General features: G+C 59.6%; 917 protein-coding genes, 10 tRNA genes, 1 pseudogene and 2 riboswitches (1 of these 930 only partly in view). Of the genes and pseudogenes, 531 read left to right on the plus strand and 397 right to left on the minus strand.

From position 1 onward, the window contains the following. A complete protein-coding gene (gene dnaA, locus CFBP5499_RS00005; protein ID WP_137066206.1) occupies positions 1–1,464 on the plus strand; it encodes a chromosomal replication initiator protein DnaA in 1,464 nt (487 codons plus the stop codon). Positions 1,465–1,536: 72 nt separating this feature from the next. Here dnaA and hemW read toward each other — a convergent pair whose 3' ends face one another. Genes hemW through rph form a run of 3 tightly spaced genes read right to left on the minus strand, consistent with a single transcriptional unit; the run spans position 1,537 to position 4,120 of the window. Continuing rightward, positions 1,537–2,736: a radical SAM family heme chaperone HemW gene (hemW, locus tag CFBP5499_RS00010; RefSeq protein ID WP_080827508.1), complete on the minus strand. Its 1,200-nt coding sequence runs from the start codon at positions 2,734–2,736 to the stop codon at positions 1,537–1,539. Between the two features lie 5 nt (positions 2,737–2,741). Beyond that, a complete protein-coding gene (gene rdgB / locus CFBP5499_RS00015) occupies positions 2,742–3,386 on the minus strand; it encodes an RdgB/HAM1 family non-canonical purine NTP pyrophosphatase (RefSeq protein ID WP_080826747.1) in 645 nt (214 codons plus the stop codon). Positions 3,387–3,403: 17 nt separating this feature from the next. Next, positions 3,404–4,120 (minus strand): ribonuclease PH, encoded by a 717-nt coding sequence (rph, locus tag CFBP5499_RS00020; RefSeq protein WP_080826746.1) that lies wholly within the window; start codon positions 4,118–4,120, stop codon positions 3,404–3,406. Positions 4,121–4,256: 136 nt separating this feature from the next. Between rph and hrcA the strand changes: the two genes are divergently transcribed. Both hrcA and grpE read left to right on the plus strand, forming a co-directional pair. Continuing rightward, on the plus strand, positions 4,257–5,348 hold the full coding sequence (gene hrcA / locus CFBP5499_RS00025) for a heat-inducible transcriptional repressor HrcA (RefSeq protein WP_080826745.1): 1,092 nt from the start codon (positions 4,257–4,259) through the stop codon (positions 5,346–5,348). Positions 5,349–5,461: 113 nt separating this feature from the next. Next, entirely contained in the window at positions 5,462–6,097 is a 636-nt protein-coding gene (grpE, locus tag CFBP5499_RS00030; RefSeq protein ID WP_080826744.1) for a nucleotide exchange factor GrpE, read from the plus strand. A gap of 82 nt (positions 6,098–6,179) precedes the next feature. On the opposite strand, the gene ptsN is transcribed toward grpE, so the two are convergent. The 6 genes from ptsN to lptC form a co-directional block, all read right to left on the minus strand. Next, on the minus strand, positions 6,180–6,641 hold the full coding sequence (gene ptsN, locus CFBP5499_RS00035; protein ID WP_080826743.1) for a PTS IIA-like nitrogen regulatory protein PtsN: 462 nt from the start codon (positions 6,639–6,641) through the stop codon (positions 6,180–6,182). Positions 6,642–6,723: 82 nt separating this feature from the next. Further along, complete coding sequence (gene hpf / locus CFBP5499_RS00040) at positions 6,724–7,296, minus strand: ribosome hibernation-promoting factor, HPF/YfiA family (protein ID WP_080826742.1); 573 nt, start codon at positions 7,294–7,296, stop codon at positions 6,724–6,726. 233 nt (positions 7,297–7,529) lie between these two features. Further along, entirely contained in the window at positions 7,530–9,074 is a 1,545-nt protein-coding gene (rpoN, locus tag CFBP5499_RS00045) for an RNA polymerase factor sigma-54 (protein ID WP_080826741.1), read from the minus strand. A 153-nt stretch (positions 9,075–9,227) separates the two neighbouring features. Continuing rightward, positions 9,228–10,037: an LPS export ABC transporter ATP-binding protein gene (lptB, locus tag CFBP5499_RS00050; RefSeq protein WP_080826740.1), complete on the minus strand. Its 810-nt coding sequence runs from the start codon at positions 10,035–10,037 to the stop codon at positions 9,228–9,230. A gap of 9 nt (positions 10,038–10,046) precedes the next feature. Continuing rightward, positions 10,047–10,610 carry an LptA/OstA family protein gene (locus CFBP5499_RS00055; protein ID WP_080826739.1) on the minus strand — a complete coding sequence of 188 codons (564 nt, stop codon included), beginning with the start codon at positions 10,608–10,610 and terminating at the stop codon, positions 10,047–10,049. A gap of 13 nt (positions 10,611–10,623) precedes the next feature. Then, the gene (lptC, locus tag CFBP5499_RS00060) at positions 10,624–11,289 is read right to left on the minus strand and encodes an LPS export ABC transporter periplasmic protein LptC (RefSeq protein WP_080826738.1); all 666 of its coding nucleotides are present in this window, start codon (positions 11,287–11,289) and stop codon (positions 10,624–10,626) included. 234 nt (positions 11,290–11,523) lie between these two features. Between lptC and sppA the strand changes: the two genes are divergently transcribed. From sppA to trmB, 27 genes are all read left to right on the plus strand, one after another. Further along, positions 11,524–12,477: a signal peptide peptidase SppA gene (sppA, locus tag CFBP5499_RS00065; protein WP_080826737.1), complete on the plus strand. Its 954-nt coding sequence runs from the start codon at positions 11,524–11,526 to the stop codon at positions 12,475–12,477. 26 nt (positions 12,478–12,503) lie between these two features. Beyond that, positions 12,504–12,806 (plus strand): integration host factor subunit beta, encoded by a 303-nt coding sequence (locus CFBP5499_RS00070; RefSeq protein ID WP_003493505.1) that lies wholly within the window; start codon positions 12,504–12,506, stop codon positions 12,804–12,806. 68 nt (positions 12,807–12,874) lie between these two features. Continuing rightward, positions 12,875–13,216: a LapA family protein gene (locus CFBP5499_RS00075; protein WP_175416561.1), complete on the plus strand. Its 342-nt coding sequence runs from the start codon at positions 12,875–12,877 to the stop codon at positions 13,214–13,216. Between the two features lie 92 nt (positions 13,217–13,308). Then, positions 13,309–14,445 (plus strand): class I SAM-dependent methyltransferase, encoded by a 1,137-nt coding sequence (locus tag CFBP5499_RS00080; protein ID WP_130932490.1) that lies wholly within the window; start codon positions 13,309–13,311, stop codon positions 14,443–14,445. Beyond that, positions 14,442–15,302, plus strand: coding sequence for a TrmH family RNA methyltransferase (locus CFBP5499_RS00085; RefSeq protein ID WP_080826735.1), 861 nt, complete (start codon positions 14,442–14,444; stop codon positions 15,300–15,302). The genes CFBP5499_RS00080 and CFBP5499_RS00085 overlap by 4 nt, the downstream gene beginning before the upstream one ends. Then, entirely contained in the window at positions 15,302–15,790 is a 489-nt protein-coding gene (lspA, locus tag CFBP5499_RS00090) for a signal peptidase II (protein WP_080826734.1), read from the plus strand. Before CFBP5499_RS00085 ends, lspA begins: the two co-directional genes overlap by 1 nt. 55 nt (positions 15,791–15,845) lie before the next feature. Beyond that, positions 15,846–18,083: a hybrid sensor histidine kinase/response regulator gene (locus CFBP5499_RS00095; RefSeq protein WP_080826733.1), complete on the plus strand. Its 2,238-nt coding sequence runs from the start codon at positions 15,846–15,848 to the stop codon at positions 18,081–18,083. Positions 18,084–18,180: 97 nt separating this feature from the next. Then, positions 18,181–19,062 carry a GNAT family N-acetyltransferase gene (locus CFBP5499_RS00100; protein WP_080826732.1) on the plus strand — a complete coding sequence of 294 codons (882 nt, stop codon included), beginning with the start codon at positions 18,181–18,183 and terminating at the stop codon, positions 19,060–19,062. A 190-nt stretch (positions 19,063–19,252) separates the two neighbouring features. Beyond that, on the plus strand, positions 19,253–21,904 hold the full coding sequence (gene mutS / locus CFBP5499_RS00105) for a DNA mismatch repair protein MutS (RefSeq protein WP_080827506.1): 2,652 nt from the start codon (positions 19,253–19,255) through the stop codon (positions 21,902–21,904). 95 nt (positions 21,905–21,999) lie between these two features. Next, complete coding sequence (locus CFBP5499_RS00110; protein WP_080826731.1) at positions 22,000–24,828, plus strand: [protein-PII] uridylyltransferase; 2,829 nt, start codon at positions 22,000–22,002, stop codon at positions 24,826–24,828. A 7-nt stretch (positions 24,829–24,835) separates the two neighbouring features. Continuing rightward, positions 24,836–26,425 (plus strand): murein biosynthesis integral membrane protein MurJ, encoded by a 1,590-nt coding sequence (gene murJ / locus CFBP5499_RS00115; RefSeq protein WP_080826730.1) that lies wholly within the window; start codon positions 24,836–24,838, stop codon positions 26,423–26,425. After that, positions 26,425–26,829, plus strand: a complete 405-nt coding sequence (locus CFBP5499_RS00120; RefSeq protein WP_080826729.1) for a VOC family protein — start codon at positions 26,425–26,427, stop codon at positions 26,827–26,829. The genes murJ and CFBP5499_RS00120 overlap by 1 nt, the downstream gene beginning before the upstream one ends. A 103-nt stretch (positions 26,830–26,932) precedes the next feature. Next, complete coding sequence (trpS, locus tag CFBP5499_RS00125) at positions 26,933–27,997, plus strand: tryptophan--tRNA ligase (RefSeq protein WP_080810945.1); 1,065 nt, start codon at positions 26,933–26,935, stop codon at positions 27,995–27,997. A gap of 115 nt (positions 27,998–28,112) precedes the next feature. Next, positions 28,113–28,604: a universal stress protein gene (locus CFBP5499_RS00130; RefSeq protein WP_080826728.1), complete on the plus strand. Its 492-nt coding sequence runs from the start codon at positions 28,113–28,115 to the stop codon at positions 28,602–28,604. Between the two features lie 243 nt (positions 28,605–28,847). Next, positions 28,848–29,411 (plus strand): NifU family protein, encoded by a 564-nt coding sequence (locus CFBP5499_RS00135; RefSeq protein ID WP_077984420.1) that lies wholly within the window; start codon positions 28,848–28,850, stop codon positions 29,409–29,411. Between the two features lie 16 nt (positions 29,412–29,427). Further along, positions 29,428–30,096, plus strand: coding sequence for a tRNA (adenosine(37)-N6)-threonylcarbamoyltransferase complex dimerization subunit type 1 TsaB (gene tsaB / locus CFBP5499_RS00140; RefSeq protein ID WP_080826727.1), 669 nt, complete (start codon positions 29,428–29,430; stop codon positions 30,094–30,096). 68 nt (positions 30,097–30,164) lie between these two features. Next, positions 30,165–30,659 (plus strand): GNAT family N-acetyltransferase, encoded by a 495-nt coding sequence (locus CFBP5499_RS00145; protein ID WP_080826726.1) that lies wholly within the window; start codon positions 30,165–30,167, stop codon positions 30,657–30,659. 69 nt (positions 30,660–30,728) lie between these two features. Then, entirely contained in the window at positions 30,729–31,157 is a 429-nt protein-coding gene (locus CFBP5499_RS00150) for a Fur family transcriptional regulator (protein ID WP_080826725.1), read from the plus strand. A 30-nt stretch (positions 31,158–31,187) separates the two neighbouring features. Beyond that, positions 31,188–31,982 carry a lysophospholipid acyltransferase family protein gene (locus tag CFBP5499_RS00155; RefSeq protein ID WP_080826724.1) on the plus strand — a complete coding sequence of 265 codons (795 nt, stop codon included), beginning with the start codon at positions 31,188–31,190 and terminating at the stop codon, positions 31,980–31,982. Positions 31,983–32,131: 149 nt separating this feature from the next. Further along, positions 32,132–33,535 carry a tRNA (N6-isopentenyl adenosine(37)-C2)-methylthiotransferase MiaB gene (gene miaB / locus CFBP5499_RS00160; protein ID WP_175416563.1) on the plus strand — a complete coding sequence of 468 codons (1,404 nt, stop codon included), beginning with the start codon at positions 32,132–32,134 and terminating at the stop codon, positions 33,533–33,535. 40 nt (positions 33,536–33,575) lie between these two features. Then, positions 33,576–34,631 carry a PhoH family protein gene (locus CFBP5499_RS00165; protein ID WP_080826722.1) on the plus strand — a complete coding sequence of 352 codons (1,056 nt, stop codon included), beginning with the start codon at positions 33,576–33,578 and terminating at the stop codon, positions 34,629–34,631. Positions 34,632–34,641: 10 nt separating this feature from the next. Beyond that, positions 34,642–35,148: an rRNA maturation RNase YbeY gene (gene ybeY, locus CFBP5499_RS00170; RefSeq protein WP_080826720.1), complete on the plus strand. Its 507-nt coding sequence runs from the start codon at positions 34,642–34,644 to the stop codon at positions 35,146–35,148. A gap of 15 nt (positions 35,149–35,163) precedes the next feature. Beyond that, a complete protein-coding gene (locus CFBP5499_RS00175) occupies positions 35,164–36,303 on the plus strand; it encodes a hemolysin family protein (RefSeq protein WP_080826718.1) in 1,140 nt (379 codons plus the stop codon). Between the two features lie 203 nt (positions 36,304–36,506). Continuing rightward, positions 36,507–38,096: an apolipoprotein N-acyltransferase gene (gene lnt / locus CFBP5499_RS00180; protein WP_080826716.1), complete on the plus strand. Its 1,590-nt coding sequence runs from the start codon at positions 36,507–36,509 to the stop codon at positions 38,094–38,096. 133 nt (positions 38,097–38,229) lie between these two features. After that, the gene (locus CFBP5499_RS00185) at positions 38,230–38,649 is read left to right on the plus strand and encodes a helix-turn-helix domain-containing protein (RefSeq protein WP_003503735.1); all 420 of its coding nucleotides are present in this window, start codon (positions 38,230–38,232) and stop codon (positions 38,647–38,649) included. 186 nt (positions 38,650–38,835) lie between these two features. Continuing rightward, a complete protein-coding gene (gene metK / locus CFBP5499_RS00190; RefSeq protein WP_080826714.1) occupies positions 38,836–40,098 on the plus strand; it encodes a methionine adenosyltransferase in 1,263 nt (420 codons plus the stop codon). Between the two features lie 110 nt (positions 40,099–40,208). Continuing rightward, complete coding sequence (gene trmB / locus CFBP5499_RS00195; protein WP_080826711.1) at positions 40,209–40,907, plus strand: tRNA (guanosine(46)-N7)-methyltransferase TrmB; 699 nt, start codon at positions 40,209–40,211, stop codon at positions 40,905–40,907. Positions 40,908–40,919: 12 nt separating this feature from the next. Here the strand turns inward: trmB and CFBP5499_RS00200 are convergent, their stop codons facing one another. Next, positions 40,920–41,819, minus strand: a complete 900-nt coding sequence (locus tag CFBP5499_RS00200) for a ribokinase (protein ID WP_080826710.1) — start codon at positions 41,817–41,819, stop codon at positions 40,920–40,922. Between the two features lie 54 nt (positions 41,820–41,873). Further along, positions 41,874–43,067, minus strand: a complete 1,194-nt coding sequence (locus CFBP5499_RS00205) for a DNA recombination protein RmuC (protein ID WP_175416564.1) — start codon at positions 43,065–43,067, stop codon at positions 41,874–41,876. Positions 43,068–43,216: 149 nt separating this feature from the next. Here CFBP5499_RS00205 and def point away from each other — a divergent pair, with 149 nt between their 5' ends. The 3 genes from def to truA are packed head-to-tail and all read left to right on the plus strand — an operon-like array spanning position 43,217 to position 45,514. Further along, on the plus strand, positions 43,217–43,729 hold the full coding sequence (gene def / locus CFBP5499_RS00210) for a peptide deformylase (RefSeq protein ID WP_080826706.1): 513 nt from the start codon (positions 43,217–43,219) through the stop codon (positions 43,727–43,729). A gap of 46 nt (positions 43,730–43,775) precedes the next feature. Then, positions 43,776–44,711, plus strand: coding sequence for a methionyl-tRNA formyltransferase (gene fmt, locus CFBP5499_RS00215; protein WP_080826703.1), 936 nt, complete (start codon positions 43,776–43,778; stop codon positions 44,709–44,711). Continuing rightward, on the plus strand, positions 44,711–45,514 hold the full coding sequence (gene truA, locus CFBP5499_RS00220; protein ID WP_080826700.1) for a tRNA pseudouridine(38-40) synthase TruA: 804 nt from the start codon (positions 44,711–44,713) through the stop codon (positions 45,512–45,514). The genes fmt and truA overlap by 1 nt, the downstream gene beginning before the upstream one ends. A gap of 19 nt (positions 45,515–45,533) precedes the next feature. Here the strand turns inward: truA and CFBP5499_RS00225 are convergent, their stop codons facing one another. Genes CFBP5499_RS00225 through dapD form a run of 3 tightly spaced genes read right to left on the minus strand, consistent with a single transcriptional unit; the run spans position 45,534 to position 48,179 of the window. Beyond that, positions 45,534–46,130 carry a hypothetical protein gene (locus tag CFBP5499_RS00225; protein ID WP_080826698.1) on the minus strand — a complete coding sequence of 199 codons (597 nt, stop codon included), beginning with the start codon at positions 46,128–46,130 and terminating at the stop codon, positions 45,534–45,536. After that, positions 46,114–47,310, minus strand: coding sequence for a succinyl-diaminopimelate desuccinylase (gene dapE, locus CFBP5499_RS00230; RefSeq protein ID WP_080826694.1), 1,197 nt, complete (start codon positions 47,308–47,310; stop codon positions 46,114–46,116). The genes CFBP5499_RS00225 and dapE overlap by 17 nt, the downstream gene beginning before the upstream one ends. A 14-nt stretch (positions 47,311–47,324) precedes the next feature. Next, a complete protein-coding gene (gene dapD / locus CFBP5499_RS00235) occupies positions 47,325–48,179 on the minus strand; it encodes a 2,3,4,5-tetrahydropyridine-2,6-dicarboxylate N-succinyltransferase (protein ID WP_080826692.1) in 855 nt (284 codons plus the stop codon). 143 nt (positions 48,180–48,322) lie between these two features. Here dapD and CFBP5499_RS00240 point away from each other — a divergent pair, with 143 nt between their 5' ends. Both CFBP5499_RS00240 and CFBP5499_RS00245 read left to right on the plus strand, forming a co-directional pair. Further along, entirely contained in the window at positions 48,323–49,183 is an 861-nt protein-coding gene (locus CFBP5499_RS00240; protein WP_173986165.1) for a TIGR00730 family Rossman fold protein, read from the plus strand. Between the two features lie 168 nt (positions 49,184–49,351). Further along, complete coding sequence (locus tag CFBP5499_RS00245) at positions 49,352–51,679, plus strand: methyl-accepting chemotaxis protein (protein ID WP_080827504.1); 2,328 nt, start codon at positions 49,352–49,354, stop codon at positions 51,677–51,679. A 68-nt stretch (positions 51,680–51,747) separates the two neighbouring features. Here the strand turns inward: CFBP5499_RS00245 and CFBP5499_RS00250 are convergent, their stop codons facing one another. Beyond that, positions 51,748–52,692 carry a nucleoside hydrolase gene (locus tag CFBP5499_RS00250; protein ID WP_080826688.1) on the minus strand — a complete coding sequence of 315 codons (945 nt, stop codon included), beginning with the start codon at positions 52,690–52,692 and terminating at the stop codon, positions 51,748–51,750. 205 nt (positions 52,693–52,897) lie between these two features. On the opposite strand from CFBP5499_RS00250, the gene CFBP5499_RS00255 reads away from it, so the two are divergent. Further along, a complete protein-coding gene (locus CFBP5499_RS00255) occupies positions 52,898–53,323 on the plus strand; it encodes an Hsp20 family protein (RefSeq protein WP_080826686.1) in 426 nt (141 codons plus the stop codon). A 56-nt stretch (positions 53,324–53,379) separates the two neighbouring features. Next, complete coding sequence (locus tag CFBP5499_RS00260; protein WP_080826684.1) at positions 53,380–53,637, plus strand: DUF1150 family protein; 258 nt, start codon at positions 53,380–53,382, stop codon at positions 53,635–53,637. Positions 53,638–53,679: 42 nt separating this feature from the next. Here CFBP5499_RS00260 and CFBP5499_RS00265 read toward each other — a convergent pair whose 3' ends face one another. Both CFBP5499_RS00265 and CFBP5499_RS00270 read right to left on the minus strand, forming a co-directional pair. Next, positions 53,680–54,261, minus strand: coding sequence for an EF-hand domain-containing protein (locus CFBP5499_RS00265; RefSeq protein ID WP_080826682.1), 582 nt, complete (start codon positions 54,259–54,261; stop codon positions 53,680–53,682). Between the two features lie 124 nt (positions 54,262–54,385). Beyond that, positions 54,386–55,099, minus strand: a complete 714-nt coding sequence (locus CFBP5499_RS00270) for a pyrimidine 5'-nucleotidase (protein ID WP_080826680.1) — start codon at positions 55,097–55,099, stop codon at positions 54,386–54,388. A gap of 106 nt (positions 55,100–55,205) precedes the next feature. Here CFBP5499_RS00270 and CFBP5499_RS00275 point away from each other — a divergent pair, with 106 nt between their 5' ends. Next, complete coding sequence (locus CFBP5499_RS00275) at positions 55,206–56,123, plus strand: DMT family transporter (RefSeq protein ID WP_080826679.1); 918 nt, start codon at positions 55,206–55,208, stop codon at positions 56,121–56,123. 45 nt (positions 56,124–56,168) lie between these two features. On the opposite strand, the gene argB is transcribed toward CFBP5499_RS00275, so the two are convergent. Beyond that, positions 56,169–57,053, minus strand: a complete 885-nt coding sequence (gene argB / locus CFBP5499_RS00280) for an acetylglutamate kinase (protein WP_080826678.1) — start codon at positions 57,051–57,053, stop codon at positions 56,169–56,171. 356 nt (positions 57,054–57,409) lie between these two features. Between argB and CFBP5499_RS00290 the strand changes: the two genes are divergently transcribed. Then, positions 57,410–57,787 carry a hypothetical protein gene (locus CFBP5499_RS00290; RefSeq protein ID WP_080826675.1) on the plus strand — a complete coding sequence of 126 codons (378 nt, stop codon included), beginning with the start codon at positions 57,410–57,412 and terminating at the stop codon, positions 57,785–57,787. 12 nt (positions 57,788–57,799) lie between these two features. Here the strand turns inward: CFBP5499_RS00290 and yihA are convergent, their stop codons facing one another. Genes yihA through CFBP5499_RS00315 form a run of 5 tightly spaced genes read right to left on the minus strand, consistent with a single transcriptional unit; the run spans position 57,800 to position 61,141 of the window. Next, entirely contained in the window at positions 57,800–58,453 is a 654-nt protein-coding gene (yihA, locus tag CFBP5499_RS00295) for a ribosome biogenesis GTP-binding protein YihA/YsxC (protein WP_080826674.1), read from the minus strand. Beyond that, positions 58,450–60,249, minus strand: coding sequence for a membrane protein insertase YidC (yidC, locus tag CFBP5499_RS00300; RefSeq protein ID WP_080826671.1), 1,800 nt, complete (start codon positions 60,247–60,249; stop codon positions 58,450–58,452). Before yidC ends, yihA begins: the two co-directional genes overlap by 4 nt. Then, entirely contained in the window at positions 60,249–60,632 is a 384-nt protein-coding gene (gene rnpA / locus CFBP5499_RS00305) for a ribonuclease P protein component (RefSeq protein WP_080826669.1), read from the minus strand. Before rnpA ends, yidC begins: the two co-directional genes overlap by 1 nt. A 36-nt stretch (positions 60,633–60,668) precedes the next feature. Continuing rightward, a complete protein-coding gene (rpmH, locus tag CFBP5499_RS00310) occupies positions 60,669–60,806 on the minus strand; it encodes a 50S ribosomal protein L34 (RefSeq protein WP_003493611.1) in 138 nt (45 codons plus the stop codon). A gap of 41 nt (positions 60,807–60,847) precedes the next feature. Beyond that, positions 60,848–61,141 (minus strand): hypothetical protein, encoded by a 294-nt coding sequence (locus CFBP5499_RS00315; protein ID WP_233284160.1) that lies wholly within the window; start codon positions 61,139–61,141, stop codon positions 60,848–60,850. Between the two features lie 16 nt (positions 61,142–61,157). On the opposite strand from CFBP5499_RS00315, the gene CFBP5499_RS00320 reads away from it, so the two are divergent. From CFBP5499_RS00320 to CFBP5499_RS00340, 4 genes are all read left to right on the plus strand, one after another. Continuing rightward, complete coding sequence (locus CFBP5499_RS00320) at positions 61,158–63,206, plus strand: methyl-accepting chemotaxis protein (RefSeq protein ID WP_080826667.1); 2,049 nt, start codon at positions 61,158–61,160, stop codon at positions 63,204–63,206. A 265-nt stretch (positions 63,207–63,471) separates the two neighbouring features. Then, positions 63,472–64,890: a sensor histidine kinase gene (locus tag CFBP5499_RS00325; RefSeq protein WP_173986217.1), complete on the plus strand. Its 1,419-nt coding sequence runs from the start codon at positions 63,472–63,474 to the stop codon at positions 64,888–64,890. 217 nt (positions 64,891–65,107) lie between these two features. After that, a tRNA-Arg gene (locus CFBP5499_RS00335) sits at positions 65,108–65,184 on the plus strand. Positions 65,185–65,359: 175 nt separating this feature from the next. Further along, entirely contained in the window at positions 65,360–66,172 is an 813-nt protein-coding gene (locus tag CFBP5499_RS00340) for a class I SAM-dependent methyltransferase (protein ID WP_080826665.1), read from the plus strand. Between the two features lie 72 nt (positions 66,173–66,244). On the opposite strand, the gene CFBP5499_RS00345 is transcribed toward CFBP5499_RS00340, so the two are convergent. Continuing rightward, positions 66,245–67,011, minus strand: a protein-coding gene (locus CFBP5499_RS00345) for an IS5-like element IS427 family transposase (protein ID WP_130932629.1) whose coding sequence is annotated in 2 segments (ribosomal slippage) — positions 66,245–66,699 and positions 66,699–67,011 — 768 coding nt in all. Because the reading frame shifts where the segments join, the coding sequence is not laid out codon by codon here. Between the two features lie 29 nt (positions 67,012–67,040). On the opposite strand from CFBP5499_RS00345, the gene CFBP5499_RS00350 reads away from it, so the two are divergent. The 14 genes from CFBP5499_RS00350 (at position 67,041) to CFBP5499_RS00415 (ending at position 82,066) form a co-directional block, all read left to right on the plus strand. After that, positions 67,041–67,490 carry an SMI1/KNR4 family protein gene (locus CFBP5499_RS00350; protein WP_080830940.1) on the plus strand — a complete coding sequence of 150 codons (450 nt, stop codon included), beginning with the start codon at positions 67,041–67,043 and terminating at the stop codon, positions 67,488–67,490. Between the two features lie 173 nt (positions 67,491–67,663). Beyond that, positions 67,664–68,809 (plus strand): ABC transporter ATP-binding protein, encoded by a 1,146-nt coding sequence (locus CFBP5499_RS00355; protein WP_175416565.1) that lies wholly within the window; start codon positions 67,664–67,666, stop codon positions 68,807–68,809. Then, entirely contained in the window at positions 68,806–69,732 is a 927-nt protein-coding gene (locus tag CFBP5499_RS00360) for a carbohydrate ABC transporter permease (protein WP_080826663.1), read from the plus strand. Before CFBP5499_RS00355 ends, CFBP5499_RS00360 begins: the two co-directional genes overlap by 4 nt. Further along, complete coding sequence (locus CFBP5499_RS00365; protein ID WP_080826660.1) at positions 69,732–70,553, plus strand: carbohydrate ABC transporter permease; 822 nt, start codon at positions 69,732–69,734, stop codon at positions 70,551–70,553. The genes CFBP5499_RS00360 and CFBP5499_RS00365 overlap by 1 nt, the downstream gene beginning before the upstream one ends. A 42-nt stretch (positions 70,554–70,595) precedes the next feature. After that, a complete protein-coding gene (locus tag CFBP5499_RS00370) occupies positions 70,596–71,888 on the plus strand; it encodes an ABC transporter substrate-binding protein (RefSeq protein WP_080826657.1) in 1,293 nt (430 codons plus the stop codon). A 65-nt stretch (positions 71,889–71,953) separates the two neighbouring features. Continuing rightward, positions 71,954–72,754: a phosphodiesterase gene (locus CFBP5499_RS00375; RefSeq protein WP_080826655.1), complete on the plus strand. Its 801-nt coding sequence runs from the start codon at positions 71,954–71,956 to the stop codon at positions 72,752–72,754. Positions 72,755–73,052: 298 nt separating this feature from the next. Further along, a complete protein-coding gene (locus CFBP5499_RS00380; RefSeq protein ID WP_080826653.1) occupies positions 73,053–74,549 on the plus strand; it encodes an acetyl-CoA hydrolase/transferase family protein in 1,497 nt (498 codons plus the stop codon). A 186-nt stretch (positions 74,550–74,735) separates the two neighbouring features. Then, a complete protein-coding gene (locus CFBP5499_RS00385; RefSeq protein WP_080826651.1) occupies positions 74,736–76,058 on the plus strand; it encodes an alpha/beta hydrolase in 1,323 nt (440 codons plus the stop codon). A gap of 125 nt (positions 76,059–76,183) precedes the next feature. Next, positions 76,184–77,221 carry a 4-hydroxyproline epimerase gene (locus CFBP5499_RS00390; RefSeq protein WP_080826649.1) on the plus strand — a complete coding sequence of 346 codons (1,038 nt, stop codon included), beginning with the start codon at positions 76,184–76,186 and terminating at the stop codon, positions 77,219–77,221. A 112-nt stretch (positions 77,222–77,333) separates the two neighbouring features. Next, entirely contained in the window at positions 77,334–78,371 is a 1,038-nt protein-coding gene (gene pyrC / locus CFBP5499_RS00395; protein WP_080826647.1) for a dihydroorotase, read from the plus strand. Positions 78,372–78,526: 155 nt separating this feature from the next. After that, a complete protein-coding gene (locus tag CFBP5499_RS00400) occupies positions 78,527–79,225 on the plus strand; it encodes an orotate phosphoribosyltransferase (protein ID WP_080826645.1) in 699 nt (232 codons plus the stop codon). Positions 79,226–79,324: 99 nt separating this feature from the next. Further along, complete coding sequence (locus CFBP5499_RS00405; RefSeq protein WP_080826643.1) at positions 79,325–80,251, plus strand: carbohydrate kinase family protein; 927 nt, start codon at positions 79,325–79,327, stop codon at positions 80,249–80,251. Between the two features lie 124 nt (positions 80,252–80,375). Continuing rightward, positions 80,376–81,341 (plus strand): acetylxylan esterase, encoded by a 966-nt coding sequence (locus tag CFBP5499_RS00410; protein WP_080827499.1) that lies wholly within the window; start codon positions 80,376–80,378, stop codon positions 81,339–81,341. Beyond that, a complete protein-coding gene (locus tag CFBP5499_RS00415; protein ID WP_080826641.1) occupies positions 81,338–82,066 on the plus strand; it encodes an esterase family protein in 729 nt (242 codons plus the stop codon). The genes CFBP5499_RS00410 and CFBP5499_RS00415 overlap by 4 nt, the downstream gene beginning before the upstream one ends. 53 nt (positions 82,067–82,119) lie before the next feature. Here CFBP5499_RS00415 and pgi read toward each other — a convergent pair whose 3' ends face one another. Next, positions 82,120–83,745, minus strand: coding sequence for a glucose-6-phosphate isomerase (gene pgi, locus CFBP5499_RS00420; protein ID WP_080826639.1), 1,626 nt, complete (start codon positions 83,743–83,745; stop codon positions 82,120–82,122). A 130-nt stretch (positions 83,746–83,875) separates the two neighbouring features. Beyond that, entirely contained in the window at positions 83,876–85,588 is a 1,713-nt protein-coding gene (locus CFBP5499_RS00425) for a long-chain fatty acid--CoA ligase (RefSeq protein WP_080826636.1), read from the minus strand. Positions 85,589–85,946: 358 nt separating this feature from the next. Here CFBP5499_RS00425 and CFBP5499_RS00430 point away from each other — a divergent pair, with 358 nt between their 5' ends. From CFBP5499_RS00430 to CFBP5499_RS00455, 6 genes are all read left to right on the plus strand, one after another. Beyond that, positions 85,947–86,996, plus strand: a complete 1,050-nt coding sequence (locus CFBP5499_RS00430) for an ABC transporter ATP-binding protein (protein ID WP_080826634.1) — start codon at positions 85,947–85,949, stop codon at positions 86,994–86,996. A gap of 154 nt (positions 86,997–87,150) precedes the next feature. Further along, positions 87,151–88,167, plus strand: a complete 1,017-nt coding sequence (locus CFBP5499_RS00435; RefSeq protein WP_080826632.1) for a Fe(3+) ABC transporter substrate-binding protein — start codon at positions 87,151–87,153, stop codon at positions 88,165–88,167. A gap of 72 nt (positions 88,168–88,239) precedes the next feature. Next, positions 88,240–89,916 (plus strand): ABC transporter permease, encoded by a 1,677-nt coding sequence (locus tag CFBP5499_RS00440; RefSeq protein WP_080826630.1) that lies wholly within the window; start codon positions 88,240–88,242, stop codon positions 89,914–89,916. Positions 89,917–90,113: 197 nt separating this feature from the next. Further along, entirely contained in the window at positions 90,114–92,285 is a 2,172-nt protein-coding gene (locus CFBP5499_RS00445) for a TonB-dependent siderophore receptor (RefSeq protein WP_233284196.1), read from the plus strand. 109 nt (positions 92,286–92,394) lie between these two features. Next, positions 92,395–93,276 (plus strand): helix-turn-helix transcriptional regulator, encoded by an 882-nt coding sequence (locus CFBP5499_RS00450; RefSeq protein ID WP_175416566.1) that lies wholly within the window; start codon positions 92,395–92,397, stop codon positions 93,274–93,276. 129 nt (positions 93,277–93,405) lie between these two features. Then, positions 93,406–93,798: a PRC-barrel domain-containing protein gene (locus CFBP5499_RS00455; protein ID WP_035214685.1), complete on the plus strand. Its 393-nt coding sequence runs from the start codon at positions 93,406–93,408 to the stop codon at positions 93,796–93,798. Positions 93,799–93,890: 92 nt separating this feature from the next. On the opposite strand, the gene CFBP5499_RS00460 is transcribed toward CFBP5499_RS00455, so the two are convergent. From CFBP5499_RS00460 to CFBP5499_RS00485, 6 genes are all read right to left on the minus strand, one after another. Beyond that, on the minus strand, positions 93,891–94,133 hold the full coding sequence (locus CFBP5499_RS00460) for a DUF982 domain-containing protein (RefSeq protein ID WP_080826626.1): 243 nt from the start codon (positions 94,131–94,133) through the stop codon (positions 93,891–93,893). A 317-nt stretch (positions 94,134–94,450) separates the two neighbouring features. Next, positions 94,451–94,609 carry a YqaE/Pmp3 family membrane protein gene (locus CFBP5499_RS00465; protein ID WP_020811433.1) on the minus strand — a complete coding sequence of 53 codons (159 nt, stop codon included), beginning with the start codon at positions 94,607–94,609 and terminating at the stop codon, positions 94,451–94,453. 77 nt (positions 94,610–94,686) lie between these two features. Then, positions 94,687–95,115, minus strand: coding sequence for a type II toxin-antitoxin system HicB family antitoxin (locus CFBP5499_RS00470; RefSeq protein ID WP_080826623.1), 429 nt, complete (start codon positions 95,113–95,115; stop codon positions 94,687–94,689). After that, complete coding sequence (locus CFBP5499_RS00475; RefSeq protein WP_080827497.1) at positions 95,094–95,306, minus strand: type II toxin-antitoxin system HicA family toxin; 213 nt, start codon at positions 95,304–95,306, stop codon at positions 95,094–95,096. Before CFBP5499_RS00475 ends, CFBP5499_RS00470 begins: the two co-directional genes overlap by 22 nt. Positions 95,307–95,482: 176 nt before the next feature. After that, a tRNA-Thr gene (locus tag CFBP5499_RS00480) sits at positions 95,483–95,558 on the minus strand. Between the two features lie 133 nt (positions 95,559–95,691). Continuing rightward, positions 95,692–96,654 carry an NAD(P)H-dependent flavin oxidoreductase gene (locus CFBP5499_RS00485; protein WP_080826620.1) on the minus strand — a complete coding sequence of 321 codons (963 nt, stop codon included), beginning with the start codon at positions 96,652–96,654 and terminating at the stop codon, positions 95,692–95,694. Positions 96,655–96,908: 254 nt separating this feature from the next. On the opposite strand from CFBP5499_RS00485, the gene CFBP5499_RS00490 reads away from it, so the two are divergent. Beyond that, a complete protein-coding gene (locus tag CFBP5499_RS00490) occupies positions 96,909–98,057 on the plus strand; it encodes a hypothetical protein (protein WP_175416567.1) in 1,149 nt (382 codons plus the stop codon). 48 nt (positions 98,058–98,105) lie between these two features. Here the strand turns inward: CFBP5499_RS00490 and ppk2 are convergent, their stop codons facing one another. Next, positions 98,106–98,987 carry a polyphosphate kinase 2 gene (gene ppk2, locus CFBP5499_RS00495; RefSeq protein ID WP_080826616.1) on the minus strand — a complete coding sequence of 294 codons (882 nt, stop codon included), beginning with the start codon at positions 98,985–98,987 and terminating at the stop codon, positions 98,106–98,108. 231 nt (positions 98,988–99,218) lie between these two features. Here ppk2 and phoR point away from each other — a divergent pair, with 231 nt between their 5' ends. The 7 genes from phoR to phoB all read left to right on the plus strand — a co-directional run bounded on the left by phoR (position 99,219) and on the right by phoB (position 107,159). Then, complete coding sequence (gene phoR / locus CFBP5499_RS00500) at positions 99,219–100,487, plus strand: phosphate regulon sensor histidine kinase PhoR (protein WP_080826614.1); 1,269 nt, start codon at positions 99,219–99,221, stop codon at positions 100,485–100,487. A 195-nt stretch (positions 100,488–100,682) separates the two neighbouring features. After that, entirely contained in the window at positions 100,683–101,717 is a 1,035-nt protein-coding gene (locus tag CFBP5499_RS00505; protein WP_080826612.1) for a substrate-binding domain-containing protein, read from the plus strand. Between the two features lie 272 nt (positions 101,718–101,989). Continuing rightward, a complete protein-coding gene (pstC, locus tag CFBP5499_RS00510) occupies positions 101,990–103,474 on the plus strand; it encodes a phosphate ABC transporter permease subunit PstC (protein ID WP_080826610.1) in 1,485 nt (494 codons plus the stop codon). Beyond that, the gene (pstA, locus tag CFBP5499_RS00515) at positions 103,471–104,793 is read left to right on the plus strand and encodes a phosphate ABC transporter permease PstA (RefSeq protein ID WP_080826608.1); all 1,323 of its coding nucleotides are present in this window, start codon (positions 103,471–103,473) and stop codon (positions 104,791–104,793) included. The genes pstC and pstA overlap by 4 nt, the downstream gene beginning before the upstream one ends. A gap of 14 nt (positions 104,794–104,807) precedes the next feature. Continuing rightward, complete coding sequence (gene pstB, locus CFBP5499_RS00520; protein WP_080826606.1) at positions 104,808–105,623, plus strand: phosphate ABC transporter ATP-binding protein PstB; 816 nt, start codon at positions 104,808–104,810, stop codon at positions 105,621–105,623. Between the two features lie 96 nt (positions 105,624–105,719). Continuing rightward, entirely contained in the window at positions 105,720–106,445 is a 726-nt protein-coding gene (gene phoU / locus CFBP5499_RS00525) for a phosphate signaling complex protein PhoU (RefSeq protein WP_080826605.1), read from the plus strand. Between the two features lie 30 nt (positions 106,446–106,475). Next, positions 106,476–107,159, plus strand: coding sequence for a phosphate regulon transcriptional regulator PhoB (phoB, locus tag CFBP5499_RS00530; RefSeq protein ID WP_003493692.1), 684 nt, complete (start codon positions 106,476–106,478; stop codon positions 107,157–107,159). Positions 107,160–107,447: 288 nt separating this feature from the next. On the opposite strand, the gene CFBP5499_RS00535 is transcribed toward phoB, so the two are convergent. Beyond that, positions 107,448–107,981: a GcrA family cell cycle regulator gene (locus CFBP5499_RS00535; RefSeq protein WP_080826603.1), complete on the minus strand. Its 534-nt coding sequence runs from the start codon at positions 107,979–107,981 to the stop codon at positions 107,448–107,450. A 431-nt stretch (positions 107,982–108,412) separates the two neighbouring features. Between CFBP5499_RS00535 and CFBP5499_RS00545 the strand changes: the two genes are divergently transcribed. The 3 genes from CFBP5499_RS00545 (at position 108,413) to CFBP5499_RS00555 (ending at position 111,814) form a co-directional block, all read left to right on the plus strand. Continuing rightward, positions 108,413–109,612 carry an aspartate aminotransferase family protein gene (locus CFBP5499_RS00545; protein WP_080826599.1) on the plus strand — a complete coding sequence of 400 codons (1,200 nt, stop codon included), beginning with the start codon at positions 108,413–108,415 and terminating at the stop codon, positions 109,610–109,612. A gap of 57 nt (positions 109,613–109,669) precedes the next feature. Beyond that, on the plus strand, positions 109,670–110,587 hold the full coding sequence (gene argF, locus CFBP5499_RS00550; RefSeq protein WP_080827496.1) for an ornithine carbamoyltransferase: 918 nt from the start codon (positions 109,670–109,672) through the stop codon (positions 110,585–110,587). Between the two features lie 237 nt (positions 110,588–110,824). Beyond that, a complete protein-coding gene (locus tag CFBP5499_RS00555; RefSeq protein WP_080826596.1) occupies positions 110,825–111,814 on the plus strand; it encodes an Hsp33 family molecular chaperone in 990 nt (329 codons plus the stop codon). A 52-nt stretch (positions 111,815–111,866) separates the two neighbouring features. Here CFBP5499_RS00555 and apaG read toward each other — a convergent pair whose 3' ends face one another. Continuing rightward, a complete protein-coding gene (gene apaG, locus CFBP5499_RS00560; protein WP_010970890.1) occupies positions 111,867–112,259 on the minus strand; it encodes a Co2+/Mg2+ efflux protein ApaG in 393 nt (130 codons plus the stop codon). Positions 112,260–112,492: 233 nt separating this feature from the next. After that, positions 112,493–113,677, minus strand: a complete 1,185-nt coding sequence (locus CFBP5499_RS00565; RefSeq protein ID WP_080826594.1) for an O-succinylhomoserine sulfhydrylase — start codon at positions 113,675–113,677, stop codon at positions 112,493–112,495. 43 nt (positions 113,678–113,720) lie between these two features. Continuing rightward, positions 113,721–113,799: riboswitch (SAM riboswitch) on the minus strand. A gap of 73 nt (positions 113,800–113,872) precedes the next feature. Between CFBP5499_RS00565 and CFBP5499_RS00570 the strand changes: the two genes are divergently transcribed. The 10 genes from CFBP5499_RS00570 (at position 113,873) to CFBP5499_RS00615 (ending at position 121,835) form a co-directional block, all read left to right on the plus strand. Then, positions 113,873–114,973, plus strand: coding sequence for a 2'-deoxycytidine 5'-triphosphate deaminase (locus tag CFBP5499_RS00570; RefSeq protein ID WP_080827495.1), 1,101 nt, complete (start codon positions 113,873–113,875; stop codon positions 114,971–114,973). A gap of 52 nt (positions 114,974–115,025) precedes the next feature. Further along, positions 115,026–115,099: transfer RNA gene (locus CFBP5499_RS00575), tRNA-Gly, on the plus strand. 587 nt (positions 115,100–115,686) lie between these two features. Beyond that, complete coding sequence (locus CFBP5499_RS00580) at positions 115,687–115,866, plus strand: hypothetical protein (RefSeq protein ID WP_080826593.1); 180 nt, start codon at positions 115,687–115,689, stop codon at positions 115,864–115,866. Positions 115,867–115,975: 109 nt separating this feature from the next. After that, on the plus strand, positions 115,976–116,293 hold the full coding sequence (locus CFBP5499_RS00585; protein WP_080826590.1) for a PepSY domain-containing protein: 318 nt from the start codon (positions 115,976–115,978) through the stop codon (positions 116,291–116,293). Between the two features lie 28 nt (positions 116,294–116,321). Further along, a complete protein-coding gene (locus CFBP5499_RS00590) occupies positions 116,322–116,924 on the plus strand; it encodes a general stress protein (RefSeq protein WP_080826588.1) in 603 nt (200 codons plus the stop codon). 76 nt (positions 116,925–117,000) lie between these two features. Further along, the gene (catE, locus tag CFBP5499_RS00595; RefSeq protein ID WP_080826586.1) at positions 117,001–119,154 is read left to right on the plus strand and encodes a catalase C; all 2,154 of its coding nucleotides are present in this window, start codon (positions 117,001–117,003) and stop codon (positions 119,152–119,154) included. A 43-nt stretch (positions 119,155–119,197) separates the two neighbouring features. Next, the gene (locus CFBP5499_RS00600; RefSeq protein WP_060725971.1) at positions 119,198–119,698 is read left to right on the plus strand and encodes a ferritin-like domain-containing protein; all 501 of its coding nucleotides are present in this window, start codon (positions 119,198–119,200) and stop codon (positions 119,696–119,698) included. A 77-nt stretch (positions 119,699–119,775) separates the two neighbouring features. Next, a complete protein-coding gene (locus CFBP5499_RS00605) occupies positions 119,776–120,435 on the plus strand; it encodes a DUF6766 family protein (RefSeq protein ID WP_175416568.1) in 660 nt (219 codons plus the stop codon). A gap of 13 nt (positions 120,436–120,448) precedes the next feature. Then, on the plus strand, positions 120,449–121,048 hold the full coding sequence (locus CFBP5499_RS00610; protein ID WP_173986197.1) for a cysteine hydrolase family protein: 600 nt from the start codon (positions 120,449–120,451) through the stop codon (positions 121,046–121,048). 262 nt (positions 121,049–121,310) lie between these two features. Beyond that, positions 121,311–121,835, plus strand: coding sequence for a sigma-70 family RNA polymerase sigma factor (locus tag CFBP5499_RS00615; RefSeq protein ID WP_080826584.1), 525 nt, complete (start codon positions 121,311–121,313; stop codon positions 121,833–121,835). A 529-nt stretch (positions 121,836–122,364) separates the two neighbouring features. On the opposite strand, the gene CFBP5499_RS00625 is transcribed toward CFBP5499_RS00615, so the two are convergent. The 5 genes from CFBP5499_RS00625 to CFBP5499_RS00650 all read right to left on the minus strand — a co-directional run bounded on the left by CFBP5499_RS00625 (position 122,365) and on the right by CFBP5499_RS00650 (position 125,361). Next, complete coding sequence (locus CFBP5499_RS00625; protein ID WP_080826582.1) at positions 122,365–122,592, minus strand: hypothetical protein; 228 nt, start codon at positions 122,590–122,592, stop codon at positions 122,365–122,367. Positions 122,593–122,716: 124 nt separating this feature from the next. Beyond that, a complete protein-coding gene (locus CFBP5499_RS00630; protein WP_080826580.1) occupies positions 122,717–123,499 on the minus strand; it encodes a Crp/Fnr family transcriptional regulator in 783 nt (260 codons plus the stop codon). A gap of 15 nt (positions 123,500–123,514) precedes the next feature. After that, entirely contained in the window at positions 123,515–123,874 is a 360-nt protein-coding gene (locus CFBP5499_RS00635) for a hypothetical protein (protein ID WP_175416569.1), read from the minus strand. Positions 123,875–124,275: 401 nt separating this feature from the next. Beyond that, complete coding sequence (locus tag CFBP5499_RS00645) at positions 124,276–124,614, minus strand: hypothetical protein (RefSeq protein WP_080826578.1); 339 nt, start codon at positions 124,612–124,614, stop codon at positions 124,276–124,278. Positions 124,615–124,704: 90 nt separating this feature from the next. After that, positions 124,705–125,361, minus strand: coding sequence for a UdgX family uracil-DNA binding protein (locus CFBP5499_RS00650; RefSeq protein ID WP_080826576.1), 657 nt, complete (start codon positions 125,359–125,361; stop codon positions 124,705–124,707). A gap of 261 nt (positions 125,362–125,622) precedes the next feature. Here CFBP5499_RS00650 and CFBP5499_RS00655 point away from each other — a divergent pair, with 261 nt between their 5' ends. Further along, positions 125,623–126,369 carry a Crp/Fnr family transcriptional regulator gene (locus CFBP5499_RS00655; protein ID WP_080826574.1) on the plus strand — a complete coding sequence of 249 codons (747 nt, stop codon included), beginning with the start codon at positions 125,623–125,625 and terminating at the stop codon, positions 126,367–126,369. On the opposite strand, the gene CFBP5499_RS00660 is transcribed toward CFBP5499_RS00655, so the two are convergent. Beyond that, positions 126,352–126,591, minus strand: coding sequence for a DUF6894 family protein (locus CFBP5499_RS00660; RefSeq protein ID WP_080826571.1), 240 nt, complete (start codon positions 126,589–126,591; stop codon positions 126,352–126,354). The genes CFBP5499_RS00655 and CFBP5499_RS00660 overlap by 18 nt on opposite strands. Before the next feature lie 53 nt (positions 126,592–126,644). Further along, positions 126,645–126,833, minus strand: a complete 189-nt coding sequence (locus tag CFBP5499_RS00665) for a hypothetical protein (protein ID WP_080826569.1) — start codon at positions 126,831–126,833, stop codon at positions 126,645–126,647. A 148-nt stretch (positions 126,834–126,981) separates the two neighbouring features. Between CFBP5499_RS00665 and CFBP5499_RS00670 the strand changes: the two genes are divergently transcribed. From CFBP5499_RS00670 to CFBP5499_RS00690, 5 genes are all read left to right on the plus strand, one after another. After that, positions 126,982–127,185, plus strand: a complete 204-nt coding sequence (locus CFBP5499_RS00670) for a hypothetical protein (protein WP_080827490.1) — start codon at positions 126,982–126,984, stop codon at positions 127,183–127,185. A 42-nt stretch (positions 127,186–127,227) separates the two neighbouring features. After that, positions 127,228–127,416, plus strand: a complete 189-nt coding sequence (locus CFBP5499_RS00675) for a hypothetical protein (RefSeq protein WP_080826567.1) — start codon at positions 127,228–127,230, stop codon at positions 127,414–127,416. A gap of 21 nt (positions 127,417–127,437) precedes the next feature. Continuing rightward, positions 127,438–127,728, plus strand: a complete 291-nt coding sequence (locus tag CFBP5499_RS00680) for a DUF3175 domain-containing protein (RefSeq protein ID WP_080826562.1) — start codon at positions 127,438–127,440, stop codon at positions 127,726–127,728. A gap of 123 nt (positions 127,729–127,851) precedes the next feature. Beyond that, positions 127,852–128,577 (plus strand): aquaporin Z, encoded by a 726-nt coding sequence (aqpZ, locus tag CFBP5499_RS00685; protein ID WP_080826560.1) that lies wholly within the window; start codon positions 127,852–127,854, stop codon positions 128,575–128,577. Positions 128,578–128,629: 52 nt separating this feature from the next. Then, complete coding sequence (locus CFBP5499_RS00690; RefSeq protein WP_173986226.1) at positions 128,630–128,923, plus strand: hypothetical protein; 294 nt, start codon at positions 128,630–128,632, stop codon at positions 128,921–128,923. Positions 128,924–129,121: 198 nt separating this feature from the next. Here CFBP5499_RS00690 and CFBP5499_RS00695 read toward each other — a convergent pair whose 3' ends face one another. After that, on the minus strand, positions 129,122–131,059 hold the full coding sequence (locus tag CFBP5499_RS00695; RefSeq protein ID WP_175416570.1) for a glycosyltransferase family 2 protein: 1,938 nt from the start codon (positions 131,057–131,059) through the stop codon (positions 129,122–129,124). 169 nt (positions 131,060–131,228) lie between these two features. Between CFBP5499_RS00695 and CFBP5499_RS00700 the strand changes: the two genes are divergently transcribed. After that, positions 131,229–131,990, plus strand: a complete 762-nt coding sequence (locus CFBP5499_RS00700) for a transporter substrate-binding domain-containing protein (protein WP_080826555.1) — start codon at positions 131,229–131,231, stop codon at positions 131,988–131,990. A 36-nt stretch (positions 131,991–132,026) separates the two neighbouring features. Here CFBP5499_RS00700 and uppX read toward each other — a convergent pair whose 3' ends face one another. Continuing rightward, a complete protein-coding gene (gene uppX / locus CFBP5499_RS00705) occupies positions 132,027–133,319 on the minus strand; it encodes a Wzx-type polysaccharide biosynthesis protein UppX (protein ID WP_175416751.1) in 1,293 nt (430 codons plus the stop codon). A gap of 288 nt (positions 133,320–133,607) precedes the next feature. Between uppX and uppY the strand changes: the two genes are divergently transcribed. Together uppY and CFBP5499_RS00715 are read left to right on the plus strand one after the other, a co-directional pair. Beyond that, the gene (gene uppY / locus CFBP5499_RS00710; RefSeq protein ID WP_080826553.1) at positions 133,608–134,900 is read left to right on the plus strand and encodes a Wzy-type polysaccharide biosynthesis protein UppY; all 1,293 of its coding nucleotides are present in this window, start codon (positions 133,608–133,610) and stop codon (positions 134,898–134,900) included. A 29-nt stretch (positions 134,901–134,929) separates the two neighbouring features. After that, positions 134,930–135,682 (plus strand): polysaccharide deacetylase family protein, encoded by a 753-nt coding sequence (locus CFBP5499_RS00715; RefSeq protein WP_080826549.1) that lies wholly within the window; start codon positions 134,930–134,932, stop codon positions 135,680–135,682. A gap of 41 nt (positions 135,683–135,723) precedes the next feature. On the opposite strand, the gene CFBP5499_RS00720 is transcribed toward CFBP5499_RS00715, so the two are convergent. Continuing rightward, positions 135,724–136,374 carry a S24 family peptidase gene (locus CFBP5499_RS00720; RefSeq protein WP_006313323.1) on the minus strand — a complete coding sequence of 217 codons (651 nt, stop codon included), beginning with the start codon at positions 136,372–136,374 and terminating at the stop codon, positions 135,724–135,726. Between the two features lie 111 nt (positions 136,375–136,485). Next, positions 136,486–137,136, minus strand: a complete 651-nt coding sequence (locus CFBP5499_RS00725) for a response regulator (protein WP_080826548.1) — start codon at positions 137,134–137,136, stop codon at positions 136,486–136,488. 252 nt (positions 137,137–137,388) lie between these two features. Here CFBP5499_RS00725 and CFBP5499_RS00730 point away from each other — a divergent pair, with 252 nt between their 5' ends. Both CFBP5499_RS00730 and CFBP5499_RS00735 read left to right on the plus strand, forming a co-directional pair. Then, the gene (locus tag CFBP5499_RS00730) at positions 137,389–137,742 is read left to right on the plus strand and encodes a DUF952 domain-containing protein (RefSeq protein WP_080826546.1); all 354 of its coding nucleotides are present in this window, start codon (positions 137,389–137,391) and stop codon (positions 137,740–137,742) included. Further along, positions 137,742–138,833, plus strand: coding sequence for a quinone-dependent dihydroorotate dehydrogenase (locus CFBP5499_RS00735; RefSeq protein ID WP_080826544.1), 1,092 nt, complete (start codon positions 137,742–137,744; stop codon positions 138,831–138,833). Before CFBP5499_RS00730 ends, CFBP5499_RS00735 begins: the two co-directional genes overlap by 1 nt. 35 nt (positions 138,834–138,868) lie before the next feature. Here the strand turns inward: CFBP5499_RS00735 and CFBP5499_RS00740 are convergent, their stop codons facing one another. Next, complete coding sequence (locus CFBP5499_RS00740; protein ID WP_080826543.1) at positions 138,869–139,366, minus strand: CAP domain-containing protein; 498 nt, start codon at positions 139,364–139,366, stop codon at positions 138,869–138,871. A gap of 1 nt (position 139,367) precedes the next feature. Next, the gene (locus tag CFBP5499_RS00745; RefSeq protein WP_003514949.1) at positions 139,368–139,634 is read right to left on the minus strand and encodes a DUF6460 domain-containing protein; all 267 of its coding nucleotides are present in this window, start codon (positions 139,632–139,634) and stop codon (positions 139,368–139,370) included. A 169-nt stretch (positions 139,635–139,803) separates the two neighbouring features. Here CFBP5499_RS00745 and CFBP5499_RS00750 point away from each other — a divergent pair, with 169 nt between their 5' ends. The 3 genes from CFBP5499_RS00750 to CFBP5499_RS00760 all read left to right on the plus strand — a co-directional run bounded on the left by CFBP5499_RS00750 (position 139,804) and on the right by CFBP5499_RS00760 (position 142,215). Beyond that, complete coding sequence (locus CFBP5499_RS00750) at positions 139,804–140,745, plus strand: class I SAM-dependent DNA methyltransferase (protein ID WP_175416571.1); 942 nt, start codon at positions 139,804–139,806, stop codon at positions 140,743–140,745. A gap of 134 nt (positions 140,746–140,879) precedes the next feature. After that, positions 140,880–141,491: a YitT family protein gene (locus CFBP5499_RS00755; RefSeq protein ID WP_080826541.1), complete on the plus strand. Its 612-nt coding sequence runs from the start codon at positions 140,880–140,882 to the stop codon at positions 141,489–141,491. 82 nt (positions 141,492–141,573) lie between these two features. Beyond that, a complete protein-coding gene (locus CFBP5499_RS00760) occupies positions 141,574–142,215 on the plus strand; it encodes a YitT family protein (protein ID WP_080826540.1) in 642 nt (213 codons plus the stop codon). 26 nt (positions 142,216–142,241) lie between these two features. Here CFBP5499_RS00760 and CFBP5499_RS00765 read toward each other — a convergent pair whose 3' ends face one another. Both CFBP5499_RS00765 and CFBP5499_RS00770 read right to left on the minus strand, forming a co-directional pair. After that, positions 142,242–142,703 carry a carboxymuconolactone decarboxylase family protein gene (locus CFBP5499_RS00765; RefSeq protein ID WP_080826538.1) on the minus strand — a complete coding sequence of 154 codons (462 nt, stop codon included), beginning with the start codon at positions 142,701–142,703 and terminating at the stop codon, positions 142,242–142,244. Between the two features lie 111 nt (positions 142,704–142,814). Next, the gene (locus CFBP5499_RS00770) at positions 142,815–143,318 is read right to left on the minus strand and encodes an RrF2 family transcriptional regulator (RefSeq protein WP_080826537.1); all 504 of its coding nucleotides are present in this window, start codon (positions 143,316–143,318) and stop codon (positions 142,815–142,817) included. A 151-nt stretch (positions 143,319–143,469) separates the two neighbouring features. On the opposite strand from CFBP5499_RS00770, the gene CFBP5499_RS00775 reads away from it, so the two are divergent. Together CFBP5499_RS00775 and pdeM are read left to right on the plus strand one after the other, a co-directional pair. Further along, entirely contained in the window at positions 143,470–145,959 is a 2,490-nt protein-coding gene (locus CFBP5499_RS00775; protein ID WP_080826534.1) for a ligase-associated DNA damage response DEXH box helicase, read from the plus strand. 28 nt (positions 145,960–145,987) lie between these two features. Continuing rightward, entirely contained in the window at positions 145,988–146,716 is a 729-nt protein-coding gene (gene pdeM / locus CFBP5499_RS00780) for a ligase-associated DNA damage response endonuclease PdeM (RefSeq protein WP_080826533.1), read from the plus strand. 49 nt (positions 146,717–146,765) lie between these two features. Here pdeM and CFBP5499_RS00785 read toward each other — a convergent pair whose 3' ends face one another. From CFBP5499_RS00785 to podJ, 4 genes are all read right to left on the minus strand, one after another. After that, positions 146,766–147,203, minus strand: coding sequence for a universal stress protein (locus CFBP5499_RS00785; RefSeq protein ID WP_003522788.1), 438 nt, complete (start codon positions 147,201–147,203; stop codon positions 146,766–146,768). Positions 147,204–147,361: 158 nt separating this feature from the next. Beyond that, positions 147,362–148,189: a TIGR02186 family protein gene (locus CFBP5499_RS00790; protein WP_080826532.1), complete on the minus strand. Its 828-nt coding sequence runs from the start codon at positions 148,187–148,189 to the stop codon at positions 147,362–147,364. Continuing rightward, positions 148,186–149,112: a sulfite exporter TauE/SafE family protein gene (locus tag CFBP5499_RS00795; RefSeq protein ID WP_080826530.1), complete on the minus strand. Its 927-nt coding sequence runs from the start codon at positions 149,110–149,112 to the stop codon at positions 148,186–148,188. The genes CFBP5499_RS00790 and CFBP5499_RS00795 overlap by 4 nt, the downstream gene beginning before the upstream one ends. A gap of 264 nt (positions 149,113–149,376) precedes the next feature. Then, complete coding sequence (podJ, locus tag CFBP5499_RS00800; protein WP_080826528.1) at positions 149,377–153,123, minus strand: cell division protein PodJ; 3,747 nt, start codon at positions 153,121–153,123, stop codon at positions 149,377–149,379. Between the two features lie 377 nt (positions 153,124–153,500). On the opposite strand from podJ, the gene CFBP5499_RS00810 reads away from it, so the two are divergent. From CFBP5499_RS00810 to CFBP5499_RS00835, 5 genes are all read left to right on the plus strand, one after another. Next, the gene (locus CFBP5499_RS00810; protein ID WP_080826525.1) at positions 153,501–155,297 is read left to right on the plus strand and encodes an acyl-CoA dehydrogenase C-terminal domain-containing protein; all 1,797 of its coding nucleotides are present in this window, start codon (positions 153,501–153,503) and stop codon (positions 155,295–155,297) included. Positions 155,298–155,334: 37 nt separating this feature from the next. Further along, positions 155,335–156,543 (plus strand): acetyl-CoA C-acetyltransferase, encoded by a 1,209-nt coding sequence (locus CFBP5499_RS00815; RefSeq protein WP_080826523.1) that lies wholly within the window; start codon positions 155,335–155,337, stop codon positions 156,541–156,543. Between the two features lie 188 nt (positions 156,544–156,731). Further along, positions 156,732–158,948 (plus strand): 3-hydroxyacyl-CoA dehydrogenase NAD-binding domain-containing protein, encoded by a 2,217-nt coding sequence (locus CFBP5499_RS00820; RefSeq protein ID WP_080827485.1) that lies wholly within the window; start codon positions 156,732–156,734, stop codon positions 158,946–158,948. A 156-nt stretch (positions 158,949–159,104) separates the two neighbouring features. Next, positions 159,105–159,536 carry a hypothetical protein gene (locus CFBP5499_RS00825; protein WP_080826521.1) on the plus strand — a complete coding sequence of 144 codons (432 nt, stop codon included), beginning with the start codon at positions 159,105–159,107 and terminating at the stop codon, positions 159,534–159,536. Positions 159,537–159,819: 283 nt separating this feature from the next. Further along, positions 159,820–159,895, plus strand: a tRNA-Phe gene (locus tag CFBP5499_RS00835). Positions 159,896–159,968: 73 nt separating this feature from the next. Here CFBP5499_RS00835 and CFBP5499_RS00840 read toward each other — a convergent pair. The 4 genes from CFBP5499_RS00840 to CFBP5499_RS00855 are packed head-to-tail and all read right to left on the minus strand — an operon-like array spanning position 159,969 to position 162,052. Then, complete coding sequence (locus CFBP5499_RS00840) at positions 159,969–161,051, minus strand: tyrosine-type recombinase/integrase (protein ID WP_080826519.1); 1,083 nt, start codon at positions 161,049–161,051, stop codon at positions 159,969–159,971. Continuing rightward, entirely contained in the window at positions 161,051–161,287 is a 237-nt protein-coding gene (locus CFBP5499_RS00845; protein ID WP_233284532.1) for a helix-turn-helix transcriptional regulator, read from the minus strand. Before CFBP5499_RS00845 ends, CFBP5499_RS00840 begins: the two co-directional genes overlap by 1 nt. Further along, positions 161,287–161,826, minus strand: coding sequence for a hypothetical protein (locus CFBP5499_RS00850; RefSeq protein WP_080826518.1), 540 nt, complete (start codon positions 161,824–161,826; stop codon positions 161,287–161,289). Before CFBP5499_RS00850 ends, CFBP5499_RS00845 begins: the two co-directional genes overlap by 1 nt. A 43-nt stretch (positions 161,827–161,869) precedes the next feature. Further along, positions 161,870–162,052 carry an Arc family DNA-binding protein gene (locus CFBP5499_RS00855; RefSeq protein WP_130932489.1) on the minus strand — a complete coding sequence of 61 codons (183 nt, stop codon included), beginning with the start codon at positions 162,050–162,052 and terminating at the stop codon, positions 161,870–161,872. Positions 162,053–162,155: 103 nt separating this feature from the next. Between CFBP5499_RS00855 and CFBP5499_RS00860 the strand changes: the two genes are divergently transcribed. Then, positions 162,156–162,779 (plus strand): Arc family DNA-binding protein, encoded by a 624-nt coding sequence (locus tag CFBP5499_RS00860; protein ID WP_130932488.1) that lies wholly within the window; start codon positions 162,156–162,158, stop codon positions 162,777–162,779. Between the two features lie 30 nt (positions 162,780–162,809). Here CFBP5499_RS00860 and CFBP5499_RS00865 read toward each other — a convergent pair whose 3' ends face one another. Continuing rightward, complete coding sequence (locus CFBP5499_RS00865; protein WP_080826509.1) at positions 162,810–163,301, minus strand: hypothetical protein; 492 nt, start codon at positions 163,299–163,301, stop codon at positions 162,810–162,812. A 52-nt stretch (positions 163,302–163,353) separates the two neighbouring features. Continuing rightward, entirely contained in the window at positions 163,354–163,854 is a 501-nt protein-coding gene (locus tag CFBP5499_RS00870; protein WP_080826505.1) for a hypothetical protein, read from the minus strand. 257 nt (positions 163,855–164,111) lie between these two features. Between CFBP5499_RS00870 and CFBP5499_RS00875 the strand changes: the two genes are divergently transcribed. From CFBP5499_RS00875 to CFBP5499_RS00890, 4 genes are all read left to right on the plus strand, one after another. Continuing rightward, complete coding sequence (locus CFBP5499_RS00875) at positions 164,112–164,591, plus strand: hypothetical protein (RefSeq protein WP_130932487.1); 480 nt, start codon at positions 164,112–164,114, stop codon at positions 164,589–164,591. Between the two features lie 15 nt (positions 164,592–164,606). Next, positions 164,607–165,179, plus strand: coding sequence for a hypothetical protein (locus CFBP5499_RS00880; RefSeq protein ID WP_080826500.1), 573 nt, complete (start codon positions 164,607–164,609; stop codon positions 165,177–165,179). A 398-nt stretch (positions 165,180–165,577) separates the two neighbouring features. Continuing rightward, positions 165,578–166,093, plus strand: coding sequence for a hypothetical protein (locus CFBP5499_RS00885; RefSeq protein WP_080826494.1), 516 nt, complete (start codon positions 165,578–165,580; stop codon positions 166,091–166,093). A 109-nt stretch (positions 166,094–166,202) separates the two neighbouring features. Next, positions 166,203–166,604, plus strand: a complete 402-nt coding sequence (locus CFBP5499_RS00890) for a type II toxin-antitoxin system PemK/MazF family toxin (protein ID WP_080826492.1) — start codon at positions 166,203–166,205, stop codon at positions 166,602–166,604. Between the two features lie 247 nt (positions 166,605–166,851). Here CFBP5499_RS00890 and CFBP5499_RS00895 read toward each other — a convergent pair whose 3' ends face one another. From CFBP5499_RS00895 to CFBP5499_RS01015, 27 genes are all read right to left on the minus strand, one after another. Next, entirely contained in the window at positions 166,852–167,748 is an 897-nt protein-coding gene (locus tag CFBP5499_RS00895) for a hypothetical protein (protein ID WP_080826490.1), read from the minus strand. Further along, positions 167,745–168,386: a hypothetical protein gene (locus CFBP5499_RS00900; RefSeq protein WP_233284533.1), complete on the minus strand. Its 642-nt coding sequence runs from the start codon at positions 168,384–168,386 to the stop codon at positions 167,745–167,747. Before CFBP5499_RS00900 ends, CFBP5499_RS00895 begins: the two co-directional genes overlap by 4 nt. Before the next feature lie 110 nt (positions 168,387–168,496). Continuing rightward, complete coding sequence (locus CFBP5499_RS30755) at positions 168,497–168,625, minus strand: hypothetical protein (protein ID WP_256387180.1); 129 nt, start codon at positions 168,623–168,625, stop codon at positions 168,497–168,499. 49 nt (positions 168,626–168,674) lie between these two features. Further along, on the minus strand, positions 168,675–168,827 hold the full coding sequence (locus CFBP5499_RS29825; RefSeq protein ID WP_158523279.1) for a hypothetical protein: 153 nt from the start codon (positions 168,825–168,827) through the stop codon (positions 168,675–168,677). After that, positions 168,820–169,209 (minus strand): hypothetical protein, encoded by a 390-nt coding sequence (locus CFBP5499_RS00905; protein WP_080826487.1) that lies wholly within the window; start codon positions 169,207–169,209, stop codon positions 168,820–168,822. The genes CFBP5499_RS29825 and CFBP5499_RS00905 overlap by 8 nt, the downstream gene beginning before the upstream one ends. Continuing rightward, positions 169,206–169,736: a hypothetical protein gene (locus CFBP5499_RS00910; protein WP_080826485.1), complete on the minus strand. Its 531-nt coding sequence runs from the start codon at positions 169,734–169,736 to the stop codon at positions 169,206–169,208. Before CFBP5499_RS00910 ends, CFBP5499_RS00905 begins: the two co-directional genes overlap by 4 nt. Beyond that, entirely contained in the window at positions 169,726–170,142 is a 417-nt protein-coding gene (locus CFBP5499_RS00915; protein WP_137081327.1) for a hypothetical protein, read from the minus strand. Before CFBP5499_RS00915 ends, CFBP5499_RS00910 begins: the two co-directional genes overlap by 11 nt. Next, entirely contained in the window at positions 170,132–170,611 is a 480-nt protein-coding gene (locus CFBP5499_RS00920) for a hypothetical protein (RefSeq protein WP_130932485.1), read from the minus strand. Before CFBP5499_RS00920 ends, CFBP5499_RS00915 begins: the two co-directional genes overlap by 11 nt. Before the next feature lie 278 nt (positions 170,612–170,889). Continuing rightward, positions 170,890–171,375 (minus strand): hypothetical protein, encoded by a 486-nt coding sequence (locus tag CFBP5499_RS00925; RefSeq protein ID WP_080826474.1) that lies wholly within the window; start codon positions 171,373–171,375, stop codon positions 170,890–170,892. A 20-nt stretch (positions 171,376–171,395) separates the two neighbouring features. Then, positions 171,396–172,136, minus strand: coding sequence for a hypothetical protein (locus CFBP5499_RS00930; protein ID WP_080826471.1), 741 nt, complete (start codon positions 172,134–172,136; stop codon positions 171,396–171,398). Continuing rightward, a complete protein-coding gene (locus CFBP5499_RS00935) occupies positions 172,133–172,426 on the minus strand; it encodes a hypothetical protein (protein WP_130932484.1) in 294 nt (97 codons plus the stop codon). The genes CFBP5499_RS00930 and CFBP5499_RS00935 overlap by 4 nt, the downstream gene beginning before the upstream one ends. A 118-nt stretch (positions 172,427–172,544) precedes the next feature. Continuing rightward, positions 172,545–173,633 carry a site-specific integrase gene (locus CFBP5499_RS00940; protein ID WP_137081329.1) on the minus strand — a complete coding sequence of 363 codons (1,089 nt, stop codon included), beginning with the start codon at positions 173,631–173,633 and terminating at the stop codon, positions 172,545–172,547. Beyond that, the gene (locus CFBP5499_RS00945) at positions 173,634–173,888 is read right to left on the minus strand and encodes a helix-turn-helix transcriptional regulator (RefSeq protein WP_080826469.1); all 255 of its coding nucleotides are present in this window, start codon (positions 173,886–173,888) and stop codon (positions 173,634–173,636) included. Beyond that, positions 173,885–174,568 carry a hypothetical protein gene (locus tag CFBP5499_RS00950; RefSeq protein WP_080826466.1) on the minus strand — a complete coding sequence of 228 codons (684 nt, stop codon included), beginning with the start codon at positions 174,566–174,568 and terminating at the stop codon, positions 173,885–173,887. Before CFBP5499_RS00950 ends, CFBP5499_RS00945 begins: the two co-directional genes overlap by 4 nt. Next, positions 174,565–175,074, minus strand: coding sequence for a DUF1643 domain-containing protein (locus CFBP5499_RS00955; protein WP_080826463.1), 510 nt, complete (start codon positions 175,072–175,074; stop codon positions 174,565–174,567). Before CFBP5499_RS00955 ends, CFBP5499_RS00950 begins: the two co-directional genes overlap by 4 nt. Beyond that, positions 175,071–176,015, minus strand: a complete 945-nt coding sequence (locus CFBP5499_RS00960) for a hypothetical protein (RefSeq protein WP_080826460.1) — start codon at positions 176,013–176,015, stop codon at positions 175,071–175,073. Before CFBP5499_RS00960 ends, CFBP5499_RS00955 begins: the two co-directional genes overlap by 4 nt. Next, entirely contained in the window at positions 176,012–176,599 is a 588-nt protein-coding gene (locus tag CFBP5499_RS00965) for a hypothetical protein (RefSeq protein ID WP_080826457.1), read from the minus strand. The genes CFBP5499_RS00960 and CFBP5499_RS00965 overlap by 4 nt, the downstream gene beginning before the upstream one ends. Continuing rightward, a complete protein-coding gene (gene dnaN, locus CFBP5499_RS00970; protein WP_175416572.1) occupies positions 176,599–177,834 on the minus strand; it encodes a DNA polymerase III subunit beta in 1,236 nt (411 codons plus the stop codon). The genes CFBP5499_RS00965 and dnaN overlap by 1 nt, the downstream gene beginning before the upstream one ends. Continuing rightward, entirely contained in the window at positions 177,740–178,090 is a 351-nt protein-coding gene (locus CFBP5499_RS29830) for a hypothetical protein (RefSeq protein WP_175416573.1), read from the minus strand. Before CFBP5499_RS29830 ends, dnaN begins: the two co-directional genes overlap by 95 nt. After that, entirely contained in the window at positions 178,081–178,374 is a 294-nt protein-coding gene (locus CFBP5499_RS00975) for a hypothetical protein (RefSeq protein WP_080826452.1), read from the minus strand. Before CFBP5499_RS00975 ends, CFBP5499_RS29830 begins: the two co-directional genes overlap by 10 nt. Beyond that, positions 178,358–179,692 (minus strand): reverse transcriptase/maturase family protein, encoded by a 1,335-nt coding sequence (locus tag CFBP5499_RS00980; RefSeq protein WP_080826450.1) that lies wholly within the window; start codon positions 179,690–179,692, stop codon positions 178,358–178,360. Before CFBP5499_RS00980 ends, CFBP5499_RS00975 begins: the two co-directional genes overlap by 17 nt. Beyond that, positions 179,689–180,066 carry a diversity-generating retroelement protein Avd gene (avd, locus tag CFBP5499_RS00985; protein ID WP_080826448.1) on the minus strand — a complete coding sequence of 126 codons (378 nt, stop codon included), beginning with the start codon at positions 180,064–180,066 and terminating at the stop codon, positions 179,689–179,691. The genes CFBP5499_RS00980 and avd overlap by 4 nt, the downstream gene beginning before the upstream one ends. 44 nt (positions 180,067–180,110) lie before the next feature. Continuing rightward, positions 180,111–181,046, minus strand: coding sequence for a hypothetical protein (locus CFBP5499_RS00990; protein WP_130932483.1), 936 nt, complete (start codon positions 181,044–181,046; stop codon positions 180,111–180,113). Positions 181,047–181,096: 50 nt separating this feature from the next. After that, positions 181,097–181,972 (minus strand): hypothetical protein, encoded by an 876-nt coding sequence (locus CFBP5499_RS00995; protein ID WP_080826444.1) that lies wholly within the window; start codon positions 181,970–181,972, stop codon positions 181,097–181,099. Positions 181,973–182,005: 33 nt separating this feature from the next. Continuing rightward, a complete protein-coding gene (locus CFBP5499_RS01000) occupies positions 182,006–182,206 on the minus strand; it encodes a hypothetical protein (RefSeq protein ID WP_130932482.1) in 201 nt (66 codons plus the stop codon). A gap of 67 nt (positions 182,207–182,273) precedes the next feature. Continuing rightward, entirely contained in the window at positions 182,274–182,456 is a 183-nt protein-coding gene (locus CFBP5499_RS01005; RefSeq protein WP_080826441.1) for a hypothetical protein, read from the minus strand. A gap of 532 nt (positions 182,457–182,988) precedes the next feature. Continuing rightward, complete coding sequence (locus CFBP5499_RS01015; RefSeq protein ID WP_080826438.1) at positions 182,989–183,720, minus strand: S24 family peptidase; 732 nt, start codon at positions 183,718–183,720, stop codon at positions 182,989–182,991. A gap of 94 nt (positions 183,721–183,814) precedes the next feature. Between CFBP5499_RS01015 and CFBP5499_RS01020 the strand changes: the two genes are divergently transcribed. From CFBP5499_RS01020 to CFBP5499_RS01200, 40 genes are all read left to right on the plus strand, one after another. Beyond that, positions 183,815–184,060, plus strand: coding sequence for a hypothetical protein (locus CFBP5499_RS01020; RefSeq protein WP_080826436.1), 246 nt, complete (start codon positions 183,815–183,817; stop codon positions 184,058–184,060). 17 nt (positions 184,061–184,077) lie between these two features. Next, positions 184,078–184,153, plus strand: a tRNA-Met gene (locus CFBP5499_RS01025). Positions 184,154–184,477: 324 nt separating this feature from the next. Next, positions 184,478–184,945 carry a phage regulatory CII family protein gene (locus tag CFBP5499_RS01030; RefSeq protein WP_080826434.1) on the plus strand — a complete coding sequence of 156 codons (468 nt, stop codon included), beginning with the start codon at positions 184,478–184,480 and terminating at the stop codon, positions 184,943–184,945. Between the two features lie 5 nt (positions 184,946–184,950). Then, the gene (locus tag CFBP5499_RS01035) at positions 184,951–185,874 is read left to right on the plus strand and encodes a ParB N-terminal domain-containing protein (protein WP_080826432.1); all 924 of its coding nucleotides are present in this window, start codon (positions 184,951–184,953) and stop codon (positions 185,872–185,874) included. Beyond that, positions 185,871–186,038: a hypothetical protein gene (locus tag CFBP5499_RS29835; protein WP_158523277.1), complete on the plus strand. Its 168-nt coding sequence runs from the start codon at positions 185,871–185,873 to the stop codon at positions 186,036–186,038. The genes CFBP5499_RS01035 and CFBP5499_RS29835 overlap by 4 nt, the downstream gene beginning before the upstream one ends. Then, positions 186,035–186,262 carry a hypothetical protein gene (locus CFBP5499_RS01040; RefSeq protein ID WP_080826429.1) on the plus strand — a complete coding sequence of 76 codons (228 nt, stop codon included), beginning with the start codon at positions 186,035–186,037 and terminating at the stop codon, positions 186,260–186,262. Before CFBP5499_RS29835 ends, CFBP5499_RS01040 begins: the two co-directional genes overlap by 4 nt. Next, the gene (locus tag CFBP5499_RS29840; RefSeq protein ID WP_158523276.1) at positions 186,262–186,438 is read left to right on the plus strand and encodes a hypothetical protein; all 177 of its coding nucleotides are present in this window, start codon (positions 186,262–186,264) and stop codon (positions 186,436–186,438) included. Before CFBP5499_RS01040 ends, CFBP5499_RS29840 begins: the two co-directional genes overlap by 1 nt. Beyond that, positions 186,435–187,877: an MT-A70 family methyltransferase gene (locus CFBP5499_RS01045; protein ID WP_233284534.1), complete on the plus strand. Its 1,443-nt coding sequence runs from the start codon at positions 186,435–186,437 to the stop codon at positions 187,875–187,877. The genes CFBP5499_RS29840 and CFBP5499_RS01045 overlap by 4 nt, the downstream gene beginning before the upstream one ends. Beyond that, entirely contained in the window at positions 187,874–188,935 is a 1,062-nt protein-coding gene (locus tag CFBP5499_RS01050; RefSeq protein ID WP_080826428.1) for a phosphoadenosine phosphosulfate reductase family protein, read from the plus strand. Before CFBP5499_RS01045 ends, CFBP5499_RS01050 begins: the two co-directional genes overlap by 4 nt. Beyond that, entirely contained in the window at positions 188,932–190,851 is a 1,920-nt protein-coding gene (locus tag CFBP5499_RS01055) for a DNA cytosine methyltransferase (RefSeq protein ID WP_080826426.1), read from the plus strand. Before CFBP5499_RS01050 ends, CFBP5499_RS01055 begins: the two co-directional genes overlap by 4 nt. After that, a complete protein-coding gene (locus tag CFBP5499_RS01060; RefSeq protein WP_130932481.1) occupies positions 190,848–191,411 on the plus strand; it encodes a hypothetical protein in 564 nt (187 codons plus the stop codon). The genes CFBP5499_RS01055 and CFBP5499_RS01060 overlap by 4 nt, the downstream gene beginning before the upstream one ends. After that, a complete protein-coding gene (locus CFBP5499_RS01065; protein ID WP_130932480.1) occupies positions 191,408–191,701 on the plus strand; it encodes a hypothetical protein in 294 nt (97 codons plus the stop codon). Before CFBP5499_RS01060 ends, CFBP5499_RS01065 begins: the two co-directional genes overlap by 4 nt. Further along, entirely contained in the window at positions 191,698–192,936 is a 1,239-nt protein-coding gene (locus CFBP5499_RS01070; protein ID WP_080826420.1) for a helix-turn-helix domain-containing protein, read from the plus strand. The genes CFBP5499_RS01065 and CFBP5499_RS01070 overlap by 4 nt, the downstream gene beginning before the upstream one ends. Next, positions 192,923–193,576: a transcription termination/antitermination protein NusG gene (gene nusG, locus CFBP5499_RS01075; RefSeq protein ID WP_080826416.1), complete on the plus strand. Its 654-nt coding sequence runs from the start codon at positions 192,923–192,925 to the stop codon at positions 193,574–193,576. The genes CFBP5499_RS01070 and nusG overlap by 14 nt, the downstream gene beginning before the upstream one ends. Positions 193,577–193,800: 224 nt before the next feature. Continuing rightward, a complete protein-coding gene (locus CFBP5499_RS01080; RefSeq protein ID WP_233284535.1) occupies positions 193,801–194,658 on the plus strand; it encodes a hypothetical protein in 858 nt (285 codons plus the stop codon). Then, complete coding sequence (locus tag CFBP5499_RS01085; protein WP_080826411.1) at positions 194,655–196,640, plus strand: terminase gpA endonuclease subunit; 1,986 nt, start codon at positions 194,655–194,657, stop codon at positions 196,638–196,640. Before CFBP5499_RS01080 ends, CFBP5499_RS01085 begins: the two co-directional genes overlap by 4 nt. Further along, positions 196,622–198,253: a phage portal protein gene (locus CFBP5499_RS01090; protein ID WP_233284536.1), complete on the plus strand. Its 1,632-nt coding sequence runs from the start codon at positions 196,622–196,624 to the stop codon at positions 198,251–198,253. The genes CFBP5499_RS01085 and CFBP5499_RS01090 overlap by 19 nt, the downstream gene beginning before the upstream one ends. Then, positions 198,250–198,516 (plus strand): hypothetical protein, encoded by a 267-nt coding sequence (locus tag CFBP5499_RS01095; protein ID WP_080826408.1) that lies wholly within the window; start codon positions 198,250–198,252, stop codon positions 198,514–198,516. Before CFBP5499_RS01090 ends, CFBP5499_RS01095 begins: the two co-directional genes overlap by 4 nt. A 42-nt stretch (positions 198,517–198,558) precedes the next feature. Further along, complete coding sequence (locus CFBP5499_RS01100) at positions 198,559–199,611, plus strand: head maturation protease, ClpP-related (protein WP_080826406.1); 1,053 nt, start codon at positions 198,559–198,561, stop codon at positions 199,609–199,611. A gap of 15 nt (positions 199,612–199,626) precedes the next feature. After that, on the plus strand, positions 199,627–199,998 hold the full coding sequence (locus tag CFBP5499_RS01105; protein ID WP_080826404.1) for a head decoration protein: 372 nt from the start codon (positions 199,627–199,629) through the stop codon (positions 199,996–199,998). A 13-nt stretch (positions 199,999–200,011) separates the two neighbouring features. Next, entirely contained in the window at positions 200,012–201,040 is a 1,029-nt protein-coding gene (locus CFBP5499_RS01110) for a major capsid protein (RefSeq protein WP_080826402.1), read from the plus strand. Between the two features lie 36 nt (positions 201,041–201,076). Beyond that, a complete protein-coding gene (locus CFBP5499_RS01115) occupies positions 201,077–201,298 on the plus strand; it encodes a Rho termination factor N-terminal domain-containing protein (protein ID WP_080826400.1) in 222 nt (73 codons plus the stop codon). Then, the gene (locus CFBP5499_RS01120; RefSeq protein ID WP_080826398.1) at positions 201,291–201,692 is read left to right on the plus strand and encodes a hypothetical protein; all 402 of its coding nucleotides are present in this window, start codon (positions 201,291–201,293) and stop codon (positions 201,690–201,692) included. The genes CFBP5499_RS01115 and CFBP5499_RS01120 overlap by 8 nt, the downstream gene beginning before the upstream one ends. Beyond that, positions 201,679–202,410 carry a hypothetical protein gene (locus CFBP5499_RS01125; protein WP_080826397.1) on the plus strand — a complete coding sequence of 244 codons (732 nt, stop codon included), beginning with the start codon at positions 201,679–201,681 and terminating at the stop codon, positions 202,408–202,410. The genes CFBP5499_RS01120 and CFBP5499_RS01125 overlap by 14 nt, the downstream gene beginning before the upstream one ends. A gap of 13 nt (positions 202,411–202,423) precedes the next feature. Continuing rightward, positions 202,424–202,606, plus strand: coding sequence for a hypothetical protein (locus tag CFBP5499_RS01130; protein WP_080826395.1), 183 nt, complete (start codon positions 202,424–202,426; stop codon positions 202,604–202,606). 4 nt (positions 202,607–202,610) lie between these two features. Further along, positions 202,611–204,089 carry a hypothetical protein gene (locus CFBP5499_RS01135; protein ID WP_080826393.1) on the plus strand — a complete coding sequence of 493 codons (1,479 nt, stop codon included), beginning with the start codon at positions 202,611–202,613 and terminating at the stop codon, positions 204,087–204,089. Between the two features lie 48 nt (positions 204,090–204,137). Further along, on the plus strand, positions 204,138–204,509 hold the full coding sequence (locus CFBP5499_RS01140; protein ID WP_080826391.1) for a phage tail tube protein: 372 nt from the start codon (positions 204,138–204,140) through the stop codon (positions 204,507–204,509). Between the two features lie 9 nt (positions 204,510–204,518). Next, on the plus strand, positions 204,519–204,839 hold the full coding sequence (locus tag CFBP5499_RS01145) for a hypothetical protein (protein WP_130932479.1): 321 nt from the start codon (positions 204,519–204,521) through the stop codon (positions 204,837–204,839). Between the two features lie 112 nt (positions 204,840–204,951). Continuing rightward, entirely contained in the window at positions 204,952–205,506 is a 555-nt protein-coding gene (locus CFBP5499_RS29845; RefSeq protein WP_121557233.1) for a hypothetical protein, read from the plus strand. A gap of 8 nt (positions 205,507–205,514) precedes the next feature. After that, positions 205,515–207,473, plus strand: coding sequence for a phage tail tape measure protein (locus tag CFBP5499_RS01150; protein ID WP_158523275.1), 1,959 nt, complete (start codon positions 205,515–205,517; stop codon positions 207,471–207,473). Positions 207,474–207,498: 25 nt separating this feature from the next. Further along, complete coding sequence (locus CFBP5499_RS01155) at positions 207,499–207,957, plus strand: DNA circularization N-terminal domain-containing protein (RefSeq protein WP_158523274.1); 459 nt, start codon at positions 207,499–207,501, stop codon at positions 207,955–207,957. Then, positions 207,957–208,580, plus strand: coding sequence for a hypothetical protein (locus tag CFBP5499_RS01160; protein ID WP_080826382.1), 624 nt, complete (start codon positions 207,957–207,959; stop codon positions 208,578–208,580). The genes CFBP5499_RS01155 and CFBP5499_RS01160 overlap by 1 nt, the downstream gene beginning before the upstream one ends. Beyond that, positions 208,580–209,644 (plus strand): phage baseplate assembly protein, encoded by a 1,065-nt coding sequence (locus CFBP5499_RS01165; RefSeq protein ID WP_080826379.1) that lies wholly within the window; start codon positions 208,580–208,582, stop codon positions 209,642–209,644. Before CFBP5499_RS01160 ends, CFBP5499_RS01165 begins: the two co-directional genes overlap by 1 nt. After that, positions 209,641–210,129 (plus strand): phage baseplate assembly protein domain-containing protein, encoded by a 489-nt coding sequence (locus tag CFBP5499_RS01170; protein ID WP_080826377.1) that lies wholly within the window; start codon positions 209,641–209,643, stop codon positions 210,127–210,129. The genes CFBP5499_RS01165 and CFBP5499_RS01170 overlap by 4 nt, the downstream gene beginning before the upstream one ends. An 11-nt stretch (positions 210,130–210,140) precedes the next feature. Further along, positions 210,141–210,677 carry a phage GP46 family protein gene (locus CFBP5499_RS01175; protein WP_080826375.1) on the plus strand — a complete coding sequence of 179 codons (537 nt, stop codon included), beginning with the start codon at positions 210,141–210,143 and terminating at the stop codon, positions 210,675–210,677. Continuing rightward, a complete protein-coding gene (locus CFBP5499_RS01180; RefSeq protein WP_080826373.1) occupies positions 210,649–211,734 on the plus strand; it encodes a baseplate J/gp47 family protein in 1,086 nt (361 codons plus the stop codon). The genes CFBP5499_RS01175 and CFBP5499_RS01180 overlap by 29 nt, the downstream gene beginning before the upstream one ends. Then, entirely contained in the window at positions 211,724–212,428 is a 705-nt protein-coding gene (locus CFBP5499_RS01185) for a putative phage tail protein (RefSeq protein ID WP_080826371.1), read from the plus strand. The genes CFBP5499_RS01180 and CFBP5499_RS01185 overlap by 11 nt, the downstream gene beginning before the upstream one ends. Before the next feature lie 15 nt (positions 212,429–212,443). Continuing rightward, a complete protein-coding gene (locus tag CFBP5499_RS01190) occupies positions 212,444–213,340 on the plus strand; it encodes a hypothetical protein (protein WP_080826369.1) in 897 nt (298 codons plus the stop codon). A 12-nt stretch (positions 213,341–213,352) separates the two neighbouring features. Then, complete coding sequence (locus CFBP5499_RS01195) at positions 213,353–213,916, plus strand: hypothetical protein (protein ID WP_080826367.1); 564 nt, start codon at positions 213,353–213,355, stop codon at positions 213,914–213,916. Between the two features lie 62 nt (positions 213,917–213,978). Continuing rightward, positions 213,979–215,868 carry an acyltransferase family protein gene (locus CFBP5499_RS01200; protein WP_080826363.1) on the plus strand — a complete coding sequence of 630 codons (1,890 nt, stop codon included), beginning with the start codon at positions 213,979–213,981 and terminating at the stop codon, positions 215,866–215,868. 13 nt (positions 215,869–215,881) lie between these two features. Here the strand turns inward: CFBP5499_RS01200 and CFBP5499_RS01205 are convergent, their stop codons facing one another. Further along, positions 215,882–216,061, minus strand: a complete 180-nt coding sequence (locus tag CFBP5499_RS01205) for a hypothetical protein (RefSeq protein WP_080826360.1) — start codon at positions 216,059–216,061, stop codon at positions 215,882–215,884. A gap of 55 nt (positions 216,062–216,116) precedes the next feature. Between CFBP5499_RS01205 and CFBP5499_RS01210 the strand changes: the two genes are divergently transcribed. The 10 genes from CFBP5499_RS01210 to CFBP5499_RS01255 are packed head-to-tail and all read left to right on the plus strand — an operon-like array spanning position 216,117 to position 221,645. Next, positions 216,117–217,109, plus strand: a complete 993-nt coding sequence (locus CFBP5499_RS01210; RefSeq protein ID WP_080826358.1) for a hypothetical protein — start codon at positions 216,117–216,119, stop codon at positions 217,107–217,109. 41 nt (positions 217,110–217,150) lie between these two features. Next, on the plus strand, positions 217,151–217,828 hold the full coding sequence (locus CFBP5499_RS01215; RefSeq protein WP_080826355.1) for a TIGR02594 family protein: 678 nt from the start codon (positions 217,151–217,153) through the stop codon (positions 217,826–217,828). Position 217,829: 1 nt separating this feature from the next. Next, a complete protein-coding gene (locus CFBP5499_RS01220) occupies positions 217,830–218,144 on the plus strand; it encodes a DUF6527 family protein (protein ID WP_080826353.1) in 315 nt (104 codons plus the stop codon). Positions 218,145–218,167: 23 nt separating this feature from the next. Further along, positions 218,168–218,494 carry a cell wall anchor protein gene (locus tag CFBP5499_RS01225; RefSeq protein WP_080826351.1) on the plus strand — a complete coding sequence of 109 codons (327 nt, stop codon included), beginning with the start codon at positions 218,168–218,170 and terminating at the stop codon, positions 218,492–218,494. A 4-nt stretch (positions 218,495–218,498) separates the two neighbouring features. After that, on the plus strand, positions 218,499–218,987 hold the full coding sequence (locus CFBP5499_RS01230; RefSeq protein ID WP_080826350.1) for a hypothetical protein: 489 nt from the start codon (positions 218,499–218,501) through the stop codon (positions 218,985–218,987). A gap of 37 nt (positions 218,988–219,024) precedes the next feature. Next, a complete protein-coding gene (locus CFBP5499_RS01235) occupies positions 219,025–219,288 on the plus strand; it encodes a hypothetical protein (RefSeq protein WP_080826348.1) in 264 nt (87 codons plus the stop codon). Beyond that, positions 219,285–219,473 carry a hypothetical protein gene (locus CFBP5499_RS01240; RefSeq protein ID WP_080826345.1) on the plus strand — a complete coding sequence of 63 codons (189 nt, stop codon included), beginning with the start codon at positions 219,285–219,287 and terminating at the stop codon, positions 219,471–219,473. The genes CFBP5499_RS01235 and CFBP5499_RS01240 overlap by 4 nt, the downstream gene beginning before the upstream one ends. Continuing rightward, on the plus strand, positions 219,470–219,949 hold the full coding sequence (locus tag CFBP5499_RS01245) for a hypothetical protein (RefSeq protein WP_080826342.1): 480 nt from the start codon (positions 219,470–219,472) through the stop codon (positions 219,947–219,949). The genes CFBP5499_RS01240 and CFBP5499_RS01245 overlap by 4 nt, the downstream gene beginning before the upstream one ends. Positions 219,950–219,981: 32 nt before the next feature. After that, a complete protein-coding gene (locus tag CFBP5499_RS01250) occupies positions 219,982–220,260 on the plus strand; it encodes a hypothetical protein (protein ID WP_130932478.1) in 279 nt (92 codons plus the stop codon). Further along, positions 220,257–221,645: a hypothetical protein gene (locus CFBP5499_RS01255; RefSeq protein ID WP_080826337.1), complete on the plus strand. Its 1,389-nt coding sequence runs from the start codon at positions 220,257–220,259 to the stop codon at positions 221,643–221,645. The genes CFBP5499_RS01250 and CFBP5499_RS01255 overlap by 4 nt, the downstream gene beginning before the upstream one ends. 20 nt (positions 221,646–221,665) lie before the next feature. Here CFBP5499_RS01255 and CFBP5499_RS01260 read toward each other — a convergent pair whose 3' ends face one another. The 4 genes from CFBP5499_RS01260 to CFBP5499_RS01275 all read right to left on the minus strand — a co-directional run bounded on the left by CFBP5499_RS01260 (position 221,666) and on the right by CFBP5499_RS01275 (position 222,788). Further along, positions 221,666–221,974, minus strand: a complete 309-nt coding sequence (locus tag CFBP5499_RS01260; RefSeq protein ID WP_130932477.1) for a hypothetical protein — start codon at positions 221,972–221,974, stop codon at positions 221,666–221,668. Continuing rightward, a complete protein-coding gene (locus CFBP5499_RS01265) occupies positions 221,971–222,279 on the minus strand; it encodes a hypothetical protein (RefSeq protein ID WP_080826336.1) in 309 nt (102 codons plus the stop codon). Before CFBP5499_RS01265 ends, CFBP5499_RS01260 begins: the two co-directional genes overlap by 4 nt. A 1-nt stretch (position 222,280) precedes the next feature. Further along, a complete protein-coding gene (locus CFBP5499_RS01270; protein ID WP_080826333.1) occupies positions 222,281–222,475 on the minus strand; it encodes a hypothetical protein in 195 nt (64 codons plus the stop codon). A gap of 73 nt (positions 222,476–222,548) precedes the next feature. After that, on the minus strand, positions 222,549–222,788 hold the full coding sequence (locus tag CFBP5499_RS01275; protein WP_010970919.1) for a hypothetical protein: 240 nt from the start codon (positions 222,786–222,788) through the stop codon (positions 222,549–222,551). Positions 222,789–223,386: 598 nt separating this feature from the next. On the opposite strand from CFBP5499_RS01275, the gene CFBP5499_RS01280 reads away from it, so the two are divergent. Both CFBP5499_RS01280 and CFBP5499_RS01285 read left to right on the plus strand, forming a co-directional pair. Then, entirely contained in the window at positions 223,387–224,064 is a 678-nt protein-coding gene (locus CFBP5499_RS01280; RefSeq protein ID WP_080826330.1) for a hypothetical protein, read from the plus strand. Positions 224,065–224,076: 12 nt separating this feature from the next. Then, positions 224,077–224,496 carry a hypothetical protein gene (locus CFBP5499_RS01285; protein WP_080826326.1) on the plus strand — a complete coding sequence of 140 codons (420 nt, stop codon included), beginning with the start codon at positions 224,077–224,079 and terminating at the stop codon, positions 224,494–224,496. A gap of 115 nt (positions 224,497–224,611) precedes the next feature. Here the strand turns inward: CFBP5499_RS01285 and mnhG (CFBP5499_RS01290) are convergent, their stop codons facing one another. The 7 genes from mnhG (CFBP5499_RS01290) to CFBP5499_RS01320 all read right to left on the minus strand — a co-directional run bounded on the left by mnhG (CFBP5499_RS01290) (position 224,612) and on the right by CFBP5499_RS01320 (position 231,095). Beyond that, positions 224,612–224,956: a monovalent cation/H(+) antiporter subunit G gene (gene mnhG, locus CFBP5499_RS01290; protein ID WP_080826323.1), complete on the minus strand. Its 345-nt coding sequence runs from the start codon at positions 224,954–224,956 to the stop codon at positions 224,612–224,614. Next, on the minus strand, positions 224,953–225,234 hold the full coding sequence (locus CFBP5499_RS01295) for a K+/H+ antiporter subunit F (RefSeq protein WP_003514989.1): 282 nt from the start codon (positions 225,232–225,234) through the stop codon (positions 224,953–224,955). The genes mnhG (CFBP5499_RS01290) and CFBP5499_RS01295 overlap by 4 nt, the downstream gene beginning before the upstream one ends. Continuing rightward, on the minus strand, positions 225,231–225,719 hold the full coding sequence (locus tag CFBP5499_RS01300; RefSeq protein ID WP_173986248.1) for a Na+/H+ antiporter subunit E: 489 nt from the start codon (positions 225,717–225,719) through the stop codon (positions 225,231–225,233). The genes CFBP5499_RS01295 and CFBP5499_RS01300 overlap by 4 nt, the downstream gene beginning before the upstream one ends. Beyond that, the gene (locus CFBP5499_RS01305) at positions 225,716–227,362 is read right to left on the minus strand and encodes a monovalent cation/H+ antiporter subunit D (protein WP_175416574.1); all 1,647 of its coding nucleotides are present in this window, start codon (positions 227,360–227,362) and stop codon (positions 225,716–225,718) included. Before CFBP5499_RS01305 ends, CFBP5499_RS01300 begins: the two co-directional genes overlap by 4 nt. After that, entirely contained in the window at positions 227,359–227,694 is a 336-nt protein-coding gene (locus CFBP5499_RS01310) for a Na+/H+ antiporter subunit C (protein ID WP_080826320.1), read from the minus strand. The genes CFBP5499_RS01305 and CFBP5499_RS01310 overlap by 4 nt, the downstream gene beginning before the upstream one ends. Further along, positions 227,694–230,612 carry a monovalent cation/H+ antiporter subunit A gene (locus tag CFBP5499_RS01315; protein WP_080826317.1) on the minus strand — a complete coding sequence of 973 codons (2,919 nt, stop codon included), beginning with the start codon at positions 230,610–230,612 and terminating at the stop codon, positions 227,694–227,696. Before CFBP5499_RS01315 ends, CFBP5499_RS01310 begins: the two co-directional genes overlap by 1 nt. A 105-nt stretch (positions 230,613–230,717) precedes the next feature. Next, positions 230,718–231,095 (minus strand): hypothetical protein, encoded by a 378-nt coding sequence (locus tag CFBP5499_RS01320; protein WP_080826314.1) that lies wholly within the window; start codon positions 231,093–231,095, stop codon positions 230,718–230,720. Positions 231,096–231,611: 516 nt separating this feature from the next. On the opposite strand from CFBP5499_RS01320, the gene CFBP5499_RS01325 reads away from it, so the two are divergent. The 13 genes from CFBP5499_RS01325 to CFBP5499_RS01385 all read left to right on the plus strand — a co-directional run bounded on the left by CFBP5499_RS01325 (position 231,612) and on the right by CFBP5499_RS01385 (position 245,107). Next, a complete protein-coding gene (locus CFBP5499_RS01325; RefSeq protein WP_233284162.1) occupies positions 231,612–233,207 on the plus strand; it encodes a globin-coupled sensor protein in 1,596 nt (531 codons plus the stop codon). Then, positions 233,207–233,506: an STAS domain-containing protein gene (locus CFBP5499_RS01330; protein ID WP_080826311.1), complete on the plus strand. Its 300-nt coding sequence runs from the start codon at positions 233,207–233,209 to the stop codon at positions 233,504–233,506. The genes CFBP5499_RS01325 and CFBP5499_RS01330 overlap by 1 nt, the downstream gene beginning before the upstream one ends. Continuing rightward, a complete protein-coding gene (gene cheY1, locus CFBP5499_RS01335; protein ID WP_004439870.1) occupies positions 233,503–233,868 on the plus strand; it encodes a chemotaxis response regulator CheY1 in 366 nt (121 codons plus the stop codon). The genes CFBP5499_RS01330 and cheY1 overlap by 4 nt, the downstream gene beginning before the upstream one ends. A gap of 16 nt (positions 233,869–233,884) precedes the next feature. Beyond that, on the plus strand, positions 233,885–236,146 hold the full coding sequence (locus tag CFBP5499_RS01340) for a chemotaxis protein CheA (protein WP_080826310.1): 2,262 nt from the start codon (positions 233,885–233,887) through the stop codon (positions 236,144–236,146). A gap of 13 nt (positions 236,147–236,159) precedes the next feature. After that, positions 236,160–237,068: a protein-glutamate O-methyltransferase CheR gene (cheR, locus tag CFBP5499_RS01345; protein ID WP_080826308.1), complete on the plus strand. Its 909-nt coding sequence runs from the start codon at positions 236,160–236,162 to the stop codon at positions 237,066–237,068. After that, complete coding sequence (gene cheB, locus CFBP5499_RS01350; protein ID WP_080826306.1) at positions 237,065–238,120, plus strand: protein-glutamate O-methylesterase CheB; 1,056 nt, start codon at positions 237,065–237,067, stop codon at positions 238,118–238,120. The genes cheR and cheB overlap by 4 nt, the downstream gene beginning before the upstream one ends. After that, the gene (gene cheY2, locus CFBP5499_RS01355) at positions 238,120–238,509 is read left to right on the plus strand and encodes a chemotaxis response regulator CheY2 (RefSeq protein ID WP_006312924.1); all 390 of its coding nucleotides are present in this window, start codon (positions 238,120–238,122) and stop codon (positions 238,507–238,509) included. Before cheB ends, cheY2 begins: the two co-directional genes overlap by 1 nt. Beyond that, a complete protein-coding gene (gene cheD / locus CFBP5499_RS01360) occupies positions 238,506–239,051 on the plus strand; it encodes a chemoreceptor glutamine deamidase CheD (RefSeq protein WP_080826303.1) in 546 nt (181 codons plus the stop codon). The genes cheY2 and cheD overlap by 4 nt, the downstream gene beginning before the upstream one ends. A 14-nt stretch (positions 239,052–239,065) precedes the next feature. Beyond that, the gene (gene cheT / locus CFBP5499_RS01365; RefSeq protein ID WP_080826300.1) at positions 239,066–239,449 is read left to right on the plus strand and encodes a chemotaxis protein CheT; all 384 of its coding nucleotides are present in this window, start codon (positions 239,066–239,068) and stop codon (positions 239,447–239,449) included. A gap of 126 nt (positions 239,450–239,575) precedes the next feature. Beyond that, positions 239,576–241,258, plus strand: a complete 1,683-nt coding sequence (fliF, locus tag CFBP5499_RS01370) for a flagellar basal-body MS-ring/collar protein FliF (protein WP_173986256.1) — start codon at positions 239,576–239,578, stop codon at positions 241,256–241,258. A gap of 369 nt (positions 241,259–241,627) precedes the next feature. After that, positions 241,628–242,359 (plus strand): transcriptional regulator VisN, encoded by a 732-nt coding sequence (visN, locus tag CFBP5499_RS01375; RefSeq protein WP_173986257.1) that lies wholly within the window; start codon positions 241,628–241,630, stop codon positions 242,357–242,359. 53 nt (positions 242,360–242,412) lie between these two features. Further along, positions 242,413–243,114 carry a transcriptional regulator VisR gene (gene visR / locus CFBP5499_RS01380; protein ID WP_175416752.1) on the plus strand — a complete coding sequence of 234 codons (702 nt, stop codon included), beginning with the start codon at positions 242,413–242,415 and terminating at the stop codon, positions 243,112–243,114. Positions 243,115–243,259: 145 nt separating this feature from the next. Next, a complete protein-coding gene (locus CFBP5499_RS01385; RefSeq protein ID WP_080826291.1) occupies positions 243,260–245,107 on the plus strand; it encodes a methyl-accepting chemotaxis protein in 1,848 nt (615 codons plus the stop codon). 54 nt (positions 245,108–245,161) lie between these two features. Here CFBP5499_RS01385 and CFBP5499_RS01390 read toward each other — a convergent pair whose 3' ends face one another. Then, positions 245,162–248,671 carry a PAS domain-containing hybrid sensor histidine kinase/response regulator gene (locus CFBP5499_RS01390; RefSeq protein ID WP_080826288.1) on the minus strand — a complete coding sequence of 1,170 codons (3,510 nt, stop codon included), beginning with the start codon at positions 248,669–248,671 and terminating at the stop codon, positions 245,162–245,164. Between the two features lie 322 nt (positions 248,672–248,993). Between CFBP5499_RS01390 and mscL the strand changes: the two genes are divergently transcribed. The 3 genes from mscL to galE all read left to right on the plus strand — a co-directional run bounded on the left by mscL (position 248,994) and on the right by galE (position 252,108). Then, complete coding sequence (mscL, locus tag CFBP5499_RS01395; RefSeq protein WP_080826286.1) at positions 248,994–249,422, plus strand: large conductance mechanosensitive channel protein MscL; 429 nt, start codon at positions 248,994–248,996, stop codon at positions 249,420–249,422. 157 nt (positions 249,423–249,579) lie between these two features. After that, positions 249,580–250,746, plus strand: coding sequence for a pyridoxal phosphate-dependent aminotransferase (locus CFBP5499_RS01400; RefSeq protein ID WP_080826283.1), 1,167 nt, complete (start codon positions 249,580–249,582; stop codon positions 250,744–250,746). A gap of 330 nt (positions 250,747–251,076) precedes the next feature. Then, positions 251,077–252,108, plus strand: a complete 1,032-nt coding sequence (gene galE / locus CFBP5499_RS01405) for a UDP-glucose 4-epimerase GalE (protein ID WP_080826281.1) — start codon at positions 251,077–251,079, stop codon at positions 252,106–252,108. Between the two features lie 12 nt (positions 252,109–252,120). Here the strand turns inward: galE and CFBP5499_RS01410 are convergent, their stop codons facing one another. From CFBP5499_RS01410 to CFBP5499_RS01455, 10 genes are all read right to left on the minus strand, one after another. Continuing rightward, entirely contained in the window at positions 252,121–252,957 is an 837-nt protein-coding gene (locus CFBP5499_RS01410; protein ID WP_175416575.1) for a DUF6030 family protein, read from the minus strand. A 152-nt stretch (positions 252,958–253,109) separates the two neighbouring features. Continuing rightward, positions 253,110–253,334, minus strand: coding sequence for a DNA gyrase inhibitor YacG (yacG, locus tag CFBP5499_RS01415; protein WP_080826279.1), 225 nt, complete (start codon positions 253,332–253,334; stop codon positions 253,110–253,112). A 4-nt stretch (positions 253,335–253,338) separates the two neighbouring features. Then, positions 253,339–253,962 (minus strand): Maf-like protein, encoded by a 624-nt coding sequence (locus tag CFBP5499_RS01420; RefSeq protein WP_080826277.1) that lies wholly within the window; start codon positions 253,960–253,962, stop codon positions 253,339–253,341. Between the two features lie 33 nt (positions 253,963–253,995). Continuing rightward, the gene (gene infA, locus CFBP5499_RS01425; protein WP_004432473.1) at positions 253,996–254,214 is read right to left on the minus strand and encodes a translation initiation factor IF-1; all 219 of its coding nucleotides are present in this window, start codon (positions 254,212–254,214) and stop codon (positions 253,996–253,998) included. Between the two features lie 144 nt (positions 254,215–254,358). Beyond that, a complete protein-coding gene (locus CFBP5499_RS01430) occupies positions 254,359–254,847 on the minus strand; it encodes a low molecular weight phosphatase family protein (RefSeq protein ID WP_080826275.1) in 489 nt (162 codons plus the stop codon). Positions 254,848–254,849: 2 nt separating this feature from the next. Further along, positions 254,850–255,323 carry a UPF0262 family protein gene (locus tag CFBP5499_RS01435; RefSeq protein ID WP_080826273.1) on the minus strand — a complete coding sequence of 158 codons (474 nt, stop codon included), beginning with the start codon at positions 255,321–255,323 and terminating at the stop codon, positions 254,850–254,852. A gap of 3 nt (positions 255,324–255,326) precedes the next feature. Beyond that, complete coding sequence (hisD, locus tag CFBP5499_RS01440; protein ID WP_080826270.1) at positions 255,327–256,625, minus strand: histidinol dehydrogenase; 1,299 nt, start codon at positions 256,623–256,625, stop codon at positions 255,327–255,329. A gap of 133 nt (positions 256,626–256,758) precedes the next feature. After that, the gene (locus CFBP5499_RS01445) at positions 256,759–257,199 is read right to left on the minus strand and encodes a DUF2948 family protein (RefSeq protein ID WP_080826266.1); all 441 of its coding nucleotides are present in this window, start codon (positions 257,197–257,199) and stop codon (positions 256,759–256,761) included. A 115-nt stretch (positions 257,200–257,314) separates the two neighbouring features. After that, positions 257,315–258,607, minus strand: coding sequence for a UDP-N-acetylglucosamine 1-carboxyvinyltransferase (gene murA, locus CFBP5499_RS01450; RefSeq protein WP_080826263.1), 1,293 nt, complete (start codon positions 258,605–258,607; stop codon positions 257,315–257,317). Positions 258,608–258,709: 102 nt separating this feature from the next. Continuing rightward, on the minus strand, positions 258,710–258,976 hold the full coding sequence (locus CFBP5499_RS01455) for a hypothetical protein (protein ID WP_080826261.1): 267 nt from the start codon (positions 258,974–258,976) through the stop codon (positions 258,710–258,712). A gap of 155 nt (positions 258,977–259,131) precedes the next feature. On the opposite strand from CFBP5499_RS01455, the gene CFBP5499_RS01460 reads away from it, so the two are divergent. From CFBP5499_RS01460 to CFBP5499_RS01475, 4 genes are all read left to right on the plus strand, one after another. Beyond that, positions 259,132–259,206: transfer RNA gene (locus CFBP5499_RS01460), tRNA-Thr, on the plus strand. Positions 259,207–259,643: 437 nt separating this feature from the next. Further along, complete coding sequence (locus tag CFBP5499_RS01465; protein ID WP_080826259.1) at positions 259,644–260,963, plus strand: DUF4365 domain-containing protein; 1,320 nt, start codon at positions 259,644–259,646, stop codon at positions 260,961–260,963. Further along, positions 260,960–262,414, plus strand: coding sequence for an argonaute/piwi family protein (locus CFBP5499_RS01470; protein ID WP_080826257.1), 1,455 nt, complete (start codon positions 260,960–260,962; stop codon positions 262,412–262,414). The genes CFBP5499_RS01465 and CFBP5499_RS01470 overlap by 4 nt, the downstream gene beginning before the upstream one ends. An 81-nt stretch (positions 262,415–262,495) precedes the next feature. Beyond that, positions 262,496–263,272, plus strand: coding sequence for a hypothetical protein (locus tag CFBP5499_RS01475; RefSeq protein ID WP_080826254.1), 777 nt, complete (start codon positions 262,496–262,498; stop codon positions 263,270–263,272). On the opposite strand, the gene CFBP5499_RS01480 is transcribed toward CFBP5499_RS01475, so the two are convergent. After that, the gene (locus CFBP5499_RS01480) at positions 263,269–263,730 is read right to left on the minus strand and encodes a DUF6998 domain-containing protein (protein ID WP_080826252.1); all 462 of its coding nucleotides are present in this window, start codon (positions 263,728–263,730) and stop codon (positions 263,269–263,271) included. The two genes, CFBP5499_RS01475 and CFBP5499_RS01480, sit on opposite strands and share 4 nt — an antisense overlap. A gap of 554 nt (positions 263,731–264,284) precedes the next feature. Between CFBP5499_RS01480 and CFBP5499_RS01485 the strand changes: the two genes are divergently transcribed. Next, positions 264,285–265,814, plus strand: a complete 1,530-nt coding sequence (locus tag CFBP5499_RS01485; RefSeq protein ID WP_080826249.1) for a hypothetical protein — start codon at positions 264,285–264,287, stop codon at positions 265,812–265,814. 68 nt (positions 265,815–265,882) lie between these two features. Further along, the gene (locus CFBP5499_RS01490; protein ID WP_080826246.1) at positions 265,883–266,131 is read left to right on the plus strand and encodes a flagellin; all 249 of its coding nucleotides are present in this window, start codon (positions 265,883–265,885) and stop codon (positions 266,129–266,131) included. A gap of 54 nt (positions 266,132–266,185) precedes the next feature. On the opposite strand, the gene rpsU is transcribed toward CFBP5499_RS01490, so the two are convergent. Together rpsU and CFBP5499_RS01500 are read right to left on the minus strand one after the other, a co-directional pair. Beyond that, positions 266,186–266,416, minus strand: a complete 231-nt coding sequence (gene rpsU, locus CFBP5499_RS01495) for a 30S ribosomal protein S21 (protein WP_080826245.1) — start codon at positions 266,414–266,416, stop codon at positions 266,186–266,188. 243 nt (positions 266,417–266,659) lie between these two features. Then, positions 266,660–267,058, minus strand: coding sequence for a hypothetical protein (locus tag CFBP5499_RS01500; protein ID WP_080826236.1), 399 nt, complete (start codon positions 267,056–267,058; stop codon positions 266,660–266,662). 85 nt (positions 267,059–267,143) lie between these two features. On the opposite strand from CFBP5499_RS01500, the pseudogene CFBP5499_RS30425 reads away from it, so the two are divergent. After that, positions 267,144–267,338: pseudogene (locus CFBP5499_RS30425) on the plus strand (prolyl aminopeptidase); the annotation flags it as partial. An 80-nt stretch (positions 267,339–267,418) separates the two neighbouring features. On the opposite strand, the gene CFBP5499_RS01510 reads toward CFBP5499_RS30425, so the two are convergent. Then, positions 267,419–268,051: a CatB-related O-acetyltransferase gene (locus CFBP5499_RS01510; protein WP_080826234.1), complete on the minus strand. Its 633-nt coding sequence runs from the start codon at positions 268,049–268,051 to the stop codon at positions 267,419–267,421. A gap of 209 nt (positions 268,052–268,260) precedes the next feature. On the opposite strand from CFBP5499_RS01510, the gene CFBP5499_RS01515 reads away from it, so the two are divergent. Together CFBP5499_RS01515 and CFBP5499_RS01520 are read left to right on the plus strand one after the other, a co-directional pair. Then, a complete protein-coding gene (locus tag CFBP5499_RS01515; RefSeq protein WP_130932475.1) occupies positions 268,261–268,899 on the plus strand; it encodes a hypothetical protein in 639 nt (212 codons plus the stop codon). A 156-nt stretch (positions 268,900–269,055) separates the two neighbouring features. After that, complete coding sequence (locus CFBP5499_RS01520) at positions 269,056–269,496, plus strand: hypothetical protein (protein ID WP_175416576.1); 441 nt, start codon at positions 269,056–269,058, stop codon at positions 269,494–269,496. Positions 269,497–269,746: 250 nt separating this feature from the next. Here CFBP5499_RS01520 and CFBP5499_RS01530 read toward each other — a convergent pair whose 3' ends face one another. Then, positions 269,747–270,325, minus strand: a complete 579-nt coding sequence (locus tag CFBP5499_RS01530) for a recombinase family protein (protein ID WP_080826230.1) — start codon at positions 270,323–270,325, stop codon at positions 269,747–269,749. Between the two features lie 171 nt (positions 270,326–270,496). On the opposite strand from CFBP5499_RS01530, the gene CFBP5499_RS01535 reads away from it, so the two are divergent. Both CFBP5499_RS01535 and CFBP5499_RS01540 read left to right on the plus strand, forming a co-directional pair. Next, a complete protein-coding gene (locus tag CFBP5499_RS01535) occupies positions 270,497–271,138 on the plus strand; it encodes a helix-turn-helix transcriptional regulator (RefSeq protein WP_130932474.1) in 642 nt (213 codons plus the stop codon). A gap of 99 nt (positions 271,139–271,237) precedes the next feature. Beyond that, the gene (locus CFBP5499_RS01540; RefSeq protein ID WP_130932473.1) at positions 271,238–272,146 is read left to right on the plus strand and encodes a recombinase family protein; all 909 of its coding nucleotides are present in this window, start codon (positions 271,238–271,240) and stop codon (positions 272,144–272,146) included. 181 nt (positions 272,147–272,327) lie between these two features. Here the strand turns inward: CFBP5499_RS01540 and CFBP5499_RS01545 are convergent, their stop codons facing one another. The 3 genes from CFBP5499_RS01545 to CFBP5499_RS01555 form a co-directional block, all read right to left on the minus strand. After that, on the minus strand, positions 272,328–273,158 hold the full coding sequence (locus CFBP5499_RS01545; RefSeq protein ID WP_080826225.1) for a hypothetical protein: 831 nt from the start codon (positions 273,156–273,158) through the stop codon (positions 272,328–272,330). An 88-nt stretch (positions 273,159–273,246) separates the two neighbouring features. Then, complete coding sequence (locus tag CFBP5499_RS01550; protein ID WP_233284163.1) at positions 273,247–274,068, minus strand: hypothetical protein; 822 nt, start codon at positions 274,066–274,068, stop codon at positions 273,247–273,249. After that, positions 274,038–274,526: a hypothetical protein gene (locus CFBP5499_RS01555; RefSeq protein ID WP_137066214.1), complete on the minus strand. Its 489-nt coding sequence runs from the start codon at positions 274,524–274,526 to the stop codon at positions 274,038–274,040. The genes CFBP5499_RS01550 and CFBP5499_RS01555 overlap by 31 nt, the downstream gene beginning before the upstream one ends. A gap of 240 nt (positions 274,527–274,766) precedes the next feature. Here CFBP5499_RS01555 and CFBP5499_RS01560 point away from each other — a divergent pair, with 240 nt between their 5' ends. Further along, positions 274,767–275,450: a helix-turn-helix transcriptional regulator gene (locus CFBP5499_RS01560; RefSeq protein ID WP_080826217.1), complete on the plus strand. Its 684-nt coding sequence runs from the start codon at positions 274,767–274,769 to the stop codon at positions 275,448–275,450. A 178-nt stretch (positions 275,451–275,628) separates the two neighbouring features. Next, positions 275,629–276,402, plus strand: coding sequence for a hypothetical protein (locus CFBP5499_RS01565; protein WP_130932472.1), 774 nt, complete (start codon positions 275,629–275,631; stop codon positions 276,400–276,402). Positions 276,403–276,408: 6 nt separating this feature from the next. Here CFBP5499_RS01565 and CFBP5499_RS01570 read toward each other — a convergent pair whose 3' ends face one another. From CFBP5499_RS01570 to CFBP5499_RS01585, 4 genes are all read right to left on the minus strand, one after another. Then, positions 276,409–277,077 carry a nitroreductase family protein gene (locus CFBP5499_RS01570; protein WP_130932471.1) on the minus strand — a complete coding sequence of 223 codons (669 nt, stop codon included), beginning with the start codon at positions 277,075–277,077 and terminating at the stop codon, positions 276,409–276,411. After that, positions 277,064–277,630 (minus strand): 7-cyano-7-deazaguanine synthase, encoded by a 567-nt coding sequence (locus tag CFBP5499_RS01575; RefSeq protein ID WP_233284164.1) that lies wholly within the window; start codon positions 277,628–277,630, stop codon positions 277,064–277,066. The genes CFBP5499_RS01570 and CFBP5499_RS01575 overlap by 14 nt, the downstream gene beginning before the upstream one ends. 26 nt (positions 277,631–277,656) lie before the next feature. Further along, positions 277,657–278,844 carry a PfkB family carbohydrate kinase gene (locus tag CFBP5499_RS01580; protein WP_080826211.1) on the minus strand — a complete coding sequence of 396 codons (1,188 nt, stop codon included), beginning with the start codon at positions 278,842–278,844 and terminating at the stop codon, positions 277,657–277,659. 556 nt (positions 278,845–279,400) lie between these two features. Then, positions 279,401–280,468, minus strand: a complete 1,068-nt coding sequence (locus CFBP5499_RS01585; RefSeq protein WP_130932470.1) for a hypothetical protein — start codon at positions 280,466–280,468, stop codon at positions 279,401–279,403. A gap of 318 nt (positions 280,469–280,786) precedes the next feature. On the opposite strand from CFBP5499_RS01585, the gene CFBP5499_RS01590 reads away from it, so the two are divergent. The 3 genes from CFBP5499_RS01590 (at position 280,787) to CFBP5499_RS01600 (ending at position 284,400) form a co-directional block, all read left to right on the plus strand. After that, positions 280,787–281,584, plus strand: a complete 798-nt coding sequence (locus tag CFBP5499_RS01590) for an NYN domain-containing protein (RefSeq protein ID WP_080826205.1) — start codon at positions 280,787–280,789, stop codon at positions 281,582–281,584. Positions 281,585–282,041: 457 nt separating this feature from the next. Further along, on the plus strand, positions 282,042–282,578 hold the full coding sequence (locus tag CFBP5499_RS01595) for a GNAT family N-acetyltransferase (RefSeq protein WP_175416577.1): 537 nt from the start codon (positions 282,042–282,044) through the stop codon (positions 282,576–282,578). 226 nt (positions 282,579–282,804) lie between these two features. Then, complete coding sequence (locus tag CFBP5499_RS01600) at positions 282,805–284,400, plus strand: hypothetical protein (protein ID WP_080826201.1); 1,596 nt, start codon at positions 282,805–282,807, stop codon at positions 284,398–284,400. 141 nt (positions 284,401–284,541) lie between these two features. Here CFBP5499_RS01600 and CFBP5499_RS01605 read toward each other — a convergent pair whose 3' ends face one another. Together CFBP5499_RS01605 and CFBP5499_RS29850 are read right to left on the minus strand one after the other, a co-directional pair. After that, positions 284,542–285,969, minus strand: coding sequence for a hypothetical protein (locus CFBP5499_RS01605; RefSeq protein WP_080826198.1), 1,428 nt, complete (start codon positions 285,967–285,969; stop codon positions 284,542–284,544). 104 nt (positions 285,970–286,073) lie between these two features. After that, positions 286,074–288,029 carry a hypothetical protein gene (locus CFBP5499_RS29850; protein ID WP_080826196.1) on the minus strand — a complete coding sequence of 652 codons (1,956 nt, stop codon included), beginning with the start codon at positions 288,027–288,029 and terminating at the stop codon, positions 286,074–286,076. A gap of 242 nt (positions 288,030–288,271) precedes the next feature. Here CFBP5499_RS29850 and CFBP5499_RS30830 point away from each other — a divergent pair, with 242 nt between their 5' ends. After that, entirely contained in the window at positions 288,272–288,667 is a 396-nt protein-coding gene (locus CFBP5499_RS30830) for a hypothetical protein (protein ID WP_336470679.1), read from the plus strand. A gap of 117 nt (positions 288,668–288,784) precedes the next feature. On the opposite strand, the gene CFBP5499_RS01620 is transcribed toward CFBP5499_RS30830, so the two are convergent. Beyond that, positions 288,785–289,369, minus strand: coding sequence for a hypothetical protein (locus CFBP5499_RS01620; protein ID WP_130932469.1), 585 nt, complete (start codon positions 289,367–289,369; stop codon positions 288,785–288,787). Positions 289,370–289,642: 273 nt separating this feature from the next. Between CFBP5499_RS01620 and CFBP5499_RS01625 the strand changes: the two genes are divergently transcribed. Next, positions 289,643–290,856 (plus strand): IS3 family transposase gene (locus tag CFBP5499_RS01625; RefSeq protein WP_137066218.1). Its coding sequence is split into 2 segments (ribosomal slippage): positions 289,643–289,979 and positions 289,979–290,856, totalling 1,215 coding nucleotides; the frame shifts between segments, so codons are not numbered across the junction. Positions 290,857–291,275: 419 nt separating this feature from the next. Here CFBP5499_RS01625 and CFBP5499_RS01635 read toward each other — a convergent pair. Continuing rightward, complete coding sequence (locus tag CFBP5499_RS01635) at positions 291,276–292,115, minus strand: hypothetical protein (protein WP_080826192.1); 840 nt, start codon at positions 292,113–292,115, stop codon at positions 291,276–291,278. Positions 292,116–292,521: 406 nt separating this feature from the next. On the opposite strand from CFBP5499_RS01635, the gene CFBP5499_RS01640 reads away from it, so the two are divergent. Next, on the plus strand, positions 292,522–294,117 hold the full coding sequence (locus tag CFBP5499_RS01640; RefSeq protein WP_233284165.1) for a reverse transcriptase domain-containing protein: 1,596 nt from the start codon (positions 292,522–292,524) through the stop codon (positions 294,115–294,117). Between the two features lie 489 nt (positions 294,118–294,606). Here the strand turns inward: CFBP5499_RS01640 and CFBP5499_RS01645 are convergent, their stop codons facing one another. The 3 genes from CFBP5499_RS01645 to CFBP5499_RS29855 form a co-directional block, all read right to left on the minus strand. After that, entirely contained in the window at positions 294,607–295,323 is a 717-nt protein-coding gene (locus CFBP5499_RS01645; protein WP_130932468.1) for a hypothetical protein, read from the minus strand. Then, positions 295,320–296,015, minus strand: coding sequence for a hypothetical protein (locus tag CFBP5499_RS01650; protein ID WP_130932467.1), 696 nt, complete (start codon positions 296,013–296,015; stop codon positions 295,320–295,322). Before CFBP5499_RS01650 ends, CFBP5499_RS01645 begins: the two co-directional genes overlap by 4 nt. Before the next feature lie 642 nt (positions 296,016–296,657). Further along, positions 296,658–296,813, minus strand: a complete 156-nt coding sequence (locus CFBP5499_RS29855) for a hypothetical protein (protein ID WP_158523273.1) — start codon at positions 296,811–296,813, stop codon at positions 296,658–296,660. A 330-nt stretch (positions 296,814–297,143) separates the two neighbouring features. Here CFBP5499_RS29855 and CFBP5499_RS01655 point away from each other — a divergent pair, with 330 nt between their 5' ends. The 6 genes from CFBP5499_RS01655 (at position 297,144) to CFBP5499_RS01680 (ending at position 307,113) form a co-directional block, all read left to right on the plus strand. Beyond that, positions 297,144–297,761: a hypothetical protein gene (locus CFBP5499_RS01655; protein ID WP_080826181.1), complete on the plus strand. Its 618-nt coding sequence runs from the start codon at positions 297,144–297,146 to the stop codon at positions 297,759–297,761. A gap of 42 nt (positions 297,762–297,803) precedes the next feature. Continuing rightward, positions 297,804–299,723 carry an AAA family ATPase gene (locus tag CFBP5499_RS01660; protein WP_080826174.1) on the plus strand — a complete coding sequence of 640 codons (1,920 nt, stop codon included), beginning with the start codon at positions 297,804–297,806 and terminating at the stop codon, positions 299,721–299,723. A 1,268-nt stretch (positions 299,724–300,991) separates the two neighbouring features. Beyond that, positions 300,992–301,150: a hypothetical protein gene (locus CFBP5499_RS29860; protein WP_158523272.1), complete on the plus strand. Its 159-nt coding sequence runs from the start codon at positions 300,992–300,994 to the stop codon at positions 301,148–301,150. A 970-nt stretch (positions 301,151–302,120) separates the two neighbouring features. Further along, positions 302,121–304,316, plus strand: a complete 2,196-nt coding sequence (locus tag CFBP5499_RS01670) for a DDE-type integrase/transposase/recombinase (RefSeq protein ID WP_137066220.1) — start codon at positions 302,121–302,123, stop codon at positions 304,314–304,316. A 2-nt stretch (positions 304,317–304,318) separates the two neighbouring features. Further along, positions 304,319–305,284 carry an ATP-binding protein gene (locus tag CFBP5499_RS01675; protein WP_080826159.1) on the plus strand — a complete coding sequence of 322 codons (966 nt, stop codon included), beginning with the start codon at positions 304,319–304,321 and terminating at the stop codon, positions 305,282–305,284. Next, positions 305,281–307,113 (plus strand): TniQ family protein, encoded by a 1,833-nt coding sequence (locus tag CFBP5499_RS01680; protein WP_080826158.1) that lies wholly within the window; start codon positions 305,281–305,283, stop codon positions 307,111–307,113. The genes CFBP5499_RS01675 and CFBP5499_RS01680 overlap by 4 nt, the downstream gene beginning before the upstream one ends. A gap of 344 nt (positions 307,114–307,457) precedes the next feature. Here the strand turns inward: CFBP5499_RS01680 and CFBP5499_RS01685 are convergent, their stop codons facing one another. The 13 genes from CFBP5499_RS01685 to flgB all read right to left on the minus strand — a co-directional run bounded on the left by CFBP5499_RS01685 (position 307,458) and on the right by flgB (position 318,128). After that, on the minus strand, positions 307,458–308,663 hold the full coding sequence (locus CFBP5499_RS01685) for a flagellin (protein ID WP_080826157.1): 1,206 nt from the start codon (positions 308,661–308,663) through the stop codon (positions 307,458–307,460). A 256-nt stretch (positions 308,664–308,919) separates the two neighbouring features. Next, on the minus strand, positions 308,920–310,122 hold the full coding sequence (locus CFBP5499_RS01690; RefSeq protein ID WP_080826155.1) for a flagellin: 1,203 nt from the start codon (positions 310,120–310,122) through the stop codon (positions 308,920–308,922). 336 nt (positions 310,123–310,458) lie between these two features. Continuing rightward, positions 310,459–311,661, minus strand: a complete 1,203-nt coding sequence (locus CFBP5499_RS01695; protein WP_080826154.1) for a flagellin — start codon at positions 311,659–311,661, stop codon at positions 310,459–310,461. A gap of 372 nt (positions 311,662–312,033) precedes the next feature. Beyond that, positions 312,034–312,771 (minus strand): flagellar type III secretion system pore protein FliP, encoded by a 738-nt coding sequence (gene fliP, locus CFBP5499_RS01700; RefSeq protein WP_004439940.1) that lies wholly within the window; start codon positions 312,769–312,771, stop codon positions 312,034–312,036. Continuing rightward, positions 312,768–313,268, minus strand: coding sequence for a flagellar basal body-associated FliL family protein (locus CFBP5499_RS01705; protein ID WP_080826153.1), 501 nt, complete (start codon positions 313,266–313,268; stop codon positions 312,768–312,770). Before CFBP5499_RS01705 ends, fliP begins: the two co-directional genes overlap by 4 nt. Before the next feature lie 26 nt (positions 313,269–313,294). After that, positions 313,295–314,014: a flagellar basal body L-ring protein FlgH gene (gene flgH, locus CFBP5499_RS01710; protein WP_080826151.1), complete on the minus strand. Its 720-nt coding sequence runs from the start codon at positions 314,012–314,014 to the stop codon at positions 313,295–313,297. Continuing rightward, a complete protein-coding gene (locus tag CFBP5499_RS01715) occupies positions 314,011–314,547 on the minus strand; it encodes a MotE family protein (protein WP_080826148.1) in 537 nt (178 codons plus the stop codon). Before CFBP5499_RS01715 ends, flgH begins: the two co-directional genes overlap by 4 nt. Then, entirely contained in the window at positions 314,544–315,665 is a 1,122-nt protein-coding gene (locus CFBP5499_RS01720; protein ID WP_080826144.1) for a flagellar basal body P-ring protein FlgI, read from the minus strand. Before CFBP5499_RS01720 ends, CFBP5499_RS01715 begins: the two co-directional genes overlap by 4 nt. After that, the gene (gene flgA / locus CFBP5499_RS01725) at positions 315,662–316,150 is read right to left on the minus strand and encodes a flagellar basal body P-ring formation chaperone FlgA (RefSeq protein WP_080826141.1); all 489 of its coding nucleotides are present in this window, start codon (positions 316,148–316,150) and stop codon (positions 315,662–315,664) included. The genes CFBP5499_RS01720 and flgA overlap by 4 nt, the downstream gene beginning before the upstream one ends. A 20-nt stretch (positions 316,151–316,170) precedes the next feature. Then, entirely contained in the window at positions 316,171–316,959 is a 789-nt protein-coding gene (gene flgG, locus CFBP5499_RS01730; protein ID WP_080826137.1) for a flagellar basal-body rod protein FlgG, read from the minus strand. Positions 316,960–316,977: 18 nt separating this feature from the next. Next, positions 316,978–317,316 (minus strand): flagellar hook-basal body complex protein FliE, encoded by a 339-nt coding sequence (locus tag CFBP5499_RS01735; RefSeq protein ID WP_080826134.1) that lies wholly within the window; start codon positions 317,314–317,316, stop codon positions 316,978–316,980. After that, a complete protein-coding gene (flgC, locus tag CFBP5499_RS01740) occupies positions 317,313–317,732 on the minus strand; it encodes a flagellar basal body rod protein FlgC (protein WP_080826130.1) in 420 nt (139 codons plus the stop codon). The genes CFBP5499_RS01735 and flgC overlap by 4 nt, the downstream gene beginning before the upstream one ends. Positions 317,733–317,735: 3 nt before the next feature. Beyond that, on the minus strand, positions 317,736–318,128 hold the full coding sequence (gene flgB / locus CFBP5499_RS01745; protein WP_080826128.1) for a flagellar basal body rod protein FlgB: 393 nt from the start codon (positions 318,126–318,128) through the stop codon (positions 317,736–317,738). Between the two features lie 306 nt (positions 318,129–318,434). Between flgB and CFBP5499_RS01750 the strand changes: the two genes are divergently transcribed. Then, a complete protein-coding gene (locus tag CFBP5499_RS01750; protein ID WP_080826126.1) occupies positions 318,435–319,085 on the plus strand; it encodes a LysE family translocator in 651 nt (216 codons plus the stop codon). Between the two features lie 178 nt (positions 319,086–319,263). Here the strand turns inward: CFBP5499_RS01750 and CFBP5499_RS01755 are convergent, their stop codons facing one another. Genes CFBP5499_RS01755 through CFBP5499_RS01770 form a run of 4 tightly spaced genes read right to left on the minus strand, consistent with a single transcriptional unit; the run spans position 319,264 to position 322,780 of the window. Continuing rightward, complete coding sequence (locus CFBP5499_RS01755) at positions 319,264–319,788, minus strand: hypothetical protein (RefSeq protein WP_233284197.1); 525 nt, start codon at positions 319,786–319,788, stop codon at positions 319,264–319,266. Between the two features lie 43 nt (positions 319,789–319,831). Then, positions 319,832–321,253: a flagellar protein export ATPase FliI gene (gene fliI / locus CFBP5499_RS01760; RefSeq protein ID WP_080826124.1), complete on the minus strand. Its 1,422-nt coding sequence runs from the start codon at positions 321,251–321,253 to the stop codon at positions 319,832–319,834. 11 nt (positions 321,254–321,264) lie between these two features. Continuing rightward, entirely contained in the window at positions 321,265–321,999 is a 735-nt protein-coding gene (flgF, locus tag CFBP5499_RS01765; protein WP_080826122.1) for a flagellar basal-body rod protein FlgF, read from the minus strand. A gap of 1 nt (position 322,000) precedes the next feature. Continuing rightward, the gene (locus CFBP5499_RS01770) at positions 322,001–322,780 is read right to left on the minus strand and encodes a DUF1217 domain-containing protein (protein ID WP_130932511.1); all 780 of its coding nucleotides are present in this window, start codon (positions 322,778–322,780) and stop codon (positions 322,001–322,003) included. Between the two features lie 186 nt (positions 322,781–322,966). Here CFBP5499_RS01770 and motA point away from each other — a divergent pair, with 186 nt between their 5' ends. From motA to CFBP5499_RS01920, 29 genes are all read left to right on the plus strand, one after another. Next, positions 322,967–323,839 carry a flagellar motor stator protein MotA gene (motA, locus tag CFBP5499_RS01775; RefSeq protein ID WP_004439982.1) on the plus strand — a complete coding sequence of 291 codons (873 nt, stop codon included), beginning with the start codon at positions 322,967–322,969 and terminating at the stop codon, positions 323,837–323,839. Continuing rightward, a complete protein-coding gene (locus CFBP5499_RS01780) occupies positions 323,836–324,801 on the plus strand; it encodes a FliM/FliN family flagellar motor switch protein (protein ID WP_175416578.1) in 966 nt (321 codons plus the stop codon). Before motA ends, CFBP5499_RS01780 begins: the two co-directional genes overlap by 4 nt. Before the next feature lie 63 nt (positions 324,802–324,864). Beyond that, positions 324,865–325,404 carry a flagellar motor switch protein FliN gene (gene fliN, locus CFBP5499_RS01785; protein ID WP_080826120.1) on the plus strand — a complete coding sequence of 180 codons (540 nt, stop codon included), beginning with the start codon at positions 324,865–324,867 and terminating at the stop codon, positions 325,402–325,404. 27 nt (positions 325,405–325,431) lie between these two features. After that, positions 325,432–326,475, plus strand: a complete 1,044-nt coding sequence (gene fliG / locus CFBP5499_RS01790; protein ID WP_080826118.1) for a flagellar motor switch protein FliG — start codon at positions 325,432–325,434, stop codon at positions 326,473–326,475. Positions 326,476–326,602: 127 nt separating this feature from the next. Further along, complete coding sequence (gene flhB / locus CFBP5499_RS01795) at positions 326,603–327,685, plus strand: flagellar biosynthesis protein FlhB (protein WP_080826116.1); 1,083 nt, start codon at positions 326,603–326,605, stop codon at positions 327,683–327,685. A gap of 5 nt (positions 327,686–327,690) precedes the next feature. Beyond that, positions 327,691–328,128, plus strand: a complete 438-nt coding sequence (locus CFBP5499_RS01800; protein ID WP_080826114.1) for a hypothetical protein — start codon at positions 327,691–327,693, stop codon at positions 328,126–328,128. Between the two features lie 308 nt (positions 328,129–328,436). Further along, positions 328,437–329,729 (plus strand): flagellin, encoded by a 1,293-nt coding sequence (locus tag CFBP5499_RS01810; RefSeq protein ID WP_080826110.1) that lies wholly within the window; start codon positions 328,437–328,439, stop codon positions 329,727–329,729. Positions 329,730–330,065: 336 nt separating this feature from the next. Next, complete coding sequence (locus tag CFBP5499_RS01815) at positions 330,066–330,722, plus strand: hypothetical protein (RefSeq protein WP_080826108.1); 657 nt, start codon at positions 330,066–330,068, stop codon at positions 330,720–330,722. Beyond that, positions 330,719–332,020: a MotB family protein gene (locus CFBP5499_RS01820; RefSeq protein ID WP_080826106.1), complete on the plus strand. Its 1,302-nt coding sequence runs from the start codon at positions 330,719–330,721 to the stop codon at positions 332,018–332,020. Before CFBP5499_RS01815 ends, CFBP5499_RS01820 begins: the two co-directional genes overlap by 4 nt. After that, a complete protein-coding gene (gene motC, locus CFBP5499_RS01825) occupies positions 332,017–333,297 on the plus strand; it encodes a chemotaxis protein MotC (protein ID WP_080826105.1) in 1,281 nt (426 codons plus the stop codon). The genes CFBP5499_RS01820 and motC overlap by 4 nt, the downstream gene beginning before the upstream one ends. After that, complete coding sequence (locus CFBP5499_RS01830) at positions 333,294–334,649, plus strand: flagellar hook-length control protein FliK (RefSeq protein ID WP_080826103.1); 1,356 nt, start codon at positions 333,294–333,296, stop codon at positions 334,647–334,649. Before motC ends, CFBP5499_RS01830 begins: the two co-directional genes overlap by 4 nt. Then, on the plus strand, positions 334,597–335,163 hold the full coding sequence (locus CFBP5499_RS01835) for a lytic transglycosylase domain-containing protein (protein ID WP_175416579.1): 567 nt from the start codon (positions 334,597–334,599) through the stop codon (positions 335,161–335,163). The genes CFBP5499_RS01830 and CFBP5499_RS01835 overlap by 53 nt, the downstream gene beginning before the upstream one ends. 282 nt (positions 335,164–335,445) lie before the next feature. Beyond that, positions 335,446–336,117 (plus strand): transcriptional activator Rem, encoded by a 672-nt coding sequence (gene rem / locus CFBP5499_RS01840; protein ID WP_080826101.1) that lies wholly within the window; start codon positions 335,446–335,448, stop codon positions 336,115–336,117. A gap of 105 nt (positions 336,118–336,222) precedes the next feature. After that, entirely contained in the window at positions 336,223–337,500 is a 1,278-nt protein-coding gene (locus CFBP5499_RS01845) for a flagellar hook protein FlgE (RefSeq protein WP_080826096.1), read from the plus strand. Between the two features lie 22 nt (positions 337,501–337,522). Further along, a complete protein-coding gene (gene flgK / locus CFBP5499_RS01850; protein WP_080826094.1) occupies positions 337,523–339,001 on the plus strand; it encodes a flagellar hook-associated protein FlgK in 1,479 nt (492 codons plus the stop codon). Between the two features lie 3 nt (positions 339,002–339,004). Further along, positions 339,005–340,108, plus strand: a complete 1,104-nt coding sequence (locus tag CFBP5499_RS01855; RefSeq protein ID WP_080826093.1) for a flagellar hook-associated family protein — start codon at positions 339,005–339,007, stop codon at positions 340,106–340,108. A 34-nt stretch (positions 340,109–340,142) separates the two neighbouring features. Beyond that, positions 340,143–340,487 carry a flagellar biosynthesis regulator FlaF gene (flaF, locus tag CFBP5499_RS01860; RefSeq protein ID WP_006313042.1) on the plus strand — a complete coding sequence of 115 codons (345 nt, stop codon included), beginning with the start codon at positions 340,143–340,145 and terminating at the stop codon, positions 340,485–340,487. Continuing rightward, positions 340,484–340,933 (plus strand): flagellar biosynthesis repressor FlbT, encoded by a 450-nt coding sequence (gene flbT, locus CFBP5499_RS01865; RefSeq protein ID WP_080826090.1) that lies wholly within the window; start codon positions 340,484–340,486, stop codon positions 340,931–340,933. Before flaF ends, flbT begins: the two co-directional genes overlap by 4 nt. Continuing rightward, positions 340,924–341,397, plus strand: a complete 474-nt coding sequence (gene flgD, locus CFBP5499_RS01870; RefSeq protein WP_080826087.1) for a flagellar hook assembly protein FlgD — start codon at positions 340,924–340,926, stop codon at positions 341,395–341,397. Before flbT ends, flgD begins: the two co-directional genes overlap by 10 nt. A gap of 45 nt (positions 341,398–341,442) precedes the next feature. Further along, complete coding sequence (locus CFBP5499_RS01875) at positions 341,443–341,709, plus strand: flagellar biosynthetic protein FliQ (protein ID WP_006313045.1); 267 nt, start codon at positions 341,443–341,445, stop codon at positions 341,707–341,709. Between the two features lie 157 nt (positions 341,710–341,866). Then, positions 341,867–343,954 (plus strand): flagellar biosynthesis protein FlhA, encoded by a 2,088-nt coding sequence (gene flhA / locus CFBP5499_RS01880; protein WP_080827469.1) that lies wholly within the window; start codon positions 341,867–341,869, stop codon positions 343,952–343,954. Continuing rightward, positions 343,951–344,706, plus strand: a complete 756-nt coding sequence (gene fliR / locus CFBP5499_RS01885) for a flagellar biosynthetic protein FliR (protein ID WP_080826084.1) — start codon at positions 343,951–343,953, stop codon at positions 344,704–344,706. Before flhA ends, fliR begins: the two co-directional genes overlap by 4 nt. 15 nt (positions 344,707–344,721) lie before the next feature. Next, positions 344,722–345,141 (plus strand): hypothetical protein, encoded by a 420-nt coding sequence (locus CFBP5499_RS01890; protein ID WP_080826082.1) that lies wholly within the window; start codon positions 344,722–344,724, stop codon positions 345,139–345,141. A 113-nt stretch (positions 345,142–345,254) separates the two neighbouring features. Continuing rightward, positions 345,255–345,812 (plus strand): rod-binding protein, encoded by a 558-nt coding sequence (locus tag CFBP5499_RS01895; RefSeq protein ID WP_175416580.1) that lies wholly within the window; start codon positions 345,255–345,257, stop codon positions 345,810–345,812. Positions 345,813–345,841: 29 nt separating this feature from the next. Continuing rightward, positions 345,842–346,210: a hypothetical protein gene (locus CFBP5499_RS01900; protein ID WP_080826077.1), complete on the plus strand. Its 369-nt coding sequence runs from the start codon at positions 345,842–345,844 to the stop codon at positions 346,208–346,210. After that, on the plus strand, positions 346,210–346,743 hold the full coding sequence (locus tag CFBP5499_RS01905) for a flagellar basal body-associated FliL family protein (RefSeq protein WP_080826074.1): 534 nt from the start codon (positions 346,210–346,212) through the stop codon (positions 346,741–346,743). The genes CFBP5499_RS01900 and CFBP5499_RS01905 overlap by 1 nt, the downstream gene beginning before the upstream one ends. Positions 346,744–346,926: 183 nt before the next feature. Next, complete coding sequence (locus tag CFBP5499_RS01910; protein WP_080827468.1) at positions 346,927–347,601, plus strand: WecB/TagA/CpsF family glycosyltransferase; 675 nt, start codon at positions 346,927–346,929, stop codon at positions 347,599–347,601. Positions 347,602–347,715: 114 nt separating this feature from the next. Then, a complete protein-coding gene (locus CFBP5499_RS01915; protein WP_080826072.1) occupies positions 347,716–349,479 on the plus strand; it encodes a GumC family protein in 1,764 nt (587 codons plus the stop codon). A gap of 77 nt (positions 349,480–349,556) precedes the next feature. Further along, positions 349,557–350,456, plus strand: a complete 900-nt coding sequence (locus CFBP5499_RS01920) for a bifunctional methylenetetrahydrofolate dehydrogenase/methenyltetrahydrofolate cyclohydrolase (protein ID WP_080826069.1) — start codon at positions 349,557–349,559, stop codon at positions 350,454–350,456. 19 nt (positions 350,457–350,475) lie between these two features. Here CFBP5499_RS01920 and CFBP5499_RS01925 read toward each other — a convergent pair whose 3' ends face one another. Next, complete coding sequence (locus CFBP5499_RS01925) at positions 350,476–351,501, minus strand: LacI family DNA-binding transcriptional regulator (protein ID WP_080827467.1); 1,026 nt, start codon at positions 351,499–351,501, stop codon at positions 350,476–350,478. Positions 351,502–351,777: 276 nt separating this feature from the next. Here CFBP5499_RS01925 and CFBP5499_RS01930 point away from each other — a divergent pair, with 276 nt between their 5' ends. From CFBP5499_RS01930 to CFBP5499_RS01955, 6 genes are all read left to right on the plus strand, one after another. Then, positions 351,778–353,139, plus strand: a complete 1,362-nt coding sequence (locus CFBP5499_RS01930) for an ABC transporter substrate-binding protein (RefSeq protein WP_080826067.1) — start codon at positions 351,778–351,780, stop codon at positions 353,137–353,139. Between the two features lie 107 nt (positions 353,140–353,246). Next, a complete protein-coding gene (locus tag CFBP5499_RS01935; RefSeq protein WP_175416581.1) occupies positions 353,247–354,260 on the plus strand; it encodes a carbohydrate ABC transporter permease in 1,014 nt (337 codons plus the stop codon). A 1-nt stretch (position 354,261) separates the two neighbouring features. Then, on the plus strand, positions 354,262–355,422 hold the full coding sequence (locus CFBP5499_RS01940; protein WP_080826064.1) for a carbohydrate ABC transporter permease: 1,161 nt from the start codon (positions 354,262–354,264) through the stop codon (positions 355,420–355,422). Between the two features lie 37 nt (positions 355,423–355,459). Next, entirely contained in the window at positions 355,460–357,115 is a 1,656-nt protein-coding gene (locus CFBP5499_RS01945) for an alpha-glucosidase family protein (protein WP_080827465.1), read from the plus strand. Positions 357,116–357,135: 20 nt separating this feature from the next. Then, a complete protein-coding gene (locus tag CFBP5499_RS01950; protein WP_080826062.1) occupies positions 357,136–358,224 on the plus strand; it encodes an ABC transporter ATP-binding protein in 1,089 nt (362 codons plus the stop codon). Positions 358,225–358,464: 240 nt separating this feature from the next. Then, the gene (locus CFBP5499_RS01955; protein WP_173986541.1) at positions 358,465–358,821 is read left to right on the plus strand and encodes a hypothetical protein; all 357 of its coding nucleotides are present in this window, start codon (positions 358,465–358,467) and stop codon (positions 358,819–358,821) included. A gap of 20 nt (positions 358,822–358,841) precedes the next feature. Here the strand turns inward: CFBP5499_RS01955 and CFBP5499_RS01960 are convergent, their stop codons facing one another. The 7 genes from CFBP5499_RS01960 to CFBP5499_RS01990 form a co-directional block, all read right to left on the minus strand. Continuing rightward, positions 358,842–360,206, minus strand: a complete 1,365-nt coding sequence (locus CFBP5499_RS01960; RefSeq protein ID WP_080826057.1) for a metallophosphoesterase — start codon at positions 360,204–360,206, stop codon at positions 358,842–358,844. A 217-nt stretch (positions 360,207–360,423) separates the two neighbouring features. Continuing rightward, positions 360,424–362,244, minus strand: a complete 1,821-nt coding sequence (gene edd, locus CFBP5499_RS01965; protein ID WP_080826054.1) for a phosphogluconate dehydratase — start codon at positions 362,242–362,244, stop codon at positions 360,424–360,426. A 121-nt stretch (positions 362,245–362,365) separates the two neighbouring features. Beyond that, on the minus strand, positions 362,366–363,064 hold the full coding sequence (pgl, locus tag CFBP5499_RS01970) for a 6-phosphogluconolactonase (protein ID WP_080826052.1): 699 nt from the start codon (positions 363,062–363,064) through the stop codon (positions 362,366–362,368). Between the two features lie 10 nt (positions 363,065–363,074). After that, positions 363,075–364,550, minus strand: coding sequence for a glucose-6-phosphate dehydrogenase (gene zwf / locus CFBP5499_RS01975; RefSeq protein ID WP_080826050.1), 1,476 nt, complete (start codon positions 364,548–364,550; stop codon positions 363,075–363,077). A gap of 113 nt (positions 364,551–364,663) precedes the next feature. Beyond that, positions 364,664–365,050, minus strand: a complete 387-nt coding sequence (locus tag CFBP5499_RS01980) for a hypothetical protein (RefSeq protein WP_137066223.1) — start codon at positions 365,048–365,050, stop codon at positions 364,664–364,666. Positions 365,051–365,076: 26 nt separating this feature from the next. After that, the gene (locus CFBP5499_RS01985) at positions 365,077–366,363 is read right to left on the minus strand and encodes an NAD(P)/FAD-dependent oxidoreductase (RefSeq protein WP_080826048.1); all 1,287 of its coding nucleotides are present in this window, start codon (positions 366,361–366,363) and stop codon (positions 365,077–365,079) included. 12 nt (positions 366,364–366,375) lie between these two features. Beyond that, the gene (locus CFBP5499_RS01990; protein WP_080826046.1) at positions 366,376–367,815 is read right to left on the minus strand and encodes a glutamine synthetase family protein; all 1,440 of its coding nucleotides are present in this window, start codon (positions 367,813–367,815) and stop codon (positions 366,376–366,378) included. 123 nt (positions 367,816–367,938) lie between these two features. Here CFBP5499_RS01990 and CFBP5499_RS01995 point away from each other — a divergent pair, with 123 nt between their 5' ends. After that, complete coding sequence (locus CFBP5499_RS01995; RefSeq protein WP_080826044.1) at positions 367,939–369,123, plus strand: NAD(P)/FAD-dependent oxidoreductase; 1,185 nt, start codon at positions 367,939–367,941, stop codon at positions 369,121–369,123. Between the two features lie 110 nt (positions 369,124–369,233). Here CFBP5499_RS01995 and CFBP5499_RS02000 read toward each other — a convergent pair whose 3' ends face one another. Next, a complete protein-coding gene (locus tag CFBP5499_RS02000) occupies positions 369,234–369,581 on the minus strand; it encodes a hypothetical protein (RefSeq protein ID WP_080826042.1) in 348 nt (115 codons plus the stop codon). 87 nt (positions 369,582–369,668) lie between these two features. Here CFBP5499_RS02000 and CFBP5499_RS02005 point away from each other — a divergent pair, with 87 nt between their 5' ends. Further along, a complete protein-coding gene (locus CFBP5499_RS02005) occupies positions 369,669–370,541 on the plus strand; it encodes a LysR family transcriptional regulator (RefSeq protein ID WP_080826040.1) in 873 nt (290 codons plus the stop codon). Between the two features lie 15 nt (positions 370,542–370,556). Here CFBP5499_RS02005 and CFBP5499_RS02010 read toward each other — a convergent pair whose 3' ends face one another. Continuing rightward, positions 370,557–370,814, minus strand: coding sequence for a hypothetical protein (locus tag CFBP5499_RS02010; RefSeq protein ID WP_003493954.1), 258 nt, complete (start codon positions 370,812–370,814; stop codon positions 370,557–370,559). A gap of 94 nt (positions 370,815–370,908) precedes the next feature. Beyond that, on the minus strand, positions 370,909–372,198 hold the full coding sequence (gene aceA / locus CFBP5499_RS02015; protein WP_080826038.1) for an isocitrate lyase: 1,290 nt from the start codon (positions 372,196–372,198) through the stop codon (positions 370,909–370,911). 255 nt (positions 372,199–372,453) lie between these two features. Between aceA and CFBP5499_RS02020 the strand changes: the two genes are divergently transcribed. The 5 genes from CFBP5499_RS02020 to CFBP5499_RS02040 all read left to right on the plus strand — a co-directional run bounded on the left by CFBP5499_RS02020 (position 372,454) and on the right by CFBP5499_RS02040 (position 378,095). Beyond that, on the plus strand, positions 372,454–373,869 hold the full coding sequence (locus CFBP5499_RS02020) for a helix-turn-helix domain-containing protein (protein WP_080826036.1): 1,416 nt from the start codon (positions 372,454–372,456) through the stop codon (positions 373,867–373,869). Positions 373,870–374,021: 152 nt separating this feature from the next. Next, on the plus strand, positions 374,022–375,119 hold the full coding sequence (locus tag CFBP5499_RS02025) for a polyamine ABC transporter substrate-binding protein (RefSeq protein ID WP_080826033.1): 1,098 nt from the start codon (positions 374,022–374,024) through the stop codon (positions 375,117–375,119). Between the two features lie 81 nt (positions 375,120–375,200). Further along, entirely contained in the window at positions 375,201–376,358 is a 1,158-nt protein-coding gene (locus tag CFBP5499_RS02030; protein WP_080826031.1) for an ABC transporter ATP-binding protein, read from the plus strand. Between the two features lie 11 nt (positions 376,359–376,369). Beyond that, a complete protein-coding gene (locus tag CFBP5499_RS02035; protein ID WP_080826028.1) occupies positions 376,370–377,278 on the plus strand; it encodes an ABC transporter permease subunit in 909 nt (302 codons plus the stop codon). A gap of 4 nt (positions 377,279–377,282) precedes the next feature. After that, entirely contained in the window at positions 377,283–378,095 is an 813-nt protein-coding gene (locus tag CFBP5499_RS02040) for an ABC transporter permease (RefSeq protein ID WP_080826026.1), read from the plus strand. 311 nt (positions 378,096–378,406) lie between these two features. On the opposite strand, the gene CFBP5499_RS02045 is transcribed toward CFBP5499_RS02040, so the two are convergent. Both CFBP5499_RS02045 and CFBP5499_RS02050 read right to left on the minus strand, forming a co-directional pair. Continuing rightward, positions 378,407–380,071, minus strand: coding sequence for an ABC transporter permease (locus CFBP5499_RS02045; protein ID WP_175416582.1), 1,665 nt, complete (start codon positions 380,069–380,071; stop codon positions 378,407–378,409). A gap of 79 nt (positions 380,072–380,150) precedes the next feature. Then, complete coding sequence (locus tag CFBP5499_RS02050; protein ID WP_080826023.1) at positions 380,151–383,957, minus strand: ATP-binding protein; 3,807 nt, start codon at positions 383,955–383,957, stop codon at positions 380,151–380,153. A gap of 316 nt (positions 383,958–384,273) precedes the next feature. Here CFBP5499_RS02050 and CFBP5499_RS02055 point away from each other — a divergent pair. The 3 genes from CFBP5499_RS02055 to CFBP5499_RS02065 all read left to right on the plus strand — a co-directional run bounded on the left by CFBP5499_RS02055 (position 384,274) and on the right by CFBP5499_RS02065 (position 386,996). Continuing rightward, a tRNA-His gene (locus CFBP5499_RS02055) sits at positions 384,274–384,350 on the plus strand. A gap of 277 nt (positions 384,351–384,627) precedes the next feature. Continuing rightward, the gene (locus tag CFBP5499_RS02060) at positions 384,628–386,259 is read left to right on the plus strand and encodes a Ppx/GppA phosphatase family protein (RefSeq protein WP_175416583.1); all 1,632 of its coding nucleotides are present in this window, start codon (positions 384,628–384,630) and stop codon (positions 386,257–386,259) included. Then, entirely contained in the window at positions 386,256–386,996 is a 741-nt protein-coding gene (locus CFBP5499_RS02065) for an RlmE family RNA methyltransferase (RefSeq protein ID WP_080826017.1), read from the plus strand. The genes CFBP5499_RS02060 and CFBP5499_RS02065 overlap by 4 nt, the downstream gene beginning before the upstream one ends. Here CFBP5499_RS02065 and CFBP5499_RS02070 read toward each other — a convergent pair whose 3' ends face one another. Next, the gene (locus CFBP5499_RS02070) at positions 386,997–388,394 is read right to left on the minus strand and encodes an MDR family MFS transporter (protein ID WP_080826015.1); all 1,398 of its coding nucleotides are present in this window, start codon (positions 388,392–388,394) and stop codon (positions 386,997–386,999) included. Positions 388,395–388,603: 209 nt separating this feature from the next. Here CFBP5499_RS02070 and CFBP5499_RS02075 point away from each other — a divergent pair, with 209 nt between their 5' ends. The 5 genes from CFBP5499_RS02075 to CFBP5499_RS02100 all read left to right on the plus strand — a co-directional run bounded on the left by CFBP5499_RS02075 (position 388,604) and on the right by CFBP5499_RS02100 (position 394,081). Further along, on the plus strand, positions 388,604–389,605 hold the full coding sequence (locus tag CFBP5499_RS02075; protein ID WP_175416753.1) for an MBL fold metallo-hydrolase: 1,002 nt from the start codon (positions 388,604–388,606) through the stop codon (positions 389,603–389,605). 285 nt (positions 389,606–389,890) lie between these two features. Then, on the plus strand, positions 389,891–391,396 hold the full coding sequence (guaB, locus tag CFBP5499_RS02085; RefSeq protein ID WP_080826012.1) for an IMP dehydrogenase: 1,506 nt from the start codon (positions 389,891–389,893) through the stop codon (positions 391,394–391,396). A 113-nt stretch (positions 391,397–391,509) separates the two neighbouring features. Further along, on the plus strand, positions 391,510–391,911 hold the full coding sequence (locus CFBP5499_RS02090) for an MAPEG family protein (protein ID WP_175416754.1): 402 nt from the start codon (positions 391,510–391,512) through the stop codon (positions 391,909–391,911). Between the two features lie 149 nt (positions 391,912–392,060). Further along, a complete protein-coding gene (adhP, locus tag CFBP5499_RS02095) occupies positions 392,061–393,089 on the plus strand; it encodes an alcohol dehydrogenase AdhP (protein WP_046800638.1) in 1,029 nt (342 codons plus the stop codon). Positions 393,090–393,205: 116 nt separating this feature from the next. Continuing rightward, entirely contained in the window at positions 393,206–394,081 is an 876-nt protein-coding gene (locus CFBP5499_RS02100) for a dienelactone hydrolase family protein (RefSeq protein WP_080826008.1), read from the plus strand. A 282-nt stretch (positions 394,082–394,363) separates the two neighbouring features. Here the strand turns inward: CFBP5499_RS02100 and moaB are convergent, their stop codons facing one another. The 4 genes from moaB to CFBP5499_RS02125 all read right to left on the minus strand — a co-directional run bounded on the left by moaB (position 394,364) and on the right by CFBP5499_RS02125 (position 398,894). Beyond that, on the minus strand, positions 394,364–394,909 hold the full coding sequence (moaB, locus tag CFBP5499_RS02110) for a molybdenum cofactor biosynthesis protein B (RefSeq protein ID WP_175416584.1): 546 nt from the start codon (positions 394,907–394,909) through the stop codon (positions 394,364–394,366). A 26-nt stretch (positions 394,910–394,935) separates the two neighbouring features. Next, positions 394,936–395,835: a 4-(cytidine 5'-diphospho)-2-C-methyl-D-erythritol kinase gene (locus CFBP5499_RS02115; protein WP_080826001.1), complete on the minus strand. Its 900-nt coding sequence runs from the start codon at positions 395,833–395,835 to the stop codon at positions 394,936–394,938. A gap of 6 nt (positions 395,836–395,841) precedes the next feature. Next, positions 395,842–397,686: a tetratricopeptide repeat protein gene (locus CFBP5499_RS02120; RefSeq protein WP_080827462.1), complete on the minus strand. Its 1,845-nt coding sequence runs from the start codon at positions 397,684–397,686 to the stop codon at positions 395,842–395,844. A gap of 191 nt (positions 397,687–397,877) precedes the next feature. Then, positions 397,878–398,894 (minus strand): polyprenyl synthetase family protein, encoded by a 1,017-nt coding sequence (locus tag CFBP5499_RS02125; protein WP_080825998.1) that lies wholly within the window; start codon positions 398,892–398,894, stop codon positions 397,878–397,880. Between the two features lie 110 nt (positions 398,895–399,004). Here CFBP5499_RS02125 and CFBP5499_RS02130 point away from each other — a divergent pair, with 110 nt between their 5' ends. From CFBP5499_RS02130 to CFBP5499_RS02180, 10 genes are all read left to right on the plus strand, one after another. Further along, positions 399,005–399,235, plus strand: coding sequence for a DUF2007 domain-containing protein (locus CFBP5499_RS02130; protein ID WP_175416586.1), 231 nt, complete (start codon positions 399,005–399,007; stop codon positions 399,233–399,235). A 6-nt stretch (positions 399,236–399,241) separates the two neighbouring features. Further along, the gene (locus CFBP5499_RS02135; RefSeq protein WP_130932465.1) at positions 399,242–400,042 is read left to right on the plus strand and encodes a tRNA1(Val) (adenine(37)-N6)-methyltransferase; all 801 of its coding nucleotides are present in this window, start codon (positions 399,242–399,244) and stop codon (positions 400,040–400,042) included. 88 nt (positions 400,043–400,130) lie between these two features. Beyond that, positions 400,131–401,000, plus strand: a complete 870-nt coding sequence (locus CFBP5499_RS02140) for a S49 family peptidase (protein WP_175416587.1) — start codon at positions 400,131–400,133, stop codon at positions 400,998–401,000. Positions 401,001–401,020: 20 nt separating this feature from the next. After that, on the plus strand, positions 401,021–401,215 hold the full coding sequence (locus CFBP5499_RS02145) for an NfeD family protein (protein ID WP_080825993.1): 195 nt from the start codon (positions 401,021–401,023) through the stop codon (positions 401,213–401,215). Between the two features lie 100 nt (positions 401,216–401,315). Continuing rightward, entirely contained in the window at positions 401,316–402,278 is a 963-nt protein-coding gene (locus CFBP5499_RS02150) for a glycine--tRNA ligase subunit alpha (protein WP_175416588.1), read from the plus strand. Positions 402,279–402,356: 78 nt separating this feature from the next. Beyond that, the gene (locus CFBP5499_RS02155; RefSeq protein WP_080825990.1) at positions 402,357–402,908 is read left to right on the plus strand and encodes a LemA family protein; all 552 of its coding nucleotides are present in this window, start codon (positions 402,357–402,359) and stop codon (positions 402,906–402,908) included. A gap of 73 nt (positions 402,909–402,981) precedes the next feature. Further along, positions 402,982–404,259, plus strand: a complete 1,278-nt coding sequence (locus CFBP5499_RS02160; protein WP_080825987.1) for a 3-phosphoshikimate 1-carboxyvinyltransferase — start codon at positions 402,982–402,984, stop codon at positions 404,257–404,259. A 20-nt stretch (positions 404,260–404,279) separates the two neighbouring features. Continuing rightward, positions 404,280–406,217, plus strand: coding sequence for a DUF2207 domain-containing protein (locus tag CFBP5499_RS02165; protein WP_080825985.1), 1,938 nt, complete (start codon positions 404,280–404,282; stop codon positions 406,215–406,217). Positions 406,218–406,317: 100 nt separating this feature from the next. Further along, positions 406,318–408,660: a glycine--tRNA ligase subunit beta gene (glyS, locus tag CFBP5499_RS02170; protein WP_137066225.1), complete on the plus strand. Its 2,343-nt coding sequence runs from the start codon at positions 406,318–406,320 to the stop codon at positions 408,658–408,660. Positions 408,661–408,891: 231 nt separating this feature from the next. Then, a complete protein-coding gene (locus CFBP5499_RS02180; RefSeq protein WP_080825981.1) occupies positions 408,892–409,386 on the plus strand; it encodes a DUF523 domain-containing protein in 495 nt (164 codons plus the stop codon). Positions 409,387–409,446: 60 nt separating this feature from the next. Here CFBP5499_RS02180 and CFBP5499_RS02185 read toward each other — a convergent pair whose 3' ends face one another. The 3 genes from CFBP5499_RS02185 to purD form a co-directional block, all read right to left on the minus strand. Then, positions 409,447–411,270, minus strand: coding sequence for a methyl-accepting chemotaxis protein (locus CFBP5499_RS02185; protein ID WP_080825978.1), 1,824 nt, complete (start codon positions 411,268–411,270; stop codon positions 409,447–409,449). 325 nt (positions 411,271–411,595) lie between these two features. Beyond that, positions 411,596–412,105: a plant virulence effector HPE1-like domain-containing protein gene (locus CFBP5499_RS02190; protein ID WP_080827458.1), complete on the minus strand. Its 510-nt coding sequence runs from the start codon at positions 412,103–412,105 to the stop codon at positions 411,596–411,598. Positions 412,106–412,262: 157 nt separating this feature from the next. Then, complete coding sequence (gene purD, locus CFBP5499_RS02195) at positions 412,263–413,534, minus strand: phosphoribosylamine--glycine ligase (protein ID WP_080825976.1); 1,272 nt, start codon at positions 413,532–413,534, stop codon at positions 412,263–412,265. A 201-nt stretch (positions 413,535–413,735) separates the two neighbouring features. On the opposite strand from purD, the gene CFBP5499_RS02200 reads away from it, so the two are divergent. From CFBP5499_RS02200 to ubiA, 4 genes are all read left to right on the plus strand, one after another. Further along, positions 413,736–416,060 (plus strand): Tex family protein, encoded by a 2,325-nt coding sequence (locus CFBP5499_RS02200; protein WP_080825974.1) that lies wholly within the window; start codon positions 413,736–413,738, stop codon positions 416,058–416,060. A 168-nt stretch (positions 416,061–416,228) separates the two neighbouring features. After that, complete coding sequence (locus CFBP5499_RS02205; protein ID WP_080825972.1) at positions 416,229–417,485, plus strand: SAM-dependent methyltransferase; 1,257 nt, start codon at positions 416,229–416,231, stop codon at positions 417,483–417,485. Between the two features lie 251 nt (positions 417,486–417,736). Next, positions 417,737–418,537, plus strand: coding sequence for a MipA/OmpV family protein (locus CFBP5499_RS02210; RefSeq protein WP_080827457.1), 801 nt, complete (start codon positions 417,737–417,739; stop codon positions 418,535–418,537). 106 nt (positions 418,538–418,643) lie between these two features. Beyond that, complete coding sequence (gene ubiA / locus CFBP5499_RS02215) at positions 418,644–419,597, plus strand: 4-hydroxybenzoate octaprenyltransferase (protein WP_080825969.1); 954 nt, start codon at positions 418,644–418,646, stop codon at positions 419,595–419,597. A gap of 76 nt (positions 419,598–419,673) precedes the next feature. On the opposite strand, the gene CFBP5499_RS02220 is transcribed toward ubiA, so the two are convergent. Further along, on the minus strand, positions 419,674–420,240 hold the full coding sequence (locus CFBP5499_RS02220) for a DUF6101 family protein (protein WP_080825966.1): 567 nt from the start codon (positions 420,238–420,240) through the stop codon (positions 419,674–419,676). A 365-nt stretch (positions 420,241–420,605) separates the two neighbouring features. Between CFBP5499_RS02220 and CFBP5499_RS02225 the strand changes: the two genes are divergently transcribed. Then, positions 420,606–423,044 carry a DUF1217 domain-containing protein gene (locus CFBP5499_RS02225; protein ID WP_080825963.1) on the plus strand — a complete coding sequence of 813 codons (2,439 nt, stop codon included), beginning with the start codon at positions 420,606–420,608 and terminating at the stop codon, positions 423,042–423,044. A gap of 156 nt (positions 423,045–423,200) precedes the next feature. Here CFBP5499_RS02225 and CFBP5499_RS02230 read toward each other — a convergent pair whose 3' ends face one another. Beyond that, a complete protein-coding gene (locus CFBP5499_RS02230) occupies positions 423,201–424,151 on the minus strand; it encodes a LysR substrate-binding domain-containing protein (RefSeq protein WP_080825960.1) in 951 nt (316 codons plus the stop codon). A gap of 202 nt (positions 424,152–424,353) precedes the next feature. On the opposite strand from CFBP5499_RS02230, the gene CFBP5499_RS02235 reads away from it, so the two are divergent. After that, positions 424,354–424,647 carry a DUF1127 domain-containing protein gene (locus tag CFBP5499_RS02235; RefSeq protein WP_080825958.1) on the plus strand — a complete coding sequence of 98 codons (294 nt, stop codon included), beginning with the start codon at positions 424,354–424,356 and terminating at the stop codon, positions 424,645–424,647. Between the two features lie 172 nt (positions 424,648–424,819). On the opposite strand, the gene CFBP5499_RS02240 is transcribed toward CFBP5499_RS02235, so the two are convergent. The 7 genes from CFBP5499_RS02240 to CFBP5499_RS02275 all read right to left on the minus strand — a co-directional run bounded on the left by CFBP5499_RS02240 (position 424,820) and on the right by CFBP5499_RS02275 (position 432,435). After that, entirely contained in the window at positions 424,820–426,193 is a 1,374-nt protein-coding gene (locus CFBP5499_RS02240) for a glutamate--cysteine ligase (RefSeq protein ID WP_080825956.1), read from the minus strand. Between the two features lie 118 nt (positions 426,194–426,311). Next, on the minus strand, positions 426,312–427,049 hold the full coding sequence (locus tag CFBP5499_RS02245) for a 16S rRNA (uracil(1498)-N(3))-methyltransferase (RefSeq protein WP_175416589.1): 738 nt from the start codon (positions 427,047–427,049) through the stop codon (positions 426,312–426,314). An 18-nt stretch (positions 427,050–427,067) separates the two neighbouring features. Next, the gene (locus CFBP5499_RS02250; RefSeq protein ID WP_080825953.1) at positions 427,068–428,570 is read right to left on the minus strand and encodes an inorganic phosphate transporter; all 1,503 of its coding nucleotides are present in this window, start codon (positions 428,568–428,570) and stop codon (positions 427,068–427,070) included. Positions 428,571–428,732: 162 nt separating this feature from the next. Then, positions 428,733–429,173, minus strand: coding sequence for an NUDIX hydrolase (locus CFBP5499_RS02260; RefSeq protein ID WP_173986333.1), 441 nt, complete (start codon positions 429,171–429,173; stop codon positions 428,733–428,735). Between the two features lie 271 nt (positions 429,174–429,444). Further along, positions 429,445–430,215 carry an HAD family hydrolase gene (locus tag CFBP5499_RS02265; RefSeq protein ID WP_080825948.1) on the minus strand — a complete coding sequence of 257 codons (771 nt, stop codon included), beginning with the start codon at positions 430,213–430,215 and terminating at the stop codon, positions 429,445–429,447. Beyond that, positions 430,212–431,558 carry a glycosyltransferase family 4 protein gene (locus CFBP5499_RS02270; RefSeq protein ID WP_173986335.1) on the minus strand — a complete coding sequence of 449 codons (1,347 nt, stop codon included), beginning with the start codon at positions 431,556–431,558 and terminating at the stop codon, positions 430,212–430,214. Before CFBP5499_RS02270 ends, CFBP5499_RS02265 begins: the two co-directional genes overlap by 4 nt. Before the next feature lie 103 nt (positions 431,559–431,661). Beyond that, positions 431,662–432,435, minus strand: coding sequence for a FadR/GntR family transcriptional regulator (locus tag CFBP5499_RS02275; protein ID WP_080825942.1), 774 nt, complete (start codon positions 432,433–432,435; stop codon positions 431,662–431,664). 292 nt (positions 432,436–432,727) lie between these two features. Between CFBP5499_RS02275 and CFBP5499_RS02280 the strand changes: the two genes are divergently transcribed. Further along, positions 432,728–434,002 (plus strand): DUF3422 family protein, encoded by a 1,275-nt coding sequence (locus CFBP5499_RS02280; protein WP_080825936.1) that lies wholly within the window; start codon positions 432,728–432,730, stop codon positions 434,000–434,002. Positions 434,003–434,012: 10 nt separating this feature from the next. Here the strand turns inward: CFBP5499_RS02280 and CFBP5499_RS02285 are convergent, their stop codons facing one another. After that, positions 434,013–434,912, minus strand: coding sequence for a LysR family transcriptional regulator (locus CFBP5499_RS02285; RefSeq protein WP_080825928.1), 900 nt, complete (start codon positions 434,910–434,912; stop codon positions 434,013–434,015). Between the two features lie 111 nt (positions 434,913–435,023). Here CFBP5499_RS02285 and CFBP5499_RS02290 point away from each other — a divergent pair, with 111 nt between their 5' ends. The 3 genes from CFBP5499_RS02290 (at position 435,024) to glcF (ending at position 439,190) form a co-directional block, all read left to right on the plus strand. After that, positions 435,024–436,457 (plus strand): FAD-linked oxidase C-terminal domain-containing protein, encoded by a 1,434-nt coding sequence (locus CFBP5499_RS02290; RefSeq protein WP_080825925.1) that lies wholly within the window; start codon positions 435,024–435,026, stop codon positions 436,455–436,457. Between the two features lie 214 nt (positions 436,458–436,671). After that, positions 436,672–437,886, plus strand: a complete 1,215-nt coding sequence (gene glcE, locus CFBP5499_RS02295; RefSeq protein ID WP_080825922.1) for a glycolate oxidase subunit GlcE — start codon at positions 436,672–436,674, stop codon at positions 437,884–437,886. 2 nt (positions 437,887–437,888) lie between these two features. Further along, on the plus strand, positions 437,889–439,190 hold the full coding sequence (gene glcF / locus CFBP5499_RS02300; RefSeq protein ID WP_080825919.1) for a glycolate oxidase subunit GlcF: 1,302 nt from the start codon (positions 437,889–437,891) through the stop codon (positions 439,188–439,190). Here glcF and CFBP5499_RS02305 read toward each other — a convergent pair. Both CFBP5499_RS02305 and CFBP5499_RS02310 read right to left on the minus strand, forming a co-directional pair. Further along, on the minus strand, positions 439,187–439,846 hold the full coding sequence (locus tag CFBP5499_RS02305) for an outer membrane beta-barrel protein (RefSeq protein ID WP_080825916.1): 660 nt from the start codon (positions 439,844–439,846) through the stop codon (positions 439,187–439,189). The two genes, glcF and CFBP5499_RS02305, sit on opposite strands and share 4 nt — an antisense overlap. 258 nt (positions 439,847–440,104) lie before the next feature. Continuing rightward, complete coding sequence (locus tag CFBP5499_RS02310) at positions 440,105–440,884, minus strand: L,D-transpeptidase (protein WP_080825913.1); 780 nt, start codon at positions 440,882–440,884, stop codon at positions 440,105–440,107. A gap of 238 nt (positions 440,885–441,122) precedes the next feature. Between CFBP5499_RS02310 and CFBP5499_RS02315 the strand changes: the two genes are divergently transcribed. Then, positions 441,123–441,752 carry a DNA-3-methyladenine glycosylase I gene (locus CFBP5499_RS02315; protein WP_080825910.1) on the plus strand — a complete coding sequence of 210 codons (630 nt, stop codon included), beginning with the start codon at positions 441,123–441,125 and terminating at the stop codon, positions 441,750–441,752. Continuing rightward, entirely contained in the window at positions 441,749–442,192 is a 444-nt protein-coding gene (locus CFBP5499_RS02320) for a hypothetical protein (protein WP_080825907.1), read from the plus strand. Before CFBP5499_RS02315 ends, CFBP5499_RS02320 begins: the two co-directional genes overlap by 4 nt. A 10-nt stretch (positions 442,193–442,202) precedes the next feature. Here the strand turns inward: CFBP5499_RS02320 and CFBP5499_RS02325 are convergent, their stop codons facing one another. Then, positions 442,203–443,246 (minus strand): YeiH family protein, encoded by a 1,044-nt coding sequence (locus tag CFBP5499_RS02325; protein ID WP_130932463.1) that lies wholly within the window; start codon positions 443,244–443,246, stop codon positions 442,203–442,205. Between the two features lie 81 nt (positions 443,247–443,327). On the opposite strand from CFBP5499_RS02325, the gene CFBP5499_RS02330 reads away from it, so the two are divergent. Next, on the plus strand, positions 443,328–444,245 hold the full coding sequence (locus CFBP5499_RS02330) for a LysR family transcriptional regulator (RefSeq protein ID WP_080825904.1): 918 nt from the start codon (positions 443,328–443,330) through the stop codon (positions 444,243–444,245). A 33-nt stretch (positions 444,246–444,278) separates the two neighbouring features. Here CFBP5499_RS02330 and CFBP5499_RS02335 read toward each other — a convergent pair whose 3' ends face one another. The 3 genes from CFBP5499_RS02335 to relB are packed head-to-tail and all read right to left on the minus strand — an operon-like array spanning position 444,279 to position 445,530. Next, entirely contained in the window at positions 444,279–445,043 is a 765-nt protein-coding gene (locus CFBP5499_RS02335; RefSeq protein WP_080825901.1) for a hypothetical protein, read from the minus strand. 6 nt (positions 445,044–445,049) lie between these two features. Next, on the minus strand, positions 445,050–445,319 hold the full coding sequence (locus CFBP5499_RS02340; protein ID WP_080825898.1) for a type II toxin-antitoxin system RelE family toxin: 270 nt from the start codon (positions 445,317–445,319) through the stop codon (positions 445,050–445,052). Further along, a complete protein-coding gene (gene relB / locus CFBP5499_RS02345; protein ID WP_080825895.1) occupies positions 445,303–445,530 on the minus strand; it encodes a type II toxin-antitoxin system RelB family antitoxin in 228 nt (75 codons plus the stop codon). The genes CFBP5499_RS02340 and relB overlap by 17 nt, the downstream gene beginning before the upstream one ends. Before the next feature lie 237 nt (positions 445,531–445,767). On the opposite strand from relB, the gene hisS reads away from it, so the two are divergent. The 3 genes from hisS to hisG all read left to right on the plus strand — a co-directional run bounded on the left by hisS (position 445,768) and on the right by hisG (position 449,294). Next, positions 445,768–447,309 (plus strand): histidine--tRNA ligase, encoded by a 1,542-nt coding sequence (hisS, locus tag CFBP5499_RS02350; protein ID WP_080825893.1) that lies wholly within the window; start codon positions 445,768–445,770, stop codon positions 447,307–447,309. Positions 447,310–447,477: 168 nt separating this feature from the next. Further along, positions 447,478–448,605, plus strand: a complete 1,128-nt coding sequence (locus CFBP5499_RS02360; RefSeq protein WP_080825891.1) for an ATP phosphoribosyltransferase regulatory subunit — start codon at positions 447,478–447,480, stop codon at positions 448,603–448,605. Continuing rightward, positions 448,602–449,294, plus strand: a complete 693-nt coding sequence (gene hisG, locus CFBP5499_RS02365) for an ATP phosphoribosyltransferase (RefSeq protein WP_080825889.1) — start codon at positions 448,602–448,604, stop codon at positions 449,292–449,294. Before CFBP5499_RS02360 ends, hisG begins: the two co-directional genes overlap by 4 nt. A gap of 58 nt (positions 449,295–449,352) precedes the next feature. Here the strand turns inward: hisG and CFBP5499_RS02370 are convergent, their stop codons facing one another. The 4 genes from CFBP5499_RS02370 to groES form a co-directional block, all read right to left on the minus strand. Continuing rightward, entirely contained in the window at positions 449,353–449,799 is a 447-nt protein-coding gene (locus tag CFBP5499_RS02370) for a DoxX family protein (protein ID WP_080825888.1), read from the minus strand. 155 nt (positions 449,800–449,954) lie between these two features. Then, on the minus strand, positions 449,955–450,389 hold the full coding sequence (locus CFBP5499_RS02375) for a hypothetical protein (RefSeq protein ID WP_080825887.1): 435 nt from the start codon (positions 450,387–450,389) through the stop codon (positions 449,955–449,957). 614 nt (positions 450,390–451,003) lie between these two features. Beyond that, positions 451,004–452,638 carry a chaperonin GroEL gene (gene groL, locus CFBP5499_RS02385; RefSeq protein ID WP_080825886.1) on the minus strand — a complete coding sequence of 545 codons (1,635 nt, stop codon included), beginning with the start codon at positions 452,636–452,638 and terminating at the stop codon, positions 451,004–451,006. 75 nt (positions 452,639–452,713) lie between these two features. Continuing rightward, positions 452,714–453,010, minus strand: a complete 297-nt coding sequence (gene groES / locus CFBP5499_RS02390) for a co-chaperone GroES (RefSeq protein WP_003494080.1) — start codon at positions 453,008–453,010, stop codon at positions 452,714–452,716. Between the two features lie 369 nt (positions 453,011–453,379). On the opposite strand from groES, the gene CFBP5499_RS02395 reads away from it, so the two are divergent. From CFBP5499_RS02395 to CFBP5499_RS02410, 4 genes are all read left to right on the plus strand, one after another. Then, complete coding sequence (locus tag CFBP5499_RS02395) at positions 453,380–454,228, plus strand: TIGR01459 family HAD-type hydrolase (protein WP_080825884.1); 849 nt, start codon at positions 453,380–453,382, stop codon at positions 454,226–454,228. Positions 454,229–454,271: 43 nt separating this feature from the next. Beyond that, positions 454,272–455,252, plus strand: coding sequence for a bifunctional riboflavin kinase/FAD synthetase (locus CFBP5499_RS02400; protein WP_137066227.1), 981 nt, complete (start codon positions 454,272–454,274; stop codon positions 455,250–455,252). Positions 455,253–455,524: 272 nt separating this feature from the next. After that, complete coding sequence (gene ileS, locus CFBP5499_RS02405) at positions 455,525–458,542, plus strand: isoleucine--tRNA ligase (RefSeq protein ID WP_080825882.1); 3,018 nt, start codon at positions 455,525–455,527, stop codon at positions 458,540–458,542. Between the two features lie 145 nt (positions 458,543–458,687). Next, positions 458,688–459,326 carry a hypothetical protein gene (locus tag CFBP5499_RS02410; RefSeq protein ID WP_173986353.1) on the plus strand — a complete coding sequence of 213 codons (639 nt, stop codon included), beginning with the start codon at positions 458,688–458,690 and terminating at the stop codon, positions 459,324–459,326. 69 nt (positions 459,327–459,395) lie between these two features. On the opposite strand, the gene CFBP5499_RS02415 is transcribed toward CFBP5499_RS02410, so the two are convergent. Then, positions 459,396–459,854, minus strand: a complete 459-nt coding sequence (locus CFBP5499_RS02415) for a nucleoside deaminase (RefSeq protein ID WP_080825880.1) — start codon at positions 459,852–459,854, stop codon at positions 459,396–459,398. Positions 459,855–459,925: 71 nt separating this feature from the next. Between CFBP5499_RS02415 and CFBP5499_RS02420 the strand changes: the two genes are divergently transcribed. The 3 genes from CFBP5499_RS02420 (at position 459,926) to CFBP5499_RS02430 (ending at position 463,486) form a co-directional block, all read left to right on the plus strand. Next, on the plus strand, positions 459,926–461,935 hold the full coding sequence (locus CFBP5499_RS02420) for a pseudouridine synthase (protein WP_137066229.1): 2,010 nt from the start codon (positions 459,926–459,928) through the stop codon (positions 461,933–461,935). After that, positions 461,916–462,473 (plus strand): 16S rRNA (guanine(966)-N(2))-methyltransferase RsmD, encoded by a 558-nt coding sequence (gene rsmD / locus CFBP5499_RS02425; RefSeq protein ID WP_080825874.1) that lies wholly within the window; start codon positions 461,916–461,918, stop codon positions 462,471–462,473. Before CFBP5499_RS02420 ends, rsmD begins: the two co-directional genes overlap by 20 nt. Before the next feature lie 86 nt (positions 462,474–462,559). Continuing rightward, entirely contained in the window at positions 462,560–463,486 is a 927-nt protein-coding gene (locus CFBP5499_RS02430; protein WP_080825871.1) for a patatin-like phospholipase family protein, read from the plus strand. A gap of 46 nt (positions 463,487–463,532) precedes the next feature. Here the strand turns inward: CFBP5499_RS02430 and CFBP5499_RS02435 are convergent, their stop codons facing one another. Next, entirely contained in the window at positions 463,533–465,362 is a 1,830-nt protein-coding gene (locus CFBP5499_RS02435; protein ID WP_080825869.1) for a monovalent cation:proton antiporter-2 (CPA2) family protein, read from the minus strand. 116 nt (positions 465,363–465,478) lie between these two features. Here CFBP5499_RS02435 and CFBP5499_RS02445 point away from each other — a divergent pair, with 116 nt between their 5' ends. From CFBP5499_RS02445 to lpxK, 6 genes are all read left to right on the plus strand, one after another. Next, positions 465,479–466,825 (plus strand): TldD/PmbA family protein, encoded by a 1,347-nt coding sequence (locus tag CFBP5499_RS02445; RefSeq protein WP_080827453.1) that lies wholly within the window; start codon positions 465,479–465,481, stop codon positions 466,823–466,825. Positions 466,826–466,918: 93 nt separating this feature from the next. Next, on the plus strand, positions 466,919–467,725 hold the full coding sequence (locus tag CFBP5499_RS02450; protein WP_080825866.1) for a 3'(2'),5'-bisphosphate nucleotidase CysQ: 807 nt from the start codon (positions 466,919–466,921) through the stop codon (positions 467,723–467,725). A gap of 61 nt (positions 467,726–467,786) precedes the next feature. Then, positions 467,787–468,026, plus strand: a complete 240-nt coding sequence (locus CFBP5499_RS02455) for a DUF4170 domain-containing protein (protein ID WP_080825864.1) — start codon at positions 467,787–467,789, stop codon at positions 468,024–468,026. Between the two features lie 214 nt (positions 468,027–468,240). Further along, positions 468,241–469,563, plus strand: coding sequence for a lipid IV(A) 3-deoxy-D-manno-octulosonic acid transferase (waaA, locus tag CFBP5499_RS02460; RefSeq protein ID WP_080825862.1), 1,323 nt, complete (start codon positions 468,241–468,243; stop codon positions 469,561–469,563). Continuing rightward, a complete protein-coding gene (locus CFBP5499_RS02465) occupies positions 469,557–470,294 on the plus strand; it encodes an HAD family hydrolase (RefSeq protein WP_080825860.1) in 738 nt (245 codons plus the stop codon). Before waaA ends, CFBP5499_RS02465 begins: the two co-directional genes overlap by 7 nt. A 236-nt stretch (positions 470,295–470,530) precedes the next feature. Continuing rightward, on the plus strand, positions 470,531–471,571 hold the full coding sequence (gene lpxK / locus CFBP5499_RS02470) for a tetraacyldisaccharide 4'-kinase (RefSeq protein WP_080825858.1): 1,041 nt from the start codon (positions 470,531–470,533) through the stop codon (positions 471,569–471,571). A gap of 181 nt (positions 471,572–471,752) precedes the next feature. Here lpxK and CFBP5499_RS02475 read toward each other — a convergent pair whose 3' ends face one another. Together CFBP5499_RS02475 and mutL are read right to left on the minus strand one after the other, a co-directional pair. Then, positions 471,753–471,974, minus strand: coding sequence for a DUF2093 domain-containing protein (locus tag CFBP5499_RS02475; RefSeq protein WP_080825855.1), 222 nt, complete (start codon positions 471,972–471,974; stop codon positions 471,753–471,755). Between the two features lie 150 nt (positions 471,975–472,124). Beyond that, a complete protein-coding gene (mutL, locus tag CFBP5499_RS02480) occupies positions 472,125–473,957 on the minus strand; it encodes a DNA mismatch repair endonuclease MutL (RefSeq protein WP_080827452.1) in 1,833 nt (610 codons plus the stop codon). A 408-nt stretch (positions 473,958–474,365) separates the two neighbouring features. Here mutL and CFBP5499_RS02485 point away from each other — a divergent pair, with 408 nt between their 5' ends. Next, positions 474,366–475,985, plus strand: a complete 1,620-nt coding sequence (locus CFBP5499_RS02485) for a response regulator (protein WP_175416755.1) — start codon at positions 474,366–474,368, stop codon at positions 475,983–475,985. Positions 475,986–476,071: 86 nt separating this feature from the next. Beyond that, on the plus strand, positions 476,072–477,424 hold the full coding sequence (locus CFBP5499_RS02490) for a putative bifunctional diguanylate cyclase/phosphodiesterase (RefSeq protein ID WP_080825850.1): 1,353 nt from the start codon (positions 476,072–476,074) through the stop codon (positions 477,422–477,424). Positions 477,425–477,486: 62 nt separating this feature from the next. On the opposite strand, the gene CFBP5499_RS02495 is transcribed toward CFBP5499_RS02490, so the two are convergent. From CFBP5499_RS02495 to CFBP5499_RS02510, 4 genes are read right to left on the minus strand one after another with little or no spacing between them, the layout of a single operon-like run. Beyond that, the gene (locus CFBP5499_RS02495; protein WP_080825848.1) at positions 477,487–478,374 is read right to left on the minus strand and encodes an SMP-30/gluconolactonase/LRE family protein; all 888 of its coding nucleotides are present in this window, start codon (positions 478,372–478,374) and stop codon (positions 477,487–477,489) included. A gap of 4 nt (positions 478,375–478,378) precedes the next feature. Further along, positions 478,379–479,008, minus strand: coding sequence for a 2-dehydro-3-deoxy-6-phosphogalactonate aldolase (locus tag CFBP5499_RS02500; RefSeq protein ID WP_080825846.1), 630 nt, complete (start codon positions 479,006–479,008; stop codon positions 478,379–478,381). 15 nt (positions 479,009–479,023) lie between these two features. After that, complete coding sequence (locus CFBP5499_RS02505) at positions 479,024–479,938, minus strand: 2-dehydro-3-deoxygalactonokinase (protein ID WP_080825844.1); 915 nt, start codon at positions 479,936–479,938, stop codon at positions 479,024–479,026. After that, positions 479,938–480,702, minus strand: a complete 765-nt coding sequence (locus CFBP5499_RS02510; RefSeq protein WP_080825842.1) for an SDR family NAD(P)-dependent oxidoreductase — start codon at positions 480,700–480,702, stop codon at positions 479,938–479,940. The genes CFBP5499_RS02505 and CFBP5499_RS02510 overlap by 1 nt, the downstream gene beginning before the upstream one ends. 118 nt (positions 480,703–480,820) lie before the next feature. Between CFBP5499_RS02510 and CFBP5499_RS02515 the strand changes: the two genes are divergently transcribed. The 14 genes from CFBP5499_RS02515 to CFBP5499_RS02580 all read left to right on the plus strand — a co-directional run bounded on the left by CFBP5499_RS02515 (position 480,821) and on the right by CFBP5499_RS02580 (position 494,193). Next, entirely contained in the window at positions 480,821–481,660 is an 840-nt protein-coding gene (locus CFBP5499_RS02515; RefSeq protein ID WP_080827451.1) for an IclR family transcriptional regulator, read from the plus strand. 210 nt (positions 481,661–481,870) lie between these two features. Continuing rightward, positions 481,871–482,611, plus strand: a complete 741-nt coding sequence (locus CFBP5499_RS02520) for a helix-turn-helix transcriptional regulator (RefSeq protein ID WP_080825840.1) — start codon at positions 481,871–481,873, stop codon at positions 482,609–482,611. A gap of 78 nt (positions 482,612–482,689) precedes the next feature. Beyond that, on the plus strand, positions 482,690–483,913 hold the full coding sequence (locus CFBP5499_RS02525) for a CmpA/NrtA family ABC transporter substrate-binding protein (RefSeq protein ID WP_080825838.1): 1,224 nt from the start codon (positions 482,690–482,692) through the stop codon (positions 483,911–483,913). A 117-nt stretch (positions 483,914–484,030) separates the two neighbouring features. After that, positions 484,031–485,176: an Mrp/NBP35 family ATP-binding protein gene (locus CFBP5499_RS02530; protein WP_080825836.1), complete on the plus strand. Its 1,146-nt coding sequence runs from the start codon at positions 484,031–484,033 to the stop codon at positions 485,174–485,176. Positions 485,177–485,513: 337 nt separating this feature from the next. Next, positions 485,514–486,491 (plus strand): magnesium transporter CorA family protein, encoded by a 978-nt coding sequence (locus CFBP5499_RS02535; protein ID WP_173986369.1) that lies wholly within the window; start codon positions 485,514–485,516, stop codon positions 486,489–486,491. 15 nt (positions 486,492–486,506) lie between these two features. Next, the gene (locus tag CFBP5499_RS02540) at positions 486,507–488,426 is read left to right on the plus strand and encodes a potassium transporter Kup (RefSeq protein WP_080825831.1); all 1,920 of its coding nucleotides are present in this window, start codon (positions 486,507–486,509) and stop codon (positions 488,424–488,426) included. Positions 488,427–488,771: 345 nt separating this feature from the next. Next, complete coding sequence (locus CFBP5499_RS02545) at positions 488,772–489,935, plus strand: cell wall hydrolase (protein ID WP_175416590.1); 1,164 nt, start codon at positions 488,772–488,774, stop codon at positions 489,933–489,935. A gap of 270 nt (positions 489,936–490,205) precedes the next feature. Next, a complete protein-coding gene (locus tag CFBP5499_RS02550) occupies positions 490,206–490,571 on the plus strand; it encodes an AtpZ/AtpI family protein (protein ID WP_080825828.1) in 366 nt (121 codons plus the stop codon). A 60-nt stretch (positions 490,572–490,631) separates the two neighbouring features. Next, entirely contained in the window at positions 490,632–491,381 is a 750-nt protein-coding gene (locus tag CFBP5499_RS02555) for a F0F1 ATP synthase subunit A (RefSeq protein ID WP_045020913.1), read from the plus strand. 73 nt (positions 491,382–491,454) lie between these two features. Next, a complete protein-coding gene (locus tag CFBP5499_RS02560) occupies positions 491,455–491,682 on the plus strand; it encodes a F0F1 ATP synthase subunit C (protein WP_003494147.1) in 228 nt (75 codons plus the stop codon). Positions 491,683–491,761: 79 nt separating this feature from the next. Continuing rightward, on the plus strand, positions 491,762–492,403 hold the full coding sequence (locus tag CFBP5499_RS02565; RefSeq protein WP_080825826.1) for a F0F1 ATP synthase subunit B: 642 nt from the start codon (positions 491,762–491,764) through the stop codon (positions 492,401–492,403). A 1-nt stretch (position 492,404) separates the two neighbouring features. Then, complete coding sequence (locus CFBP5499_RS02570) at positions 492,405–492,890, plus strand: F0F1 ATP synthase subunit B (protein ID WP_080825824.1); 486 nt, start codon at positions 492,405–492,407, stop codon at positions 492,888–492,890. A 281-nt stretch (positions 492,891–493,171) separates the two neighbouring features. Beyond that, entirely contained in the window at positions 493,172–493,633 is a 462-nt protein-coding gene (locus CFBP5499_RS02575) for a pyridoxamine 5'-phosphate oxidase family protein (protein WP_080825822.1), read from the plus strand. Positions 493,634–493,749: 116 nt separating this feature from the next. Then, on the plus strand, positions 493,750–494,193 hold the full coding sequence (locus CFBP5499_RS02580) for a hypothetical protein (RefSeq protein ID WP_080825821.1): 444 nt from the start codon (positions 493,750–493,752) through the stop codon (positions 494,191–494,193). A 98-nt stretch (positions 494,194–494,291) separates the two neighbouring features. Here the strand turns inward: CFBP5499_RS02580 and CFBP5499_RS02585 are convergent, their stop codons facing one another. Together CFBP5499_RS02585 and CFBP5499_RS02590 are read right to left on the minus strand one after the other, a co-directional pair. Continuing rightward, complete coding sequence (locus CFBP5499_RS02585; RefSeq protein ID WP_080825817.1) at positions 494,292–494,945, minus strand: ribonuclease HII; 654 nt, start codon at positions 494,943–494,945, stop codon at positions 494,292–494,294. 332 nt (positions 494,946–495,277) lie between these two features. Beyond that, complete coding sequence (locus CFBP5499_RS02590; protein WP_175416591.1) at positions 495,278–496,435, minus strand: PA0069 family radical SAM protein; 1,158 nt, start codon at positions 496,433–496,435, stop codon at positions 495,278–495,280. A gap of 287 nt (positions 496,436–496,722) precedes the next feature. Here CFBP5499_RS02590 and CFBP5499_RS02595 point away from each other — a divergent pair, with 287 nt between their 5' ends. After that, on the plus strand, positions 496,723–497,241 hold the full coding sequence (locus tag CFBP5499_RS02595; protein ID WP_080825815.1) for a glycosyl transferase: 519 nt from the start codon (positions 496,723–496,725) through the stop codon (positions 497,239–497,241). Positions 497,242–497,256: 15 nt separating this feature from the next. On the opposite strand, the gene CFBP5499_RS02600 is transcribed toward CFBP5499_RS02595, so the two are convergent. The 3 genes from CFBP5499_RS02600 to CFBP5499_RS02610 all read right to left on the minus strand — a co-directional run bounded on the left by CFBP5499_RS02600 (position 497,257) and on the right by CFBP5499_RS02610 (position 500,390). After that, positions 497,257–498,690 carry an FAD-binding oxidoreductase gene (locus tag CFBP5499_RS02600; protein ID WP_080825813.1) on the minus strand — a complete coding sequence of 478 codons (1,434 nt, stop codon included), beginning with the start codon at positions 498,688–498,690 and terminating at the stop codon, positions 497,257–497,259. A gap of 50 nt (positions 498,691–498,740) precedes the next feature. After that, entirely contained in the window at positions 498,741–499,718 is a 978-nt protein-coding gene (locus CFBP5499_RS02605) for an L-threonylcarbamoyladenylate synthase (protein ID WP_080827448.1), read from the minus strand. Positions 499,719–499,781: 63 nt separating this feature from the next. After that, positions 499,782–500,390 (minus strand): DUF6656 family protein, encoded by a 609-nt coding sequence (locus CFBP5499_RS02610; RefSeq protein WP_173986379.1) that lies wholly within the window; start codon positions 500,388–500,390, stop codon positions 499,782–499,784. Between the two features lie 332 nt (positions 500,391–500,722). On the opposite strand from CFBP5499_RS02610, the gene CFBP5499_RS02615 reads away from it, so the two are divergent. The 4 genes from CFBP5499_RS02615 to CFBP5499_RS02630 all read left to right on the plus strand — a co-directional run bounded on the left by CFBP5499_RS02615 (position 500,723) and on the right by CFBP5499_RS02630 (position 504,538). Next, the gene (locus tag CFBP5499_RS02615; protein ID WP_080827447.1) at positions 500,723–501,967 is read left to right on the plus strand and encodes an aromatic ring-hydroxylating oxygenase subunit alpha; all 1,245 of its coding nucleotides are present in this window, start codon (positions 500,723–500,725) and stop codon (positions 501,965–501,967) included. Positions 501,968–501,974: 7 nt separating this feature from the next. Further along, on the plus strand, positions 501,975–503,057 hold the full coding sequence (locus CFBP5499_RS02620; RefSeq protein ID WP_130932461.1) for a hybrid-cluster NAD(P)-dependent oxidoreductase: 1,083 nt from the start codon (positions 501,975–501,977) through the stop codon (positions 503,055–503,057). Between the two features lie 268 nt (positions 503,058–503,325). Continuing rightward, the gene (locus CFBP5499_RS02625; protein WP_080825808.1) at positions 503,326–503,790 is read left to right on the plus strand and encodes a BA14K family protein; all 465 of its coding nucleotides are present in this window, start codon (positions 503,326–503,328) and stop codon (positions 503,788–503,790) included. Positions 503,791–504,013: 223 nt separating this feature from the next. After that, positions 504,014–504,538, plus strand: coding sequence for a BA14K family protein (locus tag CFBP5499_RS02630; protein ID WP_080825806.1), 525 nt, complete (start codon positions 504,014–504,016; stop codon positions 504,536–504,538). Positions 504,539–504,600: 62 nt separating this feature from the next. Here CFBP5499_RS02630 and CFBP5499_RS02635 read toward each other — a convergent pair whose 3' ends face one another. Then, positions 504,601–505,596: a transporter gene (locus CFBP5499_RS02635; protein WP_080825804.1), complete on the minus strand. Its 996-nt coding sequence runs from the start codon at positions 505,594–505,596 to the stop codon at positions 504,601–504,603. Positions 505,597–505,817: 221 nt separating this feature from the next. Between CFBP5499_RS02635 and CFBP5499_RS02640 the strand changes: the two genes are divergently transcribed. The 3 genes from CFBP5499_RS02640 to CFBP5499_RS02650 all read left to right on the plus strand — a co-directional run bounded on the left by CFBP5499_RS02640 (position 505,818) and on the right by CFBP5499_RS02650 (position 508,784). Beyond that, the gene (locus CFBP5499_RS02640; protein WP_080825802.1) at positions 505,818–507,602 is read left to right on the plus strand and encodes an acyl-CoA dehydrogenase; all 1,785 of its coding nucleotides are present in this window, start codon (positions 505,818–505,820) and stop codon (positions 507,600–507,602) included. 10 nt (positions 507,603–507,612) lie between these two features. Then, the gene (locus CFBP5499_RS02645) at positions 507,613–508,371 is read left to right on the plus strand and encodes a crotonase/enoyl-CoA hydratase family protein (protein ID WP_080825799.1); all 759 of its coding nucleotides are present in this window, start codon (positions 507,613–507,615) and stop codon (positions 508,369–508,371) included. Between the two features lie 89 nt (positions 508,372–508,460). Further along, positions 508,461–508,784, plus strand: a complete 324-nt coding sequence (locus CFBP5499_RS02650) for a hypothetical protein (RefSeq protein ID WP_080827445.1) — start codon at positions 508,461–508,463, stop codon at positions 508,782–508,784. Here the strand turns inward: CFBP5499_RS02650 and CFBP5499_RS02655 are convergent, their stop codons facing one another. Further along, on the minus strand, positions 508,785–510,035 hold the full coding sequence (locus tag CFBP5499_RS02655) for a class I SAM-dependent RNA methyltransferase (RefSeq protein WP_080825794.1): 1,251 nt from the start codon (positions 510,033–510,035) through the stop codon (positions 508,785–508,787). Beyond that, positions 510,032–510,784 carry a TlyA family RNA methyltransferase gene (locus CFBP5499_RS02660; RefSeq protein WP_080825792.1) on the minus strand — a complete coding sequence of 251 codons (753 nt, stop codon included), beginning with the start codon at positions 510,782–510,784 and terminating at the stop codon, positions 510,032–510,034. The genes CFBP5499_RS02655 and CFBP5499_RS02660 overlap by 4 nt, the downstream gene beginning before the upstream one ends. 277 nt (positions 510,785–511,061) lie before the next feature. On the opposite strand from CFBP5499_RS02660, the gene CFBP5499_RS02665 reads away from it, so the two are divergent. Continuing rightward, positions 511,062–513,083, plus strand: coding sequence for a methyl-accepting chemotaxis protein (locus CFBP5499_RS02665; protein ID WP_080825789.1), 2,022 nt, complete (start codon positions 511,062–511,064; stop codon positions 513,081–513,083). 81 nt (positions 513,084–513,164) lie between these two features. Here CFBP5499_RS02665 and CFBP5499_RS02670 read toward each other — a convergent pair whose 3' ends face one another. Next, positions 513,165–514,127 carry a nucleoside recognition domain-containing protein gene (locus tag CFBP5499_RS02670; protein WP_080825787.1) on the minus strand — a complete coding sequence of 321 codons (963 nt, stop codon included), beginning with the start codon at positions 514,125–514,127 and terminating at the stop codon, positions 513,165–513,167. A gap of 119 nt (positions 514,128–514,246) precedes the next feature. Between CFBP5499_RS02670 and CFBP5499_RS02675 the strand changes: the two genes are divergently transcribed. From CFBP5499_RS02675 to CFBP5499_RS02685, 3 genes are all read left to right on the plus strand, one after another. After that, the gene (locus CFBP5499_RS02675) at positions 514,247–514,699 is read left to right on the plus strand and encodes an Lrp/AsnC family transcriptional regulator (protein ID WP_035214491.1); all 453 of its coding nucleotides are present in this window, start codon (positions 514,247–514,249) and stop codon (positions 514,697–514,699) included. An 89-nt stretch (positions 514,700–514,788) separates the two neighbouring features. Beyond that, positions 514,789–515,172, plus strand: a complete 384-nt coding sequence (locus tag CFBP5499_RS02680; RefSeq protein ID WP_080825785.1) for an ACT domain-containing protein — start codon at positions 514,789–514,791, stop codon at positions 515,170–515,172. Between the two features lie 41 nt (positions 515,173–515,213). Continuing rightward, complete coding sequence (locus CFBP5499_RS02685) at positions 515,214–515,585, plus strand: nuclear transport factor 2 family protein (protein WP_080825782.1); 372 nt, start codon at positions 515,214–515,216, stop codon at positions 515,583–515,585. A gap of 53 nt (positions 515,586–515,638) precedes the next feature. On the opposite strand, the gene CFBP5499_RS02690 is transcribed toward CFBP5499_RS02685, so the two are convergent. Further along, positions 515,639–515,947 (minus strand): putative quinol monooxygenase, encoded by a 309-nt coding sequence (locus CFBP5499_RS02690; RefSeq protein WP_080825780.1) that lies wholly within the window; start codon positions 515,945–515,947, stop codon positions 515,639–515,641. A 5-nt stretch (positions 515,948–515,952) separates the two neighbouring features. Then, entirely contained in the window at positions 515,953–516,747 is a 795-nt protein-coding gene (locus tag CFBP5499_RS02695; RefSeq protein ID WP_080825777.1) for a helix-turn-helix domain-containing protein, read from the minus strand. A gap of 107 nt (positions 516,748–516,854) precedes the next feature. Here CFBP5499_RS02695 and CFBP5499_RS02700 point away from each other — a divergent pair, with 107 nt between their 5' ends. Further along, positions 516,855–517,217: a nuclear transport factor 2 family protein gene (locus CFBP5499_RS02700; RefSeq protein WP_080825775.1), complete on the plus strand. Its 363-nt coding sequence runs from the start codon at positions 516,855–516,857 to the stop codon at positions 517,215–517,217. A 57-nt stretch (positions 517,218–517,274) separates the two neighbouring features. On the opposite strand, the gene dxs is transcribed toward CFBP5499_RS02700, so the two are convergent. The 7 genes from dxs to CFBP5499_RS02735 all read right to left on the minus strand — a co-directional run bounded on the left by dxs (position 517,275) and on the right by CFBP5499_RS02735 (position 523,414). Continuing rightward, positions 517,275–519,194 carry a 1-deoxy-D-xylulose-5-phosphate synthase gene (gene dxs / locus CFBP5499_RS02705; RefSeq protein ID WP_080825772.1) on the minus strand — a complete coding sequence of 640 codons (1,920 nt, stop codon included), beginning with the start codon at positions 519,192–519,194 and terminating at the stop codon, positions 517,275–517,277. Between the two features lie 99 nt (positions 519,195–519,293). Further along, positions 519,294–520,217 carry a pirin family protein gene (locus tag CFBP5499_RS02710; protein ID WP_080825770.1) on the minus strand — a complete coding sequence of 308 codons (924 nt, stop codon included), beginning with the start codon at positions 520,215–520,217 and terminating at the stop codon, positions 519,294–519,296. A 101-nt stretch (positions 520,218–520,318) separates the two neighbouring features. Next, on the minus strand, positions 520,319–520,573 hold the full coding sequence (locus tag CFBP5499_RS02715) for an exodeoxyribonuclease VII small subunit (RefSeq protein ID WP_003503059.1): 255 nt from the start codon (positions 520,571–520,573) through the stop codon (positions 520,319–520,321). A gap of 2 nt (positions 520,574–520,575) precedes the next feature. Continuing rightward, complete coding sequence (locus tag CFBP5499_RS02720; protein WP_080825767.1) at positions 520,576–521,511, minus strand: histone deacetylase family protein; 936 nt, start codon at positions 521,509–521,511, stop codon at positions 520,576–520,578. A gap of 24 nt (positions 521,512–521,535) precedes the next feature. Next, positions 521,536–522,099, minus strand: coding sequence for a biotin transporter BioY (locus CFBP5499_RS02725; RefSeq protein ID WP_080825765.1), 564 nt, complete (start codon positions 522,097–522,099; stop codon positions 521,536–521,538). Between the two features lie 5 nt (positions 522,100–522,104). Then, positions 522,105–522,737 (minus strand): energy-coupling factor transporter transmembrane component T family protein, encoded by a 633-nt coding sequence (locus CFBP5499_RS02730; RefSeq protein ID WP_080825763.1) that lies wholly within the window; start codon positions 522,735–522,737, stop codon positions 522,105–522,107. Continuing rightward, positions 522,734–523,414, minus strand: a complete 681-nt coding sequence (locus CFBP5499_RS02735) for an energy-coupling factor ABC transporter ATP-binding protein (RefSeq protein WP_080827444.1) — start codon at positions 523,412–523,414, stop codon at positions 522,734–522,736. Before CFBP5499_RS02735 ends, CFBP5499_RS02730 begins: the two co-directional genes overlap by 4 nt. Positions 523,415–523,526: 112 nt before the next feature. On the opposite strand from CFBP5499_RS02735, the gene CFBP5499_RS02740 reads away from it, so the two are divergent. Beyond that, complete coding sequence (locus CFBP5499_RS02740) at positions 523,527–524,720, plus strand: winged helix-turn-helix domain-containing protein (RefSeq protein WP_080825762.1); 1,194 nt, start codon at positions 523,527–523,529, stop codon at positions 524,718–524,720. 241 nt (positions 524,721–524,961) lie between these two features. Here the strand turns inward: CFBP5499_RS02740 and ribB are convergent, their stop codons facing one another. The 3 genes from ribB to CFBP5499_RS29865 all read right to left on the minus strand — a co-directional run bounded on the left by ribB (position 524,962) and on the right by CFBP5499_RS29865 (position 527,645). Then, positions 524,962–526,062, minus strand: coding sequence for a 3,4-dihydroxy-2-butanone-4-phosphate synthase (gene ribB, locus CFBP5499_RS02745; RefSeq protein ID WP_080825758.1), 1,101 nt, complete (start codon positions 526,060–526,062; stop codon positions 524,962–524,964). Positions 526,063–526,153: 91 nt separating this feature from the next. Beyond that, entirely contained in the window at positions 526,154–527,248 is a 1,095-nt protein-coding gene (gene aroC / locus CFBP5499_RS02750) for a chorismate synthase (RefSeq protein ID WP_137066231.1), read from the minus strand. Next, complete coding sequence (locus tag CFBP5499_RS29865) at positions 527,238–527,645, minus strand: hypothetical protein (RefSeq protein WP_175416592.1); 408 nt, start codon at positions 527,643–527,645, stop codon at positions 527,238–527,240. Before CFBP5499_RS29865 ends, aroC begins: the two co-directional genes overlap by 11 nt. Before the next feature lie 40 nt (positions 527,646–527,685). Between CFBP5499_RS29865 and CFBP5499_RS02755 the strand changes: the two genes are divergently transcribed. Further along, a complete protein-coding gene (locus CFBP5499_RS02755) occupies positions 527,686–527,946 on the plus strand; it encodes a DUF1344 domain-containing protein (RefSeq protein WP_175416593.1) in 261 nt (86 codons plus the stop codon). 267 nt (positions 527,947–528,213) lie between these two features. Further along, on the plus strand, positions 528,214–529,152 hold the full coding sequence (locus CFBP5499_RS02760) for an IS110 family transposase (protein WP_080825206.1): 939 nt from the start codon (positions 528,214–528,216) through the stop codon (positions 529,150–529,152). Between the two features lie 137 nt (positions 529,153–529,289). Here the strand turns inward: CFBP5499_RS02760 and CFBP5499_RS02765 are convergent, their stop codons facing one another. The 4 genes from CFBP5499_RS02765 to CFBP5499_RS02780 form a co-directional block, all read right to left on the minus strand. Continuing rightward, positions 529,290–529,883 carry a histidine phosphatase family protein gene (locus tag CFBP5499_RS02765; protein ID WP_080825753.1) on the minus strand — a complete coding sequence of 198 codons (594 nt, stop codon included), beginning with the start codon at positions 529,881–529,883 and terminating at the stop codon, positions 529,290–529,292. Between the two features lie 32 nt (positions 529,884–529,915). Further along, on the minus strand, positions 529,916–530,734 hold the full coding sequence (gene fabI / locus CFBP5499_RS02770; RefSeq protein ID WP_080825751.1) for an enoyl-ACP reductase FabI: 819 nt from the start codon (positions 530,732–530,734) through the stop codon (positions 529,916–529,918). A gap of 131 nt (positions 530,735–530,865) precedes the next feature. Further along, entirely contained in the window at positions 530,866–531,981 is a 1,116-nt protein-coding gene (locus tag CFBP5499_RS02775; protein WP_080825749.1) for a DnaJ C-terminal domain-containing protein, read from the minus strand. 209 nt (positions 531,982–532,190) lie between these two features. Next, positions 532,191–532,559, minus strand: coding sequence for an RT0821/Lpp0805 family surface protein (locus CFBP5499_RS02780; RefSeq protein ID WP_173986548.1), 369 nt, complete (start codon positions 532,557–532,559; stop codon positions 532,191–532,193). 137 nt (positions 532,560–532,696) lie between these two features. Here CFBP5499_RS02780 and pdxH point away from each other — a divergent pair, with 137 nt between their 5' ends. Continuing rightward, the gene (gene pdxH, locus CFBP5499_RS02785) at positions 532,697–533,317 is read left to right on the plus strand and encodes a pyridoxamine 5'-phosphate oxidase (RefSeq protein ID WP_080825745.1); all 621 of its coding nucleotides are present in this window, start codon (positions 532,697–532,699) and stop codon (positions 533,315–533,317) included. Positions 533,318–533,347: 30 nt separating this feature from the next. Here pdxH and CFBP5499_RS02790 read toward each other — a convergent pair whose 3' ends face one another. Then, positions 533,348–534,127 (minus strand): sulfite exporter TauE/SafE family protein, encoded by a 780-nt coding sequence (locus tag CFBP5499_RS02790; protein WP_175416594.1) that lies wholly within the window; start codon positions 534,125–534,127, stop codon positions 533,348–533,350. A 151-nt stretch (positions 534,128–534,278) separates the two neighbouring features. On the opposite strand from CFBP5499_RS02790, the gene CFBP5499_RS02795 reads away from it, so the two are divergent. Next, positions 534,279–534,584, plus strand: coding sequence for a MazG nucleotide pyrophosphohydrolase domain-containing protein (locus tag CFBP5499_RS02795; RefSeq protein ID WP_080825743.1), 306 nt, complete (start codon positions 534,279–534,281; stop codon positions 534,582–534,584). Here CFBP5499_RS02795 and CFBP5499_RS02800 read toward each other — a convergent pair. The 5 genes from CFBP5499_RS02800 to CFBP5499_RS02820 form a co-directional block, all read right to left on the minus strand. Beyond that, a complete protein-coding gene (locus CFBP5499_RS02800; RefSeq protein ID WP_080825740.1) occupies positions 534,568–535,260 on the minus strand; it encodes an HAD family hydrolase in 693 nt (230 codons plus the stop codon). The genes CFBP5499_RS02795 and CFBP5499_RS02800 overlap by 17 nt on opposite strands. Positions 535,261–535,266: 6 nt before the next feature. Further along, positions 535,267–535,704, minus strand: coding sequence for a bleomycin resistance protein (locus CFBP5499_RS02805; protein ID WP_080827442.1), 438 nt, complete (start codon positions 535,702–535,704; stop codon positions 535,267–535,269). 169 nt (positions 535,705–535,873) lie between these two features. Continuing rightward, entirely contained in the window at positions 535,874–537,289 is a 1,416-nt protein-coding gene (gene tldD, locus CFBP5499_RS02810) for a metalloprotease TldD (protein WP_137066233.1), read from the minus strand. Positions 537,290–537,365: 76 nt separating this feature from the next. Continuing rightward, positions 537,366–537,674: a hypothetical protein gene (locus CFBP5499_RS02815; protein ID WP_080825738.1), complete on the minus strand. Its 309-nt coding sequence runs from the start codon at positions 537,672–537,674 to the stop codon at positions 537,366–537,368. A 69-nt stretch (positions 537,675–537,743) separates the two neighbouring features. Continuing rightward, complete coding sequence (locus CFBP5499_RS02820; RefSeq protein ID WP_080825736.1) at positions 537,744–538,268, minus strand: invasion associated locus B family protein; 525 nt, start codon at positions 538,266–538,268, stop codon at positions 537,744–537,746. A gap of 432 nt (positions 538,269–538,700) precedes the next feature. Between CFBP5499_RS02820 and coxB the strand changes: the two genes are divergently transcribed. The 12 genes from coxB (at position 538,701) to CFBP5499_RS02880 (ending at position 548,733) form a co-directional block, all read left to right on the plus strand. Next, positions 538,701–539,564 (plus strand): cytochrome c oxidase subunit II, encoded by an 864-nt coding sequence (gene coxB / locus CFBP5499_RS02825; RefSeq protein WP_010971135.1) that lies wholly within the window; start codon positions 538,701–538,703, stop codon positions 539,562–539,564. Between the two features lie 17 nt (positions 539,565–539,581). Continuing rightward, complete coding sequence (gene ctaD, locus CFBP5499_RS02830) at positions 539,582–541,297, plus strand: cytochrome c oxidase subunit I (RefSeq protein ID WP_080825734.1); 1,716 nt, start codon at positions 539,582–539,584, stop codon at positions 541,295–541,297. Positions 541,298–541,686: 389 nt separating this feature from the next. Then, complete coding sequence (locus CFBP5499_RS02835; RefSeq protein WP_080825732.1) at positions 541,687–542,640, plus strand: heme o synthase; 954 nt, start codon at positions 541,687–541,689, stop codon at positions 542,638–542,640. Further along, the gene (locus CFBP5499_RS30760; RefSeq protein ID WP_003509137.1) at positions 542,640–542,771 is read left to right on the plus strand and encodes a hypothetical protein; all 132 of its coding nucleotides are present in this window, start codon (positions 542,640–542,642) and stop codon (positions 542,769–542,771) included. The genes CFBP5499_RS02835 and CFBP5499_RS30760 overlap by 1 nt, the downstream gene beginning before the upstream one ends. Before the next feature lie 30 nt (positions 542,772–542,801). After that, complete coding sequence (locus CFBP5499_RS02845; protein ID WP_080825730.1) at positions 542,802–543,419, plus strand: cytochrome c oxidase assembly protein; 618 nt, start codon at positions 542,802–542,804, stop codon at positions 543,417–543,419. Positions 543,420–543,479: 60 nt separating this feature from the next. Further along, positions 543,480–544,355 (plus strand): cytochrome c oxidase subunit 3, encoded by an 876-nt coding sequence (locus tag CFBP5499_RS02850; protein WP_080825728.1) that lies wholly within the window; start codon positions 543,480–543,482, stop codon positions 544,353–544,355. Positions 544,356–544,519: 164 nt separating this feature from the next. Further along, positions 544,520–544,906: a DUF983 domain-containing protein gene (locus tag CFBP5499_RS02855; protein ID WP_080825725.1), complete on the plus strand. Its 387-nt coding sequence runs from the start codon at positions 544,520–544,522 to the stop codon at positions 544,904–544,906. A 10-nt stretch (positions 544,907–544,916) separates the two neighbouring features. Further along, positions 544,917–545,651 carry an SURF1 family protein gene (locus CFBP5499_RS02860; protein WP_080827441.1) on the plus strand — a complete coding sequence of 245 codons (735 nt, stop codon included), beginning with the start codon at positions 544,917–544,919 and terminating at the stop codon, positions 545,649–545,651. A gap of 75 nt (positions 545,652–545,726) precedes the next feature. Continuing rightward, positions 545,727–546,773 carry a 4-hydroxy-3-methylbut-2-enyl diphosphate reductase gene (ispH, locus tag CFBP5499_RS02865; protein ID WP_080825722.1) on the plus strand — a complete coding sequence of 349 codons (1,047 nt, stop codon included), beginning with the start codon at positions 545,727–545,729 and terminating at the stop codon, positions 546,771–546,773. Between the two features lie 85 nt (positions 546,774–546,858). Then, on the plus strand, positions 546,859–547,827 hold the full coding sequence (locus CFBP5499_RS02870; protein WP_080825720.1) for a homoserine kinase: 969 nt from the start codon (positions 546,859–546,861) through the stop codon (positions 547,825–547,827). Next, positions 547,824–548,264: a ribonuclease HI gene (rnhA, locus tag CFBP5499_RS02875; RefSeq protein WP_003494262.1), complete on the plus strand. Its 441-nt coding sequence runs from the start codon at positions 547,824–547,826 to the stop codon at positions 548,262–548,264. The genes CFBP5499_RS02870 and rnhA overlap by 4 nt, the downstream gene beginning before the upstream one ends. Positions 548,265–548,424: 160 nt before the next feature. After that, the gene (locus CFBP5499_RS02880) at positions 548,425–548,733 is read left to right on the plus strand and encodes a Dabb family protein (protein ID WP_080825718.1); all 309 of its coding nucleotides are present in this window, start codon (positions 548,425–548,427) and stop codon (positions 548,731–548,733) included. A 14-nt stretch (positions 548,734–548,747) separates the two neighbouring features. Here CFBP5499_RS02880 and CFBP5499_RS30835 read toward each other — a convergent pair whose 3' ends face one another. Continuing rightward, entirely contained in the window at positions 548,748–549,632 is an 885-nt protein-coding gene (locus CFBP5499_RS30835; RefSeq protein WP_336470678.1) for an autotransporter outer membrane beta-barrel domain-containing protein, read from the minus strand. Positions 549,633–549,739: 107 nt separating this feature from the next. Between CFBP5499_RS30835 and CFBP5499_RS30435 the strand changes: the two genes are divergently transcribed. Together CFBP5499_RS30435 and CFBP5499_RS30440 are read left to right on the plus strand one after the other, a co-directional pair. Further along, positions 549,740–550,006 (plus strand): hypothetical protein, encoded by a 267-nt coding sequence (locus tag CFBP5499_RS30435; protein ID WP_233284169.1) that lies wholly within the window; start codon positions 549,740–549,742, stop codon positions 550,004–550,006. 3 nt (positions 550,007–550,009) lie between these two features. After that, on the plus strand, positions 550,010–550,570 hold the full coding sequence (locus CFBP5499_RS30440; protein ID WP_233284170.1) for a hypothetical protein: 561 nt from the start codon (positions 550,010–550,012) through the stop codon (positions 550,568–550,570). Between the two features lie 1,043 nt (positions 550,571–551,613). Here CFBP5499_RS30440 and CFBP5499_RS02890 read toward each other — a convergent pair. Together CFBP5499_RS02890 and CFBP5499_RS02895 are read right to left on the minus strand one after the other, a co-directional pair. Continuing rightward, on the minus strand, positions 551,614–552,099 hold the full coding sequence (locus CFBP5499_RS02890) for a peroxiredoxin (protein WP_080827440.1): 486 nt from the start codon (positions 552,097–552,099) through the stop codon (positions 551,614–551,616). A gap of 123 nt (positions 552,100–552,222) precedes the next feature. Beyond that, the gene (locus CFBP5499_RS02895) at positions 552,223–553,074 is read right to left on the minus strand and encodes a protein-disulfide reductase DsbD domain-containing protein (RefSeq protein WP_080825716.1); all 852 of its coding nucleotides are present in this window, start codon (positions 553,072–553,074) and stop codon (positions 552,223–552,225) included. A 161-nt stretch (positions 553,075–553,235) separates the two neighbouring features. Here CFBP5499_RS02895 and CFBP5499_RS02900 point away from each other — a divergent pair, with 161 nt between their 5' ends. The 3 genes from CFBP5499_RS02900 to CFBP5499_RS02910 all read left to right on the plus strand — a co-directional run bounded on the left by CFBP5499_RS02900 (position 553,236) and on the right by CFBP5499_RS02910 (position 555,401). Then, positions 553,236–553,841, plus strand: a complete 606-nt coding sequence (locus CFBP5499_RS02900) for a YqgE/AlgH family protein (protein WP_080827439.1) — start codon at positions 553,236–553,238, stop codon at positions 553,839–553,841. Between the two features lie 106 nt (positions 553,842–553,947). Further along, a complete protein-coding gene (locus CFBP5499_RS02905) occupies positions 553,948–554,139 on the plus strand; it encodes a CsbD family protein (protein WP_080825714.1) in 192 nt (63 codons plus the stop codon). A 167-nt stretch (positions 554,140–554,306) separates the two neighbouring features. Next, positions 554,307–555,401: a zinc-binding metallopeptidase family protein gene (locus CFBP5499_RS02910; RefSeq protein WP_080825713.1), complete on the plus strand. Its 1,095-nt coding sequence runs from the start codon at positions 554,307–554,309 to the stop codon at positions 555,399–555,401. 185 nt (positions 555,402–555,586) lie between these two features. On the opposite strand, the gene CFBP5499_RS02915 is transcribed toward CFBP5499_RS02910, so the two are convergent. The 4 genes from CFBP5499_RS02915 to thrC form a co-directional block, all read right to left on the minus strand. Beyond that, complete coding sequence (locus CFBP5499_RS02915; protein ID WP_080825712.1) at positions 555,587–558,502, minus strand: EAL domain-containing protein; 2,916 nt, start codon at positions 558,500–558,502, stop codon at positions 555,587–555,589. Continuing rightward, on the minus strand, positions 558,499–559,098 hold the full coding sequence (locus CFBP5499_RS02920) for a GNAT family N-acetyltransferase (RefSeq protein WP_080825711.1): 600 nt from the start codon (positions 559,096–559,098) through the stop codon (positions 558,499–558,501). Before CFBP5499_RS02920 ends, CFBP5499_RS02915 begins: the two co-directional genes overlap by 4 nt. Before the next feature lie 93 nt (positions 559,099–559,191). Further along, positions 559,192–560,490 carry a M16 family metallopeptidase gene (locus CFBP5499_RS02925; protein ID WP_080825709.1) on the minus strand — a complete coding sequence of 433 codons (1,299 nt, stop codon included), beginning with the start codon at positions 560,488–560,490 and terminating at the stop codon, positions 559,192–559,194. Positions 560,491–560,511: 21 nt separating this feature from the next. Beyond that, entirely contained in the window at positions 560,512–561,909 is a 1,398-nt protein-coding gene (gene thrC / locus CFBP5499_RS02930; protein ID WP_080825707.1) for a threonine synthase, read from the minus strand. 293 nt (positions 561,910–562,202) lie between these two features. On the opposite strand from thrC, the gene CFBP5499_RS02935 reads away from it, so the two are divergent. Next, complete coding sequence (locus CFBP5499_RS02935; protein WP_175416756.1) at positions 562,203–562,742, plus strand: PilZ domain-containing protein; 540 nt, start codon at positions 562,203–562,205, stop codon at positions 562,740–562,742. Between the two features lie 202 nt (positions 562,743–562,944). On the opposite strand, the gene CFBP5499_RS02940 is transcribed toward CFBP5499_RS02935, so the two are convergent. After that, entirely contained in the window at positions 562,945–563,634 is a 690-nt protein-coding gene (locus CFBP5499_RS02940) for an HAD family hydrolase (RefSeq protein ID WP_080825703.1), read from the minus strand. Between the two features lie 214 nt (positions 563,635–563,848). Between CFBP5499_RS02940 and CFBP5499_RS02945 the strand changes: the two genes are divergently transcribed. Continuing rightward, positions 563,849–564,529, plus strand: coding sequence for a GntR family transcriptional regulator (locus CFBP5499_RS02945; protein ID WP_080825701.1), 681 nt, complete (start codon positions 563,849–563,851; stop codon positions 564,527–564,529). Positions 564,530–564,574: 45 nt separating this feature from the next. Continuing rightward, positions 564,575–565,033, plus strand: a complete 459-nt coding sequence (locus CFBP5499_RS02950; RefSeq protein ID WP_080825698.1) for a DUF1284 domain-containing protein — start codon at positions 564,575–564,577, stop codon at positions 565,031–565,033. Here the strand turns inward: CFBP5499_RS02950 and CFBP5499_RS02955 are convergent. Next, positions 564,993–566,093 carry a hypothetical protein gene (locus tag CFBP5499_RS02955; protein ID WP_080825696.1) on the minus strand — a complete coding sequence of 367 codons (1,101 nt, stop codon included), beginning with the start codon at positions 566,091–566,093 and terminating at the stop codon, positions 564,993–564,995. The genes CFBP5499_RS02950 and CFBP5499_RS02955 overlap by 41 nt on opposite strands. 236 nt (positions 566,094–566,329) lie before the next feature. Between CFBP5499_RS02955 and CFBP5499_RS02965 the strand changes: the two genes are divergently transcribed. Beyond that, positions 566,330–567,475 (plus strand): site-specific DNA-methyltransferase, encoded by a 1,146-nt coding sequence (locus CFBP5499_RS02965; RefSeq protein ID WP_080825694.1) that lies wholly within the window; start codon positions 566,330–566,332, stop codon positions 567,473–567,475. A gap of 191 nt (positions 567,476–567,666) precedes the next feature. On the opposite strand, the gene CFBP5499_RS02970 is transcribed toward CFBP5499_RS02965, so the two are convergent. After that, positions 567,667–567,861, minus strand: coding sequence for a hypothetical protein (locus CFBP5499_RS02970; protein ID WP_175416595.1), 195 nt, complete (start codon positions 567,859–567,861; stop codon positions 567,667–567,669). On the opposite strand from CFBP5499_RS02970, the gene CFBP5499_RS02975 reads away from it, so the two are divergent. Both CFBP5499_RS02975 and CFBP5499_RS02980 read left to right on the plus strand, forming a co-directional pair. After that, a complete protein-coding gene (locus CFBP5499_RS02975; RefSeq protein ID WP_080825692.1) occupies positions 567,851–568,102 on the plus strand; it encodes a type II toxin-antitoxin system ParD family antitoxin in 252 nt (83 codons plus the stop codon). The two genes, CFBP5499_RS02970 and CFBP5499_RS02975, sit on opposite strands and share 11 nt — an antisense overlap. 2 nt (positions 568,103–568,104) lie before the next feature. Next, entirely contained in the window at positions 568,105–568,395 is a 291-nt protein-coding gene (locus tag CFBP5499_RS02980; protein WP_080825689.1) for a type II toxin-antitoxin system RelE/ParE family toxin, read from the plus strand. Between the two features lie 33 nt (positions 568,396–568,428). Here CFBP5499_RS02980 and CFBP5499_RS02985 read toward each other — a convergent pair whose 3' ends face one another. Both CFBP5499_RS02985 and mutY read right to left on the minus strand, forming a co-directional pair. Beyond that, a complete protein-coding gene (locus CFBP5499_RS02985) occupies positions 568,429–569,040 on the minus strand; it encodes an HAD family hydrolase (protein ID WP_080825688.1) in 612 nt (203 codons plus the stop codon). Continuing rightward, the gene (mutY, locus tag CFBP5499_RS02990; RefSeq protein ID WP_080827438.1) at positions 569,037–570,149 is read right to left on the minus strand and encodes an A/G-specific adenine glycosylase; all 1,113 of its coding nucleotides are present in this window, start codon (positions 570,147–570,149) and stop codon (positions 569,037–569,039) included. The genes CFBP5499_RS02985 and mutY overlap by 4 nt, the downstream gene beginning before the upstream one ends. 126 nt (positions 570,150–570,275) lie before the next feature. On the opposite strand from mutY, the gene CFBP5499_RS02995 reads away from it, so the two are divergent. The 4 genes from CFBP5499_RS02995 to CFBP5499_RS03010 all read left to right on the plus strand — a co-directional run bounded on the left by CFBP5499_RS02995 (position 570,276) and on the right by CFBP5499_RS03010 (position 575,650). Continuing rightward, complete coding sequence (locus tag CFBP5499_RS02995; protein ID WP_080825687.1) at positions 570,276–570,740, plus strand: hypothetical protein; 465 nt, start codon at positions 570,276–570,278, stop codon at positions 570,738–570,740. Between the two features lie 27 nt (positions 570,741–570,767). Further along, positions 570,768–571,289: a DUF721 domain-containing protein gene (locus CFBP5499_RS03000; RefSeq protein ID WP_080827437.1), complete on the plus strand. Its 522-nt coding sequence runs from the start codon at positions 570,768–570,770 to the stop codon at positions 571,287–571,289. A 128-nt stretch (positions 571,290–571,417) separates the two neighbouring features. After that, complete coding sequence (locus tag CFBP5499_RS03005; RefSeq protein ID WP_080817471.1) at positions 571,418–572,098, plus strand: DsbA family protein; 681 nt, start codon at positions 571,418–571,420, stop codon at positions 572,096–572,098. An 84-nt stretch (positions 572,099–572,182) separates the two neighbouring features. Next, on the plus strand, positions 572,183–575,650 hold the full coding sequence (locus CFBP5499_RS03010) for a chromosome segregation SMC family protein (RefSeq protein ID WP_080825686.1): 3,468 nt from the start codon (positions 572,183–572,185) through the stop codon (positions 575,648–575,650). A 374-nt stretch (positions 575,651–576,024) separates the two neighbouring features. Here the strand turns inward: CFBP5499_RS03010 and CFBP5499_RS03015 are convergent, their stop codons facing one another. Then, complete coding sequence (locus CFBP5499_RS03015; protein WP_080825684.1) at positions 576,025–576,954, minus strand: IS110 family transposase; 930 nt, start codon at positions 576,952–576,954, stop codon at positions 576,025–576,027. A 300-nt stretch (positions 576,955–577,254) separates the two neighbouring features. Next, positions 577,255–578,226 carry a VOC family protein gene (locus tag CFBP5499_RS03020; protein WP_080825682.1) on the minus strand — a complete coding sequence of 324 codons (972 nt, stop codon included), beginning with the start codon at positions 578,224–578,226 and terminating at the stop codon, positions 577,255–577,257. 226 nt (positions 578,227–578,452) lie between these two features. On the opposite strand from CFBP5499_RS03020, the gene ppdK reads away from it, so the two are divergent. After that, positions 578,453–581,179, plus strand: coding sequence for a pyruvate, phosphate dikinase (gene ppdK / locus CFBP5499_RS03025; protein WP_080825680.1), 2,727 nt, complete (start codon positions 578,453–578,455; stop codon positions 581,177–581,179). On the opposite strand, the gene CFBP5499_RS03030 is transcribed toward ppdK, so the two are convergent. From CFBP5499_RS03030 to CFBP5499_RS03040, 3 genes are all read right to left on the minus strand, one after another. Continuing rightward, positions 581,157–581,429 carry a hypothetical protein gene (locus CFBP5499_RS03030; protein WP_080825678.1) on the minus strand — a complete coding sequence of 91 codons (273 nt, stop codon included), beginning with the start codon at positions 581,427–581,429 and terminating at the stop codon, positions 581,157–581,159. The two genes, ppdK and CFBP5499_RS03030, sit on opposite strands and share 23 nt — an antisense overlap. 125 nt (positions 581,430–581,554) lie before the next feature. After that, positions 581,555–582,142 (minus strand): demethoxyubiquinone hydroxylase family protein, encoded by a 588-nt coding sequence (locus CFBP5499_RS03035; RefSeq protein ID WP_080825677.1) that lies wholly within the window; start codon positions 582,140–582,142, stop codon positions 581,555–581,557. 152 nt (positions 582,143–582,294) lie between these two features. Next, a complete protein-coding gene (locus tag CFBP5499_RS03040) occupies positions 582,295–583,659 on the minus strand; it encodes a dicarboxylate/amino acid:cation symporter (protein WP_080825676.1) in 1,365 nt (454 codons plus the stop codon). Positions 583,660–584,088: 429 nt separating this feature from the next. On the opposite strand from CFBP5499_RS03040, the gene CFBP5499_RS03050 reads away from it, so the two are divergent. After that, positions 584,089–585,009 carry a DUF1499 domain-containing protein gene (locus CFBP5499_RS03050; protein WP_080825674.1) on the plus strand — a complete coding sequence of 307 codons (921 nt, stop codon included), beginning with the start codon at positions 584,089–584,091 and terminating at the stop codon, positions 585,007–585,009. A 277-nt stretch (positions 585,010–585,286) separates the two neighbouring features. Here CFBP5499_RS03050 and CFBP5499_RS03055 read toward each other — a convergent pair whose 3' ends face one another. Then, on the minus strand, positions 585,287–586,195 hold the full coding sequence (locus CFBP5499_RS03055) for an MBL fold metallo-hydrolase (RefSeq protein ID WP_080827436.1): 909 nt from the start codon (positions 586,193–586,195) through the stop codon (positions 585,287–585,289). Between the two features lie 203 nt (positions 586,196–586,398). Between CFBP5499_RS03055 and CFBP5499_RS03060 the strand changes: the two genes are divergently transcribed. Continuing rightward, positions 586,399–586,473 (plus strand) — tRNA-Gln (locus CFBP5499_RS03060). Between the two features lie 140 nt (positions 586,474–586,613). On the opposite strand, the gene CFBP5499_RS03065 is transcribed toward CFBP5499_RS03060, so the two are convergent. From CFBP5499_RS03065 to CFBP5499_RS03080, 3 genes are all read right to left on the minus strand, one after another. Then, a complete protein-coding gene (locus tag CFBP5499_RS03065; RefSeq protein WP_080825673.1) occupies positions 586,614–587,264 on the minus strand; it encodes a hypothetical protein in 651 nt (216 codons plus the stop codon). 231 nt (positions 587,265–587,495) lie between these two features. Beyond that, positions 587,496–589,229, minus strand: coding sequence for a malate dehydrogenase (quinone) (gene mqo / locus CFBP5499_RS03070; RefSeq protein ID WP_175416596.1), 1,734 nt, complete (start codon positions 589,227–589,229; stop codon positions 587,496–587,498). A 388-nt stretch (positions 589,230–589,617) separates the two neighbouring features. Then, complete coding sequence (locus tag CFBP5499_RS03080) at positions 589,618–590,040, minus strand: hypothetical protein (RefSeq protein ID WP_006310261.1); 423 nt, start codon at positions 590,038–590,040, stop codon at positions 589,618–589,620. Between the two features lie 264 nt (positions 590,041–590,304). Here CFBP5499_RS03080 and CFBP5499_RS03085 point away from each other — a divergent pair. Continuing rightward, a tRNA-Pro gene (locus CFBP5499_RS03085) sits at positions 590,305–590,381 on the plus strand. Between the two features lie 728 nt (positions 590,382–591,109). Here the strand turns inward: CFBP5499_RS03085 and cysN are convergent. From cysN to CFBP5499_RS03105, 3 genes are read right to left on the minus strand one after another with little or no spacing between them, the layout of a single operon-like run. Next, positions 591,110–592,591 carry a sulfate adenylyltransferase subunit CysN gene (cysN, locus tag CFBP5499_RS03095; protein WP_080825671.1) on the minus strand — a complete coding sequence of 494 codons (1,482 nt, stop codon included), beginning with the start codon at positions 592,589–592,591 and terminating at the stop codon, positions 591,110–591,112. Then, the gene (gene cysD, locus CFBP5499_RS03100; RefSeq protein ID WP_080825669.1) at positions 592,591–593,544 is read right to left on the minus strand and encodes a sulfate adenylyltransferase subunit CysD; all 954 of its coding nucleotides are present in this window, start codon (positions 593,542–593,544) and stop codon (positions 592,591–592,593) included. Before cysD ends, cysN begins: the two co-directional genes overlap by 1 nt. 28 nt (positions 593,545–593,572) lie before the next feature. Continuing rightward, the gene (locus tag CFBP5499_RS03105; RefSeq protein ID WP_175416597.1) at positions 593,573–594,355 is read right to left on the minus strand and encodes a phosphoadenylyl-sulfate reductase; all 783 of its coding nucleotides are present in this window, start codon (positions 594,353–594,355) and stop codon (positions 593,573–593,575) included. Positions 594,356–594,559: 204 nt separating this feature from the next. Between CFBP5499_RS03105 and CFBP5499_RS03110 the strand changes: the two genes are divergently transcribed. From CFBP5499_RS03110 to CFBP5499_RS03130, 5 genes are all read left to right on the plus strand, one after another. Beyond that, positions 594,560–595,000: an RrF2 family transcriptional regulator gene (locus CFBP5499_RS03110; RefSeq protein WP_080825667.1), complete on the plus strand. Its 441-nt coding sequence runs from the start codon at positions 594,560–594,562 to the stop codon at positions 594,998–595,000. Positions 595,001–595,245: 245 nt separating this feature from the next. Next, complete coding sequence (locus CFBP5499_RS03115) at positions 595,246–596,271, plus strand: sulfate ABC transporter substrate-binding protein (RefSeq protein WP_080825665.1); 1,026 nt, start codon at positions 595,246–595,248, stop codon at positions 596,269–596,271. 194 nt (positions 596,272–596,465) lie between these two features. Further along, a complete protein-coding gene (gene cysT, locus CFBP5499_RS03120) occupies positions 596,466–597,323 on the plus strand; it encodes a sulfate ABC transporter permease subunit CysT (RefSeq protein WP_080825663.1) in 858 nt (285 codons plus the stop codon). Next, positions 597,316–598,188, plus strand: a complete 873-nt coding sequence (cysW, locus tag CFBP5499_RS03125; RefSeq protein ID WP_080825659.1) for a sulfate ABC transporter permease subunit CysW — start codon at positions 597,316–597,318, stop codon at positions 598,186–598,188. The genes cysT and cysW overlap by 8 nt, the downstream gene beginning before the upstream one ends. A gap of 11 nt (positions 598,189–598,199) precedes the next feature. Next, positions 598,200–599,240 (plus strand): sulfate/molybdate ABC transporter ATP-binding protein, encoded by a 1,041-nt coding sequence (locus CFBP5499_RS03130; RefSeq protein WP_080825657.1) that lies wholly within the window; start codon positions 598,200–598,202, stop codon positions 599,238–599,240. 489 nt (positions 599,241–599,729) lie between these two features. On the opposite strand, the gene CFBP5499_RS03140 is transcribed toward CFBP5499_RS03130, so the two are convergent. The 3 genes from CFBP5499_RS03140 to CFBP5499_RS03150 all read right to left on the minus strand — a co-directional run bounded on the left by CFBP5499_RS03140 (position 599,730) and on the right by CFBP5499_RS03150 (position 603,038). After that, positions 599,730–600,743 (minus strand): NAD(P)H-quinone oxidoreductase, encoded by a 1,014-nt coding sequence (locus CFBP5499_RS03140; protein ID WP_175416598.1) that lies wholly within the window; start codon positions 600,741–600,743, stop codon positions 599,730–599,732. A gap of 88 nt (positions 600,744–600,831) precedes the next feature. Then, positions 600,832–602,634, minus strand: coding sequence for a GGDEF domain-containing protein (locus CFBP5499_RS03145; RefSeq protein ID WP_080825653.1), 1,803 nt, complete (start codon positions 602,632–602,634; stop codon positions 600,832–600,834). Between the two features lie 167 nt (positions 602,635–602,801). After that, on the minus strand, positions 602,802–603,038 hold the full coding sequence (locus CFBP5499_RS03150; RefSeq protein ID WP_080825651.1) for a ribbon-helix-helix domain-containing protein: 237 nt from the start codon (positions 603,036–603,038) through the stop codon (positions 602,802–602,804). A gap of 369 nt (positions 603,039–603,407) precedes the next feature. On the opposite strand from CFBP5499_RS03150, the gene betI reads away from it, so the two are divergent. From betI to betA, 3 genes are all read left to right on the plus strand, one after another. Then, the gene (gene betI, locus CFBP5499_RS03155) at positions 603,408–604,028 is read left to right on the plus strand and encodes a transcriptional regulator BetI (RefSeq protein ID WP_080827432.1); all 621 of its coding nucleotides are present in this window, start codon (positions 603,408–603,410) and stop codon (positions 604,026–604,028) included. Positions 604,029–604,039: 11 nt separating this feature from the next. Continuing rightward, positions 604,040–605,521 carry a betaine-aldehyde dehydrogenase gene (gene betB, locus CFBP5499_RS03160; RefSeq protein WP_080825649.1) on the plus strand — a complete coding sequence of 494 codons (1,482 nt, stop codon included), beginning with the start codon at positions 604,040–604,042 and terminating at the stop codon, positions 605,519–605,521. 216 nt (positions 605,522–605,737) lie between these two features. Continuing rightward, positions 605,738–607,387, plus strand: a complete 1,650-nt coding sequence (gene betA / locus CFBP5499_RS03170) for a choline dehydrogenase (RefSeq protein WP_080825647.1) — start codon at positions 605,738–605,740, stop codon at positions 607,385–607,387. Between the two features lie 3 nt (positions 607,388–607,390). On the opposite strand, the gene CFBP5499_RS03175 is transcribed toward betA, so the two are convergent. Then, positions 607,391–607,690: a type II toxin-antitoxin system RelE/ParE family toxin gene (locus CFBP5499_RS03175; RefSeq protein WP_080825645.1), complete on the minus strand. Its 300-nt coding sequence runs from the start codon at positions 607,688–607,690 to the stop codon at positions 607,391–607,393. Further along, on the minus strand, positions 607,687–607,962 hold the full coding sequence (locus tag CFBP5499_RS03180) for a YlcI/YnfO family protein (protein ID WP_006312252.1): 276 nt from the start codon (positions 607,960–607,962) through the stop codon (positions 607,687–607,689). The genes CFBP5499_RS03175 and CFBP5499_RS03180 overlap by 4 nt, the downstream gene beginning before the upstream one ends. A gap of 147 nt (positions 607,963–608,109) precedes the next feature. Between CFBP5499_RS03180 and CFBP5499_RS03185 the strand changes: the two genes are divergently transcribed. After that, a complete protein-coding gene (locus tag CFBP5499_RS03185; RefSeq protein ID WP_173986438.1) occupies positions 608,110–609,453 on the plus strand; it encodes a chloride channel protein in 1,344 nt (447 codons plus the stop codon). A gap of 4 nt (positions 609,454–609,457) precedes the next feature. Here CFBP5499_RS03185 and CFBP5499_RS03190 read toward each other — a convergent pair whose 3' ends face one another. Next, positions 609,458–610,210, minus strand: a complete 753-nt coding sequence (locus CFBP5499_RS03190; RefSeq protein WP_173986439.1) for a DUF3750 domain-containing protein — start codon at positions 610,208–610,210, stop codon at positions 609,458–609,460. Between the two features lie 73 nt (positions 610,211–610,283). Between CFBP5499_RS03190 and CFBP5499_RS03195 the strand changes: the two genes are divergently transcribed. Together CFBP5499_RS03195 and CFBP5499_RS03200 are read left to right on the plus strand one after the other, a co-directional pair. Then, a complete protein-coding gene (locus CFBP5499_RS03195) occupies positions 610,284–611,282 on the plus strand; it encodes an asparaginase (protein WP_080825641.1) in 999 nt (332 codons plus the stop codon). Positions 611,283–611,419: 137 nt separating this feature from the next. After that, a complete protein-coding gene (locus CFBP5499_RS03200) occupies positions 611,420–612,040 on the plus strand; it encodes a glutathione S-transferase family protein (RefSeq protein WP_080825639.1) in 621 nt (206 codons plus the stop codon). Positions 612,041–612,184: 144 nt separating this feature from the next. Here the strand turns inward: CFBP5499_RS03200 and CFBP5499_RS03205 are convergent, their stop codons facing one another. Beyond that, complete coding sequence (locus tag CFBP5499_RS03205) at positions 612,185–612,844, minus strand: glutathione S-transferase family protein (RefSeq protein ID WP_080825637.1); 660 nt, start codon at positions 612,842–612,844, stop codon at positions 612,185–612,187. 84 nt (positions 612,845–612,928) lie between these two features. Next, positions 612,929–613,444, minus strand: a complete 516-nt coding sequence (locus tag CFBP5499_RS03210; protein WP_080827430.1) for a MarR family winged helix-turn-helix transcriptional regulator — start codon at positions 613,442–613,444, stop codon at positions 612,929–612,931. A 141-nt stretch (positions 613,445–613,585) separates the two neighbouring features. Here CFBP5499_RS03210 and CFBP5499_RS03215 point away from each other — a divergent pair, with 141 nt between their 5' ends. The 4 genes from CFBP5499_RS03215 to CFBP5499_RS03230 all read left to right on the plus strand — a co-directional run bounded on the left by CFBP5499_RS03215 (position 613,586) and on the right by CFBP5499_RS03230 (position 619,114). Further along, on the plus strand, positions 613,586–615,115 hold the full coding sequence (locus CFBP5499_RS03215) for an MDR family MFS transporter (protein WP_175416599.1): 1,530 nt from the start codon (positions 613,586–613,588) through the stop codon (positions 615,113–615,115). 271 nt (positions 615,116–615,386) lie between these two features. Further along, on the plus strand, positions 615,387–616,397 hold the full coding sequence (locus tag CFBP5499_RS03220) for a ligase-associated DNA damage response exonuclease (protein WP_175416757.1): 1,011 nt from the start codon (positions 615,387–615,389) through the stop codon (positions 616,395–616,397). Position 616,398: 1 nt separating this feature from the next. Next, a complete protein-coding gene (locus CFBP5499_RS03225; RefSeq protein ID WP_080825635.1) occupies positions 616,399–618,024 on the plus strand; it encodes a cisplatin damage response ATP-dependent DNA ligase in 1,626 nt (541 codons plus the stop codon). Between the two features lie 124 nt (positions 618,025–618,148). Next, entirely contained in the window at positions 618,149–619,114 is a 966-nt protein-coding gene (locus tag CFBP5499_RS03230) for an alpha/beta hydrolase family protein (protein WP_080825633.1), read from the plus strand. A 74-nt stretch (positions 619,115–619,188) separates the two neighbouring features. On the opposite strand, the gene CFBP5499_RS03235 is transcribed toward CFBP5499_RS03230, so the two are convergent. Continuing rightward, on the minus strand, positions 619,189–621,957 hold the full coding sequence (locus CFBP5499_RS03235; RefSeq protein ID WP_080825631.1) for a heavy metal translocating P-type ATPase: 2,769 nt from the start codon (positions 621,955–621,957) through the stop codon (positions 619,189–619,191). 168 nt (positions 621,958–622,125) lie between these two features. Between CFBP5499_RS03235 and CFBP5499_RS03240 the strand changes: the two genes are divergently transcribed. Both CFBP5499_RS03240 and CFBP5499_RS03245 read left to right on the plus strand, forming a co-directional pair. Beyond that, positions 622,126–623,034, plus strand: a complete 909-nt coding sequence (locus tag CFBP5499_RS03240; RefSeq protein WP_080825629.1) for a L,D-transpeptidase — start codon at positions 622,126–622,128, stop codon at positions 623,032–623,034. Between the two features lie 159 nt (positions 623,035–623,193). Then, positions 623,194–623,919 (plus strand): L,D-transpeptidase, encoded by a 726-nt coding sequence (locus CFBP5499_RS03245; protein ID WP_175416600.1) that lies wholly within the window; start codon positions 623,194–623,196, stop codon positions 623,917–623,919. A gap of 43 nt (positions 623,920–623,962) precedes the next feature. Here the strand turns inward: CFBP5499_RS03245 and CFBP5499_RS03250 are convergent, their stop codons facing one another. Both CFBP5499_RS03250 and CFBP5499_RS03255 read right to left on the minus strand, forming a co-directional pair. After that, on the minus strand, positions 623,963–624,703 hold the full coding sequence (locus CFBP5499_RS03250) for a hypothetical protein (protein WP_130932458.1): 741 nt from the start codon (positions 624,701–624,703) through the stop codon (positions 623,963–623,965). A gap of 78 nt (positions 624,704–624,781) precedes the next feature. Beyond that, positions 624,782–625,240 (minus strand): MarR family winged helix-turn-helix transcriptional regulator, encoded by a 459-nt coding sequence (locus tag CFBP5499_RS03255; RefSeq protein WP_080825625.1) that lies wholly within the window; start codon positions 625,238–625,240, stop codon positions 624,782–624,784. Positions 625,241–625,431: 191 nt separating this feature from the next. Between CFBP5499_RS03255 and CFBP5499_RS03260 the strand changes: the two genes are divergently transcribed. The 3 genes from CFBP5499_RS03260 (at position 625,432) to CFBP5499_RS03270 (ending at position 627,066) form a co-directional block, all read left to right on the plus strand. After that, on the plus strand, positions 625,432–625,854 hold the full coding sequence (locus tag CFBP5499_RS03260) for an organic hydroperoxide resistance protein (protein WP_080825623.1): 423 nt from the start codon (positions 625,432–625,434) through the stop codon (positions 625,852–625,854). Positions 625,855–625,961: 107 nt separating this feature from the next. Next, the gene (locus tag CFBP5499_RS03265) at positions 625,962–626,345 is read left to right on the plus strand and encodes an MbcA/ParS/Xre antitoxin family protein (RefSeq protein ID WP_010971193.1); all 384 of its coding nucleotides are present in this window, start codon (positions 625,962–625,964) and stop codon (positions 626,343–626,345) included. Further along, positions 626,305–627,066 (plus strand): RES family NAD+ phosphorylase, encoded by a 762-nt coding sequence (locus CFBP5499_RS03270; protein ID WP_175416601.1) that lies wholly within the window; start codon positions 626,305–626,307, stop codon positions 627,064–627,066. Before CFBP5499_RS03265 ends, CFBP5499_RS03270 begins: the two co-directional genes overlap by 41 nt. Positions 627,067–627,088: 22 nt before the next feature. On the opposite strand, the gene CFBP5499_RS03275 is transcribed toward CFBP5499_RS03270, so the two are convergent. The 3 genes from CFBP5499_RS03275 to CFBP5499_RS03285 form a co-directional block, all read right to left on the minus strand. After that, complete coding sequence (locus CFBP5499_RS03275) at positions 627,089–628,603, minus strand: ABC-F family ATP-binding cassette domain-containing protein (RefSeq protein ID WP_080825621.1); 1,515 nt, start codon at positions 628,601–628,603, stop codon at positions 627,089–627,091. A gap of 385 nt (positions 628,604–628,988) precedes the next feature. Further along, positions 628,989–629,411, minus strand: a complete 423-nt coding sequence (locus tag CFBP5499_RS03280) for a YciI family protein (RefSeq protein WP_080827426.1) — start codon at positions 629,409–629,411, stop codon at positions 628,989–628,991. 93 nt (positions 629,412–629,504) lie between these two features. Continuing rightward, positions 629,505–629,951: a MarR family winged helix-turn-helix transcriptional regulator gene (locus CFBP5499_RS03285; RefSeq protein ID WP_010971197.1), complete on the minus strand. Its 447-nt coding sequence runs from the start codon at positions 629,949–629,951 to the stop codon at positions 629,505–629,507. A gap of 148 nt (positions 629,952–630,099) precedes the next feature. Between CFBP5499_RS03285 and CFBP5499_RS03290 the strand changes: the two genes are divergently transcribed. The 3 genes from CFBP5499_RS03290 to CFBP5499_RS03300 all read left to right on the plus strand — a co-directional run bounded on the left by CFBP5499_RS03290 (position 630,100) and on the right by CFBP5499_RS03300 (position 632,228). Next, complete coding sequence (locus CFBP5499_RS03290) at positions 630,100–630,828, plus strand: DUF899 domain-containing protein (protein ID WP_080825618.1); 729 nt, start codon at positions 630,100–630,102, stop codon at positions 630,826–630,828. Positions 630,829–630,855: 27 nt separating this feature from the next. Further along, positions 630,856–631,350: a DUF1579 domain-containing protein gene (locus CFBP5499_RS03295; protein ID WP_080825616.1), complete on the plus strand. Its 495-nt coding sequence runs from the start codon at positions 630,856–630,858 to the stop codon at positions 631,348–631,350. 95 nt (positions 631,351–631,445) lie between these two features. Continuing rightward, positions 631,446–632,228: a VOC family protein gene (locus tag CFBP5499_RS03300; RefSeq protein ID WP_080825614.1), complete on the plus strand. Its 783-nt coding sequence runs from the start codon at positions 631,446–631,448 to the stop codon at positions 632,226–632,228. Positions 632,229–632,272: 44 nt separating this feature from the next. On the opposite strand, the gene CFBP5499_RS03305 is transcribed toward CFBP5499_RS03300, so the two are convergent. Then, positions 632,273–633,169, minus strand: coding sequence for a LysR family transcriptional regulator (locus CFBP5499_RS03305; RefSeq protein ID WP_080825612.1), 897 nt, complete (start codon positions 633,167–633,169; stop codon positions 632,273–632,275). Between the two features lie 122 nt (positions 633,170–633,291). On the opposite strand from CFBP5499_RS03305, the gene CFBP5499_RS03310 reads away from it, so the two are divergent. Together CFBP5499_RS03310 and CFBP5499_RS03315 are read left to right on the plus strand one after the other, a co-directional pair. Further along, positions 633,292–634,014 (plus strand): SDR family oxidoreductase, encoded by a 723-nt coding sequence (locus tag CFBP5499_RS03310; protein ID WP_080825607.1) that lies wholly within the window; start codon positions 633,292–633,294, stop codon positions 634,012–634,014. Between the two features lie 13 nt (positions 634,015–634,027). Beyond that, positions 634,028–634,378, plus strand: a complete 351-nt coding sequence (locus CFBP5499_RS03315) for an Atu4866 domain-containing protein (protein ID WP_080825605.1) — start codon at positions 634,028–634,030, stop codon at positions 634,376–634,378. A 57-nt stretch (positions 634,379–634,435) separates the two neighbouring features. Here the strand turns inward: CFBP5499_RS03315 and CFBP5499_RS03320 are convergent, their stop codons facing one another. Beyond that, on the minus strand, positions 634,436–635,998 hold the full coding sequence (locus tag CFBP5499_RS03320; protein ID WP_080825603.1) for a helicase HerA-like C-terminal domain-containing protein: 1,563 nt from the start codon (positions 635,996–635,998) through the stop codon (positions 634,436–634,438). Between the two features lie 313 nt (positions 635,999–636,311). On the opposite strand from CFBP5499_RS03320, the gene CFBP5499_RS03330 reads away from it, so the two are divergent. Then, the gene (locus tag CFBP5499_RS03330) at positions 636,312–636,707 is read left to right on the plus strand and encodes a hypothetical protein (protein WP_080825600.1); all 396 of its coding nucleotides are present in this window, start codon (positions 636,312–636,314) and stop codon (positions 636,705–636,707) included. Between the two features lie 7 nt (positions 636,708–636,714). Here CFBP5499_RS03330 and CFBP5499_RS03335 read toward each other — a convergent pair whose 3' ends face one another. Beyond that, positions 636,715–637,146: a winged helix-turn-helix transcriptional regulator gene (locus tag CFBP5499_RS03335; RefSeq protein ID WP_080825597.1), complete on the minus strand. Its 432-nt coding sequence runs from the start codon at positions 637,144–637,146 to the stop codon at positions 636,715–636,717. Between the two features lie 103 nt (positions 637,147–637,249). Between CFBP5499_RS03335 and CFBP5499_RS03340 the strand changes: the two genes are divergently transcribed. From CFBP5499_RS03340 to CFBP5499_RS03350, 3 genes are all read left to right on the plus strand, one after another. Further along, on the plus strand, positions 637,250–638,008 hold the full coding sequence (locus tag CFBP5499_RS03340) for an SDR family oxidoreductase (protein WP_080825595.1): 759 nt from the start codon (positions 637,250–637,252) through the stop codon (positions 638,006–638,008). Positions 638,009–638,078: 70 nt separating this feature from the next. Next, positions 638,079–638,888, plus strand: a complete 810-nt coding sequence (locus tag CFBP5499_RS03345) for an AraC family transcriptional regulator (RefSeq protein WP_080825592.1) — start codon at positions 638,079–638,081, stop codon at positions 638,886–638,888. Between the two features lie 279 nt (positions 638,889–639,167). Then, positions 639,168–639,779: a LysE family translocator gene (locus CFBP5499_RS03350; RefSeq protein WP_080825590.1), complete on the plus strand. Its 612-nt coding sequence runs from the start codon at positions 639,168–639,170 to the stop codon at positions 639,777–639,779. A 24-nt stretch (positions 639,780–639,803) separates the two neighbouring features. Here the strand turns inward: CFBP5499_RS03350 and CFBP5499_RS03355 are convergent, their stop codons facing one another. Together CFBP5499_RS03355 and tam are read right to left on the minus strand one after the other, a co-directional pair. After that, positions 639,804–640,631 (minus strand): aldo/keto reductase, encoded by an 828-nt coding sequence (locus CFBP5499_RS03355; RefSeq protein WP_080825588.1) that lies wholly within the window; start codon positions 640,629–640,631, stop codon positions 639,804–639,806. A 285-nt stretch (positions 640,632–640,916) separates the two neighbouring features. Continuing rightward, entirely contained in the window at positions 640,917–641,687 is a 771-nt protein-coding gene (gene tam / locus CFBP5499_RS03360) for a trans-aconitate 2-methyltransferase (protein ID WP_080825586.1), read from the minus strand. 383 nt (positions 641,688–642,070) lie between these two features. On the opposite strand from tam, the gene CFBP5499_RS03365 reads away from it, so the two are divergent. Then, complete coding sequence (locus CFBP5499_RS03365; protein WP_080825585.1) at positions 642,071–642,952, plus strand: branched-chain amino acid aminotransferase; 882 nt, start codon at positions 642,071–642,073, stop codon at positions 642,950–642,952. Positions 642,953–643,122: 170 nt separating this feature from the next. Continuing rightward, positions 643,123–645,483 (plus strand): methyl-accepting chemotaxis protein, encoded by a 2,361-nt coding sequence (locus CFBP5499_RS03370; protein ID WP_080825584.1) that lies wholly within the window; start codon positions 643,123–643,125, stop codon positions 645,481–645,483. A 209-nt stretch (positions 645,484–645,692) separates the two neighbouring features. Here the strand turns inward: CFBP5499_RS03370 and CFBP5499_RS03375 are convergent, their stop codons facing one another. Continuing rightward, positions 645,693–646,580, minus strand: a complete 888-nt coding sequence (locus tag CFBP5499_RS03375) for a LysR family transcriptional regulator (protein WP_080825582.1) — start codon at positions 646,578–646,580, stop codon at positions 645,693–645,695. A 57-nt stretch (positions 646,581–646,637) separates the two neighbouring features. Here CFBP5499_RS03375 and CFBP5499_RS03380 point away from each other — a divergent pair, with 57 nt between their 5' ends. Further along, positions 646,638–647,219, plus strand: a complete 582-nt coding sequence (locus CFBP5499_RS03380; protein ID WP_199445962.1) for a GNAT family N-acetyltransferase — start codon at positions 646,638–646,640, stop codon at positions 647,217–647,219. Between the two features lie 5 nt (positions 647,220–647,224). Here CFBP5499_RS03380 and CFBP5499_RS03385 read toward each other — a convergent pair whose 3' ends face one another. Then, a complete protein-coding gene (locus CFBP5499_RS03385) occupies positions 647,225–647,590 on the minus strand; it encodes a hypothetical protein (RefSeq protein ID WP_199445961.1) in 366 nt (121 codons plus the stop codon). A 220-nt stretch (positions 647,591–647,810) separates the two neighbouring features. On the opposite strand from CFBP5499_RS03385, the gene CFBP5499_RS03390 reads away from it, so the two are divergent. Then, complete coding sequence (locus tag CFBP5499_RS03390) at positions 647,811–648,413, plus strand: superoxide dismutase (RefSeq protein ID WP_003509319.1); 603 nt, start codon at positions 647,811–647,813, stop codon at positions 648,411–648,413. 112 nt (positions 648,414–648,525) lie between these two features. Beyond that, the gene (locus CFBP5499_RS03395) at positions 648,526–649,377 is read left to right on the plus strand and encodes a metallophosphoesterase (protein WP_080825580.1); all 852 of its coding nucleotides are present in this window, start codon (positions 648,526–648,528) and stop codon (positions 649,375–649,377) included. Here the strand turns inward: CFBP5499_RS03395 and CFBP5499_RS03400 are convergent. After that, on the minus strand, positions 649,369–650,100 hold the full coding sequence (locus CFBP5499_RS03400) for a helix-turn-helix transcriptional regulator (protein WP_080825579.1): 732 nt from the start codon (positions 650,098–650,100) through the stop codon (positions 649,369–649,371). The two genes, CFBP5499_RS03395 and CFBP5499_RS03400, sit on opposite strands and share 9 nt — an antisense overlap. A gap of 134 nt (positions 650,101–650,234) precedes the next feature. On the opposite strand from CFBP5499_RS03400, the gene CFBP5499_RS03405 reads away from it, so the two are divergent. The 7 genes from CFBP5499_RS03405 to CFBP5499_RS29870 all read left to right on the plus strand — a co-directional run bounded on the left by CFBP5499_RS03405 (position 650,235) and on the right by CFBP5499_RS29870 (position 654,471). Continuing rightward, positions 650,235–650,879, plus strand: coding sequence for a LysE family translocator (locus CFBP5499_RS03405; protein ID WP_080825578.1), 645 nt, complete (start codon positions 650,235–650,237; stop codon positions 650,877–650,879). Positions 650,880–651,080: 201 nt separating this feature from the next. Beyond that, positions 651,081–651,515 (plus strand): c-type cytochrome, encoded by a 435-nt coding sequence (locus CFBP5499_RS03410; RefSeq protein WP_173986471.1) that lies wholly within the window; start codon positions 651,081–651,083, stop codon positions 651,513–651,515. 88 nt (positions 651,516–651,603) lie between these two features. Next, on the plus strand, positions 651,604–652,524 hold the full coding sequence (locus tag CFBP5499_RS03415; protein ID WP_080825577.1) for a c-type cytochrome: 921 nt from the start codon (positions 651,604–651,606) through the stop codon (positions 652,522–652,524). Positions 652,525–652,725: 201 nt separating this feature from the next. Beyond that, positions 652,726–652,952, plus strand: a riboswitch (cobalamin riboswitch). A gap of 162 nt (positions 652,953–653,114) precedes the next feature. Further along, positions 653,115–653,297: a CbtB domain-containing protein gene (locus CFBP5499_RS03420; protein WP_080825576.1), complete on the plus strand. Its 183-nt coding sequence runs from the start codon at positions 653,115–653,117 to the stop codon at positions 653,295–653,297. 11 nt (positions 653,298–653,308) lie between these two features. After that, positions 653,309–654,019, plus strand: a complete 711-nt coding sequence (locus tag CFBP5499_RS03425) for a CbtA family protein (protein ID WP_080825575.1) — start codon at positions 653,309–653,311, stop codon at positions 654,017–654,019. A gap of 4 nt (positions 654,020–654,023) precedes the next feature. Then, entirely contained in the window at positions 654,024–654,338 is a 315-nt protein-coding gene (locus CFBP5499_RS03430) for a hypothetical protein (protein WP_080825574.1), read from the plus strand. Next, complete coding sequence (locus tag CFBP5499_RS29870) at positions 654,325–654,471, plus strand: hypothetical protein (RefSeq protein ID WP_158523271.1); 147 nt, start codon at positions 654,325–654,327, stop codon at positions 654,469–654,471. The genes CFBP5499_RS03430 and CFBP5499_RS29870 overlap by 14 nt, the downstream gene beginning before the upstream one ends. Before the next feature lie 41 nt (positions 654,472–654,512). Here CFBP5499_RS29870 and CFBP5499_RS03435 read toward each other — a convergent pair whose 3' ends face one another. The 5 genes from CFBP5499_RS03435 to CFBP5499_RS03455 form a co-directional block, all read right to left on the minus strand. Beyond that, entirely contained in the window at positions 654,513–655,079 is a 567-nt protein-coding gene (locus CFBP5499_RS03435; protein WP_080825573.1) for a type 1 glutamine amidotransferase family protein, read from the minus strand. Positions 655,080–655,100: 21 nt separating this feature from the next. After that, positions 655,101–655,589 (minus strand): GNAT family N-acetyltransferase, encoded by a 489-nt coding sequence (locus tag CFBP5499_RS03440; RefSeq protein ID WP_003509304.1) that lies wholly within the window; start codon positions 655,587–655,589, stop codon positions 655,101–655,103. Between the two features lie 194 nt (positions 655,590–655,783). Continuing rightward, a complete protein-coding gene (gene pip, locus CFBP5499_RS03445) occupies positions 655,784–656,731 on the minus strand; it encodes a prolyl aminopeptidase (protein ID WP_080825572.1) in 948 nt (315 codons plus the stop codon). 83 nt (positions 656,732–656,814) lie between these two features. After that, complete coding sequence (locus CFBP5499_RS03450; protein ID WP_080827422.1) at positions 656,815–657,228, minus strand: MerR family transcriptional regulator; 414 nt, start codon at positions 657,226–657,228, stop codon at positions 656,815–656,817. A 61-nt stretch (positions 657,229–657,289) separates the two neighbouring features. After that, entirely contained in the window at positions 657,290–657,652 is a 363-nt protein-coding gene (locus tag CFBP5499_RS03455) for a hypothetical protein (protein WP_080825571.1), read from the minus strand. A gap of 128 nt (positions 657,653–657,780) precedes the next feature. Here CFBP5499_RS03455 and dmeR point away from each other — a divergent pair, with 128 nt between their 5' ends. Together dmeR and dmeF are read left to right on the plus strand one after the other, a co-directional pair. After that, entirely contained in the window at positions 657,781–658,053 is a 273-nt protein-coding gene (gene dmeR / locus CFBP5499_RS03460; RefSeq protein WP_080825570.1) for a Ni(II)/Co(II)-sensing transcriptional repressor DmeR, read from the plus strand. A 41-nt stretch (positions 658,054–658,094) separates the two neighbouring features. After that, entirely contained in the window at positions 658,095–659,102 is a 1,008-nt protein-coding gene (dmeF, locus tag CFBP5499_RS03465; protein ID WP_080825569.1) for a CDF family Co(II)/Ni(II) efflux transporter DmeF, read from the plus strand. Between the two features lie 10 nt (positions 659,103–659,112). On the opposite strand, the gene CFBP5499_RS03470 is transcribed toward dmeF, so the two are convergent. From CFBP5499_RS03470 to CFBP5499_RS03500, 5 genes are all read right to left on the minus strand, one after another. After that, on the minus strand, positions 659,113–659,400 hold the full coding sequence (locus CFBP5499_RS03470) for a hypothetical protein (RefSeq protein ID WP_080825568.1): 288 nt from the start codon (positions 659,398–659,400) through the stop codon (positions 659,113–659,115). 365 nt (positions 659,401–659,765) lie between these two features. After that, on the minus strand, positions 659,766–660,872 hold the full coding sequence (locus tag CFBP5499_RS03475; protein WP_080825567.1) for a quaternary amine ABC transporter ATP-binding protein: 1,107 nt from the start codon (positions 660,870–660,872) through the stop codon (positions 659,766–659,768). Further along, positions 660,865–661,773, minus strand: coding sequence for an ABC transporter permease (locus tag CFBP5499_RS03480; RefSeq protein WP_080825566.1), 909 nt, complete (start codon positions 661,771–661,773; stop codon positions 660,865–660,867). The genes CFBP5499_RS03475 and CFBP5499_RS03480 overlap by 8 nt, the downstream gene beginning before the upstream one ends. 257 nt (positions 661,774–662,030) lie before the next feature. After that, positions 662,031–663,041: an ABC transporter substrate-binding protein gene (locus tag CFBP5499_RS03490; protein ID WP_080825565.1), complete on the minus strand. Its 1,011-nt coding sequence runs from the start codon at positions 663,039–663,041 to the stop codon at positions 662,031–662,033. 496 nt (positions 663,042–663,537) lie between these two features. Further along, complete coding sequence (locus CFBP5499_RS03500) at positions 663,538–665,637, minus strand: S9 family peptidase (RefSeq protein WP_080827421.1); 2,100 nt, start codon at positions 665,635–665,637, stop codon at positions 663,538–663,540. Between the two features lie 236 nt (positions 665,638–665,873). Between CFBP5499_RS03500 and CFBP5499_RS03505 the strand changes: the two genes are divergently transcribed. The 4 genes from CFBP5499_RS03505 (at position 665,874) to CFBP5499_RS03520 (ending at position 669,280) form a co-directional block, all read left to right on the plus strand. Continuing rightward, the gene (locus tag CFBP5499_RS03505; protein WP_080825564.1) at positions 665,874–666,275 is read left to right on the plus strand and encodes a DUF930 domain-containing protein; all 402 of its coding nucleotides are present in this window, start codon (positions 665,874–665,876) and stop codon (positions 666,273–666,275) included. Between the two features lie 105 nt (positions 666,276–666,380). Then, positions 666,381–667,289, plus strand: a complete 909-nt coding sequence (locus tag CFBP5499_RS03510) for a dihydrodipicolinate synthase family protein (RefSeq protein ID WP_080825563.1) — start codon at positions 666,381–666,383, stop codon at positions 667,287–667,289. A gap of 72 nt (positions 667,290–667,361) precedes the next feature. After that, the gene (locus CFBP5499_RS03515) at positions 667,362–668,087 is read left to right on the plus strand and encodes a polysaccharide deacetylase family protein (protein ID WP_175416602.1); all 726 of its coding nucleotides are present in this window, start codon (positions 667,362–667,364) and stop codon (positions 668,085–668,087) included. Positions 668,088–668,200: 113 nt separating this feature from the next. Beyond that, positions 668,201–669,280: a bifunctional transcriptional activator/DNA repair enzyme AdaA gene (locus CFBP5499_RS03520; protein ID WP_080825561.1), complete on the plus strand. Its 1,080-nt coding sequence runs from the start codon at positions 668,201–668,203 to the stop codon at positions 669,278–669,280. Positions 669,281–669,584: 304 nt separating this feature from the next. On the opposite strand, the gene CFBP5499_RS03525 is transcribed toward CFBP5499_RS03520, so the two are convergent. Continuing rightward, complete coding sequence (locus tag CFBP5499_RS03525) at positions 669,585–670,781, minus strand: AI-2E family transporter (RefSeq protein ID WP_080825560.1); 1,197 nt, start codon at positions 670,779–670,781, stop codon at positions 669,585–669,587. 84 nt (positions 670,782–670,865) lie between these two features. After that, entirely contained in the window at positions 670,866–671,726 is an 861-nt protein-coding gene (locus tag CFBP5499_RS03530; protein WP_080827420.1) for a VOC family protein, read from the minus strand. Between the two features lie 279 nt (positions 671,727–672,005). On the opposite strand from CFBP5499_RS03530, the gene CFBP5499_RS03540 reads away from it, so the two are divergent. From CFBP5499_RS03540 to CFBP5499_RS03555, 4 genes are all read left to right on the plus strand, one after another. Next, positions 672,006–672,416: a universal stress protein gene (locus tag CFBP5499_RS03540; protein ID WP_080825559.1), complete on the plus strand. Its 411-nt coding sequence runs from the start codon at positions 672,006–672,008 to the stop codon at positions 672,414–672,416. A 122-nt stretch (positions 672,417–672,538) separates the two neighbouring features. Beyond that, positions 672,539–672,859 carry a TraR/DksA family transcriptional regulator gene (locus tag CFBP5499_RS03545; protein WP_080827419.1) on the plus strand — a complete coding sequence of 107 codons (321 nt, stop codon included), beginning with the start codon at positions 672,539–672,541 and terminating at the stop codon, positions 672,857–672,859. 310 nt (positions 672,860–673,169) lie between these two features. Then, positions 673,170–673,838 (plus strand): PAQR family membrane homeostasis protein TrhA, encoded by a 669-nt coding sequence (gene trhA, locus CFBP5499_RS03550; protein ID WP_080825558.1) that lies wholly within the window; start codon positions 673,170–673,172, stop codon positions 673,836–673,838. A gap of 104 nt (positions 673,839–673,942) precedes the next feature. After that, the gene (locus CFBP5499_RS03555; protein WP_080825557.1) at positions 673,943–674,440 is read left to right on the plus strand and encodes a GNAT family N-acetyltransferase; all 498 of its coding nucleotides are present in this window, start codon (positions 673,943–673,945) and stop codon (positions 674,438–674,440) included. Between the two features lie 212 nt (positions 674,441–674,652). Here the strand turns inward: CFBP5499_RS03555 and msrB are convergent, their stop codons facing one another. After that, on the minus strand, positions 674,653–675,060 hold the full coding sequence (gene msrB, locus CFBP5499_RS03560) for a peptide-methionine (R)-S-oxide reductase MsrB (RefSeq protein WP_080825556.1): 408 nt from the start codon (positions 675,058–675,060) through the stop codon (positions 674,653–674,655). Positions 675,061–675,262: 202 nt separating this feature from the next. Here msrB and CFBP5499_RS03565 point away from each other — a divergent pair, with 202 nt between their 5' ends. The 10 genes from CFBP5499_RS03565 to CFBP5499_RS03610 all read left to right on the plus strand — a co-directional run bounded on the left by CFBP5499_RS03565 (position 675,263) and on the right by CFBP5499_RS03610 (position 683,617). Further along, complete coding sequence (locus CFBP5499_RS03565) at positions 675,263–677,632, plus strand: putative monovalent cation/H+ antiporter subunit A (protein ID WP_137066236.1); 2,370 nt, start codon at positions 675,263–675,265, stop codon at positions 677,630–677,632. Next, a complete protein-coding gene (locus CFBP5499_RS03570; RefSeq protein WP_080825555.1) occupies positions 677,629–678,048 on the plus strand; it encodes a Na(+)/H(+) antiporter subunit B in 420 nt (139 codons plus the stop codon). The genes CFBP5499_RS03565 and CFBP5499_RS03570 overlap by 4 nt, the downstream gene beginning before the upstream one ends. After that, the gene (locus tag CFBP5499_RS03575) at positions 678,048–678,425 is read left to right on the plus strand and encodes a Na+/H+ antiporter subunit C (RefSeq protein WP_006316622.1); all 378 of its coding nucleotides are present in this window, start codon (positions 678,048–678,050) and stop codon (positions 678,423–678,425) included. The genes CFBP5499_RS03570 and CFBP5499_RS03575 overlap by 1 nt, the downstream gene beginning before the upstream one ends. Positions 678,426–678,444: 19 nt before the next feature. Continuing rightward, positions 678,445–680,022 (plus strand): Na+/H+ antiporter subunit D, encoded by a 1,578-nt coding sequence (locus tag CFBP5499_RS03580; protein WP_137066238.1) that lies wholly within the window; start codon positions 678,445–678,447, stop codon positions 680,020–680,022. Beyond that, positions 680,019–680,498: a Na+/H+ antiporter subunit E gene (locus CFBP5499_RS03585; protein ID WP_080825554.1), complete on the plus strand. Its 480-nt coding sequence runs from the start codon at positions 680,019–680,021 to the stop codon at positions 680,496–680,498. The genes CFBP5499_RS03580 and CFBP5499_RS03585 overlap by 4 nt, the downstream gene beginning before the upstream one ends. After that, positions 680,495–680,881 (plus strand): cation:proton antiporter, encoded by a 387-nt coding sequence (locus tag CFBP5499_RS03590; RefSeq protein ID WP_080825553.1) that lies wholly within the window; start codon positions 680,495–680,497, stop codon positions 680,879–680,881. The genes CFBP5499_RS03585 and CFBP5499_RS03590 overlap by 4 nt, the downstream gene beginning before the upstream one ends. Further along, positions 680,878–681,210, plus strand: coding sequence for a monovalent cation/H(+) antiporter subunit G (mnhG, locus tag CFBP5499_RS03595; RefSeq protein WP_080825552.1), 333 nt, complete (start codon positions 680,878–680,880; stop codon positions 681,208–681,210). Before CFBP5499_RS03590 ends, mnhG (CFBP5499_RS03595) begins: the two co-directional genes overlap by 4 nt. Before the next feature lie 433 nt (positions 681,211–681,643). After that, on the plus strand, positions 681,644–682,072 hold the full coding sequence (gene ros, locus CFBP5499_RS03600; RefSeq protein WP_003509257.1) for a MucR family transcriptional regulator Ros: 429 nt from the start codon (positions 681,644–681,646) through the stop codon (positions 682,070–682,072). 302 nt (positions 682,073–682,374) lie between these two features. Continuing rightward, the gene (locus CFBP5499_RS03605) at positions 682,375–682,797 is read left to right on the plus strand and encodes a helix-turn-helix domain-containing protein (RefSeq protein ID WP_080825551.1); all 423 of its coding nucleotides are present in this window, start codon (positions 682,375–682,377) and stop codon (positions 682,795–682,797) included. Beyond that, positions 682,790–683,617: a DUF6456 domain-containing protein gene (locus tag CFBP5499_RS03610; RefSeq protein WP_080825550.1), complete on the plus strand. Its 828-nt coding sequence runs from the start codon at positions 682,790–682,792 to the stop codon at positions 683,615–683,617. The genes CFBP5499_RS03605 and CFBP5499_RS03610 overlap by 8 nt, the downstream gene beginning before the upstream one ends. Before the next feature lie 3 nt (positions 683,618–683,620). On the opposite strand, the gene CFBP5499_RS03615 is transcribed toward CFBP5499_RS03610, so the two are convergent. Both CFBP5499_RS03615 and CFBP5499_RS03620 read right to left on the minus strand, forming a co-directional pair. Then, on the minus strand, positions 683,621–684,037 hold the full coding sequence (locus CFBP5499_RS03615) for a SufE family protein (protein WP_080825549.1): 417 nt from the start codon (positions 684,035–684,037) through the stop codon (positions 683,621–683,623). Positions 684,038–684,247: 210 nt separating this feature from the next. Continuing rightward, positions 684,248–684,673, minus strand: a complete 426-nt coding sequence (locus CFBP5499_RS03620) for a DUF5330 domain-containing protein (protein ID WP_080825548.1) — start codon at positions 684,671–684,673, stop codon at positions 684,248–684,250. Positions 684,674–685,160: 487 nt separating this feature from the next. Between CFBP5499_RS03620 and CFBP5499_RS03625 the strand changes: the two genes are divergently transcribed. The 3 genes from CFBP5499_RS03625 to CFBP5499_RS03640 all read left to right on the plus strand — a co-directional run bounded on the left by CFBP5499_RS03625 (position 685,161) and on the right by CFBP5499_RS03640 (position 688,214). Next, the gene (locus CFBP5499_RS03625; RefSeq protein WP_080825547.1) at positions 685,161–686,693 is read left to right on the plus strand and encodes a sensor histidine kinase; all 1,533 of its coding nucleotides are present in this window, start codon (positions 685,161–685,163) and stop codon (positions 686,691–686,693) included. Continuing rightward, positions 686,665–687,576 (plus strand): peptidoglycan-binding domain-containing protein, encoded by a 912-nt coding sequence (locus tag CFBP5499_RS03630; protein ID WP_175416603.1) that lies wholly within the window; start codon positions 686,665–686,667, stop codon positions 687,574–687,576. The genes CFBP5499_RS03625 and CFBP5499_RS03630 overlap by 29 nt, the downstream gene beginning before the upstream one ends. 281 nt (positions 687,577–687,857) lie before the next feature. After that, positions 687,858–688,214 carry a DUF1491 family protein gene (locus tag CFBP5499_RS03640; RefSeq protein WP_080827418.1) on the plus strand — a complete coding sequence of 119 codons (357 nt, stop codon included), beginning with the start codon at positions 687,858–687,860 and terminating at the stop codon, positions 688,212–688,214. 61 nt (positions 688,215–688,275) lie between these two features. Here the strand turns inward: CFBP5499_RS03640 and CFBP5499_RS03645 are convergent, their stop codons facing one another. Further along, positions 688,276–689,205 (minus strand): DUF2336 domain-containing protein, encoded by a 930-nt coding sequence (locus tag CFBP5499_RS03645; RefSeq protein WP_233284187.1) that lies wholly within the window; start codon positions 689,203–689,205, stop codon positions 688,276–688,278. A gap of 561 nt (positions 689,206–689,766) precedes the next feature. Between CFBP5499_RS03645 and CFBP5499_RS03650 the strand changes: the two genes are divergently transcribed. Then, positions 689,767–689,955 (plus strand): hypothetical protein, encoded by a 189-nt coding sequence (locus tag CFBP5499_RS03650; RefSeq protein WP_175416604.1) that lies wholly within the window; start codon positions 689,767–689,769, stop codon positions 689,953–689,955. A gap of 20 nt (positions 689,956–689,975) precedes the next feature. Here the strand turns inward: CFBP5499_RS03650 and CFBP5499_RS03655 are convergent, their stop codons facing one another. From CFBP5499_RS03655 to CFBP5499_RS03665, 3 genes are all read right to left on the minus strand, one after another. Continuing rightward, positions 689,976–690,524 carry a DUF1254 domain-containing protein gene (locus CFBP5499_RS03655; protein WP_080825543.1) on the minus strand — a complete coding sequence of 183 codons (549 nt, stop codon included), beginning with the start codon at positions 690,522–690,524 and terminating at the stop codon, positions 689,976–689,978. Next, entirely contained in the window at positions 690,517–691,104 is a 588-nt protein-coding gene (locus CFBP5499_RS03660; RefSeq protein ID WP_080825542.1) for a DUF1214 domain-containing protein, read from the minus strand. Before CFBP5499_RS03660 ends, CFBP5499_RS03655 begins: the two co-directional genes overlap by 8 nt. Positions 691,105–691,215: 111 nt before the next feature. Next, the gene (locus CFBP5499_RS03665) at positions 691,216–691,824 is read right to left on the minus strand and encodes a LysE/ArgO family amino acid transporter (protein ID WP_080825541.1); all 609 of its coding nucleotides are present in this window, start codon (positions 691,822–691,824) and stop codon (positions 691,216–691,218) included. A 129-nt stretch (positions 691,825–691,953) separates the two neighbouring features. Between CFBP5499_RS03665 and CFBP5499_RS03670 the strand changes: the two genes are divergently transcribed. Then, complete coding sequence (locus CFBP5499_RS03670) at positions 691,954–692,859, plus strand: LysR family transcriptional regulator ArgP (RefSeq protein WP_080825540.1); 906 nt, start codon at positions 691,954–691,956, stop codon at positions 692,857–692,859. Between the two features lie 243 nt (positions 692,860–693,102). Here the strand turns inward: CFBP5499_RS03670 and CFBP5499_RS03680 are convergent, their stop codons facing one another. Beyond that, positions 693,103–695,292 carry a transglycosylase domain-containing protein gene (locus CFBP5499_RS03680; RefSeq protein ID WP_137066240.1) on the minus strand — a complete coding sequence of 730 codons (2,190 nt, stop codon included), beginning with the start codon at positions 695,290–695,292 and terminating at the stop codon, positions 693,103–693,105. A gap of 255 nt (positions 695,293–695,547) precedes the next feature. Here CFBP5499_RS03680 and CFBP5499_RS03685 point away from each other — a divergent pair, with 255 nt between their 5' ends. The 8 genes from CFBP5499_RS03685 (at position 695,548) to CFBP5499_RS03720 (ending at position 701,787) form a co-directional block, all read left to right on the plus strand. After that, positions 695,548–696,039 carry a YcgN family cysteine cluster protein gene (locus CFBP5499_RS03685; protein WP_080825539.1) on the plus strand — a complete coding sequence of 164 codons (492 nt, stop codon included), beginning with the start codon at positions 695,548–695,550 and terminating at the stop codon, positions 696,037–696,039. 168 nt (positions 696,040–696,207) lie between these two features. Next, positions 696,208–697,032: a class D beta-lactamase gene (blaOXA, locus tag CFBP5499_RS03690; protein WP_080825538.1), complete on the plus strand. Its 825-nt coding sequence runs from the start codon at positions 696,208–696,210 to the stop codon at positions 697,030–697,032. A gap of 39 nt (positions 697,033–697,071) precedes the next feature. After that, entirely contained in the window at positions 697,072–697,677 is a 606-nt protein-coding gene (locus tag CFBP5499_RS03695) for a class I SAM-dependent DNA methyltransferase (protein WP_080825537.1), read from the plus strand. A 163-nt stretch (positions 697,678–697,840) separates the two neighbouring features. Beyond that, positions 697,841–700,423 (plus strand): heavy metal translocating P-type ATPase, encoded by a 2,583-nt coding sequence (locus CFBP5499_RS03700; RefSeq protein ID WP_175416605.1) that lies wholly within the window; start codon positions 697,841–697,843, stop codon positions 700,421–700,423. Then, complete coding sequence (cueR, locus tag CFBP5499_RS03705) at positions 700,420–700,842, plus strand: Cu(I)-responsive transcriptional regulator (RefSeq protein ID WP_130932454.1); 423 nt, start codon at positions 700,420–700,422, stop codon at positions 700,840–700,842. Before CFBP5499_RS03700 ends, cueR begins: the two co-directional genes overlap by 4 nt. 50 nt (positions 700,843–700,892) lie before the next feature. Further along, on the plus strand, positions 700,893–701,138 hold the full coding sequence (locus CFBP5499_RS03710; RefSeq protein WP_080825536.1) for a heavy-metal-associated domain-containing protein: 246 nt from the start codon (positions 700,893–700,895) through the stop codon (positions 701,136–701,138). Positions 701,139–701,168: 30 nt separating this feature from the next. Further along, entirely contained in the window at positions 701,169–701,438 is a 270-nt protein-coding gene (locus tag CFBP5499_RS03715; RefSeq protein WP_080825535.1) for a ribbon-helix-helix domain-containing protein, read from the plus strand. Continuing rightward, positions 701,428–701,787: a type II toxin-antitoxin system RelE/ParE family toxin gene (locus CFBP5499_RS03720; protein WP_080825534.1), complete on the plus strand. Its 360-nt coding sequence runs from the start codon at positions 701,428–701,430 to the stop codon at positions 701,785–701,787. The genes CFBP5499_RS03715 and CFBP5499_RS03720 overlap by 11 nt, the downstream gene beginning before the upstream one ends. Here CFBP5499_RS03720 and CFBP5499_RS29875 read toward each other — a convergent pair. Then, complete coding sequence (locus CFBP5499_RS29875; RefSeq protein ID WP_173986517.1) at positions 701,784–702,032, minus strand: hypothetical protein; 249 nt, start codon at positions 702,030–702,032, stop codon at positions 701,784–701,786. The two genes, CFBP5499_RS03720 and CFBP5499_RS29875, sit on opposite strands and share 4 nt — an antisense overlap. A 178-nt stretch (positions 702,033–702,210) precedes the next feature. Here CFBP5499_RS29875 and CFBP5499_RS03730 point away from each other — a divergent pair, with 178 nt between their 5' ends. Continuing rightward, complete coding sequence (locus CFBP5499_RS03730) at positions 702,211–703,599, plus strand: MFS transporter (protein WP_175416758.1); 1,389 nt, start codon at positions 702,211–702,213, stop codon at positions 703,597–703,599. 81 nt (positions 703,600–703,680) lie between these two features. On the opposite strand, the gene CFBP5499_RS03735 is transcribed toward CFBP5499_RS03730, so the two are convergent. From CFBP5499_RS03735 to CFBP5499_RS03745, 3 genes are all read right to left on the minus strand, one after another. Next, positions 703,681–703,854 carry a hypothetical protein gene (locus CFBP5499_RS03735; RefSeq protein WP_080825533.1) on the minus strand — a complete coding sequence of 58 codons (174 nt, stop codon included), beginning with the start codon at positions 703,852–703,854 and terminating at the stop codon, positions 703,681–703,683. A gap of 68 nt (positions 703,855–703,922) precedes the next feature. Then, positions 703,923–705,641, minus strand: coding sequence for a glycoside hydrolase family 32 protein (locus CFBP5499_RS03740; RefSeq protein WP_130932453.1), 1,719 nt, complete (start codon positions 705,639–705,641; stop codon positions 703,923–703,925). Positions 705,642–705,704: 63 nt separating this feature from the next. Continuing rightward, positions 705,705–706,775, minus strand: a complete 1,071-nt coding sequence (locus tag CFBP5499_RS03745; protein WP_233284172.1) for a sensor histidine kinase — start codon at positions 706,773–706,775, stop codon at positions 705,705–705,707. Between the two features lie 176 nt (positions 706,776–706,951). On the opposite strand from CFBP5499_RS03745, the gene CFBP5499_RS03750 reads away from it, so the two are divergent. Then, a complete protein-coding gene (locus CFBP5499_RS03750; RefSeq protein WP_080827412.1) occupies positions 706,952–708,412 on the plus strand; it encodes a protein adenylyltransferase SelO in 1,461 nt (486 codons plus the stop codon). Positions 708,413–708,520: 108 nt separating this feature from the next. On the opposite strand, the gene CFBP5499_RS03755 is transcribed toward CFBP5499_RS03750, so the two are convergent. Then, positions 708,521–709,621, minus strand: coding sequence for a saccharopine dehydrogenase family protein (locus CFBP5499_RS03755; RefSeq protein WP_080825531.1), 1,101 nt, complete (start codon positions 709,619–709,621; stop codon positions 708,521–708,523). Between the two features lie 146 nt (positions 709,622–709,767). Here CFBP5499_RS03755 and CFBP5499_RS03760 point away from each other — a divergent pair, with 146 nt between their 5' ends. Next, a complete protein-coding gene (locus tag CFBP5499_RS03760) occupies positions 709,768–710,199 on the plus strand; it encodes an Lrp/AsnC family transcriptional regulator (protein ID WP_080825530.1) in 432 nt (143 codons plus the stop codon). 30 nt (positions 710,200–710,229) lie between these two features. Here the strand turns inward: CFBP5499_RS03760 and CFBP5499_RS03765 are convergent, their stop codons facing one another. Next, complete coding sequence (locus CFBP5499_RS03765) at positions 710,230–710,598, minus strand: winged helix-turn-helix transcriptional regulator (protein WP_080827411.1); 369 nt, start codon at positions 710,596–710,598, stop codon at positions 710,230–710,232. Between the two features lie 157 nt (positions 710,599–710,755). Between CFBP5499_RS03765 and CFBP5499_RS03770 the strand changes: the two genes are divergently transcribed. After that, on the plus strand, positions 710,756–711,595 hold the full coding sequence (locus CFBP5499_RS03770; RefSeq protein ID WP_080825529.1) for an SDR family oxidoreductase: 840 nt from the start codon (positions 710,756–710,758) through the stop codon (positions 711,593–711,595). Between the two features lie 23 nt (positions 711,596–711,618). Here the strand turns inward: CFBP5499_RS03770 and CFBP5499_RS03775 are convergent, their stop codons facing one another. Further along, the gene (locus CFBP5499_RS03775) at positions 711,619–713,259 is read right to left on the minus strand and encodes an alpha/beta hydrolase (RefSeq protein ID WP_175416760.1); all 1,641 of its coding nucleotides are present in this window, start codon (positions 713,257–713,259) and stop codon (positions 711,619–711,621) included. Between the two features lie 242 nt (positions 713,260–713,501). Between CFBP5499_RS03775 and CFBP5499_RS03780 the strand changes: the two genes are divergently transcribed. From CFBP5499_RS03780 to CFBP5499_RS03830, 11 genes are all read left to right on the plus strand, one after another. Beyond that, the gene (locus CFBP5499_RS03780) at positions 713,502–714,026 is read left to right on the plus strand and encodes a hypothetical protein (RefSeq protein WP_080825527.1); all 525 of its coding nucleotides are present in this window, start codon (positions 713,502–713,504) and stop codon (positions 714,024–714,026) included. Positions 714,027–714,029: 3 nt separating this feature from the next. Then, positions 714,030–715,289, plus strand: coding sequence for a DNA-packaging protein (locus CFBP5499_RS03785; RefSeq protein WP_175416606.1), 1,260 nt, complete (start codon positions 714,030–714,032; stop codon positions 715,287–715,289). A gap of 452 nt (positions 715,290–715,741) precedes the next feature. After that, on the plus strand, positions 715,742–716,380 hold the full coding sequence (locus CFBP5499_RS03790) for a hypothetical protein (RefSeq protein WP_080825526.1): 639 nt from the start codon (positions 715,742–715,744) through the stop codon (positions 716,378–716,380). 56 nt (positions 716,381–716,436) lie between these two features. Continuing rightward, positions 716,437–716,745 carry a Dabb family protein gene (locus CFBP5499_RS03795; RefSeq protein WP_010971282.1) on the plus strand — a complete coding sequence of 103 codons (309 nt, stop codon included), beginning with the start codon at positions 716,437–716,439 and terminating at the stop codon, positions 716,743–716,745. A gap of 272 nt (positions 716,746–717,017) precedes the next feature. Next, a complete protein-coding gene (locus CFBP5499_RS03800; RefSeq protein WP_080825525.1) occupies positions 717,018–718,184 on the plus strand; it encodes a phage portal protein in 1,167 nt (388 codons plus the stop codon). Between the two features lie 198 nt (positions 718,185–718,382). Then, positions 718,383–718,703, plus strand: a complete 321-nt coding sequence (locus CFBP5499_RS03805; RefSeq protein ID WP_080825524.1) for a DUF6107 family protein — start codon at positions 718,383–718,385, stop codon at positions 718,701–718,703. A 40-nt stretch (positions 718,704–718,743) separates the two neighbouring features. Continuing rightward, entirely contained in the window at positions 718,744–719,334 is a 591-nt protein-coding gene (locus CFBP5499_RS03810; RefSeq protein WP_080825523.1) for an HK97 family phage prohead protease, read from the plus strand. Between the two features lie 32 nt (positions 719,335–719,366). After that, on the plus strand, positions 719,367–720,635 hold the full coding sequence (locus CFBP5499_RS03815; protein WP_080825522.1) for a phage major capsid protein: 1,269 nt from the start codon (positions 719,367–719,369) through the stop codon (positions 720,633–720,635). Positions 720,636–720,830: 195 nt separating this feature from the next. Next, the gene (locus CFBP5499_RS03820) at positions 720,831–721,400 is read left to right on the plus strand and encodes a head-tail connector protein (RefSeq protein ID WP_137066242.1); all 570 of its coding nucleotides are present in this window, start codon (positions 720,831–720,833) and stop codon (positions 721,398–721,400) included. A gap of 3 nt (positions 721,401–721,403) precedes the next feature. Further along, positions 721,404–721,739: a phage head closure protein gene (locus CFBP5499_RS03825; RefSeq protein ID WP_080825521.1), complete on the plus strand. Its 336-nt coding sequence runs from the start codon at positions 721,404–721,406 to the stop codon at positions 721,737–721,739. Continuing rightward, positions 721,736–722,131, plus strand: a complete 396-nt coding sequence (locus tag CFBP5499_RS03830; protein ID WP_080825520.1) for a DUF3168 domain-containing protein — start codon at positions 721,736–721,738, stop codon at positions 722,129–722,131. The genes CFBP5499_RS03825 and CFBP5499_RS03830 overlap by 4 nt, the downstream gene beginning before the upstream one ends. 7 nt (positions 722,132–722,138) lie before the next feature. On the opposite strand, the gene CFBP5499_RS03835 is transcribed toward CFBP5499_RS03830, so the two are convergent. Beyond that, a complete protein-coding gene (locus CFBP5499_RS03835) occupies positions 722,139–723,338 on the minus strand; it encodes an MFS transporter (RefSeq protein WP_175416607.1) in 1,200 nt (399 codons plus the stop codon). Between the two features lie 90 nt (positions 723,339–723,428). Between CFBP5499_RS03835 and CFBP5499_RS03840 the strand changes: the two genes are divergently transcribed. Genes CFBP5499_RS03840 through CFBP5499_RS03850 form a run of 3 tightly spaced genes read left to right on the plus strand, consistent with a single transcriptional unit; the run spans position 723,429 to position 724,401 of the window. Further along, a complete protein-coding gene (locus CFBP5499_RS03840) occupies positions 723,429–723,836 on the plus strand; it encodes a phage major tail protein, TP901-1 family (RefSeq protein WP_080825519.1) in 408 nt (135 codons plus the stop codon). After that, positions 723,836–724,195 (plus strand): gene transfer agent family protein, encoded by a 360-nt coding sequence (locus tag CFBP5499_RS03845; RefSeq protein ID WP_080825518.1) that lies wholly within the window; start codon positions 723,836–723,838, stop codon positions 724,193–724,195. Before CFBP5499_RS03840 ends, CFBP5499_RS03845 begins: the two co-directional genes overlap by 1 nt. Continuing rightward, entirely contained in the window at positions 724,192–724,401 is a 210-nt protein-coding gene (locus tag CFBP5499_RS03850; protein WP_080825517.1) for a rcc01693 family protein, read from the plus strand. The genes CFBP5499_RS03845 and CFBP5499_RS03850 overlap by 4 nt, the downstream gene beginning before the upstream one ends. 5 nt (positions 724,402–724,406) lie before the next feature. On the opposite strand, the gene CFBP5499_RS03855 is transcribed toward CFBP5499_RS03850, so the two are convergent. Continuing rightward, entirely contained in the window at positions 724,407–724,811 is a 405-nt protein-coding gene (locus tag CFBP5499_RS03855) for a DUF2442 domain-containing protein (protein ID WP_080825516.1), read from the minus strand. Beyond that, on the minus strand, positions 724,804–725,031 hold the full coding sequence (locus CFBP5499_RS03860) for a DUF4160 domain-containing protein (protein ID WP_080827408.1): 228 nt from the start codon (positions 725,029–725,031) through the stop codon (positions 724,804–724,806). Before CFBP5499_RS03860 ends, CFBP5499_RS03855 begins: the two co-directional genes overlap by 8 nt. Positions 725,032–725,145: 114 nt before the next feature. On the opposite strand from CFBP5499_RS03860, the gene CFBP5499_RS03865 reads away from it, so the two are divergent. The 19 genes from CFBP5499_RS03865 (at position 725,146) to CFBP5499_RS03955 (ending at position 745,742) form a co-directional block, all read left to right on the plus strand. After that, the gene (locus CFBP5499_RS03865) at positions 725,146–725,727 is read left to right on the plus strand and encodes a phage tail tape measure protein (RefSeq protein ID WP_080825515.1); all 582 of its coding nucleotides are present in this window, start codon (positions 725,146–725,148) and stop codon (positions 725,725–725,727) included. Positions 725,728–725,787: 60 nt separating this feature from the next. Continuing rightward, positions 725,788–726,426 (plus strand): TIGR02217 family protein, encoded by a 639-nt coding sequence (locus CFBP5499_RS03870; protein ID WP_080825514.1) that lies wholly within the window; start codon positions 725,788–725,790, stop codon positions 726,424–726,426. Further along, positions 726,423–727,307, plus strand: coding sequence for a DUF2163 domain-containing protein (locus CFBP5499_RS03875; protein ID WP_080825513.1), 885 nt, complete (start codon positions 726,423–726,425; stop codon positions 727,305–727,307). The genes CFBP5499_RS03870 and CFBP5499_RS03875 overlap by 4 nt, the downstream gene beginning before the upstream one ends. Continuing rightward, positions 727,304–727,738, plus strand: a complete 435-nt coding sequence (locus tag CFBP5499_RS03880) for an NlpC/P60 family protein (RefSeq protein ID WP_080825512.1) — start codon at positions 727,304–727,306, stop codon at positions 727,736–727,738. Before CFBP5499_RS03875 ends, CFBP5499_RS03880 begins: the two co-directional genes overlap by 4 nt. Positions 727,739–727,755: 17 nt before the next feature. Continuing rightward, entirely contained in the window at positions 727,756–731,556 is a 3,801-nt protein-coding gene (locus CFBP5499_RS03885) for a baseplate multidomain protein megatron (RefSeq protein ID WP_080825511.1), read from the plus strand. A gap of 34 nt (positions 731,557–731,590) precedes the next feature. After that, a complete protein-coding gene (locus CFBP5499_RS03890; RefSeq protein WP_233284173.1) occupies positions 731,591–731,797 on the plus strand; it encodes a hypothetical protein in 207 nt (68 codons plus the stop codon). 139 nt (positions 731,798–731,936) lie between these two features. Next, complete coding sequence (locus tag CFBP5499_RS03895; protein ID WP_003497070.1) at positions 731,937–732,191, plus strand: hypothetical protein; 255 nt, start codon at positions 731,937–731,939, stop codon at positions 732,189–732,191. A gap of 93 nt (positions 732,192–732,284) precedes the next feature. Further along, positions 732,285–732,956, plus strand: coding sequence for a response regulator transcription factor (locus CFBP5499_RS03900; RefSeq protein ID WP_003509815.1), 672 nt, complete (start codon positions 732,285–732,287; stop codon positions 732,954–732,956). Next, entirely contained in the window at positions 732,946–734,346 is a 1,401-nt protein-coding gene (locus CFBP5499_RS03905; protein WP_080825509.1) for a sensor histidine kinase, read from the plus strand. Before CFBP5499_RS03900 ends, CFBP5499_RS03905 begins: the two co-directional genes overlap by 11 nt. 105 nt (positions 734,347–734,451) lie before the next feature. Then, entirely contained in the window at positions 734,452–734,880 is a 429-nt protein-coding gene (locus CFBP5499_RS03910; RefSeq protein ID WP_080827407.1) for a hypothetical protein, read from the plus strand. A gap of 159 nt (positions 734,881–735,039) precedes the next feature. After that, entirely contained in the window at positions 735,040–736,203 is a 1,164-nt protein-coding gene (gene ccmI, locus CFBP5499_RS03915) for a c-type cytochrome biogenesis protein CcmI (protein ID WP_175416761.1), read from the plus strand. Next, on the plus strand, positions 736,200–736,712 hold the full coding sequence (ccmE, locus tag CFBP5499_RS03920; RefSeq protein ID WP_080825507.1) for a cytochrome c maturation protein CcmE: 513 nt from the start codon (positions 736,200–736,202) through the stop codon (positions 736,710–736,712). Before ccmI ends, ccmE begins: the two co-directional genes overlap by 4 nt. Continuing rightward, positions 736,709–738,700, plus strand: coding sequence for a heme lyase CcmF/NrfE family subunit (locus tag CFBP5499_RS03925; RefSeq protein WP_080825506.1), 1,992 nt, complete (start codon positions 736,709–736,711; stop codon positions 738,698–738,700). The genes ccmE and CFBP5499_RS03925 overlap by 4 nt, the downstream gene beginning before the upstream one ends. After that, complete coding sequence (locus tag CFBP5499_RS03930) at positions 738,697–739,164, plus strand: cytochrome c-type biogenesis protein (RefSeq protein WP_080825505.1); 468 nt, start codon at positions 738,697–738,699, stop codon at positions 739,162–739,164. The genes CFBP5499_RS03925 and CFBP5499_RS03930 overlap by 4 nt, the downstream gene beginning before the upstream one ends. 153 nt (positions 739,165–739,317) lie before the next feature. Next, entirely contained in the window at positions 739,318–740,886 is a 1,569-nt protein-coding gene (locus CFBP5499_RS03935) for a Do family serine endopeptidase (RefSeq protein ID WP_080825504.1), read from the plus strand. A 301-nt stretch (positions 740,887–741,187) separates the two neighbouring features. Further along, positions 741,188–741,946 carry a response regulator transcription factor gene (locus CFBP5499_RS03940; RefSeq protein WP_080825503.1) on the plus strand — a complete coding sequence of 253 codons (759 nt, stop codon included), beginning with the start codon at positions 741,188–741,190 and terminating at the stop codon, positions 741,944–741,946. Between the two features lie 9 nt (positions 741,947–741,955). Beyond that, positions 741,956–743,365 carry a sensor histidine kinase gene (locus tag CFBP5499_RS03945; RefSeq protein WP_080825502.1) on the plus strand — a complete coding sequence of 470 codons (1,410 nt, stop codon included), beginning with the start codon at positions 741,956–741,958 and terminating at the stop codon, positions 743,363–743,365. Between the two features lie 168 nt (positions 743,366–743,533). Beyond that, complete coding sequence (locus CFBP5499_RS03950) at positions 743,534–743,959, plus strand: thiol-disulfide oxidoreductase DCC family protein (RefSeq protein ID WP_080825501.1); 426 nt, start codon at positions 743,534–743,536, stop codon at positions 743,957–743,959. 61 nt (positions 743,960–744,020) lie between these two features. Beyond that, positions 744,021–745,742: an SDR family oxidoreductase gene (locus CFBP5499_RS03955; protein ID WP_080825500.1), complete on the plus strand. Its 1,722-nt coding sequence runs from the start codon at positions 744,021–744,023 to the stop codon at positions 745,740–745,742. 66 nt (positions 745,743–745,808) lie between these two features. On the opposite strand, the gene CFBP5499_RS03960 is transcribed toward CFBP5499_RS03955, so the two are convergent. Then, the gene (locus CFBP5499_RS03960; RefSeq protein ID WP_175416608.1) at positions 745,809–746,663 is read right to left on the minus strand and encodes a MipA/OmpV family protein; all 855 of its coding nucleotides are present in this window, start codon (positions 746,661–746,663) and stop codon (positions 745,809–745,811) included. Between the two features lie 214 nt (positions 746,664–746,877). Between CFBP5499_RS03960 and CFBP5499_RS03965 the strand changes: the two genes are divergently transcribed. Beyond that, entirely contained in the window at positions 746,878–749,841 is a 2,964-nt protein-coding gene (locus CFBP5499_RS03965) for a bifunctional [glutamine synthetase] adenylyltransferase/[glutamine synthetase]-adenylyl-L-tyrosine phosphorylase (RefSeq protein ID WP_080825499.1), read from the plus strand. Positions 749,842–750,057: 216 nt separating this feature from the next. Here the strand turns inward: CFBP5499_RS03965 and CFBP5499_RS03975 are convergent, their stop codons facing one another. The 3 genes from CFBP5499_RS03975 to pepN all read right to left on the minus strand — a co-directional run bounded on the left by CFBP5499_RS03975 (position 750,058) and on the right by pepN (position 755,737). Further along, positions 750,058–752,394: a PAS domain-containing sensor histidine kinase gene (locus CFBP5499_RS03975; protein WP_080825498.1), complete on the minus strand. Its 2,337-nt coding sequence runs from the start codon at positions 752,392–752,394 to the stop codon at positions 750,058–750,060. Between the two features lie 184 nt (positions 752,395–752,578). Beyond that, a complete protein-coding gene (locus CFBP5499_RS03980) occupies positions 752,579–752,953 on the minus strand; it encodes a carboxymuconolactone decarboxylase family protein (RefSeq protein WP_080827405.1) in 375 nt (124 codons plus the stop codon). Between the two features lie 135 nt (positions 752,954–753,088). Continuing rightward, complete coding sequence (gene pepN, locus CFBP5499_RS03985; RefSeq protein ID WP_080825497.1) at positions 753,089–755,737, minus strand: aminopeptidase N; 2,649 nt, start codon at positions 755,735–755,737, stop codon at positions 753,089–753,091. A gap of 439 nt (positions 755,738–756,176) precedes the next feature. Between pepN and CFBP5499_RS03990 the strand changes: the two genes are divergently transcribed. Further along, positions 756,177–757,112: a DMT family transporter gene (locus CFBP5499_RS03990; protein ID WP_080825496.1), complete on the plus strand. Its 936-nt coding sequence runs from the start codon at positions 756,177–756,179 to the stop codon at positions 757,110–757,112. Between the two features lie 429 nt (positions 757,113–757,541). Here the strand turns inward: CFBP5499_RS03990 and CFBP5499_RS03995 are convergent, their stop codons facing one another. The 3 genes from CFBP5499_RS03995 to CFBP5499_RS04010 all read right to left on the minus strand — a co-directional run bounded on the left by CFBP5499_RS03995 (position 757,542) and on the right by CFBP5499_RS04010 (position 760,139). Beyond that, positions 757,542–757,733 (minus strand): hypothetical protein, encoded by a 192-nt coding sequence (locus CFBP5499_RS03995; protein WP_080825494.1) that lies wholly within the window; start codon positions 757,731–757,733, stop codon positions 757,542–757,544. Between the two features lie 152 nt (positions 757,734–757,885). Beyond that, complete coding sequence (locus CFBP5499_RS04005) at positions 757,886–758,797, minus strand: uracil-DNA glycosylase (RefSeq protein WP_080825493.1); 912 nt, start codon at positions 758,795–758,797, stop codon at positions 757,886–757,888. 43 nt (positions 758,798–758,840) lie between these two features. Then, positions 758,841–760,139: an Hsp70 family protein gene (locus CFBP5499_RS04010; protein ID WP_080825492.1), complete on the minus strand. Its 1,299-nt coding sequence runs from the start codon at positions 760,137–760,139 to the stop codon at positions 758,841–758,843. A gap of 417 nt (positions 760,140–760,556) precedes the next feature. On the opposite strand from CFBP5499_RS04010, the gene CFBP5499_RS04015 reads away from it, so the two are divergent. Beyond that, on the plus strand, positions 760,557–761,534 hold the full coding sequence (locus CFBP5499_RS04015) for a GGDEF domain-containing protein (protein WP_175416609.1): 978 nt from the start codon (positions 760,557–760,559) through the stop codon (positions 761,532–761,534). A 21-nt stretch (positions 761,535–761,555) separates the two neighbouring features. Here CFBP5499_RS04015 and CFBP5499_RS04020 read toward each other — a convergent pair whose 3' ends face one another. Then, complete coding sequence (locus CFBP5499_RS04020; RefSeq protein WP_080825491.1) at positions 761,556–762,344, minus strand: SDR family oxidoreductase; 789 nt, start codon at positions 762,342–762,344, stop codon at positions 761,556–761,558. Between the two features lie 181 nt (positions 762,345–762,525). On the opposite strand from CFBP5499_RS04020, the gene CFBP5499_RS04025 reads away from it, so the two are divergent. Further along, on the plus strand, positions 762,526–763,446 hold the full coding sequence (locus tag CFBP5499_RS04025; RefSeq protein WP_080825490.1) for a cation diffusion facilitator family transporter: 921 nt from the start codon (positions 762,526–762,528) through the stop codon (positions 763,444–763,446). A gap of 112 nt (positions 763,447–763,558) precedes the next feature. On the opposite strand, the gene CFBP5499_RS04030 is transcribed toward CFBP5499_RS04025, so the two are convergent. Further along, positions 763,559–764,305 carry an SDR family NAD(P)-dependent oxidoreductase gene (locus CFBP5499_RS04030; RefSeq protein ID WP_080825489.1) on the minus strand — a complete coding sequence of 249 codons (747 nt, stop codon included), beginning with the start codon at positions 764,303–764,305 and terminating at the stop codon, positions 763,559–763,561. A gap of 20 nt (positions 764,306–764,325) precedes the next feature. Further along, on the minus strand, positions 764,326–764,724 hold the full coding sequence (locus CFBP5499_RS04035; RefSeq protein ID WP_080825488.1) for a hypothetical protein: 399 nt from the start codon (positions 764,722–764,724) through the stop codon (positions 764,326–764,328). Between the two features lie 165 nt (positions 764,725–764,889). Here CFBP5499_RS04035 and CFBP5499_RS04040 point away from each other — a divergent pair, with 165 nt between their 5' ends. From CFBP5499_RS04040 to CFBP5499_RS04050, 3 genes are all read left to right on the plus strand, one after another. Next, positions 764,890–765,285 (plus strand): winged helix-turn-helix transcriptional regulator, encoded by a 396-nt coding sequence (locus CFBP5499_RS04040; RefSeq protein ID WP_080825487.1) that lies wholly within the window; start codon positions 764,890–764,892, stop codon positions 765,283–765,285. 349 nt (positions 765,286–765,634) lie between these two features. After that, positions 765,635–767,299 (plus strand): electron transfer flavoprotein-ubiquinone oxidoreductase, encoded by a 1,665-nt coding sequence (locus CFBP5499_RS04045; protein ID WP_080825486.1) that lies wholly within the window; start codon positions 765,635–765,637, stop codon positions 767,297–767,299. Positions 767,300–767,742: 443 nt separating this feature from the next. Continuing rightward, positions 767,743–768,486 carry a pentapeptide repeat-containing protein gene (locus CFBP5499_RS04050; protein ID WP_080825485.1) on the plus strand — a complete coding sequence of 248 codons (744 nt, stop codon included), beginning with the start codon at positions 767,743–767,745 and terminating at the stop codon, positions 768,484–768,486. An 86-nt stretch (positions 768,487–768,572) separates the two neighbouring features. On the opposite strand, the gene CFBP5499_RS04055 is transcribed toward CFBP5499_RS04050, so the two are convergent. After that, on the minus strand, positions 768,573–769,589 hold the full coding sequence (locus tag CFBP5499_RS04055; RefSeq protein ID WP_080825484.1) for a zinc-binding alcohol dehydrogenase family protein: 1,017 nt from the start codon (positions 769,587–769,589) through the stop codon (positions 768,573–768,575). A gap of 104 nt (positions 769,590–769,693) precedes the next feature. Between CFBP5499_RS04055 and CFBP5499_RS04060 the strand changes: the two genes are divergently transcribed. After that, positions 769,694–770,083 carry a winged helix-turn-helix transcriptional regulator gene (locus CFBP5499_RS04060; protein WP_080825483.1) on the plus strand — a complete coding sequence of 130 codons (390 nt, stop codon included), beginning with the start codon at positions 769,694–769,696 and terminating at the stop codon, positions 770,081–770,083. 122 nt (positions 770,084–770,205) lie between these two features. Next, positions 770,206–771,042: an undecaprenyl-diphosphate phosphatase gene (locus CFBP5499_RS04065; RefSeq protein WP_080825482.1), complete on the plus strand. Its 837-nt coding sequence runs from the start codon at positions 770,206–770,208 to the stop codon at positions 771,040–771,042. A gap of 130 nt (positions 771,043–771,172) precedes the next feature. On the opposite strand, the gene mgtE is transcribed toward CFBP5499_RS04065, so the two are convergent. After that, positions 771,173–772,546 (minus strand): magnesium transporter, encoded by a 1,374-nt coding sequence (gene mgtE, locus CFBP5499_RS04070; RefSeq protein ID WP_080825481.1) that lies wholly within the window; start codon positions 772,544–772,546, stop codon positions 771,173–771,175. Positions 772,547–772,832: 286 nt separating this feature from the next. Further along, complete coding sequence (locus CFBP5499_RS04075; protein ID WP_080827403.1) at positions 772,833–774,077, minus strand: MFS transporter; 1,245 nt, start codon at positions 774,075–774,077, stop codon at positions 772,833–772,835. Positions 774,078–774,312: 235 nt separating this feature from the next. Here CFBP5499_RS04075 and CFBP5499_RS04080 point away from each other — a divergent pair, with 235 nt between their 5' ends. From CFBP5499_RS04080 to CFBP5499_RS04090, 3 genes are all read left to right on the plus strand, one after another. Beyond that, positions 774,313–775,221: a diacylglycerol/lipid kinase family protein gene (locus CFBP5499_RS04080; RefSeq protein ID WP_080825480.1), complete on the plus strand. Its 909-nt coding sequence runs from the start codon at positions 774,313–774,315 to the stop codon at positions 775,219–775,221. Between the two features lie 147 nt (positions 775,222–775,368). After that, positions 775,369–776,742 carry an aspartate aminotransferase family protein gene (locus CFBP5499_RS04085; RefSeq protein WP_175416610.1) on the plus strand — a complete coding sequence of 458 codons (1,374 nt, stop codon included), beginning with the start codon at positions 775,369–775,371 and terminating at the stop codon, positions 776,740–776,742. Between the two features lie 64 nt (positions 776,743–776,806). After that, positions 776,807–777,277 carry an OsmC family protein gene (locus CFBP5499_RS04090; protein WP_080825478.1) on the plus strand — a complete coding sequence of 157 codons (471 nt, stop codon included), beginning with the start codon at positions 776,807–776,809 and terminating at the stop codon, positions 777,275–777,277. A gap of 3 nt (positions 777,278–777,280) precedes the next feature. Here CFBP5499_RS04090 and vapC read toward each other — a convergent pair whose 3' ends face one another. The 7 genes from vapC to CFBP5499_RS04120 all read right to left on the minus strand — a co-directional run bounded on the left by vapC (position 777,281) and on the right by CFBP5499_RS04120 (position 781,206). Continuing rightward, complete coding sequence (gene vapC / locus CFBP5499_RS04095; RefSeq protein WP_080825477.1) at positions 777,281–777,670, minus strand: type II toxin-antitoxin system VapC family toxin; 390 nt, start codon at positions 777,668–777,670, stop codon at positions 777,281–777,283. Further along, positions 777,667–777,897, minus strand: coding sequence for a type II toxin-antitoxin system VapB family antitoxin (locus CFBP5499_RS04100; RefSeq protein ID WP_080825476.1), 231 nt, complete (start codon positions 777,895–777,897; stop codon positions 777,667–777,669). The genes vapC and CFBP5499_RS04100 overlap by 4 nt, the downstream gene beginning before the upstream one ends. Before the next feature lie 65 nt (positions 777,898–777,962). Further along, positions 777,963–779,468, minus strand: coding sequence for an AMP nucleosidase (gene amn, locus CFBP5499_RS04105; protein WP_080825475.1), 1,506 nt, complete (start codon positions 779,466–779,468; stop codon positions 777,963–777,965). Between the two features lie 103 nt (positions 779,469–779,571). Continuing rightward, positions 779,572–779,745: a hypothetical protein gene (locus CFBP5499_RS29880; RefSeq protein ID WP_175416611.1), complete on the minus strand. Its 174-nt coding sequence runs from the start codon at positions 779,743–779,745 to the stop codon at positions 779,572–779,574. 10 nt (positions 779,746–779,755) lie between these two features. Then, positions 779,756–779,938 carry a hypothetical protein gene (locus CFBP5499_RS29885; protein ID WP_006311503.1) on the minus strand — a complete coding sequence of 61 codons (183 nt, stop codon included), beginning with the start codon at positions 779,936–779,938 and terminating at the stop codon, positions 779,756–779,758. A 158-nt stretch (positions 779,939–780,096) separates the two neighbouring features. Then, complete coding sequence (locus CFBP5499_RS04115; RefSeq protein ID WP_080825474.1) at positions 780,097–780,693, minus strand: hypothetical protein; 597 nt, start codon at positions 780,691–780,693, stop codon at positions 780,097–780,099. Between the two features lie 174 nt (positions 780,694–780,867). Further along, the gene (locus CFBP5499_RS04120; protein ID WP_080825473.1) at positions 780,868–781,206 is read right to left on the minus strand and encodes a DUF2147 domain-containing protein; all 339 of its coding nucleotides are present in this window, start codon (positions 781,204–781,206) and stop codon (positions 780,868–780,870) included. 586 nt (positions 781,207–781,792) lie between these two features. On the opposite strand from CFBP5499_RS04120, the gene CFBP5499_RS04125 reads away from it, so the two are divergent. Beyond that, complete coding sequence (locus CFBP5499_RS04125; RefSeq protein WP_080825472.1) at positions 781,793–782,056, plus strand: SEL1-like repeat protein; 264 nt, start codon at positions 781,793–781,795, stop codon at positions 782,054–782,056. 366 nt (positions 782,057–782,422) lie between these two features. Here the strand turns inward: CFBP5499_RS04125 and CFBP5499_RS04130 are convergent, their stop codons facing one another. Then, complete coding sequence (locus CFBP5499_RS04130; protein WP_080825471.1) at positions 782,423–783,535, minus strand: pyridoxal phosphate-dependent aminotransferase; 1,113 nt, start codon at positions 783,533–783,535, stop codon at positions 782,423–782,425. Positions 783,536–783,970: 435 nt separating this feature from the next. Here CFBP5499_RS04130 and CFBP5499_RS04135 point away from each other — a divergent pair, with 435 nt between their 5' ends. Together CFBP5499_RS04135 and CFBP5499_RS04140 are read left to right on the plus strand one after the other, a co-directional pair. Continuing rightward, entirely contained in the window at positions 783,971–785,113 is a 1,143-nt protein-coding gene (locus CFBP5499_RS04135; protein ID WP_080825470.1) for a multicopper oxidase domain-containing protein, read from the plus strand. Further along, positions 785,110–786,303, plus strand: coding sequence for a metal transporter (locus tag CFBP5499_RS04140; protein ID WP_130932452.1), 1,194 nt, complete (start codon positions 785,110–785,112; stop codon positions 786,301–786,303). The genes CFBP5499_RS04135 and CFBP5499_RS04140 overlap by 4 nt, the downstream gene beginning before the upstream one ends. Before the next feature lie 72 nt (positions 786,304–786,375). On the opposite strand, the gene CFBP5499_RS04145 is transcribed toward CFBP5499_RS04140, so the two are convergent. Beyond that, complete coding sequence (locus tag CFBP5499_RS04145) at positions 786,376–786,720, minus strand: hypothetical protein (RefSeq protein WP_080825469.1); 345 nt, start codon at positions 786,718–786,720, stop codon at positions 786,376–786,378. A 327-nt stretch (positions 786,721–787,047) separates the two neighbouring features. On the opposite strand from CFBP5499_RS04145, the gene CFBP5499_RS04150 reads away from it, so the two are divergent. Beyond that, the gene (locus CFBP5499_RS04150) at positions 787,048–788,265 is read left to right on the plus strand and encodes an NAD(P)/FAD-dependent oxidoreductase (protein ID WP_080825468.1); all 1,218 of its coding nucleotides are present in this window, start codon (positions 787,048–787,050) and stop codon (positions 788,263–788,265) included. A gap of 7 nt (positions 788,266–788,272) precedes the next feature. Next, positions 788,273–789,073: an aldolase/citrate lyase family protein gene (locus tag CFBP5499_RS04155; protein WP_080825467.1), complete on the plus strand. Its 801-nt coding sequence runs from the start codon at positions 788,273–788,275 to the stop codon at positions 789,071–789,073. Position 789,074: 1 nt separating this feature from the next. Here CFBP5499_RS04155 and CFBP5499_RS29890 read toward each other — a convergent pair whose 3' ends face one another. Together CFBP5499_RS29890 and CFBP5499_RS04160 are read right to left on the minus strand one after the other, a co-directional pair. After that, positions 789,075–789,251 (minus strand): hypothetical protein, encoded by a 177-nt coding sequence (locus CFBP5499_RS29890; protein WP_003524115.1) that lies wholly within the window; start codon positions 789,249–789,251, stop codon positions 789,075–789,077. A gap of 89 nt (positions 789,252–789,340) precedes the next feature. After that, positions 789,341–789,682 (minus strand): hypothetical protein, encoded by a 342-nt coding sequence (locus CFBP5499_RS04160; RefSeq protein WP_080825466.1) that lies wholly within the window; start codon positions 789,680–789,682, stop codon positions 789,341–789,343. Positions 789,683–789,844: 162 nt separating this feature from the next. Between CFBP5499_RS04160 and CFBP5499_RS04165 the strand changes: the two genes are divergently transcribed. The 4 genes from CFBP5499_RS04165 to CFBP5499_RS29900 all read left to right on the plus strand — a co-directional run bounded on the left by CFBP5499_RS04165 (position 789,845) and on the right by CFBP5499_RS29900 (position 790,979). After that, positions 789,845–789,935, plus strand: a tRNA-Ser gene (locus tag CFBP5499_RS04165). A 313-nt stretch (positions 789,936–790,248) separates the two neighbouring features. Then, positions 790,249–790,488 (plus strand): hypothetical protein, encoded by a 240-nt coding sequence (locus tag CFBP5499_RS04170; protein WP_080825465.1) that lies wholly within the window; start codon positions 790,249–790,251, stop codon positions 790,486–790,488. Next, positions 790,478–790,780 (plus strand): hypothetical protein, encoded by a 303-nt coding sequence (locus tag CFBP5499_RS29895; RefSeq protein WP_175416612.1) that lies wholly within the window; start codon positions 790,478–790,480, stop codon positions 790,778–790,780. Before CFBP5499_RS04170 ends, CFBP5499_RS29895 begins: the two co-directional genes overlap by 11 nt. Before the next feature lie 19 nt (positions 790,781–790,799). Next, positions 790,800–790,979 carry a hypothetical protein gene (locus CFBP5499_RS29900; RefSeq protein ID WP_080825464.1) on the plus strand — a complete coding sequence of 60 codons (180 nt, stop codon included), beginning with the start codon at positions 790,800–790,802 and terminating at the stop codon, positions 790,977–790,979. Positions 790,980–790,988: 9 nt separating this feature from the next. Here the strand turns inward: CFBP5499_RS29900 and CFBP5499_RS04180 are convergent, their stop codons facing one another. The 18 genes from CFBP5499_RS04180 to CFBP5499_RS04265 form a co-directional block, all read right to left on the minus strand. After that, complete coding sequence (locus CFBP5499_RS04180) at positions 790,989–791,213, minus strand: hypothetical protein (protein WP_130932451.1); 225 nt, start codon at positions 791,211–791,213, stop codon at positions 790,989–790,991. A 56-nt stretch (positions 791,214–791,269) separates the two neighbouring features. After that, complete coding sequence (locus CFBP5499_RS04185) at positions 791,270–792,274, minus strand: hypothetical protein (protein ID WP_130932450.1); 1,005 nt, start codon at positions 792,272–792,274, stop codon at positions 791,270–791,272. Positions 792,275–792,278: 4 nt separating this feature from the next. Beyond that, positions 792,279–792,644 (minus strand): phage tail assembly chaperone, encoded by a 366-nt coding sequence (locus CFBP5499_RS04190; RefSeq protein ID WP_080825461.1) that lies wholly within the window; start codon positions 792,642–792,644, stop codon positions 792,279–792,281. After that, positions 792,641–794,683: a hypothetical protein gene (locus CFBP5499_RS04195; protein ID WP_080825460.1), complete on the minus strand. Its 2,043-nt coding sequence runs from the start codon at positions 794,681–794,683 to the stop codon at positions 792,641–792,643. The genes CFBP5499_RS04190 and CFBP5499_RS04195 overlap by 4 nt, the downstream gene beginning before the upstream one ends. After that, positions 794,680–796,344: a terminase large subunit gene (locus tag CFBP5499_RS04200; protein ID WP_080825459.1), complete on the minus strand. Its 1,665-nt coding sequence runs from the start codon at positions 796,342–796,344 to the stop codon at positions 794,680–794,682. The genes CFBP5499_RS04195 and CFBP5499_RS04200 overlap by 4 nt, the downstream gene beginning before the upstream one ends. Further along, positions 796,328–796,744, minus strand: coding sequence for a phage terminase small subunit P27 family (locus CFBP5499_RS04205; protein WP_080825458.1), 417 nt, complete (start codon positions 796,742–796,744; stop codon positions 796,328–796,330). The genes CFBP5499_RS04200 and CFBP5499_RS04205 overlap by 17 nt, the downstream gene beginning before the upstream one ends. Further along, on the minus strand, positions 796,741–797,058 hold the full coding sequence (locus tag CFBP5499_RS04210; RefSeq protein ID WP_080825457.1) for a phage head closure protein: 318 nt from the start codon (positions 797,056–797,058) through the stop codon (positions 796,741–796,743). Before CFBP5499_RS04210 ends, CFBP5499_RS04205 begins: the two co-directional genes overlap by 4 nt. After that, positions 797,055–797,468, minus strand: a complete 414-nt coding sequence (locus tag CFBP5499_RS04215; RefSeq protein WP_080825456.1) for a DUF3168 domain-containing protein — start codon at positions 797,466–797,468, stop codon at positions 797,055–797,057. Before CFBP5499_RS04215 ends, CFBP5499_RS04210 begins: the two co-directional genes overlap by 4 nt. Beyond that, positions 797,465–797,884 carry an HK97-gp10 family putative phage morphogenesis protein gene (locus tag CFBP5499_RS04220; RefSeq protein WP_080825455.1) on the minus strand — a complete coding sequence of 140 codons (420 nt, stop codon included), beginning with the start codon at positions 797,882–797,884 and terminating at the stop codon, positions 797,465–797,467. Before CFBP5499_RS04220 ends, CFBP5499_RS04215 begins: the two co-directional genes overlap by 4 nt. Further along, positions 797,877–798,194: a head-tail connector protein gene (locus CFBP5499_RS04225; RefSeq protein WP_080827401.1), complete on the minus strand. Its 318-nt coding sequence runs from the start codon at positions 798,192–798,194 to the stop codon at positions 797,877–797,879. Before CFBP5499_RS04225 ends, CFBP5499_RS04220 begins: the two co-directional genes overlap by 8 nt. A gap of 353 nt (positions 798,195–798,547) precedes the next feature. After that, positions 798,548–799,036: a hypothetical protein gene (locus tag CFBP5499_RS04230; RefSeq protein WP_080825453.1), complete on the minus strand. Its 489-nt coding sequence runs from the start codon at positions 799,034–799,036 to the stop codon at positions 798,548–798,550. Further along, entirely contained in the window at positions 799,033–799,314 is a 282-nt protein-coding gene (locus CFBP5499_RS04235; RefSeq protein WP_233284175.1) for an endonuclease, read from the minus strand. Before CFBP5499_RS04235 ends, CFBP5499_RS04230 begins: the two co-directional genes overlap by 4 nt. A gap of 80 nt (positions 799,315–799,394) precedes the next feature. Then, a complete protein-coding gene (locus CFBP5499_RS04240) occupies positions 799,395–799,775 on the minus strand; it encodes a hypothetical protein (protein WP_080825451.1) in 381 nt (126 codons plus the stop codon). A 120-nt stretch (positions 799,776–799,895) separates the two neighbouring features. After that, on the minus strand, positions 799,896–800,324 hold the full coding sequence (locus CFBP5499_RS04245; RefSeq protein WP_080825450.1) for a hypothetical protein: 429 nt from the start codon (positions 800,322–800,324) through the stop codon (positions 799,896–799,898). Positions 800,325–800,349: 25 nt separating this feature from the next. Next, entirely contained in the window at positions 800,350–801,516 is a 1,167-nt protein-coding gene (locus CFBP5499_RS04250; RefSeq protein ID WP_080825449.1) for a phage major capsid protein, read from the minus strand. Between the two features lies 1 nt (position 801,517). Continuing rightward, entirely contained in the window at positions 801,518–802,018 is a 501-nt protein-coding gene (locus tag CFBP5499_RS04255; protein ID WP_080825448.1) for an HK97 family phage prohead protease, read from the minus strand. Between the two features lie 76 nt (positions 802,019–802,094). Further along, the gene (locus CFBP5499_RS04260; protein WP_080825447.1) at positions 802,095–802,484 is read right to left on the minus strand and encodes a hypothetical protein; all 390 of its coding nucleotides are present in this window, start codon (positions 802,482–802,484) and stop codon (positions 802,095–802,097) included. After that, positions 802,474–803,706, minus strand: a complete 1,233-nt coding sequence (locus CFBP5499_RS04265) for a phage portal protein (RefSeq protein ID WP_080825446.1) — start codon at positions 803,704–803,706, stop codon at positions 802,474–802,476. The genes CFBP5499_RS04260 and CFBP5499_RS04265 overlap by 11 nt, the downstream gene beginning before the upstream one ends. An 80-nt stretch (positions 803,707–803,786) precedes the next feature. Between CFBP5499_RS04265 and CFBP5499_RS04270 the strand changes: the two genes are divergently transcribed. Then, positions 803,787–804,320, plus strand: coding sequence for a hypothetical protein (locus CFBP5499_RS04270; protein WP_080825445.1), 534 nt, complete (start codon positions 803,787–803,789; stop codon positions 804,318–804,320). 187 nt (positions 804,321–804,507) lie between these two features. Here CFBP5499_RS04270 and CFBP5499_RS04275 read toward each other — a convergent pair whose 3' ends face one another. The 3 genes from CFBP5499_RS04275 to CFBP5499_RS04285 form a co-directional block, all read right to left on the minus strand. Continuing rightward, positions 804,508–804,996, minus strand: coding sequence for an HNH endonuclease (locus CFBP5499_RS04275; protein ID WP_080825444.1), 489 nt, complete (start codon positions 804,994–804,996; stop codon positions 804,508–804,510). A gap of 574 nt (positions 804,997–805,570) precedes the next feature. After that, positions 805,571–805,777, minus strand: a complete 207-nt coding sequence (locus CFBP5499_RS04280; protein WP_233284176.1) for a helix-turn-helix transcriptional regulator — start codon at positions 805,775–805,777, stop codon at positions 805,571–805,573. A gap of 224 nt (positions 805,778–806,001) precedes the next feature. Beyond that, positions 806,002–807,231: a tyrosine-type recombinase/integrase gene (locus CFBP5499_RS04285; RefSeq protein ID WP_080825442.1), complete on the minus strand. Its 1,230-nt coding sequence runs from the start codon at positions 807,229–807,231 to the stop codon at positions 806,002–806,004. 850 nt (positions 807,232–808,081) lie between these two features. Between CFBP5499_RS04285 and CFBP5499_RS04295 the strand changes: the two genes are divergently transcribed. From CFBP5499_RS04295 to CFBP5499_RS04305, 3 genes are all read left to right on the plus strand, one after another. Further along, a complete protein-coding gene (locus tag CFBP5499_RS04295; RefSeq protein WP_080825441.1) occupies positions 808,082–809,167 on the plus strand; it encodes a porin in 1,086 nt (361 codons plus the stop codon). Positions 809,168–809,222: 55 nt separating this feature from the next. Beyond that, positions 809,223–809,474: a hypothetical protein gene (locus CFBP5499_RS04300; RefSeq protein WP_130932449.1), complete on the plus strand. Its 252-nt coding sequence runs from the start codon at positions 809,223–809,225 to the stop codon at positions 809,472–809,474. A 228-nt stretch (positions 809,475–809,702) separates the two neighbouring features. Continuing rightward, complete coding sequence (locus tag CFBP5499_RS04305; RefSeq protein WP_080825440.1) at positions 809,703–810,788, plus strand: porin; 1,086 nt, start codon at positions 809,703–809,705, stop codon at positions 810,786–810,788. A gap of 161 nt (positions 810,789–810,949) precedes the next feature. On the opposite strand, the gene CFBP5499_RS04310 is transcribed toward CFBP5499_RS04305, so the two are convergent. Then, the gene (locus CFBP5499_RS04310; RefSeq protein WP_175416613.1) at positions 810,950–813,022 is read right to left on the minus strand and encodes a lytic transglycosylase domain-containing protein; all 2,073 of its coding nucleotides are present in this window, start codon (positions 813,020–813,022) and stop codon (positions 810,950–810,952) included. Between the two features lie 361 nt (positions 813,023–813,383). On the opposite strand from CFBP5499_RS04310, the gene dapA reads away from it, so the two are divergent. From dapA to CFBP5499_RS04330, 3 genes are all read left to right on the plus strand, one after another. Next, entirely contained in the window at positions 813,384–814,268 is an 885-nt protein-coding gene (dapA, locus tag CFBP5499_RS04320) for a 4-hydroxy-tetrahydrodipicolinate synthase (protein WP_080825439.1), read from the plus strand. Positions 814,269–814,492: 224 nt separating this feature from the next. Continuing rightward, on the plus strand, positions 814,493–814,975 hold the full coding sequence (gene smpB / locus CFBP5499_RS04325; RefSeq protein ID WP_035218083.1) for an SsrA-binding protein SmpB: 483 nt from the start codon (positions 814,493–814,495) through the stop codon (positions 814,973–814,975). Between the two features lie 251 nt (positions 814,976–815,226). Further along, positions 815,227–816,165, plus strand: coding sequence for an IS110 family transposase (locus tag CFBP5499_RS04330; RefSeq protein WP_080825206.1), 939 nt, complete (start codon positions 815,227–815,229; stop codon positions 816,163–816,165). Positions 816,166–816,306: 141 nt separating this feature from the next. On the opposite strand, the gene CFBP5499_RS04335 is transcribed toward CFBP5499_RS04330, so the two are convergent. Further along, positions 816,307–817,806: a globin-coupled sensor protein gene (locus CFBP5499_RS04335; protein WP_080825438.1), complete on the minus strand. Its 1,500-nt coding sequence runs from the start codon at positions 817,804–817,806 to the stop codon at positions 816,307–816,309. Positions 817,807–818,024: 218 nt separating this feature from the next. After that, positions 818,025–818,594 (minus strand): NYN domain-containing protein, encoded by a 570-nt coding sequence (locus CFBP5499_RS04340; RefSeq protein ID WP_003509957.1) that lies wholly within the window; start codon positions 818,592–818,594, stop codon positions 818,025–818,027. Positions 818,595–818,985: 391 nt separating this feature from the next. Between CFBP5499_RS04340 and rpoZ the strand changes: the two genes are divergently transcribed. From rpoZ to recO, 11 genes are all read left to right on the plus strand, one after another. Further along, on the plus strand, positions 818,986–819,375 hold the full coding sequence (gene rpoZ, locus CFBP5499_RS04345) for a DNA-directed RNA polymerase subunit omega (RefSeq protein WP_006311530.1): 390 nt from the start codon (positions 818,986–818,988) through the stop codon (positions 819,373–819,375). Between the two features lie 132 nt (positions 819,376–819,507). Continuing rightward, the gene (locus CFBP5499_RS04350) at positions 819,508–821,742 is read left to right on the plus strand and encodes a RelA/SpoT family protein (protein ID WP_080827398.1); all 2,235 of its coding nucleotides are present in this window, start codon (positions 819,508–819,510) and stop codon (positions 821,740–821,742) included. 197 nt (positions 821,743–821,939) lie between these two features. Further along, a complete protein-coding gene (locus CFBP5499_RS04360; protein ID WP_003496944.1) occupies positions 821,940–822,086 on the plus strand; it encodes a hypothetical protein in 147 nt (48 codons plus the stop codon). Positions 822,087–822,533: 447 nt separating this feature from the next. After that, on the plus strand, positions 822,534–823,112 hold the full coding sequence (locus tag CFBP5499_RS04365) for a DUF2062 domain-containing protein (protein ID WP_080825437.1): 579 nt from the start codon (positions 822,534–822,536) through the stop codon (positions 823,110–823,112). Beyond that, positions 823,109–823,513: a holo-ACP synthase gene (gene acpS, locus CFBP5499_RS04370; RefSeq protein WP_080825436.1), complete on the plus strand. Its 405-nt coding sequence runs from the start codon at positions 823,109–823,111 to the stop codon at positions 823,511–823,513. Before CFBP5499_RS04365 ends, acpS begins: the two co-directional genes overlap by 4 nt. A gap of 203 nt (positions 823,514–823,716) precedes the next feature. After that, complete coding sequence (gene lepB, locus CFBP5499_RS04375; RefSeq protein ID WP_080825435.1) at positions 823,717–824,463, plus strand: signal peptidase I; 747 nt, start codon at positions 823,717–823,719, stop codon at positions 824,461–824,463. Beyond that, entirely contained in the window at positions 824,460–825,179 is a 720-nt protein-coding gene (rnc, locus tag CFBP5499_RS04380) for a ribonuclease III (protein ID WP_080825434.1), read from the plus strand. The genes lepB and rnc overlap by 4 nt, the downstream gene beginning before the upstream one ends. A gap of 75 nt (positions 825,180–825,254) precedes the next feature. Further along, the gene (era, locus tag CFBP5499_RS04385) at positions 825,255–826,205 is read left to right on the plus strand and encodes a GTPase Era (RefSeq protein WP_173986609.1); all 951 of its coding nucleotides are present in this window, start codon (positions 825,255–825,257) and stop codon (positions 826,203–826,205) included. Positions 826,206–826,346: 141 nt separating this feature from the next. Further along, positions 826,347–827,099 (plus strand): Crp/Fnr family transcriptional regulator, encoded by a 753-nt coding sequence (locus CFBP5499_RS04390; RefSeq protein ID WP_080825433.1) that lies wholly within the window; start codon positions 826,347–826,349, stop codon positions 827,097–827,099. A gap of 135 nt (positions 827,100–827,234) precedes the next feature. Further along, on the plus strand, positions 827,235–827,612 hold the full coding sequence (locus tag CFBP5499_RS04395) for a response regulator (RefSeq protein ID WP_080825432.1): 378 nt from the start codon (positions 827,235–827,237) through the stop codon (positions 827,610–827,612). Between the two features lie 56 nt (positions 827,613–827,668). After that, positions 827,669–828,433 carry a DNA repair protein RecO gene (recO, locus tag CFBP5499_RS04400; protein WP_080825431.1) on the plus strand — a complete coding sequence of 255 codons (765 nt, stop codon included), beginning with the start codon at positions 827,669–827,671 and terminating at the stop codon, positions 828,431–828,433. A 54-nt stretch (positions 828,434–828,487) separates the two neighbouring features. Here the strand turns inward: recO and CFBP5499_RS04405 are convergent, their stop codons facing one another. Next, on the minus strand, positions 828,488–829,702 hold the full coding sequence (locus tag CFBP5499_RS04405) for an MFS transporter (protein ID WP_175416614.1): 1,215 nt from the start codon (positions 829,700–829,702) through the stop codon (positions 828,488–828,490). A gap of 166 nt (positions 829,703–829,868) precedes the next feature. Between CFBP5499_RS04405 and CFBP5499_RS04410 the strand changes: the two genes are divergently transcribed. Continuing rightward, the gene (locus CFBP5499_RS04410) at positions 829,869–830,603 is read left to right on the plus strand and encodes a class I SAM-dependent methyltransferase (protein ID WP_080825430.1); all 735 of its coding nucleotides are present in this window, start codon (positions 829,869–829,871) and stop codon (positions 830,601–830,603) included. Positions 830,604–830,620: 17 nt separating this feature from the next. On the opposite strand, the gene CFBP5499_RS04415 is transcribed toward CFBP5499_RS04410, so the two are convergent. The 4 genes from CFBP5499_RS04415 to CFBP5499_RS04430 form a co-directional block, all read right to left on the minus strand. Beyond that, on the minus strand, positions 830,621–831,463 hold the full coding sequence (locus tag CFBP5499_RS04415) for an MOSC domain-containing protein (protein WP_080825429.1): 843 nt from the start codon (positions 831,461–831,463) through the stop codon (positions 830,621–830,623). A gap of 10 nt (positions 831,464–831,473) precedes the next feature. Further along, complete coding sequence (locus CFBP5499_RS04420; protein ID WP_080825428.1) at positions 831,474–832,118, minus strand: HD domain-containing protein; 645 nt, start codon at positions 832,116–832,118, stop codon at positions 831,474–831,476. Next, positions 832,115–834,910, minus strand: a complete 2,796-nt coding sequence (locus CFBP5499_RS04425; protein ID WP_175416615.1) for a DUF2339 domain-containing protein — start codon at positions 834,908–834,910, stop codon at positions 832,115–832,117. The genes CFBP5499_RS04420 and CFBP5499_RS04425 overlap by 4 nt, the downstream gene beginning before the upstream one ends. Before the next feature lie 132 nt (positions 834,911–835,042). Continuing rightward, complete coding sequence (locus CFBP5499_RS04430) at positions 835,043–836,602, minus strand: VOC family protein (RefSeq protein WP_080825427.1); 1,560 nt, start codon at positions 836,600–836,602, stop codon at positions 835,043–835,045. 291 nt (positions 836,603–836,893) lie between these two features. Between CFBP5499_RS04430 and CFBP5499_RS04435 the strand changes: the two genes are divergently transcribed. The 3 genes from CFBP5499_RS04435 to CFBP5499_RS04445 all read left to right on the plus strand — a co-directional run bounded on the left by CFBP5499_RS04435 (position 836,894) and on the right by CFBP5499_RS04445 (position 839,792). Further along, positions 836,894–837,937, plus strand: a complete 1,044-nt coding sequence (locus CFBP5499_RS04435) for an ABC transporter substrate-binding protein (RefSeq protein ID WP_080825426.1) — start codon at positions 836,894–836,896, stop codon at positions 837,935–837,937. A gap of 251 nt (positions 837,938–838,188) precedes the next feature. Next, positions 838,189–838,977, plus strand: coding sequence for an ABC transporter ATP-binding protein (locus CFBP5499_RS04440; protein WP_175416616.1), 789 nt, complete (start codon positions 838,189–838,191; stop codon positions 838,975–838,977). Further along, positions 838,974–839,792 carry an ABC transporter permease gene (locus tag CFBP5499_RS04445; protein WP_080825425.1) on the plus strand — a complete coding sequence of 273 codons (819 nt, stop codon included), beginning with the start codon at positions 838,974–838,976 and terminating at the stop codon, positions 839,790–839,792. Before CFBP5499_RS04440 ends, CFBP5499_RS04445 begins: the two co-directional genes overlap by 4 nt. 54 nt (positions 839,793–839,846) lie before the next feature. Here CFBP5499_RS04445 and CFBP5499_RS04450 read toward each other — a convergent pair whose 3' ends face one another. From CFBP5499_RS04450 to CFBP5499_RS04490, 9 genes are all read right to left on the minus strand, one after another. Beyond that, positions 839,847–840,539 (minus strand): metal-binding protein ZinT, encoded by a 693-nt coding sequence (locus CFBP5499_RS04450; protein ID WP_080825424.1) that lies wholly within the window; start codon positions 840,537–840,539, stop codon positions 839,847–839,849. Between the two features lie 179 nt (positions 840,540–840,718). Continuing rightward, positions 840,719–841,540: a mechanosensitive ion channel family protein gene (locus CFBP5499_RS04455; protein WP_080825423.1), complete on the minus strand. Its 822-nt coding sequence runs from the start codon at positions 841,538–841,540 to the stop codon at positions 840,719–840,721. Positions 841,541–841,617: 77 nt separating this feature from the next. Next, positions 841,618–842,136, minus strand: a complete 519-nt coding sequence (locus CFBP5499_RS04460) for a tyrosine phosphatase family protein (RefSeq protein ID WP_080825422.1) — start codon at positions 842,134–842,136, stop codon at positions 841,618–841,620. Next, the gene (locus CFBP5499_RS04465) at positions 842,133–842,756 is read right to left on the minus strand and encodes a YfbR-like 5'-deoxynucleotidase (RefSeq protein WP_175416617.1); all 624 of its coding nucleotides are present in this window, start codon (positions 842,754–842,756) and stop codon (positions 842,133–842,135) included. Before CFBP5499_RS04465 ends, CFBP5499_RS04460 begins: the two co-directional genes overlap by 4 nt. A gap of 2 nt (positions 842,757–842,758) precedes the next feature. Beyond that, positions 842,759–843,607, minus strand: coding sequence for a YgfZ/GcvT domain-containing protein (locus CFBP5499_RS04470; RefSeq protein ID WP_080827392.1), 849 nt, complete (start codon positions 843,605–843,607; stop codon positions 842,759–842,761). A gap of 123 nt (positions 843,608–843,730) precedes the next feature. After that, entirely contained in the window at positions 843,731–844,498 is a 768-nt protein-coding gene (locus CFBP5499_RS04475) for a hypothetical protein (RefSeq protein ID WP_080825421.1), read from the minus strand. Positions 844,499–844,512: 14 nt separating this feature from the next. After that, entirely contained in the window at positions 844,513–844,770 is a 258-nt protein-coding gene (locus CFBP5499_RS04480) for a hypothetical protein (protein WP_003501987.1), read from the minus strand. Between the two features lie 105 nt (positions 844,771–844,875). Further along, a complete protein-coding gene (locus CFBP5499_RS04485) occupies positions 844,876–845,313 on the minus strand; it encodes a TIGR02301 family protein (protein ID WP_080825420.1) in 438 nt (145 codons plus the stop codon). Between the two features lie 98 nt (positions 845,314–845,411). After that, positions 845,412–845,828 carry an NUDIX hydrolase gene (locus tag CFBP5499_RS04490; RefSeq protein ID WP_080825419.1) on the minus strand — a complete coding sequence of 139 codons (417 nt, stop codon included), beginning with the start codon at positions 845,826–845,828 and terminating at the stop codon, positions 845,412–845,414. A gap of 2 nt (positions 845,829–845,830) precedes the next feature. Here CFBP5499_RS04490 and CFBP5499_RS30765 point away from each other — a divergent pair, with 2 nt between their 5' ends. From CFBP5499_RS30765 to CFBP5499_RS04500, 3 genes are read left to right on the plus strand one after another with little or no spacing between them, the layout of a single operon-like run. Then, positions 845,831–845,965: a hypothetical protein gene (locus CFBP5499_RS30765; RefSeq protein WP_256387177.1), complete on the plus strand. Its 135-nt coding sequence runs from the start codon at positions 845,831–845,833 to the stop codon at positions 845,963–845,965. Next, entirely contained in the window at positions 845,962–846,285 is a 324-nt protein-coding gene (locus tag CFBP5499_RS04495; protein ID WP_080825418.1) for a YnfA family protein, read from the plus strand. Before CFBP5499_RS30765 ends, CFBP5499_RS04495 begins: the two co-directional genes overlap by 4 nt. A gap of 10 nt (positions 846,286–846,295) precedes the next feature. Next, positions 846,296–847,057: an SOS response-associated peptidase gene (locus tag CFBP5499_RS04500; protein ID WP_080825417.1), complete on the plus strand. Its 762-nt coding sequence runs from the start codon at positions 846,296–846,298 to the stop codon at positions 847,055–847,057. A 76-nt stretch (positions 847,058–847,133) separates the two neighbouring features. Here the strand turns inward: CFBP5499_RS04500 and CFBP5499_RS04505 are convergent, their stop codons facing one another. From CFBP5499_RS04505 to CFBP5499_RS04530, 6 genes are all read right to left on the minus strand, one after another. Beyond that, a complete protein-coding gene (locus CFBP5499_RS04505) occupies positions 847,134–848,426 on the minus strand; it encodes a GGDEF domain-containing response regulator (RefSeq protein WP_080825416.1) in 1,293 nt (430 codons plus the stop codon). A 390-nt stretch (positions 848,427–848,816) separates the two neighbouring features. Further along, on the minus strand, positions 848,817–848,948 hold the full coding sequence (locus CFBP5499_RS30770; protein ID WP_004440985.1) for a hypothetical protein: 132 nt from the start codon (positions 848,946–848,948) through the stop codon (positions 848,817–848,819). A gap of 171 nt (positions 848,949–849,119) precedes the next feature. After that, on the minus strand, positions 849,120–849,986 hold the full coding sequence (pssA, locus tag CFBP5499_RS04515; protein WP_080827390.1) for a CDP-diacylglycerol--serine O-phosphatidyltransferase: 867 nt from the start codon (positions 849,984–849,986) through the stop codon (positions 849,120–849,122). Between the two features lie 23 nt (positions 849,987–850,009). Continuing rightward, a complete protein-coding gene (locus tag CFBP5499_RS04520) occupies positions 850,010–850,708 on the minus strand; it encodes a phosphatidylserine decarboxylase (protein WP_080825415.1) in 699 nt (232 codons plus the stop codon). A gap of 175 nt (positions 850,709–850,883) precedes the next feature. After that, positions 850,884–852,770, minus strand: coding sequence for an ABCB family ABC transporter ATP-binding protein/permease (locus CFBP5499_RS04525; RefSeq protein WP_080825414.1), 1,887 nt, complete (start codon positions 852,768–852,770; stop codon positions 850,884–850,886). 111 nt (positions 852,771–852,881) lie between these two features. Continuing rightward, on the minus strand, positions 852,882–854,888 hold the full coding sequence (locus CFBP5499_RS04530) for a LysM peptidoglycan-binding domain-containing protein (protein ID WP_080825413.1): 2,007 nt from the start codon (positions 854,886–854,888) through the stop codon (positions 852,882–852,884). Between the two features lie 156 nt (positions 854,889–855,044). Between CFBP5499_RS04530 and CFBP5499_RS04535 the strand changes: the two genes are divergently transcribed. Together CFBP5499_RS04535 and CFBP5499_RS04540 are read left to right on the plus strand one after the other, a co-directional pair. Then, positions 855,045–855,665: a TIGR00730 family Rossman fold protein gene (locus CFBP5499_RS04535; protein WP_080817300.1), complete on the plus strand. Its 621-nt coding sequence runs from the start codon at positions 855,045–855,047 to the stop codon at positions 855,663–855,665. A gap of 242 nt (positions 855,666–855,907) precedes the next feature. Continuing rightward, the gene (locus CFBP5499_RS04540) at positions 855,908–857,668 is read left to right on the plus strand and encodes a peptidoglycan D,D-transpeptidase FtsI family protein (protein ID WP_080825412.1); all 1,761 of its coding nucleotides are present in this window, start codon (positions 855,908–855,910) and stop codon (positions 857,666–857,668) included. Positions 857,669–857,740: 72 nt separating this feature from the next. Here the strand turns inward: CFBP5499_RS04540 and rarD are convergent, their stop codons facing one another. The 13 genes from rarD to alr form a co-directional block, all read right to left on the minus strand. Next, positions 857,741–858,649, minus strand: a complete 909-nt coding sequence (gene rarD, locus CFBP5499_RS04545; RefSeq protein WP_080825411.1) for an EamA family transporter RarD — start codon at positions 858,647–858,649, stop codon at positions 857,741–857,743. 227 nt (positions 858,650–858,876) lie between these two features. Beyond that, positions 858,877–859,833 (minus strand): prolyl aminopeptidase, encoded by a 957-nt coding sequence (gene pip / locus CFBP5499_RS04550; protein WP_080825410.1) that lies wholly within the window; start codon positions 859,831–859,833, stop codon positions 858,877–858,879. A gap of 3 nt (positions 859,834–859,836) precedes the next feature. Continuing rightward, positions 859,837–860,295 carry a GFA family protein gene (locus CFBP5499_RS04555; RefSeq protein WP_080825409.1) on the minus strand — a complete coding sequence of 153 codons (459 nt, stop codon included), beginning with the start codon at positions 860,293–860,295 and terminating at the stop codon, positions 859,837–859,839. Beyond that, complete coding sequence (locus CFBP5499_RS04560; RefSeq protein ID WP_080825408.1) at positions 860,292–860,768, minus strand: GFA family protein; 477 nt, start codon at positions 860,766–860,768, stop codon at positions 860,292–860,294. The genes CFBP5499_RS04555 and CFBP5499_RS04560 overlap by 4 nt, the downstream gene beginning before the upstream one ends. Next, positions 860,765–861,133 carry an endonuclease domain-containing protein gene (locus tag CFBP5499_RS04565; RefSeq protein ID WP_080825407.1) on the minus strand — a complete coding sequence of 123 codons (369 nt, stop codon included), beginning with the start codon at positions 861,131–861,133 and terminating at the stop codon, positions 860,765–860,767. The genes CFBP5499_RS04560 and CFBP5499_RS04565 overlap by 4 nt, the downstream gene beginning before the upstream one ends. A gap of 264 nt (positions 861,134–861,397) precedes the next feature. Beyond that, complete coding sequence (gene cysS, locus CFBP5499_RS04575; RefSeq protein ID WP_080825406.1) at positions 861,398–862,783, minus strand: cysteine--tRNA ligase; 1,386 nt, start codon at positions 862,781–862,783, stop codon at positions 861,398–861,400. 213 nt (positions 862,784–862,996) lie between these two features. Next, positions 862,997–863,737, minus strand: a complete 741-nt coding sequence (locus CFBP5499_RS04580) for an SDR family NAD(P)-dependent oxidoreductase (protein ID WP_080825405.1) — start codon at positions 863,735–863,737, stop codon at positions 862,997–862,999. A 143-nt stretch (positions 863,738–863,880) separates the two neighbouring features. Continuing rightward, positions 863,881–865,389: an amidophosphoribosyltransferase gene (gene purF, locus CFBP5499_RS04585; RefSeq protein ID WP_080825404.1), complete on the minus strand. Its 1,509-nt coding sequence runs from the start codon at positions 865,387–865,389 to the stop codon at positions 863,881–863,883. 138 nt (positions 865,390–865,527) lie between these two features. After that, positions 865,528–866,115, minus strand: a complete 588-nt coding sequence (locus tag CFBP5499_RS04590) for a CvpA family protein (protein ID WP_080825403.1) — start codon at positions 866,113–866,115, stop codon at positions 865,528–865,530. Between the two features lie 89 nt (positions 866,116–866,204). Next, on the minus strand, positions 866,205–867,611 hold the full coding sequence (gene radA, locus CFBP5499_RS04595; protein WP_080825402.1) for a DNA repair protein RadA: 1,407 nt from the start codon (positions 867,609–867,611) through the stop codon (positions 866,205–866,207). A 6-nt stretch (positions 867,612–867,617) separates the two neighbouring features. Next, complete coding sequence (locus tag CFBP5499_RS04600) at positions 867,618–867,908, minus strand: type II toxin-antitoxin system RelE/ParE family toxin (protein WP_080825401.1); 291 nt, start codon at positions 867,906–867,908, stop codon at positions 867,618–867,620. Continuing rightward, complete coding sequence (locus CFBP5499_RS04605) at positions 867,865–868,176, minus strand: type II toxin-antitoxin system ParD family antitoxin (protein ID WP_080825400.1); 312 nt, start codon at positions 868,174–868,176, stop codon at positions 867,865–867,867. The genes CFBP5499_RS04600 and CFBP5499_RS04605 overlap by 44 nt, the downstream gene beginning before the upstream one ends. Before the next feature lie 65 nt (positions 868,177–868,241). Further along, positions 868,242–869,417, minus strand: coding sequence for an alanine racemase (alr, locus tag CFBP5499_RS04610; RefSeq protein ID WP_080825399.1), 1,176 nt, complete (start codon positions 869,415–869,417; stop codon positions 868,242–868,244). A gap of 86 nt (positions 869,418–869,503) precedes the next feature. Between alr and CFBP5499_RS04615 the strand changes: the two genes are divergently transcribed. From CFBP5499_RS04615 to CFBP5499_RS04625, 3 genes are all read left to right on the plus strand, one after another. Continuing rightward, a complete protein-coding gene (locus tag CFBP5499_RS04615; RefSeq protein WP_173986640.1) occupies positions 869,504–870,361 on the plus strand; it encodes an AraC family transcriptional regulator in 858 nt (285 codons plus the stop codon). A gap of 94 nt (positions 870,362–870,455) precedes the next feature. Then, a complete protein-coding gene (locus tag CFBP5499_RS04620) occupies positions 870,456–871,160 on the plus strand; it encodes an AzlC family ABC transporter permease (RefSeq protein ID WP_080825398.1) in 705 nt (234 codons plus the stop codon). Next, a complete protein-coding gene (locus tag CFBP5499_RS04625) occupies positions 871,157–871,459 on the plus strand; it encodes an AzlD family protein (protein WP_080825397.1) in 303 nt (100 codons plus the stop codon). The genes CFBP5499_RS04620 and CFBP5499_RS04625 overlap by 4 nt, the downstream gene beginning before the upstream one ends. A gap of 99 nt (positions 871,460–871,558) precedes the next feature. On the opposite strand, the gene CFBP5499_RS04630 is transcribed toward CFBP5499_RS04625, so the two are convergent. After that, complete coding sequence (locus tag CFBP5499_RS04630; RefSeq protein ID WP_006314568.1) at positions 871,559–873,055, minus strand: replicative DNA helicase; 1,497 nt, start codon at positions 873,053–873,055, stop codon at positions 871,559–871,561. Positions 873,056–873,365: 310 nt separating this feature from the next. Between CFBP5499_RS04630 and CFBP5499_RS04635 the strand changes: the two genes are divergently transcribed. From CFBP5499_RS04635 to CFBP5499_RS04645, 3 genes are read left to right on the plus strand one after another with little or no spacing between them, the layout of a single operon-like run. After that, positions 873,366–873,821, plus strand: a complete 456-nt coding sequence (locus tag CFBP5499_RS04635) for a MarR family winged helix-turn-helix transcriptional regulator (protein WP_080825396.1) — start codon at positions 873,366–873,368, stop codon at positions 873,819–873,821. Further along, positions 873,818–875,575 (plus strand): MFS transporter, encoded by a 1,758-nt coding sequence (locus CFBP5499_RS04640; RefSeq protein ID WP_175416618.1) that lies wholly within the window; start codon positions 873,818–873,820, stop codon positions 875,573–875,575. Before CFBP5499_RS04635 ends, CFBP5499_RS04640 begins: the two co-directional genes overlap by 4 nt. 18 nt (positions 875,576–875,593) lie before the next feature. Continuing rightward, on the plus strand, positions 875,594–876,661 hold the full coding sequence (locus tag CFBP5499_RS04645; protein ID WP_080825395.1) for an HlyD family secretion protein: 1,068 nt from the start codon (positions 875,594–875,596) through the stop codon (positions 876,659–876,661). 268 nt (positions 876,662–876,929) lie between these two features. Here CFBP5499_RS04645 and rplI read toward each other — a convergent pair whose 3' ends face one another. The 6 genes from rplI to CFBP5499_RS04685 form a co-directional block, all read right to left on the minus strand. After that, the gene (rplI, locus tag CFBP5499_RS04655; RefSeq protein ID WP_080825394.1) at positions 876,930–877,505 is read right to left on the minus strand and encodes a 50S ribosomal protein L9; all 576 of its coding nucleotides are present in this window, start codon (positions 877,503–877,505) and stop codon (positions 876,930–876,932) included. Between the two features lie 14 nt (positions 877,506–877,519). Beyond that, on the minus strand, positions 877,520–878,494 hold the full coding sequence (locus CFBP5499_RS04660; protein WP_080825393.1) for a DUF2232 domain-containing protein: 975 nt from the start codon (positions 878,492–878,494) through the stop codon (positions 877,520–877,522). A 184-nt stretch (positions 878,495–878,678) separates the two neighbouring features. Further along, positions 878,679–878,927: a 30S ribosomal protein S18 gene (rpsR, locus tag CFBP5499_RS04665; RefSeq protein ID WP_003496832.1), complete on the minus strand. Its 249-nt coding sequence runs from the start codon at positions 878,925–878,927 to the stop codon at positions 878,679–878,681. Between the two features lie 13 nt (positions 878,928–878,940). After that, on the minus strand, positions 878,941–879,402 hold the full coding sequence (gene rpsF / locus CFBP5499_RS04670; protein ID WP_003496829.1) for a 30S ribosomal protein S6: 462 nt from the start codon (positions 879,400–879,402) through the stop codon (positions 878,941–878,943). Positions 879,403–879,668: 266 nt separating this feature from the next. Then, positions 879,669–880,304: a DUF2272 domain-containing protein gene (locus CFBP5499_RS04680; protein ID WP_080825392.1), complete on the minus strand. Its 636-nt coding sequence runs from the start codon at positions 880,302–880,304 to the stop codon at positions 879,669–879,671. A 174-nt stretch (positions 880,305–880,478) separates the two neighbouring features. Then, positions 880,479–881,522: an aldo/keto reductase gene (locus CFBP5499_RS04685; RefSeq protein ID WP_080825391.1), complete on the minus strand. Its 1,044-nt coding sequence runs from the start codon at positions 881,520–881,522 to the stop codon at positions 880,479–880,481. Between the two features lie 220 nt (positions 881,523–881,742). Here CFBP5499_RS04685 and fabD point away from each other — a divergent pair, with 220 nt between their 5' ends. From fabD to gmk, 8 genes are all read left to right on the plus strand, one after another. Beyond that, the gene (fabD, locus tag CFBP5499_RS04690; protein WP_130932447.1) at positions 881,743–882,687 is read left to right on the plus strand and encodes an ACP S-malonyltransferase; all 945 of its coding nucleotides are present in this window, start codon (positions 881,743–881,745) and stop codon (positions 882,685–882,687) included. Between the two features lie 96 nt (positions 882,688–882,783). After that, the gene (gene fabG / locus CFBP5499_RS04695; RefSeq protein ID WP_080825389.1) at positions 882,784–883,521 is read left to right on the plus strand and encodes a 3-oxoacyl-[acyl-carrier-protein] reductase; all 738 of its coding nucleotides are present in this window, start codon (positions 882,784–882,786) and stop codon (positions 883,519–883,521) included. Positions 883,522–883,872: 351 nt separating this feature from the next. Further along, positions 883,873–884,109: an acyl carrier protein gene (locus CFBP5499_RS04700; RefSeq protein WP_003502080.1), complete on the plus strand. Its 237-nt coding sequence runs from the start codon at positions 883,873–883,875 to the stop codon at positions 884,107–884,109. Between the two features lie 251 nt (positions 884,110–884,360). Beyond that, positions 884,361–885,623 carry a beta-ketoacyl-ACP synthase II gene (fabF, locus tag CFBP5499_RS04705; RefSeq protein ID WP_137066246.1) on the plus strand — a complete coding sequence of 421 codons (1,263 nt, stop codon included), beginning with the start codon at positions 884,361–884,363 and terminating at the stop codon, positions 885,621–885,623. Between the two features lie 33 nt (positions 885,624–885,656). Beyond that, positions 885,657–885,959 carry a hypothetical protein gene (locus tag CFBP5499_RS04710; protein ID WP_175416559.1) on the plus strand — a complete coding sequence of 101 codons (303 nt, stop codon included), beginning with the start codon at positions 885,657–885,659 and terminating at the stop codon, positions 885,957–885,959. A 26-nt stretch (positions 885,960–885,985) separates the two neighbouring features. Further along, positions 885,986–887,206, plus strand: coding sequence for an endolytic transglycosylase MltG (mltG, locus tag CFBP5499_RS04715; RefSeq protein ID WP_080825386.1), 1,221 nt, complete (start codon positions 885,986–885,988; stop codon positions 887,204–887,206). Positions 887,207–887,274: 68 nt separating this feature from the next. Further along, entirely contained in the window at positions 887,275–888,162 is an 888-nt protein-coding gene (locus tag CFBP5499_RS04720; protein WP_080825385.1) for a YicC/YloC family endoribonuclease, read from the plus strand. A gap of 5 nt (positions 888,163–888,167) precedes the next feature. Continuing rightward, positions 888,168–888,830: a guanylate kinase gene (gmk, locus tag CFBP5499_RS04725; RefSeq protein ID WP_080825384.1), complete on the plus strand. Its 663-nt coding sequence runs from the start codon at positions 888,168–888,170 to the stop codon at positions 888,828–888,830. 16 nt (positions 888,831–888,846) lie between these two features. Here the strand turns inward: gmk and CFBP5499_RS04730 are convergent, their stop codons facing one another. The 6 genes from CFBP5499_RS04730 to CFBP5499_RS04755 all read right to left on the minus strand — a co-directional run. Continuing rightward, positions 888,847–889,296, minus strand: a complete 450-nt coding sequence (locus CFBP5499_RS04730) for a type II toxin-antitoxin system VapC family toxin (RefSeq protein WP_080825383.1) — start codon at positions 889,294–889,296, stop codon at positions 888,847–888,849. Continuing rightward, positions 889,289–889,543, minus strand: a complete 255-nt coding sequence (locus tag CFBP5499_RS04735) for a type II toxin-antitoxin system Phd/YefM family antitoxin (RefSeq protein WP_080825382.1) — start codon at positions 889,541–889,543, stop codon at positions 889,289–889,291. The genes CFBP5499_RS04730 and CFBP5499_RS04735 overlap by 8 nt, the downstream gene beginning before the upstream one ends. 90 nt (positions 889,544–889,633) lie before the next feature. Then, positions 889,634–890,464, minus strand: a complete 831-nt coding sequence (gene rsmA, locus CFBP5499_RS04740; RefSeq protein WP_080825381.1) for a 16S rRNA (adenine(1518)-N(6)/adenine(1519)-N(6))-dimethyltransferase RsmA — start codon at positions 890,462–890,464, stop codon at positions 889,634–889,636. Continuing rightward, positions 890,464–891,486 (minus strand): 4-hydroxythreonine-4-phosphate dehydrogenase PdxA, encoded by a 1,023-nt coding sequence (gene pdxA / locus CFBP5499_RS04745; RefSeq protein WP_080825380.1) that lies wholly within the window; start codon positions 891,484–891,486, stop codon positions 890,464–890,466. The genes rsmA and pdxA overlap by 1 nt, the downstream gene beginning before the upstream one ends. 26 nt (positions 891,487–891,512) lie before the next feature. After that, positions 891,513–892,460, minus strand: a complete 948-nt coding sequence (locus CFBP5499_RS04750; protein ID WP_080825379.1) for a peptidylprolyl isomerase — start codon at positions 892,458–892,460, stop codon at positions 891,513–891,515. A gap of 296 nt (positions 892,461–892,756) precedes the next feature. Beyond that, a protein-coding gene (locus tag CFBP5499_RS04755; protein WP_080825378.1) for an LPS-assembly protein LptD crosses the window boundary here: on the minus strand, positions 892,757–893,097 show its final stretch. Its footprint extends 2,041 nt past the window's final position; only the last 341 of its 2,382 coding nucleotides appear in the window; the start codon falls outside the window, past its right edge; the stop codon is at positions 892,757–892,759.

An 893,097-nucleotide genomic window follows, 5' to 3' on the forward strand; every position in this document is an offset into this window, starting at 1 on the left:
ATGATGCACGATGCGCTGTTTGAACGTTTTAGCGCGCGGCTCAAGGCACAGGTTGGTCCCGAGGTCTATGCAAGCTGGTTCGCACGGCTCAAACTCCATACCGTTTCGAAAAGCGTCGTCCGCTTTACCGTTCCGACGACCTTTCTGAAGTCCTGGATCAACAACCGTTACATGGATCTGATCACCAGCCTCGTCCAGAGCGAGGATCCGGATGTACTGAAGGTGGAGATTCTTGTTCGCTCGGCCAGCCGTCCGGTTCGCCCGGCGCAGGCTGAAGAACGGGCACAGCCCGCTCAGGAGGTCGGTGCGGCTCCGCGTAACAAGTCCTTCATTCCGTCGCAGCCCGCGACAGCGCCTGCCACACAGCCTGCGGCGGCGCAGGCGACCCTGCGTCAGGGTGGTTCCGGGCCGCTATTCGGCTCACCGCTTGATACGCGCTTCACCTTCGATACCTTTGTCGAAGGCTCGTCCAACCGTGTCGCACTTGCGGCCGCAAAGACGATCGCGGAAGCCGGTGCAGGCGCCGTGCGCTTCAACCCGCTGTTCATTCATGCGGGTGTCGGCCTTGGCAAGACACATCTTCTGCAAGCCATTGCCAATGCGGCGATCGACAGCCCGCGCAATCCGCGCGTGGTCTATCTGACGGCCGAATATTTCATGTGGCGTTTTGCGACTGCGATCCGCGACAATGACGCACTGACGCTGAAGGATACGCTGCGCAATATCGACCTGCTCGTTATCGATGACATGCAGTTCCTGCAGGGCAAGATGATCCAGCATGAATTCTGCCACCTGCTGAATATGCTGCTCGACAGCGCCAAGCAGGTCGTGGTGGCGGCAGACCGTGCGCCCTGGGAGCTGGAATCGCTCGATCCGCGCGTTCGTTCCCGTCTTCAGGGCGGCATGGCGATCGAGATCGAGGGTCCCGACTACGACATGCGCTACGAAATGCTCAACCGTCGCATGGGCTCGGCACGGCAGGACGATCCGTCGTTCGAGATTTCGGACGAAATCCTGACCCATGTGGCCAAGAGCGTGACGGCGAGCGGTCGCGAACTTGAAGGCGCCTTCAACCAGCTGATGTTCCGGCGCTCTTTTGAGCCGAACCTCTCGGTGGATCGTGTCGATGAGCTGCTGTCGCATCTCGTCGGAACCGGTGAGGCCAAGCGCGTGCGTATCGAGGATATTCAGCGCATCGTTGCCAGACACTATAATGTGTCGCGGCAGGAGCTGGTGTCCAACCGCCGCACCCGCGTCATCGTCAAGCCGCGCCAGATCGCCATGTATCTGGCCAAGATGCTGACGCCGCGTTCCTTCCCGGAGATTGGTCGCCGTTTCGGCGGTCGCGACCACACCACGGTTCTGCATGCGGTGCGCAAGATCGAGGAACTGATTTCCGGCGATACAAAGCTCGGCCACGAGGTTGAGCTGCTGAAACGCCTGATCAACGAAAACAACGCATAAAAAGAAGCGGCCTTCGGGCCGCTTTTTTATTGGATTCTCGTTTATTGGGTTCAAGCACGGGTGGCGCTGGCGTCAGCAGGCGAGATCGGCCACCACGGCATCCAGAATAAGCATGCCCGAAGGCGTGCAGCGCAGGCGGGAATTGCCGAGCCTTTCCACGAAACCGTGCTGGAGAAGAAATTCCTCCTTTTCCGGGTCGAGATCACGGCCGGAAAGATCGCTCCAGCGGGCGAGGTCGATGCCTTCGCGCAGGCGAAGGCCCATCAGCAGCAATTCATCAGCCTGTTCATCGACGCCAAGCATTTCCTGATCGACCATGCCATGGCCTTCCCGTTCGACGTTTTCGAGCCAGGTCTCGGGGTGCCGCTGGGTGGCGGTGGCAAGTTTGGAAGCGCCGCGCGTCAGGCGTCCATGCGCGCCGGGGCCAATCCCGGCGTAGTCCCCATACCGCCAGTAGGTGAGGTTATGGCGACTTTCAGCGCCGGGCCGTGCATGATTGGAAACCTCATAGGCGGGCATGCCGTAACGCTCGGTGATTTCCTGCGTCGCTTCATAAAGCACGGCCGAATGTTCGCCATCCGGCACGATAAGCTTGCCAGCCTTATGCAGGCCATAAAAGGGCGTGCCTTCCTCGATTGTCAGCTGGTAGAGCGACAGATGGTCGACGGCATAGGAGACGGCTTCCTTTAGTTCGGCGTCCCATTCGGCCACCGTCTGGTTCGGGCGGGCATAGATGAGATCGAAGGACATGCGCGGGAAAATCTCCCGCGCCAGCCGGATGGCTTTCAAGGCGTCGGCAACATCATGCAGGCGGCCGAGGAATTTCAGGTCCCGGTCGTTCAACGCCTGCACGCCGAGCGAAACACGATTGACGCCTGCTGCCCGGTAACCGCGAAACCGTTCCGCCTCGACGCTGGAAGGATTGGCTTCCATGGTGATCTCGATACCATCAGGCACATGCCAGAAGCGCGAGATGCCATCCAGCAGCGCCCCAACCGTCTGCGGGTCCATCAGCGACGGCGTACCACCGCCCATGAAGATGCTGGTCACGACGCGCGGGCCGCTGAGCGTCCGCATATGTTCCATTTCACGGAGAAAGGCCGCGGTAAACCGTTCCTGATCCACCGGCCGGTGGCGGACATGGCTGTTGAAATCGCAATAGGGGCATTTGGCCGCGCAGAAGGGCCAGTGCAGATAGATCCCGAAACCGGGATCGCCCGTATCCGGCAGAAGCGATGCGCCGGGGGCAGAAAGTTGGTGCTCCCCGACCATCGGGTTCATGCCTCCAGGCAGGTTTCTACGAATTTTTTAAACGCGCGGGCGCGGTGAGAAAGTGCGAAAGCGTCGCCATGTTTCCAGCCGTGTTTTTGATCCGCGCTCATTTCGCCGAATGTGGTGTCATATCCCTCGGGTTTAAAGATCGGATCATAACCGAAACCGCTTGCTCCGCGCGGCGGCCACACCACGGTGCCTTCCACCTCGCCACGGAAATATTCGACATGCCCGTCCGGCCAGGCCAGGCACAGCACGCTGACGAAGCGGCCGGTGCGATCTTCGGGCTTCGATGCGCCACGCTCGTCCAGCGCATCCTCGACCTTCTGCATCGCCATGGCGAAATCACGCGTACCGTCGGCCGTCTCCGCCCAATTGGCGGTGTAGACACCAGGCGCACCGTCAAGCGCGTCGATTACCAGACCGGAATCGTCGGACAAAGCCGGCAGGCCGGACGCCTTCGCGGAGGCGAGCGCCTTGATGGCGGCATTTTCCTCGAAGGTGGTGCCCGTCTCATCCGGCTCCGAGAAGTTCAGCTCCGCCGCCGATTTGGCGGAGAAACCGAAAGGCCCGATCAGATCGGCGATTTCGGCGATCTTGCCCTTGTTGTGGCTGGCGACGACGATCGTTCTGGTATCGAGCTTGCGCATGGTACTTTCCTGTAGGCTCAGGCGATCGCCTGTTTCTGAAGGGCGACCAGTTCGCCGCAGCCCGCCTTGGCAAGGCCGAGCAACGTCAGGAATTCTTCCTCGGAGAAGGGCGCGCCTTCCGCTGTTCCCTGAACCTCGACGATGCCGCCGGAGCCGGTGATGACGAAATTCGCGTCGGTCTCGGCGGAGGAATCCTCGAGATAATCGAGATCGATTACCGGCTGCTTGGCGAAGATGCCGCAGGAGATCGCGGCGATATGGTCCTTCAGAACCTTCTCGACCTTGATCATGTTGCGGGTTTCCATCCATTTCAGGCAGTCATGCAGGGCAATCCATGCGCCGGTGATGGAGGCGGTGCGTGTGCCGCCATCGGCCTGGATGACATCGCAGTCGATGCTGATCTGGCGTTCGCCGAGTGCCTGCAAATCAACAACGGCGCGCAGCGAGCGGCCGATGAGGCGCTGGATTTCCTGCGTGCGGCCACCCTGCTTGCCGGCGGCGGCTTCGCGTTTCATGCGCTCATTCGTGGAGCGCGGCAGCATGCCGTATTCGGCAGTCACCCAGCCCTTACCGCTGTTGCGCAGCCACGGCGGCGTCTTTTCCTCAAGGCTGGCGGTGACGAGCACATGCGTGTCACCGAATTTCACGAGACAGGAGCCTTCGGCATGTTTCGAGAAATTGCGCTCGAAAGAAACCTTGCGCATCTGGTCGGTTTTTCTGCCTGAAGGCCGCATATGATCCACTCTCCATGTTGGTTCCTGCCTTCTAAGGTGCGCTCCGGGCTTTTGCAAAGCCAATTTCCATTTTGCCGTGGCCGCATCACGCATTATATTGGCGCAGAGTAGATTTGGACGATAAAGAACGGACGAGATGGGTTTTTCAGCACCGCTTTCAAGAGATCAGGCATCGCTGCTGGATGAACGGTCGCGGGAAATTTTCCGGCGCATCGTCGAAGGTTATCTCGATACGGGCGAGCCGCTCGGATCGCGCAGCCTGTCGCGGCTTCTGCCGATGTCGCTTTCCCCCGCCTCCGTCCGCAATGTTATGAGCGATCTCGAGGAGCTCGGTCTCATCTATTCGCCGCATATCAGCGCTGGGCGCTTGCCCACCCAGACGGGGCTGCGCTTCTTCGTCGACGCCTTCATGCAGGTGGGCGATCTGCCGGCGGAGGAAAGGGCGACTATCGACCGTCAGATCGGGCCGGTTGCCGGCCACGAACAGTCGCTGGAAGGCTTGTTGACGGAAGCGAGCCGCATGCTGTCAGGCATGTCGCGTGGGGCTGGCCTCGTGCTGACGGCCAAGAATGATGTCATCCTCAAGCATGTCGAATTCATCAGGCTTGAGCCTACCAAGGCGCTTGCCGTGCTGGTTGGCGATCACAATCAGGTCGAAAACCGCATTATCGAATTGCCTTCAGGCATTTCCTCCTCGCAATTGACCGAGGCGGCGAATTTCATCAATGCCCACCTGTCCGGCCACACGCTGCAGGAGCTGCGCGGCCAGTTCCAGACCCAGCGGACTGAGCTGCAATCGGAACTCGGCATGCTGGCGCAGGATCTCGTGGAGCGTGGTCTCGCGGTATGGGCGGGCGACAATGAGGAGGGCAAGCTCGGTCGGCTCATCGTTCGCGGCCGTTCCAACCTGCTTGAGGGCCTCGCTGGTGAGGAAGATATCGATCGGGTACGCATGCTGTTCGACGATCTCGAGCGCAAGGAAAATCTGATCGAGATACTCAATCTGGCCGAAACCGGTTCGGGGGTCAGGATTTTCATCGGTTCGGAAAACAAGCTTTTTTCGCTCTCCGGTTCCTCTCTCATCGTGGCACCCTATCGCGATGAGGATAATCGTGTCGTGGGTGCGGTCGGCGTTATCGGGCCCACCAGGCTGAACTATGCCCGTATCGTGCCGATGGTGGATTACACCGCGCAGATCATGGCGCGCCTTTCCCGTAAGCAGAGGTAGGACACGTCAGCAAGGTCAGAGAATGCGGCAAGCTTTTCGCCGCAAGCCTTGATTTTTGCCCGTCAAAGCTCGATATCGGGCGCAACCAACAACATTCAAATCTGGAGAACGTCATGACCGACGATACAAAAAAGCCCGGACCTGACGCGGACGTCGCCGAAGAGCTTGTCGAACCCGCGCTTACCGGGGAAGAGTTCGCTGATGCTGCCGAAGCCGATCCGGTGGAACTGCTTAAGGCTGAAAATGCCGATCTGCGCGACAAGTTCCTGCGTCTTGCCGCCGAAATGGACAATCTTCGCCGCCGCACCGAGCGTGACGTGAGGGATGCCAAGGCCTATTCGCTGGCTGGTTTTGCACGCGACATGCTCGCCGTTTCCGATAATCTTCGCCGTGCGCTGGAAGCCATTCCGGATGAACTCAAGACCAATGGTGAAGCCGGTCTCAACGGCCTGATCGAAGGTGTCGAGATGACCGAGCGCTCGATGCTGTCGACGCTGGAACGCCATGGTGTGAAGAAGATCGACGCCGAGGGCCAGAAATTTGACCCGAATTTCCACCAGGCCATGTTCGAAATTCCGAACACCGCGGTTCCCAACAATACCGTGCTGCAGGTGATTCAGGCCGGCTTCACCATCGGCGACCGCGTGCTGCGTCCCGCCATGGTGGGTGTCGCCAAGGGCGGCCCGAAAGCGGAGACCGCTGCCTCGGCCGAGCCGGGCACGTCGTCTCTCAATGAAAAGGACGCGTGAGGCATCTATCCTTACGTCATAAAAAACGCGCCTTCAGGGCGCGTTTTTTATTGCCGCTAAACTGAATAGGATCGGCCTGCGATCAAGCCGCAGTCGCCTGCTCCTGATTGAGGAAGGCGTAGATTGCCGTGTCGGAATCGGTGGCGCGCAGCTTGGCCACCAGTTCAGCGTCGCGCAGCGCGCGCGCAATGCGCGACAGCGCCTTCAGGTGATCCGCGCCGGCGCCCTCGGGCGCTAGCAGCAGGAAAACCAGATCGACCGGCTGGTCGTCCAGGGCTTCGAAATCGACCGGTGTTTCAAGACGTGCGAACACGCCGGTGATCTGATGAATGCTGTTGAGCTTGCCATGCGGAATGGCGATGCCATGGCCCACACCGGTGGAGCCGAGTTTCTCACGCTGGAGGATGACGTCGAAAACTTCCCGTTCCGAGACTCCGGTAATTCTGGCTGCCTTTGCGGCCAGCTCCTGAAGCAACTGCTTTTTGGAATTCACCTTGAGGGCGGGAATAATCGCATCTTGTTGCAGCAAATCTGCCAACGCCATTCTCTTTTTCCTTCATGCCATCGAGACGATGCAGGAGGCAGATGCGCTTTCACGCTCTGCCTCCCACGTCTTGTCAGACTGTTCAGCTCTTGATCGTTTCCGCGTCGATCCAGCCAATATTGCCGTCATGACGTCGGTAAACGATGTTGAGATATTCCTTGCCGGGGCTGCGGAACAGCAGAACCGGCTCGTCGGTCATGTCGAGCGCCATTACGGCGCTGGCGACTGACATGGTCTTAATCTGTTTCGAACTCTCCGCCACAATGGTGGGTGCGTAATCCTCGGGAACCTCGTGGTCCTCATCGGGAACTGCATCCATCACCGTATAGGCGATTTCCTGCGACACGCCATTCGAACCATTGTGGTGGTCCTTGAGCTTGCGCTTGTAACGACGCAGGCGCTTCTCGATCCGCTCTGCGGCAGCGTCGAAGCTGGCTTGCGGATCATTCGCCTGACCCGCCGCATGCAATACAACGCCCGTATCGAGATGCAGCTTGCAATCGGCGGAAAAACGCGATCCGGACTTCTCCACGGTCACCTGGCCTGAATACCCCCCATCGAAGTATTTGGTAACTGCCAGACCTATATTGTCCTCAATCCGCTGACGGAAAGATTCACCGATCTCCATATGTTTACCAGATACACGCACACTCATGGAAATTTTCCTTTTTGTAGTGATTTGCGAGTACCAGCTTACGTCAAGCCGCGCGCGCATCCAAGCGTTTCGAAGACCTTAAAAAGCCCTCATTCGAATTTTACGCCCATGGACGGTGGAGATTATTCCGTTACAAATGACCTTGCTTACGTGTGCGGCGGGCTTCTAGCCCCTGCCGTGACAAGAGTCAATGGTGCGGCAAAAAAGCGCCGTAAACGTGATCGCCCCGTGGCTCAGAAGGCGGAAAGCTTCGCCATCGCTTTCTTCTCCCGGCGCCTCTGTACGGAGGAGGGGATATTCATCGCCTCGCGATATTTGGCGACGGTGCGGCGTGCGATATCGATGCCGCTCTTTTTCAGATTGTCGACGATATCGTCGTCGGAAAGAACAGCCTCAGCGGCTTCCTGTGCGATCATCGCCTTGATGCGGTGACGCACCGCTTCCGCCGAATGGCTGTCGCCGCCTTCCACGGCGCTGATGGACACGCTGAAGAAATATTTAAGTTCGAACAGCCCGCGCGGCGTCAGCATGTATTTCTTCGATGTCACCCGGCTGACGGTGGATTCATGCATCTTGATGGCGTCGGCCACCGTTTTGAGGTTCAGCGGGCGCAGCTGATCGACGCCGTTGACGAGGAAGGCGTCCTGCTGGCGCACGATTTCTGTCGCCACCTTCATGATCGTCCGGGCGCGCTGGTCTAGGCTGCGGGTCAGCCAATGGGCTGTCTGCATGCATTCGGACAGAAAATCCTGATCCTCTCCTGCGCGCGCCTTGTGTTTTGAAACCTCCGCGAAGTAGCTCTGGTTGATGAGCACGCGCGGCAGGGTGTCTGGATTGATCTCCACCAGCCAGCCGCCGGCGGCGGAGGGTCGGACGATGATATCTGGGACGATGGTCTCCGAAACCATCGAATCGTAACCTGCGCCGGGACGCGGATTGAGCGTTCGGATTTCCGCCAGCATATCGAGAAGATCTTCTTCATCGACCCCGCAGAGTTTTTTTAAGGAGGCGAAATCGCGTTTCGCCAGAAGCTCGAGATTATCGACAAAAGCCCGCATGGCCGGGTCGAGCCGATCCTTCTGCGCGAGCTGGATCGCCAGACATTCGCTCAAGGAACGGGAAAAGATGCCGGGCGGATCAAAGCCCTGAAGCGTCTTTAGAACGTGCTCGACCGCCAATGGGGCGGCACCCAGCCGTTCAGCGACGTCATCGACGGCATCTGCGGCGATATAACCCGTCTCATCGAGCTGGCCGATCAGCGCATCAGCAATCATCCTGTCCTCGGAGGCGGAAATGGCGAGCGGCAGTTGCTGATTGAGGTGGTCGCTGAGGCTTTGTCGGGCCGCAACGAAGTCGTCGAGGTCGTAGCTTTCTCCGGACTCCTGTCCGGGCATGGATTTCCACTGGCTCGCGAGTTCGGGCGCATCGGCCTTTCTCGGTTCGCCATCGTCGGGAAATACGTTTTCGAAGCTGGTATCCAGCTGCTCGCCAAGATTTGCGGCGCGCTCCCCGTACCAGTCATCGCTGTCGGGCGTCACGCTGGCGGCCGCATCCGAAACTTCACCGTCGCCGAAATTATCGACATCTACAGGCGTATCGCTGCCCAAATCGCCATCGTTTGCCGCAATTTCCAGCAGCGGATTGCGCTCCACCTCCTGCGCGATGAACTGCGTCAGCTCGAAATGCGTCATCTGAAGCAGCTGGATGGACTGCATCAGTTGCGGTGTCATCACGAGAGACTGGTTTTGACGCAGCAAAAGGCTGGCAGATAATGCCATGGTGGACGCGAAACTCCCCTTACAGCTTCTTCGTCGCCACAAATTTCATAAATTTTGCGCAGGCAACGAAACTTGGCCCAAAAATTGCTTTTTTATTTTGTTTGGTCAAGCGTCAGGGCGGGGCGCGATGAAGAATCTTTCGCGCCCTGTAGTTTAAAGGCTGAAATTATTGCCGAGATAGAGACGGCGTACGTCCGGATTGTTGACGATGTCGTCAGGACGCCCGTGTGTCAGCACTTCTCCGGCATGGATGATGTATGCGCGGTCGATGAGGCCAAGCGTTTCACGGACATTGTGGTCCGTTACGAGAACGCCGATGCCGCGCGCCGTCAGATGCCTGACAAGATTCTGGATGTCGCTGACCGAAATCGGATCGACACCCGCGAAGGGCTCATCCAGCAGCATGAAAGTCGGATCGGTTGCGAGCGCGCGCGCAATTTCCAGACGCCGCCGCTCACCGCCCGAAAGCGCCACGGCAGGCGACTTGCGCAGTTGCGCAATATGAAACTCTTCCAGGAGCTCGTCGAGCTTGTGGTTGCGCTTGGCCGCGTCCGGTTCATGCACTTCCAGCACAGCGCGGATGTTTTCCTCGACCGTCAGGCCGCGGAAAATCGAGGCTTCCTGCGGCAGATAACCGACACCGAGGCGCGCGCGTCTGTACATCGGCATGCCGGTCACATCGTTGCCATTAATGGCGATCTTGCCGCTATCGACCGGCACCAGGCCCGTGATCATATAAAAACAGGTGGTCTTGCCGGCGCCGTTCGGGCCAAGCAGCCCAACAGCCTCTCCACGGCGCACGACCAGTGAAACGCCATTGACGACGCGACGGGTATTATAGGTCTTTGTCAGGCCATGCGCGATCAACGTGCCCTGGTAAGGGGTTTTGTCGGCCGGTGAGGCGGCGTCTGCGCCGCGGTTGCGTCCGCCACCGAGAATTTTTGAGATCGAAGGTATCTTCACGAGGAAAGACTACTGTTTTTTCTGGGATTTCGGATCAAGCATGATCCGAACCGGGCCGCCGCAGCTTTCGAGCTTTGCCTGCCCCGTGTTCATGAGAACGGTGAGCTTGCAGCCAGTAAAGACATTGGTGCCTTCGGACAGGACCACCTGCTTGCCGGTCAGAATGAACGTCTGCGCCGCCATGTCGAATTCGCCGTGATCGGCCGTGGCCTTCTGGGTCTCGGACGTCAGATAGACATTGTTATCGACGAAGATCTTTTCGATATTGGCGTCGCCGCTGGTGAGCGAAGAGCCTTCGCCCTTGTAATTCACCGTCATCTTGCCGGCCTGAAGGGTGGTCGTGCCCTGCACAACCTTCACATTGCCGGTGAAATAGGCCTTGCGCTCCTGATCGCGAATCTCCAGCTGATCGCTTTCAATGGCGATCGGCTGGTCGCCGGAGAGCTTGACGCCCTGCATGTTGCTGGTGGTGTTCTGGGCGAAAGCCACAGTTGCAAGACACGAAAAAACAAGACCTGCGGCTGCGAGGCCTGCGGTTCTGCCAAGGGAAACGGGACGGGAAATTTGCATCATCTGGACCGGGCTCTCACTTGCCTTCATTCTTGATATTGGATGCAGCGATACGTGCCCGTACCTGCCCCGAAAATGTAATTGTTTTGCCATTATCTGCGATGTCTATCGATTGCGCAACAATGGAACCGTCGTTTGTTTTGATCGAAACCGGCTCTTTGCTGCTCATTTTTCCGGCCTTCAGATCGACATCCGCAGACTGGAACTTCGCTTGTATGCCATTGCTGAGATTGATGTCAAAAGGGGCGGTCATCTTCAGCGTGTTGGTGGCGCGGTCGAAAATGCCCTCCTGGGCGATAACCTGCGCGACGCTGTCATTGACAGGCACAGCGGCCAGCACCTTTTCGAGCGTCATGAGGTTGGGGTTCGTGATATCCTGCAACGCGCGGTCGGCGTTCATGGAATAGTCGATCCCCTTCTCGTTGCGGCCCGCAACGGCGGGTTTTTCCATCACGATCTTGCCGTCTTCTATCCGGGCGCTTTCCAGCGAGACCTTTTCGGGCGCCCAGGTGCGGATGACCGAAACGGCAATAAAGGCGAGTGAAATGACGGCCGCACTAAGCGGCAAAATGATTTTCAGCCGCTTTACACGCGCGGAATGCCGCAGCGCGGTGTCATAGGCGCCGTTCTGGTTATTGGGCAGCGAAAATGCTGGCGCGGGTTCGCGGAGTCGTTCGAGCATAGGATTGGGTCCGGAATGCTTCCCCGGCGCCATTCTGGCGCACAATCGAAGCTTGTGTATCTATCTAAATGTGTTTGGCACGAGTGCTTTGTCCTGCCAATATGGTTTTTGTCTGGAGAGGTGCAAGGGAAATGCGAATTTTATCGTAATTCTGGTTTCCTTATTGTTTCCTTGCGGCTTCGCGTTAGAAGAACCATATGGCCTGAAGCGCAAAAGCCGATGACAGAGGTTTCTATGGATAATAAGGCGATAGCTGACCGCAGGCGTTTGCGCCGCAAGCTGACTTTCTGGCGGATTGCTGCCGTTCTCCTTCTCGTCGCCGGCGCCTTCGGTCTTTACCGGTTTTTCTGGGAAGGCCCGCAGCAAAGCGCGAGACCCCACATCGCCCGTGTCGAGGTCTCCGGCCTGATCACCGACAATACCGAACTTCTGGAGCGTCTCGACAAGATCGCCAAGAGCGACAATGTCAAAGGGCTGATCGTGTCGATTTCCTCGCCCGGTGGCACCACCTATGGCGGGGAGCGCATCTTCAAGGCTATCAGAGGCGTCGCGGAAAAGAAGCCGGTTGTCTCGGATGTACGCACGCTTGCCGCTTCCGCAGGTTATATGATCGCATCGGCCGGCGACGTCATCGTTGCCGGCGAAACCTCGATCACCGGCTCGATCGGCGTTATCTTCCAATATCCCCAGATCGGCCAGCTGATGGACAAGCTCGGCGTTTCGCTGCAGGAAATCAAGTCGTCACCGATGAAGGCGGAGCCTTCTCCGTTCCACGAGGCGCCTGAAGAGGCAAAGACGATGATCCGTGCCATGGTGATGGACAGCTACGGCTGGTTCGTCGATCTTGTCGCCGATCGCCGTAAATTGCCGCGCGAAGACGTGCTGAAACTGGCTGATGGGTCGATCTTCACCGGCCGTCAGGCGCTTGCCAACAAGCTGGTCGACACGCTCGGCGGCGAAAAGGAAGTTCGCGCCTATTTTGAAACCCGTGGCGTGGCCAAGGATTTGCCGATCGTCGAATGGCGCGCGCCGTCGTCCCGTTCGCCTTTTGCGCTTTTCAGTGTTGCGCAAATAGCGAAGTTTCTGGGATATGACGATTTAATTCCCTTCGCAGGCCCCAGCCAGCTCGGTGCGGACAAGTTGTTTCTTGACGGTCTTGTTTCCGTTTGGCAGGTTGAGCCGCGTTAAAAATCCAATTCTTTCAGGGGGCAACCGTGATCAAGTCTGAACTGGTGCAGATCGTTGCTGCGCGTAACCCGCACCTTTATCACCGCGACGTGGAAAACATCGTCAATGCGGTGCTGGATGAAATCACCGATGCCCTGGCGGCGGGAAATCGCGTCGAGCTTCGCGGTTTCGGCGCATTTTCGGTGAAGAACCGTCCATCCCGCTCGGGCCGGAACCCGCGTACGGGTGAGTCGGTTTTCGTCGAGGAAAAATGGGTGCCTTTCTTCAAGACGGGGAAGGAACTGCGCGAGCGCCTGAACCCGGGTATGGGCGACGAAGAGGACGATTGATCGTTCTTGACGCCCGGCGACTGTGAAAAGGAGCCGGCGGAACGCCCGCAGCGATGGAGTATTGTCGGATGTCGAAAAAAATCATCAACCTCATCATCCTGCTTCCGCTGGCGATCATCCTCGTCATTCTGTGCGTGGCCAACCGTCAGTCCGTGACGCTGGCGCTCAATCCATTCCGGCCGGACGATGGCGTTCTGGCCTTCACCGCGCCGTTTTTCGTTTTCCTGTTTCTGGCAGTCATTTTTGGCGTTCTCATGGGCTCGGCAGCCACATGGTTCGCCCAGGGCAAACACCGCAAACGTGCCCGTATCGAAGCGAAAGAGGCCGTTCGCTGGCACGATGAGGCGAACCGCCACAAGGCCACCGCCACCGGGCAGCTGCCGCATGCGGGACAACTCCCGGCAAAGTGATGGTGCCGACAGTCGTTCCAGCTCTAGGCGAGCGGCGCGTGGAATGCTATTTGCTGGCGCAATAACACGCGGGCAGAAGCGGAAAGATTCCATTGAAGAAAAAAGACAGCCGGCCGGGCAATCGCGCACGCGCCGGGAGCGAGAAAAAACAGGTCCATGCCGCAAAGCCGGCGCGCCGGCCGGATTCAGCGCCGAAAAAGCGCGAGCCCGATGCGGTGCGTGGCGTGCCGAAAACCACCACGCCGAAGGAAAAGGTCGCCGCAGCACCCATCCTTGAGCAGGTACCCGTGCGACCGCTCAAGCAGCGCACCGGCGAGCGTCCAGCAGAACAGGTTCCGGTCATTCTGGAATCGAGCGGCGCGGGCGATTTTCACCTGATCGACAGCGGCAACGGCCTGAAGCTTGAACAATATGGCGATTACCGCGTCGTTCGTCCCGAGGCGCAGGCGCTCTGGCAGCCGTCGGTTCCCGACCGCGTATGGCAGAATGCCGACGCCATTTTTACAGGCGATACGGATGAGGACGGCATGGGCCGCTGGCGTTTTCCGAAGGAAGCGCTTGGTGAAACCTGGCCTCTCTCCCTGCTCGGGGTTGAATTTCTCGGTCGTTTCACTGCGTTCCGGCATGTCGGCGTCTTTCCGGAGCAGATCGTCCATTGGGAATGGTTGAAAAATGCCGTGGAGACCGCCGACCGGCCGCTGAAAGTGCTGAACCTCTTCGGTTATACCGGCGTCGCCTCGCTGGTCGCGGCAGCTGCGGGCGCTGAAGTCACCCATGTCGACGCCTCCAAGAAGGCGATCGGCTGGGCAAAGGAAAACCAGACACTCGCTGGGCTCGAGCAGGCACCGATCCGCTGGATTTGCGAAGACGCCATGAAGTTCATCCAGCGGGAAGAACGCCGTGGCAGCACCTACGATATCATTCTCACCGACCCGCCGAAATTCGGCCGCGGCACCCATGGTGAAATCTGGCAATTGTTCGACCATCTGCCGTTGATGCTGGATATCTGCCGGGAAATTCTGTCGCCCAAGGCGCTCGGTCTGGTGCTGACGGCTTATTCCATCCGGGCCAGCTTCTATTCGATGCATGAGCTGATGCGTGAGACCATGCGTGGCGCCGGCGGTGTCGTCGCATCCGGCGAACTGGTCATTCGCGAGGCCGGGCTTGACGGCAAGACGCCGGGCCGCGTGCTTTCCACATCGCTGTTCAGCCGCTGGGAGCCGAAATGATAAAGGACATGCGCGAAAACACCACGCGCCGGGTTGGCCAGGTCAAGGAAGTGACGAGCCTTGCCAATCCCATCATCAAGGACATCAAGGCGCTCACCCAGAAAAAGGGCAGGGAAGAGACCGGCACCTTCATGGCCGAAGGCCTGAAGCTGGTCATCGATGCGCTCGAACTCGGCTGGACGATCAAGACGCTGGTTTACGCCAAGGCCGCCAAGGGCAAGCCGCTGGTGGAGCAGGCGGCGGTGAAAACCGTTGCATCGGGCGGTCTGGTGCTCGAAGTCAGCGAAAAGGTCATTGCCTCGATCACCCGCCGCGATAATCCGCAGATGGTCGTCGGCATTTTCGAACAGAAATGGAAGCCGCTGAAGGACATCCGGCCGGAAAAGGGCGAGACCTATATCGCGCTCGACCGCGTGCGCGATCCCGGTAATCTCGGCACCATCATCCGCACGGCGGATGCGGCAGGCGCTTCGGGTGTCATTCTGGTCGGCGATTGCACAGATCCCTTCTCGCTGGAAACGGTGCGTGCCACCATGGGCTCGGTCTTTGCCACGCCCGTCGCCCGTGCCTCGGTCGAGGAATTCCTCTCCTGGAAAAAATCGGCTCATGTCAGCGTCGTCGCCACGCATCTTGCCGGTTCCGTGGATTATCGGAAGATCGAGTACGCCGGCAAACCGGTCGTGATTTTGATGGGCAACGAGCAATCCGGCCTGCCGCCGGAACTGGCCGGCAAAGCGGACCAGCTGGCGCGCATTCCCCAGCAGGGCCGTGCCGATAGTCTCAACCTCGCCATTGCAACCGCCGTCATGCTGTTCGAAGCACGGCGACATCTCCTCGAACTCGCACCGGTGACGTAATGGCCAAAGCGGCATTGTTTTCGAAATTCGGCCCGGCTTTTGCGCTGATCATTGCCGCACTGGTGTTGGATCAGATCGTCAAGCAGCTGGTAGAGGCCTATCTGCCGCTGCAGGAGATGGTTCCGGTAGTGCCGTTTCTGGCGCTTTACCGCACCTACAATCTCGGTGTCGCCTTTTCGATGCTGGAAGACATGCACGGTTGGTTCATCGTCAGCATGCGGCTCGTCATCGTGGTCTTCGTTCTTTGGCTCTGGCGCAAGACGGCCGCCGACCGTACCTTCGCCCATCTCGGGTTTGCCTTCATCATCGCGGGAGCGGCCGGTAATCTTCTCGACCGCTTTTTTTACGGTCACGTCATCGACTATATCCTGTTCCACACGCAGACATGGTCATTTGCGGTGTTCAATCTGGCTGACAGTTTCATAACCATCGGCGCAGCCTGCGTCATTCTCGATGAGTTTCTGCACGCCCGGGCGGCCAAAAAGTAAAATTTTAGCGTTTCAGCCAAACATATCAAAACCGCTGCCGTGGTAGCGGTTGTGTATGAGCGAACTGGCACGACTTCGGCAAAAGGTTTCAGATGGTCTCGGCCCGGCCGCCCCAGCGGCGGATATTGCCGATAAGACAGTGCGCCTTGCGAACGAGGAACATGCCAGCGATGTGAGGGCGGTTGCGCTTTATGTCGCCGCTTCACTATCGGTGGGGGGCTTCACTGCTGCGCTGATCGCACTTGCGGTGCCCTATGCGGTCACCGCCGCGCTCGCCTGTTTTTTTGGCGTGGTGCTCGTCGGCGTCCTGTCTTATGCGCTCTTCGGCAAATCTTTCCTGCTTCCGGGCGCGCTGCCCGCGGATTATTCGGATGTCCGGCTGCGGCAAACGCAAAACCGCTCGCTGATTGCCGAAATGCAGGAGTCCATGGGCGATATCGTCGTGATCCGCAACATGAACCGGCGTATCGTTGAGGCGAACCGCGTCTTTCGTGAAATGACCGGCTGCACGGCGCCTGAAGGGTTGAGCTGCGAGGAGATCGGCATTGCTTTTCGGCCGGGAGACAAGGTCCATGCCTATGACGTGGAGATTGCGACCCCGTTTGGTCAGCGCATCTTCTCCTGGCACGATGTGGTAACCCGCGATCTCGCAAGCAGCCGTCTCATGATCAGCAGCATCGCGAGGGACGTGACCGAAGAGCGGCTTGCGCTGGCCGAACGGGAAGATGCCCGCCTGCGCGCCGAAAAGGCCGATGCCGAAAAGGCGCGGCTGCTTGCCACGGTCAGCCATGAAATTCGCCTGCCGCTTTCCGGCATGCTCGGCATGAACCACCTTCTGTCGCAGACGAAGCTTAACCAGGAACAGCGCAATTATCTCGACGGCATGAAACAGTCCGGCCAGTCGCTGGTGCAACTGGTTGAGGATCTCCTGGATTATTCGACCATGGAGGCCGGTCGCTTCAGGCTCAATCCGCGTGCGGAAAACCTGCGGAGGCTGATCGAGAGTATCGTCGAAATGCTGGCCCATCGCGCCCATGAAAAGGGCATCGAGATCGCCTCCTTCGTCACGCCTGACGTGCCCGATTATCTTGATTTCGATCCGGCAAGGCTGCGCCAGGTCCTGTTCAATCTCATCGGCAATGCCGTGAAATTCACGCAGGTGGGCGGGGTCGTCATCCGGGCGCGCATGGCTGATGGCGAATTGCAGATCACCGTCGAAGATACCGGCCCCGGCATGAGTGCGGCGGAGCAGGCGCGTATCTTCGGGGAATTCGAGCAGGCCGGCCCGCTGTCGCAACGAAGCGCCGGCACGGGTCTTGGTCTTGCGATCTCTGCCCGCATCGTGCGGGAATTCGGCGGCAACCTCACGGTTTCGAGCCGCAGGGGTGAGGGCAGCACCTTCAAGCTGGTGTTCCGCCCGGACACGGCCCCCTCCGAGATGCCGGAACCCGGCCGGAGCCATTGCCTGCAGCACACAAATGTCCTGCTGATTGCGCCGGAGGGTGTGGCGGCGGCGGTGACGGTGGAGGCCATTGAGGCTTTCGGCGGCAAGTGTCTTCTCATCCATCAGCCGGAGGATTTGGACAGGCTGCGGAATGGACCTGTCAGCCGGATCGCCGATCTCACCGACATCATCGTCGATCTGCGTATTTCGGCACTGTTCAGGGATGCCCTGCGGGATTGGCCACAGCAGACGATCCGCCGCACGTTGCTCGTCAGTCCCGAAGAGCGGGCTTCGACCACCCACGCATCCTTCGACGCCTGGCTGATCCGGCCCCTGCGCGAAAAATCCCTGATCGATGTGCTGTGTGGCCGCCTGCGCGGTATAGAGCGGCGCGACGCGATCAACGATAACCACCCGGATGTGGGATTTTCGTCAAGGGTGGTGGAAGGGGTGAGTGGCATCGAGATACTCGTGGCCGAAGACGATGCGGTCAATGCGCGCATCATCCGCGCTGTCCTGGAAAAAAGCGGCTATATCGTCCGCGCCGTCGACAATTTTCAGGCCCTGCAGCAATCGGTGGCGTCGGATGCGCCTCACCTGCCGAATCTCATCATCTCCGATCTCAATATGCCGGGCGGTCAGGGGCTCGATGTGTTACCGGACCTCCTTGGCAAGCTGAAAGAGGAAAGAAATATTCCCGTCATCATCCTCAGCGGCGATACCGGTGCCGAAACCGCCGAGATATTGCTTAAGGCTGGTGCAGGCGCTGTTTTGGCCAAGCCTGCCGACCCACGCAGGCTGGTTGAGGAAATTCGCCGCCTGCTGGAGGCGAAACGGCTGTTGTCATGATAAATTGACAGACTCGCGCTGGTGGCATTTTGTCACTATTCTGTCGTTAAATAGTGATTTATGACAGGAAAATTGTTTGGTGGCGGAGCGATTCCCCATGGTTGCCGAAATCTTCAATCACGACATTTGTGAAAACAATGTTGTCATTACTCCTCGTCCTGAGACAGCACAGGACAATGAGGGTCTTTTCGGCCGTATCGGCACGCTGGAAACACGGCTTGCCAGAAATGAACGCGAAATCGATGCTGCGCAATCCGTGCGCTACCGGGTCTTTGTCGAGGAAATGAAGGCGCATCTTCCTGCCGAAGCGATGCGCCGCAAGCGCGACTTCGACGCCTGGGACAGCGTCTGCGATCATCTGCTCGTCCTCGACAAGTCGATCGAGGGCGACAGCGAGGACCAGATCGTCGGCACCTATCGTCTGCTGCGTCAGGAAGTCGCGCTGGCCAATAACGGCTTCTATTCCGCCAGCGAGTTCGATATCGCCGGGCTCGTTGCGCGCCATCCGGGCAAGCGTTTTATGGAGCTTGGCCGCTCCTGCGTGCTGCCGGAATATCGCACCAAGCGTACCGTCGAGCTTCTGTGGCAGGGCAATTGGTCCTATGCCGTGAAACACCGCATGGACGCCATGATCGGCTGTGCTTCCTTCCCCGGCGTGCAGCCGGAAGCGCATGCGTTGGCTCTGTCTTTCCTGCACCATAATTGCCTTGCAAAGGGAGAGTGGGAAGCGGTCGCTTTGCCAGAACTCTATCATGAAATGGACCTCGTACCGGTCGAGGCGCTCAATGCCCGCAAGGCATTGAATGCCATGCCGCCGCTGATCAAGGGTTACATGCGTCTCGGCGCCATGTTTGGCTCCGGCGCGGTCGTGGATCATGCTTTCAACACCACCGACGTCCTGGTGGTCCTGCCGGTATCGTCCATCGCCGGCCGCTATATCAGTTATTATGGCGGCGAGGCCGAACGCATCAACGGCTGACCGGGTTTTGGCCGAGACCATCAGGATGTTCCTGTGGGCAGCGGTACCGCGTGTGTTGTGTTGGGGCAGGCAATGCCGCTAGTGTCGGCGCTCCTTTTTCGCAACACGATATGACATCGGCAGGCCATTGACGGACGTTCTGACAACCGCTTCCCTGATCTCGGAAGAAAGCCGTGCGACGGCCACTCCGATGATGGAGCAATATATCGAGATCAAGGCGAACAATCCCGGTTCGCTGCTGTTCTACCGCATGGGCGATTTTTACGAATTGTTCTTTGACGATGCGGTCGAAGCCTCTCGCGCTCTGGGCATCACGCTGACCAAGCGCGGCCAGCATATGGGGCATGATATTCCCATGTGCGGCGTTCCCGTTCACGCGGCGGATGACTATCTTCAGAAGCTCATCCTGCGCGGTTATCGTGTCGCGGTCTGCGAGCAGGTCGAAGACCCGGCGGAAGCGAAAAAGCGCGGATCGAAATCCGTGGTCAAGCGTGATGTGGTGCGGCTCGTCACACCAGGCACGCTGACTGAGGAAAAGCTGCTATCGCCGACAGAATCCAATTATCTGATGGCGCTTGCCCGTATTCGCGGCAGTGCCGAGGCGCAGTTCGCGCTCGCCTGGATCGATATTTCCACCGGCGTCTTCCGTCTGGCGGAAACCACGCTGACGCGGCTCCTTGCCGATATCTGGCGCATCGATCCGCGCGAGTTGATCGTCGCCGACAGCCTGTTCCACGACGAGGAACTGCGGCCGGTTTTCGATGTGCTGGGCCGTGTCGCGGTGCCGCAGCCGGCCATTCTTTTTGACAGCGCCGTGGCAGAAGGTCGTATTGCGCGTTATTTCAATGTCTCGACGCTGGATGGTTTCGGCACGTTTTCGCGGGTGGAAATGGCCGCAGCCGCAGCGGCGGTGGCCTATGTCGAAAAGACCCAGATTGCCGAGCGTCCGCCGCTCGGTGCGCCGGAACGCGAAAGTGCGGCATCCACACTCTTCATCGATCCCGCCACCCGCGCCAATCTGGAACTGGTGAAGACGCTATCAGGCGAAAGGGACGGATCGCTCCTGCATGCCCTCAACCGCACGGTCACGGGTGGCGGTGCGCGGCTTCTGGCCGAGCGGCTGATGTCGCCCTTGACCGATCCGGAAAAGATAAACCCCCGCCTCGATGCCGTCGCCTATCTCATCGACGATGTCTCTCTTTGTGACGGTCTGCGAGATGCCCTGAAACATGTCGCGGATATGCCGCGCGCGCTTTCCCGCCTTGCGCTGGAACGCGGTGGCCCGCGCGATCTCGGTGCTATCAGGCAGGGGCTGGTTTCGGCCGAGAAAATTGGCGTCATTCTCGATCAGGGGCTATTGCCGGAGGAGCTGGCGGCAGCTCTCAAGGCTTTGAAAGCCCTGCCGAGCGCGCTGGAAGCTATGCTCGCATCGATGCTGGCCGACGATCTGCCGCTCCTGAAACGCGATGGTGGTTTCCTGCGGGAAGGTGCAAATCCCGACCTTGACGAGGTGCGCGCACTGCGCGACCAGTCCCGCCGGGTAATCGCCGGGCTGCAACTGCAATACGCCGACGAAACCGGTATAAAATCCCTCAAGATCAAGCATAACAATGTGCTGGGTTACTTCATCGAGGTGACGGCGGGTAATGCCGATGTGATGATGGCAACGGATGAGGCGAAGGCCCGCTTCATCCACCGCCAGACCATGGCGGGCGCCATGCGCTTCACCACCACCGAGCTTGCCGATCTCGAAAGTCGCATCGCCAATGCCGCTGCCGAGGCGCTAACCATGGAGCTGGAAGCCTTCGAGCGCATGGTCGCGGCTGTGGTGCAGCAGGCGGAGGCGATCAAGGCCGGCGCGGTTGCACTTGCCGTCATCGATGTTGCCTCGAGCCTTGCTTATCTGGCGACGGAACAGGCCTATTGCCGCCCGATCGTCGATGCCTCCATGACCTTCGCGATCAAGGGCGGGCGTCATCCCGTGGTGGAACAGGCCCTGCGGCGCCAGTCGGCGGGACCGTTCATCGCCAATAATTGTGATTTGTCGGCCGCTGAGGGCGGCAAGAACGGTGCGATCTGGCTGCTCACCGGTCCCAATATGGGTGGTAAATCGACCTTTCTCCGCCAGAATGCGCTGATCGCCATTCTCGCACAGATCGGCTCCTTCGTTCCGGCGGAAGCCGCCCATATCGGCGTCGTCGACCGGCTGTTTTCCCGCGTCGGCGCCTCCGACGATCTGGCGCGCGGCCGCTCGACCTTCATGGTGGAGATGGTGGAAACCGCCGCCATCCTCAATCAGGCCACGGATCGCTCGCTGGTCATTCTGGACGAGATCGGCCGCGGCACTGCAACCTTTGACGGGCTTTCGATCGCCTGGGCGGCGGTTGAGCATCTGCACGAGGTCAATCGTTGCCGCGGTCTTTTCGCAACGCACTTCCACGAACTGACGGTACTTTCGGAAAAACTCGGCCGCCTTTCCAATGCCACGATGCGGGTGAAGGAGTGGGAAGGTGATGTCATTTTCCTGCACGAGGTCGGGCCGGGTGCCGCGGACCGTTCCTACGGTATTCAGGTCGCGCGCCTCGCGGGCCTTCCGGCTTCGGTGGTGGAGCGTGCCCGTGAGGTACTGACGAAGCTGGAGGATGCCGACCGCAAGAACCCGGCCAGCCAGTTGATCGACGACCTGCCGCTGTTCCAGATCGCCGTGCGCCGCGAGGAAACCCGCAAGGCCGGACCATCGAAGGTGGAGGAGGCTTTGAAGAGCTTCAACCCGGACGAAATGACACCGCGTGAGGCATTGGACGCGCTCTATGCGTTGAAGAAAGAACTTGGCAAGGCATAAGGGATAGATTGCCTGTCCATCGCCTTTAAAACTCGCTATAGGACACTCCCATCGCAAGCGGTGGGGTCTCCCACAGGACATGGATACCGGCATAGATGGCCATCAAGGACCTGGATTTTTCCGACATTCTCGATGTATCGGCGCTGAAGCGCGACTGTGACATCATCTTCAAGGAAGACGGCAAGCGCATCGCCGATATCAAGTCCGATCTACTGCCGATCTTCCGCAAGGCCAGCACGGAAGGCCGGGAAAAGGCAAGAGAACTGCTGAAAGCTGATGGCAGCGGGATTGATTGCGCCAGACGCATCTCCTGGCTTCAGGACCGGTTGATCGAAACACTCTATGATCTCGCCTGCCAATATGTCTATCCGAAAGATGCGCCGCAGATCGCTGTCGCTGCGGTCGGCGGTTATGGTCGCGGCACGCTGGCGCCTGGATCGGATATCGACCTCCTGTTCCTGCTGCCTGCCAAGAACACGCCTGACATGCACAAGGCCGTGGAGTTCGTGCTTTATCTCCTCTGGGATCTCGGCTTCAAGGTTGGCCACGCCACCCGCACGGTGGATGAGTGCATTCGCCTCTCCAAATCCGATATGACCATCCGCACCGCCATTCTGGAAGTGCGGGCCATTTGCGGCAAGAAATCCCTGACCGACGATCTCGAAAAACGCTTCGAGTCGGAAGTCGTCACCGGAACCGGCCCGGAATTCATTGCCGCCAAGCTTGCCGAGCGCGACCAGCGCCACCGCAAGGCGGGCGATACGCGCTATCTGGTGGAGCCGAACGTCAAGGAAGGCAAGGGCGGCCTGCGCGACCTGCACACGCTGTTCTGGATTGCCAAATATTATTACCACGTCCGCGACACGGCCGATCTCGTCAAGCTTGGCGTCCTGTCGCGGCGCGAACTCAGGCTGTTCGAAAAGGCTGACGATTTTCTCTGGGCCGTCCGTTGCCAGATGCATTTCATCACCAACAAGGCAGAAGAGCGCCTGTCCTTCGACATTCAGCGCGAGATCGCCGATGCGCTGGGTTACCAGCCGCGTCCGGGGCTTTCCGCCGTCGAACGTTTCATGAAGCATTATTTCCTCGTGGCGAAGGATGTGGGCGACCTGACCCGCATCGTTTGCGCCGCACTGGAAGACCGGCAGGCGAAGGATGTGCCGGGCCTTTCCGGCGTTCTCAGCCGCTTTGCCTACCGTGTCCGCAAAATCCCGGGTTCGGTGGAATTCGTCGAGGACCGGGGGCGCATCGCGCTGGCCAAGCCTGACGTCTTCAAGAACGATCCGGTCAATCTGATCCGGCTCTTTCACATCGCCGATATCAACAATCTCGAACTGCATCCGGACGCGCTGCGTGTCGTCACCCGGTCACTGTCGCTCATCAATGAGGGGCTTCGCGAAAACGACGAAGCAAACCGGCTGTTCCTGTCGATCCTCACTTCGCGGCGCGATCCGGCGCTGACGCTGAGGCGCATGAACGAGGCCGGGGTGCTCGGCAAGTTCATTCCCGAATTCGGCAAGATCGTCGCGATGATGCAGTTCAACATGTATCATCACTATACCGTCGACGAGCATCTTATCCGCTCCGTCGGCGTGCTGTCGGAGGTGGACAAGGGAACGGCGGTGGATGCCCATCCGCTTGCCAACCAGCTGATGCCCAGCGTTGAGGAGCGCGAGGCGCTTTATGTCGCCGTTCTGTTGCATGATGTGGCGAAGGGCCGGCAGGAGGATCATTCTATTGCCGGTGCCCGTGTTGCCCGCAAGCTCTGCCAGCGTTTCCGCCTCACCGGCAAGCAGACCGAAACGGTCGTCTGGCTGATCGAGCAGCATCTGCTAATGTCCATGGTCGCCCAGACGCGCGACCTGCATGACCGCAAGACCATCACCGATTTCGCCGACAAGGTGCAATCCATGGAGCGGCTGAAGATGCTGCTCATCCTGACGGTTTGCGATATCCGTGCGGTTGGCCCCGGCGTGTGGAACGGCTGGAAGGGGCAGTTGCTGCGTTCGCTTTATTACGAGACGGAACTGCTTCTGTCGGGCGGTTTCTCGGAAGTCTCGCGCAAGGAGCGCGCGCAGATCGCCCGGCAGGCGCTTTACGATGCCCTTGATGACTGGGGCCAGAAGGCGCGGCGCAAATATACCAAGCTGCATTACGAGCCCTATCTGCTGACGGTGGCGCTGGAAGACCAGGTGCGTCATACCCGCTTCATCCGCGAGGCGGACAAGCAGGAAAAGGCGCTGTCGACCATGGTGCGCACCCATTCCTTCCACGCCATCACCGAAATCACGGTGCTGGCGCCGGACCATCCGCGCCTGTTGTCCATCATCACCGGCGCCTGTGCGGCGGCTGGCGCCAACATCGCCGATGCGCAGATTTTCACCACCTCCGACGGGCGGGCGCTGGATACCATCCTCATCAACCGCGAATTTCCGATCGATGAAGATGAGATGCGACGCGGCAACAATGTCGGCAAGCTCATCGAGGAAGTTCTTTCCGGCAAGCAGCGCCTGCCGGAAATGATTGCCACCCGCACCAAGAGCCGAAAGAAGAAAAGCGCCTTTACCATCCCGCCTTTCGTCACCATCTCGAATGGTCTGTCGAACAAGTTCACCGTCATTGAAGTCGAGTGCCTCGATCGGCCTGGGCTTCTGGCGGATATGACGGCTGTCATCGCCGACCTGTCGCTCGATATTCACTCCGCCCGCATCACCACCTTCGGCGAGAAGGTCATCGACACCTTCTACGTGACGGATCTGTTCGGCCAGAAGGTGACGAACGACAACCGGCAGGCCAGTATTGCGCAGCGCCTGAAGGCCGTGATGAGCGAGCAGGAAGACGAATTGCGTGACCGCATGCCGAATGGCATCATCGCCCACCCAGACGTGGCGGCGCTGCCGACCGCGCGCACGGCAAAGGCTTGATATCCCCATGAGTCTCATCGGCAAGTTCGCCACCGTCGGCACCGCCACGCTCGGCAGCCGCATCTTCGGCTTTCTGCGCGAGACCCTGATGGCCGCCGCCGTCGGCACCGGCCCGGTGGCCGATGCTTTCAACGCCGCGTTCCGATTTCCCAACACCTTCCGGCGGCTTTTTGCCGAAGGCGCCTTCAATTCGGCTTTCGTGCCGCTTTTCGCCAAGGAGATCGAGGCGAATGGCATGGAGGGCGCAAGGCGCTTTTCCGAAGAGGTCTTCGGCGTTCTGTTCACCGTGCTTCTGGCCCTGACAATCCTGATGGAATTGTCGATGCCGTTCATCGTGCGGACCGTGATTGCACCGGGCTTCCTGGAAGACCCGGTGAAGTTCGATAACACTGTCCGCCTCGCCACCATCATGTTTCCCTATCTTGCCTGCATGTCGCTGGCGGCGATGATGGGCGGCATGTTGAACTCGCTGCACCGTTATTTCGCCGCCGCGATCGCACCTGTCTTCCTCAACATCATCCTCATCGGCGTGCTCGCGCTTGCTTGGTGGAAAAATTACGATCCCCTGCAGGTGGGTTATGCGCTCTCGTGGGGTGTGATGGCGGCGGGTCTGGTGCAGCTCGCCATCGTCTGGATCGCCGTGCGCAACGCCGGCATGCGGATCGGTTTACGCCGGCCGCGGCTGACGAAAAACGTGCAGCGGCTTCTGGTTCTGGCCCTTCCGGCGGCAATCACCGGCGGCATCACCCAGATCAACCTTCTCATCAATACCAATATCGCGTCTGCCGGCGAGGGCGTGATCTCTTCGCTTGCCTATGCCGACCGGATTTACCAGCTGCCGCTCGGTGTCGTTGGCATTGCGGTGGCCACCGTGCTTTTGCCGGAACTGGCGAGGGCTTTGCGCGGCGGGCATATGGTGGAGGCGGGAAGCCTGCAGAATCGTTCGGTCGAATTCGTGCTGTTCCTGACATTGCCTGCGGCGGCCGCCCTACTTGTCATGGCGGAGCCCATCGTTCGTTTTCTTTATGAGCGCGGCAACTTCTCGCCTTCGGCCACCATCACCGTCGCGCAAATCCTCGGTATCTACGGTCTTGGTCTGCCGGCTTTCGTGCTGATAAAGGCCTTCATTCCCGGCTTTTTCGCCCGCGAAGACACCCGCACGCCGATGATTTTTGCGGCGATTTCCGTGGTGGTGAATGTCTCCCTGGCGCTGACGCTGTTTCCGCGCCTCGGCGGCCCGGGCATCGCCATTGCCGAGATCACTGCCGGCTGGGTCAATGCCGCCTTGCTGTTCGGCATGCTTTTGTGGCGCGGTCACTGGCATATTGATATTCCACTGCTGACCCGCATCCCGCGTCTGCTTCTGGCCGCGGCCCTGATGGCCGTTTTTGTGCATTATGCGCTGACCTGGCTGAGTTTCGAGCTGTCGTCGGCCTCGTCCATTTTCGTTCGGGCCGGCACCATCATGGGCCTCGTCTTCGCGGCCATGCTGGTTTATTTCGTGCTGGCTTTCGTTTCGGGCGGTGCCGATATCGGCATGGTCAAAAGAGCCATCCGCAAGCGCGGTAAAAAGACCGCCGAGACGGAGGCGGGCTGATGTCCTTTTCTGAAAACCGCCGCATCGCGCTGGTCACGCTTGTCGTGGATGACTATGATCGGGCAAAGGCGTTTTATTGCGATGTTCTCGGCTTCGAGTGCCTTTCCGATCAGCCGCTTGACGACGGCAAAAGGTGGCTTGTGGTTAAGCCGCAAGGCACCGAGGGTGGTGCCCTGCTGCTTGCCGAGGCGGATGGCGAACAGCAACGGCTTGCCATCGGCAACCAGACCGGCGGACGTGTCGGGTTTTTCCTGCATACCGACGATTTTGCCCGCGACTATGAAACCATGATTGCGCGCGGCGTGCACTTTCTGGAAGAGCCGCGCCATGAGGTTTATGGTTCCGTCGCGGTCTTCGCCGACCCTTACGGAAATCGCTGGGACCTTCTTCAGCCGCGCGGTTGACAGCCCCTGAAACCGCTTGATTGCGAGGGGCTGCGGGTGCATAAGCGCGCGTGCAATTTCAAATACGGGGCGGGGCCCTCCACAAGCCTTTTCGAGGACGACAATGAACGCATTCAAGCCGCTGGTTTTCTCGGGCGTCCAGCCGACCGGCAATCTGCATCTCGGCAATTATCTCGGCGCGATCCGCAAATTCGTGGCGCTGCAGGAAGATAACGACTGCATCTATTGCGTCGTCGATATGCACGCCATCACCGCCCAGCTCGTTCACTCGGATCTGAAGGCGCAGACCCGCTCGATTGCGGCCGCCTTCATCGCAGCCGGCATTGATCCCGTGAAGCATATCGTCTTCAATCAGTCGGCCGTGCCGCAACATGCGGAACTGGCGTGGGTGTTCAACTGCGTCGCGCGCATCGGCTGGATGGAGCGCATGACGCAGTTCAAGGACAAGTCCGGCAAGAATGCCGAACAGGTCTCGCTCGGCCTGCTCGCCTATCCGAGCCTGATGGCCGCCGACATTCTCGTCTACCGCGCCACGCATGTGCCCGTCGGCGATGACCAGAAGCAGCATCTGGAACTCGCCCGCGATATCGCGCAGAAATTCAACATCGATTTCGGCGGCCATATCCGCAACGCCGGTCTGGGCGTTGATATCACGGTTGGCGATGAGCCGGTGCATGCCTATTTCCCGATGGTGGAACCGCTGATCGGCGGCCCGGCGCCGCGTGTCATGTCGCTGAAGGACGGCACCAAGAAAATGTCGAAATCCGATCCTTCCGATCTCTCGCGCATCAACCTCATGGATGATGTCGACGCGATCTCGAAGAAGATCAAGAAGGCGAAGACCGATCCGGACGCGCTGCCGAGCGAAGTGGAAGGTCTGAAGGGACGCCCGGAGGCGGAAAACCTCGTCGGCATCTATGCTGCCCTCTCCGATAAGACCAAGGCGGATGTGCTCGCGGAATTCGGCGGCCAGCAATTCTCCACCTTCAAGCCGGCCCTCGTCGAGCTTGCCGTCAACGTGCTGGCACCGGTTAATAACGAGATGCGCCGTCTTCTCGATGATCCGACCCATATCGACGCCATCCTCAGCCAAGGCGGCGAGCGGGCACGCACTATCGCTGAAAAGACGATGAACGAAGTGCGCGATATCATCGGTTTCCTGCGCTGACAGGCCGTTGCCACGCGGATGCGGCGGGCGGTTTGCGCCTGCCGTGATTTGATATAATCTCCGCCCGAACCGTCGGGCGGTTTTTCGGATCACGGCGGACATAAGGGAGTGCGGAATGGTTTCAAAACGGCTGTCGCGTCTGGAAGGGCATCGTCGCAAGTTTCTCGCTGTTATCGATGACACACCGGAATGCGAAAGGGCCGTGCATTATGCCGGTCGTCGCGCCAAGAACTCCAATGGCGGGCTGGTGCTGCTTTACATGATCCCGGAAGGCGATTTCCAGCAATGGCTGGGTGTCGAGCAGATCATGCGGGCCGAGGCGCGCGAGGAAGCGGAAGCCACGCTCGCCAAGATCGCCCAGAAGGTACGCGAAACAATCGGCATCGAGCCGGAAGCAGTCATTCGAGAAGGCAGCGCCACCGAGCAGATTCATGGGTTGATCGAGGAAGACCGCGATATCGCTATTCTCGTGCTGGCTGCCGGATCAACGAAAGAAGGGCCGGGACCGCTGGTTTCCTCCATCGCCGGACGCGGTGCGGCCTTCCCGATCCCGGTCACCGTCTTGCCGGATACACTGACGGATGAGGAAATCGACGCGCTCTGCTGATCCGGTTTCGGACAGGATTTAGAGCATGTATCCCAAAAGTGTCATCGGTTTTGGGAAAAAGACATGCGTAGAGAAAGGAATTAAATCGTTCAGGCTTTTTGAAGGAAAGCCAGAACGATTTAGAGACTGACGATTTCTTGAATGTAATTATCATGTCAGGGCTTGAAGTGTGGCTTCGCCGGGCGTATTTTTGGAAGAATTCTAAATTACGGGGCGTGAACCGCGACCTCGAAGGAGACGACGATGTTCATTCAGACGGAAGCCACGCCCAACCCCGCCACGCTGAAGTTCCTGCCGGGCAAGGTGGTGCTGGAAAGCGGCACAGCGGAGTTTCTTAATGCGTCGCAGGCGCAGGCTTCGCCCCTGGCGGAACGCCTCTTCACGATTCCGGGCGTTACCGGCGTTTATTTCGGTTTTGATTTCATCACCGTCACCAAGGATGATGCGGAATGGCAGCACCTTAAGCCTGCCATCCTCGGCTCGATCATGGAACACTTCATGTCCGGCCGGCCGATCATGGGTACGGCGATTGCCGCCGAAGTATCGGACGAGGAAGGCGAGTTCTTCGAAGAGGGTGACGAAACCATCGTCGCCACCATCAAGGAACTGCTGGATACCCGCGTCCGCCCGGCTGTTGCGCAGGATGGCGGAGACATCACCTTCCGCGGTTTCCGCGATGGCACGGTATTCCTGAACATGAAGGGCGCCTGCTCGGGTTGCCCGTCCTCCACGGCCACGCTGAAACACGGCGTTCAGAACCTGCTTCGCCATTTCGTGCCGGAAGTGCGCGAAGTCGAAGCGGTATGATGCTGCACCCCAGGCCATGATTGTTCTCGCACTCGACACGTCAGGTGTGGATTGTTCCGCCTGCATCTATGACAGCGCCTCTGACAGGGTGCTCGGAGAGGTCTGTGAAACGATCGGCAAGGGCCATGCCGAAAGGCTGATGGCCGTGATCGACGGTGCCCTGCAGCAGGCGCAGTTGCCGCTTCAGAAGATCGAGCGCATTGCGGTGACCGTCGGTCCGGGGTCCTTCACGGGCATTCGGGTCGGCGTTGCTGCTGCGCGCGGGTTTGCCCTGTCAATCGGCGTTGAGGCCGTCGGCGTTACCACGCTCGAGACGCTTGCCGTGCATCATCTGCTCGAAAATCCCGACCGGCCTGTGGCCGTCGGGCTCGATGCCAAACGCGGCGAAACCTATCTCCAGACATTCGGCGCGGATGGATCACCGCTCAACGAGGCGGCGCTTCTGTCTCTGGATGACGCCAAGGCTGTTCTTTCCGATTTCGATGGTGCCGTCATCGGCTCCGCCGCGCCGCTCTTTGCCGGAGAGGAAACCGGGTCCGGTCCGGACCATTTCCCGATTGCCTCCGTTGCGCGCGCCGGATCGCGCAAGCCGGCAGGCCAACGGAAACCCGCGCCGCTTTATCTGCGCGGACCGGATGCCCGGCCACAGACCGGTTTTGCGCTGGCACGCCAGGACGTTGCCTGATACGGCAGGCGTGAGTGCCTGATACTGATTCCCGTGATGCCCGATATTTGCGATGCCAGATACCTGCGATGTTTGACGATTACCTGAGCTGGAAACCCTATTTCGAGATCGTGCCGATGCAACATGAGGATTGCGCCGCGGTGGCAGACTTGCATGCCGTGCGCTTCCCACGTCCGTGGAATGACGGGGAGTTCTCAGGCCTGCTCACTCAAGGGTCGGTTTTCGGCGCCGTCGCCCGCCAGACCAACGCATTTTTCAGCAAGCCGCTCGGCGGTTTCGTGCTGGCGCGGGAAGTGGCCGGTGAAGCGGAAATCCTCACCGTCGCCGTTGCCGATAAATTCTCGCACGCCGGTCTCGGTTGGCGTCTTATGCAATCGGCCATTCGCGAGGCGATGATGCGCGGCGCCGAAACCATGTTCCTCGAGGTGGACAATAGTAACACCTCTGCACTCGGGCTTTACAGGAAGCTCGGCTTCAAGACGGTTGCAGAGCGCAAGGCCTATTACACAGCCAAGGATGGAACAAAGTCGACGGCGCTTGTCATGCGCCGCGATCTTCGCTAGTTCCCTGCGACAGGCATTTTTTCGGCGGACGCCGCAAAATCAACCGGAATACTCAAAAGGCCAGAAGACGTGATAGACCTTTCGAAAACGCTGGAGGAGCTTTGTGCCGAACGCGGCATGCGGATGACGGACCAGCGCCGTGTCATCGCCCGCGTCCTTCAGGAATCAGCCGATCATCCCGATGTCGAGGAACTCTATCGTCGCTCCTCCGCCGTGGATCCGCGCATCTCGATTTCCACCGTCTACAGAACGGTGAAGCTGTTCGAGGATGCCGGCATCATCGAGCGGCACGATTTTCGCGATGGCCGCTCGCGGTATGAAACCGTGCCCGAGGAACACCATGATCACCTGATCGATTTGAAGAACGGCGTGGTTATCGAATTCCATTCGGCCGAGATCGAGGCGCTTCAGGAAAAGATCGCCCGCGAGCACGGCTTCAAGCTCGTGGACCATCGACTGGAACTTTATGGCGTGCCGTTGAAACCCGACGAGCGCTGAGACGCTGGTGAACAAGCGGGCGTTCCCCTCATGATGTGGCTCCGGACAGCCTATATCGCGATCGTTCTTCTGATCGTGACGCTCATATTGCTGCCGCTGCAACTTTTGGGTCTCGCCTTCGACTGGCGGCTGCGCCGACGAATTCCTCGCATCTGGCATCGCATTGCCTGCCACGTTCTCGGCATCCGCGTGCATGTGCACGGAGATGTGGAGCAGGCAAAACCGCTGATGCTGGCGGTCAACCACGCCTCATGGAAGGATATCCTCGTTCTCGGCAGCATTGCCGACGTGGTGTTCATCGCCAAGACCGAGGTGCGTGACTGGCCGGTCTTCGGCTGGCTCGCCCGCCTGCAGAAAAGCATCTTCGTCCAGCGGGAGCAGAAGCGCAGCACGGGCCAGCAGGTGGGTGAGATCGCCAGCCGCATGGCCGACGGCGAGATCGTCGTGCTGTTTCCCGAAGGCACCACCTCGGACGGCAACCGCATGCTGGCCGTCAAATCCTCTCTGTTCGGTGCCGCCTCCACGGCCGCCGAGCAGGTTCCGGGTAAGCTGGTCTACGTGCAGCCGGTGGCTATCGCCTATACACGGGTGCAGGGCATGGCCATGGGCCGTTATCACCGGATCATTGCTGCCTGGCCGGGCAGCATCACGCTCGTGCCACATCTGCTCGGCGTCATCAAAGCCGGCGCCATCGATGTGGACGTCACGTTTGGCGAAAGCGTTCCGTTTCACAGCGCTGACAACCGCAAACGTCTTGCGACCGATATCGCCGCTGCCATCCGCTCGATGCTGGCCTTCAGTCTCCGTGGAGGCTGGCGGAAATAGAGCATCGGTCCGAAAAGTGTGCGCGGTTTTCGGGAAATCCGATGCGTAAGCTAAAATCAAGAGCAACGGAATGACTCCGTTGCTCTGACATCCTCGCTTTTCCGGCATTTTTCTGTTTAATCTGACGGTGAAAAACACTAGATAGCCGCATGACCCAGGAAACACTTGGCCTCGAAGCCCTACCCATGAACGCCCGCGAGGGCGCAAACAGCCGCAAGGTTTTTATCAAGACCTATGGCTGTCAGATGAACGTTTATGATTCCGTCCGCATGAGCGATGCGCTGGCGAAGGATGGTTACGTTCAGACGGAGGATATGGGCGAAGCGGATCTGGTTCTCCTGAACACCTGTCACATCCGCGAAAAGGCGGCGGAAAAGGTTTATTCCGCGCTTGGCCGCCTGCGTGACATGAAAAAGTCGCGCGAAGAGCAGGGCCGTGAATTCATGATCGGCGTTGCCGGTTGTGTGGCGCAGGCGGAAGGCGAGGAAATCCTGCGCCGTGCGCCCGCCGTCGATGTCGTCATCGGCCCGCAGACCTATCATCGCCTGCCTGATGCCCTGAAGCGGGTGCGCGGCGGTGAGCGCGTCATCGAGACCGAATATGCGGTCGAGGACAAGTTCGAGCACCTGCCGGTCGCGGAGAAAGCGACGCTGCGGACACGCGGTGTCACGGCGTTTTTGACGGTGCAGGAAGGCTGCGACAAGTTCTGCACCTTCTGTGTCGTACCCTATACACGCGGTTCTGAAGTGTCGCGTCCAGTTCGCCAGATCGTTGATGAAGCGATGAAACTGGTGGATGCCGGCGTGCGCGAAATCACGCTGCTTGGCCAGAACGTCAATGCCTGGCAGGGCGAAGGACCGACGGGCGAAAAATGGGGTCTGGCCGAACTGCTCTACAGGCTGGCCGAAATTCCGGGCCTTGCACGGTTGCGCTACACCACCAGCCATCCGCGCGACATGGATGAGCGCCTGATCGGCGCGCATCGCGATCTGCGTATCCTCATGCCCTATCTGCACCTGCCGGTGCAGTCCGGTTCGGATCGCATTCTGAAAGCGATGAACCGCCGCCATACGGGCGAGGAGTATATCCAGCTCATTGAAAAAATCCGGAGCGCCCGCCCTGATATTGCCATGTCGGGGGACTTTATTGTCGGTTTCCCCGGTGAGACGGATCGCGATTTCGAAGATACGATGGCGATGGTCGAGACGGTGAAATACGCACAGGCCTTTTCGTTCAAATATTCCACCCGCCCCGGCACCCCGGGCGCCGACCTGACAGATCAGGTGGAGGAAGACGTGAAGGCCGAGCGGCTCGAGAGATTGCAGGCCCTGTTGCTGCGGCAACAGAAGGAATTTGCGGAATCGCTGGTCGGAAAGACCATGGATGTGTTGCTGGAAAAGCCCGGCCGCATGCCTGAGCAGTTGATAGGTCGCTCTCCGTGGCTGCAATCCGTGAATCTTGATGCAAAGACGTTGAAAATCGGTGACATTGTTAATGTACGAATCACCGCAACGGGTCCAAACAGCTTGTTTGCCGAGGTGGCAGGGAGTTAGAGTGGGGAGCCGACACTGATTGGGACAGGAGCCTGACCGCTTGAACGCACACGAATTGGTATCAAATTCATCGCGCCAGCCACGCCAAGCCGCGACCGACGCCAATCACTTCGTCCTCACGTTCGAGAATAACAGGATAGCGGGAGAGCTATTCGGTCAGTTCGATCAGAACCTGAAGCTTTTGGAGCAGCGCCTCAATATCGACGCCCGCCCCCGCGGCAACTCCGTCGCCATTACCGGCGATGTGGTTTCCACCAACCAGGCCCGCCGTGCGCTGGATTTCCTCTACGAGCGTCTGCTCAAGGGCGGAACTGCCGAGGTCTCCGACGTGGAAGGCGCGATTCGAATGGCCATGGCCGCTGACGACCAGCTCACCTTGCCGACGATGGAGCGCAAGGCGAAGATTTCCATGGCGCAGATTTCCACCCGCAAGAAGACCATCGCTGCCCGCACGCCGACGCAGGATGTATACATGCGGGCGCTGGAGCAGTCCGAACTGGTTTTCGGCGTCGGCCCCGCCGGCACCGGCAAGACCTATCTGGCCGTTGCCCATGCCGCACAGCTTCTGGAGCGCGGCGCGGTTGACCGTATCATCCTCTCACGCCCCGCCGTTGAAGCGGGCGAGCGTCTGGGCTTCCTGCCCGGCGACATGAAGGAAAAGGTCGATCCTTACCTCCGCCCGCTCTACGACGCGCTGTATGACATGATGCCGGGCGACAAGGTGGAGCGCGCGATTCAAGCGGGCGTCATCGAAATCGCGCCGCTTGCCTTCATGCGCGGCCGAACCCTTGCCAACGCCGCCGTCATTCTGGACGAAGCCCAGAACACCACGACCATGCAGATGAAAATGTTCCTCACCCGTCTTGGTGAGAACGGCCGCATGATCGTGACCGGTGACCCAAGCCAGGTGGATTTGCCGCGTGGCGTGAAATCCGGCCTTGTCGAAGCCCTGCAAATCCTCGGAGATGTCGAAGGCGTATCCGTCGTGCGCTTCAAGGATGTCGATGTCGTCCGCCATCCGATGGTGGCGCGCATCGTCCGGGCTTACGAATCCCACACGGCCGTGCCGGATGAAAGCCTCGTGAAGGGCAACTGACGTAAAGACAATGACAACTCTGGATATTCAAATCAGCGTCGAGGCCGAAGGCTGGTCCTCGGAAGAGGACTTGGCTGTCTTTGCCACCAAGGTGCTGAATGCGGCGGTCGATTTTCTGAAGCGGGAAGAGGAACAACCCTTTCCGAAAATGCCGGTGGAGCTGTCGCTGGTCTTCACTGATGACGAAAATATCCGGGAAATCAATGCCGAATGGCGCGACAAGGACAAGGCGACCAATGTCTTGTCTTTCCCCGCTTTTCCGCTGGAACCGGGCGGAATGCCCGGCCCGATGCTGGGCGATATCGTCATTGCCCGCGAGACGGTTGAACGCGAGGCCCTTGAACTTGAGAAGAGTTTCGAGGATCATCTGACCCATCTTCTCGTTCATGGGTTCCTGCATTTGTTTGGTTATGACCACATGAACGAGGAAGAAGCGGAAGAAATGGAGTCGCTTGAGACTCGCATTTTGGCGGTGCTTGGCCTATCTGATCCTTACGCGGGTCAGGAACCGCTTTAAATATTGTCTGGAACCATGAACGAACATTCTGCACGACCTGCCAATGAGGGCAGAGAAAACGGCGAGCAGTCCTCTTCGGAGGAGGGCAGTAGTCACTTACGGAACGACACCAATGCAAAGCCGAGATCGACGATCTGGTCGCGCATAGGGCGGTTGCTGAAACCGTCACAGGGCGAGCGTCTTCGTGAGGATCTGACCGACGCGCTGATGGCCGACACCGAAATCGGTGCCGCCTTTTCGCCTGAAGAACGGGCGATGCTGAACAATATCCTCCGTTTCCGCGAGATCAGGGTCGAAGATATCATGATCCCGCGGGTCGATATCGATGGTCTCGATGAGAACATGACGATTGGCGACGCGCTGATCCTCTTCGAGGAGACCGGACGCTCCCGCATGCCGGTTTATGACGAGACGCTGGATAATCCGAAGGGCATGATCCACATCCGCGATCTGCTGGCCTATGTCGCCAAGCAGGCCCGTAACAAACGCCGGGCGGGATCGCGCAGCGTCGCATATGGCGAGGCGAAGCAGCCGCGTTCACCACGTCCGAATTTCGATCTGGCGCGGGTCGATCTCGAGCAGACGGTCGCCGATGCCGGTCTCGTACGCAAAATTCTTTTCGCACCACCCTCGATGCTTGCCTCCGATCTCTTGAAGACCATGCAGGCGCAGAGAACTCAGCTGGCCCTCGTGATCGACGAATATGGCGGCACGGACGGTCTCGTCAGCCACGAGGATATCGTCGAGATGGTCGTGGGCGATATCGATGACGAGCACGACAAGGACGAGGCGATGTTTTCGCGTCTCTCCGCCGATGTGCTTGTTGCGGACGCCCGTGCAGAGCTTACCGAACTTGCCGAGGTGATCGGGCCGGAATTCGACGTGCGCGAACATCTGGAAGAAATCGATACGCTCGGCGGCCTCATCTTTTTCGCGCTCGGCCGCATTCCGGCCAAGGGCGAGGTGGTTCGCGCCGTACCCGGTTTCGAGTTCCAGATTCTCGATGCGGACAGCCGGCGCATCAAGGGCGTCCGTATCGTCCGTGATCATGGCTCGGAAGGACAGGATGACCGGGCTCCGGATGAAGCCAACGGGGTTATCGCGCTACCCGCGCCGGACGTTCGCTTGATCACGCACCAGCACAACGCCGACTAGAGAAGGTGACGGGAGCCCCGTCATCTTTATCTCTCAAGACAGAGATTCCGCAGGTTGAAGCAACCAAAAGGCCGCAGAAGGCTGCGGCCGCTATCCCCCTGTGGACTGCGAATCTTTTTTCCTTTACGTCGGTCTGAGGGGAAATTCCGTGGCGCGGCCTTGCCGGGAGCGAGCTTTTCCAGACGCGCATAAACGGAGATCGCATGGAGCGTCTTGCAGGCAGGGTAATGCTGGCCGGCGGCATGAGCCGAGCAGCGATGGCGATTGCTGCGGGCGCGGTCGGGGCGCTCGCTTTGCCTCCATTCGGCTTTTTCGCAGCGCTTTTTTTCTCTTTCACCCTGCTTGTCTGGCTCGTGGATGGCTGCACCGGCAAGCCGGGCGGCGGTCTCTTCAGCCGCATCCTGCCGGCTTTCGGCATCGGCTGGTGTTTCGGGCTTGGTTATTTCGTGGCCGGCCTGTGGTGGCTGGGCAATGCTCTCCTGCTGGAAGCCGATGAATTCGCTTGGGCGCTGCCGCTCGCCATCCTCGGTCTGCCGGCATTGCTGGCGCTGTTTTATGGTTTTGCCGTCGCCGCCGCCAATCTCCTTTGGTCGGATGGCCTTGGCCGTATTGCGGCGCTTGCCGCGGCCTTCGGCTTTTCGGAATGGCTGCGCAGTTTCCTTGCAACCGGCTTTCCCTGGAACGCCATCGGCTACGGCATCATGCCCATCCCGGTCATGATGCAGTCTGCGCACCTGCTCGGTCTTTTCAGCATCACGGCGCTGGCGGTTTTCATTTTCGCTTCACCGGCGTTGATCGGTACGAAAAAAGGCGTGGGACCGGGACTGGCGCTGGCTGGCCTGCTGCTGGCCGCTCACTTCGGTTATGGCTTTTACCGCCTGCAGACACCGGCAGAAACGCCGGCGGACGCCCTGACTGTCCGCATCGTGCAGCCGTCCATCGATCAATCCCGCAAGATGCTGAATGCCGATCGGGCGGAGATTTTCGCAGAGCATCTGCGTTTGTCGGCCCTGCCGCCGGGCGAAGGGAAAAAACGCCCCGACATCATTGTCTGGCCGGAAACCTCCGTGCCGTTCATCCTGACGCAAAACCCGGATGCGCTCGCGGAAATCGCCAGAACGCTCGAGGATGGCCAGGTGCTGTTCACCGGCGCCGTCAGGATGGAAGATCAGGGAGCCGGCCGACCGCCGCGTTATTACAATTCGGTCTATGCGATCGACAGCCAGGGCGAGATCATCGGTGCGACCGACAAGGTGCACCTGACGCCCTTTGGCGAATATGTTCCCTTTGAAGGCATCCTGCGGGAATTCGGCATCGACAATGTCATCGCCTTGCCGGGCGGCTTTTCCGCCGCCTCGTCGCGCACGCCGCTCACGCTTCCTTCGGGCAAGACCCTCTATCCGCTGATCTGTTACGAGATCATTTTCCCGGGTGAGATGACGCCGGGCCTTCAGGGGTCGGCGGCGATCCTGAATGTGACGAATGACGGCTGGTTTGGTGACACGCCCGGTCCCTACCAGCATTTTCTGCAGGCAAGGGTGCGCGCCGTCGAGACGGGCGTGCCGGTGATTCGCGGCGCCAATACCGGAATTTCCGCCGTCATAGACCCCTATGGCCGCATTATTGCCGGGCTGGACTATGGTCGGGTGGGAATTGTTGACGCCACTTTGAGTGGTGGGTCTAATGACGCATTTACTTACGACATACATCGGACGTATTTCTGGTTGATTTTTTCAATCTTGATGATCGTTGCGGTATTTTCCGCCTTGAGTTTCGCTCGGCGCCAGAATTGACCGGGAACCCCTGTAATTGCATAGTGAATACGTCAGTCGTAAAACAAGTTTAGACGCTGTCGAATTGCCGACTCATTTCTTCGAATAGTAGCGAAGCGAGATATCAACCCTTTCCGAGTGTCAGGACCGCATGATGACCGAGAATAAGAAAAAGCCTAACCCCATCGACATTCATGTCGGAAGCCGAATTCGCCTTCGTAGAACCATGCTCGGAATGAGCCAGGAGAAGCTGGGGGAAAGTCTCGGAATTACCTTTCAGCAAATCCAGAAATATGAAAAAGGCACGAACCGCGTTGGCGCCAGCCGCCTCCAGAATATTTCCGGGATCCTCAATGTGCCCGTTTCCTTTTTCTTCGAGGATGCGCCTGGTGATCAGGTCGGCGGTACGACCGGCATGGCTGAAGCCTCGAGCTCCAATTATGTGGTCGATTTTCTGTCCTCGGCTGAAGGTTTGCAGCTGAACCGGGCTTTCGTGAAGATCGCCGACCCGAAGGTTCGCCGTCGTCTGGTCGATCTCGTCAAGGCGCTCGCCGCCGAAGGCGACGCCGAGTAAGCGGCCTGCGCAGCACAAAATTTCCGGCACGGGATGCCGGGCACTCAACGGTCCGCAAGGACCGTTTTTTTGTGTCCGATTAGAAAGGAATTCTCACATAAAGATATATTTATGTGGTTGTGTCCTTGTTTTTCGCGGCCGAAATGACTAACAAACTCCAAGACCATTCTTTGAGGGGAATCCCGCATGCGTGCCAATTACCTGTTCACCAGCGAGTCCGTGGCCGAGGGTCATCCGGACAAGGTTTGTGATCGTATTTCCGATGAAATCGTGGATCTTATCTACCGTGAAGCGGCCAAGACCGGCGTTGACCCCTGGACCGTGCGCATCGCATGCGAAACGCTTGCGACGACCAACCGCGTCGTTATCGCCGGTGAGGTTCGGGTTCCCGACACGCTTCTGAAAAAGGACAAGGACGGCAAGGTCGTCAAGGACGCCGCCGGCCACCCCGTCATCAACCCGTCCAAGTTCAAGTCCGCCGCGCGCAAGGCGATCCGCGACATTGGCTACGAGCAGGATGGTTTCCACTGGAAGACCGCCAAGATCGACGTTCTGCTGCATCCGCAGTCGGCGGATATCGCGCAGGGCGTGGATAGCGCCTCCGACAAGCAGGGCGACGAGGGTGCCGGCGACCAGGGCATCATGTTCGGTTACGCCTGCAAGGAAACGCCGGACCTGATGCCGGCACCGATCTATTATTCCCACCGCATTCTGCAGCTGCTTGCCACCGCCCGTAAGAGTGGCGAGGGCGAGGCGGCAAAGCTCGGCCCCGATGCCAAGAGCCAGGTGACGGTTCGTTACGTCGATGGCAAGGCTTCGGAAGCCGTGTCCATCGTCCTGTCCACGCAGCACCTCGATGCAAGCTGGGACTCGAAGAAGGTTCGTGCTGTTGTCGAACCCTATATCCGCGAAGCTCTGGGTGACCTCAAGATCGCTGACGATTGCCAGTGGTATATCAACCCGACGGGCAAGTTCGTTATCGGCGGTCCTGATGGCGATGCCGGCCTGACCGGCCGCAAGATCATCGTCGATACCTATGGCGGTGCCGCCCCCCATGGCGGTGGCGCATTCTCCGGCAAGGACACGACCAAGGTCGACCGTTCCGCCGCTTATGCCGCCCGCTATCTCGCCAAGAACGTTGTGGCTGCCGGCCTTGCCGAGCGCTGCACGATCCAGATCGCCTACGCGATCGGCGTCGCCCAGCCGCTGTCGATCTATGTTGATCTGCACGGCACGGGCAAGGTCAGCGAAGATCAGGTCGAAGGCGCGATCCGCAAGGTCATGGACCTGTCGCCGTCGGGCATCCGCCGTCACCTCGATCTTAACAAGCCCATCTACGCCAAGACGTCTTCCTACGGCCACTTCGGCCGCAAGGCCGGCCGTGACGGCTCTTTCTCCTGGGAGAAGCTCGATCTGGTGAAGCCGCTCAAGGAAGCTTTGAGCGCCTAACACTTGTTATTTGGCGGCGATTGAGAGATACCGTCACCAAGTTTTGTAACCCGCACAGTGCCTCACGGGATGCTGTGCGGGTTAAGTCTATTTGGTCTTGAGAGTATGAGATGACGGAAGAACGGCGTTCGCGCGCGACGGAAGCGTTTTTTGGCAGACGCAAGGGCAAGCCTTTGCGCCATCAGCAGGTCGATACGATCGAAAATCTGCTGCCTTTGCTGAAAATCGATCTGGAAAGCGTGCCCCCGCAAAATCTCGTCGCTCTCTTTCCGGCGGATGTGCGATCGATCCGTCTGGAGATCGGTTTCGGCGGCGGTGAGCATCTCGCCCACCGCGCGGCCGAAAACCCCGAGACGGGTTTCATCGGCGTCGAGCCATTCGTTAATTCCATGGCCAAGCTGCTCGCCACGGTCCGCGAACGCGAGTTGATGAATATCCGCCTTTACGACGATGATGCCACGCAGTTGCTCGACTGGTTGCCCGAGGGATCGATCGATCATATCGACCTGCTTTATCCCGATCCGTGGCCGAAGAAGAAGCACTGGAAGCGGCGTTTCGTGTCGGACGTCAATCTCGCCCGTTTCCATCGCGTGTTGAAACCCGGCGGCAAGTTCTGCTTTGCGTCGGATATCGATACTTACGTCAACTGGACGCTGCAGCATTGCGCCCGGCATGGCGGTTTTGAATGGACGGCGACCAGCGCTGACGACTGGCGCACGCCCTATGCCAACTGGCCGGGCACGCGTTACGAGAACAAGGCGAAAAGAGAAGGCCGCAGCTCGGCCTATCTCACCTTCATCCGTCGCTGAGCGTTTGATCCCTCAGAGGGTAGCATCCACTTCCGCCGCCAGCGGAATGGAAGGCTGCGCGCCAGCGCGCGTGCAGGCAAGTGAGCCTGCAACGGCGGCGCGCTTCAGCGCCTTTTCGAAATCCATTCCCTGATCAAGGCTGGCGGCGAGATATCCGCAGAAAGTATCGCCCGCACCAACCGTATCGACGGGCTCGATCTTGAGGCCGGAAGCCCTGAAAACCTTGCCATTGCGAATGGCGATCACGCCATCGGCACCAAGGGTCACGATCAAAGTCTGGCCGGTCCTGTCGTGAAGCTCCTTGAGTTCGCTCTCTCGTTCGGTACTGGAGAGGCCGTTCTTGCCGATCAGCAGTTCGAACTCTGTTTCATTGGCAATGACGATATCGGCAAGGCCGGCAAGGCGCGGACCATCTGCGGTCAGCGGTGCGGTATTGATGACGGTGGTGATACGCTTTGCCTTTGCAGTCGTCAGCGCCGCTTCGATGGCGAGCGCAGGTATCTCGAACTGCAGCATCAGAATATCGCCCGCAGCCATCTCGGATATGGTCTTTGCAGCATCGGATGCGGAGACTTCGCCATTGGCGGCGGGAATGACCGAGATCATGTTCTCCCCGCCTTCGCCGATCAGGATCACGGCCGTTCCCGTCGGGCCGGGTGCGGTTTTGACCAATGACAGATCGGTGCCGGCGTCGCGCAGCAAGGTCAGCGCCGGTGCGGCAAATGTATCATCGCCCACAGCACCCGCCATCTTGACCGTGGCGCCTGCACGCCGTGCGGCCAGCGCCTGGTTGGCTCCCTTGCCGCCGGCGGCGGTGGAGAATGTCTCACCGGTCACGGTTTCACCGGGCTTGGGCAGGCGTTTGGCGGTGGCGACGAGGTCCATGTTGATGGAGCCGAAAACAGTAATCATGGGGCGCTGGGTCCGTATGAAATTGGAGCAAGGCGGCGACTTTGCCCGAGACGATCACTCGTCGTCAACTACCCGCAATTTGGCCGCGCCGGCTCGGTTTTCGGCAAAGCGGCGGGCCTGCTCGATTTCTCCATGCGAAGCCTCTTTTTCGGTCGGCGAAAAATCGAGGCCCTCGATCTTCTGGCCGCGCGCCAGCACCTTGTCGGAGGAGATCAGCATCATGTCGACGTCTTTCTGCGCCAGCCCGAAATGGGCCTGCAGCTTGCGCGTCCTGTCGTCCAGTCGTCGCACATCGTCCATGAGAAGGGCCACTTCGCCCTGGATGAGATGCGCCTGCTCACGCATGCGCTGATCCTTGAGCACGGACTGGATGACCTGAACCGACAGCATCAGAAGCGAGGGTGAGACGATGACGACGCGGGCGCGGTGGGCGCGCTGCACCAGATATTCGAAATGCTGGTGAATGTCGGCGAATATCGATTCGGATGGCACGAAGATGAAGGCCGTATCCTGCGTCTCCCCGCGAATGAGATATTTCTCGGCTACGTCGCGAATATGCACTTCCATATCGCGGCGGAACTGCTGCACGGCGGCGCGTTTGGTTTCCGGCGTCTCATCCGCCTTGATCGCGTTCCACGCCTCCAGCGGAAACTTGGCGTCAATGACCAGCGCCGGGGCATTGTTTGGCATCTTGATGGTGCAGTCGGGCCGGTAGCCGTTGGAAAGTGTGGGTTGAAGCTGGAAGGCCCCGGCGGGAAGCGCATCGGCGATCAGCGTCTCCATGCGCGCCTGCCCGAAGGCGCCGCGTGTCTGTTTGTTGGAAAGGATTGCCTGCAGCCCGACCACGTCCTTGGCCAGATCCTGAATATTGCCCTGTGCGGCATCGATCACCGCCAGGCGCTCCTGCAGGCGGCTCAGATTTTCATGGGTCGATCGGGTCTGCTCCGTCAGCGTTTCGCCAAGGCGCTGCGACATGCCGTCAAGGCGCTGGTTCAGCGTCTGGCTCATTTCCGTCTGGCGTGTGCCAAGCGTTTCAGCCATAGCCGCGATCCGCCCGTGCAATTCGGACTGTGTTTTCAGAAGATCGGAGATTTCACCATCGGCTCCGGCTTTTTTTACGCGGTTTGCCGTGACCAGCCATGTGATGACCAGACCGAAAACCAGGGCCGCAAGCAGCGCGCCGAAGCTGATATCAACGGAGCCGGCCCGCAGCGCGGGATTAAGGAGGACGGAGAAATCTATGCTCATGGCTAAATCTAGCAGATTTCCAGTGATTCGGAAGATCAAAACAAGAACATTCCTGTGGCAGAAATGAGTCGGGCAGGGCGGATGCGGGAGGCAGTTTTCCCCTTCGTATTTTTTATTTCCTCGACGCGAGAGATACGTTATGGGAAGCCATGACCATCAAACCACTTATCATTTTGCCCGATCCCGTGCTGCGCCAGCAATCCAAGCCCATCGAACAGGTGGATGCCGAGGTGCTGCGCCTTGCCGACGACATGCTGGAAACCATGTATGATGCGCCGGGTATCGGCCTCGCCGCCATTCAGATCGGCGTGCCACGCCGCATGCTGGTGATCGATGTTGCACGCGAAGGCGAAGAAAAGACCCCGGTCGTCTTCATCAATCCGGAAATCCTCAAAGTGTCGGACGATATTTCGACCTATGAGGAAGGCTGCCTCTCCATTCCCGATTATTATGCCGAGGTGGAGCGTCCCGCGTCACTCACGGTGCGTTATGTCGGCCGTGACGGCAAGCAGCAGACGGTCGAGGCGGATGGTCTGCTCGCGACCTGCTTGCAGCATGAGATCGACCACCTCAACGGCGTTCTGTTCATCGACCATATTTCGCGGCTAAAGCGCGACATGGTCATCAAAAAATTCACGAAAGCGGCCCGCGCAAAGATCTGATCCGTCCTTTTTTAGGCCGGAACGGACGACAGGGCAGGGGGCGACGATGGCTCTTCGCATCATTTTTATGGGCACGCCGGATTTTTCCGTTCCCACATTGCGTGCATTGGTGGACGCGGGCCACGAGATCGTTGCCGTCTACACCCAGCCGCCGCGTCCCGGTGGCCGCCGTGGTCTCGATTTGCAGAAGTCTCCCGTGCATCAGGCGGCCGAACTTTTGGGTCTGCCCGTACTGACGCCCGTGAATTTCAAGGCCGAGGAAGACCGCCAGCAGTTCCGGGATTTCAACGCTGATGTGGCGGTCGTCGTGGCTTACGGACTGCTGCTGCCCGAAGCGATCCTCTCCGGCACGCGTCTCGGCTGTTACAATGGTCACGCCTCCCTGCTCCCGCGCTGGCGCGGTGCTGCCCCCATCCAGCGGGCGATCATGGCCGGTGATGCCGAAACCGGCATGATGATCATGAAAATGGAAAAGGGGCTGGATACCGGCCCCGTCGCGCTCACCGCAAAGGTTGCGATCGGCGAAAATATGACGGCTGGCGAACTGCATGACAGCCTGATGCTGGCAGGTGCGCGGCTGATGCGGCAGGCGATGGGCAAGCTGGAGGCCGGCGACCTCCCCCTCGTCACGCAGGCGGAAGAGGGCGTGCTCTACGCCGCGAAGATCGACAAAGGCGAGACCCGCATCGATTTTTCAAGGCCCGCACAGGATGTCCATAACCACATCCGTGGTCTTTCGCCGTTTCCCGGCGCATGGCTGGAAATGGATATTGGCGGCAAGGCGGAGCGCGTGAAGGTTCTCGCCTCCGAACTGGCGAGCGGCATGGGCGAAGCGGGCGCCGCGCTGGATGACGTGCTCACCGTTGCCTGCGGCAGCGATGCCGTGCGGCTGACCCGTTTGCAGAAGGCGGGCGGCAAGCCGATGTCGGCGGCCGATTTCGTGCGCGGTACACCGGTTCCGGCGACAACGAGGCTCGGCTGATGCCACGTTTCCGCATGACCGTCGAATATGACGGCACGCCCTATTACGGCTGGCAGAGACAGGAAAACGGCCCCTCCGTTCAGGGCGCGCTGGAGGCTGCCGTCCGGTCGCTGACTGGGGAAAGCGTTTCCATTCGCGGCGCAGGCCGCACCGATTCCGGCGTGCATGCCATTGGGCAGGTCGCCCACATCGATCTTTCCCGCGACTGGGAACCCTACAAGCTCCGCAATGCCTTGAACGCGCATCTCGCCATGGCCGGTGAGGCTGTGGCTGTTCTCGATGCTGCTGCCGTGACCGAGGATTTCGATGCGCGTTTTTCGGCGCTGCGCCGTCATTATCTCTACCGCATCATTTGCCGCAAATCCCGGCTGGCGCTGGAGCACAAGCGGGCATGGTGGGTATCGAAGGATATGGACCACGAGCGCATGCATGAAGCCGCTCAGATGCTCGTCGGCCGGTATGATTTCACCACCTTCCGCTCTGTCCATTGTCAGGCGAACAGCCCGGTCCGCACGCTCGACCGGCTGGACGTGACGCGCAACGGTGATCTCATCGAGATTCGCGCCACAGCACAGAGCTTCCTGCACAATCAGATACGCTCTTTCGCCGGCACGTTGAAACTGGCGGGCGAAGGCAGCATGACCCCGGACGATGTGCGCTCTGCACTGGAAGCGCGGGATCGCAAGGCCTGTGGTCCCGTTGCGCCGCCGGACGGTCTCTATTTCATGCAGGTCGATTATCCCGATATCATTCCGCCGCGCCGCCGCCGCCCCGAAGTCGAAATGACGGAAGACGCGGACTGACCTGAAGCCACACGGCCTCTCAGGCGGGATAGACGCCGAGAAAACGCTGCAATGCTTCCGACAGCAACATGGCGGGCACCAGCAGCGTCATGACGACGGCCGAGACAAGCAGCGACTGGTCGCGGATGAAGAATCTGACGATCCGCGAAAAGGCAAAGACCAGCGATAGAAGCAGTGCCAACCACAGAATGGCGATCAGCCCCTGCAGGGGCGGCAGAAAGAATGCGATCAGGATCAGGACCGCATAGGCATAGGAAAAGGGCAGCGACAGCCAGTTCATGGTGGTGACGAGCGGTGCGAATTTTTCCCGGGCGCCAAATGCGTAGAGCAGCATGCCGATCAACAGCAGCGGCACGATCCAGCAGATGGCCTCGACCATGGCCAGGCGGAAGAAGAAGATGAAGCCCGTTCCGGTTCCGGGCGGATAGCTGGCGAGAAATGCGGCGCGCAGCCACAGCCAGGAAATCAGCATGGCCGGCAGGCACCACAGCGCGGAATAGAAGGATCGCCACATACCGCGCTCGGAAAGATCGAGATATCGCGCGCCATTGTGATCGCCGAGCAGCAAAAGCCACAGGCCTGTCAGATAGAGCCTGACTTCACTTACCGTCGGCATGGGCGAACCAGCGTTCGATAAAGGTCTCGTAAATGCGCGTCAGCGTCTCGAGATCGGCAACTGCCACTCGCTCATCGACCATATGCATGGTCTGCCCGACGAGACCGAATTCCACGACAGGGCAATAATCCTTGATGAAGCGTGCATCCGAAGTGCCGCCGGTGGTCGAAAGCTTCGGTTCCTTACCGGTTACGGCTTCAACCGCGCCTGACAGCGACGAGATGAGCGCATTGTTGCGGGTCAGGAATACATGGCTCGGGCGGTCCGCCCAGACGATTTCATATTTCACCGGTGCGCGGTCGGGGCGAAGCTCGCCTTCCGCCGCAGCCGCGTCGAGGCGACGGATGATCTCCGCCCGCAGGGTCTCTGCCGTCCAGGTGTCGTTGAAACGAATGTTGAAGGCCGCCGTCGCCCGCGCCGGAATGACATTGGTCGCGGCATTGCCGGTGTCGATGGTCGTCACTTCCAGATTGGATGGCTGGAAATCATCCGTGCCGTGATCGAAGGGCGGATGCATCAACGCATGGGTCAGCTGCAACAACCCGCGAATGGGGTTATCGGCGAGATGCGGATAGGCGGCGTGGCCCTGAACGCCGTGGACCGTGATCCGGCCCGAGAGCGATCCCCGGCGGCCGATCTTGATCATATCGCCCAGCTGGTCGGGATTGGTCGGCTCGCCCACCACGCAGGCGTCCCACGTCTCTCCCTTTGCAGCAGCCCATTCCAGAAGCTTGGAGGTGCCGTTGATCGACGGGCCTTCCTCATCTCCGGTGATCAGGAAGGAAACGGAGCCCTGCGGTTTGCCGTGTTTTTCGATATGGCGGGCAATGGCAGCCACGAAACAGGCGATACCGCCCTTCATGTCCACCGCGCCGCGACCGTACATTTCGCCGCCGGCGATGTCTGCCGAAAAGGGCGGATGGCTCCATGCGGCCTCGTCACCCACGGGAACGACATCCGTATGGCCCGCAAACATCAGATGCGGGCCTTCGGTGCCGAGCCGGGCATAGAGGTTTTCCACGTCAGGCGTTCCCGCCTCGCTCGCCACAATCCTGTCCACCCGGAAGCCAAGCGGCGAAAGCAGCGTGTCGAGCAGGGAAAGCGCGCCGCCTTCCGCAGGCGTCACCGAAGGGCAACGGATGAGGGCGGCGAGATTGGCAACGGGATCGGTCGTGGTCATGATATCAGCTTTTATCAGTCGCGCAGAAGCTCGTTGATGCCGGTCTTCGAGCGGGTCTTTTCATCGACGCGCTTGACGATCACGGCGCAATAGAGGCTCGGGCCCGGCTCGCCGTTCGGGAAAGGCTTGCCCGGCATGGTGCCGGCAACGACGACGGAATAGGGCGGCACTTCGCCATAGGTGATCTCGCCGGTGGCACGATCGACGATCTTGGTCGATTTGCCGATGAAGACGCCCATGCCGAGAACGGCGCCTTCGCGTACGATGCAGCCTTCAACGACTTCCGAACGGGCGCCGATGAAGCAATTATCCTCGATGATGGTCGGGCCGGCCTGCAGCGGCTCCAGAACGCCGCCGATGCCGACGCCGCCGGAAAGATGCACATTCTTGCCGATCTGCGCGCAGGAGCCGACGGTCGCCCAGGTATCGACCATCGTGCCTTCATCGACATAGGCGCCGAGATTGACGAAGGAAGGCATCAGAACGACGTTCTTGGCCACATAGGCGGAGCGGCGCACGACGGCACTCGGCACGGCGCGGAAGCCGGCGGCGCGAAACTGGTTTTCGCCCCAGTTTTCGAACTTCGACGGCACCTTGTCCCACCAGGTGGATTCGCCCGGTCCGCCGGTGACGATCTCCATGTCGTTCAGGCGGAAGGACAGGAGAACGGCCTTCTTCAGCCACTGGTTCACCTTCCAGTTCCCGTCCGCCTGCTTTTCGGCGACGCGGACCTTGCCGCTATCGAGAAGTTGAAGAGATGTGTCCACCGCGTCACGAACCTCGCCCTTCGTCGATACGTTTACACCGTCACGGTTGTCGAAGGCTGTTTCGATGGTGGTTTCGAGGGAGGTGAGATCCGTAAGGCTCATGGAAAATTCCTTGAATGTCGCGTGTGGTCTGGTCACGGATGGTCCCGCGCCGCTGGAAGGCTCTGGCCATTTGATCTAAGGGAGTGTTGGAAAGGCGTCAATGTGATTTGGATGATTTGGCGCGTCAGACGAAAGGCATGGAAATGACACGACTGAAAAATGGCAAATTGCGGCGCAAGGACGGGGCATGGGACCCGTTGAAGCGCAGTGCTGTGGACAAGCAGCAGGCCGAGGTCGTTGTCAAAACGCCGCAGTCGGATTCCCCGTCCTACCGGCTGGCCTATGTGGATATGGACTTTCTCTGCCGTGAGGAGTTGCGCCCCGTCAGGCTGCAGCTGGAACTTCTGAAGACGGAAATGGCGCTCACCGAGCGCGGGATTAATTCCACCGTCGTCATGTTCGGCGGCGCCCGCATTCCCGAGCCGGGTGGCGAAGCCTGGGCGGCGCGCAACGAAACGCAGAAGCGCAATCTGGAGCAATCCTCGGTTTATTACGAAGAGGCGCGCAAGTTCGCCCGCCTTTGCACCGACTATGGCGCGAAATCCGGTCACTTGGAATATGTCGTGGTCACCGGCGGCGGTCCCGGCGTCATGGAAGCTGGCAATCGCGGTGCCATGGATGCCGGAGGCCCCTCCATCGGCCTCAATATCGTTCTGCCGCACGAGCAGGCGCCCAACCCCTATGTCACTCCGGAACTGAGCTTCAACTTCCACTATTTCGCCATCCGCAAGATGCATTTCCTGATGCGGGCGAAGGCCGTGGTTGTTTTCCCCGGTGGCTTTGGCACGCTGGATGAACTGTTCGAGGCGCTGACGCTGATCCAAACGAAACGCATGGCGCCCATTCCGCTCATCCTGTTCGGGGAGAAATTCTGGCGCTCGGTCGTCAATTTCGAGTTCCTCGCGGACTTCGGGACCATTGCGCCGGAAGATATGGAGCTGCTGCATTTCGCCGAAACGGCCGACGATGCATGGAACATCATATCCGCCTATTACGAACACTGATTTTTTGCTTGGCGCGGCGAAGTAATTTTAGGGCTTAATTAGCAAACATAACCTATTTTTACCTCGTCGCGCTGCAGCACACTGTCCCATTCTGGACGGGCCTCCATGACGGAGATTTTCATCCGTTTCCGCCAGCTTCTTCGAGCCGGCGATTTGATCGAGGCCAAGATGTTCAATTTCAAAGTGAAGTCGCTTGCGACGAAGCTGATCCTCGTGACCGGCTGCGCCATCACCACGGTTCTTATCGCATCGAATTCCTTCCTCATTTCCCAGACCAGTGAACGTGTCCATGCGCTGACCATGGAGCAGGCCAATACCGAGGCGCGCGCCATCGCCAACGTCATTGCCGCCGATGTCGGCGAACTCGGCAGCGCCGCGCGCTCGATGGCTGGTGTCATCGGCCGTGCGCATCAGGCGAAATCGATGGACCGGCCCGGGATCGTCAATATCCTCAAAGCCAATGTCGAGCAGAATGCCTTCGCTTTCGGAAGCTGGTTCTGCGAACAGCTGGGTCTTTTCGATGGACAGAGCACGGAGATCGCCAACAGGCTCGATCTCGGCACCAATAAAAACGGTGCTTTCGCCCCCTATTGGTCGAAGACCCAGAAGGGCGACATTCAGTTCTCGACCTTCGACAATGACTATGCGGCCGAATGGTATGCGCTGGCCTCCAAATCCGGTAAGGGCGCCATCACCCAGCCTTATCTCGCCCAGGGCACGGAAGTGCCCACCACCATGACCTCGCTCGCTTATCCCGTCATGTCGGATGGCAAGATGATTGGTGTGGCGGGTGTCGATATTTCGCTGGCCGCGCTGTCGCAGAAGCTGCAGGCGCTGCATCCTTTCGAAACCGGTCGCGTGACGCTCGTTTCGCAGGGCGGCCAGTGGCTGGTGCCGCCGACGCCCGAGCAGAATATGAAGGCCTATGACGGAGATGGCGCAAGCACCGTTCAAGCGGCGATTGCATCCAGCAAGCAGGGCCTCATCGAAAATCTCGGCCTCGATACGGACGCACCCTATAACCGGCTTGTTTATCCTTTCGCCGTGCCGGGCCTCAATGCGACCTGGGTGGTGCTGGTGGATATTCCGCACAAGGCGCTGAACGCACCGGTTCAGGAGCAGACCTATCTGATGATCATCGGCGCAATCGTCATTCTCGCCGCCGTCATCGCCGCGCTTTATTTCGCCGTTCGGCATTTCGTCGGCAACCCGCTCGCCTCGCTGGTCGCTGATGTGAGAACTTTGAGCGATGGCCGTTATGAGGTGCCGGTCTCCGGACAGGAACGCAGGGATGAAACGGGTGCTGTTGCAACGGCACTGGAAGGCTTTCGCGCAAAGCTTGCCGGTATCCGTGAAATGGAGGCCGATGCCGCCGCCCAGCGCGACAACGCGGAAACGGAGCGCCAGCGGTCCGAGTTCGAGCGCAGTGAAAACAGTCGGATGCAGCAACACATCGTCAGCGCGCTCGGTGCCGGCCTCAACGCGCTTTCGCAGGGCAATCTGACCTACCGTATTGAAGATGAATTCCCCGGCGAATATGCAAAGCTGCGCGCTGACTTCAACTCGGCGCTCGAAAGTCTCGAGGAAACGGTTTCCACCGTCAACGCAACGGTCGTCAGTATCGGCAATGGCACTGGCGAGATCACCCGCGCCGCCAGCGACCTTTCACACCGCACGGAACAGCAGGCCGCGAGCCTCGAAGAAACCGCCGCCGCTCTCAACGAATTGACCGCACAGGTCAATTCCAGCGCGGAAAACGCCGCAGAAGCGGCCGGTGCCGTCAGCCATGCTTGCGATGACGCCGGCAAGTCCGGCGAGGTCGTGCAGCAGGCCGTGAATTCCATGCAGGGCATCGCGCAGTCCTCTGCGGAAATCTCCCGTATCATCGGGGTGATTGACGAGATCGCCTTCCAGACCAATCTTCTGGCGCTGAATGCCGGCGTCGAAGCGGCCCGCGCGGGCGATGCGGGCAAGGGCTTTGCCGTCGTCGCACAGGAAGTGCGTGAACTCGCTCAACGCTCCGCAACGGCTGCCAAGGAGATCAAAGGTCTGATCAACACCTCTGCCACGCAGGTGGGCGAGGGTGTCCAGCTAGTCGGCAAGGCCGGTGAGACGATGAAAAAGATCGCCGATCAGGTTCTGCAGATCAACCAGCTGATACGGCAGATTTCAGCCTCCGCCAGCGAGCAGGCGGTGGGGCTGAAGGAAATCAACTCCGCCGTTACCCAGATGGATCAGGTCACCCAGCAGAATGCGGCGATGGTGGAGGAAACCACGGCGGCCAGCGTGACGCTGAACAGCGAAGCCGAAACCCTGAAATCGCTCGTTGCCGGTTTTGCGGTCTCCGGCGGCCATTCCAGCCAGCAATTGCGCGCCACGGCGGCGACAATGCGTGCGTCCACCGCTCCGGCAAAGGCCCACGCTGCGGCTTCCCGCGCCCGTCCGAGAACCAGCGGTGCAAACGCACTGGCGCAGGATGACTGGACGGAATTCTGATCCGCCATTTCCACTTCAAATGAAAAGGCCGCTGGTTTTTCCAGCGGCCTTTTTTGTCCCTGTCCGGATCAGAGCCGGGCGAAACGTTCGGTCAGCAACTCGAAGAAGCCATCCGCATTGACATTGCGCATCACGCGGGCATTGGCGGGACGGTCCGTCACCCGCCACCAGTCCACGACAGTCATGCCCATGGTCAGTTCGGAAATGACCTCGATCTCGACATTGCACTCGCGGCCCTCGAAAAGTTCGGGCTTGAGGAGATAGGCAATGACGCTCGGATCATGCAGCGGGCCGCCATCAGAACCGTATTTCTCGATGTCGAAACGCTCGAAGAATTCCAGCATTTCCGCCATGGCGATGGCCGGGCGCGTGCCGATGTCGCGAATGCGGTTGACGCGCGCCTTGGTGGTCAGCAGCTTGTGGGTGACATCAAGCGGCATCATGACAACAGGCATGCCGGAGCGGAAAACGATATCGGCGGCCTGCGGATCGACATAGATGTTGAATTCCGCCGCCGGCGTGATGTTGCCGCCTTCGAAGAAGCCGCCGCCCATCATCACGAGTTCCTTGACGCGGTCGGCGATCTCAGGCGCCTTCAGGAGAGCCAGCGCCACATTGGTCAGCGCGCCAAGCGTGCAGAGCGTCACGGTGCCGGCGGGTTCCCGCATCAGCGTCTCGATGATGAAATCGACCGCATGCTGCTCTTGCGCCTCCATTGTCGGCTCATCGAGAACCGGGCCGTTAAGGCCGGTGCTGCCGTGAACATGTTCGGCGGTGATGGGCTTGCGCACCAGCGGCTTCTCCGCGCCCTCATAGACGGGAATATCGGTGCGGCCGCACAATTCGCAGATGATGCGGATGTTGCGGCTGGTCAGTTTCAGCGGAACGTTGCCGGCAACGGCGCACAGTCCGAGAATGTCGATTTCGTCAGGGCTTCCAAAAGCGAGCATGATTGCCGCCGCGTCGTCCTGGCCCGGATCGGTGTCGATGATGATTTTTCTGCGTTCTGCCATGTCTTGCCCGCCGTTGAGATGAGCGCTTTTTTCGAGCGGAGGGTGCTCACTTGTCAAGCCTCATTCCTGCCTCTTGCCTTTGCCGGTGTTTTGTCTTGCGCATCGTGTTTCGGCTTCCCATATTGCTTGAGCCGGTGCGATTGACCGGCAAGGTTGCCGGAAGCGGGACCGCGAAACGTCGCTTGGTTGCAAGGACAGAAAAGATATGAGCCGCATGACGCCATTCACCCACCCTCTTTTGCTGGGTTTTGATGCCATGGAAAAAACGCTGGAGCGCATGGCGAAGGCCAATGACGGCTACCCTCCCTATAACATCGAGCGTCTGCCTGGCGGCGAAGAGGTGCCGGAGCGTCTACGCATCACCATCGCGGTTGCCGGTTTTTCGCAGGATGATCTGGATGTGACGACAGCTGACAACCAGCTTGTCATTCGGGGCCGCCAGCAGGAACAGGAGAAGGGCGATTTTCTCTATCGCGGCATCGCGGCGCGGCAGTTCCAGCGGGTCTTCGTGCTTGCCGATGGCATGCAGGTGCGGGAAGCGCGCCTGCGCAACGGCCTTCTTTCCATCGATCTGGTGCGGCCCGAAATTTCAAACGTGGTAAAGAAAATTAATATTTCCGTCTCAGAGTAGAACGTGAACGCCGGAATCGGACATGAATCGCTCGGCGTGAAGAAGGAGGCTGAAATATGCTCTTAAAAGAAGCGCATGCGCGTCTCACCCAGTCCCAGTTCGCCCATATCGGTGAAGGAGAAGTGGGATATATTCGCAAGATCCGTGCGGAAGACGTTAGCCGCTGTTTCCCGGAAGCGCCCGATCTCGATCCGCAGCTGGATCTGTGGGCGCTGTTCGGCGCGGATGGTACGCCTATCCTCCTGACAGACAATCGTTCCAGTACCTTTTTCAAGGCGGCGGAAGACGATCTAAAAACCGTCAGTCTCCATTGAAAGGAAAAGCCCGCCGATTGAGCGGGCTTTATACTTACGGGATCAGAGGAACGGGCGGTCCGGCATGTCGTCGATGGAGATGACGCCGTCCTTGTTCCTGTCCAGCCGCTCGAACATTTTTTCGCCGGCGGCAGTGAATTCGGCCTTGCTGACCTGGCCGTTCTCATCCGTATCGGCCGTGCGGAACAGCGCGTAGGCCGCACCCTTGCCGCCATGTTTGCCCCAGCCCTGACGGCCGCCATGTTCGCGTTCGGCGCGCTTGCCTTCGGGGGTCTTGGCTTCGTCACCCTCGGGGCGCGGATGGGCGGCGCGAAACGCCTCCATTTTTGCCTGGCGGTATTCACGTATTTCCTTTGGCGTGATCGAACCGTCCTTGTCCTTGTCGATCTCGGCAAAAAGCGCGTCCTGACGTGCGGCGAACTCTTCCTTCGTAATCTTGCCGTCCTTGTTGGTGTCGGCCACCTTCAGAAGGTGAACGTACATCAGTTCCGGGCGGAACGGCATGCGATCGCCGTGGCCTTTGCCATGCGGGGGTGGGGCGGCGAAACTTGCCGTTGCGGCCGAGCCGAGCAAAAGGGCTGCGCCAAGAGCAGAGAGTGCGATTTTTCTTGTAGACATCGTCATTACCTTCCGTTGGGTGTCCCTGGGAAAGAAGATAGTGACGTCGGCGCCAGCCCACTACTTAAACATCCGTAAGGTGGATGAAGCTTCGGTAATCTTGTCCGTCAGTGCTTGGCCGATGCCCCGGTCAGCCCTTGATGGTTTTCGTCAGGAACCCCGTCAGGTCGTCGGTAATGTAGTCGATATGCTCATCCGTCACATCAGGGATTTCCCAGCGTTCCATGATCACGCCCTCAAGATTGGAGGGCACGAGCAGCACGGTCTTCATGCCGAGCGCCTTGGGAGCCGCGAGATTGCGCGGCAGGTCCTCGAACATGGCGGCGTTTTTCGTATCGAGTTTCGCAAGGGCTGCGAACTTCTCATAGGTCGCGCTGGCCGGCTTCGGCAGGTAACCGGCGGCGACGATATCGAAAATATCCTCGAAATGATCGAGAATGCCGAGTGCGCCGGCGGCAGCCTGCGCATGTTTGACGCTGCCATTGGTCAGGATGAACTTGCGACCCGGCAGAGCCCTGATCGCCTCGCCGAGTTCCGGATGCGGTTTCAGCGCCGAATAGTCGATGGCATGGGCACGTTCCAGAAACTCGTCCGGGCTGATGCCATAATTGATCATCAGGCCCTGAAGCGTGGTGCCATGGTCGTGATAATAACGCTTCTGCAAGACGCGGGCCTCTTCCGGGTCGAGCTTCAGAAGCTCCGCCACATAGGCCGTCATGTTACGGTCGATCTGGGAAAACAGATTGACGTGATGCGGATAGAGCGTGTTGTCGAGATCGAAGACCCATTCGCTGACATGGGCGAAATCGGCGGCGTCGGGCAGGTTTTTCGGCTTTGTGTCCATGGGCTGCTTTATGCCCGTTTCGAACGGCGAAGAAAATCGAAAAGACGACGATTGATCCGAAAATCGGGCTTGGCTGCGGCCTCCAGCGCATGATACCGCCAAGGCCATGGAACTCTGGATAGGCATTACTTTCGCAAGCGCGTTCCTGCAGAACCTGCGCTCAACGTTGCAAAAGCACCTCAAGGGTATGATGGGCACGACAGGCGCGACGTTTGTGCGCTTCGTGTTCGGCGTGCCCTTCGCTCTCGCTTATCTTGCATTTCTGCATCTCGGGCTTGGCCGGCCGCTGCCGGTGCCAAACATGTCCTTCGCCGTATGGGCAACGGTCGGGGCCATGGCGCAGATCGCCGCCACTTTCCTGCTGGTGCACCTGTTCTCTTTCCGCAATTTCGCTGTTGGCACGGCCTATTCCCGCACCGAGCCGGCACAGGCGGCGCTGTTTGCCCTTATCTTCATCGGCGAAAGCGTCACTGGCGGGACATTGGCGGCCATTGCGATATCGGTCGCCGGCGTCATGCTGATTTCCGTGGCGCGTACGGAAGTGACGCCCGCTTCTTTCTTGACCTCGATCTTCAGCCGGACGGCAGGTATCGGTCTTGCCTCGGGTGCATTCTTCGGCCTGTCCTCGGTTGCCTACCGGTCGGCATCGCTGGCGCTCGCGCCAAGCCTGCCTGCCCCGGATGCGATGATGCAGGCGGGCTTCACCCTCGTCGTCGTCATCGTCATGCAAACGGTGTCGATGTTCCTCTGGATCATCTGGCGCGAAAGGGAAGAGTTACGGCGTATCGCCAGGGTCTGGAAACCGTCGCTCGCGGTCGGTTTCGTGGGCGCCACGGCCTCATTCGGCTGGTTCACGGCGATGACCCTGCAGCAGGCCGCCGTGGTGAAGGCGCTGGCGCAGGTGGAGATGCTGTTCGCCTTCGCCTCGACCGTGCTTTTCTTCAAGGAGAAGATCAACCGGCTCGAACTGTCCGGCTGCCTGCTGATCGTCGTTGGTGTGCTGTCGCTTCTGGCATTCGGCTGAATGCCAGATATGGCGGACGGGCTTGCCGTCCGCCACTCTGACGCATCAGGGCACGATAAGCGTGCCGGCGCCTTCCGTGAAGATTTCCAGAAGTACGGAATGCGGTGTCTTGCCGTTGAGAATCACCACGCCTTGCACACCGGCCTTGATGGCGTCGATGCAGGTCTCGACCTTTGGGATCATGCCACCGGAAATCGTGCCGTCCTTGATGAGCGCGCGCGCCTGGGAGACAGTCAGTTCCTTGATAAGTTCCTTGTTCTTGTCGAGGACACCAGGCACGTCCGTGAGGAACAGAAGGCGTGAGGCGTGAAGCGCTCCGGCAATGGCGCCGGCGAAGGTATCGGCATTAATGTTGTAGGTGGCGCCGTCACGGCCGGGAGCGACGGGCGCGATGACCGGGATCATCTCCGATTTGGCAAGTAAATCAAGCAGGGTGCGGTCGACTTCCACGACTTCACCAACGAAACCGAGATCGAGCACGCGCTCGATATTGCTGTCGGGATCGATGACCGTCTTTTTCGCCTTTTCGGCGAAGACCATGTTGCCGTCCTTGCCGCACAGACCGATGGCCCATTCGCCCGTTTGGTTGATGAGGGCGACGATTTCCTTGTTGATCGAACCGGCCAGAACCATCTCGACGATCTCGACCGTCTTGGCGTCGGTGACGCGCAGTCCGCCCTCGAATTTCGATTCAATGCCCATTTTCGTCAGCATCGCGCCGATCTGCGGGCCGCCGCCATGGACGACGATGGGGTTGATGCCGGACTGCTTCAACAGGGCGATGTCTTCCGCGAAAGCCTTGCCGAGCGTGGAGTCGCCCATGGCGTGGCCACCATATTTCACCACGATTGTCTTGTTCTCGTATTTCTGCATGAAGGGCAGGGCCTGCGCGAGTAGCCGTGCCTGAATTTCGCTTTCGGAAGAAGTCATGGAAAAACCTCGGTCTATGGTGGCGGCCGCATGAGCCTTTCATCGCTCTACAGCATCGGCGCAAAAATCGGAATCGATTTTTGCGGTGCAGGATGCATGGATTCGACATGTCACGGCGTTTGCAAGGACAGGCGAATCTCCGTTTTCGACGAATGAAATAACCTGCGGGCCTTACTGTGTCGGCCCATAGTAAAATTCTGTTTTTGGGCGGCGTCAGCTGCGTAATAAGATTGACATAAAGCACCAATCGGACCAGCTTTGTTGGAAGCAGGGGAGGGGTTATTCAGCAGGGCGACGGGACATGTCGCGCGTCGTGAAACGATGCTGGCCTGAACGACCGAGGAGTTTGAAGACCCATGACGGCACCGGATCGAGACAAGCAGAGCGGTTTGCGGGACGAAGTGCTCGCCGGCGAATATGTGCTGGGTGCCCTGCCGCCGGAAAGCATGGCGGAGCTTGCAAAGCGCGTGAAGCGCGACCGGCAATTTGCCGCCATGGTCAGGCGCTGGCGGGAGAATCTAGCCGAAACGGAATATCGGGAAAAAGCGACGATGGCCGCCTTGCTTGAAAGGGATCCGTTCAGGTCCAGCCTGCCTTTCCGAAGCCAGCCACTCCGCAGCGGCAGCGTGTTCACCGCCATGCTTTCGGAAGTCTGGCATTCGGTGCGCTTCTGGCGGCTTCTGGCGCTGACGGCGATGCTCTGGACCGCCGTTCTGCTTTTCACAATCGCCTGAGGCGAAAATTCTCTAGAGCGAGACCGTTCTGACGATCTCGGCGCGTAGATCGTCCAGCCCGAATGACTTTTCCGACGATGTGGCAAGAACTTCGGGATAGGCAGCGGGACGCTTGCGGATTTTCTCCAGCGTTTCGCCAATCAGCCGGGGAACGCCAACGTCCTTGATCTTGTCCGTCTTCGTCAGCACGACCTGATAGGACACGGCCGCTTTGTCGAGCAGGCTCAGGACCTCTTCGTCGTTCTTCTTAATGCCATGACGGGAATCGATCAGCACGTAAACGCGCTTCAGCGTCGCCCGGCCGCGCAGATAATCGAAGACGAGTTTCGTCCAGGCATCGACATGGTCCTTGGGCGCCTGCGCATAGCCGTAACCGGGCATATCGACCAATGCCATCGGCGGCAGGTCGCCCGGCTCGCCGGAATAACCTTCAGGAACGAAATAGTTCAGTTCCTGCGTACGTCCGGGCGTGTTGGACGTGCGGGCAAGGCCCTTGTGACCCACCAATGCGTTGATGAGCGAGGACTTGCCGACATTCGAGCGACCGGCAAATGCAATTTCCGGCGGGCCCTCGGGCGGCAGGAATTTCATTGCGGGAACGCCGCGAATGAAAATCCAGGGTCGCCCGAACAGGGGCTTTTCGGTTGCCGTGCCGGTGTCACTCATTTCGATTGCACCGGCTTTCGCTTGAACAGCCCTTTTATATTATCGAACAGTTCGATCTTGGCGCCGTGACGCTTCATGATGAGGGCCTGCTGGCTGATGGAGAGCGTGTTGTTCCATGCCCAGTAGATGACCAGACCAGCCGGGAAGGAGGCCAGCATGAAGGTGAAGATCAGCGGCATCCAGGTGAAGATCATCGCCTGTGTCGGATCGGGCGGCGTCGGGTTCATGCGCATCTGCAGGAACATGGTGATGCCCATGACGAGCGGCCAGACGCCGATCATCAGGAAATGGGGCACGTCGTAGGGCAGAAGGCCGAACAGGTTGAACAGCGACGTCGGATCGGGCGCGGAAAGGTCGTGAATCCAGCCGAAGAACGGTGCATGCCGCATTTCGATGGTGACGTAGATGACCTTGTAGAGCGCGAAGAACACCGGGATCTGCAGAAGCATCGGCCAGCAGCCGGCAACCGGGTTGATCTTCTCTTCCTTGTAGAGCTGCATCATCGCCTGCTGCATGGCCATGCGGTCATCGCCATGCTTGGCTTTCAGTTCTTCCATCTTCGGCTGCACGCGTTTCATGTTCGCCATGGAGGCATATTGCTTGCTGGCGAGCGGGAAGAAGAGCGCCTTGACGACGATGGTGGTGAGCAGGATGGCCACGCCGAAATTGCCAAAATAACGGAAGAAGAAATCCATCATTTTGAACATCGGCTTGGTGATGAAGTAGAACCAACCCCAGTCGATCAGGAGATCGAACTTCGGAATGGAATAGGCGGTCTCGTAACGATCGACCAGCGGCACTTCCTTGGCACCGGCGAAGACGAGGCTCTTCAGCTCGATGGACTGGCCGGCTTCGACCGTCATCGTGTCGCTCTTGAAATCGGCCTGGTAGCTCGGCTGATTGCCGGTGATGTGGGAGTAGCGCGTCTCGAACGGCGTCATCTGCGGGGGAACTATGGCCGCGGCCCAATATTTATCGGTAATGCCGAGCCAGCCGCCGGTCGCCTTGGCAACCGTTACGGGCTCCTCTTCGACGTCTTTGTATTTCTTTTCCGTCAGGCTGCCGTCTTTGCCCGAGACACCGAGAAAGCCCTCGTGGATGACGAAGACAGGGGGAATTACCGGCTTGTTGTTGCGCGTCACTCGGCCGTAAGTGGCAAGCGAGATCGCAGCCTGTCCGGGGTTCTCGACCTTGTCGGTGACCGAGATCATGTAATGCTCGTCGATCGAAACCGTACGCGAGAAAACGACGCCCTTGGAATTGGTGTAGGTCAGGGTGACCGGGGTGGTTTCCGTCAGCTTGTCACCGCTTGCAAGCGTCCAGACGGTCGTCGGACCGGGAACGCCGCCGACGTCCTGTGCTGCAACGTAACCGAGTTCGGTGAAGTAACCGTCCTTGGTATCGGAGGGCGAAAACAGCGTGATGATCGGGCTCGAGTCATCGACGGTCTCATGGTAGCCCTTGAGCCGGATGTCATCGAAACGGGCACCGGTCAGATTGATCGAGCCGGCAATGGCGTTGGTGTCGATAGCGACGCGCGGGGTCCTGGCGATCGCATCTTCCCGGGTCGCCGTGGCGGCGGCCTGCGTGGAGGATGCGGGCGGTGCACCTTCGACGGTTGCGCCGGGTGCAGCACCCGGTGCCGGCTGTTGTTGCGTCGTCTGCTGCTGCGCCTGGCGGGCCTCTTCGGCGCGGCGCTGCTGGTCGATGCGCGGATTCATGTAAAGGAATTGCCAGGCTAGGACGATGACAACCGAAAGGGCTATCGCGATGAAGTAATTACGGTTCTTTTCCATCATTCTTTCCTGGAGCGGGTCTCCTGGGACCGTTTCGGTTTCGCCGTTCCTTCAATGCGCTCGGCAAGGAGAGACTGAAGTTTCGGGAAGGCCGTATCGAGTACGTCCCTGCGGGCGACAATCACATAGTCATGACCGGGCTTCATTGCGACCCCGGCAGAAAGCCTGACGGCTTCCTTGAGACGGCGGCGCATGCGATTTCGCTCGACCGCGTTGCCTTGTCTTTTTGTTACGGTAAAACCGACGCGAGGCTCGGTTTCCGGGGCTTTTCGGTCAAGCACTTCCACAAGAAAGGTGCTCCCCCGCCGTTTTTCCCCCGCCTGAACGGCAAGAAACTCCGACCGGTTTTTAAGCCGGCCGGGTCGTTTTTCAGTCTCGCTCATGTGTCCACGACTTTCATCGGGCCACAGGCTCGGCAATTAAGCCGACAGACGTGCGCGGCCGCGCGCACGGCGGGCTGCGAGAACCTTGCGGCCGCCGGCAGTAGCCATGCGGGCACGGAAACCATGACGACGCTTGCGAACAAGCTTGGACGGTTGGTAGGTACGCTTCGACATTTATTTAATACCGCGGTGTGCGGCCCTTCTTGAATTTGCAATTATTTGCAAGAGCGTTTCGTTTTTTGCACGGCTAACCCCGCCTGGGCGAGCTTTCTATGGCCGAGCGTGCGCGGCTTATAAGGGCATAGGCCGAGCAAAGTCAATTGCCGAAGGGGTTTTAGCACTTCACCTTTTACGGAAAACACACCGCCCTGTCCTTCGCCAATCGCCGGCAGAGGTCGATTCTCGTGCGCAATCGATAAAATCCGAAATTCTTTCTTAACGCAGCATTGATAAATCTTGTGACGCGAAAAGTTATGCCAGCTTCCCATTTTCATCTTGGCGCTGGTCATTGTTGGGGGAACGAAATTGAGAATTCGCGGTCGTATCAATCTTCTTGTCGGGCTGATGAGCCTTGTGGCCTGTACCATCGGTGGGCTGTCCATCTATGCGATCAACGAATTCTGGGTTCGCTCGCATCATTTCGAAGAGGCGGCGGAGAGGGCCTACAAGGGCGAAGCGCTCAATCGTCTGGTGACGGCGGTCGTCATGGAGGCGCGCGGGGTCTACGCGGCGGCCGATATTGCCGCGGCCACCCCCTTTGCCGACGGCATGGTCAAAAACCTCGATGCCATGGAAAAGCTGATTGCCAGCTGGGCTCCGCTCGTGCCGGCAGACCAGCAAGCGAATTTCGACAAGCTCGTTGGCCGCTCGAAGGAGTTCCGGATCTTCCGTCTGGAAACCGTCCGGCTGGCGAAGGAAAGTGGACCGCAGGCAGCGAGCCAGCAGGGCAATAACGAGGCGAACCGCGCCAACCGCAAGGCATATCAGGCTGAAATCGACGGTGTCGTGAAGAACGACATTGCCGAACTGGAGGTCGTGAAGGCGGGCGTGGATTCCTTCAGCGCCACCATATTTTGGGTGATCGTCGCCGTGACTGTGGCAGGTGTCGGCGCGGGTGCCGTCTTTGGTCTCTACATCGGCACACGACAGCTCAGTGCACCCATCCGCAGGGTTTCGCAGGTGATGAATGCCGTGGCCGATGGAAATCTGGACGCGGAAGTTCCCTATCTCGGCCGCACCGACGAAATCGGTGAAATGGCGGCTGCCGTCGAGGTTTTCAAGCGCAACGGCAGCGAGGTGCGCCGCATGAATGCGCAGGAAGCCGCCATGCGCGCCAGGAGCGACGACCTGCAGGCCGGCATGGCCATCGTCGTCGATGCCGCGGCCGCAGGCGATTTCAGCCGCCGCATCAACAAGGACTATGGCGACGACAACCTCAACCGTTTTGCCGCGACGATCAATGCTCTCCTCACGGGGGTGCATAATGGCGTGTCCGAGACCAGCCGCGTCATCGAAGGTCTGGCGCGTGGCGATCTGACGGAGAGGATGGAGGGCGACTTCCGCGGCGTCTTCGCCGAACTCAAGGAGAACGTCAACCAGACGCTGACCAAGCTGCGCGAGACGATGCGTGAAGTGCGCGGCAGCACGGAAGGCATCAGCGGCAACGCCAACGAGTTGCGCTCGGCCGCCGACGACCTGTCGAAGCGGACGGAACAGCAGGCAGCCGCACTGGAGGAAACCTCCGCCGCGCTGGACGAAATCACCGCCGTCGTGCGCAATTCCACCGATCGTGCGCAGGAAGCCAGCGCCATGGTCGCCGAAACCAAGCAGAAGACGGAAGAATCCGCCAATGTCGTGCGCGACGCCGTCTCCGCAATGGATCGCATCGAGAACGCCTCGCGCGAAATCAGCCAGATCATCAACGTCATTGACGAAATTGCCTTCCAGACCAACCTTCTGGCACTGAATGCCGGTGTGGAAGCGGCGCGTGCAGGCGAGGCCGGCAAGGGCTTTGCCGTCGTCGCTCAGGAAGTGCGCGAACTGGCTCAGCGTTCCGCAACCGCCGCGAAGGACATCAAAGCACTGATTACCAAATCCGGCGAGGAGGTCGGCCGAGGTGTGTCGCTGGTGCAGAGAACGGGCAGTGCGTTGAGCGAGATCGAGACGCGCGTTCTTGCCATCAACGAACATATCCATTCGATCGCCACGGCCGCCAGAGAGCAGTCCACCGGCCTGCATGAAGTGAATACCGCCATCAACCAGATGGACCAGGTGACGCAGCGCAACGCCGCCATGGTGGAGGAGACCTCGGCCGCGACCTATAAGCTGAGCAGCGAGGCGGACCATCTCGTCACACTGGTGACGCGCTTTAATGTCGGCACCGAGACGGCGCAGCGTAGCCACCGTATCGAGCAGCCTTTGCGGCCGATGACAGCATCGGCCGGACCGGTTGCGGTCTCCGGCAGGACGACGGCCGTCGCTTCCCCGGCCCGCAAGTTGATGAGCAGCGTCAGCCGCGCGCTGAACGCCCAGCCCGCCGCAGCCCCGGCGCAGGGCGACTGGCAGGAGTTCTAGGCGACCTGTTGTTTCACCTCAGGCCCGCTTACTCTCAGGCGCCGCCCCTTTCGGGCGGCGTTCGTTTTTCCGGCACTGAAAACGCCGGCACTGAAAACGTTTGTTTTGCAGTGCATTGGAAAAATATCCATTAGGTCCTATGATCATTGCTGCATATAAACCGAGCCGTTCCACGCAAGCAGCGGCGCGCATACAGGATCATGGCCCGGTGTTTTCTAAAGGCGTAGACAGCTTGGACCGCACTCAAGACGATCCGGTGCATTGCATGCCGGGATTGACCGCCGGTCTTTCTGGACGCCTGCTGCTGCTCACCGTGATTTTCGTGATGATCGCCGAAGTGCTGATTTTCGTGCCTTCCGTTGCCAATATGCGTCTTTCCTGGCTGCGTGACCGCCTGAACACGGCCGCCGCCGCTGGTGCCGTCATCGATGGCCTGCAAGCGGAACTGCCGCGAAGCGTGCAGAACGACACGCTGATGGCAACCGGAGCGAAGCTTATCGCCCTGCGCAAGGACGGCACGTCGCGCTTGCTCGCCGTGGCGGAGACACCGCCCGGCGTCGACGAGCAGTATGATCTTTCGGACGTCTCGCAGGTGGCGGCGGTGCGGGACGCCTTTTCCACCTTGCTGTTCGGCGGCAATCGCGTCATCCGCGTCTTCGATGTGGTGGGAGACAGCGACACGATCATCGAACTGGTGCTGGGTGAAAACAAGCTGCGGGCGGCGATGCTTGCCTATGCCCGCAACGTTTTCCTGATTTCCATCGTCCTGTCGCTGGTCACCGCGGGCCTGATCTTCATCTCCATCAACCGCATCATGATCCGGCCAATACGCCGGTTGACGCTCGGCATGCAGAATTTTTCGGAAGATCCGGGCAATCCCGAGCGGATTTTCGTGCCCGAGGAGGGGACGGATGAATTGTCGGTTGCGGGGCGCCATCTCGCCGACATGCAGACGGAGCTGCAGAAAACGCTGCGGCAACAGAAGAATCTCGTGGATCTTGGACTCGCCGTGTCGAAGATCAACCACGACATGCGCAATATCCTCTCCTCCGCCCAGCTCATGTCAGACCGTCTGGTCGATGCCAAGGACCCGATGGTCAGGAGTTTCGCGCCGAAACTGCTGCGCACGATCGACCGGGCCGTGGCCTATACGGGTGAGGTTCTGGCTTATGGTCAGGCGACGGAGGGGGCGCCGAAACGCAAGATAGTGCATTTGAGCCTGCTGGTGCGGGATGTGCGCGATATTCTGGCGCTCGATCCGGATAGCGGCATCGAGTTTCAGGATAGCGTCCCCCCCGATCTGACGGTGGATGCGGATTCCGAACAGCTTTTCCGGGTGATCCACAATCTCTGTCGCAATGCCGTCCAGGCCCTGCAATCCGATGCAGCGAATGCGGCGCCAAGACATCTTTCCATCTCGGCCCAGAGGGCCGGCAGCGTCGTCAGCATCGTTATCGATGACAATGGGCCGGGAATGCCACGCAAGGCCAAGGAGAACTTGTTCTCCGCCTTCAGGGGATCGGCCCGCTCCGGCGGCACGGGCCTTGGGCTGGTCATCGCCCGCGAGCTCGTGCTTGCCCATGGCGGCACGATCGCACTTGTCGAAAAGCCCGGTCCCGGCACGCAGTTCCGTATCGAAATCGCCGACCGAGCCGCCTCCGTACAGGCAGCCAGAACCGCCTGAAAAAGCCGCTCAGTGGTGGGCTCGGGAAGCGATTATCTCCGGCGGAATCGAGGTCCCATCAGGCCCGTGAAAAATGGTCTGCATGGAATTTACAATATAATCAATGTGATACGCGAATTGCTGCGGAAAAATGACAATTTCGAAACGAAATCGCTTGCATTCGGAATGAGGACGTTTTAGAGGATCGCCACGCCACCGGAAACGACCGGAACGGCACGCACCCGTAGCTCAGCTGGATAGAGCACCAGACTACGAATCTGGGGGTCAGGAGTTCGAATCTCTTCGGGTGCGCCATTTTTCTTCCCTTAAAATAGCTTCTGTGACGCGCCACTCGTTGGCGTATATGCCCCGGCAACTTCATACTGGTCCGTCAGCGTTGATGTCTAAGCCTCGCAAGGCCGAATGAATTCCGAACATCCCGAATATATGTTAAATTCCTCCGCTCATCAGATGTCCCGGAGTGAAAGCCATGTTGGAAGCGGACAAGGTGTTTGCGGGTTCGATTCCGGAAAATTACGACCGCTATATGGTGCCGTTGATTTTTGCGCCATTCGCCGCTGATCTGGCGCGGCGGGCAGCCGCCTTGATGCCGATTGATGTTCTGGAAATCGCTGCGGGCACCGGGGCCGTCACGCGGGAATTGGTTCCCCGATTGTTGCCTGCGGCAAATTATGTGGTGACCGATCTCAATCAGCCCATGCTCGATTTCGCAGCGGCTCAACAGGCACCCGACAGCCGTATAAAATGGCGACAGGCGGATGCTCAGCTTCTGCCTTTTGAAAATGCTGTTTTCGATCTTGTTTTCTGCCAGTTCGGGGCGATGTTCTTCAACGATCGCCTGTCGGCCTATCGTGAGGCAAAGCGGGTGTTGAAGCCCGGCGGGCATTATTTATTCAACGTATGGGATCGCATTGAGGAAAATCACTTCGCGGATGATGTGACGAACGCCCTCGCCGGCCTTTTCCCCGATGATCCCCCGCGCTTCATGGCCCGCACCCCGCATGGTTATTATGATACGGCGTTGATACGCTGCGAGTTGGAGAATGCCGGTTTTTCCCGCGTGACGATCGAGACGGTGGCGGCGCAAAGCCGCGCCCCGTCGCCGCGCATTCCGGCCGTCGCCTATTGTCAGGGAACGGTTCTGCGGACGGAAATAGAGGCCAGGGGGCCGGGGAAGCTCGATGCTGCGACAGATTGTGCCGCTGCTGCCATTGAGGCGCGACATGGCGATGGCGAGGTGGCTGCCAAGATTCAGGCTCATGTGATTCTCGCCGCCGTATAAATCGGAGCCGCCGACCGGGTTTTCCAGCCGATAAAAGCGCGCTGAAAACAGTTTGCAATAACCCCCTCAATATTAGGCCGTAGACTCATAAGCCCGCAGCCACAGGCGCATTGACGCCAACTGGACCATGGCGAGGAAGTTTTCCGCCAGCTTATCGTAGCGGGTAGCGACCCGACGAAAGTGCTTCAGCTTGGAGAAGAACCGCTCGATCAGGTTCCGTTCGCGATATAGCCATGAGCTGAAGTACGGTTTTGACCTACGGTTTGCCTTGGGCGGAATATTGGCGAACGCCCCCTTCTCGCGGAGAGACGCCCGGATGCGATCGGCATCATAGGCCTTGTCAGCGAGCACGATGGTTCCGGCACCCACATGGTCAAGCAGACCGTCAGCCGCTTGCCCGTCGTGGCTTTGCCCAGCGGTTAGGCTCAGCCTGATCGGGAGACCTTGCCCATCGACGACCGCGTGGATTTTGGTCGTGAGCCCGCCTCGGGAACGGCCGAGACAATGATCTCGATCCCCCTTTTTGCCGTCGCAGCCTGCTGGTGGGCGCGAACGGAAGTGCTGTCGATCATCTGGATGTCGCCATCATGGGCAGCGGTGATGGCGTCCATCATTCGGTCCCAGACGCCTGCTTTCCGCCATCGTATGAATCGGTTGTAGCAGGTGGTTCGCGGACCATAGCGTTCGGGCAGGTCGCGCCACGGCGCACCGGATCGTAGCACCCAGAAGATTCCATTCAGCACGCGACGGTCATCGACGCGCGGCACCCCTCTTGGCTTGTTGGGTAAAAGTGGCTCAATCACGCGCCATTCAAAATCGGTCAAGTCATATCGGCTCATGCTGGTGCTGAATCAGCTTTTGATCTGTAATGGAAGCCGTCATCATTCAGGAAAGCGAAAGTGGAGGCCGCGTGCTGCAAAATCGAGAATGGCATAAGGTCGATGGAGCCTCCGCAGACGCAATCGCCTCGCTCAAATCGCTGGCTCCGGTCGATCTTCCTGAGAGTTATTACGCATTGCTGACTTTCAGCAATGGCGGGGAAGGACCGCTAGCGGTTCAGCCGCTTTGGTTCCAACTCTATCCCGCCGAGGAAGCTGCTCAGATTGAACGGGACGGGACTTTCCGAGAGTTTTTCCGGGGTTTGTTCGTGATCGGCGGCAACGGTAGCGGCGAAGCCGTGGCATTCGACTTGCGGGAAAATGCGCCATATCCCCTCGTCGCATTCGACATGACCAACGTCGACCTGGAAGAGAGCCTAAGACCGATAGCGCCATCCTTCGATGTAGCGCTGGATTTGATCGGTCGAGACAATCAGTAATCCGGCACCGCGTTTATGGGTTCACGGCCTAGTGGTTTTGGGTGTAGGCCTATACCGCAACGTTTTCCGATTGCTCCGGGTTTTCGGGTTTTCGAGTGTCATCGAAGTTTCCGCAAACCTTCGTCATATTGTCATACAATAAAAGCATATGCGCTCCAGAAAAGGAGCGCAGAATGACGCCACAATCACTTGAACTTTCAGGAATCGGCAAAGGCTTCGGTGCTGACGATGTTCTGAAAGAGATCGATCTTTCCATTCGTCCAGGGGAATTCCTGTCGCTCGTCGGCATGTCGGGCTGCGGCAAGTCCACGCTGCTGCGCATCATTGCGGGGCTGGAATCGCCGGATCGCGGTTCGGTTTCGATCGGCGGGCAGGATGTGACGGAGATCGATCCGAGCGATCGCAATCTGGCGATGGTGTTCCAGTCCTATGCACTTTATCCCCATATGAGTGTGCGCCAAAATATTGCGACACCGCTGCGCATGCGGCGCCTGCCTTTGGCTGCACGCCTGCCGCTGATCGGACGCTTCGCAGCGCCCGCGGAAACATTGAAGCAGATCGATGCCGCCGTGGAACAGGCGGCCGAGACGCTGCAGATCGCCCATCTGCTGGATCGCAAGCCCGCGCAGCTTTCCGGTGGTCAGCGCCAGCGTGTGGCGCTTGCCCGGGCGCTGGTGCGCTCGCCCGCAGCCTTCCTGATGGATGAGCCGCTTTCGAACCTCGACGCCAAGCTCCGCGCCCATATGCGCGAGGAACTGGCGGGCCTGCACCGCCGGCTTGGCGCAACCTTCATCTATGTCACCCATGACCAGATCGAAGCCATGACCATGTCCGACCGCATTGCGCTGATGTCGGAAGGCCGCATCGAACAGCTCGGCACGCCGGACGAGCTTTACCGCAAACCTGCGACACTGACCGTCGCGCGTTTTATCGGCACGCCATCGATCAACCTGCTACCGGTCGAAATCGGTGCGCAGGGTAAGGTTGCGGCGTTTGGACGCGATCTTGGCATCGAGGGTGCGGGTCGCGATGCCGGCCCGGCGACGCTCGGCCTTCGCGCCGAGGATCTGCGTCCGGGCGAAGACGGTTTCACTGTTCGCGTGGTGCGCAGCGAAACCCACGGCGCCGACCGTTTCGTGAGCTGCCGCCTGCTGAGTGACGAGACAGTCTCCGTGACCCTGCGTCAGGGCGCGGATGAGGTGCTGGGCGCCGATGCCAATGGCATGATGAATCTGGGCTTTGCGCCGGAGCGCGCGCATCTTTTCGCGGCCGATGGCCTGCGCCGCAAAGTGACGGTGCGTGAACGGGTGCCGGCATGACGGCTGTCGATATCTCCACGCCCGTGCGTGCCAAATCTCGCACGCGCCTGCCGAGGGCGGATCGGCGGATGATATGGCGCGGCCTGATGTTTGCAGCGCCGGCAGGCCTGCTGCTGCTGGCCATCTATATCGTTCCGATGCTCGTTCTTGCCGGTTTTTCCGTCACTGATTACCAGCTTGGGGCACTTTCCACCCGCTTCATTGGCCTCGGCAATTTCGTGAAGGCGTTTCAGGATACGGTTTTCCTGCGTGCGCTGGCGAATACGGCCATTTATGCGGCCATCGTCATTCCCTTCGGCGTGTTTCTCGCGCTCGGGGTGGCTTTGCTGGTCTATAACCGCAAGCGCAGTCGCGCCTTCTGGGAGGTGGCCTATTTTCTTCCCGTCACCGCAACCCTCGTCGCCATGGCGACCGTGTGGCAGTTCCTGTTGCATCCTTCGCTCGGCCCGGTGAACGCGGCGATCAAATGGCTGGGTTTTGAGCCCGTCGCGTTTCTCTCCAACCCCGTTCTTCTCATTCCCACCATGGCGCTGATCGGCATCTGGCAGGTTCTGGGCTTCAACATGGTGCTGTTCCTCGCTGGCCTCACCGCCATCTCGAAGGATCTGCATGAGGCGGCGCGGCTGGATGGCGCCAAGAACCCGGTTGACCGGTTCCTGACGGTGACATGGCCGATGCTCGGACCGACCACCATGTTCGTGGTGGTCACAACCTCCATCTCGGCCTTCAAGGTGTTCGAGACGGTTGCCGTGCTGACCAAGGGTCGCTCCGGTTCGGAAACCCTGCTGTTCGATCTTTATCTCGAGGGTTTCGAATATTCCAACACCGGTTATGCCGCCGCGCTGACGATTATCTTCCTCGTAATCGTGCTGATCCTGTCGATTGGCCAGACGCTACACATGGACCGGAAGGTGCACTATTGATGGCCGCATTCCGCAAATATCTCCCGCATTTCGTCCTTGCGCTAGGCGCTTTCGTGATGCTCCTGCCATTTTATTGGATGGCCCTGACGTCGATCCGCTCGCCGGCGGAAATATTCGATGTCTCGCTCTGGCCCATCCCGCAGAAATTCGACGCGGCTGACAATTACGCCCGGGCGGCAGGTCAGGTGCCGATGGCGCGTTTCATGCTGAACGGCGTCATCGTCTGCGTCGGCATTCTCGTCGTGCAAATCCTCACATCGGTTCCGGCGGCCTATGCTTTGGCAAAGCTCCGCTTTCCGGGACGCAAGCTGCTGCTGGGTCTTGTCATCGCGGCGCTCTGCGTACCCATCCAGGCGCTGGCGCTGCCGCTCTTCGTCGGTCTGGCCAAGACGCAGCTTCTGAACACCTACTTCGCGATGATGATGCCGTTCTTCCTGTCGGTCTTCGCCATCTTCCTCTTCAACCAGTCCTTCCGCAGCTACCCCGATGAAGTCATCGAGGCTGCCCGCATGGACGGTTTCTCGGAAATGGAAATCTGCTGGGGGCTGGTGCTTCGCGGTTCGCTGCCGTCGCTTGCGGCTTTCTCGATCTTTTCACTCGTTGCCCACTGGAACGATCTCTACTGGCCGATGATCGTCATCTCCGACACCAATCTGGCCCCGCCGCCGCTTGGCATGATGCTTTTCGCCGATGTCGAATCCGGTGCGAATTACGGTGCGCTGATGGCGGGCGCCACACTGATTACCGCGCCGATGGTGCTGTGCTTCCTCCTCGCACGGCGGCACTTCATCGCCGGTATTACCATGACCGGCGTCAAGTGACGCCGTTCAGACTTCCTCCTCCCAACCTCTCTGGAGACTGACATGAAACTCAACCGACGCGCTGTGATGGGCGGTCTGGCTCTTGGCATGGCTTTTGCTGGCCTCGCACAGCCGGTTCTGGCCAACGAAATCACGCTCAACGTTCTTTACAACCTGCCGGGTTTCACGAAATTCCATCAGCCGCTGGCCGATGAATTCATGAAGAAGAACCCTGACGTGAAGATCAACTTCCTCGCTCCCGCCGCCGGTTACAACGAAGGCCAGCAGCAGGTTCTGCGCTCTGCCGTCACGGGCAATCTGCCGGACGTCTATTTCTCGGGTTACAATTTGACGGCGGAACTGGTTCACACGCTCGCACCGCGCAACCAGATCACCGATCTCGGCCCGTTCATTCAGGCAGAAGGCGGTCAGGCCTTCCTCGACAAGAACTACAGCCCCAAGATGGCCGCACTCGGTCAGATCGATGGCAAACAGTACGGTCTGCCGGTCAATGCTTCTTCGCCGATCATCTACATCAACTCCGACCTCGTCACCAAGGCTGGCGGCGACCCGGACAAGATGCCGACGACCTTCCCGGAGCTCATCGCTCTCGCCAAGAAGATCAAGGCTCTCGACCCGAAATTCGCTGGCATGAGCTACGACATCAACGGCTGGCCGGATGACTGGTTGTGGCAGGCGCTCGTCGTTGAACAGGGCGGCAAGCTCGTCGACGAAAAGACCAAGACCGTTGCCTTCGACAACGAGATCGGCCTCAACGCCCTGAAGATGACCCGCCAGTTCGTCACCGAAGGTGGCCAGAACCTGCTCGACTGGGACCAGTCCCGCCAGCAGTTCGGCGCAGGCCTCACCGGCTTCATCTTCTCGACGCCTGCTCACGTTCAGACGATCCAGGGTCTGGTTGGCGATCGCTTCAAGCTGAAGACGGCGACCTTCCCGCTCGACAACAAGGAAAAGGGCGGCGTGCCGACCGGCGGCAACTCGGCCGTCATCCTGACGCAGGAAAAGGCCAAGCAGGATGCTGCCTGGAAGTACCTGAAGTGGATCACCGGTCCGGAAGCGCAGAACACTATCGTTCGTATCACCGGCTACCTGCCGACCAACAAGCTGGCAACCGGCCCGGACTTCCTCGCGCCCTATTATGTCGAGAACCCGAATGTGAAGACGGCTTCGCTTCAGGCTGACCGCTCTCTGCCTTGGGCCGGTTATCCGGGCGGCGATTCCGTCCGCATCTGGCGCACCCAGCGCGACATCATCGGCACCGTCATGCGCGGTGAAGTAACGCCGGAAGCCGGTCTCAAGCAGATCGTCGAACAGACCAACGCCTTGCTGAAATAAGCAGAGCCATGAAAGAGGCTGCGGGGAAAGCCGTTCCCGCAGCCATTTTGCGTAGGAAAATGATAATGAAGATCATCCAGATCACCGACACCCATCTTCTGCCGCCCGGCATCGCGATAAACGGCGTGGACCCGGAAAAGCAGCTGCGCGCGGCAATTGCCGATATCGTCGAAAAACACGCCGACGCTGATCTTCTTGTCATGACGGGCGATCTTTGCAATTACGGCGAGCCGGAAGCCTACGAGCTGCTGCGCGATATCCTTGCGCCCGTCTCCATTCCCACACGATTGATGCTCGGCAATCACGACCGCCGCCCGGAATTCGTCGCTGCTTTCCCGGAACAGCCGCGCGACGATAATGGCTATATCCAGTCCTTCATCGATACGGATTTCGGCCGGCTGCTGTTTCTCGACAGCCACGAAGCCGATGTGATTGGCGGCGTCTATGGTGCGGATCGTCTGGCATGGCTGGAGAGTGCGCTGGAAAGCGCTGGCGACCTGCCGGTAACGGTTTTTATTCATCATCCGCCGATGGATTGCGGCATCCGGCATTTCGAACATATCGGCATGCATGATGACGGCGCTATCATGTGCCGCCTCGCTGCCCACCCGGCCGGCATACGCCATATTATTTTTGGCCATATCCATGTGCCGATGGCAGGTACGACGGCGGAAGGCATTGCCTATAGTTCCGGTCAGGCCTGCGCGCATCGTTTCATCACCGATATCGATGCTATCGATCCGCTATGGACGGGCGGCAATCCCTGTTACCGGGTCATAAGCCTCGGTGCATTCGGTTTGCGTGCCTATGATGCGGAAGTTGGGCAGCCCGTTTTGGGTCAGGCGCCGGTCTGCGAAGGCCCCTGACGCGGGGTGATTTTCCGGGCAGCGAGGAGGCGCCTCCGCCTCGTCGCTCGCCGGCGACGGAGGTATTTGGCGGAAGTCTTCTGCCAATCAGGAGGCTGCGGTGGTGAGAAGACCCCGTGGCCTGTCGCGCCGATGCGCCACTTGTGGTTTGTTGAACGGGATTTGATGCGCAAAAGCCATGGTTGCGTTTACACCCTTGATCTATGTCAGTTTCATCGATGAAACTGCACGCCATAGTCGCCCAAGAGGTGGCCAATCGAAAGCCGTGCCATCGTGATGACAGATCATGGAGAAGTGCATGCTTGAAAAGCGTATCCGCAACGCGTCCCTCTTGAACAGGATTGTCAGCGCCGAAGAGGCCGCCAGTCTCATTCAGGATGGCATGACCGTGGGCATGAGCGGTTTTACGCGCGCCGGCGAAGCCAAGGCCGTGCCGCTGGCCTTGGCCGAACGCGCCAAGACGAACCCCATGAAAATCACCCTGATGACCGGCGCCTCCCTCGGCAACGATCTCGACAAGACCATGGTCGAGGCTGGCATGCTGGCACGCCGCATGCCATTCCAGTCCGATCCGGCTTTGCGCAAGGCGATCAATGACGGCAGGGTCATGTTCATCGATCAGCATCTTTCCGAGACTGTCGAGCAATTGCGCGGCGGCCAGATTCACGGCGTCGATATCGCCATCGTTGAGGCGGTGGCGATTACGGCGGAGGGGGGTATCGTGCCCACCACCTCGGTCGGCAATTCCGCAAGCTTCGCCATTCTGGCCGACAAGGTCATCGTCGAGATCAACCTGTCGCAGCCCGAGGTGCTGGAAGGGCTGCACGACATCTTCATCCCCGCCAAACGCCCGACCCGTATGCCCATCCCGGTTGTGGCGACGGATAGCCGTGTCGGCCTGCCGTTCATTCCCGTGCCGCCGGAAAAGATCGCCGCCATCGTGCTGAGCGACAAGAGCGACAGTTTTTCGACGGTTCTGCCGCCGGATGACGAGACGAAGGCGATTGCCGGCCATCTCACCGAATTCCTGCTGAACGAAGTCCGTCACGGCCGCATGACACACGAACTCCAGCCGCTGCAGGCGGGCATCGGCACCATCGCAAATGCCGTGATGCACGGTTTCATCGATACGCCGTTTCACGATCTCAAAATGTATTCGGAAGTCCTGCAAGATTCGACCTTCGAACTTTTCGACGCGGGCAAGCTGACCTTCGCCTCCGGTTCGTCGATCACGCTCTCCTCCGCCATGAACGAACGGGTCATGCCGCGGCTGGCCGATTACAAGAGCCGGCTGATCCTGCGCCCGCAGGAAGTCAGCAACCATCCGGAAGTCATTCGTCGCCTGGGCATCATCGGCATCAACACCGCGCTGGAATTCGATATTTACGGAAACGTCAACTCAACCCATGTCGGCGGAACCCACATGATGAATGGCATCGGCGGCTCCGGCGATTTCGCCCGCAACGCCTATATGTCCATCTTCGTCACCAAGTCGATCGCCAAGGGTGGAGCCATTTCCAGCGTCGTGCCCATGGTCAGCCATGTCGACCATACCGAACACGATGTCGATATTCTCGTCACTGAAACGGGCCTTGCCGATCTGCGTGGTCTCGCGCCCCGCGAACGGGCGGCAGTCATCATCGCAAACTGCGTGCATCCTAGCTATCGCGACGCGCTGAAGGATTATTACCAGCGGGCGGCGGCGCGGGGCGGGCACACGCCACATCTCATCGAAGAGGCGCTGTCCTGGCATAACGCGCTTCGTGAAAGGGGAACGATGCTGCCGCAGCGATAGATCCTGCGCTTTTGCTGGCCACTGAGTTTCCGGCCTGTGGCCCGGAATTGGGTCCGTTTGGACACACCGGTGCGGAAAGTGTTCGCTGTTCCGCGTTGGTTGCTGGCGCGGCAGTTCCGCCTCCGGTAGAAAATCCTCTCCGCTGGCTGCTATCCGGTTGCCTCTGGGTTGTAGGAGAGTGATGTGATGCCCATTCGTTTCGTGGCCGTGATCGCGATTGTCGCCCTGCTCGCAGGCTGTGGCGGACGGCCCATCGGGGTCATGACACCGACGGGCCAGACGGTCGCAGGCACGACGCCGGTCAATCTTCTCGTCGCCACCACGCGCGCGCCGTCGGAAAATGCCGCCGTGCTTTTCGGTGGTGAACGCGGGACGGGCCTGAAGGTCGATGCCGTCACGATCTCCATTCCGCCAAATGCGAGCCGCAAGGTCGGGCAGGTGCAATGGCCAAAGAAGTTGCCGCCGAACCCGCTGAAGGATTTCACCACGGTGGCGGTGGAGCCTATTCGCTCCGAAGCCGAAACCAGAAGCTGGATCAGCAGACATATCGCGAAGGACCGCCGCGTGCTGGTCTTCGTGCATGGTTTCAACAATCGCTACGAAGAATCCGTTTATCGCTTCGCCCAGATCGTCCATGATTCAGGCACGGATGTTGTACCCGTCGTCTTCACCTGGCCTTCGCGCGCGAGCATCTTCGACTATAATTACGACAAGGAAAGCACCAACTACTCGCGCGATGCGCTGGAGGAGATGCTGACACGTCTGGCCAAGGACAAGTCCATCGGCGAAGTTACCGTCATGGCGCATTCCATGGGCACCTGGCTTGCGGTGGAAGCGCTGCGCCAGATGGCCATCCGCAACGGCCGCGTCGATCCGAAGATCGGCAATGTCATTCTGGCCGCCCCGGATCTCGATGTGGACGTCTTCAGCCGGCAGTTCACCAGCCTCGGCAAGACGCCGCCGAAATTCACGCTCTTCGTCTCGCAGGATGACCGCGCGCTTAGCCTGTCGCGCCGCATTTCTGGCAATGTTGATCGCCTCGGCCAGATCGATCCATCCGTCGAGCCCTATCGCAGCCAGCTGGAAAAGGCCGGGATAACGGTTCTCGATCTCACCAAGCTGCAATCCGGTGACCGTCTGAACCACGGTAAATTTGCCGAAAGCCCCGAGGTCGTCCGCCTGATCGGCGACCGTCTTATTGCGGGCCAGACGGTGACGGATTCCGATGTCGGCCTGGGCGAAGCGCTGGGTGCCGTCAGCATCGGTGCCGCGCAAACGGTTGGAACGGCGGCCAGCGTGGTGGTCAGCGCGCCGATCGCGGTCTTTGATCCGCGCACGCGGGAAAATTACGGCCGGCAGGTGGAACGCCTTGGTCGCTCCATGGAGAATACGGTCGGATCAGTGGGCGATACGGCCGGTTCCGTGGTGGATGATCAGGCGCTGCAGTCGTCAAGGGTGAACTGCGACGCCGCCGCCAATCGAAACCGGGCGGAATGCCGTAACCGTTAAACTACGATGCGTGGGGGTGGCGAAAACGCCAAGCGTTTTTGTCATCACGCCTTGCAGATTTGTATACAGCTTGTATTTTTATCTGTATGGTCGGGCCAACAACCCAACTTCCGGAGTAGACCCCCATGCGTTGGAAACGCACCCTCCAGCTTCTCGATGTTCATTGCGAAGGCGAAATCGGCCGTGTCGTCACCGGTGGCGCGCCGAAAATTCCCGGTAATACCGTTGCGGAGCAACTGCACTGGATGAACACCGATCCACAAGGGGAAGCCTTGCGCCGCTTCCTGACGCTGGAGCCGCGCGGCACGCCCATGGGGTCGGTCAATCTTCTCCTGCCGCCAAAGCATCCGGATGCGCACGCCGCCTTCGTCATTCTCCAGCCGGATCAGGCGCATGCCAGTTCCGGTTCGAATTCCATTTGCGCGACGACCGCGCTTCTGGAAAGCGGCATGGTGGAGATGCAGGAACCGGAAACCGTCATCATTCTGGAAACGGCCGCCGGTCTGGTGAAGGCCACCGCCACCTGCCGTGACGGGCGCTGCGAAAAGGTCAAGCTGACCATGGTGCCGTCCTTCGTGCATGAGTTGGATGTCAGCATCGACACGCCCGAATGGGGCAGGGTGACGATGGACATTTCCTATGGCGGCATTTTTTACGCGCTGGTCGATGTCCGCCAGATCGGTCTCACCATCGAGAAGGCAAATGCCGCGAAACTCGTTGCCGCCGGCATGACTCTGAAGGACCTCGTCAACCGTGAAATGATGGTCGTTCATCCGGAAATCCCCGCCATATCAGGTGTCGCCTATGTGATGTTCCGCGATGTGGATGCCGATGGTTCCATCCGCACCTGCACCACCATGTGGCCGGGCCGGGCGGATCGCTCGCCCTGCGGCACCGGCAATTCCGCCAATCTCGCCACGCTTTATGCGCGCGGCAAGGTGAAGGTGGGAGACGAATATAAATCCCGCTCGATCATCGGTTCGGAATTCGATGTCGGCCTTTCCGCCGTCACCGAGGTGGCGGGCCGTCCGGCCGTCATTCCCACCATTGCCGGGCGCGGCTTCACCTTTGGTCTGCATCAGGTTGGCCTCGATCCCTTCGACCCGCTGGCCGATGGTTTCGCCATGACCGATGTCTGGGGTCCGGAAGCGGGCAACATCTGAAGCACGCTTCAAAAAAATGACATTTACAGCTGCCTGATGGTCTCTGGCGGCTGTTTTCCCGCGACAAAAGATGCTAAGCGGGCGCAATTCCATCATGCTCCGAGGTATCCCGATGAAGTCGCTCACCCTGCGCCGCCCTGATGACTGGCACCTGCATCTTCGTGATGGAGCCATGCTGGAAGGGGTGATCGGGGATACGAGCCGCCATTTCGCCCGCGCCATCATCATGCCGAACCTGGTGCCGCCGGTCGTCACCACCGCCGATGCCCGCGCCTATCGGGAACGCATCGTCAAGGCGATCCCGGCAGGTGATCGTTTCGAGCCGCTGATGACCCTCTACCTCACGGAGGATACCGAGGCCGACGACGTGGAAGAGGGCAAGAAAAGCGGCCTCATCACCGCCGTGAAGCTCTATCCTGCGGGTGCCACCACCAATTCCCACGGCGGTGTGCGTGATTTCAACAAGGCGATGCCGGTTCTGGAGCGTATGGCGAAGATCGGCCTGCCGCTCTGCGTGCATGGCGAAGTGACGACGCCGGAAGTCGATATTTTCGACCGCGAGAAGGTCTTCATCGAGACGGTTCTGGAGCCCCTGCGCCAGCGCCTGCCAGAACTGAAGGTGACGATGGAGCACATCACCACCCGCGACGGCGTCGATTATATCAAGTCTTCCAAGGCCAATCTGGCCGGCTCGATCACCACCCACCACCTCATCATCAACCGCAACGCCATTCTGGTCGGCGGTATCAAGCCCCATTATTATTGCCTGCCCGTCGCCAAGCGCGAGGAGCATCGGCTCGCGTTACGTGCGGCCGCGACCTCGGGTGATGCCCGCTTCTTCCTCGGCACGGATTCGGCCCCGCATGTGGACCCGCTGAAGGAATGCGCCTGCGGTTGCGCCGGTATCTATACATCGATCAACACCATGAGCTGTCTGGCGCATGTCTTTGAGCAGGAAAACGCCCTCGACAGGCTGGAAGCCTTCGCCTCGCTCAACGGTCCCGCCTGGTACGGCCTGGCACCGAACGAGGAGACGATCACGCTGGTGAAACGCGATGAGCCGGTGTCGTTTCCCGATAAAATCGAAACGGGCGCCGGGCCGGTGACCGTATTCGACCCGATGTTCCCGCTCTACTGGGATGTAAGCTGATTTTTTTTATGACCGCCGGCTCTGCCGGCGGTTTTGTTATGGTCCACAGGCATTCGCCTGCGGGCACACGAAATACCGAACAAAGACGTCGTGCTTTCCGAACACCGATCGCGGTTTTCGGAGCGATAAACCAAGGCCGAAAAAGGAGAACGCCTATGAACCATTTCACATTCACCGACCGCACAGTCGTCGCGGAACTGGTTGCGAAGATGTTGTGGGAAATCAAGGCGGTCCATTTTAATTCAGAAAGCCCCTACACCTTCGCTTCGGGCATGAAGAGCCCCGTCTATATCGACATGCGCAAGCTCATCTCCTTCCCGCGCATCCGCTCCGCAGCCATGGATTTCGCGGCGGCAGCAGTGATGCGCGAGGCCGGCTTCGAGAAATTCGACTGTGTGGCTGGTGGTGAGACGGCCGGCATTCCCTTCGCTGCTTTCCTTGCCGAGCGTCTTGGCCTGCCGATGATCTATTGCCGCAAGAAGCCGAAAGGCCATGGCCGCAATGCCCAGATCGAAGGCCATATGCCTGAAGGCGCCCGCGTTCTCGTCATCGAGGACCTGACGACGGCCGGCGGCTCGATGTTCACCTTCATCGATGCCATCCGTGCGGCTGGCGGCATTGTCGATCATGGTATTGCGCTCTTCTATTATGGCATCTTCCAGGAGGCCGAAGCGCGTTTCGCCAATGGCAATGTCAAACTCCATTACCTGACGACCTGGCGCGACGTTCTGGCGGTCGCCCGGGCTGAAAAACTGTTCGATGAAAAGACCCTGTCGGGGGTTGAGGCCTTCCTCGACAATCCGTTGCCCTGGTCGGCGAAGCACGGCGGTGTCAGCGAATTGCCGCAATCATGAATTCGGATGTGGCCAGTCCAGCTTGTGGCTGGCCTTCCGATCGATCTTCGTCTAAATCGATTTAAGTCCATTTGATTTGCTGTTTTGAGGAGGACCGTAATGATCCTGTGTTGTGGTGAAGCCCTGATTGACATGCTGCCCCGGCAGACGACGCTGGGCGAGGCGGGTTTTGCCCCCTATGCAGGCGGAGCGGTCTTCAATACGGCAATTGCGCTCGGGCGTCTCGGCGTCCCCTCGGCGTTTTTCACCGGTCTTTCCGACGACATGATGGGGGATCTCCTGCGGGAGACCCTGCGCGCCAGCAAGGTGGATTTCAGCTATTGCGCCACCCTGTCGCGTCCGACCACCATCGCCTTCGTCAAGCTGGTTGACGGCCATGCGACCTACGCTTTTTACGACGAGAACACCGCCGGCCGGATGATCACCGAGGCCGAGCTTCCGGCTCTGGGAGCCGATTGCGAAGCGCTGCATTTTGGCGCCATCAGCCTCATCCCCGAACCCTGCGGCAGCACCTATGAGGCACTGATGACGCGCGAGCATGAGACCCGCGTCATCTCGCTTGATCCGAATATCCGCCCCGGCTTCATCAAGGACAAGCAGTCGCATATGGCGCGTATCCGCCGCATGGCGGCCATGTCTGACATCGTCAAGTTCTCGGATGAGGACCTTGCGTGGTTCGGTCTGGAGGGCGACGAGGATACGCTTGCCCGCCATTGGCTGCATCATGGCGCGAAACTGGTCGTCGTCACCCGTGGCGCCAAGGGTGCCGTGGGTTACAGCGCTAATCTCAAGGTGGAAGTGGCATCCGAACGGGTCGAAGTGGTCGATACGGTCGGCGCCGGAGATACGTTCGATGCCGGCATTCTCGCTTCGCTGAAAATGCAGGGCCTGCTGACCAAGGCGCAGGTGGCGTCGTTGAGCGAAGAGCAGATCAGAAAGGCTCTGGCGCTGGGCGCGAAAGCCGCTGCGGTCACGGTCTCGCGCGCTGGCGCAAATCCGCCTTTTGCGCATGAAATCGGTCTGTGAAGGGCACGGTTGAACCATTTTGAAAAAGTGGTTCAACACTCTTCCCGGCACCAAAGCCGTAAAAAACCGTTATTTGGCGATTATCAAGCTTGTCTCTACTGTTTTTTCACGAAACAAGCATCGCATGAGCGTTCCGAAAACCCATCCTTTCGATTTCGATCCCACTTATGGCATGCAGCGAGAGCAATTGCTCGCCATTACCCCGCCGGAAGCGCCGCCGGGCTTTGATGATTTCTGGAAGAAGCGCTGTCGCCGTGCGCTCGCGACAGATCCGCGACCGATGCTGCGCAGGAGCAAGTTAACGCACTCCCGCTGGCAGGTCCTCGATCTTTCCTATACATCCACCGACGGCTTCCGTATCGGCGGATGGCTGCTTTTGCCGCGTGAGGGACAGGTGCGACGTGGTCTCGTCGTAGGCCATGGTTATGGTGGACGCGGAGAGCCCGATTTCGATGTGCCCGTGGAAGAGACAGCAGTGCTTTTTCCCTGTTTTCGCGGCCTTTCGCTCAGCGCCTGCCCGCCGATTTCGTCCGATCCGGCCCTTCATGTCCTCTACAATATCGACAGGAAAGACGACTATATCATCGGCGGCTGTGTCGATGATCTGTGGATCGCCGTGTCGACGCTTGTCACGCTTTATCCCTGGCTGGAAGGGCAGGTGGGATATAGCGGCATTAGCTTCGGCGGCGGCATTGGTGCTCTGGCGATCCCATATGACGAGCGCATTGACCGGGGCCATCTGGTTGTGCCGACCTTCGGCCACCGCCCATTCTGGTTGACGCTGCCCACCGTTGGCAGCGCGGATGCGGTTCAGACCTATCAGAAGACCCATGCCAATGTGTTCGAAACCCTGCGCCTGTTCGATGCCGCCTGTGCCGCAGCCCGCATAAATGTGCCGATGCTGGTCGCGCCCGCGCTCTTCGATCCAGCCGTAGCACCGCCCTGCCAGTTTGCAGTGGCCAATGCTTTACCAAGCTCGAAATTTAATGAAATCTTCATCCTCGACGCCGGGCATTTCGATTACCCTGACAGCGCATCGCAAGATGCGGTCCATAAGGACAAGGTCAGACGGTTTTTCAAGGTGCCATGAAACGCGAATATCTCCGCTGGTATAGTCACAGGCTCCATCGCGACATGGAGCTCCTGATATTCGGTCATGCCGGCGCGAAGGTGCTGATGTTCCCGACACGCGACGGGCGCTTTTTCGAATATGAGGAGTTGGGCATCGTCGCGAGCCTTTCCGACAAGCTGGAGGCCGGCCATCTCCAGCTTTATTGTATCGAGGGGCTGGCACGGGAAAGTTTTTACGCGGGCCATCACCACCCCGCCGACCGTGTGCGCCGTCATGCCGCACTTGAGGCCTATATTCTCAACGAAGTGCTGCCGTTGATGGCCCAGAAAAATCCTGATGGCAGCACCATTGTGCACGGCTGCAGCCTCGGTGCCTTTCAGGCCGCCAGCCTCGTCTTCCGCCACCCGCATCTCTTCACCAAGCTCGTCGCCTTTTCCGGCCGCTATGACCTGACGATGAGGGTGGAATCCTTCGGCGACCTGTTCGACGGCTATTATGACGACGACGTCTATTTCCACATGCCGAGCCACTTTCTGCCCGGCCTAGCCTGCCCCTTCCGGCTGGAACAACTGCGCCGCATCGACATGGTCTTCACTATCGGCGATGCCGACCCTTTTCTGGACAACAATCATCATTTGAGCCGCCTGCTTTCAGACAAGCAGGTGGGGCATCAGATGCATGTCTGGGAAGGGCGCGCCCATCGGGCCGGCGCCTGGCGGAAGATGGCAGCACTTTATATTTGAGCGGCGGGCATTAAAAAAGCCGGAGACAGCTCCGGCTTTTTTGAAGGGTAACGTCAGCCAGCCAGACCCGCCAGCGCCTTCACCAGCCCCTGTGTCGAGCTGTCATGACCGGCAGCACTTTCCTTGCCTTCAATGACGGGAAGCAGGCCGGTTGCCAGTTCCTTGCCAAGCTCCACGCCCCACTGATCAAAGGAGTTGATGCGGAACAGCACGCCTTCGACGAAAACACGATGTTCGTAGAGCGCGATGAGGCGGCCAAGCGCAAAAGGTGTCAGCTTGTCGTAAACGAAGGTGATGGACGGGCGGTTGCCGGTGAAGACGCGGTGCGGGGCGATAAAGTCGGCGAGTTTGTCTTCCATGCCCTTGGAGGTGAGCTGGGCTTTCGCCTCGGCAAGCGTGCGTCCCTTCATCAGCGCTTCCGACTGCGCCAGGCAATTGGCGATGAGAAGCTGGTGCTGGTGGCGCAGTTCCGGCTCGAAGCCATTGGCGGCGATCATGAATTCCGCCGGAATGACGCTCGTGCCCTGGTGGATGAGCTGATAGAAGGCGTGCTGGCCGTTGGTGCCGGGTTCGCCCCAGACGACCGGACCGGACTGGCCTTCGACCGGCGTGCCGTCGATGGTGACACCCTTGCCGTTCGATTCCATGTCCAACTGCTGCAGATAGGCCGGAAAACGCGACAGGCGCTGGTCGTAGGGCAGGATTGCCCGCGTGGAATAGTTCAGCACGTTGCGGTTATAAAAACCGATGAGGCCGAGCAGCATCGGAAGGTTTTCGCGGATCGGTGCCTCGCGGAAATGCCTGTCCATGGCATGCGCACCATCCAGGAACTTGCCGAAATTATCCGGGCCGATGGCGATCATCAGCGGCAGGCCGATGGCCGACCAGATCGAATAACGTCCGCCAACCCAGTCCCAGAAACCGAAGATGCGGTCGCTTTCGATCCCGAAGGCGGCGACCTTGTCCAGCGCGGTGGAAACGGCTGCGAAATGATGCTTGACGGCGCTTTCACCCAGCTTTTCGGCAATGAAGCGACGCGCGGTGGCGGCATTCGTCATCGTCTCGATGGTGGTGAAGGTTTTCGAGGCCACGATGAAGAGCGAGGTTTCCGGATCGATGAGCTTCAGCGTATCGGCAATATGCGCGCCGTCGATATTGGAAACGAAATGGGCGCGTGGGCCGTCATGGAAAGGCGCGAGCGCCAGCGTTGCCATGACCGGGCCGAGATCGGAACCGCCGATGCCGATATTGACGATGTCGGTGATCTTCTTGCCGGTCGCGCCTTTGAGCGAGCCGGAACGGATCGCATCGGCAAACTTGCCCATGGCGGCGAGAACGCCGTTCACGTCAGGCATCACATCCTTGCCGTCCACGAGTACCGGCGCGTTGGAACGATTGCGCAGCGCGGTATGCAGCACGGCGCGGTCTTCGGTGAAGTTGATGGCCTTGCCGGAGAACATCTCCTCGCGCTTGGCCTCGACACCGCCTTCGCGCGCCAGCTGTTCGAGGAGCGTGACGATCTCCTCGTTGACGGCGCATTTGGAGTAATCCATCAGCAAGTCATCGAATTTGACGCTGAAACGGCTGAATCTCTTGTCGTCGGCCGCAAAAGCGGCGCGCAGATCGGTTGCGGCTGTGCTGCTTGCCGTTGCTTTCAGTTTTTCGATGGTGGCCTGCATCTCATGCTCCTCGGCTTCCGTGGAAGGATGAGGAAACTATTCTTTTTCCGACGGCCAAATCAAGGCGACTTCGATAAAAGAAAAGGGCCGGGATAAAAGAAAAGAGCCGGTCGCCCGGCTCTCTCTTCGTTCAGTTCAGATTGCGCAATTCGCGCCGCAAAATCTTGCCGACATTCGATTTCGGCAGCTCGGTGCGGAACTCGATGATTTTCGGCCGCTTGTAGTTCGTCAGGTTCTTGGCACAGAAGGCCTTGAGTTCCGCTTCCGTCAGGGACTGGTCCTTCTTGACGACGAAAAGCTTGACGGTTTCGCCGGAATGCTCGTCCGGAACGCCGATTGCGGCGCATTCCAGGACGCCGGGATGGCTGGCGGCAACTTCCTCAACCTCGTTCGGATAGACGTTGAAGCCGGAAACGAGGATCATGTCCTTCTTGCGGTCGACAATCTTGGTGTAACCGCGCTCGTCCATGAACCCCATGTCGCCGGAGCGGAAGAAACCGTCTGCCGTCATGGCTTTTGCAGTTTCATCAGGCCGCTGCCAGTAACCGGCCATGACCTGTGGGCCGCGAATGCAGATTTCGCCGACTTCGCCTGTTGGCAGGCTGTTGCCGTCCTCGTCGCGAATATCGATCTCGGTCGAGGAGATGGGCAGGCCAATGGTGCCGCTGAACTCCGTGGAATCGAGACGGTTGACGGTGGCAACCGGGGATGTCTCGGAAAGGCCGTAACCCTCGGCGATGGGGCAGCCCACGATGGAAAGCCAGCGTTCCGCGACGGGTCTTTGCACCGCCATGCCGCCGCCGAGAACCAGAATGAGCGACGACAGATCGAGCTTGCGGAAGTCCTCATTGTTCATCAGCGCATTAAAAAGCGTGTTGATGCCGGGGAAAACATGCGGCTGATAATGCGACAGCTCCTTAACAAAGCCGGGAATATCGCGTGGATTGGCGATCAGCAGATTGTGGCCGCCGAGCGCAATGCCCATCAGCGAATTCACCGTCAGCGCGAAGATGTGGCAAAGCGGCAGCGCGCAGATGAAGTTCAGAACTTCCGGGCGATCCTTGCGGCCGTTGAAGGCGGCGTCCAGCCACAGGCTGATCTGCGCCTTGTTGGCGAGAAGATTGGCATGGGTGAGAACCGCGCCCTTGGATACACCCGTCGTTCCACCGGTATATTGCAGGAAGGCGATGTCCTGCGCCGTAAGGCTGACGGGCTTCAAGGAAGCTCCCTGGCCTTCCTTCAACATGGCCTTGAAGCTGATCGAGCCGGGAATGGCATAGGCAGGCACCAGCTTCTTTACCTTGCGAACCACCAGATTGACGATATGCCCCTTGAGGCCGAGCAGATCGCCCATCGCGGCGACGACCACATGCCGCACCGCGCTTTTCGGCGCCGCCTGCTGCGCCACATGGGCGAAGTTTTCCAGCACGAACAGGGCTTTTGCGCCGGAATCCTTGAGCTGGTGCTCCAGTTCGCGCGGTGTGTAGAGCGGGTTGACATTGACCACGATCATGCCCGCCCGCAGAATTCCATAAACCGCAACGGCATTTTGCAGGATGTTCGGCATCATCACCGCGACCCTGTCGCCTTTTTCCAGTCCTCTGGATTGCAGCCAGGCGGCGACCGCGCGGGTGTCAGCGTCGAGCTCCCGGTAGGTCAGGGATTTTCCCATGCTGGAAAAGGCCTTGCGGTCGGCAAATTGCTTGCAGCTCTTTTCGAGAAGGTCGACGAGGGAGGCATTTGCCGAGACGGGAATCTCTGAAGGCACGCCCGGCGGATAGGATGCCAGCCAGCGCTTGGCAACACCGACATTTTCGGGATGTCCCAGGGACAATTCACTCATGCTGCTCCTCCCAGAGTCTTTGTCGCGCCGCGCGTTCCATGAAACGCAAAGGGGGCGCTTTGTGCTGCCTGATATTCACGAGGCTCCCGCATCAACCGGCATATCCGGCCGGGCTGAGGGAACTTCATGTGGCGTCACCGGATCGACCGCTCCTCTCGCTCCCCGGTGACGAATGATAGACTTGTAATCCCTTGACGTCCATCACATCGGTAAAGCCTATTTAACTCTAACGTAAACGTCAATATTGCTGCCGCACATCTCGCAGTCTCGTGAATGAAAACCATATTCGGTCGGGGATTTTGACTTTAATCCTGATTTGAGCGATCAACATAATTCGCAAAGCAGGGCAGGATTGGAAATGGCAGGCAGCGCAGCGCTTGAACTGAAATCGGTGGGAAAAAGATTCGGCGATACGGATGTTCTGTCCGATATCGATCTTGCCGTTGAACGTGGCGAAATTATTTGTCTGGTGGGACGCTCCGGCTGTGGAAAATCGACTTTGCTGCGCATCGTGGCCGGCGTTGAAACGCCGGATCGCGGCAGCGTTTCCCTAAATGGCAATGTCGTTGCCGGGTCCGCTGCCTTTGTTGAGCCGGAAAAGCGCAATATCGGTTTCGTTTTTCAGGACTACGCGCTGTTCCCGCATCTGACCGTGGAGCAGAACGTCATGTTCGGTCTCCGGTCGCTGCCGAAGGCGGAGGCGCGTCGCCGCGCTGCGGAAATGATCGAGCACGTTCATCTGCAGGAGCTGGCTAAACGTTATCCGCATACGCTTTCGGGCGGGGAGCAGCAGCGCGTGGCGCTCGCCCGCGCGCTCGCACCGCAGCCCGGCCTGCTGCTGATGGATGAGCCCTTTTCCAATCTGGACCGCGGATTGCGCGACAATGTGCGCGAGGAAACGCTGGGGCTTCTGCGGCAACTGGGCACCACGGCGATCATGGTCACCCATGACCCGGAAGAGGCGCTGTCGGCAGGGGACCGTGTGGTGCTGATGCAGCGTGGGCGCATCGTTCAGAGCGGTACGGGTTACGAAATCCACGACAATCCAAAAACCCGCTATGCCGCCGATTTTTTCTGCGCTTTCAACAAGATCGAAGGCCGGGTGAAACAGGGCCGCGTCGAAACGCCGCTCGGACTGCTGGGCGATGCCTCCGATCTGCCTGATGGCCTTGCCGCGATCGCCTATGTTCGTCCGAACGCAATTTTGATCATCGAGGATAGCGCCGTCAAAGAAGGCATTGCCGGCGAAATATCGAGCCGTGTCTTTCTCGGCGAGATCGAGCAGCTTGGCATAGCCGTGCCTGGACTGCCGTCCGATCTGCGGGTCAGGACGATGCAGCGCACGCCCGCCAGAACCAAGGCCGTGCGCTTTGGCATCGATCCCAAGGGGGTCCTCATATTTACCTGAAGTTGAATTAGCGGATTGTTGTTTTTATTCCCTGCCTTGTTTTCAACTCTTGGTGATCAAAGGCGTGCGAAAAACCACGAAATAAAACTTGATTTGGACCGTCATGTATGATGTTTGCTCCCCCTATTGCCGCTATCGGAGAGGGAGACACTATATGACGAAATTTACTCGATTTGCCCTGCTTGCCAGCACTGTTGCCTTTGCCGCCGGAACGGTGAACGCCGCTGAGCTCAACATCTATACAACCCGCGAGCCGGGCCTGATCCAGCCCCTGCTGGAATCCTTCACGGCTTCGAGCGGCGTCAAGGTCAACACCGTGTTCCTCAAGGACGGTCTTGCCGAGCGCGTTCTGAGCGAGGGCGCCAGCTCGCCTGCCGACGTTCTGATGACGGTTGATGCCGGTAATCTCGTTGATCTCGCCGAAAAGGGTGTCACCCAGCCGGTCGAATCCGAGACGTTGACCAAGGCTGTTCCCGCTGAGCTTCGCGATGCCAAGGGTCACTGGTTCGCACTCTCCATGCGCGCCCGCGTTCTTTATGCGGCGAAGGACGTCGATCTCGCTTCCTTCAATTATGAAGATCTGGCGGATGCGAAGTGGAAGGGCAAGGTCTGCATTCGCGCCGGCCAGCATCCCTACAACACGGCGCTGTTTGCCGATTACATCGCCCATTATGGCGCGGCGGATACCGAAAAGTGGCTTGCCGGCGTCAAGGAAAACCTTGCCCGCAAGGCCGGCGGCGGCGACCGTGACGTTGCCAAGGACATTCTCGGCGGCATTTGCGATATCGGCATTGCCAACTCCTATTATGTCGGCCTGATGCGCTCGGGCAAGGGCGGCGAGGAGCAGGTGAAGTGGGGCGATGCCATCAAGGTGGTTCTGCCGACCTTCAAGAATGGCGGCACACAGGTCAACATCAGCGGCGCGGCTGTGGCCAAGAACGCTCCGAACAAGGCGGAAGCCGTCAAGCTTCTGGAATATCTCGTCTCGGACGAAGCCCAGAAGATCTATGCCGAAGCCAACTACGAATATCCGGTCAAGCAGGGTGCGGCTCTCAACGAGATCATCGCTTCCTTCGGCACGCTGAAGGTCGATAGCAAGCCGCTCACGGAAATCGTCTCGCACCGCAAGCAGGCGAGCGAACTGGTCGACAAGGTCGGTTTCGACAAGTAAGGCCAGTCGAAGATAACAAGATGGAAGGCGTTCGCACCCGCGGGCGCCTTTCCGTGTATTTTCCAGAAGCACATGAATCCAGACGCCATTCAACCATTGACACCCCGGGCGAGAGCCAGGTTTTCCTCCACCTTCTGGTGGCTGGGCCTTTCGTTGCTGGCGGTCTGTGGCGCCATGGTGCCGGTTCTGGCGCTTGTTTCGCAGGCGATGCAGGGCTCGGAAGGCCTGTGGGATCATCTCGGCGCGACCGTGCTCTGGACGGCCCTGCCGGATACGGCGATCCTTCTTGCCGGTGTCGGGCTGCTGGCCGGTGTGGTGGGAACCTCTGCCGCCTGGCTGGTCACCGCCTATGATTTTCCCGGCCGCAGACTATTGGAATGGGCGTTGCTACTGCCACTGGCCATGCCCACCTACATCGTCGCTTACGCCTATCTCGATATTCTGCATCCGATCGGGCCGGTGCAGGGCGCGATCCGGTGGCTGCTCGGTTACTCCAGCCCGCGCGAATTCCGGTTGCCGGACATAAGGTCGACGGTAGGCTGCATTATCCTTCTCGGCTTCGTGCTATTCCCCTATGTTTATATTCCCGTGCGCGCCATGTTCCTGACGCAGGCAGGCAACCTGCTGGAGGCGGCCCGCACGCTCGGCGTTTCCCGGCGCGCGGCTTTTTTCAAGGTGGCGGTGCCGCTGGCGCGCCCGGCAATCGCGGTCGGCGTCAGCCTCGCGCTGATGGAGGCGCTGAACGATATCGGCGCTTCGGAATTTTTGGGCGTCCGCACTCTCACGGTTTCGGTTTACACCACCTGGGTCACGAAATCGGACCTGCCGGGTGCGGCGCAGATTGCGCTGTCCATGCTGTTCATCGTTGTCGCCCTCGTGGCGTTGGAGCGCTGGGCGCGGCGCAAGCAGCGCTATTCGGTTTCCGCGCAGAAAAGCCGGGAACTGGAGCCGCTGCGGCTGGCAGGCCTCAAGGGCTGGATCGCATTTACACTCGGCAGCCTGCCGGTTCTGATCGGCTTCGTGGGACCGGCGAGCTATCTCGTCATCGAGGCATGGAAGCGGTTCCGCTTCAGCGGGCTCTCTGCCCGTTTTGCTGATGAGGCCTTGAACACCATCGTCTTTGCCGGGCTGGCGACGCTGATCACCCTGATCCTCGGTCTTGCGGTCGCTTATGCCATGCGCCTTGCGCCGGGGCGTCTGTCGCTCTGGTCTTACCGCCTCTCGACGGTGGGTTATGCGGCCCCCGGCACGGTCATCGCCATCGGCGTGCTGATTGCGCTTGGCGGCTTCGACCGCTTCGTCGATCAGACCATGCGCGACTGGTTCGACATTTCCACCGGCCTCGTCTTCATAGGCAGTGGCGCGGCCCTCATCTATGCCTATTCCGCCCGTTTCCTCACCATTGCGGCGGGCGGTGTCGATGCGGGGCTCAGCCGCATCCCGCATTCCTTCGATCACGCCTCGCGCACGCTTGGGCGATCCGCGACCCAGACCTTCCGCCAGATTCATCTGCCGCTTTCCAAGGCCTCGCTGGCGGCGGCGGCACTGCTGATCTTCGTCGATTGCGTCAAGGAACTTCCCGCCACGCTCCTGCTTCGCCCGCTCAATTTCGAAACCTTCGCAACCCATCTTTATGGCGAAGCGGCACGCGGAACCTATGAGGAGGCGTCTATCGCAGCGCTGGCGATTGTCGTCATCGGCATGCTTCCTGTGGTGTTGCTTGCGAGGATCGGCCGGCGCAAGGGCTGATATCCACGTCTGCCCTCACAAATGACGGGTCTGAAACTGTGCGAGAAGCCAATAAGCTTCAAATCCGCCCCGAAAACGACAAGCATCCCGCCTTAATCCTGATGTAAACACTCATCTTAATTGAGGTGCTGCGGCCCGTCGGATATGGACATCGGCCGCTATCTGTTTCGGGGCATATCTTGAAAAATTTGCATGGGATGTTTTTGAGCCGTCTGGCTTTGGGAACGGCTGCCGTTGTTCTGATGGGGCCTGTGATGGGCCACGCGCAGGAAACGACCGTCCTGAAGCAGATTACCGTTGAAGGACAGGGCGCGGAAAACGCGACGGGGCCGGTCCGGGGTTATGTCGCGAAGAAAAGCGCGACGGGTTCGAAAACCGATACCGATGCCAAGGACATTCCCCAGTCCGTATCGGTCGTCGGCCGTCAGGAAATGGACGACCGCGGCGCCGTGACCAAAATCGATGAGGTGCTGCGTTATACGCCCGGCGTGACGGCGGAACCCTTCGGCACAGACCCGGATACGGACTGGTTCTACATCCGCGGTTTTCAGGCAACGCAGACCGGTGTGTTTCTGGATGGGCTGAACCTGTTCAGTTATGGCTTCGGTGGTTTCCAGATGGATGCCTACGGTCTGGAGCGGGTGGAAATTCTCAAAGGCCCCGCCTCGGTGCTCTATGGCGGCGCTAATCCCGGCGGCATCGTGCAGATGGTCCGCAAACATACGCAGGATGAACCGGTCCGCGAAACGGAAATCGGCATCAACAATTTCGGCAATGCCTTCTTCAGTTTCGACCTAGGCGACAAGGTTGATGAGCAGGGCGTATGGAAATACCGCGTCACCGGCAAGGTTTCGGGCGGCGACAATTACACCGATTATTCCGAGGATCTGCGCGGTTTCATCATGCCGCAGATCACCTTCGAGCCGGATGCCCAGACGAGCGCCACGCTCTACGGTTATTTCTCGGCACTCGATCAGGTCCATGTCGGCAACGGCTTCCTGCCTTATGTCGGAACCGTGATCGACGCTCCATTCGGCAAGCTTGACCGCAAGGCCTTTTATGGTGAACCGGACATCGACAATGGCCGCGTCTACCAGTCGATGGTGGGCTACGAGGTCAGCCACGAATTCGACAATGGCTGGAAGATCAGCCAGAACGCCCGTTACGGCCATCTCTACAAGCATGAGACCGGGCCCTATCCGGGCGGCTGGGCCAATGCCGACGCCAACGGCCAGCCGACCCTCGATCTCGCCACCAACGACTATATGCTGACCCGTTTCGGTTATGACGGTTTGTCGAAGGTCGACAGCTTCGGCGTCGATAACCGCGTCGAAGGCCAGTTCGATACCGGCGCGGTCAGCCATTCGCTGCTGTTCGGCCTTGATTATAAATATTACCGGCTGGATCAAGTGCAGGCCTGCTGCGGATCGAATGCGCTCGGCGCGCTCAAGCCGGTCTATGGCTCGACGCAGGGAACGAACTTCGTTTATGCCGACAATATCGTCACCCAGCAGCAGATCGGCATCTATGCCCAGGATCAGCTGCGTTTCGGCGATGGCTGGCTGGTCACGCTGAATGGCCGTTATGACTATGTCGATACCGAACTGGACAACAGGCTGCCGGCGGGCGTCTCTCGCCGCTCCAATGATGACGCGCTGAGCGGTCGCGCCGGTCTGGCCTATGAATTCGACAATGGCCTGACACCCTACGTCTCGGCGGCGACCTTCTTCAATCCGCTGATCGATACGCTTGCCGACGGCACCCCGGCCTCCCCGGAGGAAGGGCACCAGTTCGAGGCCGGCATCAAATACGAGCCGAGCTTCTTCGACGGCAGCATCACGGCTTCCGTTTTCAAACTGGTCAAGGATAATGCCATCGTGTCCTATACGGCCGGCGGCATAACCACGAGCGGTCAGTTCGGGCAGGTGGAATCCACCGGCTTCGAGCTGGAGGCCAAGGCGAACCTCAACGAGAACTGGAAGGCGCTCGCCTCCTATTCCTATACCGATCTCGATATCACCAAGGATGCCAATCCCAACCTGATCGGCAAATCGCCGTGGATCGTGCCCGCGCACACCGCGTCGCTATGGGTGGACTACGCCTTCACCGATGAGACGTTTGAAGGCCTCAGCATTGGCGGCGGCGTGCGTTATCAGGGCAAGTCCTGGGCGGATGCGGCAAACACGCTGCGTGTACCAGACGCCGCGGTCTTCGATGCCGCGATCCGCTATCAGAAGAACGACTGGACGGCCTCAGTCAACGTCGCGAATGTCTTCGACAAGGAATATGTCAAGAGCTGCGCCGGCGTCTCCGTCTGCGGCTGGGGCGATAGTCGCACCATCACCCTCAAGCTTTCCAAGAAGTGGTGAGGCAGGGCCAACGGCCGACCAGTTGCGGAAAGTGAGGTTCGCCACTATAACATGAATAGATTTATCATGTTTATAGTGGCGCCATGGCGCCTTGCGGGATCGAGAGGCCATGGCTTTCCGCGTTCGGATGGAAAATGAGATCGAGGGCTTCGCCGTCATCGGCGGCCCGCGCTCAAGAGTATGGAACGGCATCGTCGCCGATCTCTGGGACGTGCGCTGCGCCCCGAAAGCGGGCGGCCGTTATGTCGGCAAGGATCCGCGGTTCGTTTTCCTGCTGGACATGGATGGGACGGATGACGGCCGTTTCATGATGAACCGCTGCCGCCGCGACACTTGTGGCTCGTCCAGGGCGAACCGGATTTCCTTCGTGCCCGCCGATCTCGATGTGCATGCCGAACTCAGCAATGTCTCCTTCGTGCGCCATCTCGATCTGCACTTCGATGCGGGATTGCTGGGTGCCCGGCTGGTGCAGGGTTTCGATCCGCACGCTCTTCTCGATCCGCATCTGATGTTCGAGGATGAGCGCCTGCTGGCGCTCGCGCGGTTGATTGCCGCCGAATGCGATAATCCCGATCCGCTGCATGACCTTTACGGCGAAAGCCTCGTGCTGGCGCTTTTGACGGATTTCCTGAAGGTGAAACGGGAGCCCGTCAGGAAACGCAGCAAGCTTGCCGCCTGGCAATTGCGGGCGGCGACGGATTACATCCGTGAACATTGCCTGCGGTCGATTCGGCTGGAGGAACTGGCGGAACTCACCAACCTGTCACAATCCCATTTCAGCCACGCCTTCAAGGCCTCCACCGGGGTGCCGCCGCACCAATGGCAGATGCAGGCGCGCATCGATCGCGTCAAGGAACTGATGATGAGGTCCGACATGGCGCTGACCGATATCGCCATCGCCGCCGGTTTTTCTGATCAGGCGCATTTTTCCCGGGTCTTCCGCAAGATGGTCGGCGTTTCCCCTTCCGTCTGGCAGAAAATCCGCCAATAGGCGCCGTTTCGTTCCATCCTCCTTCAAAAAAAATCCGGCCGCAGAACCGGAAACTCTTCGGAACGATTTGTCGGGTGCCGGGGTTTACCAGGCGTGACAGCAACGAAGAAATTGATGGAGGAAACTATCATGTTGCATCAGGAACCCCGCGCCGGACAGGATCCTTACGTCAAGGACACGCCGAGCCTCATCGCCAGTGACAAGGTGGAAGGCACACGCGTTTATGGTGCCGACGGCAAGCATATCGGTTCGATCCAGCGCATCATTCTTGAAAAACGCGGCGGCCGTGTGGCTTACGCCGTGCTGAGCTTCGGCGGCTTTCTCGGCATTGGTGACGACTATTACCCGTTGCCTTGGGAAAAGCTCCACTATGACGAGGAGCTCGACGGTTATCGCATCGATCTAACCAAGGAGCAGATCGAGAACGCGCCGCACTTCACCAATCTCGATGATGATGACCTGCTCTACGCCAAGGACCGGAAGGTCTACGACTATTACGGCGTTGCACCCTATTGGATGTAAAGGTGAGAAAAGGCGTTTCCGGCCATTCGATCATCGGAAGCGCCAACCATAAAAGAACGGCTCCTTTTGGGAGCCGTTTTCTTTTTGACCTGTCAGTGCGGGTTTTTCTGCATCTCGGAAACCGCATCGGTGAAGCATTTGCGCGCTTCCTCCGGCGATTTGCGTCCATCAAGGGCGGCGCGGCAGGCGCTTCTCGCTCTCACGAAGCTCAATCCGCCAATCTTGGGCCAGCCTTCGGTTAACAATGTCAGCGCTTCGAAGGGGCCGGCGACGACACTCTTGCCCTTCGCCTCAAGATTGACCTCGACAGGTTCTGTCCATCTCTCGTTCTTCATCGTGCACCTCCCAGAGCAACGCGATCCCGAAATACACCCGACAGCGAAGTAACCCATGAACGCAGCCGTGTGTCACTGTCGCTTAGGATATGCGCAAGCAATCGAATTGACAACGGGGATCAACGGAAGCCGAAAAACGACAGGATCGCGAGAACGATAACGACGAGGCCGACGATGTAGATGATCTGGTTCATGATTTTCTCCTTGGGCTATGTCATCACCATAACGTGAAGGGGAAGGTGAGGTTCCAGAAGCCATTGAGAATTTAATCACGTACTAAAATGTTGTGAGCGTCCCATTCCCTATGAGGGCTGATGCTACCTGCGCAGGATGACCCAGATGGCGTGAATGATGCCGGGGACATAACCGCACAGCGTCAGAAGAATATTCAACCAGAAATGCAGTCCCAGTCCGACCTGAAGAAACACGCCAACGGGTGGAAGGATGATGGCGATGAGAATACGAATGACGTCCACGATGATTGGCTTTCCAGTTGTTCACAGTTTGGCGGGTGAACGCGTGGCGGACAATTTGGTTCACGTCTTCCTCGCTCTCAGGCCGCAAACTCTCGCCAATCGTCATCCTCACTTACACTCGACATTTCGTGTTTAGCTGCGCGCGCAAGGAAACCAGACCGTGTCAGCCCCCGCGCCTCCGCGAACGCGTCAATTGCCTTCAAGACATCTTCTGGAAGTGTGATGTTAATACGGACAGATTTTTTGCTCTCTGTCTTGAGGGTAACCAGAATAGCCACCCCGTCCTTGTTTTCCGCATCAGCCATGACGGTTTCGAGAGAAGACGGTTCGGGAATGGCTTCACCATCTTCGATCATCCCTTCAACATGCAGCGCCAGGGCTTCCTCCGCCATGTGACGAGCATCGTCAAGATCGGTGCCAGCAGTTATAACGCCGGGAAAATCAGGAAAGGAAACGCCGTAATCGCTATCAGCGTCCTTGTGGATCAGTCCGATATAGTTACGCATTGTTTTACCTCAGTCAGTCCAGATTGTTTCTCGATGCTCTTGAGCGTCCCTATCGGCAAATCTCTCCTCGGGTGAGGAACGGTCACACGGCCTTGTTTCGTCGGGTGTTTGAATTGGACGTGACTGCCTCTGGTGCTAACCTCGTACCAGCCATCCGCTTTTAATGCCGAAATGATATCGCCACTCTTCATGTGTGTATAAATACACATAATACTTGAAAAGGTCAACGATGGTTGGATTACGTTCAGTCGGCAGGAGCCCGGGGCAATGTCGCCGGTCATAAGCCGTACCGCCTTCTTCCGCACATTAAGGCGAATAGAAATGAGGCTCGAAAGCCCGACGTTTTAATGTGATTTTTATTTAGGAATGGTGCCGCTTACGTGACTCGAACACGTGACCCCGTCATTACGAATGACGTGCTCTACCAACTGAGCTAAAGCGGCCCGATTGTGACCCGCTTGTGCGGATCAGCTTCATGGCGGGCTGATACAGGCAATGCTGACGGATTTCAAGCCTTGAATGTGCTGGTTTTGAAATTTCCGCAGAAAGCTTTGCCTGTCCGTTGTTTACAAGACGTCAGGCCTTGGTGCAGATCCGGCTCCTCGCTGCTTCATATTCGCCTGCCAGTCGATCGACGAGTGCGGCCACCGGTTCCACCGCCTTGATGGCGCCGATGCCTTGGCCCGCGCCCCATATGTCCTTCCAGGCCTTGGCACCGCCGGTGGCGGTTTCAAAATCCATTTTTGAAGGGTCGGCTTCGGGCAGGTTGTCGGGGTCCATGCCGGAGGCGACGATTGAGCTTTTCAGATAGTTGCCGTGCACGCCGGTGAAGTAGTTCGAATAGACGATGTCCTTCGCCTGGGCGTCAACGAGCGCCTGTTTATAACCGTCGGAAGCGCGGGCCTCCTCGGTGGCGATGAAGGGGGAGCCGATATAGGCCATGTCGGCACCCATGGCCTGCGCCGCGAGGATGGAACCGCCATTGGCGATGGCGCCGGCCAGAAGCAGCGGGCCGTCGAACCATTCGCGGATTTCCTGAACGAGGGCGAAGGGCGAAAGTGTGCCCGCATGTCCGCCCGCACCCGCCGCCACCGCGATCAGCCCGTCGGCGCCCTTGCGGATGGCGGAGCGGGCGTGGCGATCGTTGATGATGTCGTGCAGCACGATACCGCCATAGGAATGCACGGCTGCATTGACCTCCGGCACGGCACCCAGCGAGGAAATCACCACTGGCACCTTGTATTTTACGCAAAGGCCGAGATCGTGTTCCAGCCGGCGATTGGACATATGCACGATCTGGTTGACCGCGAAGGGTGCAGCCGGACGCTCGGGATTGGCCCGGTTATGCGCGGCAAGCTCTTCGGTGATCATCGCCAGCCATTCGTCCAGCTGGCTTTCAGGCCGCGCGTTCAATGCCGGGAAAGCGCCGATGACGCCGGCCTTGCATTGCGCCAGTGTCAGTTGCGGATGCGAAATGATGAATAGCGGTGATGCTATGACCGGAAGACGCAGATTGTCTTTCAGCACGGACGGTAGCATGTCTCCTCCCACGAATTACGTTTACGCGCACGTAAGTCAATAACGCGTTCGGCGACGGATTGAAAGCGAAAACAGCGCAGCAATGACCTGCCGAACCTGCGTTCGTAACGCCACAATGGATCGATTTTCTTCAAGACAATCCGGTCTTTATCATAAACGATGCTTGCGGAGGGGCGGCATAGCCGTTACCGAATCGTGAAGACATGGCGCAGCGCCGCATATTTTTGCACAGCGCAATAGAACAAGGATCGGTCGTGAGCGGACTGGAAACGGCAATCAGAAATGCTCTGGAAAAATCGGACAGATCGAACGCCGAAGTTCGTGCACGGATTTACCAATCCTCCCGCCAGGCACTGGAAGCGGGCCTGCGCAAGCAGGGCATAGACGAGCCGCAGGTCGTTGCCCAGCAGCGCCAGCGGCTTGAGAGCCTGATTCATCTCATTGAAAATGAAGAGCGTAACCGTCTTCTGGACAGGGTGGAGCAGCAATTGCGTCCGCCAGCACCGGAAAGTCCGGTGGAGCACGATCACGCGGTTGATCCCGTTTCGCAGACTGCCCATCACGGCCATATGGCCGTCGAGCCGGAACTGCGTGGGGAAACGCGCGATGTGCGGTCGGGTGCTGCTGCCGTTGCTCCGGAGCCGTCGAGCGCGGGGCGGCGCAATGGAAAGCCGCCGAAGCGGGGCTCCAGCGCGGCCGATGCGTCGCTTGCTTTTCGCCCTGAAGGCGCGGTTGGCCGCCGCAAACGCCGCGGGCTGTTTGCCCGGCTTTTCATCTATGTGACGCTTCTGGCCTTTATCGGTTTCGGCGCCTGGTGGGTCTATTCTTCCGGCCTGCTGCTGTCGCCGGAACAGCGCGATACCAGCGTGCCAAACCCGCCCGCGCAGGTGCAGGCAGAGGATTTCAACGGCACGGAGCCTGCGCCGAGCCTTTCAGCCGGCCGCGGTTTTTCCGATGACTGGGTCGAGGTCTTTAATGCCGAGCGCGGCAGCTCCGGTGTTTCGGCCGGCCCGCGCGCCAATGTTGAAAACGTCGCCACGCCCGCCGGCAAGGTAATACGGGTGACCTCGAAAAGTGTGGCACAGGATGGCGCCGTCAGCGTCGAGGTTCCGGTGGAGGTGATGCGGGATATGGCGGGCAAATCCTCGACCATATCGATCACGCTGCAATCCTCCAGCGATCGCCAGACACAGGTATCCGTCTCCTGCGATTTCGCCACGCTGGGTGATTGCTCCCGCCACCGCTTCACCGCGACGGCCGAGCGTGCGGATATGCTGCTGAACACCACGTTCGAGCGGTCTCTCGCTCCCAATGCGCCGGGCAAGATCTTCATCAACAGCGATATTGATGGTAGCGGCCGCCCGATCAACCTTTATTCGGTGCGTATTCTGCCGGGCCAATAAGAGAGGCACAAGCGCCTCGGATGGGGCGCTTGCCGTCGTCTCCCGGTCTTATTTGAGAAAGTCCGGTCCTGATCCCAATATCTTGTCGTCGATCTCGCCGATGGCTTTTTTGTCCTTGCCCTCATAATCGAGCGCAAGGAGAATATGGCGAATGAGGTTCACCCGTGCGCGGCGCTTGTCGTTGGTGCGCACCACCGTCCAGGGGGCGGCATCGGTGTGGGTCTTTTCCAGCATCTCGTCGCGCTTTTGCGTGTAATCGTCCCATTTCGTCAGAGCGGCGATGTCCATATCCGAAAGCTTCCAGCATTTCAGCTGGCTGTGGCGACGGTCATGGAAGCGTTCGATCTGCGTTTCGCGGCCGATGTCGAGCCAGAACTTGAAAAGGTGAATGTCGTCGTGAACAAGCATCTTTTCCAGGCGCGGCGTCTCCTTGAGGAAGCGCTTGTGTTCGTCCGGGGTACAGAAGCCCATCACCGGTTCCACGCCGGCACGGTTATACCAGGAACGGTCGAAGAGAACGAATTCGCCGGCGGTCGGAAAATGTGAGATGTAGCGCTGGAAATACCATTGGCCGCGCTCGGTTTCCGTTGGTTTGGTCAGTGCCACCACGCGGGCATAGCGGGGGTTCAGATAAGCATGGGTCGCAAAGATCGCGCCGCCCTTGCCCGCCGCGTCGCGGCCTTCAAAAACGGCCATGACCCTTTTGCCGGTGGCCTGCAGCCAGAACTGCACCTTGACGAGCTCCACCTGCAGCGCTTCCAGAGCGGCGTCGTAATCCTCCCGCTTCATCTTCTTGTCGTAGGGGAAATCGCCGGCGGAGAGCTTCTTTTCCTCCACCCAGCCAGGAAGAACCGGGTCGTCGATGTCGAAGCTGCGCAGCTTGCCGCCAATGGTGATCTCGACCGTCCGCTTCTTCTTTTCTTCGACCATGGTTTCCTCCTGCTATTGTTGTGTAAAGGCAACTCGCCGCCAATGAGTTCACATCCATTGCCGGAATTCAAGTGAAACAGGACCGGCGGGCCGGGCCGCGACGGCACTGGCGATTGCGGCGTGGATTTCGCGCATATACGTTGTGGAAAATGCGCGATGATGAATCTCTGTCATGAAGCTGGCCTATGAGATTTCGATGCGCGGTCAGGTGAAAGTGGAGAGCAGACTGAAATGGCAGTCAGGGAAGGCGAGAGTGGATTGAGGCTTTTGGGGAAGAAGCTCGGCCGGAACTGGTTGCCCGTTCTCATCGTCAGCATGCTTGCCGTGGTGGCCGTTGCCGAACTGCACACATCCTATATGCCCGCCGTCCTCTGGTTCTGCGCGATCATCGCCATTCTTGCCGTTCGGGAAAAACCGGCGGCGCCCGAGAAGGATAAAGACACAGCCGCGGATATGGATGAGCCGGATGTGCCGGGTGAAAGCGTCATCTCCGGTGTAAGGGCGGGCCTTGCGGTGCTGGATACGCCCGTTTTCATTCTCGACAAGAATGCCAGTGTGCTGTTTCAGAACGGCGCTGCCGAGCGCGCCTTCGGCCAGCTTCCCGCCGGTGCGCATATTTCCGCAAGGCTACGCTCACCCGGCTTGCTTGATGTCATTCGCGAAACCATCACCACCGGGCAGCCCAACCAGGTCGAACATTCCGAGCGTTTCCCCTCCGAACGGGTCTTCATCGTCCGCATCGCCCGCGCGGATGTGGGCGAGGGGGCAGGCCCGCCATTCTACATCCTGTCCTTCCGCGACGTCTCCGAGCTTCGCCGCATCGACCGTATGCGCAGCGATTTCGTCGCCAATGCGAGCCATGAATTGCGCACTCCACTCGCCTCGCTCCGCGGTTTCATCGAAACCATGCAGGGGCCGGCACGCAACGACCCCAAGGCGCAGGAGCGCTTCCTTGCCATCATGCTGGATCAGGCAACGCGCATGAGCAGGCTGGTGGATGATCTCATGTCCCTTTCACGGCTGGAACTGCGGGCAAACATCGCGCCGGACCAGAAGGTCGATCTTGTCCCCGTCATCGGTCATGTGCGCGATGCGCTGCTGCCGCTTGCCGATGAGCTGGATGTGACCATCACGCTGCATCTGCCGGACCGGCCGGCGGAGGTGCAGGGGGACCGCGACGAGCTGGTGCAGGTGTTCCAGAATCTCGTTGAAAACGCTTGCAAATATGGACAGGAGGGCAAGGTCGTGGATGTTTGGCTGCGCGCCGAACCCGGCAAGCCGGTGGAGGTCAGCATCATCGACAAGGGGCCGGGCATTCCCGCCGAACATGTGCCGCGTCTCACCGAGCGTTTTTATCGCGTCAGCGTTGCCGACAGCCGTTCGAAAAAGGGCACGGGTCTCGGGCTTGCCATCGTCAAGCACATCCTCACCCGCCACCGCGCCAGGCTCATTATTAAATCGGAACTGGGCAATGGCACGGACTTCACCGTCAGATTTTGACATGAAAGATGGGCCATTTTTATATTTCTCAGAAATATATCAATTAAATCAATAATTTAATCTGTCACAAATCTTTCGTCAAAGTGACATAAAAGGATGTGGCAACGGTGGTTAAGAAAAGGTCGCCGAGCGCATGCTTAAAGCGAGTGCCGCTATCGGCTGCGTCCACAAACAAGCCCACGACGGGAGAGACAAATGAACTTCGTTAAATTTTCCGCAGCAGCTCTGGTGGCTTCTGTCGCCTTCGCTGGCGCCGCCGCTGCTCGCGACCAGATCCAGGTTGCTGGTTCTTCCACGGTTCTGCCTTACGCCAAGATCGTTGCTGAGACTTTTGCCGAGACTTTCCCGAACTTCAAAGCTCCGGTTGTTGAGTCCGGCGGTACGGGCGGTGGTCTGAAGGCATTCTGCTCCGGCGTCGGCGAAGGCACCATCGACATCGCCAATGCTTCGCGTCCGATCAAGAGCGACGAACTGGCCGCCTGTAAGGCTGCTGGTGTTACCGACGTTCAGGAAGTGAAGATCGGCTACGACGGCATTGTCTTCGCAATGGATTCTTCCAACAAGGACATCAAGCTCGAGCCGAAGGATCTGTACCTTGCGCTCGCCGCTGAAGTCGTCAAGGATGGCAAGCTCGTTGCCAACCCTTACAAGAAGTGGTCGGAAATCAACAAGGAACTGCCTGACGTAGCGATCGCCGCTTACATCCCGGGTTCCAAGCACGGCACGCGCGAAGTCTTCGAAGAGAAGATCATGGCTGACGGCTGCAAGGAAGCCAAGGCGACCGACGCCATCAAGGCGCTGGTCCCTGACGCCAAGCAGGCTGCTGCCAAGTGCGTTGCAGTTCGTAAGGACGGCGCTGCAGTCGATATCGACGGCGACTACACCGAAACGCTTGCTCGTATCGATGCCAATAAGACCGGCCTCGGTGTTTTCGGCCTCGCTTTCTATGAAAACAACGCTGACCGCCTTAAGGTTGCGACTGTTTCCGGCGTCGTTCCGTCCACCGAAACCGTTGCCAGCGGCAAGTACCCGGTTTCCCGCCCGCTGTTCTTCTACGTGAAGAAGGCTCACCTGGGCGTTATCCCGGGCCTCAAGGAATACGTCGAGTTCTTCGTTTCTGACGAAATGATCGGCCCGGACTCCCCGCTCGCAAACTACGGCCTCGTTGCCGCTCCGGACAAAGAGCGCGAAGAAATTCGCTCCAAGTTCGCTGCCGGCGCTTCGATGTAAAAAAGAAAGAGGGGTGCGGCCTGCCGCGCCCCTCGCTCCGCTCCGGTGCCATTCGTCTCGGTGATTGTCTCCGGTTGACAGTTCCCATCCATCGCCGTCCACATGATTATTGATGGATTACAGATGGATAGGATGTATCAACCTTGACGCTTGCCAGACTTTATTACAGTCAGGCGGCAAGCATCTCCGGATGGTCCAGCGGTCTCGTTTTGATGACTTTTTGATTTGCCCGATATCGCACCGTGCTCTTGAGGCACGCCGAGGGAACTCTAATGAACACATCGATCCTTTTGCTGATACTGGCGCTCATCGGCATCGGCAGCTATCTGCTCGGCAGCCGCCGCGCTGTTGTCCTGTCTGGTGGTCGCCCCTCCAGCATGCATTCCCGTGCCGGTTATCACGGCTCTTACGCGGTCGTCTGGGCTGTTTTGCCCGCGGCGTTCATTCTCTGTGCCTGGCTGGTGATCAGCCCGTTGCTCGTCACCTCGGCAGTGCGCGGTGATTTCCCGGAGGATGTCCGGGCGCAATCCGAGGCGCAGCAGAGCCTCACCTATGGCATGGTGACCTCCATTGCCCGCGGCCTTCAGCGGCTGACGCCGGAGGAAACCGCGCAGGTTCAGGCGGACACGGCTGCGGTCCGGCCGCTTCTGGCATCGAAGGGTGTCGCGATCGCCGGTGATCCCGAGCGGTTCATGGTCGATGCCGCCCAGACGCTCAACGCCATGAGCTCCACCAGCCGGATCGCGATGATCGCGACGGTGCTGCTGGTCGCGCTCGGTGGTGCAGCCTATGCGCTGCGTGCGATCGCCCCGCGCTTCCGGGCGCGCAACCAGGTCGAAAAGGTCATTCTCGCGGCGCTGCTTGTCGCCTCGTCCATCGCCATCCTCACGACCATCGGCATCGTGCTCTCGATGCTGACGGAGGCGATCCAGTTCTTCAACATGGTTCCGGCACATCAGTTCTTCTTCGGAACGGTATGGGATCCACGTTTTGCGGCGGCGGGTGCGACAGACTCGTCCGGTCAGTTCGGCTTGATCCCGCTGCTCGCCGGCACACTCTATATCGGTTTCGTCGCGATGCTGGTCGCGGTCCCGGTCGGTCTGTTTTCTGCGATCTACATGTCGGAATATGCCTCGCCCCGCCTTCGCTCCGTGGTAAAGCCGCTGCTCGAGGTGCTCGCGGGCATCCCCACCATCGTCTACGGCTTCTTCGCGCTGACGACGGTCGGTCCTTTCCTCAGAGACATTTCCACGCAGATCAACGGTCTGGCGACGGGCAACTACGCCAACTTCATCCAGGCGCAGAGCGTCATCACCGCCGGCTTCGTCATGGGCATCATGCTGATACCCTATGTCTCGTCGCTGTCGGATGACATCATCACCGCCGTTCCGCGTTCTCTGCGTGACGGTTCGCTGGGTCTCGGCGCCACACGGTCCGAAACCATCAAGAAGGTCATCGTTCCCGCCGCTCTTCCCGGCATCGTCGGCGCGGTGCTGATGACGGCCTCGCGCGCCATCGGCGAAACCATGATCGTGGTTCTGGCGGCCGGCGTTGCTGCCCGCCTGCAGCTCAATCCTTTCGAGCCCATGACCACGGTGACGGTGAAGATCGTCAGCCAGCTTACCGGCGACCTTGAATTCACCTCGCCCCAGACGCTGGTCGCCTTTGCGCTCGGCATCACGCTTTTCGCCATCACGCTTTGCCTGAATATCTACGCGCTATACATCGTGCGCAAATACCGGGAGCAATATGAATGACCGACATCGTTTCTCCCGCAGCCGGCGGTAGCGCCGTGAACAAGGCCACGCGCCGTGATATCGGCATCAAGCGCCGCTATGCCGCCGAACGTCGCTTCCGTGCTTACGGAATGGCAGCGATTTCCTTCGGCCTCATCTTTCTCTTCCTGCTGCTTTTTTCGGTTGTTTCCAAGGGTTATACCGCTTTCCAGCAGACGATGATCACAGTTCCGGTCGAGTTTTCCGAACAGATCATCGATCCGAAGAATGAGCGCGCCACCAACCCGGCAAAGCTGATGACGGCCAATTATCCGGTCGTTGCCCGCGACGCGGTCGCCAAGGTTCTCGGCATTGCACCGACCGACCGTGCCGGTCTTCGTGCCGTCAACCTCCTGATCTCCGACAGCGTGCGCACGCAGCTGCGTGACATCGTCGTCGCCGATCCTGCCGTCATCGGCACCACGCGCACCGTCACGCTTCTGGCGTCGGGTGATGTCGACAGCGCCTTCAAGGGCCAGGTCGATCTGACTGCGGCTGAAGCCAATCGCCGCATCTCGAACCAGCAGCTAGGCTGGATGAACCAGCTCGCCGAAAGCGGACAGCTCGGCAAGCATTTCAATACCGGCATCTTCGTCAACGGCAATTCGAGCCGTCCCGAAGCGGCGGGTGTCGGCGTGGCTTTGATCGGCTCATTCTACATGATGATGATCGTGCTCGTGCTGTCGCTGCCGATCGGTGTCGCGGCCTCCATCTATCTTGAGGAATTTGCCCCGAAGAATCGCCTGACGGATCTCATCGAGGTGAATATCAACAATCTCGCGGCTGTGCCCTCGATCGTTTACGGTCTGCTCGGCCTTTCCGTCTTCATCAACTTCATGGGCTTTCCGCGCTCGGCCTCCCTGGTCGGCGGTCTTGTCCTGACGCTGATGACGTTGCCGACGATCATCATCGCGACCCGCGCTGCCCTCAAGGCCGTGCCCCCGTCGATCCGCGCCGCAGCCCTCGGCCTCGGCGCTTCCAAGATGCAGACGATCTTCCACCATGTGCTGCCGCTCGCCATGCCCGGTATCCTGACCGGCACCATCATCGGTCTCGCCCACGCGCTGGGTGAAACGGCGCCGCTGCTCCTGATCGGCATGGTGGCATTCGTCGCGAACTACCCGACAACGCCGATGGATCCGTCCACGGCCCTGCCGGTGCAGATTTACATGTGGGCGAACGAAGCCGAGCGCGCCTTTGTCGAAAGGACATCCGGCGCTATCATCATCCTGCTTCTGTTCCTCATCGTCATGAATGTTGGCGCAATCCTGTTGCGTCGCCGCTTCGAACGGCGCTGGTAGAGGGAGATTGAGCAATGAACATGTTGTCGGAAGCAGCAGTTGAAAAGGCGCTGGACAAGAAAATGAATGAAGTCTCATACAAGATGATCGGCAAGGACGTTTCGGTTTATTACGGCGAAAAGCGCGCGCTTTACGACGTGAACCTTAACGTTCGGGAAAATACGGTGACCGCGCTGATCGGCCCCTCGGGCTGCGGTAAGTCCACATTCCTGCGTACCCTGAACCGTATGAACGACACGATCGACGGCTGCCGGGTCACCGGCAAGATCACGCTCGACACCGACGATATCTACGATCAGCAGATTGACGTTGTGGAACTGCGGGCCCGTGTCGGCATGGTGTTCCAGAAGCCGAACCCTTTCCCGAAGACGATCTACGAAAACATTTCCTACGGTCCGCGTATCCACGGTCTCGCCCGCAACAAGGCGGATATGGACCAGATCGTCGAACATAGCCTGCAGAAGGCCGGCCTCTGGAACGAGGTGAAGGATCGTCTGCAGGAGTCCGGCACGGGTCTTTCCGGCGGCCAGCAGCAGCGTCTGTGCATCGCACGCGCGGTTGCCGTCAGCCCGGAAGTGATCCTGATGGACGAGCCGTGCTCGGCGCTTGACCCGATCGCAACCGCAAAGGTCGAGGAACTGATCCACGAGTTGCGCACCAATTACACGATCGTCATCGTCACACACTCCATGCAGCAGGCGGCGCGTGTTTCCCAGCGCACGGCCATGTTCCACCTTGGTCACCTTGTTGAGGAAAACGAAACCGACAAGATGTTCACCAATCCGGACGACCAGCGCACGCAGGACTACATCATGGGCCGCTTCGGCTGATCCCGGCCGGCGCTTTCTCGAAACCGAACAAGACTGGTGCCTCTGCCGTGCCCGCTTCCCGGCACGCGCATGAAGGCCAAGCCGGAGGACTAGACCGTGACACAGACAACGACCCATTCGCATATTCTGTCTGCCTATGATGATGAACTGAAGTTTCTGACGCGCCGCATCGCCGAAATGGGCGGTCTTGCCGAGCAGATGTGTGGCGACGCCGTGCGTGCGCTCGTGAATTCCGATGCTGCGCTCGCGCAGAAAGTCATTTCCGATGACGCGATCCTCGACCACGCCGAGCGCGAGATCGGCGACAAGGCCATCGTTACCATTGCCAAGCGGCAGCCGATGGCAGCGGACCTTCGCGAAATCATCGGCACGCTGCGCATTGCTGCCGATCTTGAGCGCGTTGGCGACCTCGGGAAGAACACTGCCAAGCGCGTGATCGCGGTTGCCGGCACCGGCGTACCGCGCAAGCTCGCTCGTGGCCTTGAGCACCTGTCGGAACTGGCGCTGGTGCAGCTCAAGGAAGTGCTTGACGTCTATTCCACGCGTTCCGCCGAGAAGGCCAATGCCATCCGCGAGCGCGATGAAGAAATCGACGCCATGTATACGTCGCTCTTCCGTGAGCTTCTGACCTACATGATGGAAGATCCGCGCAACATCACCACCTGCACGCATCTTCTGTTCTGCGCCAAGAACATCGAGCGTATCGGCGACCATGCCACCAATATCGCCGAGACGATCTACTACATGACCACCGGCAGCCAGCCGGAGGGCGAGCGTCCGAAGGACGACAGTTCCAACACCCTCGGTTCTGTGACCGAGTAACAGACAAGCAGAGGCTTGCGGAGTTAGCATATGGTGCCCAAGATTGCAGTTGTGGAAGATGAGGAAGCTCTAAGCGTCCTGCTTCGTTACAATCTCGAGGCTGAGGGATACGACGTCGATACGATACCCCGTGGCGACGAGGCGGAAATCAGGCTGCAGGAGCGTATTCCGGATCTTCTCATCCTGGACTGGATGCTGCCTGGCGTCTCCGGCATCGAGCTTTGCCGGCGGCTTCGTATGCGGCCGGAAACCGAACGCCTGCCCATCATCATGCTGACGGCGCGTGGCGAAGAGAGCGAGCGCGTTCGTGGCCTGGCCACCGGTGCCGACGATTATGTCGTCAAGCCGTTCTCGACACCGGAACTCATGGCCCGCGTCAAGGCCATGCTGCGCCGGGCGCGTCCCGAGGTCCTGTCTTCGGTGCTGAAATGCGGCGATATCGAACTGGATCGCGAGACCCATCGCGTTCACCGCAAAAGTCGCGAAGTGCGCCTCGGCCCGACGGAATTCCGCCTGCTGGAGTTCCTGATGACCTCTCCGGGCCGGGTGTTCTCCCGCTCGCAATTGCTGGATGGCGTCTGGGGCCACGATATCTACGTCGATGAGCGTACTGTCGACGTGCATGTCGGGCGCCTGCGCAAGGCGCTCAATTTCTCCCATATGCAGGATGTCATCCGCACCGTGCGTGGTGCCGGATATTCGATGGAAGCATGATCGGAACCGAACAGAGGTTCCCCTCAGCACGACATTCTCCAAAATAGAAAGGCCCGAAACCGGAATGGTATCGGGCCTTTTCATTTTGAATCTTCCAAAAGACGACAGCGTCATCCCTTTGACAAGTTGCCGATGGCGCGCAGAAATCTGGCTTGCCGGGCGAAGCTCGACGGCGATAAGGAAAGCCTTGACGTCCTGCTGTAACTGCCCGAGAGGCGCGATACGTTTTGTCAAAAAAACGGGCCCGAAGGCCCGTAGTTTTTGAGTGTCAAATGCGTGCCGCAACACTCAAGCTTTACGGCGCTCGCTGACCGGCTGGTAGGCGAGCTTCGCATGGAACTTGCAATAGGGCGAAGATTCCAGCGCTTCACAACCGCAGAAATGGAAATCGTCTTTCAGGGGGTCGCCGACGGGCCACTTGCACGTGCGCTCCGTCAGTTCCGTCAGCGTCAGGCGACGGGAAATCGGGGTGACGACGTTTCTGGAAGGAACGTAATCGAGAACTTCAGCCGTCTCGATGCCGATCTCTTCCTGAAGAGCCGTTGCTGCGTTGGAGCGCGTCAGAATCCGGGCCGGTGCCGTGCCGACGCGGCCCGCGAAATTCGCCGCGCGTGGGGCAGGGGTGGCAGCACGCTTGGGCGCGGAACGCGCCGAAGTGACCGGACCGCCAGCCTTGACGCGTCCCGGCAGATTGAGACGGTGGACCTTGCCGATGACGGCATTACGGCTGACACCGCCCAGCTGCGCTGCTATCTGGCTGGCGCTAAGTCCCTCGGCCCACAATTTCTTGAGTTTCTCGACTCGCTCGTCTGTCCAGTTCATGCCGCTTCTCCGCTTTTCGCGTGTATTTTCGGCAGAATCCCTCTCCGCCCCGCGGGCGTGCCGCAAGCGTGGTTTCCGCCAGATTTTCGGTGACTAGTTCCGCCGCAATGCAGTCTAGTAATTAGCGATTAACCTAGTGCCAGCCCGACTCCGTGGCAAGAGTCGGGGGAATCATCTGGAATCGATTTTCCGGTTTTCCCCAACTTGCTGGCGAGTTGAGTCTGAAAGGCAACACCTTGGGCCTCATCAGCTTCCATCTACCAGTGCTTGAGACGCCCGGTAAATGCGGACTTTTGTTGACATCGGCAGGCGAACTGACAATAGTGCCGGTGCCGCCGCAAGGCGGCATTTTTGATTTTCAGGCGAGGGATAACCTCTCCAGCCTATTGACAACCGTCTGACAGCGCATTCGCGCAAGGAGTGATACAGCCATGGCCGAAGCCGCCGCGCCATTGTTCGATACGTTTGCAAGAGCCCCCTTGCGCTTTGAGCGAGGCGAGGGCGTCTGGCTGTACACGGAAAGCGGCGAGCGATATCTGGATTTTGCGGCCGGCGTCGCTGTCAACTCGCTTGGCCATGCCCACCCGCACCTCGTGGAAGCGATCAAGACCCAGGCTGAGAAGGTCTGGCATGTCTCTAACCTCTATGAAGTGCCGGGGCAGGAAAAGCTTGCCAAACGACTGACCGAAGCGACATTCGCGGACAAGGTCTTCTTCACCAATTCCGGCGCGGAAGCGCTGGAATGCGCCATCAAGACCGCGCGCCGTTACCATTATTCCAAGGGCCATCCGGAAAAGTTCCGCATCGTCACCTTCGAAGGCGCCTTCCACGGCCGCACACTGGCGACGATCGCCGCCGGTGGCCAGCAGAAATATCTCGAAGGTTTCGGTCCCAAGGTCGAAGGTTTTGACCAGGTGCCGTTCGGTGATGTCGATGCGCTGAAGGCCGCCATCACGCCGGAGACGGCCGCACTTCTGATCGAACCCATTCAGGGTGAGGGCGGCATCCGCGCACCCAACAAGGAATTCCTGAAGCTGCTGCGTTCGCTCTGCGACGAGCATGGCATGCTCCTGATTTTCGATGAGGTTCAGACCGGCGTCGGTCGCACGGGCAAATTCTTTGCCTATGAGCAGACCGGTGTCGCGCCTGACATCATGGCGGTTGCCAAGGGTATCGGCGGCGGTTTCCCGCTCGGCGCGTGCCTTGCAACTGCGGATGCCGCTTCCGGCATGACGGCCGGCGTGCACGGCACCACCTATGGCGGCAATCCGCTGGCCATGGCGGTCGGCAATGCCGTACTTGACGTCGTCCTCGGTGACGGCTTTCTCGAAAAGGTCCGTGATGTCGCGCTGGTTTTCCGTCAGGGTCTTGCCTCGCTGAAGGATCGTTATCCTGATGTCATCGAGGAAATTCGCGGCGAAGGCCTGCTGCTCGGCATCAAGGCCAGGGTTCCCTCGGGTGAGTTGCTGCAGGCCATGCGTGCGGAACATCTGCTCGGCGTACCGGCGGGCGATAACGTCATCCGCCTTCTGCCGCCGCTCGTCACCACGGCGGAAGAGGCCCGAGAAGGCCTGGCACGCGTGGAAGCGGCAGCCGCATCCCTGACCGCGAAGCAGGCGAAAATCGCCTGAGGAAACAATAAAGGGCGGGCCTCTTCCCGGAGGCTCGCGAGCATGGGACAGTTTGAAATGGCTTCACCTAAACATTTTCTCGACCTGTCGGCCGTCGGCCCGCAGGACCTGCGGACAATTCTTGACGATGCGCGCGCGCGCAAGATCGCCACGAAGGCCGGAACGGCGGAAAAACCGCTTGCCGGCAAGATGCTGGCAATGATCTTCGAAAAGCCGTCCACGCGCACCCGCGTTTCCTTCGATGTCGGCATGCGCCAGCTCGGCGGCGAGACCCTTTTCCTGTCGGGCACGGAAATGCAGCTCGGTCGTGCGGAAACGATCGGCGATACCGCCAAGGTGCTGTCACGTTATGTGGACGCCATCATGATCCGCACCACTGACCATTCGCGCCTGCTCGAGCTTGCCGAACACGCGACGGTGCCTGTTATCAACGGCCTGACGGATGATACCCATCCCTGCCAGATCATGGCCGACATCATGACGTTCGAGGAACATCGTGGTCCGGTCAAAGGCAAGACCATTGCCTGGACGGGGGACGGCAACAACGTGCTGCACTCCTTCGTCGAGGGTTCGGCACGCTTCGGCTACCGCATGACGATGGCCGTGCCTATGGGTTCCGAACCGCATGACAAGTTCCTGAACTGGGCCCGCAACAATGGCGGCGAGGTCGCGCTGTATCATGATGCGGACAAGGCGGTCGCGGGTGCGGATTGCGTCGTCACCGATACCTGGGTCTCCATGAACCAGGAGCACAAGGCGCGCGGCCACAACATCTTCCAGCCCTATCAGGTCAATGAGGCTCTGATGGCCAAGGCGGAAAAGGATGCGCTGTTCATGCACTGCCTGCCGGCGCATCGCGGTGAAGAGGTGACGGATGCCGTGATCGACGGCCCGCAATCGGTGGTCTTCGATGAGGCGGAAAACCGTCTCCACGCGCAGAAATCCGTCATCGCATGGTGCATGGGCGTGATCTGAGGAATTCACCCGTCCTGATCATGGTCGGGCCGGGTGCTTGAACTTAAACGCATCGATTACCATCTGTGGGACTTCGAAGAGGCTCGTCGGTTTGCTGGCGGGCCATCATCACAATTGCACGTTTTTCTCCAGAAGCGGTTTCGCTTCCCGGGTCTCTGTGCGACAAGCGAAAAACTACATTTGAAAGCCGGACTTTTGGACGGTAGCGGCGCCACGGCTGCGCCAGGGAGTATCAACATGGCAGATGTAACGGTTGAACTGGACGATCTCAATTTTGCTGGCGACGACAAGGTTGTGCCTTTTCAGGTCGAAGGTCTGGATGTGCGCGGCCGCGCCGTACAGGTCGGGCCGCTACTGAACGCCATCCTCGAACGGCATGATTATCCCGCCGCAGTTGCCCGCCTGCTGGCGGAAGCGACGGTCCTCACGGCGCTGATCGGCACCTCGCTCAAGTTTTCCGGCAAGCTGACCGTCCAGACCAAGGGCGACGGCCCGGTAGACCTGCTGGTCGCGGATTTCTCCGCGCCGGACAGCATGCGCGCTTACGCCCGTTTTGACGAGGAGCGGTTGGCGGAAGCGGTTGCTGCCGGTGCAACCTCGCCAGAGCAATTGCTGGGCAACGGTATTCTCGCCTTCACCATCGATCAGGGCGCGGGCATGCAGCCCTATCAGGGCATCGTGCCGCTTGATGGCTCCTCGCTGGAAGACATCGCCGGCGTCTATTTCCGCCAGTCGGAACAGCTTCCCACCCGTGTGCGCCTTGGCGTTGCCGAGTTCTTCGACCGCGATGGCGAGGGTAAGCCGCGCCACGCTTGGCGTGCAGGTGGCCTGATCGCGCAGTTCCTGCCACAGGCCCCCGAGCGGTTGCGCATGCGCGACCTGCATGGTGGGGATGGTGATGAGGGCGGCCACGAGGTGCAGGAGGATGATGCCTGGACGGAAGCCGTAACGCTGCTGAATACGATCGATACGGATGAGCTAACCGATCCGCAGGTGCCGTCGGAACGCTTGCTCTATAGGCTTTTTCATGAAAGCGGCGTGCGCATCTATGACCCGCAGGCCATTTTCGACCGCTGCAGCTGCTCCCGGGACAAGATCAAGGGTGTGCTGTCAGGCTTCACCGCCGAGGAAATCAAGGCGAGCGAGGAAGACGGCGCCATCGCGGTCACCTGCGAGTTCTGCTCCACCACCTATCGCTACGATGTCAGCGAATTTGAGAATGCCTGAATCGAAAGCTGCGCTCTGAAAGGCGCGGCTTTTCCTTCACCGGGCGCAGTCGTCAGTTCAGGACGCGCATCAGGCCGGGTGAATCCAGTGAGAAGGCGGGTATGGTGACATTGAACACCTCGCCATTTTCCGTTTCCATCTCATAATGGCCGAACATCAGGCCTGACGGCGTATCCAGCGGGCATCCCGAGGAATATTCATAGCTGTCGCCGGGTTTGAGCTGCGGCTGTTCGCCCACGACGCCCGGCCCATAGACCTCGTCCACCTGTCCGTTCTGATCGGTGATATGCCAATAACGGTTGACGAGTTTCACGGGGACATCGGAATTGTTCGCGATCACGACCTTGTAGCCCCAGACGTAACGATCGTCATCCGGGTCGGATTGTTCCTCGAGATAATACGGATCGACCGTTACCTCGATATCCCTTGTCAGAGCACGATACATACGCGCCACACCTCGATATTATGCCTGCCGCTGCATCCTACACTATAGGCTCTGGCTATCGTCAAGAAAATGAATGACTTGACGGGCAGGAGGCATCTCCTGTTGCGCTGTTTTTTACCGTTAGGGATAACGGTAAAGGTAAATATTGGTTGCCTGATGCGGTCTTTTCCGGCCGCATGGCCAAACCATGGCCCGACACACGGTCAGGCCATGGTGATTTGCCGATTGAATTTTCAGGCCGAAACGGCCGCAAGACCCTTTGCCAGATCTTCCAGCAGATCGTCGGTATCCTCGATGCCGCAGGAAAGGCGCAAGGTGCCGCCGGAAATGCCGAGTTCGGCACGCGCCTCGTCTGTGAGGTTCTTGTGCGTCGTCGTGCCGGGATGGGTGATCAGGCTCTTGGCATCGCCGAGATTGTTGGAAATCTTCACGATCTCAAGCGCGTTCTGCAGCTTGAAGGCCGCTTCCTTGCCGCCCTTCAGTTCGAAGGCCACCAGGGTGGAGCCGCCGGACATCTGCCGTGCGATGATATCAGCCTGCGGGTGATCGGCGCGGCCGGGATAGATGACCTTGGCGACCTTGCCGCTATCAGCGAGGAAATCGGCGATCTTCGAGGCATTCTCCGTCTGCTGCTTGACGCGCAGCGGCAGGGTCTCGATGCCCTTCAGGAGCGTCCAGGCGTTGAAGGGCGACATGGCCGGGCCTGTGTGGCGGAAATAATCCTGCAGCTCTTCTTCGATCCACTTCTTGTCGGAAAGGATCACGCCACCGAGGCAGCGGCCCTGGCCGTCAATATGTTTGGTGGCCGAATAAACGACGATATGGGCGCCGAGTTCGAGCGGCTTCTGGAAGAGCGGCGTCGCAAACACATTGTCGACCACGACCTTCGCGCCGATCTGGTTGGCAAGCTTTGCCACGCCGGCAATATCCACCACTTCGAGTGTCGGATTGGTCGGGCTTTCAAGGAAGAACAGCTTGGTGTTCGGCTGGATCGCCTTTTCCCAGTTGCCGAGATCGCGTCCGTCGATCAGCGTGCATTCGATGCCGTATTTCGGAGCAAGCGTCTCAACCACCCAGCGGCAGGAGCCGAAAAGGGCGCGTGCGGCAACGATGTGATCGCCGGCGCGCAGCTGGCACATGATGGCGGCGGTGACGGCGGCCATGCCGGAGGCAAGCGCGCGGGCATCTTCCGCACCTTCCAGCAGGCACATGCGTTTTTCGAACATGTCATTGGTCGGGCTGGCGTAGCGGGCATAGATGAATCCATCCGTTTCGCCCTTGAAGCGCGCTTCGGCGGCTTCGGAGTTCTCGTAGACGAAACCCTGGGTCAGATAGATCGCTTCCGACGTTTCACCATAGGGTGAGCGTAGCGTACCGCCGTGAACGAGCTGGGTTGCCGGGCGCCATTTATTGCTCATGTGATCACCTTCAAAACAAAAAAACCGGCCGCAAAAGCAGACCGGTTCCTAGCACCCGGTCTTTTTAGCCACTTGTTTAACGTGGCTGCAAGCCGACCGGCCAAATCACCACGGGATAAGCTTGCCATACTGCCGTTATCGGCTTGCGTCAATGCTTTCCTTTTGGTTTTGTCGCCGTAAAAAGGAATGATGACGATGACGAGAACCACGGGCATTTTGGCGGATGGCGCGATCCGGGCGCTGTTTGCGGGCGGCAAGCTGAAAAGCGAGGCGGATCTCGATATCGACCAGGTGCAGCCCGCCAGCCTCGATCTGCGGCTCGGCTCGAAAGCTTACCGCGTCCGCGCAAGCTTCATGCCCGGCCCCGGAACCCGTGTCATCGACAAGCTCAATCGTCTCAGCCTGCACGAGGTCGATCTCAGCCAGGGCGCGGTGCTGGAAACCGGTTGTGTCTATATCGTTCCCTTGATGGAAAGCCTTGATCTGCCGGCGGACATGTCGGCCTCGGCCAATCCGAAAAGCTCGACCGGCCGTCTGGATATCTTCACCCGCGTGATGACCGACAACGCGCAGGAATTCGACAAGATCCCCGCTGGCTATGCTGGCCCGCTTTATCTGGAAATCAGCCCGCGAACTTTCCCAATCGTGGTGCGCCGCGGCTCCCGCCTGTCGCAAATTCGCTTCCGCATCGGCCATGCGCTTCTCAATGAAAGTGAACTGCTGAAACTGCACGAGACGGAAACGCTGGTGGCGAGCGAAAACCCGAACGTGACGGGCGGCGGTATCGCGCTTTCAATCGACCTCAAGGGTTTCGGTGAGACGGGGCTGATCGGCTATCGCGGCAAGCATCACACGGCTGTGGTGGATGTCGACAAGAAGGCCCAGCATGATGTCCTCGATTTCTGGGAGCCGCTTTATGCGCGCGGCCGTGCGGAACTGATCCTTGACCCGGATGAATTCTATATCCTCGTTTCACGCGAAGCCGTGCATGTGCCACCGCTTTATGCGGCCGAAATGACGCCCTTCGACCCGCTGGTGGGCGAATTCCGCGTGCATTACGCCGGCTTCTTCGATCCTGGCTTCGGCCACGCGCAGGCGGGTGGCACCGGCAGCCGCGCCGTGCTTGAAGTCCGCAGCCACGAGGTGCCCTTCATCCTGGAGCACGGCCAGATCGTCGGCCGGCTGGTCTACGAGTACATGCTGGAAAAACCGGAGGGCCTCTACGGCACCGGCCTTGGTTCCAATTATCAGGCGCAGGGGCTGAAGCTCTCCAAGCATTTCCGCGCTGAACAATGAACCCCCGGCGGCGCTTGACACCCGCCGCGAACTATCCGATGTCTTAGTCCGCGCGGGTGTAGCTCAATGGTAGAGCAGCAGCTTCCCAAGCTGAATACGAGGGTTCGATTCCCTTCACCCGCTCCAGCGAACTTTTCCAACAAGATCAATGACGTCCAACAAGCACTGATTTTAAAGCGTTTTTGCCTCGCGCGCGCGTAAGGTCGTGCAACGGTAATGCAGTGACATCCAGCAATTTTGTCGGTAAAAATTACGGCACTCATCATCTTAGTGGGAAGCGGACTGTCGGCTATTTTGGGATCTTGATCCGGCATGTGCCCTGTTCGATAAAATCGATCAGCGTCCGCGCTGCCATCCGCAGATGGTGCCGGGATACGTAGAGGTATGGATGCCCAGAGTTGCCGCCAGCAACCATGATCCGAGGGCTCCGCCCGCAATACCGCGCATCTGGCCGTTCGTTTGAAGAACGCTCAATATCCGGGAAGTGAGGCCCAGCTCATTTCGGCGAACCGGGTTCACGAATTGTTCCCATCTATCAACTGTTGCAGGTCAAAGCCTTCGCTTTGTCGTTTCTTTGCTTGCACGGCTTTTCATCTCGCCAGAAGGAATTTTGGGTGTGCCCCCATTATTTTCGGAACTCTCACCATGTCGCGCGGTTTGGGGGGGCGTCCAAATACGGACGTTTCAATATCGTCACATCAGGGAGATGAGACATGGCAAATCAAGGTGGCACTCAGCAACAGGGCAAGGCTGGTCAACAAGGCCAGAAAAACAGCGGTAACAAAAATGGCAACGACACGCATCAGTCCTCCGCCAAGGGCGACGCCAAGCAGGGCGGCACGCATGAGCAGCATGTGAAGGCTGGCCAGCAAAGCCACAAGAACGACCGTTGATGCCGATCTGAAGAAACGGGTTCCCGTCTGGAGGAGGGGAACTCCCGAACTGGAAAGGCAAATTGTCCCGACGAAGGGACGAGAAATACCAAGAGGAGGAAAAACCCAAATGAAAACGACTGTTCTCGTTGCGGCGCTTCTCGGAGCCAGCACACTTTCGGCATTCGCCCAGCAGGCTCCGGCAGCCAATCCTGGTGGTGATACGCCCGCCGTGGCGACACCGGACGCCAAAAATCCCACGGCGCCGGTGGAAGGCGCCAACAGTTTCACGGAAGCGCAGGCCAAGGAACGCATTGAAGAAGCCGGTTACACCGGGGTGAAGGACCTGAAGAAGGATGACAAGGGCGTGTGGATGGCATCGGCCATGAAGGACGGAAAAGCCGTCGCCATCGCCCTCGACTACCAGGGTAACGTTGTCGCCAAGTGAGGCGCTGAGACTATTTGGGAGAAACGATATGAGAACCGTGACCGGACTTTTTGACGATTATGATGACGCAAGCGCCGCCGTCAGCGAACTTGAGAGAGCAGGCGTTCCGTCAAGTGATATCAGCATTGTCGGCAGTAACGTCGACAGGCGACATGGAGAAGATTCCAACGCTGCCGAAGGCGCCGGCACCGGCGCGGGAATTGGCGCGGTTGTGGGTGGTGCGGGTGGTCTGCTCACCGGTCTTGGATTGATGGCGATCCCGGGTGTTGGACCGGTTGTGGCCGCCGGCTGGCTTGCAGCCACGGCCGTTGGAGCCGCGGGCGGTGCCGTTGCCGGAGGAGCTGCCGGAGGGTTGATCGGAGCCATGACCCGGTCCGGCGTTTCCGAGGAAGACGCCAACCTCTACGCGGAAGGCGTGAGAAGGGGCGGTACGCTCGTTACAGCCCGAGTGGAAGAAGACCTCGCGCCGGAGGCGGAGGATATTCTCAAGCGGTCCAACTATGTAGACCTCCCGGAGCGTCGCGCGGCCTATCGTGACCAGGGCTGGACGCGTTTCGACGAGTCCTCGCGGCCTTACGCGGCTGAGGATGTCGAACTGGAACGGAACCGGTATCGCCGTTCGGCAATTTGATTGGGACGCCCGTTATCGTTGACCAGAGGAGAGTGGTTCCGCGTTCTTCCCTGGTCAACTCCTCTCAGGAGCTAACATGGCCAGAAAACCAGATTCCCCCTCATCCGCCAGCACGGCCGCCACTGCTACCATCCATGACCAGAAGCTTGCCCGGGGAGCAGGTGGCGAGTTGCACCAGATCGCTACCGGTGACGAGCCGGTTTTGACGACCGCACAGGGCGGGCCGGTTGCGGACGACCAGAATTCCGTTCGGATCGGCGCCCGGGGACCGCTCGTCATCGATGATTTCCATTTCCGCGAGAAGATTTTTCACTTCGATCATGAGCGGATTCCCGAACGTGTGGTACACGCGCGTGGTTATGGAGCGCATGGTTATTTCGAAACCTATGAATCCCTTGCCGCTTATACCAAGGCTGACTTGTTCCAGCGGGCGGGAGAAAAAACTCCGGCTTTCGTAAGATTCTCAACGGTTGCCGGTAACAAGGGATCGGCCGATCTCGCCCGGGATGTGCGCGGCTTTGCCGTCAAGCTTTACACTCAGGAGGGCAACTGGGATCTCGTCGGCAACAATATCCCCGTCTTCTTTATTCAGGACGCGATCAAGTTTCCGGATCTCATTCATGCCGCCAAGCAGGAGCCCGACCGTGCCTTTCCGCAGGCGCAGACGGCGCATGATACCTTCTGGGATTTCATCAGCCTCACGCCTGAAAGCATGAACATGGTCATGTGGATCATGTCCGACCGGACCATTCCGCGTTCCTTCCGCTTCATGGAAGGGTTCGGCGTGCATACCTTCCGCTTCGTCAATGCGAAGGAACAATCGACCTTCGTGAAGTTTCACTGGAAGCCGAAGCTGGGTCTTCAGTCCGTGGCCTGGAACGAAGCGGTCAAGATCAACGGTGCCGATCCTGATTTCCATCGGCGCGATCTCTGGAGCGCGATCCAGTCCGGCGATTTTCCGGAATGGGAGTTGCAGGTCCAGCTTTTCGATCAGGATTTCGCCGACAGCTTCGATTTCGATGTTCTCGATCCCACCAAGATCATTCCCGAGGAGATATTGGCACCGGTTCCCGTTGGCAGGCTGGTTCTCGACCGAATGCCGGACAATTTCTTTGCCGAAACCGAACAGGTGGCGTTCATGACGCAGAACGTTCCGCCCGGCATCGATTTCAGCAATGATCCGCTGTTACAGGGTAGGAATTTCTCCTATCTCGACACCCAGTTGAAACGTCTTGGCGGACCGAACTTCACGCATCTGCCCATCAATGCGCCCAAGTGTCCCTTCGCGCATTTCCAGCAGGATGGCCATATGGCGATGCGCAACCCGACAGGACGGGCTAATTATCAACCCAATTCCTTCGGGGAAGGTCCGCGGGAATCGCCGACGCGTGGTTTCCAGCATTTCGCGGCTGAAGAGCAGGGGACCAAGGCACGGCTGCGCCCGGAAAGCTTCGCCGATCACTACAGCCAGGCACGGCAATTCTACATGAGCCAGACCCCGCCTGAGCAACGCCATATCGCGTCGGCGCTCACCTTCGAACTCAGCAAGGTCGAAACGGTGGTCATTCGTGAGAGGATGGTGTCGCATCTTCTCAATATCGACGAAACGCTTGCGGCAACGGTGGCGCAGAAGCTCGGCTTTAAGACCATGCCGAAACCCGCAGACGCGGCCATGCCGACCCGGCAGGATCTTGAGCCGTCGCCGGCGCTCAGCATCGTTCAACGGGGTCCCAAACGGTTCGAAGGCCGCAAGCTCGGCATTCTCATCACTGATGGCGTGGATGCAAAATTACTGAAGGGGCTGACCCAGGCGGTTACCGCCGAAAAAGCCGTCTTCGAGTTGATCGCCCCCAAGGTTGGCGGTGTCACGGCGTCGGACGGCGCTTTCATCGAGGCCCACCACATGATTGATGGCGGTCCTTCGGTGCTTTTCGATGCCGTCGCGCTGCTGACATCGGGTGCGGCCATCGACGATCTTGTCAAGGAGGCGACGGCCCGGGATTTCGTTGCCGATGCGTTCCAGCATTGCAAATTCATCGGCTACGACCAGTCGGCGCTGCCGTTACTGGAAGTCGCTGGAATTGCCGATGCCATGGATGAGGGCGTTCTGCCTTTGCCGGGCGAAGAAGGGCTTGCGGCCTTCGTGTCAGAACTTGGCAAGCTGCGGGTCTGGGCTCGCGAACCCTCCGTCAAACTGGGCAAGGCCTCCCCACCCATCGATAAGAAATAACAATCCCTTACCCCAACTCACCACCAAGCAACAGGAGACTGAAATGGCTGAGAAGACATTGGAAGACCTTTTCCTCGATACGGTGAAGGATATTTATTTCGCTGAGCGGCAGATTCTGAAGGCGCTTCCCAAAATGGCGCGGGCCGCGCAGTCAGCGGATCTGAAGGCCGCATTCGAAAAGCACAGAAACGAGACAGAGGTCCATGTGGAGCGTTTGCAGAACGTCTTTGAGCTGCTCGGCAAGCCGGCGCGCGGCAAGACCTGCGAGGCGATCCAGGGCATCATCTCGGAAGGAGAGGAGATCATGGAGGAGTTCAAAGGCTCTCCAGCGCTCGATGCCGGGCTGATTTCGTCAGCGCAGGCCGTGGAACACTACGAGATCACCCGTTATGGCACTTTAAGGACCTGGGCGGTCGAGCTTGGCATGAAGGAAGCGGCCAAGCTGTTCGAGCAGACGCTTGGCGAAGAAAGCGCAACGGACACCGCTCTCTCGTCGCTTGCCCAGGCAAGTGCCAACATCAAGGGCAAGTCCAAGGCGGCGTGATCCGCCGTGCGGAAGCGCCGTTGAAACCGGTGGCGCTTCCGCTTTTTGCAGTTGTCAAATTCATGCGAGGCTGAACCATGAGGCTGTTTCGCGACAATGGCTTGACGATCATCCTTGTCCTGGCTTCCCTGTTGACGATCGGCGGCATGCTCGCGACCGGATGGGCAGTTCACAATGAGGAGCTGGCGCAGCATCAAGCCTTGCCCCTCACGCTTTTTTCTTATGCAAAGAGCGGCCATTTTCTTTCTGCCCTGTTTGAGAACTGGGAGAGCGAGTTTCTCCAGATGTCGGCTTATGTCGTGCTGACTGCATTTCTTTTTCAAAAGGGCTCATCAGAATCGAAGGATCCCGATGAAGTTGCATCGCAGGACGAAGACCCCGAGCGAAAAGAAGATGATCCCGAGGCTCCATGGCCAGTGAAAGCTGGGGGACTTATCCGCACCATTTATTCCTATTCTCTCGGACTGGCGCTATTTTTCCTCTTTATCGTGAGTTTTGTCCTGCATCTGAAATACAGCGCAGACGCGGCGGCATTGGAAGCCGTCATGCATGGCGAGCCCGAGACAACGCTGTTTGCGCATCTGGGAAGTGTGGAATTCTGGTTCGAGTCTTTTCAGAACTGGCAATCCGAGTTTCTTTCGACGGCAGTTCTGGTCGTTCTTTCCATCTTCCTGCGCTTTCGCGGGTCGCCTGAATCAAAGCCCGTCGCCGCTCCTCACAGTGAGACGGGCGGATAAGGGGGGAGGAGGAATGATCGAGTTTTCATCTGCAGGAGACTGGCGGCACCTGTGCGTCGATATGCAGCGTATCTTCGCCGAGGATACGCCATGGCACGTCGAATGGATGGACCGCATCAGCGAGCAGGTGGAGGCTGTCGTTCAAGGCGATCCCGCCCGCTGCATCTTCACCTGTTTTATTCCGCCGCAAACCGTCGCGGATGCCCCCGGCGCTTGGCGGGCCTACTATGAAAAATGGCCGATGATGACGCGAGAAGCATTGGCTCCCGAACTTGTCGAGGTCATTCCGTCGCTGTCACGCTACATACCGCCCGCGCGTATCTTCCGCAAAAGCGTTTATTCCCCGTGGCAATACGGAGGTTTGGGCGACATCCTGCGGAAAGAGCATGTCTCGACTGTGGTGATTACCGGCGGAGAAACCGATGTCTGCGTTCTCGCCACCGTATTGGGGGCGATAGATGACGGCTTTCACGTCATTCTGGTTGAAGATGCGCTATGCAGCGGAAGGGACGCGACGCACGACGCCGCCTTAAAATTGCTATCCGGCCGATTTTCGACGCAGTTGCAGGTGTGCGATACCGAGACTCTTCTTCGGTCGCTTCCGTTGCTGTGACGCCGGCGCCGACCCGGCGACAGCGAAGAAAGCCGCTGGGACCGTGAACAGACGCGGAAAACGCAGAACGCATGATCGAACAGAGGTACGGCGGGCGACCAGCTGTCGGCGCGGAAGATAACTGACCGTCAAGCCGGGGTTCACGCGGCTCAGCTTTTCCCGATCAACGCCGCCCGGATCGCCATGGATGTTGTCATTGTACGTTGGCGTACGGCAACCAAGCGCCTGCCGAGGCATTTTCCCATCGTGAAAGGATGGGAAAATGACCAGCCACGCTGTGAATGGAGTTTCCGGAAACACATTGAGTGAAGCGCAACTGGAGGCGTTGCGCATCGGTATTGCAGATCTGGCGCCGGCCTTGACGGCTTTTGCCCGTCGCTTCGTCAGAAATGAGGAGGATGTTGACGATCTAGTTCAGGAGACGATGTTGCGGGGACTGCGGTCTCTGCATGGTTTTACCCCCGGCACGGCGCTGAAATCCTGGCTCTTCACCATTTTGCGAAACACGTTCTGCACCCGCTACAAAGTGTCGAGACGTGAATGCATTGGCTTGCCAGCTGGTATCGAGCAATCCATGTCCACCCCTGCCAGTCAGGAATGGCGTGTGCAGCATCAGGAAGTCATGCAGGCAATCCGCGAACTCGACGAGGATCAGAAAAAAGCTTTGCTGCTCGTGGCCGCAGGGACGAGTTACTCCGATGCGGCGGCCATTTGCGGCTGCCGGGTGGGCACCATCAAAAGCCGTGTCAACAGGGCGCGGGAGTCGCTACGGCGAAGTCTGGACTGAGCGGTGTGCGGGAACCGCATTGATCTCTAACTGCGAGGAAGAGCCCGGAACCAGGTTGGTAACAACCAAGCCCCTGCCGGGAGTAGCTGAGCGCTACCTGTCCTGCTGGTGACCTTGATGGGTCGTGTTTATCTTTATGTTTGCCTGCCTGCCGGTCTGGGTCGAAACTTTCTGCTCCTTGATGGGGGAGGTCTCTTCAGTGCTTAGACGGTCGTTGTCGCCAGGGCCTTGGTGGCTTCGGTTGTCTTCGGGAATAGGAAGGGTTTTCCTGGTCATGTTACACCTCGTCCAGCATGAGTTTCGTGGAGCGACCCGAACCACGCTTGTGCCGGTTTGTTCCCGGTCCGCCGACCAGGTTTCAAATTGCGGGCAGGTGACGCCCCGGTGGATTGAGGGAAACCGGAACACCAGACCCATTCTGCCTGCCGGCATCACAATGCGCGCAGTTTTCCTGGCTTGGCAGAAGAACGTCCTGTCGAACGAAATTGAGCCTGAGACCAAGGCAAGTGGTGTCGCGTTAGACTGGATATCAGCCGACGAGCAATTTGGTTCTGAAATAGAGAGTTGCGAGCCGCTGAAGTTTCAAGGGATCGACAACGCCGCGATCATACATTTTCAGGACATAACGGGCGACGTCTGCCCGGCATAAAGCCGGGTCTCGTTCTGCGGACAGAACATTCTCGTAGGCGGCCTTAACGATGTTGATGTCTTCGTTCAGAAAAATTCCGGAACTCTGGTATTCGTGATGGCTGTGCATTTCACCTCCTTGAAACGCGTTCGGCATTTCACAGCGTGAGGGAAGATGCATTCCATACTATAGGGAAACGACCAAAGGTAAATGTCCGGAAGCGTACCAACGACGAGCGGAAAGACTGTCCGGCCTACGGGACCCCGCCGCTCTCGACAGTGGTTAGGTCGCCAAACAGGGTTTCAGACCGGTCGTCCTGCAGAAAGCGGGCGATCATACGATTGTTCTCCTCCTCGGGCATGCCGTATAGATCGTGTGCATAGGTCTCGAGCGTCTGGCGGTTCCTGATCGTAATTCTTCCCCTCTCGGAACGAATGAACCCATGGCTTTCGAGAACGTGAAGGGCATCTGTCACACTCGCGCGCCGGACTGCCAGCATGGTTGACAAAAAGTCATGGGTCAGTGGCAGATGATCGCCTTCCACCCGGTCGTGGCACATCAGCAGCCACCGGGCGAGGCGCTCCGTTACGGACTGGGTGGCATTGGAAGAGGCTGTGTATTCTACCTGTGTTCTTGAGACATGCAGCGCGAAGACAAGGATATCGGAAAAGACCCGATATCGTGCAAGAAGCTCTTCAAACGACCGTATATCCATGAAAAGCGCTCCGCCCGGAGCCTGCGTCACGATCTCGGTCAGGTTTGTTTGCGCGCCGGCCACCGCTCCCGTTGGCACAAAACCCTCTCTCCCGACAATTCCCGCTTCGATTTTGCGCCCAGATTTGTTGACCACCACGACGGAGGCGATGCCGGATAACAGGAAGAAGACACGCTCGACGGGCGCGCCGGCGGATATCAGCACATCGCCCAATGCAAGCTTGATGGGTCTGCAGACGCTCGTCACCTCATGCCGGATGTCATCGGGCAGAAGAGAAAGCAGAATATTCGCTTCACCATGGCCCTCGGATCGTTTCAGCATAACATGTGCCTCGCTTCAGTGCCTGATGCCTCCCGCCTGCGCCATCAAAGCGGAAACAATGTTTTCGATGTCGTCTGAACGTCCTGAGAGGACAAAAGGTCCCGGCTCGCTGTCGATAACCGTCTGCGGTACGAAAAAAAGATAGGGAATGGCTTCGCCGTCCAGTTGCTCGGTGAGGCGCAGCATGACATCCGCCTGGTAACGAACGTCGATAATCGCAGCGGCAAATTTGAGAACGCCTTCACTCTCTATGAAGCTGGCGGAATAGGGACCCTCCAGGCCGATCTGCGCGTGAAACCAGGCCATTCTGATTTCCAATGTAACGGTATCCGGCATGCCGATGATTGCGATGGTGAGGCGTTTAACAGTCTGCATGCTTTACTCCTCGGCTACCATCGTCACGGATGTGCCCGTTTCCCACCATAACGCCTGACCAAGCTGATTTCAGCCGCCCGGTCACCGAATTTATCAAATAAGCGCAGGTGAGGGGATATCCGATGCCGCTGAAAAACAGAGCCGACTGATACGAATGTGTGAACGTAGCACGCCGGGAGAGGATAGGAATCGATCGTTTAGCGAAGGCTCGCTTGGAAATTCTCGCCCGTCGGCATGGTGGAAGGCGATTTTCGCAGGTGCAAACGGATGTGGAAAGTCAAGACGTGCCACGCGCTGGTCATGTTCGCACTGACCGCTGCGATCGCGCGCTCTTTTCTAACGGCAACGCATCCCGGCGGTGCCGCGTGAGGTGAGGCTGTCCGGCCATCCGGCCATCCGGCCTATACTTTGCCGGCCGCCACATTGAGACCGTTGACCGGCGATGGAAAGCTGACTTCTCCAGGTCTCCGCCGCAATGGAATATCCACCTGATAGGGCACAGCGACCATCACCTGGAGCGAGGTGCGCAACCGGTTGGGCACAGCGGCGTCGGTCAAGGTCAGATGCGTTGTTTCAGCCAAGTGTTCCGCTTCCTGCGTTGGAATTACATCGCTCTCCAGCAGCTTTGCGGCCGCCAAGGCCAGATGGCGGCTGGGGTAAACAGCCCTCATGACCTCAAAGACGACAACGGCCCACCCGTTTTCATGCGCGATGATCTGGTATTCGATGTTCTTTTCCATGGTGTTCAAGCCTCCCTGTTCGGTCGCACCTAACCACGATGGGAAAAGCTTGTTCCTGATAGTGGGGCCGATTGCGACAGGCCGGTTGCGCTAGGTCGTCTCGCCAAGGATTTCGCTTATTTTGTGCAGGTCGGAGACAAAGGCGCGCTGCTGTCGATCCGCCTCCGACCGGTCGCGAAGACGCAGCAGATAAGACGGATGGATGGTGACGAGAAGGCGTGTGCCGCCCGGCGTCAAAAGAACATGTCCGCGTTCCTTCGTCACACCGCTTGTGCGTCCGGTCAGCGTATAAAAGGCCGTGGCGCCCATCGCCACGATAAGGTCCGGATCGACAAGGCGCAGTTCTGCTCCCAGCCACCAGGCGCAGCTTTGCACTTCCCCGCTGTTTGGGCGCGCATGCAACCGTCGCTTGCCGCGCTGCTCGAATTTGAAATGTTTGACGGCATTGGTCACATAACATTGCGAACGATCTATACCGGCCTGCTTCAGGCATTCGTCGAGCAGACGGCCAGCCGGGCCGACGAAAGGCCGGCCTCTCAGATCTTCTTCATTGCCGGGCTGTTCGCCGACGAGGACAACACGCGCCCTTGTGTCGCCCTCGCCAAACACCAGTTGCGTGGCGTGTCTGTAAAGGTCGCATCTTTGACAGCTTTCCGCTTCGCTGTTCAAGGCGCGCAGAGAGGACGCACCAGCGCTTTCCGGCTGGAAGGCGGGTGGCGGACGGCTTTTTCCTGCGCGTGATGCCATGGTGTTTTCTCCCGCTGGCGTGGCCACAGGCCCCGATTCCTTGGCGGTGCGGGGCGACATACCCAATGGCCGGGTTTCGGTTTATGATGCTGTCTCGAAAATGGGCCGAAATTTGGAATTTCGTCCGTTCTGCGAGGCAGAGACGTCTGCGTCCGCGAATTTGTACGGTAACGTACTCACTGTTTTCATTCGATTTTCCCCTGCTAATATGACCTCTGCAGGTTGATGTTTCGAGCAGAGGGGCGAACCGGGCGAACCGCTATGCTTGGATCAAATTTTGTTGTTTATAACCGATTGTTGAAAACCCTCGGCACGGAAGGGCTTTTGCAGCTCATGTCGAGAATGGAGCCCGTGGAACTGCGTGCCGGACATCAGCTGGTGGCGGCTGGCGCTCCCATTTCGCATCTCTGTTTCATCGAAACCGGTCTCGCATCGACGGTCGTTCATGACGATGGCGGCAAACGTATTGAAACCGTGCTCGTCGGGCGCGAGGGTATCACCGGCTGGCCGGTTCTTCTGGGTGCGGAAACCACACCGGACGAAACGGTCATGAGGGTGGGTGGTCGTGGCTTTCTCATTCCGGCTTTGGATGTACAGAGGCAATTGGAAAAGGACGCGCGCCTGCGTGAGCTTTTGCTGGGCTACATCAATATCTGCATGCTTCAGGTGGGCCAGCTTGTGCTGGCAAACGGGCAATACAGTCTGCGGGAGAGGCTCGCGCGCTGGTTGCTGATGTGTCATGACCGGCTCGACACCGATGATCTGCCCATCACCCATGAGTTTCTCTCCACTGTTCTTGGGGTGCGGCGGCCGGGCATTACCAACGAGCTGCATGTTCTCGAAGGCATCCACGCCATCCGTGCCAGCCGCGGAAACGTCCGGATCATCAATCGCGCCATATTGGAAGACGTCGCAGGCATGACCTATGGCGTCCCGGAAAAAGAATATGAAAGACTGATGACGCGTATGCAGACGGATGTTGCCAGGCCATCACTCTTTTCTGTCTAGCGCGTCGGCGAAGCGGACGACTTTCAGCACTTCCTGCTGCCTGTCGCGGATAATGATGCACCCCTCGGAAATGTCACGCCCTTGCAGGATCGCTTCGCTCATCAAGGCGCGCGCGTCCTTGAAGGCCTCTTCAATCGCCCGGTCCAGCGAGGGCAGGTCGCTCCCCTCGAGGTCATCAAGGGCGTTTTTGCCGCTGATCACGGTGAAGAAAAATCTCGGCATGGCAGTATTCCCAGGAATGACATGGTCGCCGCTGACACATGACGCGGCTTGTCCTAGCCAAACTGCCGCAGATATTGGGCCTGTTTCTCAAGCCGCGTGGCAAGTTCGGAAATGCTCATATTCGTCGCGCATAAATTGATCGCGCATTCCAGGAATTGCAGCGACGAGCGCCTGAGAAAATCCTGTTGCTGCTCATATGCAATTCTGGAGATGCGATCGGATTTTCCGGATTTGTCGGTCATCGTCTGCTCCCTCGGATCGGATGTCTGGCTCGCCTAACCGGGAGAGAGCACATTTGTTTCGAAAAAATCCCCTGCTGGCCTGCGATCTTTGCGGAACATTGCCGCAGCAAAGTGGTTGGGAAGCGTCAAAATCCTATCGGAGGCAATGATGACCAATAATTCTCCACGAGATGGCGCTCCTGGCACCACCGAACAATCACCGCGCTGGGAGGGGCCCGAGGAAAGCCGACCCAGAGGTTACATGAAACCCAAGGACGATCCCGAGCACGATCGGGACGCCGTTGGTGAAAACCTCAAAGACCCGCGGAAGAAGCGTGTTTCCGATGCGATGAAAACCCGCGACGACCAATAGGTGCGGCGGCTCATCCGCTGCACCCAACGACAGGAGGAATAGATGTCCACCTCGACGAAAACACCGGCAAGCATCCGGCAGGGCGGGCCGGGGTCCTCTCATGAAAACGCAAAGGCGCCTTTGAAAATCAAGAAACCTGCGGCGGACAACGACAAGCGTTCGAAAAGCAAGGTCTCCGGGGGAGGAGGTGAGCGTGACAGTCACCACACCCATGACCCCGAACGAAAATAATGATCCTTCGGGAGAAGAACGATGAAAAAGGCAAAAAAGAAAAAGAAATGGTCGCAGAAGGTGACCAAGGAAAGCGATGCGCTTGATCTTGAGAAAGACGTGTTCACTCAAAACGATCCCTCGCAGATCGCCCATTCCCTGAAAGCCTCGGCGGAACAATCCACCAGACGCAAGACCAATCCTTTCCGGTCTGCGATGTCGATGCTGGTGTTTTACATCAACCGGGCTGGCCGGACGTTGCCCGAAAAACGCAAGGAAGTGCTGGAAGACGCGAAGGATGAGCTTCGCAAGGAATTCGGCAAGTCGCGATAGGGGCGTGCTCGCGTGCTGTTCACCCTTCGAACCGTTCGGCAGGGGATAATATGCAATTTGTCTTGACTACGATTAAATTGCACGTAAGAGTTGATGCAGTCGTAACATGAATGGGGAAGTGTTATGAGTCGCAAGTTTCTCTCGGAATTTTTGGGTACTTTTTGGCTCGTGTTCGGAGGTTGCGGCAGTGCGGTTTTTGCCGCCGCTTTTCCTGAACTCGGCATTGGCTTCCTTGGTGTGGCTTTCGCTTTTGGCTTGACGGTTCTGACCATGGCCTATGCGGTTGGCGGCATTTCCGGCGGTCACTTCAATCCGGCGGTTTCCGTCGGCCTCACCGTTGCCGGCAAATTCCCGGCGGCGAACCTCGTGCCTTATATTGTGGCGCAGGTTCTGGGGGCGGTCGTCGCGGCCGCGGCGCTTTATGTCATTCTCACCGGCAAGGCGGGTGCCGAAATCGGCGGTTTTGCCGCCAATGGCTATGGTGAGCATTCGCCGGGCGGATATTCTCTCCTGTCGGCGCTGCTGATCGAGATCATCCTGACGGCATTTTTCCTGATCGTCATTCTGGGGTCGACGCATGGCAGGGTTCCGGTCGGTTTCGCGCCTGTCGCCATCGGTCTTGCACTCACCCTTATTCATCTGATTTCCATTCCGGTCACAAACACATCCGTCAATCCGGCCCGTTCGACCGGACAGGCCCTGTTTGTTGGCGGATGGGCGCTGCAACAGCTCTGGCTGTTCTGGCTCGCCCCAATTCTTGGCGCTGCCATTGGCGCCGTGGTCTGGAAAATTTTCGGCGAGGAAGAAAAGGCCGGCCACGCCGGCTCGGTTCAGCCCGCGCAGACGTGAATAAGAGGCTTTGTTCTCCCGAATGGTCGGGGGAGCGACTGAGGAGGATGGCATGGATCTTACTTCGATATTGGCCCAGATCGTCGGCGGTGCGGTGGGCGGCACGGCCGGTGGAAAAATAGTGAAAGATTCCGATCTTGGCTCGCTCGGTAATCTGATTGCCGGCGCCATTGGCGGGATCGGCGGCGGAACCGTACTCGGATCGCTGCTCGGCGCCGCGGGCAATGCGGCCGCCGGCGGCGTGGATATCGGCGCGCTTGCCGGCCAGCTCGTTGGCGGTGGTGTCGGCGGTCTGATCGTGCAGATCATCGTCGGCCTGATCAAGAACAAGCTCGTGGCCAAATAGGCGATTCAGCCGCCGTCAGAGAAAAATGAGGACCTTGCCGGAGGAAGAGCTTCGTCCGGCAAGGTAGGTCGATATTACACGCATTGATGGCGGCAGCGGCGCGAAGTGAATGGGCTTCGTAATCGGCTGAAACGGCGGGATGCCTTTTGCTGACCGAAAGAAACGTCGACGTTTGGCTCCCTTCGTGAATGCCGGGTGTCAGGTCTCGTCTTTGGCGACCGGTGCATGCGGCGTCTTGTTCCAGACGAAAGGTCGGGTTTTAAGCTCCACCACGGCCCGCCAGGCTGCGACTGATAGCATCAGCCAATATAAGGGCATCGCCAGCCATCGCCTTCCGACCTGCCGCTTCTCATAGGCTATCATTCTGGTTCGGCCCATCAGCACGAAGATCGTGTAACTTCCGACGATATTCAGCGCATCGATAAAAAACAGGACGCCCTGCCATGTGAAGAGCAGATGGAAGCCGTTTTCCCGGATGGCCATAGCCATGAATGCCAGGGAAATGAAGAGCAAGGGATGCGCGAGCGACGATAGAATCATGCCGCCGATCAGTAGCTGAAAGGTCATGTAGGCAAACCATCCCATGGCATGCGCGGTTGCAAAGGGTGTACGGGTCATTACCAGCCAGCTTTGCAGCCAGCCCTTGAACCAGCGCGTTCGCTGGCTCAGCCACACGGGCAGCGATGTCGGCGCATCCTCCAGCGTCTGCCGCCGGATGACGCCGCAGCGATAGCCGAGCCGATGCAGCCTGAGGCCAAGATCGGCATCCTCAGTGACATTGTAGGGATCCCAGGCGCCAGCGCGCCGCAACGCGCCAGTCCGGAAATGATTGGAGGTGCCGCCAAGCGGCAGCGGCAGGCCGTGGGCAGCGAGAGCAGGCAGCATGCAGCGGAACAGCCCGGAATATTCCAGTGCGAAACAGGCGCTCAGCCAGGAGGAGGAGGCGTTGCTGATGATAAGTGGCGCCTGCAGGCAGGCGATATCCTCCGGCTGGTCGCGGAACGCGGCATAGGCTTCGCGCAATTGCTGCGGATGGGGCCGGTCCTCGGCATCATAAACGACAACGAATGCACCGCGCGCGCCGGAAAGTGCGTAGGTGAGGGCTTTGGGTTTGGTGCGCGGCTGGGAAGGCGGCACCCTCACGATTTCCATATGTGGGCCGGGATTTATCCGCCGGATCGCCTCGATCGTCGCGCCGTCGTCGGCCTCGCAGACAAGCTTGATATCGAGCCGGGAACGGGGCCAATCCAGACGCTCCAATGCACTGACGAGCTGCGCGACGACAGCCTCTTCGCGGTAAAGCGCCACCAGAATTGTGTAAACCGGCAGTTCGTTTTCGTGCCGAAGAGACAAGGCTGTTTCTGCCTTGGTTTCGCGGGGGGTATGAACGAGGGCAAAAAGCCGGAACAACAGGGTGTTGAGGTAGAGCATCGACAGGGTGGCGTGAAGCCAGATCAGGGCCATTTCAGTATAAGTCAGCAGCGAAAGGACGAGCAGGGTGGCGACAACGCCGCCATAAAAACCCTGCTGGCCATGCAGCGTGATCCTGGCGGAATGCTGGGGCGCGGCGTTGAAAAGCCGCTGCCGGGTTTCCGCGAGACGACGGGCCTCACCAGCTTTCCAGATCGCGTCGCGCATGGCCTGCGGCGTGGTCACGGCCAGTTCGTCGAAAAGATGCGGACGCTCATCCAACAGGTTTTTCAGCAAATCCATCCGCGCCAGCTCCGGCACGATCAGCAGCACCGTTTTACCGCCCTGCGGCATCAATCGCAGAAACCTTGGTTCTGCGAGTTGAAGATCGAGATTATCTAAATCCGCCACCCGTTCCGACAGGATTTCCGGGAGAAACGGCAATCGCAGATATCCGGCGAAGGCGCTGAAATATACGTCTGCCGTGACGAGGCCGCTTGCCAGCAATTCGTCGTCCAGTGTCGAGCCGTTTTCCAGTGCTCGCTGTTCGAATGCCGCGATATGCGACTCGTCCAATCCCAGCGAATGGAGAAAACGGACCTGTCCCGTCTGGCCCTGTTCGACAGAGGTCCGAAGCGGGTTCCCATCGTCATGGGAAAATGTAATTTTTCCTTCTGCCGGCGTCGTGCAAAACGAATCTCGTGTATATTGCCTGAAATAATCCATGCATCGCCGCCGCCGTCATGGTAACGCCCATTTCCTGTCACGGATAGTATAGATGAGAATAACTGATGTAACGCGGAATATAAGTCTATCTTTTATTTTAGCTTTCGCTTTACAATTTGTTGGTTACTTTAGTGAGTCTTATGCCGAAGGTCTGTCGGATGGAAACCGCATGCCGGTGCTGTTCGACGCGCAGGAGCGGTTTCCGGGTGGTGATCTTTCCTCCGTTCCCCGCATCAGGTTTCTGATGTCGGTGGATTTCCCGCCCTTCAATTTCACGGATCAGGAGGGCCGGCTTGCAGGCTTCCATGTCGATCTGGTGCGGGAAATCTGCGCCCAGCTGAAGGTGGAAAGCAAATGCCAGGTGCAGGCGCTGCCCTTCGACGAGCTGGAAGCCGCACTCGAAATGGGTGAGGGCGAAGCGGTGATTTCCGGTCTCGCCACCACGGCCGATCTGCGCAAGAGCTTCACCTTCTCGCGGCCCTATCTGCTGCTGCCCGCCCGGCTGGCGGTGAACAAGGCGGCAAAATTCACCGGTTCCGGCGCGGAAGCGCTTTCGGGAAAAAAGGTGGGTGTGGTTGGCAATTCGCGGCACGAACAGATGCTGAAAGCGTTTTTTCCAAAAGCTAAGGTCGAAGGTTTCGATGGCTATGAGCCCATGTATGAGGCGTTGAAGACTGGCAAGGTGGACGCCATCTTCGCCGATGGTCTCCGCCTGCCTTTCTGGATTTCGGGAAGTGCTTCCGAAAGTTGCTGCGCGCTCTTCGGCGGTCCTTATATGTCCGACCGGTTTCTCGGCGAAGGCCTGTCCATCATGACGGTCGATCCGGATAATGTGCTGGTGCCGGCTTTCGATCAGGCGCTGGCCGCTCTTTCCCGAAACGGCCGGCTGGAAGAAATCTACCGGCGTTATTTCCCCTACGGCCTCTATTAGAGAAATAGCTCACCCAATCGAGTCTGACGACAGCCTTTATTTGGCTGGCGCGAAAACCTCTTCATTTCGCCGCAGGCGCAGAAGCGCGATCCACACGGCGGCGGCGATGGCTGTCTCCACCAGGAAATAGCTGCCGATCGTTCCCGAAATGCTGAAGGACCAGGTGAAGAAGGCGACGGCGACGGAACCGATGAGATTGCCGCTGTTCCATATCTTCGCGCGAATATCCTGGCGCCCGGAGGCGCCGAGCGCCTCGAGCGCGGTGGCGGCAACGGCCATCGGCAGAACCACCCAGCAAAGCACGCGGGTGATGATGGGCAGAGAGACATATTCGTCGCCGAACAGCAGCGGCAGGAAGGGGGCGATGATGAAGATCACCAGCGCACTGCCGGTTGCGATGACAAGCGCTGCCTTCAGCACATTATAGGCGCGCTCTATGGTCTTGGTGATGCCCTGCAGGGCGGCGGAGGCCGAGCCCGGATAGATCAGCCGGTTGAGGGCCTCGACGGAAAGATAGGAACTGTCGAGAATGCGCCGGGCGATGGAATAGCTGCCCAGCACCTCGGCGCTGGCAATGGCGCCGAGAACGAGAATATCGGCATTTCCGCGCACGGCCTTGAACAGGAACTGGGTGGAAAACAGGATGCCGATGCGGATTTCTTCGCGCACGATCCGGAAAACCGGCCGGCCGAGCCTGCTGATCGCCTTGACGGAAATCACGGCCGCAACGGTGTGTGCGGCGAGGTTCCACAGCGCCCAGGCCTCAACCGTTTCCACCTTGAAGATGAGGCAGGCCACCACCGCGGCAATGGTGCGGGCGACGGCGAACATCACTTCCAGCTTGTTGGCCGAGGCGAAGTTGGAATGGGCAATGAAACTCTGCGTGGAAAGCGAGATGACCTTCAGGAGGACGAGGTTGGTGAACAGGATCAGGAAGGTAGTGATCAGCGTGTGCAGCAATGTTTCCGAGGTCGGGAAAAACACCGGGATCGTCACCATGCCGATGATTGTCAGCACCACGCCGGTCGCCGCACTCAGGAGATAGCTGTGGCCGAGCATGACGGGAAAAATGCTGCGATCCTGCGCGACGCGACGGATCAGCGATTCCTGCGAGCCGATGCCGCAGATCTGTACGCCAAGATTGGTGACGGCCGTGATCGAGGCATAAAGCGCGAATTGTTCGACGCCGAGATGGCGGGCAAGCAGCGCGAAGGTCAGGAGTTGGGCGGCGCTGGACATGAGAAGCGCTCCGCCGGACGCCATATAGGTCAATCCCAGTCTGACTAGATGGCCGAGCCGCGGCGTGTTGAACGACACCTCATTCTCCATGTTTTCCGGCATTGCCGGGCAAATCCAACAATGACTGCGCTTCTTTTCTAAAAATCCGCGAACTGAAAAAGCCGCAACCGGCCAATAATATGAAAGCCCGCAACCCGAATGGATTGCAGTTTATCCTGTCTTATCCTTCTTGAGGTAAGAGAGGGTTAAAGCAATTGCATAATAATGACGATAATGACTGTTTATGGTTATTTGGACATGGCCCTGTTTCCAAAGGGTTTCGTTGTTCGTCACAAGGCAGGCCCATGATCCGATTGTCCAGTTCCGGTGCACGCGACCATGCCGCGTTTGGCTGATACGCAGCCCATCGCTGCGCAAGGCAGCGCCATATCTCTAGCCGGCGGCCGGCGCGACGCGTTTTTTTTCGTCGCCACCATGCTTTATATCTGGATTTCGGTGGCGCCCTTCGAAAATCTCGCAGCGCCGCCTGTGCCGCACGCTGCCGCAAACCAGCTGACCGGCCTCGTGATTGCGCTGATCCTGGCCGTTTTCGCGCTGCGCCACCGGCTGACAGGGCTTTTGCTGAGGCCGCGCCTGCCCATCCTGCTATTGTTTTTCTGGCTGGCGCTTTGCTCGATGCTGGGCGCCGAACCCGGCACCTCGCTGCAGCGCCTGGTCTTCACCACCCTTTTATGTGTCATCACCAGCGTTCTCGTCGTCATGCCACGAGACCGGCGGCAGTTCGACCGGATGATGGCCATCTTCGCCATCATTTTGCTGGCGCTCTGTTATCTGGGAGTGATCTTCCTGCGGTCGCGTTCGGTTCATCAACCATTTGACCTTGATGAAAAGGCGCTAGCGGGTGACTGGCGCGGTATCTTCAATCACAAGAACGCCGCCGCCCCGGCGATGATCATTCTTTTCATGGTCGGGCTATACCTGCGCAACGCCTGGTCGGTGCTGGGCGGCATCGCGATTACGCTGCTGGCCGGGTTCTTTCTTTGGAAGACCAATGGAAAAACGGCGGCCATGCTTTTGCCCGTCACCGTGGCGCTGGTCTGGATCATGGAAAGGCATGCCCACCGCACCTTGCTGATGATCGGTGGTCTTCTAGCCTTCCTCAACATCGTCGCGGTCGGCTCCACCTATTTCCCGAGCATACAGAATTTTGTCGAAAGCCTGGGGATCGATTCCACGTTCACCGGCCGGACGGACATATGGCGCCTGTCCTTCGACACCTTCGCGCAATCGCCGATCTTTGGGCAGGGGTTCCAGGCATTCTGGACGAGCGACCGTCTCTTGTCGCAGGCCGATATTGCCGGCACCTGGGCGGTCACGGCCTTTCATGCCCATAATGGCTATGTCGAAAGTCTGCTGAATGGCGGATTGCCGGCCTTCATTCTCACCGTCATATGGCTGGTCATCATACCCGCAAATGATTTCCATACGGCGGTGGACAAGGGCACGGACCCGGGACTGACCCGACTTTTTGCACGAATTTGGGTGTATGCGCTGCTTTCTTCGTGTCTTGAGAGCAATTTCTTTACCGGAACCGGGCCTATTTGGTCTTCTCTGCTGATCGCGGTCTATTGTTTGAGGCATCAGGCTCACGACATACTTGAACAGGGGTAGTAATTTGCAGACAGGCCGGGGGGCTTTGTATGACGCAAAAAATCGGGACTTTTGCTGACCGGATCAATAACCGGCTGGTGCGGTATTTTCCGGGACCGGCGGTGCGGATCGAAACGTCCGAACCGATCGTATCCTTCACATTCGACGATGTGCCGGCCACCGCCTGGACGAAGGGTGCGCGCATCCTGGAAAACGAGGGCGTTTGCGGAACGTTTTACATCGCCGGCACCTTTGTCGACAGGCACGACGGAGAGCAGGAGATGATCTCCACCAAAGGCTGTTCGGAACTGGCAGCGGCCGGCCATGAGCTTGCCTGCCACACCTTTTCCCATCGCAAACTCTCGAGCTTTTCACGGCGGGGGCTCGAAGCAGATCTCGAGCGCAATGACAGCGTCTTGAGCGCATTCGATGAAAACCGGCACAGCCGAAATTTCTCCGTTCCCTTCGGCATGGCCTCACCGGTCATGCAGCCGCTCTTGCGGCGCCGGTTCAGAACTGCACGCGGTATCATGCCCGGCATCAACCGGGGCAGCATCGACCCGTATAATCTTGCCGCCGTCGAGTTGCGTGCGGATCAAAACTACCTCGACGCCGCCGACCACTGGCTTGAGGATGTTTTGCAAAAGGGCGGCTGGCTCATCATCTTCACCCATGACGTTTCGCAGACACCAAGCTTCTACGGTTGCCCGGAAGACAGATTTCACAGCCTCGTCCGCAGGGCGGCGTCCGGCGGTGCGAAGATCATGACGGTCGATGCTGCGGCAAGGACACTCGGCCTGTAAAGGAATATTCTCAGCGCGCGCAACGGGGCGGTATTGCGAACCTATTGGCTGGCCCAGATGATGCGGGCGATCCACTCCACATCCGCCATGTCGAAGCTGCGATTGGGATGTTCTGGATTGAGCGAAAGAAGCTCGATGTTTTTGGGGCTTTGCCGCGCCAGCACCTTGGCCATCACTTCGCCATCGCGGCTTTTCAGCACCACGCGATCGCCGCGCCGCACCTGCGCGCCCGGCTCCACGATGAGGATATCGCCATCGCGGTAAAGCGGCATCATGCTCTCGCCCTGCACTTCCAGGGCGTAGACGCCCTGCTTGCGCTCGGGAGAAGAGGGAAACTCCACGACATCCCAGCCCTGACCCGCCGGAAAACCGCCATCATCGAAAAAGCCGCCGGAACCGGCCTGCGCAAAACCGAGCAGGGGAATGGCGTTGTCGGCACCGGAAGGCTGCATGGTCTGCGCCCTGCCGAAAGCATAACCGAAAAACTGGTCGACACTTGCGCCCGTCGCCTCCAGCACCTTGGAGACGGATTCCGTCGAGGGCCAGCGTTTGCGGCCATCCGGTCCGAAGCGTTTCGATTTATTGAACGAGGTGGGATCGAGGCCGGCGCGCTTCGCCAATGCCGAAGGCGTCAGCTGATGGCGTTCGGCAAGCGTATCGATGGCGCTCCAGATCGTCTCGTGTGACAGCATGATAGAAAGCCCGAAGTGGAGCCGATAGCGGAAAGCTCCTGTCGTTTACTGACCGGAATCTAGACCAAATCCGGTCAGGAGTAAAGAAAAGAAAGGAATAAAATCCTTGCCCTACGCCACCATTGCCGATGTATTTATCTTGGCGAACTGGATGACCGCCTGCGTGCGGCTGTCGACCTTGAGCTTCAGCAGAATAGCCGAAACATGTGCCTTGATGGTGGCTTCGGAAACATTGAGCTCATAGGCGATCTGCTTGTTCAGCAGCCCTTCGGCCAGCATGCCCAGTACCCGGCTTTGCTGTGGCGTCAGCGTTCTGAGCCGGCCGATCAGATCGGCCACGTCAGGATCCTGTTCCTTTTCGCCATGGTGGCCCGAAGGTATCCAGACATCGCCTTCCAGAACCGCGCGGATGCCGTCCCTGATATCGTCAATGCCGGAGGATTTGGAAATGAAACCGGAAGCGCCGAGTTCGATCGACCGGCGAACGGTGGTCGCATCATCCGTTGCCGAAACGATGACGATCGGCAGGCTGGAGAATTCCGCTCTCAGCGCCATCAGGCCTGAAAATCCGCTGACCCCCGGCATGGCGAGATCCAGAAGCATGAGATCGGCGTCGTTGCGCGCAGCGGCTGCACGTCGGACAGCCTCGAAATCCCCGGCCTCAATGATGGTCTGTTGCCCGTCAAGACCGGCTACGGCCTGTTTCAGGGCGCCGCGAAAAAGCGGGTGGTCATCTGCAATGATAATAACAAGTTCCGACATTCTGGCCCCCTCCCAAGGGCGTTATGCGGTTCTTTCGCAGCTATTGGCTTACTCCCTTTGCCGGTGGTCGAAACACGTCCGGCTCCTCCGCCAAAGGTTGCGCCAATCACTCCGGCATTACAAGGAAAAGCTTGTGGACAGGCGGCCTTTCAGGGCTTCCGTAATAAAAATACCGTGGAAACTGTGGACAATCTTCATGCTTTGCGGCAAACCGCCCAGACAGGAAAGCGCTGGAAAGCCTTGGAGAGCCCCATGCAGGAAACGCCCGCGATCATCTATAAAATCGTGCCGGAGACGTTGTGGAATGCGGCGAGGGCAAAGGGCGTGTTCGAGGGAGCGGCCATCGACCTCACCGACGGCTTCATTCATTTTTCGACGGCAAAGCAGGTGGCAGAGACCGCCGCGCGGCATTTTTCCGGCCAGGTGGATTTGCTTCTGATTGCGGTCGACGGTGCAGCGCTTGGCGACAAGCTGGTCTATGAACCGTCCAGGGGCGGTGATCTTTTCCCGCATCTCTACGCCCCGCTTCCCCTAAGCGCCGTCCTTTGGGAAACGCCTCTCTCGCTTGATCATGATGGCCAGCACCAGTTTCCGGAGATTTTGTGATGAGCGGATTATTTTCCTCTGTCGGCCGCAAGGGCCTGTTTCTCATCGATCCGGAAAAGGCGCACGGGCTCTCCGTTGCGGCGCTGAAAAGCGGCTTCCTGCCCACCTGCATGGTGCCGCATGATCCGCGCCTGCAGCAGACGGTCGCGGGCCTTGTTTTCCCCAATCCGCTCGGCATGGCGGCTGGCTACGACAAGAATGCGGAAGTGCCGGGCCCGCTTCTGAGGCTCGGTTTCGGCTTCACCGAAATCGGCACCGTCACGCCGCGGGCGCAATCCGGCAATCCCAAGCCGCGCATATTCCGCCTGGTCGAGGATGAGGGCGTCATCAACCGCCTCGGTTTCAACAATGAAGGTCATGCCGCGGCGCTGGAGCGCCTGAAACAGGCGCGTCTGCGCGGCATCGTCGGCGTCAATATCGGCGCCAACAAGGACAGCGAAGACCGCATCGCCGATTATGTGCAGGGCATCGAGGCGTTTTATTCGGTCGCGTCCTATTTCACCGTCAATATTTCCTCGCCCAACACGCCGGGTCTGCGCGACCTGCAGGCACGTGAAAGTCTTGCCGCACTCCTCACGGCCGTGCTGGAACGCCGCAAGGCGGAAGCGGAGCGCCTCGGCAAACGCATCCCGATCTTCCTCAAGATCGCGCCCGATCTGACGGAAGAAGGGCTGGACGATGTTGCCGAAGAGGCGCTCGCCCATGATCTCGATGGCCTGATCGTCTCCAACACCACGCTCTCTCGCGAAGGCCTGCGTCCCGGCCCCAACAAGGGTGAGGCTGGCGGGTTGTCGGGCAAGCCGCTCTTTGAACTTTCCACCACGGTTCTTGCCAAGATGCGCCGTCGCGTCGGCGCCAATCTGCCGATCATCGGCGTTGGTGGCGTTTCATCTGCCGAGACGGCTTTGGAAAAAGTGAGGGCAGGGGCCGATCTCGTGCAGCTCTATTCCTGCATGGTCTATGAAGGTCCGGGCCTGCCCTCGGCCATCGTCAAGGGCCTGTCGAAGCTCGTCGCCCGAGAGGGCGTAGAGACCATCCGCGACCTGCGCGACAGCGCGGTGGACCGCTGGGCTGACCGTAAGCTCGGCTGAAGAGCAAAGGAGCGGGGTGATCTCCGCCCCTGAATTCAGGCGCAGAGCACCATCGCCCAATAGGGCCGGTTGCGGCTGGCGGCATCATAGGCGACCGCGACGCCAAGCCCATTATAAGGCCCGAGCATGTTTTCGAGATGGTGCTGTGAGCCGATCCAGGCCTTCACCACGCGTTCCACGCTGTCCTGTCCGGCTGCCACGTTTTCCGCTGCCGGAAGCGGCACCTTGCCGTCCTTCATGCGGATGAGGAAACTGTCGGTCAGGCCGATCAGATGCGCCATCTTCTGCGCCTTGACCATGCGGCCGGCCTGATAGGCGGCGGCACCGCTTGCCGCACCATTGATGGCGAGTGGCGAAAGCCCCTTCGAGCGGCGCAGATCATTGACCATCGGAAGCGCCGACGCCGTCTCATCACGGGTGCCTGACGGCATTCCCTTATTGGTGGGCATTGAGACGCAGGCGGAAAGAACGGAACCGGCGGAAAGCAGCACGAAGCCGCGCCGTGAAAGCGTCTGAAGTGATGTATCTGTCATGTCAGCGGCGATAGCTCAGGAGGCGAAGAATGATGAAAATGGGTATGACGATCGTAGCACCAAGGATCAGATAGTCGCCGATCGCGCCCAGCGCATGGAAACCGCTACGCCAAAGATCGACCACGAAATCGCGCGCGCCATAGATGATGTTCCAGGGCGTCAGTCCAAAGATCGCCATCAGAAAACCGACGAGCAATGAAACGACGAGCAGCTTCACCACGGTGCGGGCCACCGTATCACCCAACATTTTGTTGACCTCACCGGCCATCAGCAAGTCTCCTGTTTTATCCTGACATATGGGGCGCACCGCTTCGATGCAAGTTTTCGCGCACTATATCGCGCCATATCAGCCAATTCCACGCGGGTGCCATGAAATAGGACTTGAGTTTTTTTATGGCTTGATAAATGACAGCCCGCATCTTCTCAGGAAATCATTGATGGCCCCAACCCAGTTTTCTTCCGGTGACGTCATTGCCGACCGCCGGGCGGACTATGCCCGCATGTTGGCGGAAGGCGGTGACTATCCCGCCGCCGCCGAACTTATGGAACAGGCGCTTGAACTTGCGCCACGGTGGACGGCGGGCTGGTTTCGCTTCGGGGAATATCATGAAAAGGCGGGGGAGACCGCAAAGGCGGTGGCGGCTTACGAGAAAGTCGCCGAGCTGGATAGGGAAGGGCTGTTTGCGGCCGAACTGAAGCTCGCGGTTCTCGGCGCCGCGGAAACACCTGAACAGCCGCCGAGCCGTTACGTGGAAGGGCTGTTCGACGATTACGCCGACCGTTTTGAAACCTCGCTTGTCGAGAAGCTGGACTACAGCGTGCCGGAAAAACTGGCGGAGCTGATCGGCAAGGCAGCGACAGGCGGCGCCTTCGACACCATCGTCGATATTGGTTGCGGCACCGGTCTCCTTGGCATCGAAATCCGCGCCCTGGCAAAAAGGCTCGAGGGTTTTGATATCTCCCAGAACATGCTGGCCAAGGCCGGGGAAAAGGGTCTTTACGACCATCTCGCCCAGGCCGATCTTTCGCTGGACGCGGAGGCATCGGGGCTCTTTACCCCGGTACTCACGCAGCACCGTGCCGATCTCGTCGCCGCTGCCGATGTGATGATGTATCTCGGCAGCCTTGAAACCGTCATGCCGCTTGTTTCCGCCCTGCTCGCGCCATCGGGCTTCTTTGCCTTCTCGGTTGAGGATGCGGGGGATGAGGAAGGTTTCGTATTGCGGGAATCCCTTCGTTACGCGCACTCCAAAAGCTACGTGACCGATCTTCTCGAGCGCTGGGGCTTTTCCCCCGTCGAAACCCGCAAAACCACCATTCGCAAGGATGCCGGAAAACCCCTTTCCGGCATTCTTTTTCTTGCCCGCGCCAAAGCCTGAACATTCCGTTTCTTGCCTTTTTCGCGATAGGTCAGGCTTGCTTACGTATCCATCTTGATCTGATGTTTTTTGCAGTGCAAAATATGCAGGAAACTTGAGGGAAAAGCGTGAGCACAACGAGAAGCGTTTACGGCATGTGGAGTTCCGATCCGGCCAAACATGCGCCGGTGGAGGACGTACAGGGCATCGTCACCGGCGCCATCGTCTCTGCGCTCGGCTTCTATCTCTTGGCCAAGGTCGGTCTTTTGACCGGCGGCACCGCCGGTGTTGCCTTTCTCCTTCATTATGCCTTCGGCATCAGCTTTGGCCTGCTGTTCTTCCTCGTCAATCTGCCCTTCTATTACCTGTCCTTCCGTCGCCTTGGTCTCGCCTTTTCGTTCAAGACCTTCATCGCTATCGGCCTTGTTTCGGTGCTGACGGAAGTGGAAGCGCGCTGGATGGTCATCGACAGCATCAATCCGCTCTGGGCGGCGTTGCTCGGCGGCCTGCTTCTCGGTTACGGATTGCTGGCGCTTTATCGCCACCGCGCCAGCCTCGGCGGCATCGGCATTCTCGCCATCTATATTCAGGATCGCTTCGGCATCCGCGCCGGCCTCATCCAGCTGGCCTTTGATGCCTGCGTCATGCTGTGCGCCTTCCTCGTCATCGATCCCGCAACCGTTGCCTATTCGATTGTCGGCGCTTTCGTTCTCAACATATTCCTCGCCATCAACCACCGCTCGGACAGATACATCGTCGTGCGCTAAGTTTGAGCGCTTGAAATTTGTCGGGCTTGGGCGCAATAGCTGGGCAAGGTCGGGCCAGATCGGGCAAATCAGGGGAAAATGCATGGACGATACCAGCGCGCGCAGGCGTTTGAACCTTTGGACCTCCGCGCCAGATCGTCATTCGCTGTTGGAAGATGCGCAGGCCATTCTGGCTGGCAGCATGCTGATTTCACTCGGCGTCACGCTGTTTTCGGCAGCGGGTCTTCTCACCGGCGGTGTGGTCGGGCTCGCATTTCTGGCGCATTACGCCAGTGGCTTTAGCTTCGGCGCGGTGTTTTTCCTCGCCAACCTACCATTTTATTATCTCGCCTTCCGCCGCCTCGGCCTCGCCTTCACGGTCAAGACCTTCTGCGCCATCGCCATGACGGCACTACTGTCGGAATATATGCCGGGCTTTTTCGCCTTTGAGAGCATCAATCCGATTGCAGCCGCACTTTTCGGCGGGCTGACGGTCGCCGCCGGCATGCTGGCGCTGTTTCGCCATCGCACTAGCCTCGGCGGTTTCGGCATATTGGCGCTTTATCTTCAGGATCGTTTCGGCTGGCGCGCCGGCCTCGTCCAGCTCGCCTTTGATGGCATGGTGCTGGCGTGCTCCTTCTTCGTCGCCACACCTTTCGTTATCCTCTGCTCCATCCTGGGCGCGCTGGTCATGAACCTCACGCTTGCCGTCAATCATAGAAACGACCGCTACATCGCCATGTAGCGGTCGCTCGATGCGGTCAAGGTGGTTCAGGCTGCCTTTGCTGCAGCTTCGACCGGATGTTGCGAACGAAAACCGACCGCGATCCGGTTCCAGGTGTTGATCGCGCCGATCGCAACCGTGATCTTCACGATCTCCTCGTCGGAAAAATGCGTCTTCAGGGTCTCGAAAGCATCATCCGGAGCACCGGTTTCGGCAATCTTCGTCACCGCATCCACCCAGCCGAGCAGCGCCCGTTCCTGCTCGGTGTAAACAGGGGATTCCCGCCACACGCTCATCAGGTTGATCCACTGTTCGGAAAGCCCATCATGGCGGCTTTCCTTCACATGCATGTCCACGCAGAAAGCGCAGCCATTGATGATCGAGGCGCGCAGCTTGATGAGGTGGATGAAGCGTCGCTCAAGGCCGCTGCCCTGAACATAGTTTTCCAGGGCTATGAGGGCCTTGAAGGCTTCGGGGGATGCCTTGGCATAGTTGAGACGGGTTTTCATGGGTTTCTCCTTTGATCAGGTCTGTTTCAAGTCACGGGTGGTCACTCCGGAAAGCTGTGTCGCTCTCCGGTATTTCGATTGGTCGTTCTGTGGTGGTCCGCTCTGCGGTCTTTAGCGCGCCGTCGTCTTGCGCTCGTTCATGTCAAGAAAGGCGCAGCCGCGCGCGGCAATTCCGCCATCATCATTGGCGGCAAGATCACCCAGAATGTCGGCCATGCTGGTTTTGGCAAGTTCCGCCCGGTAGACCTTCTCCGCCTTCAGCATCGCGGCATTGATGCCGCAGGGCTTGGTGAAATATCGTCCGGGCAAGGGGTTCGGCCCGCGCTGGCGGATTTCCGCGCAGCGAAAGGCCGGCTGCGGCCCTTCGACAGCAAGCACAATGTCGAGCAGCGTGATCTTGTCGGTCGTCCGGGCCAGGCGATAACCGCCCTTCGGCCCCGGCACGGTGGCGACTATGCCGGCGTTGGACAGCGACTGCAGGTGTTTCAGCAGATAGCTCGTGGAGACGCCGTGGAATTCCGCGAGCGCCGCTGCCGACAGCACGCCGCCTTCGGAAAGTCCCGCCAGCATGCCCACGCTGTGAATGGCCTGTTCAACGCCGTCTCCGAGTTTCATCGGTCTTTTCCATGTCCCGTTGCTTCAGTATCGTGGATATTATTTATCCACGATTTTGTTTTCCTGTCAAGCGGAGGCATTGCGCTCTTCTTTTTCCCAGCTTTTTCACTACCTTGAAGCAGTGAACCATACCGAGCCCCCCACTTCCGGCATGCATGTCGGCACCTTACCCCTTCCATTCCAGAAATGGTTTGCAGAAAAGGGATGGTCTCCGCGCGCCCATCAGCTGGAGCTGATGGCACGGGCGCGCGGCGGTGAAAACATGCTGCTGATTGCGCCAACGGGGGCCGGCAAGACGCTGGGCGGCTTCATGGCCTCGCTCACCGATCTGGCGGAGCGCGGCAAGATGCCGCCGGGTTCCGGCTTTGTGGGTGTGCACACGCTCTATATCTCGCCGCTCAAGGCGCTTGCGGTGGATATTGAACGCAACCTCACCAGACCCGTTTCCGAAATGGGTCTGCCGATTGTGATCGAAACCCGCACCGGTGATACGCCGCAGGCCAAACGCCAGCGCCAGAAGATGAAACCACCCGATATTCTGCTGACGACACCTGAACAGGTGTCGCTGCTCTTGGCCAACAAGGAAGCCGAGCGGTTTTTCCGCGATCTGAAATATGTTGTGCTGGATGAGCTGCACTCTCTCGTCACGTCCAAGCGCGGCCACCTGCTGTCGCTGGCGCTCGCGCGGGTGCGTCGGCACGCTCCTGACGTGCGCTTCATTGGCCTCTCGGCCACGGTGGCCGAACCGATGGATTTGCGTCGTTATCTTGCGCCGCAGGGGCGAGGCGAACCGCCGGCCGGCCTCATCACGGTGGAGGGCGGCGCAAAACCGGATATCTCCATTTTGCAGACGGAAGAACGCATTCCGTGGTCCGGCCACTCCGCGCGTTATGCCGGCAAGGACTTATACGAGGCGTTGAAGCAGCATCAGACGACGCTGGTCTTCGTAAACACGCGCTCACAGGCGGAAAGGGTCTTTCAGGAACTCTGGACCATCAACGACGACAATCTGCCGATTGCGCTGCATCACGGCTCGCTGGATGCCAGCCAGCGCCGCAGGGTGGAAGCGGCCATGGCGGAAAACAAGTTGCGCGCCGTCGTCGCCACCTCGACGCTCGATCTCGGGATAGACTGGGGCGATGTCGACCTCGTCGTACATGTCGGTGCGCCTAAAGGGGCGAGCCGCCTTGCCCAGCGCATCGGCCGTTCCAATCACCGCATGGATGAGCCGTCAAAGGCGATCCTCGTTCCCGCCAACCGTTTCGAGGTGATGGAGTGCCGGGCAGCGCTGGATGCCAATTACATCGGCGCGCAGGATACCCCGCCGATTGCTGAAGGCGCGCTCGATGTTCTCGCCCAGCATGTACTCGGCATGGCCTGCGCTGAACCTTTCGATGCCGACGAGCTCTATCGTGAAGTAACAAGCGCTTCGCCCTATGCCGACCTGCCGCGCGCCACCTTTGACCGGGTTGTGGATTTTACCGCCACTGGCGGTTATGCGCTGCGCACCTATGAGCGTTACGCCCGCATCCGCCAGATGAAGGATGGCCGCTGGCGTGTCTCCAATCCGGCGGTCGCACAGCAATATCGCCTGAACCTCGGCACCATCGTCGAGGCGGCGGAACTCAATGTCCGCATGGTCAAGCGTAATGCCAAGGGCACGGTCGGGCGCGGCGGCATGTCGCTCGGCAAGGTCGAGGAATATTTCCTCGAGCAGCTGGTGCAGGGCGATACGTTCCTCTTTGCCGGCAAGGTCCTGCGGTTCGAAGGTATCAGGGAAAACGAATGCCTGGTCTCCCAGGCCTTCTCCATGGACCCCAAAATACCCTCCTATGCCGGCGGCAAGTTTCCGCTTTCCACGTACCTCGCGGATCAGGTGCGTTCCATGCTCTCGGACCCGACGCGCTGGCACGCTTTACCGGATCAGGTGCGGGACTGGCTGGCGATCCAGAAGGAAAAATCGATCATTCCCAAGCGCGACGAGCTGCTGGTCGAGACCTTTCCGTTCCGCAAGCGCTTTTTCATGGTCATGTATCCCTTTGAGGGACGGCTGGCGCATCAGACGCTGGGTATGCTTCTGACGCGGCGGCTGGAACGAGCGGGCGCAAAACCCATGGGGTTCGTCGCCACAGATTATTCGCTCGCTATCTGGGCTATGGAGGATATCGGCATGCGGCTGAAATCCCGCCGCCTGTCGCTGGCGGACCTTCTCGATGAGGACATGCTGGGCGACGATCTGGAGGCATGGCTGGACGAATCCTTCATGCTGAAGCGGACCTTCCGCAACTGCGCCGTCATTTCCGGTCTCATTGAACGTCGCCATCCGGGCAAGGAAAAGACCGGCCGGCAGGTCACGGTTTCCGCCGATCTTATTTATGACGTTCTTCGCAGCCATGAGCCGGATCATATCCTGCTTGAAGCCACGCGACGGGATGCGGCGGCGGGACTTTTGGACATTGGTCGTCTTGGCGATATGCTGAAGCGAATCAAGGGCCACACCACCCACTGTGCGCTTGAGCATGTCTCGCCGCTTGCCGTTCCGGTGATGCTGGAAATCGGCCGGGAGACGGTGGCAGGCGAGGCGATGGACGATGTGCTGGCGGAAGCCGCCGACGCGCTGATCGCCGAGGCCATGTCCTGACATACGCAATGAAGGAACGACGATAAAAGTGCTGAGCCGGCTGACATTGAGCGACAGGTTTTCAAATGGCTTCGAATGCCTCGGCAGCGAAACCGCCATCAATGGCGTCGCCGCCTGGTGTGATCCTTTGGGTGGGCTCTACGTGCCGGACCTGTCACTGCTCGTCGTCTCCGACCTGCATCTGGAAAAGGGCGCGGCCTTTGCCCGGCGCGGGCGCATGTTGCCGCCCTATGATACCATCGCCACCCTCAAGATCCTGTCCTCCCTCATCAGCCGTTATGACCCGAAGATCGTCGTCAGCCTCGGGGATAATTTTCACGATCGCGTCGGCTCGCAGCATCTGCCGCTGCCGCTGCGCGAACTCATCCGCGAGATGGCCCGTGGCCGCGAATGGATATGGATTAACGGCAACCATGATCCCGACGGGACGGTCGACCTGCCGGGCTCGTCGGTGGATGAGATGTTTTACGGCACTCTCGTCTTCCGCCACGAGCCGAAACCGGGCGATGCCGCCGGTGAAATCGCCGGGCACCTGCATCCCTCCGCCACCGTGCGTCGCCGCGAAAAGACGGTGCGGCGTCCCTGTTTCGCCACCGACGGTTCACGGCTTTTGATGCCGGCATTCGGGGTCATGAGCGGCGGGCTGGATTTGCGGCACAAGGCCATGCGTGGCCTGTTCGACCACACTGCTCTCGTCGCGCATCTGATGGGGAGGGACCGCATCTATTCGGTGCGGTTTTCAAATCTTCTCGGCTGAGCGTATTTTCCGGACGTAAAACCGCTTATGCAGCTTTACTGGAAACGATCTATTGCCGGTAAACCAGCACCGGTATCTTCGAATTCTTCAGTACCTTGGCCGTGACGCTGCCGAGCAGCATTTCCACGAAGCTCCGGCGCCGATGCGAAGCCATGGCGATGAGGTCGCAGCCGCTCCTGTTGGCGGCCTCGATAATCGCCTCGTCGGGCCTTCCCGCCCGCGCCAGCAGCGCTTCGCAATCCAGCCCCATGGACGTTGCCTGCGCCTGCGTATCGCGCAGCAGATGCTCCGCCTCTTCGCAGCGGTGGAATTCCTCTTCGGCAATGGCGGCAATGTCCTCGACATCGCTGGCAATCACATGAAAGGGTTCCGATACCGTCACGACGGTCACCTTTGCGCCTGCCTCCTTGGCGAGAGCGAACCCTTGGTCGATTGCGATCTGCGCCAGCGGCGAGCCATCGGTGGGAATGAGAATGTGCTTGAACATGACATTTCTCCTTTTCATCCCGGTCGCAACCGCGCTCATTGCCATGATCGGCGCGCGTGGTTGTAACGCCTTGAATTTTACCGCAAACCGATGACGGAAGCGAATGCTATCTTTGGCGGAAGGGGCGGTGTGCGCCCGATTTTGCGGGAGGAAACGGATCAGTCCTTGCGGAAGATGATGCTGGCACCCCAGCCCGTCACGACGGCCAGGAGAACGCAGAGCGCGCCATAGGCAAGCGGCGTCTGATGTGCCGCATCGGTGATCGCCTGTTCCATACCGGTCTTGACGACACGCAGCTTCAATTCGCGCTGGGCGATGAATTTGCCGCTCTTGAAGAGATAGGCGCGCGCCGTGTGCACGCCATTCGGCACGTTGGCGGGCAGGCGAAGCGTCGCCCAGAACAGGCCGGTGCGTTCCAGCCGCACCCCGGTCGTGTCATTGCGATAGATACCGCTCGAAAGCTTGAGCCGACGATAGGCTTCCTGAAAATCGAAGACATTGTCGGGCACGCCGGAAAAGACAGCGCTCTTGAGCGACAGATGATCGACGCCGAGCCCCATGGCGCGCAGCGTTCCGGGCGAGGCGACGTCGCTGATATTGCGCGTGCTGGCCATGGAGTAGGATTCCGGCAGCGGCGTGAAGGTGATGGCGCTGGTGTTGATCCAGATGCCCGCCACACGCTCCTTCTTGCGCACGGTCATATAGTCGCTCGGCCCTTCCAGCGTCACGACGATATCATATTGCCCGATGGCCAGCAGCAGCTGGTCGGTATTGTTAAGCGCGCCGAAGAGAGTGAAATCCGCCCCGCGAAAATCGGACGCGATGGGAATTTCGGTCGTCGATGCGCCGATTTCGATGTTTTCCTGCAACGGCCGCTGTTGCGGGCCGGGCGGCAGGGCAAGCGGCGGCGTCTGCGCCGAGGCTGTTTCGCCAAAGGCAAGGAAGGGCAGTAGAAGAAGCGCGGCGAGCAGCGGACGGAAGGTCAATAGCCGAGCCCCCCCACGGCCACCGAAAACAGGTCTTCCGGCCGCACCACCAGCGAGACGGCAAGGCGAAGCGCGACGGCAAGGACGAGAAGGGCAAGCAGCGCGCGCAGCTGTTCGCCGCGCAGTTTCTGGCCGACGCGCACGCCATATTGCGCACCGATGACGCCAGCCACCATCAGGATGAAGGCAAGCACCACATCGACGGAATAGTTGGTCGCGGCCTGAACGATGGTCGTATAGGCGGTCACGAAGATGATCTGGAACAGCGAGGTGCCGACAACCACGCTGGTGGGGATGCGCAGCAAATAGATCATCGCCGGCACCATGATGAAGCCGCCGCCGACACCCATGATCGAGGTGAGGATGCCGATGCCGAAGCCCAGCGCGACGATGGGAATAATGCTGAGATAGATCTTCGATTTCTTGAACCGCATTTTCAGCGGCAGGCGATGAACCCAGTTGTGATGGCCCGGCCGGCGCAGCGTCACGGTTTCATTGCGGGCGGCGCGGCGCAGCGCCGAAATGCTTTCCTTCAGCATCAGCGTGCCGACGGTGCCGAGCAGGATGACATAGAGCAGCGAAACGATGAGGTCGAGCTGGCCGATGCTGCGCAGGAAGGAGAATATCCACACGCCCACCGTGGCCCCCGCGAGACCGCCCACGAGCAGCACGCCGCCGAGCTTGACGTCCAGCGTCCCGCGCCGGAAATGCGTGATCGAGCCTGAAACGGAGGAGGCAACCACCTGGTTCGCACCGGTCGCCACCGCGACTACGGGCGGAATATTGTAGAAGATCAGAAGCGGAGTGATTAGAAAGCCGCCGCCCACGCCGAACATGCCGGACAGAAAACCGACGGCCGCGCCCATGCCGAGAATGATGAAAATATTCACCGACAGTTCTGCGATCGGCAGATAGACAGTCACGGCTCGGACCTCGGGCAAATGGTTCCGGGCGGCAGGGCCTGTCCGGGTGAGGGGGCCGCGCCGCGATTTACACTTTCTGTCTGAAAAGACCGGGCATGCCCGGCCTTCATCCGTCATGCCCGCGAGGGCCTGACCTGTCAACATTCAACGGTAAATGCGTTGATAATTTGGAAAGATAGCGGCCGTGTGTCGGCAACCGGCCACATTCCTGCGCCGGCTTGGGCGAAAGCGGCCAGGGGCCCCGCTTCACCGGTTCTTCAAGGCTTATTTGTTGCGGGCGAGCAGCGCGGTCACCAGCTCGTTGGTGATGCGCCCGTCCGGCGTCTGGCCCACGGATTTCTGGAAGTCCTTGATGGCCGTCACGGTGTTCTTGCCAAGCTTGCCATCCGGCTGGCCGGCATCGAAACCGCTCTTGTTGAGGATCGCCTGAATGTTGCGGATCGCCTTTTCCATATCCACGGAGGCAGTCTTCACGCCCTCCTTGCCGGCCCATTCCTCAGGCGGGGTGACGCTGTTGGCGTCGTCCGAAAGCGGCTTCACCTTCCAGGCATCCACCTTGGCCTTGGCGCTCTGAAGCTGCTGCGGGCTCATCGCTCCGGCAACCTCATCGCGCTTCTGGGCGGCATCAGCATCGCCATCTCTGGCGGCAATCGCGAACCACTTGTAGGATTCCTCGATATCCTGCTTCACGCCGCTGCCGCGGGCGTAGAGAATGGCGAGGTTGAACTGGCTGTCGCGAACGCCGAGTTCGGATGCCTTGATGAACCATTGTGCGGCGGTGGCGAAATCCGGCTGACCGGCCGCGTCAGAGGCGAGCAGGACCGCGAGATTGTGCATGGCGCCGGCATTACCCTGTTCGGCAGCCAGCGTGTAATAGCGCTTCGCTTCGACAAGATTGCGCTCGACGCCATTCGCCTTCTCGTAAAGATTGGCGAGACGATATTGCGCGGGGGCAAGGCCGCGATCGGCCGCCATCTTATACCACTTTGCTGCTTCCGCACGGTCTGCGGCAACGCCGCGGCCGTCGGTGTAGCGCACCGCAATCTCGAACAGCGCCTGTGTATCACCCTTGGCGGCCGCTTCGGCAAGCGATGCGGGCTCGATGCCGGCGGGAACCGCAATGGCGTCCTGGGCAGGAATAGTCGTGGTGGCGACCGCAGCCGGTTTCGGCAGTTCAGTCTGCGCGACGGTGTCGGACTTTGCGGGGTCCACGGCGGGAACATCGGCAACCGGCGGCTCATCCGGCAGCGGCGCACCGCCGATGGTGCGGTTATCGATGGTGTTCTGCGCCGGTGCGGCGTTTTCGATACTGTCGGCCGATGCCGCCTGCTCGGGATCGAGGGCAAGACCGGAGGGAATGGTCACGGCCTTTTCACTGCTTTCGGGAAGGGCGGAAACCGGAGCATTATCCATCTTGTGTTCGAGAACGGGTGCGGGGGCTTCCGCGCCACCGATCAGCGTCTTGACGAGCGGCATGGCCATCATTGCCAGAAGAATGGCGCCGATGCCGAGCAGCAGCGGACGGCGATAGCGTGACAGCGCCGAAGCGTCGGCCTTGCGGCTCTTCTTGCCGGTGTCCAGCTTCTCCGGCGATGTTTCCATGGCGGCGGCCTGGGCGGCGCGGCGGGCGGCGGCGATGAAATCCGTCCGTCCTTCCGCATCCGCGGCCTTACCGGTGGCGGCTACCTGGCTGGCGCGCACACGTTCGAGGATTTTCTTGATATCGGGCGCGCCCGAGCCCGGCTCCAGAAGTTCGTTCTCTTGGCCAGCCGGCAGAACGTCGATCGGATCGAGCGACGGGGCGGGCTCAACCTGCGTGCGTGCGGAGGAAGCCGATACCGGTTCTTCCTTGGTCTTTGCGGGCTTGGCCGTGCTTGTCTTGAAACGCTTCGTCAGGCCGGCGAGCAGGCTGTTTTTTTCCGCTTTTGCGGGCTTGGCGGCAGCCGGCGGCACGATCGCGGTCGCGCCGTTTTCGCTGACATCGTCGAGAATGGCCTGCTCTTCAGCGATATAGCCTTCTTCCGGGAAAACGGCGGCCGGCATGGCCACGTCTTCGCGGCTGGCGGCAACCATGTGCTGCGCGACGTTACGGGGAGCGTCCTGGCGGTAGGCGGGCGCGCTGTCGAGATTGTCCAGACGGCCGGCGATCTGCACCAGCGTCTCATGCAGCGCCTCGAAGGTGCGGTGCGTGCGCTCTTCGGTGTTGCGGCTCAGGGCTTCGAGGCTGCGCAGATCGGTCGCAAGATCAGTCAGCATCGTCATGTCGGCGAGGTTTGCGCCGGCCGAGAGATTGTTGCGAGTATAGGCGTCGAGAACGGCCTCGGCCGTCTGCCGCGCCGCTTCGATGATATATTCGTCGTTCGACGCCATGTAGTCTTCGATCGCCGTCATACGGACGTCGAGTTCCGGTGACATGCCAGTTGCCTGCACCTGCACCGGCTGGCTGATCAGCGTCGACAGATGGGCGATCTGATTTTCGAGGCTTGCCAGCGCGCGGCTATCGGCAGGAGCGGCATGGGCGGTCTCGTCCAGGCGGGCGGCGATTGTGCCCAGCCGCTCTTCCAGACGGGAAAATGCGCTTTCGCTGAGGCCCGAAGCCGCTTGCGGCTGGCTGTAGCGATAATCGAGGTCCTCGATCCGCCGGGAGAGCAGGTCGAGCCGCTCGGCGAGGCCATCATTGACCGCGCCGTGATCCAGCGCATCGATCTTGCGGGAGATATCGCTGAGGAAAGACGTCAGTTCCGCCTGCTGGGTGGGGCGCTGTGACTTTTCCAGCAGCAGTGACAGCTGATCCAGCCGGTCATGCAGTTGCGCGGCGTCGCGCGCGGTGCTGAGCTCATCGATCTTGCCGGAGAGCGCCTCGAGGCGGGCGGTGAGGTCGGATGCCGGTTCCGGCTTGGCGACGGCCAGGCGGTTGATGTCGCCGAGCTGTTCGGCAAGGCCGTTCAGCCGGGTTTCCAACCGCTGTGCCAGCGCATTGTCCGTTGCCTGCGCATTGGCGCGTGTGCCGGTTGCCGCAATGGCGCGGCTGATTTCGTCCAGCCGCTGGTCGAGGCCGGAAAATTGTTCGGTAAAGGCGGCCTCGTTGGGCTGCATGTGCTTGCCGAGCTGCTCTACGGCGCTGGCAATGGTGATGAGCTTTTCCTCGAGCACGCGCACGGCGGGATTGTTGCTCATGCCGCCAAGTTGCGTCTTGATGTCATCGAGACGATAGGCGAGCGAGACGATCTCATCCTGTAGCGAGGCCGCATCGAAACCGCGCAGCGTGTCTTCCAAATTGTTCCAGCGGCTCTCGATCCGGTGCACGCTGTCTTCGCGCGCAAGCTGGTCGATGGTGAGGCGCAGGTCCTCGAATTCGTTGCGCAGCCCGTAGGCGTCCGGAGATGCCAGATTGCCGAGCTGGTCGATGCTGCCGGCAAGCCGCGCGATGTCGTCACGCAGATCGCCGATGAATTGCTGATCTTCCGCCACCGCGCGGATATTGCGGATTTCGGCGCGCAGCCCCTGCGCTTCGCGGGCAACGCCCTCGGCAATATCATGCTTCAGCTCATGGCGAAGATTGACCAGTGCTTGCGCGATCTCCTGCAGGGCTGCGTCATTGCGCTGCTGTTCCTGATAGGGCGGAATGGCGCGGGCACGCGGCGCGGGAGCGGCCGTTTGCTGCGCGTCCCTTGAGCCATATTCCGGTGCGAGCGGCCGGGTAATCGTCCGTTCCGAGCGGGCGGCGGGCCCCTGCGGGCGCTGGAAGCTCGCTTCGAGAAGACGCTGGCGCTGGCGGATTTCGTTGACGGGGTCGAGCTGCGGCGGCGTGATGGCGGCGCGGGGCTCACGCGGCGCGGCATAGGCCTCGTTTTTCGGTTCCGGCTGAGCGCTCGCGGCCCGCGGGTCGCGCGGAAACTTCTGGCTCATCAGCCCTTCAATACGGGCTTCAAGGCCTTCAATGGTGCGATTGAGCGCATCAAGAGACGATCTGTCGCTTGGCTGTTGGGTTTTCGATCGCAATCCGTTCATCTTTTCGCTCGCTTCGCTTCCGCCCGCCGTGCCCGGTTATCTGTCGCGACGTCGCCTGTCTCACCACGCCGTCGCCGCAACATGCAGCAATGCCAGAGCCGGTATTTGCCCCTTTGGAGGAAAATGCGCCGATGAACGAAGCAGTTACCTCTGTCGGGAGAATTCACGAAACGTGGTAAAGAAGTGGTTAACTATGGTTGGAATTTTTTAACTTTTATGGCGGGGGGCGAGCTTGCGCCGGGCCAGGTATCGGTTAGGCCCAAAAGGGAGGGCGATATTCCGCGGAAATTTGTTTGACGTTTACGCGCACGTCAAATATTGTCATGGCATATCGGCCGGACTGGCTCCGGCGCCCACGATGCGGAGGAACATCGGTAATGCCTGTTTACAAGGCCCCAGTCAAAGACACGCTTTTTATCCTGAACGACGTTCTTGGCCTCGAGCGGTATAACAACCTGCCCGGCTTCGAGGATGCAACCCCTGACATGATCGAGGCGATCACCGGCGAGGCGGCCAAGGTCGCCGAAGAACGGCTTTTCCCGCTTAATCTTTCCGGCGACCAGCAGGGCTGCAAGCGCGCCGATGATGGTTCGGTTTCCGTGCCTGAGGGTTTCAAGGCGGCCTATGACGCCTATTGCGAGGGCGGCTGGATCGGTCTTGCCGTTCCCCAGGAATTTGGCGGGCAGGGCCTGCCCTATACGCTGCATGCGGCGATCGGCGAATATATGTCGTCCGCCAACCTGTCGCTGATGATGTATCCCGGCCTGACGCAGGGTGCGATCGCCGCAATCCTCGTGCATGGCACGCAGGAACAGAAGGACACCTATCTGCCGAAGATGGTGGGAGGCACCTGGTCGGGCACCATGAACCTCACCGAGCCGCATTGCGGCACTGACCTCGGCCTTCTGCGCACCAAAGCCGTGCCGCAGGGCGACGGCAGCTATAAAATATCCGGCCAGAAAATCTTCATCTCCGCCGGCGAACATTCCATGACGGACAATATCGTCCATCTGGTGATCGCCCGTATCGAAGGCGCGCCTGAAGGCACCAAGGGCATTTCGCTGTTCATCGTGCCGAAGTTCCTCGTGAAGGAAGACGGTACGCTCGGCGAGCGCAATGGCGTCACCTGCGGCGCCATCGAACACAAGATGGGCATCCACGGCAACGCCACCTGCGTCATGAACTACGATGAGGCGACGGGTTATCTCTTGGGTGCTGAGAACAAGGGCCTGTCGGCCATGTTCGTGATGATGAACGAGGCCCGCCTCGGCGTCGGCCTTCAGGGGCTGTCCGTTGGCGAGATCGCCTATCAGAATGCCGTCGAATATGCCCGTGAGCGTATTCAGGGCCGCTCGCTTTCCGGCGCCAAGTTCCCGGAAAAGAAGGCCGATCCGATCATCGTACACCCGGATATCCGCCGCACGCTGATGACCATCAAGGCCTATAACGAGGCCGGCCGCGCCTTCCTTCTGTGGACCGCGCTGCAATCCGACATCGCCCATCGCGCCGCTGACGAGAAGCAGCGCCAGGCGGCGGATGACCTGCTCAGCCTCGTCACGCCAATCCTGAAAGGTGTCTTGACCGACAAGGGCTTCGACCATGCTGTCATGGCGCAGCAGGTCTTCGGCGGCCACGGCTACATCGAGGAACATGGCATGAGCCAATATGTCCGCGATGCGCGTATCACCATGATCTATGAAGGCGCCAACGGCATTCAGGCGCTCGATCTCGTCGGCCGCAAGCTCGGCATGAATGGCGGCCGCGCTGTCATGGCGCTGTTCAAGGAAATCGGCGATTTCTGCGAGGAAAACCGTGCCGATGAAAAGCTCAGCCTTTATACCAAGGGCCTGAAGAAGGGCTTGAACGACCTGCAGGCCGCAACCATGTGGTTCATGCAGAACGCTATGGCGAAGCCCGACAATGCCGGTGCCGGTTCGACCGACTACATGCATCTCTTCGGTATCGTGGTGCTGGGTTACATGCAGGCGCGTATGGCGAAGGCCGCCAGCGAAGCGCTTGCGGCCGGCAGCGCTTCGGACGAGGATTACCTCAAGACCAAGCTTGTCACGGCGAAGTTTTACATGGAGCGCATCATGCCGGAAACGGCGCTGCGCAAGGCCCGCATCGAAACCGGCGCGGACACCATGATGGAACTGGCTGCGGAAGCATTCTGAGAAGGTTGGCGGTAAACACGCCGCAGGGAGAGAGTTTATGACCGACGTTTACATTTACGACCATGTCCGCACCCCGCGCGGGCGCGGCAAGAAGGATGGCAGCCTGCATGAGGTGCCTTCCGTTCGCCTTGCCGCCAAGACGCTGGAAGCCATCCGTGACCGCAACGGGCTCGACACCTCTGCTGTCGATGACATCATCATGGGCTGCGTCGATCCTGTCATGGATGCCGGCGCGGTGATCCCGAAGGCCGCCGCCTTCGAGGCCGGTTATTCCAACAAGGCACCGGGCATGCAGATCTCGCGTTTCTGCGCCTCGGGTCTCGATGCCATCAACTTCGCGGCCGGCAAGGTCAAGGCGGGCTCTGATGATATCGTCATCGCCGGCGGCGTCGAAAGCATGTCGCGCGTCGGCATGGGCATGTCCGGCGGCGCCTGGTACATGGACCCCTCAGTCAACTTCCCCGCTTTCTTCATGCCGCAGGGCGTGTCGGCCGATCTCATCGCCACCAAATACGGTTTCTCCCGTGACGACGTGGACGCCTATGCCGTCGAAAGCCAGAAGCGTGCGGCGCATGCCTGGGAAAAGGGCTATTTCAACAAGTCAGTCATTCCTGTGAAGGACTCCAACGGCCTGACGATCCTTGACCGTGACGAGCATATGCGCCCCGGCACGGACATGCAGGCGCTGGCCTCCCTCAATCCGTCCTTCCAGATGCCGGGCGAAATGGGCGGCTTCGAAGCCGTCGGCATCATGGCGCATCCGGAAGTGGAGCGGATCAACTACGTGCACCATGCGGGCAATTCGTCCGGCATCGTCGATGGCGCAGCCGCCGTGCTGGTCGGTTCGAAGGCGGGCGGCGAGGCGATGGACGTGAAACCGCGTGCCCGCATCAAGGCTTTCGCCAATATCGGTTCCGACCCGGCGCTGATGCTGACCGGCCCGGTGGATGTGACCGAGAAGCTGCTGAAAAAGACCGGAATGTCGCTTGCCGATATCGATCTTTTCGAACTCAACGAGGCTTTCGCCGCCGTGGTGCTGCGTTACATGCAGGCTTTCGATATCAGCCACGACCGGATGAACGTCAATGGCGGCGCCATCGCGATGGGTCATCCGCTAGGCGCAACCGGCGCGATGATCCTCGGCACGGTGCTGGATGAGCTGGAGCGGCGCGACCTCAACACCGCGCTCGTCACGCTCTGCATCGGTGCGGGCATGGGCACGGCGACCGTTATCGAGCGCGTTTGATTTGCGTATGGCCGCCAACCTCTCCTCCGTCATCCCGGCCCTGAGCCGGGATCCAGCAGCGCGGCGTCTGCCGCGCGAAAGGGCTCTTTGACGCGACAGACGTCGCGTCACTGGATTCCGGCTCAAGGCCGGAATGACGGCGAGGGATTGAAGATGGCAAAATGAAATTCAGGGAAGAGGAATCCCAAATGAGCACTTACACCAATTTCACCATCGAGACGGACGCAGACGGCATTGCCCTCGTCACGTGGGACATGCCGGAAAAATCCATGAACGTCTTCACCTCTGAAGTGATGGACGAACTGAGCGCCATTCTTGACGCGACTGTTGCCGATAGCGCCGTCAAGGGCGTCGTCTTCACGTCAGGCAAGAGCACGTTTTCCGGCGGCGCCGATCTTTCGATGATCAAGTCGATGTTCTCCTTCTACAATGACGAGAAGGCGAAGAACCCGGATGAGGCGGCGGCAAAGCTGTTCGAACTGGTCGGCCGCATGACGGGCCTGTTCCGCAAGATCGAGACCAATGGCAAGCCCTGGGTCTCGGCCCTCAACGGCACCTGCATGGGCGGCGCGTTTGAGCTTTCGCTCGCCTGCCACGGTCGTGTGGCCTCCAGTGCCAAGAGCCTCAAGATCGCTCTGCCGGAAGTCAAGGTCGGCATCTTCCCCGGCGCCGGCGGCACCCAGCGCGTCTCGCGTCTGACCGATGCTCAATCCGCCTTGCAGATGATGACCACCGGCCAGTCGCTGACCGGCGCACGCGCCAAGGCCATGGGACTGGTGCATCAGGTGGTCGAGCCGGATCAGCTGGTCGCAACCGCAAAGCAGATGATCAAGGACGGCCTGAAGCCCGTCGCACCCTGGGATGAAAAGGGCTTCAAGGCCCCCGGCGGCGGCATCTGGACGCCGGCGGCTGCCCAGCTCTGGCCCGCCGCACCGGCCATCCTGCGCCGCGAAAGCGCCGGCAACTATCCGGCCGCCCTCGCTATCCTCAAATGCGTTTATGAGGGCCTGCAATTGCCCTTCGATACGGCGCTGAAGGTGGAGCAGCGTTATTTCACCGAAATCCTTCGCTCGAAGGAAGCCTTCGGCATGATCCGCTCGCTGTTCATTTCCATGCAGGAACTGGGCAAGGGCGCGCGCCGCCCGGCCGGCCAGCCGAAGACGGAGTTTAGAAAGGTCGGCGTCGTCGGCGCGGGCTTCATGGGCGCTGCCGTGGCTTATGTCACCGCCGCAGCCGGCATTCCCGTCACGCTGGTGGATCGCGACCAAGAAGCGGCCGACAAGGGCAAGGGCCATTGCGAGGAAAGCGTCAAGGCCGCCATCGGCAAGGGCAGGTTGACGCAAGATGAAGGCAAGGCTCTGCTCGACCTCGTTACCCCGACATCCGATTACGCCGCGCTCGCCGATGCCGATCTCGTCATCGAGGCCGTCTTCGAAGACCGCGACGTGAAGAAGGCCGTTATCGAGGCCGTGGAAGCCGTGCTGCCCGAAGGGGCTATCTTCGCCTCCAACACCTCCACCTTGCCAATATCAGGGCTTGCGAAGAACTCGAAGCGCCCGAAGGATTTCATCGGCATTCACTTCTTCTCACCGGTCGAGAAGATGATGCTGACGGAAGTCATCCTCGGCAAGGAAACCGGCGACAGGGCGCTGGCCGTCGCACTGGACTATGTGGCCAAGATCAGGAAGACCCCGATTGTGGTCAACGATACGCGCGGCTTCTTCGTCAATCGCTGCGTGCTGCGCTACATGGCGGAAAGCTACGACATGCTGATCGAAGGCGTGCCCGCTGCCATGATCGAAAATGCCGCGAAATTCGCCGGCATGCCGGTCGGCCCGCTGGCGCTGAACGATGAGGTGGCCATCGATCTTTCCTACAAGATCCTCAAAGCCACCGTCGCTGATCTCGGCGACAAGGCCGTCGATCCGCGCCATATGGAGCTGGTAAAGAAGCTGGTGGAAGGCGAGGGCCGTTTCGGCCGCAAGAACGCCAAGGGCTTTTACGACTACCCGCCAAAGCCCGCCAAGAAATCCCTCTGGCCCGGCCTGAAGGACCTCTATCCTCAGCAGAAACCTGAAGACGTGGACATGGAGGTGCTGAAACAGCGCTTCCTCGTCACGGTGGCGCTGGAAGCCGCTCGCACGGTGGAAGAGGGCATCGTCACCGATCCGCGCGAGGCGGATGTCGGCTCCATCCTCGGTTTCGGCTTTGCGCCCTATACCGGCGGGGCATTGTCTTACATTGACGGCATGGGCGTGAAGAATTTCGTCGCGCTGGCTGAGAAGCTCAGCGAAGCCTATGGCCCGCGCTTCAAGCCGACGCCGCTTCTGAAGGACATGGCTGCCAAGGGCGAGACCTTCTACGGTCGTTTCGACCCCTATGCCAGCGCCGCCAAGGCGGCATAAGGCACCAAGGCAGATTATCGAACAGGCCCTTCGGGGCCTGTTTTATTATGCCTGTCTCCCTGCTTTCCGTGCATCCTTTGCCGGGCTGAGGCGTTGAAAAGGCTAACCGGGCAAAAGCGCCCGCGCCACACAATCAGCACGCCTCAGGAGACAGCGATGAAAGCACCACTGCGATCCCACGGTTTCGACAAGCCCTCGGACCTCGATGACCATCTGGCCGAACTGGACGAAGAGGCTGAGGCAAGGGCGGCGGATGCACAGGTGGAAAAACCCGCAGCAAAGAGAACGCGTGCTGCCGATGCCATCGATCCGAAGCTGCGTGCCGAACTGGATGAGCTTCGCAAAGAGGTCGAAAAGATTCGCCGCGACGTCAAACGGCTGGAGGCCGCCCAGCATTCCCGCCACAGGCCCGCACTGCCGCAGCATGAACGCGACCGTGAGAATTCCCGCCTGATGACCGTGGTGCGCTCCGTTGCCGTCACCTCGCTCGCCAGCCGCATCTTCGCGTCTTCGCCCGTCATGGCGGCGCTGGTGGCTGTGGTGCCACTCGCACTTGGCCTTGCCGCACGGCGCGGCCAAGGGGCATAGCCGCCGTCGAGGTACGGACCCCGTTTCGCTCGAATTGGTCCTGCCCCAACCCTGCGTTGGGGCGGACGCGTCACCTCCGGCGAATGCCTGAGAGAGGATTTCCCTTGCAATCCGGCTTTCATCCGGCACACATTTCAGCCATCCACAGGCGCTGTGAAAAAACTGTCAAAAAACTTCGCGATGGCGCTTGCCATGTCCGAACAAGATGTTATAACCCCGCTCACTTTCGGGGCACCAAACAGCCCCGCCCGCCAAAAGCGGAGGTTCTTCAAGGACCTGAAGTGCCCGGATAGCTCAGTTGGTAGAGCAGCGGATTGAAAATCCGCGTGTCGGTGGTTCAAATCCGCCTCCGGGCACCATTCTAAGCCCTTGGTATGTCTATCTTTTTCCATTATTTAGCATCCGTTCATAAAACCGGGTTTGACACTTTTCTCAAGAAGGTTTGACAACTTTCGTTTTTCGTCTGTTCACTTCGGCTGCAAAATCCTTCACTGCGGCGACGGTGTTTTTCGACATGTCGGCACGGCGGGAATAGTGCTTTGCCATCGCCTCGGTACGCTGTCCGAGAACGTTCGCGATGGTTCCGTAGTCCATGTTCATCTCTCTCAGGATGGTCGCGACGGTGTGGCGTAGACCCTTCAGCGTGAGGCCAGGTTGGACGCTGCCAGCTTCTTCAAGTTTAAGGCGGATCGGTCGCCATGAAGCTCTGAACCCTGAAACCGTCCACGGCTTGCCGTGGGTGTTGGCGCACAAGGTGATTGCCGAGTGAGGTGGCGCAGCTGCGAGAGCTTCCTCAACAGGCTTCACCAGAGGCAGATAGACCGCTTCACCAGTCTTTCCCCGTCGCGTGTCGATCATGCCCGCCTGAACCGCTGTGCGGGGCAGGGAGAGCGCGTCTTGCGGATCGAGGCCGTAGAACATCATGAGGGTGACGGCAGGCAGCATATGCGGCGGCAGGGCGGCAAGAACCGCGTCCCGCTCCGCGTCCATCCACGGCCGGTTCGCTTGCGGCGCGTTCTTCGGGCGTTTGATAGCCTTGATGCCGGTCGCTGGATTGTCTTTCACTTCGCCGCGCTCTTTGCCCCATGCGAACAGCAGGGAAAGGACGGTGCGCACGTAGGAGCCGAATTTCCGGCCCTTGCTCTCTCCGGCCTTGTCGCGGATCTTGACGATCAGCGGCGGCGTGAAGCTGGTGAGCGGCGTGTCCTCAATGCTTTTCAGGTAATCGAAGCATTTCTGATAGTCGGAGCGCGTCCGGTCGGAAATGTCATCCTGAAAAGCACCGCTGGCGCGATACTTCTTGATCAGCGCGCCGAGCGTGCCGGCGCGGGTGATTTCGCTTTTCTGATGAAGCTGGCTTATGCGGTAACATTCGCCGTAGAACTCCATCGTCCAGAGCGGGAATTTCTCCAGGTCAATGACGGAGCCTGTTTTCCGATGATAACACCGCCACCTGTGAGGCGGCTTCTTATCCTGAAAAATCTGAAAGCCCTTCGGGCGCTTCCTGTCTGCCATTAGCCGAGCTTCGCAATAATCGCGTCGTCGCCCGAGGCCTCGCCGCCCTTCAGGGCGTCAAGAAAGGCGTCGAGATCCTGCATATCGTAAACCTTCCCGCCGGACGGCATCGCCACCGGCTTCACATGGCAGTCGATAGGGAATTTACGGACAGAAAGGCCGCAGTAATCTGCGGCCTCCTTCAGCGTCAGCATGCGCCGGGGCGCAACTCTAATGTTGAGCGTTGCGCTTGCCATTAGTTCTGTTCCTCGATGAATGGCGGAAATCCGTCTCTGATCTTCCGGATTATCTTAGGTGCATAGTTCCAGATTTCCTCGGCGGCTGCGCCATAAACGCAGAAGATCGACGAAAAATAGAAGCACCCGGCGATAGGCTCGCCGGTCCGGACGTTCACATGGTTGAAGCGCTCAAGCCAGCACTCGACAATTTCATTTAACCTGCCGCTCACCTGATAAAGACCAGGACCATCGTACTCGGCAAATTTGCGATAGCCTTGTATAGACATCCAGAAAGTGCCATCGCCCCGGCTCTCCAAGTGATGATTACATCCTGTTGTCTCAGGATGCATTTGCATCAGGATCGACCGCAGCTGCGCCACGCAATCATCCATTTGGCTTTCGAGGCTCTGGGGGACGCGGTCAGTTTTGGCAGCTGCTTCGGCCACGGCGACGGTCGGGACAGCAGCGGCCGCAGTCGCCGCAAGGAAGGATCGGCGCGACATCGCGCCAATGGCACTTGCGCCACCGGCCATTTTCTGATTAATCTTCATACGCATTGAATGACCTTTCACGGGGTTAGGAAAAGCCGACGCTGGTTTACTAGGCCTGAGCGTCGGCTTTTTTCGTTTCAACATTGTCGGATATTGCCGTCTGCAACTGGAAGATAATTTCCGAGTTCATGGAACGGCAATTGCGCATCGCCATATCCTTCAACTGTTCGCGCATCCCTTTCGGGAACCGCAGATTAAATTGATCCACTACTGCTCTATCTGAAAGACTCACCTTGACGCCTCCTTACTGGTATGTCGAGCAGACCATATGCCTGACATACCATTGACGTCAAGCAGGATAGTATGCTGGACATATCAAAACAGGAGAATTTTAGTTGAAAGTTCCAAGTCGCGGCTCTGACCAGTTCAATTTGCGCCTGCCCGATGGGATGCGCGACCGCATCGCGCTCGAGGCCGACAAAGCCGGACGCTCGATGAACGCCGAAATTATCGCACGCCTGAGCTTCACTTTGGACAGCAACTTGAGTGACAGAGAAACACTCAACAGGACTATCGATGATCAGCGCATGCAATTGCGCGAATACATAAATCAAACCGTCCGCGTCATAACCGAAAAAAACAGTCTCGCCTTTGCGCTAAAAAAAGCGGAAGGCGCGAACCGGCAAAATGTCCTGTTTCTCGAAGCTCTTTGCAATCTCCTGGCTGATGACGTGAATATTCCAGAACACATTCGTTCGTTTGCTCACAAAACGCTGGAAGGTATATTTACTGGGGAAATTCTGCGCGAGAGCGGTCCTGAAGAGATCACCAGCGCAACAGAAGAGATGAATGAAATCGCGCGGGATGTGAAAGAAAACGCGCGGTCTCGTGCTGAGAGCGACCCATGGGCGCAGGCTTTCGGCAACAACGGCTATTTCATCACGAACGATATTTCACAGCGCGACCCTACAAAGATTCCTGATGGGCCTGAGACAAACGGAGATAAGCGCAAAAAATAGCGACATTGGCATCCGCCGGCGGTGCGTCCTTTAGATTCGGTACTTCGAGACCATCGCAGGGATCTCACGTTGAAAAGCGAAAAACGCCTCTTTGTAAGGCATGTATGCGTCAGTGAAACCCTCGTGCATGTTTTTCAAGTCGCCATTAACTCTCCGCTGATTAGCATTTGCCATCCAACCCTCGTACTGAGTGGCCTTGACGTCAATGTCACGTAAAGCGACCATAGTCTCTGGAAAATGCATAGACGCTATCGCTATAGCTTTCGAGAGCGGAGAAATTGGAAGCTCCTTAGCTTCGCCGTACACATGAGTACTTCTTTTAACCTCTAGCCAGTGATCGAATTCAAACAGGGCAGTAATCAGCGTTTCAAATAGTTTTTGGCGCTTCTCCCGCTTGGCTGCCTTCGATGTGAGAGTATGAGTGACAAGCGGGCCTATCGCCGTGCCAACAACGGCGATCACGCCGCCAACTATTACCGGGCCTAGAACGGCCCAGATCGATGCAGTTGCGCTTGCTTCCATTGCTCACCCTCAAAGAATACGATGAAAAAATCATATCCGGATCGGCATATAACTATTGTAGTTCGCATGCCTTCAGGAACTGGCCGGCCGCTTTCGTCGAACCATCGGGCGAAATATCAACGGAATGCTTGCTGTCCAGACTTTCGACATGCAAGCCGGCCAGAATCTTCTTTTTTGCGCCGCCGATGGATTTCACGATGGTGGCTTTCTGATCATCCTGAACGTCTGCTTTAAAGCCTCCGTATTTCTCATTGTGTTGGTAGGCCTCGCCATCAAGGCGCACTGCTTCACCACTATCGACCTTGAGAACAATGACGCCTTTAAGCGAAGTGTCGATATCCTCCTTCATCGGGAAGATGAAAGAGACGGAGACGTTACGCTCGGCGTCACAGGTTATGTAGACGGATCCGGAAACAGCACTGCCAAGCATGACAGCCGTCTGCTTACCGCTGAATACGTCCTCTTCCGATTTCGTGAACCAGCCGTTGGCAAAAGACGCGCCAGCCGATGCAAGAAGGAACGCTGCACTAAGCCACGATTTTCGTATCGACATTTAAACCCCCGAATTTCGATGCGATTATGGATTGAGTATAAGAATGAATGAACGTTATCAGGGAAAATTCAGATCGCCAACTTGGCGACTTGAAAACTGGTGGGGAATTTCCCCAGCAATCAACCGGGGGGATCTTCTCCCAGTTGCCGTGTCCGCATCCGACACCCACAATGTATAAGTGTCTCTTGTTTCCCGCTTTGATTGAACGGATAATAATTTTCTGGCAGCTTGTGTTGTTCGATTTTCGGGGGAAAGATATGAAATTCAAGAAAGCAATAGTTGCACTGGCGACACTGATGTTGGCCAGCTGCGTACAGTCTGTCACGGTGAAAACGCCATTCAATACAGCGGAGCATGAATTCGCCGCCAAGCCAGGTAAAGCGACGGTTAGCGCTCAAGCCTTCATGCGCAGAAATGACGGGATGGTGGTATACGCTGCCGGCAGCAATGCAATGCTGTTACCAGCCTCAAGCTATGTCCGCGAACTATATGACACCAGTCAAAAGGTCTACGGCGCGCCGCCAGTCACCAATCTTGATATCCGGTTGAAGGATTATACAAAAATCGCTCAAGCGAACGGAGAGGGAAGATTTTCGTTTCACGGCGTTCCAGATGGCGAGTATCTCGTGGTTACGAACGTCAACTGGCGGGCTGGTGACAGTACACAGGGCGGCGATCTGACGAAGTTCATCACTGTGAGCAATGGGCAAAACGTTGACGTTATCCTGACTCGCTAGAGCAGAGGCATTATAGTGATTGAGCTTGTAAAATCCTTTGCTTCATCGGGTGTAGGTCAGGCGCTGATCATCGCAGCAATTACGGCGATTGTTGCGCGTATTTTCACGCCCAAAGGCAAGCTGATATGGGGCGTTTCTCACCAGCACCACTACCGCATGCCAAACCTTTCAAACGGTGAAACTTTTCCGGTCGTCACGCAACAGGTCTGGTTCCAAAACACTGGGCGATCTCCAATTCAGGAAATTGAAGTCGTATTCAATTGGAAACCGCAGCACTTCGAAATATGGGACCCCAGACATTGGGGAGCTGATTTTCTTCCAGACCGCCGTTTCGTGATCAAGATACCCTCTCTCAACAGCCGGGAGATATTCACGCTATCAATGATCGACACCGTAAATGAGCTTCCCGCTGTTCTGTCGGTTCGATGGCTAGGCGGCATTGGGAAACAGGTGGAAATGGTACCCCAGAGGCAGTTTTCCACCGTGTTCAATGTGACTGTTTTGGCCATTCTTTTCGCAGGGACAATTTCAATATTGTATTTTCTGCTTCAGCTCGTGCTGTGGTTTGTTGGAACGCCTTCGGCGTGAGATGGTGTGCTCTCACCGAGCCAAAGCATGCACCATCGCCAAAAGAGCCGCCAACTTGGCGACTCTTTTGGCGATGGGATGACAACATTTCTCGTCTGGATTCGTGCGTTTCTCGCAAATCGCTTGTGGATAGTTATCCAAGCTGGTGACAAAGCCAGCGATTCCAGAGTCATAATGCGCGTGTGCCGGAGAGTAGATGCGCTTAGAATCGCAACAAAGATCTACTCCCCGTGCACTGGCGACCCCCGGAAGAGGGAGGACGGCTGCAACCGATCCTCCCTCACCTGTCCGGATAACAACCATTCTTCAACAATCCGTCTGCCCTGCAAAGCCCCAAGCTGCTTTTTGCAAGCATTTTTGTTAGGAAACCGAACCCCGAATGTGGCGAAGGCATAAAAATGGAAGATCCTGACGACTCTACACTGGTGGAACATTGGACCGACGAAAAACGCCGGGAGCGTTACCAGTACTATGCCCGCGAAAAATACGAATTCTATAAGGCAGCGAGAGAGGTCGCCTTTAAAGCTAACATTGAATATGGAAAGTGGCTTTTAGCCTCCGGACTAGTTGTTCATGGAGGAGCGATATACGCGATAAACGCTATCAAAGATGGATCGAAACCAACACTCATGCATGGACTGCTAGTGGGAGCGCAGTGGAATGTTGCAGGGATCGTGTTCGTTCTAATTGCCGGATTATCGGCTTGGCTAAATTTTCAGTACGCTGCGCATATCTACAACGACTGGGCTAACCCACTGATGGTCTACAAGACCGATCAGTTCCCCGAGGACAGTAATAAGGCCGATCCTGTTGGTGCAACACGCCTGCTTTCGATATTCGCGGGTCTACTTGCACTATGGGCTTTTGTCGCCAGCGCTGCGAATGTGTTTTTCGCTTTGAAAAGCGCTTATTGATATCCTCTGTGAAGATCGCGGGCGCGCATGCGGTATGCGAATTGGAATTGACTATCGGCTTCCTGTTCACTGATATCCGCCATCGGTAAAATATCCAGGCAAGATTCGATTGATTACTTTCACGCCTTCGCGCGGCAACATCCTCATGTGCGACTTTGACATGGCAACGGTACCGCCAGAGATGCGCAAGCGCCGCCGTGTTATTGTCCTTTCCCCCAAATCTTATAACAAGCGGCCAAGCATGGCCGTGCCGGGCAAATGCATCGTGGTGCCGCTGTCAGCGACCGAACCCCGCACGCCTCAACCTTCGCACGTTGCTATTCCTGATGATCGATACGCTAGCGTCACGAAGCCGGTATGGGCGATCTGCGAAATGGTGGCGCACGTCTCCCATGCCCGCCTTGATCGTGTAGCATCTGGCAAGAAATTCCTGTCTGAAAGCATCACGGCAGATGATCTACAGAGCATCGAAAATGCGCTCAAACATGCACTGGGTTTTCCAGCCGAATGAAACATCATGCAACATGATGCAACAGCATGGCTTCACATTGGACTTGAATTTTCTGCGTTCACAGACTATATCAAGGTCACTTCCCGAAAGGGGCTTGCGGGCCTGTCCAGCGTGAAAGCGCTGGCAGGCCTAAATCATTTCTGGCGACAAGCTTACCGGCCGCCGCCGCCACCTGGTTTGCTGATCTCCGGCGGAAAGGTGCAGCCCGTGTCGGCGTCTCTCATACCCTTGCCAGCTGCTCCATTCCTCAAATAATCATGATTGTTGCAGTACCGGTCATCGGCGGGGAACCGCCCGTGAGCGCGGCGTTCCGACATGCAATACCAAACTGCAAACGATCGTTTTTAGCTACCCTGAATACGCGGGTGTAGATGGTGCGCATTGTCCGATCCAATCCGGGGTTGCCGTTGGAAAGGGTACTGTCGACCAACGCTCCATTATTGAAGACCCCAAGGCCGACCGCAGAGGCAAGGGCGGCCTCCTGGTACGCCGAAATCGACATGTGAGCGACTCCGTCATATGGTACGGTGAATATCCCGCCAGACAGCGAGCCTGAGTTGTCATAGTCCTCAACCAACGCCGAAGCGAGAAGTGTCAGATTGTCGATCGAGTTGGGAATTGCACCTGTCGCTAGATTGTAAGCCCCGCTAGCAAGTGCGCGAGTGGCGACGCTTTGAGGACTGGTCACAAGCATGCGCCAGTTGGTGCCGTCATATCCGAACTCGATGATAGAGTTCATCTTAAGATCGCCGGCCACGACATCGTCGCCAGAGGCCGTCTTTATCGGCCTTACTCCAAGGCCATTGAGGTTTATCGTCGCTGGACCGGTATTGACGTTCGAGATCTTGACCATGACGATCAGTCCGAGAAACAGGCTGGGTGGAGCTGGATTAAGAGTTGCGACAATCGCGTTGCCAGTCCCGGCAGTGGCAGCAAAGTTCACCTTGCCGGCCTGCACAGCCTGGGATAACTGCAGCCCATCAGCAGGTACGAGACCGGACTTAACCAAGAGGTCCACAAGCTCGCGCTGCGGCTTTTCGATGGCCTTAGCGGGAACCGCGGAGCCGCGAACAGCACCAGGTATATCCTTGTCGACGTAAGATGCATCAGGATCAGTCGATCCGTAGGGCGGGTAATATTTCATTGAAGTATTTCCTTCGTTGCTTGGTCGATGAGAGGATCGTGTTCCGGAGCCTGGGAGGCCATGGCTTCCATCCGATCAGCAATGTCGTTGCAGAGGTCGTGAGCGATCTTGCGCAGCGCAACCCGAACGCCGTGCACGCCTTCCTTGGCGACGATCGACGCCAGTTCATCGGCGCGGTTAGGCAGACGATCGACTATTAGGCTGATCTCGTGCTCAACCGAACGCACGGCTTCATTCAATTTGTCCTGACGAACGAGGGATGACACTTCCTCGTCGAGCCGGATTTTATCGCGGCTGACACGCATCCATTCCGCCTGTCGCTTGGCTTCTTCAAAACTGTCACTCTGAAACGTTTTCTCGGCCGGCGGCGCTGCCATCTTGGCGGGGTTCATGAACCGCTCGCGGTGATGATCGTAATGGGCAAGAGATATCCGAAGCACCCGGCCGCGTCCGTCGCGATCAACCGGAACACCTTTCATCACGGCGAGGACGGCCTGTATCGTCTTCGAGACGGCCTGTTTCGTCACACTGTCACGGGCAGCGATTTGCTCTGCTGACCACATGAAAAGATTATCCGGGGTGTCATCGCTCATGGCGACCGCCTGAACTGGTACCAGACCGTAGACGATCCGAACCATGCGCAGATCCCGTCATCGAGGGATAGTCCGGTACAGGAGAAGCGATAGAGAGTGGAGCGCCAAGGTCGTCCGCCCTTGGCGCTCCTACACCGGGACCTCTCATTGCCCCCTCAGGAGAAGGAGAAACCGAGGGAGCCGAGATCGACGGCGATGCTTTTTTTCCGTTGCTGGCGAACGGCGAGGTAAAGTCGGAAGCCAGCGCAGCGGGCGCGCTTGCCGATATCCGCCGCCGTTTCCACCTGTTTTCCTTTTGCGGCTTGCCGCCCTGATCGGCGCCAGCCATGATAGTCAACCCCGCCGAGAAACAGCCTTGCTGACGAGCGATGTCAGCTTGGCGGTTTTTTTCGGCTGCGTTTCATCGCTGCTTTTTTCCGTGTTGCGATGATGGTTGGCGACAATCTTGCGTAGCTTGTCGCGGCCTTTCTTTTCAGCTTCAGGCATCCTGTTGATCCTTTGTGTTAGCGCCCATTTTTGAGAACAGAGACCGTGACGCCTCCGGCCCAAGTGTGGTTTGAAAGAGAATGTGGCGGAGGAACGGTACGCTTTCAGCGCCGAGACTGGCGGCCTCGAAAGCCTTCAAAATCCCTTCGCACCGAAACCGGAACCGCTCTAACGCGACATCGACGGCAGACGACAGTTCGGCCGCTCCGGGGTGTCTGGCCGCCAGATCGACAACGCAGGCGCTGCGGTCCCGTCGCTGGTCACTCAGGACGGCGAGCAGGCGATCCAGTTCCGAACTCCGCTCTGCCGCCTCCTGTCGAACGCCACGAGCGCGGCATTCGTCGAGGTATGTCCGTCTCGGCGTGAAGGTGATGACCGTCATGGCAGCGCGTCCTGATGGGCGAGAACTGCACGGGGGTCGGCGTCGGCGCGGCGATTGACCGTAATGCCGGATGTTTCCGCCTCGCGAATGAGTGCTTCTTCCGAAAGCTCGGCGTTCAACAAGGATTGATCCAGGTCGGCAAGCCGCTTGGCGCGCTCCGCGTCCGTCAGGCCTTTTTCGCTCTGATAGATTTCCGATATTTCCTGCTTCATGGCGCTCGCCAGAACGTCACCCTGATAGGCAACCAGCGCGTCCGCCAACACGTCAAAACCGGGCAAGCGCCAGCGGCCGGGATCGGTTGCGAAGCGCGACGGGCTGGGGGCGCGCTCCATCGCATGGGTGACGGCGCTGGAAACCCACATTTCGGCGCGGCGATGCGCCGTCGCTTCATCGACTGGCATGCGCTCAATCGCATCGCGCTCCGCCTTCAGGTCTTCGACCTGTGACCTGATGTTCTCGAGGCCTTGCGAGAACGCTGCGAAAACGGAGCGTACGCCAGCCAGTGCGTTTGCCGGTTTATCGGCCATATGGATCAACTCCCATGAAATTCGCGCAGTTGGTGAAAAGCTCTCCGATCGACTGGCGGCGCTCACTGAGCGGCTCAAGCTCCGCTCTCATCTGGGTTATCTTCGCGTCGATCTGCCGTATTTGAGCCTCAAGCGCCTGCTTTTTCCGCGCCAACTCGTCGCCGTCGATCCGCAGGATGTTCTGGGAAGCATCGTGCAACATGCGGGCGATATCGGCTTGGAGGCGACCTTTCGCGGCGGCCATATCGCGGATTTTTTCCGAGAGATCGTTGCAACTCGAAAAAATGGCGTCGCGCTGCGCACGGATAACCTCAAGCCTGCCGGGGTCTATCGTGGGTGATGAAGTCATTCGTCGGTCTCCTTTGGTCGTCACGCTGTCACGCATGTTCGGAAATTCAAAACGCACTTGAATTTCCGGAATGAAGAATTTGAGCCAGCCGCCGTTCGCCGGGGATGCAATCGCCGGAGCGGAGGATTTTCCACCAGGTGGCTGCAGGCTCGGCAGCAGGTGCGTCGAAAGATTTGCTTTCGCGGGGCCATCTGTCCGACTGGTAGCGCTTCGCAGATGCCGCCATCATTTTCGCGGCGGCTGGCGGCGGCAGCTTCGACCATTCCGGCACGGCGGCCCATAGGCCAAGCAAGCGGCGGTCGCGCCGGCCCAGTTCAAGCTTGCGAACCGGCGATGTCCCGCCCCATGTCTTGAGGCCAAGCTCGGCATACAGCGAGGTTTTGAAACCGCTGGCGATGCTGGCATTGAGCGCCTCCATCAGGAGGATACGGCTTCGCTCCGGGATGCGCCGGCCACCCATGAGGTGTTCCACGAGATCGAAGATAGCCTGCAAGGCGGGATCGGTTGAGCGCTTCTTGTCAGCCATGGAAGACGCCCCCGAAACCGCGAAAGCGATTTGGAACAGGTGTTCCATTTTCAGGCCGCAGCGGCAATTCAGCTACCGAAACGCACCCGCCGTTTCCGGCTGCAACCAATGCGTTTGCGTTAACCGCAGGCGTTAACCAAGCGTCAACCCTGACAACCCTGACAACCCAATTTTTCGACCTGTTTGACTGGCGCTTTTCCGGGGTCGTCCCGCCCCGCAGAGGGTCAAATCCGGGTACGGTCCCTACACCCAGGGGGTTGGGTCGGTGGCCTTTTCGGTCACACTTCGCCATCGTCCTCACCCTCCTTTTCGAGGTGAAGATGACAGAGCGTGCGAAACCATTGCCATTGCTTATCGCTCAGGTGGAACTTGCCCTTCGAAGCCTTTGCTAACGCCAGAACGTTTTCGACAAAGTCTCGCTGCTTGTCCGTCAATCCGCCGCCTTCCAGCAACAGGCGTCGAGCATCGCCTATGACCTCATCACGCGTTGGATGCTGGCTTTCAGCAGGACACGGCTCTGGCTCTGGCGGGTCGCGATAGACGATCTTTTCCTGAACCACGACACGCTCGCGATACACGATGACCTCTACCGTTGCAGGCGGCTTTGTCAGCGCGGCGGTGAGATCGTGCCATCCCAAACCAGCGCCGCAAAGGGTTCGCCCAATGGCCGAAACCGCCGCTACCACTTCGCCGGCATGGTTGCTGGATAGCATCGGCAACAGCTTCCCGAGCTTTTTCACTGTTTTCTGATCGATATCGCCCATCGGTTCCCGGTATCCCGATTTCAGCCGTACGCCGCCGAGGCGGTTGAGCCTTTCCACCCCCATCCCCGAGTTGTGGGTTTGTCTCTCGGCTCATCAGGCTGGTCATTCCGGTTCGATGGGTGGCAAGGGTGGCCCTCATACTCCCTCTCAAAAGCCGTTTTTTCCGGTTTGTCGTTCTCAAAGAGAGAGGTTTTAACTTGAGTCCATGAAGTGCGTAATTTTTTGAACCCTATCTTCATGGCAAGCCACTTCATCCAGCTAAAGGAAATCACCTTGATGACGTTCGTCAGGCTCTTTCCAAACTGGCGGCGCCGCTCCTTCACGGAAATATGCCCGAGTTCCTTCGAGCCTCCCTTGCGAAGCGCGTTCTGAACGGTTGTACGGCTCACACCGGCTATGCTGGCGATTTCATCCAGGCACATTTCGCAGCGGTTGCCGTGCCGCTTACATTCTTCGGCAATGACGGCCAGCGCCGCGCCCTCGCCGGCGGAATAGTGTTCCCGGATCTCGGGCGGCATATTGGACGGCCCGCTTATCCGGCGCTTTCTGGCGCGCCGCTCACGGCTCTTGTCGGTTGACATGCGCTGACGCCGAGCTTTCTTGACGACGCTCTCTGCCGCCCCGCTGGCCGTCTGCTTCTCGTAAGCCTTTGTTGCGGGTCTGGTGGCCTTACCGTTGGCGAAATAATCGTCATGGGATCGAGCGGAGCGGGAAACGATACGACTGCGAAGCAGCGCGGATGATGGCCTGTATTCCGTCATTCACTCGCTCCCGGCTTTGAGAGCGAATGAGCAAGCTTCGCCGCCTCGGCGGCTTCCATGACCGTCAGGGCGAAGCGTCGGCGGATTGTGACGACTGGATGAGAGACCAAAGGATTGCGGCAAAGCCACATGGCTGCCTCGCGAACGCGGGGCTCAATGGCTCGCAATGAGTTTGACAAGTCGCCGCTAAGTGATTGACTTTCAAACGCGGGTTTGACGGAAATTTTTTCGTAAGGCTTTGTTTTTGGCGCTTCACGCGGGGATTGAAAATCCGCGTGTCGGTGGTTCAAATCCGCCTCCGGGCACCATTACAATTTTCCAGCATTGTTTTTATTGTGTTTTTCTCCTCTGTTTGACCAGAGTTTAAACATCACCCCGAAAAGCTGGACACTTTTGTTCCTGTTTCGATCATTCTTCTTCAGGCTCGACCGTGTCCTGCATCAACTCCACGGCGCTCTTTGCAAGCACCTTCTGACGTGCTGCCCTAGTGTAACGCGTGACCTCCTTCGAGGTTGTATGTCCGGTTATGGACATGATCTGGTGTTCGCTCGCGCCGCGATCGGCGAGCCGCGCGGCCGCTGCCTTACGCAGGCCGTGGGCGCTGCAATGCGTCAAGTCTGCCTCGTTACACCGCTTCCTGAACCAGTTACCAAAGCCATTAGACGTGAACGGCTTTTTGAATTCGGTAACCAGAAGCGTCATTTCCCCGCACGGTCCGGCGTCGATCGCCTTCTGCAAATGTGGATGGATGGGCATCTCCAGTTTCCGAGGCTTGCTATTCCTGCCCTTAAACTGGGTGAAGCGCAGCCAGCCCTTACTGATGTGCTGCTTTCCAAACAGAATAATATCGCTGCGGCGCTGGCTGGTGTATAGCATCAAGGTCAGCGCCAGATAGGCCTTTGTGCCGATCGGGTGACGCGCCTCGAACTGCTCGACCTCCTCCGGCGTCCATGAATGGAAACCCTCCGATCCCGTCTTGAAATAGGGTATGTCGCGGGCCGGGTTGGTGGCGCAGATCTCGACGGCTGGCATAATCGCCCAGTTAAAAACAGCGCGTAGCGCCTTCAGGCGTCCGTTGGCCGACTCCGGCACGTCTGCTTTCCTGTCCCTCAGAACGCGCACGGCCTTGGCGTTGAACGACGACAGAGGGACATCTTCGAAAAGCTTTGATGATTCTGGCTTGATCGGTTCGGCCCAGATGCTTTCAATGATCAGTTTGCGAACATATTGTGTTCGCTTGTCGAGCTGCTTGTATTCGGCGCTCTGGAAATATTGCTCGCACAGCCAGCGCAGCGTTCCTTTTACGGAGAGCTTGGGGCCGGTCCTGTCTTCCTTCATTTTCCCGTTCAGTGCGTCATAGTAGGCGGCATTGAACTCATCGCTGCCCGGTACGCCTGGCAGCCTTATTTTTTTCTGGCCCTTGCGGCGAAAGTAAAAACGAAGAACGCCGTCGGTGTTGTCCTCGACGACGTACTTTTTGCTGAATTTTTTCGGCATTTACGCGAAATCCCACTCCTCGTTATCATCATCCTCGCCACCCGGAAGCCTCGCGAATGCTTTTTCCAGCGACCGCCGGTCCCAGATATTGCGGCTATTGGCTCGCTTGGGTTTCGGCATTCTGCCATCAGCCACCATTTCGTCAAATAGGGATACTGAGACGCCGATATAGGCGGCGGCCTGTTCCCGGTTGAGGCCAAGGATTGATGGCAGTGGGCAGGCCGTAACCCGCTCCGTTCTTCCGGAGGTATTCATCTAGAAAGCCTCCGCTTTGGGTGCTGCGCCGCATACGCCATGAATGCGTTCGCATCGCCATTACAGCAGGTATAGCCCGCCTCGGGCGGCCCGATCTTATGGAGCTGATCCATCCGAAAATGAGCCGGCCCGATCTTCATGCCGGGAAAATTGAAGGCAATGATAACCTGCCCTCGATGCCAACCCCCGTTCTCGCCCTCTGTGACATAGGCGTGATGTCCGCGAGACGCTTCCTTATCCTCGACGAATTCAACGTCCGGGAACCGGCCTGCGACGATGCGCTTGAAATCCTCGATCGCTGACAGCTCCTGGGCCTTTCGGCGCAAGTCGTGTCGCATCTTTTTCCATTTGCACCGGGGTGAGCAGTAGACAGCACCGCTGACCTTGCCGCAGATGCCGTTGACCGGCAGTCTGTGTTCATAGGGCAGGTCGGAATCGACGGTAATGCCACAACCAACGCATTCGAAGTGCCACCCATATTCTACGGCTACCTTGGCTGGAACGCCTGTTGCTGCATATTGGTCGGCCCATGGTGCACGCCGGCACTGCACGCCGCCGAGCTCGCCCTCGGCGTACTCATTCGCGCCCCACTTGGCAGCATAGATCGATTTTTCAGCGAAATAGATATCGCCGGTCATCTCGTATTTTTCGAGTACCGCGTACGCCTTCAAAATCGTCATGGCGCACTCCAAGGAATTAGAGGCGTAGCGTAGGCCACCATCAACGGATGACGAGGTTGGCCGTCATTCGCTGTACCCCAGCACATCGGCTTCGCTCCAGCCTGATCCAGAACACCGACGACCGAGCGCCATCTCGTGCGAAGAGCCTTTGGCAGCTTGGCCGCCGGACCCCATGCCACGATGTGAATATCCGCACCCTGTATCGCCCTCGCGATATGCGCGTCATTCTCTGGTCCAACCGGATCAGCGGCGCGGGCCAATGCCTTCACATCCTTGTTTACGAGCGCGCACAAATTCCAGACAATGACCTTGCTGACGCCGAGGCGAAACGCAAAGCCATCCACCTTCGTCATTGTGGAATCATTCTTCTCCTCGTCCGCATCAGATGGATTGACCATGCCAAGCGAAATGACGGGGCCGGATCGACCGTAGTCGTGTTCAAGCAGGTAGCGATAAAGACCGCAATCGGAGAAGATGGCGCGTCGCGTCGTCAATAGGTCGCTCACAGGCCACCCTCCTGCTTTGCGGGTGCTGCGGCGCGCATAACGCGGTCTAGTTCCGCAGCGATGAGCGCCCCAGCCTTCTCAAGATCGCGTTGACGGCTGGTTGGCTTCCAGAAATCGCGAGACCAAGGCCATGCGCCTGGTGCGTCATCTAGTTCGCCGCTATTATGAAGGGCGTAGCAAGCCGCAGCTTCCAGCAGTTCGCCGTTCGTATATTTGTCGTCATGCTCGGGAGACCAGCCTTCTTTTTCAATCTGGCGGGCGCGCTCGGCTGCGATGGCCTTTATCGCGGGGCTCCCAACCACGTCCTGCACTTGTGCGGAGAGGGCGAGGCGTAGCATTTCAGCGCATTCTTTGAATGCTTTATTTCGGGCGCTCCAATTCGGACCGAAGCCATTCCCTTCTTCGACGGCATCCTTTTGCTTGCTGTGCAGGATTGCCAAAACGCGCTCAAAGCCCCGCTTTTCATTTTCGCTTTGAGGCGTCAGAGCAGCCCAAGCCGTGCGGAACTGGTTGTAAAAGTGGTCTCGTTCTCTGGCCGTTTCGTTTAGTCTATCCCGCAGAGACGCAATCTCGTCACCTTCGTATAATTTTTCTGTGCAGCCAACTGCTCCCGCAGAGCCCGAGAAACGCTTGTCCTGTGGATGAGGCATGAACTCAACAGGATCGACTGGGCTTTCGCCTTCCAGATCCCACCAGTATCCATTCTTGTCATCAGTCCAGACGGCCTCGTAAATCCGGCCATCTTCATCCCGCACCCAGTAGCGCTCGGAGAGCCTGAGCATCACGCCGACCTCTGAAAAATCCTGAACGTCGGTTATCGAGCGATCGGCCTGGGAAATCGGAAGCCATCTAACCCCAAGCTCTTTTTGAGCCTGAAGTTTTCCTTCTTCAAAACCGGTTCGACGTGCGGCTTTCCTGCGATGCAAATGAGATTTCGTCACTGGCCGCTCCTCCGCAAGTGATGATATGTTTCAAGGAAGGCCTCGGCAGCGCCGTGCGGATCTTCCCAAGGGAAGATTTCGGCCTCAAATGGTCTGCGGCCCTCGACCGTTCCCCACGTCTCACCATTGCTTGGCATCAGGTCACGCTGCTCTGTCGCCAGCATGCATAGATCCAGATGCTTGATGTAATTATGGGAAGGTGTCTTAACCCTGAAGAGGGAAAGGCCAGCAGCCTCGCAGCGCTTCTCAACTGCCTTGTAGTCAGGGCATTTGGATTTCAGAGGCGAACTCATGTCGCCACAGGTCGCCTCGCCAACCTCGTGCATCAGCGCCGCCATCTTGCTTCCCGGCTCAGCGTAACCAGCCATGATGATGCAGTGCTGGGCAACGGAGTAATAAACCCGCTTGCCTGTGCGGCGACTGACACACTGGCCGGAGAAGCGCGACTGAAAGGCGAGACCATAGGCCACATCCTCAATCGTCAACTCGGATCCTTCCGGGTTGTCGAAGTCGAAATAGGTGCCGGATCCGAGAAGAATGGTCGGGCCGATGATGCGATGGATAGGTGCAGACTGTTCTGTCATCAGGAAACCCTCATAGGCATGACGATGTAATCTTCGTCGGCGTCGCCATCTGGCGTGAAATGTCCCGGCGCGCCGGGGTCCGTGCCGTGGAGACAAAAAGATGTGGTGGAAATGCTGGACAGGGTTTCGTTGACGTATGTCGGATTGAAACCCCTCAGGTGGCTGTCGCCGTCGAATTCGATATCGACCGGCTCGGACGCGTTCTGGCCGTCCCGCGCCACCAGCTCGATCTGCATCAAGCCTTGCTGGATATCGAGGCGGACGGAAGACTTACTGATGTCGCCGGCAATGACGCTCACGCGGGTAATCGCCTTGCTGACAGTGGAGCGATCGGCGCGCAGGAAGACATTGCTGCGCGCGGGAATGATGCGGTGGTAATCCGGAAACTGGCCGTCAATCAGTTTTGAAACAAGGGTGATATCCTCGCACTCGACGACAATCTTCCGGTCATTGATGAAGAATGAGCAAGCGGCCTTGCTGTGGCCGAACAGCTTGCGGATTGCCTGAACCGTCTTGATCGGGATGATTGGCGGCTCGAATGCATTCAACTCGCTGGGCGAGATCCGCGATACGGCCATCTTCAAGCCATCAGTGGCGCATATTGCAAGCTTGCCGCTCTCCAGCCCTTCGACGAAGGTTCCGGACAGATAGGGTCTATCCTTCATCGTCGTGTTCATTGCATAGGCGACGCGACCCAATGCATCCGTCAGAACGCTGGCCTGCACCGCAAACGCCAATGGCGGCCGATCTGCTCCGATGGATGGAAAATCGGAAGCGGGCAGGGTATGCAGGTTGAAACGCGAACGTCCGCCACTCACTGTGACCTGACCGGGGAACTGTCCTGGCTTGACTGTGATCTCTGCCGACTCCGGCATGTTCTTTACGATCCGGTAGAACTCATCGGCTGCTATGGTCAGGCCTTCGCCGGCCGCTGCCTCCAGCAGCTCGCAGCGCGTCCCGATTTCAAGATCAAGGTTGGTGCCGCGCAGCAGGAGGCGTTCGCCATCTGGCTGCAGCAGCACGTTTTCGAGGATCGGAATGTTGTCCTTGGCCGGAACGGCTTCGGTCACCGCCGACAAGGCCACCAGAAGCTCGGACCGATGAGCGCGGAAATGGATAGGATCTTTACTCATGTCGCCCTCAGCTCCGTTTTCCGGTGAGGAGGTCGGCAATCCCACGTTCGTGGGAGGGGGGGGCAAGATCAAAGTGACGCGACAGGATTTCCATCGCCTCATCAACGTTGCCTTCTGCCATACGCCGGTATGCCTCGCCGACATGATAAAGGTCGCTGTCGTCGAGCTTATGCAGCTGATCGTAGGCGTCGATGATGTCGTCTTCGTCCAGGTCGCCGATTTCGACCTGTACCTTCGCATTGAAAGTCAGATCAGAAACAATCGCAGGGTGAAGACAATGCTTCTTGAGCCATGCGGCGATACGCTCGTCATTGTGATCATCTGAAAAATTGATCGTGATTTCCTGATTTACCTGCATTGGCGGCTCTCCAGAATTTTCGCGTACATGCTGGGGCAGGGCAGTGTGATGCTGCTGCCGAAGCGGCGGATGACGACGGTGGTGAAATCAAACCTTGCCTGTTGCCAGGTGTTGCCGTTGATCGGCGCGACCAGGCCAAGCTCCTTGCATCGCGTCGTGACGCGGCTGAAGCTAGCGCCGTAGTGGTCTGCGATCTGGTTCCGGCCCATGCCGCGCTGAACGCAGCGTGCCAGCATGACGGGTGACGGCAATTTGCTGCCGCCGCGCTTATCGGTGTGCCGCATGATGGACACTCCTTTCGTGGACATTGAGGGATTTGAGAAGATTGCGGCTGTCCGCCCACTTGGCGTGACCGACCCACGCGGCAAGGAATTTCTCCAGCCGCTGGTGCTCGCCGCCGGCACGATAGGCGCGGATTTTGCGCTTTGCCCGCGCAACACTGTCACGGCGCAGCAGCTTGTGGGTGGGCCAGATGCGGTAACCGACGAAGTTAGCGCCACGGCTGACGGGTTGGATGCTCCATTTGGAGAACCTGAGGCCCAGCCGCTCGCGTGACAGCTCCTCGATCGAGGCGCGGACCTTGCGCAGATGCTCCGACGATTGCCCGAGAACCACGATATCGTCCATGTAGCGATACCAGTAGCGCTCGCCGAGTTCCTGTTGCAGGTGCCGGTCCACCACGCCGCCGTAAATGTTGGCGAAGATCTGCGACAGTAGGTTGCCGATCGGCAGGCCGATGCCATCACGCGGCAGCATGGTCTCAATCAGGCGCAGCGTGGCGCGGCAAGAAATCTTCGCTTCTATCAACCGCCACAGCGCGCCGTGCTCGATGCTGGCGAAGTAGCGGGAAAAATCCGTCTTGAGGATATAGAGCGGTTCTGCGTCGTGCGTCAGCCGCCGCATATCGGCCTGCAATGCCGTTGCAGCTGCATGTGTTCCCTTGCCCGGACGGCAGGCAAAGGTGCGCGGCAACAGCGTCGCCTGAAATATCGGCTCGATGACGGCACACAATGCATGCTGCGCCACGCGGTCCTCAAATGGCAGAGCCGATATCATCCGCTCCTTCGGATCGAAGATCTTGAAATTATGCGGCTGGCCGGGACGATATGTGCCGTCGCGCATGGCCTGCGACAGATCCTCCAGATTGAGGATCGAGAACTCATTGAACTCCAGAAAGCCCGTCGTCAGGCGCTTGCCAAGGGTGGTGCGCCTGAAGGCGTGACGCATGTTGGCGTCTGCCGTGATCTTTCCGATAAGGTTGCGGTATTTCTTTCCCATGATAATCGCTCCGGATTGCCGGTCGCGGGTTTCGACGGCGTTGCCGCTACTCCCCGCTTTACCGGACCCTGTCATGTGTTCGCCGAAGCCGGACGATCGGGCCGACCACCCTGTCAGCTGGGCGTAAACCGCCGTGCCGACCGTGGAAGATGACCGGCGTGGCCGTGGCTCGCGCCGAGTCGTGAATGGATCGTCGCTCGCGCCGCGCGCCCCGATGTTCTCGTTCGAGTTCTCGGGCCAGTAGTCCAAGTTCGCGTACCGGGAGCCGGCGTTCTCGCCGTTGATCCAGGAGCCGCCAAAGATGGACGGACGCAACAGCATCATGACCCCGACCGCCCGTTGCCTTTTGCCGATCTGATCCACCCGCCGAGCATCGATCCCGTTTCAGCGATGTGGCGCAGTGCCACCTTGTGCTGGTGATGGGAAAGGAATTTCAGTTTCGGATCGGAGGCAAAGCGCAACCAGAAGCGCAGCGTTGCCAGGTTGGCGTCTGCTGCGTAGAGCTTTGAGGCCTGTTTCGACTTCGCTGCCTGATAAAGAAAACCGACCTGGTCAAACAACAATCCGATCAGCCGGTCCCGCAGCACGCCATGGCTGCGAGGGCATTTCTGGAAGATCGGATAGAGGTAGGATACGGCTTTCTCGAATTTCTCGACGATCGCCAGATCCTGCGGATTTACATATTCATCTCGTGTCATGGCTGGCGATCATCCGTTTCAGGGGACCCGCGCTTCCGCGCGTGTCAGGCATGGTTCAGGTGGTCGCTCGCGCCGCGCGCCCCGAAGTCCTCGAACGAGAACTCGGGCCAGTAGCCCAAGTCCGCGTACCGGGAGCCGGCGTCCTCGCCGCTGAGCCAGGAGCCGCCAAAGATGGACGGACGCGGGTTATCCGGATCGCCGTCCGTGCCCCACTGCCACATGGTGCCGGTGATATCGAACAGGCCCCACTTGCTGATGAAGTTGATGGCGTTCTCATCAAGCGCGCCCGTCACGGTCGGCTCGCTGTCACGGGAGGCGCGTTCCTTCACGCCATAGGCGGCGGCGAAGAATTCTTCCGCGCCGAGAAGGCGCTTGCCGTGACCTGCGTAGATTTCCACCGCCGTCGCATAGTCGAGCTTCCTGTATCGGCTCTGGCCGCCCAACTTCATCGGCAAGTCGCGGCCGTCGGCGATGATCGCCCTGGCGCGGCTGGCGCCCTGTTCGTGGTGGTCGGCGTCCAGAAGATAGATATCCGCCCAGAACAGTTTTCCGCCCAAGGTCTCGACCAGCGCCATGCCGCGCGGATCTGCGCAGGCGGGGCGGAAGCCGATATCCCAGATGGAATAAGGGTTGATTGCAGGCGTGCTGTCGCCACCGTCACGGGAACCCGCATTGCCGCCCGGTGCAAAATGAAAGCCGCCGAAAAACTTCTCTGCTGTGGGCTTGCTGTCCAGCAGTTCGGCGACCGGAAACCCGTCATCGTCGATGCCGACGCCATAATCACGGCCCGGCACAAGCTCGTCGAACAGGACGGGAGTATCTTTGTCGAAGAAATGGGGGCGCTCACTGGTAGTGATCATGGTGCCCGCCTTGATGATAAGGTCGAGACGACCGGATTTTGCAAGCACCGGGGCAGATGCCACGGGTCCAACACGCTGGATGGAAATGCCGCCAAGGGTATTTTCGGCTGTTGCTGTCATCATAAGAATCCTGATTGAGAGGAGGAAAGAGACCCGCGCTTTCGCGCGCGTCAGGCAGGCGTCAGGTGGTCGCTCGCGCCGCGCGCCCCGATGCTCCCGACCGAGAGCCCGGGCCCGTAGCCCAAGTTCGCGCACCGGGAGCCGGCGTCCCCGCCGCTGAACCAGGAGCCGCCAAAGAGGGACGGACGCGGATCGTCGATGTCGCCGTCTGTTCCCCAGACCCAGAGATTGCCGGTCGCCTGCATGAGGCCGTATAGGCTGGTGCGGGCGGCATCGAGGCCGGTTGTACGTGGGCGATTGTCGGCGCTGGAGCGTTCAGTCACGCCGTGGGCGGCGGTGCGGAACTCGTCATAGGTCAGCAGGCGCTTGCCGTGACCTTCAAGGATGGATTTCGCGGTCTTGTAATCGAGCAAGTCCAGTGTGCTGCCGGTGGCTGGCGTCACACCAAGGCGGCTGGTGCCGTGCACGGCGTGATCGACGCCGAGAAGATAGATATCGACCCAGACGATGTTTCCGGCAATGACGCGCACCATGCCGCGAGGATCGGGGCAGGCGGGGCGATACTCGATATCCCAGAGCGAATGCGGGTTGATGGCGGGATTGCTGTCGCCGCCCTTGCGTTCAGTCGCATTGCCGCCGGGAGCGAAGTGGAAACCGGCAAAGAAATCCGCTTTCAGGGGGTTGTCGTTGGCGACGGTGGCAAACAGATCGCCCATGGCATTGATGCCGACAGCATAATCGCGACCGGGAACCAGCTCATCGAGCGCAATCGCCGTTTCGCGGTCATAGGAATACGTGCGGTCACCGATCTCGACCAGCGAACCGGCCTTGATGGAGATCGAGGTCGGGCCGGTAGCGATCAGGATCGGCGCGCTGGGGCTTGGATTGTGAATGCTGATTGTCTGTGGTTCGGCAGTCGTTGTCATGGGTTGGTCCTTTTTGGTTTGGGCTGGACGTGGTCAGACGCGTGCCGCAGCGGCGTGCATGCGTTCGATTTCGGAGAGACGGGTGGCGCAGAGAGCCACGCCGCCAAGGCAACCGAGCAGAAGCACGGCTGTGACGCAGGCGAGGAAAAAGCGGCCATAGGGAACGGCGGCTTCTTTGCGGAAGGTGCCGAGGTCATGGCGGGTCTGCGGGATCATTGGGGAAATATGGATCAAAGCTGCCTCCATCCGTTTCGGATGCCGCCTCGCGGGGGAGAGACGGACACCGAAACCGGACGTGGCGTCAGGCGGCTTCAAGAAGCGCGTCGTCGTTCGCCTTCATGCGTGCCTTCTCTTGGAGGCGGTCGATATCTGCGTTGGGGAAGTAAAGGTTCAGCTGTTCACGGGTGCAGCCTTCGCCAAAGCGGCGCATCGCGGCGGCCATGGCATCGATCTTTTCATTGTCGTTCATCGCACTGACGTTCATGTCGGTCTCCGTCCGTTGAAAGGGAGACCGGACGGCATCGAGGCGAGGGGGTAGGGTGCCGTCCGGTCTTTTCCAAGCCATGTGGTTTGCTCGGATGGACGGAATTTCGCGATAATCGCAAAATAAGTCAAGAAGTATTTTCGCGATTATCGCGATTATTGTTGCGATGGGCCGCGACAGCGGTGCGCAGATCGCAAAACCGAATCAGCAAAAACCGACTCGACTCTTTTGTGCGAAGATGCTTTTTTAGCGTGAACGAAACAAGAACAAGGGGCGAGGAAATGAAGCGGCCGCCAATCGATCACCCGGATGCGATGCGATTAATTGTGGAGCTTTCCAACCTCTATGTGGCCTGCGACGACTGCGGCCATTCTCGGATTCTTGGTCTGGATAACCTGCGAAAAGCGAGCGAGCTTGGGGTGCATAACTACACGCAATTATGCCGGAAGATCAGGTGCAGCGAGTGCCCAAAAACAATTCCGGCATTTAGGAATTTGACGATCCGGCCGACGTGGCGCGCCGAATACTCTATTCACAGCAGCGCGTGAAATACGACCTTGTGAATGCTGAAGACTTTGTCTGTCGGGAATTCCAATTCGTGTGTTTCACCAGATCCTGGATTGTACTGATAAAGACGCAAAACGTCGCCGCTTTGGCTCTCGAACCGCTTAATGTAGCTCGACACTTCGTCATCTTCGAAATCACCAAGGATCTGAACGATTACGTCGTCGCCTTTGCGGTAGCGGGCATGGGGATTAGCCCACGCTGTCTCGCCATGATAGAAACGCGGCTCGCCTGAAGTTCCTTGTATTTGAACCGCGTAAGCCCCTTCGACGCCTTCCAAGCCAGGCGGACAAAAAACCCGCGCAATGTCTTGGCCGTTCATGATGAAGCGCCCGTTCGGACCCGCAGAAATCTGGCCCCTTAGAGGAATGGAGACGTCGCCAGGAAAGGCTTGCCAGCGAGGGGGGAAGCTTGCGTTTGGTTTCGGTCGTGGCGCTGAAGGCTGCGTTGGAAGATCGTTCGATGGGTTGAGCCAGCTGGCCATTTCCTCATAGCCGGGTGGAAGCTCCTGAAAGAACCTGGCGATACCTTCTATCTCTTGGAGGCTGATTTTCCGCGGCTCTTTAGTGTTTGGCTTCATCCTGCTCAGCATCGTCGAGGAGACGCCGATCGTCTCTGCCAATTCGCTGGCCGTTCCGCGCGGAGAATTCTTGAGCTTCTGGTCGAGCCAGTTCTTAATTTCGTACTGAGGATCTTGCATAGGGCAGACTTTCGCGTATTTCGCAAAAAAATCTATCGCGATAATCGCAACAAATAGATTGACATTAAATCGCGATAATCGCAAAGATCGCGATATGAGCGAAAACCATCTAGAGCCAGCGAAGTCTGTGATCGCCAAAATTGGCATCGAGAAAGTGTCTGCCGTAACCGGCAAGCACATATCTCGGGTCTATCGTTGGATGTATCCAAAGGAGCGCGGCGGTACTGGCGGCATCATCCCGCAGGCCGATGCTTTCGTTTTGCTTGCCCACGCACGGTCGCAGGGTATCGAGCTTTCGCCCGATGATTTCTTTCGAATTTCTCAGGAGGCCGCAGAATGATGGCGCTCCATTTTTTCCGCAGCGTAGGGAAGCGGTCATCCCGCGTGGTTCATACCCACGATGTCGCAGGTTCGAATCCTGCCGCTGCAACCAATCCCGGCGTTTTCCTGGCAGAGCGCGCACGGGATGCCGGACGGAAGAGGTTTTCCATACCTGCGGACCCTTCCGTCCGGATCGCCTTTCCTGTTGCGCGAGGGTTACTCCTTTCCCCTCTGCGCACCCGCCGTGATACCTCTCCTCCCGGCTCCGGCGGCCTTTTTCTTTCGTTGTCGTCATCGTTGTCTCTCCAGCTTCTGCCGCCGCTCATGTGGCGGGGCTGCGGTTGATCTGATGGGCAACGAATAGGCCGCGCCTGCGCGGGCTTCACCGAATCCTTTTCCGTTTTTCTTTCCTTGACGCGTTTTCAGGGGTGTTTTCGTGCGCACTATTTCCGAAGAAGAAATCCGCAGCCTGAAAGGCGCGACAGACGCCAGCTACAAGCTGGGCGGCGGCGTAACCGATTTTCCGCTGCTGACACGCGTCAACGTCTCGACGCTCTCCAAGTACGCCAGCTTCAATGATGAGAATGGTGAAGCGCTGATCCCGATCGATGTCGCCATCGAGTCGGATCGCCGCGCGAAAAGCCCCGTCATCGTCGGCGCCATGGCACGAGCCCTCGGCTTCAAGCTGACCATTGATGATGACCACCCCCACGATGCCCGCCCCGTTACCGAGACGGATGCGATCGATCTCATGAGCGAGGTCATGGATGTCGTGCGCGAACTTCAGGCCGCCCAGGCTGCCGGAACAATCGGTACGGCTGCCGCCAAAAAGCGGATCGGCAAGGAAATCCACGAAGCAATCCGCGAGCTCAAAGAGATGCTCGTAAATATAAAGAAAGGCTGACTGGCATGGTATTGCGAAAGGTAGAATTCTCGAAAATTGACCGGCCTGCCGAAGTTTCCGCCGGTTCAGCTCCAATCCTTCAATGGATTGATATCGATCAGCTGGTGATCGATGAAGATTACCAGCGTGACCTGAAGCTTCAGAACTGGAAGGCGATCCGCCGTATCGCGGCGAATTTTCGTTGGTCGATGTTCTCTCCCGTGTTCGTCTCCCCGGTGGAGGGGGGGGCGTACGCAATAATCGACGGTCAGCACCGCACCCACGCTGCAGCGATATGCGGTTTTTCGCAGGTTCCTTGTCAGATCGTCCAGATGAACAAGACGGAACAGGCCGCTGCATTCGCCGCGGTGAATGGCGTCGTAACGGCAGTCACCGTGTGGCAGCTCCTGAAGGCCGCACTTGCGGCTGGCGAGCAGTGGGCGGTGAACGCCCAGCGGATCGCAGCGGATGGTGGTTGCCGGCTGATGACGTCCAACGGCTCGACCCTTTCGAAGCTGCCCGGCGATATCTACGGCGTGAAGGGCTTCCTTTCCGTCATCGAGACACGACCACGCGAGACTATTGTGACCGCGCTGAAGGTCTTGATGAAGGCCGAAGGTTACAACGACAATCGCGAGGTCTGGGATTCGGCATTGTTGATGCCGTTGCTGCTGGCATTGGCAGAGCGACCGCCAGCGCTGGCGAATCCGGGTTTTGTCGGTGCCCTGGAAAAGTTCGATATCTGGGACCTCGTAGACCGAGATGCTGCCGAACGCCGCGCCGCGCTTCGACTTGGCCGCAAGCATCCTCCGAAATCAGAAACCCTTCGGGCCGGCATCCTCACGTGGATCGACGAGACGTTTCCTGCACGCATCGCATTGCCTCCATCCGAGAAACTATCGCGTCAGGAAGCGATGGTGCGCATTGGCGCCATCGGAGGTAGCCAGTGACCCTCTGCATGGCCGAAACCAGCCGCCCCAAACTCGTCAAGGAAGCCCGCGCCGCGCGGGTTCTGGCGCTTTGGCGGATTGGCCGTTCCACCCATGAAATTTCCACAACGCTCGGCCTTGCTGAATGCGAGGTCTGCCGCATTATCGAGGAGGCAGAACAATGAGTGCAGCCGCTTCTCTCTTTGCAGTTCCACTTGCGGATCGTGATCGCGGTTTTCTGCGGCACGTCTCTCAGGCTGACGGCTGGCGCGAGATCCGCCACGGCGAAATGCCATCCGCCGTTCAGTGCATGCGCGCCGGTTACGTTCGCCTGTCGAATGACAAGCGGCAGGCAATCATCACCAGCAGCGGGCAGACTTACCTCCGCCAGTTGAGAGGGGTGCACTGATGGAACTGTTCGATGCACTTCCAGCCCCGCTCCGCACGGCGATAAATGACGCCGGGTTCGAGTTTGTACCGCGCTTCGCTGCTCGTCTTCTGGCGCGCGGCGTATCGGTAGATCGCGCCGCCGAGATCATCCGCGAAACCGACCTGCGCCTGATGCGCAAAGGCTGTGCGGCATGACGGTGCAATCTCTCCAGATGCCGAAGAATGCCGGCCTGAACATCATTACATCCGCGCTGCGCGATGGCGAATACCGCTGCCAGACCTCGCAGGAGGTGCGCACGGCCTGCGCGGCAATGGCCCACCGCTATCTCACGCGTGACCCGAAGGACGGCAATCTGTTCCGTCCGGGTGATCGCGCAGCAGCCGTCATCGAGCGCGCGAAAAATGAAGGCAAATTGCCGGAAGAAAACATAAGCCGGATCGTAGTGACGGGGCCGTACCAGCTTCTGCCGCCGCTCTCGGATGATGATTTCAAGGCGCTTTATGATGACATTGCCGCTCACGGCGTAAAGGTGCCGGTTGAATATGACGAGGCTGGCGAAATTCTCGACGGCCACCACCGTGTCGCCATCTGCAAGATGCTCGACATCACCGATTGGCCCCGGTTCATCCGCAAGCAGCTGACGGAAGAAGGTAAACGGTCTTTTGCAAGGTCGCTGAATTTTGCCCGGCGCCATCTTTCCGGCGCGCAGCGGCAGGCAGTTATTCAGGAGCACCTGAAGGATGCGCCGACCGTATCCAACCGCGCCATTGCCGCGCAGCTCGGTGTTGATCACAAGACCGTATCGGCGGCGCGCAAACGCATGGTCGATGGTGGGGAAATTCCCCACCATGCGACAATCGTGGGCCGTGACGGCGTTTCCCAACCGGCGGTAAAGCCGATCCGCACCATGTTCCTGCCGGAGCCGGCGAATTTCAAGGAGCTGACGAAGGTCGCCAAGATCAAGCGGGCCGAGGATCAGAAGATCCGGCACGCCGTCCGCACCGATCTCGCCGTCCAGATCGCAGCCCGCCAGAACGTGGCGCCATGGTGGAAGGGCGTCGGGCAGGATGAGGGCAGGGCGTTCCCGATCATCTACGTTGATCCGCCGTGGCGTTTCAAAACCTATTCGGAAGTGACCGGCGGCGAAAAGAGCGCCGAGAACCACTATCCGACAATGTCTCTTGAAGAGATAATGGATCTCGGTTGCCCTGGCGCTCACAACTCGGCGGTGCTCATGTGGGTGACGGATCTTTCGAATGGCGTGAAAACGCTGGAGCGATGGGGCTACACCTACAAAAGCTTCTGGGGCTGGAAGAAGATTTACCCCGGCGACCAGACCGGAACCGGCTACTGGAGCTTCGATAATCTCGAACTTCTGCTGATCGGCACGCGCGGCGACTTCCCGGCGCCAATACCGGGAACGCAGCCGATCAAGTGCACCGACCACGCAGTCGGTCGCCACAGCGAAAAGCCGGTCTGGTTCGCCGAACAGATCGACCGGCTTTATCCGACCATGCCCAAACTCGAAATGTTCCAGCGCCGCGAAAGCCTCGCGGATGGCGACGTGCGCCTGAATGGAAAGTGGGAGTTTTGGGGAAATCAGGCAGGCACACCGGAAGGCGGTGCGGAATGATGATTACTCGCTCACCTGAAATAGACGCCCTTATCGCCGATGACGCGCCGGTCGCGATTGGTGTTTCGGGCGGCAAAGACAGCCAAGCCGCCGCACTGGCAACATTCGCTTATCTCGATTCTGTCGGCCACAAGGGGCCGCGCATCCTTATCCATGCCGACCTCGGCTCAGTGGAATGGGACGACAGCTTCCGGATCTGTGAGGAACTCGCTGAGTACCTGGAGTGTGACCTCGTCGTGGTTCGACGCAAAGCCGGTGGCCTCATGGAGCGTTGGGAAAGCCGGTGGCTATCGAGCAAAACTCGTTACGAGATGCTCAGCACGGTGACCCTTGTTCCCTGCTGGTCAACGCCGGCCATGCGGTTCTGCACTTCGGAGCAGAAGACACACGTAATCATGGCCGAACTTAAGGGGCGGTTTAAAGGTCAGAAGATCATCAACGTGACCGGCGTTCGTCGGGAAGAGAGCGCGACACGATCGCGCATGTCTGTCGCAGACAGTGATGCGGCCGGGCAGGTGTGGACGTGGCGCCCGATCATCGACCTCACGCTTGATCAGGTGTTTGCCATGGTCGACGCCTCCGGCCTGCACCCCCATCCCGCCTACCGGATTTACGGTATGGGCCGGGTGTCTTGCCGCTTCTGCATCATGTCCAGCATGCCCGACATGCTGGCCGCCAGTGCACAGCCTGAGAGCCACGATCTATACCGGCAGATGGTGCAGCTGGAGATCGACAGCAGCTTTGCATTTCAGGGTGCGCGCTGGCTCGGCGACGTCGCCCCTCAGTTGCTCCCCCCAGAGATGATTAAGGGTCTCGCCCTCGCCAAGAACAAGGCCGCTCTGCGTAAAGACATAGAGGCGCGGATTACAAGGCCGATGCTCTACGTAAAGGGGTGGCCGACCCGCATGTTGACCGACGACGAGGCTGCACTCATGGCCTCCGTGAGGCGACAGGTGAGCGACCTCTACGGCTTCAAATCGGATTGTCTCGACGTTCCCTCGATCCATGAACGCTACGCGTTTCTTTTGGCCGAGAGTGCCAGAAAGGCGGCCGCATGAACGCCTACGCTGGAAATCTCTTCGACCTTCATCATTCTGTCGCTGTGCCCGCATTGGGTCCGCATGGACCTTACATCATCGACAGTTTCGCTGGCGGCGGTGGCGCGTCGACCGGAATTGAACAGGCTCTTGGCCGTCCCCCTGATTACGCCATCAACCACAACGCGGCCGCTTTGGCACTGCATGAGGCAAATCATCCCGAGACAGTCCATCTCTCGGAAAACGTCTACAAGATCGATCCGCTCGATCACCTGCGCGGCAAGCATATCGGCCTCGCCTGGTTCTCCCCGGATTGCAAACATTTCAGCAAGGCAAAGGGTGGCAAGCCCGTTGAACGCAACATTCGCGACCTGTGCTGGATCATTCCAGGCTGGATCGAACGCATCCAGCAGAGCGGCGGCAAGGTCGATGTCGTCATCATGGAGAACGTCGAGGAGTTTAAGGATTACGGTCCGCTGATCCAGACCGCCAAAGGGTTGCGGCCAGATCCTGAGCGCAAGGGGCAAACTTACCAGAAATGGTGCAAGAAGCTCCGCCAACTCGGCGCGAAAATGGAAAGCCGCGAGATCCGTGGACGCGATTACGGTGCCACGACAATCCGCAAGCGCCTCTTCGTCATCATGCGTTTCGACGGCCAGCCAATTGTTTGGCCGGAGAAGACGCACGGTGCGCCCGATGATGCTGACGTTATTGCCGGACGTAAGCTTCCGTGGCCGATCATGGCAGATGAGATCGACTGGAGCCTGCCGTGTCCTTCGATCTTCGATACGTCTGCCGAGATCTGGGACAAGTTCGGGGTTAGGTCGGTGCGGCCGATCGCGGACGCTTCTCAGGCTCGCGTCGCGCGTGGATTTGATCGGTTCGTATTGAAAGCGAAGAGACCGTTTCTTGTTCAGATCGGTTACGGTGAGCGAGATGGACAGGCGCCGCGATGCATGAGCCTCGACGAGCCGCTGGGTACAGTCGTCGCCGGCGGTGTCAAGCATGCGCTGGTTTCGCCCTCTATCCAACGTTTCAACACAGGCGCGACCGGTGTTGCAATGGATGATCAGCTCCCGACGATTACGGCAAACAGCTACATCAAGCGTCCTGGCGGCGCGGCTCCCCTTGGCCTGCTGGCTCCGGTGCTAACCTACGCTCAGCAGGGTGGCGCTTGCCGCTCCGTGGACGGACAGTCGCATACCATCACAGCCAGCAAGAAAGATCAGAATTCTGTTCTGGTCGGCTATATGGCGCAGGCCAACAATGACAGCCGGCGCGTCGGTGGCGTCAATCCGGGCCGTCCGCTGGATGAAGCGTTGTCGACCGTGACGCAGACAGGAAGTCATCAGCAGCTGGTCTCCGCCTATATCGCGCGCGATTTCGGAACCTCGACAGGTCACAGCGTAACGGAGCCGTCCGCGACGATCATGCCGGAAGGGCAGGGCAAGAGCCGCCTCATCATGCCGTATCTGCAATCTTACTACGGAACTGGAGACGGTGCTCGCGAGGATGATGCCTGCCGCACGATCACGACGCGAGACCGCTTCGGTCATATCGAGGCAACGGTTGACGTTCCTCCCTTCACCGAAGCCCAGGCGGCTCGTGCGCGACAGGTTGCGGAATTCTTACGAGTGCACGGCGTTTGGGATGAGTGTGAATTTGTCACGATCGAAATCGACGGCGTCACGTTCGTCGTGGTCGACATTGGTATGCGCATGCTCTCGCCGCGCGAGCTGTTCAACGCTCAGGGCTTCCCACGTCACTATCAGATCGAGGGGTACTTTGATCGGTCGCAGGGCGATGTGCCGGTATGGGTGCCGTTCTCGAAGGAGGTGCAGGTTTCCTGCGTGGGTAATAGTGTTTGCCCGCCCGTAGCGAAGGCGCTGGTCGCTGCCAACTGCGGCCACCTTGCAGTCACGGCGGTGGCAGCATGACGATGCGCGAGCAGGAAATACGCGACCGCGAAAAGGCCAGCGTCACGCGGCTTGAAGACATCGTCGGACGCTGCAAGGGTGACAAGTGGCGTTTCGACACGGATGGCGACCAGACGCATATCATCGCGCGACGGTCGACGGGCGAAAGTGTCATCCTCGGCACGCTGTACGCGGACGCGCTGCCAGATGAAGTCGAGCTTCTGACCGGGGCACTGGAAAATACCGCTCTTTTCCTGAGGTTGCGCCAACGCGCCATCCTTGCCTTCAGAAGCGGCCAGAACGCCCCGCCGGATCAGCATCCCGCAACGCGCCTGCGGGACGGCGATTTTGCGGCGAATGCCGCCATCCTCTGCGCGGACCCATGGTTTCACCGCTTTCTTGAGCAGCGACAACACCCCGCCGAGGCGCGGGCCATCCACAACAAGGAACACGCCGACACGGTCCTGAAAAGCCTGATCGGCATCACCAGCAAGACACAACTCAATCGTGAGGAACGGGCGCAGGCGGCGTTTATCGATCTGCGCACGGACTTCGAATTATGGAAAGGGGGCCGGTCATGACGGGGATGTCGCCGGTTATCGAACACCTACAGGATTGCAGGACGGATGCGGAGCGGGCGCGGTGGCTGCTGAACATCCCGACATTCATCTTTTATCGCGAGCAGACGGCAATTTACCGCGCCCTTCGTCAGGCGGGCTTCGTTCGCGGTACGCAGCTCGTCGATCTTGAGATATCGGCGCTGGTGACAGTGCGGGATCGCTTCGGGCGACTGCCGTCCGACGTTCAGGACCTACTCAACGCGGCTCGCACCTTCATGGAGACGCTGGCGCGGAAAGGCGGTGTGAAATGAGCAACGCCCGGTTCTCAATCATACCCGCATGGATCGTCACTGATCCACGCCTCAAGGGCATCGATCTGAAGGTGTTGTGTCTCCTGGGTAGCTTCACCAACGCAGAGGGCTGGTGCCGCCGCAGCCAGGTGAAGATGGCGGATGAGCTAAACTGCGGCCGGTCGACGGTTCAGGGCTCGCTCAATCGGCTTTATGAGATTGGCGTGGTGGAGAAAAGGATCGTGGAAAGCCGCGACGGTCGCGACTCCGCACACTACTATCGCGTCATCCATGACAGGGACGTTTCGAGCGATGCGATTGCTGCATGGCAAGTCGCTGCTGCTGAGGAATATGATCCTAAATCAAACGACAATTCAGACGCACCCCCTGCCACTATATCGGCAGGGGGTGCCGCCTCTGGGATGGCACCCCCTGCCATCTCTGGACCGGCACCTATTAACGATACATCTCTAACGAACAATCTTAACGATGGAGAGAGAGCGCCTGCGCGCGGCAATTTGGGGGACGAGGAAGAAAATCCGAAAGCTATCGAGACAGCGTTCAAGCGGTTCTTTGTTACGTGGAAGACAGCTATCCATGACAGTGAACCTGATGCCCGCCGCGAGTGGGGCGCATTGTCGCCTGATGAGCGGGCAAGCGCCCTGGCTCATTCGGAAAGCTATCAGGTTGTCGCCCTTTCCACCGGTCGGAAGTATCTCTGCTCTGCCGCGAAATACCTGAAGGAGCGTCGCTGGGTGAAGCTAGCCGAACAGAGCGTGCGGTCACCTCAGGCGGAAGCGACGGAGATGGTCTCGGTGTTTTCCCGCGCGGGCCGCGCGCTCTTAATGACGAAGCTCTTTCAGCCGATCCGGGCGCTTTCACTCTCGCCCATTGAGCAACACATCGTCGATAACAAGCCCGAGAAAGCGGACCTGATCTGGCGCGAAAAGAAGGAAAAGCAGGGCTGGCCAGAGGCCGTCCAGCTTATCGAGCGGAAGCGCTTCACAGTACTGAACCGCATTGTCGATCTCAGCAAGGACTTTGAGCCTGTAGCGGTCAACGGACCCGTATGGGAAGAATGGAAGCGCGCCTATGCGGAGCGGTGCTGGCCTTGGCCGGTTGCTCCTGAACGTCTGGAGTTCGCTCAATTTCCGCCATTGCCTGCCGATGTGAATGATCTCGACGAGGCCGTGTCCATTGCAATCGAAAACTTCAAATCCAGACTGAACGAGGGACGGGACGATGATGCAGCATAAGTTTGATGATATCTCCCGCCACGTCTCTCTCAAGGGGATGCTGAAGCTGGACAAGATTGCTCAGGAGGCGGCGAGGATCGCTCATGAACGCGAATCGGCGTCGAAAGAGAGGGCGCACAGCGTGTCTGATTCGGCTTGGGTGATAGCGCGCGTCGAGTATGGACGCGAAAAGGCTGTTGAAATCGCCATGGTTGAAGCCGGTATTGAGGCGTGCGTGATCATGCGCATGGGGCCGGAAAGGAAGCGACATAGGCGCCGCATTCCCGCTGCAAAGACCCCAGTTTTCAACGGAATACTGTTTGTGTTCTGCCTCCCAGACAACCATGCACTCCGTGGAATATTGTCTTTCGATCACGTCAAAAGCATCGTCATGGGTCGCGATCACGCCGTTAAAATCAGTAATGAAACAATCAATGAGTTCAAGGAATTGGCGGAGGCTGGCGCCTATGATCATAGCCACCGGTCTGATGCCATTAGGAAGGGTGAAAAGGTCAGAATTACAAGTGGCCCGTTCGTTGGATTTGAGGTTGAAGTAGACGCGTTTGGTGAGTCCGGACATGGTGATGCGGTTGTCACCATCGTCATATTCGGGAAGCCGACCGTGTTCAACATGCCGCTTGCAATGCTTGAGAAAGTGTGAGTACAAATCTGCCCACGGTCGATGCGGTTCTTAGTGGCGGTTACGCTCGCGCCCGCACCCAGCTCTGACAGTCTCCCTTGTGAGACACCGATTCAGGGTCAGTGCTACAGCTATGCGATGAAGAAGGACAAGGCGGCCAGATGGTCGCCTTTTTGCATTGTAGGTATAGGCGTAAAATTGCCTACAAGTTACCAACCCGCCTCGCTCTGGGCGGATGCCTGTGAATGTCCGATGGTTTGAACCTAACGTTCAACGGTCGCCATCGCCATGGCAGGATTGAGCAGCCCTTGGGCAAGGCATCATCCCTACCTTCGAGGGAGGGTGGGCGGATGCCACCCCCCTGGGTCAAGGGACCGTACCGGGCTTTCTTCCCCTGCGGGCCGGGACGACCCCAAAAAGCCGCCAGTCAAACAGTTGAAAAAATTGGGTTAACGGGGTTAACGGCGTTAACGCATGGGTTAACGGACGGGTTAACGATGAGCGATGTGATGTGGTCCATCGCGCAGATTGCTGCGCGGGACGGTGTTTCAAAGGCTGCTGTCTCCAAGACAGTCAAGAAATTATCGGAAGATCGACCGGATACACCAATCAAGCGCGGAGGGCAGGGTCAGGTGCTCGCGGTATCGCTTGCGCACTACGACCATTACCGCCAGCGCTTCGTCAACCCTGCCAAGGCTTACGCGCCCTTGCGGTTGCCAGATGAGCCGTCAGGACCGCGCACTGATGCGGAATTGCCGGTGCGGAACGAGGATAGTTTCGAGGAAGCCAAACGGCAGAACGAATGGCTGAAGCTTGGCCGCGAGAAAATCCGCCATCAGGAAGATTGCGACGAACTGCTTCGCAAGGACAAGGTCATCGAGGGCGTGACCAAAGCCGGCGGTGAAATTCTGGCGATCATCAAACGGTTGCCGAACAGGGCCGACGCGCTGGCCTTGGCGGTTTCCAAGGAGGGTGTGCACGGTGTCCGATCCCTTCTTCGGCAGATCGCATTCGAGATGAGCAACGATATTGCCGACAAGTTGGAGCAGATTGCTGAAAAATCGCCTGAGAGCGACCCGTTAATTGAGGACGAAGACGCGTGACTGTTCATCCGGGTGGTATACGAGCGGTCTCATCCGCCCTTGCGCGTGCCATCAGGCTACAGCCCCCTGTCCCATTCGACAAATGGCTAGCGAAAAACATCGTGCTGGTCGATGGGCCGAAGAAGGGCGAACTCTGGTCTGCGGAAGACGCTCCTTACCTGGTCGAGATCGCGCAGTGTCTTAGTCAGGAGCATCCCTGCACGGAAGTCACGGTTCGTAAATCACAGCAGACCGGCGTTTCCATCCTCGCTCTTGCTTGGATGCTCTATATCGCCGAGAACTGCCCGGATAATTCGATTTACGGCGTGCCCGGTCTTGATGCCTTGCAGGATATCAACTCTGGTAAGCTTCAGCCTTTGATTGATGCGTGGCAGCGGCACACGAAAAAGCAGGTTATTCAGCCGACGACCAGCCGCTCTGGTGTCGGTTCGACCACTTACGAAAAGAAGTTTCCGGGCGGAACACTCTATCTCGCTAACGCCAACACCGTCATGGACCTTTCGGCCAAAACGACGCGCTTCGGCGTGAAAGACGAAGTGTCGAAATGGCAGGCTTTGCCGAATGGTGCCGACCCGGAGAATCTTTTCTTTGGACGTTTCACGGCGTTTCGTCGCCAGAAGACTTACAAAATTTTTGGCCTTTCAACGCCAGAGCTCGATAGTGGCCATACTCTTGGTGAAGGGCCGGGGCATTGCCGGATAGATCGTGATTTTCGCCGGTCGGATCAGCGGTGGTGGTATATCCGTTGCCCGGAGTGCGGAAAGGAACAGGTTCAGAGAGACGCATATCTCCTGATCGACAAGCTTCACTTGCATAAAACCGTCATGCAGTGCCAGCACTGTGAGCATCATATTTCGGAGATGGAGCGCGTTGTCGCTGTGCGCGAAGGTCGATACATCCCGACCTTTACTGGCCCAGACAGGCATCCCGGCTTTCATGTCGATGCCTTCATGTCGTTGATGATGTCGTATGGCGACATTGCTGAAGACAAACTCAAGTGTGAGGGCAAGGGCGAGGCCGGCGCGAAGGACTATAGCAACCTGATCTGCGGTTTACCGTATCAGATGAAGGGTAATGCTCCTGACCATAAGCGACTTATGGAGCGCCGGGAAAATTACCTTGCAGGCACAATCCCCGCCGGTGGATTGCTATTCGTCGCTGGCGCGGACGTCCAGTCTTACGGCATTTACTGCGAGGGCGTTGTCTTCGCAGAAGATCGGCAGAGCTGGAATGTTTTCGCTGAGTTCTTCGAGGGTGCGACCGATAATCCGCAAGCCGGTGCGTGGCTCTTACTCGAAGAATTCTGCGAGCAGGAGTTTCCGGATAGCCATGGTGTTTTGCGCAAGGTCGAAGCGTTGGCTGTCGACAGTGGGTATCGGCCTACTCAGGTGCTCGAATGGTGCCGGCGGCGTCCGAACGCGTATGCGATCAAAGGCATGCCAGGACGCGGCGTCGCTGCGATCAGCCCACCGGTGCGCAAATCGGTAAACAAGCGCGGCAAACGCAAGCGGCACGGCTCGGCTATGTCATGGCCGGTTGGCACATGGGCGCTGAAAGCGGAGTTCTACGGGAACCTTCACAAGACTGGTTTGCGTTCGGGCGAAGCGACAGATCCTCCAGGCTATTGCCATTTCCATATGGAACTGGGCGAGGAGTATTTTCAGCAGCTGACTGCGGAATACTTCAGCCAGAAGATGGTGAAGGGCAAACTGCACGAAGAGTGGATGCCCCGTCGCGAGCATAACCACTTCCTCGATTGCCGCATCTACGCGATGGCGATGGCCGAGCATCTCGGTATTTCTCGCCTGACGAAAAGCCAGTGGGCTGCGCTGCGCGCGAAACATGAACCGGCGACACCCGTCGATCTCCTGTCGCCGGAAAGCCAGCAAGTGGCAGAGAGGGTATCGCCGGAGGAAGCTCCGGTAGCGCCGTCTCCGCCAGTAAAGAAGCCAGCAGAAAACAGGTGGGCGAAAAGACGATGACGGAAAAGATGCGGGTGCGGGTTAAGGCTGGCAGTGTTTCTGTTCCTGCCGGAAATCCGTCCCAGCATCGGAGCCGGTCTGCATATCTTCGGGATACGCAGTCCGGCGTCATCAAGGCGCGTCCCGCGTCACTGCGGGAACATCGCGATGAAATCCGCCGGGTCTGGGTTCGCGCGGCCGGTCTCGCCATGGACATGCTGCAAAACTCTGGTCGGCTGCGCGGCGCCGCCGACCAGATCCTTGCTGATACCGTTGGTGTGGAGCTTCAGTTGAATCCTCGACCGGATCTCTCTCGGTTCGGTTATTCGGCGGCTGAAGCTGTCGAATGGACACGGGTCGTCAAAGCGCGGTGGAAAATCTATGCGTGGAACCCTCTGGAGTGCGATTTCCGCGGCAAGCTGACCAATCCGCAACAGACAGACGTTGGCCTAAGAAACTGGTTGGCATTCGGTGAGAGTGTTGGGGTTGTCTCCTATCTTCCGCAGCGGGAGAGATTGCCGGGAACCAGGACAGGGACGAAATTCCTTCTTCTGTCGCCGTCGCGGCTGGTGCAGGACACGAACGAGTTTGAAGGGCTCTATCAGGGTGTTGTCCATGATGCGTATGGACGGCCAACGCATTATCGCTTTGAGGAAAAGCGGGCGGGGATAACCCAAAAGGTCGACTTTGTTGCTCGCGATGCTGAAGGCCGCCAGCTGGTCATGCATGCCTTTGATCCATTCGGGGCAGATGACGTTCGCGGGCTATCACCGTTGGCGCCAACGTTTCGCAAGTATCTAATGGCGGAAAACACAGATGACGCTACGGCCCAGATCCGGTTTCTCCAGACGATCTATTCTGCGGTTCTGAAAAGTGACCGGCCGAGTGCCGAGGCTTTCGAAGCGCTGGAGAGCATGAAGGAAAGTGGCGCAGAAGGAGTTGATGAGATTGCGTCGGATTTTGTGCACTACTTCAAAGCTCAGCTGGATCGCGCTGCTGAATCGGAATTGAGGATTGGCGCCGGCGCCGGTGTTTCGCATCTTGCTCCCGGAGAAGACCTGGAGTTCAAGTCGATTACGGCCCCCGGGGCTGATTTCCCGGACTTCATGGCGTCGTTGCATCGCGAGACGGCAAGAGCGCTCGGTATATCCTACGGCGGGTACACGCTGGACTATACCAAAGCGACTTACGCCAGCACGAACATGGAAAACTCTGCGCTCTGGCCGATTGCACAGCGCCGGACTGACCGCATCGCGTCGCCGCACGTCCTTGTGCCTTACGCCAGTTGGCTTGATGAGCAGATCGGCGAAGGACTAATCGAGTTCAAGGGTGGCTACGAGGCTTTCAGTGCCAATCGCGACGCTGTCCTTTGGGCGGTCTGTCAAGGACCTTCAAAGCCTACCGCAGATGATCTGAAGCGTGCGAACGCGGCAAGTGAGCGCATCGCCAACGGTACCGGCATGCTGGAGCGTGAGTGTGCCGAGAACGGGGACGATCCGGAAGAAGTCTTCGAAAGCCGAGTTCTCTGGCATAATCGCTACATATCAGCCGGTCTGCCTTCACCTTTCGAACGGGGGTACGGCGGAAAACCATCATCGAGCGAAGACGAGCAGAAAGAAACGGTGACCGCATGACGACGATCATCATCGGCGGTTTGCCTGTCGATCCCGAGGATCCTTGCGCGATGTATGCGGCTCTAGCGGCCGCGAAAGCAAAGCGGCTTGCCGGGGAGCAGGTTGAGGAAAGTGAAATTCGCTCTCCCGTGATGCAGCAGCGCATCAAGGTCGCCTCGAGCAGCATCGCAGACATCGACAAGGAACTCGTTCGCCTGCAGGCGGCTTGCCAAGCCAAAACGACAGGTTGCCGTCCTGCACGGCGCTGGAATTTGAGATTTTGAAAGACCGGCGCCAATAAGTCGCCCTCTCAAAGGAAAATCATCATGGCCGTTCTCGTTAATGGCGAACTCGTCTTGTACGGGTTTGTTGGCGATAACTATTGGGACATGGGCTTTACAGCCCGTGAAGTCATAGAAGCTTTGGCGGAGGTTGGGCGGGAAGCCGATATCACCGTCCGGCTCAACTCAGGTGGTGGATATACCGACGACGGTGTCTCCATCTTTAACGCCCTGAAAACCCACAAGGGCAAAGTCACCGTTATTGTCGACGCGGTTGCCTTCTCCAGCGCATCTTTGATCGCCATGGCCGGTGAGGAACGCATCATGCGCAAGGGTGCAATGATGATGATCCACGATCCATCCGGCGGTGTCTGGGGCACCGCGCAGGATATGGAGAGTTACACCAAGTTTCTTCAAAAGCAGGCCGAAAGCATGGCCGGCATCTATGCCGACGTTACCGGCGAAGATGCTGATGACATTCGCGAGGAAATGAAAGCCGAGCTTTGGTTGACCGCCGAAGAGGCTGTCGAGCGTGGCTTCGCAACTTCCGTCGCCGATACAAAGAGTAAGGCCGTAGCAGCCCACGATTACCGCGTGTACTCGCAGGCGCCAGAACGGCTTGTTGCCATGGCAACCAAGAAAAACTGGTCTCACGATGAGGCCAGACCAAAGGCCATGGCGTCCGCCACGGCACCCAACCGTCAACCCGAAAAGGATCCTGAAATGACGGAAAAGCCCAAGGCGGACGATAAAGCCGCCGATATCGAAGCCGCCAAGGCTGAGGCCGGTAAAGTTGCTGTCGCGGCCTATCAGACGCGCCGCAAGAATGTGATGGCGCTGGAAGAAGCGAAGGGCCGTGAAGCACTTGCTGAAACCCTGATCGACACAGGCCTGACCGAAGACGCGATCAAGGGTGCACTCGCTGCGGCTCCGAAAGCCGTCGCTGCGCAGCCCGGTGGCAAGCCGCAGGCCTCCGCCTATGAGCAGCAGCGCGTAGCAGCTGCAAATCTCGCCCAGCCCGATGGCGGTAAATCGACCGACGCGGACACCCGTGCAGTCATGCGCGCATCGGTCGATCGTCTCAACAAGCGCCGGTAACAGGAGGTCGCTTCCATGGTTGTTCTTACGGAAAACCTGCGCCGCACGGCGCACTACATCGTCTCGGAGGCCAACGGCTTCCGGTCTCGCGAAACTGGCATTATCGCTTCAGGGAGCGGCAAAGTCGAACCTGGTGCTGTTCTGGGTCGCATTACCGCCTCCAAAAAGCTTGTGCCTATCGCACCTGCTGCCGCTGACGGCTCTCAAAACGCCGCCGCTATCCTGTTCGAGGGGTGCGATGCGGCCGCGGCGGATGTTCGCCGCACGATAACCGCACGCGACACCGAGGTACAGGCCGCCGTTCTGGTCTGGCCTGCCGGCACCACAGACGCCCAGAAAACCGCCGCGCTCGCCCAGCTTGCCGCGCTCGGCATCGCAGCCCGATAAGGAGGGGCGACCAATGGCACTTGTTGCAGATATTTTTGGCCAGAACGCATGGGGCGTTATCGAGGTACAGGAAGAGATCGTCGAGCGGGTCGATTTCAAGCCCCAGCTTCTCGGCAGCCTCAACCTCTTTTCCTCGATCTATTCACGCTCGCGCATGATTGGCATCGTCGATCGGAACGGGGCCATGACCCTGATCCCGACCTCGCCGAACGGTGCCCCTCCGGAAGAACTCATTCCTAAGGGCGCAAAGGTTCGAACAATGGAGGCAGTTCGCCTGGCAAAGGGATCGACCGTGTATGCGATCGAACTCGCCGGCGTTGCGGCCCTGCCGTTCGAAGACCAGACCAAGGAGGTGGTAGACGAAATCACCGACCGCACAGGCCAGATCAAGGATGATCTTGAACTGACGTGGGAACATATGCGTTTCGGCGCTATTCAGGGTAAGGTTCTCGATGCCGACGGTACAACGGTTCTTGTCGACTGGTACAATTTCTGGGGCATTGCCGAGCCTGCGGAGATCGACTTCGAGCTCGATGATCCCGCGACCGACGTTCGCAAAAAGTGCCGCGACGTCAAACGCGAGATGCAGAAAAACGCCAAAGGCGTCTGGACCCCGAACACCAAAGTCGGCTCGCTTGTCGGCGATACCTTCTTCGATTCTCTGGTCAACCACCCGAGCATCAAGGAAACGAAGCTCGGTACCGATCGTGCTCCGACCCTGGAGAATATTGAAGGTTATTCGTCGATCGAGATCGAGGGGATCGTCTTCATCAATTACCAGGGCACGGATGATGAAACCACGATCGCCGTTGGTACCGACAAGGCCCGGTTTTTCCCCATCGGTGCACGCGGCGCGTTTCAGGTTGGCTGGGCGCCCGCAAGCGAGTTCAAACCTTATTTGAACAAGCGCGGCCAGGAGTTCTATGGGCTCTTGCTTTCGGATGTCTCTGGCCGTGACGAATGGGACCGCATCGAGATTTACAGTTACCCGCTGTTTATATGCACGCGTCCCGAAATGCTACTGCGCGCGAAAGCCTTCTGATCGGAGGCCTTCCGCTCACTTTGAGGAGATCATGACATGCCGCAAAAAGTGGTTACAGAAGCCGGGTTCTATGCAGGCAAATTCCTGAAACCCGGTCAGTCTTACGATGGTGACGAGGGCGACGAGAGTTCTGTTGACCTCAACACGTTGACGAAGGACGAATTGATCGCCGAGGCGTCCCGCCTCGGCATTACCGTCTCTTCGAGCAGCACGAAGGCCGACATCGTCGCGGCCATTGCGGCTGGCAACCATGGTTGATTGGGAAGCCGCGCGGGCCTTCACGGAAGCCGCCTGCGCGGCAACCTTTGACACCAAGCCCTGCCGCCTCATTGCGAGGCGACCGGGCGCCACCGTCAATCATAAGGAAGAAGATGATCCGTCACGCGTGCCGTTCGATTGCATGGCGTCGATCGATCTTGAACCAACGAGCGACATCATCAGACGGTATCCTTCGTCTGATCCTCAATCCGGAAACGGACCTGTTTCCTATGACGCCGTCGTGACGGCCCATATTGGTGACTGGCCATGGCTACCCAAAATGGGTGATCAAATCCTGATCATCGGAAAACGGTGGCGCGTTGAAGCCGCCCGAAGGGACGGATCAAGCAGACCGGCATGGTTTGTCTCGGAGGTGAGAAATGCTGGCAGCTGAAGCAGTCAGATTGCTGACGGTGGAACTGTTGCGCCCCACAGGGATACCAGTGGGCGGCAACTTCCCGACGTTGGCAGGTCCTCGGGTTTATGACAGCCGCGGCGCGACGCTCACCGAGCTTGATCAAGAGCGCGATTACACGCCAGTCCTTGCTGTCTACACGCACGAGAGTGCGGTCGAAGCGGCTGGCCCCGCCTCTGGGTTCAACGACAGTGAAGCTTCCGTCGTTCTCCACGTCGTGGCCGAACTGGCTGTATCCACCAGCGATGGTGTCGGTTCCTCGCCATTCGTCGATGCGATGGCGGACACCGATGCAGAAGCGCGGCTTGTCCTTGCCGCATTGGTTGCGCAGGTCCGGCGCGTTCTGCAGTTCAGCGCTGCGGGTGTCGGGTGGCGTCGACTTGTGAAACAAGTTCTGCAGGTGGAAGAAAAAACACACGCCATTCCGGAATTCGGTCTCCGGTTTCAGCGGATTTTCTGCACCTTCAAGCTTGCCGTAAGCGACGATGACTTTGATATGTCGCGTCCAGGCCTGCCTGACCCGCTAGGTTCTGTCGCCGCCGATCTCCCTGAGGGGAGTTATGCAAAGGCGAAACTCGCGGAGCTCGCCTCTCATTTTGCCGCCGAAAACCCTGATCAGCTTCGCATCATCCGAGGTGTAGCATCCGGGCCCGGCGGCGTATCGCTTCCAATCGGTCAAGACGACCTGATCCCCTGATCGGAGATTATTCATGTGCAAGATTTACGTGGCCGCCGCAGGGCGCGCCATCCCTCGCGGCTGGCCCGATGAGGGGCGGCCGATTGATCCGCTGTCGCGCCAGCATCGTCGCATGATCGAGACCGGTGACCTGGTCGAAAAAGAAGTGGCGGCGGCGACGCCTGTCGAACCCGTAAAACCGACCAGGAAGGATTGATCCGATGGTGAACAACATTCCCGACAATATCGTCGCACCGCTGCTTGCCTTCGACATCGAGTCCGGCGGGCAGTTTTCCAGCGAATTGAACGAAATCCTTATCGGCTTTGGCACCGCCGGCGCAGCGCTCGGTGAAGGCCAGATCGCCATCTGCGGCACGGTCAATGAGGCTCGCCGCCTCGCTGGCCGTGGTTCGATGTTGGAAAGCATGTTCATCCGCGCCCGCAAGAATGCCCCGGCGCAGGTGATTTACCTTTGTCGTGTAGCAGATGCCGGCACTGCTGAAATCCGCACGATGACGGTCGGCGCCGTGCCTGCTTCCGGTGGTCAGGCTGTGGTGCAGATCGCTGGTGAGAGCGTGTCGATCGATATCGCGGCCGGGACTTCGGCAAACGATACCGCCGCCGCGCTGGCGACCGCGATCAACGCCTACTTCAATCCGCTCTCGAAAAAGAGCCTGCCTTTTACGGCGGTCGCGGCGGCGAACGTAGTCACCGTCACGGCGCGCCACAAAGGCGTTTATGCCGCTGGCCTTGATATCTTCATTCCAGTCCTGGAAGGCGGCAACGTTTTCACCGGCGCTAACCTGACGATGGCGACGACAACGCCGGGTGCTGGCAATCCAGACCTCTCAGCAATCCTCGCTGCAATGGGCGACGATCCTTTCGAAGCGATCGTTTCCGCCTTCAGTGACGCTGCCAGCGTGGCGTTGCTTGACGCTTTCGTCACGTCACGCTGGGGTTATGACCAACAGTTGTATGGTCATGCGTTCTATCCCTTCACGGGAACCGACAGCCAGATCACCGCAAAAGGTCTGGCGCTGGACAGCTGGCATCTTTCCCTCATCCCGATCTTGTCGGGTGGCGGAAACGGCACGCCCGATTACGAGCGGGTCAGCGCCGACGTGTCGAGGGTGTTGCCCATGTTGGGTTCAGGATCCGATGGTCGCGTCTCTGCAAACCAGTCTGGTCTGGTCGTCGTCGGCGTAATCGCTCCGCGCGACCGGAATTACTGGCCCGACTATCCGACGCGCAACGGTTGGCTGCAGAACGGCGTCTCGGCCTGGAAGGTGGATCGTAGCGGCGATGTTGTGATCGACAAGATCATCACACAGCAGCAGACGACGAACGGTGTTCCGGATACGGCACTTCGCGATATTCAGGCGGTCTACCAGTTGACCTATGCGCTCAAGTTCATTCGCTCGCAGCTGGCTTACGAGCACAGCAACAAGGCGATTGCCAATGACAACCCGGCAAACCTGCCGAGCATCGTGACCGTGCGGGATATCAAGTCGACGCTGGTGCATGCCTGCATCGACCTTTCCCGTCGCGGCGTGCTGGAATTCGGTAACGACATCGCTGGACAGATCACGGTTACTCGCAACCTCGATAATCCGAACCGGGTCGATATCGTCCTTCCGATGGACCGCGTGAACCCGCTCGACATCTTCGCCGGGCTTGCCCGCGTCTACGCCCAAATCTGAGGCGGTTTCCGCCTCTTCTTTCTTTGACCCCATCTGCGGAGAATATCGATGGCAGGAAACGATTTCGGCGGGCGGATGACCGTTCGCCTTGCGAGTAGCGCGCTTCTCGCTTTGCGCGGCAATTTCACGGTCTTGTCGGCGGGACAGTCAAACGAGACTGTCACCAATCAGGACGGATCGACGGATCGCGTGGGAACTCCTACGGCACCCCGTGCCGAGGTGACATTCAAGGATGCCAGCGATGTCGATTTCAACGCGCTGATGACTGCGGCGCGCCAGAACTTCACCATCCTGGAGGAGTTTACCGGCGTGACACATTATTTCTTCAACGCCTTCTTCAGCGGAGAGCCGAGTTCCAACCGTCTCAACGGCGAACTGTCTGGTCTTCAGATCGTCGGCGAAACCTATCGGCGGGGATAATGTATCGCTATGTCAGAGAAAATCGTTGAGCTCTCCCGGAAATATGAAGTTCCGGGTGTTGAGCCGTTTGACAAGGTGCGCCTCCGGGCGCCGACGTACCGTGAAATTTTCATCAACGGTATAGGTGAACCGCGAGAAGTCCACGTCGTTGCTGGTCAGCCGATGGTTGTGACGCACTATGAGGCCATCGACGGACATCTTCAGAACATCTGCCTGGCGCCTTCTTACGACTCCCTGGCGGTTCTGGAAGCTCACGACGCGGTAGAGGTCGCGAACGCCGTGTGCGATTTTTTTTCGCAGCGGCCGGAATTGCCGAAGTCGCCGACCTGATGGTGTTCCGTCTCGGATGGGACGCCATGCGTGTGCAGGACATGACGGCCGATGAAATCGCGCATTGGTGCAATCGTGCGATCAAATTTTCCGAACAAGCGCGGGGCCGGTCATGAGACTGGAAATGAACAGCAAGGATTTCGAGGAGCTGGAGCGCGCTTTCCGGCGGCTCCCCGGCGAAATCCGTACCAAGGCAATGCGACGGGCGATGACGCGTGTTGCCCAGACTGCACGGTCTCGCATCGTTGCCCGGCTCGGGCCACATACCCAGATGCCGCGCGACCTGGTGGCGGCGTTGACGACAGCGCATTTCAACGCCGGCGGAAACACCTCGAAGGTTGTTGCCGAGTCCGGCTGGATACCGCTTCAACGTCTCGGCGCCGTTCAGAACGCATCCGGCGTCTACGCGAAGCTTCGCGGCTCATACCGCCACGCCTTCATCGCCGCCATGAAAAGCGGCCATGTCGGCGCATTTCGCCGGGTGCCTGGTACACAGATGTCGTCTGCGACCGGCAAGCGCGAGCAGATCCGCGAATTGTTCGCCGCGAACCCGGCTCACGCCATCACGAACAATCCGGATGTTTATCTGGATGTCCTCGCGGGCGTGATCGAAGACTATTTCTTTCCGCGTGTCGTTCACGAGATCGAACGCCTCTTACCTCGATAGGTGCATTTATGGCCAATCGGAAAATCCGGGCGGAGCTTGAGATTGATGGCAAGGACAGTACCAGTCCTGCTTTCCGTTCTGTCGCGACCCGGATGGGCCAGATCGAGCGACAGATGTCGCGGTTCAACAAGACCGCTTCCGATTTCGACCGGAAGGTCGCGTCGATCAATAGGCATTCGGCTGGAATGCAGCGGGCCGCCGAGGGTTTTAATAAAGCTGGCACGATGCTGCGGACCGGTATCGCCGGCTACGGTGTGTATGAGGTTGGTCGCGCGATTGCAGGAACTGTCAAGGATTTTGCCGCGCTTGAGCGCCAGATGACCCGTATCGGCATCACGGCGGATGCGTCGGCGACCCAGACAAAGGAAGCGTTCGCACAGGCGCAGCAGATCGCAAAGGATCTGAATTACGACAGCGTTCAGCCCGCCATCGAGGCGATTGATACTCTGGTTGCCTCCGGCAAATCGCTGGATGAAGCCATGGCATTTCTGCCATCGGTGCTTGCCACTGCGCAGGCGACAGGTGCGGCAACGCAAGACATCGCAAATACCGGTCTCAAGGCTGCCGACGCCCTGAAGATCGAAACGAAGAACATGCAGCGCGCCTTCGACATTATGGTCATGGGCGGCAAGGCTGGCCAGTTCGAACTCAAGGACATGGCGCAATACATTCCCGGTCTCGCAAACAGCTTTGCGACGCTTGGTTACGAGGGTGAAGGTGGGTTGAAAAAACTCGTCGCCATCCTTCAGACGATTCGTGAGGATACCGGCGACGCCAGCAGCGCGGCGACGCAGGCGCAAAACATCTTCGGCAAAATGTATTCGGAAGAAACCGGGAAAAAGTTTGCCAAGTTCGGCATCGATTTGCGCAAGGAAATGGAAGCCGCCAAGAAGACAGGTGAGGATGCTGTCAGCGCATTCATCCGACTCTCGAACGAAGCGATCAAGGGCGACCTTTCCAAGCTGCCGCTGTTGTTCAGCGATCAGGAATTCCGCCTCGGGATGCAGTCCCTGATGACCAGCAGTGAGAGCTTGAAGCGGTTCATCGACACGATGAATTCCGCCGAAGTCAACGGCACGGTTTTCCGCGATGTGAACCGCATCTTCGGGGATACGCAGGCATCAATCGACAGGATGTCAAACAGTTGGGAGAAGCTCAAGACGTCGATGGGCGAAAGTGTAGCCCCAGCTGTCACGCCGCTCATGGATGGTGGAGTGAAGCAGCTAGACCGTTACAACGCCCGTCAGCGCGGGATGGAAAAGCGGGGCTGGGGCTGGTTCCGTCGCAACCTCGGTGTCATCTCCGCCACGGAGGAAATGGATCTCTCGTATGAAGGCGGGTACCGTGACGAGAAGTTTCTCGGCGAGTACTGGGCTTCCAGATATGGTGCCGGCAGAGACGATCCGCGTCGCCCTCGCGCTTCATCGGGTCGGCAGGGGCGGCCGGTTGTCATCGGGGATTTCCCGGGCGGCGGACATGGATATACCAACCGGACATTGCCTGCGGGCTCTGCACCCGTTCCTGCGCCTCGCCCGAGAGAGGTGCCAGTGGGACTTTCCGCGACCGGTGATTTGCAGCGCCAGTACATGGAGTACGGCCGAGGCCGCGCGGCAGGTCAGAAGATCTCTTCCGAGGTCGCGAATATGGATGTGTTTCGCGGAATTCGTGAAAAACTTGAGCAGTCGACCGAGATCGCAGGAACTCAAGCCGGAAAGTCGATCGCAGATGGTGGGCAGACGGCTGCGGCGGCTATCGAGAGCGGGTCGCAAAAGCTGCAAAGTGCTGGCGATAGCTTCCTGTCGGGCTTGACCAGCGCTGCACAAACGCTCCTTGACGCCGCGAACAAGCTGCAAAACGTCCGGGTCAATGCGACAGCTATCGGGGCGCAAGGCGGCAGGGCTCTCGCAAATGCTGATACCGGCAGGACTTTCCCGCCGGACATCTCGAAGCCAACAGGCGCACAGTAACGACATCAATTCGGAGACACGAAACATGAGAGACTGGGCATCAACGCTCCGGCCAGCCAGTTTTCGCGGTGTCCGCTTCTGGGTGGAGTTCGAGGATTTGTCAGGCGGCAAGCGTCTGGCGCGGCATGAATACGCTGGCGGCAGACGCACCCACATGGAGGAGATGGGGCTTAAAACACCATCATTCGGTGTTACGGCCTATCTCCTTGGCGATGCCAGCGATGCTTCAGCAGCGTCGCTGACGTCGGCCTGCTTGGCCGCTGGCCCCGGCAGGCTGGTTCTTCCGATCGATGCCGGGCAGTTGGCATACGTTGAGGATTTCCACCGGTCTCGCGAGCGGGACCGTCGCGGCTATGTCGCATTCGAATTCACGGCGGTACCGGCTTCAGGCGAGGTCCTGCCGTCACTCAGCCTCGCTGATGTCGATACAACATTTCTCGCTGCATTGCCGGCGGCTGCTTCTGCATTCGGAAGGTTGTTCTGATGGCTGCTGACAAACGGGCAATATGCGACTGGCTCGGAAGCCTCGCGACGACCATCGTTGTTGATGATCTCGACACCGAAAATATTGCTGCGCGCCTCGATGCCGCTCCGGCACTTTCCGCCACAGAATTTGCAATGGAAAGCCTGTCAATTATGCGGGTCATTGCCGAGAGTGTTTTATCGGCCTCCGAGTTCGATACACTCCGCTCTGGGCAATTTGAGGATGCGGAGACCGCAGACGCGGCCTCGGTTTTGCTTGCAGCAGGACTTGCGATCGCAGGTGGACGCGCAGACTGGATTTCCAGGCCACAGGCGCGCGCTGGCCGCGACCGGATCGCCGCCGCTGGTGACGCTGCCCTGACAGTAGTTTCTGCCATGGGTTCAGATGGCGTTGATCTTTATGTCTGGCTCTCTGCCCTGACGAATATCGCGGTTCGCCTGGTGTCGGATCAGGCGGCAGACGCGGTCCCTGTGGTTCGGGTCGAGACAGGCATTTCGCTGCCTTCGACGTTTCTGGCTTACCAGCTTTACGGTGATGCCGGCAGGGCCGAAAGCCTTGTCGAAATTGCTGGTATATCCACGCCGATGCTCATGCCATCTGCCTTCAATGCTCTGGAAAAGTGATGCAGAAAAATTCGACAGGACCATTCGAGACGGTCGTTTGCGATGGGCTGCCGCCGATCATCCGCATCAATATAAGAGTATCGGCAGAAGAGGCTACGCGCAGCGCAAATGCCGATTTCGTCATCGCGGGATCCGGCGTGCCTGTCGTGCCGGGGAAGCCGACTAAGATCACAGCGAGCGGCGATCTGTTGCTCACTGGCTATGTGCGGGACGTCGACACCGGATACGATGAGGAAAGCCGGTCGCTTTCCTGCGGTATAGTCTCTCGTACGGTCGATTTTGTCGAATGCTCGGCCGAACATCCAAGCGGGGAAATTCTCGATAAGAGCCTCGATGATATTGCGAGGGAACTGGACAGTCACGGAATTGGCATTGAGACGGACGGCAGCGAATTGCCGAAGGAAGCTCGCCATAAACTGATGGTCGGAGAAAGCGCTTTCTCAAGTGTTGAGCGCCGGTCGCGGGGCCGCGGTGTTCTGATCCACGACACGCCCGAAGGTCGGGTCAAGCTGGCGACAAAACCTGCTGGAAAACATGCCGGCAGGTTGAAGCGTGGCGTTAACATCCTGCCGGGATCCAGTGCCAGCTTTACGGAAAAAGGCCGGTACAGCGACATCAAAGTTCGTGGGCAGGCCACGGAAGGCAGCGACAAGCAGCAGTTTCGCGGCCAATCGTCGGCAAGAGATAATGGCCTTAGCCGTAAGCGAACGCTGATTTTGCGGCATGAAGGTGAAGCGTCAACGGGACGGATGAAGAAGCGCGCCGCATGGCACGCCAGGCGGGCGGCGGGAAACGGCACGACTGCGAGCATCGTCGTCAGTGGCTGGCGGGATGAGGCCGGCAAGCTCTGGCAGCCAAACTATCTTGTCTATGTCGATGATGACTGGCTCGGCCTCGATGGCTGGATGGTCATCAAAGATATCGATTTCGAACAGGGCGATATGACGAAAGCGACGCTCTCGGTCGCGGATCCTCGCTCACTCGGTGGCGAAAACCCGCGCGGCAAGACGACATCCGGCTATTCCGCTGCGGCGGTCGATGAAGGGGACTTTGAGGACGAATGAGCGGCTTCATACGTTTCGACTTCGATGGCCGCCTTGAAGAGAAGGCTGGTCAGCAGTTTGTCTCCGGGCGAGGCATGTTCAATGATGGGTATACCCGTATCCATCGTCCGGAACCCCACGGCTTTGCTTCTTCGCCGCCTTCCGGCTCGAAAGGTCTTTTACTGCCATCGCCGGGTAATCCGGATTTTGCGGTTGTCCTCGGGCTTGAACATCCGGGCCACCGGCCGTCAGACCTTCCGGGTGGCGGCTCCGCGCTTTACGATGCCGGCGGCAATATCATCAAGGTAGTCATGGGCGATGGCATCGTTGTTGATGTGGCGGGGAGCGCTTTCCAAATCCGCAAGGGTGGGGTGACATTCACGGTTTCGGCCGATGGCGTCGACATCGAGGGCGGGACGGTCCGCCATAATGGCAAGGACATCGGCGATGCCCATCGCCATACCGGCGTCGTTCCGGGATCCGGTCAAACGGGTGTGCCCGCTTAGGAAAAACTCAAATGCTTCGCATCATACCTCTCGATGAGGCGGACGAAATCTATCGTTCGCCCGATCTCGGCTGGGATGGCCTCCTGGGCGACCTGCTGCTGAACAGTCTCACCCATCCAACGGCGCCCGGAGATTTTCGGGCGGAGCAGGGTCTAGCGACGCAAGTGCTGATCCTGCTGATGAGCGACCGTCGCGTAGAGGACAGCGAGTTGCGAGACGGTGAGCAAAACCGGGGCTGGCTCGGAGACAGCTTTGACCGTCTCGATGGTGAGGACGTCCTGGGGTCTCGCCTTTGGCTGCTGAGGCGGCGCTCAATCTATGACGGCATCGAAGTTGATGCCGAGGACTATGCCCGCGAAGCCCTGCAACCGCTCATTACGCAGGGCTCAGTAGCCCGTGTCGACGCAACTGCCACCGCCAAGCGTGCGGAAAATCGTCTCGATCTCGAAATCGCGATGTACGGGCGCGACGGCGAGACCATGTTCAATCAGAAATTCGGACTGTTATGGAGACAGATAGATGGCGTGGAATATCCGCTCGCTGGATGATGCCTCGGCTGCTGTGCGTGGCGCGTTCCGGCGATATATGCCCGGCACGGATACCGCCCTCAAAAACAGTTTCGTGACGATCGTCGTCAAGGTTCTGGCGGCGATCTCCTATGAGTTCGAATTGCGTATGGGCTGGTTTTCGAAACAGATCCTTCTGTCGACATCGACGAGCCTTGCGTGGATCAAGTTGCACGCCGCCGAAGTCGGCATTTACCAGCGTCCGGCTGCCGCTGCGCGCGGGGAAATCATCGGTATCGGCCAAGCCACGACGACGTATCCTTCCGGTATCCGCTTCGTCTCCGGAAATGTGACCTATGTTTCCACTTTACCGGCCACCTCCGGGGCGGACGGTTCCCTGGTCGTTCCTGTCGCCGCAGAGGTGAAAGGCTCTGTCGGTAACCGTGCAAGCGCCGGTCTGCTGTCGCTTGCTGACCCCGGACTTTTTCCGACGCTTGGCACCAGCTGGCTGGTCGACAATGACGGACTAGGTGGAGGAGCCGACGCCGAGGATGCGGATAGCCTGAAAGAGAGGGGCTTGCAGCGGAAGCGCAATCCTCCTGGCGGCGGCACGTTGGCGGATTATGAGCGCATCGTGATGGGTGTCTCCGGTGTCCTGAAGGCGTGGGCTTTTCGTGTCCCTGGCTCGCCCGGTGGAATTGTCGTCCATTTCCTGTTTAGCGGCAGGGAAGACAATATTCCGCTGCCCTCCGATGTCGAGGCGGTGCAGGCTGTCATCGATCAACAGAGGCTTATCCGTGTTGATGACAGTGTCGCCACGGCGCCCGTATCGCGCCCGGTCGACGTGACCGTCACGGGGCTTTCCGGAGATACGGCTGAAATACGTGCGGCGATCAAGAATGGCATCACCGCGATGTATCTATCGAGGTGCCGGCCGGGCCTGATCGGCGACAGCTTTACCGTATCGCGCAGTTGGTATTCGGAAGTGATTTCCGGGGTAACCGGTGAGGACCGTCACATCCTTGCGGAGCCTTCTGGCGATATCGTTCTGACCGGCGGGCAGTTTCCTGTAAACGGGGAGTTCGACTTTGGCTCGTGATTCCGGCTTCAATACTCGCACAACAGAGCCGAGCGACGGCGCGCCATCTGGTGGCGTCCCCAGCGCATGGGACAATCTTTCTGCACCCACGAACGATGATCTTATTGGTGGCGCGGTGTCGTTCTGGCCACCCGGGGCTGCATTCGGAACGCCGGACGGGCAGGCGCTATCCCTGACCAGCAGACTCGCACTGTTTACACGGGTCCTCATTTCGCCTTGGGAATGGCTCTACGCCAGGGCCTTCAAGCTCACGAGCGAAAGCACGGTCTACGGCGTGGATGAAATGCTTTCGGACTGGGAGCTAGAGTACGGCCTTCCGGACGCTTGCGGCGTCGATGACGAGAGTATCGCCGGTAGGATAAGGGCTCTGGAGGCGAAGTTGATGGCTGCCGCCATCATCACGCCGTCAGACTTTATCCGGCTGGCCGCGGCGTTCGGTTTCACCATCATCATCGAAGAACCGGCCGTTTTCGAGTGCGGATTTTCGGAGTGCGGCGGCGAACACACGGTCGGCGATTCAAGGCAGGAAGTTTACTGGCTTGTGACTGTTACCGACCTCGCTGTCGACTATTTCCGGTGTGGTGAAAGCGAATGCGGGTTCGACCCGCTCTTTTCTTACGGGGAGGCAGAGCGACTGCTTTGCCTTCTGCGTCAACATTCGCCCGCTTGGGCAATTCCTGTTTTGGCAACCTGAACGGAACCCATCACCATGAAATATTACGCTCCATACGGATCTACTGATCCGGATGCATCATACGTCGACAAGGATATACCCGGTGCTGTTCGCGGCTCCGCGGTTCCTGCCAAGGCTATCGAAAAACCGCAGCGTGAAATTGTGGACTTCCTGGTTAAGTCCGGTCTCGCGCCTGCTGAGGGACTTCAGTTGTCCCAGGCCGTTCAGGCTGGCAAAGTGAACTTTGCTGCCACTGCAGGGACTGGCAACGCGATTGTCGCAACCCTTGCCCCTGCTCCGGACAGTCTGTTCCTTGGACTGATCGTCAGGATCAAGATTGCGACCATCAATACCGGCCCCGCCACCATCAATCTCAATGGATTTGGAGTGAAGCCGATAAAGACGGCGTCCGGTGACGATATAGTGGCTGGCGACCTTAAGGTGAATTCTATCATCGAATTTGCCTACGACGGCGCCAACTGGCGGATGCTCGCGACAAGCCCTCAAAGCATCGCAACCCGTGCGCTTGCGAGCGGTACTTACAGCCTTGCTGCCGGTGCGATCCCAAATTCGATTGTTAACCTCACGACTCTCGCAACAGTGCTGTTGGAGGATTTCGACAACTCAGGCTCGTTGTCTGGCGGGATATTTACAGTGCCGTACGATGGTGTGGCTCACATGTCGATCTCTCTCTATCAACCCGCTGCTTTAGTTTCCGCTGCGGGATTGGGTGTTTTGAAGAACAGCGTGTTGGTCGACAGCGTGCTGGATAACTCTAACGCTGCGTTGGATCGTACAATTCGCATAATCTACAATCGCCTGTTCAGTGTTTCCAGGGGCGATCAGCTTCAATTTGGGGTCGCCTGTCGCAATGCAGCCGGAACGGGGAATTCTCCTCCAATAACCGGCACGGCTACAATTATGATAATCTAGGAGATGGAAAACATGACCATTGAGCGCATTCCTCTTTCCATTTCGGATGTCGAGGCTGTAGGTCGACTGGTGTCGTACGGGATGGCAGATGCCTACTATGATGGGACATATCTCGTCGTAGCCAACGCCGATTTGGTGGAGAAAATAAATGCTCTGATTTCTCAGGAGGAGTGGAGAAGTCAGGATCTGGTGACGATCAAGGCCGGATATAAGGCTGCAATTGACGAGGCGGCCGAATTGACGAGGCTGCAGTACATTACGCCCGGTGTAGGGCAGGCTCTCACGTACATGCAAAAGGCGGATGAGGCTCGGCGGTATCTTTCAGCGTCCAACCCCGTCGACAGCGACTACCCGCTGTTGGCGGCTGAAGTGGGCATCACCGCTGAAAATATTGTCCGCGTTGCTGCGGTGGTAGCTGCGGCCTACAGCCAATGGCTAAAGATTGGTGCGGCAATCGAGGCTGTGCGCCTAGATGGGAAGGCTGCAATTGACGCAGCAGGATCAGAAAATGACGCAAAAGCTGCCTTCGATGCAGTGGCTTGGCCAGAGGCCAAAGTCGCCGGTCAAGCGGAGTAGCCACTATCTGTCTGCCGTTTTGACGCTATTGATAAAGGCAGCGGAGCGTGCCACGAGAGCGCATGACTTCAACAACACAATACAGACCAGACATTGACGGGCTTCGGGCTTTTGCGATCGTTTCCGTTATGGTGTTCCACGCATTTCCCACCGTGCTGCCTGGCGGGTTTGTTGGCGTCGATGTTTTTTTCGTCATATCTGGATACCTGATCACCAAAATCATCTGTAGGGGAACTGACAACGGTAGTTTTTCTCTTTTACAGTTCTACCTACGGCGAGTGCGCAGAATATTCCCAGCACTAATCGTGGTTCTCGCTGCCATGTCGATTATGGCGTTGTACGTTATGGGGCCGTCCGAACTTCATTCGTTTGCAGCCACCGTTGCCGGATCTGCAGCATTTGTCTCAAATCTCGTGCTCTGGTCGCAGTCCGGGTATTTTGATACGGCAGCGACCACAAAACCACTTTTGCATTTATGGTCGTTGGGAGTTGAGGAGCAGTTTTATATCGTCTGGCCGTTGGTGATTATGATCGCGCCGCAACGCGCTCGAGTGTATGTTTTTCTTCTGCTGTTCGTCGGGAGCTTTGTCGCCTGCCAAGTGATGACGCACCATGATCCGGTGGCTGCGTTTTACTCTCCGTTCAGTCGAGCGTGGGAACTTGCTGCTGGCGGACTTGTCTACTGTGTGTCGGGGCGCCTCCGGCCCTTCACTAAAAGATACCCGGTAGCTAGAGAGGTCGCATTCACGATTGGTTGCCTGTTATTTGTTTTAGCCCTCGTCATAACATCTGAGGCAAATCCCTTTCCGGGATGGCAGGCTCTTATTCCGGTAGTTGGTGCCGCAATAATCGTAGCCTTCGGCGGACAATCGCGCATAGCTGGACTGATTCTTGGCAATTCTGTTGGTGTAAAGATAGGGCGAATTTCTTACCCTCTCTATCTCTGGCATTGGCCACTACTCGTAATCGGCCGCCAGTTGGGTTACCACTCTGCCACAGCGACTGGTGTTATTGTTGTCCTAACGATTTTGCTTTCTATTGGCACCTACAGGCTGATCGAGTTACCCATCCAGCGTCAACCTGTTGGGTCGCTTCAATTTTTCTCGCTGGTCGTCCCTCTCGGATCGATTGGTTTGTACGGATTTGTGGCAACTTCAATCGACCCCCGTGCTTTGATTTACCCGACAGATATTCGTGCGGCGGCACAGTATTCCACATACGAGGCTGGAGCTGGGGCAAGAGTGGGGTCCTGTTGGGTTGAACACAACACGTTGGTGTTTTCCCCGGAGTGTTATTTCCACGAGGCTGGCGGCAAACCCCGAGTGGCAATCTGGGGTGACTCTCATGCTGCCCGGCTGTACCCCGGTATTTTGAGAGTTTTGGGCGATAAGGTTGAGGTGGCACAGTTTACGAAAGATGGATGCAGCCCGGCTGACGGAGGAAAAACAGGCTGTGGTTCGACAAACCGTTTGGTCATGGATTATCTTTTGAAGAACGCCGTGGACACAATCGTTATCTTCGCAAACTGGTCCGATCATGTGCATTCGAATTCTTTTCGATCAGATCTCGAACTAATCCTGTCGAGGCTCCGGTCGAATGGAAAACGCGTGGTAATGATTGGTCCATACCCAAATTTCCCGACATCTCTTCCTGACATGGTCGTGAAACAATGGCTCGCAGGGGAAATATCCGGAGTGCCTGATAGAATTCCAGGCGCGCCAATGCCTAATACTAAAATGGCTGAAACAGCAGTCTCGAATGTGTCCTCGTCGCAAAAAACGATGTTCGTCTCATTGATATCCTATCTATGCGACGAGAACGGCTGCCTTTCCAATTTACCATCGGGAGGAACTCAGCTCATTGTGTGGGACTACGGTCACTTGACATTGGCTGGAGCGACAATGGTTGCAGAGCACATCTACCCATTAATGGGCCTCGAAAAACGCCAGTAACCTACGTCATAGCCTAATATTGGCGGTCCAAGTATTCCTCTTCCGTCTCCTGATCCTGACGGTAGGCCCATTTGCCCTCATCCCAGCGCCGGTAAACCTGACCAAATCCGCTCGAATAGCTTCCGTCGATCAGCTTGACGCGTAGGAGCGGATTATACGCGTGCCACAGCCCGTTCTTTTTCTCATCAGTCATCGCCAATCCTCAACCAGTCGTTTTCTTGGTTGAGATTACTCTTAAGAGGTTTCCTATGTCCATTCCCCTGGGAGACTGTCTGACGCCTGAGGACTTCAACGCAATTGGCGATTGTATCGCCTGGGGCCAAGGGACTGACAACACTGCGGCGTTTCAGGCAGCGATAGATACTGGTCGGCGCATCAGCTTGCACCATTCGACCAAAACGTACCGCATCGGCGGTGTCCTGAGAATTCCGGATTACCAGCAGATATTGGGTGGCGGGTTCAGCTCTGGCGCTCCTATGGGTGTTGAGCCCGGATGTGCCAGACTGGTATTCGATGGGGGTGGTGACGCCTGTTTCGTAAACAAAAACCCCACAGACAAGCTGAGGTGCGTAGGTATCTCAGGCCTCAACATCCTTTGCTCCGATGACTACGAGGCGGTCATGGATTTTCGAACCGCCGAAAATCTCCACCTCCGGGATTTGATGATCGAGGTCGTCGGGGACAACACGACCGGGATAGTCACGAAGAAAGCAGAGCCGGCGGAAGACAGCTGGATGAATGAGGCAAAGACCGTCATTATCAGGCTTCCCGACACGTCTAACAAATGGGCGTTTGACGTGGACTGGTCGGACAGCCTGGTGGACGGGTGTCATTTCACCGGCGGAAAATGCGCCATAGATCGCGGCTGGGGCGTTCGATGGACAGGCAACCAATTCGAGCGGTCCAAAATGCACGGGCTGCATATTTACAAAACGACCGCTCGCAAGAACTCGCTCGTCATTGGTAATTCCTTCGATGCGAATACCTATTGCGGAATATGCATCGATGCGACCAACGATCCCATCGCGAGTGACCACAGATTTGGCATTTCTATAACTGGTAACAACTTTCGCACCGAAAACCCCAATGGCGGCGCGCCGGGCGCTGCCTCCATCTATCTGTCTAACAATGGTTCGGCACAGTACCACCCCGGTAAGATTTCAGGAAACTCCGAACTGAACAGCGACGCCGTTCATCTCTATCTGATCAACGGTAACTGGGTCACCCCGACCACTTTCTAGCCGTAACTCGGCAGGCATTATCCCCAAATAGGAGAACATCTATGGCGACTGTACGCGAGGTACAGCAGCGCTTGATTTCGCTCGGCTATGATGTCGGGCCATCCGGCGCTGATGGCATTCCCGGCCGCAGCACAACAAAGGCTGTCACCCATTTTCAGGAGGATAAGAAACTCTCTATCCTCTATCCTGGCACGATTGGCCCGAAGACGCTCGTTGCGCTCGGTCTGAACGACAATAAGCCCATGGTTCCGCCGTGGGTGACGGAAGCGCGCCGCTTCCTCGGCCTGCACGAGGTGAAGAACGCCAAGGCGCTGGATAAAGCCCTCCGTCTCGACGCAAGTGAAATCGCGTGGTGCGGTGCATTCGTCGGCGTGGTTATCGCCACAGCGCTGCCGAAAGAACCGATGCCGGCGAACCCGCTCGGCTCTCGAAACTGGCTGAAATTCGGCAAACCGCTGAATGACCCTCAGATCGGAGCCATCGCCGTCTTCTGGCGTGGCTCAAAGGACGGCTGGCAAGGTCACGTCGGCATTGTTGTCGGCCACGACAAGACCCACCTGCATATCCTCGGCGGCAATCAGTCCGATTCCGTCAGTGTCGCACGCATCGCGAAAACCCGGCTTCTCGGCTACCGTTGGGCCGTGACCTATCAGGATGCGCCCTACGTCGCCCTGCCAATGACCACGATTTCGGCCAGCGTCACGACAAACGAGGCATGACATGGCGGCTATCTCAAAGAAGCTTCGAAGCCTTGAAGGTGGACGCCTTATGTTCTGGTGCCCCGGATGTGACGGTGCGCATCAAGTCGGCGTGGGTGAAGGGGTGGGGCCGCGTTGGGGATATAACGGCAACCCAGTCGCACCCACGTTCACGCCGTCCGTTCTGGTGACCTACAACGGGCCGGACGCCGACATCGATGGCGCGCCTCCAGCGGTTTGCCACTCCTTCGTCACCGATGGCCGAATTCAATTCCTTTCTGATTGCACCCATGCGCTTGCGGGGCAAACGGTAGACATTCCAGACTTTGACAACTGAACCTCTCTATAAAGGAAACGATTATGAAACGCTTCGCGATTATCGCACTGGCGGCGCTTTCGCTTGCCTCGTGCTCCGCCACCACCGGATCGATCGATACGGCGATCCAGAAGAATTTGCCGCAGATTTGCACGGCGGCTGCGACGGCGCACAGCGCCTTCGTCATAGTCGCCAGTGCCGGCGCCATCAAACAGTCGACCGTGGCCAAGGAAGCTGCGGCGTGGGCAGCACTCGATGTGGTCTGCAAGGATCCTTCGTCATTCACTGCGGCAACCGCACTTGTGAAGGCGGCTGAGGCATACACGGTCATCACGCTCGCACTGCGCGATGCGAAGCGGGCGGAGGGTTAAGCCGATGCGGGTTGTTCATGTTCTTGCCTTCGCCGTCGCCATTTTCTCAATCGGCGCGTTCATCCTTTGGCCGGCCTTTGCCCAGGAGGCGGAACCGGTAATAGCGCCATCCTCTATCTGGTACGATCTCTGGACCGTCGTGCAGCCCGTTGTTGTACTCCTTGTGTCGACTGTCGGCCCGGTACTGGTGACTTGGATCGGTGCCAGACTTATCGCCCTGTTGAAAATCTCTGACGAAAAACAGCGCGTCGAGATTGAGGCGCGGTTGCGAGCAGCGTTGCATGAATCGGCGCTGAACGCTCTGAAGTACGCCATCACGAAAACCGGGCTGCCCTTGAAAACGGATGCCGTCTCCGGGGCAGTGCTGGGAATTGCGGCGGATTACGTCATGCAAAAAAATCCGGATGCGGTTGCAAAACTCGGCGTCGGGCCAAGCGCCTTGCAGGAAATCATACTGTCGAAAGTTCCGGATCTGGCGAAGGCGGTCAACTGACCGCCTCTGTCCACTATTGTTCACGAGGAGCAAGGGAATGGAACTGTCGAACGAGATCGGGGGCTGGTTTCTGCAGCACGGACCCTTTGGCGGTTTCTCCCTGCTCATGGTGATTTTCTACATCTATGAGCGGATCGGCCGGGCCAAGGATCGCGAGGCGCATGATGCCCGCATCAAGGAACTCCAGGACGATCATATCGAGACGCTAAAGACACTCGCACCGCTCGTCCAGAAATTCACCGACACCATGGATACGGTACTGCCGGTCATGGTGTCGAACGGAAACAGGAGGGGCGAATGAGGCTGCTTTCCTGGTGGCGCTTGCCGAAGGTCCAGACCTTACCAGATCCGGAAATAGAAAAAGAGAAACGCGACCGTAAAGCCGATCTGGCGCAGGCGGTTGTTACATTCGAGCGCCGGCGCGATCGCGTCCAGCGCATCGCGGAGGAAACAGTGGTCAGCATGCAGAAAGGCAGCCGGCGATGAAACGACTTAAAACGAGTGTGGCAGCATGGTCTGCCCTGATTGCCGTGATGCTATTCTGGATCGCCAACGCATTTGTAGCAGGCGACTACATGACCGAAGTTTCTTCAGGCCTCGTTCTCGGGGTTGCGTTCGCTGTTCTGGTTCGCTGGTTCCGCGATGCTGCGCAAGCAATGCGGTATGGCCGCGCCGGCGCCGACTTCCTGATTGTTGCCGTGTTTTCGATCGTCGGCATCATCTTCTTCCAGCGGGTGTGGGTGATGTTGCTTCGATACCACGAGCGCCCGGATTGGATGGTCAACTCTCCGATCAGCGCTTTTGTAGCATGGATGATGGCGTGGTCCTGTACCCTGGCGCTTGTCGCGCCAGACATTGACAACGGCCACATTCCACCGCGGAGCCGTATTCTGATTGGCTTCGCGCTTTTTGTGGCCGGTATGGTCTCCGGCGGCAGCATCATGCTGGCGCTGAAACCCTGATCTTTTTCAATCGAAAGCTTGCAGAGGGCAAAATGACTAACACGTTTCGCGTGGCCGGCGCCACGAATTACCAGCTCGTTGCCGACGGCGCGAACTATGGGCGCGTAGGCATACAGGTAGTCACGGTCTATCCTGTTTCCATTTTCATCGGCACGGCTGCACCTGCCAACGACACAGAAGACTTTGTTTCGATGACACCTGATGGGACGCGCGAAATCGTCGTCAATCTGGCGGCTGCGGATAAGATATATGTTCGGACCGGCAAAGTGACTGACGTGGCCGTTCGGGGTTTTCGGGAGACGCGGACATGAGCGGGTTTTCCCTTGGCTTAGGGGTTCACCTTGGCAAGGCCGATGATTTATCGTTGACAGCAAACGCCTTTGGACCTGCCAAAGCAAAGCTCGAAGCGGGCGAGAATGTAAACATTCTCGCCAACACCGACAGCACCGGCTATTCCGAATACGGGCCTTACTACAAATTCGCGGTGGCTCTTGGTGACCTTTATAATTGCACGGTCATCATGCATCGCTGGGCAGAATGGGGCGGCGCCTCTCCCAACGGGCCCAAGGAATACGCAGCGCCGGTCGTTCTTCGAATCGGAACGTCTCAAACAATCGATTTCTGGCTTGCCGCTCTGCCTGCTCAAGTCGCCGGCTGCATGTTCGAGGCATCGCGAAAGCCGAATGCTATTGATGCCATCCCGAAACCAGACGTGGCGATCACCCACCATGGCCACAACATGTCCACGTTCGAAACGCCGAATAATGAGCTTGCCTATGGCCGAGGGCTGTTTTGGTCGATTATCGGCCTCATTAGCTGGCAGTGGAAGGGTGTCCCGCAGGTTCTCACCACTCAGAACCCGTGGAGAGATAACACGGGCTACAACAAGGTCTACGACGCGATCACCGGCGTTGCCGCTGCCTTTCCATCTTTGACTCTCGTCGACAGCCACAAGCTTTTCCTGGACGCCGGAAAGTCCGCCACTCTGTATCGGACTGGAGAGGCTACTCCGGTCGTCCACCCGTCTGACAGCCAATCCAATTCCATGGGTGCCCAGCTGGTCGCTGATGCGCTCATGGCGCAATTCAAGAATGCCCGCAAGGCGGCGTTTGAGACCGTGAGCTGGATGGAACTGCCGATCGGCACCAATCTATTTGTGAACGGTGACCTTTCGAACTGGACTGGCACCGTGCCGGTGAATTTCACGAACGTCGCCGGCAACGTGACCGCCAAGGATACGGACCCTGCGAATATATTCCTCGGCTCCGGCGCTGCATGGTCTGCGAAGCTGGCGCCGTCTGCCTCAAACGGGCAGTTCTCCAAAATCCAGAACAGCTTCGACGCAACGGAGCGAGCATCAATGGCCGGGAGGAACATCACGGCAATCATGCTTTTGAAAGCGAACCCTGTACAACGCACGCCCTACAACAGCCTGGTCACCATGTCCGGAGGAGCGGTAAGAACCTTCGCAGGCGGCGGTTTGATGTGGGGCGCGCCACAGGCGGGCGGATGGATGCCTATCGTCCACGCGGGTGTGCCATGTGACGCAGTCAACAACGATGCAAACTCTTCTTATGGTGTTGCTCCAGGCTTCGGCGCGACCGCCCCAGCGACAGTCAATCCCGCTTGGCTCCAGCGGTGCGTCATCATTGAAGGGCTTGTTCCTCGCCTTGGGCTGGTGCGGCCGGCCGTGTAACATTCGAAAAGCCGTCCGGTTTACGCCGGACGGCTTTTTTGCGTTTTGGTTGTCATTCGCTCCGCCAGAACTTTTGTTCTGCGAACGCGCTCGGCATCGCGCTGTTTGGCTGCAGGTGAATCTCGCGGTGAGTGATCCGGGCTTAGATTAGCCTGCCCCAACCCGTGACAATACTGGCACCTCCAGCGCCTGTTGATATAGCTTTGCTCGGCTGGCATTTTTTCCAGATCGACTTTGACGACGCGGTTACATGGGGTGCAATATGCCGTGACCGTGTAGCCTTCGACCCACAAATATCCGTAGGTGCCGGCCTTTGGTTCATAGTTCATGGCCAATCCCTCTTTGCGCGCGCCAGAACGAAGCTGTTTTTCTCACGGTTGCCGCAGCCCAGGCACCGCAAGAGCGGTTCCATGGATATGATGGACCGGAATTTTCCATAACGGCGCTGTAGCGCCCATCTGTCGAGCATGCCGACGTGTTTGCAGCGCCAGCACCGCGCGCCAACGACATACCATTGTGGCAGATCGGCCAAGGTAGCCGAATGGTCCCGCTCAGGCACAAAAATGCCAGTTGGTTTAGCCGGCATGTTGTCGTTATTGCCGCCGGTCAGATCGATGCCGCGACGATGGCGCATGTCATTCCCGTTCGGCGTTCGGCTTCCAGCCGCGTGTATATCCCCGGCCCATTGCTGCGACGGCGATGGATAGTTGATTTTGCAGGTGCTGGATTTCGTCCAGTAGCGTTTCCACGGCGGCAACAGCATTGCCGTCATGACACTGAATGACATAGGCCGCGATATCGTCCGGCGGTTTGATTGCGTTCGGGCGCACGTTTCCAATCTCCTGTTTCAGAGCCACAAAGTTACCCCTGTCATGAAAAGGCGCGCGCCCCCGCGCCGGTAAATTAGTCTGGCATCAAGTCGGCAATCTGCCCGTGCGAGACTAGCAAGCGCGGGTTTGCCATGCTGCCACTTTCTTCATCCACGGTGACAGCGTATGCCGCAACGCCGATGTGACGCGGTGCCATTGCATTCGCCATTTTTTCGGCAGATGCTGCGTTGGTTGCGGGCCGCATATCGCCCGGCACTATCCCGTAGCGCCCCTTTTTGAACTGCACCACGATGATTTTTTCAGCGTCAGACATGTCTCTTGCTCTCTCTTTTGTTCTATAAATGTTCTCATTTGAAGGGAGAGTCAAGACGATGAATTTCTGCCTCGATGTGGAGGATTGACGAGATAGACCGATGAGCGGGATGGAGTCGAACCATCTCATGTTTCCACCCGGAACTTGTGTCTTCGTTTCCACCGGGGATTTGTGCCAGCGCGCTAACCGAGCGCCCGCTTACCTGAATAAATAGCTAGCACGGATGCGAGGAATTTGGAATGACAAGACTGTGGTTGCAGCCTGTTTCGCGCCGGTAAAAAGTGGCTGGACACTCTTTCGAAAAGCATAATGTTTTCGCATAATGTTTGAGTGTCCAGCGGCTTGCCAAGCGCCTGACTTTAAAGGAAATCCACAGCCCGCCTCCGGGCACCATTATCTTTCATTCATATTCGTTGTCTATGAAAATGCAGATTAATTATCTGCTCAACGCTGTGAGTAATCAAACCCATCCATTTAACTATTCGTTCTTCGAACTAACCTCTTGCAAGAAGTGTGGCTAGGACTAAGTTTGCAAAACCGACGCGGCGCTGTTGACACAACAGTCATGTGCTGGAACTAGACATGGCGAGGGTACTTGATGGATGGACTGATTGGAGTTGGATTGTACACGCCCGCAGAAGCTGGAAGGCTTTTGCACGTCTCGCCGTCAAAGATATCTCGTTGGCTAAAGGGTCATTCAATCGCGGGCCGGGATTATCTACCACTATGGGTGCCCGCAGTCGAATTCACAAACGAACGCACAATACTTGGTTTTCGAGACTTGATGGAGATACGGGTAGCAGATGCATTTCTGCGCGCAGGCGTTTCGGCTATTCAGGTGCGCGCTGCAATCGAATATGCGCGCGAGGTGCTTGACGAAAAATATCCGCTTTCTGCCGAGCGCTTTAAGACAGATGGCAGAAGCATTCTTTTGAGGGTTTTCGAAAATGATGCTGAAGGAATAGAGCGTGAGCGCTTGCTCAACCTTTTTCGTCGGCAATACGAATTTAAAGAGGTGATTGAACCTATCCTTAAAACCGTTGATTTCGATGATAGCGGTTCACCTCGGCTGTGGTATCCCGCAGGGCGAAGGATAAACATTCTCGTAGACCCGACGAGAGCTTTTGGGCAACCAATCGATGGCATCACTAGCGTCCCTACAGCTGTCCTATCTACCTCAGCGGCGGCGCTTGGGATTGAGGAGACATCAATTGCCTACGATGTACCCGAAGGCTCAGTACGTCGCGCCGTCGAGTTTGAACATTCCTTGAATTGACGGTGTAAGCGGTTGAAGGTCTTGTTTGACAACTGCACAGCTCCTCTCTTTGCGTCGACGCTCAATGGCTTCGTTAGCCACTATGGACATGCCGCAATTCATATCCGTGATGTCGAAGAGCTTCCGAATGGGCGCAATTCATCCGACCTCGAATGGATTGAGTATTTGCAGTCCTCAAACGAGGTTTGGACATTCATTTCCGGCGACGGACGAATATTGAAAAATCCAGCTGAGAGGGCAGCCTTGCGTTCGGCAGGTTTGCACGGATTCGTGCTAGCGCCCGGCTATCAGAAAACTCCTCTAAATCAGGTCGCTGCTATCCTTCTTTGGCATTGGCCAGAAATTCTTCGGCTTACCGAAATTTTGGCGGCACCTTCCATGCATGAAGTGCCTATTAAACGAATGACGCGGTTGAGAGCCCTACCCCTTTGAGCCGCTAGGTTAGAAATGTGTTGGCTCTCGCTCATTACCAATTCTTCGGGAACGGATGGGCGGAACAGCTTCTCAACTGAAAAGTGTTGGTTCGACCTACCAAACTACCAAAACGTTACAAATGCTCGCGATTATCCGTATTCTGCTCCGCCCGGTCCCGATAAAGCGCCGCGCGCCCCAGCAGCATCAGGGAAACCGGTGTCGTCACTGTCATGAAGATGCCGATGAAGATTTCGTGGAAGGCGAAGCGGTCGCCGGAGACGGAGAAATAGATGATCGAGGCCATCACGATGCCGCCGGTGCCCCAGCTGGTGCCGAGTGTGGGGGCGTGCAGGCGCTCGTAGAAGCTGTTGAGCTTTGCCATACCAATCGTGCCGATCAGCGTCAGGGATGCGCCGAGGAGAACGAAGAACGCCACAAGAATGGCGGCCCAGAGCGGAAATTCTGCGGCATTGGTCATTCGATCACCTCGCCACGCATCATGAATTTGGAAAGGGCGACGGTGGAGACAAAGCCGAGGATCGCGATCAGCAGTGAGGCCTCGAAATAGATGTCGTTGCCGGTGCGCAGACCGAAGGTCAAGAGAAGCAGCATGGCGTTGACATAGAGCGTATCCACGCCCAGTACGCGGTCCTGGGCGCGCGGGCCGATGGCGATGCGATAGACTGATATCGTCATGGCGATGGCCAGCATCAGCTGCGCCAGCGAAAAGGACCAGAAAAGGATAATCGAACTCATTCGAATATCTCCATCAGCAGTTTTTCATAGCGGTTCTTGATAAGGCTTATCCACGCCGCCTCATCCACATCGTCGAGGACATGGAGGAGGAGTGTGCCCTGGCTGGAATTATATTCGAGCCAGGCGCTGCCCGGTGTCGAGGTCAGGATCGTCGCCAGCACGGCAAGCGCCATGGGATCGCGAATATCGAGCGGCACCGCCAGGAAGCCGGATTTACGGTCCCTTTCGCGCTTGAACAGAATAATCTTCACGACAGAGAGATTGGACCTGACAATATCATAAAGCACGATCAGGATCAGCTGCACGAGCCTGTGCCAGTTGCGGATACGCGGCTTGGCGGGCCTCAGCGACGCCATTGCCCAGGAGGCGATGAGCGCGACACAGGTGCCGAGCAGCAGGTGTCCGGCCGAAAAGCTGTTGATCGTCAGCCAGAAGAAGATCAGCGAGATCGTCAGCAGCGGGTAGGGCAGGACACGGTTCATCATGGCTCTGCCTCCGGATTGCTGCCCGCTCGTGGCGCGGAAATGACGCCCTGAATATAGCTTGCGGGCAGATCGAGAATACGCGCCGTTTCCTGCATGTAACGCATGACAGGCCCCGCCTGCACGGTCATGGCGAGCGTCAGGGCTAGCAACAGCATCACCGGTGCGATTTCAATGACGAGAACGCGCGGCACCGTTCCTTCGATGGAGGCCCAGAAGGTGCGGATGCCGGCGCGGGTCATCGAAATCAGCGAGGCGAAACCGGCAAAGACGATCAGGAACACCAGCCACCAGGAAAGCGTGGAAATGCTGTCGTTTGCGCCAAGCCCGGAAGGGTTGAGAATGGCGGTCAGCATCGAGAACTTGGCGATGAAGCCCGAGAGCGGCGGCAGGCCGGCAAGAAGAATGCCGCAGGCGGCAAAACAGGCGCCGAGCACCGCGATTGTGGCGGGCATCGTCACGCCGACTTCCTCTTCCTCGTCTTCCTCCTCGCCCTCGCCATAGGCCTCCATGGTCACGGCAAGAACGTTCGCGCCCGCATCCTGCCCGCGCTCGACGAGTTCGATCAGCATGAAGAAGGCGCTGATGGTAAGGGTGGAACTGACCATGTAATAGAGCGCGCCGGCCGCAACCGTCGGATTACCGGTGCCCATGGCGGCGAGAAGCGTTCCCGATGAGACCAGAACCGAAAAACCGGCGAGGCGCCCGAGCGCCTGGGACGCCAGAACCCCGATGGCACCGAAGATGATGGTGGCGATGCCGCCAACGAGCAGGGCATCATGGCCGAAGCCTGCGGATTCACCGGCTGTCTGCCCGAAAAGCAGGAAGGACAGGCGGGCGATGACATAAATGCCGACCTTGCTCATGATCGCGAACAGCCCGCCAACCGGGGCAGAAGCCGCGCCGTAGGCAGAAGGCAGCCAGAAATTCAGCGGCCACATGCCGGCCTTCACCAGAAATGCAATGCCGAGGATTGCCGAGCCGGTTTCCAGCAGCATGCGCTGGTCGGGGTTAAGGCCCTCGATACGATGCGCAAGATCACCCATGTTCAGCGTGCCGGTGACGCCATAGATGAGGCTGACACCGATCAGGAAGAACAGCGCGGCAACGAGGTTGATGGCGATGTAATGCAGCCCCGCCTTGACGCGCTGCTGTCCGGAACCATGCAGCAGCAGGCCGTAGGAGGCGGCGAGCATGACTTCAAAGAACACGAAGAGATTGAAGAGGTCGCCGGTCAGGAAGGCACCATTGACACCCATCAGCATCATCTGGAACAGCGAATGGAAATGCGCACCGGCCTTGTGCCATTTCGCCATCGAATAGATCAGTGAGGGAATGGCGAGCAGCGCAGTCAAAAGCACCATCAGGCCGGACAGGCGGTCGGCCACGAGCACGATGCCGAAAGGGGCCGGCCAGTTGCCGAGGAGGTAGACGCCGCTCGAAACCACGGCGGCGATCTCGGTATTGACGGTAGAATTCACCTCGCGGAATAGCAGTATCGCGACGACCAGCAGCAGCACGGTGGAGGTGAAGCTGATGGCGGCCTTCGCCACGCGCTGGCGCTCGTCGAAGAACAGCAGCAGGGCGGCGGTGATCAGTGGCAGCAGGATGGGCGCAATGACGATGTGGAAGGGGAACGACATCATTTCGACTCCCTCCCGTCCACATGGTCGGTGCCGGTCAAACCGCGGGCGGCAAGCAGCACGACGAGGAACAACGCGGTGGTGGCGAAGCCGATGACGATTGCTGTCAGTACCAGCGCCTGCGGCACGGGATCGGCAAGCGAAGAGCTGTCCACACCGTTCACCAGCACCGGCGGCGCATTGGTCTTGATGCCGCCGACGCCGAAGATGAACAGGTTGACGGCGTAAGACAAAAGCGAAAGTCCGACGATGACCTGATAGGTGCGTGGGCGCAGCACGAGCCAGACGCCGGAGCCGGTCATGATGCCGATGCCGATTGCAAGAATGAGTTCCATTACACGTCCTCCGCTTTTGCGGCTTCAGGCGTGCGAACGCGGTAGTTACGCAACGATTGGTGTGCCAATGCTATCAGGATAAGAACGGTGGAGCCGACGACCAGCGAGAAGACGCCGAGGTCGAACAGCAGGGCCGATGCCGTCGGCATTTTGCCGATATAGGGTATCTCCGTATACTGGAAATAGGAGGTCAGGAACGGGTAGCCGAAATACCAGGAGCCGATACCCGTCGCCGCCGCCATCAAGAGGCCAAAGCCCATCCAGCGCAGCGGCAGGATGCGGATACGATCCTCCGCCCAGCGCGCTCCACCGGCGAGATATTGCAGCAGGAAGGCGATTGCCATGGTGATGCCGGCCGCAAAACCGCCGCCGGGCATGTCATGGCCGCGCATGAACAGGAAGATCGAGAAGGTGACGATGACCGGGAACATCCACTGCATCACGATGGATGGCACGTAGAGATAGTCGCGCACCGTATCGCCCTTGCTGCGGTCCGGACGTTCCGCATCGAAGGCGTTCTGCATCTGCTGCTGTTCCGGCACGCCGATGCTTTCATGGGCAGGGCGGAAACGGCGCAGCAACGCAAAGACGGTGAGCGCGACGATGGCCAGCACCGCGATTTCACCGAATGTATCGAAGCCGCGGAAATCAACGAGAATGACATTGACGACATTGGTGCCGCCGCCTTCGGTATAGGCACGCTCCAGGAAATAGGTGGCAATCGCATTCGGCACGGGCAGCGTCATCACGGCATAGGCGATGACGGACATGCCGATGCCGCTGGCGGCGGCCAACAGGAAGTCCCGGGCGCGGCGAAGCTGCGCGGGCAACTCGTCGCTGCTATCGACCTTTTCGAAACGTTTCGGTAGCCAGCGAAGACCAAGCAGGATGAGAACCGTGGTGACGATTTCCACCAGAAGCTGGGTGATGGCGAGATCCGGCGCGGAAAGCCAGACGAAGGTGAGGCAGGTGACAAGCCCGGACACGCCGAGCATGACGAGGGCGGCAAGCCGGTGATATTTCGCCTGCCAGGCGGCCCCCATGGCAGCAATCATGCCGATCAGCCACAGGATGGCGAAGATCGGATCGAAGGTCGTTACGCGCGGCAGCGACAGGGAAAATTCCGAAAGGAACAGAGGTGAGAAACCGGCGAGAAGCGCCACGAGGATGAGAAGCCTCAGCTGCGGCTGCAGACGCCGCGTGCCAAGCGTGCTTTCCAGCCACCGCGCCCACTTCCAGGACACGGTGACGAGAATGCGCTCGAAGATGCGCTGGCCCCGCAAATGCCGGAAGACCGGTGGACCGTCATCGCAGCGCGAGAAATAACCGCCAAGCAGGGCGTAGATCGTCACACCGCCGATCAGCGCCGCGATACTCATGATCAGCGGCAGGTTGAAACCGTGCCAGATCGACAGGCTGTAAACGGGTGTCTGCGCGCCGAGCACGGACAGCACGGCCGAATGCAGGAACGGGCCAATCGACAGGCTCGGAACGATGCCGACGATCAGGCAGGCGAAAACCAGAAACTCGATGGGGAAGCGCATCCAGCGCGGCGGCTCATGCGGATTAGGGTTCGGCAGATCGACGGGCTTGGGCCCGAAAAATACCGTATGGATGAAGCGCAGCGAATAGGCGACAGCGAATGCGCCCGACAGCGTCGCAACATAGGGTAGAGCCCGGTCCAAGAGCGAGTCCGCATGGGTTTCGACCGCCTCGGCAAAGAACATTTCCTTGGAGAGGAAGCCGTTGAACAGCGGCACACCGGCCATTGCCGCACTCGCCGCCATGGCGAGCGTCGCGGTTGCCGGCATATAGGTGTAGAGCCCGCTCAACCTCCGCATGTCGCGCGTGCCGGTTTCATGGTCGATGATGCCGGCCGCCATGAAGAGCGAAGCCTTGAAGGTGGCATGGTTGACCATGTGGAAGATGGCGGCCACCGCCGCAAGCGGGCTGCCGAGGCTGAGGAGCGTGGTGATGAGGCCAAGATGGCTGATCGTCGAATAGGCCAGAAGCCCCTTCAGATCCTGCTGGAACATGGCGAAATAGGCGCCGAGCAGCAAGGTGATGATGCCCGCCACGCCCACCAGCCAGAACCATTCCGGTGTACCTGCGAGCACCGGCCAGAACCGCGCAAGCAGGAAAACTCCCGCCTTCACCATGGTTGCGGAATGCAGATAGGCGGAAACGGGGGTAGGTGCCGCCATGGCATTGGGCAGCCAGAAATGAAACGGGAACTGCGCGCTCTTGGTCAGCGCACCGCCGAGAATGAGGATAAGCGCCGGCAGATAGAGAGAATGGGCGCGGATCGCAGCACCGGCCTCGATGATCTTGTCCAGATCGTAGCTTCCCGCCATGTGGCCGAGGATCAGAAGTCCGGCCAAAAGGCTGAAACCGCCGATGCCGGTCACGGTCAGCGCCATGCGGGCGCCGTCACGCGCACCGGCATTCTGGTGCCAGTAGCCGATCAGCAGGAAGGAGAAGATGCTGGTCATTTCCCAGAAGATCGACAGCAGGATGACGTTGCCGGACAGCACAACGCCGAGCATCGAGCCCATGAAGGCGAGAAAGAAGGCAAAAAACCGCGGGATCGGATCCTTGGAGGACATGTAGTAGCGGGCATAAAGCACCACGAGCAGCCCGATGCCGGTAATGAGGATCGCGAAAATCCAGGCAAATCCGTCCAGCCGTAGGGTAAAATTGAGCCCTAGCTGCGGTAGCCATTCCACATCGTATTTCAGCGCGCCGCCACCGCTGACGCTGGAATACAGAAACATGCTGCTGATCAGGCCGAAGAGGGCGACGCCGCCCGCGACGGAGGCCGGGCCGGCGGCCGCACCGTCGCGCGGCATGAAAGCCGTCAGGAGTGCGCCGACGAAGGGCAATGCGACAATAAATGGAAGAAGGGTTGCAAGTGTCATATGCGGCGGCGGTTTTCTCTCTGGAATGGGAGCCTACGGCGGGTTTCCGACGACTCCGATCCCCCAAGGTTCGTTATGAACCCAATGATGATGACCGCCGGACGACTAATACATAATATGCGGAGGCGCGCGTGGAACCACGCTGGCAAAGTCTCGGAAAGCTTGTGGCACGATGGCAACAGCAACGAGCGAGGCCTTGGCACTGTCGGTAATGCTGAGCGCGGGTGAGGGGAACTCCACTTGCCAGAACCCTCGGCCGGCATCGTCGCTCCGGCAATTGTAATCATTGCCGCTATCGCAATCCTTATCGCCAAGAGAAAGCGAACGGCTGAGATCGACGGTCTGGAGCCGCTCAAGGCGGCTGGCCTTGGAGAGCGCCTTGACGCCTGAGGGCGCCTGAAAGCCGATCATGACAAGCAGGCTCGCGACCACGAGACCGATGAGCACTTGTGGATGGCGCCTTGAACTGCGGCCTTTCTCCATCCGTGGCAAGTTGGCATCTCCTTGGTCGAAAAGGTCTCTTTAAAGCATCACCGCTGAGCGAATATCCCGTTGATTTATTTTAGGGGAAGCCGCACGCGCTTGTCCAGCACACAGGCCGGAAAAACCGGCCGGAGCGTCCGATTCCTTTTCGTTTTTGTCCGTTTGCGGCAAAGTAAGGGCGGTAATGGCTAAAAGCTTTTACAAATTTTACCGTTTGACGCCGGTACTTATGTTTCTTAACTTTCAAGCAAGGAATTAACCATAAAGATTGGTAGTATTTCCACGGCGGAATGGGGTTCTTCCCCTTCCAGGCATGACGCCGCACTGCCGTACCGGGCCCGATCCGGTATTTTCGTTTCTTGGTTCAAGAAGGTCAGGCAGGCGTCGATGCCGCATCGTCCGCGATGGGTATGTTCGTTCAAAAATCCCCTTTAGGGTGCTGGCGTTCTGAACCTTGGCCAATTGGCCGGGTTTTACCGGCCGTCATGTTGTTGGGGATGTCGGTTGGGGCAGGACTTGCCATCAGATCAAGCGCGCAGATCGGCAGGCGGAAGCCTGGCGGGACGGTTGCGCTTTGCCGGCCTCGATGAGACGCAATCCGATTTCCTGCGCAATTACCGCAGCATGCTGGAGCCTTACGTCAAGGCCGGACTGCGCGACGTGATGACTCGTTTCCAGTCCATGCCGGACTGTTCGCCGTCTTTCGAAAGCGAAAACCAGCTCGACCGCCTGCATGATCTGCAATCCTCGCACTGGAGCGTGCTGACGGATGCGCGTTTCGATGCGCTTTATGCGGAGCGGGTGAAGGTTCTTTCCGACAATGCTGGTCGCATGGGCCTCGATCCACGCTGGCAGATCGCCAGCCACGCCGTCGTTCTCGAGCATCTGCTCGGCGGGTTGGTGGCCGAACATGCGCCCCGCTCCTTCCTGTCCGGCAACCGCCGGAAAAACCGTGAACTTGCGGAAGCCGTGAAGAACGTTGTCCGGCTGGTGATGGTCGATACCGAGATTGCCGTATCGCTGCGCTTCAACGAACTGCGCCTGCGCCATGGCCGCGAACTCCAGGAACAACGGGACAACGACCGCTCGGAAGCGGCAAATTTGCTGGGCACGGCTCTGACGGCCTTTGCCGCGGGCAATTTGCAGGCCCGCATCGGTGATGATGTGCCCGACGCCTATCGGGATGTCGCAGCCACCTTCAACACGGCGCTCGAAACGATCGGCGCATCGCTGACATCCGCTCAGAACGGTGTCGGCGAGGCCGAGGCGCTGAGCGCCCGCTTTGCCGATATTGGCCGCTCCATGGCGGAGCGTTCACGCCAGCAGGCCGAAGCGCTTGCCGAGACGTCCCGTGCACTCCAGGCGATGATTGCGCATGTGGCTGAAAACGGCGCCCGTATATCGGCGACGGAAAAGGCGGTTTCCAGCGCCCGCGACGCGGCCGTTGAAAGCGGCAGGGCGATCGGCGAGGCGATCGACGCCATGTCGGATATCGAACAATCCGCCGAACAGATCGGCCGGATCATCGGCACCATCGACGAGATCGCTTTCCAGACCAACCTTCTCGCCCTCAATGCCGGCATCGAGGCTGCGCGGGCCGGCGACAGCGGACGCGGTTTCGCCGTCGTTGCGCAGGAAGTCCGGGCATTGGCCCAGCGTTCCGCCGATGCCGCAAGAGAGATCAAGAGCCTCGTCGGCTCCACTAAGACGCAGGTCGAGGGCGGCGTGCGCATGGTGAACCGCACGCAGGAGGCCATCGGCGGGGTCGTCCGGCAGGTATCCGGCATCAACGACATGATCGCCGAGGTCTCGCGGCACACCGCCGACCACGCCGGAGAATTGCAATCGGTCGCCGTCGATATCGACGAACAGCAACGGCAGGCCGGACGGAATGCCGCCGACATGGGCGCTTGTGCCTCCGAGGCCGATGCGCTGCATACCGTCATTCTGGAACTCGGCCGCAGCGTGCGCGCGTTCCGTATTGCCCGCCAGGAACATTTCGCTGCCGCCGCCGGTACGGACCGGCAGCACTCGTCATTTATGGCCCGTGGGGAGAACCGCACGGATAACAGCCAGAATTACCAACAATTCAGACGTCAGGGAGTCATGTAATGGCAGCCAGAAAAGCAGCAGAGGCGACGCTGAAACTGTCACCGGTGCTGGATCTCAACGAAGCATCGGCCCTGCACGGCAAGCTGATGACGCTGAGAGGCGCACCTTTGTCGGTGGATGCGTCCGACGTGGAGCGCATCGGTGCTCTTTGCGCCCAGGTCCTCATGGCCGGCGCGAAATCCTGGGAAGAGGACGGCAAACCGTTCGGTTTCGCCAGAGTGTCCGATGCATTCGACAAGACCATGAAACTGATAGGCGTCGAAATCGATCATTTGCTCCTGAAGGAGATAAAGAAGTGAAGAAAAAAGTTCTTACCGTGGATGATTCCAGAACGATCAGGAACATGCTCCTGGTCACGCTCAACAATGCCGGTTTCGAGACCATTCAGGCCGAAGACGGCGTTGAAGGTCTCGAAGTGCTGGAACAGAGCAACCCCGATGTCATCGTGACTGATATCAACATGCCCCGTCTCGACGGTTTCGGCTTCATCGAAGGTGTGCGGCGCAACGAGAAGTATCGTGCGATCCCGATCCTGGTTCTGACGACCGAAAGCGATGCAGAAAAGAAGAATCGCGCCCGCCAGGCCGGTGCGACCGGCTGGATCGTCAAGCCGTTCGACCCTGCAAAACTCATCGATGCCATTGAGCGCGTAACCGCCTGATACGGGACATTTCACGATGGATATGAACGAAATCAAGGAAATCTTTTTTCAGGAATGCGAGGAGCAGCTCGCCGAACTGGAATCGGGGCTTCTTAAATTGAATGACGGCGACCGTGATCCGGAAACCGTCAACGCCGTTTTCCGTGCCGTTCATTCCATCAAGGGCGGGGCCGGTGCCTTCGGTCTCGATGATCTCGTGGCCTTCGCCCACGTTTTTGAAACGACCCTCGACTGCGTTCGCTCCAACAAGCTGGAGCCGTCACAGGATGTTCTGAAAGTCATGCTGCGCTCTGCCGACGTGCTGGCAGACCTCACCAATGCCGCAAGAGACGGTGGCAGCGTCGATGAAAGCCGCACCCGTGGCCTCGTCAAGGAACTGGAAGCGCTGGCCAATGGCGAAACCATACAGGCTTCCACGCCTGCGCCGGTTGCCGTAAAGATGCCGGAACCCGTCGCGGTCAAGCCCACGGACGACAGCGGTTTCGAGCCTATCCCGTTCTCCTTCTCGGACTTTGCCGACGAAACCACGCCTTTGATGGAAGCGCCAACCTTCCAGATCACGTTCAAGCCGCATTCTTCGCTTTATTCGAAAGGCAATGAAGCAGCCCTTCTCCTGCGCGATCTCTCGCGCATCGGCGAGATGAGCGTTCATTGCGACCTGTCGGAATTGCCCTCGCTCGACACGCTCGACCCCGAATCCTCCTATCTCTCCTGGACGGTTTCGATCACGACCGACAAGGGTGAGGAAGGTATCCGCAGCGTCTTCGAGTTCGCCGAATGGGATTGCGATCTCGAAATCACACCAGTTGTTTCGGAAACCGCTGCGGACGCGGAAGAGCTTCCGATGATCCCGGTTCCGTTTGATCTCTCCGCTCTCGATAGCGGGTCGGAAGAGGAGCCAGCCGTTGAAGCGGCAGCGCCTTATGTTGCCGCGGCCGTAGAGGCTGCCGTTGCGACGACGCAGATTGCCCAGAGCGTCAACGCCGCCATCGAAAAGCGTGAGGCGGCGGCAGCGCCCGCCGCAGCAGCCGCAGCGCAGGCGAATGCCAATGCCGCGGCCAATGCAAGCGCCGGCCAGACCATCCGCGTCGATCTTGATCGCGTCGATCGCCTGATCAACCTCGTCGGCGAGCTCGTCATCAATCAGGCGATGCTGTCGCAGAGCGTTATCGAAAACGATGCGAGCGGCACGTCCGCCGTCAATATGGGTCTGGACGAGCTGCAACAACTGACGCGCGAAATCCAGGACAGCGTCATGGCGATCCGCGCGCAGCCTGTGAAGCCGGTGTTCCAGCGCATGTCGCGTATCGTGCGCGAAGTCGCCGACATGATCGGCAAACAGATCCGCCTGGTTACAGAAGGTGAGAACACCGAAGTCGACAAGACGGTCATCGACAAGCTGGCCGAACCCCTGACCCACATGATCCGCAATGCCGTCGACCACGGCATCGAAACGCCGGAAAAGCGCGAAGCCGCGGGCAAGAACCCCGAAGGCACCATCAAGCTTTCGGCCAAGCACCGCTCCGGCCGCATCCTGATCGAGCTTCAGGACGATGGCGCGGGCATCAATCGCGAACGCGTCCGCCAGAAGGCGATCGACAATGATCTGATCGCCGCCGATGCGAACCTGACCGACGAAGAGATCGACAATCTGATTTTCGCGCCGGGCTTCTCCACGGCAGACAAGATTTCCGACATTTCCGGCCGCGGCGTCGGCATGGATGTGGTCAAGCGTTCCATTCAGGCGCTTGGCGGCCGCATCAACATCTCCTCGCGTCCCGGTCTCGGCTCGACCTTCACCATGAGCCTGCCGCTGACGCTTGCCGTTCTCGACGGCATGGTGGTGACGGTGGCCGGCCAGACGCTGGTGGTGCCGCTGACCGCGATCGTGGAAACCCTGCAGCCGGAAGCGAAGAACATTCACTCCTTCGGCTCCAACCAGCGGCTGATCTCCATCCGCAACTCCTTCTGCCCGCTGGTCGATGTCGGTCGTGTCCTGAACTTCCGCCCGACCCAGGCTGATCCGGTCGAAGGCGTGGCGCTTCTGGTGGAATCGGAAGGCGGCGGCCAGCGTGCCCTGATGGTCGATGCTATCCAGGGCCAGCGCCAGGTCGTCATCAAATCGTTGGAAGCCAACTATACCCATGTTCCGGGCATTGCCGCCGCCACCATTCTGGGTGACGGACGCGTTGCGCTCATTCTGGATGTCGATGCCATCGTCAGCGCCTCGCGCGGACAGCCACTGAAGCAGGAAATGTCGCTTGCGGCGACAGGTTGAAAGCGGATCATCCATGGCAGCACTTAATTTCAGCGACCAGCGCCAGTCTCCCGACGAGGTTCTTGCCAGCGGCGAATACCCGCTGACGAGACGCGACCTCGCGGAAATCGCAGCGATGATCTATGCCGATGCCGGCATCTATCTGAACGATACCAAGGCGTCGCTGGTCTATTCCCGCCTCTCGAAACATATTCGCAATCTCGGCCTGTCCGGCTTCCGCGAATATTGCGCATTGGTGTCTTCCCCCGAGGGCGCACAGCCGCGTCGGGAGATGCTGTCGCACCTGACGACGAATTTCACCCGGTTCTTCCGCGAGAACCATCATTTCGAACATCTGCGTGACGAGGTCCTGCCGGGCCTCATCGCCAGGGCGAAGAGCGGCGGGCGTGTCCGCATCTGGTCGGCGGCCTGTTCCGACGGGCAGGAACCCTATTCGATAGCGCTCACCGTGCTCGCCATGTTTCCGAATGCGGCCGATTACGATTTCAAGATTCTGGCCACCGATATCGATCCGAAGATTTTGGCGCAGGCCCGCGCCGGCGTTTACGACGACAATGCGCTTGAAACCGTGTCTCCCGCCATGCGCAAGCAATGGTTCACAGAGGTCGATGCCGGCGGTCGCCGCAAGTTCCGCATCGACGACAAGGTCAAGCGGCTCATCACTTTCAACGAGCTGAACCTGATGACGCAATGGCCCTTCAAGGGCAATTTCGATGTCATCTTCTGCCGCAACGTCGTCATCTATTTCGATGAGCCGACGCAGACGCGCATCTGGTCGCGTTTCGCCGGGCTGCTGCCGGAAGGCGGCCACCTTTATATCGGCCATTCCGAACGCGTGTCCGGTGACGCCAAGAACGTGTTCGACAATACCGGCATCACTACCTATCGCTTCATCGGCCACGCATCCGGGAGGAAGGCATGAGCGCACTCGCACGGGTCCTCGTCGTTGACGACTCCCCCACCATGCGCGGCCTGATTTCGGCCGTCCTCAAGGCCGATCCGGAAGTCGAGGTGGTCGGCCAGGCCGGCAACGCCATGGAAGCACGCGCCGCCATCAAACAGCTCAATCCCGATGTCGTGACGCTCGACATCGAGATGCCGGAGATGAATGGTCTCGAATTTCTCGAAAAGATCATGCGCCTGCGCCCCATGCCGGTCATCATGGTCTCCTCGCTGACCCATCGCGGTGCGGATGCTTCGCTTGCCGCGCTTGAAATCGGTGCTTTCGATTGTGTCGGCAAGCCCGCTCCCGGTGACGCGCGGCCCTTCGGCGATCTGGCCGACAAGGTGAAGGCCGCCGCCCGCTCGCAACACGCAGCCTACCGCGCAGCCCGGCCGGAAGCCGCTGCCGCGCCGCAGCCGGTCCCGATGAGCGAATATCGGGCGGGCCGCAAGGTCGTGGCCATCGGCTCCTCCACGGGCGGCGTAGAAGCGCTGATCGCGGTGCTGCAGAAGTTCCCGGCCAATTGCCCGCCGACCGTGATTACCCAGCACATGCCGCCGACCTTCACCAAGAGTTTCGCGGAGAGGCTGAACCGCATCTGCGCCCCCGTGGTGGAAGAGGCGACGGACGGCGCGCGCCTGCAGACCGGCAAGATCTACCTCGCGCCGGGCGGTGAGCGTCATTTGCAGATCGCCAACCGGTCCGCACCGTGCTGCCGGCTTCTGGACCGTGATCCCGTCAACGGCCATCGCCCCTCCGTCGATGTGCTGTTCGATTCCGTTGCAGAACTTGCCGGACGCAACGCCGTCGGTGTCATCTTGACCGGCATGGGCCGCGATGGCGCGGCTGGTCTCTTGAAAATGCGCCACGCCGGTGCGCGCACCGTCGGCCAGAACGAAAAAACATGTGTCGTCTATGGCATGCCCCGCGTGGCCTATGAGCTTGGCGCGGTGGAACAGCAATTGCCGTTGGCCTCCATCGGCGAAGAAATCCTGAAACTAACCACTGCCCGCAAAGAAGGTGCTGACTAATGTCTCTCGCAGAAAAGATCAAAGTTCTGATCGTTGACGATCAGGTGACCAGCCGGCTGCTCCTCAGCGATGCGCTGACACAGCTGGGCTTCAAGCAGATCACCTCCGCTGGCGACGGCGAGCAGGGATTGAAGATCATGGAGCAGCAGCCCCATCATCTCGTCATCTCCGACTTCAACATGCCGAAGATGGACGGCCTCGGTTTCCTGCACGCGGTGCGGGCCAATCCGACCACCAAGAAGGCCGCCTTCATCATCCTCACCGCGCAGGGTGACCGCGCGCTGGTGCAGAAGGCAGCCCAGCTCGGCGCCAACAACGTGCTGGCCAAGCCCTTCACCATCGATAAGATGCGCGCGGCCATCGAAGCGGTTTTCGGATCGCTGAAATGATTGAAGCTGCGGCCAAGCGCGTACATATCATTCAGGGCGAGTACAAGGTTGTTAGCGATCCCGACGTGGTGATGACGACCATACTCGGTTCGTGCGTGGCCGCATGTCTGAGAGACCCCGTTGCCGGCCTTGGAGGAATGAACCACTTCCTGCTGCCGGGAACGGGTAATGTGACCGGCGGAGACGCGACGCGTTATGGCGTGCATCTCATGGAGTTGCTGATCAACGGCCTCTTGAAGCAGGGCGCCCGCCGCGACCGGCTGGAAGCAAAGGTTTTCGGCGGCGCCAAGACGATAGCCAGCTTTTCGAATGTCGGGGAGCAGAATGCCATCTTCGCCATGCAGTTTCTGAAGGATGAAGGCATTCCGATCATCAGCTCCTCCACGGGTGGGGATCATGGCCGCAAGATCGAATTCTGGCCGGTCTCCGGCCGTGCGCGGCAGCATCCGCTCAGCGGCGCGGAAACGCAGAAGACGGTTGCCATGGAAACGCGCCCGGTGCCGGCACCCAAACCCGTCGCCAACGACATCGAATTTTTCTAGTCACGGAGTTTCCAATGCAGCTTGCAGAGCACACCGCCACCACTCCGTTCGAAGAAGCCCTGCCGGATGTTCTGATGCGGGTGGTATCGGAACTGCACGACGTCGCCTATCTCATCGAGCGCATCGAGCCGCAATTGCTGGAAGTGACCAGCGGTCAGTTGTCCGCCGAAGGCGTCAAGCTGTTGCAGGGCATCGACCTTGCCGTCCAGAAAACCCGCGGCCTTGCCGAATTCATCGATACCATTACCGGCTCCATCCCCGCCGACTGGTTCGTGGACGTCTCCACCGCGCTCAGCCTCGTCAAGCTTGCCGAAATGCAGAAGGCGCTCGGCGCGGCCTTGCGCCACGGCCATTCCCAGCCGCTCGACAAGGCTTCCGGCGACTTCGACCTGTTCTAGAACATATTCCGGCCGTTCCTTCCTTCGCTGAATGCGGAGAAAGGCAACGCTCGCGCAAGCTTCGCACCCTATTGTCACGACGGGGCCAAAAGGTCTCGGACTCTATGAATGACGGTGCGGAACAGAATGAATCTGTTAAATCAAATCCCTCAGGTCTTGAAGAATGTCGCGGCGCTGGGCCAGACGCGGCTGCTGATGCTGGGCGGCGTGGGTGTATTGTCCATGGCCATTATCCTCGCTGCGGCGCTTTATGTGAACCGTCCTGCTTACGAGACCCTCTATGTGGGGCTTGAAAAAAGCGACGTTAACAAGATCAGCATTGCGCTTGCCGAGGCAGGACTGGATTTCCAGGTGGGAACCGACGGTTCCAGCCTTCAGGTTCCCGTCGGGCTCACCAGCAAGGCACGGCTGCTTCTTGCCGAACGCGGCCTGCCCGACAGCGCCAATGCCGGTTATGAGCTTTTCGATAATGTCGGCTCTCTTGGTCTGACCTCTTTCATGCAGGAAGTGACGCGTGTTCGCGCCCTCGAGGGTGAGATCAGCCGTTCCATCCAGCAGATTGACGGCATTGCAGCCGCACGCGTCCATATCGTCATGCCTGATGTCGGCAATTTCCGCCGTGGCGAACAGAAGCCCACCGCATCGGTGATGATCCGTGCGAGCGCATCCGCCGGCCGCAAGGCATCCGCCTCCATTCGCCACCTCGTCGCCTCGGCCGTTCCCGGCCTCGAAGTCGATGACGTGACGCTGCTTGATTCGACCGGCCAGCTTCTGGCTTCCGGCGACGACGTCACCAATGCGGCCATGAACCGGTCGCTGACGCTGGCACAGAACGTTCAGCAGGAAATCGAAACCAATATCGACAAGGCGCTGGCGCCCTTCCTCGGCATGGACAATTTCCGCTCCAGCGTGACGGCGCAGATCAATACCGACAGCCGCCAGATCCAGGAAACGGTCTATGATCCGGAATCGCGTGTCGAGCGTTCCGTTCGCACGGTGAAGGAAGACCAGAAATCCCAGGAAACGCAGCCCGACACGGCCGCGACCGTGGAACAGAACGTGCCGCAGGCAGCACCCCAGGGCGGCGGCGGTGGCCCGCAGTCTTCCGATCAGTCGGCCAAGAAGGAAGAACAGACCAACTACGAGATCAACTCCAAGACGGTCGCCACGGTCAAGAACGGCTACACCCTCGAGAAGATTTCGGTTGCCGTGGTCGTCAACAAGGGCCGCATTGCCAAGATGGTCGGCGAACCGGCCGATCAGGCCAAGGTCGACGCCTATCTTGCGGAAATGCAGAAGATCGTCACCTCGGCCGCGGGCATTTCTTCCGATCGTGGCGACATGGTCACCCTGACGGCGATGGACTTCCTCGAAACGCAGCTGCTTGACGAGGCTGCCAGCGGCCCGGGCGTCATGGAAGTGCTGAGCCGCAATTCCGCCGGCATCATCAACTCGCTCGCCTTTGTCGCCGTCGCCTTCCTCGTCGTCTGGCTCGGTGTCCGCCCTCTGGTCCGCACGGTCACTGCCAACGGTTCGGCTGCAGCTCAGCTCAGCCAGGAGTCTGCCGGTCTCGAATTGCCGGACTTCTCTCCGGGCATGGAGGCGGGCGCAGGTGGTCTCATGGAAGGTTTCGGAGCGGATTTCGGCTTCGACAGCACCGACGATCTTCTGGCGGGCGGCGATGGCGAAGGTACATTCAACCGCCGGGTTCGCGAAGGGCCCGAACGCAGGCTCTCCCGCATGGTGGAAATCAGCGAGGAGAGAGCCGCCAAGATCCTGCGCAAATGGGCGGTGGAAAAAGCAGCATAATGATAAAAAGGCCGGTTTTACCCGGCCTTTTTTCGGTTTTTGGGGTTTTTGCTATGCTTGGCGGGCACATCGTGGCAATCTCGTTTCGGGACAGTGTTTACAAAAAATTCAGCAACGATACAGTTTGCTGGGAATTGGCTGAGAATGCCGTTTATGGATTGAACAGCTTTTCAGTATGTTTTTTTAGCAATAGACGAACTGGGAAATACGTGGAAAGGCTGTTGCCAGGTAATGGCAAATTCCGGTCGGTTCCATAGAATGAAGTGATTCGGTCTCCGGGGGCGCGCCATTCCGTTTGGTAAGCTTCTCGAATGGAATGATTCCATCCCGAGGTATAATCTCCCACTGGGAGCAAGAGGGCGTAGGCGATTGAAAGTCGATGTTGATATCCGCAGGCTGTCTGCCAAGCCTCTGGAGGGCATGGGTAAGCCCTTGCCGCGCGATCAGCTTGCTAAAAACGTCGCAGCCACGGCTGCTGCCGGTAACGTTGCAGGCGCACTGGATCTGCTCGTAACCTACGCTGGCGCCTCGCATTATCTGCTGGCGCGGGATGACCTTCTCGAAGAAACCGGGCTGAAATTCATCGTCACATCCGACTGGCCTTTCGATCTGGTCCGCAGGCTTGGCATTGAACTCGCCAACAGCCAGAACCGGTCGAGCGAAATGGAGAAATGCCTTTCGCTTCTGCAGCCGCGACTGCTTCTCCTTCCCGACGACGTTTCGGTTCCCTATGGCATCGACAGGCAATATTCGGCACTCTCCTTCTGCGTGGGCCGCATCCGCCTTTCCCTGCTGCTGCTGTTTCCGGAGGAAGCGGTTCCGTCACCGGAGCGCCTGCGGGAAATCGCCCTGCTGACGGGTTATTGCGTCAGCTTCGGCATCGCCAGCGAAGCAAAGACCGTGCGCGATATCGATCTCACCGAGCGTGAGCTCGAGTGCCTTTTCTGGATCGCGGAAGGCAAGACAAGCGATGAAATTGCGATGATCCTTGGCATTTCACGCAATACGATCAATAATTACATCACAAGCGTGATGCGCAAAACCGCGACGAAAACCCGCTCGGAGGCAATTGCCTACGCCGTGCGCAACAACCTCGTATAATGGTCGGACGGATGGTACAGACGAAAGACAATGAGGGTACAGGTCACATGGGCATGTTTTACCGCAGCCCCGTCGTGACAAGCCGGTCGGATCTGTTTCCGAAGCTTGTCGCCATGCAGAAGCTGGTCGGCGCACGCAACTTCGTGGTCACGAAGGCTGCCGCTTCCGGCTTCCCCAACAAGAAGAAGATGACCTGCGAACTGGAAAACTGGGGCATGAATGCCGCAGAACAGAGCGCGCAGTTCATCCGCGCCGTCGGCGAGATTCTTCTCGACCATATCGAGACGTCGCTTTTGCCGGTCATCTGGCGCAACAAGAATGCCGGCGGCTTTGCCGATCTTCCCGATGTGCCGGCACTTCTGCGCCGTATCGAGAACGACACATTGCCCTATGCGGGGCTGGCTCTGCCGGTGCGGCTCGGCACCATCGGCAACGGCTACATCGTGTTCTGCGGCACCAATCTCATTCTCGACAATGAGGTCGTGATCGAGCAGCATATCAAGTGCTGTGAGATCATGGTGGACATGCTGGCCCTTGACGAGCGCAAGGTCGCCCCCTCGGAAGCCCTGAGCGAGCGAGAAATTGCCTGCCTGCAACTGGCCGGCGATGGTCGTATCAGCGAAGAGATCGCGGTCAAGCTCGGCCTTTCCGTGCACACCGTCAATGCCTATCTCGGTTCGGCAACGATCAAGCTCGATTCCGTCAACCGCATCCAGGCGATCGCGAAGGCCATCAGGCTGGGTTACATTCACTGATGGTGGACGGGGTTCTCCCGTCCCCTTAAGCCAACAGAATCTCGGCGGATTTTCACGCTCCCCTAAAAGGCGCCATCAGCACTTCGCGTTTTTTTAACAGTTGCCCATTAGAACTTTCGTAAGTTTGGCTTTGGGGAACTGTTTCATGCACAACCGGCTCTTTAAGTCCGTTGCGGGTAAGGTCGTCGTGCTGACGATCGGTCTCATCACGCTCAGCGTGGCGGCAGTTGGTTTTTCCACCTACATTCGCTTGAAGGACAACATCATCACCACTGCGCTGCGTGATACGCACAGTGCAATGCGGGGCATGGCTATCCTTTACGAGATGAAGGTCGGCGGCGTTGCCCTCGAAATGGTGGATGGCGAGCTGAAGAGTGTGGGCCGCGCCAGCATCGGAACGATGCGCGACAATGATCTCGTAGACCGTACCGCAGCTGGCAACGGCGGTATCTCCACGGTTTTTGAAGCCAAGGCCGGCGAGTTTATTCGACTGACCACCAATCTGAAGAACGAGAAGGGTGAGAGAGCGGCAGGCACCAAGCTTGCTACCGATCATCCCGCCTTCGAAAAAGTCTCCAAGGGCGAGGCCTATTTCGGCACTGCCACACTGTTCGGCACCAGCTACATGACCGGTTACATGCCGGTTACGAACAAGACCGGCGCCTCCGTCGGCATACTGTTCGTGGGTGTTCCCATGGATGTCTACAATGCGCAGATATACAGCCTGCGCGACATGATGCTGATCTGCGGCGCGCTTGCCATGGTCGGCGTCGGTCTGCTCGCTTACTTCGTCATCAAGCGCACGCTTCAGCCGCTCAGCAAACTGACCGATGCCGTGAAATCTCTTTCGGACGGCAATCTCGAAACGCCGATCCCCTATGCCACCAACGCCAATGAATTCGGCAATATCGCTCGCGCTCTGGTGATTTTCCGCGAGAATGCGGTTGAGAAGCTGGCGATCGAGGGCAAAAGTGCGGAGGAACGCTCCGCGGCCGAGTCCGAGCGACACCGCAACGATGCCGAGAAGCAGGAACTGGACAGTCAGATCGAGTTTGCGGTGGGCGAGATTGCCTCCGGCCTCGGCAGGCTTTCGCACGGCGATCTCAGCCGCACGATCGAGACGCCCTTCGCGGGCCGCCTCGACCGGCTGCGCACGGATTTCAACGAATCCCTGCTCAACCTGCGGGATGCGCTGGGACAGATCCGCGAGCGCACGCTCATCATTCAGCACAGCGGCTTTGAAATCGAACAGTCGTCGGTTGATCTGTCGAAGCGCACCGAAAATCAGGCCGCCTCGCTGGAGGAGACCGCCGCTGCAGTCGAGGAAATTACCGCAACCGTCAGATCGTCGGCCGAGCGCGCGCGGGAAGCCAATGAGGCCGTGCGCATCACCAAGCAGAGCGCCGACAGTTCCGGTTCGGTCGTCAGCAATGCCGTCGATGCCATGAGCCGTATCGAAGGCGCCTCGCGCAAGATTGAGCAGATCATCGAGGTCATCGATGACATCGCCTTCCAGACCAATCTTCTGGCGCTCAATGCCGGCATCGAAGCAGCGCGTGCCGGTGAAGCGGGCAAAGGTTTTGCCGTCGTGGCGCAGGAAGTGCGCGAGCTTGCCCAGCGCTCCGCCGACGCGGCCCGCGAAATCAAGCAGCTCATCAACCAGTCGACCCATGAGGTCAGCTCCGGTTCGAAGCTGGTGCAGGAGGCGGGCACAGTTCTCTCGGCCATCAGCCAGCAGATTGTGACCGTCAGCCAGCATGTCGAAACCATCGCGACGGCGACGCAGGACCAGTCCTCCGCGCTTCACAACGTCAACAGCTCCGTCAACCAGATGGACCAGATGACGCAGCAGAACGCAGCACTTGCCGAACAGTCGAGCGCGGCCAGCAGCATATTATCGGGCGAGGTGGAAGCGCTGCTCGCTCTCGTTCAGCGGTTCCAGATGGAGCAGGGGTCTGCGGTCGGTTCGGGTCGATTGAACCGGGCGGCCTGATATTTCCATTTTTGAAGGTCAATGCAGCTCCCGGATCGCAAGGTCCGGGAGTTTTTATTCAGCCGCTGCCCGCACCGTGCTGGATATCTGGTTGATATAGGCGCGCATCGCCGCAGGCTTGACCGGTTTGTGCTGCACGGAAATCCCGTATTTTTCCGCATCGCTGCGCACTTCCGGGCTGCGATCCGCAGTTACCAGCAGGGCGGGGATCGTCTTGTCGTAAAATGTCCTGATGAAGCGGATGGCGCTGATGCCATCGCCATCATCAAGATGATAGTCGGCGATGATGATATCCGGGGCTGCGGCCAGAGTGAGGAAGGGTTCTTCCAGCGCCGCCACGGAACCCGCCGGCAAGACCTCGCAACCCCATCCGGTCAGCAGTAGCGTCATCCCCTCGAGGATTTTCGGCTCGTTGTCGATGCACAGCACCCGAATACCCTGAAGACGGTCGCTTGCCGCGTGGCTGGTTATCCCGCCCTCCATCTTGACTGGAGCGAGGCGGTCCGCCTCACGCGGCAGATGGATGCGGAAGGTCGTGCCTCTGCCGAGGGTGGAAATGAGCTGCACCGGATGGTGCAGCATGCGTGACAGGCGATCGACGATGGAAAGGCCGAGCCCGAGGCCCGACGCCGTTTTTGCCCCTTCGTCCAGCCGGGCGAATTCCTTAAAGACGGTGCGGAATTTGGAGGCGGGTATGCCGATGCCGGAATCCGTTACCTGAATGACGACTTCGCCGCCCCGGCGGCGCGCGCCGACGACCACCTTACCCTCAAGCGTATATTTGATGGCGTTGGAGACGAGGTTCTGTATCAGCCGTCGCAGCAGATTGGGGTCTGAACGCACCGTGAGCGAGGTGGGCATGACGACGAGATCGAGGTTCTTCTCCTGCGCCATCGGCGCGAAATCGGTCTCGATGCGTTTCAATAGCTCGTTGAGCGGCACGGATGTCATGCGCGCCTTCATCGAGCCGGTGTCGAGGCGGGAAATATCGAGAACCGCGCCGAGAATGGTTTCGACCGATTCCAGCGCCGAATCGATATTGTGAACGAGATCGCTTTCGCCCGAGGCGCCAAGCCGTTCGACCAGCGAGGAGGAATAGAGGCGGGCGGCATTCAGCGGCTGGAGAATATCGTGACCGGCGGCGGCGAAGAACCGCGTCTTGCCGATATTGGCCTCATCGGCCGACGCTCTCGCCTCCGCCAGCGCTCGGTTGACGCGGGTCAGCTCCACGGTGCGTTCCTCGACCCGCTGCTCCAGCGTTTCATTCGCCTGTTTCAGCGCCTGGTCGCTCGCCACACGCTGGGTGATATCGGTGAAGGTGGCAACGATGCCCTTGTCCGGCATGGTGTTGGAGCGCACCTCGATGATGCGCTCGCCGCCCGCCAGCACCAGAGAGAAGGGCAGGTCCATGGTCAGGAAGCTAGTGATCAGCTCATCCGTATCACCGGGAGGCATGTCGCCGCGCTCCTGCAGCATGGTGACGATTTCGGTCAGCGGCACGCCCACCTGGCCGAATTGTTCCGGTAGGTCCAGCAGGGTGCGGAAACGCCGGTTCCAGATGGTCAGTTGCTGCGAGCTGTCGAAAACGGCGATGCCCTGATCCATCTGCGCCAGCGCCGTCTGCAGCATGTCCTGATTATACTGTAGCGCCTCGCTCGCCTGATCGAGCAGCCAGGCCGTATCCGCGCTGGTATCTTCCGCCTTTTGCAGAATGATCGAGAGCACGAGGCGGGCGGAGGAAGAGCCGATGGCGCTGCCCAGCAATTGTTCGGAAAAATGGATCAGCGCCATATCCGCCGGCTGGTCGTCATTCAGTTTCCTGCCTGCCGTCTTCTCATAGGTCGCAAGCGAGCGCAGCATACGCTCTTCGCCGAGATAACGGGCAATCGCGCTTTTGAGGTCGCCGACGCTGACACGGGTTTTCCAGCCGCGTGTGGCGAATTGCGATTTCGAATGGCGCTTGACGAAGATGCCGGACTGGATGCGTTCCACCGGCCGCGGATTGCGCGAGAGCGAACCCAGCACGAAGGCGAGGCTGTTGACGAGCAGGCTGAGGATGACCGCATTCACGAAAGGATCGGCCTCGGGACCGTTAAACACCGTGCTGCCGGAAAACAGGAAGCCGAGAATGGTCGCCGCGACCTCGGAATTGTCGGGGCCGCCGAAGCTCGGCAGGAATAGCAGATAGGCCCAGACGAAAAAGCCCGAACTGAGGCCTGCAATTGCGCCGCGGGCATTGGCACGACGCCAGAACAGCCCGCCAAACAGGGCAGGGGCCATCTGGGCGATGGCGGCGAAAGCCAGAAGGCCGATGGAGGCTAGTCCCGTGGCGCTATCGGCTGCGCGGTAGTAACCGTAACCCAGGAGCATCACCGCAAAGATCGCCGTCCTGCGGATGTTGAGCAGCGTCTTGGCGAAGTTGTCCCGGTGCGGAGAGCGGTTGAGTAGCTTCTGCCGTAGGAAGATCGGCATGACGATGTCGTTGGAAATCATGATCGACAGTGCCACTGAAGCGACGATCACCATTGCTGTCGCTGCCGAAAAACCGCCGATGAAGGTGATCAGCGAGACAACAGGCATCTGATGATTGAGCGGCAGTTGCAGCACGTAGAGATCGGCATCGCCATTGGCGCCCAGCGTCAGAATGCCTGCGAGCGCGATCGGCAGCACGAAGATGTTGATGGCGATGAGATAGAGCGGCAGCAGGAACCCCGCCATGCGCAGCTCTTCCGGTGTGCGGTTTTCCACCACGGTGACGTGGAACTGGCGCGGCAGCAGGATGATGGCGAAGCCTGACAATAGCGTCATCACGATCCAGCGGCTGATGGGCGTGTGATAGGAGATGGCCCGCATGGCCTGCTCATTATCAGTCGCCAGCTGCCACAGATGTGCTGGGCCATCGAAGAGAACGAAGAGCACATAAAAGCCGACCGTGCACATGGCGACCAGTTTGACCAGTGATTCCATCGAAATTGCCAGAATGAGCCCGTCCTGGTGTTCGGTGGCATCCGTGTGGCGAGTGCCGAACATGACGGCGAAGCCCGCCATGACGAGAGTGACGACAAGCGGCAGATCGAGGAAATAGAGATTGCCGCTGCCGATACCGTAATCGCCGGGATCGACCATCGTCGCCACGGAACTGGACACCGCTTTAAGCTGCAGCGCGATATAGGGAATGGCGCCGACCAGCGCGATGATGGCGACGATCATCGCCACGGTGGAATTCTTGCCGTAACGGGCGGCGATGAAATCCGCAACCGAGGTCAGCTTTTCCGTTTTGGCGAGATCGACGATTCGGCGGATGATCGGCATGCCAAGGGTGAAGGCAAGGATGGGGCCAGTATAAATACCGAGGAACTCAAGACCTTTATCGGCTGCAAGCCCCACACCGCCGAAATAGGTCCAGGAGGTACAATATATCGCCAGGCTGAGCGCATAGACGAACGGCCGCCCCTTTTTCGGCACGTTTCTTTCACGGCTTTTCCTGTCCCCGTAGCTCGCGACTGCAAACAGCAGCAGGATATAAGCGAAGGCCGAGCCGAATATGATCCACCCAGGAAGCACGCATCCTCCCCATGCAGGAATTCCCTTAAATGAGCATAGGCGAATTCCGCACCGTTGAGAATGAGCGCGATCTGATCATAAAGTTCAAGATGACAGCATGTCCCGTAAAAGTGCGTAGCGGTTTGACGCCCGGAAAATACGACGAAAAGAGTGCTGAAGCACCTCCGTCGATGCCATTTTCATCGCACATGCTTTAGCGTGCAAAAAAGCTAATAAATGCAATCTTGACGAATTCCAAAAGTGTAAGGGAATCTGTATGGTTGAAGGCGTAGGGACAGTCACATAGCTTCAGCTCGCGAAGCAGGAGAGAGGGACAATCTGAATGCTTAACGAATTTAAAACCTTCATTGCCCGCGGCAATGTCATGGATCTGGCCGTGGGTGTGATTATCGGTGCGGCTTTCAGCAAGATCGTCGATTCCGTCGTGAACGATCTCATCATGCCGATCGTCGGTGCAATTTTCGGCGGGTTCGACTTCTCGAATTACTTCCTGCCGCTGAGCGCAAACGTCAACGCCACCTCGCTCGCTGCCGCCCGCGAACAGGGCGCCGTCTTCGCCTATGGTAACTTCCTGACGGTTCTCATCAACTTCCTCATCCTGGCCTGGATCATTTTCCTGATGGTCAAGGGCGTCAACAAGCTCCGCGATTCGGTTGAACGCAAGAAGATTGACGAAAAGCCGGACGCTGCCCCGCCGCCGGAAGACGTCAAGCTCCTCACCGAAATCCGCGATCTGCTGAAGACGCGCTGAGACCCGGACCAATCCCCGGCGCGATCTGCCGGCCCGCGTGGTGGTCGGCGGGTTCCTGCCGGGGATGATCCATAAAGAAAATCCATGATCGTCTCACGGAATATCATGCACATGGCTGATCCGATGCGATAAGAAGGCATCAAACGGAGTGTCTTTAATGTCCATTTTGAACAGTCTGAGTGCGCGCTCTCTGGCAGCTCCCGAGAGCGGCATTGTCGAAGTCGTGAATTATGCCCGGGTGCGGGACAATCTCCTGCCGCTCTGGGTTGGCGAAGGTGATCTGCCGAGCCCCGACTTCATCAATCAGGCCGCCATCGATGGGCTGAACAATGGCGAAACTTTCTATACCTGGCAGCGCGGCATTCCTGAATTGCGGCAGGCGCTGAGCCGTTATTATGAGCGGCATTTTGGGGCATCACTGCCGCCGGAGCATTTTTATGCCACCGGTTCCGGCATGCAGGCAATTGTGCTTGCAGTGCAGGCGCTGACCTCGCCGGGCGACGAGATGGTCTACCTATCTCCGACATGGCCGAATATCGTCGCTGCCATCGGCGTTGCCGGCGCAAAGGCCGTTCCGGTCGGCATCGATTTCCGCGATGGCCGCTGGGATCTCGATATCAACAGGCTGGAAAGCGCAATCACCGGCAAGACGAAGGCGCTTTTCATCAACACGCCCTCCAACCCCACGGGATGGACGGCAACGCGCGACAATCTCCGCGACGTTCTGGCGCTCGCCCGAAAACACGATCTGTGGATCGTCGCGGACGAAATCTATGCGCTTTATCACTATACCGGCAGCCGCGCGCCGTCCTTCCTCGACGTGATGGAGCCGGACGACAAGATCGTCTTTGCCAACTCCTTCTCGAAGAACTGGTCGATGACCGGCTGGCGCGTCGGCTGGCTTGTTGCACCCCCGGCCATCGGTCAGGTGATCGAAAACCTCATTCAATATTCCACATCAGGCGTGGCGCAGTTCATGCAGCGCGGTGCCGTCGCCGCCCTTGATCACGGTGATGGTTTCGTCCGCGAGAACTACGAACGCGCTTTGACTTCCCGCGACATTCTTTGCGACGCGCTGATCGCCACGAACCGTGTGGAAACCCTGAAACCGGATGGCGCCCTTTATGCCTTCCTCAAGATTGACGGCGTCACGGACAGCCGCGCCACGGCACTCGATATCGTCGATAAGACCGGCGTCGGCCTTGCGCCCGGCACGGCCTTCGGTCCGGGCGGAGAGTTGTTCCTGCGCGCCTGCTTCCTGCGCAACCCCAGGCAGATAGAAGATGCGGCCGATCGGCTGGCATCCTACATTCTCGGCAGGTAAGCCCCGATCTTCCTTGCAACGGTTTTCCCCTGCCGGGCAGGGTATCGCGCTGCGGTAGGGAAACCGGCAGCGAAATCACAGTAAAGACCGGAAACTGCAACCCCACGGCGCAACCATCGACGTGGGGGATTTTCTATGATATGCGCTTCTTGTTCCATACATGAGAACATTTTCATCTAATCACTAAAAAGAAACTCATTGCGCTAACCAATCGTAAGCCACCTTTTTAATGGGGTGGGCGCTCGGTTGTGTATTCGCTGTGCAAGTAATCAATGATGAAGAATTATTGGCTTTGATAGGCTCAAGAAAAGCAAACAGGGAAGTAATGTCATGGCTGTTCTGGTCACGGGTGGGGCCGGTTATATAGGAAGCCACATGGTGTGGGCTTTGCTCGATGCCGGGGAAGAGGTCGTCGTCGTCGATCGGCTTTCCACGGGGTCGCGCTGGGCGGTCGCGCCGGCGGCGCGTTTTTATCTGGGTGATGTGGCGGATCGCGCCTTGCTCGACCAGGTTTTCGAAGAAAACCACATCGAGACCATCTTCCACTTCGCCGGGTCCGTCAGCGTTCCCGAGTCGATCAGCCAGCCGCTGGAATATTACGAAAACAATACCGGCACGACCCGCGCGCTTGTTGCCGCGGCGGTTCGCAACGGCATCCGTAATTTCATCTTCTCCTCGACAGCCGCCGTCTATGGAAACCAGCCCTTTGATGGCCCCGTTCCTGAAACGGCGATCCTGAGCCCGGAAAATCCCTACGGCCTGTCGAAACTCGCTTCCGAAATCATGCTGCGTGACGTCGTGCAGGCGCATGATTTCAACTATGTGGCGCTGCGTTATTTCAACGTCGCGGGTGCCGACCCGCAGGGCCGCGCCGGACCTTCGCCGACCGGCGTTGCGAACCTCATCAAGGTGGCATGCGAAGCCGCGACCGGCCGGCGCGACCGGGTGGAGGTTTATGGCACGGATTACCCGACCGCCGACGGAACCGGCGTTCGCGACTATATTCATGTCAGCGATCTGATCGATGCGCATATGCTGGCCATGGCGCATCTGCGCGCCGGCGGCGGTACACGAACGCTGAACTGCGGTTATGGGGTCGGTTATTCGGTTCTGGACGTCCTGCAGGCCGTACAGCGGGAATCCGCATGTGAATTCCCGATCATCCGTTGCCCGCGCCGCCCCGGCGACATTGCGGCCATGGTGGCGGATTCGTCCCGTATCCAGTCGGAATTCGGCTGGCGCCCTCGCTTCAACGATCTGGCGACCATCGTTCGCACCGCGCTTCAATGGGAAGCTAAGCGTCAGGCCCAGCAAAGCGACAGAATACCGCCGATGCGGCGCAAGCTGGCAGCGATAGGCTGATCTGCCTTTACGTCACGGGGCGTGGCTTTTCGGCACGAAAAGATGGGGCACCGGCCGATCCGTAAGGACGGCCGGACGAAGCCAACTGTTTCCGTCAAAAAAATCGCGTGTCAGCTTCACCCCTGGCGGTTCGTCGCCCGCCAGCAAAATCACGTTCAGGCGATGCGGTGCGGTTGGTTCCGGTTTGATGGAAACTGAAATACCGAAGTGCTGCACCTGATAGGGCTGCATCCTGCGAGCCGGTTCGAGCATGCTGGTGAGGTCAGCCCAGTGTGTTTGTGCGATGACCAAAGCGAGCATTTCCTCAAGCTTCGTTAAAATGGCGGCGCCATCCGGTGTCTCCGGCGCAACAGCCTTCATCCTGATGGAGCGAATGTCGCCGGAAGCCTCGCCCCTGATTTCAAGGAAAAGCGATGCACGCTGCGCCGGATCTTCCGCCTTGCCCGCGGCAAGGTCTGCCATGCACTCGAAATTGCGGATGTTCACCGGGCTGGCGTGCCAGCCCTGCGGGTTGGAAAAACCGGCGGCGGTAAAGCGATCGCAGAGGTCCTTGCCGGAAAGAACGAAGTTCCGGGCGAAGGATGCCCTATCGCCTGGCTGTTCGAATTTCAGCAGGTGCGGCGGCAGGTAAACCGTTCTGGCGGCAAGCTTCTGCCGCTTGACGGGTTTCATCTTCGGTGGCGGTTCGGCAAAGCGCGTGGCGGGCGCCAGATTGAGATAGGTCAGCAGGCTCTTGAGATGCTTCTTGTCATTGGCAAGCAGCACCGTCGCCCCTATGGCAAAACAGACGGCCAGCACCGCAAACAGCAGCGCGCCAGAGCTTACTCTCTTTTGCAAGCCTGCGTCCATCGCAAGACCTTAAGGGGCTGGGAGAAAGACCTCAGCCGGTTCCGATATGCCTTTTCGGGCGGTCGTTCGCCCGGTGAATATTATAAGGTGTGAGCGGAGGCTCTGAAAAATCTTTTGCAATTCACCGCCGAGATTTCCGGCGGTGCAGGTCTTTATTCGGCGTTGTTTTTGCCGCCGCCCTGTCCACCGGCGCTGCTTTCATCGTCCGCAACGGGAATGGCATAGGAGCCGTTCAGCCAGCGGGCGAGATCGAGCGAACGACAGCGATCCGAACAGAAAGGATAGTTTTCCCGCGTCGATGGCCGGCGGCATTCCGGGCAGGGCTGGGTTTTGCGAAGCGGCGTGACCTTTCCGGCGCCTTCGGTGGAGTTTGTCATGGGTCTATCCTTCGAGCCAGCCCGAGGTCACCTCGAACCCTTCGCCGGACAGAAGCGACATAGTCTCATAAAGCGGCAATCCCACGACATTGGTGTAGGAACCTGTCAGCTTCTGCACGAATGCACCGGCAATACCCTGAATGCCATAGGCTCCCGCCTTGCCGCGCCATTGGCCCGACGCGATGTAAGCGTCGATCTCACGCGTGGAGAGGCGCTTGAAACGCACCTTGGTCTCCGCCACCTTCTGACGGATTTTTCCGTCGGGCGTCACGAGGCAGATGCCGGTATAGACCCAATGGCTGCGCCCCGAGAGAAGGTGCAGGGCCGCCGAGGCTTCTTCCGTATATTCCGCCTTGCCGACGATGCGGCGACCAACGGCGACCACCGTATCGGAGCCCAGAACGAAGGCGTCTTTCCACGACTGTTCGTTCTTCAGCGCCGCCTGCGCGGCTTCCGCCTTCTGCAATGACAGACGACGGCAGAGCGTGCGCGGATGCTCGAGCTTTGCAGGCGTCTCGTCGATATCCATCGGCATCAGACGTGCCGGTTCGATACCGATCTGATGCAGCAGCTCCAGACGCCGCGGCGAACCGGATGCCAGAACGAGCTTTTGTTTTGAGTTGGTCATTGCGCGGCCCGGGCGTCCGATGCGAAAGGTGGATTACTTGAAACGATAGGTGATGCGGCCCTTGGTCAGGTCGTAAGGCGTCATTTCGACCAGCACCTTGTCGCCCGCCAGAACGCGGATACGGTTCTTGCGCATGCGGCCCGCCGTGTGGGCGATGATTTCGTGTTCGTTCTCAAGCTTCACGCGGAACGTTGCGTTCGGCAGCAATTCGGTTACGATGCCCGGGAATTCAAGGACTTCTTCTTTTGTCATGTAAGGGTTTTCTTCCTGTTGATAGTGCCGGACATATTGAGTCCGGGAAAATTGCGCGGAAACTACACAATCCCGGCACATTTGTGAACCTCTAAAGCATCGGCTTGAAAATCAGTACCGATTTTCGCGAGGTAGGGGCTATTTTCACTCTTTTGAAAGCGTATCCGCCACCGGCTGCTGCCGTCTCGGCAGGCGTTCCGAGATCAGCTTCGCCAGATGGTCCCGCACGTTGCGATAGGCATCGAGGATTTGCTCGCGCGTGCCTGTTATCACCGTTGGGTCCATGGTCGGCCAATAGACGACGTGGAGTGAGTTCGAACGCGTCAATTCCAGTGCGGCGTGATGAGCTTCGGGTGTTAATGTAATGATCAGATCGAAAAAATCATCCTCGATCTCATCAAGAGTGCGCGGTTTATGTTTGCCGAGCGAAAATCCCTGCTCTTCCAGCACCGCATCCACGAAGGGATCGCGCTCGCCTGCACGCACGCCGGCCGACTGTATATAGATGCCGGGTGCCACCAGCCGTTTGGCGATGACCTCAGCCATGGGGGAGCGGATGGAGTTCATGCCGCACATGAAGAGGACCGATTTGGGCGCTCGTCCCTCGTTTGGCACTGCGGCAGGATCGCTCATCTCTAACCCCGCCAATACAGCACGCAGACAAGGGTAAATAGGCGGCGCGCGGTGTCGAAATCCACCGTGATCTTGCCGGACAGCCGGTCCATCAGGGTTTGCGAGCCGTCATTGTGGATGCCGCGCCGGCCCATGTCGATCGCCTCGATCTGGCTTGGCGTGGAGGAGCGGATCGCCTCGTAATAGCTTTCGCAGATCAGGAAATAATCCTTGATGATGCGGCGGAACGGCGTCAGCGACAGGATATGGGTCGAGACATCCTTCTCGTCTTCGGTTTTGATCGAAAACACCAGCTTGGCATCGACCAGCGATATGTGCAGCCGGTACGGCCCGCCGTCATGGCCAAAGGGTTCGAAAGTGTTTTCTTCTATCAGGTCGAAAATGGCGACGGCGCGTTCATGCTCCACATCGGGCGTGGACCGGCCGATGCTGTCGTCTAGTACCACGTCGCAGAGCCGGAAATCGCCTGAAGCCATCGCTTAACTTTCCGGGTTGAGGCGAATGGAGACCGAGCGCGCATGCGCGTCCAGCCCCTCCGAGTGGGCAAGGGTAATCGCCGCCGGTGCAAGCTGGCGCAGCTGCTCAGGCCCGAGCCGCAGGATCGAGGTGCGCTTGACGAAATCCAGCACCGAAAGACCGGAGGAGAAACGTGCCGAGCGCGCGGTCGGTAGAACGTGGTTGGAACCGCCGACATAGTCGCCGATCACTTCCGGTGTATGACGCCCGACGAAGATCGCCCCCGCATTGCGGATATGGGCCATCAGCGCATCAGGATCGTCGACGGCAAGCTCCAGATGCTCGGCCGCGATGCGGTTGGCGAGCGGAATGGCGTCGGTGAGTTTTTCGACCAGAATGATCGCGCCGAAATCCGCCCAGCTCGCTGCCGCCGTTTCGGAACGTGAAAGGCGTTTCAGCTGCCGCTCGACGGCGGCTTCCACCGCCTTGCCGAGTTCGGCATTGTCGGTGATGAGAATGGATTGGGCGCCGCGATCATGCTCCGCCTGGGCCAGAAGATCGGCGGCCAGCCAGTCTGGGTCATTGTCCCTGTCGGCAATAACAAGCACTTCGGAAGGCCCGGCGATCATGTCGATGCCGACGGTGCCGAAGACCTGCCGCTTGGCGGCCGCCACATAGGCATTGCCGGGGCCGACGATCTTGGCGACGGGCGCGATGGTCTCCGTGCCATAGGCGAGTGCGGCCACAGCCTGTGCGCCGCCGATACGGTAGATTTCCTCGACGCCCGCAATACGCGCGGCGGCGAGCACCGCCGGATTGACCGCACCGCCATTGGCCGGCACGACCATGACGATACGCTCCACGCCGGCAACCTTTGCCGGTACGGCATTCATCAGCACCGAGCTCGGATAGCTGGCGGTGCCTCCGGGCACATAAAGACCCACGGCCTCGATCGCCGTCCAGCGCGAGCCGAGGCCCACGCCGATATCGTCCTCGTAGATGTCATCCTTCGGCATCTGCCGCGCATGGTGTTTTTCGATACGCCGGGCCGCGAGTTCGAGCGCCTCGATGACGTTCCTGTCGACCGCCGAGAACGCGGCATCGATTTCATCCGCCGTCACCCGCATCGAAACCTTGGTAAAATCGATGCCATCGAATTTCTGGGAATAATGGGCAAGGGCCGCATCGCCGCGATGGCGGACATCGTTGATGATGTCGCGAACGGTCGCATTGACGTCTTCGGAAACTTCTCTCTTGGTTGTCAGGAAGGCAGCGAATTTCTGTTCGAAATCAGCCGATGCCCGCTCCAGCCAGATTGCCACGCCATTACCCTTTCATTGTCCCCGCGGGTGATCCCGCGAGGTGCACGAACTTGCCGCGCAATAATCACGGCTCTGGTATGTGGCATAAATCGAAACGGCAAGGAAAGGCAACCGTTGCGAGGGCTCGCAACGTTTATTCGCTGTCGGGATGATGCGGTTTGGTCGTGGTTTCCCAGGCGCCGCTCACATCGGTCAGCTGCGCCTCGATGCATTCGACATCAAGCGCGATGGTGCCGCCGCCCGAAAGCGCCAGCTCCACGAGGCCATCAGGGCCTTCACCATTCGGTGTGAAGCGCATCGCCAGAAGCGAAAGCACCTGCTCCCTGTCCGCCAGATTGAGTGATTGCGAACGAACGGCGGAGACGCGTTTCAAGAAAACCACGCTACGGCAGCGCTCCGGCGGCAGGTTCTTTTTCTCGGTGCTTTCCCAGACGAAGCGGTTCGCGGATAGCGTGAACTGGCCGTGCTTCGGCTCGAAGGCAACGTCCTTCAATTTGAAGACGCTGTCCTGCATATGCGTCGAAATGACGGAGAGATCTTCAGTATCCAGCGCCAGCAATTTCAGGCCGCTCATCGTTTTCTTCCTTTTCCGCGGGCCACGGGCCGCAATGTCTATTTCTTGTAATGGAAATAGGCAGTCGAGGCCCGCTCTGCAACGGGTAGGAAAACGATGAGCGGCAATGAAAAGATCAATCGCTGACGCGTTCGACCAGAGCGCCGCAGCGGGTGAGCTTTTCTTCGAGGCGCTCGAAACCTCGATCGAGGTGATAGACGCGCGAAACCATGGTCTCGCCTTCCGCCACCAGGCCCGCAATGACCAGCGAAACGGAGGCGCGCAGATCGGTCGCCATCACAGGCGCGCCCTTCAGGCGGGAAACGCCTTCGATACGGGCCATCTGGCCGGAGAGCGAAATCTTCGCGCCGAGACGGGCCAGTTCCTGCACATGCATGAAGCGGTTTTCGAAGATGGTCTCGGTAATGTGGGAAACGCCCTGCGACCGGGTCATCAGCGCCATGAACTGCGCCTGCAGGTCGGTCGGGAAGCCGGGGAAGGGCTCCGTGACGATATCGACCGGCTGGATACCGTTGCCGTTGCGCACGACGCGCAGGCCGGTCTCCGTGTCGCTGATCGTGACGCCTGCCAGCCGCAGCGTGTCGAGCGCATTGTCCAGCAGCGATGCGCGCGTACCTTCCAGCACCACGTCACCGCCGGCCATGGCGACCGCCATGGCATAGGTGCCGGTTTCGATACGATCAGGCAGAACCCGGTGGCGTGCACCGGAAAGCGAGGTGACGCCTTCGATGGTGATGGTGGAGGTGCCGGCGCCTTCGATCTTGGCACCCATGGCGATCAGGCAGTGCGCGAGATCGACCACTTCCGGCTCACGGGCGGCATTATGGATGACGGTGGTTCCGCGAGCAAGGCTGGCTGCCATCAGCATCACATGCGTCGCACCGACGGAAACTTTCGGGAACGTGTAGACAGCGCCGATCAGGCCGCCGTTAGGCGCGCTGGCGTTGATGTAGCCGCCATCGATCTCCATCGTCGCGCCGAGCGCCTGCAGGCCCTCGATGAAGAGATCGACCGGGCGCGTGCCGATGGCGCAGCCGCCGGGCAGGGAAACGCGGGCGCGGCCCTCACGCGCCAGAAGCGGGCCGATGACCCAGAAGCTGGCGCGCATCTTGGACACCAGCTCGTAAGGTGCGGTCGTATCGACAATGGTGCGGCAGGTGAAGTGCACGGTGCGGGAATAGGCTTCGCCCTGGCTTTCGCGGCGGCCATTGACGGAAATATCAACGCCATGATTGCCGAGAATGCGGATGAGCTGCTCCACATCAGCCAGATGCGGCACGTTTTCGAGCGTCAGCGTATCGCTGGTCAGAAGTGATGCGATCATCAACGGCAGGGCGGCGTTTTTTGCGCCGGAGATGGGAATGATGCCGTTGAGCTTGTTGCCCCCCGTAATTCTGATGCGATCCATGCGTCCCTACGGGCCTGCGCCCGCCTTTCTTATCGTGCCTTGCGGAAAGGCGTGTCATTAGACCAGTTTCCGCGGCGTTTCAATTTTATGCTGGTGAATTGTCTATGAGGATGATTCGTCCGTTTTTGCGGCAGGCAGGCCAATTGTCTCGTCTTCTTCGCCTGCGCGGCGTGCACGAACCTGCTGTTTGCGCTTCAGAAGATTTTCACGAAGCTTCTTCGCCGCCCGCGCCTTGCGCTCCGCTTCACGCTGGCGCGCCTTCTCACCGGGGCCGGCCTGCGTGTTGCCGTTTGCCGCCACGGCCGACGGTTCTTTCGAAACGTCCACGGAAACCGCCGCCTTCGCCTGTTTGTTATGTTGTTCGTTCATAGATTCAGCAATATCTGAAAAATGCGTTTTTCAACAGGGGGCACGCTTTTTTGCGCCGCTGGATGAAGAATATCGTTTTGCGACTTGCGCTCGTCAAAAACCTATGGCAATAGGCCGCCACGCTTGATGCTGAAGCAGACGCTTCGGCACCGGATGCTGCTATAGCTCAGGGGTAGAGCACTCCCTTGGTAAGGGAGAGGCCGAGAGTTCAAATCTCTCTAGCAGCACCATTTTTCCCGTAGTTTCAAAAACTTATTCGTTGACTTGGGTCGCGCTGTTAGAGACTCTTAGGATTGTCTCTGAGGCCCTTGGTGTGTCTCCATCAATCATACAGGTTTGTCTCCAAGGGCCTAAAGCGGGTGTTTCGTCATTAAAGCAAAGGAAATGTCGATCATTGCTTCCGTCACCCTATGACTGCGGGCCAGTCCGTGGGCATGACAACCAAGTTGTCCCTACCGTCGTGGCACCGGCGGCTATGGCGCTGCCCAGCGCCTGCGCGGAGGTTCGCCAAGCCTTAAAGTCAGCATGCAGTAACAGCACTGCTTCAGATGCAAATGCCCAGACGGGCATGTCGCCCAGTGAATCTCGTGACGAGGAAGTCATGAATGGTGGGTGCCGGATATTTCAACCATTGGCATAGACTAGAACCTCTGCCAATGATTACGATATGGCAAAGAATGTTACGCAGAATCAGATCGTCGGCGAGATCGGCGAAACAGCGGCAAAGCTCCAGTTCCTGAAGATCGGTTTCCAGTTCGATCCGCGGTCGAGGCTCGAAGCGGGTATCGACGCCATCGTTGAGGTGATGGACCACGGAAAGCCGCTTGCCAAGATGATCGCGGTCCAGGTGAAGACGACCGCGGAGGGCAGATACCCGGGCGAAGACGCCAACGGATTCCACTATCTTCTGAAAAAGGAGGACCTCGCCTACTGGCGCGGGAGCAACCTCCCGATCATCATCGTGTTGCACCGACAGTCGGACGAGACGTTCTTCTGGAAAGAAATCCCGCGCGGCGAGGCATTCCAGGACCGACGCCTCAACTTCAGCAAGCGGGGGGACGTTCTCGACAAAAACGCCGTCGACCGACTGGGGGCGCTTACCGTACCCAAGACGGGGTTCGGATACTATGTCCCGCCTCTCGGCGGCGGTGAAGACGCACTCGTCAACATGTTGCCCGTCAAGCTGCCGACCGAGGTCTTCGTCGCGACGACTTCCTACAACAGGAAGCAAGCAGCGGCGATCTTGTTGGAAGACGACGAACCCGCGCGTTTCGACTGGGTTATCAAAGGCGATACCTTCTGGTCCTTCAATGATCCGAGGACGTCGGTCTGCCGCCTTGTTGTCGACCTTGACCAGGTGGAAGCTATCGACGTTGAATCGCTGGCCTTTCACGAAGACGTCGATGAACGCAACAACTTCTCATACCTTCTAAAGCAGGCGCTCGCCCACCAGGTCCACCAGGAACTGTCCTGGGACAAGGAGAAAAAACTCTATTACTTCCGGGCCAAGGCGAGAAACACCGCGCGGACCTTCAAATACGACTCTGCAAAGAAGGCCACGGAGGCTGACGTTGTGAACGTCGTGAGAAACAAGGCGCAAAAGGACCGCGTCGAGTTTGTCAGGCATCATGCATTCGTTCCGCGGTTCGAAAGCTTTGACGACGAGTGGTTCCTCGTCTTGGAGCCGACCTACTATTTCACGTTTGACGGCTTCAACGCCCACACCCATCCTGACGCTCTCCTTTCCGGAAAGAAGCGCCTGGACAAGAGCGCGTCGCTTCGTGGGCAGGTCATCATGTGGCACAGGTTCCTGGCGAGCCTCGAGCCGAAGTCCGACGACCTGTTCGCGGCTGCGTCCGGCGAGCCATGGCTATCATTCGGTCCACCGCCCACCATCGAGTTGCCGACCAAGGTTCCGGAGGACGTGTGGGGGACACCCAAGAAGGACGATACCGAACAAGAACTGGACCTGCTGAGTTGGCCATGAAGTTCACATCTACCATTTTCGAAGAGCCGCAGCTGGAATTCGGCGGCCAGTTCCAAGACCCTGATCCTCGGCGTGGATTGGTCGTGGCAGGGCCGCTGCAAACCGTGAACGGCGACGCCATCAAGATCGCCGTGGTCGGAAGCTCGAAAACGGTCGAGGATACGGAAAAATTCCTTGCCGCCGCGTCTGTCGGCTTTCTCGGAAAGTCCGAGAAGCATCCCAACATGCACCCGGACTTTCCTGGCTTGGGCAACCAGAACCCGTATCGATGCAAGTTCGAGATCGCGAAAGACGCGACTGCGACGGTTACCCAAGCGAAGATCGACAAGATTAGGAAAGAGCCTCATCACGGCAAGGCCGTCGAGATGGCGGTAGACGAGATCATGCAATTGCTTACGGCCATTGAGGAGGGTAGCAGCCGTCCCGATGTCGCGATCATCGCGCTTCCGGTTGCTTTGATCGAGCGCGTCTGGAACGCCAAGGTGGATTCCGACGACACGGTGGAAAAGGAAGACAGCGGCGGTTCGGAAGCGCCGAATTTCCGTGGCATGCTCAAGGCGAGGGCCATGCACCTCCGATTCCCGATCCAGATCGTGTGGGAGGATGTCCTCGACGAAAGGGCGGTCATTCCGAGGAAAGTCAAAGAGAGCAGCGCCCGCAAAATCCAAGACGAGGCGGGCCGTAGCTGGAACATCATGACCTCCTTGTACTACAAGGGGTCTGGCCGTATCCCGTGGCGTCGTATGCCGGAGGATGGCGAGTTTTCGGCATGTTATATCGGGGTCAGTTTCTACCGCGAAGCCGGGGGGCAGCAACTGTTCACCAGTTCCGCCCAGATGTTCGATGAACGGGGTCGCGGGTTCATCCTGAAAGGGCGGCGCGCGTTGACTGAAACCCGTGGCCGTCATCCATACATGACAGCCGAAGACGCAAAGGCGCTGATTGCCGAGGTTCTCGCGGCCTATAAGGCTCATCACAAAAACTTTCCGGCCCGTGTGATAGTCCTGAAGACATCTCGATTCAGAGATGAGGAAGCGGAAGGCATCATGGAGGCGCTCGACGAAGTCGGAACCGAAATGAAGGACCTTGTTTGGGTGCAGGAATCTTCGTCCATAAAGGTCATGCGCGATGGTAACTACCCCGTAATGCGCGGGACCTTCGTCGAGCTGGATGGAAAAGGATTGCTCTACACCAACGGCAGTATCCCGTACTATGGAACCTACCCGGGCATGTACGACCCGCGGCCCCTTCTGCTGTGCCCGCATAAGACGAGCGACAGCACCGTTGCCCAGATTGCCGCAGAGGTGCTCTCGATGACGAAGATCAACTGGAACTCGACCCAGATGAATCAAAAGCTTCCGATCCCAATCCGTGCGGCGCGGAAGGTCGGCGAGGTGTTGAAGTACGTCACCGAAGGCAAAGTGAGCTCCGACTACACTCGATACATGTGACCCATGTCGATAACGGTCGCCGTCGTGGTTCGGATGACCATCGGCGTTTATATACGGTACGACGTGGCGATGAGGTGAGCGGTGGACTGCAAAGATGCAATCGAGAGAATTCAGAAGATCGTCCCTATGCTCAGGCACGACGTCGAGACCGCAATCTTGTCGCATGAAGTCATGGAGGCACAGAACGCCATCGTGCCTCCCGGCCTGAAAGGGTATCAGACGGATTTTGTTCAGACCTACGGCGCGATCCAGAATGCATTGGTTCTCAAGCTCGCCATGGATGTTGCGCGCGTCTTCGATGTCAGCACTGGTCGTCCGCTGGAAAGGCAGGACATGGCATCGATCCCGGTGTTGGGCATGCTTTTCGGTGTGCCAGGTGTAGTGAATGGCTTGATGACCCATGCCTCGTCATGGATATCAGGGGTCGAATGGGCCAATGGAGATGACGCAGAAAGAGATGCAGACATAGAGGCCGTCGCCAGGGAGATGCTCTATAGTGAGCAGGCCTTCGACAAGGAGACCTGCAAAGCCGCGATTGACGAATTTGCAAATCTCACAAGCCGACTATCCGACCCTACAACAGGCGAAGCAGCCGCGCTTTCCCGTGTCAAAGCGTTCCGGAACCGCAGGCTCGCCCATTCACTGTTTACGAAGGAGCCAGACGCCTATCCCAAATACGACGACCTGACCCTGCTTCTCGAACTGGCCAAAAAGGCAGCTAAGCTCTCGTCGCTGGCAGTCGAAGGACTGGAGGTCGATTTCGCAGAACAGACGACCCGCAACCGGGAGAACGCAAATGGCTATGCGGTCATTGTCCTCGAGGGGTTAAAGTGTTCGGCCGATGATGAGGGGAGCTAGAGGACTGACTGCAGTCGCAGGCCGTCGCAAACTGCGGCGTCGGCCCGCCTGATCTGCGCCAATGACACCGTCTTCTGCCCGACCCATGCCGTAGGCAACAGCTTGATCACGGGTTCTTCTGGGCCATTGTAGACGACCTCGCCCTTGAGGTTCTCTAGATCGAAGACGAGAAACAGCAGATGGTCGGCGCGCGTGTCTACCATCCTGAACGCGGGACCGCGATTTGTGCCTGTCGCCTTCACCTGAACGGAGCGGCCGTCGGGGGCATGCCCATCGATACCCGTTCCATTGCGAGGCGAGAGCGTCAGACCGAAGAGCTCGGCCGCCACTGCCTCCCCAATGTCGCCGATCAGATTGCCGTCGAGTGTGAATTCAAGAGCGGCAGAGCGGTAGTAGTCGCGCAGTCGGTTGCGAGCGAGGACGAGATCGGTGATGACGGAAGGCAACTTGAACAACATCGAGCGCTACGTTACCGAAAATGGCCACTTTGTAAAAGTGCCTGATATTCCCGGGAATTCTTTATAATTTATCTGACGTATTCGGGGAGAACTTTCTGACAGCGATCCATCTTGCCATTTCTTGGGTGGCCCAGGCCTACGCGATCCGAAGTGATCCAGACCGCATAAGGGCAACTTCCCGCCCTTTGACGGCAGAACCAATCCAGAAGAGATAGTCAGGGTCAGACCACGACGCCATAGTCGCTAGAAGTCTTTCGTCGGCTGCTCCGCTTTTGGGAACGATCTGATCACTGTAGAATGCAAGATTGATCATAACACTCCTCAAACCAGTTGCACGGCAAGAGATTTGCACTCAAAGCTGTCACTGGCAATAATCGCTGTTGCTGCGCAGAAGAAATTTTCGGCAATGTCGCGTTCAATTTTTCGCCTCGACAGGGTAAATCTACCCTCCCATTTTTCCGCCCTGTTTAACATAGTCGAACCATGATGGACGGAGCCGCTCGATGTCGGCGTCGGCTCATGAGGATGCCAGAAACACCTGATAGACGGCATCCATGACCAGCATACTGACCAATCACGCCGCCATGTCGGCGCTACAAACCCTGCGGTCGATATCTACCGGACTGCAAAAGACCCAGAATGAGGTTTCATCTGGGCTGCGGATCGCAACAGCCGCCGACAACGCAGCATATTGGTCGATTTCCACCACGATGCGCTCCGACAAGGGGGCAATCTCCGCAGTTCAGGATGCACTCGGGCTTGGGGCGGCCAAAGTCGACACGGCCTACGCAGGCATGGAAGCTGTCATTGATGTGTTGGTCCAGTTCACGGCCAAACTCGTCGCCGCCAAAGAAGATGGGGTCGACAAGTCAAAAATCCAATCCGAACTGGACCAACTGAAGGAACAGGTTCTCGGCATTGCCACGTCAGCCAGTTTCAGCGGTCAGAATTGGCTGAACACCGATATCACTGACATCTACGACAGTGCGGTGAACAGATCATCGGTCGTTTCCTCCTTCGTACGAGCCTCGTCAGGCGTTGCCGTCAAGACAATGGATATTGACCTGTCGAGGGTATCTCTCTTCAACAGCACGGGTGGCGGACTTCTTCAGGCGGACGCGCGCGACATCAAGACGATCGGCGGCATCCGATCCCTCGTTTCCGTCTCCGGTCCATCGAATATCGGTGGTGACTATACCCAATACGAGGGCATCGACGGGTCTTCGGGCTACATGCTCCCCGAATGGAATTCCGGAAACGCAGGCAGGGTTTCGTTGCAGTTTCCGGATGGAACACCTCTCGATTTCAACACCCCCGGCGCGGAGATCAGTTTCACCATAACCCTGGACCGGGAAGCATCGAACCCCGACGGATACAGCGGCGTTATCGGTGAAAACCAGGAGCTTCCAGGACCTTATTATGATGGATACACAACAACCATCACGATCACCAAGGCTGATATCGATGCCTATAACCCCGGGCTAGGTGGTGTCATCTCGACCAATACCCAGTTCGCTGAGGTTTTGAACGCGAAGCTCTATCCGCACGGAGCCTCCGTAGCTGGAAATTACATCAACGCTTCAACGGGCCTCCATAACCCCACATTGATAACCATCACGACGCTTCAGCAACACGGATACGGCTCCCATGTGGAAATCTCCGCCGTCAGCAGCAGCGGAGTAAGTACCGGCGGGCTGAAGACGGACGCCGATTTCGGCTATCGCGGATCAGGACTGGCACTTAATTTCAAGCCGTTCATCGTCCACATGGATGGCAAGGACACGGACGGCATCGATGTGAGCTTCACATTTTCCGTCAACGGCGCTTCTCCACAGGCATATTCTTTCGACCGTACTTATGTGAACGAAGTTCTCAACCGGGACGACGGCAAGGTTGAAACGAGTGACGACATGGCGACCTTGCTGCACTCGTTGCTCGATAACGATTGGCCCGACCTCGTCATAGAGGCTTCCGCCCGCTACGTCGTGATCAAGTCCAACCGGATGTCGATCGCCAATGGGGGAGTGGTACGCGCATCGCATTCAGCAACATCCGTGTCAGTAACGAGCCCCGTTCCACCCTGAATTTCCTCGATATAGACATTGCGCAGAACCCCGAGCAGCTCGACACCTATATCACCTATCTGGAAACGGTGACGGCCAACATCATCGATGGCGCGGCGATGCTCGGAGCCGTGCAGACCCGGATAGACCTGCAAAGCGAATTTGCCTCCCGGTTGTCGAATTCTATCGACAAAGGCATCGGCCGTCTCGTCGACGCCGACATGGACGAGGCGTCCACCAGGCTCAAGGCGCTGCAGGCACAGCAGCAACTCGTCGTCAGTGCTTTGCAAATCGCCAACTCGGAGCCGCAGGCCATAGTGTCGTTGTTTCGTCAATAAGAACTGACGGCCTCAAAAAGACGATTTACTGACCAGCGCAACACAGCACCGTGGTCACTTGCCTTTTCTGGGCTTCGAAGGAAGAAGGCCTTCACGCTGCATCTGCTTCCGCGCGAGCTTCCTCTGACGGCCAACCGCTTCAGCCTTCTCCCGCGCCTTCTTGATCGATGGCTTCTCGAAAGCTTCACGCAGACGCATTTCGCGGAAAACGCCCTCGCGCTGGAGCTTTTTCTTCAGAATACGCAACGCCTGATCGACGTTGTTGTCGCGTACCAAAACCTGCATATGGGCCTCTTGAGATCGTAAAAAACGGTGCGCCACCATACGCAATCTGACGTCGAATCCAAGATCGACCAATTCTTTGTGACGGGCTTTTTTTCAGAGGGTCAGGTGACGATGCGAGGTTCTAAGCCTACCCCACATCGTGCGTCACTGCGTTCTGGGTAGCGCGGAAGTATCGGCCGTCTCGTGGAACGAAGTCGCATTATAAGTAGACGCGAGGCTTGTCCTCTTTTCGGCCAGATGCAGTCACGTCTTTCGGCGAGCAGCCGTTGCATTTTCGATGCCTGGAACTAAGTGGTTGTCCAACCAGGTAATCATTTCGTGGACTTTTTCCTGGGCAGGCGTGACCTCACCCGCATTCACCAGTTCAGCCGCAGCTTGAGATATCGCCAGCAGAATGCGCGCGGTCTCTGGCACATATGGTAGATCGCCCCCCGTTTCGTGGCGTTCGCGGATAATCTGATAACGAAGGTTCTCCGGGTAAGTCCACGCGCTCACGAGCATATCATGGACGCTAACCTGGCGGCCTCCGATATTGATCATCGCATCGCGGTCGGTCTCAACATACCCTGATGCCTCGATACGCTCGCAGGCATTGATTGCCGCATTCATCATGCCTCTGATCACATTCCAGTCTGTTTTCATTACGCCCCTCTACCAACTGCGCAGGATGGTCGACCGTATGTCGATGGTCCATTGGATGCAATGTCCACAATCTGCCCAAAACGGTCATAGGCTTCAGGGAATTCCCGGTGCGATTGTTCACGGTCGCTATGACATGCCGTGTCCTGTGAAAAACGCCTACCTTCTGCATAAGGCATGGCGTGATGCTACGTTCAGCCTTGTAGAGGGTGCTGGTCACGCGACTACCGAGCCCGGCATTCTGGACCAACTCATCAGAGCGACGGATCGGTTCGCGACGTAGCGTCCTCAACTGCGGCGGCGCATTGCACACCTGCTGCTTCAGACATCTTTCCCGATGCCGGAAATGCCGAACATTCGCCTTCAAGCCAGTCTGAGCGCGGCGATGTCGCCGCTGCTGAGCGCAGCCAGATTGGCTTCGATTTTCTCTATCGGCCAGTCCCACCAGGCGAGATGAAGCAATTCGCTGATGACTTCATTCGAATAACGCATTCTGATGATAGATGCTGGGTTTCCTCCGACAACTGCGTAGGGCGGTACATCCCGGGTGACGACCGAAGCGGCAGCGACGATCGCACCCGCGCCAATGTGCACGCCCGGCATAATTGCCGCGTTTTGGCCTATCCAGACGTCGTGGTCCACAATCGTGTCCTTGACTGGCAGGTCTTTGTAACCAAACGTCTCTGGCTTGAAGATGCGAAACGGATAGGTGGTGAAACCAGTCATTGGGTGGTTCGCCGAACTGGTAATAAAGTAGCTTCCTCTCGCGATCTGTACGAACTTGCCGATCAGCAGTCGTTCGCGCACGCCATGACCGAGATATGGGGCCAGGATCAGGGCGGTGTCTTCGGGCTTTCCAGCATGCGTATAATAGCTGAAGTCACCAATCTCCATGCGCGGATGATCTATGACGTTCTTCAGATATACCGTGTCCCGATAAACAGTTCCGTCGGGCAGCGTAATCGGATGGATGGCATTTGCGTCGAGAAGAGCCATACAGAACCTTTCGAATGCCAGCCGACCAAGGCGGCACCCTATTAAACCTCGCGGGTGAACTCGTCGCTGTCAGGTTATTTTCTCCCGACCGAGAAATCCATCACGGGTTGCATATCGCTCCAATGAATAGTTTTGATGGCCATCGTCGAAGGTGAGCACATCTGCCTACTACGACGTCTCCGTTAGGGCGCTTTCGTGCAAGCAAGCACATGAAAGTCGCCATGTGTTGCCCGGTGACGACGGGGTCAGGCGATGACGATGATAGTTTGACGACCGCTGAACTGATGGGGTCATCATCTTCTGTCATACTTCTGCCTTGGAAGATCGTTCATGCCATGCCACAAACCCGGAAAGCTCACGGCTTGACCACAAAAAAGGATAGCAAGATGTCCGAGCGAATCCAGCGACTACTTAATAAACCTGATGGCGGTTTAGTTAACGCGCTAGAAGGGCTGATTAGTCAAGTTGTTACCGACATTGACGAAGGACGCGACACCGCAGCGCAAATAGATGATATTAACAAACTCTCAGGCGGGCAAGATTTCGTCTCCGGGACATTCTTCACGCTCTACAGTTGGACAAGCGAACGGGAGTTTGCGGAGTTGGCAGCAATGGGACCGCCCCCGCACGTCGTCGACATGGATCAGTCCGATGTAGTCCAGTGTTTATACATTATCAGAAGTGCAGAAGAGCCGTTGGCGAGCTTTTGCCTCAGTATTTTGCAGCGTAGCCTGCCGAACGTGCCAATAACGGACATTATATTTGATCGCGAGGACGACCCGGACGAGGCCGAGCTTGCCGAAGAAATTTTGTCGAAAGCCGCGACTCCGAACATTATTTGTCTGTGAGCGACGCTCCGCCGCCTCTCGGAGTGACCTTTCCACCTGACCTTGTCCTAATACTGATGCCATCGGGGCTGTAGCGATCGGCGTATCCGCTTCGCCGCCTTGCTGAGGTTAAGTGGCCAAGAAATTGACTAAAATGGAACAATAAGGAGATTCTAGTTGGCTACCTCAGACTATCACCTTATGCCGCCACCTCCGGCAGGACGCGGCCGCGACCTCTGGCTTCAGCACGCGGCTGGTCTCATTCTTTTCGAAGATGTGCGCGGGTATGCCCGCGAACGTGTCGATAGAGGTCTTGATGAAGCCGCTCTCCAAGCCTCGTTCAAGGCTATTGATGATGTGTTGTACGGCTTGATGATGGTAATGGATGGTGTCACTGGCCAGCTCACCAATGGTTCAGAGACAGTCCGCCTTACGGTGAACGCGGAACTGGAGTTGAAAGGAGCGCTCATACAAGCGTTGAACCTTCGAGATGAGGGAGATGGAATGTGTATGGGGTTTCATGGCTGGCTGGAAGGAGACTACGGAGAGCCGTTGCCTGCTGCTCCGCGAGGCGAGGCAGAGTGCGAATCGAATGAGGCCAGCAAAATAGTTACTTAGTGAGCGAGAATCACATGGAGCGAAAGCCAAAACAGCTCATGGTTCGGCGCACCCTGATGCGGCTTCCCAAATGCTCGTCAATCGGATTGGGCTGTTTCTTGCCAGTTTGTGACATCATTTTCCCCTTTGTTATGAGAATACAGCGTAGAAGCGGTATGGATCAAACTTGGACATGCGGCAAGATGCCTGCGCGTGGCGGGACAACCCTTGCTACCGACGGCTTTGGTGATCAGCATCGTTGCCCGTTTCGTCATGCCAATCGGCGTATCCCTCTACGCACGGTCCTCGGATGAACATTGTACATCTTGGCGATGTCCCTGAGGGATGCACCGGCATCCAGCGAGAGACGGATTTCCATACATTGCGTCTCGGTCAGCGCGGGACGCCGCCCAGGTAATTTCCCTCTTGCCTTTGCAGCAGCAATGCCCGCGATAGTCCGCTCGCGGATCAGCGACTTCTCGAATTCCGCAAGTGCCGCAAGAATGTGGAATATCAGCTGGCCGCCTGCGGACGATGTGTCGATGCTCTCCGTCAGTGAAATGAAACAGATACCACGGCGCTTTAGGGTTTCGACCATGGATATCAAATGGGAGAGAGAGCGTCCGAGGCGATCGAGCCGCCATACAATCAAGACGTCACCACGCCGAAGCGCCTTCAGCATAGAGGATAAACCGCTACGCTGTTCATCGCTTCCCGACACGCCGTGGTCTTCAAATATGCGATCACAACCTGCCAGACGCAGCGCATTTTTTTGCAAATCGAGATGCTGATCAACCGTTGAAACACGCGCGTAACCGATCCTTGCCATAGTTTCGATGGAGCCTTTCATTTCACACGTGCCAGATCACGGCTTGACAGAAACGAACGGTTTCGCGGGAGGGGCATTCAATCTCTCGTTCAAGTCTTGTATTCAACAATGAGAGGCAATTACGCGTAGAACGACAACCTCCGGTCAGTCGTGACAAAACCGTTCGTTTCTGTCCTTCCAGGCGAATACCGCTTGAGACCGAATGTTTCGTTTGCCGAACTCACACGACGATTGACCGATGCCTGGCTGGAAAGTTCAGGCATATCTGGCTCCGCAGACGGAATCTGCCGTTCGGTGCAAGGCCTCCTCAGCATCAACATGGTATTGATAGTCATCGACACGACGAAGGCACCGCCAGACTGGCGCGTGGACTTTGTCCGAAAATACCGGATTCCCACGAGCCTGGCCGCCGTCGAGACGCTGCAGAAAATAGGCAATCTTTGCGATTTCCCCGAGGGAGCGTTAATCGAACAGCACGTCGTCGAAGTCTGCCAAAAAGCGATTGCCGACTGCCGCCCTATTACCGGCAGGATCGATCAGATCATCCGAGACGTCAGGGTCCTCGGCAGGCGCATCATCGTGCCCGATCCTACGGCCAAAAGAGCTTGGTGCGTAATTCTGGGCGAAGTCCACTCGCTTTCGGTCGTCGGCCGGGACACGCGTTTTGACGACGTCGATCTCTCGATCCTGCAGTTGCTGCGCGAGGGCATGTCAGCTCGTGAAATCGGCAGAGTGATAGAGTTGTCGCCGCGGACTGTGGAGCATCGCGTCGAGCGCATGAAAGCGCGCGTGGGCGTGCGGGCTATTGCTCCCTTGCTCGCAATGAAAGAGTGAGAACTGACCAAAATACACCGACCTCCAAACATTAGCAGATGACATGAAAAAATACGACGAAGCCGACCTTTCCTTGAAAATCTGGAAAGGGAGGGAGAAATGATAAAACGCGCCGTCATATATGCGAGGTACTCTACCGATCAGCAAAACCCCGCATCCATTCAAACGCAACTTGACCTTGGCAGGGAGATGATCGAGGCAAAGGGATGGGCGCTGGTAGATAGTTTTTTCGATGCCGGAATCAGCGGTGCGAACTACGAGACGCGCCCGGGAATTCAAAGCGCTCTCATGGCCGTCCAGGAAGGGAGATGCGATGTATTCCTGTGTCTGACCTTGGACCGTCTTTCCCGTGATTTAGAGCACAGTGCGAAAATTCTGAAATTGTTGCACTTCCACGACGTGGAGCTATGGACTGTACAGGGTGGTAGTCCTGTTTCGGCTATCGAACTGGGTATCCGAGCTGTCCTCGGCCAAGAGACGATTGAGCAAACGCGTTACCGAACACGGGAGGGCATGAAAATGGTCGCCAAAGGTGGCCGCGTCCCGGGCGGTTTGTGCTTTGGCTATCGCGTGATTAGAGAAATTGATGCGGACGGGAATCTGGTTCGGGGTCTTCGTGCCATTGATGCACGAGAAGCAGCGACTGTCGTCACTATCTTCGAAGATTTTTCCAGAGGCCTTACACCAGATGCGATTGCCGCCAAGCTTAACGGCCTCGCAATCCCTGGACCACGTGGACGAGTCTGGCAGAGCACCGCAATTCGAGGTCATCGAGACAGAGGGACTGGTATTCTCAACAACGAGCTATACATCGGCCGTCTCGTCTTCAATCGGTTGGAGTACAGAAAGAACCCGGCAACGGAACGCAGGGTCTCGCGACCGAATTCGAACGATGAACATGTTGTCTCCGAGGTACCGGACCTACGGATCGTTAGCGATGGACTGTGGCAGGAGGTAAAAACGAGGCAAGGCATATATCGACCTCGAGGTAGGATGGCGCGAGGTTGAGGGCATTGCCAGCCGTACTCGCAACTCGTCTCGAGCGGCGACAAATCTAGCGATGCTTGTCGATGACGGAGAAAATGCTTGGTCTATGTACATCAATGATATCGGGATATCTCGGTTCAGATGGCACGCATCCGAGGTTGCCTCCAATGCCTTTCGGTAGCATCGCCATAAGTCGCTGACATTAGTCGCCCCAGCTGACGAACTTGAGTACGGAATTCCCGTTAATCTTGTAGCCGACAACTTTGCATCCGTCTTTCTGGCGGATAGGTGCCGCGCCCGTCAGGATCAACGTGTGCCATCCTTTCTGATGACCGGAAACTTGGTATGGAACCGGGTCGCAGCCGCGTTTGAAGACATACGCAGTCCCCTTGATAACCGCATTGTTGTCGTACGGGTCCCATGACGTGGCGGCCTTAAAGAGCAACGCACCGGACTTGACCGTTCCGGAAATGGATTTCTTTGGGCCGCGATAGACGATGGTTCCCGCGTTGGGATCGATGACCACGACAGAGCCGTTATGATCGAAGACGCCGCGATCCCCAATCACCGCCTGTGCATCATCTTCGGCGTCAGAAGATGACATCGTGTCTTTCGCCGAGCCGCCGAAAATAGGATTGCTGGCAAAATGCTGATCAAGCGGCTGGGGACCGCAATTCGATAACATCGTGCCCGACGAATACAGCCGGCCGTCACTCTGGAGAGTCAGGTAAAAGGAATAGTTTCCATAGGGGTCCTGGGCCACAGGACCTCCGAACCCCTTGTCGTATACGGCGTCAACGTCCCAACTGCATGACTCGCCACTTCCCTCGATCGAGAACGTGATCTGGATCGTCTGCGGTGATTTCGTATCGTCGATATCGAGATGACAGGTCCGGCCCCCGCCGCAGTCGCGCGACCAGCGCCCACGGAATTCCTCGCGGCTGGCCGCCGTAGATACGGCGTTCGCCGATGCGGTAACGAAAACCAACGCCATGGACGCCGCAACAAGCGGTTTCATGAAATAGAACCTCATTTATGTCATGTCCTACGGTCGTTCTTCGAGTAAGCGGAAAACACGGAACCACTCGATCCGCGCCTGTCTGCCGATCCATCGCTTGCCGCTAGAGTTCCGGAGCGGGAGCCGCCTTGCTCGTGTTTTTTGTCTTGGCCGCGTCGATCCTCTTCCTCGCATCCTGATTGTCGGTATCGAAATCCTGAGCCAGGTCGAGATAATTGATCATGGCCATATCGAGCCCCGTCGCGAGGCCCGTCTGGTTGCCTTTGACCGAAAACTCGATGTAAAGGCCGCAGACATCCATTGCTTTCTTGGCCTTTCCGACGGTGTGCTCGTCCAGCCCCACAGGGAAGTCGCTCTTCGTGATGCAGTCCAGCGAGGAATCGAGTTTCTCTGCATGGGCACCAACGGAGCTGAACTTCCACGCGGCCCAAACGCTGGTGCCGTCGTTGCTCAGATATGACGGCTCGCCATATTTCTTCACGGCAGCGGCGTAGACGGATTCCGTAGAAGGCCGCGCTGACGGTTTGAATTGTAATTTTCGGCGCGTAGCGAACAACTTGTTGCCGCTTCCCAGTCCCGTGAACGCAAATTCGTAACGCTCGTGTTCCATGTCATCGGGATTTGCCAGATCATTGTAAAGCGTTCGACCGTTGGCGACCCATTCCGAGCCGTCAGGAAGGCTCCATTTCGTGAAGAGGTGTTGTCCTTCGGGACGTAGCGCCTGATACCGGGCGAGAACCTGATCGGCGTTCATGCCCAGTTTCATGCCGTTGATGTCGAATTCCGCAGCCTGTGCCGTTGCGGTTGCCGTGCAAAGTAATACGGCCGAGATGATGGAAATTTTCAATTGAGTCTCCGGGATTTTTATGAACTGAGAGCTTCCGGCCAGTGAAATCAGCGGCTGCGTCCGGACCAGACCTGCCATGCACTGCCGACCAAGAGCAGGCTGAGTGCGAATGCGCCGCTTGCTACGGAGAGGCCACCCATCGACGAGAACTGCCGGGCATTCGCAGAGCCGAGCATCTGCGTCATCTGCCTGTTCGCGTTATTCATCTCGTTCATGCCATTCAGCAACGTCACGATGGCGTAGAGTACAATTCCTCCAACGATGACCAATCCGACGATTTCGACGATGCGAACATAGGGCTGCGCCTGAGGCGCAAACCGCGCGGCAAGTCTGGCCAGAAATACGAGCGGCAGGAGATATGCAATGCCGCCGAGAAGATGCGGCGAAACAAGCGTCAGGCCACCACTGAAACCCATCGCCTTGATATTGATGATCGGCAGCGCGATCGCAGCGACCGAAAGCGCGGCCAAGACTGCCGAAATTACGACTTTACTCCTGTCCGCAGACGGAATCGGGTTTTCATGCGTATGTGTCAAAGCCGGCCCCTATGTAGATAATACGATGGGGCCGAAATCGCCCCGTGGCTGACAATCGGAGAACTGTCTTACCTGCGGAAGAATTTCGGAGGGGGAATTTACCCTGCCGTGGAATTCAGGACCTCATTTTACGGCGCATCGTCAACAACAGCCTGATGGCACAGGGTAAAAATACCCTGTGCCAGATCATGGAATCCGACTATTGGCAGACATCAATTTCTGGATTTCATATTTTCGACAATGGCCAAAGAGACACCGTTCAGTGCGGTTACGCGCACGATGATAGACAACTGGCTGCAGACGAGCCCTGAAGATGCCGCCAAACCCCAGACGGTCTACAACGACATCCTCGGCCATCTTTCGATAAAGATGCGGCTGACGTTGTTTACGGTAACAAGCGGCAATCCCAAGAAATGGCACATGAAAGCCATCAGGCATTCCGGGTTCACGTCTCGTATTCTAAACATCAACAAGATTTTCGCCGACTGTTATGTCGAGGATTTCAAAGACCAGAAATACATGGAGGACGCGGTCATCCCGAGACTTCGCCAGGTCATGGAATCGCAGCAGCCATCCATGGAACTGGTGAAAACGCGGCTATTCGGCATCAACCTTGGTTATGATCGCATTCTGATACCGCAGAAAAACACTACGAGACCGCAATGGGTCATTTCATCGTCCTACGCCCAGTTCCTGCTTAGTCCACCTCAACAACACGAGAAGCTGGATGTCGCGGACGAAGCCATAGTTCAATTGCTGATAGAAGGCGCGACGGCCAAGGAGATCGCGGAAACGCTCGGCGTATCCCCGCGAACGGTAGAACACCGCGTTGAACGTTTAAAGATCAGGTATGGTGCCCGCAATACCGTTCATTTGATTGCGATGCTCGTGACGGCGCATGCGGAAAAGATGGCCGAGCCATAACGGTAATCCGGACCTCCTGATGCGATTGTGGCTTGCGTCCTCCCCCTACAGGATCGATTTCGGTCGAACCGCTCGCGCAAGCTTCCTGTGGTTATCGTGGATAGCAAACGAAATGTTGCGAGTTTCCATGGACAGAGGTTCCACCGAATGCTTTGGGAACGGCCGCGAGAGGAACAATATGCAGCGGTTCTGGATCAACATCGACGGAAAGATTGAGGAACACACAGTTCCAGAGGGCCTCGACGAGGTTATGCCTGGCGTCTGCTGGGGCGGTCCGGACGAGCTCTTCACGCCTGCGTTCTGGAAATACCAGTCCGAAGCCCAGATGCGTTACAACCGCTATCGCGATCATCGGCTCGGTGACACGCTACTCGAAGAGATCGCAGTGTGCCTCCTTGGCGGCTATGGAATTCCTGCCGAGATGGGAATGGTCGCGTTCGACCGCCTGCGCAAGGACGGGCTGCTTGATGGTCACGCCAGCGAGCAGGACGTTCTCGACAGGTTGCTCGAACCTTTCAGTGTTGACGGCAAATCGAGACGCTATCGGTTCGCTGGTCAGAAAGCCTCGTACTTAGCCCGTTCTTTGTCGATAGCGCGGAGTTTCTCCGTCGACGTTCCCGAGCGCGAACTCAGGGAGCAGTTGCTTGGTTTGCCAGGGATCGGCCCCAAGACCGCGTCCTGGGTTGTCCGCAATCATCTGGATTCGGACGAAGTCGCCATAATAGACGTCCATCTTCATCGTGCCTGCGTGATGATGAACGTTTTCGACGCGGACTCCCATCCCGCCAAAGACTACTTCGGTCTTGAGGACCTGTTCCTGAAATTCGCACAGGCCATCAAAGTAAGAGCCAGTGTTCTCGATGCCGTAATCTGGGACTTCATGCGGCGAATCGGGCCGACATCCCGACCGATAAAGATCGCCGCACCTACACAGCTTCAACTCGCGTTCTGATTTCTTTCACTCTGGAGCGCGCTGTCCTATCACTGCGACGCCGACCCCAAGATATTGGTGGTCTTCGGGAAGAAGTGCGTCGGCGAAATCTTGCCCAAGGATGCCGAGGGGGCAGAAGCCGAGATCGAATGCTTCGCTCGCCATAGCCAGCGTTTGCAGAACAGCGCCAGCGTCGCGCCAAAGTAATGACTCCGGGTTCTTGTATACGGTGGATGTCAAGTGGACATCGGCCATCAGGGCGATGAAGTGACCGTGCGCTGATGGAAGTACGGTTGCGCAACTCCTCAACCCCTTTGCGAGGAGGTCCAGCTTGCGCGGTTTGATAGCAAGGAATGCGTCATGGTCGTCGTCGTATGCGACCGCGTATCCATCGGAGTCGATGATGACGGACTTGATGGGATGAAGCGCGCCAGCGGAGATCACGCGTTTCAGCTTCCGTCCCATATGCGATCCGGTCCCGATGAAATCGCTTTTGAGGGTTTCCCGAACCACGGATGCCACCCGAGACAATGCGGCGACCTGCATGTGTCGAGTTGAGCGTCGCGAGCGCAGGAGGTCGGCAAAGTCCCGTGGCTGACAAACAATGCCGGGTATCTCGAGCTTTCTGGGTTCGTACCAGTTCGGCTCGGAGACCTTGGGAGGCTTACCTGTCGGGCTCGGATCAATAGGGCGCAACGCCGATCGCCTTCATTGTAAGGTAGTGCTTCTCGCAACCCCGACAGTAGCCGCATGCATAGTCGCTCTTGTGACAGGAGTGCGACCAACCGAGGACATCCATCGGTATCCCTGAAACTTGCACGAGTTCCTCGGCAGAATAGGCGGCCGCTGGGGCCTCCAGTCTCAGCCCACCTTCCTGCATCGAAAGCAGAGCACTCAAGGCGTCCACAAACTCCTTGCGGCCATCGACGTGAAACCCGTCGGTTCGCAACGCCCCGATTTCAAGAACATTGATTTTGTGCTTGATGCACTCCATTGCCGCAATAGTGACCAGCATCTGGTTTCGGTAGGGCCACCATTCGCTGGCTGGTGCATGGGGGTCGGCTGCGGTGCCAGCGAGGTCACCGCTGCCGAGTGCCGAGAGATCGCAATGAATGATCTTGTGTTCAATAGCGAGCGCCGTGCAGACAGCGGTGGCTGCCCGGATTTCCCCAGCTGCTGCCTTATGGCCATAATCGATGGTGATCGCGAGATCGGGTTTGCGCCAGTAGGCAATCGATGTGGAATCCATGCCACCAGACAGGAGGAGAGCCCGCCTCATGAGCGCCACGCTATCTGGAAAAGGGCACTGACATAGTCTTGGTGGAGATGTGCGTCCGATCCCCTTGGCAACTTGAGATCAACGTCACGCATATTTTGGGCAACGCAAAACACGGGCTTGCCAAGGGCGCGTGCGTAGCCAACCTCGAATACGGTTCCGGGGCTACTCCCGTTCAAAATGGCAAAGACGGCGTCACACTGAACGATCGCCGCGAGGTCTTGCTTTACCACAATGTCCGCCGTTCCGGGCCCGATATCGTGGATCGGGCTGAAGACGCTCATTCCCAATCCCTGAAGCTGTTCTCGTGCGTCATCGACCATCATCCGCTGACCAAGCTCCCTGAACGGTCCGGCGAGATAAATATGGCCACCCGCTCTTGCCGCAGGCCTACGTGCAGCGGGTTCAGAGGTCATCGAACCAATCGGAAGCATGCGCGTTTCGACATAGTCCGCTGTTGAGCGGCTGGCGTAGTCCGCAGCCTGTGCGGGTGACACTCCATTTATCGCCCAGGCAAGTGCGAACGCAGCAACGAAAACATCACCGGACCCAATTGTGAAAACATTCTGCGTTACGTAAGCGGGAACGTAGCTTGAACCTGCAGCATCGTAGACGGACGCGCCGTTTATGCCGTCCTTGACGACGATCACCTCTGCTTTCTCGGCTGCGAACAAGGTGGATACCGCAGCATCGACGGATGCCGATTTCGCGAGGGCGAGTATCTCCCCGCGGTTGGCGATGATTGCGAGATGCTTGGCCGTCGACCCCGACGCGGAGAAAGGCATTGGGTTTAGAGACGACTGCGGGTCGTAAACGACGTGGCCGCCTGACACGACTGGATCACTCTCAAGCATTCCGAACTTTATGATCACGTCGCCCGAAACAGAGGGTATGATGACTTGCGGGACATTCCGCCCAGGTTTGATCTTTGGCACCGAAAGGCAATGCAGATATTCGAAACCGATTGATTGTCTCCGGGGAGTAATGCGGAGATTGATTTCCTCGGACGCAAAGATCGCGTTCGCGGTAACGAGTTCCTCGTTTGCCAAGGCACTATGAAGATTGATGCTCGAAACGTGTCCGGTTAATGCGGACGCCGCGCGGCCTGCCGAGCCGTACAATTGATCCCAGTATGGAAAGGCGCATTTCTCACGGTAGATACCGCCGACAATATCGATCACGCTCATGCCGGATAGATTTCCACGGTTACTGCGCCACCGTTGATTTGCGTCACGCAGGCAAGGTATTGCTGCCCACCATTCATGCATTGGATGATAACTGGCAAGCGAGTCGACGTGATTGCACCTGCTATGCCCGCCGACGCTTGGGCGACGACACGCGGTCCAGACTGAAGTACCGTCATAACATCACCGACTGAAAGGGTGCTAACGACAGCCATGTTCGGAGAAGCGAGGATAGTTTCCTCCGTAAACACACAAGGGCTAGGCCCCCCGGTATCTGCGCCGCCGCCTCCACCTTGCCCGGGTTGAGGCGTCGTCGATGTGGGTGCCCACCTCGTGTCATTATTGTCGGTATTGCGAGGGTCACCTGGTCCGGACATATCGTAGCTCCTCTTTTGCGAATGAGCCAGAGTATCGCGACTTCAGCGGCAGTCAATCGGTAGGGTTGTATTTTAACATTGGGTTGTGCTGATGAGCTGCTGGCTTATCGGCCGGATCGCTTGCACGCCTGCGTAACAGGATGGAAACTGATTCAGCGACCGGTTCTTACTGGCTCGACGGTCTACTGCTTGTCACGAATGGATTTCACATAAATGTAAGCGACCTCAATCCACTGGGCACCGGGGATTTTGCTAATAATCGGGACTAGGCTTACTGCACCAATGAGGAGGGTTGCGGCGGCTGCCTTAATCGCAAGCTTACGCGTTTCGGAGGCGGTTTCCTTTGCAAAGGAAACAATCTGCTTCACCATGGCGGACCAAATGTTTTCAAGTGTTCGCCCTAGCGAAAGGACGTCACGCTTGTCGGGTTGAGCCTGTTCCTCGACCCATCCGACCACGGTCTCCAGGGCATTGGGAACTGCTGCGTCAATCACATTGTTCTCCCGGAGGTCCTTTATAAGTAGTGACGCGTTTTCCGTCAGCTCTTTTATCGATCCCGGCTCCAAGTGGAGTTCGTAGGCATTTTCGCAGTAAACACGCCAATCCTTGAACTGCGAAAGCGCGGCGAACACGCTCTCAATGTGACCAACCAGCATCCCTGCGAGTGACGGTGAAAGCTCTTCCACCTCCATTTGCAGATAGCGACTGCAAATCTGAGCGCCAGCGCCGATCTGGACGATGTTCGTATACGATGACATCGTCGCCTGAAGTCTTGCGAAAGCTTCTCTAACCCTCGGGGACACATTCGTCGCCTTCAGGTCTTCATTGACGTAAGCACCGTTCTGTATGGCCGCCTCGAGAGAGGCCATCGCTATGTCCTTCTCACTCTCATAAGGCTTGATCGGTTGGTCTATGACTTTCAGTAGTTCGCCTTCAAAACCGAACTGGAAGGCCGCCAGCTTCTGACCGGGGGTGGCGTCAATGATGTCGTCGAGGCTTAGTTGGTTGAGACCGATTTTCAGTCCAGCGATGAGGTTGTTGAGACGCAGCGGATCGCCCTGCATTGGGACTTGGGCAATCAGTCTCTCGAGCTCGCTGATGTCGGACGCACTAAGCTTATCGAGTTTTGCGCGATATCGTCGAACTGCCACCGTCAATGCTGCCAGTCCGCGACCGTTTCCATCCCTTTGGGCACGGGTTAATCGCGCCTCCATTTCTTCCAGAATGTTACCAAGTCGATCCGGCTTCATGATCCAACCCGCTCTTATTCATCAACGAAGCTACACGGGTTGTGGCCTGAGGGCGCTTCCTCTGGGAGGTGTGGGATAGTTATCCACAGGCGAGTCGGTTCAAAACATATTATGCAGGGGTTTATCGGATGCCTGTTAATCCGCGCGAAAACAACGCCACCAGCTTGGCAGACGTTAGCGTAGCCACAAAGGGTGGCGCTGCATCAAAGGCGCGCAACGACCGAACGCGACCGCATCACTGGCCTAATATGCCTTACGACGCGAATTTGTTACCATTCTCCTGTTTGGGTGGCTACGCGACAAAGGAGAACAAACGTTATGACGACTGAGACATTGGCTCTGCTGATCGATGGCGACAATGCGTCGCCGAAGAGTGTCTCAGGTCTTCTCGCCGAAATCGCGAACTATGGAACGGCCAGTGTTAGGCGAATCTACGGGGATTGGACGAAGCCGAACCTCAATGGCTGGAAGGAGTGCCTCCTTGAGCATTCGATCCAACCCGTGCAGCAATTCGCCTACACGACGGGCAAAAACGCGACCGACGGCGCGATGATCATCGATGCGATGGACCTGCTTTATACGGGGCGCTTTTCGGGATTCTGTATAGTGTCCAGTGATAGCGATTTTGCAAGACTGGCATCGCGCATCAGAGAACAAGGTATCACGGTCTACGGGTTCGGCGAGCGCAAGACGCCAAGGCCATTCATCACGGCCTGCGACAAGTTCATCTACGTCGATGTGCTCAGTTCGGAGAATGAAGCTAATGTACCAGCCGTCGCCCAAGCCAAAACGGTGGCAAAGCCTAAGGCTTCCATGTCGACGATGAAATCCGAGCCAGAAAAAGCACCTGCATCGCAGGGAGTGGCCGCAAGCGGCAAGCTGGACAAAGCCGCCCTGGAGATGCTCCGTAAGGCCGTCGAGGCATCAGCGGAAGAAGATGGCCGTGCGAACCTCGCCCGAGTCGGCGCGCATCTAGCGAAACAGTCTCCAGACTTCGACGCGAGGAACTATGGATATGCGAGGTTGAGCGATCTGGCCGAGGCTTCTAGCATACTGGATGTAGAGCGAATCGGCGAGCACAGCAAGGTCGTCATGGTCAGACTGAGCGGGTCTTGAGCGCGTCGTTGCCGTGCATGACTTCCGGGGTGTCGCAACGGATGTTCGACCGTTTATTCTAAGCTTGTCGTGCATACATTCGCGGCGCTCCGCGACGGTCTCCCTTCGTGGCAGCGCTCGAGAATGCGTTTGGCTTTGTGAAGATCAAATGGTGCCGGGAGCGCACGCAGTCGTTGCGCGTCTATCAAATTCTCCAACTGCAGAATAGCCCGTTCCAACGGGTTGACGGCTGTTGGCATGGGTCGCGGAAAATATCGAGCATGACCCGAGTTGATTGACATCATGTCACCTCATCGGTTGTTGTTATAGTCGGATACATAATGGCAAAGACGGCATATACGCGGCGTGGAATTTGGCAATCTGCCTTGTGGTAAATGAAAGTTTGCGTTCGTCCCGATTTGAAACCCGCGTCTTGTGCAGCTGTATCCTCGCGAGGATTTAAAATGTCGTGAGAGAAATGGAGGATACCGTGTCGATCATTCTGAAAACGGAACGACTGCATCTACGCAGAATAGCGGAAGCCGATTTGATTTCGCTTGGCAGGATTTACGCCGACCCGGAATGTATGCAGTTTTATCCAGGCACCAAATCACACTCCGCAACACGCACATGGTTTCAAAAGCTCGCGTTCGATAGCTACGATCGGCATGGCTTCGGCCTTTGGGCCGTCGTTGATGCGTCCTCAGGAGAAGTCATTGGCGATTGCGGTATTACACTACAGGAAACCCCCGCGGGTCCCGAGCCTGAAATAGGCTACCATTTATGGCGTGATTTCTGGGGAAACGGGTTCGCAACCGAGGCAGCAGTTGCGTGCCGCGACTATGCATTTCACAGCCTCGGGTTACCGAGAGTGGTCAGCATCGTCAGCCCCGAAAACATACCATCGCAAAAAGTCGCGCAACGAGTGCACGACAGAAAAGAAGTTTATCGGAAACAGCTCGGGGAAAGCGGCGTCTTTGTCGACCGTTACCTCTACATCAGTGAGAAACGGTGAACGGTACAGCAGAAGAAAGCTTATCGAATTGCAAAGCCCACATCCGCCGTTTGGGCATTCGCCTGTTCAACAATTTGAGCCGCGAACTCCGATTTTCCACTCGTGTAAAATTTCCAATCTCCGCCAGCATCTCTGGCATGGAAATCCTAGCAAAGGCTAGTAGTTAGTCTTAGTCAGGGGTATCTATCGTAGGTTGTTGTCAGCGCGGCAGATTCGGAGGCACCGAATGCATCTTCAACATGGACAACGCGACGAGCCAGTGGACGGCGATGAGCTCGATCGACTCGGAGCGATCGGCGAAGGGTATTTCAACGACCTCTGCTTGAAGGCCAAGCTGAAGTGTAGCACGGTGTTCCCCGACAAGACTGGAAAAGACTTCGTCGTCGAGACATCGTTACAGCCTGCGACGCCCGAGCGATCCTTAGACAAACGGCCTGCGCCCACGCAGATCATCGCTCAGGTCAAGACAATCCTTGCCAAGAACAGCACCGTACGCATCTCGATGTCGGTCGCCGAACGCCTCACGAAAGACACCAGGCCGGCGATTATATGCGTTTTCAGGATTGGGGCTGACGACACCATCAAATCGATGGCGATCATACACCTCTTGGATGACCAGCTCGCGTCGATCCTCAAGCGCATGCGGCGCGCGTCGACAAGGGGACGCGTTCAGCCCCATAAGAATTCGATCTCGATCAAGGTGCCGAATGCCTCATGGGTCGAGGCCTCGAAGACCGAACTCGCCCGGACATTGATGGCGCTGCCTGGCCCAGGCATGGCCGACTATGCAAAGGAAAAGATGCGGCAATTGGACGAACTCGGCTTCGACCAGTCGAGGTTCACACTACACTTCAGCGTGACGACGAGGTCGGAAAATGATCTCGCGGACCAGTTTCTAGGCCTATCCCCCCTATCCGCCGACAACGTCAATCTCTTCGAGAACCGATTTTCGATTCCGCTTCCCGTCGAGGATGCTTCTGGTCCCGGCACCCTGCATTTCGAACCGCACCACAGCCTCCATGGTACACTCGAACTCAAGTCGACAGTCACCGAAACAGCGGTGAAGACAACAGCTAGCATTGCGATGATCGGCCCGCCAATCTTGAGCGAAGACAACATCAGGCTCTCGGCGCAAACCCCGCTCGGTCGTATCATCCTTGGCGGCGGCGGATGGACCTACAGGTACCCTGATAACTTTTCTCTGGCCGATCACCACACGGCCAAGACATGGGAGGACTACCTTCTATTCAACGGCATCCTCGCCCGCGGGAGGTTCCGTGTCACCTTGTTTGCAGACGATCGCGAACCGCTCGCCATGGAAGTCGACGAACCGCCGCGAGCCTTCGACAAGTTCGACCAGTACGCAAACCTTGCAGACCTGGTTCGCAAAATCTTGTCGCATGCCGATCTGGAGGACGTAAGATTTCCGATGGCTCGAGCGCGCGACGAGAGTAGACAATTGAGCTACCTCGCGCGCGTCTTGGAAACGACTGATGGCATGTTCAGTGTCGTGGACGACAGCGAACCGCCCATCGAACTCAAAAGCGAAAAAACGGCCTATGTCTCGGCCCTTGATCTCATGGGCACGTGGGTCGGTGTCTTCTTCCCGATGACGGTGAACACGGAGGACGTTGACGGCGTGAGGTCGTTGGTCGGTAAGCAGTCGAGCAAAGCGATAATTGAGAAGCTCAACGACACGAAGCTGGAGGCGTCCTTCGAAGGCTTCCGGGAGAAATACTCATCGATCAGTGGCGTGACGTCCATTTTCGTCCAAGCGCCAGGCGAATTCTGGTCGTCAAAGGTTGCGATCGTCGTCGACTAACCCACGGCAGTCCAGTTTTGAAGGAAGTGATGGCCCGCTAAACGCATGCGCAGGGTCGTGACCGTAGTTAAAGCACGGATGCCGACTAGCGGCATCTATGTTGCGAAAGAGCCCGCCTGACGCCATTTCCACTCCATCTCACTAAGGTTCTAGCGCCGGGCCGTCCTTGCCTACCCTGATGGCCCTTTCCAGGATGTCAGCCTGCTCATCGTCCATCAGTGTCGTACGCGCTGCGATCAATTCGTCGATGTCCCCTCCATCAAAGTAAGCGAGTTCATGACGAAAACTAACTTTTCGCGTGATCGGCTCGACCAGCTTCATCGCGCTTATCGACACGATCAGTTCGGTTGGTTCATTTTCGCCGCCTTCGTCATACGCGATCACTGCGCGGATGCTTGCCGAGTGACCGTGGAGGATTGATTTGCATCTGAATCGCTGACTCCGTTCAAACACTTCCGGTTCGCCGAACACATGATCCGGCGTCCCTCGGTCGTGGACACCATGCAGTCCGGCGATGGCGGGCAATATTGACAACATCGGCTTGGGCTCGTCGGGTTTGGAAAGACCCCAGCTATTGTCGTAGCGGTAATCATTCTCTGACCAGAACGTGCAGTTCTTGTGTCTTGTGAGTTCCACGCAAACACGCTCCTCCATCGCCGTTCCGACATTCGCGACATCGACGTTGATGAGGTATGGCGTGGCGAGCGTCTGCAAGGATGATAGAAATTGGTCGGGGGCCATATTCTGGAAGAAACGGCCGAAGTCAGCGAGCTTCCCCTCGTACCTGTCCAGTTCTCGCTCGGTCAGTTTCGTGCGGCCAAAGCCCGTGAGATTCAGGCCAAAAGGGTCACGAGCTTCAATCCCGTACATCCGGATCAGGTCATCCACTGACGCCAGAAAGGTCGTCGCCGATATCCGCCCATCCAGGTCTCTCAAATATTCGTGGATGTCAAAACCGTCGGCAAAGCCGACGGGTACTCGCTGGACTATTTCCGCACAGAAGTTCGAGAATTCAATTTTAGGCAAAGCTCCGACCTGGCGCTTCAAGGCCAGGTTCTCCTCGCGCAGCTGTTTGACTGCTTCGTCTTCGGGTTCGATGCGTTTCCACGCGGGTTCCGGACGGGCTGTAGACATCTTGGCGTCTCTAGCGGCCATGATCGTGCCGGTGTCGTTGCCAAACACGACGAGGTCCGGATTTTCGCACCAGACACGATAGTATTCGGCGGTGATCTTTTGGTCTGGCGACGTTAGGTCGAAGAGGTCGTTGTCCAGATCGCTGCTGCGGGTGTGCCGGAGGAATTCGATAGTTACCTCAACCCCGCAGTGTTCGAAGGTGACCGCGTAATCGTTTGTCTCGGATTCCAGAAGCAGGCGCTGATACTCCTTCGCCCGTGTTTGGATGTAGCCTTTCCCTCGGTCTTTCTGGTCATCCATTTCCCGCTGCACCTGTCGCGCAACGAGAACTCGGAGGTGCGTGATGCCCTCGAAGATTTTCCGCCAATCAAGGAGTTTAATCTGGCCGTAATGGAGGAGGACGTTGGTGTCTACGCCGACTGTAATCTGCTTCATGTTTACCGCTCTGAAAGAGGAACCATGCTCGCAGGAGGGGTCGGTGATTGTCAACGAAGTACAGCAAAAGAGTACTTACCGGAACAGCAACTTCGGCTCGACTGTCAACGCCGTCCGCGCTTCTGCTCAGCTTTCACCCATTCCTCCAGGAACTCGAAACACCGGTTCAACGTCTTCTTGTCCTTGCAGTAGTCGATGGGCTTTACGCCGCCGAGTTCCTTCCACGCCTGCGTGGGCCACAAGTCGGCGACGTCACGGCGGCTGATGCGGCTGTAGACTCGATCCCATAGCTTGCTGATCATTTCCGTGTGCACCTTTTCCGCCGCAGCTGCCTCTCGCTCAAGCTGCTCACGCCTATCCAACTCCCGCTGAACTACCATGAAACCACTGACGCTTTCCGCAGCCAGTTCCCGTGACGTCTTGCCGTTATGACCGGGCAGTGGTGTCCTGAGAAATGCCGCGACGTCCTTTACGGTGAAGGCGGTCTGCTCCTCGATCTTAGCGACCCGGTCGGATGCCTCCCTTGCCAACCGCTCTACGGCCGCGGCCGCTTCCCGCTCAATGCGTATGGCTCGCTCTGCCTCCGCGCGATCCCGGGCGAGGTCGCGTTCGATCCCCAGACGCTGGTACATGCCCGCCAAGGCCAGGCCAACCATGTCCTCGGGTAGATCGTTCTGGTAAGACCGCTGTATAGCGGCGACGGCGGCGGGGATTCTCCGCAGGCGTGATATCAGGTCGTTAAACTCGACACCCTCGTTCGATAGTAGCGTCTGATCTCGCATGCCGTACTGGGTCGCCCGGCCCTTGAGCCATTTATCGAAATCCTCCAGCCTTCCGTCGTAAGGCTGCATCAACTTCGCGATTGCCTCGACCGCTTCCCGCAGCTGGCCCCTCCGCTTGGCAGGCAGTCCTTCCCTCTCAATTGCCGTCCTCAAGTCTTCCTTGAAGCGGTAATGCATGTAGTAGGCATTGCCCCGGGATGTCTTATACACGACCCCGGCGGCTTGGAGGCGCGCGAGGTATGCGGCGATCTCCTCGTAGGGCGACTTGAAATCCGCCGCTACTTCGCTGGCGATCCAGCGTGCGTGTTCGGACTTCACTTTCCGCAGTCCCGGCTTTGTCCATCGTTCTGACCATGATCTAGCAATGTCAAAAGCGGTGAGCGGCTCGTTGTGGTCGTTTTGATAGAGTCTGTCGAATATGGCCGCCTGCCACTGGCGACGGTAGACGATGAAGGCGGACGGACGGTCGTCATCGGTATCAATGTGCGCCGACAGGCTGCGGCGGACCATCTCATCGACCAGTTTTTGCGCTTGCTTGTGGTTTCCGGGATCGCCTTCGCGATAGATATCGACTAGGCGTTGGGCCTCCGCTCGTTTGGCGGCATCATGCCTCCTACGATCTTCCGCGATCTCGGCCGCCTTGGCCTTGACCTCCGAACTGTGGATCAGTTCTCGGGGAGCGAGATCGAGAATGATGTCGTCAAGCTCATCCAACGGGACGGCACGGTATCCGGAAACCATGATTTCGAGGACTTCAACACCCATAGCATCGAGCTTCTCGATTTTCGATGGCGGGCAGACATGGGTGTTGGCGATCTCGATGAAAATCCGTCGGCCGTCAGGCAGGGTCGCGGTGACGTCCGGGATCAGTTCGCCCGCAACCATCTCGAGCCTGATGTCAGTGAGTTCGACGGACCGCTCCGGCGTGACCTCAATGTTGTTCCCGTCAAGTCCGACCACGGAGGTTGCGGGCAGGGTGACCCGGCAGTGTTTGGCGATGATCTCCTTGGCGCGGACATGGAGGGCGGTCTCGCCAGCCGTTGTGCAGTCGTAGACCATGTCCTCGGGGCGGTGCGCGAAATGATGGGCCATGCGTGCTGCATCACCCCCATTTTTGGCAATGAGAGGTCGCTTACACCCGAAACAGACGCAGCCGCACGCCTTGCCGTTGGCGACCTCGGAGATATGGCGGAGCGATCCATCGACAGCATCCCTGGCGACGAGGATCATGCCCTGGTCGTGGGGGAATAGATCGGCAATGGTGATTTTTGTCTTCATCAGCACCCTGAATCGTCGTCAGGGAGGGAGGCTAAACCGGGAAAATCGTTAATGGAAGCTGGTTGTTATTAACTCAGAGTGTCTCCGGCGGTTGAATTGCGTATACGTCATCTCGGACGAAGGTGATCTGCTGACGCGGTACGACAAGCGATACCTTTCCAGCAGCGAGATCAACGATCTGGTACACGCCTGGTACCGAGGCAATAGTCTTCGAAGTCGACGGCTACCGTTTTGGCTGCGCGATCTGCATCGAATCTCAGTTCCCCGAAGTGTCTATGGAATACGAGCGCCTCTGTGTGGATGCCGTAGTCTTCTCATCCTATGGGATTCCTCAGCATTTCCAGATAGCTCTTCGAGCCCATACGGGCCAGAACTGCATGTGGATCAGTGCCTCGACACCTGCACAAAAGGCCCCAGATGGACCTGCAGGGATTATTGGACCCGACGGCAAATGGTCAGCCCTCTGCCCGGCTTCAGCGATTTCAGGCTACTCAGTCTCAAAACTGGATCGTAACGCGCCAGAGTACGATATCCCACTCCACAAGGCGCGCCCATGGCGGAGCAACGCACGTAAGGGTGAAATTTATCGCGAGAAGACGGTGATTGATCCTAGAAACCAGAATAGAAAAGAATACTGAGTACCCGAGAGGCGGTCAGCTCTCATAGGAATCTTGTTGCACTATGCTCCATAATGCCGGCCATTTGTCCAGTTGACTACGTCGATCAGATTCCATGCTTCAAAGGTATCTGATAGATTACGAAAAATGCTTTTTTCTCTTCATAGAACGCCATTTTTCTACATCAGCCCCGAGTTTATTACTCCAGCTTTCCACACTAACCACCGTGTGGTCAGGAATTTTTCCCATCTTTCCTCGCATCGCAGCCTCGCCTTGCCGAGAAAACAACTTTGTTACGGACATTGGCCGCCCGTCCGGATGCCTGAAATCCAGTTTCAGACTTAAAAGAAACTGCACGGTCTGATCAATGTCCAAGGACGACGTACGGTACCATGCATCGTGCTCAACGGATTGCTTTGTGATCTGCCAGTGCTTTTCGTCTTCTTCTCTCAGGCTATAGTATTCATCTGGGAATCGAAACGTCGTGTCGTCGGCCGTTATCCCGAACGTATCGCGCGAGACCTTATCGATGAATTCAGTTACTTCAGTAGGTAGCTCGCCGTGCTTCGATGCGTACGTCCTGAACTTGTCTTCCGCAGCTTGGAAATCTTTCACCATTATCATTCGGATAGGGGTAGGGATGGCTGCCACGGTTTTCCGTGCCTGTTCCATTGCCTCTTTCTTTTTTCGCTTTCTGTCGCTGATCTTTGGCACTGCAGTCACGCTTTTCCCGTGTATGTATTCCAACGGACAATACTACTTTACCGACAAATGAAACCAATATATGCAGCAACCAACCGACCTTATCCACAGGTCAAAAGTTCATATTCAGGAAGACTGTATGATCTAGCGGCGAACTCTCTCTCGTTCAATGGCAGCAAACGTAGGACCTCAACCAGTTCACCTGTTCCTGCCTCACATCGTGAACTGCCCCCCATTTCGACCGGACAGTCGGCATAAGCAGAAAGGCTCAAGCACAGGCTTGAGGACAGGCTTATGTCTAACGAGTATCGACACGTTGAATTGCTGACGGGTGATGTTCGCCGCAGGCGGTGGACAACCGAGCAAAAGCTGACAATCATTGAGCAGAGTTTCGAACCCGGCGAGACGGTATCTTCGACCGCTCGCCGTCATGGCGTCGCGCCCAATTTGCTTTATCGGTGGCGCAGGCTCTTGAGCGAGGGAGGTGCTGCAGCCGTGGATTCTGACGAGCCGGTTGTCGGGAATTCGGAAGTGAAGAAACTGGAGGATCGCGTCCGGGAGTTGGAGCGCATGCTCGGTCGCAAGACGATGGAGGTCGAAATCCTCCGCGAAGCCCTTTCCAAAGCGGACTCAAAAAAACGGATATCGCGGCCGATCTTGTTGCCGAAGGACGGTTCGCGATGAAGGCCGTCGCAGACACGCTAGGCGTCTCCCGTTCCAACCTCATCGAGCGGCTGAAAGGCAAATCAAAGCCGCGCGGAGCCTACCACAAGGCCGAGGATGCGGAGCTTCTGCCCGCCATTCGCAGGCTGGTGGATCAAAGGCCGACCTACGGCTATCGGCGGATCGCCGCGCTCCTCAATCGCGAAAGGCGAGCCGCCGATAAGCCTGTCGTCAACGCCAAACGGGTTCACCGCATCATGGGCAACCACGCCATGTTGCTGGAGAAGCATACGGCCGTTCGCAAGGGCCGCATCCATGACGGCAAGGTCATGGTCATGCGCTCAAACCTGCGCTGGTGCTCCGACGGTCTGGAGTTCACTTGCTGGAATGGTGAGGTCATTCGTCTCGCCTTCATTATCGACGCCTTCGACCGCGAGATCATTGCCTGGACGGCAGTTGCCAATGCGGGCATCTCCGGCTCGGACGTGCGCGATATGATGCTGGAGGCGGTCGAGAAACGCTTCAACGGAACCAGAGCCCCACATCCAATCGAACATCTGTCGGACAATGGGTCGGCTTACACCGCGAGGGATACGAAGCTGTTCGCCCAGGCGCTCAACCTGACGCCCTGCTTCACGCCGGTGGCCAGTCCGCAGTCGAACGGAATGTCAGAAGCTTTCGTCAAAACCCTGAAGCGAGATTACGTCCGCATCTCGGCACTACCGGACGCCGAAACGGCGCTCCGTCTCATCGACGGATGGATCGAGGACTACAATGAAATCCATCCCCATTCCGCTCTCAAGATGGCTTCCCCTCGGCAGTTCATCAGGGCTAAATCAATCTAGCCGACATGTCCGGCGAAACGGGGGCACTCCACATCGTTTGTAGATTTCGGCTACGCTGCCTTTCCACGGGAGTGGTTTGGTGGCTGACCTACACTCCCAGCGGGCGCGTAATAGCGACGCCTGTCCACCGCCAGAGTGTCATCGACCATTTCCTCTTCGGCGCGCCTATAAGTGGCTTTGCCAAGCTCACGCCAACACTGTCGCGGCGGTCGGCATTGCCAGGCTTCGAGGCATGTCGTGCGAGGAAAGATGCCTGAAAGTGGAGGTTTTGACCACAGGTCTCCTAGATCGTCGCACATGTGATAAATCGGGCGACGCCGTTACCGAAACCCAACCTGACCGAGATCATGAGCAGCGATATCGCTACGGCATCGCCCGTTGCTTGAGAGAAGGGCGATGCCGTTTCATGTGGCAATGAACTAGCCTTCGGCCAATTTGTCCGAAATCTCCTGGATAACTTTCCTGATTTCCGAGTGGGTTCCGGTGTCGTGAACACCGCTGTAGGTCACGGACGTGCCGTTCCAAATGCTTCCTTTCGTGACAAGCATCACTTGGCCGTTGAAAAGGCGCACCACGTTGCGCGCAGTGTCCGGAATATCTTCTTCATCGACACTTCCGCGTTCAACGTAGTTGCCACCTCCAAGATCGAGTAGTTCCTCTTGCCGCCAGCTACGAGCACGCTCGGCTCTTTCGTCATCACGGGCAACAGCAGGTGGCAAGTCACCAAGCTCCAGCATCAGGAAGGACTGGGCCGGATCGGATGCGAGCCGCTCCAGAACCAGGCGACGGGGTTTAGCGATGATTGCGGAACCGCTGAAGACCTGGAATTCGATGCAACCGCGTTCGATGCTCTTTCTCACAGACAAGAAATCGAAACCGCCACCAGTCGGTAGATGGGCGTGGTTTTTGTTTGAACCCATGAAAGGAGACATAACACTGACAATATCGTCGATGCCGTCCCAAGAAATTGTCGCATCGCCGACGGATGCAAACTGATTGATCGTATCCACCCACAGAGAGAGGGCGCGAGTGTGAAAGTCGCTAGAATTCATAGCTACTGATGTCCTTGCATTTGGAGGGGGCGCAGGCTCATTCGCACGCGAAAGGCTCCGCTTGGCGTGGAGAAAAGTCTGGTAGCCAGCGATGCGGGCTGCCTCATCAAGGGCAGCCGTGTGCTTCAACGACTTCTCGGACGCTATCCGCTTTGCAAGTCTCTTAATTCCGTTGATGGACGAAAGACGAACCTTTGGGGTCGGCATGCCGATTCTCCAGCTCCAACGAGTGTCGCCCGCTCCACTCCCGAGCCCGAACCAGACATGGACGGGTAGGGTTCATTTTAACAGTGCCGCTAGCAGCTTTGCGTTGACGGGCGTCAGGCTCCTGTCATGAGCCACTACGAAAATAGTGTCCTCAGTTTCGTTCTACAAGTGCCTGACCACGATGTACACGACGGAGGAGTTCAATTTTCCATCGAAAACCCTGTTGAAACAATCTGGAAGGCCGTTCAGGCGCTATCCGTCTGTCTAACCAATTGGTATGGATTTCGTTACGAGGTCTCCCCTCGCATACGCGCTGTAGTAACTGCGGCGTAAGAGCGAATGTATCTACAATATCGTGCGCGCCACGTATGCCGGAATGCACATGGCGTGATTGGAGGGAGACCTCGTGCCACACCCCTTACGCGTTTTTGGCGGCGTCAGCTTCCGTGTCCACATCCCGATGGAGATGACGGACCTCACCACCTTTCTCGGCCACCTTTGCCTCTCCGAGGGAGAGCTGCGCAAGATTTGGTGGTTCCGTGGGCGGATGTACAAAGACTTCCCGGTTCCTTCGAAATCCGGGAAGCCCAGAATTATCAGCGCCCCTGATCGGCGGCTGAAAATGCTGCAGAGGACGATCGCGCCACTTCTCGATCAAATCTATGCGCCCAGACATCCAGTCCATGGATTTGTCACCGATCGATCGGTCAGGACTAATGCGACCTCACACCTGAAAAGCAAGTTCGTCGTAAATTTGGATGTCGAACGCTTCTTTCCGTCCATTTCCGAAAATCGTGTTGCGGGTCTTCTCAAAGCCGTCGGGGTCGACGAGTCCGTCGCTCTCGTGGTTGCCCGTCTGTGCACCAACCAAGGGGTCCTTCCGCAAGGCGCGCCGACCAGCCCGGTTTTGTCGAACATGGTGTGCTTCAAACTCGACAAGGAACTTCAGACGATTGCCAAGGCGGCACACTGCATTTACACGCGCTATGCCGACGACATCACTTTCTCGAGCTATCAGCCGCCTGGAGGCCTGTTCGCTGAAGGCGTTCCACTTACAGGTAATTTTGCCCCGGACCTGCTCTCGCCGAGGCTGATCGAGGCGTTCACGAACAACGGGTTCAAGCTCAACCCGAGCAAGTCGCACTACGGCGACAAGCACAGCCGCCGTATCGTGACCGGGCTCAAAATCAATTCCGGTTTGAACGTCGACAGGCGTTTTGTCCGGAACATCAGAAGCACTCTGTATTCGATCGAGACCTTGGGCGCAGATGCCGCGCAGAAGAAATTCGAAGTCGAATACGGAGGGAAGTGCCGCCTTAGCCAATACCTGAAAGGTAAGATTTCATGGCTTGGAAGCGTAAAGGGGCAATCTGACCCAATCTTTCGTGCGATCGCTGCCCGCTTTAATTCCTCGTTCCCGACGCAGCCCATCAAGGTTTCGCCGACACGCGCGCAAATCAAGAGCCGGGCCGTATGGGTCATCGAACACTTCGAGGGCAAATTTGCTCAGGGAAGTGCTTTCTTCTTGAAAGACGTGGGTTTGGTTACCGCCGCTCACTGTATTGAGGAAGCGCTTGGGCAAGAGATAGATGTCTATCATCCCTCGAAGCCATCGAACGTTTTCAAGGCACGGGTCAGACAGCATCATACCGTCCGCGACCTCGCGATCTTGGACCATGCAATTCCTGCTCATGAATTCTTTGAGCTCGAAATGGCGACTAGAGCGCCGTCACTCGGAGACGCGCTGACGGCGGCCGGATATCCCGGTTATGGACCCGGAGACAGTTTGAATGTTCGGTCAGGCCACATCAGCAGCTTCGCGGTAAAGAGCGCGGTTCCGCTAATCGAGGTCACGCAAAAGCTAACCCAAGGGATGTCAGGAGGGCCAGTTCTTGATGAAGACGACAGGGTAGCTGGTGTCATTCACAAGGGCGGACCCGAAGAAGGCAGGGACTTCGCAGTCCATATAGATGCTTTGACAGCCTGGCTCGATGGGCGCTAACTTGGGGGATAGGGGGCGCAGGCGACCCGCACCAGCGTTGAACTTCCCGCATCCGCCTCCGGTCTGAAGGATTTTCGAGACTCTTTTCCTGGACGAATTCGAGGCATCTTCCGAGCATCGAAAGGGTATTGCTCGATGAACGTAGCGGATACTTCTGAGCGTACCCGAGGTAGTTCGACGAGGCGAACAAGTCTGACGCACCGCCGTGCAGCATCGTATTCCGGATTCGGAGGAGAGCGTCCAAGCGCTTTTCCTCAATGTTCTCCTTTAGCGCTTCCTTGATCCCTGCCTTCATACCGACGGCAAAGCCGGAACCGTCCTGCCCGAAGACCGCGTCGAGTGCCATGAAAAGGAGAAAGCAGCGGCCGGACCTTTGGGCAAGGGCTTCTCCCGATCCTCCGCCTCCGGTGCAGACACGCCGGCGTCGTTGCAGTGGCTACCGAGGGCTAGCGCAAGCCGGCGCGGTTCAATTCGTTGCGAGCGATTCTGTTAGAACTCGAAGCGTCTTTCCGGCGGCAATCGCCAGTCATCACGAAGACGTTCCTCGTAAGATGCATCCAGTCGCCCAAGCAACTGTAAAGCCAGCTTCGGTGCATACTTGAACTCGCGCCTATCCAAAGAGTCTGCCACGCTCCAGTAATTCAGATCGACATCCGTCACAAAGGCGTCAGGCATCGAAGCCGCAGAGATCATCCTCAATCTGTTTCGGAAAGTCCGGCGAATCCGCCTTGCCGCGAACCGGGAACCCGCCCCCGCAACTATAAGGACATTCATGTTCGGCTTCAATTCGAGAGCACGCTCCACAACCGCGGCGATCGGATTGAGATCGTTGATGACGGATTGAACGACAATCAGAAGGTTTGGCTCTACCGGAGTTTTTTCGAGATATTCCTGATCGAAATAAATCGGGCGAATTCCCCTGTGATTCGGCTTTGACTGATATGGCCAGAGGCAGCCAACGCCATAGCCATATGGCCGCTCCAGATGGCGTATGAATGGAGCGGCGAACTCCTGAAAATCGCCACCGGTTCCGACAACATAAGGGATCAGCGCATGGGTAAGGATCACCTCATTCACGGCCTTGGCGAGGTCATGTGCGAAAGGCTCGAGGAAATTCACGAAATCGCCCACTGAGACCTGGCCCAAATGAAGCATACGCTCCGCCTTGGCAGTGTCCATGGACTTCAAGTCTTCACGGAGGCTCATTGAATCCCCCCAACTAAATGCACGAAGTCCGCTAGGGAGCGCGGCATCCCCATCAGTTGCAATCTTTTTTGAAGCCATGGCCAGTCTGCCCTCTTCGGGTCACTTCCAAAGCGACCACCGAACTCATTGCTCCAGTAGATCAGCGTTTCTCCATCGGCGGAAATCTTTAGGCCCTGAATCTTCGCCACGCTGGCGGCAAATGCCGCGAGGTCTGGATTTGTAGGCTGTAGGCTGCGGATCGCGCCGAGCGAGAGATCATGCGCACATTCCATGACATCGGAAACGGAAGCCTCATGGATTTCGGTGACCTCATCATACTGATCTCGCCACGCAGTTTCGAGGTGAGACCACGCTCTCCGAAACTGGCGCTCACTTTGTCCGCTTTGCAGCAAGAACGGTAGGTGCTTGCGGACATGGGGTATCTCGGTGGCCCTACCTGTCGCCCAATGGTGTGGAAGAACCTGAATGTGGATGTTGGGCATGTCCGGCGGGAGTGCCGCTCGCAACTCAGCCTGCTTTCGTTGGGATCGTACCCACAGTTCGAAAACGAAACCTCGTGAGCCCCGCAACTTGTCGCGCTGGCTCCTGAAGTCTCGAAGGAGATTTTTATCCCACCTGGTACTTTCCCCTGATTTCGCGTGTACGTACCTTGTGCGCCCTTGAATAGGATAGGTCACCTTGATGTCGTCCACGAATTCACCTGAAAATTGGCGAATGCGCATAGATGGGTACCGGGCGTCGCCTCGTGATGCTAAACCAGCCCCACGCACTATGAAGAGCAATATAAGCAGGTCCTCGAGGCCATCGCCCATCCTCTTGATGCGCGCAGCTCGAGCTTTAGCCTCTAGGTACTCCAGATCGGACAGTATCCGCTTTTTCCGCATTCGGTCCTCAGCCAAGTTGTTCGGTGAGCACCCTATCCAGATAACCTTAACAGCCTGCCGATGCTCTACAACATCGACAACAAGCTCAGCAGCATCAGATTTGAATTGAGGACCTCAGCAGGAAGACAGCTCCCCACGTGGAGAGTCGGACTCCGTATTCTGGGCCAACCGTCGTCAGCCTCCTCAAACGATCGGCGTGAACCGCGACACCAGTACCGAACACGCTTCGCCAGCTACCATCAGCCCTGATTTCATCCATGGAAATCAATGCGATGAGTGATCGTTCAGAGGCATGTGGTGGCACTGGGAGCAGGACCTCGAATTCCTACATGATAGATATTACATCGGCAGGTTCGGGTTCGGCTGGCCAACGACGGTGATTTAGGAGATTGCGTGTTCTTGCCCAGCAAATCCTCTGATCGAACCTCTGTTTCCCTCGGCTGGGGTATTTCAGATTTCGAGCAGCCCCTCAAGTTCGTCGTCGTACATGGGCAAGACCTCGAACTCATACCTGAGCTCTTCGAATGACATCGGATAGCACCCGTAGTAGCTGACGTCGGCAAGATTGATGACGTAGCCGGACATGATCTGGTTTGCATTGAACATGGCAGGTGTCTCCCGTTCCGCGAGCCGATGCAGAAAACGCCATTGCGGCGTAGGCCGACACGGTCATATTCGCGCTGATTCGGCAACCTGGGTCATTGATTATCCTCTGAGCGGAATGGTCGTCGCCAAATAGTCCGGAATTTCATCGTGTCACCGGACCCTCCCGGAAAGGTTGCCTGCAGAAAATTGCACAGGGCCCGGTTGACTCTCAGAATTTGTTCGCTATTTGTTCACATATGCAAAACAACCCGACCCACATCAGACGAATAGGTTGACCCTCGCTGCCGCGATGAACGCGGCGACGACCAACCGTTTTTGTCAGAGGATGTCATGGGAATTGCCAAGCAGGCCGCCACGCTGCGCGCGGCCAGAAATTCAGCGTCGATCAGGACCTATCATCCGGACGGCACCGTGAAATGTGACGGCGAGCGCCTGTTCCGCTCTCAGGCGGCACGCGATGTCGGGTGCATTCTCGATGTTAACCCGTCCGTGGCCGCCTGGCTATGCATGCCATCTCCGTTGGGTGCTGTCGGCATTGCGCATGTTCCGGATTTTCAGGTCTTCGACGAGGACGGTGCGACCATGTACCTTGATGCACCCGATCGCGCCGTTTCCGTAGACATCGCCGTCATTGCGTCGGAAGCGGCCCGAATTGGTTACCGCTATCGACTCCTCGATCGTGCCGAAATCTACGACGGCTTCAGGTTGCGGAACGCCAAAGACCTGCTGCGCTATGCCGCTCATGTCACGCCCCTCGGCGATCGGCTTCGACTGCTGGCGGCACTCGACGAACACGGTTCCCTGCCGCTAGCGGAATGCCTCAAGGCTTTCCAGGAAACCCGGTCCGTTCCAGGAATCGCGTCCCTCATTCTCCATGGCTACGTCGAGGTCGATCTCGACGACGCGCCGCTCGGCCCCGAGACGGCTGTGAGGCGGATACCGCGGTGAGACAACATCGCAATCGTCCCGTCGTCTATGGAGAACCTCTCAATGTCCTACAGATCAATCAGTCGGCCGAATTCGCCGCCGCATCTTGCTATCGCAGTTGCAAGATGCGGGGCCCGTCGTGCCCTTCGGCCTTTCCTACGCCGTAAAAACCTGGCTTTTATCGCTGTTCTCATCGCCCCCGAGAACACGGCTGACTATTATCGCCGGGCGGTGTCGAGCCTCATCGAGGACCCCGCGAATGCGGATGAATATGGCAACGATCCTGCCGTAGCATTCACTGTCGGCGAGTCCACCATTGACGCGCGCTCGTTTTATAGCCGGATCAGGTACGCGCGCCAGGTGGTAATCATCACCGAGAAGCGAGAATACCCGCCTGCGGATTTCCTCGCGGGAGCCGATCTGGTCGCCGACATTGCCAACCCGACGACCGAACATTTCATCGCTGCGGCCCGGGAGGCGAAGGTCCCCGGCATGACCGAGGCGCATGCTGAATTCCTGTCGACGAAAACGTTTGATGCGATCCTGGTGTCGGTCAGGTCCACGCGACCGATTATGAGTTCGGTACGCCAGATGAAGCGAATGGAGGCTAAACCCGTCGAACCGACGCCGACGCCGAAGGTATCGCCCTCGGTTGGGCTCGAAGACATGCATGGTTATGGGAAGGCCAAGGATTGGGGCATTCAACTGGCCGAGGACCTCAACGCATGGCGGGCGGGGGAGATCAAGTGGGAAGACGTTGATCGCGGGGCGTTGCTCTACGGCCCGCCGGGATGCGGCAAAACCTCTTATGCCAAAGCCTTGGCGACGACATGCAGTGTAGAGTTGGTAGTCGCTTCCGCAGCGAGGTGGCAGTCGAAAGGCCATCTCGGCGATTTGCTGGGCGCGATGAGGGCGGCCTTCACCGAAGCCACCAAGAAGGCACCCAGTGTACTTTTTATCGATGAGTTCGACTCCTTCGGTGACCGCGATAGCCCCACCTCCGACGACCATCATCGCGACTACCGCCGTCAGGTCATCAATGGCCTACTGGAATGCCTGGACCCATCCGAGGGGCGTGAAGGTGTGGTTGTCATTGGGGCGACGAACAATCCCGACGGCATCGACCCCGCCCTCCTCAGATCGGGGCGGCTTGAAACCATGATCGAAATTCCACTCCCGGACGCGGCTGCGAGAGTGGAAATCCTGCGCCACCACCTGAAAGGCTATAAGATCGACGGCGACCTGGGAAAGGTCGTTGCAGCGACCCGGTCGTGGTCTGGTGCCGACATCGAAAAGCTCGCCCGTGATGTTCGGCGTCTCGCACGGCGACGCCAGAGCGCCATCACCGAGAGCCTGCTCCTGGAAGTCATGCCGAAGCGATACGTCATGACGGCGAACGAACTTCGCCACGCTGCCGTTCACGAGGCCGGACACGCCATCGTCGGATTACTGCTTGGTTGCGACGTGCTGGTCGGGGTCCGTATCGAGCGCGACGTTCCCGTTGGCGGTGCGCGGCAGAGTGCCGGTCGCGCCAGTTTCGAACCTGCCGATGGCATTATCAGGACGTCAGCGCATTACGACGACAGGATCGCGATGCTTCTTGGCGGCATCGCGGCGGAGACCGTAGTGTTTGGTTTCCATGCCGATGGCGCGGGTGGTGCCCCTGCTTCGGACCTTGCTCTTGCCACCGACGTAGCCACGCGGGCGGAACGGCACTATGGCCTTGGCGCGACGCTGTCGGTGGAACTTGGTCACGGCAGCCATCCGCTGGAGAGCATCCGCAAACGTGACCCCGAGCTTCGGCGTTTGGTCGAATACCGCCTTCGGAAGCAGTTCGACCGTGCCGTCGGCATGCTGGCCGAAAGGCGTGCCGAACTCGATGGCTTGGTGGATGTGCTTGTAGGGAAGGGACACGTCACCGGCGACGAGGTTCGCGCGATGTTGTCGAGAGCTCCGAGAGATACCACATCCGTCGCCCGTTGACGGCTAGCGGTTGGGCTCTGCCGCCCGCTCGGGACGAGGCGGCAGAGCCGAAAATGCCGACAATATCCGAACGGTATTGGACGGAATCCTTCTTGTGTAGCGAAAAAATCTGAGGCGGCGAAAAAATTTCGCTGCATTGAGCACGACCGCCATTTGGCGACATACCGGCATAAGTTGTAGGTGAACAGCGTCGTACCCGCCCTCGCCACAGGGCGCAACGCAAGGAATTTCCGATCTAAAATTGGCATCGGGTCCTTGAGCGCGATGGGTCTCGAATATTGAGCGAATTCCTTGCGGCAGAAGAAATTGCAAGACAACGACGAAGTCAATGAAAGGATTCACGGTGCCTCCAGCGGTTAATTTGCAGCGCCTTAACGCTCTTCACGTAGGTCTTCCGGGTCTTCAGTTCTGTCTCTCGCCCAGCCCCTGCACCTGCATTCTGAATCACGCGGCGGAGCTGCGTAGGCCGGAGTTTTTGGGCCTCGTGACAGATGAACCCACCGATTTGGGGTCTCTAAATCCTATGCGTGTAGTGGACGGCTGCGTGGCCCTACCAAGTGATAAATCCTTGCAAAATTACAATCGAAATCGATCCTGCCTGAAAATTGAAGGATTCGTTCGCGAGTTCTTCAATTTTCCAAGGAAATCAAAAGCCTGCCTGCGACCTTGGAATTCCTTCGAGACAAGCCTCCTCCTTAGCGCGGATAGCAAATCGGCCGAAAAACGGCTTGACGCGTACAGGTTGCATATGGGGCTCTGGCCCGGCCTCTACAGCCCTGAGGGGTACTTGAACTTGCTGAGAAATGAATTCTATATGGCTCTCAACGGTGGCATTGATCACGCAATCCAGAGCGGCGCTCAGCTATCGGAGATGAAAATGGGCCGCCTTGCAGGGCGACCCATTTGGAAGTGGCTGGACCTCTTAGCACAGGTGCCAGCCGCATGGCCTCAAATTAGGAGTAAAAAGCCATGGGCTACATGTAGGCCGGATTATCCGGAAATTCAACAGGAAAACCGGTCGCTTAGCTCGTTGACGCGTGAACCGTTGACGGTGCTGGCTCGCCCGTACCTTCCTGAGAGATTGCTACGTGTTCTCGGAGAGACCGGGATCGGAGCGGAGCGAATAGGTTTGCGGGGACCCCCGCCGACCTTCGCTTCGACCTGATCTGCCTCCCGGCGGCGATCGAAGCTTCAACGACATAGACGGCGAGAGCCGAAATCCCATCCTCCCGTCGCGGCGTGCGAACGGGCAACAGGAGACCTGTGCCATGAAACCAGAATACCTCATCAACCGTCGGGATCAGTTTCTCGTCGCTTGCCACGCGGACACGTTCATTCCCCAGCCAATGACTTTCAACGAGCTGGAAGACGAGTTTCCTCCATTTCCGTGGCCGTATTGCGTGATCACCAACAGGGGCGACCGCTGAGCGAAGCGATGTCCCGAACCAGAGCAACGCTATTCGCCAGGTTCGGGACTCGCAGGATCACTTCCAGACGAAGCCAATGTGCAACGATCAAAGGGCATCGCATGAATTTCAAAAACCGCATCGCGCGGAAACTGTTCATGAAGCGGGAGTTTGCCACCTCGGCATCGCTCGCTATCTACCTCCCGAGCGACAAGCCGTTCTGCGCGATCGAGGCGGCCCCTCAGCGAACGGTGACGACCCTCGATACCACTGAGACCTTTCGCCATACCGTACCGCATCCCGGTCTCGCCACCCGCAAGCCCGCCCTCAAGCAGGCCAAGACCTCCCGCGGACACTCGATCTACCGCGGCATCATCCTCTGGCACGAGAGCCTCCTCGAACTGCGCGTATCGTACCTGCTCCAGACCTGGCACGGGGTGCGCGAAATCCATTCGCAGTACCCGCGCGTCAGCTACATCGACGCTGACGGAAAGACCCGCACGCACACCTTCGACTACTATGTCGTATTCGAGGATGGGCGACGGCTGGCGATCGCCGTCAAAATGAACCGCAAGCGCGCCTCAATGCTGGACATGCTGACTCGTATCGAAGCGGGTGGCATCGCGCATAGGCGTGGCCCCCGTCTGGCCGACGAGACCCGTCTCATGACCGAGAAGGACGCCAGCGTCGCCTCCTTCCACAACTGCTCCGAAATCCTCGCGTCGCGCGAGACTCACGATCTCGCCGCCATCGACGAACTCCGCGAGATCGTCCAGCGGATGACGGGACGCTTCAGATTCATGACCCTCCTCTCCGGATGCCGGAACGTGGCCGCTCGTCGGTCGGCGATCTGGCATCTCATCGACCTCGGCGAACTCGTTCCCGAGGGCATCGGTCGGATCGACGAGCTGACGTGGCTCATATGCGGCATGGCTGACCCCATGCCGTCTGAGACCACCCGGCCCGCAACGACACAAAAAGGAGAGCGTACGTGTCCTACAGCCATCCCCTTCCGACCCGCACCCACACCCATTCCCTCGTATCTCTGGGGCGTACCGACCGCTATCGCGAAGGCTCGCGGAATTACATCCCGGTCTTCTCGGACAGCCTGACCACGACCTTCGCACACGAGGAGGACCTCGACCGAACCATGGTGTTGTCCCGCCGCGAAGTCTGGGAACGCCTCAGAACCGGGAAAGCCGAGGTAAGCTATTATCACCATAGCATCCCGATCCAGCGCACGCTCGCTGTCCACGGTGACAAAACCCTCAATTCGTTCGATCCGAAGGTCCAGCACGAAGCGCGGCTTCGCCAAGGATTGATCGCGAAGTACGACGCCGCGTGCCGCGACCGCAAGAAGCAACTTCCGTTCTCCACCAGCCTCCAGTCCGATCTGGATAGCTGGTGGAAGGAATTGCACGGGGTCGACGAAACGCAGAAGAACGGACGACGCCGTCGGACCGGGCAGGCCATTGCCGAGGTCACCAACGCGCCTAGCTGGAAGACGTTCAAGCGCGACTATGACAAGTATCTCGCGTCAGGACGCAATCCCGTCGTCTTCGTGCCGCTTCATCACGGCCCGGGAAGCCGCACCGTGATCCCTTGCCGTGCAAGCGAGGTGTTCCATCAGAAGATGGCGCGGGAATACCTGAGCCGCCTCAGTCCCAAGCCTGCTCAGGTTCACACCGCATATCTCGCCGAGCTTGATCTCGAAAACGACACTCGGCGCGCCGCAGGTGATCCCGAACTCCTCACGTTCTCGATCACCAAAACGAAGAACGCCATCGGCCGCTTCGACGAATTCGAGGTCATGGCGAGCCGTGAAGGCGAGGAAGCCGCGCTCAAGCACTTCCGCGACGTGAAGGGAAGTTTCGACATCGAGCGCCCCGGCGCTCACGTCGAGATCGACGAATGGAAGGGCGACCTGATTACCCTGTTGGTGAAGACCGGGGTATGGGCGCATCTGCCGGACGTGTTCATCGACGCTCTGCCGAAGACGCTACGTGTCTGCGTCACCGTCGCGATCGACGTCGCCACGCGCTACGTCCTCGGTTTGAAGATCACGCCGAACCCTTCGGCGGAAGCGATCGCCGGCGTGCTGCGTATGGCGATGGTCGACAAGACCGATCTGTCGCGGATGGTCGGCGCGGAGACCGACTGGTCCGCATGCGTGAAGCCCGATCTCGCCTCGATGGACAACGGCGCGGCGATGGTCTCCGACCACTTCATCACGGGCGCTCAGTCGATCGGCGTCACCGTCGTGCGCCAGCCTGCGGGTGACCCCGCGCGGCGGCCGTTCATCGAACGGCTATTCGGGATCGTAGGGCCGTTGATCACGCATTTCCTGGACGGTCGCACGTTCGCGTCGGTGGAGGAAAAGGGTGACTACGACGCAAAGGCACATGCCAGCGTGTTCATGGACGAGTTCGCCCGCATCATCATCTTCGCGGTCTGCGACATTTACCATCGCAAGCGCCATGGCGGTCTCGGCGGCAACACCCCGCACAACGAATGGGTAGAGGCGTCTGGGTCGATTGACATCAAATATCCGCCGAGCCGGCTCCGGATGATCGCAGCGTTTGGTTACCTGACGACTGCGACGATCCAGAAAGACGGCATCGTAGTCTACGGGGTTACCTATCGCGACGAACGGCTCAATGCCCTGCGTCGCCGTATCGGTCAGAAGCCGATCGACGTTATGGCCGACCCGATGTACGCGCGCCACGTTCTCGTGAAGGCGAAGGACGAGGATACCTATTTCGCCGTCGAAAACGCCCTTGGCCTCGACGATACCGTCTCCTTCCACGAATGGCTGGCCGTCCTCAAACAGGAGCGCGACGAGATCGCCGAAAAGACCAAGGAGGACCTCAAGGTCATGTATGCGGGCATCCGCCGCATGCGTCGGACCGGAGAGGCCGCCACCGCTCGCGCCAACCTCGGCGCACGCATCCCTACGGCAGAGGACATGGAAGACCTCAACCGGAAGGTCGTGCGAGGCTGGGAGGCCAACTGCGAGGCCGAAGAGGTCATGGAACCGATGCCCGACGCGGTCCCCACCGGAGCGCTCCTGCTCGACCGCGAAGTGCCGAAGCCCGCGAAGCCGGAACTAACGCCCGCCAGCGACCAAGCCGTTGTCAAGGCGGTCGCGACATCGCGGTCCAAGTTTGACGAACAGGAGGACGATTGATCATGGCCAGGAAGATCGATTTGAATGCGATCCGCGACCGCTACTTCGAAACGGGTCGCGATAAGCTCCTGACGAAGTATGTCGACAAGCTTCGCAGCAACGCCAAGGCGATGGAAAAGGGGCGTCGCGGCTCGCAACGACGCTCCTTGTTCGTTATTGGCGACACGGGAAGCGGTAAGACCCGCTCGATCGAGCGTATTATTGCCTTGGTCCCGGAATGGCAGTCATCAACTGACCAGTACGGGGACGAGGTGAATTCGCTCATCTGCATCAAGCCTCCCAAGCCCTGCAGCATGAAGGCTCTGGCAATCAGGTTGCTGACCGCGATGAAGGTTCCCGTGCGTAAACGCATGTCCGACCCCGAACTATATGTGTTCCTCGAGGAGCAGTTGCGCGAGCGTGGCGTCAGGGCGATCTGGATCGATGAGATGCAGGACGTTTTACGGAGCAACACGCCCAAGGCGATCCAGGCGGTGCAGGACGCACTAAAGGCTCTGGTCCAGATCGACGGCTGGCCAATCCACACCATCTACTCGGGCGTGCCGACGCTCGCGACTTTCCTTCAGGGCGACCGCCAGCTCGCACGCCGCTCCTACGTTATGCGTTACGAGCCGATGGAGTATCCGGACGACGAGGAGTGGATCGAGAAGATCATCGAAGCCGTCGTTCGCGAGGACTGCGATATGACGCGCGCGGACGACACGCAGACTGCCGTCTTTCGGGAGAGGCTATGTCGAGCCGCAAGCGGAGCGTTCGGCTTGTTGGTCGAGCTTGTACAGGAAGCGTGTTTTCGTGCCTCCGATAATGGACGATCGCAGGTGAAGCTGTCCGACTTCTCCCGTGTCTATGAGGAGATGACGGGGTGCGCCCGTCGCGACAATGTATTCATCGCTGCGAACTGGCGCGAGATCATCCCAGCCAACGCGCTTGACGACATCGCGCCACCGCAGAAGAGGGGGCAGGCATGAAGCTCCCCGTCAACGTAATTTTCCACCCCGAAGACGAGACCCCTCTCAGCCTCGCTTCCAGACTGGCGCGTGCGATGGGCTTTTCGTCCGTCGCCGACTTTCTTGGCGAAAGCACCGTACGCGCCGTCGTCAGGGGAGACGACGATGCGGTCATTATGCTTTCCGAATGGTCAGGTGTCCCAACGGATCATTTGCGACGATTTGCGGTTCCTACCAGTAAGTCGTCCAGGGAGTGGCAACTCGGAGACGCCGTTTTCCGTAAGGAAATGAGAGTTGCAGGGCGCTTTCGCTTTTGTCCGCACTGCATCGCCGATGACCTCAAAAGCGGTATCGGGCGACCCGAAGCCAGACCCTACCAACGAGCTTCGTGGGTAACCCGAGCTATTAGAGCCTGCACCCGCCACCACGATGTGCTGTCTGAGGTGGGTGATGGTGCACCCACGTCTGATGTCGCCCGGTTCGTGGCTGAGGGCTGGCACCGGAAGCATCAATCTGCCGCTCATGCCGAAGATGGGGAGATCGAGGTCGACGCCTATATCCAAAGGCGCATCGCGGGGGATCGCGCCGAGTCGTTCATCGACCGCCAGGAGGTTCACGTGCTGCTCATCCTTTTTGATTTCCTTGGATATCTTGTTCAAAAGCACCTTCCCTCGCTCCTTGTTTCGGGGAAAGGCGTCCGGGCATGTGGTTTCGATTTCGCGAAGGAAGGCGAAAGCACCATCGCTAGATTGGTGGAGGAGGCAATCTCTCGTCATCGGCCTATCCCAAGGCGTATCGCCACTTTTTTTGGCCCCTCCGTTCGTTATTTACAGCGTAATGCAGACGTCCCGGCTTACGCTGAGGTCATCACAATCCTACAGCAGGCCGTTGAGCGGGCCGCGGCTGTAGGATCAGGGGATAGCTTCATCCAACCACTCAGGTCTCGACATCTGCATTCTGTCCACTCCGCGTCGATCGAGTACGGTCTCCCGAAAGAACGAGTTCGAAAGCTTCTCGAAAAGCACTCAGTTATCAAGCCATCAGATAGGTCCCATCACCGCGTCTGGTTCCGTGTAGAGGATGGGATGCCTGTACTCGAACCGGCTACCAAGTATATGAATACCGTTGAGGTTGCCGCGATTTTAGGGACCAATACCCAACGGATTGGTATGCTCATCAGGCGGCGTCTACTTAATTCAGTCAGCGTTGCCGCAGATGGTGTCCGCTCTTTTTTCCAGGTCTCTCCGGATGACCTCGACGATTTTCGGCGTCGGCTATTTGAGAGGAGTGAAAAGGTGGTTGGCGATCATGGCCTCGTTCCGCTAAGCGTGGCTTGCCAGAGGAAAAGCCTGACCCAGACCGATGTGATCGAGATGATTTTTCGAGGCGATTTGATCAACGTCGGACGCAGTGATGAAGCGCGAACCCTCGGCAGTCTGCTTATCGATATCCATGAACTTCCCAATTCAGATAAAGGCCGCCCGATGAATGAAGGGGGCGAAGATCAGTCGATTTATCTCAGCTTCGCAGAAACGGAACGAGCACTTTCTACCACCACAGCCACTGTCGCCGCACTCGTGGCGAACGGAGTGTTACCAACAGAGAAAACAACAAACCCGAGAACACGTCGTTCACAACGGGTCGTCCATCAGAAATCGATCGGCACGTTTCTCGAAACTTATCGGTCATTGCACCAGATTGCCCGTGGCTGGCAGCGGAACATCGTAGTCATGAAGCAAGAACTTGATCGTATGGGACTGAACCCGATTTTCGAGACCCATGGGAAAATTGCTAGGTACTATCGAATCCAGGAACTCTTAGACTCTGGAATGTTGCCGCCAGACGCTTAGGTCTGTCTTTAAATAAACGATCTCAAAGCCCGCGCTCTGCGGGCTTTTTTGTGTCTGCGGATTAGGCAGAGACAGACCTAAGGATGCGGGAGAGACACACCACGTTGCGTGGCTTCACAATCAATCAATAGATTCAATAACTTACGAAGAGGCTAGAGACAATCTTTAGAGCTCATGACACGCGCCACATTCTCTTTGTCGCGCAATGGCTGCGCCCTTTTTCGGGCGCTTTGCGCAGGTCTCGGCAAACGGAAAACCGCGCTTCTTGCGAAGCGCGGTTTCCATATCCGAATATTCTGTTGCTGCCAGAGCGGGACGAAACGCCCGTAGCCAACGGGCGCCGCTTACTGGCGGAATAGCGACAGGATACTTTCGGAGCTGCTGTTTGCGATGGAGAGCGACTGGATCGCCAGCTGCTGCTGCGTCTGGAGAGCTTTGAGCTTGGTGGATTCTTCGTTCATGTCGGCATCGACCAGGCGGCCGATACCCTTGTCGATCGAGTCGGTCAGCTTGGAAACGAAGTTTTCCTGAAGATCGATACGCATCTTGATCGAGCCAAGGTCGGACGCTGCGCTGGTCATCGTCTTCAGTGCCGTGTCAACGACGGAGATCAGGTTGTTAAGCTGGTTTTCCGTGGTAGCTGCGGTGATGGTGAAGGTCGAAACCGAGGTCTGGTTTGTCGAAGCAGCGGTGTTCGTAGTGTTGACAACCCATGCATGGGTGGACGTGCCGGTTGCTGCAACTTCCTGGTTGACGGTGGCCGTACCTTTTTCGACAGCGGCAACCCAGGTATCGTCGTTGATCTTGACATAGCCGACACCGGCGCCAGCAGCAGAGCCGTCCGAAGCGGTGGTCCATGCGACGTTGCCGTTGGCATCGAATGTGGCACCAGCAGCGATGACCTGCTGGGTCGTGTATTTCACGACGTTATGGGCCGCTTCGGTACCACCGGTGTTGATGTTGAGGACGACGCCGTCGCCTTCGATGTTGTTCAGCTTGTCGAGGATACCTGCCTTTGCGCCAGCGCTCGTGTCGAACAGGACGTTGTTGGCGGTGAAGTCGTAGCCGACCTTTTTAACGGAAACCGCACCGGAGTCATCGCGAACGAAGGAGGCAACGACGTTTGCGGTTGTCCCAATATCAGCCTTCAGCCAGTTTTCACCGGAGAAGGAAGCGGCTTCGGAGATGCTGGTGAGCTGCTGCTGAAGCTGCGTGATTTCTTCCTGGATCTTCGTCTTATCGACGCCGTCTTCCGTGGCGGCAACCAGCTTGTTCTTGATCTGCTTAACGACTTCAACGGCCGATTCCATGCCGGAATATGCGGTATCGACCTTTGCAGCGCCAAGGCCGAGGGCATCCTGCACGGCAGAGAGTGCACCATTGTCGGAGCGCATGGTGGTCGCGATCGACCAGTAAGCGGCGTTGTCGGAAGCGGTTGCAACGCGCAGGCCGGAGGAGACGCGGCCCTGCGTGGCTTCCATGTCCTGGCCGATAGAACGCAGCGTCTGGAGAGCCGACATTGCGGCAATGTTGGTAAGAATGCTCGTCATGATAAGTTGCCCCTTGAATTGGCTAAAGGAAAAGGGACATTCCGGATCACACCGGTGAACGAAAGTGCGGCCTGATGCCTGTTAACCTGTGCTTCGTCTTGGTTAACCAATCGTTTCGATGGGGCTTTTGTAGGTCGGGATTGGTTAACAAAGACTAAAGCGGAGAGTGGAAAAATTAATAAATTCGACGATGACTGTAAAAAAACAAAAAAGCCGCGCTGAAAAGCGCGGCCTCCTTTTTGCTTGGCTGTTTCGATTAACGGAACAACGTGAGGATGCTTTGCGAGTCGCTGTTTGCGATGGACAGAGCCTGGATCGCCAGCTGCTGCTGCGTCTGGAGAGCCTTGAGCTTGGTGGATTCTTCGTTCATGTCGGCATCGACCAGGCGGCCGATACCGCTGTCGAGCGAGTCGGTCAGCTTGGAAACGAAGTTTTCCTGAAGATCGATACGGGTTTTGATCGAGCCAAGGTCGGACGCCGCGCTGGTCATCGTCTGATAAGCCGTGTCAACGACGGAGATCAGGTTGTTAAGCTGGTTTTCCGTGGTAGCTGCGGTGATGGTGAAGGTCGAAACCGAGGTCTGGTTTGTCGAAGCAGCGGTGTTCGTAGTGTTGACAACCCATGCATGGGTGGACGTGCCGGTTGCTGCAACTTCCTGGTTGACGGTGGCCGTACCTTTTTCGACAGCGGCAACCCAGGTATCGTCGTTGATCTTGACATAGCCGACACCGGCGCCAGCAGCAGAGCCGTCCGAAGCGGTGGTCCATGCGACGTTGCCGTTGGCATCGAATGTGGCACCAGCAGCGATGACCTGCTGGGTCGTGTATTTCACGACGTTATGGGCCGCTTCGGTACCACCGGTGTTGATGTTGAGGACGATGCCGTCGCCTTCGATGTTGTTCAGCTTGTCGAGGATACCAGCCTTTGCGCCAGCGCTCGTGTCGAACAGGACGTTGCCGGCGACAAAGTCATAGTCCACTTTCTTGACGGAAACTGCCCCGGAAGCATCGCGAACGAAGGATGCGACAACGCTGGTGGAGGTGCCGACGTCAGCCTTCAGCCAGTTTTCACCGGAGAAGGAAGCGGCTTCGGAGATGCTGGTGAGCTGCTGCTGAAGCTGCGTGATTTCTTCCTGGATTTTCGTCTTATCGACGCCGTCTTCCGTGGCGGCAACCAGCTTGTTCTTGATCTGCTTAACGACTTCGATCGCGGATTCCATACCGGAATATGCGGTATCGACCTTTGCAGCGCCAAGACCGAGGGCGTCGGAGACAGCGCCGAGCGCTTCGTTGTCCGAGCGCATGGTGGTCGCGATCGACCAGTAAGCGGCGTTGTCGGAAGCTTCGCCAACGCGCAGGCCGGAGGAGACGCGGCCCTGCGTGGCTTCCATGCCCTGGCCGATAGAACGCAATGTCTGGAGAGCCGACATTGCGGCAATGTTGGTAAGAATGCTCGTCATGATAAAGTTGCCCCTTTAATGGCTTATTGAGAAGGGACATTCCGGAGTGTCACCGGGGAAAAGGCGTGCAGCGTCATGCCCGCTAACCATCTAATAATTAAGGTTAACTCGCCGTTTCTCTGACGACTAGCTAACCCTCAGTTGGTTAATGAACACCTAAGTGAATATCAAAATAAGTGCATGTTTCGAATTTAATTTTCAACTTACACGCGCGCGCGTAACAGTTTGATTTTAAAAAAAAGTAAAGGCCACCGCTGTTTCCAGCGGTGGCCCTTCGTCGATTTTATGCTGTGCCTTGATTGGCCCCCAAGCCCCGAAAGACGGCAAGAGTCCAGATTAACGGAACAGCGACAGAACGTTCTGCGAGTCGCTGTTTGCGATGGACAGAGCCTGGATCGCCAGCTGCTGCTGCGTCTGGAGAGCCTTGAGCTTGGTGGATTCTTCGTTCATGTCGGCATCGACCAGGCGACCGATACCCTTGTCGAGCGAGTCGGTCAGCTTGGAAACAAAGTTTTCCTGAAGATCGATACGCGAGGATACAGAGCCCAGAGCAGACGCTGCGCTGGTCATCGTCTTCAGTGCCGTGTCAACGACGGAGATCAGGTTGTTAAGCTGGTTTTCCGTGGTAGCTGCGGTGATGGTGAAGGTCGAAACCGAGGTCTGGTTTGTCGAAGCAGCGGTGTTCGTAGTGTTGACAACCCATGCATGGGTGGACGTGCCGGTTGCTGCAACTTCCTGGTTGACGGTGGCCGTACCTTTTTCGACAGCGGCAACCCAGGTATCGTCGTTGATCTTGACATAGCCGACACCGGCGCCAGCAGCAGAGCCGTCCGAAGCGGTGGTCCATGCGACCTTGCCGTTGGCATCGAATGTGGCACCAGCAGCGATGACCTGCTGGGTCGTGTATTTCACGACGTTATGGGCCGCTTCGGTACCACCGGTGTTGATGTTGAGGACGACGCCGTCGCCTTCGATGTTGTTCAGCTTGTCGAGGATACCAGCCTTTGCGCCAGCGCTCGTGTCGAACAGGACGTTGCCGGCGGTGAAGTCGTAGCCGACCTTTTTAACGGAAACCGCACCGGAGTCATCGCGAACGAAGGATGCGACAACGCTGGTGGAGGTGCCGACGTCAGCCTTCAGCCAGTTTTCACCGGAGAAGGAAGCGGCTTCGGAGATGCTGGTGAGCTGCTGCTGAAGCTGCGTGATTTCTTCCTGGATCTTCGTCTTATCGACGCCGTCTTCCGTGGCGGCAACCAGCTTGTTCTTGATCTGCTTAACGACGTCGATCGCGGAATTGATGCCCGCATATGCAGTGTCAACCTTTGCGGCGCCAAGGCCGAGGGCGTCGGAGACAGCGCCGAGCGCTTCGTTGTCCGAGCGCATGGTGGTCGCGATCGACCAGTAAGCGGCGTTGTCGGAAGCGGAACCAACGCGCAGACCCGAAGAAATGCGGTTCTGAGTGTCTTCCATGTTGGAAGAGATGGAGCGCAGGGTCTGGAGAGCAGACATTGCGTTAATGTTGGTGAGAATGCTTGCCATAATAAATGTGTCCCTTGTTCTTACGAGATACTGGAGTGGGGACATACCGGGTTTGGTGTTACCGGTCGCAACGTTTCGGCTTCATGCCACTCGGTTCGGAAATGCTTAGTTTCAGAAACCAAACCCGCTGCGTGTGGAAGAAAATCGCAGCGAATAATTGCGCAATTATTAATTCGATCATCAAGAAATACTGGAAAATACTTATGGTTACTTTTTGATGTAGTTAAATGGTAACTTTTTTATTTATTGATATAGTTACCCAGTAGCTAGTAAAAATGGTAACCAAAGCATTAAAATGCGAAAACCCCGCGGCCTTGGGCGCGCGGGGTTAAAAAACAGGGTTAATATGTATCAGCGGGGCACGAATGCCTGTCAGTTGAACGATCTGACGAGGCTGCCGACAAGCAGGTTCCAGCCGTCGATCAGCACGAAAAACAGGATCTTGAACGGCAGCGAAATCGAGGTGGGCGGCAGCATCATCATGCCCATCGCCATGGTGATGGTGGCGACGATCAGATCGATGACGAGGAACGGCAGGATGATAAGGAAACCGATCTCGAAACCGCGCCGGATTTCCGACAGCATGAAGGCCGGAACGAGGACGCGATAGTCGACGACGTTATCGGTCATCACTTCCTGTCCGCGCTCGCGGGCGATGTCGACGAACAGCTTCAGATCCTTGTCACGCGTATTGGCGTTCATGAAGGTGCGGAAAGGTTCGGCAATGCGCTGCACGGCCTGCTGTTCGTTGATCTGGTTCTGCAGCAACGGCTGCACGCCGTCGGTCCATGCTTTGTCGAAGGTGGGCGACATGACGTAGAAGGTCATGAACATCGCCATCGACAACAGGATCATGTTGGACGGGGTCGAGGCCAATCCCATGCCGGATCTGAGGATCGAAAAGGCGATCACGAAACGCGGAAAGCTCGTGACCATGATCAGGATGCCGGGCGCGACGGAGAGAACCGTCAGAAGACCGAAGGTACGGATGATCCATGCCGCGACGGAGCCGTCTATCTGCGTGTTGAACAGATCGGACGGAAATTGCTGGGCATTGGCAAGGCCCGGCAACGCGAGAAGGACGGCGATGGTTACAAGAAATCGAATCATTCGATGACAAAGGTCCGGAACATGACCTTGGATACGCGCCCTTGAGAGCGCAGGTCAACTCGTTCCTGAATGTCATCCTTAAGATATTGAAAGCCACGCGGGCCTTCCAGCTGCTGAAGGGAAACGGTGCGGACATAGGCCATGATATCCTGATGGATATCCTCGGCGAGACCGACCTCGACCGGCCCCTTGAACATCAGCGCCACTTCGAGCCGCACCCAGTTTGTCGCGGGATAGGCGAGGTTGGTGGTGATGGGGTCGAGCTGGACGATGCCGTTCGCCTCGGCCGCGATTTTTTCGATGCCCTCGCCCTTCTTCTCACCGTGTCCGCCGGCCGCAGCAACGGCATGGGCCTCCGTTGCGGCGACTTTCGGGGCGATCATGCCACCTACGAGCCAGCCGCCGCCCGCACCCAGCAGGGTGAGGATCACAACGCCTGCGATGGTCATGATCAGAGGGGAGGATTTTTTCTTGCCCTCTGCCTGTTCGTTTTCCATGGGTCAGTCCGTTCCCGTGTGCGGCGTCAGAGCGGCGAGAACAGGTCGACGACCTGCTGCCCGACCGGGGGCTGCTGCACTTCCGTCAGACGGCCACGACCGCCGTAGGAGATGCGTGCTTCGGCGATGCGCTCGTAGGAGATCATGTTCTGGGCATCGACATCCTGCGGCCGGACGATACCGCCGACGTTGAGGATGCGGATTTCGTGGTTCACACGCACTTCCTGCGAGCCGCTGATGATGAGGTTGCCGTTTTCCAGAATGCCGGTCACGACGGCGGCCACCAGCAACGTTAGCTTTTCGGAACGCTTGGTCTTGCCCTTGGCCTGGGTGTCGGTGTCGGAACCGTACTTGATGCTCGAGTCCGCATCCGGCGTCCAGCCCAGGATCTGGGCTTTGGCCTTCCAGTTCAGGCCGCTGGCATTGGTGCGGTTACGCTCGGTCTCGTTGTCGAAATCGGCCTTGTCGTTGATCTGGATGTTGACGGTCAGGATGTCGCCGATGTTGAGCGCGCGCAGGTCCTTGAACAGCGCTCCCTGGCTGTCGCTCCACAGCGAATAGCCGCTGGCCATGTGCTTCGGCTGCTTGGGATACATGCCCATCTGCGGCGTCTGGCTGAATTGCAGGCCGCTGCCGATCGGGCTCATCGCGGGTGCGTTGCCGATTTCCTTCAGGGTCTGGTTGTTCTGGCAGCCGGCCAGGAGAGCGAGCGGCAGGAGGAGGGCCGGAAGACGACGCGTGCTCATGAAGGATCCTTCGAAGTGTTTTTGTCGATTGCCTGCGACATGATGCCGGCGACGGTTGCGGCTTTCTGCGCATCCATTTCGCTGAGGATGAGGCCCGATTGGCGCGGTGGCAGCTGCATGATGATGGCGGCCGCAATTTCCACATGCATCTTTTCGAGCTGTGGTGCGGCGGCATCCGCCTTCATCGTCTTGTAGATGTCGACGAGGTTGCTTTTGGCCTGATTGAGGAAATGCTCGCGGCGTGCCAGCCAGTCCTCATATTCCGCCTTGCGGTTTTCCAGCACGGATATGCGCTCGTTGACGTCGGCCTGCAGCTTTTCAAGGTCCTGCTTCTGCATCAGGTAACGCTGGTCGCGGGCGGCATCGGCAATATTGGTGCAGAATTTCTGGATTTCGTCCTGCGTGCTGAGTTCCGACACCACGTTCTGCTGGCTCTCGGCGCCGGCAGCCGGCAGCAGGAACAGCAACGACGCGACGGCCGCAAAGCGGGCGAGGCCTTTCGAGAGCGGATTTTTGGTCTGACGTTCCATCATTGCAGCACGAGCTCCGCCTGAAGGGCGCCGGCGGATTTGATGCCTTGCAGGATGGCGATGATGCCGTCCGCCTTGAGCCCGATGCTGTTGAGACCGGCAACCAGCGTGCGAAGGTCCGGGCCTTCGACGATGGCGACCTTGCTGCCTTCCTGCATGGCCATAATATCCGTCTGCGGCTGCACCGCCGTCTGGCCGCGCGAGAAGGGTGCGGGCTGGATGACCTGCGGCGATTCCGTCACCTGCACGGTCAGGGTTCCATAGCTGACGGCGACGCGGGAAATGCGCACATCCGCACCGATGACGATCGTGCCTGTGCGCTCGTTGATCACGACCTTCGCGGGCGTATCCGTCTCCACCGTCAGGTTTTCGATTTCCGCCATCAGGCGGGTAAGGTCAGCGACGCGGGGTTTCTGCACCGCGATTTCCTGCGAATCGCGCGGCTCGGCGATCGGGTCGCCGTAGCGGGCGCGGGCAAAGGCGTTGACGACATCAGCCACACGCACGGCCGTCGAAAAATCCGGGTTGCGCAGCTGAAGGACCAGATTGACCGAATCCTTGAACTTGGACGGCAGTTCCCGCTCGATGATCGCGCCGTTCGGCACGCGCGCGGACGTAGTAACGCCCTGCGTCAGCGTTGCGGCATCGCCCTGGGCTGAAAAGCCGTTGACGATCAGCGCCCCTTGCGCGACGGCGTAGATCTGCCCGTCCGCGCCGGAAAGCGAAGTCATGATGAGGTTGCCGCCGCGAAGCGAGGTAGCGTCGCCTAGCGAGCTGACCGTCACGTCAACGCGGCTGCCGGGGCTGGCGAAGGGCGGCAGGTTGGCCGTCACCATCACGGCGGCGATGTTCTTGGCGTTCGACTGGCCGCCCTGCGTGGTGATGCCGAGGTTCTGCAGCATCGCGCGCATGGACTGTTCGGTGAAAGGCGAGGAGCGCAGGCTGTCGCCCGTGCCCTGCAGACCCACGACGAGACCGTAACCGATCAGCTGATTGTCGCGTCCGGCCTGCAGGGATGCGATATCCTTGATACGGGACGTGTCGGCCTGAGCGGGCGGCGTCGAGAGGAAGGGCAGGGCCGAAATGACCAGAGCCGCAGCGAAGATACGAAGCAGTTTCATTTCGCCATAACCTGAATGGTTCCGTCCTTCATGACGGTGCCGCTGACCATCACGCCGGAATCGATGTTGCGTACCCTTACGACCTCGCCGAGCGAGCCGTCACTCATTGGCGTCCCGGAAGCCATCAGCGTCATGTTACCGATGTGAAAAACGAGTTTGACGCTGGTGCCGCGCGTGACGAGCGAGGGTTCGCGCAGGGCGGCAACGGGGATCGTTCGGCCGGGAAGCAGGGTCTGCTTGGAGATCATGCCCTCGACTTCGCTGATGTCGGTCGCATAACCCGAGGAAATGTTGGGATTGGTCACTTCCACCGGCTTCACCTGTTCGGGCGAGATCGTCTCGCCCGGATAGATGGTGCGCACGGGAACCAGCGCCATCGGCGCCTGCGCAAGAGCGGGCGCCACGACGCCCAGTGAAAAGGCAGACGCCAGACACATACGGACGAATGCCGTTCTGCAGCTGCTATTGTTCCGGCCAAACCTCATGTTCGCCTGCCTTTCTGTTCTTACTTCAGGTTCTTGCTGACAATCGAAGCCATTTCATCAGCGGTGGTGATGACCTTGGAATTCATCTCATAGGCGCGCTGCGCCGTGATCAGGTCGGTGATTTCCTTGACGGCATCGACGTTCGAGCCTTCGAGGTAGGATTGCTTGATGTAACCGTAGCTCGGATCGTCAGGCACGCCGATGACAGCATCGCCCGACGCCGGCGTCTGGGCAAAGAGGTTGTCGCCGAGCGGCTTCAGACCCGCCTCGTTGGCGAAGTTGGCGATGGTCAGCTGGCCGAGTTCGGTAAATTCAGCGGCATTGCCGATGCGCGCCGTCACCTGGCCCGTGCGGGTCACGGTAATGTCCTGCGCATCCGTCGGAATATTGATGTTCGGAATGACGTTGTAACCATCGACCGTCACCAGGTTGCCGTCGGCATTCTTGTTGAAGGCGCCGGCGCGGCTGTAGAGCGTCGAACCGTCGGCCGCCTCGATCTGGAACCAGCCCTGGCCGATGATCGCGACATCGAGCTTGTTGCCGGTTTCGATCAGGTTCCCCTGGGTGTGGATGTTGCGCACGGCTGATGTCTGCACGCCGAGACCGATATTGGCGCCCTCAGGCACGATGGCCTGGTTGGCGCGGTTCGGCACGCCCTGCATGCGCTCCGTCTGGTAAAGAAGATCGGTGAACTCCGCACGCGCGCGCTTGTAGCCGGTGGTGTTGATGTTGGCGATGTTGTTGGCGATGACTTCCAGATTGGTCTGCTGGGCGTCCATACCGGTGGCAGCGATGGCAAGAGCTCTCATGTCAATATTCCTGCTGGGCTAGATCTGCATCTTGGTAATGTCGAGATAGGCCGACACGATCTTGTCGCGCAGCGCGATGGCGGTCTGCAGCGACTGTTCGGCCGAAAGCACGGCATCCACCACTTCACGCGTGTTGGCCTTGCCCTGAATGCCTTCGAAGGAGGCGACTTCCGCCTTCTTCAGATTGTTCATCGCATCCATCGAGACGTTGCCGAGAACGCTGGCGAAGCTTTGACCCGTCTGCTGGGCGGGCGTCGTCTGCTGCTCGCCGCCGAACAGGCTTTCCGTCAGCGAGGAGACGCCGCTTGAACCGCGGGTGAGCGAAAGGGAACCGAGTTGCTTGATACCGTCGATCATTGCGATGCCTTCAGAAGGTCGATTGTGGAGGCGACGAGGTCGCGTGTCTGGCGGATGACCTGAAGATTGGCGTCATAGCTGCGGTTGGCTTCGCGCATGTCGGCCATTTCGATCAGGACGTTGACGTTCGGCATCTTCACCATGCCGTTGGTATCGGCGGCCGGATTGCCGGGATCGTATTCGTTGACGAAATCGCCACGGTCGACACCGAGCTTCTTCACCTTCACGCGCTCGACGCCGCTGACGCGGTCGAGCTCGGAACCGAAGGTGACGGTCTTGCGGCGATAGGGATCGGCGCCGGGCGTATCGCCGGTCGATCGGGCGTTGGCGATGTTTTCGGAGACGATGCGCAATCGTGTGGACTGCACCTCCAGGCCGCTGCCGGCTATCTTGCTCGCCGCACTCAAGGGATCCATGGTTTACCTCTTAACCGTCATCAGCATCATGCGATGGAAGGATTTGACGAGACTGGCGTTCAGGTCGTACTGGCGCTTGATCTCGCCGGTCTTGGTCATTTCTTCCGCAAGCGCGACCGAATTGCCCGATTCCTGCATGCCGATCTCGTTGTTGATCGGGTTATCCCGCACCGCAATATTGTCGCTGAGGGCGCTTTCACCGAAGTGGGCAGGGTTTGTCCTTGCCATGCCGACCTGCTGGCTGGTGGCCTGCATGACCGCTTCGAAAGGGCTGACGTCCTTGGCGTGGAACTTCGGTGTGTTGGCGTTGGCGATGTTGGTCGCCACGACTTCCTGCCGCACGCTCAGCCATTCCGCTTGGCGGGATGCCAGATCGAACAGTTGAATCGGTTGCATAGACTTCTCCATCTCGTATGGCCCGAACCTACGGGGCTAATCTTGCGTCAGACTTGCGGGGAGGGCGGAAGGCGCTGGCCAATGACGGGAAGCGTCGTGGAAGAGGGCCTTGCGGAGAATAAAAGGGCAGGCATCCGCTGCGACGCGCCTTCGCCTTGAATGATCGCGTGCGAAAATTTGCTGCCACGCCGCACCGGATGGGATCCTGCAACTGCCTGGCAAGGGGGGCTTTCGGAAGCGGGTTCCACTCGCTTGAACCCGGCCCAATCTTATCGCTATAGTGGTTGGAAACGGAGGAAGACAATCATGGACATGGTAATTCCCAGTGCAGCCAATCTGGGCCTGTTCGTCAGCGCCACGCTGGTGCTGCTACTCGTGCCTGGCCCCGCAGTTCTCTATATCTTCGCGCGCTCAGTCGAACAGGGCCGTTCCGCCGGCCTCGTATCGATCCTTGGCATCCATACCGCGACGCTCGTTCATGTTGTCGCCGCCGCTGTGGGCTTGTCGGCGCTTCTGGCCTCGTCTGCGCTCGCCTTCAGCGTGGTGAAATATGCCGGCGCGGCCTATCTGATCTGGCTTGGCCTCAAGAAGCTCTTCGGCTCGTCGGACATTCCCGATATCGAGGGCGGTCTGCCGACGCGTAGCCGCACGCGCATCTTCCGCGAGGGTTTCATCGTCAATCTCCTCAATCCGAAGACAGCCCTGTTCTTTCTGGCGTTCCTGCCGCAGTTCGTTGAGGTCGGCCGGGGCAATGTGGCGATGCAGATCGCTTTCCTCGGCATTCTCTATACTGTGATCGGCGTCTTGACGGATGGAACCTATGCGCTTGTGGCCGGTACGGCCGGCAGCTGGCTGAAGCGCAGCCCCGTTTATCTGAAAGCCGAACGCTGGGTCAGCGGTTTCGTTTATATCGGCCTCGGTTTGACAGCGGCTTTTGCCGGCAACCAGAGAAAATAAACCACACGGCCAACTTGCAGAGCCGTCCCGGACGGCTGCTGCGGGAACGGCCCGGAACGGACTTGCCGACAGAATGCCGCCGCAATGGGTCTTTGCGACGGTCATCGAGAGGTTTTGCTGTGGGGTGCCTGTTGTCACCGGGATGCGCAACGGGGCCTTCCGCTCAAGGCCGGCCGGACTATTTTTCCGGATGATAGGTTTTTCCGGATGACGTCTCGATCAGCCATTCGCCGTCACGCTGCTCGATCTTTGTCAGCAACGCATTGTCCGGCAAGGTCGAACCCACACGCACCATATACATGCCCGAACCGTCCTCGATCAGGGCGCGGCCGTTGGAAACATGCAGCAGACGGAAGGATGTCTGGCCGGGGAAGGGTTGGTCTTCGACCCCGGCTGCCAGATTGTTCTGTTTTTCCTTGCCGCCAGCGTTGACGGTTGCCGTCGTCAGCATGTCGGGCAGCTCCGCCGGTGGTGGGGTGTCTTCCTTGTTGCGGTTGGTCATGGCCATGGGTGAGACGCTGAAGACTTCCCGTGGTCCGGTATGGGGCAGATCGCGGGTGCGATCCCCGCCGGCCACCTTCATGCCGAATTTTTCCTCGTTGAAGAAGACATACCAGGGGAAAAAGGCTGCTGCCGCGGCAAGCCCGATGCCCGTCCATGCGAGAATACGGTCGGGCGTGAAGAACACGGGCTTGGGCAGCACGTCTTCATCGTGGCTATTGTCGTTCCGCTTGTTGTTCACGGGGTCAGCCTCTCATTCTCGGATTGACCTGGGGCTGGCCATTCTGTGCTCCACCACGCAATGCGGTCGCCAGATCGGCATAGGCATCCTGTGCCGCCGGTTCGTCCGGCAGCTGTTTCAGCGTTTCATAGATGATCGGAACCTGCTTCACCGCCATGTCGAGATCGGGGTCGGTGCCGGGTCGGTAACCGCCGATGAGGCGAAGATCCCGCGTCTCCTCGAAACGATGCACCAGCGCCTTGAGGCGCGAGACCAGCTTTTCCTGATCCGGCGTCCAGGCCTTCTTGGCAAGACGCGAGATCGAGGCGAGCGGATTGATCGGCGGATAACGACCCTCTTCGGCAAGGCTGCGATCCAGCACGATATGGCCGTCGAGAATACCGCGGGTCGAATCGGCGATCGGATCGTTGTGATTGTCGCCATCCACGAGAATGGAGACGATGGCGGTGATGGTGCCGGCACCTTCCGCGCCCGGTCCTGCCCGTTCGAGCAGCCGCGGCAGTTCGGTAAAGACCGAGGCGGGATAACCGCGTGCGACGGGCGGTTCGCCAGAAGCGACCGCCACTTCGCGGATCGCATGGGCAAATCGCGTCACGCTGTCGATGATGAGAAGGACGTTGTCGCCCTGATCGCGGAAATGCTCGGCAATGGTCACGGCAGAAAGTGGAGCCATCTTGCGCAGCATCGGGCTTTCATCGCTCGTCGCGACGACGGCGACGGACTTGTTCATGTTCTCGCCCATCGTGTCTTCGATGAATTCACGCACTTCGCGGCCGCGTTCGCCGACCAGCGCAATCACCACCTTGTCGAAGGCATCGGCCTTGGCGAGCATCGACAGCAGCGTGGATTTGCCCACGCCCGAACCGGCGAAAATACCAAGACGCTGGCCGAGGCAAAGCGGCGAGAAGATATCGATCGCCCGGACACCCGTCTTGAACGGCGTCTCCACCCTTTTACGGGTCATCGAGGGCGGCGCATTGTTGGAAATCGAACGGCGCACGATGCCGGAAGCAAGCGGCCCCTGGCCGTCGATCGGCTCGCCAAGTGCATTGATGGTGCGCCCGCACCAGCTATCGTCGGGCGAGACGCGGAAGGCGCCCTTGCGGATGACGGTGTCGTGAATGCCGATCGGCTCGCCGGGCTCGATGGGGCAGACGTAGCAGATATCCGGTTCCACGCGCACGACTTCGCCGAGATGAATGCCGGTCGCGCTGCGATGGGCAACGAATTCGCCGAGCCTGACGTGCCGCGACAGGCCGGCCACCGTATAGTGCCCGGCGGCGATGGTGCGGACATGGCCGCCATGCGCCACCGAAAATTCCGGATCGGCATAGTGCCCGGCAAGGCTGGCGAGCTGGGCGAGTTTTGGCGAAATGGCCCAGCCCGAGAGCTTGGATTCCGAGAGCATGGATTCCGGCATTGTCATCCGTCAGTTCCTCAACGCGCGCCGCCGAGCGTCTTGATGCCCTCGCCGAAGGTCGATTCGGTATCGCGCATCAGCGAGGAAATGCTCTCAAAGGCGCGGTTGACCTGAATGAGCTGCGTCATCTGGGAAATGCCATTGACGTTCGACTGTTCGAGATAACCCTGAACGACGCCGACCTCATGGTTGTTGACGACCGGAACGGGCTGGGCCACGGGTTTCACGCCGCTATTGGGATGACGCAGGAACCCTTGAGAAAAATCCGCCTGGAAGATGCCGAGCGAGGCGGCGATAGTGTCGTTCTGCCTGATGGCGCCGTCGAGGCCGACGGTGATCGGGCCGCCATTCGGATTGAGCCGGATGGGGCCGCCGCCGGCGTCGAGGACGGGATAACCGCTGGACGAGATCAGCGCGCCGTCCGGGCGCATGGTGAAACGGCCGTCGCGCGTCAAAATCTGACCATCCGGCGTATCCAGCGAGAACCAGGCATCGCCCTTGATGGCGAAATCGAAGGAATTGCCGGTCTGCTCGAAAGCGCCCTGACGGGTGGAGAGATAGTCGTTGCCCTGCGACACGAAGGCCACCTTGGCGTTCATGCTGTTATGGTTCTTGGCGACCATTTCGTCGAATTTTACCTCGGAGCCGCGGAAGCCGACCGTGTTCACATTCGCCATATTGTCGGAAATGGTGGTGAGACGGCGCTCCAGCGCGATCTGCGAGGACAGGGCGACGTATAGTCCGGATTGCATATCATTTGCCTCCGAGTTTCAGGGAGTTGATGGAAATCAGCAGGTCGGGCGAAATGCCGTAGCCGCTGGAGGAGCCGAAAACGGCCAGGGGATCGTAGGTCGTCGAAGGGTTTTGCATTTCCCACATGATGGTGAAGCGCTCGAGCAGCTTTCCGACCTTCTCAGGATCCTGCAGATCCTTGATATTGATGCTTTTTTCGATGAGCGCGGCCTGCTTGTCGACATCGGCCGCAGCAAATGCGTCAGGCAGGTTGAACGTTGTGCGAAACACTTGCGCGAGCGCGTCGTCGGCCAGAAAATCGAGACCGGATTTGATTGTCGGTGCCTTGCGCTCGAAATAAAGGGCAAGCCGGACGCCGTTATTGTCGTCGCCCGCTTCCTGTTCCAGCGTCTGGCGCGCGTATTTGTCGATGACACCTGATTTGGCCGCCTCGGTGGCGGTTGCCGCCGCACCAAGGCCCGCGAAATCCAGCGACTTTGCAAGCTCGGCATAACGATTGTCGGAGAGCTTGTTGGCGAAGGCGTTCTTGTCGCTCGCCCCTTCCGTCAGCACCTTGCGGATGAAGGCTTTTGCATAGGCCATGTCTTCCAGGCCGTGGGCTTTCAGCGCGTAATTGTAAAGACGTGTATCGGCCATGAAATCGTCGATGGATTTCACGCTTCCGATCTTTTCACGGTAATATTCGGTCTCGCGCGCCACGTCCGGCTGCTTCGACACGCGCTCGAGCGACTTGCCGATATCCTGACTGATCAGTCTGTAGCTGGTGTAGGTGGAAGTCACTGAACCGCCGCTCTCGTTTGATCCCGATTTCAAGGCGCACGTCCGCCCTTGTCGGCATAATGTCGCGGCTTGCTTGTGCGAAACTGGTTGAGGCGAGGGTGGGGCAGGAGGCATTGCGGACAGGTTCACGCAAGCCACATTTTCTAGACATGGCGCCATGGAACACTGTTCGGGCGTGGTCGATCAATGAATATTGTAATTGGACTTATAATCACCTTCGGCTGCATCATCGGCGGCTATATGGCGATGGGCGGTCATCTGGACGTGCTGATTCAGCCGTTCGAATTGATGATCATCGGTGGCGCCGGTCTCGGCGGCTTCATCATGGCGAACCCGATGAAGGTCGTGAAGGACTCGGGCAAGGCGCTCGGCGAGGCCTTCAAGCATTCGGTTCCGAAGGAGCGCAACTATCTCGACGTGCTCGGCGTGCTTTATTCGCTGATGCGCGATCTGCGCACGAAATCGCGCAACGAGATCGAAGCCCATATCGACAATCCGGAAGAATCCTCGATCTTCCAGAGCGCACCCTCGGTCCTGAAGAACAAGGAACTCACCTCGTTCATCTGTGATTATGTCCGCCTCATCATCATCGGCAATGCCCGCAGCCACGAAATCGAGGCGCTGATGGACGAGGAAATCGAGACCATCCTTCATGACAAGCTGAAGCCTTACCATGCGATCACGACGATGGGCGATTCCTTCCCCGCCATCGGTATCGTCGCGGCGGTTCTCGGCGTCATCAAGGCCATGGGCAAGATCAACGAATCACCTGAGGTTCTGGGCGGCCTGATCGGCGCCGCACTCGTCGGCACCATGCTCGGCATCATCCTGTCCTATTCGATCTGCAACCCGCTCGCGTCGCAGGTCAAGATCGTCCGCACCAAGCAGCACCGCCTCTACATCATCGTCAAGCAGACGCTGATCGCCTACATGAACGGCTCGGTGCCGCAGGTCGCGCTTGAATATGGCCGTAAGACCATCTCCAACTATGAGCGGCCGTCCATCGATGCCGTCGAGCAGGAGATGATGAATCCCGGCGGCGAAAACAAGGCGGCATGATCATGGCAAAAGCTGCAGCGAAAAAAGCCCCCGCCCCCGCCATCGACACGGCCCTGCTCGCGAAACTCACGGGAGGGCTCACCGACCGCAAGACGATCGCCAGGATCGGTTCCGATATCGGTCATCTCTACAGCGAATTCCTGCCTGATATCTTTCACAGCGAGACCGGCATTGGGATCGACGTCGAATATATCGGTTCCGAATCGGGGCTGATGACCGATCTCATCGCCAATGTCGGGCAGAATGTTGCGGTTGCCGATTGTTCGCTGCGCAACTGGTGCTCCAATTTCATGATGACGGTGGGCAACGGCTTCGTCATCGCACTGATGGAGCGCATGCTGGGTGCAGCGCCCGATAGCATCGGCGACCCGGATGAGCGCAGCCTGTCCCACATCGAGCTCGATCTCGCGGCGATGGTTCTCGGCCGTATCGCCGGTGTCCTGCGCTCCGGTGTCAACGCGCCGGGCGGTTTTGAGGCGACGATAGAGCCGCCATTCAATGCCAATGGAAAAAGCGCCTTCGACGAGATGATCGCCGGCCTTTACGGCGTGACCATCCGCATGAAGATCGATATTGGCAAGGTATCCTCGGAATTTTCTCTCATCGTGCCGCAGCGACCGCTGCTCAAGACCTCCATCGTCGCCCCCAAGGCTTCAGCCCAGGCGCTGAAGAAGCAGGAGGAATGGATGGAGATGATCTCGCAGCAGGTGAAGAGGTCGCAGGTCACGCTCGAGGCGCGCATCAAGCTCGAAACGCTGACGCTGCGGACGATTTCCAAGCTGGTGGCCGGCGATGTCATTCCGTTTCAGGATCTGAAGCAGGACGATATCGGCGTCGAGGTCAGCGCCAATGGCTCCAAGCTCTATAATTGCGAATTCGGCAAGTCCGGCGACCGCTACATGGTTCGGGTGAAGAACAATGTCAGTACGGACGACGAGATCTTACGACATTTGATGGGTTAAATCCTGCCCCGCCTTTGGGGTTTTGGGCAGGCTGACGCAAGTTTCAAAGGGAATAATCAGCGCATGGCTACGAAGAAAACACCTGTGACCGATGATGCGGCGCTGCCGTCGTTTGAAGACGGCGTCGACCTCGACCAGGCTATCGGCGATCTGCGTGGCGTCCTCAAGACGGATGCGGAAGGTTCGCTGTCCGATTTTGGCGACTTCGGCGATTTCGGAAGCACGGACGAGGCTTCGACAGACAACGACCTTTCCGCCTTCGGTGGCGGAGCGGTCGATTTTGCGATGGACGATTTTGCCGCCGCCCCGCAGGTCGCGGGCGTGAAGGCACCGCTCGGCAGCGGATTGTCCGAAAACATGGAAATGATCATGGACATCCCGATCGATGTCCAGATCGTTCTCGGCACCAGCAGAATGCTCGTTTCGGGGCTGATGAGCCTCGAAGAGGGTGCGACGATCGCGCTTGATCGCAAGATCGGCGAGCCCGTCGAAATCATGGTGAATGGCCGCCGTATTGCGCGCGGTGAAATAACGGTTCTGGAAGACGACGATACGCGCTTCGGCGTAAAATTGATTGAAGTACTGAGTACGCGAAAAGCCTGATCCCTGTGGGGACGGAGAGGAAAGACCATGATGGACTTCGAGGATTTCGGTAATCCCCTTGCGGGCAAGCCGTTGTCTCAGGCCGACAAGGCGGCCGCGGTGCTTCTTGCCATGGGCAAGGGCGTCGCCGGCAAGCTGCTCAAATTTTTCACGCAGCACGAATTGCAGATGATCATTTCCTCGGCTCAGACGCTGCGCGTCATTCCTCCGGATGAACTCGCGCAGATCGTGGCGGAATTCGAAGACCTGTTCACCGAAGGAACCGGTCTGATGGACAATGCCAAGGCAATCGAAAGCATTCTCGAAGAGGGTCTGACGCCTGAAGAGGTCGACAGCCTTCTCGGCCGCCGCGCGGCCTTCCAGGCCTATGAAGCGTCGATCTGGGACCGTCTGCAGGAAGCCGAGCCAGAATTCGTCGGCAAGTTCCTGCTGCGCGAACATCCGCAGACCATCGCTTATATTCTCTCCATGCTGCCGTCCTCCTTCGGCGCCAAGGTTCTCCTGACCATTCCGGAAGAACAGCGCGCCGATATCATGAACCGCACGGTGAACATGAAGGAAGTCAGCCCGACTGCCGCGCAGATCATCGAGAAGCGCGTGGTCAACCTCATCAACGAAATCGAGGCCGAGCGTAATGCCGGCGGTTCCACGAAGGTTGCCGATCTGATGAACGAACTGGACAAGCCACAGGTCGATACGCTGCTCAGCTCGCTCGAGACGCTCAGCAAGGAAGCCGCCAACAAGGTCAAGCCGAAGATCTTCCTCTTCGACGACCTCATGTTCATGCCGCAGCGCAGCCGCGTCCTGCTGCTCAACGATGTGTCGGCGGATGTTCTGACCATGGCGCTGCGTGGCGCCACGACGGAAATCAAGGAATGCGTGCTCTCCAGCATCAGCCCGCGCCAGCGCCGCATGATCGAGTCCGATCTCGTGGTGCCGCAGGCTTCCATCAACACCCGCGAAGTGGCGATCGCTCGCCGCGCCGTGGCGCAGGAGGCGATCCGCCTCGCCAATTCCGGCCAGATCCAGCTGAAGGAAGCTGCTGCGGACGAACAATCAGCGGCGGCTTAAGCGGAAGCCGGTTGATAACCCACCTCACGGGCAAAGCCGGCCATTGCGATGGCCGGCCTCGAGCGCTAGTTTCGGGATGACGGCCTGCCGCGATCGGCGGGCCTTTTTTTGATCCCGGGAACGTGCCTTGGCAGACGATCAGGACAAGGACAGTAAAACAGAAGACCCCACGGAGAAAAAACTCCGTGATGCGGCCGAGAAGGGTAATCTTCCCTTTTCTCGCGAAGTGCCGATCTTCGCTTCGTCACTCGCTTTTTACTGTTACCTGGTTTTCTTTCTGCCGGATGGTGCCGGCCGTCTCGGTGTCACCCTGAAGGACCTGTTCGGCCAGCCCGAACAATGGAACCTCAGCACCCGGCCGGATGCCCTGTCGCTGCTCTATTTTCTCGGCACGTCCATCGCTTACCTGCTCATGCCGGCCATGATCATGTTCATCGTTTTCGGACTTGCCTCGTCCTTTCTACAGAACCTGCCGTCACCGGTGCTCGAGCGGGTGCGTCCGCAATGGTCACGCGTGTCACCGGCAAAGGGTTTCACGCGCATCTACAGTAAGCAGGGCTTTGTGGAATTCGGCAAATCGGTGTTCAAGATCATGATCGTTTCGACCATCATGTTCTTTGCCCTGCGCGGTGATTTCTACAGCCTCATCGATCTGATGTTTTCCGATCCGCAGGTGATTTTTGTCCGAGTGGTCGAGATCGTCAAAAAAATGATGGTCGTGATCCTGCTTTCAACGGCGCTGCTCGCCGCCGTGGACGTCTTGTGGACGCGCCATCACTGGTTCGGCCAGCTGAAAATGACGAAGCATGAGGTGAAGGAAGAATACAAGCAGTCGCAGGGTGACCCGGTGGTCAAATCCCGCCAGCGTTCGATCGCCCGCGACCGTGCCCGCCGCCGCATGATCAACAACGTGCCGCGTGCGACGCTGGTCATCGCTAACCCGACACACTTTGCGGTAGCACTGCGTTACGTTCGCGAAGAGGGTGACGCACCTGTCGTCGTCGCCAAGGGCCAGGACCTTATCGCATTGAAAATCCGCGAGATTGCGGAAAAAAACAATATCCCCGTTTTTGAAGACCCTCCGCTTGCACGCTCCATGTTTGCGCAAGTCTCGGTAGATAGTGTGATTCCACCAGTCTTTTACAAGGCTGTGGCGGAGCTCGTTCACCGGGTTTACGCCAGGACGTCATCGAAAATACGGGTTCAATAAAACCAATGAAAAAATCCGCCTATTCCGAACAGCGGGAAATGATCGTCGCAGAGGCGATCAACCCGATCGCCACTGAACTACGCTTGTTAGACCCGGCAGATCTGATTTCGCTCCTGAGATTCGAGTGCTATGGCAGTATCGCCGATCTCGTTTCGTCGGCGGCGGAGCTTTATTATCATCCCGGGACGATCAATTTCGGTGCCGGCGGCGAATACAAGCTCGAATGGGAAGGCGTGCCGGAGGTCGTCCTCGATCTCGAGCTGAAGCCTAAGGGCGCGACGGTCTATGCGCGATTGATTCTCGCTGACAAGCATGCGGCGATCGAGATCAATCACGTCTCGTTTCAGAACCCTTCCGAAAATCCGGACGAAAATACCGAGTTTCTCCGCCGGAGCCTGGCGGCCGCCCGATTCGTGGCGACCCGTCAGGGCGAAGCGGCTTAACCGGATCAGAGGTTACATCTTTTCATCACGTCAGTTGCGCTCGTTGAAATCACGGGCGTAACGGCCTTTTTCCGGTGCGTTTTGATCCGGGCTTGCCCGAAGCCTGCCGGTTTATGCGAAACCCGGCTGCAAAGGTCAGGAACGCCTTGCAAATCAGTCTCGTTGTTTGTTACCTATCGCATTAACGATTTGTTAACGAACGGCAGGTCGCGGTGGCTGGTTCAAGCCATTGCCGATACGCATGATGCTCCTGCTCGTTGTCGGCACCGCGCCGGATTTTTTCTGAAATTTTGAGTTGGGTGGACCCCATGACCAGCATTTTGACCAATGCGGCGGCGATGGCCGCGCTGCAAACCCTGCGTATGATCGACAAAAACCTCGAAACCACGCAGGCGCGCGTTTCATCGGGCTATCGCGTTGAGACTGCGGCGGATAATGCGGCCTACTGGTCCATTTCAACGACGATGCGTTCTGACAACACGGCCCTTTCCGCCGTGCAGGACGCTTTGGGTCTGGGGGCCGCCAAGGTCGATACCGCCTATGACGCGCTTGAAAGCACGATCGAGGTCGTCAAGCAAATCAAGGCCAAGCTCGTCGCCGCCTATGGCGTGGGCGCCGACCGCGGCAAGATCCAGGACGAAATCAAGCAGCTTCAGGAACAGCTGAAGAGCATCTCCGAATCGGCTTCCTTCTCCGGTGAAAATTGGCTGCAGGCCAGCATCAGCAACGGCGGCACGCCGCCGGTCGAGGAATCGATCACGAAAAAGGTCGTTGCATCCTTCACCCGCACAGGTGCAGGCAATGTCGGCGTCACCACCGTTGATTATGTGCTGGACAGCAGTACCGTGCTTTTCGACCTTAGCGGTGGAAATCTCGGAATTCTCGACAAGAATGCTGTTTTTGTCAGCAAGACGGAGCACGAAGTCACTCAGACGTCGACCACCGCCGGTAAGGCGACGAACGCGGGTTATGTCGTTGCGAAGCTCAGTGACGCGCAGATCGGCGTGCTTAACGCTGCAACGGCGGATACGAATACGGATCCGAATGTCTATAGTGACGGCACCGCCAATTATCTCCGTCTTGCCGAAAATGTCTGGGTCAAGGTGACGGGAACAGATCCGTCGAGCGGTGGCACCACCGTTTCCCCCGCCTATCGTGACACCGGCGCCGCCGACTGGTTTTACGACCTGAGTGGCGCGACGGCTTCTGCCGGTCGTTCGCTCGGCTTTTCCGTATCCACTCTCAATCTCGGCAATCTCGATGTCGTCGCCGCGGCAATGGGTGGTTTTGCCGGTGGCGGCACGACCTATACCGACGCCGACGCCATCGACATGATGATGTCCTTCGTTGACGGGCAGCTCGAGGCGATGACCAGCACGGCTTCCAGCCTCGGTTCGTTGCAAAGTCGCATCAGCATGCAGGACAACTTCGTTTCCAGCCTGATGGATGTGATCGACAAGGGCATTGGCCGTCTCGTCGATGCTGACATGAACGAGGAATCGACCAGGCTGAAAGCCTTGCAGACGCAGCAGCAGCTCGGCATCCAGGCGCTCTCCATCGCCAATGCCAATGCGGAAAATATTCTCCAGCTCTTCAAATAACGGGTTTCGACCGGCGTGGGCACGCGGGTGAATGGGCGCAGGCTGCCTGATCAGGCCCGCCTTCATCCTCGCACAAGTTTGAACACCTAACGTCGGGGCAAGATCGGGTGGATCGCATGGCGCGATCCGGCCGGGAATCATGGAAGAGACGGGCAGGGTAGCAAGGATGACGGTGGTGCCGCCAAACGGCTTAGAGCATTTCCAAGAAGAGTGGACCCCGATTTTCCGTCCGGAAATGCGGCGAGACTTTCGCTACTCGAGGAAAAGCGAAAACGCTCCGGATCGCCGGCAGCGACACATGTCTCGCCCCTTCGGCCAGTTTTGCCGGGGGCAGGCATGAGCGCGTCCATTGCACGATTTCTCAAGGACTTCGGTGAGGCTCAACCGGCTTCACCGGCTTTCGGCGACCCGTTGGCGGATGCCGATACCGATTTCGCGTCCGGTTTTGCCGATATCACCTCGAGTTTCGACGAATTGGCGCCCGTCGATGCGGAAGGCGAAAAACAGGCCGCCTATGCCCGTGGTCACGAAGATGCGACCCGTGAGATCACCGAAAAGATGCAGGCCGAGCGGGAAGAGCTGCTCGCCGCCCACGCGGCCGAGCTGGAGGAACTCCGTTCTGTCTATCTGGAAGAGACAGCCGTTTTTCTGTCGCGCCGTCTGCGCGAAGGTATCGATGCAATCGCCGCCAGTCTCAGCGAACAGACCGCCAATATTCTTGCGCCGCTTCTGACGGAAAAGCTGTCGCTCAAGGCTGTCTCGGCGCTCGCCGATGTGGTGCGCGCCTCAATGCCGGATGGCGAGGCGGTCACGCTGGTCGTGAAAGGCCCGAAAAACCTGTTCGAGCAATTGAAGACCCAGCCGGGCTTTGAAGAAGAAACGATGAAATTTACCGAGACCACCGATATCGATCTTTCAATCGAGTTGGGTGAAAGCGTGTTCGTGACGCGCATGTCCGCCTGGGCATCCAGTCTTCGCAAGGTGATGAAATGAGTGAAGGCGAAAATCACCACCACGGCAAGAACGAGATCATCATCGTCAAACGCCATAAGGGCGGGCACGATGGCGCCCATGGCGGCGCGTGGAAGATCGCTTATGCCGACTTCATGACAGCGATGATGGCGTTCTTCCTCGTCATGTGGCTGGTCAATGCCGCCAATGAGGAGACCAAGGCCTCGGTCGCCAGCTATTTCAACCCGATAAAGCTGTCGGACGAGAAGCCCTCGTCCAAGGGGCTGGAAAAGCCCGTCGATAAGGAAGAGGGCGTCCAGAAAAAGGACCAGTCCAACATCCAGGCGGAGAAGGTGACCAAGGGCTCCGCCGCGGCGACGGGCGAGGACCTGACGTCGCAGACCGGCGAACAGTCGAACTTCTCCGAGGCCGACTTTTTCGAAAATCCCTATTCCGTGTTGGCGGAAATCGCCCAGCAGGTCGGGCAGCAGGCCAATGTCAGCGCCAAGGGCGAGGGCGGTGCGGCCGATTCCGGCCCGGCGACGGGCGCAAGCGGCGGCGAAGCCTATCGCGATCCCTTCGATCCGGATTTCTGGACGCAGCAGGTGAAAATCACCCGCGCCGACCAGAAGCAGGTTCCCGCAGAGGCCGCGCAAGCTGCCGATGGCAAACAACAGGATGTGGCGGCCAAGGAGGCTGACAAGACCGCCGAGGCGGTCACGCTCGTGCAGGCCGGCACACCCGCCGACAAGACGGAAGATGGCAAGCCGACGGAAATCGCATCAGTAGTGCCGCAGCAGCGCCCGGATGCCGCCGAGCAGGCCGCGCTTGCCAAGCCCAATCCGGATGAGGCAAGCAAAGCCAGCGATGCCGAATGGGAAAAAGCCGATACGCTGCGCGAAGAAATCGAGAAGCAGATATCCGGCATCACCGGCAAGCTTTCCGAGGGACTGGTGGTGACGCCGGCCGAAGGCGGATTGCTGTTGACCATTTCCGACCAGGCGGAAACGCCGATGTTCAATATCGGATCGGCCGTTCCCCGGGGCGAGCTGGTTCTGGCCATGGAGAAGATCGGTAAATTGCTGCAGGAGCGCGGCGGCAGCGTGGTGATCCGCGGCCATACCGACGGCCGGCAGTTCAAGGGTGAGGCCAATGACAACTGGCGTCTCTCCATGGATCGTGCCCATAGCGCCTATTACATGCTGGTGCGCGGCGGCCTCTCGGAAGAACGGGTGAAACAGGTTTCGGGTTTCGCGGACCGCAGATTGCAGGTGCCGTCGGACCCCCTGGCGGATGCCAACCGCCGTATCGAAATCCTGCTTGAGGCTGATCGGGGGTGAGTGTGACGAAAACCTCGAAACGCTGGCTTCTTCTTGCGGCGACGCTTTGCGGTCTCGGTTCCGAGCCGAGCAAGGCGTTTTCGCAATCGCAAGACAATCTCATGCCCTACGCCATGCTGCGGTCCTTGCAATTCGTGCAGGATTCGGTCGCCATGGGAGATCATTCCGCCTCCGAAATGCAGCGCTTTCTGCTGCAGACGATCGATGAGCGGCTGAAGAGCGCACCTTCGGCGATCTTCAAGGACCCGCGCAATGTCGATGCGGCGCTGATCTATGCGATGAGCGGCGGCAACCCGGCCACGCTGGAATTGCTGGTCGCGCGCGATGTGGATGGCAATTTCGACAGCCGTGTCGCCGATATCCTGCGCAAATACCTGTCAGGCAAGGGAACGCTGGTGGCGCAGAGCATCGCTGCCATGGTGCCGGAATATCGCGGCACGCGGATTGGCGCCTATCTGGCGCTGATCGGCGGCAATGTGACGATCCCGCGCGATCCGCTGGCGGCACTCACCTTTTATGACATCGCCCGGCTTGAAGCACCCGGCACCATCGTGGAGGAGGCGGCTTTGCGCCGCTCGCTCGCGATTGCGGTGGAAGACGGCGACGCGACAAGGGGTGTCGAATATGCGCAGCGTTATGCGCGGCGGTTCCTGCATTCGCCCTATGCCAGCCAGTTCGCGGATCTTCTCGTCTCGCTGGTCGTCAAGCGCGCCGATTCCATCGGTGAAGAGGCGATACAGGAAACCTTCGCCATGATGGATACGGAGAGGCAGAAGGAAGCTTATCTGCGCCTTTCCCGCCTGGCGGCGATCAGCGGCAAGGATTCGCTGGCGCGCATGGCGGCGCTGAAGGCAAAGACGCTTTCTCCGGCTTTGCCGGGCACACCGGAAGTACAGGCCAATCTTTATGAAAGTCTCTCCAACATCGGCACGCCCGATGTGGTGAGCGCGATCGAGACAATCGGGCAAATTCCCGAAGCGCAGCTGTCGGATCGGGACAGGGCGCTGCGGGATGCGGCAAGGGCGATTGCCGATCAGGTGGTGCGCCTCCCTTCCGGGGAGATCGCCGTCGAGGCCGAGGCTGCGGCGACGAACGAGCCCGGGGGCACTGCACCTGCAAAAGAGGCGGCGGTCGCTGCCGAGACAAAAAGCATATGGCGGGTTGAAACCCAGAAGGCGGACGATGCGGGCGAAGGCGTCCGGCAACTCGTGACGAGTGGCCGCAGCAAGCTCGATGAAATCGACAGCCTGTTGAAGAAAGGCGAGGGGGCACCATGATCGACGCAACCATCAACGCGATAGTGAACGCGCCACCATCCGACGCCCGCGCCGGCAGCGCCAACGCAAGGGACGACGCCAAGGGCGGCAGTTTCGGCGACGCACTTTCTACGATCCGTGACGAACGCACGCCGCAATCGCGGCATCAGCAGCAAGATGCGGGATCGGCCAGGGACGAGCAAGCAAAACCCGATGGCGAGGCTGAGAAGATGGATGCTCCGGTCAAACGCCCTCCAACCTTTCTGAGTGTGATCGCTCAAGAGCATGTTGGCGAAACCCGTAACCATGAGACGGTGGCCGAGTTTCAGAACGCTTTGAAAACGGTGCGCACCTCGGCTGACAACGGCAAGACCGGCAAGAAGCTCAAGGATGAGACGGATAAGGACGCCGAGACGGCAGCGGACACGATCGATCCGAAGCTTGCAGAGCTCAAGACGGTCATGATCGGTGCCGGCGATATTGCGACAGCCAAGACGCCGCTTGAGGAAATTGCGCAGGCGATTGCCGGCAAGGCGGACCTGGTGAAATCCGACAGGGCCGAACCCGTGCGCGGCAAGGCTGAGCCTTCGCTGAAGGACATGCCAACGAAGATGGAGCTTGCTGCAAACGAGGCGGACACCGGCTCGGAAAGCGGCAACGATGCCTCAGCGTTCCGTTTCGCCTCCTCCCGCTCGGGCACGGCCCGCGCGCTTGATATGGGCACGGTTCAGCGTGAAGGCCGCGTCGATTTCGAGGTCAGGGAAAGCAGCGGCAAGGTGGCCGATACGGTTACCGTTGTCGATTCACGGCGGTTCATTGGCCTGGCGCCCTCGACCAACGCTTCGGCTCTGACCGGCCTCATCGTTAGTGATCCGGAATGGGTCAGCGCCATGCAGCCGGGTTCGTCGCTGTCCAACGCAGCGGCCCAGAGCAGCACGGGCAAGGTTGTGCATACGCTGAAGCTGCATATGACGCCGATCGAGCTCGGATCGGTGACGATGTCGCTGCGCCTGGCGGGCGATGAGCTCGCCGTTCACATGACGGTGGAGAGCGTGGCGGCCTATAAAAAGCTTCAGGACGACAGCAAGAGCATCCTTGAAGGCCTCAAGGCGCAGGGTCTGACGGTTGACAACATCACCATCAGCATCGCTTCTTCCGACAAGAGTGACCAAACGGGCACACAGGGCAACAATCAGCAAAATCAGCAGGCGCAGCAGCAGGGCCAGCAGGCCGCTGCGGGGCGCAACCGTGACGAGTCCGGCGCACGGGATGGCCGGCAAGGCAATGGTGATAATTTGGGGGTGCATAATGAAGGCATGGATGGCGCTTCTGGCTCTGCCCGCTCTTCTGCTGACAATGGCGTCTACCTCTGAAAACGCGTCGGCTTCGGCAACATCAGGTGTCTGTGAAAGAGAAATCCAGTCGGCCGCCCGCAAATATGGCGTGCCGGAAGGAATTCTCTATTCCGTCGGCCTGACCGAGACGGGCCGCAAGGGGCGGCTCGACCCTAATGCAATGAATATTGAAGGAAAACCGGTATTTGCGGCCTCCACGGAGGAGGCGCTGCTGACTTTCGAGGCGGCAAAGCGCAACGGCGCCAAGCTGATCGACCTCGGATGCATGCAGATAAATCATTATTTCCATGGCGAAAACTTCACATCCGCGCGGGAAATGTTCGATCCGCGCCGCAATGTCGAATATGCCGCCATGTTCCTGCGCAATCTCCATAACAGGCATGAAACCTGGACGATGGCGGTCGCGCGCTATCATGCCGGCCCGAATAATGACCCCGCGCAGAAGAAATATGTCTGCCGCGTCATCGCCAATCTGGTGGCGACGGGTTACGGGAAATGGACTCCCAACGCGAAAAGCTTCTGCGACGGATGACAACCTGAGATTGCTTCTGAAAGGCCCAGGACTCGCAATTTGAAATGTGGCGAGAGAAAGCCCGAAAAAAGGCATTTCAAGCTGTTTTTTTCGATTTTCAAAATTTTTACACAAAAATTTTGTACCATATATGGTTAACACCTACTATATATAGATCAAATCGGCACAAAATAGTTAATCAATTATTAATAACTATCGATGATTTCCTACAGTTGTCGCTGAATCCCCCGATTCGTACCAATGCCACATTGGAAAACACCACACTGATTCGGAGGCGGACGAATGATCGTAGTGGTTGATGAGCGCGAGCTCGTTAAAGACGGCTATACATCTCTATTTGGGCGTGAGGGCATCCCCTCGACCGGTTTCGATCCGGTCGAATTCGGGGAATGGGTCTCAACGGCAGCTGAAAGCGATCTTGCGGCCGTGGAGGCCTTCCTGATCGGCCAGGGCGACCGGAGCTTTTCTTTGCCGAAGGCGATCAGGGATCGCACGACGGCACCTGTCATCGCGGTCAGCGACCAGCCCTCGCTGGAAGCAACGCTCGCGCTTTTCGACAGCGGCGTCGATGATGTCGTGCGCAAGCCGGTTCACCCCCGTGAAATCCTGGCGCGTGCGGCGGCGATCCGTCGCCGCCTGCAGGTCATCTCGAACTTCACCGATGCCGGACCGATCCGGGTTTTCTCCGACGGTCGCGATCCCGAAGTGTGCGGCGAAGTATTTGCCTTGCCGCGCCGCGAGCGCCGCATCCTTGAATATCTGATTGCCAATCGCGGACGTCGCGTTTCCAAGTCGCAGATTTTCAATGCCATCTACGGCATCTTCGATGATGACGTCGAAGAGAACGTCGTTGAAAGCCACATCAGCAAGCTGCGCAAGAAACTGCGCAAGAAGCTCGGCTACGATCCGGTCGATTCCAAGCGGTTCCTCGGCTACAGCATTGATTGGCAATGATTTTCATTGACCCGCGTGGTCTTTTTCAAACGCGGTATTTCAGACAGCTTCACGCAAGCCAAACGCTTTACCTTCTCCCTGAAAGATGACCACGAGGGTTTTTGAATGAGTATTTTCGGCACTATGCGAACCGGTGTGTCCGGCATGAATGCACAGGCGAACAAGCTGGGCACCGTGGGCGACAACATCGCCAACGCAAGCACCACCGGCTACAAGCGCGCATCGACGTCGTTCTCCTCGCTCGTTCTGCCCTCCTCGTCCGGCAGCTATGCTTCCGGCGGCGTGCAGTCCAACGTTCGCTACAGCATTTCGGAGCAGGGCAACCTCTCCTACACCACGTCGAGCACGGACCTTGCCATTCAGGGCAACGGCTTCTTTGTGGTTCAGGATGGATCGGGCACGCCCTACCTGACCCGCGCCGGCTCTTTCGTGAAGAACTCGGAAGGGTATCTGGAAAACGCGGCTGGCTTCCAGCTGATGGGTTACCCCTATGGTTCCAACCCGCCGGCAGCCGTCGTCAATGGCTTTACGGGTCTTGAAGCCATCAACGTCAACGATTTCGGCCTGACGGCATCGCCCTCCACGCAGGGTAGCTTCCCGGCCAATCTCAATCGCGATGACAAGGCTGCAACGGCACCGCTGCCGAGTTCCAACTCCGCGACTGCGGCGTTCGGCAACAAGACGTCGTTGACGGCATTCGATAGCGGCGGCGCGAAGGTGCTCTACGATTTCTACTACACCAAGACCGGCGACAACACCTGGGAAGTAGCGGTTTATCGTCAGGATCAGTCGACGAATGGCGGTTTCCCTTACACGGCAACCCCTGCAGCTAATCTTGTTCAGACAAAGGTGGATCTGGAATTCGATCCTGCCACGAACAAGCTCACGGCCGCATCTCCCAAAGGGATCACGATTAACGATCAGGTCAGTGGCGTGCCGCAGGCGATCGATATCGATCTGTCGCAGATGACGCAGTTCTCGTCGAAGTTCACGCCCGGTACCGCGGTGCTGAACGGCAACGGTCCAAGCCAGATCAAGGACGTTGAAATCGGTAAGGACGGCGTTGTGACGGCGGTCTATCAGGATGGCGGCCGCCGCAACATCTACCAGCTGGCGCTGGCCACGGTGCCGAGCGTCGACAATCTCAGCCCGCAGAACGGCAACGTCTATCTGCCGAGCAACGACTCGGGTGTCGTCACCATCGGCTTCGCTCAGACGGGAAGCTTCGGCTACATCCAGAAGGGGGCGCTGGAAGGCTCGAACGTCGATATCGCCAGCGAACTCACCGACATGATTGAATCCCAGCGTATCTACACCGCGAATTCGAAGGTCTTCCAGACTGGATCGGATTTGATGGACGTTCTGATCAATCTGAAGAGATAGTAATTCCTACGGGGACAGATGAATGTCGCTCACGTCAGCAATGAATACTGCGCAGTCGATTTTCAATAACACAGGTAAGCAGACTGACGTTACTTCGAAAAACATTGCCAATGTCGGCAATGCGAACTACGTCAAGCGAACCGCCATTCTCGGCACGACCATGGCCGGAGCGAGTATCGTCTCCAATGGCCGTGCCCAGAATGAAAGTCTTCTCCGACAGACGATTTCCAGCTCTTCTTTTGCTTCCGGCCAGAGCTCCGTTCTGAGCGGTCTTGAGGAAATGAAGAGCATTTTTGGCGGCAACGATTATGAGAGTTCGCCGGCCAACTATATGAAGGAACTGCTCAAGAGCCTGGACGGTTACGCGGCGAAGCCGAGTGATGCCGCCCTGGCAGCGACGGCAGTGACCTCGGCTTCGGATGTCGCCAGCTCCCTCAACACGGCGTCGTCCGAATTGCAGGCAATGCGCCTGCGCGCCGACAAGGAAATGTCCCTCCAGGTCGACAAGCTGAACGGACTGCTCGCGAAGTTCGAGGAAGCCAATAACGAGGTCAAGGCGCAGACGGCGATCGGCGGTGATGCGAGCGACGCGCTCGATCAGCGCGAGACGCTTCTGAAGGATATTTCCTCCATCGTCGGCATCAATGTCGTCAATCGCCCGAACAACGATGTCGCGCTCTATACGACTGATGGCGCGACGCTGTTCGAAATCGTGCCGCGTAGCGTGACCTTCAAGTCGCAGCCGGGTTACGACGCGACGACCACCGGCAACGCTATTTACATCGATGGCGTGGCGCTGAAGGCCGGCACCGGCACAAATACCACGGCCGCGGGTTCGCTGCAGGGCCTGATGCAGGTTCGTGACGATCTGGCGCCAACGATGCAGAGCCAGCTCGACGAAATTGCGCGCGGTCTCATCACCATGTTTGCGGAAAAGCCGGCGGACCCGACCAGCGGCCTGCCGGACATGCCGGGCTTGTTCACCTACGGCTCACCGGCCGCGACGACCATTCCGCCAGACGGAGTTGTCTCTCCCGGGCTCGCAGCCAGCATTACCGTCAACCCGGCGTTAATTATTTCCAAAGGTGGCAATCCGGAATTGTTGCGTGACGGCGGTATCAACGGTACCGATTATGTCATCAATACCGCAACTTCGGGGGGAACCGGTTTTTCCGCCCTGATCCGCAGCTATGTCACGGCTTTTGACGCGCCCATGAATTTTGCCGCGTCGACACGTATCGATACGAATACCAGCATCTTGAAATACGGCACCAACTCGATGGGGTGGCTCGAACAGGAACGTTCCGGTGCGACTTCGGCAAACGAAGCAAAAAGCGCGCTTTATGAGCGCTCCGCCACCTCCTATTCGAACAATACAGCGGTCAGCCTGGATGAGGAGCTCTCGCTGCTCATGGATATCGAGCAATCCTACAAGGCCGCCACGAAACTTGTGACCACCGTCGACGAGATGCTCAAGTCGCTGATGGACATGGTGAGGTAAACGATGAAAACGTCCTTCATTTCATCGCTGGCAATGCAGAACAGCATGCGCAGCACCATCCTGAAGGCTCAGCTTGAGATGACCAATCTCAACACCGAGCTGACGACGGGCAAGCATGCCGATCTCGGCCTGACGCTGGGCGCCAATACCGCCCGCAGCCTCGATCTCAATCGCGATGTCGACCGCATCTCCTCGCTGGTCAGCGTCAATTCGATTGCGACGCAACGCCTCAAGTCCTCGCAGACGGCACTGGACGGCATGGCAAAGGCGGCGCAGGAAATCCAGAAGGTACTCGTTCCCAACACCAGCAGTGAAGCGCCGACGCTGACGACGGTCTCCCAGACCATCTCGAATGCGTTCAACAATTTCACGAGCTTCGCCAATACGGCGGTCAATGGCGAGTATTTGTTTTCCGGCATCAATACGGATGTGAAGCCCGTCGATGACTATTTCGCGGATGGATCTCCACTGAAAGCGGCCTATGAGACGGAGTTGAATGCATTCATGGCGGCGCAGACGCCGCCGGTGGGTGATTTCGCCAGCCTGTCGAAACCGCAGGTCGAAGCCTTCATGACCCATATCGAAGGCGTGTTCAACGGCACGACGACGGTTACCAATCCGCCGCACAGCAGCCTGACGGCCGGCCAGAACTACGATTTCTGGACGTCCTTCGGTTCGAAGGCGAGCGACACCAATATGACGAGCCGTATCAGCCAGAACGAGGTTGTGGAAACGTCCAGCAACAGCAATTCGCAGGGCATGCGCTACTTCGCACTGACCGCGATGACATCGATGACCTTCCTTGATCCGAAGGTCGACAGCGGGACTCGCGAAATGGTGGCGATGAAGTCGGTCACCAATATCGGCACCGCCATCAATGGCCTGAACCAGCAGCAGAGCCAGCTCGGTCTTTCCGAAAGCCGTGTTTCGAAAGCAAACGAATCGCTGGAGGCGCAGAAGAAGATCATCGAAACGCATCTACTGGATATTGAGGGGATCGATACCTACGAGGCGAAAACCCGTCTCGACCTGCTGCAGCAGCAGATTGAAATCGCATACAGCCTCACGTCGCGTCTGCAAAAAATGAGTCTGGTAAACTACCTCTGATGAACAGGGGTGGCGGCAGATAAAGGATACATGAATGTACCAGTTTTCCTACGCCGAAATCATGGAGGATGGTGTCGCCAACGCGAAAGATCGCGAGCGGCAGGCGTTGACAAAATCGATCGACCTTCTGGTGGAGGCAAGGGACTCCTCTTCGCAGCGCCACTCGATCGAAGCACTTTTTTACACTCGACGGGTCTGGATCCGCTTCATTGAGGATCTCAAGCAACCCGACAACCAGCTGGCCATGGAGCTCAGAGCCAATCTGATTTCCATCGCGATCTGGATTTTGAAAGAGTGCGAACTGATCCGGAAACGTCAGTCGACGAATTTCCAGGGCATTATTGACGTGACAACCATCATCAGGGATGGACTGAAATGAAAAGTACACTTCGAATTTCGCTGAAATCGGGCGAAAAGATTTTCATCAACGGCGCGGTTCTGCGTGTGGATCGTAAGGTGGCGCTGGAATTCCTGAACGATGTCACGTTCCTGCTTGAAAACCACGTTCTGCAGCCCGACCAGGCGACGACCCCGCTCCGGCAGCTTTATTTCATCGCGCAGATGATCCTCATCAACCCGGAAGGGCGCGAGCAATCCACCAACATGTTCCGCAAGTCCGTGAGCATGCTGCTCAATTGCTTCCAGCATGATGAGGTTCTGGCGGAACTGAAGCGGATCGACGGGCTGGTTGCCTCCGGCAAGGCTTTCGAAGCACTGAAGGCCATTCGCGGTCTCTACACGATCGAGGAAAAAATCCTCAGCAATCAGGAAATGACCCCGGCAACGATCGAACAGATTCGCAAGGAGATCGCACCATGGCGGTAGATGCAGTTAATGCGGCAGCGGCTAACCCCTGGGCCAATGCCGGGGCGAGCAGCAGTGACAAGAATGCGGCCTCGCTGAACTATGACAGCTTCCTGAAGCTTCTCATCGCCCAGATGAAGAACCAGGATCCGACCAGCCCGATGGATGCGGGTCAGCAGATGTCGCAGCTGGCAAGCTTCTCGCAGGTGGAGCAGACGATCAAGACCAACACCCACCTGAAGAGCATGCTGCAGGCGGAAGCCCTGACACGCGCGTCCGATCTTGTCGGCAAGACCGTCAAGAGCGCCGATGACAAGGTCACAGGTGTGGTAAAGGAAGTGCAGGTCTACTCCGACGGCATCATCGCACTCACCGAAGCCGGTGATAAAGTGCTGGTGCAGGCCGGCGTGGTCTTCTCCAACGGCCCGATCACGAGTAAATCTACAGGGACAACCACCGATTCGAGCAAACCGGCCGGTTCCTGATAATGAAGCGGCATGATGCCGCTTCCATGAAACAAGGATGCGACGATGAACGAGGCCGATGCGCTTGATATCATGCAGGCGGCAGTCTGGACTGTTCTCGTCGCGGCCGGTCCGGCGGTTCTGGCCGCCATGATCGTCGGTGTCGCCATCGCCTTCATCCAGGCCCTGACCCAGGTTCAGGAAATGACGCTGACCTTCGTTCCCAAGATCGTGACGATCATGATCGTCCTCGGTGTCGCCGCCCCCTTCGTGGGCGCGCAGATCGTACTTTTTTCCAACCTCGTCTTTTCCCGCATCCAGTCGGGCTTCTGATCCCCGTTTTCTTCGGATGCCATCCTCGCGCAAGCTTCAGCGGCTAGGGATAGGCTGAAAGCATCGGCCCGAATTGCGTGCGCTTTTCGAAAACCGATGCCCGGAACCGTGCGACGGCTTTTCCGTCGCCCTTCTCATGAAGAGACAGGACGAATTCATGGCGCAGCCACCAGTCATCTCCTTGCCCAAGGTCAGTCCGAGCATGCGGGATATCGGTTTCGCATTGGGCATCATTGCGATCCTTTGTGTTCTGTTTCTGCCCATTCCGGTCATGCTGGTGGATATCGGTCTGGCGTTCTCGATTGCGCTTTCGGTCCTCATTCTCATGGTGGCGCTCTGGATCCAGCGCCCGCTGGACTTCTCGTCATTCCCGACCGTGCTGCTGATTGCGACGATGATCCGCCTGTCGCTGAACATTGCGACGACGCGTGTCATCCTTTCGCATGGTAACGAGGGGCCGACGGCGGCAGGTGGCGTGATCGCGGGCTTTTCCAGCCTGGTCATGTCCGGCGATTTCGTCATCGGTCTGATCGTCTTCCTGATCCTGATCACGGTCAACTTCATCGTCATTACCAAGGGTGCGACGCGTATCGCCGAAGTCGGCGCGCGCTTCACCCTCGATGCCATCCCCGGCAAGCAGATGTCGATCGACGCGGATCTGTCCGCCGGCATCATCGACGAAAAGGAAGCTCAGCGGCGTCGCCGCGAACTGGAGGAGGAAAGCTCCTTCTTCGGTTCGATGGACGGCGCCTCGAAATTCGTCCGCGGCGATGCGATTGCCGGCCTCATCATCACAGCGATCAATATTTTTGGCGGCATCATCATCGGTTACTTCCGCCACGGCATGCCAATTGGCGAAGCGGCCGACGTTTTCGTCAAGCTTTCGGTTGGTGACGGTATCGTTTCGCAGATCCCGGCCCTGATCGTATCGCTGGCGGCCGGCCTTCTGGTATCGCGCGGCGGCACGGCCGGGTCGACCGATCAGGCGGTCGTCAATCAGCTGAGCGGTTATCCGCGCGCGCTCATGGTCTCGGCCATGCTGATGGGGCTGCTCGCCATCATTCCGGGCCTGCCCTTCCTGCCCTTCATGTTCCTCGGTGGCATCATGGCCTTCGGCAGCTGGTATATTCCGCGCCAGGCGGAGGCCGAAAGCGCACTTCGCCGCCAGGAAGAGGAGAACAAGGTTCTCCAGACAACCGAGGCGGAAAAAGATTCGGTCAAGCAGGTGCTGAAGACCGCCGAGATCGAGCTCGCGCTCGGCAAGCAGGTTTCCACCCGCCTTCTCGGCGCGCATCAGGAGCTGGCCTTCCGCGTCGGCAAGATGCGGAAGAAATTCGCCACGCAATATGGCTTTGTGGTGCCGGAGATCAAGGTCTCCGACGACATCATGATCCCGGAAAAGGCCTATCAGATTCGTGTCCACGGCACGACCATCGCGTCCAGCAACCTGCGCGTCGGCGATGTGCTTGTCGTGACCGGGGCAGGGCGCAAGCCGAGCATCCCTGGTGACGAAATCCGCGAACCCGCTTTCGGCATGCCCGCCGTCTCGATCCTCGAGACCTTTACCGAGGATCTGAAGCGCGAAGGCTTCCACCCGATCGACAACGTCTCCGTCGTGTTGACGCATCTGAGCGAAGTCATCCGCAACAACCTGCCGCAGCTTCTCTCCTACAAGGACGTCAAAATCCTCATTGACAGGCTCGATCCCGAATACAAGAAGCTGGCCGATGAAATCTGCTCATCGCACATGTCCTATTCAGGCCTGCAGGCGGTCCTGAAGCTGCTGCTCGCCGAGCGCGTATCGATCCGCAACCTGCATCTCATTCTCGAAGCCGTCGCCGAACTTGCACCGCATGTGCGCAAGACGGAACAGATCGTCGAGCATGTGCGGGTGCGCATGTCGCAGCAGCTCTGCGGCGACCTTGCCGACAATGGCGTGCTGCGCGTCCTTCGCCTCGGCAACAAGTGGGACATGGTCTTCCATCAGGCGCTGAAGCGCGACCAGAAGGGCGAAATCGTCGAATTCGACATCGATCCCCGCCATCTCGAGGAATTTTCGGAGCAGGCGTCGAAAGTTATCCGTGAATTCATGGATCGCGGCCTGCCCTTTGTCCTTGTAACCTCGCCGGAAACGCGGTCCTATGTGCGCATGATTATCGAGCGACTCTTTGCGACCCTGCCGGTTCTTTCGCATGTGGAACTGGCCAAGGGTCTGGAGATCAAGATTCTGGGCGCCATTTCATGATAACCGACCCGCAGGGAACAATCGTTGCATTGTTCCTTGCCATCTGCCGTATAGGCGCCTGCTTCATGACCATGCCGGGCTTTTCAAGCTCGCGCATTTCACCGCAGATTCGTATGCTTCTCTGTGTGGCCGTGTCCATGGCGCTTCTGCCGGTGCTTTGGGACACGATCTATCCGAAGGTTTCCGGCGCCAGCCAGGGCACGGTCGTCGGTCTCATCTTCACAGAGGTACTCATCGGCGCGATGTATGGGCTGATCGCCCGCTTCTACACGCTCGGCTTCCAGTTCACCGGGGCGCTCATCGGCGCTTCCATCGGCCTCAGTGCGCCAGGCGGTGCCGATCCCATCGAAGACGTGCAGGAAAACCAGATCGCCAACTTCATCACCTTCGGTGGCCTGTTGGTGCTGTTCATGATGGATTTCCACCACATCGTCCTGAAGGCGCTGGTGGATTCATACACCGCCACGCCGGTCGGCGCGCTCATCAGCGGACAGAAGATGCTGATCACGCTGACCGATACGCTGAGAGCTTCCTTCTCGATCATGCTGCGGCTGGCGAGCCCCTTCGTGATTTATGGCCTGATGTTCAACGTCGCGGTCGGTCTCATCAACAAGCTGGCGCCGCAAATCCCGGTCTTCTTCATATCGACGCCATTCGTTCTGGCGGGCGGTCTTTTCATGCTCTATTTGTCGGTCGCGGCCCTCATCCGGCAATTCGTGGATGGGTTCGGCCCGGTCTTTATCGGCTTTTGATCGGGAGAAAACGCCATGGCTTCGGACAAGCGCTCGGAAAAGCTCAAACGTCTGGTAACGGTCCAGCGGCACATGGAAAAAATGGCCGAGGTGGAGCTGGCCGATACCACCCGCGTGCGCAGCGAAGTGGCGCAATCCATGGAGAGCACGTTTGAGGCCATGAGTTCCATGGACCCGGTGCACCAGACATTCTCAAAACACTATTCCGACCGCTACGGCCGCCTGGTCGTTCAGGACCGCCAGCTCGAAGGCGTTCAGCAATTTCAGGAAAACAAGGTCCTGAAGGAAAAGACCAAGGCCGACAGGCTGGAGGACAGGATGCATATTGCCCGCGATCTCGAGGATCGCGAGGCGGATGATAATGCAATCTATGATTTGTTAGAAATTACGAATGTTTCCCAGACACCAGCCTCCAGCAAGGTTGGCGATCCATAGTCTATCCCGTTGTTGCATCGCGGGCGTTTTGAAGGCGTCTTCTGCGATGTTTCTTGATTGAGTGAACGCGTCGGCTTTCCTCCGGCACGTTCGTCAGCTCGGGAGTTCGGGACGTGGCGATATCGGTTATAAGCGATCTGGTGATGGATGTGGTTCGTGCGGCGGACCCTCAGGAAGTGCAGGTTGCCCAGGAAAAACTGAAGGCGAACAAGGCGGCTTTCGCCGCAACCAGTCTGGCCGATTCCGGCAAGGGCTTTGGTGCCGCCGTCGATATGCTTGACGGTGCTTCCTCCAAGGCCGGCCTTGGCGATACCAATATTCGTTCAGTGCGCACTCAAATCCCCGAAACATACCGCAAATATGAAGCCTCGGTTCTCCAGACCTTCGTTGCCAACATGCTGCCGAAAGACAGCGAGGAGGTTTATGGCAAGGGTAATGCCGGCGAAATCTGGAAGAGCATGATGGCGGAACAGTTTGCCGACACGATCTCCAGAAATGGCGGCGTCGGCATTGCGGAGCAGGCTTACAAGGATGCGCTGCGGAAGGCCGAAAGCAAAGGCATTACCGACGTATCGATGAATGACAAAGACCATAATGCTGCAATTCGGATGGTGGCGGAGTTCGAGCGGCAGGTCCTCGGCGTTTCCAATGATAAAACGGACGAGGCTTGAGAATGAAAAACCCTAACGAGGAGACAAGCATGGACCTTATGTCGAACGACCACCGTATCCAATCCGTTCTCGGCCGCCTTGAGATGATCATCGACAACGAGAACGACAATATCGGTAAGGACCCTCAGTTCGACTTCAAGGTCTCCAATGCCCATAAAAGCCGTTGCCTCTATGAGCTGACGATGCTGGTCCGCGATACACCGCACCAGGAAATCGCCGCCGGTTACATGGAGCAGGTGAAGGGCATCAAGTCCAAGCTCGCAACCAATGCCAGCCGCGTCGAGGCGCATCTGAATGCGGTTCGCGCTGTCGCGGATCTGCTGAAGACCGCCATCCAGGAAGCCGATACGGACGGCACCTATTCCCAGGAACAATTCCTTTACGGCGCAGCCTCCTGATGTTGAAGCTTCTTCTCACCGGCGTCTGGGTTTGCGCCGTCACGCTCGGCGCGGTGTATTTCTCCGTCCAGATGGCGACGGCGCCGGCGCCGGATGAGGCGGGGGCGAAAAAGGCCGACCTGCAACTGGTCAAGGGCGAAAGCATCACAATTCCCGTCATCAATGATGGTGGAGTGAACGGCTATTTCCTCAGCCGGATCTCGCTGCGTGTCGACAAGGCCAAGATGGCCAAGATCGAGCTGCCGGCAACCCAGCTGATGACCGATGAACTGTTCACGCTTCTGGCGGGTTCTTCGATGGTCAATATTGCCAATATCTCCACCTTCGATCCCGACGCCTTCAAGCAACGCATCCGCGAGGGGTTGAACAAGAGGCTCGACGACGAGGTGGTCGAGGACGTGCTGATCGAACAGCTCGATTACCTGTCGAAAGCCGACATCCGCGAGCAGAACGGCAATGGTACGCCCCGCTCGGTCAAGCTCGTCGAGGGCGAGAAGGCCGAAGTAGAAGCGGCCGCGGCACCCAGCCACTGACGGAGAGGGAGCTGCGGCGACACGGCGCCCTCTGGTTAATTATCTCTTGCTACCTCTGTGAGCATTCGAGAGATTGCTTTCAAGTTAAATTCAACCTGCACCTGTATAACAGACCCATGAACCACCGCCCCGCAGGCCATGCGCCGGGCCGGTGGCGATCGGTTTGGCATTTGGGGGTCGGCAATGAGTTTCGCGTCAGGTTTTGCGCGCCAGGGATTGCAACGGAATATCCACGGGCTGCGCGTCTGTGATCTCGACTGGAATGACGCGCTGGAGCTGGTCAGCGGCAAGGCTTCGGCCTGTGAAGGGCACACGATGCTGTCCTTCCTGACCATCGAGAAGGCAAAGCTGTCACTCAAGGATAAAGCCTACCGGCAAATTCTGGAAAGCTGCCTGCTTTTGCCGCAGGGCAAGGGCATGAAAGCCGCTGCGCGCGCGGAACATGGTGAGCCTCTGCCCGCCACCATCGATGGCGTTGCCTTCACCATGGCGCTTCTGACCTATATGGCGGTGCCGAAACGCATCGGCGTGGCGGGTGACGATGCGGCGCAGATCGGCGAAGTGCTTGCCCGGTTGCGCGCCCATGCGCCATGGCACGATTTCGTCATGCTGAACCGGGATGCCTCCGGCGTGAAGGTGGATGTTCTCCTGGCGGGAATGCTCAAGGAAAATCAGGAGACATGGCTGCACCGCACGGTCAGCCGTGAAGATGCGCGTGTTACCATCGCAGTCGGGCCCCTGTTCAAGGTCCTGTCGTCAGAAGTGGCCGGCATGCCGGATATTTTCCGCAAGCTGCATATGAGCTGGCTTTACAGCCTTTGCGCCGAGCCCTGGCACATCGCACTCGGCAAGAGCTGATATCATGCCGTGAAGCGGCGTGTTAACCATTTGTTTGCCACGATCCTTTAACCTCTCGTAAGGTTTTGACAGTCGCCCGTTACGGGCGGCACCGAGGGCGGCAGACGGCTTCAGATGGTTGATGACAATCCGGATATGATCGCGATCCGCCCCGAGGGGGATGATGTCTTTGCGCCCGTGTCGCAGTGGCGCAGGCATTGTCTGCGGCTGCTAACGGCAGGCTGCGTTGCTGCCGCCACGGTGGTGGGCGCTGCCATTTCGCTGCTGCTGATCGATTCCGGTTTTCGCGGTTATGTTTCGCAGGCCCGGATCGAGGTTATCCAGACCGCGTATGATGCCCCCGATGCGACCCGCTTTCTGGCAATGGCGCGGCGGACACTGCTTTCGCCCTCCGGGCTTGAGCGGGTAACCGCCGATCTGAAGCTGAAACCCGCCGATATGATCGGCGTTCGTAATCAGGGCGAGCTTGGCCTGCTTCTCGATCTTCTGACCGGCGCGCATGCGCGCGTGGTCTCCCCGCGTGAAGCGCTGAACGGCGCCGTGGGCGAAGCGATCCGGCTGGAACTGACCCCGGATGAAAATATGCTTGTTGTGACCGCCAAGGCGGCGACGCCTGACATGGCCATGCGGCTGACGGACTATCTTTCGATGCGCGTGATGGCGGATGGCAAAGCCGGCACGATGACACCAGCCATGCGCGAGATGGAAAGGGCACGAAAGAAGTTGGACGAGGCGGAAGCCGCTCTAAACGGTTTCCAGATGCGCCATGGCGATGCCGTGATGACCGAAGCGCAGCAGCTTGAACAGCAATTGCGTGACGTAAACGACAGTCTGGTGCGGACCACCCGGCAGCAGCAATCTCTCCAGGCCGATCTGGCATCGGCTTTGGCCCTGAAGCCGAATGATGTCTATTCCAAACCGCTCCCGACCGGCACGGCGTTTTCGGCGCTTGAGGATGTCAGGCAGAAACAGGCGAGTGCCAGCATGGCGCTTGCCGGTGTGTCTGTGGATTACGGTCCGAAACATCCGCGCCGCATCGCCGCCCAGAATGCCGTGGATGCTGCACAGGCGCTTGCCGCGCCCGCATTGCGCCAATTGCTCGACGGGCTGCGGGCGGATGAAAAGCGCATCAATCAGGAGATCGCCACCGCCACAGGTGAGCAGAAGACATATCTCGACCGTCTGAATATCCTCGGTGTCGCGCCCGGCGAATTCTCCAGATTGCAGGGTGAGCTGGAAACGGCGCGAAATACCTATCTGGAGGCAAGCGAACGCCGCGACCTGACCGCCTCGGCAACACCTGCCATCGAAACCCGTCTGGCGAAGAAGGCCGCACCGGGTGAATTGTCCCGGGACCTGACGCAGGCCGCCATGCTGGCGGGCGGCGGCGCGCTGATCGGTCTGCTGGGCAGCCTCTATCTCCTCAGCTATCGCCGCCATGACGAGGAAGAGGAGGCTGCTTCGACCGCCGAAACCGGCGAGGAACTGGCCCCCTTCGTCGCCGCGCCGCAATTTTCGGAATTCGAGCCGATCGAGCCGGCCGTATTCGACGACCTCCAGCCCGTTGCCGCGGAAACGACTGTCGAGGTGGAGGAAGACAGCTTTGCCGATTATTACGGCGAGGCCGCCAATGACGCCGACGATATGCCGCTGGACGAACGTGTGCGCCAGGTGCTGATGGGCAACCGAACCGTCAGAACGGCCGATCCCGCATCATCAGGGCTGCCGCCGCTTCTGGCCGAAGCGCTTGCCGGGGACTTCGACCATGCGCAGGCCGAAGCCGAGGAGCTGATGGAATTGCGACGGGAATTGGCGTTCCTGAGGGAGTGTCTTACCGATTACGCCGACCGCCGTGAAGCCTACCGCAAAACAGCCTGAAAACGCCGCATTTTAGCTTGCATTCCTGCGACGGGGGCACCATACGGAGCCTACGTAACCCAGCAGGAGCAGGACGCATGGCAGTTGTGATTGACGGGAAGGCGAAGGCGGCTTCGGTAACGGAGGCGGTCCGCAAATCGGCAGAAGCGCTGGAGGCGGAGAAGGGCGTGAAGCCCGGTCTCGCGGTTGTTATCGTCGGAAATGATCCGGCCAGCCACGCTTACGTGAACTCCAAGAGCAAGATGGCGAAGCAATGCGGTTTCAACTCCATCCAGCACACGCTGCCGGAAGAAACGACTCAACGTGAACTCCTGAAGCTGGTCGGCGAACTGAACGCCGATGCGTCCATCCACGGCATTCTGGTGCAGCTGCCCCTGCCGAAACATTTCAATTCGGATGAGATCATCCAGTCGATCCTGCCCGAGAAGGATGTCGACGGCTTGAGCGTCTTGAATGCCGGCAAGCTCGCGACCGGCGATCTCGCTACCGGCCTCATTTCCTGCACACCAGCCGGCGCCATGCTGCTCGTGCGCGGCATTCACGGCGACGACCTTTCCGGCCTCAACGCCGTTGTCATCGGCCGCTCCAACCTGTTCGGCAAGCCCATGGGCCAGCTTCTGCTGAATGCCAACGCCACGGTGACCATGGCGCATTCGCGCACCAAAGACCTCGCCGCCGTCTGCAAGACGGCCGATATTCTCGTGGCTGCGGTCGGTCGCGCGGTGATGGTGAAGGGCGACTGGGTGAAATCAGGCGCAACCGTCATCGATGTCGGCATCAACCGCATTCCTGCGCCGGAAAAGGGCGAAGGCAAATCGAAACTGGTCGGCGATGTCGCCTTTGACGAAGCAAGCGCCGTTGCCGCCGCCATCACACCGGTTCCAGGTGGCGTAGGTCCGATGACGATCGCCATGCTTATGGCCAATACCGTCATTGCGGCCCATCGCGCAGTCGGCAAGACAGCGCCGAAATTCTGAGTGAATTGAGACCGGCCGGCTACGCTTTCGGAGCCGGCCCCGTCGAAGCCCGCACTACGAGTTCCGCTTTCCAGAGTTCCTGATGCGGTTCCGTCTGGTTGAGCTTGATCCGGTTGATCAGGCGCTGACCCACGCGCATCCCGGCTGCCCTTAGCGACGAGCGTGTGGTGGTTAGCGGCACCGAAAAATTATCGGGCTTCAAAAGCGGCAGCACGTCGTCATGGGCGATCAGCGAAATATCCCTGCCGGGCTTTAATCCCCGCTGGTTGAGCGAACGGATTGCCCCGAGCGCGAGCGCGGTACTGGCGCAGAGAATGGCGGTCGGCTTTTCCGGTTGTGACAGCAGCGCCTCCATGCCGAGATAACCTTCCTCATCCGTCATGCTGCTGTGCCGTTTATTGGCTGGGTGCAGGGAGAGCCCATTGGCCGCCAGCGCCTTTTCCACCCCGAGACAGCGCCGGTAGGTGAAATCGTACCCTTCCGGGCCATTCAGCAGTCCGATGCGCGTATGACCCAGCTGCAGGAGAAGCTGGGTCGCATCGCGGAAGGCGCCTTCATTGTCCACGTCGAGATAGGGATAATTTTCCTCCACGCCGACGGAACGGCCATGCACGAGGAAGGGCAGGGAGAGCGATTGCATCATGGCAATGCGTGGGTCGTTATTTTTCATGTAGGCGAGATAGATGCCGTCGACGCTGCCGCTCGCCGCCAGCCCCCGAAGCGCGTCACGCTCATTTTCCGGTTCGGTCGGCATGATGACGAGATGAAAGCTGCTGCGCGAGGCTTCCTCACCCAGCCCGCTCAGGAATTCGCCGAAATGCACGTCGGAGCGATGGTGTTCACCAATCGGCATGACAAGACCGATGGAACCAACCTTGCCGGTTGCCAGCCGTTGCGCCGCTGCATTCGGGCGATAACCGGTCTTTTCGACCGCCTCCATGACACGGCGGCGGGTTTCCGCGCTGACCTCGGGATATCCGTTGAGCGCCCGACTGATGGTCGTCTGCGAAATCCCAAGCAGTTGCGACAACTGTTTCAGGTTCATCTCTGTCATTTCCTCCATGCGCGCCAAAGGAAAAGGCCAAAAGCCGCTCCTCACATTCCCAAAGCGCTTTAGATTTTTACCAGCCTCCGGCGCTTTTCTCAATCGAAAACGATAGCCGCCTTTCTAAATAAATATGATTATTCGCAAGGCACATCAGCCTTTCCGCCGAAACAGCCTCTTGACTCCATCTCAATGACAATGAGATGAATAGGTAGCCAAAGCGCTTTGATTGGAAGAGGACGCTTTGAGGCTCTTATGTGATGGGAGGTAAATCACATGCGGAAGACTCTTTTGGCGACGGCGGCTTCGATGTTGCTGCTGTCGGGTGCGGCCTTTGCCGCCGACCTGAAATTCGCGCCCGGTGGGGACGCCAAGTTCAACTGGAAAAGCTACGAGGACTTCAAGGCAGCTCATGCCGACCTGAAGGGACAGACGCTGACGATTTTCGGACCCTGGCGCGGTGAGGACGAAGCACTGTTTCAGTCGGTGCTTGCCTATTTCGCCGATGCGACCGGCGTGACCGTCCGTTATTCTTCATCGGAAAATTACGAGCAGCAGATCGTCATCGACACGCAGGCGGGTTCGCCGCCCAATATCGCCATCCTGCCGCAGCCCGGCCTTCTCACCGATCTCGCCGCCAAGGGCTTCCTTGTGCCGCTCGGCGATGACACTGCCAAATGGGTCGAGGAAAATTATGGCGCGGGCAAATCCTGGGTCGATCTCGGCAGCTACAAGGGCAAGGACGGCAACAAGGCCTATTTTGCATTCCCATTCAAGGCCGACGTGAAGTCGCTCGTCTGGTACGTGCCTGAGAATTTCGAAGAAGCGGGCTACAAGGTCCCCGAGACCATGGAAGACCTGTTCAAGCTGACCGACCAGATCGTTGCCGATGGCGGCACGCCGTGGTGCATCGGCCTGGGCTCCGGCGGCGCGACCGGCTGGCCGGCAACCGACTGGGTGGAAGACCTGATGCTGCGCACGCAGCCGCTCGACGTCTACCAGAAGTGGACGACCAACGAAGTCAAGTTCACCGATCCGGCCGTGGTTGCGGCGATCAACGAGTTCGGCAAATTCGCCAAGAACGAGAAATATGTCAGCGGCGGCGTTGCAGCCGTGGCCTCCACCGACTTCCGCGACAGCCCGAAGGGCCTCTTCGACATTCCGCCGAAATGCTACCTGCACCATCAGGCGTCCTTCATTCCTTCCTTCTTCCCAGAGGGCACCAAGGTCGGCACGGACGCGGATTTCTTCTACATGCCTACTTACGCATCCAAGCCTGAACTCGGCAAGCCGGTTCTCGGTGCCGGCACGCTCGTCACGGTCACCAAGGAAGCGCCTGCCGCCAAGGCTTTCGTCGAATTCCTGCAGACCCCGATCGCTCACGAAGTGTGGATGGCGCAGTCCAGCTTCCTGACGCCCTATAAGGGTGTGAATGTCGACACCTATGCCAACGAGCAGATGAAGCGTCAGGGTGAAATCCTGACGACGGCGACGACCTTCGGCTTCGACGGTTCCGACCTGATGCCCGGCAAGATCGGCGCCGGCGCATTCTGGACCGGCATGATCGATTTTGTCGGCGGCAAATCCGCCGATCAGGTCGCGACCGATATCCAGAAGGCCTGGGACGGCCTGAAGTAACACCGGTTGAGACGAGGCCCGGCGGTTTGTTGCCGGGCCTCTTCCGCAAGAACGACCCGATGACCGCATCACTCAGCGCGGCGCGGAGAGGATCAAGGGAGGGGACCATGGCTCAACAACTCGTTTCTGCCATCGGCGTCATGGTAGCCGGCGTTTTCGCCTGCGCTGCCTATTACTGGCTGTCCGACAAACTGTTGCAGGTAATCTTTCCCGTCCGCTCGGGAGACGTATTGCAGGCATCGCGCAATCTCAACCGCCGCGCGGCGGTTCGACCATGGCTGTTCGTCGGCCCCGCTTTGATCCTTCTGCTCGTCTATCTGGTCTATCCCGTCATCGCGACGCTGATCCTGTCGTTTTACGACCGGACCGGCAGCGAATTCGTCGGCCTTGCCAATTATCGCTGGGCGTTCTTCGATGCCGGGTTCCGGCAGTCGATCTTGAATAATATCCTCTGGCTCGCCGTCGTGCCGGCCGCCTGCACCTTCTTCGGCCTGGTCATCGCAGTCATGACCGACCGCATCTGGTGGGGCAACATCGCCAAATCCATCGTCTTCATGCCGATGGCGATCTCCTTTGTCGGTGCCTCCGTCATTTGGAAGTTCATCTATGAATATCGCGCTGAAGGTCAGGTGCAGATCGGTCTTCTCAACGCCGTCGTCGAGTTTTTTGGCGGCAGCCCGGAGGTGTGGATTTCCATGCCCTTCTGGAACAACTTCTTCCTGATGGTCATCCTCATATGGATCCAGACCGGTTTCGCCATGGTCATCCTGTCGGCGGCGTTGCGCGGTATTCCTGAAGAAACCATCGAGGCGGCGGTCATCGACGGTGCCAATGGCTGGCAGATTTTCTGGAAGATCATGGTTCCACAAATCTGGGGCACCATTGCCGTCGTCTGGACGACCATCACCATTCTCGTGCTCAAAGTCTTCGACATCGTGCTGACCATGACCAACGGGCAATGGAACACGATGGTTCTCGCGAACCTGATGTTCGACTGGATGTTCCGCGGCGGCGGCGATAGCGGCCGAAGTGCGGTCATCGCGCTGATCATCATGGCGGCCGTCACCCCGATCATGGTCTGGAATATCCGCCAAGCCAACCGCGAGATGGAGGGTCGCTGAGATGGATATCGTCAAACGTCTGCGCCGCGTCGGCCTGCCGCGCCTCATCGTCCATGCCAGCGTTCTGGTCGTCGTGCTTCTCTGGCTGTTGCCCACGCTCGGCATTCTCGTCAGCTCGCTGCGCGACAAGGACCAGATCACGGTGTCGGGCTGGTGGACGGCCTTCTCCAGTTCCGAACAGACGGCGGCGGTTCGCCTTGCCGATGCTGCCGTGCAGAAACAGGACGGCAGCCGCTACGTCATAGCAGGCAACGTTTTTGAAAACGGGCAGGGTGGCAAGGTAGCCGCCTTCGGCGTCCGCGTGCAGGAGCCGACGGCCTTCAAAGCCGGGGAGGCTGCCGATATCGGTGATGGCGAGACACTTCTCGTCAATACGGATGGCACCTACGAATATAGCAAGGCCTCCAGCTTCGAGGGCGCGCGCGGCAAACGTGTCTACATCTCCGTTGCGACGCCGCCCGTCTTCACGCTCGATAATTATCGCACGGTCCTGACCTCGGAAGGCATCGGCCAGTCTTTCGTCAACTCGCTGACCGTGGCGGTTCCGGCAACCGTCATCCCGATCCTCATCGCCGCCTTCGCCGCCTATGCCCTGTCATGGATGAACTTTTCCGGCCGCAATCTGCTGATTGCCATGGTGGTGGGCCTGATCGTCGTGCCGTTGCAGATGTCGCTCATCCCGCTTCTGAGACTGTACAATGAAATCGGCACTATCTTCGGCGTGCCGTCCAAGACCTATGCCGGCATCTGGCTGGCGCATACCGCCTTTGGCCTGCCGCTCGCCATCTATCTGCTGCGCAACTATATTTCCGGCCTGCCGAAAGAGATCATCGAAAGTGCCCGTGTCGATGGCGCGAGTGATTTCGAAATCTTCGTCAAGATCATCCTGCCGCTGTCTTTCCCGGCGCTCGCCTCCTTCGCCATCTTCCAGTTCCTGTGGACCTGGAACGACCTGCTTGTCGCCATGGTCTTCCTCGGCACGCAGAAGGACGAGCTGGTGCTGACGGGTGCCTTGAACGCGCTGCTCGGTTCGCGCGGCGGCAATTGGGAAATCCTCACCGCCTCGGCCTTCGTCACCATCATCGTGCCGCTTGGCGTCTTCTTCGCTCTTCAACGTTACCTCGTGCGTGGCCTGCTCGCGGGCTCCGTCAAGGGAGGCTGATCATTCCATGAACGCCCATACCACACAGGACACTTCCATGACCGCTCCGGTGACTTCCGCTTTGACGCCCAACAAGGACTGGTGGCGTGGTGCGGTGATCTATCAGATCTACCCGCGCTCCTATCAGGACTCCAATGGCGACGGCATCGGCGATCTCAAGGGCATCACCGACCGGCTGGCGCATATTGCCGGTCTCGGTGCCGACGCCATCTGGATTTCGCCCTTCTTCACCTCGCCGATGAAGGATTTCGGTTACGACGTCTCGAACTATGTCGATGTCGATCCGATGTTCGGTACGCTTGCCGATTTCGACGGGCTGATTGCCGAAGCCCACCGGCTTGGCATCCGCGTCATGATCGACCTCGTCCTGTCGCACACGTCTGACCAGCATCCGTGGTTCGTGGAAAGCCGCGCCAGCCGCAACAATCCGAAATCGGACTGGTATGTCTGGTCAGAAGCGAAGCCCGATGGCACGCCGCCCAACAACTGGCTGTCGATCTTCGGCGGCTCGGGCTGGCAGTGGGACCCGACCCGCATGCAATATTACATGCACAACTTCCTGACCTCGCAACCGGACCTTAACCTGCATAACCCTGAAGTGCAGGAGCAATTGCTCAATATCACCCGCTTCTGGCTGAAGCGCGGCGTCGATGGTTTCCGCCTCGACACTATCAATTTCTATTTCCACGACCTTGAGCTGCGCGACAACCCGGCGCTGGCGCCGGAGCGCCGCAATGCCTCGACCGCACCTGCGGTCAATCCCTACAATTTCCAGGAACATCTCTACGACAAGAACCGCCCGGAAAACATCGCCTTCCTGAAGCGCTTCCGCGCGGTGCTGGACGAATTCCCCGATATCGCCGCCGTCGGCGAAGTGGGCGACAGCCAGCGCGGTCTCGAAATCGTCGGCGAATATACCTCCGGCGACGACAAGATGCAGATGTGCTATGCCTTCGAATTTCTGGCACCTGATGCGCTCACCCCGCAGCGCGTCGCTGATGTTCAGGCGGATTTTGCGAAAGCAGCACCGGAAGGCTGGGCCTGCTGGGCCTTCTCCAACCACGATGTCGTGCGCCATGTCAGCCGCTGGGGCGAACATGTCGAGGATAAGGATGCCTTCGCCAAGGTGCTCTCGGCACTGCTGATGACGCAGCGCGGCTCCGTCTGCATCTATGAGGGCGAGGAGTTGGGTCTCACCGAAGCTGAGATCGCGTTTGAAGATTTGCAGGACCCATACGGCATCCAGTTCTGGCCGGAATTCAAGGGCCGCGATGGTTGCCGCACGCCGATGGTGTGGGATGCGGGCCATGCACAGGCCGGCTTCTCGACGTCGGACAAGACCTGGCTGCCGATTCCAGCCGAACACAGGCAGCGCGCCGTCAGCGCCCAGCAGGGCAATGAAGCTTCGGTGCTGGAACATTACCGCCGCTTCCTCACCTTCCGCAAAAAACATCCGGCTTTCGCCAAGGGCGGCATCGAATTCCAGCCAGTGGAGGGCGATGTGCTGAGCTACACCCGCACGGTCGGTAACGAAACCGTTCTTTGCCTTTTCAATCTGTCCGCGACGGCTGCAAAGGCGACGCTGCCGGAAGGGAACTGGGAGGTTCTCGAAGGCCATGGCTTTGCAAGCAGCCTTGAGGGCAGAAGCGTAGAACTTCCGGCATGGGGCGCTTTCTTCGCCCGTTACGCCTGACAGAACAGGGAGGAACACCCATGACAAGTCTCGTTCTCAAGGATATCCGCAAATCCTACGGACAGGTGAAGGTCCTGCACGGCATCAATCTTCAGATCGAACAGGGCGAATTCATCGTTTTCGTCGGTCCCTCGGGCTGCGGAAAATCGACGCTGCTGCGCATGATCGCCGGTCTGGAGGAAATCACCGGCGGCGAGATGTATATTGACGGCCAGCTGGTCAATGAAATCCCGCCCTCGCGGCGGGGTATTGCCATGGTGTTCCAGTCCTATGCGCTTTATCCGCATATGACCGTCTATGACAACATGGCCTTCGGCATGAAGATCGCCAAGGAAAACAAGCAGGAGATCGACCGCCGCGTTCGCGCCGCGGCCGAAATTCTGCAGCTGGCACAATATCTGGAGCGCCTGCCCAAAGCGCTTTCCGGCGGTCAGCGTCAGCGCGTCGCCATCGGCCGCGCCATCTGCCGCAATCCCAAGGTCTTCCTGTTCGATGAGCCACTGTCGAACCTCGACGCGGCGCTGCGCGTCGCCACCCGCATCGAGATCGCCAAGCTCAACGAGCAGATGGCCGATACGACGATGATCTACGTCACCCACGATCAGGTGGAGGCGATGACGCTGGCGGACCGCATCGTGGTTTTGAATGCCGGCCGTGTCGAACAGGTCGGCCCGCCGCTCGAACTTTACGAAAGGCCGGCAAACCTTTTCGTGGCGCGTTTCATCGGCTCGCCCGCCATGAACATCATCGCCGCGAAGATCGCCGGAACCGGCGAACGTACGTCGATCGAACTGGCTGGTGGCAAGACGCTCGCCGTCAGCGTTCCGACCCCTGCCACCGAGCAAAGTAAGGCTGCGAGCTTCGGGGTTCGGCCCGAAGATCTCAGCATCGTCACCGGCGATGATTACCTTTTCGAAGGCAAGGTCGCGATTGTCGAGGCTCTGGGTGAAGTGACACTGCTTTATCTCGATGCCCCGAAGGGTCAGGAGCCGATCATCGTCAAGGTGCCGGGCATTGTTTCCGTCAGCAAGGGCGAAACACTGCGGTTTGCCGCGCCCCAGGAAAAGCTCCACCTCTTTGATGCCGCGGGCAAGACCTACCGCCCCTAAGGGACCGCGATCTGGAAAGTTTACCCCGGAACACCCCCGTTCCGGGGTTTTTCATGGCTTTTTTGCCCTTGTGGAAAAACACCGGAAATGTCCCGCTTCCGGCCTCTTTAAGAGAGGTCTGATATGAATTGTTAAAGACTATGGCCTAGTCTCGACCCATCGAATGAGCATGGGAGTCTGGGCGTGCAGAGCGGTGCGGGTGTCATCAGGAACCATTACCTGAGCAAGGAAGAATCCTTCATGTACGACCGTGAAAACCGGTTTCGCATGGAAGATACCATGAATGCGGCACGCATCGAATATACCGAAAAGGCCGTGATGCACATGGCGGCGCGCCGCTGTGATGTCATCCGCATTTCCCAGACCGAAGCGGTGCTGGCGCTGCTGACGAAATATAACCTGCCCAACCAGTTCTATCTCGATATTCCCGATGCCCGCATCAGCAAGATCGGCTGCGTGATGTTGCGCGTCAACGCCAACAACACCATCCACGTCCGCTTCCTGCGCATGCTGACGCAGAAAGAGCTGGACCGTATCTTCGTGTTCAGCACGCATCCGGCGCACAGGGACCGGAAGCTTGATATCAGGTCGTTCTGAGACTCTGATAGTCTGCGGCCTTAAGAAAGCCCGCCCAGAGCCGTCTGTTTCAGTTTTACATCTGGCACCTCGGTGAAGGTCAGGTCACCGCGGCCGAAATAGGACTTCTGGTTGGTGGCCGACCAGTCGTTGCAGACGAGCTTGTAGCGCCCTTTCTGTTCCGGTTTCTCCGGCATGGCATAGAGATAGTCGCCGGTGCGTGCAGTGAGCGGAATGTCGCCATCCTGGTTGCAGCGTTTGAGGATTTCGGCAAGCGCCTCGCCATCCACTTCCGTCACCATCAGCTTGCCGTCGAAACGCAGCGAGGCGTTGAAGTCGTAGCGGCGAATGTCGCCCTCTGGCAGGCCTGCGCCGAAGGATGTGTGGCCAACGAAACCGACATCCGCGCCGGTCTTTGCCGCGATGAGTTGCGCCACATGGCGGCCGGCCTCGTCGACAGTCATCGCCTTGGCGGACTTACCGACGACTTCCCGTTCTTCCGCGGTCAGGTGCTTTTCAAGCGTTTGCTCGATCAGGGTCTTGAGGGCAGGGGAGGCGGGAGCGTCACGATCGATGGCGATCGCCTCGATAGTCGCGGCCTTGCCGGCCGCCGAAATGGTCGCCACCGTCATGGAAGTGCACCATGAGCCGGTATGGACATAACGCGTAGCGCCCTGTTCGTGCACGAAGTTCAGGTGATCATGGCCGCCGACAAGCAAGGTGCCATCCGGCAGCAGCGGCAGTATATCGCGGTCGGCGACGACGCCGGCGTGGCTGAGAACGATGTTGATCGCATCCCGTTTGACGATACGAGGAAGATTGGCCTTGGCCCACTCGATAGGCTGCGGAATGTCGAGCATTTCGCGCGTGGCCTTCGGGTAGGTGTTGATCGCATTGGTGGCGAGGCCCGCCACGATGATCTGCCGCCCGCCGATGCTCACCTCGGCACTATCAGGCGCATAGGGCTTTCCGTCGCGCTTATCGATGATGTTGGACAGCACGGTGATACCGAGTGCCTGGGCACGGGTAACAAAATTGGCGAGGTCATTATCGATATCAGGCTCATGATTGCCGATATTGACGACGGTGGGAGCGAGCTTGGCGAGTGCTGCAAGGAACGTCCATTCGATTTCGCCAGCCGAACGTGTGGCCACCGCGTTGCCGAGTTCGAAAAGGTCGCCATTCAGCAAGGTAATGTGCGGTGCCTTGTCGGCGGCGATGTGGGTTTCTATTGCTGCGAGAAGCTGGCCGATACGCTCATAGGCCGAATGCAGGTCGGAGATGACGATCGCACGCAGCGCCACGTCCTGCGCCATAACAGGCGTCGCCGTCACCAGCAGCGGCAGCATGGCGGTGCCTGCCATAAGCTTCAACACATCGCGGCGTTTGCTTGAGAAAATCGTCATGTCTTGCCCCATGGTCCGAAACTGCACCACCGCCCCCCGGCTGGCTGAGAAGGCCCTAACGGGCAATCATCACAGCCGCATGACAAGTTTGGCGTTTCAGACATGGGAAATAAAGCGGTTTCTGCACTGGATCGTCAGGCACGAAAAAGTGCAGCGGACTTTGCCGCAAAACAGAGTTGGAGGGCGAAAACCGCGTTCGGCCTTCGCCTTCCTGATATCAATGGAACAGAACGCTGGCGCCCTGATCGGCTGGGCCGGCATTGCGGCGGAAGGGGGCGAAAAGCTCGCGGCCCATGCCCCACTCATTGCCGGAAAGATCGGCACGCGCCGGTTCGCGTTTCGCGAGTTCGGCCGCGGAAACCAGCACCTCCAGTGTTCCGGAGATGGCGTCGAGACGAACGATGTCGCCATCGCGGATGAGCGAGATCGGGCCGCAATCGGAGGCTTCCGGCGTAACGTGGATGGCGGCGGGCACCTTGCCGGATGCGCCGGACATGCGCCCGTCCGTCACCAGAGCCACCTTGAAGCCGCGGTCCTGCAGCACGCCGAGCGGCGGCGTCAGGCGGTGCAGCTCGGGCATACCGTTTGCCTTCGGTCCCTGGAAGCGCACGACGGCGATGAAGTCGCGGTTGAGCTTGCCGTCCTTGAATGCGTCCTGAAGCTCCTGCTGGTCATGGAAAACGATCGCCGGTGCCTCGATGATGTGCCGTTCCGGCTTGACGGCGGAAATCTTGATGACGGATTTACCGAGATTGCCGGTCAGCATCTTCAGTCCGCCGGTCGACTGGAACGGCGTTTCGATGCTGGAAAGAACCTTCGGGTCGTGGCTCTGTTCGGGGGATGGCTGGCGGGTGACGGCGCCCTTCTCGTCAAGCATGGCATCCACGGTGTAGGCTGCGAGCCCCTGACCGAAGACGGTGCGCACATCATCATGCACGAAGCCCTGTTTCAGGAGCTGCTTGATGAGGAAGCCCATACCGCCGGCGGCATGGAAGTGGTTCACATCCGCAAGACCGTTGGGATAGACGCGGGCAAGCAGCGGCACGATGTCCGAAAGATCGGAAATATCCTGCCAGGTGAGGATGATGCCGGCGGCGCGCGCCATGGCGATCAGATGCATGGTGTGGTTGGTGGAGCCGCCTGTCGCATGCAGACCGACGACGCCGTTGACGACGGATCGTTCATCGACCATCTCGCCCGCCGGCGTGAATTCATTTCCCTGCGCGGTGATCGCCAGCGCGCGCTTGGCTGCTTCACGGGTGAGTGCGTCACGCAGCGGCGTGCCGGGATTGATGAAGGACGAACCGGGCATATGGAAACCCATGATCTCCATCAGCATCTGGTTTGAATTGGCGGTGCCGTAGAAGGTGCAGGTGCCGGGGCCGTGATAGGATTTGGATTCCGCTTCGAGCAGTTCGGCGCGACCGACCTTGCCTTCGGCATAAAGCTGGCGAATACGCGACTTCTCGTCATTCGGCAGGCCCGACGTCATCGGGCCGGCGGGAACGAAGACGGCGGGCAGGTGACCGAAGGCGAGGGCCGCGATCACGAGGCCGGGCACGATCTTGTCACAGACGCCGAGATAGACGGCGGCGTCGAACATGTTGTGCGAGAGGCCAATGCCGGCCGCCATGGCGATGGCATCGCGGGAGAACAGCGAGAGCTCCATGCCGGGTTGACCCTGGGTCACGCCGTCGCACATGGCGGGCACTGCGCCTGCCACCTGCGCTATGCCGCCCGCTTCCTTCGCCGCATCGCGGATGATCGCCGGGAAGGTCTCGTAAGGCTGGTGCGCCGAAAGCATGTCGTTATAGGCGGTGATGATGCCGAGATTGGGAACCCGGTCGCCGGCAAGGATGTCCTTGTCGGCGGGGGAACAGACGGCAAATCCATGCGCGAGATTGCCGCAGGAAAGCACGGAACGGTGAACGCCCTTTGAGACCTGCAGCCGCAGCCGCTCGAGATAGGTCTCGCGGTAGGGCTTGGAACGTTCGACGATGCGGGCGGTGATGGCCTGAATGCGGGAATCGGCGGACATGGGCGTTCATCCTGTTCGTTGGTCGGCAACCGGCGTTCCGGGAGGTGAGCGGCCGGTTGTCGTGTTTCACTCTTCATGTCGTTGGGCGTTTCGCGGGCCGCGGATACGGCGGCCGCGTGGTTTATGGCGCCCAGTATATATCCACGGGCGTTTCTGCCCGGTTCAGCACGGCACGGACAGGCATTTCGTCCTCATCCTCGCCCGATTGTGCTTTCTCCAGCGTCGCTTTCTTGGCCGCACCTTCGATATGCAGCACCAGAAAATCGGCGTCATGCAGGCTGGAGAAGTTGAACGTCAACCGCTCCTCTCCGGCATTCTCCGCCGCCATGGTCAAGACGCCACGCGGCTCATCGAGATCAAGCGCTTCATAGAGATTGTCGCCGCCCGGGAAGAACGATGCCGTGTGGCCATCCGTTCCCATGCCGAGAATGACGACGTCGAAAGGATTGCAGATCGCTTCGGTCTTGACGGTCGCAAGTGTGGCCGCATCCTCCGGCGAGGCCGCCGGCTGGAACAGCGGCACGAAATAAGCCGCCTTCGCCTTGTCCTGCAAAAGGTTCTCGGCAACGAGGCGATGGTTCGAACGGTCGCTTTCCGGCGGCACGAAACGCTCGTCCACCAGCGTCACGCTGATATTGGGCCAGTCGAGTTCGTGCCGGGATAGCGCCTGAAAGAACAGCTTCGGTGTCGAGCCGCCGGAGACCGCAATGCTTGCGGTCCCTCGTTCCTTGGTTGCCGCATCAAGGCGTTTGGCAACCTCCGCCGCCAAGGCGGTGGCCAGCGCGGCGGCGGTGTCGAAGACGTGGATCGTTTCGCTCATCGCCCGGCCCTCAGTCGGCATCGTGCCAGGTGCGGCCGTCGCGCTCGATCAGTGCGATCGAGCCGCTCGGACCCCAGGTGCCGGCCGTATAACCCTGCACGCCCTGGCCAAGCTCTTCCCAGCTCTTGAGGATCGGATCGACCCAGTCCCACGCGGCCTCGACCTCGTCGCGGCGCATGAACAATGTCTGATTGGAGCGGATGGTATCCATCAAAAGCCGCTCATAGGCATCGGGGCTGCGCACGTTGAAGGCTTCGGCAAAGCTCATGTCCAGCGAGACCTGACGAAGGCGCATGCCGCCCGGGCCGGGGTCCTTGATGAGGAGCGACTGCTTGACGCCTTCATCCGGCTGCAGGCGAATGACGAGCTTGTTGGCTTCGATCTTGCCGGCCGCATCGTCAAAGATCGAATGCGGAATCTGCTTGAAGGTGACGACGATTTCCGAAACGCGGGTCGCCAGACGCTTGCCTGTGCGAATGTAGAAGGGAACGCCGGCCCAGCGCCAGTTGGCGATTTCCGCCTTGATGGCGACGAAGGTTTCGGTGTTGGAAACGCCGCCTTCCAGCTCTTCCAGATAGCCCTTGACCGGACCACCGGCGGAAGCACCGGCGCGGTACTGGCCGCGAACGGTCAGCTTTTCAACATTGCTGGTATCGATCGGCTTCAGCGAACGCAGGACCTTCAGCTTTTCGTCGCGCACGGCTTCCGATTTCATCGAAGCGGGTGGCTCCATGGCCACGAGGCAAAGCAGCTGGAGGATATGGTTCTGCACCATGTCACGCAGCGCCCCGGCCTTGTCGTAATAACCGGCGCGGCCTTCAAGACCGACCGCTTCGGCAACTGTGATCTGTACGTGGTCGATATGGGCGGAATTCCACAGCGGCTCGTAAAGCGCATTGGCGAAACGCAGCGCCATCAGGTTCTGCACCGTCTCCTTGCCGAGATAGTGGTCGATGCGGAAGATCTGCTCTTCCTTGAAGACGTGGCCGATGGTGTCGTTGAGTTCCTGGGCGGAGGCCAAATCGCGGCCGATCGGCTTTTCAACGACGATACGGGTCGAGCGGGTGATGAGCTTGTGTTCGCGGATCTTGTCGGCGATATCGCCGAAAATGCCGGGCGCGACGGCCAGATAAAAGGCGCGCACGCGCTCCTTGCCCTCGTCGAGCAGCTTCTTCAGCACATCCCAGCCATTGGTGCCCTTGGCATCAACGGGCACATAAAAAAGCCTGTTCAGGAACACGGCAACCTGCGCGTCGTCATATTCGCCGGCCTTCAGGTGTTCCTTCAGGGCGTCCTGCGCGAATTTGCGATATTCCTCATGGGTCATGACCGAACGCGACGCGCCGATGATGCGGGTCGGTTCCGTGAACTGGCCTTCAACCTGCCGGTGATAAAGGGCCGGCAGAAGCTTGCGCTCGGCAAGATCGCCCGTGCCGCCGAAAACGACACAATCAAAAGGTTCAACAGGAATGATCTGACTGCTCATATCGATTCTCTCGATCTTTAAAGGTTGGGGGCATCAATAATCTAATCGATTTAAAAATGCCAGACTCAGTTGGGTGAAATTATGAATTTTGGTTTTGCCGAGCTTTGAAACGCTCATGCGGTGATCTCAGTCACTCTGCCATGCGCCGGGAAAGTGCTGGTTCTGAAGATGCCTTTGGCAGGCGGTGGAACCGAAAAAAAGAAAAACACAAGGACAGCGGCAATCCCTCGCCAGAGTTGTTGGCTCTTTTTTGCATCCCTTGTTTCACTGCTTTGCTCGACGCTGTCCAGCAGCATCTGCGCTTCTACGAGCTGCCGCGCGGCAACGCGAATCTCTATTCCGCCAAAAGCCACGGTGTAGTGCCAGAATATCGACGCGGACTGGGAGGGAATGGCGATCGTCGGAATTCCATAGGCCTGCAGAAACGAGGATGTCACCGCTGTTTCAGCGAGACCATAACCCGTCGCGATCGTAACAAGCTTGTCATCCGGTTTTTCCATTGAAGCTCCCTATGCGTCCTGAAGGATCAAAACCTGTCTCGCAACGCGAACCATGAGAGCGCCATGAAAAGCAGCGGCGCGCGCAGCGATGCCCCACCGGGGAAGGCGGGCACCCTCAGCCGCGCGAAGGGGGCCAGCATATCCTTCTTGCCGAGAACGAGATCGGCATAAAGCTTGCCGCAATAATTCGACAGCATCACCCCGTGGCCGGAGTAACCGCCAATGGAGGTGACGCCGGGCATGACCTCGCGCACGAAGACCTTGCGTGGCAGGGTAATGCCGACGGACCCGCCCCAGGAATGGGTGATTTCGACGGCCTTCAGCTCGGGATAGATTTCCGCGATCTGCCGGCGGATATGGCTGGAAATATCGCGCGGCGCATCGGCCGTATAGGCCTCGCGCCCGCCAAACAGCAGCCGGTTGTCCGCCGTCTTACGGAAATAACGCACCACGAAACGGGAGTCGGCCACCGCTTCCTTGCCGGGGATGATATCAGGATAGGCGTCGAGCGGTGCGGTGGCACCGATGAAGGAACGGATCGGCATGATATGGGCCGCCGTCACCGGTTCCAGATTGCCGATATAGGCATTGGTGGCGATCAGCACCCGTGGCGCGGTGATTGTGCCGAAGGGGGTTTCGATGATGGTCTTGCCGCCGACCTGCCGGATGGATTTCGCCGGCGTCATTTCATAGATGTCGGCGCCTGCGGCCTTCGCCGCTTTCGCAAGCCCGACCAGCAGTTTCAGCGGGTGGATATGGCCAGTGCCGGTATCGCGCGTACCGCCGAAATAATGGGTGGAGCCGACACGTTTGCGCGCCTCGCCACGCTCCATGTAGGAAATATGCGGATAGCCGTAGCGGTTGTTCATTGCATCCACGCTACGCCGATAGTCGTCCTCATAGGCCGCCTTGTGCGCCACATAAAGCTGCCCCGGCAGATAGTCCATGTCGATGCCGCGGCTGCTGGCGAAGTCGCGTACGTAATTCTTGGCATCCTCGGCAATGTCGAACAGCAGCTTGGATTGCTCGAAGCCGATCTCGCCTTCCATCTCGTCCGGAAAGGAGCGCTGGCCGGTGCCGAACTGGCCGCCATTGCGGCCGGAAGCACCGTCGCCAAAACGATGCGCTTCGATGAGGGCGACGGAAACGCCGTTTTCGGCGAGGTTACAGGCGGCCTGAAGGCCGGTATAGCCGCCGCCGATGATCGCGACATCAACCTGCTTCGACCCGTCGAGGGCCGGATAGTCCGGCCGCTCGCCGACGGTTGCCTGATACCAGGATAGTCCCGGCGCAATCGGGCTTTGCCATGTCATGCTCGTGGTTCCTCACACGTTGAGAAGCAGGAACTCGCGCTCCCAGGGGCTGATGACCTGCATGAAGGTCTCGAATTCCCCGCGTTTCAGGCCGGCATAAAGGCCCACGAATTCATGGCCAAACACCCGGTCGAACTGCTCCTCGCCTTCCAGCAGCGCCACGGCCTCCAGCAGCCCGCGCGGCAGTTCGATGGAGCCTTCATTGGCCGTATCGGCTGTGGGTTCGGTCGGCTCGATATTGTTGACGATGCCAAGCCAGCCGCAGCCGAGCGAAGCGGCTAGTGCCAGATACGGATTGGCGTCCGAGCTCGGCAGGCGGTTTTCGACGCGACGCGCCTGCGGGCCGGAAATCGGCACCCGGAAAGCCGTGGTGCGGTTGTCATAACCCCAGGCATTGTTGACCGGGCAGGCCATGTCGGGCGTCAGGCGGCGATAGGAATTCACATAGGGCGCGAGCATGACCAGCGCATTGGGCACATAGCGCTGCATGCCGCCGACGAAGGAGAAAAACTCTTTCGAAGGGCTGCCATCGGCATTGGAGAAGATATTGCGGCCGCCATCGATCTCCACCACTGACTGGTGGATATGCATCGCCGAACCCGGCTGGCCCTGCATCGGCTTCGCCATGAAGGTGGCGTAGATGCCGTGTTTCAGCGCCGCCTCGCGAATGGTGCGCTTGAACAGGAACACCTGGTCGGCAAGCTCGATCGGGTCGCCATGGCGCAGGTTGATTTCCAGCTGCGCCGGGCCTTCCTCATGGATCAGCGTATCGATCTCGAGACCCTGCTTTTCCGAGAAATGGTAGATATCGTCGATCAGCTCGTCGAATTCGTTGATGCCGGCGATGGAATAGCTCTGCCCACCGACGATCGACCGTCCCGACCGGCCTTTCGGCGGATGCAGCGGATAGTCAGGGTCGTCATTCATGGCGACGAGATAAAATTCGATTTCGGGTGCTACGACCGGCTTCCAGCCCTTTTCGGTATAGAGCGAAAGCACGTTCTTCAGCACATTGCGCGGCGTGTAGGGAACGAAATTGCCTTCCGCATCCACCACGTCGCAGATCACCTGCGCGGTCGGATCCGTCTCCCAGGGCACGACGGACAGCGTCGAAAGATCCGGCACCAGCTTCAGATCGCTGTCGCGCGGCTCGTAGCGGAAATTCGCGGTCTCATCAGGATATTCGCCTGATATCGTGTGGCGGTAGAGCGCGGATGGTAGGGCGAGCGAGGTATCGCCCGTGAATTTCGCCGTCGGCATCATCTTGCCGCGCGCAACCCCGGCAAGGTCGGGCGTGATGCATTCTATGTCTTCGATCCCGCGCGCGCGCAACCATTGCGCGGCTTCGCGCCAGGAGGAAACGCCACGGGTGGAGGAAAGATCGAGGGGAGGAGACTTCTTTGCCATGGTTGCCTGTTTCTTGGGGCGGAGCATGGTTTTTTTGGCGGGCATGTATCACCGGGTCTGTGTTTCTGGTGGAGCCATCATAACCGTAGTTTGGCAATTGGCGAGGGGGAAAGCGCCATTGACAAGCGGCGGCACTTGGAAAAGAGGAAAGGAAACGGATCGGATGGAATGATGACAGAGAAATGTGACGTGCTGATTTTGGGGGCGGGCGCTGCCGGCATGATGTGCGCCATCCGCGCCGGAAAGCGCGGCCGCTCCGTCGTCATTCTCGACCACGCCAAGGCACCGGGTGAAAAGATCCGCATTTCCGGCGGTGGCCGCTGCAACTTCACCAATATTCATGCCGGGCCGAAGAATTATCTCTCCGCCAACCCGCATTTCGCCAAATCCGCGCTCGCCCGCTATACGCCGCGCGATTTCATCGCTCTCGTCGAAAAACACCGTATCGCCTGGCACGAAAAGACACTCGGCCAGCTCTTCTGCGATGACAGCGCCAAGGACATCATCCGCATGCTGCTTGGCGAAATGCAGGCGGTGAATGCGAAGCTGCGGCTCGAAACATCAGTCTCGGCCGTCACCCATGATGGTGGCCGTTTTCGCGTGACGACCTCAGGCGGCGTCATCGAGGCGGAAAGCCTCGTCGTCGCAACGGGAGCCAAGTCAATCCCGAAAATGGGCGCGACCGGCTTTGCCTACCAGATTGCCGAACAATTCGGCTTGTCGCTTGTCGAGACGCGACCCGGCCTCGTGCCGCTGACGCTCGATCCCGCTTCGCTGGAACGGCTGAGCCCGCTTGCCGGCGTCGCGGTTCCGGCCGAGGTTTCCCATGGCAAGACGTCGTTTGAGGAAGCGCTGCTGTTCACCCATCGCGGTTTGAGCGGCCCCGCCATCCTGCAAATCTCCTCCTATTGGAGGGAAGGCGATGCCATCCGCCTGAAACTGGAGCCGGCGCGCGATATTGTGGCGCTGCTGAGGCAAGCAAAACAGAAGAATGGCCGCCAGTCGGCCCAGACGGCTCTTTCCGAAATCCTGCCGAAGCGGCTCGCCCAACATGTGGTCGAGCAATCCGGTGTCACCGGCAATCTCGCCGATATGTCCGACAAGGTTCTCGCAAAGCTGGCGGGTGAGGTGCAGGACTGGCAGATCAAGCCTGCCGGGTCCGAAGGCTACCGAACGGCGGAAGTCACGCTCGGCGGTGTGGACACGAGCGGCCTCGATTCCCGCAGCATGGCGGCGAAGTCCGTGCCAGGCCTCTATTTCATTGGCGAATGTGTTGATGTGACCGGCTGGCTCGGCGGCTATAATTTCCAGTGGGCCTGGGCCTCCGGGCAGGCGGCAGGTGAATTCGCCTGAAACCGTGCCCGTTAACACCTTGTTAATGTGCCTGGGGTCATCCTGATCAAATGCCAGCAAAGCAGGGTCACCCAGTGATCCCACTGCACATGATGTCGTGCTGGAGGCTCTTAACAGGGCATGGGTCGGTTGAGTTTTTCGTCAGGAGCCCGCGCATGAACAGAACAGCACATCGCCGCCCTCGCGCCATTGCCATCGCCCGCGCCGAAAGCGGGAGCAGGCAGTTGGCCTTTCGCCTCAGCATCATCGCAGCTGGCGCTCTCGCGGCTCTGATCGCTCTGTTTTACTGATCGGCGGTTCTTCGCCTTCATTAAGCGGATAAGCCCGCTGAAAAACCGCGACGGCCGCGATGCCGAGGCCATATCGGCATAAAATTTCTCTTCCTGTAGAATGGCTTCGCGCCGCGTGCGCGGCTTCTGATTGTCAATGATGGCCAGTGCTGCAAAAATCGCGTGCATGTTCGCTCTCCTTCTGAATGCGGAGGGCCATGATGCACGCCGTTTTTTGATTTATCTGCGCAAGAAAATGCGCTACGTTTTTCACCGATGAAAAACGTCACCTGGGATTCCTATCAACTTTTCCTCGACGTGTCACGCAGTGGCGGCCTGACGGGTGCTGCCGCGCTGACCGGTTTGAGCCCCGCGACCGTGGGGCGACGCATGGTCGAGCTGGAGGAGCGCATCGGCAAGGCCCTGTTTCAGCGCAGCCAGACCGGATACGCCCTGACGGCGGATGGCCGTGCGCTGTTCGACCGGCTTCAGGCAATGGAAAATGCGGCCAAGGATATCGAGGGATGGCAGAAGGCGTCGTCGGCCTCTTCCACCGTGCGCATTGCCGTCGGCACCTGGAATGCCTGGCTGTTGACGGGGAATTTCTCCGCCATCTGCACTGACCGCGATGATTTCCGCATCGATCTTTTCATTGCCGAACAGAGGGCGTCTCTGGCGCATCGCGAGAACGACATCGGCATCCGCGCTTTCGAGCCGCAGGAAAAGAACCTTGCCGCCATCAGGACGGGGGAGGTGGCCTATGCGCCCTACAGGCTGCGCAATGCTGCTGCCGCCGTTGCCGACCGCTGGCTGGCGGTGGCGGAAGATAGCGCCATTTCCACCTATCTGCGCTGGCCGCATGACAACCGCCGCAGCGATATCGCGGTGACGGTAAACCGGCCGGTGGCGCTGCTCGATCTGGTGCTGGCCGGGGCAGGCATCGCCGTGCTTCCCTGTTTCGTGGGCGATGCGGATGCGCGGCTTCTTCGTGAAGGCGGCGAAATTGAAATACTCCGCCACAATCAATGGATCGTCATGAACAATGACGATCGCCACCGCCGCGATATCAGGACGGTGGCGGATCGGATGACCCGTCTCATCAAGGGGCATTCCGATCTTTATGCCGGGCGCAAGAGCCGCCCGGCATGAAAGAATGGCTGCCATTCAGGCGGCGGCACTTCCCTGCGCGACGATAACGGGGATCAAAAGATCGCCCCAGTTGCCGCCGCCGCCGTGGTGGCGGGCCGAGCGGACGAGCTCGACGGAAACGCCAGCCTCGACGGCTTTCATGACGGCCTGGTTAAGGCGGTGCAGATCATTGGCCAGCATGCGGATGGCGGCCTGCTGATCCTGCGTCATGGCGGAGGACTGTTCCTCGGCGCGTTCCTTGACGTGGGTCTTGATGGGGTTATGGGCATTCATGGCATTTCTCCTCTCTTTATTGGTTGGGGTTCTTGATGCGATTTGCAAGCCCTTCCCGGTCTCTGGCGGTCGCCGGGAAGGGCTGTTTCTCGATTTATTCAGCCGCCGGGCGGAACTGGTCGTGCTCGGTGGATTCCTTCATGGCTGTGGTGGACGACGTGCCGCCCGAGATCGCCAGAGACACGGCGTCGAAATAGCCGGTGCCGACTTCGCGCTGGTGCTTGGTGGCGGTGTAACCGTTAACCTCGGCTGCGAATTCCGCTTCCTGAAGCTCGGAATAGGCCGCCATCTGCCGGTCCTTGTAACCGCGCGCCAGTTCGAACATGCCGAAATTCAGCTGGTGGAAACCGGCCAGCGTAATGAACTGGAACTTGTAGCCCATCGCCCCCAGCTCGCGCTGGAACTTGGCAATCGTCGCGTCGTCGAGGTTCTTTTTCCAGTTGAACGACGGCGAGCAATTGTAAGCGAGCTTCTTGCCGGGATGCACCTTGTGCACGCCTTCCGCAAACCTGCGTGCCTGTTCGAGATCCGGCTTTGATGTTTCGCACCAGATCAGGTCGCAATAGGGCGCATAGGCAACCGCGCGGGCGATGCAGGGTTCAAGACCGTTCTTGACCTGATAGAAGCCCTCGACGGTGCGGCCGGCATCGTAATCCACGAAGGGCTGGTCGCGCTCGTCGATATCGGAGGTCAGAAGCTTGGCCGCCTCCGCATCAGTGCGGGCGATGACCAGTGTCGGTACACCCATGACATCAGCCGCAAGTCGCGCCGCCGTCAGGTTGCGAATATGCGCCGCCGTCGGGATCAGAACCTTGCCGCCGAGATGGCCGCACTTCTTTTCCGATGCCAGCTGATCCTCATAGTGAACGCCCGCCGCGCCCGCCTCGATGAAGGCCTTCATGATCTCGAAGGCATTGAGCGGCCCGCCGAAACCGGCCTCCGCATCGGCAACGATCGGCGCAAACCAGGTGTCGACCGAAAGACCCTTACCCTCCGCCGTCTCGATCTGGTCGGCGCGCTGCAAGGTGCGGTTGATGCGCTTTGCAAGCTCAGGTGCCGCATTGGCCGGGTAAAGCGACTGGTCCGGATACATGGCCGAGGCCGTGTTGGCGTCAGCCGCAACCTGCCAGCCGGAAAGATAGATCGCCTTCAGCCCGGCGCGAACCATCTGCATGGCCTGATTGCCGGAGAGCGCACCGAGCGCATTGACGAAATTCTCCTCGTTGATCAGCTTCCACAGCCGGTTCGCACCCATCTCGGCCAGCGAATGGCGGATTTCGACGGAGCCGCGCAACCGCTCCACGTCGGCGGCGGTGTAGGTGCGCTCAATGCCGTCAAAACGTCCCTGCGGTGCACCCGGAACAAGTTTGTAAAAATCCGTCATACTTCTCTCTCCCATGACAAATGCGGTTTTTGAAACGGACTGCCGTGAACTTCGTGTGGCGCCGTTCGATGTGACTACATTTACATTTTTGGAGATTTGAGCGCCAGAACAAACATAAAAACAGTGACTTGAAAGAGGTTATCCTGTAGGGTGCGTGACAGGGTGGAGCTGTAAATTTGTAAATTTTGTAAAAACTTTTGAGCTGTCGAGTTTGTAACAGACTTGTATGAGTTGACGGGATGGAGGGGCGACGCTGTGTCGGAAAACAAGATTTTTGCAGGCCCGCGGGTGCGCCGTATTCGCAATGGGCTCGCATTGACGCAGACGGCCATGGCCGAGGCGCTGGCGATCTCGCCGTCTTACCTCAATCTCATCGAGCGCAACCAGCGGCCGCTCACGGTGCAGCTACTTTTGAAGCTCGCTTCGGTCTACAAGGTCGATCTCGATGACCTTCAGGGCGAAAGCGCCGGTTCCGCCGGGCAGTTGCGTGAGGTCTTCGCCGATCCTTTGCTGGCGGGTGAAGTGCCGTCGCCGCAAGAGCTGATCGAGGTTGCCGATGCCGCGCCCAATGCGGCAAGCGGTGTCCTCAAGCTTTACCGGGCCTATCGGGAGCAGGCGCAGCGCCTTTCCGACCTTTCCGATCTTCTGGCGCGGGAGGGACATGAGACGGCGCTCTCCTCCACCCGCCTGCCGATCGACGAGGTCCGGCACGTCTTTGAAAACCGGCCAGCCTATTTCCACGCCATCGATGCGGCAGCAGAAGAACTCCATAAACAATTGTCAGTGGGTGATGATCTCGCCTCCGGTCTGCGCGCATGGCTACAGAAAAACCACGGCATCGTCGTCAGAACCCTGCCGGTGCACGCCATGCCCAATCTCAGGCGGCGTTATGACCGCCATTCCATGCGGCTGTTTTTGTCCGAGCGCCTGTCGCAGCCGGATCAACTCCGGGAAATGGCGATGGAGACCTGTCTTCTGGCGCTTCGCGAAGAGATCGGCGGGGAACTGGAAGCGCTGAACCTGAAAGGCGAGGAGGCGCGACGCATCGCCCGTTTCGAACTGGCGCGTTATGCCGCCCATGCGCTGATGATGCCCTATGGTGCGTTCCTCGCCGCCGCCCAGCGCGCGAAATATGACCTCGATGTTCTGCGGTCGCGTTTCAACGTGTCGTTCGAGCAGGCCGCTAACCGGCTCGTCAGCCTGCAAAGGCCGACGGCCTCGGCAATTCCGTTTTTCCTGATGGAGATCGACAATGCCGGCAACCGCTTCCGCCTCTCAGGTGCTGGCGGTTTCCCGAGGGCGCGATTCGGCGGTCTCTGTCCGCGGCTCAATATCCATGCCGCCTTCGCCCAGCCGGGGCAGGTGCTGGTGGAAGCCGTGGAAATGCCTGACGGAGATGCCTTCCTCACGGTTTCGCGCACGCTGGAAGGCCCGCAGGCGGGTTTCGGCGAAAGGGTGAGGCGCACGGCCGTGCTTCTGGGCTGCGATCTCGGCCAGGCGTCGGAAACGGTCTATGGTCCGGCCGCTTCGGGTGCTGCACCCGTCGCCATCGGCCCCTCATGCCGGCTGTGCGAAAGGCAGGGTTGCCTGTCGCGCGCCGAAGCGCCGCTCACGCGCCCGCTCGGGTTGGATGAAATGGTCACCGGCCTCAGTGTTTTCGACTTCCAGTAGGTCTTTCGATCCACTTTTTTGTGGCTGGAACACATTTGGTTGAAAATGCTGTGCTGCACATTTCCCGCTTGCTCCCTTTTGTTTTCCTTTCTAGTCTCTCCCAAAAAAGGGGATCACGCTTCCGTCGTGAGGATGCGTTAACAGGAGACATCATGAAAAACCGTTCTCTCCGCCTGACCTTGGCTCTCACCACCGCGCTCGTTGCAGCAGGCTCGGCGATGGCCCAGGAGAAGGTCGTCCACGTCTATAACTGGTCGGATTATATCGATCCCGTCATCCTTGAAGACTTCACCAAGGAAACTGGAATCAAGGTCGTCTACGACGTTTATGACGGCAACGAGGTGCTGGAGACCAAGCTTTTGGCCGGCAGCTCGGGTTATGACGTCGTGGCGCCGACATCGCCTTTCCTGGCACGGCAGATCAAGGCCGGTGTCTACCAGAAGCTGGACAAGTCCAAGCTGCCGAACCTCAAGAACATGTGGCCGGAAATCACCGAACGTCTGGCGCAATACGACCCCGGCAACGAATATGCCGTCAACTACATGTGGGGCACCACCGGCATCGGCTATAACGTCGCCAAGGTGAAGGCCGCGCTCGGCGATGTGCCTGTTGATAGCTGGGACGTGCTGTTCAAGCCGGAAAATGCCGAGAAGCTGAAATCCTGCGGTATCAACATTCTCGACGCGTCGGACGAGACATTCGCGATTGCGATGAACTATATCGGCAAGAATCCCGACAGCAAGGAGACGGCCGACCTGGAAGCGGGCGGCGAGGTCTATTCTAAGATTCGCCCCTCTGTGAAGACCTTCAATTCGTCGCCCTATATCAATGATCTCGCCAATGGCGACATTTGCATCTCCATCGGCTGGTCCGGCGATATCCTTCAGGCGAAAACGCGCGCCGAGGAAGCCAAGAACGGCGTCGAAGTGAATTACGTCATCCCCAAGGAAGGCACCTATATCTGGATGGACAGCTTCGCCATTCCGGCTGATGCCAAGAATGTCGACGAGGCCCACGCCTTCATCAACTACATGATGAAGCCTGAAGTCGCGGCCAAGGCTTCCGACTACGTGCAATACGCCAACGGCAACCTGCCCTCGCAGGCGCTGATGGATCCGTCGGTTGCGAAGAACCCGGGGGTCTATCCCGATCCGGAAACGATGAAGAAGCTCTTCACCATCTCGCCCTACGGACCGAAGGAACAGCGTGTGTTGAACCGCGTCTGGACACAGATAAAGACCGGCACCTGATCGGACCTGGGAGAGGGTGGCGCTGTCCACCCTCTTTCTCCTTGATGTCGTCGATTGATTCTTGGGTGAAATGGGGCGGGCATGGCAAAGACACTCGGACCGGTCAAACGCAAATTCAGCCCTTGGGACAATCCCGATGCGGTGCCCTTCATCCGATTTGAAAACGTTACCAAACGTTTTGGCGACTTTGTCGCCGTCAACAATCTGACGCTCGATATTTACGAGCGTGAATTCTTCTCGCTGCTCGGTCCCTCCGGTTGCGGCAAGACCACGCTGATGCGCATGCTGGCCGGTTTCGAGGAGCCGACCGAGGGCCGCATCCTGCTGCAGGGCAAGGATATTTCCGGCGTGCCGCCCTATAAGCGCCCGACCAACATGATGTTCCAGTCCTATGCGCTTTTCCCGCACATGTCGGTGGAAAAGAACATTGCCTTCGGCCTCGAGCAGGACGGCCTGCCCAAGGCGGAAATCGCTGCCCGCGTCGAGGAAATGCTGCGACTGGTCAAGCTCACGGAATTTGCCAGGCGCAAGCCGAGCCAGCTTTCCGGCGGCCAGCGTCAGCGCGTGGCGCTTGCACGCTCGCTCGCCAAGCGGCCGAAGGTGCTGCTGCTGGATGAACCGCTCGGCGCGCTCGACAAGAAGCTGCGCGAGGAAACCCAGTTCGAACTGATGGATATCCAGACCAATCTCGGTCTCACCTTCCTCATCGTCACCCATGACCAGGAAGAGGCGATGACGGTGTCGGACCGCATCGCCGTCATGGACAAGGGCAACGTCGTGCAGGTGGCGACGCCGGCCGAGATCTATGAAGCGCCGAATACCCGCTACGTGGCGGACTTCATCGGCGACATCAATATTTTCGACGCCAATGTCGTCGCCAATGCCTCCGATATCGGCAAGCCCGGTGTGGTGACGCTGGATTGCGACGGGCTGAAGGTTTCGGTGGAGCAGGAATGCGCGGCGGCCACCGGCAGCCAGGTGGCTTACGCCATTCGCCCGGAAAAGGTCCGCATCTCGCTCGACCAGCCCGCCGACAGCAGCATCAATTCCGCCTATGGCGAAGTCTGGGACATCGGGTATCTCGGCGACTTCTCCGTCTTCATCGTCAAGCTCGCCGATGGCCGCGTCATCCGCGCCGCGCAGGCGAATGTCTCTCGTCTCGTCGATCGTCCGATTACTTTCGGGGATATGGTGTGGCTTAATTGGAAACCGGATTCAGGGCTTGTCCTGACACGCTGAGGGAGGCTTTCATGGCGATCACCACTCCTGAAAACCGGCAAAGCCCCTGGCGCTGGCTGGTCGTTGCGGTTCCCTATTTCTGGCTGCTGCTGTTTTTCGCCGCGCCCTTTCTCATCATCGCCAAGATTTCGCTGTCGGATACGGCAATCTCCATGCCGCCCTATACGCCTGTTTTCGAAGGGTTTTCGAAGCTCGGCGAATTTTTCTCGCAGCTGGATTTCGAGAACTATCTCTTCCTCACGGAAGACCCGCTTTATATCGAAGCCTATCTGTCGTCGCTGCGCATCGCCTTCATCTCCACCTTCCTGCTTCTGCTGATCGGTTATCCCATGGCGCTGGCCATGGCGCGTGCGCCATCCTCCGTGCGCCCGACGCTTGTCATGCTGGTGATCCTGCCGTTCTGGACCTCGTTCCTGATCCGCGTTTACGCCTGGATCGGCATTCTGAAGCCGGAAGGCCTGCTGACGGTATTGTTCCAGTGGCTCGGGTTTCTCGGTCCCGACCAGCAGGTCAATATCTTCCGTACCGAAACGGCGATCTTCATCGGCATCGTTTATTCCTATCTGCCCTTCATGGTGCTGCCGCTTTATTCGGCGCTGGAAAAACTCGACAATACGCTTCTGGAAGCGGCCGCCGATCTGGGTTGCCCGCCCTGGAAAGCCTTCTGGAAGATCACCTTCCCACTGTCCCTGCCGGGTGTCGTGGCCGGGGCGATGATCTGCTTCATTCCGATCACGGGCGAATTCGTCATTCCCGACCTGCTCGGCGGCGCGCAGACGCTGATGATCGGCAAGACGCTGTGGACGGAATTCTTCGGCAATCGCGACTGGCCCTTGGCATCCGCCGTCGCCGTGCTGTTGCTGATCCTGCTGGTGGTGCCCATCGCCATCTTCCAGAACCAGCAGAAGAAGGTGGGGTGAGGCCATGAAGCGCGGAAAATTCGATACCACGGTCCTGACGCTCGGTTTTGCCTTCCTCTATATTCCGATCATCATCCTGATCATCTATTCCTTTAATGCCTCCAAGCTCGTCACCGTCTGGGGCGGCTTTTCGCTGCAATGGTACAAATCCATGTGGTCGAACCAGGGGCTGATGGATGCCGCCTGGGTGACGTTGCGTGTCGGTATCCTCAGCGCCACCATCGGCACCATCCTTGGAACGCTGGCGGCGCTGTCTCTCACCCGTTTTGCCCGGTTCCCCGGCCGGGTGTTGTTTTCCGGCATGATCTATGCGCCGCTCGTCATGCCTGAGGTCATCACCGGCCTGTCGCTGCTGCTTTTGTTCGTGGCTGTCGGGGTGGATCGTGGTTTCTGGACTGTCGTCATCGCCCATACCACCTTCACCATGTGTTATGTGGCGATCGTCGTGCAGTCACGCCTGTTGACCTTCGACCGCAGCCTTGAAGAGGCGGCGCTCGACCTCGGCTGCCCGCCAGTCAAGACCTTCTTCCGCATTACCCTGCCGCTGATCTTCCCCGCCGTCATTGCCGGCTGGATGCTCGCCTTCACCCTGTCGCTCGACGATCTCGTGATCGCCAGTTTTGCTACCGGCCCGGGTGCGACGACGCTGCCGATCAAGATTTATTCCCAGGTTCGCTTGGGCGTGACGCCGGAAATCAATGCCATCTGCACCATCCTGATCGGTCTCGTGACCATCGGCGTCATAGCCGCTTCCATTACCTCCAAGCGCACCGAATTGCAGCGGATGCGCGACGAGCATGCGGCCGCGCGAAACTGATCAAAAGTAGCATCCTGATTTCTTCGCGTTACTGTTGAAATCGCGATAAAATCAGGAACCTGTAATTTAGATTTGGCACTTTACGGTCTCAGAATAGGAATTCTCGTCGGTAATTGATCGATTTTGGTTTTAACCGCTTGTTAATGGGAGTTGGCGGAAAGTAAATTCAACGCAGGGCCGTCATATGTTTGATGGCCGGGATTTGATAATTTCCGTATGGCTAGATTGTCCCCTTCTCTCGTTGAAAAAAGCACAACTCATCCAGGCGGCCGAAAGGCCGCCTTTCTTTTTGATGGCCTTGTCGATGCCTCTCAGTGATTTTCCGGATGATCCATCGATTTCGAGACGAGCAGCACGGGTATAAGCCCGGCCAAGATGATGATGATCGCGGGCACGGCGGCATCCTGCACCCTGGAACGGGACGCATCCTCATAAACCAGTGTGGCGAGCGTGTTGAAACCGAAAGGCCGGAGCAGGATGGTGGCCGGCAGTTCCTTCATGGATTCGATCAGGACCAGAAGGAAGGCGGTCAGCGCCGCCGGCCGCATATTCGGCAAAAGCACCTTGAACAGCGTCTGCGCCCGGTTGCGCCCAAGGGTGCGGGAGGCCATGTCGATATGCGGCGAGAGCTTATGGAAACCGGCATCGAGCGTGCCTTCCGCCATGGTCATGAAACGCACGGCATGGGCATAGATGATGGCAAAGGCGGTGCCTGACAGAAGCAGCCCGCTGGAAAAGCCGAAATGGGAACGGATGAACCCGTCAACGCCATTATCGAGACTTGCCAGCGGAATGAGGACGCCGATGGCAAGCACGGTTCCCGGCACGCCATAGCCCATGGAACCAAAGCGCGCCGCCACTTTTGACATGCGCGAGCGCTCGGTGCGGATGGCATAGGAAAACACGAAAGCGGCAATCAGCGTCACGAAGGCAGCGGAAAGCGAGACTTCGAGGCTGTGTCCGAGTGCTTTCAAAAGCTTGGGTTGAAGCAGTGCATCCAGCCTTTTCACGGCGTAGCTGCCCAGCACGATAACCGGAATGAAAAAGCCGCTCGCCACCGGCAGAAAGCAGAACAGGCTCGCGGACCAGCGCCGCCAGCCATTGAGCGCCTTCAGCCGATGGCGCTGCGCCATGCTCGTCGCCTTCGGTGCGCCAAAGCGCTGTTTTTCCCGGGCATTGCGTTCAATGACGATCAGCGCGCCGACGATGATGAGGATGATGGCGGCGATCTGGGTCGCATTGGCGAGATTACCGCGATTGAGCCAGGTCTCGTAGATGGTGAAGGTGAGCGTCTGGACGCCGAGATATTCGACGGCGCCAATATCGTTCAGCGTCTCCATCAGCACCAGCGACAGCCCGATGGCGATGGCCGGCCGCGCCATCGGCAATTGCACGGAGAAGAACACATTCAGCGGCTTTGCGCCAAGCGTACGGGCCGCTTCGGCCGCAAACCGCCCCTGCATCGAAAAAGCGGCGCGGGCCGAGAGATAGACATAAGGGTAAAGCACCGAACTCAGGACGATCACCGCACCGCCGAGCGAGCGGATATCGGGAAACCAGTAGTCACGGATACTGTGGTAACCGAAGGCGGCGCGAAGGGCGCTCTGCACCGGCCCGGTGAAATCGAGAAACTCACCGAACGCATAGGCCGCCAGATAGGAAGGGATCGCAAGCGGCAACACAAGTGCCGCGGACACTAACCGCCGCAGCGGAAATTCGAATGTGGTGACGAGCCAGGCGCAGACGATCCCGAAGAAGGCTGTTGTCGCGGCCGTCAGCCCCAGCAACATGAAGGTGCGGAACCCGGCGCGTGGCAGAACATTGGCGAGAAGATGCTGCCACCCCTCCGTGCTGCCGGTCAGCGCCAGCCAGAAGATCGCCAGAATGGGCATGGCGGCAATGGCCGCGATGATGACTGCCGTGATCGGCAGTACTGAAACGCGTCTTGTCGCTGCATGGGGAATGGTCATGGGCATGCGGGCCTGCTGTCTTGCGAAAGCCTTAACCGGCTGGCCTTTCAGTCGGCGGCTTCCGCATTGCTACGCCCGCATGGCCTCAGTTGGCAAGAACCCGCTGCGACGGAAAGGTGATTTCCACCAACGTGCCTTCATTCGGCGTGGAGGTGATGGAAAAATTCGCCCGGTTGGCGTCCACCATGGCCTTGGTCAGCGGCAGGCCAAGCCCGGTGCCGTCGCCCCGCACGCGCTTGCCTGACGACGCCACCTGCCGGAACGGCTTCATCGCCTGCTCCAGTTCCGCCCGCGTCATGCCGATGCCCGTGTCGCGGATGCGCAGCGAAACGCTGCCATTGGCCTCATAGGCCGTGGAAACGACGATCTGGCCGCCCGACGGCGTGAAACGGATGGCGTTCGACAGGATGTTCAGCACGATCTGCTTGATCGAGCGCAGGTCGGCGACGATCTGCGGCACGGATTGCGCCAGCGCCGTGCGGATGATGACGCGCTGGTTGTTGGCCTGCGGCTGCACCAGCGAGACCGCCTCGGCGACCGTCTCATTGAGCGGTACGGCGATGAAATCCACATCCATCTGCCCGGCCTCGATCTTGGAAATATCGAGGAGATCATTGACGATATCGAGCACATGCCGGCCCGAACGGCCGATATCATTGGCATATTCCACATAACGCGGATTGCCGATCGGCCCGAAACGTTCGGTCGCCATCATGTCGGAGAAGCCGATGATGGCGTTGAGCGGCGTGCGGATTTCGTGGCTGACGCGCGCGAGGAAATCGGTCTTGTGCGCATTGGCGGTTTCCGCCGCGCGCTTGGCGTTGCGCAACTCTTCTTCCGTGCGTTTCCACTGGGTGATGTCACGGATGACGGCGCAATAGCCGTGCGAGGATTTCAGCCGGCCGATGGTCATGAACAGTGGCAGGAAACCGCCGGAGGCCTCGCGGCCGATCACTTCGCGGCCGTCGTTCAGCACGCTGGCGACACCATTATTGGCGAGACCGGAGAGATAGTCGAGCACGGCCCGCTGGCTCTCATGGGCAAAGAGCGTCACGAAGGGCTTGCCGGCGATTTCGCCATTATCATAATTGAACAGCGCGCTGGCGGACCGGTTGAGCGAGCGGATTTCGCCGTCGTCGCCCAGAAGCACCACGCCATCGGTGGCGGTTTCCAGAATGGAATGCAGCTCTTCCATTTCGCCCTGCAACAGGGAGAGGCTGCCTGCCTCGGGATTTTCCGCCGTGTTTTCATTGGCCGCCGTAACCGGTGCCAGCTTTTCTTCCAGCGGAACCAGCGACAGCATCAGCGCCTTCGTCTCTTCCCAACGGATGGACTGCAGCCGCGCCTTGACCGGGATGATGTCGTTTTCGGCGCTGACGACGACCATGCCGCCCTCATTGTCAGGCATATCCTCCAGCTCCTGCCGCTGCAGCAGTGCTTCCAGCCCGCCAACCTCTTCCAGCTCAGTCAGCGAGGTGTAACCCGTCAGTCGCAGGAAGTCGGGATTGGCGTGGATCAGCCTGTCACCGGCATGCACCAGAAGCGCCACCGGCATCTGATCCAGCGTCTCGGCCGTCAGCGCACTGGCGGCACGAACGGGCGGGCTCACCATGGAGGCCGCGAGATCGGCAACCGGATGCTCGTCGGTGGTGGCCACCTGCTTTTCGTCAGAAGCAGTTTCATCGGTGGTACGAACGGGTGCGGGCTGTTCTCCGCGAACATAATCGGCAAAAAGATCGTCTTCTTCCGCCGGTTCAGTTGTTTCTGCGTCGTTGCCAGTGTCGGAAGAGGCGCTTTCGGCGGTCTCCGGCGCGATGTCTTGCTGGATATCCTCAACGACCGGCTCGGCGGAAATTCCTTCCGCATCCGCCTCGTGTTTTTCCTCCGATGCCGTATCTGATGGCGCCATATCCGACGGCGCGAGCGCCCGGCCAATTTCGCGGAAGGCGGCTTGCTCGCCAGCGGTTAGTCCCTCGCGGGAGCGCGAACGGCGCTCCTCCAGATGGACGACCTTGTCGGAATAGGATGGTTCGGACGCTGGCGCGGCTATTGGCGCTTCGAACTCCAGCGAGGTCTCATCATCAAGCAGTTCTTCCGCCAGAACCTCGTTGGTAGCGTCGTCTGCCACATCGACGCTTACTGCCGGTTCATCAGGCAGCGCTGCGTGCGGATTGTCGTCGGTCTCATCGTCTTCATCGATAAAAGCCAGCAATTCATGGCTTTCATCTTCGGCGGACGGCTGCGGCAAAACCTCTGCCAAATCCGCCTCTTCGCTGTTCAGGAAGGTCAGTCCTGTGGCGTGCGGGTCTTCGGTGGCATCCGCGAGGCGCACGATGCCGAAACCGCGGAAACCGTCAAATTCGCGCGCACGCGTATAGGTGGGCAGGGCGGCGAGATCGATCGGCACCATCAGCGAGGTGCCTTCCACCGGCCAGTAGATCGTCTTGCCCGACCAGGTGTCACGCCGGCCGAGAAGCTCGCGGATCTTGCCATCAGGGTCGAGATTGAACAGGGCCGCGACATCGGCAAAGCCCATGCCTTCCACGGCCGCCGCCTTAGCGCCCACCGCTTCCGCAAATTCATGCGAAATCGAGCTGAAACGCCCTTCGGCGTCGATTTTCCAGACAAAGCGGGAGGCGCGCGCACCGGCATTAAAGACGAAAGGCTGTGATTCTTCGCCGGTGCCGATGTCTGCCTGGGTCGCTCTGTCCTCGTCCGCCGTCGCAGCTTCTGCTGCCGGGGTTTCGGCGATTTCTTCGTCCGCGACTGCGCTTTCGGTGGCCGGAACCTCTACGGTATAATCCTCTGCGACCGTCCGCTGGATCGAGGGTGCAGCCGCTTCATCGGCATCGAGTTCGAATAGGTCCGCAATGTCGTCGGTCATCGCCACATTGGCGGCGGCATCCGCATCCCGCACGGGAAGCTCTGACGGTACTTCCGCGGTGTCTTCCGGCATCAGCGGAACGCTGTCTTCATCCGGTTCCGCTGCCACGTCCTCTTCGGAATCGGACGGCAGTTCCTGCACCTCTTCCACATCCTCGATGTCCGCAACGGCGTCTAGTACAGAATCGAAAGAAGTGGTTGCGGCGACAACAGGTGCCGTCTCCGCAACCGGAGAAGCGGGCTCGGCGGCGGCCGGGATTTCCTGTGGCTTCTCTTCGGCAAAACCCCTGTCTTCGGAAAAACCACTGTCTTCTGCAAACCCATTGACGGGATCGAGCGTCCCGAGCGCGGTTTCCACCACGAACAGCAGGTTCAGTTCGGGCGATGTCGTGATCTGGCCGGTGGCGGCGGGCAGATAACCTTTACCAGTCGGAACCGGGCGTTTGACGAGGTGACCGGACTGGCCGGCGGCCATTTTGACAAGCGTGCGGGCGGTATGCGGCGTGATGCCGAGCGACGAAAAGCCTGAAGAGGCGACAATGATCTCATTGTCACCGTTCAGGACTGCCATATGAATATCCGGATCGTCAAACCCTTCGATCATGCGCCGGGCGCATTCGGCCACGTCGGGCGCGGCCTGATCGGTGAGGGCGGAAAACAGGATGGCCGGGTGGCCGGGTTCCGCTTCGATGATCTCCGCGCGGGCGGTGACGGCAAGGCTGCGGAAACCCGAAGTGATGCGAATGGTAAACGGCAGGCCGTCTCCGGCTTTCGAAAGCCGCGCCGCCGTGGCTGCCAATTGCCGGAAGGTCACATCCTGGCGTTTGGGACCTTGCTCCAGAAAATCGTAAACCATCGGCGTGCCGAACAGCGAAGCGCCACGCCCATTGGCCCAGAGAACATTTTGAAGATCGAGCGAAAACAGCGCCATGGCCTCACCGCGCCCGAAACCTTCACGCACCCGTTCATGCACTGCTATATCGATAAAGGGATACTGGACGGCGGGCATGTCGAAACCTATTCTGGCACTACCGGACCTTGCGGGCTTCTCGGCTTCCTCATGAAGCCGCAAAACGTAAACCCGCCAGGCATCACGTTAACAGAATTTTAAATAACTTCACAGCGCGGCCGGGTCCACCGCCCGGTGGATGAATCGCCAAATAGAGTTAACATCAACAGGCCCATTCCCGCTTCGCGTTCTCAGTCACCCTATCGAAAAGCACTTGCCTTTCGCAGCCTTTTTTCGCAAAATTCGAAGAGGCACTTGCAAATGGGGGAAACACCTTTTATGTCACCCCCCGTGACGCCGCTTCGGCGTTTCATGTGCGGTTGTAGCTCAGTTGGTTAGAGCGCAGGTTTGTGGCACCTGAGGTCGGTGGTTCGACCCCACTCAACCGTACCATTCCCCTCTCCCAGTAAGTTTATATGTCACAAGGACTTACCGGGAGAGGGGAAAATTCTCTCCACACCAGCGCCTGTTCATGACTTGCGGATGATCACACAAGTCTCAACGCCGGGCAGGCACGCCTGCCGATTTCGAAAATCCCCGGAAATCATTGTCGCGATCATGACGATCCCTATTCAGACTTGGCGAGGCATCAGCCCTTCCCCTGTGCAGCCTGCCAAAAACCATTTGGCTAAAATCGCCTGCGCTGGTATTGTCCACCCAACGAAACCTTATGAAAGCCAGCAGCATAGCGTCTACGCTTGTGCGCGGCGAAATGGACAAGACAGTGATCGACCCCGGAAACGGCCCAAAGCCGTCGGAACAAGGGGCGTCGGTGGCGAACAAAGGGAAAGCGAAGCGATCCCGTCGTGGCAAGAAACACAAGCGTGACGGTAAGCCCCGTGACGCTGTTGTGCTGTCGCATGATGTTGCCGCAGATGTTCCGGCCGGTTCCTCCTACGTATCGGCTCTCGAGCCGGACGCCGAGCCGCGTAAGAGAAAGCGCCGCAGGCGCTCTCGCGGAAAAGGCACGTCTCAGCAGCCTGCGGCCGCCGTCAACGGAGAGGTGCAGGCTCCAGCCGTACCCGATGGCGCAAATTCATCCTCCGTGCCGCCCGGTGGCCCGCGAAAATCGCGTAACCGCAAACGCGGCCATCGCGATCCGCGCGGTCGTGACCCGCAGGGCCGTCCGCTGGTTCCCACCCATGCGCCGAAACATGTCGGCAAGCAGAACGGCCGTGCTAATGGCTCGGCACAGGAAGCACACCGGTCGCAATCCGAAATCTCCGCCCGCCATGTAGGTCGCCAGTATGAGAATGGCCAGGAGCCGCCGGCGGATATGTACGCGGCGCTCGATCTCGGCACCAATAATTGCCGCCTGCTGATCGCGCAGCCGACACGGCCCGGCCAGTTCCGGGTGGTGGATGCCTTTTCGCGCATCGTGCGACTGGGTGAGGGGCTGATATCGAGCGGCCGCCTTTCCGATGATGCGATGGACCGCGCGGTGGAAGCGCTCAAGGTCTGCTCCTCGAAACTTGCAGGACGCCCGATCAGGCGCATGCGGCTCATCGCCACCGAGGCCTGCCGTGCCGCCTCCAATGGCGAGGAGTTTCTGGCGCGCGTCACGCGGGAAACGGGGCTGAAGCTCGAAATCATCAGCCGCGAGACGGAAGCCCGGCTTGCGGTCTCCGGCTGCGCATCGCTTGTCGGGCGTGAAGCGCGCTCCGTCGTGCTGTTCGATATTGGGGGTGGATCGTCGGAAATCGCGGTCATCAAGGTCGGTGAAAACCGCTCGAACCGGCTCGCCAATCACATCACCCATTGGACCTCTCTGCCGGTCGGTGTCGTCACGCTGTCGGAACGCCACGGTGGCCGCGATGTGACGCCGGATGTTTTTGCGGCGATGGTGCGAGAGGTCGAAGGCCTGCTGGATGCCTTCCATTGCCCGCCGCTCGCGCCGCAATTGCATCATGAGGATTTTCATCTGATCGGAACCTCGGGCACGGTTACGACGCTTGCGGGCGTCCATCTCGATCTGCCGCGATATGATCGCCGCAAGGTGGATGGCCTCTGGCTTTCCGATGCCGAGGTAACGGCCATGCAGGACAAGTTGCTGGCATGGGATTTCGCCGGCCGCGCCGCCAATGCCTGCATCGGGCCTGATAGGGCCGATCTGGTTCTGGCCGGCTGCGCGATCCTCGAGGCCATTCGCCGCCGCTGGCCCGCCCGCCGCATGCGCGTGGCCGATCGTGGCCTGCGCGAAGGGCTTTTGACGGATATGATGGCGGATGACGGCGCATGGCGGCGCAACCGTATAAGGCGCATGCAGATGGTACGGCAGGACAGAACGGAAGGTTTGACATGAGCAAGGCGCCGACAAGCACCAATCGCACCGGCCGCAAGATCGGCCAGAAGGTCAAGAAGACCAAGCTCAAGGCCTCGTCGCGCCGCTGGCTGGAGCGTCATATCAATGACCCCTATGTGCAGCGCGCCAAGCTGGAAGGTTATCGCGCCCGCGCCGCCTTCAAGCTTTTGGAAATCAACGACAAGCATCAGATTCTGAAGGGTGCGACCCGCATCATCGACCTTGGTGCCGCACCCGGAAGCTGGTCGCAGATCGCCTCCAAGGTGACGGATTCGACCGAGGACGATATTCGCGTCGCGGCCATCGATTTCCTCGAAATCGATCCGATCCCCGGCGTGAAGATCCTGCAGCTCGACTTCCTCGACCCGACCGCACCCGACCAGCTGATGGAAGCCGTTGGCGGCACGCCCGATCTGGTCTTGTCGGATATGGCAGCGCCAACCACGGGCCACCAGAAGACCGACCACATCCGCACCATGCATCTGTGCGAAGTCGCTGCCGATTTCGCGGTTCAGGTGCTGGCGGAAGGCGGCCATTTCCTCGCCAAGACCTTTCAGGGCGGCACGGAAAAGGCATTGCTTGATATGCTGAAGAAGAACTTCAAGCAGGTTCTGCATATCAAGCCGGCGTCGTCACGCTCGGAATCGGTCGAGATGTTCCTGCTTGCCAAGCACTTCAAGGGCCGCAGACACGAGCCCGCAATCGATGCCGACGCTGAAGAGGCGACTGACGACTGATCACTCCGCCGGTTGCGAAACCTTGCCGCGGTGGCCGGAGACGGCCGCCCCGGCATTGCCGTCCATGCGGATGATCGGCACGATGGCGAACAGCGAGACGAGCGCGACGATCGTAAAGGCGATGTGGAAATCGGCAAGCTGCAGATGCGTGCCTGACATCATGCTGCTGACTTCCAGAATAGAAGCGGCGAAAGCCACGCCCAGCGCCAGGCTGATCTGTTGCAGCACCGAGGCCATCGAGGTCGCCTGGCTGGCCTGGCTGTCCTCGATATCGGAATAGCTCAGCGCATTCGATCCGGTGAAGAAGAAGGATCGAGCAAATCCCGCCGTGACCAGGAAGACCATGATCAGCGGATAGGGCGTTTCCGGGGTGAAAAAGCTGTTGGCAAGCGTCGTGAACGCGCCGACGCCGCCGGCCCCGATCAGTGTCGAGCGAAACCCCGTTGCCGCAAACACCCGCTTGGCCATGAATTTCGTGGTGATAGCGCCGATGGCGCCGGCAAAGGTGATCATGCCTGATTGGAACGGGTTGAGCCCGAAACCGATCTGCAACATCAGCGGCATCAGGAAGGGGATTGCGCCCGTGGAAATGCGGAAAACGGTGCCGCCGACGGAGGCCGCCCGGAAGGTCGCGTTCTGGAAAATGCGGAAATCCAGAATGGGGGCAGGGTGGCGCGCGGCGTGGCGCATGTAAAGAAAACCGCAGATAAACCCGATGATCGTCGAGGCGATACCGATGGCGGGCGGTAGGGCCGGAAGGCTGACCACCGACACGCCGAATACGACGCCCGAGGCGGCGATGCCGGACAGAACGAACCCCTTGCCGTCCATCGGCGGTGGATTGGTGGTTTCGATTTCCGGCAGGAAGATCGTCGACAGCCAGATGCCGATGATGCCGATGGGCACGTTAATGAGGAAAATCCAGTGCCATGAAAAATAGGTGGTGATGAAGCCGCCGATCGGTGGGCCGGTGAGCGGCCCTACAAGCCCCGGTATCGTCAATAGCGCCATGGCGGAGACGAGTTCGCTGCGCTTGGTCGTGCGCAGCAGCACGAGACGGCCAACGGGCGTCATCATTGCTCCCCCCATGCCCTGCAGGAAACGCGACAGCACGAATTCGAATACCGAGGACGAGACCGCGCAGCAGATTGACCCGACCACGAAAACGCCGATAGCGAAACGGAAGATTTTCTTCGCGCCGTATTTGTCGGCCATCCAGCCGCTGATGGGAATGAAGATCGCCAGCGCCACCATATAGGCCGTCAACGCCAGCTTCAGCGTGATCGGGCCGACATGGAGGTCTTTTGCAATCGCCGGGAGCGAGGTGGCGATGACGGTGGAGTCCATCTGCTCCATGAAGAGAGCGACTGCGAGGATCAGGGGAATGATGCGATTCATGGGACTGCCTGCGGCTTTCCGCTGCGACAAGGGATATCGCCGTTCCTCCTACGCCTGATAGGCGGGCTTGCCAACACGTTAATTATCAATTTCTCAAGTTCCGATCAAACCTGCGTGAGGCCGGTTTTCTTGCAACTTTCTCGCTCTATTGTCCGTTGGGTGGGATCAGTTGGCGATCACGGCCAGTTGGCGATATCGGAGACAAGATGATGACCCAATCCTTGAGCATGAGCAGACGTGGCCTCATCGGTGCGGCCGGCGCCAGCGTTCTCGGCGCGCCGCTGTTGATGGCGCGCGGCGCAAACGCCCAGACCAACCAGCCGCAGACCTCCATGGAGATAAAACACGCCATGCCACCGGAAACCAACCGCTTCAAGCTCGGCAATTTCGAGGTGCTGGTCGTCAAGGACGGCTCGCGCGCCGCGCCCAATCCGGGTGAGACCTTCGGCACGGACCAGTCGGCGGAGACGGTGGGTAAATTGCTGGAAGACAATTTTCTGCCGAAGGATCAGTTCGTCAATTCCTTCTCGCCGGTTCTGATCAATACCGGCTCCGATCTCGTGTTGTTCGACACGGGTTTCGGCGAGGCTGGCCGCGGTGCAGGTAATGGCCGCCTGACCGAAGGCATGGCTGCGGCCGGTTATACGCCCGAGGACGTGACCGTGGTGGTGCTGACCCATATGCATGGCGACCATATTGGCGGCCTTATGGAAAAGGGTGCGCCGGCTTTTTCGAAAGCGCGTTATGTCTTCGGCCAGGCGGAATATGATTTCTGGACGGATGAGAAGCGTGCAGGCACCCCTGCCGAAGGTGGGCAGAAGGGCGTTCTTGCCAACGTCAAGCCGCTGGCGGAAAAGGCGACCTTCATCGGTGATGGCGTCAATGTGGTCTCCGGCATCACCGGCGTTGCGGCGTTTGGCCATTCGCCCGGACACATGATCTTCCGCGTCGAATCGGAAGGCAAGCAGCTGATCCTCACGGCGGATACCGCTAACCATTTCGTCCTGTCGCTACAGAGGCCGGACTGGGAGGTGAAATTCGACATGGACAAGGCGGCTGCCGCCGCGACCCGCAGAAAAGTCTATGACATGATCGCCACCGACCGGTTGCCTTTCCTCGGTTACCATATGCCTTTCCCTTCTGTCGGTTACGCGGAAAAGCTGGATACGGGTTATCGTTTTGTGCCGAAATCCTACCAGTTCGACATATGATGCATGTCGCGCAAAAGTGTTAAGCGGTTTTGCGATGACGACATGCATAAAAACAAGCAGTTAAAGCGCGCCGTGTGGATCCTTGTTCCACACGACGCGATTCAACGTCTGCTGCAATGCAGCAACAGAAGAAGCCCGGAAGGTCATTCCGGGTTTTTTCTATTCCCTTCCTGTCATGAACGTGTTACCAGCCCTCGCCAACTTCCAAGCAATCCTTGCAGGGCCGCCGGGGTGAACTTTTCGTTCCGGAACGGCCACGCATTTTCAGTATGAAGGAATTTGGTCATGGCACGCATCATTCAAACACCCACTGGTTTGGACGCTCTCACATTTGACGATGTGTTGCTGCAACCCGGACATTCCGAAGTCATGCCGGGACAGACGAATATCGCCACCCGCATCGCCCGCGATATCGATCTCAACTTGCCGATTCTCTCTTCCGCCATGGATACGGTCACCGAAGGCCGCCTTGCCATCGCCATGGCCCAGGCCGGCGGCATCGGCGTCATCCACCGCAACCTGACCCCCATCGAGCAGGCCGAGGAAGTGCGGCAGGTGAAGAAGTTCGAAAGCGGCATGGTCGTCAACCCGGTCACCATCGGCCCCGATGCGACGCTTGCAGAAGCGCAGGCGCTGATGAAGGCGCACGGCATTTCCGGCATTCCGGTCGTTGAAAACGGCGGTTCCGGCGGCCACAAGAACGGCCGCCTCGTCGGCATCCTGACCAACCGCGATGTGCGCTTTGCCTCCGATCCGCAGCAGAAGATCTACGAACTGATGACCCGCGAAAATCTGGTCACGGTCAAGGAAAGCAGCGTCGACCAGCAGGAAGCCCGCCGCCTGCTGCACAAGCACCGCATCGAAAAGCTGCTGGTTGTGGATGCCAAGGGCAATTGCGTCGGCCTCATCACCGTCAAGGATATCGAGAAGTCGCAGCTCAACCCCAATGCCACCAAGGATGCGCAGGGCCGTCTTCGCGCCGCCGCCGCCATCAGCGTTGGTGCTGATGCCATCGAGCGCGCCGAGCGCCTCATCGATGCCGGCGTCGATCTTCTGGTCGTTGATACCGCCCATGGCCATTCGCAGCGCGTTCTCGATGCTGTCGCGCAGGTCAAGAAGATGTCGAATTCGGTTCGCATCATCGCCGGCAATGTCGCCACCGCTGACGGCACCAAGGCGCTGATCGATGCTGGTGCGGATGCCGTCAAGGTCGGTATCGGCCCCGGCTCCATCTGCACCACCCGCATCGTCGCCGGCGTCGGCGTCCCGCAGCTCGCGGCTGTCATGGCTTCGGTTGAAGCGGCCAATGCCGCTGATATCCCTGTTATCGCCGATGGCGGCATCAAGTTCTCGGGTGACCTGGCCAAGGCCATCGCCGCCGGCGCTTCCGCCGTCATGATCGGCTCGCTGCTGGCCGGCACGGATGAAAGCCCGGGCGAAGTGTTCCTGTATCAGGGTCGTTCCTTCAAGGCCTATCGCGGCATGGGTTCCGTTGGCGCCATGGCGCGCGGCTCGGCAGACCGTTATTTCCAGGCGGAAGTGCGCGACACGTTGAAGCTCGTCCCTGAGGGCATCGAAGGTCAGGTGCCCTACAAGGGCCCGGTCTCCGGCGTGCTGCACCAGCTGGCCGGTGGCCTGAGGGCCGCCATGGGTTATGTCGGCGGCAGCAACATCAAGGAATTCCAGGAGCGTGCCACCTTCGTGCGCATCTCCAGCGCCGGCCTGCGTGAGAGCCACGCCCATGACGTGACGATCACCCGTGAAAGCCCGAACTATCCCGGCGCGGTTTGATCTTTCGAGCCGAATCCGCAAAAAGATAGGCTAGGAATTTGGCGCTCCTCGATCTCAAGCCGGATCGGGGAGCGTTTTCACGATTGGGGGAAAGCATGTCACCAACGACCGCAATGTTCTGGCCGATGATCGCCCATGTCTTTCTGGTCTTCTGCCTTTACGCGCTCCTGGTCATCCGGCGCAACAAATTCACCTTCAAGGATCGTGAATCCGCGATCAAGTTGCGCGACCGCGGCGAGGAGGCGCGGGAAAGCCATCTGGTGAACCGCAACATCGCCAACCAGTTCGAACTGCCGGTCCTGTTTCACATCGCCTGCCTGCTGCTTTACATCACGGATGCGGATAATATCGTCACCGTCGTTCTGGCATGGCTGTTCGTGCTCTCGCGTTATGCCCATTCCTATGTCCATGTCACCAGCAACCACTTGCGCCAGCGCGGGGCATTGTTCGGCATCGGCTTTGCACTGGTCGTCGGCCTGTGGGCATGGCTCGCCATATGGTTGGCGCTGGAATAAATCGGCACCGTCAGGTTGCTTCATAAGTGAGACAATCCCGCCGCGCAAAACGCTCCGGTTTGCGATGGGTCAATTCCATGGAGCCTCATCCCCGTTAATCTCTGCCCGCCGTCGAGGATTTCCGGCGAGCAGAGATTAGGGAGTATGTCATGGCTAAAACAATGAAGGCGGCGGTCGTCCGCGCATTTGGAAAACCGCTGACCATCGAGGAAGTGGCGATACCGGATCCCGGCCCCGGTGAGATTCTCATCAACTACAAGGCGACGGGCGTTTGCCACACCGACCTGCATGCCGCAACGGGCGATTGGCCGGTCAAGCCCAACCCGCCCTTCATTCCCGGACATGAAGGTGCAGGCTACGTCGCCAAGATCGGCGCAGGCGTCACCGGCATCAAGGAAGGCGACCGCGCCGGCACGCCCTGGCTCTATACCGCCTGCGGATGCTGCATTCCTTGCCGCACCGGCTGGGAAACCCTGTGCCCGAGCCAGAAGAACTCAGGCTATTCCGTCAACGGCAGCTTTGCCGAATATGGCCTTGCCGATCCGAAATTCGTCGGCCGCCTGCCTGACAATCTCGATTTCGGTCCGGCCGCACCCGTGCTCTGCGCCGGCGTCACGGTCTATAAGGGCTTGAAGGAAACCGAAGTCAGGCCCGGTGAATGGGTGGTCATTTCAGGCATTGGCGGGCTTGGCCACATGGCCGTGCAATATGCCAAGGCCATGGGCATGCATGTCGTTGCCGCCGATATTTTCGACGACAAGCTGGCGCTTGCCAAAAAACTCGGAGCCGATGTCGTCGTTAACGGCCGCGCGCCCGACGCGGTGGAGCAGGTGCAGAAGGCGACCGGCGGCGTCCATGGCGCGCTGGTGACAGCGGTTTCGCCGAAGGCCATGGAGCAGGCCTATGGCTTCCTGCGCTCCAAGGGTACGATGGCGCTTGTCGGCCTGCCGCCGGGCTTTATCTCCATTCCGGTGTTCGACACGGTGCTGAAGCGCATCACGGTGCGTGGCTCCATCGTCGGCACGAGGCAGGATCTGGAGGAGGCGCTGACCTTTGCCGGTGAAGGCAAGGTGGCTGCCCACTTCTCGTGGGACAAGCTGGAAAATATCAACGATATCTTCCACCGCATGGAAGAGGGCAAGATCGACGGCCGTATCGTGGTGGACCTCGCCGCCTGACGTCAAAACGATTGCGGCGCTCACGCAAATGTGTGGCGCCGCTTCCGCCCGCCTTGTTCCCCCTAGGGCGATCTGCGTTATCCTTCCGCATCCGCGCGTTCAAGGAGGATAAGGCGATGGACAAGCCCAAGATTACGCAGGCCATGATCGACGCTTACGATGAATATACCCATCTCAGCCTCGACCGCCGCAAATTCATGGAAAAGCTCTCCATATTGGCCGGCTCGGGTGCGGCCGCGGCGACCATTGCGCCGCTGCTTTCTGCCAACAGCGCCCGTGCGGCCGTCGTCGCGCCTGATGATGCGGGCATTGTTGCGGAAGAGGTGACCTATCCAGCGCCCGGCGGCGAGATGAAGGGTTATCTCGTCACACCGAAGTCGGTGTCCGGCCCCATTGGTTCCGTCATCGTCATCCACGAGAACCGTGGCCTGAACGACCATATTCGCGATGTGGCAAGACGTGTCGCGCTTTCCGGTTTCCGCGCGCTTGCGGTCGATTTCCTCTCCCCGCAGGGCGGAACGCCGGCGGATGAGGATAAGGCGCGGGAAATGTTCAGCGGTCTCGACATGGAGGCAACCGTTGCCAATGCCGAAGCGGGAAGGGTGTGGCTCGCGGCAAGGCAGGGCGCGAATGGCAAGGTCGGGGCGGTTGGCTTCTGCTGGGGCGGCGGGCTGGTCAATCGTTTCGCCACCAAATCGGCGGGCCTCAATGCCGGCGTCGCCTATTACGGCCAGCAACCGCCGGCGGCCGATGTGCCAGCCATCAAGGCGCCGCTGCTTTTGCAATATGCGGGTCTCGACGAGCGCATCAATGCCGGTATCGACGCCTATAAAAAAGCGCTGGAGGAAAACGGCAAGACCTTCGAAATCTTCGTTTACGACGGCGTCAATCATGCTTTCAACAACGATACGTCATCGGCCAGATACGATAAGGCGGCGGCCGATCTGGCATGGGGGCGGACGACGGAGTTTTTCAAAAAATATCTGGCGTAATGGGTTTTCGATGTCGCGTCTGTCCGTCTCCGGTGAGAGGGCAGAAAGGTTCTGGATGTTGTGCGGAGATAACGGACCGCCGGTGCGCGGGGCTTTACCCCCCTCTGCCCTGCCGGGCATCTCCCCCTCATGGGGGGAGATCGGCAAGCGGCCCTGTTGTCACTTCATTCACAGACGTCAAGATGGGCGAGACCTAACGACGAGTCGATCTCCCCCCTTGAGGGGGAGATGCCCGGCAGGGCAGAGGGGGGGTAAAGCCCCGCGCGCCCTCGATCCGCTGATCTAAACGCCGCCCGCCCCACGCTTCAAATGCTCATCAAGCCGCGGCATGATCTCCACGAAATTGCAGGGCAGGTGGCGGTAATCAAGCTGGGCTTTGAGAATACCGTCCCACGCATCCTTGCACGCACCGGGAGAGCCCGGCAGCACGAAGATGAAGGTGGCGTTCGCCACGCCGCCGGTCGCGCGTGACTGGATGGTGGCGGTGCCGATCTTGTCATAGGAAATGCGATGGAAAAGCGCGGAAAATCCGTCCATGCGCTTTTCGAACAGCGGCTCCAGCGCCTCTGGCGTCACGTCGCGGCCGGTAAAGCCGGTGCCGCCCGTCGTGATGACCACATCCACGCCTTCAGACAGCGTCCATTCCCGCACGGTGTCTGCGATCGCCGCCTTGTCGTCCGGCACGATGGCGCGGGCGGCGAGCCTGTGGCCCGCTTCTTCCAGCCTTGCGACGAGCGTGTCGCCGGACTTGTCGTTCTCCAGCGTGCGGCTGTCCGAAACGGTCAGAACCGCAATGCCAAGGGGAATGAAGGGTCTATCGCCTGCCATGGCCTTATCCTCGAAATATCCGGCCCTCAAATGGTCCGCGTTGCGTGAAAATACCAGCCGGGACGTTTTTTCCGAAGCGATGTTTCCGCGTTTTTGGCGGCATCGAAGGAATGAAAAATCCCGAAACAGGTTGCCCCGGAACCGGACATGCGGACAAAGGCGGCCCCTTCCTCAGACAGCAGCCCGGTTATCTCCGCGATTTCAGGCAGCAGCGCCTGAGCCGGCGGCTGCAGATCGTTGCGGCTTTGGGCGAGAAAATCCATCCAGCCAATCGTCGCCCAGCCAATTGTCGAAGGAGCTGGCAGCGGGGGATTGGCTTTGTTCTGCAATCGCCTGAAAATCTCCGGTGTCGAGACGGCTTTTAGCGGATTGCCCAGAACCATGAAGAGTTCTGGCAGGTCGGTGAGCGTTTCGATCTGCTCGCCGATGCCGCGCGCAATCAGCGGCCGGCTTGCAAGGCACATCGGCACGTCGGCACCGAGTTTCAGTGCGAGCGAGGCGAGCTCTGCCGGTGCAATCTTGGCATTCCAGTGCCGCAAAAGCCCCCGCAGCGTTGCTGCGGCATCCGCCGAACCGCCACCGATGCCCGACGCAACCGGCAGGTTCTTTTCAAGGTGAATGCCGACCGGGCGGGCAGGTTGACCTGTTGACGAGAGAGCGTTGCGCAACATGTCGCGGGCACGGGTGACGAGATTGTCGCCACCATCGCCGGCGCTTAGAAGATCGCCGAAGGGCCCCGAAATGGAGAAACTGTCGGTGGTAGCGTCGCGAATGCGAATCACGTCGCCGGCTTCGGTGAATGTCACCAGTGTTTCAAGCAGATGGTAGCCATCCGCCCGCTGTCCTGTGACATGCAGCGCCAGATTGATCTTGGCCGGGGCCGCCTCGATTGTTTCGGTGGCCCCGGAAACCTCATGCAGGCGCATGCGGCGTCAGGATTTCTTGTCTGGCGTAGGCGTCGCCGGCGCCGGAGGAGCGGGTGGTTGCGGCGCCACGTCCTTCTTGGCGGTGTTTTCAGCGTCCTTTTCGACAGGCGGCAGGCCGTTGGCGATTTTTTCCTTCACCTTGGCCTTGTCCACATCGTCATTGTCGCCGATCAGGGCGCGGTTCCACTGATAAACGGCCTCGATTTTGCGGCCCACGCGCCAATAGGCATCGCCCAGATGGTCGTTGATGGTGGGATCACCGGCCTTGAGTTCGATTGCGCGCTCCAGTTCCGTCACGGCCTGATCGAAGTCACCGAGCCGGAAATGTGCCCAGCCGAGCGAGTCAACGATGTAGCCGTCATTCGGACGAAGCTCGACCGCCCGGCCGATCATCTTCATGGCGTCATCGAGATTGATGCCCTTATCCACCCAGGAATAACCGAGATAGTTCAGAACCTGCGGCTGATCAGGGTTAAGCTCCAGCGCCCGCTTGAAATTCGGTTCGGCCTTGTCCCATTGCTTCAGCCGCTCATAGGCGATGCCGCGCTGGAAGAACACCGACCAGTCGGACTTCTGCGGCACGGCGCCGATCACCTCGATAGCCTTGTCGTAGTTCTCCGCCATGGCGCGATAGTCCTTGGCGTCCGAAAGCACGCTGCCATAAGCGAGATAGGAACGGATGTCCTTCGGGTCGGATTCCAGCAGCGACAGGAGATGCTTGCGCGACTCCTCCACCTTGCCAGTCTGCGCGAGCGTCAGTCCGAGCTGCAACTCGGAGATGCGATGCATCGGCGAATCCGTCGGCACTTCGCGATAGAAGGTGATGGCACGCTCAGGCTGCTTCATCGCTTCGGCAAGGCCGCCGAGAAGAATGAGCGTATCCGGGCTCTTCGGGTCAAGGGCGCGCGAGGTCTGCAGATAAAGGGTCACGATCTCTTCGGCGCCTTCGCGGTTCAATGCGCCGGCAATCGAGAACATGACGCTGGCCGCACCCTCCACCGCATTGGTGATCTGCTGCTCCGGCTTTTCGCCCTTTTCAATCGCCTCGCGAAGCGCTTTCAGCGGCGCGTAATTCGGCGCGAAAGTGTCGCCGACGGCGATCGCATCCAGTGCCTTCTGCTTGTTGCCGGCGGAAGCTTCCAGCCGCGCAAGCGCCATGACCGCGCGCATATAGGTATCGGAGGCGGTGGCGCCGCCTTCGCGGTCCGTCACGGCTTCGTTCAGGCTCTTGCGGGCGGCTTCGGTATTGCCGGAAACCAGGGCGATGGCCGCGGCATTGTATTTCTGGAAGATCGAAATCCAGCCCGGGCCCTTCATATTGTTGACGAGCGCCAGCGCTTCCTTCGGCTTGCCGGAGCCGGCACGCGCCCAGGCGGTCAAAAGCGTGTTGACCATGCGGTCGAGATCGTTCGGACCGGTATATTTCAGGATCTTCTCGGCCTTGGTGAATTCCTTGTCCTTGATGGCGTCGAGACCGCGCACGATGGTCGTGACGCGCTCCACCGAGGTATCGTCCTTCATGGAATCGGCGATCTTGGCACCGGCCTCGAAGTTGCCGCTCAGAAGTTCGGCGATCATCAGCCGCTGGCGGATTTCGGAATTTGCTGGATCGTATTCCAGCGCCTTCTTGTAGAGCGAAATCGCAGTCGGATAGTCCTGATCGACATCAGCGTTGCGTCCGGCGAGGAAAGCGCCGGAGAAGGTATTCACCTTGCCGGGATCGAAGGTAACGGCTTTGTCTTCCGGTTTCGCCTTTGTCTCCGCAAAGCCGGGGCTTGCACCCGCGCCGATTGCGAGAGCGGCGGCAAGAGCCGCGCTGCAGAGAAGACGAAGTGCTGGTTTACGCCGCATGAGGGAACCTTTGCCTTTGTGCGAATGCACGGAAAAATCAGTTTCCATTGTTTGGTCACGATAGAATGGCTTTTTTGAAGCAACCCCGCAAGAAATTATGGCCCGTGCCACAATCACGCCTTGCGGGGAAACCGGCCCGGAACGTCGGGCGGATGGACCTGTCCACCCGCCTTTTGCTTAAGGCTTGAGCGTCAGTTGAGGCGCTCGATGCAGAAGTCGATGACCTCGAGAAGCGCATTTTTCCATGGGCTCTGCGGCAACGGCGCAAGCGCGTCACGGGCAATCGTGCCGTAATGGGTGGCGCGACCGATCGTGTCGCCCAAGCCGTTATATTTGGTGATCAGGCCCAGCGCCTTCTCCAGGTTCTCGTCGCTGCTTTCGCCCTTTTCGATGGCGTTGCGCCAGAAGGCGCGCTCATCCTGCGTGCCGCGTCGATAGGACAGGATGACCGGCAGCGTGATCTTGCCTTCGCGGAAATCGTCACCGGTGTTCTTGCCGAGATCGGCGGACTTGCCGCCGTAGTCCAGCACGTCGTCGACCAGCTGGAAGGCGAGGCCGAGATTCATGCCGTAGGATTTCAGCGCGCTGCGAGTGGCCTTGTCCGTCTTGGCGACGATGGGGCCGACTTCCGCGGCGGCGGCAAAGAGCGCGGCCGTCTTGGCGCGAATCACCTGAAGATAGTCGTCCTCGGTCGTTTCCATGTTCTTGGCGACCGAGAGCTGCAGCACCTCGCCCTCGGCGATGACGGAAGCGGCGGTGGAGAGGACATCGAGCGCATCCAGCGAACCGACATCCACCATCATGCGGAAGGCCTGGCCGAGCAGGAAGTCGCCGACGAGAACGCTCGCCTGGTTGCCCCAGATGGTGCGGGCTGTGGATTTGCCACGGCGCAGATCGCTTTCATCCACCACATCGTCATGCAGAAGCGTCGCGGTGTGCATGAACTCCACGCTGGTGGCGAGCTTGATGTGGTTATCGCCCTCGTAACCGAACATCGAGGCCGAGGCGAGCGTCAGCATCGGCCGCAGGCGCTTGCCGCCGGAGGAGATGAGATGATTGGCCACCTCGGGTATCATCTGGACATCGGAACCGGCCCTGGAAAGGATAAGCTGGTTCACCCGTTCCATGTCGGGACGGGTCAGGTCGACAAGCGGCTTGACGGATGCGAGTTTGTTTTTGCTTTCTTCAAGCGGTATGACGACGCCCAAGGGACAGGACTCCAGTTCGAATTTGAATTCGACAATAAAAACTGATGCCTTGTGCGGCAAGGGGCGAATTGCCGCTAGCCATTCAAAAAGATGGGAATTTAGGTCTATCCATGCGTGAACTGATCCGTACCAACGATGCCGTGCTTCTTTCCTTCGCTGAAAGCCTGATGAAGGACGCTGGCATCCATTGCCTCATAGCAGATCAGGCGATGAGCATTCTGGAGGGATCGCTCGGCCTTTTGCCGCGAAGGTTCCTGGTGGAAGAAGACCGCGCCGGTGAGGCCCGCCGCATTCTCATCGATGCCGGGCTGGGTGACGAGTTGCGCAACGAAGAGGCTTGAGCGGCGGTGGGCGACGATATTTCCGAAACGATCGACGCCTTTCACCGGGGTCGGTTTCACATCATCCAGCCCAAGGGCAGGGGGCACCGGGCGGGCATGGACGCCATGCTTCTGGCGTCATTGGTGGCGGATGACCGCGCCTGCCGGATCGCCGATCTCGGTGCTGGCGCCGGTGCCGCCGGCATGGCGGTGGCGGCGCGGCTCGAAAAGGCCGAGGTGACACTCTACGAGCGCTCCCCGGAAATGGCAGAATTTGCCCGCCGCAGCCTAAGATTGCCCGAAAACGCCGCCTTTTCCGCCCGTGTCGGCGTGCGCGAGGCCGATGTGACGTTGCGTGCCAAGACGCGCGTCGAGGCCGGATTGCCGGACGGGCATTTCCATCACGTCATCATGAACCCGCCCTATAATGACGCGGGCGACCGCCGTACGCCGGATGCCCTGAAGGCAGAGGCGCACGCCATGACGGAGAACCTGTTCGAGGACTGGATCAGGACCGCGGGCGCGATCATGGTCTCCGGCGGACAGCTTTCCCTGATTTCACGGCCGCAATCGGTTGCGGAGATCATCGCCGCCTGCGGTAGCCGTTTCGGCGGCATCGAGATTACCCTCATCCATCCCCGCCCCGGCGAGGACGCGGTGCGCATGCTCGTCACCGCGATCAAGGGATCGCGCGCGCGGCTGTCTTTCCGCGCGCCGCTCATCATGCACGAGACCGGCAGCCATGCCTTCACGCCCTTCGTGGATGACCTCAATAATGGCCGCGCCGCCTATCTGCGTAATGTAAGGGCAATCCGGACAGCGTCATAAATATCGTTGTGGCGTCATTCGCAAACCATTGCGTTTTGCCGGGCGATACATACATCCGTGACAACGAGACAATTGCTGCGAGGATTGATTGGTGGGTTTTCTGAAGTATCTGGTGCCGAAACGCTTTCGCAAAAAAGAGCTCGTCATCCCCGTCGTGCGCATGCAGGGCGCGATCATGGCCGGCGGCAACCAGTTCCGCCCCGCCCTCAATCTTGCCTCCTACGCGCCGCTGCTTGAAAAGGCCTTTGCCGTCAGGGACGCACCCGCCGTTGCCATTTCGCTCAATTCGCCGGGCGGTTCGCCGGTGCAGGCGCGGATGATCTATAACCGCATCCGCCAGCTTGCCGAGGAAAAGGAAAAGAAGGTCCTGGTCTTCGTGGAGGACGTGGCTGCCTCCGGCGGCTACATGATTGCGCTTGCCGGCGACGAGATCATCGCCGACCCCACCTCCATCGTCGGTTCGATCGGCGTCGTATCCGGCGGCTTCGGTTTTCCGGAAATGCTGCGGAAGATCGGCGTGGAGCGCCGTGTCTATACGGCCGGCGAAAACAAGGTCATCCTCGATCCCTTCCAGCCGGAAAAGGAAGGCGATATCGATTATCTGAAGTCGCTTCAGGTCGAAATTCACAATGTTTTCATTGATATGGTCAAGATGCGCCGTGGCTCGAAGCTGAAGGGCGACGATGCAATCTTCTCCGGCCTGTTCTGGACCGGCATGCGCGGCCTGGACCTCGGCCTGATCGACGGGCTGGGCGACATGCGGGAGGTTCTGCGCCGCCGTTACGGGACAAAGGTCAAGCTTCAGCTCGTCAGCGGCGGGCGCTCGCTGTTTGGCAAAAAAGTGCCTGGCGTGAATACGGCGCTGGGCCTCGATGCCGGAAAGCTTGCTGCCGGAACCGTCTCGGGCCTTGCGGAAGTTGCCGAAGAAAAGGCATTGTGGTCGCGTTTCGGTCTATGATGTCGCGGGAATAAAGCCTTATGGCGCAGCTCATTACAATTCTTCTTCTGGTGGTGGGATCCATCATCCTTTACCGCCGCTTTGTTCGCGACGCGGAAAAGCTTTCGGCGAAATCGAAACAACGGGAAAAGGAACGCGAGACCGGCGCCATCGGCACGCTGATCAAGGACCCCGAAACCGGCGAATACCGGGTGAAGCGCGAGGATGAGGCGTAAGGCTGCGGCTTTACGCATAAAACCTTGACCCCCACGCCATGCCGTGGCACCAGTCCGCATCCGAAGTAAGTCACTGCTTACTTGTCCTCCTAACGCCGCGATGACTGAAATGACCGATATTCCCGACCATATGAACCCGAAGCGTTCCTTTCAGGCTTTGATCCTGACGCTGCACAATTACTGGGCCGACAAGGGCTGCGCGGTGTTGCAGCCCTACGATATGGAAGTGGGCGCGGGCACGTTTCATCCGGCCACGACCCTGCGCGCACTTGGGCCGAAGCCGTGGAAGGCCGCTTATGTGCAGCCGTCGCGCCGCCCTTCCGACGGTCGTTACGGCGAAAACCCCAACCGTCTGCAGCATTATTACCAATATCAGGTCATTCTGAAGCCCAACCCGTCCAACCTGCAGGAACTCTATCTCGGTTCGCTGAAGGCGATTGGCCTCGATCCGCTGCTGCACGATGTGCGCTTCGTGGAAGACGATTGGGAAAGCCCGACGCTCGGCGCCTGGGGTCTGGGTTGGGAATGCTGGTGTGACGGCATGGAAGTGTCGCAATTCACTTACTTCCAGCAGGTCTGCGGCATCGAATGCTCGCCGGTCGCGGGCGAGTTGACCTATGGTCTGGAGCGTCTGGCCATGTATGTTCAGGGCGTCGACAATGTCTATGACCTCAACTTCAACGGCCGCGAGGGCGAAGAGAAGATTTCCTATGGCGATGTCTTTTTGCAGGCCGAGCAGGAATATTCCCGTCACAACTTCGAATTCGCCGATACATCCATGCTGCATCGCCATTTCATCGATGCGGAAAAGGAATGCCTGGCGCTTCTCGCCGCCGGTGCGCCCGGTGACAGCGATAATCAGCGCCTGCATAAATGCGTGTTCCCGGCCTATGACCAGTGCATCAAGGCCAGCCACGTCTTCAACCTTCTGGATGCGCGCGGCGTGATCTCGGTGACGGAGCGCCAGAGCTATATCCTGCGGGTGCGCACGCTGGCGAAAGCCTGCGGCGAAGCCTTCCTGCTGACGGATGCAGGCGGGCTGAACTGGAACAGGGCCGCCTGAACGTTTATGTAAGGCGGGGCAACAGTCTAACGTGCGGGAGCCGTTGTGGCGCTCGCGCCTCTTGAGGAGGGGTCGGGAATGTTCATCACGCTGGCAATCATCGCGGCAATCGCGCTTTATGTCGTCTTCATCTATAACGGCCTCGTCAAGGCGCGGCAGATGAAGGAAGAGGCGTGGTCGGGCATCGATGTGCAGCTGAAGCGCCGCGCCGATCTCATTCCCAACCTCATCGAGACTGTGAAGGGTTACGCGGCGCATGAAAAGAGCACCTTCGAGGAGGTGATCGCCATGCGCAACCGGGCGCAGGCCGTGCCGGCTGGCGATGTCGAAGGCCGCGCCCAGGCGGAAGGCCTGCTCTCACAGGCGCTCGGCAAACTCTTCGCGCTGGCCGAAGCCTATCCCGACCTCAAGGCCAACACGAATTTCCTTGAATTACAGCGCTCGCTCGAGACCATCGAAGGCGAACTCCAGATGTCGCGCCGTTATTACAATGGTGCCGCGCGCGATCTCAACGTCAAGGTGGAGAGCTTCCCGTCCAACCTCGTGGCGGGGCAGTTCGGTTTTGCCAAGGCGCCTTATTTCGAGATCGACAATCCGGCCGACCGCGCCGTGCCGACCGTGAAATTCTAAGCACCGGCTCCCAATCCCTGCCGATATTCCGATAGCCCGGCTTTGCGCCGCATTCTTTGACAAGACGACGATCATGATCGAACTGACCATCACCCCGCCCGGCCACCCGCTTTCCGGCAAGGTGGAGCCGCCCGGTTCCAAATCCATCACCAACCGCGCGCTTCTGCTGGCCGGCCTCGCCAAAGGCAAAAGCCACCTGACGGGTGCGCTGAAAAGCGACGATACGCTTTATATGGCCGAGGCCCTGCGCGAAATGGGCGTGAAGGTAACCGAGCCTGACGCCACCACCTTCGTGGTGGAGAGTTCGGGCGTGTTGCAGCAACCGGAAAAGCCGCTTTTCCTCGGCAATGCCGGCACCGCCACGCGGTTTCTCACCGCGGCCGCAGCCCTTGTCGATGGCGCCGTCATCATCGATGGCGACGAGCATATGCGCAAACGTCCGATCATGCCGTTGGTGGAGGCACTGCGCTCGCTTGGCGTCGAGGCCGAAGCGCCGACCGGCTGCCCGCCCGTCACCGTCTGCGGCAAGGGCACAGGGTTCCCGAAGGGCAGCGTCACCATCGATGCCAACCTCTCCAGCCAATACGTGTCGGCACTTCTGATGGCCGCCGCCTGCGGCGACAAGCCTGTCGATATCATCCTCAAGGGCGAGGAAATCGGTGCGAAGGGCTATATCGATCTCACCACATCCGCCATGGAAGCTTTCGGTGCGAAGGTGGAGCGGGTGAGCAACGCCATCTGGCGCGTGCACCCGACCGGTTACACCGCGACCGATTTCCACATCGAGCCGGATGCCTCTGCCGCCACCTATCTCTGGGGCGCGGAACTGCTGACCGGCGGCGCGATCGATATCGGCACGCCCACCGACAGGTTCACCCAACCGGATGCCAAGGCTTATGAGGTGATGGCGCAGTTTCCGCATCTGCCCGCCGAAATCGACGGTTCGCAGATGCAGGACGCCATTCCGACCATCGCGGTTCTGGCCGCCTTCAACGAGACGCCGGTGCGTTTCGTGGGCATCGCCAACCTGCGCGTCAAGGAATGCGACCGCATCCGCGCCGTCTCGCTCGGCCTCAACGAAATCCGCGATGGTCTGGCGCATGAGGAAGGCGACGACCTGATCGTGCATGCCGATCCGGCGCTGGCGGGCCAGACGGTCGAAGCCTCGATCGATACCTTTGCCGACCACCGCATCGCCATGAGCTTCGCGCTGGCGGCCCTGAAGATCGGCGGCATCGCCATCCAGAACCCGGCCTGCGTCGGCAAGACCTATCCCGGCTACTGGAAAGCGCTCGCCTCGCTTGGCGTCGAGTATACTGAAAAGGAAAATGCTGCCGAACCGCAGCACTGAAACCGGCTGGAGAACCGCCCGTGAAGACCATCGCCGCAAGACTTCTCGCGCTGTTCGTCTTCCTGGGCGTGGCCTTCCCGGCTTTCGCAGAGGAATTCATCCGCTCGTACCACTCCGTTGTGGAAGTGGCGAAGGATGGCAAGCTGACGGTGACGGAAACCATCACCGCCCGGGCCGAGGGCCAGAACATCAAGCGCGGTATCTTCCGCGATTTCCCGCTTTATGCGCTGGATGCGAACAACCGCCGTACCAAGGTGGATTTCAACGTCGTTTCGGTGGAGCGCGACGGCGCGCCGGAGAACTGGCGCACCGAAACTATCGATGGCGGCATCCGCATCTATACCGGCAGCGCCGACCGTTTTCTGCCGACCGGCGAGCATGTCTTCCAGATCACCTACACCACCGCCCGGCAGATCCGTTATTTCAGCGATTATGACGAACTCACCTGGAACGTCACCGGCAATGGCTGGCAGTTTCCCATGGGCGAGATTTCCGCCACCATCACGCTGCCGCAGGGCGTCAGGGCCACGGATACCGCCGTCTTCACCGGTCCGCTGGGCGCAAGAGGCAAGGATGCCCGCGTCCTCAGCGAAGGCAACGAGGTGTTCTTCGCCTCCACCCGCCCGTTTTCGGTGGGCGAGGGCATGACGGTCGCAGTCAAGCTGCCCAAGGGTGCCATTGCCGCACCTGACAGCTCGCAGGAGGCGGGTTGGTGGCTGCGCGATAATCTCGCCATCCTGCTTTCGGGCGGCGGGCTTTTTGCCGTGCTGCTTTATTATCTGCGGGCGTGGTTCGCGGTGGGTCGCGATCCCGCCAGGGGTGTGGTCGTGCCGCGCTGGGATGCGCCGGAAGGGCTTTCCCCCGCTCTGGTCAACTATGTCGACAACCGCGGTTTTTCCGGCGCGGGCTGGACGGCACTCTCCGCTTCCGCGCTTGATCTGGCGGTTAAAGGCTATGTTGTTCTGGAAGATCTGAAGAATTCCATCGTCATTCGCCGCACGGAAAAAGAAATCGCCGCCGATCTGCCGACAGGCCAGAAGACGCTGCTGACCGCCATCGGCGGCGCGGGCAAGACGCTGACCATCGACAAGGCCCATGGAGCGGAAGTCGAAAAGGTTGGTTCGCAATTCCGCGCGGCGATAGAAAAAGAGCATCGCGGCAAATATTACCACAGCAATGCCGGTTACACGTTTTTCGGCATCTTCTTCAGCATCGCTCTCATCATCGCGACGCTGGTGTTTGGTGATCTGGATGAAAGCGCCATCGCCGCCGTTCTGGTCTTCGGTTTTTTCGCCTTCTTCTTCAGCATCCTGTCGATCGGTATCGGCCGGCAGTTCTCGCGCGGCGCAACGCTGCGCAAGCGGATCGGCGGCATCGTCATGCTGGCCTTTGCCGGTTTCGTGGCCTTCTCGGCCATTGGCGGCATCGCCACGCAAATCCTGCTGGATGTGACACATGATACCAAGTCGCTCGCGTTGGCCGCCATCGGCGGCATCGTGCTCACCAATGCACTGTTCCTGTTCCTGATGGGTGCGCCGACGCCGCTCGGCCGCAAGCTGATGGATGGCATCGAGGGCCTGCGAACCTATCTGACGCTGGCGGAAAAGGACCGGATGAACATGGCGGGTGCACCGGCCATGTCGCCCCAGCATTTCGAGACATTGCTACCCTATGCCGTGGCGCTTGGCGTCGAAAAACCCTGGAGCCGCACCTTCGAGACCTGGCTGGCGACAGCCGCCGCCGGTGCCGCTGCTGCGAGTTATGCGCCCGGCTGGTATGCGGGCAGTAATTACGGCAGCTTTGGCGACCGTATCGGCGGTTTTTCCACCTCCATGGCCAGTACCATCGCTTCCACCATTCCCCAGCCCGTCAGTTCCTCCGGTTCCAGCTTTTCGGGCGGTGGCGGTGGCGGTTCTTCCGGCTCCGGCGGTGGCGGCGGTGGTGGCGGCGGCTGGTAAGGCCCGCCGACGGTAATTTAACCGAATGCATTGGTGACTTTTGCCGCGTTGCTTGCTAAGCCGACCGCAATCGTCCGACAACAGATAAAGTCCTGATCCCATGCCCGATCTTCTGCTTGAACTCCGCTCCGAGGAAATCCCCGCCCGCATGCAGCGCAAGGCGGCGGGCGATCTGAAGAAACTCGTCACCGATGCCTTGGTGGAGAGAGGGCTGACCTATGAGGGTGCGCGCGAATATTGGACGCCGCGCCGCCTGACGCTGGATATTCGCGGCCTCAACGCCCGCTCCGCCGATGTGCGTGAGGAAAAGAAGGGTCCGCGCACCGACGCCAACGAAAAGGCCATCGAAGGCTTTCTGCGCGGCGCTGGCCTCAACGATATTTCCGAGGCTCAGGTCGTTTCCGATCCGAAGAAGGGCGATTTCTATGTCGCCATCATCAACAAACCCGGCCGCCCGGCGGAAGAGATCATCGCTGAGGTGATGCCCGGCATCATCCGCTCATTCCCGTGGCCGAAATCCATGCGCTCCGGCCCGGCCTCTATGCCGAAGGGTTCCAGCTATGCCGGCATCGAAGGCAAGGGCTCGGAAAGCCTGCGCTGGGTGCGCCCGCTGCAATCCATCGTCTGCCTGTTCGGCCCCGAACATGACGAGACGCAGGTCATTCCCTTCGTGATCGACGGCATCGTCGCCGGCAACGTTACCTATGGCCACCGTTTCCATGCGCCGGGCCCGATCACCGTGCGCCGTTTCGAGGATTATGTCTCGAACCTCGAAAAGGCGAAGGTCATTCTCGATGCCGAGCGCCGCAAGGATATCATCCTTCACGACGCCAAGGACTTGGCCTTCGCCAACGGCCTCGACCTCGTGGAAGACGAAGGCCTGTTGGAAGAGGTCTCCGGCCTCGTCGAATGGCCGCAGGTGCTGATAGGCACCTTCGAGGAAGATTACCTGCAAATCCCGGCGGAAATCATCCGTCTCACCATCAAGACCAACCAGAAGTGCTTCGTTACCCGCAATCAGGGCGCAGAAGAGGGGCTTTCCAACCGTTTCATCCTGATCTCGAACATCGAGGCAAGCGACGGCGGCAAGGAAATCATCCATGGCAATGGCAAGGTCGTACGCGCCCGCCTGTCGGACGCCCGCCATTTCTGGAGCCGTGACCAGGGCGATCTGCCCGATCTGGAAACGCTGAACGATTCGGCTGCGAAATTCGGCCTCGATCTCAACAAGCCACTCGACCAGCGCATGGCGAAGCTTGATGCGCTCAACGTCACCTTCCACGCCAAGCTCGGCACGCAGGGTGAGCGCGTGGCCCGTATCCGCGAACTGGCGATGGCGTTGGCCCCGGTCGTTGGTGCCGATGAAGCGCTGGTAGACCGCGCCGTGGTACTGGCGAAAGCCGACCTGCGCACCGAGGCCGTCGGCGAATTTCCTGAGCTTCAGGGCCTGATGGGCCGCAAATATGCGGCGCTTCAGGGCGAAAACGAAAGCGTCGCCGCCGCCATTGAAGACCATTACAAGCCGCAAGGCCCTTCCGACCGCCTGCCGGCCGACAAGGTGGCGATCACGGTCGCGCTGGCCGACAAGCTCGATACCCTCGTCGGCTTCTGGGCCATCGATGAAAAGCCCACCGGTTCGAAGGACCCCTTCGCTCTGCGCCGTGCGGCGCTGGGTGTAGTGCGCATTCTGCTTGAGAAAAACGTGCGGCTTTCGCTAATCGAGGTTGTCAGTAAGATCGTCTTCGATTTTCCCGCGCATATAATGTCCGAATGGAGTAACTTTCCGGAGTGGGGCGTTGGCGAGTTTGACGCTGAAAAGATTAGTCATTCTGAATATGTGGAACAGAATTACCATGAAAGCGTGTTTGGGAGGAGGGGTATACTTTATCCGGACTCTACTCATGAGGCACAAAAACGTATCTCTTTTGACCTCCTCTCCTTCTTCCATGATCGCCTAAAAGTCTATCTCCGCGATCTCGGCGCGCGTTATGATCTGATCGACGCCGTCCTGACACCGGAATCCGATGATCTCCTGATGATCGCCCGCCGCGTCGAGGCGCTTACCGCCTTCATCACCGGCGAAGACGGCCGCAACCTTCTGGCGGGTGCCAAGCGCGCCACCCAGCTTCTGGCCGCCGAGGAAAAGAAGGGCACCGTGGTGGCTGATGGTGTTTCGGAAGAGTTGTTGAAGCTCGACGCCGAAAAGGCGCTCTATGCGGCTATCAAGACGGCTTCTGCCGATGCCGCGAAGGCCGTAGAGACGGAAGATTTCCGTTCCGCCATGCAGGCGCTCTCGACGCTGCGCGCGCCCGTGGATAAGTTCTTTGAGGATGTGCTCGTTAATGATGAGGATGCGGCCATCCGCGCCAACCGTCTGGCGCTGCTGAAGGCCATTCGCGAGGCGACCGGGACGGTTGCGGATTTCTCGAAGATTACGGGGTGAGGGGCGTCGGGGTAGTCGGGGCGGTAGCGTGCGTGGTTCACCCCCCTCTGTCCTGCCGGACATCTCCCCCTCAAGTGGGGAGATCGACCCGTGGCAACCTCTCAGCCACATTGAACGTTTCGGGAAGAGCGGGGAGCATGCCTCTCGCCGATCTCCCCCCTTGAGGGGGAGATGCCCGGCAGGGCAGAGGGGGGTAAGCCGCGACCGCGACTCCCGAAGGATAACTTCTCATTGACTCACACGCGCCCCAAAATCCTCATCAGCGCCTGCCTCCTCGGCCAGCCCGTCCGTTATGATGGCAAGGGCAAGCCTCTTTCCCATCCAGCGATTGACCGTTGGCGCAGCGAGGGCAGGCTGGTAACGATCTGCCCGGAAATGGCCGGCGGCATGCCTGTCCCGCGTCCGCCGGCGGAGATAGAAAACGGGGCTTCCGGTCTCGACGTACTGGAAGGCCGCGCCCGGGTGCTGGAGCTGACTGGCGGCGATGTCACGGCCGAGTTTATCGCCGGTGCGGAAAAGGCGCTGGCCTTCGCCAGGGCAAATGGCTGCACCCACGCGCTGCTGATCGACGGCAGCCCGTCCTGCGGATCAGTCGCGATCTATGACGGTTCGTTCTCCGGTATCAAACACGCAGGCAATGGCGTGACTGCGGCGCTGCTCGAAAAAGCCGGTATCGCGGTCTTTTCCCCAGCCGATATCGACCGACTGGATGCGCTAACCCCTTGAAACAAAGGCGCCGGAGTTTCCCCCGGCGCCTTTGTTCCATCGATATAGCCTCGGAGCGTATCACCCCGCCATCCGCATCTCCCGCCCCATGCCATGAAGCTGGTGACCGGAGGAGACACGGAAGCCGCGGATGAGGTTCAGCAGCTCTTCGGTATCCACGGCCAGCGCCTCCGCCGAAGCGGTGGTTTCTTCCGCCATCGCCGCATTGTGCTGGGTGGCGACGTCGAGCTGGTTCAGCGACGTGGAGATCGAGCGCAGCGTCGTGTCCTGTTCGGCTGCCGAATGGGCGATCTTGCTGACGATCTCGTTGGCGGATTTGATCTGGTCCGAGATGCGTTTCAGTGCATCGCCAGCCTCGCCGACGAGCCGCACGCCGTTTTCCACCTGGGCGGAGGAGCGGGCGATCTGGTCCTTGATCTCCTTGGCGGCGGCGGCGGATTTCTGCGCCAGTTCGCGCACTTCCTGCGCCACCACGGCAAAGCCCTTGCCGGCTTCCCCGGCACGCGCTGCCTCCACACCGGCATTCAGCGCCAGAAGGTTGGTCTGGAAGGCGATGTCGTCGATCACGCCGATGATGTTCGAAATCTGATCGGAAGACTGTTCGATGCCGCTCATCGCAGTGATCGCCTCTTCCACCACCCGGTCGCTGCGCGTCGCTTCCGAGCTGACGGTGGTGACGCGCTTGGCGGCATCCGCAGCACCTTCCGCCGTCTGGCGCACCGCAACCGTCAGTTCATCGAGAGCCGCGGAGGTTTCTTCCAGATTTGCAGCCTGCCGTTCGGTGCGCTGCGAAAGCTCGTTGGAGGCCTTGCGGATTTCGTCCTTCGAGCCGCCAATGTCGATGCTCTTGGTGTTCACCTTGGCCATGGCGGCATCGAGATGCGTCAGTGCCTCGTTGAAATTGTCGCGTAGCGCCGCATAACGGTTACCGAGATCGCCGCAGCGCACGGTCAGATCGCCGCCGGCCAGCTTTTCCAGTGCCTCGCCGATGGTGGTGACGACCCGCGCCTGCAATGCGGCCTCGTCGCGCTGCATGTCGAGATTGTTCTGGCGCTCGGCATCGAGCTGTTGCTGCTGCTCTTCCTGACGGCGCTGCATGGCATGGCGCTCGCGCACCTTGTCCTGAAGCGAGGCGGTGGCCTTCGCCATCATGCCGACTTCGTTGGTGAGGCCGGTATGGGGAATGGCAAGCGAAACGTTCTCATTGGCCACTTCGCCGAGTGCACGGTGAATGTCGCCGAGCGGCTTCGATATGCCACGAATGACGTAGAAGGCGGCGGCAAGCGCCAGAACGAAGATGAGCGCGCCGATGGACAGCGCCTTCATCACCTCGCCACGAACCTGGGCGTTCAGATCGTCGATGTAAACACCGGTCACGACCACCACCTGCCAGGGCTCGAAGGCAAGCGCGTAGGAACTCTTGGCGTAGTCATTGCCTTCCATGCCGGGCTTCGGTCCGTAGAAATCCGTCTGCCCGCCGCCGTTGCGGCCAAGCCGCACCAGCTCGTCACGATAGGCAAACCCCTTACTATCAGGCTTGCCCTTGTAGTTTTCACCGACACGCTTGGCATCGGGATGAAACTTCATCGTCACTTCGTAGTCGTAACCGAACAGATAGCCGTCAGGAGTGAACTTCATGGCGCCGACGGTGGCGAATGCCTGTTTCATGGCGTCGTCGCGCGAAAGCGTTCCGGCCTTTTCCTTGTCATGGAAGGATTGCAGGATGGAGATCGCCGATTGTACCTGTGTCCGCAGCATGCCGTAGCGTTCCTCATAGATCGCGTCGGTGGCGGATTTCAGCTGGTAGAAGGTCGCCGCGGCGAAGGCGGCCATCAGGGCCACCACGAGAACGATCAGTTGACGGGAAATGGAAAGGTTCTTCATGGGCGCTCACAAGAGTTTGGGATCGCGCGCCTGAAAAAAGCCGCGCGGTACCGGTGTTTCGGAGAAGGGAAAGGCGCATGATGCGCGGTAAAAGGACCGAAAAGCGCGGGTCTGCGCCGTGACCTCATCTGTGCTGCATCGCACTATAAACCCACTTAGCGGCCAAAAATTTGAATAAATATTTAATTAGCGGAGGCTTTATCCGGCCCGGCTGGCAGAATAAGTGGCGAAGGAAGTAATATTCCCCGAATGGTTGCGAGGTTGTTTCGTAAATGCAGCGATGACGCGATTATTTGACGTTTGTCATCAAAGTACGATCCGCAGGTCAATTACCGCGCAGCTGGAAATCCGGGAACTGGGGTGTGCCGACGACCGAGGCGTTGTGCGGCTTGGATGCATTGTCGCTGGAGATTGCCTTGACGGCTGCCGTGGTGGTCGTCACGTCGATGCCTGCGGGCGTGGAAACGGTTTCAGCGGGATCTGCTTCGGGTGCCGCCTCGTCATAGGTGGCGATGGCGGTGCCGGAGGGGTCCGTCATCCAGGCCGGATTGGTGCTGACGAAGGTGACGGGCGCACCGCCAAGCCAGGCCTCGGTGCGCACCAGCGTGCGTTTACCGTCGACGTCGTGCATTTCAGTGTGCTGCGTCCCCGGCTCGATGGATGGAATGGCATAACCCTGCGCGGCGGGTTTGTTTTTCAAGGGCTGGCAGCCGGCGCAATCGCGGCGGACGAAGCTGCCATTGGTGACATGCACGCCATTGATATATTCGATGGAGGATGCCATCGCCGACCCACTGGCGAGCACGACAATCGCTGTCAGAAAAAGACGCCGCATCGAAAAACCCCCGAAATGACGGCGCGGCCTCGCAATCGAGACACAATGCGCCATACAATATTGGGCGAAGTATTACCGGTCTTTCGTTTCCATCGGGTCAGCAAACTTGGTAAAAATTGAACGAAATAGTCGCTGCCAAGCCCATCTGCTTTAAGGATCAGGCCTTTTCGCGGGCAATGGCCTGCCAGCCGATATCGCGGCGGCAGAAGCCGTTTTCCCACTCAACCTTGTTGGCTAGCGCATAGGCGCGCGCCTGCGCTTCCGTCACGTTTCTGCCAAAGGCGGTGACATTCAGCACGCGGCCGCCGGTCGCGACGAGTTTGCCGTCCTTCAGCGCCGTTCCGGCATGGAACACCTTGGCTTCTTCGCTGGCCTCGGGAATATGGGCGATCGGCGTGTTCTTGTCGTAGGCGCCGGGATAACCTTTGGAGGCGAGAACCACGGTCAGCGCCGCATCGTCGCGCCATTCCGCCTGCACCGTGTCCAGCGTACCGGTGGCGGTGGCGTAGAGGATCGGCAGCAGATCACTCTTGAGGCGCATCATCAGCACCTGGCATTCGGGATCGCCGAAGCGCACGTTATATTCGATCAGTTCCGGGCCTTTGGCGGTGATCATCAGGCCGGCGAAAAATACGCCGGAGAAGGGGTTCCCATCCTTGGCCATGCCTGAGATCGTCGGCTCGATGATCTCCTTCATGGTGCGCTCCACCATGGCCGGGGTCATGACAGGGGCGGGCGAATAGGCGCCCATGCCGCCGGTATTCGGGCCCGTATCGCCATCGCCGACGCGCTTGTGATCCTGCGCGGTGGCGAGCGCGAGCGCCGTTTTGCCATCCGAAAGGCAGAAAAAGCTCGCTTCCTCGCCATCGAGGAAGGCTTCCACCACCACCTCAGTGCCGGCCGTGCCGAAAGCACCGTCGAAACAGTCATCGATGGCGGCAAGCGCTTCCGCTTCAGTCATGGCAACGGTCACGCCCTTGCCGGCGGCAAGGCCGTCGGCCTTGATGACGATCGGCGCACCCTGTGCACGGACATAGTCCTTGGCAGGCTCGGCGGATTTGAAACGCTGGTAAGCGCCGGTCGGAATATCGTAGCGGGCGCAGAGATCCTTGGTGAAACCCTTGGAGCCCTCAAGCTGGGCGGCGGCTTTCGAAGGTCCGAACGTGGCGATGCCAGCTGCACGCAGATCATCCGCCAGACCAGCGACCAGCGGCGCTTCCGGGCCGATGACGACGAAGTCGATTGCTTTTTCCTTCGCAAAAGCGATGACGGCAGAATGATCTTCCACGTCGAGCGAAACAAGTGTTGCGTGGTCAGCGATGCCGGGATTGCCGGGTGCGGCATAAAGCTCATCGATGAGGGGCGACTGGGCGATTTTCCACGCCAGCGCATGTTCGCGTCCGCCGGAACCGATCAACAGAACTTTCATGGTCAATACCCCTGCAAATTCGCCAGTAACCTTGTGGCACGGGCGTTAAGGGCAGGGGGGCGAAAGGTCAAGGAGAAAGCGCCGCAAATGCCTGTCTTTCCCTTGAAGTCAGCCTTTCCTGTGGAATCGTGGATGCCTCTTGTTGTCACGCCACAATCAGACATTATGTTCGCCGCTCCAGACCTGACAGCAGAGAACCCCATGACCGCAGACAATGCCCGCCTCGCCTCGCTCATAGCTTCCGAAATCAATGCCCGCCCCGATCAGGTGAAGGCGGCGGTGGCCTTGCTGGACGAGGGCGCGACCGTGCCCTTCATCGCCCGCTACCGTAAGGAAGTGACCGGCGGGCTCGATGATACCCAGCTGCGCACGCTGGCGGAACGCCTTGTCTATCTGCGCGAACTCAATGCGCGCCGCGCCTCCATCGTCGATTCCATCACCGGCCAGGGCAAGATGACTGACGAGTTGATGGTCAAGATCATGCAGGCGGGCACCAAGGCGGAGCTGGAAGACCTCTATCTGCCTTATAAGCCGAAGCGCCGCACCCGTGCCGAAATCGCCCGCGAACGTGGTCTCGGTCCGCTTGCCGAAGCTATCTGGGAAAACCGCTCTGCCGATCCGGCGAAGCTGGCGGAGGCCTATATCCAGGGTGAGGTGGCCGATGTGAAGGCGGCGCTCGAGGGCGCGCGCGACATCATTGCCGAAACCATGACGGAAAATGCCGATCTCCTCGGCCGCCTGCGTGATTACATGCGCCAGAACGCCACCTTCCGCGCCAAAGTCGTGGATGGTAAGCAGGCAAGCGGCGAGAAGTTTTCGGATTATTTCGACCATTCCGAGCGCTGGGCAACGGTGCCGGGCCATCGCGCGCTCGCCATGCTGCGCGGCTGGAACGAGGAAATACTGACGCTGACGATCGATGTCGATGCGGATGATCCCTCGCCGGTGAAGCCGTCGCAGCGCACCATTGCAGCCGCCTTCGATATCCGTAGTGCGGGACCTGCCGATCAATGGCTGATGGAAGTGGCGGGCTGGACCTGGCGCGTGAAGCTTTCCATGTCGCTGTCGCTTGATCTGATGCGCGAATTGCGCGAGCGGGCGGAAGAAGAGGCGATCAATGTCTTCGCCCGCAATCTGAAAGACCTGCTGCTAGCGGCACCGGCCGGTTCCCGCGCCACCATGGGTCTCGATCCGGGCATCCGCACCGGTGTGAAGGTCGCGATTGTGGATGGCACCGGAAAGCTGCTGGACACCAGCACGGTTTATCCCTTCCAGCCAAAGAACGACGTGCGCGGCGCGCAGGCCGAACTTGCCTTGCTCATCCGCAAGCACAATGTCGAACTGATCGCCATTGGCAACGGCACGGGCAGCCGTGAAACCGAAAAGCTGGTGGCCGATCTTCTGGCGCAGCTGCCGGCTTCCGCTTCCGGCGCAAAGCCCACCAAAGTCATCGTCTCGGAAGCCGGCGCATCGGTCTATTCCGCTTCGGAACGGGCTGCAGCTGAATTCCCCAATCTCGACGTGTCGCTGCGCGGCGCCGTCTCCATCGCCCGCCGTCTTCAGGACCCGCTGGCCGAACTGGTGAAGATCGAGCCGAAATCCATCGGTGTCGGCCAATACCAGCATGATGTCGATCAGGGCCGCCTCAGCCGCTCGCTCGATGCTGTCGTGGAAGACGCGGTGAATGCCGTGGGCGTCGATCTCAACACCGCCTCGTCGCCGCTTCTGGCGCGGGTATCCGGTCTTGGCAGCTCGATTGCCGATGCCATCGTCGCCCATCGCGACCAGACCGGGCCTTTCGCCAGCCGCAAGGAATTGCTGAAAGTGCCGCGCCTTGGCCAGCGCACTTTCGAACAATGCGCCGGCTTCCTGCGTATTCCAAACGGCAAGGAGCCGCTGGATGCCTCTTCGGTGCACCCGGAAGCCTATGGCGTGGCAAAGAAGATCGTCGCCGCCTGCGGCCGTGATCTGCGTTCGCTGATGGGTGATGGCGCCGCTCTGAAGGCGCTTGATCCCAAGCGTTTCATAGACGAGCAATTCGGCCTGCCGACCGTGAAAGACATCATCGCCGAACTGGAAAAACCCGGCCGCGACCCGCGCCCGAGCTTCAAGACCGCGACCTTTGCCGATGGTGTGGACGAGATCACCGATCTGAAACCGGGCATGCTTCTGGAAGGCACCGTCACCAATGTCGCGGCCTTCGGTGCTTTCGTGGATATCGGCGTGCATCAGGATGGTCTGGTGCATGTCTCGCAGCTCGCCGACCGTTTCGTGAAGGACCCGCATGAAGTCGTCAAGGCGGGCGATGTCGTCAAGGTGCGAGTCGTGGAAGTGGATGTGAAGCGCAAGCGCATCGGGCTGACCATGCGCAAGGATGGCGGCGAGGCAGCGCCGCAGCCGATGCGTGAAAAGAACAATGCGGGCGCCATGCGCCATGCCACAGCCAAGCCGAAAGAACGCAACGAGGGGTCGCAAACAGGGGGTGCTCTCGCCGTTGCTCTTGCCGAAGCCATGAAGCGACGCTGACCTCTGGTTGAAATGTTTTTTTACCAAAAAGCCCCAGCGGAGTGTCCGACGGGGCTTTTTGCTTGATGAAATCGTTCAATTTTTTTGAAATAAGACTATCTTGCAACTTGTGCCGAAAGGAATACGGTCAGCAAAATTGATAAGTGAGACTTAGCAATTGGGGGTGCCATGGCGTCGTCTCTGCATGTTCTTCTGGAAAAGATAATCAAGATCGGTGATCTCACCGTCAACAGCCCGGGCGGCAGCCGCACATTTGGCGACGGCACGGGAAAAAAAGTGGTTCTGAATTTCACGGACGAAGCCGCCATGCAGGAGATTGCCGCCGATCCGGCGCTCAAGCTCGCTGAAATGTACATGGAAGGCCGGGCGCAGGTCGCGGAAGGCGACATTTACGATTTTCTGGCGCTGGTCAAAGGCAATACGCTGAGCGAGGCTCTGTCCTTCGGCATGGTCTGGCGCGGCATGGCCCGCATCATCGCCGCCCGCATCAAGATGCGTCTGCCGGTCAATCACAACAAGAGCAATGTCGCCCATCACTACGATCTGAGCGCCAAGCTGTTCGATCTCTTCCTCGATGAGGACTGGCAATATTCCTGCGCCTATTTCAATCCGCCAGGCATCAGCCTCTATGAGGCGCAGGTTGCGAAAAAGCGGCACATTGCCGCCAAGCTGATGACCGAGCCGGGCCAGAGCGTTCTGGAAATCGGCTCCGGCTGGGGCGGCATGGCGATGTATATTGCCGAAAGCGCCGGTGCCGATGTGACCGGCATCACGCTCAGTGAAGAACAGCTCCGCGTCTCGCGCGACCGCGCGGCAAAACGGGGGCTTGCCGGCAATGTCCGCTTCGAATTGCAGGATTACCGTTACCTGCCGGCTTCGAAAAAATATGACCGCATCGTCTCCGTCGGCATGTTCGAACATGTCGGGCCGACCCATTATCGCGATTATTTCGACAAGGTGGCGGAGGTGCTGGACGACAAGGGCGTGATGGTGCTGCATTCCATCGGCCAGCCCTATCCGGCACTGGCGACCAACCCCTTCATCGAAAAATATATTTTCCCCGGCGGTTATATTCCCTCGCTTGCCGAGGTGCTGCCGGCGATCCAGAAGTCCGGACTGCTGGTGAAGGATATCGAAATCCTGCCCATGCATTATGCCCATACGCTCCGGCACTGGCGGGAACGTTTCGTGGCGCGAAAGGCGGAGGCGGTAGCGCTTTATGACGAGCGTTTCTTCCGCATGTGGGAGTTTTATCTGGCGGGGTCGGAAATGGCCTTCACCCATGAAAATTTCCATATTTTCCAGATCCAGCTCGCCAAGGACCGCGATGCCGTGCCGCATGACCGCGACTACATCGCCTGCAACGAGGCGAAGCTGCTGGAGTTCGAGAAGACGCGTGCGCCGCTGGAGAAGGTGACGTTCTGAAGACGGCGGACGAACGTTTACGCACATGAGACGTCATCCTCGGGCCTGTCCCGAGGATCTATCCACGTTGCAGAAGATAGGGCCCTAGCAGATGCTCGGGACAAGCCCGAGCATGACGGAGGATAGGTTTGGCGCCCTGTCGCGAGCTTCGCAGTGGTGTTCTGCTTCTCCACGCGCTGGTTAATGGAATGGAAAGACAATCCCTCTAATTCTACGCTCACCTGTCTGTATTGCGTTTCTGGGGTTCTTTCATGTTCAAGCCATCAGCGGCCGTCGCCGCCTGTGTCCTGTCGCTTTTTGCCGTGGGCAACGCCCATGCGGAAGGCTGGTTTTCCGGCGACTGGTATCTGAAGCTCGGCGGCGCGGGTTTCACCGCACCGAAATATCAGGGCGACAACAAGAATGAATTCGGCTTTTCGCCCATCATTTCGCTCGGTCGTCAGGGGCAGGGCGCGCGTTTCACCTCGCGCAACGACAGCGCCTCGATCTCGCTTCTGGATAATGGCCCGATCAGCATGGGTCTGGCCGGCAAGCTGGTATCGCCGCGCGACGAGGGCGATTCGGCCGATCTGAAGGGCATGACCCGCATCAAGCGCGGCGGTGAGCTTGGCGGTTTCGCCGAGGCCTATCCGACCGACTGGCTACGTATTCGCGGTGAAGCCCGCCAGGGCATCCGCAGCCACAGCGGCGTCGTGGCGGATCTCAACGCCGATGTCTTCACTGATATCGCCCCCGGCATTCAGGTGTCCGTCGGCCCGCGCGCGACCTGGGTGAGCAGCAAATATAACGAGCGCTATTATGGTGTCAGCGCAGCCCAGACGGCCGCCGGCGCACCATCGCCCTATAGCCCGGGCGGCGGCCTGCATTCCGCCGGCGTCGGCGCCGCCATCACCTGGAAGGTCACCGAAAATGCGGAAGTGGGCTCATTTGCCGAATATCGCCGCCTGATGGGCGACGCCGCCGACAGTTCGCTGGTGCGCGAGCGCGGTTCGAAGAACCAGTTCATCATCGGTGTTCAGGCCAGCTACAAATTCAATTTCTCGCTGCCCTGAGTGGACGGGCGATAAGGCCATGCGAAGCCGCAGCGGGGCTTTTTGTATGCGTGGCGCGGTGCTGAAATCCATTCCGATTTTTTCGGCAATGCTGTAGAACCATCCCATGGTTCACCACAGCGATTTGTCAGGCCGCGTTTCCGACGCGCCATCCAACAACTGGGTCTATCGGATTTTGCCGAGGTCCCTCTGGCCCTATGCGCAGCTGGCGCGGTGGGATCGTCCCATCGGCTGGCAATTATTGATGTGGCCGTGTTTCTGGGCCGCAGCCCTCGCCGCCAATGCGGCGGTGGCGGCTGGCGGCTTTTCCTGGGGCACGTTGATCTGGCATCTGGCGCTGTTCTTCATCGGATCGGTGGCGATGCGCGGCGCGGGCTGCACCTATAACGATCTCGCCGACCACAAGATCGACATGGCCGTGGCGCGAACGCGCTCTCGACCCTTGCCTTCCGGTCGTGTAACCCGGATGCAGGCCAAGGTCTTTATCGTGCTGCAGGCGCTTGCCGGGCTTGTCGTGCTTTTACAGTTCAACGGCTTTGCGATCCTCACCGGCATAGCCTCGCTGGTCTTCGTAGCGATCTATCCCTTCGCCAAGCGCTTCACCAACTGGCCGCAATTTTTCCTTGGGCTCGCATTTTCCTGGGGTGCGCTGATGGGCTGGGCCGGACAGTTCGGTTCTCTCGCCTGGCCGGCTGTCCTGCTTTATGTCGGCTCCATCGCCTGGACGATCGGTTATGATACAATCTACGCCCATCAGGACAAGGAAGATGACACGGCGGTGGGCATCGGTTCGACCGCCCTGCTGTTTGGAGAAAACACACATCGCTGGCTGGTTTTCCTTTATGGCACAGCCCTCGTCATGATTTTCCTGTCGTTCTGGACGGCGGGCGTTAACGTCATTGCCTATAGCGGCCTCGCCGCCGCCGCCGTCATGCTGTTCCGGCAGGTCTGGGTGCTCGATATCGATGACGTCGACCAATGCCTCGTGCTGTTCAAATCCAACAACCGTGTCGGCGTGCTGATTTTCGCCGGTCTCATCCTGCCGCTGCTGCTGGCGTAAGCTGCGGGAATAGGGAATACGAAAAAGCCCGGTCGCGTCATCCGCGCCGGGCTTTTGTGCTCTTGACTGAAGAAGATCAGCTGCGGGCGATGATTTCCTTGCCCTCGATCTTCATGCTCATGCCGAGCGAGCCGGTGGAGCGGCGAACGAGGAAGCGCGGGCGGCGCTCTGCAAAATAGGAGTGGCGGCGGCGCGGGCGGGTATTCTTGGTGCGCACCTTGCCGAGATGTTCTTCCAGCGGACGGGCAACGCCATCGGCTTCCACCATCAGCATGGGAATGCGGTAGGCCTCGGACCAGCTGCGCCAGTCGGCTGCGATATCGCAGAGATCATGAGCGACCAGCAGCGGAACGCAGAGGTCCGGATCGTCATGGTGAAGTTCCAGCGTCACGGTGACCTGGCCGTCGCCATGGTCGATGGCGCGGGCGGCGACACCCTTGAAGGCGCGGGCTGGCAAAGCGAAGGATAAAGGCAGGCCGGAAGAGGTGAGAACCTTTCTCAGAACGGCGCCCCGTTCATCGAGAGTGACGGCGACATCGGTCGCGCCATTGCCTTTTCCATAGGTGACCTGTTGCGGAAAACGTGCCGGGTCTAACCTGAGTGTGGCGACGGCCCAGTCGGGCTTCAGAACGGTCTTGGTCATGTTTAATCTACCCTTGTTTTACCTGAGAGCCGGTTTCCGGTCTTCTCATCGGGACTTTTCGTCCTCTGATGTCAGGAGATTATCCGCCGCATGTTCGAGACTGCTTAAAAATCGCGGTTAAGAAAACTTTGCATTCCCAAATGGTTAGCAAAACCCACTGTGGCATGGTTTCGCTTCGGTAAAGCAGATCGAGACAAAGCGATTTTTATCCCGGTCAAAACTGTGCTCTTTCAAGCTACGGGCAAGGCGCGTCATGCATAGTCATGCCAAGGCTTGCCGTGCGCCGGAATGGGCGCGCGAGGGGTGGATTCAAAACCGGAGCTTTGGTGTCCCGAGGGATGCGCGGCGCTCCAGGGGGCATTCGGATGGTATCGACTTTTCTCAGCTACGACCTCATCAACCGCGATATGAAGGCCAGCATTTCGCGCGTGTCGCAGCAGGGGCTCGTGGAGCGGCAGACGAAATATTACAAGGAAAACATCGGCAATGTGAAAAGCGTCGATGAGTTCCTCGGTAACTACCAGCTCTATTCCTATGCCATGGACGCCTTCGGCCTCGGCGAGATGACCTATGCCAAGGCCTTCATGAAAAAGGTGCTCGACAGCGACCTGAACGACCAGAACAGCTTTGCCAACAAGCTGACTGACGAGCGCTACCGCGAGTTTGCCGCTGCCTTCAATTTCACCTCGTCAACAAAGACCGTGCAGACGGATGCCCAGCTCGACAAGATGATCGGGCTTTATGACACGTCGATCACCAATTTGAACGACAGCCTTGCGGAAGAGACACGTTATTACAAGGCGATCATCGGCACGGTGACGAATGCCGATCAGTTGCTGCGCAACGACCGGACGCGCGCCTATATCTTTCAGGTCTTCAACATCGATGAGAAGACCTATTCCTACGCCCACATCAAGGGCTTGATGACGAGCGACGTCTCCGACCCGGATAGCTACATCAACCAGAAATATGGTGCCGCCTATAATGACGCGGTCGAAAAACTGACGATGAAGGGCAATATCGAACTGCACGCGCAGGTCACGTCCCGGATTACGGCGATCGACACCGCGCTGGCAGGCACGGGCTTGACCGCCGAGGAGCGTACGAAGCTCGAGGCGGAAAAGGTGACACGCCAGGACCAGCTGACCCAGCTCGAGGCCGTTCTGCCGCCAAAGGATCAATGGGACGCAAAACTCACCGCAATCAAGGCGGAGCAGACGACGCTGTCGAACACCGTCACGCAATATAATAAGATGGCGCAGCTTGCCGCCGCCTTCGAGTTCAAGAATGACGGTACGGTGGATGCCGGCGGGGCGCAGACGGCGGATAATCTCAAGGTCATGACGGATGCCTATATCAGCAGTGCGCCGCGCGTGACACCCACCGTCGCCACGCTGAACCGGGATTATTTCGAATCGAAGATCGGCTCGATCAAGACCGTGGACGAACTGACCTCGGATGCGCGGCTTCTCAACTACATCAAGGTTGCCTTCGACCTGAACGACGTGACCACCGTGACGGCAACGATCAAGAACATCCTGACCAGCGATCTGAACGACCCGAACAATTACATCGCCACCTTTGGCAAAAATGATAAACGTTACATCGCCTTGAGAAACGCGTTCAACTTTCAGACCGATGGAACGCTGGCTTCAGGTACGACACCCCAGACGACGACACAGACCGCGACCACCACCAGCGGCTACATGATCCATTATAATGACAAGGACGACGCTGCGGACGAAAAGGCGACCAAACTGTACAAGAGCGACATAAAAAGCGTCACGTCGGTCAAGGATTTCCTCGAAAGCAGCGCGGTCTATAATTATGCGCTGAAGGCCGTCGGCCTCGATCCGGCCAAGGTGAATCCCACCGATATCCGCAAGGTCCTTACCAGCGACCTGCAGGATAAGAAAAGCTACGTCTATACCCTGAAAGACGAGCGCTACGTCAAGCTGGCGGAGCTTTTCAATTTCGCATCCGACGGCAAGGTGGGGTCTCCGGTTCTGGCGCAGTCGGAAATAGAGATGCAGACCATGTCGGCCGACTACATCAAGAAAAAATCCGCTTTCGGCACGGAAAAGGACAAGGAAGCGGCCAAGAAGGAAGCGGAATATTTCACCGACGAGATGCAGAAGATCAAGACGCTCAAAGAGTTTCTGGCCAATGATCGCCTGACGAAGTTCGCGATGGAATCGCTCGGCATCGATCCGAAAAGCGTGACAAAGGTACAGCTCGAGAAAATATTCACCTCGACGCTGGACGATAGCGAAAGTTACGTCAACAAGGAGATGGATTCGGTTTTCCGCCGCCTCGTCACTGCCTTCAATTTCAATGCGGACGGCAGCCTTCTTCACGAGGATCGCAGCCTAATTCAGACGCGGCGCGGCCTTTACGAGACGCTGGATAATTATCTGACCCAGACGCTGGAAACGCAGGCGGGTGAAGAAAATGCCGGTGTGCGCCTCGCGCTCTATTTCAAGCGCATGGCGACGGGAACGACGTCCTATTACTCCATTCTTGCCGATACCGCGATCCAGAATTTCATCAACACCACCTTTGGTATTCCCGATGAACTCGGCAATGCGCCGGTCGATACGCAGGTGGCGATGATGAAGAAATATTTCGACATCAAGGACTTTCAGGATCCCGACAAGGTCAAGAAACTGATCTCCCGTTTCACCATCATGTATGATGACAAGCAGAACATCACCAATCCGATCATGGCGCTGTTCAACGGCAGCGGCTCGGTGGGCATCAGCGGCGACACGCTGCTAGCCGTCGCCTCGCTGCGGGCGCGATAGGCGGGACGCGCGGGTGGACGATAAGGCGAGCTGGTTTGGCCGGCTCATGCTGACGATAAAGGCGGAAACCTTCTCTCCGTCTGCGGTGCCGGATCATCCCCGGTACTCGCGGTGATGGCGGACGCTTGCATACCATGCCCGCATCCCGCCACCCGTTTACCACCCCGGCAGCATATGCCCGGCGCGCAGGCGCGGCATTTTGGGGTAGGTCTTCACATCATTGTCCATCTCATCGACGACGCTCATCGGTGAGATATTGTCGAGGCAGGCGGTGATGTGGTCAGTAATGGCGTTCACCAGCGAGGGTGACAGGCCGGGGCGTTTCATCAGGCCGATCTGTACCGGGGGCAGCGGCGGGAACCCGTCTGAGGCGGTCAAAACCTTCATGCCGGTACGCAGCGCCGATTCCGGCAGTACCGAGACGGCCATGCCCGCCAGTACCGCAGCAGCGACCACGGTGGAAGACCAGCTTGTGAAGAGGACCTGGTAGTCCCGCCCGTCGGCATCGAGCGCCGAACAGGCAAGCTGGCGCCAGTGGCAGTCGCGCCGCCCGACGGCGAGCGGCACCGGCGCGTCGTCCTTCAGCGGATGGTTGGCGGAGGCGACCCAGCAGAGCGGTTCTGTACGCACCACATCCGAGGAACGGGCGCGCGGATTATGGGTGACGAGCGCTATATCCAGCTCGCCGCGCGCCATTTTTTCGGCAAGGCTGACTGAAGGTTCGCAGACGATATAAAGCTCGACATTCGGATGGGTCTTGGCGAAGCGCCCGATGATTTCAGGCATGTAGCGGTCGGCGTAATCGTCAGGGGTGCCGATGCGCAGCGTGCCCTCCAGCCGGTTGTCGTCGAAGGCGGCGATCGCCTCGTTGTTGAGGCGGATGATGCGGCGGGCGTAATTCATCAGCTTTTCGCCTTCCGCCGTCAGGCGGTTGCCGCGCCCGTCTTTTGCAAAGAGCTGTTTGCCGATGCGCTCTTCAAGCCGCCGCATCTGCATGGAGACGGCGGATTGCGTCTTGAAAACGCGGTCGGCGGCCTTGGTAAAGCTACCAGTATCGACGATGGCGATGAAGGTATGCAGCTGGTCTATGTCGAGAGGTGCGGACATGGATGGCCATCCATCAGAATGATTGATGTCTCACATTAGAAACATTCGTTGGACTGATCAATAGTCTTGCGACATTTTGCCACCAAGCAAATCAGTATCAACCTGGGCCGACGAGACGTCTGGCCCCCAACCCAAGGCAGCTTCTCGCGCGTGGTGCGTCGGGGGCGGTGCCGCATCGTGCCGTTACGAAAGGATATGTATCATGCGCACGGCAGAACGGAGAATGGAACTGGAACTCGCAACCGCACGGCCGGGAGACGCCTGGCGTCGCGCCGCTGTGCTGGGTGTTTCCGGCGTTAAAACCTTCGTCAAGCGCATCTACAATCGTATCGTGGCCAATGGCCTCACGGAACTTGATGACCGTCTTCTTGCCGATATCGGTCTGGTGCGGTCGGATGTCAGCGATGCTCTCAATACCGGCCTGTTGGAAGATCCGACGGCCCATCTCACCCGGGCTGCACGCAAACGCGCGGTCACGCGTTTCAAGACAGTTTGAAATTCCGCCTCCGGCAGACCTCCAGCTGCCGGACGTGGCTTCCAGCCGCAAGGTTTTCCCCGCAGGGTGATTTGCCAATAACCCTGCCTTTGCCCGGTGTCAGGCCCCTCGGCCGCACCGGGCTTTTTTATGGCCCTGCCTTTCCTCAGCGACGCAGTTTACCGGCGAAGCCTCAATACTGATATTCCTCGAATACCGGCAGCACCGAACCGCCCCAGCGGCCGTTGTAAAGCGCAAGCATATCTTCGGCGAGCGTGGTCTTCTTGGCCAGAACCTCGTCCAGCGACGACAGGAACACGGTCTCGTCCTGGCCTTCGCCATTCAGCCGCTTGCGGTTTTTCAGGCCGGTGCGGGAAATGTCGAGAACCTCACGGGCGATGCCGAGAAGCGGCTTGCCGGCAATCTCGGCCGAAAGCCCCTTGGCCGGTACGGCGTTACGAAGCGCGATCACCTCATCGAAGCTCCAGCCGGCGGTCAGCGCATCGGCAGCGTCAAGCGCTTGCCTGTCATAAAGAAGGCCAACCCAGAAAGCCGGCAGGGCGCAGATGCGCCTCCAAGGGCCACCATCGGCGCCGCGCATTTCGAGGAAACGCTTCAGGCGAACATCGGGGAAGAGCGTGGAGAGATGGTTCGTCCAGTCGCCCATGGTTGGTTCCCATGCGGCGATTTCGCCCTTCAGCGCACCGTTCATGAACTGGCGGAAGGTGACATGCGTGCAATCATGGTATTTGCCGTCGCGCACGATGAAATACATCGGCACATCAAGCGCCCATTCGACATAATCCTTGAAGCCGAAATCGTCATGCAAGGTGAAGGGCAGCACACCGGAGCGGCGATTGTCGGTATCGCGCCAGATATCGCCGCGCCAGGAGAGGAGCCCGTTCGGCTTGCCTTCGGTAAAAGGCGAAGAGGCGAAAAGCGCCGTCGCCAGCGATTGCAGCTTCATGGAAACGCGCATCTTCTGGCGCATATCCGCTTCGGAGGAGAAGTCGAGGTTAACCTGGATGGTGCAGGTGCGGTACATCATGTCGAGACCCTTGGTCCCGACCTTCGGCATGTAGCGGGTCATGATCGCGTAGCGCGATTTCGGCATGCGCGGCGTCTCGTCGGAACTCCACAGTGGGCTGCCGCCGATGCCGAGGAAACGAATGCCCATCGGCTCTGCCACTTCCCGCAGCGTCGCCAGATGCTGGTTGGATTCCTTGCAGGTCTGGTGCAGGTTTTCGAGCGGTGCGCCCGACAGTTCGAACTGGCCACCGGGCTCGATCGAGATCGCGCCCATGCCGTGCTGCTCGCCAAGGCCGATGATGTTTTCACCGTCTATGATCGGCTCCCAGCCGAGCTTTTCCTGCATGCCCTTCAAAAGGGCTGAAATGCTGGCCTCGCCGAAATAGGGAACCGGGCTGTTGTCCTCGCGGAAAAAGGCGAATTTTTCATGTTCGGTGCCGATGCGGAAATCCGCTTCAGCCCTGCAACCGCCCGCCAGATAGTCGGTAAGCTCCGTGACGGAGGAGAGGGGTGTCTGGTCGGTCGTGTCGCGTGCCATGGCTTACCTTGTTATGACGTCAATGTTGCGGCGAGGCATATGATTGGCAGATAGGGCCGGATCGTATCCGGTGGCAAATGAATTTCTTTTAAAGATGCATGAAGGGTAATATTCCACCTCACTTCCAGTCGCCGATAACAGCCTGAATGACGGCGAGCGCTGCGACGGCGGCCGTATCGGCCCGCAATATACGCGGCCCGAGCGGTATGGGGGTGACGAAGGCAAGGCTGCGCAGCAACTCCCTTTCCTCCTCGGAAAAACCGCCTTCAGGGCCGACAAGCAGGGCGATCTTGCGTTCCTTGACGGCCTGCAGAATCGGCAACGGATTTTGGCCCTCGTCGCCTTCGTCGCAATAGATGATGCGGCGGTCGTCCGGCCAGGTCTCCAGTATGTCCCTCAGCTTTACCGGTTCTGCCACCTCGGGCAGAGACAGAATGCCGCATTGTTCGGCGGCCTCGATGGCATTGGCGCGCAATTTTTCGGCGTTGTGGATCTTGCCCTGAACATGCTGCGTCATCACCGGCTGCAGCAGGCCGGCACCCATCTCCACCGCTTTCTGCACCAGATAATCCATGCGCCCGACTTTCAGCGGCGCGAAGAGATAGTGCAGGTTCCCCGCATCCGGCTGCGGCCGCGTCTGTTCTAGAGGAACGAGGACGATCTTCTTGCGGCTCGGAAAGGCGAGCTTCGCCTTCCATTCGCCGTCACGGCCGTTGAACAGCAGGATTTCCGCGCCGTCGGTCATGCGCAGCACATTGGCCAGATAGTTGAACTGTTCGCCCGTCGCCTCCTGCGCCACGCCCTCGGAAAGGGAGGCTTCGATGAACAGGCGTTGCATCCGGAAATTTGCGCGCATGGGATTTCGGTTTCAGGGTCAGAGGAAAAGGAATGACAGGAGCCAGTAGAGCAGTGCCGCAAGTGTTGCGCTCGCGGGGACGGTGACGACCCAGGCGGCGATGATCGTCATGAAATGCGAGCGCCGGACAAGATAACGGCGGCGCACCTCGGACGGATTGTCCAGATATCTAGGGGTACGGCGGGGTTCGCCCGCTGACTGGACGAGTTCCTGCCGCCGTCGCGAGGCCTGTGTGTACCATTCGCGGAAGAAGCCGACACCGAACACCGCGCCGATCGCCGTATGGGTGGTGCTAACAGGCAGACCGAAGCGCGAGGCGACGAGAACGGTGAGCGCCGTGGCCACGGAAACGCAGAAGGCGCGCATCGGATTGAGCTTGGTGATCTGTTCACCGACAAGGCGGATCAGGCGTGGGCCGTAGAGAAGAATACCGCACGACAGCCCGAAAGCGCCGACCAGCATCACCCAGAGCGGTGCGCGCGCGGATGTCTGCACCGCTTCGTCATGCAAGGCCCGCACGATGGCCACGACAGGGCCAATGGCGTTCGAAACGTCATTCGCCCCATGGGCAAAGGACATCAGGCCGGCGGCGAGAACGAGCGGCCACTGGAACAGTATCCGCAGCGACTGGTTGCGGTTTTCCAACCCTTCCGATTGTTTGCGAATGATCGGCACGCAGAGCCGCCAGGCGACAAGGCCCGTCACGAGCCCGATCACGCTGGCGTGGCCAAGGGACACATGCATGAGCTGGCGCAACCCGACCCAGATGAGATAGGCCATGAAAACGCCGGCCATCAGGCCAATGAGAACCGGAACCCACAGCCGGGCCGAGCCGATCTTGTCGTCGCGATAGATGATGAATTCCTTGATGAAAGCAAGAATGGCGATGGCTATGGCGGCGCTGATGAAGGGGGCAAGCACCCAGGCAAACGCGATGCTGCCGAGCGAGAGCCACTCGACCGCTTTCGCCCCATAGGCTGCCATGCCCGCGCCGGCAACCCCGCCGACCACCGTGTGGGTGGTGGAAATCGGTGCTCTGGTCCAGGTCGATATGTTGACGAGAAGGCCGGCGGCGAGAAGCGCCGAGAGCATCGCCCAGGAAAATGCAGTCCTGTCTGGAATGGTCTCAACGTTGATGATGCCGCTCGAAATGGTCTCGACGACATTGCCGCCGGTGATCAGCGCGCCCGCGATCTCGCAGACAGCGGCGACCATGAGCGCGACGGCAAGCGGCATCGCCTTGGCGCCGACCGCGGGGCCGACATTGTTCGTTACGTCGTTCGCACCGATATTGATGGCCATGTAGGCGCCGATGGCGACGGCCGCGATGATGATGACGGAGCCCGCGGTGCCGGTGACGAAAGCGCCGGCGAAGACGGCCGCGAGCACAACGAACATGAACCCCGCGCCAAGGCCGGCAAGCTGCTGCGTGACATGCAGCGTCGCTTCTTCGACACGGGTAATCTTGTCGAGATCCTTGTCGAGCGTCGGCTTCATGTTCGATGGCGGCTTCGTTGCCATTCACACCTCGTTTGCCAGCATTCCCTTTCGTCCGGCAGCGTCGCAGGTTGAAGGCAATTTACAGAAAGACTGTTACATCTCGCACATCTTTCCAAACGAAAAGACGGGAAGAGTAGATATCGGAGAACCAAATTCCACAATGCCACTCTTCGGGCGATAGCGCTATTTCGAATGCGCCATCCGCTTGTCGAAAGCAAGCATGAGCGCCTTCAGTTCCGGCTCGTTGACGCGCTTGCCGGCTTCCCTGGGGCTGACCCATTCCAGCCGTCGCGATTCCTTTTCCGGGAAGCTGTCCCGCATTTCCGAAACTTCGAGCAGATGCACCTGGACCTTGCAGGGGACGTTGATGCCGCTGTTCAGTTTCTTCTCATATTCGTAATAGCCGAAAGGCGCCTTTTCGACCGTGCCTTTGACACCGGCTTCCTCATAGGCTTCCTGTTCTGCCACCGCATGGGCCTTCTTGTTGGCCATCGGCCATCCCTTGGGAATGACCCATCGCCCGGTATCACGGCTGGTCAGCAACAGCACTTCGGGCTCCGGAGTGGCCTTGGACAATCGATAGCACAGCGCCGCATATTGCTGTCGCGGCGGTCTGCGCAACATCAAGCCAACATCTGTCGCCAATCGATTCAAAATCTTCAATCCGAATAAATCCTCTTCGTCGGATAGTGATAATTACTAATATAGAGACGCCGCAAATTCCGCCAATCCCCCTTTACCCATAACCCACCACTGTCTTCATGCTGATGAAGAGTTCGGGCAGGGGATGTGGTCGATTTGCGAACAAAGTTTCGACCGGGTGGTTCCCCGGCCGGACAGCCGATGCGGTAACGCGCTCTCTGCCTGCCTTCAAGCCATTCGGAATGCAAACCCGCTATGAATTATGGCCGGTACTGCTCTGGCCGGGGTTCAGTCCCCAGTGTTGCAGGCCTTCGATCACGCCATCAGCTTCTTTCGCGGTCGAGTGAAAAAAGCGATTGTCCTTGTGTGCCAGCGAGACAAGCTCAGGCAGGGCGTTGCCCACGATCACACCGCGAATATTCTGCAATTCAAACATCGCCCGGTCGTTGCCAGTATCGCCCGAGACCACTGATTCGTCGAGGCCGATGCGCAATTGTCCACATAACCATGCAAGTGCCGCGCCCTTGTCGGCGGCCTTGGGCAATATGTCGAGGTCACGACCGCTGGAATAAACGATGCGGGCGTCTATTTCGGCCGACAGAAGGCCGGCTTCGATCTCACGGAGCGCGGCGGCATCGGCGTCATGCAGGAACCAGCTTGATTTCAGGCCGTGCTGATAACGCGCCTCCTGCATCGTCACGCCCGCAATGCCGCTCATGACATCAGCAATCCTCCGGGGGTCGAAACCGGTGCCGAGGGAGTGTGTATAGGCGGTTTCCAGTTCGCTGCGTTTTTTCGCATGCAGCATGGTGCCAACACCGCCGATGATGTAGTCCGGCTGCGGCAGCGGCACCTCTTCCAGAAGGGCAAGCTGATCATCGATCAACCGGCCGCTGTTGAAGACCAGAACCGGGCGAAGATCATCCGGCAGGGAGTACCAGAAATCGCGGAACCGCCGCGTGGCGTCGTTGTTGCCAACGACGGTTCCGTCGAGATCGGTGGAGAGAAGACGAAGCGGTTTCAATCGCCGTCATTCCATGGTTCGGCCCAGTCCGCTTCTTCGAGAACAGGCATCATCGTCCTGCCCTCCACAACAGCAAGAAGCTGCTGGGCAATGCCGGTCCAGGTAAAGAGGCTGCGCGCCTTGTGGGCTCCCATGCGGGAAAGCCGCCCGTAAAGCCGTTCATGTTTGAACGGTTTCATCATGGTGATGCCGAGATCTTCCTTGTCGAAAGGATCGGCGAACAGTGCATGTCGCCCATAGCTCACCGCACGGAACAGCCCGCCATGGATGGTGACGACGGTCGGCGTGCCGCTCGCCATCGCCTCGATCGCGGTCATGCCGAAGGGCTCGTAGCGGCTGGAAAGCACGAAGAGATCGGCAGCACGGTAAATGTCAGGCAGGTCTTCGTCCGCGACATAACCGGAAAAAGCCACTTTGTCTTCCAGCCCAAGCGATTTCACCCGTTCCTTCAGCTGGTTCAGAATGTTGGTTTCCTGCTCGTCCATATTCTCGCCGCCGACGGCGAGATGCAGGCGGGCTTCCGGTTCGCGCTCGGCAAGCACGGAGAAGCCGTCGATCAGCAGGTCGTACCCCTTGTTGGTGGCGAGCCGGCCGAGCGCCAGCACCACCTTGCCCTCGAAGCCGAAACGCTGCCGGATCATCTGCCGCGTTGCATCCGAAACGGGGAAGAAGCGGTTGTCGTCATAACCCGGCGGGATCATGTGGATATGTTTGCGTTTCTGCCCGTAATCCTCGATCAGCACGTCAAGCTGTACCGGGGTGGTGGCGATCACCATGTCGCAGCTGCGATAGATGATGAGCTCATGCTGGATGCGTTCCCTGAAGTTGAACTCCAGTTCGAACGTATCGGATTTTTCCGGGTAGTCGGTCTCCATCTGGCGCTTCTTCCAGATGCCGAGGGAATGCGGGGTGTGCAGATGCGGGATTTTCAGCGCTTCGGAGAGCCGCTGTCCGGCGACGCCTGCATCCCAGTAGTGGCTGTTGATGAAGGAGTAGTTGAGGTCGTTTTTCTTGATGAAACGCAGCGCGTTTTCGCACCATTCCATCAGGTGTCGGTGCAGATATTCCTTGGGAATGAAATCGCGCCCGCCGCAGGGAATGCGCACCACACGGACGCGCTCGTCAACCTCGTCGAATTCCGGCTGGTCTTCGAAGCGGCGGGTATAAAGATCGACGGTATAACCGAGTTGGCCGAGTTTGCGTGCAAGCTCAAGCACATAAACCACCTGCCCCCCGGTATCGGCCGCGCCCAGTGGTGGGTGTGCGGCGACATAGCCATGCGTCGATATGAGAGCTATCCGCGGATAGCGTTCAGTTTCGCTCGTGGTTGTCATGGGTCCCATCTTGGTAAATTTTTCCAATTAACCCGGTAAAAAGACCGAAGAGCACAAAAGGTTCCATCAAAACCGGAATAAAATGGATAGCGTATTTCGCCTGATGACGTTTTCAGCTGCTGCGCTGCTGTTGTCGCAAGCGGGAAATCCGGTCCCATTCGCGCGCCTGATGCGCCCTGGATGTCGTCTCCACGATGAAGTCAATATGGGCTTCCGCCGCCGTTCTTGCCGCTACCGGGTCGGCGGCGACGATGGCATCGTGGATGGCGATATGTTGCCTCAGTACCTCGTCATGCGCACCGGCGATGGTGAAGATGAGGTGACGGTTATAGAAAATGTCGTCGCTCAGAAGCCGGTAGCAGGATCGCAATGTATGCATCAGCACGATATTATGCGCCGCCTCGCCGATGGCGTTGTGGAATTCCACATCGCCCGTGAGCTCCTCTTCGAAGCGGCCCGCCTCATGCGCTTCGCGCATTCTGTCGACGATGGCAGCAAGGTTGCGCCTGTCCGGTTCCGTCGCACGCTCGGCGGCAAGTTCGGCCGCCATGCCCTCGATGGTGCGGCGATATTCGAGAAAATCCCGCGTCGCCCGGCTGTGGCGGGTAATCAGCGCGCTCAAGGGGTCGGAAAACACCGGGCCGACAATATCGGCCACATAGGTGCCGCCGCCATGCCGGCTGGTGAGAAGACCGCGGGTTTCGAGCTCCTTCAGCGCTTCGCGCAGGATCGGGCGGGAGACGTCCAGCTTCTGCGCCAGTTCCCGCTCGCCGGGCAGCCGGTCGCCATCGCGCAATATGCCGTCGAGGATCAGTTCCTCGAAACGTAAGATCACCTCCTGCGATGTGCGGCTGTGCTCGATGCGCGCAAAAAGCGTTTCGTCCATCGCAGAACTCTCCGGCGAAATGCCGCCCCGTATTTGATGCCCGGCAAATTATCAGCGAAGCATTGCACTGGTCAAATATTCTGTCCAGTTCCCCGCCCGACTGTATCAATGCCTGCGGCAACACGGCATCTGCCTTTTCGAACTGGCTTTTGTTAAAGCAACGCTTGGACAGGGGTTGATGGTGGATTTTTCTGCCAGGTGGATCAAAACAATGACATCGGCTTCGATTGCTGTGTTTTCATTGCAATCGATGTTCTAGAAATCCGGCGAGAAAAGCGGGGACGGTATCGCAATGGCCAAGGGTAGATTTGCATTCGCAAGCGCGCCGGAGAGATCGCTGGCTCTGGGTGAGGTCCACGCGCGGCCGACCGTGCTGCTCGCCCCGTCGCGCATCATCGTCCAGCTTGCCTTCATGATGGATGGCGGCTCGGCCGTGCACCATTCGGTCATTGCGGAAATGTCGCGCAGCCGTGGTGTTGCGCCGCCGGAACGTGATGCCCGCCACCATGCCATGCCCTGGGGGCAAGGAACATTGCGCTGGGAGCGGCACACGGAATTTTCCACCTGGTTTTGGGACGGTCCCGCGCCGGAAAAGTTTGGCGGCGAGATTGCCGGCGATCCTTTCGGTGACAGCTTTTCACCGCCCGGCTCGCTGATCTCGGGTGTGCGGCTGGAAATCCGCCCCGAGAACGGCGTTACCTCCCAGGCGCAAGCGATGTTCGAGCCGACCAGCCTCTGTCACAGCGATGTGCGCGACGGACAGGCGGCGATCCTCACCGATTTCCGCCAGGACCGCGATGGTCTGACGCAGATATTGGTGATCGACCGTGGCCTCAGCGATTACAGCCGCGGCGCACTGGTGCAGCGGCTTCTGGACATCGAGACCTATCGCACGCTTGCCATGCTTGGCCTGCCGATGGCGCAGACGCTGTCGCCGGAAATTCGCCGCATCGAAGATGGCCTGACCGGCATCACCCAACGCATGAAGAGCGACGCCCGCGACGAGGCCGATGCGCTGCTGGCCGAAATGACCCGGCTTGCCGCAGAGCTGGAGGCCAATGCCGCACTCAGCCTTTATCGTTTCGGCGCCAGCCGCGCCTATGACGGCATCGTGCGCGAACGCATCCGGGCGCTCGCGGAAACGCCCGTTCAGGGCCATGAGACCATGGGCAGCTTTCTGGAACGGCGCATGGCGCCAGCCATGCGCACCTGCCAGTCGGTGGAGGAGCGGCAGGCTAACCTGTCGCGCAAGCTCCATCGCGCCACTGCGCTCGTCAGAAGCTGGATCGACGTGGAACTGGAGCGGCAGAATACGGTGCTGCTCAACACCATGAACAAGCGCGCCGCCATGCAGCTTCGTTTGCAGCAGACAGTGGAAGGCCTGTCGGTCGCCGCGATCTCCTATTATGTCGTCGGGCTCATCGGTTATCTCACCAAGTCGATCAGCCATGACGTGCTGCCGGTCGATCCGGCCGTCGTCACCGGCATTTCCGTGCCCTTCGCCGTGCTTGGCGTCTGGTGGGTGGTACGCCGCATCCGCCGCTCCCATGCAGAGGGAGGGCACTGAAATCAAGATATCAGCCCTGCTCCCAATAGGGTGAAGGCCCATAAAGCCCGGCGAGATAATCAATGAACAACCGAACCTTGGCGGGCAGGAACTGCCGGCTCGGATAAACTGCCGAGAGCGTCACGTTGCGCGACCCCTCATAACCAGGCAGAACCTGCACCAGCTTTCCGCTGCGCAATTCATGGCCGATATCCCAGGTGGAGCGCAGCGCAATACCAAGCCCTGATATCACCGCCTCGCGGATCACCTCGCTCGAATTGGTGACCAGCATGCCCTCCGGGCGAATGCTGAGCGCGCCGCCCGGCCCCTCCAGCCGCCAGATATCATTATTGTGCGCCGGCAGGCAGCGGTGTTTCTTCAGATCCTCGATCGTGGCCGGCATGCCGTGCGCGGCAACATAGTCAGCCGAGGCGCAGAGCACGCGCCGCACCGGCGCCAGCCTGCGGGCCACGAGGCTTGAGGAATTGAGATCGGCAATGCGGATCGCCAGATCGTAACCGCCTTCGATGATATCGATGAACTCGTCGCTGAGCACCAGATTGACCGAGAGATCAGGATGCCGCTCCATGAAACCCTTCAGATGTGGCGCGATATGCATGCGCCCGAAGGAGGTGGAGGCGGAAACCTTCAGCGTGCCGTTGACGGTATTAGCCCGGCCGGACACAAAATCCTCGGCCTCTTCAAGGCCTTCCAGCACGGCCAGCACCCGCTCGTAAAATCCCTGTCCGGCTTCGGTCAAAGAAATCTGCCGCGTCGTGCGCTGGAAAAGCCGGGCGCCGAGCTTTTCTTCCAGCCGCTTGATGCGCTTGGAAATCACGGCGGGCGAATAGCCAAGCTCCCTGGCGGCGAGCGACATGCTGCCGGAGGCGGCAACGCTTGCAAAGACTTCCAGATCGCCCAGATTTGTCACAGTTGCCCCCGATTGTTTCCAGAACGGAAAAAATCCTTAGCATTTGATTGCGCCGTTTCAAAGTGGTAAAGAAAGAATACCAGTTGGAGGAACGTGCATGGAGGAGGGGCGGTGACGCAGCCGATCAAGTTTCTGGAGCCGCGTGCCAAGGTCGTCGCGAGTCGTGACCGCATCATCGCGGATCTCACGGATATCCTGCCGGCGGACTGTCTTGTGCACGAGCCGCGAGAGCTCGTGCCTTTCGAAACCGATGCCTTCGTCTCCTATCGCCGTCTGCCGCTGGCCGTGGCGCTGCCGAAAACGACGGAAGAAGCGGCGGCAGTGATGAAATATTGCCACCGTTACGGCATTCCCGTCGTGCCGCGCGGCGCCGGCACCTCGCTGTCCGGCGGTGCCATCCCGCAGGAGGATGCTGTCGTGATCGGCCTTTCCAAGATGAGCGCGATCCTCGATCTCGATTTTTACAATCGCACGGCGCGGGTGCAGGCGGGTGTCACCAATCTCTCCATTTCCGATGCTGCCGGGGCTGAGGGTTTCTTTTATGCGCCCGATCCCAGCTCGCAGCTTGCCTGCACCATCGGCGGCAATATCGGCATGAATTCCGGTGGCGCGCATTGCCTTAAATACGGCGTCACCACCAATAATCTGCTCGGCGTGAAAATGGTGCTGGTGGATGGCACGGTGCTGGAGCTTGGCGGCAATCACCTCGACGCCGCCGGTTACGATCTTCTCGCTCTCGTCTGCGGCTCGGAAGGCCAGCTCGGCATCGTCACGGAAGCGACGGTGCGGCTGATCGCCAAGCCGGAGGGGGCGCGGCCGGTGCTGTTCGGTTTCGAGACCTCTGAAGAAGCGGGCTCCTGCGTCGCCGATATCATCGGCGCGGGCATCATTCCGGTGGCCATCGAATTCATGGACAAACCGGCCATCGAGATTTGCGAGGCCTTCGCCAAGGCAGGCTATCCGCTTGACGTCGGTGCGCTTCTGATTGTCGAGGTCGAAGGCTCCGAGGCGGAAATGGACGCCATGCTGGCCGATATCGTCACCATTGCCAGAAAACATGGCGTGAAGACGGTGAAGGAATGCCAGTCGGCCATGGAGGCGGCGGCGATCTGGAAGGGCCGCAAATCCGCCTTCGGCGCAACCGGCCGCATCGCGGATTATATCTGCATGGATGGCACGGTGCCGCTTTCCCAACTTTCCCATGTGCTGAAAAAGACCAGCGAAATCACCGACCGGCTCGGCCTGCGCGTCGCCAATGTCTTCCATGCCGGTGATGGCAACATGCACCCGCTCATCCTGTTCAACGCCAATGACCCTGATGATGCGGCCCGCGCGGAAGAGGCGGGCAATGAAATATTGAAGCTCTGCGTCGATGCGGGCGGCTGTCTCACCGGAGAGCACGGTGTCGGCATCGAAAAGCGCGACCTGATGCGCCACCAATATGGCGAGGCTGATCTTGCCCAGCAGATGGCGGTGCGGGCGGCCTTTGACGAGGACTGGCTGATGAACCCTTCCAAGGTGTTTCCGCTGGAGGGCAGGAATTGAGGTACTCAAGCTTTCTTGCCTTGGAGGGTGTGGCTTACCCCCCTCTGCCCTGCCGGGCATCTCCCCCACAGGTGGGGAGATCGACCTGCGGCAAGGCCCCGCATTTCTCTTCGGTTGAGGTGGAGCGACGTAGGTGCGTCTTGCCGATCTCCCCACCTGTGGGGGAGATGCCCGGCAGGGCAGAGGGGGGTATCACTTGCTCGGAGCGCACCCCATGCTGACCCCCTACGCAGAAACCCAGGTCGCAGACATCATCCGCGACCACGCGACCCGAAAAACCCCGCTGAAAATCATCGGCGGCAACACCCGTTCCGGTTTCGGCAATGCTGTGGCCGCAGCTGAAACGCTTTCCTCCCGCGCTATGAACGGCATCATCGCCTACAACCCCGCCGAAATGGTCATGACCGTCAGGGCCGGCACACCGCTCGCCGCTGTCGAAGCCGCCCTTGCGGAAAACCGGCAGATGATGGCTTTCGAACCGATGGACCACCGTCTGATCATGGCAACCGAAGGCGAGCCGACCATCGGCGGTGTCTTTGCCGCCAATGTTTCCGGTCCGCGCCGTTATGTCGCCGGTGCGGCGCGTGACAGCCTGCTCGGCATCCGTTTCGTCAATGGCAGCGGCGAGATCATCAGGGCCGGTGGCCGGGTGATGAAGAATGTCACCGGTCTCGATCTTTCGAAGTTCCTGGCTGGCTCCTTCGGCACGCTCGGTTTCCTCACCGAGGTGACCTTTCGCGTATTGCCGAAACCGCCGGCGGAAAAAACCATCGTTGTGTCGGGGTTGGATGACGAGGCGGCGACGCGCATCATGGCCGCGGCGATGGCGATGAGCGTCGAGGTCTCCGGCGCGGCGCATCTGCCGGAAAGCGTGCGTTCCCGCTTCATCGATGGCGCCCTGCCGGAAGGCCCAGCGACCATTCTGCGGCTGGAAGGACTTGCCGCCTCGGTGGAGGCGCGTGCGGCCAAACTTCTGTCGGTCATGGATCGGGTCGGTCCGTGGACCTTGCTGGAGGGCGATGAAAGCAGGCTTTTGTGGCGGCAGGTGCGTGATGTCGCGCCCTATGCCGGGCAGGGTGCCAAACCGCTCTGGAAAGTCTCGGTCGCACCCGCCGCCGGCCACCGGCTGGTCGCGGCGCTGCGCATGGAAGCGGGCATCGACGCCTTTTACGACTGGCAGGGCGGCCTTGTCTGGATGCAGATGGAAGCGGACCCCGAGGCGGATTTGCTGCGTGGTGCTATCCGGGCGCTGGGTGGTGGCCATGCCACATTGCTGAGGGCGAGTGATGCGGTGCGCGCGACCGTGGCCGCATTCGAGCCGCGCCCATCGGCGGAAGCGCTGCTTTCGGCGCGCATCTGGGAAAAGCTCGATCCGGCGGGCATCTTCAATCCCGGCAAGATGGCTGTAACGATGGAAAGGGCCGTCTGACCATGCAAACATCATTCACATCAGAGCAACTGGCCGATCCGCATGTGGCGGAATCCGAAAAAATCCTGCGCAAATGTGTGCATTGCGGCTTCTGCACCGCCACCTGTCCCACTTATGTCACGCTGGGCAACGAGCTGGACAGCCCGCGTGGCCGCATCTACCTCATCAAGGACATGCTGGAAAACAGCCGCCCGGCCGACCGTGAGGTCGTCACCCATATCGACCGCTGTCTCTCCTGCCTGGCCTGCACCACCACCTGTCCCTCCGGCGTGGATTACATGCATCTGGTCGATCACGCCCGCGCGCACATCGAACAGACCTATAAGCGCCCCTTCATGGACCGGCTGATCCGCAATCTTCTGGTTGCTGTCCTGCCGCATCCCGGCCGCTTCCGGCTGGCTCTGCATCTGGCAAGGCTGGCGCGGCCCTTCTCGGGTCTGCTTGCCAAGTCTCCGGCGCTGAAGCCGCTGCAATCCATGCTCGCTCTTGCCCCCGCTGCGGTGCCGCCGGTCTCCGCATCCGCCCGTCCGGGCGCACGGCCAGCGGAAGGCGAAAAGCGAGGGCGCGTCGCCATTCTCACCGGCTGCGCCCAGCCGGTGCTCGATCCCGGTATCAACGAGGCGACGCTCAGGCTTCTTTCACGGTTCGGCATCGAGGTCGTCGTACCCAAGGGCGAGGGCTGCTGCGGCTCTCTGGTGCATCACATGGGCCGCGAGGAAGAGGCGCTTGCCTCCGCCCGGCGGAATGTCGATGTCTGGATGCGGGAGATGGAGGAGGGCGGTCTCGACGCCATCATCATCACCGCCTCTGGCTGCGGCACCACCATCAAGGATTATGGCCATATGCTGCGGCTCGATCCGGCCTATGCCGAAAAGGCCGCGCGGGTCTCGGCGCTTGCGAAAGACATCACCGAATATCTCGCCACCCTCGATCTGCCGCAAAGGCAGAGCCAGGGCCTGACGGTTGCCTATCATTCCGCCTGCTCCATGCAGCATGGCCAGAAGATCACGCTGGCGCCGAAACAGCTCTTGAAAGCGGCGGGTTTCACCGTGCGCGATCCGGCGGAAGGGCATCTGTGCTGCGGCTCGGCTGGAACCTACAACATCCTGCAGCCGGAAATTTCCAGCAAGCTCAAGGCGCGAAAGGTGAAGAATATCGAGGCCACGCGGGCGGATGTCATCGCGACAGGCAATATCGGCTGCATCACGCAGATCGGAACCGGCACGGATATGCCGATCCTCCACACGGTCGAATTGCTGGACTGGGCCTATGGCGGGCCGAAGCCGGCGAGGCTTTTGGTTTAGAACTTATACGCCACACCGAAATTCACCGCATTGGTAATGACGTCGGTCTTCAACGAGCCGCCATTGTCGATATCCACGTCGATAAAGGAGTAGGTGCCCTTATATTCCACGAAGGTCGACCAGCTGTCCGTGATGCGGTAGCTGAGGCCGGCCTGGGCCTGAAGGGTGGCGCCGCCGAACTGGTATTCGAAGGTCTTGCCTGACGGGCGGTACACTTCCACATGCGGCACATTGATGCCGACGCCGGCGCCTATATAGGGTGTCAGACGTATCGATTCCAGCGGAAAGCGGTAGAGCGCATTCAGCGTCAGAAGGTTCAGGCCGTCGGTGAATTCGAAATGCGACCAGCCGGAACGGGCAAGCGTCTCGTCGTCGGCATAGACCTTGTCATGGGTGAAATCGAGCGAGATACCGAAATTCCGGAGCTGGCCCTCATCGAACCAGTAGGTGCCGCGCACGCCCCAATAGGGCGGGTTGGAGAAGGATTTGCCTTCCCATCCGGCGCGGAAATCCGGCCCGTCAGACACCGTCACATCGCTGTGCGGCGCGCTTTGCCAGCCCCCATAACCGGAAATTTCAAATTCGCCTGCGGTTGCGGCGGAAAAAGAGACGCCGCTGAAGAGCAGGGCGCAAACAAGTAAAGTATGGCGCGACATTTAAGAGAATCCGAATTGATATCAGAAATGCACCAAATCGTTTTTTGATAACATGTGAATGACAGAAACGAAAAACGGGCGGTCAGCTGACCACCCGTCTTAAGGCCGTTCCATCATCCCCCGGAGAGGTCCGGCGCCTGGCGTCCCCCGCCAAGTTCGCTCAATTCAAGTGAGGATTGTACCGCCGCGAGGCAGCAATTCAAGCGGATACGCCATTACGCTGGCCTTGTGGCGGCGGGAATGGCCGAACCGTTGCCGTCATATCACAATGACGCGGGTTCCGACGTTCACGCGCTCATAGAGATCGGTGACATCCTCGTTGCGCATGCGGATGCAGCCGGAGGAATTGTTGCTGCCGATCGTCCAGGGCTGGTTGGTGCCGTGGATGCGGTAAAGCGTCGACCCGAGATACATGGCGCGCGCGCCCATGGGGTTGGCTGGGCCGCCTTCCATGAAGGCCGGCAGGTAATGTCCCTTTGTCGCCTCTCGGCTGATCATCTCCTTCGGCGGCGTCCAGCTCGGCCATTCCGCCTTGCGGGTCACCTTGTGGGTTCCGGCCCATTCAAAACCGGGCTTGCCAACCCCGACGCCATAACGCCGGGCCTTGCCATCGGCGAGCACCAGATAGAGGAAGCGGTTTGGCGTATCGATGACGATGGTGCCGGGCTTTTCGGCGGTCTGATAGCTCACGATCTGCGGCAGGAACTGCGGCGCGATCTGCGTGCGCACCGGCGCATTGGGGCGCATGGCGGCATTCTGCACCCGCGCCGGGCGCTGCGATGTGACGCCGGAGCTGGGGCGCTGCGGCATGGCGGCGGCCTGGCGCTGCTGGAACAGCGGCTGGCGTGCGGCAGGCGCGCGCGGATAGACCATCGGCCGGACATTGCCGCGGCCGCCGAGTTGGGTGACCCAGGGGGCGGAAAGATCCGGGCTGACGACGACGGGCGGGCGCTCGCGATACCGCTCATTGGCCATGGCGGCCGGGACGGCAAGGGTGGAAACGAGGCTCAGCGCCAGAAAAACGGACTTCATCGGCATCGGGTGGACTCTCTCTGCGGGATGTCGCAACAATGGAAATTGCGGGATCATTCACCCGCTTTGCCGGACACGTTCGCACCTCGACGCCAGCGAATCGTAAATGGCTGTTCATTAAAAAGCGCTTCATTAGGGAAAGCTGGATTTAAGGTTAGCGCCCGGTTTTGAAACGTGGTGAATGAGTGGTAAGCGCGCAGGTTCACACCACCTGCGGGTGGGAGCGAAAAGGGATTGTCAGCGGATGAGCGAAGCGGGACTTGAAACGGGCGCGGATGGCCGCGTTCGGTGTTTCTGGCAGCAGGGGCTGGAAGATTACAGCCGTTATCACGACGAGGAATGGGGTTACCCTGTGACCGACGATCGCCGCCTGTTCGAGAAAATCTGCCTGGAAGGTTTCCAGTCCGGGCTTTCCTGGCTCACCGTGCTGCGCAAGCGTGAGTCGTTCCGGCTTGCCTTTGCCAATTTTGAATTCGAAAAAGTGGCGGAGTTTGGTGATGCCGATATCGAGCGCTGCCTTGCCGACAAAGGCATCATCCGCCATCGCGGCAAGATCGTTTCCACCATCAACAATGCCCGCCGTGCCATGGCGCTGCGCGATGAATTCGGTTCGCTTGCGCGTTATTTCTGGGGTTTCGAGCCTGCCGCCGCAGAAAGGCCGCAAACGCTGGACTATGCGACGTTAAGGGCCAACCCCACCAGCGCCGCCTCCATCCGCCTTTCCAAGGATTTGAAGAAGCGGGGCTGGACCTTCGTCGGCCCGACGACCGTCTATGCATTCATGCAGGCCATGGGTATGGTCAACGACCATATCGAAGGCTGTCATTGCCGCCAGCCGATAGAGGCCATGCGGCGGGAGTTTGTACGTCCATGAAGGTAACTTCCCTTCTTCTGGCGCTCACCATGGCCGCTGCCGCCGTGCCGCATCCATCCTTCGCGGAAAGCCGCAATGTCGATGGCATCTGGCTCGATGACGGTGAAAGGCTGAAGGAAGTGGCCCTGCCGCCGGTGGGACCGCTGACGCTGGACGGCTGGACGCGGCGCGGGCGTGGCGACGTCTATCGCCTGAAGGTGAAGGCGGGGCAGACGGTGAAGATCGAGCTTGCCGCGTCAAGTGAATTCGTCCTGATGGCGGTCTTCGATTTTTCGACGCCGGATGAGGACGCGATCTTCTTCAGCGATTCCGGCGGCAAGATCGCGACGCTGACGCCGAAGGCGGATACCGAATGGTTGATCCGCCCGACACTCATTCTGGGATCGCCGCGCCGCGGCCTCGGCGCGCATTATACGTTGACGGTCAGCACCGGGACATAACGGTGCGCCCTCAGGCCGCCTGCGTCAGCAGGATCAGGCCGAAGCTCAGAGCACCCAGCAGCACGAGCGACAGGCTGGCGGCAAGGATGACCTTGCCACCGGCATGGCGAAGGCTGCGAATATCGACCGATAGTCCGAGAGCCGCCATCGACATGATGGTGAGGATGTTGGAGAGCGAGGCGACGGGGGAGAGCAGCACCTCGGGGATGAGGCCGAAGGAGCGCGCCATGATCATCAGCACGAAGCCGATGATGAACCACGGAACCATTTGCTGCAGCTTCAGGCGCCCCTTGTCGGACCGGCCGTGGATGACGGAGAGAGCGGCAATGACCGGACCCAGCATCAGCACGCGGATGAGCTTGACGATGGTGCCCGTCTGCACGGCAACGACGCCGATAGGAGCGGTGGCGGCCAGAACCTGAGGCACCGCATAGACCGTCAGACCCGCAAAGATGCCGTATTGGGTGGCATCGAGGCCGAGGAGCTGCGGCAGGAACGGCATCAGAAGAACGGCGGCGACGCCGAGAATTGCGGTAAATGCAATCGAGGCGGCAACATCTTCCGGCTTGGCGCCGATGGCGGGTGCTGCGGCTGCGATGGCGGAATTGCCGCAGATGGAGTTGCCGCAGGCAATCAGCGTCGCAAGCTTGGGCGGTAGACCCAGCATTCGCCCCGCGGCATAGCTAACGACGAGCGACAGCGCCACGATCAGCGCGATACCACCGATCAGCAAACCACCGGCGCCTTTGAGAATGGAAAGGCTCAAGGATGCGCCGAGAAGCGCCACGGCGATTTCAAGCAGGGTCTTGGCACTGAACTTGATGCCAGCCGAAGCGATGGCCGGCAGCGACACCAGCGAACGCAGCATCGTGCCGATCAGAATGGCAAGCACCAGATCGCCGAGCCATGCGTGTCCCGCAATCCGCACCTGAAAACGCTCCGCTAGAATGGCGGCGCAGCTGACCGCCGCGCAGACGAGAATTCCCGGCAGAAGCGGGGTGAGCCAGCGAAGCGAAAATTGAAACGGATGGGCGAGGGTGCGATGTTGTGCCATGCGTCGACAATGCCGCAGCCGCCTGTTTTATTCTATCAAATAATATGGCATATATCGTTCGATAAAATCGAATGAAGCGCCATGACCTTCGAACAACTCCGTATCTTCATTGCTGTCGCCGAGCGCGAACATCTGACCCGCGCCGCCGAAGCCATCGGTCTCACGGCTTCCGCGGTCAGTTCCGCCATCAAGAATCTCGAGGCCTTTTATAATGTCGAGCTGTTCCACCGTGTCGGCCGCAACATCGAGTTGACCGAAAGCGGCCGGGCATTTCTGGGCGAGGCTAAGGCGACACTGGCGCGTGTGCGCAATGCGGAATTGATTCTCTCTGAAATGGGCGGGCTGACGCGCGGCGAAATCACCGTCTGCGCCAGCCAGACGATTGCAAGCTACTGGCTGCCGCCGATCCTGATGCGGTTCAAGAAACTCTATCCCGGCGTGACGGTCCGGCTGGATATCGGCAATACCAAGACGGTGACGCAGGCGGTGCTGGATGGTCTGGCGGAGGTCGGCTTCATCGAAGGCAGGATCGATGAACCGGCATTGATGGTGCAGCCGGTCGTGTCCGACAAGCTTCTGGTCGTCACCGGTTCAGCCCATCCTTTCGCCGACGGCCGCTATCTCACCGCGCTGGATATGCTTTACGGCACATCCTGGGTTCTGCGCGAACAGGGCTCCGGCACTCGCTCCGCCTTTGAGGCGGCGGTGCGGCAGATGGGGGTGGATCCGGCTGAGCTGTCCGTCATGCTGGAACTGCCATCCAACGAAGCGGTGGTGATGGCGGCCCGCTCCGGCGGCGCGGCCACCGCCGTCTCGGCTTCCGTCGCGTCGCTTTTTCTGCGGCAGGGCTTGCTGGTCCGCGCCGGCATCGATCTGCCGGCACGCAATTTCGCCTTGCTGCGCCACAAGGAGCGCCATACCAGCCGCGCCGCGATGGAACTGGAGCGCCTCAGCCGGGCGGCGTCGGAGGATTACAAGGCTGGTCTCGCGGGGCTGTAGTTGGCAGGAGTGACCCCGACCGTCAAATGTCCATCACGTCATTTCACGCGCAATGACGCGATGCACGATGCGATAATCCCTGCTTTCCTCCCCGAAGGGCGCGAGCGGCCAGTCCCATGCGGCAGCAGGCGAGGCAATCTCGACGCCATGCAGCAGGTCTTCATGCTGCTGCAGGCTGCCATCCTTGCCGATGATATCGAAGGCAGTGTCCGTCACCAGACACACCTTGCAGGGCAGGCCCGCCAGCGCATCGAGATGCGTCCGAATGAGCCCTGGCAAAAGATCATCAGGCGCGTTCGCGATTTTCTCCCGTTCCAGCCGATGCTGCCCCCCGGTGCCGATCTGCGACAGGAGGTTGGCCGAGACGACGAGATCGAGATAGGGCACGCGCCGCAGGAAATCGAGCGGTTCCGCCGGTCGGCCAACGATGAGGTCATCGAAGCCGGAAAGATCGCGATTGGCGATGCGAACGTTCTTTTTGGCATTGAACCGCAGCTTCGCCTGCACGCTGGCAAGGTGCACCAGATCGACCAGAACGACCGTATCGAACATCGCCACCAGCGCGTTGTGGGGCACATCCCGCAACAGGCCGGAACCCAGCACCACGGCCGTCCGTCGCTGCTTCAGCGTTCTCGCCGATTGCAGCACGAATTGCCGACTGTTGTTTTCATGCTCCGCCCAGGCGGCGGCGCAGCGATTGGCGCGCGCCCAGAGGTTGACGGAATAACGGACATGCGGCCGGAATTCCTTCGGCGTGACCGCGCGGGTGGCGGCATATTGCAGGGCTTCGAGGATCATGAATGCCTAACGGTAAATTTCACGGCGATGGCCGATTTCGACCACCAGAACGACCAGCTTGTGGTCCTGTATATCGCAGATGATGCTGTAATCGCCCACCCGGTAACGCCAGTAGTTTCCGAGTTCGGAACCCTGAAGGGCCGCGCCGGTTTGGCGCGGGTCGTCCAGCGCCGCCAGCCTTTCATGGAGAAAGCTGCGGATACGCCGGCGCACTTCCGGATTTATCTTGCGCATCTCTTTCTGGACAAGCGTGTGATATTCAATTGTCCAGATCACGCCAGAACTCCTCGGCGCTTATAACCTTCGATTCTCCGCGCTGAATGCGCCGCGTCGCCTCTTCGGCAAGATAGAGGTCTTCCATATCGTCAATATGTTTCTCGATCGCCTCGCGGATGTAAAACGCAGAGGTGCGGCCGGTGCGCTCAGACAACGCCTTCAGCCGCTCATAGGTCTCGTCCGGCAGGCGGATGGCCGTCTGTTTGCTCATGGGTTCAGGTCCTTTTCGATCTGAAGTGGGATACGTGTATCCCATATATCACCACTTGCCTTGCGGGGCCAGCAGAACCGGTGCCTTTGCGGCTTGCCGCACAGGGCTTCATCCTCTAAAGCATGTCTCCCAAAAGTGCGCAGCGGTTTTGGGATAAAGACATGCGTAAAAAAAAGAAATTAAAGCGCGGCGCGCTTTAATACCGGCATAATTTCAGGAAAATATCGGATCGGCATCATGAGCGAAAAAGCAAAAAAGCCACAGAAACTGAAAGCCCGCCTGCCGCGCGGCTTCGTGGATCGTTCGGCTGCCGATATCCATGCCACCAATGAGATGGTCGACAAGATCCGTAGGGTATACGAGCTTTACGGCTTCGATCCGATGGAAACACCGCTGTTCGAATATACCGATGCACTCGGCAAGTTCCTGCCAGATAGCGACCGCCCGAACGAAGGCGTGTTTTCGCTGCAGGACGACGACGACCAATGGATGAGCTTGCGGTATGATCTCACCGCGCCGCTCGCCCGTCATGTCGCGGAAAACTTCAACGAAATTCAGCTGCCCTTCCGCACCTATCGCGCCGGTTACGTGTTCCGCAATGAAAAGCCAGGCCCCGGCCGGTTTCGGCAATTCATGCAGTTCGATGCCGATACGGTCGGTGCTGCCGGTGTGCAGGCCGATGCCGAAATGTGCATGATGATGGCCGATACGCTGGAAGCGCTCGGCATCGCGCGCGGAGACTATGTCATCCGGGTCAACAACCGCAAGGTGCTCGATGGCGTCATGGAAGCCATCGGCCTCGGCGGCGAGGACAATGCCGGCCGCCGTCTGAACGTGCTGCGCGCCATCGACAAGCTCGACAAGTTCGGCCCGGAAGGGGTGAAGCTGTTGCTCGGCCCCGGCCGCAAGGATGAATCCGGCGACTTCACCAAGGGCGCGGGTCTCGGCGACGAGCAGATTGAAAAAGTTCTGTTTTTCGTCGGCATCAAGGATTATGCGCAAAGCGCCGATGATCTCGCTAAACTGGTTGCGGGCACATCGAAGGGTGAGGAAGGCGTTGATGAGCTGAACATCATCGGCGCTCTGGTCACCAGTGCGGGTTATGATGCGACGCGCATCAAGATCGATCCCTCCGTCGTGCGCGGTCTCGAATATTACACCGGTCCGGTCTACGAGGCCGAACTGACCTTCGACGTCACCAATGAAAAGGGCGAAAAGGTCGTGTTTGGTTCGGTCGGCGGCGGCGGGCGTTATGATGGCCTCGTTTCGCGCTTCATGGGCCAGCCGGTTCCGGCCACGGGCTTTTCCATCGGTGTCTCGCGCCTGATGACGGCGCTGAAGAACCTCGGCAAGCTCGGTCAGGTCAAGCCACTTGCCCCGGTTCTCATCACCGTCATGGACGGCGATGTTGAAAGCATGGGCCGTTACCAGCGCTTCACGCAGGCGCTGCGCGCCGAGGGCATCCGCGCCGAAATGTACCAGGGCAACTGGAAGAAATTCGGCAACCAGCTGAAATATGCCGACCGCCTCGGCTCCCCCATCGCCATCATTCAGGGCGGTGACGAGCGCGCCGAAGGCGTCGTGCAGATCAAGGATCTGATCGAAGGCAAGCGCCTCTCCGGCGAAATCGAGGACAATGCCAGCTGGCGAGAGGCGCGCGTGGCGCAGGTCAGCGTGCCGGAAGCCGAACTGGTGGCGAAGGTCCGCGAGATTCTGGAGCATCAGGCCGAAGATGTGCGGCGGGCCGCAGAAGATGTGCTGCGGTCTGAAAGCAAGTAACGTGACGCGTACCGCTTACCCCCCTCTGCCCTGCCGGGCATCTCCCCCTCAAAGGGGGAGATCGGCAAGCGGCCAGCGCGGCAAACGCCCACTGATCTCCCCCCTTGAGGGGGAGATGTCACGAAGTGACAAAGGGGGGTATCTCGCGGCTTGCACAGGAAATATCCCATGCCCCTGATCGACATGCCGGAATTTGCCGGAGAGCTACTGGAAGAATTCGCCGCGCGCCGCACAAGCCGCGTGAACACGCCTGTCATCCAGCCCGCTGAACCGTTTCTGGATATGGCCGGCGAGGATTTGCGCCGCCGTATCTTCATGACGGAAAGCGAAACGGGGACGAGCCTGTGCCTGCGCCCCGAATTCACCATCCCCGTCTGCCTGCGCCATATCGAGACCGCGACCGGCACGCCGAAGCGTTATTCCTATCTCGGTGAAGTCTTCCGCCAGCGCCGCGAGGGCGCGAGCGAGTTTTATCAGGCCGGCATCGAAGACCTCGGCGATACCGATATTGCCGCCGCCGATGCCCGTGTCGTCATTGACGCGACCACTATTCTGCAGCGCCTGCTGCCCGGCCGGTCGCTTGCCGTCACGCTGGGCGACCAGCAGGTGTTCGAAGCCGTCGTTGCAGCGCTTGGCCTGCCGCTGGGCTGGCAGAAACGGCTGGTGCAGGCTTTCGGCGACATGGCGCAGCTGGACGCGCTGCTGGAAAGCCTCGTGCATCCCAAGCCGATGACGGGGCTGGACGCCCGGGTCGCCGGCCTGCTGGCGACGGGCGACGAGGCGGTGCTGGTCGATTATCTCGATACGGTGATGCAGGAAACCGGGTACTCCACCAATGCCAGCCGTTCACCGCTCGAAATCGCCCGCCGTCTGCGGGAGAAGCTCGCGCTTGCGGCGACGCGCCTGCCGGATGAGAGTTTCGAGTTGCTCAAACAGTTCCTGGCCTTGCAGGCGCCCTTGCCGCAGGCCTCGCAGGTTCTTGGTGATTTCGCCGCAAAGGCGAAGCTGAAGCTGGATGGCGCGCTTTCCGCTTTCGACAAACGCGTTGCGGCCCTTGCCAATGCCGGTGTCGATCTTGAAACGGTCACCTATGGCGCTGCCTTCGGCCGCCCGCTCGATTATTATACCGGCCTTGTTTTCGAGGTGGTGGAGGCGGGCAGCGACAGCGTGCTCGCCGGCGGCGGCCGTTACGACAGGCTGCTCACACTTCTCGGGGCACAGGAAAAAATACCGGCCGTAGGCTTCTCGCTCTGGCTGGATCGCATCGAAGCGGTGCGTGGGAGTGAAAAACCATGATCACCATCGCATTGCCCTCAAAGGGCCGGATGAAGGAAGACGCCTCCGCGGTTCTGGAACGCGCCGGGCTGAAGGTTGCGGCTGTCGGCAACGACCGCTCCTATCGCGGCCGCATCGAAGGACGCGACGATATCGAGATCGCCTATCTGTCGGCCTCCGAGATCGCCCGCGAGATCGGCGCCGGCACGGTGGATTTCGGCGTGACGGGGGAAGACCTGGTGCGCGAGGGGCTGACCAATGCCGATGCGCAGGTGGAATTCTGCGCCCGCCTCGGTTTCGGTCATGCCGATGTCGTGGTCGCGGTGCCGGAAATCTGGCTGGATGTGGACAGCATGGCCGATCTGGGCGACGTGGCGTCCGAATTCCGCGCCCGTCATGGCCGCAGACTGGCGATCGCCACCAAATATTGGCGGCTGACGCAGCAGTTCTTTTCGCGCCAGCACGGCATTCAGCTTTATCGCATCGTCGAAAGCCTTGGCGCGACCGAAGGTGCGCCGGCGGCAGGGCAGGCGGATATCATCGTCGATATTACCTCTACCGGCTCGACGCTCAGGGCCAACCACCTGAAAATCCTCTCGGACGGCATCATCGTCCGTTCGGAAGCCTGTTTCGTCCGCGCTCGCAAGCCGGAGCATGAAGGCATTGCAGCGATTGAGGACATCGCATCGCGCATAAGGGCGGCGGTCTGATCCAAAACAAAAGCCGCCGGAGTGATCCGGCGGCTTTTTTGTTGGTCGATTTATTGGCTCAGGCGTGGGCCACAGCCACGCCGCGCTTGGCGTCGATGGAATAGGCGCCGGCGCCGAAGGCGGCGAGCAGGATGTAAGCGCCGGCAAGGGTGATGTTCTTCACCATCATGATGCCGTTCAGCGTATTGATCCAGCCAAGAGCAGGCTCAGGCCAGCCGGGAACGGCAACGGTGCCGCTGTGGAAAACCAGACCGGTAAAGACGCAGAAAACGGCGAGCGCCCAGGCGGCAATTTTGGTCTGGAAACCAGCGAGAACGGCAAGACCGGCAACGAGTTCGAAGAGGCCTGCGACGTAGGCAAGTGCGGTTGCGGCGGGCAGACCGGCGCCCGAAATCATTCCGGCCGTGCCGGCCGGATCAACGAGCTTGCTGAAGCCCGAAGAGATGAAGATGAAGGAAAGCAGAATGCGGGCGATGAGAACGAGAGCGTTCTGGCTGCTGGACATGGATATCTCCGGTAAGTGATCGGCGTATCGCCGATGAGCTGCATGGTAATGTCTGGAGATATCAATGGCTGAAAATCACTCATCCATAAAGATGAACGGCAGAAGACAAATTGTCTTTATTTTGTGAACGATGAGTGGGTGTGGGCCGATAATCTTTATGCGGCGAAGCGAATATCTTCGAAACGCGGAAACAGGAAAAGTCCGGATATGCGCCCCTGCTGGCCATCTTCAAAGCCGGACGATTCCCCCATGCAGATGACCGGTTGCCGCATCGCCGGCAAGATGGAGACGCTTGTCGAGAAACAAAACCGGGAAGGTTCTGTGGAAACCTGCTCGAATAGCTCCAGCACGCGAGCGTGATCAACGCGATCGTAACAGCGCACAAGGCTGAGCAGCCCGCATTCGCCTGGCGGCAGGCCGTGCATGAAGGAGGTGTGTTCGCCGAGCCGGATGACACCGCTGGAAAGCTCGCTGCTCCACTCCTCCGAAATGAAGAAATGAGACAGGGTGCGGGGATCGGGCGTGGTCGTCACCGCCGCCGGCAGAGCATCGTTGCGTCTTGATATTTCAAACAAATCGCGCCCCCGCATGAACACATGACAGCGCCACCATTTCTAGCGACACTGCCAGGTTTAACCTTTACCGCCACCCGCAGTCGAACGTGCTTGCCCAGCATCGAACCCCTTCAATGCTCGCCGTCCTGTCGCGGAACCCTTACGGGGGCTGACTTATAGTTTATTTTTCTCTACCGACAACAACCAGTCGGGGAGAAAATCAAAAATAGTATGTATTTCTTCTTCAAAATCGCGAGAGATATGAAAAAGCACAATTAAATGGCGCACTTATAAGTAGGGCAAAATGGGAATCGTCCAACTCCCGGCACCGTGATTCGCCCGCCGTGATGTCATTATTGCACGGTTTACCCAGCACTAGCCGGGTAAAGTTATGGGTGTCCCAAAAAGAAACAATATTTTGGCCATGCGTCCGGTGCGCTTGCGACGCCGGACCGCAAAAGGGCGTGGGCGGCAACGAAAAAAGGGCGATCCGAAGACCGCCCTTTCTTAATTCTGGTGACAGGACTGATTAGAAGTCCATGCCGCCCGTCCGGCGCGCTTGCGACGTCGGACCGCGAAAAGGGCGTGGGCGGCAACGAAAAAAGGGCGATCCGAAGACCGCCCTTTCTTAATTCCGGTGGCAGGACTGATTAGAAGTCCATGCCGCCCATTCCGCCACCCGGCATTGCCGGCATCGCAGATTCCTTCTTCGGAAGCTCGGCGATCATGGCTTCGGTGGTGATCAGCAGAGAAGCGACCGAAGCTGCATTCTGCAGAGCCGTGCGAACAACCTTGACCGGGTCGACGATGCCGAGCTGGATCAGGTCGCCATATTCGCCGGTCTGGGCGTTGTAGCCGTAGTTGTCTTCGTTCTTGTCGAGGATCTTGCCGACAACGATGGAAGCTTCGTCACCGGCGTTTTCTGCGATCTGGCGAACCAGAGCCTGCAGAGCCTTGCGGACGATGTTGATGCCGGCTTCCTGGTCGTCGTTCACACCCTTGGCGGTGATCTTCGTGGAGGAACGCAGCAGGGCAACGCCGCCGCCCGGTACGATACCTTCCTGAACAGCAGCGCGCGTCGCGTTGAGAGCGTCGTCGATGCGGTCCTTCTTTTCCTTCACTTCAACTTCCGTCGAACCGCCAACGCGGATAACGGCAACGCCGCCAGCGAGCTTGGCAAGACGTTCCTGCAGCTTTTCGCGGTCGTAGTCGGAAGTGGTTTCTTCGATCTGCGCCTTGATCTGGGCAACGCGGCCTTCGATGTCGGACTTCTGGCCGGCACCGTCAACGATCGTGGTGTTTTCCTTGGAGATCGAAACCTTCTTCGACTTGCCGAGCATGTCGAGAGTTACGGTTTCGAGCTTGATGCCGAGGTCTTCGGAAATAACGGTACCACCGGTCAGGATGGCGATGTCTTCCAGCATGGCCTTGCGGCGGTCGCCGAAGCCAGGAGCCTTGACGGCAGCGATCTTGAGGCCGCCACGCAGCTTGTTGACGACGAGCGTTGCAAGAGCTTCGCCTTCTACGTCTTCAGCGATGATGACGAGCGGCTTGCCGGTCTGAACGACAGCTTCGAGAACCGGCAGCATGGCCTGGAGGTTCGAGAGCTTCTTTTCGTGCAGGAGGATGTAAGCGTCTTCGAGGTCCGCAACCATCTTTTCCGGGTTGGTCACGAAGTAGGGCGACAGGTAGCCGCGGTCGAACTGCATGCCTTCGACGACTTCGAGTTCGGTTTCGGCGGTCTTGGCTTCTTCAACGGTGATGACGCCTTCGTTGCCGACCTTCTGCATTGCTTCAGCAATGTCGAGACCGATCTGACGCTCGCCGTTTGCAGAGATCGTGCCGACCTGTGCAACTTCTTCAGACGTGTTGATCTTCTTGGCCTTGGCCTGAAGGTCCTTGACGACTTCAGCCACAGCGAGGTCGATACCGCGCTTCAGGTCCATCGGGTTCATGCCGGCAGCAACTGCCTTTGCACCTTCGCGAACGATGGCCTGGGCCAGAACCGTTGCGGTGGTGGTGCCGTCACCGGCGATGTCGTTGGTCTTGGAGGCAACTTCGCGAACGAGCTGTGCGCCCATGTTCTCGAACTTGTCTTCCAGTTCGATTTCCTTGGCGACGGAAACGCCGTCCTTGGTGATGCGCGGAGCGCCGAAGGACTTGTCGATAACGACGTTACGACCCTTCGGGCCGAGGGTGACCTTCACTGCATCAGCAAGAACGTCGACGCCCTTGAGCATCTTTTCGCGCGCTGAGCGGCCGAATTTGACTTCTTTGGCTGCCATTTTCAAAACTCCTGGTTTCGAACGGCCGGACAAGGGTCCGGCTTGAAATTTACGGAAACGATGGGTTCGGCGAAATTAGCCGATGATACCCATGATGTCGGCTTCCTTCATGATCAGAAGGTCTTCGCCGTCGAGCTTGACTTCGGTGCCCGACCACTTGCCGAACAGGACGCGATCGCCAACCTTGACGTCGAGAGCGACGACCTTGCCGGCCTCATCGCGCGCGCCGGAACCGACGGCGACGATTTCGCCTTCCTGCGGCTTTTCCTTGGCGGTATCGGGAATGATGATGCCGCCCTTGGTCTTTGCTTCGGACTCAACGCGACGAACGACGACGCGATCATGAAGCGGGCGGAAATTGGTGCTTGTCATTGCCTAATCCCTCGATCAAATGACTTCACGAACCCTTGGAGGCTCGCGTGATGGGTGTTAGCACTCCCCTTGTTGGAGTGCCAGCGAAGCCGAGATAAGGAGCCCTTCTGCCTGAGTCAAGAACGGCCTGTCGGAAAAATTTCATGGCTTATGGTTATCAGCGTTCCATGACAGAAATTTCCCACGCGCAGCCGAGTGCCGCGACAGGGTTATTTTCGCATGTTGTGGCCGTCGCTGTTCTCAGCGGTATTTGTGTCGATGCTGTGTCGGGCGGGCCGAAGGCCGGGCGTGCAGCGCTTTTTTCCTTGCCATCGGCGTCCTGCTTTGCCATGTCACGCACACCCTTTTCTCGCAGCCGGAAAGCATCTCATGGCCCATCGCATTCTCACCCTCGGCGAAATCACTGATGGGTTCGACGTTATTCTTTCGGATGTCTGGGGCGTGCTGCACAATGGCGTCAGCGCCTTTCCGGATGCGGCGGTTGCGCTGCACGAAGCCCGCAAGGCCGGCAAGACGGTGGTGCTCATCACCAATTCGCCGCGCCCGGCCCCCGGCGTCATCGCCCAGCTTCGTGTTCTCGGCGTGCCTGACGAGGCCTATGACCGTATCATCACCTCGGGCGACGTCACCCGCGGGCTGATCGCCGAAGGTCCGAAAAAAGTCTTCCTGCTCGGCCCGGAGCGGGACATGCCGCTGCTCGAAGGTCTCGATGTCGAGCGTGTCAGCGAGGCGGAGGCGCAATCCGTGGTCTGCACCGGCTTCTTTGATGACGAGACGGAAACGCCTGAAGATTACACCGAAATGCTGAAGGGCTTCATCGCCCGCAAGGTGCCGATGATCTGCGCCAACCCCGATCTGGTGGTGGAGCGCGGCGAGCGCATCATTCCCTGTGCCGGCGCCATGGCTGCCTATTACGAACAGCTGGGCGGCGAAGTCCGCATTGCCGGCAAGCCGCATGCACCGATCTATGAGGCCTGCCTTGCGGCAGCCAAAGACGTGCGCGGCGCCTTCCCCAGGGATCGCGTGCTGGCCATCGGCGACGGCATGCCGACGGATGTGAAGGGCGCGATTGCGAGCGGTCTCAACCTTCTTTATATCAGCGGCGGCATTCACGCCGCCGAATATACGCTGAACGGCCAGACGGATGAGGCGCTTCTGAACGCCTATCTCAAGGGGCAGGGTGCCGCCCCCGGCTGGTGGATGCCCCGCCTTGCCTGAGAAACGTCTGGCCTAAGCTGGCGTAAAAATTGGATCGACTGCCATGACCGTCTTTCATCGCAATGAAAAAAAAGAGCCGCTGCCGGAAGCTCTTCGCGGTGGCGTCATCGCGATCGGCAATTTCGATGGCGTGCATCGCGGCCACCGCGCCGTGCTGGACCGTGCTCTGGAGCTGGCGGAAGCGCGTGGTGTTCCGGCGCTGGTGCTGACCTTCGAGCCGCATCCCCGCTCCGTGTTCCGCCCTGACGTGCCGGTCTTCCGCCTCACACCCGCACCGTTGAAGGCACGCATTCTCGAGGCCATCGGTTTCCGCTCCGTTATCGAATATCCCTTCGACAGGGAATTCTCACAGCGTTCGGCGGAGGAATTCGTCACATCCATTCTGGTCGACTGGCTTCACGCCAGCGCCGTCGTTACCGGTTTCGATTTCCATTTCGGCAAGGGTCGCGAAGGCGGTCCGGCATTCCTGATGGCGGCCGGCAAGCGTCACGGCTTCGACGTGACGCTGGTGGACGCCTTTCGCGATGAGGGGGCGGATGTCGTTTCCTCCAGCCGTATCCGCTCGCTTCTGTGCGAGGGCGATGTGGCGGGTGCCGCCGGCCTGCTCGGTTATCGCTTCACCGTAGAAAGCGAAGTCATCGGCGGCCAGAAGCTCGGCCGCACATTGGGTTATCCGACAGCCAACATGGCGCTGGCACCGGAAACGGAGCTGAAGGCGGGCATTTATGCCGTGCGGTTCCGTCGCCCCGATGGTTCGATCCACGATGGCGTCGCGAGCTTCGGTTACCGCCCGACGGTGACGGAGAACGGTGCGGCGCTGCTCGAAACCTTCCTGTTCGATTTTTCGGGCGATCTTTATGGGGAAGTCTGTTCGGTGTCCTTCTTCGGCCACCTGCGCGACGAGCTGAAATTCGACGGGCTCGATCCGCTTGTCGCCCAGATCAGGCGCGATGAAGAAGAGGCGAGGGCGATGCTGTCGGGCGTGCGTCCGCTCAGCGAACTGGACGCGAAGATCGCGTTCTGATCGTGTTCGGCTGGCTGCGCCTTGCCGTCGCTTTTCTCTTCCTTTTTGGTGGGAAACCGCATAAACAACCGTCCATGTCCCAATACCGGTTGAAATTTGCAATTCAGATTGGCCGAATTATTGGCCCGGCCTTCCGCCCGCTCTGAGAGAGCCGGAAGGTCCGGGATTTTGGCGCTTACATGACATGTGACATATGGCATGGCGCTTTCCGAATTTGCCCTCTTTGCAATTGAGATCGCGCGACTGATACAGCGCGCAACAACGGTACGATTATGAGCGACACCGCAGAAAAACTGGACTATTCCACCACCCTCTATTTGCCGCAGACGGATTTTCCGATGCGTGCCGGCCTGCCGCAGAAGGAACCGGAAACGGTGAAGCGCTGGCAGGAAATGGGCCTTTACAAACGCCTGCGCGCTTCCGCAGCCGGCCGTGAAAAATTCGTGCTTCATGACGGCCCGCCCTATGCCAACGGCAATATCCACATCGGCCATGCGCTGAACAAGATCCTGAAGGACGTCATCACCCGCTCGTTCCAGATGCGCGGTTTCGACGCCAATTACGTGCCCGGCTGGGACTGCCACGGCCTGCCGATCGAATGGAAGATCGAGGAAGCCTATCGCGCCAGGGGCAAGAACAAGGACGAGGTTCCGGTCAACGAGTTCCGTAAGGAATGCCGTGACTTCGCGGCCGGCTGGATCAAGGTTCAGTCGGAAGAGTTCAAGCGTCTCGGCATCGAGGGTGACTTCGAAAACCCCTATACGACGATGAACTTCCATGCCGAAGCCCGCATCGCCGGCGAACTCCTGAAGATCGCCCGGAGCGGCCAGCTTTATCGCGGCTCCAAGCCGATCATGTGGTCGGTCGTCGAGCGCACGGCGCTGGCGGAAGCCGAAGTCGAATACCACGATGTCGAGAGCGACATGATCTGGGTGAAGTTCCCGGTTTTGAGTGCTTCAGTAAGCCGAGAAAATTTCACGCACCGCGTTGGAATGGAACTCGGTGCTGTAACTGAGGGCGTCTCTCTGAACTCTCCGGAGGCACACGAACTATTCGATCAGCACATGGCCCGTGCGTCGGAGCTTGTGGGAAGTTCCGTCGTCATCTGGACAACCACGCCGTGGACGATCCCCGGCAACCGCGCCATCGCGTTCTCTTCGCGTGTCGAATATGGCCTTTTCGAAGTCGAAAGCGCGCAGAATGATTTTGGCCCGCAGCCCGGTGAAAAGCTGATCTTCGCCAGGAAGCTTGCCGATGAAGCCGCAGCCAAGGCGAAGCTGACCTTCAAGCTCGTTCGCGACGTGAAAAGCGAAGAACTGGCTGCCATCACCTGCGCCCATCCTTTGGCATCGCTCGGTTACGATTTCCCGGTTCCGCTTCTCGATGGCGATCACGTCACCGACGATGCCGGTACGGGTTTCGTGCACACAGCGCCCAGCCACGGCCGCGAGGACTTTGACGTCTGGACCGCGCATCAGCGCGAGCTGGAAGCGCGCGGCGTTTCGCCGGCCATCCCGTTCCCGGTTGGCGACGATGGTTTCTACACCGAGGACGCCCCCGGTTTCGGCCCGTCTGCCGAAGGTGGTGCTGCCCGCGTCATGGACGATAACGGCAAGAAGGGCGATGCCAATGAGCGCGTCATCAAGGCGCTGATCGCTGCCAACAACCTGTTTGCCCGTGGCCGCCTGAAGCACAGCTATCCCCATAGCTGGCGCTCCAAGAAGCCCGTCATCTTCCGCAACACGCCGCAATGGTTCGTCTATATGGACAAGGAACTGGGTGACGGCACGACGCTGCGCTCGCGTTCGCTAAGCGCCATCGACCAGACCCGCTTCGTTCCGGCCTCCGGCCAGAACCGCCTGCGCGCCATGATCGAAGGCCGGCCCGACTGGGTTCTGTCGCGCCAGCGCAGCTGGGGCGTGCCGATCGCGGTCTTTGCCGACGAGCATGGCGAGGTTCTGGTCGACGAGGCCGTTAACGCCCGCATTCTCGAGGCCTTCGAGGCCGAAGGTGCGGATGCCTGGTTCGCCGAAGGCGCCAAGGAACGGTTCCTCGGCAATGACCAGGACCATGCCAAGTGGCAACAGGTCATGGACATCCTCGACGTCTGGTTCGATAGCGGTTGCACCCACACCTTCACGCTGGAAGACCGCCCGGACATGAAGTGGCCGGCCGACGTCTATCTGGAAGGCTCCGACCAGCATCGCGGCTGGTTCCATTCGTCGCTGCTGGAAAGCTGCGCGACGCGTGGCCGCGCGCCTTATAACGCCGTTGTCACCCATGGTTTCACCATGGATGAGAAGGGCGAGAAGATGTCCAAGTCGAAGGGCAACGTCGTCTCGCCGCAGGAAGTCATGAAGGACGCCGGCGCGGATATTCTGCGCCTGTGGGTCATGACGACGGATTATTGGGATGACCAGCGTCTTGGCAAGGCCATCATCCAGACCAATGTCGATGCCTATCGCAAGCTGCGCAATACCGTTCGCTGGATGCTCGGAACCCTTGCCCATTTTGAGGGCGAGGAGATCGCCTATGACGATCTGCCGGAGCTGGAAAAGCTGGTGCTGCATCGCTTGTCCGAACTGGATGGCGTCGTTCGCGAAGGTTATGACGGTTTCGAGTTCAAGAAGATCGCCCGTGCGCTGGTGGATTTCGCCAATGTCGAGCTTTCGGCCTTCTATTTCGACGTCCGCAAGGACACGCTTTATTGCGACGCGCCGTCGTCGCTGAAGCGCCGGGCATCGCTGTCGGTCATCGCCAAGCTGTTCGATTGCCTCGTCACATGGCTCGCGCCCATGCTGCCTTTCACCACGGAAGAAGCGTGGCTGTCGCGCTACCCGGATGCGGAATCGGTGCATCTCGTCCAGTTCCCGGAAATCCCGGCAAATTGGAAGAATGACGCGCTGGAAGCGAAGTGGGAAAAAATCCGCAAGGTCCGCACCGTCGTAACGGGCGCGCTGGAAGTCGAACGCCGTGAAAAGCGCATCGGCTCCTCGCTTGAGGCAGCCCCGGTCGTCCACATTGCCGATGCCGATCTTCTGGCGGCACTAAAGGGACAGGACTTCGCCGAAATCTGCATCACCTCGGCCATTTCGGTGGTTGGCGATGAAGGCCCGGCCGATGGCTTCCGCCTGCCGGAAGTCGCGAAGGTCGTGGTCGAGCAGAAGCTGGCGGAAGGCGTGAAATGCGCCCGTTCGTGGCGCATCACCACCGATGTCGGCTCCGATCCGCAATATCCGGACGTATCGGCCCGCGATGCAGCGGCACTGCGTGAGCTTGCTGCGCTCTAGTAATGAAAATGGCCGGATGAATTGCGCTTTGCCTCTTCATCCGGTACACCTGCCTGAAAATGGCCGGATTTGCACGGCAATGCGGGCTGCCGCCTGCCGAAAGACGATGTCTGGCGAAGTGGGACGGACGGCTGGAAGGGTTTCAATGAAGACGATGCAGGGTAATGCGCAGGGTTTGGGCATGTTTCGCACGGTTGTTGGCGTCACGACGATAGGCGTGCTGCTAGGCGCCTGCACCAGCCCGACCTACGGTACGGGCAAGACGGCGGCCGAACAGCTTGTCGACGATCTCGGCAACGCGACCTCGATCACCGGCGACCAGAGCAAGCGCAACCTGAAATACAGCCCCCGCCCGGGCCTCGTCGTTCCCGCCCAGGCCCGTGCCGAACAGCTCACCACGCCGCAGCAGAACATGGCCAACCGCGAAAACAACCCGCAATGGGTCGAATCGCCGGAAGAAACCCGTGAACGCCTGCGTGATGAGGCGGATGCCAACAAGAACAACCCGCATTACCGCTCGCCGCTGCTCGCCGGCAACGGCACCGCCGGCCAGATGACCGAAAGCCAGAAGTGGGAAGCCTTCCGCAAGGCAAAGGCCGATGCCCAGGGCGGCTCCGTCGTCAACGCCCAGCGCAAGTTCCTGACCGATCCGCCGGTTGAATATCGCAGCGTTCCGCAGGATCAGCTGACCGATCTCGGTGAGCCCGAGCAGAAGAAGGAAAAGCGCCGCAAGAAAGAAGCGGCTGTCGCCAACACCGGCAAGAGCTGGTGGAACCCTTTCTGACAAAAATGACGGGCTGATAAAATAACGGGCTGATGGCCTGCGGGAAAGCCTGTGCCTCCCGCCGGCCGCTTAGTCTTCGAGACGTTTCTCGCGGAAGAATTGCCGCAGGATTTCAGCACTTTCGCTTTCCGCCAGTCCTGAATAGACGTCCGGTGCATGGTGGCAGGTCGGCTGGCTGAAGAAGCGAACGCCACTCTCCACCGCGCCGCCCTTCGGGTCTTGCGCGCCATAATAGAGCCTGCGGATACGGGCGAATGAAATCGCCGCCGCGCACATGGTGCAGGGCTCCAGCGTTACGTAAAGATCGGCACCGGGCAGGCGTTCCTGTCCCAGAGCCTCGCAGGCCATGCGGATCACGGCGATTTCGGCGTGCGCCGTCACATCGTTCAATTCACGGGTGCGGTTGCCGGAACGGGCGACGACGCGGCCGTCCAGAACCAGCACGGCGCCGATCGGAACCTCATCCCGCTCAGCCGCGGAGCGGGCTTCGACAAGCGCCAGTTCCATGAAATGCGTCCTTTCGGCCATGACGGTTCAATTTCCTCTTAACCCTTGTGCTTGGACCTGATAGGACAGCCCAAACAACAGGCAAATAGCAAATGACTTTTAAAGACAAGCCGAAGCGTGACGGCGGCAAAACTTTTGGCGGAGACAGGAAGCCGAAAGGCCCCGGCAAACCCGCTGCAGAGCGTGAAAAGAAACCGGCGCAAGCCAAGGCTGCGCCCGCTTCTGCCGCCACGGCCGAGGTGGTTGGTGCCGGCAAGCCCGAGCGTATCTCGAAAATCATGGCGCGCGCCGGCGTTGCCTCGCGCCGCGATGTCGAGCGCATGATCATGGAAGGCCGCGTGTCGCTGAACGGCGTCTTGCTGGATACGCCGGTGGTCAATGCCACGCTCTCCGACAAGATCGAAGTGGACGGCATGCCGATTCGCGGTGCGGAGCGCACCCGCCTCTGGCTTTACCACAAGCCCGCCGGCCTGGTGACGACCAATTCCGACCCGGAAGGCCGCCCTACTGTTTTCGACAATCTGCCGGGTGAACTGCCGCGCGTACTCTCCATCGGTCGTCTCGATATCAATACCGAAGGCCTGCTGCTGCTGACCAATGATGGCGGCCTTTCCCGCGTGCTGGAACTGCCGACCACCGGCTGGCTGCGCCGTTACCGCGTGCGTGCCCATGGCGAGGTCGATCAGGCCGCCCTCGACAAGCTGAAGGACGGCATTGCCGTCGACGGCGTGCTTTACGGTGCGATCGATGCGACGCTCGACCGCACCCAGGGCCACAATGTCTGGATCACCATGGGCCTGCGCGAAGGCAAGAACCGCGAAATCAAGAACGTGCTCGGCGCGCTTGGTCTTGAGGTCAATCGCCTGATCCGCATTTCCTATGGTCCGTTCCAGCTGGGCGATCTGCCCGAGGGCAAGGTGCTGGAAGTGCGCGGCCGCATGCTGCGTGACCAGCTTGGCCCGCGCCTTATCGAAGAGGCCGGCGCCAATTTCGACGCGCCGATCTACAATACATCCGTCGATGATGAGGAAGAGGCGCCAGTCAAGCGCGCCAAGTCCGAATGGGCAAAGGGCGACGCGCCGGAAGGCAAGCCGCGTTTTGAAAAGGCAGCCGGCAAGCCGGAAGACCGCCGCGAAAAAGCGCTCGGACGTCTGGACACCAAACGGGGCGACAAGCCTGCCGGCAAGTTTGGCGCGAAGCCTGCCGGAAAATTCGGTGGCAAGGGCCGCAATGACGAAGAGGGCGATGATCGTCGCCCCCGCCAGCCCATCGGCACCAGCCGCACCGCCAATGTCTGGATGGCGCCCGGCGCAAAGCCCACCCGCGATGGCAAGGAACGCAAGTCGTCTGCCCGCGCCGAAGCCGAAAGCCTGTTCAAGAAGCCGTCCGCCCAGGATGAAGCCCGCCGTAACGTCGTGCGGCATGCTGACGCCGAAGGCGAGTGGATTCGTTCGGACTCCCCCCGTGAAGAAGAAGGTGGCCGCGGACGCGGTGACCGTCCTGGCCGCGGCGAAAAGAGCTTTGGCGATCGCGGTGGGCGCGGCGGAAAATCTTTCGGTGGCAAACCTTCGGGCGACCGGCCCTCTGGCGACCGGCCTTTCCGGGATCGCCCGCGTGAAGATGGCGACCGCCCCCGTGGTGAGCGTCCGGCACGCGGCGCAAAGAGCTTCGGTGATCGCCCTGCACGCGGTGAAAAACCCTTTGGCGACCGCCCCTTCCGTGACCGGCCCCGCGAAGAGGGCGATCGCCCGCGCAGCGACCGTCCGCGTGGCGAAAGAGCCTTCGGAGATCGCACCGCCCGTGGCGAAAAGCCTGCTGGGGATCGGCCGTTCCGCGATCGGCCGCGTGAGGATGGAGACCGTCCGCGCGGTGATCGGCCTTTCGGCGACAAGCCGAGAGGTGCAAAACCCGGCGGCAGGCCCGCATCGGGCAAGCCGTCCTTCGGCAAATCCGGCGAGCGTGTCGAACGTTCCGGTTTTTCGGGCAAGGGTAAAGGCCCCGGCGGCAATGGTCCCGGTGGCGGCAAGCCGGGCGGCAAAGGCCCGGGTGGCAAACCTTCTGGTGGCAGGGGAATGACACGTAATGCGGATCGTAGGCGGTGAGTTCCGCGGCCGGACACTGGCCGCGCCGAAATCGAATTCCATTCGTCCGACTATCGACAGGACGCGGGAAAGCCTCTTCAACATCCTGAGCCACGCATATCCGGAAAGTCTTGACGGTACGCGCGTGCTGGACGTTTTTGCCGGAACCGGCGCGGTGGGGCTGGAAGCCCTGTCGCGCGGCTGTCGGGTGGCTCTCTTCGTCGAAAACGGCGTCGAGGGCAGGGGGCTTTTATGGGAAAATATCGATGCGCTCGGCCTGCATGGCCGCGCCCGCATTTTGCGGCGTGATGCCACCAAGCTCGGTGGCGTCAATAATATCGAGCCCTTCGATCTTCTCTTCGCCGATCCGCCCTATGGCCATGGCCATGGCGAGAAGGCTTTTGCGGCAGCCCATGGCGGCGGCTGGCTGACACCCGGCGCGCTCGCCATTCTGGAAGAGCGAGGCGACGTGACGGTCACGGTCGAGCCGGTATTCAAGCTGCTCGAAAGCCGGATTTTCGGCGACACGAAGATGCATTTCTATCGCTACGAGCCCTGACGGGAGACTTCCCGTCACGCCACGGTCTTGTCTTGTTTGCGCAATAGGCAGAGCCTTTACCGTGGTAATCTTTTTGGGTGTTTCGCATGGAGCAGGCTGGCAACGACAGCGTCACGATCATCCGCGCCGGGGAGGAAGTCCTCAAAGGCGATGGCGGCAGCGGCCATGAGCCGACATTCGGACTGGCGCTCGGCGGTGGCGGTGCCCGCGGCATCTGCCACATCAACGTCGTCGAGGCGCTGGACGAACTCGGCATCCGGCCCGTGATGCTCTCCGGCTCATCCATCGGCTCCATCATCGGCGCGGGCATGGCAGCCGGCATGTCAGGCCGCGAAATCCGCGAATATACGCTCGAACTCATGGGTCGGAAGGGCTCGGTGGCAAACCGGCTTTGGAGCCTCGGTCCGGCATCGATGCGCCATGCCGCCCACGGTTTTCGCCTCGGCCAGTTTAATCTCGAACTCATCCTCCATGCCCTGATGCCGCAGGCCCTGCCCAAGGATTTTTCGGAACTTGCCATCCCGCTGAAGGTGATAACGACAGATTATTACGCCCAGACCGAAGTGGTGGTGGAAAGCGGCGAGATCATCCAGGCTCTGGCGGCATCGGCCGCCATCCCGGCGCTGTTCATGCCTGTTCGCATCGATGGCCGCATCATGATCGATGGCGGCATCTTCAATCCGGTCCCTTATGAGCATCTGCTTGAACACGCCGATATCGTCATCGGCGTCGATGTGGTCGGCGGCCCGGAAGGGGACGGCACCACCATGCCGAACCGTCTGGAGAGCCTGTTCGGCGCCAGCCAATTGATGATGCAGGCGGCGATTGCCCTGAAACTGAGGCTGCGCCCGCCGCACATTTTCCTGCGCCCGCCGGTGCACCGCTTCGGCGTACTGGATTTTTTGAAGTCGGAAGAGGTGTTGAATGCTTCGGCCGGCATCAAGGATGATCTGAAACGGCAGATCGAGATGCAGGTGGAGCTGTTTCATCGCGGGCAGGGCGTGGAGGCTTGAATATTCTCCACGAACAAGCGGTGTTCTCCCAGCCAGTGCCTTTGAATCACAACGAAACTTCCGTCTCGCTATCCTCCACATCCTCTTCTTCCTCCCGCTTCTCCGCCTTGTTCTTCGGCTTCATCAGCGGTTCCGGCTTCACTTCGCGCACGGGCTTGTTGTGCAGCATCTGCCGTCCGGCGGCGAGGCCCTCGACAGCCTGAAGCTCCAGCCGCTGTTCGTCGCGTTCGCGGATGTCGTCGGAGATGGCGAGCGCCCTTTCGGTGTCCATATCCAGCCCTTCGAGAATGCGCCTGCCGAACAGCAGGCCGGATTCTAGCGTCTCGCGGATTTCGTATTCCACGCCCTTTTTCCTGAGGTCGAGGGAATGCACGCGGTCATAGGAGCGGGCATAGATGCGCACGCTTGGAAATTCCGACTGGATCATGTCGATGATACGGTCGGTGACCTCTTTCTTGTGGGTGCAGACCGCCACCAGATCGGCGCGTTCGATACCGGCGGCGATCAGCACATCCTTGCGGGTGCCATCCCCGAAAAAGATGCGGAACCCAAAACGGGCGGCCTGACGCACACGGTCGGCGGAGCTGTCGATGACGGTGACGTCGCGTCCGCCGGCCAGAAGAATTTGCGACGCGATCTGACCGAAGCGGGAAAAGCCGATCATCAGCACATCCGCGCCGGCCCCGTCGAAATCCTCCTCAAGCTTGTCCTCTTCCGCATCCTCCGCCGTCAGACGCCGTGAAATCACCGCCAGAACCGGCGTCAGCGCCATGGAGAGCGTGACAACGGCGACAAGGATCGAGGCCGTCGCCTGCGGAAACAGCCCGGATGCGGCGGCCGTGGTGAAAAGCACGAAACCGAATTCGCCACCCTGCGCCAGAAGCAGCGCAATGCGGCTTGATGCATAACGCGACGAACCGGCAATGCGGCAAAGGCCATAGATCAGGGCCGCCTTCACCGCCATCATGACAGGCACGGCGATCAGGATGAGGACAATATGCTCGTAAACGATCTTGATGTGCAGCGACATGCCGACGGCCATGAAAAACAGCGCGAGGAACAGGCCGCGAAACGGCTCTATATCGGCCTCCAGCTCATGCCGGTAAGAAGATTCCGACAGCATGAGCCCCGCCAGCAGCGCACCCATGCCCATCGATAAGCCCACCATCTCCATGATGGCGGCCGCACCGATGACGACGAAGAGGGCGGCCGCGATCATCACTTCGCGCGCACCCGTGCGGGCGATGATCTGGAACATCGGCGTCAGAAGATAACGACCCGCCAGCACCATGCCCGCCACCGCGACGACCGAGGCGACGAGATCGGACACCATCGAATCCGTCGGCACATCCGGCCGGTTGGAGAGAATGGTGACGAGCGCAAGCAGCGGTACGATGGCGAGATCCTGAAACAGAAGGATCGAAAAGGAGCGGTTGCCGTGCCGCGTGTTCATGTAGCCATCGTCTTCGAGAATCTGCAGCGCAAATGCCGTGGAGGAAAGCGCAAGGCCGAAACCTGCAACCACGCTTCCGCGCGCGTCGATCAGCCCCGCCCACCAGGCAATTGCCGCCAGCGCGCTGCCCGTCACCAGCACCTGCGCCAGTCCGAGACCTAAAATATCGCGCCGCATCTGCCAGATGCGCGAGGGTTTTAGTTCGAGGCCGATGATGAACAGCAGGAAAACGACGCCGAGTTCCGAGACGTTGAAGATGTCCTTCGCATCGGTGACCAGATGCAGGAACGGCCCGATGATGATGCCGGCCACCAGATAACCGAGCACGGTGCCGAGCCCGAGCTTGCGGAAAACCGAAGCCGCGATGACCGCGCCGGCCAGAAGCAGCAATGGTTCGGAAAAGAGAGCGTCGTGCTCGGTCATGCGGGCGAACTTTCAAATAGGGTGGCGATGGAGCCGTTCGGACGGAGAAAGCGGCGTTTCGCCCTTGATGCGGGGTTCTCGGCACAATAAATGGAACAGGAATGAAAGGCCAACTCATGTCCTCAGAAATAGATTCTTCCAAACTTCTCGATCGCGCCAGCGAACTTGTCGATCTCGCCCGCGCCGCCGGTGCGGATGAGGCGGATGCCGTTGTCGTCCGCTCCCGTTCACAATCGGTCGGCGTGCGGCTTGGCAAGGTGGAAAGCACCGAATCCTCCGAAAGCGACGATTTTTCCCTGCGCGTCTTCGTGGGACGCCGGGTGGCGAGCGTTTCGGCCAATCCGGGCTTTGATCTGAAGACCCTCGCCGAACGGGCCGTCGCCATGGCGAAGGTCTCGCCTGAAGACCCCTTTGCCTGCCTTGCGGACAAGGAGCGGCTGGCGACATCCTATGACGATCTCCAGCTTTTTGACGCGACGGAAGTTTCGGCGGATCAGCTTCGGGAAGCGGCGCTGGCTTCGGAAGAGGCGGCGCTGGCGGTCAAGGGCGTCAGCAATTCCTCCGGCGCCGGCGCATCGAGCGGCATGGGCGGGCTCGTGCTGGCCACCTCACACGGCTTTTCGGGCAGCTATATGGGCAGCCGCTTCGGCCGCTCCGTCAGCGTCATCGCCGGCGAAGGCACGAAGATGGAGCGCGACTATGATTTCGACAGCCGCCTTTATTATGCCGATCTCGATGCGGCCGAAGAGATTGGTCGCCGCGCCGGGGAAAAAGTGGTGCGGCGCGTCGGCCCGCGCCAGGTCGATACCGGCAGCAACATCACGGTGGTATTCGATCCACGCATCGCCCGCGGTTTCGTCGGCGCCATTGCCGGCGCCATCAACGGCGCCTCGGTTGCCCGCAAGACCAGCTTCCTGCGTGATAAAATGGGTCAGCAGGTTTTGAAAAAGGGCCTTCATCTCACCGACGATCCGCAGATCGTGCGCGGCCCGTCCTCCCGTCCCTTTGATGGCGAAGGTGTCCGGGGCGAGAAGATGACGATGATCGAGGACGGTGTTTTGAAACACTGGTTCCTCTCCACCTCGGCGGCGCGGGAACTCGGTCTTGAAACCAACGGCCGCGGCGTGCGCGGCGGCACCTCGGTCTCGCCGGCCTCCACCAATCTGGCGTTGGAACCGGGCGACCTATCGCCGGAAGAATTGCTGGCGCAGGTTGGGTCAGGTTTTTACGTCACCGAACTGATTGGCCACGGCGCCAACATGCTGACAGGCGAGTATAGCTGCGGTGCCAGCGGCTTCTGGATCGAGAACGGTGAAAAATCCTTCGCCGTGTCCGAAGTCACCATCGCGTCCAACCTGAAGGACATGTTCATGCGGGTGACGCCTGCCAGTGATATCGACCGCAAATACGGTGTCGCGGCACCGACGCTCGCCATCGAAGGCATGACGATCGCCGGCAAGTGATGTGGCCTGCGGGTTGTTTTCGCGGGCGCTTTATGTGCAAGTGCGAAGAGAAAAACGGGCGCGCCGTTTGAGGCGTGCGGAAAAGACGGCAAAATGAACGATATGGCTGAGGCCCGCTGGGCCTCCGATTTGAGGCTGGTTCTCGGAGCCGCCCGCAAGGCGGGCGAGACGGCGCTGGGTTTCTTCCGCAAAGACCCCGAGGTATGGTGGAAGAATGACGGGCTTTCGCCTGTTAGCGCGGCCGATTATGCCGCCAACGAAATTCTCGAAACCATTCTCCGCTCCGCCCGGCCGGATTACGGCTGGCTTTCCGAAGAGACGGACGATGATACGGAGAGGCTGTCCCGCTCCACCGTCTTCGTGGTCGATCCCATCGACGGAACCCGAGCTTTCATCGGCGGCAGGGATACCTGGTGTGTCAGCGTTGCGGTGGTGCATGAGGGGAGGCCGGTTGTCGGTGTACTCGTCGCGCCGGCGCTGGCGGAGGAGTTCACCGCGGTGGAAGGCGGCGTGGCGTTGAAGAACGGAGATGCCATCTCGGCAACCCGTGACAATGGCGGAACCTTCCATCTTGCCGCAGCGGCGGAAGCGATCGCGCATCTGCCGGAAGCCTTGCGAAACACCGTGGAGCGCATTCCGCACGTCCCCTCGCTCGCCTACCGGCTGGCCATGGTCGCGGATGGCCGCATCGATGGAACGCTGGTCAAGGCGAACTCGCATGAGTGGGATCTCGCCGCAGCCGATCTCATACTCGAGCGGTCCGGCGGCCAGCTTGTCGGCCTTGATGGCAAACCTCTGATGTACAATCGCCGCGAGGTGAACCACCCCGCATTGTGCGCCGCAGCAGATTATGCACTGCCTGCACTTTTGAAAGCGTTTTCACACCTGTCTGACAGTTGACGTTTGCCGGGAAATCCCGCAGATGAAGGCCTCTCTCAGCGTTTAAGAAAGAGATAAAGACATGACGGAAACTGGCAAACCGAAACAGCTGCTGCACCTCGTCTTCGGCGGCGAACTTGAAAACCTTCAGGATGTTCAGTTCCGGGATTTGAACGCGCTCGATATCGTCGGCATCTATCCGGATTACGCTTCCGCGCTTACCGCATGGAAGTCCAAGGCGCAGATGACTGTTGATAACGCCCATATGCGTTATTTTATCGTGCATATGCACCGTCTTCTCAATCCAGACGACAAAAATTGAGTCCTTTTCCCCTTGCGTTGTAATACTATTGGGTGAAGGCGGTTTTTCCCGTGATTCCTGCGCTAGAGGTGTAGGCCGGGAACACCGGGGCGAGAAAATGTGATCGCGCTTTCATTTCCGATGACAAAAAATGACGCAATTTAAGAAGAAGTAGGCGGCGACAACAACAAGAACAGGGGCAGGCATTGCGCGGAATGATCAAGGGCAGAATGTCATGAGCAGCCGTATCGCACGTTTCGCTCTTTCCGGTTACCGGATCGCCGGTATCGCCGCCTATCCCTTTGCCAAGCCCTATCTTTCCTATCGGGCGGCGAAGGGCAAGGAAGACAAGCGCCGCCGGCTTGAACGTTTCGGTTACGCCAGCGCCGAGCGCCCGCGCGGCCCGCTCGTCTGGTTTCATGCCGCAAGTGTCGGCGAAACGCTTGCCCTCATCCCGCTCATCCGTGAAATCCGCAAGCGCGATATCTTCGTGCTTCTGACCACCGGCACCGTCACGTCGGCTGAACTCACCCGCACCCGGCTTGGTGACGACGTGATCCACCAATATGTGCCGCTCGACATCAAGATCGCGGTCAACCGTTTCCTTACCTATTGGGCGCCGGATGCCGCCATAACAGCTGAATCGGAAATCTGGCCGGTGACGATGATGGAGCTGGAGCGCAGGCACATCCCGCAAATCCGGGTCAATGCACGCCTCTCCGACCGTTCTTTCGATCGCTGGAAAGCCCGCTACGACATTGCGGAATCGCTGTTTTCCAAGCTGGCGCTGGTTGTTGCGCAATCCGATCTCGATGCCGAACGTTTCCGTGATCTCGGCTCGTGGCCGGTGGTGATTTCGGGTAACCTCAAGGGCGACACCGATCCGCCGCCCTGTGACGAGGCGCTGCTGGAGGGCTATCGCAAGCAGGTCGGCAATCGCAAGACATGGGCGGCGATCTCCACCTTCGATGGAGAAGAGAAGGCGGCGGCCACCGTGCATGCCGCGATCAAGTCGCGCAATGGCCAGCTGACCATTATCGTGCCACGCCATCCCGAGCGCGGCGATGAGGTGGAAGCCATGCTGAAGGGCATGAACCTTTCCGTCGCCCGCCGCAGCCGCAATGATGTGATCACGCCGGAAACCGATATTTTCCTCGGCGACTCCATCGGCGAAATGGGGCTTTACCTGCGGCTGACCGAGCTTGCCTTTGTCGGCCGGTCGCTGACGGCGGAAGGCGGGCAGAACCCGCTGGAGCCGGCCATGCTCGGCTGTGCCGTGCTCTCTGGCGCGCATGTGCAGAATTTTCGTGAAGCCTATCAGAAGCTGATCCGCGCCGGCGGCGGCCGCATCATCCGTGATGTCGAAATGCTGGCGAAGGCGGTGCATTATCTGCTGGTCAATGACAATGAGCGTTACAAGATGATCGACGCCGGCAACCGGGTCATTCAGGATATGCGCGGCGCGCTGTCCTCCACCGTCAAGGCGCTGGAGCCCTATATCAACCCGCTTACCGTTTCGGCCAAGCTGCAACCGCGGAGCGCCATCGGTTCATGGTAGCGGATATCGAACTTGATGCGGCGCAGTCGATCGCCGCTGTGCTCTTCGACAAGGACGGCACGCTTCTAGGCTATGATGCCAGCTGGGGACCGGTGAACCGCGAACTCGCGTCGATTGCCGCCAAGGGCGACGCCGCACTCGCCGACCGGCTTCTTGCCGCCTGCGGCATGGACCCCGTCACCGGCCATGTTGTGCCGGACAGCCTGCTCGCCGCCGGCAATACGGCGGAAATCGTTGCCGGTCTGGTCGCTGCCGGCTCGCCCTGCGATGTTGTCGAACTGACCCAACGCCTCGACCGGCTGTTCACCGAAGCTGCGGATAAATCCGTGCCGGTCACCGATCTCAAGGCGTTTTTCGCAAGGCTGAAGGCGCGGGGCTACAAGCTCGGCATCGCCTCCAGCGACAATGAAAACTCCATCCGTCAGACCGCCATCCGCTTCGGTTTCGAAGCAGATATCGATTTCGTCGCGGGTTATGACAGCGGTTACGGCACCAAGCCGCAGCCCGGCATGGTTCTGGGTTTCTGCGAAGCGATCGGTTTTCCGCCGGAACGCGTGGCAGTTGTCGGTGACAATAATCACGATCTGCACATGGCGAAAAATGCGGGTGCGGGTCTGCGCATCGCCGTGCTGACCGGAACCGGCTCGCGCGAAAGCCTTGGTGCGGATGCGCATTATTGCTTTGATGACATTACCGGGCTTGAGGCGCTGCTGCCGGAACGGGTTGTTTAAGAAGGAACCACCTATCTCTTCCGTCATTCCGGCCTCGAGCCGGAATCCAGCCAGCCCAAGTCCTTGGGCTGAAAAAGACTCTTCCCGCCGCGCAGACGCGCGCCGGATGGATTCCGGCTCGAGGCCGGAATGACGGAGAGCTTTTTTGCAATTTACGGTTTTTTCTGGCAAACAACCTCCCAGATATGAAATGGCGAACGGAAAGCCGTGGGCGACGCGGCCGGGAGCGGGAATAGATGGTTTCTGAAGCGCCGCCCTTCTGGTGGCAGAAAGCAGGCTGGCAGGCATGGCTCCTGTCGCCTTTCTCGCTTCTCTACGGCAAGGTCGCCGGCCGGCGCATGCGGACGGCAAAACGGGCAAGCGTTCCCGTTCCGGTCATCTGCATCGGCAATTTCACGGTCGGCGGGGCGGGCAAGACGCCGACGGCGATGGCCATCGCCAGGGCCGCCCTTGCAAGGGGATTGAAGCCCGGTTTCCTCAGCCGCGGTTATGGCGGCACGCTTGACGTCACCACACTTGTCGATGCGCAGCACCATCGCGCCGCCGATGTCGGAGATGAGCCTCTTCTCCTGGCGCGCGAGGCGGTAACGGTGATTTCGCGCCGACGCGTGGAGGGTGCCCACCGGCTGGTGAAGGAAGGCGTCGATCTCATCATCATGGATGACGGTTTCCAGAGCGCCCGCCTGACGCTGGATTACGCGCTCGTCGTCATCGATACGCTGCGCGGCATCGGCAATGGCCATCTCGTGCCGGGCGGCCCGGTGAGGGCGCCGCTGGCCGAACAGATGCGGCAGATGACCGGACTGCTGAAGGTGGGGAAGGGCCACGCGGCCGATCCGCTGGTGAGGCAGGCGGCAAAGGCCGCCAAACCCGTCTTTGTTGCCGCGATCACGCCGCGGGAGCCGGAGGATTTCAGGGGCAAGCGCGTGCTGGCTTTCGCTGGCATCGCCGATCCGGCGAAATTCTATCGCACCGTCGAGGCGCTAGGCGGCGACATCGTGGTGAGCCGCTCCTTCGCGGATCATCACCATTTCAGCGATGACGAAATCGACGATCTCCTCAAGGATGCCCGCAAGGAAAATTTGCAGCTGGTGACGACCGCCAAGGATGCCGTGCGGCTCAACGGGCATCACGGCCGGGCGGAAGAGCTGCTGTGGAACAGTCAGGTGATCGAGATCGACATGGTGTTCGATGATCCCAATGCGGCTTCGACGATCATCGATGCCGCGATCCAGCATTGCCGCGCCCGCCTGTTGCGGGAAAATGCGCGGTCGTAATTGTGGAGCAACAATATTCCGTCATACCGGCCTTGAGCCGGTATCCAGTCAGCCCAAGTCCTTGGGCTGAAAGAACTCTCTCCGACGCGCAGACGCGCATCGGCTGTATTCCGGCTCAAGGCCGGAATGACGGAAGAGGGATGTGTCCGAAAACCAAATCATAGTGCGCTACAGCGCGCGTTCAGGCCGGCAAACCGCCAGCCTTCCGCTCAGCCTCCAGCGAAGCCGCCGCATCCACATAGGCCTCCTGTCGCGCTACGCTCCAGTAGCGCAACTCGTCGAGCGGGATGGTCTTGGCCGTCACGGCGCAGATGACATGCGAGCCGGTCTGGACGATGCGGAAATCACCGTCGAGATATTCGATGACGGCGAGGCGGTTGCCGCCTCCTTCAAATCTGTTCATCCGTTTTCGTCTCCTGCTCTGTCCTGTCAGGGCACCCAGTCCGAAACGGCGTAGCGTTTTCCTGAACAATCCGGATGCTCCAATGTCCTAGATTTATATAGCCGGGCGCAGCGCAAGGCCAGCCCCGCCGCTCGCGCATGCTTGAAGGCGTCAGCTGCGGCCGAAGAGCCGTTCTATATCGGAAAGTTTCAGTTCGATATAGGTCGGTCGGCCGTGATTGCATTGGCCTGAACCCGGCGTGTTTTCCATCTGCCGCAGAAGCGCGTTCATCTCCTCCGGCCGCATGCGCCGGCCGGAGCGCACCGAGCCGTGGCAGGCCATGGTCGCGGCGACATATTCCAGCTTGTTCGCAAGCGTGGAAGCGGCGTCCCATTCGGCGATCTCGTCGGCAAGCTGGCGCACCAGCCCCTGCACGTTGACTTCGCCGAGCATGGCCGGCGTTTCCCGCACCGCGATTGCACCCGGGCCGAAACGTTCGATGACGAGCCCCAGCGCATCGAAACCGGCCGCGTGATCCATCAGCCGGTCGCAATCTTCCTCGGGCAGATCGATGATTTCAGGGATGAGCAGCACCTGCGAGGGCGGCCGCCTTGAATGCAGGGCGTTGCGCATTTCCTCAAACACCAGCCGCTCATGCGCGGCATGCTGGTCGACGATGACAAGGCCGTTTTCCGTCTGCGCGATGATGTAGTTCTCGTGCAGCTGCGCCCGTGCCGCTCCAAGTGGATAAAGCAACGGCTCCGGCGAAGGGCCAGGGGAAGCCTCGTAAGCCTCGCGTGGTTCCGCCCGCGCCGTCGGCATGGTTATGTCGGAAAAGCGAGACTGCACCGCTTCGGCAAATTGCATGTCCCCGGAAACGGCGAGCGGTCGCGACGGGGAGGTCGTGGCGGACCATGGTGCGGAAGCCATCATGGAAGGCGAGGGCCGCAGGCCGGACGGGCTGTAGCCGGGGCGGAAGGCGTTCATCATCTGGCTGGTGCCCGTCGTTGCCGCCCTGTCGCCGTCACGCGTCAGCGCCTGACGGATCGCCCCGACGATCAGCCCGCGAATGAGGCCGGGATCGCGGAAACGTACGTCGGATTTGGCCGGATGCACATTCACATCCACAAAGGCGGGGTCGAGCGTGATGGACAGCACCGCGACCGGATATCGCCCATGCGGCACGGTTTCGGCATAGGCGCCGCGAATGGCCGATAAAAGCAGCTTGTCCTGCACAGGGCGGCCATTGACGAAGACATATTGATGCGCCGAATTTCCGCGATTGAACGTGGGAACGCCAGCAAAACCGGTCAGCGTCACATCCTCGCGCCCGGCGTCGATTTCGATGGCGTTATCCTTGAAGTCTGCGCCGAGAATCTGCGCCATGCGGGCCAGATGGTCGTCGCCGGTCGAGGGAATTTCGAGCGTCGAACGGTCGGTGCCCGAGAGCACGAAGCGGATATGCGGAAAGGCGATCGCCATCCGCTTGACGACCTCGGTGATGGCGGCTGCCTCCGCCCGTTCCGTCTTCAGGAATTTCAGCCGTGCCGGCGTGGCGAAGAAGAGGTCGCGCACCTCGACGATGGTGCCGGCATTGGAGGCGGCCGGCCGCACGTCCGAAACCTTGCCGCCCGTCACCGAAATCACCGAACCCTGTTCCGCACCCTGTTGGCGGCTAGTGATCGAAAGCTTGGCGACCGAGCCGATGGAGGGCAGCGCCTCGCCGCGAAATCCGAGCGTGCGGATATCATCCAGCGTCGTGGATATTTTCGACGTGCAATGGCGTCGCACCGCAAGCTCCAGATCGGTGGATGACATGCCGGAGCCGTTATCGGTAATGCGCACCAGCCCCTTGCCACCGCCCGCCGTGGCGATCTCGATGCGGGTCGCGCCCGCGTCGATGGCGTTTTCGACGAGTTCCTTCGTGGCGCTGGATGGTCTTTCGATGACCTCGCCGGCGGCGATCTGGTTGATGAGGGTTTCTGAAAGCTGCTTGATGGCCATGATCGTCATTTTCGCGGATTCGCGGCGGCTTCGAAAGCAAAAAACCGGGGCGGCGGACATTTGCACATGTTTTGCGGGTTTGCAGGCATTTGATCATTTCGGTCAACACAGGGTTAAGCGTTAATCCGCCTTTAATCGGCCATGAATATGGTGGGGCGGCTTGAAATGACCGCAGAAACGAGGCCCCCTTTGCCGGGTGGTGTGTGACGTCGACTATGGGTGAGCGTCATCTTCTCCTCACGACTGCTTCAAGTGGCGAACCCTGATGTCTCTTTTTCGGAATTTGTCGTTTCATCCCGGCATTTGCCCTGGACGATTCCAATAGAAACATAAGCCTGATTCAGAAAAACAGGTGGGAGTTTGCAGTTGAGTGATTTGGCGTCCTCTGGCGCGGGCGTTCATACGGTGATGCTTGATGCCCTTTGCGACGCGCTTGGCGCGGCGATCGTCGTTTACGACCGGAACGATCACATTATTTTCGCAAGCCGGAAACTCCTGAGCTTTTTTCCGCTGGAAGAGGCCGTCGCCAGCCCGGGCGCGCGGCTGCGCGACTATCTGAGCGCGCTTTACGATTGTTATCTGCTGGAGGCGGAAAATCTCTCCAACAATGCCCGGCAGCTGGGTCGGGAGGAATGGATCGGCGAGCGGCTGGCGCTGCACTGGAAGGAAAGATCGGAAAAGACCGAGCGGCTGAAGGGAGAACGCTTCCTGCGCTTCGTCATGAACCGGCTGCCTTCCGGTCTCGGCATCAGCGTGGTTGCCGATATTTCCGAACAGAAGAAACGGGAAGAGCAATGGCGCCTCGACTTGGAGCGTGTGCAGCTCATCGAGGACATTCTCGACAATCTGCCGTTTCCGGTTCTCGTCAAGGACCGAAACCTCGCTTATGCGGCCGTCAACAAGGCCGCCTGCACCATGGTTGAAACCAGCGCCGAAAGCATTCTCGGCCGCACGGTTTTTGATCTGCATTCGCGCAAGGTCGCCCGCCGGATCGATGCCGCGGACCGCATGGTGCTGGATAGCGGCACGCCGAGCATCATTCCGGAAAGAGTACGACGCCTGAACGGCGAAGAGGTGCTGACGATCACCCGCAAGCAGCGCGTGGGCAGGCCCGGCCGATATTTTCTGGTGACGTCGATGGAGGACGTGACCGCTCTCGCCACCATCGATGCGAACGGCATGCCTGTCATCCCCTCGCTCGAACATGTTCCCTTCGTGGCTTCCACCTATGGCAAGGATGAGGAAACGGACAGCCGCAGCGGGCTCTTGAAGAGCAAGGCGGTGCTGATCGTCTCCGAAAACACACGCTTCGCGGAAGCCGCCGGCCGGCGGCTGACTGCCGGCGGCATGGACCATGCGGCGGTGACGAGCGAGGACGAGCAGCGCGCCTTCATCGATGTCGCGGCTTCCGCCGGTGTGGGCATCGACGTGGTCGTCGTCGATGCCCAGATGAGCGTTGCATGCCTCGATATTTCCGCAGCGCATGGCCTGCCCGTCGTCACCATCGAGGAAGGGGAGATCGATGCATCGCTCATGCATTATCTCGCCGTCGGGCTGAAATCTTCACCGAAGGAGAAAGCCGGGGATGAGGACTGGGAGATCATGACGGACGACCTGCCCGAAATGCTCAGAACCGGCAGCGTCTGCGACATCCTTCTCGTTGAGGACAACAGGGTCAACCAGATCGTCTTTTCGCAAATCCTCGAGGGGCTGGGGCTTTCCTGGCGGCTCGCCACCTCGGGCGAGGAGGCCCTGCGCCTTTTTGTCGAACAGCCGCCATCCCTCGTCCTTCTCGATACGACGCTCGGTGATATCGACGGTTTCGAGGTTGCCCAACGCATGCGCGATCTCGCCGGCGACAAACATATTCCCATCGTCGGTGTCATCACCCATGCCTTCGAAGGCGATCTCGACAAATGCCTGGCGCACGGCATGGACGACATGCTGCTGAAACCCGTAAGCCCTGACATGGTCGAGGCGGTTTTCCTGCGGCTTATCGGCAAGGATGTCCTGCGGCTGCAGGCCTGAAATTTCCATTGTCGGTAGGCTATGGCTTTTTTAATACTTGCCCTGCATTGTGAGTGCGGTCGACACAGGATTCACGAGATGCAGGAATGAAACGGGCAGAGCCGCAATCGTTGCAGGTCAGCCAGAACGAGCTGCAGGCGATGGCCTACAGTGATCCGCTGACGGGGCTCGGCAACCGCTACCGTCTGCGGGACAAGATTCGCATGCTCGCCAGCGAACGATCCAGCGATCCGGCGCCCTTTACGGTCGGCATTGCCAATATCGACGGTTTCAAACCCATCAACGATCTTTTCGGCGTCCAGGCGGGCGACGAAATCCTGTGCCAGGTGGCGCACCGGCTGAAGGCCTGCATTCCCGATGGCGCCATCGTGACGCGCCATGATGGCGACGAATTCGCCTTCGTTCTGCCGCTGGTTTTCGAGCGCACCGGCGCGGAGCGCATCGGCAACATGATCAAGGACGTGCTGTCGGCCCCTTACGATCTCGGTGATCGCAACGTCCGCCTGTCCTCCTCCTTCGGTTTTGCCATTTATCCCTTCGCGGGCGATGAATACGAGGATCTGCTGAAAAGCGCCGAGACCGCGCTTTACCGCTCGAAACGGCGCGGCCGGGGTCAGATCACCGTCTATTCCCGGGAAATCGCGCAGGAGATGAAGCGCGCCACGCAGCTGGAGCAGGCGCTCAGAAACGCCATCATCACCGATGCCATCGACGTGCATTTCCAGCCGATCGTCCGGCTGGAAGAAGCGAAGGTCATCGGTTTCGAGGCGCTCGCCCGCTGGAACGATCCCGATCTCGGCTTCGTGTCCCCGGCCGTCTTCGTGCCGCTTGCCGAAGAGCGTGGTTTCATCGATGCGCTGTCGGAAGCCCTGCTGCGAAAGGCGGCGGAAGCCGCCCTGTTCTGGCCGCGGGAGCTTTTCCTGTCCTTCAACCTGTCTTCCGCGCAATTGATGGATCCGAGCACATCGGACAATATTCTTTCCATCCTCTCGCGTGTCGGGCTCGATCCGCACCGGCTGGAGCTGGAAATAACCGAAACGGCGGTCATGACATCCGCCGATACCGCGCAGCGCATCATCAGCGAATTGCAGAGTGCCGGCGTTCGCATCTCGCTTGACGATTTCGGCACCGGCCAGTCGAGTCTCGGCCGCCTGCGCGACTTCACCTTCGACAAGGTGAAGATCGACCGTGCCTTCGTCTCACGCATCAGCAGCGACCGCCCTTCCGAACACATCATCAAGGCCATCGTCGCCATGTGCGAGGGGCTTGATCTTGAGGTAGTGGCTGAAGGGATCGAGGAGCGGGTGGAAGAGGAAAAGCTGCGTGCGCTTGGCTGCGCCATGGGGCAGGGCTATTTCTACGGTCGCCCCGCCGACGCCGCCGCGACCCAGCGTTACCTGCACGAGAATTATCGCGAGATATTGTCGGATATTTCCTGAGACATTCCGGGTTCAGTGACATTCGCGGGCTGGCCGCGAATGTCGGGAGAGCTTTCCGCGCCTCAGAGCTTGTAAAGCGGCTCGAACCGGCCCTTCACCTCGATACCAAGTTCGAACGTCAGACCATGCTGCGGATTTGCGGCAATGGCGTCCTCATCGAGATGTTCGCGGGCAGAGGTGACGAGCAGGCGTGATGCGTCTGGGCCGATGAAGGCCGGGCAGGTCGTCTGTTTGCCGGGCACCTCGTATCGGGCGATGTGATTGCCATCCGTATCGTAACGATCGACCGCACCTTCACCCCAACGGGCATTCCAGATATGCCCTTCGGCATCGCAGACCGACCCATCGACACCGCCCTTGATACCGGTGGAATCGATGAAGACTTCAGCCTTGCCGGTCGGAAGGCCGGTCTCAGCATCGAGCGGCACGCGCATCAGCCTGTTCACCTTGGTATCGACATAATATCCCGTCGCGCCGTCGGGGGAGAAGCAGATCGAATTCGGAATGCTGATATCCGCGAAAAGCTTAGTCACCGTGCCCTTGGCGACATGATAGATGCTGCCGGCGCCGGTCTCGGCCTTGCGGCCCATGGTGCCGATCCACAGCGCGCCGGATGGGTGCATGCGCCCGTCATTGGAGCGGTTGTCGGGAAGGTCACTTTCCAACTCGGCATGGAGCGTCAGCACGCCGGTCGCGGTGTCGCGCAGGAAAAGCCCGTCATCGGAGGCGATCAGCTGCTTGCTGTCGCTGACTTTCGCAAGCGCGCTGCCCATGAAGGGCAGGGCGTGCACGGTCTTGCGGCCGGAGGCGAGATGCAGCTCATGCAGTTCACGCCCGAGAATATTGAACCACCAGGCGGTGCCGCTGACCGGATCGAAGGTCGGGCCTTCGCCAAGCAGCATCGGCGTTTCGTCCAGAACACGTCCGGCAAAGGGAAAAACGGTTGCCAAGCTCTTATCCTCCGATGGCTGCATCATAGGCTTGAAGTGTGACAGTGGCGCGTTCACGCACCTCCGCCGCCGTCATGCCGGGCTTGTAAAGGCTGGTCCCGAGACCGAAAGCCAGAATTCCGGCAGAGGTATAGTCGGAGAAGTTCTTGTCAGAGACACCGCCGACGGCAGCGATGATGAGGTCCTTCGGCAGGATCGTCCTGATGGCATTGATGCCGGCCGGGCCGATGATGCTGGCGGGAAAGAATTTCAGCCCCGTCGCTCCGGCCTTTGCTGCCACTAGCGCTTCGGTGGGAGTGAGGACACCCGGCATCGTCACCATGCCCTTGACGCGGGCAGCGACAATCACGTCCGCATCGGCATTGGGGCTCACCATCAGCTTGCCGCCGGCCGCATCCAGCGACGATACGTCGTCCACGCTGAGCACGGTGCCGGCACCGATCAGGCAATCGGCCGGGGCCATCCTGGCGGCGATCTCGATCGAGCGGAACGGATCGGGCGAGTTGAGCGGAATTTCGATGGCGCGGAAGCCGGTCTCGATCAGCGCGCCGACGACGCCTTCGGTTTCCTCGGGTTTCAGACCGCGCAGAATGGCGATCAGCGGATATTTGATGGAAGGGAAGGGAATACGCATGGTCGATCTTTCTTCTTATGGCCAGATGGCATTTGCAGCGGCCAGCAATCCGCGCCGCACGGCTTCGTCTGCATCAATGACCGTATAGTGGATATCAAGGGCGGTGAAGGCGCCTTCATAAAGCGCGCCGAGTGCTCCGGAGCCGATCAACACCACCGGCGTCTCCCGCTTTGCCTGTGAATGAGCGCCGGCGATTTCCAGACCGATCATGATGCCGGAAAGTCTGGCCTTGGCGTCGGTCGCGGCAAGCCCGTGCAGCAATTGGCCGGATCGCAGGGTGAAAAGGCGATTGGTGGCGAGCTCGGGATGGGCGTAGATATCACGCACGGCTGCCGTGAAAGCCTCATGCGTACCGGTGAAGGTTTCGGCCTCCGCCACTGCGTGCGAAAGAATGGTCTGTTTGGAGATGGCCTCGAAGAGTTCGCCGGTCATGAAGGTGGCGAAGCGTGTCACGCCGCCATCCTTGACGGTCACCCATTTGGAATGGGTGCCGGGCATGCAGACGAGTTTTTCTCCGGTGTCTCCTGAAGAAAGAGCGCCGAGCAATTGCGTTTCTTCGCCGCGCATCACGTCGGGTGCGCCTTTGTCCCGCTGTGCGAGGCCCGGCAGGATGCGCACATCCCGTGCCTGACCCGGCACGCGAACAGCACCTTCCAGAACCGCCGAAAGCGAGGCCGGCACGTCGATATAACCCGCCTCGACCCAGCCCTGCCGTGCACCCGCCATGCCGCAGACGAGAACCGGCAAATCCGCGGACGCGCCGATGGCGTCGAGATGCGCTTGCAACACGTCGGCAAACCCGGTCCGCATGGCGGTGGTCATGCCTTCCGCGCTGCGCCGTTCGGCCAGCACCGCGCCCGATCGGCTGAGAAGCCAGAGCCGGAAACTGGTCGTGCCCCAGTCAACGGCGATGAAAGCGGGTTCGGACATTATAAAAGGCCTCCGTCTACGATAATGGATTGCGCCGTGATGGCGCTCGATGCCGATGATGCGAGAAACAGGCACGGCCCGGAAAGATCGGCCGCGACGAGCGTGCGCTTCAGGCACTGCCGCGCCGTGGTGGCAGTAATGCCCTCATCCGTCAGCCACAGTTCCTTCTGCCGCTCCGTCACGATCATGCCTGGCAGGAGCGTGTTGACGCGGATATTTTCCGGCCCCAGCCTGCCGGCGAGGCTCTTGGTGAGACCGATGATGCCGGCTTTCGCTGCCGCGTAGGAAGGCAACTCGCCCATGTTCAGCAGAAACGAGATCGATGAAAAATTGACGATCGACGCGTCCTTCGCCTGTCGCAGGTGCGGAAGGGCGGCCTGAACCGTGAAGAACATCTGCTTGAGATTGACCGCCTGATTGGCGTCCCAATAGGCCTCGGTGACGCTGTCTATGTCGTGGCGGTCATCCCAGGCCGCATTGTTGACCAGCACTTTGATGCCGCCGGTGGCGGAGGCAGCCGTATCCACCGTGCGCTTGATTGCTTCGATATCACTGAGATCGGCCCTGAAATAATGGACCGGGTGGGGCGCCGTCGCCGCAAGCCGCTCCACGAGGGCCAAGCTCGGCCCTTCGGCGATGTCGATAAACGAAACCTTCGCCCCCTGCATCGCGAAGGCTTCGACCAGCGATGCCCCGATGCCGGAGCCGCCGCCGGTGACGAGCACGCCCGCATCCTTGAGGTCTGGAAATTGGGCTTGCATCATCGGCGTTGTCTCGTCCACGAAAGGCTTGATTGTTCCATTATTTGGAACTAGATTTTACTAAATGGAATTATTCTCTTGGCGTTACGCTTATGTCAAGGCAGATGACGGTGGATGTGCCATGCCTAACGATAAAAAAGCCAATGGGAAAAGGCCCGATGCGGTTCCGGCCTCGCAACGGAAAACCGAGAACGCCACTGGCACGCTTGGCAAGGTCGTCTCGCTTCTGGAACTGATCGCCTTTGCCGAAAAGCCGATGCGTTTTACCGATGTCGTCGAGGCCAGCAGTCAGCCGCGCGGCACGGTTCACCGCCAGCTCGCTCATCTCGTTGCCGAAGGTCTGGTGGATCATGCGGCGGATCAGACCTATGCGGTGGGGCTGAGGCTCCTGCAACTGGCGGCGAAAGCCTGGAGCGGCAATGATCTGCGCAGTGTCGCAGCTCCCCATCTTTCGGCATTGCAGGAAGCGACGCAGGAATCCGTGCATCTCGCTGTTCTGAACGGCGGGCAGGTCACTTATCTGGACAAGATGGAAGGCCGCCATACATTGCGCATGCATTCGCAGGTCGGCAAAACCTCGCCGGCCTATTGCACGGGGGTGGGCAAGGCGGCGCTGTCGCTGCTGCCCGTCGATGAGCTGGCGGAACTCGCCAGAGGAATGGAGTTCCACCCTTTCACGGAGGCGACGCTCATAACCCCGGAAGCCCTCATGGCCGATGTCGCCGCCATCAGCGATATCGGTTACGGTTTCGACCTTCAGGAACATGAAATCGGAATTCATTGCGTCGCCGCGCCGGTCCGGGCGCCGGGCCGCAATTTTCTGGCGGCGATCTCGGTCACCGGCCCCGCCTACCGGGTGGACGCGGAACAGCTGCGCAACTGGGCGCCTCTGGTGCGCGAAACGGCCGATAAAATCTCTGCGGAACTCGCCTGCAGATTATCCCCGGTTGCGGATGATTGAGAGAAAACGGCGCGCGCGCGTCAGATTTCCCGCACCAACCGGCCGGCAGGACAGCCATACATGTGCGTTAGACATTATTTTCGACTATTCTGAATTAAACTTTCAACTTTTGTTTGCATGAATCGATTTGCTGAGTAACATCCCCCACAATTTCCGGGCAGGGGCTGGGCCTTTGCGGCGGCATTTTCTCATTCTCGAAGAACAGCTTTGATGCAGAAAACAGAAACGGCCGCCGTTCAGTCGATTGGTGTTGATTGCGTTCGCGAGATCGCCGGTCTCAACACGCAGTTCGATATATTCCGCTTCCTGAAACGGCTGACGGAGGCCTGGGAGTTCCGTGCCTTCATGGTGCTCGATCTGTCGTCGGAAGTGGCGAGCGAACTGTCGCAATATACGATTATCACCAGCTGGCCGGCCGAGCTTTTGCAGCGTTACGATGAAGAGGGCATGCTGCAAAACAGCCGGGTGATGGCGCAGCTGAAAAAATCGACCATACCCTTTTCCGTCTCCATGGATTTTCTGGTCGATGGCGAGGCGCATATCGCCAAAAAGACGGTAATCGGTCTGTTCGAGCGCTTCGAGATGATCAATTCGGTCTGGTTTCCCGTTCACGACGTCACCATGAGGCGGGGCGCCATATCCTTTTCCGGCAATAAAACGGTTCTGCCAGCCAACCGGCTTGCCGAACTTTTTTACATTTCCTGCCATGTCTTTGCCCGGCTATCTGAAATCCGCCGCCTGGACCTCAGGGTTCCCGAAACATTGAGCGAGCGGGAGATCGACTGTCTCAACTGGACTGCCGCCGGCAAAACGAGCGCCGAAATCGCCGAGATCATGATGCTCTCGGAACATACCATCAATCACTACCTGAACCGTGCCACCAAAAAACTCGATACGGTCAACCGCACCCAGGCTGTCGCGAAAGCGTTGCGGGTCGGCCTGATAAAATAGCGAAATCATAATTTTATCATTGTGATAAACCGCTTCCTGGGCGATCCTTCTTTCGAATCACCGGAAAGGAGAAATCGTTTGCCGGAACGGCATAAGGTTAAAGCGGGATTTTCTCCGACTATCGATTGCGCCGTGTTGATAGCCGCTGCCGAAAAAGGTTTTGCTGCCGATGAAGGCATAGAACTGGAACTTTTCAGAAAGCAGTCCGCGCGCGCCGTTCTCGCCGCACTTGGTGGGGATGACATTCACATAGGGCATCTGCCCGCACCGGTTCCGGTCGGCTCCGCTGTCGGCCTCGATGATCTGCCGGCCGATATTGTCGGCGTTTTCACGCTTTCCCTTGGCGGATCGGCAACGACGGTCTCACATGGATTTTTCGACGAGCTTTACCGCGAAGGGATGAAGCTGCCCGATCCGGCGGCCTTCGGGCGGGCCATGGCCCGTATCTGCGCCGCGCGGCGGGTGGCGGGCAAAAATCCGCCGGTCTTTGCGGTGGAGGATATTGTCTCCACGTCCTTTTATACCCTGCGTTATCTGCTCGGAAGCTGCGGCGTGCTGCTCGGCCGGGACATGGAAATCGTCGAAGCCCTGCCGAAGGCAATGCCGGCGCTTCTGGAAAGCGGCAAGGTCGATGCGCTCTGTACCGCCGAACCGGCCGGCAGCGCCGTGGTGCTCGGCGGCGCCGGGCGGATCGTCACCACGGGAGCGCTGATCTGGCACAATGCGCCGGAAAAAATACTGGCCGTAAAAAAAGGCTGGGCGGAGGAGAATGCCGGCCTGCTGGAAGGGCTGCTGCGGGCGCTGTACCGTGCCGGCGAATGGTGTGCGAACGACGCCAATATCGAGGAGTTGGCCGGCATTCTCGCTGCCCCTCAATATATCGATGAAAACGGCGAATTCCTGCTGCCGGCGCTGACGGGCTATATTTCCACCTCGCAACGGGACATGCAGCGTTTTCAGGAGTTTTTCGTGACGAGCGCCAAGGCGGCCAATTTCCCATGGCAGAGCCAGGCGCTTTGGTTCTTCAGTCAGATGTTGCGCTGGGGCGAAGTTCCCGCCGAGCGGCGGTCGGAACCGGCCGTGGTGGAGGCAGCGCGCAATGCCTATCGGCCGGATATTTTCCGTAAGGCCATCAAGCCGCTTTTTGTGCCCGTGCCGGGCGCCAATCTGAAGCTTGAAGGCACGCTGAAGGAGCCGGTGCATGTCGGCGCCTCGCGCACGGGCCTCGTCCTTGGCCCCGACCGTTTTTTTGACGGCCGTGTTTTCGACCCGGAAACGCTTGAGATGGACGACGAAATCTGAAGCCGCAGCGTTAAATCGTCGCGAGTGCCCGCTGTCAGCGCTTTGGCATTGGCGAAGCGCTCCGGCTTGTCTATGGATGGCACGCAATACCCTGGGATGATGTAGCGGAGGAAGAACATGGCAGAGGTCAGCAGGAACCAGGTCGAAAAGGCGCTGGAAACGGTGATCTATCCCGGCAGCGGCAAGAACATCGTCGCGCTCGGCATGGTCTCGGAAATCTTCATCGCCGACGCGAAGGCCTATTTCTCCATCACCGTTCCGGCCGACAAGGCCTCTGAAATGGAACCCTTGCGGCTGGCGGCCGAACGGGCGGCCAAAAGCGTCGAAGGCATTGCCGGTGCGGTCGTCGCGCTGACGGCCGATCGCAAGCCCGGCCAGCAGCAGCCCGCCCCCCCGCGTCCCACGCCTGCGCGTCCCGCCGCCGCGCCCGGTCGGCCGGCCACGCAGCCGGGCTCGTCCAAAGTGGGCGTACCGGGTGTCCGCGCCATTATCGCCGTGGCCTCGGGCAAGGGTGGTGTCGGCAAATCGACGACGGCAGTCAATCTGGCGCTTGGCCTGCAGTCGCTCGGCCTCAAGGTCGGCATGCTCGATGCCGATATTTACGGCCCCTCGCTGCCACGACTTTTAAAAATCTCCGGTCGTCCGAAGCAGCAGGAAGACCGCATCATCCTTCCCATGGAGAATTACGGGCTGAAGGTCATGTCCATGGGCTTTCTGGTGGATGAGGAAGCCGCGATGATCTGGCGCGGGCCGATGGTGCAGTCCGCCCTGATGCAGATGCTGCGCGAAGTGGCCTGGGGTGAACTCGACGTGCTGGTGCTCGACATGCCACCCGGCACGGGCGATGCGCAGCTCACCATCGCCCAGCAGGTGCCGCTCGCCGGCGCGGTCATCGTCTCCACGCCGCAGGATCTTGCGCTGCTCGATGCGCGCAAGGGCATCACCATGTTCCGCAAGGTGGAGGTGCCGCTGCTCGGCGTCATCGAGAATATGAGCTATTTCATTGCGCCGGATACGGGTGCGCGCTACGATATTTTCGGCCATGGCGGCGCCAAGGCGGAAGCGGAAAGGATCGGCGTGCCGTTCCTCGGCGAAGTGCCGCTCACCATCTCTATCCGCGAAATGTCGGATGCCGGAACCCCGGTCGTGGTTGCCGAGCCGGATGGCCCGCAGGCCGCGATCTACCGTGACATCGCGGAAAAAGTCTGGGTGCGGATGGGTGCGGACGAGAGAAAAGCCGCACCGAAGATCGTTTTCGAATAGTGCGGTTTCCCGCCGGCGCAAATGGATATGCGCCGGCGCGCTTCGAATAATCCTTTTAAAACAGAAGATTAATCGTCAGTATCGGGCATGTTTTCGGGATTTGAACTCCAGAGATGCTTCGCCTGCAATGCTGTCGCGAAAAAATATTGCTTGATTGCGTCTCGCTTTGGGCGCATACGCCTGCGCCGTTTGGCTCTTGGTCCATCGGGCTGGCGGGATATGATGTCCTGCATGTTCCGGAGTACCCTGAAGTGTCGTCCAGAGGTTTGCCGACCTTGAACAGGATATGTTAAGCAGCATTGCGGCTGATGCCTGCAATGTGGAGCGGAGAAACGGATTGATAAAAGCCTATCGCGCCAATTGCGAGGCGATCAGCCTGTCGGCAACCGACGGCTCCGAACAGATTCCCGACGACATCGTCTGGATCGATCTCGTCAATCCGGACAGGGCGGAAGAGCAGCATGTGGAAAAGCTGCTGGGTCTTGATCTGCCCACCCGCGAGGATTTGAAGGATATCGAACCCTCCAGCCGCCTTTATATGGAAGACGGCAATGTCTTCATGACGGCCTCTCTGGTGTGGAAGGCGGATTCGGACGATCCACGCCTCACCGATGTCGCCTTCATTCTCGCCGGCAAGCGCCTGGTGACGATCCGTTATGCCGAGCCGAAATCATTCCACCTCTTCATCGCCGCCATTACCCGCGTGCCGCACGAGATGCGCAGCGGCACGGCGCTTTTGCTGAAGCTGCTGGAAACCATCGTCGACCGGACCGCGGAAATTCTCGAAAATTCGGTCACCGGCATAGACAATCTCGCCGCCGACATTCTCGGCAGCCAGGCGCGCAGCAAGCGCAAGGCGCCGCGTTATCTTGAAGACCGTCTGACCAACATCGCCGCCTATCACCGGCTGATCTCGAAGGTCCGCGTCAGCCTCGCATCGCTGGCACGGTTGCAGACCTACCTCTCCACCAGCGATCAGGCGCGAGAGGACAAGGGAGCGAGGGAACAGGGCAAGTCGGTCGGGCGCGATATTCAGTCGCTGAACGAACATGCCTCCTTCGTTTCCGGCAATCTGACCTTCCTGCTCGACGCCTCGCTCGGCATCATCAATATCGAGCAGAACGGCATCATCAAGATTTTCTCGATCGCTTCGGTGGTCTTTTTGCCGCCCACGCTGGTGGCTTCGATTTACGGAATGAACTTTCAGCTCATGCCGGAGTTGAACTGGACATTTGGTTATCCAATTGCGCTGATCGTCATGCTGATGTCCGCAATCATCCCGTTTCTCTTTTTTCGTTGGAAGGGCTGGCTCTAAGGAGCCAGGATCATCATGTCTCAAATCGTCGACAAGGACGTTGCCGAGAAACCGGATGCCGATGACTCGCACAAAAACAAGGGGCTTTACGCGGCCATCCTTGGTTCAATCGGCGTCGTTTATGGCGATATCGGCACCAGCCCGCTTTATGCCTTCCGCGAAGCCCTGCGGCCGATCGCCTATGATGGCGTGACGCGGGAGGAGGTCGTTGGCCTCACATCCCTGATGCTCTGGTCGCTGACAATCATCGTGACCTTCAAATACATCACGCTTCTGCTGCGTGCGGACAATGACGGCGAGGGCGGAACGCTGTCGCTGCTGGCTCTGCTGATGAAGACGGCGGGCACGCATCGCGGCGTTCTCATCGTGCTCGGTCTCATCGGCGCCGCCCTGTTCCTCGGTGACGCGATGATCACGCCGGCACTGTCAGTGCTTTCGGCGGTGGAAGGTCTAAAACTCGTCACGCCCGCCATGGACGATTTCATCATTCCGATATCCGTCTGCATTCTCATCGGCCTCTTCGCCATCCAGTCGCATGGCACGGGCACGGTGGCGAAATTCTTCGGCCCGATCACGGCGGTCTGGTTCATCGTGATGGGCGTGGCCGGCCTTATCCATATCGCAGACGATTTCGGCATTCTTTTTGCCTTCAATCCCTGGCATGCGGTGGAGTTTCTGGCCAATGAAGGCTTTTACGGCATCGTCGTGCTCGGCGCGGTCTTCCTGACGATCACCGGCGCCGAAGCGCTTTATGCCGATCTTGGCCATTTCGGCCGCCGTCCCATCCAGTGGGCATGGTTCTGTCTGGTTTTCCCGGCTTTGACGTTGAACTATCTCGGTCAGGGCGCGCTGGTGCTGAAAGACCCGGCGGCCATGTCCAATCCGTTCTACCTGATGTTCCCGCAATGGGCGATCCTGCCGGCCGTCATTCTGGCTACCGCCGCCACCATCATCGCCAGCCAGGCGGTGATAACAGGCGCGTTTTCGCTGGTGCGTCAGGCGATCCACCTTGGCTACCTGCCGCGCATGGAAATCCTCTTCACCTCGGAAACCAATACCGGGCAGATCTATCTGCCGGCGGTCAACACCATCCTCCTGTTCGGCGTCGTGGCACTGGTGCTCACCTTCAAGAGTTCGGATGCGCTGGCCACCGCCTACGGTATTTCGGTTACCGGCGCGATGGTTGTCACCAGCCTGATGTTCTTCGAATTCGTGCGTAAACGCTGGCAATGGTCCGTCTGGCTGGCGCTTGCCGTGCTGGCCCCGCTGCTGCTGCTGGAACTGATCTTCCTTGGCGCGAACCTGCTCAAGATCCATGACGGCGGTTATGTGCCGGTGCTGCTGGCGATCGCTTTCACCGTCATCATGACCACCTGGCAGCGCGGCTCGAGAATCCTTTTCGCAAAGACCCGCCGCGGCGATGTGCCGTTGAAGGCCTTCGTCGCTTCGGTGGAAAAGGAAAGCGCCCATGCGCCGGTACGTGTGCCGGGCACCGCGATCTTCCTTACCGGCGATCCGGAGGCCGCCCCGGCGGCATTGCTGCACAACCTCAAGCATAACCATGTCCTGCACGATAAGAACGTCATCCTGACGATCCGCACCGAGGACCAGCCGCGCGTTCACCCCGAAGATCGTTATACGCTGACGAAGCTGAGCGAACGTTTTGCCGTGGTCGAACTGCATTTCGGCTTTATGGAAACCCAGAACGTCACCCAGGCGCTGGGTTATCTGAGGCGCACCGGCTACAAGTTCGACATCATGTCGACCTCTTTCTATCTCGGCCGCCGCAAGCTGGTGCCGGATCCGAAATCGGGCATGCCGGGCTGGCAGAACCGTCTGTTCATCGCGCTTGCCGAAACCGCCGCCGACCCGTCGGACTATTTCCGCCTTCCGGCCAACCGCGTGGTGGAACTGGGTTCGCACGTCGTCGTCTGATAGAGCCTTCCGGCGGCGCGGATTCCTGTTTTCTCCGTCATACCGGCCTGGAGCCGGTATCCAGCCAGCCCAAGTCCTTGGGCTGAAAAGACCTCTCGCCGCGCCGACGCGCGTGGGCTAGATTCCGGCTCTAGGCCGGAATGACGGAAGAGGGATACGCTGTATGGCCGGCACATGGAAACCCGATGCAACGCGCCGCGCATTAGAATATCATCACACATTAACGTGAAGCCGCATCCGCGCCCGGCGTTAACCATCCATCAAGGTTAATAAGAGATTCTCGGACACCTGTAGAAAATTTGGTTGTCGGTGTTCGGAGTGCTGGTTTTGCGTTCGAAAAGTGTAATGCGTCGTCGGTCCGCCGTGTCCCGTGAGGGGTGGGTGTCAAAATGGACCTCGCCCGTCGTCTTCGGCCTTGCCGCCTGGCTCGTCTTTCCTTCTCTTGCCGCCCGTGCGGATCTGGCCTCGCTTCTAGCGGGACTGGACAATGGCGGCGAGCAATGGCGCATGGTGCTGACCGCCTCTCCGGCGGGCTCGGTGCACAATGCCGCGCTCACCTTCAACGATGCGGCGGGAGAGGCGGCGTTGCATGGCAGCGGAATGACCCTGCCCAATGGCAGCAAGGTCGCCTTCGTCACCAACAAGAAGGGCGAGGCAACGACACCGGATAGCGAACGCGTCAACCGCGCCGCCAAGAAAGGCCGCATCGTCGCAACCGAAATCATGCAGCCGCCGAAGGCCTTCACCGCCGGCTCCGTGCTGCAGCGGACCTCGATGCTGGATATCGAGCCGCTGAAGCGCAAGGACCGCACGGCTTTCGTCAAGCCGAAACGCGGCAAGGACGTCGAGCTTGCCTCCTTCTATTTCCGCCGCGATGAAAAGAAGGCGGACAAGAGCGTCTCGCCGATGCTGGCGGAACTCGTCACCAACCGTACCCCGGATATTCTCGCCACGGCTTACGCGCCGGCCGCACCGGATTTCGCCCGCGAATCGCCTTTCGACGCCATTCTCAAAAAGCCGGAGGCTGGCCGTTTCGTGCCGCAGATCAGCGCGGACGATCATGCATGGGCGGCGACCCCGCTGCCGGCCGAGGTATTTTCCGCTGCCGAACAGCAATGCCTCGCATCCGGCATCTATTTCGAGGCGCGCGGAGAATCGGTCAAGGGCCAGGCGGCAGTGGCGCAGGTCATCCTTAACCGCGTGCGCAACCCCACCTATCCGAAAACCATCTGCGGCGTGGTCTATCAGAATAAGGACTGGCGTAACCGCTGCCAGTTTTCCTTCGCTTGCGACAATATCAAGGACCGGGTGAACTCCGAGCGCCACTGGAAGATGGCGCGCGAAGTCGCCATGGCCACCACCGCCGGCAAGATTTGGCTGAAGGAAGTCGGTTCGGCGACTCACTATCATGCCGTCTATGTGCGTCCCGCCTGGGGAAAATCCATGAAGAAGGTCGGCAGGATCGGCCTGCACGTCTTTTACCGCACCTATGGTGGCGGCTGGAGCTGATACCACCGCCAATTTGTCGCATTTTGCGTGTCAAAAATGCCGATTCCCTCGCGAAACATCGCCGCCAAACCGTGATTTGGCATTAAGTCGTTGTTATAAAATGATAAATTTGTGTTGAAACAAGCTGCGCCAGTGCCTTGACTAGCGAAGCCCCTAAAACTATGTTGCGCGCGACTTCAGAGCGGGCTGGAACAGGCTTAATCCGTCACCGTTTACAACTCCAAAGGGTTCTGGCATGGCTGGAACGGAGAAAATGGGTGGGATTTTGAGATGACTGGCAACCGTGACGATAGTCTGGACGAGCGTCGCAGACGCCTTGCTGATGAGTTGGCAAAGGTGAAGGCGGAGGATGAGGCGGAAGTGAGGGCGGAGACCAACGCTGCAGAAAACCGGAAAGGTTTTGCGATGGCGGTCAAGCTCTCATCGGAGTTCATTTCGGCCATCGTGGTCGGCGCTATGCTGGGTTATCTTCTGGATTATTTTGTCGGCACGACGCCGTGGGGGATGATCGTTCTTCTTCTTCTCGGTTTCTGCGCAGGCGTATTGAATGTGTTGCGCTCGACGGGCGCGGTGGCAAAGCCGCCGCTGCTGGAGAAGGCGGACAGACAGGACGAGGGTGGAAAAGGCGGCGTTTAAGCTGTTTTTTCTTGCAGTTGAGATGCCGCCAAGCGCGGCGACAGGTAAAGAGGGCAGCCGGTGGCAAACGATCCGACCCATCAGTTCTTGGTGCAGCCGATCATTCCGATCGAAATTGGCGGCGTCGATTTTTCCTTCACCAATGCGTCGCTATTCATGGTTGCGACCGTGGCTGCCGCATCCGGTTTCCTTTATTTCGCAACGTCGAGCCGCGGTCTGATCCCGACCCGCATGCAGTCCGTTGCCGAAATGTCCTATGAGTTCATCGCCTCCATGCTGCGCGAAGGCGCCGGCAAGAAGGGCATGGTGTTCTTCCCATTCGTTTTCTCGCTGTTCATGTTCGTGCTGACGGCAAACCTTCTCGGCATGTTCCCGTATTTCTTCACCGTCACCAGCCAGATCATCGTCACCTTCGCGCTTGCCTGCCTCGTCATCGGCACAGTCATCGTCTACGGTTTTTACAAGCACGGCCTGCACTTCTTCGGTATCTTCGCCCCCTCGGGCGTGCCAAAGGCGCTTTTGCCGCTTGTTGCGTCAATTGAAATGATCTCGTTCCTGTCGCGCCCGATCAGCCTTTCGGTTCGTCTTTTCGCGAACATGCTGGCCGGCCACATCACGCTCAAGGTTTTCGCAGGCTTCGTCGCCTCCATGGGTGCGCTCGGCGCGCTCGGCGTCGGCGGCGCTGTCCTGCCTCTCATCATGACGGTCGCAATGACCGCTCTCGAATTTCTCGTTGCCTTCCTGCAGGCTTATGTGTTCGCGGTACTGACTTGCATGTACCTGAACGATGCCGTGCACGGTGGTCACTGAGAAGTAAAGTCGCTGGCCCCGGCAACGGGCGCCAAAAAACAGCCGCAACAACCTATATCTCAAGGAGTCTCACATGGAAGCGGAAGCAGCAAAGTACATCGGCGCAGGTCTCGCATGCCTCGGCATGGCTGGTACGTCCCTCGCACTCGGCCGTATCTTCGGTGATTACCTCTCCGGCGCACTGCGCAACCCCTCTGCTGCCGACAGCCAGTTCGGCCGTCTGGTATTCGGCTTCGCCGTTACGGAAGCTCTGGGCATCTTCTCGCTGCTCGTAGCTCTCCTTCTCCTGTTCGCTGTCTGATAACGGCATCAGGTATGGATCACGGCCCGCAAATGGCGTGCCGTGATCCTTCGCATTTGCAGTCCCCCTGGAGGTGAGCATGTTCGTGACCGAGGCTTATGCCCAGTCAGCACCGACCGTAGGTGAAACGCATACGGAAACTCCGGCCGTTGGCCAGCCGCAACCGGAAGCCACGCACACGGAAACCGGTGTAGCGCACGGCGCCGAACACGGTGCTTCCGGCGTTTTCCCGCCGTTCGACCAGTCTACTTATGCATCGCAGGTCCTGTGGCTGGCGATCACGTTCGGCCTTTTCTACCTGCTCATGCAGAAGGTCATCGTTCCGCGCGTCGGCGGCATTCTCGAAAACCGTCACGGACGCATCGCACAGGATCTCGACGAAGCGGCACGGCTGAAAGCCGAAGCCGACGCAGCCGTCGAAACCTATGAAAAAGAACTCGCGGCAGCCCGCGCCAAGGCAAGCTCGATCGGCGCCGCGGCTCGTGACGCCGCCAAGGTGAAGGCCGATGCCGACCGCGCCGCGATCGAAGCCGGTCTTGCCGAAAAGCTCGCCGCTGCCGAAAAGCGCATTGCGGGCATCAAGGAACAGGCGTTTGCCGATGTCGGCGCTATCGCCGAGGAAACCGCGACCGCGATCGTCGACCAGCTGGTTGGCGCCAAGGTCAAGGACACGGACGTCAAGGCAGCCATCGCCGCCGCTTCGAACGTGAAGGGAGCCTGATATGGCATTTGATGCATCGTTTTTCGCTCTCGTCGGCCTCGTCCTTTTCTTCGTCCTGATCGCCTATCTCAAGGTTCCGGGCATGCTCTCCAAGTCTCTGGACGAGCGCGCCCAGAACATCCAGGACGAGCTGGCCGAAGCCAAGCGTCTGCGTGAAGAGGCCCAGCACCTGCTGGCCGAATATCAGCGCAAGCGCAAGGAAGCTGAAACGGAAGCAGCCGGCATCGTTGCCGCCGCCGAACGCGAAGCCGCAGCGCTCACCGAAGAAGCCAAGCAGAAGACGGAAGAATTCGTCGCCCGCCGCACGGCCCTTTCGGAACAGAAGATCAAGCAGGCCGAAGAAGACGCCATCGGCGCCGTCCGCGCCGCCGCCGTCGACATCGCCATCGCCGCTTCCGAGAAGCTGCTGGCGGAAAAGACCACGGCTGCCGCAAAGGCCAAGCTTTTCACCGCCACGATCGGCGAAGTGAAGTCGAAGCTGAACTGATACTTTACATCCGGCCTTCTGTGGTCTTGTAATCTGAAACCCCTCCAGTTCGCTGTGAGGGGTTTTTGCTTTCTGCCTGTAAGGCGGCTTCGCCTTTGAACGAGCGTCGTATGGCTCTCTTCCAGTTTAGACAAGTATCTCTCCACCGCCGATAACGGTTGCAACATATTGAGGTTCAGCGATAGCTTCTCCCGAAGATTGATATGTCGGGCGGCAGAAGCGTTTGATTGAATTGCAAAAGATCGGCTTGTATCGGCGCTGGATTAAAAGGGAGAAACCTTATGAAGATCAACGACGTAATCAAAGCCGATATGGAAAACTCGGTACTCTGCTGGCTTGCTACCGTCGATGATGATGGCACTCCCAGTGTGACACCGAAGGAGATATTCACCAGCCACGGCGAAGAACATATTGTCATCGCCGACATTGCTTCGTCGCACAGCGTCCGCAACGCGATAGCCCGCCCGAAAGTCTGCGTCAGCTTTATTGATGTATTTCGGCAGAAGGGATTCAAGCTCACCGGTAATGCCAGAATATTGGCACCCAGCGACGCAGATTTTCAGGCGTTTGGTGTCGACCTCCTGCGTATGGCGGGTACGGATTTTCCGATACGGAATATTATTGCGGTCAAGGTCGAAAGCGTGTCCCGCATATGGGCACCGAGCTACAAGCTGTTTCCCGAACGCAGCGAGAACGAGAGAATGCAGAGCGCTTATGAGACCTACGGTGTTCAGCCTGTCTAGACAAAGGATAAAGCTTTTCGAGGGCATATAAAGTCATCTCAATGCCTCTTGGCAGGGTGTTTCACATCACCTGCGGAACGTCACGTCCTGTCGTCAGGAGCGGAAATGGACCATGTATGGAAAAAGGTGTTCTAAGGTTCTTTTTTGACTATGGAGCGGGCGGATGCCTATGGGCGGGAGATGCCGCCACACTTTATAGACTTGGCGTTGGTCCTGTCGATGCGACGTTGTTTGATCTCAAAGGGCGAATAAGCAAGCCTCCCTGCCTGGCCCTTTCTCAAATGGTTCGGAGTTTGCGGGATCAACTCGATTCTGAGCATTCATGCTATCTGAATCCACTATATCAGCCCGATCCAAGCCTCTGGAGCCAAAGTTTATGTGACCGCTTCAACACAGATGTCGAAAGGTTGCTTTTACTTTTGCGTCAGGAAATTGGCGATAACTTCCATATCGTTGATGAGCAAACACGTTATGTCGAAGATGCCGATCTCAACGAGTATCTTGCGAAGAATCCGAGCCTTTCCAAGATGAACGAAGTGGTGATCCCTACTGTCCTATAGATGACAATTGAAATGATAGAGGCCGTTTCACTTTCCTCGTCTGCACTATTCGGGGCACATGAGTGGATAGCTGAAACTGAAAGAAAGGCGGTCGCCACTCAATCCCGCTTTAGCGGCCGAAAACTCATCCTGTGTAGCGAGCAAGGCCCGTGGCTTTCGATGGCGCGCAGATGGGCTGGCGTGCCGTAACCGGCATGGCCTTCGAAGCCGTAGGAGGTGTGCACCACGCCGGCGCGTTCCATCATCCGGTCGCGGGTCACCTTGGCGATGATCGAGGCGGCGGCGATGGAGAGGGAGCGGGAATCGCCCTTGATGACGGCCTTGGCTTCGCAGGTGATACCCGGTGGCCTGTCGCGGCCGTCGGCCAGCACAAGGGCGGGGGAAATCTCGAGACCGAGCACGGCGCGGCGCATGGCGTCGAGGCTGGCGCGGAGAATGTTCATGCTGTCGATCAGACCGGGGCCGGAGGAGGCGACGGACACGATCGAGGTTTCCATGATCTGGACGAACAGGCTTTCCCGCTTCTGTCTGCTCAACTTCTTGGAATCGTCCATACCCTTGGGAATATTATCCGGATCGAGAATGACGGCTGCCGCAACTACCGGGCCGGCGAGCGGCCCCCGGCCTGCCTCATCCGTGCCGGCCACGGGCCAGAGGCCCTTCTTTTTGGCTTCCAGTTCGAACGAGAAGTCCGGGCCGGTATCGGCAAGGTCGAAAAGAGCAGGAGAATCGGGTGTGGCGGTGCGTTTCATGCGGCGAAACTCGCATACACACCCGATCTCCTGCAAGCCCCCGGAGGCGGGCGATGACAGGCGCGGTGAGCCGGGGTCAAGGGGCGTGGCTCACCGTGCCCCTGAGGTCATCATGACCTTTGATCCTCCAACGGGGCGGCGGAGGAAAAATGATCGCACGCGAGGCGGCGGTTCCGGGGGCAATGTCCGGCGGGCCAGGGAAAACCCGCCGGGCATTTCGTCAGGAGCATGGCCGGTCAAAACGAAGGACCGGCGCTCCTCATAATCTTCTTCCTGATCGGCACGTCGGCAAGGCGGCCGTGATCAACAGCGGCGCTTTCAGCGCCGGTTTTTCAAAGCAGCGACAATTGCACCCCGGCACCGCCCGGCGGCACGAAAAGATCGTCGCGCAGATGAATGCCTCGGCGGATGAGACCGAGCCTTTTTGTCGCCATTTCGAAACGCCGGCCGATCTGCCAGGCATAGGGACCGGCGCCCTTCATGCGCTTGCCGAATTCCGCGTCGTAATCCTTGCCGTCACGCATGGAGCGCACCAGCGACATGACATGGCGATAACGGTCCGGATAATTGCGCAACAGCCAGTCGCGAAAGAGCGGGCTCACTTCCAGCGGCAGGCGCAGCAGCACATAGGAAGCCTCGGTCGCGCCCGCAGCTTTGCCGGCCTCGAGAATGCGTTCGATCTCATGATCGTTGAGGGCCGGAATGACGGGCGCCATCATCACGGCGACCGGAATGCCGGCCTCCGTCAGTGCCTTCACCGCCTCCAGCCGTTTCTCCGGTGTGGCGGCGCGCGGCTCCATGTTGCGCGCGAGCTTACGGTCCAGCGTTGTTACGGAAATACCAACCTTGGCGAGGCCCTTCTTGGCCATCGGGGCCAGAATATCGATATCCCGCCTGATCAGCGCCGATTTGGTGACGATGGCGACGGGGTGATCGGCCTTGGCCAGCACTTCCAGTATTTGCCGCATGATGCGCCATTCGCGCTCGATCGGCTGATAAGGGTCGGTATTGGTGCCTATGGCGATCACCCGCGGCTTGTAGCCCGGTTTCGCCAGTTCCCGTTCCAGAAGCTTTGCCGCATCCGGCTTGGTGAAGAGCTTCGATTCGAAATCCAGCCCTGCCGAAAGCCCCATATAGCTATGGGTAGGCCTTGCGAAACAATAGATGCAGCCATGTTCGCAGCCGCGATAGGGATTGATGGAACGGTCGAATGGGATATCGGGGGATTCGTTGCGGGTGATGATGCTGCGCGGCTTTTCCACCTGCACTTCGGTGCGGAATTCCGGCATATCCTCGAGCGTCTGCCAGCCATCGTCGAAAACCTCGCGCTGCAAGGCCTCGAAGCGCCCGTCCGGGTTCAACCCCGCGCCCCGGCCGCGACGACGGTCGATCTCGATGCGCAGGCGGGATGCATCGGCGAGCGCATTGGCAATATCAGGCATATGGCTCGGCTGGAAGGCAGCCTGCCCGTCAAGCGTATGGTTTCTCATCTGGATGCTCCCAGAGCGCTGCACGCCATCAAGGCACGCTCAACGCCCTAAACCGTTTCCATCCGGAGAGGCGTTTACTCGCCGTCCGAATGATTAAATTCCTACATCATGAATGAGAACAATACAAGAACAAAATTATGAAAACGTGACGCATCTACAGCCTGCGGTGAAGATATAGGGTGCGGGCTGGCACCGGAAGGCCGGGCAATCTGCGGTGCGGATTGCGGCCTTCCTTACCGCAATGAGTGCAGTGGCAATTTATTGTGCGATGCGTTAGAGCTATGCCTATGTTGACAGTTATAATGGAATGCCGGGATCAGGAACCGGAACTGGCGCACACGCTGTCTGCGCTTGTCACCGGGGCCGTCGAAGGGCTTGTGAGCGATGTGGTGATCCTCGATCACGGTTCGCGCGATGGGTCGTCGCGCGTGGCCGATGCCGCCGGCTGCCGTTTTTATGGGCAGTGGGACATTCAGGAGATCCTGCATTCCGCGCGTGGTGGCTGGCTGCTGCTGATCGAGCCCGGTGCACGCCCGCAGGCGGGCTGGATCGACGAAATTCTGGAATATGTGGCGATCTGCGCCCTGCCTGCGCGCTTTTCGCCGTCGCGTTATCACCGGCGGAATGTTTTCAGCCGTGTGCTGCGCCGCGCGCCGCCGCTGGAACACGGATATCTCCTGCCCAAGACACATGCGCTTTCGATCGCCAAATCGGGCATGAGCCTGACGCAGCTGGTTGGCGGGCAGAAACCGCGCCGGCTGAATGCGGAGATGGTGCCTGCCTGGGCGCTGAGGGCCTTGGTCTGACGTCAGGAGACTGTCTTACCCCACCAGAACCTTGCCGGGGTTCATGATGCCCGCGGGGTCGAAGGCGTGCTTGATGCGATGCATCAGCTCCATTTCGATGCCGGGCCGGATAGCGGCGAGTTCGTCGCGCTTCAGCTGACCAATGCCATGTTCGGCCGAAATCGAGCCGCCGAGCGACAGCACGATGCCGTGCACGATCTCGTTCATGTCCCGCCAGCGGTCCAGGAATTCGGCCTTGTCGGCACCGACCGGCTGGGAGATGTTGTAGTGGATATTGCCATCGCCGAGATGGCCGAAGGCGCAGATGCGGGCGCCGGGAATTGCGGCGAGCACGGCCTTTTCCGCCGTGGCCATGAATTCCGGTATTTTCGACACCGGAACGGAAACGTCGTGCTTGATCGATCCGCCCTCGGGCTTCTGCGCGTCCGACATGCTTTCGCGCATGTGCCAGAGCGCCTGACGCTGGGCTTCCGATGAGGCGATCACCGCATCCTCGACCAGCCCGGCCTCAAAACCGCGCTCCAGCAGCGATTGCATCATCGTGTCCGCCGTCTCGGCCGAATCGGAGGTGGAGATATCGATGAGGGCGTACCAGTCATGCGGCTGGCCCAGAGGGTCGCGCACGCCGGGAATGTGCCTGGCGGTGAATTCGACGCCGATTCGTGGCATGAGTTCGAAGCCGGTCAGCGCCGTGCCGCAGAGGTTGGAGGCCATTTCGAACAGTTTCAGCGCATCCTCGGTGGAGGCAAGCCCGGCAAAGGCCACCTGATGGCCAAGCGGCTTGGGAAAAAGCTTCAGCACCGCGCCGGTGATGACACCCAGCGTGCCCTCGGAGCCGATGAAGAGATCGCGCAGATCGTAACCCGTATTGTCCTTCTTCAGCCGTCGCAGCCCGTTCCAGATTTCCCCCGTTGGCAGCACCACCTCGAGCCCGAGGCAGAGCTGACGCATATTGCCATAGGCAAGCACCGCCGTGCCGCCGGCATTGGTGGCGAGATTGCCGCCGATGCGGCAGGACCCTTGAGAACCGAGCGATAGCGGGAACATGCGCTCCACGGAATCGGCCGCCTTGTGTATATCGTCGAGAATGCAGCCGGCATCGGCGACGATGGTGTTGGCAACGGGGTCGATGTCGCGGATGCGGTTCATGCGCTCCAGCGACAGGATGATGTCGGTGCCATCAGCACGCGGCGTCTGGCCGCCCACGAGGCCGGTATTGCCGGTTTGCGGCACGATGGGTGTGCCGGTCTCGCTGGCGAGCTTCAGGATGGCCGCAACCTCCTCAACGGAACCGGGCTTGAGGAGCAGGGGTGAGGCACCGCGATAAAGTCCGCGATTCTCCACCAGGCGCGGCGCCATTTCCGCCGGGTCGCGCACCGCATTTTTTTCGCCGACAATGGCGGTGAAGCGGTCGAGGATATCGGAGTAGGGGATGGCGGTGGTCGTCATGGGCGGCGTCTCGCTGTCTTTTGAAACTTGGGCGAAAGGGTTGGGTGCCGTCAGCCTCGCGGCGCGGCGGCGCGGGAAAGGCGGTCGTTGATCGCCTCTCCGAGGCCATGGGTGGGAATGGCGGTGATGGCGATGGTGGCCGCGCCGCTCGCATCGGCGGCTTTCAGATAATCGAAGAGGTTGGCGGCGGCCTCGGCAAGATCGCCGGAAGGGCTGAGGTCGAGAATGGTGCGCGCGGACTCTTCGCCGGAAACCGCAATGCCGCCGAAGCGGATCAGCGCTTCATCAGGCAGAACCGATGTGGCGCCGAGGCGGACGGTGGCGCCCGGCGCATAATGCGAGGCCAGCATTCCGGGCGCCTCGATGGCGGCGGACGCTTTTTTCGGTCGCTCGAGCCTGACGCCGGCCACTCGCTCGATCTCTTCGGTGACGATGCCGCCAGGGCGAAGCAGCCGCACCCGGCCATCCTGATCCACCTTGACGATGGTGGATTCGACACCGACGGCGGCAGCGCCGCCATCGAGAATGAGATTGATCTTCTGCCCGAGATCGGCTTCCACATGGGCAGCACTCGTCGGGCTGATCTTGCCGGAACTATTGGCGCTGGGGGCGGCCAGCGGTCTGCCGAACCGGCGGATCAGGTCGCCGGCGAAACCCTGCGGCACGCGAATGCCGACCGTATCGAGCCCGGCCGTCGCCAGCGAATGAATGTCGCTTTCCGCTTTCATCGGCAGAACCAGTGTCAGCGGACCGGGCCAGAAGGCCTCTGCGAGTTTCCGCGATATCGGGTCGAAAACCGCGTAATGCTCGGCCATGGCGGTATCGGCCATGTGGCAGATCAGCGGGTTGAACTGCGGCCGACCCTTGGTCTCGTAAATGCGGGTGATGGCCGCCGGACTGGTAGCGTCGGCGGCAAGGCCATAGACGGTTTCCGTCGGCAGCGCGATGGGCCTGCCGTCCGCAAGCTCCGTAACGGATGCCTGCAGGGCTGTTTCCCGCTCGTTTTCGATGTTGATATGACGCGCCATGATGCTGCCTTTCAGGGCGGTCAATAGCGTATTTCGGGCCGGGATGGAAAGTGCTGTCGCGTTTTATATCGCTTTGATGATCTTGCGCATCTCCTGCGAACGCGCGCCGAGCATCAGCACGTTTTTCAGCGCCACGCGCGGATCATGCGTCTGGAACAGCAGTCCGCCGCGATGGAAGGAGGTGTCGATGGCGATCTCCCGATCGGGAAGCGCATTGATGGCGACGGCGAAATACATGCGTGAGTAGCGCGCATCGATATTTTCGAAGAAATTTTCGGCCCCGCTCAGCTCGGCGAAGAAATTCGCGAAATAAAAGGACCAGAGCACATGACGCTCGGCATCGAAGCTGGTTTTCGCCGCCGTGACATGGCAATAGCCGAGATGCGGCCGGTCATTGAGCAGATGGTGAAAAACCATCTTCGGGAAACGGATGGACTGGTGAAAGGTGTTGAGACGGCTATGGGTGGCGTCGGCGGCGGCTTCCAGCTTCCGCCCGGTCAGCGCAGCTACATCGTCATGGCTGTAATAGACGCGTTCCCTGGGTAGCCAGTGTTCTTCATAACGGCTGATACGACCCGTGCGCAGGAAGTCGGAATGCGCGGTCTTCGATCGTATCGGCGTGACCGAATGCCTTGCCGCATCGAAATAGCGTATGCGTGTCGCCTTCTCCACCAGGAGCGCCCCCGTTGCTGTCGTTGCTGCAATATAGTTTAGGGCGCATTAACACTCCGTTGCGCCGCGCCTCCCGTTTTTTTATGGGTGGAGAGGAGAGCGGGCGTGATCATGCGTCATATTGCGACGTCGTTTCCGGCGCTGAATAGCCGTCGGATTTCCCAGCGGAATGGGCAGCGAGGCCGAATTGCGCATGTCGCAATTTGTCGCCAATGCGGAAGCCGATGTCGCTGTTTGTGCTGCCGCAAATGACCGCCGGTGTTTAGATGAGGGCATGCTTCCGCAACCCCGCAAATGGTGCCGGGCAGGGCGGTTTGATCGAGGATTTGGCCATGGAATTGCGTGACACCGTATTGCGCCAGCTGAAAAACCGCCGCGAAGGCTTCAGCCTGGAACAGCCTTTCTACACGGACCCGGATTATTTCAAGCTGGATATGGAAAACATCTGGTACCGCGACTGGCTGTTCGTCGGCCATGATTGCGAGGTGCCCAAGTCCGGCAACTACATGACCGTTCAGGTCGGCGCATACTCGGTCGTCATCGTTCGCGGACGCGACGGGCAGATCCGCGCCCTGCAAAATTCCTGCCGCCATCGCGGTTCGCGCGTCTGCAGCGCGCAGAAGGGTCAGGCCGCCCGTCTCGTCTGTCCCTATCACCAGTGGACCTATGATCTGGATGGCAAGCTGCTGTTCGCACGCCATATGGGCGAGGAGTTCGACAAGGCGGAATTTGGCCTGAAGCCCGTCGCCTGCGAGACCGTTGCCGGTTACGTCTTCATCTGCCTTGCCGACCAGCCCGCCGATTTCGCGCCGATGCGCGCCGAGGTCGAAAGCTACATGGCCCCGCACCGCATCTGGGAAGCCAAGGTCGCGCATGAAAGCACCATCATCGAAAAGGGCAACTGGAAGCTCGTCTGGGAAAACAACCGCGAGTGCTACCATTGCGCCGCCAACCACCCCGAACTCTGCCGCACCTACCCTGAAAACCCGAGCGTGACGGGAACGGATGGCGGCGCGAGCGACCCCGAAATCGGCGGCCACTGGGCGCGCTGCGAGGCGGCCGGCCTGCCGAGCCGCTTCAAGATCGATCCGAAGGGCCAGTTCCGTGTTGCCCGCATGCCGCTGATCGGCGAGGCGGAAAGCTACACCATGTCCGGTAAACCCGCCGTGCGCCGGCCGCTGTCGCAGGATGTCAGCATCAGCCATATCGGCGCGCTGCTTCTGTTTCATTATCCGACGACCTGGAACCACTTCCTCGGCGACCACACCATCTCCTTCCGGGTGCTGCCGCTCAACGCCAACGAGACCATGGTCACCACCAAATGGCTGGTGCACAAGGACGCGGTCGAAGGCGTGGATTACGATCTCGAAGACCTCACCCACGTCTGGAACGAGACCAACGATCAGGACCGCCGTATCGTCGAGGAAAACGCTTTCGGTATCCGTTCGCCGGCCTACCAGCCCGGCCCCTATTCCCCGGAGGACGAGGGCGGCGTGATGCAGTTCGTCAACTGGTATTCCAAATTCATGGTCGACCGGCTCTCCGGCGACAAGGCCCGGCTTTCGGCTGTAGCGTGATGCGAAGATGAATATGGTTGTGACCTACAAGCACATAGACGAGATGAAGCCGTGGAGCGACAAGCTCCAGCTGCTGGAATGCATTTCAGTGACGCCCGAGACATCGGACGTGATGACGTTTCTGTTCCGCTCCGAGGACCAGAACTGGTTCCGTTATCTGCCGGGCCAGTTCGTCACGCTGGAATTGCCCGTGGGTGCGGAGCCGGTTTACCGTACCTACACATTGTCCTCCAGCCCGTCACGGCCCTATGCGCTGTCGGTCACGGTCAAGGCGCAGGCCACCAGCATCGGCACGCGCTGGATGTTCGATAATCTGAAGCCCGGCATGAAAATCCGGGCGCTCGGACCGCTCGGCGACTTCTCCTACGTCAAGCATCCCGGCGACAAATATCTGTTCATCTCGGCAGGCTCCGGCGTGACGCCGATGATGTCGATGGTGCGCGACATGAGCGACCGCGCGCCGCAGAGCGACATCTCCTTCATCAACTGTTCACGCACGCCCGGCGATATCGTCTTCCGTCACGAGCTGGAATATCTCGCCCGTTTCATGCCGAACCTGTCGCTCGGCTTCATTGTCGAGAAATGCGGTCGTACCGATCTCTGGTCCGGCCTGAGGGGCATGGTCGACAAGGCCAAGATCGCGCTGCTCGCGCATGATTTCATGGATCGCACCGTCTTCTGTTGCGGTCCGGAGCCGTTCATGGCCGCCGTCCGCTCGATGCTCGACGCATCCGGCTTCGATATGAGCCGTTATCATCAGGAAAGCTTTGCGCCGGCCGCCCCGGTCAGTGTGGGTGAAACAGTTCTCACCGGTGCAGACGGCGAAGCATTGTCCATGGTGGGCTTCACCGTTTCTGGAAAAGAACTGCCCTGCCAGCCCGGCCAGACGGTTCTGATGACGGCGCGTGCCGCCGGCGTCCGCATCGGCGCCGCCTGCGAATCCGGCATCTGCGGCACCTGCCGGGTGCTGAAGCTTTCCGGCGAGGTGGAGATGAGCCACAATGGCGGCATTCTCGATGAGGAAATCGAGGAAGGTTATATTCTCGCCTGCTGCTCACGGCCGTTGACCGATGTGAAGGTGGAAGCCTGACGTCGGCATCTCCCAAAACTGTCATCGGTTTTGGGAGACATGCGTAAGCTGATCGCGTTGGCTTTTTGAGAAAGACAAAGCAAGCTGGCTGCGTGTCATCTTTCCTGTCTTTCACCGGATAGTTGTCATGGAACTAAATTTCCCTAAACTCGTTTGCACGTCATCGAATTCTTCTCGGGTGTAGAAACGGGGGCTGACCCTTATCTCCGACAAGAGCGAGTGGGTGAAAAGGCGCGGTCCAACGCGCTGAAGCAAACGGAGGAAGATCATGATGAATTTCCGGACAACGAGTGTCGCCACGGCGATGATCGTGTTCCTCACCAGCTTTACGCCGTCACAGGCGTTCCAGGCCCCTGTTCCGATGCCGAAGCCGGCGGTTTCCACTGACAATGTGGTGCCGGTGCAGTACCGGGAATGGGACCGCAGAGGCGACCGCAGGTACGGGGACCGGATGTATCGTCCGCGCCCGCCGCGTGACGGATATTACAATGGCCACCGGGGTTATCGCGATCGCCGTCCGGGCTACCGTTATCACAACGGCTACTGGTTCCCGCTGGCAGCCTTTGCGGCCGGTGCGATCATCGGCGGCGCCATGCAGCAGCCGCGTCCGGCCTATGGCGGCAGCCATGCCTCCTGGTGTCAGAACCGCTGGCGTTCATATCGCGCTTACGACAACACCTATCAGCCGAACAGCGGTCCGCGCCGCATATGCGTATCGCCTTACAGCCGCTGATAGTGGTTTTCGAAAGCCCGGATTTTGATCCGGGCTTTTGCTTTTGAGCTGCCGGATCGGGTAACCGAAGCGTGAATGGATCGTTAATGCTGGGTTCAGGCGAAAACGCCTAGCCTGCAACCTGGAATGTCCAGCCAGACCGAAAAACTGGCCGAACGAGATGAAAAAAGTGTTATTATTCACGGAGAACGGCCTGTTGACCGTCGTGAATGGAGGAAGTCAGATGAAAAGCTATATCAAGAATATCATGGCTGTCGGTCTTTCTGCGATCGTGGTTGCGGGAGCGATTGTTCCGGCGGAAGCGGCAATGCCATTGCCGACCGCGCCGAAGAGCGTCGAGACCGCAGGCAACGACGCTGGCAATATCGTGAATGTGCAATATTGGCGTGATCGCGATGGTCGCGGCGGCTGGGGCGGCGAACGTCGCGGCTGGTATGGCGGCCATCGCGGTTATCGCGACTACCGCCCGGGCTACCGTCACCATGACGGTTATTGGTTCCCGCTCGCAGCCTTTGCGACGGGTGCGATCATCGGCGGCGCCCTGTCGCAGCCGCGTGAAGTCTACCGTCCGGTCCCGGAATATCGTCCGCGTCCCGTCTATCGCGAATACCGCCCGGTCCGCCGTGGCGGCATGAGCCAGGCGCATGTGAACTGGTGCTATGGCCGCTATCGGTCCTACGATGCTTATAGCAACACGTTCCAGCCTTACCACGGCCCGCGCCAGCCCTGCTATTCGCCTTACAGCTGATTTTAGAATGGCAGGCTGAAATTGACAGAGCCGTCCGGTCACCACCGGGCGGCTTTTTGCTGTTACAATATTCGCGCGCGCTTCAGGACGAACCAGGCGAGCGCCACCGAGATCACGATGAAGATGCTGGCTGCCATGGTGCCGCCGGTGCCGACGGTAAACGGCAGTTCATCCGTATTCATGCCGAAGAAGCCGGTCACCAGCGATGGCGGCAGCAGGAATGCCGTCATCAGCGACAGGATATAAAGGTGCCGGTTGGTTTCCGACGAGAGTTTGGAATCGATTTCTTCATGCAGCAGCCTTGCGCGCTCCTGCAGCGCATAGACGTCGTGATCGACGGCCTCAAGCCGTCCCATCAGGCGCGAAGCGACATCCTCGAAACCGTCAGGCATCTCGTCGTCATCGACGGCCGAAGCGCGCCGCATCAGGGTGAGCACGGTGCGCAAATGCCGGTGCAGGCGAACGACCGTTCGGCGCAGCGGAGCAAGGCGCCGCCGCTCGTCGCGGTTCTCGCTGTCATAGACCATGTCCTCGATGGCGTTGAGTTCCTCCGTCGTCTCCATCACCAGATTGATGAGCGAGCGCTGGAATTCGGCAACGAGACCCTCGAAGACATGCGATGGCGTGAGGTAGCGGTTGGAATTCTTGTCGACCGCCGCCTTCAGCCGGTCCACCGAATGCAGAGGCTGCAGGCGGGTGGTGATGATGAAACGGTCGCTCACCGCAAAATGCAGCCAGCCGAAATCGCGGGTTTCCTTGTCGAACTCGCGCTGGAAATCGACCAGCGTGCCATAGAGCGATTTTTCATCGACCACGATGGAAGGATGCGTCTCATGGGTGGTGAGGCTTGCCCTTGCGGCTGGGTCAAGGCCGACGATCGTTTCGAGGAAGCCGGCAACCCGCTGGTCGGCGAGATTGAGATGCAGCCAATAGAACCCCTCATATCCGGTCATCTCGTCGAAGCCGGCATCGGGCGCCAGCCGGCGGCACGGAGCTTTTCCGGGCTGGAAGTGATAGGCCCAGACGAGGCCGGGAATGGTGGGCGTTATGAGATCCATCTTGGCAGTCCTGACCGGCGGGATGGGAGGAGGGGAGGCGTCCGTCGTTCCGGTGTGGGAGCGGCAGCGGCGAGGCGCATATCAGCGCATGCTGAGCAAATTCATATGACAGTTTTATAACAAGCCTGTCGAAATCGCGGGAATTTTCAAATTGACGTTTACGTAAAAATCATTTAGCCCGAGGGCAGTAGCAAGATGCAAGAGCTTCGGGAGGAGGCAGCATGTATAGCGCGCCGGTGGATGATATCGCCTTTACACTCAAGCATGTAGCGGGTCTTGAAGACGCGCTCTCAAAGGGCGTGCTGGGTGATCTCGGTGAAGATCTGGTGGATGCCATTCTGCAGGAAGCCGGCCGTTTCGCCACGGAACAGGTCGCCCCGCTCGCCGATATTGGTGATCGCCAGGGCGCGAAGCTTGCCGATGGCAAGGTCACGACGCCGGATGGTTGGGCCGATCTTTACCGCCGGTGGGCGGAAGCTGGCTGGAACAGCCTGACGGCGCCTGAGGAATTCGGCGGTCAGAACCTGCCGCATATGCTGAATGTCGCAGCGCTGGAAATGTGGAATTCCGGCTCCATGGCTTTCGCGCTGGCGCCGACGCTCACCATGGGCGCGGTGGAAGCCATCGTTACCCATGGCAGCAATGATCTGAAGCGCATCTATCTGCCGAAACTCGTGTCCGGCGAATGGACCGGCACCATGAACCTCACCGAACCGCACGCAGGTTCGGACCTCGGCGTGCTGAAGACCCGGGCGGAGCGCAATGGGGACGGCACCTATCGCATCTTCGGCCAGAAGATTTTCATCACCTGGGGCGAACATGATGCGGCCGATAATATCATCCACCTCGTTCTCGCCCGTCTGCCGGATGCGCCGGCCGGAACGCGCGGTATCTCGCTGTTCCTCGTGCCGAAATTCCTGCCCGATGAAAACGGCGCACCGGGCAGCCGCAACGACCTGTTTTGCCATTCGCTGGAACACAAGCTCGGCATTCACGGCTCGCCCACCTGCACGATGATCTTCGGTGACGGCAAGTTCGGTGACGAAAAGGGCGCTCTCGGCTGGCTGATCGGCGAGGAGAACAAGGGCCTTGCCTGCATGTTCACCATGATGAACAACGCCCGCCTTGCCGTCGGCATGCAGGGTGTGGCGATCTGCGAGGCTGCGACCCAGAAGGCGATCGAATACGCGAAAGAGCGTACGCAGGGCAAGGCGCCCGGCTGGCAGGGCTCCGGCATGAGCCCGATCATCGAACATCCCGATATCGCCAGAACGCTTCTGACGATGAAGGCACTGACGCAAGGATCACGGGCGATTTCCTTCAGCTGCGCCCATGCCATCGACATGGCGCATGCGACCGAAGACGCCTCCCAGCGCGCTCACTGGCAGGAGCGCGCTGCCCTTCTCACTCCGATTGCCAAGTCCTTCTCCACCGATGCCGGTGTGGATGTCGCCTCCATGGGCATTCAGGTGCATGGCGGCATGGGCTTCATCGAGGAAACCGGCGCGGCACGCTATCTGCGCGATGCCCGTATCGCGCCGATCTACGAAGGCACCAACGGCATTCAGGCCATCGATCTGGTGTTGCGCAAGCTGCCGCTCTCCGAGGGTGCACAGGTGCGCGGTTTCATTGGCGAATTGCGCGAGATCGCCACCCGGACAGCCGCTTCGAACCGCGACGATCTCGGTGAGAGCGCCCGTTATCTCGAAACAAGCCTCGACGATCTGGAAACGACGACCGACTGGCTGCTCTCCCGCATCAAGGCAGGCGAAACCGAAACCGCGCTCGCCGGTGCCACAGCCTATCAGCGCCTCTTCGGTCTGGCGCTCACTGGCGCCTATCTCGCCAAGGGCGCATTGGTCTCCGTCGATGATGGCAGGGGCGGGCATCGCGCAGCACTTTGCCGTTTCACGGCGGAAAACCTGCTGGCAGAAACGGCGGCGCTGAAGGATCGTGTTATCGCTGGCGCGGCAAGCCTTGCCGCCGCCCGCACCCTGTTGGCTTGAGGAGTTTCAGATGTCGGACGATCATATTCTTGTCGAGCCGGTTGGTCATGCGCCGGAGGTTCTGGCCATCCGCTTCAACCGGCCGGAGAAGAAAAACGCCATCACCGATGCCATGTATCTGCGCATGGCCGAAGCCCTGCATGCCGCCAATGCGAACCCCGAAATTCGGGTAGTCGCATTTCTTGGCACGGAAGGCTGCTTTTCCGCTGGCAATGATATGGCCGATTTCCTGGCCTTCGCCATGTCGGGCGGCAAGGGCAAGCTTGCGGCACTTGAGTTTCTGAAAGCGCTGGTCGCCTTCGAAAAGCCTCTGGTTTCAGGAGTGGACGGGCTCGCCATCGGCATCGGCACGACGCTGAACCTGCATTGCGACCTGACGGTCGCCTCCAGCCGCAGCCTGTTCAAGACGCCCTTCGTGGATCTGGCGCTGGTGCCGGAAGCAGCCTCCAGCCTGCTGGTGCCGAAACTCATCGGCCACCAGCGCGCTTTTGCGCTGCTTGCCATGGGCGAGGGTTTTTCGGCCGAACAGGCGATGCAGGCCGGCCTGATCTGGAAGGTTGTCGCGTCAGAACATGTCGAAACCGAAACGCTGGCGCTCGCCATCCGCCTCGCCGCCAAACCGCAGCAGGCGCTGAAGATCGCCCGCGACCTGGTCCGCGGCAACCCGCAGGACATACTTGCCCGCATCGAAGAGGAAGGCCGCCACTTCATCGCGCAGTTGCAGAGTGCGGAAGCCCGTGCCGCCTTCGAGGCATTCATGCGCCGTTAAGCGTTCCGGCAGGAATTCCTTGCTGTTAAGCAACCGGGCAATATGGGTTGGGTTAAATAATGCAACGTCATCGTCCGAAGGCCACCCGCATGCGTCACGCCGTGTTCGCCCTGTCCGTCTTCCTCTGCGCCGCCACTGTTACCGAAGCGGCGGCGATATCACGCCCTCCGGCCGCTTCCACCGGCAATGTCGTTCTGGCGCAATCGGTCATTATCGAAGATGATAGCCAGGACTATAACTCCAGCAACAATCGCGACCGCCAGCGCCGCGCGCGTTTCGTCTGCGTCATTACCCCGCCGGAGAGCGCCAATCGCCGCCGGCCCTATATCTGCCCGCTGGAACGGGGCCGCGTCGGCGGTTCCTGCCGCTGCTCGGGCGTGGTCGGCAGCGGCACGGTCGATACCGCCTGGTGATTATTTCTCCAGCACAGCCACCGCTTCCACATGCGGTGACCACAGGAACTGGTCGACCGGCGTGACACGGGTGACGCGATAGCCGCCTTCCGTGAGGATGGCGAGATCCCGTGCGAGCGTCAGCGGATTGCAGCTCACTGCAACGATCCTTTTCACCGTGCTGCGGGCCAGCTCCTTGCACTGGAATTCCGCACCGGCACGCGGCGGATCGAAGATGACAGCATCGTAATTCTTGAGTTCGCTTGTCATCAGCGGCCGGCGGAAGAGATCGCGCTTCTCGACACTCACGGGCTTCAGGCCCTGCGTATTGCGGGCGGCAAAATCGAGTGCCTTCAGCGGCTTGTCTTCCGCTTCCACCGCATGCACCCGGCCGATGCGCGCGAGCCGCAGCGCAAAGGTGCCGGAACCACAGAAGAGATCGGCAATGCGTTTGGATTTGCCGACATGGGCAAGCACCAGCTCCGCCATCGCGTCTTCGGCCTGCTTCGTTGCCTGCGTAAAGCCGCCGGCCGGCGGTGAAACCGGAACGCCGCCGAATTCGATGATCGGCTTTTGCGGTTCGATCAGGATTTCACCCGACAGCGAAACGCGGGCAATGCCGCGCATGGCAAGAACCGTTTCCGTGAGCGTGCGCCGCTGCTTGTCGTTGACCGACTTGATGCCCTCGACGGAAATATCGAGACCGGAGAGCGTTTCGAGAACGGTGATGCGGAACGGCTCGGCATTCGCCACCATGGAAAGCCCGATGGCTCTGATAGCATCGAGCCGTGAGACGATGCCGGGCGAGGTGACGGGACATTCCTCGATGGCGACGATGTGATGGCTGTTCGCCTGGCTGAAGCCCAGCAGCAGGCCCTTTTCCGTCCGGCGGGCAGCAAACACCGCACGACGGCGCTCGCCGGGACGACAGATGACGAGATCGTCTACATCAGGCGTCAGGCCCTTCGATTTCAGCGCGGACACCACCAATTCCCGCTTGTAGGCATGGTAAGGCGCATCGGCGAAATGCTGCAGCGAACAGCCGCCGCAGGTGCCGTTCTTTCCCTCGGGGCCGAAGTGGCGGCAGGCGGGTTCACGTCGGTCTGCCGAGGCCTGCGCTATCGACATGACGGTGCCGAGCTCCTTGACCTTGGCGATGGCGACCGTTTCGCCGGGCAGCGCGAAAGGCACATAGACCGGACCGTCGGGACAGTGTGCGATGCCATCGCCCTGCGCGCCGAGGCTCTTGATGGTGACCGTCTGGGTGCTCATGGCTTTTCGCCTCCGAGAAGAAATTCGACATTGCCGTCGCCGCCGGAAATCGGCGAGGGAATGAGGCCGAGGCTTTTCCAGCCCATGTCTTCGGTCAGCCAGCGTTCCAGCTCGGCCGCCACGGCGGGCGCAGTTTCCGGCTCCTTCAGAAGCCCGGCCTTGCTGATGGCATCGCGTCCCGCCTCGAATTGCGGCTTGACTAGCAGAACCGCCAGAGCACCTGGTTCCGCAAGCTCGAGCGCCGGAGCAAGCGCAAGCTTCAGCGAAATAAAGGACACGTCGGAAACGATAAAGCCGATGGGTCGCTCATCGATATCGTCAGCGGTGAGGAAGCGGGCATTCAGCCCTTCCAGACTGGTGACGCGCGGATCGTTCTCGATCCTTGGATGGATTTGCCCGTGGCCGACATCGATGGCGACGACGTGTTTCGCGCCGCGATGCAACAGCACCTCGGTGAAGCCGCCGGTGGATGCGCCGACGTCAAGGCAGTCAAGGCCCCTCGGATCGAGCTTGAAATGATCGAGCGCGGCCGTGAGCTTGAGGGCGGCGCGCGAGACGTAAGCCTGCGCCGGATCGGTAATGGCGATCTTGACGTTTGCAGCGACTGTCTGGCTCGGTTTGGTGACGATCTTGCCGTTCACGCTCACGGTGCCGCGCGAAACCGCATCGCGCGCACGCGAGCGGCTGGCAAAGTGGCCACGCGACACAAGAAGCTGGTCTAGCCGTTCATTTTCAGATGTTTTGGACATGATCCCGTGTCAATGACCGCCAAACCCCGCAGATGCAAGCGATTTATCGCTGGAACCGCCCCACAAGCCCTCCGGGAGAGAAAAGAAATAGCCTCGGGTATCAGGAAAACGACATATGAGATTAATCCAATATAAAGTCTTCTAATGCACTTTGTCCGCAAGGCCCGTGCGGCCGGTCGGAACCTGCCATGACGGCGTCTCCCCCATTTTCCAGAAATTGCGGCCGTTGCAGCGCAGACGTTTGCTCCGTGGCATCGGGTCGCCGAGAGAGTTTGCGATGTCGCTGAAAAATCTCCCCATTAACCTGAAGCTCATAGCCACCTTCTGTGCCTTGATGGGCGTGTGTCTGCTTGCGTCTGCGGTCGTGTTCTGGCAGACGCGGGGGAGCGAGCTTGTCACGATCGAAAACAACCGCACCAAGGACATCATTCAGGCTGTGGATGGTGCGACGGCCGCCATGCTGGAACAGGCCGTCAACCAGCGCGGTTTCCTGCTATTCCGCAGCGACAGCACCTATAATGATGTCTTCGCCCAGCGCGACCTGATGCTGAAGAAGCTCAGTGACGCCCGCGCCCTGGCGGCCGGCCAGCCTGATATCCTGAAGTCCATCGACGATATGGAAAAATCCGCGACCGTCTTCTTCAAGGAACTGGCCGAGCCGCAGATCGCCGCCCGCAAGACGACGGAAGCGCCGATTTCCGAAATCATCGAGATCGGCCGTAACCAGGCGAAGGGACAGCTTGATGGCTTCCGCGCTTCCGCCGCCAAGATCAAGGAACAGCTGAACGGCCTGTCCACCATCTACGCCGCTGAACAGCAGGCTGCTGCCCGCAATCTGGAATACGCGCTTCTCGGCGGCGGTGCCGTCGCCGGCCTGCTCGCCGTTATCCTGATCTGGGCTCTGTCGCGCTCCATCGTCACGCCGATCGTCGGCATGACGGCGGCCATGAGCCGGCTTGCCGATGGCGATCTGACGACGGAAGTGCCCGCCACGGATCGTGGCGACGAAGTCGGCAAGATGGCGAAGGCCGTTCTGGTCTTCAAGGAAGCCGGTCTCGAAAAATCCCGCCTTGCCGGCGAGACTGACCGCATGCGCTCCGCGACGGAGGCCGAACGCCGCCGCAACGAGGAAGAAAAGGCGCGTGACGAAGCCGCCAGCGCTTTTGCCAGCGCCGAGCTTGGCAAGGGCCTCGCCGCACTTGCGGATGGCGATCTTTCCTATCGCATTGAAACGCCTTTTGTGCCTGCCATTGATCCGGTTCGCGTCAATTTCAACAGCGCAGTCGAAAAGCTGCAGCAGGCGCTGCGCACGGTTGGTGAAAACGCTGCCGCCATCAATGCCGGGGCTTCGGAAATGCTCTCTGCCGCCGACGACCTGTCGCGCCGGACCGAACAGCAGGCGGCCTCCATCGAGGAAACCGCCGCGGCTCTGGAAGAAGTCACCACCACCGTGCGCGATAGTGCCCGCGGTGCGGAAGATGCCGGCAATCTGGTCCAGCGCGCCCGCGCCGGTGCGGAGAAGTCCGGTGTTGTGGTTCGCAAGGCGGTTGCCGCCATGCGCGAAATCGAGAAATCCTCGGGTGAAATCGGCAATATCATCGGCGTCATCGACGATATCGCCTTCCAGACCAACCTTCTGGCGCTGAATGCCGGTGTGGAAGCCGCCCGCGCCGGTGATGCCGGCAAGGGTTTTGCCGTTGTCGCACAGGAAGTTCGCGAACTTGCCCAGCGCTCCGCCAATGCCGCCAAGGAAATCAAGACGCTGATCGGCGCTTCCAGCCAGCAGGTGGAAAACGGCGTCAATCTGGTCGATGAGACCGGCAAGGCTCTGGAACTCATCGTGTCGGAAGTCGAAGAGATCAACGCCCATGTCAGCGCCATCGTCGTTGCCGCCCGCGAACAGGCGACCGGCCTGCAGGAAATCAACACCGCCGTGAACACCATGGATCAGGGCACGCAGCAGAATGCCGCCATGGTGGAACAGCAGACCGCCGCCAGCCATTCGCTGGCCCGCGAAGCCGAAGCGCTGAACGGCCTGCTTGGCCAGTTCCGGATGGGCGGCACGCGCGCCGCCGTCGCCGGTGCCGGCGGATATTCCGCGCCGCGCCAGTCTTCCGCCAGGCCCGCCTTCCAGCCTGCGCCCGCTGGGCCGGTCCGCAAGGCTCCGGTCAAGTCGGCTTCCGCAACCGCACGGCCGGTCGCTTCTCCCGCCCGCGCACTTGGCCAGAGCCTCGCCCGCGCCTTCGGCGGCGCTGCCGAAGCACCGGCTGCCAAGGATCAGGACTGGACGGAATTCTGAGACCGGTTTTTAGACTGAGCAATAGAAAACGGGGCCGCAAGGCCCCGCTTTTGCGTCGTCTCTTGAGACGGGTAACATCGCCTATGTTCCCTGCAGCCGGAACATCCGTGCGAAAAACTGCTCGTCAGACAGGCGATGAAGCAGGGCGGCAATGACGGTGGTCGCGGCAATGGCGAAAACAAGCCGCCCGATGAGAACACCATAGACATCGGCGCCCAGCGACATCACCACGAGCGTGTCTTCAATCACGCTATGGGCAAAACCCATGAACACGCAGGACAGAAACACCTGGCGTGGGGAGATCGCCCCCGATTGCGCCTCGCGGATCAGGAAACCCGCGCCATAGGAAATCCCCAGAAATAGACCGATGGCGGTGAGATGTTCCGCCTCGCCGCGAATGCCGGCAAGACGCAGGAGCGGTGAAAGCGCCTTCATCATCAGCGCCAGCAGGCCGGTCACGCGAAGGATTTCAAGTCCGAACGACAAAGCGAGAAGGATGACCAGCATCCAGACCATGGTTTCCCCGAGACCGAGGAAATAGCCGGCCCAATCAGGCGTGGCGCTCATTGCAATCCAGGCAGGGTTCACCGGTGCCGACAACCATCCCGTCGCTTCCAGAAGCTGGTGCAGGAGAAACGCATAAAGCAGCCCGCCGCCGATGCGCAGTACCGTGGAAACGAGTATGCCCGGTCCCGCCCTGGCGATGATCTTCTGCTCGATGGGCAGGGCATGGGCAAAGAGGATGAGTGCGGAAAAAACGGTGATATCCGCAACGCTCAATGACGATGCGGGCACGAGCGTGAAGATGAGCGGCACCGCGCCCCATATGCCGACCAGCATCGCCGTCAGCCAGGCAAGACCGAGTTCCGGGGGAAGCCCGATGAGGCTCATGACGGGCGCAAAGGCAGGCGCCACCGCCTCGATTGCCCCCATTCTCGAAAAAACTTCGGTCAATATGGCGATCGGAACCGTGATCCGCACCAGCACCCAGTAAATTGCGAGCGTTTCCCGCGTTTTCTGCCTGATGGTTGCGAAAAATGGCATGTGAGGCTCCCTGAAACTTGTCCCTCTTCTCTAGGCTGAAGCCTTTCGCATTTGTGGTCAGAGATTGCATTATCTTGCAATTTTATTGCAAATACACTGAAGGGAGTTATGCTGCCGGCATGGATCGGATCGACCGGAAACTACTGAATATTCTGCAGGGTGACGCCTCGCGCACCAATGTGGACATGGCCGATGAGGTGGGGCTGTCGCCTTCCAGCTGCCTGCGCCGTCTGCAGCGCCTGCGTGCATCTGGCGTGATCGACCGCATTGTCGCGATCCTCAACCCCGCCAAGGCGGGACGCGTTCTCAAGGCGCTGGTGACGGTGGAGCTGAAACTGCATGGAGAGCAGCATATGCGCCGCTTTCTGGACATTGCGAGCGCCGAAGAGGCCGTATCCCACGCTTATGCGGTCACCGGCGCAACCGATGTCGTGCTGATGCTGCGGCTGCGCGACATGGAGGAATTCGACGCCCTGTGCGACCGGCTTTTCCGCGACCAGCACAATGTCGCGCGCTTCTTCACCATGGTTGTCATCAAGACGGCGAAAGAGGAAACGGCCATCAGGCTTTGAAACTGATGGCATTTCATCAGGGGAAGCGTTTGACCGTCTCCTTAAACCCAAGGAAAGCCGCATCGGGCTTTCGGAAAGGCAGTTTTCAGATGGCCTCTCGTGTTAAGTTAAGACTTCTGGATGGCGCCTATGGGGTGGCCCGGCTCGGTGCGGATGCATCCATTCCAGCCTGGGCCGATGGCGCAGGTTTTCTCAGCATCAGCCGGACTGACGACGAGCTTTCCATCGTCTGCCGTCAGGAACGGATCCCTGATGATGTTCGGGCCGATACCGGCTGGAACTGCCTCAAACTTCAGGGCCCGTTCGCCTTTGATGAGACGGGCATCGTGCTTTCGGTGATTGGACCGCTATCGACCAACGATATCGGAATATTCGTGGTTTCGACTTTCGATGGCGACCACCTGCTGGTGAAATCGAATGATCTGAAGAAAACGGTCGACCTGCTGGCAAATGCAGGGCATTCACTCCTTTAAAAATCCATTTCGCCACGAGGGCTTTTCTGAAGAGGTGCGTTTTGAACAGTGAAATCGAACTCCCGGTGCAAAAGCAGCTAGAGGCTTATAATGCCCGCGACATCGATGCATTTATGGCCTGGTGGGCGGATGATTGTCAGTACTACGCGTTCCCGGCGACGCTTCTGGCAGGAAACGCGGCCGAGATAAGAGAACGCCACATCGAGCGCTTCAAGGAGCCGGATCTCCATGGGAAACTGCTGACGCGCGTTACTGTCGGAAATGTCGTCATCGACCACGAAACGGTCACGCGGAACTTTCCGGAAGGAAAGGGAGAGATCGACGTTGCCTGCATCTATGAAGTCGAAAACGGCAAGATCGCCAAGGCGTGGTTCAAAATAGGCGAGCCGCGGATAGTGTCGCAAAAATCCTAGCGTGCGCAGAGGGCCCGCGCCTCGCGTGCGCGGCTTCTTCACGATCTATTTTGTCACGCGGCATGATCCGCCCGCATGGGATGCCAGACGGAAATATCCCGCGGCGCATCCAGAAGATCGGGCAGGGCATCGTGCCATGCCTGCCGATAGGGGCGGTGGATTTGAACGTCGATAACGTCCTGATGGTCGCTCCAGGTTTCGTGCAGCAGGAAGCGGTTCTCGTTTTCACCATCGCGGTGCAGGGTCGCGTTCACGAAGGTCTCTTCGTGTCGCATGGCGTCGAGCAGCGCGTTCAGCAATTCGAGAAAACGCTCGCGCTGGCCGGGGCGCACCTGAAAGCCGATGAGATAGGTGGTATGCACGGGGCTTACTCCTTGGTGCCTTGCATCAGTGCCGCGCGGGTTGCCGCATCGGCGGGATAGAAACACTCCAGCACCAGCTCCGACAGCGTCACATCCGTGGCGGTGCCGAAAACGGTGGTGGTTGAAATGAAGCTCAGAATAGCGCCCGAAGACGGATCACGAAGCTGGAGCGGTATCGCCAATGGATCGGCTCCGGCGGTATGGGCAGAAAGCTTCGGTGCGGGATAGGTCGCAAGCTCCGCATGCAGGCGGGAAAGCACGTCGTCTCCCGTCTCTTCCACCTGGCGTCTCAGCCGTTCCAGCAGGTGGTGTCGCCATTCGGCAAAATTGACGATGCGGGAGCTCAGGCCCTGCGGATGCAGGCTCAGCCGCAGCGCGTTCAGCGGCGGTTGAAGCAGCTCTGCGGAAACACCGGCAAGCAGCGATGTGATCGCATCATTGGCGAGAACCACGTTCCAGTGCCGGTCAACGGCAAGGGCGGGGAAGGGCATGTGGCCATGCACCACGTTTTCGACGGCTTGCCGGGCGGCCGCCATGTCAGGTGCATCCAGCGACCGTTCGGAATGAACAGGTGCATAACCCGCCGCCAGCATCAGCCGGTTGGCGGCGCGGGCCGGCATGGAAAGCTGATCCGCCAGCCTCACCAGCATTTCGCGACTGGGAGAGGATCGCCCGCTTTCCACAAAACTCAGATGGCGCGTGGATATTTCCGCCTCTAGCGCCAGATCGAGCTGGCTCAATCTGCGGCGGGCTCGCCATTCTTTCAGCACCTGGCCGACATGTTCTCGATGATGTGTCATGCCCAGCAGCCTAGCAGAAGATATCGCTAATACGATTACGTCAGAGGTAATTGTTCCGCTTCCCGACCCTCGGCATGCTCAGGCCGTCAACCCAAAGGAGCGCAATCATGACACAGCATCTCGCAATCGCCGAAACCTATCTCGCGGTCTGGAACGAGGAGGACGGCGAACGCCGCAAGCAGATGGTGAACAAGGCATGGGCCGAAACCGCCCGTTATATCGACCCCCTGATGCAGGGTGAGGGCCAGAACGGAATAGCCGCGATGATCGAGGCGGCGCGGCAGAAATTTCCGGGATATCGCTTCGTGCTGGCCGGCACCCCGGATGGACACGGCGATTTCACCCGTTTCTCATGGCGTCTGATTTCGCCTGACGGCGACGATGTCGCCGGCGGCACCGATGTCGTCAGCCGCGATGCCGAGGGAAGGATCGACAATGTCGTCGGTTTTCTTGATGGCGCGGCGGGATAAAAACGGTGACGAGAGGCGGGACCATCTACCCGCCTCCTTCACCTCAGGAAGCGAGCTTCAGCCGGCAAATCCCACACCGGCCTGACGTTGGCCGAGCGCATTGAACACGGTGGAAACGATGCCGGCCCGGTCAAGGCCGGCATTGGCATACATGGTCTCGGGCTTGGCCTGCTCCACCCACTGGTCGGGCAGGGTCAGCGTCCGGACCTTCGGGCCATGGTCGAGCAGGCCGGCGCTGGCCATGAAATGCAGCACATGCGCGCCGAAACCGCCAACAGAACCTTCCTCGATCGTCACCAGCACCTCATGATGGGCGGCGAGCTGGCGGATGAGGTCGAGATCGAGCGGCTTGGCGAAGCGCGCATCGGCAACCGTGGTGGAAAGGCCTGCGGCATCGAGATCTTCGGCGGCCGCAAGGCATTCCGCCAACCGGGTGCCGAAGGAGAGGAGGGCAACCTTGGTACCTTCCTTGATGATACGGCCTTTGCCGATTGCAAGAATCTCGCCGCGCGCGGGCATCTCGACGCCGACACCTTCGCCGCGCGGATAACGGAAGGAGATCGGGCCTTCGTCGTAAGCCGCTGCCGTGCGGACCATATGTTTCAGTTCCGCCTCGTCCGATGCAGCCATCACCACCATGCCGGGCAGGGTGGCAAGGAAAGTCGTGTCGAACGAACCGGCATGGGTCGGTCCATCGGCCCCGACAAAGCCGGCGCGGTCGATCGGGAAGCGCACGGGCAGGCTCTGGATGGCCACATCATGCACCAGCTGGTCGTAACCGCGTTGCAGGAAGGTGGAATAAAGCGCGCAGAACGGCTTATAACCGTCAGCCGCGAGCCCCGCCGCAAAGGTGACGGCATGCTGCTCGGCAATGCCGACATCGAAAGTGCGGGCCGGGAAAAGCTCGGCCATCTTGTCGAGGCCTGTGCCGTTCGGCATGGCGGCGGTGACGCCGATGATCTTGTCGTCGAGCGTGGCTTCCTGGATCAGCGCTTCGGCAAACACGCTGGTATAGCTCGGCGCGTTCGGCTTGGCTTTCGCCTGCGCACCGGTGATGACGTCGAATTTATTGACGCCGTGATATTTGTCGGCTGCGGCTTCCGCCGGCGCGTAACCCTTGCCCTTCTGCGTCACCACATGGATGAGGACGGGGCCCTTCTGATTGTCGCGCACATTGCGCAGCACGGGCAGCAGGTGATCGAAGGAATGGCCGTCGATCGGGCCGATGTGATAAAAGCCAAGCTCCTCGAACAGCGTGCCGCCGGTTACGTAACCGCGCGCATGGGTCACGGCGCGGGTAATGGCGCGGTCGATGGTCTTGCCGAGATAGGCGGTGAGTTTCTTGCCGAAATCACGGAAGCCCATATAGGTGCGGCCGGAGGCAAGACGCGCCAGATAAGCGCTCATTGCGCCCGTCGGCGGCGCAATCGACATGTCGTTGTCGTTGAGGATGACGATCAGCCGTGCATCGAGCGCACCGGCGTTGTTCAGCGCCTCGAAAGCCATGCCCGCTGACATCGAGCCGTCACCGATGACGGCGATCACCTTGCGGTCGCTGCCGTCAAGTCCCGCTGCCACGGCCATGCCGAGGCCGGCGGAAATGGAGGTGGAGGAATGGCCGGCGCCAAAATCGTCATAGTCGCTTTCGGCCCGCCGGGTGAAACCGGAAAGCCCGTTTTCCTGCCGTAGCGTGCGGATGCGCTCGCGGCGGCCGGTCAGGATCTTGTGCGGATAACATTGGTGGCCGACATCGAAGATCAGCCGGTCTTCCGGCGTATTGAAAACCTTGTGAATGGCAATCGTCAGTTCCACCACGCCGAGGCCGGCACCCAGATGGCCACCGGTCTTCGACACGGCGTCAATCATCTCGTCGCGCAGTTCCCGTGCCAGTTCCGGCAGGTCGCGATCATCGATCTCCTTGAGATCGGAGGGAAAATTCACCCGGTCGAGCAATGGTGTCTGTGGCATTCCGGTCAATCGTTCGGCCTTTTCTGGTGGTCCCCGAGGGGCATGCGAGAGCGTCTTCATCGTGAAAGCGGCGGGTCAGCCCTGCATGTCGTATACTTCTATAGAATTTCAACCTTCCGGCAAAGGGACAAACTCTTCTTCGTCGCCGGGAACGATATCGAAGCGTCCGGTTCTCCACTCCTGTTTGGCCTGTTCTATGCGTTCTTTTGATGACGAAACGAAGTTCCACCAGATGTAACGGCGCTGATTGAGGGCTGCCCCGCCAAAAATCATGATGTGACAGCCGTTGCTGCCGGCCTGCAGCGTGATGTCGTCACCCGGCCGGAAGACGAGCAGCTGGTCGGCGGCGAAAATATCGCCGGCCACATCGAGCGACCCGGACAGAATATAGATCGCCCGCTCCTCATGATCGGCGGAGAAGGGAAATTTTACGCCGGGTTCCAGTGAGAGATCGACATAAAGCGTATCGGTAAAGGCCGAAACCGGGGAGGTGAGGCCTTCGAATTCGCCGATCACCACCCGGCCGGTCGCGCCCTTGAGGTCGATCAACGGCATGTCTTCCTTCGCCGTGTGGGCAAAGGCCGGGGCGATTTCTTCCATATGGTCGGGCAGGGCAAGCCAGGTCTGCAGGCCGGACATGGAAAGCGGATGGCCACGCAGGTTTTCCGGCGTGCGCTCCGAATGCACGATGCCGCGCCCGGCCGTCATCAGGTTGATATCGCCGGGGCGGATGACGAGCTCGGTGCCGAGACTGTCGCGATGCTTGATTTCGCCGTCGAACAGATAGGTGACGGTGGAAAGCCCGATATGCGGATGCGGCTTCACATCCAGCGCCTCGCCCGCCTTCAGGATCGCCGGGCCCATACGGTCGAAAAAGATGAACGGCCCGACAAGCCGCCGCTGCCGTGTCGGCAGCGCGCGGCGCACGGCAAAGCCGCCAATATCGCTGGTTCGGGGAATGATCAGGTTCTCGATGGCATCGCAGGCAAAGGCGTCACCCGCGACGGGATCGTTACCGGGAAAGAAGGACATGGCTTGCTCCTCGTAGCGTTACACGAAAGCTTACCACGAACGGAATGTGGTGGGAGCGCCGGAATGGTGAACGTAGCGTCACACCGTTCAACAGGACGTGTTTATTCCCCGTCCAGCGGCTCCACACCCTGCGGCTTGCCCGCACGGTCGAGGCGAATCTTCTCGATCCGCTTCTCGGCGGCGTTCAGCAGCGTCTCGCAATGCTTCTTCAGGGCTTCGCCGCGCTCGTAGATGGCGATGGATTCATCCAGCGCCACGTCTCCGCGTTCCAGGCGTGCGACAATGCTTTCCAGCTCGGCGACGGCTTTTTCGAAAGAATAACCGCTGACATCGGCTGTGTTGGCATTTTCCGTCATGTTCAACCCTTCATCATTCTCAAAATATGCATGGCTGCCGATTCCGCCAGCCCTTCCAGATCATAACCGCCTTCCAGCAGGCTGACGACCCGGTTGGATGCGTATTTATCGGCCATTTCCAGAAGCCGGCCCGTTGCCCAGTCGAAATCCTCGCCGACAAGGTTGATCTGCGCCAGCGGATCGCGGTGATGCGCATCGAAACCGGCGGAGATGAGGATGAGGTCAGGCGAAAAATCGGCAATGGCCGGCAGCACGCGGGATTTGAACGCTTCGCGGAAATATTCGCTGCCGGTATTGGGCGAAAGCGGGGCGTTGACGATGTTGTTCTTCACACCGGTTTCGTTTTTATCGCCGCTCCACGGGTAAAGCGGCATCTGGTGGGTGGAACAGAACAGCACTGACGTATCGTTCCAGAAGATATCCTGCGTGCCGTTGCCGTGATGTACGTCCCAGTCGATGATGGCGATGCGCTCTGCACCATGCGCCTTCTGCGCATGGCGGGCGGCGATTGCCACATTGTTGAAGAGACAGAAGCCCATGGCCTTGGCGATTTCGGCATGGTGGCCGGGCGGACGGGCGGCGACGAAGACATTGTCGGCAGCGCCGGTAAACACGTCATCCACCGCTACCATGGCAGCACCGATGCCGGTCAGCGCAGCTTGCAGGCTTTTCGGCGAAACGTAAGTGTCGGACTCGATCCGGTTGATCTCGCCATCCTCTTCGGGGATCTGGCGCATGACGGCAAGGAGATGCTCTTCCGGATGCGCCAGAAGCACCGCATCCTCATTGGCCTGCGGCGCTTCCTTCCGTTCCAGCCGCGCGAAATTCGGGTGTTCAAGCGCGATATTCAATGACCGCAGGCGGTCCGGCCGCTCGGGGTGGCCGGAAGGCGTGATATGCTCAAGGAAGATCGGATGTTCGTAAAGACGGGTCGCCATTCTTTCCTCCTGGAGAAAGCTTGATCAGGCGCGCTGCGGCAGAAGCGGATAACCGGCCATGACGGCGCGGCCGGCAAGGGCTGCCAGTACGGCCTTTAGCGCATCGCCCGGAATGAACAGGAGCGAGCCCATGAAAGCCTTCTCAAAGCCAAGCCCGACGACCAGCGCCAGATAGGTGATGCCGAAAGCATAAAGCACGACAACGCCGCCGATCAGGCTGGCGATGAAGAAACCGACGCCCTGCGCCAGTGCCGACTGGCCGCGATGGACGAATTTTTCCGAAAGCGTGCCGGTGACGAAAACGGCTGCGATCCAGCCGATGAGGAAGCCCGTCGTCGGCGTGGTGAAGATGGAAAGACCGCCGCGTCCACCAGAAAGCACAGGAAGGCCGATGGCGGCAATCAGGATGGTCAGCAGAACCGCGAGCGTGCCGCGTTTTGCCCCCAGCACCACGCCGGCCAGCATGACGCCGAGCGACTGCGCGGTGATGGGCACCGGAATGAAACCGAGCGTGATCGGCGGCAGCAGCCCGAGTGCGATGATGATGGCGGAAAATAGCGAAATCAGCACAAGGTCGCGGGTCGTCATGGCGCTCAAAACTCCGGATGGTTATCTGGAGCCAAGCTTTGGCCTCTGAAACCGCGCGCGTCAATGGCGTCGGCAATGGCATCGGCATCCTTCAACGTCATAATGACGAGCGGCACGATGATGGTGGCCATCCCCACGGGCAGGCCGCGCGCCCGGTGCGCATCACCCACCGCATGGTAGCGGTTGACGATCTCCGGCACGAAACGCACGACGAGCCCGACCGCAAGCCCGATATCGGCGGCCTTCACCAGCCCCAGCCTTTCCAGCGGGGCGGCGGCAAGGGTGATCTCATCCATGAACTGCGAAATGCTGACGGTGATGGTGACGGCGGTGGCGAGAAACGCAAGCGCCGTCAGCCGCAGAAGATTGACGCTCGCATCCTGGGCCGGAAGCAGGAGGTAGCTGAAGGCGGCGACGAGGAAGATGGTCAGCATCACCGGCCGCAGCCGCAGGCCGGTTTCGCGGAGGGGAAGCCGTGTCTCACGCAGAATGATGGCGGCCAGACCCACGGCGCTTCCCAAAAGCAGCAGGTCGCGGGTGAGGAACAGCGCAATGCTGAAGCCCATGAGGGTCAGGAGCTTGATGCGTGGCGAAACGCGGTAGAGCCAGCCGGTGCCTTCGACATGCAACGACTTCATCGCGATGCCACCTCCAGATAGCGCGCCACCGCCTCTTCGGGGGCTGCATCGGCAACCAGCGCGCCACCGTGGAAAACCAGAACGCGATCGAAATCTTGAAGCAGCGGCAGGTCGTGGGTGATGACGATCAGCAACTGCGACAGCACCGCCATGGTTCTTTCCACCGTCGCGCGATTCCTGAGATCGAGTTGGTTGGTCGGCTCGTCGAGAATGAGGATTTGCGGTTCGGTGACCAGAAGCGCCGCAAGCGCCGCAAGCTGTAATTCGCCGCCGGAAAGCTCATGCGCGCGCCGGTCTTCCAGGTGAGCAATGCCGAGCCGGGCAAGGACTGCTTTGACCCTCGCGTCGGTTTCTGCCCTGCCGAGGCCGAGCCGCTTGAGACCGAAGGCGACGTCGTCGCGCACGATCGGCAGGATGATCTGGTTCTGTGGATTCTGGAAAATGAAGCCGACCGCCTGCAACACCGCCTTGGCATCCGCCACGGTGTCGAGCCCGTTGACCGTCACCTTGCCCTTGCTCGGCTTGGTCAGTCCGTTGATCAGCCTCGCGAAGGTGGTCTTGCCGGAGCCGTTGAGGCCGATCACACCGATGCGCCGCTCGGTCAATGACAAAGACAGCGGCTGCAAGGCCTGCCGACCTTCGAAAGCGACACCGGCGGCGTCGAAACGGATTTCCAAGCTTTTATCCTCGCGCTCGTTTCCGGTTCTATACCCCGTCATCAACAGAAGTAAAACAAGGAACAAAAAAAGAACATTGCAATCGCGAAAAAGCCGTTCTACCTTCGCGACCATGGCGATCAAGGTTTCGAACGAAGCGGCAAGGCGGATTTTTCTGGCACGGCAGGGGCTTTCCTCTCCGCCCGGCAAGGCGCTTTCCAAGAGCGACCTGCTGCAACTCATCACCGATATCGGTTTTGTGCAGGTGGACAGCATAGGCACGGTGGAGCGCGCCCACCACCAGATTATTTTTTCCCGCAACCAGACCTACAGGCGTGACCATCTGACCACGCTTTTGGAAAAGGACCGGGCTTTGTTCGAGCACTGGACACATGACGCTTCCATCGTGCCGACGGAATTTTATCCCTATTGGAAGCACCGCTTCCGCCGCCGCGAGCCGATCATTCAGGAGCGCTGGCGCAAATGGCATGGCGAGGGTTTCGACGCGGCCTTCGGCGAAACGCTGGAGCGCATCGCCGCCACCGGCCCTGTTCTGGCGCGGGAGCTGAAGGAGGAAGGGCACCAGTCCGGCGGCTGGTGGAACTGGCATCCGTCCAAGACGGCACTCGAATATCTCTGGCACACGGGCAAGCTTGCCATCGCCGGCCGCGTGAATTTCCAGAAGGTCTATGATCTGGCCGAACGGGTCATTCCCGGTGAGCATCACGAGACCGAGGTGGAACACGCCGAATTCGTCGACTGGGCCTGCCGCGAAGCGCTGAAGCGGCTGGGTTTCGCCACCCACGGCGAAATCGCCGCATTTTTCGATCTCGTCACCCCGCAGGAGGCGAGGGACTGGGTCAAAAACCATCGTGATGAACTCTGCGAGGTCTCGCTTCTTGCAAGCGATGGCGACACTGCTCGCCCGTCCTATGCCTTTGCCGATTTCACCGCCGACCTAACCGACGTTCCGGAACCCTCATCCCGCGTCCGCGTCCTCAGCCCCTTCGATCCGCTGTTACGCGATCGCAACCGCACGGAGCGGCTGTTCGGTTTTTATTACCGCATCGAGGTCTTTGTGCCGGAGCCGAAACGGCAATATGGCTATTATGTCTTCCCGCTTCTGGAGGGCGACCGCGTGATCGGTCGCATCGACATGAAGGCGGATCGCAAGCGCAGTACGCTGGATGTTCGTCGCCTCTGGCTGGAGCCCGGCGTACGCGCCTCCGCCGGTCGGCTGGAGAAGCTCGACGCGGAATTGTCGCGGCTTGCGAAATTCACGGGGGTGGAGAGCGTGAATTATCTGGAGGGCTGGCGGGAAGAGTAGGGAGTTTTTCGCACGGATGATTGCGAGACAGATACCTCCAGACACGACGTTTGCCGATCCGGGATACCGCATTGTCGCACGGCATTGCGGCATATTTCTTCTCCCCGCCGGGGAGAAGGTGGCCCGAAGGGTCGGATGAGGGGGGCGGCAGAGATATGCGGAGAGCTTGCTCCCTTATCCCGCTACCGCGGACTTCTCCCCCTCGGGGAGAAGAAACAAGCGGAACCTGCTCGCCTCAAAATCACCCGATATCCGTCGCGGAAATCTTGATGCCGAACCCTTCCAGCCCGACATAATGCCGCTCGCGTGTCGTCATCAGCTTGATCGAGCTGATGCCAAGGTCTTTCAGAATCTGTGCGCCGAGACCGATTTCCAGCCACTCATTCTCGCGCGAACGAGCCTGCGCATGCGCCTCATCGGGTTCGCGCGCCTTGCGCCGTCCGGAGACCTGGCCGACGCCGACGGAGCCTTCGCGCAGATAGACGATGACACCGCGGCCTTCCTCAGCAATCTTCTGCATATAATGCTGTACCGGCTGGCGGTCTCCGAACACGTCATCGGCGACGTTTTCCGGATGCAGGCGGACGGGAATATCGACGCCGTCCCTGATGTCACCGAAAATCACCGCCATATGCTGCATCGGATCCCAGGGCAGGGAATAGGTCTGCGCCTTGGCCGGTCCGAACGGCGTTTCGATGGTGAAGGAAGATTCCATCTCCACCAGCGTTTCCTTGCGCTGGCGATAAGCGATCAGATCGGCGACCGAAACATGCTTCATGCTGTGCTTTTCGGCGAAGTCCAGAACCTGCGGGCCGCGCATCACGCTGCCGTCGTCATTCACCAGCTCGCTGATGACGCCGATGGGCGGCAGTCCGGCGAGCTTGCAGAGATCGACCGCCGCTTCGGTATGGCCGGAGCGCATCAATACGCCACCCTCACGGGAAATCAGCGGGAAAATATGGCCCGGCCGGGTAAAATCGGACGCGCCGACATTGGGATTGGCGAGATTGCGCACCGTCAATGTACGGTCGTCGGCGGAAATGCCTGTCGTGGTGCCGTGCTTGAAATCGACGCTGACAGTAAAGGCCGTCGTGTGCGCGCTATCATTTTCCGCCACCATGGCATTGAGGTTCAGCCGCTTGGCTTCCTCGCGTGGCATGGGGGCGCAGACGATGCCTGACGTGTGGCGCACGATCAGCGCCATTTTTTCCGGCGTGCAGTGAACCGCCGAAATGATCAGGTCGCCTTCGTTCTCGCGGTCGTCATCATCGGTCACGACGACGATTTCGCCGGCTTCGAAAGCGCGGATGGCGTCGACAACGCGTTTCTGGTCATAGGCCATGGCGATATCCCCTCACTTCAGAGCAACGGTTCGTTGCTCTTTTTGTTTCTTTAGCGGATTGTCCGAAAACCGCTTCACACTTTTCGGTCCGCTAAAGCCGGCCGGTCTGGCCGCGGTCCCTCAGATAATGGTCGGCAACGGTGCAGGCGATCATCGCTTCACCGATCGGAACGGCGCGGATGCCGACGCAGGGGTCGTGGCGGCCCTTGGTGCGCACATCGACATTATTGCCGTCGGTATCGATGGACAGGCGTTCCGTCAGAATGGAGGAGGTCGGCTTGATGGCGAAGCGGGCGATAACTGGCTCGCCGGTTGCGATGCCGCCCAGAATGCCGCCGGCATGATTGGAGAGGAAAATCGGCTTGCCGTCATTGCCCATGCGCATCTGGTCGGCATTTTCTTCGCCGGAAAGCTCGGCCGAGGCAAAACCTTCGCCGATTTCCACACCCTTGACGGCGTTGATCGACATCAGGCTGGAGGCGATATCCTGATCGAGCTTGGCATAGATGGGCGCGCCGATGCCGGCCGGAACCCCTTCCGCCACCACTTCGACCACTGCGCCGATCGACGATCCCGACTTGCGGATGCCATCGAGATATTCTTCCCAGACGGGCACCATGGCCGGATCGGGGCAGAAGAACGGGTTCTGGTCGACCTGATCCCAATCCCAGTTGTCGCGGTTGATCTTGTGTTTGCCGATCTGCACCAGCGCGCCGCGCACATTGAGGCTGGGCACCACCTTGCGGGCGATTGCTCCGGCGGCGACGCGGGCTGCCGTTTCGCGTGCAGAGGAGCGTCCACCGCCGCGATAATCGCGAATGCCGTATTTTAGGTCATAGGTGAAGTCCGCATGGCCGGGACGGAAACTTTTGGCGATCTCACCGTAATCCTTGGAGCGCTGGTCGGTATTTTCGATCAGCATGGAAATCGGCGTGCCGGTCGTCGTCATCGTCTCGCCGTCCTGATCCAGCATCACGCCGGAAAGAACCTTCACGATGTCATCCTCGCGCCGCTGGGTCACGAAGCGGCTCTGGCCGGGCTTGCGCTTGTCCATCCAGTGCTGCACCTCGGCAAGGGTAAACCGGATGCCGGGCGGGCAACCATCCACCACACAGCCAAGTGCCGGCCCGTGGCTTTCACCCCAGGTGGTAACGCGAAAAAGATGACCGAAACTGTTATGCGACATAGTTCTCAAGACCGGAAACAGGGCGCCTGTGGACGGCGCCGTTTAAAACAAGCGGATTTGTCTTAGTGGAAAATCCGGGCAAGGCAAAAGCCTTTCTTTCATCGCAAACGGGATAAGAAGGTGACGTACCGTTCACGACTTGGGAAAGGATGAAAAACGACAGTCCCAGCCGTGGGCAGTGGAAAGTGATTCGACGGTATCGACGGGTTTTCCGAGGTGACGAAATTGTAAAAGAGCCGAGGTTTTCCACCTTAAACCGGAGTTTTCCAATATTGCCGGGAAATGCAGTGTAAAAATCACTAACGGCTTGAACAGGATTTGAAATCCGTTCATCAATTGGGCCGAAAATGTCATGGTTGCGGGCAATTTCCGCCACATTCGAAAGGCAATTCTTCATGCATGTAAGGTTTTCACGCAAATTAACGAAAGCTAGATCGATGCGTATGATGATTGCCGCCCTTCTGGCCGCCGCCAACCTCCTGATGCCCATCAACGGCTTCGCCCAGAGCGTCGACGTGGAAGGCACGATCAGCAAGATCGATGCGAATGGGCTGAGCATTACCCTCAATGACGGCAAGACCTATCGCGTGCCGGAAGAGTTCAATTTCGAAGGTTTGAAAACGGGCGTGAAGGTCGTGGTTTTCTACACGGAAGTGGATGGGAAACGCGTGGTCGACGATCTTCAGGTCGTTGAGTGAGGCTGCGATTGCGGCTTTGCCTGTGACGGGGTGAACCCCTGTAATCTTGTTCGGGAAGCACCAATATTTCCGTCATGCCGGACTTGTGTGGACGTAATATGGTTTACTGGAGCATTGGCCGGGATGCGCATCCCGGCCAATGCAGGCAGGAGGCCGTATTTCCGGACTGGTTGAAACAGCCGAGATCAAGCAAGGCCCTGCCTGCTCCCTTTGACCCCGAACGGTTGCTCGGGCTTTCGCCCGCACCACAAGCCTGGGAGCAAGGCCATGATACAGGAACTTCTCTTCGTCGGCATCGATGTTTCCAAAGCCCGCTTCGATATCGTTGTGCATCCTTCCGGCAAGTGCTGGAGTATAGGCAGTTCACCTGCACAGATCGCGGCTCTCATTGAGCGCCTTCAGGCGCTTGGACAGGTCATCGTTGGGCTGGAGGCATCTGGCGGTTACGAGCGCAGGCTGGCTGACAGTCTGCATGCGGCAGGCCTGAAGGTTTATATCCTGCCGCCCGCAAGGGTTCGCAACTTTGCCAGGGCCATGGGCCAGCTGGCAAAGACCGATAGGATCGACGCCGCCGTGATCGCCCGCTATCTGGCGACGGTACACAATAGTCTCACGCCCTATGAGCCAGACGCTGCCCGCAGCAGCCTCAGCGCTCTGGCGGCTCATAGACGCAGGCTGGTCGCCGAAAAGAGCGGCCTGACGAGCCAGCTCGATACCATCGAAGAGCCGCTGGTGCGTGAGATGCTGGAGGTGCGTCTGCGTACCATCGCCACTGATATCGCCACCCTCGACCGCGCCATGCGCGACCTGCTGAAGGCGACACCCGCCCTGCGAAAACGTCACGACAGGATGTGTGAGGTCACCGGTGTCGGCCCGATGCTAGCCACCGCGCTCCTTGCCGATCTGCCCGAACTTGGCACCGTTTCGTCAAAGGTCATCGCTGCCCTGGTCGGCGTCGCACCGCATGCGCGCCAATCCGGATCCTCCAACCGCCAGGGCAAATGCTCCGGCGGCCGCAAGCATCTGCGCGACATCGCCTACATGGCCGCCCTCAGTGCCATCAAGATAAAAGACCCGGTCCTCGGCGCTTTCTACCAGCGCCTGCGCAGCAAAGGAAAACCCTTCAAGCTGGCCATAGTCGCAACAATCCGAAAACTCGTCACGATCCTCAACGCCATCGCCAGAACAGACCCCGCGTTTAACTGAGCATCCACGGTTGCTTGATCCGGCATCCAGCCGACGCGTGTCTGCGCGGCGGGATGAGTCTTTTCAGTCCAAGGACTTGGGCTGGCTGGATTCTGGCTCAAGGCCGGAATGACGGGAGAGGGGGCGACCGATGCGCCTCATGAAATCCACTCCGCGCTATTCCCATCGATTTCGACCTTCAATATCTGGTCCTGCGGAATCTGCGTCCTCGACGCCTCATCCTTGTCCATGCCGGATACCAGACGGAAGATCGAGCGGATGACGCCGCCGTGGCACACGCAGACGGTTGGTCTTTCCACGGAGGAAAGCCATGCGCCGATGCGCCAGGAGAGGATTTCATAGCTTTCAGCGTCCTGGCCGGGGGGAATGAAGTCCCACTTGTTGGCCTTGCGCGCCTTCACCCGGTCGGGAAACTCTTTTTTGAGTTCCGGCAGGGTCTGCCCCTCCCAGTCGCCGAAGGACACTTCGATCAGGCGGTCGTCGGTGCGGTAGGCAAGGGGGTCGAGGCCCATCGCGTCGCGCATCAGTTCCATGGTCTCGCGCGTGCGCCCGAGCGGGCTTGCCACGTAATCGAAGTCCGTGGCCCGTTCGCCCAGAAGACGGGCGAGAAGCCTGCCATTGCCGACCGCCTGCTGGCGGCCGAAATCATTGAGCGGAATATCTTTCTGGCCCTGAAGCCGGCGTATCGCATTCCAGTCCGTTTGTCCGTGCCGGATCACATAGACGAGCAAGGCGATACCCCTGTTTCAGATGTTCGGCGCAGTCAGTCCTTGACCACCGAAATATCAGGCGCATCCACCGCTTTCATGCCGATGGTGTGATAACCGGAATCGACATGGTGGATTTCGCCGGTCACGGCGGTCGAAAGGTCGGACAGCAGGTAAAGCGCCGACTTGCCGACTTCCTCGATGGTAACGGTGCGCTTCAGCGGCGCATTATATTCGTTCCACTTCAGAATGTAACGGAAGTCGCCGATACCGGAAGCGGCAAGCGTCTTGATCGGGCCGGCGGAAACAGCATTGACGCGGATGCCGCGATTGCCGAGGTCGACGGCGAGATAACGCACGCTGGCTTCAAGAGCGGCCTTGGCCACGCCCATGACGTTGTAATTCGGCATGACCTTTTCTGCACCGTAATAGGTGAGCGTGATGATCGAGCCACCGTCATTCATGATCGGCTCCGCACGCTTGGCCACAGCAGCCAGCGAGAACACGGAAATATCCATGGTGCGGTTGAAGTTGTCGCGGCTGGTATCGAGATAACGGCCGGTCAGCTCATCCTTGTCGGAGAAAGCAATGGCGTGCACGACGAAGTCGATTTTGCCCCAGTGCTTTTCCAGCGAGGCAAAAACGGCGTCGATCGTTTCGAGATCGGTCACATCGCAATGGCCGGCCATGAAGGCGCCGAGTTCCTGCGCCAAGGGCTCGACGCGCTTCTTCAGCGCATCGCCCTGCCAGGTGAGTGCGAGTTCCGCGCCTGCATCCGCGCAGGCCTTGGCAATGCCCCAAGCGATTGAACGGTTATTGGCGACGCCCATGATGAGGCCGCGTTTGCCAGCCATGAGACCGGATGCCTGAGCCATTTTGTGCTCCCTAATACTTTTGATCGGCCCTGCCTATGGCATAGGCTGCAATCCTGTTCAAGATTGCCAAAGATCATCAACTGTTAGGGACCGTAACAAAGGGTGCTTTGTCCCGGCTATTCGCAAAACTTTCACAAATACAGGCCTTCACGCATGTGCCGCATCAGGTCGGTTACCTTCTCATCCGGCTTTTCGAGCAGGACGATGCGCAATTCGATGACGAGATCGCCTGAACCGCCCTTGCCATCTGCAAGGCCTTTGCCGGCAAGCCGCAGCACGCGGTCCGAGCCGGACCATGCCGGAATGGTGATATTTTCTTCGCCGAGCGGTGTCGCGACTTTCGCTTCGCAGCCGAGAACCGCGTCGCTGAGCGAGATCGGCAAGGTCGTGTGGATATCGAAGCCACGAAGGGAAAAGGCGTCATCCCGGGCGGCCAGCAAGGTCACGGCAAGATCACCGCGCGCCAGGTTGGGAAGCTTCAGCCCCTGTCCCTTCAGCCGCACAACGTGCCCGTCCGCCATGCCGGCTTCGAGCTGGAAGCGGATTTCGCGTTCGTCGGCAAGCTGCAGGGTGACCCACTTGTGTTCCAGAAGATCGGCGACCGTGACGGTAGCTTCCGCCGTTATATCAGGCACTTTTTCCGTGGCCGGTTGCGCGGGGCGGAAACGGCGTACGAGGGCGTTGAACAGATTGACGGCCAGCGAGGCGGGTGCGTTCCTGTCATCGCCGGCGCCGGGCTGGGCAGCGTCACCGGCGGCGGGTATATCGCCTTTTGCGGTGCTTGCCGCAGCCTTCACCGCGTCCGCAGCCTGCTGCACCTTGGGATCGTTCTGGGCGTCCGCACCAAAAATCCGCTCGACGATATCTTCGGCGGTTTCCGCCTTGGCGTCGGTTTTCTGGCCAGTCTGCGCCCGGTTGCGGGCATCCGCGCGGGCCAGTTCCTCCATCAGCTTTTCCGCGGCTTTAGCACGTTCGGCGGCCTCACGCGCGGCTTCCCGCTGCTGCATGATGGTTTCGCCACGCTGCTTCTTCTCCGCCGCTCTGCGGGCCTGATCGTAAAGATCGCGCTTTTTCGGGTCTTTCAGAAGATCGTAGGCCTGCCCGATCTCGGCGAATCGCGCCGAAGCATCGGGGTCGTCGCGATTGGCGTCCGGATGGACGGTTTTCGCCTTCGTGCGCCAGGCGGCCTTGATGTCCTCGTGGCGGGCGTCACGTTTCACACCGAGGATAGAATAAGGATCGCGCATGCGAAACACCAGTTACGTTGGCTCAGTCTGCCGCCGCTCATGGCGCAATCCTGAAACTAACCCCTCCGAAAAGGGATGCCCGCGATCATTCGCCTGCACGCCCTCGGTTTAATCAACGCCGACTGTTGCAATAAGTTGCTAATCACTCCTTTACGGAGGGAGCGTGCCGAGCCCGGGCCGGTTCTATTCCATATGGCAGGGTAAACAGATTATTTCTGCTCGAAGCGGGTCATCAACCATTCGCCGGTTTCCGACAGGCAGGCCTGTCCGGCATAGCTCGCAACACCCTCGAAGGAGTGGCGTGTCGTCTTGAAATCGCGGCAGACGAAACCGCTGGACTTGTCTTCATGAATGGCGGTGACCACGCCGGCGCTGCCGGTTGCGGCATTGGCCCAGGGCAGGGGCTGGTCGGCAAGCTTGGCGAGATCGGCTGAGGTTACCGCGTTGCGAATGGTCGCATCATCGGTCTGGGAGCCGTTGTTCTGCTGGTTGGGAACGGAAGCCGTTGAAAGCGAGCGATCGACCTTGTCGCCGCCGAACAGGTCGAGGCTGACGCAACCGCTCAGCACCACAAGCATTGACACGACGGCGGAAACTTCCGCTACCGACGAAAGGAGGCTCTTTGTTCGACTGTTCGACTTTGCTATGACGGTCACCATCTTTCGCCAGAGATCATCTCTGGGGTCCAAATCAGCTCGGGAGCATTTTAGTCAATATGTCGGAAACGGGGTTAACATCCAGTGACTTCACGGAAGAAAATGAACCGTTCACGCTTTTTGCCGAATGGCTGAAGGATGCGACGGCTTCCGAAATCAACGATCCTAACGCGGTTGCGCTTGCAACCGTGGACGAAAACGGCCTGCCGAATGTGCGCATGGTGCTGCTGAAAGGTGTCGATGACCGCGGCTTCGTTTTCTACACGAATTTCGAAAGCCAGAAGGGTCAGGAGATCCTCGGCCAGAAAAAAGCGGCCATGTGTTTCCACTGGAAGAGCCTGCGCAGGCAGGTGCGCCTGCGCGGCGAGGTCGAGATCGTCAGCGACGAGGAGGCGGATGCCTATTACGCCTCGCGCCCGCGCGGCAGCCGCATTGGCGCCTGGGCTTCCAAACAGTCACGGCCGCTGGAAGGCCGTTTCGCGCTGGAAAAAGCGGTGGCCGAATATACCGCCAGATATGCGATCGGCGAAATTCCACGCCCGTCCTACTGGTCCGGTTTCCGCATCCGCCCCGTCAGCATCGAATTCTGGCACGACCGCAAGTTCCGCCTGCACGACCGCGTCGAATTCCGCCGCGAGACGCCGGATGAAGCGTGGTCCAAGGTCCGCATGTACCCTTAAAGGCCTTCAGGGCAGGCCATCGTGGCCTGCCTATTTCAGCAGCGAATCAAACAGCGGCAGGCCGATCACGGCGGAAATGGCGATCAACCCGTAGCAGATGCGCCGGAACGCCGCTTCGTCGGCAAGCCCATGCAATCGCGCGCCGGCATAAAGGCCCACCGCGTAAAAGGGCAAGGCCAGCAGGAAAAACACAAAGACATCGACGGTGAACAGGCCGCTGACAAAATAGCTGGCGATGGAAAACACCGTCGAAACCGCGAAATAAAGAATGACATTGGCGCGCACGAAAGCGCCTTTCAACGCCCCGCCCAGCCAATAGGCGACAACGGGCGGGCCGCCCAGTTGCGCAGCCCCCGAAAACAATCCGGCCAGAAGCCCGGTAAAGAGGGTGAGCGGTGTTTTCGGCCGGCCGCTGTAACGCCAGCCGGACAGCAGAAACAACAACAGCACGACGACCACCGCAGAGATGATCCAGCGCAGGGTCAAGGGATCGCCCTTTGAAAGCAGCAGGGTTCCAAGCGGTACGCCGACAAAAGCGCCGGCCGCCATGGTGAAGACCTCGCGCCGGTCCGCCATGCGAAAGGCGGGCGGAATCATGCCGAGCGTCAGGACGCCGTCCACGACAAGCAGCACCGCCGAGGCGATACGCGGGCCGACAATGGCGCTCGCAAGCGGAATGAAGATGAGCGCTGCACCAAAACCGGAAAAACCACGGGCAAGGCCGGCAAGGCACGCGGCCCCCGCAAACATGGCAAGCAGCATGGGACTATGCGCGGTGATGAGCGCAGAGAAGAAATCGAGATGGGACATGGGTGACAGCACGGTTTCGAATACCTGTTCCTATCGCGCCCGCAGGCGTCTGGCGCATAAGTTTCCGTTCAAGGTCGCAAAACATCCTTTCGGATCGACGCGGACGGAGAATCGTGGTTAGAGTTGTAGTGCACGAACAAAGGATGAACAAATGCTTGCTGCCATGATGAACCAGTTCGAAGAGGCCTCGCAAAAATATGCCGGTGAAAACGGGATCATCCGCGACCCGGACTGGTACATGCTGAAGCTTCAGGAGGAAGTTGGCGAGGTCACGCAGGCCTGGAACCGATTGACGGGTCGGGGGCGCAACAAAGACAGGAGCAAAGAGGAGATGAAGCGGGATCTGGCCGACGAAACTGCCGATCTTCTCGGCCATGTGCTGCTGCTGGCGCATTATAACGGTCTCGATATCCAGGGAGCCATCGAGCGAAAATGGCATTTCAAGGCGGCGGTCTGACGGTCTCCCGAAAAGGCTGTGCGACCTGCAGCAGGCCCGCCACCGCATGCAGATCGCTCGAGACGGCGATGCACTTCTCCCGCATTTCCTCGGTCGGCGGTGCGACATCCGGCACCATGATGGTCATCATGCCAGCCGACGTTGCCGAGCGGACGCCGGAATAGGAATCCTCCAGCGCAAGGCAGCGTTGCGGCTCAAGGCCAAGGCGTTTTGCGGCGGTGAGATAGGGCATCGGCGCAGGCTTCGGCTCGGTGTAATCGCCGCGTGCGACGATGGTGTCAAAGCGCTTGAGAAGATCGTAAGGGCCGAGATGGCGTGTGACCGAATCGTGCCGCGATGAGGTGGCGATGGCACGGCGGATATGAAGCCGGTCAAGGAGATCGAGGATTTCGACGACGCCGGGTTTCAGCGCCACTCCATCAGCCATCATCAGGCCAAGATGCCGGAGCCAGGCATCCCGAAAGGCCTCCATCGGAAAATCCGCGCCGTAATCGGCAAAGATGGTGCCGGTAATGACATCCCACGGACTACCGCAAACCTTCTGATAGGTCTCGACCTTCATGCCATGGCCCCCTTCCTCAGAAGCCGCCAGAAATGAATCGCGATAAAGCGCCTCGCTTTCGATCAGCAATCCGTCCATGTCGAAAACAACCGCGTGCGGCAGAAAAGGCAGCATGGTCGCTCAACCGAACCGGAAAGGGCGTTCACCGAGGCTTTCGAACGGGCGGATCAGATACCCATCCGGATCGGCGACGATGAATTGCCGGTTGCCCACTTCGACCGTACCGCGCCTGTACCATTTTTCCTCCGGCGCCAGCACGAGACCGATCGAAGATCGCTCCAGCCGGTAAAGAACGGGTTGCAGGGAAGGAACGGCGAGCTGCAGGTTCATGCCGCGGCCAAACGGTGTGTCGAGCGAAGCATGGCCCGCCACGAAGGTCCGGGTCGCGCCGATCTGGTCGATCATCAGCTGCGCATCACCCAGCGCCAGATAGGCGAAACCCTCTTCGGGGCGCTCATAAACCACATGAAAACCGATCAGATCGCAATAAAATGCGCGGCTCTTCTGCCAGTCGCTGACGGCAAGCTCGGGAACGAGGGCATTTCGTATGATGGCCAGGGTCTCCTTTGTCACGCAGGCCCGGCGATGGGATGGGTGGCCCGCCATAAGCGATGATATTATCGTCTTCCCCGCGGCACGCCAGAGGAAACCTCATCATGGCAGCCATGTGTGAGGTTGTGGGGTGGGACGCTGCGGGGAGGATTGTCGCCGCGCCTGCGACACTGAACTACGCCTTCGTACCACCCACGGTGATCTGGTCCATGCGCAGATGCGGCTGGCCGACCCCGACCGGCACCCATTGCCCGGCCTTGCCGCAATTGCCGATGCCGGTATCCAGCTTGGAATCATTACCGATCATCGAGACGCGCTTCATCGCATCCGGCCCGTTGCCGATCAGCATCGCGCCCTTCACCGGCGCACCGATCTTGCCGTTCTCGATGAGGTAGGCCTCGGTGCAGCCGAATACGAATTTGCCTGAGGTGATGTCCACCTGGCCGCCGCCGAAGGAAACGGCGTAGATGCCCTTCTTTACGGAAGCGATGATCTCTTCCGGCGTCTTGTCGCCTGAGAGCATGTAGGTATTGGTCATGCGCGGCATCGGCACATAGGCATAACCCTGGCGGCGACCGTTGCCGGTCGCTTTCGCGCCCATCAGCCGGGCGTTCTGGCGGTCCTGCATATAGCCCACCAGCCTGCCATTCTCGATCAGCACATTATAGGCCGAGGGCGTGCCCTCGTCATCGATGGTCAGCGAACCGCGGCGGCTGTCGATGGTGCCGTCATCCACGACGGTCACGCCGGGGGCGGCCACCATCTCGCCCATCAGGCCGGCAAAGGCGGATGTCTTCTTGCGGTTGAAATCGCCTTCCAGACCGTGGCCGACTGCCTCATGCAGCATCACACCTGGCCAGCCGGAGCCGAGCACGACATCCATGGTACCGGCCGGCGCATCGATGGCGGTGAGGTTGACGAGCGCCTGCCGCAGCGCTTCATCTGCGCCGCGCTGCCAGTTTTCCGTGGTAATGAAATCGCCGAAACCGACGCGGCCGCCAATGCCATAGGAGCCGCTTTCCTGCCGGTCGCCTTCGCCCGCCACCACGGAGATGTTGATGCGGGTCATGGGGCGGATGTCACTCACCCGATGGCCATCGGCGCGCAGAATATCCACCACCTGCCAGCTTGCGGAAATCGTCGCCGTCACCTGCCGGACGTTTGGGTCCTTATCACGCAGATAGGCGTCGATATCGGTGAGAAGTTTCACCTTTTCCTCAAAGCTCGGGCTGCCGATCGGGTTCTCATCGCCGTAAAGCTTCTTGTTGGTGCGTTGCGGGGCGGCGGCATAGGAGCCGGAATAACCTCTGGTGACAGCGCCGACAGCATCCGAAGCGCGCTTCAGCGCACCTTCAGAAAGCTCGCCGGCATGGGCATAACCCACCGTCTCGCCGGCAACGGCGCGCAGGCCAAAACCCTGGTCGGTGTTGAAGGACCCGCCTTTCAGGCGGCCATTGTCGAAGGTCAGCGATTCTGCCTGGGCATGTTCAATGAAAAGCTCGCCATCATCGGCCCCGGCAAGCGCCTCGCCAACGAGCTTGCGCAATTGCGTTTCATCGCAATCGAAGAGTTTTACAAGGTCGTCGGTCATGGGAGGCTCCAAACTGAATAGTGTCTGGCAAGCATGTAGGATCGTGCGCCGCCGGTGGCAAGCCAAAGCGTCATCATCAAGTCAGCTTGAAAATGAAATGAACCACGATGAAAGCAGCGACGCAAACCACCAGTTGATGCAGGATCATCGGGAACGTCAGCCGTGACCAATGTTTGCTCGAATCCGGCACGATGCGTTGCCAATGAAGGTAAGCAAGCTGGGTGCCGGATGTAACCGACAGCGCAAGCTCAATCATCTGCCAGTCCTTGGGAGAATCAAACAAAATCCCGACTTTGCGAGCGTAACCCGCAATAAAGGCAAGTGCGACGTAAAAAAAGGCAACGCCGCATATGAAGCGAAAGCTGGCGAGCTTGTTTTCTCTCATGCTTTTCAGTAATTGCTAAAACTATACTTTTATAGTATAGTTTTCTCGCCAAAAAGCAAGGCTCTCTGCTCAAGGAAGCGCATCATAACCTTCAGCAAAGCCCGAAAGCTCGATCGGAATGCCCACCCGGTCCTGATCGACGGATTCGCGCAGCGCAAAGACGGCGTTCTTGCCGGCGCGCAGCACTTTCAGCAGCTCGTCATCAATATCGACTTCCACATAGCAGCCTTCGGAGAAGCAGCGGGTGAAATAGGCGCGGCCGATATTGTTATTGTCGATGTAAAGTTCCATGCCATCCTTCAAAAGCACGCCGAGCGGCGCGAGGATGCGCAGGATACGCGACTTGCGGTCGGCGGTTTTCAGGATGACCACCGAAAGTCCCACTTCCGGGCGGTCGTCGGCGATCACGTTCTGCATCAGCGCGCATTGTTCTTCGGTTGCGCCTGCCGGCTTGTCGCAGATGACCGACCATGCGCCATGCGTCGACTTCGGCGTGCCGGGCGGCTGCTGTTGCGCCAGCGCCGCAGCGGCGGGGGCGATGATGGCAAGACCGGCGGCGGCAAGAAAAGTGCGCGCGAGCGGGGAAAGACGCATGGATACCTCTGGGATTCGAATCAGTGCGGCTATTTTGACGCCATAATCCGGAAAAAAAAGCCTAGAGCTTTCAATTCCAGCCGAGTTGGGCGGAAATAGGACCTGTCGGCCCGCATGGGCGTCCGATTTGCCCGGCGCGTCGTTCGTTATTCGCCGATCAAACCGGCTGGAAGATGGGGCTTTGTCGCATTTGGGCTGTTCGAAATCGCGCTCAGTGGGTCAGCTCGGACACAGGGTGCGGGAAAGTCGGCCGTGGATTGATCAATGGCAAAATTGGGGCGCATCCGTGTCCCGACGCATATTGCGGCAGAGGGCAAACTGTGGTTTGAAGTTAGTACCATTAGCATGGATTCTGCGTCTGTGATTGATCTAGATCAGACGCGTGAGGGAGAGGGTACCGTGAGGAATAGGATTTACGCAGCACTGGCGGGGATGACCTGTCTGCTCACGGCTGTCGGCGCCCACGCCGATCAGCCGGTGCATTGGCAAATGGGCATGCAGGAGGCCGCCACGCCGATCATGCACGAAATACGCTGGTTCGAACAATATACATTGTGGTTCATTGTTCCGGTCACGCTTTTCGTTCTTGCGCTGCTCATCATCGTTGCCGTGAAATTCCACGCCGCGAAAAACCCCGTTGCTTCCAAGACCAGCCATAATACGGCGATCGAGGTGGTGTGGACGCTGGCGCCGGTGCTCATTCTCCTGTTCCTCGCTTTCCCCTCGTTCAATCTTCTGAACGCACAGCTGACGCAGCCGGAAAACCCTGATCTGACGCTGAAGGCGACCGCCACGCAATGGCTGTGGAGCTATGAATACAAGGCCGCCGAGGGCGCCGAGCCGCTCTCCTTCGACAGCTATCTGCTGAAGGATCAGGACCGCGCTGCCGCCGGCAAAGAGGACAAGGCCCGCTATCCGCGTCTTCTCGCGGTCGACAATGAAATGGTCGTTCCCGTCGGCAAGACCGTTCGCCTTCTGGTGACGGCGGCCCCGACCGACGTCATCCACGCCTTCGCCATGCCCGCTTTCGGCGTCAAGATCGATGCCGTTCCGGGCCGTCTCAACGAAACATGGTTCAAGCCGGAGAAGGAAGGCCTGTATTACGGTCAATGTTCCGAGCTTTGCGGCAAGGACCACGCCTTCATGCCGATCGCCATTCGGGTGGTTTCCGAACAGCAGTACAACACCTGGCACGCCGCCGCCGCTTCTGACCTGAACGGCGCGAACCGGGCGCTGATGGCCTCCGTCGACGGCGCTCCGCGCACGGTTGACGTTGCCGCCAACGAAACCAACTGACGACTGGAGTGACGACAATGGCTGGACCTTCCGCACACGACGATCATCACTCGCATGGTCAATCCGCACATGAAGCGCACGCGCATGACGATCATTCGCATGATGCGCATCATTCCCATACGCCGGGCTTTTTCGCCCGCTGGTTCCTGTCCACCAACCACAAGGACATCGGCACGCTCTATTTGATCTTCGCCATCATGGCGGGCATCATCGGCGGCGGCCTGTCGGTCGTCATGCGCATGGAGTTGCAGGAGCCGGGCATCCAGATCTTCCACGGTCTGGCTTCCATGGTCTACGGCTTCGAGGGCGATGCCGCCATCGACGGCGGCAAGCACATGTTCAACGTGTTCACGACAGCGCACGCGCTCATCATGATCTTCTTCATGGTCATGCCGGCGATGATCGGCGGTTTTGCCAACTGGATGATCCCGATCATGATCGGCGCGCCTGACATGGCTTTCCCGCGCCTCAACAATATCTCCTTCTGGCTGATCGTTCCGGCCTTCATCCTGCTGCTCCTGTCGCTCTTCGTCGAAGGTCCGGCGGGTGCTTACGGCGTGGGCGGCGGCTGGACCATGTATCCGCCTCTGTCGACCAGCGGCATGCCCGGACCTGCGGTGGATCTGGCGATCTTCTCGCTGCACGTCGCCGGCGCATCCTCGATCCTCGGCGCCATCAACTTCATCACCACCATTCTCAACATGCGCGCTCCTGGCATGACGCTGCACAAGATGCCGCTGTTTGCCTGGTCGGTTCTGGTCACCGCATTTCTGCTGCTGCTGTCCCTGCCGGTTCTGGCGGGTGGCATCACCATGCTTCTGACCGACCGTAACTTCGGCACCGCGTTCTTCTCGCCGGAAGGCGGCGGCGATCCGATCCTCTACCAGCACCTGTTCTGGTTCTTCGGCCACCCGGAAGTGTACATCCTGATCCTGCCCGGATTCGGCATCATCAGCCACATCGTGTCCACCTTCTCCAAGAAGCCGGTCTTCGGTTATCTCGGCATGGCTTACGCCATGGTCGCCATCGGCGCCGTCGGCTTCATCGTCTGGGCCCACCACATGTATACGGTCGGCCTGTCGCTCGAGGCACAGCGCTACTTCGTTTTCGCCACCATGGTCATCGCGGTGCCGACGGGGATCAAGATCTTCTCATGGATCGCGACGATGTGGGGCGGTTCGCTGACCTTCTCGACCCCGATGGTCTGGGCAATCGGCTTCATCTTCCTGTTCACGGTCGGTGGCGTCACCGGCGTACAGCTCGCCAATGCCGGTCTCGACCGTTCGCTGCACGATACCTATTACGTCGTGGCCCACTTCCACTACGTGCTGTCGCTCGGCGCCGTCTTTGCGATCTTCGCCGGCTGGTACTATTGGTTCCCGAAGATCACCGGCTACATGTACAACGAGTTCATCGGCAAGCTGCATTTCTGGGTCATGTTCATCGGCGTGAACCTGATCTTCTTCCCGCAGCACTTCCTCGGTCTCGCCGGCATGCCGCGCCGCTACATCGATTATCCCGATGCCTATGCCGGCTGGAACCTGGTATCGTCCTACGGTTCCTATATCTCGGCGGTTGCCGTGGGCATCTTCCTCTTCGGCGTCTGGGAAGCCTTCGCCAAGAAGCGGATCGCCGGCAACAATCCCTGGGGTGAGGGCGCGACGACGCTCGAATGGCAGCTGTCTTCGCCGCCGCCTTACCACCAGTGGGAACAGCTTCCGCGCATTCGCTGATGCGCGGGCTGGAAGGCGCAGGCTCGGCCTGCGCATTCCAGCTGCTGAAAAAGAGGGACGGCGCGGTTGGGTCCGTGCCGTTTCCCGAACGGGCAGCTTCTCCTGCTGCGTGACATTTTGTCCAAGCGATGCTTTCCGTCCGACGTGATACATGCCCGGACATGATAAATGCCAAATCTGGCCTTTATGAAAAGCAAGCGCAGACGAATGGCGGCAGGGCGCGGCGATTGGCCGGCACATGATGACATCGGTTTAGGCCGGTGTCGCGCCTGCGAGGACGTTCGGGACCGATGAATTGACGCATCGCGCATGCCGGAAATCCCATTCGTTTTTCGGGCCGGTGCAAGGGGTGTCGTAGCAGGCGGCATCTGAAGGAAACAGGACAGGACATGACCGTTATCGACGATCGCGACATGATGGGCGCAGAAAGCTCCGAACTTTCGGAAGCCGGCGCACGCGATTATTTCGAGTTGCTGAAGCCGCGCGTCATGTCGCTCGTCGTCTTCATAGCCTTTGCCGGCCTCGTGCTGGCGCCGGGTGAAATCAACCCTATTCTCGGGCTTATTGCCATTCTCTGTATCGCCGTCGGCGCCGGTGCGTCGGGTGCGCTCAACATGTGGTACGATGCCGATATTGATGCCGTGATGAGCCGCACCGCCAAGCGGCCGATCCCGTCGGGCCGCATCGCGCCGCGCGAGGCGCTGGCCTTCGGCCTGACGCTGTCGGCCTTCTCGGTGGTCATCCTCGGGCTTGCGGTCAACTGGTTCTCGGCCGGCCTGCTTGCCTTCACCATCTTCTTTTACGCCGTCGTTTATACGATGTGGCTGAAGCGTTCGACGCCGCAGAACATCGTCATTGGCGGTGCTGCCGGCGCTTTCCCGCCCATGCTCGGCTGGGCCTGCGTTACAGGCGGCGTTTCGCTTGATAGCATCATCCTGTTCCTCATCATCTTTCTGTGGACACCGGCGCATTTCTGGGCGCTGGCGCTGTTCAAGATGCGCGATTACGGCTCTGTCGGCATTCCGATGATGCCGAATGTGGCGGGCGAGCGTTCCACCAAGAACCAGATGATCGTTTATGCGGTACTGACCGCGGCGGCGGCTGTTGCGCCTTATTTCACGGGTCTGGCGAGTGTCGGTTACGGTATTTTCGCCGCCGTGCTCAGCGCAATCTTCGTCTACTGTTCGTTCGATGTCCGGCGCATGCCTGAAGGCGACGAGAAGATGTTGCCCGCCAAGAAGATGTTCGCCTATTCGGTGCTTTATCTCTTCGCGATTTTCTCTGGCCTTCTGGCCGATCATTTCGCGCCGGCCATGAAGGCCGTGATTTCGGGAGTCCTTTAATGGAAACGGTGGAACTGAGCGCGGCGCAGAAAAAATCGAGACGCGGGCGCAATATTGCGCTTGGCGTCCTGCTCGCCGGTCTGGTGGTGCTGTTCTACGTCATCACCATCATCAAGATCGGCTCGCATTGACGGTCTGAGTATAGGAGAGGAGGGGAGGAGATGGCGAATATGGAAGCAGAAACAGCGCGGACCGGCTCGCAGCGGGTGAGCAACCGGTCGATCCTCGTGCTCTGTCTCGTATTTTTCTGCGCCATGATCGGCATGGCCTATGCCGCCGTGCCGTTATACAGCCTGTTCTGCCGCGTCACCGGTTACAACGGCACGACGCAGCGCGTGGAGCAATATTCCGACGTCATCCTCGACAAGACCATCAACGTCACTTTCGACGCTAATACATCGAATGGCCTCAACTGGGATTTCCGCCCGGTCGACAAGAAGGTCACGCCGAAGATCGGCGAAACGGTGAAGGTCACTTTCAAGGCTACGAACCGTTCACCCGTCGCAACCACCGGTACGGCGGTGTTCAACGTCACGCCGATGGAAGCGGGCGCCTATTTCAACAAGGTGGAGTGTTTCTGCTTCACCGAAACGACGCTGCAACCGGGCGAAACGCTGGAAATGCCGGTGGTGTTTTTCGTCGATCCCGACATCGCCACGGCGCGCGAAACCAAAAGCGTTCATACTTTAACGCTGTCCTATACGTTTTATCCGGCCAAAACCGAAAAACCGGTTGCGTCCTTGCCGGTAAAGACAGAATCTGGCGACAGCAAATTGTAAGAGGAGATCCGGGTCTTTGAGGGGGCCGGATCAGGGAAGAGATAGCAGGGGATTGTCGTAATGGCAGATACGCATCAGAAGAACCACGACTACCACATCATAGACCCGAGCCCGTGGCCGCTTCTGGCCTCGATCGGCGCCTTCGTCATGACCTTCGGCGGCGTCTGCTACATGCGTTACCTGTCGGGCGGCTCCTTCAAGCTGTTCGGTGCCGAAATGGCCAATCCCTGGCTGTTCTATATCGGTCTCGTTATCGTGCTCTACGTCATGTACGCGTGGTGGGCGGACACGATTAAGGAAGCCAATGAGGGCAGCCATACCCGCGTGGTTTCGCTGCATCTGCGTTACGGCATGATCATGTTCATCGCCTCCGAGGTGATGTTCTTTGTCGCCTGGTTCTGGGCCTATTTCGATGCCAGCCTCTTCCCGCATGAGGCCATCCAGGCGTCGCGCCTTGAATATACCGGCGGTCAATGGCCACCGAAGGGCATCGAGGTCATCGATCCCTGGCATCTGCCGCTCTACAATACTGTCATCCTGCTTCTCTCGGGCACCTGCGTCACCTGGGCGCACCACGCCCTGCTGCATAATGACCGCAAGGGCCTGATCTCGGGTCTGGCACTGACCGTCGCGCTCGGCGTCCTGTTCTCCACCGTGCAGGTCTACGAGTACATTCACGCACCATTCGACTTCAAGAATTCGATCTACGGCGCGACCTTCTTCATGGCCACCGGTTTCCACGGTTTCCATGTCTTCGTCGGCACGGTCTTCCTGCTGGTCTGCCTGTTCCGCGCCATCGCCGGCGGTTTCACGCCAAAGCAGCATTTCGGTTTCGAGGCGGCGGCCTGGTACTGGCACTTCGTTGACGTCGTCTGGCTGTTCCTGTTCTTCGCCATCTATATCTGGGGTGGCTGGGGCGCACCGCTGCACGGTTAACTTACGCCGTGTAGCCACCACATTGCTTCTCAGTCGAGCGAGCGCCACGTATTTCTTCTCCCCGCCCGGGGAGAAGAAACAAGGTGCAATCACGAGAGCATATGCGACTGCCCGAAGCTCTACGTACTCTTTGAGGTTTTTGCCAGCGGGAGCGGGAGGTCCTCATGTCTGAAACACCAAACGGCAATTTCGCTCCTGTCGATCCCATCAAGGTGGGCTTGAAAGGCTGCTGCCCCCGTTGCGGCAATGGCCGGCTGTTCGATGGTTTTTTGACACCGAAACCCGCCTGCAGCGCCTGCGGGCTGGATTACGGCTTTGCCGATGCGGGTGATGGCCCGGCCGTTTTCGTCATGCTGATCGTCGGTTTTCTGGTCGTCGGGCTGGCGCTCTGGGTTGATCAGCGTTTTGCCCCGCCCGTCTGGGTGCATGTCATGCTCTGGTTGCCGTTTACGGTGATTGTCTCCCTCGTGCTGCTGCGCAAGCTGAAAGGGATCATGATTGCGCTGCAATACCGCAACAATGCAAGCGAAGGCAGGCTTGATCGTGAATGACGTTTCCCACATGAAGGCGGCGGAACGGCGGGTCTGGTTCGCCGCGCCGCTGGTGCTGCTGGCGCTTGCCATCCTTCTCGGACTCGGCACCTGGCAGGTGAAACGGCTCTACTGGAAAGAGGCCCTGATGGCCGACATCGAGGAGCGGCGGAACGCAAGCCCGGTCACACTCTCCGATATCGAGGCCATCGCGAAAAGCGGCGGCGAGATAGAATACCGCAAGGTCAGGCTATCAGGCACTTTCGATCACACGCGCGAGCGGCATTTCTTCGCCACCCATAAGGGCCAGACCGGTTATTATATCTATACGCCCCTGACGCTCGCCGATGGCCGCATCCTTTTCGTCAATCGCGGCTTCGTGCCCTTCGAGATGAAGGACCCGGCCAAACGGCCCGATGGCCAGGTGAGCGGTGAGGTGACGATAACCGGGCTGGCGCGTGCGCCGCTGGTTGCAAAGCCGTCCTCGCTGTTGCCGGACAATGATATCGCCAAGAATATCTTCTATTGGAAGGATCTGGCGGCGATGGCGTCCAGCGCCGAAGTCCCGTCCGACCGGCTGGTCAAACTCTTCGTGGATGCCGACAATGCGCCCAATCCCGGCGGCTGGCCGCAGGGCGGTGTGACGCTGATAGATTTGCCCAACAATCACCTGCAATATGCGATAACGTGGTATGGTCTGGCGGCGGCCCTTGTCATCGTCGTCGGTTTTGCCTATTTCCGGAACGGTAAGGCGCAGGGTGACTGAAGAGCGCGCCGTCCAGTAGGGCGGTTTATCGGGCAAGACTACGGTGCTGGCCAAGGAGCACGCCAAGGAGCTGGAATGAACATCGCCGTTTCCAAACCCCCTTTGACGATAAGGCTGTGCGGACCGCGCGGCTTTTGTGCGGGCGTGGACCGGGCGATTCAGATCGTCGTGCTGGCGTTGAAGGCCTATGGCGCGCCGGTCTATGTCCGCCATGAAATCGTGCATAATCGGTATGTCGTTGAAGGGCTGGAAGCCAAAGGCGCGATTTTCGTCGAGGAATTGCATGAAATCCCGGCCGAGCATCGCGAGCAGCCGGTGGTCTTTTCCGCCCATGGCGTGCCGAAATCCGTGCCTGAAGATGCGCAGGCGCGTAACCTGTTTTATCTCGACGCGACTTGCCCGCTGGTTTCCAAGGTCCATAAGCAGGCCATGCGCCACCAGCGCCTCGGCCGCCATGTGGTGCTGATCGGCCATGCCGGTCACCCCGAGGTCATCGGCACCATGGGCCAGCTGCCCGAAGGCACGGTCTCGCTGGTCGAGACGGTGGAAGATGCGGGCGTTTATGAACCGGTCGACCGTGAAAATCTCGGTTTCGTCACCCAGACGACGCTTTCGGTCGATGATACCGCCGGCGTCATCGCCAGGCTTCAGGAACGTTTCCCGGCCATTCAGGCGCCCGCCGCCGACAGCATCTGTTACGCAACCACAAACCGTCAGGATGCGGTGAAGCAGGCGGCCCCCGGCTGCGACCTCTTCATCGTCGTTGGCGCCCCCAATTCTTCCAATTCCAAGCGGCTGGTGGAAGTGGCGCTGCGGGCCGGCGCCAAGCACTCGGTGCTGGTGCAGCGGGCCTCGGAAATCGACTGGGACGAAATCGGCGATATCCGCACGGTCGGCCTTTCAGCCGGTGCTTCGGCGCCGGAAGTCATCGTTGATGAGATCATCGAGGCCTTCAAGGCGCGTTTCGATACCACGCTCGATCTCGCCGTGACGGTTGAGGAAACGGAACATTTCCTCGTCAACCGCGAACTGCGCAGCATCGAACTGACGACGGATGATATGGCTTTCGTGAACGGCAATGCCAGCAATGCGCTGCCGCCCAAAGCTGTCGTCGGTATCTGAAGCGGGATGAGGCCGGGTGTGGGGCATTCCCACGCGTCATCCTCCCCCGAGATTTTCATTCCATCCTTCATCAAGAGATTTAAAGTTGGCAGTTTATACGGATATCACCGAAGATGATCTGAGGAATTTCCTCACGCAATATGACGTCGGCAACCTCACTTCCTATAAGGGTATTGCCGAAGGCGTCGAAAACTCCAATTTCCTGCTGCACACCACCAAGGACCCGCTGATCCTGACGCTTTATGAAAAGCGTGTGGAAAAAAACGATCTGCCTTTTTTCCTCGGCCTCATGCAGCATCTGGCCGCCAAGGGCCTGTCCTGCCCCTTGCCGCTGCCGCGCAAGGATGGCGAATTGCTGGGCGAATTGTCGGGTCGGCCGGCGGCGCTCATTTCCTTCCTTGAAGGCATGTGGCTGAGAAAGCCGGAAGCGAAACATTGCCGGGAAGTCGGCAAGGCGCTGGCCGCCATGCATCTGGCGGGCGAGGGGTTCGAAATCAAACGGCCGAATGCGCTTTCCGTCGAGGGCTGGAAGGTGTTGTGGGACAAGTCCGAAGCCCGCGCCGACGAGGTGGAGAAGGGCCTGAAAGACGAGATTCGCCCGGAGATCGATTATCTCGCCGCCCATTGGCCGAAAGATTTGCCGGCCGGCGTCATCCATGCCGATCTGTTCCAGGACAACGTGTTCTTCCTTGGCGATGAACTGTCCGGCCTGATCGATTTTTATTTCGCCTGCAACGACCTGCTAGCTTATGACGTGTCGATCTGCCTCAATGCCTGGTGCTTCGAAAAGGATGGCGCTTATAACGTCACCAAGGGCAAGGCGCTGCTGGAAGGCTATCAGTCCGTACGGCCGCTGAGCGGAGCGGAGCTGGAAGTGCTGCCGCTTCTGGCGCGCGGTTCGGCGCTGCGTTTCTTCCTGACCCGGCTTTACGACTGGCTGACGACGCCGGCCGGCGCGCTGGTCGTCAAGAAAGACCCGCTGGAATATCTGCGCAAGCTGCGGTTCCACCGCACGATCGCCAATGTCGCCGAATATGGGTTGGCGGGCGAATGAAGCATGTCGACATTTTCACCGATGGCGCCTGCTCCGGCAATCCCGGGCCGGGTGGCTGGGGCGCCGTGCTGCGTTATGGCGAGGTGGAGAAGGAACTCTCCGGCGGCGAGGCCGAGACCACCAATAACCGCATGGAACTGCTGGCGGCGATCTCGGCGCTCAACGCGTTGAAAAGCCCCTGCGAGGTCGATCTTTATACCGACAGCGCCTATGTGAAGGACGGCATCACCAAGTGGATTTTCGGCTGGAAAAAGAAGGGCTGGAAAACCGCCGATAACAAGCCGGTCAAGAATGTCGAGCTGTGGCAGGCGCTGGAGGCGGCGCAGGAGCGCCACAAGGTCACCCTGCATTGGGTGAAGGGCCATGCCGGCCACCCCGAAAACGAGCGCGCCGACGAACTGGCGCGCAAGGGCATGGAGCCCTTCAAACGCCGGTAACGCAAGCCTGCTTTATTCCGGGTATGACTGGCCCCAAGTGGGCCGACGCTCAATCCCGATTTGGGGCCGATTGGGCCCGATTGGGGGTTGTGAAAACGGAAACCCGACTTATCTTGTCGTCAAACAGCTTGGACGGCGTTCCAGCGGAGGAGACATTCGGATGATCCTGCATTGTGTATTTCTACGCTTCAAGGCTGCGACGGCATCCTCTGAAAAACACGCTGTTTTCGAGGCGATTGCGGCCCTGAAGGACGAGATACCGGGGATCGTGGACGTGAAATACGGCCAGAACATCTCGCCCGAAGGCCTGAATGGCGGTTTCGTTGACGGTTTTATCGTCACGCTGGAAAGCCCCGAAGCCCGCGATGACTACCTTGCCCATCCCAAGCACATGGAAGTCGGGGAACGCCTCGTCTCGCTGACCGATGGCGGCCTTGCCGGGCTTCTGGTGTTCGACATGAATGTATAAAGGGAAGCAACCGGTCAGAAGGTGATCTTCCAGCCGGTCCGAACCCATAGGTTGGGATCGTCACCCTCTGTGGTGACATTGAGGTTCAGCGACGCCGTCCCGCCCGCCATATCGAATTCCGCGCCAAGGCCTGCACGCAGCCAGAAGCGGTCAATATCTTGCCCGGCGAAAGAAAATCCCATCAGCCCGTCAATGGCGCCCGTCGTCGCTGCCGTCTTCTTTTCCAGCCGATAGGCCGCCTCGGCTCGTGCCATGAGGCGGATGGAGTCGCTGAGATCGGTAACGCCATCGAGACCGGCGCGAATGATGGTGGATTGCTCGCCGCTCGCATCGAAAATGGCCGGAAACGCGCCGCCGGTCTCCGCATAAGCGCCCATCTCGGCTTTGGCATAGGTCACCCCTGCATAAGGCGTCAGGTTCCATCCGCTGATTGAGAGCGCGTCCAGCCAGTCGAACCGCAGTTTCGCCGCCCAGACATTGAGATCGGTTTCCCCCCGCGAATAATCCACGCTCGATCGACATCCTGCCGGTTGCATAATAGCCGCCAATGGTGGCATGAAGCCCGCCGGTGAGCGGCAGGCTGATCTCGGGCGCGATGTAGAAGCCCCTGTGAATGAAGTCGCCGCCGGTATCGATATCGCGTTGGTCGTAAAGGCCGCCGAAGGCGATACGCGCCGTCGTTCCACCTTCGAGCCCGATGCCATAACCGATATCGGCAATGCCGAAACCGCCGGCTGTGCCATATCCATCATTATAGCCGATATCGCTGACGACGGAGAAAGATTGCCGGCCCGGCTCCAGCAGGCTGTGCATGGGCGCGCCATGGGCGCCGTCAAGAACAGTATTGGCAATGGTGAGGCCGATACCGGTATGCGGCTTGGCTGCCAGCGTCCGGGCATATTGATCGAGATCGATGATGCCGGAACGCGCGGGAAGGACGGAATGGCCAGTCGTGGGGGCCGAACCGGGTGGGGAAACAGAAGATGCGTTAGATGCAGGAGGTGCCGTGGTTGCGGGAGATGTGGAGGCAGCGGAAGAGCCGGAGGGCGGGGCGGACGTTGAGGATGTAGATGACGCAGACGATGAAGAAGACGCTGAAGTGCCGGAAGATGTCGAAGGAGTGGTCGAGGTGCCTGACCCACTGGTGAGGTCGATCCCTCGCGGCTGTCTGCCGCCGTTACCCGGATTTCCGGATGTCACCGCATCCACGTCGTCCAATGTGGTGCGCGGCTGCGATGTGCCGGGGTCCGCAAGCACGATACGGGCGATGTAAGGCGTGTTGTTTTTCGTTTGGCCGACAATGATATTGCCGTCGGCACTGACGCCGGTGGCGTTGTGGGTGAAATCGGCGGCGACGGTGACGCCGTTGCTGCGCAGCCAGTCCTCGACGGAAACCATGCCCGTCGTCTCCGTCCAGCGGAAGCCGCGCTGCCTGCTGCCGGCCTGCGAAGCGCCGACGATCACCGAACCGTCGGCGTTCATGGCATACGGGCTGGACCCGCCACTGCCGCCAATCGAGCCGAGTGGCTGCATCACGCCGGTGGTTGCGTTCCAGCGAAAGCCGTGCCATTCGTCCACGGCAAACATCGCATCGCCTCCGAACGAAATATCGTCTATGAAAGACGGGAAAGACGATGAGGTGTCGCCATCGCCCATCCTGTCCTCCAGTTCCTCGAAAGGGATAAAAACGAGGAATCTAGACTCTGCTGCGACAATGGAGCCATCGGCGCTGACGGCGACGGCACGCGCATCGGATGAACCGGGAAGTGTTCCGATGTTCTGTGTAGCGCCGGTCGTTGCGGTCCAGCGGAAAGCATTGATATTGGTTGTCGTATGATATTCACCGACGACGACCGAACCATCGGCATTGACGCCATTGGCGATGGAGGATTTTGAATCGGAGGGCATGTCGAGCGCCGTCATGATGCCTGTCGTTGCCGACCAGCGAAACGCTTTCTGCGTCTCGATTGCCCCCGACCCGCCGACAACGACGGAACCATCGTCACTGACGTCCTTCGCCGTGGATTGGCGGTCGCCACTGAGTGTGCCGAGATTCCATACCCCCGTTGACGCGCTCCAGCGAAAAGCCTGACCGCTGCTCAGGGTCCCGACAAAGACCGAGCCATCGGAATTCACTTTCTCGGCGCGGCCTCGGCCTGCACCGGTCATGTCATCGACATAAAAAAGGCCGCCCGTCGCAACATCCCAACGGAAGGATCGTGGTCCACTGTTGGTGCTTGAATATCCGACGGCGACAGAACCGTTGGCGCTGATGTCGTTGACGACGAAACTTCCCGTCTCACCCAGCCGTCGTACATAGGGATAATCTTGCGGATCGCCGGCATTTGCCGTCTCGCTCCATCCGGCTGTCATCAATATTGCGATCAGACCGGAAAAATATCCCGAAAGAGCGATAGCACTGGCCGGAAGAGATTGGGCAACACTTTGTGCAAATGCCCTCAAGTCGGCATCACCACGACAGTTATTTTTGCGCGCAAATATGCATTGATGTGCAAAAAAACGATTTCTCCGGGTCAGGTCGCCAGGTCTAGGGCTGAAAAAAGGGGTCGGCCTGTGCCGTTTCTCAGGCATGGTTGTTCCGCGCCACCGGTGCAGTAATCCTTCGCATCAACACCCCTGGGGATTTTTATCTACGTGATGCAGGTGGATATTGGAGCAATTGTAATGCGCATCAGCTCAGATATTTGAATATAATAAAAGCAGAATATTCGTATAAACTAAAATTACGCATGTAAATATTTGCTTTTTCCAAGTATAATTTTTATGCGTAGCGCACGATTCGTCAAGGCCCGCGAAGGATAAGTTCGCGGGCCTGCTTAATATTTGATGTATGAAGTTGTGTATCTAAGAATAAGCTTCTTAAAGCTGCTCAATCATCGCCGCCGCGGCCGAAACCGTCGCCTGGCCGGGGTTTTCTTCGACGTTGAGCGACTTCACCACGCCGTCTTCAACCAGCATGGAATAACGCTTGGAACGGACGCCGAGACCGCCGCCGGAAAGGTCGGCATCAAGGCCGAGCGCCTTGGTGAAGGAGGCGTCCCAGTCGGCGAGGAAGTGGATTTTGCCCTGGCCGCCTGACGATTGCGCCCAGGCGCCCATCACATGCCAGTCATTGACGGAGATGACGGCGATGTCATCCACGCCCTTGGAAAGAATGGCGTCGCGGTTTTCGAGATAGCCCGGCAGATGGTTCAGCGAGCAGGTGGGGGTGAATGCGCCGGGAACGGCAAAGAGAACCACCTTCTTGCCGCCGAAAAGCGCGTCCGTGGTGGTTTCCACCGGGCCATCGGCCGTCTTTTCCTTGAAGGTTGCGGAAGGCAGTTTTTCGCCGATCTTGATGGTCATATCCGTGCTCCTGTGGCCGTTCGGTTCGCGCGAACTATAGAGCACGGAAATGAAATCTGTCATGCGGTTTTCGAGGTAAATTCCAGAGGTGGAACACCCGCTCCGCGACGACCGAACAAACGCTCAGGGCTTTGGAAAATTCAGCACCGTTTCCATCGCCCGGTCGCCGGATTTGACCAGGATGGGCCAGCTGTTACCCTGCACCTGATAGGTTTTCGGCAGGCCCTTGATGTTCATGTAGAAGGAGAGCTTGCGCTTGTCGCGCACCAGGTTCTGCGGCTCGTAATAGGCAAAACCGGAAGGGCCGGCGATGAAGATCTCGGTCTCCTTGGGCGCATTTTCCGGAAGCTGCAGCTGCACGCCGAGCATGGTCTTGTCGGGCGTGATGTGGAAATCGATGACCTTGAAATCGTCGGAGGCCGCTTCGGGCAGGGTCTCGCGTGCCTCTTCGAGAAGGCGGCGTTCCTCGCTGTCATCATCAGCAGCGGCATTGCCGCGGCTGATGGAAAATTTCGCCTCGAAGGGAATGCAGATATTCTGGCACACGCCGATGAAGGCGGTGAAATCGATCGTCCCGCTCGCCGCCGGATCGGCGGCCTTCAGCTGGAAGGGAAGGCTGACGGCGTGGTCATAACCGATATCGGTGATGTCACCGTTTTCGATCAGTTTCGGGACCGGATAGGCCATGGTGATCAGGCTGACGCCGCTCGCCGGATCGGGCGTGATCTGCGGCGGGATGCCCGCTTCGCCCGGTTCGCGCCAATAGGTTATCCAGCCGTCCTTCGGCTCGATCTGCAACACGCCGCGCACCACGCCGTCCGCATCCATGGCAAGGCTCGCCACCCGCATCTGGCCGCCTTCGCTTCTCGCCCAGTCGGTAATTTCGGCCCGGGCGGCTTGTGCGCCGCCGAGGAGGACGGCAAATGCGGCCGCAAGGCGAAGATGTGAAAATCGAAAGAATATCCTGACGCTCATGCTTCCCGTCTAACCCAACATGGCCCGGCGGACCAGTTACGAATTCGTGGGGTTCATCATTTTCGGTTGATTGATCGGGCGCTATGCCGCATCCTGTACCTTGTCGAAGTGCGAACACCGTTTTTCGTTCAATGACGAAATTCGGTCTGCTGGAGGCGCCGGTGAGCTTTTCAACCCTGATGGATAAACGCGAACGTGGCTTTCTCGATGGTCAGTTCCTCATGGCGATGCCGGGGCTGGACGACGGCAATTTTGCCCGTGCGGTGATCTATATCTGCGCCCATTCGGATGCCGGCGCCATGGGTTTCATCATCAACCGCCCGCAACAGATCACCTTCACGGACATTCTGCTGCATCTGAAACTGGTGGACAGCAACGACGCCATCATGCTGCCCAACCGCACCCGCGAATTTCCGATCCAGTGCGGCGGCCCGGTCGAATCCGGCCGCGGTTTCGTGCTGCATTCGGATGATTACTTAAGCGAATCCAGCATTCCGGTCAGCGATGATATTTCGCTGACGGCTACGCTCGATATCGTCCGTGCCATCTCCAATGGTCGCGGCCCGCAAAAGGCGACCATGATGCTCGGTTATGCCGGCTGGGGTCCGGGCCAGCTGGAAAACGAAATCGCCAATAATGGCTGGCTGAATTGCCCGGCCGCAGAAGAGCTGATCTTTGACCGGGGCCTGGACAATAAATATGAGCGGGCGCTGGCTCTGATGGGTGTGGATGCCCGCATGCTCTCCACGGATGCCGGGCACGCCTGAGCCCCTCTTGTTCGCGGCGGTTTTTTGCTGGAACCAAATCCTGATCACTGACGTTACTCACCCGGAAAGCCGGACAGACAGTACGGCTCAACTAGGGAGCAGTAATATGGGTAGCACATCTGACAAGATCGCCGGTAAGGCCAATGAAGTTGCTGGTAAGGTGAAGAAGAACGTCGGCGAAGCGACCGGTAACAATGAATTGCGAGCCAAGGGTGCCGCCCAGGAAACGAAGGGCAAGGTGCAGACCTCTGTTGGCAAGGCGAAGGATGCCGTCAAAGGCGCCGTTGACCGCATGTAATATTGCATGAAGTGATGCGCCCCTCCCACAGCAGGGCGCGTGGAGCGCATGTGTTCTCGCACATGCGCTCTTGTCGTGTATGGGCCAAGGTGACCGGGCGTCACGCCGTCACTTCCGCATTTTATGTCTGCCTTTCCTCCACCCGTTCCATCGCAAGGGTTTCACCCATGAAGCTTTTCTCCTGCGCAGCCTGCGGCCAGCCCGTTCATTTCGACAATCGCTTTTGTGTCTCCTGCGGCCATCGGCTGGCCTTCGTGCCGGAACGGCTTTCCATGGAAGCGCTGGCGCCTGCGGGTGAACCCAACTGGCAGATCGTCGCGGAGCCGGAAAGACAGGTGCGGTTTTGCGCCAATGAGGTGAATGATATCTGCAACTGGTCGGTGCCGGCGGAAAGCGCCAGCGCCTTTTGCCCGGCCTGCAGCCACAATCGTCTTGTGCCCGACATCGCGACGGAGCAGGGGATTGAGCAGTGGCGCCGCATCAGCCAGGCGCAGCGGCATCTGTTTTATTCGATCCTGAAGCTTGGCCTGCCGCATCCCAACCGCGATGCTGATCCCGCCGGCGGTCTCGTTTTCGACTTTCTGGTGGATGAGGTCGCACCTGACGGTTCCGTCATTCCCGCCATGACCGGTCACGATGAAGGCCTGATCGCCATCCGCGCCGCCGAGGCTGATGATGCGACGCGCGAACAGGTGCGCGCCAATATGAATGAGCCCTACCGTACCATGCTCGGCCATTTCCGCCACGAGGTCGGGCACTTCATCTGGAACAAGCTGGTGCGCGACGCGAACCGGCTGGAAGCGTGCCGCGCCGTCTTTGGCGACGAGCGCGAGGATTACGGCGCTGCCCTGCAACGTAATTACGATGGCGGGCCAAGCCCCGACTGGCAGGAGAATTTCATCAGCTCCTATGCGTCGGTCCACCCATGGGAGGATTTCGCCGAATGTTTCGCCCATTATCTGCATATCGTCGATACGCTGGAGACGGCGCGCGCCTTCGGCGTGGCGATCGATCCGGATGGGCACGAGGAAATGGCGGCGGAGGTAACTTTCGACCCTTACAATGCCCGCAGTGCCGCGCAGCTGGTCAAGGCGTGGATCCCACTCAGCGTCGCCATCAATTCCATTCAGCGCAGCATGGGGGAGGCGGACCTTTATCCCTTCGTGCTGACGCCGCCGGTGGTGGCGAAGATGGAGTTCGTTCACGACCTGCTGCATGGGAAGGTGGCGGTGGATGCGCCGCAGGCGGCGATGGGTCGGTGAACATGGATATCAGGGTTGAAAACCTGAAACTTTTTGGGGGCCAATTACCCCCTCCTTCGTCATCCTCGGGCCTGTCCCGAGGATCTGCAACCGATTGATTTTATTCGACGTGATTAGATCCTCGGCACAGGGCCGAGGATGACGTCGCGTTTGGGGCGAGGGAGGCGCACGATCGCACCCTCCAATCAAGAAGCCCGCTTCGTCGGCTGGAACCGTTCCCGCAGAAGCTTCAGCGCTGCATCCCCAGAAACCGGGGTGCCGAAAAGGAAGCTCTGGCCGAAATGGCAGTTCATGCGGGCCAGTTCCGCCGCATCCTCGGGTGTTTCAATGCCTTCCGCGACCACCTGCATGTCGAGCGCGCGCGCCATGGCGATGACCGAGCGTAGGAGCACGTTGCGCTTGTCACTGGTATTGGCCACCAGCGCCTTGTCGAGCTTGATCGTATCGAACGGGAAACGGGTGAGATAGGCAAGCGACGAATAACCGGTGCCGAAATCGTCCATTGCGAGGCTGAGGCCGGTTTCCTTGAGCTTGGAAAGCACAAGCCGCGCCTGTTCAGGGTTTTCCATGACGACGGATTCCGTCAGTTCCAGCTTCAGCTGCTGCGGATTGCAGCGCGTGCGGGTCAGCATGCCACGCACATCGTTGTACAATTCATTGTTCAGCAATTGCGCGCTGGAAATATTGACGGAAATGAAGATCGGCATCTTCTCGATGGCATGTTGCCAGTCCATCAGGTCCGTCGCCGCACGCTCCAGTGCGAACATGCCGAGCGGCTCGATCAGACCGGAAGCCTCCGCGATGGGAATGAACTCGCTCGGCGGAATATTGCCGCGCTTCGGGTGTTCCCAGCGCATCAGGGCTTCAAAACCGGCAAGCTCGCCATCGTCAAGCTTGACAATCGGCTGATAGGCCAGCGACAGTTCCTTGCGCTCGATGGCGCGGCGAAGGTCGCTTTCCATCTGCAGCCGGTCGGTGCCTGACGTGCGGAAGGCGGGGCGGAACGGCTCGACGCGGTTGCCGCCGGCGCGCTTGGCGCGGTACATGGCCAGTTCCGCGTCGCTCAAAAGCCCGGCCGCACTTTCCTGCTGGTCGATCCAAGAAACGAGGCCGATGGAGGCGGTGAGGATGATCTCGCGGTTGGCGAAATTGATCGGCACCATGATCGCCTTGTTCACCGCATCGGCAAAATCGGCCACACGCTGCGGATCGCGCTCCGACGTCAGGATCAGGCCGAACTCATCGCCGCCGAGACGCGCCAGCGTATCCTGCGGCTTTAGCAGGCGGCGCAGGCGGCGGGTGAGAGCAATGAGGATATTGTCGCCGGCAGCAATGCCGAGCGTGTCATTGACCAGCTTGTAACGGTCGATGTCGATCGCCATCACGGTCGGGCGCACGCCCTCGCTATCGGGCGAGAGATTGAGGATCGATTGCAGGCGGTCAAGGAAGACCTGCCGGTTCGGAAGCCCGGTCAGATTGTCGTTCATCGCATCCTGCAACAGCCGCTCGACCGAATTCTTCTGCTCGGTAATATCGGTGATGGTGCCGACGCAGCGGATGATTTCGCCGTTGGAGCCGAGAACCGGACGGGCGCGGATTTGCAACCAGTGGAAATGACCATCCTCGGCGCGAATGCGGAATTCGTGGTTGAGACGGCCCTTGCGATGGTCGAGCAGCACGTCGAGCGTTGCCTTGAACCGGTCGCGGTCGTCAGGATGCAGGCGCGGCAGCCAGTTACGCGCAGCACCATGCATGGTGCCGGGCTCCAGCCCCAGACGGTTGGAAATGTCTGGCGTGGTGACGATGCGGTCGCGTGTCACATCCCAGTCCCAGACGGTATCGCCGCTGCCCGTCAACGCCAGCGATTGGCGTTCGAGATCGGAGAACAAACCCTGCTGGTACGCGCTGCCGGCAAAGGCATGCTGGATGACGGTGAAGCCGATCAGAAGCACGATCAGCACCAGCCCGCCGCCGAGCGCAGGTTGCACGATGTCGTTGTCCAGCTGCCCCGTTACCGTCAGCCAGCTGCCGAACAGCCAGACGAGGATGAGCGCCCAGGAGGGAACGAGCAGGATCGCCCGGTCGTAACGGTTGAAGCCGAGATAGATGATGAGCGCGATACCGGCGGTCGCCGTCAGCGCGAAGGAGACGCGGGCAATACCTGACGCAACCGAAGGATCGTAAATCGCAACGCCGAACAGCAGCGCCAGACCCACCACCCAGGCAAAGGTCGCATAACCCAGATGCGCGTGCCATCGGTTGAGATTGAGATAGGTGAACAGGAAGACCACGAAGCTGGAGGCGAGAGCCACTTCGGCGCCCGCCCTCCATATTCGCTGATCGCTTGAAGTGACCGTGATGAGCTTTTCGAGAAAGCCGAAATCGACGCAGATATAGGCGAGTACCGCCCAGGCAAGTGCTGCCGACGCCGGCAGGACCGATGTTCCCTTGACCACGAAAAGGATGGTCAGGAGCACGGCCAGCAGGCCGGCAATGCCGAGCACGATGCCGCGATAGAGCGTGAACGCGTTGATCGTATCCTTGTAGGCTTCCGGTTCCCACAGATAGATCTGCGGCAGCTGCGGCGTGGAAAGCTCGGCCACAAAGGTGATGACGGAGCCCGGATTGAGCGTGATGCGGAAGACGTCAGCATCAGGGCTCGGCTGCCGGTCGAGCGCAAAGCCCTCGCTCGGCGTGATGGCGATGATGCGCTGCGAACCGAGGTCGGGCCAGAACAGCTTGGAATTGACGAGACGGAAATGCGGCGCGACGATCACGCGCTCCAGCTGCTCTTCGGAGACGTTGGCGAGCGCAAAGACCGCCCAGTCGCCCTGATGATCTTCGGAGCTGGCGCGCACTTCGATACGGCGGCGGATGCCGTCAGGGCCGGGCGCGGTCGAGACCTGGAAGGCTTCGCCCTGGTTGGCATAGATATCGGTCGTCGCGGTGAGGTCGAGAGCCGTGTCGTCACGGGAAATCTTCACTGGTTCGAAAGCGTAGGAATGAGAGGCAAAAAGCACGAAAAGCAGGAAAAACGGCACAGCCAGTGCGATTGCCGCCAGACGTTTCGACAGGCACGGCGCAGAGTGATTGTAGGTCATGTATCGTACTTCGTTCCGCCGGAGCTTTGCTTGTCGGCAAGAAGGGAAAACATCATATGATCCCGCCATTGGCCATTGATTTTCAGATATTCCCGCAGGAGGCCTTCCCGCTGGAACCCGGCATTTTCGAGAAGCCGGATGCTTTTGAAGTTTTCCGGAATACAGGCTGCCTCGATACGGTGCAACTGAAGTCCGTTAAAGATGTAGGGTATTACCAATTTTAATGCGGCGGACATATGGCCTTGCGCGGCGTGGCGCTCGCCGGTCCAATATCCGATCATGCAGCTTTGTGCGGCCCCGCGCCGGATGTAACCGATGGTGATGCCACCGACGAGCAGCGTCTCCTTCTGAAACAGCAGAAACGAGACGGCGGTGCCGGAGGAAAACTCCTGGCCGTTGCGCACCACGCGCATGCGGAAGGCGCCTTCAGTCAGCTCGTCCGGGCGCCAGGTCGGCTCCCAGGGCTGAAGAAACTGCCGGCTTTCCGAGCGCAACACATGCCATTGCTTGAAATCGCTGTAGCGCGGCAGTCTGAGGAGATGATCGGCGCTGCGCAGTTCGGGCGTGTCGCTATGTCGGGAAAGAAAACGCAGCATTCACGATCCCTGTGCGGCAGACATCGCCATCCGCGAACGGGATGGCGAAAAAGGTGAGCGGTCTTCGCCTTTAAATCCCGCCCTCATATCGGTTTATCCGTTAGCCTTTATCCTTGCGGGCTGCTGCGCGGAAAGCGCGGCAGTGATGTCTGAAAGCGGCGGCAGATGTTCAAGCGGGCCAATTGCAGACAATGTCGGAACTGTATCGAAAAACAGCCGTCCTGCAAGATCGGTCAGGCGTTCCCGCGTGATGTGTTCCAGGCGCTCCATCATCTCCTCATTGGGGATGGGACGGCCGTAAAGCATCATCTGCCGGGCCATCTGGCCGGCGCGGGCCGCTGGGCTTTCCTGCCCCATCAGCAATTGCGCACGGATCTGCGCGCGGGCGCGGTTGATTTCCTCCTGATGGATAATCTGGGAAGACTTGCGCAATTCATCGACTATGACGGGCATCAGTTCGGGCAGGTCGTTGCCGCCGGTGGCCGCATGAACGCCGAAGATGCCGGTATCGGAAAAACCCCAATGGAAGGCATAGACGGAATAACACAGTCCACGCGCCTCGCGCACTTCCTGGAAGAGGCGCGATGACATGCCGCCGCCGAGAATATTGGCGAGAATCTGCGAACAATAGAAATCGCGGGCGTGATAGGCCTTGCCCTCGAAGCCGAGCAGCACCTGCGCGTCCATGAGGTCGCGCGTCTCGCGGATTTCTCCGCCTGTATAGATCGCCTTTTCCATGACGGGCGTTGCCGCCGGAACGAGCGGCAGCGAGGCAAAACGCTCTTCCACCTGCTTCACGAAGCTTTCATGATCGACCGCGCCGGCCGCGACGACGAAGATGCGGTCCGTCGTATAATTGCGGGCGAGATAATGCCGGATCTCTCCGCTGGTGAACGATTGCACGGTGTCCGGTGTGCCGAGGATCGGCCGGCCGATGGTCTGGTCGCGATAGGCGACGCCGGAGAAATTGTCGAAGATCACGTCGTCAGGTGTGTCGGTAGCAGCGCCGATTTCCTGGAGAATGACGTTTTTCTCGCGCTCCAGCTCGTCTTCGTCGAACAGCGATTCCGTCAGAATATCTGCAAGAATATCGACCGCGAGCGGGACGTGGTCTTTCAGGACGCGGGCATAATAGGAGGTCGTTTCCGTCGATGTCGCGGCGTTGACTTCGCCGCCGACATTTTCGATCTCTTCGGCGATCTGCCGGGCGGTGCGGCGCGCCGTGCCCTTGAACGCCATATGTTCGAGTAGATGGGCGATGCCGTGTTCGGCAGTCGTCTCGTTGCGGGACCCGGATTTGATCCACACCCCAAGAGCAACGCTTTCGAGATGTGGCATTCTTTCCGTAACAACGGTCAACCCGGACGAAAGCCGGGTCACATTAACTCTCATACTCAACGTCTTTCCGCGTCTCTATTTGCCGGCGCGTGCATGTTGGCCGATGAAGGTTTCCACGGCTTTCAGCTCTGCGTCCAGAATGTCGAAACGCTCCTCCCGGTTCATAATGTCAGCTAGCCATACTGGAAGCGCCGGGTCGATTGCGCAAGCGGATTTTACAGCGGCCGGGAATTTAGCCGGGTGGGCAGTCGACAGAACAACCATCGGGCTGGATGCTTTTTCGTGCTTTTCAGCCACGAAAACACCCGTCGCCGTATGCGGGTCGATCAGGTAGCCGGTCTTTGCAAGCGTGTCGCGAATGGTCGCTGCCACCTGCTTTTCGGTGGCGCGGCCGGCGCGGAAATCCTTTTTGATGAATTTCAGTGCCTTCGGCGGAATTTCAAACGCACCGGACTGCTTCAAGCCGTCCATCGATGCCTTCACCGCAGCGGAATCGCGGTCATAGGCTTCAAACAGCAGGCGTTCGAAGTTGGACGAAATCTGGATGTCCATCGAAGGCGAGGTGGTGGGCTTGACGCCGCGCATCTCGTAACGGCCGGTCTTCAGGGTGCGCGCCAGAATGTCGTTGTCATTGGTGGCGATGACCAGCTTGTCGATCGGCAGGCCCATCTTCTTGGCGACGTAACCCGCAAAGATATCGCCGAAATTGCCGGTCGGAACGGTGAACGACACCTTCCGGTCAGGGCCGCCGAGCGACAGCGAGGCCGTAAAATAATAGACCACCTGCGCCATGATGCGCGCCCAGTTGATGGAGTTCACACCGGAAAGCTTCACGCCGTCGCGAAATTTCACATCGTTGAACATGTCTTTGACCAGCGTCTGGCAATCGTCGAAATTGCCGTTGATCGCCAGCGCATGCACGTTGGAAGCGGTGGAGGTCGTCATCTGGCGCTGCTGCACCGGCGAAACCTTGCCGTTCGGGAAAAGGATGAAGATATCGGTGCGCTCGCGGCCGGCAAAGGCGTCGATCGCCGCGCCGCCGGTATCGCCCGAGGTGGCGCCGACGATGGTGGCGCGCTCGCCGCGCTCCGTCAGCGTATAATCCATCAGACGGGCGAGGAGCTGCATCGCCACATCCTTGAAGGCGAGCGTGGTGCCGTGGAAAAGCTCGAGCACGAAGGTGTTCGGGCCGGTCTGAGTCAACGGCACGACGGCAGGGTGACGGAAGGTCGAATAGGCGTCATCGATCATCGCCTTGAACTTGTCGGCCGGAATTTCGCCGCCGGTGAAACGGTAGAGAACCTCGAAGGCGATGTCCTGATAGGATTTTCCGCGCAGGTTGCGGATTTCCTTCTTCGACATGGAAGGCCATTCGCGTGGCACGTAAAGCCCGCCGTCACGGCCAAGGCCCGCCAGAAGCGCGTCGCAGAAACCAAGCGAAGGGGCCGCACCCCTGGTCGATACATATTTCACGAGAGTGTCCCTTGTCCTTAACCAGCCTTGTCCCTAACCGGTATGTCCGGTGCCGGTCTTCGGCGTCTTTTCAGCAGCGTCTCACCGAAATGAGGCGATTGGCGAGGTAATGAAGGGCTTTTTTGAAAATTCAAGCAAAACCGAACATGCCAATCGATTTTTTCCGGCGTCGCTGCTATAGACCATCGCCAACCTGGGTGAAAGGTCAATAAACAGCGTCTCCGGTTCTGTTCCGGGACAATGGAGAGGGAATTAGAAGAGTGTCAGGGAATTTCTTGCGTTTGTCCGCCGCGATGTCGCTTCTGGCCGTTGTTGCAGGATGTAATTCCTCCAACCCGGCGGACTCGCTTGCCGTCAATCCGCCAACGGCACAGGCCGCGCCGACGGCTGCCGTGGTTCAGGCCAACTGCCCGGCCGTGACGGTTCTCGACGCCAATGCCGTTCACCGCCTTTACGCCGGTGGCGCCAAGGACGATCCGCAGAAGCTCGTCTATCAGGTCTCGCTGTCGGATACGACGCGCTCCTGCACCGCCAATGAATCGACGCTCACCGTAAACGTGCTGGCCCAGGGCCGCCTCGTTCCCGGCCCGATGGCCAAGCCCGGCCGCGTCAACGTGCCGATCCGCGTGACGGTGAAGGACGGCGATGGCGAGATTTACGGCGAAACGACCAATTTCGCCATCGACCTTCCTGCAGGCGGGGCCGGCACGCAGTTCATTTTCAACAATGACCACGTCGCCATCCCCAACGCACCGGGCGGCGCCCCGAAGTCGGTCAGCGTCTATGTCGGTTTTGCCGAGCAGGGCGCGAAGGCGAAGACCAAGCGCCGGTAGTCCTGCGAACGGGATATAGAAAAATCGGAGGCTGCTTTTGCAGGCTCCGGTTCAGATTGCTGACAAACCATCCCACCATTCGCAGCGTCATCCTCGGGCCTGTCCCGAGGATCCAATCACGTATCGTAAAATCAATGCGTTGCAGATGCTCGGGACAAGCCCGAGCATGACGGAGGAGTGGTTTGTGCCACTGCAACCCCGCTTAAAACGCGCCTTCCCATTCCGCCATCGCCGCAATCACGGCCGGCAGGTCCTGCATGCGGGAAATCACCGTTTCAGCGCCGGCATCCGTCAGCCGGTCGGCGTGGCTTGGATAGGTGTGGGATGCGCCGGTAAAGCCGATGACGCGCATGCCGGCGGCTCTCGCGCCGTGAATGCCGTGCACGGAATCCTCGACCACGACCACGCGGTCGGGGGAGACGCCGAATTGGGCTGCGCCATGCAGGAAGATATCCGGCTTCGGCTTCACGCGGTCGGCGCCGAGGTCCTTGGCGGAATAGATATGCGGCGCGAAATAGGGTTTCAGGCCCACCTTCGTCAGCATCATGTCGAGCCGGTGGCTGGATGAGTTCGAGCAGATGCACCGCGGCGTCGTCAGGCGCGACAGCGCGAATTTGACGCCCTCGATGATCTTCACATCGCGTTCCAGCCGCGCATCGAGCAGCTTTTCCGATTTGTCGAGCAGCGACGCCGACAGCGGAATGCTGGCTTCGCTTTCCACCTGCAGCAGAATGTTCTTCCAGGTCATGCCGGCGAAGCGCTCGCCCATTTCCTCGACGGAGATCGGATAACCGGCCTCGGTCAAAAGGCGGGATTCCACCTGCGCCGCGATGATTTCGGAATCGACCAGAACGCCGTCACAGTCGAAAATAATGAGGTCGAAGCCGCTCATGGGCGCTCCCTGTATCGGATTTGCTCGGAAGAAAATGATGCCGGGCTTTTAGACCATGTCCGCGCCAAGCTCAACCGGTTCGCCCGCAAGGGTCGGTCCCATCAGGCTCATAGCTTGGCGAGGAATGGGTAAGCGGGCACCGGGCTTCGAATATTCGGTTTGACGCACCTAAAAACCGCTACACAGGGCCGCGCCATATGCGTTAAGGGATAGTATGCCCAAGACAGAAAAAATCACGCCCGAAGACACCATCGCCGCGCGCATCAGCCGCACTCTGGCCGAGCGCATCGTCCGCGGTGAGCTGTCGCCGGGCGAACGTCTGCGGCAGGATCATATCGCCGCCGAATTCGGCGCTTCGCATGTGCCGGTGCGCGAGGCCTTCCGCCGTCTGGAAGCGCAGGGTTTGGCCGCCAGCATTCCGCGCCGGGGTGTTAGGGTCGCGGATTTCGGTCTCGACGATGTGCGGGAAGTCGCGGAAATGCGCGCGGCCCTCGAGGTGCTGGCGCTGCGCCACGCCGTTCCCAACATGACTTCAGCCATTCTCGATCAGGCGGAGGCTGCGACGCTCGAAGGTGACAGCGCCGTCGATGTGCAGCATTGGGAGGAGGCCAATCGTCGTTTCCATCGCCTGATCACGGCGCCCTGCAACATGCCGCGCCTGATGGAGGCGATCGACGGGTTGCATGCGGCGAGCGCCCGCTTCCTGTTTTCCGCCTGGCGGGCGGGCTGGGAACGCCGCACCGATACCGACCACCGCGCCATCATCGATGCGCTGCGCGGCGGCCGCGCCGAGGAGGCGGTACGCATTCTCGACGGACATGTGCAATGGATCGGCCGCAAGGCGATCCGCACCTCGTCCGGCTCGGTGCGCGACGCCTTCGCCATCGTCGGATAGGCCGGACCTTTGACTGTCCGCCTCCGCCCCCACCATCTTCTCTGTATGCTGACCTATATCGGCAAGGGCTACACATCAGGCTTCGTGGAAAATTACGACCGCGTCGCCGCTCGGCTGAATGCGGGCGAGGATATCGAACTGGTGGAAGGGGCGGACGATATCTGCGAAGGCCTGCTCTGCGAAAGCCATGCTCACTGTTTCAACGAAGGTATTGTGCAGCGGGACGAGACGGCCCGTCTGTCGGTTTCGGCGCTTCTCGGCGAAACACTGATCGCCGGCAGAAGGCTGAAAGTAACGCCGGATTTTCTCGCGAAAATGCGCGCGGCTTTCGCTGCCGGAGACATCCGGCAGGCCTGTCGCGGCTGCCAGTGGATCAGGCTTTGCAACCGCATCGCGGCCTCGGGATTTGCTGGCGTGAAAATCGGCGAGCGACCAGAGCCTCCTGCCGGGCAGCGGTCGAGGCCTACTCAGGCACATTCGTCTCGGTTCTCTCGGCGGCCTTGACCGTCGCCCTGATTTCCTTCGGGTCGCGGCCGGACTTCTTGTCGTAGCTCACCTTCACCGAATAATCGCCGGGATGCAGGGTTTCCTGATGTTTCGTTCCGTAACGGCCGGAAATCTCCTTCTGCGTGCCCTGAAGGTCCTTGGTCGTTTCGACGATATCGATCCGTTCAGCACCAGGGGCGGTGATGGCGAGAACACCCGCATCCAGATCGATGGTGATTTCCGTGCGTTTTCCGGCCGTCACGGTGAAGGGCTGTTCCACCGTCACCTTGCCGAGACGGGCGCGCATGACGAAATCGCCTGCCGGCATTTCCATCATCTTGCCGGTGCCGTAAATGCCGTTGATGGTCTGGCGCGTGCCATCGAGTGTTTCCTTTGCCGACATAGCCTCGAAACGGATGTCGTCCGTTTCGACGGCCCTGCCGCCCTGCGCATAAACCGCCTTGGCGACGACAACGCCGCTCGGAATGACCAACTCATGGCTGATCTTATCGCCAGCCTTGATGGCAAGGGTCTCCTGCGCCCGCGCCGGGCCTATGCTGCCGGTGATGACAATCTCGCCAGCCGGTACGAAGACCGTATTCTGCCCATAGACGCTGTCCTTGAAATCGCCCTTGGTTATTTCGGTTTTCGCCTGCGTTTCCACATCTCCGCCCGCGCTGCGTTTCGGCACGACAGTCAGTTCCGCCGCATCGAAATTCACCTTCGGCCGCGCGATGTTTCCATCCTTCACCTCGAAAGGTACGTCGCGAGTCACATTGCCGAGCGCCGCCACGCCGACATATCTGCCTGCCGGCAGTTTCGCCTCGAAGGTGGCGTCATAAGAGCCGCCGGCATTGGTGTCGGTACGCGCGCCGGTCCGGTCGGCCTTGTAGAAATCCCACCGCACCCTGCCGCTGTTGCCAAGCGAGGGGCCGCCGTCAAACAGCACCGCGTCGGTGACGACGTTATATTGCGGGGTCGGTTCCTGCGCCTGCAAGGACGCCGGCAGCGCGGTTGCGAAAAGCGCGGCGCAAACGACGTTCATCGAAAAAGAAGCCATTTTCATCACGGACCCCATTGCGGATTACCCCCTGCCAGAACCGGTTTTCCTGCAGCCCGCCATGCGCGGGACAGGAGAACCCGTTGTGCACAACGTTTTTGCCGCGCTTCGGGTTCCCCGCCTGCCGCCGTAAATCCGACCGGCTCGCTGCGACAGCCATTTATTTCGCATTTTCCGTGACTTGTTCAGGCTTTGATAACCATCTTCGGTAACCATAAGCATCAGTAGAGAGTAAGCGTATGGAGCGAGTACCAATGGCAGCAGTTTTTCCGCTGGCCGATTTTCGGCGTGCCGGTTTTGATCGTGCGGGCGAGAGTGACGCCTGGAAAGACAGCATCATCAAAGGTGATTGTGTCGCTGCCTTGGATGCCCTCCCGAGCCAGTCGGTGGATGCGATTTTCGCCGACCCGCCCTATAATCTCCAGCTTGGCGGCACGCTGCACCGGCCCGATCAGTCGCTGGTCGATGCTGTCGATGACGAATGGGACCAGTTCGCTTCCTTCGAGGCCTATGACGCCTTCACCCGTGCCTGGCTGCTCGCCTGCCGCCGCGTGCTGAAACCGAACGGGACCATTTGGGTCATCGGCTCCTATCACAATATCTTCCGCGTCGGCGCCATGCTCCAGAACCTCGATTTCTGGATCCTCAACGATATCGTCTGGCGCAAGACCAACCCCATGCCCAATTTCAAGGGCCGTCGTTTCCAGAACGCCCATGAGACCATGATCTGGGCAAGCCGTGATCCGAAAGCCAAAAGCTACACCTTCAACTACGATGCACTGAAGGCCTCCAATGACGATGTGCAGATGCGCTCGGACTGGCTGTTCCCGATCTGCAGCGGCAATGAGCGGCTGAAAGGCGACGACGGCAAGAAGGTGCATCCCACCCAGAAGCCGGAAGCCTTGCTGGCGCGCATCATCATGGCATCGACCAAGCCGGGCGATATCGTGCTCGACCCGTTCTTCGGTTCCGGCACCACCGGTGCAGTTGCAAAACGCCTCGGCCGCCACTTCGTCGGCATCGAGCGTGAACAGGAATACATCGATGCGGCCTCCGCCCGCATCGCCGCCGTCGAGCCGCTCGGCAAGGCGGAACTGACCGTCATGACCGGCAAAAAGGCCGAGCCGCGCGTTGCTTTTAACACGCTGGTGGAAAGCGGCCTCGTCCGCCCCGGCCAGGTGCTGACGGATGCACGACGCCGTTATAGCGCCATTATTCGTGCCGATGGTACGCTTGCATCCGGCGGAACCGCCGGCTCCATTCACCGCCTCGGCGCGAAGGTGCAGGGTCTCGACGCATGCAACGGATGGACGTTCTGGCATTTCGAGGACGGCGACGAACTGAAGCCAATCGATGATCTCAGAACCATCATTCGCAGTGAAATGGCAAAGGCCGAATAGTCGAAAGCCCGAAAGGCTGAAGACGGACGATCCACCGCCCGCCCTTGTCAGAATACGTCTCTGTCCGGTTTAGTACCTTCAGTCCCGGATAGAGAACGACCAACGCCCGGCACCCTGGTGTCGGGCGTTGGTATTTTCGAATATAAAACTTTAGTCAGACAAGTTTCGCGCAAGAGACGAGCAATATTGTCTCAAATCAGAGCAGTGGTTGTGAAAATCCGGTTCGGAAAGCTCACAAAAACATTGCGTCCGATGCCGCTTGCGGCAGGACTGGCGCAGGCCGGCGACCGCCATTGCCGCCTGCGCCAATTTCTTTTCCGATCGATTTTGACAAACTTTGCCAAACTCGCCATCTTATCATCGAAGGAGATGAAGATGGCGACCATGAATATATCGCTGCCCGGCCAGATGAAGGATTGGGTCGAGGCGCAGTCTAAAACGGGCCGTTACTCCAACGCCAGCGACTATGTGCGTGATCTCATCCGCAGGGATCAGGAGCGAGGCGAGAAGATCACCGCCATGCAGCGCCTGGTGGACGAAGGATTGCAGAGCGGCACTGGTGATCGATCGCAGGACGCCTTGTTCGCCGAGGCTGAGGCCCGTTCAGCGAAACGCGATATCGGCTAATCATGGGTTTTCGCCTGTCGCTGCTCGCGGAAGAGGACGTCATTCGCATAGCTGAAGAAGGCATCCTGATATTCGGACCCGCGCAGGCGCGAAAATATCACCGGGAACTTTATGCGGTATTCCATCTGCTCTCCCTCAATCCGCGCATGGCGCGCGAACGGCACGAATTATCACCGCCGTTGCGCATCCATCGCTTCAGGTCGCATCTGGTTGTCTATAGCGTGGACGCGGACGACGAAGTGTTCATCGTCCGCGTGCGCCATGGGCATGAGGACTGGGTGAATGAACCCTGATCCATGGCCTCAAGCAATATCAGGGCCGGTGTCCTACACCGCCACCCCATAGGCCCGCAGATCCTGCTTCAGCTTTTCCGCGCCGGTAAAATGCACGGCCTGCCAGCCGGCGGCCTTGGCGCCTTCGACATTGGCGAGCGTATCGTCGATGAAGAGGCTGGTGGCCGGATTGAGGTCGAATTCCTTTGCGTGCAGATCGTAGATCGCCACATCCGGCTTCAAAAGCTTCACGTCGCCGGAAACCGTCACGCCGCGCGGCAAGGTGAGGAACGGGAACATCCTATGTGCCTCGCGAAAAGTGTCTGAGGCGAAGTTGGTCAGCATCGTTACATCATGGCCGCTGTCGATCAGGCCAACCATGATTGCGACGCTATCGTCATAGGAATGCGAGACCATTTCGTGCCAGAATTTGCGGAAGGAGCGGATATGCTCCTCGCGCTCCGGGAATTTTTCCACCAGCAGCGCCTCGGCGTCTTCCCAGCGGCGGCCGCGATCCTGTTCGAGGTTCCAGTCATGGGTGCAGATATTGTCGAAGAACCATTGGCGCTCGTCGGCATCGGGAATGAGGCGGCTATAGGGAATATGCGGATCGTAGTGGATCAGCACCTTGCCGATGTCGAATACGATATGCTCAATCTTGGTCATCGAACTTTCCTGCGTTCATCGAATGCGGATGGAATAGCCTCTGCAATGACTTTTTTCATCACCGTTGGCAGCGCCTGCGCGTCAAGATTTGTAACCGGCTCCCACCATCCGTCATCCGGTCCGGTTTGAAGGTTATCCGAAACCTGTGCGCGATAGACTGTCAGACGCAGTTCGAAATGGGTGAAGACATGCACGATGACACCCGCCACCTGCCAGCCGGCGGCAAAGGGCGCGTGGCTCACCTCCGTGCCGCCATCCATCCGTGCGGTCCACGCCGTTGTCGGCACCTCGGTCATGCCGCCGAGAAGCCCGCTGTCGATGCGCCGCCGCAGCAGAATCTCACCCTCTGTATTCACCGCCACAAAGGCGGCCCCGAGCCGCACAGGCTTGGCCTTCTTCGCGGCCTTGACCGGAAAACGCTCCGGCTCGTCATGGGCAAGCGCAAGACAGCCGGCATTGAACGGACAGAGCGCGCAGGCCGGCCGTTTCGGCGTGCAGATCGTTGCACCGAGATCCATCATCGCCTGCGCAAAATCGCCCGGCCGGTCGGCAGGTGTCAGCGCGGCCACCTTCGCCTTCATCACCGGTTTTGAGCCGGGCAGGGGGGCGTCGATGGTAAAGAGGCGGGAAATGACGCGTTCCACATTGCCGTCCATCACCGCCGCCTGCCGGTTGAATGCGATGGCCGCCACGGCGGCGGCGGTGTAGTCGCCGATGCCGGGCAATTCCTTCAGGCCCTCTTCGCTGTCTGGAAAGATGCCGCCATGGTCGCGCGCCACGGCTTCGGCGCATTTTTTTAGGTTGCGTGCGCGTGCATAATAACCGAGCCCCGCCCAGGCCGCCATCACATCCTCGACCGGCGCCGCCGCCAGATCGCTGACGCTTGGCCATGCGGCGAGAAACTTCAGGAAATAGGGTTTAACCGCCTGCACCGTCGTCTGCTGCAGCATGACCTCCGACAGCCAGACGTGATAGGGATCGGCGCGTTTTCCCCGTGCTGCCATGGCGGGAGACGTGCGCCATGGCAGTTCGCGATGGTGCCGGTCGTACCATGCGAGAAGTTGTTCCGCTGTCGGATGTGATATGGGTTGCCGCGTATGTGTGTTCATTGCCGCTGAACATAGACACGGCACGGCAATCTGCAACAGCAGCCTGCCGCGGCGGCGTGGAAAACCGCATTTGGAAACGAACGCCACGACATCGAAACCCATGATCCGATTTTGGAGGAAGAGCCCATGCTGAACGCGCTGCTGGATAATATACCCCAACCGCTGCTTTATGTTATCGGGATTCTGTTGGCCCTGTGCCTGATTGGAGGCCTGTTGAACCATATTGGCCGGCTGTATTTCGGACGGCAAAACAGCGTGGCGTTTGTGGTGTCTCGCCTCATCGGCGAAATCCGTGAACTCGAGAGGATGAGAGGCAGGCCCTCGCGCCGCTTTCGAATTGTCGAAACCGGTTTCTGGGCGATTTTCTGCCATGGCCTGTGGATATATCTCTGCGTTGTGCTGACACTCATGTTGGCGATCGCCCTTATCTCGGATAAGCCGGGAATATCGCATCTGAAGTTTTTGGCCGTGGCCTATTTCCTCTTTGGATGTTTGGCGGTGAGAATGATACGCTTGGGCGCCTGCCGCGACTGGCGACGATTCCGCGCATTGTTGCGCGGAGAAGAAGATGACGATGGCGCGACCGCTTGAGGCCGCTTGGCCTTTGTCGAGGAGAGCATGAAGAAACCCGCAGATTCATTCCGCAAAGGCGTCGTGCAGATCGCCGAAGTCGCCAATGGCATCATGGACCCGGTGCTCTCGAAACGGGCGGGCATCAATACGGCGCTGCTCGGCTCCTGGGACGAGATCGCCGGCGACGATTTTGCCGATTGCACGCGGCCGGAAAAGATCACCTGGCCGCGCCGCGACGAAGGGCCGGATCGCGGCGGTTATCAGCCCGGCGTGCTGACGATCGCCTGCGAAGGCGCGCGCGCTTTGTTTCTCACCCATGCGCAGGGCGAACTCATCGCCCGCATCAACGGTTTTTTTGGCTTCCCGGCCGTGCGCCAGATCAGGATCGTGCAGAAGCCGGTGTCGCAGGCCATCACCCGCCGGCGCAAACCGCAGCCCTTGCGCGGTGATGCGGCAAAACGTCTCGATGACATGATGAACGGTATTGAAAGCGAGGCATTGCGCAAGGCGGTGGGACGGCTTGGCACGGCGGTCTTGCAGAAGAAGCCGCCTGGCCGAAGCATTTGATCGGGGCGGTTGTCCTTGACTGGTCACAATTCTTTGACAAGAAGAGTCCAGAACTCCGCTTGTGATGAACAGGCCGTCGCTATATCGGAATCAACGGACAATAGAGTCTATTACCAACAGGTGCTTTCATGCATTTTCCCGAACTGACCATTTCCCGTCGCAGCCTTCTCGGCGGTGTTGCCCTTGCCGCCCTTGCCACGGCCCTGCCGTTTGCCTTCACGCCCGGTATTGCCCAGGCGCAGGAATTGCCTGAATCCACCGGTGATGTGGACATGGCTGCGGTGATGAAGCCCGGCCCGCTGCCGGAAGCAGCGCTCGGCGATGCCAACGCACCCGTCAAGATCGTCGAATATATGTCGATGACCTGCCCGCACTGCGCCAACTTCCACAACAAGACCTTCGAAGAAATCAAGAAGAAGTACATCGATACCGGCAAGGTCTATTTCGTGCTGCGCGAATTCCCGTTCGATCCGCGCGCCGCTGCCGCCTTCATGCTGGCGCGCTGCGCACCGGAAGGTCAGTATTTCCCCTTCGTTTCCATGCTGTTCAAGCAGCAGCAGAGCTGGGCTGTCGCCCAGGATGCGCGTGCCGCCCTGCTGCAAATGTCGAAAATGGCCGGTTTCTCACAGGAGTCTTTCGAGGCCTGCTTGACGAACCAGAAACTTCTGGATGATGTGAACGCAACCATGCAACGCGGTGCGACGGAATTCGGCGTCAACTCTACGCCGACTTTCATCATCAACGGCAAGAAATACGCAGGAGACATGTCGGTTGAAACCATGTCGGCTGTCATCGACAAGCTGCTCTGATCACCGAAGCCTGAAAGAGACGGGCGGCGGAAATTTCCGCGCGCCCGTTTTTTATTGCCTATCTTCTTGCCGGGATGTGACGGCATGAAGTTCAACAAGCTCCGCGTCGTCGGTTTTAAATCCTTCGTTGAACCCTCGGAATTCATCATCGAGCCCGGTCTGACCGGCGTCGTCGGCCCGAATGGCTGCGGCAAGTCCAATCTGGTCGAAGCGCTGCGCTGGGTGATGGGTGAGAATTCCTACAAGAACATGCGCGCATCCGGTATGGATGACGTCATCTTTTCCGGCTCCGGCAACCGCCCGGCCAGAAACACCGCCGAAGTCGGCCTTTATCTCGACAATTCCGACCGCACCGCGCCCGCCGCTTTCAACGATGCCGATGAAATTCAGGTGACGCGCCGCATCGAGCGCGAAAACGGCTCCGTTTACCGCATCAATGGCAAGGAAGCCCGCGCCAAGGATGTGCAGCTGCTGTTTGCGGATGCCTCCACCGGCGCGCGTTCGCCCTCCATGGTCGGGCAGGGGCGTATCGGCGAACTCATCAATGCGAAGCCGCAGGCCCGCCGTCAGCTGCTGGAAGAGGCGGCCGGCATTTCCGGCCTGCATTCGCGCCGCCACGAGGCCGAGCTTCGCCTGCGCGCCGCCGAGACCAATCTGGAGCGGTTGGAAGATGTGACCGCCCAGCTTGAAAGCCAGATCGAAAGCCTGAAGCGTCAGGCGCGGCAGGCCAACCGTTTCAAGATGTTGTCCGCCGATATCCGCGCCCGTGAGGCCACCCTTCTGCACATCCGCTGGGTGGAAGCGAAGGAAGCCGAAGGCGAGGCGGAAAGCGCGCTCAACCAGGCCACAAACATCGTCGCCGAAAAGGCTCAAGGCCAGATGGAAGCGGCCAAGCAGCAGGGCATCGCCAGCCTGAAACTGCCGGAACTGCGCGAGGACGAGGCCCGCGTGGCCGCCGCCCTGCAACGCCTGCAAATCGCCCGCACCCAGCTGGATGACGAGGCAAACCGGCTGCTACGCCGCCGTGACGAACTGGCGCGCCGTCTCTCGCAGCTTGGTGAGGATATCGTCCGCGAGGAACGGCTTGTCTCTGATAATGCCCAGATACTCGCACGGCTGGATGAGGAGGAGGCCGAACTCCTCGAAATCCTCTCCGATTCCGGTCGCCACGCCGAGGAGATGCGCGAAGCCTTCGAAGCCGCTGCCGTCAAGCTGGCGGAAAGCGAAGCCATCTTCACCACCATCACCGCCGAACGCGCGGAAGCCGCTGCCGGCCGCCAGCAACTGGAGCGGGCGATCCGCGATCTTTCCGATCGCAAGCTGAGGCTGGAGCGGCAATCGCAGGAAGCATCCACCGAGATCGACGCCATCGACGAAAAACTTTCCGGTCTTCCCGACCCCGCCGAGCGACGTGAAGCGGTGGAGGCGGCGGAGATTGCCGTTGAGGACGCTTTGATCGTCGTGGAAGAGGCCGAGGCCGCCGTTGCCGAGGCGCGTTCCGCCGAAGCACTGGCGCGCGGGCCGCTGGAAACGGCGAAGAACAGGCTGAATGCGCTGGATACCGAAGCACGCACCATTACGAAAATGCTTGCCTCCAGCGCCGCTGCCAATGGCAGTTTCACGCCCGTGGCGGAAGAAATGACGGTGGAACGCGGTTACGAGGCCGCGCTTGGCGCGGCACTCGGCGACGATCTCGAAAGCCCGCTCGATGCGAGCGCCCCCGCCTATTGGGGCGGCAATGGCGATGGCGCTGGAGATCCTGCCCTGCCGCAGGGTGCAAAACCGCTTCTGGATCATGCGCAGGCGCCGGATGCCCTTAGACGTGCCCTTGCACAGATCGGTGTCGTTGCAGACGTTGCGGAGGCTCGTCGGCTTCTGCCTTCACTCAAGGCTGGCCAGCGGCTGGTAACGCGCGAGGGCGCCCTGTTCCGTTGGGATGGCCACATCGCCAGCGCCGATGCGCCGGGTGCCGCCGCACTGCGCCTGTCGCAGAAGAACCGCCTCGCCGAAATCGAAGGCGAACTGGATGAGGCCCGCTCCATTCTGGAAGAGGCGGAAGACCAGCTTGCCGCGAAAACCGAAGACATCAGAAGCAGCGAATTGCGGCTGTCGGATGTGCGTGACAGAAGCCGGCTCGCGACCCGTCAGCTTGCCGAGGCGCGCGAGGCGCTGACATCAGCCGAACGGGCCTCAGGCGATCTGCTGCGCCGCCGGGATATCGTTTCCGAAGCGCTGAACCAGATCGGCGCGCAGATCGACGAGATCGCCATTCAGGAAGACAATGCCCGCATCGAAATGGAAGATGCGCCTGACCTTTCCGTGCTTGATCTCAAGCTGCGTGAAAGCCAGCTCGAAGTCGCGACCGACCGCGGCCTGCTGGCGGAGGCCCGCGCGCGTCACGAGGGCGTGAGCCGCGAGGCGGAAAGCCGCCAGCGCAGAATTCAGGCAATAGGGCAGGAGCGTTCCACCTGGCAGTCGCGCGCGGCAAGCGCCTCCGACCATATAGCCACGCTCCGTGAACGCGAGGAAGAGGCGCGCGAGGAAATTGCCGAGCTGGACATCGCGCCGGAGGAATTCGACGAGAAACGCCGCAACCTCCTCAACGAATTGCAGAAGACCGAAGACGCCCGCCGCGCCGCCGCCGACCGGCTGGCAGAGGCCGAAAACCTGCAGCGCGCCGCCGACCGGGTGGCGGCAACGGCGCTTTCCGAATTAGCCGAAGCCCGCGAAAAGCGCGGCCGCGCCGAAGAACGACTTGTTTCCGCCCGTGAGAAACGGCAGGAGGCCGAGCAACGCATCCGCGAAACGCTGAATACCGAGCCGCATATGGCGTTTCGCCTGACCGGCCTTGGCCCGGACCAGCCGAAGCCTGACATGCGCGATGTCGAGCGCGATCTCGACCGGCTGAAAATCGAGCGCGAAAGGCTGGGCGCGGTCAATCTGCGTGCCGAGGAAGAGCAGGCCGAGCTTTCCGCCAAGCTCGAGGCGCTGATCAAGGAGCGGGATGACATCATCGATGCCGTGCGCAAGCTGCGCGCCGGTATCCAGAACCTCAACCGCGAGGGCCGTGAGCGGCTGATTGCCGCCTTCGATGTGGTCAATTCACAGTTCCAGCGGCTGTTCACCCATCTTTTCGGTGGCGGCACGGCGGAATTGCAGCTGATCGAATCCGACGATCCTCTGGAAGCCGGCCTCGAAATCCTCGCCCGCCCGCCGGGCAAAAAACCGCAGACAATGACGCTACTGTCAGGCGGCGAGCAGGCGCTGACGGCCATGGCGCTGATCTTCGCGGTCTTCCTCACCAATCCCGCGCCGATCTGCGTGCTGGACGAGGTGGACGCGCCGCTTGATGACCATAACGTCGAGCGCTACTGCAACCTGATGGATGAAATGGTGGCCTCCACCGAAACCCGCTTCGTCATCATCACCCACAATCCCATCACCATGGCGCGCATGAACCGCCTCTTCGGTGTCACCATGGCAGAGCAGGGCGTGTCGCAACTCGTCTCCGTGGATTTGCAGACTGCCGAACAGTTGCGCGAAGCTGTCTGAGGCGGCTGTTCGGGACCAGTTCCGACTTTTGCTCATTGTCAATTTATCTCGCTGTCTCACCCATTCGGGTGAGCGACATCTCGCGGCATTTTGCTATGTATTGGTCACAAGCTTAGGGCTCTCTCCGGACCCCACCATCCGGTTTCCTGTACCGGATGGAATGCCTTGCGGGGCCGCTGCCGTGGCCTCGCAAGGCTTTCTTTTTCCGTTCACAGAGAGAGGTGGCTGTATGGCTGGTAGTCGTTTCCGGGGAGCGAACTTCCTACGTCATACCGGCCTTGAGCCGGTATCCAGCCAGCCCAAGTCCTTGGGCTGATAAGACTCTTCCCGTCGCGCAGACGCGTCGGCTGGCAACTGTATTGGTGAATATTGTTTCAGGCTGTTTTGAAGGTGGTTTTATCCCTAAGAATTGCGTTTGCGATGACGAGCAATTTGCGGGCGATGGCGATGATCATGATCTTGAATGGTTTGCCTCTGGCCTGCATGGTTTGAATGAGGCATGCGAAGGACGACTTTAATCGATAGGCCACCAGTGCGGCCATGTAGAGGGCGTCACGCACACGTTTTCGTCCACCGCGGATATGACGCTGGCCGCGATGGATGCCGCTATCGGCATTGAAGGGAGCAAGTCCTGCAAGAGCTGCCATGCTACCAGGAGAGCTGTCACCCAGTTCCGGCATGTGAGCCATCAGAGTAAATGCCGTGACCTGGCCGATGCCGGGAATGGAGCGAAGTCTTTCGCTTTGTTCACTCAGCATCGCATTCTCGCGGACATGGGACTGGCACTCTTTTTCGACCACTGCAATCTCCCTATTGAGCCAGCCGAGGTGGCGCTCGATGCTGTCGCGCTCCGATGGATCTGCGGTATGAAGACGTACACGTTCCTGCTGGCGCATGGCCACGAGCTGGTCACGGCGCGTATGCAGGCTTTCCAGCCGCTGTCTGGCCGGATCGGATACCGGCGTCACGGCTGGCGAAAGCGCCTCGCCCATACGCGCCAGCAGTCGTGCATCGATGCTATCGGTTTTGGCAAGCTGGCCGGTGGCTCTTGCAAAATTGCGGGCCTTGGCTGGATTGACCCGGCAATAGGGTCGTTGCCACCTTTCCAATGCCGTGCACAGGAGCCGGTCGTAGCGTCCGGTTGCTTCCAGAATGACGCGCGCCTCACGTCCCTCAAGGGTGGAGAGCCATTCGTCGATGGCAACGGCGGTGTTGGGTATGCGGATGTGCTTTTGGGTTATGGTATCGAAAAGATCGAGATGTGCCTTTGAGACATCGCATCCGATGTAAACAGGGTGTATCATGGCAAGCCTCATCCTGTGCTACGAGGTCCGCGCCAACGGCCTCAATCAACTGTTCAGGCTGGGATCAATAAAGGTGGGCGGAGGTCCAAAAGCCAGCAGGCGGTCTCAAACGACCAGGATTCCGACGGCCTTCCGCCCACTCTCCTTATATCACAAAGCCAATACACAGGATTCCGGCTCAGGGCCGGAATGACGGAAGAAGGAGACGCAGCGAATCCCTGTAAACCATTGGCCTGCTGCAACCGCCAATCGCGCAGTGTGCGAGTTCTCCGCGCATGCCGCAGGGAGGCCTACCGTCACTTACCCCGGCACCAGCCGCAGCCGCGTGCCCCAGGGGTCGATCGCCTCCACCACATTATTCTCCATCTCCACCAGCACATACGCAGCTGCCCGCAGCCGCTCCTTCTGCGCCTCGAGATCGGCCGCATCGCGAATAGTGAGTGAAAACCAGTCGAGACCGGTCTCCATGGTATTGCGTTCCTTCGCGCCCCGGCTGTTCCACGTATTGACGGCCAGATGGTGATGATAACCACCGGAAGAGAGGAATGACGCATCCGAACGCGCATCCTGCGTCGGTCGCAGACCGACCGCCGATTCATAAAAGGCGCGGGCAGTGGCGATTTCGCCGACGCGCAGGTGAATATGGCCAATGCGCATCCCGGCCGGGGCGGTCTCATAGTCGCTTTTTTTGGTATCGGTCAGCGTCACGAGATCATCGACGTCGAGTGGTTCCGTGCCCATCTTCACCACGTTACCGCTCCAGACCCATGTGTCCTTCGGCCGGTCGCTGTAAACCTCGATGCCGTTGCCCTCTGGATCGTTGAGATAGATCGCCTCGCTGACATTGTGGTCGGCAAAACCTGACAGAGGCACCTGCTTCAGCGCCGCGTGCACCAGCCAGCGTGCCAGATCCTTGCGGGAGGGCATCAGATAGGCGATGTGGAACAGGCCGGCAGAGGTGGGGCTTTCGAAATCCGCCGCCGGCTTGTGCACGAGATCGAGCAGCGGCACGCTTCCGACACCGAGCGTCACGCCCCTTGCCGTGCGCTCCACCTCGTTCATGCCCAGCACCGAACGGTAGTACTCGATCATCGGGTCAAGTTCGCGCACACGCAGTGCCGCCTGACCCACATGTATCGGTGTCGTCAAGGCGAAGGGCAGGGCGGCATTTGCGGGGGCAGCACCCCCTTCTGCTTTGAGCGCACCGGCAAGAGCGGTGGCGGCACAGGAAATTCCGGCAAATTTCAACGTATGGCGGCGGGTAAATTGCATGAATAATCTCTTTGCAGCGATTTGAATGGCTTAGGCAACACTCCGTTTCAGCGCACTACACGAATGCGTCAATCATGCCGTATTTGGCCTTTGCGGCAATTCTTGCGCGCAATTCGCCGCAATTATGCTGCACTGCGATGTAAACTGCACGTTGCGGCGTTCCCAACATGCTGGCAATGCTGTAGATGATAGAAAAATGACAACGCTTCTGGGTGGAGAGCGTGGAATGAAAAAGTGGGTTTATACCTTCGGCAATGGTGCTGCCGAAGGCAGGGCAGGTGACGTTGCTATATTGGGCGGCAAGGGCGCGAACCTTGCCGAAATGGCAAGTCTCGGCCTACCCGTTCCCCCCGGCCTCACCATCATTACCGATGCCTGCGCGCTTTATCACAAGAATGGCCGCGATCTTCCCGAAGACCTGAAGTTGCAGGTCATGGCTGGCCTGCACGGCATGGAGATCGTCACCGGCAAGACCTTCGGCGGCAGCCAGTCGCCGCTGCTTCTTTCCGTCCGCTCCGGCGCCCGCGCCTCCATGCCCGGCATGATGGACACCGTCCTCAACCTCGGTCTCAACGACCGCACGGTCGAGGCGCTGGGCCATGATGCGGGTGATGCCCGTTTTGCCTGGGACAGCTACCGCCGTTTCATCCAAATGTATGGCGATGTCGTCATGGGCCTCGATCATGAAATGTTCGAGGAAATTCTCGAAGATGAGAAAGGCCGGCTCGGCCATGAATACGATACCGACATGTCGGCGGTCGAATGGCAGCACGTCGTTTCGCTTTACAAGAAGCTGATCGAGGACGAGCTCGGCGAAGCCTTCCCGCAGGATTGTCATGTCCAGCTCTGGGGCGCGATCGGCGCCGTTTTCGCCAGCTGGACCAATCATCGCGCCGTGACCTACCGGCATCTGCACAATATTCCGGGTGACTGGGGTACTGCGGTCAATGTGCAGGCCATGGTCTTCGGCAATCTCGGCTCGTCCTCGGCAACCGGCGTCGCCTTCACCCGCAATCCCTCGACCGGTGAGGCGGAGCTTTACGGCGAATTCCTCGTCAATGCGCAAGGGGAAGACGTGGTGGCGGGCATCCGCACGCCGCAATCCATCACCGAGGCCGCAAGGCTGGCGTCCGGCTCCGACAAGCCTTCGATGGAAAAGCTGATGCCGGAGGCGTTTTCCGAATTTCTGGCGATCTGCAAACGGCTGGAAACGCATTACCGTGATATGCAGGATCTGGAATTCACCATCGAGCGCGGCAAGCTCTGGATGTTACAGACCCGTTCCGGCAAGCGCACCACCCGCGCCGCGATGAAGATCGCCGTCGATATGGTGGAAGCCGGGCTGATTTCGCAGGAAGAAGCCGTCTGCCGCATCGAGCCCTCATCACTCGACCAGCTGCTGCATCCGACCATTGATCCCGGCATTTCCCGCCCCATCATCGGCTCCGGCCTGCCGGCCTCTCCGGGGGCGGCGACGGGCGAGATCGTCTTTACCTCGGAAGAGGCTGTCGCCGCCGAGGCCGAGGGGCGTCGCGTCATTCTGGTGCGCATTGAAACCAGCCCGGAAGATATTCACGGCATGCATGCCGCAGAAGGCATTCTGACGACGCGCGGCGGCATGACCAGCCACGCCGCCGTGGTGGCGCGCGGTATGGGCATTCCCTGCGTCACCGGTGCCGGCTCCATGCGGGTCGACATGCGCAACAAGGTGCTGATCGGCGTCGGCTGTATGCTGAAGCGCGGCGATGTCATCACCATCGATGGCTCTTCCGGCCGGGTGCTGAAGGGCGAGGTGCCGATGACGCAGCCGGAACTGTCAGGCGATTTCGGCAAGCTGATGGAGTGGGCCGACGGTCTGCGCAGGATGACCGTGCGCACCAATGCCGATACGCCGGCCGATGCCCGTGCCGCCCGCGCCTTCGGTGCGGAAGGCATTGGCCTCTGCCGCACCGAACATATGTTCTTCGAGGGCGACCGTATCCATGTGATGCGTGAGATGATCCTTGCCGAAAGCGAAAAGGGCAGGCGCGCCGCGCTGGACGAGCTTTTGCCGATGCAGCGTTCGGATTTCACCGAACTGTTCCAGATCATGCACGGCCTGCCGGTAACCATCCGCCTGCTCGATCCACCACTACACGAATTCCTGCCGAAGACCGATGGCGAGATCGTCGAGGTGGCGGCCGCCATGGGCATGCCGCAGACCGTGTTCCGCCAGCGGCTGGATGCGCTGCACGAATTTAACCCCATGCTCGGCCATCGCGGCTGCCGTCTCGCCATTTCTTATCCCGAGATCGCCGAAATGCAGGCACGCGCCATTTTTGAAGCCGCCGTTGAGGCGGCCCGCATCACCGGCGCACCTGTTGTGCCTGAAATCATGGTGCCGCTGGTCGGCCTGCGCTCGGAGCTGGATTACGTCACTGAGGTCATCGATGGTGTCGCCGCAGCCGTGGCGCAGGAAACCGGCATGGAGATCGAATATCTCACCGGCACCATGATCGAGCTGCCGCGAGCGGCTCTGCGCGCTCATGTCATCGCGGAAGCGGCGGAGTTCTTCTCCTTCGGCACCAACGACCTGACGCAGACGACGTTTGGTATTTCGCGTGACGATGCGGCGCGTTTCATCAATACCTATCAGCGCAAGGGCATCATCGAACGCGACCCGTTCATCTCCCTCGATTTCGATGGTGTGGGCGAACTGATCCGCATCGCCGCCGAACGCGGCCGCCAGACACGGCCGGAACTGAAGCTCGGCATCTGCGGCGAACATGGGGGCGATCCGGCCTCGATCCATTTCTGCGAGGATGCGGATCTCGATTACGTGTCCTGCTCACCGTTCCGCGTGCCCATCGCCCGGCTTGCGGCGGCGCAGGCGACGCTGGCTGCAAAGGCAAAGCAGGGGGAAACCCAAAGCAACGTCGCCTTCATTCCCGTCAGGGGTTCTGTCGGACGATGATCTGACGCTCGACGACAACGGGCCTATAGAACATGTCGCGGTTCATCTGCGCCTGCCAGGCGCGGTTGTCGGCGCGGCGGTCCATTTCCAGATCGAGAAGGCAGCCCGCCATCGGGTCGGTGCCGGGGCGGAAACCATACCCCCGGCATGTCGCCTCATCCCGCGCCCGCCGCTCTTCCGGCGTCAGCGTCTGGCAGGCGGTGAGCGCCATGAGGGCGGCAAGCGAGCCGAGGACGATGGAAACACGCATCTTGTTTCTCCCTGATATGACAGCCGTACGGCACTTTTATTGCCGCGATTGATACGCCTGTTTGCATCTGGGGAAAAGCCGCATCGGGATGGAAAGTTGCGTTTGGTACAAGAAGGTATCCGTCGTCAAGCCAGCCGGGAACTCGCCATTTCAGCGCGCATCCAGCTCGAATCCCCCCATGTCGAGAGCCAGATCATCAGGTCGGTAAGAAAGCCGATAATCGGCAGAAGAAGCCTGTGACCCAAGCCGCGTGTCGTCTGGTTTTTCTCGGCTTCCTGTAAATGCGCCAATTCCTGCTCCTGAATTGAGGCGATAAGCTTGTGAAGCTCGGGATCTCTTGTTTGCAGGAAGGCCAATTGATCTTCCAGATGGCGGTGAACGGTGCTTTCCACGGCTTCGGTGCAAATCCAGACCATGTTGCGTCCACCGAGCGCGGTCAGGAACCCGAGCAGGAAACCTCCGAGGCTCCAAAACGCCATGACGCGACAAGGTCTTGCGTTTCTGGCTGGCATGGCTTCTCGGAACAGGCGGCAATGATCGATCTCGTCGTCCCGCATCTCTTGAAGAGCGGGCACGATGTCCGGGAACAGCCGGCGGGCCACCCATATCTGTGCTCCGTAGATACGAATAGCGCCAAACTCACCAGCGTGATTGACCTTGAGAATACGCCGAACGGTAAGAGCTTGGTCGCGTTTACCGGAACTGACAAGCATTCGAAGCAATACCAAAGCGCGTTCCAGTCAGCCGAGCGGTTGTCACCACCATTGATAAGTCGGTTCTTGTTCGGGGAAAACCCCATCTCGGTGGAAAGTCATGTTCGCTAGGGCGTCTCCTTTTCACTGGAAACGCCCCACGATTATCGCTGTCAGGCCGCCGCTACCTCCCGGTCATCGAGCGCGTCGATGTCCTTGGCGTTGTTATAAACGGCCTCATTGAGAATGCCTTCGCGCTTGGCGACGATGGTGGGCACCAGCGCCTGGCCGGCGACGTTGACCGCCGTGCGGCCCATGTCGAGGATCGGATCGATGGCGAGCAGCAGTCCCACGCCTTCAAGCGGCAGGCCGAGCGTGGAGAGCGTCAGCGTCAGCATCACCACAGCACCCGTCAGGCCGGCGGTCGCAGCGGAACCGAGCACGGAGACGAAGACGATCAGCACATATTCCTGAATGCCGAGCGGCACCTGGAAGAACTGCGCGATGAAGATCGCCGAGATTGCCGGATAGATCGCGGCGCAGCCATCCATCTTGGTGGTGGCGCCGAGCGGCACGGAGAAGGCGGCATATTCGCGCGGCACGCCAAGGCTCTTTTCCGTCACGGTTTCGGTGACGGGCAGCGTGCCGATGGAGGAGCGCGAGACGAAGGCGAGCTGGATGGCCGGCCAAGCGCCCGCGAAGAACCGCGACGGCTTCAGGCCATGGGCGAGAAGCAGCGCCGGATAGACCACGAAGAGCACCAGCGCCAGACCGATATAAACCGCCGCCGCATACCAGCCGAGCTGCGACAGCGTCGTCCAGCCATATTGGTCAACCGCGCGGCCGAGCAGGCCGATGGTGCCGATGGGGGTGAGGCGGATGACCCACCACAGGATTTTACGCACGATGGTAAGCAGCGACTGGTTGAAGGCGAGGAATGGCTCCGCCGCCTTGCCGGCCTTCAGGGCCGCGACACCAAAGGCAATCGATACGACGAGTAGCTGCAGAACGTTAAAGTTCAGCGAGGTGCTGCCGGAACCGTTGGTGATTTTGGTAGACGCCTCAAGGCCAAACACGTTGGCCGGGACGAGACCCTTCAGGAAATCCAGCCACGAACCGGTGGAGGAAGGCGCTGCCGCTGCCGTATTGGCAATCGCCGTGTTGACGCCCGGCTGAATGACGAGGCCGAGCACGATGCCGATGACAACGGCGATCAGCGCGGTGATGGCGAACCACAGAAGTGTCTGCCAGACGAGCTTTGCCGCGTTGGAAAGGTTCTTGAGATTGGCGATGGAAGCGACGATGGCCGTAAAGATCAGCGGCGGCACGAGCGCGCGCAAAAGCTGCACGAAAATGCTGCCGATGGTCTGCAGCGTCACCGAAAGCCAGTTGGGGCTGCCGGCGGCATCGGGGCCGATGTTGCGCGCAAGGAGGCCCAGCAGCAGGCCGATGACCATGGCGCTTAGAACCTGGAAGCCGAAATTGCGATAAAAGGGTTTGGGCCCGGAAGGGCGGGCGGACGTCGTTGCCTGTGACATGACATGTCTCTTTATTGTGCAAGAAAACGAGAATGTTGCACTTTTTACACGCATTCTCGAGGGAGATCGCCGAGGATACGCCGATTTCCTCAGCAATTAAGGGATGGACTTGCGTATTTGTTGCATTGTGGCGGAATTATTCCATTGAGGGCTCGGTTTGCGGAAAAATATTCCGCATTTTCGATGATCAGTTTCATCCAGAGAGAGTTATGGTGCTGAGACAGCCTGTCTGGACATTTAAAACCAGAAAGGAGTGGGCCTGATCCGGCATGGCGTTGGCGGTGGGGATCGGCCGGAATTCAAGGATCAAACCCCTCCTTTGTTTTCCTCGCCGCAAATCCGGTCTATGACATCATATGCAGGTGATTCCCTGCCAGAATTCGGGTGCAACGCTTTTTAGCCAATGCGATCTAACGGATATCCGCTTCCATGACTGTGCGTTTCGTCCGGCCTTTTTCGGTTGCAGCCTATCTTTCCCGTTATCTGGGTCTTGCGGCGCTGGCGCTTTTTCTCATCGCCGCCGGCATCCACCGTTTCGGGCCGTTGACGACGCCTGATCTCGTCGGGCTGCTCATCATTGCCGCCGGTATCGCTCTCGCGGCCGTGCTTCTGGCGCTGATCGGCCTGGAGCGGCTGTGGACGACGGGCGCGCGTGGCGGGCTTTCGGCACTGGCCGCGCTGCTTCTCTCGGCGCTGCCGCTCGGCGTCGTCGGTTACGGCGCATATCTTTATTGGCAGCAGCCGAAGATTTACGACATCTCCACCGATCTGACCGACGTGCCGGAATGGCTCGCGACACCCGCCGCCAACCAGCAATGGCTGGTGCGACCCGCGACCCTTACCAAGGCGGATCGCGATGAGCAGGCGGAAGCCTATGCCAGCCTTGCCGGCCGTCGTTATGAGGGCGCGATCGACCGCATCTATGCCGCCGCCAAAAAAATGGCGACTGCCCAGTCCATCCGCATTACCCATACGAAGGGTGTGATCGGCGCGGAAGATGCCCCAACCATCGGCGTGCCGCCACAGGACAGGACGCAGCCCGCGGAAGATGCGCCGGTGGAAGACCTGCCCTCCATCGTGCCCGTGCCCATGGCCCGCCCGTCCGACGCGCCACAGCCCACTTTCTTCAACGGCAGCGGTGTGGTGCTGATGCAGGGCGAAACCCGCACCCGCATCTGGGGCCTGCGTTTCGATATCCTCATCCGCCTGAAGGAAGAGGCGGAAACCACCATCGTCGATGTGCGCGTCGCCTCCCGCTACGGCCCGCATGATCTCGGCATGGGTGCTGCGATTGCCGAGGCCTATCTCGATACGCTGGATGCGGAAATGCAGGGTCTGAACGACAATTGAGGCGTTGACGCCTGAAGGCTGGACGGCGCGCTCCGCTTCGGGGTGATTTGATTGCGACTTCGCCGCTTGTTTCTTCTCCCCGAGGGGGAGAAGGTGGCCCGAAGGGCCGGATGAGGGGGCGCCCTCTCCGCATATCGCTGGCCGTTCCCCCTCATCCCGCTGCCGCGGACTTCTCCCCCTCGGGGAGAAGAAACAAGCGGCAGACGCTCACTCCGTCAATAAGGCAGCGATGGACTATGCGGCAGCAAGGCTTGAAATCCCGCGCGTCAAAACCCCCTCAGGCCGGAAAATACTCGCCCAGCAGTGAAGGCGCGCCATCCGTCCGCACTTCGCCCTTTTCGATCAGATCCTCGATATGCGCCAGCACGGAAAGTGCGGCCGCCCCATGCAGGCGCCTGTCGGTGCTGGCATAGATGACCTTCACCATATCGGCGATCCGTCTGTCGCCGTCCCGGATACGCTTCAGAACCGCCTTTTCCCGCATGCGGCGGTGGGCGCGAAGCCCGCGCATGAAGGCGGCAGGATCGGTGACCGGCCCGCCATGGCCGGGCAGAAACAGACGGTCGTCGCGGGCGAGCAGCCGCTCCAGTGAGGCCATGTAGTCGCTCATCGCTCCATCAGGCGGTGCGACGATGGTGGTGGCCCAGGCCATCACATGATCGGCGGAAAAGACGATGCCGCTGCCCTCGAGCGCAAAGGCGGCGTGGTTGGCGGTGTGCCCCGGCGTATGCAGCGCGGTCAACGTCCAGCCATCGCCGGCAAGGCTCTGCCCGTCGTCCAGCGCAATGTCGGGCGCGAAAGCCATATCGGAGCTTTCGGCAAAGGGATTGGTCTCGCCCACATGCAGTGGCCGGGCGGCACGGTGCGGGCCTTCTGCCACCGTCAGCGCCCCGGTCGCTTCCTTCAGCCGCCGCGCCAGCGGTGAGTGATCGCGATGGGTGTGGCTGACGAAGATATGGGTTACCTCACGGCCATCGAGCGCCGCCATCAGCGCCTGAAAATGCGCCTCATCCTCCGGGCCGGGATCGATGACGGCAACGGAGCGGTCGCCGACGATATAGGAGTTGGTGCCATGGAAGGTAAAGGCGGAAGGGTTGTTGACGGTGAGGCGCTGGATGAGCGGGGCGACAGGAACCGCCTCGCCATAGGCTGGCTTGAAATCGAGATCGAATGCCGGGTCCGCCATCGAGACCTCCTGAATGAATGCCATGCCGCCCGTGCCGACGGCGCCCGCCGCACAATCGCCAAGCCCTATCATGCCACCTGCGGCCCGGCACCCAAAAAGCTTGGGTTTTGTGAAAAAATTGGTCGCCGGGTCATTGCCGCGCCGGGCAGGCTTTGCTAATCAGGCGCGGTTCAGGCAGCGGCGTTTCGCTCTCGCTGCCCTGTTGGGGCGTCGCCAAGCGGTAAGGCACCGGTTTTTGGTACCGGCATTCCCAGGTTCGAATCCTGGCGCCCCAGCCAAACTCTTCATTTTGCAGGTAACCGTCCAACTCGCCTCATGCATGATGGGCTTGATTGTCATCGCTCTGGCTGAAATGTCTGCACCACTCGCGCTTTTCACCCCAAATCAGAGATAGGGGATTCCGACTTCACCTCGGAAACTATCGACGCCGAGCGTGGAAAATTAGCTCAAGCGCAGCTTCGACGTCATCAGGACCGCGCACTTTGAAACGTGTATTTCCTCGATCGTCTTTGATCTCCAACTTCGATACGCGAGAAAAGTGGTCAACTGTGCCGCGAACGGTAATAGACAGTTCCTCCGCACGGGGCTGCACAATGACGTACCAGAAGTTATCCGGGGTTTCGCTGAAGTTACGGGATAGACCTCGCTTTAGCTCTCCCGGATAGCGACTCCGAACGCCTTCAAGCAATTGCGCAGCAGCTCTCTGCATTGAATCGGGCAATTCGCTATGGACCAAATTCAAAAACTCGCGATCGCCTGCAGGCATTGATATCGAGTATCCATCGGTAGGCTTCTCGATTTCGCGGCGTACTAAAGAAACCTCGGCGGTCGATAACAGAACGATAGTTTCTTGCTGCGTCCCTACATTCAACGCAGAGGCGTCGCCGATATCAAAGTCTAACGTGCCTGTTGCGGGTTCGTACTTTCCCTCGCGAAGCAATAAAATGCTGCGCTCGCCAGTGGCACTAGGGGGATTGCCCAGCAACCTCACCTGATGAGGCGGCATATCTAGTCGCCAGATGCCTTCTGCTAGCTTTTGCACGCCGGTAGCCGTCATTCGCAATGTCATAGCGTTTCCTCCAGATGGTTTACTATCTGTACAGATAAATCTGCAGATAGTCAAATCAGCTAAGCTGCTAATGTGATATGGCTGTGGCTGTCGGATGCAAGGCACCCAAAAACCGATTCAAAATTTGCACGGTGACAGAAGACGACGCGCGGGCAGAGAAGTCGCCTCCAACAAAAAACGCCGCGCATCCAAAGACACGCGGCGTCCAATCCTAAAAATCGCAACTAAACCTTAAAGCGCGATATCCGGCACCTTCTTCACCGGTGCCCCCGCAGGGGCCGCACCGGCACCCTTCAGCGCATCAAGATCGATCTGCGGCGGGGTCGGCAGTTGCAGGTGTTCGGCGGTATAGGCCCATTCCTGCTGAACTTTCTCCGGGTCGTCATTGAGCTTCGTGCCATAGCTCGGCACGATCTGGCGCAGCTTCGCCTGCCATTCCGGCGTTGCCACCTTGTCCTTGAAGACCTTTTCGAGAACGCTGAGCATGATCGGAGCCGCGGTCGAGGCACCCGGCGAAGCGCCGAGCAGGCCGGCGATGCTGCCATCACCCGCGGCGACGACTTCGGTGCCGAGCCGCAGTACGCCGCCCTTTTCTTCGTCGCGCTTGATGATCTGCACGCGCTGGCCGGCCTGCCACAGGCGCCATTCGCCCTGCTTGGCATTGGGGAAATATTCCTTCAGCGCGGCAAAACGGTCGTCATCCGACATCATCAGCTGGCCGGCGAGATATTCCACCAACGGATATTCATCGATGCCCACGCGCACCATCGGCCAGGCATTGCTGGTTGTAACGGAGGAGACGAGATCGAAATAGGAGCCTTCCTTCAGGAACTTGGTGGAGAAGGTGGCGAAAGGTCCGAACAGGATGACGCGCTTGCCGCCCAGCACGCGCGTGTCCAGATGCGGCACCGACATGGGCGGTGAGCCGACCGAGGCCTTGCCATAGGCCTTGGCCAGATGCTGCATCGTCACGTCGGGGTTCTCGTTGATGAGGAACGAGCCGCCCACCGGGAAGCCGGCATAGTCATCGGCTTCGGGAACGCCGGACATCTGCAACAGATGCAGCGCGCCGCCGCCGGCGCCGATGAACACGAATTTCGCGTCCACCACCTGTTCGGCATCGGTCTTGGTGTTGGTATAGGTCACGCGCCAGCTGCCATCGGCATTACGCTGGATGTCGGAGACCTCGCTATTGACCTGCAGGTCGAAATTCTGGTCGCTCTGCAGATGCGATACGAATTGGCGGGTGATTTCGCCGAATTCCATGTCGGTGCCGAGCGGCGACCAGGTGGCGCCGATCTTCTGGGAAGGATCGCGGCCTTCCATCATCAGCGGCACCCACTTCTTGATCTGCTCCGGATCGGTGGAGAATTCCATGCCGGCGAAAAGCGGGCTGGCCTTTAGCGCCTGATAACGCTTTTCCAGATAGGCGACGTTCTCGTCACCCCAGACGAAGCTCATATGCGGCGTGTGGTTGATGAAGGAGCGCGGGTTCTTCAAAACGCCGTTGCGCACCTGCCATGCCCAGAACTGCCGGGAAATCTGGAAGGATTCGTTGATGTTGATCGCCTGGCTGATCTTGATGTTGCCGTTGTCGTCTTCCGGCGTGTAGTTCAGTTCGGCAAGCGCGGAATGGCCGGTGCCGGCATTGTTCCAGCCGTTGGAGCTTTCAAGCGCCACGCCATCCAGCCGCTCCAGAATCTGCATAGACCAGGTGGGCTCCAGTTCGCGCAGCCACACGCCGAGCGTCGCGCTCATGATGCCGCCGCCGATCAAAAGCACATCGACCTTCTTGGCGGTTGTGCTGGCGAGAAGCGGAGAGGAGGGCAGCGCTGCTGCGGCAAGCCCGGCGAGCGCACCGCCCAGAACCTGTCGGCGGTTCAACGGAAATGCATGGGAAAGGGTGGTTTCCTCAGAGAGATCAGTGAGCTGGGATTTGTCTTGATCGATGGGAGTCACGGCCATACCTGATTCTTGTTTTGTGTTAAAAACATTCCTCCCGATCGCCCCGTTATAGCAAAGCGCAAAGCGGCACAACCCGGACAAATTCACTCCAGTTCAAGCGTTTTTGCAGAGATTGGCCGGGACATATGGTCGCGCTGGGGGATTTTGGATATTTGCGGATCGTCATTTTCAGCACGGCGAAGATTAGCCGATGTTTTCAAACGGTTGAAAGGGTTCTATCAGCCGGATATGGCGGAAAGATCGCCCGGCCGCACTTTGCCAGCCCTGATGGTTGATACGGCGTTGTTGCGGGTTAAATTTTTTCAGAAAAATGACGATAATCCCAAAAAAGTGAAAGGCCCGCCGTTTCGGGCAGGCCTTGTTTGTGTTCGGTCTGAGGGCCGAAAGCTCAGTTTGCGGCGAGAAATTCCGCGCAATAGCTCGGGCCGTTGACGCCGGGGCGGTCGGAGACCGTGCGCACGGCAGTGATCTTGTAGTCGCTGGAAACAACCAGCTGCACGGTGCAGGAGAGAGAAGCGCTGCGGGCCGGCGAAATCTGGCGACCCTTCTTGCCATCCTTGCCTTCTTCGAACTTGGCCGGAATGGTGGCCTTCTTGTAGCCGCCGCGCCAGTTGTAGACGGTGGAGCTGCCGGTTTCCGTATCGCTCAGCGGCGGGCCGAATTTTGCGAAGAAAATGCCGGCGGACTGGCCGACCCAGCGGGTCTCGACCGGGCTCTTCTGGGCAAATGTGGGGGCGGAACCGCCGGTGGAGGTGGTGCAGGCGGAGAGCGCAATGGCAAACGCTGCGAGCGTTACGCTGCGAAATAGCATGGTGAAATGTCCTTTGTGCCGTGTCCGGCTTCCCGCCGGTCATTCCGTTCCCCTAGCAGATTTGGCGGCGGGGGGCAGGGGAGGTGTGCGGCTTGATGAAAATTTCCTGCCACAATTGCTTTTTTGTAACGTTTTCCGCTCTTCCGCCCCACTCTGCGGGTGCTGGATGGGACTGTTTCACCGGGCGGCAAAAACTTGTCATAAAAAATGCAATAAGCCGCTTGTCGAATGCCGGGGGCTGGTCTATAGACGCGCTGCTGGTCACGGAGTGTAGCGCAGTCTGGTAGCGCACGTCGTTCGGGACGACGGGGTCGGAGGTTCGAATCCTCTCACTCCGACCAGCTTAAAGCCAACGAAAACAGTGGCTTGCAAATTATCCCGAAAATCCATCAGACAAAAATGTTGTACCGAAACCGGACGGTTTGAAATCGTTTCCGATTGGATCGCGTGTGCGTCCGCAGCTGGAAATCCGGCCATACATGCGAACAAGCCCGTTTTGGCTGCTCTACACGCCGCCACCCTTCACCAAAGGAAAGAGGCCCGTCGCTCCGCCAAGCGCCAGGCCTCAATGTCGCGGCCTTGTTTCAGGGGACGCGCGACATCCGACGTCTTAAAAGCGTCAATTCCGATCCACAATCCAAGAAGTTACCCGTCACCGCCCTTGGCCCCGAATTTCCGGGGCATCGTGATGATCAATTTATCGCGATCAAAAAAGAGGCCCGTCGTTCTCTCGAACAACGAGCCTCTATTGGGTCACTTGGCGGAGCGACCGCGTGCAAATTCGCCTTTTGCGCATGAACGTCAATGAACAAACGGCTTCACCCAAGGCCGAGAAACAACCAGTAAAAATCAGGGGTTGATGGATCGGAAAGCTTTCTCAGCCGTTATCTACCCACAACAACGATGGAGGATAACATGCTGAAGGGTATTGCACTGTGGGCTCTGGGCGTCCCGATCTTCGTGATCATTCTGCTTTATATGTTCGTATTTTAAGTCGCATCTGACGACAGGCCCAAACAAAAAAAGGCGACCACATCGTGGTCGCCTTTTGTCGTTCATGCAGGCATTTTCAGTCGAGATCGCCGATGAGCCGCGAGGCTGTCGCCGCATCCGTGCGGCGGATGTCGATCTCGTCGCGGTGCCTGGCGAGCAATTCACCGGCCAGCAGCTTTTCCGCAAGAGCGGCAGGCAGCGAGAGGATGACGCGGTCGCCCTGTTCCTCCGCAGCACCCGTGCTGCGCTTGGCCGATATCATGCCGCCCGCCACCGTGTTGTTGGTGTCAGGGTCGATCAGGATGAAGGAGCCGGTCGCCCGGTTCTGTTCATAGGGATCGAAGATCGCCGTCTCGTCGAAGGAGAGGCGCACCTTGCCGATGGCATTCATCGGCAGCGACGTTTCATGCGCCTGCCATTCACCTTCCCTGAGGTTGAGCTGGCTGACGGGCTGGACGCTGACGCGCTGGCGGCGGCTGCCGCTTTTGAGCCAATAGCGTTTTCCGGCCTCGATGCCGCCCGGCTGCAGGGCAACGATCTGTGCATCGAAGGCAAGCCCCGTGAGCGGCTGCGCCTCGATAGAAACGATCATGTCGCCGCGCGAAACATCCACCTGCCGGTCGAGCACGAGGGTGACGGCATCACCCGCCACAGCAGCATTGCGTACCAGATCGAAGGTGACGATCTGTTTGACATTGGCGACCATGCCGGATGGCAGGACGACGACGCTGTCGCCCGGCTTCACCGAACCGCCGGCAACCGTGCCCTGATACCCGCGGAAGCTTTCACCCGGCCGCGACACGCGCTGTACGGGCAGGCGGAAGCCGCCAGATTGCGTGGAGCGGACGGTGGCAAGCTCCAGCGTCTCCACCAGCGTCGGGCCTTCATACCAGGGCATGGAGGCCTTGCCAGACAGCACGACGTTTTCGCCCTTCAGCGCCGACATCGGAATGGCGGTGATCTGCTTGATGCCGAGGTTGGACGCGAAATCGCGGAACTCGTGGGCGATCAGTTCGAAACCGGCCTTGTCGTAGTTCGTCAGGTCGATCTTGTTGATGGCGAGCACGAATTGCCGGATGCCCATCAGCGCCGCGATGGTGGCGTGGCGGCGCGTCTGTTCCAGAATGCCGGTGCGCGCATCGACCAAAAGCACAGCGAGATCGGCGGTGGAAGCGCCGGTCGCCATGTTACGGGTATATTGCTCATGGCCGGGCGTATCGGCCACGATGAAGGCGCGTCGGTCGGTGGCGAAATAACGATAGGCGACATCGATGGTGATGCCCTGTTCGCGCTCGGCCTGCAAACCGTCGAGCAGCAGCGCGAAATCGGGCAGGCCGAGATCGTTCTGCTTGCCGCTGTCGCGGTGCAGGGTGGCGGCCTGGTCTTCCTTGACGGCCTTGGTGTCCCAGAGGAGACGGCCGATCAGGGTCGATTTGCCGTCATCCACGCTGCCGCAGGTGATGAGACGAAGCGGGCGCGTGTCGCGCGTCGCCTTCGAATGTTCGGCAAAGGGCAGAATGGTGGCCGTGGAGGCGTTGTTGGTGGCAGCGGCACTCATCAGAAATAGCCCTCGCGCTTCTTCTTCTCCATCGAGCCGGATTGATCGCGGTCGATGGCGCGGCCCTGCCGTTCGGAAACGGTGGCGATTTCCAGCTCGGCGATGACTTCCTGAAGCGTCGCCGCTTCGGAGCGGATCGCGCCCGTCAGCGGGAAGCAGCCGAGCGTGCGGAAGCGGATCGAGCCGTGCTGGATCTCTTCACCGGGCAGCAGTTCAAGGCGTTCGTCCTCGGCAAGGATCATCATGCCGTCGCGTTCCACGTAAGGGCGCTCGGCGGCATAATAGAGCGGCACCAGCGGAATGTTTTCCGCTTCGATATAGCGCCAGATGTCCACTTCGGTCCAGTTTGAGAGCGGGAAGGCGCGTACGCTTTCGCCCTTGCGAACCATGCCGTTATAAATGTTCCACAGTTCCGGGCGCTGGTTGCGCGGGTCCCACTTATGGTCGGGCGTGCGGAAGGAATAGATGCGCTCCTTGGCGCGGCTTGCTTCCTCGTCGCGGCGTGCGCCGCCGAAGGCCGCGTCGAAACCGCCGGCGTCCAGCGCCTGACGCAGCGCTTCCGTCTTCATGATGTCGGTGTAAAGCGCCGATCCATGGGAGAAAGGCGTCACGTTTTCGCTCGCGCCGCGCGGGTTTGTGTAGGAAATGAGATCGAGGTCATATTCCTTCACGATCTTGTCGCGGAATTCGATCATTTCCTTGAACTTCCAGCCGGTGTTGACGTGCAGCAGCGGGAAGGGCACGCGGCCGGGGAAGAAGGCCTTGCGCGCGAGATGCAGCAGCACGGACGAATCCTTGCCGATGGAATAGAGCATCACAGGATTATCGAATTCGGCGGCGACTTCGCGGAAGATATGAATAGCTTCGTTTTCAAGTGCCTTCAGATGGGGATCGAGCGGCGGCTTGGATGCGACAGTATTCTTGCTGTCCGTCTCGTGGACTGCGTTGGACATTGTAAACTCCGGGAGATGTACTGAATGATTATCGTTGCGGGATGGCGGAAATGGCGGATGTCTGTTCCGCACCGGCGACGTGAAGACCGCATTCGCGCTTCTCGTCGTTTTCCCACCACCATCGTCCGGCGCGCTCAGGCTCGCCGGGCTTGATGGCGCGCGTACACGGCTCGCAGCCGATGGAGGGGTAACCACGCGCATGCAACGGATTGACGGGGATGTTTTCAGAGGCGACATAAGCCTGGATCTGGTCGATGTCCCAGTCCGCCAGAGCATTGATCTTGATGAGATTACGCTCGGCGTCGAACTCGGCGAAAGGCGTCGTCGCGCGGTTGCCCGACTGGCCGCGCCTGAGGCCGGTGACCCAGAAGGCCGCACCTTCCAGCGCCTTGCCGAGTGGGATCAGCTTTCTGACATGACAGCAGGCGTGACGCGCCTCGATGCTTTCGTAAAAGCCATTGAGACCGTATTTAGCGGCATAGGCGTCGATATCGTCCTGTTCCGGCCGGAACCGGCGGATTTCGATGCCGAAACGTTCTTCGGTTTCCTCGATGAGATCGACGGTTTCCTTGAACAGCCGGCCGGTCTCCAGCGTCACGACATCGATCGGCAGACGATGCGTGCCGATGGCGGCGGTAATGACCTGATCCTCTATACCGAGGCTGGTGGTGAAAACCGCACGGCCGCCGAGGCCGGCGATAAACGAAAGCCGACCCGCCAGATCGAGCCCGGCAAGCGTGGCATCGAGGGAGGCGGCATCGGCAGAGGCATTTGCTGAATTGATCGTCATTGTCACGTCCGGGATTTCCATGGCCGATTATTGTTGAAATCAGGCCTGTGGAACAGAAATGACAGTCTTTGTGCGCTGCACTTGAGAGCAAAAATGCCTCTCGCGCGCGTGGTATGAGCAAAAGATGCCCGTTCACCTTCTTTGCAGCTTGGATTTGAATTGTGACAACTTCTGCGCTAAGCCGGAATTGCCGGGTATCCGGGCTTGTGGTCTACTGGTTTCACGATGATTTCGCAGAAGGCAAAATATGCGCTAAGGGCGCTTCTTTCGCTGGCAAAGGCCGACGGCGGCTGTCCTGTGCAAATTTCCGATATTGCTCGCGAACAGGCCATTCCGAAAAAATTCCTGGAACAGATTCTTCTCGAAATGAAGAAGGAACGCATCGTCGAAAGCCGGCGTGGCAAGCAGGGCGGTTATCTGCTGGCGCGTCCGGCGACCGACATCACCTTCGGCGAGGTGCTGCGCCTCATCGATGGGCCTCTCGCTCCCTTGCCCTGTCTGTCACAGACCGCCTATCGCCGCTGCGAGGATTGCGATGGCGAGAAGCAATGCGAGATCCGCCACGTCTTCGCCCGCGTGGCAGATGCCACCCGCAACATCCTTTTCAATACCACCGTTGCCGATGCCGTTGCCGGTGTTGATGTGCCCGAGCTTTTGACGGCCTGACGAAAAAATCGTCTAAAACGCCGTAATATTTTTCGTCTCAGGCGCAAAAAATCGTCAAAAATGTGAAACGGTTTTGCATTCAGCAAAGTTTTACACGACGCTTGTTGCGTGTTTGGCTTATGCTGCGCTGTATTTGTTGCCCGGTGAAACGCTCTAGGGAAACACTTTTTCGATCGTATTCGGCCTCATTGACCAACACTACTCAACCAGTAGAGTTAAGCCATCGCAATCAGGAGGGAATACCGATGTCCAAGCTTCTGTCCGGTTTGAGCGTTATTGCTCTTAGCCTTTCATTGGCTCTTGGCGGCGCTGGCTCGGCCGCCGCGCAGACCAAGCTGCTCAATGTGTCCTACGATCCGACCCGTGAGCTCTACAAGGATTTCAACGAGGCCTTCGCCAAGAAGTGGAAGGCCGATACCGGTGAAGACGTCACCATCCAGCAGTCGCATGGCGGCTCCGGCAAGCAGGCGCGTTCGGTTATCGACGGTCTGGAAGCGGACGTGGTGACGCTGGCGCTGCAGAGCGACATCGACGCCATCGTCCAGAATTCCGGCAAGATCAACAAGGATTGGCGCACCCGTCTGCCGCACAATTCCTCACCCTATACCTCCACAATCGTCTTCCTGGTGCGCAAGGGCAACCCGAAAGGCATCCATAACTGGGGTGATCTGGTGAAGGGCGACGTACAGATCGTGACGCCGAACCCGAAAACCTCGGGCGGCGCGCGCTGGAATTATCTGGCGGCCTGGGCCTGGGCGAACGAAGAGTTCAAGGGTGACAAGGACAAGATCAAGGCCTATGTCGGCGAGCTCTATAAGCGCGCGCCCGTTCTCGATACTGGCGCCCGCGGCTCCACGGTGACGTTCGCACAGCGCCAGATCGGCGACGTGCTGCTCGCCTGGGAAAACGAAGCCTATCTGGCCGGCCAGGAATTCGGTGCTGACGCTTTCGATATCGTCGTGCCGCCGATCTCGATCCTTGCCGAGCCGCCGGTCGCCGTGGTTGACGCCAATGTCGATGCCAAGGGCACCCGCAAGGCGGCGGAAGCCTACCTGCAATATCTCTATTCCGACGAGGGCCAGAATATTGCGGCGAAGCACTTCTACCGTCCATCCAACCCAGCCGTGGTTTCCAAGGACCTGCTGAAGCAGCTGCCTGACATCAAGCTCGTCACCATCGACGACCCGCAGTTTGGCGGTTGGGCCAAGGCGCAGCCGGAACATTTTGGTGACGGCGGCATCTTCGACCAGATTTACAAGCCCGCGAAGTAAGCGGATGATGGGGTGACGCGTAATCACCCCGTCCACGGGACAACAGAAATCAGAACCTGATCGACCGGACGCCGTGCCGGTCGATACTTTATAATAAGCGCCGGGGAATCCGGCTCCCAGAAAGCATTTCTAGGCGGGCAACCTCGGTTTTTCGTCCCGGAGATGTACAAAAACAAAGATTATCCGGAGCCTTGATGAGCAATAATATTTCCGGAAACAGGTGGAAGTGGCGGCAGTCGAGTGTCATACCCGGCTTCGGCCTGACGTTCGGTTACACCGTCACCTATCTGTTTCTCATCATTCTTATTCCGCTCGGCGGCCTTGTCTGGTCCACGGCGAAACTGGGTTTTGCAGATTTCATTGCGATTGCCACCGATAGCCGCACGCTGAATGCGCTGCGTGTCAGTTTTGGGACGGCCTTCCTCGCCGCACTGGTCAACGCGGTTTTCGGCGTCATCGTCGCCTGGGTTCTGACGCGTTACCGCTTTCCCGGCCGTCGTTTCGTTGATGCCATCGTCGATCTGCCCTTCGCCCTGCCAACGGCGGTGGCAGGCATCGCGCTCACCACGCTTTATGCCAATCGCGGCTGGGTCGGTTCGCTGTTCGAACCCTTCGGCATCAAGATTGCCTTTACCCCGACCGGCATCGTCATCGCGCTCATCTTCATCGGTCTACCCTTTGTAGTCCGTACCGTGCAGCCGGTCATGGAAGAGATCGACCGGCAGGTGGAGGAAGTGGCAGCGACGCTCGGCGCCAACCGGTTCCAGACCATCACCCGCGTTCTGCTGCCGAGCCTCACTCCGGCCATCCTCACCGGCTTTGCGCTCGCCTTCGCGCGCGGTGTCGGCGAATATGGCTCGGTCATCTTCATCGCCGGCAATATCCCTTACGTCTCGGAAATCGCGCCGCTCCTCATCGTCATCCGGCTGGAGGAGTTCAATTACGCGGCCGCGACCGGCATCGCCACCATCATGCTGATCATCTCCTTCGCCATGCTGTTCCTCATCAATCTCATTCAGGCCTGGAGCCGCAAGAGGTACGGTTATGTCTGAGACCGCTTCCCGCACCTCGCCCCGGCCGTTTCGCGATCCCGCCAGTGAAAGCCTTCCCGCCCGGCTGGCGCTGATCGCCGTCGCCTTCCTGTTTCTCGCGGCCTTTCTCGTACTGCCGCTCGTCTCGGTCTTCTTCGAAGCGTTCCGCAAGGGCGCAGAGTCCTTCTGGGAAGCCATCGTCGAGCCGGACGCGCTCTCTGCCATTCGCCTGACGCTGCTTGTCGCCGCTATCTCGGTGCCGCTCAACGTGGTTTTCGGGGTTGCCGCCGCCTGGGCGATCGCGAAGTTCGAGTTCAAGGGCAAGGCGTTCCTGATCACCCTGATCGACCTGCCGTTCTCGATCTCGCCGGTCATATCCGGTCTGGTTTATGTCATCCTGTTTTCCTCGCACAGCGTGCTTGGGCCATGGCTGAAGAGCTACGGCATCGAAATCCTCTTCGCCGTGCCGGGTATCGTGCTTGCCACCATCTTCGTCACCTTTCCCTTCGTCGCGCGCGAACTGATCCCGCTGATGCAGGATCAGGGCAATGGCGACGAGGAGGCGGCGATTTCGCTTGGCGCCTCCGGATGGCAGACCTTCTGGTATGTCACGCTGCCGAATATCAAATGGGGCCTGCTTTACGGCGTGCTGCTCTGCAACGCCCGCGCCATGGGCGAATTCGGCGCGGTCTCTGTTGTCTCGGGCCATATTCGCGGTGAGACCAACACCATGCCGTTGCATGTCGAGATACTCTATAATGAGTACAATATCGGCGCCTCCTTCGCCGTGGCAACGCTGCTCGCCGGTCTGGCGCTTGTGACGCTCGTTCTCAAAACCATTCTCGAAATACGCTTTGGCGCGGGCAACGCAGCCAGCAAGCATTGAAAGGCATATTCATGGAAGTGAAAGTTTCCGGCATCACCAAGCAGTTCGATCGATTTCCGGCGCTGAACGACGTGTCGCTCGACATTCGTTCCGGCGAGCTGATCGCGCTGCTCGGTCCTTCCGGTTCCGGCAAGACGACGCTGCTGCGTCTGATCGCCGGCCTCGAACAGCCGACGCAGGGCCAGATTTTCTTCGGCGACGAGGATGCCTCGCACCGCACGGTGCAGGAGCGCAATGTCGGTTTCGTGTTCCAGCATTACGCCCTGTTCCGTCATATGACGGTGGCCGACAATATCGCCTTCGGCCTCAAGGTGCGCCCTTCTGCCAGCCGCCCGCCGAAGGCGGAAATCCGCAAACGCGTCTCCGAACTTCTCGACATGGTGCATCTCTCCGGGCTTGAAAAGCGCTATCCGACCCAGCTTTCCGGCGGCCAGCGCCAGCGCGTGGCGCTTGCCCGCGCCGTCGCCATCGAGCCCAAGGTGCTGCTTCTCGATGAACCTTTCGGCGCGCTGGATGCCAAGGTCCGCAAGGAGCTGCGCCGCTGGCTGCGTGAATTCCACGACCGCACCGGCCACACCACCGTCTTCGTCACCCATGATCAGGAAGAGGCGTTGGAACTGGCTGACCGCGTTGTGGTCATGAGCCAGGGCAAGATCGAACAGGTCGGCACGGCTGACGATGTCTACGACACGCCCAACTCCCCCTTCGTTTTCTCCTTCATCGGCGAATCCTCCAGCCTGCCGGTGACGATCCGCGACGGCCATGTGCTGTTCCAGGGCGAAAGTATCGGTATCGATGAGAACGGTACAGGCGAGGGCGAACTCTTCTTCCGCCCGGAAGACGTGGCGCTGACAGACGCAAAGGACGCGCTCTACGGCAAGGTCACCACCTGTCGCCGCCTTGCGGGAACGCGCATCGCCGAAATCGACATCGCCAATAACGGCCATGAGCCCTATCACCTCGAAATCGAGGTGCCGCTCAACGCTGCTGTCGCCGTGGGCGCGGAACTGCGGTTCCGCCCGACGCGGTGGAAGGTTTTCGGGAAGAAGTAGGGATAGCGGTGCGACTGACTGCCTTGCAGTCGCCCTCAGTTCTCCGTCATACCGGCCTCGAGCCGGTATCCACCCAGCCCAAGTCCTTGGGCTGAAAAGGCTGCTCTCGTCGCGCAGACGCGCGCCGGCTGGATGCCGGGTCAAGCCCGGCGTGACGGAAGGGACGTGTCACGAGTACTATCGAGCGTCGAGCCTGCACACCGGCATTCGAGGCGCGAATTTCCCCAACAGTTCAAGTAACACCCAGAAACGGAAAAGGGCCGCCGAAGCGACCCTTCCATGAGTTTGGTCCTGTTTACAGACCCGGGACTGTTTCTCAACGTTCCGAAGGCAGAAGAGGTTTACAACGAGGGTTGCCCCGTCGAAAACACACCCTTTCCATTGCCTGCACCAGAGACCGAAATCTCACTAGACATTGGATCACCTCCTTCCGATACGTTGAACATAACTAGAAGGTAGTACGATTCGTCAGTAATGCAAGGGGTATGCTCACGACACCTTCATCACGATCTTGCCGATATGATTGCTGCTTTCCATCAGCTGGTGCGCCTCCACGACCTCGTCCAGCGTGAACACCCGGTTGATCACGGGCGCTACTTTTCCGCTTTCGATAAGCGGCCAGACCTGCTCGACAAGCTCATCGCGGATGGCGCGCTTCTCGTCTGCCGTGCGGGGGCGCATGGTGGAACCCGTGACGGTGAGGCGTTTGACCATGATCGGGCGCAGGTCGACCTTTTCGGCCACGGCACCACCCAGAAAGGCGATGATGGAGAGGCAGCCATCCTTGGCGAGTGCGGCAAGGTTCTTTTCGAAATAGGCCGCACCGATCATGTCGAGAACCACGTCGACGCCCTTGCCGCCGGTTTCGGATTTCACGACTTCGGCGAAATCCTCCTCGCGGTAATTGATCGCGCGCTTGGTGCCGAGCTTCACGCAGGCCTCGCACTTTTCCGCAGAGCTTGCCGTTGTATAAACTTCCGCGCCAAAGGCTTTCGCAAGCTGGATCGCCGTTGTGCCGATGCCACTGGTCCCGCCGTGGATGAGCACGGTCTCGCCCTCCGTCAGGCCCGCCATCTGGAAGAGATTGGCCCAGACGGTGAAGAAGGTTTCCGGCAGTGCTGCGGCTTTGACGGCATCATAGCCTTTGGGGAAGGGCAGGGCCTGCCCGGCGGGAACGGCGCAATATTGCGCATAACCGCCGCCATTGGCGAGCGCGCAGACCTTGTCGCCCGGCTTGAACTCATCAACGCCTTCACCGAGCGCGACCACCTCGCCGGCGATTTCCAGCCCGAGGATCGGGCTTGCGCCCTTCGGCGGCGGATAGATGCCCTGTCTCTGCGCAACGTCGGGACGGTTGACCCCCGCTGCCTCAACCTTCACCAATATCTCGCCTTTGGCGGGTTTCGGTAAAGGCGCCTGTGATGGGCGCATCACTTCCGGGCCGCCATGGGACGGAAGGTCGATGAAGCGCATTGTTTCGGGCAGGGGCTTGGTATCGGACATGGGCAGGGGCAACTCCTCACTTGTCGGCGTCACCTGAAGATGTAGGTCAGATGTGCGCTCGAGGGAAGGAGGCCGTTTGTCGCTGGTGTCAATTTGCCTCGCCGAACACCCTGACGACGAGACCGCCTTCGTTTTCCTTCGCGGCCGCCTTGACGCCGGCAATCTCGCTGCCGATCCGCTCGGGATTGGCGATGATCGACCCCTTCGGCAGAGTGAGGACGCCGATGGAGCAGCGCAGCAGCGCAAAGTCGCGTTCATTGCCGTTGCGGTCCTGGCCCTTCATGCATCCGGCGGCGCGGTCTTCGTCGGAATAGAGCCCGGCGACGTCGTCATGAAAATCGCTGAGCAGCCGCTCGAGGATTTCTGTCAGTTCCTCCACCGACCAGTCACGCACGCCAATGAAGAAGTCGTCGCCGCCAATATGGCCAAGGAAGCAATCGCCAGCGAAAAAGTAGCGGCGCATCAGCGCCGAAAACAGGGTGATGGCGTGGTCGCCGGCGTTGAAGCCGTATTTGTCGTTGAAGGGTTTGAAATTATCGAAGTCGCAATAACAGAAGAAGCGCGTCTCGTCGCCGTCACTGCAGCTATCGGCGATGAAGCCGCCAATGGCACGGTTGCCGGGCAGCGCCGTCAGTGGGTTCTGGTCCTGCGCCATCTTCAGCTGTTTTTCATTGATGACCTTGATGAGCGAGGCGGCCGAAACGATGCCGGCATAACGCATGTTTTCGGTCAGGATGATGCAGGCGCTGCCGCCCATGCTGGCGAACATGTTCATCAGCTGGTCAGCATCCGCATCGAGGCCGACGATCGGCGCGGGATCGACGAAATGGGAAATGGTGCGCTCATAGATTTTGTTCTTGAGCAGGTCGCGGCCAAAGGGCCGGTAGATATATTCCTTGAGGTGATATTCGTTGATGACGCCGCGCGGTTCGCCATTGGCGTTGAGAACCGGGAAGAAGGCCTGCTGCGGGTTTCTGCGGAACAGTTCGAAGACGCTGTCGACGCTGTCATGTTCGAACACGGTGGGAAGGCGCTCGATTTCCCGGCGGATCAGAATCTCGTCCAGCGTCTGGCTGTTGCGCCGCGCCACACCCATGCGGTTGAGATGCGGAAAACTCTCGGGCAATTCGCTGGTGAAGATCGTCGGCTTGGCGATCAGCCAGCCCTGCACCAGATCGACGCCGAATTCGCGGCAGGCCAAGAATTCCGCTTCCGTTTCGATGCCTTCGGCAATCACCCTGACGCCGAGAACATGGGCGATGTTGACGATGTTGCGCACCAGATGCTGCTTGCGTGGCAGATGGTCGATACCGGAGATGAAATGCCGGTCGATCTTGAGGTAATCCAGCGGGAAGTCGCAGAGCAGCTTCATCTCACCATGGCCAGCGCCGAAATCGTCGATCGCCAGCTTGAAGCCTTCCTTGCGCATGCGGGCGATCAGCGACGTAAATTCCGGCACGCTGGTATTGTCGAAACGTTCCGAAAGCTCAAAGCAAATGGAGGAGGCGGGAATGCCTGCACGTGCCAGGTGGCCAACGAGCTTGTCGAGAATGGCATCGCCATGCGGAATGAGCCGCACATCGAGATTGAGGAAAAGCGTAGCGGAGGAGAAGTCGGGCAGGGTGGAAAATTTCGCGAGCGCCCGGCTTGCCAGCATCTGCTCGAAGGCCTTCAGCTCGCCATCCTCGGCGGCCTGGTCGAGAAGCGCCAGCGGATTGGAAAAACCAAGCCGGTCATGACCGCGCATCAGCGATTCATAACCGAAAATCGTGCCCGTCGTCGCCTCGACAATCGGCTGGAACGCTGTTTCGAGCACAAGCTTCGCCATCGGAAACATCTGCCCGGAAGCAAAACGCCTGATGACATCGTTCTCTAGCGCGACGGCCTGCATATGTCTCTCCGCTCATGTTCTTACGCCCCGGTTTTTAATCCCTGGGCGCCCATTATTTTTGGGCAAACAATTGCAGATCACAGGTCAACAAAAGCTTTCACCGCTGTGAAGCTTTCGTGAACCTTTTATAACAACCCCTTGGATATTAAAGGTTGTTGCGCGGCGGGTCAGGCCGTTCGCGCGTGTCCGGTGTGCGCGGCGTAAAGGTCCGCGACGTTGAGCCGCTCCCGGTCCGCATCCGCTGCTGGTTTTGAAGCCGCTCTGGTGCCATGCGCGGTGGAGGCCGCCCACAGGCGCAGTGCCTCACGAACGACCTCACTGCCGGAAGCATAAGCTCCGCAGTTCACGGCTTCGCGCATCCTTGCTGCCTGTTCCGGGGAAATCGATACTGTTACCATTGGCATGATATCACTCCCTTCTTTAAACGCTGCGAACGGTCTTTCGATGTCCGGTTTACGGATCGGGTGCCGTCGTGGTCTATGGCGGGCATTTTTATCGTTTTTCGTCTGGCGCCGCTTCCAACGAAATTTGTATCAAAGACGATAGTAGCACGAAACGCATCCTATTCCCAATTCGCAGTATATCACGGTTTAGTTTTTCCCCCGTGATCCGGGCCGCAACACGGGTTCGCCGGTTTGGCCGGTGCGTGTGAAACTATCACCATCCAACGGCGAAAAATATGATCCATCGCAAATCCGCGACAGGAAATGGCGCGTTTTTTATTGATTGATCGATCAATCAAGAATATTTTGCGCTTCATCAAGGAGACGCTTATGCCCAAGATCGGAATGGAGCCTCTGCGCCGCAAGGCGCTTGTGGATGCGGCGTTACGCACCATAGGTCACCATGGTTCGCTGAATGTGACAATGTCTGATATCGCCCGGGAAGCGGGCGTGTCGGCGGCGCTTGCGCATCATTATTTCGGCAGCAAGCAGCAATTGCTTCTGGAAACAATTCGCAGCCTGCTGCGTGATCTGAGGCGTGATGCCGTGGCGGCGCTGATCCGCGCCTCCGGTCCGCGTGAAAAGCTGAGCGCCATCGTGCATGTCTCCTTCCAGAGCGACCAGTTCACGCCCGAAACGGTGGCGGCATGGCTTGCCTTTTACGTCGAGGCGCAGCGTTCGGAAGAAACACGCCGCCTGCTGGTCATTTATTCCCGCCGTCTCCGTTCCAATCTCATGGCGAGCCTCAACCGGCTCTGCCCGCCCGACGATGCCGCACGCATCGCCGAAGGGGCGGCGGCGCTGATTGACGGGCTTTATATCAGGCACAGCCTGCGTTCCGCCCCGCTTGGCCTCGCTTCCGCGCCGGCGCTCGTCGAGGATTATTTCGACATGCAGCTCAAATCTTTTCCCGATGGACAGCGCCTGAAGCCGTCCGTCCGCATTCTCTAGGAGACTTCGACATGACCATTGCGACTCCCCTCAAGGCGCAGCCGAAAGCCTCGCATTTCATCGACGGGGACTATGTCGAGGACAATACCGGCACGCCGTTCGAAAGCATCTTCCCTGCGACGGGTGAGGTGATCGCAAGGCTGCATGCGGCGACGCCCGCCATCGTCGAGCGCGCCATCGCCGCGGCCAAACGCGCCCAGAAGGAATGGGCGGCAATGAGCCCCATGGCGCGCGGCCGCATCCTCAAGCGCGCCGCCGATATCATGCGTGAACGCAACGATGCGCTTTCCACGCTCGAGACGCTGGATACCGGCAAGCCCATTCAGGAAACCATCGTCGCCGATCCCACCTCCGGCGCCGATGCCTTCGAATTTTTCGGCGGCATCGCGCCTTCCGCTTTAAATGGCGATTACATCCCGCTCGGTGGTGATTTCGCCTATACCAAGCGCGTGCCGCTCGGCGTCTGCGTCGGCATTGGCGCGTGGAACTATCCGCAGCAGATCGCCTGCTGGAAGGCTGCACCGGCACTCGTCGCCGGCAATGCCATGGTCTTCAAACCGTCTGAAAACACCCCGCTCGGCGCCTTGAAGATCGCCGAAATCCTCATCGAGGCCGGCTTGCCCAAGGGGCTCTTCAACGTCATTCAGGGTGATCGCGATACCGGCCCGCTGCTGGTGAACCACCCCGATGTCGCCAAGGTGTCGCTCACCGGCTCGGTGCCGACCGGCCGCAAGGTGGCCGCCGCCGCCGCCGGGCATCTGAAACATGTGACGATGGAACTCGGCGGTAAGTCGCCGATGATCGTCTTCGACGACGCCGATATCGAAAGTGCTGTCGGTGGGGCCATGCTCGGCAATTTCTATTCCTCCGGCCAGGTCTGCTCGAACGGCACGCGTGTTTTCGTGCAGAAAAACGCGAAGGAGCGTTTTCTCGAAAACCTGAAAAAGCGCACCGAGGCGATGATCCTCGGCGATCCCCTCGATTACGCCACCCATCTCGGCCCGCTGGTCTCCAAGGCACAGCAGGAGAAGGTTCTGTCCTATATCGAAAAGGGCAAGGCGGAGGGTGCGACGCTGATTACCGGCGGCGGCATTCCCAACAATGTTGCGGGCGAAGGCGCCTATGTTCAGCCGACCGTTTTTGCGGATGTGACTGACGATATGACCATCGCCCGCGAGGAAATCTTCGGGCCCGTCATGTGCGTGCTGGATTTCGAGGATGAGGACGAGGTCCTCGCCCGCGCCAACGCCACCGAATTCGGACTGGCCGGCGGCGTCTTCACCGCTGATCTCGCCCGCGCCCACCGCGTGGTGGATCGGCTGGAGGCGGGCACGTTGTGGATCAACACCTATAACCTCTGCCCGGTGGAAATCCCCTTCGGTGGTTCCAAGCAATCCGGTTTCGGACGGGAAAATTCGGCGGCGGCGCTGGAGCATTATAGCGAGTTGAAGACGGTTTATGTGAGCACGGGGAAGGTGGAAGCACCTTATTGAGGGTTGGCGAGTGTGGCTCACCCCCCTCTGTCCTGCCGGACATCTCCCCCACAAGGGGGGAGATCGACGCGAGGCGAGGTGCCGCCCATCTCGACGTTTGAGATTGAAGTGACAAACGAGCGTCTTGCCGATCTCCCTCCTTGTGGGGGAGATGCCCGGCAGGGCAGAGGGGGGTAAGCCCCACCCAGAACCGGAACCCTCGGGAGAGAAACGGTAATGCAAGCAGATTACGTCATCGTCGGCTCCGGTTCCGCAGGCTCCGCCATCGCCTATCGCCTGTCGGAAGACGGCCGTTATTCCGTCATCGTCATTGAGGCCGGTGGGTCGGATTTCGGACCTTTCATCCAGATGCCGGCCGCACTTGCCTGGCCGATGAGCATGAAGCGTTACAATTGGGGTTATCTCTCCGAGCCCGAGCCCAATCTCGACAATCGCCGCATCACCGCACCGCGCGGCAAGGTCATCGGCGGCTCGTCCTCCATCAACGGCCTCGTTTACGTGCGCGGCCATGCCGAGGATTTCAACCGCTGGGAGGAACTGGGCGCGCACGGCTGGGCCTATGCGGATGTGCTGCCTTACTTCAAGCGCATGGAACACAGCCATGGCGGCGAAGAGGGCTGGCGCGGCACGGATGGGCCGCTGCATGTGCAGCGCGGACCTGTCAGCAACCCGCTTTTCCACGCCTTCATTCAGGCAGGAGCACAGGCCGGTTTCGAACTGACAGACGATTATAACGGCTCCAAACAGGAAGGTTTCGGCCTGATGGAGCAGACTATCCATAATGGCCGCCGCTGGTCCGCCGCCAATGCCTATCTGCGGCCCGCACTGAAACGCGGCAACGTGACGCTGGTCAGCGGTTTTGCCCGCAGGATCGTCATCGAGAATGGCCGTGCCGTGGGTGTCGAAATCGAGCGCAGGGGCGTGGTGGAAACCATCAAGGCCGGTCGCGAGGTCGTCGTTTCGGCTTCCTCCTTCAACTCGCCGAAATTGCTGATGCTCTCGGGTATCGGCCCCGCCGCCCATCTGAAAGACATGGGCATCGAGGTGAAGGCGGATCGCCCCGGTGTCGGGGCAAATCTTCAGGACCATATGGAGTTTTATTTCCAGCAGGTCTCAACCAAGCCGGTCTCGCTCTATTCCTGGCTGCCCTGGTTCTGGCAGGGCGTGGCCGGTGCGCAATGGTTGCTGTCGAAAGGCGGGCTCGGTGCTTCCAACCAGTTCGAGGCCTGCGCCTTCCTGCGCTCCGCGCCGGGGCTGAAACAGCCTGATATCCAGTATCATTTCCTGCCCGTCGCCATTTCCTATGACGGCAAGGCGGCGGCGAAAAGCCATGGTTTTCAGGTGCATGTGGGATTTAACCTGTCGAAATCACGCGGTAACGTCACGCTTCGCTCCGCCGATCCAACGGACGATCCGGTCATTCGCTTCAACTATATGAGCCATCCGGAAGACTGGGAGAAATTCCGCCATTGCGTGCGCCTGACGCGCGAAATTTTCGGCCAGAGGGCCTTTGACGATTTTCGCGGGCCGGAAATCCAGCCGGGTGAAAACATCGAGACGGACGAACAGATCGACGCCTTTTTGCGGGAGCATCTGGAAAGCGCCTATCACCCCTGCGGCACCTGCCGGATGGGAGATCGCGACGATCCGATGGCGGTGGTCGACCCGGAATGCCGGGTGATCGGCGTGGAGGGACTGAGGGTCGCTGACAGCTCGATCTTCCCGCATGTGACCTACGGCAACCTGAACGGCCCGTCGATCATGACGGGTGAGAAGGCCGCGGACCACATTCTCGGCAAAACGCCGCTGCCGCGTTCCAATCAGGAACCATGGGTGAACCCGCGCGCGGCCGTCAGCGACCGCTGAGGGTCAATGGTAATCATCCTCGCGCTGGTGGCGGATCGCGAGGATTGTTACTTTTTCGGCACTTTCTATCTCAAAAAGAATGACATAGCCTGACGAGCCAAATGGAATAAGAAACTCCCTCAGAAAGGGATTTTCTGCATCGACTTTCCGGCAGCTCAGCGGAAAATCTGCAAGTGCGGCAATTCCTTTTTCGATGGCCCTGTAGGCTCGCTTCGCCGCATATTTGTCCTGGCGAAGCAGATGGGCATAGAGGCGTGTTATATTGTCGCGCGCTCTGTCGGCAAGAAAAACCTGATATGTCACTTGTCGTTGTCTTCAGCAAGCTTTTCGTCGAGCATAGCCTTCAGCTCCGCAAGAACGTCCTCGGCTTTGTGATAGACGCCCGTTCGCTTGGATTCTTCGCGCGCTGCAAGCCCCTGCTTGATGAACTCCGCCTGAGATTTACGGATTTCCACCTGCTTGCGCACGGCTTCTTCCATAAATGCCGAAAGTGTCTCGCCGTCCTTCAGCACGCTTTCGGCTGCCTCGCGAAAATCCGCCGTCACCCGCAGCGAAGGAATTGTTGCAGTTTTCATGGATCTTCTCCCTGCGTTGCAATTGCGATGCACAAGATCGGTCATCGGCAGCGATAAGTCAAATGCAAAACCTTGCAATCGCGGGCCTCGAGGCAGATAAACGGGCTTCCCGTTTGACGAAAACCAAAATTACCGATCCGGATCGCCATGCCCGCCGACTACAAGAAGCTGAAAATGCTCCGCCGTTCCCGTGTCGTCTGGGGTTCCTGGCGGGTGTGGAAGCCAAGGGCGGTTTTCTGGGTTGGCGCGATTGCGGTCGGCATTATCAGCGTCGGTTTTGCCTGGGCTGCGGATCGCGCCCAGCATCTTTTCTTCGCGGCCACATCATCCGGCGAATGGGCGTTTCTGTTGCCGCTCATCATCACGCCACTCGGCTTCACACTCTGCGCCTGGCTTGCGATCTCGGTTTTTCCCAATGCCGGTGGCAGCGGCATTCCACAGGCCATTGCCGCACGGCACCTGCGCGACGATGCGGACCGTTCGCGGCTTCTGTCGCTGAAACTCGCTTTCGGCAAGGTGGTGCTGACAGTGGCCGGCCTTCTCTCCGGCGCTTCCATCGGACGTGAAGGGCCGACCGTTCAGGTTGGGGCCTCCATCATGCTGCAGGCCGCCCGATGGGGCGGCATGGCACAGGCGAAGGGTCTCATCCTCGCCGGCTCGGCGGCCGGCATTGCGGCGGCCTTCAACACGCCGCTTGCAGGCATCGTCTTTGCCATTGAGGAAATGAGCAAGACCTATGAATCTCGCGCCAACGGCCTTGTACTGACCGCCGTCATTCTCTCCGGTCTTGCGTCGCTCGCACTGGTTGGCAGCTATACCTATTTCGGCACCAGTTCGGTCATGGCGAAAACGACGATGGACTGGCTGCTGGTGCTGATCTGCGGTGTTGGCGGCGGCGCATTTGGCGCCTTGTTCAGCGCTGGTGCCCTGCGTCTGTCCGCGCGTATCCGCCGTTTTGCACAGGCCATGCCGCTGAAACGGATGCTCGCGGTCGCCGCCGCCTGCGGCCTTGCCTCCGCCGTGATCGGCATTGCGACAGGCGGCGCGACCTTCGGCACGGGCTACGAACAGGCAAGGGCGGCGATCGAAGGGGAGGCCGCGCCTGCCTTCTTCTTCATCGAAAAGCTGGCGGCGACTTTCCTCGCCATGATGTCGGGCATTCCCGGCGGCATCTTCGCGCCGTCCCTGTCGGTAGGGGCGGGTTTCGGCAGCACCATGGCCGGTCTGCTCGGCACCAGCATCGGCCTTGGCGCCATCGTCGGCATGGCGGGATATTTCGCCGGCGTCGTGCAGGCGCCGATGACGGCCTTCGTCATCATTCTCGAAATGACCGGCAATCATGAAGGCGTCATTCCCATCATGGTTGCGGCAATGCTCGGATATCTCACCTCGCGGCTTTTCTCGCGGGAGCCGCTTTATCACGGCCTGTCGCGCGTCTTCGTCGCTCAGAGCATTCGCGCCCGGCGTGCCGCTCAGGCCAGCGAAACGTGACGGCTTACGCCCGGATTCCCGCGACGCCGAAATAACCGAGGCCCGGTATCTTCACGCCGGGCCGGCCGAAATCAATGCCGGCGACGAGACCGAGGAAATTGACCTCGAAACCGCTGCGGGCGCCGGCCGAAATGCCGAACAGCCCGCCAAGCGAGATGCTCGCATCCTTCCAGTCATCGGCAATGTGGTAAAATGCGCCGTCCGGCAGATAGTCGCGGCCGACGGCATCCGGCGGCAGCACGACGCCCAGTTCCGGCACGCTGCGCAGCACATGGGCGACGAAAGTGTTGGAGTTGGGGCCGGGATAGATGCGATAACCGCCGGGTTTGCCATAGGGGTAATCGGCAATGGCCTTCTCGATCTTCGGGATCAGCCGCTCGGCTTCCGCACCATGAATGGCAACCACCTCGCGCGGAGTATTCGAATACCAGAAGGCATCTGCCGCATAGCCATTATGCCGGATAGGCATGCCCCAGCCCACCTTGTCGTAGCGGTCATAGGTGGTGGCGCCGGGTTTCTTCAGCACGACCCAGGCATGGCTGGCGACGGAACCCTTGAACCCTCCCGTCATGGCGGAAAAGACGTAGACGGCCGCTTGCCCGTCTTTTGTGGGTTGAGGCAATATTCCGGAGGAAGACCAGCGTGCGCTGTTCCAACCGCGTGGGTGGTCTTTCATCGCCCACAAGCCCGCCGACGCCAACGCCGGCAGCAGATATATAATGGCAATCGCCAGCAGCAGACGTTTTGCAAATTTCACTGACAGCCCCGTGCATCGAAAAATCAATTGCGGTATCAACGACATAAAATCAGAACTTTTTGAGGCTGAGAGAATGAACAATTCCGTTACCGTCGAAGTCACCCGCGGCAATCTTGTGGAAAGCCGCCATCACGGCCTTGCCGTGGTGGTGGATGGCGATGGCGGCGTGCTGTTTTCAGCTGGCGATATCGAGCGCGGCATCTTTCCGCGTTCCGCCTGCAAGGCCATGCAGGCGCTGCCGCTGGTGGAAAGCGGTGCTGCGGATGCCTATCAATTCGGCAACCGCGAACTGGCGCTCGCCTGTTCTTCCCATTCCGGCGAGGACGCCCATGTGGAACTCGCCGCCGCCATGCTTGCCAAAGCGGGCCGGGATGTCGAGACGCTGGAATGCGGCGCGCATTGGTCCTCGGACCAGAAGACCATCATCCATCAGGCCCGCACGCTGGAAAAGCCGACGGCGCTTCACAATAATTGCTCCGGCAAACATTCCGGCTTCATCTGCGCCTGCTGCCACACCGGCACGGATCCGAAAGGGTATGTCGGTTACGATCATCCCCTCCAGAGGCAAATCCGCGCCACGATGGAGAGCTTGACGGGAGCGGCGCTCGGCCATGATAATTGCGGCGTGGATGGCTGCTCAATTCCCACCTATGCCGTGCCGCTCAAGGGGCTGGCGCATGGTTTCGCAAAAATGGCGACGGGCAGGGGGCTTGAGACAGAACGCGCGAAAGCCTCGCGCCGCCTCATCGAGGCCTGCATGGCGGAGCCCTTTTACGTTGCAGGCACGGGTCGCACCTGCACGAAGCTGATGCAGATAGCGCCCGGCAAGATTTTCGCCAAGACCGGGGCGGAAGGCGTTTTCATCGCCGCCCTGCCGGATCAGGGGATTGCCATGGCGGTGAAATGCGAAGACGGCACGACACGTGCTGCCGAAGCCATGGTCACGGCGTTGCTTGCGCGTTATTTCGATGAAGGCAGCGCCGAGCAGCAGGCGCTGAGCGGCATGGCCAACCGACAGATGCGCAACTGGAACGGCATCCATGTCGGCGATATCCGCGTCGTCGGGCTTTAAATAACCTTTGACGCGACCGTTTGCCGGCACGATGATGAGGTGCCCTGCGCGTGACGGCCATCCCATGGCCGCTGGCAGGGCGGCGTCCGCATGAGAAACAAGGTGGGCGCTCTCATCGCTTTGGAGGTCGCATATCCATGTTCACACTGTTTTTCTCCCCCGGTTCCTGCTCCCGCGCCAGCCATATCGTGCTTGAGGAATCCGGCCTGCCTTACAAGGCCCACCGCGTGAATTTCGCGGAGGGCGAGCAACGCTCAGAGGCATTTCTAAAGATCAATCCCAAGGGCCGCGTGCCGGCACTGGCCACGGCGAGTGGAGTGCTGACGGAGACGCCCGCCATCCTCGCCTTCATCGCCCAGATGGCGCCCGAGAAGAAGCTCGCGCCGCTCGACGATCCCTTCGAATTCGCGCTGATGCAGTCCTTCAATGCCTTCATCTCCTCCACCGTGCATGTCGCCCATGCGCATGGCCGGCGCGGCAGCCGGTGGGCGAGTGAGGATAGCTCGCTTGCGGACATGAAGGCCAAGGTGCCGCAGACCATGGGAGATTGCTTCGAACTGATCGAGCACGGCATGCTGCACGGCCCATGGGTTCTGGGCACGGCCTATTCGGTGGCCGATCCCTACCTCTTCGTCATGTCCGGCTGGCTGGAAAGCGATGGCGTGGATATTGCCCGCTTCCCGAGAGTGCACGACCACTTCCGCCGCATGAACGACCGCCCGGCGGTGCAGCGGGCGCTGGAGGGGGAGAGGGGCTGAAACCCCTGGCTTCGTCATCCTCGGGCTTGTCCCGAGGATCTGCAACCGATTGATTTTATTCGACGTGATTGGATCCTCGGCACAGGGCCGAGGATGACGTCGTGGGGATGTTTACCGTTCCCAGCCTGCGTCAAAAAACGGCGCTCAAGCCGCCTCGGCCGTCCGGCTGTCCCACATGGATTTGAACGCCGTGCGCGCCTGGCAGCGGTCCAGCCAGACCTTCACTGCCGGATGGGCATCGAACAGCGGCTTGTGGCCCTGCGCGTAACGGACGATTTCCGCCGCGTTGAGGTCGGCCACGGTGAAGCGGTCGCCAACCAGATAATCATGGCTGGCGAGATGCTGTTCCAGCACCCGGAATGGGCGTCTCAGAAGACGTGCGGCGACATCGATCACTGCCTTGCCGGCATCGCTTTCCGACAGGCCTTCGGCGATGGCGGAGGAAATCTTCAGGGAATTGCTCTCGATTTCGGTCGCTGCGAAGAAGGACCATTGCAGCATCGCCGCATCTTCCTTCAGATCGACCGGGGCGAGCGGCCCGCCATATTTGCGGGCGAGATAGAGATTGATCGCCATGGATTCATAAAGCACCATGCCGTCATCTTCGATGCAGGGAATGGTGCCCATCGGGTTGACGGCGAGAAACGCGGGCGACAGCGTGTTGAGCGGTGCGTCGGCGGCGAGCGGATCGGCAAGGCGGCGCGCCTGTATGACAGGCACATGCTTGAACTCTATGCCGAGTTCCCCTGCGAGCCACAACGTGCGCGTGGCGCGGGAACGGTAGACACCGTAAATCGTCAACATCGAAATTACCCCTTCAACCGGTTCGATTGCGGGGCACGTTACGGTCTCGTGGATTTAAAGTGAAGTTGTGGATGTCAGGGGCACCTATGATTTTTTCTGATCCGTGAGCACGTCCACATCCGGCGACAGCCGGTTTTCGAAACGGTCGATGAACCGCTCGAACAGGCGGGCGAATGTCTCCACATCTTCCGCCGGCCAGCCATCCATCACATCTTCGATGACGCTCATCTTGGTCCGGCGCATTTCCTGTAAAAGACTGGTGCCAAGCGGCGTGATCTCGACGATGCTGCGGCGGCCATCCTCCTGCGAGACGCCACGTTTCAGCAGGCCGCGCCCGACCATATCAGCGACGACACGGCTGCCGCGCGAGGGATCGATGCGCATGCCCTCGGCAATAGCACCCACGGTAACATCACCTTCCGCACGGCGCAGAATGTCGAGAACATCGATATGGGACAATTCGAGACCCGGAGCGAGCTTGGCAAGCGCCATGCGGCCGATGATGCGGCGGCCGATCATGATGCGCATGCGCGTCATCGTATTGCCGATCCGCTTGATGTCCTCGGGCAAATCCTCGTTCCAGTCTTCCTCACTTGCCACGCTTCGCCATTCCTTTCGATGCCGGTTTCCGATCACATTTAGCCGGAATAGCACGGATGTCAAAAACTTGCCATTGACATATATGTGCTGATAGCACACAAATTGCCGCAGTAAAACCGCCGGAAGCCAACGAGATTTTTCATGGATATGTCCACCGCCCCCGTGGCGCCGCTTGTGTCGGATCATCGGCGCAGGCTCATCGTCTTTCTGTTTCTGATGCTGGCCATGTTCATGGCCACGCTCGACAACCAGATCGTATCGACAGCGCTTCCCACCATCGTCGGTGAATTCGGTGCGCTGGAGCGTTTCGGCTGGATCGGCTCGGCCTATCTTCTGGCGACCAGCGCGGTCATGCCCGTTTATGGCAAGCTCGGCGATCTCTTCGGGCGCAAATATGTGATGATCGCGGCGGTCGTCATCTTCACACTCGGCTCGCTCGCCTGCGGTCTCGCCTGGTCGATGGACTCACTGATTGCCGCTCGCGTGTTGCAGGGTCTTGGCGGCGGCGGCATCATGGTGTCGATCTTCTCCGTCAATGCGGATCTGTTCGAGCCGCGCGAACGCGCGCGCTACCAAAGCTATTCCAGCCTCACCATCATGGCATCGGGCAGTGTCGGCCCGATCCTCGGCGGTACGATGAGCGACCTGTTCGGCTGGCGGTCGATCTTCCTCATCAATCTGCCGCTCGGCATTATCGTCATTGCAGGACTGGCACTGATGCTGCCTTACCGCCGCCCGGCGCGACAGCCGAAGATCGATTATCTCGGCGCCGTCCTTCTCGCCGCCACCATTGCCAGCGTGGTGTTCTGGGCGGATAGTAGCGAATTGTTCGGCTCGCTGATTGCCGGCCCCAGCCTCGGCATCATCGCCTTCGCCGTCATCGCCGCCTTCCTGTGGGTGCAGGTGGAGCGCCGCGCGCCGGAACCGGTCGTGCCGCTGCGCCTCTTCAAGGACAGCACCTTTCCGCTGTTGATGATCGTCTCGCTGACCAGCGGCGGCATCGGTATCGGCATGGTCAATTATTACGCCCTGTTCCTGCAGACCACGACCGGGCTTTCGCCCTCCCATGCGGGCCTGTTCTTCATCGCCGTCACCGGTGGCATCGTCATGGGCTCGCTTTCGGCCGGGCGGCTGATTTCCATCACCGGCGTCTACAAGCCCTTCTCGGTGGCCGGCCTCACCATCAATGTCATAGCTATGCTGCTCTTTACGCAGATGCATGCCGGAACGCCGCTTTGGCTGATTGCCGTGCTGATGCTCGCACAGGGTTTTGCCGTCGGCCTCGGCCAGCAGGCGCCGATCATCGGCGTGCAGAATTCCGCCCCGAAGGCCGATATCGGCGCGGCGAGCGGCGCGGTGACCCTGACCCGCATGGGTGGTGCTGCCATTGCCATTTCGGTCTATGGCGCCATCGTGTCGTCGAGCCTGAAAGGTGTCGCGATCGATATTCCCGGTGTCGGCAGGATCGAAGAACTGACGCCGAAAATGCTCGCCGAACTGCCCGCCGCCTCCCAGGCCGCCGTCGCCTCGCTCTATTCGGATGCCTTCACGCCGCTGTTTTTTGCGGCCGCGGCAACTGCGGCCATCGGCCTCGCTGCGGCGCTGATGTTGAAACCGGTACGCCTGCCGGCGGCGGTTGAAGCGAAGCCGGCGGAAGCGGCGGGGGAGTAGCAAGATCGGCGGACGGTTGCGAAACGCTGGTTTTGTGCTGAAACCTCTCCTCCGTCATACCGGCCTTGTGCCAGTATCCAGTCAGCCCAAGTCCTTGGGCTGAAAGAACCCTTCCCGCCGCGCAGACGCGTGGCTGCTCGATTCCGGCTCGAGGCCGGAATGACGGGAGATGCTCAGCAAAACAAAAACACCGCCACTGGAAATTTAACGCCCGTTCCGCGTTATGCTCGCAGCACTTTACATTCGCGCGGGCGGCCCTATCTCAATGAATATGAAGCCGGAACAGCTGTTGAATTCCACGCCGAAGGGGCTTTATTGCCCGGCGGGCGATTTTTATATCGATCCCGTGCGGCCGGTTGAGCGGGCGCTCATCACCCATGGCCATTCCGATCACGCCCGTGCCGGCCATGGCGCAGTGCTGGCCACCCGCCAGACGCTCGATATCATGCGCATCCGGTATGGCGAGGATTTCTGCGGCAGCGAGCAGGCGGTCGCGTTCGGTGAGACGGTGGAGGTGAACGGTGTCACCGTCGGTTTCCATCCGGCGGGGCATGTTCTGGGCTCCGCACAAATTTCCGTTGAAATGAATGGCCTGCGCATCGTCGCCTCGGGTGATTACAAGCGCGGCATCGACCCCACCTGCGCGCCCTTCGAGACGGTGCCGTGCGACGTTTTCATCACCGAGGCTACCTTCGGCCTACCGGTGTTTCACCACCCGCTGCCGCGCGTGGAAATAGGCAAGCTGCTCACCTCCATCAAACAATTTCCCGAACGCACCCATCTCGTCGGGGCCTATTCGCTCGGCAAGGCGCAACGTGTCATCCGGCTATTGCGCGATAATGGTTATGCCGATCCCATCTATATTCACGGCGCACTGGCTCGGCTTTGCGATTATTACGTCTCTGAGGGCATCGATCTCGGTGATCTCAGGCCCGCGACAGTGGAAAAAAGCAACCCCGCCGACTTCAGGGGCGCCATCGTCGTCGGCCCGCCCTCCGCCTTTCAGGAGCGCTGGGCGCGACGTTTCAACGAGCCGCTAATCGCCTTTGCCTCAGGCTGGATGATGGTGCGGCAGCGCGCGAAGCAGGGCGGCGTGGAACTGCCGCTGGTCATATCGGACCATTGCGACTGGCCGGAACTGCTGGAGACCATCAGGGAAATCGGCCCGCAGGCCGTCTGGGTCACGCATGGCCGGGAGGAGGCGCTGGTGCGCTGGTGCGAATTGCAGGGCATCGCCGCCAAGCCGCTGCATCTTGTCGGTTATGAGGACGAGGGGGATTGAGATGAAAGCCTTCGCCACCCTTCTTGATCGCCTTGTCCTCACGCCATCGCGCAATGGCAAGCTGAAGCTGCTGACCGATTATTTCCGCGATACGCCCGATCCCGACCGGGGTTACGGTCTGGCGGCAATTGCCGGCACGCTGGACCTCAAGAGCGTCAAACCGGCCATGCTGCGCGAGCTGGTGCTGGAGCGTATGGACGAGGTGCTGTTCCGTTATTCCTATGATTATGTCGGCGATCTCGCCGAGACCATTTCGCTGGTCTGGGGCAATATCGGCGGTGCCGATGACGCCGAGGCACAGGATCCGCGCCTCGGCGATGTCGTGGCGCTGATGAATTCGCTGGGGCGTACCGAGGTGCGCGGTGCGGTGCGCGATCTGCTCGACCGGCTGGATACGTCCTCGCGTTTCGCCTTCCTCAAACTCGCCACCGGCAGCCTGCGCATCGGCGTTTCAGCGCGTTTGGCGAGGCAGGCTCTGGCGGATTTTGCGGATAAGGATATCACCGAAATCGAGACCCTCTGGCACGGTCTGACACCGCCCTATATGCCACTTTTTGCCTGGCTGGAGGGAAAATCCGACCGACCGGTGCTGGCCACACCCGCCATCTTCCATTCGGTGATGCTGGCAACGCCGGTGGCCGATGGCGATCTCGATGCGCTCGACCCCGCCGATTATGCAGCGGAGTGGAAATGGGACGGCATTCGTGTGCAATTGTCCCGCGCCGGGGAGACGCGCAAACTTTATTCCCGCTCCGGCGACGATATTTCCGGCGCCTTTCCCGACGTGCTTGACGCCATCGATTTCGAAGGCGTTATGGATGGCGAATTGCTGATTGGCGGGACAGTGCGGTCCAACAATCTCACCCGCACCTTCTCGGATCTGCAGCAGCGGCTGAACCGCAAGACGGTGACGGCAAAGATGCGGGATGACTATCCGGCTTTCATCCGCGCCTACGATCTGCTGTTCGAGGGCGAGAGCGACATTCGCGCGCAAACCTATCTGGAGCGCCGCGGCCGGCTGTCTGATATCATCGAGCGCGCGCCGCATGACCGCTTCGACCTCTCGCCGCTGATCGGCTTTTCCAGCTGGTCGGAACTGGACACGCTGCGCGCCGCGCCGCCCGATCCTGTTATCGAGGGGGTGATGATCAAGCGCCGCGACAGCACCTATCAGGCCGGGCGCGCCAAGGGCCCCTGGTTCAAGTGGAAACGCGACCCCTATAATATCGACGCCGTGATGATGTATGCCCAGCGCGGCCACGGCAAAAGGTCGAGCTATTATTCCGATTTCACCTTCGGCGTCTGGGCGGAAGGCGAGGATGGCGAACAGCTCGTGCCCGTGGGCAAGGCCTATTTCGGTTTCACCGACGCGGAACTGGAAGTGCTGGACAAGTTCGTGCGCGATAATACCGTCGAGCGTTTCGGCCCGGTGCGGGCGGTGCGGGCCACACCGGATTTCGGTTTCGTGCTGGAGGTGGCCTTTGAGGGCATCAATCGCTCCACCCGCCACAAGTCAGGCGTCGCCATGCGCTTCCCGCGCATCGCCCGGCTGCGCGCCGACAAGCTGCCGGCTGAGGCGGACCGGCTTTCGACGCTGGTGGCGATGATCGATGGTGTGGAAGGGTAGGGCGGCTGTCCAGAAATTGCCATTATGGCTGCGAATACATTGTTGTCATTCGCGAATCCGTGATTGGACAGCTCCCCGCCGCAGTGCTGAACTGCTGTTACAACCATCCTCCTCAGGTGACCTTATGGCAGATAAACGCTTTCTTTCCTCAGCCTTCGCACAGGAAGAGAGCGGCACGACCTTCCCGAGCATGACCCGGCGAAGCCTGCTGGCCGGTGCCATGGGTCTGTCGGCGGCCGCATTTTTACCACCCCGCGCGAAAGCGGGCATTGTCACCCCCGAGGTGCTGCCGTTGGAACGGCAGGATTATGCGGAGGCGCGCAAACGGTTCCACACCCATCTGTTGCGAAAGATGGCCGCGCCGGAAAAATCCTCGGTCCTCGGCACTCCACCGGGGGCGGAACGTGTCATCTATCCGGGCGGCCCGGATGGTTCGATCGAGCTTGTCGCGTGGCTCTCCCATTACCAACCCTCAAAAACGCTGAAACCCGCGGTTCTGTTTCTCCACGGCGGCAACGCCACTGGCGATGGCCACTGGGCGCTGATGAAGCCCTATTGGGAAGCGGGCTATGTCGTGCTTTTACCGTCCTTCCGGGGCGAGAACGGCCAGAGCGGCAATTATTCCGGTTTTTACAACGAAACGGCGGATGCGCTGGCGGCGGCGACCTATCTGGAAAATCTCCCCGGCATCGACAGAAATCGGTTCTTCATCGCCGGCCATTCCAATGGCGGCACGCTGACGCTTCTGGCCGCCATGAGCCGCAGGTTCCGCGCTGCTGCACCAATCTCGGCGGGCGTCAATTCCTGGCGTTATTTCAACCGCTATAGCGATGAGATCTGTTTCGACGAGACCGATGAGCGCGAATTCATCATGCGCTCCTCCGTCTGCTTCGGTCCCAGCCTCAAATGTCCGGCGCTGCTTCTGCGCGGCACGGAGGAGCGGCCTTTTGATGCCGATCACCAGCTTTTCGTGGATCGGGCTCTGACATCCGGTTTCAAGGTCGACAAGAAACTGCTGGCCGGCACGCATAACGGCGTTGTTCCGGGCGCGGTTGAGGAGAGCATCCGCTTTTTCAATCAATTCACTTGAGAAGTTTAGGACCCGACCTCATCCCCGGAGGGACCGGGGATGAGGTGACGGAGATTTCATGCCCTTCGCAAACGTCAGGCGCTCTTCTTGAAGTAACCGAGCAGCCGCATGGCGTTTGCGGTCACCAGAACGGTGGCGCCCGTATCGGCGAAGACGGCGAGCCACAGGCCGGAAACGCCGGTGACGGTCGTGACCAGGAATACCGCCTTCAGGCCGAGCGCGATCGTCACGTTCTGGCGGATATTGCTCATGGTGGCGCGCGACAGGCCGATGAGGCGGGCGGCATCGCCGACATTGTTGCGCATCAGCGCCGCATCCGCCGCTTCCATCGCCACGTCGGTGCCGGAGCCGATGGCGACGCCGACGCTTGCCGCCGCAAGCGCCGGCGCATCGTTGATGCCGTCGCCCACCATGACAACGGTCTTCTTTTCGGCGAGCTTGCGGATTTCCTCGACCTTGTTCTGCGGCAGGAGTTCGCCGCGCGCCTCAAGACCCAGCTTGTTGCCGATGGCACGCGCTGTGCGGGCATTGTCACCCGACAGCATCAGCGAGGAAATACCCATATCCTTCAGCGCCTTGACGCCTTCTGCCGCATCCTTGCGCGGCTCGTCTCTCATGGCAAAGAGGCCGCTTGCTTCACCGCCGGCCATCACGACGGCCACCGTCTTGCCTTCGCTTTCCAGCGCGGAAATGCGATCGGCCAGTTCCTTCGAGAGGGTGCCGACCTCAGTTGCAAAGCGCGGTGCGCCGATGAACAGGTCTTTTCCGCCGACATTGCCCTGCATGCCGCGACCGGAAATCGCCTTGATGTTGGAACCGGGCAGGGGCTTCACGCCGCGCTTTTCGGCATGATTGACGATGGCGCGGGCCAGCGGATGGCTCGATTCATGCTCGATGGTCGCGGCTTGCGCAATCAGCGTGGCCTCGTTGCCGTCAAGCGCCACCACGTCAGTGACCACGGGTTCGCCGAGCGTCAGCGTGCCGGTCTTGTCGAAGGCGACGGTTTCGGTGCGCGCCAGCATCTCGATGACCGCGCCGCCCTTCACCAGCATGCCGTGGCGTGCCGCCGCCGAAAGGCTGGAGGCGATGGCCGCGGGAACGGAGATGACCAACGCGCAGGGGCAACCGATGAGAAGCAGGGCAAGACCGCGATAGATCCAGGTATCCCAGTCGCCGAGGCCCACGAGCGGTGGCACGACGATGGTGAGTGCGGAAATGGCCACAATCAGCGGCATGTAATAACGCGAGAAGCTCTGGATGAAGCGTTCCGTCGGCGCGCGGGCATCCTGGGCTTCCTCGACGAGCGTGATGATGCGGGCAATGGTGTTGTCTTCCGGCGCGCGGTCGACACGGATGCGCAGCGAGCCGTCATGGTTGATCGAACCGGCAAAGACGCGCGCGCCCTTTTCCTTGGCGACGGGAATGCTTTCGCCGGTCATCGGCGATTCATCGACGCTGGATTGACCGTCCATGACGACGCCATCGGCGGCGATGCGGTCGCCGGGGCGTGCCACGACCACCTGGCCGATGCGCACCTGATCGGCGGCGATCTGCCGAAGCGAGCCGTTTTCTTCCACCAGCGCCGTTTTCGGCAGCAGCGAACCGAGGGCCTTGATGCCGGAGCGTGCGCGGGCGGCCGCAAAACCTTCCAGCAATTCGCCGACGGAGAACAGCAGCACCACAATGGCCGCCTCTTCCGCCTCGCCGATGATGATCGCGCCGATGGCGGCAATCGTCATCAGCATCTCGATGGTGAAGACCGCGCCGAAACGGGCGGCATTAAAGGCATTTCTTGCGATCGGGAAAAGCGTGACAAGTGTGGCGATGATGAAGGCATAACCACCCCAGGCCGGGAAGCTCAGTTCCGCCGCATAGGCGACGGCGACCAGAATGGTGCCGGTAAAGGTGTTGCGCGCCTTTGCGGTGCGCCACCATGCGCCTTTTTCATCCGCGCCATGGGCATGCCCTATCTCGGCGCTCTGGCTTGCGGCGGCAGGTGCGGCAGCGTGTGAATGGCCCGCATGGTCGTGGCCGGAATGATCGTGACCTGAATGATCATGGCCGGAGTGATCGTGGTCATGCCCTTTGCAGGACTGGTGATCGTGTCTCGAATGGTCATGCGTCGCGTGGTCGTGCCCGGAATGGTCATGGCCTGAATGGTCATGGCCTGAATGATCATGCCCGGAATGATCATGATCATGATCGTGGTGGTGGCCGCCGCATGTCGCGTGGTCATGTTCGTGATTCCGATCCGGCGTCTTTTCGCGCGCGGTCTTTTCCTGCGGCAGCAGAGCGGGTTTGAAGCCGAGCTTGCGCAGCGTGTCCTCGATCTTTTCGACCGGGGTTTTGTTCTCGGCCAGCGAGAGGTTCAGCCTTTCGCGGGCAACGGAAACCTTGACGTCGCCGACGCCGGGCAGGCGGGAAAGCGCGGTTTCGATCTTGGCTGCGCAGCTGCCGCAATCCATGCCGCCGACCGAGAAGATCAACGCATTGTTCTTGTCAGCGACTGTTTCAGCCTCGTGATGGTGGTGGCCGCCGCAGGTGGAATGGTCGTGATGATCGGCCTCGACCTTTGCCTGCGGAGCCTTTTCGCGCGGCAGCAAAGCGGGCTTGAAGCCGAGCTTGCGCAGCGTATCCTCGATCTTTTCGACCGGGGTCTTGTTCTCGGCAAGCGAGAGGTTCAACCTTTCGCGGGCAACCGATACCTTGACGTCTGCAACGCCGGGCAGGCGCGAGAGCGCGGTTTCGATCTTCGCCGCACAGCTGCCGCAATCCATGCCGCCGACCGTGAAGGTCAGTTCCTCTGATTTCCCATTCAAACTGCCGCGTGTCGAAATATTCATGGTTCTCGCTCCTGAATTCCAGTCGACAGCCAATCTGACACCTCTAGCAACTAGAGCTTCAAGAGGAAAAATGCGGTTTTCCGATTTTTTTTAAAAAAACCGACGCCAGCTTCGCGCCAGCCGCGCGGTTCATCATGCTGGCAGATTGGATTCCATGAAGCGGTTCAGATGATAGCACTCCTTTTGAAAAACGGTCGCCGGGCGGCCTCTCTGGCGGCCCTTGCGGTTCTGCCGCTCCTGAGCGGTTGCCTTTTCGTGACGGATACGACCCGGATGGACCCGGATGTATTCGTCAGGGAAACGGCGCCGGTCTTCAATTTTAATTCCGTCAGTTCCAATCGCCAGCCGGAACTGCCACCGCAGCCGGGCCAGCTTTCGACGCGCCCGCCTGATCTGTTCAGGACCCGCTTCCATCAGGAATACGGCCCGCCGGTGCGCGGCCAGGGGCTGCAAGCCCCGCAGGTGCAGGGCTATAATGCGCCGCAGCCGCAGGGCCAGACGATGGCCTATGGCTTGCCGGTTTCCAACCCGCTGCACCGGGTCATGTATGGCCCGATCCGTGACGAGGACCGCTCGTTGCCGGCCATTCCCTATGGCCGCATCGACCCGCGTTATCTCCGGCAGGAAGTCAGCTACCAGACGGCGGAAGCGCCCGGCACCATCGTGGTCGATACCAGGCAGCATTTTCTCTATCTCGTGCAGTCCGGCGGCAAGGCGATCCGTTATGGCGTTGGCCTCGGCCGTGATGGTTATGCCTGGTCCGGCCGCGGCAAGATTCAGTGGAAGGCGAAATGGCCGCGCTGGACACCGCCCGATGAAATGGTCAAGCGCCAGCCGGAACTCGCCTCCATCTCGGCCGCCAATGGCGGCATGACGCCGGGCCTCAACAATCCGCTCGGCGCGCGCGCTCTTTATATCTTCAAGGATGGCAAGGACACGCTTTATCGCGTGCACGGAACGCCGGACTGGCAGTCCGTCGGCAAGGCGACGTCCTCCGGCTGCGTGCGCATGCTCAATCAGGATGTGATCGATCTCTACGAGCGTGTGCCGCAAGGGGCGCAGATTGTGGTTATCTGACCACGTTCTAAAAGAAAGAGATACGGACGCGGTTCCGCCCAGCGTCTTGTGACTGGCTTTTAGTGGTCGGTTAACTATTTTCGCAATACGCCTGTGTACGTGGAACAAACGATGTACAACGGCGATATAGCCGTTCGAAATGTGGGACAATCCGGCCTTATGACAAGCACCGACACAGATCTTTCCAGACGCACTTTCCTTTCCCTTCTGGGTATTTCCTCCGCTTCACTGCTAGCTGGCTGCGCGTCCTCCGGCACGGGTGAAGCCATTCGCGAGCAGGCGAGCAGCATCGGCAGCGATTTCCGCCAGATGTTCTCGTCTGGTGTCAGCGATGCGGAACTGGCCGTCATGTACGGCTCGGTCGAGGATGGCGGTTACGTCATTCCCGCGGTTCCCTATCAGAAGATCGACCGCCGTTATTATCGCCAGCGGGTTGTCGATCCGACCGGCGAGCGCCCCGGCACCGTCGTCGTCGATACACGCTCGCGCTTCCTTTATGTCGTGGAGCAGGGCGGCAGCGCCATGCGTTACGGCGTCGGCATCGGCCGCGATGGTTTCGCCTGGTCGGGCGAAGGTGTCATCCAGTGGCGTCAGAAATGGCCTAAATGGACCCCGCCGGACGAAATGGTCGCCCGCCAGCCGGAACTGGTCAAATATTCCTCCAAGAACGGTGGCATGCCGCCGGGCCTGAAGAACCCGCTCGGCGCCCGCGCGCTCTATATCTTCCAGAACGGCAAGGACACGCTTTACCGTCTGCACGGTTCGCCGGAATGGAACTCCATCGGCAAGGCCGTCTCCTCCGGCTGCGTGCGCCTGATGAACCAGGACGTCATCGACCTCTATGACCGCGTGCCGCAGAAGGCGCGTGTGGTGGTATGGCAGTAAAAATAAAGAGGCCCATCCGGCCTCTTTTTACCAAGCTTCTCGATCACCCACCAAAAGTGGGTGATCTTTTCGATAGCTTCGCAACTTCCGAGTATCTGGCCAAGTGCTTTGCTATCCGGTTCCGGTCACACACCGGGCAACACGGCTTCATACCTTTGCCAGTTAGCATCGCCAGATTTGTTTCACAGGTTGAGCATCGCAGTACTGAGGGATTTGCATCGTAAACGATGCCGCCTTTCCAGGGAAAACCCATGTTTGGCTGGTTCGCTTCAAGGCGTGCGAACTCTTCCCAGTTAAAACTGTTTGAAAGAAAAACTCTTTCCATTTTTTCGAGCTTAAAAAATGGCTCGAGTCTCCCATCGCGGGACTTTCCTGAAAAAATGAACTCTTTAAGTGATGTTGATCCAGACACCGGTGCGATCGTGTCGAGGGTGATCGTTGATGAAAATGACGGCCATATTGTTAGCGTCTCGAGAAAATCTAATTCCTGTATACCATCGATAGTCTCTAAGGCGTCGCAACCATAAAGCCAGAGCGATCGAAGTTCCCTAAATCTCTCTATTCCTTTTAAGTCGTGCAGTTTATTTAGCTCGAGAAGGTATAGATGTGTGACGTGATCCGATGCTGGAATTTCCGTAAATGTCGCTGATTTGATATTTTGAAGGCACCAACGCAATTGGTGCCCTGCCGGAGCTTTATCAATTTCCCGGCGCGAATGGAAAACCGTCTCGTTTTCTTTTCGCAGCTCGTCAAGTTCACGGAGTATATTCTCGAGATAGACCAAATCATTATACCATAATTTTCACGTTCTTATTGGGCGAGATGGTGGGTAGTGGGATTGTGAATCGATGGCGGGTATGAATCAAGTCTTGGCAAGACCTTCCTTCAGCGCATTCACCTGATCCCGCAGCTGCGCCAGTTCCTCCAGCCCACAGCCGGTGGCGCCGCCGATGGCGGCCATGATCTTCACGCCTTCTTTTTTGAGGTCTGCGCCCTTCGGTGTCAGCGCCACCAGCACCTGCCGCTCGTCCACCGTGCCGCGCTTGCGGGTAATCAGCCCGGCATGTTCGAGCCTTTTCAGTAGCGGAGAGAGCGTGCCCGAATCGAGGCCCAGCATTTCGCCGAGCGCCTTGACGGTGGATGTCTCCTTTTCCCACAGCGCCATCATGACGAGATATTGCGGGTAGGTCAGCCCGATCGGGTCGAGCAGCGGCTTATAGGCGCGGGTAAAGGCATGCGCTGCGCCGTAAAGGGCAAAACATATCTGCTGGTCCAGCCTCAACAGGCTTTCCATTGTCTTCTCGTTGCCCTCTGCGTCCATTTTCGTGCTCCAAAATCAACGGGTAGGGAACAATCAGCCCCCGCTTTCGGTTCCTGCCACATGGATGCGCGGCGAAATTTCGTGAGAATTATCGCAAAAAACAAATCTTCATTCAATGCGCAAAACTATATTGCGCACAATTTAATTGTGCGTTATAAGATACCCAACACCAACCCGAAGGAGTAAATGCCATGCCCATTCTCTACACGACCGAAGCATCCGCCACCGGTGGCCGCGCCGGCAACGCCAAGTCGGAAGACGGCGTTCTCGACGTTACGCTCACCGTTCCGAAGGAACTGGGTGGCGATGGCGCCGTTGGCACCAATCCGGAACAGCTTTTCGCAGCCGGTTATTCCGCCTGCTTCCTCGGCGCGCTGAAGTTCGTTGCCGGCAAGGAAAAGGTAAAGATTCCTGAAGACACCACTGTGACGGCAACCGTCGGCATCGGCCCGCGTGAAGACGGCGGCGGTTTCGGCATCGAAGTGTCGCTGAAGGCCAATATTCCGGGCGTCGAGCGCGAAGTCGCCGAAAAGCTGGTTGCGGCCGCACACATCGTCTGCCCCTATAGCCATGCTATGCGCACCTCCACGGAAGTGCCGGTCTCGGTGGCCTGATAAAGCGACTACGCACTGGATTGTCACTCTTGGGGCCGGGTTCATTCCGGCCTTCTTGTTTACAGAAAGAAATATGCTATATTCTTTCCAAGGAAAGGGTATACGCCATGAATATTCACGCCAAGACCGCCATGGATCCCGCATCGCAGGGCAGGGTCGTCACCAAGGCCGTCATCGCCGCCGCCGAGCGGTTGGGCCTGAACGCTGCCCGCACGGCCGATATTCTGGGTGTGTCCGCGCCGACTGTCTCGCGCATGAGGCGGCTTGATTTCCTGCTGGAGCCGGGCGCCAAGTCCTTCGAGCTTGCGGTGCTGCTGATCCGGGTTTTCCGCTCGCTGGATGCAATTACCGGCGGTGATGAGGCGGTGGCGAAAAACTGGCTGCGCAATCACAATACGGCGCTGGACGCCGTGCCTGCCGAAAGGCTCACCACCATTACCGGATTGATCGATGTCCTCTCCTATCTGGACGCCCGACGCGCTCCTGTCTGAAAAACGCGCCGCATCGGGAAAATACTGGCGGCTGGTGGAAGCGCAGCATCAGGTTTCCACCATGAAGCTGGTGGATACGGTGGAGGAGCAATCCCTGCTGGAAGATATTCTGGAGACGAGCAAACGGCCGTTTCCGCCTGATTGCGCCGGTTTCGATTATCTTCTCGCCACGCCTTTCCGATATGGCGCCGCTTATCCGCATGGCTCGCGTTTCCGCCGCGCGGGCTATACCGAAGGTGTTTATTACGCCGCCGCGAAGGTGGAAACGGCGCTCGCCGAAATGGCTTTTTACCGGCTGCTGTTTTATGCCGAATCCCCCGGCACGCCGCTGCCTGCCAATCCCGCCGATTATTCTGCCTTCGCCGCCCGCATCGCCACCGATGCGGCGCTTGATCTGACGCAGCCGGAACTGAGCCGAGACGAAGCGCTCTGGACCGATCTCACCAATTACGAACCATGCCAGGCACTGGCCGAGCAGGCGCGTCTGGCGAAGATCGAGGCGATCCTCTACCGTTCGGTGCGCGATCCCGCCGCTGGCCTCAATATCGCGATCCTCTCTCCCAAAGCCTTTGCCGAAAAAGCGCCGGTGGAACGGATGAGCTGGCGCATCCGCCTGTCGAAAACCGGGGTGCAGGCTCTGTGCGAATTTCCGATGCGCAGAACCGGTTTCGCGGTCTCGGATTTCGCCGGCGATCCACGCCTCGCCAGCCTGCTCGGCTGACGAGGCGTTATTATCGTCAGTTTCATGCCGAGGCGAAAAACGCTTCGGGATCATCGATTTCCACGAGCTTGCGCTTTTCGATCAGCCAGAAGCGGGTTCCGACCGCCCGCACGAAACTACGGTCGTGCGAGACAAGCACGCAGCTGGCCTCACGGCTGATGATTTCCGCCTCCAGCGTTTCCTGGCCGTCTATATCAAGATGGTTGGTGGGTTCGTCCAGCAGGTAGAAATTCGGCTCCGCCAGCCGCAGCGCCAGCATGGCAAGCCGCGCCTTCTGCCCGCCGGACAGCATGGCGATGCGGCGTTTCTGCATTTCCATGTCGATGCCAGCGCCGGCGAGCAGGCCGTGGATGCGCTGGTCGCCAATGTCGAAGCGGCGGGATAGCAGCGCCGCCGGCGTGCTGTCGTCGTCGATTTCGGCCAGCGACTGGTCGACATATCCGGCCACCAGCGACGGCGTGGCCTTTATGCCGTCCTGTATCTGGCCGGCACCCGTCACCGCCGCCTGCAGCAGCGACATCAGCCGCGTTTTGCCGACGCCATTGCGGCCGAGAATGGCGATACGGTCGCCCTGGCGGATAAATTGCCGGCCGGTGCGAAACAGCATTGTTCCGTCCGGCGTCGAGACCGGCACGTCCTCCAGCGTCACCAGAACCTTGGCATGGGTGCCGCGATTGGCGAGCTGGATCTTGCCGGCGGATCGCTCGATATGGGCGGGCCGCGCTTTCTCCTCCAGTTTTTCCGCACGCTGGCGCAACTGCTTGGTCTTGATGGTCAAAAGATCGCTGCCGGAATTGATGCCGATATTGTTGAGCTTGGCCGCCTGCCGGCGCAATTGTTGCGCGGTTTTCATGTCGCGCTGGAAACGCCGCTCATCGGCGGCATCCTCCTCCTCCAGCGCCGCGCGCGCATGACCATAGGGCAGGCGGAACAGCGCCGAGTTTTCCGGCCGCAGGAACAGCGTGGTCCGGGTGACATTGTCGAGAAAAGCGCGGTCATGGCTGACAATGATGACGGCGGTATCGCGCGGCAACTCGCCGAGCCAGCTTTCCAGCACGTTGATCTTTTCGAGGTCGAGATGGTTGGTCGGCTCGTCGAGCAGCAGCACGTCGGGTTCGGTGATCCAGGCTTTGGCCAGCATGGCAAGCCTCTGCCAGCCGCCGCTCAGTTCCTTCAGGCGGCGCTCGCGGAAGGGTTCAGGCACCAGCATGGCGTCGAAGATGATGTCGGCGCGCCAGCTCTCGCTGTTGATCGTGTCCTCCGGCAGGGCGGAAAGCACGGCGTCCCGCATCGTGTGGTCCATCAGCGCGGAAGGCAGGTTTTGATGGACGATGGACTGCGTCAGCCCGCGCAGCCGGGTCAGGTCGCCGCTGGTGGGGTCCATCTTACCGGCAAGGCAGTTGAGCAGGGTGGATTTGCCGCAGCCATTGGCGGCAACGATGCCGATGCGGTCTCCCGCATTCACGGTGAGGCTGAGATTGGAGAAAAGCGGTTTACCCAGAATGATTCCGAGGTTGCGAAGCGTGATGATGGTCATGAAGTCGTCTCTGGCGGGACGGAGCCGTCAAGAACCGTGGTCTGCAACAGGCAATACCGGGTTTCGGTTCGCGGTGATCCGTCGTGAAAATAGGCGCAACGGCAGACAAGCTGCATTCTGCGCGGCCTTTTGGGCAAACCAGAGTGTTGGTGTTCCGGTCAGCCCTGCAAACGTGTCCGCAGGGCAAAAAGGTGGCAGAGCTGACGATTGCGCCAGAAGCAGGAAATATCCATGCGAAGCCTCCTTTCTTGAAACGGGTTGAACCGCTTCACCATTAACAGCGGCGGTTGTTCGAGGCAACGGCTTTTGCAACGGCAGGCGGTGCGGGAGAATGCGGCAAGCCCGCACTCTCCCCATTTTATTCCGGCGCTCGCCTGAACGGTCTTTATTGCTTCGCGACACGCGCGCGCAGTTCTTCCACATGCGCGGCGATTTCCGGCGTTACGGCGTCGCCGAAGTCTTCCATTTCGAACATCGGGCGGATTTCGATTTCGCTGCGCTCCAGCATCGGGTTCGGGCAGCGCTTCACCCAGGCCACGGCCTCGTCCATATCCTTCACAGTCCAGATCCAGAAGCCGGCGACCAGCTCGTTGGTGTGCGGGAAGGGGCCGTCGATCACCGTGCGGCTGTCACCGTCGAACACAACCCTCTTGCCCTTGGAGGAGGGATGCAGGCCGTCGCCGGATTGCATGATGCCGGCATTGACCAGCTCTTCATTGTATTTCCCCATCGCCTCGATCAGTTCGGTCGTGGGCATGACGCCATCTTCGCTGCTCTTGGTGGCTTTTACAAAAACGATTGCACGCATGATCATTCCTCCTTGATTGCGCTTTCTTCGTAGTTTCGCTCCCCGGCACGACGGCCGGATGACATTCTTGCCGATAAAAGTGGCGTTATCCCGTCAGCCGAGATCGATGAGATCGCGGCGCAGCCGGCCGGGGTCGCCGCTGCCGATCTTTGTCTCCACTTCGGCGTGGGTCTGTTCCCAGATGGGGAAGGCGACCGCAAGCACCGCCATGCCCTCCGGCGTCAGCCGCAGCCGCTTGCCGCGCTTGTCCTTGGGGTCAGGCTCGATGCGCACCAGTCCGCGCCGCTCCAGCGGCTTAAGCGCCGCCGTCAGCGTCGTGCGGTCCATCGCCAGAAGATTGGCAACCGGCCCCATCGGCGGCGGCTCCGGCCGGTTGAGCGATATCAGCAGGGAAAACTGGCCATTGGTGATTCCCGCGGGCTTCAATGCATTGTCGAAAAGTCGCGCCAAAGCCCGCGCCGCACGCTGCGCATGCAGGCAGAGACAGGAGTCTCGCACGAGAAGGGTTGTCGAAAAAGGAATCACGCCGGCGTTTGACATGGGATAAATATGTTGATATCAACCTAATTAGTCAAGCGGAACTTGATGCTCCGCAGACTGTTTATTGCCTTTCAGCACAAAAATAGGCGGCGCCCTCCGGTGGAGCGGAGCGTGCCGCGGTGAAAGACGGATCCAAGGAGGAAAGATCATGTCTCATCCCGTCGTTTCGAAGGAGGAGTGGCTTGCGGCCCGCCGCGATCTGCTGGTGAAGGAAAAGGAACTGACCCGCGCCCGTGACAGGCTGAACGAAGCCCGCCGCGCGCTGCCCTGGGAGGAGGTGACGAAGGAGTATATTTTCGACGCACCTTCCGGCCCCAGGTCACTAAAGGAGCTGTTCGGAGACTGCAGCCAGTTGATCGTTTATCACTTCATGCTGGCGCCTGACTGGGAGGAGGGCTGCGTCGGTTGCTCCTTCTTCGCCGATCACGTTGATGGAGCGCTGATCCATCTCAAGCACGGTGATGCGGGTTTCGTCGCGGTTTCGCGTGCGCCGCTTGAAAAGATCGAAGGCTACAGACAGCGCATGGGCTGGAAATTCCCCTGGGTTTCAGCCGAGGGGAACGATTTCAACTATGACTATCAGGCCTCGTTTCGCGACGAGGACATGGCCAAGGGTGAAATCACCTATAATTACCGTGACATGGCGCCCTATGGCGACCTGAAGGACCTGCACGGTATCAGCGTTTTCGCCAAGGGTGAGGACGGCAAGATTTACCACACTTATTCCACTTATGCCCGCGGCGCGGAGCAAACGCTCGGCACGTTGATGCTGCTCGATCTGGTGCCAAAAGGCCGTAATGAAGAAGAGGTAATGGATTGGGTGCGCCGCCACGACCAGTATGAGGATGCGCCGAAGGCGGCAGCCTGCTGCCACTGAAAATACAAGGATGAGGAGGAAACGACAATGGAAATGCCAAGCGTCAAGCCGCAGAAGGAACATGAGTTCCTCAAGAGGATCGTCGGAGACTGGGTCATGACCTCCAGTTCCGGCCATGAAGACTACAATGCCGACGACCCGTCGCAGCAATTCACCGAGACCGTCCGCTCCGTCGGCGGCTTGTGGATCATCGGCACCGGCACCGGCAAGATGCCTGACGGCACGGATATGACAGCTGTGATCACGGTCGGCTTCGACCCGGCCAAGGGCAATTTCGTCGGCACCTGGGTGGGGTCGATGATGACCCATCTCTGGGTCTACAAGGGTTGGCTGGAAGAGGATGGGAAGACACTGACGCTGGAAGCGGAAGGCCCGGCCTTCGACGGTTCCGGAGGCACCGCCACCTATCACGACGTGCTGGTGCTGCATGACGACAATCACCGCAGTTTTTCCGGCAGCGTCAAACAGCCGGACGGCACCTTCAAGACGTTCATGACATCGGAATTCCGGCGCAAGACATAAACCGCGCCGGGTTGTGCCTGCACGACAAGCGCCGCCGCGTCCTGCGGCGGGCACCTAACCGAACCTCACGCACCCAATCTCCGGAGGAGACGACAATGTCCGATACACACGGAAAATTCATATGGGTCGAACTGATGACGCCTGACATGGAAGCGGGTGCCCGCTTTTATAGCCATGTCGTCGGCTGGCAGACCAAGGATTTCGGTTCGCCGGAAATGCCCTATCTGGTGCTGGAGGCCGATGGCAAAGGCATGGGCGGCATCATGGAACTGACCGAGGAGCACAAGGGCCAGGGCATTCCACCGAACTGGACCGGTTATGTCGATGTCGATGATGTCGATGCCACGGCAAAACTTTTCGCGGAAAAGGGTGGCTCGATCATGCGCCCGCCGCAGGATATTCCCGAGATCGGCCGTTTCGCCGTGGTGGCGGATCCGTCTGGTGCGGTTCTCTGCATCATGACGCCGCTGCCGATGGAAACCGGCGGCTTCCCAGAGGATGCCCAGAGCAAGCAGGGTCATGTCAGCTGGCATGAACTCTTCACCGACAATGTCGATGATGCCATCGCCTTTTACGGCGAGGTCTTCGGCTGGACGAAGGACCATGATTTCGACATGGGCGGCGAGATGGGCCCGTATCGCATCTTCGCCCATAACGGCAAGGCCGTTGGCGGCATGATGAAGCGCATGCCGCAGATGCCCGTCTGCCATTGGGCTTATTACTTCAATGTCGACGGCATCGACGACGCCATCACCCGTGTGAGCACCGGCGGCGGCAAGGTCGTCAACGGCCCCATGGAAGTTCCCGGCGAAAGCTGGATCGTCAACTGCCAGGACCCGCAGGGCGCGTTCTTCTCGCTGCTGTCGCAGAAGAAATAGCCTTTTCGCCTGATATATCGATCTGCCGGAGGCGCTCCGGCAGACTAGCGGTTTCTCGGCAGGCGGACGTGATCGATAAAGGCGCGCAGCTTCGGCGCAAGATGACGTCGGTTGGGATAATAGAGATAAAATCCCGCAAAACTCGGAGAGTGGTCCTCCAGCATGGAAACGAGTTGGCCGTTCTCGAGATAGGGACGGAACGTCTCTTCCATGCCGAAGGTGATACCGGCACCGGCCAAGGCCAGCTTGATCATCAGCTGCATGTCGTTGGTAGTGAAGTCCGGCTGCACCGCGACCGCGAATTCGCGGCCGTTTTCGGCAAATTCCCAGCGATATGGCGCAACGTCAGGACGAGGCCGCCAGCCGATGCATCTGTGATGAATCAGTTCGCGCGGCTGCGTCGGTAAAGCGAAGCGGTCCCGAAAGTGCGGGGAACAGACGGCGAGCTGCCGCTGTGGCCCGGAAACCGGGACGGCAATCATATCCTGCGCGATCAGCTCCCCCAGACGCACCCCGGCATCGTAATGTTCGGCAACGATATCGAATTCCTCGTCCGTCACGACGATATCGAGCTGCACCTCGGGATAGGCCTCGGCAAAACTCGCAAGCAATGGCCCGGACAGAAAGCGCTCCGCTATGGAGGAAACGGCAAGCCGCAATTGCCCGCGCGGAGTGGCGCTCAGCGAAGAGGCGGCCCGTGTCGCTTGCACGAGGTTGCCGATCGACGGCGAAACATCCGCGTAAAGCTGCTGTCCCGCTTCCGTCAGGCTGACGCTGCGCGTCGTGCGCTGCACCAGCGCTATTCCCATCATTTCCTCGAGCTTGCGAATGGTCTGGCTGACGGCGGAACGAGTGACGCCGAGCCGGTCCGCCACGGCCCGGAAACTCCGCTCCTCGGCAACCATGCAGAATGTTGAAAGCGCGTTGAGATCGATATTCATTGGTTAGAAAAACTACGCATTGAGGTTATGATTGAGGCAATTATCACGACAATGCCAAAGCTCTATCTTTGCTGCAACGGTCGCTTCCAGAAAAAGCCGGCCGTAACACCAAGGAGAAAGCCATGACATTGAACAAAGTCGTTCTCATCACCGGTGCATCGAGCGGGATCGGTGAGGGCATTGCAAGGGAGCTTGCGGGTGCCGGGGCGAAGCTGGTGCTCGGCGCGCGCCGCATGGACCGTTTGCAGACCCTGGCCAAAGAACTGCGCCAGAAGGGTGCTGAGGTCGTCATCCATCCGCTTGACGTCACGGACAGGCAGAGCGTCGAGGCTTTTGCCGAGGCCGGTCGCGAGGCCTTCGGCCAGATCGACGTCATCGTCAACAATGCCGGCATCATGCCGCTGTCGCTGATGTCATCGCTCAAGGTCGATGAATGGGATCGCATGATCGACGTCAACATCAAGGGCGTGCTTTATGGCGTCGCCGCCGTGCTGCCTGATATGACCGCGCGTGCCTCCGGTCATATCATCAACATCGCCTCCATCGGCGCGCTGGCCGTCTCGCCCACGGCTGCCGTTTATTGTGCGACGAAATTTGCGGTCCGCGCCATTTCGGACGGGCTGCGGCAGGAGAACCGTGATCTGCGCGTCACCTGCATTCACCCCGGCGTGGTGGAAAGCGAACTCGCCCACACCATCACCGATCCGGCCGCTGCCGAACTGATGCAGAGTTACCGGGCCATCGCCCTGAAACCCGACGCCATCGGCCGTGCGGTGCGTTACGCCATCGAGCAACCCGATGATGTCGATGTCAATGAAATCGTCATCCGCCCCACCGCTGCCTGAGGAGGAAGTAGCCATGAATATTGTTTCGACCTCAGTCGCGGTTTTACTCGCGACGGCTTCCGCCGAGACGGCGACCCACAAGGCAAACAACGCCATGGAGATGAATATGGCCGAAACCGCTCAGACCCAGAATCACCCTTATCTCGGCATGTGGGTCACCGGCGATGGCCATGTGCGTCAGGAACTTCTGCCTGATGGTCGTTATGATGAGGCGCGGGGCCAGCGCAAAAGCGCCTATCAGGGACGATATGAGGTGAAGGGAAACCACATCGACTATTGGGACGATACCGGCTTCACGGCAGACGGCGAATTCGTCGATGATGTGCTCCATCACGGCGGCATGATCTTCTATCGTCAGAAGTAACCGCCGCGACAATCAAGCGCCGCCCGCCCCAATGGAGGGCAGGCGGCGCATTTGTGTCTACCGCTTAAGGCTTCCCAAAATCCCGCGCACGATGGCGCGGCCGACCGAAGTCGCAACCGAGCGGGCAGCGCTTTTCATTGCCGCCTCGATCACCGTTTCGCGCTGATAACCGCTCGTCTTGCGGGCGCCGGTGGTCGAGGCCTGTTTGGGTTCCTCATCACCGAAGCCGGGCAGGCGCCAGCGCCCCGAGGCGTTGTCGGACTGGTTGGCGGCATTTTCTTCCTCGGCGCGTTTGGCGGCTTCTGCTTCCGCCGCCTTCCGGGCGCGGGCGTTGAGGATTTCGAAGGCCGATTCCCGGTCGATATCCTTATCATATTGGCCGGAGACGGGGCTGAGATCGATCAGCGACTTGCGCTCCGCATCCGTCAGCGGCCCGACGCGGCCGGATGGCGGCCTGACGAGCGTGCGCTCGACGATGGAAGGCGCACCCTTGTCATGCAGGGTGGAGATCAGGGCCTCACCCGTGCTGAGCGTGGTGATGGTATCGGCGGTGCTGAAAGCGGGGTTCTGGCGGAATGTGTCGGCCGCCGTGCGCACTGCCTTCTGTTCGCGCGGCGTATAGGCGCGCAGCGCATGCTGCACGCGGTTGCCGAGCTGGGCAAGAACGGTTTCCGGTACGTCAAGCGGGTTCTGTGTCACGAAATAAACGCCGACGCCCTTAGAGCGGATGAGCCGCACGACCTGTTCCACGCGTTCCACCAGCACACGCGGCGCATCGTTGAACAGCAGATGCGCCTCGTCGAAGAAGAACACCAGACGCGGTTTTTCCGGATCGCCCACTTCAGGCAGTTCCTCGAACAGTTCAGAAAGCATCCAGAGCAGGAAGGTGGCGTAAAGACGCGGGTTCATCATCAGCCTGTCGGCGGCGAGAACCGAAACCGTGCCGCGCCCATCCGCGCCCACGCGCATGATGTCGGCGATCTTCAGCGCAGGTTCGCCGAAGAAATTGGCCGCGCCCTGCTGTTCGAGAACGAGAAGCCCACGCTGCAGCGAACCGACCGAAGACTTGGAAATCAGGCCGAACTGATTGGAAAGCTCCGTTGCATTTTCGCCCATATAGTTCAGGAGCGATTGCAGGTCTTTGAGATCGAGCAGCGGCAGGCCGCCCTGATCGGCAATCTTGAAGGCGATGTTGAGCACGCCTTCCTGCGCTTCAGAGGCGTCCATCAGCCGGGCGAGCAGCAGCGGCCCCATTTCGGCGATGGTGGCGCGCACGCGATGGCCTTTTTCACCGTAGAGATCCCAGAAGATGACAGGCGACTTGCCATAGGAAAAATCGGTGAAACCGATCTGTTCGGCGCGTTTCTGCACCCAGTCTTTCGCTTCACCTTCCAGTGCGATACCGGAAAGGTCGCCCTTGATATCGGCGCAGAAGACCGGAACGCCGGCCTTGGAAAAACCTTCGGCAAGCACCTGCAGGGTCACGGTCTTGCCCGTGCCCGTCGCGCCGGTGATGAGGCCGTGGCGGTTGCCGAATTTCAGTTCCAGATATTCGCCTTTGTTGAGGCTGTCGTCCGGATTGCGGCTGGTGCCGATATAGAGCTGTCCGTCCTGCAACATCGACCATTTTCTCCTGCGGCTGATGCATGACCCTTAAAATCGCGGTGGATTTTGCAGAAAGTCATGTCCGAATGAATGCGTAGCTGGCATGCTTTGACCGTTCCTCGCGAAAGCGGCCTTTTCATAGTTTGGTTGTGATGATCTTATAAGGACAGTTTCAAGGCGCAACAACTGCTTGATGGCGATGAAGAAAAACCGCTTGATGAAAGTTGACGCACCATTCATGGCCGCTTGAATGCGGCATGGGATTGTTTTACGTTGACGTTAACGTCAGTTATTCGATGTTGGCGTCGTTTTTCAACAGGAGGCAAGAATGAACGAAGTCGTGGATCAGATCGCCGCAAAGGCGGGGATCGACCCTGAACTGGCTGAAAAGGCCATTGGCATGATTCTCGGTTTTCTCCAGCGCGAGGCGGAAGACGGCCCGATCGCCCGGATGATCGAAGCCATTCCGGGCGCCAGCGATCTGGTTGCCCAGTATAATGGCGAAGGCGCCAGTGGCGGCGGCGGTCTGCTCGGCGGCCTGATGAGCGCGCTCGGCGGCGGCGGCATCATGGGGCTGGGCCAGCAGCTGATGAGCCAGGGCCTCGGCATGAGCGAAATTTCCACGCTCGCCAAGGAAACCATCGCCGTTGCCCGCCAGCATGCGGGTGATGAGACCGTCGATCAGGTGATCGCCTCGGTGCCGGGCCTCAGCCAGTTCGCTTGAGGCTAAACTACTCCATCGCAGGGCGCGGCGGCTGTTCATTGAACCGCCGCCGCGCCTCTTCTATTTCGGCATGGTGCGTCTCCGCCCAGATCCACACGCCGCAAAAGGCGCTGCCAAGCGTCCGGCCGAGGTTCGTCAGGCCATAATCCACATGCGGCGGAATGACGGGATGCACCGTTCGGCGCACCAGCCCGTCGCTTTCCATCTGCCGCAGCGTTTTCGTCAGCATCTTCTGGCTGATATTGCCCACATGTTTGCCGATCTGCGTGAAGCGCTGCGTCCCGTGCTCTTCCAGCACTTCCAGAATGAGCATCGTCCATTTGTCGGCGACTTTCGCAATGATATCCTGAACCAGCGCCTCTATTGCCGGATCGGTATCCGTGGGCGGCGGAACCTTGCGCCGGCTCTCAATGGCTGGGTCGGCGGCGTGCCGTTTCATCTTACACTCTCCTTTGGGTAAGTATAAATCTTTTGGGTGCCTACTTTCGATTGGAGAGTATCATAGCTAACTTCCTTTCACCCAACAAGCAAAGGATGTTCCAATGAAAATCTCGGGCAATACCATTCTCATCACTGGCGGCGGTTCCGGCATCGGCCGGGCGCTGGCGGAAGCCTTTCATCAGGCCGGCAACAAGGTCATCATTTCCGGCCGCCGCCAGGCTGTGCTCGACGAGGTGACTGCCGCCAATCCCGGCATGGCCGCGATGGTCATGGACGCGACCGACGCCGAAGGCATTCGCGCTTTTGCCGACGCTCTGGTAAAAGCCCATCCCACCCTCAACGCCGTCATCAACAATGCCGGCATCATGCGGCCGGAAGACATCGCCGCCGCGCCTGACTATCTCGATACGGCGGAAGAAACCATCGCCACCAATCTCCTTGCCCCCATCCGGCTGACGGCAGCGCTTTTGCCGCATTTCCTCAAGCAACCGGTCGCCACGGTGCTGACGGTGTCCTCCGGCCTCGCCTTCGTGCCCATGGTTCTCACCCCCACCTACAGCGCCACCAAATCGGCCATCCATGCCTATTCCGTCGCGCTGCGCGAGCAGTTGAAGGAAACGCCGGTGGAGGTCATCGAAATCGTGCCGCCCTATGTGCAGACGACACTGATGGGCGAGGGGCAGGCCAATGATGAAAGAGCCATGCCGCTTGAAGCCTTCATTTCCGAAGTGATGGATATTCTCGCCAATCGCCCGGATGAGAAGGAAGTGGTGGTGGAACGCTGCAAGCCTTTGCGTTTTGCCGCGCAGAACGGCAATTTCGATCAGGTGTTCGCCATGGTCAACCATATGCATCCTTGAGGGCCGGCGTCTGTCGCATAGGGATATCCTGTGATAGCGTCGCGCTCTTATCCGCGGAGCGTGCGCTTTCATGGGCCAAGCCCAGTTCCTGATGCCGAAAACCGTTCTGCCCGGTGTCGCCGCCGTGGTGGCGGACAGCGACCGCTCCTTTCCGCGCCACATGCATGACCAGTTCGGCATCGGTCTGATCGAACGCGGCGCACAGAAATCGCTTTCCGGCCGCGGCATGGTGGAGGCCGGGGCCGGCCATGTCATCACCGTCAATCCGGGCGAGGTGCATGACGGCATTCCGCTCGGAGAGGGTGGCCGTGCCTGGCGCATGCTCTATCTCGACATTGAGATCGTCCGCGGCGCCATTGCCGATATCAGCGAGAAGGATCGCGGCACGTTCGAATTCGCCTATCCCGTGGATACGAGACCTCTGGCGGAGCGGTTCAACGCTGTCTTTTCCGCCGTCACTGCGAAGGAACGACCGGGCGAAACCCTTGATAGTGACGAGACCCTGCTGATGCTTCTGGCGCATGCCATGGAGACGGTGGTCAACCGGCCTGACATGGCTGCACCCGACGCCATAAGGCGGGCGAAAAGCAGCATCGATGACGACCCCGCCCGCCCGTTCCGCCTTGCCGATCTGGCCGGGGAGGCAGGCATGAGCCAGTTCCGCTTCCTGCGGGCCTTCGCCAGGACCACGGGCCTGACGCCGCACAACTATCTTCTCCAGCGCCGCGTCCATCTGGCCCGGCATGCGTTGGCTAGCGGCGTGCGGCCCGCCGAGGCCGCCTTCATTGCCGGTTTTGCCGACCAGAGCCATCTGAACCGGTTCTTTGTGCGCCAATTCGGAGTGACACCGGGAGTGTATCGGGCGGCGACACGCGGCTGATCTTCGCTCTTTTTCGTCATACCGACCTTGAGCCGGAATCCCGCCGTCGCGCGTCTGCGCGGCGAAAAAACTCTTTCAGACCAATGGCTTGGGCTGGCTGGATGCGGGATCAGGTCCGGCATGACGGACGGAGAGGAATTGGCGCATCAACTCACCGCTGGAATACGCCGCAATCCGGCGATGACGGTGTGCGGATGTGGCGCTGCAATTTCATCCAAGACACCCACCCCACGCATCATCATGCTCCCGTCCTCCACCCCAAGAGGACAGACCCGCACCATGACACCCGAATTCCTCATCACATCCTTCATCGTCGCCGCCTCTCCCGGAACCGGCGTGGTCTACACGCTGGCCGCCGGCCTCTCGCAGGGGGCGAGGGCGAGCGTCGTCGCGGCCTTCGGCTGCACGCTCGGCATCGTGCCGCATCTGCTCGCCGCCATCACCGGGCTTGCCGCCATCCTGCACACCAGCGCACTGGCCTTCAGTGTGGTCAAATATCTGGGGGTTGCCTATCTCCTCTACATGGCGTGGAATACGCTGCGGGAAGATGGCGCACTGAAGATCGATGAGACGAGGCAGCGGCAGAAGGCCGCCCGCGTCATCGCTGAGGCGATCCTCATCAATCTGCTGAACCCGAAACTATCGATCTTCTTTTTCGCCTTTCTGCCGCAGTTCATCGCGCCGGGCGAGCTTTCGCCGACAGGCCGCATGGTCGAGCTCGGGCTGATCTTCATGGCCATGACGTTTCTGGTCTTTGCGCTTTACGGCTGCTTTGCCGCCTCGGTCCGGCGGCAGGTCGTGTCGCGCCCGGCGGTTCTTACCTGGCTGAGGCGCAGCTTGGCCGCCGCTTTCGTGGCGCTGGGTGCGAAGCTGGCCCTGACCGAGCGGTAAGACCCGAGCGGATAGCCGGCCGCCTCAGTCGTCCCAATCGGGTGCCAGATGGCCGGGGCTGACGATGCGGCCGTTCGGCCTGGCGAGCGCATGGATCGCCTGCATTTCCTCTTGCGTGAGCGCAAAATCGAAAATGTCGAAATTCTCCTTGAGGCGACTTTCCGTCGCCGTTTTGGAAAGCGCCACGATATCCGGCTGCTGCACCGCCCAGCGCAGGGTCACCTGCGCGGCGGTCTTGCCGTGCTTCGCGCCGATATCCTTCAGGACAGGATCGTTCGGCACCTTGCCGTCAGCCATCAGATAATAGGCCGTCACCGACATGCCGTGCTTGCGCGCCGCGGAAATCACCTTCGTCTGGTCGAGATAGGGGTGATATTCGATCTGGTTGGTGGCAAGGGGCGTGTCGGAGAGTTTCACCGCCTCTTCGGTCAGCGCCACGTTGAAGTTGGAAATGCCGATATTGCGGGCCTTGCCGGCCTTGCGCACCGCATTCAGCGCGCCCATGCGCTCGGCAAGCGGCACATCGCTTTGCGGCCAGTGCAGCAGCAGCAGATCGACATAGTCAGTCTTCAGTTTCGCAAGGCTTTCATCGACCGAAGCCAGAAAGTCATCGTGGCGGAAGCGGTCCACCCACACTTTGGTGGTCAGGAAGATATCGTGCCGGGAAATGCCCGATTGCGCGATGACTTCACCGACGGCACCCTCGTTCTTGTAGATTTGCGCGGTATCGACATGGCGGAAACCGAGTTTCAACGCTTCCGGCAGAATGCGCCTCACATCGTCTTCCGGGATGCGGAAGGTGCCGAAACCGAGGGCGGGAATATTCGCGCCATTCGCGCTGACGTCGTACATGGTGTCTCTCCTGTTTGCTGAAAACATCGCCGGCGAAAGGTGCCGGGTGGGGAAGCCGTCTTTCTTTAACTGGTGTCGTCGCGATCGGTTTCAACCGTGCGGGAACGATATCATATCAGCACACAATCCACCGGGCGCGGGTCGGCGGTCTCGCCCATTGCCTCGCGCAGATTTATCTCGACGGTGGTAGTGGCGAGGATGCGAAGATCCCGACCCCTGTCTACATGGTGGTGGCTCGGGGCGGCGGCCCACGGCCCGCACTTCAGCAGCGTCGAGTTCAGTGCCCTACTTCTTCACCGCCACCACGAAAAGTCGGGGGAAGCGCAACAGTAACCGGCCGTCCGCCATGGGTGGATAGGCCGCTGCGATGCGCCGCGTATAGTCGGCGAGGAAGGCTTCGTGGTTTTCCTCGCCGGCGGCTTTAAGATAGGGGCGCAGCCCCGTACCCTTCACCCATTCGACGATGCTGTCCGCATCCTTCATCGGGTGATTGTAGATGGTGTGCCACACATCCACGCGGGCCGATTTCGGCGTCAGCGCGTTGAAGTAGTCGGATGGCGTGGGCAGCGGCTTGCGGCGTAGCCTGCCGTCGGCAAACGTCTCTTTCCATGTGCCGTTCGCTCCGGTTGCTTCCATCGCGGTATGCGTCGGTTCCTGCAGATTGTCGGGCATCTGCACGGCCAGAACGCCGCCGCTTTCCAACTGGTCCATCAGTTGTGATAAAACGGCAAGGTGGTCCGGCACCCACTGGAAAACCGCGTTGGCATAAAGCAGGTCGGCCTTTTGCGCCGGCTTCCATTTTGCAAGATCGGCCTTGCCGAAACGGGTGTTCGGCAGCCGGTCCGCTGCCTTTTCCAGCATGTCGTCGTCGCTGTCGATGCCGGTGATGACGTTGACGCCGTAACGATCGGTCAGAAGCTCGGTGGAATTGCCGGGGCCGCAGCCGAGATCATAGCCGTTCAGCACGCGCTCCAGCGGCACCTGGGCCAGAAGGTCCCTTGCGGGCCGTGTCCGCTCATCTTCGAATTTCAGATATTGGTGGGCGGACCATGCCATGATTTCCTCCTGCGGAAACGTCGTATCCGGATGGGCGAACGAGGACGGGCAGAGGGCGCTGCAAGCGCCGTCAGAGCCCTACCATCGCATGCGCGAAATCGCGCCGCCATCATCAGATGCATGAATTATTGTGATGAATCTATTCATCAACCTTTTGTTTCGCCTCACAAAACGTCTTTGTCGGGGCCTGCATTTGTTATTTTCCATCAAAATCAGATATGGCGGCAATTAAAACTTGACCTGTCTGGGCGAGAGGCATTCACTCCGCCCGATTTCCAGCAGATGCCGGTTAAGAACGCGAAGCGTTTTGCGTCCGGAAATGCACCAGTACAAAAAGACGGAGCGTTTTCGCCAGACGGAAATGCTTGATACAGGAGACCGTTATGAGCGTCGATACCGCACCCCGATCAACCACCTGGACCTATGTTGACGGTCAATGGCTGCCCGGCAATCCGCCGCTCATCGGCCCGACCTCGCACGCCATGTGGCTGGCCTCCACGGTGTTCGATGGCGCGCGCTGGTTTGATGGTGTAGCCCCCGATCTCGATCTGCATTGCCAGCGCGTCAACCGCTCTGCGATCAACATGGGCATGAAACCGACCATGACCGCGGAAGAGATCGAAACCCTGGCGCTGGAAGGCGTCGGGAAATTCGACGGCGAGATGGCAATCTATATCAAGCCGATGTATTGGGCCGAGCACGGCATGCCCGGCAGCGTCGTGGCGCCGGATGCCAGCTCCACCCGTTTTGCGCTCTGCCTCTTCGAAGCGCCGATGGATGCCGGCAAGCCGCTGACGCTTACCGTCTCGCCGCTGCGCCGTCCGTCGCCAGAGACCGCGATGACCGATGCCAAGGCCGGCAGCCTTTATCCCAATAGCGGCCGCGCCATTCTGGAAGCCCGCTCGCGCGGTTTCGACAATGCCCTGATGCGCGACATGAACGGCAATGTCGCCGAATCCGCCTCGGCCAACATCTTCATGGTCAAGGATGGCGTCGTCTTCACCCCTGTCCCGAACCGCACCTTCCTTGCCGGCATCACCCGTTCGCGCGTGATCGGCCTTCTGCGTCAGGCCGGTTTCGAAGTCCAGGAAGCGACGCTGTCGGTCGAAGATTTCCGCGAAGCCGATGAAATCTTCTGCTCGGGCAATTATTCCAAGGTTTCGCCTGTCGTGAAGCTGGATGACCGCGAATTGCAGGCAGGTCCGGTCGCCCGCAAGGCGCTTGATCTCTACATGGATTGGGCACGTCTCGGCGCAGACGTCTGACATCCGCATCCATTGCGTTAAACGCGGCCATGGCTGGCATTCGTCCGGTCATGGCCGTTTTTGTTGCGGCGCAAAAAAAATCCCCAAAAAGATGGGGGAGTTTAATCCAATTTTAGACAAGCTTATTTTAGCTTGCGGCATCTTCATTTCCGGCTAGCGGGGGCCGCCAGATGTCTTTCAGCATTCGTAATGTACTTGTTGGATTTTTCCTTACAATCAGCCTTGCGCTGGCCGGTCTGGTCGGCACTGAATTGTCGCGATCGGCCAATCGCGCCGGCACGTTTTCAGAGGTCGCGCAGCTCGTCTCGCTCGACAAGCTGCTTTTCAATGCGCTTTTGAATTTCCGCAGCGAACGCGGCGACAGCGCCACTGCGTTGACGCTCGATCCGTCGAAATCGGCAGGCAGCATCGCCAGCGTGCAGGCCGCACGACTGAAGGTGGATGCCGCCATGACGGCGTTCCTTACACAGTCGGCATCGCTCGATAGCGCGCAGCTGCAGGCGCCGCTCAAGCGCGTGAAAGATGTCTATGCGCAGTTCGTCGAGCTCAGAAAGAAGGTCGACGCCAATGTCTCGCAGCCGCTCGACCGGCGCGAAGCTGGGCTCGACAAGACGGTCATGACGCTCGGCGGCGATTTCCTCGCCTCGCTCGAAGTCGGTTCGATGGCGCTTGAAGGCACTGTCCGCTCTCTCGATCAGGGCCAGACCGGTTTGATCCAGCTGCGCTCCTATGGCTGGTCCGCCCGCGCGCTGGGCGGCAGCGCCACCGTCGTTCTCAACGCTGCCGTTGCCCAGAACCGGCCCCTGACCGCGCAGGAAATGCAGCAGCTCGGCGCATTCGATGCCGGTGCGGCTTTCGCGTGGAAGGCGACCGGCGATCTGGTTGCCCATGAATCGACGCCGCAGTCGCTCAAGGATATCTACGCCACCGCGGACAAGACCTATTTCAAGGGCGATTTCAACACCCAACGCACCAAGCTCATCGATGACCTGAACAATGGCCGCACGCCCGCCTTCACCATGGATAGCTGGCGCACCACCGTCACCGAAAATCTCGGCACGATTGCAAAAATCGCCTCTGCCGCGATGGATGTGCTCGATGCCAATGCCGCAAAGGCAAAACAGGACGCCTTCATCGGTGCGATGCTCTATCTGGCCGTCTTCGTCCTTACGCTGGCGCTCTGCATTGTGTCGCTTGCCGTCATTGTCGGCCGCGTCACCCGGCCGATCAGCCGCCTGACCAACGCGATGATGGAGCTTTCGGGCGGCAATCTTGCAATCGATGTCGCCGGCGCAAAACGCGGTGATGAGATCGGCGAGATGGCCCGCGCCGTGGAAATCTTCCGCGAGGCGGCCATCCGTAACCGGCAGCTGGAAGCGGACGCCGTCGCCAATCGCGAGCAGGCCGAGCGGGACCGCATCGAGTTGCAGCAGCGCGCCGAGGCCGAGGCCGAAGAACGGCTCAACCAGGCCACGGGTTCGCTGGCGGGCGGTCTTCGCCGTCTCGCCTCCGGCGACATGGTCTGCGAGATCGCAACGCCGTTCGCGCCCCAATTCGAAGCGTTGCGACACGATTTCAACAGCTCCGTGCATCAGCTGCGCGAGGCGCTGACGAGCGTCGGCCAGTCCGTTCAGACGGTGAATGGCGGCGCGCATGAGGTTTCCTCGGCATCCGACGATCTTTCCCGCCGCACCGAGCAGCAGGCCGCTTCACTGGAAGAGACGGCTGCTGCGCTGGAAGAGATCACCGCCAATGTGTCCGCCACCTCCAAGCGGGCCGGCGAGGCGCGTGACACGGTGCGGGAAGCAAGGACAAAGGCCGATCTTTCCGGCAAGGTGGTGCGCGATGCCGTTTCCGCGATGGAACGCATCGAACATTCCTCGCGCCAGATCGGCCAGATCATCGGCGTCATCGACGAAATCGCCTTCCAGACCAACCTTCTGGCGCTGAATGCGGGCGTCGAGGCGGCAAGGGCGGGCGACGCCGGCAAGGGCTTTGCCGTCGTCGCACAGGAAGTTCGTGAACTGGCGCAGCGTTCCGCCAATGCGGCGAAGGAAATCAAGCAGCTCATCAACACCTCAGCCGTTGCGGTGGGTGAGGGCGTGAAGCTGGTTGCCGATACCGGCGTCGGGCTTTCCGAAATCGAGCAGCTGGTGCTGTCCGTCAACACCCATATGGATGCCATCGCCACGGCGGCGCAGGAGCAGTCGGCCGGTCTCTCCGAGGTCAATACCGCCGTCAACCACATGGATCAGGCTACGCAGCAGAATGCCGCCATGGTCGAGGAAATGAATGCGGCCGGTGCCGGTCTCGCGCAGGAATGTGCCAATCTCCAGGCCCTGCTTGCACAGTTCCAGCTCGGCCAGCAGGCCTCGGCATTGCGGGAGACGGCACGGCATATGCAGCGCGCCGCAAGCCCTGCGCGCACTCCGGCCGCACCCATCGCAGCACCTGCACGGGCCCGCCCCGTCGCCGCTTCGCGAGGCAATGCGGCTGTGGCTGTGAAGGGGGATGACTGGACGGAGTTCTGAAGCCAGCCAGAGGGCCGCGAGCTGAGTGTTGTACTCCATCACCCCGACTAGATCCGGGGTCCAGTGCGATCAAGTCTTTGATCGCGAAAGAGTCTTCTCACGGCGCGGACGCGCCGTGGCTGGATGCCGAATCTAGGCCGGCATGACGGAGGAGAGGTATCGTCCTCTTCTTCAACCGTATAAGCCCGCACCCGAGGTCGGTGCGGGCCTCACCCTTTCCCCACATCCGGCAATGCACCGGCAAGCGCCCTGAGCGGCGCGGTCATATGTTTGTCGCGCCTCATCGCCAGCGCAATCCGCCGTTCGAGCGGCGGTTCGAGAGAGCGCCATTCAAGCCCGGATGCGGCACCTTCATGTTCCACGGCCATGCGCGGCACGATGGCAAGGCCAAGACCTGCGCCCGCCAGTTTCTTGATGGCCTCGACGCTGCCCAGTTCCATGGCGGGCTGCACGGTGCGGCCGCTGGCTGAAAACCATTGGTCCACGAGTTTGCGCGTATTGCCGCCCTCGTAAAGCAGCAAAGATCGGATCGACAGCATTTCGGCAGTCAGCGCCGTTGCGGCAGGCACGGAGCCATGCGGGAACACCGCGACGAGTTCGTCGAGATGGATGTCGCGGATATCGAGGCTGCGGCCGCTGGCGGGCAGGGCCACCACCGCCGCGTCGATCGTATTGGCCTCCAGAAGCCGTAATATATCGTGGGTATTGCCTGTTTGCACGACGATGTCGATGCCCGGCATCGCCTTCCGGATGCGGCCGAGCACCGGCGGCAGCAGGTAGATGCAGGCGGTGGCGCCCGTGCCGATCCGCAGGCTGCCCGTCGCCCCGCTGCGGTGGGGCGCAACCGTTTCGATGGCATGCGCCACCTCTTCGGATATGCGCCTTGCATGGATGAGAAAATCCCGCCCTGCGGCCGTAGGCTGCGCACGCCTGCCGACGCGCTCGACCAGCCGCACGCCCAGCTGCTTTTCCAGAAGCCTTATATGCAGGCTGATCGCCGGCTGCGTCAGCCCCGCTCTGTCGGCGGCGGCGGAAAAACTGCCGAGATCGGCCACATCCATGAAACTGCGCATCTGCCGGAGATCGAGGTCCATCATCAAAGAAAACCTTATCGTTTGTATAAGATAGATAATCTTTATTTTGGATGCGCCGCAATGCAGAATGAGGGCGTGAATGATCCGCAGGACAAGAGAATGACCCTTTCCACCATTTCCAGCCTTTCGATCCGCCCCTGCGAGGAAGCGGATATTCCAGCCATTACCGAAATCTACCGCGATGCCGTGCTTCATGGCCGCGCCAGCTTCGAGATCGATCCGCCGAATGCGGAGACGATGGCCGAGCGACGCCGCCTGCTGGTGGAAGGCAACTATCCCTATCTCGTCGCCGAACACGATGGAAAAGTTGCCGGATATGCCTATGCCGGCGCCTATCGCGCCCGCCCGGCCTATGGCGCGACGGTCGAGGATTCCGTTTATATCGACCCGGCCATGAAGGGCATGGGCATCGGCCGCAAACTGCTCGATGCGCTGATCGCGGAAGCCACCGCGCGTGGCTTCCGGCAGATGATCGCCGTCATTGGAGATAGCGCCAATGCGGCTTCAGTCGGCGTGCACCGCGCTGCCGGTTTCGAGCTTGTCGGCACCTTCAAATCCATCGGCTGGAAACATGGCCAATGGCTGGACACGGTGCTGATGCAGCGGGCCTTGGGCGAGGGCGATACCACGCCGCGTTTCTAAGTCCTTCAGGGCTTCGTGGAGCCGGGGATTTCCACCTTCAGCGTGTCGCCGGCAAGCTCGCTGCCCAGTTCCACGGCCTTGGTCTTCTTGTCGTAGACGCAGATATGGCTGATCGTAGCGTCTGCGCCCCCATTCTTGTCCATGAATTTCGCCTTGCCGGTAATGATGGCAAGCCCGTAATTCTCGCTGCCAACCGGATCGACCACCGCCTTGGCATCCTCGATCATGTCCCTGGCCCCGGCAAGGCATGCCGTCTGCACGTCCGCCACGAATTCCTTCCAGGCATCGTCCGACGATGCGGCGGCCGGCAGGGCGAGGCAGGAGAGGGCGGCGGCGACAAGGATAAGGGGACGGATCAAAGGGCGGGTCATGGAATTTCCTTCCTGCAATATCATCAAAAGCGAACCGATAGGGTGGAAAACGGTACGCCAGGGTTGTGAAACAAATGTGGTGGCGGCTGGCTTGAGAGGAATTTTCTCTTTTGTCGGAACATTTTGATATTTCACAGGTTGCCCAAACAGAGCTTCGCTCCTATGGTCCGCTCACACGGTTTCTAGGAGCGGTAACCCGCTGCAAAAAGGAGTAAAAACCATGGCCTTCGAACTTCCTGAACTCCCCTACGACTACGACGCGCTTGCACCCTACATGTCGCGCGAGACGCTCGAGTTCCATCACGACAAGCACCACAAGGCTTACGTCGATAACGGCAACAAGCTGGCTGCCGAAGCCGGTCTTTCCGACCTGTCGCTCGAGGAAGTCGTGAAGAAGTCCTTTGGCACCAATGCCGGCCTCTTCAACAACGCTGCCCAGCATTACAACCACGTCCATTTCTGGAAGTGGCTGAAGAAGGACGGCGGCGGCAACAAGCTGCCGGGCAAGCTGGAACAGGCATTCGCCTCCGATCTCGGCGGCTATGACAAGTTCAAGGCCGATTTCATCGCCGCCGGCACCACGCAGTTCGGTTCCGGCTGGGCATGGGTTTCCGTCAAGAACGGCAAGCTCGAAATCTCCAAGACCCCGAACGGCGAAAACCCGCTGGTTCACGGCGCAGAGCCGATCCTCGGCGTCGACGTATGGGAACACTCCTACTACATCGACTACCGCAACCTGCGTCCGAAGTACCTCGAAGCCTTCGTTGATAACCTCATCAACTGGGACTACGTCCTGGAGCGTTACGAAGCCGCTGCCAAGTAAGGCTTGCGGAACGGAATTTTTCGAACACCCGGCCTTCGTGCCGGGTGTTCTGCTTTTGGCATCTCGTGCGCTGTCACAAGCCTGTCATCAGCCGGGTTTATCGCGGCGCATCATGACTGAAAAAAGCACGCCTCTCTTCTCCTTCGGCATTGTCGCCGATCCCCAATATGCCGACGCTGATCCCCGTCCGGACATGGGCCGTTATTATGCCGAAAGCCCGAAAAAGCTGGCTGAAGCGATCGACACCTTCAACCGTGAGGACCTCGCCTTCGTGGTGACGCTCGGCGATATCATCGATCGCGGCTTTGAAAATTTCGATGCGATCCTCAGCGTTTATGACGCGCTTCGCCACCCCTCGGTGCTGCTGCCGGGCAATCACGATTTCGCCGTTGCTCCCGAGCATCTTTCCGCCATCCACGCCCGCCTCGGCATGAAGGCCCCCTGGTATGATTTTGCCATCGGCGACATCCGTTTCGTCGTGCTTGACGGTAACGAGGTCAGCCTCTTCGCCCCGCCGCCCGGCGATCCGCGCCGCGTGGTTGCGCAGGAACGGTTGAAGCGCCTCAGGGATGCCGGTGCGATCAATGCACAGGACTGGAACGCCTCGCTCAGTGACGGCCAATTCGAATGGCTGCGCACCGTTCTGGAAAAGGCGGATGTGGCGGGCGAAAGGGTAATCGTGCTGTGCCACTATCCCGTCTATCCGGAAAACGCCCATAATATGTGGGACTCACCGCGCATCCTCGATCTTCTCGGCGCCCATCCGTCCGTTGCAGCGTGGTTCAACGGCCATAATCACGAGGGCAATTACGGGACGCTCGGCACAACCCACTTCGTCAATTTCAAGGGCATGGTGGATACGCCTGACCAAAACACCTTTGCCATCGCCGATGTCTTCGCCGACCGGATCGTGATTCGCGGTTTTGGGCGCGAGGAGGATCGGGTGCTGGAATACTTACGGTAAAGCGCCGTCTGAGATCGGCCGTCCTATCTCGCCACCCGGCTGGCTGCTCTGCCAGCCGCTCATCCACAATTGCCGCAGCTTCTCGCCTTCCATCTTGAAGAAGCTGCCCGTCGGGGCGCAATCCAGCACCCGGTCGGAACGGAAATTGCGGATCGCGTGGCGCAATTCGCACCAGGCGACGATGTTCACCGTCTCGGAATAATAGATCACGGCAATCGGCCGAACCCGTCGCTGCGTTTCCGCGCCGGTCTCGTCGCGATAGCGCAGGTCCAGCCGCTCTTCATCGCGCACTGCCCGTCTGACCGTTGCAAGATCGATGCCGGCCGGTGCGGGCGCGATGCTGCCCCAGGCGTGCAGGGCATTGGCGGAAAGTGTCTTCGACAGCGGTTCGGGCAGGGAGGCGGCGATCTTGTCGCTGACCTTTTTCGCCGCCTGGCGCAATTCCGCATCACTGGAGCGGCCAACCATGGCGAGCGCAAGCACGATAGCCTCCGTTTCTTCGATGGAGAACATCAGCGGCGGCAGGTTGAAGCCGGGACGCAGGATGTAACCGACGCCGCGCTCGCCTTCGATCGGCACGCGCATGGTCTGGAGCGCGGCGATATCGCGATAGACCGAGCGCACCGTCACCTCCAGCATGTCGGCAATCGTCTGCGCGGTCACCGGGCGGCGCGCCAGCCGCAGGATCTGGATGATCTCGAACAGTCTCGACGCCTTGCGCATAATCCACATTTCCATGTGATAGGACGACACAACTGACACAACGTTGTCAGTTGGCATTTTTTATAAGCGGAAAAACACATTGAGAAACAAATGCTTTCCCGAATGTGCCATCATCTGCTTTGAGGGATACTGACATGAATTATGCTGAAAATCTCTGGCTTTTCTTCCTGCTCCTGTTCGGCATCATCATCCTGCCGGGCATGGACATGATGTTCGTCTTGGCAAGCGCGCTGACCGGCGGCAGGAAAACGGGGCTTTCTGCGGCAAGCGGCATGAGTGCGGGCGGCATCGTGCATTCGCTTTATGGCGCCGCCGGCGTCGGGTTGCTCGCCACCTGGCTGCCATCTCTGTTCCTGCCGCTTCTTATCGGCGGGGCTGCCTATATGGTCTGGATCGGCATTGGCCTGATGCGCAGCGCCATCACCGTCAATGGCGATGAGGCGCAGGCAAGCGCCTCCGCCAGAAAGGCATTCTGGAGGGCGGTAATTACCTGCCTTTCCAATCCCAAAGCCTATCTCTTCATGATGGCGGTCTATCCGCAATTCATCAAACCCGGCTTTGGGCCGATCTGGATGCAGGGGTTGGTGATGGGCGCAATGGTGGCCGTGACGCAGTTTGCCGTCTATGGGACCGTGGCCCTGACGGCCGACAGAAGCCGGGCCTGGCTTATCTCGTCGCCCGCTGCCACGATTTTCATCGGCCGCGCCGCAGGCTTTCTGCTGATTGCCGCCGCGCTCATGACCTTTTGGGAGGCATTTTCCTGGAGCATGGGCGAATGATTGAGGATGCCGCGCGATTTCAGCCAGCAGTCAGATGCGCGCCATAAAAGCCAATCGAGGCCCGCATCGGGGCCTCGTCTAGACTTCTGTTTTCACGGCGTTATTCACCGCAATGTGACTTCTTTTCGCCATCCGGAAAGGGCATCCTCGCGCCGTTCCATCTAGCGCCCGGTGTCCCGGCCGGATTAAAGGAGAGTGTGCATGAAACTGAAAACCATCACGGCGGCCATGCTGTTCGGCTGTCTTTGCGCCGGAGCTGTTTATGCTGCCGGCGAAGTCGAAAAACGTGAAGGCTTGATGAAGCAGATCGGCGGCTCCATGGGTGCGCTCGCTGCCATCTCCAAGGGCGAAAAACCCTTTGACGCCGCCGCCGTCAAGGCTGCCGTGACGACCATCAGCACCAATGCCAAGGCTTTCCCCGACCAGTTCCCCGCTGGCACCGAGACCGGCAGCGCGGCCGCTCCCGCCATCTGGGAAAACTTCGCGGACTTCAAGGCCAAGGCCGCCAAGCTCGGCACGGATGCGGACATGGTTCTCGCCAATCTCCCCGCCGATCAGGCCGGCGTCGCCACCGCCATGAAGACACTCGGCGCCGATTGCGGCACCTGCCACCAGACTTATCGTTTGAAGAAATAAACGAAGCATCTGGAAACGCCGCCCGCTGGCGGCGTTTTCCCGGCACGAAAGGCATCTGACCGGGTCAGATGAGAATGGGGAGTGGGGTATGTCCTCCATCTGGACGAAGCTTGTGGGCGGGGCCGTGGTTGCGGCCATTGCGGGCTACGGAATTTTTGCCTGGGTCACCGCACCGGAACGTCAGGCGCCGAGCCATTGGGTGAGCCTCGGTGAGCCTGATCTCGCCAATGGCGAAACGCTGTTCTGGGCGGGCGGCTGCGCAAGCTGTCACGCCGCAGCTGATGCCAAGGGCGAGGCGCTGCTGACGCTTTCGGGCGGGCAGGCGCTGAAAAGCCCTTTCGGCACCTTCCATGTTCCCAATATTTCCTCTGATCCGCAGCACGGCATCGGCAGCTGGACGCTGGCGGAATTCGGCGATGCCATGACGCGCGGCGTGGGCAAGAACGGCGAACATCTTTATCCGTCCTTTCCCTATGCCTCCTATGCCCGCATGACGCAGAAGGACATCAACGATCTCTTCGGATATCTGAAGGTCCTGCCCGCCAGCCAGAATGATGCACCGGATCACGAGCTGCCTTTCCCCTTCAACCTGCGCATGGCCCTGGGCGGCTGGAAACTCCTCTATTTCGATACTTCCGCACCGCCGCGTGTCGAACTCGCCAATGCCAATGCCGAATTGCTGCGCGGGCAATATCTGGTGGAAGGGCCGGGCCATTGCGGTGAATGCCATACGCCCCGCGACGCGCTGGGCGGCTTCGTGAAGGATCAATGGCTGGCCGGTGGTCCCAATCCGGAAGGCGAGGGTCGCATTCCCGATATCACCACCGGTTCGAAAAGCGTCGGAAGCTGGGCCGAAGCCGATATTGCCAGCTATCTGGAAACCGGCTTCACCCCGGAATTTGACAGCGTCGGCGGCTCCATGGTCAAGGTGCAGCAGAACATGGCGCATCTGACCGCCGAAGATCGCGATGCGATTGCCGCTTATCTGAAGGCCATTCCGGCGCGGTAACAGGGCTCGTTTCGCTGGCACTCGCCCCCGCCCAACGTCATGCTCGGGCTTGTCCCGAGCATCTGCAACCGATCGATTTTCCGATACGTGATTGGATCCTCGGGACAGGCCCGAGGATGACGGACGGGAGCGCGGTGGCCGATGGCAGCCCCGTGAGTACATCAAGCGCGCTGCCGCCATTGACTCCCGCCCGCACCCGACGGATAACAATCCTGTGATGGTTCCTTCCGGGCGTTCCGGAAGGTGAAAAGGGAACACGATAGGGAGCGATCCTCATTCGTGGCTGCCCCCGCAACTGTGAGCGGAGAGCCTGAAACGAAATGCCACTGGCAAGCCATCTCGCCTCCATTCAGGCGAGGGCGATGCCGGGAAGGTGTTTCAGGTTTTGACCCGTAAGCCAGGAGACCTGCCATCACGGAAATATCCATGCCGGCGGGGTGTCCGGAAGAGCGGAATTTCAGGGTGGCGGGATCAATGCCTCCCTGTGTCAGTCTCGTATCCCCGTGGTGAAGTATATCGCATGCGGTCTTGCGGCTTGTGCCGTTCGGCCGCGTCTAAAGGCGCGGGGTCGCGCCGGGAGAGGGGTCACCATGTCCACCAACCTGAATACGGCCAATTCAGCCGTTTCCGCAAAAACAGCCAGCTTCGCGCAATCGCTGACGGCGATCGTGCTTGGACTGTTCGTCGTCGGTTTTGTCGGCTTTTCCCATGTGGAAGCCGTTCACAATGCCGCGCATGATACGCGCCATGCCAATGCCTTCCCCTGCCATTGAGGGGAAACGGCATGTCATTCTTTCGCAATATCGTCTTCACCGCCGTTCTCGTCGGCATCGTCAGTGGTTTCGCCGTGTCTGCCATGCAGGCGGTCAGTACCACGCCGCTCATCCTCCAGGCGGAAACCTATGAAAGCGCTGGCGAAGCGCCTCATAGTCATGATGCACCGGCGCCCGGCGCCGCGGTTCCCGCCCATGAGCATAATGACGAGGCCTGGGCTCCGGCCGATGGTTTCGAGCGCACGGCCTATACGGTTGCCGCCAATGTGCTGACCGCCATCGGTTACGCGCTGGTGTTGACCGGCCTGATTTCGTTGCGCGGCACCAATACCGGCTGGCGTGAGGGGCTTCTTTGGGGCGTCGCCGGCTTCGCCGCCGTCATGCTGGCTCCGATGATCGGCCTGCCGCCGGAACTGCCGGGAAGCCCGGCCGCCGCACTTGAGGCACGGCAGATCTGGTGGCTCGCGACCGTTGCCGCAACCGCCGGCGGCATTGCGCTGATCGCCTTTCGCCGTGAACCCTGGGCGGTTCTGCTGGCGCTGGTGCTGATCGTCGCGCCGCATGTAGTGGGAGCACCCCTGCCGCCGGAAGGCGAACATGCGCTGGCGCCGTTGCCGCTGGAGCGTCAATTCATCGTTGCCGCTACCATCACCAGCTTCGTCTTCTGGGCGCTGATCGGCACGCTGAGCGCGTTTTTCCTGAAGCGCTTCCAGCAGGCATAAGCTTATGCAGGACGCAGCGGAATGGAGTGAGGAACTCGATGCGCTGCGTTTTGCCGTTCCCGGTCACGGCGCTTTCTGCGCCGTGCACCGCCTCGCCTTCAAGGCCGTTCTCGGGGCGACCCCGGGGCGCGAGGCGGCTCTTGCCTGTTTTCATGAGCACGAAGCTGCTTTTATCGCTGCGGCTCTCAGCAAGATAAAACGCTCGAATTTGCCCGCCGGCCGCAGCCTGCATCTGAACAGCCGCGATATTCGCCGTGCGATTGCAGGTGAGGGCGATGCGTCGGCGGCGCGGGTGTGCCGGGTGCTTGATCGATATTGACTGGCTCGATATTCCCGCCTCCGTCATCCCGGCCTTGAGCCGGGATCCAGTCGACGCGCGTCTGCGCGGCGGGAAGAGTTTTTTTCAGCCCAAGGACTTGGGCTGGCTGGATTCCGGCTCAAGGCCGGAATGACGGGGAGGTGGAGGGCTGTAAAGCATTGAAGCCGGTACGCCTCACCGATGCTCCGCCGCAAAAACCTGAAGTTCCGCCTCGGCTTCCGGACCAAAGAGGCCGAGGCTTTTCAGAATTTCCACAGCGAAACTCACCGGCGCGCTGCCGGCGGCCGTGATGATGCCGCCATCGCTGACCGCTTTCGGCTGGTCGCGATAAAGCGCTTCACCGCGATAGGCCGGATAGGCCTTGTGTGATGCCAGTGCATTGCCGGTGTGGGCGACATCGTTCAGAACACCCTTGCCAGCCAGCGCGCTTGCCGCTGCGCAGATGCCGGCGACCAGCCGGTCCCTGTCGCGAAACCGCTTGACCAGCCTGCCAAGATCGGCAGCCGTTCCCTTTTCCCAGCTGAGACCGCCGGGAATGACGAGCGCATCGATGTCAACAGGATCGAGCGCGTCATAGGATGTGTCCGGCGTCACCTTCAGCCCACCCATCGAGGTTACCGGCCTGCCATCAGGCGTGGCGTGAATGATCTCGACGCCGAGATAGCTGCGCGCTGCCGCAGCAAGCAGCGCCGGTTCCCAGTCCGCAAAATCCTGCGCCAGCGCAATGGCGATCCGTGTCATGGCCGTCTCCGTCGGTTTTAATCAGGCGATGGACTGCATGTAACGCATGCCGGTGACCGGCCGTGGCGCGAAATCCATGTTTTCGTAGAAACGATGCGCCGCCACATTGCCTGTTGTGGCACTGACGGAAAGATAGTCGCAGCCGAGACGCTTAGCGATATCGCGGGCACGGGACACCAGATGCTGGCCGGTGCCATGACCGCGATGGCCGTCACGCACGAAGAGATGGTGCAGTTCCAGTCCACGCCGGCCTTCCTGCGCCCTGTAGAGCGGCAGAAGCAGGGCGTAACCGATCAGCGCGCCATCGGCCTCGGCCACGAGCCCATGCACCCAGGGAAGCGGGCCGAACAGGTCGCGTTCCAGTTTCGCGGGCGTGATCGCCGCCGCATCGCCGTGGTAGGAGGCAAGCAGCGTGATCATCTCGTTGAGCTCGGGCAGATCGGTCTTGCGCGCGCCGCGAATGATGACGACGGGCGGTCTTTCGAGTGTAAGGGAGCTATCTTCGGTCATTTTTTCGGTCCTTTGGTCTTATCGGTGCCGTCAGGACGTTTGAAAACAACAAAGCCGCCTGACGGCGGCTTGTTGACAATATGATCTGTCGAGCCGCCCTTAAAGGAAGGCCCAAAAGTACGAGCAGGAGATGGGTGCGCGTTCGTTGATCATGGGAAATGCAATGCGCCCGAATCCGTAATCTGTCAAGCGGGTCAATTCGCAAATCGCGCGATTGCCGATACGATCGCGTCTTCCATTCCCGCATCACCGGTAGAATGGCCCGCGCCGTCGATGGCGATTAGCTGGCTCCCCGGCCATGCGGCTGCGAGTTCGTAAGCAGTGACGGGCGGTCCCTGCAAATCGCGCATGCCCTGAATGAGTATGCCGGGTATACCAGACAAAATGCCAGCGTCGCGAAGAAGTGCGCCTTCGTCAAGCCATGCAGCGTGGTGAAAATAATGGGCGCAAAGGCGGGCGCGCGTAAGAATATAGTCGCCGTCGCGCCATTTTTCCGAGAAGGCCGAGGTGCTATCAGCGGTAATCGAACCCGCCTCCCACAAATGCCATTCGAAAGCGGCCATCGCTCGGACGGCTGGGTCAGCGTCGTTCAGGAGCCGGTGATAAGCGCCGACCGGATCCCTCTTCGACATGTGACCCGGAATTGCCGCAACGAAACGCTGCCACTGTTGCGGCAGGAACATCGCCAGCCCCTTGTACAGCCAGTCGATTTCCTTCTGTCGCGTGGTGGTAATGCCTGCCAGCACCATTGCGCGCACGCGTTCCGGATGCCGCTGGGCATAGGCCAGTGCGAGCGTGGCGCCCCAGGAACTGCCGTAAACCAGCCAGTTATCTACCATGAAGGTGGAACGAATGGCCTCCATGTCATCGATCAGATGATGCGTGGTGTTATGCTCGAGGTTTTCGGCGGCGTTCGGCGTGCTTCTGCCGCAGCCGCGTTGGTCGAACTGGATAATGCGGTAAACGGCAGGATCGAAGTAGCGCCGCGCCGTCACCGAAAGCCCAGAGCCAGGGCCGCCGTGCAGTAGGACTGCCGGCCGTCCCGCTGGATTGCCGGCAATCGTCACATGCAGCCTGTGGCCTTCGGAAACCTCAAGGAAAATAGTCTCGAACGGGGTGATCTCGGGAAATATCTCGGCCATCCGGCATCTCATTTTCAAGCGGGTGGGAGGCGCATACAGCGCGTGGGTGACAGCTGAATGTCAGTCCCGTTTTCGCTGCTTGCTCAATGCTCGCCCTCACACATACCGTGGTTGGAAAGCGCGCGGATGACGTAGCAATCCTCGATCGAATGGCCGTGGCAATGGGAGACGATGCGTTCCAGCTCGTGTTCCAGCTTCTTCAGGCTGGTAATCTTTTCGCGCACATGGTCAAGGTGCTCGGCGGCGATGCGGTCGGCACCTTCGCAGGGCATCTGCCGGTGCTGGCTGAGCGCGAGCAGCTCGCGGATGGCCTCGATATTCAGGCCGAGATCACGCGCATGGCGGATGAAGGCCAGCCTTTCGAGGTCGGATTTTTCGTAACGGCGCTGGTTGCCATCGGAACGATCCGCCTCGCGGATGAGGCCCATCTGCTCGTAATAACGGATCGTCGGCACTTTCACGCCGGTGCGTTTCGACAGTTCACCGATGGACAGCATGGCTTTCTCCATATCTCCAGTCTCTAGAGATATGGCTTTTCCACCCGCTGTTCAATGGGTTTCAGGCAGCTTCGTCCACGCCGAGTGCCTGGGCGAGCGCCTTCAGAACTTCCGCCTCGATGCCGGATGCGGCCTCAGGCTGCACGGAAGCGGCCATATCGAGGGTCGGCTTGGTCGTGGCAGAGGCGCCGCTATCGAGATTCCACAGCGCGGCGGCGAGGCCGGCGGAAGCACCGGCGGCAACGCCGGTGACGGGGGAAACTGCCGTGGCAATGTCTTCCGCGCTCGAAATGGCGCGGTGCGCCGCGCGGGTCAGTTCCAGCAGGGCCTGGGTGGTCGAATGGGCTTCCTTGCTTTTTGTCGGCTCAAGGGTCCGGACCGGAGAGGCGTAAGAAATGCTGGTGGTTGCTGCGATAGTCGTCATGACTGATTCCCCCAAGTTTTGATGGGCCAAATTTAAGGGCCGAAACATTCGCGAGGATTGCGTCAAGCGGGACTTGATAGGAAAATCGCCGTCATATAGTATACCCCCCTATAGTATATGAGGTGCTCATGTCTCACACGATCCGCAACAAGGACAAGCTGCTTGCCCGCATCCGCCGCCTGAAGGGGCAGATGGAGGCGGTGGAGCGCGCATTGGACGATGCCAAGCCCTGCGGTGAGGTGCTGCAATTGCTCGCCTCCGTGCGCGGAGCGCTGTCAGGCCTGACGGGGGAGGTGATGCAGGAGCACCTGCACGAACATGTGGTTCATGCCGAAAATGAAGACGAGCGGGCGCGGGCGGCGGAAGATCTGGCCCAGGTGCTGAAGACCTACATCCGGTAAATTAGCGTAGGCCGGGTAGAGTAGAGAGAGGATTGAGCGACATGACGACGACTTCCGAACCTTTCGCCGTGGCGGAGCACCATCATATCTATCTCGGCCAGAATCATGAGCGCAATGAAAGGCGCGTCTGGATGGTCATTGCATTGACCACCGTCATGATGGTGGCGGAGATCGTCGCCGGCCACTGGTTCGGCTCCATGGCGCTGACAGCGGATGGCTGGCACATGTCCACCCATGCGGGCGCGATGCTGATTTCGGCGCTCGCTTATCTCTATGCAAGGCGCGAGGCACGCAATCCGCGCTTCAGCTTCGGCACCGGCAAGTTCGGTGATCTCGCCGGTTTTGCCAGCGCCGTCGTGCTTGCCGTGGTGGCGTTGCTCATCGCCGTCGAAAGCGGCCTGCGCCTCATCAGCCCCGTCGAAATCGATTTCAACCAGGCGATTCTCGTCGCCGTCATCGGCCTTGCGGTCAATCTTGTCAGCGCTGTTCTGCTGAAGGATGACCACCACCACGATCATGGCCACGGCCATGGTCGCGCGCACGGTTCGCATGCCCATCATGGCCATGGCAGCCATGCCCACCACGATCACGGTTCGCATGCGGCGCACGGCGCAAAGGGCGGGCGGGACAATAATCTGCGCGCCGCCTATCTGCATGTGCTGGCGGATGCGCTGACCTCGGTCCTTGCCATCGTCGCGCTGCTGCTCGGCAAGTGGAACGGCTGGAACTTTCTCGACCCGTTGATGGGCATTGTCGGCGGTCTGGTTATCGCCCGCTGGTCATGGGGGCTCATTCGCTCCACCGCAACGACCTTGGTCGATGCGGTGCCGCTGACGGATGATCTGCCGCAGGAAATCCGTGAAAGCGTGGAAACGGAAGAGGATCGCATCACCGACCTGCATGTCTGGCAGGTGGGCCCCGGCCATCATGCGGCCATCGTGGCGATCCATTCGCAAGCGCCGAAAGCGCCGGCATTTTATAAGCAGAAACTTGCCGCGATACATGAACTCTCGCATGTGACGGTGGAAGTCAGCCCGGCAAGTGCATGATGGGAATCGCCTATTCGGTATATTCCGAATAGGCTGTGCGCACCCATTCCGCCTGCGCTTCCGCCGTATCTTCGGCGGAGGCGGCCGGTGCGTCCTGATAGGCGGGCGCACTGCCATTGCCAACGGCCCACAGAACATTGGCCAGCGACTGGGAAAGAATGGTGCTGGAAACGGTCGGGTTGCCGGGGCCGCGTTTTACGGCCTGCTCTTCCGGCGCAGTTTGGGCGCTGCCAGCTTTTTCAATGTCGCGGATGCGACCCTGGTAGTTATATCCGCCAATATTGCTTTCGATCTGCATGTCGGTGATTCCGCGTTCAAAAGTTAACGAATAGTTAACGGCGGCGACTTGCGTGAGCCTTGCGTCTGCTGCGCTGCAATGAGGGTCGAGGCTTGACAGCCGGCGAAGTAGTGCTTCGTTTTTGCAGGGGGAGCATGCAGAAGTGCAGGGTGTTTATTCTTGCAGCGTCAGGCCGCTGATACCAGAGGCACCCCATTTCTCGTCATTCCGGCCTTGTGCCGGAATCCAGTCGACGCGCGTCCGCGCGGCGAGAAGAGTCTTTCTTCATCCCGGGGACCGGGGCTGGCTGGATACCGGCTCAAGGCCGGTATGACGAAAACACTAGACGTCGTGAACGCGGTAACCCGATCGGTTCCGGCTCCAGCTCACGCCGTTTCCTTTTCGACCGGCGCCATGGCGCCCCGCACCGTCTCCGGCTTCTCCTCCACCTCAGCCGCCACCACCGCCTCCTGCGGCGCGGGCGTCACCATGGCCGCCACCAGCGTGTCTAGACCGATGCTGCCGACAGGTTTGCCGTCCTCATCCACCACATGGGCCTGGGTTTCATTCGCCTCCGACATATCGCGGGCAATGGTTTCCAGCGTGGCGTTCTCAGGCACGGACATGCCTTCGGGCTTGCTGTCCAGCGGTTCCATGACCGTGGTCGCCTGCAACACGCGGCTGCGATTGACGTCGCGCACGAAGTCGGTGACGTAACCATCCGCAGGGGAAAGGATGATGCTCTGGCCGTCGCCCTGCTGCACCACTTCGCCGTCTTTGAGGATGGCAATATGGTCGCCGAGCCGCAAAGCCTCATCCAGATCGTGGGTGATGAACACCACGGTCTTTTTAAGTTCCTGCTGCAGATCGAGCAGCATGGTCTGCATATCGACGCGGATCAGCGGATCGAGCGCCGAATAGGCCTCGTCCATCAGGAGGATATCGGCGTCATTGGCAAGCGCCCGGGCAAGGCCCACACGCTGCTGCATGCCGCCGGAAAGCTGGTTCGGATAATAATCCTCGTAACCGGCAAGGCCGACCCGCTCCAGCCAGTAACGGCCCTTTTCCTCACTCTTGCTGCGCGGGACGCCCTGGATATCGAGCCCGTAGACGCTGTTTTCGAGCACGGTGCGGTGCGGCAAAAGACCGAATTTCTGGAACACCATGGCCGTCCTGTGGCGGCGGAACTGGCGCAGCGCCGAGGCGCTCATGCCGCAGATGTCTTCGCCGTCATAGAGGACTTCACCCGCCGTCGGGTCGATCAGCCGGTTGATGTGGCGGATGAGCGTCGATTTGCCCGAGCCGGAAAGCCCCATGACGACGGTGATCTTGCCGCCCGGCATGGTGATGTTGATATCGTTGAGGCCGAGAACGTGGTTGTGCCTGTCGTTCAGCTCGACCTTGGTCATGCCTGCGCGCACACGTTCGAGATATTTCTCGGGATGTTTGCCGAAGATCTTGTAAAGATTCTTTATTTCGATGCTTTTAGCCATGGGAGACCTCGCGGTATTTCTGCAGGCGCTTGCCGAAAGCCTGGCTCGCCCGATCAAACATGATGGCGATGGCGACCAGAGCGAAACCGTTCAGGAAGCCCACCGTGAAGAACTGGTTGTTGATGGCCTGCAGCACGTTTTTGCCGAGCCCGCCGACACCGACCATGGAGGCGACGACGACCATGGCGAGCGCCATCATGATGGTCTGATTGATGCCGGTCATGATGGTGGGCAACGCCAGCGGCAGCTGCACATTGAACAGCTTCTGGCCGTTGGAGGAGCCGAAGGCATCGGCCGCCTCCAGCACTTCCCGGTCCACCAGGCGAATGCCGAGGCTGGTCAGCCGGATGACGGGCGGAATAGCATAGATCACCACTGCGATCAGGCCCGGCACCTTGCCGATGCCGAAAATCACCACCACGGGGATGAGATAAACGAAGCTTGGCAGGGTCTGCATCACGTCGAGCACGGGATTGATGAGGCGTTGCAGGCGCTCGGAACGACCCATCAGGATGCCGAGCGGCAGGCCGATGACGATGGCGATCAGCGTGGCGATGGCGACGATGGAGAGCGTCGTCATGGCATCGCGCCAGAGGCCGACGGCGCCGATCATGAAGAGGGAGAGGGCGGTGCCGGCGGTGATCCTGAAGCTGCGCCCGGCCAGATGCACGATGGCGAGAATGACCAGCATCGTGATGATCCACGGTGTCTGGATGAACAGCCGTTCCGAGGCGTTGAGGAAGAGTTGCAGCGGATGCACGATAACGTCGATCGCATCGCCGTAATTGCGCACGATGTCGCGAAAACCATCATCGATGGTTTTGCGTGCCACGCGCATGGTGGAGTTGTCGATGGCCGGGAACTTGCAGAGCAGGTCCGGCAGGTAAGTGCAGAGGGGCATTATTGTTGTTTTACCTTTGGGTTGGGGGATGGAGGTGGAGGTCGGAGTGCGCGAGGCACCCCCCTCTGTCCTGCCGGACATCTCCTCCACAAGGGGGGAGATCGACAAGCGGCGAGGTATCGCCAATCACGCACGTCGCGGATTTGTGAGGAGGGGGTGCGCCCAGCCAATCTCCCTCCTTGTGGGGGAGATGCCCGGCAGGGCAGAGGGGGGTAAGCCACGGTTACGAAGCGTAACTTTCCCGCTCCATCAACCAATCACATCGAAGCCTTGATCTTCTCCGCCACCTCGGGCGAAACCCACTTCGTCCAGATATCCTCGTGGTTCTCGAGGAAATACTCAGCGCCGTCCTCGTTGGTGCCCTGGTTGTCATCCATCCAGGCCAGAACCCCGGCAACCGTGGCGTTGTCCCACTGGCGCTTGCGGATATAATCGATGGAAGGACCAGCCTTTTCGGCGAAATCCTTGGTCACGACAGTGAAGACCTCCGCCACCGGATAGGCATTGGGCTTGGGATCGGCGCAATCGGGCTTGGCGATGCAATTATCGTAAGCCGCGCGGTCAAGCGGAACGCCGTCGTCCAGCTTTACCATATCGTATTTGCCGAGAATGGCAGTTGGAGCCCAGTAGTAGCCGAGCCAGCCCTGCTTCTTTTCATAGGCATTGGAAATCGAGCCATCCAAACCGGCCGCGGAGCCGGTATCGATCAGGGAAAAGCCCTTTTCGTCAGCCTTGCGGGCTTTGAACAGGTTGGCGGTGGTTGGCTGGCAGCCCCAGCCCGGCGGGCAGCCGAACACCGCGCCCTTGCTGGCGTCTTCAGGGGCGGGGAATAGGTCGGGATGCTTCAGCGCGTCTTCCACCGTCTTGATGTCAGGGTGTTCGTCGGCAAGATATTTGGGGATCCACCAGCCTTCGACGCCGCCCTCGCTGAGGATTTTGACTTCCTGAATGAGGTTGCCACTTTTGACCGCGTCCTCATAGGGCGCGCCGAGCGTGTTAACCCACATTTCGGGCGCCATGTCGGGCTGGCCCTTTTCGTTCATGGAGGTGAAAGTGGGGGTTGTATCGCCGCTGACGACATTGACCGTGCAGTCATAGCCGTTTTCCATGATGAACTTGTCGACGTAAGCCGCGACACCGGCGGATGCCCAGTTCATTTCGGCGATGGTGATGTTGCCGCATGTCTCTGCGGCATTGGCGGAATTTGCTGCACCGGCAGCGATGATAAAGCCCGTTACGAGAATGGTCGAGGCGAGGAGTTTCTTCATGTGTAAGACCCCCAAGTCTGATGCAGTGTTTTCATTTGGCAAAGCGGGAGCACTGCAAAGCCCGGATTGCCAAGGGCGAACTGACATGGCGCATGAAAAAGCCGAAAAATGACGGCGAGAAGAATATCCGCAGAACACGCTGCGGCACTGCCGCAAGGAGGGCGGCGAAAAGGCGCATGAATATGTCAACGACCGGCATAATACGGCCAAAAAGTGATATTGCAACGCAAAATGGCGCATTGCAGCCATGCGCTCAATTTTCAAGGTGACTTCTCATGTCGTAGGATACATGAGCGTTATTTGAATTTATGGAGGATATATTTGGTAATTCAGTAGTTGGAAATAAAAATTCAATAATAGTGAAAGTCATATTTTCATAAAATAATAAGCCGAGATTTTGTGGAAAAAATATTCGATAACAGGATTTTTGTAGGTATTTTCGTCTCTGATTGGGTCGGGCGGCGACGGAATCGCCGCCCGTTCCACGGTCAGTACGTCACACGGCGTCTTTGTCGGCCACCTTCAGCGCGAAGGCATATTCGAAGGCGATTTCCTCCAGCCGCTGGAAACGGCCCGACTTGCCGCCATGGCCAGCCGCCATATTGGTCTTGAGCAGGATCGGCGCTTCTCCCGTCGTCTTTTCACGCAGTTTCGCCACCCATTTGGTCGGTTCCCAATAGGTCACGCGCGGATCGGTCAGGCCCGAAAGCGCAAGGATCGGCGGGTAACGCTTCGCAGCGACATTGTCATAGGGGCTGTAGGCGGCGATCCACCCATATTCCTCTTCCGATTCCAGCGGATTGCCCCATTCCGGCCATTCCGGCGGGGTCAGCGGCAGCGTGTCGTCAAGCATGGTGGTCAGCACGTCCACGAAGGGGACGGCGGCGATGATGCCGGCGAATTTCTCCGGCGCCATATTGGCAACAGCCCCCATCAGCATGCCGCCGGCCGAACCGCCTTCAGCGATGATGCCCTCATAGGAGGTGAAGCCTTCCTGAACCAGATGATCGGCAGCGGCGATGAAATCCTTGAAAGTGTTCTGCTTGGCTTCCATCTTGCCGGTTTCGTACCATTCGAAACCCTTGTCCTTGCCACCGCGAATATGGGCGATTGCATAGATGAAACCACGATCGGCCAAGGACAGCGTAGTGGTGGAAAACGATGCGGGAATGGTGATGCCGTAAGCACCATAGCCATAAAGCAGGCAGGGCGCAGAACCGTCGAGCGCCACATCCTTGCGATAGAGCAGGGAGACCGGCACCAGCTCGCCATCATGGGCAGGGGCCATGATGCGGCGGGTGATGTAATCATCCGGATTATGGCCCGAGGGCACTTCCTGCGTCTTCAGAAGCGTGCGGTCGCGCGTCACCATGTTGTAGTCGAACAACTGGCTCGGCGTCGTCATCGAGGAATAGGAAAAGCGGATGACGTCGGTGTCATATTCCGCCGCGCCATGCAGGCCGAGAGAATAGGCCTCTTCCGCAAAGGCAATGGAGTGCTCCTCGCCCGAGCGCCGGTCGCGGATGACGATGCGCGGCAGGCCGTCGCGGCGCTCCAGCCAGATCAGGTGGCGGGCATAGGCATCGACGGAAAGGATGAGACGGCCCGGCTCATGCGGCACGACTTCTTTCCAGTTTTCCTTGCCCGGTGCGGTGACCGGCGCTTCGACGATGCGGAAATCCTTGGCGTCGCCGTCATTGGTGAGGATGAAGAAAACGTCGCCGCCTTCGCACATCGAATATTCGATGCCCTCTTCGCGCTCTGCCACCACGGCAGGCTCGGCCGTCAGATCCGTGGTGGAAAGAATGCGATATTCGCTGGTCTCATGGTCGTGAATGTCGATGAAGATGAAATCGTCGAGAACCGACGCGCCGACGCCCATGAAGAAACCGGGGTCCTTTTCCTCATAGACCAGACGGTCGGCCGATTGCGGCTCGCCGATGATATGATGGAAGACCTTGGAGGGACGATGGTTCTCGTCCTGCAGCGTGTAAAAGAAGCTCTTGCCGTCAGGCGCCCAGGCCCCGCCGCCGCCGGTATTTTCAACGATATCGGCGAGGTCTTCGCCGGTCTGGAGATCGCGGATGCGCAGGGTGAAATATTCCGAACCCTTGTCGTCATAACCCCAGATGCCGCGGCTGTGATCGGAAGACTGGTCGAGGCCGGAGAGGCGGAAATAATCCTTGCCCTCGGCTTCCTTGTCACCATCAAGCAGCACATGTTTCTCGCCGCCATCACGCGGGGTGCGGAAATAATGCGGCTGCTCGCCGCCGGTCACGAACAGCGTGCCATAGGCATAGGGCCCGTCATTGACCGGCACGGAAGAATCGTCCTGCTTGATGCGGCCCTTCATTTCCGTAAACAGCTTTTCCTGAAGCGCCTTGGTATCGCCCATGGCCGCTTCCATATAAGCGTTTTCCGCCTCAAGATGGGCGCGGATGGCAGGGTCGAGAATGGAGGTGTCCTTGAACATGGCCTGCCAGTTATCGGCCCGGAACCAGGCGTAATCATCGGTGCGGGTGATGCCGTGATGCGTATCCTGAACGGGCCGTTTTTCGGCGGTCGGAGCAACGGGCAGGTTCTTGAAAATCGGCAAGGGAAACTCGCTTTCGTATGAAAAATCCATGGTCTTTACCAGGGGCGGCACCAAGATGTAGAGTGCACCCCGTGGCCGATCAAGTTTCAAATCTCCACAGGCGTATTATGGCTCGGGCACAATTTCGTCAGCTTTCGATCACATTTTGGCAATATCCGGCAAATCAGCGATGATGCGCGCCGGTCCCCGGCCCGCCGTCCATCGGCAAGAACAAACGAAAAAACTGACAGGATCCCATGCGAAAGCTTCTTCCCGCTGCCCTTTCTGCCTTTTTCCTTGGCTTGCAGGCCTTCACGCCCGCTTTTGCGATCGACGCCAACGTCATGCGGCAGTTGAACGTGCTTGCGCCCGAGGAGCGCCTGGAGCAGCGCTGCGATATAGAGGCGATGGAGAGGATCGCGACCGAGCAGAAGGGCATGCGGCCGGACAAGGTCATCGCCTATACGTTCGGTGATCCGGAAGTGGGCAAGAATTCCATCAAGGCCTCGGGTGCAGTCTTCAGAAGTGCCGGTGAATGGTACAAGCTGAAATATAAGTGCCAGCTCAAGAGCGACAGCCTCTCCATCCAGTCCTTCGATTACCGCGTCGGCGACAAGATTCCCGAAGAGCAGTGGAAGAAGTTGTATCTTTATGACTGACCGCCGAAATTTTCGGCGTGCCGACGAAGTTTAGCCCCCGCTTTTCTTGCCGCTCCGCCAGCGGCTCTGTAACCCTGCTTGCTGATCGAAGCGAGGGAGACGGACATGGCGACACGATTCAAGGGACTTTCGGCTTTTCCGATTACGCCGGCTGACGAGGCCGGGCGGGTCGATGTCGAGGCCTTCTCCGCCCTGATCGCGCGGCTGGATGCGGCGGAGGTCGATTCCGTCGGTATCCTCGGCAGCACCGGCATCTATATGTATCTCACGCGTGAGGAGAGACGTCGCGCCATCGAGGCAGCCGCCACGATCCTGAGGGGCAGGCGCACACTGATGGCAGGCGTCGGCGCCTTGCGCACCGATGAAGCCGTGGCGCTGGCGAAGGATGCCGAAGCGGCCGGCGCGGACGCGCTGCTGCTCGCGCCCGTGTCCTACACGCCGCTGACGCAGGAAGAGGCCTATCACCATTTCGCCGCCGTGGCCGGCGCGACGGCGCTGCCGCTCGCCATCTACAATAACCCGACGACCACCCGCTTTACCTTCAGCGATGAGCTTCTGGTGCGGCTGGCCTATATCCCGAATATCCGCGCCATCAAGATGCCGCTGCCGGCCGATTCCGATTACGCCGGTGAGCTTGCGCGTCTGCGCCCCAAGCTGTCGGACGATTTCGCCATCGGCTACAGCGGTGACTGGGGCTGCACTGAGGCCACGCTCGCGGGCGGCGACACCTGGTACAGTGTGGTTGCCGGCCTGCTGCCCGTTCCGGCCCTGCAACTGATGCGGCCGGCTCAGGCCGGCAATGAGGAGGAGGCAAAAAGGCTCGACGCGGCCTTCCAGCCGCTTTGGGCGCTGTTTCAGGAATTCGGCAGCATCCGCGTGGTTTATGCCGCCGCCAACATCCTTTCGCTCACGGTGAGCGAACCGCCCCGGCCAATCCTGCCGCTCAGCAGCGCGGAGCGCCAGCGGGTGGAAGGGGCGCTGGAGGCACTATCCGCGCCGGAAACCGCGCCATAATTCGGGCGCTTTGCGGGCGGATTGCCACGGGAATACACTGCATGACACTGCATGATACTGCGGAAAATGAAAATGATGCGTCGCTTCCTCCTTGCTGCCCTGCTTGCCTCTGCCGCCTCCACCGCCTTTGCGGGGAACGGCCTTGTCGAACCGTCGCTGAAAATGACGCCGCAGCATGACGGCAAGGTGCGGGTGGCAATGACGCTCGATGCCTGCATGGGCAAGACCGACCACCGCATCCTCGATACGCTGGTGCGCGAGCGAATTCCCGCGACGATCTTCGTCACCACCCGCTGGCTGAAGCACAATGGCGAGGCCCTCGCGGTGCTGATGGCGCATCCTGACCTCTTCGAGATCGAAAACCACGGCGAAAATCATGTGCCGGCAGTCGATAAACCCGTGTCCATCTACGGCATAGCCGCTGCCGGCTCCGAGGCGGCGGTCATACAGGAGGTGGAGGGCGGCCGTCAGGCGATCGTCGCCGCCACCGGGCTCCAGCCGCAATGGTTCCGTGGTGCGACGGCCAAATATACGAATTCCTCCATGGCCACCATCAACCGCCTCGGCATGCGGGTGGCGGGTTATTCCGTCAATGGCGATGGCGGCTCGCTTCTGGGCGCCGCCGCGACGGCAAAACACATCGCTGCTGCAAAAGATGGCGACGTCATCATCTCCCACATCAACCAGCCCACCCATGAAGCGGGCGAGGGCGTGGTGAAGGGCCTTCTGGCGCTGAAGGCGCGCGGGGTGATTTTCGCACGGCTGGACGACCCGTCCTTTGCACCGCCGGGGAATTGAAGCTGGGACAGATCTTTCCTCATTCCTGTGACAAGCACAGAAATGAGGTCGTGAGCCACATCCACGCCCGTTTTTCGGCGGCATGCCGCTCGAATTTGCGCTAGCATCCCCCCATGATGCTGTTCAAACGCCCCGACACTGAAACACTCTATTCCGCCCTTGTGAACAAGGACCCCGCCTATGAAGGCGTGGCCTATGTCTGCGTGACCTCCACCAAGATTTTCTGTCGCTTCACCTGTACGGCGCGCAAGCCGAAGATCGAGAACTGCCGGTTCCGTGAAACCATCGCCGAATGCCTGGAGGCTGGTTTCCGCCCGTGCAAGCGCTGCAAGCCGATATTGTCCTATGGCACGGCCGACGAAACCGTGACCGCGCTTCTGACCGCGCTGGAAAACGAACCGGCGCGGCGCTGGCGCGAGGAGGATGTGGTGGCGCTCGGCCATGATCCCTCCACCGTACGGCGCACCTTCAAACGCCGTTTCGGCATGAGCTTCCTGGAAATCGCCCGGCTGCGGCGGGTGGGAGATGCGGCGGAAAGCCTTGCCTCGGGCGAAGCGGTGATCGGCGCGCAGATCGATGCCGGTTACGAATCCGGCAGCGGCTTTCGCTCGGCCATCAACCAGTTTTTCGGCACCTCGCCCGCCGCCATGAAGGGCAGGGGGTTCCTCAAGGGCGACTGGATCGATACCCCGATCGGTCCGATGCTGGCCGTCGCTGACGATCACGCCCTGCATCTCCTCGAATTCGCCGACCGGCCCGCCCTTCCTGCCGAGTTGAAGCGGCTGAAGGCGCGCACCGGCGCGGATATGGTGCTCGGCCGCACCGCGGTCACGGGCCAGATCGCCGCGGAACTCGCCGCCTATTTTGCCGGCAATTCTGCCGCCTTCGAAACCCGGCTCGCGGGCCACGGCACGCCCTTCGAACGCGATGTCTGGCGGAACCTGCGGGAGATTCCGGCAGGTGAGATTGTCAGCTATTCCTCGCTCGCAACTAGCATGGACAGGTCCTCCGCCGTGCGCGCAGTGGCCCGTGCCAATGGCGCCAACCAGATCGCCATCGTCGTTCCCTGCCACCGGGTGTTGGGCGCGGATGGCAGCCTGACGGGGTATGGCGGGGGGCTATGGCGCAAGAAGTGGCTGATTGAGCACGAGCGCCGCATGGCGAGCGCGCAGGGATTGCCGCTCGCTTCCTGAGCGGCCTGGCGGTTGGGTTTCAGGAGGTTGTTAATTGATAGTGGAGTGGGTGGGTGTGGTTTACCCCCCTCTGCCCTGCCGGGCATCTCCCCCTCAAGGGGGGAGATCGGCAGGAGGCGCTTTCGTCGCTCCATTCTCAAGCGTCGAGATGGGCGAGACCTCGCCGCTTGTCGATCTCCCCCCTTGAGGGGGAGATGCCCGGCAGGGCAGAGGGGGGTAAACCCCACGCGCCCTCCGCCAACGGACAATCCCCTGAAAGCCCACACCTAGAGCATTTTCGCACTTCCGACCAGAAACCCGGCGTCTAATCCGGCAGCTTAGGCACCACTCGCCGCGAGGGAAACAGTTCCCGCGTCACCGTCATGGCGATCAGTGACAGCGGCAGGGCCAGCATGGCGCCGGCCGCTCCCCACATCCATGTCCAGAAGATGATCATCACGAAGACGAGGAAGGGGTTGATCTCCATGTTGCGGCCCACGACAGCCGGAAAGGCGAGGTTTTCCATCAACAGGTGAATGGTGAAGAAGATCGCCGCCGGCATGAGCGCCAGAATCATGTTGTCATGGGTGATGATGCCGGCCACCGTCAGCGAAATCGTCATGGCGGTGATGCCGAGAAACGGCACGAAGCTGGAGAGGAAGGCAAACAGCCCCCAGAGCAGCGGCATGGCCAGCCCGCCGAAATAGGCAATGACCACCATGGTCACGCCAAGCCCGGCATAGATCAGCGCCGCCGTGGCGAAATAGGTGCCGAGCACCTCCTCCACCGAACCGATGATGCGGATGGTGCGCAGCCGCTGGTGGCGGGCGGGAAAAGCCATGATGATCGCCTTGCGCAACCGCAGCCGGCTGTAGAGAAACATCAGCAGCGCGGCGAGGAAGATCAGGCCTTGAATGACGGCGGGGGTGATGTTGGCGCCGATCACGGAAATGATCTCGCCGCTGCGCGAAATCAGCGATTCCATCGACATAGACCCCATGCTGAAACTGGCGGCTGAAATATTCAGCCATCGGAGGCTTTGCAGATAGGGCAGGAAACGGTCGATGCTGCGTTCCACCAGCGCCGGCCCCTCCGAGGCCAGCAGAGAGAGCGGCTCGGTCAGCGAATTAATGACGAAGAACATCACCACCGCCACGAGGCTGGAAAGAATGAGCGCGACGCCAAAGCCGGGAATGCCATAGGAGCCGAGTTTTTCGGCGGCGATGCCGAGGATCATGCCGACCACGATGGCCATCACCACCGGAATGAGGATGAGCGACAATTCGTGGATGACCGCCATCAGCATGATGAGAAAGATGCCGATGACAGACCAGGCGACAACCACCTCCAGCGCTTCACGGCCGAGCGGCTGCTGGCTGCGCGCATCATCGCGACGCGAGCCGGACATAGGCTCTTCCAGCGGATCCGCTCTTGTTACCGGAATGACTCCGGTCGTCGTGCCGGCATTTGCAGCAGCGCCGACCAAGCTGCCGGTCTTCTCCGGCCTGGCATTTTCATTCATCGAACGGTCCCCCAATAAGGTGACAAACGTTCGAGAAATGTGGCGGTTCCGGGGCGGCACAAATTTCTGCCGCCCCTTTTGCGTTTATGCGGAAAGCTTTAGCCCGATCCCCCAGGGGTCTTTGAGGACGATGCCGTCACTTTGCCTTTCGGTCGCGATTTCCAGCCGGTCGAGGGCCGCGATCGCCGTGTCGAGCGCGGCCTTCTCGTTGAACTTCAGCGAATAGCCGGCAAGGCCGGTCATGTTGTCCTTGCGGGCTACTGCCCCCCGGCTGTTCCAGATATTGGCGGCCACATGATGATGATAGGCCCCCGAGCCGAAGAAGCTCGCACCGGGATAACGCGCCATGATCTTCAGCCCCAGCACATCCTGATAGAACTCATCCGCCTGCGGAATATTGCCGACCTGCAGATGGATATGGCCGATGGCGGTTCCATCAGCAGCGCCGGTAAACGCCGTTTTCGGCGCGCTGTCGTAAAGCGCCCGCAGGTTGAGGCCGATCGTCGCCATCTCCACCGTGCCGTCGGGCTGGTAGCTCCATTCGTCCGGCGAACGGTCGCGATAGACCTCGATGCCGTTGCCTTCCGGGTCGGCAAGATAGATCGCCTCGCTGACCAGATGGTCTGACGCGCCCTGAAGCTGGATATTGTTATGGGCGGCATGCGCCAGCCAATGGGCGAGATCATTACGGCTCGGCATCAGGAAGGCGGTGTGGAACAGGCCCGCGGCATTGCGCGGCGCGCGTTCCGCCGTGTCGGAGGTGGACAGCGTCAGCAGCGGCTGGCCGTTTACCCCAAGCACTTCGCCGCTCGGATTCTTTTCAAGAACGGAAAGACCGATGATCTTCTGGTAAAAATCCGAAACGCGCGGCAGATCGTGAACGACGAGATGCGCCTGACCGACATAGGCCGGCCGCGTCAGGGCGAATTGTTTGATTTCACTCATCATGATCTCCATATTGAATCCGAAGCGCCATGGGGCGGATCGGTCGCCGATGATATCGGCCGACGCCGCTTTGCGGCGTTTGTCGAAGGCGAATATGGGCTGGTTTCGTCGTTCAGCAAAGATCGCAGTGTGGCGATTGACTGTCCACCATTCGTTGACAATGCCACCCGCTGGCGCTCTCTCCGGCTTTGACTTCGATCAAGGTGAAGACGGCGCTGCCGGGGAAATATGAGCCGAGCCCGACACGCGAAATGGCGGATCAAGCCAAAGGAGACAGCCATGTACAAGAAGATCATCGTACCGGTAGACCTCAGCGCCACCGACAAGGGGGAAAAGATCCTCGCCAGGGCCAAGGCGCTGCTGGACCCCGAAGGCGAGATCGTTCTCATCAACGTGGTCGAGGAACTGCCGGGTTATATGGCGATCGACCTGCCTGTCGACCTCATCGAAAACGCCATCAAGGACGCCAAGACCAAGCTTTCGGACCTCAAGACCAAGGCAGGTTTCAAGGGCAGCCAGGAAATCAGAAGCGGCGCACCCGCACGCGAGATCATCGCCGCCGCCGAAGAGCACAAGGCGGACCTCATCATCATCGCGTCGCACACGCCTGATTTCAGCAATTATTTCATCGGCGCCACCGCCGACCGCGTGGTGCGCCACGCTAAATGCTCGGTGCTGGTGGATCGCTAAGAGTTTGACGTTTTAGGGTTGCGGGCGGGTTTCCCGCACCCCAAGCTTTTCCAGGAAAAGTGGAATCCGGTTTTCCGTCCGGAAATGCGACAAAACAAGAAGATCGGCTGGAGGAGAAGTCCATGAATGTCGAAGGTTACGAAAAAATCCTGCGTGACCGCCAGCGCGAGCTTTATCGCCGCCTGCACAAAATCGAGGCCGATTTCGAGGAGCCGCGCAACCCCGATGACGAGGATCGCGCCAGCGAACGCAGCAATGACGAGGTGCTGGACGAGCTGGGGCAGGTGGGGCAGGACGAACTGCGCGCCATCGATGCCGCGCTCGACCGCGTCGCGAACGGCACTTTCGGCACCTGCGTCAAATGCGGAAGCAAGATTTCGGAGGATCGGCTGAAGGCGGTGCCCTATACGCCGTTTTGCCAGGAATGCGCTGCGGCTTTGTGAGGGTTGCGCTCTCTTTCTTCCGTCATGCCGGACCTGATCCGGCATCCAGCCGACGCGCGTCTGCGCGGCGAGAGATTTCTTTCAGCCCAAGGACTTGGGCTGGCTAGATACCGGCTCAGGGCCGGTATGACGGTGTGTAGGTACGACACCTGAAAAACTTATCCTTATTGCCAGGGAACGTCGCCTGCCCCCAACCTCTCCTTTCGCAACAGCCTCGAACGCAATTTGATCGCCGTTAACCGGACGCTGTCTTGTTCCTGTCTAATATTGTCTCCATGCTTTGATGAAGCACACAGACGGGATTGGACCAATGAGCGAGATGTGGCGGTTCGGGCGCCAGTATGATTTTCACGAGATCGTCGCCGATGGCATCGTCCACGGTGTCGGTATCGTATTTGCGCTGGTCGGCGCCACGGCGCTGATTTTTTACGCGACCGTCTGGGGCACGCTGAGCGCGATTGCCGCGGCGTGGATTTACGGTCTCGGTCTCGTCGCCTGTCTTTCCGTATCCTTCACCTACAATATCTGGCCGCATTCCAGGGTGAAATGGTTCCTGCGCCGCCTCGATCATTCGGCCATTTTCATTCTCATCGCCGCCACCTATACGCCCTTCCTGATGCGCGGTATCAACGATCCGCTGATCGCCGTCATGCTGGGCCTCATCTGGCTCGCGGCGCTCTGCGGCATTCTCCTCAAATGCCTGTTTCCCGGCCGTTACGACCGGGTGGCCATCGGCCTTTATCTCGCCATGGGCTGGAGCGGCATCATGGTGGTCGAGCCCCTGTCGTCGCATCTCGCCCCCGTCACGCTCTGGCTCATCGTCGCCGGCGGTGTCATCTATTCGCTCGGCGTGGTGTTCCATGTCTGGGAAAAGCTGCGTTTCCAGAACGCCATCTGGCACGGTTTCGTCGTCTCCGCCGCTGCGGTTCATTATTTCGCCGTGGTCACGGCCTTCAGCTTCGTTCCGCTCGCATCGTAATGACCGGCGCACTGGACATTGCTCCGCGTCATCGCTTAAGGCTCGTCGCAGGAGCCGCCGCCTTTCCACGGCTGCTCGTTCGGAAATATGAGGGTGAAGCAATAATGACCGTGGAACTGCGCGACGCGACCGTCGACGATCTCTCCGGCATCATGGAGATTTACAACGATGCGGTCGTCAACACGACGGCGATCTGGAACGAGGTCGTGGTCGATCTGGAGAACCGGAAGGAATGGTTCGCCGCCCGCACGTCACGGGGTTTTCCGGTCATCGTCGCCATTCTCGACGGCAAGGTTGCCGGCTACGCATCCTATGGCGACTGGCGCGCTTTTGATGGCTATCGCCACACCCGCGAACATTCGGTCTATGTGCACAAGGATGCCCGCGGCCACGGCATCGGCAAGCGGCTGATGCAGGCGCTGATCGACCATGCGAGCGGCAACGACGTGCATGTGCTGATCGCCGCCATCGAAGCGGAAAACACCGCTTCCATCCGCCTGCATGAAAGCCTCGGTTTCAGGGTCGTCGGCCGGTTTTCGGAAGTCGGTATCAAGTTCGGCCGCTGGCTGGATTTGACGTGTATGGAACTGAAGTTGGGCTAGTAGGCTGGATGGGTTGACGAGAGACGTCGCCCTTGTGCAGGACGTCCAACCTCTCCTCCGTCATCCTCGGGCTTGTCCCGAGGATCTGCAACCGATTGATTTTATTCGACGTGTTTGGATCCTCGGCACAGGGCCGAGGATGACGCTGAGTGCTTGGGATGGGCGTCAGTAAACCCACGTCGCTTGCCGTATCGGCGTCACCCACTACCCAATCAAACCGGCTCGAACACCATCGAATGGCCGTTAATGCAATAACGCAGTCCCGTGGGCGGCGGGCCGTCGGGGAAGACGTGGCCGAGATGGCCGCCGCAATTGGCGCAGCGGATTTCCGTGCGCACCATTCCGTGGGTTGCATCGCGATGTTCCGTCACAGCGCCGGGCTTCACAGGCTCGAAATAGCTCGGCCAGCCGCAGCCGGCATCGAATTTCGTATCGGAAAGGAACAGCGGCTCGTCGCAGGCCGCGCAGCGGTAGAGGCCCTTCTGGAATGTATCCCAATAGGGTCCGGTGAAGGCGCGCTCGGTGCCGTGTTCGCGCAGGATGCGATATTGCTCCGGCGTCAGCTGCTCACGCCAGTCCGCATCGGTCTTGTTCACTTTGGGGGATGTCAGATCGCTCATGGAATGATCCTTTCTGTTCCCGCCACAAATAATCATCGCCGCCGCCGATTGAAAGGGGCGAGGCGTCATAACGCGTTCGTTATGGGGCGGGAGTACCGATTTGGGTTGAGATGCCGGTGGGTATGGCTTAACTGAAACTCGATTTGAAAGAAGAACGCCATGCATTGGCGCGAAGGGATGGGGGACATCCCAGGAGATGTGAATGACATCAGATGTCACGGCGCTGACATTCCTGTCGCTGTTTCTGCCGTTTCTGGCAGCGCTTGCCGCGCCGGCCCTGGTGAAGAGGTTCGGCCATAATGCCGCGTGGATCATCGCGATCGCGCCGGCTTTCGCCTTCGTGCATTTCGCGCTGATGCTGCCGCAGATTGCGGCGGGCGGCGTGGTGACGGGCGGTTATGCCTGGGTGCCGAGCTTCAATCTCAGCTTCTCCTGGTTCATCGATGGCCTGTCGCTCACCTTCGCGCTGCTGATAACAGGCATTGGCGTGCTGATCGTGCTTTATGCCGGCGGTTACATGAAGGGGCATCCGCAGCAGGGCCGGTTCCTGTCCTTCCTGCTGCTGTTCATGGGCGCGATGCTGGGCGTCGTGGTCTCCGACAGCCTGCTGATGCTGTTCGTGTTCTGGGAACTCACCTCCATCACCTCCTTCCTGCTGATCGGCTTCGACCATGAGCGCGCCGCCTCGCGTCGGGCTGCGCTGCAGGCGCTGGTGGTGACGGGCGGTGGTGGGCTTTTGCTGCTTGCCGGGCTGATCTTCATCTGGGACATCAGTGGTTTGACGCAATTGTCGATGCTGGTGCGCGGTGGCGATATATTGCGTGACAGCCCGTTTTATCTGGCGGCGCTGCTGCTGGTCCTCGGCGGTGCCTTCACCAAATCGGCGCAGTTTCCCTTCCATTTCTGGCTGCCAAACGCCATGGAAGCGCCCACGCCGGTCTCGGCCTATCTGCATTCGGCAACCATGGTGAAGGCCGGCGTCTATCTCCTGATGCGGTTCAACCCGGTTCTCGGAGATACTGCCGCCTGGCAGATCCTGCTGCCCTTCTTCGGTGGCCTGTCCATGCTCACTGGCGCGTTGCTCGCCGTGCGCCAGACCGACCTGAAGCTGATGCTTGCCTATACCACCGTCTCCTCGCTCGGCCTGCTCGTCATGCTCACCGGTTTCGGTTCGGACCACGCCATCGAGGCGGCGGTGCTTTATCTGGTGGCGCATTCCCTGTTCAAGGGCGCCCTGTTCATGGTCGCGGGCATCATCGATCACGAGACCGGCACCCGTGACGTGACGAGGCTCGGCGGCCTGCGCAAGGCCATGCCCATCACCTTCGCCGCCGCACTTGCCGCCGCCATCTCCATGGCCGGCCTGCCGCCGTTTTTCGGCTTTCTCGCCAAGGAAGAGATTTATTACGCGCTGGCGCATGGCAATCCGCGCGCGGTGCTCTTCACCGGCATCGCTATCATCGGCAACGGGCTGATGTTCGCCGTGGCCTTCGCCGTAGGCTTGAAACCCTTCCTCGGCAAGCCGGTGAAAACCCCCAAACACGCGCATGAGGGTCCGTTGCTGCTCTGGCTCGGCCCGGCGCTGCTGGCGCTGAAGGGGCTCACGACAGCGCTCTTTGCCGGCATCGCGCATTTTTACATCTCCGCCCCCATGGCAAGCGCCATTGCGGGTGAACCGCGCCCGGTGGAAATCTCGCTCATTCCCCATATCGGCGTGCCGCTCAGCCTGTCGCTGCTGACGGTCGCGCTTGGCATCGCCCTTTACACAAAGCTTTCCGCGGTGCGCAGCCTGATGGACCGCAGCTTCAAGGCGCTGGGGGCCGGGCCGGACAGGGGCTTTGATGTCTTCATCGAAACGCTGGTGAGGATTTCCTTCCACGCCACACGGGTCATTCAGCCCGGCCGGCTGGAGTTTTACGTCACCGCCACCTTCGCCGTCATCGCCGCCGTGCTGCTGGTGCCGCTGTTTCTCTATGACGAGCTGCCGTCGATCCCGGCCTGGCCGAATGACATGCCCATTCACGAGCTGACCTTCATCGTCATCGCGGTGGCGGGTCTCTTCGCGGTGCTGACGGCATCGAGCCGGCTGACGGCCATCATCGCGCTCGGCATTCAGGGTTTTGCGGTGGCGGTCATCTTCCTCCTGTTCGGCGCCCCTGATCTCTCCTTCACGCAATTCATGGTCGAGACGCTCTCGGTCGTCATCCTGACGCTTGTCATGACGCGGCTGCGCCTGTCGCCGTCGGACCATCGCGGGCTCGGCCAGAAACTGCTTGATAGCACCATCGCCATTGCCTGCGGAACCGGCTTTGCCCTGTTCCTGATGCGGGCGACGGAGGCGAGCTTCGACAACCGCCTGACCGACTTCTACAACACCTATTCCAAGATCATCGCCCACGGGGCGAATGTGGTGAATGTCATCATCGTCGATTTCCGCGGCACGGATACGCTCGGCGAAATCGCTGTCGTGATGATAACCGGCCTTGCCATCCTCGCGCTCATCCGCATCCGCCCCGCCGCCGCACTCAAGGGGCCGGCGAAGACGGCGAAAAAGAAGGGAGCGCGGACATGAACACGCTCATCCTGCGCACGGTCGCGCCCGTCGTCACCAGCCTCATGGTGCTGTTTTCCATCTTCGTTTTGCTGCGTGGCCATAACGAGCCGGGCGGCGGTTTCATCGGCGGATTGATCGCCGTTTCGGCGCTCTCGATCTACGGCATCGCCTACGGCGTGACGGCGGTCCGGCGCGCCATCGTCTTTCATCCGCTCTCGATTGCCGGAGCAGGGCTGCTTCTGTCCATGCTGTCAGGCTTGGTCTCCATGGCATCAGGCGTGCCGTTCATGACCGGCCTCTGGGTCTATCCGAGCCTGTTCGGCGTCGAGGTGCCGCTCTCCACCGTCATGTCCTTCGATATCGGGGTTTATCTCGTCGTGGTCGGCGCCATCACCTCCATTGCGCTGGCGCTGGAAGAAAGGGAAAGCGACTGATGGAAGCGGTGTTCTCCATTCTCGTCGGCATCTTCTTTTCGGTGGCGATCTACCTCATGCTGTCGCGTCACAGCATCCGTATGCTGCTCGGCATCGCCATTCTCGGCAATGCGGTCAATCTGCTCCTGTTCACGGCGGGCAGGCTGACGCGGGACGTGCCGCCTATCATTCCGGCGGGCATGGACACGCTGCCCGCAGGTGCCGCCAATCCGCTGCCACAGGCGCTTATCCTGACGGCGATCGTGATTTCCTTTTCCTTCTTCTGTTTCCTTCTGGTCCTGACCTGGCGCGCCTTCCAGGAGTTGCAGACCGACGACACGGACGAAATGCGCACCGCAGAACCCGCCGGCGAGCCCTTGCCGCCGCTCGGTTATTAAGCGGCGAGGCTGAGACGACATGGCTTCCTCCACCCCATCAGCAGTGACCGATCTTTCCGCAGCGCTTGTGATGGCGCCGGTGCCGCTTGCCGACTGGCTGATCATCCTGCCCATCGCCCTCTGCATAGGCGCAGGTGCCGTGCTGATGATGATGCGCCACGCCATCCGCCACCATGCGGCTGTTGCTATTGCCGCGCTTGCTCTGCTGGTGATCCTCGATGCAGCACTGCTCTGGAAGGTTGCGACGCAAGGCCCGTTCACCATGGTCATGGGCCGCTGGCTGCCGCCCTTCGGTATTGCCTTTACTGCCGATCTCACGGGCGCGCTGCTGTCTCTCGCCGCCGCCATCGTCGCGCTTGCCGGTGCCATCCATGCGGGCAGCGATATCGATGCCAGCGCAAGGCGTTACGGTTTTTATCCTTTCCTGATGCTGCTGATGGCGGGCGTCACCGGCGCTTTCCTGACCGGTGATCTCTTCAACCTCTATGTCTGGTTCGAGGTGCTGCTGATCTCGTCCTTCGGCCTCATCGTGCTGGGCTCGACGCGGGAGCAGATCGACGGCGCGCTGAAATACGCGATCCTCAACCTCATCGGCACGACGCTGTTCCTGATCACGGTCGGATATCTTTATGCCATCTTTGGCACGCTCAACATGGCCGATATTGCGCTGAAGGCAACGGAGCTGCGCGGCACCGCGCCGCTGATGACGCTCGCCAGCCTCTTCGCGCTCGCCTTCGCCATGAAGGCGGCTGCCTTCCCGGTGAATTTCTGGCTGCCCGCCTCCTATCACACGCCGCGCATCGTCGTTTCCGCGCTCTTTGGTGGCCTGCTCACCAAGGTCGGCATCTATTCGTTGCTGCGTGTCATGGTCATGCTGTTCCCGGTCGAGCGGGAAGAACTCAGCATCGTCATCGCCATTTCCGCCGCGCTCACCATGGTGCTGGGCGCGATGGGTGCGCTTGCCCAGAACGATATCCGCCGCATGCTCGGTTACATCGTCATCTCGGGCATCGGCTACATGATGGCCGGCATCGCCATCGGCACGCCATCAGGCGTCACCGGCGCAATCTTCTATGCCCTGCATTCCATGGTGCTGATGACGGCGCTTTATCTCGCCGCCGGCCATGCCGCCCGCCTCGGCGGTGGTTTCAGCCTCACGTCGCTTGGCGGCCTTTACCGGCAGGCCCCGTGGTTTTCAGCGCTGGCGCTTGCGCTGTTTTTCGCCGGTTCCGGCCTGCCGCCCTTTTCCGGCTTCTGGCCGAAGACGGTTCTGGTCAAATCGGCCATCGACATCGGCGCATGGTGGCTCGCCGCCGCCATTCTCGTCTCCGGTTTCATCGCCACCATCGCCTTCGGGCGGATATTCCTGCTCTGCTTCTGGCGCCCGGCAACGGCGTCCGCCGGCCAACCCTCCTTGCAGCCCGCCACACGTCCGCCGGCCCCGTCTGTCGTGCCGCTGGTGGGGCTGACTTTGCTGGTGGTGTTTTTCGGCCTGTTCCCGGAAAGCCTGCTCAATCTCAGCCAGCAAGCGGCGAATGATCTTGGTAATCCGCAGGCCTATATTCAGTCGGTCTTTCCGCAAGGGGGCAAGCCATGAGCCTCTATATCGTGCAATTTCTTTTCGTCGCCGTATGGCTCGCCGTGACGGGCAGCGTCACGCTGGCGAATATCGTCTTCGCCCTCATTGTCTCGACGCTGGCGCTCGGGCTGATCCGCCACCAGCTTCCGGGCGGGCGCAGCCACTGGCTCAGGCTTTTCCGCGTGCTGTCGCTGGTGCTGCTGTTCTTTAAGGAATTGGCGCTCTCAGCCTGGAAGGTGGCGGTGCTGGTGACGCGGCCGAAGCTTAGGGTACAGCCCGGCATTTTCGCCTATCCGCTGACGGTGACGACGGATTTCGAAATCACGCTGCTTGCCAATCTCATCACGCTCACCCCCGGCACGCTCTCCGTCGATATTTCCGAGGATAGAAAGACGCTCTACGTGCACGCGATCGACTGCAGCGATATCGAAGCCACGAAAAAAGACATCCGAAACGGCTTCGAAAGAAAAATCATGGAGGCGTTCCAGATATGACGCCGGAACTGATAGTTTCATTTGCAACTATACTTGCAACGGTTGTTCTCTCGGCCGCCTTTTTGCTGACAGTCTATCGTGTCGTCATTGGTCCCACCCTGCCGGATCGCATCGTCGCGCTCGACATGCTGGTGGGCATCGCCATCGGCTTCATCGCTGTTATCGCCATCCGCACCGGCTTTACACTTTATGTCGATATCGCCATTGCGCTCGGGCTGGTCGGTTTTCTGGCCACGGTCGCCTTTGCCCGCTTCGTGCTGTCGCGCGGCCCTGACGATCGACGCAGGCGATCGACGGTTCTCGATGGCGAGCGGGCATCTGAAGTAATTGAAAAAACTATGGAAAATAGTGCGCACGGCAAAAAAGGGAGGGGCAGGCGATGACGGGCTGGATCGTGGCAATACTCGTTGCAGCGCTGATGGTTTCCGGTGCTCTCTTCTCGCTGATTGCGGCAATCGGGCTCAATCGGCTGCCGGATGTCTATACCCGCATGCACGCCGCTTCCAAGGCGGGAACGGTGGGGTCCGGCCTGTTGCTTCTGGCGGTGGGCATCCATTCCATGGAACTGTCGACGCTGGCGCGGGCCTTGGCCGGTTTCCTGTTCTTCATCCTCACCGCACCGGTCTCTGCGCATCTTCTTGCCATGGCGGCACACAAAGCAGGTTATCCACTGGCCGATAAATCGGTAGTTGATGAGTTCAAGAAAATTTGAAGTTGAAAATCCCCCCAATAAATGGGGGTATTCATTTTCAATTACTACTAGGCATAGTATTTTATTACCCGTAATTTTTTGTATTCGAATTAGACTGTTTTGAACTGAAAAATTGACACTAGGAATTTGACTTTTGCTGTTTTGCTGTTATCCAAATTAAGTGTAAAGTTGCTCATCGCGATTTGCATCTAGCCTCTTCATAGTCGGCATAGGCATTTTATTGATGTCTAATCTATGGCCCATCGGACCATTGCTGCCCATGTCGCGGGCCGTAAGTTGAATCTCGGATTAATTCGTTTCCGGTTTTCGCTTGAAATCTAGGGGTAGATTTCACGTTGGTTTCAACAAAGCGAAGGTGGGGCACCGGGTAACTTCACATCGCTCGATGCGGCGTTCGCCCGCTTCAGGGGATCAATAAACAGGAGATACTTAAATGACGGAAACTGCATACGGTAACGCCCAGGATCTGCTGGTCGAACTGACGGCGGATATTGTGGCTGCCTATGTTAGCAACCACGTCGTTCCGGTCACTGAGCTTCCCGGCCTTATTTCGGATGTTCACACGGCGCTCAGCGGAACATCGGCACCGGCATCGGTGGCGGTCAATGTCGAAAAGCAGAAGCCTGCCGTCTCTGTCCGCAAGTCGGTTCAGGACGATCACATCGTCTGTTTGGAATGTGGCGGCTCGTTCAAGTCGCTGAAGCGGCATCTCACGACGCATCACAGCATGACGCCGGAAGAATATCGCGAAAAATGGGATCTGCCGGTCGATTATCCGATGGTTGCTCCCGCCTATGCCGAAGCCCGTTCGCGGCTCGCCAAGGAAATGGGTCTCGGCCAGCGCCGCAAGGCCAGCCGCTGATTGTAACGACGGTCCGGCCTGTCCTTCTCCCCGGTGGGGAGAAGGCGGCAAGGCTCAGACGTTTGCCCATACAGGCTATTTTGACGTCGTCTCTTTGCGTATGGAAAATGTCCAGCCGGTCCATCGACCGGCTTTTTTATTGCCGCGCGGAATCTCGGATGAGGAAAAAAATCCTTCCCCGCTGGTGCTTTTTTGTAAAAAACAGCGCGAAATCAATCGATAAACTTGCGAAGGCAAAATCGTACTTCCCCGCATCCGTCCGCAGGTGTATGAATTAATTCCTATTCGTAGAGGAGTTGCATATGCCGTCGGATACATCGCTTCTGTCTGCCGCCGCGCGGCCTCGCATGCAGGTCGTTCATCGCCCCTTCAGTCACTGGCCGCCGGTTGCCGGGCGGGAGGAGGTTGCCCGTCTTTGCCGTCTGGTGCGGCAGCTCACCGGCGAGATGGTGCAATTGACGGGTGATCGCTTTGCGGCGCGTCGTGACCGCCGGCGCATCGAATGCCATATCCGCCAGATCGCCATGTATGTCTGCCATGTCGCGCTCGGCATCCCCATGTCCGATATCGGCCCCTGCTTTGGCCGGGACAGGACGACGGTGGGCCATGCCTGCCAGGTGGTCGAGGATCGGCGTGACGAGCCGGCCTTCGATGAGTTCGTCGCCGTGCTGGAGCGGCTGGTCGTCGGCATTTTCAGCGTGATGAAAGGGGGAAGGGATGAGTGAATTGAAAAACGCCCAGACCGCTTCCGCACATCGTGTCCTGCTGCGGCTTCTGCGCTGCATCGCGGCCGGCGCGGCCGATATTGCCGAGGAGAGGGATGAGATCGTCCTGCGCCGCAGGCGCCCGGGACAGGCGGTCCAGCGGTTTCCGGCAGAAACGGTGCGGCTTGCCGTGTCTTCCGGTCTGGTCGAGTGGCGGCAGAACAGCCTTTCCGCGGCACCGCCGCTTGCCTCCTATCTGAAACGGGCAATGGCAAAGGACCGGGACGAGGTGTTTCAGGAGCAGCACCGGGATATCAAGACCGTTATTGTGGAGATCGACGAAACGAAGCAGCAGGCCCGTCGCAACCTCAACACCTCGCCGCTGACCAGCCTTTCACGGTTGAAGGAGCGGGATGGCAGCGCATTTTTCCCTGAAGACGCACTGGCGGCGGGCGAGCGTCTCGCCGCCGATTTTCATCGCGGCCATCTCAACCCCAGGGTCACGGCGACATGGGAGCCGCGCATTGCCAGCCGCAGCAAGGGGGAGGCGGGAGGCGCACTTGATCTTAACGAGGCAGCAATGGCCGCAAGAACGCGGTTTTCCCGCGCGGCGGATGCGATGGGACCGGAACTCTCGGGCGTTGCCATCGATATCTGCTGCTTTGAGAAGGGGCTGGAGACGGTGGAGCGGGAAAGGTTGTGGCCGGCGCGCTCGGCAAAATTGCTGCTGAGGGCCGCGCTGCTCTCGCTCGCCCGCCACTATGCGCCGCCTGTGAACCACGCGCAGGGCAGGGATCGCCATTGGGGCGATGCGGATTATCGCCCTTCGATGACGCGGTGACGCTCAGGCGGCGAGCAGCCGCGCTTCCTCGCGAATACGATTGATCATCGAACGCAGCCCGTTGCCGCGCCTCGAAGAAAGATTCTCCACGAGACGCATTTTGTTGAACACATCAATGGCGTCGAGGCTGGCGATTTCGGAGGCCCTTTTGCCGGAATAGATGGCGAGAACTATTGCGACGAGGCCACGCACGATTTCCCCGTCGGAATCTCCTTCAAAGGTCATGACGGGATTCTCTGTGCCGTGGCGGTGGCTGATAAGCCAAACCTTACTAAGACAACCAGGAACGTAAGTCTCAGGCGCACGCTTGTCCTCCGGCAGCTCGGGAAGCGCCTTGCCGAGTTCGATGACATAACGATAGCGGTCCTCCCAGTCGTCGAGGAAAGCGAAGTCGTCAAGGATCGTTTCGAGAGAGGCCATGGTTGCGCCGTATCATCCGTTATTCAATGTCTTTCCTAGGATATAGGGGAAGTGAGCGCGGTTTTGAACCATGTGCAAGAAAAAGCCCACGGAAAACAGGTTTCCGTGGGCAAGTCAGGCAGGCAGTCGGCGGACGGATACCTCCGTCTGCAAATAAATGGCGCGGCGCTGGCAAAAATCAGGGGCCGGCGAGATCAGGGACCGACAAGATCAGGGAGTTGGGCGCTTCTGCGGCAGGGGGATGACGGTGCCGGTTTTCAGCATGTCGGCCTCTCCGGGAAATTCGACGCTGACGACGGGTGCTGCGGCGAGCTTTTCGATCTCGGCGGCGACATCAGCGGCAGGAGCGGGCTTCTCACCGGAGGCAAGCTGCTTGTCCAGCAGTTCATAGGCGACTTTTGCGCCTTCCTTTGCGCGCTCGCCGAGAGCATGGAAGGTTTCGGCGCCCTTGACGCAGACGTCGGGCTTTTCGATGCAGATGGCGCTGACATAACGATAGGCTTCACCTGCGGCCGAAACGGCGCTAGGGAGATCAAATGCCGAAGGTTCCTTGGTCGGATCGTTGCTGCTGCCGACATAGGACAGCGCCACGAGCACCAGCGAAAACCAGAATGTTCCTTTGATCAGAAACCACATTGTCAGACACCCTGCCAGATGATCTTTGTTTTCTAAAGCCCCGCCCGCTTTCGGGTCATCGGCCTTTGTCCCGTTTTTTGGGCTTGTGATGAAGCTACAGGCGACCGGCGAACAGCCGATTGCAAAAAGCGGCGCAATTTAATTCAAATTGTATCTATTCTCCTCGTATCGGGACGTGCGCCATCAATTCATTCGCATTTTAACAGTCCATGTTAAGCATAATTGCGACAGAGGCCACGCGTTCCGGGGCAAAGCGGCGGCAAGCCTTGCCACAAAGGTTAACACGATGGCGAAAATGAAGCGAAATCCGTCGCTTACCCGTCATTAACCATGATTGGCAAAGCTTGGAATAAATGCCCCGTAATGGGACTGCGGCACATTTGACGGGCCTTTGGCGTCATTCTTTTTATCCATTCCTTAAGCCGCCGCCTTCTATTGTCGGAGCCGTTAGAACCGCCTCAGGGATTCGGTGTTGGTATTGCGTAATATGAGAGAAAAAGCGGTCGCATTGGTCGACCATGCCGCGGGCAGATGGCTTGCGCGCATGGAAGAGGACGCCGAAAGGCGTGCCGGAACCATTGCACGCCTGCGCCGGCTGATCGCCTTCAGCGCCGTCGGCCTTTTTGTTGTACCAACCCTGTTCAGCCTCGTTTTCAGCCCCGCCATCGCGCTGCCAATCGGCGCTGCCCTGGTGCTGGCGCTGTTTCTAGCCGCCGCCGCGCTGATGATTGCCTTTTCGCGTCCCGCACGCGGCTTCTCTTCCCTTTCTGCCCCTTCCGGCGATGAGGATCTGATCGCCGCCGCGCAGGTGCCCGGTCTCGTTCTCACCCTTAATGAAAACGGTCTCGTCGAACGCATCTCCGGCCGCGACCGCGACAGTTTCCCCGCTGATCTCAAGGCCAGCAAGGGCGAGGTCTTCGCCGAATATGTCTATGTCTCCGATCGCATCGAACTGATGCAGGCCTTCGACCTGCTACGGCAGGGCGAGGACAAGGCGACCGCCGAGCTTCGGTTCGAAACGGGTGCAAAATCGCGCCAGGCGCAATTCATGCACGTCCGCATCGAGATGACCGCGATCCGCGGCGCGACCGGCCGCCTGCGCCGCATCGTCGCCCAGCTTTCCGATGTGACTGATATGGAACGCCTGCGCCGCGATGTGGCCCGCAAGGCGGCGGAGGCGGAATCGGCCAATGACGCCAAGTCGCGTTTCCTTGCAGCCGTCAGCCATGAGTTGCGCACGCCGCTCAACGCCGTCCTCGGTTTTTCCGATATTCTGGCAGGCGAATATTTCGGTCGGCTGGAAAATGACCGCCAGCGGGAATATGTCGGCCTCATCCGCCAGTCCGGCGCGCATCTCCTGTCCGTCGTCAACACCATGCTGGATATGAGTAAGCTCGAAGCCGGTCGTTACGAATTGCTGATGGAAAGCTTCCCGATTTCGGAGACCATAGCGTCCTGCGAGGCCATGCTCGGCCTGCAGGCAAAGGAAAAAGGCCTGACATTGACCAGCCGCATCCAGCGCGGTATCGGCGAAATCTCCGCCGATCAGCGCGCCATCCGGCAGGTCCTCATCAATCTCGCCGGCAATGCCATCAAATTCACCGATGCGGGTGGTGTGGTGTCGATCGATGCCGCGCGTGAAGGTGGGATGCTGAAGCTGACGGTGAGCGATACCGGCATCGGCATCGCGTCCGACAAGATAGAATTGCTGGGCCAGCCCTTCATGCAGGTTCAGAATGAATATACCCGTCGCTATGAGGGCACGGGTCTGGGATTGTCCCTGGTCAAGGGGCTTGTGGCATTGCATGGCGGCACTTTCGTCATCGCCAGCAAGCCCGGCGAGGGAACGGTCGTAACGATCACCTTGCCTGCCGACGGCTCCGGCATGGCGGGTGGCGGTGAAAACGCTGAAACCGAATGCATGGTGGAATTCCCGCCCCGCATCCGCCAACTCGGCGATATGGCCGCGAAGATGAAGAAGGATGGTGACGATGGCCCCGCGAAAGCGAAAATCGCCTAAGAAAACAACGGCCCAGATCGGCGCCGGATTTGTTTCCTTGGTGGTTTCGGCCATCGGGCGCGAAATCCTGCGCCATCCGAAACTGGTCGGCAGCTGCGGCGCCTTTGCGGTTGTCTTCGGTTTTGTCGCCGCCAATGCGCTCTGGTATCAGCCGGGCGTCCACCCGACGCCCTTCCTGCGCACGCGCGATGCGGAAAACCCGAACGGTATTGCCGGTTATCGCCCGACCGAACCACTCGGCACGCACGGCAACGTCACCACCTTCCGTATAGAGCGGCCGGCAGAAAACGAGACGGCGCAACCCCCGGCCGCAACTGAAACCGCGGCACTTCCCGCCGCCGACACCCAGAAGCCGCAGCAGATCGTCGCCGATATTCAGGCCGAACTCAGGAAACGCGGGCTATATGAAGGCGAGGCGGATGGCCGCATGGGGCCGAGGACCGCCGCCGCCATCATGTTCTTCGAGGAAACGCTGGGCATGGAGCAGACCGGCGAGCCGACGACCCGCGTGCTGGCGGCACTGAAGATCGATGGCGCGACGGTTGCCGCGATCCCGAAAGACCGGCCTTCCGACACCAGCGGCGGCGTCGAGATCGATCCCGTCGCGGCCGCCATCCGCAAGGCGGAGGCACCGCGCCCGAAAGCTGAGCCGGCTTCCCTCAACACTTCGGCCAATGCCGCCAAACCGGCAAGCCGCGACCTGATCGCCAAAATCCAGCAGGGGCTGATCAACATCGCTTATGCCGATGTGAAAGTGGACGGTGTGGCCGGGCAACAGACCCGCAATGCCATCCGCGCGTTTGAAAAACACTATCGCCTGCCGGAAACCGGCGAGCCGAGCGAGGTTGTGCTGAAGAAGCTGAAGTCGATCGGGGCGCTTTAGATTTAATCTTCCGGAGGGTTGACGGCGGACCGAAGGTGCTTGGGGCTTTACCCCCCTCTGCCCTGCCGGGCATCTCCCCCTCAAGGGGGGAGATCGGTATGCGGCAAGGTCTCGCCCATCTCGACGCTTGAGAATGGAGCAGTGAAAGAGCCTCCTGCCGATCTCCCCCCCTTGAGGGGGAGATGCCCGGCAGGGCAGAGGGGGGTGAAGCCCCGCGCACCCTCGGCCGCTTAAAATCAACATTGAGAGCACGTCCCACCGTTTCCACCGAAAGCAAACCCATGCGCCTCAAATCCGAAATGTTCGTCTCAGCCCTCATCCGCCGCGTCTTTGCCGCCGGTGGATTTGCCGCTGTCGAAAAGAAAGGCGCAGAGGAGGCGGGGGCGATCTTCGTTCGCCAGCGGCTGCGCGACGGCCGCGAGAATCTCTATGGGCCCGCCCCGCAGAGTTTCGCCGATGACGAGGACATCATCCGCGCCGAGCGTCGTTTCGAAACGCGTCTGGCCGGTGTGGAGGGCGAGGAAAGTGCTGCCCTGCTGGAAAGGGAGAGGCGGTTCGACAGCGACCTGTGGGTCGTGGAGATCGAGACCGATGAGATCGGCACGCTGCTGACGCTGGTAGACCGGCCGCAGGCATAGAACTGTCCGGTCAGGGCCTGCCTCTTCGATCCGTGAAGATGCGGGGCCAGCCTGCCTACCCTTACGTCCCGGTTCTCTGCGCCGCCGGTGCGCTGCGGCTCGGCCGTTCGCGACCATGCGTATAGCTGTCGGCGCGACGCCAGCTTTCCAGCCGCTCTTCGCATTCCACAATGTCGAGGCCATCGAGCAGGGCTTCCGCGCGGCTCATGTCGCCTTCGGCGGCGGAAAGATGCGGATAGAAGCACTGCAGGACGAAGGCCGCCTCGGAAAATTCCATTCCAAGCCCGGTCAAAGTCGTGGCCAACTGCATACCTGATATATCGAGCATGATGCGCTCCGACAGCCAGTAGCTGGAAGACAGCGAATCCGCCAGCGCCACCGCAAATTGCCGGGCGTTGCGTTCACGCGCGAAACGGACGAGCAGCGCTTCCTGCACCTCGCTCAGGCGGCGAAGGCCGAGGATATCGTTTTCCGGGCGGTTGAGGTGATGCGCCATCTGCTTGATCCGCTGGCGCATTTCTTCTTCGAGTGCGGAGACGGCGGCGATGTTGTCGGTCTTTTCTTCCGCTTTCGGCTCTTCGGAGCTTGCCGCCGTCTGCGGTTCCGCGACGTCAGTCTCCTCGTCCGGCCGTTTTAGGTCTTCCGCATGGCGCAGCCCGACGAGCGCATCGATGACGGTGGGGGAGAGGTCTTCGCGCCGGACGATGGTGCGCGCATGGGCCGCCCCTTGCGTGCGGGCAATGGTGATCAGCGTGTCGTCGTCAAGGCATTTGGAGGAAATGAGGAAGGGTGCCGCAAGCGAAATCGGCTGGCAGGCAATGAAGAAGGCGACGGCCGAAGGCACGCTCGGATGCTGCGAAAGCGCTGCAATCGCCTCGCGCTTGGCTTCCTCGGTGGAGGCGTTGAAAAGCGGCATGAAAAGTTCGGCGAACTGCCGGAGGTCCGTTTTTGACGGATGGGAAACAGTCTCGAAATTCGTCACCGTGGCCATAAGTACCACATCTTTCTTCCTCACGGCTCTTGGCCTCTCAAGTTCTCGAAACCGGTCGGTCAACGCACTACCCAACAAACGCAAACACAATATCGGCTCAAACTAGAGCAAATCCGTTGACGTCCTGTTAACTATGGGGGGTGGCAAGAGGGAATCTGCCTCTTTCAACAAGGAAATTTTAAAACCTTCAAAGCGGCTTAAAAGCCGTGGAACTTTACCGCATCGCCTTGGTTTTCAACGGGTGCGTCCGCAGGAGCAATAAGTGAGGGCGCGGCAATTAGGGTTAACGGATCATTAACCTCTGTCTGTTTGTAATTTCATGGGCAGTATTAGGATTCCATGTTATTCTGATCTACGGAATAAATGCAAAAATGGCATGTGAAGCCTGAATCTGCGCACGATCGCCTTATAAGAATCGCTTTGGATTTTTGGATCGTGCGAAAACCAGTCTGTGGACTGGCCTATGCGCAATGTGATGGTGATGAAATTCCCGACGCAAGACGAGGCTTGCGCGGTTCCCATGGGCAACATTGACAATCATGTCCCGAAGAGGAGATGAGCATGGCAGAGATTATTCCAATTGGCGACGCCCGACGAAGCCTGCGCCCCGCTGGCGTGGTTGGACAGGTGATCGGCCCGGCGAAGGTCGTGCTGTTTACTGGCGTTCGTTATGAAAAACGCGATGCGGAGCCAACAGGCAAAGTCGCGCGCAAGGGCAAATCCGCAGCGGAAACCGCCCTCAAGTCCTGATTACCGACAATGAACCGACGTTATTTCCATGGCGTCGGCTGGCATTTCGCCTCGTTCAGGAACCGCTCCGCTTCTTCGCCGAAACTCGGCTGCGGCACCATGGTTCGCAACACCACATAACCTTCCGTCTGATCCGATTCCGCCAGAATGGCCTGCGAGAGCGCGGGCGGCTGTGCCTTGCGGATGGCGGCGATCTGCACCGCATCGGCCACCAGAATATCCATCTCGCCGCCGGCGGAGGTGCGGTCGTTCATGCTGAACACCTCGTTCGAGGCCTTGTCGTAAACCGCGACCGACCAGAAGGGAACGGCGCCGATGGCGGTGAGCCTGACCGGCTGTTCCTCGATATTGAAGGTGCAGACGGCCACCCGCATGAAGGGATCGCCACTACCGAGGGTCTTTTTCTCCGTCGTCTCTTCGAGCAGATGAAACAGATGCGGTTTTCCCTCCGCCACTGCCCGCGTATAGGCGTCGCGATTGCTGAAGTGCGGTATCGCCAGAATGACGATGACATGCAGTACCGCGGCGGCGACGAGGCCGGTGACGACGGCGAGCAGGACCCTAAGCATTGCCACACCCCAGCTTGCGAATCTGCGGCATGGAAATGTCGATCAGGCCGGAACTGCCGGCAACCGGCGTATCGAGCAGCGTCATGACGAGCTTGAAGGTCTGGCCCTGCGGCACCGCCAGCCAGTTGTAGGTCTGGGCGTCGGGAGCGATGCTGATGTCGATGCCGCCATCGGCGCTGCGCAGCAGCGTGCGGGAATTGAGCGCGAAGGGCCGCCCTGCATCTTCGGCTAGCACATTGCCCTGCTGGTCGGCGGTATAAAGCGTCCAGAAACGCGCCGGCGGCACGGCGCCGGCCAGACGGTAGCGGCATTCACCACTCAGGCGCTGGCCGTCGCTATCGACGGCGGCGGTGAAAGACAGCCCCTCAGCCGTGCCGTAAAGCAGCTTGCCGGCATCGGTGCGGTGCGATTTGGCGTAAGGGTCGGCCTCAATCGTCTGCGCCTCGGGAAAGGCATCCCAGGAGCCGATGCGGATCGATCCGAAGCCGGACGTCGCTTCAAGCGCTGCCATCGTCGCGGCAATACCGCCGCCAAAGGCGATCAGAAGGGCGATGCCGACAAGGAATGGAACTCGGAACACGCTGCTTTCCCGTTTTTGAACAGGTCGAGGACTATCACTGATTCCCCCTTTGGAAAATGGCGTGGCTCGTTTAGTCCTCGTGAAAGTGACGGGAGCGCGAAATTCCTGCCCTTATGCACCCATCACCAGCTTGAAGGCGATGGCCCACATGGTAACGGCGATGATCCCTTCGAGAATGCGCCAGGCGGAAGGCTTTTCGAAGATCGGCCGAAGCCAGCGTGCCCCATAACCCAGCGAAAAGAAGAACAGCAGCGAGCCGGTGGCCGCGCCTGCCGCAAAGGTCTTTTCGAAACCGGGAAACTGCGTGGAAATCGTGCCGAGCAGCACGACGGTATCGAGATAGACATGCGGATTGAGAAAGGTGAGCGCCAGGCAGATGGCAAGCGTCTGCCACAGGCTCGCCTCCTGCCGCTCGGCCACCGAAAGCACCTCGGATGAACGCAGCGCCGAATGCAGGCTTTTGGCACCATACCAGATGAGAAAAGCGGCCCCCGCATAACGCATGATCGGATCGAGTGCTGGCATGATCGCACTGATCCGCTGAAAACCGAACACGCCGACGGTAATCAGCAGCGCATCTGATATCGCGCAGGTGGCGCAGACGGCAAAGACATGCGAACGCGCCAGCCCCTGTTTCAGCACAAAAGCATTCTGCGCGCCGATGGCGACGATGAGGCTGAGGCCCATGGTGAGACCGGTGAAGAAGATTTGGATGTCCATGTGGTCGGTGGCCTCTTGTCTCTGTCCGTGCGGAATGGCGCAAGCCGTTGCTTGCGGACCGAGTGCTTGGATATTTGGCCTTGATGGTTTAATCCAGTTAAATAAATTCAGTCCGGATAAGTTTTGCTAATGCTCGACTACCCTTCCATGCGCGCCGTGGCGCTCGTTGCCCAGACCGGCAGCTTTGAAAAGGCGGCGCAGGTGCTGTGCGTGACGCCATCAGCCGTTTCCCAGCGCATCAAGCAGCTGGAAGAGCGGCTGGGCGTGGTGCTGATCGTGCGCGGCAACCCCTGCGTGGCGACAGAGAAGGGCGAGTGGCTCTGCCGTCACATGGATCATGTCGGCATGCTGGAAAACGAGTTGTTCCGCCAGCTTCCGGCGCTCGCGCAGGCAGGCGATGCGCAGGAACGCGTGACCCTCAACATCGCCACCAATGCCGACAGCCTCGGCACATGGTTTCTGGATGCAGTATCAAAATTTACCGCCAGCAGTGATTATCTCGTCAATATCGCGGTGGACGATCAGGATCACACGGTGGAATGGCTGCGCGGCGGCAGGGTGCTCGCCGCCGTCACCGCCCATGACAAGCCGGTGCAGGGCTGCCGGGTAACGCCGCTCGGCGTGCTCCGCTATCACGCCACCGTGAGCCCGGATTTCATGGCCCGCCATTTTGCCGAAGGCGTCACCCCCGCAGCCCTTGCCCGCGCGCCGGGGTTGACCTTCAACCAGAAGGACCGGTTGCAGGCGAGCTGGATCAGGCAGGCGCTAGGTGCGGAGGTTTCCTATCCCACCCACTGGCTGCCTTCGACCGATGGTTTCGTGAAGGCGAGCCTTGCTGGCATGGGCTGGGGGCTCAATCCGGTGCAGCTGGTGGGCGAGCATCTGGTTGCGGGTCAGCTGGTTGAGCTTATGCCGGGCACGCCGCTGGATATTCCGCTGTACTGGCAGGTCAACCGGCTTGCGGCGGAGCGGTTGGTGGGGTTGACGGCCAATGTGGTGGAGACGGCGAGGGCGGTGTTGATGCCGGTGGGGTGAGGTGTTTTGCGTTTTGGGGTGGCGGCGTTGGAGCGTGCGGCTTACCCCCCTCTGTCCTGCCGGACATCTCCCCCTCAAGGGGGGAGATCAGCAAGGGGAGCTACCGCAACTTCATTCGCAAAGGTTGAGATATGCGAGACGTCGCCGCATATCGATCTCCCCCCCCTTGAGGGGGAGATGCCCGGCAGGGCAGAGGGGGGTGAGCCGCACGCTCCGCCGGTAACCTCTTAACGCGATGTGTTATCAACGCCGCATGGCATCTATGCCCTCATGCGAGGAAGCATCCGCCACCTTCTGCGTCGTCACACTCAACGCCGTGGCTTCTTTCATCTTCCGCCCAATCGAGCGGATCACCCGCGTCGCCTCGGCCGAGAGCGAGCGCGGCCGAGTGAGCGCCGGCATCGCGGGTGTGTTGGCAGAGGCGGCTGCCACTTCGGCGGAAGGCTGCGGGCGAGCACCCGTCGGCAGCGGGTTCTGGATGCCGGGGATCGGGCGCAGCTCCATGCCCTGATGGGCATAGTCCATCAGCCGCTTGTAGGTCATGGCCGGCAGCGCGCCGCCGGTCATGTTGTTCATCGGCGTGAATTCGTCATTCCCGAACCAGACGGCCGTCGTGTAATTGCCGGTGAAACCCACATACCAGGCGTCGCGATAGGCCTGCGACGTGCCGGTCTTGCCGCCTGAGACGATGCCGTTTTCCAGTGCCCCGCGCCGGGCGGTGCCCATGACCGGGATGGTCACCAGCATCTGGTTCATCTTGGAATTGGCCTCTTGCGAAAGCACCCTTTTGGCCGGCGGCTCGTCATGGCTGAAATCGTAGAGAACCTTGCCCTCGTAGTCCAGTACCTGCTCGATGCCGTGGCGGCGTGACTGCATGCCGTCGGCCGGGAACACGGCATAGGCGGTGGCCTGATCGAGAACCGTCACTTCTGATGTGCCGAGCGGAATGGTCTTGTCGCTGCGCAACGGTGTTGCCACGCCCATGGCTTTGGCAGTATCGACGATCACCTGCGTGCCGAGCACATCCTTGGCGAGCCGGACCGGAACGGTATTGTAGGATTTGGCGAGCGCCACCTGCAACGTCACCTTGCCGGCATAGGAGCGGCCGTAATTCTGCGGCGACCAGCCGCGCCAGGTCACCGGCGCGTCTGATATCAGCGTCTCGGGCTTCATGCCCTTTTCCATGGCGGCCGAATAGGTGTAGACCTTGAAGGAGGAGCCCGGCTGGCGAAGTGCTGCCGTGGCGCGGTTGAACTGGCTTTCGCCATAGTCGCGCCCACCGACCATGGCGCGCACGCCGCCGCCATTCTCGATCATCACCATCGCGCCCTGCTTGACGCGGTAACCCTCGCCATATTCGCGCAACTCCATTTCCATCGCCTGTTCGGCCGCCTGCTGCAGGCCGGTATCGATGGTGGTGCGCACAACGACGGTGTGGTCTTTGAATTTTCCTTCGGCCGCCAGCCGCTGCACTTCGTCGAAGGCCCAGTCGAGGAAGTAATCCGGGGCCTTCACGTCGGCGCGGTCGATGACGGTGGCCGGGTTGCGCCTGGCGCCAATCACCTGGCCCTCGGTCATCAGCCCGCTCTGCACCAGGTTGGACAGCACGGTGTTGGCACGCGCACGCGCAGCGGGCAGATTGACATGCGGCGCATATTTGGCCGGCGCCTTGAACAGGCCGGCGAGAATGGCGGATTCGGAGAGCGTCACATCGGTGAGATTCTTGCCGAAATAAAACTGCGCCGCCGCAGCGGCACCAAAGGTGCCGCCGCCCATATAGGCGCGGTCGAGATAAAGGCTGAGAATTTCCTTCTTCGACATGTTGGTCTCGAGCCACAGCGCGAGGAAGGCTTCCTTGATCTTGCGTTCCAGCGAGCGCTCATTGGTGAGGAACAGGTTCTTGGCAAGCTGCTGCGTCAGCGTCGAGCCGCCCTGCACCACGCCGCCGGCGCGGGCATTCTCGCTCATGGCGCGGGCAAGGCCGATGAAATCGATGCCGAAATGGTCGAAGAAACGCCGGTCTTCGGTCGCCAGCACCGCCTTGATGAAATGGTCAGGCATCTGGTCGATCGGCACGCTGTCTTCATGGATGATGCCGCGGTGGCCGATGGTGTTGCCGTAGCGGTCGAGGAAGGTGACCGCGAAATCGCCGCGATAACGCCAGTCCTTCTTGGTCTCCTCGAAGGCGGGCATGGCCAGCGCCAGAAGCACGACGGACCCCGCCGTTCCGAAGGTCAGCGCGTCGCAGGTGAGGTTGACGAGAAGCTTCTTCCAGCCGCGAACATGCAGCTTACGCGAGGCAATGGTGACGTCTTCCCAGAAATCCACCAGCCGTGCCGCAGCCGTCCACAGACCGGAGTCGATGAAGCTATCGATCCGGAGCAGGATATGCCGCTTCTTGCGGCCTTTTTTTTCGTCTTTTTCTTCCTGCACCTGGCGAAGTTTTCCTGTTCGAGGCAACGCGGCCGTCGGTATTTCTGCGTTTAAACCCATTCCCGACGCAAAACCATGGCATGCTTGTGTCGGAATTGCTTGACGCGGCGGCTTCTTGCGGGCCAATGACCCTCTGCCGCCCGCCAATCGTGCTAAAATATCGTACAAACCAGCCCTTGGCGATACGATATAAAGGATTAGGGACCGGTTAAACACTCCCGTCCAAGAGATCAAAATGAAACGGAAATGTTAACGATGAATGACGCGCCGTTCTGGAAAACCAAATCGCTCACCGAGATGACCGGCGAGGAATGGGAAAGCCTGTGCGACGGCTGCGGCCTGTGCTGTCTGAACAAACTCGAGGACTGGGACACCGGTGAAGTGGTGTTCACCTCGGTCCGTTGCGTGCTGCTCGACGGTGAGAGCTGTCGATGCTCCGACTATGAAAACCGCCGCGCCACCGTGCCGGACTGTATCCAGCTCGACCTGAAGAAGGTGCATGAGATCGGCTGGCTGCCGCCCACCTGCGCCTATGCGCTGGTGCGTGACGGCAAGGATCTCTACTGGTGGCATTATCTCGTGTCCGGTGATACCGAGACGGTGCACGAGGCCGGCATTTCGGCGCGCGGGCGCACCGTCAGCGAGGCCGATGTGGATGTTGACGACTTCGAGGATTATGTGGTCGACTGGCCCCTGACAGTGGGTGAGACGGCCGGCGAGAGGGCGGGCGAAAAGCAACGGACTTGACGGAAAACGTCAATTTTTGTTTTGGTCCTATTCCTGCCCCATCAGTCTCCTAAGGCATGTCATCCGAAAGCGTGTCACGGTTTCGGGATCGATTTGTCTGAAATCAAAGACAGCTTCCGGCCATTCCGGCAAATGATCCGCAAAAGCGGACGAGGGACATCAAAACGCATGCGCTATCGGCTGCCCGCCATCGTTCTTTCGTGCCTTGCCCTTCCGGGCCTCCTGCCGTTTTCCGCTTTTGCCCAGCAGCAACCGCAGGCCTTTGAATGCACGCTGGTCACATCAATCGAAACGGGGGCCATCATCAACCAGCAGGGCGCCTGCGACCAGCGCGTGGCGCCGGCCTCCACCTTCAAGGTGCCGCTGGCGCTGATCGGCTATGATGCCGGCATCCTTCAGGATGAGAAGTCGCCCGCCTGGGACTGGAAACCCGGCACGGAAGCCCGTGCCTCGGATCGCAAGACGGTCGATCCGACGATATGGGAGCAGGATTCGGTGCTGTGGTATTCGCGAGAAGTCACCCGCCGCCTCGGCCCGGAAAAATTCGCCGCCTATGTGAAGCGCCTCGGTTACGGCAATGCCGATGTGTCCGGCGAGCCGGGCAAGAATAACGGGCTCACCCATTCCTGGCTCGGCTCGTCGCTCACGGTTTCGCCGGTGGAGCAGGTCGGTTTCCTCCGCCGCCTTCTGGCCGGCAATCTGCCGGTCTCGCGCGATGCGCAGGCAAAGACGAGGGCCATCGTGCCGGTCTTCGATGCACCGGAAAGCTGGGCCGTGCACGGCAAGACCGGCACTGGCTACATGCGCGACGAAAAGGGCAATCCCGACCGCAACCGCCCCTTCGGCTGGTTCGTCGGCTGGGCGGAAAGAGAAGGCCAGCACATCGTCTTTGCAAGGCTGCGCGTCTCCGACAAACCATCGAACGAGCCGCTCGGACCGGCGGTGCGCGACGCTTTCCTGCGCGACATTCCGCGGCTGGCGGTGCACAGGTAGGCGATGGCTGCCCCAAACCTCGGAGAAGGACATCGGCATATGTCGGACGCCTCCCGCGATGTCATCAAGCTCTATACGGTCCACGGCGGCGATTTCGACAGTGCGCGTGGCCGCTCCCTGGCCGAAAAACCATGGCTCGACAGATTCACCTCGCTCTTGCCCGATGGCGGCTCCATTCTCGATATCGGTTGCGGTTCGGGCGAACCTATTGCCGGTTATTTCATTGCCAAAGGTTATGACGTCACAGGCATTGATGCGTCCCTGCCGCTGATTGAGCTTTGCCGCAGTCGGTTTCCGGAAAATCTCTGGGGGGCTGTCGATATGCGCGAACTCGCCCTTGGCAGCCGCTTCGACGGTTTAATCGCCTGGCACAGTTTTTTCCACCTGAAGCCCGAAGATCAACGCCTGATGTTCGGCATTTTCCGCCAGCACGCCAATGACGGTGCGGCCTTGATGTTCACGGCCGGGCCGGGGCATGGCGAAGCAATAGGCACGTTTCAGGGCAAGCCGCTTTATCACGCCAGCCTTGCGCGCGAAGACTATGAGAGCCTTCTCGCCGCCCATGGGTTCCGGCTTCTCGATCACATCGTCAATGACCCGCAATGCGGTGGGGCGACAATTTACCTCGCCAGACGCGTAGCCTGAGAGGCGACCGCGCGGTCATCCGATCGCAGCGGTAAACGGCGGAAATTCCTGCTTTTATGGTCGGTGCCAGCACTCACGATTGTGTGTTCAACAAAAAGCATCCCCGTACCTTGACCTTCCCATGATGGGAAGCCCTACATAAGGTCTCGAAAGGGGATTTCCCATGAACGAGACAGTCAGACACGCCCATCCCAATCAACCGGTTTCCGTGCCCGTTGAGGGCATGACCTGCGCCTCCTGCGTGCGGCGTGTGGAAACCGCTGCGGCGAAGGTGCCGGGCGTCGCTTCGAGCTCCGTGAACTTCGCAACGAAGAAACTCACCGTTGAGCCGGTGGAGGGTTTTTCGGCGAGGACGCTCGGCGCCGCCATCAAGAAGGTGGGTTATGATATCGCGCCGGAGCGACAGGAATTTGTGGTCGAAGGACTGCACGGTGACGCGGAGGCGGGCCGGCTCAAGGCTGTTCTGGAAGCCGTCGCCACTACAGTCGACGTGAAGGTGGACGCTGCGGCCGGCAAGGTCGCGGTGGAAACCATCGGCGGCCGCCGTGAGCGGGATGCGCTGGTGGAGACGGCAAAGCTCGCCGGTTTTCTGCTGAAGACGCCGGGACCGCGCGACCATTCCGCCCATCAAGGTCACGGCCAGCACCATGGACATCATCAGGGCCACGGCCAGATGGCGACCGGCGAGACCGGCGGCCATGACCATATGCAGCATGCCGGCGAGGAGGGCGCGCTGAAACGCGACCTGACGATTGCCGCGATCCTGACGGCGCCGCTTTTCGTGCTGGAAATGGGCGGCCATCTCTATGAGCCGATGCATCACTGGCTGATGGGCATCATCGATACGCAGAATCTCTATTACCTCTATTTCGTGCTGGCGACGGCGGTGATTTTCGGGCCGGGCCTGCGCTTCCTCAAGACCGGTTTTCCGGCGCTTTTGCGCGGCGCGCCGGAAATGAACTCGCTGGTGGCGCTGGGTGTCACGGCGGCCTATCTCTATTCCGTGGTGGCGACCTTCGCGCCCGATCTGCTGCCGGCAGAGGCGCAATTCGTCTATTACGAGGCGGCCACCGTTATCGTCACGCTGATCCTCACCGGACGGCTTCTCGAAGCCCGCGCCAGTGGCCGTACGGGAGACGCCATCCGCAAGCTGATGAGCCTGCAGGCGAAGACCGCCCGGGTGGAGCGCGACGGTGCGACCATCGATATTTCCCCTGACGATCTGGTGACAGGCGATATCGTCGTCATCCGTCCCGGCGAAAGGCTGGCGGTGGATGGCGAAGTCGTCGAAGGCTCGTCCTATGTCGATGAATCCATGATATCGGGTGAACCCGTGCCGGTGGAAAAGACGGTCGGCGCAGCGGTTGTCGGCGGCACTATCAACAAGACCGGCGCTTTCAAGTTTAGGGCAACCAAGGTCGGCGCCGATACCATGCTGTCGCAGATCATCCGCATGGTGGAGGAGGCGCAAGGCTCCAAGCTGCCGATCCAGCTGCTGGTCGACCGTGTTACCGCGCTGTTCGTGCCCGTTGTCATTGCGATTGCGGTGCTGACCTTCATCGTCTGGGCAATCTTCGGCCCTGAACCCGCCTATACATTCGGGCTGGTCAATGCGGTCGCGGTGCTCATCATCGCCTGCCCCTGCGCCATGGGTCTCGCCACGCCGACATCCATCATGGTCGGCACCGGCCGGGCGGCGGAGCTAGGCGTGCTGTTCCGCAAGGGGCAGGCTCTGCAGGAACTGCGCTCGGCCGAGATCGTCGTCGTGGACAAGACCGGCACTGTCACCAAGGGCCGCCCGGAGCTGACCGATCTGGTGGTTGCGGAAGGGTTTGCCGATGACGAGGTTCTGGCTCTGGTCGCCGCCGTCGAGGGCCGCTCGGAACATCCGATTGCCGAAGCCATCGTCCGGGCCGCGGAAGAAAGGAATGTGGCGACCCCTGCAGGACTCGAACTCGCAACCGTCGAAAACTTCGAAAGCGTGACGGGTTACGGTATCGCCGCCACCGTCAATGGCCGTAAGGTCGAAGTCGGCGCGGATCGCTACATGGCCAAACTCGGCCATTCCGTGGAGATTTTCGCTGAAGCCGCCGCAAGGCTGGGTGACGAGGGCAAGACGCCGCTTTATGCCGCCATCGACGGCAGGCTGGCGGCTGCGATTGCCGTCGCCGACCCGCTGAAACCGTCGAGTGTCACCGCCATCCGAGCGCTGCAGGCGATGGGTATCGAAGTGGCGATGGTGACGGGCGACAATGAACGCACAGCCAACGCGATAGCCCGGCAGGTCGGCATTTCCCGCGTGGTGGCGGAAGTGCTGCCCGAGGGCAAGGTGAAGGCGATCCACGAAATGCGCGCCGGCGGCAAGGTGCTGGCCTTCGTGGGCGACGGCATCAATGACGCACCGGCGCTTGCCGAGGCCGATATCGGCATCGCTGTCGGCACCGGCACGGATGTCGCCATCGAAAGCGCCGATGTGGTGTTGGTCGGCGGCGATCTTCTGGGTGCGGTCAACGCCATCGAGATGAGCCGTGCGACCATGCGCAACATCAAGGAAAACCTGTTCTGGGCTTTCGGTTACAACGTGGCGCTGATACCGGTTGCGGCGGGCGTGCTTTATCCGGCCTTCGGCATCACGCTCTCGCCGATGATCGGTGCGGGTGCCATGGCGCTGTCCAGCGTCTTCGTTCTCGCCAATGCCCTGCGGTTGAAACGGGCGAAGGTTGCGCACAGGGAGGTGACGTCGTGAATATCGGCCAGGCATCGGAAGCATCGGGCGTTTCCGCCAAGATGATCCGTTATTACGAGCAGATCGGCCTCATCACCCCCGCCGCCCGCACCGGCAATAATTACCGGGTCTATGGCGAGCAGGACGTGCATAATCTGCGCTTCATCAAACGGGCGCGCACGCTCGGTTTCTCGCTGGAAGAAACCGAGACGTTGCTGAAACTCTGGCAGGACAAGAGCCGCGAGAGTTCGGCGGTGAAGGAAATCGCGCTCGTCCACATCGCCGATCTCGAGCAGAAGATCGCCGAGATGAAAAGCATGGTGAAGACGCTGTCGCATCTTGCCCATTGCTGCGGCGGCGACCACCGGCCCGATTGCCCCATCCTCGACGATCTCGCGGGCGCCGACAAGGCAGACGGAAAGCCCGCCAAAACCCACTGAACTCGAGTGAAAGCCGGCTCGAAAACATCGTGCCAACCAAAGGAGACGTCATGAGCGCCACCACCTTCCTAATCCCGGACATGACCTGCGGCCATTGCGAGAAGACCCTGCGCGGCGCACTCAATGAGGTGCTTCCCGGGGTGTCCGTGAGCATCGACCTCAATGCCCACAAGCTGACCGTGACGGGCGATGCCGCAACCGCGGAGGAGGCGATCCGAGAGGCGTGTTATTCGCCGGAACGGGCGGCTGACGCATCTCGTCGCTGGAATGAGGAGGAAAGATGTGCTACTGAGTAGTATCACCTTTCCTTTGAAGGCAGACCCACAATGTCCGTTAAGGCATCAGTCTCGATTTCCGATCAGCAAGACAGCTTCGCCCGCAGGCTGGTGGAGGAGGGGCGTTATGCCAGCCTCAGCGCTGTCGTGCAGCGCGGCCTGGAACTGCTTCGGCAGGAGACCGAGCTGAACGACGCAGAACTTGCCGCGCTTCGCGACCTGCTGGCCGAGCGCGTCGAGGGAGAGTTTGTCTCTCTCGAGGACGGCAAGGACAGAACCGCAGCGATGATAGCAGCCAGGAAGGCCAGCTATGGCCTTTAAGGTCCTGCGTTCGGGGCAGACGGATCAGGATCTCGGCCTCATTCTCGACCATCTCGTTCAATCCTATCACGACCTTGGCGATGCTCTGCCCGAGGCTTTCGAGCGGGCAGTCCTGCGCATCGGCGCTATCGAGGCGGATATGCAAACCCTTGGCAAAGCGCCGCTTCAGGGGACATTGATGCCCGAATTGTTGTCCGGCCTTCGTCGGGTCACAAAAAATCAGGCGATCTTTTATTTCGATGTTGTTGAAAGCGAGAAGACGTTGCGCATTCTCGCCGTCTTCTTCGGTGGGCAGGATCATCAGCGGCATATGCTGAAGCGCCTCGTATCCGGCCAGCCGAGCGGTTAAACCTCGTCGAACGCACCGCCTTCGCGCGAAGGATTGCGGTTGATCACCCGTTCCTCGGCATCATCGGGAAGGGCCTCGTCGCTCTCCTGATAGGGGTCGTCCTCGGTTTCGGCCTCTTCTTCCTCGATTTCCTGTTCGATGGATTGCGGAATTTCTCCCTTGGCGGGGAGGGCGTCGATGTCGAGATCGAGCAGATCCTCATCCATGGCGTCTTCAGTGCTGGGCATGATCTTCTTGCGGTCCATGACGGTATCCTTTCTGACGGTTCTGTCGGCAAACGACCGGCGGGGCAGGTGGGTTCCTGCCGCCGGTCAATTCCGTGAGTTCAGATCGGATGAAAAAGCCCGCTTGACCTCAATGGCGCTTGAGGTTCTAGTTTGCCCGCCGTATCGCAAAAATCGAAAGGATACGGCTTTGTCGAGTATGGAAATGGTGGAGAAAAACGGCTGGGGCGAATTGCTGAGCGGGGCTAACCTCTCGCTTCTGACCGTCATCTCCTCCGGTATCGGTCTGCACGCCTTTAATCAGTTCGCTGTCGTCACGGCCTTGCCCGTCGCCGTCAATGAAATCGGCGGTGCGGGTTTTTATAGCTGGGCCTATAGTCTCTATTTCGTCGGTTCCGTGGCGGGAGGCGTTACCGCGGTGCTGTTTCGCGAACGCTTTGGCGCCCGTACCGTCCTGCTTCTGTGCTGCCTCATTTTCTCCTTCGGCTCGGTTCTTTCGGCAGTTGCCGGTGATTTTTTATGGGTGGTTATCGGCCGGGCGTTGCAGGGGGTGGCGGACGGGCTGATCGTGGCGGTGTGCTACAGCCTCATTCCCGCAGGGTTCCGCTCCGGACTGTTGCCGAAGGTCTTTGCCATCGAGGCGGCGATCTGGGCGGTGGCCTCCTTCATCGGCCCGCTGACCGGCGGTTTCGCCACCCAGCACATTTCCTGGCGCGCCACCTTCCTGCTCTCCGCACCTCTGATCATCGTGCTCATGGTATATACGGTGGTTGCCGTCTCCGCCGAGCGGCCGGTGGCGGCCACGCGCAAGCCACTGGTGCCGCTGCTGCTCTGCCTTGTCGGCGCACTGGCCTTTTCTGCCCCCTCCGCCTTTGAGGATGCGAGCCTGCGGGCGATTTCCCTGCTGGCGGGCGCGGCATTGTTATGGGCTTCTCTACGGGCAGGCATCCAGCCTTCCTCCGGCCTGTTCCCGAAGGATTCCTTCCGGCTGAAAACGGTGCTCGGCAGCGGCTTCTGGGTGCTGTTCCTGATGTCCTATGCCCATGCGCTCGGCAGCGTCTATCTCGCTTATGTCGCCATCAATCTCTGGCAGCATGAACCGACTTTTGCCGGTTTCATCGTCGTTACCATGCCACTCGCCTGGAGTTTCGTGGCGATGTTGATCGGCAGCCTGCGCTCAAACCGCCTGCGGGAGATTTGCCTGCATTACGGCCCCTACCAGATGGTGCCGGGCTGTGTGCTGCTGGGGCTCGGGCTTGCAACGGGCAATTGGGGAGAGATGCTGCTTGGACAAATCCTGATAGGCTCTGCCTTCGGTATGTCCTGGGCCGGTATCAGCCAGGCGGCCATGGAGGCGGCGCCGGAAGAGGAGCGCAGGATGACAGGTGCATTGCTGCCCACGGTCGCAACGCTGGGCTCTGCGGCGGGTGCGGGCGCGAGCGGCACCGTCGCCGCCGCGACCGATCTCGTCGTGCAGATCGATCGTGCTGACGTGACGACGCCGATGCTTTATCTTTATGGGCTGGGTGTGGTTGTGTCGCTGCTGGCGATCATGACGGCGAAAGGCTTACGGGGCGAACGCCGGTAGAGCATTTCCAGGAAAAGTGGAACCCGGTTTTCCGTCCGGAAATGCGACAAAACCAAACGAATGGCGGCTCGCCCTACGTCGTCAGGACTGGGTGGTGGCGATGGTGATCGCCGCCAGATAAACGACGAAGGCCATGATCGCGACCGCGCCGATAATGATGATGATACCCTTGCCGGCGCGTTTCTTCTCCGCCTTGTTTTCGTTGGCTTCGGTCGGAAACAGGATCGGATCACTGGTATCGCGGATTTTGGTCATGCCGTTTCTCCTTATCCGTGGATTGGGCGGTTTCGGTCTATCAACCGCCCAGTCCGCCAAAAGGTTCCTCACGGTTTCAGCGCCCAGCTGGTGGCGTGAACCACCGCACCGGGCTCGGCGCGAAGCAGTGCCGAGCGCACCGGTTCGAAACCTTCGATGCGCTTGGTGCCGACATAACGGCCGCGATTGGCAAAGACCTCGATCGAGCCGTAATCCAGGAAGATGCGGATGCGGGATGCTCTCGCGCCTTTGGCGATATAATGCGGCGAAACACCGTCGCGCCCATCCTCGTGGCGGATCCACAGGCCGGTCTCGTCGGAGACGAGACCGAGCGTGACGGCAGGATGATCGAGCGCCAGCTCGAAGGGCGCGCCTGACGAGGTAAGCTCGATCAATATTTCCACCGCACCGTTGATGAAGGTGACGCGTTCGCCGGCCGCCAGCCGCGTGCGGTCGAGAATATGGCTGCGCAGGCTTTCCGCCGCGCCGATCGGTGGGGTCAGAAGTTCGCCGTTAGCATAGTGAATCCGGCGGGGCAGGGTCATGGAAGTGGGGAAATCGATTTCCGGATTGGCATCCGCCCAATTTGCCAGCCAGCCGATGCCGATGATGCTGTCGCCATCCAGAAAGGCCTGAAAGGCGTAATTATCGGTGCCGAAATCCAGTTCCTGACCAAATTCCTTGGTGAAGACCTTGCCGTCGAACCAACCGACGTCTGCCATGGTCAGGTTCTTGCGGCCGGTCTCCGGGTCTTCGGAATGCATCAGTCCGTAAATCAGCACCCACCTTGTGGATCGGGCATTGGCGGGGCCATCGAGCGGCAGCAGGCACGGGCATTCGATGGCCGTGGTCTTGTAACGTGTCTCCACCCACAGCTTGCCCACATAGGTCCAGCCGGCGGCGGCCGTGGGGTCCAGCGTCTCGTAAAGCAGGATCACGCCACCGCCATCGCTCTGGCTGCCGAGCAGCATTTTCCACAAGCCGTCTGGGCCGCGAAAAACGTAAGGGTCGCGGAAGTCAGGCGTCAGCCCCTGCCCATCCGGGCGCTGGCCGAGAATGACGTCTGCCTGTCCGGCCATGATGAGATCCGACGAGGTGGCGGTAAGCTGGATCTGCTGTTCGGGAATACGGTCCTGCACCTGCTCGGTGAAAAAGACGCGGATGCCGGAGCCTTCCACCAGCGGAATGGTCGAGCCGGAATAGGCGCCGCCGCGCTTGTCCGGCCGCGTCGTCAGGTCCTCGGAGGGAAAAAGGAAGATTGGCAGATGCCGCCAGCGCAGATAATCCGAGGAGACCGCGTGGCCCCAATGCATGGTGTTCCAGCGCAGCCCGTGTGAATAATGCTGATAGAACAGATGCGGCCGGCCTTCGAAGCGGCCAAAACCGTTCGGGTCGTTCATCCAGCCGAAGGGTGGGCGGAAATGATAGCTGCCGGGAAGTTCGGGTGCGGTATTGTCCGGCTTGGTATGGACGACGGTGATGCCGGTTTCGAGCACATCCGAAGCGGTGAACCAGTAGATGACGGAAACGGCCGTGGTCACCGTGTCGTAGCTCAGCTCCACATGGCCGCCGCCGAAGACCTGATAGATTCGAAAACTGAACTCTTCCGTGTTGACGCTTGAAACTTCGGCGAATTTTCCATTCTGGTTGGAGAAGGAAACGGCGCCGGCTTCGGCGTCCTTTTTCGCCTTCAGCCACACATGAAACGTGGCGTTAACAGGCAGGTCGGTGTGAAGGGTGCGGATGGCGCTTTCCGGCTCGGCGTTTAAGGCTTCAACGACGGTCATTCCCGTTCCTTTCGTTGCGGCTAGTCTGGTTCAGAAAACGCAACGAATGGGACGAAAGAAAGTTCAACCGCCGGCTTGCCCCTGCGATGCCGTTTCGTATTTGCCGTTCAGTTCGAAAACCAGCCCTTCCGGATGATAGAAGGTGCGGCCCTCGCCGGAAAAATAGGCCGCGACGATCTGGTTGGTGAGGCGCGAGCCGAAACCCGTGCGCGTCGGCGGCCTGACCGGCGGGCCACCCGTTTCACGCCAGCGCAGTTCAAAACGGTCATTGCCGCCAAGCGTCCAGGCAATCTCCACCCGGCCGCTTTCGTTGGAAAGCGCACCATATTTCAGGGCATTGGTGGCAAGCTCATAAACCGCGAGCGACAGGCCGAGTGCCTGTTGCGGCGCGATGTCCATATCCGGGCCGGAAATGGTTACTCGCGCCCTGTCGTCAAGATGAGGATAAACGGAATCGCAGACAAGTTCGACAATGCCTGCGCCCTTGCCGGAAGCGTGCATGAGGTTCTGGGCGTTGCCGAGTGCCGCAATACGCTTCTTGATGGTGTCCCGCGCCTCTTCCAGCGACTGCGAATGGCGCATGGTGGCGCTGACGACGGCGGTCGTGATCGCCATCGTATTCTTGACCCGGTGAACGAGTTCGCGCCGTAGAACCTCCTCCCGCTTACGGCTTTCAACCATCGCCGTGGTCTCGACGGTGATGTTGATCAAGCCGGCAACTTTGCCCTGATCGTCGTAAAGCGGGCTGTAGGAAAAGGTCCAATAGGTATCTTCCGGATAGGCGTTGCGGTCCATGACGAGATGCATGTCCTCGGCAAACGTGCCCTTGCCGGACAGAGCGTCATCGACGAAATGTTTCACGTCGTCCCAGACATCCGACCAGATGATATGAAACGGCTTGCCGAGCGCATCCTGCTCCTTCAGCCCGAGAAACGGACGGTAGGCATCATTATAGATTATGTTCAGATCGGGTCCCCAGAACAGGCAGATCGCATGACGCTGCTTGAGAATCATCTGCACGGTGGTTTTGAGCGATACCGGCCATGTATTTATTGGCCCCGCAGCTGTCGATGCCCAGTCGAAGTGGCGGATAGCCTTGCCCATTTCACTGTCGTCATAGGGGAAGTCTGGCAACCGAGATATCCTGCTTGAACTGTCACTCATCTATTGGCTGTTTGTATGTTCAAATAGACCCGCAGTTCAAACTGATTTTTCCAAAGTCCGGCGCGCTTTTGACAATTGCTATTTTTCACCCTCGCAACCCGGCGGAAAAATGGCCATATCAGGTAAAAGCAGGGAGTTTACCCGTGATCAGATTCGACAATTCCTATGCCCGCCTGCCGGAGCGATTCAGCGCCGCCGTGCTGCCGACGCCGGTGAAGGCGCCGCGCCTCATCGCGTTCAATCGCGCGCTGGCGGATGAGCTTCTTCTCGATGTTTCGGGCCTTGATGATGACAGGCTGGCGACGATCTTCTCCGGCAACGTCGTGCCGCAGGGGGCCGAACCGCTGGCCATGGCCTATGCCGGCCACCAGTTCGGCGGTTTCGTGCCGCAGCTTGGCGATGGCCGCGCCATTCTTCTCGGCGAAGTGATCGACGCGAACGGCAAGCGGCGCGACATCCAGCTCAAGGGCTCCGGCCCTACGCCGTTTTCGCGCAGGGGAGACGGGCGCGCAGCGCTCGGGCCTGTGCTGCGCGAATATATCGTCTCGGAAGCCATGTTTGCCCTCGGCATTCCCGCGACGCGGGCACTGGCGGCCGTCCTTAGCGGCGAAAGGGTGCAGCGGGAAGTAGGCCTGCCGGGCGGCGTTTTCACGCGCGTCGCGGCAAGCCATATCCGTGTCGGCACCTTCCAGTTCTTCGCCGCGCGCGAAGATGACGAGGGCATCAGGAGCCTTGCGGATTATGTCATCGATCGCCACTATCCAGAGGCGAAAGACGCCGATAATCCCTATCTCGCTTTGCTGCGCGGCATCGCGGAACGGCAATGTGATCTTATCGCGCGCTGGATGATGGTGGGTTTCATCCATGGCGTGATGAACACCGACAATATGGCGGTTTCCGGCGAGACCATCGATTTTGGCCCCTGCGCCTTCCTCGACGAATACCATCCGAACAAGGTCTTCTCCTCCATCGATGCGCAGGGCCGTTACGCCTACAACAACCAGCCCGGCATCGCCCAATGGAACATCGCCAGGCTGGCGGAATGCCTGCTGCCGCTGCTCGATCCCGACGTGGAGAAGGCTGCGGAACTCGCCAATGCCGTTCTTGCCGATTTCGCGGCCGCCTTTCCCCAGCGCTGGCTCACCGGCATGCGCGAAAAGCTCGGCCTGACGACCGAGGAGGAGGGCGACATGGATCTGGTGCAGGCGCTTCTTTCGCTGATGCAGGCATCGGAAGCAGATTTCACGCTGACCTTCCGGCGTCTTTCCCATACGGCCAGTGGCGATGCTGAGCCGTTCCGCGGCATGTTCATCGATATTGCCGGGGCGGACGCGTTTTTGACCCGCTGGCGGGAACGAGCCGGTCGTGAGGGGATTTCCGATTCCGAAAGGTCAGCGGCGATGCTATCAGTCAATCCGGCCGTCATTCCCCGCAACCACCGCATCGAAGAACTGATCGAGGCGGCGGTGGAAGATGGCGATTTCGAACCGTTTCAGGCCATGCTGACGGCAATTGCAACGCCCTTCGAGGAACGGCCGGACAATTTCGTCTATATGCAGTCGCCGATGAGCCATGAGCGGGTGTTCAGGACGTTTTGCGGCACGTGAGCGAAGGTTGAACGGCAGTGTTGGAGCAAGCGTGTGCCGCTTGTTTCTTCTCCCCGCCGGGGAGAAGAAATATGCAGCAACGCTTTTGCCTTAATAGATACTCTTAAATCACCCCACCCGGGCGAGCGGCTCATGCGAGCCATAATACCGGCCAAACCGGTTTTCGAGGAATTTCGGCAGGGCCACTTCCTCCTGTCGCACAAAACCCTTCTGCGGCAGGGCGCCCTCGGCCAAAAGGTCGAGAACCGTGCAGATGCCGGCGGCGGTGGTGATCTGGATGGCGCTCATCATCCGGCCGGAAACCGGGCCGGCATAAACCTTGTTGGCATAGGTTTCTTGCAGGAAACGGCCGTTGCGGGTGCCGCAGACGGTGACGAAAACGATGACCACATCCTGCATGGTGCCGGGCAGGGCGTTTTCGAACAGGTCCTTCAGCACATCGCGACGGTTGCGCAGGTTGAGGTCGTTCAAAAGCGCCTTCATGATCGCCACATGGCCGGGATAACGGATGGTGCGGTAATTCATCGTCCGCACCTTACCATCAAGCGTGGCGCACAGCGTGCCGAGGCCGCCCGAGGTATTGAAGGCCTCATAGGTGACGCCATCAAGCGAGAATTCCTCGCGCTCTTCCAGCGCCGGAACCGCGGTGAGGCGGCCTTCGACGATCGCTTCGCAGGGCTCGATATATTCGTTGATCAGCCCGTCCGTGCTCCAGGTGAGATTGTAGTTGAGCGCATTGGACGGATATTGCGGCAGCGCGCCGACACGCATGCGCACGCTGTCCAACTTGTCGAAGCGGGCGGTGAGATCGGCCGCGACGATGGAAATGAAACCGGGTGCCAGGCCGCATTGCGGGATGAGCGCAGTCTCGGCCGTTTCCGCCAAGGCCTTGACCTTGCGGGTGGATTCGACGTCTTCGGTGAGGTCGAGATAGTGCGTACCAACGGCGACCGCCGCTTCGGCAATGCCAGCCGTCAGGTGGAAGGGGGCGGCGGACAGCACGGCGAATTTGCCCTTCAAAAGTGCTTCCAGCGCCGGACGGTCGGTGATGTCGACGATTTCGGTATCGACGCGCTCATGATCTGGCACATTTGCCAGCTGATCGGTCGAGCGGTCGGCGACGGTGATGCGATAATCGCCGGTTGCGGCCAGCATCCAGGCAATCGCCGAACCGATGTTGCCCGCACCGATGACGACAATGTTTTTCATGTTTTTGTTCCCCGCAGTAAATTCGTATGCCTTTGCGCACGCAAGTGCTTCAAAGACAGAGTGCCAGCTTTTATTGACGATTCGCAGCTTCACTATGTGCGGATAGCGGGATAATATTGTGCAGTTAGACGATAGGATTGATCACTATGGCAATCGCCGACAAGGACCGGGCGCTGCTCGCGCTGCTTTCCGAAAATGCCCGCATGCCGGTGGCGGAACTGGCGCGCAAGCTCGGGCTTTCGCGCACCACGGTGCAGGCGCGAATCGAGCGGCTGGAGGCCGACGGCGTGATTGCCGGTTATGGCTTAAGGCTTTCGGAAAGTTATCTTTCGGGGCTGGTGCGCGCCCATGTGCTGATCACCATCGGCCCGAAGGCCCTGCCGGCGGTGACGGCGGCGCTGTCCGCCATCAAGGAGGTGACCACGCTGCATTCGGTCAGCGGCACCTTCGATCTAATCGCCATACTCGCCGCCCCCTCGATCCTCGATCTTGACCGGCTGATCGACCGCATTGGCGCGCTTGACGGCGTGGAGCGCACGCTGTCATCGATCATTCTGTCCACGCGGATTTCGCGGTAGGGATTGTGGAGAGTGGGGGACTGCCGCGGACTAAGCCACAGCCCTTTCATCATAAGCCTTCTGCGCCGCCATCACCGCATCGATATTGCCTTCCGCCCAATGGGCGAGTGCCGCCACCGTGTCGGTCAGCGTCCGCCCCAGCGGCGTCAGCGAATATTCGACCGTCACCGGCACGGTCGGAAAGGCCTGCCGTGAAATCAGCCCGTCGCGCTCGAGCTTCTTCAGCGTCTGCGACAGGACCTTCTGCGAAATGCCCTTGATCTCCCGCCGCAGCAGGTTGAAGCGCACCGCGTCCACCCGCAATTTGTCGAGTATCAGCAGCGCCCATTTGTCGGCGATCCTGTCCAGCACCATGCGGGTGGGGCAGCGATCCTCATAGACGTCATAGATCTGTTCCATCGGCCTCATTCCGTTGTTTGCGAGCCATCCTGTCAGGGTCTTGCCGGTTTCCACGGGGAAACCAGATAACCGAAAAGTGCTCTCTTTTCATGATTTCTCCAACGCAGTATCTGTGTTTTAGAAACATGGTTTCCATTAGATACTAAGGAGATTTGAGATGACAGGCAAGATACTCGTAATCGGTTCGACAGGCACCATCGGCACGCCGCTGGTCAAGGCGCTGGTGGCCAAGGGCGAAAGCGTGAAGGCGGCGTCGCGCAGCGGTAACGCAACGGACGGCGCGGAAGGCGTGCGCTTCGATTATACCGACCGCGCCACTTTCGCGGATGCATTTGACGGCGTCGACCGGCTGTTCCTGATCCTCGCCGGCGGGCGTCTCGATGCCATCGACGCGCTGACCCCCGTCGTCGAAGAGGCCGCGCGCCGCAAGGTGAAGATCGTCTTCCTCAGCGTTCTCGGTGTCGATGCCGACGATTCCATTCCCTATCGCCAGATCGAACTGAAGATCATTGCGTCAGGCACGCCTTACGTCATCCTGCGCCCCAACTGGTTCGCCGATAATTTCCACAGCTACTGGAAGGCCGGCATCGAACATGGTCAGATCGCCGTTCCGGCCGGCGAGGGCAAATCGAGCTTCATCGACGTGCGCGATATCGCCGACAGTGCCGCCGCAGCACTCACCTCTGACGCCTTCAATGGCAAGGCCTTCAACCTCACGGGCCCGAAGGCGTTCGGTTACGCCGAGGCGGCCGCACTGATTGCGCAGGCTATCGGCAAGCCGGTGTCTTATAGCGCCGTTTCGGATGAGGTCTTCATCGGCATCCTCACCGGCGCCGGCGTGCCGCAGGACTACGCGTCCTTCCTCGCCTCGATCTTCTATCCCGTGCGTGAAGGCTGGACGGCCGTGGTGACCGGCGACGTGGAAGCGCTGACCGGCCACGCCCCGCGTTCGCTGGAAACCTATATCGCCGACAATCTGGACCGCTTGAAGGGCTGAGGTTCAAAGCGGTCCCGCCGCGCTCACGCCGGATCGGTGGAGCCGCGGCGGGCCTTGAAGAGCATCTTCAACCGCTGGATATCCTCCGCATTCCAACCCTCCGGCTGGGTCACCTCCATCCAGGCGTCGATATAATGTTCCGGCGCATAGACGTGGCCATAGCCCATCGGCGCCGTGGTCGCGGCGGCGACATCGAGACCGAGCTGCAGCAGGGTGACGACCGGGAACCAGCGGAAGGACGTGGAAACGTCAGGACCGTGATGCACCATCCATTGCGGCCGCCGGTAAAGCGAGGCGGCCTCGAAGAAGGTGATGGGGTCGCTGGCATATTGCAGATAGACGATCCGCATTGGACCCCAGTCCACACCCGGCATATGGGCTGTCGTATATTGGTTGGCGAAGCGGATGACGGAGGAATCGCGGAAGCGCGGCAACCATTCCGCCGTGTCCTTGACCCGGCCATTGGTGGCCATGCGCCAGGTGGGGCTGGAAAAGGGCGGTCCGCTCCACAGTGCGCCCTGGAACGGGTCGGACAGCACGTCATAGAGATCGGAGGATTTCTGCGAATTGAGCGAACCGAGGCTGAGGCCATGCAGGTAGAGCTTCGGCCGCGTTTCCTTCGGCAAGGTGGTCCAGTAGCCATAGATGGCTTCGAACAGGGCGCGTGCCGTCTCGACGCCGTAATCCGGTTCGGTCAGCAGCGCGATCCAGCTGGAAAGATAGGAATATTGCACGGCGACGCTGGCGATATCGCCATCATGCAGATATTCCACCGTATCAAGCGCTTCCGGATCGATCCAGCCGGTGCCTGTGGGGATGACAACGAGCAGCACCTTGCGCTCGAAACCGCCGACCCGCTTCAGTTCCTCCAGCGCCAGGGAGGCTCGCTCTTCGGGCGTGGCGGCGGAATTGAGGCCCGCATAGACCCGAAGTGGTTCCTTCGCCGGGCGATGGGTGAAGGCGGAAATCTGCGTGCCGGCCGGCCCTTCTGCGACGAATTCTCGCCCGCGGCGGCCGAGAGATTCCCATGTCATCAACGAGGCGTTGCTGCCGGTTTTCAGCGGATCGGCCGGGCGCGGCACGTCAGGCTCGATCAGCGAATCCACCTGTTTCAGCGAGGAATCGGCAAATCTGAGGCCGATATCGAAAATCAGCCCGTTGAGCAGCATCCATGACAGCACGATGGCGGCGGCGATGCCGAGAACATTGGCCAGCCGGCGCGGCAGGAAATGCCGGCTGCGGGCGGCGAAGAACCGGCGGATCAGCTGGAAAAGCCGCCCAGTGCCGATGAGGAGAGCCGCCACCAGCACGGCAAGGCCGCCGGTCTTGGTGGGATGGGCGCTGGGCAGCGGATCGAGCTCCATCAGGACCCGGATCGAATTCTGCCAGTCTTTCGCCTGCCACAGGAACGCGATGGCGGTAATCGCGGCGGCAAGCGCGATGAGAAAACGAACGCCCCGGACATTATGACGCGAGGGTTCGGGCAGCTCCAGGTAGGTCCAGATGGCATGCAGGGCGACGCCGATCATGTAGCCGATGGCGAAGGAAAAACCGCATAAAACGCCTTGCATCAGCCATGTACGCGGCAAGAGCGAGGGTGTGAGAGAAGCGCAGAAGAGAACCGTGCCGAAGACGATGCCGGTTGCCGAAAGACCCGCAAACAACCGCTCAACCCATTGTTTCACCAACTTGACTTGCCCCTTTGCTCCACCGCTTGCGGCGCGAGTGTAATATGTGGCGGGGAAGGGTGCAAATACTGTCGTCAGGATAAAAATCACAAAGATAGGAAAATAATCCTTTACAGCGTGACGGTGGTTTGATAGTGTTTGGTTACGGTCGGAGATTTGCGGCTGACAGAGGGTTTGACCCACTTACCTCGTTAACTAATCGCTCGCAGGCCAATTCCATGACAAGCTCTCACAATTGCGATCCGGCGCTCTACGGAGCCTGGCCGGAGACGCCCGCTTATGCCGGTGAGGACATGCCGGAAGCTGCGCCCGAAACCAAATCGCGGGCCGACAGGCTGGCCGCGGAGGATGCGGCGCGCAACGGCAGTCTTCGACAATTGCTGAACGAGCTGACGGTGGAGATGCGCGAGCAATTCTCGATGTACCGCAATCTGCGGGAGGCGGGCGAGGCGGGGCTTTTGCCCGATGCCGACGATGCGCAGGCCAAGCAGGCGCGCGCCGACGTTAAAATCGCAACGGATCAATTGTCGCTCATCGTCCGCACGCTGGAACGGATCGACGCCCTGCAACGGGTTCTGGCAGAGGAGCGGCAGGCGCTTATGGACGAGGATGAAAACGATACGGAAGATTACGAGGCGGCGGTGGCGCATTTTCTTGGACGTATCGACGATTTGGCCGAGCAGAAATGCCGCGAGAGGCTGGAGGCGATAGTCGCATCCGGCACTGCGGCGGAGTCTGACTGAGAAATGGTGGAAGCTTCCACGGAAGCCAATCTGCAGGAACAGGTCTTCAACCTGCTGCGTGACTGGCGTTTCATCGGCAACCTGCCGCAGCAGGCGCCGGAAGGCGACTGGCGGACATGGCTGCTGATCGGCGGGCGCGGTTCCGGCAAGACCCGTGCCGGGGCCGAATGGGTGCACGCCGTTGCTTCCGCCGGCAAACAATCGGATCTGCGCATCGCGCTGGTGGCTGAAACGCTGGGCGATGCCCGCGAGGTGATGATCGACGGCATTTCCGGCATCTGCCGCATCGCCCGCCGCCATCGACCCGCCTTCGAAGTGTCGCGTCGCCGGCTCCTCTGGCCGAATGGCGCGATGGCGCAGGTGTTTTCCTCGGAAGACCCCGAAAGCCTGCGTGGCCCGCAATTCCACATGGCCTGGGCGGATGAGCTGGGCAAATGGAAATATCCGCAGGAAACCTGGGACATGCTGCAATTCGGCCTGCGTCTGGGCGAGGCACCACGGCAATTGGTGACCACCACGCCGCGGCCCATTCCGTTGCTGAAGGCGTTGCTTTCCGATCCGACAAGCCGGGTGGCGCGGATGCCGACGGCCATGAATGCCCAGAACCTTTCGCCCGGCTTCCTGAAGGCCATGGAGGAGCGTTACGGCGGCACGCGGCTCGGCCGTCAGGAAATCGGCGGCGAGCTGATCGATGAGCGGGAAGGCGCGCTGTGGAAACGCGCCGATCTGGAGGCGATCGTCGAGGCGACGCATGAGCCGTTGTCGCGCATCGTGGTTGCGGTCGATCCGCCGGCCGGTGTGGGCGAGAATTCCTGCTGCGGCATCGTCGTGGCAGGGCTTGGCATGTCCGGGCGGCTCACGGTGCTTGCGGATTGCTCCGTGGAGGGCGAAACGCCGGCCGGCTGGGCCCGCGCCGTGGTTGCCGCCTTCCGCCGCCACGAGGCCGACCGGGTGGTGGCTGAGGTCAACCAGGGTGGCGAAATGGTGCGGGCGATGCTGCAGAGCATAGACGCCAACCTTCCGCTGACGCTGGTGCGCGCCAGCCGCGGCAAATTCACCCGCGCCGAGCCGGTCGCAGCCCTCTATGAGCAGGGCCGAGTGCGCCACGCGGCGCGGTTTGAAAAGCTGGAGGACCAGATGACGGATTTCGGACCCGACGGTCTTTCGTCAGGACGCTCGCCGGATCGGCTGGACGCGCTCGTCTGGGCGATCACGGCGCTGACGACGATGGTGGTGAGTGAACCGAAGGTGCGGGGGATGTAAGCCCGTCGATTATTGGCTTCTGCGCATGAGAGCCGATCGGCTTTCAAGCGAGCGTTCGCCGCTTGTTTCTTCTCCCCGGCGGGGAGAAGAGATTTTCGGCACCGTATCCGCCCAAAAGCGGGCGTCCGATGTCTTACTTCTTTGGAGACTGCGCCGGTTTCGGCTGGGAGCCGGTTTCGCGCATCTGGCGCCACTCGTTTTCGAGGCGGTCATAGACGGTCTGGGGGATTGTCGCTGTCATGGTGGCATTCCTCCTTGAATGGTTACGCGGGCTGGATTGCGCGGTGAATGGAGTTAGCGCGCTAAGGTTCCGGAATTCAAGGAATTTTTTACCCCAAAACCCCGGGCGGCGGATTAAAATCGATTAAGGTTTTTTCAAATCGATTTAGTTGTGACGGCCGTCATGGGGAAAAACCGGGCGTCCTGTCGCCCGTCACTTTCAGGAGCCTTTCATGGCCTATGACGAGGCGCGATTCTTCGCGTCGGTGCGAATTTCCATTTTCGGGGGCCGCCTGCGCGCGCCCCAGCTTGCTGGCACGAAAACGGTGCTTGCCGGTTTCGAAAAGGCGCTGCCGGGCGGTGATCCGCGCTGGCTGGCCTATATGCTGGCAACGGCCTTTCACGAGACGGCGGCGACCATGCAATCGGTGCGCGAGACATTGGCGGCAAGCGACACCGAAGCGATCGTGAGGCTCGACCGCGCTTTTGCGGCGGGCAGGCTGCCCATGGTACGCAAACCCTATTGGCGGCTCGATGCTGAAGGGAAAAGCTGGCTGGGGCGTGGCCTCGTGCAACTGACCCATCACCGTAACTACGAAGCCATGTCGGCGCTGACGGGCGTCGACCTTGTGAAGCGTCCCGAGCGGGCCATGGAGGCGGACGTGGCAACGGCGATCCTGATCCACGGCATGATGGCCGGCAGCTTCACCGGGCGCAGGCTTTCCGAATTCTTCAGCGGCGAGCGCGAGGATTGGGATGGTGCACGCGCCATCATCAATGGCAGCGACCGGGCGCGGCTGATCGGCAGTTACGGACGGGCATTTCATCGCGCCCTTGTCACGGCACGGATTGAACCGGCGCAAGCCAGGTGATAACTCGTTACCGTACCGAAAAGGCTGCCTTCGAATTTTGCATGACAGGTGACACCGTGATCCGCCATATCGTCTTTTTCACCGTTCCCGAAGAAAACCGCGACGCCGTGCGCAAGGGGCTTTCCGGCCTCACCGCGATCCCGCATGCGCTGAAGCTGGAAATCGGCGAGAATGTCAAAAAAGACCAATGGGGCAACTCCGTCGATTTCATCGTCTACGGCGAGTTTGAAAACGAGGCGGCGCTGGCGGCCTATAAGGCAGATCCGGCCTATGACCTTTCGACCCGCACGGTAAAGCCCCTGCGCGAGACCCGTGTTGCGGCCGATTTCAACAGCGATACGGCGGTGAAGGCCCCGATCCGGTAACATCTCATTTCGTCCGCGAAGTGACGCGGACGCACACTTAGTCTACTGACAACGGGCGCAAACCTTCCTCCGTCATAGGGCTCAGGCCCCTCCGCCCTCATTCCTGTGCTTGTCACAGGAATCCAGTCGACGCGCGTCTGCGCGGCGAGAGAACTCTTTTCAGCCCAAGGACTTGGGCTGGCTGGATCCCTGTGACGTCCTCGGGCTTGTCCCGGGGAACAGGGATGAGGTCCGGGCGGGAGGCTGAGTCGGAATAAAAACAAGGACAACCCATGCGATTTCCCTTCTCCCTGCCGTGGCTGCGCCCGGTGGATGGCAAAGCCGTGCCTGAAAGCCGGAAAATGGCCGAGGGCTTCATGGCCGTGGCCATGCAGGGCGGGCAGGCCTTCTGGTCCGGCCGTTCCTATGCCGCTCTGGCCCGCGAAGGTTTCATGAAAAACCCGGTCGCCCACCGCGCTGCCCGCATGGTGGCGGAAACGTCCGCCTCCGTCAGCTGGCTGGTTTATGACGGTGACGAGGAACTGGCCGATCATCCGCTTCTGGCATTGCTGTCGCAGCCGAGCGCCCATATGGGCGGGCCGGATTTTTTCGAGGCGCTTTATGGCCACCTCATGCTGGCCGGAAACGCCTATATCGAACCGCTGACGGTTGGCGGACGGTTGCGCGAGCTGCATCTCCTGAGGCCCGACCGGGTGAGCATCATCGAGGGGGCGGATGGCTGGCCGGCGGCTTATGAATACCGCGCCGAGGGCCGTGCCGCGCGGCGCATCGCCGCCGAGCGCGATGGGCTGGGGCTTCTGCATCTGAAGCTTTTCCATCCGCTGGACGACCGGGTCGGTTTTGCGCCGCTCGCCTCCGCGGGTGCGGCGCTTGATCTGCACAATGCCGCAAGCCATTGGAACAAGCGCCTGCTCGACAATTCCGCGCGGCCATCCGGCGCGCTGGTCTATCAGCCGAAGGAGGGCGGCAATCTCTCCACCGAGCAATATGAGCGGCTGAAGCGCGAGCTGGAGGAGGGCTATCAGGGTGCGATGAATGCCGGCCGGCCGCTGCTTCTGGAAGGCGGGCTGGACTGGAAGGCCATGGGTCTTTCGCCGCGCGACATGGATTTTCTGGAGGCGCGTAACGGTGCGGCGCGTGATATCGCGCTCTCGCTCGGCGTGCCGCCGATGCTGATCGGTATTCCCGGTGACAATACCTATGCCAATTACCAGGAGGCGAACCGCGCCTTTTATCGCCTCACCGTGCTGCCGCTGGTTTATCGCACGGCGTCAAGGCTCTGCGGCTGGCTGGCTCCGGTCTTCGGCGCCGGACTGAGGCTGGAGCCCGATCTCGACAGGATCGCCGGACTTGCGGGTGAGCGGGATGCGCTCTGGACACGCATCGGCGCGGCATCCTTTTTGAGCGACGAGGAAAAACGCGAAGCCGTCGGTTACTGAACAGACGGAACCGCGCCCCGGAAGCAGGCGATATCCAGCTGAATCATTTTCTGAAGAAGCGGACTCTCTTTGTGAGGTCTTCCGCCCAAGCGATTCCGAAGATTCGAAAAATCACAGAAGCGCAGACGCGCAAAAAGCGCCTGCGGGCGGCGCGATGCGTTCGCCCGATTGCAACATCCTAAACGGGAATGATTACCCATGTCTGAATTCGCCAATGAGGCCGGCATCTGGGCCGCCCGCATCACCGGCGCCGTGGCGGGCGCGGGTGTCTCACTCGTTTATCTGCTGCCGAAAAGCAAACGCGAGGCGGCGAGCCGTTTCGTCACCGGCGTTTCCTGCGGCATGATCTTCGGCGGGCCGATCGGCCTGTGGATCGTGCAGCAGCTCGATATTGCCGGGGCACTATCAGGCCGGGAAATCATGGTGGCCGGTTCTGCCGCCGCCAGCATGGGCGCCTGGTGGGGGCTGGGCGTTCTGGTGCGCATCGCCGAGCGATACGGCACGCGCCCGCGCGCCTGACGGGCGTCGTCCTTTCCCCTTCACATCGCAGGAGTTTTTCATGCACGTTTATCGCGGGCCGCGTCCCGCCACGCGCAAATTCGCCAGTCTGGAACTGCGCGGCATCACCAGCGACGGCACGTTTTCCGGTTATGCCAGCGTCTTCGGCGAGGTCGATCTCGGCAAGGATGTGATCGAACGCGGGGCTTTCCGCCGTTCCATCGAGGAACGTGGTGCGGCCGGTATCCGCATGCTCTACCAGCATGATCCGGCCGAGCCGATCGGCGCATGGCGCACCATCCGCGAGGACGAGCGCGGCCTTTATGTCGAAGGCATCCTCGCACCGGGCGTCGCCCGTTCCCGCGAGGTGCATTCGCTGATGAAGACCGGCGCGCTGGACGGGTTGTCGATCGGCTTTCGCACGGTTCGTTCCAGTAAAGAGGCACGCTCCGGCAAGGGCGCGGGCAGTGGCGTGCGGCGCATTCTCGAAGCCGATCTATGGGAAATCTCGGTCGTGACCTTCCCGATGCTGCCTTCGGCCCGCGTCTCCGACGTCAAGCATGCCCGCTTCTTCAGGGACCGCGAGACCGAACTGGTGCGCAGTATGCGCCGCGCCGCCCGCTCGCTGTTCGACACAACCTTCAAACGCTGACCCTCCAGGTATCAACGAACAAGGAAAACCACATGACGGACCAGATGACGAAACCGGCCCCGATGACCGTCGCGCCGCAGGTGAAAGCCGTGCCCGATACGGTGACGGCCGCCTTCGACGACTTCATGGAGGCCTTCGAGACCTTCCGCGAAACCAACGACCAGCGGCTTGCCGATATCGAGCGCAAGATGGGGGCGGATGTCGTGACCCGCGACAAGCTCGACCGCATCGACAAGGCGCTCGACGACAACCGCAGGATCATGGACGATCTCGCGCTCAAGAAGGCGCGCCCCGCACTTGGCCGTAAGGAGGCACCTTCCCACGATGCCGAGGAGCACAAGGCGGCTTTCGAGGCCTATATCCGCCGTGGCGAGGAGGGCGCGCTGCGCGATCTGGAGGCCAAGGCCTTCGCCGGCTCGACCGGGGCCGACGGTGGTTTTCTGCTGCCGAGCGAAACGGATGGCGAAATCGGCCGGCGCATGACGGCGATTTCGCCAATCCGGGCGCTGGCGACCGTGCGGCAGGTTTCCGCCGCCGTGCTGAAGAAACCCTTCGCACTCGGTGGGATGACGACCGGCTGGGTTTCCGAAACGGCGGCACGCCCGCAGACGGCAACGCCGCAGCTTGCCGAACTGTCCTTCCCGACCATGGAGCTTTATGCCATGCCGGCGGCAACCCAGGGGCTGCTGGATGATGCCGCAGTCGATATCGAAGCGTGGATTGCCTCGGAGGTGGATATCGCCTTTGCCGAACAGGAGGCCGCCGCCTTCATCGCCGGTGATGGCGTCAACAAGCCCAAGGGTTTCCTGTCCTATACGACCGTCGCCAATGATGGCTGGAGCTGGGGCAATATCGGTTATGTCGCGACCGGCGTTTCTGCCGGTTTCGCCTCAGCCGGGCCGATGGACGTGCTGCTTGATGCCGTTTATGCGCTGAAGGCCGGCCATCGCCAGAACGGCACCTTCCTGATGAACCGCAAGACGCAAGGAGCGCTGCGCCGCTTCAAGGATACCAGCGGCGCCTATCTCTGGCACCCGCCGGCCGCCGCCGGCCAGCCGGCCTCGCTGATGGGCTTTCCGGTAACGGAGGCGGAAGACATGCCTGGTGTGGCGGCCAACAGCTTCGCCATCGCCTTCGGTGATTTCCGCGCCGGCTACCTCGTCATCGATCGCACCGGGGTGCGCATCCTGCGCGATCCCTATTCGGCCAAACCCTACGTGCTGTTCTACACTACCAAGCGCGTGGGTGGCGGCGTGCAGAATTTCGAGGCGATCAAGCTGGTGAAATTCGGGGTGAATTGATAGGCGCAGTGCTGCCCTTTTCTTCTCCCCGCCGGGGAGAAGATGCCCGGAAGGGGCAGATGAGGGGGCCAGCTCTTCGCATCTCTCTGCCGTAGCCCCCTCATCCGGCGCTGCGCGCCACCTTCTCCCGGGCTGGGAGAAGAAACAAGCGGCACCCGCTCTCTCCCCATTCGATTGCTTCCTTCCGGAGACCCCATGACCTATGCCCTCATTTATCCGCCGCAGGCGGAACCGTTGACGCTTGCCGAGGTTAAGGCGCATCTGCGTCTCGACGGCAACGAGGAGGACGCGCTTCTTGCCGCACTGCTGCGCACCGCCCGCGAGCATCTGGAGCGGGTGACCGGCCTCTGCCTCATCCGCCAGACCTGGCGGCTCTACCTTGATCGGTGGCCTGAGACCGGCGTGATTCTGATTGGCAAGGGACCGGTGCAAGCCATCGAAACGATTCTGGTTTTTGACGGTGAGGGCCGTGCGGCGGTTATCACCGGCGCTGATAGATTGCTCGACGGCGCGGCGCGCCCGGCGCGGCTGTGGCTGCGCAATCCGCCGAGCCCCGGCCGGGCGATGAACGGTATCGAGATCGATTTCCTTGCTGGGTACGGCGAGGCCGGCACGGATGTGCCTGACACGCTGAAACGCGCCATGCTGATGCATGTCGCCCAGATGTTCGCCTTTCGCGGCGCGGTCGCGCCGGAAAACCAGCCTGCGGCGGTTCCTGCCGGTTACGAGCGACTGGTGGCGCCCTTCTGCCGCCGGGGGCTTTGAGCCATGAACCTCATCTTTCTCGACCCCGGCAAGCTGACGGCGCGGCTTGACCTGGAGCTGCGCACCGAGGCACCCGACGGGCAGGGCGGTGCGACGGAGGGCTGGACTGTGCTGCGGTCGCTCTGGGCGGCCATCGAACCGGTTTCCGAGGCCTCCCATGAGCGGGCCTCGGCCGAGGGGGTGACGATTACCCACCGCGTCTGGCTGGCCTTTCGCAGCGACGTCACTGCCGACATGCGCTTTCGCAAAGGTTCCCGCATTCTGGCGATCAGGGCGACGATGGACCCCGACGAGACCCGTCGCTTCATCGTCTGCCGGTGCGAGGAGGAAAGTCGATGAGCGCTGCCAACGCATTGTTGCAGGGGATTTTCACGCGGTTGACGGGCGATGTGGCGCTCGTGGCGCTCATCCCCGGCGGCATTGTCGATCGGCTTCTGCCGCGCGCGGTTCTGCCATGCATCGTGATCGGCGATCTCGAAAGCCGGGACTATTCGACGGCGACGGAAAAAGCCGAGGAGCATTTCCTGTCGCTGCAAATCTGGAGCGATGCCAATGGCCGCAAGGGCACGGGGGAGATCACCGCACGGGTGAAGAACCTGCTCGACGATGCGGCGCTGCCGATTGCCGGCGTCTCCCTCGTCAATCTGCAGCTTGTCTCCAGCCGCTCGCGGCGCGAGGCGAAGACCAGGAATTTTGTCGCGGAGATGCGTTTCCGGGCGGTGACGGAATAGTGCTGTTTCAGGAGCCTTGTTGACGCACGGTTCGCCACAAAGCGATCAACAGTAGGAACGAAATGCCGATCAGCACGGCGGCGATACCAAGCATGGCCGCCACTCCGCCGCGATCCAGCGCCAGCGTGAAAATGACCGGCGCGACGGCAATGGCGAGGTTCTGCGGCAAAGAGATGCGTGCAGCCTGAAGCCCATAGTCCTCAGGCGAAAACACCGCAAGTGGCAGCACGGCCCGGCTGACGGTGAGCACGCCGGCGCCGAAACCGAAAAACACGATGAAGGCGATGAAGGACGGCATGGCCGGGGCAAAGCCAAGCAACAGCAGCAGCGACAGGAATAGCAGACAGAGGCCAATCGCGGCGGTGACAAAGGGGTTGCCGCGTTTTCCAAGCAGGAAATCCAGCCCGCGCGCCGTAATTGCCAGCAGGCTGCGTGCAGATGCCAGCTGCACGGCAAACGATTGTGTTGCACCCGCCTGTACCAAGAGCAGCGGCAGCAGCGGCGACAGGCCAAAGGTCGTAAAGGCGCTGATCGTCGTCATGGCCGCCAGAAGCAGAAAGGCGCGGCGCGTATCGGCTGGGGATGGCGAAAGGGCGTCGGCTTTCTGCCGCGTTACCTCCTTGCGGGCCGGACGGCCGGGAAGGACGAAGAGATAGAGCGGCAGAAGGACGAAGATCTGCAGACAGGCATAAAGCACAAGCGTGCCGCGCCAGCCGAAGTACTGTTCCGCCAGCGCGGTGACGGGCAGAAAAACCGCCCCTGAAAGGCCGGTGAACAGCATCAGAAGCGTCAACAATCGGCCGCTTTCCGCACCGACGCGCTCCACCACCGCCGTATGGGCGGCCGTCGTCAACCCGCAGGTCGCGGCCAGACCCATGACGGCCCAGCCGAAAAGATAGCTCGTGACACCGCCCGAAAAGGCAAGCACGGCAAAACCGGCGGCGAAGAGCACGGAACCGGTCACCAGCACGGGCGCCGCACCGCGGCGGACGAGCATTCTGCCAAGCAACGGCCCGCAAAGCGCGCTGATCAGCATCATGATGGTGAGACCGGCAAAAACGATCTCGTTGCCGATCGCCAGTTCATTGCCGATCCGTGGCGCGAGAATGGCCAGCATATCGAAACCGCTGCCCCAGCTGACGATCTGCCCAAGCGCCAGCACGCCGATAAGGCGCACGCGGGACGTCATGGGGGCGGCGTCGGACATGGTGAGATCGCGGGGTGCGAGGGGCAGGAAACCATTTGGTAGCAGGCCCGCCGCACCCCCGCAACAGCAATCGGGATGAAAGGAAACAACATGGTAGCGCAGAAGGGCAAGGACCTGCTGCTGAAGATCGACAATGCCGGTGCCACTGTCACAGTGGCAGGGTTGAGGACAAAACGGCTGGCCTTCAATGCGCAGGCGGTCGATGTGACGGATGCTGAAAGCGCCGGCCGCTGGCGCGAGCTTCTCTCCGGCGCCGGCGTGCAGCGGGCATCGCTGACGGCGTCCGGCATCTTCAAGGACCAGGCAAGCGATGCTTTGGTGCGCGGCGCGTTTTTCGCCGGCACCATTCCAGGCTGGCAGATCGTCATTCCCGATTTCGGCACCATTGCCGGACCGTTCCAGATCGTGGCGCTTGAATATTCGGGCCGCCACGATGGCGAGGTGCAATTCGAGATCGCGCTGGAATCCGCCGGTCTTCTCACATTCGGAGTACTGTGATGCCTGAGCGTTTGCGTTACGGACGGGCGAACCGTCATCGCGGCGAGATCGAGGCGCTGATCGACGGCGAGAGGCGCATCCTGTGCCTGACGCTCGGCGCGCTCGCCGAACTCGAAACCGCCTTTGCAGCCGATGACCTCACCGCACTCGCCGAGCGTTTCGCCAGCGGCCGCATGAAGGCCGCCGACATGATCCGGGTCATCGGCGCGGGTTTGCGCGGCGCGGGCAACGTGTTTTCAGACGAGGATGTCGCCACTGCTACGGTGGAAGGCGGCATTGCCGGTCACGCCGCAATCGTCGCCGATCTCCTGACCGCCACCTTCGGCGGCTTCAAAGGTGATCCAATACCGGGCCCTTGAATGCCGCAGCAGGCGAGGCGGCAAAACGCCCCTTTCCCTGGCCGGCTGTCATCCATGCCGGCCTCTGCCTGCTGCGGCTTTCTTCCGAAACCTTCTGGCGGCTGACTCCAAGGGAGTTCTTCGCGATGACGGGCGGCAACGCCGTTCCGCACGGCCCTGATCGCCAGGCGATGGAGGCGATGATGCGGCGGTTTCCGGATGGGTGATGACGTCAGGGCATCTTTCGCGGCCGGCCGCCCTTAGCACCGTTGGCGCGGCTGGCGGCCGTCTTGGCCGGAGAACGGGATTGCCCGCCCTTGCGCTGGGCTTCCATGAAGGTGCGGCTGCCGAAAATGCCGTCCATCAGGCCAGCGATCGTATAGTCGACATCGAGGCTTTCCCAATGCAGGCCAGTCTCGCCGAGAAGTTCAACTTCGGCGAGCTGCTCCGCCGTGGCGTCCTGCAAACCTTCCAGCGCCCGCGCCGGAAACATGAAGCAGGCGCCATTGGTGAAATCGACGATGACCCGCGCCGATGTCGCTTCGAAACGCACGGAGACGGGAATGGGGCGCCCTGCGCGCTCCTTTTGCCAGCGCTCCTTGGCGGCGGCGAGTTCGGTATCGCTGACATCAACCATGATATCGTCTCCAGGTCTCCAAAAACAGCGTCCGGTGCTCTTCGATCACGGCAAGGGCGCGCCGAACGTCCCGGTCCGACATGCCGCCCTGCGTGAGAACGGTGAGGCGGACAATATCGATACGGGCTTCACCCTCTCCATAGACATGGGCATGCGGCGGCTCGTGATCGGCCGTGTAGATGACGAAACGCATGCCATGCTGGCGCAGAACGGTGACCATGAGAACCATAACCCATGAAGTTGGGTTTTAAAAGGACTTGGGCTGAAGCAATCGGTTTTTAAAAAGCTGTTTCAGCACCATGCATTCCCCAGTTGAATCAGAAAGGCAAGCGCGATGGCGGGTGAAGGATCGATTGCGGAGAATCGCGAGGAGGCCGAAGCGCTTTCCGAGGTGATGGGTGATCTCGAACGGCGCTCGGAGCGGTTCGGGGCGGCGCTGACCTCTGCCTTGCAGGCGGCGACGACGGGCGGCAAGGGGCTGGACGATGTGTTGCGCGGGCTGGGGCAGCGGCTGTCCAGCATTGCGCTTTCGGCCGGGCTGAAACCACTGGAAAACATGATCGGCAACGCCGTTGGCGGGTTGTTGAATGGCGGCGGTTCGCTCTTCGCCTTTGCCGATGGCGGAGTGCCGGGGCGGGCCATCACGCCTTTTGCGGAGGGTGGGGTCGTCTCCAGCCCCGCCTTTTTCCCGATGGGTGGGGGGCTCGGCCTGATGGGGGAAGCGGGGGCGGAGGCAATCCTGCCGCTGAAGCGCGGGTCGGATGGCGCGCTGGGTGTCGCAGCGCCCTCGGGCGGGGGCGCGGCGCAGATCGTTTTTAACGTGACGGCCACCGATGCGGCGAGTTTCCGCAAAAGCGAAGGGCAGATCGCCGCCATGCTGGCGCGCAGCGTCGGGCGTGGCCAACGGGGATTGTGACGCGGGAGTTCCCCGCGTCTCCCACGTCCCAACCAGCAAAACGAATCCAGGAACAACCACATGGCGGCATTTCATGAAGTGCGGTTTCCGCTGCGGCTGGCGCTCGGCGTCAGCGGCGGGCCGGTGCGGCGCACCGATATCGTCAATCTTTCCAACGGCCGCGAGAACCGCAATCAGCGCTGGCGGAATGCCAGGCGCGCCTATGATGCCGGCTCCGGCATTCGCTCCGTCGCCGATCTCTACGAGGTGATGGCCTTTTTCGAGGCGCGGCGCGGGGAGCTTTACGGTTTCCGCTTTCGCGATCCGGTGGATTTCAAATCCTGCCCGCCGGGAGAGACACCCGCTGCGACCGACCAGAGGATCGGCACCGGCGACGGGGTGACGACGGGTTTTCAGCTCTTGAAGACCTATGCCGATGCCGGTGGTTCGTTTTCCCGGCGGATCGATAAGCCGATCGAAGGGTCGGTCATCGTTTCGGTCGAGGGGGTGAAGGCCGCATCGTCCGATCTCTCGGTCGATCATGCGAGCGGCATGGTGACATTCCGGGCCGGGCGGGCACCGCCTGCCGGTGCGGCGATCCGCGCCGGTTTCGAATTCGACGTGCCGGTGCGCTTCGCTATCGACCGTATCGACATCAACGTGACCGCCTTTGAAGCCGGCCGCATTCCCTCCATTCCACTGATGGAAATCCTGCCATGAAGATCATGCCCGCTGCCCTTGCCGATCATCTGAAAGCGGACGCCACGACCACCTGCCATTGCTGGCGGGTGATGCTGAAAAACGGCGTCGTGATGGGGTTTACCGATCATGACGAGACGCTGTCCTTCGGCGGCACATCCTATCTTGCCGCCAGCGGTTTCTCCGCGAGCGACAGCGACGGCGAAACCGGCCTTGGCGCGAGCGCCGGCGAGGTGTCTGGTGGTTTTTCGAGCGAGGCGATTGCCGAAGAGGATCTTGCCGCCGGGCGTTTCGATGGCGCGAAGGTGGAGCTTTTTCTCGTCAACTGGCAGGCGCCGGATCAGCATGTGCTTCTCAGCCTGCGCGAGATCGGCGAGGTGACGCGGGCCGGCGGGGCCTTCCGCGCCGAATTGCGCAGCATCGCCCATCGCCTTGGCCAGCCGCAGGGCAGGAGCTATGGGCGGCGCTGCGATGCCGCGCTGGGCGACGGGCGTTGCGGCGTCGATCTCACGCGGCTGACCGGCCATGGCAGTGTTGCGGCGGTGGATGCTTCCGGCAAGCTGCTGGTCTCGGGGCTCGATGCTTTTACCGAGGGTTTCTTCAGCCGGGGCAAGCTTGGGTTTTTGACCGGCAGACTCGCCGGCAAAGGTTTCGATCTCGACGGCCACGAGCGGGGTGACGGCGGCGTGCTTCTCTCTTTCTGGCTGGCGCCGGAAGAGATGCCGTCGCCGGGAGACTGCTTTTCCGTGACCGCCGGCTGCGACAAGAGTTTCGCCACCTGCAAGGCGAAATTCGCCAATCATCTGAATTTCAGGGGTTTCCCGCATCTGCCTGGGGCGGATTTTGCCTACTCCTACGCAAGCGGTGGTCAAAGCCATGACGGCGGAGTGCTGTTTCCATGAGTGATACGGCAGGAAAAGTGCTGGCGTTGGCCGAAAGCTGGATCGGCACGCCCTACAGGCATCAGGCCTCGTTGCAGGGCGTCGGCTGCGATTGCCTCGGCCTGATCCGCGGCGTCTGGCGCGGACTTTACGGGCACGAACCGGAATTGCCGCCGCCCTATGCCCCGGACTGGGCCGAACGCGGCGGCGAGGATCGGCTGATGGCGGCGGCGAAGCGCCACTTCACCATGCTTTCGGGCATGTCGGAGGCCGCGCCGGGAGACCTGCTGCTATTTCGCTGGAGGGCCGATGCGGCGGCGAAACATCTCGGCATCCTCGCCGGGCCGGAACATTTCATCCACGCGTATGAACAGGCAGCGGTGGTGCGGTCGGCTCTCGTGCCGGGCTGGAAGCGGCGTATTGCCGGGACTTTTCGGTTTCCCGATCCCTGAAATTTTGCGAGGCAAACATGGCGACAATCGTTTTTCAGGCGGCGGGTGCGGCGCTCGGCAGCGTTTTTGGCCCCGTCGGCGCGATCATTGGTCAGGCGGCTGGCGCATTGGCAGGCAATGCCATCGACCGCGCGCTTCTCTCGAATGGCCGGACGGTAGCCGCCACACGGCTTTCGACGGCGCGTATTCCCGGTGCGGATGAGGGCGCTGCGATAAACCGGCTTTATGGCACGGCAAGGGTCGGCGGCACGCTGATCTGGGCGACGCGCTTCGAGGAAAGCGTCGAGGTTGAGCGGCGCGGCGGCAAGGGCAATCGCGGCCCGAAGGTGGAGAGTTTTCGCTATTTCGCCAATCTCGCCATCGGCCTGTGCGAAGGCGAGGCGGCCCTGGTGCGGCGCGTCTGGGCTGATGGGCGTGAAGTTGATCTCACCGGCGTCGAGATGCGCTTTTATCCGGGCAGCGAGACGCAATTGCCTGATCCGCTGATCGAGGCGAAGCAAGGTGCAGGCAACGCGCCGGCCTTTCGCGGGCTGGCCTATGTCGTCTTCGAACGTCTGCCGCTCGAGAGCTATGGCAATCGCATTCCGCTGATGCAGTTCGAAGTGGTGCGGCCGGTCGGAAAGCTCGAACGCCAGATCAGCGCCATCACCGTCATTCCCGGCGCGACCGAACATGGTTATGCCACCGCGCAGGTCAGCGAACGCACGGGCATCGGCCAGAGCCGCATCATGAACCGCAATAATCTCACCGCCGCGACCGACTGGCAGGCGGCGATCGACGAATTGCAGGCGCTTTGCCCCAATCTGGAAAGCGTCGCGCTGGTGGTGAGCTGGTTCGGCACGGATATGCGGGCGGGGGAGTGCCGCATTCTGCCGGGCGTGGAAGTGGCGGGCCGCGATGGAGAAACCACGCCATGGTCCGTCGCCGGCGTTTCGCGTGGTGACGCGCATCTGGTCAGCCATCATGGCGGCGGCCCGGCCTATGGCGGTACGCCTGACGATGACAGCGTGTTGCAGGCCATCGCAGACCTTAAGGCCCGGGGCCTGCGGGTCTGCCTTTATCCTTTCGTGATGATGGATGTGCCCGCCGGCAACGGCCTGCCGGACCCCTATGGCGATCGCGAGCAGGCCGCCTATGGCTGGCGCGGCCGCATCACCTGTTTTCCCGCATCCGGCAGGGGCGGCTCCCCGGACCGTAGTGCTGTTGCGCGGGCACAGGTTTCCGCCTTCTGCAACCGTGAGGACGGTTACCGCCGCATGGTGCTGCATTATGCGGCGCTTGCGGCGCGGGCTGGCGGTGTGGATGCCTTCCTGATCGGCTCGGAATTGCGCGGGCTGACAGCGCTCCGAGACCAGGACGATGCCTTTCCCTTTGTCGAGGAACTGGTGCGGCTGGCGGGCGATGTGCGGGCCGTCGTGGGGCCGGCGGTGAAGCTCACCTATGCGGCCGACTGGAGCGAATATTTCGGCCACCAGCCGGCAGACGGTTCGGGCGACGTGTTCTTCCATCTCGATCCTCTCTGGGCGAGCCCCGATATCGACGCCATCGGCATCGACAATTACATGCCGCTTTCCGACTGGCGCGACGAGGATGCCGCCAATGGCAATCCCGATGGCATGACCGGCCCGGGCGATGCGAGCGCGTTTCGCCGCACTATCACGGCAGGCGAGGGTTTCGACTGGTATTATGTGAGCGATGCTGACCGCGCGGCGCGGCGGCGCACGCCCATAACGGATGATGTGAAGGGCAAGCCGTGGGTGTTCCGCTACAAGGACCTGCGAAATTGGTGGGGCAACCTGCACTACGACCGGGTGCGCGGCGTGGAAAAATCCACACCGACGGCTTGGGTACCGGGTTCCAAGCCGATCTGGTTCACCGAACTCGGCTGCCCGGCGGTGGACAAGAGTGCGACGCGCCCCAATGTCTTTCCCGATCCGAAATCGGCGGAAAATGCCTTTCCCTATTTTTCCCGCCGCAGCCGTGCCGACAGCCAGCAGCGGCGGTTTCTGGAGGCGCATCTCGAGCATTGGGGTAAAGGCGAGGCAGCGATGGTGGACAAGAACCGTATCTATCTCTGGACCTGGGATGCGCGGCCTTTCCCTGCCTTTCCGCAGAATGGCGCAGTCTGGAGCGATGGCGCAAACTGGCGCACCGGCCACTGGCTGAACGGCCGGCTGGGAACGGCCACACTGTCCGATACCATCGCAGCCATCCTGACGGATCACGGCTTTTCCGCCTTCGACGTTTCGGCCGTCAGCGGCGATCTGACGGGTTATGTGCAGGGCGACATAACTTCGGCCCGTAACCTTCTGGAACCGCTGATGGCGGCATTCCAGGTGGACGTGGTGGAGGATGGCGGAACCCTGCGCTTCCGCTCCCGCAACACGGCAGTTATGCCCGTCCGCGATGTCGCTGTGCTGGCGGATATCGAGGACCAGCCGCTCTGGTCGGAAAATCGCGGCCATGACAGTGATTTCGCGGCGGAAGCCGTGCTGACCTCGTTCAACCCGGGGCTCGACTACGAGCAGGGGAGCGCCCGTTCCCGCCGGATCGACAATGTCGGCAGCCGGGTGCTGCGGCTCGATCTCAACGCCGCTTTGCCGGCGGAAACGGCGGAAGCGGCCGTGGAAGCGCTGTTGCGCGATAACCGCCAGGCGCGGCGTAGCCTGCGTTTCGCCCTGCCGCCAGCCGATATCACGCTTGAACCCGGCGATTGCATCCGCCTGCCGGAGGGTGCCTTTCCGCAGGCGCCGGCCGGACGTTTTCTGGTCAGCCGCATCGAGGATGGCGCGGTGCGGCAGGTGGAGGCGCGGGCCTTTTCCCCGGCCTTTTCAGCCGTCGCCGGCGGCGCGGAGGAGCGCCGCAGCGCCGGCGCAAGCGGCGCCGAAGGTTTCGCCCCGGAGGTGCTGTTTCTCGATCTGCCGTATTTCGATGGCGCTGCGCCGGAACAATCGGCGCGGATAGCCGCCTTCGCCAAACCCTGGCGGCCGATCGTCGTGTCTTCATCATCAGGCACGGAAGGGTATCGCCAGCGTGTGCTGCTTGACCGGCCTGCGATGATCGGCGCGCTGGCACAGCAGCTGACATCGGGTCCCTCCGGCCGTTTTGACCGCAACAATACCATCCTGATCGATCTGCCTGCCGGTGAAGTGTCGTCAGCCGCAGAGCTTTCGGTGCTGAATGGCGAGAACCGTCTCGCCATCAAGGCCGCAAACGGCGTGTGGGAGATCGTCGCCTTCGCAAGGGCGGAGGAAATCGCACCGTCACGCTGGCGGCTCTCCGCGCTCCTTCGCGGGCTCGCCGGCACGGAGGATGCGCTTGCCGCAGGCGCGCCGAAGGGTGCTCCGGTGATGGTACTCGATGCGGCGGTCCAGTCGCTCGGTCTTGCCGCAAGCGAGCGCGGGCGACGCCTGAACTGGATTGCGGAAGCGGCCGGCATGGCGGGCACGCCAGCCGGGCCGTTTGCCTTTGAGGGAGGCATGCGGGCGCAGACGCCGCTTGCGCCGGTGCATCTTTCCGGCGAGCGCAGGAGGGATGGCGTTCTCCTCAAATGGAAGCGTCGCGGCCGCTTGGAGGCCGATGGCTGGGATGCGAGCGACATTCCGCTGGACGAGCCCTTCGAGCTTTATCGCGTCGAGGTGCTGGACGGCGGGACCGTGCGCCGCGCGGTGGAGGTGCCGGAACCCCTCTGGCTCTACCCCGCCGCAGACGAACTCACAGATTTCCCGCTGCCGCGGGATCACATTTCCGTGCGTGTCCGTCAGCTCGGCCGCGCGGTGCCGCTGGGGGTAGTGGCTCAGGCCCTTCTCCCGCTCTGACATGTGCCTGAAAAACAACGCAAAGGATGAGGTTATGGACAGTACCAAGGCATGGTATCAATCCCGCACGATCTGGGGCGCGCTGATTGCGGCTTTCGCACCGCTTTTCAGCATTGCCGGCTTCGATCTGCCCGCTGGCCTGCACGGGGAGCTCGCTGAGGGGCTGGTGACCGTTGTGGGCGGAATCGGCGGTCTGATCGCACTTTACGGCCGCCTTTCGGCGACCCGCTCCATCCGCTGACGGGGCTTACGAAAACGCCGTTCCCGCCACGCACCACGGCGGCGGGGCCGGCATTCATTTGCCATTCAGACGCTTTGCGCTACATATTCGGTCACGCTAGGGTTCGAGACGCACCCGGTTTTTTGTGGAAGTTTGTAGAATGGCATCACCTCTCATCATTGCGACGCTTGCAGCCGGGCTTTCCGGTTTCACGGCGCCCGAGGCTGATCTGCAGGGCCATTACATTCTGGCTGCCAGCGATTGCGGCGCAGCCGTCGCCCGCGTTGTGCGCGAAACCGGCGGCCAGCTTCTTTCGGTCTATCCTTCCGGTGACGGTCAGTCCTGTGTCGTCACCGTTCTCGTCCAAGGTAATGGCGAGCGCCCGCGCAAGGTAACGATGCGCGTGCCGATGTAGCTTGCCCGCATCGCCGAAATATCGGAAAACAATCCGACACATTTAGCATGACCGGCCACGCGCGCGGGCCGGGACGGAAGGAAAGGGCGGACAATGCGTATTCTCGTTGTTGAGGACGATGCCAATCTCAATCGTCAGCTAACCGATGCTCTCAAAGAGGCCGGTTATGTCGTCGATCAGGCATTCGACGGCGAGGAAGGGCATTATCTCGGAGATACCGAGCCCTATGACGCCATCGTCCTCGATATCGGCCTGCCGCAGCTCGATGGCATCACCGTCGTTGAAAAATGGCGTGCGGCCGGCAAGGCCATGCCGGTCCTGATCCTGACTGCCCGCGACCGCTGGAGCGACAAGGTGGCGGGCATCGATGCCGGCGCCGATGATTACGTCACAAAACCTTTCCATGTGGAAGAAGTGCTTGCCCGCGTGCGCGCGCTCATCCGCCGCGCCGCCGGCCATGCCTCTTCCGAACTGGTCTGCGGGCCGGTCCGGCTCGATACCAAATCCTCCAAGGCAACCGTCAACGGCACGACGCTGAAACTCACCTCGCATGAGTTCCGGCTCCTGTCCTATCTCATGCATCATATGGGCGAGGTCGTTTCGCGCACGGAGCTGGTCGAACACATGTACGATCAGGATTTCGACCGCGATTCCAACACGATCGAGGTGTTTGTCGGACGTTTGCGCAAGAAGCTCGGGGTTGATCTGATCGAGACGATCCGTGGTCTCGGTTACCGGATGCAAGCGCCGGCAGATGCGAAGTAACTCTCTCACCGCCCGCGTTCTGCTGCTCGCCTCTGCCTGGTCGGCGCTGGCGCTGGTGGTGATCGCCGTCGTGATCTCGACGCTTTACCGGCAGGGGGTGGAACGCAGCTTCACCGATCTTTTGCGGGCGCAGCTCTATAACGTCATCAACTCAGTGACGATTTCCAACGAGAATACGCTGGCCGGCAGCCCGCAGCTTGGCGATCTCCGATTCTCGCAGCCCGATACCGGCTGGTACTGGGTGGTGGAGCCGCTCGGCAATTTCCAGACAGCGCCGCTGGTGTCCTCCTCGCTCGGCGTGTCGACGTTGCCGGTGCCGAGCATTATCGATGCCCCCTTCGACAACAGATATGAGCGCTTTTATGCCGTCACCGATGAGGCCGGCAACAAGGTGCGCGTGGCAGAAACGGAAGTCGTGCTTGACGGTGAGGGGCGCGCGGCGCGTTTCCGTGTTTCCGGCAATCTGAATGTCGTCGAAGACGATGTGCGTGATTTCTCCAACAGCCTTTATCTGGCGTTGGCCGTCTTCGGTGTCGGCAGTCTGGTCGTTAACGGTCTTGCCATTCTCTACAGTCTCAGGCCTCTCGATCAGGCGCGTGTGGCGCTCGGCAAGATCAGGGGCGGGGAGGCGGAAAGCCTCGAAGGCGAATTCCCGCGCGAAATCCAGCCGCTTGCCAATGAGGTCAATGCGCTGATTGACAGCAACCGCCGGCTTGTGGAGCGCGCCCGCATGCAAGTCGGCAATCTCGCGCATTCGCTGAAGACGCCGATAGCCGTACTCCTCAACGAGGCCCGCACGCTGGAGCCGCAGCATGGCGATCTGGTGCGGGCGCAGGCGGATGCCATGCAGGCGCAGGTGCAATCCTATCTTTCCCGTGCGCGTATTGCCGCCCAGCGCGGCTCGATCCTCGCCCGCGTGGAAGCGGAGCCGGCGCTGGAACGGCTGGTGCGGGTGATGCGCCGCCTGAACCCCGAGAAGCAGTTTGTGCTGAATTTCGAGCAGCCGGGCGCGGTGCTCGGCATGGAACAGCAGGATCTCGAAGAGGTCGTCGGCAATCTTCTCGAAAATGCGGCGCGGTTTGCCCAGACGCGTGTGGTGGTCACGCTTGCCGCCGGCACGCACCCGTCCTCCGATGCGGAAATCGCCCGTCGCGCCTGGGTGGAACTGACGGTGGAAGATGACGGGCCGGGCTTGGAGCCGGAACAGATCAGCGAAGCGATGAAGCGCGGCCGCCGGCTTGACGAGAGCCGGCCGGGCACGGGCCTCGGATTGTCGATCGTTTCCGAGGTGGTGTCAGAGTACCATGGCCGGTTTTCGCTGTCGCGCAGCGCCATCGGCGGCTTGAAAGCCGATCTGATTTTGCCCGGCCTCTCGAAAGAGCTTGCGTGAGCCGAGAAAAAAGGCAAGAAATTCAATGGCACCATAGTGGGTGCAATGCGGTAGGAAAGAGAGCAGGGTTTGGTTGACGTGTATGATGGCTGTCGCTCCGTGACGATGCGTTCGCTGGTGTCACGCCCGGCACTTCTCTCGATCCTGTGTGTCTCGATGCTGAGCGCCTGCACCACCACGGGCACCCGCCCGGCTGGCGGCAGCCTGTTCGGCCGTTCGGCCCAGCCTTCCACGCCTTTTCTTGCCAATCTGCAAGGCGGCATCGTCGGGAAAAGCGGCGTGGAGCTCGACAGGGGCGACCAGACCAAGGCGCTGGAGGCGGAATACAAGGCGCTGGAAACAGCCCCGGTCGGCACGCCCGTCACCTGGGCCGGTGATGACGTCAAGGGTCAGGTGGTCGCCAATGCGCCCTATCAGGTCGGCAACCAGAACTGCCGGCAATATTCCCATACCCTCACTGTCGATGGGCGCGACACCAGGGTGCGCGGCGCGGCCTGCCGCAATGAGGATGGAAGCTGGTCTCCGCTGATCTGATCAGTTTGACGTAAATCAAGGTCACGGGCCTTCCGCGGTGACAAGAACAGGCACGGCGGAACAGCGAAACGGGGTCTGCGGTGCGGCGTGATGTCTCAAATTCACGTCATCCCCGCGCTTCGTGTTTCCATGTGCCGCGCATTCGAGTAATTGAGCCTTATGTTCTGGATTGTCGTTGCGATATTGACGGCGGCTGTCGCCATCGTCCTGATGTACCCGCTGATGCGGAAGACCGAGGCGCCGCAGACGCGCCGTGACGGTGAGGTTGCCGTTTATCGCGACCAGCTGGCCGAACTGGACCGCGAACGCGCCGCCGGCCTGATCGGCGAAATCGAGGCGGATTATGCCCGCGCCGAAATCGGCCGCCGCCTGCTTGCAGCCGCCGAAGCGGAAGAAGTGACGGCGAAAGAGGACCGGCCGCGCCGGCACAATCTCGCTGCCAGCCTCATCACCCTTCTGCTGCCGGCGCTGGGGCTCTGTCTTTACATCTGGAACGGTAGTCCGGACACGCCGGACATGCCGCTCGAGGCACGTCTTGAAAACCCGGGCAACGACATGAACCTGCTGGTCGCGCGGGCTGAGCGGCATCTGGCGCAGAACCCGGAGGACGGCGGCGGCTGGGATGTTCTGGCGCCGATCTATTTCAAGACGCTGCGGCTTGGCGATGCCGAACTTGCCTATCGCAACGCGCTTCGTATTCTCGGACCAAGCCCCGAACGGCTGACGGGTCTTGGCGAAACGCTGGTGGCCGGCAATGACGGCATCGTCATCGAGGCGGCGCGGGATGCGTTTGCTGAGGCCGAACAGCTGAAACCTGGCAATCCGCGCGCGCGCTTTTATCTGGCGCTGTCGCTGGAACAGGCGGGCAAGGCGGAAGAAGCGCGCGCGGCCTTTGCGGCGCTGGCGGCCGATGCGCCGGCTGGCGCGCCCTGGCTGCCGCTGGTGCGTGAACATATTGCCCGGACCGGCGGCGAAGCGACCCCTGCCGCACCCGGCCCGAGCGCTGAGGATATGGCAGCGGCCAATGACATGACGGCCACCGACCGGCAGGCGATGATCGAGGGCATGGTGGCGAGCCTCGATGCCAAGCTGAAGGACAACCCGGCCGATTTCGAAGGGTGGATGCGCCTCCTGCGCGCCTATTCCGTGCTGAAGAACGAGGCCAAGGCCGGTGAAGCCTTGCGGGCCGGCCTGCAGGCTTTCCCGCCGGAGGGTGAAAAGGGCAGGCAGCTTCTGGCGCTGGCGAAGGAATTGGGCGTTTCCGCCGGACCGATCCGCATGGATGGCCAGAAGGATGCCGCGCCGCAGGGAGTGACGCAATGACCCGCAAACAGAAACGGCTGGCGATCATCGGGGGCGGCATGAGCTTCATCGTAGCGGCGGTGCTGTTGGTCATGTTCGCCTTCGGCCAGTCCATCGCCTATTTCTATATGCCCGCCGATCTGGAAAAGACGCCGGTCAACCCCGGCACCCGCATCCGTCTTGGAGGTCTGGTGGCGGAAGGTTCGATCAAGCGTGGTGAGGGTCGCACGGTCAGCTTCACGGTGACGGATGGCGAGGCGACCGTGCCGGTCAGCTATACCGGCATCCTGCCCGATCTCTTCCGCGAAGGGCAGGGCGTGGTGACCGAAGGCATGTTCGATGCCGCCACCCATGGTTTCGTGGCCGACAGCGTGCTCGCCAAGCATGATGAGAACTACATGCCGAAGGAAGTGGCAGACCGGCTCAAGGACAAGGGCCTGTGGCAGCAGGGCGCTGAGGGAGCGGCACCCGCCGCCGCAACGCCCGCGGTCAGCGCCGCCTCAGGCGACAAAACCGGAGCAACCAGATGATCAACGAGATCGGCCATTATGTCCTCGTTCTGGCGCTTGGTGTGGGGCTGATTGTCTCGACGCTGCCGGTCATCGGCGCGCGCCGCAACGACCGCGCATTGATGGACGTCGCGTCCATCGGCTCTGTTTTGATGTTCCTTCTGGTTGGCCTGTCTTTCGCGGCACTGACGCGCGCCTATGCCGTTTCGGATTTTTCCGTGCGCAACGTCTGGGAAAACTCCCATTCGCTGATGCCGATGCTCTACAAGCTGACCGGCGTGTGGGGCAATCACGAAGGCTCCATGCTGCTGTGGCTGCTCATTCTGGTGTTTTTCAGCGCGCTCGTCGCCGCCTTCGGCCGCAACCTGCCGGAAACGCTCAAGGCCAATGTGCTTGCGGTACAGGCATGGATTTCCGTCGCCTTCCTGCTGTTCATCCTGCTCACCTCCAACCCCTTCCTGAGACTGGAGCGGGTGCCGGCCGAAGGGCAGGACCTCAATCCCATCCTTCAGGATTTCGGCCTCGCCATCCATCCGCCGCTGCTTTACCTCGGTTATGTCGGCTTTTCCGTCTGTTTCTCCTTTGCCGTCGCAGCACTTCTGGAAGGCCGGATCGACGCCGCCTGGGCGCGCTGGGTAAGGCCTTGGACGCTCGCCGCGTGGACCTTTTTGACCGCCGGTATCTCCATGGGCTCCTATTGGGCCTATTATGAACTCGGCTGGGGCGGCTGGTGGTTCTGGGATCCGGTGGAAAACGCCTCCTTCATGCCGTGGCTTGCCGGCACCGCGCTGCTGCATTCGGCGCTCGTGATGGAAAAGCGCGAGGCGCTGAAAATCTGGACCGTGCTTCTGGCGATCATGACCTTTTCGCTGTCGCTGCTCGGCACCTTCCTCGTGCGCTCCGGCGTTCTGACCTCCGTACATGCCTTTGCCACCGACCCGAGCCGCGGTATCTTCATTCTCGGCATTCTGACGATATTCATCGGTGGCGCCTTTGCGCTCTTTGCCTGGCGCGCACCGACGCTGAAGGCCGGCGGCCTGTTCGCGCCGATCTCGCGTGAGGGGGCGCTCGTCCTCAACAACCTGATCCTGACGGTCTCGACCGCCACGGTGTTGATCGGCACGCTTTACCCGCTCATTCTCGAAACCCTGACGGGTGAAAAAATCTCGGTCGGTGCGCCGTTCTTCAACCTCACCTTCGGCCTTTTGATGATCCCGGTCCTGATCGTCACGCCATTTGGGCCGATGCTGGCCTGGAAGCGCGGCGATCTTCTCGGAGCCTTCCAGCGGCTTTATGTGGCTGCCGCCATTGCAGCCCTTGCCGGGCTGGCGCTCTGGTATGTTGAAAATGGCGGTCCGGTGCTGGCAGCGCTCGGCATTGCCGCCGGTTTCTGGTTGATCTTCGGGGCGCTCACCGATCTCTGGTATCGCGCCAATTTCGGCAAGCTGGCCTTCGGCATCGCGTTCCGCCGCCTGAAAGGCCTGCCGCGCTCGGCCTTCGGTACGGCGCTGGCGCATATGGGTCTTGGCATCACCGTGCTCGGCATCGTCATCGTCACCACCTATGAGACCGAAACGGTTCTGGAAATGAGACAGGGCATGGTGGCGGAAGCGGGCGGTTACAGCCTGACCTTCGACGGCATCCGCCACGCCGTTGGCCCTAATTTCACCGAGGATCGCGGCCATTTCACCGTGCGTAAGGCGGGTGTGGAGGTGGCCGACGTCTGGTCGTCCAAGCGGCTTTACACCGCCCGCCGCATGCCGACGACGGAAGCCGGCATCCTGACCTTCGGCCTCAGCCAGCTTTATGTTTCGCTCGGCGACCCCATGGCCGATGGCGGCATGGTGGTTCGTATCTGGTGGAAACCCTTCATCCTCTGCATCTGGGGCGGCACGCTGTTCATGATGGCGGGCGGTTTGATCTCGCTCTCCGACAGACGGTTGCGGGTGGGTGCGCCGACCCGCAAGGCGAAGCCGGTCCGGACGGCGATGCCGGAGGCGGCGGAATGAGGGAGGTTGTGGTAAGGCTCGCTCTTCTTCTCACTCTCATCTTCGCTGCAGCTTCTCCCGCTATCGCCTTCAACCCGGACGAAGTGCTCAAAGACCCCGTGCTGGAACAGCGCGCCCGCAACCTCACGTCGCAGCTCCGCTGCATGGTTTGCCAGAACCAGTCGATCGATGACAGCAATGCCGAGCTGGCGCGTGACCTGCGTGTCCTCGTGCGCGAAAGGCTGGTTCAGGGCGACAGCGACAAGGCCGTCATCGATTATGTCGTTTCGCGTTACGGCGAGTTCGTGCTCTTGAAGCCGCGTCTCAGCCTGCGCACCGTGCTTTTGTGGGGCGCGCCCATCGGCCTCACCCTTGCCGGGATTTTCGCCGTCGTCGTGTTTTCGCGCCGCCGCGCCACTCAGGAACGCCCACAAAAACTGAGTGCGGATGAAGAAGCGCGCATTCGCAATCTCATTGAAAAATAACCTGATTTCATTTTCGTCTTCGGTTCTTTTTCAACATTACGGATTTTTCATTCCTCAGACACTTCGCCGTAAGGTGTTGCCTCCTATATCTTCATCATCCACCGCTTCCCCGGTCACACGGGTTTCAGTCTGAATGAAGAAAGAAGGTACACCATGTCTCATTCGCAAAACGGCCATTCCTCGCTGAAGACGGCCTCGCTGAAGACGGCCCTGAAGGCCACGACCGTTGGCGGCCTCGCGGCGCTGATGCTGTCGACGGGTATCGCCGCACCGATCCTCCACTCCTTTGCCGCCCCCGTCGAAGTGACCGCACCGCAGGTTCCGAGCTTCGCCAATGTGGTTGATGCCGTCTCGCCCGCCGTCGTTTCCGTTCGCGTGCAGTCGAACGTGCAGCCGGCTTCCGACGATTCCAGCAACTTCTCCTTCAATTTCGGCGGCCGCGGCCTCGACCAGCTGCCGGATGACCATCCGCTGAAGCGTTTCTTCAAGGAATTCGGCGGCCCCAACCAGGATCGCTCCGACCGTGGTCCGAACCGTCACCGTGACGGCAAGGGTCCGCTGCGCCCTGTTGCCCAGGGCTCCGGCTTCTTCATCTCCGAAGACGGTTATGTCGTCACCAACAACCACGTCGTTGACGACGGTTCCGCCTACACGGTCGTGATGAATGACGGCACCGAACTCGAAGCCAAGCTCGTCGGCCGCGACCCGCGCACCGATCTGGCGCTTCTGAAGGTCGATGTGAACCGCAAGTTCACCTATGTGAAATTCGCCGATGACACCAAGATCCGCGTAGGTGACTGGGTCGTCGCCGTCGGTAACCCCTTCGGCCTCGGCGGTACGGTCACCTCGGGCATCATTTCGGCCCGCGGCCGCGATATCGGCTCCGGCCCCTATGACGACTATCTGCAAATCGACGCTGCCGTGAACCGCGGTAACTCCGGTGGCCCCGCCTTCAACCTCAACGGTGAAGTGGTCGGCATCAACACAGCCATCTTCTCGCCCTCCGGCGGCAATGTCGGTATCGCTTTCGCCATCCCGTCCTCGGTTGCCAAGGATGTGATCGCCGACCTGCAGAAGGACGGCAAGGTGGAGCGCGGCTGGCTCGGCGTGCAGATTCAGCCCGTCAGCAAGGATATCGCCGAATCGCTCGGCCTTGCTGAAGCCAAGGGTGCTCTCGTTGTTTCGCCGCAGTCCGGCTCGCCGGGCGACAAGGCCGGCATCAAGCAGGGTGACATCATCACCGCCGTCAACGGCGATCCCGTCAAGGATGCCCGCGACCTCTCGCGCCGCATCGGCGGCATGGCCCCCAATGCCAAGGTCGAAATCTCACTGTGGCGCGGCGGCAAGTCGCAGTCCGTGACGGTGACGCTCGGCGATCTCACCAGCGATGAAGCCTCGAAGTCGGCACCAACCCAGAACGACGACAAGGGCAGCCAGTCTTCCAGCGAGAAGGTGTTGTCGAGCCTCGGCCTGACGGTATCCCCTTCCGATGACGGCAACGGCCTTGCCATCACCGATGTCGACCCCGACAGCGATGCCGCTGCCCGTGGCCTGAAGACGGGTGAGAAGATCACCTCGGTCAACAACCAGCAGGTGGCTTCCGCAGCCGATATCGAGAAGATCCTCGAGCAGGCCAAGAAGGACGGACGCTCCAAGGCGCTGTTCCAGATCCAGACGGATGACGGCAGCCGCTTCATCGCTCTGGATATCGACCAGGGCTGATAAGCTGAAAGGCGACGCCGGTTCTTTTCGGAGCCGGCGTCGTATCTCGCACTTGTGATGGGCGGTTGAGCATGGCAGGGCGTCGCGGCCCGTTTCTTCTCCCCGAGGGGGAGAAGATGCCCCGAAAGGGGCAGATGAGGGGGTAACCTCTCAGCCCGTCGCCAACGCCGCCCCCCTCATCCCACTGCCGCGACCTTCTCCCCGGCGGGGAGAAGAAACAAGCGGCACCCGCCCGATCCAAAGGCGGTTAGCGGTCTTGAAGTGCGATGGTGCCAATGACCAGGTCTTCGGAGGAAACCTTATGGAAAACAAGGTTCAGGAAATGTCTGTCGCATCTGTTTCCGGTTGTGTCGAAAAGGGCGACGGCGCTATTGTCCCGCACATGAAGATTCTTGTCATTGAAGACGACCTCGAGGCTGCGGCCTATATGACCAAGGCGTTCCGCGAAGCCGGGATTGTCGCCGATCACGCCAGCGATGGCGAGAGCGGTTTGTTCATGGGCTGTGAGAATTCCTACGACGTGCTGGTGATCGACCGCATGCTGCCGCGCCGCGACGGGCTTTCCGTCATCAGCGAGCTGCGCCGCCGCGGCATCGAGACGCCGGTGCTGATCCTTTCCGCATTGGGTCAGGTGGATGACCGCGTGACGGGCCTGCGCGCCGGCGGCGATGATTACCTGCCGAAACCCTATGCCTTTTCCGAACTGCTTGCGCGCATCGAGGTGCTGGGCCGCCGCAAGGGCAAACCCGAGCAGGACATGATCTACCGCGTCGGCGATCTCGAACTCGACCGGCTGTCGCATGACGTTCGCCGTGGCGGCAAGGAAATCCTGCTGCAGCCGCGCGAATTCCGCTTGCTGGAATATCTGATGAAGAATGCCGGCCAGGTGGTGACCCGTACCATGCTTCTGGAAAACGTCTGGGATTATCACTTTGACCCGCAGACCAATGTCATCGACGTGCATGTTTCGCGCCTGCGCTCGAAGATCGAGAAGGACTTCGAGAAGCCGCTCTTGAAGACCATTCGCGGCGCTGGTTACATGATGAAGGACGAGGGCTGATTGGCGAAAATGGCCCGCCTCAGAATATTGTTCAGATCGACGGCGGTGCGCCTCTCGGCGCTTTATATCCTGCTGTTCGCCCTCTGCGCCGCCTTCCTCGTCTTTTACGTCACCGCCCTGTCGGAACGGCTGCTGAACCAGCAGACGCGTGATGCCGTTCTGCAGGAAGTCTCGGATGTGCAGCGCATCTATAATCGCGGCGGCATCAATCCACTGCTGAGGATGATGGAGCGCCGCGCCCGCCAGCCGGGCGCGAGCCTTTACATCATTGCCGGCCCGAATGGCGAAATCCTTGCCGGCAACGTCGCCTCCGTACAGCCCGGCGTCTTCGACAAGGAAGGTTGGACGGGTTTCCCCTTCCGTTACGAGCGTTATTCCGAAAGCGGCGACAGCGTGCAGCATCTCGCCACCGCCAATGTTTTCATGCTGGACAATGGCCTGCGCATCCTGATCGGCCGCGATCTCGGCGAGCCGACAAAGTTCCGGGCCCTGGTGCGCAATGCGCTGATGGTGGCGCTTGCGATCATGAGCGGCGGTGCCTTGCTCATCTGGTTCGGCATCGGCCGCAATGCTCTGAAGCGCATCGACCGCATGTCCGCGGCGACCAAGAAGATCATGGCCGGCGACCTTTCCCAGCGCCTGCCGCAGGGCCGCTCCGGCGATGAATTCGACCGGCTGTCCGGCTCGCTCAATGCCATGCTCGGCCGCATCGAAAAGCTGAACGAGGGCCTGCGGCAAGTCTCCGACAACATCGCCCATGACCTGAAGACACCGCTGACGCGGCTTCGCAACAAGGCGGCCGCAGCACTTGATGACAATGACGAGACGAAACGGCGCGCCGCTCTTGAAGGCATCATCGCGGAATCCGATCAGCTCATCCGCACCTTCAACGCGCTGTTGATGATCTCCCGCGTCGAGGCAGGCTCGATTGCCGCCGAAATGACCGATGTGGACATGTCGGCGATTGCCGCTGACAGCGCCGAACTCTACGAGCCGGTGGCCGAGGATGCCGGCCTTGCGCTGGAATCGCAGATAGAGCCGGACCTTTCGGTGCAGGGCAATCGCGAACTGATCGGGCAGGCGCTTTCCAACCTCATCGACAATGCCATGAAATATGCCTGCGAAGGCGAGGGCGACAAAAAACTCGTCGTCCGTCTGGTGAAGGAGGCGGAGGCGATTGTGCTCTCCGTCGCCGATAATGGTCCCGGCATTCCCGCCGACAAGCGCGGCGAGGTGCTGAAGCGTTTCGTGCGGCTGGATGAGAGCCGCTCCAAACCGGGCACGGGCCTTGGCCTGTCTTTGGTTGAGGCCGTGATGGAGCTGCACGGCGGATCGCTGGTGCTCTCGGACACGGATGCCACCAATACGGCCTGTCCGGGACTGACCATTTCGATGGTTTTCCCCATTTCAAAGCCTTAAGTCGAGCGATCTGCGAGAACCCGCCGATATTCACGCAGAAATTCTTCTGCCTTCGGGAAATAACTGTCTTTTGAGATTGAATTGAAAGACGAACGGAAGAATAGTTGTAAGCATTATTGCTGAACTTATTCGTCGGTTGCACAGCAATCGACAAAGGGCGTGTGACGGATGACAGGTATATTTCCCTCGGCGAACGGCCGGCATCAACCGATCATCCTGTTCGACGCCGAATGTGTTCTGTGTTCTGCCAATGCGCAATTCGTGCTGCGGCATGACCGGGCGGGCCATTTCCGGCTGGCCTCCATGCAGGGCGCTGTCGGCACGGAAATCTACCGGCGTTACGGCATGGACCCGAAAAATCCCGTCAGCATGCTCGTTGTCGATGGCGACAGGATGCGACAGGACAGCGACGCCGTCCTGAGCATCTACGAGGCGCTCGGTATGCCCTGGCGGCTGGTGTTCGTCTTGCGGATCATTCCCGCATTTTTGCGCGATCCCGTCTATCGCTGCTTTGCCCGCAACCGCTACCGCTGGTTCGGAAAACGTGAACAATGCTGGGTGGCGCCGCCGGAATACAGGGACCGGATTCTTTGAGCAAGGTGAGGACTACCCGTTCAAGCAATCCCGGCATCGGCACAAATGCGATGGCAACGTGATGAAAATATTGATTCTCGGTGGTTATGGCGTGTTCGGCGGCCGGTTGACGGAATTGCTGGCCGATATTTCCAGCATTGAAATTCTTGTCTGCGGCCGCAGCCTTGCGCGGGCGCAGGCCTTTTGTGCTGGATGGCACGGAGAGGCGCAACTGCGTCCTCTGATGCTCGATCGGCGTGATATCGCCGAGGCTTTGCGCATCCATAAACCCGATCTCGTGGTCGATGCCTCCGGGCCGTTCCAGAATTACGGCGACGCCTGTTACGCCGTGATAGAGGCCTGCATCGACGCTGGAACCGACTATCTCGATTTTGCCGATGCCGCCGATTTCGTTTTCGGGGTGAACCGGTTCGACGCGCGGGCCAAAGCTGCCGGTATTTTTGTACTGTCCGGCGTCAGCAGCTTCCCGGTGCTGACAGCGGCTGTGCTGCGCGAGATGGCAAAGACCATGGAGATCGCCACTGTCGAGGGCGGCATAGCGCCATCCCCCTATGCCGGGATCGGTCTCAACGTCATGCGTGCGGTCGTGGGTTATGCCGGTGCGCCGATCAAGCTCTGGCGACATGGCAGGTTGGCGCACGGCATCGGTCTTGCGGAAAGCATGCGTTTCACCGTGGCCGTGCCCGGCAGGCTGCCGCTGCGCAATATTCATTTTTCGCTGGTCGACGTACCGGATCTGCAGGTGATCCCGCCCGAACATCCGTCGATGACGGATCTATGGATGGGTGCCGGCCCGGTTCCGGAATTTCTGCACCGCATGTTGAATCTTCTCGCGAAGGTGAGGGCGCGGTTCGGCCTTCCTTCATTCGCGCCGCTGTCACCGCTCTTTCATGCCGTGCTGAACCGCATGCGCTTTGGCGAACATCGCGGCGGCATGTTCGTTCGCGCAAAGGGCAGGGCGTCGGGCAAGCCGGTGGAGATGAGCTGGCATCTTCTGGCCGAAGGTGATGACGGCCCCTACATTCCCTCCATGGCGATCGAGGCCCTTATCCGCAAGATGCTGAGCGGTGAGCGCCCGCTGCCCGGTGCACGCGCCGGCACTGGCGCACTGGAACTGACGGACTATAACCTGCTCTTTCACAGCAAAACCATCTTCACGGGGTTTCGCAGAGAAGAACCCGGCGCGCCATTGTTCTACAGGCTTCTCGGCCCGGCCTTCGATGATTTGCCGCCGCCTGTGCGGGAGCTGCACGACAGCAATGAAGCGCGAGAGTGGCGTGGCGTTGCAGACATACGACGCGGAAAAGGCGTGCTGGTGCGCATGATTTCCGCGGCTCTCCGCTTTCCGCCGGCGGGAAAGCGGGTGCCGGTGAGCGTTGCCTTCACACCGGAAAAGGGGGCGGAGCGCTGGATACGGAATTTCGACGGCAGACGCTTCTCGTCCATGCTTTCGGCCGGAACAGGCAAGGATCAATATTTGCTGGCGGAGCGCTTCGGTTTCGTCACCGTTGCTCTGGCGCTGGTGATCGATGGTGGTCGGCTGGCTCTCGTGCCACGGCGATGGCACCTTCTGGGTGTGCCGCTGCCCGGCTTTCTTCTGCCGAGGGGCGTAAGCTTCGAGGCTGAAGCGGACGGTCGTTTTTGTTTCGACGTCGAAATTTCCTTGCCCTTCGCGGGTCTCGTCGTTGCTTACAAGGGTTTGCTGGAGCCGGCTGCCGGCTCCGCGAAACCGGGCAGCCCCAGTGAAACGCCGTGCGGCGCTTCACTGGGTGAGGAGGCGTAAGGGACAGGGACGCTTCCTCAGGGCAACAAGCGTCACGCCCGGCGGTGCATGGCCCGATTTCGCGGCTCAGAATGTGTAGGACATGCCGATCATTGCGAAGGGCTGGATATCCTTCTTCGACAGGGGGCTGTCCTTGGCGTCGCCAATCAGGAAGCCGGCACCACCCATCCCCGTCACCGTCCAGTTTTCGGTCATCATGTAGGAGATCGAAGCGGTGGCATCGATGCGCTTGAAACCGGCCTTCGCATCATAGCGGCGCAGGCCGGAGCGGGCGGATTGCGCCGAGGTGACGCCAAAATAGGATTTCATGTGGTTGTCGTCCGCCCAGGTGGCGGAGAGGTCGGCGCCGAGGATGAACTGGTCGATCTTGTGCGAAACGCTCGCGCCGACGGTTGCGATCAGGCCTTCGCTGCCGCCGATGGTCTTGTCCACCTTGGCGTAGATTTCGAAAGGCTCGACGCCATAGGCGATGACGCCGCCGACCACGCCACCGGCCTTGATGTCGCCCAGACCGCGCAGGTTCTTCCGGTCATCCTTTTCCTTGCGGCCACCTTCCCAGCCACCCGTGATGCCGAGCCTGAAACCGTTCTGGTTCAGGAGATTGACGGTTGCGCCGCTGAAATCGATGTTGAGGAAATCCCCGTAGGCCACGGAAACCAGCGGTACGGCGCCTACTTCCAGCTTGTCCGAACCCTCATATTTCGGGGCATAGGCCGCGCCGACGCCGAGCGTGATTTTCCACTCGCTGGAATTGCTGTAGCGGGCATTGTCGAAACCCGCGCCCGGATCGGCCATGCGGTCCGACTTGCCGAGATCGGCGGCGAAGGCAGGCGTGCAGACCGCCTCGGCCGCCGTCAGGCAGAGCGCCGCGGCGAGCAGTTTTTTCTGAAATTTCACGTTAAGAATCTTTTTCATGATCATATCCGTTGCAGCGCCAATCCTTCGAAACCGGGGGAGTGGGGTTTCGTTGAGGGTGACGCTACGCGGGCATAATTGCGGAGACATTACGCGGTGCCGGTTCTGGTAAAACATCGCCGCAAGCGGTTTTCTGATCGCAAAGCGCTGCGCATTTGTTACAACGCCAGAGAGGCGCGCTGGAGGCTTTGGCGGGTCGGGCGGAAGAGGGAGAGAGACAGTGACGAAACGGGAAACCGTCGAGAGGCGGCTGAGCGAGGTTCCGCCGGGCGTGATCCGCCCCTATACGCAGACGGAACTGAAATCCGTTCTTTCGACGCTGAAGGACATCGGCAAGGCCGAGCCGGCGGTGGCCGCGCTGCTGGCCAGCGAAGGCCCGCTCAAGGATTTCATCGCCGCTGCTTTCACCCTGTCGCCCTATCTGCGCGACATGGCGGCGGCGGATGAAGGGCTTCTGACGCTGGCGATTTCGAAGCCGCTGGAGCCGCTGCTGACCGATCTGGTGCGTGACGCGCGTGGTTGCTGGAAACCCGCAGAGGGCGCGATACCCGTCGAAAACGAGGTGATGTCACGGCTCAGGATCGCCAAGCGGCGGCTTTCTTTCGTTGCGGCTCTTGCCGATCTCGCCCGCATTTTCACCGCCCGCGATACGACGCGCTGGCTGAGCGACATGGCGGATGCATCGCTGTCCGCCGCCATCGATCACCTGCTGCTCTCAGCCCATGAGAGCGGCAAGCTGAAACTGAAGAATGTTGCCGCACCCAGCGAGGGTTCCGGCCTGATCGTGCTCGGCATGGGCAAGCTCGGCGCGCGCGAACTCAACTATTCCTCCGATATCGATGCCGTCGTGTTTTTCGAGCCTTCGGCTGGAATCATGGACGATCCCTATGATGCGACGGAGAATTTCGGCCGCATGATGCGCCGCCTCGTGCGCATCATGCAGGAGCGCACGGCCGATGGTTATGTCTTCCGCACCGATCTCCGGCTGCGGCCCGATCCCGGCTCGACACCGCTCGCCATCCCCGTGGAGGCGGCGCTGCTTTATTACGAGGGCAGGGGCCAGAACTGGGAACGCGCCGCCTATATCAAGGCGCGACCGGTGGCCGGCGATATCAAAGCGGGCGACAACTTCCTGCGCGAACTGACGCCCTTCATCTTCCGCAAATATCTCGATTATGCGGCAATTGCCGATATCCACTCCATCAAGCGGCAGATCCATGCCCATAAGGGCCATGGCGCCATTGCGGTGAAGGGCCACAATGTCAAACTCGGGCGCGGCGGCATCCGCGAAATCGAGTTCTTCGCCCAGACGCAGCAGCTGATCGCCGGCGGCCGCATGCCGCCGCTGCGCGTGCGGGCGACCGAGGAGGCGCTGGCGGCGCTGACCGAGGCGAAATGGATCGACGCCGAGACACGCGACAGCCTGACGGAGGCCTATTGGTTCCTGCGCGAGGTGGAGCATCGCATCCAGATGGTGCGCGACGAGCAGACCCATGTGCTGCCCGATACCGAAGCCGAATTGAAGCGCATCGCCTTCATGCTCGGTTTCGAGGACACAAAGACTTTCTCGGAAAAGCTGGAAGAGGTGCTGCGGCTGGTGGAGCGCCGTTATTCGGCGCTATTCGAGCAGGAGGTAAAACTATCGGGCGAGGCCGGTAATCTGGTCTTCACCGGCCAGAAGGACGATCCCGATACGCTGAAGACGCTCTCCACGCTTGGTTTTCAGCGGCCGGAGGATATTTCCCGCGTCATCCGCACCTGGCACAATGGCCGTTACCGGGCGACGCAGTCGGTCGAGGCGCGCGAGCGGCTGACGGAATTGACGCCGGACCTGCTGCGCGCTTTTGGCGAAAGCAAGCGGGCGGACGAGGCGCTGCTGCGTTTCGACAATTTCCTCTCCGGCCTGCCGGCGGGCATCCAGCTTTTCTCGCTGCTCGGCAACAATCCGGCGCTGCTCGATCTGCTGGTGACGATCATGTCCTCCGCGCCACGGCTTGCGGAAATTATCGCCGCTCGCCCGCATGTCTTCGACGGCATGCTGGATCCGGCGCTGATGAGCGATGTGCCGACGCGCGAATATCTCGCCCACCGCATGGGCAATTTTCTCTCCAATGCCCGCCATTACGAGGATATTCTCGACCGCCTGCGCATCTTCGCCGCCGAGCAGCGGTTCCTCATCGGTGTCAGGCTGCTGACCGGCGCGATCCGCGGCGAGGTCGCCGCCCGCGCTTTCACCCACCTCGCCGATCTGGTGATTGAGGCGGCGCTGAATGCCGTCCTTTCGGAGATGGAGGCGGCGCACGGACTTTATCCCGGCGGGCGCGTGGCCGTCATTGGCATGGGTAAGCTCGGCTCCTTCGAGTTGACCGCCGGTTCGGATGTCGATCTCATCCTGCTTTACGACTATGATGATAGCGCCCATGAATCCACCGGTGCAAAACCGCTCGATGTGGTGCGTTATTTCACCCGCGTCACCCAGCGGCTGATCGCTGCCCTATCGGCCCCGACGGCGGAAGGCGTGCTCTACGAGGTTGACATGCGGTTGCGTCCCTCCGGCAATAAAGGCCCGGTGGCGACCCGCATTTCCGCCTTCGAGAAATACCAGCGCGAGGAGGCCTGGACCTGGGAGCACATGGCGCTGTCGCGCGCCCGCCTCATCTGCGGCGAGGCCTCGCTGATGGAGGATGCCCGCCGCATCATCGCCTCCATCCTTTCGCAAAAACGCGATGTGGCCAAGGTCTCCACCGACGTGCTGGAAATGCGCAGCCTGATCGAGCAGGAAAAGCCGCCGGAAAACAACTGGGACTTCAAGCTCATCAATGGCGGCCTGATCGACCTCGAATTCATCGCCCAATATCTGGCGCTGGTCGGGCCGGTTAAGGGCCTTGCGGTGCACGAACCCGGTCGCAACACGGCGGAAGCGCTACAGGCGCTCGCCGCACCCGTGATGGAGCCGCAGGCTTTCGACGACTGCATGGCGGCGATGGGGCTTTATACGGAAATATCGCAAATCGTGCGGCTGTGTATCGATGGCGCCTTTAATCCGAAGGAAGCGCCGGCCGGATTGATCGATCTTGTGTGCCGGGCGGGGGATTGCCCTGACATTCCGACGCTTGAGGGGGAGGTCAAGCGGTTGTCGAAGGCGGTGCGGAAGGCGTTTGTGGCGGTGGTGAAGAATGGGTGATGTGGGCGGTTGTGGTTTACCCCCCTCTGCCCTGCCGGGCATCTCCCCCTCAAGGGGGGAGATCAGCTGGAGGCTAACGCTCGCTCACTCGCAACGTAAAAGATGGGGGGAAGGGTTCCGCATATCAATCTCCCCGGAGATGCCCGGCAGGGCAGAGGGGGGTATCCAGCGCACGGCGTTGCATACGGCCACACCCAAAGCGCAAACCCGCACCCCTCAATGCACCATCCCACACCGCCCCGCCGCATGCGGAATAATAATCGTCACCACCGTGCCCCGTCCTTCACAGGACCGGATCTTCATCGTGCCGCCATGCAGCTTGACGAGCGAGCGGGAAATCGCAAGCCCGAGACCGGAACCGCCCTGGCTTTTGGCATATTGGCTCTGCACCTGTTCGAAGGGCTGGCCGATCTTTTCCAGTGCCTGGGTGGGAATGCCGATGCCCGTGTCTGCTATGGTGAGGATCATGGCGGCCTGATGCACATGGGTGCGCAGCGCGATGCGGCCGCCGTCGCCGGTGAATTTCACGGCGTTTGACAGCAGGTTGAGCATGATCTGCTTCATGGCCCGGCGGTCGCCCTGCATCGTCAGCCCGGCGCAGACCTTCTGCTGCACGGTGATGTTCTTCTGTTCGGCCTGAATGGCGGTGAGACGCAGCGTTTCCTCGATCAGCGGCGCGAGATCGATGGTCTCGCGGTTGATGCGCATATGGCCGGCTTCAATCTTCGACATGTCGAGAATGTCGTTAATGACGTTGAGCAGGTGTTTGCCGCTGTCGTGGATATCGCGGGCATATTCGGAATATTTCGGCGAGCCGACCGGCCCGAACATCTCGTTTTGCAGGATGTCGGAAAAGCCGAGAATGGCGTTGAGCGGCGTGCGCAGCTCATGGCTCATATTGGCGAGGAATTCCGACTTCGCCCGGTTGGCGGCCTGGGCGCGTTCTTTTTCGGCAAGGTAATTGGCATTGGCGTCGGAAAGCTCGGTCTTCTGCCGCTCCAGCTTGTGCTGCGAGGCGGAGAGATCGCCGATGGTAGCCATCAGCCGGCGCTCGGAATCGCGCAGCCGTTCCTGATGACGCTTCAAAAGCGTGATGTCGGTGCCGACGGAAACGAGGCCACCATCGCGGGTGCGGCGTTCGTTGATCTGCAGCCAGCGGTCATCGGCAAGCTGCACTTCCGTGGTGCGCGACAGGCCGGACTGGTCCGGATCGGCAACGCGGCGCTCAACGACCGGGCGGGCTGCTGCGGCATAGACCGTGTTTTTTTCCGTGCCGGCCACCAGCACGCTGTCAGGCAGGCCATAGGCCTTCTGGTAATGGGTGTTGCACATCACGAGGCGATCGTTCTTGTCCCAGAGAACAAAGGCTTCCGAGGTGGATTCGATGGCGTCGGCAAGGCGCTGATCGGCCTCGGCGTAGCGTTGGGCAAGACGGTGCTGTTCGGTGACATCCATGGCGATGCCGATGACGCGTGGGCCGTTATTGGTGCGGATCACCTGGGCGCGGGCGCGAAGCCAGACATAGTGACCCTTGGAATGACGCATGCGAAAAATCTGGTCGATCTGGCGCAGGGTGCCGCAGCCGACGGCCCGGGCCAGCTCATAGAGATTGCCGTCTTCGGAATGCATCATGCGGGCCGCATCGGAAAAGGAAAGCGGCGCGGCCTTTGGTGGCAAGCCCAGGATTTCATAAAGCGAACCCGACCAGAACATGCGCCGGGTGGAAAGATCGAAATCCCACAGGCCGCAGCGACCGCGCGACAGCGCCGTCTCGACCCGCAGGTTGGATTCGGCAAAGATGTCATCGGCTTCGCGGGCGCGCTTCACCTGCATGTAATAGGCATAGAGCACGACGAGCAGGATGGAGGAGATGCCGGCGAACAACGTCACGTTCATGGCGATTTCGCTGCGCCAGAAGGAGCGGATCGGCTGCAATGAGCGTGCCGCGATCACCATCGCGCCGTCGTCACCGAAGGGGATCATCGTCGCGTAGTGCTGCTGGCCATCGATATTGGTCTCGATGGTGCCGGGCGCACCGGGGAAACGCTGCACGATGGCGATTTCGGGAAGCAGGGCAGGCAGCGAGGTGCCGACATAAAGCGTGGCATCCTTGCCGGCGCCCGCGAAGATGCGGCCATTGCTGCCAGAGAGCAGCACCATGGTGCCATCGGCAAGGCTGCCCGACGGCAAAGCGGCGACAAGGTTCGCCTCGGCGCGGGTACGATCCTGCGCGGTGAAGATCGTATCATTGTTGAGAAGCGCTGCCTTGGCGGTCAGTGCCGTCAGCGCGGTGGAGTGGCGGGCGGCCTCTTCCATGCGGCCATATTCGGCGACGATGCCCAGCATGCGCGAGGCGGCAACAACGACGAGGAAAGCGAGGATGAGAATGGGGATCAGGCGTTTCAGCAGGGTCTCGACCTGCGGCATCGGTCGGTCGGCGCCATTCATCAAACCCATCAGGTCGCTGGAAAGCCTTTCGCCCCAGGCCGCAAGATCAGAAAATTTGGCATACGGCCGCTCATCGCCCGCAGTCGCCCGCCGCACGTTCGTCATTGTCCCGCCTTTTAGAAGTCCCCACTGATTCGAAGCGCAGCCGCTCGAATATCCCTAATGAATCAAATGCGATTCCCTGTGTCCAGAGGCAAAAGTTAAAAGAATTTTAACCCCTTGAACCGACTCCGTATTTTTTCGGGACAATCTGTGCCCGCTTCGGGGAAAGCGGGATTCATGAACGAAATCAGTAAGCCGGCACGTCAATTCCGGCAGCTTCGGGACGCGGCCTGGAACGGCTTCGGGCTCCGTCGAAAGCGTCGAGAGCGGGGCCGAGCGCGCCGATCACGCCATTGCCGGCAGCGGGAAGACCGGTCAGCACCGCGCTGATGATATCGTCGCGGCTTGCACCGCGCGCCTTGGCTTCCATCACATGAAAACCAATGCCGCTTTCCAGGCGGAGTGCCGCCAGAATGGCGATATAGATCAGGCTCTGCGTCTTCACATCCAGCGTGGAGGCCGTACCGAGACCTTGCACCGCCTGAAACCATGCCGCCTTGTGCGCCGGGGCATCGGTCATGAAGCGTTGAAACGAAGCACTGGTCCTGGACATGTCCGTCATCTGCATTCCTTTCTGATTGAGGCCGCTATCGGCCCTTTGAGAGCATGATGCGGCCCAATGCAGAACGCCGCCTTGATGGAAATCAAGACGGCGTCATGGCGTGGATCAGAATGGCAGTGCAGCCTCGGCGGATGTTCAGCCCTTCAGGATGCGTCCGACAATATCGCTCACATCCGTCGACAGGCCCTTCGCCTCGGCAATGGTCGAAAGCGCGGCTTTCGCATGGTCGGCGCGGCTTGCCTCCAGCGACCGCCAGGAGCGCATGGAGGTGAGGATGCGGGCGGCAAGCTGCGGATTGCGCTTGTCGATGGCGATGATCTGCTCCGCGAGGAAACGATAGGCCGCGCCATCCGCACGGTGGAAACCGGTGGGGTTGGAAAAGGCGAGCGTGCCGACCAGCGAGCGCACCCGGTTCGGATTGGTGGCGATGAAATGTTTCGATTTCATCAGCGTCTTGATGCGTTCAAGCGCGCCGTCGCCGGGAATGGCGGCCTGCAGAGAGAACCACTTGTCGAGAACGAGCGCATTGTCGGCAAAGCGCGTTTCGAAGGCGGCAAGCGCTTGCTTCGTCTCGGCGCTGTCAGGGAAACGCTGCGTCAGGACGCTGAGCGCATGCGCGAGATCGGTCATGTTGGTGGCGTCAGCATAGGCCTTCGCTGCCCGCTCCGGTGTTCCCTCGGCAAAGGCGAGGAAGCTCAGGGCCCCGTTTCGCAGCGAACGGCGTCCGGCGCTGTCGGCATCGGGGCTGTAGGCCTCGCCATTGGCAGCGCTATCGGCAAGGCGCCGCAGCGTTTCGAGACCGGCCGTGGCAATCGCCGTGATCGTGGCATTGCGCGCCTTGTGGATGGCATCGGGATCGGTGTTGCCACCGAGTTCGCGGGCGATATCCGTTTCGCTCGGCAGGGCCAGCGCCTGCGCCCGGAATGCCGGCTCAAGCGCGTCATTGCCGATGATTTCGATGAGCGTGGCGGAGAGGGCCGCATCCGTGCGGATTTCTTCGCCGTTCTGCACCGCTCTGGTGGCGGCAATCAGCGCCGGCAGGGCAAGATCGGTCAACGCCTGGAAACGGGCGAACATGTCGGTTTCATGCCGGGCGATCTGCACCAGATCATCAGCATTCTGTTCGAAATCCAGATTGATCGGCGCCGAGAAACTGCGATTGATCGACAGCACCGGCCGCGACGAGATGCCGGAGAAGGAGAAGGTCTGGTTGCGTTCGGTCAGATGCAGCACGCCATCGCGATACTCGCCGCCTTCGACGGCCTGCGGTTCGGCGATCTGGCCGTTATCGAGGATCAGCGCCAGCGAGAGCGGAATGTGGCGCGGCTGCTTCACCGGCTGGCCGGGCGTCGGCGCCACGGTCTGTTCCAGCGTCAGCTTGAAGGTGGCATTGCCAGCATCATAGGCCGATGAGAGGGAGACGAGCGGCGTGCCCGCTTCCGTGTACCACAGCGAAAACTGTGAAAGATCACGGCCGCTGGCGTCAGCAAAACTCTTGACGAAATCCTCGACGGTTGCCGCGTCACCGTCATGGCGCTCGAAATAGAGGTCCATGCCCTTCTTGAAATCGTCAGCACCGAGGATCGTGGCGATCATGCGGGTGACTTCGGCACCCTTTTCATAAACGGTCGTCGTGTAGAAGTTGTTGATTTCACGATAGGTATCGGGGCGCGGCGGATGTGCCAGCGGACCGGAATCCTCCGGAAACTGCTCCGATTTCAGATGGCGTACATCGGCGATGCGCTTGACCGGGCGCGAGCGCATGTCGGCGGAAAACTCCTGGTCGCGATAGACCGTCAGGCCTTCCTTCAGGCACAGCTGGAACCAGTCGCGGCAGGTGATGCGGTTGCCGGTCCAATTGTGGAAATATTCATGCGCGATGATGCGCTCGATATTGGCGTAGTCAGCGTCAGAGGCGGTTTCCGGGTCGGCCAGCACGAATTTATCGTTGAAGACGTTGAGACCCTTGTTCTCCATCGCGCCCATGTTGAAATCGGACACAGCGACGATCATGAAGATATCGAGGTCGTATTCGCGTCCGAAGCGCTCTTCGTCCCACTTCATCGAGCGTTTCAGCGCATCCATGGCATAGGCCGCGCGCGGCTCCTTGCCGTGTTCGACATAAATCTTCAACGCCACGTCGCGGCCGGACATGGTGGTAAAAGTGTCTTCCACCACGCCGAGATCACCGGCGACAAGCGCGAAGAGATAGCTTGGTTTCGGGTGCGGATCGAACCAGGCCGCGAAGTGACGGCCTTCGTCATAGTTTCCGCCGCCCAGGAAATTGCCGTTCGAGAGCAGCAGCGGATTGCCTTCCTTCGCCGCGATGATCGTCACCGTATAGGGCGCCAGAACATCCGGGCGGTCGGGGAAATAGGTGATGCGGCGGAAACCTTCCGCCTCGCATTGGGTGCAATAAACGCCATTGGTGCGATAAAGCCCCATCAGCTGCGTATTGACCTGCGGGTTGATGTAATTGGTGACGCAGATCTCGAAGGGAGATTCGGCCGGCAGGTCGCGGATGGTCAGGCTGTCAGACGTCGCCTCATATTGGCCGGCGGGAAGCTCCACCTGGTCGAGCAGCAGGCTGGAAAGCGTCAACTCGTCGCCATCGAGAACCAGCGGTGCCTCACGCTCTGCGCCTTCGCGCCGGTGAAAGATCAGACGGGCTTCGACCTTGGTATTCTTGGGGTCGAGTTCGAAGGTGAGATCCACCCGCTCCAGAACGAAATCGGTGGGGCGGTAATCTGCCAGGTGAACGATCTGGCCCGTGTCTGTTCGCATGACTATCCCTGAATAACTTGGCGTGGTCTCCCGGCATCATGTCGTCATAAGGCCCGGATGTAAAATAGGTAGAGTATTCGTCACGTTCATGTGCGCGTCGGAGGACGTTCTGTCCCGCCATGGAAGGCTTTGCCGGCCGTGCAGACGATCCTCCCGCCGCCGGACCCACGGACCATCGCAGCAAATGTTGAACGATTGCTGAAATTATATTTTATTTTCTTCAAATTTTAGCGCGCGTCGCTTTTGGTTTGCATCACTTCCGCAGCCGCGAAAACAATCCTTCCCCAAATCGACGGAATTCACGGGTAAATCACATTTTTTGTTGTAAAGCGCCGGAGGAATGCTCTAGCCTTGCATAAATCCAATTCCCCTGCGTCGTCCTCCCCGCATGAAAAATCTCCCGATGGCGTGTTTGCGCAGCCGATATGAGTAGTTGCCAATGAACGCCGAACCGATGAATCCCTTTCGCGGGATTAGCCTGAAGCTGATTTCGGTCGGCTTTTTTCTTGTCATGCAGACCTGTATCAAGGCCGCAGGCGATGTGCCTGCCGGCCAGATTACCTTCTTCCGTTCCGCTTTCGCCATTCTCCCGATTGTCGTCTATCTGGCGTGGCTGCATGCGCTGACGAGCGCCCTGCACACCAATAATCTTTTCGGCCATTTCAAGCGCGGGTTTCTGGGCATCCTGTCCATGGCCTGTGGCTTTTACGGGCTGACCATGCTGCCGCTGCCGGAATTCATCGCCATCGGTTATGCCTCGCCGCTTCTCGCCGTCGTTTTTGCCGCCGTCATCCTGCATGAAAAGGTGCGCATCTATCGCTGGAGCGCGGTCTTCGTCGGCATGACGGGGGTGCTGGTGATTCTCTGGCCGAAGATGACGCTTCTGAGGGAAGGCGGTTTTGCCGCCGGCGAGGGGCTGGGGGCCATTGCCGTGTTGTGCGGTGCGGCGCTCGGCGGTCTGGCGATGATCCAGGTGCGGCAACTGGTGGAGACGGAAAGGACGCCGACCATCGTGCTCTATTTTTCGCTCACCGCCACCCTGCTGTCGCTCGTCAGCGTGCCTTTCGGCTGGAGCGCGCTGAGCATGACGCAGGCCATGCTGCTGATCACCAGCGGCATTTGCGGCGGCGTTGCGCAAATCTTCCTGACGGAGAGTTACCGGCACGCCGAAGTCTCGGTCATCGCGCCCTTCGAATACAGCTCCATCATCTTCGGAATCGCGGTTTCCTACATTCTGTTCGGAGATATTCCCACGGTGACGATGCTGATCGGCACGGCGATCGTTATCCTCGCCGGCATCTTCATCATCTTCCGCGAACATCAACTGGGCCTGGCAAGACGGGCGGCGCGCAAGGCCTCGACGCCGCAAGGGTGAGGGAACCCAAATCTGCGCGTCTTGCCTGTTTCCAGGACAAGCGCGCGGCATTCTCAACCACCGAATTTCACGAAAAATGCTTCTCCTCCGTCATCCCGGCCTTGAGCCGGGATCCAGCCGGCGCGGCTCTCACGCGGCGAGAAGAGTCTTTTCAGCCCAAGGACTTGGGCTGGCTGGATTCCGGCTCAAGGCCGGAATGACGGATTGGATGACGCATGGTGGCAGACAAGATTGAGAGTGCCGTTTTTTGTCTCAACCGGCGTTAACGGAAGAAGAACGGCTGGGCGCGCACTACAACCTTGTGACTCGGTTCAAGACTTCGTCGCAGCCTTTCGAAAAAAACCACAAATGCAAAAGGCGCCTTCCCGAAGAAAGACGCCAGCGCGCAATCATATCTATGGACCAGTGCTAAACTGGCCTGAGTGCTTCTCAGCGCTCGCGGAAATCCGCGAAGACTGCCGAGGGACGCGTCACGCGGACTTGCTGCATGGCAGCGCGTGCGGTGATCTGTTCGTTTGCGGCTGCGCCGAAACGATGGTAACCCTGACTGGAGCGAGGGCCGAGGCCCGCCAGGCGGAGCGTTTCAAAGCCGGAATGTACCGGACGGAAGCGAGTGGTCATTGCCTTGGTTCCTTAAACCGAATTCCTCCCAAGACATGATCGCTATATCGCAGCGCAGCATGGATTCGGCAAGTCGGCCAAATGCGCCGCTGTTATGCGTAATGCGCATGGCTTTTTTCATAATTCATTTACATTGATCAGGAATGAGGCAGTCAGCTTTGCGCGATCTTTGCCTGAAAAGCCAATAAATCCTGCCATGCCAAGGACTTGCTGGCTGGCGCGTTCAACAGTTCCTGCGGGTGCAGGCTTGCGAGCGCGGGCAGAATCAGGTGTCCGGCTGCGACATCACGCCACTGTCCGCGCAGCGTATGGATGGTGCCGGTGCCACCAAAGAAGAAACGTGCGGTGAAGTTGCCGAGAAGCAACAGGTGTTTCGGCTCCGCGAGCGCTATCTGGCGCTCGATGAACGGCCGGCAGATATCCATTTCAGCCTGAGTCGGTGGGCGGTTGCCCGGCGGCCGCCAGGGCACCACATTGCCGAGCATGATGGCGCTGCGGTTAAGGCCGATGGCCGCCAGCATGCGCTCAAGCAGCAGGCCGGTCTTGCCGGCAAAGGGCAGGCCTTCGCGGTCGTCATCGGCGTCAGGCATGGGGCCGATGACCATGATGGCGGAGGCGGGATCGCCCTCGCTGAAAATCGTATTGCGCGCGCTGTTCTTGAGATTGCAGCCGCTGAAACCCTCGAGCGCGGTTTTCAGCTCGGCAAGCGAGCGCGCGCTTTCCGCCGCAAAACGCGCGGCCGCCACGGCCTGCTCGTCCGGCATGGCGACATTCTGCTGAATGGCGAGGGCTGCCGGTGCACCGCGTGCCGGAGCGCTCCGGCCCGGCGACTGCCGTTGAGGTGCGTCGGCACGGTGATTGGCCGGGCTCTCCGACTGCCTCGCGGGCGCGGTAGTGTCCTGCCCCGGCTCCCGTCCCGGCATCGGGCGGGCAGGGCGGGCGGCGGCAAATTCGGCGAAACGGTCGACCGGCGCCTCTTCCAGCATCCAGTCTACGCCCGCATCCGCATGGAAATGCAGGAGGGCGGCAAGTTCGGCCGGGGAAAGGTCGTGGGCGGCGATCATGGGTGGAAATTAGCCCATGTTCCCCGCCCGGGGAACCCGTAAATCACGCTGTCCAGCGCTGAATATCGCCGCTTTCGCCGATCATGGCGAGACCATGGGCGATCGAGAGCAACTCGCCGCCGCTTTCAATCCGGTCGGCGTCGAAGCGGCGGGTGAAAAGCTCTCGCACCGCCGGCACGAAAGAGGTGCCGCCGGTGAGGAACACCTTGTCGATTGCCTCTGGTGCAACTTTCGTCTTCTCCAGAACCTCGTCCAGCGCGCCCTCGATCTTGGCCAGATCTTCGGCGATCCACCCGTTGAAATCGCTGCGCTTGACCATCTTGCGCCCGGCCTTGCCGAGCGGCGCGAAGTTGAATTCCGCTTCCTCGGCCGAAGACAGCGCCATCTTGGTGGCGGAAATCGCCTGATAGAGTGGGTAACCTTCGTCATGCTCGACGAGATCGATGAAGAGTTCCAGCTTGTCGGGCTCCAGCGCCGAGCGGACCAGCGATTTGAGGTCGGTGAATTCCTTTGAGGTCTTGAAGATCGACAGCTGGTTCCAGCGCCCGAAATTCACGTAATAACCCGAAGGCACGTCCAGCACCTTGTCGAAGCTTTTGAACTTGCTGCCTTTGCCGATCTCAGGCGAGACCAGATTGTCGATCATGCGGAAGTCGAAATGATCGCCCGCCACGCCGACGCCGGAATGGCCGATGGGGGTGGCGGAAAGCTTGCCGGCATGGGTCTCGAAACGGATCAGCGAATAGTCCGTCGTGCCGCCGCCGAAATCCGCCACCAGCACGTTGGCGTCCTTCTTCAGGCTTTGGGCGAAATAATAGGCGGCCGCCACCGGCTCGTAGACATAATGGATTTCCGGGAAACCGGCCCGGGTGAGCGCTTCGTTGTAACGGGCAAGCGCCAGCGTTTCGTCCGGATTGCTGCCGGCAAAACGCACCGGTCGGCCGGCGACGACGGTCGACACATCGCCCGGCCATTCGGACCCCGCATAGGTCTTCAGCTTGCGCAGGAACACCTCCATCAGGTCTTCGAAGCTCTGGCGCTTGGCGAAGATCAGGGTGCCCTGAAACAGCGGCGAGGCCGCAAATGTCTTGATCGACTGCAGGAAACGACAGTCGCCGGCATTGTCGATGAATTGCCGGATGGCGGCTTGTCCCGCTTCCACATGCAGGGCGGCGGCACCTAGGCCGGCATCCTTCATGAAAGAGAGCGCCGTGCGCATGCTGTCATCCGTGCCCGCGCTGCTGGTGAAGCGCATGGAATGGCTTGAGCTGCCAGTGTCGGAAAGAGCCATGACCGTGTTGGTCGTGCCGAAATCGAGGCCGAGAGCCCGCTTTTGCGTCATCGCCATATTCCTTGTGCCGATAGAAGAACCCGCCCGGCCCTTGGGTGGCCCGGCGTGAAGATAAGGGATGCCCTTGGCACCCCGATGTCAGAGGAGGGCGGTTGATTGCACAAGGCAGACGGAATGGCAAGCGCCGCCTATTGTTTTTGAGCGATGCGCCGCCCACCGACAGGTCTTGGCGGGAATAGGTAATCGCTGCGGATTAGGGATGATAAGCGACCCGGCTAGGCCGCCATGAAAGGGCGTAGCAGTTTTCTGCAATATTCTTATGGGTTTGCTGCTATGGTGGTGCGCATATGAAGTAGTGACGATCGAAACATGCTGGAGATGGATCGCTTTAAATATTTTTGTAATCATAGAGTGTATTCTAAACAAACTGTATTGGTTGCCTGTTGTTTCCGTAGCCTGGGAAATTCGATGCCCCGCAAGCCGGCCCGTTCCACCCTCGAAGAAGTGCCGCTGGATCATTCCGGCCTCGTTCGGGGCGATCTGGGAATTTTCAACCGCCAGCTCATGCACCTGCTGGAGGCCTCGCAGCAGGGTTATGCGCTGTTCGACGGTGGCGACAGGTTGCGCTTTGCAAATGCCGCGTTCCGCAAGGCACTGGATGTGCCTGATGACGGGTTTCCGAGCTGGCTGGAACTGATGCGCAACGGCTATCGCAACGCCACGGGCACTGCCATTGAAACCACCGATTTCGAATTGTGGCTGCGCTCCGCCAAAACCAGGCGCGGCAAGCTGCCCTTCCGCACCATAGAGACCAGCCTCAATGACGGGCGCTGGATATTGACGACCGAAACGACATTGCCGGGCGGCTGGATGCTCTGCGTGGTTACCGATGTTTCCGAACTCGGGGTCGAATTGCGCGATCTGAGGCAGGAGCGGGACAGGGCGCTGAAATCGGCCATGAGTGACGAGCTGACCGGTCTCGGCAACCGCCGCTACGTGATGGACAGTCTCAACCAGATGCTCGGCCCCAACAAGGCCCAGGCGCTTGCCATCGCCATCATCGATATAGACCACTTCAAGGCAGTGAATGACCGTTTCGGGCACGCCTGCGGCGATATGGTTCTCACGGACTTTGCCGCCCGGCTTTCCGCCATGGCGTGCCGGGACGACCTTGTGGGCCGGATCGGCGGAGAGGAGTTTCTGCTGGTCCTCAGCGGCTCGCGAATGCTGGGCGTCGAGGCTGTCATGCAGGAGTTGCTGTCATCGTTGACGCAGGCGTCACCGCTCGGGGATATGCCGGATTTCCGTTATAGCTGCTCGGCCGGGATTGCCTTCGCAAATCCCGGGGAGAGCGCCAGCGACGTTCTGCGTCGCGCCGACATAGCGCTTTACGAAGCCAAGAATACCGGGAGAAACCGCTTCGTGATCCATGAAGCGGCCTCCTGACGAGCTTGTCTCCGTCCGGCGTCAGTTCGACTTCGCCGCACCCCCATCCACCCGCAGCATCGTGCCGGTGATATAGCTCGCCGGCACAGAGCAGAGGAAAGCGCCGGCGGCGGCGAATTCTTCTACTGTGCCGAGACGGCCGGCGGGGATGCTTTTGACGGAGGCCTCGCGCACTTCCTCGATGCTTTTACCCAGACGTTTGGCATTGGCGCCATCCAGTTCGTCGATGCGGTCAGTATGGATACGGCCGGGCAGGAGCAGGTTGGAGGTGATGCCGAAACCGGCCACTTCGGAGGACAGCGTCTTGCTCCAGCCGACAAGCGCGCCGCGCAGCGTGTTGGAAAGGGCGAGATTGGGGATCGGTTCGAACACGCCCGACGAGGCGACGGTGAGGATGCGGCCGAAACCCTGTTCCTTCATCTGCGGCAGGAGCGCATTGGTAAGGGTGATGACCCGCAGAACCATGGACTGGAAGAAGGTGTCGAGCTTGTCGACCGTCATGTCCTGCGCGAGGCCGGGCGTCGGACCGCCGGTATTGTTGACGAGAATATCGATGCCGCCAAGCTTGTCCTTGACGGCCTGAACCATGGCTTCGACGAAATTGTCATCGGCGAGATCACCCCACACCCATTCGGCCTTGCCCTTGCCGAGCGCGTTGATCGTCTTGCAATTTTCCGCCAGCTTTTCACCGCTTCGGCCAACCAGAAGGACGTTTGCGCCTTCTTTCGCGAGCGCCGTGGCAATGCCAAGCCCAAGGCCGCGAGAGGAGGCGAGAACAAGGGCGCGTTTGCCGGAAATGCCGAAATCCATGGGTTTTATCCTGTCTTGTGAGTGCAGTATGTGGTGTTTATAGAGCATTTCCAGGAAAAGTGGACCCCGGTTTTCCGTCCGGAAATGCGACAAAACAAAGAGTTAGAGATTTTTCGCGATTCGCGGAAAAGCGAAAGACCTCTATAAGGTGGCGTCCGCTTCTGAAGGTCAAAGACACGTCATGACAGAACAATCCCTGCTGAAATTCTCCATTGCCGTCACGGTTGTCCTGGCGCTGTTCGGCATTGGCGCGGGCCTGTTCTCCGGTTCCTTCGCGGTGGTTTTCGACGGCGTTTATGCGCTCACCGATGCTTTCATGACGGTGCTGGCGCTGCTTGTCGCACGGCTGATCGCCGCTTCCGCAGCACCTAGGCCCGGCGGCCGGCTGGCTGAACGATTCACCATGGGTTTCTGGCATCTGGAGCCGATGGTGCTTGGCCTCAACGGCACGCTGTTGATGGGTGCGGCGATCTATGCGCTCATCAATGCCATCGACAGCCTGCTGGATGGCGGCCGCTCGATCGAGTTCGATTACGCCATCATCGTCACCTTCGTCAGCTTCGCCGTCTCGCTCGCCATGGCATGGTTCGTCAGAGGGCAGAACCGCAGGCTGAAATCCGCCTTTGTGGCGCTGGACGCCAAGAGCTGGCTGATGAGTGCGCTTCTGAGCATGGCGCTGTTCGTCGCCTTCGCCGTCGGTTACGGCCTCACGGGCACGGCGCAGGCCTGGCTCGCGCCCTATATCGACCCGGCCGTGCTGGCGCTGGTCTGCCTCGTCATCATCCCCATGCCGCTCGGCAATGTGAAACAGGCGCTTGCCGACATTCTTCTGGTGACGCCGCTGGAGTTCAAGCATCATGTGGACGGGGTGGCCGGGGAGGTCGTGACGAAGTTCGGCTTTACCTCACATTATTCCTACGTCGCCCGCGTCGGCCGTGGCCGGCAGATCGAACTCTTCTTCATCGTCCCCAGGAACTGGCCGCCCCGGCGTCTGGAGGAATGGGACGCGATCCGCGACGAGATCGGCAATGCGCTGGGTGGCGAGGGGAGTGACCGCTGGCTGACGATCGTGTTCACGACGGATGAGGAATGGGCGGTTTGATCTCATCTGAGACATTGTTGCCATAAATCGCCTAAGGCTCGGAAGTCTGCGAAGAAATTCGCAGACTTCGCGGAGGAGCCGCTTTCAGGCAAGCAACGCGCTCACAGCTTTTTCAACGCGCGGCATCAATAATCATGCCACCATCGGGCGTCAGGCTATACCCTGTGATGAATTGCGCATCTTTGCTGGCAAGGAACAGCACCACGGGAGCGATATCGTCTTCGGGGGAGCCATGCCGGGAAAGGGCGTTGGCCGGGGCGGGAATATTCGCTGCCGCCGCCCCCCAGGTATCGGCAACGGGCAGGATGTTGTTGACGGTAATCTTGTCGGCACCCCATTCCCGTGCCGCAACCCGTGTCAGGGCACGTATGGCTTCCTTCGCCATGTTGTACGGCGCATATGGTACCAAACCCGTGACGCCGGCCATCGAACCGAAATTGATGACACGTCCTTCGCCGCTGGCTTTCAGATGGGGGTAGGCGGCCTGCATCATCCGCAAAAAGGCGATCGGCCCCGTATCGAAGTTGCGCTGCAGTTGCTCCACCGACAAATCGAGAACCGAGGACTGTACCACTGACGGGTCGAATGCGTTGTTCACAAGGATATCGATGCGGCCCCAGGTCGCGACAACCGTGTCGATCGCTGGCTTGATCGCGTCGGCATCGCTGACATCGAGCGCAATGCCCAAAGCGGTCCCGCCCGCAGCTTCTATGTCGGCCACGACAGCATCGACATTCGCGGGCGTGAGCGAGAGCACCGCAACTTTAGCGCCCTGGGCGGCGAGGAGTTTGGCGGTGGCGCGGCCGATTCCACGGCCAGCCCCGGTGACGATCGCAACCTTGCCTTCTAATCTTTTCATGGGGGTTTCCTTTTTAAGGTTTACTGGTGGACCGCTGCTTCAGGAGCATACGGTGAGGGAACATCGCGAGCGTGGTTCTGTGTCGCGAAGGATGTGGCCAGCAGGATGAGGCCAATAGCGGCGGGCATCGCACCCTTGATGCTGCGGACGCCGAGATGCGCCATTCCGGACAGGATCAAATGGTAGAAAATACCCGCATAGGCGAGATCGCTGAGTGGCAGGGAGAAGCGGGTCAGGATTGCAAGTGGCCCAAGTATCTTCACGACGATCATGAACGGCGCCAGATGGGCTGCATGATAGCCGAGGTCGGCCTGGGCCTTTTCGACGAAGCCCCTCCTGGCCAGGTACAGGGCCGCCGAAGACAGATATAGCGCCGACAGGAGGCCCGTGCTGATCCAGTAGGTGTAGGTCATAGTCATGGAATATCCCTCTCGCCGGGCGTCCCGGCGAAATTGAGCATTGATCTTGCGCTTTTCGGATGACGCGTTGCATCGGCTACGAAGAGCTTGTAGAGAATTTGTAGGCTATGATGAATTTTCGCAAGTAGGATGAATTTCTGACACTAGGTATGGAAAACAAGACTAATGGATGAATCCGACTTCACGATGCAGGACGAGATGCGTCGCGCCTTCGCTATGCTTTCGGGAAAATGGAAGCTGGAAATCATGTGGCTGCTTCATCAGCGTGTCCACCGTTTCGGAGAGCTGCGAAAGGCGATCCCCGGAATTACCCAGCACATGTTGTCGGCGCAGCTTCGCGAGTTGGAGGCGGACGGTCTCGTTTCACGAACCGTTTTTGCGGAGGTGCCACCTCGCGTCGAGTATGAGATGACGGAAAAGGCGCGAGGCCTTGGTCCGACGATGCAGGCATTGGCGGCCTGGTGGGAAGAGTATGGCAAGACCGTTCCATTAAAGCCGAATCCGCGCGGCCGGAAACCGAACAACAGGACTGCGGCGAGTCAATCGAAGCCGAAAACGTAGGACTTTGCTTTTTTCGCTGAGGAGTCCTTACTCCCGCTGCCCGCGTGTTGCCGAATAACAGTCGCTACTGAACAGGCGTGGCCCTTGACGGCCAAACATGGCGCTTCTATTCTGTTTTACGTGAACGTAAAAGTAATACACCAATCATCAGGTTGTCTGACAATAGGCTGGCGTGCGACATGTTTTGCCGCTATAGAAGCTCGACAAAGGCGTCCTGCTTTGCGATGACAGGCACTGGTGAATGCGGTGTCGCGGATGGCTTTTTGTCCGGCGCAGGCGATGCGCCGGGAATGCCGGAAAGCGGATATATAACAACAGCCGGATGGGACCGGCGATCTGAGAGGACAAGATGACGGAAGCGATGGAACTGCCCGAACGCGAAGCGATGGAATTCGACGTTGTGATCGTTGGCGCGGGTCCTGCGGGTCTCAGCGCGGCCATCCGGCTGAAGCAGGTGGAGCCCGAGCTTTCGGTCGTCGTTCTGGAAAAGGGCGCGGAAGTTGGCGCGCATATTCTTTCGGGCGCGGTGGTCGATCCCATCGGCATCGACCGGCTGCTGCCGGGCTGGCGCGAAGAGGAGGGGCATCCCTTCAAGACCGAGGTCAAGGACGACCAGTTCATGTTCCTAGGCCCGGCCGGCTCCATCCGCCTGCCGAATTTCATGATGCCGCCTTTGATGAACAATCACGGCAATTACATCGTCTCACTCGGCCTCGTCTGTCGCTGGCTGGCGGAAAAGGCGGAAGCGCTCGGCGTCGAGATCTATCCGGGCTTTGCCGCCACCGAAGTGCTTTATAATGACGAAGGCGCGGTCATCGGCGTCGCCACCGGTGATATGGGCATCGAGAAAAACGGCGAGCCCGGCCCGAACTTCACCCGCGGCATGGAGCTGCACGGCAAATATGTGCTTGTTGGAGAAGGCGTGCGTGGATCGCTTGCCAAGCAGCTGATCGCCAAATTCGACCTGTCTAGGGATCGCGAGCCCCAAAAGTTCGGCATCGGCATCAAGGAGCTGTGGCAGGTCAAGCCGGAGAAGCACAAGCAGGGCCTCGTGCAGCACTCCTTCGGCTGGCCGCTCGGTTTCAAGACCGGCGGCGGCTCGTTCCTGTATCATCTGGAGGATAACCTCGTCGCCGTCGGCTTCGTCGTTCACCTCAACTATAAGAATCCCTATCTTTATCCCTTCGAGGAATTCCAGCGCTTCAAGACGCATCCCTCGATCCGCGACACCTTCGAGGGCGGCAAGCGCATTTCCTATGGCGCGCGCGCCATCACTGAAGGCGGTTACCAGTCGGTGCCGAAGCTCACCTTCCCCGGCGGCGCGCTGATCGGCTGTTCCGCCGGTCTCGTCAACGTGCCGCGCATCAAGGGCAGCCATAATGCGGTGCTTTCGGGCATGCTGGCGGCGGAAAAGATCGCCGCAGCCCTCTCAGCCGGCCGCGCTCATGACGAGGTGGTCGAGATCGAGGCCGAATGGCGCGAAGGCGATATCGGCAAGGATCTGAAGCGGGTGCGCAACGTCAAGCCTCTCTGGTCGAAATTCGGCACGCTGGTCGGTGTCGGCCTCGGCGGTCTCGACATGTGGACCAACCAGCTGTTCGGTTTCTCCTTCTTCGGCACGCTGAAGCATGGCAAGACGGATGCGCAGAGCCTGGAGCCGGCCTCCAAGCACAAGCCGATCGCCTATCCGAAACCGGATGGCGTTCTGACCTTCGACCGCCTGTCTTCGGTGTTCCTCTCCTCCACCAATCATGAGGAGGACCAGCCGGTCCATCTCCAGGTGAAGGACATGGAGCTGCAGAAGCGCTCCGAACACGACGTTTATGCCGGTCCCTCGGCCCGTTATTGTCCGGCCGGCGTTTATGAATGGGTGGAGAAGGATGGCGAGGAAGTTTACGTCATCAACGCCCAGAACTGCGTGCACTGTAAGACCTGCGACATCAAGGACCCCAACCAGAACATCAACTGGGTGCCGCCGCAGGGCGGCGAGGGGCCGGTTTACGCCAATATGTGATGGGGTGAGGGTATCCCTCTTCGTCATGCTCGGGCTTGTCCCTGTTGTCTGCAACGGATGATTTTACGATACTTGGACGAATCCTCGGGACAGGCCCGAGGATGTCGAGTTTGTTCGGACCGCGCGCGTGACCGAATGGACGGCCTCTGCGGAGCGTGCCGTTTCCGCCTGCAAAAACTCATTCCAACAACACAGACGCAATAAGCCCTCGCCGCCGCATCGCGTTCGCCATGGCGCAAGCGCAGCGCCCATTGCCTCTTTTCCCTCAGTATTTGTGGATTGCTCTTCGATTTCTTACATATAGGATGTTGGGGTGTTGTAACGTCATCCGGCCCGTGGATCGCGGGGCGGTAATGCGGTAACGCCTTGAATGTGCATATGGTCCCGGTTCGGCTCAAGAGCTGTTGCGTTTGCGCCGTCGCCCGGCGACAGGGAGTGAAAGAATGTCCGGCTTTCAAAGGCTGAATATCGTAGGAAAGACGCGGTTTGGCGCTGCTGTGGCGGCAGGGATGATGGTTGCGGTCGTTTCGCTGAGCGGCGGCCCGCTGGCGGCTGCCAGCTGCCGCACCGATGCCATGGCCGGCATCGACTGGCGCGAATGCAACAAGCGCATGTTGATGCTCGGCAGCAGCAATCTCGATTCGGCGATGCTTTACGGCACGGATTTCACCTATACCGACCTGCGCGGCTCTTCGCTGAAGGGGGCCAATCTTGAGAAGGCCAAGCTCATCCGCACGGCGCTAGGCGAGGCGAACCTGCAGGGCGCCAATCTGACAAAGGTGGAAGCCTACCGCAGCGATTTTTCCGCTGCCGACGCCACCAATGCCAAATTCATCAATGCCGAAATGCAGCGAACCAAATTCGAGAAGACCAAGCTCGATGGCACGGATTTCACCAAGGCTGAACTCGGGCGTGCCGATTTCGAGGGCGCATCGCTGAACGGCTCGAAATTTTCGCTGACCAACCTGTCGCGCGCCCGCTTCGGCGGCGCCACGCTTGGCGGTCCGGTGGATTTCACCAGCGCCTTCCTGCTGCTGACCCGCATCGAGGGGGTCGATCTCTCCACGGCCACCGGCCTCGACCAGAAACAGATCGACATTGCCTGCGGTGACGCCAAGACCAAATTGCCGAATGGCCTCACCGCGCCGGCTTCCTGGCCGTGCCCGGAAGATCCGGATGATGATTGATTGAATGGCCGCGCGGTTTTTGCCCGCGCGGCACGGATATCTCCATAAGAGCAGAGGCGTCCGCGATGCGGATGCCTCGTCGTCGATCAGAAGCCCGAAAGCACGATCTTGCCCTTGGCCGTGTTGCTCTCGATCAGGGCATGCGCCTTGATGAGGTTTGCGGCATTGATGGTGCCGAAAACCTCGGTCAACGTCGTCCTGATCTTGCCGGCATCCACCAGCTCGGCCACATGGTTCAGCAGCCTGTGCTGTTCGATCATGTCAGGCGTCTCGAAAACCGCGCGGGCGAACATCATTTCCCAGTGGATCGATACGCATTTGCGCTTGAAGGCCATGACGTCGAAGCCGCCGACCGGATCGTCGATCAGCGCAAAACGGCCCTGCGGCGCAATGGCCGCCACGCTGTCGGCGGCGTGAATATCGCTATGGGTGGTCGAAAACACGAAGCCCGGCGCACCGATGCCAAGCGCTTCCACCTGCGGCGCGATCGGCTTGCCGTGATCGATGACGTGATGCGCACCGAGTTCCTTCACCCACTCCATGGTTTCCGGCCGCGACGCCGTCGCGATGACGGTGAGATCCGTCAGCGCTCTCAGAAGCTGGATGGCAATCGAACCGACGCCGCCGGCACCGCCGATGACAAGAACGGCATTGGCTGCGCCCGGAACCGGCTCCTTCACCCGCAGCCGGTCGAACAGCGTCTCGTAAGCGGTGATCGCGGTGAGCGGCAGGGCGGCGGCCTCTTCGAAATTCAGCGATTTCGGCTTTGCGCCAACGATGCGCTCATCGACCAGGTGGAATTCGCTGTTGGAGCCCGGGCGGTTGATGACACCGGCATAAAATACCTCGTCGCCGGGCTTGAACAGCGAGACCCTGTCGCCGACGGCCTTCACCACACCCGAAGCGTCGAAACCCAGCACGCGGGTGGCGCCATTTTCCGGCGACTGGTTGCGGCGCACCTTGGTGTCCACAGGGTTCACCGAAACCGCCTTCACCTCTACCAGAATGTCGTGTCCCTTCGCCTCCGGCTGGGGCAGATCGATATCGATGAGGGCGTCCGTGGCGGTGATGGGCTGGCTGGTCTTGTAACCGATGGCGCGCATGAACAGTCTCCTTTGCTTGTTTGCGTGCCTCTTACTTGATACATATGAACACCAATCGCAAGAATGCACATTTTTTGACGATACATACAAAAAGGATACTGTAGATGTCGCGACCGCGCGCCAAGCTCACCGGCAACTTCCCCGGCTGTCCGGTGGAATCGGCCTTGAGTTTTCTCGATGGCAAATGGAAGGGCGTGATCCTTTATCACCTCATCAATGAGGGCACGCTGCGCTTCAACGAATTGCGCCGCCACATCCCAAGCGTCACCCAGCGCATGCTGACCAAGCAGCTGCGCGAGCTGGAAGAGGCCGGCCTTATTTCGCGCACCGTCTTCCCGGTGGTGCCGCCGCGGGTGGATTACGCGCTGACGCCGCTTGGCGAGACGATGCGGCCGGTGATTTCGGCGCTGAAAAGCTGGGGCGACGCCCATGTCGTGTGCAAAAACGGCGCGAAATATACCCAGCTTCCGGCAGCCCCGGAAAAGGCGGCCTGAGAGAAATCACGGGTAAAAGCAAGGTGCGGTGCGGGCCATTTTCATGGTGCGATGCAACACGGATTTGCCCCGATTGATGCATAATGCTGCAAACTCGATTCGCAGCAGGGACATCAAAGCACATGAGCATGGGTTGGATGGAGGCCGGATTTCTTGGCCTTTTGCAGGGACTTACGGAATTTCTTCCGGTTTCTTCAAGCGCGCATCTGAGGATCGCCGGGGAGTTCCTGCCGTCAGGCACTGATCCTGGGGCAGCCTTCACGGCAATTACCCAGATCGGCACGGAAATGGCGGTGCTGGTCTATTTCTGGTCCGACATCATGCGGATTGCGGCCGCCTGGCTCAGGCAGAACCTGCGGCTTGGCGAGTATAACAAGGCCGATGCGCGGCTCGGCTGGCTGATTATCGTCGGTTCGGTGCCGATCGTGTTTCTGGGGCTGTTCTTCAAGGATGCGATCGAACATTCGCTGCGCAACCTCTATATCACCGCCGTGATGCTGATCGTCTTCGGCATCGTTCTTGGCCTTGCCGACAGGATCGGGGAAAAGCGCTACAAGCTGAACCAGTTGATCTGGCGCGATGGCATCCTTTTCGGTTTCGCGCAGGCCATGGCGCTCATTCCCGGCGTTTCGCGTTCGGGCGGCACCATCAGCGCTGGCCTGCTTCTGGGTTATACCCGCGAGGCGGCGGCCCGTTATTCCTTCCTGCTCGCCGTTCCCGCCGTCTTCGGCTCCGGCTTTTACCAGCTGTTCAAAAGTATCGGCGAGGACAATCCGGTCGGTTGGGGCCAGACCGGGCTTGCGACCCTCATCGCCTTCGTGGTCGGTTACGCCGTGATCGTCGTTTTCCTGAAGCTGGTCTCGACCAAGAGCTACATGCCCTTCGTCTGGTACCGCGTGGTCATCGGCTTCATCCTGCTCGCCCTGTTGGGGACGGGCGTCATCAGCGCCGGCGGCTGAGGGGCGTTTTCCCAGAAACCATGCTTTTGGGAGAGTTGCATCATCCACACAAGTCCGGCATGACGGATGAGAGGTTGTTACGCGCCGTAAAAAAACTGAAGGCCCGCTCTTTCGAGCGGGCCTTTTGTCTTTAGAGCAATGTGCCGCTGAGGATAACCAGCGCCACCGAGAAGTAGATGACGAGGCCGCTGACATCCACCAGCGTCGCGACGAAGGGGGCAGAGGCGCTGGCGGGGTCGAGCCGCAGGCGCTGCAGGATGAACGGCAGCATGGAACCGGCGAGCGAACCGAAGGTGACGATGCCGACAAGTGCCGCAAAGACGGTGATGCCGACCAGCAGCCAGTGCTCGCCGTAATCGTAGAAACCTGCCTGCTGCCAGACGGTCAGGCGCAGGAAGCCGATGGCACCGAGAATGCAGCCGAGCGTCAGGCCCGTCGGGATTTCCCGCAGCAGCACCCGCCACCAGTCGGAAAGTTTCAATTCGCCGAGCGCCAGCGCCCGGATGATGAGCGAGGTGGCCTGCGAACCGGAGTTACCACCCGACGACATGATGAGCGGAATGAACAGCGTCAGCACAACGGCCTTTTCCAGCTCGCCCTCGAAATGCTGCATGGCGCTGGCCGTCAGCATTTCACCGAGGAACAGGGCTGAGAGCCAGCCGGCGCGCTTGCGGATCATGTCCGGAAAGCCGATCGTCATATAGGGCTTGCCGAGTGCTTCCATACCACCGAACTTGTGGGCATCTTCCGTGGTATCGGCGATCATGGTGTCGATTACGTCGTCAACGGTGACGATGCCGAGAATATGCGAGTGGTCATCAACCACGGGAAGCGCCAGAAGGTCGTGCTTGCGGATCAGCCGGGCCACATCCTCCTGCAACATCAGCGGGCTTGCATAGGCAATGCCTTCCTTCGACGCGACGGAAAGGATGGAAGCACCGGGCTCCCCGGTCAGCAGGCGACGCAGCGTCACGACCGTGGTGAGTGTCCCGTCCTCAGCCAGCACATAGATGGCATAGACCGTTTCACGCGACCGCTCGACAACGCGGATGTGCGAAAGGGTCTGTTCCACCGTCCAGCTGTCAGGGACGCTGACGAATTCCGTGGTCATGATGGAACCGGCGGTGCGCGGCGGATAGCCCATCAGATGTTTGATGGAGAGCGCGGTGGTGCGGTCCAGCCGGGAAAACAGCTTTGCGCGCGGCTCTTCTTCCATTTCCGCCATGACGTCGGCGACGCGGTCGTCAGACATCAGGTTGACGAAACGGGCGGCCTGTTCCAGCGGAATGCCGGCAATGATGGCGGCTGCGTCATGCAGCTCCGGCCGGTCGAGAATGGCAACGGCCTTTGCCTGCGGCATGGCAAGCAGGGCTGCTACGGCTGCGTCGGTATCAAGCGTGTTGAGGTGCTCGACACGTTCTGCAATGGTGGTGGAACCGGCATTTCCGCTGCGGAGAAGACGTGCGGCCTTGCTGGCTCTCTGGGAGAGAGTGTGGAAGTTCATGATTGCTCACCTTTCCGTCGATTCGCCGATTACGGCGAACGCGGTGGTGAGCCGACAGGTGTCGGATCAGTTCCCGTTCGCCGCTTTCGGCAAAGGCAATCGACTACTACTGTCGCTAGACATCTAATGATGCTCCGTTGAAATCCGCACAGTTCCGGGTCACGGCCGGTGCGTATCGCCGTGTTGCGCCTGAAACGAAAAAGAGTCAAGCGAGCCGATTGTGAAATTTCCGTAAGGTTCCCGGCGGGTGCTGGAAAAGGCGTTTGGACCGCTGAAAAGCCGGCTTTCAGCCGGCTTTTGCGCGCCGTTCGACGGTGACGGAAACAAGGAAAACGCCAAGTCCGAGAAGGGAGAGAACGGCACCGATATAGCCCGTCGAGGCGTAACCGAAACCCATGGCAATGACGAGGCCGCCAAGCCAGGCGCCGAGCGCATTGGCAATGTTGAAAGCGGAATGGTTGGAAGCGGCGGCAAGCGTCTGCGCATCCTGCGCCACATCCATCAGCCGGGTCTGCACGGCCGGGCAGGCTGCAAAACCGCAGCCGATCAGGAACACGCAGAGGCACAACATGAACGGATCGTGCGCCGTCATGCCGAACACCGTCATGACCAGCACGTTGAAGGCCAGCATGCCGCCAATCGTACCATTGAGCGAGATATCGGCGAGCCGCGAGCCGACCACATTGCCGACATTCATGCCGATGCCGAACAGCGCCAGCACCATGGAAACGGTGGAAACCGGCATCATCGCCACGTCGGTGGTGGTCTTGGCGATATAGCTGAACACCGAGAACATGCCGCCGAAACCGACGGCGGCGATGGCGAGCGTCAGCCACACTTGCACGCGCCTGAATGCGCCGAGTTCACGCCACACGCTTGCGCCTTCCTCCACCTTGTCACGCGGCTGAAACAGCCAGAGAAGGGCGACGGTCAAGAGCCCGATGCCGCCGACCAGCATGAAGGCCGCTCGCCAGGACAGGAGCTGGCCGAAGAAGGTGGCGAGCGGTGTGCCGAGCAGGGTGGCTATGGTGAGACCGAGCATGACGCGGCCAACGGCGCGGGCACGCTTGTGGATGGGCGCCATGGAGGCTGCCACCAATGCGGCCACGCCGAAATAGGCGCCATGTGGCAGGCCGGTAACGAAACGCAGGAGGGTGAAGCTCAGGAAGTCAGGCGCAAGGGCGCTCAGAATATTGCCTGCTGCAAAAAGTCCCATCAGGCCAAGAAGCAGTGTACGCCGTGTCAGGCGAGCGGCAAGGACCGCAATGATCGGCGCGCCGATAACGACGCCCAGCGCATAGGCCGTGATGACGTAACCCGCCTGCGGAACAGTGACGCCATATGTGTTGGCGACGTCGGGCAGCAGACCCATGATGGCGAATTCACCAGTGCCGATGCCGAAACCGCCGGCGGCCAGCGCCAGCTCGATCAGTGCGATGGCAAGCGGTGAAAGGGCGGCGGCCGGTGCTGCCGTGTAAACGGTTTCATTCTCCGCGCGAGGGAGGGCTTCGGACATATTCGACTGGCTCATCGTGACCTGAAAAACGGGGAGGGCCCACAGAAAAAAGGGCAAGACCGTATGGGAGCGGTCTGCCCTGACTGGAGATGCGCGGTCATGAAAATGACCTTAAATGGTCCCTAACATGAAATGACGCGTTGCGGTAGAGCGATTCGCGGTAAAAGAACATCTTCACGCGATGGTGTTCGGAACTCTATCGGAAGCCAGGCATTTACGCGCGGCTGCGTTGCGGAATCAGGTTGGAAACATGAAGCTCATTGCAATTTTCAATCGCGACGGCGGCACATTTCGCACCACGGATATGGACGCCTATTGCGAGCATGCCCGCGCGGTCTTCTCCCGCGCCGGCCACGAGATCGATTGCCGTCTGGTTTCCGGCAAGGATATCGTCGAGGAGATGGAACGCGCCGCCGATGAGCCTGATATCGAGGGCATCATTGCCGGCGGCGGTGACGGCACGATTTCGGCCGCTGCGGCCATCGCCTGGAAACACGGCATTGCGCTTGGCATCGTTCCGGCCGGCACCATGAACCTCTTTGCCCGCTCGCTGAAGCTGCCGCTCGACATTCGCCAGGCACTGGAAACGCTGGCGAATGGCAAGATTGCCAACGTCGATATCGCCAGCGTCAATGGCCGTCTCTTCGTGCACCAGTTTTCCGCCGGCCTGCATTCGCGCATGGTGCGCTACCGCAACAATCTCGCCTTCGCTTCCCGTCTCGGCAAGATCAAGGCGAGCATCCGCGCTGCCATCAGCGTCATCCTCAATCCGCCGGTCTTCGAGGTGCAATATACCGTCAATGGCACGACGCAGCACCGCAAGGTCTCGGCCATCTCCGTCTCCAACAACGAGTTTGGCCAGAATTCATTGCTGGTGGCGGACAATGTCTCGGGCGGCCATCTCGGCTTTTACCTCACCGATCCGCTGCGCCCCTCAGGCGTTGCAAAACTCGCCTTCGACATTCTGCGCGGCAAGCTGAAGGAAAATGCCGCCGTGACAGCAACGACCGTGACGGATGTGGAACTGCATTTCCCGAAGAAACGCCATGATCTGCGCTGCGTCATCGATGGTGAACTGTTACCGATGGAACGGGATGTGGCACTGAAGGTTCACGCCGGCGAATTGAAGGTGCTGGTGGGGCCAGCATTTTTCACGTAGCGCAACCGCCTTTGAATTAAGCGGACCACGCCGAGCCAATCAATATCCCCCTAAAAACCACCAGCCTTGCCAAATCGAGGCTGCCCGGCCATGTTCGGCGGGCGCGGTGGCGTGAGCGCCGTTGCCTTTGTGGGAGTGCGATCTGTCATGAATGAAATCTCCAAGCCGATCTCCAATCTCGCCGCCATCGATGCCGCTCATCACCTTCATCCCTTTTCCGACATGGGCAAGCTGAACGCCGCCGGCACCCGCATCATCGAGCGAGCCGAAGGGGTGTTCATCTATGACAGCACCGGCAAGAAATATCTCGATGCCTTTGCCGGCCTCTGGTGCGTGAATATCGGTTATGGACGCCGCGAGATCGCCGATGTCGTGCAGCGCCAGATGAATGAATTGCCGTATTACAACGCGTTCTTCGGCACCACCACGCCGCCCGCGACACTTCTGGCGCAGAAGATCGCCTCTCGCGCCGGGCCAAAGATGAACCATGTGTTCTTCACCAATTCCGGTTCGGAAGCCACCGACACCTGGTTCCGAATGGCGCGAGTCTACTGGAAGGCGCTCGGCCACCCGACGAAGACGAAGGTCATTGCCCGCCGCAACGGCTATCATGGCTCGACGGTGGCCGGTGCTTCGCTCGGCGGCATGAAGTGGATGCACGAGCAGGGCAGCCTGCCGATCGAGGGTGTGGCCCATATCGGCCAGCCCTATTGGTATGCCGAGGGTGGCGATCTCTCACCGACCGAATTCGGCCTGAAGGTGGCCCGTGAACTGGACGCGAAGATCGATGAACTCGGCGAGGAGAATGTCGCCGCTTTCGTGGCCGAACCCATTCAGGGCGCTGGCGGCGTCATCGTGCCGCCGGAGACCTACTGGCCGGAAATCGCCCGCATCTGCAAGGCGCGCAACATCCTTCTCGTCTCCGATGAAGTTATCTGCGGTTTCGGCCGTCTCGGCTCGTGGTTCGGTTACCAGCATTTTGGCGTGGAACCGGATTTCGCCCCCGTGGCCAAGGGACTGTCATCAGGTTATCTGCCGATTGGCGGTGTCATCGTCTCCGACCGGGTGGCGGAGGTGATGTTGTCTGAGGTCGGTGATTTCAACCACGGCTTCACCTATTCCGGCCATCCCGTCTGCGCTGCCGCGGCACTGGAAAATCTCCGCATCATCGAGGATGAGGGGCTGGTGGAGCGGGTGCGCGACGATATCGGCCCCTATTTCTCCGAGGGCTGGAAATGCCTCACCGATCACGAACTGGTGGGCGAGGCAGTGAATGTTGGCCTGATGGGCGGCCTGCAGATAACGGCCGACAAGGCCACCCGCAGGCGTTTCGCCAAACCTGACGATATCGGCACAGCAGTGCGCAACCATTGTCTGGCAAACGGCCTCGTGATGCGAGCCACGGGCGATCGCATGCTGGCCTCGCCAGCGTTGACCATCAGCCGTTCCGAAGTCGATCAAATCATGGAGACACTGCGCAAGGGGCTCGACCACCTGCGCGATACGCGAGAGCATTTCTAGGAAAAGTGGATACCGGTTTTCCGTTAGAAAATGCAAAAAAAGATTCCAAGGGAGGAATAACCACATGGCAGGACAGGAACATCATTACGCCGTCGAGGTGAAATGGACTGGTAATCGCGGCAAGGGCACGTCTGGTTATCGCGACTATGAGCGCGACTACACGATTTCCACGGCGGGCAAGGCGGATATTGCCGGCTCTTCCGACCCGGCCTTCCGCGGCGATCCCTCCCGCTGGAACCCGGAAGACCTGCTCGTCGCCTCGCTCTCCGCCTGCCACAAACTCTGGTACCTGCATTTCTGCTCCGTCAACGGCATCATCGTCGAAGACTATGTCGACAATGCCGAAGGCACGCTTGTCATGGAAAAGGACGGTGCGGGGCAGTTCAGCGAAGTGGTGCTGAAACCGGTCATCACCATTTCGAAGGGCGATCCCGCCCGGGCGGATGAGTTGCACCATGATGCGCATGACAAATGCTTCATTGCGCGGTCGGTGAATTTTCCCATCCGCGTGGAGGGGACGGTGAAGGTGGTTTGAGGTTCAGGCGAATTGCAGACCGAGATGATCGGCCATCGGCTGAAAGTCTCGGTCGTTGTGCAGCAATTTATGTCCGTGCTCGATGCAGTAAGTGCCGATGATGAGGTCAGCCGTTTTACGCACGGTTTTCCCTACGCCGCGAAGTTTTCGGTAATTGGTAGCAGCTTTAACGGCAAGTTCGGGTGTCAGCATCGGCACGAATCCGAAGCGCTTCAGCCGACTATGTATAGCCGCCGCCAGCTTGTCATTCCGCTCTCCCTGCAGGATTTCGAGAAGAATAATGTCGCCGATAATCACGTCGGTAAGATCGCTTATATCGTCGAGCGTTGTGACTTGAGGCGTGGATTTATTCTGAAACCAGTCGATCCAGACAGATGTATCGACAACGATCATTCTGCGGCATCTTGCGATTTGATATCTTCTGCGCTCCAGCTATTGCGCACATTTTCCAGATCGCCACTCCAGCCGATGCCTCTCAGTTCCTGCAACGCTTTACGCCGCCCGAGATTCTCCACGAGATCGCGCAACGCCTTCTCAACGGTTGCCTTTTTCGTCGAGAGGCCTGTGATTTCCATCGCCTCGGCGATCAAGGCGTCATCAAGTTCGATGTTGGTACGCATGTAGAAACCCTTGGTGTATCGATTTACGAAACAATACACCAAAGGCGCTTCGTTCGATACAGATTTTACTGGAACGCCGTCTCGTAAAAGCTTCTGAGCTTGCGCGAATGCAGCGTTTCCGTCGGCATGGCGGCAAGCTTCTGCACGGCGCGGATGCCGATTTGCAGATGCTGGGCGACCTGGGTGCGGTAGAACTCCGTTGCCATGCCCGGCAGCTTCAATTCGCCATGCAGCGGCTTGTCGGAGACGCAGAGCAGGGTGCCGTAGGGCACGCGGAAGCGGAAACCGTTGGCGGCGATGGTGGCCGATTCCATGTCGAGTGCTATGGCGCGTGACTGCGACAGGCGCTTGACAGGGCCGGCCTGATCGCGAAGTTCCCAGTTGCGGTTGTCGATGGTGGCGACGGTGCCGGTGCGCATGATGCGCTTCAGCTCGAAACCCTCATAACCCGTGACTTCGGCAACAGCACCTTCCAGCGCCAGCTGCACTTCGGCAAGCGCCGGGATCGGCACCCAGACCGGCAGGTCGTCATCGAGAACGTGATCCTCACGCACATAGGCGTGGGCCAGAACATAGTCACCCAGCCGCTGGCTGTTGCGAAGGCCGGCGCAATGGCCAACCATCAGCCAGGCATGCGGGCGCAGCACGGCGATGTGGTCGGTGATCGTCTTGGCGTTGGAGGGGCCGACGCCGATATTGACGAGCGTAATACCGGCATGGCCCTTCTTTTTGAGGTGATAGGCAGGCATTTGTGGCAGGCGCGCGAGCACTGCATCCGTCTGCGGCCGGTCGGAACCGGCCTGCGTAACGATGTTGCCGGGCTCCACGAAGGCTGTGTAGCCCTCGCCACCATTCTTCATCAACTGCCGTGCCCATGCGGCGAATTCGTCGATGTAGAACTGGTAGTTGGTGAACAGCACGAAATTCTGGAAATGGCTGGCGCTGGTCGCCGTGTAGTGGCTGAGGCGGGCAAGCGAATAATCGATGCGCTGTGCGGTAAAAGGCGCGAGCGGTGCGGGTTCGCCCGGCACCTGATCATATTCGCCATTAGCGATGAGGTCGTCGGTATTGTTGAGATCGGGCGTATCGAACAGATCGCGCAGCGGCACGTCGGAGAGCGATGAAGCCGCCGCGGCCTCGACATAGGCGCCTTCGCCGAAGGCGAAATGCAGCGGAATGGGCGTGGCCGATTCGGCAACCGTGACGGGAACGCCGTGGTTCTTCATCAGAAGCCCCAGCTGCTCCTTGAGATAATGGCGGAAAAGCTCCGGCCGGGTGATTGTCGTCGTGTAAACGCCGGGGGCGGAGACATGACCGTAGGAGAGACGCGAATCGACATGGCCGAAGGTGGCCGTCTCGAGGCTGACCTGCGGGTAGCAGGCGCGGTAGCGGCCGGTAATCGGCGCACCCTTGGCAAGGTCGGTGAAAGAGTTGATGAGGAACGCCGTATTGCGTTCGTAAAGCGCGGTCAAAGCCGCCACAGCTTCTTTCGGGTCCGTGAATGTCTGCGGCGCGAAAGGCTCGGGGCTGATGAAGGTGAAGGGCGGAATCGTTGGTTTTGCTATTGTCATGGCCCATTATAAGAGGCCAATTTCGACAGGCAAGCGACAGAAATACGAAGAAACTGAAAAGAAACGGAAAAAGCAGCTGCAACAATAAGCGGGACGGGAAACCTCAGCCGAGCGCGCCGCGCTGCAGGCTCATCAGAAGCACGAAACCGGCGCCCTTGGATGCTGGGCGGGGATCGGCCTTGTAAACCGCAAGTCCCGCCACCGGGCCGAGAAAGATAGAGGCCATCAGCACCAGCCGCAGGGCGGAGAACAGGCCGTTGGAAAAATTTGTGATCATCGGTCGATCCTCAGAGTACAACGGGGCAATTGGCGGCGGGCGCCGGGCTGTGCTGGCAGGCAATGGCCGCACCGGCATTCACCCGCTGAAAACTGCGGTTTGGATTAACGACGAGCGAGGCGAAGGACATGGCGAAGATCGCCATGAGAAACGCAAAGATTGCCAGTCGGCTGATCAGCTTTGTCATGTCCATTCCCCTTATTGGAGTTGATGGACAGAGTTTTGCCATACTCGGACTGAACGGACCCTGAGACCCCGGTTCATATGGTGTTCAGGGATGTTAACGGGTGGTGACAGGACAGATTGATGCCGCAAACGCCTCGCTGGAGACCTCGGTCGCCCGTCCTTTGATCACGAAGAAGAAGCTGCCGCACGCGCCGCAAGATCGGCCACGAGGGTTTCGAGTGCTTGCGGTTTCGTCACATCGACGACCGGCACGTTATGTTGCTGCGCCGAGGCCAGCATCTCGGTATTCTCCCGCAGCGATCGCTCGATGAAGGCGTCCATGATCCGCCGCTGGCTGGCCGTTGCATCATCGTATCGGGCGTGAGAGCGCATCCTCTCGAGAAGGAAATCATTCCCGGCATGCAGAAAGACGCCAGTGATCGCGCTGCCGAGGAGGGGTGATATAAGTTCCGGGCGCAGGGCAGCACCCTCGAAGATCGCGGGATTGCCGGTATTGCAGCTGTTGTCGATCAGCGAGCGGATCAGCGGCCAGATGTTCTGATGATGAACCTTCAGAAACCAGTGGATCGTGTCTGCCGAAAGCTGCGTGTAATATTCCTCCACCGGCGTCGGTATGCCCGGCCAGGGCCTGCCGGGGTGGCGGGCGAGGCTGTCGGTCGATATCGCCTCACAGCCGAGCCGATCGCTCAAAAGACCGGCAAGGGTGCTTTTGCCCACATGCGAGGTGCCGGCAATCAGGATCGTCGAAAGGGGGAGGGGCATGCGTGGCTCTCGTTGGGGTGCGGCTGGGTGGCACGATACATCAACGTTCAGGGATGTTCCACGCGGCATCCGTTTGTGGCTCTGGGCGCAAAAAATCTCCCAATGCCGCGCTGGCTGGTCAGGCCGCGCCTGCTGGCTGGCGGGCAGCCGAAAGTCCACCCGCCGCCTATTCAGTTACAGCCGCGTCCAGGTCTGTGATTTGCACAGAATCTTCAGTACGCAGCCCTTCATGCTCAGCGAGTTGCCGGAAACGGTGCCGGAGCCGCTATAGGTCTTGTCGTTGGCGGGGTCGGTAATGTCGCCCGAATAGCTGTTTCCCTTGCCGGAAAGCTTGCCGATCTGTTTTCCGGCATGTTTGCCGGTCTTCAGCGTCACGCAGAAGGCGCCGCCGCAGGGGCCGATCACGGCGGTTTCACCGCTGGCCGTTTTCCAGTTGCCTTCGATGGCTTCTGCGGCAACAGCAAGGTTGCTGCCCATCATGAGGGCAGCGGCAATCATCATTACGCGCTTCATAAAAACTCCTCCCGAAATTTGCGCAGACCCTTCCGAACCGCACCGGTCATGAAGAATGGATGCGCATTAAACCCTGTCCTGCATTGCCGATGGTGTGGCGTCCTGCGACGCGGTCACCTTTTGGCCTTGCTATCCTTTGCCTGCCTCATCCTCATAAACAGACAGCCGGATACTATTTTACGTTAACGTAAAAGGAAACAGAAATTTGCCGCGCTAGAGAGGCGTTTGCGACTGTTTGCGCAGTGGAGACGGTCGAATTTGAAAATCGATGTTTTTATCGTGGTGAACGAAGGGTTTAAATCCAGATGTAAACTTTTCGTAAAAATCGCCTGAAAGTCCTTAATTTCCGCACCTCGTGATATTTAACAAAAACCCAATTTTACCAATCGTTTGCAGTTTGTTTGCGGCCCATTAATCATGCCTTTTAAGCGCCCGTTGAAAGGCTTGCGGCATAGTGAAGTCATCAAAAGCGCAGGGAAAACCTGCCGGCCCGAAGAACAAAAAAGCCGCACAAGACGGCGGTTCTGAAGGTTAGCCTCGGAAAGAAGGCGATTGATGAAACAGGCAGAAGACAGGGATTAAAACGATGGCACGCTTTGAAATTCGCGATATCGAAATGGCTGCCGGTGGCGAAACCCGCGCCGACACTCTTTGCAATCTCGGCCTGGTCTATGCGACCGGCCGGGGCTGCAAGGTGGACCTGATCGCGGCCCATAAGTGGCTCAACATCGCCGCGATCCGCGGATCGGAAAGAGCCGCTTCACTGCGCGCCGATCTCGCCCGCAACATGACGAAGGCGGAACTGGCCGAAGCGCTGCGGGCCGCCCGCGACTGGATGACGATGCACTGATTTACCCTTGATATCATTGAGATTTCCGGTCCGGTTCCCTCCAGTCCCGATGACCGGTACAAAGGAAAGTAAACCCGAAGGGGAACGCGGCGAGGGCTTTGAAAACAAGCTTTTGCGCTGACACATCAAACCGCGACCGGCAGGAACAAGGCCGGCGCGGTTTTCTTATGTCTGGCGAAGCCGCGTTGCCGGAAAATGATTCGCGGACAGGGGGTTGCGAGAGGGTGTTGAATCGCTTTCGCATAACCCTGTAAGGAGGATGGAACCGCCACGGCAGGCATGGCAGGTGCGTTTTCGAGCCGCTCCCTTCCTCCGTCATGCCGGACCTGATCCGGCACCCAGCCAACGGAAGCGAGGAACTGGAGTTTATCCGATAGCCTTGAGAACCTTCGGCAGCGCCTGCTGGAAAAGATCGATTTTGTCTGCGGTGCCGGCGCTCACACGAATGCACCGGTTGAGCGGGGCAACGCCCGGCATGCGGATGAACACGCCATGGTCCATCAGCCCATCAACGATGGCCCGGGCATAAGCGCCGTCGCGGTGGCAATCGATGGTGACGAAATTGGTTGCCGAGGGCAGGGGTGAAAGGCCGTTATCGCGGGCGATTGCGGAAATGCGATCGCGGGCATCGGAAATCTTGCCAACCACCTCATGCAGATAGGCCTGATCCTTCAGCGCCGCCAGGGCGCCGGCGACCGAAATGCGCGCCATGCCGAAATGGTTGCGGATCTTGTCGAAGGCCTCGACATTGCCGAGCGTGCCGATGGCATAGCCCACGCGCGCGCCGGCAAGCCCATAGGCTTTCGAGAAGGTGCGCATGCGCAGGATATTCGGCTGGCCGATCAGCGCATCGATGGCCGGCACGGCACTGGCGGGCGCGGTTTCGCAATAGGCCTCGTCCAGAATGAGCAGGCAGGTTTCCGGCAGGGCGCGGGCGAAAGCGACGACTTCGCTCGCCTCCCACCAGCTTCCCATCGGATTATCAGGGTTGGCGAAATAGACGAGCGGCGCATTTTCCCTGTTAACGAGATCGAGAAGCCCGTCAAGATTTTCATGATCGTCGACATAGGGCGTGGTGACGAGCTTTCCGCCAAAACCGTTCACATGGTAATTGAAGGTGGGATAGCCGCCAAACGAAGTGATGACAGGTGTACCCGGCTCGACGATCAGCCTGGCAATCTCCCCCAGCAATCCATCAACCCCGCTGCCGATGGCAATATTGCCGCGTGCAACGCCGTGGTGGATGGCAAGCGCTTCCTTCAGCTCGAAATTTTCCGGATCGCTGTACATCCAGGTTTCCGCCGCCGCATCCCGCATGGTGAGAAGCACGGATGGGGCGGGGCCGAAGCCGCTTTCATTGGCGCCGATCCGCGCTTCCACCTTCAGGCCGCGGTTCCGCTCGATGGCCTCCGGGCCAACGAAAGGAACGGTTGAAGGAAGCGAGACGGCAAGCGGCGTGAGGCGTGAAAAAGCTGACATTGATAAATCCGATATGCGGTTGGGAAGGCTTGTTCCGGGCAAGCCTCAGTTTGTCACAATGGGTCAGATTTCCGTCGATTTGGGAACCCCTAGCCGCTGGAATTTACACTGCGAGACCTCCGAAGGAGGAGCCGGAACTTGAAAAAACGCCTTTCGGATCGACTTCGGGACGCGCGGTAATTTCCCTGTTTTTGACAGATGTTCCGCAGGAAATCGGGTTGCCTGCCCGAAAGTCGCGGTGGGAGGCGATCGACTATCGACTTCCGTCAAAAGCTTGTTGCAATTAATTCCTAATTGCAGAATATTACGTGGGCGGGGCGAGTATATTTTATTTTTTGCAAATAGTTCTTAATTGCAGCAATGCGAGCAAAATCGCTAGCTCTCTCGACAGACAGGCTGCCGCCGCAAGGGATGGAAATGGAGAGAAAATCTTAAATGGAGACGAAGTCACTTAAGCAATTAACCAGCGAACCGGTCAGCCGCAGAAGGTTGCTCGCCGGCGGTCTGGCCGCTGCGGGGGGAGGAGCGCTTCTGGCAACCAACGCCTCCGGCCAGACAGCGCATTCGGGACACGCTGCAATACCTGTGCCGGCATACGACGAGAGCGCCCCGGCCGCCCACGGCGCCCATGGCGCCATGATGACGGTCGGAGAAGTCGATTCGCAAACCAACGGTTTCGATCCCCACAAGATGCTGACCGACTGGGAGACTGGCACGGTAGAGGTTGCTGCTGACGGACGTACCGTTCGCACCTTCGAGATTACCGGCGAAGACAAGGAGATAGAGGTTGCGCCCGGCGTCATGTTCCCGGCCTGGACCTACAACGGCCGTGTGCCGGGACCGACCTTGCGCGCCAAGGAGGGCGACCGTATCCGGGTGAATTTCAAGAATTATGGATCGCACCCGCATTCCCTTCATTTCCACGGCATCCACTCGGCGCGGATGGACGGCCTTCCAGGCACGCCAGGCATGGTCGATCCCGGTGGAGAGTTCACTTATGAATTCGACGCCAAGCCCTTCGGCTGCCATCTTTATCATTGCCACAACGTGCCGCTTCGCCGGCACATGCACAAGGGCATGTACGGCGCCTTCATCATTGATCCGGATCCGGACCGGCATCCCGAGCACGCCGATGTCGCACGTTCGCGCCTGCTGGGTACGCCGGAAAACGCGGGCTGGCAGGAAATGGTGATGGTGTCGAACGCGTTCGATACCAATTTCGATGAAGAGAACGAATTCTACGCCGTCAACACCGTCGCGCATGCCTTCGCCAAAAAGCCGATCAAAATTCTCCGCTCCAAGCCGGTGCGCATCTATCTCGTCAATGTGCTGGAATTCGATCCGATCAACTCGTTCCATCTGCATGCGAATTTCTTCAATTATTTCAATCAGGGCACCACGCTGACGCCGACGCTGCAGACCGTTGACCTCATCACCCAGTGCCAGGCGGAGCGCGGCATCCTGGAATTCACCTTCGCCGAGCACGAGACCGGGCTTTACATGTTCCACCCCCATCAGACCGAATTCACCGAACTCGGCTGGATGGGCATGTTTGATGTCGTGGAGTCGCTGTCATGAATGTCATGGAAACGAAAACAACCGCCTCCGCTCGCTCCGGCCTTGCTCTCGTCTGGATCGCCCTGCCGCTTCTGGCGCTGGCCGCCGCCATTGCGTGGATTTTCACCGCCGACCCTCTCGGGCGGCTCGATAACGGCGCGCCGCCGGTCGAAAACCTCACCTTCGAGCGCACCGTCCTCAACGACAAGGGCCTGCAATTGCTGGTCCGGGCCGGTGGTTCGGAACCGATGACGATCGCCCAGGTACAGGTCGATGCGGCCTACTGGACGTTCACCCAATCGCCATCAGGCGAGATTCCGAGGGGTACGTCCGTCTGGCTCAACATCGATTTTCCATGGAATCTCGCCGATACCCATGCCGTCACCGTGGTGACCAATACTGGCGCGAGCTTCGATCACGAGATCGCGGTTGCGGTGCCGACACCCACCGCGACGTCAGGGCAATTATGGATCCAAACGCTGGTCGGCATCATCGTCGGCGTCGTTCCCGTCGCCATCGGCCTGATGTTCTATCCCGCTTTGCGCAATGTGGGACAGGGCGGCATGAACTTCCTTCTGGCGCTGACAATCGGCCTGCTCCTCTATCTTCTCATCGACATGACGGAAGAGGCGCTGGAAATCGCCGGTGAGACGGCCGCGCTGTTTCAGGGCCGGGTGATGGTGGTGCTTGGCGCTTTTGCGGCCTTCCTGCTCCTGATGGCGGTCGGTCGCCGGCACGGCACACCAACGGGGCTGGCGCTTGCCACCTATATCGCGCTCGGCATCGGCCTGCACAATTTCGGCGAAGGGCTGGCCATCGGCGCGGCCTTTGCGGCAGGCTCGGCGGGCCTTGGCGCTTTCCTCGTGCTGGGTTTTGCGATCCACAATATCACCGAGGGTATCGGCATCGCCGCGCCGATCCTCAAAAAGCGGCCGTCGATCTCGGTTTTTGTCGGGCTAACCCTTCTGGCCGGCGGTCCGGCGGTGCTCGGCATGTGGCTCGGCAGTCTTGCCTATGCGCCGCAGTGGACGGCCTTGGCGCTTGCCATCGGGGCCGGCGCCATCCTGCAGGTGATCGTCGAGGTCGCCGCCTATATGGCGCGCACCAACAGCCGGGAGGTCCCCTCGCTGTTCCTGTCTCCAGCGGTTCTCGGCGGCCTGGGCGCGGGGATCGTGTTCATGTACGCCACGGCGGCGTTGGTGAAGATATGATGTTGGCCCCTTCACGCGGGGCATCTAACCGCGATTGACAATCCGACGGCTGCCGCGGTTTCGCGGCAGCCGTTACGACGTCTCGAAACTCAATCTGCGCACATGATGCAGGAATTCCGCATCAATCAGCATGTTGAAGCCGATGGTGACTTTTTCCTCTTCCCGGCGGATCAGCGTGCAGCCGATCTCATCGCGAATGCCGAGAATCTCCAGATAGAAATTGGCCGGCATTTCCAGTTCGGGGCTGACATCCAGCTCCGCGCCGTAAAGGGAAATGCTGCGCACCAGGCAGCGCATGGTGTCCTTGGCGCTGAGATGATGCCCGATGAAGGTGATCTTGCCGGGCCGGTCGATCTGAAATTTCTCGTACATCTCGTCCTGGGGGACGTTCTGACTGATATCCATATGTAAAGCCATGACAACCTCCCGGATTGCCTCTTTGGTGCCTATTTTAACGCAGCTTCCTTGCCAGGGCGTGAAGGAAATCCGCGCAATTCTTTCTACTCTGTGTCGATCTCGACCAGCTTTCGCTGGGGAAGCCGATGTTTCCACTCATGAAAATGCGCTATGCCCCATCCGGTTGCAGCGGTGCCGCGCGCTATGCTGATAATGTGTCACGCTTGCACAGGGCTGGCGTTGCTGCGCGGTTGACTGGGGCCGTACTTGGCGTTACGCCTGATCCTGTAATATGACTTTGCGAGGGCCGGCGGGATCGGCGCTTCGTGATTCTTCTGGGAGTGGACTGTGACGGGAAGGCTGGTAATCGTCGGGGCGGGGCAGGCCGCTTTCGCGCTGGCGTCGAAGCTTCGGGCGCTGAAGGACGAGCGTCCCATCACCATCATCGGCTCCGAGGATGCCTATCCCTATCAGCGGCCGCCGCTCTCCAAAAAATACCTTCTTGGCGAGATGAGCTTTGACCGGCTGATGTTCCGCTCCGAGGAATGGTATGCGGAGCACGATGTCGATATCCGGCTTTCCACCTGGGTGGAGGAAATTGACCGCACCGCGAGAACCGTGCGCATGCAGGATGGCAGCACGCTTTCCTATGACAAGCTGGTGCTGGCGACTGGCGCGGCACCCCGTCTGCTGCCGGCCAGCATCGGCGGCGATCTCGAAGGCGTGTTGACGGTTCGCGACAAGCGCGATGCCGACCGGCTGATGGAGGAGATGAAGCCGGGCCGCAGGCTGCTGGTGATCGGCGGCGGTTATATCGGCCTCGAAGCGGCGGCCGTTGCCCGCAAGCTCGGTCTTGAGGTGACGCTGATCGAAATGGCCGACCGTATTCTGCAGCGTGTGGCGGCGAAGGAAACCGCCGATATCATGCGCGGCATCCATCAGGCGAATGGCGTCTCCATCCGCGAAAAGACCGGCCTCGTGCGCCTTGTCGGCATGGATGGCCGGGTGGCCGCTGCCGAACTCTCCGACGGTTCGACGCTCGATGTCGATTTTGTCATCGTCGGCATCGGCGTCACGCCGAATGACCGGCTTGCGCGCGAATCGGGCCTTGATGTCGGCAATGGCATCGTGGTCGATGACCATACCCGGACATCGGATGCGAATATTCATGCGGTGGGCGATTGCGCCATGTTGCCGTGGCGGGGCCAGCATGTGCGTCTCGAATCGGTACAGAACGCCGTTGATCAGGCCGAGGCCACTGCTGTTGTGTTGGCCGGCAGTGAGGCCGCCTATGAGGCGAAACCCTGGTTCTGGTCGGATCAATATGACGTGAAGCTGCAGATTGCCGGCTTCAATCTCGGTTATGACGAAACGATACTGAGACCGGGTTCTCGCGAAAGCAGCTGGTCCGTCTGGTATTTCCGCGACGGCCGATTCGTGGCTGTGGATGCCGTCAATGATGCCAAGGCCTATGTCGCCGGCAAGAAACTGCTCGATACCGGCGCGGAGCCGGATCGCGCCATCCTGGCGGACGCCGCCGCCGATCTGAAATTACTGCTTTCCTGAGGATATCATGCCCGCTCCCGAAAACCGTTTCAAAACCGCCATCCATGCGGGCAAGCCGCAGATTGGCCTCTGGCTCGATATGGGCGAGGCCATCGCGGCGGAAATCGCCGGCACTGCGGGTTTCGACTGGCTGGTGATCGACGGCGAGCATGGGCCGAATGATCTGCGCAGCATCATCGATCAGTTGCGGGCGCTTGCCACGTCGCCCGCCGAGCCGGTGGTGCGCGTGCCCGTTGGCGAAAGCTGGATGATCAAGCAGCTTCTGGATGCGGGCGCACGCACGCTCCTCGTACCGATGGTTGATTCGGCTGAGCAGGCCACGGATCTGGTCAGCGCCATGCATTATCCGCCCCGCGGCATTCGCGGCATGGGCGCGGCGGTGGCCCGCGCTTCCGCCTTCAACACGATCAGCGACTATGCGGACACTGCCTCCGATAGCGTCTGCCTGCTGGTGCAGGCCGAAACGCGGGCGGCGATCGATGATCTCGACAATATTCTTGCGGTGGAAGGCGTAGATGGCGTCTTCATCGGCCCGGCCGATCTTGCCGCCGACATGGGTTATCTCGGTCGGATCGACGAACCGGAAGTGCAGGCCGTGATCGAAGCAGCAATCGTGAAGATCGTGGCGGCGGGCAAGGCTGCCGGCATTCTGACCTTCAACGAGGCCTATAATCGCCGTTATCTCGAACTCGGCGCATCCTTTGTGGCTGTTGGTGCTGATGTCACGGAATTCGCCAATACGCTTCGCGCGCTCTCCGCCCGTTACAAGGGCGGAGCAGCACCTCGGCCATCCAGATCGGGTTACTGAGTTAGTCGTCGTTGCTGGCGTTCAGCTTTTCCGGCGGAATGCCTTCCTCGCCCGAGGCGAGATAGCCGGTATTGATAAGGGCGGCACGAATGATGCGCTGGATGGCTTCATCCCTGTCCACACCGTGATCCCTCGCGAAATCCGACAAGGCTGCTTCAAGATCGTCGCTGAACCGCATGTTCGCCCCCATTTTCACTGCGCTTTAAACCAACAGGCAAAGGCAAGGCAGGGTGACCCGCCTTGCCTGAACTTCAATTTATACGGCGATCAGCGCCAGCGATACAGGCTGCTGTTGGACGAGCTCTGCTGTGTGCTCGTACCGATCGCATAACCGATCGCAAAACCGAGTGCGCCGACGATCGTCAGCAGCGAGGTCGCCGTGCCCGGATTTTCCTTGACGGCTTCCACCACGTTCTGGCCCTGGGCGCGGACATTATGTGCGGCCTTGCGAACGCGGCCGCGTGCCTCATCCAGAAATTCGGATGCATCCTCGCTGACGCCTTCCGCGCGGGCGGAAACGGATTTCGAAAGCGACGAGATCTGCGAACGCAACTCGGCAATCTGGTTTTCGATCGTGTCTTCGACAACATTCAGTTTGGTCTGAGCCATTAGAACACCTCTTTTGTTACCGAAGCCAGAACGTACCGGCCTGCAAGAAGTTCCCGAATTGCCTGCAAAGTTTCATGAAGCCCTATTTGCCCAACAGGTTTTTCGGCTTCTTGGCGAAAAAGCCTTGCATTCATTTTTTTTACGCAATAATCAGGCCGCACCGGAGAGGTGGCCGAGTGGTCGAAGGCGCTCCCCTGCTAAGGGAGTATACGTCAAAAGCGTATCGTGGGTTCGAATCCCATCCTCTCCGCCACAATCGCGTGTTAAGCGCTTGATTTCCCTTATTTTTTCCATTTATTCAGCCCATTGCCCTAATGGGCGTCCTAATCGCTGAACGCTGTGGAGAACCCGCGTTGTCCGCCTTTCCGTACGAGGAAAGGGCCCTGCCGGGTATTTTTCTGCAAGGCTCAAAAGAGATTCGCGGCGACTCACAGAGCAGTTGAATGCACAGTGAGTGCGGTTCTGCTGCTAGATTATCCACAATGTATTAGCTGAAGGCATTCCGGCCGCTTCACACGCGAATAATTCTATGCCCTACTCGCTTAAGACGAACGAGAGGAATCGGTATGGAAATTGCGGGAGGTACCCAACTCATCGAAAAGTACCTTGAGCTTGGCGGTCAGCGGCGCATCTACGTTGAAGAAGACGGCTCTATCAGAGTGTTCACCCTCGACCCCGAGCCTGAAGCCGCGGCAAGATTTTGGGAGGAGAATATCGCCGTGTTGGATATTCGGGGGCTGAACAATCTGTATCGCCTGCTGCCGCTTATCCAAGGACTGCATGGGGGGAACCAAAATGGACTATGATTATGAGCGATCAGGCTACGATGACTTTCTTCGTCAGTTGATCGACGGCGGTGACATCAATGATCCTGCTGCGGAAGGCATCACCAAAAAAGTGATCGCGGACGGCGAGGAAAGCCTGACGGACAAACAGCGATATGTCTTCAACACAAAGGTTAAAAGCGTGTTCCGTCGACCCAGCTGCTCACTGTGCGAACAACCTATCGAATGGGATAACGCATACGAGGAAATGGGTAGCTTGAAGGCAAAGTGCGCTGACTGCACTTATCGATATGAGAAAATGCTAGCAGAGTGAGCAGTAAAAGGAGGCAAGTATGTTTGTAAAGCTTATCAACACTGATAATAAGCCGGTCTGGGTCAACTTCAATAATGTGGCCTACTTCCGAGACGATGGTGATAAGACCGCCATTGTCTTCAGCTCTCCGAACGACCAGAGACTTGTCGTGTACGTCCCTCTCTCTGCTGATGAGTTAGCGCTTCTTGCAACTGACTGAGCCAGCGGATCAGTGAAGCAACGGCGCGGGATCTCGCTTGACAAACCAGACCCGCCAGCCGGTGCCTTCATAGCTGCCAGCGGTCCAGAGCGGGTTAAGGATCTCGGCGGCTGCCATGGCCTCTTCGAAGCTGTCCACGTGCCTGACTATGATGTCTATCAACTCGCTGACGGTCATGTCGCGCTTGACGGTAAAATCCTCGGATTCAAATCCGGCGTGAATGATGGTGTCCATGCCGACGACAATGTCCTCATCCGGCAACGCAGATCAACTACCAAAACTAGTAGTGATCAAGCTGCCCTGCGAAACCATCCATCGAACACCACCGCCGTAAGCGGCTGCGGGAAAATCAGGATGAAGGCAGAGACTTGCTTTGCCGCGATAGTCCGAGATCTGAGCTCTGACCGACACGATCGGCTGCAGGTCGAAGCACCTCGATGCGATTTGAAGACTGACCCGCATATCTCACATGGCACCTCCGGCGCGTTGCGCTTGCGCTCTTCATTCGCGTGCTTGTTTCTGCATTTCTGGCTGCAGCAGTGGGCGGGGTGCTTCGCCTCAAACGGGTTGGAGCAGACTGAGCACTCGTATTGTTGAACACCCCAGGCCGCAATCCGGCATTCGACCGAACAATACTTCTGCTTGCGCCCCCGTGACTGGCGGCAAACGAATGGTTTTTCGCAATGCGAGCACTGCCGGTGACGCTCCGGATTACGCTGTGCCTTGTGCGCGCAATCGTATGAGCAGAAGTGCTGACCGGGAAACGGGCTTCGATATTTGGCACCGCATCCCTCGCAGCAACGCTCTGGAGCGGTAGCTTTCCAAACCGTATACCAAGCCTTGGAATAGGCAAGCCGCTTGGCATAGCGCGCTATTTGCGGCCGGTAACGGGCGGCATTCTCCTCGCAGAGAGGTGAGCAAAACAACTCACCGCCGGCCAAGCGCAGGGCAGAAAGGCGGTTGCCACAGTCGGCGCAGGCAATCCGTAGATCGCGATACTCATTCTGGCCCTCGATCCATGTCGGGCGGTCTCCAGATCCGAGTCGGCGCAGCGCGGTATCGATGATCGTTGCCGCTTCCGTATCCGATGACTGCCACCCGTGGCCGGACATACATAACGCCGAACGGACACCGGCGCGCGCCTCGCCTTCGTGCTGCCAGCGAGATAGCCTCCAATCATCGAGAACATCCATGACTTCTTGAATTACGTGCTGGCGTTTCCGGCCTCGCAACAGACTGTGTTGCTCACGGAGGCTCGCATTCCTGGCTTTCACGTAGTTATCAAGATAGGCCATCGATTTATCCAAAAATAGCGTCAACGAGTCCTGCGGTTAAGGGCGCGGAGGAGATCGGAGGCAAGTTTTTCACGCCTTCCGGCGCATCATTCTTCCGAAGGGACTGACACTCCAGATATGTCCGGTCCATGGCCCGCAAAATGGAGACGTGGCGCGGCTCGATCGGCCAGCGCATCAACTGGGTGTAAGCGAGGATTTCGGCGTGGCTGATCGGATTAGGACCGGCCGCGTGATATGTCCGTGCCTGGTGCAAATCGAGGAACCAGCGGAACAGCAGCTCACCGCCGGTGGGAATGCGAGGCGCAACCGGTGACCTCGCTTCGAGCTGGCGCTTTAGCTCCGCGCACAGATGGTCAGCGAGGTTGCTCATTGAGGGTTACCACCGTTTATGAAGCGCTCAGATCGATTGCTGTTATTCTGCCGGACAATCTTCACCGAGTTCGCCTGTGCTTGGCGGAGTATCTGACCAACGAGTTCCGGCGACAGGCTGACCATCACCTCTGATGTTCCCCCACTGGGGGAAGATGCCTGACCTGTTGAGCCGCCACCGTTTACGGAGACGCCGAGACGGCCGCTCGAGTCACGCGCCAAAGGCATGATTGCTTCCGGCCCGGCTTCGCCCATGAGGCCGGCGCCCTTGGCGAAGGCGAAGGTTGTCGGGCTGCTAACGACCTGGTTCGAAAAACCGCTGATACCACTGGCGAACGCGCCGCCCTTGGCGAAGGGCCGTGTTGCTGGAACCGGTCCGGTTTTCGGCAAGGCAGCAAATCCACCATTGCCGCCACCGAACAGGCCGCCGAATAGGTTGGACAAAAGACCGCCGCCGCTACCACCGGCCGCGCCGTTGACCTTGAAAAGCGCGTCCAAAACGTCGTCAAGCAAGGTGTCGGCGATGCGTTTCAGCGAGTTGACCGCAACATCGCCCATCGCCTCCCAGAAGCTTTTTCCGCTTTCGATCGCACCGAGCAGGTCGTCTAGTCCGGCTTTGGTCAGGTCGCGATAGAGGAGCGTTTGCTCATCAGCTTTTCGCCGTGCTTCCTGCTCCTGATAAACGGCCTCAGTGAGCGAAATGACCTTGGCCCGCTCTTCGTCCGTTGCGGCCGCTCCTGCCTGCCTTGAGGCCGCAGACGCTCGCTTGGCGGCGTCGGACAGGTTCACGACGCGGAGCTCCTCCTCAAGCTCGGCAATGAGCTCCTGAACGGCTTTCCGTTCGCGCTCTGCCTGCGTGACCGACGCGGATCGCGACTTCTTTGCAGGCGTTTCCGGCGGCGCCTTGTAGGCTGGTGGCGTCCATCCGCCTGAGGATTTCGGAACGAAGTTCATAACCTGCGGCCGGTTCTCCAACTCGCGGATCAGCACGTTCTCCTGTTCATCGAGCTGGCGCATCTTGATTTCATGCGTGCCTTTGGCCTTGGCGCGCTGGCGGTCATTCAGGCGGCTGTCTGCGGAGTCGATATCTGCGATCGCCTTCGCAACCGCCTGTTTCTGAGCCATTATGTCATTGATGTTGCCCTGGATCGTGGAGGAGCGTCGTTTGTCGACGGCACGCAGGGACTCGAGGAAATCCACCATACTATCAACGACGCTGACGATCGCTGATTTCAGGGTGTTGCCGACGGTGCTGGAAATGGCGTTGAACTGGCGGTCAATCTCCTGAGCCTTGGTGATGACGTCATCCGAAAGGACATGGCCGAAATCGTTCGCCGCCTTGAGCTGGGCGCGGATGCCGGCTTCACCCTGCTGGAGGAGCGACACCATGCGCTCGCCGCCGGTACCGCCGAAAAGCTCATCAAAAATGCGGATACCGGCGGCCGTGTCCTTCAGCATCCGCGTCCGCTCGATGAGGAGCAGCATCAGTTCGGTCGGATCTTTGAGCTTTGTTTTCACCTCTTCCGGCGTCAGCCCAAGCCGCTGGAACGCTTCGGCCGCGCTGCCCTTGCCGGTGACGGCAAACTCATCGGCGCGCAACTGGAGTTCTTTCAGGCCATCGGTGATGGCATCGACGGGGATTCGCGCCTGCTCGGCCACATATTTCCATTCCTGAAAAGCTTTGGAAGACAGGCCGGCCATTCGCGCCTGATCGCCCAGTTCGGCAACCGACTGTGTGACGTCCTTGACGGAGTTGAGCACGCCAGCGATGCCGGCGCCGATGACTGTGCCGATCAAACCGCCGGCAAAGGCTCGACCGACACCGCCGATCGACGTGCCAACCGTCGCCATGGCCTGGTTGATCCGAGTGGAAGAACGCTTGGCGTGCTCCTCCATTTCAGAGGTGGCTTTTCGGGAGGACTGCGACATTCTGCGGAATTCGCGCTCCGTCGTTCCGGAGGCTTTCGCCATGTTCCGTTCGAGGTCTTTAATCCGAGCCTCGAGCATGATTACGAGGCGTTCTTCGTCTGTCTGGCTCATGCGTGGCTCCATTCTTCGATGTCACCGGTAAAGGTGTCGTATGAGGAAATGTTGGTTTCACCGACGGCGGCCCGGCCAACGGCCATGGCACATGCAACAGCGCCGTCGATTCTGTCTTTCGACAGACCCTTGTGAAAGCTGATGTTCTCGGCCTTGTCTCGAACGGTCGCGATGTTGTCGAAATGCCATCTAAGGATAGGGTGTCCGCCGTGGCGGAACTTGCGTGCGATAATAACACGCTCCAATTCTTTGTTCGCCGGCGCCATGGTGATCCAGCCCTGCCGCATTTCGACTGCCGGCAGACCGTCATCGAGGAGGTTGTTCAATGTGTTGCGCGCGAGATGCGGATCAAACGCGAGCTCGCGAACATTGAACCGTGCACAAAGTTCTCGCAGATGATCCTCGACGGCACGGAAATCAACGACGTTGCCCGGGGTTGGAATGATCAGGCCTTGTTCCGCCCAGAGCGGATACTTTGCCGCCTCGCGGTCGGACCGATGCTGGATGTTGTCTTGCGGGCAGAAGAACCAAGGATAAACATCATAACCGCGCTCCTCGTCGCCCCAACATGCCACGGCGGCGGTCAGGTCGGAGTTGCTCGAAAGGTCGACACCGATCCAGCACGGCTCCTGTGAAGCTTCCTTCTCATCGAGATCCACGGCGCCGAAGCCGTCATCGTAAACCGGCATCGCCACGAAAGGACTGGCAGAGTTTCCGAGCCAGCAATCAAGGTGGAACTGCATGAAATCGTCTTTGTCCGCCGGCCGTTCCTTCGCCTCGTGGGCCATCTGACGGAGACCGTCGATATCGGGATAACCGTCGGCAAGACCAGGATTCACGAAGTGCCAAAGCTCCTCATCTGTCCAGTCTGAGAACTCGCGAACATTGTCCCCAGCCCATTTCGATTTGGGATCTGGATCAGTTTCAAACAGCACAGGCAGGAAACCGGGATCCTCGATCTCGCCGGACTGAACACGGCGTGCGTATTTCAGCAGATCGAACGCGAGGTTTTCTTGTCCGCGGCCCGCCTGCGTGATGATCACGAGAAGTGAGCCGGGAGCTTTGTTCAAACCGGTGCGGATCGCAGACCACATCTTCCGGCTGTTCGCGCCTTCCCAGTTGATCAATTCATCGGCCAGAACAAACTGCGGCGTCTTGCCAAGTTTGCCTTTTCCGCCGGAGGCCAAGGCCCGGAACTTCGCGCCGGAGAGCTTGTGCTCCAGAATGAAGGTGCTCTCGTTGAGCTTCATCTTATCTTCAAGCCATGGCGTCTCGTCGATGATGCCGGTCGCTTCCTCATAGGCAATGACGGCATCCTCCTCGGCAGAGGCTGCGACCATGGCTTGACCGCGGCTCACGCGCTGATATCCGACGGTATGGAGGAGAGCGAGGCCGGCACCCATGGTGGTTTTACGCGCACCGCGAGGAAGAACGACGAAGACGGTTCGCACCTGGCGCTTGCCGTTGGCGAAGCAAGGGCCATAGATGCGTCGGACAATCCGTTCCCAGAACAGTGGAAGCTCAAAAGCACCGCTCGTGCTTTTCGGATGCTTCAAAGCTCGCAGAAAATCGACTGCACGTTGACCATGACCGAAGGGGTCTTCAATCTCGCTGCCGTCAAAAATCCACTCGGGACGGGTTGCCTTATAGGTCGAGGCCATCGGGTGCCCCTCTGTCTGGCTTATTCTTCGGCGTGAAACCCTGCTTCGAGCGGGCGGCGGGTGTCAGGCCGAGTTCTGCCGACAATCGGGCAACGGTCTCCATTGCCTTCGAGAGCATGCCGGCGGCCGGGTTAGGTTTCAGCATGCCGTGGGCTGTCTTCACCAGCGGGCTGTGCTCTCTGAGAGATTTCTGGCACTCTTGCACCATCCACCGGGCAACGATGTAGGTCTCCAGCACACCGAGTGCGGGAGCGGTCAGGATCTTCCGCTGCACCATATCGGTAGCGATGATTGTCCATTCTGCGACCATGTCCGGGGGTAATGTCGCGGGCGGTTTGGGAACGCCACTAAGACCGCCGTCTATAGCTGTGAGATCAGCTTTCCGTCCGCGCGTGCTCATACTGTCACCTTGCGGTCGCAGCGCAGCTCGAGTCCCTTGCGGCGGCCGATCTCCTTCACCTCGCGGATATTGAACTCGCCACCCTGATACAGGACACGCGACGCGCCGGTGACGCCTGAGAGGAAGCGCGTGCGAAAAATGACGACAGTCTCATCACTGGCGCCGCCCGTGAGGAACTCTTCCGTGCTGCTTTGGATCAGCTGGGCGCGCACGGTTGCAACATCGGTCCATGTCGAGACCGGCGTTCCGTATTCGTTCGGCACGCTGGTGAAGCTCTGGATTGTGATGGAGCGATCAAGCTTTCCCGATCTCATGACACCTCCTGCACAAGTGCATCGACCGTTAGAACAGCGTGCGACGTCTTGCCGTCCGGATCGCGTAGGAAACGGGAACCGCGCACCCGGCAATCGGCGCAATGGAAGCCGGGATCAAGTTGCAACTTCGCGCTCTGAATCGCGCTCCGTATCGTGCCGGCGATGCGCTTGCTGATCTCGGTAGACGGTTCCTCGACCCAAACATGCAGGTCGAGATAGACTCGTGTCAGCTTGCGAGCGATGCTCTCGCCTTCATCGACGGACTGCCCCTCGCCGATAATGATGGACGGGCGCGGGTTTGGCCGCTCATTGCGGTCAAGGATCGACGCAGCGGGGACTAGCGAGACGACGTCACCGGTGGATGACAACCTGTAACGTATGGCTTTTTGCAGGGCGAGTTCAGGGGTCATTTGCCGCCCCAATTCTGTTTCACTGCCTTGCTGGCAGCCCTCTTTATGCGGCCTGTGATCTTCTTGCGGAGGAGACGAAATGCGGGCCAGAAGAATGGCTGCGCTGTCGCCTCCTGGGTGCCGTGTTCCACCAAGTGCGCGTACCGAACATCCTTGTTTCCGGCCGTCACCGCCACGGCAAGCTCAGGTACCGTAACGCGGCCGCCCGGCCTGGAATATGGCGGAGTGCTTGATCCACCCGGGGTGACCGTGATGCTCTCTTGCAAGGCGCCTGTGTCCCGCGGTGCAAGGATGCGAGCGGTCACCGCCAGGTCGTTGCCTGACTTCATCAACTCCGGCACCATAGCGGCGCGGACATTCTTCGGGATCATTGCCAGCCGCTGTTTGATGCGACCAATTCCGCCGTCGTCAACCAAAACTGTACTCCCGATATTCGTTCACGATAGGCCACACACCGAACGGCAGTTCCTGAGCGCTGACGCCGACTAGCGTCGCCTCGCGGTTTTCGTACCAGTGCGCGGCCGTCTGGCTGACTGCCTCGACAAGCGCCGGCGGAATTTCCTCCTGGCCGGTGCTGCCGTAGCGCTCTTCAATCTTGAAACCGAGAAGACGCTCGACTTGGTTTTGAGCCGCCGCAATCTTGCGTTCGAGCAGCGCATCGTCGTCCGTTCCGAGATCCGGCGTCAGGTTCAGCTGCTGTTTCAGCTCGTTCAGACTGACGATCATGACGGCCACCTTTTCGGTTTTAAAAAACACGACCTAATTTGAAATTTTTTCGCACGAGAGACCCGCCGCCGGTCCCCAAAGGGGGTGGAAAGTTGACGACCACCCCCCCATGTTGGATTGCGATGAGAGAAGCGCTCGGAGGCGGCCATGAGCTTGGACTGGAAGGAACTCGACAAGGAACAGAAGAACCTCATGCGCGAGTTTAGAGACGATGAAGTTCCAATACGGATGCTGGAACCACACCTCACACGATTTGCGCAAAGGCTGCGGGGCGATGGGTACATCGTTGAGACAAGACCCAATCTGTATTCGCTGAGCGAGTTCGGTCGCAAGTTTATGGCCTCGAGATAAGGTCATTCATCGTCCGCATCGATGCGCACGATGTTGCTATTCACCCCGAGCGATGCGTTCAGCTTCATGATGTTGTTAGCCGCATCGAACTGTTCGGACTGGCTCATCACTTTTGCAATGAACAGCCGCTGCGACGGCGCGCCGCCCGCTGGCGCGTCATTCAGCACCAACTTGAATTCGTAATCGTGGATAGTCTTCTCAGCCGCGATGAGAGCCTGCTGACCCGGATCAGCATAATCGATGCCCATGACGAGCTCCATCGTGCCGGCGCTGCGCGGTCCCTTGATGGTGCGAGTGCGGGCCGCATCGATGGACGTGAAGTTGATGGCTTCACTCGTGTCACCAAGCGAACCAAGGGCTTCAAGCTCCTTGATCTCTTTCCACGTCACTGCATCGGCCGTGCTGAAGTCCGCGAGAACAAAGTCTGTGTTCTTCTGTGTTTTGGTCACGCCGATGAACAGTTTTGCACCGGCCGTCGCGAAAATGGTCATGATGTATTCCTCTCGTTGGTGCGTCGCTCGTCGGCGGCGTCACGGGCATTGCAGCGCCGGCAGCCCGGCTTCCAGTTGGTCTTGCTCATCCTGAGTTCAGGACGTTTCTTGATTGAGATCACATGGCGGACCAGCACTGCCGGCGCGCCGCATTCACACAGATCGTTTCCGGGAATAGCGAGGAAGGATTTGGCCTGCTTTCGCCATTCGTTGTCATAGCCGCGGTCACGGGCGGCGGGTCGCTTCTTTTCGAACCGAGCCTTGCGCTCCGCCGCCATGCGGGCAACTGCCTTGCAGGTCTTCCCCGATGGATGGGCCTTGCCGCAGTGGCCGCAGACGGAAGGAGCACGTACCGGCATCAGTCACCCATGTTTCCGTAAAGCAGGAATTTTTCAGCCTCGATTGCCGCTATCCCGCCAGCAGCCCATTGCCCGGCTGATTTCACCTTGCCCTCGAAGCTGTTGACGGTGACGCCAGAGGCGGCGAACGTGATTGCACCGGTACCGGCCTGAAGCCATCCACACGAGAAGCCGCCGCGCAGACCTGCGGGAATCGTCACAGTGCACGCAGCCGTGAAGGCGAGTAGTCTGCCCTGGTGCTTGTCAGTGAGCGTCAGCGTGCTTGCCGGGATGAATTCAGGGGCGGTGCCAACGTCCTTGATGACGTCGTCCACCGTTGTTTCAACCTGCCGTTCCGACGGCGTACCCGCCTGACGCTTGATTTTGATTTTATCGACCATGCCAAAATCCTTAAAAGTTGCGATCGCGGCGCCTTGAACCCAGAATCGATGAGGGGAGGCAGGCGCCTTTCCGCTGTTCGGCTGATCGCTGGAACCGTCACAAATGCCCCTCAATCAGAGTCAGGCGACGGGGCGCTTGGCGGCCTGTCCCTTGATCAGCAGTGCCGAAATCGCAGTGCCGGTACCGTGCGTGCCGGAGAAATCAGCCAGCAGCTTCAAGTATCGCTTGTTGCCGACATAGCCGAGCTTGGTCACCTTCGGATCGGCCTGCGCAGTGCGCAGCGGAAGCACGATGCCACCGGCCAGAACGTCGACGCCCTGCACGTCGCCGGCTTCAACCGGAACGAAGGTCGTGTTGTCGTCCGAGTGCGTCAACGTGAAGTCGATCTTGTTGGTGCCGGTGAAGGTGATGCCACCAACACCGGTGTGGATGGCGATTACAGCCTGATTGAAACCGAGCAAGTCGACGGCAACCGGGACGTTGTCAGCTGCGAGGACAGCCGGAGGAATGACGGTCGTCAAACCGAGATTATGGACGAGATCGCGCATATCTGAATCCTTTCCTTGCCGCGCCTTAGGAGGCCGACATTTTCAGTTTCTTGAACTTGGCTGCCTGGAGAACGCCGCCACCGACGCGGCGGGTCGCATGGATGCGGGTGATGCCGTTCGTGGCCAGGAGGTACGGGTTCACCAGAATGGACAGGCCGACACGGTCAACGATTCGGTAGCCGCTGAAGTCGCCGAAAACGATCGGTGTTGTGTTGGCGGCAATGTCCGGCATGTCCGGAAGCTCGATGACAGGACGGCCGAGGATGGTTTCAGGTTGGCCAAGCTGGAAGGACGGCTGCCAGAGGAAGCGACCATCGCCGTCTTTCAGAAGGCGAAGCTTGCCAAGGGTCGTGCTGTTCATGGCCCAGGTACCGGCATTGCGGTACTGCGTGGGTAGGCCGTACATCAAACCGACGAGAGCGTCGGGGACGATCGTACCGGTGTTGGTGTTCGGAACAGTGGCGATGTCTGCATTCGTCAGAATGCCTTCAGGTTCCAACACGCCATTTCCGACAACGAAAGCACGGCCTTCCTTGGCGCCGAAGTCGTCGGACAGGGCGAGGCGGACTTCCGATTCAGCCTGACCGGCGGAGTCGGCGAGAAGCTGGTTGGAGATATCAACGTAAGTGTTGAGCTCCTTCACGACGATCTCGGCCTGTCCGAACGTCGGTTCAGAAGCCTCCTGCGCTTGCAATTCGCCCTTCCATTTCGCAGCCGTAATGCCGGTACGCAAAGGGTACGAGACGCTCGGAGCCGACGTGGATCGGACCGAAGCCACGGAACGGACTGGAGACACAAGCACCAGGTCGCGAATGAACTCCGTCGACATCTCTGCCGGCGCCAGATATCCGCCCTGCGGATCGGAGCTTACCTGCAGCGTCTTCAACTCATCCGCTGGCGTCTGATTGCCAAGACGAAGATACGTGCCGAACGCCTTCTTTTCGATCGCTGCGGCCTCGTCATCCTTCTTCTCGGAAGAAGCGCCGGGGCGATTGGCCTTCTTTTCGAGATCCGCGATTCGCGTCTGCAGCTTCTCGTTTTCGGCAGTCTTGCCCTCGATCTCCTTCAGGCGGTCATCGACCGACTTCTGAAGCGTCTCCAGTGCTTTGGTGACGATTGCCTCCGGGGCGTCATCGTCGCCCTTGCGGATAAGGGTGGCACCGGTCAGCGCCTTGTTATTCAGGTGTTCCATTTTAACCTCTCAGGCGCTCGGCGGCGCGGTTGATTGCTTCAGCCATTGCGATGGCGTGGATTGCAGATTTCGCGCTTGTCACCCGCGCGCCGGGATGCATGCCGACCACGACGAGCGAGACTTCTAGGAGATCAAGCGCACTGATCGTTCGGCCACCGCCTTTGCGAGTGACCGATTTTTTGGTGACGAATCCGACGCTCAAGCCACGCACCGCGCCAGACTTAACCAGCGCATGCACCTCGCGGGCGCGGGCCACGTCATTGATGAGAAGATTGCCCTTGACCTGAAGTCCGGTGCTATCTTCCGAGGCAGAGGACCAGACGCCGATCGGGTCGTTCAGATCGTGGCCAAACAACATTGGGAGCGGCAACGTCGCGCTCTTGAAGCTGCCCGGCTCAATGAGGTCACCAACGCGGTCAGCGGATCCGAAAGGCCACGCCAGACCGGTGATTTCGCCGGTATCGGTTGCGGCGATCTTGGTTTCGAAAAAGAGACGTTCCATCAGCGGCGTCTCCCCAAGAGACCGAGGATTCCGAGGAAGAGCAGCGCAAGCAAAATGGCGTCCAACTTTTCAGCGATCATGATGCGCTCCTGAAGTTGGCGCGGTCGCCCGCGAAAGCGTCGACTTGCTGCTGTATCCATGCGACCTGCAGGACTTTCACGACTGCGGCGTGACCGAACTTGGCGTCGAGGCCGAAGTCGGCGGCGATGTCCCAATTGAGAACGCAGCGGGCGAGGCAGTTAATTCGGGCTCTTTCACGCGCTTCGAAAGAGGCTCTTCCATCAACATCAGCCGAGGACGCGAGCTCGTCCATCATGGCGATTCTGGCTTTATTCTGCGTCTGGCTGTCGGGGCCTGCGATAAGGAGACGGAGACCTGTCGGCTTTCCTTCCCACGGTTCCGCCACGTCCAACCAGCGTCCACGTTCTTGGTCGGCGAGATTGCCGTGAATTTCGTCAAGCGTCATCGCCCGGCTCCTTGTTTGGCTTGCTCTGGTCTGGGGGCGATGTCTTTTCCGCTGGTGTAGATCTGGGCTGCGATGCGCCTGTATTCGGATTGGCGAAAGTCTCGCCGCCCTGATACGGCGGGAGATCAAGCAGCAATGTCCTTGCCTCGTTCGGATTGAGGGCGCGGGAACTGATGAGGCTGCTAGCGGCCGTGGCTCGGCTGACGAGGTCGACATTCGTGAAATCGTCGCGCTCGAACTTAACGCGGTATGTGGCGCGTTCCTCACGGCTGAAGAACCCGCGCCGCATGGCAGCTTCCATCGGACGCATCCAGAATTCTAGCGAGGCCAGCCATTCTTTGCCGGCCTGTTCCGCGTTATTCCACGTGGCCCTATCAAAATCGAAAAGAAGCTGCGGCGGCACACGAAAGGCGCGCGCGACTTCGAGGATGATAAATTTCCAGAGCTGCAGAAACTGACTGTCGACCGAGCTGAAAGACAACGTCTTAAAGCTCGCGCCATCAAACAGCACCGCAGTTTTGCCGCTGTTGTCGCTGCCTTCGTGAGCTTTTCGCCACGCGGCAATCATTTTCTTCATGCCTTCGTCGCCGACGGCCTTCGGGCTTTCGATCACGCCACCAGGGCGGGCGCCGGCACGGAAGAGACGCCCGGCGTGGCGCTCCATTTCCTTCGCGACGCCAATGCTTTCGGACGCCAGTGTTACCGGGCAGCGGGTGAAGGGACCACGGACGAACACAACCTCGTCACCAGGTGTCGGGCGGTTGTTGATCCGGAACGACGGTTCCCGGCGTCCGTCCGCAGAGTAGTCCACCTGGAAGTGCGAGGGCTCGTAAGCGGTTACTTCGCGGACCTCGGCGGAAACCCGGTTAACATGGGACAGCGAGCCTTTGTCGGAGGTAAGAGCACCGGCGATGACATCACGGACCCATTCGAATGAGGATGTGAAATCGTTGACGTCGCCGTCCAGCAAGGTGGCCACCGGATGATCGGTGTCCGTCACCCAGGCGTCGCCGTCCTTCCGCTCAACATTCAGCTTGAGCGCAGCGATGCTAGACGACAGCAAATGAACGGCCGAGGCGACGGCCGGAACGGTCATCGCGGTGGCGAGGCCGACCGCAGTCGAGGAGACCAGACCGCCGGTGAAAAGGGCGAACTCTTCGGCGGTCGGCTCGGCAAGCGACTTAATGTCTACGACAGGTGATTTGCGGCTAAAAAATTTCATGACCAGTTTATGGCTGATCCGCCGAAGAATCGCTTAATGGTTTGGGAGGGGAATTCAGGGTTTAAGAAGGGGATACTTGGATGAATTTCGAATGGAGTGCGTATCTCGATTTCGTGAAGCCGATCGCGCAGTTTGCCGCAGCACTTTTCATCGCGTGGATAACGGTCTGGTTGGCTTTAGGACGTTACAAGAAAGAGAAACATTGGGATCGAAAGTTGCAAGCCTATTCCGATGTATTAGCGGCCTTGGGAACGATGAACCAAATCCTCAATGAGTGGATACGCGAGGAGCACGAGAGGCGAGAAGAGACGCCTGAACACATTCAGAGAAACACGCAACGTTACAGATCTGCAATGGAAAAGATTGAAGAGACATCCTCTGTCGCTGCCCTGATCTTATTTCCTAAAGTGAACCAGCGCCTACGGAATCTGATAAGTGAACTTCATCGGGCCAACAACAATGATCAACGATCATGGCTTTCGGCTCTTCAGGAGGAGCACGTTATCGTGGAAAAAGCACGAGATGACTTGGTGGAAATTGGGAAAAGCGACCTCGAACTCAATCATTCCGAACGGCCTCTCAAGAAGGCTATCAGATCATCTTCGAAGCAGTAAAATCGGCCACCAAGCTGTTTAATAGGAGAGTCCGGCTGCTTGGCTAAGGTATCTCGAATGAAATCCGAGCCTGTTCCGATGCGCCGTGCTATCCCATTCAGCGTCCAAATAATTTTGGTTGAGTTGCCAGAGGGGCGTGTGTGCCCCTCTGCGAGTTTGTCGAAACGTGCTGCAGTAAGTGGCGGCTTCATCGGTTCGCCTCGTATTTCCGCAAAGCCTCTGCGCGGGCTGCAATAGCCTCTTCCAACGTCGGGTGGCTGGAAGTATGAATGACGCGCCCTTCACGACAGAGTTTTGCCCGAAAGCGGACGTGTTGGCCTAGGGTTTGTTTACAGACGCCTTGCGCGCCGATCTTGTTGTTATGGTGTTTCGGGTGTCGCTCCATCCGCTGCCGCACTGTCGAAAGTTCAAGATTGCACAGCCGCAAATCCGACTCGTCTCGGTTTAAAACGCGGACCTCCATGCCTTCTGGAATTTTGCCGTGGGTGTAAATCCAGGCCAGCCGCCGGGCGCGATGGACAACGCCAAAAATGACGATCAGCCATCCCGACGTATTGGAGCAACCAGCCCTGGTACCGGCCGGAATGTTTGAGGTGGGCCGGACTCTCCAGCGGAAAACGCCTGTCGAAGCGTCGTAGGCGAGGCGATCTCGAACGGTATGAGCGGTTGGATCCATGGTCTTCTCCTTGTGTAGGCACAGCTTCGCCCTTTTCCACTTTGGAGAAAGGCCGAGCCTTCTTTCCAAACCCCCGACTAAAGAGACCCTTTACAGGGCGTGTACTCAGTGTCTTTTCTTCCCCGCAGAGAAGCCAATGTGTTGTCCCCACACTGTCCACCGGTGCTTTTTATCGGCTGCACCACAAAATCGATTTGGTCAGGTCGTCATCCCGATGGCAAAACGTTCTGCTTATCGCCTGCCGGGGGATGCCCGGCGCTCCAAAGTCGAGGTCGTCAGGGCGCGACGTTGCCTCTGTTTTTTTTCCCGAAACCGTCGGGCGCGGCATGCGTATGTCCTTCATCGGCACCGATGGTGCTTGGCAGGGTCAAGGACGTTGGAAGACCGCCAACCTACAGATCACTAGCGTCATGGCGGGAGCCTCCGAGCGGACCCATGGCGCTATAAAATCCGTATATTCTCTTGATTCTTCTGGGTTTTTCGGTACTATCAACGTGAAAGTCCCCGCAGGGACTTTGGAAGTCCGCGCCGCTCTTGGTCTCGTCAACCAGAGCGGCGTTTTTGTAACCGGACGTCATTTAGGCGTCTTGGCGTTGCGGGCCTCGATCTTAGAAGACAGCCAGGCTTCGACTTCTGTTTTGACGAAAGCGATTCGACGTCCGTCGAGGTCAATGGCGGCGGGGAATCGTCCGCCGGCGCGGGCTTTGTTCACGCCGGTTCGGCTTAACGAAGTCAATTGGCATACTTGTTTGAGGCTGAGGAGCTGTATGGGGGTTGTCATCAGGGCCATCCTTGTCAGTTGAGATGGCTGTCTATTAATTCCCAAAAAACTTACGTGGCAACAAGCACGGGGCAGCAATACGAAGCGTATAGAGCCTACCCGAAGTCCACGGATTTAAAACGTTATTCGATATGTATCGCCGTGATATTGGAACAAACACAATGTTCATCGCGGATTATGCTTAGGCTCCGACAAAATAATATTGCGAAATTTAGGAAAATATTTCAGCTGTCTTGGAGCTTCTCGAACCGCACAATGTTCGCAGCAGGCTTTGTTGTTACGAAGCCGGACCAAGCTTGCATCAAACGCCGGCGCTTCTCGATGGCGTCGGAGCGTCGGTAGGCGCGCTCGGCCTCATCACCCACAACATGCGCCATGGCGGCTTCGATAACTTCGCGCTGGAAGGTTGATCGATCGCCGGCCCAATCGCGAAAGGCGCTTCTAAAGCCGTGGACGGTGGCGCGATCTGCATAATCCAACGTCCGGAGCACTTTCTGCATGCTCATGTTCGAGAGGCCGCTATTCTCCTTCGTACCCGGAAATACAAAATCGTTCATCCGAACCGCCTTCATACCCTCTAAAACTGCTAGGGCTTGCTTGCTGAGCGGAACTCGGTGTTCGCGCTTGGCCTTCATCCGCAGGGCAGGGACAGTCCAGATACCAGCGTCCATATCAATCTCGTCCCATGTTGCACCGAGAACCTCACCCGTGCGAGCTGCAGTGAGAATAAGAAACTCGAGTGCGCGTGCACCAAATCCGCCGACGGATTTCAGCTCCTGGCAGAAGGTTGGCATCTCTATATAAGGTAGGGCGGCGTGGTGGCCGCGCTTAAGCTTCTCATCCACTGGCGGGAGGAGGTGTTCAAGATGGCCTTTCCAGCGCGCTGGATTTTCGCCCTCTCGCCATCCTGCCACTCTCGAGTAATCCAGCACCCTTTCGATTCGCCCGCGCAGTCTCGAAGCGGTCTCGTTCTTTTCCTTCCAAACTGGCAAGACCACCGCCACGACGTCGTCAGTGTCAATTGAAGAGACCGGCATTTTGAGGAGACGCTTGCAATACGCATCGCCGAGCGTCATCGACCACTGCGCACGGTGCTTGTCGTTTCTCCACTTGTCAGCGCGTGTCGCAAGGAAAGCCGCAACGGCCTGCTCAAAGGTCGTGGGCTTTTTTTGGGTTTTCCGAGATTCGGTTTCTTTGAACGGATCGCCACCCGCACCCAAGATCTCGCGGATCTCGTCAGCCTTTACGCGGGCGCCTGCAAGGGACACCTGGCCGGTACCGCTGCCAAAAGAACCGAGACCGAGTTCGCGGCGTTTGCCACCCCGAATATAAATAAAGCTCCAGGTCTTACCCCCGCCTTTGCGGACGACGAGATAAAGACCGTCGCCGTCGCTTAGTCGACAGGGTTCTTTAGCGGCCTTAATTTGGGTCGTATTCAGCTTGTTGCGCGCCATCGGTCCTAATTCTGGTCCTAACATTTGCGGGTGTCACAAGGGGCATTTGAGACGTCATAGGCATATAAGAAATGAAAAAGTACAATAAAAGCAATGCGGGCTTTTCATCTAAGTTATGAAAGGCGTGATCGCGGCGGCCATCCTCTCCGCCATCTACCGAAGCCCCCCGAGACGTTGAAACGCCACGCGCCTGGAAGCCCGATGCTGGTTCGGGCACACTTCCTTACGATTGCTGTCGCAGTTCGCTGATGATACCTGGCGATGCTGATAAGCCTCCGCCGCACTGACGCGCGAATCATCAGTGCCGATCTTGTGGGGTAGACAGGAACCCGCGATAATTTACCGAAGGCTGATCAACCGATAAATCGCCGGCATGCCCGGCGTGTCGAATCGTTGTCCGGCGATTCAGTCTTGGGTCGACCGGCTTTTTCAGCTGTTTCCCCCTATGCGCATCTATATTGTGCTTCGCGATAGGTGCAATCAAAGCAAAAAAATCCCGGTATCATCGACAGGCATAGCAGGCTATGGCCGAAAACGCCGGTAGTTTAGAAAGGCCTTGTTAACTTCGCTAACTAACGGATTTTCAAGGAAGTTCTTAATGCATTGTAAAAGCAACCATCGTGCCGTAGTGCGGTGTGTGTTGTTTCCGCAACAAGCCGAAATGAAGCATATACGTAAATGCGCTTTATCGGATGTTGGTGATTGCAAGCGGCGAAACCTTTTGTATTTTCACGACCAGAAGCGAGGCGGTGGATCGTTTGGCTTCTAAGAACACGGGAATGGGGCAGGGAATGCTGTCCTTCAGCGAAAGAACCCAGACCCACTTAAAAACTTTGACTGGAGGTCAACCATGAACATCAAGAGCCTTCTCATCGGCTCCGCTGCGGCTCTCGCAGCAGTATCCGGCGCTCACGCTGCCGACGCTATCGTCGCTGCTGAGCCTGAGCCCCTGGAATACGTTCGCGTTTGCGACGCTTTCGGCACCGGCTTCTTCTACATCCCCGGCACCGAAACCTGCCTGAAGTTCGACGGTTACATCCGTTTCCAGACCGACTTCAACCGTGGTACGGGCTTCGGCACTGGCACGAACAACCGTACGTCTGACTGGAACTCGTTTACGCGTGCCCAGTTCAACATCGACACCCGCACCGATACCGAACTCGGCGCACTGCGTGGCTACATCGGTCTGCGCGGCGATGCCAACAACGACTCCAGCCGCGGCGTTGTTGTTGACCAGGCTTTCATCGAACTCGGTGGCCTGAAGGTCGGTTACTACTACAACTGGTGGGATGATGGTCTCTCTGGCGAAACTGATATCCTTTCTTCGAACGCTACGCGTCTGAATGCTATCCGTTACACCTACGACGCTGGTTCCTTCTATGTTGGCGTTGCAGTTGAAGAGCTGGATGCCGCTCGTGGCACTTCCAACCTTTTCAGCCTTGCTAAGGGCGGTTCTTTCGAAGGTGCCAATAACGTTGGCATCAGCGGTATCATTGGCGCCAAGTTCGGTGGCGTAAACGCTAACCTGCTCGGCGGTTACGACACGGACCAGGAAAACGGTGCAATCCGTGCAATCGTCACGGCTGACATCGGTCCTGGCACTCTCGGTCTCTCTGGCGTTTGGGCTTCCGGCGCAAACAGCTACTACGAAGAGTCCGAGTGGGCAGTTGCTGCTGAATACGCAATCAAGGCAACTGATAAGCTGACCATCACCCCCGGCTTCCAGTACTTCGGTACGATCGATATCGCTGCTGACAACGACTTCACGGGCGACCGCGATGCATGGCGCGCTGGCGTGACTCTTGATTATAAAATCACTCAGGGTCTCTCCACGAAGATTGCTGTTAACTACCAGGACGTTGATGGCACCGAAGGCGTTGACCGCGGCGCTGGCGACCAGTGGACTGGTTTCGTTCGCCTTCAGCGTTCGTTCTAATCTGATCTGACATTGTCAGTGATGGAAAGCCCGGCTCAAGAGCCGGGCTTTTTTGTTGGAACGCGCAGATGTAACCGTACTTGAGGCGGGTTTCATTTCGGTGCTGATTCGCGTCCTCAGGGGTATCGAAGCGGACGGGCTGCAAACCTTGCGTCCAAGGCTGATTCTCTGGCGGCGAGGAAAAGCAGATACTCACGCAAGCAATCGTTTTTTTGGACAATTTCGCATGACCGGATCGTGTTGGGATTTTGGCGATCGGACGAATTTAACGCAGGTGAACCAACCTGAATTTTCATTAAGTATTTGAAAGGCATGATTTATTAACGCATTTTTAATAAATGACGCTTTGTCCGTAGAGTTGTAGCTATTTCGCAACAACTGAAAACTAAGGTCACCTTACTGTCTTCCTTCTGTCATGATTGCGATTGCCTGTGCGGCCGGTTTTGGCTCTAATGATCTCCATAAGCGGCACGCATTTCTGAAGTGCTTTCCCACCCGCTGCTTAGAAGATTAAGCGTTTGACTGGAGGTCAACCATGAACATCAAGAGCCTTCTCATCGGCTCCGCTGCGGCTCTCGCAGCAGTATCCGGCGCTCACGCTGCCGACGCTATCGTCGCTGCTGAGCCTGAGCCCCTGGAATACGTTCGCGTTTGCGACGCTTTCGGCACCGGCTTCTTCTACATCCCCGGCACCGAAACCTGCCTGAAGTTCGACGGTTACATCCGTTTCCAGACCGACTTCAACCGCGGTACTGGTTTTGGTGACGGTACCAACAATCGTACGTCTGACTGGAACTCCTTTACGCGTGCCCAGTTCAACATCGACACCCGCACTGATACCGAACTCGGCGCACTGCGTGGCTACATCGGTCTGCGCGGCGAAGCCAACAACGACTCCAGCCGCGGCGTGAATGTTGATCAGGCTTTCATCGAACTGGGCGGCCTGAAGGTCGGTTACATGTATACTTGGTGGGATGATGATCTCTCCGGCGAAACCGACATCCTCTCGTCCAACACTACCCGCGGCAACGCTCTGCGTTACACCTACGACGCTGGCTCCTTCTATGCTGGTCTCAGCGTTGAAGAATTGGATGCTGGACGTGATATCTCGAACCTCACCAACCTCTCAAAGGGTGGTTCGTTCGAAGGTAACAACAACGTTGGCGTAAGCGGTATCGTTGGTGCCAAGTTCGGTGCGGTCAGTGCAAACCTGCTGGGCTCCTACGACACGGATCAGGAAAACGGTGCCATTCGCGCAATCGTTACGGCTGACGTCGGCCCCGGCACCTTCGCTCTTTCTGGCGTTTGGGCTTCCGGCGCAAACTACTACTACGAAGAGTCTGAGTGGACGGTTGCTGCTGAATACGCTATCAAGGCAACCGACAAGCTGACCATCACCCCCGGCGCTCAGTACCTCGGTACGATCGATATCGGTGCTGACAACGACTTCACCGGTGACCGCGATGCATGGCGTGCTGGTGTGACGGTTGATTACCAGCTCACGCAGGGTCTGGCTGCCAAGGTTGCTGTTAACTACCAGGACGTTGACGGTACCGAAGGTATTGACCTTGGCGCTGGCGACAGCTGGACTGGTTTCGTCCGCCTTCAGCGTTCGTTCTAATCTGATCTGACATTGTCAGTGATGGAAACCCCGGCAGAAATGCCGGGGTTTTTCTTTTGAGTGCTTCCGGTCGTTACCGGCGTGTGAAAACAAAAAAGCACCGGGTGAGCCGATGCTTGAATGTTCCTGTAATGATCAACGATTGGCGGAAGTTTCCGCTCTTATCCCGCCCGCCCGTGGCGCAGGTCATCGACGATATCTGCCTGTTGGCCGAGCCTGGTCTTATAGACCTGATAATTCTCCATCACCCGCTGCACATAATTGCGTGTCTCGGGGAAGGGGATGCGCTCGATCCAGTCGACCACTTCGTCGATCGGCTTGCCGCGCGGGTCGCCATATCGGGAGATCCATTCCGGCACGCGCTTCGGCCCGGCATTGTAGGCGACGAAGGTGAGGATGTAGGAGCCGCCGAAGCTGTCGATCTGCTCACCGAGATAATGGGCGCCGAGCGTGGCGTTGTAGCCCGCATCGCTGGTCAGCATCGCCTGCGTATAGGGCAGCCCGTGGCGGCCGGCCACGCCCTTGGCGGTGCCCGGCAGCAATTGCAGCAGGCCGCGGGCATTGGCGGCGGAAATGGCGGTCGGGTTGAAGGCGCTTTCCTGCCGGGCGATGGCATAAGCAAGCGCCTTGCCGGAGCCGGCAATATTGGCGCTGGCCGGAATGACACCGAGCGGATAGGCGAGTGCGGCCGCATCGATGCCGCGGCTGAAGGCGGTCTTGCCGATCTGCAGCGAAACCTGATGGTTGCCGTTACCTTCCGCCCGTGCCGCCAGAATGGCAAGTTCGCCGGGGCTGTCCAGCTGTTCGGCGAGCAACCGGTAAAGGCTGTCGGCACGCCAGCCATAACCCGCTGCCTCCAGCCGGTCGATGGCGCGCACGGCCTCGCGGCCGGCAAAACGTTCCCGGTCGCCATTGCTCGCGTTCGGATAGGTGACGTTCAGGGTTTTGGCACCGATTCGTGCAGCGGCAAGCTGGCCATAGAATGTGCCGGGATGGGCGGCTGCCTTGGTGAAGAAATCACGGGCATTGCCCGGTCCGCCCGCTTCCGCCGCCCGTCCAAGCCAATAATAGGCGCGTGAGGCGGAAAGCGGCCGGTTCGAGGTTTGCAGCAGCGTGCTGAAGTGGCGTGATGCCGTCGCCGGATCGCGCAGCGCCCTGAGCGCATACCAGCCGGCATGGAACTCTGCATCGGCAATATCGACGGGCGAGGTGGCCGAATGATTGGCGACGATGCGATAGGCCTCGGCAAAATCGCCGAGATCGGCGACACCGCGCGCGATGATGCGGCGCTCATTCCACCATTCGCCGGGATTGACGAGCTTGGCCGTGTCCTTCGGCGCCTGCCGCAGAAGGACGGCGGCTTCCGGATATTTCTGCTGGTTGCGCAGGTTCTCGATACGCGCGAAGAGATAGGTAGGATCGTTGCGCCAGGAGGCCTCGACCTTGCCCAGCAAAGCTGTGGCATTGGCGGATCGCTGCAGCACCGCCGCCCAGGCACTATAAAGCGACTGCGCCTTGCCGAGATCACCGAAACGCTTCGCCTGGCTGATGCGGCTGCGATACATCAGGTAATCCATGCGCGCCTTGTGATCGGCCGGCGTCAGATAGGCAGGAAATTCAGCAAGCACGCGGTCTTCCATGTCCTTGTCCATGCCTTCGCTGACCCAGAGCTGGCGAATGAGGCGCTGTGATTCGTCCATTTTGCCGGAGGAGGCGAGCGCCTTGGCAAGCACGACGGTGCCATCAGCGGTTTCCGGCTGGCTGCTGCCAAAGGCTGAAAGCACCTGAGCGGCCGGTGGATCCTCGCGGTAAAGCGCCTTTTCGGAATTGGCTCGCAGGGTGGCGGCACCGGGCCAGCCGGCAAGTTCGCGCTGGGCGGTGGCGATCTCGGCGGAAGGCACGTCCTTCTGGCCGGAAACGGCAATCGCCCAGGAAAGAATATGCCGGTCGAGGCTGCCGCTCGGCATGGTATTGCGCAGCGAAATCGCCCTGGCCGCATCGCGGCTGGAAAGCGCGTCGAGGCCTGCCTTCAACTGGCTGGTATCATCGGAGCGGTTGAGGCGCGGTATGGCGCCGGTGATCTCGGGCGAGGCCGGCATGAAGGCCGGAACGGTCGGCGCGTTCGGCTTGACATAGGGAAGGGGTGCCGCACCCTCAGGCAGCGGTCCGGCCAATGCGTTCCAAACGGTTGCGGCAAGCCCCGCCGCCATCAATCCCCAGACTGTCTTTTTCATGCCGCTCTTCATCGTGTAACGGATTTATCGACTTTCTTGTAATATCGCTTCATTGCAGCGGGATTGCCGAAACGGTTTTCAGTCCCGCACGGGAATCTTGGGATTTCAGGCTTAATGAAATCTTAATTTCCGCCTCGCAATTCAATCAACTTTTATTCACCGGCCCGCGAGCGGCGTCGCTTTTCCGCACTTGCTTTTTGTGCTTGCCGATCCCGGCCCGGAGACTGTCACACTTCCGACAATTTCGGACAAAATACGCTGCCTTTGCGCTTGTCGGCGCCAAGGGCTGGCTCTAATGTGTGCCGGTTTTAACCATCGAATGCGGCCGAAGCATGAACCGGCTCGGCGCCAGGAGCTTTGCATGTTCAAGGGATCAATTCCCGCCCTCATTACCCCGTTCACGGACAATGGCGCCGTGGACGAAAAGGCCTTTGCCGCCCATGTGGAATGGCAGATCGCCGAAGGCAGCAACGGCCTTGTGCCCGTGGGCACGACGGGGGAATCCCCGACGCTTTCCCACGACGAGCACAAACGGGTCGTTGAGCTGTGCATCGAGGTTGCGGCGAAACGGGTTCCGGTCATCGCGGGTGCCGGCTCCAACAATACGGATGAAGCAATCGAGCTTGCGCTGCACGCGCAGGAGGCCGGTGCGGATGCGCTGCTCGTGGTCACGCCCTATTATAACAAGCCGACGCAGAAGGGCCTGTTTGCGCATTTTTCCGCCGTCGCCGAAGCGGTGAAACTGCCTATCGTCATCTACAATATCCCGCCGCGTTCGGTGGTGGATATGTCGCCGGAAACCATGGGTGCGCTGGTCAAGGCGCATAAGAATATCGTCGGCGTCAAGGATGCCACCGGCAAGCTCGACCGGGTTTCCGAACAGCGCATTTCCTGCGGCAAGGATTTCGTCCAGCTCTCGGGTGAGGATGGCACGGCACTCGGGTTTAACGCCCATGGCGGCGTCGGCTGCATTTCGGTCACCGCCAATGTCGCGCCGCGCCTTTGTTCGGAGTTCCAGGCGGCAATGCTTGCCGGCGATTACGCCAAGGCGCTGGAGTATCAGGATCGCCTGATGCCGTTGCACAGGGCAATCTTCATGGAACCCGGCGTCTGCGGCACCAAATACGCGCTGTCGAAGACCCGCGGCGGCAACCGCCGGGTTCGTTCGCCGTTGATGAGCACGCTGGAACCTGCGACGGAAGCGGCGATCGATGCGGCGCTGAAGCATGCTGGCCTGATGAACTGAGACACGCCTGAAAAGCCTTGAGGCGCGCCACGGATCGCTTCGCAACAGAAGCCGTCCGACGCGCCTTTTCTTTTTGCGGCGACGATACTAAATAGAGCATGTCTCCCAAAAGTGGGCACCTGTTTTGGGATGAAAACATGCGGAAAAGTAAGAACTACATCTCGAAAACCGCTTTCGGCGGCAAGGCCGAAGGCGCAATAAGAAAAACAAGGGATTGAAATATCATGGCCCCCAAAGGCAGCCAGCGCGTGGTGAACAAGATCGTTGCGGAAAACCGCAAGGCTCGTTTCAACTACGAAATCATCGATACTTACGAGGCTGGCCTTGTGCTGACCGGCACCGAGGTCAAGTCGCTGCGCGAGGGCAAGGCGAATATCGCTGAATCCTATGCCTCGGACGAGGGCGATGAAATCTGGCTGATCAATTCCCATCTGCCGGAATATCTGCAGGCCAACCGGTTCAACCACGAGCCGCGCCGCCGCCGCAAATTGCTTTTGAGCAAACGCGAGATCAGCCGCCTGCGTGCCGGCATCAACCGCGACGGCATGACGCTGGTGCCGCTGAAGGTCTACTTCAACGAAAAGGGCCGCGCGAAGCTGGAACTGGCGCTCGCCAAGGGCAAGAAGCTGCACGACAAGCGCGAGACCGAGAAGGAACGCGACTGGAACCGGCAGAAGTCGCGGCTCTTGAAGGGTGGCAACGCCTAAGCGGCAGGAAATTTCGCGGCTTAGAGGGTAGCGGCCTTTCGCCACTTGTTCTTCCGTCATGCCGGACTTGTGTGGACGTAATATGGTTTACTGGAGCATTGGCCGGGATGCGCATCCCGGCCAATGCAGGCAGGAGGCCGTATTTCCGGACTGGTTGAAACAGCCGAGATCAAGCAAGGCCCTGCCTGCTCCCTTTGACCCCGAACGGTTGCTCGGGCTTTCGCCCGCACCACAAGCCTGGGAGCAAGGCCATGATACAGGAACTTCTCTTCGTCGGCATCGATGTTTCCAAAGCCCGCTTCGATATCGTTGTGCATCCTTCCGGCAAGTGCTGGAGTATAGGCAGTTCACCTGCACAGATCGCGGCTCTCATTGAGCGCCTTCAGGCGCTTGGACAGGTCATCGTTGGGCTGGAGGCATCTGGCGGTTACGAGCGCAGGCTGGCTGACAGTCTGCATGCGGCAGGCCTGAAGGTTTATATCCTGCCGCCCGCAAGGGTTCGCAACTTTGCCAGGGCCATGGGCCAGCTGGCAAAGACCGATAGGATCGACGCCGCCGTGATCGCCCGCTATCTGGCGACGGTACACAATAGTCTCACGCCCTATGAGCCAGACGCTGCCCGCAGCAGCCTCAGCGCTCTGGCGGCTCATAGACGCAGGCTGGTCGCCGAAAAGAGCGGCCTGACGAGCCAGCTCGATACCATCGAAGAGCCGCTGGTGCGTGAGATGCTGGAGGTGCGTCTGCGTACCATCGCCACTGATATCGCCACCCTCGACCGCGCCATGCGCGACCTGCTGAAGGCGACACCCGCCCTGCGAAAACGTCACGACAGGATGTGTGAGGTCACCGGTGTCGGCCCGATGCTAGCCACCGCGCTCCTTGCCGATCTGCCCGAACTTGGCACCGTTTCGTCAAAGGTCATCGCTGCCCTGGTCGGCGTCGCACCGCATGCGCGCCAATCCGGATCCTCCAACCGCCAGGGCAAATGCTCCGGCGGCCGCAAGCATCTGCGCGACATCGCCTACATGGCCGCCCTCAGTGCCATCAAGATAAAAGACCCGGTCCTCGGCGCTTTCTACCAGCGCCTGCGCAGCAAAGGAAAACCCTTCAAGCTGGCCATAGTCGCAACAATCCGAAAACTCGTCACGATCCTCAACGCCATCGCCAGAACAGACCCCGCGTTTAACTGAGCATCCACGGTTGCTTGATCCGGCATCCAGCCACGGCGCGTCTGCGCCGTGAGAAGAGTCCTTTCAGCCCAAAGACTTGGGCTGGCTGGATCCCGGCTCAAGGCCGGGATGACGGGAGTGTGTTGCTGCCCGATGCGCCCGTCACGCCGCCCGGTACGACCGCTCCACATGCGCCCGCGTTGCCGAAACGCTGAACCGGCTCACCAGCGCCGCCAGATTGGCGCTGACATCGCTCAGATTATGCGTGGCCGCATTGGTTTCTTCCACCATCGCCGCGTTCTTCTGGGTCAGATTGTCCATGCTGTTGATCGCCGCACTGATTTCCTGAATGCCGACGGACTGTTCCTGCGCTGCCTTGGTCAACGAGGTGATGTGATCCTTGATGTGATCGACCTTGTTGCCGATCGTATTGAGGGATTCGCCCGTCTTGTTGACCAGCGAAACGCCCTGCATCACATCTTCGGAAGACTTGGCGATCAGTGTCTTGATCTCCTTGGCGGCGTTGGCGGAGCGCTGTGCGAGCTCTCGCACTTCCTGTGCCACAACCGCGAAACCCTTGCCGGCTTCACCTGCGCGTGCGGCCTCCACGCCGGCATTCAGCGCCAGAAGATTGGTCTGGAACGAAATCTCATCGATGACGGAAATGATCTGGGTGATCTTCTGCGACGATTCCTCGATGGCGCCCATGGCCTTCACAGCGTCCGTCACCACATTGCGCGAGCGCGCCGCCTCAATCGCCGAGCTTTCGACGATGGCCTTGGCCTCTTCGGAGCGCTGGGCGGAGAGTTTGGAAATGGTGGTGATTTCCTCGACGGCGGCGGCGGTTTCCTCCAGCGCGGCGGCCTGCTGCTCCGTGCGGCGGGCCATGTCGTCGGTCGCAGACGTCAGTTCGCGCGTATTGCCGGAAATCTTATTGGCCTCTTCGACGATCTGGGCAAATGCACCGGAGAGATTGCCGACGGCGGCGTTGAAATTGGCGATCAGCCCTTCGAATTGCGGCGCTGTCTTTTCGCCGATGCTGGAAGTGAGATCGCCATTGGCCAGCCGGTCGAGGGCGTTGTTAAGCAGGTCGAGAACGTGATCCTGCTCCTTCTTCATCTGCGCCTGCTCGGCCTCCACCTTTTGCCGCTCGCTTGCAAGCACGTCGAGATAGACGGAGATGGAATAATCCATGTCGAGAAGGGCGGCCTTGATGGTGGCGGAGAGGGCGTCCTTCACCTTCTTGGCCTTCTTTTCCACGAAAAGGCCCTTCAATTCGGACTCGATCACCGCCTTGACGATGCCGTCGAGCATGAGGGCATAGCCGCCGATATACCATCTCGGCTCCAGCCCCAGCCTTGCATGGGTGCGGCCGATGGCGGTCACGGCATTGGTGTAATCTTCGTTGAACGTGCCGGAGGCGATCCTGGACCAATGTTTGAGCTGCATGCTCTTGGCGTGGTGGATATGGGCCTCGCTGGAGAAAAACTTCGCCGTCTCCGGCACCGAGCGAACCTTCGCATAAAAACGATCGAGAGACGCATCGAGAGAGCCGGTAATGACGCCCTTCATGTCTGAAAGATTTTGTCGCTCACCGTGGCCAAGCCCCAGAAAATTCAGTCTTTCATCGAGTTGTCGGTCGTTTTTGGCTTGGCCTTGCATGTCTTGTCATCCTGCTTTGGCACCCAAATCATGTCTCTGGCGCCGTTGCGTGATTTAGACACGTCTAAAATTAACCAAGATATAATTTCGATTGGCTGGATTTGACGTTTGTTAATTAAAGCGGCGATTTTTCGGCGGCCAGGCGGCGTCTACGCAAACAAAAACGCGCCCGTTTTTTCGACTGGCGCGTTTCTCGATGTCATGGGGACAAGCCCGGATCAGACCGTCTCAGGACCTTCGGCGTGACGCACAGGGCGTTCGTTCGGGTCGCGCCCGATTTCGGCCTTCAGCGTCATCAGATCGATGAAGTGGTCGGCCTGGCGGCGCAGGTCGTCGGCGATCATGGCGGGCTGCGTGGCCATGGTGGAAACCACGGAGACCTTGCGGCCCTTGCGCTGCAGCGCATCCACCAGCGTGGTGAAATCGCCGTCGCCGGAGAACAGAACCAGGTGATCGACCGTCTCGGACTGTTCCATGGCATCGACTGCGAGTTCGATATCCATGTTGCCCTTGATCTTGCGGCGGCCGAGCGCGTCGGTGAATTCCTTCGCCGGCTTCGTCACGACCTTGTAGCCGTTATAATCCAGCCAGTCGATCAGTGGGCGGATCGAGGAATATTCCTGATCTTCGATAAGCGCGGTGTAATAATAGGCGCGCAGCAGATAGCCACGTTTTTGAAACGCCTTCAGAAGCTTGCGATAGTCAATATCGAACCCCAGGCTTTTCGATGCTGCATAAAGATTGGCTCCGTCTATGAAGAGCGCAATTTTCTCCCGTGGATCGAACATTCCATCCCATTCCTTTTTTTGGAAAGGCCATTATCTGGCTTTTATTTCCGGTCGCGAACGCGAAAAATCATGTCGGATCAACGAATTTGCGGTGCGCCGTTGCGTTTTAAGTAAGGTAACTTCACCCGTATTCCAAGACAATTCTTCTAGACATTTTGTTCATCAGACGCCAAACATCGGCAATAAGGTGCCAAAAGACGCCAAAGACAGGAAAAACTTGAATTCCGCGGCCAATGGCTGTATCGGAAGCTGGAAGGCTTCGTCGCGAGGAATCCCAAGCGTTTTTCGCAAGGCACGAAGCGCAGATTCAATAGGTTAGAGCATCCCTTGTGCATCCTCAAGAAAGCACGGCGCTCTGATCCACGACATTACGACTCGCAAAGGACAGGCAATGGCCCGCGTCACAGTTGAAGATTGCATTGATAAAGTAGACAACCGTTTCGAACTGGTGCTTCTCGCCAGCCACCGTGCGCGCCAGATTTCTCAAGGGTCCTCCATCACGGTTGACCGCGATAACGACAAGAACCCTGTCGTGGCGCTGCGCGAAATCGCCGACGAGACCCTGTCTCCCGACGATCTCAAGGAAGACCTCATCCACTCGCTGCAGAAGCATGTGGAAGTGGACGAGCCCGAGCCCGATCCGGTCACGCTCGCTGCCTCCGCTGCCGATGGCGAAGACGACGACCAGCCGGAAACCGTTACTTTCGACCAGATGTCGGAAGAAGAGCTGCTGGCCGGTATCGAAGGCCTTGTGCCGCCGGAAAAAAATGACGACTATTGATCTGAATTTATGACGCCTTTGGCAGGCGGTGGTTACCGTCTGTCAATAGTTGCCGTCATAATCTGATCCCTATTGATGCAGCATTGTGCGCTGGCCCTCGGGTTGGCGCGCTTTCTTTTTGTGGAATATCGCATGATGCGGCAATACGAACTCGTTGAGCGGGTTCAAAAATATAAACCGGATGCGAATGAGGCCCTGCTGAACAAGGCCTATGTTTACGCGATGCAGAAACATGGCCAGCAGAAGCGGGCCAATGGCGACCCCTATATCTCGCATCCGCTGGAAGTTGCCGCCATCCTCACTGAAATGCATCTCGACGAATCGACCATCGCGGTGGCGCTGCTGCACGATACCATCGAGGACACCACCGCCACCCGCGCTGAAATCGACGAGCTTTTCGGCGAAGACATTGGCAGGCTGGTGGAGGGGCTCACCAAGCTCAAGAAGCTCGATCTCGTTACCCGCAAGGCCAAGCAGGCCGAAAACCTGCGCAAGCTGCTGCTCGCCATTTCCGATGACGTGCGCGTCCTTCTGGTGAAGCTCGCCGACCGCCTGCACAACATGCGTACCATGGAATACATGCCGGCCGACAAGCGCAGCCGCATTTCCGAGGAAACAATGGAAATCTATGCGCCGCTTGCCGGCCGCATGGGCATGCAGGACATGCGCGACGAGCTGGAGGACCTGTCCTTCCGTTATTTGAACCCGGAAGCCTATGAGACGGTGACCAACCGTCTGCAGGAACTGGAAACCCGCAATGAAGGCCTTATCAAGAAGATCGAGGACGAGTTGCGCGAGCTTTTGGTGGCGAACGGCCTGATTGGGGCGAGCGTCAAAGGACGTCAGAAAAAGCCCTATTCGGTGTTCCGCAAGATGCAGTCGAAGTCGCTTTCCTTCGAGCAGCTGTCCGATGTCTACGGTTTCCGCATTCTGGTGGATGATATTCCCTCCTGCTACCGGGCGCTGGGCATCGTGCACACCCGCTGGCGCGTGGTGCCGGGCCGTTTCAAGGATTATATCTCCACCCCGAAGCAGAACGATTATCGCTCCATCCACACGACGATCGTTGGTCCTTCGCGCCAGCGTATCGAGCTGCAACTGCGCACCAAGCGCATGCATGAGATCGCCGAATTCGGCATTGCCGCCCATGCGCTCTACAAGGACGGCGAAAACGGGGAGGGCGATCTGCTTTCGAAAGAAAGCAATGCCTATTCGTGGCTGCGCCACACCATCGAATCGCTGGCCGAAGGCGACAGCCCGGAGGAATTCCTCGAACATACCAAGCTTGAGCTGTTCCAGGATCAGGTGTTCTGCTTCACGCCCAAGGGCAAGCTGATTGCGCTGCCGCGCGGCGCGACCCCCATTGATTTCGCCTATGCGGTGCATACCAATATCGGCGACACCACGGTTGGCGCCAAGATCAACGGGCGGATCATGCCGCTCGTGACGCGGCTGAACAATGGCGACGAGGTCGAGATTATCCGTTCCGGCGTGCAGGTGCCGCCAGCCGCGTGGGAAGAGGTGGTGGTGACGGGCAAGGCCCGCTCGGCCATCCGCCGCGCCACGCGCATGGCCATCCGCAAGCAATATTCCGGTCTCGGTTATCGTATTCTCGAGCGCACATTCGAGCGTGCCGGCAAGGCCTTTTCCCGTGACGCCCTGAAGCCGGTGCTGCATCGTCTGGCCCAGAAGGACGTGGAAGACGCGATTGCCGCCGTCGGCCGAGGCGAGGTTTCCTCGCTCGATGTGCTGCGTGCAGTTTATCCTGACTATCAGGACGAGCGCGTCACGGTGAAGATGACCGGCGACGACGGTTGGTTCAACATGCGCAGCGCTTCCGGCATGGTCTTCAAAATCCCCGGCAAGTCGCGCTCCGTTCTGGAGGACGATGGCGCAGCCGAAATGCTTGATGGACCCGACCCGCTGCCCATCCGTGGCCTGTCCGGCAATGTCGATGTGCATTTCGGTGCAGCCGGCGCCGTTCCGGGTGACCGCATCGTTGGCATCATGGAAAAAGGCAAAGGCATCACCATCTATCCCATTCAGGCGCCGGCGCTGCAACGCTTCGACGACGAACCGGAACGCTGGATCGATGTCCGCTGGGACCTCGATGAGGCGAACAAGTCGCGCTTCATGGCGCGGGTGATGATTAATGCGCTGAACGAGCCGGGCACGCTCGCTTCCGTCGCGCAATCGATCGCAACGCTTGATGTCAATATACGCGGCCTCAACATGGTCCGCATCGGTACTGACTTTTCTGAGCTGGCGCTGGATGTCGAAGTCTGGGATTTGCGGCAGCTGAACCAGTTACTGTCGCAACTCAAGGACCTCGATTGCGTATCAACGGTCACGCGTGCCTTCGATTGAGGCATTTTTGATCCGTTGCGAATACAAAAAGGCCGTTGTTATGCGTTGAGTGCATGGCAGCGGCCTTTTCCTGTCTCTGGTCGTTGATGGGGTTTGAGACTATCTTCCTCTCAGAAATTGAAGAGAAGGAAACGCGGCGTGCCGGTGAACTTACACCGATGAGAAACGCCAGTTCCAAACCGAAAGGACCGAAAATCATGTTTACTCCGCTTCGCAAGATCGCCCGTGCCGTTCGTGGCAAGACCACTCAGGAACGCGAATTCGAATATCTCAGCGGCTCGGTATCGAATGTCGACCTCGAGTTCCGCCAGCGCGAAATCGACCGCGGCCTGTTCCGCCGGTAATGCACTCAGCGCATGGCAGCCCTTCGCCATGCGTATGAGACTCGGCGCGTGCAGCCGTATCGGCCTGTACATTGCTGTGTCTCGCAAAATTATGTGAATGCGCGCTTCAAGCGGGCGTCCACCGCTGTCCGGGCTAGATGACAGGACACGTTGCTTTTGAAGCGAAGTTGACGGCGATAGGGTGCATATTTCCCCGACGTCATCCTTGGGCTTGTCCCAAGGATCTAATCACGTCGAATTAAATCAATCGGTTGCAGATCCTCGGGACAAGCCCGAGGATGACGTCAGAGTGTCCGGCAAGGTTCGTATTCATCTGGTGACGCCGCGCAGTATCGGCGTAGTGCCAGCTCAAGGCCGGAATGACGGAAGAAAATACGCCTGCAAAAGATCTCCGTGCCGTCTACCATGCTATTGGCTCAGCCCAGGCGATGAAATAAACTCCCCTTCATGCCGTTTCGTCGCCGTGAACCCGTTGGTTTTTCAGAGAAGATTCGCGACCTGTTCTGGCCGCGCACGGGTTTTTCCCGTTCGCTGCGCTATATGAAGCTGCGTCTGCTCAGGCTTTCCGCCTCTCCCCATTCGGTTGCCGCCGGTGTCGCCATTGGTGTTGGTGTGGCGTGGACACCCTTTCTCGGTATCCATATCATCATCGCCATGGCACTCGGTTTCCTCCTGCGCGTCAATCTCGTGGCGACCGCACTCGGCACCACCTTCGCCAATCCACTGACATTTCCGTTCATCTGGGCGTCCACCTGGGAACTGGGGCACTTCATCCTCGGCCGGCAGAAGTCGGCAAGTGCGGCGCATGTGGATTTCGTGGCGCTGTTCAGCCATCTCGAATTCCGGCAGATATGGACGCCGGTGCTGGAACCCATGACCATCGGTGCTTTGTTTCCTGCCGCCATCAGCGCCGTCATTACCTATATCGCCGTCTACAGCCTCATCAGCGGTTTCCAGCGGCGCAAGATGGAAAATCTCGCCCACCGCGCCGCCAACAAAAATGCTTCTCTGGAGATGTTGAAATGATCATAGGATTGGGCAGCGACCTGATCGACATCCGTCGCGTCGAAAAATCGATCGAGCGCTTCGGCGACCGTTTCACCCATCGCTGTTTCACCGATATCGAACGGGCGAAATCGGATGGCCGGAAAAACCGTGCCGCGTCTTACGCCAAACGTTTCGCCGCCAAGGAAGCCTGTTCCAAGGCGCTTGGAACCGGGCTTGCGAACGGCGTTTTCTGGAAGGATATGGGCGTCGTCAATCTGCCGGGCGGCAAACCGACCATGATCCTGACCAACGGGGCAGGGGAGAGGCTGGCGGCCATGTTGCCGCGCGGTCACCGCGCCAATATCCATCTGACGATCACGGACGACTTTCCCTACGCTCAGGCATTTGTGATTATCGAGGCGCTTCCCGTGAACGGGTAAGGCGCGCTGCCGCCGTAAAGGCGCTCTATTTGCAGAGGTGTCACAGAAGCGCTTCCCTTCGGGCTGGAAAGGTTCTAGAGAAGTCGCAGAAATATGAAAGCGTTGCCGGCTGCGTGAAACAGCACCCGCCGCAGGCGCGACAAGCAACGGCCCGGGAGCTTCTGAGATCGAAGGAGCCGGGAAACAATCAGGCAGGTCTATAAGTGTCCGAAAAAGCTGAGAAGAAGCAGAACGCCCTCTGGGAGAACGTCAAGGTCATCATTCAGGCGCTGCTGCTGGCCATGGTCATCCGCACCGTGCTGTTTCAGCCCTTCACGATCCCGTCAGGCTCGATGATGCCGACGCTTCTGGTTGGTGACTATCTGTTCGTCAACAAGTTCTCCTATGGCTATTCGAAATATTCGCTGCCCTTTTCGCCGAACCTCTTCTCAGGCCGTATCCTCGAATTCAGCAAGCCGAAGCGCGGCGATGTCGTGGTCTTCCGCCTGCCGCCCAATCCTGAAGTTGATTACATCAAGCGCCTGGTCGGCTTACCCGGTGACCGCGTGCAGGTGACGAACGGCGTGCTGTTCATCAACGGCCAGCCGGTTCCGAAGCAGCCCGATGGCGCCTTCACCTCCGATTACCGCGCCGATCCGGGCACCAATGTGCCGATCTTCCGCGAAACGCTCGACAATGGCGTCACCTATGACACGCTCGACCAGTCGCCCGACTCGCGCGGCGACAACACCCGCGAATTCGTGGTGCCGGAAGGCCATTATTTCATGATGGGCGACAACCGCGACAATTCGCTCGACAGCCGCTTCGACGTCGGTTTCGTGCCGGAAGAAAACCTGATCGGCCGCGCCAGCGTCATCTTCTTCTCGCTGGGCAACGACACACCGTTCAGCCGCATTTGGGAATGGCCGGCCAACATGCGTTGGGACCGCCTGTTCAAGGTTGTGGGATGAGCAAGAGCAAGCCGCTTTCCGCGGACGAGATTTCCCGTCTGGAAGCGTTGATCGGATACGAATTCAAGGACAAGGCCCGGCTCGACCGGGCCTTGACCCATGCCAGCGCCCGCTCCGCCACGGCCGGCAATTACGAGCGGCTGGAATTTCTGGGCGATCGCGTTCTCGGTCTCTGCGTCGCAGAACTGCTGTTTTCCATTTTCCGCAATGCTACCGAGGGCGAATTGTCCGTCCGGCTGAACCAGCTGGTCAGCGCCGAATCCTGCGCCGCGATCGGTGATGAGATGGGCTTGCATAATTTCATCCGCACTGGATCGGACGTGAAGAAGCTCACCGGCAAGGCGATGCTCAACGTGCGCGCCGATGTGGTCGAAAGCCTGATCGCCACCATCTATCTGGATGGCGGGCTGGAAGCATCGCGTAAATTCATTCTGAAATACTGGCAGAGCCGGGCTACAAGCGTGGATGCCGGGCGGCGCGATGCCAAGACCGAATTGCAGGAATGGGCGCATGCCAGATTTGCGACCACGCCCTCTTACCGGGTTGACGATCGCTCCGGACCGGATCACGATCCCAGCTTCACCGTGACGGTGGAAATTCCCGGCGTGAAGCCGGAAACCGGCGTCGAGCGCTCCAAGCGCGCGGCCGAACAGGTGGCGGCAACCAGATTGCTGGAACGCGAAGGCGTCTGGCAGAAAAGCCCCACCCGAAACTGAGCACCCGACGAAAGGGTGCTGCAATCGAGCGTATGGCGGACCCCCGTGGCCGCATGTTGAATACCTCTGACCTTGATGGATATCATGACCGATCACGAAAACCCCGCCGTAGCAGGCGAAGACAATGCCCTTCCGACCCGTTCCGGTTTCGTCGCTCTCATCGGCCCGACCAATGCCGGCAAATCGACGCTGGTGAACCGGCTGGTGGGCGCAAAAGTCTCGATCGTTAGCCACAAGGTGCAGACGACGCGCGCCGTGATGCGCGGCATTGCCATCCACAAGAATGCGCAGATCGTTTTCATGGACACGCCCGGCATCTTCAAGCCGCGCCGCAGGCTCGACCGCGCCATGGTCACCTCGGCCTGGGGTGGCGCGAAGGATGCGGACCTCATTCTGCTGCTGATCGACAGCGAGCGCGGCCTGAAGGGTGACGCCGAGGCCATTCTCGAAGGGCTGAAGGATGTTCCGCAGAAGAAGATCCTGTGCCTCAACAAGATCGATCAGGTGAAGCGGGAAGACCTTCTGAAGCTCGCCGCCGCTGCCAACGAAACGGTTGCGTTTGACCGCACCTTCATGATTTCTGCCACGAACGGTTCGGGCTGCGAAGACCTGATGGATTATCTGGTGGATACCCTGCCGGAAGGCCCGTGGTATTACCCGGAAGACCAGATTTCCGATCTGCCGATGCGCCAGCTCGCCGCCGAAATCACCCGCGAAAAACTCTTCCTCCGTCTGCATCAGGAACTGCCCTATGCTTCGCATGTCGAGACGGAAAAGTGGGAGGAACGCAAGGACGGCTCCGTGCGCATCGAGCAGGTGATCTATGTCGAGCGCGACAGCCAGAAGAAGATTGCTCTTGGCAAGAACGGCGATGCGATCAAGGCGATCTCCACCGCCTCGCGCAAGGAACTGTCTGAAATCCTCGAGCAGCCGGTGCATCTCTTCCTGTTCGTCAAGGTGCGCGAGAATTGGGGCGACGACCCCGAGCGTTTCCGTGAAATGGGTCTGGAATTCCCGCGGGGTTAAGGCACTCCCGGTTTGCCCCGGCACCTCGTTCCTGTGACAAGCACAGGAACGAATATCTTCATCCACCACCGGGAACCGAATACGTTCGGGCGGGTTGTTCCAAAACAATTGGGCGCAACCTTTTTTTGATGATGGATATTCATGTCGCCAAAAAAACCGAACGGAATTTCCACCACCCCGTGCCAGCAATGTCCCCTGCGCGACCTGCCGCATTTCCGGGACTTTTCCTCCCCCGAACTCGATTTCGTCTCCCGTTTCAAGACGGGGGAACTGGCGGTGGAAAGCGGCTCCGTCATTCTGATGGAAGGCTCGCACAGCGCCCATCTCTATACTGTCCTGCATGGCTGGGCTTTCCGTTACAAGACGCTGGAAGACGGCCGGCGGCAGATCCTCAACTATGTCATGCCGGGTGACCTCGTTGGTCTTCAGGGCACGGTGATGGGGGAAATGCAGCATTCGGTGGAGGCACTGTCGCCGGTGACGCTCTGCGTCTTCGAGCGGTCGCGCCTCAACAACCTTTTCACCGATCACCCGGGCCTTGCCTATGACCTGACCTGGATCGCGGCAAGCGAGGAACGCATGCTCGACAGCCATCTCCTCAGCATTGGTCGCCGCACCGCGCTGGAGCGTGCGGCCTATCTCATCGCATTCCTCTACAGCAAGGCGAAGGCGGTTGATCTCGTGCGCGGCGAAACCCCTATCCCCGTCACGCAGCAGCATGTCGCAGATACGCTCGGCCTTTCCATCGTGCACACCAATAAGACCTTGAGAAAGCTGGTCGATCGTGGCCTTATCCGCTGGACGGACAAGGGCTGTCTGGTGCTTGATAATGCCGGGCTGGCCCATGTGGCCGGCTGGGAAAGCGACGAGAAGCGTCAAAGGCCCTTCATCTGATCTTCTTCCGACATGTCTTTTTTAAATGACGCTGGAGCTGTAATTTGCGACTCCTGTCGTGATATCTCGCTTGAGATCACGTCGCAGACCGCGGCTTCGAGCCTTGCGGCTCTGTTTTTAGGAAGAAGAAAACATATGGTGCCACAACGGGTTATCATCGTTGAGGATGAATATCTGGTGGCGCTTGATGTCGAAGCGGTTCTCCAGTCCATGGGGGTGGAAACGGTCGTGATCGCCACGACGCTTGGGCAGGCAAGGCAAGCTCTCGACCAGGACGGCGCCGATTGCGTTCTTCTCGATGTCAGCCTGACAGACGGCAAAAGCTTTGATTTCGCGCGTGGATTGCGGGAAGTGGGCATTCCCTTCGGTTTCGTCAGCGGTTACGGCGACACGACGGGGTTTCCCGCTGATCTCTCGCACTCGCCTCTGCTCGGTAAGCCTTTCGGGGAAAATGAAATCATGGATTTTGTTCTCAAACTTGTCGGCATGCCGAGCGAGGCCGTAAAAGAATAACGTTTTGACGCCAGATCGGTTATGATCGGGCTTGAATCGAAATTCGGACAGGTTTCATGCAGTGGCAGGATGAGGCGATCATTCTCGGCGTTAAACGCCATGGCGAGACGAGTGTCATCGCCGAGGTGATGACCCCTTCGCGCGGCCGCCATCTGGGCATGGTGCGCTCCGGCCGCTCTCGCACCATGCAGCCGGTGCTGCAGGCGGGAAATCGGGTGGATGTCATCTGGCGGGCGCGGCTGCATGACCATCTCGGCGAATTCCGCATCGAACCGCTGCAATTGCGCGCAGCACAGCTGATGGAGACGGCAACTGCCGTTTACGGTGTGCAGGCCATGGGCGCTTTGCTCAGGCTTCTGCCGGAGCGTGATCCGCATCCGCATCTTTACCAGGCGCTCGATGTCATTCTCGACAATCTCCACGATCCCGTCGATGCAGGCGAACTGTTCGTGCGTTTCGAACTGGCGGTGCTGAACGATCTCGGTTTCGGCCTCGACCTCAGCGAATGTGCAGCAACGGGGCTGCGCAGTGATCTCATTTATGTCTCGCCGAAGACGGGCAGGGCGGTCTGCCGCACGGCGGGCGCACCCTATGCGGCAAGGATGCTTGCGCTTCCTGCCTTTCTTGGCGAAGGCCAGTCGAAGGCGGCCGATCCCGAAAGCCTCGCGGCGGCGTTCCGTCTGACCGGCCATTTCCTTCACCGGCATGTTTATGATCCGCGCGGCATGAATGAAAACGCCGCCCGCGACGGTTTCGTGCAGGCGGCGCTGAAGGCGCTGGAGCGCAGGGCGACACCGCCCGCTCTCGATAAAGCGGTCTAGAGCATTTCCAGGAAAAGTGGACCCCGGTTTTCCGTCAGGAAATGCGCTCCAGTCTTAGGCCATGGCAGGTCGTGGTGCCGGCCGCTCCTGAATGGGCCAGTGCACGATGGCCGCAAAAATCCCCATGCCGACGCCGAGCCACCAGACGATATCGTAGGTGCCGAACCGGTCATAAAGGAAGCCCCCCAGCCAGACGCCAAGGAACGAGCCGATCTGGTGAGTCAGGAAAACCACACCGCCCAGCATGCCGAGATGGCGTGTGCCGAACATGATCGCCACCAGCGCATTGGTGGGCGGCACGGTGGAAAGCCACAGAATGCCCATGACGGAGGCGAAGAGGATGACCGAAAGCGGCGATTGCGGCAGCAGCAGGAAGGCCGTGACGACGACCGAGCGGGCGATATAGATATAGGCCAACAGATAGGGTTTCGAATAACGCTGGGCGATGACCCCGGCGGCGAGTGACCCGATGATGTTGAAGAAGCCGATCAGCGCCATGGAAATGACGGCGTAACGTGGTTCGATGCCGATATCGCCGAGATAGGCCGGGAAATGCGCTGTTATGAAGGCCACCTGAAAACCGCAGACGAAGAAACCGGTAGTTAAAAGCAGATAGCTCTTGTGGCCGAGCGCCTCCTTTAGCGCTTCGCCGGCCGTCTGCTGGAACTGCGCCTGGGACTGGCTGCCGGAAGAGGAATTGCCGCGCATCGGCCATGCCAGCAGCGGAACGAGCACCATCATGGCGGCCAGCCAGACGAGGCTGTCCGACCAGCCATAGGCGGAAATCAGCCCCTGGCTGATGGGCGCAAACAGGAACATGCCGGCCGAACCCGCCGCCGTGCCGATGCCGAAGGCAAGCGAGCGCTGCTGCGGCGTGACATGGCGCGCGAAGGCGGAAAGAATGACGCTGAAGGAACCGGCGGCAATGCCAAGCCCGACAAGCACGCCGCCACCGAAATGCAGCCAGAAGGGCGAAGTGCCGAAGGACATGCAGATGAGGCCAGCGGCATAAAGGATGCCGGAAAGTACCAGCACTCGGCCCGTGCCGTATTTATCCGCAATCGCGCCGAAGAACGGCTGGCCGAGGCCCCAGAACAGGTTCTGCAAAGCCATGGCGAGACCGAAGGTGGAGCGATCCCAGCCGGTATCGGCAAGCATCGGCAATTGGAAAAAGCCCATGGCCGAACGGGGACCGAAGGTCATGACCGCTATCAGCGACCCGGCGGCGATAATCAGCCAGGGCATGGTCTGGCGTGTGGCTTGCGACATGACTATTCCCCCATCGCAGCGCCGCGGCCAAAAGAAAAGGCGCATGGCTTGCTGCAGATTCCTCTATGATGAGATGAATATTATCGTTTGTCAGGCCGTCCCACTAGCGACTTTTCTTGACGGCCATTATTCATGACGTTGATGGAATACGGTCGGAGCGACGACGATGAAACAGAATATCTACGACGATACAGGGTTTTTCAAGCGTTATAGCGCCATGCCGCGCTCCGTTGAAGGTCTGCGCCAGGCCGGCGAATGGCATGAGTTGCGCGCCATGCTGCCGGACCTGCAAGACAGGTCTTTTCTCGACCTAGGCTGTGGTTTCGGCTGGCATTGCCGTTATGCGGCGGAGCAGGGGGCTGCCCATGTCGTCGGCGTCGATCTTTCGGAAAACATGCTGCGCCGCGCTGCCGAGATCAATGGCGGCCCGGGCATCGACTATCGCCGGGCGGCGATTGAAGACATCGACTTTCCGCAGGACAGTTTCGATGTGGTGCTGAGTTCGCTTGCCCTGCATTACGTCCGCGATCTCGACGGGGCATTCGCAAAGATTTTCGCGGTGCTTAAAGCGGGTGGCGATTTCGTCTTTTCCATCGAACATCCGGTCTTCACCGCGCTGGAAAAACAGGACTGGTTTTATGGTGAGGATGGCGAAATCCTGCACTGGCCACTCGACAACTACCAGAACGAAGGCGTGCGCCACTCCAACTGGATGGCGGATAATGTGGTCAAATATCACCGCACCGTGTCAGGCATTCTCAACGGCTTGCTGTCCGCCGGTTTTGCCCTGACGCAGCTGGCGGAACCACGGCCTGATCCGGCTTTGCTCGCGGAGCGACCGGAGATGAAACACGAAGATCGCCGCCCGATCTTTCTGATCGTCAGCGCCCGCAAACCGTGATGGCATGAGGGGCTGGCCTAGCGTCTCTTGATTGCCCAGCCCTCCGGCCGTTCCTCGACCACTCTTGCCAGATCGCCGACGGACAGACTGCCTTCTCCGCGCGGCGTCACGTTCCAGCCAAAGAGCGGCCCCGGCACGCGCCGGTCGCCGGACATGCGGATGCGGCCCATGGCTTTCATGGGGGAGGGTACGTCGCGGGAGCCGGTCGTCTGGTCCTGCGTGGTCATGATGCAGCGGGCGCAGGGCTTGACGAGATCGAAACGAATGCCGCCGATCTCTATAGCTGCCCAGCGGTCCTCCGCCCAGGGCTCGTCCGTTTCCAGCACGATATTCGGCCGGAACCGTTCCATGCCGACGGCATCCTCGCCATTGGCGCGCATATTGTCGTTGAGTGCGGCAAGCGAGGCGGTGGTGGTGACGAGGATCTGGTAACCGTCGGCAAAGGTGACGGGTGTTTCATTGCCCGTCCATTCAAGGCTTGCGATGCGTTTTGCGGCATCGTCGAAAAAGGCGAGCTTCACCTCGCGCCCGAGCCAGGCTGAGAGCGTGTCGTTGGTGTCATCATCGGCGATATTGGCGCTGACGATCGATTTCCACACGGCCACATCCATGCGCTGCCCTGAGGGTCTTGCGAAAATCTCGCCGTTCTTCTCGCGCGAAAGCACCATGCCACCATCCGCGTGCCGCGCCAGCACGGTGGCGATATCTGGTAATTCGCGCTGGGTGATGAAATGGCCGGAAGGGTCGGTCAGCATGGCGCGTCGGTCACCCGGCAGGCCTTCCGCCGAAACGGCGCTTTCCGTAAGGGCGATGCCGCGCGCGCTTTTCAGCGGATAGATGTTGAGTTCTGTCACACGCATCTTACTATCCTCATATCTCATCGAGAAACAGGTCGAGCACCTGTTTCAGCCGCTCATGGCGGGCTTTGGCCATCTGCCGCCCCGTCTCGGTGCGAAAGCCGTCGGCCAGTTTGAACAGCTTTGTTTCGAAATGGTCGATGGCAAAGGCGCGATCATCAAGCGGTCGCTCCTTCGCCAGCGGATCGGCCGGATCATAAAGCGCCGAGCCCATGCGCCCGGCAATATAAAAGCAGCGCGCCGCGCCGACCATGCCGATGGCATCCAGCCGGTCGGCATCCTGAAGGATTTTCGCCTCCAGTGTCTGCGGCTCGATATTGGCGGAAAAGCTGTGGGTGGTGATGGCATGCGCGGCGGCGTCGATATCCTGCCGCTGCCAGCCGAGCCTCTCAAGAATGCCCGCCGCCTTTTCCGCTGCCAGCCGCGAGGCCTGCGCCCGCAAGGGCGAATTCTTCTCCACCGCCACGCAATCATGCAGCAGCACGCTTGCCGCGAGCACATTGCCATCCCCGCCTTCGCCCGCATGGATGCGCATGGCGTTGCGGAAGACGCGGTGAATATGGGCAAGATCGTGCGAGCCGTCGCCCGCATCGGCGGCGTGTGGTATCAGGTCCTGCGCAAGCGCCGCATAGGGCGCGAAAGCTTCGGCCGCGATCATGCCTGCGGCTTCCGGGTCAGGATTTTCTGGTAGAACAGGCCAATGCCGATCAGCACCGCGCCGAGCCCGATGAAGGACAGGGCTCTCAGCACACCTTCGAGATTGCTCATGTCGATCAGGAAGGCCTTTGCGACCGAGAGCAGCACGAAGGCGGCCGATGCCAGACGCAGGCTACGGGCATTAAAGCGCGAGCCGAGCACGAGCAGCAGCACGCCGATCAGCAACCAGACCACCGAATAGCTATAGGTCTCGCCCTGCAGAAAACCCTTCCAGTCGGCAATGTTTTCGCCCTGCCAGAAACGGCGCACCGAAAGCGTGGCCCAGGCGAAGCCGAGCGCTGCGCCGGCCACCGCCAGCATGCTGACATAGGGCGGGGGACGTTTTCCCCGCGCATAATAGGCAAGGCCGCCATAGGCGAGCGCCGGCAGGAGATAGCCGATCAGCAGCAGGTTGAGGACCGGGATGCGTCCGGTGTTTTCGCCGGTGAAATAGGGGTTGAGCGTGAAGAAATGCATCGTCAGCACGTTAATGACGGCAATCACGCCGGCAATCATCGAGCCGTAACGGAAGACGGGGCTGGGGCTCTTGAGATCGAGCGTCATCAGCACGCCCGAAAAACCGATGGTCAGCAGCGTGTAGATCGACTGTTCGCCGAGCGTCGGTACGCTGTTGTCAAGCGTGCCGCCATTCATCGCGTGACGGATGAGGATGGCGACGGCGAGAAGCCCCATGACGCTGGCAATCGCCTGCAGGAAGTTCTTCGCCCTGACGCCCGGCCAGTCACGCAGCAGCCATGCCGAGGCGACGGCCAGCAGGGCGGGAATGCCATAACCCGGCAGAAGCGCGTTGAAGACCGGCGTAGTGCCGAGGTTCTGTGGCCCGACGAGGGTGGGTTCCCATGCGATGCGGCCAAGAACGGCAACGCTTGCCACCGCCATCACCCACGGCAACACCTCCCAGTTGCGCTTGCGGCTCGCCAGCACATAGAGGAAGCCGATGACCGAAAGCAGCACGGTTGTCACGAGCCCTTCCGTCAGCGTGTGCAGGCTGAGCGCAAAGGCGGCGAAGGAACCGAGCACGAGAATGTTGAGCGGTTTGCGATTGGCCTCATCTTTCTGCCGGTGCAGCCATTCGGCACCTGCAAGCAACACGAAGCCGAGGCCGAGACCGTAGGCCGCGTGCAGCCAGTCGCGGCCGAGATTGCCATATTCGACGAAGCTTGCCGTGGCGAGCCAGACCGGGAAAAGTGCTGCGATACCGGCCCAGAGCTGGGCGAAATCCGCATCTTCGGTGCCCTTGCGTTTGAGGAAGGAGAAGGCACACAGCACCAGGATCGCGCCGAGGCCGAGCGCCATGGCTATTTCCGCGGTGTAGCCTGTTCCGACGGGCGGAAGCGTGACGCCGGTATCATTGATGAGACCAATGAAGTCGATGCCCTGCCGCGACATCAGCGATACCGCAGCCTGCGCGCCGAGCGCGGCGATAATCGCGGGCCAGACCGCATAGTGGCGGGCAGCGCCAAGCGCGGCAAGTGCAGCAATGAGCGCCGAAACGATCAGGGCCGGATGGGTGTCGACGCTGCCCTCGGCAAAGAGGAAACCGATGGCTGGCAGGATCACGGCCATGGACACCGTGAGACTGATGGCGAGCGACGGGCGCAGCAGAAGCCGCATGATGCGAACCGCGCGCCGCTCGGGAGCTGCGGTTTCGGCCGCTTTTGCGGGCGGGGTGTCGAGCTGCTTTCCGGGCCACAGGAAGATCGTACCGGCCAGCATGACGAGCAGGGCAAGCGTCGGCGGTTCGGCACTGATCGTATCGGAAAAGCCGATATAACCGAGCGCCCAGAGACCGATGCCGGCATTGGCAAGCGATGGAACGACGGTCCAGCCCTGCCGGCGCGCTGCCGCTGCGGTCGCCAGCCACGAGATCGTCAGGAACACGAAAAGCGCCCAGATATTTGGCGTTTCGCTGGAAATCAGCGCCGGAGTCAGCATCGAACCGAGAAGGCCAAGACCGGCCAGCGCCTGTCCGTGCAGAAGCGACAGTCCGATGGTGGCAAAGGCGACAAGCCCAAGCAGGATGAAAGCCGTTCCAGACCCGATATAGTCGTAAATGCCATAGGCCGCGTAGACCACGCCGAACAACGTCAACGCGCCCGCCGCCGTCAGCACACCCGGTATCATGGCATTGGAATAGGCAGCGGCAATGCCCGGCACCGCCTTGCGGCGGATAGCCTCGCCGGCAAGCCCGAGGAAAAGGCCGAAAATGGCGGCGAGCGACAGCCGCACCGCCGGGCTCAGGAGACCCGATTCGATCGAATATTTGACGAGGAAAATGCCGCCAAGCGCCAGCGCCAGCCCGCCGGCCCAGACCGCCCAACGTGCGCCGAGCAGGCTCTCGAAGCTTTCTTTCGCTGCCGGGTCAGACAAGGTATCAGTGACCGGTACAGATACGTTACTGGCGACCGGTGCAGTCGGGGCTTCCTCAAGCGCCAATTCTTCCGATGTTCCTTTGACAGGAGCTTCTTCAGGCTCGAATGCATGATCACTCTGGAAAGCTGCTGCGCTCGGCGAACCCACACTTTCATCTTTCGCCGATGAAACGGCAACATCGCCGGTTGCTGCTGCTACTGCCTGCGCAACCGCCGGCGTATCCAGGATAACAGCCATCAGACGCTTGAGGCCGTGGACCTCACGCTCCAGAGACTTAATTTTGCGGGAGTTGCGGATGCTCGCGACCAGCGTGTAGATGAAGGCCGCGACGAGGGCGAGGATAAACAGCGGGATGTCCAAACGGGCTCTCCAATTACGAAGCTGTTTTTAAAGCCCTTTTGGTGAATTTATGCAAGGCCCGGTTGATGGAGCTGTGGGTAACGGGGAGAGCGGGCGAGTGACACCCGTGGGTGACACTCGAGCCGCCTCGTATCAGGAAGCATCCGCCAGCCAGCGCCGCGCCGCTTCGATATCGGCAAGCCCGAGTTCGTGCCCATCCGCGAGCGTTTCCACCTCGGCCGTTGCGCCGCTCGCCACTAGCCTGCCTTGCAGCACGCTCGCGCCATCGCGGTATTTGTCGCGTTCTCCGGCAACAAGCAGGAAATTGCGGCCGGAAAGATCGGTCTGCGGCCATGTTTCAAGAACCGGCATCGGGCGATAGAGCAGGGCATCGCCGGCAAGCTCCGGATAAAGCGCCGCAAAGGCCGCATAGAAGTTCGCGCCGTTGGAATGGCCGATGAACCGCAGTTTCGAGCGATCGAGACCATAGGCGCGGATTGCCCCCTCCACGAAGGCGGCAAAGGCCTCCGCTTCGGAGACGATATCCTTCTGGTCGAAGCTGAAATCGGGGAAGCGCCGGAACCAGCGGGCGATCTCTTCTTCCGTGCTGCGGCCGCGCACGCCGAGAAGGGTGGCGCCGGGCGCCGCCCTGTGTGCCAGCGGCGTCAGGCTCGTTTCACTGCCGCCGGAACCATGCAGCAGGATGAGGGTGCTGCCATCAGGCTCCTGCGGCGTGTAGAAACGGTGCACGAAGAGCAGGTCGCGATAGACGATCCGCTCTTCGCCCGGCATTGCAAATTGCGGCAGGGAGACGCGCACATCCGCTTCATCTTTCATGAAGAGTGGTGGAATGAACAGTTCTTCGCCAAGCGTCGCCAGCGGTTCGTCCACCGTCATGCCGGGCGCATCGGTCGCCATTTCAATCAGTACGCCGCCGGGTTCGCGGACGTAGAGCGAGTGGAAATATTTCCGGTCATGGGCATTGGTGGTGCTGGAATTCAGCGATTTCAGCCCTGTGAGAACCGTGTTCAGTTCATCCATGTCCTTCGCACGGAAAGCGATGTGGTCGACCGTGCCGGTGCCGGGCGCGCTGGACCAGAAGCCGGTCGCATCGCGCACGTCGATAATGTCGCCGCTGTCGGAAACGAGCCGGCGGATCGCGCCCGCCTGGCTTTCGTGGCGGTAACCGAAGTGTTTTTCCAGAAACGCCACGGTTTCTTCGGGCACCTCGCTCAGCAAGGTTGCGCCATAGATTCGGCGAATGGCGTCTTCCGCGGAGATGTCGGCCGTCACATGCGGTGTCGCATCGGCAAAGGCATGGGTGCCGACCAGCTTGACGATCAGGCCATCAGGGTCTTTCAGCCGGATGACGGGGGCGCCGAATTCATCCGATGGCCCCTCGGCGCGGATGCCGAATTTCAGCGCCCGCGTCAGCCAGAAGCCGATCGCGGCTGGGTCGATCGCCACGGAAATTTCCAGTGTCTGCCCATAACCGACGCGGCCCTGGCCGCCATCTTCCCAGACCAGAAAGGTCAATAACGAGCCGGGAGAGGCAATATCGTCGCCGTAAAGCAGATGCAACTGCATGGCGTCTTCAAAGCCGGCCGTGCGCTTGACCAGCCGCAGCCCCAGGAAACCGGCGTAAAAATCCACATTCGCCTGCACCTTCCGGGTGATCATGGTGATGTGGTGTATTCCAAGTGCAGAATTCATGTCGCCGTCCCGCCGTTTCGCCTGCCGTTTAAGGCCCTATTTGTCTCACGCTGCCCCTGATCCGCAACCCCGGCAAATGAGAACGATGTGTTCTCTGTGTGAACGATGTTTTCCGTGCTTTGTTGCACGCGGCATGGGCAGAATTGCCAGCTCTTTGCCTGTGTATCGATCATCTATGCATATAAAATAAGCATACAAAATAACGGCTATTTTGTATGCAATTTTATCTTGCCTTGAGGGTTGGAATTGGGTCTTATGCAACCAATCCAGTAAAACCATCAGGGGGAATAGATGATTTTAACGCGCAGGTTGTTGTCGAGAACGCTGGCCATTGCCGCCCTCGGTGCGGTCGCTGGCTTTTCGCTGCCGGTGACGGGTGCTTATGCTGAAACGCCGGTGAAATTCACGCTTGACTGGAAATTCGAAGGACCGGCTGCCGGTTTCCTGCTGGCGCTCGACAAGGGGTATTTCAAGGCCGAAGGCCTCGATGTCACCATCGACAGCGGCAACGGCTCGGTCGAGGCCATCCCGCGCGTTGCGACCGGCGCCTACCAAATGGGTTTCGGCGATATCAATTCGGTAATGAAGTTCCTCGACGAGGATCCGAGCCAGAAGATCAAGGCCGTTTATATGGTCTATGAGCGCCCGACTTTCGCCGTCGTCGGCCGCAAGTCGCTCGGTGTCACCGGCGATCCGAAGTCGCTGGAAGGCAAGAAGCTCGGCGCGCCGCCGCCGGATGGCGCCTTCGCGCAATGGCCTGCTTTCAAGCAGGTGGCGGGCCTTGATGACAGCGAGATCAAGATCGAATCGATCGGTTTTCCGGTGCGTGAACCGATGCTCGCAAAGGGTGACGTCGATGCCGTTTTCGGCTTTGCCTTTTCGGTGATCCTCAATCTCAAGAAACAGGGCATTGCCGATGACGATATCTCGACGATCCTGATGGCAGAGCATGGCTTGAATCTCTATGGCAATGCGGTGCTGGTAAACACTGATTTCGCTGAGAAAAACCCTGAAGCCGTGAAGGGCTTCCTGAAAGCACTGGCCAAGGGCTTCGCCGATTCCGTCAAGAACCCCGAAGAGGGCGTGGCAGTGGTATTGAAGCGCAACGAGACGCTGGACAGCGCCATCGAGCTGGAGCGCCTCAACATGGCCAACAGCATGAATATCAAGACGCCCTATGTGGTGGAGAACGGCATGGGCGGCGTCGATCCGGCCCGGCTCGCAGCCTCGCTGGAGACACTCAAGGTTTCCATGGGCCTGAAGGGCAACGTCAAGGCGGAGCAGGTTTTCGACGCGACCTATCTGCCGGCCAAGGAAGAACGCATGCTTCCCTGAAGAAGATTGTAGCGCGAGCGGGTGCGGCCTGCTTCTTCTCCCCGCCGGGGAGAAGTCCGCGGCAGCGGGATGAGGGGCAAGCTCTCCGCATATCACTGGCGTCGCCCCCCTCATCGGACCCTTCGGGCCACCTTCTCCCCGGCGGGGAGAAGAAACAAGCGGCAATGCCGGGTGTAGCTGGCAGCCTTGGAATTGCGGCGGGAACAACGAAGGCCATAAGCGCCCGGTCCAGCCTAAGAATGGGGATCTCGATGTCACATCTCGTGGAAATAGACGGCGTGGACATGCGCTACGGCGGTTCCGCCGGCACGCTCGCCGTATCCGGCCTGAACCTGACGGTCGATAAGGGTGAGTTCGCAGCGGTGGTCGGTCCTTCCGGCTGCGGCAAGTCCACCCTGATGAAGCTGGTGACGGGGTTGCATATTCCGCAAAAGGGCAATGTCATCGTCGCCGGGCGGCAGGTCACCGAACCGGTCTCCATCGTCGGCATGGCGTTTCAGAACCCGACGATGCTGCCCTGGCGCACGACGTTGGAAAATATCCTGCTGCCGCTCGAAATCGTCGAGAAACACCGCCACCGGCTGCGTGCCCACAAGGCCGAGTATGTCGCGAAAGCCGAGCGCCTTCTGGAGATCGTCGGTCTGAAGGGATTTGGCTCCAAATATCCTTGGCAGCTTTCCGGCGGCATGCAGCAGCGCGCCAATCTCTGCCGCGCGCTCATCCACGAACCGGAATTGCTGATGCTGGACGAGCCTTTTGGCGCGCTCGATGCATTCACCCGTGAGGAGTTGTGGTGTGTCATCCGCGACCTGCACGCCGCGCAGCGCGTCACCATCATCCTCGTGACCCATGATCTGCGCGAAGCAACCTTTCTCGCGGACAAGATTTTCGTGATGAGCGCAAGGCCCGGCCGCGTACTGGCGGAACATCGCGTGCCCTTCGCCCGCCCACGCCAGCTCGATATCATGTATGACAAGGGTTTCAACGACATGGTGCAGGAACTGCATGGCGAAATCGCGCAGGCGAGGGTTGCGGCATGAGCGCGATCATGGAAAGCACCGTGGCGGCCGAACCGCGCAAGCCGCTGATTGCCCGGGTCAATTGGGTAAAAGCCGCCCCATGGCTCTATACGCTGGCGCTTTTCGTGCTGTGGGAACTGCTCGTCTACGCGCTGAAAATGCCGCCTACGATTCTGCCGTCGCCGGTCAGGGTCGGGCAGGCCATCGTGCAATATTGGTCGCCGATCTGGAAAAACTCGCTGCAGACGCTTTACACCACGACGCTGGGCTTCGCCATTGCCGTCGCCGCCGGCCTCGCCATCGGCCTGTTCATCGGCTGGTCGAAAACCATCTATGCGGGCCTCTATCCGCTGATGATAGGCTTTAACGCCATCCCAAAGGTGGCGCTGGTGCCCATCCTCGTCATCTGGTTCGGCATCGGCACGGTTCCGGCGGTTCTGACCGCCTTCCTGATTTCCTTCTTTCCCATCGTCGTTAATGTCGCCACCGGCCTTGCCACCATCGAGCCGGAAACCGAGGACGTGTTGCGGGCGCTCGGCGCCAAGAAGATGGACATCATGCTGAAAGTCGGCATTCCGCGGTCCATGCCCTATTTCTTCGGCTCACTCAAAATCGCCATCACGCTCGCCTTCGTCGGCTCGGTTGTCTCGGAAACCGTCGCCTCCAACTACGGCCTCGGCAATATGATGAGTTCGGCGCAGAGCCAGTTCAACGTGCCGCTCGTCTTTGCCGGTCTGCTGATGCTCGCGGTGGAAGGTATTGCCATGTATGCGGTCATGGCCTGGCTGGAAAAGCGAATGACCGGCTGGGCCCATCGTTCGACCATGGGGCAATAAGGAATACAGCACGGACACGAGAATTGTGCCCGTGCTGGAATATCCGGTGCGAACTTAATGCGCCGCCATTTCCTTCACGATATCAGCACCGTCCATCAGGAAGGGATAATAGGTCGGCCAATTGGTGACTTCATCCAGCAGTGCCTTGCGGTCGTTACCCCAATAGAGATGGTAATGGCCCGCTTTGACCGGGGCGATGGAGTGGTCGCTGAACTGGATGAATTGCGGTGCAGCCTCGTCGCCGGCGGTCTTCTTGAAGATATACCGTACGCCGCGATTGCCCTTCTTGTAGGTCAGGATTTCATGGCCGTCGCTGACATAGGTGCCTTCAGCGGGCTTGCCGTCCTTGTAGAATGCCACGCTGTCGGCCTTGATCACGATGCGGTTGACGTCGGTCTTGTAGCCGATCTCGTAATAGGCGCGATATTCGGCCGCCGTTTTGTCGCCATGCGCCGCCTTGTCGGCCATGACGCCGTCGAGCGAGCCGTTCAGCAGATAGGGATAAACCGATTGCCAGTCGCCTTCCCAATCGGAAAGTGCGCGCGGTTTCACTTGAGCGTCCTCGAAATAACCCTTGTAAATCTGCTTTTCCGCCTCGGTCATCTGGTGGCCGTGGTCATGACCATGACCATGGTCATGGCTGTGGGCAGTGGATTTGTCGCCGCCGGCAGCGGTTGCCGCGGCAGCCGCCAGCAGCATGGAACCAAGTGCGAGCGCGCCGGTGACGCGGGTCAGTGTCTTCTGCATTGTTTCGGCCCTCTTCAGTCTGCGATCAAAAATAAGTAACGTAATAACATTACATATCGACCTATAGAGGCGTCTTTTGCGGGACGCAAGAGTGCGTGTTGAGGTGACCTCATGAAAAAGCGCGATGGCTGTTCAGCCACCGCGCTTGAAAATCTGCGGGAAGGGTGAGCCGTCACGCCTCAGGCGGGCTGTGCGCTCACCTCAGCCTTGCGTTCGTCAAAAGCGAGTTTCATCGCTTTCGTCACGTCGCGGGTCGTTGCGAAATAGCTGTCGCTGCGCACCCAATACCGCAACTTGACGGTAGCGCTGTCAGTGCTGACGGAATCGACGAACGTCACGGGGGCGGGGTCCAGCAACACCCGGCTTTCCGAGCGCACCACGCGCATCAGCATATCCTGCGCGGCAGCAAGATCCTCGTCGTTCTTCACCGTCAGGCTCACTTCGTGACGGCGCGACGGGAAGCGGCTGTAATTGGTGATCGGTACGTTCCAGAGCGTGGAATTGGGCGCAAGCCGATAAAGCCCGTCACTCGTCTTGAGTTCGGTGGCAAACAGACCGATTTCAATGATCGTGCCGCTGACGGAGCCGGTCTCGATATATTCGCCGACCCGGAAGGGGCGCAGCACAAGCAGCATGATGCCGGCGGCGATGTTCTGCAGCGTGCCTTGCAGCGCAAGACCGATGGCGAGGCCGGCAGCGCCAAGGGCGGCGAGGATCGAGGCCGTCTGCACCCCGAACTGGCCAAGCACCATGACGATGACCAGAATGAGCACCACATATCGAATGGCGCCCGCGAAGAAACCGGCGAGCGTCGCATCGAAACCGCGGATGCGCGACAGGCCCTGAAAGGCCCAGCGCTGCAGGAAAGTTGCGGCCAGCCAGCCAATGATCAGCAGCAGCAGCGCCCCGATGACCGAAAAGGAATATTGCACCGCCAGCGCGCTCGCCTGCCGTACGGCCGTCTGCGATGCGACGATGATATCCGTTGCCTGTTGTTCCATGAATTATCCCCTGATTTTATTGCCGTTCAGGGTTGGTAACGAATGGGTGCCGCAGCGGTTCCGCCCAAAATCGGGCCTCAGCCGGCAAGCGGCAGCACGAAAGGCACGTTGCCATCGGTATCCGCCCCCCGGCCGATCGCCTTGATCGCCTTGATAAGCCGGCCCTCGCGCCCCAGCAGCCGGTCGCCGATGGCGATGATGCGGGCATTGGGCGTGACATAGGGCGAGGCGGCGCGCAGTCGCAGCGCAAGCTCAGCCTCATCCTGATCAGGGTAAAGGCTGAGAGCGGCGATGACGGCGGCGGCCGGCGAGCGCGAAATCCCCATCCAGCAATGGATGAGCAACGGCGCGGATTGATCCCATTCCCGCGCGAAATCGATCAGCTTCACCACATGCGCATCATCGGGGGCGATGAGATTGCCGGTGCCCTTGAAGGCGATATCATTCATGGCAAGCGTCAGATGCCGCTCGGCGGCAATGACGGCCGGGCGGTGAAAGCTCTGCTCCCTGGCGATCAGCGTCACCATTTCGCGGGCCTTATGCTTTACGGCCATTTCGGCGATCCGCGACAGCGGCGATACCACGATGGTTGTCATGTCGCGCTCCGGGTTTTGGTCACGCGCAGCGTCTCGATTGCCTCGAATCGCGCGATGAACAGTCTTTGTGCCTCTGTCGAGGGAAGCGGGATGATATCGAACATATCGCGGGTGATGCCGCGCGGCAGGCCGAAAAATTTCTGGGCTTCGGCGGTGGAAAAACCGGCAAGCTCCGTCGCTTCGAAAAAGGCGGCCACCGTGTCGGCCTTCTTGATGCGGTCCTTCAACTCGCGCGATGCATGCGGAGGGAGGCCGAAGCGCAGATGCACGGCGGCTTCCAGCCGCTTTTCCACGGTCTTGTAGCCACCGCCGACCACGGATTTGAACGGCGAGATCATGTCGCCGATGACATATTCCGGCGCATCGTGCAGAAGCGCCATCTGCATCTCGTCTGGCGTGGCACCCGTGCACATGCGGCAGAAAATGGTCTCGACGATGAGGCAATGCTGGGCGACGGAAAAGGCGTGGTCGCCACGCGTCTGGCCATTCCAGCGGGCAACACGGGCAAGGCCATGGGCAATGTCGGCGATTTCCACATCGAGCGGGGAAGGGTCGAGCAGATCGAGCCGCCGTCCCGACAGCATGCGCTGCCACGCACGCGGACTTTTTGCGGGTGCCACTCTCAGTCCTCCGCCCGAGCCGCCGGATCGGCTGCCGGGAAGGAGAGACCGCTCCAGACCGGCAGGGCCACGCTCACCGCGACATTGTCCGCAAGCAGCGGCGTGCCGGCGGCTAGCGCATCGGCAATACGGTCGGTCCGCACGATGGCAAGCGCTTTGTTGCCGTGGATGGTTCCGAGTGCACCAACGGGTTTTCCATTGGCGGTAATCTCCGTTCCGCTGACCGGGAGCGTGCCATCGGCCGAGACGGTCACGACGCGCCGTCTTGCCGTGCCGCGATGTTTCATACGTGAGACGACTTCCTGGCCAACGAAGCAGCCTTTCCTGAAGGAAACGCCGTCATTCACATCCATCAGCACATCATGGGGAAAGGCGTCCTGCAGCGCATAATCCAGGCCGGATTCGGCAATGCCGTGCTCGACGCGCAGCGCCTCATAGGCTGCGACATCGCCAGAGGCGGATGCGCCGGGCACACGCCGGAGATCGACACTCGCCTTGGCGAAACGGCCGTCCCGCACGCCTGCCTCCGGCACGCTGCCGCCCCAGAAAACGCTGACGCCTTCCACGGTCTCGGCCTTCAGCTCGACGGGGGCGCGCAGTTTGTACATGGTCAGGCGGCGCAGCAGCGCATCCTGTTCGGCGGCACCCGTCTCGATCAGATAATCTCCGCCGTCGCGCCAGATCAGGAAATCGAACAGGATCTTGCCCTGCGGCGTAAGAAGCGCCGATGCGCGGGCTTCGCCTTCCGGCAGATTTTCGATATCGGCCGTGATCAGATTGTTCAGAAACTCTTCGGCGCCGGTGCCAGATACCCGGATCAGGCGGCGGTCGGCAAGAAAGGCGGAAGGCATGGCGTCACCGTTCGGTTCGTCGATACTATGCGGATAGCGGGCAAGATGCATATGCACTTTGCCGGAATGCTCATTCCGCACAGTTAGGATTTTTGCCAGAGCACGGCAAGCGCCGGGATGCGATCAATCGCCGGCGGTGAAGAACTTCCATTTGCCATCGGGCGAAATGCCGACGCGGTAGAAGCTGTAATTGCCATATTCCTGCATATCCGCCAGATCACCCGCCGTGATGATGCGCAAGAGCTCCACCTTTTCCGGCGCGGTCAGCGTATTCAGCGGCTTCCCGGCGAAATAGGGGAAAACATAGGCTTCGTCAGGCGTGCCGGCATCGATATGGGCATAACCGGTAGACAAGAGATCGATGATGATCGCCAGCACTTCCAGGCCATCAGGATCACCGGAATAGCTTTTCAGCGCCGCGATCGGGTCTTCGCCGTCATTGCCGTCGATACGGAACTGATTCTGCCCGGCGGCGATGAAGGGCCGCAATTTCTCGATATCGCCTGACGCGGCGGCATCGATGATCTGCTGGCGCAGCTTGCGCACGGGCTCCGGCGCCTTGGAAATATCGTGCTCGATGACAACGGACATTTCCGGTGTCGTGTCGGGCTTGGCGGATTGCTGCTTCGTCTGGCCGGCGGAACGATCGACCAGCGGGTCGGGCAGGGGAATGCCTTCCGAATCGCCTTCGACTTCGTCGGGTTCCGCAGGCTGTGCCTGCTGCGGCTGTTCGCCGTTCTGTGCCTGCGGTTCGCTTTCACTCTTCTGCGCCGGCTTCAGCTCGGAAAGGGCGAAGGCTTTTTCAGGCAGGCTAACAGGGCCGGCGGTGAGCGCAAGCAGGATGGACAGCAGGGCGGAAGAGCGCAAAAGCCCCTTGCTCAGGCAAGACATGATAGACTCCGGCTTTACTGTATCACCCGCTGCGGCGAAAATTCGCCCTGAAGCATGCGCTGCCGCAGCGATTCCAGCATTGCTTCCGCGCCGGCCTCGCCGTGAATACGGATGGTTTCGCGCATGGCCAGAGCAATCGCGGCATCGGCGATGATCTCAGGCTCGATGCCGTCGGCCATGCCGTCAGCCCATGCCTCGTTCTGGTGTTCCAGAGCGACCTGCATCTTTTCATGCACGATCATATCGTCGATTTCGTTACGGCTTGTCTGCATTTTTCATCCTCGACAGGGCGGGCAAGTCCTTACCACCCTGTTAACAACACTAGCAGCCTTTTATCAAAACGGCACGGGCTGCGGCGAAAAGAGGTTAATAAACCTTTAATTTCCGAACCTGGACGCGATTTCCTGCGCGAGTGTTGCCCCTTCGTTACGGTAGTTCTCTTCTGCCATGATGGCGGCGCGTGTGCAACTGGTGTGGATAGCTGCAAAGGAGCGGTATCCACGGTTGAATGCAGCCGTCATGCGCTGGCGTCGTTCGGGTTCGTTGGCCGTATCAGCAGCCAGAAGGTCGCTCATCGATTTGCGCCAGTCCTCCGGTCCGGAGGAGGGGCACAGGGTTCTCAGATATTGCACCGCGCCCAATATTTCCGAAAGCCGCGCCAGCTTGTCGTCATATGGAGCAGGTTTGGGCGGCGCCGCTTCCGCAGGACGGGCCTCGGAAACAGGTTTCGAAGGCTGCGCATAAGCGATGCCTTCTTGCCCTGATATGGCAAGCATTGTCAGAAAAAGAGACAGGAAGATGGTCGGTCGTATCAAAATTCTATTCTGCCCCACACATACTCGTGAACTGTTGGCTCGTGACCATCCGGCGGGCGGATCAGCCCTAAATAATAACGATTCTGGCTGGCTGGCAATCATGCAAGCAGGCGCTCGGCACATTCGATGACACTTTCGGGCGCCGGCAGAAGGCGAATCTCCGCCAATGTGTACCAGCCCGCATCCGCCGCATCGTCACCCACCGTCACCAACGGATCGGTATGGGTTTCCACGGTGAAGACGGACAGGAAAAAATGGCTCGTCAGCACGCCTTCAGCGTCATGGGTGGGAAGATCGTAGGTCGCGAAGAGCTGCGGCCTGCGGGCGACGATGCCGGTTTCCTCGTGCAATTCGCGCAGTGCCGTTTCCGCCGGGCTTTCCCCTTCTTCAGCCCGCCCGCCCGGAAAGGCGAACATGTCCTTGGAGGGTGGGTTGATGCGGCGCACCAGAAGCAGCCGGTCTCCGTTCCTGACGATGGCGGAGGAGGCGGCACGGGGCTTGATACGAAGGGTCATGAATGGTTTCGCTTGTTTCGGCCGTTTCCGGCCTGTCTATCGTGGTATCGTGGTTCGGGAAAACCGATTCCGGTTTCCGCGCCGATGGTTATAGTCCGGAACAGGCGCGATTGTGCATGCTAAAGACGGTGGAATGAAGGTCTATCTTATCTATGCTCTGGCGGCCGTTGCCGAAATTGCTGGCTGTTTCTCCTTCTGGGCCTGGCTGAAACTCGGCAAGACCGGCTGGATATTGCTGCCCGGCATGGTGGCGCTGGCGGCTTTTGCGTGGCTTCTGACGCTGGTTCCGACCGAGGCGGCGGGCAGGGCCTATGCTGCCTATGGCGGGATCTATATTGCCGCCTCGCTGTTCTGGCTCTGGGGCGTGGAAGGGCATGCGCCGGACAGGTGGGATATTGCCGGCGGCGTCGTCTGCCTTGCCGGCACCGCCATCATCCTGTTCGGACCAAGGGCGTAAGGAGAAGGCGATGTGCGGACGTTTCGTGCTGAAGGCGACGCCGGAAGAGATCGCCGACTATCTCGATCTGATCGGTCTTGAGGATTTTCCCGCCCGTTTCAACATCGCGCCGACCCAACCCATTCTGGTCGTCATGGAAGGCGAGCGGCAGGAGCGCGGCAGCAACCTGCCCAACCGCCGGGCCGTGCTGGTGCGCTGGGGTTTCATGCCGGGCTGGGTGAAGGATCCGAAGGACTTTCCTCTGCTCATCAATGCCCGTTCTGAAACCGCAATCGGCAAGGCCTCCTTCCGTGCCGCCATGCGCCATCGCCGCGTGCTCGTCCCGGCAACGGGTTTTTATGAATGGCGACGCCCGCCTAAGGAGGAGGGCGGCAAACCGCGACCCTATTTCATCCGCCCGAAAAACGGTGGCATCGTCGCTTTCGCAGGTCTCATGGAAACCTGGTCGTCCGCCGATGGCTCTGAGGTCGATACCGGCGCAATCCTCACCACCGTCGCCAATGCCGCGATCGGTCGCATCCACGACCGCATGCCCGTGGTCATTGCGCCGGAAGATTTCAGCCGCTGGCTGGACTGCAAGACCCAGGAGCCACGCGAGGTGGCCGACCTGATGCGGCCGGTTCAGGATGATTTTTTCGAGATGATTCCCGTCTCGGACAAGGTCAACAAGGTCGCCAATGTCGGCGCCGATCTCATCGATCCGGTGCCGGAAAGCGCGCCGCTGGCGAAGATCAGACCGGTGAAGGATGATGGGCAGATGTCTTTGTTTTGAGGTGTTTCCCGAGGCCAATGATGAAGGCTGGCCGTTTCCGCTTGGTCCTACAGAAGACTACCTCATTCATAAAGAATCAGCCGTTCAGCCCGATCTTCTGCAGGCCTTCCTGGATCATGATGTCGGAATAGACGCGGTTGCGGCCGTTCGCCTTGGCGAGATAGAGCAACTGATCCGCCGCATTCAACTGATTGTCGAAAGGTTCGCCCTTTTCGATCTCCACGACGCCGAGTGAAATCGTCAGCGCCAGGCTGCTGCCGCTCAGCTGGCGGCCGTTCTTTTCCACTTGTTCGCGCAGCTCCTCGCAGAATGCATAGGCAGCCCGCGCATCCAGCCCGCGCAGGAACACGGCGAATTCCTCGCCACCGAGGCGGGCGGGGATATGGCGTTGCTCGTCGCACATGTCATGCAGCAGTTCGGCCAGTTTCTTCAGCGCCCTGTCGCCGGCATCATGCCCCAGCGTGTCGTTGATCTTCTTGAAATGGTCGATGTCGAGAATGGCGACGGCGCCGCTTTCGTCATTGTCATTGATGACGTCCATCAGCGCCCGCGTACGCTCGAAGAAGGAGCGACGGTTGGGCAGGCCGGTGAGGTGGTCCCGTTCGGCCAGTTCACGCAGGCGCTTGAGTTGCTTCAGCGTCTCGATATTGTTGTCGATGCGGCACTGCAACTCTTCCGGCACGAAGGGGCGGTAGACGAAATCCGATGCGCCTGCCTTGAGGAAGCTTGCCGAAAGCAGGCGGTCCGTGGAGGAGGATATGCCGATCACCCGCAGGTCTTCGGAGGACCGGCTGTCGCGAATGCGCCGTGTCAGTTCATAACCATCCATGTCAGGCATGTGGTAATCGGTAATGACCAGCTGGATCGACCGGTCCTGCGACAGGATTTCCAGCGCCCGGTTGCCCGAATGGGCCTCGCTGACCTTGAAATTCTGCCGCTCCAGAATTTCCACGAGGCCGGAGCGCGCGGTGCGCGCATCATCGACCACCAGAACGGAAAAGCGCTTATTGGTCAAAATCCGGTCGACCGTCTTGACCACGGCATCGACGGTGCGATGACCGTCCTTGACGATATAGTCGATGATCTTCTTTTCGGCGTAACGCTTGCGCGCCTCCTCATCCACCGTCGCAGTGAAGACAATGGCCGGCACCTTGCGTTCGGATAGAAGTGTCAGAATTTCACCCTTCGGCGCATCTGGCAGATTGAGACCCGTCAGCGCCAGCGTGAAATTATCGGCCTGCAAGAGGGCATCGGCCTCGGCCATGCTGGCGCAATGGACGACCTCGGCTTCCGTCTCTTCCGAAAGCCGCGTTTTCAGCAGCATGGAAAGAGCAACGGAATCTTCAATCAGAAGGATTTTATCCTGCATGGCCGTCTCCAAGCCCCCCTGGCCCGTCTCCCCAGTCTTTCCTCAACGCCCAATATTCGTCATTCGCGTGTCCGCGAATTCGAAGGCCGGCTTATGCATTGTTGTGGAAAAAAATGCGGAATAGAAAAGTTCTTTTGTATTCACTAATCTATACGTAGGCGCTCGTATAGCCTTCTTGTCGAAGCCGGACTTTGTACTGCAGTTTCGTTGCGGCTTCGTTACAGAATTCTGCCAATTCTATGAATGGTTTGCGATCCGCAATGTCGCGGAGCGCGAAAAAACAAAAACGGCGCCTGCAAAAGGCGCCGCGTGATTGTTGATCTTCCGTCAGGATATCTCCGTCTTCCGGAAAATCCCCAATATCCGCTGACATCGAAAAACTGAATGTTTTCAGGCGGTTTTGGCGGCGGGCTTGCGCTTCAGCATCAGGGCTGCGGCAGCAACGGCCTTCAGTCCGAGCGGGCGGTAGTGGCTCTTGAGGTCGGGCTTCGCCTGCGGCTGCGCCTTCGTCTCGTTCGTCATTTCTCTCTCTCCACAATTCACGCCAATCGTCTTTTCGATGCGTGTGAGCCCCTTCTTTCGAGGCTAATCTTGACGGATTCGAGGCGAAAAAAACGAAGCCGGCTTTTCAGGGTGCGACATTTTGCGTCACAGCCTGCGCCGGCTTGTGTGGGAAAAAATAAACCTGCGGTTTTAAATGCCGCGATCGAGGCCGTTGCCGCCATTGGCATCGTCATGCGCGTCTTCCTCGATGGTCAGCGTGCCGTAGCGGCGGTGCCAGAGACGCGCGCTGATGGGAATGAAGACGAGATAGGCGGCAACCGTCAGAACCAGAACTTCCCAGGTGAAGCTCATCAGCATCGCCACATAGAGCACGACGACGAGGATCATCGGCAGCACCAGATCGCGGCGGATGCGGGTGCTGGACTTTCCTGACCAGACCGGCAGGCGGCTGATGAGAAGATAACCGATCAGGACCGTATAGGCGGCGGCGACATAAGCGAAGGGCTTGTCCGGTTCGACGCCGAGGAAGCCGAGATAAACCGGCAGAAGCACCAGCATGGCGCCCATCGGCGCCGGCACGCCCACAAAGAATTCGTTCTGCCAGGGCGCCTTTCCCGGCCGCTCTATCATGACGTTGAAGCGCGCCAGACGCAGGCCGGCGGCAATGACATAGATGAGGGCGCCGATCCAGCCGATCGAACGCGCCTGATCAAGCAGATAGATATAAACGACGAGGGCAGGGGCGACACCGAAATTGACGATATCGGCAAGCGAATCCATCTGCTCGCCGAATTTGGAAGTCGCCTTCATCATGCGGGCAATGCGCCCGTCGATACCGTCGAGGAAGGCGGCGAGCAGCACCATGCCGACCGCCAGCTCGAAGCGGCCTTCAATGGCAAGGCGCACGCCGCTCAGGCCCGCGCAGATGGCGAGAACGGTGATGAGATTGGGAACGACGAGGCGAAAGGGAATTTCCCTCAGGCGCGGCCCACGGCCGCTATCGTTGCGGCCCTCATGTTTTCCGTTCTGCTGTGACTCTGCCACCGGCGTTTCCATGCGCATGCCCTTCCTGTTTGTCCTCAGCCGCGGCGGCTAAGGACCGGACCCTTGGCCGAGCCGAATTCGGCAAGCACGGTTTCCCCGGCAATCGCCGTCTGGCCGACCGATACACGCGGCTCGAAACCTGCGGGAAGGAAGATATCGAGGCGCGAACCGAAACGGATAAGGCCGAAACGCTCACCGGCGTCAACAGGTTCATTCGGCTTTACCCAGCAGACGATGCGCCGCGCAACCATGCCGGCAATCTGCACCACGCCGACCTTGCCGTGCGAGGTCTCGATGACGAGGCCGTTGCGCTCATTGTCTTCGGAAGCCTTGTCGACTTCGGCATTGAGGAAGAGGCCGGGACGGTAAGCGACATTGACGATGCGGCCGCGCACGGGCGCACGGTTCACATGGCAGTTGAACACGTTCATGAACACCGAAATGCGCACCAGCGGTTCCTTACCGAGTTCCAGCTCCAGCGGCGGAACGACGCTCTGCACCGCGGAAACCTTGCCATCGGCCGGGCTGATGATGAGGTCGTCATCCTGCGGCGTGACGCGCTCCGGGTCACGGAAGAAATAGGCGCACCAGGCCGTCAGCACGAGACCGACCCAGAAGAGCGGTTCGGCGATCCAGCCGAGCACCAGCGAAGCGACGAAGAAGGCCGCCACGAAGACATAACCTTCCTTGTGGATCGGTACGATGGTGTTGCGAATGGTGTCGAACAGATTCATAGGGTTCCTTGCTCCGGTTTTTGTCTGCGCCTCTATATGTGGTCTTCATACGACGCGATCCATACGGGCATGCGACAAACTTCGCCTTGCTGGTTACAGCCAAACGTCCCGCCCGGCAATGGCCCGGCGGGTCTCCCACCTCGGTTCCCCCGGAGTTTGTGCCCAGTTTATGCCGTCAATGCGCCGGTTCGCCGCGGTCCACCACGCCGAGATCGTCGCTTTCGCGAACATGACGCAGCATCTCTTCCGCCCGGATCGCCTCGCGCTGGCGGCTCCACATCGAGGCATAGAGGCCGTTCTGCGCCATCAGCGAGGCGTGCGTTCCCCGTTCTGCGATCAGCCCTTCCTTCAAAACGATGATCTCATCCGCCCCGATGACGGTGGAGAGGCGGTGGGCGATGACCAGCGTCGTGCGGTTTTTCGAGACGATGTCGAGCGCGCTCTGGATTTCCTGTTCCGTATGCGTATCGAGCGCCGAGGTCGCCTCGTCGAGGATCAGGATCGGCGGCGCCTTGAGGATGGTCCGGGCAATCGCCACACGCTGCTTTTCGCCGCCGGACAGTTTCAAACCGCGTTCGCCGACCATGGTGGCGTAACCGTCCGGCAGCTTGCCGATGAAGGCGCTGATCTGCGCCGCATCCGCCGCTGCCTTCAGCTCCTCGTCGGTGGCGGAGGGACGGCCGTAACGGATGTTGTAGGCGAGGGTGTCGTTGAACAGCACCGTATCCTGCGGCACCATGCCGATCATCGAGCGCAGGCTCTTTTGCGTCACGTCGCGAATATCCTGCCCGTCGATGGTAACTGCACCCTCCTGAATATCGTAGAAACGATAAAGCAGTCGCGAGATCGTCGATTTCCCTGCACCCGAGGGACCGACGATCGCCACCGTCTTGCCCGCAGGCACATCGAAGGAAACGCCCTTGAGGATCGGTCTTTCAGGATCGTAGGCAAAATGCACGTCGCGGAAGGAGATGGCGCCGGGGCCGGCCGTGAGCGGCTTCGCATCAGGCCTGTCGGTGACTTCGGCCTCCACTTCGAGAAGATCGAACATCTGTTCGATATCGGTCAGGCCCTGGCGGATTTCGCGATAAACGAAGCCGATGAAGTTGAGCGGCACGGAAAGCTGCAGCAGCAGCGCATTCACGAACACGAAATCGCCGATGGTCTGTTCGCCGCGCTGCACGGCAAGCGCCGACATCACCATCATGACCGTGGAGCCGATGCCGAAAATCACGCCCTGACCAAAGTTCAGCCAGCCGAGCGAGGTCCAGATGGAGATCGCCGATTTTTCGTAACGTTCCATGGCGATGTCGAAACGCCGCGCCTCCATGTCTTCGTTGCCGAAATATTTGACGGTCTCGAAATTCAGAAGCGAGTCGATCGCCTTGGTATTGGCGTCGGTATCGCTGTCATTCATGGCGCGGCGGATGCCGATACGCCAGTTGCTGGCCCTGACGGTGAACCAGATATAGGCCCAGACGGTGATGACGGTGACGAGCACGTAGGAAAAACCATAGGATGCCCAGAAGATGATGGCCGTCAGCAGGAATTCTATGAAGGTTGGTGCGGTGTTGAGAATGGTGAAACGGACAATCGTTTCGATGCCCTTCGTACCGCGCTCGATCACCCGCGAAAGCCCGCCGGTCTTGCGCTCCAGATGGAAACGCAGCGAAAGCCGGTGCATGTGCACGAAGGTGCGATAGGCGAGCTGGCGCACCGCATGCTGGCCGACACTGGCAAAGAGGGAATCGCGCAGCTGGTTGAGCCCGACCTGGATCAGCCGCGTCAGATTATAAGCGATGACCAGCGCCACCGCGCCGAGCAGGAAGGCCGGAACCAGACCCGCCATATCGAGCTTGCCGTTCAGCGCATCTGTCGCCCATTTGAAGAAATAGGGAACCGCGATCAGCACCAGCTTGGCGACGATGAGGAACACGGTTGCCCAGATCACCCGCATCTTCAGGTCCCATCGGCCCTCCGGCCACATATAGGGCCAGAGATTGACAAGGGTCTGGGTCGGATTGCTGGAATCCGCCGAAATGGTTTTTTTCTTCGTGGCCATCATTCTCTCCGGTCACTGCCGGAAGCCGACAGCAGGACGGCGGCTTTGGTCAAGCCGCCGCGCGTGTCACAGATAGGGTCGCGGCGGGCTCACCGCAACGTCTTCACATCGTCAGGAGCCGCTCTTCAGCCGCTTGCGGTGGAGTTCCTCCGCATTGGGCAGCGCCTCTTTCGGCACGCCGAAAATCTGGCCGGGCTCGATCAGATCAGGGTTTTTGATCTGGTCTTCATTGGCGAGGTAGATCGTGGTGTAACGCACACCCTGTCCGTACACGCGACGGGAAATCTGCCACAGCGTGTCGCCGCGGCGGATGATGACGCTGTTCTGGCTTTCGGCAAGCGGCGCCTGCTCGAAGGTCTGCGGGCCGGCAGGTGCCTGCGGCGCGGGGGCAGGCGGAGCGATGATGTGCAGTTCGGCGAGGCGGCTAGCCAGCGAGGCGATGCCCTTGCCGATGGCTGCCACATCGTTCGGCCAGGCTTCGACCGTTGCAAGCAGCTGGCGCGCCTTGCCCGTGATATCGCCGGCAAAAGCGGTGAAGGCAGGCTCGGTGGCAGCGGCGGTGCGGAACTCGGAGAGTGATTTAAGCGCGATCACCACCGCCGAGCGGCCGGCAATGGCCTGATCGAGCGCCGGCGTTGCTTGGTCCTTGTAGAGATTGGACAGGATGCCGAATGCCTTGGCGACATCGGTGCGCAGCTTTTCAAACGCGGCGCGGTCGCTTGCCGTGCTCTGGTTTTCAGCCGGTGCCGCGGTCGTGTTGGCGGAAGATGAGGCCGATGGGGCCTGCATGGCGACGGTTGCCTGATCGGTCTGCGGCCGCTCGAAGGGAACGCGCACGCGCACCTTCGCCGTGCCGTCGGCATTCAGTTCCTCGACGGTGATGATATGGCTACCGACGGCCAGATCGACATCGCCTTCGATGACGAAATGACCGGAGGCCTCAGTCGTGCTCTTGCCGATTTCCTTGTCATCGACAAGCGCGCGAACGGTCGAACCGGCGGGCGCGGAACCCGCGACGAAGATCTTCGATCCCTCGAATTCGACGGCGGTGACCTGAACGCTCGACGTGAGCGGGGCAGCGGCGGGGGCGGCCGTGGCGGAGGAGGGTGCGGGCGCATTGTTGGCGGTGGTTTCGGCGGTTGCCGCAGACGGTTGCGACGGCGTGGCCTGCTGCGGCTGGAGCGCCGGAGGTGCGGCCTCCGGCATGGCCAGCACGCGGCTTGCCTTGCCGGGTTTGGAAACCATGGCCAGAAGCTCGCCCGACTTGCTCTGCGGCACGGAAACGGTTGCCACTTCCTCGGACTGCGTCACCTTGCCGTTGGCATCGGTTGAACGCAGCACCAGCTCATGATCGCCGGGCGGCAGGGGATTGTCGAAAACGGCGGCGAAATCGCCCGTGCCGTCGATGGTCGTCTGGGCGATCACCTTGCCGTTGCTCAGAATTTCAAGCTTTGCGCCGGGCTGCGCCTTGCCGGCGATCACGGCCGAACCATCGGGCTCGACACGCAGCACGTCGAAAGTCGGTGTGCCGGAAGCGACCTGAGCGGCGTCGGCGGGAGTGGCGGCCGGTTTTGCGGCTTCGGGCGCGCCATCGTCGGTGCCTGCGAAAACGCCGGCCAGACGGCGGACCTGTTCTGCTGCAGCCGCAGCATTGTCAGGCAAGCCACGCAGGAAGGCCGTAGCGCGTTCGGCCGCAGAACGCGCCGTGGTGATGAGCCGCGACGTGGTTTCGTCCAGCGACTCTGGAATGTCGATATTGGTCAGTTCCTTCAGCGAAGCTTCGACCTTCTTGCGGGCGGCTGCGAAATCGGCGTCGGAGGGAACCTTGTTATCGGCGAAAAGCGAGGCCATGTCCTTGATCGACTGGGTTGCGGAAGCCGCCCGACGCCCGACCTTGTCGGCAATATTGGCCGTCTCCTCGGCCGCGTCGGAGAGGATATCGCCCGCCTTGTCGGCTCCCATTTCAACGCTGTTCTTCACGGCGTTGCCCGCCTCGTTGATGGCGTCGCCGATCGGTTTGCCGTCATTGGAAATCCTCGGCAGGACGAAAAAGATCATGAGCAGGGACGCAATGCCCAGCACGATCAGCGCCAGCAAACCGGCCTTATTGTTTTTCATCCTGGGTGCTCCGGGTATTTCAAGCTTTTCACACGAGTTGAGATTGCTAGCGTCTTACCTTGCCCCAGACAAGCGGCCAGTGGCCAAAAGGCCATATTTGCAAGGGATTTCCCAAATTTTCTTGACGTGCCGCATCGCACATAGTTCCTTCCCTCCATGACGGACAAAAATACAGCGATTCGATCCATCTGCGTTTATTGCGGCTCCCAGCCCGGACGTGACCCGGCTCATATGGAAGCAGGCCGCGCGCTTGGGAAATCCATTGCCGAAAACGGCATTCGCCTCGTTTACGGCGGCGGCACCAAGGGCATCATGGGCGCGGTTGCCAGTGGCGTTCTTTCCAATGGCGGCGAAGTGACCGGCATCATACCGGAATTTCTGGTCGATATGGAGGCAACACGCCATTCTCTCGGACAATTGAACGAGCTCGTCATCACCAAGGACATGCATGAGCGCAAACATATGATGTTCGAGCGCTCGGATGCCTTCGTGACCCTGCCCGGCGGCGTCGGCACTCTGGAAGAGATCGTCGAGATCATGACCTGGGCGCAGCTCGGCCGTCACGCCAAGCCGATGGTCTTCGCCAATATCAACGGCTTCTGGAACCCCATGCTTGAGCTAGTGCAGCACATGCGCGATCAGGGCTTCATCCACCGCGCCCATCTTCTGAACCCGCTCATCGTCGACGAGGTGAAGGACATCGTGCCCGCCATCATCGACCGGGCGCTGGCGCAGCAGAACCCGGAAGGCGATCCCTCGGTGATTTCCCGCCTCTGAAGCGCGTCCCGTCTAATGGTATTCAAGCGACGCACTTTAGGCAGACATGCGATAGGCGCGTCGATCGTTAACGGCCGCCCGGCGGCTCGTTACAATTTTAAATGTATATTAATACAGATTTAACAGCGGCGTCGCTCCACCCGCTCTTTTCATGGTCCCGCGACTGATCCTGTGCCAGCCTCATCAAAGGCGTTGGCGTGGCGGGTTTCTGTTCTGCCGCCATGAAGTGGGTGGCATCAGACATGATTGCTTTTGTGATGCGGCTCAGGAGCCGGGCGCATTTTATTATTCAGAGACATCCCGGCAAGACTGGCGATGCCATCCTCGGTTCCGCCGCCCGCCGCCGGGTCGATGCGCGGGTGAGGCTCGGTATCGTGATCGCCTTCTTCGCCGCCATCTATGTCGTCGTCGCTGCACGCCTCGTGCAATATGGCATTGCCGAACCGGTGGCGACCGCCTGGATCAATACCGGTGCCAATGCGGTGGCCTCCCGGCCTGATATCATCGACCGCAACGGCATGCTTCTGGCGACCGATCTCAACATGGTGTCGCTTTATGCCGATCCGCGCCGGGTGGTCGATCCCGATGAGGTCGTGGAGAAGCTCGCGACCGTCATCCCCAATCTCGACTGGCGCGAAACGCATCGGCGTCTGCGCTCGGATACCGGCTTCCAGTGGCTGCGGCGCCAGCTGACGCCGCGGCAACAGGCGGACATTCTCAATCTCGGCATACCCGGCATCGGTTTCCGGCCGGAAAAACGGCGGTTCTATCCCGGCGGACCGACCGCTTCGCATATTATTGGCCACGTCAATGTCGACAATCAGGGGCTTGCCGGCATGGAGCGATATCTCGACCAGCAGGGGCTGGCCGATCTGCGCGCCGTCGGCCTTGCCAGTGGCGCACCGCTGGAGCCCGTGAAGCTTTCCATCGATATGCGCGTGCAGAACATCGTCCGCGAGGTCGTCGTGAAGGCGAAGAGCGCCTATGAGGCGGAAGCCGCGGGCTCGGTCATCCTCGATGTGGAGACCGGCGAGGTGCTGGCCATGGCCTCGGTGCCGGACTACGACCCCAACGAACCGTCCCGCACCCTTGCCGATGGCAGCATCGACAGGGACTACGAAAAGGGCTGGTTCAACCGCATGAGCAACGCCACCTTCGAAATGGGGTCCACATTCAAGAGCTTCACGCTGGCCATGGGGCTGGATGCCGGGGCGATCACCCTCAATTCGGTGGTGGATGCCTCGCGGCCGATCCGCATGGGCGGCTTCACCATCAAGGATTTCAAGGGCCGGAACCGTCCGCTGTCGATCCCGGAAGTGTTTCAATACTCATCGAATATCGGCACGGCGGCGGTGGCCGACAAGGTTGGTGTCGAAGGCCACCAGCAGTTCCTGACGAAACTCGGGCTGCTAACGAAAATGGATACGGAAATGCCCGGTGTCGCCACGCCGACCCAGCCGAGGGTGTGGAAGAAGATCAATTCCGTCACCATCTCCTTCGGCCATGGTGTTGCGACTACGCCGCTGCAGACGGCAGTGGCGGCCGCAGCCCTCATCAATGGCGGCAACCTGATGTCGCCGACTTTCCTGCCGCGCTCGAAAGAGGATGCGGCCTTGCTTTCACGCAGCGTCGTCACTCAGAAGACGAGTGCGGATATGCGTTACCTGTTCAACTGGAACGGCATCAAGGGTTCCGGCCGTGGCGCACAGGTGGAGGGATTTCATGTCGGCGGCAAGACCGGAACGGCCGACAAGGTGATCAATGGCCGTTATGCCAAGAACATCAATTTCAACGCCTTCGTTGCCGGTTTTCCCATGCACAAGCCGAAATATGTCGTGCTGACGATGATCGACGCCCCGAGGACCGGCGTGAATGGCGGGCGTACCGCGGCCTCCACCGCAGCCCCGATGACGCGTGAGATCATCGCCCGGACGGCTGGGCTTCTCGGGGTCAAGCCGCGTTTCGGCTATGATGCAACGCCGCTATTGCTGGTCGATTATTGAGCCTTGCCTTTCCTCATTCCCGTGACGTCCTCGGGCTTGTTCCGGGGACAGGAATGAGGGAAGGAGCCAGGATTACCGCTTGAGCCGCAACAGGCTTGAGCCGGTATAGATCGCCAGCGCTACCCAGATCATCGCGAAGGCTGCCATCCGCACCATGTCGAAGGGTTCCTTGAAGATGAAGATGGCGATGAGGAAGATCATCGTCGGTGCGATATATTGCATGATGCCGATGGTCGACAGCCGCAGCAGTTTGGCGCCATTGCCATAGAGAATGAGGGGAACGGCGGTAATGACGCCGCTTGCCGCCAGAAGCCATGTGTCAGTGGAATTGCCGCCCATGAAATGCGCCTGTCCACTGAAGGCGAGCCAGATCATGACCAGCACGGCGGGGATGGATAGCAGCATGACTTCCAGCAGGAAGCCCTGTGTTGCGCCGATCGGCAAGGTCTTGCGGAAGAAGGCGTAAAAACCCCAGGACACGGTGAGCGCGATGGATACCCACGGAAGGCTTCCCGCATGCCAGGTGAGGATGGCGACTGCCAGCCCCACGAGGCAGATGGCGGCGATCTGCGCCGGATAGAGTTTTTCCTTCAGGAGAACGGCGCCGAGGAAGATGCTGAACAGCGGATTGATAAAATAGCCGAGCGCGGCATCGAGTGCGCGGCCCGCGCCGATCGCCCAGATATAGATGCCCCAGTTGATGCTGATAAGGGCGGCCGTGAGGCTTGCCATTGCGAGCATTTTAGGGGTTTTCAGCGCAGTGCGGATTTCCGCCGTGCGACCGAGAGCGATGAGGACGGCGGCGCCAATCGGCACCGACCAGATGACGCGGTGCACGATGACCTCTATCGGCGAAATATGTGCAACGGCCTTCATGTAGATGGGAAGAAAACCCCACAGCAGATATGCGGAGAGCGCGAAAGCAAAACCGCGCGCGCTATCGCCGCCCTCTTGGGCCGGGAGCGTTTTGTCGAGTGCCATGGGGAGTACCGCCAATTGTTCGGATGGCATTTTATACCGGATCGGTTTGGCGGCGGCCAATTCATTTCCGTGAAGGGTCCATGAGAAAAACTGCATGAATAAAAGGCGCCGTGCCCTTGAAATGAGTTCACGTCGCAACGAGCCAGCTGATCTCGGCAGGAAATCCTGCGCCAAATCCCATGTGAATCAATGTCTCATCAGGCGGCTTCAAGCATCTGAAAGGACTCTCATTTCCCGGCAAAGCGATCGTTTGCGCGGATCAGCTGGTCAAGAATGCCCGGCTCGCTCAGCGCATGCCCGGCCGCCTCGATGATGTTGAAATCCGCCTTCGGCCAGGCCTTGGCCAGCTGCCAGGCATATTTCAGCGGGCAGGGCATGTCATAACGCCCATGCACGATGACACCAGGAATATCTTTCAGCCTGCCGGCGTTGCGCAGCAATTGCTCTTCCTCCAGCCAGCAGTCATTGACGAAGAAATGGTTCTCAATGCGTGCGAAGGCGATGGCGTATTCATCCTCACCGAAATCATCCACACGATGAGGGTCGCTGACGAGCGAGATGGTCGCGCCCTCCCACTGGCTCCACGCCTTCGCGCATTCCAGTTTTTTCGCCTCGTCGGTGCCGGTGAGATAGCGGTTATAGGCCCGCATCATCTCACCGCGCTCCGCCTCCGGAATGGGCGCGATGAATTTCTCCCAGTGGTCAGGATACATTTCGGAGACGCCGAACTGATAATACCAGTCGAGCTCCGGCCTGGTGACGGTGTAGATACCGCGCAGGACGAGTTCGCTGACGCGTTCGGGATGGGTTTCGGCATAAGCGAGCGCCAACGTCGAACCCCAGGAGCCGCCGAAAACCATCCATTTTTCGAAACCGCAGAGTTCCCGCAACCTTTCGATATCGGCAACCAGATGCCAGGTGGTATTGGCCTCAAGCTCCGCATGTGGCGTGGAGCGGCCGCAGCCGCGCTGATCGAACAGGATGACATCGTAAAGTGCGGGATCGAAAACCCGGCGATGCGTGGGGTTCACCCCGCCACCCGGTCCGCCATGCAGGAAAACCGCGGGTTTCGCGCCACGCGTACCCACCCGCTCCCAATAGATCACATGCCCGTCGCCGACATCCAGCATGCCGGTTTCGAAAGGTTCGATCTCGGGGTAAAAGCCGCGCAGTTCTTCAGTCATGTTTTATAGTTCCTCGGGCGGCCATTTGGCCGTGTCATGATCCGGATGTTGGTAGGAGGTGATCTCGGCCTCGTCGACGCCCTGTTCGACTGCCGGTTTGGAGAAGAGTTGCTCGATCCACGGCATGCGCTTGTGGATATTGACCTGCACCTGCGGCTCGATCTCGTCGGGGTGATCGAAGGCGCCGATGGCAATCTCCACACCGCCGGGATAATGATAGGTGAGCGGCGTGCCGCATTTGTTGCAGAAACCGCGATGGATTTTCTGCGACGAGCGGAAGAGGGCGGGCTGGCCGCGTGTCCAGGTCAGATGCGCCTGATCAGCGGTGACGAGTGCGCCGAAGAAATTGCCGAAATGTTTCTGGCACATGCGGCAATGGCATATGGAGGGCCGGCCGAGTTTGCCCGCATGGAACCGCACGGCACCGCATTGGCAGCCGCCGGAAAAACCGCTTTCGCTCATTGTCTGTTCTCCGGCGGCCATTGTGTCGTGTCATGGTCGGGGTGCTGATAGGAAACCAGGTTGGTGAGATAGTCCACCGAGGTCAAGTCGTCTTCCGTCGGAACGGCGGGCAGGGTGTGGAGACTATCGACGAAATCGATCTTGCGCTCCACCCCCCACTGGATTGTCGGCGGTAGTGCCGCGGGATCGTCGAACGCGCCGGCTGCAACGGCCATACCATCCGGCGCCTCATAGGTCAGCGGCGTGCCGCATTCCGGGCAGAAGCCGCGCTTGACGACGCTGGAGGATTGAAACCGTTTCGGCTCGCCGCGCGTCCATTCGAATTCCACGTTGCGCACCGAAACCAGCGGCGCGTAATAGGCGCCGAAGGCCTTCTGACACATGCGGCAATGGCAGATGGAATTGTCTTTCAGGTCGCCAGTGGCACGAAAACGGACCGCGCCGCATTGGCATCCGCCGGTATGGGTGGTCATGGTTGGTTCTCCTTTACCGTTCGGATAATGTGGAGACAGACGTTGTCGATGTCTTTGAGGATATCATCGTTCCAGAAACGGAGGACGGTCCAGCCTAGTTCCTCAAGCGTTTGTGTTCTTTGCCGGTCGTAAGCTGCCGCAGCGTCTTCAGCGTGCTGAAACCCATCCCGCTCGACGATGATCTTATGCGACGGGCAAGCGAAATCAACGATATATCCGGAGACTGGCAACTGACGTCTGAAAGAGAGACCTGCAAGACGATGAGCACGGACCGCGTTCCAGAATTTCAGTTCGGCGTCGGTTAGAGCTTTTCGCATCTGCCGCGCATGTTCCCGGTGTTGGGGTTTGACCTTGGCGTGAGGCATGGAGATGCTCGCGGGCTAGAAGGGATGCTGCGAGATTGGAACATGGTGTGGGCGAAAGCAAGAGCGTGTCGTGGAGCTTTACCCCCTCTGCCCTGCCGGGCATCTCCCCCTCAAGGGGGGGATCGGCAAGACGCTCTACCGTCATTTCATCCTCAAGCTTCGAGATGGACGAGGGCCTAGCCGCAGTTCGATCTCCCCCCTTGAGGGGGAGATGCCCGGCAGGGCAGAGGGGGGCAAACCGCGAGCCGCAGCCTTAACCGCTCCCTACCGCTTCAACTCCCAAGTCGTCGTCCGCTCCCCGGTCTCCTTGTCCTTGCCATCCTTCAGCTGAATGCCCTTCTCGGAAAGCTCGTCCCGCAAGCGGTCGGCTTCCGCAAAGTTCTTCGCCTTCAGCATTTCAAGGCGCAATTCCACCAGCGCATCCACGGCCGAAACGATGGCCTCGTCCATTTCCGTCTTCTTCGGCAGAACACCCAGCAGGGCCGCGCTTGCGGCAAAGGCGGGCAGCCTGGATGGGTCCAGATTGGCGGCATGCGCGAGCGCATGCAGCGCCTGCACGGCCGCAACCGTGTTGAGGTCGTCGGCGAGCGCATCCAGCACGGTGTCATCCGGCAAGGCGTCGGAGGTTTCGGCTGCCGGCCATTTGGCGAGCAGGCGTTCGGCCTCTTCCAGGCGCTTGACCGAAAAGTCGATCGGCTCGCGATAATGCGTCATCAGCATGGCAAGGCGCAGAACCTCGCCCGGCCATTGACGTCCGCCGAATTTTTCCGTGTGCAGCAATTCGTAGATCGTCACGAAGTTGCCCTCGGATTTCGACATCTTGCGGCCTTCCACCTGCACGAAACCGTTATGCATCCACACATTGGCCATGACATGGGTGCCGTGGGCGCAGCGCGATTGCGCGATTTCGTTCTCGTGGTGCGGGAAGATGAGGTCGAGCCCGCCGCCGTGAATGTCGAATACCTCGCCGAGGTAGCGACCGGCCATGGCCGAGCACTCGATGTGCCAGCCGGGACGACCGAGCCCCCATGGGCTCTCCCAGCCCGGTTCGCTCTCGGAGGAGAGCTTCCACAGCACGAAATCGCCGGGATTTTTCTTATGGGCCTCCACCGCGACACGCGCCCCCGCCTGCTGTTCGTCCAGCGGGCGTTTGGAAAGCTGCCCGTAGTCGGCCATCGACCGGGTGTCGAACAGCACCTCGCCGCCCGCCTTATAGGCGTGGCCGCGTTCGATGAGCCTCTCGATGAGATGGATCATCTCGGCAATATAATCGGTGGCGCGTGGCTCCACAGTCGGCTGAAGGCACCCAAGTGCGGCGACGTCGTCATGGAACTGGTCCGCCGTCTTTTTCGTCACCGCATGGATGGCGTCGTTGAGCGGCAGATGCGGATAGTCGCGCAATGCCCGCGCATTGATCTTGTCATCCAGGTCAGTGATGTTGCGGGCGTAGGTTACGTGGTTTTCGCCATAGACGTGGCGCAGCAGCCGGTAGAGGACATCGAAAACGATGACCGGGCGTGCATTGCCGATATGGGCGAAATCATAGACCGTCGGGCCGCAGACATACATGCGCACATTGTCTGGGTCGATCGGCGCAAATTCCGCCTTTTCGCGTGTCAGGGTGTTGTGGAGTTTAAGGCGCAAGGACATGCGGCAATTCCCTAAAGGCAGTCAATTGTCCTGACCGGACCGTTTGTCTGTTGGACCTTGCGGGAGACGAAAACGATCCGGCCGGTGGCGAACCAGCAAAAATTATTTCAGCAGCAGGTGCAGATCGTCGTTTTCATAACTTGCGTTATGGCGCGGCGGTATCGTCCGGTCAAGAGCAACCGTGGAGACGTGTCGACCCTCGGCGTTGAAAAACTATTCCGGCTGGCGGTAGTCCACAAAACGGTTTTCCCGCACGACAAAGAGCTTGCCGGTCTCGGTCAACGACGGCAAGGCGAGGGGGAGGATGGCTGCGGCGACCTCGGACGGATGCGGCACGGTGGCCGGATCTTCGCCGGGCATGGCCTGGGCGCGCATGGCCGTGCGTGTGGCGCCGGGATTGATGCTGTTGATGCGCAGCGCGCTTTTTTCCGTTTCTGCCGCCCAGGTGCGGGCGAGTGCTTCCACAGCAGCCTTGGAGGTGGAATAGACACCCCAGAAAGGACGACAGCTATGGGCGGCTCCCGAAGACAGGATGAGCGCGCGGCCGGCATCCGACTTCAACAGCAGCGGCTCGACCGAGCGGATCAGCCGCCAGGTGGCGGTGACGTTGATGTTCATGACCCTCTCGAAGACCTTCGCCTCGATATGGCCAACCGGGGAAATCACGCCGAGAACGCCGGCATTGGCGACCAGAATATCGAGCTTGCCCCAGCGCTCGTAGATATTGGCGCCCAGCGCATCGATGGCTTTCATGTCGGAGAGATCGAAGGGAACCAGCGTTGCCGTGCCGCCGACCGCCTTGATCGCGTCGTCCAGCTCCTCAAGGCCGCCGACCGTGCGGGCGCAGGCGATGACATGCGCACCGGCCTTGGCCAGTTCCAGTGCCGTGAAATAGCCGATGCCGCGCGAAGCGCCGGTAACGAGAGCGATGCGGCCCTTGAGATCGATAGTCATGGTCTCCCCCGAATTGATTGCGCTTCCTTCTACGAAGCCGCTGGCCTTTCGCAAGCGATCATATCGTCGCACGCGCCGGCCTGAACAAAAGGCATGAAAAAAGCGGCCCCGGAAGCCGGTGGCCGCTTTGTCGTTCTTGAAAATCAGCCGTTGCTGGCGAGCATGGAAATCTTGCTGCCCATGGCCTCGCCGTTCTGGTCGAGAAGACGGGTCGGATAGTCGCCGGTGAAATAATGGTCCGTGAATTGCGGACGCGCATGGTTGCGATTCTCGCCGCCAACGGCGCGGTACAGCCCGTCGATCGACAGGAAGGCCAGCGAATCGGCGCCGATATATTTCGCCATCGCCTCGACATCGGCATATTGGTTGGCGAGCAGCTTGTCGGCGTCAGGCGTGTCGATGCCGTAGAAATCCGGATGGAAGATCATCGGGCTGGCGACGCGGATATGCACTTCCTTGGCGCCCGCTTCGCGGATCATCTGCACGATCTTGACCGAGGTGGTACCACGCACGATGGAATCATCCACCAGCACCACGCGCTTGCCTTCGATCATCGCCCGGTTGGCCGAATGCTTGAGCTTGACGCCGAAAGCGCGGATCTGCTGCGTCGGCTCGATGAAGGTGCGGCCGACATAATGGTTGCGGATGATGCCATATTCGAAGGGAATACCGCTTGCCTGCGCAAAACCGAGCGCTGCCGGCGTGCCGCCATCGGGAACCGGAACCACGACATCGGCTTCCAGCGGCGCTTCCTTGGCAAGGTTCATGCCCATGTTCTTACGGGTCGTGTAGACATTGCGGCCGCCGACGACGGAATCGGGGCGGGCGAAATAGACATATTCGAACAGGCAGAGACGCTCCGGCTGTGGCTTGGAAGGTTTGCGCGCATCGATGGTGATCGAGCCATCGGGCTGGATTTCGCAGATGATGACTTCGCCGTTTTCAACGTCGCGCACGAATTTCGCGCCGATGATATCGAGAGCGCAGGTTTCCGAGCAGAAGATCGGCTTGCCATCAAGCTCGCCCATGACCAGCGGGCGAATGCCGATCGGGTCGCGCGCGGCGATCAGCTTGGTACGCGTCATCGCCAGCATCGAATAACCGCCTTCCATCTGGCGGATAGCATCGATGAAGCGGTCGGCAGTGGAAGAGTGGCGCGAGCGGGCGATGAGGTGCAGTACGACTTCGGTATCCGACGTCGACTGACAGATGGCGCCGGTGGCGATGATCTGGCGGCGCAGCGTCAGGCCATTGGTGAAGTTGCCGTTATGGGCAATCGAAATGCCGCCTTCTTCCAGTTCGGCAAACAGCGGCTGCACGTTGCGCATCGCCACTTCGCCTGTCGTGGAATAGCGCGTGTGGCCAATCGCGATGGAGCCGGGCAGGCGGGCAAGGGTTGCGGGATCGGTATAATGATCGCCGACGAGGCCCATATGGCGTTCCTGATGGAAGCGCTTGCCATCAAAAGAGACAATGCCGGCTGCTTCCTGGCCGCGATGTTGAAGCGCATGCAGACCGAGAGCGGTCAGCGCCGAGGCATCGGCATGGCCGAGAATGCCGAAAACGCCGCATTCTTCATGCAGCGTATCGCCGTCGATCTCTTCCTTGAAAGTGGTTCCATGGAATGTGGAATGCGAAAGCGGCTCAATCATCCGGCTTGCCCTTGCTCTCTACCGAGAAAAAAGAAAGACCTCTCCGGTGAGTATCTCTCCCGGTCGGCCCATCTGTGTCGTGCTTGATATTTAGCACAAATAGCGCGCCTTGCATGCATTGCAAGGCGCGACACTGTGTCAATTATTCGTTGCCGGTTGATTTGTTGCCGGCACATCTTCCGCAGGCGTCTGCGCTGCTGTCGGTTCCTGTGGTTTTCCAAGGATGCGAGCGCGGATCTGCGGCTCGATATCGTCAGGCAGAACCGCTTCCAGCTTGCCCACCAGCCCGTCGAGGAAGGGCTTGGACTTGGCCTGTGTCACCCATTCCGGCTGCGTCTTCACATCCACCAGCCAGTTCCAGAAGGCGACCGCGACGACGAGCAGCAGGATGCCGCGCGCCGCGCCGAACAGGAAACCGAGCGTGCGATCCAGCGCACCGATGCGGCTGTCGATGATGAAATCGGCAATGCGCGAGGTGATGAAGGAAATCACGATCAGCGAGACAAGGAAGACCACACCGGCAGAACCGGCAATGGCGATCTTGTCGTCATCGGTATAGTTGCGCGCATAGGGCAGCAGGACCGGATAAAGATAATAGGCCGCGGCGACCGAGCCGCCCCAGCTCGCAATCGACAGAATCTCACGTGAAAAACCGCGCACCATCGCAAGGAGGGCGGAGAAAAGAACAACGGCGATGACGATGCCGTCGAAAATTGTAATGGGCATATACCAACTCCGGAGGTGCGACGCCTTGTCAGACGCTGCCTTGCCAATTTTGCGATCCTCTTACACCACTGTTTCCCTTGGCGAAAGGATCAATATTCGTCGTCCTCAACCTGTTTGAACCGGTTGCCGGAGCCGGCGATGCGCGCCACGAGGTCCGGAAGGCTTTCTATTTCCGTCCAGCGCCCCTTGCCGCCTTTCGGCAATTCAGCCGAAGCAGACGGCAGAAGTGCGGCGGAAAAGCCAAGTTTTTCAGCTTCTTTCAATCGCTGGCCGGTGTGCGAGACGGGCCTGACCGCGCCCGACAGGCTGATCTCGCCGAAATAAACGCAATCGGCGGGCAGAGCAAGACCGGCAAGCGAGGAAACCAGCGCAGACGCGATGGCCATATCCGCTGCCGGTTCGGAAATGCGGTATCCACCGGCAACGTTCAGATAGACGTCGTGCTGACCGAGCTTCACGCCGCAATGGGCTTCCAGCACGGCGAGGATCATGGCAAGCCGCGAACTGTCCCAGCCGACCACGGCGCGGCGCGGCGTGCCAAGCGAAGTGGCGGCAACCAGCGCCTGCACCTCGACCAGAATGGGGCGTGTGCCTTCCATGCCGGCAAAGACGGCGGCGCCGGGCGATTTTTCGTTGCGCTCGCCCAGGAACAGTTCGGAAGGGTTGGACACTTCCCGCAAGCCGCGATCCGACATTTCGAACACGCCGATTTCATCCGTCGGTCCGAAGCGGTTCTTGACCGTGCGCAGAATGCGGTAGTGGTGGCCGCGGTCGCCCTCGAAATAAAGCACGGCATCGACCATGTGCTCCACAACGCGCGGGCCGGCGATCTGGCCTTCCTTGGTCACATGGCCGACAAGCACCATGGTCGCGCCTGTCTGCTTGGCGTAGCGGATCATCGCCTGCACGCCGGTGCGCACCTGCGTCACTGTGCCGGGCGCGGAATCGGCGGTATCGCTCCACAGCGTCTGGATGGAATCGATGATGACCAGATCGGGCCGCTTGCCCTCGGAAACCGTTGCGAGAATATCTTCGACATTGGTTTCGGCGGCCAGCAGCACGTCGGTTTCCGCCGCACCCAGGCGCTGGGCGCGCAGGCGCACCTGCGCCACCGCCTCTTCGCCCGAGACATAGATGACGCGATGTCCGCGACGCGATAGGGCGGCGGCCGCCTGCATCAGCAGGGTCGATTTGCCGATGCCCGGATCGCCGCCGATCAGGACCGCCGAACCACGCACGAAACCGCCGCCGGTCGCCCGGTCGAGTTCGCTGATGCCGGTCGGAATGCGCGGCGCTTCCTCAATCTCACCGGAAAGCGAGGTGAGCGTGACGGGTCTGCCCTTTTTGGGTGTCTTGCCCGGCCCGGAGCCGATGCCGCCCATCGGGTCCTCTTCGACGATGGTATTCCACTCGCCACAGCCTTCACATTTTCCCGCCCAGCGGTTGTGCACCGTGCCGCAGTTCTGGCACACGAATTGAGTCTTGGCTTTGGCCATGTTTTGTCAGTTTTCTTCTTGTTTGAAATCGTCGGCGGAAATGTCTTGATGGCCGTGCAGCACACGCAGCACATACATCTTCTTGTCATCGACAACGAAATAGATGCATCGATCACGATAGGGGAAAGCCCGCAAATTCGGTGCGAAGCTACGAGGTACGCCCGTTATCCCGTATTGCGCCAGCGAGATCATTTTGACGTTGATGTCGTCCAGAAAACGCCTCGCGGCCACAGGATTGAATTGCGCGATATAATTATGAACGGCGAGAAGATCGTCCAGCGCCCGTGCGGTGACCACTAGACGCCTTCGCTTCATTCTGCTCCTCCGAGAGCCTTATGATATGTGCCGTAAAGTCATCCGCATTGGAAAATTCCATCACCCGGCCGGCTTCCACATCGTCCAGCCCCTCTTGGATCAACCGCTGAAGCTCAACGAAGCGGCCTTCTTTACTGCCGAGGATGCGAAGACCGGCAGAAATCACCGCATCCGCATCGCTATAGATGCCTGCGGCAACCTGCTCCTCGATGAACTTCTCGTCCTGCTCGCTCAAATGGATTTCGGGCATTTCGATCTCCTTTTGTTCTCTTTTAGCACAGGTCGCATCAGCTTTCCAAGCGCTAAAGGCGGACCTCAGTCATCCGCCATCAGATATTGCCGCTCATAGCGCAGACCAAGCCCCGTCAGCATCTCATAGCCGATGGTGCCGGCCGCCCGTGCGGTCTCGTCGACGGCAACGTTGGGGCCGAAAAGCTCGATATAGTCGCCGCTGCGGATGGCATTTGCCGGAACATCCGTGACGTCGAAAATGGTGAGGTCCATGGTCACGCGGCCGGCGACGGGCACTTTATGACCATTGACCACGCCATAGGCACCGCCGTGGCCCATTTCACGCAGCGGAATGCCGGAACCGGAAAGCGAACGCTGATATCCATCCGCATATCCCACGGATGCAATGGCAAGCCGGCTTGCGCGCTTCAGCAGGAAGCTGCCGCCATAACTGACGGTCTGGCCTTCACCCGCTTCGCGTATCTGGATGATCCGCGCCTCGGCCTTCGCCACCGGCCGCATCGAATTGGCTACACCGTTGACCGCCTCGCCGCCATAAAGCGCGATGCCGGGGCGGGTGAGATCGAAATGATAGTCACGGCCGAGAAATACCCCGGCGGAAGCCGACAGGCTTGATTCGATACCTTCGAAAGCGGCGCTAACCTTGCGGAATGATTCGAGCTGGGCCCTGTTCATCGGCGAAGAAGGCGTATCGGCGCAGGCGAGATGCGACAGCACCAGAACCGGGTCGAAACTCGCCGGCCGTGTCACGTCGTCGGCAAGGAACAGCGCGTCGTCGAGCGGCAGGCCGAGGCGATTGAAACCGGTGTCCACATGCAGCGCGCAGGGGTGGTCGCCACGCTCGGCGACCGTCGCCATCCAGAAGGACAGCTGTTCCTCGGAGGCCAGTACCGGCACCAGATCATTATCGAACACCTGCCGTTCCTGGCCCTGCCAGATGCCTGACAATACGAAGATGCGCGCTTCCGGAGCATAGGAACGCAGCGTTGCACCCTCGGCCACCGTCGCTACGAAGAAGTCCCGTGCGCCGGCATGATAGAGCGTCGCGCCGCAATCCTCGATGCCGAGACCATAGGCATCGGCCTTGACGACGGCTGCCGCCCGCGCGCTTCCAGACCGCTTCTTTATGTCCCGCCAATTGTCGGCGAGTGCGCCGAGATCGACGGTCAATCGCAGCGGGGCTTGCTCGAAAGCATCGGTTTCGTTTTCGGGAAAGCTGTCTTCGAAGTCGTCTGTCATGCCATCGTGTCCGGTTGATTTGGAACCGGCCAGACCCTAGCACTTTTGTTCAAGACGGTAAGGATCGAATGATTTAAACTTCGCTCATGCACAATGTTTCGCAGGAACAGGCTCTGGATGTCATGCCCGTTGCCACGACGGAAACCACGCGTTTCTGGCGTGACCGGCGTTTTGGCGGCATGGAGTGCCTGAGCGCAACGTTTCTTACCCATGAATATTCGCCGCATGCGCATGACACGTTTTCCATAGGCGCGATCGAAAGCGGCTCGCAGATCTCCACCATCCAGGGCACCACCGAACAGACGGGGCCGGGGCATCTTTATCTCATCAATCCCGACGAGATTCACGACGGCGCGCCGGGCGGCGGCGGTTATCGTTACAGGATGATCTATCCCGACACGGAACTGCTGCGCGACATCATCGAGGATGTAACGGGCAGGGCGTTTCACGGCACGCCGTCCTTCCCCAAATTCCTGCCACGCGATCCGCAGATGGCCGCCTCCTTCCAGATGGCGCACCGGCGGCTGGAGGCGAAAACCGGGGCGCTGGAGGCGGATGAGGGCATGTTCTCGGTTCTGGCGGCCCTGTTCGGCAGGCACGGCAGCGCCATCATCCTGCCGGTCGAGACCCGTGAGAAAACGGCGGTTCATACCGCCCGGGACTATCTCACCGACAATTACGAGAGCGATATTGGCCTCGAGGAACTGGCATCGATCGCCGGTCTCAGCCGGGCGCATCTCATCCGCGCTTTTCGCAAGGAGTTCCACATCACCCCGCATGCCTATCTCACGGATGTGCGCATCCGCAGGGCGCGTCGGCTTCTGCGTGCCGGTGAGATGCCGGCCGAGGTGGCGGCGCTGTGCGGGTTTGCCGATCAGGCGCATTTCACCCGGCATTTCAAGGCGCGTACGGGCATAACACCCGGACAATTTCGGGCGGGGTGACCTGCCGCTCGCCTTTCCTTCCCGCAACGTCACTTTCGTTCAAGACTGCGGCATGTCTCAGGCGTAATCCCTTTCGTCTGAAAGGGAGAATGTGATGTCCATATCGGGAAAACGCGCGGAACTTATCGCGGGGCTGAGGGCCGCCGCGCCATTGTTGGTCGCCATGGTGCCGATCGGTGTGGTGTTCGGCGCGGTCGCCATCGGCAAGGGCCTGTCCCCGCTCGAGGCCTCGCTGATGTCGCTGCTGGTCTTTGCCGGCGGCTCACAATTCGTCGCCATGGATCTCTGGACTCATCCGGCCAGCTGGAGTGCGCTCGGTTTTGCGGCGCTTCTCGTCAATCTGCGCCATGTGCTGATGAGTGCCTCCATTGCCGGCAAGCTGGATGATTTCAAGGGCTGGCGGAAATATGCGGCGATGCTGGTGCTGACCGATGAATCCTGGGCCCTGGCGGAATTCCGGGTCATTGCCGGCAGGCTCACGGCGGCCTTTTTTGCCGGTGCCGCGCTCTCCATCTATTTGGTCTGGAATCTTGCGACGCTTGCTGGCGCGCTGCTCGGTGCGGTGGTGGGAGACATGTCGGTTATAGGTCTCGATTTCGCCTTTCCCGCCGTCTTCATCGTGCTGCTCATGGGTTTCTGGAAGGGCAGGGAAACCGGCTTCGTGCTTCTGGCGAGCGCATCCGCAGCCTATCTCACCCACACGCTGGTTCCGGGCGCATGGTATATCGCCGCCGGGGCGCTGGCAGGGCTTGCCGTCGCCGCCCTCAGTCGTGAGGAAGAGGTGGAGCAGCCGGCATGACGCTCGACCCGAACACGCTGCTGACGATCCTCGCCATGATGGTGGCAACCGTTGCAACGCGCCTTGGCGGCCTGCTGCTGGTCAGTCATTTCACCCTGACGCCGCGTCTGAAAAAAGCGCTCGGCGTCGTGCCGCCTGCCGTTCTGATGGCCGTGGTGACGCCGACGGCGCTCGCCAGCGGATTGGCGGAAACCATCGCCTGCGCAATAACCGCCGTCGCGGCGCTGCGCCTCAGCCTGCTGCCGGCAGCAGCCCTCGGCGTTGCGTGCGTAGCGCTGCTGCGCGGAATCGGATTGTAAGAAAATCGCGGCAAAGTCCTGAAAAGACTCCGGACTCTGCGTCTGCAATGCAAAGCGCGCAGCGAGGGTGAAAATACGTCACCCTCGCTGTGTTTTGGATCAGTGTTCTTCGTACTGGGTGAAGCTCGGATCGGCCAAATCGGCGAAGCGTGTGAATTCGGACTGGAAGGCGAGTTTCACCGTACCGGTCGGTCCGTGACGCTGCTTGGCGATGATGACGTCGGCAGTGCCTTTCACCTTGTCGAACAAGGCTTCCCATTCGGCATATTTGGGATCGGAAATATCGCGCGGCTCCATGTTCTTGACGTAATATTCCTCACGAAACACGAAAAGCACCACGTCGGCGTCCTGCTCGATGGAGCCCGATTCACGCAGGTCGGAAAGCTGCGGACGCTTGTCTTCGCGGTTTTCCACCGCACGGGAGAGCTGTGAGAGCGCAATGATCGGAACGTTGAGTTCCTTGCCCAGCGCCTTGAGACCCGTGGTGATCTGGGTGATTTCCTGCACGCGGTTTTCGCCGCTCTTGCCGGCGCCGGTCATCAGCTGAATATAGTCCACGACCAGAACGTCGAGGCCGCGCTGGCGCTTCAGGCGGCGGGCGCGGGCGGAAAGCTGGGCGATGGAGATACCACCGGTCTGGTCGATATAAAGCGGCACCTTCTGCATCATCTGCGAGCAGGCGACGAGCTTTTCGAAATCGGCCTCGGTGATATCACCGCGGCGGATTTTCGAGGAGGAGACTTCCGTCTGCTCGGAAATGATACGGGTGGCCAGCTGTTCGGACGACATTTCGAGCGAATAGAAACCGACGACACCGCCGTTCTTCGCCTTGAACGAACCGTCCGGCTGCACTTCCTGCTCATAGGAGGCGGCGATATTATAGGCGATGTTGGTGGCAAGTGAGGTCTTGCCCATACCCGGACGACCCGCCAGCACGATAAGGTCGGAACGCTGCAGGCCGCCCATGCGGCCGTCGAGCGAGTGAATGCCGGTGGAAATGCCGGAAAGGTTGCCATCGCGTTCGAACGCGGCGCCCGCCATGTCGATCGCCAGCGCCACTGCATCGTTGAACGACTGGAAACCGCCGTCGTAGCGTCCGGTTTCCGCCAGTTCGAACAGGCGGCGTTCGGTGTCTTCGATCTGCGCCTGCGGCGGCATGTCGAGCGGCGCGTCATAGGCGATGTTGACGACATCCTCGCCGATCTGGATCAGCGCGCGGCGTAGCGCGAGATCATAGATCGCCCGGCCGTAATCTTCCGCGTTGATGATCGATACGGCTTCGGCCGCCAGACGGGCGAGATATTGCGCCACCGTCAGGTCGCCGATCTTGTCATCGGCGGGCAGGAAGGTCTTGATCGTCACCGGATTGGCGGTCTTGCCCATGCGGATGATATCGCCCGCCACCTCGAAAATCTTGCGGTGCAGCGGTTCGTAGAGATGTACGGGCTTCAGGAAGTCCGACACGCGGTAATAGGCATCGTTATTGACGAGGATGGCGCCGAGCAGCGCCTGTTCGGCCTCGATATTATTCGGCGCCTCGCGGTAATGCGGTTCCGCCGGCTGCGCGGGGGTGATCTTTCTCACAGCGTCGTTCATGGTTTGCGCGATCTCCCTTTGCCTTTGTCCTTAAACCCTGGGTTTGGCTTCCTGGGGCATGGCAGTCAATGATATTGTTGCAACACTATACGGCAGGCTGGTGTCCGTTCCGCAAAGCTGGATCACATCTTCAGTTGTCCCCAGCAATCCACAGGGGGTGGGGACAAGGTGCCGGAATTTTCCGGCAACGTGATTCGCTGCCATGAGTTTACCGCATGGCAGACCCGACATGAAAGAAACTTGAAAATCGTCAGTCTTACGAATAAATAGGTAGAAAATAAGTAGTATGCTAATTATAAGGCTTGCTGATATGTCCCGCGAGACCGACAAGGAACAGCTTCTGGATGAAGTCTCCGCTTTCACCCGCAAACTGCGCGCGTTTTTCGATGCGCGGGTAGGGGAAAGCGGGCTGACTTTGGCCCGCGCGCGTGCGCTTTTTGCGCTCTCGCGGCGTGGTCCGCTGACGCAGACGGAACTTGCCGAGGAAATGGAAATCGAAACCCCGACGCTGGTGCGGGTGCTCGACGGCATGGAGAAACAGAACCTCATCGAGCGTCGCTCCGATGAAAACGACCGCCGCGCCAAACGCATCCACATGACGGCTGAAGGTGAGAAGACCTCCGGCACGGTGCAGGCGGTGGCAAAGTCGCTGCGTTCGGAAATCACCGCCGATATTTCGTCTGAGGATCTGGCGATGACGCTGGATGTGATGCGCAGGCTTTCGGCCAACCTGCAAAATCTCGCGGCCGGGAGGGTGCAATCGTGAGCACCGTATCGCCGCAGACAACGGATGGGGCCGCTTCCCAAAATGCCGAGGCGACCGTCAAGCCGGACGGCCTTCCACAGGAAGAGGCGAACGCCACCACAACGGTAAGCGGTTCCGGTCCGGGAGAGACCGCCCCTGAAGCCGCCGCTCCCGCCGCGCCGCAACCGGTGGAGCGGCCGGTATGGCTGCGGCTGTGCTTCATCTTCGCCGGCCTGTCGTTCTTCATCACGCAAGGGTTGGGCATGAACCTCGTCATGGCCAATCTCTACCAGCTTCAGGGCGAGTTTTCCGCCACGGTTGCCGAGGCGGCCTGGCTTTCCGCCGCCTATATGGCGCCCTATGCCACCTTCTCCATCGCACTCTTCAAGGTCAGGGCGCAATATGGCCTGCGACCCTTTGCCGAAGTCTCGATTATCGCCTTTGTCGTCGCTTCCTGTCTCAACCTGTTCGTGACGGACCTGCATTCGGCAACCGTGATCCGTTTCGTCAGCGGCATGGCCGCCGCCCCGATCTCGTCGCTTGGGTTCCTCTATATTCTCGAGGCCTTTCCGCCCGCGCGGAAATTCTCGCTGGGTTTCAGCATCGCGCTGACGGGCACATTGCTGTCGGCACCGATCGCGCGCATGGTTTCGCCATCCCTGCTGGAAATCGGGGGCTGGAGCGCACTCTATTCCATGGAAGTGGGCTTTGCGCTGATCGCCTTCGCGATGATCTATGTGCTGAAAGTCACGCCGCCGCCGCGTGCGAAGGTCATCGAGCGTATGGATATTCTGAGCTATCTGTTGTTTGCGGGCGGTCTCGGCTGTCTTGCGGTGATGCTCACCCTCGGCCGGTTCTACTGGTGGTTCGAAACCTGGTGGCTGGGCGCGCTTCTGGCGACGTCGATTGCGCTTCTGACCCTCATGGCCTTCATTGAATTGCCGCGTAAGAACCCGCTGCTCGACCTGCGCTGGATTTTCTCGAAAACCAACCTGCATGTCATTGCCGTGCTGCTCGTCTACCGCGCGGTTTCCTCCGAGCAATCCTCAACGGCGGTCGGGTTTTACCAGCAGCTTGGCCTGTTGAACGACCAGACGACGACGCTTTATGCGCTGGTGCTGCTGGCGACTGTTCTCGGCGGTGCCGCCTGCGCCTGGCTGATGCTGACGAAATATGTTGATACGGCCCATGTGATTGCGCTGACGCTGATTGCGGCCGGTTCGTTTATGGATAGCCAGTCCACCAATCTGACACGGCCGGGTGAGATGTATCTCAGCCAGATGATGATCGCCTTCGGCGCCGCCATGTTCCTGCCGCCCGTCATGTCCAAGGGCTTTGCCGCAGCACTTGGCAGAGGCGCGCCTTATCTCGTGAATTTCATCGCCATCTTCCTGTTCACCCAGATCACGGGTTCGATGCTGATGACCGGGCTGCTTGGCAGCTTCGTGACGCTGCGGGAGAAATTCCATTCCAATATTCTGGTGGAAAATGTCCTGCTCACCAACCCCGTGGTCGCCCAGCGCGTATCCCAGCTTTCCGGCGCCTACAGCCATGTCATCACCGACCCGGCACTGCTGAAGGCCGAAGGGTTGTCCCTGCTGGGCCAGCAGGTCAGCAAGGAAGCCTATGTGCTTGCCTATAATGACACGTTCCTGTTGATCTCAGTCGTTTCGGCGCTGGCACTGGCCGCGCTTTTGCTCCACCTTGCCTGGATGCGCATCCGTCCGTTCCTTTTCCGGGACAAAGTCGATGCCGCGCCGGCGCTACAGTCTTGAACCTCCAAGAGTGACATTATGCTGAAGAAGTTTTTTACCCCCGTTTCCATTCTCGTGCTGCTCGGCGGCCTCGCCGGTGTGGCGCTCGTGCTTTACGCCTGGCGGCTGCCGCCGTTTCTTTCCACCGTCGAAATGACCGACAACGCCTTCGTGCGCGGTTATGTGACGACCATGAGCCCGCAGGTCAGCGGTTATGTCGTGGATGTCCCGGTGAAGGACTATCAGGAAGTCAAGCAGGGCGCCCTGCTGGCGAAGATCGATGACCGCATCTATCGCCAGAAACAGGCGCAGGCGGAAGCTACGCTCGATACCCATAAGGCAGCCCTCGACAATTCCCGCCAGCAGGAAAATGCCGCCAATGCCAATATCCGTTCCAGCGAAGCGGCAGTCGATAGCGCCGAAGCCTCGCTGAAGCAGGCGCAGCTCGCCTCCGACCGGCAGGATAATCTCATCAAGAGCGGCGCCGGAACCTCCAGCCTGCAGGAAGAAGCCCATGCGGCGCTTGAAAAGGCGCGGGCATCGCTCTCGCAGGCGAAAGCGGCGCTTGAGGTTTCGCGACAGGATTTGCAGACCATCATCGTCAACCGCAGTTCGCTGCAGGCCGCCGTCGCCAACGCCGAAGCGGCCGTCGAACTCGCCCGCATCGATCTTGCCAATACCGAAATCCACGCGCCCGTGGATGGCAGGCTCGGCGAAGTCGGTGTGCGCACCGGCCAATATGTCACCGCCGGCACGCAGCTGATGGCCGTCGTGCCGCATGACGTCTGGGTTATAGCCAATTTCAAGGAAACCCAGCTTGCCGGCATGCAGGTGGGCCAGCCGGTGACCATTTCTGTCGATGCGCTGCATCGCCGCAAGCTGACCGGCCACGTCGAGCGCTTCTCGCCCGCCACCGGCTCGGAATTCGCCGTCATCAAGCCCGACAATGCGACCGGCAATTTCGTGAAGATCGCCCAGCGTCTTGGCGTGCGGATCGTGATTGACGCGGATCAGCCGCTCGCGGCGGATCTGTCGCCGGGCATGTCGGTGGTGGTGCATGTGGATAAGAGCAAGGCGCCTGATGGGGCTGAGACGGCGGCGAGGTAGTCGGTAAAGGTTGGAGGGCGTGGTTTACCCCCCTCTGTCCTGCCGGACATCTCCCCCTCAAGGGGGGAGATCGACTCGTGGATAGGTCTCGCCCATCTCAACGTTAGCGAATGAAGCGGTGGTAGCGCCTCCTGCCGATCTCCCCCTTGAGGGGGAGATGCCCGGCAGGGCAGAGGGGGGTAACCTCTCCGCAAACTCCGACCGCAAAAACCAAAAAACCCCGGATGTCGCCATCCGGGGTTTTCCTTTTGGCCGTTAAGCCAAAATCTTATTCGTCGTCTTCGTTGCCGTCAGCTTCCGGATCGAAGAAGTCTTCCGGACGCAGCGCGTCTTCGTCAACGCCGTAGATGGCGTCAGCGGAGGTGAGGCTTTCGCCCTTGGACTGGCGTTCGGCTTCTTCGGCGGAACGGGCAACGTTCAGCTCGACCTGAAGCTCGACTTCGGCGTGCAGGTGCAGGGTAACGTTGTGCAGGCCGATGGTCTTGATCGGCGTGTTCAGTTCAACCTGGTTGCGGCCGATGTTGAAGCCTTCCGCGCCGAGGATTTCGACGACGTCACGGGCGGCAACAGAACCGTACAGCTGGCCGGTTTCGCCAGCCGAACGGACGACGATGAAGGACTTGCCTTCGAGTGCTTCGGCAACCTTCTGGGCTTCCGACTTGCGCTCGAGGTTACGGGCTTCAAGCGTTGCGCGCTCGGTTTCGAAACGGGTCTTGTTGGCGGCGTTGGCGCGCAGCGCCTTGCCCTGCGGCAGCAGGAAGTTACGGGCATAACCGTCGCGAACCTTGACGGTCTCGCCCATCTGGCCGAGCTTGTTGATGCGTTCGAGAAGAATAACGTCCATCTTCTTGATCCTTTCTATGGTTTGGTTTCGTTCGTTGTGTCGGTTTTCCGCGCCGGGGTGAGGGAGATCGTGCTGCGCACGTCGCTCAAGCCGAACACGAGAATGATGAACAGCGGAAAGACAAAGACCGCCGAGAGATAAGCGAGGATGAGAACCGGCAGACGCCAGTCCTTTCCACGCGCGCGTTTGTGCAGCGAGGCGTAACCTGCCATAAGGAAGCCCGCGCCGAAGGTTCCGCAGATGACGGCACCAACCATGGCGGCGACGGCCCCGAAGAACATGGCGACGATGCCGCCGAGAAAGATGAAGATGGCATTGCGGTGCATGCGCAGCGCCGAAGCAATGTCTTCGCGCGGGCGAAGGCCCTTGCCGAAGGAGCCTACCAGCCGCGTTGCGAAATAATAGGCCGCAAACAAAAGAATGACCCAAAGACCGCCCTGAACGATGGGCAGCATCAGCACCAGCAGCGATTTCGTCTGGGCGAGCGCCTCGGCATTGGGTTCGAACAAAGGTTCGCGGTTCTGCACCGAGGTCATCATGATATCGACCATGCGGGCGACGAGATCAGGACCGTAACCGATCATCCAGCCGAGAATGACGACGGCGACAGAGACCAGAATGCAAAGATGCAGCACGATGCCGGAAAGCGGATACCAGGCGAGCAGATCGTCCGGGCCGCCGAGTTCAGACGCCGGACGCGCCAGATTGGCAAGATGCGAAAGGTAGCCGGCCGGAATCAGCGTGAAGATCGCAATGGTCAGTGCGAAAAGCGGCGACATGACGAGCGCGCCGATGATGGCCGTGGTGATGATCGCGATAATGGCGGCGCGGTTGCCCCAGCCCATGCCGGCGATGAAGATGGGCATGGCCGAACCGGCATAGAGCAGGAAAGAAAGCGACGACTGTGCCGTTGCGCCAAGCGTTAGAAACGCGGCGCATATGCCGGCGAGAACGCCGGAAATCAGCACTGTCTGGTTCAACTTCTGCACTTCGCTGTCCTGCTGAAACTTAAGCAGTTAGAGGATCGCTCCTTAAGGAGCGTCGTCCCCAACATGGGTTTTTAGAGTATCGATCCGCGCCCAACGCGGAAGGATTATAATCTCGACCCGCTGATTAAGAGTCAGCAGCTCGATAAAACGAGGCCGCGACAAAACGCAGCCTCGCTTCAATTCATTACGCTACGACGTAAGGCAGCAGGCCGAGGAAACGGGCGCGCTTGATCGCCTGGGCGAGTTCGCGCTGCTTCTTCTGGGAAACGGCCGTGATGCGGGAAGGAACGATCTTGCCGCGCTCGGAAATGTAGCGCTGCAGCAGACGAACGTCCTTGTAGTCGATCTTCGGAGCGTTGGCGCCGGAGAAGGGGCACGTCTTGCGACGGCGGTGGAACGGGCGGCGTGCCTGGGAAGAGGAAGTATCAGCCATTGGTCAATTCTCCTTATGCACGGTCTTCGCGCGGACGGCGCGGACGGTCTTCGCGGTCGCCGAAGCCACCTTCGCGCGGCGCGCGGGGACCACGATCTTCACGCGGGCCACGGTCCGGACGGTCGCCGTCACGGCGCGGGCGGTCGTCACGATCGCGCTTCTGCATCATCGCGGACGGGCCTTCTTCGTGGGCTTCGACGGCGATGGTCATGTAGCGAAGAACGTCTTCGTTGATGCGCATCTGGCGCTCGACTTCATGAACTGCAGCCGCCGGAGCGTCGATGTCCATGAGAGCGTAGTGAGCCTTGCGGTTCTTCTTGATGCGGTAGGTGAGGGACTTCAGACCCCAGTTCTCGACGCGTCCGACTTTACCGCCGAACGATTCGATAACGCCCTTGTACTGCTCGACAAGTGCGTCGACCTGCTGGGCAGAAATATCCTGCCGGGCAAGGAAGATGTGTTCGTAAAGAGCCATTTAAGCTTTGCCTTTCTTGCGTTTCGTCCTTCACCCGGCAACGGCGCTAAGCCTCAACGACTGCTCCTGGTTAGGCGATGAAGCCTTAAAGCAAGAAAAGCGTTGTTCGAGACGGTCGAGAGCGGAGACACGGGAGGCCGGAAAAACCTTATGGTTCCTGCTGTTTCGTTACCGAAACCAGCCCTCCGTTCAGCCACCAGCCAATTGGACCGGGTGTTGTGAACAGCGCGCTTATACGGATTTTTCGCGTTTTGGCAATGGCTTTGTCAGTGAAGCGCGTTTTTCTTCAGAACGACGAACCATTTATGCTTGGTATCGGCGATGTGGCCGCTTTCACTGAGCGGGATCGTTTTCTTCGTCACAGAGTCGAGAACGTTGAAGCCTATGACGTCGATTTCGCCCGGCCGCCTGGCGACGACAATATCGGTGTGCGACTTATAGCTGCCGACCTTGTCGTAGTAACCCTGGGCCTGCTGAAAACTGACCTTGTCATAGGTGTAGCCGACGACATCGCCGACATCCGGGGTCGCGCCGGCCTCCTTCAGCCGGTATCCGTGGTAGAGGGCATTTGGCGAGTTTTGCTGGCGCGCCTTTATGAAATGGCGAATCCATACGGAATGCGATTCCGCGAATGGAAACTCTTTCTTGCTGAATTGCGCGGCATGGAAGACATAGGAAATTCCGACGGCTGACCAGAAATAGTGGTCGTTCATAATATCGTCTTCTGTCGGCGTCCCGCCTCCGACGGCATTATAGTTCTTGATGACGTATTTTGCGAATATGGGATCGTCATCCTTGTGCCGGATGTGCTTGGATCCAGTAGAGACGTTCCATGTGGACCTTCCCCAGTGGTTCCACTCCTGATCGGTAATATTGAGAATATCTGCGACTGTCTTGGCCATCGAATTCTCCCAATTGTAGTATATTTGTTGTTTTTGTGAAAAATCCAGTCAATTCTTCTATGAAAATAAAAAGTTCACCGGAGCATATCGATATATGCGCCGGTGAACGTGATAATACAGAATTTAATCAGTATTGAAAGATGGTTTTATTTGAATTTCCGGTCTGAAACTGGTTCAGATCGCCATCGGATATTGCCTATGGATCGCTGCGATACCTTTCAACAGCTCATCCGACAGAGCCACATCGGCCGCCGCAATATCGGTCTTCAGCTGTTCCGTCGTCGTCGCGCCGATGATGACCGAGGCCATGAACGGGCGGGTGAGGCAGAAGGCGATGGCGAGCTGGGCCGGGTCCACTCCGTGCCTGGCGGCAAGTTCCAGATAGGCCTTGACCGGCGCTTCCTGCAGCGGCTGCAACCGGCCCCCGAGATCCTTGTTGATAGTGCCGCGCGAGCCCGCCGGGCGAGCGCCATTCTGGTATTTGCCCGTCAGCAGACCGGCTGCCAGCGGCGAATAGGCGAGCAGGCCGACATCTTCGTGATGGGCGACTTCCGCCATGTCGAGGTCGAAGCTGCGATAGAGCAGGTTATATTCGTTCTGGATGGTGGCGACGCGCGGCAAGCTCTTGGCCTCGGCGATATCGATATATTTCTGCGTGCCCCAGGCGCTTTCGTTGGAGAGGCCGATGGCGCGGATCTTGCCGGCCTTCACCAGTTCGCCGAGCGTCTCGAGCTTTTCGGTGATTTCGGCGAGCGTGCGCTTGGTGTCCTGGCCGGAGGCATCGAAACCCCAGGCGCCACGGAAATGATAGGTGCCGCGGTTAGGCCAGTGAATCTGGTAGAGGTCGATGTAATCGGTCTTCAGCCGCTTGAGGCTGGTATCCACCGCCTCGCGGATCGAGGCGGCATCGATGTCGCGACCGCCGCGAATATAGTCGCGGCCTGAGCCGGCAACCTTGGTGGCGAGTACGACCTGGTCACGCTTGCCGGTCTTTTCGAACCACGCACCGATATACTCTTCCGTCCGTCCCTGCGTTTCGGCCGAGACGGGGGTAGTGGGATAAAGCTCTGCGGTGTCGAAGAAATTGACGCCGTTTTCGATGGCGTAATCCATCTGCGCATGCGCTTCGGCTTCGGTATTCTGCGTGCCCCACGTCATGGTGCCGAGGCAGATTTCAGACACGGAGATGCCCGTGCGACCCAATAGTTTCTGTTTCATGGAGGTATCCCGGTGCTTGGCCAGTTTTGGAAGGTGGTGTGAAACTAATCGGGAATTGCCGCAGTGCAAGAAAAAATATGACTAAAAGAAAGGGGAAAACAGGTTTGTAAAACCCCGGGCAATGGCCCGTTATAGGGCTTCAAGCTTGACTTCGCTGGCGGGAATGTGAATGGAAGTCCGAAAGAATAAAGGCAAGGCCAGACAAGAAGGACGACATCCCATGGGTATTGCATTCACATTTCCCGGTCAGGGAAGCCAGACCGTTGGTATGGGCAAGGAGCTGGCGGACACCTATCCGGAAGCGCGCGCCGTGTTCCAGGAAGTCGATGAGGCGCTCGACCAGAAGCTTTCCGACATCATGTGGAACGGGCCGGAAGAGACGCTGACGCTGACCGCGAACGCCCAGCCGGCCCTCATGGCCGTCTCGATGGCTGTCATGCGCGTTCTGGAAGCGCGTGGCCTGAAGCTGTCCGATACGGTTTCTTATGTCGCGGGACATTCGCTCGGCGAATATTCGGCGCTTTGTGCAGCCGGCACCTTCTCGGTTGCCGATACTGCCCGTCTTCTGCGCATTCGCGGCAATGCCATGCAGGCCGCCGTGCCGGTCGGCGAGGGCGCCATGGCTGCCATCATCGGGCTCGAGCACGATGCGGTTTCCGCCATCTGCGAGGAAGCCGGCATTCTCGGCGTTTGCCAGATCGCCAATGACAATGGCGGCGGCCAGCTGGTCATTTCCGGCGGCAAGGCCGCTGTCGAGAAAGCCGCCGCGATCGCTTCCGAAAAGGGCGCCAAGCGCGCCATCATGCTTCCCGTTTCCGCACCCTTCCACTCCGCGCTGATGGCGCCGGCGGCAGAAGCGATGCGCGAGGCGCTGGCGAAAGTCGAAAAGCACAATCCGGTGGTGCCTGTTATTGCCAATGTCCGCGCCGCTCCCGTTTCCGATGCCAATGAGATCGCCGCCTTGCTGGTCGAGCAGGTGACGGGCCAGGTGCGCTGGCGTGAGACGGTGGAATGGTTTGCCGCCAACAATATCACGCAGCTTTACGAGATCGGCTCCGGCAAGGTGCTGACGGGCCTTGCCCGCCGCATCGACAAAACGGTGAGCGGCGTTGCCGTTAATGGTGCGGCCGATATCGACGAGCTTCTTGCCACGCTTATCGGCTGAGGCGGGCTTCGCCCCGCACCGGCTTTTTATTTTTGACAATTCCCGATGCAGAACCGCAAAACTACCCGCGGACTTGCCATAAAGAAGGAACGGACAATGTTTGATCTGACAGGCCGCAAGGCTCTCGTAACCGGCGCGACCGGCGGCATCGGCGAAGAAATCGCCCGCCTTCTGCACAGCCAGGGCGCAACCGTTGGCCTGCACGGCACGCGCGTTGAAAAGCTCGAGGCGCTGGCGGCGGAACTTGGCGACCGCGTCAAGATTTTCCCGGCCAACCTTGCCGATCGCGCCGAAGTCAAGGCGCTGGGCGAAAAGGCCGAAGCCGAGCTGGAAGGCGTCGACATTCTCGTCAACAATGCCGGCATCACCAAGGACGGTCTCTTCGTGCGCATGAGCGACGAGGACTGGGACAACGTCATCGAGGTGAACCTGACGGCGATGTTCCGCCTGACGCGTGAACTGACGCATCCGATGATGCGCCGCCGTTTCGGCCGTATCATCAACATCACCTCCATCGTCGGCGTCACCGGCAATCCCGGTCAGGCCAACTATTGCGCCTCCAAGGCTGGCATGATCGGTTTTTCGAAGTCTCTGGCGCAGGAAATCGCCACCCGCAACGTCACGGTCAACTGCGTGGCGCCAGGCTTCATCGAAAGCGCGATGACCGGCAAGCTGAACGACAAGCAGAAAGACGCCATCATGGGCGCCATTCCCATGAAGCGCATGGGCACCGGCGCCGAGGTCGCGTCGGCCGTTCTTTACCTGGCTTCCAACGAGGCGGGCTACATGACCGGCCAGACCCTGCACGTCAACGGCGGCATGGCGATGATCTGACGGCGCTCCACGCCGTCGTGAAAAGGATTGCGGCGCTGTTTAAGCACCTTGTTGGGTAGCTTGCGCCGCAAGGCCCCGCTTGCCGGTTTTCGGCGAAATTGCCTGTCATACGCTGTGCTTAGCGCGTTTTCAGGCTTTTCGACCGATTGAAACCATGTTAAGCGGGCCAAGACTGTGAACAGTCGTCCCGGAGAGACAGGAAGCCGTTGCGATTTTGCGTGACGATGTCTAGCTTGGACCGGGTTGAACGGGTTTGCCAGCGGTGCCGGATTTGAACGGCGCATGAGGGCTTCTAACAGGGCAGGGTGCCGAAAGGCATTCCCTTTCAAAATAAAGGTCGAGGAAACCGACATGAGCGATATCGCAGAACGCGTAAAGAAAATTGTAATTGATCATCTTGGCGTTGACGCCGACAAGGTTGTCGAAGGCGCCAGCTTCATTGACGATCTGGGCGCTGATTCGCTCGACACCGTTGAACTGGTCATGGCTTTCGAAGAAGAATTCGGTGTTGAAATTCCCGACGACGCAGCTGACTCGATCCTGACTGTCGGCGACGCCGTCAAGTTCATCGAGAAGGCCCAGGCCTGATCGACCTTCATCGGGAAGGTGACATATCTTCCCGTCTTGGCCCGGCTTGTCCGGGCCAATGTTTTATAGGCAGACGGTAGGTGTTCCGAAAGGCGCGCTTTCCTGCTGTCGCAAGGGTCACGGGCCGCAACAACGCCGCCTGTAACCTTCATGCAAAGATTTAGACATACTGCAGCCTGCCGTTAGTGCCATCCCATGGTGCCCGGTGTTGCAGAAAGACCGATGATTTGGATAAGGGCGGAGCATTGGCGATGAGGCGTGTCGTTATCACCGGTACCGGCATGGTATCTCCTCTTGGATGCGGAACGGAAGTGACCTGGGAGCGGCTTTTGGCCGGCCAGAACGGCGCCCGTCTCGTGACTGAATTCGAAGTCGAAGACCTGCCCGCAAAGATCGCCTGCCGCATTCCCGTCGGCGACGGCTCCAACGGCACCTTCAATGCTGATGACTGGATGGAGCCGAAGGAACAACGCAAGATCGATCCTTTCATCCTGTACGGTATGGCCGCCGCCGACATGGCGCTTGCCGACGCAAACTGGCATCCGGAAACGGATGACGACCAGATCGCCACCGGCGTTCTGATCGGCTCCGGCATCGGCGGTCTGGAAGGCATTGTCGAGGCGGGTTACACGCTGCGCGACAAGGGTCCCCGTCGCATTTCGCCATTTTTCATTCCCGGCCGTCTGATCAACCTCGTATCCGGCCAGGTTTCCATTCGCCACAAGCTGCGCGGCCCGAATCATTCCGTGGTAACGGCCTGCTCGACTGGCGCACACGCTATCGGCGACGCCGCCCGGCTGATCGCGCTCGGCGATGCCGAGGTCATGGTCGCCGGTGGTGCCGAATCGCCGGTCTGCCGCATTGCGCTTGCCGGCTTTGCCGCCTGCAAGGCGCTTTCCACCCAGCACAATGACGATCCTCAGAAGGCCTCGCGTCCCTATGACCGCGACCGCGACGGTTTCGTCATGGGCGAGGGCGCCGGCATCGTGGTTCTCGAAGAACTCGAGCACGCCAAGGCGCGTGGCGCTAAGATTTACGCCGAAGTCGTGGGCTACGGCCTTTCCGGTGATGCCTACCACATCACGGCTCCCTCCGAGGACGGAGACGGCGCGTACCGCTGCATGGCCATGGCGCTGAAACGTGCGGGCCTCACGCCTGACGATATCGACTATATCAATGCCCACGGCACCTCCACCATGGCCGACACGATCGAGCTTGGCGCGGTCGAACGGCTCGTCGGCGAATCGGCTCCGAAGATTTCCATGTCGTCCACCAAGTCGGCCACCGGCCACCTGCTGGGTGCTGCAGGTGCCATCGAGGCGATTTTCGCCACTCTTGCCATCCGCGACAACATCGTTCCGCCGACGCTCAACCTCGACAATCCCGATGTCGACACGAAGATCGACCTCGTGCCGCATAAGGCACGCAAGCGGCAGGTCAATGTGGCGCTTTCGAATTCCTTCGGTTTTGGCGGCACTAACGCCTCGCTCGTGCTGCGCCGTTACGAAGCATAATCGCGACGGCAGTTTGCCGTCGCGATGGTGTCCGTGCCACAAACTGTCCAAGGCGGTTGCGGCGTTCTCCTGCCGGACGCTGACAAGGATGTTCTTTCCTTTGAAGAACGTATTGCGGCTTGCGAAAGCCATTCCGATTTTCGCGCCGATATTGTAGTCGTTTATGGAAGGCGTTTGCCGGGCCGGGTGATTTCCGGCTGCGGGCGGCTTCCTCCATCGGCTTTGTCCGAAACGATGTTCGTGAAGCGCAATATCAGGGCTTCACGATATCTCCATGTGGTGCGGGACGGCATTCCGAACCTGTTTTTGCCGCATTACCTGCGCAAAAAGCGCTGACAACGCCGAACTGAAAAGGACCGACGGTGAGCGACACGAATCAGAACAGCCAGGGACCATCAGGACAAAACGGCGCGGGCGAAGGCAATCGCGGCCCGATCATTCCGAAGTCCCCGACCGAGGCGCTGCGGCCGGAAAAAGTGCCGGCGCCGCCGAAGCGCTCCCGCAAGGCCCACGGGCAGCTGGTGATCTTCCTGAATTTCCTGATGACGCTTGCCGTTGCCGTCTGTGTACTGGCCATTGCCGCCTTCTATTACATGATCAATGCGTTCCAGGAGCCCGGTCCGCTCGAAACGAACACCCATTTCACCGTCCGTAACGGTGCTGGCCTCATCGAGATCGCCAATAATCTCGAGCGTAACGACATCATCTCCAACGCCCGCGTTTTCCGCCTCATGACCGGCAGCTATCTGCAGAAGGATCAGACGCTGAAAACCGGCGAATACGAGATCAAGGCCGGCGCATCGATGAAGGACATCATGCTGCTGCTCGAATCCGGCAAGTCGATCCTTTATTCCGTATCTCTGCCGGAAGGCCTGACCGTGAAGCAGATGTTCGCGCGCCTTGCCTCAGATGAGGTGCTGGATGGCGAACTGCCCGCGACGCTGCCGCCTGAAGGCAGCCTGCGCCCCGATACGTATCGCTTCACCCGAGGCACCAAGCGCGAAGAAATCATCAGCCAGATGAGTGCGGCGCAGGGCAAGCTGATCGACATGATCTGGGAACGTCGTGATCCTGATCTGCCGATCAAGACCGTCGAGGAATTCGTGACGCTCGCCTCGATCGTCGAGAAGGAAACCGGCAAGGATGACGAGCGCGCCCATGTCGCCTCCGTCTTCTACAACCGTCTGAAGAAGGGCATGCGCCTGCAATCCGATCCGACGATCATCTATGGCCTGTTCGGTGGCGACGGAAAACCTTCCGATAGGCCGATCTATCAGTCGGATTTGCAGAAGCAGACGCCGTTCAACACCTATGTCATCAAGGGCCTGCCGCCGTCTCCCATCGCCAATCCAGGCCGGGCAGCGCTTGAGGCAGTCGCCAATCCATGGCGCACGGATGACCTCTATTTCGTGGCCGACGGCACCGGCGGCCACGTCTTTGCCAAGACGCTCGAAGAGCATAACGCCAATGTGCGCCGCTGGCGCAAGATCGAGGCCGAGAAGGCTGCTTCCGGCGGTAATCCCGATGTCATCGTGGACGGTCAACCGGGCGGCGCCGAGGCGGAAAAACCTGCCAACAACTGATAATCTCGACCGGGCCTTGTCATTCACAAGGCCCGGTTTCGCACGGCATGACCGGGGGGCTTCCAGATATGACATTGCAATCGATGACGGGCTTTGCGCGCAGCGAAGGAACCTCCGGCCGTTACCGCTGGGCATGGGAATTGCGTTCGGTGAACGGCAAGGGGCTCGATGTGCGCCTGCGTCTGCCGACCGGTCTCGAAGCCCTGGAAACCGGCCTGCGCGAAATTGCGGGAGAGCATCTTTCCCGCGGCAATATTCAGGCCGGCCTGACGCTGGCGATTGCGGAAAACCGGCTCGAGGCCGTGATCAACCGCGACGCGCTCGCCGCTGTTCTGGCGCTCAAGAAGGAGCTTGGCGATGTTGTCGACGACAAGCCGCTGAGCTTCGATACGTTGCTGACGATACGCGGGCTGGTGGATTTTCGCGAGGCGGAAGACGATGCCGAAGCGCAGGCGACACGCAACAGCGATGTGCTCGACGGTTTCGCTGTCGCGGTCGAGAAGCTGAAGGACATGCGCGAGCGGGAAGGGGCGTCGCTGTTCGCCATCCTGTCCGGCCATATCAACCGCATCGAGCAGCTTGCGGACATCATCGAGAATGATCCATCCCGCCAGCCCGAGCAGATCGCGGCGCGGCTCGCCCAGCAGATCGCGCTCATTGGTGACGGCGTGCACGGGCTCGACCGCGACCGCCTGCATGCCGAGGCGGCGCTGATCGCCACCAAGGCGGATCTGCGTGAAGAGATCGACCGGCTGCGTGCCCATGTCGAGGCTTCACGCGAACTGTTGGAGAATGGCGGACCTGTCGGCCGCAAGCTCGATTTTCTTGCACAGGAATTTAACCGCGAGTCGAATACAATCTGTTCCAAATCGAATGCCAGTGCGGTAACCGCAGCGGGCATAGAGTTGAAAGTGGTGATCGACCAGTTTCGCGAACAGGTACAAAATCTGGAGTAGACCCCATGGTCCCGGTGAATAATTCTCCCGTCACGATTGCCCGCAGAGGGCTGATGCTGGTGATTTCTTCGCCATCGGGCGCAGGCAAATCCACGATCGCGCGCAACCTGCTCGAGAAAGACAAGAACATCAGCCTTTCCGTCAGCGTCACGACGCGTCCGCGCCGCCAGAGCGAGATCGAAGGCATCCACTATCACTTCATCTCCAAGCGTGATTTCGAGCGCATGCGCGACGGTGACGAGTTGCTGGAATGGGCCGAAGTCCACGGCAATTTCTACGGCACGCCGCGCGAGCCGGTCGAAGCGGCGATGGCCGCCGGCCGCGACATGCTGTTCGATATCGACTGGCAGGGCGCCGAGCAGCTGCAGGACAAGATGAAGGCTGACGTCGTTTCGATCTTCATCCTGCCGCCGACCATGACCGAGTTGCAGTCACGCCTGCACCGCCGCGCCGAAGATACCGAAGAGGTCATCAAGACCCGCCTCCTCAATTCCCGCTCAGAGATCGAACACTGGCGCGACTATGACTATGTCATCCTCAACGACGACCTGCAGGCCGCCTTCGAGGGCATAGAAGCGATCGTCAAGGCCGAACGCGTCCGCCGCGACCGCCGCCACGGCATGTTCGACTTCGTGAGGGCGTTGCTTGAGGAAGAGCCGAAGCTCTGAGGGAAGCCGTTTTGTTCTATTTCTGGAGTGAGGCCGGCAAATCGACTTGAATTTCCAACGGAATGAAGTGCTTCAGGTTTTCGGTTATCACGGTCAGATTATAGACTTGTGCGGTGGCGGCAATGATCAGGTCGGCAAGGCCGGGATGACGGCCTTTGCTGTTTGCAATATCCTCCATCGCTCCCGCTACACGGGCAACCGCGACATCCATTGGCAATATTCGATCTCCGAAGTTTTCGGTCAGAGAACTCAGCCAGCCGTTCAGACGTTTGGCGCGATCGACGGCGCCCTTGCGAACAAGATATCCTATTCCCTTTTGGATTTCCGTAACGGTCATCGCTGACAGATAAAGTGTATCGGCCTCGCCCTGCACATGGAACCATGTGCGGGTCGCTTCGGATGGGATGGGCTTGTCGGGAGCAAATCGGGATATGATATTGGTATCGAGCAGGAAGCCGTTACTCAAAATCGATTTCCCTCATGGTCGATGGATTGCGCGACAGATCCACGCCGCCCGGATAGGTTAGCAGGAAATCACCGAAATTGGCGGGCGGTGTCTTCAGCGCCTTTTTTGCTGCTTCGGCCGCCTCAACGGAAACGAGCACCGCTGCCGGTTTGCCGTGACGAGTGATCGTCACGAACTCGCCCTTCGCTGCTTCATCGATCAGTGTGGCAAAACCGGCTTTTGCTTCGGCAACGCTCATGCTCGACATATTTGCCTCCAAAAATGACCATATATGGACACAATAGTAGAGCGCAGAGTTGCAAGCAACCTCCGTCGTTGCCGTCTGCCTGACCTTGCCTTAAAGGCAGTTCGCCAACGTCACGAATTCCTCCACCGACAATGTCTCCGCCCGTCGTGTAGGGTCGATCCCGGCCTTTTCCAGCAGCGTTTCTCCGCCAAGGCTCTTCACGCTCTGGCGCAGCATCTTGCGGCGCTGGCCGAAGGCTGCTTCCGTGACCCTTTCAAGCTTGGCGACGTCGCAGGGCAATGGCTTGTCCTTCGGCAAAAGGTGCACGACGGTCGAAGTCACCTTTGGCGGTGGGCTGAATGCCTGGGGCGGAACGTCGAAGGCCATTTCCGAAACGGTGCGCCAGCCGGCGAGAACGCCAAGACGGCCGTAGTGATTGTCGCCTTCTTCGGCTACGATACGCTGGCCGACTTCCTTCTGGAACATCAGCGTCATGGAGAGCCAGAAGGGCGGCCACGCCTTCGGCAGCAGCCAGTTGACCAGCAATTGTGTGCCGACGTTATAGGGCAGGTTGGCGATGATGCGCACGGGCTCCACGGCGGGAACCAGCGCTTCGAAATCCGTCTTCAGCGCATCGCCCTCGATGACCTCGAGCCGTCCGGGATAATGCGCTTCGATTTCCGCAAGAACGGGCAGGCAGCGGCTGTCGCGCTCGACGGCGATGACCTTTTTCGCACCGAGCGACAGAATGGCACGGGTAAGGCCGCCGGGACCGGGGCCGACTTCGATCACCGTCACCCCATCGAGCGGCCCGGCGGTGCGGGCGATCTTCTGGGTCAGATTGAGGTCGAACAGGAAATTCTGACCGAGCGATTTCTTCGCATCGAGCCCATGGCGCTGGATGACATCGCGCAGTGGTGGCAGTCCATCGATGGCGGCCATTAAGCGCCAACCCGGCTGCGGACGGAAATCTCCGCCGCCATCGTCAGCGCCGCCACGAGGCTCGCCTCATTGGCAATGCCCTGGCCGGCAATGCCGAAGGCGGTGCCATGGTCGGGCGAGGTGCGGATGAAGGGCAGACCCAGCGTGACATTGACCGAATCGTCAAAGCCGAGCGCCTTGGCCGGAATGAGTGCCTGATCGTGATACATGCACACCGCGACGTCATAACGCTTGCGGGCGGCATCGTGGAACATGGTGTCGGCGGGCAGGGGACCGAAAGCGTCGATGCCGTCTTTCCGCAACCGTATGGTCGCCGGATGAACCACATCGCGATCCTCTGTGCCCAGCGCGCCATCCTCACCCGCATGCGGGTTAAGGCCTGCGACAGCCAGACGCGGCGCCGCTATGCCGAATTTTTCCCGCAGATCGGTATCGATGATCCGGCATGTCGTGACGATCAACTCTTCCGTCAGGGCGGCCGATACGTCTTTCACCGGAATATGGATGGTTACCGGCACGACCCGAACCTTCGGGCCGGCAATCATCATCACCGGCGTTACCGGCTTGCCCGTCTGGCGCAGGGCGAGATCGGCCAGAAATTCCGTATGACCGGGAAAACCGAAACCAGCTTCGTAAAGCACGGATTTCGCAATGGGGTTGGTGACGACAGCCGCAGCCTTGCCTTCGACCGTCAGGGAAACGGCCATCTCGATGGCCTTGATCGTCGCATGGGCAGCGCCGACATGCGGCTGACCCGCCTGTACTTCAAAACCGACAGGAAGGGGAAGGATGGGGAAAGCCCGCTCGAACAAGCTGACAGCGTCTTCCGTATCGCAGGTCTCGATATTGACCGGCACACCGATCATCGCCGCGCGGCTTGCCACCACATCGGGGTCGCCGATGAAGATGAACGGCGGCACGCCATTCTCCCGGCGCTTCGCCCAGGCGTTGATGGCGATATCGGGGCCGATACCGGCTGGATCTCCCTGTGTCAGGGCAAGCGGCAGGGATGCATGTGTCACGGAAAGACCCGGTTCTCGTATTAATATCAGGTGTTGACGATCTGCGCCTTCTTGCGCAGTTCCTCGATATATTTCTTCTCGTTCGGGTTTTCGCCGTCCTTGGCCTTCATCAGGTCTTCGGCCTTGAACACCATTTCCGCGGCATAGTCGTCGGAAACCTGACGTTGCTTGCAGATGGCCAGATATTCGACGCCCTTCTCGGTCACACGCGTGCCGGTGGTGCCGCCTTCCTTGGTCTTTTCGATCAGCGCCTTCCAGTCTTCCGGAAGCTCCGGCGCAAGAATGCGTCCAAGGTCCTTGATTGCCACGTCACGCATCGTTGCGGCAAAGCTCATGGCCTGGTCGCAGCCGGGGTAGCGCTTGCGCGAGGCTTCAGCCTCGGCCTTGCGCTTGCCGGTAATGGCGTTGCGCTTCGCTTCCGGGATGACGAAGATGACCTGCTGCAGGAAATATTCTGTCGTCACGGGCTTCTCGCCGCGCTCCTTCAGGCGGGTGACGAGATCCTGGTTCGACATCTTGCCGCGCGCGCCGTAACGGGCGTTGACGAGGCGCGGCCAGCTCATCTGAACGGCGATGAAGGCCTTGAAGTGCTCGGCGCCGACGCCTGCCTGTGCAAGCACTTTCGTCAGTTGCTCGGGCTTCATTTTATTATTGCCGGCAAACCGCGCGAATGCGGCGTCGACGTCCTGCGTGCTGACCGACATCTTCACGCGGCCGATCTCTTCGCGCTTCAATGCCTCGTCGACCAGCTGCTCGCGGGCTTTTTCGTTGAGATTGCCGGACTGGCGCTGCAGCTTGAGGAAGGCTACGCGTCTTGCGATATCATCATTGGTGATGGGGGTCTTGTTGACGACGATCTTGACGGTGCTGTCGGCGAAGGCCTGGCCGGCATAAGGCACAATGGCCATGGGAACGGCGAAAATCGCAAAGGCAAAAGCAGCGCCACGCAAAGCCGACTTTCCGAAATTCATCATATGCTTCTCCCTTTCGTCGGCCAGGGTCCTTGCCCTGTTCCGCCAATCTGTTCCGCCCGAAGCGGGGAATATCGAACTCCCCGGCTTTTCAGACCTGCACCTTGCGCATCCGCAACACGAATTTGCCACGTATATATCATCGCGATCCACAAGACGGCAATGTGTCGGTTTGTTGAAAGAAAACCCGATAGGTTTCATGTCCGGCCGACACTGGCGTGTTGTTGCGGCGAAACCGTGGCTTTACTGACCAAATGGCAAAAAGGCAGGCCACGATGTTACGTGACCTGCCTTTAAACTCAGTAGTTGTTTGGTTTCCAGCCGATGTCCATGTCATTCCAGTCCTCATTGGCCGAACCGACGCTGACGTCGCCGAGCGTGCGGAAGGCGAGGCGCGCATTGATCGACCAGTCATTGGCGGCCTGGCGGCTGGAATTGATATTACCCTCGTCGGAGTAGCTGACCGTCAAGATCGTGCATTCGTCCTGATAGGCAATGCCGATACGGCGCTCGGCGGCAAATTTTCCGTTCAGATCGTAGTTGATCGAGCCGAACAGCGACCAGTTGTCGTCCATGCGCAGCGAACCGGAAGCCTGGATGATATCGCGGTTTTCGTTATAGCCGTATTCCGGCTGTGCCT

It is taken from the genome of Agrobacterium tumefaciens, assembly GCF_005221325.1.
Lineage (GTDB): Bacteria > Pseudomonadota > Alphaproteobacteria > Rhizobiales > Rhizobiaceae > Agrobacterium.

Excerpts from the sequence above, each read along its gene's own strand:
- dnaA (WP_137066206.1), top strand. The coding sequence starts at position 1 with ATGATGCACGATGCGCTGTTTGAACGTTTTAGCGCGCGGCTCAAGGCA.
- hemW (WP_080827508.1), bottom strand. The coding sequence starts at position 2,736 with ATGGTCGGGGAGCACCAACTTTCTGCCCCCGGCGCATCGCTTCTGCCG.
- rdgB (WP_080826747.1), bottom strand. The coding sequence starts at position 3,386 with ATGCGCAAGCTCGATACCAGAACGATCGTCGTCGCCAGCCACAACAAG.
- rph (WP_080826746.1), bottom strand. The coding sequence starts at position 4,120 with ATGCGGCCTTCAGGCAGAAAAACCGACCAGATGCGCAAGGTTTCTTTC.
- hrcA (WP_080826745.1), top strand. The coding sequence starts at position 4,257 with ATGGGTTTTTCAGCACCGCTTTCAAGAGATCAGGCATCGCTGCTGGAT.
- grpE (WP_080826744.1), top strand. The coding sequence starts at position 5,462 with ATGACCGACGATACAAAAAAGCCCGGACCTGACGCGGACGTCGCCGAA.
- ptsN (WP_080826743.1), bottom strand. The coding sequence starts at position 6,641 with ATGGCGTTGGCAGATTTGCTGCAACAAGATGCGATTATTCCCGCCCTC.
- hpf (WP_080826742.1), bottom strand. The coding sequence starts at position 7,296 with ATGAGTGTGCGTGTATCTGGTAAACATATGGAGATCGGTGAATCTTTC.
- rpoN (WP_080826741.1), bottom strand. The coding sequence starts at position 9,074 with ATGGCATTATCTGCCAGCCTTTTGCTGCGTCAAAACCAGTCTCTCGTG.
- CFBP5499_RS00055 (WP_080826739.1), bottom strand. The coding sequence starts at position 10,610 with ATGATGCAAATTTCCCGTCCCGTTTCCCTTGGCAGAACCGCAGGCCTC.
- lptC (WP_080826738.1), bottom strand. The coding sequence starts at position 11,289 with ATGCTCGAACGACTCCGCGAACCCGCGCCAGCATTTTCGCTGCCCAAT.
- sppA (WP_080826737.1), top strand. The coding sequence starts at position 11,524 with ATGGATAATAAGGCGATAGCTGACCGCAGGCGTTTGCGCCGCAAGCTG.
- CFBP5499_RS00075 (WP_175416561.1), top strand. The coding sequence starts at position 12,875 with ATGTCGAAAAAAATCATCAACCTCATCATCCTGCTTCCGCTGGCGATC.
- CFBP5499_RS00085 (WP_080826735.1), top strand. The coding sequence starts at position 14,442 with ATGATAAAGGACATGCGCGAAAACACCACGCGCCGGGTTGGCCAGGTC.
- lspA (WP_080826734.1), top strand. The coding sequence starts at position 15,302 with ATGGCCAAAGCGGCATTGTTTTCGAAATTCGGCCCGGCTTTTGCGCTG.
- CFBP5499_RS00095 (WP_080826733.1), top strand. The coding sequence starts at position 15,846 with ATGAGCGAACTGGCACGACTTCGGCAAAAGGTTTCAGATGGTCTCGGC.
- CFBP5499_RS00100 (WP_080826732.1), top strand. The coding sequence starts at position 18,181 with ATGGTTGCCGAAATCTTCAATCACGACATTTGTGAAAACAATGTTGTC.
- mutS (WP_080827506.1), top strand. The coding sequence starts at position 19,253 with ATGATGGAGCAATATATCGAGATCAAGGCGAACAATCCCGGTTCGCTG.
- CFBP5499_RS00110 (WP_080826731.1), top strand. The coding sequence starts at position 22,000 with ATGGCCATCAAGGACCTGGATTTTTCCGACATTCTCGATGTATCGGCG.
- murJ (WP_080826730.1), top strand. The coding sequence starts at position 24,836 with ATGAGTCTCATCGGCAAGTTCGCCACCGTCGGCACCGCCACGCTCGGC.
- CFBP5499_RS00120 (WP_080826729.1), top strand. The coding sequence starts at position 26,425 with ATGTCCTTTTCTGAAAACCGCCGCATCGCGCTGGTCACGCTTGTCGTG.
- trpS (WP_080810945.1), top strand. The coding sequence starts at position 26,933 with ATGAACGCATTCAAGCCGCTGGTTTTCTCGGGCGTCCAGCCGACCGGC.
- CFBP5499_RS00130 (WP_080826728.1), top strand. The coding sequence starts at position 28,113 with ATGGTTTCAAAACGGCTGTCGCGTCTGGAAGGGCATCGTCGCAAGTTT.
- CFBP5499_RS00135 (WP_077984420.1), top strand. The coding sequence starts at position 28,848 with ATGTTCATTCAGACGGAAGCCACGCCCAACCCCGCCACGCTGAAGTTC.
- tsaB (WP_080826727.1), top strand. The coding sequence starts at position 29,428 with ATGATTGTTCTCGCACTCGACACGTCAGGTGTGGATTGTTCCGCCTGC.
- CFBP5499_RS00145 (WP_080826726.1), top strand. The coding sequence starts at position 30,165 with ATGTTTGACGATTACCTGAGCTGGAAACCCTATTTCGAGATCGTGCCG.
- CFBP5499_RS00155 (WP_080826724.1), top strand. The coding sequence starts at position 31,188 with ATGATGTGGCTCCGGACAGCCTATATCGCGATCGTTCTTCTGATCGTG.
- miaB (WP_175416563.1), top strand. The coding sequence starts at position 32,132 with ATGACCCAGGAAACACTTGGCCTCGAAGCCCTACCCATGAACGCCCGC.
- ybeY (WP_080826720.1), top strand. The coding sequence starts at position 34,642 with ATGACAACTCTGGATATTCAAATCAGCGTCGAGGCCGAAGGCTGGTCC.
- CFBP5499_RS00175 (WP_080826718.1), top strand. The coding sequence starts at position 35,164 with ATGAACGAACATTCTGCACGACCTGCCAATGAGGGCAGAGAAAACGGC.
- lnt (WP_080826716.1), top strand. The coding sequence starts at position 36,507 with ATGGAGCGTCTTGCAGGCAGGGTAATGCTGGCCGGCGGCATGAGCCGA.
- CFBP5499_RS00185 (WP_003503735.1), top strand. The coding sequence starts at position 38,230 with ATGACCGAGAATAAGAAAAAGCCTAACCCCATCGACATTCATGTCGGA.
- metK (WP_080826714.1), top strand. The coding sequence starts at position 38,836 with ATGCGTGCCAATTACCTGTTCACCAGCGAGTCCGTGGCCGAGGGTCAT.
- trmB (WP_080826711.1), top strand. The coding sequence starts at position 40,209 with ATGACGGAAGAACGGCGTTCGCGCGCGACGGAAGCGTTTTTTGGCAGA.
- CFBP5499_RS00200 (WP_080826710.1), bottom strand. The coding sequence starts at position 41,819 with ATGATTACTGTTTTCGGCTCCATCAACATGGACCTCGTCGCCACCGCC.
- CFBP5499_RS00205 (WP_175416564.1), bottom strand. The coding sequence starts at position 43,067 with ATGAGCATAGATTTCTCCGTCCTCCTTAATCCCGCGCTGCGGGCCGGC.
- def (WP_080826706.1), top strand. The coding sequence starts at position 43,217 with ATGACCATCAAACCACTTATCATTTTGCCCGATCCCGTGCTGCGCCAG.
- fmt (WP_080826703.1), top strand. The coding sequence starts at position 43,776 with ATGGCTCTTCGCATCATTTTTATGGGCACGCCGGATTTTTCCGTTCCC.
- truA (WP_080826700.1), top strand. The coding sequence starts at position 44,711 with ATGCCACGTTTCCGCATGACCGTCGAATATGACGGCACGCCCTATTAC.
- CFBP5499_RS00225 (WP_080826698.1), bottom strand. The coding sequence starts at position 46,130 with ATGCCGACGGTAAGTGAAGTCAGGCTCTATCTGACAGGCCTGTGGCTT.
- dapE (WP_080826694.1), bottom strand. The coding sequence starts at position 47,310 with ATGACCACGACCGATCCCGTTGCCAATCTCGCCGCCCTCATCCGTTGC.
- dapD (WP_080826692.1), bottom strand. The coding sequence starts at position 48,179 with ATGAGCCTTACGGATCTCACCTCCCTCGAAACCACCATCGAAACAGCC.
- CFBP5499_RS00240 (WP_173986165.1), top strand. The coding sequence starts at position 48,323 with ATGACACGACTGAAAAATGGCAAATTGCGGCGCAAGGACGGGGCATGG.
- CFBP5499_RS00245 (WP_080827504.1), top strand. The coding sequence starts at position 49,352 with ATGTTCAATTTCAAAGTGAAGTCGCTTGCGACGAAGCTGATCCTCGTG.
- CFBP5499_RS00250 (WP_080826688.1), bottom strand. The coding sequence starts at position 52,692 with ATGGCAGAACGCAGAAAAATCATCATCGACACCGATCCGGGCCAGGAC.
- CFBP5499_RS00255 (WP_080826686.1), top strand. The coding sequence starts at position 52,898 with ATGAGCCGCATGACGCCATTCACCCACCCTCTTTTGCTGGGTTTTGAT.
- CFBP5499_RS00260 (WP_080826684.1), top strand. The coding sequence starts at position 53,380 with ATGCTCTTAAAAGAAGCGCATGCGCGTCTCACCCAGTCCCAGTTCGCC.
- CFBP5499_RS00265 (WP_080826682.1), bottom strand. The coding sequence starts at position 54,261 with ATGACGATGTCTACAAGAAAAATCGCACTCTCTGCTCTTGGCGCAGCC.
- CFBP5499_RS00270 (WP_080826680.1), bottom strand. The coding sequence starts at position 55,099 with ATGGACACAAAGCCGAAAAACCTGCCCGACGCCGCCGATTTCGCCCAT.
- CFBP5499_RS00275 (WP_080826679.1), top strand. The coding sequence starts at position 55,206 with ATGGAACTCTGGATAGGCATTACTTTCGCAAGCGCGTTCCTGCAGAAC.
- argB (WP_080826678.1), bottom strand. The coding sequence starts at position 57,053 with ATGACTTCTTCCGAAAGCGAAATTCAGGCACGGCTACTCGCGCAGGCC.
- CFBP5499_RS00290 (WP_080826675.1), top strand. The coding sequence starts at position 57,410 with ATGACGGCACCGGATCGAGACAAGCAGAGCGGTTTGCGGGACGAAGTG.
- yihA (WP_080826674.1), bottom strand. The coding sequence starts at position 58,453 with ATGAGTGACACCGGCACGGCAACCGAAAAGCCCCTGTTCGGGCGACCC.
- yidC (WP_080826671.1), bottom strand. The coding sequence starts at position 60,249 with ATGGAAAAGAACCGTAATTACTTCATCGCGATAGCCCTTTCGGTTGTC.
- rnpA (WP_080826669.1), bottom strand. The coding sequence starts at position 60,632 with ATGAGCGAGACTGAAAAACGACCCGGCCGGCTTAAAAACCGGTCGGAG.
- rpmH (WP_003493611.1), bottom strand. The coding sequence starts at position 60,806 with ATGTCGAAGCGTACCTACCAACCGTCCAAGCTTGTTCGCAAGCGTCGT.
- CFBP5499_RS00315 (WP_233284160.1), bottom strand. The coding sequence starts at position 61,141 with ATGACCAGCGCCAAGATGAAAATGGGAAGCTGGCATAACTTTTCGCGT.
- CFBP5499_RS00325 (WP_173986217.1), top strand. The coding sequence starts at position 63,472 with ATGCCGGGATTGACCGCCGGTCTTTCTGGACGCCTGCTGCTGCTCACC.
- CFBP5499_RS00340 (WP_080826665.1), top strand. The coding sequence starts at position 65,360 with ATGTTGGAAGCGGACAAGGTGTTTGCGGGTTCGATTCCGGAAAATTAC.
- CFBP5499_RS00350 (WP_080830940.1), top strand. The coding sequence starts at position 67,041 with ATGGAAGCCGTCATCATTCAGGAAAGCGAAAGTGGAGGCCGCGTGCTG.
- CFBP5499_RS00355 (WP_175416565.1), top strand. The coding sequence starts at position 67,664 with ATGACGCCACAATCACTTGAACTTTCAGGAATCGGCAAAGGCTTCGGT.
- CFBP5499_RS00360 (WP_080826663.1), top strand. The coding sequence starts at position 68,806 with ATGACGGCTGTCGATATCTCCACGCCCGTGCGTGCCAAATCTCGCACG.
- CFBP5499_RS00365 (WP_080826660.1), top strand. The coding sequence starts at position 69,732 with ATGGCCGCATTCCGCAAATATCTCCCGCATTTCGTCCTTGCGCTAGGC.
- CFBP5499_RS00370 (WP_080826657.1), top strand. The coding sequence starts at position 70,596 with ATGAAACTCAACCGACGCGCTGTGATGGGCGGTCTGGCTCTTGGCATG.
- CFBP5499_RS00375 (WP_080826655.1), top strand. The coding sequence starts at position 71,954 with ATGAAGATCATCCAGATCACCGACACCCATCTTCTGCCGCCCGGCATC.
- CFBP5499_RS00380 (WP_080826653.1), top strand. The coding sequence starts at position 73,053 with ATGCTTGAAAAGCGTATCCGCAACGCGTCCCTCTTGAACAGGATTGTC.
- CFBP5499_RS00385 (WP_080826651.1), top strand. The coding sequence starts at position 74,736 with ATGCCCATTCGTTTCGTGGCCGTGATCGCGATTGTCGCCCTGCTCGCA.
- CFBP5499_RS00390 (WP_080826649.1), top strand. The coding sequence starts at position 76,184 with ATGCGTTGGAAACGCACCCTCCAGCTTCTCGATGTTCATTGCGAAGGC.
- pyrC (WP_080826647.1), top strand. The coding sequence starts at position 77,334 with ATGAAGTCGCTCACCCTGCGCCGCCCTGATGACTGGCACCTGCATCTT.
- CFBP5499_RS00400 (WP_080826645.1), top strand. The coding sequence starts at position 78,527 with ATGAACCATTTCACATTCACCGACCGCACAGTCGTCGCGGAACTGGTT.
- CFBP5499_RS00405 (WP_080826643.1), top strand. The coding sequence starts at position 79,325 with ATGATCCTGTGTTGTGGTGAAGCCCTGATTGACATGCTGCCCCGGCAG.
- CFBP5499_RS00410 (WP_080827499.1), top strand. The coding sequence starts at position 80,376 with ATGAGCGTTCCGAAAACCCATCCTTTCGATTTCGATCCCACTTATGGC.
- CFBP5499_RS00415 (WP_080826641.1), top strand. The coding sequence starts at position 81,338 with ATGAAACGCGAATATCTCCGCTGGTATAGTCACAGGCTCCATCGCGAC.
- pgi (WP_080826639.1), bottom strand. The coding sequence starts at position 83,745 with ATGCAGGCCACCATCGAAAAACTGAAAGCAACGGCAAGCAGCACAGCC.
- CFBP5499_RS00425 (WP_080826636.1), bottom strand. The coding sequence starts at position 85,588 with ATGAGTGAATTGTCCCTGGGACATCCCGAAAATGTCGGTGTTGCCAAG.
- CFBP5499_RS00430 (WP_080826634.1), top strand. The coding sequence starts at position 85,947 with ATGGCAGGCAGCGCAGCGCTTGAACTGAAATCGGTGGGAAAAAGATTC.
- CFBP5499_RS00435 (WP_080826632.1), top strand. The coding sequence starts at position 87,151 with ATGACGAAATTTACTCGATTTGCCCTGCTTGCCAGCACTGTTGCCTTT.
- CFBP5499_RS00440 (WP_080826630.1), top strand. The coding sequence starts at position 88,240 with ATGAATCCAGACGCCATTCAACCATTGACACCCCGGGCGAGAGCCAGG.
- CFBP5499_RS00445 (WP_233284196.1), top strand. The coding sequence starts at position 90,114 with ATGTTTTTGAGCCGTCTGGCTTTGGGAACGGCTGCCGTTGTTCTGATG.
- CFBP5499_RS00450 (WP_175416566.1), top strand. The coding sequence starts at position 92,395 with ATGGCTTTCCGCGTTCGGATGGAAAATGAGATCGAGGGCTTCGCCGTC.
- CFBP5499_RS00455 (WP_035214685.1), top strand. The coding sequence starts at position 93,406 with ATGTTGCATCAGGAACCCCGCGCCGGACAGGATCCTTACGTCAAGGAC.
- CFBP5499_RS00460 (WP_080826626.1), bottom strand. The coding sequence starts at position 94,133 with ATGAAGAACGAGAGATGGACAGAACCTGTCGAGGTCAATCTTGAGGCG.
- CFBP5499_RS00470 (WP_080826623.1), bottom strand. The coding sequence starts at position 95,115 with ATGCGTAACTATATCGGACTGATCCACAAGGACGCTGATAGCGATTAC.
- CFBP5499_RS00475 (WP_080827497.1), bottom strand. The coding sequence starts at position 95,306 with ATGAAGAGTGGCGATATCATTTCGGCATTAAAAGCGGATGGCTGGTAC.
- CFBP5499_RS00485 (WP_080826620.1), bottom strand. The coding sequence starts at position 96,654 with ATGCTACCGTCCGTGCTGAAAGACAATCTGCGTCTTCCGGTCATAGCA.
- ppk2 (WP_080826616.1), bottom strand. The coding sequence starts at position 98,987 with ATGGTCGAAGAAAAGAAGAAGCGGACGGTCGAGATCACCATTGGCGGC.
- phoR (WP_080826614.1), top strand. The coding sequence starts at position 99,219 with ATGGCAGTCAGGGAAGGCGAGAGTGGATTGAGGCTTTTGGGGAAGAAG.
- CFBP5499_RS00505 (WP_080826612.1), top strand. The coding sequence starts at position 100,683 with ATGAACTTCGTTAAATTTTCCGCAGCAGCTCTGGTGGCTTCTGTCGCC.
- pstC (WP_080826610.1), top strand. The coding sequence starts at position 101,990 with ATGAACACATCGATCCTTTTGCTGATACTGGCGCTCATCGGCATCGGC.
- pstA (WP_080826608.1), top strand. The coding sequence starts at position 103,471 with ATGACCGACATCGTTTCTCCCGCAGCCGGCGGTAGCGCCGTGAACAAG.
- pstB (WP_080826606.1), top strand. The coding sequence starts at position 104,808 with ATGAACATGTTGTCGGAAGCAGCAGTTGAAAAGGCGCTGGACAAGAAA.
- phoB (WP_003493692.1), top strand. The coding sequence starts at position 106,476 with ATGGTGCCCAAGATTGCAGTTGTGGAAGATGAGGAAGCTCTAAGCGTC.
- CFBP5499_RS00535 (WP_080826603.1), bottom strand. The coding sequence starts at position 107,981 with ATGAACTGGACAGACGAGCGAGTCGAGAAACTCAAGAAATTGTGGGCC.
- CFBP5499_RS00545 (WP_080826599.1), top strand. The coding sequence starts at position 108,413 with ATGGCCGAAGCCGCCGCGCCATTGTTCGATACGTTTGCAAGAGCCCCC.
- argF (WP_080827496.1), top strand. The coding sequence starts at position 109,670 with ATGGCTTCACCTAAACATTTTCTCGACCTGTCGGCCGTCGGCCCGCAG.
- CFBP5499_RS00555 (WP_080826596.1), top strand. The coding sequence starts at position 110,825 with ATGGCAGATGTAACGGTTGAACTGGACGATCTCAATTTTGCTGGCGAC.
- apaG (WP_010970890.1), bottom strand. The coding sequence starts at position 112,259 with ATGTATCGTGCTCTGACAAGGGATATCGAGGTAACGGTCGATCCGTAT.
- CFBP5499_RS00565 (WP_080826594.1), bottom strand. The coding sequence starts at position 113,677 with ATGAGCAATAAATGGCGCCCGGCAACCCAGCTCGTTCACGGCGGTACG.
- CFBP5499_RS00570 (WP_080827495.1), top strand. The coding sequence starts at position 113,873 with ATGACGAGAACCACGGGCATTTTGGCGGATGGCGCGATCCGGGCGCTG.
- CFBP5499_RS00580 (WP_080826593.1), top strand. The coding sequence starts at position 115,687 with ATGGCAAATCAAGGTGGCACTCAGCAACAGGGCAAGGCTGGTCAACAA.
- CFBP5499_RS00585 (WP_080826590.1), top strand. The coding sequence starts at position 115,976 with ATGAAAACGACTGTTCTCGTTGCGGCGCTTCTCGGAGCCAGCACACTT.
- CFBP5499_RS00590 (WP_080826588.1), top strand. The coding sequence starts at position 116,322 with ATGAGAACCGTGACCGGACTTTTTGACGATTATGATGACGCAAGCGCC.
- catE (WP_080826586.1), top strand. The coding sequence starts at position 117,001 with ATGGCCAGAAAACCAGATTCCCCCTCATCCGCCAGCACGGCCGCCACT.
- CFBP5499_RS00600 (WP_060725971.1), top strand. The coding sequence starts at position 119,198 with ATGGCTGAGAAGACATTGGAAGACCTTTTCCTCGATACGGTGAAGGAT.
- CFBP5499_RS00605 (WP_175416568.1), top strand. The coding sequence starts at position 119,776 with ATGAGGCTGTTTCGCGACAATGGCTTGACGATCATCCTTGTCCTGGCT.
- CFBP5499_RS00610 (WP_173986197.1), top strand. The coding sequence starts at position 120,449 with ATGATCGAGTTTTCATCTGCAGGAGACTGGCGGCACCTGTGCGTCGAT.
- CFBP5499_RS00615 (WP_080826584.1), top strand. The coding sequence starts at position 121,311 with ATGACCAGCCACGCTGTGAATGGAGTTTCCGGAAACACATTGAGTGAA.
- CFBP5499_RS00625 (WP_080826582.1), bottom strand. The coding sequence starts at position 122,592 with ATGCACAGCCATCACGAATACCAGAGTTCCGGAATTTTTCTGAACGAA.
- CFBP5499_RS00630 (WP_080826580.1), bottom strand. The coding sequence starts at position 123,499 with ATGCTGAAACGATCCGAGGGCCATGGTGAAGCGAATATTCTGCTTTCT.
- CFBP5499_RS00635 (WP_175416569.1), bottom strand. The coding sequence starts at position 123,874 with ATGCAGACTGTTAAACGCCTCACCATCGCAATCATCGGCATGCCGGAT.
- CFBP5499_RS00645 (WP_080826578.1), bottom strand. The coding sequence starts at position 124,614 with ATGGAAAAGAACATCGAATACCAGATCATCGCGCATGAAAACGGGTGG.
- CFBP5499_RS00650 (WP_080826576.1), bottom strand. The coding sequence starts at position 125,361 with ATGGCATCACGCGCAGGAAAAAGCCGTCCGCCACCCGCCTTCCAGCCG.
- CFBP5499_RS00655 (WP_080826574.1), top strand. The coding sequence starts at position 125,623 with ATGCTTGGATCAAATTTTGTTGTTTATAACCGATTGTTGAAAACCCTC.
- CFBP5499_RS00660 (WP_080826571.1), bottom strand. The coding sequence starts at position 126,591 with ATGCCGAGATTTTTCTTCACCGTGATCAGCGGCAAAAACGCCCTTGAT.
- CFBP5499_RS00665 (WP_080826569.1), bottom strand. The coding sequence starts at position 126,833 with ATGACCGACAAATCCGGAAAATCCGATCGCATCTCCAGAATTGCATAT.
- CFBP5499_RS00670 (WP_080827490.1), top strand. The coding sequence starts at position 126,982 with ATGACCAATAATTCTCCACGAGATGGCGCTCCTGGCACCACCGAACAA.
- CFBP5499_RS00675 (WP_080826567.1), top strand. The coding sequence starts at position 127,228 with ATGTCCACCTCGACGAAAACACCGGCAAGCATCCGGCAGGGCGGGCCG.
- CFBP5499_RS00680 (WP_080826562.1), top strand. The coding sequence starts at position 127,438 with ATGAAAAAGGCAAAAAAGAAAAAGAAATGGTCGCAGAAGGTGACCAAG.
- aqpZ (WP_080826560.1), top strand. The coding sequence starts at position 127,852 with ATGAGTCGCAAGTTTCTCTCGGAATTTTTGGGTACTTTTTGGCTCGTG.
- CFBP5499_RS00690 (WP_173986226.1), top strand. The coding sequence starts at position 128,630 with ATGGATCTTACTTCGATATTGGCCCAGATCGTCGGCGGTGCGGTGGGC.
- CFBP5499_RS00695 (WP_175416570.1), bottom strand. The coding sequence starts at position 131,059 with ATGGATTATTTCAGGCAATATACACGAGATTCGTTTTGCACGACGCCG.
- CFBP5499_RS00700 (WP_080826555.1), top strand. The coding sequence starts at position 131,229 with ATGCCGGTGCTGTTCGACGCGCAGGAGCGGTTTCCGGGTGGTGATCTT.
- uppX (WP_175416751.1), bottom strand. The coding sequence starts at position 133,319 with ATGGAGAATGAGGTGTCGTTCAACACGCCGCGGCTCGGCCATCTAGTC.
- uppY (WP_080826553.1), top strand. The coding sequence starts at position 133,608 with ATGCCGCGTTTGGCTGATACGCAGCCCATCGCTGCGCAAGGCAGCGCC.
- CFBP5499_RS00715 (WP_080826549.1), top strand. The coding sequence starts at position 134,930 with ATGACGCAAAAAATCGGGACTTTTGCTGACCGGATCAATAACCGGCTG.
- CFBP5499_RS00720 (WP_006313323.1), bottom strand. The coding sequence starts at position 136,374 with ATGCTGTCACACGAGACGATCTGGAGCGCCATCGATACGCTTGCCGAA.
- CFBP5499_RS00725 (WP_080826548.1), bottom strand. The coding sequence starts at position 137,136 with ATGTCGGAACTTGTTATTATCATTGCAGATGACCACCCGCTTTTTCGC.
- CFBP5499_RS00730 (WP_080826546.1), top strand. The coding sequence starts at position 137,389 with ATGCAGGAAACGCCCGCGATCATCTATAAAATCGTGCCGGAGACGTTG.
- CFBP5499_RS00735 (WP_080826544.1), top strand. The coding sequence starts at position 137,742 with ATGAGCGGATTATTTTCCTCTGTCGGCCGCAAGGGCCTGTTTCTCATC.
- CFBP5499_RS00740 (WP_080826543.1), bottom strand. The coding sequence starts at position 139,366 with ATGACAGATACATCACTTCAGACGCTTTCACGGCGCGGCTTCGTGCTG.
- CFBP5499_RS00745 (WP_003514949.1), bottom strand. The coding sequence starts at position 139,634 with ATGGCCGGTGAGGTCAACAAAATGTTGGGTGATACGGTGGCCCGCACC.
- CFBP5499_RS00750 (WP_175416571.1), top strand. The coding sequence starts at position 139,804 with ATGGCCCCAACCCAGTTTTCTTCCGGTGACGTCATTGCCGACCGCCGG.
- CFBP5499_RS00755 (WP_080826541.1), top strand. The coding sequence starts at position 140,880 with ATGTGGAGTTCCGATCCGGCCAAACATGCGCCGGTGGAGGACGTACAG.
- CFBP5499_RS00760 (WP_080826540.1), top strand. The coding sequence starts at position 141,574 with ATGGACGATACCAGCGCGCGCAGGCGTTTGAACCTTTGGACCTCCGCG.
- CFBP5499_RS00765 (WP_080826538.1), bottom strand. The coding sequence starts at position 142,703 with ATGAAAACCCGTCTCAACTATGCCAAGGCATCCCCCGAAGCCTTCAAG.
- CFBP5499_RS00770 (WP_080826537.1), bottom strand. The coding sequence starts at position 143,318 with ATGAAACTCGGAGACGGCGTTGAACAGGCCATTCACAGCGTGGGCATG.
- CFBP5499_RS00775 (WP_080826534.1), top strand. The coding sequence starts at position 143,470 with ATGCATGTCGGCACCTTACCCCTTCCATTCCAGAAATGGTTTGCAGAA.
- CFBP5499_RS00785 (WP_003522788.1), bottom strand. The coding sequence starts at position 147,203 with ATGTTCAAGCACATTCTCATTCCCACCGATGGCTCGCCGCTGGCGCAG.
- podJ (WP_080826528.1), bottom strand. The coding sequence starts at position 153,123 with ATGAACGGATTGCGATCGAAAACCCAACAGCCAAGCGACAGATCGTCT.
- CFBP5499_RS00810 (WP_080826525.1), top strand. The coding sequence starts at position 153,501 with ATGCCTGTTTACAAGGCCCCAGTCAAAGACACGCTTTTTATCCTGAAC.
- CFBP5499_RS00815 (WP_080826523.1), top strand. The coding sequence starts at position 155,335 with ATGACCGACGTTTACATTTACGACCATGTCCGCACCCCGCGCGGGCGC.
- CFBP5499_RS00820 (WP_080827485.1), top strand. The coding sequence starts at position 156,732 with ATGAGCACTTACACCAATTTCACCATCGAGACGGACGCAGACGGCATT.
- CFBP5499_RS00825 (WP_080826521.1), top strand. The coding sequence starts at position 159,105 with ATGAAAGCACCACTGCGATCCCACGGTTTCGACAAGCCCTCGGACCTC.
- CFBP5499_RS00840 (WP_080826519.1), bottom strand. The coding sequence starts at position 161,051 with ATGGCAGACAGGAAGCGCCCGAAGGGCTTTCAGATTTTTCAGGATAAG.
- CFBP5499_RS00845 (WP_233284532.1), bottom strand. The coding sequence starts at position 161,287 with ATGGCAAGCGCAACGCTCAACATTAGAGTTGCGCCCCGGCGCATGCTG.
- CFBP5499_RS00850 (WP_080826518.1), bottom strand. The coding sequence starts at position 161,826 with ATGCGTATGAAGATTAATCAGAAAATGGCCGGTGGCGCAAGTGCCATT.
- CFBP5499_RS00865 (WP_080826509.1), bottom strand. The coding sequence starts at position 163,301 with ATGGAAGCAAGCGCAACTGCATCGATCTGGGCCGTTCTAGGCCCGGTA.
- CFBP5499_RS00870 (WP_080826505.1), bottom strand. The coding sequence starts at position 163,854 with ATGTCGATACGAAAATCGTGGCTTAGTGCAGCGTTCCTTCTTGCATCG.
- CFBP5499_RS00875 (WP_130932487.1), top strand. The coding sequence starts at position 164,112 with ATGAAATTCAAGAAAGCAATAGTTGCACTGGCGACACTGATGTTGGCC.
- CFBP5499_RS00885 (WP_080826494.1), top strand. The coding sequence starts at position 165,578 with ATGGAAGATCCTGACGACTCTACACTGGTGGAACATTGGACCGACGAA.
- CFBP5499_RS00895 (WP_080826490.1), bottom strand. The coding sequence starts at position 167,748 with ATGAAATATTACCCGCCCTACGGATCGACTGATCCTGATGCATCTTAC.
- CFBP5499_RS00900 (WP_233284533.1), bottom strand. The coding sequence starts at position 168,386 with ATGGTTCGGATCGTCTACGGTCTGGTACCAGTTCAGGCGGTCGCCATG.
- CFBP5499_RS29825 (WP_158523279.1), bottom strand. The coding sequence starts at position 168,827 with ATGCCTGAAGCTGAAAAGAAAGGCCGCGACAAGCTACGCAAGATTGTC.
- CFBP5499_RS00905 (WP_080826487.1), bottom strand. The coding sequence starts at position 169,209 with ATGACGGTCATCACCTTCACGCCGAGACGGACATACCTCGACGAATGC.
- CFBP5499_RS00910 (WP_080826485.1), bottom strand. The coding sequence starts at position 169,736 with ATGGCCGATAAACCGGCAAACGCACTGGCTGGCGTACGCTCCGTTTTC.
- CFBP5499_RS00920 (WP_130932485.1), bottom strand. The coding sequence starts at position 170,611 with ATGGCTGACAAGAAGCGCTCAACCGATCCCGCCTTGCAGGCTATCTTC.
- CFBP5499_RS00925 (WP_080826474.1), bottom strand. The coding sequence starts at position 171,375 with ATGGGCGATATCGATCAGAAAACAGTGAAAAAGCTCGGGAAGCTGTTG.
- CFBP5499_RS00930 (WP_080826471.1), bottom strand. The coding sequence starts at position 172,136 with ATGACGGAATACAGGCCATCATCCGCGCTGCTTCGCAGTCGTATCGTT.
- CFBP5499_RS00940 (WP_137081329.1), bottom strand. The coding sequence starts at position 173,633 with ATGCCGAAAAAATTCAGCAAAAAGTACGTCGTCGAGGACAACACCGAC.
- CFBP5499_RS00945 (WP_080826469.1), bottom strand. The coding sequence starts at position 173,888 with ATGAATACCTCCGGAAGAACGGAGCGGGTTACGGCCTGCCCACTGCCA.
- CFBP5499_RS00950 (WP_080826466.1), bottom strand. The coding sequence starts at position 174,568 with ATGACGATTTTGAAGGCGTACGCGGTACTCGAAAAATACGAGATGACC.
- CFBP5499_RS00965 (WP_080826457.1), bottom strand. The coding sequence starts at position 176,599 with ATGACAGAACAGTCTGCACCTATCCATCGCATCATCGGCCCGACCATT.
- dnaN (WP_175416572.1), bottom strand. The coding sequence starts at position 177,834 with ATGAGGCGATGGAAATCCTGTCGCGTCACTTTGATCTTGCCCCCCCCT.
- CFBP5499_RS29830 (WP_175416573.1), bottom strand. The coding sequence starts at position 178,090 with ATGCAGGTAAATCAGGAAATCACGATCAATTTTTCAGATGATCACAAT.
- CFBP5499_RS00975 (WP_080826452.1), bottom strand. The coding sequence starts at position 178,374 with ATGCGGCACACCGATAAGCGCGGCGGCAGCAAATTGCCGTCACCCGTC.
- CFBP5499_RS00980 (WP_080826450.1), bottom strand. The coding sequence starts at position 179,692 with ATGATGCTGTTGCGTCCGTCCATCTTTGGCGGCTCCTGGATCAACGGC.
- avd (WP_080826448.1), bottom strand. The coding sequence starts at position 180,066 with ATGACACGAGATGAATATGTAAATCCGCAGGATCTGGCGATCGTCGAG.
- CFBP5499_RS00990 (WP_130932483.1), bottom strand. The coding sequence starts at position 181,046 with ATGACAGCAACAGCCGAAAATACCCTTGGCGGCATTTCCATCCAGCGT.
- CFBP5499_RS00995 (WP_080826444.1), bottom strand. The coding sequence starts at position 181,972 with ATGACAACGACTGCCGAACCACAGACAATCAGCATTCACAATCCAAGC.
- CFBP5499_RS01005 (WP_080826441.1), bottom strand. The coding sequence starts at position 182,456 with ATGAACGTCAGTGCGATGAACGACAATGAAAAGATCGATGCCATGGCC.
- CFBP5499_RS01015 (WP_080826438.1), bottom strand. The coding sequence starts at position 183,720 with ATGCAAGATCCTCAGTACGAAATTAAGAACTGGCTCGACCAGAAGCTC.
- CFBP5499_RS01020 (WP_080826436.1), top strand. The coding sequence starts at position 183,815 with ATGAGCGAAAACCATCTAGAGCCAGCGAAGTCTGTGATCGCCAAAATT.
- CFBP5499_RS01035 (WP_080826432.1), top strand. The coding sequence starts at position 184,951 with ATGGTATTGCGAAAGGTAGAATTCTCGAAAATTGACCGGCCTGCCGAA.
- CFBP5499_RS01040 (WP_080826429.1), top strand. The coding sequence starts at position 186,035 with ATGAGTGCAGCCGCTTCTCTCTTTGCAGTTCCACTTGCGGATCGTGAT.
- CFBP5499_RS29840 (WP_158523276.1), top strand. The coding sequence starts at position 186,262 with ATGGAACTGTTCGATGCACTTCCAGCCCCGCTCCGCACGGCGATAAAT.
- CFBP5499_RS01045 (WP_233284534.1), top strand. The coding sequence starts at position 186,435 with ATGACGGTGCAATCTCTCCAGATGCCGAAGAATGCCGGCCTGAACATC.
- CFBP5499_RS01050 (WP_080826428.1), top strand. The coding sequence starts at position 187,874 with ATGATGATTACTCGCTCACCTGAAATAGACGCCCTTATCGCCGATGAC.
- CFBP5499_RS01055 (WP_080826426.1), top strand. The coding sequence starts at position 188,932 with ATGAACGCCTACGCTGGAAATCTCTTCGACCTTCATCATTCTGTCGCT.
- CFBP5499_RS01060 (WP_130932481.1), top strand. The coding sequence starts at position 190,848 with ATGACGATGCGCGAGCAGGAAATACGCGACCGCGAAAAGGCCAGCGTC.
- CFBP5499_RS01065 (WP_130932480.1), top strand. The coding sequence starts at position 191,408 with ATGACGGGGATGTCGCCGGTTATCGAACACCTACAGGATTGCAGGACG.
- CFBP5499_RS01070 (WP_080826420.1), top strand. The coding sequence starts at position 191,698 with ATGAGCAACGCCCGGTTCTCAATCATACCCGCATGGATCGTCACTGAT.
- nusG (WP_080826416.1), top strand. The coding sequence starts at position 192,923 with ATGATGCAGCATAAGTTTGATGATATCTCCCGCCACGTCTCTCTCAAG.
- CFBP5499_RS01080 (WP_233284535.1), top strand. The coding sequence starts at position 193,801 with ATGTCCGATGGTTTGAACCTAACGTTCAACGGTCGCCATCGCCATGGC.
- CFBP5499_RS01095 (WP_080826408.1), top strand. The coding sequence starts at position 198,250 with ATGACGACGATCATCATCGGCGGTTTGCCTGTCGATCCCGAGGATCCT.
- CFBP5499_RS01100 (WP_080826406.1), top strand. The coding sequence starts at position 198,559 with ATGGCCGTTCTCGTTAATGGCGAACTCGTCTTGTACGGGTTTGTTGGC.
- CFBP5499_RS01105 (WP_080826404.1), top strand. The coding sequence starts at position 199,627 with ATGGTTGTTCTTACGGAAAACCTGCGCCGCACGGCGCACTACATCGTC.
- CFBP5499_RS01110 (WP_080826402.1), top strand. The coding sequence starts at position 200,012 with ATGGCACTTGTTGCAGATATTTTTGGCCAGAACGCATGGGGCGTTATC.
- CFBP5499_RS01115 (WP_080826400.1), top strand. The coding sequence starts at position 201,077 with ATGCCGCAAAAAGTGGTTACAGAAGCCGGGTTCTATGCAGGCAAATTC.
- CFBP5499_RS01120 (WP_080826398.1), top strand. The coding sequence starts at position 201,291 with ATGGTTGATTGGGAAGCCGCGCGGGCCTTCACGGAAGCCGCCTGCGCG.
- CFBP5499_RS01125 (WP_080826397.1), top strand. The coding sequence starts at position 201,679 with ATGCTGGCAGCTGAAGCAGTCAGATTGCTGACGGTGGAACTGTTGCGC.
- CFBP5499_RS01130 (WP_080826395.1), top strand. The coding sequence starts at position 202,424 with ATGTGCAAGATTTACGTGGCCGCCGCAGGGCGCGCCATCCCTCGCGGC.
- CFBP5499_RS01135 (WP_080826393.1), top strand. The coding sequence starts at position 202,611 with ATGGTGAACAACATTCCCGACAATATCGTCGCACCGCTGCTTGCCTTC.
- CFBP5499_RS01140 (WP_080826391.1), top strand. The coding sequence starts at position 204,138 with ATGGCAGGAAACGATTTCGGCGGGCGGATGACCGTTCGCCTTGCGAGT.
- CFBP5499_RS01145 (WP_130932479.1), top strand. The coding sequence starts at position 204,519 with ATGTCAGAGAAAATCGTTGAGCTCTCCCGGAAATATGAAGTTCCGGGT.
- CFBP5499_RS29845 (WP_121557233.1), top strand. The coding sequence starts at position 204,952 with ATGAGACTGGAAATGAACAGCAAGGATTTCGAGGAGCTGGAGCGCGCT.
- CFBP5499_RS01150 (WP_158523275.1), top strand. The coding sequence starts at position 205,515 with ATGGCCAATCGGAAAATCCGGGCGGAGCTTGAGATTGATGGCAAGGAC.
- CFBP5499_RS01155 (WP_158523274.1), top strand. The coding sequence starts at position 207,499 with ATGAGAGACTGGGCATCAACGCTCCGGCCAGCCAGTTTTCGCGGTGTC.
- CFBP5499_RS01160 (WP_080826382.1), top strand. The coding sequence starts at position 207,957 with ATGGCTGCTGACAAACGGGCAATATGCGACTGGCTCGGAAGCCTCGCG.
- CFBP5499_RS01165 (WP_080826379.1), top strand. The coding sequence starts at position 208,580 with ATGCAGAAAAATTCGACAGGACCATTCGAGACGGTCGTTTGCGATGGG.
- CFBP5499_RS01170 (WP_080826377.1), top strand. The coding sequence starts at position 209,641 with ATGAGCGGCTTCATACGTTTCGACTTCGATGGCCGCCTTGAAGAGAAG.
- CFBP5499_RS01175 (WP_080826375.1), top strand. The coding sequence starts at position 210,141 with ATGCTTCGCATCATACCTCTCGATGAGGCGGACGAAATCTATCGTTCG.
- CFBP5499_RS01180 (WP_080826373.1), top strand. The coding sequence starts at position 210,649 with ATGGCGTGGAATATCCGCTCGCTGGATGATGCCTCGGCTGCTGTGCGT.
- CFBP5499_RS01190 (WP_080826369.1), top strand. The coding sequence starts at position 212,444 with ATGAAATATTACGCTCCATACGGATCTACTGATCCGGATGCATCATAC.
- CFBP5499_RS01195 (WP_080826367.1), top strand. The coding sequence starts at position 213,353 with ATGACCATTGAGCGCATTCCTCTTTCCATTTCGGATGTCGAGGCTGTA.
- CFBP5499_RS01200 (WP_080826363.1), top strand. The coding sequence starts at position 213,979 with ATGACTTCAACAACACAATACAGACCAGACATTGACGGGCTTCGGGCT.
- CFBP5499_RS01205 (WP_080826360.1), bottom strand. The coding sequence starts at position 216,061 with ATGACTGATGAGAAAAAGAACGGGCTGTGGCACGCGTATAATCCGCTC.
- CFBP5499_RS01210 (WP_080826358.1), top strand. The coding sequence starts at position 216,117 with ATGTCCATTCCCCTGGGAGACTGTCTGACGCCTGAGGACTTCAACGCA.
- CFBP5499_RS01215 (WP_080826355.1), top strand. The coding sequence starts at position 217,151 with ATGGCGACTGTACGCGAGGTACAGCAGCGCTTGATTTCGCTCGGCTAT.
- CFBP5499_RS01220 (WP_080826353.1), top strand. The coding sequence starts at position 217,830 with ATGGCGGCTATCTCAAAGAAGCTTCGAAGCCTTGAAGGTGGACGCCTT.
- CFBP5499_RS01225 (WP_080826351.1), top strand. The coding sequence starts at position 218,168 with ATGAAACGCTTCGCGATTATCGCACTGGCGGCGCTTTCGCTTGCCTCG.
- CFBP5499_RS01230 (WP_080826350.1), top strand. The coding sequence starts at position 218,499 with ATGCGGGTTGTTCATGTTCTTGCCTTCGCCGTCGCCATTTTCTCAATC.
- CFBP5499_RS01235 (WP_080826348.1), top strand. The coding sequence starts at position 219,025 with ATGGAACTGTCGAACGAGATCGGGGGCTGGTTTCTGCAGCACGGACCC.
- CFBP5499_RS01240 (WP_080826345.1), top strand. The coding sequence starts at position 219,285 with ATGAGGCTGCTTTCCTGGTGGCGCTTGCCGAAGGTCCAGACCTTACCA.
- CFBP5499_RS01245 (WP_080826342.1), top strand. The coding sequence starts at position 219,470 with ATGAAACGACTTAAAACGAGTGTGGCAGCATGGTCTGCCCTGATTGCC.
- CFBP5499_RS01250 (WP_130932478.1), top strand. The coding sequence starts at position 219,982 with ATGACTAACACGTTTCGCGTGGCCGGCGCCACGAATTACCAGCTCGTT.
- CFBP5499_RS01255 (WP_080826337.1), top strand. The coding sequence starts at position 220,257 with ATGAGCGGGTTTTCCCTTGGCTTAGGGGTTCACCTTGGCAAGGCCGAT.
- CFBP5499_RS01260 (WP_130932477.1), bottom strand. The coding sequence starts at position 221,974 with ATGAACTATGAACCAAAGGCCGGCACCTACGGATATTTGTGGGTCGAA.
- CFBP5499_RS01265 (WP_080826336.1), bottom strand. The coding sequence starts at position 222,279 with ATGCGCCATCGTCGCGGCATCGATCTGACCGGCGGCAATAACGACAAC.
- CFBP5499_RS01275 (WP_010970919.1), bottom strand. The coding sequence starts at position 222,788 with ATGTCTGACGCTGAAAAAATCATCGTGGTGCAGTTCAAAAAGGGGCGC.
- CFBP5499_RS01280 (WP_080826330.1), top strand. The coding sequence starts at position 223,387 with ATGGATGGACTGATTGGAGTTGGATTGTACACGCCCGCAGAAGCTGGA.
- mnhG (WP_080826323.1), bottom strand. The coding sequence starts at position 224,956 with ATGACCAATGCCGCAGAATTTCCGCTCTGGGCCGCCATTCTTGTGGCG.
- CFBP5499_RS01295 (WP_003514989.1), bottom strand. The coding sequence starts at position 225,234 with ATGAGTTCGATTATCCTTTTCTGGTCCTTTTCGCTGGCGCAGCTGATG.
- CFBP5499_RS01300 (WP_173986248.1), bottom strand. The coding sequence starts at position 225,719 with ATGATGAACCGTGTCCTGCCCTACCCGCTGCTGACGATCTCGCTGATC.
- CFBP5499_RS01305 (WP_175416574.1), bottom strand. The coding sequence starts at position 227,362 with ATGATGTCGTTCCCCTTCCACATCGTCATTGCGCCCATCCTGCTGCCA.
- CFBP5499_RS01310 (WP_080826320.1), bottom strand. The coding sequence starts at position 227,694 with ATGGAACTCATTCTTGCAATCGGCATCGGCATCATGACCGGCTCCGGC.
- CFBP5499_RS01315 (WP_080826317.1), bottom strand. The coding sequence starts at position 230,612 with ATGACACTTGCAACCCTTCTTCCATTTATTGTCGCATTGCCCTTCGTC.
- CFBP5499_RS01320 (WP_080826314.1), bottom strand. The coding sequence starts at position 231,095 with ATGGAGAAAGGCCGCAGTTCAAGGCGCCATCCACAAGTGCTCATCGGT.
- CFBP5499_RS01330 (WP_080826311.1), top strand. The coding sequence starts at position 233,207 with ATGGCAGCCAGAAAAGCAGCAGAGGCGACGCTGAAACTGTCACCGGTG.
- CFBP5499_RS01340 (WP_080826310.1), top strand. The coding sequence starts at position 233,885 with ATGGATATGAACGAAATCAAGGAAATCTTTTTTCAGGAATGCGAGGAG.
- cheR (WP_080826308.1), top strand. The coding sequence starts at position 236,160 with ATGGCAGCACTTAATTTCAGCGACCAGCGCCAGTCTCCCGACGAGGTT.
- cheB (WP_080826306.1), top strand. The coding sequence starts at position 237,065 with ATGAGCGCACTCGCACGGGTCCTCGTCGTTGACGACTCCCCCACCATG.
- cheY2 (WP_006312924.1), top strand. The coding sequence starts at position 238,120 with ATGTCTCTCGCAGAAAAGATCAAAGTTCTGATCGTTGACGATCAGGTG.
- cheD (WP_080826303.1), top strand. The coding sequence starts at position 238,506 with ATGATTGAAGCTGCGGCCAAGCGCGTACATATCATTCAGGGCGAGTAC.
- cheT (WP_080826300.1), top strand. The coding sequence starts at position 239,066 with ATGCAGCTTGCAGAGCACACCGCCACCACTCCGTTCGAAGAAGCCCTG.
- fliF (WP_173986256.1), top strand. The coding sequence starts at position 239,576 with ATGAATCTGTTAAATCAAATCCCTCAGGTCTTGAAGAATGTCGCGGCG.
- visR (WP_175416752.1), top strand. The coding sequence starts at position 242,413 with ATGTTTTACCGCAGCCCCGTCGTGACAAGCCGGTCGGATCTGTTTCCG.
- CFBP5499_RS01385 (WP_080826291.1), top strand. The coding sequence starts at position 243,260 with ATGCACAACCGGCTCTTTAAGTCCGTTGCGGGTAAGGTCGTCGTGCTG.
- mscL (WP_080826286.1), top strand. The coding sequence starts at position 248,994 with ATGCTTAACGAATTTAAAACCTTCATTGCCCGCGGCAATGTCATGGAT.
- CFBP5499_RS01400 (WP_080826283.1), top strand. The coding sequence starts at position 249,580 with ATGTCCATTTTGAACAGTCTGAGTGCGCGCTCTCTGGCAGCTCCCGAG.
- galE (WP_080826281.1), top strand. The coding sequence starts at position 251,077 with ATGGCTGTTCTGGTCACGGGTGGGGCCGGTTATATAGGAAGCCACATG.
- CFBP5499_RS01410 (WP_175416575.1), bottom strand. The coding sequence starts at position 252,957 with ATGGACGCAGGCTTGCAAAAGAGAGTAAGCTCTGGCGCGCTGCTGTTT.
- yacG (WP_080826279.1), bottom strand. The coding sequence starts at position 253,334 with ATGACAAACTCCACCGAAGGCGCCGGAAAGGTCACGCCGCTTCGCAAA.
- CFBP5499_RS01420 (WP_080826277.1), bottom strand. The coding sequence starts at position 253,962 with ATGACCAACTCAAAACAAAAGCTCGTTCTGGCATCCGGTTCGCCGCGG.
- infA (WP_004432473.1), bottom strand. The coding sequence starts at position 254,214 with ATGACAAAAGAAGAAGTCCTTGAATTCCCGGGCATCGTAACCGAATTG.
- CFBP5499_RS01430 (WP_080826275.1), bottom strand. The coding sequence starts at position 254,847 with ATGAGCGATCCTGCCGCAGTGCCAAACGAGGGACGAGCGCCCAAATCG.
- CFBP5499_RS01435 (WP_080826273.1), bottom strand. The coding sequence starts at position 255,323 with ATGGCTTCAGGCGATTTCCGGCTCTGCGACGTGGTACTAGACGACAGC.
- CFBP5499_RS01445 (WP_080826266.1), bottom strand. The coding sequence starts at position 257,199 with ATGAGCGGCCTGAAATTGCTGGCGCTGGATACTGAAGATCTCTCCGTC.
- murA (WP_080826263.1), bottom strand. The coding sequence starts at position 258,607 with ATGGATCGCATCAGAATTACGGGGGGCAACAAGCTCAACGGCATCATT.
- CFBP5499_RS01455 (WP_080826261.1), bottom strand. The coding sequence starts at position 258,976 with ATGAACGAACAACATAACAAACAGGCGAAGGCGGCGGTTTCCGTGGAC.
- CFBP5499_RS01465 (WP_080826259.1), top strand. The coding sequence starts at position 259,644 with ATGGCAAAGAATGTTACGCAGAATCAGATCGTCGGCGAGATCGGCGAA.
- CFBP5499_RS01470 (WP_080826257.1), top strand. The coding sequence starts at position 260,960 with ATGAAGTTCACATCTACCATTTTCGAAGAGCCGCAGCTGGAATTCGGC.
- CFBP5499_RS01480 (WP_080826252.1), bottom strand. The coding sequence starts at position 263,730 with ATGTTGTTCAAGTTGCCTTCCGTCATCACCGATCTCGTCCTCGCTCGC.
- CFBP5499_RS01485 (WP_080826249.1), top strand. The coding sequence starts at position 264,285 with ATGACCAGCATACTGACCAATCACGCCGCCATGTCGGCGCTACAAACC.
- rpsU (WP_080826245.1), bottom strand. The coding sequence starts at position 266,416 with ATGCAGGTTTTGGTACGCGACAACAACGTCGATCAGGCGTTGCGTATT.
- CFBP5499_RS01500 (WP_080826236.1), bottom strand. The coding sequence starts at position 267,058 with ATGAAAACAGACTGGAATGTGATCAGAGGCATGATGAATGCGGCAATC.
- CFBP5499_RS01510 (WP_080826234.1), bottom strand. The coding sequence starts at position 268,051 with ATGGCTCTTCTCGACGCAAATGCCATCCATCCGATTACGCTGCCCGAC.
- CFBP5499_RS01515 (WP_130932475.1), top strand. The coding sequence starts at position 268,261 with ATGAAAGTCGCCATGTGTTGCCCGGTGACGACGGGGTCAGGCGATGAC.
- CFBP5499_RS01530 (WP_080826230.1), bottom strand. The coding sequence starts at position 270,325 with ATGAAAGGCTCCATCGAAACTATGGCAAGGATCGGTTACGCGCGTGTT.
- CFBP5499_RS01540 (WP_130932473.1), top strand. The coding sequence starts at position 271,238 with ATGATAAAACGCGCCGTCATATATGCGAGGTACTCTACCGATCAGCAA.
- CFBP5499_RS01545 (WP_080826225.1), bottom strand. The coding sequence starts at position 273,158 with ATGAGGTTCTATTTCATGAAACCGCTTGTTGCGGCGTCCATGGCGTTG.
- CFBP5499_RS01550 (WP_233284163.1), bottom strand. The coding sequence starts at position 274,068 with ATGGCAGGTCTGGTCCGGACGCAGCCGCTGATTTCACTGGCCGGAAGC.
- CFBP5499_RS01560 (WP_080826217.1), top strand. The coding sequence starts at position 274,767 with ATGGCCAAAGAGACACCGTTCAGTGCGGTTACGCGCACGATGATAGAC.
- CFBP5499_RS01565 (WP_130932472.1), top strand. The coding sequence starts at position 275,629 with ATGCAGCGGTTCTGGATCAACATCGACGGAAAGATTGAGGAACACACA.
- CFBP5499_RS01575 (WP_233284164.1), bottom strand. The coding sequence starts at position 277,630 with ATGGATTCCACATCGATTGCCTACTGGCGCAAACCCGATCTCGCGATC.
- CFBP5499_RS01580 (WP_080826211.1), bottom strand. The coding sequence starts at position 278,844 with ATGAGCGTGATCGATATTGTCGGCGGTATCTACCGTGAGAAATGCGCC.
- CFBP5499_RS01585 (WP_130932470.1), bottom strand. The coding sequence starts at position 280,468 with ATGAAGCCGGATCGACTTGGTAACATTCTGGAAGAAATGGAGGCGCGA.
- CFBP5499_RS01590 (WP_080826205.1), top strand. The coding sequence starts at position 280,787 with ATGACGACTGAGACATTGGCTCTGCTGATCGATGGCGACAATGCGTCG.
- CFBP5499_RS01595 (WP_175416577.1), top strand. The coding sequence starts at position 282,042 with ATGGAGGATACCGTGTCGATCATTCTGAAAACGGAACGACTGCATCTA.
- CFBP5499_RS01600 (WP_080826201.1), top strand. The coding sequence starts at position 282,805 with ATGCATCTTCAACATGGACAACGCGACGAGCCAGTGGACGGCGATGAG.
- CFBP5499_RS01605 (WP_080826198.1), bottom strand. The coding sequence starts at position 285,969 with ATGAAGCAGATTACAGTCGGCGTAGACACCAACGTCCTCCTCCATTAC.
- CFBP5499_RS29850 (WP_080826196.1), bottom strand. The coding sequence starts at position 288,029 with ATGAAGACAAAAATCACCATTGCCGATCTATTCCCCCACGACCAGGGC.
- CFBP5499_RS01635 (WP_080826192.1), bottom strand. The coding sequence starts at position 292,115 with ATGCCGACCCCAAAGGTTCGTCTTTCGTCCATCAACGGAATTAAGAGA.
- CFBP5499_RS01645 (WP_130932468.1), bottom strand. The coding sequence starts at position 295,323 with ATGAGCCTCCGTGAAGACTTGAAGTCCATGGACACTGCCAAGGCGGAG.
- CFBP5499_RS29855 (WP_158523273.1), bottom strand. The coding sequence starts at position 296,813 with ATGTTCAATGCAAACCAGATCATGTCCGGCTACGTCATCAATCTTGCC.
- CFBP5499_RS01655 (WP_080826181.1), top strand. The coding sequence starts at position 297,144 with ATGGGAATTGCCAAGCAGGCCGCCACGCTGCGCGCGGCCAGAAATTCA.
- CFBP5499_RS01660 (WP_080826174.1), top strand. The coding sequence starts at position 297,804 with ATGTCCTACAGATCAATCAGTCGGCCGAATTCGCCGCCGCATCTTGCT.
- CFBP5499_RS29860 (WP_158523272.1), top strand. The coding sequence starts at position 300,992 with ATGAAACCAGAATACCTCATCAACCGTCGGGATCAGTTTCTCGTCGCT.
- CFBP5499_RS01675 (WP_080826159.1), top strand. The coding sequence starts at position 304,319 with ATGGCCAGGAAGATCGATTTGAATGCGATCCGCGACCGCTACTTCGAA.
- CFBP5499_RS01680 (WP_080826158.1), top strand. The coding sequence starts at position 305,281 with ATGAAGCTCCCCGTCAACGTAATTTTCCACCCCGAAGACGAGACCCCT.
- CFBP5499_RS01685 (WP_080826157.1), bottom strand. The coding sequence starts at position 308,663 with ATGACGAGCATTCTTACCAACATTGCCGCAATGTCGGCTCTCCAGACG.
- CFBP5499_RS01690 (WP_080826155.1), bottom strand. The coding sequence starts at position 310,122 with ATGACGAGCATTCTTACCAACATTGCCGCAATGTCGGCTCTCCAGACA.
- CFBP5499_RS01695 (WP_080826154.1), bottom strand. The coding sequence starts at position 311,661 with ATGGCAAGCATTCTCACCAACATTAACGCAATGTCTGCTCTCCAGACC.
- fliP (WP_004439940.1), bottom strand. The coding sequence starts at position 312,771 with ATGATTCGATTTCTTGTAACCATCGCCGTCCTTCTCGCGTTGCCGGGC.
- CFBP5499_RS01705 (WP_080826153.1), bottom strand. The coding sequence starts at position 313,268 with ATGGAAAACGAACAGGCAGAGGGCAAGAAAAAATCCTCCCCTCTGATC.
- flgH (WP_080826151.1), bottom strand. The coding sequence starts at position 314,014 with ATGAGCACGCGTCGTCTTCCGGCCCTCCTCCTGCCGCTCGCTCTCCTG.
- CFBP5499_RS01715 (WP_080826148.1), bottom strand. The coding sequence starts at position 314,547 with ATGATGGAACGTCAGACCAAAAATCCGCTCTCGAAAGGCCTCGCCCGC.
- CFBP5499_RS01720 (WP_080826144.1), bottom strand. The coding sequence starts at position 315,665 with ATGAAACTGCTTCGTATCTTCGCTGCGGCTCTGGTCATTTCGGCCCTG.
- flgA (WP_080826141.1), bottom strand. The coding sequence starts at position 316,150 with ATGAGGTTTGGCCGGAACAATAGCAGCTGCAGAACGGCATTCGTCCGT.
- flgG (WP_080826137.1), bottom strand. The coding sequence starts at position 316,959 with ATGAGAGCTCTTGCCATCGCTGCCACCGGTATGGACGCCCAGCAGACC.
- CFBP5499_RS01735 (WP_080826134.1), bottom strand. The coding sequence starts at position 317,316 with ATGATCGACGGTATCAAGCAACTCGGTTCCCTTTCGCTCACCCGCGGT.
- flgC (WP_080826130.1), bottom strand. The coding sequence starts at position 317,732 with ATGGATCCCTTGAGTGCGGCGAGCAAGATAGCCGGCAGCGGCCTGGAG.
- flgB (WP_080826128.1), bottom strand. The coding sequence starts at position 318,128 with ATGCAACCGATTCAACTGTTCGATCTGGCATCCCGCCAAGCGGAATGG.
- CFBP5499_RS01750 (WP_080826126.1), top strand. The coding sequence starts at position 318,435 with ATGGACATGGTAATTCCCAGTGCAGCCAATCTGGGCCTGTTCGTCAGC.
- fliI (WP_080826124.1), bottom strand. The coding sequence starts at position 321,253 with ATGACAATGCCGGAATCCATGCTCTCGGAATCCAAGCTCTCGGGCTGG.
- flgF (WP_080826122.1), bottom strand. The coding sequence starts at position 321,999 with ATGCAATCCGGACTATACGTCGCCCTGTCCTCGCAGATCGCGCTGGAG.
- motA (WP_004439982.1), top strand. The coding sequence starts at position 322,967 with ATGAATATTGTAATTGGACTTATAATCACCTTCGGCTGCATCATCGGC.
- CFBP5499_RS01780 (WP_175416578.1), top strand. The coding sequence starts at position 323,836 with ATGATCATGGCAAAAGCTGCAGCGAAAAAAGCCCCCGCCCCCGCCATC.
- fliN (WP_080826120.1), top strand. The coding sequence starts at position 324,865 with ATGGCTACGAAGAAAACACCTGTGACCGATGATGCGGCGCTGCCGTCG.
- fliG (WP_080826118.1), top strand. The coding sequence starts at position 325,432 with ATGATGGACTTCGAGGATTTCGGTAATCCCCTTGCGGGCAAGCCGTTG.
- CFBP5499_RS01800 (WP_080826114.1), top strand. The coding sequence starts at position 327,691 with ATGAAAAAATCCGCCTATTCCGAACAGCGGGAAATGATCGTCGCAGAG.
- CFBP5499_RS01810 (WP_080826110.1), top strand. The coding sequence starts at position 328,437 with ATGACCAGCATTTTGACCAATGCGGCGGCGATGGCCGCGCTGCAAACC.
- CFBP5499_RS01815 (WP_080826108.1), top strand. The coding sequence starts at position 330,066 with ATGAGCGCGTCCATTGCACGATTTCTCAAGGACTTCGGTGAGGCTCAA.
- CFBP5499_RS01820 (WP_080826106.1), top strand. The coding sequence starts at position 330,719 with ATGAGTGAAGGCGAAAATCACCACCACGGCAAGAACGAGATCATCATC.
- CFBP5499_RS01830 (WP_080826103.1), top strand. The coding sequence starts at position 333,294 with ATGATCGACGCAACCATCAACGCGATAGTGAACGCGCCACCATCCGAC.
- CFBP5499_RS01835 (WP_175416579.1), top strand. The coding sequence starts at position 334,597 with ATGGCGCTTCTGGCTCTGCCCGCTCTTCTGCTGACAATGGCGTCTACC.
- rem (WP_080826101.1), top strand. The coding sequence starts at position 335,446 with ATGATCGTAGTGGTTGATGAGCGCGAGCTCGTTAAAGACGGCTATACA.
- CFBP5499_RS01845 (WP_080826096.1), top strand. The coding sequence starts at position 336,223 with ATGAGTATTTTCGGCACTATGCGAACCGGTGTGTCCGGCATGAATGCA.
- flgK (WP_080826094.1), top strand. The coding sequence starts at position 337,523 with ATGTCGCTCACGTCAGCAATGAATACTGCGCAGTCGATTTTCAATAAC.
- CFBP5499_RS01855 (WP_080826093.1), top strand. The coding sequence starts at position 339,005 with ATGAAAACGTCCTTCATTTCATCGCTGGCAATGCAGAACAGCATGCGC.
- flaF (WP_006313042.1), top strand. The coding sequence starts at position 340,143 with ATGTACCAGTTTTCCTACGCCGAAATCATGGAGGATGGTGTCGCCAAC.
- flbT (WP_080826090.1), top strand. The coding sequence starts at position 340,484 with ATGAAAAGTACACTTCGAATTTCGCTGAAATCGGGCGAAAAGATTTTC.
- flgD (WP_080826087.1), top strand. The coding sequence starts at position 340,924 with ATGGCGGTAGATGCAGTTAATGCGGCAGCGGCTAACCCCTGGGCCAAT.
- CFBP5499_RS01875 (WP_006313045.1), top strand. The coding sequence starts at position 341,443 with ATGAACGAGGCCGATGCGCTTGATATCATGCAGGCGGCAGTCTGGACT.
- flhA (WP_080827469.1), top strand. The coding sequence starts at position 341,867 with ATGGCGCAGCCACCAGTCATCTCCTTGCCCAAGGTCAGTCCGAGCATG.
- fliR (WP_080826084.1), top strand. The coding sequence starts at position 343,951 with ATGATAACCGACCCGCAGGGAACAATCGTTGCATTGTTCCTTGCCATC.
- CFBP5499_RS01890 (WP_080826082.1), top strand. The coding sequence starts at position 344,722 with ATGGCTTCGGACAAGCGCTCGGAAAAGCTCAAACGTCTGGTAACGGTC.
- CFBP5499_RS01900 (WP_080826077.1), top strand. The coding sequence starts at position 345,842 with ATGGACCTTATGTCGAACGACCACCGTATCCAATCCGTTCTCGGCCGC.
- CFBP5499_RS01905 (WP_080826074.1), top strand. The coding sequence starts at position 346,210 with ATGTTGAAGCTTCTTCTCACCGGCGTCTGGGTTTGCGCCGTCACGCTC.
- CFBP5499_RS01910 (WP_080827468.1), top strand. The coding sequence starts at position 346,927 with ATGAGTTTCGCGTCAGGTTTTGCGCGCCAGGGATTGCAACGGAATATC.
- CFBP5499_RS01915 (WP_080826072.1), top strand. The coding sequence starts at position 347,716 with ATGGTTGATGACAATCCGGATATGATCGCGATCCGCCCCGAGGGGGAT.
- CFBP5499_RS01920 (WP_080826069.1), top strand. The coding sequence starts at position 349,557 with ATGGCAGTTGTGATTGACGGGAAGGCGAAGGCGGCTTCGGTAACGGAG.
- CFBP5499_RS01925 (WP_080827467.1), bottom strand. The coding sequence starts at position 351,501 with ATGAACCTGAAACAGTTGTCGCAACTGCTTGGGATTTCGCAGACGACC.
- CFBP5499_RS01930 (WP_080826067.1), top strand. The coding sequence starts at position 351,778 with ATGCGGAAGACTCTTTTGGCGACGGCGGCTTCGATGTTGCTGCTGTCG.
- CFBP5499_RS01935 (WP_175416581.1), top strand. The coding sequence starts at position 353,247 with ATGGCTCAACAACTCGTTTCTGCCATCGGCGTCATGGTAGCCGGCGTT.
- CFBP5499_RS01940 (WP_080826064.1), top strand. The coding sequence starts at position 354,262 with ATGGATATCGTCAAACGTCTGCGCCGCGTCGGCCTGCCGCGCCTCATC.
- CFBP5499_RS01945 (WP_080827465.1), top strand. The coding sequence starts at position 355,460 with ATGACCGCTCCGGTGACTTCCGCTTTGACGCCCAACAAGGACTGGTGG.
- CFBP5499_RS01950 (WP_080826062.1), top strand. The coding sequence starts at position 357,136 with ATGACAAGTCTCGTTCTCAAGGATATCCGCAAATCCTACGGACAGGTG.
- CFBP5499_RS01955 (WP_173986541.1), top strand. The coding sequence starts at position 358,465 with ATGTACGACCGTGAAAACCGGTTTCGCATGGAAGATACCATGAATGCG.
- CFBP5499_RS01960 (WP_080826057.1), bottom strand. The coding sequence starts at position 360,206 with ATGACGATTTTCTCAAGCAAACGCCGCGATGTGTTGAAGCTTATGGCA.
- edd (WP_080826054.1), bottom strand. The coding sequence starts at position 362,244 with ATGTCCGCCGATTCCCGCATTCAGGCCATCACCGCCCGCATCGTCGAA.
- pgl (WP_080826052.1), bottom strand. The coding sequence starts at position 363,064 with ATGAGCGAAACGATCCACGTCTTCGACACCGCCGCCGCGCTGGCCACC.
- zwf (WP_080826050.1), bottom strand. The coding sequence starts at position 364,550 with ATGAGCAGTCAGATCATTCCTGTTGAACCTTTTGATTGTGTCGTTTTC.
- CFBP5499_RS01980 (WP_137066223.1), bottom strand. The coding sequence starts at position 365,050 with ATGGAAAAACCGGATGACAAGCTTGTTACGATCGCGACGGGTTATGGT.
- CFBP5499_RS01985 (WP_080826048.1), bottom strand. The coding sequence starts at position 366,363 with ATGACATGGCAAAGCCCGATTGCGCCGGGACTATCCTGGTATCAGGCA.
- CFBP5499_RS01990 (WP_080826046.1), bottom strand. The coding sequence starts at position 367,815 with ATGCCCGCCAAAAAAACCATGCTCCGCCCCAAGAAACAGGCAACCATG.
- CFBP5499_RS01995 (WP_080826044.1), top strand. The coding sequence starts at position 367,939 with ATGATGACAGAGAAATGTGACGTGCTGATTTTGGGGGCGGGCGCTGCC.
- CFBP5499_RS02000 (WP_080826042.1), bottom strand. The coding sequence starts at position 369,581 with ATGCACGCGATTTTTGCAGCACTGGCCATCATTGACAATCAGAAGCCG.
- CFBP5499_RS02005 (WP_080826040.1), top strand. The coding sequence starts at position 369,669 with ATGAAAAACGTCACCTGGGATTCCTATCAACTTTTCCTCGACGTGTCA.
- CFBP5499_RS02010 (WP_003493954.1), bottom strand. The coding sequence starts at position 370,814 with ATGAATGCCCATAACCCCATCAAGACCCACGTCAAGGAACGCGCCGAG.
- aceA (WP_080826038.1), bottom strand. The coding sequence starts at position 372,198 with ATGACGGATTTTTACAAACTTGTTCCGGGTGCACCGCAGGGACGTTTT.
- CFBP5499_RS02025 (WP_080826033.1), top strand. The coding sequence starts at position 374,022 with ATGAAAAACCGTTCTCTCCGCCTGACCTTGGCTCTCACCACCGCGCTC.
- CFBP5499_RS02030 (WP_080826031.1), top strand. The coding sequence starts at position 375,201 with ATGGCAAAGACACTCGGACCGGTCAAACGCAAATTCAGCCCTTGGGAC.
- CFBP5499_RS02035 (WP_080826028.1), top strand. The coding sequence starts at position 376,370 with ATGGCGATCACCACTCCTGAAAACCGGCAAAGCCCCTGGCGCTGGCTG.
- CFBP5499_RS02040 (WP_080826026.1), top strand. The coding sequence starts at position 377,283 with ATGAAGCGCGGAAAATTCGATACCACGGTCCTGACGCTCGGTTTTGCC.
- CFBP5499_RS02045 (WP_175416582.1), bottom strand. The coding sequence starts at position 380,071 with ATGCCCATGACCATTCCCCATGCAGCGACAAGACGCGTTTCAGTACTG.
- CFBP5499_RS02050 (WP_080826023.1), bottom strand. The coding sequence starts at position 383,957 with ATGCCCGCCGTCCAGTATCCCTTTATCGATATAGCAGTGCATGAACGG.
- CFBP5499_RS02060 (WP_175416583.1), top strand. The coding sequence starts at position 384,628 with ATGAAAGCCAGCAGCATAGCGTCTACGCTTGTGCGCGGCGAAATGGAC.
- CFBP5499_RS02065 (WP_080826017.1), top strand. The coding sequence starts at position 386,256 with ATGAGCAAGGCGCCGACAAGCACCAATCGCACCGGCCGCAAGATCGGC.
- CFBP5499_RS02070 (WP_080826015.1), bottom strand. The coding sequence starts at position 388,394 with ATGAATCGCATCATTCCCCTGATCCTCGCAGTCGCTCTCTTCATGGAG.
- CFBP5499_RS02075 (WP_175416753.1), top strand. The coding sequence starts at position 388,604 with ATGACCCAATCCTTGAGCATGAGCAGACGTGGCCTCATCGGTGCGGCC.
- guaB (WP_080826012.1), top strand. The coding sequence starts at position 389,891 with ATGGCACGCATCATTCAAACACCCACTGGTTTGGACGCTCTCACATTT.
- CFBP5499_RS02090 (WP_175416754.1), top strand. The coding sequence starts at position 391,510 with ATGTTCTGGCCGATGATCGCCCATGTCTTTCTGGTCTTCTGCCTTTAC.
- adhP (WP_046800638.1), top strand. The coding sequence starts at position 392,061 with ATGGCTAAAACAATGAAGGCGGCGGTCGTCCGCGCATTTGGAAAACCG.
- CFBP5499_RS02100 (WP_080826008.1), top strand. The coding sequence starts at position 393,206 with ATGGACAAGCCCAAGATTACGCAGGCCATGATCGACGCTTACGATGAA.
- moaB (WP_175416584.1), bottom strand. The coding sequence starts at position 394,909 with ATGGCAGGCGATAGACCCTTCATTCCCCTTGGCATTGCGGTTCTGACC.
- CFBP5499_RS02115 (WP_080826001.1), bottom strand. The coding sequence starts at position 395,835 with ATGCGCCTGCATGAGGTTTCCGGGGCCACCGAAACAATCGAGGCGGCC.
- CFBP5499_RS02120 (WP_080827462.1), bottom strand. The coding sequence starts at position 397,686 with ATGCGGCGTAAACCAGCACTTCGTCTTCTCTGCAGCGCGGCTCTTGCC.
- CFBP5499_RS02130 (WP_175416586.1), top strand. The coding sequence starts at position 399,005 with ATGCGTGAACTGATCCGTACCAACGATGCCGTGCTTCTTTCCTTCGCT.
- CFBP5499_RS02145 (WP_080825993.1), top strand. The coding sequence starts at position 401,021 with ATGGCGCAGCTCATTACAATTCTTCTTCTGGTGGTGGGATCCATCATC.
- CFBP5499_RS02150 (WP_175416588.1), top strand. The coding sequence starts at position 401,316 with ATGACTGAAATGACCGATATTCCCGACCATATGAACCCGAAGCGTTCC.
- CFBP5499_RS02155 (WP_080825990.1), top strand. The coding sequence starts at position 402,357 with ATGTTCATCACGCTGGCAATCATCGCGGCAATCGCGCTTTATGTCGTC.
- CFBP5499_RS02160 (WP_080825987.1), top strand. The coding sequence starts at position 402,982 with ATGATCGAACTGACCATCACCCCGCCCGGCCACCCGCTTTCCGGCAAG.
- glyS (WP_137066225.1), top strand. The coding sequence starts at position 406,318 with ATGCCCGATCTTCTGCTTGAACTCCGCTCCGAGGAAATCCCCGCCCGC.
- CFBP5499_RS02185 (WP_080825978.1), bottom strand. The coding sequence starts at position 411,270 with ATGAAGAACCTTTCCATTTCCCGTCAACTGATCGTTCTCGTGGTGGCC.
- CFBP5499_RS02190 (WP_080827458.1), bottom strand. The coding sequence starts at position 412,105 with ATGCGGCGTCTTTTTCTGACAGCGATTGTCGTGCTCGCCAGTGGGTCG.
- purD (WP_080825976.1), bottom strand. The coding sequence starts at position 413,534 with ATGAAAGTTCTGTTGATCGGTTCCGGCGGACGCGAACATGCGCTGGCG.
- CFBP5499_RS02200 (WP_080825974.1), top strand. The coding sequence starts at position 413,736 with ATGACCGCAGACAATGCCCGCCTCGCCTCGCTCATAGCTTCCGAAATC.
- CFBP5499_RS02205 (WP_080825972.1), top strand. The coding sequence starts at position 416,229 with ATGGCGTCGTCTCTGCATGTTCTTCTGGAAAAGATAATCAAGATCGGT.
- CFBP5499_RS02210 (WP_080827457.1), top strand. The coding sequence starts at position 417,737 with ATGTTCAAGCCATCAGCGGCCGTCGCCGCCTGTGTCCTGTCGCTTTTT.
- ubiA (WP_080825969.1), top strand. The coding sequence starts at position 418,644 with ATGGTTCACCACAGCGATTTGTCAGGCCGCGTTTCCGACGCGCCATCC.
- CFBP5499_RS02220 (WP_080825966.1), bottom strand. The coding sequence starts at position 420,240 with ATGACCAAGACCGTTCTGAAGCCCGACTGGGCCGTCGCCACACTCAGG.
- CFBP5499_RS02225 (WP_080825963.1), top strand. The coding sequence starts at position 420,606 with ATGGTATCGACTTTTCTCAGCTACGACCTCATCAACCGCGATATGAAG.
- CFBP5499_RS02230 (WP_080825960.1), bottom strand. The coding sequence starts at position 424,151 with ATGTCCGCACCTCTCGACATAGACCAGCTGCATACCTTCATCGCCATC.
- CFBP5499_RS02235 (WP_080825958.1), top strand. The coding sequence starts at position 424,354 with ATGCGCACGGCAGAACGGAGAATGGAACTGGAACTCGCAACCGCACGG.
- CFBP5499_RS02240 (WP_080825956.1), bottom strand. The coding sequence starts at position 426,193 with ATGGCACGCGACACGACCGACCAGACACCCCTCTCCTCCGTCACGGAG.
- CFBP5499_RS02245 (WP_175416589.1), bottom strand. The coding sequence starts at position 427,049 with ATGCGCGCAAATTTCCGGATGCAACGCCTGTTCATCGAAGCCTCCCTT.
- CFBP5499_RS02250 (WP_080825953.1), bottom strand. The coding sequence starts at position 428,570 with ATGGCAACGAAGCCGCCATCGAACATGAAGCCGACGCTCGACAAGGAT.
- CFBP5499_RS02260 (WP_173986333.1), bottom strand. The coding sequence starts at position 429,173 with ATGTTGCGCAGACCGCCGCGACAGCAATATGCGGCGCTGTGCTATCGA.
- CFBP5499_RS02270 (WP_173986335.1), bottom strand. The coding sequence starts at position 431,558 with ATGGGACCCATGACAACCACGAGCGAAACTGAACGCTATCCGCGGATA.
- CFBP5499_RS02275 (WP_080825942.1), bottom strand. The coding sequence starts at position 432,435 with ATGGACGAAACGCTTTTTGCGCGCATCGAGCACAGCCGCACATCGCAG.
- CFBP5499_RS02280 (WP_080825936.1), top strand. The coding sequence starts at position 432,728 with ATGGCCAAGGGTAGATTTGCATTCGCAAGCGCGCCGGAGAGATCGCTG.
- glcE (WP_080825922.1), top strand. The coding sequence starts at position 436,672 with ATGCTGACCCCCTACGCAGAAACCCAGGTCGCAGACATCATCCGCGAC.
- glcF (WP_080825919.1), top strand. The coding sequence starts at position 437,889 with ATGCAAACATCATTCACATCAGAGCAACTGGCCGATCCGCATGTGGCG.
- CFBP5499_RS02305 (WP_080825916.1), bottom strand. The coding sequence starts at position 439,846 with ATGTCGCGCCATACTTTACTTGTTTGCGCCCTGCTCTTCAGCGGCGTC.
- CFBP5499_RS02310 (WP_080825913.1), bottom strand. The coding sequence starts at position 440,884 with ATGCCGATGAAGTCCGTTTTTCTGGCGCTGAGCCTCGTTTCCACCCTT.
- CFBP5499_RS02315 (WP_080825910.1), top strand. The coding sequence starts at position 441,123 with ATGAGCGAAGCGGGACTTGAAACGGGCGCGGATGGCCGCGTTCGGTGT.
- CFBP5499_RS02320 (WP_080825907.1), top strand. The coding sequence starts at position 441,749 with ATGAAGGTAACTTCCCTTCTTCTGGCGCTCACCATGGCCGCTGCCGCC.
- CFBP5499_RS02325 (WP_130932463.1), bottom strand. The coding sequence starts at position 443,246 with ATGGCACAACATCGCACCCTCGCCCATCCGTTTCAATTTTCGCTTCGC.
- CFBP5499_RS02330 (WP_080825904.1), top strand. The coding sequence starts at position 443,328 with ATGACCTTCGAACAACTCCGTATCTTCATTGCTGTCGCCGAGCGCGAA.
- CFBP5499_RS02335 (WP_080825901.1), bottom strand. The coding sequence starts at position 445,043 with ATGATCCTCGAAGCCCTGCAATATGCCGCCACCCGCGCGGTCACGCCG.
- relB (WP_080825895.1), bottom strand. The coding sequence starts at position 445,530 with ATGAGCAAACAGACGGCCATCCGCCTGCCGGACGAGACCTATGAGCGG.
- hisS (WP_080825893.1), top strand. The coding sequence starts at position 445,768 with ATGAGCGAAAAAGCAAAAAAGCCACAGAAACTGAAAGCCCGCCTGCCG.
- CFBP5499_RS02360 (WP_080825891.1), top strand. The coding sequence starts at position 447,478 with ATGCCCCTGATCGACATGCCGGAATTTGCCGGAGAGCTACTGGAAGAA.
- hisG (WP_080825889.1), top strand. The coding sequence starts at position 448,602 with ATGATCACCATCGCATTGCCCTCAAAGGGCCGGATGAAGGAAGACGCC.
- CFBP5499_RS02370 (WP_080825888.1), bottom strand. The coding sequence starts at position 449,799 with ATGTCCAGCAGCCAGAACGCTCTCGTTCTCATCGCCCGCATTCTGCTT.
- CFBP5499_RS02375 (WP_080825887.1), bottom strand. The coding sequence starts at position 450,389 with ATGCGGGGGCGCGATTTGTTTGAAATATCAAGACGCAACGATGCTCTG.
- groL (WP_080825886.1), bottom strand. The coding sequence starts at position 452,638 with ATGGCAGCCAAAGAAGTCAAATTCGGCCGCTCAGCGCGCGAAAAGATG.
- groES (WP_003494080.1), bottom strand. The coding sequence starts at position 453,010 with ATGACAAGCACCAATTTCCGCCCGCTTCATGATCGCGTCGTCGTTCGT.
- CFBP5499_RS02395 (WP_080825884.1), top strand. The coding sequence starts at position 453,380 with ATGGCCCATCGCATTCTCACCCTCGGCGAAATCACTGATGGGTTCGAC.
- CFBP5499_RS02400 (WP_137066227.1), top strand. The coding sequence starts at position 454,272 with ATGACCGTCTTTCATCGCAATGAAAAAAAAGAGCCGCTGCCGGAAGCT.
- ileS (WP_080825882.1), top strand. The coding sequence starts at position 455,525 with ATGAGCGACACCGCAGAAAAACTGGACTATTCCACCACCCTCTATTTG.
- CFBP5499_RS02410 (WP_173986353.1), top strand. The coding sequence starts at position 458,688 with ATGAAGACGATGCAGGGTAATGCGCAGGGTTTGGGCATGTTTCGCACG.
- CFBP5499_RS02415 (WP_080825880.1), bottom strand. The coding sequence starts at position 459,854 with ATGGCCGAAAGGACGCATTTCATGGAACTGGCGCTTGTCGAAGCCCGC.
- CFBP5499_RS02420 (WP_137066229.1), top strand. The coding sequence starts at position 459,926 with ATGACTTTTAAAGACAAGCCGAAGCGTGACGGCGGCAAAACTTTTGGC.
- rsmD (WP_080825874.1), top strand. The coding sequence starts at position 461,916 with ATGCGGATCGTAGGCGGTGAGTTCCGCGGCCGGACACTGGCCGCGCCG.
- CFBP5499_RS02430 (WP_080825871.1), top strand. The coding sequence starts at position 462,560 with ATGGAGCAGGCTGGCAACGACAGCGTCACGATCATCCGCGCCGGGGAG.
- CFBP5499_RS02435 (WP_080825869.1), bottom strand. The coding sequence starts at position 465,362 with ATGACCGAGCACGACGCTCTCTTTTCCGAACCATTGCTGCTTCTGGCC.
- CFBP5499_RS02445 (WP_080827453.1), top strand. The coding sequence starts at position 465,479 with ATGTCCTCAGAAATAGATTCTTCCAAACTTCTCGATCGCGCCAGCGAA.
- CFBP5499_RS02450 (WP_080825866.1), top strand. The coding sequence starts at position 466,919 with ATGAACGATATGGCTGAGGCCCGCTGGGCCTCCGATTTGAGGCTGGTT.
- CFBP5499_RS02455 (WP_080825864.1), top strand. The coding sequence starts at position 467,787 with ATGACGGAAACTGGCAAACCGAAACAGCTGCTGCACCTCGTCTTCGGC.
- waaA (WP_080825862.1), top strand. The coding sequence starts at position 468,241 with ATGAGCAGCCGTATCGCACGTTTCGCTCTTTCCGGTTACCGGATCGCC.
- CFBP5499_RS02465 (WP_080825860.1), top strand. The coding sequence starts at position 469,557 with ATGGTAGCGGATATCGAACTTGATGCGGCGCAGTCGATCGCCGCTGTG.
- lpxK (WP_080825858.1), top strand. The coding sequence starts at position 470,531 with ATGGTTTCTGAAGCGCCGCCCTTCTGGTGGCAGAAAGCAGGCTGGCAG.
- CFBP5499_RS02475 (WP_080825855.1), bottom strand. The coding sequence starts at position 471,974 with ATGAACAGATTTGAAGGAGGCGGCAACCGCCTCGCCGTCATCGAATAT.
- mutL (WP_080827452.1), bottom strand. The coding sequence starts at position 473,957 with ATGGCCATCAAGCAGCTTTCAGAAACCCTCATCAACCAGATCGCCGCC.
- CFBP5499_RS02485 (WP_175416755.1), top strand. The coding sequence starts at position 474,366 with ATGCTTGATGCCCTTTGCGACGCGCTTGGCGCGGCGATCGTCGTTTAC.
- CFBP5499_RS02490 (WP_080825850.1), top strand. The coding sequence starts at position 476,072 with ATGAAACGGGCAGAGCCGCAATCGTTGCAGGTCAGCCAGAACGAGCTG.
- CFBP5499_RS02500 (WP_080825846.1), bottom strand. The coding sequence starts at position 479,008 with ATGCGTATTCCCTTCCCTTCCATCAAATATCCGCTGATCGCCATTCTG.
- CFBP5499_RS02505 (WP_080825844.1), bottom strand. The coding sequence starts at position 479,938 with ATGTCCGAACCCGCTTTCATCGCCGTTGACTGGGGCACGACCAGTTTC.
- CFBP5499_RS02510 (WP_080825842.1), bottom strand. The coding sequence starts at position 480,702 with ATGATGCAAGCCCAATTTCCAGACCTCAAGGATGCGGGCGTGCTCGTC.
- CFBP5499_RS02515 (WP_080827451.1), top strand. The coding sequence starts at position 480,821 with ATGCCTAACGATAAAAAAGCCAATGGGAAAAGGCCCGATGCGGTTCCG.
- CFBP5499_RS02520 (WP_080825840.1), top strand. The coding sequence starts at position 481,871 with ATGCAGAAAACAGAAACGGCCGCCGTTCAGTCGATTGGTGTTGATTGC.
- CFBP5499_RS02530 (WP_080825836.1), top strand. The coding sequence starts at position 484,031 with ATGGCAGAGGTCAGCAGGAACCAGGTCGAAAAGGCGCTGGAAACGGTG.
- CFBP5499_RS02540 (WP_080825831.1), top strand. The coding sequence starts at position 486,507 with ATGTCTCAAATCGTCGACAAGGACGTTGCCGAGAAACCGGATGCCGAT.
- CFBP5499_RS02545 (WP_175416590.1), top strand. The coding sequence starts at position 488,772 with ATGCGTCGTCGGTCCGCCGTGTCCCGTGAGGGGTGGGTGTCAAAATGG.
- CFBP5499_RS02550 (WP_080825828.1), top strand. The coding sequence starts at position 490,206 with ATGACTGGCAACCGTGACGATAGTCTGGACGAGCGTCGCAGACGCCTT.
- CFBP5499_RS02560 (WP_003494147.1), top strand. The coding sequence starts at position 491,455 with ATGGAAGCGGAAGCAGCAAAGTACATCGGCGCAGGTCTCGCATGCCTC.
- CFBP5499_RS02565 (WP_080825826.1), top strand. The coding sequence starts at position 491,762 with ATGTTCGTGACCGAGGCTTATGCCCAGTCAGCACCGACCGTAGGTGAA.
- CFBP5499_RS02570 (WP_080825824.1), top strand. The coding sequence starts at position 492,405 with ATGGCATTTGATGCATCGTTTTTCGCTCTCGTCGGCCTCGTCCTTTTC.
- CFBP5499_RS02575 (WP_080825822.1), top strand. The coding sequence starts at position 493,172 with ATGAAGATCAACGACGTAATCAAAGCCGATATGGAAAACTCGGTACTC.
- CFBP5499_RS02580 (WP_080825821.1), top strand. The coding sequence starts at position 493,750 with ATGGAAAAAGGTGTTCTAAGGTTCTTTTTTGACTATGGAGCGGGCGGA.
- CFBP5499_RS02585 (WP_080825817.1), bottom strand. The coding sequence starts at position 494,945 with ATGAAACGCACCGCCACACCCGATTCTCCTGCTCTTTTCGACCTTGCC.
- CFBP5499_RS02590 (WP_175416591.1), bottom strand. The coding sequence starts at position 496,435 with ATGAGAAACCATACGCTTGACGGGCAGGCTGCCTTCCAGCCGAGCCAT.
- CFBP5499_RS02595 (WP_080825815.1), top strand. The coding sequence starts at position 496,723 with ATGTTGACAGTTATAATGGAATGCCGGGATCAGGAACCGGAACTGGCG.
- CFBP5499_RS02600 (WP_080825813.1), bottom strand. The coding sequence starts at position 498,690 with ATGACGACCACCGCCATCCCCTACTCCGATATCCTCGACCGCTTCACC.
- CFBP5499_RS02605 (WP_080827448.1), bottom strand. The coding sequence starts at position 499,718 with ATGGCGCGTCATATCAACATCGAAAACGAGCGGGAAACAGCCCTGCAG.
- CFBP5499_RS02615 (WP_080827447.1), top strand. The coding sequence starts at position 500,723 with ATGGAATTGCGTGACACCGTATTGCGCCAGCTGAAAAACCGCCGCGAA.
- CFBP5499_RS02620 (WP_130932461.1), top strand. The coding sequence starts at position 501,975 with ATGAATATGGTTGTGACCTACAAGCACATAGACGAGATGAAGCCGTGG.
- CFBP5499_RS02625 (WP_080825808.1), top strand. The coding sequence starts at position 503,326 with ATGATGAATTTCCGGACAACGAGTGTCGCCACGGCGATGATCGTGTTC.
- CFBP5499_RS02630 (WP_080825806.1), top strand. The coding sequence starts at position 504,014 with ATGAAAAGCTATATCAAGAATATCATGGCTGTCGGTCTTTCTGCGATC.
- CFBP5499_RS02635 (WP_080825804.1), bottom strand. The coding sequence starts at position 505,596 with ATGGATCTCATAACGCCCACCATTCCCGGCCTCGTCTGGGCCTATCAC.
- CFBP5499_RS02640 (WP_080825802.1), top strand. The coding sequence starts at position 505,818 with ATGTATAGCGCGCCGGTGGATGATATCGCCTTTACACTCAAGCATGTA.
- CFBP5499_RS02645 (WP_080825799.1), top strand. The coding sequence starts at position 507,613 with ATGTCGGACGATCATATTCTTGTCGAGCCGGTTGGTCATGCGCCGGAG.
- CFBP5499_RS02650 (WP_080827445.1), top strand. The coding sequence starts at position 508,461 with ATGCGTCACGCCGTGTTCGCCCTGTCCGTCTTCCTCTGCGCCGCCACT.
- CFBP5499_RS02655 (WP_080825794.1), bottom strand. The coding sequence starts at position 510,035 with ATGAGCACCCAGACGGTCACCATCAAGAGCCTCGGCGCGCAGGGCGAT.
- CFBP5499_RS02660 (WP_080825792.1), bottom strand. The coding sequence starts at position 510,784 with ATGTCCAAAACATCTGAAAATGAACGGCTAGACCAGCTTCTTGTGTCG.
- CFBP5499_RS02665 (WP_080825789.1), top strand. The coding sequence starts at position 511,062 with ATGTCGCTGAAAAATCTCCCCATTAACCTGAAGCTCATAGCCACCTTC.
- CFBP5499_RS02670 (WP_080825787.1), bottom strand. The coding sequence starts at position 514,127 with ATGCCATTTTTCGCAACCATCAGGCAGAAAACGCGGGAAACGCTCGCA.
- CFBP5499_RS02675 (WP_035214491.1), top strand. The coding sequence starts at position 514,247 with ATGGATCGGATCGACCGGAAACTACTGAATATTCTGCAGGGTGACGCC.
- CFBP5499_RS02680 (WP_080825785.1), top strand. The coding sequence starts at position 514,789 with ATGGCCTCTCGTGTTAAGTTAAGACTTCTGGATGGCGCCTATGGGGTG.
- CFBP5499_RS02695 (WP_080825777.1), bottom strand. The coding sequence starts at position 516,747 with ATGACACATCATCGAGAACATGTCGGCCAGGTGCTGAAAGAATGGCGA.
- CFBP5499_RS02700 (WP_080825775.1), top strand. The coding sequence starts at position 516,855 with ATGACACAGCATCTCGCAATCGCCGAAACCTATCTCGCGGTCTGGAAC.
- CFBP5499_RS02710 (WP_080825770.1), bottom strand. The coding sequence starts at position 520,217 with ATGTCCTTCTTTCCCGGTAACGATCCCGTCGCGGGTGACGCCTTTGCC.
- CFBP5499_RS02715 (WP_003503059.1), bottom strand. The coding sequence starts at position 520,573 with ATGACGGAAAATGCCAACACAGCCGATGTCAGCGGTTATTCTTTCGAA.
- CFBP5499_RS02720 (WP_080825767.1), bottom strand. The coding sequence starts at position 521,511 with ATGGCGACCCGTCTTTACGAACATCCGATCTTCCTTGAGCATATCACG.
- CFBP5499_RS02725 (WP_080825765.1), bottom strand. The coding sequence starts at position 522,099 with ATGACGACCCGCGACCTTGTGCTGATTTCGCTATTTTCCGCCATCATC.
- CFBP5499_RS02730 (WP_080825763.1), bottom strand. The coding sequence starts at position 522,737 with ATGAAGTCGTTGCATGTCGAAGGCACCGGCTGGCTCTACCGCGTTTCG.
- CFBP5499_RS02740 (WP_080825762.1), top strand. The coding sequence starts at position 523,527 with ATGGCGATCAAGGTTTCGAACGAAGCGGCAAGGCGGATTTTTCTGGCA.
- ribB (WP_080825758.1), bottom strand. The coding sequence starts at position 526,062 with ATGGCCTATGACCAGAAACGCGTTGTCGACGCCATCCGCGCTTTCGAA.
- aroC (WP_137066231.1), bottom strand. The coding sequence starts at position 527,248 with ATGTCGCATAACAGTTTCGGTCATCTTTTTCGCGTTACCACCTGGGGT.
- CFBP5499_RS29865 (WP_175416592.1), bottom strand. The coding sequence starts at position 527,645 with ATGAAGAATTGCCTTTCGAATGTGGCGGAAATTGCCCGCAACCATGAC.
- CFBP5499_RS02755 (WP_175416593.1), top strand. The coding sequence starts at position 527,686 with ATGCGTATGATGATTGCCGCCCTTCTGGCCGCCGCCAACCTCCTGATG.
- CFBP5499_RS02760 (WP_080825206.1), top strand. The coding sequence starts at position 528,214 with ATGATACAGGAACTTCTCTTCGTCGGCATCGATGTTTCCAAAGCCCGC.
- fabI (WP_080825751.1), bottom strand. The coding sequence starts at position 530,734 with ATGGCTCAGGCATCCGGTCTCATGGCTGGCAAACGCGGCCTCATCATG.
- CFBP5499_RS02775 (WP_080825749.1), bottom strand. The coding sequence starts at position 531,981 with ATGCGCGATCCTTATTCTATCCTCGGTGTGAAACGTGACGCCCGCCAC.
- CFBP5499_RS02780 (WP_173986548.1), bottom strand. The coding sequence starts at position 532,559 with ATGCTTGTGGTGCTGAGCGGTTGCGTCAGCCTCGACCTGTTCGGCGGC.
- pdxH (WP_080825745.1), top strand. The coding sequence starts at position 532,697 with ATGTCGGAAACGGGGTTAACATCCAGTGACTTCACGGAAGAAAATGAA.
- CFBP5499_RS02790 (WP_175416594.1), bottom strand. The coding sequence starts at position 534,127 with ATGTCCCATCTCGATTTCTTCTCTGCGCTCATCACCGCGCATAGTCCC.
- CFBP5499_RS02795 (WP_080825743.1), top strand. The coding sequence starts at position 534,279 with ATGCTTGCTGCCATGATGAACCAGTTCGAAGAGGCCTCGCAAAAATAT.
- CFBP5499_RS02800 (WP_080825740.1), bottom strand. The coding sequence starts at position 535,260 with ATGCTGCCTTTTCTGCCGCACGCGGTTGTTTTCGACATGGACGGATTG.
- tldD (WP_137066233.1), bottom strand. The coding sequence starts at position 537,289 with ATGACCGACGACCTTGTAAAACTCTTCGATTGCGATGAAACGCAATTG.
- CFBP5499_RS02815 (WP_080825738.1), bottom strand. The coding sequence starts at position 537,674 with ATGAGAGAAAACAAGCTCGCCAGCTTTCGCTTCATATGCGGCGTTGCC.
- CFBP5499_RS02820 (WP_080825736.1), bottom strand. The coding sequence starts at position 538,268 with ATGCGTCTTTCCCCGCTCGCGCGCACTTTTCTTGCCGCCGCCGGTCTT.
- coxB (WP_010971135.1), top strand. The coding sequence starts at position 538,701 with ATGACCTGTCTGCTCACGGCTGTCGGCGCCCACGCCGATCAGCCGGTG.
- ctaD (WP_080825734.1), top strand. The coding sequence starts at position 539,582 with ATGGCTGGACCTTCCGCACACGACGATCATCACTCGCATGGTCAATCC.
- CFBP5499_RS02835 (WP_080825732.1), top strand. The coding sequence starts at position 541,687 with ATGACCGTTATCGACGATCGCGACATGATGGGCGCAGAAAGCTCCGAA.
- CFBP5499_RS30760 (WP_003509137.1), top strand. The coding sequence starts at position 542,640 with ATGGAAACGGTGGAACTGAGCGCGGCGCAGAAAAAATCGAGACGCGGG.
- CFBP5499_RS02845 (WP_080825730.1), top strand. The coding sequence starts at position 542,802 with ATGGCGAATATGGAAGCAGAAACAGCGCGGACCGGCTCGCAGCGGGTG.
- CFBP5499_RS02850 (WP_080825728.1), top strand. The coding sequence starts at position 543,480 with ATGGCAGATACGCATCAGAAGAACCACGACTACCACATCATAGACCCG.
- CFBP5499_RS02855 (WP_080825725.1), top strand. The coding sequence starts at position 544,520 with ATGTCTGAAACACCAAACGGCAATTTCGCTCCTGTCGATCCCATCAAG.
- CFBP5499_RS02860 (WP_080827441.1), top strand. The coding sequence starts at position 544,917 with ATGAAGGCGGCGGAACGGCGGGTCTGGTTCGCCGCGCCGCTGGTGCTG.
- ispH (WP_080825722.1), top strand. The coding sequence starts at position 545,727 with ATGAACATCGCCGTTTCCAAACCCCCTTTGACGATAAGGCTGTGCGGA.
- rnhA (WP_003494262.1), top strand. The coding sequence starts at position 547,824 with ATGAAGCATGTCGACATTTTCACCGATGGCGCCTGCTCCGGCAATCCC.
- CFBP5499_RS02880 (WP_080825718.1), top strand. The coding sequence starts at position 548,425 with ATGATCCTGCATTGTGTATTTCTACGCTTCAAGGCTGCGACGGCATCC.
- CFBP5499_RS30835 (WP_336470678.1), bottom strand. The coding sequence starts at position 549,632 with ATGCCCGGACGCTGGCAGCCAAGCCGCATACCGGTATCGGCCTCACCA.
- CFBP5499_RS02890 (WP_080827440.1), bottom strand. The coding sequence starts at position 552,099 with ATGACCATCAAGATCGGCGAAAAACTGCCTTCCGCAACCTTCAAGGAA.
- CFBP5499_RS02895 (WP_080825716.1), bottom strand. The coding sequence starts at position 553,074 with ATGAGCGTCAGGATATTCTTTCGATTTTCACATCTTCGCCTTGCGGCC.
- CFBP5499_RS02905 (WP_080825714.1), top strand. The coding sequence starts at position 553,948 with ATGGGTAGCACATCTGACAAGATCGCCGGTAAGGCCAATGAAGTTGCT.
- CFBP5499_RS02910 (WP_080825713.1), top strand. The coding sequence starts at position 554,307 with ATGAAGCTTTTCTCCTGCGCAGCCTGCGGCCAGCCCGTTCATTTCGAC.
- CFBP5499_RS02915 (WP_080825712.1), bottom strand. The coding sequence starts at position 558,502 with ATGACCTACAATCACTCTGCGCCGTGCCTGTCGAAACGTCTGGCGGCA.
- CFBP5499_RS02920 (WP_080825711.1), bottom strand. The coding sequence starts at position 559,098 with ATGCTGCGTTTTCTTTCCCGACATAGCGACACGCCCGAACTGCGCAGC.
- CFBP5499_RS02925 (WP_080825709.1), bottom strand. The coding sequence starts at position 560,490 with ATGAGAGTTAATGTGACCCGGCTTTCGTCCGGGTTGACCGTTGTTACG.
- CFBP5499_RS02935 (WP_175416756.1), top strand. The coding sequence starts at position 562,203 with ATGTCGCTTCTGGCCGTTGTTGCAGGATGTAATTCCTCCAACCCGGCG.
- CFBP5499_RS02940 (WP_080825703.1), bottom strand. The coding sequence starts at position 563,634 with ATGAGCGGCTTCGACCTCATTATTTTCGACTGTGACGGCGTTCTGGTC.
- CFBP5499_RS02945 (WP_080825701.1), top strand. The coding sequence starts at position 563,849 with ATGCCCAAGACAGAAAAAATCACGCCCGAAGACACCATCGCCGCGCGC.
- CFBP5499_RS02950 (WP_080825698.1), top strand. The coding sequence starts at position 564,575 with ATGCTGACCTATATCGGCAAGGGCTACACATCAGGCTTCGTGGAAAAT.
- CFBP5499_RS02955 (WP_080825696.1), bottom strand. The coding sequence starts at position 566,093 with ATGGGGTCCGTGATGAAAATGGCTTCTTTTTCGATGAACGTCGTTTGC.
- CFBP5499_RS02965 (WP_080825694.1), top strand. The coding sequence starts at position 566,330 with ATGGCAGCAGTTTTTCCGCTGGCCGATTTTCGGCGTGCCGGTTTTGAT.
- CFBP5499_RS02975 (WP_080825692.1), top strand. The coding sequence starts at position 567,851 with ATGGCGACCATGAATATATCGCTGCCCGGCCAGATGAAGGATTGGGTC.
- CFBP5499_RS02970 (WP_175416595.1), bottom strand. The coding sequence starts at position 567,861 with ATGGTCGCCATCTTCATCTCCTTCGATGATAAGATGGCGAGTTTGGCA.
- CFBP5499_RS02980 (WP_080825689.1), top strand. The coding sequence starts at position 568,105 with ATGGGTTTTCGCCTGTCGCTGCTCGCGGAAGAGGACGTCATTCGCATA.
- CFBP5499_RS02985 (WP_080825688.1), bottom strand. The coding sequence starts at position 569,040 with ATGACCAAGATTGAGCATATCGTATTCGACATCGGCAAGGTGCTGATC.
- mutY (WP_080827438.1), bottom strand. The coding sequence starts at position 570,149 with ATGAACACACATACGCGGCAACCCATATCACATCCGACAGCGGAACAA.
- CFBP5499_RS02995 (WP_080825687.1), top strand. The coding sequence starts at position 570,276 with ATGCTGAACGCGCTGCTGGATAATATACCCCAACCGCTGCTTTATGTT.
- CFBP5499_RS03000 (WP_080827437.1), top strand. The coding sequence starts at position 570,768 with ATGAAGAAACCCGCAGATTCATTCCGCAAAGGCGTCGTGCAGATCGCC.
- CFBP5499_RS03005 (WP_080817471.1), top strand. The coding sequence starts at position 571,418 with ATGCATTTTCCCGAACTGACCATTTCCCGTCGCAGCCTTCTCGGCGGT.
- CFBP5499_RS03010 (WP_080825686.1), top strand. The coding sequence starts at position 572,183 with ATGAAGTTCAACAAGCTCCGCGTCGTCGGTTTTAAATCCTTCGTTGAA.
- CFBP5499_RS03015 (WP_080825684.1), bottom strand. The coding sequence starts at position 576,954 with ATGATACACCCTGTTTACATCGGATGCGATGTCTCAAAGGCACATCTC.
- CFBP5499_RS03020 (WP_080825682.1), bottom strand. The coding sequence starts at position 578,226 with ATGCAATTTACCCGCCGCCATACGTTGAAATTTGCCGGAATTTCCTGT.
- ppdK (WP_080825680.1), top strand. The coding sequence starts at position 578,453 with ATGAAAAAGTGGGTTTATACCTTCGGCAATGGTGCTGCCGAAGGCAGG.
- CFBP5499_RS03030 (WP_080825678.1), bottom strand. The coding sequence starts at position 581,429 with ATGCGTGTTTCCATCGTCCTCGGCTCGCTTGCCGCCCTCATGGCGCTC.
- CFBP5499_RS03035 (WP_080825677.1), bottom strand. The coding sequence starts at position 582,142 with ATGCTTGTCAGTTCCGGTAAACGCGACCAAGCTCTTACCGTTCGGCGT.
- CFBP5499_RS03040 (WP_080825676.1), bottom strand. The coding sequence starts at position 583,659 with ATGTCACAGGCAACGACGTCCGCCCGCCCTTCCGGGCCCAAACCCTTT.
- CFBP5499_RS03050 (WP_080825674.1), top strand. The coding sequence starts at position 584,089 with ATGACTGTGCGTTTCGTCCGGCCTTTTTCGGTTGCAGCCTATCTTTCC.
- CFBP5499_RS03055 (WP_080827436.1), bottom strand. The coding sequence starts at position 586,195 with ATGGCGGACCCGGCATTCGATCTCGATTTCAAGCCAGCCTATGGCGAG.
- CFBP5499_RS03065 (WP_080825673.1), bottom strand. The coding sequence starts at position 587,264 with ATGACATTGCGAATGACGGCTACCGGCGTGCAAAAGCTAGCAGAAGGC.
- mqo (WP_175416596.1), bottom strand. The coding sequence starts at position 589,229 with ATGGCCGTGACTCCCATCGATCAAGACAAATCCCAGCTCACTGATCTC.
- CFBP5499_RS03080 (WP_006310261.1), bottom strand. The coding sequence starts at position 590,040 with ATGCTATTTCGCAGCGTAACGCTCGCAGCGTTTGCCATTGCGCTCTCC.
- cysN (WP_080825671.1), bottom strand. The coding sequence starts at position 592,591 with ATGAGTGCCGCTGCCACCAACAACGCCTCCACGGCCACCATTCTGCCC.
- cysD (WP_080825669.1), bottom strand. The coding sequence starts at position 593,544 with ATGTCCAACGCAGTCCACGAGACGGACAGCAAGAATACTGTCGCATCC.
- CFBP5499_RS03105 (WP_175416597.1), bottom strand. The coding sequence starts at position 594,355 with ATGGAAATCCCGGACGTGACAATGACGATCAATTCAGCAAATGCCTCT.
- CFBP5499_RS03110 (WP_080825667.1), top strand. The coding sequence starts at position 594,560 with ATGATTTCGCAGAAGGCAAAATATGCGCTAAGGGCGCTTCTTTCGCTG.
- CFBP5499_RS03115 (WP_080825665.1), top strand. The coding sequence starts at position 595,246 with ATGTCCAAGCTTCTGTCCGGTTTGAGCGTTATTGCTCTTAGCCTTTCA.
- cysT (WP_080825663.1), top strand. The coding sequence starts at position 596,466 with ATGAGCAATAATATTTCCGGAAACAGGTGGAAGTGGCGGCAGTCGAGT.
- cysW (WP_080825659.1), top strand. The coding sequence starts at position 597,316 with ATGTCTGAGACCGCTTCCCGCACCTCGCCCCGGCCGTTTCGCGATCCC.
- CFBP5499_RS03130 (WP_080825657.1), top strand. The coding sequence starts at position 598,200 with ATGGAAGTGAAAGTTTCCGGCATCACCAAGCAGTTCGATCGATTTCCG.
- CFBP5499_RS03140 (WP_175416598.1), bottom strand. The coding sequence starts at position 600,743 with ATGTCCGATACCAAGCCCCTGCCCGAAACAATGCGCTTCATCGACCTT.
- CFBP5499_RS03145 (WP_080825653.1), bottom strand. The coding sequence starts at position 602,634 with ATGCAGGCCGTCGCGCTAGAGAACGATGTCATCAGGCGTTTTGCTTCC.
- CFBP5499_RS03150 (WP_080825651.1), bottom strand. The coding sequence starts at position 603,038 with ATGCCAATGGTAACAGTATCGATTTCCCCGGAACAGGCAGCAAGGATG.
- betI (WP_080827432.1), top strand. The coding sequence starts at position 603,408 with ATGCCCAAGATCGGAATGGAGCCTCTGCGCCGCAAGGCGCTTGTGGAT.
- betB (WP_080825649.1), top strand. The coding sequence starts at position 604,040 with ATGACCATTGCGACTCCCCTCAAGGCGCAGCCGAAAGCCTCGCATTTC.
- betA (WP_080825647.1), top strand. The coding sequence starts at position 605,738 with ATGCAAGCAGATTACGTCATCGTCGGCTCCGGTTCCGCAGGCTCCGCC.
- CFBP5499_RS03180 (WP_006312252.1), bottom strand. The coding sequence starts at position 607,962 with ATGAAAACTGCAACAATTCCTTCGCTGCGGGTGACGGCGGATTTTCGC.
- CFBP5499_RS03185 (WP_173986438.1), top strand. The coding sequence starts at position 608,110 with ATGCCCGCCGACTACAAGAAGCTGAAAATGCTCCGCCGTTCCCGTGTC.
- CFBP5499_RS03195 (WP_080825641.1), top strand. The coding sequence starts at position 610,284 with ATGAACAATTCCGTTACCGTCGAAGTCACCCGCGGCAATCTTGTGGAA.
- CFBP5499_RS03200 (WP_080825639.1), top strand. The coding sequence starts at position 611,420 with ATGTTCACACTGTTTTTCTCCCCCGGTTCCTGCTCCCGCGCCAGCCAT.
- CFBP5499_RS03205 (WP_080825637.1), bottom strand. The coding sequence starts at position 612,844 with ATGTTGACGATTTACGGTGTCTACCGTTCCCGCGCCACGCGCACGTTG.
- CFBP5499_RS03215 (WP_175416599.1), top strand. The coding sequence starts at position 613,586 with ATGGATATGTCCACCGCCCCCGTGGCGCCGCTTGTGTCGGATCATCGG.
- CFBP5499_RS03220 (WP_175416757.1), top strand. The coding sequence starts at position 615,387 with ATGAAGCCGGAACAGCTGTTGAATTCCACGCCGAAGGGGCTTTATTGC.
- CFBP5499_RS03225 (WP_080825635.1), top strand. The coding sequence starts at position 616,399 with ATGAAAGCCTTCGCCACCCTTCTTGATCGCCTTGTCCTCACGCCATCG.
- CFBP5499_RS03230 (WP_080825633.1), top strand. The coding sequence starts at position 618,149 with ATGGCAGATAAACGCTTTCTTTCCTCAGCCTTCGCACAGGAAGAGAGC.
- CFBP5499_RS03235 (WP_080825631.1), bottom strand. The coding sequence starts at position 621,957 with ATGAATATTTCGACACGCGGCAGTTTGAATGGGAAATCAGAGGAACTG.
- CFBP5499_RS03240 (WP_080825629.1), top strand. The coding sequence starts at position 622,126 with ATGATAGCACTCCTTTTGAAAAACGGTCGCCGGGCGGCCTCTCTGGCG.
- CFBP5499_RS03245 (WP_175416600.1), top strand. The coding sequence starts at position 623,194 with ATGACAAGCACCGACACAGATCTTTCCAGACGCACTTTCCTTTCCCTT.
- CFBP5499_RS03255 (WP_080825625.1), bottom strand. The coding sequence starts at position 625,240 with ATGGACGCAGAGGGCAACGAGAAGACAATGGAAAGCCTGTTGAGGCTG.
- CFBP5499_RS03260 (WP_080825623.1), top strand. The coding sequence starts at position 625,432 with ATGCCCATTCTCTACACGACCGAAGCATCCGCCACCGGTGGCCGCGCC.
- CFBP5499_RS03265 (WP_010971193.1), top strand. The coding sequence starts at position 625,962 with ATGAATATTCACGCCAAGACCGCCATGGATCCCGCATCGCAGGGCAGG.
- CFBP5499_RS03270 (WP_175416601.1), top strand. The coding sequence starts at position 626,305 with ATGTCCTCTCCTATCTGGACGCCCGACGCGCTCCTGTCTGAAAAACGC.
- CFBP5499_RS03275 (WP_080825621.1), bottom strand. The coding sequence starts at position 628,603 with ATGACCATCATCACGCTTCGCAACCTCGGAATCATTCTGGGTAAACCG.
- CFBP5499_RS03280 (WP_080827426.1), bottom strand. The coding sequence starts at position 629,411 with ATGCGTGCAATCGTTTTTGTAAAAGCCACCAAGAGCAGCGAAGATGGC.
- CFBP5499_RS03285 (WP_010971197.1), bottom strand. The coding sequence starts at position 629,951 with ATGTCAAACGCCGGCGTGATTCCTTTTTCGACAACCCTTCTCGTGCGA.
- CFBP5499_RS03290 (WP_080825618.1), top strand. The coding sequence starts at position 630,100 with ATGTCTCATCCCGTCGTTTCGAAGGAGGAGTGGCTTGCGGCCCGCCGC.
- CFBP5499_RS03295 (WP_080825616.1), top strand. The coding sequence starts at position 630,856 with ATGGAAATGCCAAGCGTCAAGCCGCAGAAGGAACATGAGTTCCTCAAG.
- CFBP5499_RS03300 (WP_080825614.1), top strand. The coding sequence starts at position 631,446 with ATGTCCGATACACACGGAAAATTCATATGGGTCGAACTGATGACGCCT.
- CFBP5499_RS03305 (WP_080825612.1), bottom strand. The coding sequence starts at position 633,169 with ATGAATATCGATCTCAACGCGCTTTCAACATTCTGCATGGTTGCCGAG.
- CFBP5499_RS03310 (WP_080825607.1), top strand. The coding sequence starts at position 633,292 with ATGACATTGAACAAAGTCGTTCTCATCACCGGTGCATCGAGCGGGATC.
- CFBP5499_RS03315 (WP_080825605.1), top strand. The coding sequence starts at position 634,028 with ATGAATATTGTTTCGACCTCAGTCGCGGTTTTACTCGCGACGGCTTCC.
- CFBP5499_RS03320 (WP_080825603.1), bottom strand. The coding sequence starts at position 635,998 with ATGTTGCAGGACGGACAGCTCTATATCGGCACCAGCCGCAATCCGGAC.
- CFBP5499_RS03330 (WP_080825600.1), top strand. The coding sequence starts at position 636,312 with ATGAACGAAGTCGTGGATCAGATCGCCGCAAAGGCGGGGATCGACCCT.
- CFBP5499_RS03335 (WP_080825597.1), bottom strand. The coding sequence starts at position 637,146 with ATGAAACGGCACGCCGCCGACCCAGCCATTGAGAGCCGGCGCAAGGTT.
- CFBP5499_RS03340 (WP_080825595.1), top strand. The coding sequence starts at position 637,250 with ATGAAAATCTCGGGCAATACCATTCTCATCACTGGCGGCGGTTCCGGC.
- CFBP5499_RS03345 (WP_080825592.1), top strand. The coding sequence starts at position 638,079 with ATGGGCCAAGCCCAGTTCCTGATGCCGAAAACCGTTCTGCCCGGTGTC.
- CFBP5499_RS03350 (WP_080825590.1), top strand. The coding sequence starts at position 639,168 with ATGACACCCGAATTCCTCATCACATCCTTCATCGTCGCCGCCTCTCCC.
- CFBP5499_RS03355 (WP_080825588.1), bottom strand. The coding sequence starts at position 640,631 with ATGTACGACGTCAGCGCGAATGGCGCGAATATTCCCGCCCTCGGTTTC.
- tam (WP_080825586.1), bottom strand. The coding sequence starts at position 641,687 with ATGGCATGGTCCGCCCACCAATATCTGAAATTCGAAGATGAGCGGACA.
- CFBP5499_RS03365 (WP_080825585.1), top strand. The coding sequence starts at position 642,071 with ATGAGCGTCGATACCGCACCCCGATCAACCACCTGGACCTATGTTGAC.
- CFBP5499_RS03370 (WP_080825584.1), top strand. The coding sequence starts at position 643,123 with ATGTCTTTCAGCATTCGTAATGTACTTGTTGGATTTTTCCTTACAATC.
- CFBP5499_RS03375 (WP_080825582.1), bottom strand. The coding sequence starts at position 646,580 with ATGATGGACCTCGATCTCCGGCAGATGCGCAGTTTCATGGATGTGGCC.
- CFBP5499_RS03380 (WP_199445962.1), top strand. The coding sequence starts at position 646,638 with ATGCAGAATGAGGGCGTGAATGATCCGCAGGACAAGAGAATGACCCTT.
- CFBP5499_RS03385 (WP_199445961.1), bottom strand. The coding sequence starts at position 647,590 with ATGACCCGCCCTTTGATCCGTCCCCTTATCCTTGTCGCCGCCGCCCTC.
- CFBP5499_RS03390 (WP_003509319.1), top strand. The coding sequence starts at position 647,811 with ATGGCCTTCGAACTTCCTGAACTCCCCTACGACTACGACGCGCTTGCA.
- CFBP5499_RS03395 (WP_080825580.1), top strand. The coding sequence starts at position 648,526 with ATGACTGAAAAAAGCACGCCTCTCTTCTCCTTCGGCATTGTCGCCGAT.
- CFBP5499_RS03400 (WP_080825579.1), bottom strand. The coding sequence starts at position 650,100 with ATGCGCAAGGCGTCGAGACTGTTCGAGATCATCCAGATCCTGCGGCTG.
- CFBP5499_RS03405 (WP_080825578.1), top strand. The coding sequence starts at position 650,235 with ATGAATTATGCTGAAAATCTCTGGCTTTTCTTCCTGCTCCTGTTCGGC.
- CFBP5499_RS03410 (WP_173986471.1), top strand. The coding sequence starts at position 651,081 with ATGAAACTGAAAACCATCACGGCGGCCATGCTGTTCGGCTGTCTTTGC.
- CFBP5499_RS03415 (WP_080825577.1), top strand. The coding sequence starts at position 651,604 with ATGTCCTCCATCTGGACGAAGCTTGTGGGCGGGGCCGTGGTTGCGGCC.
- CFBP5499_RS03420 (WP_080825576.1), top strand. The coding sequence starts at position 653,115 with ATGTCCACCAACCTGAATACGGCCAATTCAGCCGTTTCCGCAAAAACA.
- CFBP5499_RS03425 (WP_080825575.1), top strand. The coding sequence starts at position 653,309 with ATGTCATTCTTTCGCAATATCGTCTTCACCGCCGTTCTCGTCGGCATC.
- CFBP5499_RS03430 (WP_080825574.1), top strand. The coding sequence starts at position 654,024 with ATGCAGGACGCAGCGGAATGGAGTGAGGAACTCGATGCGCTGCGTTTT.
- CFBP5499_RS03435 (WP_080825573.1), bottom strand. The coding sequence starts at position 655,079 with ATGACACGGATCGCCATTGCGCTGGCGCAGGATTTTGCGGACTGGGAA.
- CFBP5499_RS03440 (WP_003509304.1), bottom strand. The coding sequence starts at position 655,589 with ATGACCGAAGATAGCTCCCTTACACTCGAAAGACCGCCCGTCGTCATC.
- pip (WP_080825572.1), bottom strand. The coding sequence starts at position 656,731 with ATGGCCGAGATATTTCCCGAGATCACCCCGTTCGAGACTATTTTCCTT.
- CFBP5499_RS03450 (WP_080827422.1), bottom strand. The coding sequence starts at position 657,228 with ATGCTGTCCATCGGTGAACTGTCGAAACGCACCGGCGTGAAAGTGCCG.
- CFBP5499_RS03455 (WP_080825571.1), bottom strand. The coding sequence starts at position 657,652 with ATGACGACTATCGCAGCAACCACCAGCATTTCTTACGCCTCTCCGGTC.
- dmeR (WP_080825570.1), top strand. The coding sequence starts at position 657,781 with ATGTCTCACACGATCCGCAACAAGGACAAGCTGCTTGCCCGCATCCGC.
- dmeF (WP_080825569.1), top strand. The coding sequence starts at position 658,095 with ATGACGACGACTTCCGAACCTTTCGCCGTGGCGGAGCACCATCATATC.
- CFBP5499_RS03470 (WP_080825568.1), bottom strand. The coding sequence starts at position 659,400 with ATGCAGATCGAAAGCAATATTGGCGGATATAACTACCAGGGTCGCATC.
- CFBP5499_RS03475 (WP_080825567.1), bottom strand. The coding sequence starts at position 660,872 with ATGGCTAAAAGCATCGAAATAAAGAATCTTTACAAGATCTTCGGCAAA.
- CFBP5499_RS03480 (WP_080825566.1), bottom strand. The coding sequence starts at position 661,773 with ATGCCCCTCTGCACTTACCTGCCGGACCTGCTCTGCAAGTTCCCGGCC.
- CFBP5499_RS03490 (WP_080825565.1), bottom strand. The coding sequence starts at position 663,041 with ATGAAGAAACTCCTCGCCTCGACCATTCTCGTAACGGGCTTTATCATC.
- CFBP5499_RS03505 (WP_080825564.1), top strand. The coding sequence starts at position 665,874 with ATGCGAAAGCTTCTTCCCGCTGCCCTTTCTGCCTTTTTCCTTGGCTTG.
- CFBP5499_RS03510 (WP_080825563.1), top strand. The coding sequence starts at position 666,381 with ATGGCGACACGATTCAAGGGACTTTCGGCTTTTCCGATTACGCCGGCT.
- CFBP5499_RS03515 (WP_175416602.1), top strand. The coding sequence starts at position 667,362 with ATGATGCGTCGCTTCCTCCTTGCTGCCCTGCTTGCCTCTGCCGCCTCC.
- CFBP5499_RS03520 (WP_080825561.1), top strand. The coding sequence starts at position 668,201 with ATGATGCTGTTCAAACGCCCCGACACTGAAACACTCTATTCCGCCCTT.
- CFBP5499_RS03525 (WP_080825560.1), bottom strand. The coding sequence starts at position 670,781 with ATGAATGAAAATGCCAGGCCGGAGAAGACCGGCAGCTTGGTCGGCGCT.
- CFBP5499_RS03530 (WP_080827420.1), bottom strand. The coding sequence starts at position 671,726 with ATGAGTGAAATCAAACAATTCGCCCTGACGCGGCCGGCCTATGTCGGT.
- CFBP5499_RS03540 (WP_080825559.1), top strand. The coding sequence starts at position 672,006 with ATGTACAAGAAGATCATCGTACCGGTAGACCTCAGCGCCACCGACAAG.
- CFBP5499_RS03545 (WP_080827419.1), top strand. The coding sequence starts at position 672,539 with ATGAATGTCGAAGGTTACGAAAAAATCCTGCGTGACCGCCAGCGCGAG.
- trhA (WP_080825558.1), top strand. The coding sequence starts at position 673,170 with ATGAGCGAGATGTGGCGGTTCGGGCGCCAGTATGATTTTCACGAGATC.
- CFBP5499_RS03555 (WP_080825557.1), top strand. The coding sequence starts at position 673,943 with ATGACCGTGGAACTGCGCGACGCGACCGTCGACGATCTCTCCGGCATC.
- msrB (WP_080825556.1), bottom strand. The coding sequence starts at position 675,060 with ATGAGCGATCTGACATCCCCCAAAGTGAACAAGACCGATGCGGACTGG.
- CFBP5499_RS03565 (WP_137066236.1), top strand. The coding sequence starts at position 675,263 with ATGACATCAGATGTCACGGCGCTGACATTCCTGTCGCTGTTTCTGCCG.
- CFBP5499_RS03570 (WP_080825555.1), top strand. The coding sequence starts at position 677,629 with ATGAACACGCTCATCCTGCGCACGGTCGCGCCCGTCGTCACCAGCCTC.
- CFBP5499_RS03575 (WP_006316622.1), top strand. The coding sequence starts at position 678,048 with ATGGAAGCGGTGTTCTCCATTCTCGTCGGCATCTTCTTTTCGGTGGCG.
- CFBP5499_RS03580 (WP_137066238.1), top strand. The coding sequence starts at position 678,445 with ATGGCTTCCTCCACCCCATCAGCAGTGACCGATCTTTCCGCAGCGCTT.
- CFBP5499_RS03585 (WP_080825554.1), top strand. The coding sequence starts at position 680,019 with ATGAGCCTCTATATCGTGCAATTTCTTTTCGTCGCCGTATGGCTCGCC.
- CFBP5499_RS03590 (WP_080825553.1), top strand. The coding sequence starts at position 680,495 with ATGACGCCGGAACTGATAGTTTCATTTGCAACTATACTTGCAACGGTT.
- mnhG (WP_080825552.1), top strand. The coding sequence starts at position 680,878 with ATGACGGGCTGGATCGTGGCAATACTCGTTGCAGCGCTGATGGTTTCC.
- ros (WP_003509257.1), top strand. The coding sequence starts at position 681,644 with ATGACGGAAACTGCATACGGTAACGCCCAGGATCTGCTGGTCGAACTG.
- CFBP5499_RS03605 (WP_080825551.1), top strand. The coding sequence starts at position 682,375 with ATGCCGTCGGATACATCGCTTCTGTCTGCCGCCGCGCGGCCTCGCATG.
- CFBP5499_RS03610 (WP_080825550.1), top strand. The coding sequence starts at position 682,790 with ATGAGTGAATTGAAAAACGCCCAGACCGCTTCCGCACATCGTGTCCTG.
- CFBP5499_RS03615 (WP_080825549.1), bottom strand. The coding sequence starts at position 684,037 with ATGGCCTCTCTCGAAACGATCCTTGACGACTTCGCTTTCCTCGACGAC.
- CFBP5499_RS03620 (WP_080825548.1), bottom strand. The coding sequence starts at position 684,673 with ATGTGGTTTCTGATCAAAGGAACATTCTGGTTTTCGCTGGTGCTCGTG.
- CFBP5499_RS03625 (WP_080825547.1), top strand. The coding sequence starts at position 685,161 with ATGAGAGAAAAAGCGGTCGCATTGGTCGACCATGCCGCGGGCAGATGG.
- CFBP5499_RS03630 (WP_175416603.1), top strand. The coding sequence starts at position 686,665 with ATGGCCCCGCGAAAGCGAAAATCGCCTAAGAAAACAACGGCCCAGATC.
- CFBP5499_RS03640 (WP_080827418.1), top strand. The coding sequence starts at position 687,858 with ATGCGCCTCAAATCCGAAATGTTCGTCTCAGCCCTCATCCGCCGCGTC.
- CFBP5499_RS03645 (WP_233284187.1), bottom strand. The coding sequence starts at position 689,205 with ATGGCCACGGTGACGAATTTCGAGACTGTTTCCCATCCGTCAAAAACG.
- CFBP5499_RS03650 (WP_175416604.1), top strand. The coding sequence starts at position 689,767 with ATGGCAGAGATTATTCCAATTGGCGACGCCCGACGAAGCCTGCGCCCC.
- CFBP5499_RS03655 (WP_080825543.1), bottom strand. The coding sequence starts at position 690,524 with ATGCTTAGGGTCCTGCTCGCCGTCGTCACCGGCCTCGTCGCCGCCGCG.
- CFBP5499_RS03665 (WP_080825541.1), bottom strand. The coding sequence starts at position 691,824 with ATGGACATCCAAATCTTCTTCACCGGTCTCACCATGGGCCTCAGCCTC.
- CFBP5499_RS03670 (WP_080825540.1), top strand. The coding sequence starts at position 691,954 with ATGCTCGACTACCCTTCCATGCGCGCCGTGGCGCTCGTTGCCCAGACC.
- CFBP5499_RS03685 (WP_080825539.1), top strand. The coding sequence starts at position 695,548 with ATGAATGACGCGCCGTTCTGGAAAACCAAATCGCTCACCGAGATGACC.
- blaOXA (WP_080825538.1), top strand. The coding sequence starts at position 696,208 with ATGCGCTATCGGCTGCCCGCCATCGTTCTTTCGTGCCTTGCCCTTCCG.
- CFBP5499_RS03695 (WP_080825537.1), top strand. The coding sequence starts at position 697,072 with ATGTCGGACGCCTCCCGCGATGTCATCAAGCTCTATACGGTCCACGGC.
- CFBP5499_RS03700 (WP_175416605.1), top strand. The coding sequence starts at position 697,841 with ATGAACGAGACAGTCAGACACGCCCATCCCAATCAACCGGTTTCCGTG.
- CFBP5499_RS03710 (WP_080825536.1), top strand. The coding sequence starts at position 700,893 with ATGAGCGCCACCACCTTCCTAATCCCGGACATGACCTGCGGCCATTGC.
- CFBP5499_RS03715 (WP_080825535.1), top strand. The coding sequence starts at position 701,169 with ATGTCCGTTAAGGCATCAGTCTCGATTTCCGATCAGCAAGACAGCTTC.
- CFBP5499_RS03720 (WP_080825534.1), top strand. The coding sequence starts at position 701,428 with ATGGCCTTTAAGGTCCTGCGTTCGGGGCAGACGGATCAGGATCTCGGC.
- CFBP5499_RS29875 (WP_173986517.1), bottom strand. The coding sequence starts at position 702,032 with ATGGACCGCAAGAAGATCATGCCCAGCACTGAAGACGCCATGGATGAG.
- CFBP5499_RS03730 (WP_175416758.1), top strand. The coding sequence starts at position 702,211 with ATGGAAATGGTGGAGAAAAACGGCTGGGGCGAATTGCTGAGCGGGGCT.
- CFBP5499_RS03735 (WP_080825533.1), bottom strand. The coding sequence starts at position 703,854 with ATGACCAAAATCCGCGATACCAGTGATCCGATCCTGTTTCCGACCGAA.
- CFBP5499_RS03740 (WP_130932453.1), bottom strand. The coding sequence starts at position 705,641 with ATGACCGTCGTTGAAGCCTTAAACGCCGAGCCGGAAAGCGCCATCCGC.
- CFBP5499_RS03755 (WP_080825531.1), bottom strand. The coding sequence starts at position 709,621 with ATGAAAAACATTGTCGTCATCGGTGCGGGCAACATCGGTTCGGCGATT.
- CFBP5499_RS03760 (WP_080825530.1), top strand. The coding sequence starts at position 709,768 with ATGGCAATCGCCGACAAGGACCGGGCGCTGCTCGCGCTGCTTTCCGAA.
- CFBP5499_RS03765 (WP_080827411.1), bottom strand. The coding sequence starts at position 710,598 with ATGGAACAGATCTATGACGTCTATGAGGATCGCTGCCCCACCCGCATG.
- CFBP5499_RS03770 (WP_080825529.1), top strand. The coding sequence starts at position 710,756 with ATGACAGGCAAGATACTCGTAATCGGTTCGACAGGCACCATCGGCACG.
- CFBP5499_RS03780 (WP_080825527.1), top strand. The coding sequence starts at position 713,502 with ATGACAAGCTCTCACAATTGCGATCCGGCGCTCTACGGAGCCTGGCCG.
- CFBP5499_RS03785 (WP_175416606.1), top strand. The coding sequence starts at position 714,030 with ATGGTGGAAGCTTCCACGGAAGCCAATCTGCAGGAACAGGTCTTCAAC.
- CFBP5499_RS03790 (WP_080825526.1), top strand. The coding sequence starts at position 715,742 with ATGGCCTATGACGAGGCGCGATTCTTCGCGTCGGTGCGAATTTCCATT.
- CFBP5499_RS03800 (WP_080825525.1), top strand. The coding sequence starts at position 717,018 with ATGCGATTTCCCTTCTCCCTGCCGTGGCTGCGCCCGGTGGATGGCAAA.
- CFBP5499_RS03805 (WP_080825524.1), top strand. The coding sequence starts at position 718,383 with ATGTCTGAATTCGCCAATGAGGCCGGCATCTGGGCCGCCCGCATCACC.
- CFBP5499_RS03810 (WP_080825523.1), top strand. The coding sequence starts at position 718,744 with ATGCACGTTTATCGCGGGCCGCGTCCCGCCACGCGCAAATTCGCCAGT.
- CFBP5499_RS03815 (WP_080825522.1), top strand. The coding sequence starts at position 719,367 with ATGACGGACCAGATGACGAAACCGGCCCCGATGACCGTCGCGCCGCAG.
- CFBP5499_RS03820 (WP_137066242.1), top strand. The coding sequence starts at position 720,831 with ATGACCTATGCCCTCATTTATCCGCCGCAGGCGGAACCGTTGACGCTT.
- CFBP5499_RS03825 (WP_080825521.1), top strand. The coding sequence starts at position 721,404 with ATGAACCTCATCTTTCTCGACCCCGGCAAGCTGACGGCGCGGCTTGAC.
- CFBP5499_RS03830 (WP_080825520.1), top strand. The coding sequence starts at position 721,736 with ATGAGCGCTGCCAACGCATTGTTGCAGGGGATTTTCACGCGGTTGACG.
- CFBP5499_RS03835 (WP_175416607.1), bottom strand. The coding sequence starts at position 723,338 with ATGTCCGACGCCGCCCCCATGACGTCCCGCGTGCGCCTTATCGGCGTG.
- CFBP5499_RS03840 (WP_080825519.1), top strand. The coding sequence starts at position 723,429 with ATGGTAGCGCAGAAGGGCAAGGACCTGCTGCTGAAGATCGACAATGCC.
- CFBP5499_RS03845 (WP_080825518.1), top strand. The coding sequence starts at position 723,836 with ATGCCTGAGCGTTTGCGTTACGGACGGGCGAACCGTCATCGCGGCGAG.
- CFBP5499_RS03855 (WP_080825516.1), bottom strand. The coding sequence starts at position 724,811 with ATGGTTGATGTCAGCGATACCGAACTCGCCGCCGCCAAGGAGCGCTGG.
- CFBP5499_RS03860 (WP_080827408.1), bottom strand. The coding sequence starts at position 725,031 with ATGGTCACCGTTCTGCGCCAGCATGGCATGCGTTTCGTCATCTACACG.
- CFBP5499_RS03865 (WP_080825515.1), top strand. The coding sequence starts at position 725,146 with ATGGCGGGTGAAGGATCGATTGCGGAGAATCGCGAGGAGGCCGAAGCG.
- CFBP5499_RS03870 (WP_080825514.1), top strand. The coding sequence starts at position 725,788 with ATGGCGGCATTTCATGAAGTGCGGTTTCCGCTGCGGCTGGCGCTCGGC.
- CFBP5499_RS03875 (WP_080825513.1), top strand. The coding sequence starts at position 726,423 with ATGAAGATCATGCCCGCTGCCCTTGCCGATCATCTGAAAGCGGACGCC.
- CFBP5499_RS03880 (WP_080825512.1), top strand. The coding sequence starts at position 727,304 with ATGAGTGATACGGCAGGAAAAGTGCTGGCGTTGGCCGAAAGCTGGATC.
- CFBP5499_RS03885 (WP_080825511.1), top strand. The coding sequence starts at position 727,756 with ATGGCGACAATCGTTTTTCAGGCGGCGGGTGCGGCGCTCGGCAGCGTT.
- CFBP5499_RS03890 (WP_233284173.1), top strand. The coding sequence starts at position 731,591 with ATGGACAGTACCAAGGCATGGTATCAATCCCGCACGATCTGGGGCGCG.
- CFBP5499_RS03895 (WP_003497070.1), top strand. The coding sequence starts at position 731,937 with ATGGCATCACCTCTCATCATTGCGACGCTTGCAGCCGGGCTTTCCGGT.
- CFBP5499_RS03900 (WP_003509815.1), top strand. The coding sequence starts at position 732,285 with ATGCGTATTCTCGTTGTTGAGGACGATGCCAATCTCAATCGTCAGCTA.
- CFBP5499_RS03905 (WP_080825509.1), top strand. The coding sequence starts at position 732,946 with ATGCGAAGTAACTCTCTCACCGCCCGCGTTCTGCTGCTCGCCTCTGCC.
- CFBP5499_RS03910 (WP_080827407.1), top strand. The coding sequence starts at position 734,452 with ATGCGTTCGCTGGTGTCACGCCCGGCACTTCTCTCGATCCTGTGTGTC.
- ccmI (WP_175416761.1), top strand. The coding sequence starts at position 735,040 with ATGTTCTGGATTGTCGTTGCGATATTGACGGCGGCTGTCGCCATCGTC.
- ccmE (WP_080825507.1), top strand. The coding sequence starts at position 736,200 with ATGACCCGCAAACAGAAACGGCTGGCGATCATCGGGGGCGGCATGAGC.
- CFBP5499_RS03925 (WP_080825506.1), top strand. The coding sequence starts at position 736,709 with ATGATCAACGAGATCGGCCATTATGTCCTCGTTCTGGCGCTTGGTGTG.
- CFBP5499_RS03930 (WP_080825505.1), top strand. The coding sequence starts at position 738,697 with ATGAGGGAGGTTGTGGTAAGGCTCGCTCTTCTTCTCACTCTCATCTTC.
- CFBP5499_RS03935 (WP_080825504.1), top strand. The coding sequence starts at position 739,318 with ATGTCTCATTCGCAAAACGGCCATTCCTCGCTGAAGACGGCCTCGCTG.
- CFBP5499_RS03940 (WP_080825503.1), top strand. The coding sequence starts at position 741,188 with ATGGAAAACAAGGTTCAGGAAATGTCTGTCGCATCTGTTTCCGGTTGT.
- CFBP5499_RS03945 (WP_080825502.1), top strand. The coding sequence starts at position 741,956 with ATGGCCCGCCTCAGAATATTGTTCAGATCGACGGCGGTGCGCCTCTCG.
- CFBP5499_RS03950 (WP_080825501.1), top strand. The coding sequence starts at position 743,534 with ATGACAGGTATATTTCCCTCGGCGAACGGCCGGCATCAACCGATCATC.
- CFBP5499_RS03955 (WP_080825500.1), top strand. The coding sequence starts at position 744,021 with ATGAAAATATTGATTCTCGGTGGTTATGGCGTGTTCGGCGGCCGGTTG.
- CFBP5499_RS03960 (WP_175416608.1), bottom strand. The coding sequence starts at position 746,663 with ATGATCATGAAAAAGATTCTTAACGTGAAATTTCAGAAAAAACTGCTC.
- CFBP5499_RS03975 (WP_080825498.1), bottom strand. The coding sequence starts at position 752,394 with ATGACGAACGTGCGGCGGGCGACTGCGGGCGATGAGCGGCCGTATGCC.
- CFBP5499_RS03980 (WP_080827405.1), bottom strand. The coding sequence starts at position 752,953 with ATGACGGACATGTCCAGGACCAGTGCTTCGTTTCAACGCTTCATGACC.
- pepN (WP_080825497.1), bottom strand. The coding sequence starts at position 755,737 with ATGCGAACAGACACGGGCCAGATCGTTCACCTGGCAGATTACCGCCCC.
- CFBP5499_RS03990 (WP_080825496.1), top strand. The coding sequence starts at position 756,177 with ATGAACGCCGAACCGATGAATCCCTTTCGCGGGATTAGCCTGAAGCTG.
- CFBP5499_RS03995 (WP_080825494.1), bottom strand. The coding sequence starts at position 757,733 with ATGACCACTCGCTTCCGTCCGGTACATTCCGGCTTTGAAACGCTCCGC.
- CFBP5499_RS04005 (WP_080825493.1), bottom strand. The coding sequence starts at position 758,797 with ATGATCGCCGCCCACGACCTTTCCCCGGCCGAACTTGCCGCCCTCCTG.
- CFBP5499_RS04010 (WP_080825492.1), bottom strand. The coding sequence starts at position 760,139 with ATGACGCAAAAGCGGGCTCTCGGCCTCGATTTCGGCACGACCAACACG.
- CFBP5499_RS04015 (WP_175416609.1), top strand. The coding sequence starts at position 760,557 with ATGCCCCGCAAGCCGGCCCGTTCCACCCTCGAAGAAGTGCCGCTGGAT.
- CFBP5499_RS04020 (WP_080825491.1), bottom strand. The coding sequence starts at position 762,344 with ATGGATTTCGGCATTTCCGGCAAACGCGCCCTTGTTCTCGCCTCCTCT.
- CFBP5499_RS04025 (WP_080825490.1), top strand. The coding sequence starts at position 762,526 with ATGACAGAACAATCCCTGCTGAAATTCTCCATTGCCGTCACGGTTGTC.
- CFBP5499_RS04030 (WP_080825489.1), bottom strand. The coding sequence starts at position 764,305 with ATGAAAAGATTAGAAGGCAAGGTTGCGATCGTCACCGGGGCTGGCCGT.
- CFBP5499_RS04035 (WP_080825488.1), bottom strand. The coding sequence starts at position 764,724 with ATGACTATGACCTACACCTACTGGATCAGCACGGGCCTCCTGTCGGCG.
- CFBP5499_RS04040 (WP_080825487.1), top strand. The coding sequence starts at position 764,890 with ATGGATGAATCCGACTTCACGATGCAGGACGAGATGCGTCGCGCCTTC.
- CFBP5499_RS04045 (WP_080825486.1), top strand. The coding sequence starts at position 765,635 with ATGACGGAAGCGATGGAACTGCCCGAACGCGAAGCGATGGAATTCGAC.
- CFBP5499_RS04050 (WP_080825485.1), top strand. The coding sequence starts at position 767,743 with ATGTCCGGCTTTCAAAGGCTGAATATCGTAGGAAAGACGCGGTTTGGC.
- CFBP5499_RS04055 (WP_080825484.1), bottom strand. The coding sequence starts at position 769,589 with ATGCGCGCCATCGGTTACAAGACCAGCCAGCCCATCACCGCCACGGAC.
- CFBP5499_RS04060 (WP_080825483.1), top strand. The coding sequence starts at position 769,694 with ATGTCGCGACCGCGCGCCAAGCTCACCGGCAACTTCCCCGGCTGTCCG.
- CFBP5499_RS04065 (WP_080825482.1), top strand. The coding sequence starts at position 770,206 with ATGAGCATGGGTTGGATGGAGGCCGGATTTCTTGGCCTTTTGCAGGGA.
- mgtE (WP_080825481.1), bottom strand. The coding sequence starts at position 772,546 with ATGAACTTCCACACTCTCTCCCAGAGAGCCAGCAAGGCCGCACGTCTT.
- CFBP5499_RS04075 (WP_080827403.1), bottom strand. The coding sequence starts at position 774,077 with ATGAGCCAGTCGAATATGTCCGAAGCCCTCCCTCGCGCGGAGAATGAA.
- CFBP5499_RS04080 (WP_080825480.1), top strand. The coding sequence starts at position 774,313 with ATGAAGCTCATTGCAATTTTCAATCGCGACGGCGGCACATTTCGCACC.
- CFBP5499_RS04085 (WP_175416610.1), top strand. The coding sequence starts at position 775,369 with ATGAATGAAATCTCCAAGCCGATCTCCAATCTCGCCGCCATCGATGCC.
- CFBP5499_RS04090 (WP_080825478.1), top strand. The coding sequence starts at position 776,807 with ATGGCAGGACAGGAACATCATTACGCCGTCGAGGTGAAATGGACTGGT.
- vapC (WP_080825477.1), bottom strand. The coding sequence starts at position 777,670 with ATGATCGTTGTCGATACATCTGTCTGGATCGACTGGTTTCAGAATAAA.
- CFBP5499_RS04100 (WP_080825476.1), bottom strand. The coding sequence starts at position 777,897 with ATGCGTACCAACATCGAACTTGATGACGCCTTGATCGCCGAGGCGATG.
- amn (WP_080825475.1), bottom strand. The coding sequence starts at position 779,468 with ATGACAATAGCAAAACCAACGATTCCGCCCTTCACCTTCATCAGCCCC.
- CFBP5499_RS29880 (WP_175416611.1), bottom strand. The coding sequence starts at position 779,745 with ATGATCACAAATTTTTCCAACGGCCTGTTCTCCGCCCTGCGGCTGGTG.
- CFBP5499_RS29885 (WP_006311503.1), bottom strand. The coding sequence starts at position 779,938 with ATGGACATGACAAAGCTGATCAGCCGACTGGCAATCTTTGCGTTTCTC.
- CFBP5499_RS04115 (WP_080825474.1), bottom strand. The coding sequence starts at position 780,693 with ATGCCCCTCCCCCTTTCGACGATCCTGATTGCCGGCACCTCGCATGTG.
- CFBP5499_RS04120 (WP_080825473.1), bottom strand. The coding sequence starts at position 781,206 with ATGAAGCGCGTAATGATGATTGCCGCTGCCCTCATGATGGGCAGCAAC.
- CFBP5499_RS04125 (WP_080825472.1), top strand. The coding sequence starts at position 781,793 with ATGGCACGCTTTGAAATTCGCGATATCGAAATGGCTGCCGGTGGCGAA.
- CFBP5499_RS04130 (WP_080825471.1), bottom strand. The coding sequence starts at position 783,535 with ATGTCAGCTTTTTCACGCCTCACGCCGCTTGCCGTCTCGCTTCCTTCA.
- CFBP5499_RS04135 (WP_080825470.1), top strand. The coding sequence starts at position 783,971 with ATGGAGACGAAGTCACTTAAGCAATTAACCAGCGAACCGGTCAGCCGC.
- CFBP5499_RS04140 (WP_130932452.1), top strand. The coding sequence starts at position 785,110 with ATGAATGTCATGGAAACGAAAACAACCGCCTCCGCTCGCTCCGGCCTT.
- CFBP5499_RS04145 (WP_080825469.1), bottom strand. The coding sequence starts at position 786,720 with ATGGCTTTACATATGGATATCAGTCAGAACGTCCCCCAGGACGAGATG.
- CFBP5499_RS04155 (WP_080825467.1), top strand. The coding sequence starts at position 788,273 with ATGCCCGCTCCCGAAAACCGTTTCAAAACCGCCATCCATGCGGGCAAG.
- CFBP5499_RS29890 (WP_003524115.1), bottom strand. The coding sequence starts at position 789,251 with ATGCGGTTCAGCGACGATCTTGAAGCAGCCTTGTCGGATTTCGCGAGG.
- CFBP5499_RS04160 (WP_080825466.1), bottom strand. The coding sequence starts at position 789,682 with ATGGCTCAGACCAAACTGAATGTTGTCGAAGACACGATCGAAAACCAG.
- CFBP5499_RS04170 (WP_080825465.1), top strand. The coding sequence starts at position 790,249 with ATGGAAATTGCGGGAGGTACCCAACTCATCGAAAAGTACCTTGAGCTT.
- CFBP5499_RS29895 (WP_175416612.1), top strand. The coding sequence starts at position 790,478 with ATGGACTATGATTATGAGCGATCAGGCTACGATGACTTTCTTCGTCAG.
- CFBP5499_RS29900 (WP_080825464.1), top strand. The coding sequence starts at position 790,800 with ATGTTTGTAAAGCTTATCAACACTGATAATAAGCCGGTCTGGGTCAAC.
- CFBP5499_RS04180 (WP_130932451.1), bottom strand. The coding sequence starts at position 791,213 with ATGGACACCATCATTCACGCCGGATTTGAATCCGAGGATTTTACCGTC.
- CFBP5499_RS04185 (WP_130932450.1), bottom strand. The coding sequence starts at position 792,274 with ATGGCCTATCTTGATAACTACGTGAAAGCCAGGAATGCGAGCCTCCGT.
- CFBP5499_RS04190 (WP_080825461.1), bottom strand. The coding sequence starts at position 792,644 with ATGAGCAACCTCGCTGACCATCTGTGCGCGGAGCTAAAGCGCCAGCTC.
- CFBP5499_RS04195 (WP_080825460.1), bottom strand. The coding sequence starts at position 794,683 with ATGAGCCAGACAGACGAAGAACGCCTCGTAATCATGCTCGAGGCTCGG.
- CFBP5499_RS04200 (WP_080825459.1), bottom strand. The coding sequence starts at position 796,344 with ATGGCCTCGACCTATAAGGCAACCCGTCCCGAGTGGATTTTTGACGGC.
- CFBP5499_RS04205 (WP_080825458.1), bottom strand. The coding sequence starts at position 796,744 with ATGAGCACGCGCGGACGGAAAGCTGATCTCACAGCTATAGACGGCGGT.
- CFBP5499_RS04210 (WP_080825457.1), bottom strand. The coding sequence starts at position 797,058 with ATGAGATCGGGAAAGCTTGATCGCTCCATCACAATCCAGAGCTTCACC.
- CFBP5499_RS04215 (WP_080825456.1), bottom strand. The coding sequence starts at position 797,468 with ATGACCCCTGAACTCGCCCTGCAAAAAGCCATACGTTACAGGTTGTCA.
- CFBP5499_RS04225 (WP_080827401.1), bottom strand. The coding sequence starts at position 798,194 with ATGATCGTCAGTCTGAACGAGCTGAAACAGCAGCTGAACCTGACGCCG.
- CFBP5499_RS04230 (WP_080825453.1), bottom strand. The coding sequence starts at position 799,036 with ATGACCATTTTCGCGACGGCCGGTGCAAAACTGTTCATCGGCGTGACC.
- CFBP5499_RS04235 (WP_233284175.1), bottom strand. The coding sequence starts at position 799,314 with ATGGCGGCGGAGCGCAAGGCTCGGTTCGAAAAGAAGCGACCCGCCGCC.
- CFBP5499_RS04240 (WP_080825451.1), bottom strand. The coding sequence starts at position 799,775 with ATGGTCGATAAAATCAAAATCAAGCGTCAGGCGGGTACGCCGTCGGAA.
- CFBP5499_RS04245 (WP_080825450.1), bottom strand. The coding sequence starts at position 800,324 with ATGCGCGATCTCGTCCATAATCTCGGTTTGACGACCGTCATTCCTCCG.
- CFBP5499_RS04250 (WP_080825449.1), bottom strand. The coding sequence starts at position 801,516 with ATGGAACACCTGAATAACAAGGCGCTGACCGGTGCCACCCTTATCCGC.
- CFBP5499_RS04255 (WP_080825448.1), bottom strand. The coding sequence starts at position 802,018 with ATGGAACGTCTCTTTTTCGAAACCAAGATCGCCGCAACCGATACCGGC.
- CFBP5499_RS04260 (WP_080825447.1), bottom strand. The coding sequence starts at position 802,484 with ATGACGCTTGACGAAATTCACGGCAATCTCGCCGACCAAGAACGTGGA.
- CFBP5499_RS04265 (WP_080825446.1), bottom strand. The coding sequence starts at position 803,706 with ATGAAATTTTTTAGCCGCAAATCACCTGTCGTAGACATTAAGTCGCTT.
- CFBP5499_RS04270 (WP_080825445.1), top strand. The coding sequence starts at position 803,787 with ATGAATTTCGAATGGAGTGCGTATCTCGATTTCGTGAAGCCGATCGCG.
- CFBP5499_RS04275 (WP_080825444.1), bottom strand. The coding sequence starts at position 804,996 with ATGGATCCAACCGCTCATACCGTTCGAGATCGCCTCGCCTACGACGCT.
- CFBP5499_RS04280 (WP_233284176.1), bottom strand. The coding sequence starts at position 805,777 with ATGACAACCCCCATACAGCTCCTCAGCCTCAAACAAGTATGCCAATTG.
- CFBP5499_RS04285 (WP_080825442.1), bottom strand. The coding sequence starts at position 807,231 with ATGGCGCGCAACAAGCTGAATACGACCCAAATTAAGGCCGCTAAAGAA.
- CFBP5499_RS04295 (WP_080825441.1), top strand. The coding sequence starts at position 808,082 with ATGAACATCAAGAGCCTTCTCATCGGCTCCGCTGCGGCTCTCGCAGCA.
- CFBP5499_RS04305 (WP_080825440.1), top strand. The coding sequence starts at position 809,703 with ATGAACATCAAGAGCCTTCTCATCGGCTCCGCTGCGGCTCTCGCAGCA.
- CFBP5499_RS04310 (WP_175416613.1), bottom strand. The coding sequence starts at position 813,022 with ATGAAAAAGACAGTCTGGGGATTGATGGCGGCGGGGCTTGCCGCAACC.
- dapA (WP_080825439.1), top strand. The coding sequence starts at position 813,384 with ATGTTCAAGGGATCAATTCCCGCCCTCATTACCCCGTTCACGGACAAT.
- smpB (WP_035218083.1), top strand. The coding sequence starts at position 814,493 with ATGGCCCCCAAAGGCAGCCAGCGCGTGGTGAACAAGATCGTTGCGGAA.
- CFBP5499_RS04330 (WP_080825206.1), top strand. The coding sequence starts at position 815,227 with ATGATACAGGAACTTCTCTTCGTCGGCATCGATGTTTCCAAAGCCCGC.
- CFBP5499_RS04335 (WP_080825438.1), bottom strand. The coding sequence starts at position 817,806 with ATGCAAGGCCAAGCCAAAAACGACCGACAACTCGATGAAAGACTGAAT.
- CFBP5499_RS04340 (WP_003509957.1), bottom strand. The coding sequence starts at position 818,594 with ATGTTCGATCCACGGGAGAAAATTGCGCTCTTCATAGACGGAGCCAAT.
- rpoZ (WP_006311530.1), top strand. The coding sequence starts at position 818,986 with ATGGCCCGCGTCACAGTTGAAGATTGCATTGATAAAGTAGACAACCGT.
- CFBP5499_RS04350 (WP_080827398.1), top strand. The coding sequence starts at position 819,508 with ATGATGCGGCAATACGAACTCGTTGAGCGGGTTCAAAAATATAAACCG.
- CFBP5499_RS04360 (WP_003496944.1), top strand. The coding sequence starts at position 821,940 with ATGTTTACTCCGCTTCGCAAGATCGCCCGTGCCGTTCGTGGCAAGACC.
- CFBP5499_RS04365 (WP_080825437.1), top strand. The coding sequence starts at position 822,534 with ATGCCGTTTCGTCGCCGTGAACCCGTTGGTTTTTCAGAGAAGATTCGC.
- acpS (WP_080825436.1), top strand. The coding sequence starts at position 823,109 with ATGATCATAGGATTGGGCAGCGACCTGATCGACATCCGTCGCGTCGAA.
- rnc (WP_080825434.1), top strand. The coding sequence starts at position 824,460 with ATGAGCAAGAGCAAGCCGCTTTCCGCGGACGAGATTTCCCGTCTGGAA.
- era (WP_173986609.1), top strand. The coding sequence starts at position 825,255 with ATGGATATCATGACCGATCACGAAAACCCCGCCGTAGCAGGCGAAGAC.
- CFBP5499_RS04390 (WP_080825433.1), top strand. The coding sequence starts at position 826,347 with ATGTCGCCAAAAAAACCGAACGGAATTTCCACCACCCCGTGCCAGCAA.
- CFBP5499_RS04395 (WP_080825432.1), top strand. The coding sequence starts at position 827,235 with ATGGTGCCACAACGGGTTATCATCGTTGAGGATGAATATCTGGTGGCG.
- recO (WP_080825431.1), top strand. The coding sequence starts at position 827,669 with ATGCAGTGGCAGGATGAGGCGATCATTCTCGGCGTTAAACGCCATGGC.
- CFBP5499_RS04405 (WP_175416614.1), bottom strand. The coding sequence starts at position 829,702 with ATGTCGCAAGCCACACGCCAGACCATGCCCTGGCTGATTATCGCCGCC.
- CFBP5499_RS04410 (WP_080825430.1), top strand. The coding sequence starts at position 829,869 with ATGAAACAGAATATCTACGACGATACAGGGTTTTTCAAGCGTTATAGC.
- CFBP5499_RS04415 (WP_080825429.1), bottom strand. The coding sequence starts at position 831,463 with ATGCGTGTGACAGAACTCAACATCTATCCGCTGAAAAGCGCGCGCGGC.
- CFBP5499_RS04420 (WP_080825428.1), bottom strand. The coding sequence starts at position 832,118 with ATGATCGCGGCCGAAGCTTTCGCGCCCTATGCGGCGCTTGCGCAGGAC.
- CFBP5499_RS04430 (WP_080825427.1), bottom strand. The coding sequence starts at position 836,602 with ATGAATTCTGCACTTGGAATACACCACATCACCATGATCACCCGGAAG.
- CFBP5499_RS04435 (WP_080825426.1), top strand. The coding sequence starts at position 836,894 with ATGATTTTAACGCGCAGGTTGTTGTCGAGAACGCTGGCCATTGCCGCC.
- CFBP5499_RS04440 (WP_175416616.1), top strand. The coding sequence starts at position 838,189 with ATGTCACATCTCGTGGAAATAGACGGCGTGGACATGCGCTACGGCGGT.
- CFBP5499_RS04445 (WP_080825425.1), top strand. The coding sequence starts at position 838,974 with ATGAGCGCGATCATGGAAAGCACCGTGGCGGCCGAACCGCGCAAGCCG.
- CFBP5499_RS04450 (WP_080825424.1), bottom strand. The coding sequence starts at position 840,539 with ATGCAGAAGACACTGACCCGCGTCACCGGCGCGCTCGCACTTGGTTCC.
- CFBP5499_RS04455 (WP_080825423.1), bottom strand. The coding sequence starts at position 841,540 with ATGGAACAACAGGCAACGGATATCATCGTCGCATCGCAGACGGCCGTA.
- CFBP5499_RS04460 (WP_080825422.1), bottom strand. The coding sequence starts at position 842,136 with ATGACAACCATCGTGGTATCGCCGCTGTCGCGGATCGCCGAAATGGCC.
- CFBP5499_RS04470 (WP_080827392.1), bottom strand. The coding sequence starts at position 843,607 with ATGCCTTCCGCCTTTCTTGCCGACCGCCGCCTGATCCGGGTATCTGGC.
- CFBP5499_RS04475 (WP_080825421.1), bottom strand. The coding sequence starts at position 844,498 with ATGTCTTGCCTGAGCAAGGGGCTTTTGCGCTCTTCCGCCCTGCTGTCC.
- CFBP5499_RS04480 (WP_003501987.1), bottom strand. The coding sequence starts at position 844,770 with ATGCAGACAAGCCGTAACGAAATCGACGATATGATCGTGCATGAAAAG.
- CFBP5499_RS04490 (WP_080825419.1), bottom strand. The coding sequence starts at position 845,828 with ATGACCCTTCGTATCAAGCCCCGTGCCGCCTCCTCCGCCATCGTCAGG.
- CFBP5499_RS30765 (WP_256387177.1), top strand. The coding sequence starts at position 845,831 with ATGGTTTCGCTTGTTTCGGCCGTTTCCGGCCTGTCTATCGTGGTATCG.
- CFBP5499_RS04495 (WP_080825418.1), top strand. The coding sequence starts at position 845,962 with ATGAAGGTCTATCTTATCTATGCTCTGGCGGCCGTTGCCGAAATTGCT.
- CFBP5499_RS04500 (WP_080825417.1), top strand. The coding sequence starts at position 846,296 with ATGTGCGGACGTTTCGTGCTGAAGGCGACGCCGGAAGAGATCGCCGAC.
- CFBP5499_RS04505 (WP_080825416.1), bottom strand. The coding sequence starts at position 848,426 with ATGCAGGATAAAATCCTTCTGATTGAAGATTCCGTTGCTCTTTCCATG.
- CFBP5499_RS30770 (WP_004440985.1), bottom strand. The coding sequence starts at position 848,948 with ATGACGAACGAGACGAAGGCGCAGCCGCAGGCGAAGCCCGACCTCAAG.
- pssA (WP_080827390.1), bottom strand. The coding sequence starts at position 849,986 with ATGGAAACGCCGGTGGCAGAGTCACAGCAGAACGGAAAACATGAGGGC.
- CFBP5499_RS04520 (WP_080825415.1), bottom strand. The coding sequence starts at position 850,708 with ATGAATCTGTTCGACACCATTCGCAACACCATCGTACCGATCCACAAG.
- CFBP5499_RS04525 (WP_080825414.1), bottom strand. The coding sequence starts at position 852,770 with ATGGCCACGAAGAAAAAAACCATTTCGGCGGATTCCAGCAATCCGACC.
- CFBP5499_RS04530 (WP_080825413.1), bottom strand. The coding sequence starts at position 854,888 with ATGAAAAACAATAAGGCCGGTTTGCTGGCGCTGATCGTGCTGGGCATT.
- CFBP5499_RS04535 (WP_080817300.1), top strand. The coding sequence starts at position 855,045 with ATGACGGACAAAAATACAGCGATTCGATCCATCTGCGTTTATTGCGGC.
- CFBP5499_RS04540 (WP_080825412.1), top strand. The coding sequence starts at position 855,908 with ATGATTGCTTTTGTGATGCGGCTCAGGAGCCGGGCGCATTTTATTATT.
- rarD (WP_080825411.1), bottom strand. The coding sequence starts at position 858,649 with ATGGCACTCGACAAAACGCTCCCGGCCCAAGAGGGCGGCGATAGCGCG.
- pip (WP_080825410.1), bottom strand. The coding sequence starts at position 859,833 with ATGACTGAAGAACTGCGCGGCTTTTACCCCGAGATCGAACCTTTCGAA.
- CFBP5499_RS04555 (WP_080825409.1), bottom strand. The coding sequence starts at position 860,295 with ATGAGCGAAAGCGGTTTTTCCGGCGGCTGCCAATGCGGTGCCGTGCGG.
- CFBP5499_RS04560 (WP_080825408.1), bottom strand. The coding sequence starts at position 860,768 with ATGACCACCCATACCGGCGGATGCCAATGCGGCGCGGTCCGTTTTCGT.
- CFBP5499_RS04565 (WP_080825407.1), bottom strand. The coding sequence starts at position 861,133 with ATGCCTCACGCCAAGGTCAAACCCCAACACCGGGAACATGCGCGGCAG.
- cysS (WP_080825406.1), bottom strand. The coding sequence starts at position 862,783 with ATGTCCTTGCGCCTTAAACTCCACAACACCCTGACACGCGAAAAGGCG.
- CFBP5499_RS04580 (WP_080825405.1), bottom strand. The coding sequence starts at position 863,737 with ATGACTATCGATCTCAAGGGCCGCATCGCTCTCGTTACCGGCGCTTCG.
- purF (WP_080825404.1), bottom strand. The coding sequence starts at position 865,389 with ATGATTGAGCCGCTTTCGCATTCCACATTCCATGGAACCACTTTCAAG.
- CFBP5499_RS04590 (WP_080825403.1), bottom strand. The coding sequence starts at position 866,115 with ATGCCCATTACAATTTTCGACGGCATCGTCATCGCCGTTGTTCTTTTC.
- radA (WP_080825402.1), bottom strand. The coding sequence starts at position 867,611 with ATGGCCAAAGCCAAGACTCAATTCGTGTGCCAGAACTGCGGCACGGTG.
- CFBP5499_RS04605 (WP_080825400.1), bottom strand. The coding sequence starts at position 868,176 with ATGCCCGAAATCCATTTGAGCGAGCAGGACGAGAAGTTCATCGAGGAG.
- alr (WP_080825399.1), bottom strand. The coding sequence starts at position 869,417 with ATGACAGACGACTTCGAAGACAGCTTTCCCGAAAACGAAACCGATGCT.
- CFBP5499_RS04615 (WP_173986640.1), top strand. The coding sequence starts at position 869,504 with ATGCACAATGTTTCGCAGGAACAGGCTCTGGATGTCATGCCCGTTGCC.
- CFBP5499_RS04620 (WP_080825398.1), top strand. The coding sequence starts at position 870,456 with ATGTCCATATCGGGAAAACGCGCGGAACTTATCGCGGGGCTGAGGGCC.
- CFBP5499_RS04625 (WP_080825397.1), top strand. The coding sequence starts at position 871,157 with ATGACGCTCGACCCGAACACGCTGCTGACGATCCTCGCCATGATGGTG.
- CFBP5499_RS04630 (WP_006314568.1), bottom strand. The coding sequence starts at position 873,055 with ATGAACGACGCTGTGAGAAAGATCACCCCCGCGCAGCCGGCGGAACCG.
- CFBP5499_RS04635 (WP_080825396.1), top strand. The coding sequence starts at position 873,366 with ATGTCCCGCGAGACCGACAAGGAACAGCTTCTGGATGAAGTCTCCGCT.
- CFBP5499_RS04645 (WP_080825395.1), top strand. The coding sequence starts at position 875,594 with ATGCTGAAGAAGTTTTTTACCCCCGTTTCCATTCTCGTGCTGCTCGGC.
- rplI (WP_080825394.1), bottom strand. The coding sequence starts at position 877,505 with ATGGACGTTATTCTTCTCGAACGCATCAACAAGCTCGGCCAGATGGGC.
- rpsR (WP_003496832.1), bottom strand. The coding sequence starts at position 878,927 with ATGGCTGATACTTCCTCTTCCCAGGCACGCCGCCCGTTCCACCGCCGT.
- rpsF (WP_003496829.1), bottom strand. The coding sequence starts at position 879,402 with ATGGCTCTTTACGAACACATCTTCCTTGCCCGGCAGGATATTTCTGCC.
- CFBP5499_RS04680 (WP_080825392.1), bottom strand. The coding sequence starts at position 880,304 with ATGGCCAAGACAGTCGCAGATATTCTCAATATTACCGATCAGGAGTGG.
- CFBP5499_RS04685 (WP_080825391.1), bottom strand. The coding sequence starts at position 881,522 with ATGAAACAGAAACTATTGGGTCGCACGGGCATCTCCGTGTCTGAAATC.
- fabD (WP_130932447.1), top strand. The coding sequence starts at position 881,743 with ATGGGTATTGCATTCACATTTCCCGGTCAGGGAAGCCAGACCGTTGGT.
- fabG (WP_080825389.1), top strand. The coding sequence starts at position 882,784 with ATGTTTGATCTGACAGGCCGCAAGGCTCTCGTAACCGGCGCGACCGGC.
- CFBP5499_RS04700 (WP_003502080.1), top strand. The coding sequence starts at position 883,873 with ATGAGCGATATCGCAGAACGCGTAAAGAAAATTGTAATTGATCATCTT.
- fabF (WP_137066246.1), top strand. The coding sequence starts at position 884,361 with ATGAGGCGTGTCGTTATCACCGGTACCGGCATGGTATCTCCTCTTGGA.
- CFBP5499_RS04720 (WP_080825385.1), top strand. The coding sequence starts at position 887,275 with ATGACATTGCAATCGATGACGGGCTTTGCGCGCAGCGAAGGAACCTCC.
- gmk (WP_080825384.1), top strand. The coding sequence starts at position 888,168 with ATGGTCCCGGTGAATAATTCTCCCGTCACGATTGCCCGCAGAGGGCTG.
- CFBP5499_RS04735 (WP_080825382.1), bottom strand. The coding sequence starts at position 889,543 with ATGTCGAGCATGAGCGTTGCCGAAGCAAAAGCCGGTTTTGCCACACTG.
- rsmA (WP_080825381.1), bottom strand. The coding sequence starts at position 890,464 with ATGGCCGCCATCGATGGACTGCCACCACTGCGCGATGTCATCCAGCGC.
- CFBP5499_RS04750 (WP_080825379.1), bottom strand. The coding sequence starts at position 892,460 with ATGATGAATTTCGGAAAGTCGGCTTTGCGTGGCGCTGCTTTTGCCTTT.